We start from the raw sequence: 922,746 nt of genomic DNA, 5'->3' as shown, positions 1-922,746 counted from the left end.
GACCGAATACGGTCAATCAGTGCAGCGTCATAAAGCGACTCGTTATAGTCCTCGATATCAAACAATGCGTCGTCCATGTCGTAGACATCTTCGACATCAATCGCGAGCAGTGCATCAGCATCTTCTGATGCTGTGTCTTCATCAACCACCCGGTATAGATCTCGGATGTGCTTTTCGTACTCCTCGATATGACCGCCGATATTCAGCATCGTGTTCGATACCGACTCAACCGCATTATCAAGTTGCTTCGCATCATCCGACTTTGCGATCTCCTGAACATGCTTTGCTTGCGCTGGCAGCATATCACACAACTCAACAAGCTTTGTGCATGATGGCAGTGCCAGACTTGGCTCTCGGATTGACTGGAGCAGTTGGGCGCCATGCTCTGCATCCAACTTGAGGGCTTCCATCGATACCGAGATCAACGGTCGACCCGATACACCAGAATCTCGCAGCACATCCTCAAAGGTTCGATCGAAAGAAGGATCAAGACCTGCAACTTCATCGGCAGCACGTTGCAGCAACCCAAGATAGAACACGTTGTTGAGATACTGCTTTTCGCGAGAAACCGAGACACCAAATCCTGGAAACTCATCCGGCCCGACGCGTGCCTTTGTCCCGCTGACAAGCAGCGCCCCGAGCACCGGACGATCCTCCAGCGCTCCATGCGTCATCCAGTTGATGGCACTGGTCAGCACGATCCAGAGCGAAATGACCACGTATGCAGCAATGACAAACAGCATCGCCATTGCGGCTTTGTTCCGTCGAAACTTCTTCCACCCGCGGGAGTTGAGGATACGTTGCATCATGACAATCGCACCCTCGGATCAACAACCGCGTACAGCACGTCGGTCAGTATCACAGTGAAAATAACGACCGCAGCGAAGAGCGCGGTCACATACTGCACAACCGGAAAGTCCTTTGAGTTAATCGAGTTGATAAGTAAGCGCCCCATCCCGGGAATATTGAAGTAGTACTCAGCAAGAATCGAACCGGCAATAAGAAACGGCAGCGAGATCATGATACGGGTGATGATGGGAATCATCGCGTTCTTCAGCATGTGAACAAACATGATCTTTCGATTCGTCGCCCCCTTCGCGCGTGCTGTGGTGATGTAGTCGCGTGTACATTCCTCAACCATCACCGCACGATAGAAGCGGGTGTCGTATCCCATGCCGACGATCACACCAATCAGCACCGGAAGTGCACAGTACTTCATCCAGTTGCCTGGCATAAAGAACGACGCTTTTTCAGGTGCATTCGGCTCGAAGCTGAAGATCGGCTCGTATCCTTCAACCTCAAAGGGAGTGATGCCCTTGCCCCCAAGCACATAGGCTCCGTAGTACTGCCCCATCATAATGTAGACGAGATAGCTGATGCTCATCCCAAGCACAGCCGCGAACATGAGCGACTTATCCGGCAATCTTCCTCTGTAAAACGAGCAGACCAGTCCGATCACAATCGAGATCGAAGCCGTGAGAAACAACTGCGGCACTGTGATCATGATGGTCGGCGGGACAGCCGCACGAATCATCTGCCCGATCGGGCGCTTCTCCTCCCAACTTCGATCCTTGAAGTTCAGTGTGACGACCCGGGACACAAACGTGCCATACTGCACAAGGAACGGCCTGTCAAGTCCCATGTCCTTGCGAAGTTGTTCCTTCTGTTCAGCAGTCGCGTTCTTCCCCTGATACGCGGTCACAGGATCGTTCACTCGCAGCGCGAGCATGACCAGCAGCAGAATGCCAAGGTACACCGGAATGTTGTACAGCAATCTGCGGATGATGTACGACCACATAGGCAGACCTTTTCAGAGTAAGACACCGACCATACACACGTACGGCAAACATATTAGAGGAATCGCTTCAGGAACCAATGCGGAGCTTATCGAAGCGAATCATCCACGTCGACAAACTTGAACCAGCTCCAGTATCGCTCGGTTGGCTTGAAGTTCAATGCCCAGGGGTTGATCAGATAGAATCGCTCACGCGCCATTGATCCAACGTACGGCGCATCTTCAAGGATCATGTCACGCATCGTGACATAGATCTCTGTGCGCTCCGAGCTGGGCGGCATGGTAATGATATTCTGATACATCGCGTCATACTCGGGACGCTTGTAGTTACCGTGGTTTGAGCCTGGCGATTCGTTCGGGCCATAGAAAAGCGCGAGATTGTTCTCAGCGTCTGGATAGTCGCTGGACCATGCGAACCCAAAGAACTGCGCTTTCTTGTTATCGACAAACTCGATTAGTGTTGAAAAATCGACGAGGTTCTTGTTGATGGAGATGCCGATCTCTGCAAGCTGACGCTCCAGCATCTCGGTCTGTTCCTGGTTGTTTCCGCCGCGGCTTGTGTAAAAGTCAATCGTTGGTGCATCGGTCGCCTTGCCGTTCACCACGGTAAACCCAGCTTCAACAAGCTTCTGGCGTGCCTTGACCAGATCAAGTCCTCGCGAGCTTGATTCGGGGCGTTCACTTGGGAACCCGTCAAGGCCGGGAGGAATTGGACCGTCATACACAACATTGAGCCCGTTGTAAAATGTTTCATTAAACTCATCGAGATCAACCGCATAGCAGATTGCCTGACGAAACGCACGATGCTTTTCTGAGTAGCTCCCGTCCTCTTCGTACATACCAAGGATTGGATCCTCCATGTTGAAGTGGCGGAAGATGAAATCAAGCAGCATATTTGAGTGTGATCTCACACCGCGGTTTGCCAGTTCGGAGCGGAGTTCGCGTGTGCGTTTGTCGAACGCCTTCTCAAAGTACTCCGCTGGAACTTCGGTATATGCGATGTCGTTCTGACTGAACGTCAGCCACATCGGCTGATCCTCAATGAACATTGTGAACTCGATGCGATCAACAAATGGCACCTGCTCGCCAGCAGCACGATGCATCCGCAAGCGGCGATCATCACGCGACCAATCATCACGAGCGGGATACCGCACATCGTGGTAATGAGGATTCCTGTTCAGGGTGAGGCTGATCTTCGGCACCCATGTGTCGAGAGTAAACGGACCTGTGCCAACAGGCTTGAACGAAAAATCATCACCAAAGGCTTCAACAGCCTCACGCGGGACGATCGAGGTCTGGAACATGCTGAGAATGTACAGGAACCGGTAGACCGGCTTCACAAGCTCAATCTCAAACTCGGAATCACTGATCTTTCTGAAACCAGAAACTGGCGCGTCGTAGTCAAAGTATGCAGATTCGTTCTGTGTTTCCTTGTACTCGTCGAAACCAACGATCGTATTTTCCAGTAGCCACCAGTTCTTGAGCTGGTTCTTCTTGTCAGCCAATCGTTTCAGCGAGTAAAACACGTCATCAGTTGTCAGCGGACGGGTCTTTGAACCGCCAAAGAGATTCTCTTTGTGCGGGTTATAGAACACGACTCCGTCTTTCAGCTTGAAGTGCCACGTTTTCCCGTCGTCCTCTGTGGTCGGCATCTCTGCAAGCAAGAGCGGCTCTATCTCAAGTGGATTTGTGTACTTATTGATGAGCAGCGTCTCGTACATCTGGACAATCGCCATGTTGTCATATGTTGTTGATCCCTGTGCAGGATCAAGACGCTTCGGCCCGTCGGTGCGTATGGGAAGTTGGAGCACCTTTTTCTTACCGGTACTCGATTGGGCCGTTGCAGTCGACGCTGAATGCATCACCCCAGCCACGCATACCGCGACAATGGCGAAGTTGACAAGCTTTGAGATCCGCACACGCATGACATTCCTCCATCAACCCGAATGAAGCTGGCCGAACAGGCGTCGACTACATCGATACTCAAACCAAGCTCAGCCGCAACACATTCCACTTGCAGCAGAGCAAGATTACCGGACGACAAACGCAAGCCTGAAAACCCAGCGTGGAACCATCGTAGCAGGATTCAGGCACCGCGACGGATCCCAACAGCTTCCCCTGCTCATGGCGACAAAGGACTTACGAGCAGCAGTTGAGCAGGGCCAATATCAACAGGTCCATACATAATTTTTTTCACGCAGAGCCATGCTGCCGTCACAGACGTCACAGACGGACCCAGTGCGCAGGTTTTCCTAATGCCTCGCTGCTTTTCCCTCTGGTAAAGCCCGATTCGGTCGGACAGCGAGTGCAACGGATTGCACTTGGGTCAACGTCCGCCCTCTGGGGCAGGGATCACAGCTGCATGGTTGCAGCAAGCCCAGCAGGGCTTCGGGACACACGCTCACACGCACGTGGGCACGGTCATCACGGAGGAGTCTGAAACAATGAGTCGTATCAATACAAATGTCCAGTCGCTGATCGCGCAGCGCGTGCTCGGCCAGAACACCACGGGCCTGAACAAGTCGCTCGAGCGTCTGAGCACAGGTCTCCGCATCAACCGCGGTAAGGATGATCCTGCGGGTCTGATCGCTTCGGAAAATCTGCGTGCAGATATCCGTTCGATCAACCAGGCTGTGTCCAACGCTGAGCGTGCGGACCAGGTCATGAATATTGCAGAAGGCGGTCTGCAGGAAATCTCCAACCTGCTCACAGAAATGCAGGGGCTGTTGACAGCAGCTGGTAACAAGGCTGGTCTCTCGCAGGCAGAAAAGGAAGCAAATCAGCTCCAGGTTGACTCCATCCTGCAGACCATCGACCGTATCGCTGGTTCCACCAGCTTCCAGGGCACCAAGCTGCTGAACGGCAATCTTGATTACTCGGCATCGAGCGTCAACGGTGGCGTGACCGACTACCAGATCAAGGGTGCGAAGTTCGAAGGTGCATCCCTTGATGTTGATGTTATTATCGGTGCATCCGCGCAGCAGGGAGCGATGTTCCTGTCCAACGGTTCAGCGAACCTGGACCTCGGCACCGGCAGCACATTTGTCATCGAAGTTGCTGGCTCACAGGGCTCACGTGAGTTCTCATTCAGTTCAGGCACATCACTGGCTGACGTTGCTGCAGCAGTCAACACCTTCACAGACGTGACGGGTGTCAAGGCAACCGTCTCAGGCACAGGTATCAAGCTCGTCAGCGAAGAGTACGGCTCAAACGAGTTCGTCTCTGTCAAGGTTGTTGACGACGGTGGCATCGGTTCCACAGGTGGCATCTTCACCATGAGCAGCAATAATACAAACATTGCTGTCGCAGCCAGCAAGGTCACGTACGCATCAGCGAACAACGCGGTGAAGGACGCTGGCCAGAACATCACTGCAACCATCAACGGTCTGGCAGCAACATCCAACGGCCGCACCATCTCTGTGAACTCTGACTTCCTGAATGTCTCCATGACACTCAGCGCAACAGCGTCGCAGACAACCGGTGCTCTGGGCTCACGTGCGTTCGCCATCACAGGCGGCGGTGCAGACTTCCAACTCGATGGCAAGGTCAGCATCGCTGGCAAGGTTTCGCTCGGCTTCGGCGACGTCTCGTCCCGCAAGCTCGGTGACTCCGACATCGGCAACCTCGACGACCTCGCCTCAGGCAAGTCGTTCAACCTCGTCGATGGCAACAACCTCGGCGACGCACAGAAGATCGTCAGCGCGGCGATCGACCGTGTCTCAAGCCTCCGCGGCCGTATCGGTGCGTTCCAGAAGAACACACTCGGTGCAACTATGCGTAGCTTGAGCATCACCTCTGAGAACACACAGGCAGCAGAGAGCGCCATCCGCGACGCAGACTTCGCGTCAGAGACGGCATCGCTCACCAGAAGCCAGATCCTGGTTTCCTCGGCGACGAACATTCTCTCACTGGCCAACCAGTCGCCGCAGTCCGCACTGCAGCTGCTCGGCTAAGGCTAGCGCCTGACAAGTTTCAGATTCCGAATCCGCGGGCTCACGTTCTGATCCGAACGTGGGCCCGTTTATCATTTGTAAAGTGTGTCTGGAGATCACTGACCGATCGGAAACTCCCACGGCTCACCGGGGGTATAGCCGATCGCCTCGTAAAGTTCTTTGCGTGTCTGCATCTGGTCCAGCACATCAGCAACCGAGCCTGTGTCTTTCAATGACTTCAGCCCACGCATGACCGCACCCATCGCAAGACGAAGCGTCGTTACAGGATAGATCACAATCGAGTATCCCATCGCTGCAAACTGCTCGTGTGGGATGATGGGTGTCTTGCCAAACTCGGTCATGTTTGCGAGCATGTAAGGACCATTGTCACCCGGTCGCAGCGCTTGCACAAACTTCAAAAACTCCTCCTCGGTCGCAAGCCCCTCGGGGAAGATCATTGAAGCACCTGCATCAACATACCGCTTCGCGCGATCAACCGCTGCGTCAAACCCGTCAACACCGCGAGCGTCTGTTCGCGCACACACAATGAATGATCCGTCGCCATATTCGCGAGCGGCTTTCGCAGCCCATTGAATACGAGAACACGCTTGCTCAGGTGTCATGAGCGTCTTCCCATCAAGATGCCCGCAACGCTTTGGAAACACCTGGTCCTCGATGTGCAATCCCGCAGCACCAGCACGCGCGTATTCGACCACAGTCCTGCGAACCATTTCCTCTTCACCAAACCCGGTATCGGCATCAGCGAGCACTGGCAATCCCGAACCGTCGGCAACCTCACGCACAATGCGAGAGAAATGATCGAGTGTCAGGATGCCCACATCGGGTACGCCTGCACAGACACTCGTGGCTGCACCAGACACATAACACGCATCGAACCCGATCTGTGCGATAACCCGTCCAGCAAGCCCATTGAACGCGCCAGGCGCCATCACGCAACCAGCATCCATCAATGAGCGAAGCCGGGCACCGGGTGAAAACTGTCGACCTGTAGTCATGTGCCATGCTATCCCACAAACCACGGCTTGTCCGGCCCGTTTTTCGTTGCCCGTATGGACTGGCATCCGGCACTCGAATTCGACTACCATCGCCCCATGCCGAATGTCCATCCAACAGCGATTGTCGATCCAGCATGCACACTTGCAGACGATGTTTCCGTTGGCCCGTTCTCGATTCTTCAGGGGCCAATCCGTATTGGGGCTGGCACAACGGTGCTCGAACGCGTCAGCATGCGGGGTCCTGCCACGATTGGTGAACACTGCACAATCTACCCCGGATGCACTCTCGGGTTTCCACCACAGGACTTCAAGTTCACACCCGAGTCTGTTTCAGCCGGGGTGCAGATCGGAAACCACACCGTGCTCCGTGAGAACGCAACGGTCCATGCCGCCACCAATCCCGACACACCCACACACATCGGTGATCGTGTGTTCATGATGGTGAACGCTCACGTGGGGCACGACTCACGCATCGATAACAACGCTATTCTGACGAACAACACGATGATTGCAGGACACGTACACATTGCAGAAAAGGCAATCCTGTCGGGCGGTGTTGCTGTCCACCAGTTCTGCAGGGTTGGGCGCATGGCGATGGTCAGTGGAGGCTCGGTCACCGTTGCCGACGTCCCGCCGTTCTGCATTGCATGGGGACGAAGCACCATTTCAGGGCTGAATCTTGTGGGACTCCGCCGCAGCGGGTTCGATCGTGAGCACATCTCCATGCTCCGCAAGGCATACTCGGATACATTCCGCGAGCACCTCAGCATGGGTGAGATTATCGACATCCTCAGTACGCGAAGCGCCAACTGCCCGCCGCTTGATGAATGGATTCAGTTCCTAAAAACGTCGAAACGCACGATTGCAACACACATGAATCCTGCCGATGTTGAACGTGCTGCACGCATCCATGCAACAGAGGCCTATGACGAGTGAATTCTCAAAGCAGCACTAATCCGAGCACGCATGTTCCCGCACGGCTCTGTGTGCTGGCAAGTGGTTCGGGTGGAAATCTGTCGGTTCTGCAGATCGGTCGAGGTGAACACGCGGACTACTGCCTTCTTGATCTTGGCATCGCACCCCGGACCGCCTTGCCGCACATGGCAGCAATGGGTATCAAACCATCGCAGATCCGTGCAGCTTTCGTTACGCATCTCGACAGCGACCACTTCAGACTTTCGTGGCAGCGGGCGCTCCCGTCCGGGTGTCGGATTTACATGCATAAATCACACGCCCGATCCGCAGCCTCCCGCAGAATGCTCAAGCGTGCGATCACACCGTTCAGTGCGCGTGATGATGAGCGTCTCGACGTGTTCCCGGACATGACAATGCGAGCTGTCCTTGCTTCCCATGACGATCTAGGTGTTGCCTCATTTCGATTCGACTTCACTGGCTCAAGAACAGGGCAAGCATCACTCGGGTTTGCAACCGATCTCGGGCGCGTGCCCGACAGCATCGTCGATATCAACTACGCTGTCGATGTGATGGCACTCGAATCAAACTACTGCCCCATCATGCAACGCGCATCGGGACGCCCGGTATTTTTGAAGGACCGCATCATGGGAGGATCCGGGCATCTCTCAAATGAACAGTCGAGCGAAGCGATGAACAGCATCAAGCCGAAATCGACCGCCGTCCTGCTTCATCTTTCCCGTGAATGCAACACACCAGATCGTGCTCGCGAGGTACACAGCAGAGACAATCCACCGCACAACATTGTCATTACAAGCCAGTTTGAGCAGACACCCTGGATTGACATTGTGTCTTCGGGTGCAACCAAATCGAAGTCATCAGAAATGCCGCAGCAGATACCTCTGTTTGGCTGAAGAAGAGATGGCGTAGATTACGATCCAAACGCTTCGATCATCATGTGCTCGAAGGCATCGTTGTCCATCTCATCATTTGCAACAGTCCACACACGAGGCGAGAACTCATGTCCTTCGCCACGATCAAACCAGATGACCGCATCGTACTCGTCGTGCTCAAGCAGCCAGTCATTAATGGCTTCGCGCGCACTTGATGAACCCCATGTACGCGTGCCTACAGCGTGGCGCAGCTGCCCAAGAACATCCGTCGTGTGCTCGTCGCTTCCACGCCCGACAATCTCATACCCCAGACCGCCAAGACGATCCAGCGCTCCATCAATCATCGACATCACACCGATCGGCCAACTCGCACGATCATCCCACGTCACAAGAAGTCGACCCGCTGTTTCCTGGAAGAATGGGCCAATCGTTGGAAACATCGGTGCATCCGATACATGAACGGTTTCCGTAGCTTCGTGTGGTACAGTAAGTGTCACTACAGCTTCGTTATCATCGGTAAACTGAATGAACGAACCAGTCCCATCAAAGGGATGCTCAAACGCAATCGAAACCTGCTTCCCTGAAAGCAGCATAAACGCGCCGCCAACAGCTGCAGCACAAACACCAAAGAACAGGATCAGCGCAATTGCAATCCCACCCTTCGACGAACCACGATCATATTGCTGGCGGTGATTTGCCCTCGCTTCGCGCATCGTTGCAAACATCACATTTGCCTTGGCACGACCACGGTCGGCTCTCCGGGCGTGCGCTCGCTGACGCGTTTCCGCTGCTCGCTTGCGTGCGGACTTGATCTGATCAGCAGCTGACAAACCGAGCGGATGCCCATAAGTGTGTGGGCGCCTTGGATGTGCACTTCCCTTACTCGGTGATCGCGAATCAGCATTTCCAGCCACAACATAGGAACCCTTCCACCAGTTCGTGACGTGGATACGGTCCTTGATGCGCCCGACCGGTCTCTTTGGGTTGCCCGGAACATCGCGCTTCGGTGGGATGGGTGAGCCACGTTGTGCAGCAGCCGAAACATGGGCCGCGTGCTCCATCGCAGCAGGAATCTCGACATGCGCAACTTCGGGGACTGCGCCATCATCGGGCGGTATCGAAACCGGCTCGCCACCCTGCATGCTCGGCAGTGCCACAAGCTTCATTGCGAACGGATTTTCAGCAGAACGAATCGCCCGAAGATCGGCGTACATTTGATCAACATGGGTGTACCGCTTGTCGTAATCCGTCATGGCGCGACGAATGACCCACTTGAGAGCCTCCGGGCAGCGCTGCGAGATCTGGCTGAGACCACCGTGCGCGGGGAATGAGTTCTCAACCAACTGGTAGAGCACTGCGCCAACGCCGTAGATATCAAACTTTGTACCATCAACCTCAGATACCTTGACACCCTTGAGCGCCATGCGCACCAACTCGGGATCGCGGAAGTACTCGGTGCCGTGCGTCGTTAATGTCATCGCAGAATGCAGCGGTGTCACGAGTCCGAAGTCCACAAGATGCGCGCTCTTCCCGTCGACAATCACGTTGTCGGGCTTGACGTCCTTGTGCCACAAACCACCAGAATGGTACAGGCGCAACGTGCTGAGAAGATCAAGACCATACCCGAGACACTCGCGCAGCTGCTCGTCGTTCAGACCACGATTCCCAGCAAAGGAGTGCATCCGCTGACCGATCACACTGAGCGAATCGCCCGGCACATAGCGCATGACATAATGGAAACGCTCGTCCGTCATCTCATGCTCAAGCACAAGACCAAGACGCTTTGCTGCATCGAGCGCTCGACCTTCGCGGACGATCTGCGGGAGCGAAGAGCCATCTTTCAGCGAGAAGCTCTTGATCACCACCTGATCAACGTCACGGACATTCTGACGTTCAAAGGCTGCGAGCTTCAGCGTGTCAGGTTTAGCAATATACAGCTTTCCACCAGAACCACCACCCGGAAGTGAAGCAGTGATTGTGTACCCGTCAAACTGTCCGGTTTTGCGTGATGGCTTGTCCGCACCGGGTGTCTTCGCAACGATCTCGGGCAAACGCTGCTCAAGTCCTTCGGTGAGTGAACGCACACCAAAGAGCCGAACGGGGTGTCCAATAGCAACACGGTACAACCCCTTGCCCATCGACATGACCTCGTGCTGAATCGCCCGGCCGAAGTGCGATGATGCGCTCCATCGTCCGAAGATGATCGAGCCAACCGTCATTGGCACAAGGCACAGCACAACAACACTGGAACCAATGACGCGGCAAGTATCCGCAATCATGGCACCAATGATGCCAAACACATGGCCGATCAGTCCGAAGATGAATCCCATCAGTGTCGCGGCAAGGTAGATCGCAACAAAGATCACAACGACCGCACCGAACACGCCGACGATACCAAAGAGCAAGCCAGTCATTGTTTCGCTCCATCGGGACCAAACCCGAACACGTCACACGATCCGGTCGTGGTCGTTGTTCGTTGTGTCCCCTGCCAAGCTGAGCGTTCGTTGCTTTTTACTTTGCTTACACCGAACTGCTGCTGGCTTGTCCGTCTGTCCACGCCCTTTGGTCCTCATGCCGAATCGCCATGTGCTTGTGGTACATTTCCGCAATGGCCTCATCGAACAGTGCGTCGTCCGGGCTTCCACCCTCCCTATTGGGCAGAAGCGAGATTCCATTTCGCTGAGCCTCGGCACGCTCCTCCGGGGTAAAGCTGTACGTCTCAATCACCTCAGCGAGTTGGGCCCGGACCATTTCACGGACCTTGGCAAGCCGGCGCGATACCGTCGGCTCGGACATCCCGGTATTGGCTGCGACATCCTTCCCACTCGTGCCGTCCAGTACACGCATCCGATAGATCGCAAAGTCCATAAAGTCGGCCTGTTTCTCAACCAGGCGCAGAGCTGCTTCAACCTTGGCACCAAAGACAGCCGCTTCGTACTTTTCGTCGGCTCCCTGTACATTGGACGATGCCATCCAAGCCTCATCAAAGTCGGCAGCACGCCGACCTCCACCACGCTTCTTGGCCATGCGTTTATCGAGTTCATCACCAAGCACATGCTTGGCAATTGCCAGTAGCCACGTCGAAAAACGAGCACCCTTGGACGGATCGTACCTGTCGATCGAGTTTGAGAGCGCTGCCATGGTTTCCTGTGAGAGATCTCGCACGGTCTCACGACCGATCCTGCCATTCCCCCACTTTGTGAGTTGGGCACGAAGCACAGGACCGAAGGTCTCCCACAACTCAAACCATGCAGCCTCGTCATTGCGACGAAGCCGATCGACAAAGCTTGTTGTCATGGGATTCAGCATGCTTCTCCTTACCGGTGCTCGTGGCAACCAGCACCTGTATGGTAGTCGAGATACACCAAAACGCACGCAAAAACAGGGCTGACGACTCGACTGGCCTGCTATCCGGTCCTTTCAGCGTCCGGATACCGGTTTGACCCGGATTCGGAATATCAGCGACCGGTACAACTTTTTCTGAAAAACCTGAAATCCGCCCGGACACGTCCCCAATACCACCCTGACCGACCAGCGTATGTGCAGCGTTGCACCGCTGATTCGGCCCATCGAAGAAAGCACGAATCCAACACTGGCGCACTTGAGCGCGTGATTGAACAGGAGGATTGTCATGGGATGCGTTGGAAAAGTCGTTGTCAGGACAGCAGTCATCGGTGCTTGTGGTGCAGTTGCATTTGTCGCAATTGCTGGGCGTGCAAAGACACACGCCATCCTGCACCAGGCAAAGCATAACCTGTCATCAGCCGTTGATCGCTTCGTCGGCGATCCTGTCGCGCTGCGTGAGCAGCTCAAGTCACTCGAGTCTGAGTATCCCAAGCGCATCGCAGCGGTTCGCTCAGATCTGACAGAACTGCACACCCAGAAGGACGAGCTGACACGTGAGCTTGCGATCAGCCAGCGCGTCGTCGCTCTTGCTGATCAGGATCTTGCAGGCATGTCGGAGCTGATCTCGCGTGCAGAAGACACCATATCGCAGCAGGCGAGCTACACCATGGTCAAGATCGTTCACGGCGGCGATCGCATGGACATGGAGCAGGCACTCGCAAAGGCGACACACATCCGCCAGACACGCGACGCATACGTCACGCGTGCGGCAGAGCTTGATCGCGATCTTGGATTCCTCGCAGAACAGGAATCACGCCTGACCGATCTACTCGATAAGCTCGAGACAGAACGAACCGAGTTCCAGACCCAGCTCTGGCAGCTTGATAGCCAGATTGATGCCATCGCACGCAACGGGCGCCTCATCGACATGATGGAAGCTCGCGAGAAGACCATCGACGAGCAGAGCCGTTACAAGGTCGCTTCCATCGAGCAACTCCACTCGAAGATGGCAGACATCCGGGCAAAGCAGGAAGCCGCTCTTGAAGCCCTGTCAAATCGTCGCGAACGTCTCGGGTACGAAGACCGTGCGAAGCTTGATCTGGAGTCATCCAGCGGCATCAGGTCCGGTGCATACCTTGGCACATCCACAATCGAGATCCAACCAAAGATCGTCGAGATCACCCCTGATCAGGATGCGGACTGCGATGAGGACTTCGTTCCCCTCGTCCGTCGCGACCACTGAACACCCAATACCACACTGCTGACACCAGCACGCACCCGCGGGCTTTCAGCCTGCGGGTGCTGTGTTTGGTGGCGCCAGTCTCTGATCGAGACAGATGTGGAATTCGCGCCAACTGCGCTCCACCAAACTCACGAGACCAAGCCTGATAAGCGGATACTATGTGGATATGGTCCGATCACCTACCGGTGTGCAAACACACCTGCTGGCGGGCCTCGTTGTTCGACTCATTCACGGAGCACATCAATTCCATGACTCAACTCGTTCCATCAAAGCTCCGTAATCGGTTCCGCCGCATCGTGACTGTCGACATGGGCATCGACCTCGGTACATGCAACACGCTCGTCGCCGTGCGCGATCAAGGCATTGTTCTGAATGAACCGAGTGTCGTAGCAGTCCACAAGGGCACCAACAAGGTGCTCAACAACGGGCAGGCCGTCGGCTGGGTTGCCAAGGAGATGCTCGGCAAGACACCCGGCACCATCACCGCGGTGCGCCCACTCAAAGACGGTGTCATTAGCGACTTCGAACTCGCTGAGAAAATGCTCCAGTACTTCATCAGAAAAGTGACTGGCAACAAGATCTTCGGCCCGCGCATTGTGATCGCGGTTCCTTCAGGCATTACCGAAGTTGAAAAACGCGCTGTGAAACAAGCAGCTGAAAACGCTGGCGGCAAGGACTTCTTTGCACTCCCCGAGCCGCTCGCAGCTGCAATTGGCGCAGGCCTGCCAATCGCATCCGCCAGTGGTTCGATGATTGTTGACATCGGTGGCGGCACAACAGAGGTTGCTGTTCTCTCGCTTGCTGGTATCGCAGCGTGCGAATCCATCCGTGTCGCGGGCGATGACATGGATGAGGCGATCATGAATCATCTCCGCCGCGCGTACAACCTCGTTATTGGCGAGCAGACCGCAGAACGCATCAAGATCGAGATTGGTTGCGCTTCAGCAAACGAGGAAGAACGCTCGATGGAGGTTCGCGGTCGTGACATGATTACCGGCCTTCCGCGAAAGACCGTTGTGACAAGCAGCGAGGTGCGCGAAGCCCTCGAAGAACCGGTCACCCAGATCACCGATGCAGTCAAACGCACCCTCGAACACGCCGAGCCCGAACTCGCAGCGGATCTTGTTGAGAACGGGATTACTTTGGCAGGTGGCGGCGGGCTGCTGCGAGGTCTCACCTCACGCATCCAGGAAGCAACCGGACTCGATTGCGTGCTCGCCGACGATCCGCTCACGTGCGTCGCACGAGGAACCGCCATCTACCTAGAGCATTTCGACTCGTGGGGTCCGTCGCTGGAAAGCTACGAGGAATAAGCGGTCAGGCGCGAAATCCTGCCGGTTCACAAACAAAACAACCAATGTGTGCGCACGCTGCAAGCCGATGTGGTGTCTGCGGGTGGTGGTTGTCGATTCCCGGCGTACGCTCGCACGCACTGGGCCCCCAACAATCGACGTAGCGAGCAGTTATGGCCGGAACCCGCGCGACAAAGCGACAACGCAGAGTGATCATCGTCGCGCTGAGCGTGCTGATGGTCCTGTCGCTCATCCCAGTCAGGTTCATGGGATGGACACAGGGCATCCACAACGTCGTCGCAGCACTCGTCACGCCATCAGCGTGGCTGGGCACCAAACTCACCAACCCGCTCCGCCGACGCGTCATGGCCGACGACAATCCAGAGTCCCGCGCAGCGCTCGAGCAGCAGCGCGATCAGGCACTGCTCGACCTTGAACAGTTGAAGGATGACATCAATCGGCTCGAACGCCGAGTTGAGGATCTCCAGCAGGGTGTTCGCATCAACGAACTCCAGCCGACACTGCTTACGGCGCAAGTGACCCATCGCCCGAGCGACCTGACAAGCAAACTGCTCGGCGTTCGCGCCGGCACGACCGCTGGTGTCAAAAAATCGTCCGTTGCAACAGAACGGGGTGTGCGTCTTGTTGGTCGCGTCGTGCAGACATCGCCGCGCCAGTCGTGGGTGCTCCCCATTACTGACAAGGCTTCCGGCATCATCCGGGGTTCGGTCATCTATGACAACGGCGCAACGGTCTTCTGCGATCTCACACCCACGGGTGCGGGCACACTGCGCGGAAAAATGTGGGAACTCCCGGGTGATCTGGAACCGCCAACCGGTGGCGAACTTGTCAGACTGTCTGACCCCCAATGGCCGGCTCACTCGCGCATGCTTGAGATCGGCACAATTATCAAGGTCGAGTCCGATCCCAACTCCGCGTTGCGACAGATCATCACGGTCGAGCCTCGCGTCGATCTGAATCTTGTGCAGGAGGTCATCCTGCGCATTGATCCGTACGACGACGTTGACATGCCGTCGCACTCATCAGGAAACGGAGGCGGCGAATGAACCGTCTCGCGTTTGTCATTGCGGTGTGGGTGCTGCTCGGTCTTGAACTGGGTGTGAAGGACGTTGTCACGATCCGCCTGCCCGCATCGGGCCCTGGACTCTCGCCAAGCATCCTTGTGCCGTTCGGCATGTTCATCTGCCTTGGCGCAAAGCCGCGCGTTGGCATCATCGCCTGCCTTATCATCGGCCTGCTGATGGACCTCACGTTCATTATGCCCATGAGCACCACGCCGCCACGCACATTTGTCATGATCGGCCCCTATGCACTCGGCATGGCACTGGGTGCACAGCTTGCCATCTCGATGCGTGACATGCTCATCATCAGAAACCCATTGTCCGTTGCGTTTCTCTCTGTGTGTGCATCACTCGTGATGCACGTCGTTGTTGTTGCAATCTTCAGCATGCACCGGATCTATGGCGACCCAATCCACTTCGACACTTTCTCGGAGTTGTTCCAGAGAGCACTGGCATCACTCTACACGGGCATCTTCGGGTTCCTGCTCGCGTACATCCTCTATCCGCTTGCGCCAACGCTTGGGCTGAATCTTGGGCCGCGTTCCTCGCGCCGCGGTTGATTCACACAACACTCCCCCACCTACCATGCACCGTGCCTGCCGACACGACAACATTCGAGGTCAAAGCACCATTCAAGCCAACGGGTGATCAGCCCGCTGCGATTGACGCGCTCACGCAGCGCCTCGGCACGGGCGAGAAGTTCACGTGCCTGCTCGGCGCAACCGGCACGGGCAAGACGTTCACCATGGCGCACACCATCGCACGTCTGAACAAGCCAACGCTCATCCTCTCCCACAACAAGACACTCGCTGCCCAGCTCTACGAGGAACTCCGCGAGTTTCTGCCAGACAACTCGGTCAACTACTTCGTGTCGTACTACGACTACTACCAACCCGAAGCCTACATCCCCCAGCGCGACATCTACATTGAGAAGGACGCCTCACGCAACGACGATCTCGATCAGCTTCGCCTCGCCGCGACCAGCAATATCCTCTCGCGACGCGACACCGTCGTCGTTGCGTCGGTCTCGTGCATCTTCGGTCTCGGCTCACCCGAAGCCTACTACAACAAGGTGCTCACCGTCACGAAGGGATCGCTCATTGATCGGCGCGGGTTCCTCATGGGGCTCAACTCCATGCAGTACGTGCGCAGCGATATCGAACTCGTGCGAGGGAAGTACCGCGTGCGGGGCGATGTCATCGAGATATGGCCAGCATCCGAAGTCTTCGCTGTCCGCATCGACACCTTCGGTGACGAGGTCGATCGCATCGAGCTTATCAATCCCGTGTCTGGCGAACTGCTCTCAGAAGCAAACCAGGTCTTCATCTTCCCAGCGGTTCATTATGTCATGCCCGAGGAGCAGATGGAAGCTGCGCTGAGCGGCATTCGTGAGGAACTCGATCGCCGACTCATCGAGCTGCGCAACGAGGGCAAGCTGCTCGAAGCGCAGCGTCTGCAGGCGCGCACAAAGTACGATCTTGAACTGATCGCGGAACTCGGATTCTGCCCGGGAATCGAGAACTACTCGCGGTTTCTCGATGGTCGGCGTCCCGGTGAACGTCCCTTTACACTGCTCGATTACTTCGACTACGCGCCACCCGACCCGAATCGACCGAGCGCAGCTGATCGACACGTCACGATGCAAACCGAGGATGGCGTTCCGCTCAGGCCAACGCAGGACTCGCACGAACACCTCGATAGTGCACGGCAGTACGATGAGAAACGATGCAATCTCGGAGACTGGCTGCTGGTCATCGACGAGTCGCACGTCACACTCCCGCAGATCCGCGCGATGTTCAACGGCGATCAGGCGCGTAAGCGTGTGCTCGTCGAGCACGGGTTCCGACTGCCCAGCGCGCTCGACAACCGACCGCTCCGCTTCGAGGAGTTCGAGTCCGTCGTGCCGCAGGTGCTCTTTGTCAGCGCAACACCGGGCAAGTACGAGCTAGAGCACACCAGCGGCGAGATCGTCGAGCAGATCATCCGCCCGACGGGACTGCTTGATCCGGAGGTCGAGGTGCGCACAGCACAGAACCAGGTGCCGAATCTGATGGAGGAGTGCGAGAAGCGCGTCGCAAACGGAGACCGCGTCCTCGTCACCGCACTCACCAAGCGGTTATGCGAAGATCTGACGCGCTATCTCGATCAGCACGGGATGCGCGTGCGCTATCTGCACTCCGAGATCGAAACACTCGAGCGCATGGACATCCTGACCGACCTGCGAGCGGGCGAGTTCGACGTGCTTGTCGGTGTCAATCTGCTTCGCGAGGGGCTCGACCTGCCCGAGGTCTCGCTCGTGTGCATCCTGGATGCCGACAAGGAGGGATTCCTTCGCTCAACAACGAGCCTGATCCAGCAGATGGGTCGTGCTGCGCGCAACGTCGAGGCGAAGGTCATCATGTACGCCGACAAGATGACACCCGCGATGCAAGCCGCGATCGACGAGACCCAACGTCGTCGCGCAATCCAGCTCGCCTACAACGAAGAGCACAACATCACGCCAGAGACCATCCGCAAGTCGATCCGTCGCGGACTCGAAATGGAACTCCGCGCACGCAAAGCTGCACGCGACGCGGTCGCGATGGACGAGGAGCAGTACGACGCTGCAGAACTCGTCTCGCAACTGGAAGCGGAAATGCTCGAAGCAGCGCAGGAGCTCGACTTCGAGCGCGCTGCTGCGCTCCGCGATCAGGCCCAGACGCTGCGCAAGGGGATCACCTCCGGCAGGTTGCAGGGCAAGAAAGTCAGCAGGACCGAAGCTGAGCACGCAACAACACAGAGCAAATCAAAGAACAAGCCTGGCATGGCTGGGTCACGACCCAAAGCAAAGCGCAAGAAAAAGAAGCGAACCGGCCGGGACACATTCACAAAGGAATAACGCAATGCCCATGACAAAGCAAACACGGGAGCGAGTATCGATCTACCTGCTTGGGGTTGCGATCGGTTTGTTCCTTGTTGGCATCTACTTCATGGGCAGGAATATGCTGCAGCGCGCACAGCAACAGCAGGCACCGACGCAGCAAACCACACCCTGATACTTCTCCAGCAGCTTCCGTATTAGAACTTCTGCCCCCAGAACCACGCTGCAATCTCGCCAACCAGTCCGACTCGCACCCCCACCCACACAAACGCCATCAGCGCTCCGGTCGCCACACCCTTGCCCAGTGTGATGCCCTCGGTCCGCACCACCACAATAGTGCCCGAGATCAGCATGCACGCAAAGGCGACAGCAGCCAGTATCCCTCGATCTGAGATTGTCGTCCCGTTCGCTGCAAGCATGAGCTCAAGCAGAACCTGAAGCACCGCTGCAGCAGTGGAGGAGACACACACGACTTTGATCGAATCGGCAAGCTCGATCGAATGTTGCAACACAATGCGAAGAAACAGCTTCAGCGGCAGGAACATGATCGGCACAAAGAGAAGAATCCCAGTTCCTGAAGCGAGGAGGAAGCTGAAAGGCATCAATGATTCTCTTTCTTACACTTGCGCACTCTGTGGCGACAGCAAAGCGGAAAGCAATCGCTGCGTCTCCTGCAAACTCTCAACAACTATATCAGCACCAGCTTCAGCAAGATCAGCAACAGAAGAACCTCCCGTCGCCACACCAACGCATCGCATGCCATGCGCCTTGGCGCACATCACGTCATGCGGCGTATCGCCAACAATTACACAGTGCGACGGATCGACACCATCCCCAGCGTGCTCGACCATCCGCTGCATCGCAACACCGGGCAGATGGTTTCTGCTCGGTGGATCGTGCGGCGAGTCGTCACCCCACACCTTCAATGAGAACCAGTCCGCGTCGTATCCCGCTGCGTTGAGTTTCAGCGTGCCCGTTTCGGCAAAGTTCCCCGTCAATAGTCCACACACGAGATCGTCGTGCTGACGAACCGCATGCACGAGATCGATCGCGCCGGGCAGCGCGTAGGCACGACCAGACTCAGCAAGTCTCGGCTGAAGGTGCTTGTGATACCCCGCACGAAGTGCTGCACAGTGATCGGGCGACGGCTCGACTCCATTCCGCTCCAGCAGCGCACGCACGATGAGCACATCGATACATCCGGCGTACTCCACACCCTCGTCTGTAAACTGATCGCCGAAAAGATCAACTCCTGCCTGACGCAGTGCTTCCATGCCAGCACGCTTTGTCAGCAGCAGCGTTCCGTCAATATCAAAGAGTACAAGCCCTGGCATCACTCCCCCACTCTCTCAGTTTGACCACTTCTGCATCCACAGCTTACGCTGGATCGAAAAATCTGATTCGTCCTGCTGCACCGGCGCAGCTTGCTTTGTCATCGTCTCGATCCGATGCGCGAGTGTGCTGGCAATCTCACCGAGAAACCCATCAACAGCCTGTGTGTTCCCCTGTGTTTGGAGCTGCACCCTGCCGTCATCCTCGTTTCGGACCCATCCTGTCACAGCGTGGTTCTTCGCAATGCGTTTCGTTGTCGCCCGGAAACCAACCCCCTGCACGGTGCCCGCGTAGAATACCACGACACGCTGACACTCGGATTGTGGGTGTGTCTCACTCATATCCGAAGAGTTTCCAATCTGGACGTACGTTCCGGCGTGTTTCGGTGCTGGTGCAAATCGGACGCTCGTAAAACGCGTCCCTCCGATCGTACCATCCCAGCCTGTATAACCCGAACGCGACGCAGCCAGCATCCGTCAAAACTGTTGCCGAATGACAGGTTTGTGGCAGAATCCCAGCTGAGGGAGTCCTCGTGCGCTGCTCGGGGCACATATCGTTGTACGGTGTGTAACGTGAACACAGGATTAGAGGGGGATGGCCGATCGGCTTCGTGATGTACGACCGTGCCGACATAGCCCGTGTACTCGACGCGACGGACATTGTCCAGATCGTCGGCCAGAGCGTCCAGCTCCGCCCCAAGGGACGAGAGATGGTCGGGTTGTGCCCGTTCCACGACGATCGAAATCCGTCCATGTACGTCTCGCCGGCCAAGCAGATCTACAAGTGCTTCGTCTGCGGCGCGGCCGGCGATGCAGCAAAGTTCATGCAGGACTACCACTCAATGTCCTTCCCGGAAGCGATCGAGCACCTCGCCGAGATCGCTGGGGTTGAGATCCAGCGCGTCGACACCCGGTCACAGCCAGCGTCCGCATCGAGTGTCCGCAAGTCGGACGTGTTCGATGCGAACCAGCAGGCACAGAAGTTCTTTGCTGCCCTGCTCCATCACGCCGACCACGGCAAAGCTGGTCGCGAAGTCATCGAACAGCGCAGTATTTCCGACGACATGGTGCAGAAGTTCGGACTCGGGCTCAGCCCCGATCGCTGGGACGGCCTTGTCTCGACGATCACATCGAAGCGATGGAGCCTCGACGCATTCCTCCAGGCTGGACTAGTTAAGCTACGCCAGCACGAGTCGGGGCACTACGACACATTCCGCCATCGCGTGATGTTCCCGATCACGGACCAGCTTGGGCGCACAATCGCATTCGGTGCGCGCAAGATCCGCGATGAGGACGAACCGAAGTATCTCAACTCGCCGGAATCACCCGTATTCCGCAAGAGTGCAACGCTCTATGGAATCGCACAGGCATCCTCGACAATTCGCCAGCAGAATCTCGCGATTATCACGGAAGGCTACACGGACACCATCGCGTGCCATCAGGCCGGGTTCACCAATGCCATTGCAGCACTGGGTACCGCGTTCACTTCGGAACACGCTGCGATCCTGCGACGCATGTGCGATCGTGTGGTGCTGCTGTTTGATGGCGATGAAGCGGGTTCGCTCGCAGCGGACAGGGCGGTCTCCGTCCTGTTCCACGAGCCAATCGATGTGTCCATCGTCGCGCTCTCCAGCTTCGGCGATGCGAAGGATCCTGATGAACTGCTCAGGCAGCCAGACGGAAACGATGCCTTTGCAAACGCAATCGAGAATGGGCAGGACCTGCTGACGTTCAGATTTGCAAGGCTTCGCGCCGAACTGGAAACACTTTCTTCAGCACGTCGCTCAACACGAATCGAAGAAGAGCTTGCGAAGCTGGTCGAACTGGGACTGCACGACATGTCGCCGGTGCGAAAGTCGTTCATCATGCGCCAGCTTCCCGGCGCAACAGGACTCGACAGCATCACGCTCGCTGACGCATTGGCGCGGATCAAACCGACACAGCGCAATCGTACAACTGTCTTTGCCCATTCCGAACACGAGCACGCGATCAATCCGGAGCTGATACATCGCGTCGTCGAAGGTTCTCTTCGCGCTGACGAACGAGCCATCGGCCTGCTGCTGGTACGTCCCTCGCTCGGAGATGAATCAGATGATGCTGCCCGCGTATTCGATGAATCTCGTTACAACATCGATCTGATGCGCGAGATCGTTCGAGCGATGCGATCGCTCGACGAAGAGGGTGAATCGTTCTCGCTCGCCAATGTCCTGCGTGAGCTTGCAGGCTCAAACGCTGCACAGTTCGCCACACAACTCGCAGCACGTATCGATCGTGAGACAAACGAGGATGTCGGCAAGCTCCAGCACATGTGGCATGACTGCATGGACCGCATCCGCCAGATCGATATCACGGGCCGAGCAGAAGTAAAACAGACAGTAGCAGAATCGCTTGCCGAGAGACTTGCACGGGCGAAGCAGAGGCACACGAGTACCGATGCCGATCGAACCCGATTGCCGCGAAGTCCGGGCTCAAGCGGATAACACCGTCCATTGACACATAGACTTACGATTCGTTCCGTTCAGTTTCACGCACCATTTTACAGAGAGGAGGTAGACAGATGCATATTTTCCACCCCGCACTGCTCGACCTCTGCTCTGCTGGAGCCACACGAGGTTGGCTGAGTTTCGAGGAACTGATCGAGGTGTTGCCCGACGAAATGGTGGATGCTTCTGGTATTGATCGCGTGCTAATGCAGTTCGACGAGGACGGCATCGAACTGATCGATGAGCTTGAGTGCCGTGCACGAATTTATAGAGAATCGAAGCAATCAGCAAACTCCAGCGATGGCGCATTCGCCTCTCTCACCACCAAAGCTCAGCGTGTCAGAGGGGGCGATCGCACCAGCGAGGAAACACACCTTCGGTCACTCGATCGCAAACGACTTGAGAAAGAGCGTGAAGCGTCCACCCTGAATGCAACATCGCTCTCAAGGAATGAGATCAACAGACTCGCGGGTGATGCAGGCAATGCAAACGGATCCAACTCGGACGATCCCGTGCGGGTGTATCTCGCGCAGATGGGCACCATCCCACTGCTAACTCGAGATCAGGAACTCCGTCTCGCAAAGAAGATCGAAACAACACGTCTTATTCTTCGTCGCTGGTGTCTTGAGAACGATCTCATCGCAGCACATGCCGCAGAAATACTCCAGCAGGTGCTCGACGGAAAGGTGCCGTTTGACAGAACACTGCGCATCAATGCGGTCGACAACGAGGTTCGCGAACGAATCATGCAGCGGATGAGGACAAATCTGCCGACCGTATCTGCCCTGCTTGAACAGAACCGCATCGACTTCGAGCAGTTGCGTACGGCGCCGCTGAACGCTCGTCAACGAGCAGAAGTTACCTCATGTATCATGCAACGTCGCCGTCGCATTGCCCTGCTGCTTGAGGAACTCTCACTTCGCACCAGCAGGCTCATCCCCATGATGCGCAAGATCAAGAGCATCAACTCGAAGATGGAGCACATCAAGGCACTCCTTGCTTCCGATTCTGACAAGCATACGGACGACCGTGAGGTGCTTGTCGAGGAACTCGACGGCCTCTGCAATCTGGTTGCAGCAGAGCCGGAACAGCTTGCAGAGCAGGTGCGAAAGCAGGCCACTGTCATGTGGGAGTACGAGCAGGCAAAGCGTGATCTCTCGGGTGGAAATCTCCGGCTTGTTGTTTCGATCGCAAAGAAGTACCGCAATCGCGGCATGCCATTCCTCGACATTATCCAGGAGGGGAACACGGGGCTGATGCGCGCGGTCGACAAGTTCGAGTACAAGCGGGGGTTCAAGTTCTCGACCTACGCGACATGGTGGATCCGCCAGGCAATCTCCCGTTCCATCGCCGAGAACGCGCGCACAATCCGCATCCCGATGCACATGATCGAATCGATTACGAAGATTCGCATTGCCCAGAAGCACCTGACCCAGTCGCTTGGTATTGAACCAACACCAGAAGATCTTGCCGAACACACGGGCATGAGTCTTGAGGATGTCAAACGCGCAATCCGCACGAGCAAGCATCCTGTTTCGCTCGACAAACCCGTCGGAGAGAGCGAACACCACGCGCTCGGCGAGTTCGTGCCCGATCCAAAGCGCAAGGAACCATATGAGACCGCTGGCGCAGACATGCTCCGCCATCGCATCGAAGCTGTTCTGAAAACACTCACCTATCGCGAGCGTGAGATTATCAAGCTCCGCTATGGCATTGGTGACGGCTACACCTACACACTCGAAGAGGTCGGGCGCATCTTTAAGGTCACACGAGAACGTGTGCGTCAGGTCGAGCAGAAGGCAATCCGCAAGCTCCAGCACCCTGTGCGATCACGCAAACTCGACGGATTTATCGACGGCGATATCCGCCAGTCCAACGCAGCAGAGTAATGCAATCACATGATCCGTTTTCCCTATTTTCCACGCTGATTATGGACGCGTGCCATCGTTTTCCTACAGTCTGATGAAATCCAAGGACACACCAACTGATGCAGCACAACAACACACAGCCCGATCCTGTTCCCCATCATGATGATGCCCGCGCTGAAGCGTTACATCAAACAAAGCAAGGCCGGGACACCGATGCTAAGACATTTGCGATTGCTGCCGCACGCGCATTGAAGGATGCCAGGTGTGATGACATCCTTGTGCTCGATGTGAGCGGAAAAAACCCGGTCACAGACTACATCGTGATAGGGACGGGAACATCAGACCGCCAGATGCGATCAGCGCTCGCCGATGTGGAAAGTGCGGCAAAGGACTGCGGCTATCACCCGTTCGACCCCGCAAAGGACACCAGTGCGGACTGGCTGCTCGCCGACTACCTCCAGGTGATGGTCCATGTGTTCGAGGCGAATGCCCGGGCGCTTTACGACCTTGAGATGCTGTGGGGCGATGGCAAGCGTGTCGAATGGAAGCGCGAAACAAAGGCCGATACCGATTCCAATGAGTAAGCAAGCTTCCAACGCAGCGCATCGTGTGCCAGTGACAACCCGAGCGGGAACATACACCGTCAGTATCGGCCCGAACACACTCTCATCACTCGGCACCGTCACAGAGGAGTTGTGCCCACTCCCAACGCGCACGTCGATTGTCGTTGCGGATGCCGGCTTGCCCAAGGACATCGTCTCCACCGCGATGGAATCGCTCCGTGAAGTTTCCATCGAACCGGTTCTTCACACGCTGACGCCGACAGAGCAGGCAAAGTCGTTCCAGTCGCTTGAAGCGATTCTTGTTGCGATGTCCCGCGCAAAGCTTGAACGCGGGGATCCTGTCATCGCGCTGGGCGGTGGTATTACAGGTGATGTTGCTGGACTTGCAGCAGCACTCCATCACAGGGGCACACCCGTTCTTCAGTGCCCCACCACACTGCTCGCAATGGTCGACGCTTCGGTCGGCGGTAAGACCGCTGTCAACCTGACCGTCGAAGGATCACTCTACAAGAACATGGTCGGCGCATTTAGCCAGCCTGTCGCTGTGTTAGCAGACACAAACACGCTCGCATCGCTCCCGGACCGTGCTTTCCGGAGCGGCATTGCCGAGTGCATAAAACACACGATGCTCTGTGCTGATTGGGGACACGAGAGTCTTATTCAGTACACAGACAGCTCACTTGACCGAGTACTCACACGTGATCCCGACATCCTTCCGGAGTTCATCGCACGCAATGTTGCCGTCAAGGCATCTGTTGTGCAAGCAGATGAAACAGAAGATCCACAGCGAGCATCGCTTGGGCGTGCGGTGCTCAACCTCGGTCACACATTTGCGCACGCGCTTGAATCACATCCAGAGCTTTCTCCGGATGGACATCCTGCGCATGCACCATTGACACACGGTGAAGCAGTTGCGCTCGGGCTTGTCGCCGCAAGTGCAGCGTCTGAAGCAATGGGCATTGCACCAAACAACACACTCGAACACACGAGCGCACGTGTTGCGCGCGCACAACTTCCAACACAACTGCAGCATCTTCCACGTGAAGATTCGCTAGTGTCAGCAATGACACACGACAAGAAAGTTCGTGCTGGCAAGCTCCGTCTTGTTCTTCCGACTGGTGACGGGCATTGCACGATCATCGACAATCCTCCCGATCGCATTGTGCTCGCCGGTTTTTCAGCCTGGCAGGCGGGATAAGACGATTTCTGCCCTGTCGGTTGCAGGCATTCCCAGCAAGGTTCCGATAGCACAGTCTGCCGCAGCAACTGGCTGTAGCAAGGCGGGATCAGGCCTTGCTGCTCCACCGGGTTGGCGGTCGGGGTGTGGGAACTCCGTGGTGAGGAACGTCCTTCATGGACATCAATGAAACAGGCCCACTTCAGGCGGGCCCGCGGACGGTGTCCGTGCAGTGTGTTGGGAGGCATACATGCGACGTATCGCGATTATGAATCAGAAGGGTGGCTGCGGCAAGACCACCACGGCTGTGAATCTGGCGGGGGCTCTAGCCGCCCGCGGGCTTCGCACGCTGCTGGTCGACCTCGACCCGCAGGGGCATTGTGCTGCGGGTCTGGCAATCCCTGAGAGCCGTCTGGATGCCGATATCGGCGAGGCCATGCTGGTCGGCGATCGGGCCGGATTCGACGCCGAACGCCTGATCTGGCGTATCTCACGCCGTCTCGATCTGGCACCAAGCCGTACCCGTCTGGCATCATTCGATACCAACGGCCAGGGCGCAGACCGTCCAGACCTTGATTGGCTGCTCGATCGGTTCCTCTCCCGTCTGTCATCGCAGTATGACGTGTGCGTGATTGATACCCCCCCGGGGTCACGGAATGTCCTTGCCCGCAACGCACTTGCAGCTGCTTCGCTGGTCCTCGTGCCGGTCGAAACAAGCTATTACGCGCTGCAGAGTGCCACAAACGAAGTTGCAACGCTCGCAGAACTCGGCGAACGCATGGGCGTGCAGCCGCAGATCGGCGTGCTCCCGAGTGTCCATGAACAGACTGTTGCGCTCGCCCGCGACCTTGAGTCCGAACTCAGCCGCCGTGTGAATGCACGCATGGTTCCGTTTGTCATCCGGTACGACGTCGCGGTGAAGGAAGCCGCCTCGTTCGGCCAGTCCGTCCTCGATTACAACAGCTCGTCTGATGCCGCGACAGACTTTGTCCAGCTCGCAACATGGACCATCGATCAGCTGCGCACACTCGTCGATCATCGCCCCACCGCTGCAACAGCACAAGCTGTTCGCGCAGTGCCGGGCATGGACGCACACCGCGAGCTTTCGCGTCGTGTCGCATCAGCAGGCATCCCCGGTCGCGAGGGTTCGTTTACACCAGCAACCCATAGCATGATGTCGCAATCGAGTCGTGCAGACGATCTTGCGCGTACAGCCCGTCGAATGCAGGACCAGCGCAGTGTTCAGTCGTTTTCAGGTCATTCACATGTCTGACAAGGCGGCTCCCTGATCGAGCACGTTTTCAAGAGAAAAGACCCGCGAGTGCATGGAACGTGGGTCTTTCCTTTTGACTGACTTGTCCATGTGTAACGCCGCTTACGCTGTGACTTTCAGCGGCTTTGCTAGCGACTTGAGCGGACGAGGCGAGATGATGTCCTGTGCTTCAATGACATACTCCACACCAGCGTGATTATGCTCGGGCAGATCGTACAGAAGAGCAAGCATTGTCTCTTCCATGACACTGCGCAACGCACGAGCACCGGTCTTGCGCTTCTTGGCCTCTTCAGCAACCGCTTCGAGTGCGTCTTTGGTAAAGCGAAGCTTTGCGCCTTCCATCTCAAAGAAGTACTCGTACTGACGAACGAGCGCGTTCTTCGGCTCTGTCAGAATGCGCACAAGCGCTGGTGTGTCCATTGGCGAGAGCGGCGCAACAATCGGCAGACGCCCGACAAGTTCCGGGATCATGCCGTACTCGGTCACATCCTCAGGTGTTGCCTGAGCGAGCAAGGCTGCACGATCCTCCTCGTTGTTCGCTGCAGCATCCGTTGTGAACCCGATTCGACTCTTGCCAAGGCGACGACGGATGATGTCCTCAAGCCCGACAAAGGTGCCGCCACAGATAAACAGGATGTTCGACGTGTCCATCTGAATGTACTGCTGCTCGGGATGCTTGCGCCCACCCTGTGGCGGGACATTTGCCACAGTGCCCTCGAGCATCTTCAGAAGCGACTGCTGCACGCCCTCACCGGACACATCGCGCGTAATAGAGACATTGCCAGAAGACTTGCCAATCTTGTCGATCTCGTCCAGATAGATGATGCCGCGCTGGGCAGCATCGAGATCGTAATCAGCTGCCTGGAGCAGACGCAACAACAGATTCTCGACATCCTCACCAACGTACCCGGCTTCGGTGAGCGTGGTTGCATCACCGATGGCAAACGGTACCTTCAGCATCCGCGCCATTGATTTGGCGAGCAATGTCTTACCGCACCCGGTCGGTCCGATGATCAGAATATTCGACTTGTCGAGTTCGATCGTCTTGTCACCCGAATCAAGGTGCTGCAAACGCTTGTAGTGGGTATGCACAGCCACCGAGAGCGAACGCTTTGCGACATCCTGACCAATCACGTACTGATCAAGAAACTCCTTGATCTCGCGCGGCGAGGGGACACGATCGATACCCGCCCCCTTACCGATCTGTTTGCGCTCCTGATGGAAAATGTTCACGCATAGATCGGTGCAGTGATTACAGATGAAGACCTGACTCGGCCCCTCGACCATGGGACCAACCTCACGACTGGTCTTTCCACAGAACGAGCACGTGGTCACCCGACGACCGCGGAAGCCATCATCGCCCCCACTGCCGTTGCCGTTGTCACTCCCGTTTCCATCCTGCCTTGGCTTGGCCATCCGCCCTCCGGTCTTCTTTCACGCATACACAACCGAATCCGTCGCAAACATAGGCAGTCAGCCTTGAAGCGAACACTGGCGCAACAACAGCGCGTTGCAGACCAGCAGTACTGTATCGACATTCACATCCGTTCGCTCGACCAAAACCGGGCCAAGTGCTTTGCAAACAGGACAGTTGGACCCTCCGCAACACAAACCCAACCGCACACTCGGAAAAATCGCAACGTCGGATGTAACACAATGAGACGTTGCGCTTATCTGGACTAACTGTTTTCCACAACACTACGGAGGTCTCCGTAGTTTCAACGCGCTCTATTCACCGTTGACGGGTTGCGACGAAACACTCGTTCCCTTCATCTTTTCGAGCATGATCCCTCGAACATGTTGGTATTCCTCGTCCGTCATACTCTTGCGCATCTTGTGAAGTTCTGTCGCGAGATCGATCTTCTTGGAAGTTTTATCACTGAGCATCCATGAACGGAGTATCAGCACCAGCACTGTCAGAACGAACACCGCAACAATCGCCAGCCCAATCCAGGGAAGCATCTTTACAATCGAATCTGTACCTGCAGCGCCATCATTCATCGTTTGCTGTGCAAGCGAGATGTTGATACGTACCTGCATGTCAGCAACCTTCCGCGCACATTCAAGAATGAGCATACCACGGTATATGTCGGCTGATACCCCGGGGTTTCCTCGGGATTCTGGAAACAGAGACTAATACAGCCCGATGGCTCGTCGCAACGGCTCAATGAGATGGGGCACAGCACGCATCGTCACAATCTGCTCAGCCCTTCTCGCAAGCGTTGCTCCCAGCGTTGCAAGATCCTGCACACGAGACACAGAGCCGGTCTTTCTCGCCGTAATGTACACACTGATCGGCTCAAGCATCAGGGCATCAGGGCTCAGCCCGTTTGCTCGTGCGTTCCGGGTTTTCACCTCGAAATGCACCTCGATGTTGGTCTCATCACGAGTTATCAATCCGAAGGCAGGCTGAATATCGATCGCGAGTTCTGATGGCTCATTCATCAGTCCCGCCAAAGGCCCCTCTGCGAAGAACGCGTCACGCACAATCTCGTTGTGATTGCCCGGCGCAAGCAGGTCGAATCCAATCAGTAGCTCGACGTACTGCACGTCGAGCGGATTAATGCTGAGAAAGAACGGCGACAGTTCCAGTATCTGCTGATGGAACGTATACGCATCGATCATGCGATCGCAGTTCACGCATCCGCTGCGCACACTCTTGTCTCGCACAGCGATCCACTTCTGCTCGGGTGTGCCCGGAACGGACTCCAGTGCAAGCTCGTCCTGATACTGGCGAAGTTGATCCAGTTCCGGATGCTGCCGACGGAGTCGATCAAAGAGTTCGAGTACCGGCTGTCGCTCACGAGGGTTATCGAGTTTCAACTCGAGTTTTTGGTTCACGTAAAAATCGGAGCACACGCTCCTGAAGAGATCCGCGATTGCAGTTTGTTCGGTCGCCACGACTGAGTTTATCCCCTTCTACGCATGTGGGATGCAAGCCAGCCTGTCCATATTCCGCCTGCCAAGCCGATTTTGCTCCATCGGGCCTGGTTTCGTTGCCAAGCTCACACCTTCCATCGGCAAACCATGACTCCCACCGATTCTGGTTCATGTGGATAACTCGCTGCAACCGATAGTTGACTATTCATTCATGAATAGGAATAATAATGCTCTCATGACCAAAGCAGCCAGACATCACATGATCCGCCAACTGCTCACAAGCAGGACCGGCGAAATCACCAATCAGGACCAGTTGCAGCATGCGCTGGCTCTTGAGGGCGTGATCGTGGCACAACCGACCTTGTCACGCGACCTCCGCGAGATCGGCGTTCTAAAAGGCCCGAGAGGCTATCTGCTTCAATCCCAGCAGGATTCCACCTCAAGCCGCAAACACCAGACTGTGACACAACCTCTGAAGACCCAGCAACTTCCTCATGCCTTGCAAAGATCTGTCAGGACGTATGTCACGCAGATCGATCAGGGTGAGTCGCTCGTCGTTGTCAGAACAACACCAGCTGCTGCCCAGACCGTCGCGTCGGACTTTGACCATGCTCAGCTCGACGGCATCATCGGCACCGTTGCGGGCGACGACACTATCTTCCTCGCCTGCCGATCAACTCCTGACGCAACACGAGTGCGAACAACGCTCGCAAGTGCGGTTGGTATGACCAGCCCCTCGCGAGCAACCGCAACTGCGTAGAACGACCACGATTCTTCCATATTCATATTGTTTGTCTCTATTCTCTCGCACTCGCCCATCCATCAGATTAGGAATCATTGCTTCATGTCCATTCGCTGTGCCATCGTTGGTGCAACCGGATACACGGGTGCCGAACTCGTCGATATCCTGCTGCGCCATCCACAGGCAACGCTCGCGGGTGTGTTCGGATCGGACACAAATACTACATCAACGCGAACAATGGACAGTGAGTTCCCGCGATTCCGCAATCAATGCTCACTATCGGTTGAGCCGTTCTCGGTTGACGCGCTGAAATCTCTGCATGTCGATGCGGTGTTTCTGTGCACGCCACACGAAGCAAGCGCAGATATTGTCCCCCAGTTGCTCGCAGAAGGTCTGAAGGTATTGGATCTCTCTGGCGCATATCGGCTGTCCGACACAGCGCTCTATCCGACCTACTACAGCTTCACGCACACCCATCCGGATGTGCTGAAAAACGCTGTGTACGGGATGGTGGAGATCAATCGTGATACCATCAAGAACGCAGATATTGTCGCGGTGCCTGGGTGCTATCCGACATCGGTGATTCTCCCAGTCAGACCGCTCGCTGACGCTGGGGCAATAGACGCAAGCGCACCGGTCATCGTCGATGCAATCTCCGGTATCTCCGGTGCTGGTCGCGGCGCGAAAGTTGCGAATCTGTTCTGTGAGGTGTCCGCTGGCGCGTACAACGTGCTCAAGCATCGGCACCAGCCCGAGATGCGCGAGCACGCAAAGTGCAACATCCTTTTCATACCCCACATAGGGCCGTACGACCGCGGGATCGTCAGCACGATCCACGTGCAACTTGCAGCAGGGTGGAACGAAAACAAGGTGCGCACTGTGCTCATGGAGAAGTACGCAAACGAGCCGTGGGTCCGCCTGCTCACGCCGGGAACATATCCGCGCGTGAATGACGTCGCGCGGACAAACTACTGCGACATCGCAACAACCAGTGACGGGTCGCATCTTGTCATCTGCAGCGCCATCGACAACTTGCTCAAGGGCGCATCAGGGCAGGCAGTGCAGTGCATGAACGTGCGTTTCGGGTTCGATGAATCGGCAGGTTTGATCGGGGGTGCTGCGTGACACAGCCGATCGTTGTAAAAATCTCCGGCACTCCCATCGAGCATGTTGAAGCGCAGACTGAACTCTGGGCTGCGCTCGTGTCGCTTGCAAAGCAGTCTGAGCACGGGCTCATACTCGTCCACGGCGGGGGCAAGATCGTCGATCAGCGTCTCGCGCAGATGGGGCTCGCGTCCCAGCGCCGTCAGGGCCTGCGCGTCACGCCAATCGAACATCTTCCGTGTGTCGTCGGCGCGCTCGCTGGCGAAGTGAATCTCGCACTCGTTGGTGCGCTCAACATCGCAAAAGGTAAGAACCCTCGCGCGATCGGACTCACGCTCGCTGACGCGAACATGACACAGGTCGAAATCGACACACCCGACGGCATTGACATTGGTCGCGTTGGCAGGGTGACACACACCGACCCCGCCCTGCTGCTTTCGCTCACACAGGCTGGGTTTGTGCCGGTTGTTTCCAGCATTGGACTTGGTGCAGACGGCATCGCGCTCAATGTCAACGCGGACGATGCAGCACTCGCCATTGCACTCGCGGTGCGGGCAAGCCTGCTCGTGTATCTCACCGATCAGCCGGGCGTGCTCGATCAGCACAAGCAGCCGATCGCATCGCTCACGATGCAGGACGTCGAGGACAACATCGCCAGCGGTGTCATCACCGACGGCATGATCCCCAAGGCACGCGCGTGTGCGCAGGCTGCCGACACACTCAACACCCATGTTGTCGTGACATCATGGAAAACGCCGAAACACCTCGCAAGCCCGGATGCAATCCGCACCTCGGGCACCGCGTTCATCCCGGACACATCCGCTCGCACGGAAGCTGGCATCGCACTCACGCACGGAAAGGACATCCAATGACACAGGCAACAGTCGCACACAAGTCGCAGGCATCACAGATTCCTGCACTCTCAACAAAGCATCTGCTCTCGATTGGAAATCTGAGCGCCACAGAGCTTCAGCAGATTATCTTGCTTGCGCGTGCGAACAAGGAGGATCCGTCGATCCTTGCTGGTTCACTTGCGGGCACAAGCACAATCATGCTGTTCGAGAAGGCGTCGCTGCGCACGCGCGTCAGTTTCGAGGTCGGCATCACCAAGCTCGGTGGGCACGCCATGTACTTCGATCACTCGAAGGAGCCGATCGGCAAGCGCGAGCCTGTCAAGGACTACGCGCTCAATCTGGAACGCTGGGTGGACTGCGTGATCGCGCGTGTGAACAACCACGAGACACTGGCAGGACTTGCACACTACGGCAGCGTCCCCGTTGTCAACGCGCTCTGCGATGTCGAGCATCCGTGCCAGGCGATCGCAGATCTGATGACACTGGAAGAACATCTCGGCGATCTGCACGGTGCAAAGCTCGCGTACATCGGCGACGGCAACAACGTCTGCCACTCGCTGATCCTCGCGTGCGCCAAACTCGGTGTCCACATGACTGTCATCACGCCCGTTGGGTTTGAGCCGCAGTTCGAGATCGTTCGCGCATCACAGCCAGACGCGCTTGTGTCGGGCGCGACGCTGAAGATCACCAACGACGTGCGCGCGATCGAGTCCCACGACGCGGTGTACACCGACAAGTGGGTGTCGATGGGCCAAGACCATCAGCAAGCGCTTCGCGACGGCGCTTTCGATGAGTATCAGGTCTCATCGGAACTCATGCAGCTCGCCTCCAAGGGTGGTCGCAACGCACTGTTCATGCATTGCCTCCCGGCTGTCCGCGGCGAGGAAGTGACAGCAGATGTCATCGACGGCAGGCACTCCATCGTGTATGACCAGGCGGAGAACCGCATGCACGCGCAGATGGCTCTGCTCGCAGCCCTCATACCATCAAAGGCGGGTACCACACCCGCCGGACATCGGTCACACGTCAGCGCGACGTAACACTGCAATCGTTTCCCAGCTTTGACGAAGAACATTCAATCGCACGATTCAATCGGAGAGAGATCAATGCCACAACGTGTTGTGCTTGCATATTCAGGGGGACTTGACACATCGGCCATCATCCCGTGGCTGCGCGAGAACATGGACTGTGAGGTCATTGCGCTGGTTGCTGACGTCGGTCAGGGCGACGACGAGCTTGTCGGCATCGAGGAAAAAGCGATGCAGACCGGCGCGTCCGCGTGCTATATCGCCGATCTCAAACGCGAGTACGCCGAGCAGTACGTCTTCCCGACACTCACAACCGGTGGCGTGTACGAGGGCCGGTATCTTCTCGGCACTGCAACTGCCCGCCCCATCATCGCAAAGGCACAGGTCGATTGCGCACGCAAGGTTGGTGCGGATGCAGTCGCGCACGGATGCACTGGCAAGGGCAACGACCAGGTGCGCTTTGAGAGCGCGTTCGCAGCACTCGCGCCAGATCTTGATGTGATCGCGCCGTGGCGCATGTGGGATCTGGAGTCGCGCGAGGATCTGCTCAACTATCTCGCCGAGCGCAACATCCCGTGCACTGCGTCGGCAACCAAGATCTACAGCCGCGACCGCAATCTCTGGCACATCTCGCACGAGGGTGGTGCTATTGAAAACCCGTGGAACGCTCCGCCGAACGACGTGTGGATGCTCACCGTTGATCCGAAGGACGCGCCCGATCAGCACGAGGACATCACGATCGACTTTGTCTCAGGCATCCCTGTGGCTATCAACGGCACAGAGATGGCGGGTGACAAACTCATCTTGGCTTTAAATAAAGTCGGCGGCAGGCACGGTGTCGGTCGTGTCGACATCATCGAGAACAGGCGGGTCGGCATGAAGAGTCGCGGGCTCTACGAGACTCCCGGCGGCACCATCATTCTCGAAGCCCTTCGCTCGCTCGAAGAACTCGTCGTCGATCGCGAGTCGCTCCGCTATCGCGAGCACCTCGGTCTGACGTTCGCCGATCTTGTCTATGACGGCAAGTGGTTCTCGCCGTTGCGTGAATCTCTCCTCGCGTGCGCACAGCGCATCGTGCGTGATGTCACCGGGCGTGTGGTTGTCCGCCTGTACAAGGGAACCGCAACGAGTGTGCAGCGACAGAGTGACTTTGCGCTCTACTCCGAGGAGTTCGCGACGTTTGGCGCCAGCGAGTTCTACGACCACAAGCACGCTGAGGGATTCATCCGTCTGCACTCACTCCCCGAACGCATCGCAGCAATGCGCTCGCAACTGCACGAGGCAAGCGCAACACGATGACCGACGCGAAGCACTCCATGTGGGGCGGCAGGTTCGCGCACGGACCCGATGCGCTGTTCTCCGCGCTCAACAACTCGCTCCCGGTTGACTGGCGACTCGTCCACGAGGACATCACCGGCTCGATCGCATGGGCAGGTGCGCTCTCGCGCGCAGATGTGCTCTCGCACGACGAGTGTAAAAAAATCACGCGCGCCCTTCAGCAGCTAAAGCAAACCGTCTCGCCGGACTCCTTCCCAACCGAGAACGCTGACGCGGAAGATGTGCACACATGGGTTGAGCTGCAGCTCATCAAGTCGCTCGGCGATCTCGGGAAAAAGCTGCATACTGGTCGTAGCCGCAACGATCAGGTTGTCACCGACTTTCGCTTATGGACGCGTAGCGCAATCGATCAACTTGCAACACAAACCTGCTCACTCCGTCACGCGCTCGCAACTGTCGCCAAGCGCGAGGCAGACACCGTGTTCCCCGGGTACACGCATCTGCAACGCGCCCAGCCGATCACGTTTGGACACTGGGCTCTCGCGTACGAATCTATGTTCTCGCGTGATTGCGACCGGCTCGTTGATGCCAGAAAACGGGTCAACGTGTGTCCGCTCGGCTCAGCAGCACTCGCGGGCACCACGTTCCCGATTGATCGGGAACAACTCGCTGCCGATCTTGAGTTCGAAAAACCGACATCGAACAGTCTTGATGCGGTCAGCGATCGCGACTTCGTGCTCGAAACGCTCTCCGCGATGGAACTGATCGCGCTGCATCTCTCGCGCATGGCCGAGGATCTGATCATCTATTCGTCGCAGGAGTTTGGACTTATCGAGATGGACGACCGCGTCACCAGCGGATCATCCATCATGCCACAGAAGAAGAACCCCGACGCGATGGAACTCGTCCGCGCGTGCGCTGGCAGGATCATGGGATTGCGCATGTCGCTCGCAACCGCAATCAAGGGCCTGCCCCTTGCATACAACAAGGACCTGCAGGACGACAAACGTACACTCTTTGATGCGTTCGATCACATTACGTTGTGTGTCTCTCTGTCAGCACTGACGATCGCAACACTGACAGTCAATCACGACCGCGCTGCGACAGCCGCTATCGGTGGATTCGCAAACGCAACAGAACTCGCCGACGCGCTCGTCGGCGCGGGTGTTCCATTCCGCACCGCGCACGACCAGGTCGGCGCGCTCGTTCGTGCGTGTATTGATCGCAACACAGCCATCGAGCATCTCCCGCTCGAGGAGATGAGACAGTGGTGTCCGCAGTCACCTTCCAATATCCACGAACTTCTCACTGGTTCGGCCGCGGTCAGCCGAAGAGATATTGTTGGCGCAACCGCACCACATCGCGTCCTCGCGGCAGCACAGCACGTGCTTGCTACACTCAACCGAACTTCCGACACCGCATGACCCCCAACGTCACATCCTCGGCAGCGGTTCTCTCCACGCAGGAGAGCGAAGTTGCGATGCGCGCCGTAGAAGTGCAACCCAAACCAATCGTTCGCCGCGTCATTGCAAGAACAGCCCATGTAGAGGATGCAGATCAAATTGCTGCGCTGCTCAGCCTGTGGGCGCAGCAGGGTCTGACGATCGCCCGCAGCGCAGACACCGTCCGCCTGTGCATCGGCGAGTTTGTGGTTGCTGCATACGAGGACGACGATGCAGCAATCCTCGCATGCGGCGCACTTGTCGCGCACTCACCCGAGATCGGCGAGATCCGGTCCGTTGCAAGCGCAGAAGCCGCAAAGGGGACGGGCGCAGGATCAGAAGTCGTACGTTTTCTCATTGAGGAAGCAGAGTCCATCCGCATGGACACACTCGTGCTATTGACGAAAGTCCCCGGATTCTTCGCACGATTCGGATTCCACGAGATCTCGCCGCTGGCGCTTCCGGAAGACTTCGTCCGCGACCAGATCAACGCGCGCGGACGCACGTTCAAGGATCGCATCGTCATGCGTCTTCAGCTTGCGATGAGTTGATCGGGATCAATCCACGAACCAGCAGCATTCACCCGCTCAACCACATCAAATGTGCGGAATGTGCGCATCAGTTGCATAATGTCGTCCGGGAGCGGCGCAACGAACTTCGTGCGTTCCTGCGCAATCGGATGCATGAACCCGAGCAGTGCAGCATGCAGAGCCTGCCGTGAGAACGTGTCATCTTTTCCGAACGCAAACGCGCGTCCGCCATACATGTCATCGCCGACAATTGGCCATCCAAGATGTGACAGATGCACGCGGATCTGGTGCGTCCGTCCCGTACGAAGTTCGAGTTCGACCAGCGAGAACCACTGATCGTCCACCGCACGCGAGTGTGATCGGTACCGCTCAAGCACACGACAAATGGTGACCGCGTTCTTTCCGAGTTCGTCGTGGCGGACCACCTGCTTCTCGCGATATCCCTTCTGCTTTGAAGGATGCGGACCGATTGGAAACTCGATCACGTCGACATCCGGCTCGACACGCCCCTGCACAAACGCGACATACCTCTTGTCGACCTGACGATGCTCGAACTGATGCCCGAGTTTCCAGTGCGTCTCGTCATGCTTTGCAAAGACGATACATCCTGTCGTGTCTCGATCGAGCCGGTGCACCACGCCCGGCCGTGCAAACTCATCGCCGACAGTCGACAGCGCACCGCCGGTCTGCGATCGATGCAGGAAGTGGTACGCGAGCGCGTTGGTCATCGTGCCGGTGTTTTCTGATCGCGCAGGATGCACGATGATGTCTGCCTGCTTGTTGAGCACGATCAGATGCTCGTCCTCATAAAGCACATCAAGCGGGATGTCTTCGGGTGTCGTGCCACGATCGGGCGGCGGCGGGACGACGACCTCCACGACATCGCCAGCGCGCAGCTTGGTCGACGGCTTGCACGCCTGAGTGTTGACCAGCACGCCACCGTCCTCGATCAGCTTCTGCAGCTTGCTTCGACTGAGAAAGTCGATGCGGGTTGTCAGATATCGATCGAGCCGCTGTTCCTTCAGATCGCGCTGCAACTCGAAACGCACGCGACGCAGTTCGGCATCATCACCCTCATCCGAATCCGATGTTGCAATGCGCTGGCGCAGCGCAGCTTCATCGATCTTGCCGCCCGGCTTGATCAGCGACGGCAAGTCCTGCGGATCTGACGCATCTGATAACCCCATTTACTGTCCGGCGGGTGGCTCGCTGGATGGAGGAACTGTTGGATCCGGTGAGAATGGCGTTGTCAAACCCGGTATTGAGAGCGGATCTTCCGGTGTTTCCTGCTCCATCCCTGGCAAGAGCGGACCAGTCAGCCCCGGGTCAAATGTTGGAAGCTGACTCGGCTGATTCAGTTCGGGGATCACACTCTCAGGCTCAACAATCGGCGGCACAGGAAGTTCGGATTTGGCATACAGTGTGGGAAGCGTGCTCAGGGTTTCCAGCTCATCGATTCGTTTCTGTGCAGACGCAGCGTACTCGGCAAACCCATACTGCTCAGCCTGTTGCTTGAGTTGCTCAAGCGTCTGCTTTGCCGAGTCCAGTTCACCAGCTGTTTCTGCAACAGATGCGATACCAAATAATGCACCAGCGTGCAGCACAAACTTGTCCTCGTTTCCAGCGGTGCTGTCAACAACCTGCTGATACAGAGAGCGTGCCTGGCGCAGAAAATCCACTCGCTGCTCGTCGGTGATCAACTGTTCCGGATCCTTTGGCGTGCCGTCACGGTTGAGCGCACTCTCACTCTCAAGCTGTTGCAGAGCCATCTGGTACATCATCAGCGACTGCTGATCACGAAGCTGTATCGAATCAATATCAACGATGTTGACATAGAGTTGTGTGCCGGTGATCACGCTGCGCAGATACAGATCTGCAGCTTGCAACTTGGCGAGTTCACCAACCGATCGCGTACCCATCCGTGCGTCACCGATTTCGGTCAGTGTGTCGGGGCTGGGATTACTGCCCATTGCTGCGGATTCAAACTCCATAAACGCCGCATCAACACGAGCCGCTTTCTGGCGTTCAAGAAACTGATAGGCGTAGACAATCCCGAGCGCGGCAGCGCCCAGCATAAGGAACCATCCACCCCAGCGCTGGATGAAATCAACAAACTCCTTGTTGATCTTCGAGTCTTCAAGACCCGCACCTTCTTTGATCCCGGTCAGGGGTTTGTTGTTCGTGCTCATCGTGTGATTCCAGACTCCGATCTGCCCAGCCAGCCCCAATCCCAGAAACCGAAGACATGCTCCAGTGGGACTGGGATGGTATGAAACCCAGCAGCGGGTTCCCACCCGACCACCGAAATTCGGTCAACAGCCCTGCTTTTCTCTTGGATCGGCCAGTCCCAGCGAGTCCCAGAAGCACCATGGCAGCGGCGAGTTGATTGCCTCATCCGGCACAAGTGTCCTTCTCACAAGATGTGCAAGCTCATCAATGCCTGTACGCGTGTGTGCACTGGTGACACAATGGGTGCTGCTCACGTCTGTTCCACCCATATCACACTTTGTCAATACACGAAGAACCGGAGTCGTCCCTTCCGCGATTGGATTGCAAAGAAACGGTGCTTTGCCATCCGAGCATGAGATCACTAGTTCAGCACTCGCCAGCAGCGCCTTCGCACGCGCCTGAGCCTGCAGCTGTATTGCCCGCTCAGGATCATCGCTCGTCACCACCTCATCAAGTCCGGGGCAGTCTACCAGATCGACCACCAGTCCATCCATCTCCACTCTCACGCTCACCATGTCACGCGTCGTCCCAGGCATGTCAAATGCAATCGCAACCTCACGCCCGGCAATTGCGTTGACCAGCGAACTTTTTCCGACGTTTGGGAATCCGATCACTGCGACCGTCGGCACTCGCAGCAAACGATGCAGCGCAGCCGGTGCAGTCGGCTTATGCTCGTGTGCGTTCTGCCATCGTGCAGGCTGATCGAGAAGCAGCGGCACCGCGCGCAAGCTCTGTGCAACACCGAGCGCCCAGAGCACGCACGCTTCAACTGGATTCTCAGCTTCAGCAAACGCGTCGGATGTACTCGACTCTGATTGATGCACACCAGCGCCAAGTAGTTTCGATTCCATCGCGTGCGCACACGCCAGCCCGCCGTGGATCGAAACAATCAATAGATCCGGTGCTGGTCTCATGCAGAGCGCATCATCAACGCCTGCAATGGCTCGGAGTGCCACATGACCACATTCAACCTGCTGCATTTCCAGTGCATCACACGCGCCATTAACATCGCCATGCAGCTCATACACCATCAGAGCCGCATCACGGCTAATCTGAGTCGCGCGTGACCACGTTGCAGGGCTTGTCATCCAGCGATATCCGCATGCTGGACCGCTCGGCAGAACGCGTCGATCAGTTCGTGATCCTTCTCGCCTCGAGTACGCTCAACACCCGCCGAAACTTCCACCGCATAAGGCCGCACAGCACAAACCGCGGGTGCAACATTCTCTGGCGCAAGATCGCCCGACAGAATCACTGGTGTCCGCACATCTGCAATGATCTTCGCAAGCGTGTCCCAGTCAAATGCTGTATCTCCAACATGCCATAGCCCGTCCAGCACGATCGCTTCGATACTGTCGATACCATCAGCATGAGCCAGATCCTTGGCAATTGTGGCTGTGTCGAACTTTACTGCTTTGAACACCGGCTCACATTGACGTACAAGTTGATCCGGCTCGTTTCCTGCAAGCAATGTGTGCGTCGTTGGACACGTTTCCTCGATATCCATGAACATTTCGAGTGATGGATTCTGAAGTACAGCCATACTCGACACGCAGGGCGGAAGCAACTGCATCACTTCGGCGGCTTCTGCTGGCTCGATGAATCGCGAGGATTTTCTGACAAACATAAATCCAACGGCATCCGCGCCAGCGTCAACAGCCCACTGGGCAGACTCCGCTGTACGAATACCACCGATGATTATACGAGTTCGTGCCATAAGAGGGTGAAATCCGAATGTGCGTGTTATTTCGTCAGCAGATCAAGATCGGCTTGTACTGCCTCTCGTTCGGGGCCTGAATGCAGTTGTGTCACAAGCTTTTCGAGCAGTCCCCGCGCTTCATCTCGCTTTCCGAGGTGGTTCATGTACAATCGAGCGAGCAGATGCATCGCAGCCGGCGCTTCACGATCCGTCGAAAACCGATCGATAAACCGATCGTATGCAACAGCCGCTGTTACATAATCCCCAGACACAAACATGTGGTTTGCAAGATCGTACTGGTGCTGCCTGCTAAGCGTCGAGGCCGACGGCGACTTCGGATGATCACTCACAAGACGCTTGTATGCAACCACCGCGTCATCCATGTTTCCCTCGGCAATCAGCGCAGCCACTCTGGAGCGTTCCTCAGAGAGTGCCTTCTCCTTCGCGCTTGTGTTATCATGATCCCGCTTGATTTCCTTTTCTGATCGGTATGCCCCTTGGGGAGAAAACCGCGGGTTCGTCATTGCCTCGCGAATCTCACGCCGTTTCTTTGCCTGCTTGAACACTGTCAGAAGATCATACGGCTCACGCTGAAGTATCCTTGTCGCGAGAAGGAGGAAGGACACTCCTATCCCAAAGAGATAACCCACGATGTGCGCAGCGTTTGCAACATTATCGTTGTAATCGAGTGCAAGAAAATCCCGTGCAATGGAGAATAGCACAAGCCACCATGCCGGCACCTGCATCATATAGATAATGAAGATAACGTGCATGCGTGTCAGTGGAAACAGCACAAGGAACGCGCCTGTCACTGCAGCAACCGCGCCGGAAGCGCCCACTGCAGGTGCATCGCTCGCGATTGCGTGACCGATGCCTGATGCGATCGCGCCCGCGAAGTAAAACGCACTGAAGCCGATGCGCCCGAACCGATCCTCAACGTTCGGTCCGAACGCGAGTAGAAAGATCATGTTCCCAATGACATGCCACCAGCCAACGTGAAGAAACGCGGACGTGACAAATGTGTACCACGCTTTCCCGGTCACATCGAGTTGTCCCCATTGATAGATCGCCTCGACCCGATCCGCGTCACGGGTACCGAGCAGTTCCATACAGACGTGAATCACCAGATTGATCGCGATAAGCGCGTACACAACCTGCGTGGGGCGGCGGAGGGGACGATCTGACTTCAGTGGAAGGAACACAGCCAATCCTACCAGCCAGCCGACACCCGGCGAGGGGATTTGGAAAGAGAATGACCACGCCAAAACTGCGCTCTATAGTCTGTGCAAGGGATTGATCTCATGGCATGATTCGATTTGCACGATCCCTTTCTCGGCACGCAACCTGAATCCGCGAGCCAGCCGGTTTTCCTGCTGGGTGTGGTGGTCCCGGACGGCGATAATCCCCCGGAAACGACGAATACAGAGGATTTTCAATGACGACAGCAACGTTCCCCAAGGGTCTTGAAGGCGTGGTCGCCGCAGAAACCGAGATGTCATACATCGACGGCCAGGCTGGTATCCTCGAGTACGTCGGCATCCCCATCGGCGAGCTCTCATCCAACAGCACCTTCGAGGAGACCGTCTTCCTGCTCTGGAACAAACGGTTGCCGAACCAGGCCGAGCTCGACGCGATTTCCAGCAAAATTAACTCCCTCGCAGAAATCCCGCAGGGCATTGTCGACGCGATCAAGGCAACCCCCAAGACCGCAGAGCCCATGCACGTGCTCCGCACCATGGTTTCCATGCTCGCGATGTACGACCCGTCACCCAACGAGAACGACCTTGATGCTGCCCGCGAGAAGAGCGTCCGCATTCTGGCTCAGGCTCCCACCATCGTCGCGTACTTCGACCGCCATCGCCGCGGGCTCGACTTTGTCGCTCCGAAGCAGGGTGTCTCGTTCGCGTACAACTTCCTGTGGATGCTCAACGGTGCTGAGCCGACCGACGCGATGATCAGCGCGTTCGACAAGTGCATGATCCTGCACGCAGATCACGGCCTGAATAACTCCACGTTCACCGCACGTGTCGTCATCTCGACCCTGTCGGATGTGTACTCCGCAATGAGTGCTGCGATCGGCTCGCTCCGCGGCCCATTGCACGGCGGTGCCAATGAGGGTGTCATGAAGATGCTCAACCTCATCCCGACCGTTGACGATGCCGAATCGTTCATCATGGAACGCATCGCCAACAAGGACAAGATCATGGGATTCGGGCACCGCGTCTACAAGACGAAGGACCCTCGCGCGAAGGACCTGCAGGGTCTCGCCAAGCAGCTTGCTGAGGACACCGGTAATCAGGATCTCTACGCCAAGAGCAGCACCATCGAGCGCGTCATGGAACGCGAACTCGGCGCCAAGGGCATCTACCCCAACGTCGATTTCTACAGCGCGACAACGTACCACTGCATCGGGCTCAAGCTTGATCTGTTCACGCCGATGTTCGCGCTCTCGCGCATCGCTGGCTGGGCAGGGCACGTGCTCGAACAGCTCGACGGTAACCGCCTGTACCGCCCGACAACGCAGTACGTTGGCCCGCACGACGCACCGTATATCCCGATGAGCCAGCGGTAACCATCGACAGACACTTACGGCTTGTACGATTCAAAGACTCGCAGTGTGTTGAACGCTGCGAGTTGTTCTTGTGTCAGAGCCTGATAATCGAGACGCTCCGGCTTGCCCGGTTCAAGCAACAGAACAAATCCTGTCATACTGCTTTCAAGCTTCCCTTTAATTGCAAACCCATTTTGCTCAACCGAGGGGTGGCTCCGACTGACTCGATACCCCTTCACACTCGGTGAAATATGAAGTTCCTCGTTTGGAGGCAAATGGTCAAAGCGGAATGTTCCATCCGGTGGTAGTTGATAAATTTGCGAATCCCAGTTGTCCGGTCTGGTGGCAAAGATTGTCATTCCCTCGGGAATCGGATTGCCATCTGAAAGCACAACACGACCTTCGATGGAGACACCTTTGGTTGGCACAAGGTCCCCAAGCTCAACATCAGTATCTTCGTTATCGAGAAAAACCTCGAAGCGCGGGGTGTAACCTCGTCCATCCAGTGAATCAGTGTGTGCAACCAGCCAGTATCGTTCACTTGTGGGATTCTTTTCGATAACCGGCACAACCTCGCCTTGCGTATTGATTGTCTGCCGACGAGCAACATGGTTGCGCTCATCCGTCGGAAACGCGGGGATATTTGGTATCTCGAATCTGCCACGATTGTCCGCTGCATACTCGAACTTCCCGATAAACGTGTCAATCATCCGGCTCTGCTGTGCAAGCACCAACTGCACACCGGGAATCGGAGTTCCTGACTCATCCACAACACGCCCGCGAATCGTGACACCCATCCGAAGCACATAGTCATCCTCGATCTCCCCAACTGCTGCGTTCTTTACATACAGCGGCGCAAGCGTCGGCGCGGTAATAATGAAACTTGCTGCCTTGCATCGCCTGCCGAGCACCATCAGAAACGTACCGTCCTCGCGTGTGTAAGCGATGTCCTCGCCTCCACTGCTGCTGCTCCCGGTTGTTCTTCCGTCTGGCTCTTTCCAGAAGAACATCCGGGGTGATATCTCAGCACCAGCGACCGGACGGCCCGCCTCATCGACCACACGCCCCTTCAGAACAACGAACGGATCTGCGGGGAGCAGCCCGCGCTTTGTTACCTTCACCTGCCCGGCAAACTCAAGCGGATCAAACCGCTTTGTTTCCATTGGAACATACCCGTCAGCGGAGACCATCACAGAGAACAGCAGCCCATCCTCAATGTCGTGAAACGTGAACACACCGTTCGGACCGGTCTGCACGGTCCTGCCACAATCGCGATAGCACCCCGGGCAGTACTGCGAGTAGCCGGTGCGCGGCCCAGCTTTCCACAGTGTGACGTGCGCACCTTCCACAGGCATGCCGCTCTCATTTACTATCTGCCCACCAAGTGTCACCCCTGTTTCGATTCCAGCAGTTTCACCTGATTCCTGCTGAGCACGAACAGGAACACACGAAGAAAACAGGAGGAGAAACACTATATGAAAACGCAATGAAGCAACTCGCACGCATCACCTCCCGGAACAAATCCACAAAGATGGATTGATCCCAAAACGATACACACGAACTTCAGAGTCGACGCAAATATCTCTAATAGCAGTGTTGCGTGAATGTCACGCATGTTGAAGGACAAAGAATATCAATCAAACTACGAACAGACTGGTGAATCATCAGATTCTGTTCCTGCTTTCTTCACCAGCACCATCAATAGCGACAGATCCGCCGGAGTCATGCCCTCAAGACGCGATGCCTGCCCGTAGGTTTGTGGCTTGAAACGCTCGAGTGCCTGGCGTGTCTCATTTCGCAGTGCCCGCATCTCTGCAAAGTTCAGATTCGATGGTATACGACGCGTTTCCATCTCGTGCTGACGCTTGATCTCTGCATGCTGGCGCACGATATAGCTGGAGTATGTTGCTTCCGCAAGGATCGTGTCGAGAATGCTCGTATCAAAGGATTCTGTCAGATGCGCACGTAATGTCTCGATTGATGCGTGCTCCGGCTGGCGCAGCAAACGCTCAAGGTGAACCTCCCCAATCCTGATGCTCGCCATCAGCTTGCGAACTTGCGCAAGATTGTGCTGTCGTTGGGTAAACGATCTAAGCCGCTGCGCACCGAGTTGTGTCCCCAAGAGCAGCCCAAGCGCATCCGCTCTTGGGGTCAGGCGATCGGCGCTGTTGTCCGAGCGCAGCAGCAGGCGATGCTCCGCGCGGCTCGTAAACATGCGGTACGGCTCCGTCGGCGTACGCGTCACGAGATCATCCATCAGCACACCGATGTACGCCTCGTCGCGACCGAGCGTGAACCGCACATCCTCCCATATCTGCTGCGATTCATCGTGCAGCGACCACAGCGCCGCGTTGACACCTGCGACCAGACCCTGCGCAGCAGCTTCTTCATATCCACTTGTGCCGTTGATCTGCCCGGCAAGAAAGAACCCAGCAACTGATCGCGTCATGCCGGTTGTGTCGATCTGGTGCGGGCGCACCATGTCGTACTCCACCGCGTACCCGTATCGGTAGATCTCAGCCTTCTCGCATCCGGGCATCCCGCGCACGATCGCGTCCTGCACGTCGGCTGGCGTGCTCGTCGCGATCCCGTTGCAGTACACGATCTCGTCGCGTAATGACTCCGGCTCAAGGAACACGCCGTGCGATTCGCGATCGGCAAATCGCACTACCTTGTCCTCAATGCTGGGGCAGTATCTCGGTCCAACCGACTCGATCTGCCCGGAGAACATCGGCGCACGATGCAGGTTTGCCCGGATCGTGTCGTGCGCAGCTGCACTCGTCCGCGTCTGCCGGCACTCAACCTGCTGCAGGAATGGAAACGATCGCATCGCAAGATCGCCAACAGACCAGCTGCATTCACTTCCGACGCGCGTCAGATCGCTGAACGGCTTGGGCTCGACATCGCCGGGTTGCGCAACAAGTGATTCCCAGTCGATCGACGATCGCAGCAGTCTCGGCGGCGTGCCTGTCTTCAGTCTACCGAGTTCAAACCCGAGCCGTTCGAGTTCTCTTGAGATACCGGTTGCCGCCTTTTCACCAAACCGGCCTCCCGGCGTTCGCGTCTCGCCGGTGTGCATGAGTCCGCGCATAAACGTGCCGGTCGTCAGGACCACAGCATCTGCGCGCAATGTTCGATGTACGCCATCAGCACCCGCGATCTCCACGCCGACAATCCGATGTGGCACATCACTGGTTGTGTCTTCTGTCAGGAGTGTCTCGACGCTCCCAGCGATCACGTCGATCTCGGGTCGTGATGCGATGAGATGCTGCACGGCTTCCGCGTAGGCATGGCGGTCGCATTGCGCACGTGGCCCGCGCACCGCAAGCCCCTTCGACGCGTTGAGCACCTTGAACTGGATCCCTGAGATATCAGCAGCGAGCCCCATGAGCCCGCCAAGCGCATCGACCTCGCGCACGATCTGCCCCTTAGCGAGTCCGCCGATCGCAGGATTACACGACATCACACCGATCTTGCTGGGATCAAGTGTGACCATCGCCACAGAGTGTGCCGCCTCGCGCTCGCCAAGCCTGCCGGCAAGCAGATTTGCAGCAGCCCACGCGGCTTCTGCTCCTGCGTGACCGCCACCTACCACAATGACCCGGTACGTCTGCATCAGCGAATCATAGATTCTTCATAAAAATCCACAAGTAGAAGGTCATTCGTGCATTGAAATCGCGGTTTTTTGCCGTTGAACTTGTCTGCCAATAATGATGCATCGCATTTGCACAAACGGAGGCCCGCCATGTCAGTACCACACCGCATCGCTTTCTCGATCACAACGCTCGTGCTGGGAACATCACTGGGGCTGGTCGCATTGACCGGCTGTGACGAATCGCTCGATCCCACAGATGCTGTCATCGACTCCCGCCAGTCAGGTCGCAACATCGCAAATGCGATGGATATGAAGTCGATCGCCGACGCGATCCGCATGTTCGAACTCAACTGCGAACGCCTGCCGACCAATGCCGAAGGTCTCAACGTACTGTTCTCAGAAGACGCGATTGATCAGTCCGAGCGCATCCGTGGGATGTGGTCGGGTCCTTATCTGACCAGTCGTGAAGCAATCATGGACACCTATGGCAACGAGATCGTCTACCAGCGCACGGGCGATCGTTCGTTTAAACTCATCTCACTCGGTATGGACAACGCACCAGGCGGTGTCGGAAAGAGCCAGGATATCGAACGCGAGGAGCATCTGTAAAGAAAAGAGCTCTGATCACTTCGCATTCGGATGCACAAACCCGCGCACCACAGTCAGCAGAAGAATACGAACATCGAACAAGGGCGACCAGTTGCGGATATAGAACAAGTCATACTGCAGGCGTTTCTTTAAGCTGGTGTTTCCACGCATTCCGTTGACCTGCGCCCATCCCGTCATACCAGCTTTGACGTGCTGACGGATCATGTACCCACGCCATGTATCGCGGAATCGATCGATCAACTCTGGTCGCTCGGGTCTCGGACCAACCAGTGACATCTGGCCCTTGAGCACGTTGAGCAACTGCGGGAGCTCGTCAAGACTCGTCTGACGGAGGATGCGTCCGATTCGCGTGATCCGTGGATCGTTGTCTTCTGTCCACTTGGGACCGTCGGGCTCATTTGTAACGCTATCCCCCGTGCACACCATCGTTCGGAACTTGTAAATCTTGAATGTTTCGCCGCCAAGGCTCACACGGCGCTGCTTGTAGATGATCTTGCCTGGGCTTGTCAGCTTGACCGCAATCGCAATCGCGAGCATCAATGGCGAGAACAGAATCAGGCACACGCACGATCCCACAATATCCATCGCACGCTTCACCGCCCCACCGACACCAGCCATGGGTGATTCGCGATAGCTTAATACCGGCATTCCATCGAGTTCGTGCATCGCCATTGACTGCGGAAGGTACCGTGGATTCACATCCGGCACGATGCGCACATCAACCGCGTACCGCTCCAGCTTCGACAGAATCATCGGCATGTGCGCCGCAGCCCTGTTGGGCAATGCAAGATATACAGCATCAACAGGGTGGTGCTTGAGCGTTATATCAAGATCCACAATTGACCCGCGGATCGGCTTGCCGCGGCATTCGGTACGTTCAGTATCTTCAATATGGCTGACGTAGTACGCGACGCGCAGACCCGTCCATGAGTTCTGTGCAATCGTTTCGCTGACAATCTGCCCAACCCGTCCTGTCCCGATGACCGCTACATGGCGCAGGTTCCGCCCTGATCTTCGCATTGCTCTGAGAAGAAACCGCAACAGTGTTCGATGCAGGAGAAGCCCCACCAGCAACAAAACCGCAAGCAGGAAAAGCTGGAAACGACCACCATCGAGTTCGTACTTGCCCAGAAAAACAGAGTTTGTTGTCTCTCGTGTCACGTTCCCGGCAAGATCCTGTCCAAGAGGGCCGCCGTTTGCAATCACGTCATTGCCAAGCGCCCACAGAATCACAATAACGCCGCACATCGCAACAACGACAGCCTTTGTGATGTTGACAGCTTCCGAGAGCAGTGATCTGTCACGCTGCGGTCTGTAGAGTCCGGCGCCGTACATGCACGCAAGCACAATGGGAACGACAAAGACCACTAAAGGCCCGCGAATGTAACTCTCCCAGTCGTGAGGCCAACGCGGCAGGTACCCCTCTACAGCATTCGAACGGGCCACCCATGCGAGTATCGCAATCAACGCAATCGCGCATGCATCAATCGCAACAAGCATCGAAACAAAGAGTTGGTGGCGTTGCTTGAGGATGGTGCGCTCCTCCTGTCAGCACATAAACCGCGCAGAGTTCAAATACGAACGGGTACACCGGACTCGGGTCAGCATCAGCTCTTCGCTTCATGCTCCGCATCTGACCGGGCATCAGCACCGCTCCAAGCCGAACCAGTCCGGGGTGGGGGTGACTGTTCACAAACACGCCGAAGGGTCTCAGCATCTGCTGCTGACATGATAGATCGGTCAGGAGCTACCAGCCTCACCAGCACGTACATGTCACCCGTTTTCCCATCAGGACTTTGAATCCCTCGACCTCTCAGCCGGAGGCGCATGCCTGATTGCGTACTTGGAGGCACAGTCAGGTCCACCATGCCTTCAAGGGTCGGTACGGACACCTTTGCCCCGAATACGGCCTCAGCGATAGTCAAAGGCAAATCAAGCACAATATCCAACGGGTTCCCATGTTCAGCATCGCGTCGGAACAAAGGGTGTGATGCACTGTGGATACGAATATGCACCTCACCAGCATCCTCATCTCGGATCCGAAGCGTCTGGCCTTCCGCAATGCCCGCCGGGATACGAACACGGAGTGTCTTTCGCCACATGGATCCATCATGCCTCGTGCCCGTGAGCACAATGGACTCTTTGCCGCCTTGCGCAACAGCCATGAACGGCACCTTGAGATCATGCGGCTCCTGTGCAGGCGCAGGCTGAGGTGGTGCCTGTCGACCAGACCAGCGATTGCGACTGGTCTGCTGTCCACGACCCGCCTTCGCAGCTCTTCGACCTCCAAAGATAGAGTTCAAAATCGAGCCGAGATCATCATCATCTGAGAAGAAACCCTCGAATCCTGCGCCAGGCCTCCCACCACCCGACGTTGACCAGGTAAAGTGGACGCTGCCATCAGCCGACTGTGCTCGACGACCGCCCTTGAGCGCATCAATCCCACCTCGGTCATATCGCTCACGCGCCTGATCATCGGAGAGCACCTCATACGCCGCCTGGATCTTTTTGAACTTTTCCTCGGCATCCGGCTCCTTGTTCAGATCAGGATGGTACTTTCGAGCAAGTGTGCGATACGCCTTGCGAATCTCATCCTTCGAAGCGGACCGGGTCACGCCAAGCACTGCATAAAGGTCATCGGTTGCCATTGGTTGAGATCGTAATCGCCGTAGTGCCGGTTTTCAGCAAACACGAACTTTCCGTCTCTATACTCGACGGCAAGCACCTGAAAGCCGAACGGATCCGCCTGATATGCATCTCTCGATCGAACCAAACGAGCACATCACCTTTGGCATCCGGTATCAGGATGAAAACGTTGTTGTTATCGAAAAACCCACCCGCCGGGTCACAGATCCCGGCCTTGGACACGATCGGGACACGATTCTCAACGGGTTGTTTCATCACTTCCCGCATCAACTCCAGCAACTCGGAAAAACACGGGACTTTGGGTTACTGCACAGGCTCGATCGTGAAACATCTGGGTTACTTGTCGTCGCCTTGTCAAAGGACGCATACGACGGTTTACGAGCCCAGTTTGAAGACCGCAAGATCGCCAAATATTACTGGGCTGTGTGCAGAGGCGTACCCAATACCCCCACTGGCATCATCAACCGTCCGATTCTTGAACAGGGCGGACAACAAAGGGGTTCAAAGCTCACAGCGGTTATCTCAAGCCAAGGACAACCAGCAGCAACCGCTTTTCGCGTTCTCACCAGTGCAAGCGACGTATCCATGATTGAAGCACGCCCGATCACGGGCAGATTGCATCAGATCAGAGTGCACATGAGCAGCATCAAGTGTCCAATCCTTGGCGACACGTTCTACGCGCCAAAGCCTGTTGCAGCAACTGCCCCTCGTGTAGCGCTCCACGCACACAGGCTTGTGTTCACGCATCCAGTGACACAGGAACCGATGGATGTGCGATCGCGGTTTCCTCGCGATCTTGTCAAACTGCTCAACCGGCTCGGACTCCAGCGTCCCGATCTGGATGGATCGGCTGCATCTTCAGCGCAACAAGATACGGCGGCAGATGATCCATGTTGAGTTAGAACCGTCCGCTTACACCGATCCGAAACTCGGGAGCCAATCCAAAGTTTTGATTTGCAAGATGCTCGCCGTTCAGATCTTCCACATCAAACTCGTGCACAAGGTTGAGTGCGACACCAGCTTCGGCTGTCCAGCCTGGTGCCATGTCCCACTCCAGCATGAGCGATAACGGCACTCGCAGCTCAGAAAGCACACCATCAGGAGCGCTGCCCTGTACTGTGGTTGGCATTCCGGGGCCGATGCCTCCGCCAACCACAATCGTGCGAGGGTCACCATCGTCAAGTCGATACTCTGTATAGTCCCACCCGATTCCGAGCTTCGCACGCCACACATCCTGATCTGCTGGCGCAAAGGTCAATGCAGCACCCTCAACTGTGCTTGCTGAGAATGACCATTGTGAATCAAAGTCATAATGTGCCTCGATCAAGGGTACAGGGAGCACACGAAGGTTCCCCTCAAGCTGCGTGGCAACAAGCAGGCCAGCACCGAGGCTGAGGTTCCGATTGAACCGGTACTGCAATCCCATCATCCCGCCACCGGTCACGGCATCACCAAAGTCTGCGCCATTTTCCCATGCAGCGTTGACAAAGCCCCCTGCGGTCAGCATCCATTCATCATCAATCACTCGATTGATCAGAAGTGCAGCGCTGACTTCCTGTGCTGCACTCAATGGCGGGTTCTGGCCGGATGGGAGCCCTGCATCTTCCTCAAAGTTGTAGCTGACATACTCGCCACTCAGCAGCATCGTGACAAACGTCCGATCGTTTGCCTGAAACGAACCGATGAGATCGGCCCCCCCACGAGACGTTGTCACACTTCCTGTTGCGTCTGCTGCACCAGCGGAGGTCTGGTAGGCAAAGTACGGCTTGAAGGTGTACGAGATGTTGCCAAACCCGCTCGACTGTTGATCCGGGTTGGCAGTTGTTGTCTCAGGTTGCCCCGACTCCTGCCCAAACACTGGCGCTGCCAGTAGGGTACAAGTGCACATCACGCCACACATCTTCACGCCAATCCGCATGCCTGTCTCCTTGGAAAGACACATTTCCCCAGGGTTGGGACTATTTCAATATCGGCAAGTCTAGGAGCAATGATCGAGCCGCTGGAGACCGGACCAGAACCGATTTCACCAGCCCAACTGGCGTGCAAGCACGTCAACGGACCCGAAGTGCTTTTCAAAGAGTGTCCTCAATGCCACCTCAGATGAAGTGCCGGGAGGGAGCGAGGCAATATCGAGGAAGTACGCACGCATCTGCGGACGGCGCGTGCGGTAGAGTTGTTCAAAGAGATCGGCACTCATCGTGTAGAACGCATCGACATCCGCTGTTGGTATGTGATTGGGGTCGGTCAGCGTGACAGCTTTGCCCATGGGAACTGATGATCGCTTCTGCGCGATTGTTTTCTGCCCAAGTCCGGGTCCGAAAGCACTTCGTGGCTGGATGGTTTCAAAGGAGGTTGCGAGCCCCTCGCTTAGCCAGACCGGGGGAGTGCGATCCTTCGGCTGGAGTCCCGTGTTGAATGCGAGAAGATGAACACACTCATGGATCGCCTTCTTCACCGCATTGTCTTCAGCGAGTTGCTTGATGCGTTTGCGCTCATCATCAATATGCTGGAGTGCCTGGCGAGCCTTTGCTTCATCCAGTCTCCCGGATCGTCGCGCTTGATTGATCTTCTGCTGCGTTGATGCCTCGTGCTGATCAATCTCCCGCAGCGCCTCTTTCACGTCATTCGACGTTCGCTCGTCGTACATCACCACCCAGTTGGACTTTGTTGCGTAGTACCCGGAAGCCCACGATGCGACTTTGTCGCCACTTGCTCGCGTGAACGCTGTGTATCTGTCTTCATCTGTCACAAGCACGCAGACGAGCGGTTCTGCTGGTGCGCTCAGAGGAACATCAAGCTTCCGTGCAAACGCACGAAACTGGTGGTACGTGCGATCAAACAACCACAGCCGCTCGCGAGTCCAGACATCGTCACACTCTGAAACAACCACAAATGAATCGGAACGAAACACTCGCATCGGCCGCTCGCCAGGCCCGGGCAGCATCTTTGTGATGCGCTGTATCAGTTCTTCATCGGTACGTGGTATAGGCGATACTTCTACCAACTCACGGGTTCGCTCTCGCGTACCGGAACTCTGACGCGGGGCATACGTCGTCTGAGGAACAATCGTCTGGTCTACCGCCGCCGCGCTCGCATGCGCGGGAGTGTAAAATTCCGGGTGCATTGCAACTACTGCTGCGAAAAGCATCGCACAGACTGCCAGTGCATACCGTGTAAAACGAGCCATATGCAGGACTATCGGGGCCTGAATGCAGAAAATCCACGCTTCACCGTCAGAATGGAGCGTGAAAGCACGTCTCTGTGCGGCTCAATCCATACACGTCCGAAAAATCAGCAGCAGGAGCGGTTTCGATTCCGGCGCAGACAGACAAGCGATCCGACAGCAAGCATCGCAACGGGTCCCGGAGCCGGAACAGCAATGGAGTACAACTGCATCACGAACGGTAGGTTTGTGCGCCGGGCGGTCAGGACACCGTTGCCGAGCACACCGTTGATCATCACTTCGCTCACATGATTGACTGGCTGCGATGGATCAAGCCAGTCACTCAGCGAGAGCTCGACTGTGCTTGTCCGTGCGTCATCCAGCGCCGTGTCAAAGGTTGATTGCAGATGTTCCTGCGTTGTTTCGTACGTTGCAATAACAGAAACCCGGAGATCATCGAACGAACCGGGCTGGTTTGGGGTGACTCTGAGAAGATCAACGTAAAACCCGTTTGTCTGGTCAGGCCCCCACACCTGCACCAGATACATTGCGGTGTTGTCAAGCGCCTGCTGCGCCGAGAGCTGACTCTCAACAGAAGTGCTCCCGGCACCGGTGTCTTCTGCGAGCACCGGCAGAGCACCAAGTGCGATGGATGCGGTTGCGAAAAATGTTGTCAAGCGACGCATCGTCATTCCTCCTTGCATCGTTCCCTGCTGCAAAGAGCATCGAATTCGATGCATATTCCTGCAAACCAAACTGCTTTGCAAGAGTCTGGTTGCAGGGTTTATAACGGTTCTGTTGGTTGTACGGGGTTATTGCAACGGAGATCGCTGCTCGCGAGGATGGAACGATCGATGCACCGCGTGCAACTCGGACCTGTCGACATGGGTGTAGATCTGTGTTGTCCCGAGATTCGCATGTCCGAGAAGTTCCTGCACGATGCGAAGGTCAGCCCCCCCTGCAAGCAGATGCGTTGCAAACGAGTGCCGAAGCTCGTGCGGATGGACATGGCGAAGCCCTGCACGCCTGGCATGGGCAGCGACAATCTTCCATACATCCTGACGCGTCAGTTGCTTGCCAGACCGCGACAAAATAACATATCCCGTGTCCTTCACGTCCATCTGAATCAGCTTTGACCGGCACTGTTTCTCATAGGTTTTCATCGCTTCAAATGCTGGCTTGCCGATCGGAACGACGCGTTCCTTATTTCCCTTGCCTCGTACACGCACCATCATCAGCGTCTCGCTGACATCCATCAGCTTGATGCCGATCACCTCCGACGCACGCAAACCACATGCGTACATTAACTCAAGCAGCGCCCGATCGCGCAGCCATAACGTCTGATACTTCCTGTACATCGCGTTCTCGTCACCCGGAGGAGATGGTGATGCAAGCAGCTTGCGAATCTCCGAGTATGACAATGTTCCGGGCAATGGTCTGGATCGCGCCGGTCTGTCGAGCAGTGCCGCAACATTCCTATCGATACGGCGTGTTGCGGTTAACCAGCGCGTGAACACACGAATCGTCGCAAAGTGCCGAACCAGCGACGCGCGCGCGTAGTTTCTCTCGCGACTCAATCGTTGCAGATGCGCAGCCACATGTGGTACTTCGATATCAGAGCAACACCTGAGTTGCTGTTCGTGCGCGATGTCCTCAAGATACAACCTGAGATCATGCGAATATGCTGCGATGGTTGCTGGCGACAACCCGCACTCCACACGGCAGAATACCAGAAAATCAGCTTTCGCATCCGAAAGATCATGCGGAAGCGGAAGATCGTTAGCGACGACATCAGGCGAATCGATCACGCACGCACACTCGTCAGCAGATCCATCATCTCCTCGGCCTGCTCCTGAAGATACTCAAGCCCTACGGCCTGATCGCGCAGCCGCTGCGAGACGACCCGTCCGGATGCAAGGGTCTGCTCGATCCGATCTGTCGCGCGCTCGCACAACTGTTGCTGATCACGTGAAGTCGCATCAAGCCCCAGCACAACCGTTGTGAGATGATCGAGCAACTGCACGGATTTGGCATGCGACTCCGCACTTGCGTGCTGATGCATCGCCAGTTGCTCCAGTTTCGCAGCAGCTTCATCTAGCTCATACTGCGCTGCTTTTCCAGTGTTTCCTATTGTCCGCCCCACAGTACCAACACGCTCTATTGCGTTGGTGATTCGTTCTGCTAGGGACCGAACTTCTTCGGCAATCACAACAAAACCACGCCCCACTTCGCCTGCTCGTGCAGCTTCGATCGCAACATTTAGCGCGAGCACCTTTGTCTGATCTGCAAGTGTTGCAACAGTCTCGCTCATCCGATCAAGCTCAGAGCCATGCTCGGTGAGTGTCTCGATCGCATCACGCGACGATCGGACAGTAGCAACACATGCAGAGGATGTACTGACTGAATGTTTCATGCAATCATTCAGACGCTCCGACTGATAATGGGCTTCTGAAGCTGCAGATGCAATCGCAGCCGCCTGACGCGTTGTCATCCCAGCCGATTCCATCAAGCGTTCAACATCCTCCTCAAGCCTCGCAAGTTCTTCGTCTCTCTTGTGAGCATCCATTCTGCATGACTCTCCCATCGCAAGCGCCTTGCCAGACAAGTCGCCGACACTCGATGACGATTCACGAGCGGTGCTGATGACAGATCGCATGTCGCGCAATAGCGAGTTGATGGACGAGCTCAGTCCGTACGCAGGATTGTCGGGACGAAGCAGGATCTCACGTGAAAGGTCGCGCGCATCAATCACATCATCAAGCTGCGTATCCACCGCCAGGATGCTTCGCTCTCCGGTACGCACTAGATGGACAAGGCAGAGCACCGCAACCACAACCGCAGCAAGCCCGCTCAGAACAGCACTGACCGAGTCCGGCACACCAAGAAATGTTGCACGCGCCTGCAGCGGTTCTTCAGATCGTTCCGATCGAATGCCAGCGCCAGTTGCCGCTGTAAACGCCTGCTCTTCCGCAGATTCAAACTCTGCCCGATATGCTTTGATTGATGCATCAATTCTTGACAACTGGGATGCTGCATCGGCAAACACATCGCATCGCTTTGTAACACGCTCAGCAGTGACTGTAAACAGGTCCATCGCCGCGATATCTGATTTCATGTGTTCGATTGTGTCGCTGATAAAGTCGATATGCGTCTGCGAACCATCCGCAACGTACCCACGTGCATGCATCCTCGCTTCGTGGATCCTGCGTGAGTACAACGCGTTCTCAAGACCATCAATGTCAACCTGGAGCGCATCTCCCGCTGCCAGCAGTGTTGCAACAGCACCCGCATCGCCATCAAGCCCGCGCTCTTTGTAGAGCGACTCAAGACGCGAGAAGCTCTCACGCCACGTACCGAGCAGACGCACAAGGCGCATGTGTTCTGTCTCGCCAATCGTTGAGTATGACTCAAGTCGCGGATGTGTTGAGAGAAGCACACTGCCATCGAGCAAATCAAACGTCTCAGTCACACGATCGAAAGCCCGAGCCGAAGGTTTCTCCAGCGATGCACGCGCAACAGCACTTGTCTCACGGCACCGTTGCACGGTTGCAAGCTGCGCCTGCCACGCGCTGTTTGCCTTAGCAACCTCGCGCGAAGCAGCGCCGTGCCCCCACAGCCATGCGCACAATCCAACAAGCGCAGCTGTCAGGACCACCCCAGCAAGGGTGAGTGGCATTCCCTTCGCAAACCATGAAAAGTGAGAGCGATCTTCCACGGGACATCCCTTCAGCAGAGCAGCATGGGAATGCGTCCGTGCCTGAAACGCTGAACAGAAGAAGGACTCAGCGGGTCGCGTCCTGCGATGGAGTGTACCTAACTATGCAGCATCGGCATAGTCTGAATAAAAAGCACAGTGAAATAAAAAACCCGGTGTTTCCACCGGGTTAAAAATGAAACAGCTGGGGTAATACCACTTCGACATGCATTGCCGCATGTCTATCCATCCACCCAAAGTTGGGTATTGATGGGCGAGATTGTGCTGAACACCAAAGGTAGATCGCTCTACATCGTTGTTTCGATCTTGAAACAGACAATATCTGTTCGCGGCAGTTTCACTCGGTTTGAGTGTGGGAATGCCATAAAAAGCAAACAGATCAGTTGGTCTAAGGAAATCCCTTAGAAAGGAGGTGATCCAGCCGCAGGTTCTCCTACGGCTACCTTGTTACGACTTCGTCCCAGTCATCGGCCTCGCCGTGGGCACCACTGAAATGTGGCGACTTCGGGCGCTACCAACTTCCATGACGTGACGGGCGGTGTGTACAAGGCTCAGGAACGTATTCACCGGAGCGTAGCTGATCTCCGATTACTAGCGATTCCGACTTCATGCCGGCGAATTGCAGCCGACAATCCGAACTGGGGCGTGCTTTTTGCGATTTGCTCCGCCTTGCGGCCTTGCATCGCTTTGTACACGCCATTGTAGCACGTTTGCAGCCCTGGACGTAAGGGCCATGAGGACTTGACGTCATCCCCACCTTCCTCCGGTTTAACACCGGCAGTCTCGCTAGAGTCCTCGGCTTTACCCGTGAGTAACTAGCAATAGGGGTTGCGCTCGTTAAGGGACTTAACCCGACACTTCACAGCACGAGCTGACGACAGCCATGCAGCACCTGTGTACGTTCCACCCGAAGGCGTGGCTCAAGTTTCCAAGAGTTAATCCGTACATGTCAAGCCCAGGTAAGGTTCTTCGCGTTGCCTCGAATTAAGCAACATGCTCCACCGCTTGTGTGAGCCCCCGTCAATTTCTTTGAGTTTTAGCCTTGCGACCGTACTCCCCAGGCGGCGCACTTAACGCTTTTGCTACGGTCGCGACGGCTTCAGTACCGCCACGACCTAGTGCGCATTGTTTACGGCGTGGACTACCAGGGTATCTAATCCTGTTTGATCCCCACGCTTTCGTTCCTCAGCGTCAGAACAAGCCCAGCAGACTGCCTTCGCCATTGGCGTTCCTGTGGATATCTATGCATTTCACCGCTCCACCCACAGTTCTATCTGCCCCTACTTGCCTCAAGACCCGCGGTTCGCCCTGCAGTTCCACAGTTGAGCTGTGGGATTTCACAAGACGCCTGCGAGTCCGCCTACGAACTCTTTAAGCCCAGTAATTCCGTCTAACGCTTGGGCCACTCGTATTACCGCGGCTGCTGGCACGAGTTTAGCCGGCCCTTCCTTTGATCTTGGTCAGTGTTCCTAAGATCTGACAGTGGTTTACACAGCAGAGCTGCTTCATCCCACACGCGGCATTGCTCCGTCAGGCTTTCGCCCATTGCGGAAGATTCGTCGCTGCAGCCTCCCGTAGGAGTCCGGGCAGTGTCTCAGTCCCGATGTTGCGGATCATGCTCTCACATCCGCTACCCGTCTTAGGCTTGGTAAGCCGTGACCTTACCAACTACCTGATAGGACAATCGCCGATCCCAAGGCGGTAAACCTTTCCTCCGTAGAGCACATGGGGTATTACTTGCAGTTTCCCGCAGCTATCCCCCACCTCAGGGCACATTCGATTGTATTCCTAACCCGTTCGCCGCTAACCCGAAGGTTCGCTCGACTTGCATGCATTAGCCATGCCGCCAGCGTTCAGACTGAGCCAGAATCAAACTCTTCAAGAAAGTTCGTTGTACTCCACAGCAAGCTGCAGAGATAACTGGTTTCCAGAATCTGATTGGTGATCTTTGCACGTTTCTCAACATACAAAGGTCGCTCAGACCCGACCTGAAATCAGGTCGGTGCCGATGAGTGGCTTTCCCATCGGCCGCTGTTTTCATATCACTCAAAGCACACGAGAGTGATCGATGTGATTGCCGAAGGGCTGTGAGGACCTTCGACCGACTCTATCTAAGATACGTCTCGCCATGAGTCATTCGACGCCGGCATGTGCACCGGTTGACGTATCCCACACTCTCGCGGGGTTACCCAGCTGTTCACTTGTCAAAGAGGGGCGTGCCGATACACAGTGAAGACTGCATAGAGACACTGATACGCCACGTCTTGGCTTCAAAACGTGGCGGGGGTGATAGTAGTCGAAACTCGACCGCCGTCAAGCATTGCTGCTCTCAATTTCCCGACTTCACTCGTTTCGCTGGATTTCGCATGTTTTTTTGTCAAAAACACGGCTTTGTTCGGCTTTGCAGACAAGCAACCGAGGCGACACGATCACTTCCTAGATGTCATCCGCAACGCCTGCGACAGCAACAAGGACTGGGAATCGCAGATCCTGCATCCTCATTGCCGCCCGGAGTGCCCGAACCGCCTCGGAACAGGTTGCCCCTGTCGTCATAACGTCATCCACCACAACCAACGCTCGGCAACCCGATGGGATCGAAGTTCGGGCCTTCATGGATCCCTTCACGTTGATGGCTCGCTTTGTTCGACTCAGTCCAACCTGCGAAGGTCTGTGATCACGCTGCAACAGACGGCAGATCTGGACGCCTGTCTGCGCTGATACCCCATGGGTCAGTTGCATCGTGTGATCAATTCCACGGGCCATCCGTTTGGAAAATGTCGTCGGGATCGGTACCAGCAAGGCATGATCTGTCGGGATGCCTTCTGCATTCAATCGATCTGCAAGTGTCTCACCGAGCATCCGGCCCAGTCTTCGAGCGAGCGCATGCCAGCGGGTGAACTTCATGTCATGGATCACTTCGCGAAGTTCGTCCTTGTACTGGCCAAGCCGCACACATCCATCCCACGGTACCGGATTCGTTCGGCAGAATGAGCACGATGCCCGCCCCAGCAATCCCTGCTCATCATCCTGATCCAGAACCACCTCGTGTGGCCCAACATTTCTTCCGCATGTCGGACACCATGCATCCGGTTCATCAGGATGCCATCCTGCATTCTCCATGCGCATGCCCAGCGGGGCAGCAGCATACCCCAGCCACGTCGACTCGATCACACGAACGCACGAAATGATCCGCTTGACTTCCGCCGAATGGCGCGGTGTTTTCTGTTGCGTTTTCACGCTGACCCTGAGTCGTTTGATGGCGGCCCATCACTGCCGGGTTGCAGTATGTCAGGATCCACGGCGACTGCATCATGCAGGCGAGCCCGGGCAAGGGAAGCGCGCGCGTCCTGACGCTCATCCTGATTAATCGATTTCCCAACCATACGCTGCAGATGTGCAGGATGGATCTGGAGCATCAGGCGATGGACCGCCTGCATGGGCAGATTGTCTATCAATCCCATGACAACTCCCATGCGAATACGGGAGAGCAGTTTCATTGCTTCTTCTGTTGTGAGCAGCCGTGCGTGCTTTGCAATGCCGAGCGCTCGATGCGCCTGATCTGCAACACGTATTGTGCCCCCCCTGAGCAACTTTGCTCTTGCAGCACGCTCGTACCTGATCACCTGCGGCAGAATTTGTTTTGCGAGTTCATTCATCAACTTCTGCTCGCTCATACCGAGGGTTGTCTGATTGGATATCTGATAGAAATCACCGATTGCTTCGGAGCCCTCGCCGAAGAACCCGCGCAGCGCGAGCGACATGTCCGTCACTGCTCGCTTCACCTTGTCTATTTCACCCGCGATCGTGAGTGCGGGAAGGTGCAGCATCGCACTGAATCTTGCGCCCGTGCCAACATTGGTCGGGCAGGCTGTCAGATAGCCGAATCGCTGGGAAAAGGCGAACTCCAAATCCTGTTCAAGAAGATCGTCAATGCGGGAAACCTCAGAGAACGCCTCATCAAACGCAAGCCCTGAGCGGATCACCTGCATCCGCAGATGATCCTCCTCGTTGACCATAATGGAGACACGCTCATCCGGCAACCCCACTGCAACAGCGCGGGGTGTACGAAGGTCCGGCTTGCCACGTGTGCGAGAACCATTCGCGTGCTGCTGCGATGCAAGATGCCGCTCGACAAGCAACTGACGATCTATCTCATCCACCGTATGAAGATCCACCCACACAATCCGCTGCAGAATTGACCGATCAGGATCTGAGGACATGATGCGCTGCTTGCATGTTTCAAGCACGTTCGCACGCTCATCCAGACTGGCAACATTCACGAACGGCATCCCTGCAAGATTGCGAGCAAGGCGCACGCGCGACGAAACTACGACATCCGCGTCGGTTCCCTCGCCCTTCAGCCATTCAACCTGCACCGCATCCGCAGAGCCTGGCTCATTGTCGCCGTTGTGCTGTTCATGGGGACCTGTCATGGATTTACTCGTTCACTCAACTGTTGCCGTGTCACTCGCCGGGATTCATCGTGACACCAAGCGATGTGAGTTCGTCCCTCAATGCAGCAGCACGCTCGTACTGCTCATTTCTGACGGCGCTCTTCAACTGGTTTGTCAGAAGTGCAATACGGTCGGCGCGTGCCTGCTCTACAAGCTGTGCCTGAATGCGGCCGTGCGTGTCCGTTTCGTCATTCTGACCAGCTTCATCACCCGCGTCGGTCGGTTGTGAGATTGAACACGCAATACGAGTTGGCACCTTGCCAACGTGATGTGTCGCTCCCTCGTGCTCTCTCGCCAGAATCGATGTCAGCTTCGACGCAAACTGGGTATAGCAGTTAGCGCACCCCAAGAGCCCCGACCTGCGAAACTCAGCAAAGGTTCTGCCGCAGTGTGTGCATGCTTTTCCAGCGGGATTATCCGCGACATCGCGGGGAGGCCCCAACTGCACCTGAGCTGCAATAACGTGCTTCAGAATCGGGAGCACCGTGTGCGTGGGGTTGATCTCATACCCCTCGTCACGCGCACAATGCTCGCAGAGATGCAACTCGTGATGCTCGTTCTGCTTAATTACGGTCTCATGCACCACAGCAGGACGTCCACAACGATCGCATGTTCGATCCTGCATCGGCCAGCTCTCCTTGGTGCTCGTGTGTCATCGTCAGTCTACACGTGCAACTCGTTCCGCAGCACATTTTACAGGCAAATACCACGAAAAACACGCCTCATTTCGAGACGTGTGTGACTGACTTCGCACGTTTGCGGTATGTTATGATGCTTTCTGCTGCGCGGTGTACCCATACTTGCGCTTCAACGGCTTGACCACGAGGCCGGACTTGATGGCCTTTGTGGAGGCGCGGACTCGTGTGGGTTTGCCATCAATCAGTGCGGTAACCTTCTGGATGTTCGGGCGGAAGCGCTTCCGAGCAATGCCGGAAGCCTTGAGTCCGAATCCACCCTTGGTGATGGCAGCACCGCGCCACGCACGCTTGCGACCAAAGCTGGTCTTTTTGCCTGTAAACTCGCACACGTAACCCATGTCAACGCTCCCGATCGAAACCTGAGCCCAAAGAAGCACCATCTCAATGAGATAGGCCGGGATACTAGGGCACAGAGCACGAACTGACAAGCAGACATAAAACCCGGGCTCAAGAACGGGCAAGACGCTGCCGGCTGATCATCAACTCGAGTGTCTGACAGACAATGTCAACGTCCCGCTCGGTTAACTGGCTATGGAATGGGAGTGCAATTGTCCGCTGAGATACCGACTCTGCAATTGGAAACATGCCCGGCTCGAAACCAAACATTTCCCGATAAAACGGAAGCAAATGAATGCACGGGAAGTACGGAGCGGCACCAACATCATGCTCACGAAGTTCTGTAATGATCCGATCACGATCGTCGCATGAGTACTCTGTCTGCAAACGCACCACAAATACAAACCACGAGACTTCTGTCCCAGGCATGACATCCGGTAGTGTGAGTTCCGGCACGCCCATGAGCCGACTCATATACATCCCAGCAACTGATTCTCGCTTCTGGAGAATTTCCTGAAAGCGCTCCATCTGCCCAACTCCAATGGCAGCCTGAATCTCGCTCATGCGGTAGTTGAATCCGAGCCTGACATGCGTCAGCCACGATCCCGTGGATGGTGATGGACCTGAAGATACAGGATCTCGAACCGATCGTTCTGGAGTTGGAGCATGAGCGGAGTCAAACTCACATGGCCTGCCATGGCTTCGCATTGAGCGGCACACCTCAGCAAGCCGTTCGTCATCGGTCACAATCACTCCACCCTCGCCAGTAGTAATCTGCTTGTTTGGGTAGAAGGCAAAGACACCGGCACGGCCGAACGATCCTGCAGGTCTTCCTCTGCATGAACTTCCGAGCGCTTCACAACAGTCCTCAATCAGCGGGATCTCGTGCCGAGCTGCAATTGCCGCGTACTTGTCCATGTGTGCAGCGTTACCGAATGTTTCGACCGCAAGTATCGCTCTGGTGCGCGGTGTGATTGCAGCTTCAACCTTTTCAGGGTCCATGTTGAGTGAGTTCGGCTCAACATCGACAAATACCGGTGTCGCACCAACATACAGGATGGCATTGGATGATGCGACAAAGGAAAACGGCGTCGTCACTACCTCGTCGCCAGGGCCAATCTCAAGTGCCCGCAGGACAAGATGCAACCCAGCGGTGCCTGATGACACAGCAACACCGAAGTTCCGCCCCGATTGTTCAGCAATCTGTTGCTCGAACCGTTCCTGCATTGGACCAATAGACAACCGACCCGTCATCATCGTGCGCGTGACCAGATCGATCTCGCGCTTGGTGATATCGGGTCGGCTGAGCGGAATTTCATTGATTGACATTGCGGCCTCCGGCTGACGAACACGATCGAGTCAGCACGCGGTGTCTGACGCAGAGGTGTGTCTCAGGTATGCCAACACCGCACTGTACCCAAAAATCACATGGTGCTTACCCCGACACCCCGGAGAATCCGATCGGCGAGAACGTCCTCGAAGGTTGAGAGTTCCATCTCGACGAGGCCCGGCTCACCGGTAATCTGGACCTGCCCAAGGCGCAAGCCTTGCTCGATCTGCTGGCCGAGACGCTTGTCAGCGGTAATAAACGTGGAGTGATTCGTTCTGGCAAGCCCGCGAGCGATCTCGGGATAGCTCATAGGAGTCAGTCTACGGGCGAGACGAGTGACAACAGCGCGGGCGAGCACAACGCGAGGATGGCGTCCGCGACCATGCACGTCGCGGATCTCGACATCGAGCGCTGTACACACAGCATCAAGGATCTCTGCAAAGCGCACAGGCCTGCGACGACGACCACCATCGATACCCTCGATCGATCCTGTCACAACCTGTGAGCTGTACTGACTTCCACCGGTGCCACACGTGGCAAGCACGAGACGCGCAATCTCCGCGCTGATGGTGACGTTGCCAATAGAGAGTTCGTTCTTCGCCCCACCACTGATACGTGCCCGCACTTCTGCCTGAGAAACCAGACCATCGAGTTCGCGTGCAGAAGATCCAATCGCATGTGCACTCGCTGCAAGAATACGCGCTGCATCCATATCGATACTGATCCCGCGACGATGCGCAAGATGACGGATGAGGTCGATACGCATCGATTCATCCGGCAGATCAACGCCGACAACGGCACCGGCACGCATGCGAGACATAACGGGAGTTGAGAACTGCGCAAGCTCGTCAGGATGATGATCTGAAGCAACCGCAAGACGCGAGCCCGACAGATCGATCGATTCGAGTGTGTGCAGCAACTCCTTCTGCGTCCCCTTCTTCCCTGCAAGGAAGTGGACATCATCGATGCAAAGCAGATCGAGCTTTCGATAGCGTGCCCGGAAGATATCCAGCTTTGCGGATCCACCACGCAGCGCGGTGAGATACCCGTTTGTAAACTCCTCAGCGGTTGTGTACGCAACCCTTGCATCAGGCTGAAGCTCACGGACTCGTCCTACCGCAGCCTGAAGCAGGTGCGTCTTGCCGACGCCGCACGGACCATGAATAAACACAACCTCTCCGCCGACACTCACGGTGCCAGGTTCAGCCACAGCCGCGTCGATCAGGTTGCATATCGCCTGGTATGCAACCAGATTGGAGTTGCCCGTGACAAACCGGTCCAGCGTGAAGCGGCCAGTAATTGCTGGACGTTTCTGAGCCCGTACTGACCGGGTGGCTCCACCACGTTGTGACGCTGCATACTTGTCCTCAAATGACGTGTCATGTGCGAACGGTGACGACGGCCCAAACCGTGAGCTGTCAACCTTGAACTGCAACTCGCGAGCAAGCTGCATGTCCTGACTAACGCCGGGATCAAGCGCGGGCATGTCAACCGGAGAATATTCGCGGCAGATGCGCCCAAGAACGTCGCCATACCGCTTGCGAAGAATGTCAGCAACAAACCGGGACGAAACGAGAATGATCAGCGGCCCGGTGTTGTTCTCTTCATCTTCGCGGATCATGCGCGCCTGACCACGGAAGTAGCGATCAAAGTCCTCATGCCCGAACTCAAGGCGCACTCGCTCGTTTGGATCGACAGTTGGAACAACTCGGACTGCGTCCGCGCGATCGACTGTTACCGTGCCGTGCAGTGACACAGCGCTACGACCCGGAATCTGCGAAAGATCACGATCAACCTGCACTGCACGTGTTTCGTCACGCCCGCTGATATGTGGCGGCGCGAGAAACTCCTCTGGTCCATGGGATTGTGTCGGTGTGTTGGTCGATGATCGGATCGCTTTGGCTTTGGTCACTCGGTACCCCTATCGCTGTGCAGAAGTTGCGGACAGACTTCAACGCACCTTCGTGACACCGATAGCGCAAACCAACAGCGTGAGGCTGAAGGCCCTTTGAGGCCGACACACCAATCGGTGTTTACGCCTTGACGTTTGCGATCGGTTGACGTGCGGAGCAAATGTCCGCCGAAGGTGAGGCAGATGGTACCAAAATCTTCAATGTTTCCCAGTCGGGAAAGCTCTTCCCACGGACTCTGATCACACTGTAACCTCTTGACACAGAAGCGATTAACACAACATAAATATATTTTTCAACGGGTTTTAACCGATCGTTGGGGCATCGTGGAATCTTCTGTGGAAAACGTCATAAGCGCCGGAATGAGTCACGATTTGTGCGCTTCAGACGGCGATCGACAACTTGTTTCAGGGGAACCAACTGAGTGCATCTGTTTGGATGTCGCAACGAGCGCGCAACGCGACTCAGTGCGCAAAAAACCGAGCGATTCGTATAGCGTGCGAGCTGCTGCATTCCGTTGATCGACTGCACATCGCAGGGTTGGCAGACGACGTAACGCAAGTTGATGGATGGCGGTTTGAACGAGTTTCTTTCCAAGACCGTGCCCGCGTGCTTCTGGCGCAAGCCCTATGTAGATCAGATCCGCAGCCCGCCCGTCAGGAGATCTACTGACCAAACAACACCCAACTGGTTTGTTCTCGCATTCGACAATCTGCCACATGGAGGTGTCGCCGTCGCCAGCTGCGATATGTGAGTCCAGCACATCCGATGTTGGTCTGGCATTGCACAACTCTGGACAATCCAGTGTGTTCTCATACGAACCGTCGATCGCTTGAACCAAACGCTCGCGCTCATCTGCGACAACCATGCCCATCGGTCGCGCAATGAACCTCCCCTGCGACCACCCAGGGTCTCCGGCACCAGACTTCGGTCTGTCATCTCGCACGATCTTGCGTGACATGTAGTCGAGATCCGTAATGTGTGAGAACCCCGCTGCAACAAACGCACGCACAAGATCGACCTGATGCGGCTCAGCGAGTGTCTGGAACAACAGGAGCCGTTCCATTCCCCGCTCACTCAGCATGCATCTGACTGCGCTGGAGATACACGAAGCAAGCGCATCGACATCGCACGAGGCGTCAAGCCGGGGCGAGGCAAAGACCGTCGCGGTTCGCCCCGCTCCAAATACTACCATACATGACCCAATCATCTGAGTTGGATCGTCGCTGCGCGACACGTGCCAGATCAGATTGGGGTTGATCCCAAACTCGGATGCATTCTCGATCATCCGTCTCGCACCGACCATCGCCTGATGCAGAGGAGCCTCGTTCAACAGAGCCGCAGCCTTGATCCGTTGCTCGGGCGGAGTGCGTACTACAACCCACCGATGACCCGAATGGGATACAAGGGGCTGAGGATGGGAACCAGTCTCAGCCATCACTACATGCTCCGGGGATCCAAACGACACACAGACGCGGATAGAAATGCTATCATGTAGGCCCGCCACAGCTTTGCTATGGCGTTAACGGACATCTGCTTTCGCCATCACACCACACACTCGCCGATTGTCGGCCCTCTGTTCCGGAGAACGCGATGCACATTCGCCCGCTGCCAGCATCACTTTCCCGCTCGCTCCGTACCGCAAGTATTGTTGGTGCGTGCCTGCTTGGCATCGGCCTGCCCGCGATGGCTGCTCCAGAGCCCGACCCCGTCCCAACACGCTGGCAGCTCTATGTGGAGACATCGCCCCTCAGCCTGATCAATCTGCAGGATGATCGCGGGAATGTCCACCCCTACTTCTACATGACCTACGAGGTGACGAATGACTCCGGACAGGACCTCGTGTTCGCACCCGTCTTCGAGCTTGCAGATGACGAGGGGCGCACTGTCCGCGGCGGTCGTGGCGTGCCAGGCTCGGTCACACGCAGACTAATGGACATGCTCGAAAACCCCCTGCTCCAGGATCAGGTCAGCGTGCTCGGGCTGCTGCTCCAGGGCAACGACAACGCGCGTCAGGGTCTGGTGATCTGGCCAGCGGAGGATCTGAACGTTGACAATATCTCGATCTTCTGCGCTGGCTTCAGCGGCGAAACCGAGACAGTGAACTTCCCGACCCGGAACGGTGCTGAGAGATCTGTGCTGTTCCGCAAGACCCTCATGCTCTCATTTGACACACCCGGCACACTCGTGCCCGGGCGCACCCCCGACATGCGTCCAGCCGAGACGCGCTGGGTGATGCGGTAAAATCTGAAATCAAACCGGTAATCTGTCCGAAAACGCGTTTTCAGCCGATTTTCACGCATGCAATGGAGCCGGGCTGGAGCACACGAGCCCACCCTGCTATCATCAAGGCCCGATTCTGACGGGTTCTTTGTCCGCACGAACGATGATTGTGAGTCTTTGCCATGGCACATAAAAAGGGACAGGGTTCATCCAAGAACGGCCGCGACTCGAACCCGCAGTATCTTGGGATCAAGCTCTACGGCGGCGAGATGGCACAGCCCGGCGCGATCATCGTGCGTCAGCGTGGCACCAAGTTCAAGCCCGGATTCCTCGTCCAGCGAGGCAAGGACGACACCCTCTACGCTGTCTCCACAGGCAAGGTCATCTTCGACAAAGGCAAGGTCCACATCGATCCGATCGATGCGTCCATCCAGAAGCCAGCCTGGTTGAAGTCGGCGTAAGTTCAGTGACAAACTGAGTGAGTTCACCAACCCGCGCGAGTCGCGGGTTTTTTACGGAGATTCAGTCCCACACCACTTCCCACACATCGCGTCCAGACGACTGTGTTCCAAGCGCCCTGCACACATTATCATCTGCTTTGACAACCCCATCTGCACCAAACTCATCAGCAAACTCCTTGAGAATAGCAATATCCTGCTGAGTCACAACAACAACACCTACCGCAACCATCTCATCATCGTCCAAGATTCTGAGAAACAACTGCGTGTTGGGCATTGATGCTTCAAGTGAATCGAGGGCCTCACGGAATCTATCAAGCCCCGGATGATCTTCAAGGTTTGGAGCAATCTCATAGTCATCCTGAGCGTGGGCAAAGAACTCAGCAATCGATACCAGTTTCAGACCCACGCTTGCAGCATTTGAATATCGTTTGATCATGATGTGATACAACTGGCTGATTCTGCCAGACCAACCTTGAGCGAGATCAGACAGTTGCACCTGCACAGTCTGGCCGTCATTCAGCACGAGATCAGACACCTTCTTTCCACATCCATGTTCAGTCGAACAGCTTCGTATATCAGCCCACCGAATACGAGTAATATGATTATCGCCAACAATCGAGAGCGCAACCGGCGAGAAGTAATACTTGTCTTTGTAGACACCATACACACGCTCATCCGAAGCCAGATTAAGAAAACGAAAGCGTTTTCCTTTGGGGTAAACCACTGCACCAGGCCGACCTTCGAACGTCTCTCGTTCAAAGAGCTGGACAATCGTATCATCTGCTTTGGAAGTGCTCATAGTGCCTTCGTTTGCTCATTGATACAAATACGAGAAAGTTCCTTTAATAACCCCGGCACAGTCTCTAGCTTCTGCATGGTCGCGCCGTCGCTCATCGCGTTTTTCGGATCGGGATGGCACTCCAGAAACACCGCGTGGACGCCGGCTGCAACGGCTGCACGCGCGAGCATCGGCGCGCGCTCGGGCCTCCCGCCCGACTGTGCCCCAGCGCCGGGGAGCTGCGTCGAGTGCGTCGCGTCGAAGCACAACGGCGGTGCGCCGCCGGGCACGTTGAGTTCCATCAGATCGCCCATCCCGATGAAGTCGTTGACCAACCGGTTGTACCCGAAGAACGTGCCACGCTCTGTCAGCATGACGTTGGTGCAGCCCGCTTCTGCGGTCTTGTTCACGGGGCCTGCCATCTCTTGCGGCGAGAGGAACTGGCCCTTCTTGATGTTCACCGCGCGGTTGTGCTTCGTCGCTGCTTCAGCACACGCGACGAGCAGGTCCGTCTGGCGGCACAGAAACGCGGGGATCTGGAGGACGTCAACGACCTGCGCGACGCGATCTGCCTGCTCTGGGTGGTGTACGTCTGTGGTGACTGGGACTTGGAGCGCATCGCGGATGTGCGCAAGCCAGTCGAGCCCCTGGTCCATGCCGGGACCGCGTGGCGAGCCCATGGACGTGCGATTTGCCTTATCAAACGATGCCTTGAAGATGTAGCTGAGCCCGAGCGAGGCGCACGTGTCACGCACGAGTGTGCCGATCTGCATGCCGAGCTCGCGCGATTCGAGCGTGCACGGGCCCGCGATGATGGCGAGCGGATGCGCAGCGCCGATCTCGAAGCTCGCGCCTGCAGGCGTGTGTACACAGCACGTTCTCTGGTTCGTCGTCATGCACCACAATAGTCACTGGACGCAATGTCAGTTCTTTGCGCTGACGGTCAGTGTTGCAGGGCCACCCGTGACGACCGCGCCGTTGTTCGACATGGCTTGCTGGGTCTTGCCGTTCTGGGTGTGGAGACGCTGGACGCGGTGCGATGCCCAGTCAGTGACCGCAAGGTCCGGGCTGTGCGACGCGTTGTGGACGCGCAGGATGTCGTAGGTGTTGTTGCGCTGGGCTGGGGTGAACCCGGCGTCGCGGATGAGCCTGCACAGCACAGCCTCGTCGAGGCAGTACGTCGTGCCCGCCGACGAGACGACGTTCTCCTCCATCATGATCGATCCCATGTCATTCGCGCCAAAGGCGAGCCCGACCTGGCCGATGTGCGGGCCCATCGTGACCCACGACGAACCGATGGAGTAGATGTTGTCAAGGAACAGTCGCGAGATCGCCTGCGTGCGCAGGTAGTCTGTCGAGCCGGACCGGCGCACGCGCCGACCAAACTCTGGCACGCCGAGTGCGCGATAGTCAACGTCCTCGACGCGTCCGAAGTCGAACTCGCGCGCAACAGTGTCTCCCGGGAACTCACCCGTGTCGTCGGGTGACGCGCCCCAGTCGGGCACATGGCCGAGCGGCGTGTTCTCGCGCTGGAACGGCCACGCAATGAATGCTTTGTAATGGCCCATCGGCGTGTCGCGCTCGGCAGTCTCACGGAGCACGCGGTCCTGCCACTGGCGCACCAGCAGCATGTGATGAATGCGGTCGGCGTACCCCTCGATGTGCCCGAACATCATCGACGCGCTCGTGAACATACCCAATGTGTGCGCAGCGTACATGCACGTCAGCCATGCGGTCGCGTCGCACTTGCCGAGCCCTATCTTCCGGCGGACCGGATGCGCAAAGATCTCCCCACCACCGCCGGGCAATGAATCGAGACCCGCGTCCTGCAGTTTCTTCAGCACCCAGCGGATCTTGTCTTCCAACATTGCGCCGGGCGGGTTGAAGAAGTGAACAAACTCGATGAGTTCCGGCGGCGAGAACGCGTGGATATGGATGTGCGGGAACCGTTCCTTGATACCTGAGAGCAGATCGAGATACCAGTCAAGCGGAAGATCCGGATTCATCCCACCCTGCATGAGAATCTGCGTGCCACCGACTGCTGAGAGTTCGGCGATTTTCTGGTAGATCTCCTCATACTCCAGCGTGTACGAATCTTCATCGCCCGGATTGCGCTTGAACGCACAGAACGTGCACTTGGCGTTGCAAACGTTTGTGTAGTTGATGTTGCGATCGATAACATATGTTCGGAATGAGTCGCCGTGGATGTGCCTGCAGCGCGCATCTGCCCAGCGACCGAGCGAAGGCGTTGGCATCTGAGTGAACAGATCGAGCGCCTGGTACGGCGTGAGTCTTACCTCGCCAGCAAAGACTGCGCTGAGCAGCCCAGCGTCACTTGCCGCATAGTCCGGATACTCGACTGGCACATACACCTCTGCCACGCGTGACCCCTCCTGTTGGTATCTCAGGGCCATCATATGCCAAGCGTTCTCCGGTTACCGCTCCAGCGTTCCGTTTGTGACGTCTGTACTCGTACGTCTGACTACACCGAATGTGCGGGGTCGATTTATGCACGGGCATCAGAAAGAGCACAAACCAACCTCCAACTTCGTCGATGATCTGATGTGAGCGTCCATAGCAACGGACGCAACAGAGGAATCGCGTGTCAACACTCCGGTCTCACATCTCAGACGCACTTGTGCAGCTCCGACGGTGCTTACTGGGTGCTGTTGTGGTGCTGTTCGTTAGTCTGCTCATCCACATCGTCGCCGTTGGATTTGTCCACTTTACTGATGTTCGTTACGTCGAAGCCGGAGCAGGCACCGAGCAGGCGCCGCGAATCGTGCACAGCACCGGTGTTGCGCCAGGTGTCGATCTCGATCGTGACCAGTTTGATCCAACAGTGCATAAACGACCGACCGCCTCTGGGCAGATCCAGAATACAGCCGAAACGAAACTTGTCCTTGGCCCGTGGGACGATGGGCTTCGCATTACCAATGACATTGCCGGCGCGGTAGGCATATTCGCATCGTGGGCGATCGTGCTGCTGTCGGTGCTCGGCGTGCAGGTGTCTGCTGGTGGTGGTGTCCGCGGTGTGCATCACATGGTCAGCACCTGTTTGTGGGCACTCGGGATCGCCATCTTCGCAACACCGTGGGAGGGCGCACTGCCTTCGTCGCCGATCCCGGGCGTCCTTGTGCATTACGCCGAGGTGATCGAAACGAGCGCCCAAGCCTCACAGCACGTACACGTCGTTGAGTTCTTTCTTTCCAACTTCGTGCTCCCAGCAACACTGATGGCAGGGGCACTTGTGTGCTCGTGGAAGTTCTGCAAAGGTGTTGAAGCAGGCATGTACCTGCCACAGGCAACACCGTTCGATATCGCGGTCGACAAGGAAATCGCTGAGATTCGAGCGGGCAACATCTCCGGGATGGGCGGCAGAACTGCTGGAGCGCTCAACAACGCAATGGCCAAGAAATCAGCCGAAGACACTGGTCCTTCTGTCGAGGACGCATTCCCCGACAAAAACAAACCGGGCGCAAAGCCGAGCGAGGAACGCAAGTGGGTCTCGCACAACGATCGCGAAGCAGGCAAGCCGAACATGTCAAATGATGGCTTCCGCAGACCGCTCTGATATCACAACAATCTACTTCGTGATGACTCGGCCCTTGCCCTTGCGCACTTTGCCGATGCAGTACACAGTCTCACCCGCCTTTGTCAGCTTCTCTGCAATAGCGTCGGCGAAGGTTGGACGGACGATCAGGCAGTATCCGATGCCACAGTTGAACACGCGTCGCATCTCGTCGTCAGCAACATTGCCGTGCTTCTGCAGGAACGGGAACACGGGTGGCAACTTCCACGCCGATTCATCAATGACCACATCAACACCATCATGCAGCGCACGTTCAAGATTTCCCGCAAGCCCACCGCCGGTGATGTGCGCCATACCCGATATGACCTTCTTCACCTTGTACGAACGCAGCAGTTTCACGATCGGCTGCACATAGATGCGCGTTGGTGTGATGAACACGTCACCGAGCGTCTTTGTGTCATCCAGTTCGGGGTAGATCTTCTTCAGATCGAGCTTTGCATGTGAGACAATCTTTCGAACAAGCGAGTAGCCGTTGGAATGTATCCCTGATGATGCAAGCCCAAGAACAACATCGCCCGGCTCGACCCTGCTTGAATCGATCGCGCGCTTCAGTTCGAGCACGCCAACCGTGAACCCGGCCATGTCAAACTCACCGGTTGGGTACACATCGGGCATCTCGGCTGTCTCGCCGCCAAGCAGGGCGCATCCAGCCTCCACACAACCGTCGCTGACACCCTTCACCAGTGCTGAGAGCATCCCCTGATCGACTTTCGGGATCGCAAGATAATCAAGGAAGATCAGTGGTTCGGCCCCCTCGACAATCAGGTCGTTGACACACATCGCGACAAGGTCGATGCCGATCGTGTCGAACTTCTGCATATCGGTCGCAATCTTGAGCTTTGTCCCTACACCGTCGGTCGAGGCGACAAGCACCGGATCCTTGTAGTTCCGCTTGAAGAGCTTTTCGTTGAAATCGAGCCTGAACAGTCCAGCAAACCCGCCATCGTTCTGGATCACACGAGGCCCAAACGTACGACGCATCATTGACCCGATTGAGTGGGCAAACCGATCGCCAGCATCAATATCAACGCCCGAACCGGCGTAAGTCAGTCCTTTGGCGGATTCGAGTGTGGCTGAGCCTGTGTTATCTGATGCTGCCATGGCAAATCGTAGGTGGGCAGGTCGAAAACCCCAACATCTCGCTGCCGTCGGAGTCTGTCAATCAATCGGGCTGAATTTGTCGCAGCGGCTGCTGCGTCTTAGACTGGGCCTGCGTTTTCGAGTCCAATGCCGCATCAACAGTTTCCCCGGTCTGAGGAGCCCCATGAGCAACGCCCACCTGTTTACATCTGAATCAGTTTCCATGGGTCATCCTGACAAGGTCTCCGACCAGATCTCCGATGCCATCCTTGACGCGATGCTCGCGGACGATCCATACTCGCGCGTCGCGTGTGAAACGCTGGTCGCAACCGGGCTTGTTGTGGTCGCTGGCGAAGTGACAACACGCACCTATGTGGATATACCTGAGGTCGTCCGGCGGACCATCGAAGAGATCGGGTACACCTCGGGCGATATGCGATTTGATGCTGAATCGTGTGCGGTTATGGTTGCGCTGAACAAGCAGTCTCCCGACATCGCACAAGGTGTTGATCGCGAAGGCGCGGGAGATCAGGGAATGATGTTCGGCTTTGCATGTCGCGAGACCGACAGCCTGATGCCTCTGCCTATCGATCTCTCGCACCAACTTGTCGCCCGCCAGGCATCTGTGCGTCGCGACGAAATCATTCCCGGCTTGCGCCCCGACGCGAAGAGCCAGGTGACCGTTGAGTATGAAAACGGCAAGCCAGTCCGCATCGATACCGTTGTGCTGTCAACGCAGCACGATCACACATGGAACGAACGTCAGAAGCAGTTGCACGCTGAGTGTGTCAATCACATCATCAAGCCCGTGCTTGGCGAATGGTGGAATCCCGGTATCAAACTGCACATCAACCCCACGGGGCGATTCGAGATCGGCGGGCCGCACGGCGACGCTGGACTGACCGGGCGCAAGATCATCGTGGATACCTACGGCGGTCGCGGTCGTCACGGCGGTGGTGCGTTCTCGGGCAAAGACCCAACGAAGGTCGATCGTTCCGCAGCGTACATGGCGCGATACATCGCAAAGAATATTGTCGCAGCCGGTTTTGCTGACGAGTGCGAGGTGCAGCTCTCATACGCGATCGGTGTTGCAGAGCCCACCAGCGTCTTCGTTGATGCAAAGGGTGGTGCGAATATTGACCCGCAGAAGTTGAGCCAAGCCGTACGCGATGTGTTCCAGCTCACACCGCGCGGTATCATCGAATCGCTGAAACTGCGCAATCCGATCTACCGCCCCACTGCACGCCATGGGCACTTCGGGCGCGAGCCATACCAGAAGGACGGCAAGTCGTTCTTCACATGGGAGCAGACGGATAAGGTGGAAGCGCTGAAGTCAGCCATGAGCTGAGTCAGCCTGCAGCCCTGTACAGACCATGCTCGATGATGTATGCCAACACCTCCGTCGGCACGGTTGTGACGTGCTCGTGAAGAATATCGATTGTCAGTGAAGGATATTGCTGCCACAGCATTGCTATGGTCTCACGCACGTCAGTTGAACTGGCCGGCTCAATCGGAAGCGGAACAACACGAGATTGCCACACTAGAAGCTGCTCATCTAACCATGCACCCGAACTGCGCATGGCATCAATCAAAGCATTGACAGACGTCACCGGTTCACGCAACATGACCGCTGGCTCTGCGATGTTGATGATGTCTTCGTACTCGCGCCACCTGTGGAACGAGGCAGCCTGATCCGCGCCAAGAAGCAACCGCACAGACACGTCATCGCCAATCTGGATGCGCAGTCGGCGCAACGTATCAACCATGTAGCTGGGAGACGATGACTGAGCATCCTCCGCTCGCTCAATCTCATCGTCCCAGATTGCAACGCGAGCCTTCTCTCCGATCATCTGCTCTATGCCCAGTTCGAGCATGCGCACACGATGATGCGATGGTGTCTGATCGGCATTCCCAATCTTAAACGGCGAGACCGCTGCCGGCACATACAGCACCATGCCATTGCCACCAAAGAGCGATTCGCACGCACGCAAGGGAAGATCAAGATGCGCCTCGTGCGGCGGATCGAAGGTGCCGCCGAAGACGACAACACCGGTCATATGCGGAAATACGCGCACGGGTGAAATACACAGCGTATTCAGATTCGCTTTGTCTGCGTCAACCACCCGTTATCGTAGTGGCACCCTTGTCGCAGGATTAATACGGAGATGCATCATCAACAAACATCAGCGTCTCATCGGGACTGTCTTCCTGCCCCGCGTATTCAGGTAACGGGATTTCACCAAACTGCTGTTGCATCTGATCTAGTGTCAGATTCGAAGCAAGAAGGGCACCCTCACGGGTTGTCACAGTGAATCGCGGACCTTCATCGACATAGATCAGATGCACCTCATGATCTCTGCTGACTAGCGAGCCCGCACTTCCTGACTCCATAGGCTTGAACACTTCTGCATCCGCAGAGGATGGTGTTTGTGTCAGCACCGAAACGAATGCCGCGGTGCCAAGAACGAGAAAACCGAGTCGGGCGCGGTTGATGCGGAAGACACTCGTGTCGTTGAGCGATGTGTTCTGCATGCCAGTATTGTCGGAAAAACGATGGTTCTGCACCAGTCAACTATCGTCTCCAGCACCGAATGCGTAGCAGGTGTGTCGGTTGTGCGAGCCGAATCGATCGATGCATGAGGCGGGGGGATTCTGGTTTTACAGGTGGTTGCTTTCCAAGCCGTTCGTGCTATGATCGGACCCTTGCCGCTTCGGGCTGATTGACGCCTCGATTTGGTGAATGGCCCCATCGTCTAGCCTGGTTAGGACGCCAGGTTTTCATCCTGGTAACAGGGGTTCAAATCCCCTTGGGGTCACTTACACATCGTTCAGATCCTCTGTGCGTCGGAGGATCAATAACGAACGGCAGAACTTCAGACGCAACAGAAGCACCCGGTACTTTCGCCGGGTGTTTTCTTTTTCAGATCGTTATAGGTTGCAACTCAATCTTCCATCTCACGCTGGGTAGATGCCGCTCGTTCGGTCGGACTCCCACACCGTCACACGCTGGAGTGTTGCGCCGCCTGCTTTGACAGGTTCGACAAGAAGCTGATAGCACACCATCGCGATGTGCTCAACAGTCGGGTTGAGGCCCTTGCCGTCGGCAAACTCTTCGGTGTCCGTGTTGAGGTTTCGATGATCGAATCGGGCCAGCACGTGCTTTTCGACGATCTCTTCGAGGATCGGCATCGACAACCTGCGTTCCTCTGGCATCGAGAGATTCACAACAATCTCCGGCTCGAGTTTGTAGTTGTGACCGTGTCCTGACATGTTATTGCACTTGCCAAAGAGGCGCCGGTTCTCTTCGGGGGACAGGGATTCGTTGTGCAATCGATGGCCAGCACAGAACTCGAATGCCTGTCGCATCAACACAATTCCAGGGTCATTCATTGCATACTCCAGACTGAAATACGGTGAAAGTCTCCAGCAGATCTTCTGCAATGAGACAGGCAGTGCATCTGCCAGTTGGCTCGCACATGCTGCAAGCAGGGCTGCTGGATCATGTGTGGGGTGCTCTATGCGGACTCGTGTCAGAGCAGGCACGACCGTAGACCGAGCTGCACGATCAATCGCCTTGATATCAATGAGGTAACCGGTGTCTCTGCCAAGTTCACCTTCGCAAGTGATGTCCAGTTCATGGACACTTCCAAACCCCATGACAGGCGGAAATCCACCATACCCATTATGGAATGCGGATGGGTTCCTCGGCGAGGCATTGATTGCAAACCTGATCGTCCGGCAGAGTGCGTGCATTGCTCAACTTTATTGAGTTCTACCCCGTGCGAACAAGGTGCTAGTGTGATGAGTTGATCAACTATGATCACTCAACTGTAAAAAATGGAGGAACCTCATGAACCACACCGGTTTCCGTCACGTTCTGGCAGCGTGCGCAAGCACAGCATTCATTGCAATCCTCGCTGGGTGCGAGAAAACACCTGCCCAGCCCTCGGTTTCGTCTGATACAGGCACGAAGACGCCAGCAAATGAGGAAACAACCAATGCCGATTCAAATCTGTCACACGAGGAAAACACAACCATGACCGATTCTTCAGCAGCGGTGCTTCCCAACATCCACCAGTTCACAATGACTCGAATTGATGGGCATGAACAACCGCTCTCTGAGTACAAAGGGAAGGTGGTGTTGGTAGTCAATACGGCGAGCGAGTGCGGGCTGACACCTCAATACGAGGGATTACAGGCGTTGTATGAGCAGTACCATGATCAGGGGTTCGAGATCCTTGGATTCCCAGCAAACAACTTTGGTGGCCAGGAGCCGGGCACAGATGCCGAGATTGCAGAGTTTTGCACAGCAAACTACTCGGTGACATTCCCGATGTTCTCAAAGATTGAGGTTATCGGAGATCAGCAACACCCTCTCTATGCCGAACTTTCACGAATTGAAGGCGGTGAACCATCGTGGAACTTCACAAAGTATCTGATTGGGAAGGACGGCTCTGTGCTCGTCAGATTTGATCCGAGAACACCCCCAAACGACAGCGAATTAACGAGCGCTCTTGTTCGTGCTGTGGAAAAATAGATACAACTATAGGCCCTATAATTATTACGATTTTCAATGAATTACATCGGGTTCATTGCCCATCCGATAGGTGTGTGTGAGGAAATGACGAAAATGAGGGCGAATCGGTCAAAGTCGCGAAGTTTCGGCTTGGAGAACCCGCGAAGATGAGGTAGGATTTACAACGAGAAGAGAGATCCGCGCCCAAGATGGGCCGGTGTCAAGGCAATCATCCGGAGACAGATTGAGATGAAAACTGGAACATTCGTCGGTTTTGCTGTGACTGGGCTTGTTGCGACTGTCGCTGTTGCGCAACCCTTTAATCAGCTCAAGTATGACATCAATGAGTTCGAGATGAACATGTACGCTGGTCCGAATGGGACTGGCGCGCAGTACGCAACCATTACGGCTGGTGGTGGTCTGAACTACACCGGTTCTTGGGTTATGACCTTTGATGCCAACACGTTCCTGACCAACAACCAGGTTCGTGGCAACAACCTCCCCCTCGGGTTTGGTCCATTCATGAACGCTGGAACAGCGATTCTGAATGATTTCACAGCCACCCTGAACTTTGTGAATGGTGCTGTTGTCGATGGCAGCTTCTCAGTTAGTGCTGATTCCCTCGGCGGTGGTAGCGATGTCCTTGTTGGCTCATTTGCAAACAATGGCACCTCGAACCTTCAAGGTGCTCCCAATGGACCGTACTTCGTGTTTGGTGATGTGCTTAGCGCGTCGTTCAACGACGATGGTGCAGACAGCATTTACGGCCAGAATGTTGATATTTCAAACTTCATCAACAACGGCAATAACTTCTTCGGCGCGTTTGCTGAGATTCTGGTCGCAGACAATGGCACGCAGGCTGACTTCGACCTGCTCGTGATTGTTCCTGCTCCCGGAACTGCGATGCTGAGCCTAGCTGGTGCAGGCCTGCTGGCTGTTCGCCGTCGCCGATAAAACCGCCTGTTTCAAATATTGTGATTGCCTAATGAGCAAGGACCGAACGGTCCTTGTCTTATTTTTGGGTAGATCAGGCCTGTCCAACCGACAAATCTGATGATCCCGAGCAAAGCTCGCACATTCGTCAGGTTTGTTATAGACCTGACAAGGCGAACAAAGCCTTGAAAAGTCAGAACTTCTGTCTTGCGTCAAGTCAATCTTCGGGTAAAATATGGTGTCATCCGAGCGGCTGGGCTTGGATGTCATCGCACTTGTCCTCTAGAGGGTATGAATCATGAAGATTTGTGGAAAAATGATCGGCGCGACCGCTGTTTTCGCGCTGGCAGCTGCAGCAACGGCCTCGCCGTTCTCTCAGCTGAAGTTTGATATTAACGGCATGGATGTGAACTTCACCAGTGGCGCAAACGGCACAGGTGCCGCGCTCGCTACGGTGAGTTCTGGTGGTGGCTTGAACTTTACAGGTTCGTGGGAGCTGACCTTCGGCAACGCGTTCCTTGTGGGCGGTGGCGCACGCGGTAACAATCTGAGCAGCGGCGCTGGTCCGTTCTCATTCGCGGGTACCGCAACGCTGACAAGCATCACCGGCTTCCTGAACTTCACAAATGGTTCGCTGACAGGCGGCTCATTCGAGTTCGGCGTCTCCAACAACGGTGGCGGAAACGATTTCATTCAGGGTAACTTCTCCAATAGCGGCTCCAGCAACATCACTGGTGCTGTTCCCGGTGGCCCCTGGTTCGTGACCGGACTTGTCATCAACTCTGTCTTCGTCGACAATGATGGAGACACTCAGTTTGGTGATAACATCGATATGGCAAAGTTTGTTGGCCAGATCTTCGGCGGTTCGTTCTCTGAGATCTTCCTCTCAGATAACGGCACCAACGGCGACTTTGACATTATCATCGAGGCCCCTGGCGTCCCAACCCCAATGGCAGCAGCCATGGGTGTGCTCGGACTCGCGGGCATCGGTTCACAGCGCCGTCGTCGCACCGTCTGATACACGAACGTATCCGCTGCCATTGCTCATTCCGGAAGAGTCTGGCAACGAATGTAAAACCCAGCCATACACAGGACCATCGCTTGATGGTCCTGTTTTTTATGGAAACAACTGCTCACCAATGCTCCGAGAACCCCGACAATCTGGCAAGAACAAATTTGTCTGATCTTCGTTCGCGTAGTTTCTGTTGACATGTTTTCCACATCGATCATAATGAATCGTCGAGTCGTTCTGCTCTAAATTGGCGTTGTCGTTATGCAAAGAGTTTCGTCCATTTCTCTCGGTTTCTGTGCGGTGTGTGCTCTTGCACCCCTTGTTTCTGCGTCACCAGTTGATGCAACCTTCAGCGGAGTGGACTATGACACCGGCTACGACGTTCGGGCAGCGTACTACGACGTAGAAGCACCTGCAGTGCCAATGGTGCCTCGACGGACATTCTCTACTGTCTTTGCTGGCCCACGTGCATTTGAACTCGCCGGGCATGCCGTACAGACATACAGCCTTGAGGTGGGTGGCAACACAGGTTCAGGGGCATTTGAACAGGTGTCGCTTGAATCACTGCTTGCTGGTCCAGGTTCTCTTGCTGCCGTCAAAGCGGACGGGCTTGCAGCGCTGGGCAATGCAACAAACCTTGGGTTGTTTGAGGATCGCGCATCTGCTGCAGCATTCCAGGCCATGATCTGGGAAATTGTGCTCGATTATGACGGCACAGAAGAAAGCCTCGATATAGAGGGCACTGGATCTGCGAACTTCATGGCCAGTGGTATTGATGCGGCAATCTTTGAGCAGATGAAACAGCATGTGCTCGCTGGTGTAGATACATCGCGATGCTTCACAGTCTACAAGGCCGATGGTCTTGAGAATCAGATTCTTTTCGACAATCCGAATCCGTCAGTTCCGCTTCCCGGTGTCAGCATACTTGGCATCGCAGGGCTTGCCACAGTCGGTGCGCGTCGCCGCCGTGCTCTGGTTTGATCTCACGCTTCAATCAGTTGGCCCACTCATCTCGTCGCGCACGACTTGCGCTCTTGTTATCTCAATGTAAAGGACCCTCTCGCACTTCTGCAAGTTGGTTTGCATGAGCGCATTTTCTGCAACTCAGATTGATCACCAACAAGCTTCATTCCCACCGTACATCCTGCTCAGTCGATAGGTTCACGAGACGTGCATCTCCTGATCCACGGAAACCACATTCTGCTGAGAGACAACTCCATGAAACAAGCTCGTCAACACACGCGCAAAGCAATCGTCAGCGGACTTGCAGTATCACTGTGCATCCAAACTGTTCAGGCGCAAGAGATCACACCAGAAGACGACTTTGCATCTCGATTGTCCTTCAGCGCAGGGTTCGATGTTGTATCGCAGTACTACTTCCGCGGCATCATCCAGGAGGATCAGGGATTCATCTTCCAACCGTGGGGAGAGTTGGGTATAACGCTGTATGAGTATGACGATGTTTCCTTCGGTGTCTCAACCGGTATGTGGAACAGCTTCCATGGAGACACGAGTACATCGGGCACAGTCGATGACACAACAGAACACTGGTATGAATCCGATCTGTACTTTGGAGCAAACCTTGACTATGGGAAACTGAGCTTTGGCATCACACATCTGTTCTATACGAGCCCTTCCAACGCATTCGGTACAGTTTCGGAGACCGATGTCTCAGTCAGCTATGACGATTCGGGCATGTGGAGTTGCATCTGCGAGGACTTTGCACTCTCACCATCGATCACGCTCGCGTTTGAGTCGGGCGATAATGCCGCAGACGGTGGCGACACGGGTACATACTTTGAGTTCGGAATCGAGCCATCGTTTCCGCTTGAAAGTTCGTGCTTTGACAATCTCACCCTGTCGTTCCCCGCAGCACTCGGTCTGAGTGTAAGTGACTACTACGAGGACACGTCCGGAAGTGATGAGACATTTGGATTCCTGCAGGTCGGCACTTCGCTCTCTCTGAGTCTCCCCGTGCGCAACGAGTATGGCATATGGTCTTTGACAGGTGGTGTGCATGTGCTCATGCTCGGCGATGCGACAAAGGAGATGAACAACGGTGACGGTACAGAGTTCGTTGCGTCTATCGGGATAGGGCTCGAGTACTGACACGTCCGAGGCTTCACGTGCAGGCTTGTCTCAGCATGTCAAACTCGTTCCGTGTATACTCAGCGGATGAGAACCCACACCCAGTCAGTTGTTGCTTCCGTTCTGTCAGTTCCCTGTGTAGCGTTATGCCAGGTTGCAGAGAGCAGTGATGCTCCTGTCTCGCTGGAACACGCCACCGTGGTTCGGCTGTCTGTTGCGCCAGAATCTGAGCGTCTGATGTGGTCTCCAAAGGGCGCAACGGTAGAACTCACGACCAGTGCTGACGGAACAATGCGAGGTCAGTTCAAACTTGGACCAAAGGGCTCGGCTCCGATTCTGGTCTCGCTTTCAAAGTCACGAAAGAGTGGGCATATTGACCGGCTTGCGATTGACTTTGATCGTGATGGAGATCTGAATGACGAAACCGTTCTCACCTGCGAACCAAAGGAGCAACGCGGAAAGATCTGGTCGAGTTTTTCTGCTGAACTGCCGGTGCCGGTCAGTGACCCGTGGGGTAGTGACACATCGATACCTTACAGAATAAATCTGTGGTACGTCTTTGATCCGCTTGAGCCTGACGCCCCCCCACAACTCCGCTGGAGTCGTCGTAGTTTCTTCACTGGAACATGCATGCTCGATGGGGTTGAGACATTTGTTATGGTGTGCGAGCGCGACATGGATGGCGTGATTGACCGGGACGACGCATGGGCCCTCGCCCCGATGGATGAAAAGACGTTGGCACTCGGCAACTCTTCGCGAGCAATTGACGATCATGCGTGGCTCAATACCATGGCGTACAACATTGCTGCGGTTGACGCATCGGGTTTGCTTGCAGTGATTGTCCCCTACGATTCACTTCTCACTCGCGAGCAGGAGGAACATCAACGCGATGCACTTGCTGGCGATCGTGCAGCAACGCGATCGGGTGAGACGGTCAACTTCCTGCACGACTTTGCACAGGCTCAATCGATTGCTCGCGAGCAGAAGAAACTGCTGTTTGTTGACTTTGAAACAGACTGGTGTGGTCCGTGCAAACAGATGGATGCGCTTGTGTACACCGCTGATAATGTGGTCGCTGCTGCTAAGAACGTCGTTGCAGTCAAAGTGGATGGCGATATCTCACGAGATCTTGTGAAGCAGTTTGATATTCGCGGCTACCCAACAATGCTTCTGCTTGATCAACATGGCAAAGAAATGGGCCGCCATGTTGGATATATGGGTGTCACAGACACATCTGCGTTCCTTGCTCGGGCGCAACAGCCTGTCGAGTCCAACTGACACCGGTATGACCCTTCGCATTGCTTGAACTGCACGCCTGTTTTTCTCGAGAACACTCGCGTGAGTCCTCGCTGTTCTGGCCAAGACTGGTCAATCGCTTTGAGGAAGTGAAGTTGTTGTCACGCTTTGATTTTGAGATCGATGAACCAGAAAATGTCTATCTGTGGTCTCTTTCACATGGATATTAACGGAATGTCGAGTTATAAAAGACCTATAATTTCATCGTTTTTATAGCAAATTTAATAAATGTGCGGCATTTAGACGGGCATTATCCCAGGTTTCATGCAATCCACACAGATTCGGGCAGCAAAACCCCAACCTATGGGGTCTGAGGCGTGTATACTGAGGCCCCATGTGATGCGTGGAGAGCATCGCTACGACCATACGTAAGTCCTTGTGGAGGAAGGTGTAAACATGTTGAACACAAGAATCATCGGTGGTGGTGTTGCAGTCGCGATTGCAAGCGCAGCTGTAGCTTCACCGTTCTCTCAGCTGAAGTTTGACATCAATGGCATGGATGTGAACTTCTTTGCTGGCGCCAACGGCACTGGTGCGTCGATCGCAACAGTGAGCGCAGGCGGCGGTCTGAACTTCAGTGGCTCATGGGAGCTGACCTTCGGCAACGCCTTCCTTGTGGGTGGCGGTGTTCGTGGTAACAACCTGAGCAGCGGTGCTGGCCCCTTCAACTTTGCTGGAACAGCAACGTTGACAAGCGCCACTGGTTACCTGAACTTCGCGAATGGCTCGCTCACGGGCGGTACATTCCAGTTCGGTGTTTCGAACAACGGCGGCGGTAGCGACCTGATTCAGGGCACCTTTGCCAACAGCGGCTCCAGTGTGATCACCGGTGCAGTTCCCGGCGGCCCTTGGTTCGTTACAGGCCTTGTCATTAACTCGACCTTCACCGACGGTGATGGCGATTCGAACTTTGGTGACAATGTTGACATCACCAAGTTCATCAACCAGGTCTTTGGTGGCTCGTTCTCCGAGATCTTCCTCTCTGACAACGGCACAAACGGTGACTTCGACCTGATCATTGAAGCACCAACCCCTCCAGGCGTGCCCACCCCCATGGCAGCAACCATGGGTCTTGTCGGCCTCCTGAGCGTTGGCGCTCGCCGTCGCCGCTAATCAGTTTTCTCCACGCTTCTGGTTCACCAGATCCGGAACTGGTGATCACATAGCACTTCATGATGCAGACGAGTCCAATAAATGGGCTCGTCTGTTTTTTTACGCCCCCTTATTTGGATGTGTATGAGGCAAAATAAATCTACTTGAAATACGCCTCCAACCAACTATCCAGTCAAGTTCATCTCATCACAGAGTACGAATATGTAATCTCGTTTCGAAACACTACCGACACACAACAAGAGAATTCCTTCCATTTGTTGATGGGAGCCTTTGTTATGCAAAGAGGAAACAGCACGGATTCATTTGATTGGATTCCACGCGCGGATGCGATCTCAACGCAAACGAGTGGCAAACTCTTCCCAGTTGTTGCGTTGTGGGTGTTGATTGCACTCTGGGGAGCCGGGGTGGCTTCTGGCATGGTGGTCCTTTGGAACTATTCAAGTGCACCAGCATCCCAACGAACACACATCTCGTCCTGGCCGGTTCATTCGAAGATAACACGTCGGGAATCGCAGTCATCTCTCGTCATTTGCGTCCACCCACATTGTCCATGTACTCGTGCAACAGCAGAGGAGCTCGCTCGCATTGCAAGATATGTGAACGACACACTCGACATTATCGTGCTTGTGTATGCGCCAGAGTCGATGCCTGCAGACTGGGAACGAACCTCGCTATGGAATTTGTTCTCTGATATTCCCGGGGTGCATGTTGTTTCAGACTACAACGGCGAGGAGATACAACAATTCGGCGCGAGCACTTCCGGCGAGTGCCTCCTCTTTGACCCATCTGGAAATCTGGTGTTCAGTGGTGGAATTACCGGCGCTCGCGGGCACGTTGGAGATAATGCTGGCAGTGCAAACATCGTTGCATTCAGCAGAGGGCATCAGATCCATACTGCACAAACACCAGTCTTCGGCTGCTCCATTCTAGGAAACCAAAATGAACTTCCAAGTGAAGACTGTGCTCTGGAGTTGACGCGATGATACTGGAACGCGCAAACGACATCTTTGTTTCTCAACGGCTGCGAAACTTTCGTCGGGTTGACCGGCTATTTGCTTATTTTCTGATTGGACAGTTCTTTGCAGGCATCCTGATCGCCGTTTTCCTGTCGCCTTACACATGGTCTGGCACTCTGAAAAGCACCCACATTCACGTATGGACCGCGATTCTGCTTGGAGGATGTATTGTCAGCCTGCCCGTGTTTCTTGCGCTTAGATACCCTGGGCAGACAATAACGAGGCACACAATAGCTGTTGGGCAAATGCTGTACTCCGCATTGCTGATCCATCTCACCGGAGGCCGCATCGAGACCCATTTCCACGTCTTCGGCTCACTTGCGTTCCTTGCCGGGTACCGTGACTGGAAGGTGCTTGTGCCTGCATCAGCAGTTGTCGCTGTTGATCATTTCGCACGAAGTATTCTTTGGCCAGAGTCTGTCTTTGGTGTTCTTGTTGCCAGCCCATGGAGGCCGTTCGAGCATTCATTCTGGGTTCTCTTTGAAGATTGTTTTCTCATTCGATCCTGCATGTTGAGTGTCCGTGACAACAAGGAAATGGCACTTGCACTCGCTGGCGTTGAAACAACCAATCAAGAGATCGAAGAACTTGTCGCCCAGCGTACTGAAGAGCTGAATGAACGACAGAGGCAGCTCGAAGCGGAGATTGTGCGTAGCCAGAAACTTCAGGACGAACTTGTTCATGCTCAAAAAATGGAATCCATTGGACAACTCGCAGCGGGTATCGCTCACGAGATCAACACACCGATCCAGTATATTGGCGACAACACAAGGTTTGCAGCTCAAAGTTATAAAGGGCTATTCAAAATTGTGGACGAGTATGCGAGTCAACTCGACCTGAATGTCGAGGCAAAGAGCTGGAATGAGCGAGCAGCAATCCTGCAGGATCTTCTGAACGAGCTCGATATCGAGTTCCTCAAAGAAGAAATTCCAAGGGCAATGGTACAAACCCTTGAGGGTGTGGAACGCGTGGCCGAGATAGTGCGTGCAATGAAAGACTTTTCACACCCAGGCGGAGAGAAATCACCTGCCGACATTAATAAAGCAATAGAGAGCGCTATTACGGTGTGCAAGAATCGATGGAAGTATGTCGCTGACATGAAACTCGAACTTGATGAATCACTGCCTCCTGTTCCATGTTATGTGAGCGAGCTGAATCAGGTCTTTCTGAACCTTGTCGTCAACGCTGCAGACGCAATCGCTGAAGCAAACAAGGAAGATCCAAACAATGCGGGTGTCATCACCGTCGCTACCCACCATGCGGGCGAGTGGGCAGAGATCCGTATCAGTGATACTGGTGCCGGTATTCCCGAAGATATTCAGCGGAAAGTCTTCGACCCATTCTTTACCACCAAGGCAGTTGGCTCAGGAACGGGGCAGGGGCTGTCTATCTCGCACGATGTCATTGTGAACAAGCATCACGGTGATATTCGATTCAACACGAAAGCAGGTGAGGGAACAACGTTCATTCTCCGACTTCCTCTAACAGAAGCTGCCGCACGTATACGAGGAGAGGCGGCATGAGCGAGCCAAAGACGCGAGTACTCTTTGTTGATGATGAAGAGTTCCTGCTTGATGGGTTGCGCCGATTGCTGCGGCCACATCGCAACGAGTGGGATATGGTCTTCGTAAACTCAGGCGAAAAAGCTCTTGAGTTGATGGCAAGGAATCCGTTTGATGTTGTTGTATCAGATATGCGGATGCCAAGCATGTCCGGCACAGAACTGCTGCAAAGAGTTCAGCAGTTGTACCCCAGCACGGTTCGATTGGTACTCTCAGGACAAGCCGACAAGGACGATATTCTGACTAATGTTGGACCGATTCATCAGTTTATGCAGAAACCCTGCAACCTGAATGTACTTGTCAATGCTGTTAACAGAACATGCGAGTTGGGGCGGTTATTCAAAGACAAGCAGCTCAAATCCATGATCACAGAGCTTGAATCACTCCCCAGTCTGCCTTCGCTTCAGGCAGAACTGCTGTCAAAGCTGAACTCTGAGAACGTATCAACCAAGGACATTGGCGATTCGATCGGTCGCGATCTTGGCATGACCACAAAGATCCTTCAGATGGTGAACTCGTCGTTCTTCGGTTTATCACGTCGTGTGCAAACACCGGCAGAAGCGGTGCTGTTGCTTGGTCTTGATACTGTACGCTCGCTTGTGATTGCAATGCAGGTCTTCTCTCAGATTGCGGGTCCTCCTGTGCGTGGTTTTTGCGAACGGCATTTGTTCGAGCACAGCGTAGAAGTTGCAACAACAGCAAAGCTGATTGCAAAGTGTGAGCGAATGTCGGAGAAAGAAGTCGAGAATGCGTATCTTGCAGGGCTCCTTCACGATGTTGGCAAACTCGTGCTTGCAACGTATAAGCCGAAGCAGTATGCCGAAGTCGTTTCCCTTGTACAGCAAGGTGCGATGACAGAAGCCGAAGCCGAGCGCCAACTCATTGGTGCCACGCATGGCGAAATTGGCGGGTATCTTCTTTGCCTCTGGGCATTTTCGGACTCGATAGTGGACGCTGTCATCTTCCATCATGTGCCGTTACACCATGAAGCAAATACCTTCTCGGAACTGACTGCGGTGCATGTTGCGAATGCACTCGTGAACTCTGGAAAGCCACGTGACGATACAGCAATCGATGGCGTGGACATGGCGTATCTGTCTCGTCTGGGATTATCAAATCGGCTGGCCATGTGGAATGCCATCCCGAGAATCGCTGCGTGATCGGAGAGTGCTATGCCGAGTTCTATCCTGTATGTCGATGACGAGCAAAACATACTTGATGCATGCAGACGTTCGTTGGGACGAAAGTACAATATCACAACAGCTCTTGGACCCATCGAGGGTTTGAATCTCATCAAGAGCAAGGGTCCATTCGCGGTCATCCTCTCTGACATGCGGATGCCGGAGATGAACGGTGTTGAGTTTATTTGTGCTGCGCGCAAGCTGTCTCCAGACACGGTGTGCATGATGCTGACAGGGAATGCCGATCAGCAGACCGCCACAGACGCGATCAACGAGGGACATGTATTCCGTTTCATGACAAAGCCGTGCCCCAGCGACATGCTGGCAAACGCGTTTGACGCGGCAATCAAGCAGTACAGACTGATCACCGCTGAAAAAGAGTTGCTCCAGCGCACGCTCACTGGCAGCATTCGTGCTCTTATGGAAGCGCTTGAGATGGTCAGCCCACGCGCATTTTCCCGCGCAAACAGAATCAAGCCACTTGTACAGCTCATGTGCAACGAGCTTAAACTGGAGAACCAGTGGCAGTACACACTCGCTGCCATGATGTCACAGATCGGATGCATCACACTTCCACCAGAACTTATCGAAAAGATTCATGCAGGCAAACACATCACGGATGCCGAGCGAGCAATGTTCAATGCGCATCCGTCGCACGGACAGAAGTTGCTCGAACACATCCCACGACTTGAACGGTGTGCCCAAATGATCGGGAGTCAGTTCAAGCCGTTCGGCCACAGCGCAATGCCCGATCCGCAATCCCAGCACGGGCCGAGTGAGATCGGCGCACAGATGCTGAAGATTGCCATTGACTACGATGCTCGGGTGCAATCAGGTATGGCAAAGGAAGAGGCACTCGCGACAATGCAAGCACTGTCTGGTGAGTACAACCCACACCTGCTTGCTGTACTTGAAGTATCCGAGATATCGAATGATGATCCGCACGCACATTGTGAACCTCGCCCGATGACTGTCAATGATCTGCTGCCGGATATGATCGCTGCCGAAGATATCTTCTCAGAGTCCGGCGTGCTGCTGGTCTCAAAGGGATCAACAATAACAAAGGCGCTCAAGGAACGCCTTCGTAACTACTCAAGAAGTGTCGGTGTCAAAGAGCCATTCAACGTGCTAGTGCCATTCGAAGAACAGCGTGAAGCTGCATAAGAGTTTGCTTATGCTTGCTCTTCTGATTCCTGATCAATAATGTCGTCTTTCACCTTGCCAAGCGCCCCCGGTAGTTCAATGCCTGCCTGCTTTGCGAGTTCATGCACCGGTGGGAGCGATCCAATCATGCCGGAAAGAAAATCCGCTGTGGTGCCTCGCGTCCCACCCTTGCCTTCAACTGTGCTGCCTCGACCCGAATCCCACACTGTGATTTTGTCGATCTTCAGATTCTGCACTGCCTTGACCTGCTCTGCAACAAGCTCTGGCAGCTTTTCGATCAGCAGCAGCGTTGGTGCGATGGCTGGATTCGAAGCGCATGCCTCAACGAGCTTATGATACCCCTCGGCCTTTGCTTCGAGCACCTTCCGGATACCCTCGGCCTCTGCCTGATACTTCGCAAGAATTGCGTCGGCTTCACCGCGTGCCTCACGACGGGCGCGTTCTGCGACTGCTTCTGCCGCGATCTCCATTCGCTGCTTTTCAATTTCCTGCGGCGCGAGCTGTGTCTTGGCGAGTGTCGCGAGTTCGAGTTCGCGTTCGGCAACCATGATGGCCCGCTGCGATTCAGCTCTCGCAACATCTGACCGACGAGTCGCTTCTGCACGGATCTCAGCGAGCTTTGCATTACTCGATGCAATCTCGGCGTTTGATGTGTTCTCCCCGTCAACCGCGAGCGCTTCAGCTTGCGCAACACGAATGCGCTGCTCCTGCTCAGCATTTTTTCGTGCGGCAATGGTCTCGGCTTCGCGTTCAGCTGTTGCGATTTCGAGATTTCGTTTCGACTCAACCTCGCCGGTAATGGCTGCAGCTTCGAGTGCCGCGACCGCTACGCGCTTCTTACGCTCAGCTTCCTTCTGTCCCTGATCCGAGAGCGCCTTCTCCTCGGCAACACGCACGTTCCGCTCACGAACTGCCTTGGCCTCGCCAATAGATCCCTCGCGTTCCTGCTCAGCAACATCGACCTTTGCCTGGTTGATCGCTTCAGCAGCTGCACGGCGTCCGATTGCGATGATGTAGCCGGAATCATCGCTGATATCACGAATATTCACGTTGATGAGTTCGAGACCGAGTTTGTTGATCTCCTGCGTCACGTTCTCGTTGATCAGGTTCATGAACTTTTCGCGGTCTTTGTTGATTTCCTCGATCGTCAGGGTCGCGATCACAAGGCGCAACTGCCCCAGGATGATGTCCTGTGCCTGCTCACGAATGGAGCCAGCAGCAAGCCCGAGCAATCGCTCGGCCGCATTGTTCATATGAACAGGGCTTGTCGATATGCCGACAGTGAATGTTGCCGGAACATCAACACGGATGTTGTTGAGTGACAACGCACCAGAGAGTGGGATGTCGATCACGAGAGGTTCAAGACTTAGGAAGGCGTAGTCCTGGATAATCGGCCACACAAACTGACCACCGCCATGAAAACACTGCGTTGCCTTGCGCCCCTTCGTACCCCAGATAACGAGGATCCGGTTCGATGGGCATCTGCGGTACCTGCTTGCAAGGAAGAACACAACCACAAACAGCAGCAGGACACCCACAACAGAGGCAATCAGCACGAACACGCCGGTTTTCTCACCCGGGCTGAGTTGTGCGAGTGACGCTGCATTCATGGTTGATTGAACAAAGCCTTCGATCATTTTTTCTTATCTCACTTTCTCTTGCACAAGACATGCGTTCTTGTGCCTATGCGAATCTATTCAGATGTGATTACGCAACCGGTTCGACAACAATCGAGTCCGCCGCTTCATTTGCGCGTCTGACCTTCACGCGCGTTGATGTTGGGATGAGTGTATCGCCATGCTGCACTGCATTGATCTCTCGCTGATGACCCTCGACGACAATCTTCACACGACCAGTCCCCTGGCCTTCGGGTGGTATCTGCACGTACACATCGCCGACAAGACCAACCATGTCGGACAAACTGATGTTGCCGGACGACTGGAACTTCAGTAACTTGCGGAGCAGCGTCACGAGCAACCACCCCACTGCTGCACCGGACAGCACAGCAACAACACACGAAAGGAACGTACCAAGATCGAGGAGTCGATAGGCGCCAAAGCCCATCCAACCGCCACCCATGAAAAACGCGGAGAGCGTCTGCAGGCTGATGACCTTGAACTCATGACCAGGCGTGTCGTGACTGGGTGTGTCAATATCGATATCAACATCTGTATCAAAATCCCCACCAAGTTCCATCAGTGTGAACTGGATGAGAAAATACAGCGTGCCGACAACCGCAGGCACGGTGAACCACCATGCCTGCCCGTCCAGAAAGAAACTAATCATTGTGCAACCCCAGTCTGACAGGCTCGAACAAGCCTCTGCGGTTTCTTGGGAATTGGGCAAAGAAATTTCATAGGATGAAGTCCCACTCCGGTCCCGATATTGTAGCGATACCCTGTGTTGCCTGTTCACAATCGTGAACTATCTCATAGAACTGACATAGCACAGCACGCCCGCAGATTGGCTGCGGGCGTGCTGGATAAGTGGCTAGAGATTGGGTTCAGCGGCTATTTGTCTTCGCCGTACTGCCACGTGCCCTTCGCAAGCTGCTCAAGTGCTGTCTGTACAGCAACATGCAGTTCACGGTCGTATCCGTCAAGCTCGTCCTGCGGTGAGTTCTCGACCCACACATCCGGGGCAACACCGAAGTTCTCAAGGTTGATGCCGTAGTTGTGCTCGTTCGTCGGATCATATGTTGTCACAAGCGCACCCGGCGTACGGATCGAACCGCCGTTGAGCAGCCCGTAGCTGCCAGTTGCAATCACAGCACCCATGGTTGGGTTGCCGACGATGGTACCGAGTTTGAGATCGCGGAACCCCTGCGGCGTGACTTCGGAGTCGGACGCGGAGCGACCATTGATGAGCATGACCTTGGGGCCTGCAATTGCCTGTCGCGGGCGACGACCTGCAGCGCGACCACCAAGGCGCGAGTTCCAGTACTCGTACGGCTGGCGCTCAAGAATATCGATCAGTTGCTGGTCAATGTTGCCGCCGCCGTTGTATCGGATGTCGATGATCATGCCGTTCTTGTTCCAGAACTGATCGATCTCGGTCTGGAACTTGGCAAGCGATGGACCGTTCATGGCCTGAATGTGGACATATCCAATCTTTCCGTTTGACCATTCATCGACGAGCTTCCGGCGCGAATCAACCCACGCGTTATACATAATGCCTGAGAGCGAACCAACTGTGTTGATACGGATCACACGATCGTTTGTCATCATCTCTGTGCCGTCGTCCGCGCTCTCGGGCGTTGCAACACGAACGGAGACATACTCATTCAACGGATCGAGCAGCAGCTTCTCGTAGTTGTCTCTGTCTGCAATGTTTGTGCCGTTGATCGACTGGACAACGTCACCAACATTCAGCTCGATCCATTCATGATCCGCAGGTCCATCGGGATAGATGTAGCTGATGCGATAGACCCCATTATCCGGAACGATGTCAAACCCAAGATGTTGGGTGGAGTACAGGCGCTCCATGTTGTGCGACTGCGGACCAGACACGCCGGTGTGCGACGCGTTGAGTTCGCCGATCATCTCGTTTGCAAGATCGTAGAGATCCTGATTTTCTCCAACATTTGCCAGCATGGGACGATACTTCTCGCGAACAGCTGCCCAATCAACGCCGTGCATGTTCTTATCGTAGAATCGGTACTTCATCACACGCCAGCATTCTTCAAAGACCTGCTCCCACTCGGCGCGCTGGTCGATGATGACGCGGAGACTGAAGTCAATCTTTGACGGTCTTCCACCCGAAGCTGACATGGAGTACAGCCCACCGGAACGCTCGAAGAAGAACTTCTTGCCATCGCCAGACATGGACAGTCCGCCGAATCCACCGTCACCAAGACTCTTCTGGTCAGAGCCGTCGATCTTCACGCTGAGCAGTTCGCTACCGCGAGTGAAGTACACGAGTTTGCCGTCCCTGCTCGGGAAGAAGTTGAAGATGTTACCACTGCCAGAACTGATACGCTGCGCACGCTTGTCGATGCCTTCGAGATCGACCTCAAGCGGCTTCGTTTCCGCTTTCTCCTCGTCCTTCTTTTCACCATCGTCTGACTTGTCTGCGTCTTTCTTGTCGTCGTCCTTCTTTTCATCGCCACGCGACGGCTTCTTTTCGTCCTTGCGTGCTTTGACCATTGGATCGTTTGGATCTTCGGTCATCTTCGTGAGCGAGACCGCGTAGAGTTCCCACGTGCCACTCCGGTTCGATGAGAACACGACATGGGAATGGTCTGGTGTAAGAAAGCCTGCGCGATCCGAGAAGATGTGATCGGTTACGTTCGTCTCGGTACGATTCTCGATGTCGAAGATGTACACATCATCGTTGAGTGCAGGATCCTCGCGGTTGTAGACAAGATACTTTCCATCGTTTGAGAACGCGCCGATATCGAATCCGCCCTCGGGGTTGTACGCGAGTTGGGACATCTCACCCGACGCGACATCGATCATGTACAGGCGCAGATCGGACTCCCACACAATCTTCTTTGAATCGGGCGACCATGTGATCTCACTCTTGAGTGATTCCTGATGCGTGAGCTGGCGCGACTCACGCGATTCGACGTTGTAGATCCAGATCTCCTCCTCGCGTGATTGATCGGAGACGAATGCGATCATTGTGCCATCAGGACTAAACTGCTGGTACCGATCGCGCCACACAGAATCGGTGATGCGTGTCTTCTCGCCGACCTGTGGATCACTCGGCACGAGGTACAACTCGCCGTGGTGTCCTACAACAACCTGACTACCGTCGTGGTTTGGTGATAACCCGTCCGGATTCCCGTTCGTGCTTGTGACAGTCATCAGCGTGTCCTTGGGATCGAACGAAAGCTCGATCGGCACGCGTGCTGTCTTGCGAGTTGCAACGTCGTAGCGGTAGATCTCGAACTCACTCTCGTAAGTGATGATCGAGCCGTCCGGGCTGATTGACGGATACTGGATGCCATCGCCGTCGTGGAAAGTGACCTGTTCCTGCTTCGAACCATCCGCTTTCATGCGCCAGAGATTGAAGAGTCCATCCTTTTCAGACATAAAGTAGATCATGCCGTCGGAACCCCACATTGGATGCGCATCCTGTGTGTGGTTGCGGAAGTCCTTCATATCGAGATCGGTCAACTGCTTGATCTCGCCGCCAAGCGTCGGCATGACGTAGATGTCCGTGTTCCAGTTTCCGCGATATCCCTTTCGCCAGTACCGGAACCCGTTGCGATTGAATGCAACCATTGAGCCGTCCTGACTGACCATACCGGACGACCCCTTGTCCATCTTCAGCGGCGTCGGGATCGTGCCATCAAGCGGCGCAACATACAGCGGCGCGCCCCACAGACTGTTCCCGCGCGATGTTGCAAAGAGAAGCCCCTTGCCATCGGGCATCCAGTTCACAAGACGATCGCCGGTCGAGTCAAACGTGATCTGCTTTGGCTCGCCACCGGTCACGGGCATGACATACAGATCGTCGTTGCCCATGCGATCGGAGTCGAAGGCGATGTGCTTTCCATCGGGACTGAACCTTGGATTCTCATCGCGAGCGACATGCGCGGTCAGACGTTGCGGGTTTGCCCCGTCAGCATCAACGATCCAGATATCGCCGTGGTACGAGAACGCGATCCTGCCATCATTTGCAGGTGACGGGTAGCGAAGGAACTTTGTCGACTGGGCAGTGCTGACAGATGCAGCAATACCAGCAACCGCACAGACAACGACAGCACGACTCTTCATCATCCGCTCCTCTCGGAATGGGTACGAAACAGGATACATGGACAGGATGCAACACGAACGAACCGAATGGTGCCCGTATTCCGTCATAACCGGACATCGATGCGTTTCGACGCGACTCCAGCGTACACGAAACACCACGTCGGCGAATCGATGATCATGCCTCCTGCGGAACAATTCCGGGTGTGGTTTGACTTATAGGAAGTTAGTTTGATGCAGATCCAGACTGCTTTGCAAAGCTTGGAATCAGGCAATCGATGACAACCACTGCACCTAGCAAGCCGATCGCGATAGCGTACACAGTGCCACCCGCGACCAGTACGTTAATCCACACCTCGTTCGATCGTGCTAGCCACCAGCTTGCCATGTCCAGCCCGAGTCCGAGCCCGCCAGCCAGCAGCACAATGCCTGTGAGTTGCCCGTGGAGTCTGGTCATGCACGCGAGCAGTCCGACGATAATCAGAATCACCGCCATTGTCGGCGCGTGCGTGTGCTGGCTCATCGCGAGCACCGCCTCGCTGGTCGGCTGGATGTCCTTCGAAAACGCGATCTCCTGGATGTCGGACCAGAACTCCAGAGGCACCGAGGGGTGTGCATCGGGGCCGGTTGAGTTGCGAGAGTGACAATCCAGACAACTCACCGCGATGATCTCAGCAGGCGCGTTGTCACCAAGATCGAAGTTGTCGTACTGCTCCGAGAGTTTGTCGGTTTCTGCGAGCCAATCGAGCAGCGCCTTGCGTTTGTCGTCCGGGAGTGTTTCAGCGTCCGGATGATCCTGCTGGAGCGAAGCAACCAATGGCGACGGCGACTGCACGCCGTGGTAGTGTCCGCGGATGTCGCCGAGCGTGAACCCCGGCGAGCCGTCGCGATTGTCATAGTGTGTCTTCAGGTGGATGCCCGAGACTACATATCCGCCGAGCAGTGTCAGCATCAATACAGCGATGCCGATGCGCGCGGTGTATGGGAGTGATGTGAGCTTTGGAACGTGTTTCATTGTGTGTTATGACAACATGTGTTAGGACAACGCGCCAAGATCGATATCGACTGTCTTTCCGGAACGTACCGCTTCGTTGGCTGCGATCGCGACCGCTGTTGCGCGAGCGCCCTCGGCGATCGAGCACGCGGGAGCATCGTTCGCGCTGATCGCATTGATCCAGTCAACGAGCGCGTAGTGCACAGGGACATGCGGCAGACCAACACCCTCCTTCAGCTTGCCCTGCTCTGCGAGTTTGGTCGCGCCAGCGATCAGCGTGATGCCCTCGTCCGTGTGGAACTGCTGCCGATTCGCGTAGACCTCCCAGCCTTGCGTCGGCGCGTCGGACTCCTTGAACATCCAGCCGTGCGTCCACGCGAGCTTGATCGCAGCGTTCGTGCCGTGGAAGACCTCGTAGTTCCCGCCGTAGGAGTTGCCGATCGTTGCGCCGTATTGCAACACTGTCCCATCATCGAAGATGAGGTTCAGCGCGATCGTGTCGTTGACCTTGCGGTTATCTTCGCGATAGGCACGCACGGATCCAAGACCGGACACTTTCACAGGATACCTGTCCGTGTACCAATGGAACACATCGAACTGCTGCGTACCCACCTCGCCAGCAAGACCGAGCGAGACCTCGGGATCGAGCTTCCAGTTGAACGCTTTGTAGCGATCCGGTTCTGATGCGGGCGAAATCCACGTCGTCTTGTCGTGTGACTGGGCATACATCGACACGAGATCACGCACGGAGTCTGACTTGAAGAACCCGCGTGCGAGCTGGTACACGGGGTTTGCTCTGCCCTGACACCCGGCTGCAGCGACAACCGAGGCGGACTTGGCGGCGTCGGCGATCGCTTTGCAGTCTGCGATGGTGTGCGCGAGGGGGCACTCGCAGTAGATATGCTTGCCTGCTTGCAACGCAGCAACAGCAACGTCCCTGTGCGTGTGTGTTGGCGTTGCAACGACGACAGCATCGACATCACCCTTTGCCAGCATCTCTGCAACGGTAGCGAATCCTGTCGCACCAGCGGACCTGCGCAATCCTGCGGCAAGCCGGCGATCATCCGTGTCGCAGATCGCGGTCACGGAAACCTCATCGATCGACACGAGCTCTCCTGCAATTGCGCGACCCTGTCTGCCCGCACCGACAACACCCACACGCAATGGCGCACGAGAGTTCCATCGCACGGGCGCGCCGAGCACATCGGGGACGAGTGCAAACGCGGCAGCTGAGCCAACACTCTTTGCCAGAAACTCGCGACGAGCAATATCAGACATGGGCCAGGTCCTTTTCCTTGTGCATCCTGCTTGCAGCAAGAGCAGTTGCAGTGTATCCATCCGGAAGATGCGCAGTGAGTGACGGATCAACAACAAGTGCTGTTGACCATATCTCGCACACTGCTGCACTCGGACCGACCACGCACGCGCCGGGAACATCCGTTACCGGCACACCCGTTTTCGGGTCCATGATGTGGCCACCCGCTGGTGACACTCTGCCATCGATCCGCGACACCGACATGCAACTGTCTTCAAGTTCGATCGCATCTGGATAATCCAGGACCGCGATCCGCCATCGCTTTATGCTTGGCATCGTTCCAATGCACGCGACAGATGATGTGCCTCCATGCAGCAGCGCGGATGTCACGCCATACTCGCGCAGGAGTTCGCAGACACGATCGAGAACGAACCCCTTTGCAATCCCGCCGAAGTCGAGCGAGCAGGCAGCGTCGTCGCGAGTGACAGTGAGTCTGGTTGCATCCAGTGAGTACGACGAGTTTTGATGCGCGTTCGCATTCGTCGATGCAGTCTCACCGCGGAACCCATGCGCAGACATCAACATACCAACATCGATATCGAACGCGCCGCTCGTATCGTTTGTTGCTTGCGCACATAGCTCGAGCATGTCGAACAGATCACGATCTATCCGCACAGACTGACCGACCGGCGTTGCGTTGATGCGTGACACGATCGACCCACGATCAAAGATCGTCAATCGATCGTGCCACTCCTTGACGATCTCCGCGGCTTCTTCGAGTATCGCTCGCGCATCGGTGCCCGAAATACTTCGCGCAAACGATGCGATCACGAACTCGAATGTTGTGCCCATGGCATCAAACGCAAGCCTGATGTCAACATGGTCTGCCACTACTTCACCGCAGAAGCCTGCAGGGTCTTCGCGTCAAACTTGTACGCGTGCCCATCCCACATTGATCGTGTCGCAAGATCGACCGCGACGAGCACTTTTGATGCAAGATCGATGTTGCTCAGCGCGGGCGTGCGCGAGCGGATGGATTCGAGCCAGTTCAGGCGCAGCTGATCCTGATCGTTCCCAATGTCAGGACAGGTAACCTCCTCGCGCTCGATTTCGTCGACGTACGCGCGTTCCGGACGGATATCGCAATGACGACCATTGAGGTACATGTTGGCCTTGTTGCCACGGATGAGCGTTTCAAGACCAACCTCGTTGTTTGTCGCGCCCGCGATGACCATGGTGTGGCCGTTCTCAAAGACAACGGTGAGGTTCACCTGGTCGTGGTTCTCCATGTCCTTGTCGATCATGTGCGTGCCGGTGGCAACAACATTCACAGGCCAGCCCGCGTCGAGCGCAAAGATCATCGGTGTCATGACGTGAACGAGCAGATCTCCAACGATGCCCGTGGAGAAGTCCCTGTAGCGGCGCCAGCGTGCGTACACCTTGGGGTCCCACTCACGCGGGCCAAGATGGCCGAGCCATGCGTTCCAGTCAAGGTTCACGCCCGGCTCCCACTCCTTGTTGATGCCGTAGTAGTTCCATTCGCCGGACGGGGTGTTTCTGCAGTACGAAGTTTGCGACCATATGGGTGTGCCAATCTTGCCGGCCTTGATCGCCTTGCGCGCTTCCTGATACTTCGGCAGCATAATCATCTGCGTGCCGACCTGGAAAATGCGCTCGGGATGTGACTCGACCGCCTTGCGAACGGCCATTGCCTGATCGAGACGGAGCGTCATCGGTTTTTCTGTATACACGTCCTTGCCTGCGTGGAGCGCGTCGATGATGTGCTGTGCGTGCCAGTGCTCGGGCGATGCGATGAGAACGCCGTGGATATCGTCACGCGCGAGCAGTTTCTTGTAGTCGCGTGTCTCCATGACCTCCATGCCGTTCTGCTTTTCGACGCAGGCGCGATGCGCGTTCATGCGACGCTCATCACACACGTCTGCGATCGCAACGAGTTGCACATCGGCAGTGCCCTTTTCGGCGAAGTTGCAGAACGCGTGGCAATGGCCCGTGCCCATACCGCCGGTGCCGATGACACCCATGCGGATGGGCTCGTTCGCGCCAAGCTTTGGTGCGCGACCAGCTTTCACAGTTGGAAGAAGCGGCTTGCGAGGCTTTGCTGCACCGGCAGCAGCGCTGAGGCCAAGTGCGGCAGCACCCGCAACTGCGGTCGTGCCAAGGAATGAGCGGCGTGAATGGTTGTGAATGTGATCGGACATGACTCTCTCCAATACGAATCTGACGCGAGCATCAGTGTGAGAATGTGAACACGAGCAGACAGGATTGTCATCCAAAGAGCAAACTTATGGATGGGTTATGGTATCTCCTCCGCAGCATCGGCGGGAACGGACGCGATTTCCTCGGTGCTTTCATCGCGGAATACGCCCTGCTTGAACGCAGCAAGCACCAGCACAGCACAGGCAAGACCTATAAAACCCTGCACCCACCAGATCAATGCCCAGTCCTGCACGCCCGTTGTATTTTCCTTACCGATCGAACCAAGCCACGCGTTGTAGAAACCTGCGAGCACAGGACCCGCACCAAGAATGACAACACCAAACAATGTCTGTGCTGAGTGGCGAGCATCCTTCGGCACAATGCGTTCAAGGTAGATGTACGCGCCAGCAAAGAAGAACCCGTAACACAATCCGTGGAGCACACACGAGAGCAGGATCAACTCTTTCGTGCCACCATCTGCGAGCGCAAAGAGCGCAAACCGCACAAAGTACGCGACACATCCGAGTGCGAGAACCAGCTTGAAACCGAGCCGCTTCAGGAACAGGCCAAGAATCGCGAGCATGATGATCTCTGCGATCTGGCCGATCGACATGATGGGGCCGATGTACACCGACTTGTATCCGGCCGCTTCGATGAATGGGCCGGTGCGAATGAAGTAGACCTGGTGGATCATCGAGATCGGGAGTGCTGCGATCGTCATGATGAGCAGACCACGATGCTTGAAGTACTCAAGTGCTTTCAAGAATGCGAACGGATGCTCGCTGCTCCTGGTTGGCGGTGTCTTCGGCAGGAATAACATCGCCCAGATGCCGTACCCGATTGCCATCACACCAGAAACGCGGAGCGCGTCGGCAATGAGTCCTGCCTGATCGGGCTTGGGATCACCGGCAAGAAACGGTGGCAGCGATGTTGGATGCAGATTTGTCTGCAGCCAAATCAATGGGAACGCGTTTGACGCGATGATCCATCCGATCGTGCCCCACGTACGCACAGGGCCAAACTGCTTCTGCGGGTCTTTGAGATGCGCGAACGCGATCGAGTTCGTGATCGCCAGTGTCGGCATGTATGCAATCGAATAGAGGATCGACATCGCGAGGAATGATTCATACGAGTGCGCATAGAACGTGAGGTACTTGAGCGCCCCTCCTGTGATGAGCAGAATGCCAAGCCATTTCTCTGCATTGATGAATCTGTCGGCGATCTGGCCTGCAAGAAACGGTGCAAAGATCGCGCCGATCGAACCAGCGAGCCCAAGAATCCAGCCGATAGCAGCACCAGAGAACCACAACCCGCCACCAACGCGCTTGTACCCAGCAGATGTCAGTTGTTCCTTGACCACGGCAAGATCAACCTTCTCGGGCGCGTTCTCGATCTGAGAGTGCAGTTGGTCGCGGTCTGCGCGTGCGGTTGCACGATCCTGCTCCGATGTTTCGGCATCGTCGATCTTCTTTGTTGTAGCTGCGATCGCTTTTTCAAAGCTCGACTTGTCCTTGATGAAGATCAGACCGGACTCGCCGGGCACAAAGGGATCGTGACCGAGATCGAACGTCTGTGCCGGAGCAAGTTGCTCGTTTGCGACAATCCAGCCGGAGCCGAGGTAGTTGGCAAGGTACGGCAGCCACACGCCCCAGACGGCGTATTGCAGGAACATCATCACTGACAATGCGGTGGTGCCCGAGCGGCCTCGTTCCATGCCCAACCCCCTACCCTTGCAGACTGCGTGCGGAAACCCCACACGTTACCAGAAATCGCCGTTTCCTGCAACCACACTGATTCACGGGAGCAACGCTGTATGGCTCGACCTGTCACACTCTTTACCGGGCAATGGGCTGACATGCCACTGGCAGTTCTGGCTGAAAAAGCGGCAAGCTGGGGATACGACGGACTCGAACTTGCCTGCTGGGGCGATCATTTCGAAGTCGATCGCGTGCTGTCTGAAGACAGGTATTGCGCGAATCTGGGGGAAACCCTTGCCAGACATGGGCTCAAATGCCTTGCCATTTCGAATCACCTTGTGGGACAGGCCGTCTCAGACCCCATCGATGCCCGCCACAAGGCCATCGTGCCAGAGCGCGTCTGGGGTGACGGAAAGCCCGATGGCGTGCAGCAACGAGCGGCACAGGAGATGATCGACACAGCCGAGGCAGCGGCACGGTTTGGCGTGCAGGTTGTCAATGGGTTCACAGGCTCCCCGGTCTGGCACAAGCTGTACTTCTTCCCGCCAACATCGCAGGACGAGATCGACGCGGGATATCGCACGTTCGCATCGCAGTGGAATCCGATCCTCGATGCATTTGCAAAGCACAGCGTGAAGTTTGCTCTCGAAGTCCATCCCACCGAGATCGCGTACGACATCCACACGATGCGAAGATCACTCGTTGCACTTGATCATCATCCCGCGTTCGGGATCAACTTCGATCCGTCGCACCTGCAATGGCAGGGCATCGATCCGGTCAAGCTGATCGATGCATTCCCCGATCGCATCTTCCACGTGCATGTAAAGGATGCAGCGGTGAATCTTGATGGCACAACGTCCATCCTGGGGAGCCACCTGAGTTTTGGTGATCATCAGCGAGGCTGGGATTTCCGCTCGCCCGGCCGTGGCGACGTGAACTTCGAGAACATCGTCCGCGCGCTCAATCGGATCGGGTACACAGGCCCGCTCAGCGTAGAATGGGAGGACAGCGCGATGGACCGCGAGCACGGCGCAGCGGAAGCTGCGGACTTTGTGCGCGCACTTGATTTCACACCAGCAAATCGCGCATTCGACGCAGCGTTTGACTCAGCGGAGCAGGCACAATGACACTTCGATACGCTATGATCGGCGGCGGGCAGGACGCGTTCATTGGTGCGGTGCATCGCAAAGCGATCGCGCTGGATTCATGCGCAGAGTTTGTCGCAGGAGCGCTGTCATCCACGCCCGAGCGTTCGATCGCATCAGCCAGATCGCTCGGGCTTGCGCCAGACCGATCCTACGGCACATGGCAGGAACTTGTTGAAAAGGAAAGCAACCGGTCGGACCCGGTTGACTTTGTCGTGATTGTCACGCCGAACGACACGCACCACGCGATCGCACGCGCGTGCTTGTTAGCTGGTCTGAACGTCGTGTGTGACAAACCATTCACGATCACCAGCGACGAGGCGAAAGAACTGCACAAGCTCGCAACACGGAACAACCTCGTGTGCGCGGTGACATACACATACTCCGGGTATCCCATGGTGCGTCATGCGAGAGAACTTGCTCAAAGTGGCAAACTCGGCACCATCCGTCGCGTGTTTGTTGAGTATCACCAGGGATGGCTCTCGCAGAATATTGAGCAGTCCGGGCAGAAACAAGCCTCATGGCGGGTCGATCCCTCGCGGGCAGGCATCGCGGGCGCACTCGGCGACATCGGCACGCACGCTGAGCATCTGGCAAGATTCATCACCGGATGCACACCGACCGAGGTCAGCGCCCACCTGACAAGCTTTGTTGATGGTCGCATACTCGATGACGACGCGAGCGTCCACGTCCGCGCCGAGAACAACGTACATGTTACGCTCACCGCGTCGCAGATCTGCACCGGCGAGGCGAACGGACTCTCGATCCGCGTCTATGGCGACAAAGCGGGTCTCGTATGGAAGCAGGAAACACCGGAGACACTCACGCTCATCCACAATGACTGTTCACGCACGACATACACGCGTGGCATGGGTAATCTGTCACCGATCGCGACGAGTTCAACGCGCGTACCCGCCGGGCATCCCGAGGGGTACATTGAGGCGTTCGCCAATATTTATCGAGGCGTGTGTGATCAGATCAATGCTGTAAGAACCGGCGCAGCTGAGACAGATCTTGCGGGCGTTGTGCCCAATGCGCACGACGGCTATCTTGGCATCAGATTCGTTGAGGCATGTGTGACGAGCTCAAAGAACAACGGCGAATGGACAAGCCTCTGATTAATCGTCCGCTGTCGAGGACGCCATGTCGAGATTCAGCACGCGGATGTCCTTGTACTGAATGACGTTTGCATCGTGATGCCCCTGCACCGCGAGATGACCGGTTGAGTATGTGTCGAGATGTGTGTCAACCATCAGCACGCCATTGATCCACGTGCGGATGTGATCTCCCTCCGCGCGGATGCGATAATCAAACCACGCGTCATCACGTGTAAGTGGAGCCTTGATGTTGTCGGGCCATGCTGCGTTGTAAATACAGCCCGTGAAGTTCTTGGGATCGTGCTGATCGACCTGTGCTTCATACCCGATCGGCCAAGGGTTGTTGGGATCGGGGTTTGGCTTTGCGCGGAAGTACATGCCGGAGTTACCGTGATCATTTGTTTTCACGAGTGCGCGCAGCTCAAAGTTTGAGTACATACCCTTTGTAAACAGGTGGCCGGGTCCCTTGCGACCGATGAGCGTACCGCTTTCAACCGTCCATTCCGCCTTGTCCTCAGCAAACCAGCCTGCAGGTTCTCCTGCATCCATACCCTCAATGAGTGGCACCATGCCATCAGGCTCGGGATCTGTTGAAAGATCTCTGATGTTGATGTCCTTGTACCGGAAGGCGTGGCCGTGGTCCTGTACCGCGATATAGCCAGTGGTTGCGCGCGTGTTGAGTGGGAGCGGCTGGGCTTCATTCCGGAAGAACCCGCGATCGTCGAGTTTGACATCCGTGTGGATATGCTGGTCGTTCAGCCAGACGTTGAGTGTGTCACCTACGAGTGAAATCCGATAGGTGTTCCAGTTGCCGTGCTCGTTGACTGCCATTGCAGAGGGTGCAACAGCTTCATACACCGCGCCGCAGTTGCGCAACCCGGGATCTTCACCGAACGTATCGAGAATCTGTACCTCGAAACCAGTGAATGCAGGATCACCACCGGATGAGCCACGCAAACCCACGCCCGAGTTTCCACCCTCGGGCATCCAGAACGAGAGTGTGAGCTCGAAGTCGCGATACATCTTCGTGGTGCGAAGCCATCCACCCGCACTAGGCTTTGCGGTGACGATCTCGCCGTCGCGCACTGTCCATGCATCGGGCTCACCAGTTGAAACCCAGCCGGAAAGGTCGTGCCCATTGAAAAGCGGCACCCAGTCGTTGTTTGACTGTGCGCCAGCACACGCAACAACACCAAGGGACACGCACGATGCGACGATGTGACGGAACGACATGGCACAACCTCCAGACGAAACAGTTCGTTACAGCGAGTGGATCTCGCCCTGTTCGGCGACATGGTATCCCGCGCGTTCGATCATCCGCCGCTCGCTGCTGTCGGGGTCGATCGCGGGGTTCGTGTGGTTCAGATGGATGAACCGGATGCGTGTTCTCACCCGATCGGGGAGTGTGTCGAACCTTGCGATGGATTCCTGGATGAATGGATGCGGGATGTCGGCCATGGACCTGCCGGGGATCTCTCCGTCGGCGTAGAACGTGCCGTCCAGCAGTGCGACATCCACATCTTTGATCATGTCCTCGATCCGCGTGTCCCACCGATCCCATTTATCAATGTCTGGGATGAACAGAACAGATCGAGTCGGACCACGGATCAGATACCCATACGTGTCTGTAAACTCGGCACGGTGCGGGACCGTGAATGCTTCGATCGAAATTGAATCTGTCAGTGCGATCGGCTTGCCGGGTTCAACTGTCGTGAGTGCGATGTGATTGAGTTCGACAAGCAGATGCCACGGCTCATTTGTGCGCAGGAACTCGACCATACGCGATGAGCCGTACACCGGCTGCTTTGCAGCACCATAGGCCTCACGCCCGAACTGGAGCAATCCGGCGTAGTGTCCCATGTGCGCGTGCGTGAGGAACACGCGATCGAACAACGGCGGTCTACCAGACTGCGCCTTGCGCGTTGGCGGGTCAGAGCGTGCGAGTTCGGTCTGCTCGCGGATGTCGGGTGTCGCATCAATCAGCCAGCGTTTGCCACTCTTGGGATCAGCTATCAGAATCGACGTTGCGTATCTCCTCTTTGACGGATCATTCCATGCTGCCATGGCACGGGGATGGCTCGCACCGATCTGTGGAAACCCCGCATCCTGTGCATTGCCGAGGACGCGAACATATGGCAATCCGGTATTCGACGGCGAAAATGCCGTATCGCGTGCGCAACCAGCAGACATCACGCACAAACACATCACGATGAGAAAAATACATAGTGGAGCCCGATGTCCCATGACGGGAGTGTATCCGACAGGCAGATACGACACACCGGATGTCACGCAACAGGCATAACCACATCGAAAGCCGAATGGGGATTATTCCCTGTTTACCAGGTCCGCAAACCTCCACTTTGCGGTTCTAAACCAGATTGTTGTTCGATTCGGTGGAAGAACGAACCAACGATATTTTTTGGGGTCAGTTGGCGTGTCGAGTCTGTGCGATATCGAACGTCTCAATGTCATGTCCTGAAAACGGAATGCCTTTCCTGCCAGATGGGTTGTCTGAGGATCACAATGAACCGAATGCTGCTTCCATGTCTGTGGTGTGTTCTTTGCGTCTCTCTCGCGTGTTCTTCCGCGCGCGGACAGGGTGGGCCACCTCCTGCAACAGTCCGCATCGATCAGGTGAAAACAGAGCATCTCGCCACACACCGCATGCTGGTTGGGGATGTTCGTGCACACCATCGCGCCAGAATCGCCTCGCGCGAGTCTGGTGTTGTGATAATCCAACTTGTCGACGAGGGGAATCCTGTCCGGAAGGATGACGTCATTGCCACGCTCGACGACCGGCGGCTGAAACAACAGCGTGCTCAGGCCGTTGCAGAACGCGATGGGATTGTTGCCCAGCTCAAGGAATATGAAGCCGACATCGATCGTAACGAAGCGAATGTCACCGACCTCGAGAACGCGATGAAAGCTGGCGGCGGCAACGAGCAGGAACTACGCGATTACCGTGCCGATCTTGCGATTGCACAATCCCGGCTTTCTCAGGGCCAGAACAGGCTTCTCGCTGCTGATGCGCTCATCCAACTGCTCGACCTCCGCATTGCGGACATGCAGATCAAAGCGCCCTTCGATGGCGTTGTTGTCAGTGTGTTTGTCGAGCAGGGCGAGTGGGTCGGTGAAGGGGATGCTGTTGTTGAAATACTGGCAACTGACCAGTATGAGGTGTGGCTGAGTGTGCCTCAGGAGCATTATGCCTATCTCGCAAAGACGGAAGATGCGCCGCCGCTGCAGTTTCAGGCTGGAGAGGAGATGTTCAAGTCCGAATCCTGGACTGCAATTCCGTCGGTCGATCCACGATCACGCACCTTTGACCTGATTGTGCGTTTTAGTTCAAATGGGAAACCCGTCGCACCCGGTATGTCGGTCAAAGCATGGCTGCCAACCTCCTCGCAGCGCGATGTGCTGACGGTGTCGATCAACGCGGTGCTTCGCAATGAAACCGGTCCATATCTCTATGTGATGAGGGCAACAGGCGCTGAGACACCACCTGTTGCATCCTTTGTCCCCGTGACAGTGCTGTTCCCCGTGAACGATCGGCTTGCGATCGCATCGGATCAGATCAGTCCAAACGACGCTGTTGTCACTGAGGGGAACGAGCGACTCTTCCCCGGCGCCCCCATTGCACCAACCGCAACTCAGGCTCAACCTGCACAGGAAGCGAACACTCCATGAACTTTGTCAGAGCGATGATCGAGCAGCCGGTTACTGTAGTTGTCGGTGTGATACTGACAATCATGGCTGGTCTGCTCGCGCTGCGTCAGGTCCCCATCCAACTCACCCCGAATGTTGAGGACACCATCATCGCTGTCACAACGCGATGGGAAGGGGCGAGTCCGGATGAGATCGAGCGCGAGATTGTCGAGCGACAGGAAGAGATGCTACAGGGCATCGCCAACCTGCGCGCCATGACCAGCACGTCGAGCCAGGGGCAGGGGCAGATCCGTCTGGAGTTCAACGTCGGCACAAACAAGGACGATGCTCTTCGTGAGGTCAGCGACAAACTCAGGGAGGTGCCGGAATATCCCGACAACGTCAAAGAGCCAGTCATTGAAGCATCGGATCCGCAAAACCGTGACTACATCACATGGATTGTGCTCAGCACAACCGATCCGAACTTCGATGTGCGAACATTGCAGGACTTTGCGCACAACCACATCGAGCCGGTGATCGAGCGCGTCGATGGTGTCTCAGAAGTGAATGTGCTTGGCGGGCGCGAACGCGAAGCGCAAATCCGATATCGACCCACCGATCTTGCTGCGTTTGGTATTACGCCAACGGAGTTTGTCACCGCGATTCGGGGCGCAAACGCAAACGTCTCTGGTGGCGAACTGAAGGATGGCAAGTTCAATGTCCGCCTGCGCACCATCGGGCAGTTTGACTCGGTCGATGACGTGCTCGACACGGTTATCGCATTCCGGGATAACAGCCCCGTGTATCTGTCGCAGGTTGCGGATGTGGTGGAAACATACAAGGAACCGAGCAGTTTCGTCAGATCCAAGGGGCGAACTGTCATTGCTATCAATGCCCAGAAGGAAGTTGGCGCAAATGTTATCGCTGTCATGGCGGGAATCCGCAAGGCCATCGATCAGTTGAACCAACCCGGTGGAGTGCTTGCCAATGAAGCAGCGAAGCAGAAGATCAACGGCGAATTCAAACTCACACAGGTTTATGATCAGACGATCTATATCGACGATGCGCTCGCGCTCGTTCGCAGCAACATCTGGGTGGGCAGCGTGCTGGCAATCATCATCCTTGTGCTGTTCCTGCGATCGATCAGACCCGTTCTGATCATCTCGCTCGCAATTCCGATCTCCGTCGTTGGGGCCATTGTCGTGATGCTGGCCATGGGGCGCTCAGTCAATGTGATCAGTCTCGCGGGTATGGCGTTCGCTGTCGGTATGGTTGTTGACAACGCCATCGTGGTGCTGGAGAACATTTTCAGGCATCTGGAACTCGGCAAAAAGCCGGCCCGTGCGGCTCTCGACGGAACAAGCGAGGTGTGGGGTGCGGTGCTCGCATCAACACTCACAACGCTTGTTGTGTTCATCCCGATCCTGCTCATTCAGGAGGAGGCGGGCCAGTTATTCCGCGACATCTCGATCGCAATCTGTGCAGCAGTCGGGTTGAGCTTTATTGTTTCCATCACGGTGATTCCGTGTGCAGCAGCACGAGTTCTGCGCCACAGCAAAGCTGGCGCATTCTCAGAGGAGAATGTCAAGCGTGGCGGTTTCACTGGTGCTGTGTCGCGCGCGGTGCACGCAATGTGCGGCAGCGTTGCGATGCGCATCGGTGTGGTTGCCATGTTGACTGTTGTGTCGCTCTTTGGAACAGGTGTGCTGATGCCTCCAGCCGACTACCTGCCGACCGGGAATCGCAATCTCGTGTTCGGTATCATCTTCACGCCGCCCGGATACAACATCAACCAGCAGTACACCGTTGGAGATCGTGTCGAAAAAACAATCCGCCCATTCTGGGAAGCCGGTCTTCTTGAGGAAGGTTCTGAAGAGCGTCGTCAAGCTGAAGCAAACCTCCCATCATTCCAGACATTCGACTTTGCACGCGGAAAACCCGGTCCAACCATCACGCCTCCAGCGCTTGACAACTACTTCTTCGTTGGATTCGGCAGCACGATGTTCCACGGCGCTATCAGCGCGAACCCGAAGAAAGTGCCGGATGTTGTGACCCTTCTGCAGACAGCGACAGGCGGTGAAGCCGGCGCTGGCATCATGGCGTTTGCGCAGCAAGTACCGCTCTTCAGGCTTGGTGGCAACACGGGATCGGCTGTAAAAATTGAGATGTCCGGTGATGATCTCAACCAAGTCACTCGCGCGGCAGTTGCTGCTCGCATGGGACTGATTCAGCAGTTTGGTCCGTACAGCGTGCAGGCACAACCGAGCAACTTCGACGTGTTCGGTCCTGAAATCAGTGCGTATCCGCGCAAGCGAGACCTTGCACAGGTCGGTATGACACCACGCGACCTTGGACTGGCGCTCCAGGCAAGTGGTGATGGCGCCATTATCGGCGAGTACCGTGTCGCGGGCGAGAGTATCGATCTCAAGCTCATTGACACGAATGCTGTTGATCAGACCAATCTTGTCGGGCTGGCCGATGTGCCCGTTGCGACACCGCTTGCGGGTGTTGTTCCTGTCAGTTCCCTTGCTGACATCAAGCGAATCACCAGCCCACCCGAAATCACACACGTTGGACGTCAGCGGGCTGTCACGCTCCAGTTCACCCCGCCCGCAGGGCTGCCGTTGCAGCAGGCGATAGATGGCGCTCAAGGCATTATCCATGATCTGCAGGACAAGGGACAGATCCCGCCAACAGTGACGACAAACTTTACCGGCTCAGCCAGTAAACTCGCCTCCGTCAAGCGCGCCATGCTCGGGGATGGCACGCTCCTCAGCACGATAACAAGCTCGCTCGTCCTCGCACTAATGGTGGTCTACCTGCTGATGTGTGTGCTGTTCCAGAGCTTCTCAAAGCCATTGATCGTCATGTTCAGTGTGCCGCTTGCAACAGTTGGCGGATTCGCTGCACTGCGGATGGTGCACATATGGTCTTCAACAAACCGGTACATGCCAGAGCAGAACTTCGACATTCTAACCATGCTCGGGTTTGTCATTCTGATCGGTGTTGTTGTGAACAACGCGATTCTGATTGTCCATCAGTCGCTGCAGTACATGAAGAATGGGATTCCCGGTCTGCGCGGCATGGAATCGAGCGCACCCGCGCGCGATGCGATCGCAGAATCGGTCCGGACACGTATGCGCCCGATCTTCATGAGTTCGCTGACATCAATCGGTGGCCTCGCTCCACTTGTGCTCATGCCGGGAGCAGGTTCTGAGTTGTATCGCGGTCTTGGCAGTGTTGTGCTCGGCGGTTTGCTCGTATCCACGATCTTCACAATCGTGCTTGTCCCGTTGCTCCTGAGCCTTGTGCTTGATCTTCAAGCATGGATCGCAGCACAACTTTCGAAGGAATCGGTCGCAACGCCGGTTGCGACTGCAAAGCTGTGATCACGTACCGACCCCCTGGCATAAGCGAAAACAAACCATCGCGCCGGAAGAACTCGAACCCCTGACCGACGTTTAAGATGCCGTGGCTGTTGAGTTCAATGAATATCTTTGTGTTCATCCGCTTAGCCAAAGACAATGTCCAATTATTGACACAGTCCAAAATTGGTCTATCATTTGCCTTCGATGACCAGCCCCGACCCCGCCACAACCCTCCGCGAGTTCGGCTTGCAGGTGACCGCCCAGCGGATAGCTGTGCTGCAAGCGGTGTCGGCGCAACCTCATTGCACCGCGGCAGAGGTTGCTGAACTTGTCCGCGCTGAGATCAGCACGATCTCGCGTCAAGCGGTGTATGACGCGCTTGGCACGCTTGCTGAAAAAGGCGCTCTCAGACGGATCCAGCCGGCCGGCTCTCCGGCTCGGTACGAGGATCGTGTCGGCGACAACCACCATCACATGATCTGCCGTGCGTGCGGACGCACGGTGGATGTGGAATGCGCCGTCGGCCATGCGCCGTGCCTCGGTGTCGATGACGCGCACGGATATCAGATCGATGAAGCGGAAGTGATTTACTGGGGCACCTGTCCGAGGTGTCTCACATCACGACGCACCTCATCAGCCAAATGAAGACTCAGGAGATACCCATGTCCAGCGAATCCAAATGCCCGTTCCATAAGACCAACACAACCAGCGGAACAACGAACCGTGACTGGTGGCCGAACCAGTTGAAGCTTGAACTGCTGAGTCAGCACTCTGAGAAATCAAATCCGATGGATTGCGACTTCAACTACACTGAGGCGTTCAACAGCCTCGATCTGGCATCAGTAAAGAAGGATCTGGCTGCGCTCATGACAGATTCGCAGGAATGGTGGCCGGCAGACTTTGGTCATTACGGCCCGCTGTTTATCCGAATGGCGTGGCACAGTGCTGGCACGTACCGCATTGGCGATGGTCGCGGCGGTGGCGGGCGTGGGCAACAGCGCTTTGCACCGCTCAACAGCTGGCCCGACAATGTCAGTCTCGACAAGGCACGCCGGCTGCTCTGGCCGATCAAGCAGAAGTACGGTCGCAATATCTCGTGGGCCGACCTGATGATCCTTGCGGGCAATGTCGCACTGGAGACGATGGGTTTCAAGACATTTGGCTTTGCTGGCGGGCGCGAGGATGTCTGGGAGCCCGACCAGGACGTGTACTGGGGTGCAGAGAAAGCATGGCTGGGTGGCGAGGAACGCTATGCGCATAACGGTGATGCGAAGAACCGCAATCTTGAAAATCCACTCGCGGCTGTGCAGATGGGTCTGATCTATGTGAATCCCGAGGGACCTGATGGGAATCCTGATCCGCTCGCTGCTGCGCACGACATTCGTGAAACATTCAAGCGCATGGCGATGAACGATGAGGAAACAGTTGCGCTCATCGCGGGCGGGCATTCATTTGGAAAGACGCACGGCGCTGGTCCGGCTGATCTTGTTGGTGCTGATCCCGAAGTAGCTGGTCTTGAGCAGATGGGCTTCGGATGGCAGAGCAGCTATCGCAGCGGCAAGGGCGCAGACACGATCACCAGCGGTCTTGAAGTCACATGGACAACGACGCCAACGAAATGGGGCAACAGCTTCTTCGAACTCTTGTTCGGGTACGAATGGGAACTCACAAAGAGTCCTGCGGGCGCGCATCAATGGGTCGCCAAGGATGCGGATGAGATCATCCCCGACGCATTTGATTCATCAAAGAAGCATCGTCCAACGATGCTGACAACGGACCTGTCGCTGCGGTTCGATCCTGCATATGAAAAGATCTCACGACGATTCCTTGAGCATCCAGAAGAGTTTGCTGATGCGTTCGCGCGTGCGTGGTTCAAGCTGACACACCGCGACATGGGGCCGCGCTCGCGATACCTTGGTCCGGAAGTTCCAAGCGAAGAACTGATCTGGCAGGATCCGATTCCTGCTGTGAACCATCCGCTTATTGATGCGCAGGATATTGCTTCTCTGAAGAAACAGATTCTTGCGTCCGGCCTATCTGTTTCTGAACTTGTTTCTACAGCGTGGGCATCGGCATCGACATTCCGCGGCTCTGACAAGCGAGGCGGTGCCAACGGCGCTCGTGTTCGTCTCGCACCACAGAAGGACTGGGAAGCAAACAACCCTGCGCAGCTGGCAAAGGTGATTGCGTCGCTACAAAGCATTCAGAGTGCGTTCAATAGCACGCAGACCAACGGCAAGCAGGTTTCACTGGCGGACCTGATCGTGCTTGGTGGATGCGCTGCGATCGAGCAGGCAGCAAAGAACGCGGGTATTCATGTGACAGTCCCGTTCACACCCGGTCGCATGGACACATCCGCAGAGCAGACCGATGTTGAATCGTTCGAGCCTCTGGAGCCGATCGCTGACGGGTTCCGTAATTACCTGAATGGCAAGTACGCTGTTCCAGCCGAAGCGTTGCTCATCGATAAGGCACAACTGCTGACGCTGACTGCGCCAGAGATGACTGTGCTTGTGGGAGGTATGCGTGTGCTCGGCACGAACCATGACAACTCGAAGCACGGCGTTCTGACGAATCGCCCCGGAACCTTGAGCAACGACTACTTTGTCAACCTGCTCGACATGGCGACAGAGTGGAACCCTGTTTCACCAGAAGCTGACGTGTTCGAGGGGCGCGATCGCACGTCTGGCGAACTAAAGTGGACCGGCACGCGGGTGGACCTTGTCTTTGGTTCAAACTCGCAGTTGCGCGCTCTTGCTGAGGTGTACGGATGTGCTGATTCCCGCGAGAAGTTTGTTGCTGACTTTGTTGCAGCATGGGACAAGGTGATGAACCTTGATCGTTTCGATATGACACACTCAGAGCGTGCCTCATACATGCCAAATCAAGAACTCGTCGCAACCAGCGTATGAGAAGCCTTTGCTGTGCCTGCCACTGTCAATCATTGAACGCAGATCAGAATCAAATTACATGTGAGGCTAGGCAACATGTTCGGCTCACATTCTTGATATGCGCCGAGACGCGCGTGCTCAGAGTGATCACATGTTCACTCTGAGCATCTTTCGCAACGCGCCCGAGAGGACTCGAACCTCTGACCTGCGGTTTAGGAAACCGCTGCTCTATCCAGCTGAGCTACGAGCGCTTCACGCAGTTTGTATCATCGCCTTCCAGCGTTTCAGGCAGTGAGCATAGGCTCTACAGCGTCGAGCTGGCATCACAGAACATCCGCAAATGCGCGCCTGCACTTCATAAACATGGCGTAGCTCAACACAGCCATCAACGCTGATACGAGAAGCATACCTCCCCACCACGCCCAATCCGGTTGTTCACCGCGGATCATCACTGCCCGGCAGGACTCGATCGAGCGCGCGAGTGGATTGAGCCCAAGGACCATCCGCAGCTTTGGGTTGTTAATGTTGTCAAGCGAGTAAAATACAGGCGTCAGGAAAAACAGCATTGTTATCCCGATTTCGACAATACTTCCCATGTCACGAAGGAATACTCCTAACGCAGAGAGCAGCCAACTCATCGCAAGTCCTGCAAGGCAGACTGGAAGAATCAATACTGGTACCAGAATCACTTCCCAATGCGGATAGTGCTGGGGCGAGAAAACAACCCAGCCAAGAAACCACACCAGCAAACCGACGGCAAAGTGAAACAACGCAACGAGCATCGCACTTACCGAGAAGATTTCCAGCGGCACAACAACCTTTTTCACATACTGCGTGCGACCAACAATGAGATTCGATGCTGCACCTGCCATCTCACGAAAGATACCAAAGACAATGAGACCTATGAAGAGGTTCAGCGCGAAGGTTGCATCTACGCCTCCAGTAGGTGCATTCTCTCCATGTGCTGTACGGCGAGCCTCAAAGACGATCCCGAAAACGAACGTATAGACCGCGAGCATGATGAGCGGATGGATCACAGTCCACGCAAGTCCGAGCAGATGGTTCTTGTACCGCTGTTCAATATCCCTGCGGGCAAACTGCCCTGTAAGCACACGAACCGACCAGAGATTCCGTACCATCGCGCTTGGGTTGAGATATGCTCGAAGAGGCAGCGCAGCATGAGAATAGATCACCGTGGCTTGGCTCACACACATCCCCTCTGCCCCCGAAACCGGGCGAAAACGTTCGGTCTGGCCGATGAGCATGGAGCTCATCCCGCATATCATTGCACGGCACACGCAGCGTGTCAGCAACACCGAGAGAGACGATTCCCAGAATGTCCGCAGTCACAGCACCAAACGCATCACAACGCACTCCGGCTTTGAATGGCTCATCCAACGCCGCAAACCCTGACATGCCTCAGAGTGCATCGGCACAGCGCGAGATCGCCATCCGTGTCCAAGGTGTCTCCAAGTGCTACCACGTTTACACCAAGCCTGTCGATCGGTTAAAGCAGGCGATCTACAGATGGAAGAAACAGTGCTACAAGGAGTTCTGGGCACTCCACGAAGTCGACCTGACCCTGTACAGGGGTCAAACACTGGGCATCATTGGACGGAACGGTGCTGGCAAATCGACACTCCTTCAGATTATCTGCGGCACACTTCGACCAACAACCGGCAGTGTTGAGGTGCATGGCAAAATCTCGGCGCTCCTCGAACTCGGATCCGGGTTCAACAAGGATTTTACCGGGAGAGAAAACGTCTATCTTGCTGGCGCGATCCGCGGGCTGTCGCGAAAGCAGATCGACTCGTTGCTCGACTCTATTTTGAGCTTTGCTGACATCGGCAGCTTTATCGATCAGCCCCTGCACACGTATTCCAGCGGGATGGTTGTTCGGCTTGCTTTCGCGGTTGCTGCTCACGTTGAGCCCGACATTCTTGTTGTTGATGAGGCACTTTCGGTAGGCGACATCTTCTTCCAGCAGAAATGCGCTAGATACATGCGAGACAAACTCGCCAATACAACGAAGCTGCTCGTCTCACACGATCTCGGATCCATCGCGCAACACTGTGACCGTGCAGTTGTGCTCTCCAGAGGGAGACTTGCGTTCGAAGGGACCCCCAAGGACGCAATTGCGTACTACACGAAGATTGTTCATTCAGAGCAGCGTGCGGACAGCGAAGCCACTCAGCAGTTCACAACAAACCAAGATCAGTTCCATCGGGCAAACTCTACACAAGCGTCTCTTCCGTGGGTTCCGGTCACCGACGAGAAACGAGGCGGAGTTGGTAAAGCAAGAATCACTCGCGTTGCTGTGACCAACTTTGATCTGACGCCGATCGGCGTGCTTCAACCGGGTGACGGGTACATCTGCCACGCCGAGTTCGAGACTGACGAGGCAATGGATCAGCTGATCTTCGGAACGTTGCTGCAGGACAGATTCGGGAACGCGGTATGCGGTGACAATACATGCTCACTTGAAGATCCTGTTACTTCAGTCGGGTGCGCCGGACGTCATCAGGTCAGTCTTGAGTTCCGCTGGCCTGAGATACGTCAGGGCGCATACACGCTCACATTCGGGATTGGCCAGGGCGATCACCCCCTCTACCATGACATCCAGTGCTGGGCGCACAACGTCGTTGAGATAAAGTCAGCCAGTCCGCGCATTGCAATCCATGGGCTGTTCAACAACCACATCCGATCGATGGAGGTGAGAACGCATGGCTGACAACACGCTTGCCCAGCCGGAGCCTCTCACGGAAACCGTCTGGCACATCTCTGATCCAGTCTTTGAAGCCGATGAGTTCAAGCCAGAACACAAGATATGGCCGTGGTGCGGGCACAGAAACTTCGCATACGACCTTGTTCACTGGTTCAAGCCGATCAGGATCGCCGAGCTCGGTGTCCACTGGGGCACCTCATTCTTTGCGTGGGCGCAGGCCATCAAAGATGGCAATCTTCCCACGCAGCTCATTGGTGTTGATACGTTCAAAGGTGAGGAGCACGCTGGCTTCTACGGCGAGGAAGTGTACTCGACTGTCACAGATATTGTCGAGCGCCGGTTTACCAAGCAGCACATCGTGCTTCATCGTTCACTCTTTGATGAGGCGCTCGACCATGTCGAAAACGAGTCGTGCGACATTATTCATATCGATGGCTTGCATACGTACGAGGCTGTCAAGCACGACTTTGAGACCTGGCTTCCAAAGCTCCGCGAGCACGGCGTGATGCTGTTTCACGACACGGCAGAATCGAGCGGCTACGGCTCTGCTGACTTCTGGAAAGAACTGCTCTCCGAGTACCCCGGATTCGCATTCGAACACTCGTGGGGGCTTGGCGTGTTATTCCCCAAGGGAGATCGCGCCCTTGCTGCAATCAAGCAGCAGAATCTCGCGGACAAGATACAACTCTACACCTTCAAGGCGTTATTCGAAGCCAAAGATATCGCGAACAAGGAAAAGGCTGAGTTGCTTATCAAGCGCATGGACGCGATCAACTCGCAGACCGAGATGATTCGTCAGCGAAATGCAACAATCGAACAGATAAGATCCGATCTTGCTGCAGCACGAATAATGTGCGAAGAACGATACAACATCATCCAGAATCAGTCCGAGCACATCGCGAATCTGAAAACCCGTGCAGACAATCTGGATACACATCTCGCAGAAGCAAACAAAGCCATCGCATCGCACACCGAACGAATCCAGAGCATCGAGAAGGACACGCAATCACTCACCGCAGCGAAGCAGCAACTCGAAACACAGCTCAACAACGAGCGTGCAAAGACAGCAACACTCCACAGCGAAACCGAGCAGCTCAAATCAACCATCAGCGAGCACGAGCGGGCCATCACGGACGCGCGCCAGCAACTCACCATCGCAACGAAGGACCTCGCCCATCGTGAGGAGCGGCTGAAGGAACTCAACAAGCACTTTGAAACGATCACACTCGATCTTGAAGCACTCAAACTTCGCGCACAGCATATCGAGTCCACGCACAACACGCACCAGCAGCAGATCGACGCGCTGGATGATTCACTCTCACGCGGATTCTTCCGGAAATCAATCAAAGGAAAACCACCAACGTGAAAAAGGGCAAGGAACAACATCAGCAGGCAGCAGAGCACGGTGCTTCGCACGAAGACGCGCCATCCGGATCACCAATCAGCCGCATCTCAGGCGTAAGCAAACTGCTATTGGTGGTATCGATCCTGCTGATGGGTGCTGGCATCGCGCTGCCGTTTGCGATAGGCAAATCTGCTGACACCCAGCCGATGCAACAACCCGGAGAATCAACTGGCGAGTTTGACAACAACAACCTCGTCCCCGGGTTTGCGCCAACTGAAAGCACAGGCACGGGCGAGCCCTCATCACTTGAAACCGCAAAGGACACAGCGACCGAGTGGTCGCCAGCGATGTTCCGCGCGGGATTTAGTTTCTTTGCTGGGTTCTCGATCGCGATGGCGCTCAAGCTCGTGCTCCGCACCGCGCTCGTGTTCGCTGGGTTCTTCCTGCTCGGCCTGTTCGGGTTGCAGTACGCGGGCATCGCGGACATCGACTGGACATTGCTCGGTAACAAGTACGACACCGTCAGCGCGTGGGCGTCGTCGCAGTTTGACTCAGCCAAAGGTTTCATCACGGGCTACATGCCGTCAGCCGCTGCGACACTGGGCGGCATGTTCATGGGGTTCCGGAGCAGATAGTTTTTTCTTGCGCACACAACGAAAAACCACCGGCACGATACCGGTGGTTTGTTTCTTATTGCAGTTTGCGCTCTTTACGCGACGTACCGGAACGACTGACTGCCGAAGTCCGTGCCCGCGGTGAAACGTGCGACGATCGGCACCGATCCCACTGGCGAGAACGAGCCCTTGTACGCCTTGATGATGTACTGCGCCGCGATGGTGCACGCGGGCACGGTGCTGTCGGTGAAGCTGCGAACGCCGGTCAGGCCAACCTGTTCGAGTTGGCCGAACGGCTCGCCCGGCTCGGTCTGCACGGAGCGGAGCACGCTGTAGACGGTCGAGCCGCCCTGCGTGTTGCCCTTCCACTTCAGCTCGAGCGCGCCGCTGTCGTTGAGGTCGTAGGTGATGCCGTACGGCTGCTCGGGCGGGTTTGACTGCGGATCCTTTGGCGGCGGCACGGACGCGGCGGTGTACACCGCGTTGGGATCGGGCTGCGTGAGCGCGTACGCGCGGATCGTCTTGATGACCTGATTGCCGAACGAACGCATCTCGGAGACCTGCGTGTTCTGCGTCATGGTCGCATTCTTTGCGGCGGTCTTTGCGGCCTGCGCGTTGTCGTACGCTGTGCGCGCCTCGGTTGTTTCGGTTGTGATCTCGGTGACCTGACCAGCGGTGAGGCCGATGGCTGCCGGGTTTTCCGCCCAGCCGGTGACACGCTGCTCGAACCATTCTATATCGCCGACGATTGTCCCGGGGAGTGTGGACATGGGTCAGTCCTCCATGACTGTGGATCGCGGCGACGAATCCTTCTTTCTGTATGCTCTGGCGAGCACACATCCGCAGCGATCGGTGTTATCCCTTGGCAACCCCCACATTAGAGGCTGCCTCGGACAGGCGAATCGGCACCCACGATCTGTTGTGACCAATACACGGGGCAGGATTGTCACAGGCAGCGAATCTTGCGCGTTGTGCTCCAACGGTTCGTCATCCCTGTGCTGTCCTCCGTCATCCCCGCGAAAGCGGGGATCTAGTAGGAAAACAGGATTTGAAACGAAGAAATAGGGATAAACAACTGCTACGGCACTGAATCATATTAATGTGGCGAATAGCAATCTGCTCCACACCGCTGCATTTCTTCCCACATTTCAATATGCCCTCTGAGACCTGCGTGCTTCCGTCCATAGTTAACAAGCTCCTTGCGAGCGTCGGGATCAAACGGTATCGCGGTAGCACCCAGGCACTCACTCCAAATCTTTGCAAGCATTGACTCGGGAGTGTCGCATATTTTTGTTTTGAGTTCCGCACAAAAGAACACGCCTTTACTTAGTTTACTACTCGGCAGATCCCACATAGCGCGCACGTACTCCACAGCTATCGATGAAGGCGGCATATCGCGGAATATCTCATGGTATTGGAATCCTGTTTCGGAACAAGACTGGCGGCTCCAAGGGCTACATACTTCAGTTAATCTTTGATACTTGTGTCGAACAGATGTGTCACCCGCTGCAGCAACAGCGACATATGCCGAGTCAAGCTGCCCAAGATCATGTACGCCATGTTCAACTAACTCTTCGAATAAATCAATGATGAATACATCCGCGCTTTTCATGACTTCACTTGTCTGAAAGTCAACCGCCGAACTAGAGAGATTCCACATTGTTCTGCCTGATACATGCGATTCTAATGTAGTTAATTTTTGAACAAAAGTATCATATTCATTAGAACCGTAGCCAATTATAGATGACAATATCGATCCGATTACAAGGCAAGTGGGTTTTTTTAGCTGATTCCATAGCCATGGATCGGTTGGAATAAAATCAGATTCTGTACATACCCATCTATTCAGGCCGTAATAAAAGCCCGGAGGTCTTAGATATTTTCTTACTGAACTCTCACTATGTTTACTTCCCATAAGAAGATGGAGTGACAACGGATGTCGGCGAGCATTTACCATTGATTCATATTGAGACCGCGGGCCACACACCAATGCGTGAGCAATAAATGACATAATGACATCTCGTGCAAGATCATCGATAAATGGCAGCTTGTTATCAAGAAGACTGTCTCTCTGGATAGTTAATGGGAGCTTTGCAGAACTATCGAATACTGATATTCCCGGGCACAATAATTGTATTTCTTCCGGCCAATCAAACCGAGAAAAGACAATATGATCATGTGCTATTACGTGACCAATACGTATTCCGTTGCATAAGAAAGGTATATCTCTACTAAAATGCTGCCTAAAGAACTCAGTTGACCAGTATATAGAATCCCAGCCGTCAATGCGCAAAGGTCGCCAGCGGGACAGCCGTTGATCTATGTGGAAATCCATATTAATGCCTTGATCTAATATCGTTACTCCACTTTGGTCAATCTGTCGCATGACAACTTTGGGCCAGTTGAGACAATACCAATCAAAAACGCGCGATGAAATACGCGCCGCGACTGTATTGCCCTTTTTCTCAAAAATAAGCGCGTCATCATAGAGATCAATTTCGACTGTTGTACCGACAGGCAGATCGGGCTTTCGTTGTATTTCAATGGTTTGGCTATGTGCTGATACTTCGAAGTAGTGGCCCGATGTAAGATCATCCACGTTCCTTGTCCATATTCTAAATGAGTTTCCTATAAGGAAGTACGAAAACACTCCCACACCGAATCGGCCAGCCTTGAGCACACGTGCGTTTCCCTCGTTGTCAACGAAATCCTTGACCCAAGCGGATGATTGACGAAATGACGCACCGGCACGCAGAAAATATTGTTGGATTGTGTCGCTGGTCATACCGATTCCACGATCGGTCACCCGCAGCATCCAAGAGCCGTTTTCATGCTGGACAAAATCAACAAGAACATCTGCACCCAGCGCAGGAAGATTCAAAGTATCAACAGATACATTACGATCTTTGCACCAGACATCCAAAGCTCGCACAGCGTCGGTTGCATTCTGAACGAGCTCACGGATACCGACACTCGGCTCTTTTCCATACAATGGCTCTACAAGCAGCGTGAGTAGGTTTGGGTCTGCACTAAAACCCGTTTCTCTTGGAACATATGGAAGGCGCTGTTGAAAAGCGTTTGTTTGTAGGTTTGAGTGGACTCGCCTGATTGCAAGTTGAAGTTGATCAAGACCCCTAGCCGAATGGACACCATAGATTTCGTCAAGGACTGCTGTTGCATGGTCAAGTTCTCGTTGCAGTCCTTTAAGCAGATCGCCTAGTTGGAGAAATGTGCTCAACTTGACGCTAGGACTGACTGTGACAGATATGGCCCGTGGATCGTCAGCCTCCCCGATGTGCTGCACCGCGAGATGCTTTGTCCATTCCTGCACCGAGATCGGGCTTTGCGGCCGACGTAGTTGTAACAGCACTGCTGGAGCACGCTTCCTGTCCATTTGCAGATAGTCGGCGATTCGAAGTAGTGCCATTGCATACAGCACCGCTGCACCCATTGGGCGGGGACTCTTCGGGTACTGCGGAACCGATTTCAAATACTCCTGACACACTCGAAGAGACGTACCATGCGAACGCGCAGTGAGTCCGATGAGGTCAGCAAGCAATTTGAGTTCGTGCCCTGCCGTACCCATCGCAGGAAACTCCGCCTCGCCAGAACCTTGTGGCAAGCCCGGGAATCCATACAAAGCAATCTCATGGGCAAGTCTGGCATGGTGTCGTCGGAGAAACTCTCCAACGATGAGTCTGTCATTCAATGTCCATGTTCCATCATCATTAGGCAACCCATCAAACTTCCAAATGGCTGCTTCTTTCTCACCAATGATGTTTGTGAGTTCACGTGCACTGAACTTTCGGGCTTCACGCTCATACTTATCCCAAAGAGCATGCCATGGTTGATCTGCTATGTGCCCCTCGTGATCTTGGTTGAACCAGTCGACAGGCTTGAATCGTGAACCTTCGGCAATAAGTTCTCGAAACCCGTGTACTCGGAGATGCATGGCGATATCGTGCAATAATGTCGCGCCGATCATTATGACGGCATCAACATCGGTGAGTAATCGAGGGTTAGATTCTGATTTGCTCTGCTCCCATACCTCATCGGGTACTAGATCAATCTTTGACTTGAGCACACTGTCAATGTGATTAACCCCATGGTCTGTGTAATCTGGAAAGAAAGGCATCTGATTGTCGCTTAAGATCTGGCCTACACGATCTGCAAGCGCGCGGATCGGAGCGAAAAACTCACTTTCTTTCAGTAGGTCACTTATTTGCTGGGGGAACTTGATCTTGCTCATGTAATCTCCAACATCACACCTGATCGATTTATATCCAACCATTCTACGGAGTTGTGTGAGAACTTCGTGCTAGGTGATGTTCCTTAGCGATGTCTACCAACAAGGCTGGTCACCGGCCCAATAGCGATGTTCCCGACTGGATCCCCGCTTGCGCGGGGATGACGGGGCAGTACAGGCTCCCCTCTGTGGGCCTCCGTGTCCTGCGTGGGGGTGTGGTTCCAATCCGAACCCAGACCAGCCCAGATCCAGAGCAAACCGGTCCATCCCGGAACCAAACATTGCCATCTTGAGAGCATACAGGACGACATCCGGGGCACACGTCGCCACAGACAGAGCAAACAGGACGATCTTTGGCCCAAACAGGAAGACGTTTGGCCCAAACCACGCCACGTTTGGAGTAAACGCCATCATCTTCAGAGCAAACAGGGCGATCTTGGGAGCAAACAGGGCGACGTTTGCTCTCACTTTTGCCGTTATTCGACCCTTTTCTGAAGATTCAGGGGGGATTTTGGTGCTGTTCGGGGCTGGTCGTACCAGACAAAGGCCAACTCGCGCAGATTGTGCGCGATCGGGGCTCATGGGCGGATGCCACCCGGGGCGAGACGCTCGTGGGGCTGGGCACCTGTTTGATTTGGTATTTCAGTCGGTTCGTCATGGTCACGCAAGCGTGCCCCCACTCACCATGGCACCCAACTCTTTCCCTCTCTGCGCAGCTCAGCGTGCTCTGCGGTGAATCCCGATCCCGCAGACTTCACATACCCGCCAGCACGCGCTCGATCAGAGCTTTGGTCTTGAGAATTCCCTCTCGCTCCATCGAGCGATCGCCCTCGTATTCGATGCCGAGATAACCGCGGTAGCCGCTGCGCACCACCACGCGCAGCATGCGTTCGTAGTCGGTGCCGGTCTCGTTGCCCTTGTCATCGAACTTGTGGGACTTTGCGCTGACCGCCTGTGCGAAGCGCATCATGCGCTCGACGCCGAGATAGCGATCAAACCAGTTCGCACCATAGGGATTCTCGCCGACCTGGAAGTTGCCAAAGTCGGGGAGTGTGCCGACGTACTGATGATCCGCTCGCTCGATGGTCTCGCGCATCCAGTTGCCATTTGATGACAGGCCGCCGTGGTTCTCGACGATGATGTGGATGTTCATCGGCGCTGCAAACTCTGCGAGCCTGCGCAGGCCGTCGGCAGCAAGCTGCGACTGCGCGTCCCACGTACCGCTGGAGCGCGCGTTGACGCGAATGCACCTGCACCCGAGATGGACGGCAGCATCGACCCATTTCTTGTGGTTGTCGATCGCGCGCATGCGGGCCGCGTCGTCGGGATCGCCAAGATTGCCCTCGCCGTCGATCATGATGAGATTCTGGAACACGCCGAGGTCCGCGCAGCGCGTGTTCATCTCGTCGAGATAAGCCTTGTCCTTCGCCTTGTCTTTGAAGTAGGAGTTGACGTACTCGACCGCCTCAATGCCGCAGGTATTCTTCGCGTAGGCCGGGAAATCGAGATGGTTGAGCACACCGGTCGAGAGCGCCTGGTTGAGCGACCACTGCGCAAGCGAGATATCGATGCCGTGCGAATCGCGTGCGGACATGGCAAACCTCCTGTAAACATGATCAAACACGATTCAGGCTCGACCGGACTCATCAGGCGCGAGCGGGCTGCTTCGAGAACGCGTCGGCGAACTTGCGCGCGGGGCGGTTCTTCCACTGGCCGCGGTGGTACGCGTCTGACGCGAGCAATGGGAACAGTGCCGAGTACTCGCCGTAGACCATCTGTTCGTGGACAACGTCGACCTTGCCCCACGAGCACGCCTCGCGGAGCGTCGACCCCGAGAGCGCGCCGTCGCGAGAGTCTGCAACCGTCATCTGGATGGCGTACTTGTGCATGCCGATGTCGCCGCGTGCTAAGCCGCCCTTGCGCTCGTTGAGAAGTTCGGCAGCAACGACGATGTCCTGCGCGAAGTTCTTCGGCACGCCGCCGCCCATCATGAGCAGGCCCGTGTTCGGATTGATGAGCTTGATCTCGGTGAGTTCGCGGAAGTCTGCGCCCGAATCAAACGCGAGCGACGGCTTGCCCGCCTCGCGCGATTCGACCTGGTGCAGCACGATGCCGAACCCGGCGGAACAATCGGAGAACGCGGGTACGAAGATCGGCACGCGCTTCTGATAGCACGTCTTCACGATCGACTCGTTCTTCGGATGGTGCTTTGCAAGATACGCTCCCATCGCGTCGATCAGCTCACGACTGGAATACGCGCCGGGACCATGCTCCTCGCAAAACGTGTCAAAGATCTGCTTGGTCTTGTCGTCGCAGTCGCGGAGTTCGTCCTCGTCGATGTACGTGTCGTAGATGCGGTCGATCATCATGTCGCGCAGTGTCGGATCATCGACGGGCGGCGCTTCGGGCGAGCCGGGCGCGATGTAATGGCGGAACCCGAGACCCTCGAAGAAGTCCTGATCGACGATGTTCGCGCCGGTCGAGCAGATGGCATCGACCATGTTGTTCTCGACGAGCGTCAGAACGGCCTTCTTTAAGCCCGATGAGATCATCGAACCGGCGAGACACAGGATCACCGCGCAGTCGGTGTCGGCGAGCATCATGGAGTAGATGTCGGCGGCCTGCGCGAGCGTGCGCGACGAGTAGGCCATATCGCGGTAGGCGTCGATCACCGGGCGGGCATCGAACGCGGTCACGTCGACGTGCTCGATGGGGCGCGAGAGCAGTTCCTTCTTGGTCCATGTCTTTTGGGATGGGTTCTGGGTCATCTCAAATCTCCCGGCCGATGTCGGCGCGTTGTGTTTCGTACAGGATTGTATTCAGCCGGACGCTCAACCGATTTTTGTCGCGCCGCCCATGTACGGCTGGAGCGGTGCGGGGATGTTGACCGAGCCGTCGGCATTCTGGTGCATCTCGAGCAACGGGATCAGAATCCGCGGGCTCGCTGCAACGGTGTTGTTGAGTGAGTGGCAGAACACGGTCTGGCCCTGACCCGACTCGCCGCCATCGCGGTAGCGCATGTTCAGCCTGCGGCACTGGTAGTCGTAGAGACGCGAGGCCGAGTGCGTCTCGCCGAACGCGCCAGCGGGAACTGCTTCATCGTCCGGCGATTGATCGTCCGCCCAGCGTCCCGGCATCCAGCACTCGATGTCGATCATGTCGGCGTTCTTCTGCCCGAGATCGCCGGCGCAGCACTGGAGCAATCGATACGGAAGCTCCAGACTCTGCAGGAGTCCCTCAACAAACCCGATCATCTTCTTGTGCCACGCGCGCGATTCCTGCTCGTCTGCCTTGCAAATCACGACCTGCTCGACCTTGTCGAACTGATGGATGCGATAGAGACCCGCCGTGTCCTTGCCCGCTGCGCCAGCCTCGCGACGGAAGCACGTCGAGACGGTGGTGTACTTGAGTGGCAGATCCGCCTCATCGAGAATCTCGCCCATATGCACACCCATGAGCCCGACCTCGCCCGTGCCGGTCAGGAACATGTCGTACCCGCCGCCGCGCGATGTCTCCTCGACGTGGTACGCCTGATCGCGCCCGCCGGGGAAGAACCCCGTGCCGACCATCGCCTCCTCGCGCACGAGCACGGGCACACTGACCGGTTTGAACCCGTGGTGCTCTGTCATGTAGTCCATTGCGTACCGCAGGATGGCATTGTGCAATCGGAACCCGTCACCCATGAGGATGTAGCTGCGCGAGCCCGCGAGCTTCACGCCACGACCGAAGTCGACCAGCCCGTGCTTCTCAGCAAGCTCCAGATGTGTGCGCGGCTTGAAGCCCTTGTTCTGCTCGAACGATTTCGCAAAGTCGAACCCGGTCGGCGACCATCTGCTGATCTCGACGTTGTCCTCCGATCCCTTGCCATCGGGCACGTCAGCATCGGCCGGCTGGGGCACGGAGAGCAGCAGCGCATCGAGTTCGGGGCCGAGTGCGTGGATCTGGTCATCCAATGCTGCGATCTGGTCTTTCAGCTTCGCTGGCGCAGCCTTGAGCTCGTCCGCTTCCTTCTGGATCGCATCGCGCTCGACACTCTGGGCGCTCTTTAGCTTGCCCATCAGCTGACCGATCTTTGGTCCGAGCTGCTTTTCGAGCGACTTCTGCTCGGCGCGAAGCTCCTGCTGGGAGGTCATCGCCTTGCGTCGCTGAGCATCAAGATCGAGGATGCGATCAATGTCGACAGCTGCGCCCTTGCGCTTGCAGCCGAGGCGGTAATGGTCGGGACGGTCACGAAGGTCTTTGAGGTCGATCATGGGGCGCGAGTGTAGGTGCGGATTGGTTTGTTTTCAGCGGAAATGCACTGACTGATCCCTCTGACTGACCTCTCTTCAGTGGGTCGCTATGTGGGCCGCTTGTCCTCCGGAAACGACGCAAGGTCGTACGTCTTCCGCACCCGTCCCATCGCGTGGATCTCGCGCCAGAACGACCCGTTTCGAACGACCCACGTGTGATGCCCCGGCGCAGGCGGCGTGTTCTCGATCACCGTCACACAATCGATGCAGATGCCATCGTCAAGCTGCTGACCCTTTGTGATAACTTCCTGATTCACACAGGTTATACCAAGCTGCCCGCAGATCGCATCGACCATCGACGCGCTCACACTCTCAGCTCGCCAGTGCGGACGATCCACAGTGATGTTTCCTGACACATCCTTGTATTGTGCCAGATTAGAGTGATGCAGGAACGCGCGTCCTCCCGTGCGGAGCACACGCCTGCACTCGCGAAGATAGGACTCAATCACATCCAGTTCCGCATGGACAAGTGAATCCCACGAGAACACGAGATCAATGCTTGCGTCTGCAACCATTGGAAGCGTTCGTCCGTCGTTGGTGTGGAACTCGTGCTGCGTCGGATGACTCGCAAAGATGCGAGCGCAGTGCTGTGTACACTCATCAACAAGATCAACACCGATCAGATGATCGCAATGATTGAGAAGAAACTGTGTCCATCTGCCGTGCCCGGGCGCGATCTCGAGGATTCTGTCGCAATGAAGTGCATCTGCCCCACTGCTGATTGCGTGGAGCGACGGCGCAAGCCTCGGCAGGATCAGCCCGTGCCACCAGTTGAACGATCCGCCGCCGAGCGTGGACCACTCATCGCCGTCCATCGGCCAGCCGTGCTGCGTCCACTTTGTCAGATTCTCGTCAAGACTCGGCATCGCGTCCTTCTGCACACTGCTGCCATACGACCAATCGACCGATAGAACACCGACATCATATGTGATGCAATCCGCATATCATCAGGCCCATCTCTGACACAGGCAATATACACGGAGACCCACGCATGGCAGCACGTCCCGACGAGAACTACACCATCCGCAGGCAGGTCTTCAAGTTCTTCGGCGCGGGGTTCGACATCTACGGCTCAACCGGCGAGATGATCGGGCACTGCCATCAGAAGGCCTTCAAACTGAAGGAAGATCTCCGCATCTACACCGACAAGACAAAGTCCGAGGAGTTGCTCGTCATCACAACACCGAAGGTCATCGACTTCTCAGCAAAGTACGACGTAAAACTCCCGACGGGCGAGAGCATCGGCGCAATCCAGCGCAAGGGACTCAAGTCCATGCTGCGCGACACGTGGCTGGTCTTCAACGCGGAAGGACGCGAGATCGCCAAACTGACCGAGGACTCCGCATTCAAAGCATTGGTTCGCCGGTTTGTGGACTACGCGCAGGTGCTCATGCCACAGTCGTTCCATCTCAAGCGCGAGGACGGGTCTGACATCGCAAGGTTCCGCCAGCACTTCAACCCGTTCATCTTCCGGCTCGGTATCAATATCCAGGATCCGGACGACGAGATCGATGATCTTGTGATCCTCGCGCTGGGCTGCCTCATCAGCGCGATCGAGGGTCGACAGGGGTAAGTTGCTCTCTGAAAACACACAAGCCCAGGGATTACAATCCCTGGGCTTGTTCTTCTTTAACGCAATAAAAACCGCTTACTTCAGCTCAACTGTTGTCTCGATGTTCTTCGCCTTTTCCGCGGTGTACTTCAGCGCGACCGTGTCGCCCTTCTTGCCGGTCACAATGAACCGGTAGATCTCGGAACTCTGCCCGCCGATGCCGCCGGGAAGTTGGATGCGTCCTGGCTCATCGCGCACCGCGTTGAAATCTGTGTCGATCCATCTGCCGATCGAGCCGCTAGTCACGACGCTGCCGTTCGACGGCTCGCATGTCAGAATGTCGTTGGTGCCAATCCCGCGCATGCGCGCAACTGCAAGTCGTGACGGGATCAGTTTCTCGTTCCTGATCTCGACGGTCACCTGCCACAATCCACCACCCATGTCCTTTGCCTCGACACGATCAAACGAGAGCAACGGCATGTGCGACGCGTGGAACATGGTGAAGGCGAAGTTCCGATGGCACTCCTCTTCGAGCATGAAGTTCGGCGTTGCTCGCGACGACCACCGATTGGGACCGCCGATCAGCACTTTGCCGTATTCTGGATGATCGAACTCCTCGTATTCCTTGAATGTCGTTCCAAACGCCATGCGGTCGCGCCAGAGTTTGCTGCGCTCTTCGTCCATCTGGCCTTCGCGCTGGAAGAACCGACCGTTGGTCATCATCTCGTTGGTGAACGACATAATACCAAGGCCCTCGGCAAGCCAGTTGACGAATCCGCCGTGCACGGTGTAGAGATCGTCGTAGATAATATAATAGTTGTAGTACGGAAGCAGAATCTCACCAACGCGTCCGATCTCATCGTACACACGACGATCCTGCGCAGGGTATTCGCTGTTGCGCCACGACGCGCCCGGACCGCGCAGGATCATGCCACCAGCATTGTGATAGCTCTGCCCCGCAGCGATATTCGGATGCGCAAGGATGAACTCTGCAACTGCGCGCGTTTCCGGATCGGCCAGCGGAAAAATGGTCGCTGCATTCTGCACGTATTCGGGCTGCCATGCGGTTGGCCACGAGCGGTTCATATCGTCGCCGCCTGGGCCGTCCTCGTTGATGCGTCCATCGCCGTCGGTATCGATGCCCTCGGAGCCGAGGCGGATCCACTCGCCTTTCTCACCCTCTGCAAGGCGCGCGCGACGGAAGACGCGCGGATCAAACTCGTCGCGCAGCCAGTCGCCCGACGGGTCTTTCTTCCACATCTGGGTGATTGAGCCGTCGCCATCAATATCTTCCGGCGGGTCTTCGTCAACAAGCCCGTCGCGATCATTATCGACCGGTCTGCGACTCCAACGCGATGAACTCGATGTCTGCACCTCATCAAACCACGCCTGGCGTCCGTCGGGATTTTGTGATGGCAGGTAATAGAACGAGTAGTTGTCAACAAGTTCGGTCATGTCCTTCGACACGCCGTACGCCTTCGTCATGTACCACAAAGAATATACAACGACCTCGGCAGCCTGGATTTCATTGCCGTGGACGTTTCCATCGATCCACATCGCGGGTTTTTCGGTATCGGCACCGCTCTTTGGATTGTTAACGATCGCGACGATCATCTCGCGACCCTGCTGCGAGTGCCCGATCGTCTTGAGCGTGACAAGATCGGGATACGCGGCCGCAATCTGCTTGAGATACTCGTTGAGCTGATTGTGATCGACGTACCGGTTGAATGGAATATCGACCTTGCCATCGATGTGCTGCTGCGCAGTTGCAACGGATGCGCAGACGAGCGCAGCACACGTGGAGAGGACGGAAACGGACGAACGAAACTGCTTCATCATGTTCATCGTGCACCTCCCGTGCGTGTCGGCTGGACATTAAGTTCTGTTGCTACGACGGCAGGGCCATCGATTGTGATTTTCACACTGGACATGCCATTCGCATTGACAACCCACGAGCCGCTCCAGTCACCACCCATCGCATCAAGGGAGGCAAACCCGCTCGCACGATTGCCGGAAAGGATGCGTTCCTTTGGCAGATCAATGCGCACCATGGTGCGTGTGTACCGCTGGGTCTTGTTTCCGATAGCGCTGGTCGTGTCCATCTCGCCGGTGTTAACGATGCGCAGATCGATGCGCCATATCCCGTTGCCGAGGTCCTCGACAATCGGAGCTTCAATGGTAACCTTCGGCATCATCGACGCGAGTTTCGCGATGAACTCGGCCTGCTGATCAACAAGTTTCGCCATCAGCAGCGCATGATCTGCTCCGTCAGATACTGCCGGATTGAAGAACACACCAGGCACCATACCACCGATCTCGACAGTGCCAAGCGTCGGATGCTCGAACGTTGTCCATTCGACAAATCCACGGATCGACCCATCATCGGATGCGTGCTCGTCGAGATACTCGAACCACTTCTCGTCCTCGGTCTTCTTCTTGTCGTCCTTGCTGTCCTTCTTCGCAGCAGGCTTTGCTTCCTTTGCGGGCGCTTCAGGCTGAGGCTCCTCAATCGTGCCGCCCTGCCCCACCGTCATAAACTTCTGACGCACGGGTTCGGGGAGCGCCATGAACTCCTGCATGATCGCGTTGCGCTCGGCTTCCGACATACCGTCAAGCTCGCCCATTGCAGTCTGGATGCCCTCGGTTGAGAGCTCAATCGTGCGACCAGCGATGCTGACGGACTCAAACTTCGGCTTTGGAGCTTCCTTTGTCTCTACTACTGATGCTTCAGTCGTGTCACCAGCAGATTCACCTTCGGTATCGTCTTTCTTTTTCTTCTTTTCTTTTTCCGCCTCGGCTTCCTTGCGTGCAGCAACCGCATCCGGTGTCAGCGATGCGATCTTCTCGCGAATTGCGCTCTCAAGATGCATCAGATCAAGCGCAGGCTTGAACCCGTCAGATTCAGAGAGCGTGTCCATCCACTGCACAAGTGATGCAATACCTTCCTCTGTCAGATCGAACGAGCGACCGCCGATTGTGACGTTGGTCGGGAGTTCTGCTTCGTCTTCAGCTTTGTCAGCCTTGTCATCCTTCTTTGTTTCGAGAAGATCGGAGCGGACCCAGACGGGTGTCGCGAACGTCGGAATACCCATGTGTGCGTACGTCCAGCCCGCAAAAGATCCCTCGCCGAATCCCTTCTCGATCGCGTCGTGCGTTGACTTGATGTGCGTGATCTCACCGAACGACTTGCTCACAGCTTTGTACAGATCCTCATCACCGCGCTCGATGCCTGTCGGCACACGGCCGGACACATCGAACTTGCCAGCATCGGGTATTTTCGTCACCGTGTCGCGCGGGCCATATACAACCACCGCAGCAATGTTCCGGTTCGATTCGATGTAGCGCGCCAGCGCGTTTGCGCTCGGATAATCGAGCGGGAACCTACCCGCACCCTCTGAAAACTCCGGCCAGAGATGAGGGAACTGTGTGTCAACAATCATGCTTCCAGTCGCGTCCTCGGCATATTCGCCATCGCCATCATCATCCGTTGATTCGATGATCATCGCGTGGGTCGCGATCTCGCCCTCGTCCTTCTTCGGCTTGCGCATGATGCGCGGATCGTCGGGATCGATGATCCACTCACGATCCATCCTCGGTGGCGGATTCGCAACGCGCATCATGGTGATGATGCCGTCACCATTGAGATCGTTCGGACCGTCCTCGTCCTTTCGCCCGTCGCCATCCTCGTCGTTGCTCCACGCGACCAGTCGCGTAGCCTTTGCGTCTGCCCGCACCCAGTTGCCCGACATCAGTGTTGATATTTCTGTGTCGATGCACGGGATCACAACAACATCGACAGCATCGAGCGCATCGGCGTGGTTGATCGCAATGGATCGAGCCACTTCAATCGCAACAATCTGACCGAGTTCGTGGCGCCCGTCCGCACCAGCGACAACCAGCACAGTTGGCTTGGTTGCACCAGATGCCGATCGCTTTGTGACGGTGATCATGGGGAGATCTGTCGAGGTATCGACGTCGCTCCACGTCACGGCACTGCACAACGTCATCGCAGCCGCGCGCGCATCGATTGTGCCAGGCACGGTACCAACCTCGATCTTCACACCAGCGGGAAGACTCGTCTGGTTCTTTACCGCGTCAAGCCACGGATCAATACCTCGCTGGGCGATGGCTGTGCCGGCGCAGATCAATACGCCAAGTACTGCGGCAGTTCGGGCAGATGTCATGCATGCCTCCGGAGATTGGTCTTTCCATTGATAAATCAGAGCCTGAACACGCAGGATAGCGGATTCCTGTCATGCGTGTATCGACCGCGAACAACTGCCCACGCCGGGATGTTCCCATCGGTGAATTCCTGCTCGTTATTGGACGATTTTTGACCAGGCCGAACCGATACCGAAACGCCGCGAATAAACTTCCGTGCCCAGCCTCTCACACTGGGCAGTCTTGGGGGACATCATGAAACACAGAACAGGCTGGAACCGAACCAGCAACCACGCGCGGCATGGCATTACACTGGTAGAGGTACTGATCACAATAGTCCTTATTGTTGTAGCACTTGCTATCTTCGCACTCGTTGCGTTGAGCAGAACCAAAGCACACGTTCTAAAGCAATACGACGCTGCTCAACTTCGGGGCATTAGCGTATCAATGCAGGTCTGGGCCAACTCAAACAACGACCTTTACCCGCTCCCATCCCTGATTGACATCAACAACGACACAGTCCCCGAACTGGGCACAGCCAAGGACACCACCGCGAATATCTTCTCTCTCATGCTGTGGAACGAGATGTTCACACCAGACTTGCTGGTCTCGCCAGCAGAACCAAGCGAGAAGATACAGGTGCGCAACGACTATCAGTACGAGAAACCACCATCGGCAGTCAACCCTGACAAAGCGATGTGGGATCCGTCATTCAACATCGATTTCACAACTGGCACAGGCCATCTCAGCTATGCGCACGCGATCCCTGTCGATCCAACTGGTGCCGCTGCATCGGTGTGGAAGAACTCGTTCAACGCGACAGAACCAGTGATCTCTACACGTGGCCCCGAGATTCTCAGCGAAAACGTCACTCCCAGCGGGCTTGCGACACTGATCCTTGCAAATCAGAAATCGAACACGATCGCGTACTGGAAGCCTCGCAACACATGGTCAGGAAATGTTGCGTACAACGACGGGCACGCCCAGTTTGAACAGTCAATGATGATGGACAATACACAGGTTCCCACATTGCCCATCCAGCGCGACTGGCTGTTCTGGGATGAGCCGCACGACGCGACACAATCGAACGCGTTCCTCTCGTTGTTTACCACAGCTGGCCCAACACGATCAGCGTTCAAAGCGATCTGGGATTGAATCGTGTACAATATAATCAGAGTACACGCAAGTTCAATACAAGATTTACCAGCGTATTGTGAGGAGCAATCATGAACACCGGTTCACACAAGGCACGACGTGGCATCGCAATTGTTGATGTGCTGGCAGTACTCGCGGTTGCTGGCATAGGCGCAGCAACACTCGTACCGGCTGCGGATATGGCTCGGCATAGTGCTCGCGGACCAAAGGATGCGACTCAGCTTCGTGGCATTGCACAAAGCATGGTGATCTGGGCCAATACGAACAAGGACAGATTTCCGCTCCCATCCGAGATGGACAAAGCCAACGACACTGTGAAGGAGGAAGGGGCGGCAAAGGACACCAGCGCCAACCTGTTCTCTCTGATGCTCTGGAATGAGATGTTTACAGCAGAGTTTATTGTCTCACCGTACGAACCGAACGAGAAAATCAAACCACACACGAACTATGAGTACCAGAACCCGACAACTGCTGTCAATCCCGACAGAGCACAGTGGGACCCGAAGTTCTCAGTTGACTTTACGGCTGGCGGTGGCAGCCTCAGCTATGCGCATCAATGCCTGAACGAGGAGCGAACAAAGAGGAAGTGGCGTAACACCTTTGACTCCAGAGTTCCGCTCCTTTCGACGCGTGGACCAAAGCAGATTGGCGAGATTGTCCGTGATGAGGACACGGTTTCACCAACATTCGAAGAGAACTTTCTGAGCAATACCTTTGCCTTTGAGTCGCCGACAGACTCATGGTCGGGGCACATTGTGTACGTCGACAGCCACACCGAACTCGTTGATGCAAGAATGCAGCCAGACGCCGTGTACTTTGTAGATCATGACGATCCAAACCGAAAAAAATCGGCTAATACTGACGCACCGTTTACTCGAACGCGAGGCATGCGTGACTGGCTGTTCCTCGACGAATCCGAAGATGAAACAGGCACCAACAACTTCCTCAGCATCTTCATAACAGCTGGCGCGAAGAGAACGGACTTCAAAGCGATCTGGGATTGAAACACATGAAGCAAAGCACGCGTATCAGCTGATGCGTTGTATCCATTCGCACACCTCGTGGGGAGGTCACATGAAAAACAAGAATCAAAGTGGTCGTGGTACGTACTCAACCCGCCAGAAATTTCTTTTCGTTGGAGGGTGCTCACTGGCGTTTGGGATTGTCGTCGCAGTCATGTTCATGTCGACAACACCCGTACGACACTCAGGACATACGCAAGTCCACAAGGATGCTTCCCAAGTTCGCGGGATCGTCCAGAGCATGGCAATCTGGGCTAACAGCGAATCAGAGAGAGTGGACCGGTCGCATCTCATCGGTATTGTCCAGAGCATGGAGGATTGGTCTGAAGCCCAACCAGAGACATCCGCGGACGAGCCCGAAATGGGGCAGCCATGACACAAACCAGAAACTATCGCATCTCACGTGCTGATGTTATTACTGTACTTATGCTGCTCGGGATGTACGCTGCATTTCTTGTGTTTGCACTACCCAGAAACACACCAAACCACGCAAATCACGCAAAGCAATTGAAAGACTCGTCCCAACTTCGAAGCATCATGCAGGGAATGCAGGAATGGGCGCAGACTCAGACCGACACGTCCGACATTGATACGAACTCACCGGAAACTGAACAACCGGAAACCATCGAATAGTTACACAGTGTTCTTCACGTGCAATTCGGCGAGCTGCGCCTGCTCTACTGCGCCCGGGGCTTGTGTCATCAGATCGCCACCGATCTGCGTCTTGGGGAACGCGATCACGTCGCGGATGTTGTCAGTACCCGCGAGCAGCATGACCAGACGATCAAGCCCGAACGCAATCCCTCCATGCGGCGGCGCACCAAACTTCAGGGCGTCGAGCAGGAACGAGAACTTCTCCTTCGCCTGCTCGCGCGTGAGCCCGATGAGATCGAACACGCGCGACTGCACATCCTGGCGATGGATACGGATCGATCCGCCACCGATCTCTGACCCGTTGCAGACCATGTCATACCCCGCGCTGACAATGGACTCCACATCGTCAACATTCGATGGGTCGACGCTCATGAATCGTTCGAGTTCATGCGTCGCTGGCGCGGTGAACGGATGGTGCAACGCAACAAAGCGCTTCGCTTCCTCGTCGTACTCGAACATGGGGAAGTCCGTCACCCAGTACATGTCCCATGTGTTCGCTGGGATGAGATCAAGATCCTCTGCAATCTTCAGGCGCAGCTCACCGAGCGCACGATTGACAATGCGCTTGGTGTCAGCACCGAAGACAATTGTGTCGCCGGGTTCTGCGCCGAGACGCGCGATCAGTTCATCCTGCACACTCTCGACGAAACGGGCGATCCCGGTGTCGAATGCTGATTTCCCGTCCTTCGCGACAACCTTTGTCACCGGCACGCCACCCGCGCCAAACTGCTTGACGAACTCTGAGTATCCGTCGGTCAGCTTGCGTGTCAGCTTCTCAGCGCCGCCGGGCACGCGGAAGGCCTTGACCATGCCGTGGTGCTTGGCGAGTGCATCAGCAAACACACGGAAGTCCGTCTTTGCTGCGATGTCCGAGATATCACACAACTCAAGCCCGAAGCGACGGTCGGGGCGATCTGAACCATACTTTTCCATCGCGTCGGCGTAGGTCAGTTGGTCAAACTTCGGCAGTTCGACATTGAGTACTTCCTTCCAGAGGAGCGTCGCAAACCGTTCCATGACATCCATGACATCCGCGCGATCCACGAACGACATCTCAAGGTCGATCTGCGTGAACTCTGCCTGGCGGTCGGCGCGCGGATCCTCGTCGCGGAAACACCGGCAGATCTGCAGGTATTTGTCACACCCTGAGACCATAAGAATCTGCTTGAACAACTGCGGCGACTGCGGGAGTGCGTACCACGCGCCCTCGACGTGACGCGAGGGCACAAGAAAATCGCGCGCGCCTTCAGGTGTGGAACGACACAGGATCGGGGTCTCAATCTCAAGGAACCCTTCGCGGTCGAAAAAGTTGCGTGCAATCTGCGTCACGCGATGGCGCGTGCGCAGGATGGTCTGCATCCGAGGCCTGCGTAGATCAAGGAACCGATGCTTCAGGCGCAGCTCCTCGCCCGGCAGGTTGTCGGTGTCGGACGGCTGGAACGGCGGAGTCTCCGTCTTCGCGAGCACGGTCAGTTCCTTGACGACCACTTCAATGCGACCCGTCGCGAGCTTGGGGTTTGGTTTTCCATCACGAGCGCGCACAACGCCAACCACGCGCACAACGTCCTCGGACCGGAGAGCATCGGACAGCTTCACCATCTCGGGTGCGGCATCCTCGGAATCGAAGACCAGCTGTGTCAGTCCGAACCGATCGCGCAGATCGATAAATACCAAACCGGACCCGTGGCCGCGATGCGAGTTCACCCATCCGCACAACGTCACGGTCTGTCCGACATGAGATTCACGAATCTCGCCGCATGTGTGTGTGCGGCCGACACCTGAGACTGTCATTGCGATGCTCCAGCAGTGCGAAAATCACCCGTTCTATCGTCCCGAACGGGCATGGGCGGGGAGTCTAGCCGTTTTTTCCGCAGAGTCGCCGAATCGCACGATTCGAACCTCCGTAAACCCCGCGCTACCCTGTTTCTAACGCAGTTTTTACGAGAGAGGACGGTTTCATGGCCCCTGCCGCCACAGTCACAGATGCAATCCCCGCTTTCACCCTCGGAAGCAGAACTTTCACCAGCAGGCTGATCGTCGGCACGGGCAAGTATCCGACGATGCAAGTGATGGCTGATGCGCTCGACGCATCGGGTGCGGAGGTTGTGACAGTCGCTGTCCGTCGTGAGCGACTGTACAACGACAAGGGGGAATCGCTGCTCGACGCGCTGGATTTGTCGCGGTACACCATCCTCCCGAATACAGCTGGGTGTTTCGATGCCGACGACGCGGTGCGGGTCGCACGACTCGGACGCGAACTTCTCGACCAGCTCGATAACCCCGGTGCGAACTGGGTGAAGCTGGAGGTGCTGGGTGATCGCACGACACTGCTCCCCGATCCCGCTGGCACATTGCAGGCGTGCAGGGAACTTGTCAAGGACGGGTTCGAGGTGTTGTGCTACACGAGTGACGATCCGATCATGGCTGCGAAGATCAAGGATGCGGGCGCGACGAGCGTCATGCCCGCGGGAAGCCCGATCGGTTCCGGCCAGGGCGTGCTCAACCCGAACAATATTGTGCTGTGCCTTGAGAAGCTGAAGCACAACGACCCAAACTACCCCGTCATTGTGGATGCGGGTGTGGGCAGCGCCAGTGATGTCGCTGTCGCAATGGAACTCGGCGCTGACGGTGTGCTTTTGAACACAGCTGTCGCGCACGCGCAGGATCCAGTCTCCATGGCACACGCAATGCGCCACGCGTGCATAGCCGGATACCACTCAGCACGCGCAGGGCGCATCCCGAAGAAGCTCTACGCAATAGCATCGAGCCCGTGGGAAGGCACGATCTCGTACATCCCGGGCGAGTAACGCTACAACCGATTCTTCTGAAATTGTGTTCTACCGCATGTCTGTAATCAGTTTGTTCGCATCTATTGCCACTTCTGTCAAGGAAATGTAACGTACTCCAACCTGAACAATGCAACGGAACCCAGCGTACCGATACGGGTAATACCTCTTAGAAAGCACCACTGGTTCTCCACGACATTCGTCGGAGGTACGTATGCAGTTGCCACAGCTTGAGGATATTCGCATCGCCTCGCCCTGCCCCATGAGTTGGGACGAGATGGCCGGTGATGATCGCACTCGTTTCTGCGAGATGTGCAAACTGCACGTCCACAACATCACAGGAATGACGCGCGACGAAGCCACGGAACTCATCCGCAATGCTGAAGGTAGCCGGCTGTGCGTGCGTATGTACAGGCGTGCCGATGGGACAATCCTCACCCAGGACTGCCCGATCGGATTGCGCGCGATTCGGCAGAAGATGGTGCGAGGCGTTGCGCGCGTTGCAGCGATTCTGCTCTTCGGCGCCAGCGCTGCATGGGCAGCAGTCAGCAGGAACAACGACGCTCGTGAACGGATCGCAGACATGCAACCCTTCACAACAATCCGTTCGTGGTTTGCAGGAAAACCAAAGATATTGCCTCCACCGCAGCAAATGATGGTGATGGGTGATATCTGCTTTACCCCAGCGCCGACGAATACGCCAACATCCTCTGGAAATGAGTAGAAACTCTAGTCTGTCCACGTTCCACAACACGCCCATCTTCTGGAAACGAAATCATGCAACTCCCACAGCTTGAGGACATACGTATCGCATCACCCTGCCCCATGAACTGGGACGAGATGGTCGGCGACGACCGCACTCGCTTTTGCGAAATGTGCAAGCTGCATGTGCACAACATCTCGGGCATGACACGCGATGAAGCAACGCAACTCATCCGAAATGCCGAGGGCGACCGTCTGTGCATACGCATGTACAAACGTGCGGACGGCACTGTCATCACGCAGGACTGCCCGGTCGGATTGCGCGCGATTCGGCAGAAGATGGTGCGCGGCGTTGTACGTGTTGCAGCCTTACTGCTTTTCGGTGTCAGCACCACGTGGGCTCTCGTAGCCAAGGGGAACACCGATCGGGATCGCATCGCAAGCCTTCAGCCGTTTACGACGATTCGCGCATGGTTCGCAGGCAAACCAAAGCCACCGATTCCAACTTTCACTCCCTTCAACCGCAACATGCAGTGCCTTGTATGATCTATTGCGTTTGTTCCTCCACCCCCGCCCCCTGGCAGCACAAACCAAAGCAGCACAGGAAGTAACTGATATGCCCGCATTTCTCCTCGGTCTTTGTGTTGTCAACATGCTGCTGATGGTGGTCGCAAATGCTGCAAACGGTGGTCGCGCGCTGATCGTGTACGACTGGGTTGAAAACGCGATGCTCGGCACACAACCCATGTCTCTATCGCTGCTCATGATTGTTGTTGTTGTTCCCGTCATCCCGTTCATTCTTGTCTTTGAATGTATCGACAAGCTTTCACCACGTCGTCTGTTTCGCAGCGATTCATCAGCGAGTGATCGTTTCGTCCGGGGCGTGGTCGTTGCACTGATCGCAGCGTGCATATCCGCGATTACACTCCCGTTCAGCGAGCAGTACGCATCTCCCGCACTCGTGACAGGTGCCGCAACACTGATCTCATGCACCGTCGTGCTCCTGTGCATGCGCAGATGCAGGGTCGGATACTGCATCTCGTGCGGGTACGATCTGCGCGCAACAGACGCGACCCGTTGCCCGGAGTGCGGCACACTGCACAGCAAGTACGGGCGGAATGCACACGCAGTGAAAGCGCCTGCGTCGATCAACTGCTCTGTGTGAAGCTCCCAGCGTCACCCTCCCCACTTCATTGCCATCGCTCACTCAGGGCAGGACTTCGGCCTGCGCGGATCGAATAATCGCGTGCGTGCAAACAACCGCCATGCGAACAGAGTGGTACCACCAATGAAAAAGAAAACCGTCACGAAGAAGCCGGCTGCAAAGAAGAAGACGACGAAAAAAACAACAAAGAAGACCCCAGCAAAGTCTCACAACTCAGCGTCCGGTGAGATCGACGCCATGATTGCGGCGCTTGGTGACTGGCGCGGCGACATGCTTGCGCACGTCAGGGCACTCATCAGGCAGGCTGACCCGGACGTTGTCGAGGAGATCAAGTGGCGAAAACCATCAAACCCCGGCGGCGTGCCCGTCTGGTCGCATCCGCACGATGGGAAAACCGCGATCATCTGCACCGGCGAGACCTACAAGGACAAGGTGAAGCTGACGTTTGCGAACGGTGCGTCGCTCGCTGATCCAACGAAGCTATTTAACTCCAGCCTCGACGGGAACACCCGGCGAGCGATCGACATTCGCGAGAACGACACGATCAACGCGACAGCCTTCAAGAAACTGGTGCGGGAGGCGATAAGGGAGTGAACGGCATCATGAGAACAATCACCTCTGCACTCGGTGCTGCTGGGTAAATCATCGGAAGACCGTCTTTAGAAGGAAATGACTTGGTACTGGTCGTACCGTCGGTCTTTATTCGGTTCTGTTCCTGCCATTGCAAGATTCGCGCAAATAATTTCTGCCGTTCGTTGCGCTCCAAGAATTCGCACTCCAATAACGACAACTTCGCCGGACGGAGATTCATGGAGTGTTGCCATCTCACCTTTAGCACGAGTTCAACAGAAAGCAATAGGCCTATAAATCGGTTCCGCAGGTCGGGCGGGCCTAGAACCTGAGATAAGACTGTTTCAGGTAGTGACCGAACTCGGTCTTTGACGGTGTCGTCGTCAAAGGACAGCGGACGAGCAGCATGTGCGAACTGATTCCGGATCTTGCGAAGCTGGCCAAGAGCCTGAGACGTTGGGCGACTAATCAAGCCCATGCAATACGCGAGTTGGATGCAGGTGCTAAACGTAAGCGCGTCACGATCCTCTAAGAGGCCCTTACTCGCCTGAGGATCGTCGATCATACTGCTGCTGAGCAACCGGTTGAGCGATTGTTCGAGATACGAAACTCCAACCACCACCACAAGATGATCAGGTAACTCGTGAAACTCACTTAGCCAACGAAGAGCCTCCTTCTGCCTTTCAGGAGCGAGTTGCTTCAGCGGTTCATTCAGTGGTTGCTCGGGCTCGTACCAGATATCTTCAATGACGAAGAACGCTGGCTGATGCTGAGTTTGTGTGTCTTGTGGCCGCGGCTGGCTCTTTGCCATGTGTCCTCCGTTGGTCTTTACGCTGTACCATATTTATTGCGGCAGAACGAATCTGATCAAAAGGTCCGGATTCGCAGGGCGATAATAGGATGAAGAAAAACTAATTAGATTCGTCCGAATCGCTCGTAGAAGATCAACGCGAAAGCATAATCGGCTTGCATGTGTTTCTATGCTTGTGTCGATGCAACCAGTCAATCCTGCATACCCTTCTGCGTTCGCGTGGGCTTGCTCGGATGATGACATTGGGTACAGAGAGAGGAAATCATGCCGTTGACATTTAAACGTACAGGATTGGCCGTGCTCGCACTCTCAGCGATAACCATCGCGCCAGCGAGTGCGCACGACGTGGAAACGGACGCGATTATCGTCCCCATGACAGCTCCCGAGCCCGCGTTCACATACCAGTCCATGATGAACATCTACTTCGATGACGAGTCGGGATTGATCAGCATCCGCGACATCGATCTCGCGTTTGCGCCCGAGGGCGAGATCAACGCGGGTGTGGCGCTGGTCGATTCAACCAACACGGTGATCGCCAGCCACACCTTCTATCCTGATCCTCGCTGGCGCGAGGGTGTCTTTGCGCGGTTGTCCGAGGTCGGACCTGCGGACTTCACGCTCACAGAACCGGGCACGTACAGCCTCGTCTATCTGATCGACGGGAAACCTGTCTCGCGCCTGCCCTTCGGTCTTGAGCAGACCTCCGAGGGTGACGATCCCTTTAACCCCGTGAAAACATACCGGTTCTACGGCATGTGGGGCGTGTATGGATATCTCACGATGAACACGTGGAAGGATGCGCCGTTTCCGGAGCTCAATCTCTGGCTCGGCGGGCGCGATCTTGCCGAGGGCGAGACCAAGGACATGTTTGTCGCAACGCTCAAGCATGGCGACGATGTGATCGCGCACTCGAAGGAAACGCTGGGTTTCTTCAGCCAGGGGCATTACAAGCCAACAAAGATCAGTCTCTTTCATCCACACACAAGACGTGAGATTCCGAACGCTGAACCGTTCATGCTGTCTGACTGGACTCGTGCCGACGGCGAGTACAGACTGGAGATCACGCGCACATCCGACGGCGCTCTCATCCGGTCGTTTGTGATCAATGTGAAGGATGGCAAGGTGCAGAATCTCCCGAGTACAGCGTTGACTATGGAGCCGCACATCGACTACATCACGCCGCGCGTCACGATCAAGGGCGCGAACATGTACGGATTTGTCGAGGCGATCTGGGTGAAGTCAGAGCCTGCCAAGAAGAGCGGCGAAGAAGCGCACGAGGAACGCTGAGATGTTGCTTGCCTGATCCGTGCGAGACGGAAGTGGAGCGGCTGTGATGGCGAAGAAGACGAGCACCAACGCACCCAAACTGCTCTCAGGCGGCAATCCTCAGATCGCCAAGGCCGACGGCAATACACCCGTGCAGGCGTACATCGCTGCAATGCCGGGATGGAAACGCGAGGCGGGCGAGCGCCTCGACGCGATCATTACTGAAGCATGCCCCAGTGTGCGCAAAGCAGTTCGATGGAACTCGCCGTTCTATGGCGGCGCCGAGGGGCGCGGATGGTTCCTCAGTTTTCACTGCTACACGAGGTACATCAAGGTCGCGTTCTTCAATGGCACGTCGCTGCATCCGATACCGCCAGTGGAATCGAGGGGAAATGAAACCCGGTACGTCCACATCCACGAGGACGAGCAGATCAATGCGGCGCAGCTTATGTCGTGGGTGAAGCAGGCGAGTGTGTTGCCCGGATGGCGGCAGTCTGCATAGTCGGTTTGAAGGCACAGTGACCACATACACAGAATGCAAACAATGCCCCACACATGAAGTACAGCGAGTCAACTCCGCCAGATTATCTGTGCTAACTGATCTGTTGGAATATCGCGTAAAGCACGATCTAGCACGCCTCTTTGATACCTAAAGCCAGCCATATCCATTGTGAGAATATGTTCGCTCAGGAGGCGCGGAACCATGTTGCAAGACGCGCCGAGAGAAGCGCGAACATCGGAAGACCTGAGATGAGATAGAAAGTGAATGGTGTAACACGTCTTCTTCCTCGTCCGAGGCCAACGTCAAGCCACGGCTCAACCCAGAGACGAGGTCCGTACGCAAAGTACGCAATCACAAGAATGACACCGGCTACCAGCAGTCCGAACACCACGTCTAGAAGTACGCGACGCACGCGTTGCCGATCGTCTTTGCTGCTATAGAAACTAGAGCACACCCAACCAAATGGAATGATGATGGCTAGCAGCAGTGCAGCAACAAAGTGCCAACGAACCGTGCCTTTGTCCGGCACCGGCCATGTCTGGTCGAGCACCTCAGCAGATGGAAAGATACCAACCCGTTGCAACTCACTGGCAATCGCGCTGTACAGAATAGTTACAAGCACAATAACCACCGACACGGAGACGCCCATCCCCGATTGGTCCTCGTTTTCTTCGCTGTAGTCCCGCATTTCACAACTCCAGTCCGGCTATCGCAAGACATCGTGCCATAAGCGTACCCAACAGGGCGTGGACGACCTCCTATTTACTTTCGCCCTGATTGTTCCTGCCCTCTGCTTCCAGTTTCTGAGCCCTCTCTGATTCAAATCCTGCCCTTTTTCGCTGGTTCATTATTTTCATAATGATAACGGATGTGAGCAAAGAATGATCAAAGGGAGTTCGGGCACGATGAACCCCTTTTCGAACGGGCACAAGTTGCCCAAGGACAGAAACGCGTGCGCTCCATTCCCGAATAGAATCAGGATCATGTCTGCTGAAATACAATCAGTTGAAAAAAGCTCATTCGCAGCCAGCGAGCAAACTAGAGTCGACCAGACTGGTGATCGTTTTACAGAGGTCCAGCGCCTCTGGTCGAACATGATCGCGCGTGTCATGCTTCCACTCTCGTTCTGCATCATGACTGGGGTAATCCTAATTGTCGGAATCCAGAAACAAGGCACAAACTGGCCTCAGCTTCTTCTCGTCTTGTCCCTAGCAAGCAGTATCGAGTTGTTTGCAATCTTCGGAGTCAGCCAGCGCACAACGGTCACCACAAACGAGTTGCGCGTCAGGGTTAGACCGTTCTGGGGAAAAGCGATCCAGCTTCAGCAGATCACCAGCGCAAGTGCAGTAAAGTACAACCCGCTCGTTGACACCGGTGGCTGGGGCATTCGCCGATCACGAAAGTACGGCAACGTGTATAACATGGCTGGTGATCGTGGCGTGCATATCGTCTACACAGATGCCAATAGCAAGGAACGCAATATGCTGATCGGATCGATGCGCAGCGACGAACTCGTTGCAGCGATTGATGATGCGCAGGCAGCGCTCATGTAACATTCACAGTGCAGCGAGTCTGCGTGCGGTTTCCTGCTCGATCAGCGCTTCCATCAACGAGTTCAGTTCGCCCGCAAGCACCTCGCGTAGCTGAAACTTCGTGCCGAGCCTTTCATCTGAGACTATCCCATCCTGATAGCGATAGGTTCTGATCTTCTCGCTGCGTCCACCTGTGCCGATCTGGTCGCGTCGTGAAGCATCACGCTCGGCCTGCTTCTGCTGACGCTCGCGTTCGTACACGCGAGCGAGCAGTAAACGCTTGGCGCGCTCGCGGTTCTGCTGCTGGCTTTTGCTCTCCTGCATACGCACCTCGATGCCGGTCGGCTCGTGCACAAGATGGACCGCTGTTGCGACCTTGTTCACGTTCTGCCCGCCAGGCCCCTGCGCTGTTGTCACATGCTCGACGACGTCATTTGCCCAGTCGATCGTCACCTCGACCTCTTCGGGCTCGGGGAGCACCGCAACTGTTGCTGTCGACGTGTGGATGCGCCCCTGCGTTTCTGTTGCGGGCACGCGCTTGACCGAATGCACGCCCGCCTCGAACGCGAGTTCCTGCCACACACCCTCACCCTTCACACTCACAACCGCGTGCCGTATCCCGCCCACGCCGTCATCAACGGTGGAATCGAGCAGTTCCAGTTTCCACTTCTTCATCGCTGCGTAGCGCTCGTACATCTGCAGGAGATCGCGACACCAGAGCCCCGCTTCATCACCACCGGTGCCTGCGCGGAGTTCCATCATAACCGATCCCACCGCACGATCGTCCGCGCTCACCAGATCACTCTTGACTGTCGCAAGGAGAGTCTCGGCCTGATCCTGAAGCTGGGCGATCTCGTCGCGCGCAAGCTCCGCCAGTTCGGCATCGTCACCATCGGCGCTCTCACGCAGATCGACCAGTTCTGCTTCGATCTCGTGAAGTCGTTTCACACCGAGTGCAGCCGATTCGATCGCGCTGCGTTTGATGGACAGCTCGCGCACCTTCCGATGATCGGAAAGCACGTCAGGATCTTCCAGTTCAGTCCCGAGTGCGTCGTACTGGGTTGCAAGTTCTTCCAGCTTCTCGCGAAGGACTGGATCGATTGTCGAGAGAATGCCCGGCATAGTGCTGAGCATAGGCGAAAGATCGCATGTTTCACGCTGTCTGCCAGCAATCCGATAGGCACGAATCCCAAGAAACAGCACGCTGCGCTGCGTGTCTGCCCGCATTGTCAGCCGATACCATTCCCCATTACCACCGCCGGCAGAATCACCCCGTCCCGTCCCGGAAGGAGCCAGACTCGTGGAGCATGCTGTCCGATTGCAGGGATTGCGAAAGACCTTCGGCACGAAGGTCGCGGTCGATCATCTGGACCTGGAAATCAAGCAGGGCGAACTGGTTGGTCTCATCGGGCCAAACGGCGCGGGCAAGACCACGTCCATCCGCATGCTGATGTCCATCCTGTTTCCGGATTCGGGCACGATCGAGGTGCTTGGCAAGTCGTCAGCCATTCTCGCAAAGGACCGGATCGGGTACCTGCCCGAGGAGCGAGGCGTGTACCGGAAGATGCGCGTCGGCGGGTTCATCGAGTACATGGCAAAGCTCAAGGGCATCGCGCCGGGGCCGACGCTTCGCAGCAGGATCACAGACTGGCTTGAGCGCGTTGAGTTGGGTGATTGTCTGAAGAAACGCTGCGAGGACCTGTCCAAGGGCATGCAGCAGAAAGTCCAGTTCATCGCAACGATCATCCACGACCCGGAACTGATCATCCTCGACGAACCCTTCAGCGGCCTTGACCCGGTCAACATGCGCCTGCTGCGTGATTTGTTCCTTGAGCAGCACAATGCTGGCAAGACCATGATCTTCTCGACCCATGTTATGCATCAGGCGGAACAGCTCTGCGATCGCATCGCGATGATCTCTGATGGCAGGCTCGTACTCGATGATTCACTAACAAGTGTCAGGCGCCGCGAGACCAGTTCAACTGTGCTTGTGAATCTTGATACAGATCACACCAAACCGACGCATGACGAGGTAGAGCAGGCGACGACGAAGCTAACACAACTCTCGTGCGTGAACCAGGTTCACACGGGCTCAGCAGATACGGAAACAAAGGCTGATCTTCTCGTCACACTCAACGACGGATCTGGACATGCCGACGCAATTCGTGCGATCGCATCAACCGTTGAAGCTCGACGCGTCGAACTCAAAGAACTTTCGCTGGAAGAAGTCTTTATCAGGCTTGCAAAGTCAAAGCAGCCAGCACACGAACTTGCGGGGGTGTCAGCATGAGCGCGGACTACGACAGAACACCATCTGACAGCACATCCAGCACGTTCACACACGGATCAAAGTCGCCGGGAGGACTCGCAAGAACGTTGCACGTCGCGATCCGCGAGTACATGGCAACCGTCGTGACCAAGGGATTCTTTGTGGGTGCTGTGCTGGTCCCGGTTGTTGCGGGTCTTATCGTCGGGTACTTCGGTCCCAAGCTGATGAACCCCGCACCGCCACAAACCAACGGGGAGATCGTTGTGCTTGATCGGACCGGCGAACTCCAGGCTGCGATCGAGCAGCGCATAACAAAGGAAGAGCTTGATCGACGGGCAAATCCAATAGCAGCGTTGCGGAACGCAGCCGCTGAAAAGGCCGGCGAAGCGAATCCCGCGATACAAGCAGCCGACAAGATGATGGACAAACTCGACGGGTTTCATGGTGCGCTTACGCTCAAGTTCATCCAGACCGACGACGAGAAAGCCGAAGCACGCGACGAGGTGCTCACAAATCCAAATCCTCGCACAGGCGGGCCGATTGCAATTATCGATGTCGCACCAAACGCTGTGATCAAGTCGGATGAGACACCAACGTTCGGCGGGTACGAGCTTCTCATTCACCAGAAGCTCGATCATCGTGTCACATCGATTCTCCACGATGTCATGGTCGAAGCGGTGCGAGCAGTTCGGTATGATCGCAACGGAACTGATGCTGCAACACTTCGCACACTTGTCAGCGTTGCTGGTGCCAATCAGGAAAACGAGATTACCGAGAAGGGCGATACGGGCAGCACGAGTGGCCTTCGCGCTGTCCTTCCATTTCTGCTGATCATTGTGATGATCGTTGCTGTAACAACGGGGAGCCAGTACCTGCTGACAACCACCATTGAGGAGAAATCCAGCAGGGTTGTCGAGGTGTTACTCTCAGCCGTCTCACCGTTGCAGTTGATGGCGGGAAAGATTCTCGGGCAGATGGGCGTTGGCCTAACGATGATGGTGCTCTACCTTGCGGCAGGATTCACCGCGCTGTCCGCGTTCAGCATGATGCATCTCATCAAACCGACCGACATTGTGCTGCTCATTGCTTTCTTTATCCTTGCGTACATCATGATGGCATCGATGATCGCTGCAATGGGCGCAGCTGTGTCAGAGTTGCGTGAAGCGCAATCTCTTGTGACCCCTGTCTATCTGTGCCTGTTTGTGCCATATATGCTGGGATATCCGATCAGCCAGAATCCAAACTCCCTCATGGCGATCGTGCTGAGCTTTATCCCACCCATTGGGCCATTTATTACGATGCTGCGCGTGGTCTCGTCAGATCCGCCCCCAATCTGGGAGGTCGGGCTTGCAATGCTCGCAGCGATCGTCGGTGCGTTCGTGCTCGTCTGGATGAGCGCAAAGATCTTCCGTATCGGGCTGCTGCTGCATGGCAAGCCGCCGAACTTTGCCACGCTCATCAAGTGGATCAGAATGGCCTAACGCATCCATATGGACAAGTACGACCTGTACCAGTTGTGCGTGCAATTACCCGAGACAGACATCGCTGTCCTGTGCGCTATCCACGCGTGGTTTGCGAATCGGCAGAGCGTCGCGTCACATCCGCTTGTCTTTTCTGACGAGTTCGCAGGCCCAGGAGCACTCGCACGCCAGTGGGTCAAAGCTGTCACAGACAGTCACGCGTTTGCGATTGATGCTGATCCCGAACCCTTGGAACGAGCCTACGACATCGAACGTGTCACTCCTGTCTGCGCAAATGTCATGGATGTGCACGAAAAAGCCGACATCATTGCAGGATTAAACTTTGCAATCTGTGAATGGCACGCGCGGTCAGACCTGCTGGCGTATCTCAAACACGCCAGATCCCGCTTGCTCCCCCACGGGTTCTTCGCGTGCGACTTGTACGTTGGTTCGGATTCACTCATGACCGGCGAGATCGTGCAGCAGTTTGCAGGCCCGGATGGTGAGGACATCGAATACTGCTGGGAACAGCAGCACGTTGATCTGCTGACCAACCGCGTCCAAAACGCACTCCACTTTGTTGTCACCAAATCAGACGGTGCTGTGACCGAGTTTCCCAGCGCATTCGAATACGATTGGAGATTGTGGTCTATTGTCGAGTTGCGTGATGCCATGCACGAAGCGGGGTTTGCTCAAGTCGAAGTGTTCGTGCGAGATGAAATCGCACTCGATGACAACGGCGATGTGCATGTCGTGCCAGCGAGCTTTGCTGAGGACCTTGATGAGAGCGATCAAGTGCTCGTCTGTGCGACAGCCTGACTAGGAAGACGCAAGTTGGGCGCTGCGGAGTTCGAGCACGATCGGCGGCACGGGTACGCCGAGCGAATCTGCTACCGCACGCAGCAACTCAGCTTCAGCAACCGTCACGACTCGATCGTCAACAACAACCGCTGCACACGCAAGCAGGAACACACGCTTGTGCGCGATAGAGAGATTGTCGAGCATGTCAAGTCCTTGGTCGAGATCTCTGAGCGTTCTGCCAGATTCATATCGCAATGTGCCAATCCCAGCCTGTGAGAGCACACCAACACCGCGCGCAAACGCGTGCCCTGCTGATTCTGCATCCGGAGCGCCAGCACTTGCCAGCACCGACATCACATCCGTGCATGCAGGCTGTTCCCGAGTGAGCAGTGTCCTTCGTGGCATCACCAACGGCTCGCCACCTCGCAGGTGGATCGACACGATCCGATGGAGTGCCCATTCGAAAAGATCCACCCTCTGATCTGCGCGGATCATCTCAAGCACAGCGCCAACCAACAGCGTGCGCTGCTTCTCGCTCAGCGCAGCAAGTGTCGGCAGAAGCAGGTCCAGCGTCGGCAATCGCAGCACAGGATCCAGCGTATCAAGGATCGGGACGAATGAGCGAACTTCGTGTGTGAGTCCACGGATCTTCAAGCCCTGTATCGTCTGCTCCTGAACCTGTTGCACATCGTTATCGTTCGAGTAGACGATCGCCATCAACAGTGCTGTCGCGCCGAAGGGCTCGCCGGCCGCCTCTCGGATGCGTTTAGGCATCGCAGCAACCGCGCGCTCGGCAAAGTCAACACGGTGCTCGTGCACCTTGCCGATAGACTCAATCACCGCAGTGGACGGCTTCACACTTGCCACAACAGAACCGCTGCTTGTCTCAGCGCCAGCAAACCCTGCTGCTCCGCGCCCGCCCTGCAAAGACGCTACTGCACGGGATTTCAGTTCCCGCAACTCCATAGATCGCTGCTCGCTTGTGAGCTTGGCCCACCGGGGATCAATCCTTGCGATGCGTTCATTGATCGGAGGATGTGTTGCAAACACAGAGGACAGTGAGGCGTACGACCCAAAGAACATGTGCGAGCACTCACTCGCGTGCGGATTCTCAATACGCGAACCAACACCCGCAATCTTTTTGAGCGCGCTTCCAATGCCATCGGGGTTGCGTGTGAACTGGACCGCGGAAGCATCAGCAAGAAACTCACGCTGTCTGCTGATTGCCGCCTGGATCAATCTTCCAAAGAACGAGCCCACAGCGCCGAGCACCATCAGACCGATACCGAGCCCTATGATCGCGAGTTGCCCGCCCCCGCTGTCCCTGTCTCGACTCGATCGAACGCGCACACCCGAACCCGTGTACCACATCGAACGCAGCAGCACCCGGCCAGCAATACTGATGACGATCAGACCGAAGATCCATCCAATCAGCCTGATATTGATGCGCATGTCGCCATTGAGAATGTGCGAGAACTCGTGCGCAATGATGCCCTGGAGTTCATCGCGCGACATTGTCTGCACGGTGCCGCGTGTCACACCAATGACCGCGGACTCTGGGCGATTGCCCGCAGCGAACGCGTTGATCCCGTTCTCGCGATCCATGACATAGACCGGTGGTGTAGGCACACCGGATGCAATCGCCATTTCCTCAACAACATTGAGCAGTCGCTTCTCTTCCGGCGAAGCAGTCTCGCGCGTGACAAGCCTGCCGCCAAGACTCTCGGCGACCATCCTCCCGCCACCGAACTTCAGCTGTGCCGACTTGCCCATGCTCGCCAGACTGATCACGACCATGGTCAGCAGTGATGTACCCGCAGCTACCGGCCACTGGAGTGACAGCAGTTCATTGGAGCCCTCTGTCCGGGAAGCCCCAACCCCAAACACCATCACGATGAGCAGGCCAACGAGACACGCTACCGAGACCACGCCAACAACAAACAGGAAGACCAGTCGGCCTGTGTGCTTGCGTGCTCTGTCCTGATGCTCAAAGAAATCCATTGTGCTGCATCATTGGTTGGAAAAACAGGAGACGTGTTGCAGAAATCGTAGCATCCTCTCAATCGGGCTTGGGCACAAGTGCAACATTCCCATCGGGATCGACGCGAAATAGAATGACCGCTGAAAGATCGAATGTTCCCTCGGGTGTGTGCACGGTGCCATGCTCACGATCGATCCTGACGAGTTGTGGACTCTGCCAGTCTGTCCATGAGCACCAGATATCACGCCGATGGAACGCCCTGCGAACAACCCACGCGCTGGACCACCAGCTAATAAACACATCGCGCCTGCCAAAATCGAACTGCCCATCTCCTGTCAGCGGTCTCGGCCACGCAACAAAGGTGGGAACAAACACCGCGCCCTTCGGAGGATTCGGCACGAGTGCCACCAGATTATCAAGTTCCTTCAGATCACGCAGCCAGCGGTCGCGGTATGCCTGCTGCACACCGATCATCAGAACAACGCAGACCAGCGAGCCGATGAGCATGCCAGCCACCGCGCAATGCCGCAAGACTCGGTGAGCGGTGTTCCATGGCATGCACGCGATGCACGAACCGAGCCCAGCAACGAAGATTGCAACACCAACCATCGGCGGACCGTGCAGGCGCGATCCCATCCAGTAGTAAATACGAGCAATTGGTAGCCATCCGAACAGAAAGATCACAACGCCAAACAGCATGGCAAGCACAGCACTGCGAAGATGGACTGCGTCGGGCCTGCTTGCACACCAGTTCCACCATCCACGCACGACAACACACATGCACGCAATCAATGGAACCGCAACAAACCAGCGATGCCCAATCGTTCTCATCCCTGTTGAGAATGCACCGTCAAAGAAGTGCTCCATGGACATGCCCGACAACACCTGATGCCCCAGTTCGCGGAGCCTTCGACCCGCATCAGCAAGAGGTACCACAGAACCATTTCCCGTATCCACAGAAAAACACGCAACAGAATGCATCCACAGATATACAACGAGCATCGGAAGAATCGCACAACTGATCAAAGCCCCCAGACTGACTCGGCGCTTTATAGAACCTGATCCAAAGAACACAACCGCAACTGGCGCAGCACACAACACCATAACCGACTGCTCGTTCATTGCCGCAACAGCAAATGCTGCTGCAGCAAGTCCAGCCACAAGCGTGACGGGCCCTCGCACGCCACAAATGCGATCTGATTGCGATCGATGTGTATCACGCTGACTATACAACACAGCAACACGCAGCCATTCAACCGCAAATGCAATCCCGAGTGCTGTCGGCATCGATGTCGGCCAGAGCATCAACTGCTCATGCACCGGATGAATAAGATACAACAGCGCCCCAGCCATGCATGAGCAATGATCGAGCCGAAGTGTTCTGCACAGCCGAAAGATTGAGAGCACGCATACACCATGCACAACCGCGGTCACAACATGAGCAATCCACGGCAGATTGACGCAGAGCGTCCATAACGCTGGCACAAAAATGCGAAACAACGGACGAAAGAAGTGGAGTTCCCCTGTAAACCACAACGATTTGACATGATCGGTCTCAGCATCACGAAGAACATAGAACCAGTCATCCTGCTGAAGCCCAATATTCCCCAGCAGGAAAAGCGTCGCTGCAAACCACAGCGCAACCGGCAATGACACCACCCAGAGGCGAGACCACAATCCCTTGCGAGGCTGAGCAATAGAAGGCTCGTCCACCGTATCCTCGAATAATCAGGTTGTTTCCACTATAGAAGAGTGAAGAGAGTTAGAAGCTGACCTTCGGAGCGTCCTGCGCAGCTTCGATCTTGCTCTGCTCGAACTCCAGATACTCGGCGTGCTCACCGTGCCCGGTCAGAGCAGCGACGATCAGTTGCGGGAACTGCTTCTTGTATTCGTTGTAGATGGTGGCTCCATCGTTGAATGCCTGACGCGCATAGGCGATCTTGTTCTCTGTTGAGGTGAGTTCTTCTGTCAGTTGCTGCATGTTTGCGGATGCTTTCAGGTCCGGGTACGCCTCGGCAACAGCAAACAGACGACCGAGAACGCCACCCAACTGGTTTTCAGCACTCATCAACTGCTGCATCGCCTGCGGATTTCCGGGATTAGCCTTTGCTGCCTGCAACCCTGACATCGCTGCATTGCGCGCACTGATCACAGCTTCCAGCGTCTCCTTCTCGTGTTTCATGTAGCCTTTGACAGTCTCAACGAGGTTGGGGATGAGTTCGTAGCGACGAACCAACTGCACATCGATTTGCGCAAATGCGTTCTTGAACCGCTCGCGAAGCGATACAAGTTTGTTGAATACGCCAACAGAATACAGCAGGATGACAACCAATATGGCAAGGCCAATACCGGCACCGACTAAGAGTGTGCTGAGACCAAGTGTCAGTCCAACCATTGCAACCTCCCATCAAACACCAAAGCAACACTCAACTCGTTGCTCTTCGCTGCAACGATCATAGTCGAGCAGGCGAACGTAAAGTTCGCCCAATGCTGGCTGCTTTGTTGGGAGTTCGTTCAGCTTGATTGCATCAGCCCCGTCCGGAACAAGCCAAACAAAGCCAAATCCGGGCGCTTCGGACGCCAGTCAACGTCAAGATATGTTACGCGCTGCGAGAACGGAGCGACAGAATCAACTCCACCTGCCCCACTTCTCGGTCAAGCCTGCGGGCAATGTCGATAGAGCGCAGCCCACGGTCCGCCATGTCGTAGATCTCCTGATGGTCATCTGGCACATTACGTGATGTCGTTCTGGTACCTATTCGAGGCCCCGCTTCAAATGGAGCAGGCGCTGGATGATCACCGAACTGGGATGGAGTCGCTGCAGGGCCTTGCGCACGCGTCAACCTCTCGATTCGATCGTCAGCATCTGCTATCAATCGCTCGAGAATCAATGCTTTGTTATCCATTGTCGCAGTCAACTGTTGCGCCTGTTCAAGGAGCTGCGCCATCACCGAATCGGCATGATGTCTGGTGCTGTACTCGTTTTCAGCCTTCTCCTTGATCGCCTGCAACTTTTCGTGCGATGAGATCCGCGGTGCGTTGCGCATCCTGATCGCCCGCTTACGAAGAATCCGCAGCGAGGTCCAGAGCAGCGCCACAATGCCCAGCGCCATCAGCGTCGGCGCAAGAACATCTTTCAGCATGTTTGCAGGCTGAGCATCCGGTAGCGACTGCTCCGCTGTGACTGTGTTGTGTTCATCCGCAAGTCCCGGCACGTCAAAGCCCACAGACTCGTTGGTTGTCGTCGCAGGCCTGTGAAGCACGATGGGAGGGGCTGATTGCACTGCGTCAGGCTGGGCTGGAAGTGCTGGCCCAGCCTGCGTCCCTGATTGTGTGTCTTCACTCGGCTGATCACCCAGATACGCCTGATTGGCAGCGAGCCCGGTTGCTTCGGGTTGCTGACTACTCTCCTGGATCAGATGCGTCGTCATGTTCTATCTGCTCGTGACACTGCTCTCTACCATCGTTCGTGACCGAACCCCGGCCAACATTCCCCTTCGATCCGATCCGCCATGACCAGCGCGTGCGTGATGTCATTTCCCGCTGGCGGCATCTCTGCTCGCAGGTTCGTGCATCCTCTGTATCGCCAAACCGGGCTGGCAACGTCCTATCTGCGCAGAACCGACCGCACGACCGCGCAGACTTTGCGCCTTTGCCCGCACAAACCGGCACAGGAGAGCCAGTTCGTACCCTTATCGCCTGCTCGGGAGGTGCCGACTCGACCGCTCTGACGCTGATCTTGGCCTTAGCCTGCCGGAACTCACCAGACACACTCGTGCTCGGCCACATCGTCCACGACATGCGTGAGCCTTCGCTTGCCCAGCAGGATGCCGACCACGTTCATGCTATGGGCACCGCACTGGGCATTCCGGTTGTCACACGTTCGATCAGTTGCAAAGACGCAGGATCGAACGCAGAGTCGCTCGCACGCGCTCGGCGATACGACGCGTTGCACGACATCGCGTACGACCACGCCTGCCCTGCTATTGCGACAGCCCATCACGCAGACGATCAGCTCGAAACTGTCCTCATGCGCCTGTTCCGTGGCTCAGGTTTGAAGGGGCTCTCTGGCATCGCACCGATCCGTAGACTCTCACCGGACTACTCGATCATCAGACCGATGCTGGGTATCTCGCGTGCAGATGCTGTTAACATCTGCAGGTTGTGCAACACCGACTGGCAGCACGACACGACAAACGACGATCTCTCGCGATCGCGCGCGTATATCAGGCACACACTCGCTCCGCTTATCCATGACAGGTTCGAGCGCGCTGCCGAGCACGTCAGCACAGCTGCCGATCTAGTGTCGAACACACACAAACTTGTGCAATCACATGCTGACCAGTTGTATGAAGCAGCTGTGATCGAACGATCAAACCTGCACATCACGCTCGATCGGCGCAGGCTTCACGAATCGCACGCGATCACGCTTGGTGAACTGACTCGCGCAGTGATCCTGGATCTCTCAGAAAACATTGGGATGGACCGTGTCACCCAGCCTGTTATTGCTTCGCTTATCGATGCGATCCTTTCATCGGACGGCTCCACAAAGACGATCCAAACGGGCTTTGTCGAGTGGACAATCACACGGGAGCACGTGACTGCTGCGAAGTCTGGCGAGTAGACCGCATCGTGCTGGCTGAGCCGGATACGATCCGAACCCATCCCATCACATGCCCCGGAGCAACACATGGCTGCCCGAAAGAAAACGACTTCACGCAGGACAACCTCAACTCGCAAACCCAGCACGTCAAATCTCGACCACATACCGCTTTCCGAGTTCGCCGCCCGCCGCCAGCACGTGCTCAAAGCACTCGGTAACTGCGTTGGGCTCGTCATTGCGGGCGATCACAACGCGCATCTGTCCGGGCACTACACGCCGCACCCACACTTCGAGTATCTGACCGGCATCACCGACGAGCCCGGCGCAATGCTGCTGCTCGACCCCGCGAACCCGGACAAGAACAGACGCGAAACACTGCTGCTTAAGCCACTCAACCCCGAGCTTGAGCAATGGGATGGGTTGCGCGACATGATTGGCACATCGCTGCGCGAGTCGACCGGGTTCAAAACGATCTTCCGCACGAACTCGCTCGCGCGCTGGCTGAACGGCGCGGTCTCCCGCACAAAGAAGATGGCGCTCCTACATCCGATTGCGCCGTACACCGCACCAGTATCGCCGGACCTTGCGATCTTTCGTGCTGTTGCTGATCGCATGCCCGGTGCATCGATCGAGGATAAATCAAATCTGCTGGCCGAACTCCGCGCGGTGAAATCGCCAGCCGAAGTCGAGATGATCCGTCTTGCCGGTCGCGCAACGGGTGTCGGATTTGCAGCGGTTGCTCGCGCGATCAAGCCCGGCGTGCGCGAACGCGTTGCGCAGAGCGCACTCGAAGCAGGGTTCGTCGAGGGCGGGTCAAGCCATCTCGCGTTCGACTCGATTGTCGGGTCCGGCAAGAACGCAACGGTTTTGCATTACAAAACGAACCACAATCCGCTGAAGGACGATTCGCTCGTCGTCGTGGATGCCGGCGCGAAATGGTGCGGGTACAGCGCCGATGTCACGCGCACGTTCCCGGTCAATGGCAGATTCACCAAACGTCAGGCAGAGATCTACTCCATTGTGCTCAAAGCCCAGCTCGCTGCAATCAATGCGTGTAAGCCGGGTGTGTGGATGCACGAGGTCGATGCAGCTGCGCGCAAGGTGATCTCAGCCGCGGGGTACGCCGATGCCTTTATGCACGGCGTCGGGCACCATCTTGGTCTTGAGACACACGACATCACACCCGAAGGCAAGTTGCAGAAGGGCAACGTCGTCACGATCGAGCCCGGCATCTATCTGCCCGACGAGGAACTCGGCGTGCGCATTGAGGATGATGTAGAGATCACTGCGACGGGGCATCGCGTGCTGACCAGCCAAATTCCAAAGATGATCAAGGAGATCGAGAAGATGATGGCAGGCTGATTCAGTTGTCGCCACGCAACAGCGAGCGCACACGCAGTTCGAGATCGTGCATCTGGTCATCAGACTGGTAGACATAGATGCCGAGAATCTGGCGATCGGGGCCGATCAGGAACAGATGTGTGGGATGCACAATGTTGTCCATGGTTGTGCCGTCGACACGTTCGATCGGATTGTCCGGTTCTGTTGCAAGCTGAAATCCGATCGTGTCTGTCAGCATTGATGTGACGGTCTCGCCATCACCCGTGAGGAACTTCCAGCGGTCGTCGCTCACCCCCCACTTGTCCGCGTACTCGCGCGCTGCTTGCACAGTATCGTGCACAGGATCGACGCTGAACGAAACAAACTGTGCATCGGTGTCCTTCAGTCGCTCGGTCATCTCGTACACACGTCCCGAGATCGCGGGGCACACCAACGGGCAACTCGTAAAGAAAAACGTGCTGATTGTCACGTGGCCATCGAAAACTGATGCAGTCACCTCGTCCCCGTTCTGATCATCGAGTGAGAAGTCAGGAATTACCTTACCCTTCCAGCCCTGGTCGGGTCTGATCGCATCGACGTACTTTGGAAGTTCATTGTCATCAACCTGCACGCCACCGACATATGGCACATTGCTCTGCTTCGGCGTGTCCTTCCGTGTCAGAACAAACAACCCGCCCGCGATCGCGATTGAAGCAAAGAACAGGATCGCACCAATCAGCACACGTTGCATCACACACCTCTTGCTTTGCTCGCACAACCCAATCACGTAGCACTGCCACGTCTGCGTCCGACAGAAAGAACGACCCAGCCGAACACAGCACCAGCAATCCCAAACACTATCGTAGCGATCCAGACAACACCCGCTGACACCGGCATATTCCATCCGACCAGCGAATGGCGCAACGCAACCGTCGGCCACGTCATGGGATTCGCGTACATCGCAACCTTCAGCCACGTCGATGATGTCGTGAGCGGGAACACCGCGCTGCTCAGAAACCACATCGGCATGAGGATCGCGTTCATCACGCCATGAAAACCGGACGATGAGTTCACCCGCCACGCGAGCGCGAGGCACAATCCGGTGAGCCCGGCAGAAAGCAGCACCATCACACCAATACTGACCAGAATATCTGAAGTACCGGGATGCGCTCCCATCACCCACGCAGCGGGAATCACGAGCAGTGCCTGCGCAAGTGCGATCGAACTGCACCCAACAATCTTCCCAGCAACGATCGCCCACGTCGGTACGGGTGCGCACAGCAGCACGCGAAGCACGCCCTCGTTGCGGTCTTCGATAAGCGAGATCGCTGCGAAGATCGAGCTGAACATCAGTGTCATCGCGATCACGCCCGGGAGCAGATAGAGCGCGTAGTTCCCGTCCTGCGATTCGCCTGTCCGCATAGCACCTGACAACCCACCAGCAAGAAACACCCACAGCATCACCGGTGTTGCGACAGACGCAACTACACGCGACGGCTGGCGCAGCAGACGCTTCCATTCGCGCAGCGCGATCTGCATCATCGCCTGCATACCGGCGTTTGTTGTCACGACGCATCTCCCGTGAGTGCATCGCCTGTCACGATCTCGTACACATCCGCCAGAGTCATCTGCCCAAGTGCGACATCGATCCCCATCGATGCGAGCGTATTGACGTGCGAGGTTTCGCTGCCTTCTGATTTCACCGGCACGATCATTCGACGCGGCGAAGACAGTCTCGCATGCTGCGAGAGTCCGTGCTCCGTGAGATACGCATCGACGCGAGCATCGAATCCATCCGCTTGTGATGTCAGTCGCAGCACACGATTACCGTATGTTTCGTGTAACTTGGCGAGTGTCGAATCGCTCGCGATCGTGCCGTTGTGCATGAAGATCAGTCGGTCGGCCCATGCTGCCTCGTCGAGCAGGTGTGTGCTCAGCAGCACAGCAGGTCGATCCGCATCTGTTCCAGCCGCATCAACTGCGTCAAAGAACATTCTTCGCGATGTGGGATCAAGCCCGCTCGTGGGCTCATCAAGCAGCAGTAACGACGGGTTTCCCAGCATAGCGCGGGCAAGATCAACCCTGCGCGCATACCCGCCGGAGAGTGTGCCCACGCGCTGGTCGAGCCTGTCAGCAAACACCATGCGGCTCGCGAGTTGCTCGATCTGCACCCGCGATTCGTCCCTACCAAGACCGGCACTTGCTGCGAACAGCATCAGATTCTCGCGCACAGTCAGCAGATCATCGAGACTCACCGACTGGAACGCAACGCCCCGCCGTATCGCAGCCTGCGGATCATGTGGATCGAAACCAAACACAGCTGCGCTGCCATTGGTCTGCTGCGAAAGCCCTGCTAACACACGCATCAACGATGACTTGCCCGATCCGTTCGGCCCGAGCATACACACCCGCTCGCCCGGCTGGATTGACAGTGACACGTCGCGAACTGCAACAACAGGCTCGCTGCGTGTGCGCCCATCATGCTTTGCTCGCTGACGACGGGCAATCCTCTGCGGCGCATACTCAACACGCACATGCTCGCAATGGATCGCATGCGTGGTGTCAGATGCTGTCGCAGTCATATGACTCATTCAGGACAGAAGAAACCGAGCTGCTGCTTCGATCGTCAGCACCAGCAGCAACACCGGCAGGTACATGACCGAGACAAGAAACGCCCGGCGAGCATCCTTCACATCAAGCGTCTTTGCGAAGGTCAGGCATGCACGAACGAACATTGCTCCAGCAACAACAGCCAGTGGCAGATACGCAAATGACGCAAGATCAGGCCGAAGGATCGTCGGCACAACACTCGCGCCGATAAGCGCCAGCGACCAGAACACCATCGAACGTGCAGCGAGTTTGCCGGTCGGATCGACCACAGCAAGAATCCTGTGCCCGCCACGCGCGTAGTCCTCGGCGTACATCACACCGATCGCATGGAAGTGCGGCATCTGCCAGACAAACAGGACCGCAAACAGACTTAACCCGAGCGGATTAAGAAGCGTTGCCCACATGGGTATTGGCGTCGTGCCAAGTTCAGTATGGACTGCAATCAACCCCGCACTGAACCCGATCATCGGCGGGAGCGCGCCAGGGAATGCACCAATGAGCGTCGACCAGGGTGTCACTGGCTTGAGCAATGTATAGACAGACAGATACGTGAGAATGGTAACAGCTGCAATGACTGCAGGGACAACGCCACATGTTGCAGCGAGCACACCACATCCAGCATTGCACAGCAGAAGCCCAAGCATCAGGACTTGGCTCGCACTGGCTCTGCCCGATGGAATCGGTCGTGTCCTTGTACGCTCCATGAGTGCGTCGCGATCGCGCTCAAGCCACTGGTTCAGGGCATTCGCTCCGGAAGCCGCCAAGGCTGTGCCGAGCAGGCACCCCACCAGCGGCAGCACCATTGATCCGACAACTGACCATCGGCCTGAAGGATCCGAAGACCCGAGCAACACACTCAACACGGCAATGAGGAACCCCACGCCTGCGGTGATTGTCACCATGCGGGTGATACCGGGCTTTGTGGATTCCACCAGAGCACCAAACAACACCGATGGCGTAAGCTGCGCGCTCGTGTGCTGATGGGTCTGACTTGCAGACGCTACAGCCGACGAAAAATGCATCGTGGATTGCTGGCTCACGTGGGCTGATTGTATCTCTGTCACTACGAATTCCGAGCCCGCAAGCAAGCCGATCTCTGTCTCAAGACGCACCCGCCAAAGATACTGAAGGGACTGGGCAGGCCCAACCACGTCCCATACACTCTGCGTTCCACCTGCCCCTGTAGCTCAGTTGGATAGAGCAGCGGACTTCTAATCCGCAGGTCGCTGGTTCGAATCCAGCCGGGGGTGTTCCACATGACAAAGAGCGTCAAAGACAGGCCTCATTACCCCCGCATGATTTCTCGTATCCGGGCGAGATGGTAATCATCATGCACAGCCACAAACTCACAGAGATCCACGAGCCGCATCGGCTGGTTGAGGCGCGGGTGGAGTGACGTTCGCGCGAAGTCTTCCGCTGTCAGCGAGTCGAGTGTTGCAACCCATCCATGGCGCAAATCACGGAACTGTGCACAGAGATCCTGCATTGACACCGTGTTGTGATCTGCGTGCTTTGTTTTGGTGTTCTCGACATCCGCCGCTTCGAGGATTTTCGCCCCGGAGAGAAGTTGGCCTGTGCGTGTGTGCCAAAGAGATTCGAGATCACTCAGATGCCCGACGTTCTGCTTGATAGACCACGTGTCATCGGGCTGCGCGACAAGCAAGCTCTCAGAAAGCTTTTTCACTGCATCCTCAACACGCAACGGAGTGCCTCGCAAACGCTCGACAACCTCTGGCCCATCGCACGCTGGGATGCGAAAGTCGAATGTTCTCTCGAACCATGGCGAGCGTGTTGTGTATCGCGTCTGTGTCATCCATCACCATCCGCTCGAATGCTGCTGCTTCCATCGTGTGCCGCGGTTATCAGGCTGGTTGAGAATTAGCCGCTGATCATTGTCAGAGCCGATGTTAGATTTCTGGATGTTCATCTGCGTTGCACCAAAACCACGAGCGTCAACCACGCGCTCGTAGCACCCGCCAAGCCCGAACGCGGTCAGCACCACTCCCGCGAGCACGCAAGCCCCAGGCATGATCTTGTTTCTGGGATTTCTTCCGGTTTCCATGCTGGATTGTAGAGGCTGAGGATTCTGCCGACAGATCGCTGATTCCAGCCCGCCAGCCCTGCAAAACCCACGTCCAACCACCTACCATCGCGGACCATGCCGACAGTCACCATCAACGGTCAGAAATGCGAGTTCGAGCCAGGCCAGATGATCCTGCAGGTGGCAAACGCCAACGGCGTTGATATCCCGCAGTATTGCTACCACGACGGGCTCACAATCGTCGCCTCGTGCCGCATTTGTCTCGGTGAGGTCTGGGCTCCCAACCCACGGAACGACAACAAGCTCGAACCCATGATGGGCGGCAAACTCCTGCCGACGTGCCAGACTCCGGCATCCGACGGCATGGTGGTCCATACAGATTCTCCCAAGGCTGTCGCCAACCAGAAGGGCGTGATGGAGTATCTGCTGATCAACCATCCGCTCGACTGTCCTGTGTGCGATCAGGCTGGCGAGTGCACATTGCAGGACTTCTCCTACGAGTATGGGCGCGGCGTGAGTCGGTTCGAGGAGACAAAGGTCAAGCAGCCCAAGAAGGATCTCGGCCCGCACGTCTATCTCTACTCAGACCGCTGCATCCTGTGCACGAGATGTGTGCGCTTCACACAGGAGGTCTCCGGCACGAACGAGATCATGGTGCAGGGGCGCGGGAACGACTCGCAGATCGACGTGTTCCCGGGTGTTGCACTCGACAACGAGCTCTCGGCGAACGTCATCGACCTCTGCCCCGTGGGCGCACTCCTTGACAAGGACTTCCTGTTCACGCAGCGCGTGTGGTTCCTGAAGAAGACCGCGACCATCGACGGCGTCACCGCGTCTGGTGACAACATCTGGGCGGAGCACAACCAGGGCAAGATGTACCGGTTCCGCCCGCGCGAGAACGCCAGTGTGAATCGCTGGTGGATCACGGACGAGGTCCGGTACTCGTGGAAGTTCGTGCATTCTGACACACGCCTGACCACACCGATGCACCGCCAGTTCGGTGTGCTTGAAGAAACCAGCTACATCCGCGCTGTGCAGGACGCGGTCGAAGGTCTGCGCAAAGCTGCCGAGAAATCCGGCAAACTCACTCTCGTCGTCAGCCCAATGCTGTCGTGCGAAGACGCGTACTCGCTTGTGCAAGCAGCACGCGCTATCCACGAGAATGTCGAGTACGCTGTCGGCCCCGTGCCCGTCCACGGCGAGGACAAGGTCTTCCCCAAGGGGACATCAAAGGACGATCCCAAAGCATTTATCGCGTACGCAGAAAAAGCCCCGAACGCGCGCGGCGTAAAACGAGTCCTCGAAGGACTCGGCTGCACCGTCACTGACTTCAACGCTGCTGTCCGAAACGCAACAAGTCTCATCCTCACCGGCAACTACCCAAGCAGATGGGACACGGACGAACTACGCAACGCGCTCAAGGACACATTTGTCGTGCTGATCGACACGCTGCACTCGCCGCTTGTTGATGATGCGGACATCGTGCTCCCGGGTGCAGTCTGGCTGGAAAAGGCCGGCACATTTGAGAACGCTCGCGGCATGGTGCAGGCGTTCGAGGCTGCGATTCCCTCGCCCGGCAGCGCAAACAGCGAGGGCCAGATCGGCAACGATCTCCTCGCAGTCGCAGAAGGGAAAGCACTCAACACACCTTCAGGGTCAACAGTCCATATCGTCGACGAAGGGCCGGGACAGGTGCCAAATGCGCTGCGCACGCGCCTGCCTCACGGAAACATCTTCAACGCGGCAAACACTCGCGCTGCTATGGCAGCACTGAATGGTCCGCTCGGTGTATTCGGTGATGCTGTCAGCTCGCCACAAGCACCAGAGGCTGTAGAATCAGACATGCAGGTCGTTGCGCTCTGATCAGTTCATCTTAAGCAACCAACAAAGACACCGGGTGGATCCCGGTGTTTTTTCTGAGTCTATTCGGTTGCTCGTTTCGTCTCAATCCTTCTCATCTTCAAGCGCCGCCTGCGCTGCTGCAAGACGAGCGATCGGCACACGGAATGGTGAGCACGAGACATAGTCCATGCCGAGACGATGGCAGAACTTCACACTCGCCGGATCACCGCCGTGCTCACCGCAGATCCCGACCTTCAGTTCGTTCTTCACCGCGCGTCCCTTCGTGAGACCCATCTCAACAAGCTGACCAACGCCAGAGATATCGAGACTCTGGAATGGATCCTGCGGGAGAATGTCCTGTGCAAGGTATGACGGGAGGAACGATCCGGAATCGTCACGACTGTAACCGAACGTCAGCTGTGTGAGGTCGTTGGTACCGAACGAGAAGAAGTCGGCGACGTCTGCGATTTCGTTCGCGGTCAATGCCGCACGCGGGATCTCGATCATTGTTCCGATCTTGATATTCAGGCGTCCGCTGTACTCAAACTCCTTGCGAACCTCCTCAATCACGCGCTCGGTCTCGCGACGGAGAATGGTCAGTTCCTGCTTCGTGCCAACGAGGGGGTGCATGATTTCGGGCATCGCCTTGACCTTGCCGTTGGCGCACTCGATACACGCTTCCGCGATAGCTCGCACCTGCATCTCAAGAATCTCAGGATAACTGATGCTGAGTCGGCACCCACGATGTCCCAGCATCGGGTTCATCTCGTGGAGTTGCTCGACGCGCTGCTTCACCGCAGCAACAGGCATGCGGAGCAGACCAGCGAGTTCTTTCTGCGCATCTGCTTCGTGCGGAAGAAACTCGTGGAGCGGCGGATCGAGCAGACGCACCGTCACGGGCAACCCCTTCATCGCGGTGAAGATCTCGACAAAGTCCTCACGCTGCATGGGCAACAGTTTCTCGAGCGCATCAACACGCGCAGCACGAGTATCCGCAAGAATCATTTGACGCATCGCGCGAATGCGCGGCCCTTCGAAGAACATGTGCTCTGTGCGGCACAGCCCGATGCCCTCTGCACCAAACGCGCGAGCGCGTTTCGCATCGGCCGGAGTGTCTGCATTGGTGCGCACGCCAATCTTGCGATACTTGTCAGCCCAGCGCATCAGCTTGGTAAAATCACCTGACAACTCCGGCTCAACACGCTTCAGTTCCCCTGAGATTACTTCACCCGTTGATCCATCGATTGAGATGATGTCCTTGCGGGTGAACTTCTTCCCGCCAACCTCGAAGGTACCCTTCTTCGCGTCGATGTGCAGCGCAGATGCGCCGGCAACACAGCACTTGCCCCAGCCACGAGCAACAACCGCAGCGTGCGATGTCATGCCACCGGTGCTCGTCAAAATCCCCTTCGCAGAGTTCATGCCGTCAACATCTTCCGGGCTTGTCTCCGGGCGAACGAGAATGACCGATTCGCCCTTGCGTGCCCGCTCGACAGCTTCCTCTGCTGTAAACGCTGGGTAACCAACAGCAGCACCCGGGGACGCGGGAAGCCCCCTCGTCAGCACTGATGCCTTTGCTTTTTCCTTCACATCAAAGGACGGGAGCAGCATCTGAGTAAGCGAGTCGGCGTTGACACGGAGCACCGCCTCCTTCTCTTCGATCAGCCGCTCTCGCACCATGTCACACGCGACTCGTACAGCAGCAGCGCCGGTGCGCTTGCCGGTGCGAGTCTGGAGCATGTATAACGTGCCACGCTCGATCGTAAACTCGATATCCTGCATGTCGCGATAGTGCGATTCAAGGGTGTTCTTGATCTTTAACAACTGGTCGTACACGCGTTTGTTCCAGCGCGGCATGTCATCGACAGGCTCCGGTGTGCGAATACCTGCAACAACATCTTCACCCTGCGCGTTGATCAGGAACTCGCCGTAGAACTTGTTCTCACCAGTGGAAGGATTGCGCGTAAACGCAACGCCTGTGCCCGAATCATCTCCCATGTTGCCAAACACCATCGTCTGGACATTGACAGCGGTACCGACAAGGCCCGAGATACCCTCGATGCGCCGATATGACTGCGCCTTGTCCGAATCCCACGACTTGAATACTGCTTCGATTGCGAGTTCAAGCTGCTTGTTCGGATTCTGCGGAAAATCCTGGCTTGTGCCGAGACGGTACACACGCTTGTACTCCTCGCAGAGTTGCACAAGCCCCTCCTCGGGGACCTCGGTGTCGTCCTTCACCTTGAACTTCTTCTTGATCTTGTCAAAGGCATGCTCAAAGGTCTCGTGCGGGACCCCCATCACGACATCACCGAACATGTTGATGAGTCTGCGGTACGCGTCATACGCAAACCGACGATTCCCCGTTGCCCGGGCAAGCCCCTCGACGCTCTCATCAGTCAGGCCAAGATTCAGAATCGTGTCCATCATGCCCGGCATGGATACCGCAGCACCCGAACGAACAGACATCAGCAGCGGATTGTCCTTGTCGCCGAACACCTTGCCCGTTTCTTTTTCAAGCAGGCTGATGGTCATCTGCGCTTCATTCATCAGACCATGAGGAAGTCGCTTGCCACCCTCGTTGTACTTTGCACACGTCTCAGTCGTAATGGTGAACCCTGGAGGCACTGGCAGCCCAATCCGCGTCATATCTGCGAGGTTGGCTCCCTTGCCACCAAGCAGAAGCTTCATGTCAGCCGAGCCATCGGTCCGGGTTTTTCCGAAGTAGTACACAAACTTTCCGGGGTTCGGTTTGGAACCTTCGGAGGAGGATGTCTTCTTCGCTACCTTCTTTTTAGATGTGGTCTTCGAACCGGCAGGATGTGTTCGTTTGGTTGTGGACTTCGAGGCGGTTGAGCTCTTCGTCGTCTTCTTGTTGGCCATCAGCATGGTGTTCCAGTCGAATCAGAGGCGGCAAGTACAACCCCACCAATGGGTCTTGGCAGGTCTGACGGTAAAATATCGCCCATTTCGGGGAGTTTGCGAGTTCTAAACAAACCCGAGCCGGGAACCATGATCCTAGGTCGAGAGCCCGTCCATGTGCAGTCATCTTTTCCATTCTTCCACAGGCTTTCGTGATTTCTGCATGAAAACACGTGGTCTAAGCCATACAGCAGACTTTTTGTATCCCCTGATACCGAGTCGCTGTGACGCAGGCATTCGCATAAACTGCCTCCCCACTGCACCGGAGATTCACCGCCATGGCTCACAAAGTCTGTCCCACCGCTACCGAAGCACTTGCAGATCTCAAGGATCGGGGCATCCTCTATGACGGATGTACTGTCATGGTTGGTGGATTCGGTTTGTGCGGAATTCCGGAGCACCTCATCACCGCGCTGCGCGACACCGGCATCAAGGAACTCACCTGCATCTCCAACAATGCTGGCGTTGATGACTTTGGGCTTGGGCTCCTCCTCCAGACACGCCAGATCAAAAAAATGATTTCCAGCTATGTTGGAGAGAACGCGACATTCGAGAAGCAGTTTCTTGGTGGAGAACTTGAGATCGAGTTCAACCCGCAGGGGACACTCGCGGAACGAATCCGTGCAGGCGGTGCCGGAATACCCGCGTTTTACACTGCAACCGGCGCAGGGACGGATATTGCGAAAGGCAAGGAATCACGTCTGCTTCTTCCGCCGGCAGCTCATGCTCGCATCAACAAAGACACATTCCGCGAACGCGAGTTTATTCTCGAAACTGGGCTTTATGCGGATCTTGCGCTCGTCAAAGCACACACAGCCGATCCGTTCGGCAATCTTGTGTACAACATGACCGCTCGCAACTTCAACCCCATGATGGCAACGGCTGCAGCATTTGTTGTTGCAGAGGTAGATGAACTCACCGACCTGGGCAACATTGCACCGGATCGGGTCCATACGCCTGGTAACTATATAGATCGAGTTGTAAAGACTGTCAGCGAGAAACGCATCGAACAGCGCACCACCAGCAATAGCTGAGCAAGGCTGCAATGTAAAAACAACTGCCCCGATGTTCGGAGCAGTTGATGCATGTGTCTTGAGTTGTGTTTGTTTGACGCGTTCTTAGTGTGTGATGACCTTTGCAAGCGTCTTTGCTTCATCAATCCACTTCTGAACCGATGTCTCAGTCGGTGGCTTGCGGGTGAGGTTGCGTTTTTCGTTCACTTCAAGCATTGAAGCTGTCAGGTTTGCTGCATTGCGCTGGGCAAGTTCGGGAACCGTGTCGACACCAGCTTCATGCAGCAGTTCCGAGTACTCCGATCCTACACCCGTGATGCGATAGAGGTCTGCCATGTTTGCCCACTTGAGCAACATGGATTCTGTGATCCCCGTCTTCTCAGCAACACCCTTGCGCCCTGAAGCAGACGCGCACTCTTTCAGCAGCGTGTCTGTATCATTGATACCAGCAGCTGTCAGCTTCTCTCCGAATGTCGGCCCAATGCCTTCGATGTCGGTGATCTTGTAGTTTGCCATGCTCAATATCTCCCTGTCTTGAATATCCGTGTGTGTGTGGTTCAGCCCACGAAGTGCAGGCATTCCGAAACGATGCAGGCGGCATCATATCACGTTCTCGACGCTCATTCCCGCTCTCACAGAACACATCGATATCATCCGGTTGTGTGTTGAAATGCGATCTCCTCGTACGGCTGCACAACGACAAAGCCTGTGCCCGCAAATCGCATCTGAAACGATTCGCCGCTTCCTCGACCAAGAAATGATTTGAGTTGCAGATCCGTCTTCAGTTCGGGTGTCAGCGTACCCGACCACGCCACTGTTGCGTTTGGATCGGTGACAATCGGACTGTCGGGCGTGACAACCAATGTGATTGGATCGTAATGAGTCGTGATCGCAATAAGCCCTGAGCCATCCAGTTTGACGTTGAATAATCCACCCGCTGCAATCGCAGAGAGTTTCCGCATCATCTTGATATCCCATTGGATACCGTCCTCAAATGCCAGCAGATCGTTGCCGTTTACGAAGATTGAGTCGCTGGTCAGTTCAAGTATCGAGATCTTCTTGCCCTCGTCAGCGAGATAGAGTTTTCCAGTCCCGGTCGCCTTTGTCAGTTGCGCGCCCTCGCCGGTTAATCCTTTCTTAATCAACTTGCCCAGCCCCTGTTCAAGGATCCCCTCACGCTCGAACTTGATGTCGCCGCGATATGCAACCATCGCACCCTTTTTCATCCACACCAGACTGCTGATATTCACCTCGAGCAGTCGCTCATTTTCAAGCTCGAAGAACCCTTGACCGTGGTCGCGTTCTGATGTCTTCTCAACAAACTGTTCGATGGAGAAACGAGACATGGCAACTCCTGTTCAGACCAATACCGAACCAAAGAGACATTGAACATCGGTGAGATTCGTCAAACCGAAACTGTCCTGACATTGTCAGCAACATCAAACGCAGCTTCAGACTTCTCACGCACTTCCTCAGCGGTGACGCCGGGCGCAAGCTCGGTCAGGACAAACTTCTGGCGGTTCGGATCAAACTCCATCACGCACAAGTCTGTAATAAGCATGTCAACCACGCCAGCACCGGTCAACGGGAGCGTGCACTCTTTGACAAACTTCATGCCGCCGTTCTTGGTGTTATGTTCCATCGCGACAACAACCTTGCGCACACCAGCAACAAGATCCATCGCGCCACCCATCCCCTTGACCATCTTGCCTGGAATCATCCAGTTTGCGATATCGCCGTTCTCAGCCACCTGCATTGCGCCAAGAATACACATATCAACATGACCACCACGAATCATCGCAAACGAATCTGAACTCGAAAAAAAGCTCGCTCCTTTACGAGCGGTAATGGTCTGCTTGCCTGCATTGATCAGATCCGATTCGACCTTGTCATCCGTGGGAAACGGACCAATGCCAAGAAGCCCATTCTCAGACTGAAGCCAAACATCCATCCCATCCGGAATGTAGTTCGCAACCAGTGTGGGCATGCCAATCCCGAGATTGACAACATACCCATCCTCCAGCTCTTTCGCTGCTCTTTTGGTGATCTCTTCGCGTGTCAGTGCCATGAAGGAAGTGTATCGCGGGTGACTCGATCCCGCCTGACACCAGATCTCATGTTGACAGCTTGATCAGGCCGCCTTGGATTGCGGTCGCTTTTCCTGAACTGTGATCGGTTTGTCATCGTCCTCACCGCCGATCAGGATGAATCCTGCGGGCTCACTCTCACCAGTCCCAAGTTTGGCAAGATAGACACCATACTTGATCCGCAGCTTTGCTACACGCATCTTCATGTCATGAACGCGATGGGTATTGCAGACATTGACCGCCAGCGCGTTGAGAACAACGAGGACCGTCAGCCCCACCACCAGCACAAAGACCGCATTCTGATCGAATGTTTCCACGCCCTGAGTATCGGCTGGAACCTGACTTCCTTTAAACCAACAGACCGAACCCAACGGCTTCTGGGACGATACACTTCTACTGATCCATGAAACCTGTGCATTCCTCGATCGCCAGCCCCATCCTTTCTTTCGGTCGTCGATGGGCCGTTGTCTTTTTATGCACCCTTATGAGTCTCGTTGTTTCACCAGTTTCTGCTCAGCAGGGAGATCTTGACGTCTCTATAGGGTCGATCGGGGTTGGCGGGGTCACCAGGCTTGGTGAGTGGATGGGTGTTCGAGTTGATTTCCGCGACGCATCCATCGAGCGCCGGGAACTTCTTTTCCGTATTACATTTCCGGACGTTGATGGTGACACGATCGTTGTGGAGCGGGCTGTTGCCAGCAATCAGGATGTGAAGCAATCAGTGTGGTTGTACACACGCCTGCCAATAAGCGGCGATGCGTCGTCTCGATTGCGATTGTCGGTGTACGAAGCAGAAGAAGGCAGCAGCACCAGCGGCAGCGGGCGGGTCCCCGGACAGCGGTTGTTCACGGATGAGAAGGTCATCTCTCCGGTTGCACCTTCCTACGGACTCATTGCGCGTATTGGTGACAAGGATCTGGGACTCGGTGCAATGAGCCTGCCTGCATGGTCGCTCGACTACAACCCATCAGGACAGGAACGTGTTCGAGTCACAGGCTTGGACGGCAAGGATCTCCCGGATCGCTGGCACGGGCTTGCGCAGTTCGACACCATCATCTGGACGCAAGGTGAACCTACAACGCTCACAGCTTCTCAATCCGGTGCATTACGCGATTGGATCTATCGCGGCGGACACTTTGTTGTTGTATTGCCGCCAGTTGGACAAACGTGGATTGGGTCGTCTGCAACAAATCTGCTCTCCGATGTGATGCCGAACGTCACAATCGAACGTCTCGAAGCAACCGACCTTGAACCCTACAGGCCTCTTGTCTTCTGGAACAAGCCCAAGGAAACAAATGAAACAATCGAGCAAATCCAGAATCGTCAGCGGGCAAGCCGACCACTTGGCAAGGGCACGGTCTATGTTCTCAAGCCTGCCGACAATGCGCTAATGGAAGAGGCGATGCCGATCCTTGCTGGCCCGAACGATGACCCCGTCGTCACGCGCAGACTGCTGGGAACTGGCATGGTCACCCTTGTCGGACTTGATCTGGCTGCACTCGCACCGAACCGTCTTCCAAATGCTGAGCAGTTCTGGAACCGAGTGATCGGGTTGCGTGGTTCATACGATGCTGACAGAGGCACGCTTGGAGCATCGCGCACCGGATATGTAACAGATGGGTTTATTGGTGGCAAGATCGAATCTCGTGGCACCGCCGCTGCCGGTGTGCTGCTCGGCTTTCTGGTTTTCTCACTCTACTGGGTAATTGCAGCACCCGTTTCGTTCTTCATCCTGAAGAAGCGGGAGAAACTGCATCACGCGTGGATCGGATTTCTGCTCAGTTCGATTGCGTTCACCGTCATCGCGTGGGGAGGCGCGGTGCTCATCAGACCGCACCGTGTATCTGCACAACACATCACGGTACTCGAGCATGTGTACGGGCAACCCGTCCAACGTGCCAGATCATGGTTCAATATCATGGTACCGTGGTATGGTGATGCGACAATCGGATTCGACGAATCTGTTTCATCGCCAGTTCCATTGCAGGTCACGAACAACATTGCTCCATTTGACGGGCTCTCACCGAGTTCCAGCGTTGGTGGAAAGTTCCCTGATGCGCGTACCTATGCAATTGATGCACGATCGCACAACTCTATCACATTTCCCGTGAGACAAACAGTAAAACAGTTTCAGGCAGACTGGGTGGGCGGTCCACAATGGAACATGCCGCGCCCGGTGGATGTTGATGGCACCTCAGGCGATGATCCTGTCATCCGTCAAAATGAGCGGCAAGGCAAGAATACACGGTTGCATGGCATACTCCGCCACGATCTGCCGGGTCCATTGCAGAACGTGACAATCATTATCTCGTGGGGCCAGCGCGGACTTGATCGTCATCCAACCGCGCTCAACGCCAACGCAGAAGCGTGGAAGATTGTTAACCCGTGGGCGCCGGGTGAAGATCTGGATCTTGCTGAGATCACAACATCGGCGCAGTTTGCTGCAGCCGATCTTCAATCGTTTATCAGCACTCTCGTACGCAGACCCGGACCAGCCTCAATTGGCGCTGAGTACTCCACAAATGTATTTGATGGTGTCGCCGCTGCCAGTTTGCTCAGCCAGTTCCCCGAGGACAAAACCGCTGGAACATTTACAGGCCAGGTACATATGACGCGGTATGCGCTGCACGGATGGGACATTGGCAAATGGCTTATGCAGCCGTGCGTCATTATACTTGGTGAAATCACAGACTATGGATCGGCAAAGCAGATTGGCTCGCCGGTGCCAATCATACTCGATGGCAGGCCCGTGCGATCAAGAGGATCGACAGTGATACGGTGGATCTACCCATTGCCCACAAATCCACCAGAAATCGACTCAGACGAAACCACTGGTCCGGATGATGAAGGCGCATAAAGACTTTGCACAACAGCTAACACCATGCAGGATCAAACACCATGCCGATGATCGAAACCATTAATCTGAGCAAACGCTACGGCGACCTTGTTGCGCTTGATAATCTCAATCTTTCGATCAATGAGGGCGATTGCTTCGGATTCATTGGGCCGAACGGCGCGGGAAAGACAACCACGATCAAGGTGCTCGCAACACTGCTCAAGCCATCATCCGGACAAGCACAGGTCGCCGGCCTGACAGTTGGATACCAGAACCGAAAGATCAGACCGCTCATCGGATACGTCCCTGATTTTATGGGCGCATATGAAGATATGGTGGTAACAGAGTACCTTGAGTTCTTTGCCGCAGCATATGGCATCCACGGAAAACATCGCAAGCAGGTCGTAAACGATGTGCTCACACTGACAGATCTGACGTACAAAGCGACCGCGGAAGTCAACAGTCTCTCACGAGGCATGCAACAGCGACTCAGTGTTGCCCGGGTGCTGCTGCACGACCCAAAGGTTTTGCTGATGGACGAACCGGCATCCGGCCTTGATCCGCGAGCACGCATCGAAATTCGCGAACTCCTGAAAGAGCTCAAGCGGATGGGGAAGACCATCATCATTTCCAGCCACATCCTCCACGAACTCGCGGAACTCTGCAACATTGTCGGCATCATTGAACGTGGCAAACTGCTGTATGCTGGTTCCGTTCGTGACGCGCTGGCACGAGCACGCATGGGCATGATTGTGCACGTGCAGGTCAATGAGCGGTCTCAGGATGCCGCAGAGGTGATTTCGAAGTTTCCCGGCGTCAAGAAGATCCAGATGCAGCCGTCGTCAAATGGATCCTCAGCGGAACCAATGCTGCACGTGCAGTTTGACGAGGAGGGGCACGCCGACATCACCGCGCTCCCGAATGTGCTGATAAATGCCGGGTTCCGTATCCGCTCATTCACCGAAGAAAATGTCAACCTTGAGACAGCCTTCATGCGTCTAACGAAGGGGCTCGTGCAATAACGCTTACATCGGCCTTCGTGTCTGCATACTCAGACGACGTGCCGCAAGAAAAGCTGCAAACACGCCAACAACCATGTGCAGCCCACCACAGAGGACCGCAAAGACCGTAAACGGTGCAAGTGTTGTGTTCTCTCCAGGCACATCAACAAGAAATCGATCAAACTGGTACCATGTGATGCCGCTCAACGAATATTGATGCTCACCGAGCCCCGCCTGAACAACTGCAACAACAGGGTACACAAACGGGCTGCTGTATTGAAGCAGATGCGCAAAGGCTTCTTGAGCTTTGTAGTCCATCACACCCAGAATCGAGACGATTCCAAGAAGAATCCACGGTCCAAGCCACGTCGCAAATCCGACAAAGAGATTGGCAATACTCGCCGATGTTGAGCGCCGGAACACGGTTGCAAGCAACGCTCCCGTGCCTGCAAGATACACCACAGGTCCAAGCATGCACATTGCTGCAACGAGTATGACAACTGGATGAAGCGATCCGACACCAACTGCAAATCCGATCACAAGAAGTACAAAGAGCAGCGTCTGCGCCTGCTGATGTACCGTACCAATGACCTTTCCAAAGATAATGTCACGCGCTCGCAAAGGCGTTGTCAGCAGCATCTCCCATGTCTGCGATTCGCGTTCTGCAACGATTGATCCAACCGATGTTGTTGCCGCACCGACTACTGTCACCAAAAATCCGACAACAACAATAATCGAAAATGCTGGTGCGGGGCTTTCCACAACCCATGACATCGGCCAGTTGTTCATCTTCAGAAACACAGCCAAGATAGCAAGCATCGCAAATAACACCGACCACGCAAGAACGTGCGCGAGCGAGAGTATGTGTCGTTTCTCCTTTTCCTTGCGCAGGCGGAACACACACCACAGAAAAACAGCGGGCAGAACGAACGACCAGACAAGAAACCAGAACCCGGGCACAGAAGCAGGCCGAATCACAAACATGAACGCTTCTATCAATGCACCAGCAAAGAAAACACCTATACACCACGGCATAAACTTCGACCACGCAAGCACAAGCTGGTCAAACAGTGTCCGCGGTCGAATATACGACAAACTCCCCTTTTTCGAGTTTCTCCGCAACTCGCGCCACAGAACCGGCGCATCCCCCACCACCCGACTACCCCCCACAACAACGGGCGTGTGTGCAACGTGCAACAGTGAGGTTTCGCCTGAGACTGGGCTTGCTGCAACGACAGTGTTGGAAATCTGAACTGCTGACCTTGCTCGCTTGCGACGATTCCACACACGGAAGCGTGAGCGCACAACCATCCCGACACCACCCGCAGACTCAATCTGCATCAGCTTGCGAAAAGTCATCGTGCTGGCAAGTGCGAACAGGAGCGAAAGCCCGAACATATACGTGGTATTCACGATCCATATCCACTTGATGTCTGCCGGAGTCAATCCAGGTGGCATCTCCCCAAGTTGGTATGTGGTCAGCGCGCCGAGCGTTAAAGGAGATGACGAGGCGTAGAGCTCACGCAAACGAGCGGGCGGCCCCAACCACGGTGAAAGAACGATACGAATCAGCGCAGGTCCGAACATGATCAGCAACATCACGAAGACCGCACGACCCGCGGAGCGACGGGCATCCTTTCCTTTGACAGAAAAGAACATCCCAAGCGACAACCCGAGCGCAGAAGAGCTGAGCGCAAGCATTGTTGCACCAAAGATGTAATCGGCTTCAACACCACCAAGCACGCGCATTGCCAGAAGCACTGGAACTGGAATCAGCACCAGCACCAGCAACTGGATGAAGCGTGAAGCAAGCTTGTTCAGGATGATCTGACTCGACGTGAGCGGCGTTGTTGCAAGCGCAGGAATCGTGCGTCCGACCTTCTCTCCAACGATCGCGTGAGATGTCAGCATCGAGCTGACAAGACACAGACAGATGAACTGTGTCCATGCAATAATAAAACTTGCGGGAAGCGCGATGTCCTGCAGCGCTGTTGCATCAACGCGTTCGGACATGCTGTCTGACTCACCCCAGAAATAGATTCCGAGTATTGCAAACAGCAAAAGCGCATAGATCGCCCGAAGAATGTAGGTCCCCTTCCGCCTGCCGAGTGTGCGCATCTCCTTCTGGAAGACAGGCCCGAAGAATAATCTCTCAGGCCGAAGTAACACAACAGCATTGGCAATGCGCTTCGCAATCGAAGGTCTGGGGCGCAATACAACTGCCTGGACAGCATGTGCGTCCGTTGCCACATGTTCCTCAGCAGATTCGCTCACTGCACCTTCCCCTTTGTCAGTGTCATGAACGCATCTTCAAGCATGACCTTGCCGGGCACAAACTTTGCTATGCGGGCACCTGTCTGTGCGACCAGATCGAACACCGCATGATGATCCTGAAGCGATCGGGCAACCTCAAGCGTCAATCGATACCCATCGGCTGATGCGCGATAGATCACCTCGCTGGCCTCAAGAGCCTTCGCGATCGATACCGGATCCACAGTCTCGGATGGCTGGAGCTCAATCACCATCTTCTCACCAGTATTCGCACGATCGAGTGCTTCTGATACTGAACCGGCAAAGATCATCTCGCCCCGTTCAATAATGCCGACACTCGTACACATCTCGCCGAGCTCCGTCAGAATATGCGATGAAACCACAAGCGACTTGCCCATCTTCGCAAGCTCAACCATCAGCGCACGCATCTCGATACGTGCGCGAGGATCAAGACCCGATGCAGGCTCATCGAGCAGCAGCACCTTTGGCTCATGCACAAGCACGCGAGCAACACCAAGACGCTGCTGCATACCACGCGACAGGCTGTCGACCATCGCGTGACGTTTTTCCGAAAGATCAGTCAGTTCGAGCACACTCTCAATAATCGACGATCGTTTCTTCCTCGCAATTCCATACGCGCTTGCAAAGAACTGCAGATACTCATCGACTGTCAGATCGTCATACACGCCGAGAAAATCGGGCATATAACCAAGAATCTTGCGTATCTCATGCGCCTGCGAATGAATGGAGTAGCCGCACACCGTTGCGCTGCCCGCATCAGGCATCAACATCCCGGCAAGCATCTTCATCGTTGTGGACTTCCCCGCGCCGTTCGGTCCGATGAACCCGAAGATCTCACCCTCTCCAACCGAGAACGACACATCACGAACAGCATCCAGACTGCCGAATGATTTGCAGAGACCTTTGACCTCGATCATACATCATCCTCCGCAGTTGGCAGCATGGGCACCATGATTCGATAGACTGTCGTTGACTCACGATCCCACTGGCCGGAACGAGAGTTGCGTTCCACGCGAATAACCACCGTGCGCCACACGTCAGGAGCAGTGTCATCAAAGATCGAGTTACTCGAGAATGAAGGCTCAAAGTTCGTCATCGCTCGGGCTTGTTCTACGGATACCTGCATGGATTGACTCAGGTTCATGCTGTTTCTTGTCATGAACACACGCTCATGCAGCGCAGCAGTTTCGTCCTCGACCTCGCTAGCCACGTTCCACCGTTCCATTTGCTCAGCGAGCGCAACTTCCACATTTGCATCACGATCCAGTCCGGTCACAACGATTCGTGTGCCACTCGACGTGCGTTCCAACTGCACACGCACAGGCGCTGGCTCGACACAGCGCGATGCAATGGCGCGGAATGTCCATTGTGCAACGCGATGATCCTCCATGCTGTTTCCACCCATCGCCGTATCCCATGCACCGGGAATCTGCAGCGTTTCAACTCTCGGTCCAATGAGTGACTGCTGAAACCCTCGTCCAGACCCATAGGAACTCCACGATGGTTCAAGACCGCGCCACCATTGTGATTGCAGAAACGATCCATCAACGGACTCATCCGCGAGTTTGCTCGGTTGTGACGAGTTTGCATACAACCCGATCGCCTGTGTCACACATGCAATCGGCAGTGACTGCCCGGGCATCTGCACTGATTCCACGAGCACCACACGTCTTGCCATCGAAGGACCGCGACGTATCCACAACGGCACTGTGTACGCAACAACAGAAAGTACCGCCAGCCAAAGCGCTGCGGTCAACCAGTTCAACTCACGACGGTTCAGGCGTTTGAGCACGAAGAGATCAGCAACCCCTAGCAGCGCGACAATAGTGAGCGGGACAAGCAGAATCCAATAGAGCACCGTTAACGATACATGGGGGGTGCGCTGAATCTGAGCTATTACCTGCTGAATCTCTTCACTTGTTTCATATGCACCGCTCCAGTACCAGTCGCGGCTCTCCGAAGAATCCCCTTCCATCGTCCTGATCGGTTTCTTCAGGATTGGTGTGAGCAACTGGCGCCACAAACCGGCCGAAAACACATCTCGCACTGCACTTGGAAGGAACTCCGGTCGTGCTCCAACGAGCATCACATAGCCAAACCCAAGCGGCCCCTGCACCGCAATACTCGATTCATCCCCTGAAACACGCCAGTTCTCCGACCACCCGAGTGTCTTTGCACGATCAGAAAGACGAAACGTGCGAGCGGTCGCCGTCTCTGAGAGCATGACACCGGACAACTGCTTTGTTTCCTTTGACACAAAGTCGGTCATGACGCGTTGAAGTTCACGCGGTGTCTGTACCGGCGCAGGATCGCGCGAGGTCACCATTCCCGAATCGAACTCAGTTTCCAGCACACCCTCCGGCACCCATCGCTGCCACGCAGAGCCCGGCTCGGTCGCGAGCACAATCAATCTCCCGCCCGCTTGCACCCACAGTCGAATCGCTTGAATCGACCGCTCGTCCACACTGTCAATCGAAGCAGGATGTATCACAAGTGCGGTCAGCGAGTCGTATCCCATGCACGTGCGAGGGAGCAAGTCTGGATCAATCGTGACAACATCGATTGAGCCAAAGACCTCTTCAACCGGTCGAGCAGGCGCACGCGAGTACGAGTACTGGCTTTGCGTCGATGTCGATCCATCGAGCCCGCCAAGCACATCTCGCCACACCCGCGATGCGCTGTTGAGACTCTGTACATCACCGACAACACCAACCACAACATGCCTTGGCCCATGCACCGTTGGCATGCGAAACTCAAGCCTGGTGCTGCCTGATGAGTTCTGCTGTGGTATTGGCACGAACGAGGCTGATGCCAACTCGCGACCGCGTGCATTGAACGCTTTGATGTTCATCTCAACACAGCTTGCTGGCGGGCATACAAAGGCTGTTACAGGCACATCGCGGTGTGGTGTCGTTGCAAACGGCACAGTGATCTTTGCAACCTGTGATGCGTCCTGCGCATACGTGATCTCAAACGCGCCGTTAACCGCTTCGCCACCAGATGAGATCGTCAGCGTGAGCGGATTCCATCGTTCGGCCACCAGTACGCCACCAAACCCGAGCGAGGCATTCATCTGGAACTGGTTCTCTGCATCCTGTGCCTGAGCTACCGAACCCATGCAGCACACGCACACCAACAAAGCAACACACCACTGCATGCCGTGCACGTGTAGAACCCGAATCGCACTGATCACAGATACACCTTCCGGTTGTAGACCCACCACTCGAACATCACGATCAAGACCGCGAGCCCAACCAGCCACGGCCAGAGATGGCGCGGCCCCTGACGCTCTGCAGCATCTGCACTCGCGGTGTCGATCTTCGCGGTGGCAAACTCCGGCTCCATGACCACGGAAACGTCTGACTCGGCTGGATTCGAGAGATTCGATGCAAACGTACGCACAAATCGATCTCCGATCTTCGAATCGTTGTCAGCGCCGGCTCCGGTCCATGACACCGTGAACACACCAGTTGATCGCACAGGTCCGTACGCAACTGATCCATCTGGTGCTTGTGTCAACGTTTCGACATCGTCGTGCGGCGTGCGCACACGAATATCTGATGCACCCTGTGGCAACCGATCGGTGTATGTCTGCCCAGGTTGCACGTCACGCCCAGCAACAACCTCGTCGCTTCGTCCGAGCGTGTTGATTGCTGAACCAACGAAAACGACCCAACTCGGATCCAGCGTCCATGTGGATGCAAGCACACCGAAGGTCACACAGATCGCGCGACATTCAGTTCCATTGATCTCAACAATCGCTGGACCAACCGTGGAGTTTGCGAGCACGCGAGCCGCATTCTGCTCACCGAGTGACACATCGTGTGGATCAAAGATAACCAGCTTGTCCAGATCCACAGAGTTCAGCACCGGATGGTTGTGGTCCCAATCGATAATGGCTGTCTGATGATCTGTCAGCACGCCACGATCCTCCAGTCCCTGTGGCGCGGGTGGAGGCTGTCCAAACACGAGATATCGCCCCGGAGGAAGGCAATCGTCGGAGTTCTCCGGCTCGGGAGGCAGCCATTCATCAAGCACAACAACGTCATACGAACGATCACGCCCGGTGCGCAGTGCCGACTCAAACTCAGCTGGAGTCATCACATCGACGCGAGCAAGCGGTAACACGTTCAACAGATCGGCAATACCAAACCCGTCGTTAGTGACCAGCGCAACAATCAGTTCACTCGACCGCGGAATCACCACCCACGCTTCGTTGTCAACGCCGAGCACATCGGGCTTCGCGTTTGCAGCGTTCTCTGACGCGCTCGGCCGAACCGTCATGTGCGCAATGCCCTCTTCCGGGCGCTGCAGCTTGAACTCAACACCAGCGCGACCGGGCTTGAGCGCCGTGCTGGGATTTGCGGGATCCTCGCGCACTGCGCCAGGGATCTCGACCTCTTTCACCATCACGATCGGTGGCTCTCCATCGATACGAAGCTCGACATCGACAATGCGAGTAGTGGTGTCTGTGCTCTGCACACCCGCATACACGACCAGCTTCGTCGGATCGGAGAACTCCCGATCGGCCCGCACCGCGACAATCCCAAGATTCGTCGCTGATTCCTCACCCACCGGGTAGTAGCGCACGTCATCCTCTGGACCGAAGATCGTTTCCGCCGCATCTGCGATCCGCCCGTCAGAAAAGATATGGATCGTGCCGACACGCCCCGGCGGCAGATCCAGCTTCTGTCCGGTGTTGTCATCAATAAACGTGCGCTGCGGCGCCTGCGCTTCGATCAACCCCAGCGCGTGATGAAAACGTGTTGGCGTTTCGCGAGCCTGGATTGAGTTGATGGCGCTCCGCAGTGCGTTTTTGTCGCTCGTCCACGACTGCACAACTTCAGCAAATGTCCCGAACGTGATCACCATCGCTTCATCCGATGGTGAAACGGAAAGAAGTTGCTGCTCTTTCAGCCCGTCAACAACGGCGAGCGCGTCCTGCTTCGCCCTGTCCAACCGCGATTGCGCGACGGACTCCCCATCACGCGCGTTCATGCTTGCTGAAACATCGATCACGATCACATGACGACCGCGCGTCAGCATGGAGCTGCGTGTTGTCGGCTGCCCCGCAGCCACAAGCAAAGCCCCGAGTGCCAGCAGTTGCAGCAAAAGAAGAATGTTTTTGCGAAGACGCTGGAACGGCGCGTTGGCCTGGAGATCTTCGATTGCTTTCTTCCATAGGAATGTCGACGAAATCTCAATATCACGACGGCGCAGCTTCAGAAAATACAGAATCAGCAGCGTCGGGATCGCGATCGCAGCAGCAATACCAGCAACAAGTGGGCTCAGCCAGGTCACTTGAGCACCCCCTTTCGGCGGAGTGAGTCGACCAGCAGCGTGTCGATCGGCATGTCCGACTGCGTCGTCATGTGCATGATCTCGCGACGTGCACAGAATGTGCGAAGATTGTCGCGGTACGCGTCGAGCGTCGCCTTGTAGCGTTTGAGCAGCGGCGCAGAGACCGTGATCTCCGCAAAGTCCTCATCCTCGACATCGCGCAGGCGAAGATCGCCCGCGATTCCGTTTGGTCCGGTCGGATCGACCTCCTGCGGGCTGAGCACCTGCAACGCGAACACGTCGTACCCGTGCCCCGCGAGCATGCGCAGCCCGTCCTCGTATCCCTCCTTGATAAAGAAATCTGACATCACAATCATGATCCCGCGCCCACGCCGAGACATCGCGATGCGTTTGCACGACTCAGTAAATGGAAGAATGCCGGTCGGTTCGATCGTGCAGATCCATCGCGCAAGATCCTGTGTGCGCCGGCGCCCGCGCAGATCGCGGATCGCGCTGATCACTCCACCCTGCACGCCACCAATCGCAGTCGCGGTCACACGATTCAGATTCACGAGCCCAACGTATCCCAGCGCCATTGCTGCCTTCTGCATGAACAGCAGTTTGCTCGGCTCGCCGCAATCGCTCGACAGACTCGCGTCGATCACAATGTGCAGCGAGAGGTCCTCATCCTCAAGGAACAGCTTCATGAACAGATGATCGAGACGCCCGTACACGTTCCAGTCGATGTGGCGCAGGTCATCGCCGACAACGTATGGCCGATGGTCGGCAAACTCGACACTCTCGCCACGCTTTTTGGATCGACGTTCGCCCTGCAGTTTTCCACGGAAGATCTTCCGGCTGGCAAGATCGAGCCCGCCAATGCGCGCCATGACATCGTCAGACACAAGGTCAGCAATAGTCTTCGGGCGAGTTGGAGATTCGATCTTGAGCATGTGTGTTACCGCATTGAGACTGCTGTTACATCGGGGTACTCACTCGTGATGACTCTTCCACCAGTGGGTTCGTCGTGAAAGAAATACTCCGCAAATCCCCACCGAGAAAGCAACGCATCATCGTCAAAGATGAAGTAAATCAGCCGACCTGAGTTTGGATCAACCAACACTGCGGCAAGCCCATAAGGATTGGTCTCCCAGGTTTGCAGTGGTATGTATCCGCCATAAGGACCAGTGAAATCAACGTCCAGTACCGGTCGAGTGTGCCATGGCTGCGTTGCAACTTCCCAGTGAAAACCGAGTTTGTCCGCGCCTGGCAACGGATCGTCGGGTGTTTCAAGAACCACCTGCTCTTGATGCGCTGGTGATCCTGTCATCTCACAAAACTCGGCATTGCTGGGCCATCGCCCAAACTCCGGCTCGCGCCAGTGCCGCTTTGCAACCTTCGCAACATCAGTCTTCGTCATGCCAACATGGAGCACCGACGGCAAACGGGCGACCTGCTTTTCCGCTGCTACAAAGTACCTATTAGCACAACCCGACACGAATACAACACAAGCGCAAAGACTTACACAAGCAATCCAACGCACAAGAGATGTGGCAACAACTTCCCGCATCAGGCTCCGACTCCCACCGGCTGTTGCGGTGTCAGCTTCACGATTTCCTGCACCAGATCGTCGGTACTCACACGATCCGCCTCGGCCTCAAAGTTCAGAATGATGCGATGGCGTAACGCGCTGGTCGCAATATCCGAAATGTCTTTGTACGCGACGTGGAACCTGCCCTCGGTCAGCGCACGCACCTTGCTGCCAAGGATGAGCGCCTGCGCCGCGCGGGGTGACCCGCCGCAACGGATGTACTTGTTTGTTGGTCCGTTCGCACCGCCCGCAGCGTGCTGGCCCTCGGGGTGCGTCGCGAGCACAAGACGCGCCGCGTACTCCTTCACATGCGGCGCAACGATCACATTGCGCACGAGATCCTGCATCTCAAGAATGCGGGGACCATCAAGAATCTGCTTCACATCCGGCGTTTCTGCTCCGGTTGTGCGATCAAGAATCACCATCAGATCGTTGAGCTGCGAGTACCCGACGTTGATCTTGTACATGAACCGGTCCATCTGCGCTTCGGGCAGCGGGTACGTGCCTTCCTGCTCGATGGGGTTCTGCGTTGCAAGTACAATGAACGGCTTGTTCAGCTTTCTTGTGACACCACCGACGGTGACCGCACGCTCCTGCATGGCTTCCAGCAGCGCCGACTGGGTCTTTGGTGTCGCGCGATTTATCTCGTCGGCGAGCACCACCTGCGCAAAGATCGGACCAGGCTGGAACTCGAACGAGCGCCGACCCGTTTCAGCATCCTCGGAAACAATGTTCGTGCCAATCACGTCGGCTGGCATCAGGTCGGGCGTAAACTGGATGCGTGAGAACGGCAGGTGCAGCGTCTCTGCGAGCGTGCGCACGAGCAGCGTCTTTCCAAGACCCGGCACACCTTCGAGCAGCACATTGCCCGACGCAAACAAGCACGCGAGTACACCCTCGACCACATCGCGGTGCCCTACAACGACCTTGCCGATCTCGTCAAGGAGTGAGTGGAACGTGGTACGGAACGCCTCGCACTGGGCCTTCACTGCATCGGGTGTCTGCATGTTCATATCATCTGCCATACCAACCTCACTTCGATCACACTGTGATCGTGTTTGTACACGCGAACGTGTGTCTTACTCCTCATCGAACTCATCCTGCGCACGGCGTTTGGCCTTGAGCAGACGCGACATGCCCTGCTCCTCGTCAGCACTCTGAGACTGCTGTTGCTGGGCACGCTTCATGGACTGTTTCTGTTCCTTTGTCATGCCAGCAATCGGGTCATCCGTCGCAACCGGTTTGCGCTTGAGCTGCTCAGGATCCACCTCAAACTTTGCGCTCTTTGTTGCATCATTTGAAATCGGCGCTGCGCCTGCACCGGTCAGCGGACGCGCGTCGTCGCTGCCAGACTTTCCACCCATCTGCGCACGGGCTTTCTCTCGTGCAGCCTGGAGCGACTGCATTGATGCGCCAGCCGTCTGGGTTGTCTTGCGGAATCCGGCTGTCACAGCGGCAAACATGCGTGGTATATCGATGCGAACACGGCGAATCGCAACATCAAGCAGGAACATCGCGATTGCTGCAAGCGCAAGCTGGAGCCAGATTGGGTCCTTGGACAACGGGAACACGATGCCCTCCCGATCCCACAACGATGACTGTTGGATCTCTGCATCCGTCATGGAAACATCAAGCACACGACCACTGGTCAGATCCGCAATCCGCTGGAGCAACGGTGTGTTGTCCTGCAATGCACGGAACTCATCGGCAAAGGGACGATTCACAGATGCCTGTACAACACCTTTGACAATGTTGCCCGAGCCATCCGGGTTCGGCGCTTCGAACCGCGCTCCCATGACATATGTGCCGGGATCGCCCGACTCGAAGAATGCCTCGTACTTCCCAGGCGCGATCTGCTGGAACTCAACTATCCTGCTCTCGCCCAAACCGTCAGTCACACGAGCTTCAATCGTGGCGAGGTTAATCCGTTCACCCTCACGGGTCGCAATTTCGATCACCGCGTGTGTCTGATCACCCTCGTTGGTCAGAAACGTCCGCAGATTTGCAGATCCTGCCGGCTTCATCATCCAGCGGATGTGGTTCTCCCAGAAGCTTGCAAAACCGCCCCATCCTGTCCACGGTGTCGTCCACCGAGCTGCGCCATCTGATGCAAACACACTCACGCGACCAAGACCAACCGGCCAGTGCGCAGCAATCGGATCATTCTCCTGCCCACGCATCGTGACAACGGCGCGACCATCATCGCGATCGGCTGTCACAACATACCCCGTCAGTGGCGGCACGCCGGTTAATCCAGCGAGCGTCTCGTGCAACGCACCTGTAATTGTGGGCACAAACGGATCGCCTTCCCAGATGAGCGGCCTGCGGACAGTTTCTGCCTCACGGAAGATAATCTTGGGGAGCGTCGCGTAATCAGCCTGGCGCGTGATAAGGAAGTAGTTGCCGCCCGTCGAAGTCGCAAGATCCTTCATCTTGTTCACTTCGGGATCACTCGGACCACCGTGCGGGTTTACCGCGATCGCTGTCACTGTAATCTGCGCCTTCACATACATCTGCACAATGTTATTTGAGAGCGACGGGTCGCCGTCTGAAATCACAATGACGTGCTTCGCGCCAGCGTTGATATTCTGCAGTCCGCTCAGCGCCATGCGCAGCGAGGGATCGAAGCTCGGCATATCGCCGAAGACGAGATTATTGATCGCCCGCTTTGCTGCAACCTTGTCGCCAAGCAGAGACAACGGATGCACCCACGCAGAATCGCTCGCTATTCCCGGTGCGTACTCGACTATGCCAAAGTAGTCGAGGCGTGTCAGCGCATCGATCGCTGCCATTGCGGTCTGCTTGCCGTAGTAGCGTCCGTCCGGCATCTCGATCGAGTGGTTTACCAGCACCAGCGCGCCTGCTGGCAACTGGCGTTTCTGCGGCGGATCAAGCCGCAAGGGAAGAATCTCTTCCAGTGGAGTGCCAATCCATCCACCCGCACCAAGCGCATCAGGCCCACCAATCACCAGCAGACCGCCACCGAGGTCACGCACGTAATGGATTATGTCATCAACCTGCTGCTGCGTGTACAGATACTGGGGCGTGTTCAGCATGATGATGCCGTCATACGCGCCGTACTCAAGCAACGAGTTCGGTCCTTCGCTTGGCAGTACAAAGTCCGCTTGGAACTGAGTGCCAGCAATCACACGCTCGAGCGCGGTTACTTCATTGATATCGCTCATCAGCACGAGCAGCCGACCCTCTGACGCGACAAATGTCACACCGCTCGAACGATTGTTGTCGGGAATGACATCAACAACACGCCCCGAACCGTCCTTCTCGGGATCAAAGAATGCATCGAACTTCTGCGGCCCTGGCGCAGCGAGTTTCACCGGTACAATCACCGTAGGGTTCTGCGGATCTATCTCGACGCGTACTCCCATCGCGTTCGAGTTCGGATCAAGATCGTATGGCTGGTCGTTGACGGTAACAGAAAGAATGCCCGCGACCAGGCGGGCTGTAGAGATACGAATCCGGAGATTCACAACATCGCCAACTCGCGCAACACTCTGCACCACAAGATCTTCAACAACGACCTCGTTTTGTGATGAGTACTGCAATGGCAGTACGTCAATCGGTACACCCGCTGCACGGGCCTCCTGTGCTGCCTGCACAAGATTACCAGCAGTCTCGTTGCCATCGCTCACAAGCAACAGCCGATACCCAGCATCCGCAGGCTTCAGCGACAACGCAAGACGGATTGAACTTGCAAGATCGGTGCCGTCCGTCTGCCCGACTGTAGAACGCTCAAAGATCGTGTTGCCAGAGCTGAGCAATGATTGCACGAACGGATTAACAGCAACCGTGAGTGCAGCAAACTGATCGTCCGATCGCCCGTTGTTGCGTCCCTTGTTGAGCTTGATGTTGTTCTCGATCCACGCAACACCGTCATCCTGAAGCTGCGGACTGATGCTTCGACTGACATCAAGGATTGCCGTGACGGCTACACGTTCCGCCTTCTCTTGGAGCGAAGGCCGAGCAAGCACACACACAAGCATCGCAAGCACTATGCATCGCACCACCAGCGCAGCTTTGCGCGTGACCGTCGCAAGACCAGACAGATTCCTGCGTCCGATGAACACAGCAAGAACGACAAGAATGGGAATGAGCAGCAAATACTTTGGACGATCGAATGCAACGGGCCCAACTGTCAACGAGCCAACGGTGCTGACAATCGTCTGATTGAGCATCGATGCCTCCGTTCGTCGATTCACCATTGCATCATGCGATGGACAGGATCACATGGATACAACATAACCCCTGCTGCTGGATGCAGATTCTATCAACATTCCTACTCACGCGCCGGCACGTCGATCACTTGCACTCGATCGTTGCCGGAATCCAAGAGAAACGCCTCGCCGCCAAGAACGACGCTCGACCAGGGCGATCGCAGTTCGCCAACCAACCTGCCGGAACGTCCATACGTAGCAAGTGTCCTCCCGGATCGCAGATCGATGCGCTGGATCCGCTCATTGCCGTACTCTGTGACAAACGCTGTCCCGTCCTGCGGCAGAAACAGCCCGTGTGGATATCTGAACCGCCCCGGCTCAGACCGCTCCAGTTGCTCAGTATCAAGCCTTGCCAGCACATCCATGTCCGTCATGTCAAGCGGCCCACCGCCCGGATCGGGCTGACCCAGCCATGAGATCAACTCGCCATCAAGCGTGAACCGACCTACCCGATGGTTGCCGGAATCACACACAATCAGCTCGTTCATGGACGTTTCGATATCGATCGCTTGGGGTCGATTAAATGATGCGTCATCCGATCCGTTCTTCCCGAAAGCAAACAGGAACGAGAACGCCGTATCAAACACGCTAATGCGATCGTTCCCCCCGTACTCACTCACATAGATGCGGGTGGGCTTCCCATCATCAGCGACCTGTACAGCAATATCTGTTGTATAGGTGAACTGTCCCGGACCGGTCCCGAACTCACCCCACTTTGCAATGATGTCGGGCGGCTCGCCAAACTTTGCTGGCATATTCGATGACACGTCCGGCATCGCATATACAAGAATCTGGCTGTAATGAGTGTCGGCAACATACAAAGCTGGTGTGCCATCTGGAGCTGGCGCGGCCGTCAAACCAGTCGGACGTCCGGCTTGCGACGCGGGCGTCACCCAACCAGCAAGCATCACACCGGATTCTGGATTGATCACTTGTATCCGTGCAAACTTGTCAGCGACGATCAGATGCGCGCCATCAGTGGTGATTGCCCGCGGATACACAAACTGTCCCGGCGATCTTCCGACACCACCAAGAACACGCTTCACACGCAAGAGCCCAACATCACTCCGATCAACATCACAGCCGACAACACACGCGCAGCAGAAAACACACAGCGACAATCGACCAGCATATTGAAGCATCCATGGCAAAGACATCGGCACAGATGGTATATCCGATTCCCCGCGGGATGGTTTCATCTGTGTCACGACATGCTCACAATCTGCGACGAATCGGCCGAGCTCTCACAAGACATATCCCAACCAGAACAAGGACAATCGAGCCAAGCGTTGCCAGCAGTACACCAACACTCAGCGTCTCCCACTTGAACACATGCAAAAGTTGCAGCATCTGCGATGGATAGCTGGAAAGCCCCGGAGCCGTCAGCATCACAGCGCTCTCGATCTCGTGGAAACTGAGCGTTAGCACGACCAGAAAAACAACAATAACCGATCCGATACGAGAACCGAGCCAAAGCGGAACCCAGCGAACCGACAGCCCGGCAGAATCAAGCATCAGCGACTCACGCTCCTCGCGTGAGGTACGCAACCCACCAATCCATCCTGCCAATGCCCCAACAGCACCGAACCTGCCAATGTGCGCAAGCACAATCTGCGCTTGGTCCATCCAGCCCGGATACCCCATGGCTGCAGCGAATCTCCCCCATTGCTGACCAACACCAGCACCAACCAGCACACCCGGCACGCATGATGTCCAGACGAGCAGCGTCAATGCACCCAGAACAATGACACGCAGCCTCGATTCTGCTCGCAGTGACACTACAGCACACAGCACAAAGATGAGCACCACTACACCAGCACTCACAAGCCCGATGATAAAGCTTGTAAGCGCGGGCCTGGCTAAATCGTTCATCGCATTTGGAACCACATGATCAAAGTGGTGCGTCGCTCGAATGTACCGATACACCATCGAGAAAACTGGCACGGCAGAGACAACAGCAAGCAGTGCGATCATCAGAAGAAAAACATGACGCTCCCATGGTCGCTTGAAGTACCTCGACATCGCACGAAGATCCCATGTGCTCGACGTGCTGCGTTGCACAAACACGACAACCACAATCGCAGCGGCGAGCGTGACCGTGAGCAGTGCAATCGACGACCGCCACGCCTGCACACTCCCGCCAGATTGCAGCGCCAACCAGATCTGCTGAGTCTGTGTCGGCACATTGGCAAGATGTAACGGTACAGCCGACCCGAGGATGACAAGCAGCACCGCAGCCGCACTCAGAAGAAAACCGGGTAACTCAATCCGCAAGCGAAGAAGAGAACGATCGACACGACGCAACCGTTCCATCGCCAGTGCATCGAAGACGCTCTGTCCGATCTGCATGCGTGCAAACGTCTGGAGAGCGCAGGCGATCGGCCATGACCACAATGCCAAACCGAACACAGCCTGCACCTTCGAAGCAAACACAGGCCAGTACCCCGGATCGTCACTCCATGCAGGTGCCTTCGCATGAAGAACAATGTTCCCCAGCCACGATCCGGGTTCTCGCAACTGGTCTAGAGCTGCGTATGCAAGATACGAAGGCAACACAAGCATTGGGAGCAGCGCAACCAGAATGAGACCCGGCTTTGCAGCGAGGAGTCTGGATGCTGGTGTTGCAAGGAGCGCAGAAAGAAACGCAATCAGCACGAGTGTCGGCAGACTCGAGACAAATCCAGAGAACACACGTGGGTTAACAAACCCAGCTCCCTCCTGGCCCGCGATATCCGGCACCGCGACAGTAAATGCCTCCAAGCATGACACAACAACCGGAGCGGCAAGAACAACTGCAAGTGCGACCAGTCCAGCCGATGCACCTGTGACAACGGCATCACTGCGCTTGCCAGCGAAGGAATGAGGTTGATGGCTGTATGAAGGGACGTCCATGAAACACATGGATCATTGGGAGCAAAGACGCAGCAAGTCATGAAAAGCAAAAACGAAGAGGGCCTCCGTGAGGTTGTCCCTCCGGAGGCCCAAGCGTCGGCGATGACCTACTTTCCCGCTGGGCAGTATCATCGGCGGCCTGAGCTTAACTGCTGTGTTCGAGATGGGAACAGGTGTGACCTCAGACCTATGGTCACCGACAATCGGCAGCAATCGGTTTTCACCGATCGTGCCGGCGCTTGTATTGTGATACAAGCAACCGATACGAATGAAGCCGTTACAGATTAACGTTCAAGAATGAACGCGGGACGTTGTCACGAGTATGACAGATCGTCCAATCAGATCGAGAAAGCATGTATGCTTTGTCGACGGCCGATTGGAGTGATCAAGTCTTTGACCGTTAGTACCGCTTAGCTCAAAGCATTTCGGCTCTTACACTTGCGGCCTATCAACCCGGTGGTCTTCCGGGGGTCTTTCGTACAAAGTACAACCAAACCTCATCTCGAGGGGGGCTTCCCGCTTAGATGCTTTCAGCGGTTATCCCTGCCCGACGTAGCTACCCTGCTGTGGACTTAGCAGTCCAACAGGCTCACCAGGGGTCGGTCCAACCCAGTCCTCTCGTACTAAGGTTGACTCCTCTCAAGTTTGGGACGCCCACAACAGATAGGGACCGACCTGGCTCACGCCGGTCTGAACCCAGCTCGCGTACCGCTTTAATGGGCGAACAGCCCAACCCTTGGGACCGCCTTCAGCCCCAGGATGCGATGAGCCGACATCGAGGTGCCAAACCGCGCCGCCGCTATGGACGCTCGGGCGCGATCAGCCTGTTATCCCCGGGGTACCTTTTATCCGATGAGCTACGACGCTTCCACGCGCTGTCGCAGGATCACTAAGGCCCACTTTCGTGACTGCTCGACATGTCTGTCTCGCAGTAAAGCTGGCTTGTGCCTTTACACTCGAGGCGCGGTTTCCATCCGCGCTGAGCCAACCTTTGCGCTCCTCCGTTACTCTTTAGGAGGAGACCGCCCCAGTCAAACTGCCCGACACTCACGGTCCCCCGCCCGGCTTCACGGGAATCGGGGTTAGGCCACAAACGTACTCAGGGTGGTATTTCACCAATGGCTCCATCAGCGCCGAAACGCCAACTTCAAAGCCTCCCACCTATCCTACGCAGAATATGCTCGTGACCAATAAGAGCCTGCAGTAAAGGTCCACGGGGTCTTTCCGTCTTGCTGCGGGTAGGCGGCATCTTCACCGCCACTACTATTTCACCGAGTCGGTTGTGGAGACAGTGTTCCAGTGGTTACGCCATTCATGCGCGTCGGAACTTACCCGACAAGGAACTTCGCTACCTTAGGACCGTCATAGTTACGGCCGCCATTGACCGGTGCTTAGGTTATGAGCTTCGCTTACGCTAACCCACTTCCGTGACATTCCGGCATCGGGCAGGCGTCACTCTGTATACATCCACTTCCGTGTTCGCACAGAGCTGTGTTTTTGTTAAACAGTCCCCAGAACCTCTTCTCTGCGCCCTCAGCATGACCTGGAGGGCCCCCTTATTGCGAGCGTACGGGGTCAATTTGCCTAGTTCCTTCACAACCGTTCTCTCGAGCGCCTTAGGTTATTCACCATACCCACCTGTGTCGGTTTTGGTACGAGTTCCGCTTTGCCACCAGAGCTTTTCTAGGAATCTCCGCTTCCAGCATCGGCCAAAGGCCTGGACACAACTGGTCGTCCCGCTGAACTGAGAGATCCGCACTCTGGGTTGATCGCCACGGAAGGGCCGGAATATTCACCGGCTGTCCATCGACTACGCCTTTCGGCCTCGCCTTAGGTCCCGCCTGACCCTGGGCGGATTTACCTTGCCCAGGAAACCTTAGGTATTCGGCGAGAGGGATTCTCACCCTCTTGATCGTTACTCAAGCCCGCATATTCACTTCCTGCCGCTCCACGTGGCCTTACGGCGCCGCTTCACAGCCGACAGGAACGCTCTCCTACCACACTTGCGTGTCCGCGACTTCGGCTCTCTGCTTATTCCCGATCATTTTCGGCGCCAGACTCCTCGACCAGTGAGCTGTTACGCACTCTTTAAATGGTGGCTGCTTCTAAGCCAACATCCTGGCTGTCATAGCAATCTGACTTCCTTACGAACTGAGCAGAGATTGGGGGCCTTAGTCGGCGGTCTGGATTTTTCTCCTTTTGACGACGGATATTGTCACTCGCCGTCTATCTCCCGATGCTGCACAGATGGTATTCGGAGTTTGGTTGGAAGGGGTACCCAATACGGGCCCACCTCCCATCCAGTAGCTCTACCCCCATCTGCTGATCATCGAGGCTAACCCTAAAGTTATTTCGGAGAGAACAAGCTATATCCCGGTTTGATAAGACTTTTACTCCTCCCCACAGCTCATCCCATATCTTTTCAACGATAACGGGTTCGGGCCTCCAGAGAGTGTTACCTCTCCTTCACCCTGGCCATGGGTAGATCACACGGGTTTCGTGTCTAGCCCTTACGACTCAGCGCCCTATTCAGACTCGCTTTCGCTCCGCCTCCGGTCCGGTAGACCTTAGGCTTGCCGTAAAGACTAACTCACGGGCTCATTATGCAAAAAGCACGCGGTCACCCGAAGGCTCCCACCGCTTGTAAGCACACGGTTTCAGGTACTCTTTCACACCGCTCATCGCGGTTCTTTTCATCTTTCAGTCGCCTTACTGTTTCACTATCGGTCGTTGGGTAGTACTTAGCCTTGGAGGGTGGACCCCCCATGTTCACGCCGGGTTCCACGGGACCGACGCTACTCGTGGGCTAACCAGATTCATAACTACAGGGCTTTCACCTTCTTTGGCGCGCCATTCAAACGCTTCATTGTCTCACTGGCTTATCCGCTTTCGCTCGCCGCTACTCACGGAGTCTCGGTTGATTTCCTTTCCTCCAGGTACTGAGATGTTTCAGTTCCCTGGGTATCGCTTCCTGCACCTATGCATTCAGTACAGGATGACCTTGCGGCCGGGTTTCCCCATTCGGAGATCCAAAGATCACGGCTCGGTTACCAGCTCCCTTTGGCTTATCGCAGGTTCCTACGTCCTTCATCGCCTCCCAACGCCAAGACATTCACCGTGTGCCCTTATTGACTTGATCACTCCAACAGGTCGTCAACACATGAACCAGTCCAAAGAACCAGCCCATGCCCGACACCCGATGAAGCAACTGTCATTCAGACACGATCTGTCTCGTGTTGCTGTTGTTCAATAACAATCTCGCAACATTGTGATGCACAACTTTCTGTGTGCATCGCGCTCGTGACTCGATATTTATCCCAATCCGGCACATCCAATCAGCAGCCAGCGATCCTGTGAGTTGCCGCTAGCCCAAGGATGTGCCTTGGCTTCATTCATATCCGGTTTTCAAAGAGCGAGTGCGACTTTGCTGAACAAATTCAGCGCAGTTGCTGCCTGCCGAGCATCGCTGTCCGGCGGGCAGAGATAGTAGAGGGGCCCTTGTCTGGGTCAAGATTTGATGATGAGTTTTCGCCGATTCACTCGAATTCCCCGAAAAAATAGGGGTGGCACTGTGCCACCCCCAGTTAGAAGCTGCATTGTCAGGTGTTGGTTAGCCGCCGCCACCACCGCCACCAAGACCACCGCCGCCACCACCACCGCCAGGATCATTAGAGACTGGGTCAGGTGGTGCGATGATAGTGCGTTTCTTGGCAGGAACAGGTTTCCCTTGTGTCTTGCCCGCCTCCGCAGAAGTAGCAATCAACTTGTATCGTCTCTGCTGCTTCTCGCTGTTTGGATCGCGCCGTTCAATCTGCCCGGACATCGCGTTCAACACAACTGCCTCGGTCTGATTTGCCAGCGTCCGCGAGACATCCAGCAGCAGCACACTTAGCTCAACATCGCGACGAGTCGGCAGCGGCGTGCCAGTACGCTCCACATTTTCTTCAGACGGATCTGTGTTGAGTGATTCACGGTTAGGATTGGAAAATCCGATCTCGGATGTCTCAGAGGATGCGTCCTCACTTGATGGAATTGGTTCGGGAGTAATACCTGACAAATCAAACTCGGTCAGATCACTCGGGATCTGCGTGGTTGCAAACAGGCGCTGTCCCGGTTCAAGTGTTGTGGTTGCTTTACGGTAATACCCATAGTAAAACTGATAGACTTCAAAGCTGGCCTGAACTTTGTTAATGACCCCCTGAGTACCTTCCTGTGCAGCTGTAACGAAGTAGTATTGCATAGAGGGGACGGTGACTGGCTCTGTCCATTCCGAAAACTCACCTGTCAGCACAGGCTGCTTTGCCAGATCAACCTGTTCGGGCGCAAGGAACGCTTCTCGCTGGAAAGCCGGGTTGTTCACCATCACTGCAGTACGATATCGATATGTCGCTCCCGGCAGTACAGTGAAGTCATGCTTCCATAGCGTCACCGGCATGGTGTTGCTCAGAAGAGCGTTGACTTCATCAAGTCGATTGCCGGTTTCTGTTTCAAACCCCTCCGGTCTCCATCCGGTTTCCCAGATCTTTTCTTCGAGTTCGAGCAGCGTGCGCTCGTGCTGAATAAGAAGGCGCTCCTGTCTTGTAAACTCAGGCTGTGATGGATTTGCTCCTCTTCCACGGTCATCGGGGTTGGTTGGATCAGGTGCGTTGGTATTCTGAGGCTTTTTGTACACAAACTCAGGATCACGCTGTTCGGGCGTGCGATCCCACCAGGGAACCCACGGATCCTCAGGATCACGCCGTGCGGATGCGAGTTTCTGACGACGATCTTCAATCAGTTTGTTTCGATTCGTCAGCATGACTCGTGTTGAGTCAGCCGAATCATCGTTCATCGCGGCGAACGCAATGCTGGGTTGACGCCATTCAGGACCTGCAATTGTTGCAAGATATGCTGGATGACGAATATCGGTTGAGAGCTCCGCTGCTTGTGTCGCATACGACTCAAGCATTGTTCGCGTGAGATCTTCGCGCTTTTCCACACGATCCACAAGGTTGGTAAAGAGCGGGAACGTGTCAACAAGCACCGGATCGGACCACGAGCCGTCCATGCGGAGTTCCTGCCGTTCCATCGCAACACCGAAAACTTCCAGCGAAGTTCTCCACCAACTTGTTGGCATGGGCTGAATAGCGCCGTCGCCATCTGGATCCGCTTCCAGTTGTGCGCGAAGCGCATCGATATCAAGCTGAGCTTCAACACTCACACTCGCAACGTCCATCGGCTGGCGCATCCCGCCGAGCGCCTCTGCTAATCCCTCGTATGCGGCTATCTGGAATGGATCGAGGGTGCTTAGGTTTGCAAACGCAACAGGAGATTCCGGTGCAATGATCGAGCCTTTGACTGCAACCTGCACGGAGCCAGCAGTGCCTCCGGTGCCGATCTCGCTCTCACCAAAGGATGGGACGTATCCGGCAAATGCAAACTCGCGACGTGGCATGCTGCCGCCAGAACGAACTTGTTGAAGACGATCAAGCAATCCAAGCTCAAGGGGCGCTGGCATCTCAGGTGTGCTGGTATTCAGCTTTCCTTCAAGCTCGCGAGCCTTCTCTTCAAGCCCCTCAAACGCACGATCAGGTGTCACACTGCGCCCACCGCCGACATCAATTTTGTTCGGCTGGAGCAGGAACTGCGTGCCGAGCACCATGAGTAGAATCAGAGCAAACACTCCGACCACGACCTTCTCAATGTGCTGATCAATAAAACTTGCACCCTTTGGTTTCATTCTTACAAACCTCTGCTACGCAATGCTGGGTTCCGTGTCACGAATGAACATGCACGCACAATCAGCCAATATCTTCAAAGTTCTCTTCTGGCTTCTCAACGGGCATCCCAATGACTTCCTTGATCGAATCCGGGATATACTGCGAGAACCACGAACGCTGATACACCACTTCGATGTTGAGCTCTACCTGCACAACATACTCGTCACCGTAGTAAAATCCCTGATTGAGATCCTTTTCGATGTCGACCGCTTCCATCTGCATGCCCACAATGCTCATAATGCCTGTGGTGTTGATTGCTTCAAACAGCTTTGGCAGCTTCGCAAACGAGGCAATCACTGTGATGTCAACAAGCCGAGTTTCATACAGACCATTCGAGAGCACTCTGCCACTCACTGATTCGGTGTAGTCCGGCTCCAACTGCTCAGATTCAAGCCCGAATGTGATCTCCATCATAGAGCCAGCTTGGCCATTTGCTTTGTCGGCTTCCGCCTTCTCGATAAGCGTGAGGTAATCCGATCGGTTCTGAAGCACGCGCGTGATGCGCTTGACTGTGGAGTCAGGAACTGAGGTCGGCTCGCCGTTCTCATTTGAGTTTGCCTTTACAACAGCTCGAAGGACATCTCTGAGAATCCAATAGTCGTACTGCCAGACAAAGCACTCCTCATACTTCGGGATGCGCCCGTAGGTGTTTGGCGCAAAGGGTGGCACCCTTGCATCGTTGGTGTAGAGAAACGCGTCCTGTTGCATGTACGTTGACAACTCATCTGCACGAAGTTTGTACTGCCCAAGACGAACCCCGATGAGCTTATCCGCAATCGCGTCCTCATCGTCAGGAGTGAGCTGGTTCCCGCTCTGTTGGATTCGTGTTGTCTCAGTTGCCTTCAGATCGTTCAGACGCTCGCCAAGCATCGCACCATCTGGCGGAGTTCCTGCTCGCACCATGGAAAGAAGTCTTCCGTACGCAGACGTTCTGTCGTTCGCACCACGCCATTCCAGTTCCTTGACCATTTGATTCAGCAGTGAGTTCCGCTGCGTTACGTCTTCAGGTGCCTTTGGAAACAAGCCATCTACCAGCATGTCCCTGCTCTCGTGGCCAATAACCTGAACAGCTTCAACAACCTTGCGAATCTCCTGCTCCTGCTGCTGGCGTCGTTGCGCAAACACCTGGGTCAACTGATCGTGCGGCGCAGACGACAATGACACCGGCTGTCCACCAAAGCCGTCATTGATATCTGAGTACTCGACCTGACTGACATTATCGAGTTGGGACTTTGCTCCCTGAACCTGATTCGTTCGAGACTCGCGAAGATTCTTGTTCATTCCCGAACTGAAAAACCATCCTACCGGAAGTGCCACGATGGCAACTGCCATGAGAATGACAATGACAAGGTTGGACTTTGCCCATGAAAGTATTGCGTTCACAGTTGCTCCTCATCATCAACGCGTAATGTTGCTACAAACTGAACAACATACGCCGTTCTACGGGTTTCCTTCGTGTATCCGGGATTGATTGCAGCGAGCGGTGCGAGATTCTGAAGAGATTCGTTCGCCTTTGTCTTTGACTGCTCTTCGCTCAGTTTTTCGCCAATAATGATGCCACCGCTGTTTGCTGGATTGGGTGTGCGTCTGCCACGCCTGCCTCCACGCCCAAAATCCTCAGATGCAAGGTCTTCGATCTCGGTCAGCACCAACGTGCCTTCGCCCTTGCCAGGGTTCACCCACGGCACACTTCCTTCCCAACTGATGATGTAGGGAACGTCCTTGCGATCACGGTTATTACGAAGCCACGCATCAATCGAACGAGTGATCAGATTTACTGAATCTGGCGCGACGGTGGTCAGATCAATCTTGACCTCAATATGCGCTTTCTGAGGAGGGATTTCATCGCCCAACTGGGTAAATGTGGATTCAGTCTCCTGCTCGTGGAATGTCGTTGTAAACTTCTCAAGCTGGAATGCGTTGACACCTTGGGGAAGGGTCAACCCCAACTGTCTGGCCTTTACATCAGCATCCTCAAGCATGAGCGCAAGATCGTTCGCAAGATGCTCATACACAGGCATCGGCTCGACCATGGTCAGCATGTTCTTGGCAGAATAATCGATCTTGCTCGTTGTCACTTCAGATGCGTCGCTCTTGTTCAGCTGCGCACTATTGATCACTTGCGCGATAATCGAGGGCTGTGGGCTGTTGTTCACAGCAACCTTGTCGAGCATTGGGCGGATGAACATCGCACCTGTTGCTGCAAGTGAAAGCCCAGCAGCAACACCAAACCACGGAATCTTTCGCTTCCACATCGACGACTTGAGCACTGTCGCTGGCATGAGGTTCGCGATGAGCGAGGCCTCATCAATACCCTGTAGCGCAAGCCCGTACGCAGTCACAAGGTTCAACGAAGCATCGGCAAACTCCGTCGCACGGACACTGTCAACTGATATCCGCTGGAAACCTTCCACACGCGACACGTTCATCTGCAGTTGCTGCTTCAGATACCGTTGCAGGCCCGGAATCCGGAATGTGGAGCCGACACCGATCAATCGCTGAAGATCCGCACCCGCGTGCAGCGACTGGTAGTAACCAATTGAGCGCTGTATATCCTGCGCTAGATCGTGGAACACATCCTTCATCGCCTGCATCACGTGCTTGGCGTGCTTTGTTGTCTCAAACTCTTTCTTAAGTTTTTCAGCCTTCACGTAGGAAAGGTTGAATGTTTCAGCAATCGCCTGCGTGAAGTGGTGCCCGCCGATCGGGAAAGTGCGCACCCATGCTCGGCCGGGCTCTGAGACAATAAGATCGGTCGAGGTTGTACCGATGTCAACAATGATGGTGCCAGGCGTTTTATCGCCAAAGGACAGGTCATATGCAAGCGCGTTATATGCTGCAAGCGGGCTCAGCGTAATGATATCGGGGGTAATCTCTGCACCAGCCCATATACGCAGCTGCTCAGAGAGCCTCTCTTTCGTGACAGCAAAGATACCGACTTCAATGTCGGGAGACTCCGGGCTGACAAACGTCTGGTAGTCCCACTCGACTTCTTCAAGTGGGAATGGAATCTGCTGCTTTGCTTCGAATGCAACAATCTGGTGGACTTTCTTGGGATCAACAGGCGGCAGGGTCGCAAACCTCGCAAAGCCAGAGTGTCCTGGAATCGACATTGCGACAGAGGCGCCGGTCAGGTCGACTCGATTTGCCAGCATGCCAAGAGTGATCTTCACCACATCTGTCGGATCTGTGTCCGGTGTTGAGAGCACCCGCTTGTGCGGGATGACAACAAAGTCGGCAAGCTCCAGACCATCGCCTTTCGCTTGGAGCTTCATCGCAGCGATGCTGCCCGAGCCCACCTCAATACCCCAGCTTGCTCCAGCTGCCATGGGTTATCCTCCGGTTCAGACGCCCTTTCACAGGCGATACAAGATTCTGCAAACGCAAGAGTGAATCCTACCCGGACAACGATCGGAGGGCAGGTTTGCAATGCATTCATCTACGCTTGTCGGTCTGAAAAGTTGCAGATCAGCGGGTCGAGTGGAAAGAGTTACAGAACCGAGACATTCCAAAGCCGCATCTCAGCCCTCGCAAAACCCTGACATTTTCAGGAATACATCGCAATAGCAGCATGCGAGACCAGTGCCTGACCAGCTTGGTCCATCGCAGCAGCGTAGTTGAGAACTGCAGCCGACTTTGGCTCGACAATCCTCATAGCCGCAACGAGATTCCCAATTGAACACCATCGTGTGGGATTTTGCTGCCAAGCCATCGTATTGACAAACCCCTCCCAATCCAGATTGGAGTACATCTGAAGCCGCTGCTGGTCACTCTGCACAACGTTGTTCCGGAACGCAACCACCTGTTCATCATCTCCAGCCAACGGCAGCGGATCTCCGAAGGCAGGCCCCACATGGCTGAGATCAGCTGACGCAATCACGAGTGTTGTTCCTGACAGCGACGAGAGTACCTCTTTCATCGCAGTCACAAAGGCATCCATCCCCACCCCTGAACCGTCATAGGACCCGCCATTGTTGACAGCGGGATCATGTACCAGAGCAGCAAACACCCGCGGGTAGTTTCCATCCTCGTCCTTGCCCAGGCAATGCTGAATCCACGGGATCTGCAACTCAACCGAGTGCTCGCGTTCATGATCAAACCGATGCTCAAACAGCACATCACCAAGCTTGGCACGAAGTCCGTCAGCAACATCGCTATCAAGTTCGCATACACCGAGCGGTGATTCAAAGCCCTTGTCGCACCCGGTCACTCCTGTCGAGAAACCGAAATGGTTTGTTCCCAGAACAATAACACGATCCGGGCGATCAACTACACGCATGCGCCCCCAGCAGTGGGCATAGTTCACCCAGCCACGAGGGTAATCGATATGTGGTACCACAATGGCCGACGGAAGGGAATCGAAGCTCGGATTCTCGACATCCTTCAGAGCGTGATCAATCCATTTGTCCATCAACTCACGCAGTTTCAGGCCACCCAGCGCAACCAACTCTGCTTCAGTGACTTCATCGTTACCGACAGACTCCCGCACGAGCGCATCAGCAAATGCTGCAGTTGCACCAGGTGGAAGCGTTGGTGACGCATCAAATGTGGTGTGCATGTCTGCAAGAATCGCGTCAAATCGAGGACCTTCCAGCAATCCAGCGTCTTCAAACTGTGCAACGAGTTGCTGCATCACTTCAACGGTCAGTCCCTGACCAATCTGCGCAACCAGTTGCTCGATCGTGCGTGTGCCATCCATGACAGGCAGCAGCGCTTGTGCAGCGGGATGGGTAAAGACAACCTTTTCTGTAATTTGGCGTGCGTCAGCAATCCCCAACAATACTTTCCCGTCGGACTGAGCCTGAAAAGCACGTACAGGCCGAAGCTTCGGGTGCTGTTGATGAGGCGCAGCATGGTCGAACACCGGGGGAATCTGGCCCGCCGGAGTGGGATTATCCTGTGAGGTCATGGATATGTGGCCCAGGTCTGAGTCTATCTGGATTGGATGGCAGATTGAAACAATAAGATCTCAACCCGCACGAACAGCATGCTGACCGCCGATTACGTGAAAATGGGCGGTCGCGATTGCTCAAACCATCTATTTGTCAGCAACGTTTATCCGGCGACCCATTCGGCGCTTGCTGTTGATGATCTTCCGGCCTGAATGGGTTTTCATACGGGCGCGGAATCCAATCGAACGCTTCCGTTTGATTCGACTGCTTCGACGTGGATGAAGCATGGGATTCTCCGATCAAGGAACGTGCTCCACTGAAACCGACACCGCTTGCAAAGTGTCAGGAACAGCAAAACCGGGTTTGAAAGTTCGAGCAGGGAGTATAGACACATGGCAATCATGCGCCAAGTCCCAGCATTTTTCTTGATGTTTTGATTGTTATTATCGGTCCATATATCCCTGTTGAACTACACATTCGGTTGATTTCGATACATCAAACGGAACTGGGGGATTGCAAAGTGTTGTCTGTTCGGCCATTATGCAAAGATTAAGACACTCGTGGATACTGCGACTCGCACCATTCTGGAACAACGCATCGGGTACACGTTCACCGATCATGATTTATTGCGCGCTGCGCTCACCCACGCCTCAGCTGTTGAGGACCGGCTCGACTCCAATGAACGCCTGGAGTTTCTTGGCGATGCGGTCCTTGGTCTGATCACGTGCCAGAGATTGTTCACTCGCTATCCGGATCTTGAAGAAGGTGACATGACCAAGGTGAAGAGTGCTGCGGTCTCACGACAATCGTGTTCGGACGTTGCGATATCACTGGGGCTGTGTGACTTTACTATTCTCGGGAAGGGCATGCGCTCGGGGGTGGACATTCCGATGTCCATTTCGGCTGGTGTGCTTGAAGCACTTATCGCAGCAATCTACCTCGATGGTGGATACGACGCCGCATCAGCATTTGTCATTTCGTTTATCGATACGCTGATCGACGAGTCGATCGAGAGCGGCCATCAGGAAAACTATAAATCACTGCTGCAACAACATGCGCAGCGAATTCTTGGCGACGTACCAGTCTACAGGGTGCTTGATGAGAAGGGACCCGATCACGCCAAGGCGTTCAAGGTCGGCATTATTGTTGGTGCGCGACGATTCGAAGCCGCATGGGCACAATCGAAGAAACAGGCAGAGCAGATCGCCGCTCGAAATGCGCTCGCGATGCTTGGAATCATCGAGGTTGACGATGCGGGTTTCGCCCGTGTTGCAAACAATGAAGATACAGAATAAAGGGTATGCTCTCCATCTATCAGGACAGCGATTTCACCGCTGCAGCACGATCCTTGCCTACTTTGAACAATGTCGAGAGCTTTGTAATCTTGAGCATGTTCGAGACATCCGGCGTTACATTGTACAATGCAACATGACCACCGGCAGCCTGCGCATTCTTTCGCAATGCCAGCAGCATTGAGATGCCAACTGACGCAAGCAGCAGCACCTCAGACATATCAAGAGCAAGTTTCCAACCGTGCGGCGAAGCAGCCGCAACGAGATCCTCCTCAAGCGCACCGGTATCTGCTTCTGTGATCTTTGACAACCTGATGACAGCGACCACAACGCCATCCTCAAACTCTGTCAGCACCCTGCTGTTGTCAATCATTGCCATGGGCCAAGTGTAGCTGAATCAAACAAATCCTGCCAACAGAAAACCCGCCAAAGCCGAAGCTTGGGCGGGTGAAAAATACGTATACGACGGCTCCCGCTTACGGGAAGATACCACGAACCGCGTATGCCTGCGCGAGGCGCTCAAGCGCTGCAGCGTACGCTGCGGTACGCATGTCTGTGTTAAATCGATTCTTCGCAGCGATGGTCTGGTGGGCAGCCTTGACCATGTGCTTGTTGAGTGTCTTGTCGACACGATCCACATCCCAGTACTCACTGGTCTTATTCTGAACCCACTCAAAGTACGACACGGTCACGCCACCAGCATTCGCGAGAATCGCGGGGATGATCTCAACACCCTTTGACGCAAGCACGCGATCACCAACCGGGGTTGATGGTGCGTTTGCACCCTCAGCCATGTACTTACAGTCAAGCCAGTTCGCCTCTCGCTCCTGGATCATCTGCTCGAGCGCCGCAGGAACAAACAGGTCAACAGGTGTCGAATAAAAGTCCTTTTCGCCAACCTCAGTTGCACCCTTGAATCCCTTGACACCACCATGCAAACGACAATGATCGGCAAGCTTGTGTGCGTCAATACCGTTGTCGTCGCGAAGACCACCGGTGTGGTCCTGCACAGCCACCAGTTTGGCGCCCATGTCCTGCAGAATCTTGCCAGCCCACGAGCCGACGTTACCAAACCCAAGCACTGAGAACCGCATGCCCTTGATCGGCATACCGAACTCTGGCAGCAGTTCTGCAACGACGTCTGCAAGTCCCTGACCGGTCGCCTTCTCACGACCGAGCGACCCACCGATTTCAACTGGCTTGCCTGTCACGACACGCATGCCGTCATATACAGCACGATCAGTTGACGACATCTGGTAAGTGTCAGCCATCCATGCCATGATCTGGGAGTTCGTGCCCACGTCCGGAGCAGGGATGTCGTAATCAGGACCAATATCGTTTGCAATAGCGCTGATGAAGCGACGTGTGACGCGTTCAAGCTCGCCCTGGCTGACAGCGCGAGGGTCTACCTTTACACCGCCCTTGCCACCACCGAACGGCACGCCCGCAAGCGAGCACTTCATTGTCATGAGAAATGCAAGACTCTTGACGTCGTCAAGATGCACATCGTGGTGGTACCGAATACCACCCTTGTACGGACCGAGTGCGTTGTTGTGCTGAACGCGATACCCCTTAAACAGCTTGTGATGACCGTCATCCATGCGCACCGGGAAGTGCACCATAATCTCGTTCTTCGGCTGGGCAAGAATGATCTTGAGTCGATGCTTGAGCCCGACCAAATCAGCCGCCTTGAGCATGGTGCTCACAGACTGCGTGTACAGATTATCTGGATCCTCCGGCAGACCGACTTCGTCGCAGACAGGATCGCGGGGAAGAGTGACATTCGGCGTCGCGGCAACAGTGCTCATGAACGTGTATCCACAGCCAGATGGTGCGAACAGAAACCCTGGGTGATCGGATCGGCGAGCGTGTTTCGATCATCCTGATATCTCGGAGGACATCTCCGAAACGGGCTGAAACTCTAGACAAACTGTTTCCCAAGGCCAGCAAAAAACGGTTGCTGTGCGAAGGATCACAGATCGCTTGTGCCTGTATCGTCACGAATTGCTGGGGGGATTTGCTGAGACCTCGCTCCCGGCCCGATTTTCAGGATCACAGATTGTGCGCACAAAGTGCCAGTCGCGAACCACCACCATTCGTACCTGCCGCTCATTTCGCGTCTTTCCTGCGGGTTTGACGCGATTTTTGTACCAGTTTGCCAAAACTGCGACTAGACTACCAGTTCCCCCTGCTTCTTTCTGTCAAGGCGCAGCACAGAGAGAAGCTTTGTCATGGTCTGCGTCGCACCGGTTCGATCCCCCTCGGTCGCGTGATTGAGTGGGTTTTCAGGTGTCCTTGAACGTGGTTCAAGCCTGAAGCTTTATCGGACACATTCACCTCTGGATACATATACATGATCGATGACACGCTGATCGCTCAACTTGGTTCCACGGACGCCGAAGTTGAAGCGCTGCTCAGTGACGCGTTTGGAGGAGCAGATACCGACAATCGCATGGACTCCATTCTCGGCGAGCAAATGGAAGAAGTCTCGCCGGGCAAACTTATCAAAGGCAAGATCATCGGGTTCGCGGGCGACGATGTCGTCGTCGAACTCGGACTCAAGAGCGAAGGCCTGGTCCCTCGCGAAGAGTTTGAGGGCGCAGCACCTGTTGTTGGCGAAACAATTGATGTGCTGCTCGAATCACTCGAAGGAAACAACGGCCTTGTTGAAATCTCGAAGCGCAAGGCCGATCGCATCATCAACTGGCAGCGCATCATCGATACAACCAAGGAAGGCGACGATGTCGAGGGCGAGGTCGTCCGCAAGACAAAGGGCGGCCTGCTCGTTGATATCGGTGTGCTCGCGTTCCTGCCCGCTTCGCAGGTTGACATCCGTCGTCCTCACGATGTCGGTGAGTTCATCGGTCGAAAGATCCGCGCCACGATCATCAAGATTGATCAGGAGCGCCGCAACATCGTTGTCAGCCGTCGCAAGCTGATCGAGATCGAGCGCGATCGCGCCAAGGAACGCCTGCTCAAGAACATCAACGAGGGTGATCTTGTCAAGGGCACCGTCAAGAACATCGCTGACTTCGGCGCGTTTGTCGATCTCGGCGGTATCGATGGTCTCCTGCACATTACCGATATGTCATGGAGCCGCGTGAGCCATCCAAGTGAGATCGTCAAGATTGACGATGTCATTGAAGTGAAGGTCCTCTCGATCGACATGGATCGCGAGAAGATCGCGCTGGGTCTGAAGCAGAAGGACGCAAGCCCGTGGGAAGAGATCGAGGCCAAGTACCCCGTCAACTCACGCATCAAGGGCAACGTCGTCAACATTGTCTCATACGGTGCGTTCGTCCGTCTCGAAGACGGTATCGAGGGGCTCGTGCATATCTCTGAGATGTCGTGGACACGCCGCATCAACCATCCCAGCGAGATCATCGCGCCGGGTGACGAGGTCGAGGTCGTTGTGCTTGCGATTGACAAGAACAAGCAGGAGATCAGCCTCGGCATGAAGCAGGTCGAGGTCAATCCATGGGAACTCGTCGGCGAGAAGTACCCGGTTGGCCACGTCATCGAGGGCACTGTCCGCAACCTTGCAAACTACGGCGCGTTTGTTGAGATCGAACCCGGCATCGACGGTCTGCTCCATATCTCTGATATCTCCTGGACCAAGAAGATCACGCATCCCAGCGAGATCGTCAAGAAGGGCGACACCGTCACCTGCAAGATCCTCGAGGTCGATCAGGAGAAGCAGCGTATCAGCCTCGGCATGAAGCAGCTCCAGGACGATCCGTGGGTCGCTGCAATCCCAGACGCGTACAAGCCCGGCATGGTTGTCAAGGGCACCGTCTCCAAGATCACCAACTTCGGCGTGTTTGTCGAACTGGAAGACGATCTCGAAGGCTTGCTGCACATCTCGGAACTCGCCGATCACAAGGTCGAGAACCCGCAGGATGTTGTCACCATTGGCGAGGAAGTCGAGGTCAAGATCCTCCGTGTCGACACGCACGATCGCAAGATCGGCCTGTCACTCAAGCGCGCACAATGGGGCGACACCTCCGGCGCTGAGGGCGGCGGCGAGGAGCGCGAGTTTGACGCGCCACGCAAGCCAGTCCGCGGTGGTATGGATGATCACGGGTCGATGGGTACGAGCAAAATCGAACTCTGATCCCATCACTTCATCATGTTCACACTCAGCCGCTCCAGCAATGGAGCGGTTTTTCATTCCAGTTCCATCTGTCCAGTCTGTTCTTCGATTGCAGCTGTTGCTAGGAGCTGCTACGTTTGACGTGCTGTACACCTATCAGGAGATCGGCGTGGCAAAGAAAGCTCCCACAAAGAAGACCGTCGCGAAGAAAGTGGCGAAGAAGAATGTCAATCGCAAGGCTTCTTCTCGCGCAGAACGCAATGAGCACACAGAGGCAAAGCTCGTCTCCCTCGCGGAACGGGTTGTCGAGTCGAGTGTTGGGGGTATTGAGCCGCGCATCGAGATCCCGACCCGAGCTGCGAGTAACACTCGATGGAATACGTCACGGCGCATCCTGCAGATGGGCGACGCAACGCAGGAACGCAGGCTGTTCGATCTGAAACAGGCGCGTCTGTTCATGCAGACAATGTTGCACGCGTCGAGCATTCGTGATCTGCTGCACGAGGACAAGTCGCTCAGCCTTCGTGGTATGTTCTACAAAAGTCTGCACACGATCCAGGGCACCAAGGGCGAGAAAACATTCTCTGACCAGACCGAATCCGATGGCATCCTCGAGGACATCGAGGTTTCGCTCGGGTCATTGCGAGAAGAACTGAATATCTACGCGAAGAAACGCGGGTCGATGGTCGGAAACATCACGATCATTGACTCGGGCGACGAGATCGACTGCCGGCGCATGGGTTCGGGCGGATACTCGATCCCGTCGATCGTCGAGCCGGACATCATCCAGTTCAAGAAGTGCGATGCGAAGTTTGTGCTCCATGTCGAGAAGGACACCGTCTGGGGACGGTTCAACGAGGACAAGTTCTGGCAGAAGCACAACTGCATCCTGACTGAAGGATCGGGCCAGCCGACGCGCGGCGTGCGAAGACTTCTCCACCGATTCAACAAGGAACTCGGGCTTCCAATCTACTGCCTGCTCGATTGTGATCCGTGGGGGCACTACATCTACAGCGTCATCAAACAGGGCTCGATCAGTCTCGCGTTTGAGTCTGAGCGCCTTGCGATCCCCGACGCGAAGTTCATGGGGATCCGCGCCAAGGACTACGAACGATGCTCGCTCTCGGACGACGTGCAGATCGCGCTCAACGACCGCGACATCAAGCGAGCCAAGCAGATCATGGAGTATCCGTGGTTCAAGGACAAGAAGAACTGGCAGGCTGAGATCAAGAAGATGCTCTCCAACGGGTTCAAGATGGAAGTGGAATCGCTCATCACCAAGGACATCAGCTACGTCACAGAAACATATGTCCCCGAGCGTCTTGCAGAGAAGGACTGGCTGGACTGAGCTCTCGTATGGCCACAGACGCCTGTGAGAAGGGTTGAACCACAGAGACACGAAGGCACGAGAGAATAAAGGGTGCCATGATCACGCTTATGTGACCATGACCATGCTCTCAAAATCCAGTGTCGTAATGATGAAACCGGACCTTGACAGATGAAGTACACTCTGGAGATGGAGTGTGCTGAATGTCGCTAGATCATGCTGGAAGAACAAGTTCTCCCAGCCGCTTCGAAAGATGCGGCTGGGGTTTGTGCGTGCTGCTGATGCTGAGCACAACTGCATCAGCCCAGCAAGCTTCTCTCGTGTTTATGGACAACCTGCCGCCCAATCTCCTCTCCTACGAGGTCGGATTTTTGTCTCTCACGGATGACGGAACCGTCATTGGAACTTCTGTTGAACAATCAGCTCCCATTGGGACCGGAATCACATGGTCACAACAGAAGGGTTGGACACTGCTGCCAAAGCCGGGACCGGAATGGAATGTTTCGGCTCAAGGAACTTCACGAGACGGAAGATACATCACTGGGGTTGCTGCTCCCCCCCCGAACTTGTCGCCAGCGATGCCGATAGTGTGGATCGATGGCGAGGGACCCTTTGTGCTCTTCGAACCGCCTGAACCATACGATCAAGCATTTGCGCTTGACGTCTCAGACGCAGAATATGGTTATATTGTTGAGGGGCTGCTCATCGACGATGGTCCGGGCGCTGATGTCCCGTTCCTGTTTGACGGGGAGAAGATCACCAATCTTGGCAGCCCACAAGGCGGAAACACGAATATCGCTGACATCAATACTCCCGGGGCGTTTCTTGGCACGAGCGGAAACATTCTGACAGGAAGTCTTGAAGCTGTACGTTGGCGAGAAGGTATTGGGTGGGAGTTTCTTGGAGACCTGCCCGGCTGTTTTTCCTTTAGCCGCGTGCTTGGCGCCTCTTCCGACGCTCGCGTTGGTGTTGGACAGGCGACACCGGGACTTATCTGCACCCAGGCTTTTTCGCGATGGACCGAATATCACGGATGGCAGTGGTACCACATCCCAGGAAACATTGTTGGAGGAAGAGCAGAGCAGGTGAGTGGAGATGGCTGGCGCGTCGTCGGGTTCACTGGGAACGCTGGGCCACCTCCTCTCCTCAACGGAGCAACTATCTGGGACCCGGTAAATGGTGCGCGGTATCTCCAGGATGTGCTCTTTGAGGAGTATGGCATCTCGGCCGGAGTATGGCAGCTCTGGACCATCGACACCATCAGCTTCGATGGCACGATGATGGCGGGTATTGCTGCTCGCTGGACTGGAACACAGCTCGAGTATCGACCCTTCTTTGCAACACTTCCCGCGTTCTGCTATGCGGACTGCAACGGCGATGATGAGCTCAATGTCCTCGATTACTTCTGCTTTGCTGAGCAGTTCAGCCAGAGAACCGTGTACGCCAACTGCGACAACGACGGAAGAATGAATATCTTCGACTTTATCTGCTTCGGAAACAAGTTCGCTGAAGGATGTCCGTGAATCATTGTTCCTTCAAAGGCAGGACACGCTCCAGCCGCTTCGAAAGATGCGGCTGGGGTTTGTGCGTGCTGCTGATGCTGAGCACAACTGCATCAGCCCAGCAAGCGGCGTTCTACCCGATGGGAAGACAGTATCCTGTCAGCGAACCTGTTTCGTTTGATTATCCACTTCATGTTACAAATAATGGAACAGTTCTTGGCTTGTTGGCAACAACGAATCCTGCGCGCGATTTAGGTTACACTTGGACGCTCAATGGCGGACATGAACTTCTTCAAGGATTTGGAGCTAATGACATTGCTATTGTTGCATATGATGCTGACGCCACAGGAAACTACTTGGTTGGACAGGTCGTCAATACAATGAACAATCCTGTTATCTGGATTGACCGCAAGCCACACAATCTCATCGAACTCATGCCAAACCACCATGCTATTGCTACCAATATCACGCCCGACGGAACCACGATTATCGGCACATATATGATACTCCAGAGCGGGAACGAAATGTTCATGCTCAATGACTTAAAGCAGTTCGCTTTCCTTGGAGGCATCCCTGGAGGTACAGGGAGCATTACCGGTGGCGGTCCTGCTTCGTTGGGCGGCATATCGAACGACGGATTGATTGGCTTCGGGGCGGCACAAACTGCTTTGGGGCAGGAAGGCGCAATCTGGCGACGAGGAAATACTTGGGAAACTCTCGCTGACCTCTCGGGAGTACCACCGTATTTCGCAAGTTTTTCCGATTCTTCGGCAGATGGGCGTGTCGCGTGTGGACGTTCTCTCGATGCGAGCAACGCGATGCATAATATCCGCTGGACTCGTTTTCATGGATGGCAGGACCTCGGGCAAGGTGCTGGAATTCAAGCTATGTCCGATGATGGCTTCATTTTAGGTGACAAGCAGGATGCTTACGGTGCGGCAATCTGGAATCCACGTGATGGCTGGGTATCACTGCGAGAAATCCTTGAAGTTCAGCATGGCGTCTTCGTTAATTGGCTGAACTTAGGGTCTGTACTAGCAATCTCGGATAACGGTGAGTACATCGCTGGACTTGGCAGCAATGAGAGTAACGAGCTAGAAGCGTTTCTTGCGAAGCTACCAGCGTTCTGTTACGCCGATTGCAACGCCGACAAGGAACTGGATATCTGGGACTACCTGTGCTTCATCGACGAGTACAACAAGCAGAGCATCTATGCCAACTGCGACAACGACGGAAGAATGAATATCTTCGACTTTATCTGCTTCGGCAACAAGTTCGCTGAAGGATGCCCGTGAATCATTGTTCCTTCAAAGGCAGGACACGCTCCAGCCGCTTCGAAAGATGCGGCTGGGGCTTGTGCGTGCTGCTGATGCTGAGCACAACTGCATCAGCCCAGCAAGCTTCTCTCGTGCTTATGGACAACCTGCCGCCGTCTCTCAGCACTCTACAGTTTGGTTTTTTTACAGTCACCGATTCTGGAACTGCTGTTGGGACTTTTATCGATGCGAATCTAACTTCTGCGTCTGGTGTTACATGGTCACAACAAAAGGGATGGAATGTACTTCCGAAGCCCGGTGCTGATTGGATTGCCAGTGCGAATGGAACTTCGAGGGACGGGCGTTATATTTCTGGGTCTTTGGCAGCGCCGCCAAACTACACACCAAAGATGCCTGTGGCTTGGATTGATGGCGAAGGACCATTTCTCCTCTTTGAGACTCCACAGCCTTATGAAGAAGCAATTGCAACTGATGTCTCTGATGCTGAGTATGGCTATATATTTACGGGACAACTCATTGACAATGGTTCTGGTGCCGATGTCCCTTTTCTCTTTGATGGCAATACACTGAAAAACTTAGGGGGACCACCTGGCGCCCTCATAACTGGGCCAGCCGACGTGAATGTGCCATATACCATTCTTGGTAGTGCAGGAAATGTTTTGACTGGGGGACTCGAAGCTGTACGTTGGCGAGAAGGTATTGGGTGGGAGTTTCTCGGTGATCTCCCGGGATGTGGTTCTTTTAGCAGGATTCTTGGTTCCTCGGCTGACGGACGAGTTGGTGTTGGACAAACAACACCGGATTTCATATGTACTGTTGCATTTTCTCGCTGGACAGAATATCACGGATGGCAAGCATACCACATCCCGTCTGTTGTGGCTGGCGGTCGTACAGATATGGTCAGCGGTGATGGCTGGCGCGTCGTCGGTGTAACTGGGAACGCTGGGCCACCTCCTCTCCTCAACGGAGCAACTATCTGGGACCCGGTAAATGGTGCGCGGTATCTCCAGGATGTGCTCTTTGAGGAGTATGGCATCTCGACCGGAGAATGGCAGCTCTGGACCATCGACACGATCAGCTTCGATGGCACGATGATGGCGGGTATTGCTGCTCGCTGGACTGGAACGCAGCTTGAGTATCGACCCTTCTTTGCAACACTTCCCGCGTTCTGCTATGCGGATTGCAACGGCGATGATGAGCTCAATGTCCTCGATTACTTCTGCTTTGCTGAGCAGTTCAGCCAGAGAACCGTGTACGCCAACTGCGACAACGACGGAAGAATGAATATCTTCGACTTTATCTGCTTCGGCAACAAGTTCGCGGAAGGATGTCCGTGAAGAATCAAATCATGGCAAGCCTAACCTAACCATTACACCAAAGACCGCAACCAGTAAAGATGGAGTGGCCGCGGAGCGGTCCCTTATCAAGGAGTCACGTTTCAACCTTCCCTCTGTGTCTGCGCGTCTCCGTGGTTCATTCCCTCTCCTCCATCCCCAACCGCCCTGCAACGTCACAACCCGCACTACACTTGCCCGTGATTCTCGTCATTGACAACCACGATTCCTTCACATGGAACCTTGTGCACCGGCTTGCGGAGGTCGATCCGTCGTTGCGCATAGGCACCTCGCTCGTCGTTGTGCGAAACGACGAGATCGCAGCGGCTGACGTGCTGGCGATGCGCCACCGCGGTCTCTCCCACGTTGTTCTCTCACCCGGACCGTGCACGCCTGATGAAGCTGGCGCTTCCAACGACATCGTCCGTGCGTGTGCTGGAAAGATCAGCATCCTCGGCGTGTGTCTCGGGCATCAGTGCATCGGCGCGATCCATGGCATGCCCGTGCAGCAGTACGACGAGCCGGTTCACGGCATGACCAGCGAGATCGACCACGATGGCTCGGGCATCTTTGCTGATATCGAATCGCCCATGATCGTCGCGCGATACCACTCGCTGGCGATTGATGCGAGAGACGTGCCGGAACCAGACGAGCACGGAGCGTGGCGCGTCAACGCGTGGCTCGACCAGACGAACACCGACGGCTCGACGACACGCCTCGTCATGGGACTGGCTCGTGAGTGGAATGATCCAGACAAGCAGCCATTACTCGGAGTCCAGTTCCATCCCGAGAGCTTCATGACACCGTGCGGGCACGCACTGCTGGCGAACTTCCTGCGCATGGGCGACCAGCCTCGGAATGTCACACTGCCGATAGCCGATACGGTTCCAACACTCGAACATTGCACCCAGCAGGGATAATGTCAGCCATGATCCACCCCGCCCCGACCACGCAGATCGACCCCGCACTCGCCCGAGGCACGTTCGCAGGCACTGTGAACGCCACCGCGACACAGCCCGCCCTGGTCGTGATGACCTACCCCAACACCTCGTACCAGATGCATCTTGTCTGCGCGGCTGGTGTGAGCACGCCCGTCGGCAAGCGGTGTATCGGCACCATCCACGCGCAGGCGAAGCGCGTCGACGTGGTCCGCACCGGCGGCAAGTACATCGACCCCGTCATCGGCAAACCGCGGCGAATCCAGGGGCGCGTCGTCTCGACCGATCCGTCGCGCAACGTCGTCGTGATTGATGCGGGTGTGCCGTTCCACTGCACGCTCACCGATGCTCGCCAGCAGGCGAGCGATTTCAACCACGGTGATGTCGTCGCATGCGGACTCGCGGGGCACTCCACATTCACGCAGACAAACGGTTAGTTAAATCAGTTCCCATCGTCTAGGTCATCAGCTATTGGATCTTCGGACGAGTCTATTTCTGGAAGTAGTAGTTCCCTTGCCTCGTCTTCAATCTCTTTAGGCATCTTAAACTTGTCTTTCCCTTTTACAAGCTGCTGCTGCTCAAATCTTCGCATCATTGGAACCATGCGCGACTTGGCGCTACCGACAAATGCGTTGTAGCTAAATACAGCACTATCAAGCGATTTTCCGCAATCAACAAGATGCTTCATAGCGATTGTGACCCTTTCATAAAGATCCTTACCAAGCTCTTGCAGTTCATGCATATTTTCTGCAAGCTGCTTCTCGCGCCAACCAAGTGCAACCGCATTCAGAAGACAGATCAAGGAAGCCGGGCTTGCAAGTACCACATGCATATCTTGCGCTCGATCAATAAGATCAGGTTGTCGCCGCAATGCTGTGTCAAGAACCTGATCACCAGGAACAAACATTACCACATAATCAATTGATCCCTTTACGAGGTTCTCGTAAGACTTCTTAGACAAAGACTTGATCTGATCGGAAAAGTTCCTGTCAAACTGCTTCAGATGCTGCTCCTGCTCTTCAGGATCATCCGCATTTGCTGCATTCATATATCCGTCATAGTTAGCCTTTGCGTCAATAACGATCACTCGCTCATTGGGAAGACTGACAACTACATCGGGTCGAGCAGTTGTACGTTCACCCTGAACTGTGAACTGTTCTTTAAAATCACAGTAACTCTTTAAGCCTGCCTTCTCCAGCATTGTTCTTAACTGCACCTCACCGTACTTGCCCCGCACCTCTGGGCGGTACATGGCTTTAGTAAAGCGCTCAGTCTTGTCCCCCAGTTGCAGTGTTGCCGCGATCTGATGCTCAAGCTGTTGAGCAATTTGAGATTCCCCTTTGATACGTGCCTCGTCAAACGTCTTGATCCTGTCTTCGTTCTTCTTCAACAGATCAAGAAATGCCTTCTCACGTTTTACTAGCTCTGTGCCAGCCAACTTCGATTGCACATCATGATGCTCAGCTAGTGCTTTTCGAGAGTTGTCAAGAACTTCGCCAGCAAGAGCACGGAACCGTTGGGTCAGTTGCTCGTTCATTTTCTCAATATCTGCTTTTAGTTGCTCGCGCTCTCGTTGAGCTGACTCTAAGTCCTTTGCACTGAGATCCTGAATGCGCTGCACTTCGTTTCTACGTTCAGCCTTTTCGGTCGCCAGCTGCCGTTCCAGATCGACTTTCGCACCCTCACTCTGCTGCTGTCGAGAAACCAGTTCCTTCAGTTCGACTTCGCGACTTGCAAGAGCTGACTTTGCAGCACTTAGAACTTCATCGCTGCGGGCAAGATTTTCTCTCGCCTTAGCACGATCGAGCATCAGCCACACGCTCACGCCAAGCAATACGAGCGCGATCACACCAAAGACAATCGAGAGCGGGTCCATCCAGCATCATAGAGCCCGCACGAACGAAACCCGTCCATTCTCAGCCCGTCTCTCATTGATCTGACAGTTCTTTGAAGCAATCCTGCGCCTGCCAAACTGACACTTCCTAGCTGGATTCGTGCGTCTTGATACCCATCCATCCCAGCAGACCACCGCACTTCCTGTCGGTTCTGCCTCGTTTTCGTCAAAACACAGGCGAATTTGGCCCCTGTTCAACTACCCGTGTGCGATCATTGGAAGCCCTTCGAAATCAAACAGGCACGCCGGTTGCAGATTCCGATGGCATGGTGGCCATTGGTCCACAGTCAGGCGAGCAGTTCTCTGCCCACAATGGGCACAGTTGCCCCGTGCCCGGACCAAACCAGACCCAGGGCATGATGCCGCGACTCAACCTGCTGCTGACCTACACCGGCTGGCGTTCCGACTCGTGGGCTGACGCGCTCCCGCAACTGCTCGCGCCGATGGGTGTGCGAGCCTTGCGAGCCCATTGTGGTGACCAGGCAGCACAACTGCTCGAACAGTCGCCCATCCATATCGCGATTGTCGACCTCGGGCTCCCCATGCACGAGCAGGGCGCGTCTGGTCATGTGCATACGGGCGGATTGAAGCTGCTGCGCTATCTGTCGCGCCTGCCGTCGCCGCCGCCAACCGTCATTGTGAAACAAGCACACTCGGCGCGCGACGATCGTCGCGAGGTCACCGAAGCGTTGCGCTCCGGCGCGTTCGCAGTCGTGGACCGCCCCACCACACCGACCGATACCGAGATTCTGCTGGAAGTGCTCCGCCGATGCCTGTCGCGTTATTACGCGGGGCGCTGGCCGGGAAGCTCGACAGCATAACGACATCACTCCCGGTCGGATCGCGCGTGCGTCGATCCGAACACCGGGCAGTGATCGACGCACGCAACACACTGGTTTTTCATTCGGAGAAAGACATCGATGGCAACGAAGACAGCAACCAAGGCAAAGATCAACGTCAAACCACTGCACGACAAGATCATCGTCATGCGTGACGAAGCCGAAACGAAGACAGAGAGCGGCATCTACCTGCCCGAGTCCAGCAAGGATCGTCCCAAGACCGGCGTGATCAAGGCTGTCGGCGATGGCGCGCTCAACAAAGAAACAGGCACGCGCGTCCCGTTGCAGGTCAACAAGGGCGATCGCGTCATCTTCTCCTCGTACGCAGGCACCGAGATCAAGCTCGACGGCGTTGAGATGCTCATCATGAGCGAGGACGACGTGCTCGCCATCATCGACGACTAATCACAAACACACATGACAGACAACGCGGACAACTCCACTCCCCAGCCCGAGCACACATCGCGCGAGAATCGCGATGTCTTCGGTTCGTGGCTGTGGATCGCGGGCGAGACAGAACCCCGCATTGTTCCGCTCGACACGGGCACGTACAGCGAGATCGTGACAGTCACGCGCTCGGCACCCGTGCCGACGTACGGCAGGACGCTCGCTCGCAGAGGTCGCAAGCCCGCCCCGTCACGCGTCATCCGTCATATCCCAACAGACAACGATTCAAACGCGAAGTAACACAACACATCTGCACTGCAGCGCAGTGTGAAGAAAAGGAAACGAAAGACAATGGCTCCCAAACAGATTGCATTCGATAACGACGCACGCGACCGCATCCTCAAAGGCGTGCAGAAACTCGCCAAAGCAGTGAAGGTCACGCTCGGCCCGTCCGGGCGCGTTGTTGTGCTTGAGAAGTCCTTCGGCGCTCCCACCGTCACCAAGGACGGCGTGTCCGTTGCCAAGGAGATCGAGCTCGACGATCCGTACGAGAACATGGGCGCGCAAATGGTCAAGGAAGTCGCATCAAAGTCCTCAAAGGACGCGGGCGACGGCACCACCACCGCGACCGTCTACGCCGAAGCGATCTTCCAGGAGGGTCTGAAGAACATCACCGCCGGCGCGAACGCAAACGCGGTCAAGCGCGGTATCGATCAGGCTGTTGTGGCAGTCACAAACGAACTGAAGAAGATGTCCAAGAAGGTCTCCGCGTCCAGCGAGATCGCGCAGGTCGGCACATGCAGCGCCAACCAGGACACACAGATCGGCGACATCATCGCGACCGCCATGGACAAGGTCGGCAAGGACGGCGTCATCACCGTCGAAGAGGGCAAGTCGCTCGAAACAGAGGTCGAACTCGTCGAGGGCATGCAGTTCGACAAGGGCTACCTCTCGCCGCACTTTGTCACCAATGTCTCGGACATGGAAGCGGAACTCACAGACGCGTACGTGCTCGTCCACGAGAAAAAACTCTCCAACGCGCGCGACATGCTCCCCATCCTCGGCAAGGTCGCTGAGTCCGGCAAGTCACTGCTCATCGTCGCAGAAGACATCGACTCTGAAGCGCTCACAACACTCGTCGTCAACAAGATCCGCGGCACACTCAAGGTCGTCGCGGTGAAGGCACCCGGGTTCGGCGATCGTCGCAAGGAGATGCTCCAGGACATCGCGATCCTCACCGGCGCGACAGCTGTCATGGAAGAGCTCGGCCTGAACATCGAGACACTCGAGCTCAAGGATCTCGGTCGCGCCAAGAAGATCGTCGTCGACAAGGACAACACGACCGTCATCGAGGGCGCTGGCAAGGCGTCCGACATCAAGGGCCGGATCGACATGATCCGCGCACAGGTCGCAGCATCAACATCCGACTACGACCGTGAGAAGCTCGAAGAGCGTCTCGCCAAACTCGCCGGCGGCGTTGCGCAGATCAACGTCGGCGCTGCGACCGAGGTCGAGATGAAGGAGAAGAAGGCCCGCGTCGAGGACGCACTCCACGCATGCCGCGCTGCGGTCGAGGAGGGCATCCTGCCCGGCGGCGGCGTTGCTGTCCTCCGCGCACGCAAGGCGCTCGACACGCTCCGCAACAAGCTCGTCGGCGACGAGCGCACCGGCGTTGACATCGTCTTCCGCGCACTGGCTGCACCGATCCGCCAGATCGCGGTTAACTGCGGGCTCGACGGCTCGCTCGTCGGCGCACAGATCGAAGCCAGCAAGGACACCAACTACGGGTTCAACGCGCTCACGCACGAGTACGGCGATCTCGTGAAGATGGGCGTGATCGTGCCGACGAAGGTCGAGCGCGTCGCGCTGCAGAACGCCGCGTCGATCTCCGGGTTGCTCCTGACCATCGATGCTGCGATCGTCGAGATCAAGGACGAGAAGAAGACCGCCGGCGCAGGCGCGGGCATGGACGATATGGATTATTGAGGCAGGCTCTGCCTGATCGGCAGAATTTGAATCACACTACAGTATTCAAACTGTTGTGCGGGAGGGGACATTAATGTCCTCCCCGCACTTTTTGCATTCATGTGGATGATTTCTTCACTTTATTGCGTATCTCTTCAAGAGATCCCGACTGCATTAGATATCGTGGAAGGATATTTTCAGATCGAACTGGATTAAGCATTGAGCATGTAAGCCAAGACAAAAAATCATACAGGAGATGATCATTCTTAATCATAATCCATCCTGTGGCAGGATTGCCAGTCGAATCAACATAGCAAAAGTTTCCGCGCCCATCCATCATGTTCACCCACATCCCAACTCCACGAACAACAATTGCATCAAACATGTTGTTTGATAGAGTTATGTCATTAACCACTGTTTCACGTAATACCTCCGCAATCCGATTTGGCGACATTTTACATTCTAATGCAATAAGAAAATACGGCGCATTATGACCATACCTTGACAGATCGCTATGCGAAGCTCTCACCATCGTCCCATGACCAGGTTGGGCCTTCAATCGCTTAAAATTTCCTGACGCAGCCACAGCAGAGGCTAAATTTTCTGCCGTTAACACACTTTTTACTTCACCTGCCGCGCGGACTCCTTCGATAAAAAACAATCCAGGTTGCTCTAGGGGGAAAATTAGTGGATGATCATCACTAATTATGACTACATCAGTCTGATTAGATCTATGCCCTTCGTTATCAACTACCTCACCATGCCCAACGCTCATGCTTCTTGGTAAATATGTAGCTAAAAATTTTCGGACTGCCGCCTCAACTGAAAATCCCTTGTCACCTGGGTGCGTAAAGGCTGCTCTGGCTATTTTGAGTTGATGTGCCATTTCTGCTTCTGCTGCAGAAACGAGATCTTGCAAAGGGGATACATGTTCTTCACTCATTACGAAATGATTTTACACCCCTTTAGCAGCCATCTCCTACTCACAGTCGCCTATCAGTTCCGCTCACATCGAATACACAACTATTCCCCCATGCCCCACCGTCCCCCATCCAGCAACCGGCGTCACCGCATCACTCAATATGGACTGGCGCCGTTTGTGTGTCTGGCGTGTCAGTATTCGTTCAAGCGACCGAGCCTGCATCTCGGTGCACGCCGGCCGTGCCCGCGCTGCTGCGCGCCCGCGATCGAGCTGCCAGATCCCGTGTGATGCGTCTTTTCCCGGTTTTCAACGCCCAGGGATTGCAATCCCTGGGCTTGCTGCGTTCGTATCGGGTCGCATCCACACACTCGCGCCGCGAGACGCGTGATCCGCGATGTATTTCTGCGCGTTCTCAAAGTGCGCCTTGTTTGTGATGGGCAGGCATCGAAACCGAACCGCCCACACGCCACCCGGGCTGACGAGGTTCGCTCGCGAGAGCGCTCTTGCACTCTCCTTTTTCGCGATACCAATCCAGCGTCGTGGATTGTGATCCGGAACCCGTGCGAGCACATGGAAGTGATGGTCATCGACGCACAACACCGCGACCTCGATTGTGTGATGGTGCAATGCCTCAACCATCCGCGCACACGCAACATCCTGCGCAGCTTGTGTGAGGACAACCGGCTCACGTTTCATGATCTGCTTTGAGTACGCACGCTCCTTTGCGTACTTCTCGACCGGGGGCGGGTTGTGATAATCTCCCTCGACATGCTCGCGATGACGACGGGAGCGCCAACCTCGCTCGTCACCACGCACCCACGTCCCGAACGTGTTTCCGTTGCAGTGGTACCAGTCGTTCCAGGGAGGTGTCACAGCAGGACTGTAGACAGAACCATACCGACCCAGGGATTGCAATCCCTGGGCGTTGATCGTCACTGTTCGCGCAGAAGTTGCGTGTTACATTCCCGATCCGGACGTGGTGCTGGCGCCCGCTCTCATGTCTGATATCGATTGGACCGGTCCTCGTGGTGAGAGTTTCTCGCGCACGAGCCGGTTCTGCGTTCGTGCTCATGTCTCGTTCTGCATCATCCACATTCCCGAAGTCACTCAATGAAGCGAGGGACTGGATCGAGAAGTACAAGGATCAGGCGATCCATCCGGCTGATCTTGGGTGATGCGCATTTGCACACACGGAACTTGTTTCCGCACGTCTGCGAATACACTCGTGTCGTGGATGGGACACAGACAACCGGGCAAGAGTGCGAACAGAGTGCGCGGACATCGTGCTGGCGATGCGGGTACTCATTCGCTGGACTGACATCTGACGTGTGCCCCGAGTGCGGGCTGGCGACAGACACGCCCCAACCATCTGAGATCGACGACATATTCGCGAAGCTGCCGTGGGAGAGCATTGGGTCACTCTTATGCGCGGCGTTTCTGTTTCTGCTGCTGCCACATCTCGGCGGCAACGCAGCCCGCGCTCCTGACTATGCATCGACTGTCAAAGCGTGGATGTGGGTCATCGTGCCGATCGCGCTGGGCATGGGATTCGCGCTGGGCGGCTGGCGCCACGGCGGCATCTTCGGCAGGTCTATCGCACTCGCAAGCGGAGGGACCATCCTCTTCATCGCAAGCGTGGTTGTCATGATGTGGTCCGGCGGGAAACTCTGAGTTTCTGCGATCAACGCACAGGGATTGCAATCCCCGGGTGTTGAAACTCTTTGTCTTCACATTTCGCGCAGAAGTTGCGTGATCTGCGCCCGATTCGGACGTGGCGCTGACGCCCGCTCTCATGTCTGATATCGATTGGACCGATCCTCGTGGTGAGAGTTTCTCGCGCACGGGCCGGTTCTGCGTTCGTGCTCATGTCTCGTTCTGCATCATCCACATACACGGAGACACGCCATGAGGCACCACCTGTCCTTCGCTGTTGCAGCACTTGTGGCAACGGGCGCTCTGGGTGACCCGATCACGTTCACGCACTCGGGCACGGCTGCTGGCACGCTCGACAACGTGGCGTTTCCAGAGAGCGCGTTCACGATCACAGCAACGGGGCAAACCAATCGTCGCATTGATCTGCCATTCAACGCTGGATGGTTCGTCCATCACGACTGGGCGCAGATCGAGATCGACGGTCTTGGCACGTACACGTTCACAACCCCCACGCGCACGTTCGTGAACAATGATCTCGCGATTGTCGGGTTCTCGCGCGCGGGGCCGCTCCCCTTCGATCTCTTCAACGGTCCGGGCAACAACGTGCTTGCATCGTGGGAGATGCTGACATCGATTGAGTTGCTGACCGGCACCGGACACACGCTGCAGTGGAGTCTTCTCGGCGCTCCGAACATCGTCACAAGCGCGGGCATACTCAGGTTAACCGATAGTGCGTCGGTCGCAACATTCGGCGCAACAGTGATTCCATCGCCATCAACATGTGCGATGCTTGCGACAGGTTCGATCGTGCTGTGCCGGCGCCGTCGCAAGGTTCATTCCAGCTGACACTGCTGAGCAGGGTGTCTGATATACGAGTCAGTACGAGAAAGAAAGCCCGGGGATTGCGGTCCCCGGGCTTGTGCATTTGACGCGGTGTTGTTTGAATGCTTAGTTTGCGTGGAATTCGGGGTGCATGTCGAGCGCCTTTGCGACAAACGCCCACTCGTCAGCAACCTCCTCAATCACTTTAGAGATCGGCTTGCCCGAACCATGCCCCGCGTCTGTTTCAACACGGATCAGGATCGGATTTGCGCACTCCTGCGCGTGCTGCAGCGCCGAAGTGAACTTGAACGAGTGCCACGGGACGACGCGATCATCGCGATCGGCTGTTGTCACCAGTGTCGGCGGATAGCATGTGCCCTCCCGCACGTTGTGCAGCGGGGAGTATGCGTAGAGCGCGTGGAACTCGTCCTCGTTCTCGCTCAGACCGTAATCTGTTGACCACGCACGCGCGATTGTCGGCGTGTGGTACCGGAGCATGTCGAGCACGCCAACCGCGGGCAGGCAGCAACCGAAGAGATCTGGACGCTGTGTCATGCACGCGCCCACAAGCAGCCCACCGTTGGAACCGCCCTGGATCGCGAGCTTGTCCGGGCGTGTGTATCCGTTGGCGATCAGCCATTCGGCAGCCGAGATGAAGTCGTCGAACACGTTTTGCTTGTTCAGCTTGGTGCCAGCCTCGTGCCACGATTCGCCGTACTCGCCGCCGCCACGCAGGTTCGGGACCGCGTAGACACCCCCCATCTCAAGCCAGAGGACGCGGGATGTGCTGAACCCGGGTGTCAGCGAAACATTGAACCCGCCATACCCGTACAGCAGTGTCGGGTTTGCGCCGTTGAGCACGATGTCCTTGCGATGCACGAGGAACATCGGCACCCGAGTGCCGTCCTTGCTTGAGTAGAACACCTGATTGACCACATACTTGTCGAGATCAACATCAATCTCCGGCTTGCGGAAGAGCGAGACTTCGCCGGTCTGCACGTTATAGGTGTAAGCCGTGCGCGGACTGGTGTAACTGGAGAACTCAAACGATGTCTCCGGATCATTGTCGCGACCCCCGAATCCACTGGCTGTACCGATGCCGGGCAGCGCCACGTCGCGAACAAAGCTGCCGTCCTTCTCAAACACCCTGACAACAGACTTGGCATCCTTCAGGTAGCGGACGATCAGTCGGCCACCAACAAACGCTGCGCTGTCGATCGCTTCAGCACCTTCAGGGACAACATCGCGCCACAGCGATGGGTCCGTGCCAGCATTGGACTGGTTGACATCGATCGCAACAACACGCCAGTTTGGCGCATCCTTTGTCGTCAGGAAGAAGAAGGTCGAGCCATCGTTATCAAGGAAGTCATACTGCGCATCCCACTCGTCAAACAAGCGCACAACAGACGCGCGGTCATCGGTCAGCGACTTGTAATGGATGGCGTTTGCGTTGAATCCCTCGTGTACCTGGATAATGAGATAATCACCGTCCTCCGTCACACCTGCGTACGGTCCACGACGGGGGTGTGACGGGAGTTCATAGATCATCCTGTCGTTGCTCTGCGGCGTGCCAAGTGTGTGGTAGTAGACCTTCAGGTTCTCGTTTGTGCTGGAGAGATCAGTCCCGCCCTCGGACGGATACCGGCTGTAGTAGAACCCGGCATTGTCCTTCGACCAGCTCACACCGGAAAACTTGATGAACTCGAGTACGTCGCTGGTATCCTCGCCCGACTCGATATCGTGCACGTACCACGTGCGCCAGTCGGAGCCGCCGATCTGCTTCGAATACGCAATGTATCTGCCATCATCACTGACCTCGGTTCCGCCGAGCGCAACCGTGCCATCATCGCTAAATGTGTTTGGATCAATGAGCAGCCGCGCGTCGCCATCAAGCGAATCCATCACGAACAACTGGTTCTGGTTCATCAGCCCGGAGTTGTACGAGTAGAAGTACCGCCCGCCAGACTTGCCTGGCGCTGAGTACCGCTCGTAGTTGATCAGCTTCTCGTACTGATCACGGATCTCTTCTCGGTACGGCAGGCTTGCAAGATATGGGAGCGAGATCGAGTTCTGATCTGCGATCCAGTTGTCGACATCCACGGATTCGAGGTCCTCCATCCACTGATACGGCGAGGGCACCTCCACACCGAAGTACACATTGTTCGTTGTAGCCCGGTATGTGGGTGGATATTGCACCGCATCCATCCGGCCCATCACACCTGTGTCATTGATGGCGGTTCCATCGTGCGATGAAATCACACACCCTGCGAATGTACTCAGCAGCGCACCCAACGATGCGCATATCGACACTCGGCACATGCTGCCCTGTTTGCTCGCCAATACTGCGTGCATTGAACACCTCCTGTTGTCTGTTCTATCTCGATCGGGCGTGCGTTTGTTCCCGTTGGCACGCGAGACGGCTCAATGACAACCAGCTTCCAGTTGCCATCGGCGAATGAAGTTGTCTGCCCCGAACGAATGGCGAGGGGGGGACTCGAACCCCCGACCTCCGGGTTATGAATCCAGCGCTCTAAACCAGCTGAGCTACCTCGCCGCAAAGAAGGAATCTGAAACCTGAGTTGCGATCGTATTCACAATCGCAGCATTTGCAACGGAGAGAGTGGGATTCGAACCCACGGTGACGCAAGCGCCACACCGGTTTTCGAGACCGGCCCATTCAACCGCTCTGGCATCTCTCCAACAGATTCACTGACTGCAATGCTCCATGACATTGCATGCCTGTCCCCACCAGATGATTCGGACAAAGAGCCACAGAACCGGCTCCAATGGGCCGCAATCCTAAGCACCCAGTTTCAGATCGGCGACATCGGTGTTTGAATCAGTTGGGCTGTCCAGCACAGATCTCAGCAACTCGTGCGAGAATTTCATCAGGTTCCGCCATCCGCCCCTCGCCATCGGTCCTGCATGCCTGCCAGCCGGAGTCAGGACCGACAAACACAAATCCGTCGGCCTTGAGTGTCTCCACGTTCCGCTTCGTGGATGCCTGCCCCCACATCGCGGCGTTCATCGCTGGCGCGAGCAGGATGGGTGTCCGTTTCAGATCAACCGCTGAAAGGACAAGACACACTGGATCGCTCGCATGTCCATGCGCGAGTCGTGCAAGACAGTCCATTGTGCAAGGTGCCACAATCGCGACATCAACTGAGCGAGCCAGCGACACATGCTGCGGATCGAGCCTGCCATCATCACGAACGCTCACATGCTCAAACACATCAGTTATGACTGGCTTTGCAGACAGCGCCTGAAATGTGAGAGGACCAACGAACCGCTGAGCAGCATCGGTCATCGCAACCGTCACGTCAGCACCTGCTTGTGCGAGTCTGCTCACAACATGGCAGATCTTGTACGCACTGATACCGCCGCACACACCAACAAATACGTGTTTGTGCATGCAGGATGACAGATCAACAGCCGGGCTGGCTTCTGATCCGGAAGTGTCGTTGTGCCGATGTGCCATCATTGCTGCCACTGCCGGTTGGATGCAGCGCGTGTGATGATGTGACGCGTCAGAGCAGCGCTACCGTGTCCGACAACTCGAGTTCGTCGGCACTGTCATCGCCGGTGGCGTACTCGATGTCGATCAAACCCTGCTCGATCTCGTCAACAACAATTTGCAGGTCGGATCGACCGTTGCGCTCGACCATGGGGCGTGCGCCGTCAAGAAGTTCCTCAAGCCGGCGCTGGATCAGCGCGCAGAGCTTGAATCGACCACCGACCTTGTCGACAACTTCGTTGCTCTTGAGAGCTTCGATCATTGCGTTGATACCTCACTGTACGTTGGTGCTCGCACAAACCGACCCGTGGTCCAGCGAGCATCTGAGCCTTGACTATAGTCCACGCAAACGCGCGTGTCCTGCCGAAATCCGTCACACACCCCACTTCGACCCAGAATGACAAACACCGAACCCAGAAAGTTGTTCCAGGTCGGAGACAGAGTCCGCCATCAGTCAATGCCCGAATGGGGTACGGGGACGGTGGCAAAGGCCGAGCGTGTGACAGTTCAAGAGAAAGCCTGCCAGCGTCTCCAAATCCGGTTTGATAGAGGTGGGTTGAAAACCGTGGCGACCGCCATCGCGCCCATAGTCTCAGCCGACGACCCGGACACAACACTCCAACCAAGAGCCATGGAGGGAGACGGTTCTAAGGTTGCCCTCCCTGCCTGGCTTGAAAACGCTACAGAGGACGATGTCCGGGCCCGATTCGGGCGATTGCCGGAGAAGATTACGGACCGGCGAGTGCCAGTTGCCGAGCGATTCCAGGCTTGCCTCGGGTTGTTCCGCTGGACCACCGAACCAAGGTCACTTGTTGACTGGGCAGCTGTCCAGACCGGCCTTCCTGAGCCTCTGGCAGTATTCACTCGTGGACAGCTCGAAAACTACTTCGAGAAGTACCGTCTCAACCGGGATTCGGCACTGCGGCAGATCGTGGAGATCGGAAAACGCGAATGCCATCCTGAGATGGTGAAAATCCTTGCAGCAGTTGACCGTCAGACCCAGTTGGCTGTACAACGGGCACTCAAAGCCACGTCCAAATAACTTGTCTTGCCTCCCTTTCTGCGTGGTTTTCCTTATTAGAGCTGCGCAGGCTCTGTCACATGGTCCGGTTGGATGGGCATCGGCTTCACAGAATGTGAACGAATCAAACCCAAACGCTGGCACTTTTGTGAGGCTGGGGTAGGTTCATCGTGTCTGGCGTGTGCCGCGAGTCCCACGCCCATCCGCTGGACGTATCCATCGAAAGAGATGACAGGAGAGAGAAATGACAGAGAATGAGTTCCAGGCACGTCTCGAAGAGCTTGTCGGCAAGATCGACACCCTCGACCCAAAGGATCAGGATCGACTCCGCAAACTCGCGGAAGAGACCAAGGCCCGCCACAATCGGATGAAAAAATCCGTTGCTGAACTCCAGGAATCACTCGACTACCTCCGCGTCAGCGTGAAATACCTTGTCTTCGATCTGGAAGCAACCCGCCGCGAAAACCAGTACCTTCGCAAGCTGATTGATACCACGGAAGAGAACTGAAGACGTTTCTCCCGCCTCATCGCCCGAATCCCTCGGCACGTGCAGGCATATCTATCGCAGCAAAGCACCCACAAGCGTCCGATCAACCATCGGACGCTCGTGTTTTTAGAGGACACTGGATCCGTCTCAAGAGGTAGCCGATCCACATGCACGGGTGTATCGTTTGCTCCTCACGCGGGCATCCGCGTGTTTCCGTTTTCAGCCGGTCCTGCGATCCGGCTGACCACCATTGGAGAGGTGGCTGAGTGGTTGAAGGCGCACGGCTGGAATCCGTGTTTACGAGGTAACTTGTAACGTGGGTTCGAATCCCACCCTCTCCGTTGAAAAACGCCCCAGCATCTCTGGGGCGTTTTTTGTATATTGCGTGCCAGCGTTTGTGACAGTTGGTTTACTTTGGATCCAATGATCCGAATGTGGTCGTTGAGCCGTCCTTGAAAGTCACAACTGCTTTGACAGTTGGCATCTCCGGATCTGTCACCACGCGGGCTTCATACCCGCGGCGGAACTCGCCCCATCGATCAGACACACTGAACTGGCGCGTGCTCTCGCCTTCACGCCATGTGTACGTCACGTGATCGATACGAATCATGTCCTTTTCAGGGCCATCAATGTACGCCACCCATTCGTTCGGCGACTTGCTTCCTGACGTTGCAGTTGGCCTGTCCTTGCGCATGACAAGGGATTCTGTCACATGTGACTTCCAGTCATCCTCGCCTTGCTTCGGACCAATCAGGACAACGCTGTTCTCAACCGCATCGCCGTCCCGTGTCGGATACGGCTGGACTTTCAGATTGCCGGGCTGTGTTCTGATTCGAACAGAGCCAGGCGGCCATGCATGCACATTATCGAAGAAGTAGTATCCAAACCCACCCTTCCAGTATGTGCGTTGCGCAAGATATGGCCACCAATCAGCGGTTGGAGTCAGTGTTGCTTCCCATTGTCCATCGCCCCAGTACCGTTGCTCTACGTCCACAGTGAGCGTGGTTTTCTCGTTCGGAAGCTTGACAATGTAATCGTACGAGTTGCCCGATGCAAAGGTCACAGTAATCTTGATGTCATGTGGTGTTGCGTCCGGCGCAGTGTACGTGAAGTGCATTGGGTCCGGAACCGCACCCTCACTGTATGAATAGTCTTTGTCCTGATCTTCCCCGGGCGCATCCATTACGATGTGACGAACTGCTTTCCGTGAGTTCTCCCAGCCATCAACGATAATCATGTACCTGCGTGTATCTCCAGTTGCAAGCTGGCGGAATGCATCAATCCGAACTGGAGAGTCACTGCGTGGAGCATTGGTATGTGCAACATTACTGATTGTCTGCGTTGTGCCGTTTTCAAACGTCACTTCTGCTGTCACAAGCTGTGGTTCTTTCAGATAGAAGTGCGTCCATGTGCCCGGGTCACGCTCAAATGCCTGCGTCTTCGCGCCGCTGACAAGAGAGGTAAACAAGTACTCCACCTTTGTCGGCTTTGATGGCATTCTCGCATAGTCCTGCTGCAACTCCAGCCTGACATCCCACTGCGGCTCCTTCTTGTCGTCATACGCATAGAACTTTTCTCGCACGGACAATCGCATTGCAGGTCTGCGATCACCAACAGACATCGCAGAAACAGGAACTGTGATGTACTCCTGAAATCCGAGGTAGTCGTGGAGCACCGCTGTCAACTCGAAAGGCTTGTCGAACGAGCTGTTGAACTGAAATGCTTCCGGCCACATCACCCAGTTCACAGGATGGACTGTTTTTTCCCGACGCTCTCCAACTGTGTGGTACCAGTCAACGGAATGAATCTGGCGGGAGCGGTAATACGGGCCTTCAAGCGAGATGGTGTACTCGTACAGGAGATGGGGGTCCTGTAGAATCTTCAGCTTGTCACGTTTTTCAACGGCTAGTTTGAACCCCAATACATCGTTCACAGCCGACGTGCGTGTATGCTGTTTCTTGAGTTCCAGTTCGGCACCATCCGTAAAAACAACTGTGGCTGCAAGATCAACGAATGATTCACTCCACGTCGTCGAACGCACAAACCGCCCGGTTCCATCCGCAGGCACGACAACAGGCGACCACTCGGGATGGTTCAGTTCCCGATACCGGACTTCCTTGATGCCGTCAACTGTCTCGCGATCACCGATGATCTCGTACCGGATCGCGTAGCTCGCACCGCCGTTGTTCCCTTGATACCAATCGGTGACAGCAAGCTCCATGCGCAACGGGTTGCTGTACTTTGTGTCATCTGCCAATGTCACCCACTCGTTGAATGTCTGTGTGGTTCCGTTCTCGAACTCGACTGTTGCGTGCAGACGAAAATCTCTGTGGGTTTCGAGAAAGACTTGATAGTTGTCAAAGGTCTGGTATCCAAGCAACGCATCGGGTGCGATGTGCGCATCAACCTCGTACAGCACTCGTTTCACATCAAACTGACGCTGCTTGGGATAGTCGAGCGACAGTCGCACCGCGTAGAGCGGCTCACCAGACGTATGCACTCCTGCAAGATGTTTCTCGACATCGATATGGAAGAAGTCCTCAATCGGATCCTTGAACTTGCCGGGATGACCCTTCACCACCTTGATGCCGCCATCGTTATAGTGAATCTCAGCCGACACCTCGTTTGGCACATTGGCAAATCCAAACGCGTGTTCTTCAGCCGGTGGGCCATTAAACCCGTCATTCACCTGCACCGGATCGCGCCAGTTCATGTTGCCAACGTTCCAGACGACCTTCACAATGTCCATGCGCTGCTCAAGCGGATAGTCGAGCTTCGCTTCCCATTCCCACGTTGCCTTGTTGTTGACAAGATTTCCAAAGTAGTCGTCATGGAAGTAGATCGTCGCATCACGAAAATCCGCCTTCGGATTCGGGCCGACAAGTTCGCCTGAGATCTTCCTGCGAGTGCCGTCCTTCATGTGCAGGGTGGCATCGATCTTCAGTGGATTCAGGACTGTTCCCGCAATGATTGCAAATCGCATCTCAGATATGTCTGACGTGTAGGACTCTGCTTTGTTGAACTCGTTGGTCCACGCCCACTCGACTTTCTCAATATCAGTCAGCGCTTCACGCTGTCCCTGCACCTGCGCAGTAAAGATGTAGACATACTTCTCAAGATCGGGGTCGTATCTGACAATGTCGGAGTGGCCTTTCACATGAAGCGTTTTGAGATCCTTCGGCGCGGGCTTTGGCACTCCATCGGTACCGATTGTCACAGGCTCTTCAACATCGAGAAGCGTACAAGCCCAGTTGCAGAACACCATGCCGTCTGCTTCGATACGAATGTCGTCGAACAACTCATACGCGACCCATGCATAGCCGTGCCAGGCCCAGTCAGTACCCCATGAGTTCTGAACAAGAAAACACCCGCGCTGGTCGTCGTACCCGACGATGACCATAGCGTGCTTGCCGTGCGGCTGCCCTGGTTTTCTGTTTTTGCTGTCCGCAGTGAACAGTGTTGGCGTGTACTCTTCAAATCGCCCCGACAGAAATGCCGGCCCCACATGGGCGCCGAACACAACAACCTCGCGCCGCTGCAGCGCACGCCGAATGCCTATACGGCTGTCAACCAGCATGGCGTCATAGACCGGAAAGGCCTTGGCCTCTGCCTTCGCCCTTTCAGACGGCTGAGATGAATAATCCCCCGGTCTGTACGGCTCTGTCGCGAGTGTCGCAGCACCTTTGTCAGCCATCAGAATTGTTGCCTGGATGAAGTTCGAGCCCTCATCAACACCTTTGTTGATCTGGTTGTACACAAATCGGGGAGAGAAGATGCGAGAGGGTGCATCCGGTTTCCAGTTCTGATCACGAGCTTCGGCATACGTCTTTGCGCCGTATGCCATCGCCCACGCTGTGCAGTCATTCATTAACTGCTCACCGACCGGTGGCATCCAGCGACGAAGATCAACCGAGGGCTGCTCGATCAACTCAATCTCTGAAGGTACAAACTTCGTCAGCGTGTCCAGTTCCTCACGTGTCGGGTCGATGCTGCCCGTCTGTGAGAAGGTCGAACTCGTACAAAGCGCGAGTGTGACAAGAGCAATCCATGCAGTCTTCATCTTCTTTATCATTACTGTACCGAATCGTCATTTCGGACCATGCGTCCGCAGCAAAGACAATGAGCACGCTGCCAAAGCTCCATGTTGTTCTCATAAACACGTGCCGGATTGGATTTCCGGACCAGAAACAACGCAGCCATCACAGGGCAACCCTGATCGCTCACCAATGTGGATGCGAGGGTACTCATGGTTCGGCATGATGATTCGAGTTGCGTGTACAGTTACATGGCTGTTGCATCATGATTCGTGCTGCACAACACCTGCACGTGCGCGACTCACCCAAGCGCATATCCCCCGTCGTCGCGAAGCACAGACTCAGTAAGGATCTCAACTTCGAGCTTTCATATTGGGTCAAGACGCCGCTCCATACTGGAGCAACTCACCATGATTCGATCAACCCAAGCAGGTTGCTCATCGTCGTTGTCTGCTACCATCAGCACAATGCCAGCATCCGAACGATCACGCACACTCCGCCCCACTCCTGATGGCCACGCGCAGGTTCGTCGGGCGCACTCATCGGAGCTGACCGAGGATTATGTTGAAGCAATCCACGACATTATCGAATCGAGGACGGTGTGCAAACTCGTCGATCTTGCGAGGCATTTCGGTGTGAGCCACGTCACCGTCAACAAGGCGATAGGGAGGCTCGTGCGTGATGGCTTGGTCCGGACTATGCCGTACAAACCGGTGGAGTTGACACCGAAGGGCCAAAAGATGGCCCAGCACGCACGGGAACGCCACGAAACAGTCGTCAGATTCCTGCTGGCGCTCGGTGTTGACACAAAGACCGCCCAGATTGATGCAGAAGGGATCGAGCACCACGTGAGCCCGAAAACGCTTCGAGCCATGGAACGTTTCGTCAAAGCTGCTGACAAATAGCCGTTTCCAGTCTTTACCCGCACTTTCGCTTAGCTCTGGTGTGCCTTGACTCGATACCAACTCAAGTGTAGCCTTGGCTACATTTTTGAAGGCACAATCGCCCAAGGACAAGCATCATGTCAGCACGACTAGCCACCGTTCTCGCCACAATTCTGTGTGCCCTGTGCTCGCTTTGTGCTTTGATGAGTATTGCTGCATGCACGAAGCGCCCGAGCAGCCCAATCACCACGTCCAGCAACGCCATTCGCATTGTTTGTACAACTGGTATGGTTGCCGACATTGTCCAGAACATCGCAGGCGAGCACGCGACCGTGCATGCACTGATGGGAGCTGGTGTCGATCCGCATCTGTACAAGCCAACACGTGCCGACATCCAGCAGATTATGGATGCCGACATTGTCTTTACGAACGGGTTGCTGCTCGAAGGAAAGATGGCGGAGACATTCCAGAATGCGTCAAACGCAGGAAAAGCAGTTGTTGCGCTCGGTGAAACTCTGCCACATGCGGAACTGCGATCGCCCGCAGAGTTTGAGGGACATCCCGATCCACATGTGTGGATGTCACCGAGGCTATGGAGTGCAGTTGTTGAAGCTGCGCGTAACAGTCTGAAGCAACACGACCCAGCGCATGCTGATGAGTACGACGCGAACACCGCAGTCTATCTTGCTTCGATCGATGAACTGCATACATACGCAGCACAGGCTGTGCTCACCATCCCGGAATCACAGCGAGTACTTGTAACAGCACACGACGCGTTCGGATACTTTGGGCGGGAGTACAACATCGACGTTGTTGGAATCCAGGGAATCAGCACAGAATCCGAGGCTGGCGTTCGCGACATTGAACGCCTTGTATCGCTACTGGTCGAAAAGAAGGTTCCTGCTGTGTTCGTCGAGTCCACAGTCTCCGATCGCAATATCCGCGCGCTGATCGACGGTGCGAAGGCACAGGGACAAACCGTCTCCATTGGTGGAACGTTGTTCAGCGATGCCATGGGCACATCGGGCACGTACGAGGGGACCTACATCGGCATGATCGATCACAACGTGACGACGATCGTGCACGCACTCGGCGGGAATGTCCCCGAACACGGTCTGCACGGCACACTCTCGGAGAATGCCCGGTGAAAACAGAGATGCCACACGCGGGCCACGAAACAGAACACGCACCGACTGATGCGCCTGTCCACAGCATGCTTGCTGATCGGCCGGAACACTCAGCCAGCAGCCCGCTCTCTATCCACGCGATGACAGTCGCATACAACCGCAAACCGGTGCTGTGGGATGTCGATCTCGATATCCCTGCTGGAACACTCTCAGCAATTGTGGGACCGAACGGCGCAGGAAAGAGCACACTCATCAAAGCGTGCCTCGGGCTTGTCCCGCGTGCTGCTGGTCGCGTCGAGTTCTGGGGGCAGTCATACGACACCGCACGTCATCGCATCGGATACGTCCCCCAGCGGGAGAGCGTTGACTGGGACTTTCCGGTATCGGCGCTCGATGTTGTGTGCATGGGAATGTACGGGAAGATCGGCTGGTTCCGGCGTGTCAGAAAGTCACACAAGGAGCACGGGCAACGGTGTCTCGATCGGGTCGGCATGGGAGCCTTTGCAAAGCGTCAGATCAGCCAGCTTTCCGGCGGACAACAACAGCGTGTGTTTCTCGCCCGCGCCCTGGCGCAAGAGTCCGATCTCTACTTCATGGACGAACCCTTCGCTGGCGTTGATGCTGCAACCGAACGTGCCATCATCGAAGTGTTGCGCGAGATCCGCTCCTCTGGCCGCACAGTGCTTTGTGTCCACCACGATCTCCAGACTGTGCCAACATACTTCGACATCGCTGTGCTTATGAACATGCGTGTCGTTGCTGCAGGGCCAGTTGACGAGGTGTTTACCGAAGAGAATCTCCGCAAGACATATGGCGGCAGGCTGACGCTGCTCGCTGAAGCGAGCGAAGCCGTTGCACGACTCGGTGGCGCACGATGATCTGGAACGCACTGACATTCCAGGCAGGCTTCAACACAACTGTTGTTGTGCTTGCAGCAATGCTGATTGGTCTCGCTGCGGGGTTGATTGGTTCGCTCGCTTTGCTGCGCAAGCGTGCCCTCATGGCGGACGCACTCAGCCATGCGTCTCTGCCGGGGGTTGCTGGTGCGTTCATTCTCATGAACCTGCTCGGGTTTTCTGGAAAGAATCTGTCCGTGCTCCTTGTCGGTGCTGCGATCACGGGTGTTCTTGCGATCCTGAGTGTGCAGGGGCTCGTTCGGAAGACCCGCCTTCGCGAGGACGCTGCGATCGGCATTGTGCTGAGCGTCTCGTTCGGTGTTGGCATTGTGCTTCTCAGCATCATCCAGTCCATGCCACAGGGCACACAGGGTGGACTCGGCACATTTATCTATGGGCAAACCGCTGCGATGCGAACACGCGATGCCATCTTCATGGGATGCATCGCATTCGTTGCGATTGTTGCAACACTGCTGCTGCTCAAGGAGTTTGCAGTTGTCTGCTTCAACGATGAGTTTGCCAAAGTAACGGGCTGGCCTGTCACGATCATCGATGTTGCGATGATGGCTCTTGTCGTGCTGGTGACTGTTGCTGGGTTGCAGGCCGTTGGCTTGCTTCTCATCGTTGCGCTGCTCATCATCCCCCCCACCGCTGCACGATTCTGGACAAACAGGCTCTCACGATTTGTCGCTGTATCGGGCATCTTCGGTGCAATGAGCGGATATCTCGGCGCGGTCACAAGCGCATCCGCAGCCGGATTGCCAGCTGGCGCGGTCATCGTGCTCACCTCGGGCGTCATCTTTACGATCAGCCTTCTCTTAGCACCAAAGCGCGGCATGATTGCGGGTATTGTGCAGCATCAATCACTCCGCATCAAGCTCAGCATTGACCATCTTGTAGAAGCGCTGCTTGAGCTTCAGACAAACGCACACTCTTCAAAGCTGTCATCCATATCCGACATTGCTCACCACCTTGGCTGGACGCACGGGAAGGCATGGCGGGTTGCCCTCTGCGCAAGGATCGCTTCGCTGATCAAATCCACCGGCAACACACACGCTCTGACGGAAAAAGGACATCGGCATGCCCTGCGCATTGCACGCAACCACAGGCTGTGGGAGCAGTATCTGATCTCGTACGCAGATATCGCACCATCGCACGTCGACTGGTCAGTCGATCAGGTTGAGCACGTGCTTTCGGAAGAGCTCGTGCAACGACTGGAAGGTGCGCTCGCACAGCGAGGGATCATCGTGCCTTCACTCGCGAGCATCGGAGCAGGCACATCATGATGCCCGACCTGATCCATCGCTTTGTCGTGACCGATCTCGTGCCAATGCTGACAGCCTTGTTCGTTGCGATCACGTGCGCTCTGCTCGGCAGTTTTCTTGTCCTGCGCAGGCAGAGCATGATGGGAGACGCGATCTCCCACTCTGTTTTGCCGGGTCTTGCTGCGTCCTTCCTGCTTCTGGGAACGCGAAGCTCAACAGCAATGCTTGTTGGTGCAGCAATCGCCGGTGTTGGCACGGTGCTCCTGATCGAGATCGTCAAGCGGTTTGGAAAAGTCGAGCCCGGCGCAGCGATGGGTGTTGTCTTCTCTGTACTCTTCGCGCTCGGTGTCGTGCTGATCGAGGTTGGTGCGCGGGATGTTGACCTCGACCCGGACTGCGTGCTGCACGGCGTGCTGGAAGGGCTCGCATGGTGGGGCGCACCAAAGGAATGGAGCGGGTATTTCTCCATCACAACATATACCAGCGCAACAACAGGCATTCCGAGGCAACTCCCGACTGCACTAGTCGTGATGGTACTTATTTCAGGTGTTATCGTGCTCGCATTCAAGGAGCTGCGCATCGCGAGCTTTGATCCTGGACTCGCCAGCAGCTTGGAATTTCGTGCTGGCGCGATCAACGCTGTGCTCATGATTCTCGTCGCGATCGCAACCGTTGCTTCCTTCGAAGCTGTCGGATCCATACTTGTCATTGCCCTGCTTATCTGCCCCGCAGCAAGCGCACGAATACTGACAGATCGGTTGCACGTCCACGTGATATTGAGCGTGCTGATCGCTGCAATAACGTCTGTTGCTGGATACGCGTTTGCCTCGTGGATTGCGCCACACATCGGCTTTCCCAACGGCATCAGCACCGCGGGCACGATCGCGGTGACATCGGGTGTTGCGCTTGGACTCGCGGTTGTGTTCTCACCAACGCACGGACTGGTTGGACAGATGCGTGCTCAGCGTGCGGTGCAGGAGCGTGTGCTTGTTGAGAATCTCATCGGGACGCTCTATCGCATTGCAGAATCGAGTGCGGCAACATCCGAAGTGCCGCGCACGTCGTCAGAGTTGCAGTCGTTCTCTGACCGTGTTTACAAGCACGCCAGCGCACAGCACCTTGTCACACTGACACAGGCAACCGTCTCGCTGACGGATGCAGGTCGAAAGCAAGCTGCAGAACTGGTACGCAGGCACAGGCTCTGGGAAACGTATCTCGTGGAAGAGGCCGGACTCCGTCCGGATCATGTCCATGAAACAGCCGAACAACTTGAGCACGCCCGCCGCAGACGAGGCACCACTATCGAACCCGAGATCAAGCGGGAGACCGATCCGCACGGTAAACCGATCCCATCAGCCGACCGATAGCCTGCGAGAACGCACGCATTGTGCAAATCGTGTACTATGTGTGACACACCTGCACGATCACACAAGGAACGCGTCTATGAAGATATTCACAGCACTTGCCAGTGTGTTGTTGCTCGGTGCCAGCACATTCGGACAGGACGTTGTTATTCAGCAATGCGAAGCATTTACAAACTACGACTGGAACAATGATGGCTCGCCCGAGATTGTCATGCTCGCGCCGTTCATGCAGTCAGGCGTAACCAAAAAACATGTTCTGGTGCTTGTTGAAGATCGGCTCCTGCACGCAATGATGGGCATGGAATCGGTCAGACCATCGGTCGATCGACTGGTCAACGATCTTGCGCGAGAAGGATATCGAGCGAGTGCTATAGGTGTCACACTCGGGAAGAGTCAGCTTCATCAGGACGGCGCGTACATCCTCGCGCTCCGCGAGTTCCTACGGAGCATCGACAACGATGAGAATATCAATCTCGCGGGCGTGATCCTCGTCGGACATTTTCCCGATGCGATTATCGTGCGAACGTGCAACTGGCGCAAGAAAGGCGACATCACACTCCACAAAAAATCAGAAAACGAAGCAACATACAAGGACACACGATTTCTTCGCCGTGTCCCGGAGGATGTTGCACGCCGCGCCGACATCGTACTGTCGGATCTTGATGGCAACTGGGAAGACATTTACGTCCAGCCAAAGACAAAGCTCGAAACCGTTGTTGCGGTCTTTCCAGACGGCACCGTCCCCGCCAACGGCGGACTCTGCAAGGACATTGAGAGGGGTTCTGTCACATACGAGGACTTCTTCCATGTCTCCGATGGCAAGATTGAGTTCTCTGAGCAGTACGACGCGGAAGGCAATCCTGCTGGTACAGCAGTGCACCTGTTCGATACGACAGGCGACCACGAGGTTGCTCGCATTGATAGGCTGCTCCCCAATGTCATCGCACATCCTGACATCATGGTGTCGCGGATCGACACCTATGGGATCGCGCTGAGGCCGAAGCAGAGTATTGTCGGCATTGATGGAAACCACTTGCTCGACAGTCAGGGCAAACCCCAGGCAGTCAAGTTCGCGTCAAAGGACGACGTACCAAACTGGAACTCGAAGATCTGGGAGCGCGACGAGGTGCTCGAGCGCAAGCTTCTGATTGAGTACTTTGATCGCAACCACGCCTACCGCACGGGGCAGTCAACCATCGCGTGGAGGCCATCGTCGCTTGCGTGCGATCTTGGTTCGGGTTACAAGATCATGCAGCAGGCTGGCAGCGAGTGGGTTGATGCGGACAAACCGAACGCAGATGTTCACAAAGATCCAACGCTTGCCAACTTCATGGACTGGTCGGCATCACCCGCGGTGCTGCGCACGATCCGCGCACACAGCAACGAGTACGGCAGCGTCTTCAAGAAAACAAAGATAGCAAACATCGACGAGCGGCTCAATGGCACGCCGTGGTCATGGACGCAGAAGGGTGACACACTCGTACCATCACTCGAAGCGGCGTGCAAGGGTGGATTCCTCGACTGGTTCCTGCTCAGATCAATGTATGAGAACAACGCATTCGCACCCGAGCCTGCGTTTTACCATCACACCGGGTGCAACGGCATCTCGCCCACCAACGGTACGAAGAAACCCTACGACGATCCGTCATACAACCTGCGCCAGGGCGGAGAAGCACTCCTGTTCTTCGGCAACGGGCTTGCGCTTGTTGGTCGCGCAAAGGTGTTCTACGACGAACCACAGGGGTTTGCTGAAACACTTCGAGACGGCGGCACATTTGGTGCAGCATGGGCTGCATACTTTGATATCGAATCGCACGCTGCCACATGGGGCAAGGCGGGCGGTGACATCGGGCGCAAACGATCCTACTTCTGGAGTGTGCTGGGAGACTGGACGCTCAGACTGTCTACGGCCTCACCGAGCGCGCTGTCAGTTCGCTAGATCGTCCTGCACATCAGCTGCATCATCAAGTCTGCGCTGCGCCTTTGCACGCGCAAGCACTTGCTCGGACGCGATGTCGTAGCACGTTGCAAGTAGTCCAACCAGAGGAAACTTGCCTGTCTCAAACGGGCTCGGTCCAAGCCTGCGCAGGAGTGGATGCGTCGGGTCGGGCAGTTCCAGTGGAAAATCCATCAGCTCAAGATCCGGGTTCTCATCCCAGAACTCGGCAGCGCACTCGTTGATTGGTCTTGCCTGCTGATCGGACACGCCCGGCACACCGGGCTGATACACCGGGACAGTACCGGATGAGCCCGACATCGCGCGATGCTCGCGCATGCGATCGAGCAGATCGCTCGCGGGCATGCCACGCAGGCGGAACATCATGAGCTGGTCCTGCATCAGACGCTCCGCAATCAGGAACGCAACGCACATGGTGTGCCTGCACCAGTCGGTGCGCGGCTTGCCGCCCGGCATCTCGCAGGTGCACGATGGTCTGAGGTCGTCAGATGTCTGCGGATACAACGCCATTCCGGACGCAGCAAAGAGTTCGACTGCGTCTTCGGGGAGTTCGCCAGCGATAATGCGCGCAGCGTATCTCGTCTGCTCGCTCATGATCGCGATCACACGCTCCCACTGCTCTCGTGAAAACGTGTCAACCCTGATCGTGCTGGTGTAGCTGCGCTCCGCACGCCCCTGCACCATGCCGGTAATCTCGCCCGGCTCAACGATCAATCTTCGTGTTTGCCCGAGACGTGCATACTCAAGACCAAGCTCGCGTTTCTCGTCATCAACTTTCGGCTCGATAAGATCAAGGAACGATCGCGCAGCCCAGAACTCTGTGAATGTTGCGTCAGCAACCTGCAGTTTCAAGCCTGATCGCACGCGCCGCGGCTTTGCAAGCGGCGGTCTGCCCGCGGCATCGCGCGGCGGGAGATTTGTCGGCGCACGGGGAACCATCCTGCTTGGTAGCGGAAGTCCCGCGGGAACACCACGACGTGTGTTCTCGTCCGGTTTTCGTAATGGTTCGCGCGGGTCGATCGGACTCATGCTCCCACCTCAATCGCATCGTGGTTCAGCGTCAGCAGGTTCCGCAGTTGGTCTGTATCAAGCTCTGTCAGCCAGCGCTCACCCGAACCGATGATGCGCTCGGACAGCTCAGTCTTCATCTCGATCATCTCATCGATTCGTTCCTCGAGTGTGCCGCTGACAACAAACTTGTGGACATGCACCGTTTTCATCTGGCCAATGCGGTACGCACGGTCTGTCGCCTGATTCTCGACCGCGGGGTTCCACCAACGATCGTAATGGAACACGTGCGATGCAGCGGTCAGGTTCAGACCGACACCACCGGCTTTGAGACTTGCCACCAGCACCGGGTACTGCCCATCGGCAGCCTGGAACTTGCGCACAAGTTCGTCGCGCTGATGGCTCGGCACGCCGCCGTGCAGGAACAGCACATCGCGTTTGAACTTTGTCTCAATCATGCGCTGGAGTATCGATCCCATCTGCCTGAACTGTGAGAAGATGATCGCCTGCTCACCACGATCAAGCACCTCTTCGAGCATCTCCAGCAAACGCATCGATTTGCCGCTGCGCGCGGGCTCGGGTGATGTCACCGAACCTTCAGGACAATCATGCAGCACCTGCGTCGGATGGTTACAGATCTGCTTCAGACGAATGAGCGCTGCAAGCACAAGCCCGCGACGCTGGATGCCGTCGGATGTTTCGATCTGCTTGATCATGCGTGACACACATGACTCGTAGAGTTCCGCCTGCTCTGAAGTCAGCGCTGCATACTCGCGCGACTCGATCTTCTCGGGAAGGTCGGTAATAACCCCTGGATCGCTCTTCAGGCGGCGCAGGATAAACGGCTGGATGACATGGCGCAACTGCACCGATCGCGACTGATCGCGATAGCGCTCGATCGGAATCGCAAAGCGTTTGCGGAATCCCTGCGCACTCCCAAGATATCCCGGATTCAGGAAGTCCATGATGGACCAGAGCTCTGCGAGCCTGTTCTCGACAGGTGTACCTGTCAATGCAATCCGACGATCGGCTTCCAACGCGCGAACCGCCTGCGTCTGCTTGCTCGACGGATTCTTGATGAACTGCGCTTCATCAAGCACAACACGGCCCCAGTGCACAAGACCAAGTGTTTCACGATCACGATGTGACAGTGAGTACGTCGTGATGACTGCATCAGCGTTCTGCACCTGCCCAACAAAGTCCTGCATCTGCATTCGATCAGGTCCGTGATGCACAAGCACACGCAGAGTCGGGCAGAACCGCTGCGCTTCATGCACCCAGTTCCCAACAACACTGGTTGGCACGATGAGCAGTGTCGGTCGATGCTCCGGCGGCACGCCTCCATTACTCTCCGTTTCCTGGAATATCCGCTCACGCTCGAGTTGCATCAGTGCAAGCAACTGGATCGTCTTACCGAGACCCATGTCGTCAGCAAGACACGCACCAAGACCAAACTGTTCCAGAAATGCAAGCCAGCTCAAGCCGCGCAACTGGTATGGGCGGAGTGTGCCGTGAAAATCCTGCGGCTGCGCAATATCCGGCACCGGTCGCGAACCGACATCCTCACCGAGCAGCGCTTTAACCCATCCGGTCGCTTCGATACCCAGCACCGAAACATTCACGTCTTCGCTAGCCACTCCGTATCCAACACGAATGGCTTCGAGGACGCTCATTTTTCCAGCAGGTCGATCGCGCACAAACGCCATCGCAGCCTTGACATCCTCAGGTCTGATCTCGACCCATTGTCCGTTGATACGTACCAACGGTGACTTCTGGAGTGCAAGCTGCTCAAACTCAGCAATGGTGAGCGTTGCTCCGCCGATCTCAAGTTCCCAGCGATAGTCAACGAGTGAGCCAAGACCGACGCGTGGTCTTGCTGCGCCGGGCACACCAGCGCCTTCCATAATCGACTCAATCGGGTCGGTGTCAATGTGCAGCCGCGCACCAATACGAATTGTTGGAAGATCCCACCATGCGGGTGCCTCAACATGGAAACCCTGCTCTGTCAGCAGTGGTGCTGCTTCGCGCAGGAACTTGTATGCATCGCGCGTCACCAGTGAGACCGAGGCGGGTTCCGCTTCGCGAAGCACGCGCTCGATCGGTTTGAACATACGTGCGGCACGAGCAAGCTCGCCAAGAATTAGTTCGTGCGGCGAATCAAGCCTGCGTCCCTCGATCGTGATGCCATCAGCAGACAACATCCACACATCGGACGCATCGATCTGGATGCGTGGCGCATCGACCGCACGCAGATGGAATGTCAGATCCCACGTCATCGCGTCAGGTGGTGCTTCAAGATCACGCACAAGGTCAACATCCACCGGCTCTGCAACACGCATCACCATCTGCCATTGCGTGTTTGTCCCACGATCCTCAAGACCAGCAAGCCAACGGCGAACACCCTTCACCAGATTCGTTCGTCCCGCGCGATCGATCTTGATCTCGGTCTCGCTTCCAAGCAATCCACCAAGCAGAGCCACATGCGGATCCTCGCCAGCGTCGCGATCCTCCACTGTCTCGATGAGATTGTCAGAAACAAACCCGGTTCGGCAGTCGGCATCGATCAACGCTGCAAGAAACGACTCAACAATCGGCCACGGCTGATGCTCATGTGTGCTAACAAGTGCTCGGGCGCTGACCGGCATCGCCTCAATCAGCGTGCCCACATACCCACCGAATCGGCTGTCGCTGATCCACGGATGCCAGCGAGCCTCGGTCGCTCCCGCAAGATCCTGTGCAAGCATGGGAATGTATCGCTGGCTTACGACAACCGCATCTGCCAACTTCGCACATGCACCAAAGAAATGCAGCGAACCACCTGCATTCACATGCTCACGACCGCGAGGTGAAAGCAGCGCCTCAAGCACAGTCTGCACAACATGCTTTGCCACTCGCACGCATGGGATCTGATATGTCTCACACTCAACTGTTGCAGTTCCGGCGCGATTCGTTCGCGCAGAGGTTGCGTGCAATGCGGCAGAATCGGTCGCAGAGGGGCTGGGTATCGGCACGCCATCATACTCTGGCAGTACAAACTGATAGGCCTCGGTACTGCATGCAGTCCGAACTGATTCACGTTGCTCGTGATCAAGTGAAGCAAAGATATCTTTCAGCAGTGTGTCCGCATCTGAAGTAAACGGATGAACCCGATCTTCACTCAGTTCAGATGCAGGCTGATGCTTCAGCGTTTTCGCACGCTCACTGTCTTCTGCCCATAACAGCAGATAGTCACCGGTCCAGGCCGCATGGACGACTCGCATCGGTGGCACGCACCCTTCTTCTAGCGCCCGACCGCACGACACCACATGCTGTCGGGAATCGAACAACACACATGAACCAATGGGGGCGCAGGGACTCGAACCCTGGACAAACGGCTTAAAAGGCCGCTGCTCTACCAACTGAGCTACGCCCCCGGAGTGACATTGCAAATGCAACCGCCACGATGTCTGCCCCAACGAGGGCCGCGATTATAGCAGGCTTCCGACTCGATCTCATCCTGCCTCACTCATGTTTCTATAACGAAAAACGGGCACACCCGGTATGCCGGTGTACCCGAAGAAACTCTCAGATGTGTGGAAAATCACACGATCGCACGAATTCCGAATGGTGTGCCCAGTGTGCCAAACGCACCTGGGAAGAAATCATCCGAATGTCCGAAGAATGCAACCACACCCTCAGCACTCTTCACGGAAATGCTGTAGAACTGATCGGTAGTGCGACGCGCAAGACTGACAAACTCATGCACATCAAACTCTGACACACGACCTGCCGCAACAGTGCGACGATAGCTCTCGACCTCGCCATCAGTGTACTTCATCTCGATTTCCATCAGCGTATCAACCGCATTGGGGTTGTAGATACGCAGATACTCTGAGACGAGCGAAGTATCGATCGGCCTGAACCCTTCGGCAAACAGCCAGTAAGTTGCTGTGCGTGTCTCGAAAGAGCTGCTGAGAACATCAGAGAACGCATCTGTCGGTGACGACAGCGAAACTGGCACGTTCGCCTCAAACTCCACTGCGTACGAACGACCCGTCGGGAATCCAACAAGGGTTGACACGTCAACATCTGCCCGGCTCCGAGCAGCGATCTGAACATCGCGGCGATACGTTGAACCGTTATCAAACGCGAATGTCAACGCGACTGTTGCGATGCCGTTGTTGGCGTTCAGAATACTGATCGTTTCCTTTGCACTGTTCAAGCCGTACTGGCCTTCAGGAAGTGCGCCGGATGTTGTGCCAAGTGATGGCACCGCCAGAGAACCCGAGCCACCCTGCTCATCCTGATTAAAGCTGGTTACCGCAACAACGATGGGCGACGCCGCAGTCACAGTGACTGCATAGTTGCCGTTGGGGATGTCAGTTTCCGAATCAATATTCCAGCCGCCACGACGGTACGCCGGAACATTGAACGTCTTGACAATCGGCTGCCCGCCATTTGCACGGTAGAACGTCGTGGTGACCTTCAGCAATGTGTCCGTTGTGTTCTGGAACACGATGAAGTCCCGCGCTTCTCCACCCTTGCGGATGTTGGCAAAGCTCCACTGCGTGCTTGTTGTGCTGGTGAAGTTCTCACCGGTTGAGCCTGTAAAGTCATAATGGCTCATCGTTGCGCCAACGGGAAGCTCGGATCTGATCTCTAGCGCGTATGGCGTATCTTTCCGCACAAGGAGTGTGTCATTCGCGTAGAGTTCCGGCGTCGTAATTGTCAGACCACCACGCGAGTTTGCAGCGATTGTGGAATCATAGATCACCTCGTCCCGCGTGCCGGTTTCATACCGCGCGATCACGACCACTCTCGTTGCTTCACTATTGGGATTCACGATCGGCACGAATGTGCTCGCCCGACCATTTGCATATCCCTCAGGGTAGTAGAACTTGTGCGGGAGTGTCGGCAGTCCCGCCGGATCGAGCGCTGGGTTTGCTCGATCCTTCGCAAGAAGCCCCTCGCCCGTGCCAGCATTCAGTGTGTCGTACATCGTCAGCACACCAGCTTCTGATGAGTCGAACATCATGTAGTATCGAAGCGTTGTCGCATCACCAACATCCATGATGCCGATGTCATACGCGAGGGCGAGCAGACGATTTTCTGAGTTGCCGTTGGGATCAACCACGCCAACATCAAGCAAACGACCAGGATCACGTATTGTCGTGTTGTTCACACTTAGCGTTGTAGCAAGCGCACGGGGGTCGTCATCGACGGAACCGAATCCAACTGTCATGCCGTTCGGATAGAACGTCGACACATAACTCGCTGTAGCGAACGGTTTGTCATTTACAATATCGTTAGACGTGTTTGCAGAGTTCGGCACAAGGTTGCGCCCCTGCTCGGGATTGAACGCTTCCATCCACGCTACATCGGTCAGCACCGCGCCACTGTTGTTCACGAGTTTCACGTCAAAGACAGCCACCTGTCCATCTGCGGCAAACGAGATCGATCGGCTCACATCAATGCCCTGGAACACACCACGCGTAAGCAAACGCTTCACGCTGTCGCTGCTCTGATCGATAACATTCATTGGCAGATCTGCTGACGCACCGTTGTTTCCATCATTCCGGAATCCGGAGCCAGACGCAACCAGCCCAAAGTACGAGGTACTCTGGTTTGGGTTACTGCCAAACAGGAACTCTGTACCCTGGAACTCAAGACCAGCGCTGCCGGAGTTAAGTACGCCGTTATTGTCAACACCAATGGTGAGCAGATCACCAGCAAGCGTCACGCTGCCGTCGCTCACGCCGGGGGTTACATCGACACTGAGTGTGTAGTTGCCAGTCGTGGCTGCAATTGAGCCCGAACCACCAACAATCGGTGAGTACGAGATATTGCTTGCTTCCGATACAGCAACGTAGTACAGGCCGCCTTCGGCAAAGACAAAGTTCTGGATTGCTGAGTCATTCTCACCTGCTGGGTTGGACAGTTTAATGACCTGCCCCTGGCTGTTGAACAACTGGAGCGCCGAGTCAAGCGAACCAGACGCGTTGACAGAGATATTCAGCGTGCTACCGGCGTCTGCAACAAACGAGAAGATGTCTACATCACGCAATCCAAATCCGCCATCACCAATCAGTGCATCACGGGTAGCTGAACCAGCACCATTGATTTCTGTCAAAGAGCGAGAAGTGGAAATCGTGTCGTTCAACTCGAACGGACCAAAGATGTCACTCTTGAGGTGGAGTTCCAGAGACCAGTCAACCAGCGTTCCCGTATTCAGTCCCGAGAGATCCTCAACGATCAAAGACCATGTGCCAAGAGCCGATTCACCATCGAACTCGGACAGCGCATCAAGCGGCTGGTATGAGCCTGTTCCGTATGGTGCTGGTGAGTTTGAGATCTTGGCAAGCGCTTCATCATCAAACAAGGCTGGTTGCGGATTTGAAGGTGTGCCCTGGAACGCGTTGGAGCCACCATTCGCACTCATCAGTCGTACGACGGTACCCTGTGGTGATCGCAGACTGACACGAAGGTCACTTGTGAACGGGTGGTTGATGTTCACGGCAACATTCGCATCAAGCACAAGACGGTCGTCCGTAATAGAGACGGAGTTGACGAGCACACCCGAACCCTGATCCGGAATTGCGATCGGCGAAGGTATGACTGCTGGCTCATTGATTGTGTCATCATTGATCAGATCAGCACGAATCGTCAGCTTGTATGGCCCCGTCTCCTGACTGGTACCTGAGCCGAGCACTTGCGGACTGTAATCATCATTCGGGAAACCCGAAACACCAATATAGTATGTACCACCCGTCGTAACGAAGTAATCGAGATAGCTATCCTCGCCATGGAACTGGTCATTGCTGGCAAGCTCGATGCCGTTTGCGTCAAACAGACGCAGATACGAGTCGAGCGATGACGGATTGGTCAAGCCCTTCGCATCGATGTCTGCTGTGATAAGACCACCCCGTGGCATGTTGATGCGGTACAGGTCTACATCAAGCGGCCCTGCAGGGCCGTCACCCAACACAATGTTCTGGAAGACCGCTTCGCTATTCGCATTAAATGACACCGGTGTCGCGGTGTTCAAACGATCGTTCGGCTCAAAGTTTGCGCCAACACCAACCGAACTGAAGTCGTATGACGATTGCTCACCCGACGCTCCGTTGCCGTTAAGATAGTTGCCCTCAAGATCGCGGAATCCGTTGGGCTGCAACGTGAGTCGATACTTGTTCACAAGCAGCAGTGATGACGGAGTAATCGTTGCTGTCAGCCCATCTGCCGAAAGCGTCACACTCGATGCGGGCACAACGATATCGTCTGATGTTCCAACGATCCCATCAACGCCGCCGGAGCGGATCTCCACACCCGATGTTGAGACAAACGCAGGATTGATTGGCTCACTGAATGTCACGGACAATGTGCTGACCGGCGAAACCGCAACCGGCCCCGGATCAAAGCTGCGCACAACCGGACCATTCAGGCCAACAATCTGCAACGCACGGAGTGCATTCACTCTGCCGCCGGAAACAACTTTGCCCTGCAGACTCGGAACGGGATCAGCACTGTTCAGAAGCGCTTCACGAATCTCAACGGGTGAAGCATTGGGCTTGTACGCCTTGATCAGGCCGACAACACCAGCTACAACCGGTCCCGCAGCAGACGTGCCACCAAAGTACTCATACCCACCGCCATTCTGCGTGGTGTACGTATCAACGCCGGGCGCGCCAATATCGACCGATTCCCTGCCATAGTTACTGAATGCTGCAAGCCCATCGTTATTGTCTGTAGCTGCAACACTGATCAATCCGGGAATGTTGTATGTTGCTGGGAACGCGGTGAACTGGGGATCATCGTTGTCGTGCGAATCATTGCCAGCGGAAGCAACGAATGTACCGCCCGCGTCGATAAATCGCTCAATCGCGTCACGCTCTGCATCAAACCCTGTTGGTGCATTGGCATAGAACGACTGGTCATATCCACCATAGCTGTTGTTTGATGCGACAATGTTATGGCCTTCCTCGATCATCAGCGTGGCATAATCATGCGATGCGATAATCGCAGCTGTCGAAAGGCTGCCGAATCTGTCGGCGATCTTCAGCGGCAGAATACCAACAGTCCAGTTCACACCGGTGACGCCAATGCCGTTGTTGCCTGTAGCGCCAATCAATCCAGCAACCGCGGTGCCATGCCCATAAGAGTCATCCGGGTTGTTGTCGCCTTCGCCAAAGTCCCACCCGATGACATCGTCAATAAATCCGTTGGCATCGTCATCAAGACCGTTGCCCGGGATCTCATTTGGGTTGTGCCAGAGGTTGTCAACAAGATCCGGATGTTCAAGATCGACACCTGTATCAATCACAGCGATGATCACATTTGGCGACCCCTTTGTCAGATCCCATGCGTCAATCGCACTGATGTCCGCTCCTGCGGTTCCAGGCCCTGAAAAGAAGATTGATTGACCTGTATTAGAGAGCTGCCACTGCTCACTCAGGAACGGATCGTTTGGAATCGCATCTGTCTTGTAGAGAATGTCCGGCTCAAATCCCTTCACATCCCGATGCGCGTCACGGGCATACATGACATGCTCGTAGTCAAGCGCTTGTGACAACTGGACACGTGCATACCGACCCCGACCGATTGACTCCACCTCTTCCGGCACAACGTCAATAATCGAGAGCGTTTCCTGCACCAGTCTCAGATTTTCCGCTTCGGACATGGCACGTTCGAATGTCAGAATCCATGACCCTGTCCGGGCCTCAATCTCGCCGCCAGCCCAATCAATCATGCCAAAATCAGTACTCGTCGAGAGCAGCACACGCTGCTCAAGCGATTCGAACATGGTCGACTCGCTGCTCATAGATGCACGTCCTGCGATGTTGGCCAGTCTGCTTGCGGGCTTGTTCTGCTGAGACATATTGCTGCTCCCCGGCGTGTTCGATACTGGTATCGATGTGAAAACGATTCTCGTCATTGTGGTGCGATCAGCCTCTGTCCGGCCAAGCGGGGGGCCGAAACCAACCCGAAATCCCCAAGAAATCCATCAAGGGGTTCACAATACAGCAAGAGCGATCGCTTCACTTGCTGCACCTGTTCCAGCAGCACACAACTGCTGCCTTTTCGGGTTATCAATGATACACGCAAACCATCATTCGCGTTCATCAAAACTGGCGGAATCGCCAATATCCGCCCATGCAGGCTCTGTGCGGGCCAGATCCAGCAACCGATCAGCATGCAGCCGACTTGCCCCCTGATGAGCAGCAACACAGGCACGAACCGCCTGTCCACAACGATCCCGCTCTGCTGCATCCTTGCACAAACGCTGCAGCGCAACCGACAGCTGCTCCGGTTCACACCGCACTAATCCACCTGTTTCTTCAAGCAGACGCACAGCCTCACGAAAGTTCCCTGTGTAGGAACCAACGACAACAGGCTTCCCCAAGCCCGCTGGTTCAAGGGGATCCGACCCTCCCTGTCCAGCAAAGAAACTCCGCCCCAACACAACGATGTCAGCGAGCCGGTACGCATCACTCAGTTCACCAACTGAATCGAGAAGAAATCGATAGTTATTGGACGTGCTTGATGTTGCTGCGTGAGCTGAGTTCTTGGTTCTTTGAACTGAAACTCGCCTGCAACCTGGCATTGCATGCGCCGCTTCATCAAACCGTTCGGGCTTTCGCGGAGCACATAGGAGCTGCACGCCATCCGGGCAGGCTTTGTGCAGCAGAGCCTCCTCACCTGATGATGTACTCCCCGCCACGATTAATAGCCTCTCAGGGTCTATCCCCAGATCTGTCTGGATGCAAAGCGCCCGATTGGTCGGCTGTGCGTCATCGGACGCGTCCACCGCATCCCACTTCATTGACCCAGTCACAGCAACCAGAGACGGATCAATGCCCATTGAACGGAACCGCTGGGCATATGTCTCGTCCTGAGCACAGACAAAGTCGAGCCGTTTGAACGTGCTTCCGATCAGGAGCTTTCCAAACCTGTACCCACGAATCGATGAGTCGCTCAGCCTTCCGTTAATCACACCGACAGGAATGCCGCGACGCTTGCACCTGATGATAAAGTTAGGCCACACTTCAAGCTCAACGAGCGCAACCACATCGGGCCTGACGCGATTGAGGAAACGATCGACAGCCCACGAAAAATCGAGCGGGTACCGCATCACCGTGCATCGAAACTTCGGGTTGTTCTCGAACAATGAACGCGCCTGCTTCATCCCGGTGTCTGTCGTTGTTGTCACAACAACATCCGCATCCCTTGCAAGCAGAGGAATAAGTTTGCGAAGTGCGTTCACCTCCCCCACGCTGACCGCATGGAGCATGATGCGAGGTAGTGTTGGATTTGAAAGCGCCGTTCCTTTGCCAAACCGTTCATCCCAGCCTGCCCGCGCTTTGCGCGACCAGATGGGGTACGTCACACCACCGAGAACAAAGTAAGCAAGATCAAGCGTATTCAATACAGGTGCATCCGCATGAATGGAGAGCGATCTGATGGAACGTGGTCAGGAAAAGTGAATGAGCGGACAGGGACTCGAACCCCGGACCCTTTGCGTGTAAAGCAAATGCTCTAGCCAACTGAGCTACCCGCCCGAATACATGCCAAGACAGAGATCCTCAGCAGTCCAACTTTACGCCAGGACCCTGCGGATTGCCTGCAAGTCTTTGATGTTTTTAGGAAAACAAACCGAGAATCAGGACCCTGCTTTGAGTGCCTTTTCGATCTCGGTCTCCAGCATCTCTTCGAGTGCTGGAGCAAACCCCACGTGATACCACGCGATCTTCCCGTCACGTCCGATGATGACCATGGTGGGGATGCCTGTGACCATGTAATCTCGTGCGGCATTATCCGCGCTCAGCAGCGTTGGGTACGTGATCTTGTTCTGCTTCAGGAACGCACCGGGGTCGCCCGACTCCCACGTGTTCATGCCGAAGATGTGGACTTCCTGATCGCTGGAAAACCGATCATCACTGAACTTCTCATGCACCCGCTGGATCCCCGGCATTGCAGCAACGCACGGGCCGCACCACGTCGCCCAAAAGTCGAGCACGACCACATCGCCCTTCATGTCCTCAAGGCGTACTACATCACCCGAGACGGTGCGAAGTTCAAACCCAGGCGCTTCCTTTCCTGCCATCGTTGGCATCTCAGGTGCTGTATACACATCCTGCGCCGGCTCACGCTTGTCGAGCGTGTATCCATCGGGAACATCAACCTGAAACGCCGAATCGCTGACTCCAGCGAGCACTGTGTCATCCGAGACAAGTTCGTTGATGTACACACTCTCAAACCCGTCACTTGTCGTGCCACCAACGTCATAGAAGAGCGTGTCTACACGTCGTGGCAGATGTGTGTCCTGATCAATAAAGTACCAGATCTCGAACTCTTCGACAAAGGAGAGTGAACTGACATCGATCTTCACAACATCGCACAACTCTCCGTGCACGTTCTTTACACCTTCAAAGCGTGGAGAGAGGTCCATATCCTGCCCAAAGATCGGCTCATGCACAAGATCATTCCAGCGCACGATCCATCCCACAGTTGCACGTGCCCCGCCAGCTTCAACATCAAGGATTGTTCTTGCTGGGACTGAAACAACGGTTGGTTCCTCTAACTCGTAGTATGCAAACGTCGCACCATCACACGCGGCATGGTGCCCGAGCAGCCCGGTGTTCTCGTTATACAGCACATCACCCTGCGCATTGAAACGCCACCCGAGGGGTGAATCCTCCTCGTCCTGTCGCTGCACAACAACCTGGACCTTCGCAATGTCTGCGTGGACACCCGCCATCGCACCCACATACTGCACATCTGCGATGTACTTCACGTGTGAGAGCTTCTGCATGGCGTTGTCAGCTTCGCGCAGCAGTTCAATCGCGCGCTGATTTCGTTCTGTCTCATCAAGTTCCGGATCAAGCGCAGACACGATCGGCGTAAGACACAAAGTCATAGCGGCAGTCACACACAGTACAGAGCGGATACCAAATCTGGTGTGGACGCGATTCAGGTGAGTACTCATGATGGATCCTCGCACGACGTGCATGTCTACGTATGTTCGTTCCCGGTTCGATGCAAAGCAGCCCAACCGGTTCCTTGCGACATTCTAAACAATATCCGAACACGATCTATTTCGCACCAGTTGGCTTTCCCAAATGGGCCGATATACGGCACAAAAAATCGCGAATAGCTATTCACAGAGTGTGAATTTGCTTCCAATTGCTGCTTTGCTGCGGGATGATGTGGAATGTACAGGGGTACCAGCGAGTGGCCCAACATGAGTTGACGTCCAGAAAAAGGAATACCGATGATCCGTTCACATCGTTCCGTTTATACCAGTTCGCGCTCCAATGGCTTTGTCATGCTGAGCTGCGGACTTGCCGCAAGCGCTGCTCTGGGGCAGTCGACTGTCCCAGCCGTCTTTGTAGCAAACAACGGCAATCTTGTTGGCGCTGTGACTTCGCTTGGCTTTGACTCGAACCGGTATCCTGTCATTCTCGACTCGTTGCTCATCCAGGAGCGTCCTTCCGGCTCGCCGTCGGTCCCCGGAACAAACGCATATGAGATCTCACTTTCAACTGACGGCAAATACCTCGCGGTCACACATGCAACTGCTGCTACAGTGACCGAGCAACTGACCATCATCCGGGTGAATCCGGACGCAACCATGGAGATCGCGGGCATCTTCCAGGTTCCAGACTCGCCGCTTGATGTTGTCTGGCTTGGTGATCGCAGGCTTGCGGTGATCCAGTCCGACCTGAGCCTGCCGAACGATGTCGGGATCTACGACCTTGATGATTCTGGCCCAACACTCACGCTCACGGAACGCGACCGCGAGGTCACTGGCGGATTCTGCACGTACCTCTTCGCACATCCAACGCTGGATGTTCTGTACACGCAGGACTCCAACGAACCAAGAAAAGTAGAGCCATGGTCAATCGCCTCCAACGGCACACTCACCAGCCTTGGAGCATCGTTTACATCTCCGGCCTACTCACTCGAAATTGTTGTATCTCCGAACGGTCGCTGGGCATACTCCACCGGCGGAATATCGAACGGTGGCCACAGCATCAACGGGTTCAGTGTGGATTCGTCCGGCGCCCTGACTCCCGCGGCGAGCACACCAACACAATCTCCCGGCAACTCGCCAGCAGACATTGCGATCTCACCTGATTCACAGTTTGTTATCTGTGGTCACGGATCTGACGCAACCGCGCGGACATTCGCGATCGGCACGAACGGTGAACTCACATACACCGGGACAACGTTCGATGTCGGCACCCAAGGTACCCTTGGCGACATCCAGACCATGATGGTCGACGGATTCCCCACTGTGCTGATCTCGGACAACTCGACGCTTGACAGCAACTGGGGTATCTATGCATTCACGCTCGGCTCGCAGGGGGAACTGATTTCCAACGGACCAATCCTGCCGCTGGGATACCAGCAAGCCAATGCGATGGCAACATGGGAGGTCGATTCCACCTGTTACGCGGATTGTGACCACTCAGGAACGCTGAACATCTTTGATTACATCTGCTTCGGCAACGCGTACAGCGCAAACGATCCGTACGCCGACTGCGATGGCAACCAGTTGTTCAACGTGTTCGATTACATTTGCTTCGGCAACGAGTACAGCGCAGGCTGCCCGTAACCACTGGCATCTGCATCAGTTGAACCAAAATCCGAATCGGAACATCTCCCCTTCGAACGGGCGCGCCATCTCGCGCCACAACTCGGGCTCGGCAATGTTTCCTTTCTCAAGGTACGGTGCAGCCGCAGAACCTTGCAGCCAATACCACGGGTTCAATCGATCGTGCTCAAGCAGTGCCCGCTTGAAGTTGAACCCCCGCTCTGGTGCGTTCCGCCAGAAGGGAAGCAGCAGTTCTCCTTCGAGCACCTTCTCGATCTGACTCATCAGAGCATCCCACTGCTCCGGCATCTCGCCGGTCACCTGAATGGTGGTCAAGGCTGCATCCTGATCCGGATTCGGTATCCACTCGTTGGCGTTGTCTGTCTCGGCCAGATAGTGGTTCCACATGGCTCGCGAATGCTGTGTCGCACTGATGAGATGCTGACGACAAGACTCCAAACGCCTCGGTTCTGACACCGCCCAGTCGATCTGTGTCAGCAACACAATCAGGTCCATGATGTCGAATGGTGCGTCCCTGTCAGAAACGACACCGGGAAAGAACACGGCGTTGCCAACAAGAAACTCGTACTTCGTGTCGACCTTTGCGAAGAACACGTGCCCTGTTCGTTCAAACCAATCGGCAAAGTCATGGGCAAGAACAAAGTCACCTGCAGCCATCAGGATGTGGCAGTACCCTCGAAGCCAATCGACATCGCCACGATCGAATGTGACGTATCGTGGTGACGACCAGTCATACTCAACATACTGGTTCGTCTCAGGATCCCATCTGCCTTGTGGGCCGTACTCATCAACAAACCAGCCGACCGATTCGTGCTCACGCGCAACACCGTCTCCATTGATATCAAATCGTATTGCAAGGACATCAACCGTCAGCGCAATCGCATCGCCGGGCCTCTCATCCACCAAGCCGAGCATTGTTTCAGCACCAGCGAGTTCTATAACTCTGCCAGCAATCGATGCTCGTACAAGTGCTGGTGACACTTCGATCGGGTCAAGATTCTGGAAAACAGACAGCGGGCTTCGCGACACAAACGAGTTTGCATCGATGACCGGCGACCCAAAGCCGGACCTGTACATGTCCTGAAGTCCTCGTTCAACAGACATCAGAAACTCACAAGCTCCAAGTGCGAACCGCACCTCTGCTGTGTCGTGTGCGTCGGCATACGACAGAAGCTCGGTCTGGACATCTGTCAGCGTCGCGTTTTCTGAGGATTGCAGGGCAAAGATCTCGCTCACCGGAGACAGTGCAGGCGTCTGTGCGATCGTCGCGTTACCAGCACACGCGAATACCACAACATATAAAGCTGAAAAGCAATGATTATTGAGTCGGGTTTTCATCCCGCATCATAGGTGATTGCTACGCTGCAGTGCGCGCTCAGGAATCGTCCGGCTCAACTGCTAGAAGAGGTTGCTGTGTCGAGGCTTGCAGGTCTTTGTCGAGCTCCACGATACTGGTCAGCATTCCCTGATCGCCCACAACTGTTGCTGAGACCGACACACTGCCCACAACCTTTTCAGGAAGTGTGAACTCCCGCACAGTTACTTCGCCCGGCATGAGATTGGCAATGTACACACGGTGGCGCGACTGACCCGGTATTGATGCTGTCAGCACGACACTGACAGGGTCGTTTGAGATGTTTGTTGTCTCAACTGCCACAGCATCGCCTCGAAGTGTTTTTACATGCGACGCGGCAAGGTCTATCGAACTCAACCCGACCCGGAACGGCAGGACATGTCTGAGTGTGCGTTCGCCAGCATCGGACTGCACCTCGATCGCAATATCGAACTCCTGCTGTCCGGTTGCAACACCAATACGCCTGCGAACTGCCATCAGCACTGATCCCAATTCACCGGGTTCAAGCGCAAAGGCATGAACGCGCGGCTCAATTTCCCATGATCGATCGCGCGACCCATCCTCACGAAAACCTCCGGGCGAGATCACACGAATCCGGCCTGCGACCGGCCTGTCCCACGTGTTTGCAAAGGTAATCCTGACAGGCTGCTCTGCTGATCTTGCGTCGAGTTCGGGTGGTTCAACAGCAAAGGTCGAACGAAATGTTGCGAGATCGACATCAACCCCCTCGACATACACGGGATCGTGTCCAACAAGCAACTGAATCAACCCACGCTCCGGGCGCTCGAAAGCAACCGTGTTTCCGTTCATGTCGATCACACGGACATCGCCCAGACCAACTGGAACTTCGAGCAGTCTCTCGGCACCATCCTCCGACCAGATGCACGCGAGTCCACTATCAAACGATTCACCTTCACGCTCCTCGAAGAGCAGGCATGTCGTGTTGTGTGCAAGATGCAGCTCGGAACGCCCCATGCGGCCAGATAGCTGCAGTGAGATTTCGCGCCACACGCTCGCTTCCGCGTTTGGCAGCGCGGTTGTCCCCGATTCGTTCCGCCACGACACGGGATCGATGACAGCAAAGCGCGTGGTATCAGGGTTGAGCACGTTCGCTGTGCTTCCATGGCGGATCAGACCGTGAAAGAGCATAATGGTGGTTCGCGCAAGATCACTTGCTGCGGCATGCTGACCAAACAGATCCTGATCGAACGTGGTCAGTGTGTACGTGATCTGGTTCGGGAGTTCACCACGAACTGCGGCATTTCGATACGATGCGATCAACTGCTTCAGCGCCTCAGTGCCAAGTCCTGGTGGAACAGGCATCACACCTTCTCTCAAAGTACCCGCATCTGAGATCGCTTCAAGCGAGTTCGCAGGATCGAAGGGCCCACTCGCCAGCATCAAGCGATCGGGTGGGGCAATCGCAGCGAAAGCGTGCGCTGTTGTTGCAAGGGCTGTTGCGCGCAGTGCAACGGGGACTGGCCATCCCTCTCTAACCCGGCCAAACTGCCAGCGCTCCACAACGTCGCCAAAGCGATCAAGCACCGGAACAAGCACAGAATCAATCAAATCTCGCTCCCCGACTTCTGCTGCTAGCGCAGTCTGTGAGGGCATGATGCCCCACGCGCGAGTCCATGACTCAGGAAACGCATCAACACCAAGAATCACCTCATGTCCTGCTGCTTGCAAGGCGAAGACTGCAGGCTCGAACAGATCGAGTTGTTTCAGAATCGCGCGTCCGAGCACCTGTTCATCAACAATGGGTATCTTCACGCGCCGGCTTGCCAGTTGTCTTGCAATGGCGGGGAGAGTCGAAACTCCTGAGATCGGCATCGTGTCGAACCAGATCCCAAACTGCGACCCCGGTCTTGTGCCACCCTCACCCCACCACGTTCGAACGCTGGTGCTTGTTGTCAACTGCAGTTGCTGTTCGCTGTAGTCATTCTCGTGCTTTGCAAGCCACACAAACGTCACACTGTCCACAGCATCCACGCCAGAACCGTTATCAACATAGAGTGTGGCTTCGTACCAACCATACCGTGGAAGCTCCACAAGCAGATTCTCATCAAGCCGTCCACCAAATGGTTGGAACCGGTGCTTGTCTATTAGGACCCCACGATCATCAACAACATCGACCCTCGCACGCATGAGTTCGCCTGTCAGGTCACGCACCCGCACGTCAAGTTCGGGTTTTTCTTCACCTACGTAAATGTTTGATGGATGGCTAGTCAGCAGTTCCACCTTTGGAAGTTGCAGCACACGAACATCATCAAACCACGCCGTCGCGTCATAGTCCACACGAAACACGATGCCACTGGTGTCATTGGAGTTCTGGCGCTGCTGCTCCTGCAGAAGTTCGAGATCAATCTGAAGTGATCTCGCGTCAGGATACGACGCATCAAGCTGCACAACAATCTTGGTCCACTTCCCTTCAGACCATACCTGCTTCGTACGCTTCTCCACAATCGTCCGCATCTTCTCATCAAGGAATCGCGCGGTAATGGATGCGCGTGCAGCGTGTGCTCCCTGGGTCTTCACGTACGCTTCGATCGCATATGCGGTGCGCGAAAAGACGGGTATCTCACCCTCGAACAGACGCATGCTTGCGCTTCCACCCTTGGAAGGAACCATCATGGATCCTTCGCCGGAATGAGAAACCGTGTAATCGAGTCTGCCTTCGTTGTACGGAGGAAACCCGGGACGATCCCGTACACCCTCGTATGACTGCGCACGGTACCACTGCGGTGGCACCTCGATCGATCCGAGTTGCAACCCCTCAAAGTCGAACACGCGCACAACACGACCCGATACGCTTGGTCTGGTGATCTCAGACGGCGCAGCGGCTGAGAGATCCTGATCCGGCGTGACAAGTTCGACCTGCGCGCGAGCGAGAGGGCATAGGCACAGATACACAACCACGATCACCCATGATCGCAGTGTGTGCAGCAATCTAAGAAGACTTGACCTGTGTGGAATCACGCCTGAGCATCGACCAGATCATCGAATCGGTCCGAATCTGGTCCCCACTCGCGTAACAATCGCGCGAGCCGCCATTGCTCCGTCCATTATCTGGACCAATGCAGCAACCAGTTCTCGTGATTTCTATCATCGATCCCCGCCACGGAGTTCACAATGTCAGACCATGTCTTTATCTCCCATCGACCTTACACACCGAGTTTAAGCCCTGAGCAGGCAGCCGGCGCGTTCTACGAGACTATGGCCATGCGCCGTACCGTCCGTGAGTATGCAGACAAGCCAGTGTCCAGGGAAACGATTGAGATGTGCGTTCGCGCCGCAGGCACCGCGCCTTCCGGCGCACACAAGCAGCCATGGCGCTTCGTTGCTGTTGCAGATCCTGTCGTGAAATCAAAGATTCGTGCTGCTGCTGAAGAGGAAGAACGAGAGTTCTACGCGCGCAGAGCCAACGAGGAGTGGCTGCACGATCTTGCACCGTTTGGCACCGACCCAAACAAGCCATTTCTCGAGACAGCTCCATGGGTTGTCGTGGTATTCAAGATGATGAAAACCGATACCGGTGGTCAGGTGTATTACGTAAATGAATCTGTTGGGATCGCCGTTGGTTTGTTTCTTGCAGCGGCGCATCACGCGGGACTCGCAACACTCACGCACACTCCCAGCCCAATGGGGTTCCTCTCAGAGGTGCTGGGGCGGCCCGATCATGAGCGTCCGTACGTTGTAATTCCTGTCGGATATCCAGCGGAGAATTGCGTGGTGCCCAAACTTGAACGCAAACCGCTAGACGAGATCTTCATAGCGATCTAAAACGCAAGCGGCCGTATTGTCCTCACAACCCCTACACACCACACACGCTCTGTTGATAACGCGCACGTTGACCTTGCAGCAACGCTGGTTTGTGATACAACTGCACAGGAACCATTGCATATCGACATTCTCACCCCAGTGTGCGGGATGTCGAAACTGACTCGTGCAGAACCACAGAACCGGAGAGAGAGTTATGCGCATTTCATCTGCGTCAGCATTGTTCGTCTGTGCAGGATTCTGCACATTTGCAAACGCTCATACCGCAAGCACATCATCTGCAAGCACGGCACAGGGCGAAACGATGAAAATCACCGGTGTGATGCGCGACTTCAAGACCGAGCACCCGGACTTTGAGTCGTATCCACATATTGATTTCACGGAATGGAATCTGCAGAACGGCGTGTACCTGAGCCTCGTCGCACCAACACTTGACGCAGACGGCAAGCCCTATTTCAACGAGCAACTGCTCGAAACACGCACCTGGTACGATATTCCGCTGACATCAGCCGACACACTCAAACAGTGGTATCGCGACGTGCCCGGCGTGAACGTGTCGTGGCCACACACGATCGAGCTGACAAAGCAAACAAACTCCGACAAGTACATTTTTGCGATGGAACGCCCTGATTACTGGTGGCCCGCTGATAACAAGGGGTTCGGAAACTCCACCGGCAATCTGCGGTGGGCGCTCGAAGGTGAGCATAACTTCCACTTCACATATGAGCTTGACACTGTATTCACCTATACAGATCCGAACGAGCGTGATCATGATCTCGTGTTCGAGTTCACAGGCGATGACGATGTGTGGGTGTATATCAACGGGAAACTCGTTGTTGATTTGGGTGGTGTGCACTCGCAGGCGTTCGGCGGTGTGAATCTTGATGAGAAGGCTGCCGAACTCGGGCTCGTTGCTGGCGAGACGTATCCACTCAAGATGTTCTTTGCAGAGCGCCACACCTCAGAGTGCAACTTCCGCATAGAGACAACACTGCTGCTTCGCAATGCGGAGTTGCCTTCGGTTACGATGCCGTACGACGAGGAATAACCCAACTCAGACACACCGGATTCCGGTTTCGGCACGCCCCGATCAGCAATGACGGGGTGTGCTTCTATTGTGAAGATACGGTTTGGAGCCGTTGCCCTTTGAAACAAACTCATGTTTTTCTCGGACACCTCGTGCAGCACATTCCTAGGCGGAACAAGCACACGGCGAACCGCCTGATATTGGCCGGTTTTCCCTCAATAAGGTGGTGTTTCTGTCGATACAAAGACCATGCGTCTTACTGAGATACTGCCCTATCTGTACACTCACCTCATGAGCATCGAGCGTCGAGCTGGTGGCGGGCGCATCAATCGAGCTCCAGCAAAGTGCTCGCTTGGAAAGGTGCTGGACATCTCGGCAACCGGCATGCGATTGCGGGGTAGCGGTATCCAGCCAAGAAAACAGCAGCTCATCCGATTCACACTCGCGTGCTCGCACGGTGTCTACCAGATGGTCGGCCAGGTTGCATGGACCAAACGTCTGAACTGGGTCAACTTCGATATGGGTGTGAACTTTCTCGAACTCACACCGGAAGCTGCGCAGGGACTCAACGCGATTGTCCGCGATGCGCTGGGTGATATGACCATCGAAGGCATGGAGGCAGAGAAACGAAATATGCACGAGCGTGCGAGGATACAAGACTAACGGTGGTTCCTGTGCCGAGTCCATAGCAATGAGTTGCATCGCTCCCATGTAAATACTTCGCAGAACGGCTTTTCCCACTTCACAAGCTGTGCCGTGTCATATCCTACAAGTCTGCAACGACGCCAGTACTCCTCTTGTGTATCCGGATACCCCTCATATTGCAGCAGTAAGTACTCTGCGTGCTGCTTTGCCTGCCGGTCATATCTGTTCTCGTTGAGCACATCAGTGAGATACGGCTTTGCGAGCTCGCCAAAGTCAATCAGAGCCACAACAACGAGCTCGGCATCGAAGTATGTTGAGTTGTCACCAAGATGCTCGATCAGCACAGGCATGAAGATATCAGCAGCGGATTCACACCTTCCCACCGCAAGCACAACTGCTGCAAAGAACTGTTCCTGAGATGCTCCATGTCGCGCCATTTCGACGAGTTGTGGATATATACGCCATGCGTGAGCAATCAGGAGTGGGACAGAAGAAACGATGTTGTCGGTGACATCTTTCGCAACCAGAACCGCATCTGGATGATCAAAGTCATATCCTGTCACTGGATCGCCCCTGAGCGTGTCAAGTGAGTGTTGAAGCAGTGCATCGCTGGGATCGAGAGGGCTTATCTCGCGCAATAATCTTGCTGCAAGCTGCTGCTGTTGCCAATCGTCCGACAACAGAGCGCCATTCAGTGCTGGCACAGCAACCTGCCCAAGCTCTCGAAGTAACACGACTGCCCTTTGCCCGTTCCCAATGATCTCATCGTCGCGGAGATCTTTTACAAGTTCTGCTGCAAGCTGACGCGCACTCCATCCCGTGATGGTTCCGTTTGCTGCGCGCTGCATAACCTGCGTGCCAACCGGTCCATCCCAGTTGTCCACAAGATGGGACTTATAAAGCATAAGCGCTGGCGTTGGTGCCCATGATGTCCATCGACCGGTGTATCCCTCAACGCCAACCCACCATATCGCACCGAAGCACAATAAACCCGCGCCAATACTACCCAGTGCTTTATCCCGTGCATTTCGTCGCATGCGCTGAGAAATCACGCTAACTCGTCCACATTCCGGACACTTTGCGGTGTTGTCAAAGTACGCAGGTAACCCACTCAGGTTGTAACCACACCGAGATCGGGACACAACCCGCACCACTGAGAGCATACCCATATACCATGATCGCTTTGGTCCGGGACAACTGTGTTGAGTTCCAACTGGCACGCTGCGGGAACGCAGAACCAGCAAAGTTGCACACACAATAACTCCTGCAAGCCAAAGCGTGACAGTCACTATCAGCGATGTGCGTGGGTCCATACGCCGCCTCCATCGGCGACTATCGGCATGTCAGGCTGGGTTTCATCCGTTGTGCAGTTTTACTTCTCTGGTCCCTCCGGGCATCATCGTTTCGAGGATTGAGGTCTCGCCGCGCGTGCGGATCTCAGCTGCGATCCCATCCACGAACTCTGCCAGTTTCATTGCGCCAAGGTCCTTCTGGATGCCCCGTGCGCGCACGGACACGTTCTCGTTCTCCGCGTCGCGAGGCCCGACGATGAGCAGGTACGGGATCTTCCATTCCGTCGCATCGCGGATCTTCGCTTGGATGCGCTCGCCTGAAAGGTCCATCGTCGCGCGCACGCCGACGTTCCTGAGATCGGCAAGCACGCGCTCTGCGTAATCGCTCGACTTTTCAGAGATCGGGAGCACGCGCACCTGTTCCGGCGCAAGCCACGTCGGGAACGAACCGGCAAAGTGCTCGATCAGGAACCCGCAGAACCGTTCCATTGAGCCGAACGGCGCACGATGGATCATCACAGGGCGATGCGGCTGATTGTCCGGACCGATGTACGACAGATCGAACCTGATCGGCAGGTTGTAATCGACCTGCACGGTGCCGAGCTGCCATTCGCGTCCGATGACGTCCTTAACCACGAAGTCGATCTTGGGACCATAGAACGCTGCCTCACCGGGCTCTTGTGTGAACGGCGCACCGAGCGCGCGCGCTGCCTCGATGCACGCGGCTTCTGCTTTGTCCCAGTTTGACGGATCGCCCGTGTACTTGGAAGAATCCGGATCGCGCAATCCGACACGAACGCGATAGTTCTCCATACCCAGCGTCTCGAAGATGATGCGGACGAGCGACAGACATCCGAGCACTTCCTGGCCGATCTGATCCTCCGTGCAGAACAGATGCGCATCGTCCTGCGTGAAGCTGCGTACGCGCAGCATGCCCGACAGTTCGCCCGACTGCTCCCATCGGTACACCGTGCCGAACTCGGCAAGACGCACCGGCAGATCACGATATGAGTGCGGCTGCGAGTCAAACACCTTGATGTGGTGCGGGCAGTTCATCGGCTTGAGCATGTACCCGTCGATGTCACCCTCGCTCATGCGGTTTGAGAGTTCCGCGCACGAGCATCCCTCGGTTGCCATCGCAGCGAGGTCGTCGCGCTCGACAAGCGGCGGGAACTGGGAATCGGCGTAATACGGGAAGTGGCCGCTCGTCTTGTAAAGTTCGAGCTTGCCTATGTGCGGTGTAAAGATCTGGTGGTATCCCTGCTTGCGCAGCTCCTCCGAGATGAATGTTTGCAGTTCCTGGCGGATCACCGCGCCAGCGGGTGTCCACAGAATGAGCCCCTGCCCCACAGCGTCGTCGATATGGAACAGCCGCAGCTTCTTGCCGATCACGCGATGGTCGCGCTGCTTTGCTTCTTCGAGAAGATTGAGATGCGTCTCGAGGTCTTTCTTGCGGAAGAACGCGGTGCCATACACACGTGTGAGCCTGTCGGAGTTCTCGTCGCCGTGCCAGTACGAGCTTGCAAGACTCATCATCTTGAATGCGCCGATTTTTCCTGTGGATGGCACGTGCGGCCCACGACACAGGTCTTCCCAGTTTTTTCCTGGCTCCCCTGTCGCGTAGAACGACAGCGCAGTTGCACCAGCCTTGTTGATCGCCTGCTCTGCGTTATCGATCTTGTACTTTGACCCCTCGGACTGGAGCTTGCTCATGCCATCACTGGCTGCAAGTTCATATCGCGTGAACTGGCGATCCTCGGCAACGATGGCTTCCATTTCCTTTTCGATCTGCTCGAAGTCACCCTCGCGCAATGGGCGGTCGTCGGGGAATCTGATGTCGTAATAGAACCCGGTCTCCAGTGGCGGGCCATACACGAGCTGCGCCTCGGGCACGATGCGTTGGATCGCTTCAGCCATCACATGTGCGCACGAATGACGCAGCAGCAACAGTGCTTCCGGATCGGGCTCATTCAAGCCGTCCGCAGTGCGTCGCTTCTCAGTCACAATACCGAGATGGCAGTCCTTATCGAGCAGTGTCGCAAGGTCCATCATCTCGCCATCAACTTTGCACGCGAGCGCCGCCTTTGCAAGCCCGGGCCCGATGTCCATCGCAACCTGCGCAGCGGTTACGGGCGCGTCGTAGTTTCGTACAGAACCATCTGGAAGTGTGATCGAGATTGCCATGTGTGCTGCTCCGATGAATGTGCGTCTGATCGTAACCTTCTGCGAGAATCCAAACGAAAAACGCCCGGCTTTTCGGCCGAGCGCTTGGAATTGACACACTGCCTGTACGGGTTCGGCCGTTACCCGCCAGTGCTCCTCGTGCTTGTGGTTGTTGTGTCCAGCCGATACATCATGTGCTCCAGATTAGCATCTGTATCCGTCAAAGGCAAACACGCCCCTGTCAGAATGCTATCGGTTCGTGCTGTCTGATGCTCCATCGGTTGTGTTATCGTCCGATGAAGTGGTCATTTCAGAGGCCGGCCCGATGATGATGCGGATCGGTTGGCTGGCGTTGTGATACTTCGCAAACACATCCTGCACCTGTTCGCGAGTCAGACCACGAACCAGTTCATCCTCGGACATGACATCATCAAGCGCGCGACCGCGATAGTCGATCTGCGAGATCCTCCCCATCCAGTATCCCGGCTGGGATTCGTTCTCGTTCATGATGTTGGCAATCTGTGTCGCTGCTATCGAAACCTCTTCTGCGGTCGGGCCGTTCGTCGCAAACTCGTTGAACATCGACTGCACCTCGTCGGCGAGCAGCGTTGCCTTTGACGGCTCTGTCGATGGTGCAAACGCGATAAACACACCGTACCCCGGATATGCGATCGACGGCGCCATCGACGCCTGCATGCCGTACACCAGTTGCAGTTCCTCGCGCACACGCTTGGTCAGGCGTGTCGTCATGATCTTTGACGCAACATCCATCGCGCTGGAGTCGAGCAGATTGTTCGCATCCGCACCAAAGAACCCGACAACGACAACGGACTGCAGCGTCACAGTGTCAACCGGCTGAACCACCTCACACGACCAGTCCGGTGCGGGGAGCACGCGAAGCGTTGATAGTGTCGACGTACTGATGCGTTCACGCGGAGGAAGTGTCGCAAGGTATTGCGTCGCCAGACGCTCGACCTCGTCAAGCGGGATGTTGCCAACAAAGCTGATTTCAAGCGGAGCACCATGCAGCAATGCACTCAACCATTCCTGAGCACGGTCAGCAGTCACCGACGCGAGTTCCTCGCGTGTAAGTTGCTTTGTACGAACATCGTCCTTCGGGTAAAGTGTTTCAAAGAGGGTCCTTGAGAGCATCGCCTGAGGATCTTTTTCCGTCTGGTCGATCATCTGGCCGCGAATCGTTTTCCAGTTGTCAAATGTTGCCTGCTCAACTTTCGCACCTGTCAGAAGCACGTGGAGAAACTCCAGCGCTGTCTCAATATCAACCGGCGATGCTGTTGTTTCCAGTGTGACCATGTCATCGCCAACAAAGGTGCGTCCTCGCACCGTGGTGCCGCTGAGCAGATCGCGAACATTGACTGATGTCAGTCTCTCTGTCGCCGGACGCTGCAGAGCCAGTGCGCCCGACTCGGTCAGCCCATGTGTTGCTGCATCCTCTTGAATCTTCCCGCCAGCAAGTCCCACGCGCACGATCACACGATCCTGCTCCGTATCCATGAACCTGTAATGCACGCGGGCACCATTGGACAGCCAGAAGCTCGTCACATGTGATGCCTGATGATTCTCAATATCGCCAACGATCTCACCCGGCGCAGGCTTTATCGGCAGCAGATCGCTCGGGCGATCCTGCTGGATGCGTGGTTCTGGCGCAGACTGAAGTGCTGTTGTCGCGAGTTCAAGCACCGAATCTTCTGCGGGCTTTGATGTGCTCTCGGGGATCTGCAGCGTTATATCAACAGTCGAGAAGTCGTAGAGTTCACGGAACGCAGATGCGATTTCATCCGCTGTGATGGTCGGAAGGAGTTCCCGCATCAGATCAAGGTGCTGTTGCGCACTCATGATCGGCTCACGAATCAGCACCTTTGCGGTTAGCATTGAAAGAATCGCGCCCGCCTGCATGTCGGGCTCATTGCGTACGCCCGCCTCAGCAACAGCCATGATGGACTGAACCGTGTCGTCGATCTCACGCTGAGAGAACCCATGGAGTCTGGCTCGCTGCAACTCCGTAGCAATACTCGTCAGTGTATCCTGCCAGCGATCGGGCTCACAGGATGCCTCTACGAGTGTCCACTGTAATGCGCTGAAGAGATCCTCGCTCGAAACACTTGCATTGAGGATTTTCAGTTCACCCAGCGAGATCATGCCCGAGATTCGGCGGTTGAAGGTCATCGTACCCACCGCGCGAACAAGATCCTGGCGGTACTGCTCTTCGGAGACAATCGCTCCCTTGGGGTCCTTTACTTGAGCAAGCATGACTGTTGCACGCTGCAACTCCGGGTCGGTGTATACCTTCGAACGACTCTGCTCAGGCACGACGATGCCAGGATCGAGCGGCTCTGGTGCTTTTACCGTTTGCCGGTTGGGCCATGGGCTTTCCGGTCCGGAGAAGGCTCTGGAGATCGCATCGACCATCTGCTGCTCGTTGATGTCCCCCACCGCAATGACCGTCATGTTCTCAGGCACGTACCATTTCTTGTAGTACGCCGCAAAGTCATCGCGCTGCATGTTCAGCAGACGTTCCTCGGTCCCGATAGGCAATCGCTGACCGAATCTTGATCCGGGTGAGATATCCTCAAGTATCTTCTCAAACATGCGCTGTTGTGCGCCAAGTCGCGTGCGTTTCTCCTCAAGAATCACGCCTCGTTCCTTCTCTATCTCCTCTGCCGGGAGTGTCAGCCTGCCAGCAACATCTGACAGGAACAACAGACCTTTGTCGAACATCTCCATCGAGTTGTCCGGTAGCGCAAGCGTGTATCGCGTATCTGCAAACCCGGTCATCGCATTCTGGTGACGGCCGAACGTGAGCCCGAGTTCCTCAAAGAACGGAATCACGGAGCCGGGAGGAAAGTTCTCCGATCCGTTGAACGCCATGTGCTCCAGAAAATGTGCGATGCCTCGTTGTGAATCAAGTTCGTTGAGTGATCCAGTCCTGATGTGGAGCCAGATGGACGCGCGCTTCGGTGGGTGATCATGTGAGAGCACAACGTACGACACGCCGGACTCAAGCGTGCCCCGCACATACCGTGTGTCCTCGGGCAATGAATGGACGATCACTGATACCGGCGCAAGCGTTATGTGTTCATCAGCGGCGTTGTTCGCTGTTCCCTGATTCTGAGCTGTCACGCGATGCCCCGTGCATACGAGCACCAGCGCAAGCATGGCGTACTTCGCAGCGGCAGTTGACATCCGCTGGCACAACGTTCTTCTGGACATGGATGTTCTCTCCGGTTTTCACGCCAGTTCATGCGTTCTGGTTCCTCGTGCGTATCGCAACGATACAGCACAAAGGATAGCACCCGACCGACCAGCACCTCAAAGCTGCAGGATGCGCGTCTCGGTACATCCTGTCGCGATTACAGATCCGACTCGAGCGAGTCCACCCTGACAATCGCAACACCACGCAGTGTCTCGGACGCGGTATTCAGCGTATACCGATCCAGTTGCAACGCGATCTGTACATCAAAATCGATCGGTTGTCCAGCATGAAGCGAAACAAGCGCGTCATCAGCCAAGCACTGCAGCTGATCCAGCACGCTTGATGATTGCAGTTGCATCCCCAGAAGTTGACCGGTTCCGTAGATGACAATACCACGTTCTGCACCAGTCTGATGGTCTACATGCGACAGATCAACCAGACGCACGTATCCGGGCACAGAATCTTCCTCGCTTGTGACAACGGTTGCGGAAAGGCCAACCGCGCTTTCACCATGCAGTATGAAACCAACGCGCATCAGAAACCGGTATTGCATCTTCAATGTCAGGTTGAGCATCATCGTGTCGTTGTCGTACGTCACAGGCCACGAACCGAACACATCGCCACGGCCGGGCACAAGATCTATCAAACGCACGCACGCCGCCTGATACGTGTCGGTCTCGATTATCAATGACAGCGCGGAAAGTGTTTGTATCGCGCGCAGTTGTGATCTTGCATCTGAGATTCGAACTGAGATCGACTGCACACAACCGGGTCCTTCCCCTGTGTCGATCCATACGCTCGGAACAGTCGACGGGATCACCCATCCCTCGTACCCGTGCGATGTCTGCGACGCAATCACCTGCACTGTTCGATCGGCATGCACATCGGGCACGATGACACGAGTATCAACAGCATTCGCCTCTGCATCTCGCAGCTGCGATTCTGTCTGCAGATTAGACGTACTCGACTGACCTGATGCAACTGCGCAGACAATCGCAACAGTGACCAATGAAGCAAGCGTTCTCATGCGAGATTTATCGGAGAAAAACCACTACTCGCTTGGATTTCAGATAGGTGCGCAAAGTTCTCTGATTACCGAAGCTCGCGCACGTTCGGAGCGGGCAGATCGTCGGCATACTCCCACACAACGACCTCGACCTCACGAACGCCCCACTTGCGGGCCTCGCGATGCGTCGGGAACAGCACGTCAAGCTTGTGCCCCTTTATCGCGCCGCCACAATCGAGTACGGGAACGATCTGATCATTGTCGTATCCGGGCACTGTCAGCATCGTGCCGTACGAGAATAGTTTGGGATCTGCTGCAACGAGCGCGCCGCCGTTCGTATCAACAGAATGGAGTGTCGCGGTTTTGCCATCAGCAAACGGGCCGCACGATCTGTGATCGGGCGCATATGCAGTCACACGCATCTTCACGGTGCGGGCCTGCCTGACGGGTCTGCCATTGAACCAGCGAATCTCCTCGGTGGATGCTTCGACTGTTTCTTCCTGCACTGTCTCGTTGTCCAGAGCAATCTCAACATCGGGAACATCAATGTTGTGCGTTTCGATGGTGCTCTCGTGCGATGCGAGCACGATATGTGAGCCAAGTCCAGACTCGCTGATAACTGGTGTGTGTGTCTCGACACGCTCAATCGCAGCGAGCGGCTGGGCACCGTTGTTATGCCCGAGTTCCTTTGTTGCGATCGCGCTCCCAGCCACGAGCACAGCAAGCACGCCGTACGCAACGGGTTCCACAAAGGGCTTCCATCGCGCACTGCAAGCGCAGCGCAGTTTCTGATCTTTGGTTACCACCACCACCATTCCTCCATGTGCGCCTGCAACTCATCGAACCATCGCCACCACGCGATGTGCCCGCGCAACGCAAGCTGCCAACCAGTTTCAGACGCGGAGCATCTTCATAAATCTCTTACGAGATGTGGAAAACCATACCCCGGCTTGCACACAAGATCGACCAATCTGCACCGTGAATCAATCGCCATTGGTCAGGTCGCGCAACTTGTGCGCATCTCATGCTCTGTGCGGGATGGCTCGCGGACATTGCAGACATGTTTTCAACATCAGCGTGGTGTGCGATAACTTGTTCTGATCAAGCCGGTTACATATATCACCTGTGAGATAACACAGACGCAATCCACGAACAGCAAATCCAGTTTCCGTCCAATAACATAATCTGAATACCACCACCCCGATGAAGGACGCGTGTGGGATCACACCCTGGCCAAGAATAACTTTTCTTTCAGACGCAATCTCGAAAGTGTCCGCATGCAGGACGACGATTGAGTCAGTTCAGCGATACATCATCTTTGCACAAACAGAAACACGCTCCTCATGCATGTCACCGCCATCGAAGCCTTTGAGATTGCACTGCTTGGCATGAGCGCAGGGCTGATCGGCGGGCTCGCAGGTATCGGCGGTTCGCTTATCATGATCCCAGGATTGATCTTCCTGCTCGGCTACGACGACGACGCACACACACAGCAGCATGTCTTTATGGCAGCGGCAATGGTCGTGAACTTTCTCGTTGCAGCACCGTCAGCCCTCCGACATCACAAGAGCAAGGTTGTTCGGCTTGATGTTGCACGGTATCTCATCCCGACCATGATGTGTGCAATTCTTGTCGGCGTGCTCTTGTCAGATCGGATTGAGGGATCGCACCTGAAGAACGCACTCGCGGTGTTCATGATGATCTACAGCATAACGAACCTGTGGCGCGCATGGCAGCGATACCAGCAAAGGAAGCACAACCCGGAAGCCTCTGCGCAGGAAGAGCAGTCCCAGCAGATGCAACATCGCATTGCAGTCGCACCAATCATCGGTATCGGCGCATTGACAGGGCTGATTGCCGGACTACTGGGGATTGGAGGCGGGCTGATTATGGTGCCGCTGCTCCTGATCGCATTGCGACTCCCTTTACGGCAAGCGATCGGAACGAGCAGCGCGGTCATGTGCTTGACTGCACTCGTCGGTTCGGCACTCAAGCTCTGGAACCTCGCGCCAGAGCATGGCCGTGAAGCGTCAGAAGCACTGACATACGCGATACTCATGGGCCCAACCGCATCGGTTGGCGCATGGTTCGGCGCCCATCTCATGCACAAACTCCCGCTACAAACTGTGCGCGTCATTATCAGTGTGCTGCTCATCGTCGGTGCACTGAAGATGCTGGGTGTGTTTTAGCGCTGACGCCTCGGCATGTTTGACTCCAAAGAAAAACGGTTAGGCACCTGCGTGAGTACCCAACCGCTTCGTTTTTTTGCGAGTCGAATCTGTCAGACTCAGTTGGCAAAGTGCGCGAAGGCCTTGTTCGCGTCTGCCATACGGTGGACCTGATCGCGTGTGGACATGGCTTTGCCCTCGCGCTTGGCCGCTGCGTAGAGCTCATCCGCGAGACGGCGAGCCATAGGACGCCCCTTCTCGCCGCGTGATGCAGCAAGGATCCAGCGGAACGCGAGCGACTGCTGGCGGTGTGGCTTGACGGACATCGGCACCTGATAGTTTGCACCACCAACGCGCTTGGACCGAACCTCAACATACGGCATGACATTATCAATCGCCTGATGGAACAGCTGGAGTTCGTTCTCCGGCTTGTGCTCTGCCCACGCGTCGTCCTTCTTCAGACGCGATGCGATCGTGTCCATCGCATCGTACATTACGCGTTCCGCAACGGACTTCTTGCCATCGAGCATAAGGCAGTTAATAAACTTCGCCACCCGCTTGTCGCTGTAGACGGGGTCTGGACGAAGCTGATCTTCACTCTTTGTAATACGGCCGGCCATTGTGTTCTCCTGGCTCATCTGCCCGCACATGCGGACTGTGTTCACCACTTCGACATAAAGTAGTTACTTGCCAACGTGAATGGAAACATCATCGCGCCACACAAACAGAGGCGCAGATGGAACTGATTACTTCTTGCCGACGGTTGCCTTGACCTTGGCACCGTACTTCGAGCGTGCCTGCTTGCGATCATCAACACCAAGGCAATCGAGCGCCCCGCGGACGATGTGGTAGCGGACACCGGGCAGATCACGCACACGACCGCCACGCACGAGCACGATCGAGTGCTCCTGCAGGTTGTGGCCCTCGCCACCAATGTACGCGGTTACTTCCTTGCCGTTGCTCAGACGCACACGCGCAACCTTACGGAGCGCAGAGTTGGGCTTCTTGGGCGTGAGTGTCTTGACGATCAGACAGTTGCCGCGACGCTGCGGACAGCGATCGATATCGCGGACCTTTGACTTTGCGGTCTGAATCTTGCGAGGTTTGCGGACAAGCTGGTTGATCGTTGGCATGGGCGTGTTTCAGTCTGTGGTCATAACGTGGAAAAACTACCGAGACCTGATTCCGGTACGACTCGGGCCGAGATGATAGGGCCGGGTGCTCCGAGGGGCAAATCGAGGAGGCCCCATCAGGCTCGATACAATACCCAATGCATACCGACCATGACCCGACCCTCGATCCAACCACACTCCACGGCTTCCAGAAACTTATCCATGACCGATACTTCGCGACAGACTCCGCTCGGGGAGTTGAGGGCACATTCATGCTGCTGATGGAGGAGGTGGGCGAGCTGGCAACCGCTCTCCACGACAACTCCCGCCCGAACCGCGAGCCGACGCAAGCCCAGCGGGCCAATCTCGAAGAAGAGTTTGCGGATGTGCTGGCGTGGCTGGCGACGCTTGCCAATATCACAAAGGTCGATTTCGCGACCGCGATCGAGAAGTACACCACGCCTGGTCGGGTCGAGGGTGTGAAGGACTGAGGATGACCAGGAACATCCCCCAATCGGACGAACTCATTGGAGGGCTGAAAGACCCGGTTGATCCGTACTTTGCATTCGGACTTATTGGCTCGCAGTTGTTCGTCGCACTGTGTGTAATTGGTTCTCTCTACTTCTTCGAGATAGAGAACTCGATTCTTCAAGTCGGGTTGTGGGTTGGTGCAGAGGTATGCGCGTTGACAGTGCTGATCCTGCTCGCGATGTGGAGAGAAAAGAAGCAGGCAAAGAAGAGCGACTCTCTGCGACCAGTTGAGTGAAAAGTCTATTTCAACTTGGCTCGGTGCCACTGGTATCTCGCGCGTGCGAGTACCAGTGCTGCGGATGCGAAGTCTGGCACTGCGTGTCGCGATGCGACAACGCAGTGGCACCGGGGCATACATTAGCAATGCAAACACACAGGAGTCCGGGGCTTTCCAAACACTGGTGGAGCGGGCTTCCAGCCCGCTTGAAGTAACATACCTTCGCGGGCAAGATGCCCGCGCCACCGCGATGCCCACGTGGGGCGAGACGCCCCACGCTCCTGACTTTGTTCCGCGCTCAACAACTCTGACTTTCTATGCGCTAAATGCATCTGCAACAAATGCTCGCATAATCATGGTCACACAAGCGTGACCATGGCACCCAAAACGATACTGAGAAACGAGCCCCGAGCGCAAGCTCGGGGACGTTGTATATCAATCTCTTCAACTCGGCGGCAGCAAACGGCGTAGGTGCCTGCCATAGTCGATCACGCGGCCGATCACTTCCTTGGACGACTCCTTTACGACCATGCGGTCACCCGACACCAGCGTAATGACGGTATCGGGTCGTTCCTCGATCGTGCGGATCAACTCGCAGTTCAGCACAAACTTTTCGCCGGAGAGCCGTGTGAGTGCGATCATGCCGGATACCTCAGTTCGTCATCAGATGCTGATGGAGAGCAGTTGCTGGAGCAGTTCGTCCGACGTGCGGATCACACGCGACGAGGCCGAATATCCGGTCGACGTCAGGATCAGTCCGATGAACTCCTTGCCAAGGTCGACGTTTGATTGTTCAAGCGAACCCGACACGATGTTGCCGGAACCCGCTGTCTGGGCGTCGACCACCTGCGGCGCACCCGAGTTGATCGACTCGCGGAAGCTGTTCTGCCCCACCTCAGTCAAACCCGCTGGGTTGGTGAACATCGCGAGCGGGATCTGACCGAGTGTGCGTGTGAGTCCATTCGAGAATGAGCCAGTAATGGTGCCATCAAACTCCACGCCGAACGCTTCGAGCACGCCGGTCTGGCGTCCGTCACGATACGGTGTTGAGATCGCCGAGTTCACATCAACAAGCGATGTCATCGCGCCGGTATCGCCGCCGAAGAACATCGAGAACGTGAGCGGCGTTGCTGCGCCCGTGTCGTCGCGATTCACGCTGACTGTCACAGGCAGGTTGTTCACCGGACGGCCGGATGTGTCGAACTGCAGCAGTCCTGTTGTCAATGCAGGCTCGCCCGGCGTGCCGTCGTGCGAATCGATCCAGTAGCGCCACGTTGTGCCCTGATTTGTTTTCGCTTCAAGCGAGAGCGTCGTGACAATGTCAACCTCGTTGCCGAGCGAGTCGTACGCAACGAAGTTCGTGCGAACGCTCTCGCCGGTTGCCTCCTGCGCCTGTTGCACACCGAACGGCTGGGCGATCAGTACGCCGTTCTCATCAAGCAGACGGATGTCGTTCGACTGCAGATCGAGGTTGTTCTCTGAGCCGGAGTTACCAATAAGCGAGATTGCGCCAGTCGTTGCGTCAACGGTGCCGCCGGGCGTGGTGCCGTCGGGGTTTGCAACCGTCGTGCGGACACCCAGTGCGGTCGAGAGATAATCGATCAGATCCTGCACTGTTGTTGCTGCGCCGATCTCCATGCGCGAATCAGGCACGGACGCCGAACCCTTGCGTGCTCCCTGTAACTCGATGAACTGGCCTTCCTCAAACATTGGTGTGGTTGGCTGCGATGCGTTTGCGATGGATGTCAATGCGCTTGTCAGCGTTGCAACACCACCGCCGACAAGCCCGAGCGCGCTCGTTGCGCCAATACCAATATTGAGCAGACTCCCCGCCATCGAAAGATCGCCAGCCGCATTTAGATTGCCAGCGATGCGAACTTCGGTGGTCGCTTCGGCAAGATACCTTCCACCGATTGGAATCTGGATGTCCTGCAGCGTCCCCTTGTCGATGACAAAGTCTGCATCGGTGCCGTACCCGAGCACGCGCTGCCCAGCAACGGTCGTGAGATACTGATCGCCGTCCACACCGAGCGCACCAGCACGCGTGAACTCCAGATCGTCGTTACCGCCATCGACAACAAAGAACCCCTCTCCATCAATCGCAAGATCGTTTGGATTCCCCGTCCCGTTGAGTTGCCCCTGCGTCATCATGCGCGATGTCCCAGCGACGGCGGCACCCTGGCCGATCTCGTACGGGTTTGTACCGCCGGTCGTATCAGCGGGCGCACTCGCACCGCGGTACACACGGGACATCTGCGTTTCGAAGTTCATCCTGCTCGTCTTGAATGCTGGCGTGTTCACGTTGGAGATGTTGTTGCCAATTACCTCCATCGTGCGTGAATGCACAGACAGTCCGGACAACCCGGCAAACATGGCAGAAGTCGAGGTCATACGAGCGTACCTGCTTTCCTGAAACGTGCCAGTGTCTTCACTGACGATCTACAAAGTGTGCGATCCTCGCACTGTGTTTCAGCAGCTCCGCCGCTGTACGACAAACCGAACTCAGATTCCAAACGACGGCATCGGCACCACATCATCCTGTTGTGCTGACACCTCAAGAGACGCGAACCCGTCAACACGCAATGCTGGTGGTGTTGCTGCGTCGCCCTTTGCAACGATCTGTCTGCGTGCAACATCGACGACGTACGACATATCGCCGTGCTGCACGAGCAATGATGTCACGCCACGAGCATCAGCATGGTCTGTCAGCTGCGCGAGCTTCTCCATCTGCTCGGCTGAGAGGTGAACACCCAGCGACGGTTCCACCGTTACACCGAGACCGCTGCTGCCGAACGACTCCTTCGCCTTTGCGAGCAGTTGCTCAAACGATGATGAGGCTGGCTTTGCATGCGATTCGCCGCCGAAGATCGTCTTTGCGATCTGCACCGCTCCACCAATCAACCCTGCTGCCGCAAGTGGAATCATTGCGCACCCCCTGCAATAACTTCCGGCGCATTGATCTCATGCACCTGCTTGAACATCAAGGATTGCCCGGAACTCAATCGCAGCACCGGTCCTTCGTTGTCACGCACAACCGTCTTGACCACACCCTCGGCGAGTGAACCGTCGCTGGCAATGCCGGTCACCTGCGATCCGATGAGTGACGACGCGGATGCCATTTCGTTCTGGCTCACCAGTGCATCGAGTCTGCCGCCAAGGTCCATATCTGTCTGGATCGAGCGAAGATCTGAAATCTGCTGGAGCAATGCGCTTGTATCACTCGGCTTGAGCGGGTCCTGGTTGGCGAGTTCGGTCGTGATGATGTTCACGAACTCGTCGTTGGTCAGCTCGCTGAACCGGTTTGCGTTCTGATTGCTGCTGATGCTTGATGATGTTGATTGCACAGGGTCCATGATGTGTTCCTGTCTGTGTTAGTGCCGATCGTTATGCCAATGCGTCCAGAGCGAGACGAACCTGCCCCATGTCATCGCGCACCGTGTGCGCACTGACGAACTGCTCGGGCTCAAACGCAAACGCCGGGCCAGTCTCCGGCTCGATCAACTCGGAAGCTGAAAACTGCTGCTGCGTCCTGCCACGCCCGTTTCCGTTTGTATGGTTCTGATCCTGGAACTGCCCGTCTGTATTCCCGTGGCGTGCATCTACATCCTGCTGTGTATTCTGTTGCGCAGTTGGCTCACTCACAGCGTGCTTCTCGCCGGACGATACCAGTCTGACCTCGATCGACTCGACGCGCACATTGCGTTCTTCGAGCGACTGCTTAAGTTGGTCCACAGTCTGTGTCAGTGCGTCGTATGCGTGCTGCGTGGATGTTTCGATGGTCGCCTTTGCACTGCCATGGTGCAGTTGAAGTTGCACCTTGACGGTACCGAGCGTCTCCGGCGTGAGCTGGATCATGACGTTGCCGCCACGCCCCTTAAGCATCTGTCCGAGTGCTCCCTTGACCTGCGCTGTCATGCGATCTGCTTGTTCTGGCGAAGCTGCGGACTTCGATGCACCAGCCGATTTCAGCTGGAACATGGCTTTATTCGTGAGTTGCGATGATGTGCTCAAGCTGTGGTGACCACTCGAACCGGTCGAACCATTTGAGTGCTGCGCACCAGCCCCACCACTATTCGCTTCAACCGGTTTCACTGCAGACGCACTTGCAGCAACATGTGACTGCATATTCGCGATGCTTACTGGTTGTGAACTGGTTTGGATCTGTCCTGGCGCAACAGCAATGTGCTGAGACTGGCTTGCTGTTGAATCAGACACATGCCGCGAACCACTTGATAGAGTTGCCTGTAGTGTTGTAGATTCTTCGGCACGTTGTGTGAGCATCTCAGTCGCAGGTTTGTCCATCCACGATTCTGCGGCTTGCTTTGCGACGGATCGTTGCAAGGCGGGCTCTGTCGAGGATCGATCAAACGAGGCGCGACGAACCGGCTCTGACTGCATCTGTGCTTGTGTCGCATCTCGCATATCAGACGCAGAATCCATGTCGTGCTTTGCGCGCTCATCACGAAGCTGCTGCGCACGATCTGCGCGACCGGAATCGTCAAAGATGCCGAACTCCGCACCTGCTGCACCCGAAGCAGCGTGCTGCTCGTGCTGGTTGAGCGCAGTCGCTGAAGATGCGGACGCTGTTGACACGACATCAAGAAGCGCATCAAACGACGGCCGCAACGCAGTCTTTGCATCAAGTTGGGCACTGCCTGCGCTGCCGACAGCAGTAATGGCATCAGAAGGGGTCTGGACCTGCGGATTCAGGAACACTTGCATTCGTTACAACTCCCTGCTCGGGCACGGCTTGCCCGAACGTCTGGAGTTGCTTGAGCAATCGGCCTGCCAACTGCTCGTCCTGTCCGAGAATCTGGGTCAGTATCTGCGCGCGAAAGTCATCTTCCAATCCGTTTAGTACTGTCACCATCTGCATCTCTGCATCAAGAGAACTCCCCTCAATGAGGTTTGAACCGTTATGCATGTTGAGCAGAATCTGTGTTGCATCCGCTGGCTTCATTTCTGAGAGTGTTGCGAGTGTTTTTTTGAACTGTTTGATACCAACTGTTTCAGCAATGTCCTTCTGTTGCTGCTCGAATGCTTTCTGGCGTTGATTGATCTTGTCAAGCAAATCCTTCAGGGTGTTTTCTCTCATCGCAAGCTGATCACCCATCGTGCGTAGGTCTCGCTCAAGCCGCTGTTGACGTTGATGGTCCATCTCTGATAACTCGAGTTTGACATTCAGCAATGTCGCCGCATCGATCGGCTCGCCCGAATCGAGTTCACCCTCGCCGAGACTCGAGCTCAGTTCGGCTTCTGCCTCTGCTCGTGCGAGCGCTTGCTGGGCCTTTGCTTCCTTTGCCTTTTCTGTGTCTTCCTCAGCAATAGTCTGGCCAAAGACGGATTTGATCGCATTGACACGATCGGCATTGAGTCTGCCGCTTGCTGCGAGCCAGCCGACACCGAGCACAATCGCGATCAGATTCGCAACCGCCAGCACACACATGACATTCCACACATTCTTCATGCCGATTCCTCCACAGTGCTGCTGGCATTCGCAATCCGTTCAACAGCTCGTAATGCCTGCACCGCATCGTCAATCTGCAGCGTTTCCTTGTGCTGCAGTTCCTTCAGCCATGCCGATTTTCGTCGATCTCGCAGTTGTTCAATTGCCATGCGCTCTTTCGCCGCCTCTGCAAGCAGATCGCGAGCACGCTCAACGCCGGCAACCGCATCACCCAACTCGTCTTCGAGCTGCGCAACTCGTGCACGAATCGCACGGATCGCGACACTCTGCTGACGAAGTGATCGCAGATCCTCCGCATCGGATGCGGTCGCCGCAAGATCTCGCTGCACCTCCTGCGCAATTCGCTCATCTTCGCGTGCGAGTTGCAATCGCTCAGCTGCCTGCTGACGCAAATGTTCGCATTGCGAAAACACGAGCAGACATTCCCGCTCGTTGTGCGTTCGCACTTTCAACACCGATTCCATGGAGAAACGAAACTTCGGCATTACTCTGATCCTCCAAGGTCCGATGTGACTGCTTGCGCTGCTCTTCCAAGCATGTGCTCAAAGCTCTCGCGTTCCTCCATGGACTGCATCAGGACCGAGTCGATCGACGGCATCAGCGCGATCGCCCTGTCTGCAATCGGGTCCGACCCTTTCGCATACGCGCCGATCTGTACGAGTTCCTCAATCTCGCGGTACTTTGCAATGAGTTTTACGATCTCATTCCGCACGATGACATGCGATTTTTCAGCAATCTGGTTTGTGAGACGGCTGACACTGTCAAGAACGTCGATTGCGGGATAGTGTGCCCGCTGCGCCAGCTTGCGTGACAACATGATGTGGCCGTCCAGAATGCCCCGTGCAGCATCCGATACCGGCTCCGTCGTATCATCGCCCTCCATCAGAATCGTGTAGAGCCCGGTGATTGATCCTGACTGTGTTGCTTCGCTTTTCTCGACAGCGCCAGCACGTTCCATGATCGAAGCCATCAGCGAGAACACACTTGGTGTATACCCTCGCATGGTTGGCGGCTCGCCGGCTGCGAGCCCGATCTGACGCTGTGCGTGCGCAAGTCGCGTGATCGAATCCATCATCAGCATCACGTTCATGCCGCAGTCACGAAGATACTCCGCAGCAGAACAGGCGAGCAGCGCGGCACGAACTCGCAACGTCGGTGTTTCATCGCCGGTTGCAACAACCACAACAGATCGCTGCAGACCATCCCCCAGACTATCTTCAACGAACTCCCGAACCTCACGACCGCGTTCGCCAATCAACGCGATGACGTTCGCGTCCGCATCTGATTGTGTTGCGATCTGTCCGAGCAGCGATGACTTACCGACACCCGGCCCGGCAAAGATACCAAGTCGCTGGCCTCTACCCATCGGTGCCATGAGATCAATCGCCCGAACACCCGTGCGAATCGGTTGTGAGATTCTCGCCCGTCGCATCGCATGCAGCGGTGCAGGCTTCAATGGCACAGGTACAAGATCGGTCAGCGGACTTCCATCGTCGATGGGATCCCCCATTGCGTTGAGCACGCGACCGAGCATGGAGATGCCAACACACTGCACCATACCCGCGGCTTCCGCACGAACACGCTGGCCTACCCGAACACCTGTTGCATCTGACAGCAGCATCACAATAGCATGGGCGCTTTGCAAACCAACAACCTCACCGCGTACACACGCTGTAGCGCCCTCTGATCGATCACATCCGATCGAGACCAGCGTGCCCACGGGCGCAATCAGACCGGATACCTCGAGTGTGAGCCCTCGCACCGCGGACACAATGCCACTCACCGCAATCGTCTCGCAGTGTTGGGCAAGCGATGATGGCGCATCGAAGAGGTCAACCATCAACGCGCTCCGTTTGGTCTGCGTGCAGATCAAGCCCGGGCACTATCACTTCAGCAAGGCGATCGAGTTGTGTGCCAATAGATGCGTCAACCTCTGTTCCTGCGCTTGTCCGGATGACACAAGACCCGCGTGGAAGTGACTCATCAACCTCAATGCGAACTGCCGTATCGTGTCCGAGCCTGCTCGCTATATCCTCCGATGCCCTGTACAGCACATCACCCGAAGCAGTATCCGTTCGAATAACGACGGCGGTGGCTTTCACAATATGTTGGAGTGCGTTGTCGAGAATGTTCTCAATAGTTGACGGGTCGTGCTCAACAACGCGCTGCACAACTCGTGAAGCAAGCATGACAGCGAACGCAACAAGGTCCTGCCTGGCCTGTGTCATCGCATCTGCGCACGCCGCCTCGAACCGACCAACCGCCTGCGACCATGCGTGGCACATTGCTGCGATATTGTCGCTTGCTTCCTCGTGCGCCTGTATCACACCACGTTCTTTCCCTTGCGCCAGTCCATCGATCTGTCCCTGCTCGAATCCTCGTTTGTACCCCTCCTCTCGTGCGGTTGAGATAAGACGCTCACGCTCTCTCCCTGCGGCTTCGATGGTTTCGAGTGCCTGCTGTTCCGCAGCTTCGCGCAGCGCGTGCGCCTGCCTCGCGATATCGTCAAGGCGCAGACCGATGGCATCTCGCACGACCTGCTCTGCCACTGGATTGCGGATCACCGTCATGCGCACCACCAATCAAACGATCATGTCGTCCGTACCGCGTCCTTGGATCATGACATCGCCGGACTCTTCGAGCCTGCGCACCACGTCCACGATGCGCTGCTGCGCACTCTCGACATCGGAGACACGCACCGGTCCCATGAACTCCATTTCCTCCTGGATAAGCTGGGCTGCACGCTCTGACATGTTTGAGAAGATCTTCTTCTTGAGATCCTCCGATGCTGTCTTGAGTGCAACCGCAAGCTCGTTGTTGTCGATCTCCTTGAGCACGTTCTGGATGCCCTTGTCGTTGACGAGCTTGACATCCTCGAAGACGAACATGAGCCTGCGGATCGACTCGACCAGATCAGGGTCATCGACTTCCAGTCCTTCCATTATCGTCTTCTCACTGGAACGATCGGCAAGGTTCAGAATTTCTGCAACGGTCTCGACTCCACCAGCCTTTTCCATCGACTGGCTGAGCATGTTGCTCAGACGCTGTTCGAGCCCCTGCTCAACCTCGCGAATCACTTCCGGATTCGTCTGGTCCATGTTCGCGATGCGCTTGATCACCTCAAGCTGCTTCTTCATTGGGAGGCCAACGATGACTTCTGCGGCCTTATGGTGTGGCAAATGGCATACAACCAACGCAATGGTCTGCGGGTGCTCATCCTGGATAAACGTCAACAAGCTGTCCGACTCTGCGCGCTGAAGAAAGCTGAACGGTGACTTCTGCACCTGTGTCTGGATCTGTGCAACCATGCGTTCAGCCTGTGTTGGATCCATCGAGTTCTGTAGAAGCGTCTTTGCAAAGTCAAGATTTCCCTCTCCAACAAACTTGCTCGCGAGTGTCTGATCATAAAACTCACGTACAACACCATTCCGCAGATCGGATGTCACTGATCCGAGACTTGCAAGCTCGCGCGAGAGTTCCTCAACCTCTTCGTACTCCATTTTGCGCAGAAGCCCAGCAGCATCATCGCGTCCAATAGCAAGCACCATGATGGCTGCCTTTGTCAGACCTCCCAGATCGCCAATGCTTTCGGGAAGTGGTTCGTGCGGTTTGCGTGCCATTGTGAGTCCTCGCTTCTTACGTCAAACGATCCTCGTTAACCCATCGGCGGATGACATTCGAAACATCATCGGGCTGGTTTTTCACGAGTTCACGAATCTGCTCGAGCATGCGCGTCGACTCGAACTCATCGTCGGCAACTTCAACAGCTTCAAGCACGCCATCGGACTCGCCCGCTTCACCAACAAGATCAGACTCGGCAAGCAGCGATGGCGGGATGCCTACCAACTCCTCGATCGGCGGCAACTCAACCCTCTTGCCTGCTTTCTTCACCATACCCACCATCATGAACAGCGATACAACGGCGAGCACGCCAAGCACTGCCTTCTCAATCATCCCGCGCGATGCGAGTGTGCTCACCATGCCGGTCACCCCTGCAGCTTGATCACTCGCACCCGATCCCATCACTTCTGGCACCGTGTCAATTGGAATGAGCGATACGCTCACAATCCCTTCTGACGATGCACCACTCGTTCCGTCCACTATGGTCAGGTGTGGCAGAATAAGGCTTTCGATTTCCGGCTTGAGTGCTGTTGCAAATGCCTGCTCAACCTGCGTGATAACGTCTGGAGCGGTTGGGTCGAAGTCTTCGTCGCGCGTGACACCGGGAGCAATCGTCGCGTACCACCCGCGGGGAACATTGATTGACGCAACAAGGCGTGTTGCGCGACCGCCTGGATCAATGCTTGATGTGTGTGTGTATCCGAACTGATTTTCGTATGTTTTTTCGTCGACAGCGCCCTCTGTCGAAGAGCCGCTGGAGCCAGAACCAAGTGTTGGGTCGTCGGACACGTTTGCTGTCAGACCTGTGCCCGTGCGAGGTCGGGATGACGACGATGATTGCGAATCCGTGCTCGTCTTCTGCTTCAGAGAGACTGTTCCCTCGCCACTGGGACTGTACGAGCGCTGCTCTGTCGTGCTGCGCGTCACGTCCACCTGGGCGGAAACTGCAACCGTGACACCCGGCACAAACGCCAGAAGATCAAGCAGCTTTTCTCTGACCTGGTTCTCAATCTTGGTCTGGTGCTCCAGGTATGTACCAGCAATCGCATCATCTTCGGATCGCGCACTGTACTGTCGACTTGTCCTCGCATCGATCACGCGCACATCTTCTGGATTCAGTCCAGCCTTGGAACCTGCAACGAAGGAAGCGATCGCGTCCACAGTAGATTGCGACAACGTGCCGGAACGCGTTTTGACCGTGACGGACGCAGTTCCTCGTGTACGTGGATCACCAAGACTCTGCCTGTCCGGCACATCGATAAAGACGTTCGCCTTTTCAACGTTATCCCATTGGGTAATCCAGCGGGAGAGTTCGTTCATCAGTGCGATGTTGCTTGCCTGTCTGTGCTGCTGGCTGGTCTGCCACATGGTCTGCTTGTCGAGCAAGTTTGTAAAAAGAATCGATGTGTCTGCTGGAAGCAGTTGCTGCTCGCCAAGCTTGCTCAGCACGTACCTGCGGTCATCAGCGGGCACAAGCAACTCGCTGCCCTTGATCTCGTGTGGAATATTTGATGATTCAAGAAAGCCGGATACCTGATCAATCGTTGCTGCATCCTGGGTCGTAGGAAAGAGCGGAACGTAGGTCGGCTTTGACGAGTACTGTCGAACAAGAAACAGGCCCATGATGACAATGACCGCCAGTGACGCGAGCAGCAACCGCGCCGTTGGTGAAACACTTCCAAAGTGCTTCTGGACATTGTCCATCATGATCCGCAACTGCTTCAAGTCGGCCGCCTCCTGCTGCCTGTACGACATCCTGTCCCAGCTCCGCCGGGTTGCCTGCTGATTCTCGGTTCAATCAGCACACTTTCGCGCAAGAAAAAGGATACAGGGTTCTGATATTGCGCTGGAGCGCAAAAATCGACACAAGACCTGTCTCCATAATGAGATAGAGCAACCATTGCCACGCCAGAGGAATCCCTGGCATGGTGGTATTTGAAACACCATGTCACAATATACTCACACGCGGAGTTGCTGAAGCTCCTGGTAGGCTTCGACAAGCTTGTTTCGCAGCGCAAGCAGCATCCTGAATGCGGTATCTGCCTTCTGCGTCTCGATCATGACTCCCTCAACATCGTCGCGCATCCCCGACATCAACTCTTCCTGGGCTAGCGCTGCTCCCTGCTGCATCTCATCAACGTGCTCGATATTCCGTTTGAGTGAATCAACGAACGACGCGGCTCCAGAAGGAACCTGCACGCGAGCGCTCTGCACCTGAGAAGTTGTCGGGCTGCCGATCAGCCCAAGTGAGTCAATCATGTCCGGGCTCCGCCCATCTCACACGCTTCAATACAGCAACGATCCCCGACTGCTGTGCAAACACCCATTTACTTTGTCCCGCTGATCCGAAGCTGCGCCATTGAGCCCAGCAACTTCAGCGCTTCCTCAGCGCTGTTGAGTCCTTGCTCAACCTTCGCAATCGCGTCCGGCTTGTGCTCCGCAACCGCCTGGGCGGAGTTACTGACCATCTGCTCGAGCTTTGCGAGTTGATCAATCTGCGCGCGCAGCTGTGCTTTGAACGCATCCGGATCGGACGCGGCCTGCCGCTTTGCCTGATCGGGCTTCGATGCAGCCTGTAACGCACTGATGATGCCGAGTGGATCACCCATCAGATCTACCTCATCTCAGAACTCCGGCTCTACGCGATCAAACGGATCGCTTGAGCCATCATCGCTTTGGTTGCTTCTGCCGCAACAACATTCGCCTCATATGACCGCAATGCTTCCATTGCGTCAACCTGTTCCGTAATCGGATCAATGTCGGGCATCGGAACATATCCAGCGTTCGGCCCATCCTTGTACGCAAGCGGATGCGACGGATCGTGCTTCAGCCGAATCGCATCCGGATTCGCCCATACCTCCTTCACGTGAACACCCATATCGCGCCCGCTTGCGTGCGTGGCGTTCGGGTCGCCAGCCTCAAAGATCGCAAAGCGTCTGCGATATGGATTCACGTTCCCTTCGGCATCAAGAATCGCTTCGCGCCCCGCAAGGTTGGCCGAGATAACGGTCATCCGCGTGCGTTCGGCGATCATGCCGCTGGTCGAGATGTCAAGTGCGCCGTACATGGTGTCTCATCCGTGTGTTGTCTCTGTTCCTATGGCCGTTCTGTAATCGCTGCTCGCAGCAGGTCAAATCGAGATCGCAAGAGGTCCGACGCAAGCCTGAACATGCCCACGTTCTCGGCGACATCCTGCATGAGTCTTTCGACGTCGCGATTGTTCCGATCGTGGAAGAGCACGTTGCCGCTATCAGCCTTGGGCTCTGCGAGCATGCGTCCGCTGCGAGAGAGGGAGATCTCGTCGGTATCACGCCACGGGAGTGAGTCGTTCCCGGGCGATGTTGGACGCTCATACTTCTTCTGCACTGCCTCGGAGAGCGCAGCCTGAAAATCGGAAACGGACAAATCCTTCTGCTCGAAGTTCGGTGTGCTCAGGTTTGCGATATTGTGCGCCAGGATCTCCTGCCTGCGCGCACTGAACCGCATCGCCATCTCAAGCGTCTGGATTGATCCGGAGTTGGCGATATCCTGCGCGATCATGGTGAAGCTCCCGCAAAGTGCATGCCGGGAAGAACATGCTCATTTCTGCGCGTCGCAATCACAGTGACGCGGGAACAAGCTGCTCTTCCTTCCACTTCTTGAGCTTCAGACCCAGCGTACGAACGCCAATATCGAGCGCTTCGGCGGTCTTTGCGCGATGCCCGTTGAACCGGCGCAATGTCTGCACGATGGCTTCGCGCTCCATCTCTTCCAGTGTCGTGTTGGGCGGGATCATGAGACGCGGAGCCTGCATCGGTTCGTGCCCATAGTCTGACATAGAGTGTCCGATCGAACTGGCCGCCGACTGACCAATTGGAGCGTGTGAGCCATTTGGTTTCGGTTCAACCTGCGATGCGTACCGCCCACCCGTCAGGATAGCGTTGCCAAGGCCGCCAACGATCGTGTCGAGCGGATCCTGATCCGCATTCTCGATTGCACCAAGCCACGGCTCGATAAGAGTGCGTGTGATGACAGTTGCACCGGTACCGTTTGAGAGCACCACTGCACGCTCGCAGATATTCTGCAGTTCGCGCACGTTGCCGGGCCACTGGTACGAGGACATCAGTTCCATCGCTTCAGGCTCAATCGCGATCGGCTCACGACCTTCGCGCGCACAGATCCGTGTGATAAATGTTTCAACCAGTGCTGGCACGTCTTCAAGACGATCGCGCAGCGGCGGCAAATGGATCGGCACCACGTTCAGGCGGAAGAACAGGTCCTGACGGAACTGCCCAGCCTGCACCGACTTTGGCAGATCACGATTGCTCGTTGCGAGCACGCGGACATCAACACCAATTGTGGTAGATGACCCGACGCGCTCAAACATGCGTTCCTGGAGTACGCGGAGCAGCTTTGCCTGGATGCTCAGACTGACCTCGCTCACCTCATCGAGCAGCAGCGTCCCGGTGTTTGCAAGCTCGAAACGTCCCTTGCGCATCTTGTCCGCGCCTGTGAATGCACCCTTCTCATGACCGAACAGTTCGCTCTCGAGCAGCGACTCGCTGAGTGCTGCGCAGTTCACTGCAAGGAATGGATTCTCGGCACGCGAGCTCAGATCGTGGATCGCCTGCGCCACCACTTCCTTACCGGTGCCAGACTCTCCAACAATCAGCACGTTGGACTGCGAGTCAGCTACAGCCTTGATCTGTTCCTTCACTCGACGGATTGCTGGAGAGTTTCCAACAATGCGATCAAGACCACGTATTCCGCATGCTTCGGTACTTGGTGACGATGTAGCCGATGCACCCGCCCGGAGCAGCGCGTTCTCGCGAAGCACGCTCGCGTGCTGGATGGCACGTTTGACGGAAATGATCAGTTCATCGCCCTCGAACGGCTTCGTCACATAGTCGAACGCACCGTTGCGCATTGCTTCGACGGCTGTCTCAACGGTGCCGAATGCTGTCATCAGGACGATTGGAAGTTCGTCGTCGAACTGACGGATACGCTCGATGAGTTCAAGCCCGGAGAGCCCCGGCATCTTGAGGTCGGTGACCACCGCATCGGGCCTGCGCTCAGCGATGGAAGCGAGTGCAGATTCGCCATCGGTTGCGGTGATTACTTTCATTCCAGCGCGTCCGAGGGTGGCGGCCACGCTGTCACGCATCATCTCTTTGTCATCGACTACAAGTACCGTTCTCATCGCGCCTATCTCCTGCGCTGGTCTGCCCGCTCATCCTGGCGGGGTGTGGATGTCAACCTGCCTGGCGAACCAGACCCTGTGTCACGAATACCTCGTGCTGCTGTCCATTCGTCCGAATATGGTCGTTTTCTTTACAATCAACGCGCAAATTTGTGCGCAGCGTGCTGGACCTGTTCGGCAGCGCAAGTTTGACGCATGCTCCGCCAAGCCGCTGTGAAGCACCAATGTGGATCTCGCCACCGTGGGCATCCATGATCCGATGCACGATCGCCAATCCGAGACCGGTTCCCGTGTGGCGTGTTGTAAAGAAAGGGTTGAAAATCCGGTCCCGAACCCCATCCGGGATACCCGGGCCTGCATCTTCAATCACGATGATTGCCCGACCAGCATCGTCTGACTGCGCACCGATGCAGATCCAGGGTTGATCAACTCTGTTCTCATTCATCGCTTCGATTGCGTTGCGGATGACGTTGATCATCGCCTGCTCAAGCAGGTCCGCATCGCACGTCAGGACCAGCGATCGGATGGAGTCATCCACTTCGATGCTCACCTTGTGCTCGGTATCTTCAACGCCGGGGAGTGAAAGTGCGATGGCACGGTCCACGATGCACTCAGCATCAACATTGTCCAGCCGTGCGCTGCACTCACGAGCAAACGAGAGGACATCCCCCACGATCGAGTTCAACCGACGCACCGAACCGCGAATGCGATCGGCAAGCACCTGCTGCTGCGGTTGTGTATCCAGATCCTCAAACAGAATGCGTGCATCAAGCCCGATAGATCCAAGTGGATTGCGGATCTCGTGGGCGATGCCTGCTGCCATCTCACCGAGTGCTGCGAGCCTGCGCGAGCGAGCAAGTTGCTCGTTTGCCTCATGGAGTTCTGCACGAAGATGTGAGACTTCATCCCGCAATGATCGCTGCGAAGATTCCAGCCTCGCTGTCACCGTGTGGAACATCGCCATGAGATCATCCATCTCATGCGCATTCTCAACATCAACGGATTGTTCGAGACGGTCGTCACTCATGCCTGGGTGTCCTGAAATCTTGCGGTATTTCCTGTTTTCTTATTGCCATACGCGTTTAAGGCAGTGCGTGTCTTCTGTGCTCCGAGGAGTTCCTCCTGCACAGCGGACTTGCGGGATTTCAGCGTTTCTGCTGCTTTTTCGTCGGCATCCGCTACCTGCTCGGCCATGGTCCGAAGTTCGTCGATCGACTTCTCGATGCGAGCACGCGTCGACTCGTCGAATCCATCGACAAGCTGGTCCCACACATTGCGGTATGGCTTGAAACACTTGTGCTGGGCGACCAGTTTGTCGACCACCGTCTGACGCTCTGTCAGCACGCGCAGCAGCAGATTCGTATCCTGCAACTCAATCGCATGCATCTGGCGCTTGGTTAATGCGACAAGGCTTGTGTACAGGTACTTCTCGACCCGCAGTGCATCATCGACAATACCAATCCGTGAAGCCACCGTTCGAGGAAGCGAGAAACCGAGAGCATTTTGTTCCGGCTTTGTATCTGTCTGTGTGTTGCTGGACATCAGTGTCATTGGTGTGCTTCTCTTTTCAGGGTTCTCTTACTCACCGGATCCCGCTTGGGCCTGTCTGTTCATCTCAAGCAATCGATAGCTCGATTCGAGCCACTGCTCCCACTGCGTTATCCCCATCGGCAGATCCGGGTTATCCCACGCACTATCCGGGATGCGCTCAAGGAAGGCCTTTGCTGCGTTGTTGGTCTGGCGAGCGCGTTCAAGCTGCCCAAGTTCGAGATACGCGTTGAACACCTGCACAAATGCAACCAGCGACGCGGGGTCATCTCTGAACCGGTTTCTTGCGGTGACATACATGTCTATCGCGCGTTCAATCTGCCCGAGTGCCATCGCGCAATCGCCACGATAGAAGTACGCATTCCGCAGATAGATCTGCTCCATCGTCGTCAGCCTGCGCCATTCTTTCTCTTCGAGCGTATCAATCACACGATCAAACGCTTCGATCCCCTGGAGAAGGCGTTCCTGGCGCTGAGCAGCAAACTGCTGGCGGAGTTCCTCGGGCATCGCTTCGATTGTGATCTTGTCGTTGATCTGCTCTGCGTCGAGTCTCGCAGCATCGCCGAGCTTGAAGCTGACCTCTGTCCGGCGCGGATCGTCGGGATACCGCTGCATCGCTTCATCAAGCCTCGCGACCGCATCAGCATTCCGTCCAAGCCTGTAGTAGAAGAATCCCAGCTCAATCAAGGCATCGTGGTAAATCTTTGATGTTGGATCGCCACGATGGCCGCTGACCGCATCTGTCAGCAGCAGTTCGGCATCCTCATCATTTGATGCATCGGTGTCAAGCAGCAAACATGCTGCAAGCGGCACGTAGCTCTGCTCGGCGAACGGTCCGACACCCTTGCCAAGATCCGGATCACGAGCACGCTCAATTAGACTTCGATATCTGTTTGCTGCAAGTTGGTATTCTCCACGAGCCTGATCCATCTGCGCAACACGGAACTCTGCTTCTGCACGTCTGGGGTCGTCCGGTGCGCTTGCAAGAAAGTCGTGCAATGCCTGAAGCGCTTGGGGATGGTCACCCGCTTTATTGTAAGCATTTGCTGCTGACCACAGCATCTCAATAAAGAGGTGTGGGTCGCTCAGGACACTCCGCTCTGCCGCAAGGCGGTAGTGTGCGCCAGCAGCACGCAAGTGTCGTCGCGCACTCTCTCGAGTTTCGGGAGCAATGTCGGCAAGGTCTACCGGACTTGCATTCTCTAATATCGCTCCATTGAGTACGGCTTCGCCCTCGCCGTAGTTTGCTCTTGCAAGCAGTTCCAACAATGTGAGTGAAGCATTCTCGATACCGATAGCGTTCCTCGCAAGCATCGCAAAGCGCAGCGCGGTCGATGGTTCTTCTCGTTCTACGCGATCCTGCGCAACCCGTTCAAGCTGCGTGACCACGTCTTCCATTGTTACCATAGATGATGTGGTCTGTGTTTTCTGGCTTCGCTCGTTGATCAACGCGATCAGCTTTTCAAATGCGGCAACCGCTGCCTCGTCGGAGTGCAACCCAGCCTCTGTCATTGCAAGACCAAGCTGCGCGTGGATTGCCTGCTCGCTACCGGGAAAATGTTTGGTCACATGCAGGTACCGATCCCGCGCTGAATCGGTATTTCCCATGCTCTCTTCAACCTGTGCGAGCTGGACAAGAGCTTCTGAACCCAACTGACCCTGTGCTTCCAGCAGGGTGTTGGCACGCTCAAGCTGGATCAGCGCATTTGGATAGTCACCCTTCTGCTTGTACGCTTTACCAAGCAGCAACTGCAGCTCACCTCGCTCGTCAACAGACGCACGGTCAGCACGTGGAATCCAGCGCAACAGATGCCGCAGGGCATCGTCATTGAGCCCTGATGCAAGCAACAACTCCGCCCGCCGCGCCTCGGACCACGCACGATCATTGATCTCCAGCTTCTGATCTTCACCGAACAGATTGATCAGCATATATGCGTCGTCAGTCCTGCTGTTGTCGATTGCTGCACGAATACCGCGACGCATAAGTTCACGCTGAAGCTCGGTATCATCTTCACCAAAGGTTTCTGTAAGTTGTGGTAACCGATCAAACCATTCAAGGCTGATGAGCGTGTTGCCAACAAAGTATCGATCCCGCGCACTAAGCTTCCCTGCATAGCGTTCCGCATCGCGATACTCGGTCAGAATCGCTTTATGTTGCTGTTCGTCGCCTGTGCCCTGTTCACGCATGCCAATATACAGCGCACGCGCACGCAGCACATGGAACCGTGCCCGGTTTCGTGCACCAAACGACTTCTTGTGCGCATACGGCAGCACCTTGTTGTTCAGTTCGTCGAGTGCTTCTGTGTAGGCATCCTGCTCGATCTTCTGCTCTGCACGATCAAGCATCCCACGATAATCTGGACTTGGGGCGGTGAGTGTTGCATAGGCAAGACCACCAACCAGGAGCAGCCCGCTCATAACCATCGCGGGGATTTCCCACGATCCAAGCAACCGCTCAAATGCCGATGACGCATCGTTCGCACGATCGGGTGCTTCGGGAGAAGTGTCTGGTTGGACTGCGTCCTTCTTCGCCATCCATGGCCTCAGTGTTGCACCACCACATCACGATCCCTCGGGCATCCTGCCATCATGAATCGGATGTTCTTGCGCATCAATCGGTTGTTTGCGCTGCGCAGGATTCGCCGAGGATACAGCCATGTTATATGGACCAAGGCAACGGTTGAAAACCAAGAGTCTGCTCTCAAGTGCTGTGCTGCAAAGCTGGCTTCTTAAGCCTCATCTGACTGATTGTTCTGACGACGATCCGGATCAGGAGCCTCGGCACCCAGACGATCAATCATCGAAACAACCTCTGTTTGCGCGATCATGTCGCCCTGATGACGAGCCCGTGCGGTCAACAGTCCCCACATCGCCACAGGAGGACACAGCCAGCGAACACCATTTCGTGCGGCGGCCTGCATGAAAGTAGGTTTCTGAGGCGGGGATGCCTCCTCAACGACAAGCTGGACAACCTCACAGGTTGTCATCGACTTGCCGAGCGTTCTACCGAAGGCAAACTCAGTCAATGTGCTATACAGAAACCCGATGACAGCTACAAGCATGAGATGCGACAGACTCGCCCAAAGTACGCCGCCATCATCGACAAGTGCAAAGTCCAACTGCTGCAGGAAGTACTGAATGAACTCGACCAATGCGGAAACAAAGACGACATCCAACATACCCGCAAGAAGTCGTTGGCTGCGAGATGCACGAATCCGGTGTGCTGGCAGGTGTGTTCTATTCCGCTTTGGTTCAGGCTGAAGCGCGATCAGGAGCGAACCAATGGTGAGCATCACCAGCATGAGCGTCGCAACCTGAAGCTCCCACTTTGCGATGGGGCCGCGCAGGTTCAAGACACCCCGGAACAGCTCTATCACGGCGTTGCCCGATACCTGCAGTTCAACAACGGTCGGCATGTGATCGAGAGACGAGTCCTGCTCCCGTCGATCCCATGCAAGCACCACGGACGCGTTTCCATCGAGTGAGAACGCCTTTGCGTCAGCTGGCACATCCTGAACCGATCCGGCACGCTGGAATGCGTCGCCCATCCATGTGTGCAGGACATACTCAGAGTCGTTTCCTTCGGTTTGTTCTACCGAGACAATCGCTGGCTCACCCTGCAACGAAATCATTGAGATTGCAGTTGAAGTTGCAGCACCTAGTGGAGCCTGTTTCAAGGTCCAATCGCTCGATTGCTCGCCATATCCCGGAAGCTGCTCCCATGCCCACCACACTGCGTGCTCAGACGTTGCATAGCCGATCATCGGGCCCTGCTGGCCTACAAGAAGCACACAGTCAGTCCCCGTGGGTATCTGGAAACCATTCGGTAGATCGCGCTCAGTCCATTGTGCATCTTTTAGCACCATGAATGTATATGCAACACCGACACCGGATGACCCATCTTCCGCTGGCTGAGAACGCATCAGGACACTGAGACCCATCTCGGTCGCAGCAAATCCGATGATCTCGCCGTGATCAGGTATTGCGGGCATGGCGTCAAGCCGTCCGGGCTCGCTTCTCCCCCATGAGTTGCCGTACGGCATCGGAAGAACGTGCAAGGACATGACCGCATGACGCCACGTCGGTTGATCGTCGATCGCAATCCGATCCGAGAAAACAAAGTAAAACATGCGTTCTCGTGCTGCTATCCATGTCGGCATCTCAGACAGGCGCATCACAAGCTCCGCTCGTCCGGGTTCGTTCTCCATCGTGCGGTTCTTTGCTGCACGAATCTTCTCGCGTGGGGGCAGATGGAACACACCGATACGTCGAGGCTCCTGCCCAATCGATGCGAGCGGATCAATGTCACCGACGGGCATCACAATCCATCCGTGCGTTTCGGCAGCATCTGTAAGCTCTGCGCTGGGAGGCGATGAAGCAACGAGCACCTGCGCACGCGTGCAAGCTGCACACCACACCACAAGCACCGCGATCGAAACACGCGCACACATCTGCCAATATGGGAAAGGCACACGACGCACGCTACAGCCCTGACCCAAACTCTGATGGAAGCGGCACCCTGATCGCCTCGACAGGTGTTTCATCCAGATTCACAACATCCCGTATTGAGTATTTCTCGATCAGGTAGTCGACATCAAACGCGCGATCCTGTCTGCGATCCCAGCTTCGTGTTGTGGGGCTGTAGATTGTCAGCTTTGCACGCGCATCGGAACCTGCAAATGTGATCTCGGCCGAACTTGCCACGCGCGGCTGATCCTTCTCAAGAACCATCGCAATATCAACCGACACCGGCTCGCCAAGCACGCTCCGCGCGATCTCATGACCCATCATGTCGTAGATCGCAACACCAATTGGTTGGTAGTCTCCCGGCGAGAACAGGATATCGCGAAAACCAAACTTTGACGGCACGGTCATCACAACTGCATTCCTAGAAGCGTCGCGATGCACTACATGCGTGCGTGCGGGATAGGACGGCACCTGAGTGATCGCAAGCAGGTCAAGCAGATCAAGTGGATGCACCGGCATTGCAAACCGGCCAACCCGATCTGGTGTGAATCGTACATGCTCGCCCACAAGCGCCTGCTTGTCTTCAAGCAGGTTCAGCCACCAGTACTTGTCGGTATTCGATCCGAGTATTGCAACATCCACTGCGCCTGCTTTCTGCAGATACAGGTACACATCATTCGGGCGCTTGAACCGGAGTGAACCTTCAACGTGGTCCTGCTGAGCTTGTCCGTCTGCATCCTTGTACCACATGCCGACAATAACACGGTTTGCCCGGAACTTTTCCAGCTGGGTGACTCGATCATTGTGGATCGCAGCAAGCTTGAGATACGAGGGCAGATCATTGGATAGTTCGCCGACCGGTCTCGCACCTGTCGCAGGTGTATCCGAATGCTTGTGACATCCACTCACAAGAAACACACACGTCAGACACGCCAGGATGCGCACTGGCAGTCTCATTGCGATTCCCCCTGCGACGCTGCAGACTGCAACGCGGGCTCAAGCTGAATCGCCACCCGCTCGATCTGCTCTGCTGTCAGCTTCGGCGTGGGAAGATCGATTTCTCGTTCGTACTCGGTGTGGTCCTTAACCATCACCTTCAACCGCATCGTCTCATTGGATGTGGACAGGATTCGCAGCTTACGCCGACGTGAAAGCATAAGTCCCAGCACGTATCGCAGCGCATTCGTCATCGCGCCAGCATGCTGTTCATCCTCATCCTCTGCATCGGGCGTGCTCTCGTGGTCCATCGCATCGCACAGTTCGATGAAAAGTTCGAGCGCATCGCCGTCAGCAACCAGCAGACCGCTGTGCTCCCCGGGTTCTCGTCGCTCCGTACGCCAGCTCGCAAAGACAGTGAGCGGCGGTTCGGGTCGTGCACCATCATCCCATGCTGCCTGAGAATAGTCCTGCCGTACAAAGGGATTTTTTTCATCGCTATCGGGGGACTCTGCCAGCACGGCGTAGTACATATCGCCGGGCGGAATCATGGCACCTGTTGATGCGCACACTCCGGTGGGTTTGAGAACTGGAAATGACTGGTTCGTGCCTGCTCTACTCACGGACAAGTCTACGTTCGCAAGCACGCAAAGTGCGATTCAGCAGTGGACCACAAACTGCCGACAACTCGTACCACCCTGACCAACGCGAAATCGAACGGACTTCCCACAGTTTGGGCATCGCGCAACATATGTTTGTGCATCGGGACGTTTGTAGACCCGAATGTAGGTGCCGGTACATGAGAACTGCACGCCAATCCACGGCAACGTCGAACGCTGCATGGGTGCATCGGCACCATTGCAACCTTCGACAATGTCGATCTGGGAGTGTGGCCAATCACTGGTCATACTGAATGATCTATCGGATCAGCCACGCCCACAGATTCGACCCTGATGTATGGTTCTCGGGCCGGAACGGATCAGATTCTGCTGCATCCCAATACGACAAGGGAATCGGATCGCTTCCGATTGGAGTTTGTTTGGAATATGATGCGGCTGATTCAGGGTCCAAACGTGCGGACCTGCCGATGTAAGTCCAATCCGTTATGCCTCGTCCACTCATCATCCTGCCCGATCCACCGCCACCGCCAACGGCGATCGGCCTCATCGCAGGTGGCGGCAGGCTCCCAATCCTTGTTGCAGAAGGATTGCGGGAGCTTGGGCACCCGGTGTGCGGACTGGGTTTGGCAAGGCAGTACGAGCCGGAACTCCCCGGGTTGTGCGCAACGTTTAAAGAAGTCGGACTGCTCAAGATGGGCAGATGGGGCAGAGTGTTACGAAAGCAGGGTGTGCGTCACGCGATCATGGTCGGCCGCGTTGACAAGGCAAAGCTCATGCACGACCCATTGAGGATGTTCCGCAACATACCCGATGTAACAACAGTGCGGAACTGGTACAAGCACCTGCGGCATGACCGGCGCTCGCACGCCATTCTCGCGGTTATCGCCGACGAACTCGACAAGGACGGAATCCAGCTGCTCGACTCAACGCTCCCAATTCAGGATCAGCTCTCAAGCTCCGGCGTGATGACCAAGCGTGCGCCGACACCCGCGCAGGCCGCGGATATCGACTTCGCATGGCCGATGCTCACCGAAGCGCTGCGTCTTGATATAGGTCAGGCGATTGCTGTCCGCGAGAAGGATGTCATCGCTGTCGAAGCGGTCGAGGGCACCGATCGGATGATCGAGCGTGTGGGCGACATCTGCAAGGCCAAGGGCTGGACGCTCTGCAAGGGCGCCCGCTCCGGGCATGATCGGCGCTCCGACGTCCCCACCGTTGGCATGACCACCATCGAGAACATGGCTAAGCATCGCGCAGGATGTCTTGCACTCGCAGCGGGCGATGTCATCATGCTCGATCGCGAGCGCATGATTGCCCGCGCTGACGAACTCGGAATCGCGATCGTCGGCGTTCCTGTCGGCAAGGTCGAATCGACAACGTGGCAGCAGTGAGCACGCCAGAATCCCAGGAAAACCTGCACCAATCGTCCGAATCGTTCGTGTCTAGAGGCGGACTCAAGCTCGCGCACGCGCTTGATACCTTCGCACTCACCCCGCACGGAATGACATGCGCTGATCTCGGGTGCTCTACCGGTGGGTTCACAGACTGCCTGCTCCAGCGTGGTGCAGCAAAGGTGTACTCGGTCGACACAGCCTACGGACAACTCGCATGGAAGCTCCGCAGTGACGATCGCGTGGTCGTAATGGAACGATCCAACGCCCTGCACACAGAACCTGTCGAACAGGTCGATCTTGTTGTGATCGATCTCGGCTGGACCGTGCAGAAGCTCGCGATCCCAGCAGCGGCGAGGTGGCTCAAACCCGATGGTTGCATCGTCACACTCATCAAGCCCCACTACGAGCACACTGCACACACACACGATCGCAATGCGGATATTGTGCTGACTCCTGAAGTCGCTGAACGCATCGCCCACGACACTGTTCAGCAGCTCGAATCGATGGGATACATGTGCGACGGGCTTACACCCTCACCCGTGATCGGTGGCGCAAGACAAGGCAAGAAACGCAAGGGCACGGGAAACATCGAGTATCTTGCGCTCGTGCGATGCAGCAGTTGAGCTGAAATCACAAAGAAGCCATCGTCATCATCACCTCCCCCCGCGCAGGCGGGGATCCAGTCATACAAACCCTACTGATGAGCTTAGTGTACAAATACAGGGTCAACGTTGCGCGTTCTGTAAGATGAGAGTGTTCCCAGGCTATCGCTTGAGGCTCATTGGTGATTTCGGCATTGGGGTAATACTGCTTTATCGCAGCAGGCTACACAGCGCAAGCAATCTCACACACTACACCAGAATACATACGTACTGCACCTGTGATACCATAACCATCATGCGGGCAGCACTCGTCATCATTGAAGCATTCGGGCTTGACGCGATCTCGTGGGCATCGGACATTGCGAACTCGTGCGGACAAGCGCTGGTTGTCGTATGCGTCAGCAAGGATTCCAGCTCGCACCTCGACAAGGTCAGCGCAAACAAGAACGATCTTCTCCAGTTGATCGCTACGACATTATCTACGCTGGAAAAGCCTGGCATGCCAAAGCCGGAGGTCTACGACTGTCGCGGCCCGGCACTGCACAGGGCGGTGCTCGACGCGATCAATGAGTTTGACCTTCAGCAGCTTGTTCTTCCCATGGACCTTGATCAACGGTCGTCGAGTGCGCACGTTGCAACGCGAAAGTTGATCCGCGCTGCACCTGTGGATGTGCTGGCGATCGATGTCGGGCAGTGCGCTGAACCCGATCGGATTCTCATCCCGCAGATCGACGGAGGCGGATCGTTTGCTATCCAGTACGCTGCTCGGTGTGTAGGGCGCGATGATCTTGGTGTGCGAGTAATCACCGATGTCAAGAACCCGGCGCGCTCGAACAGGGTATTTGCAAGAGCGAAGAGCAAACTGGCAAAGAACCGGCAGGAGTCTCTGAAGCAGATTGAGGCAAAGTTGCCGCTGGAGAAGGCGCTGTTTGAGCATATCGCAACCAATGACCTTGTGCTTTTCAATGCGGAGAGCGCTCCGAAGATCAGCCAGATGATCAGCAAGCTGGTGAACCTGCGTCAGGAGCGCCCGGACACAGCGTTCGCTGTCGGCGTGCTGCGCGCAGCGCACGCTGCGGGGTCGGGACGCATCGAGCGCACGCTCGAACGCCTTCGACAGCACGCGCCGATGCTCTCGCGCGAACAAAGACGCGACATCCACGCCTTGCTGGATTCAAAGGGTGGATTGTCAACAGAGTTTGTTGTGATGATGGTGCTCAGCGCATCGATCGCGTCGCTCGGATTGATCCAGTCGTCGACCGCTGTGGTCATTGGCGCGATGCTGGTTGCTCCGCTCATGACACCACTGGTTGCAATCGGTATGTCTCTGGTACAGGGAAATCCCCAGCTCTTCAATCGCGCGGTCAAGGCGATGGTGGTTGGGATCGTCGCGGCGCTCGGTGCGTCGATCGCGATCGGCCTGACAAGCCCGTGGTCGGAGCTCTCAGCAGAGATCCTTGCGCGCGGCTCACCCAACGTGTTTGATCTTTTCATTGCGCTGCTGTCGGGTGTTGCTGCTGCGTTTGCGCTGGCGCGCCCGGGGCTCGCGGGGACACTGGTCGGTGTTGCAATCGCGGTCGCGCTGGTGCCGCCACTGGCATCGGTTGGGATCGCGACCATCAAGGGGCATTTTAACGTTGCGTTCGGCGCGGGTGTGCTGTTCTCAACCAACCTGTTCGCGATCGTTGTCGGAACAGCGATCGTGTTCCGATTCTTTGGTCTCAATGCAGCCAAGCGTGGCGACGAAGTGCCGCGATGGGTCCAGACGGTGCTGATGATCGTTGCGCTCGGATTGATCCCAGTCACAGCGGTGCTGATCAGTAACCTGCAAAGTCAACTCCACGAAGGTGTGCATCGGCCGTACGCTCGACCACTCCCGCCAGCAGTGCGAAAAGCAATCACGGATCGCGTCGCGCGATCGCCCGACGTGCGGCTGATCATGATGGCACAGTCCGAGATCGAGGACGGATTCGGAATCCAGATTCTGCTTGCGTCGCCGGGCCCTGCTGATACCGAGCTCGAACGCGATCTGATGGAGATCATTCGCAAGCAGCTTGGCAACCGAACTCCCGCGCACGTACTGAGCCTGCGTGAGGCTGCCGCATCACAATCTGATGAGCCCAACTGAAATCACAGCACGCACACTCACAATAGAATGAGTGCGATGCCATCTTTCTCGTCCAGTCCATCTCCCAGCGCATCCGAAACTACTGCGCCTCTATCGCGCAAGCCGCGTGTCACGTGGCAGACCATTGGCACAGTTGTCCAGCTTCTCTGTACTGCTCTGAGTATCTTCACATGGCAGCTTGGATTGTGGCCTGTCACGATCCTGCTCTGGTCACCCATCGTCTGGCTGAATCACGCAGCGCTTGCGAGACTGCACGAAGCCGCTCACGGCACACTCGTAAAACACAGATTGCTCAATGAACTCCACGGCATTGCCATAGGCACGCTCGCGCTCATCCCGCTCTCGGTCTACCGATACGTTCACGCGAGACACCACGCCCATCTCGGCAACGAACGCGATCCCGAGTTCTGGCCATATAACACGCCGAGTGCGTCGCGCCTCGTGCGCGTCATCTACGCATGGACAGAACTGATCGCTGGCTACGTGTTTACCACCGTGCTCTATTCAGTTCGTACGCTGCGCTCGTGGCCGATCGTGCCGCCATCACAACGACGGCGCATCACGCTTGAGTGGATGCTCATCATCACGGTGTGGACGCTCGCGATCACGATTGCGCACGAGCAAGGGTGGTGGCCAGAGTTTCTTGTCGGATTCCTGATCCCCGCGTGGCTGACGGGCATGTTCCAGACGCTGCGCAAGTTCACCGAGCATCTCGGGATGCACGGCGACACCATCATGTCGATGACGCGAACGGTCTCGTACAAGGGCGTAATCGGCAAAGCAGCATCACTCTCGCAGATGCATGTCGATCATCACGGCACACACCATCGGCACGCGCGCATCCCGTACTACGACCTGCCCGACGCGACGCCTCGCGTCTACAGCGATGGGAACGAGATGTACCTGTTTCCAACACACTTTGCGGCAATGCGCGACATGCTGCCGCATCTGCTTGATCCAAAGCTCGGGCCACAGTGGGTGAAGAAAACATCCGTGTAGAGCCTGTGTTTATCCACCTTGCCCAACTGTCGTTTCAAAGGTTGTGCCATCGGGCACGAGCACGGGTACATTGACTGTCTTTGCAGTTCCCTCGGTCTGCGAGAGCGAATCGACTGCAACGTACGATGTGAACTCGCTCATCAGTCCATGCGTGAGCGCGGTCATGCGCACCTGGTTCGACGTATCCTCGCCATAGAGCCACATCTGGCGCATCAGGTCAGCGATCTTCATGCGCGCCCAGACCGTCGAGAGCGCCGATGTATTCCCATTCGATGCATTTTCATCGAACGACTGCACAGGCACTGTGAGCGACACGTTCTGATTCCCCGTTTTACCGGTGATCGTGACCGAGTTCTCAATCGTGCCGTCGTATCTGCCGGTGAGAATGACGGGCCTGCCCACGAAGAGATCCGGGATGTTCTGCGGATAGACCTCGCGCACCTGCGCACCGGGCGAGTAGTACGCCTGCACGTCGGTCAGCGCGGGATGGCTGATCGCCTCGAAGAACGTGTCCATGACTCGATTGGACGAATCGTCGAGCGAGAGATACGCCACCGCGCCGCGACCAGCACGCGCCATCCCCTCCATCAGGAACCGGTTTGGCGCCTGCCCCACGCCGAACGAGAACACCCGTGCTGGCCCAAGTTGATCGTGCACTGCGCGCATCACCTGTTGCTCGTTGCCGATAAATCCATCTGTCAGAAACGTGACGAATCGCAGACGCTGCGGATCACTCGGGAACCCGAGCGCTGTCTTGATGCCGTTCATCATCATGGTCCCACCACCCGATGTCACGTTGCTTATGTGCTGTTGACCCAGTTTGATGTTTTCAGCGGATGCATCAAGAGATCGCGGCCCGAATGGTGATGCTGTATCAGAAAAGTTCACGATCTGGAACGCGTCACTCGGCTCAAGCAGCATCAATCCGCGATTGATCGCACGTCGTGCCTGCTCGATCGGAGCGCCCTGCATGCTGCCCGACGAATCGAGCACGAACACCATCTCGACTGGCGCACGCTCAAGCCCCCGCAATGAGTCCGGCGGCACGAGCATCAGCATGAAGTACCCACCCTGCCCGTCGTTATCCTGCTGGGCAAGCAGCACAGACTTGATCGCATCGCCCGCAACCTTATACCGAAGCACAAAGTCCTTGTTCGGGACGCGATCGTTCTCAGAAAGCTCGATAGCAGCGTGCTCTGGTCTATTCTGATCGTGCTTGACACGGATCACGTGCGAGAGTGACTCGATTGTCTCGATGGATACGCCCGCGTCGATCGACACGCTCACGTTGATATCGTGCCCGCTGCGTTCGTTGGGCCTGAGATACTCGATCGTGTTTTTCTGTGACGACCCGGTGCTTCCGCGCGCCACCGCACCGATCCCATCGGTAAACCCAGGCGGATTGAATCGAGGCCCCACCACCATCGGGAAGACAAACTCGAACCATCCGTCGGACCATGTGAGCGTGTGGAAATACGTGATATCGATATCGATCTGCTTGCCCGGCTCGATATTCGCGACCTTCTGCTCGAAGATGTTGGGTCGCTGCTGATTGAGCAATGACGCGGTGTGCCCGGCTGCCTTTGCTGCTTCGTAGACCTGCTCTGCTTCCTCGCGCTCGCGGATGATCCCGCGGATGTGTCGATCGCCGATGGTCATCACAAACTCGTTGATCGCCGCGCTGACCGGAAGCGGGAACAGGTAGACCGCTTCGATGGTCTCATCGAACGGATTGTGGAACTGCTGCGTGACATCGACGCTCGCGATCCAGCCTGTCACGTTTGCCGACACACTCGTGTGCTTGAGTGGCACGGGCACTTCAACTATTTCGTTCGTCGTGTTGGTGTTCACGATGCACATCATTGAGCCGCAACCGGGCGTATCGTCCTGTGAGCTGTTCGGATCAATCACAGGACGCTGGATCACCCAGATCTCCTCGTCTGCAGAGACAGAGATCGTTTGCCCTATCGTCGCTGCAAAGATAGAGCCGGGCTTGCTCGGAGGCGCTTTCTCCATCAGTGTGAATCCATTGCGAACTGACGCATCAGATTGAGCGTGGGTGGTGTAGCCACCATTCGATTGATACGAAGTGTTGCCGCAGTTTGTGAGTACACCCAGCGCGCACAAGCCAAGGAACGCACAGCACAAGGTAACGAAGCGATTCTTCATTCTGTTCCTCCATTCGCAGGGACAATCTCGATCTGTGCGTTGATCGGCTGCGCATCCGTTGTTGCGCTGACAATCAGTGTTGCATTGGGTGTATATGTTTCGTTGTCATCAAGCATCACGTGCAGGCGGGCAACACGCGTATGGCCCGATGGCAGATTGCTCCGCTCATTCGTGCTGAATGCTGCAAGCACAATGCGCTCTGCGATCTGATTCTCATGCAATGCAGCAGGGTCGTAGTACGCAGGCTTTGCGAACGCCTCGTGCTCGCCACCCTCAACGCCGACAAGCGTCGCTTGCACAGATTCATTTTCACCGGTAATCGACACCTCGATCTGCCACGCAGCGAGCAGTTGATTATCCGTGTCGAGATACACGTCATACGCACGAAACACCGGCATATTCGATGCGTTCTTAGCTGGTTTCGCTGAGGACGTGAACGCAGCGGTGCACATCAGCACGATCACGCTTGCCAGCAGCACCATGACTGTTCGGACGGCTGACATCACGAGCGCCCTCCCAGTTTCACAGCCTTCATCGCCAGCGCATCAACATCCTGACAATCCACAACACCATCGCCCGTGACATCCATCAACCCGGATTCGCCACGCTCAATCTGAATTGCGAGCTTGAACGCGTCGATGATCGTGCCATCGGTTGCAACTACATCACCCTGCACAACACCGTTCGCACCACGAGACCCGGCCTGCGGCGACTGATTTCCCAACATGGATGGGAGCACGAACGCAAGCGCCAGCCCGGCTGCTGCTGCGAGACCGACCGCCAGATGCAGCTTCCATCGGGTTTGCTGCGGCTGAGCAAGCGCACGCTTGATCGCGTCATCGACACGCGATGCTGGCGCGATGTGATACCCATCAAACGCCTGTCGCACCTGTGAAGCTATCTCGGGTGGGACATCCGTCTCGTGCTGATCCCGGATTGGGTGTCTTTCGTCCGTCACACACCTTGAAGCACACTCACCCGGAACGGTTCAATCCGGTGAAGAAAACTATATTTTCACTGAAAATAATAGTTATTGCGACGTTTCGTCGCCTCCGAGCACTCCTCTAAGCCCGCGCACAGCGTGGTACAACCGGGACTTGACCGTCCCCTCGGGGATGTCCAGCGCAGCAGCAACCTCTGCAACACTCAGATCGTCCACGCAGCGCATCAGCAAGACTTCGCGATGGGCATCGGGCAGTTGCATCACAGCGTCGCGCACTCGTGTGTTATCATCCGAACCCGTCTCAAGTTCCACCGACACAACCCCGATTGTGCCCGCAACATCACCGGTCGAGTGCATCCGCTTCGACCCGATGCGCGATGAACGCCTGGACTGGCGCATTGCAGCGTGCTTGATCGGCAGATACAGGATCGTCCGGAACTGTGCGCCTGCGTAGAGCGCTCCGCCCTTTCGCAGCAGCGAGAGAAACGCGTCCTGCACAGCATCGCTCGCGCGCTCGGGATCAGACTGAAATCGCAACGCGACCGACATCGCCCATGCCTTGTGGCGTTCGTACAGCTGCGCAAACGCAGCGCGTCCGATCTCGCCACCCTCGCGCACCGCGAGAATCAGATCGTGATCAGTCTGTGACTGGCCTGCACCCATGCGAGCAGATAATAACCGATCGTGTGAACAATGCAGGTTCAGCGCCGATGGAAGAGTTTTTCGAGTTCCTCGATCGTCAGTCTCACGCTCGTTGGCCTGCCGTGCGGGCACGAGGACGATCGATCCACCTCGTCGCGCAGCTCGATCAGGCGTTCGAGTTCTATCTCGCTCATGTGGTCGCCCGCTTTGATCGCAGCTTTGCACGACATCATGTCGAGCACATCGCGCAGCGCATCCTCTGAGTCCGGCGCAAACGCGCTGTCGGTTATCTTATCGAGGAGTTCGCGGACAAACGGCACCATCTCCACCTTGCGCTCAAACAGCAATGACGGGAATGCGCCGATCGCAATCGATCTCGGCCCCATCGCGCGGAGCTCGATGCCGAGGCGCGCAAGCAGCGGCTGGAGATCATCGAGCGCGGCGACCTGATCGGACGAGACTTCCAGCACCTCCGGCGCAAGGAGCGGCTGACTCTCCAGATCACCACGCGAGACCCGCTGCATGAGATACTCGAACATCACGCGCTCGTGCAGCGCGTGCTGATCGACGATCACAACGCCGTGCTCATCCTGCGTCACGAGATAACTGCGATGCACCTGCAAGATGCCCCGCTTCGGCCTCGGTATAAATGGATCTGGCGAAGGCTGCTGTGATATCTGCGCAGCGGGCTCGTGCAAGCCGAGACCAGCATCATCCGTCGATGCTGGTTCGCTCGCAGTCTCTGCATTGCCCTCGACCGCCTGTCGCAGTATCTCGTACGACAATCTACCGGTCTGCTGACCGGTCGGCGCGCGAAGAAAATCAACAAACGACTGCGTGTGCGATGACGAACTGCCGCTGCTCGAAGGCATCACTGCTGAAGGCGAGGAGTATCCACCCGCTCGCGGCGGCAATGCACGAGGCGTGAGGTCTGCTTTCTGCAGTGCTTCCTTCACTGCACGAAAAACAGCACTGTGCACACGCGACGAATCGCGAAAACGAACTTCCGCTTTTGCGGGGTGCACATTTACATCCACGCGGTCCGGCGCAAGATCGATCATCAGCACCGCCGTGGGATGTCTGCCCGGCTCTATCAAACCCCGGTACGCTTCAGCAAGCGCATGCTGGATCACGCGATCCTTCACACACCTGCCATTGACATAGACAAACTGCTCCTTGTTGCTGCCGCGCACGATCGCTGGCGTGCCGACAAGCCCCCAGACCAGCACGCCATGCTCATCATCGAACACGTCGAATGTTGCTTCGAGCAGTTCCGGCTCCAGTTCCCTGCCCAAGAGTGCAACAGCACGATCGCGCGCACTCTCAGTCGCATCAACATCAAGCAAGGTCATGGTGTCGTTGCGCATCACAAACCCGATGTCAGGTCTCGACATCGCGATCTGGCGGACAACCTCAAGACAGCGGGATTTCTCTGTGTTCGGTGTCTTGAGAAACTTTCTGCGCGCGGGTGTGTTGAAGAACAGATTGCGCACTTCGATCGTCGTACCGACGCGCCCGCTGGCGGGCCTGATGTTCGGTATCGCATCGACCGATGGATCAAATGTCAGTTCGTGCGCGCTCTCTGACGCGTGCGTCCGCGAACGGATGATCAACCTCGACACAGAAGCGATTGATGCGAGTGCTTCACCCCGGAACCCGAGCGAACCAACCTTGTCGAGATCTTCCGCGTCAGCGATCTTGCTCGTCGCATGGGGCGACACCGCCAGCACCAGATCATCTGCTTCGATACCGCAGCCATCATCAACAATCCGCACCAACTCGATGCCACCGATCTCGAGTTCGACCGTGATGCGCTTTGCGCCAGCGTCGATCGCGTTCTCGACGAGCTCCTTTACGACCGATGCGGGGCGTTCGACCACCTCGCCAGCTGCAATCTGGTTCGCGACCAGCGTCGGCAACGGCTTGATGCGCTTTGGCGCAGCAGGTTGGGCTGAAACAGGCGACATTCGCTTGATCATATCAAGGCACATCGCTTGTTGAAATCGAGTCAGATATACCCTGTCGTATTGCGTCAATCGCCATAAGACCTGGGTGGTTCGAACCCCATCTTTGTCCAGCCGACTTTCACGCCGACCTTTCTGAGCGCAACTCCAAGCTGACCCGTGTGATGCTGGATGTGTCTGATGTTGTGGATGTGGGTCTCCACACGATTCATGGCAAGCCATGGAAACATGGACGGCGCATCGAGTTGTTCCGTGCTCTCACTTCCGAGCACCATCCGCGCCTGCTCTAGACAAAAGGCGAAGTAGATGAGCAACTCCTCCTGCGTCATCCGGCGACTTGGGTATTCGTCCTCGAGTTCCTTCATACCAGCAGGCTGGAAGTCTGGCACATTCTCGCCTCGCGTATTCGCAGCAACCCTATCCTCGACACGCTTCGTGAACACCTCGTTGCTCGGCGCGAGATAGCACTCCACAAAGCACAGCGTGTGGTACGCGACCTGCCAAAACGGGTACTTCGCGATCAGCATGTCCCAATGCTCGGCTGAGCACTTGCGAATGCACTCGTCGAACATCGCCAGGGCTGCTTCGAACTGGCTCAGAATCGATTGGCGGACAGTTGCTTCGAGTGTCATCTGCATCTCCTCTCGACACGCACATCAGCCGAACTGTATCCGTATACTTGCGCATGGCAGATACCATCTTCACAAAGATAATCAACGGCGACATCCCATCGCACAAGGTGTACGAGGACGACAAGGTCTTCGCGTTCTTGGATATCGGCCCGCTCTCGGAGGGGCACACGCTGGTTATTCCAAAAGAGCCCGCTGAAACACTTGATGCGCTCTCAGATGAGTCTGCTGCTGCGATCGGTCGCGTCCTCCCGCGCATCTGCCGCGCTGTCATGCAGGCAACCGGCGCAAGCGCATACAACATCCTGCAGAACAATGGCAGGGATGCACATCAGGAAGTGATGCATGTTCACTTTCACATCATTCCCCGATTCCCGATGCGGACCGATGGCGGATTGGGAGTCACGTGGGTACCAAACAAGATCGATCATGATGCTGCTGGAAAGCTTGCTGAGACGATGCGTAATCTGCTCCTCTCGTAGTGAGTTCGCTCGACGATCAGCTCGGTTCCTGTGTTCCCAGACGGTTCGACGGCTCGACGTCCACCGTTGCTGGCTCGAGTTTCGGTTGTGGCGGCACTGGCTTGCGGACGAACAGCACGTACCCCCACAAAAGAACCGCATAGATAAATGTTGCAACAGCCATTGAGCCAACAGCCTTGCGTGCAATCGGCCATCGCGCATCAAGCTTCGCTGTCACAAACTGCGAAGCATCTGATACCTTCTGCACACACCATGCGACAACAACCGGCGATTTTGCACACAAGGATCCCCACACTCGTTTGAGCATCGGAATCGCATGATCCCTTGCGTGCTTCAGGAATGCAATAACCGTGCTCTTTGCGTGACTGAGAATCTCCTCGTATGACAGCTCCTTCAGCTTCCTGCGCTGTTGCTTCGGTGTTTGAGCAGGCACAACTCGTTGTGGCTTCGGCTTTGGCGCTCGCCTTGGCTTTGGTGCTGGCTCATCAACGGCCACGTCTTCTGGTTCGGGAGTCTCATCAACCGGTTCTGGTTCCGGCTCTTCTTCGACCGAATCGTTTTCAATGTCATCTTGGACAGTTTCTTCTACTGCCTCCAACTCCGGCTCGGGGTCAGGTTCGGGCTGGCCGAAGTTGTCATCAAGCAGCATATCGCCGAGTTCGGCAAGCTCGCTATCGAGTGAATCCAACTCATCGGGTGCCGCGTGTGTTGCGAGTGCAGCCGCGATCTCATCAGCAGACTCAGGAGCCCTGACAAGCTCTGCTTCTACTTCTGCAAGAGCATCTTCAGATACGTCGTCGAATGAATCATCAAACTCCTCTGTATTCTCAAGTGCTGACGCTTCATCAATAGGGTCAGCACCCATATCTGCAGCCGTTTCGACAGGCTCTGCTTCGACGAGATCTTGGGCATCTTCAGATTCTTTGAAACTCTCTTGCTGTTCCGGATCGTCTGCACCATCCAGTTCTGCAAGGTCTGGTTGTGTTTCACTTACACCATCATCATTCTGCACATCCGATGACTCAACTGATTCCAGCCCTTCATCAACACCATCAGCCTGCGCGTCATCCAGATTCCCGGTTTCGTTGAAACCATCCAATACTGACTCTGCGGCTGCGTCTGAAGTACTCAAGGACTCCTGCGCTTCGGCGGCCTCTGCAACAAGCGATTCGCTCTCTGATGCAGGAACAAGATCCGGATCGACCGATGTTTCGGGGTCCGTCGTGCTGGTACGTTCTGATGCTTCGGACGTTTGCGTTGATTCGCCAGCATCGCCAACTGATTCGAGCGTGTCGAGAAGCTCGCCGATGCTTGCTTCTGCCTCTGCAATTTCTGCATCAAGATCACCAAGTAGCTCTGGCAGATCATCGATCGATTCGGCATCGTTGTTGTTGGCTGCCGTTGGATCTGCAACAAGACTTGTGTCCTTCAGCAGTTCCTCGATATTGTCTGACGCGGTGTTTCCAGCATTCGCATCGGTTGTTGTTGAACTGGGCACAGGTGAGTCATCCGACAGAAGCCCATCCATCATACCTGTGACTTTGGACATCTCATCGACAACGCGACTCACCTCGTCAACCGCATCGATCGCGTCATCACCAGCGTGCGAGACATCATCCGCTGCATCCGCTGCGGAGAGATCGGGATTGACCTGGTCCTTCTTGTGCTCTGCCATTGGCTCCTGCGATGTGAACAGGGCTCAGCGATACTCCGCCGAATCCGCTGCATCTGCATCGGCTGAGGTCTGACCCGACTGGACCGCAACGTCCCAATCACAGCGCAACCCCTGCAAACCGATCAGAAACACGCAACAACTGCACCAAACCATGCTGCTCTGCGGGGCAATGCGCATATATTGCCTGCTCACAAATCCACCCATGCATTCAATCCTGCTACCAACCTTCCCACACGAGCCCGGCGCTGTTGTGCGCATCGAGGGCGACGAAGCCAAGCACGCGGTGCGGTCGAAGCGCCTCGAAGTCGGTCACGTGGTGCAACTGCTCGATGGTGCAGGCACAATCGCGCAGTGCGTCATCCATGAGATCATCAAGGACAAGAAACTCGGCTGGATTGTTGACGTAAAGATCGAGCACATCGCGCAGCACGAGCGGCTCACACCGAAGTTGCATGTTATTGCAGCAGGCGCAAAGGGCGATCGACTCGAGCACATGATCGACGGATTGAGTCAGGTCGGAGTTGCAAGTTGGCACTCACTCGTCAGCATCCGCACAGTCGTTGAGCCTCGCGAGGGAAAGCTCGACCGCCTGCGTCGCGTCGCTGAAGAAAGCTGCAAACAGTCAGGCAGGCCGTGGCTCATGGACATCGGTGACCTGCTCGCGTTCGAGGACGTCGCAGATACGTTCCCGGATGCGCACATTGTCATTGCTGACGCATCCGGAACTTGCTACGCGGACATCGCACCACCGAATACATCACATCCCATCGTGCTGCTGATCGGCCCCGAGGGCGGATGGGACGAGCGGGAACTGCAGTACGCACGCGAGCAGAACTGGGCTGTCGTGTCGTTTGGACACCACATCATGCGGATCGAAACCGCTGCTGTTGCCGCGTCAGCCATCATCCTCGACCATCACAGACTATAAACACGCCTTGTGAAATGCTGAGTGAAATCGGTGCGTAAAGTGTTCGCAGCATCCGTGCGGAATACACACTCGTGCGAAGTGGGTTTGACCAGTTCCCGCAAGGATTCCAGGAGGTACGACATGAAATATACCACACCATGTGTCGCAGCACTGCTCATCTGCCAGTGTGCAACCGCCCAGTTCGCGCCTGATGCGCCCGCCTACAGAGACCCCATTGCCATCGGAGAGAACTCCGATGGCACACTCATGATGGGTGACAAGCTCCCGAAGGATGTCGAGGCAAGGGCTCTCGAAACCATCAACAAAGCAATGGCGTTTCTGCGCACAAAGCAGGATGAGGCAACCGGCGGCTGGGGAATCAACCCGAATGGCCCCAACTTCCCCGCGATCACAGCACTCGTCATCACCGGCATGAGCATGTCGCCGAATATCGACGGATTCGATCCTTCGGTTTCGCGCGGGATCGATTACATCCTCTCCACGCATCAGCCCGATGGCGGGTTCTACGACAAGATCCTGCCGCAGTACAACACATCCATCTGCCTGAGCGCACTCGCACGTTTCAAGCAACCGCGCATCGATGAACTCATCTCGCCGGCTCAACAGTTCATCCGCACGCTCCAGTACTGGGAAGGCGCAGACGGGAACGCTGCGATGGGCGAGGTCTCCGCAGTTGCACGCGATCATCCGTTCTACGGCGGCGTTGGATATGGCAGGCACGGCAGGCCCGATCTGTCCAATCTCGGATTTGCGATCCAGGCGATGCACGACTCGGGCATTCCCGCGGATGATCCATTCATGCAGCGCGCAATCGTGTTCCTCCAGCGCGTGCAAATGAACGACACAACGAACGATCAGCCGTATGCCGACGGCTCATCGCAGGGCGGTTTTATCTACGCTACTGCAGAGAATCAGGAAACGATCGGGCTCGGCCAGTCGCAGGCTGGCACCATCGAGGAATCGCTCTCGGATGGCACGGTCGAATCGAAGCTCCGGTGCTACGGCTCCATGACGTACGCGGGATTCAAGAGTTATCTCTACGCAGACCTTGCACGCGACGATCCTCGCGTGATCGCAGCACACAACTGGGTTTGCAAGAACTACACGATGAAAGAGAACCCCGGCATCGGCACCGAGGGGCAGTACTACTACTACACCATGCTCGCTCGCGCATTGCACGCGTACGGCCAGCCCATGCTGGATGTCGCCGACGACGAGGGATTTGCAACGCGTGTTGACTGGCGCGTTGACCTGATCAACCAGCTTGCATCGATGCAGGAAGCTGACGGTTCATTCAAGGTCGTCGATGACCGGTGGATGGAGAACGACCCCGTGCTCATCACGTCGTACTCGCTCATCGCACTCCAGCACGCACTCGGCAGAGACTGAAACCACACCAAACAACGCAATACGTAAGGAAACACATGTCCCCCACCGCTGCACCAACACAGATTTCAACATCGTTCAAGGAACTCTGCGATCTTATGCACGAGATCGCAGCTATTCGGTCCATCGGCGCACTCGTGTCATGGGACCAGGAGACCTATCTGCGACCACGCGGGCACGAGTACCGCGCTGAGCAGTCCGGATATCTCGCCAAGCTCGCGCACGAGAAGAAAACACATCCTCGCATCGGCGAGCTGCTCGCTACGTGCGCACAAGACGAAGCTGTCACGAGCGACGCACGAATCGCTGCCGATCTGCGCGAGATGCAGCGCGACTACGACCTTGCAACGAAGCTGCCCTCTGACCTCGTCGAGGAACTGGCCAAGGTCGGCTCGCAATCGCAAGAGGTCTGGAAGGTCGCACGTCAGAAGTCCGACTTTGCGATGTTCTCGCCGTGGCTGACGAAGATGACCGACCTCTCTATCCGCAAGGCGGAGTGCTACGGCGCGCCAGCTGGCGGCGAACTCTACGACGCGTTGCTTGACGAGTACGAGCCCGGCGCAACCGCGAAGGAAATCGAGGCGGTCTTTACACCATTGCGAAGCAAGCTCGCTGCGCTCATTGGCGACCTCACCTCTAATGGCACGCCACCCGACACGTCCATGCTCGATACACAGATCGATGCGGATCTCCAGCACGAGTTCGGGCAGTTGGTGCTCCGCGCCATGGGATTCGATCTCGACGCGGGAAGACTCGATACCACAACACATCCGTTCTGCTCGGGTGTCGCGCCGGGCGACACACGCCTGACGACGCGGTATCGCGACGAACACTTCACCGACGCGCTCTACGGCACCATGCACGAGGGCGGGCACGGGCTGTATGAGCAGGGCCTGCCGAAGCTCGAGTCAGACGCATACGGCTCGATCCACGGGCGCCCGCTCGCTGAAGACGCGGGCATGGGTATCCACGAGTCGCAATCACGCATGTGGGAGAACTTCGTCGGTCGCTCGCACGCGTTCTGGTCGTGGGTGCTTCCGCACGCGAACTTCATCATGGGCAATGCGCTGACAAAGTACTCTGCAGACCAGCTCTACCGCGCGACGAACACATGCACGCCGTCGCTCATCCGTGTTGAATCAGACGAAGCAACATACAATCTGCACATCATGCTGCGTTTCCAGATCGAACGCGCACTGTTCCGCAAGGAACTCAAAGCAACCGATGTCCCCAGCGTGTGGAACACAACCTTCAAGGAGATGTTCGGTTTGGAGGTGCCCGACGATCGCCGCGGATGCCTGCAGGATGTGCACTGGGCATTCGGACTGATGGGGTACTTCCCAACGTACTGCCTCGGAAACCTGTACGCGGCCCAGTTCTGGGAGACCGCGAAGGAACAGATCACCGATCTCGAAGGAAAGATCGCAAAGGGCGAGATGCTCGAACTCCGCGACTGGCTCAAATCCAACATCCACCAGTACGGGCGCCAGTATCCGGCTGCTGAGTTATGCCAGCGTATCACGGGCAAACCGCTCTCAGCCGATCCGCTCCTGCGCCATCTGGAAGGAAAACTCCGCCCAATTTACGGCGTGTGAAGCAATATCTGCAGCTATCGCTCGTTGTGCCATGCACTTCGAGCAACCCCAACACAACAGCCCGCATCGACACACAGTTGTGAAGATGCGGGCTGACTTGTTTGCGCGTTATCAGAGTGAAAGTTACGACTCGGCTGTTGTATCTGCGTCCCGCGTTGCCTCTTCCGCTTCGAGTTCCTTCAGCACCTTCGTGGGAAGCGATTCGAACTCCACGTGGAAGTGGTACGGCTCAAAGAACGTGCCTGGCGTTGTGCGCTGCCACGGATCGCGCACATGACGGAAGTACGCGTAGGGAACTTTCACGACACAGGTAATAGTGCCGTCATCTTCCAGTGTGAGCTTCGCGGACCCGTGCCCCTTGCTTGTGTCACCATCGAGCGCACCAAGCCTGCCATTCACGTCAGAGATCTTGTCCTTCATCGTGTCCTTTGGATCCTGCGTGTTGTACTGATCCATCGCGCTCGCCGAGAGCCCGCACGACGCAATATCTGCAAGCGTGTACTTGAGATGGTGAAGCACCGTGCCCTCATGCGGCCCTGCAGGCTGATTGAACTTCACGTTGGACATCTCGATCGTGACAACTCCGTCCTCGGTGATGCGTTCGAACAACGGCTTGACCGGATCGACCTTGTACAAACCGCTTCGCACAATTGCGCCATCGGGATGTCCCGCGCCACTGGTCAGACGCGTGCCACCAACTGTGGTGTAGAAGCGGATGTTGTGCCCAACATCGACAAGGTCCGTCGCACCGGCGTACGGCATGTCGCGCTCGATCACGATGTCCTCGCCATCGATCGTCGGCCAAGACACCTTCACATGCGGCTGGAAGCTGTCATCAATCAGGAACAGCCCGCCTTGCGCCTGAGCTGTTTGCGGCAACGCAGCACCGAGTCCCATCGCAACCAAGCTGAGGGCAACGCTGCGTTTCAGCAATGTGGAAAACTTTGTCATCATGAACGCACTCCAGTGGCGATCGTTGGTCACCTTTGGTTTCTGATGCAGCAGACAGACTGAATCGTCATATCACAAACAGCGACGCCGAAATGTTTGGTATTTGATCGGAAAATCCGATCCGATACTCCAGAATCAAACGTCAGCATATTCATGACACCGAGGTCTGGAACAAATTTTCGGCTGCAACTGTTCCGATGTTCCGTTATACTCATGTATGGATGGGCTTTCTCCGGCTCTGCCCATTCCGGTCGTATCGATTGCGGCAGTTCGCCTCAGTCGTACAATCTGTCGGACGATATATGGAACAGTGAAGCTGATTTCCCCACAAAGAGTGACCGGAGCCGGCCCACACGCAATCGCATCACGAAAGGACGATGCACATGAAGACACGCAACGCACTTTCCGCCGCTGCCCTGCTCGCGGTTCTCGCAGGCGGCACGTTTGTCACATCTTCGACTGCGGATGACGGCAACAAGAAGTTGCTCGCGCGTGAGCGCCCTGTGCATGCACCGATGTTCCGTGCAGCATTTGATGATGAGCCCGCAGAAGCGTTTGCTGCAAGTAACACCGAACTTCTTGCGTGGCTTCCCCTGAACTCGTTCCCCAACGATAACGCTGCAGGCAACGACTGCTGGGGATACGTCTCGCCATCCGGTCGCGAATACGCGATCATGGGTCTTGAGAAAGGGTTTGGGTTTGTTGAGATCACCCAGCCTGATGCACCCGTGATCGTCGGCTACGTTGAAGGTCCCTCCAGCGTCTGGCACGACATCAAGGTTGTCGGCCACTACGCCTATGGCGTGTCCGAGGGTGGCGCTGGCGTGCAGGTCGTTGACCTGTCCAACATTGACAATGGAGAAGTTCGCCACGTCAAGAACAAGTCGCAGGCAGGCCACTCCACAACACACAATATCGCTGCAAACACAGATTCAGGCTACCTGTATCTGTGCGGTGCCAACTTCGCTAATGGCGGTCTCGTCGCACTCAGCATTGAAGACCCCGAGAATCCAACCATCGTCGGCGCGTGGTCAGACATGTACGTCCACGATGCACAGATTGTCTCCTATACAGAAGGCAAGTTCGCGGGTCGTGAGATCGCGTTCTGTGCGAGTGGTTTCGGTAACGGCTCGGGCGACACGGGTCTGCGCATCGTTGACGTCACCGACAAAAACAACATGCACACCATCAGCACAGGATTCTGGGAAAATGACCAGTACTCTCACCAGTGCTGGCTGACCGAGGACAAGCAGTACCTCTATGTGAACGACGAACTTGACGAAGAGGCATACGGGTACACAACCCGCACGCGTGTATTTGACGTCTCAGACGTTGAGAATCCGGTGTTCGTCGGCAACTTCTCCTCCGGTGTCGATGCGATCGACCACAATCTATATGTAAGAGATGGTCTGGTCTTTGAAGCGAACTACCGCTCCGGGCTTCGTGTGTTTGATGCGTCAAACCCGGCTGAGCCGACCCAGATCGCTTACTTCGATTCTTACCCCTCAAATGACAAGGCGCAGTTCAACGGCGCATGGAGCGTGTACCCGTTCTTCCCGTCAGGCACAGTCATCGTGTCCGATATCGAGCGAGGACTCTTCGTTCTGAAGGTTGATGCCCTGAGCGACGCCAAGGCGGTCGCTGTCTCCAGCATCGCCAAGTAAAATAAAAATCTGCTACTTCCCAGCACCCCGGGCTGTTCACGGTTCGGGGTGTTCTTTTTTTCACGATCGAACCAACAGGCTGAATCGTGTATGCTTTGCGATCACAATGTCTGCTGACGAGACAACCCCTTCACCAGAACCTCACCAAGCTGTTGATGCCCACAGCAATGGATTCGGCACTGTGCTGATTCCTGCACATGAGATCCAGAACCGTGTGAAAGATCTTGGCAGGCAGGTAGCAACTGACATCGCTCAGGATGTTGGAAGAACGCCCGGCCCGGTTGTCATTGTGCCCGTGATGACAGGCGCCATGGTGTTCACAGCAGACCTGATCCGAGCAATGCCGATCGACATGAGCATTGGCATTGTCGGTGTCACGAGTTATCCAGGCACATCGATGGAGTCGCGCGGCGCCACACTCCAGAGCGAACTGCCGAGCAATCTCGGCGGCGCACACGTGCTTGTCATTGACGATGTGCTCGACTCGGGTAGGACACTCGAACTGGTACGCACGCTGATATCGCAGCAATCACCAGCAAGCCTGCGCACATGCGTGCTGCTGGATAAGCCGGGCGCCAAGCGTGCAGCAGATATCCACGCGGATTACGTTGGATTCGAGATCCCAAATGTCTTTGTCGTAGGATACGGGCTCGACTTCGCCGACAGGTTTCGAAATCTCCCGGAAGTGCGAAGGCTTCCAGACAACTTTGCCTCTCTTGACAGCGCAACATCGGATACCTCGTCATGAGCAATCGCACCGCGCGACTGGCGGGGGTGCGCGCGGTGACAAGGCCCGCTGCAGCATGGCTGCTTGCACAATGGTTTCTCACTTGTGTGTGCTACGCGATCGGCTTCGCATGCTTGCGACTCGTTCCACAACTCACAAATCAGATGGAGCAACTCGATGAACTTGGAAGTCCATCCTCACTGCGGAGCAAGCTCCACGTCACTTTGATTGTTGCGTGCGCGTGCGTGCTGCTGTATACGCTTTTTCGCTGGCTCTGTATCAGGTACGAGTTCAGTTCGGGGACATTGCGACTCTCGGCTGGGGTTCTAAGACGAGTACATGTCGCCGTTCCAACAGACCGGATGCAGGATGTGGTGTCTCGACAATCCGTCTTTGAACGTATTTTCGGGCTTGCGAGCGTCACTGTCTCAACCGCATCAGGAAGAACAGTCACGCTGCGGAGTCTTGATTCATGGCAGCGGATTGAACGTGCGTTGCGAAGAATGATGGGCACAGGAACCCGTACTGTTGTCTTAATGAGCGCCAAAGCACAAGAACCCACGACGCACAAGCGACCACCTGTCATCGGGCTTGCGGGTGGTATCGGTTCGGGCAAGTCTACCGTTGCGAGAGCCTTTGCAGATCTGGGGTGTGTGATCTCAGATTCGGATGCACAGACACGCGAGATGCTCGCACAGCAATCAACCATCGACACACTCGTCTCGTGGTGGGGAAAGGACATTCTCGCATCGGACGGAACAATCAACCGCGCAGCTGTCGCAGCGATTGTGTTCAATGATGAAACACAGCGACGGCGGCTTGAACACTTCATCCACCCAAAGCTGCACAAAGCCCGTGCGGCACTTCTCGCAGAATCGCAAGCTCGTGCAGTTGTCGTTGATGCACCGCTGCTCTTTGAGGCAGGAGTTGACAAGGAATGCGATGCGGTCGTCTTCGTTGATTGCCCGCAAGAAACACGTCTTGAGCGCGTGAAACGATCCCGTCACTGGACCGAGGACGATCTTGCCCGACGTGAATCCGCTCAAATGCCACTTCAACAGAAGCGCGAACGATGCAGATTTGTCATTGAGAACTCGGATCATGTAACTCAAACAGACCTGCGGCACGCAGCTGAACGCGTGCTGAAAGCATTGGCAGCGACCAAGAGCTAAAATTCAATGCGGGAACAATCAAGCCGACTTACTGGTTGATCCGATCGGAGAATAGCCCGCAGTTGGAAATACACGCAGGCAACCCCCATTATCACGCTGAGAACGCACTTTCGTCCCAGCCAGTGGTTTGTCGATTTGCTGGGCATTCCCAGTCTCGCCTCGGGCAGTTGCGGGGCGTAGGATTCAGCCGTTCGCAGACGCAGGGTGCGATGCGAATATCCTTTTCCTCCATCAGCGTGTTTCTTTGTGCTCTCACGGGCACGCCGCGACCTGATTCACGCGGCAGCGCTGGATGGTTCCGATCCGCTTTGTCATGATGTGGCTTGCGTGTTCTTCGCAAGCATTCGAACCCCATGCAGACATCGCAACTCTGTCGCCCCTTGCAGGGCGAGTTCGCGGTCCATTCTGTGAGCAAAGTTCATGGCTCGTACGACAACAACAAAGAAAAAAACCACTCGCAAACGCAGCACCAAGAAGGCCGAGGGCGATGCTGACCTATCAGCATCCGAGACCCCAGTGGTCGAGTCAAAGCCCGAGCCCAAGGCTGCGGCTGTTCAGGAGCAGCCGGTACCTGCACACGATGCAGGTGCTGACACCAATGGTTCTCATGGGGAATCTTCAGAAGGGGTGAACACAGGCCGCCGCCGTCGTCGTCGTCGTAATAAGCAGCGCAACAGCGCTGAAACGCCGAATGGTGCACCACCAAACGGACAGAACACCAATCGCGGACCGCAGCAGCAGCACATGCGTCCCAAGCGCCCGAGCATGCGATCACCCACGATCGATTACTCGCGTCTGCCATCGGATGAGGAACTCGAGCGCGAAGCAGCCGAGATCGAGCGCATCGTTGCCGCAGGGTCAGGAGAGACGGACGCGCTTGACGTCAACATGCTCCAGAAGATGGACATGGATGATCTTCGCCAGCTTGCGAAGAAAGAAGGACTCGAAGAGGACGCCGAACTGACCCGCCATGAACTGGTCATTACGCTTCTGAAGGCCCGTGCTGCCGCGCAGGGCCTGATGATGGGCGAGGGAACGCTGGAAATCATGCAGGATGGATTTGGATTCCTGCGCAATCCAGAATCCAGCTACCTCCACAGCCCTGACGACATCTATGTCTCGCCCTCACAGGTGCGCAGGTTCGGGCTTCGTCGTGGCATGGTTGTCAAGGGACTCATCCGTCCGCCGAAAGAAAGCGAACGCTACTTCGCGCTGCTCCGTGTTGACACCATCAACGGCAAGCCACATAAAGAAGTTGGCAAGATCGTCCCCTTCGAGGATCTCACGCCTCTGCATCCCGAGGAACGGTTTGTCCTCGAAACAACACCCGACAGTATCGAGTGCCGCATCATCGATCTTGTTGCTCCAATTGGAAAAGGACAGCGCGCACTCATCGTTGCACCACCACGCACAGGCAAGACCGTGCTGATGCAGAAGATGACGCAGGCGATCAGCAAGAACTATCCCGATGTCAAGATCATTGTGCTGCTGGTTGACGAACGACCGGAAGAAGTCACCGACTTCAAACGCCACGTCGCAAAGGGTGTCGAGGTTGTTGCATCAACATTCGACGAGCCATCGACGCGGCACGTGCAGGTCGCTGAGATGGTTATCGAGAAAGCGCGGCGAATGGTGGAGTTTGGAGATGACGTTGTGATCCTGCTCGACTCGATCACACGTCTCGGACGGGCCTACAACGCCGAACAGCCGAACTCCGGCAAGATCATGACCGGCGGTATCGATTCCAATGCGCTCCAGCGCCCCAAGAAGTTTTTCGGCTCGGCTCGCGCGATCGAGGGCGGAGGCTCACTCACCATCATCGGTACCGCCCTTGTCGACACTGGGTCCAAGGCAGACCAGGTGATCTTCGAGGAGTTCAAAGGCACCGGCAACTCAGAACTCCACCTCGACCGCAAACTGATGGATAAACGTATCTACCCGTGCATTGACATTGCAGCATCGGGCACCCGCCGCGAGGAACTCCTCATGGACCCGAAAGAGCTGGAACTGGTCTACAGGCTCCGCAAGGTGCTCAGCGACATGAACGTGGTTGAGGCGATGGAAATGCTCAAAAGCCGCTTGAGCAAGGTCAAAACCAACGCCGAGTTCCTGATGACCATGTCACTTGGGTAGACGAGCGTCTCGGAGTCGTGCCAACTGAACATGTGCCATCTCAAGCCCGTATTCCTGAATACCTTCTCGTGATCCCGGCAATTCGAACCTCTCAGCCTGTTTCGGCCGATGCAGAGACCGTTATGACACAACCCCGCTCCGGAAAGCCTACACCAACTCTTCGCATTCGCGCAATAACTGCGCGTCTACTTCTGGCGACCTGTATTGCAGTTTTCGCGACACCGTCCCTGGCACAAGAGCGACCAAGGCCGCGTGCTGAACAGGAACATGGGCAAGCGACATCATCTCTATATCAGGGGATGACATCTGATATGTTTGCTGGTATCAGCCTGACAAGGCTTGCCGAGATTGATCTTCGTCTGACATCATCCCCACATCCTGAAGATCAGATCATCACGTCATACGTCCTTGGTATCGCGCAGGAACTCGCTCCCGACAATGAGACCATTCTCCGTCGACGTCTCAGAGCGGCAACCGCGGCGGGCCAGTTCGAGCTAGAGCTTGAACTCACTCGGCAACTCCTGAAACTTGATCCTACGGACACAGTGCTGCAACTGCACCTGATCCGCGCAAATCTGCGCTCGATGCAAACTGTGGAAGAGCGCAAAGCAGCATACGCGCGTTTGCTCGATACCGAGAGCGCAAGGGCAAAGATTGCCGCTGAGGTACGAAGTCGTCTCGCACTTGAGGCTGCCATCATGCTGCGTGACAATGGTGATATTGACGGGTTTGCCGAACGCCTGAAACAATCGCTCGAACTAGATCCAACACACATTGATGCTGCTCTTGTTGCGCAAACATATTACTCGTCACTCATTGACGATCCGGTAGGCAAACTGGATCTGCTGATCAACCTTCTTCTTGCTGATCCACTGAACCCGGCAGTACGCTACATGCTCGCAAACCAGCTTACTGCTGTCGGATCATTTGACGCAGCAATCGACGCGATCAACAAGGGCATGGCACTCTCGCAAACCTTTGGGCAGGCTGTTACGACAGATGTTCTGGTCCACGGACAAGTTATGGAATGGCAGGTCAATGGAGCACGATCGCTCGTTACGTTCTCGAACAGCAGACTCGCATCCATTCGTCAGCAGCAGCTCGCCCTGCTGGCCGTCGAAGAACAGACGATTGATGCGAAGTACATCACACTCACACCCGAGGAAGAGATTCTTCGAGCAGTTGCTGCACGAGTTGCCGGAGACGGCGCAAGTGTGGATGATGCGATCGGATCGCTGACAGCGCTCGCAGAGTTGGCACAAAGACAGATCAACGCCGCGCAGTCAGGCCAGCCCCTCCCGCAAACAAAGCAGCCTGCTACACCGGAGCAGTTGCAGCAGATCGTTGGTGCATTTGTCAAAGCCAGACTTGACCTCCATTTCGCACAGTTGCTCGTTGGTTCCAGGGTTGAGCAGGCACTTGCTGAACATGACGCAGTTGTCGTTTCTGCTGCAGCGTATGAACAACTGGACGATTATGTCCTGCTTTGTAACGCTCTTGCCCTGCTGCGGAACGGGCAGCCAAATGATGCCGTTGCACTCCTTGAACCTCATCGAGAACGACTTGCGTACGCAGCGATCATCACTGTCTTTGCAGTTGATCAGCTTGGTAGTGGCGATCACACCGAGCTTCGCAACACACTGCTGACGCGCACAGCGCTTGGCAATCCCGCATCACTTCCGGGCGCTTGGGCTCGTACGATGCTGCTGCAGGAACATCCCGAGTTCGCAACCCTTCCGCTGACACCATATGCCTCGGCACTTGATACGTTGTACAACTCAATCCCCAAGTGGGTTGACGAGCTTGTGCAGGCGCCTGGACGATTTCTTCGCCTCACAGCAAAGCCCGCAAAGCTGCTCCCACTGCCTCTCGAGCCCGTAGAAGTGGAACTGTCACTCCAGAATGTCGGTGACATTGCGCTTGGTGTTGGCTCGGACGCCGTTGTCCGCTCAGGGTTGTCACTCATCGCTCGAACAGAGGTTGGTATGCAACCGAGTGCCGCCTCTCAGGCACCCGTTGGCTTTTCACTTGACAGACGTTTCAAGCTGCTGCCAGGCGAGTCAATCACAATCAAAGTCTGGCCTGAAATTGGATGGGCGGGCTGGGTCATCGACACAGGGGCAAGTCTCACGACGCGAACTCGATGGAGAGTGCTCACCAGTCCTGCGATTGATCAGCAGGGAAATCTTCGCGAATCACCCATGTCCCTGAGCACGCAAACTGACATTGTCAGACGACCTGCACTCGACACTGCGCTTCTGGGATTTGACGCTATCCTGGAACGGCTGCGTGCTGGTGATATGGATTCTGTTCCAACGGTGCTGGCTGCAATACGATCGCGCATCTCCGGTCCGCCGATTGCTCTCGGCCCTCCAACCAAGGAACACATCGACGCCTTGGGACAGATACTTCTTGAGAGGTATCCCACGATGTCGTGGCAGGATCGATGCTCCGTGCTGTTTACGATCCCTTCGGAACGTGTGCTCCGTACTGATTCTATCAGGCAGTTCGATCAGTTCGTGAAGGAGAACGAGAATGATCCCCGTGTGCTCGCAGTCATTATGCTCACACGCGCAAACTTCGAGGACGACCGGTCGATCACAAGATCTCTTGCATCTGATAACGCCGAACTGCAGCGTGTTGCGGCAGCGCATCGTACTCGCTTGCAGCAGCACCGGGGTGGTTATGTTGTCGGTCGTGAGTCCGCACTCGGCATCCGATAGGTTGTGAATAATCAGCCTCCATCCCGGATCACACACAATCAGCCGAACGCTGGAGTGCGCACGCACCGATCTCACCGCCGAACTACATTCGGCGCAGCGATCGGAATGCTGCTGTTACTTGGTGCCGTATACATTGTCGTGCGCAAGTTGAATAGCGCACCGGAACTGCTCAGATCCATCACATCGCCCGACCCGATGATTGTTGCTGCTCTCCTCGTGCTCCCCGCTGCGAACCTTCTGTGCACGTCGGGATCAATCTGGAGCGCGACACGCAGGTTCGGGCGTGTCGGTTTCTTCGAGATGGTTGGATTGATAGGGTCAGCGAGTCTGCTGAACTATCTTCCGATGCGTGCTGGACTGATCGGCCGACTCGCCTATCACAAAAAAATCAACACTATTGATGTTGCTCGTGCTGGTGCTGCAACACTCATTCAGCTTGTGTTCAGTGGAGTTGGCTTGGTGGTTGCTCTTGTTGCAGCAATGCTCCCGCACGAAGCCGTTGGCATTGTGCTTGGTGGATTGAGCACGCTTCTACTTGTATCCGCGTGCGGATTGTCATGGAAAACAACGCAAAGAAATACTCAAACTCTGTCGCTCAGTGCAAGCCTCGTGCTGACAGCTCTCTGGCGCACGCTCGATATGCTTGTGTGGGTTGTGCGATACGCACTTGCACTCAAGCTCGTCGGTATGGATGCAACGTGGCTCGCAGCTGTTGCGCTTGCAACAGTCAGTCAGGTCGGCATGCTGCTCTCAATCGTGGGGAACGGGCTTGGGGTTCGCGAGTGGCTGGTCGGCTTGACAACGAAAGGACTCGCTGGCAATGTCGGCAGAACTTCGACAAGCAACTCGGATCCACTTGCAGTCGGCCTGCTGACTGATCTTGTGAATCGAGTTGCTGAGCTTGTGTTCATCGTGCCCGTTGGCATCATGTGCAGTTTCTGGGTTGCCCGACGTGTTCGATCGCACACTGCTACCCACGAATAAGACGCCATGCTGCGCCAAATACCAGCACGACCAGTGGAGCGCCAACCAGCACCAGCCAGCGTATCGCGAGCAACTGATTCGTTGCAAGCGGCTTGATGCGCGGTGTCGTGCGAGCAGCGGGCGACTGCGCGATTCGATCGTCCTGATTCGCCAGCCATAGCACACTCGCTTCGAGTAACTCCGCATTCCCAGCGAACGCGGGGATTTCACGCCCATCTACAAACGCGGTTCGGCGCAGGATGGAATCCATAAACCACCCGGCACTCCCCACCACAATCATGCGCTGTATCCTGTTTGTTGCACCAACACGACGCTCGGATGAGGCAGCAACAAGAAACGGGCCCGATGTGTCATCGCCGACATCGCCCGACGCAGGTTTTTCCGCAACCGTCGAGCGAAGTTCTCTTGGTGTGCGGAAGTACGACACCCACATGGACTCTGCCCATGCGCCGTCCTGTGTCATGCGCAGAAGCGGATGTACATCAACATGATCCGCCGCGAGCGGTGTTGCTGGGCGCAATGGGACTGGCCACAACAAGAGTGTCTCAAGTCCCTGAATTGCACCATCAACCTTGCCAGTTGGCTGATCAACACGGATCAGATGATCCGTCAGCACGTCACGGCCTTCTGCTGTCATTCGTTGCGTCATGATCGGCTTAGCCGTGTCTGCTGTCAAACCAAACAGAGGCAGCGCAGCAACCATCGGGTCGTCACCACCAAGTGCAGGAAGTGTTGAAGGCTGAAGGTTCATCAGAATCGATTCGCCCTCGCGTACAAGACGAGACACAGCATCTCCGAGCTTGGCAAAGCGCTCTTCCGGTTTCAGACTTGTTGAGACAGACTGAGAAGCAGCAAACGAACTCTGTACAATAAAGACCACAGGACGATCACCGGATGGATCAATGTCGGCAAGTGACGGCGGATGAGGCTCCGAAACAACAGGCCACTCAAGCACGTCGATGGAGCGCGAGCGGAGTCGCTGGATCGCGGCGCTGACAGCCGACTGCTGACCAAGCACAGAGACATCGTCACAATGAACGAGCACAACAACCGGCTTGATTGGATCAACCAAGGTTCCAAGTGCAGACGAAAGCAGTTCCTCGCTGCGAAGGCGCAGGTCAACACTCGCCCCTTGTGCAGACTCGATAACTTCGGCTGGCGGGAACAACGTGTCAAAGTCAATCGCGACCAGCCCGCGTTCGCGCGGACCGATCAGCAGCACCGCCTGTTGCGATTCGATCATGCGCCCGACACTGAGAAGCGGGACAGCGCGCAGTTGTTTCAACGCATCTGCATGCTTTGCGAGCGCGTCCCGATGAATTATCAGTACGTCCGCAAGCTCGCCGAACAGACGCTGAGGAGATAGCTGATACTCCGGGCTTTCGCTGCGATCGTTGAAAGTTTTGATGAGAAGGTCGAGATCTGCGAGTGCTTTCTCGATCGTTGGCACGAGACCGGTGATTGCCTCGTCAACCGGAGGGAGAGGCCATGCACGATCGAATGTCTCAGGTAACTGGGTGTTTGTGCGTTCAACAGCGACGCGATAGTTAGCTGCTGCTGTACTGAATGTTTCGGGCAAACGGACGAGACCGTCTCTGCGTGTCTTCACCTCTGGATCTGCAGGATCCAGCTCGTTTGCAATTGCCATGATCCGCTCTGTGACCGGAGTAGTAAAAAACACGGCAAGATCACCAAGCCCCGCTGCTGCGTCACGAACCGTCTTGACCTGGGCAGTGAGGGCGTCGGCATCGCGTTCGAGCAGGCGATCAAGCAGATCCTGGAATGCAACCTCGCCCTGTGCACGCCCGACATCGATTTCGGTGATCTTCAGATCGGATGCTTTTCGATTCATCTCGCGCACGATCGATCGCACCGTCTGGAGCGCGCGGGGATGGATCATGGGCGAGCCGGTCACTGTGCGCGCACTGGGGTCGATAGCCAGCACAAGCTCATATGCCTCACCCGCGCTCGTCCCAGACTGCACACTGTCCTCAAGCCGTTGCAGGATGTCCAGCGTTCCCTGAGTGAGCTCGTGCTGACGCGTCTGCGTGACGTCAACACGCATCGAATATCGAGTCGCAATGAGATTCGCCATCACGACAGTTGCAAGTGTTGCAACCAGCACAATGGAGGACATGATTCCGGAGCGCATTCGTCGTGCGTTCTTGGAGTGTGAACGATCCTCAAGGCGTTTGACAAGAGCCTCGGTTCGATCGTCTGACTTGCTGCGCCTGGTGCTCATCGCCACCTCCTGCTCTCAAGACTGAGCGTGGTCAGCACCAGCATCAGCACAGTGACCGAACAGAAGAACACGATGTGCGTCGTGTCGATCAATCCATCGGCAAAGTCGCGAAGCCGCGCGGGGATGGACAACGCGTAGAGAATCTGCTTGACCTGATCTGTCACGAGATCCATGTTGGAAAGCGTCTCGGTTGCAATAAGTATCAGCAGCAACGTCAACAACGCACCCAGGTACGCGAGCGTCTGGTTTGACGTCAGCGACGACACCAGCATACCCAGCGAGATGTAGAACATACCCAGCAGCACCACACTTGCGTATCCTGCAATAATTGGACCGGGGTCGGGCGCAGGATTTGATATCACATGCAGGATTGCAACGTACAGCCCCGTTGGAGCAAACATCGCAACGAGAAATGCGCAGGCGCCGAGAAACTTGCCCAGCACAACACTGACATCTGACACCGGGCACGTCATCAGCGGCTCGATCGTGCCAAGACGCGTCTCTTCTGCAAACAAACGCATCGAAATCGCTGGCGCAATTGGGAGCAGCAGCCACGCGGATACAGAAAACAGTGTGCTCATGGTCGCAATCGATCCCGGCTTTGCAATAAGCCCAACGAACAGCACACCCGTCATAAACAGGTACAACGAGATCACAACCCAGCCCACCGGCACACGGAAGAGCGACGAGAACTCACGCTGAGCAATCACAACAGCTCGTCTCATGCGTCAGCCTCCGATCGTGCACGCTCAATCACATCGACAAACACACTCTCAAGCGAACGCTGGCGGCCTGACAACTGACGGATCGAGCACCCCATATCAACTGCACATCGCGCAATACGCTCCGGCTGCACTGGTGCGAGCGCATCGCGATCAATACGCAGTCTGCACCAGCGGGAATCCTTTTCATCGAGATGTTCCTCAACAACACCGGTCACACCCGCGATCGTTTTCATTTTGTCGATGATGCGCTCGCTGGCAACATTGGCTTCAGCGCGCAGTTCGATGACGATCGGACCGGATGCCCCAGACTGCGATACCAGTTCAGGGATTGTGCCTGATGCTTCCACCCTGCCTCCGGACATAATGATCACCCGATCGCACGTCAGTTCGATCTCCGGGAGGATGTGCGAACTCATCAGGACAGCACGATCCTGTGAAAGCTCGCGGATCATCGATCGCGCTTGACGGATCTGTGTCGGGTCAAGCCCGTTCGTCGGCTCATCGAGAATCAGTACCGGCGGGTTATGTAAAATCGCAGCAGCGAGCCCCACGCGCTGGCGATACCCCTTGGAAAGATGGCCGACACGCCGTCGGCGCATCTCGTGCAGATCGCATTGGTCCATCGCCTTGCGAACGGCTTTTCGTAGTTTTCCGCCATAGAGCCCCTGCAATCGCCCCCTGAAAAAGAGATACTCCTTTGTCGGCATCTCGACATAGGCTGGTGCCGCTTCAGGCAGGTACCCCAGCTTGCTCCTCGCCTTGCCAGACTGGGTCAGCACATCGTGCCCAGAAATGGACACAGAGCCTGCATCTGGCGGAAAAAAGCCTGTAATCATGCGAATTGTCGTTGTTTTGCCTGCACCATTGGCTCCAAGCAGCCCAGCAACCTGCCCCTTGGCCACGTCAAAGCTCACCTCGCGCACTGCACGCACACGACCAAACGATTTACTGACCTGCCTGACATCAATCATGAGAAAGTCCACACGATCCGGGGCTGATGATCCGACGAATAGTGAAGCATCAGCGGTGTGCGATGCCCGATGGGTACATTCGTTCCTTCGGGAGGGTACACTCTGTCTCTCGTGTTCCGGGGTCCTCGTTTCGGTTGCTGTTCATGCCCGACAAACCACGACGTGCGATTCTTGATACCCCGACAAGCGAGCCGAAGCCGGCTGGCTCGGTCTCCCGTGATAATTTACCATCTGCCACCCGTCCTCCTATCTCCGACATCCGCGCGGCCGCTCTGCTTGAATCCCTCGGAGAGGGGGTTGCACTTGTCGATTTGCACGGCGAACTCATCTGGGCGAATACTGCGATCGACCAACTCCCCGAAAACATCCGAGAACGGCTGAAACGTCTATGCAAACGCGAGGTTGAGAAGCGAAAAAGCGCAACTATTGCGCTCGCAGCAGATACTTCCTATGAAATCAGCGACCTTCCACCGGGAAGCACTGCACACACAGAGCCTTCACGCATCTACTCCGTCGATTTCCATGCGTGCCCTGGAGCACAATGCAAACCAACACCGGGCAGCAGCCCAAACTGCACGCTCGCTGTGGTTGTTCGGGATCAGACGCGAGATCGACTGACTGCCCGCAGGCTCCGGGCTGTCGATCGAGCTGGACGCGATCTGCTCCGGATCGACCGTGAAGCGGTGCTCAAACTGGAAGCACAAGAACGGCTGAAACAACTCGAAACCAAGATCGTTGGGTACGCCCACGATCTACTCAAGTTTGATCACTTTGCTATCCGGCTCCTTGACAAGCATACAAACAAGCTTGAGCTGATTATCTCGTACGGGCTCCCACCCGAAGCTGCCGAGCTTGATGTCTATGCATCCGAGACCGGGAGCGGCATTGCGGGCTGGGTTGCAGCGAAGGGTGAGAGCTTCATCTGTGGTGACGCACTCGATGACAACCGGTTCCTTGCCCTGTGCGAGGGTGCCCGTTCATCACTGGTCGTTCCGATGAAGCAGTTTGGTCAGGTTGTCGGCGTGATGGATGTAGAGTCCCTCACGCCGAACGCGTTTACTGGGGAAGATCTTCGGTTCACACGCATCTTTGCGCGCTCTGTCGCGATGGCTATCCATCTGCTTGATCTTCTCGTCGCAGAGCGATCCACAACCAACAAAGCCGTGTCCGGGCAGATGGCGGGAGAAATCCGCGAGCCACTCGATGACATCATCGCAGCCATTGGAAACATGCGATCGTCGCACGAATCAGATACGATTGCTGTCGAACAACTCGATCGCATCCTGAAAGATGTTGAGAGTATCAAGTCTCGTACCAAGGCACTCTCGGCTGGCCCTCAGACGCTTCTGGGTGTCGAGCAGGCAATGGTGCAATGCAAGGACGATCCAATCATCAACGGCCTGCGCGTGCTGATTGCTGATGACACCGCGCAGATCCGCAGGCTGATCGGCGATGTACTTCGCAAACGAAACGCCGAAGTTATTATCTGTGAATCGGGCTCGGAAGCAATCGAGAGACTCAGGGTAATGGACGGGCAAAGGCTGGATCTTGTACTCTCCGATATCTCCATGAAGAAACCGAACGGCGAGCCGGATCGCAATGGATACGAGGTCTTCGCCGCGGCCAAACGCAGATTCCCTGATGTCCCTGTTATCCTGATGACCGGGTTCGGGTACGACCCCCACCACTCGATCGTGCGTGCATCACAGGAAGGGCTTGCAGCGACACTCTTCAAACCGTTTCAGGTTGAACGACTGCTTACTGAGATTCGCAAGGCTGTCACTGGCGATGGGAAAAAGAAATAGCAATCACTTTCTGTTTCCTACGCTTGGCTGATGTCACAAGAGCAGGTAACAGAAACGCCAAGCACGAGGCCGACGCTTTCGGGATTGTGTTTTCTGGTGTCTGTCGTTGCGTCGCTTGTGCTGATGATGTCGGTTGTAGAGCCGCTCCCGTTCTGGGATACCGATCCTTCATCGCTTCCATTCAGTACAAACACGGGTGCTCTTGCCCTTGGCGGGCTGAACGCGTCATTCAGCGGCATTGGGCCAGCAATGTGTGTCGTGTTGTGCAGCATTGCGGTTGCTGGCGCGATACCGAGAATTGTGCGTACATTATCCAAACCAACACGCTGGCAAACTGCGAGCCAGCTTTGTCTGTTCGCTGGCATCCTTGTCATTGGCTATCACGCGTTATTCAGGGTTGGGTTTGATCCCGATGCTGCCCGCCTTGGGTGCGCGTGGATCGCTGGGATTGTTTGTGGGTTTGCAGCATGGAAAGTTCGTGGTATCACTCGTGCGATCGCAGTTGCACTTGTGCTCGGATCAATCGCGTTTCTTACAATCCATGGTCTGGTGCAGGTGCTGCTGTCACATCCTGCAACGATCAAAGACTTTGAAGCGACCCGCAACCAGTTCTTTGCAGCAAAGGGATGGGCACCCGATTCTTCCATGGCGCAGATCTATGAGCGCAGACTGAACCAGAACGAGATGTCCGGGTGGTTCGGCTTGTCCAATGTCTATGCAACATTCGCGGCAAGCATGGCGATGTGCTTCGGTGCATTGATGGTATTTCGTGGAAAACTCGCGTTCAGAGAACACACTGGCCAGAGCATCTGGGTTGTGCTGGGGCTTGGGCTGTCGTTGGTTGCTCTGATCGGGTCGCACTCCAAGGGTGGCATCGGCGCACTCGTACTCGCAACTGTGCTGCTTGCGTTCACAACCAAACTTCGCAACAGACTGGTGGAAACAAGCTCATTCAAACGCAGGCTTCCCATGCTGCTCGGTGGTGCTGCAATCACGCTTCCACTGCTGGGCATTCTTGCGCGCGGGATCATTGGTACGAGCATCGGCGAACTGTCCATCCTCTTCCGATGGTTCTATGTCAGTTCAGCAACACGCATTGCAGGCACACATCTTCCTTTTGGCACGGGGCCGGACGGATTCAAGCAGGCGTACACACTGCTTGGGCACCCCATGAGTCCCGAACAAGTCGTCAGTCCGCACAGTGTGCTGTTCGACCTCATCGCAACACTCGGTATCGCGGGCGCTGCGTTGTGCGTTGTCTTCGGCATTGCAGCAATCCTTACAGGTCGCAATGCTGTGCTAGAATACGCACAGAGCGATTCACCACAACCGGAACTCCCAGCAAAGCCCATTGTGTACAGCCTGCTCGCTATGCTCGGAGGCGCATGCGTCGCATCGATCATTGCACAACCAGCTGCCTCCATACCAATCGTCGTGGCGGATGCATTCGAAAAACTGCACAACGTTTCACCGGATCAATCGCTGCTCTTTGGAGGCGCATTTGTCGTTGTCGCAACCGTGCTCGCAACAGGAATTGGCTGGGCAGGCACTACACTCTTGATGCGATCTCCAACAGCGATGGGCAGATCAGTCGCTGCTGGCGCGCTTGTGCTTATTGTCCACGCCCAGATCGAAATGACGCCTGTCATTACCTCAGCTACCCCGGTCTTCTGTATCATGCTGGGACTCGGCGCTGGTCGTTATTCTGAACGAGCAACGGAGGATGTTCCAGTACAAAGCCTCAATCGGGTTTCTCTGCTACTCGTGTCAACTGCTGCTTTGACTGTTTGTCTCTGGTGCGGCGTGCGTTCGTATCGATGGGAAACTGCGCTCACACGTGCAGCGGAGTCATTGCTCCCGATCTCTGAGATGCGTTCAGCGATGCAGGAAGCAGGCACTCGGCGTGAGGCATTCGACGCTGTGAACTCGACCGCGCAACTGTTTGGTCTCACACTCTCGGAAGGCTTTGAAGTGATGCCAGAGTTCCAGATGGACCCTGATGCGTGGTTGGCTGCGTATCGAGCTGTCCAGGGGCTGAACACAGATGCATCCATTGACCGCGCTGTCGCTCTCGCACCACACCACATGCCCACGAGACGGATCCAGATTGAGAATCTTATTACCACCGCCAGGGCGATGGGTGCGTTGCCAGTTGCGAGGACACTTCAGCCGGAACTGATCAACCTCATTGGCGAACGTGCTGTTCAAGCAGCCACGATGCCGACAACCGACGACGCCGATGCACAACGACTGCTCGCAATGGTGGTATCTGACCCCTTCCTCGCAAGCGATGCCATTGCTGGACGTGATCCTGTTGCTGAGTGGATGCGTGCAACATCGAAAGACCCCCGCTCGATTGAGACCCGGCAGCGGGTTATCGAGGTTCTCTATGCACAACTGGACACACTCCCGGATGCAAGAACGGTGCTGATCGATCAATGTGAGCAGTTACTGGAACTCAACAAACGCATGCGCCTTGATCCGCTCCGGCAGTTGTCAGAAACCGAGCGATTGCGTGTTGAAACCCTGCTGTCCAGACTGAAGTCAGGGAACTGACTGTGCAGACTCGATGAAGACGCACGGATTGCCCACAATTGGGTCTGTTTCCGGGCCTTGATAAAATCCGACCGTGTTCTAGACTTCCGGCACGATATATCCACTGCCGAGGCTGGCCGAGTTCTGCCAGCGTTTGCAGAGACATCCCGATCGGCATAACTCCTTGATTTTTCACGAGTTTTGTGTGTTCGTTCCTCAGCATGACCGAGCTTCGGTCGCCCCGTTTGCATCGATTCCATGCTGATCATTCCATCCCTGCTGCACATTCCAATGGCACAGGTATGGGCCGGTAACGTCCCATACAGGATCTGTATCCAACCACCGGGCGCGTGCCCGGAGAAGTCACAGCCGAATCGGCTGTGCATGATGAAAACAGTTTGGTTTTCGGCGACGGTGAAGCTGGCACTCTCCAGCATGTGAGGATTTGAAGGCAATGACAGGCGAGCTGAAACATACCCGCAACATTGGTATCTGCGCACACATCGACGCAGGCAAGACCACCGTCACCGAACGCATTCTGTACTACACAGGCAAGAACTACAAGATGGGTGAGGTGCATGAGGGCACCGCCACCATGGACTTCCTGCAGGAAGAGCAGGAGCGTGGCATCACCATCCAGTCCGCTGCAACAACCTGTCCGTGGACATTCAAGGGCCAGGACTTCAAGATCAACCTGATCGACACGCCGGGCCACGTCGACTTTACCATCGAGGTGGAACGCTCACTGCGCGTGCTCGACGGTGCGGTCGCTGTATTTGACGGTAAGGAGGGTGTCGAGGCACAGTCCGAGACTGTCTGGCGTCAGGCAAACCGGTATCGCGTCCCGCGCATGTGCTTTATCAACAAGATGGACAAGCTCGGCGCTGACTTTGAGTTCTCCTTCAAGTCCATCGGAAAGCGTCTTGGCGCGAACGCGATTGCTATCCAGATCCCGATCGGCCGCGGGCACGAGCTTGAGGGCATCATCGATCTCGTCACCATGCGAGCGTTCTACTACGACGCGGACGAGAAGGGCGCGGTTGTCACCGAGAAGGACATCCCCGACCACATGATGGACAACGCAAAGGAGTGGCGTCACAAGATGGTCGAGGCTGTTGCAGAACTCGACGACACGCTGATGGACCAGTACCTCACCGATGAGAACTCGATCACAGAAGACCAGATCCGTGCTGCTCTTCGCAAGGGCACCATTGAGCGCAAGTGCTATCCGACACTCTGCGGTGCAGCTCTTCGCAACATCGGTGTGCAGCGTCTGATCGATGCTGTGTGCATGTATCTGCCCGCACCTGACGAGGTCCCTGACGTGCAGGGCACACACCCACGCGACAAGGAAGTGGAGATGTCGCGTCCGCACGACTCCAAGGCACCGTTCTCCGCGCTGGTGTTCAAGGTTGTCTCTGACGCGCACGGCGACCTGACATATCTGCGAGTCTACTCCGGCACACTGGAGAAGGGTTCGCGCGTGCTCAACCCCGGCAACAACAAGCGAGAGAACGTGTCCCGCATCTTCGAGATGCACGCAAAGGACCGTCAGCCGCTCGAAGCCGTCGGAGCTGGCAACATCGTCGCGGTTGTTGGCATCAAGGACTCCATCACCGGCGATACACTCTGTGACATCGAAGACCCGATCATCCTCGAACGCATGGAGTTCCCAGAACCCGTTATCTCCATGGCGATCGAGCCGCGCACCAACGACGACAAGCGCAAGCTGTCTGAAGCACTCGCAACCATCCGGCGCGAGGACCCATCGTTCCAGTCACACTTCGACGAGGAAACCGGGCAGACCATCATCGCTGGTATGGGTGAACTGCACCTTGAGATCATCAAGAACAAGCTCGTTCGCGACATGAAAATCGGTGTCGATGTCGGCAAACCACGCGTGTCATACCGTGAGGCAATCACGCGGCGCGTCGAGTTTGTTCGCGGCGTGCACAAGAAGCAGTCCGGTGGTCGCGGTCAGTTTGGTGACTGCACCATCCACCTCGAACCCTTCACCAAGGAGGAGGCGGAGCTTGAGGGTCTGGACTTCTCAGACAACATCGCGTTCGAGAACAAGATCGTTGGCGGCTCAATCCCGAAGGAGTACATCCCATCGGTCGAGGTAGGCTCACGCCAGACATTCAAGTCCGGTGTCAAGGCTGGCTATCCCATGATCAACGTGAAGGTCACACTGGTCGACGGCTCGACCCACGCGGTCGATTCATCGCAGATCGCCTACGAGCTTGCAGCACGTACTGCTGTGAAGGACGCAGTCGACAAGGCCGGGTTCACACTGCTCGAGCCGATCATGAAGGTCGTCATCCTCACACCCGAGGAGTACCTCGGCAACGTGACCGGCGACATCAACTCGCGCCGCGGCATGGTTGTCGAGACGGAGGATCGCGACAACATCAAGGCGATCTACTGCGAGGTACCGCTGTCTGAGATGTTCGGGTACACCACTGTGCTCCGCGGTCTGAGCCAGGGCCGCGCATCAAGCACGATGGAGTTTCTGGAGTATCGCGCGATGCCCGCAAGCATCCAGACCGAAGTGCTTGCTGGCTCTGCATAATATCAGGCTCTTCAGATTTACTGCGCCGCTCTATGGATAGCCATAGAGCGGTTTTTCATTTTGCCCACCGAATCCATCCATACAAGGCCAGTATACTTGCCATGCAACGTCCCAGTTAACGCAAGACACGGGATCACCACAATAATAACTGTGTACATCTGTCGCGAAGCTTAATGTCCCGGAGTCATCATGGACACTGAATCAGCGTTGGATTTTCTCAGAAAAAACCAGCCAATGCCGCCAACAAACACTGTGCAACAAAGCGAACTGGACAGTTATGACGAGATAAGAAAGTACTTTTGCCACAACTATGATGATCGCTGCGTCGATTTATTCATCGGATCATTCGGCGATGGTGACGGCCACGGTGTCTATCAACTGGTAGAAAACACACTCGCTTACTATGCTCCAGACATTGTGGTTCCGGCACTGTTGCGAGGGCTACAAAGCGAGCTTGAATCAGTGAGATACTGGTCAGCAGTGATTGCTGCAGGATATCAGGATCAAAGATTGCTGCAGCCATTGCTCAAGATCGCTGGTACCGGCACGTTTGACGAACGCAGTGCAGCAGCTATTGCACTATTACAGTTCAAGGATGAATCCGTGCAAAGCGCGCTGGCGGAACAACTGTCGGACGAGACTGGCAGTGAGATATTGAAGGAAATCCTGCCTGAGGATGATTAGCAACCCTCTTGCATCACAAATCATGACTGCTGATCTGCGGGCGCGTCACTCGCTTTCCCCTCTGCGATCGCCCCGACCGCAGGCCAGAACAGCCACAGCACCACGAACACAACTTCAACAATCATCCACATCACCAGGACGCGCATCGGCCACGGCGGAAGCGCGTTGAGGATTGTGTTCGATTCGGGCAATCGATTCCCGATGTACCCGTAGTTATACCCAAAGTAGATGTTGATCGGCATGATGAACGCTGCGTAACACAGCGTGAGGACTGATGCCGTGAGAAAATCAGGAAACTTCGGTCTGTACCCACCCGCAACGATGTCGTACACCGCCGACCCCACGATCTGCAGATGCCCAATCCAGAACAGGTAGTACTCCGCCGTTGCGGGGCCTTCCTGCAGCGTTGGCGAGATGAACCCCTGCGTCGAGAGCCCAACACCCCAGAAGTACAGCAGCGTGCGCGACCATCGCTTCTGCGTGATCATCGCGTATGCAGCAACCCAGACCGCGACATCGCACAGATGCAGAGGCAGACTCTTGTCCGGCTCGAACGGTTTGTTGATGAATATCCACCAGATGAGGACGTAGACCTGCGAGATCACGATCGACCAGCCCCACACGAGTCTGAATCTCGGCTCGCGCTTGCCCGTGCGCAACCTCCGACCAATCGCGCACGATGCAAGAATAAGCCCGACCGCGATCCCCGCAACGATCGCATGCTGAAGTGTGAAACTCCTGAACCCCGGCGCTTCTGTGGTAATGTTGTCCTGCATCATCGTGAGCACGTTCATGCACGTCTCCACTCTGTATCACACGCTCTCACACGCCGGTGTGCTTGCTCGATTCGTGGCGCAACTGACCACACGCAGCAGCAATATCGCGTCCGCGACTCGCGCGGATGTGCGCGTTGATACCCGCGTCGCGCAGCAACCGCTGGAACTCGCGCACGTCGTCCGTTCTTGGTCTTTTGTACGGCAAGCTGTCAACCTCGTTGTATCTGATCAGGTTCACGTTCGCGCGGAGCGTGCGTGCGACCTTCGCCAGTTCCTCAGCGTGGATCTGCTGATCGTTCACCTCGCGCAACAGAATATATTCCAGCGTGATCTCGCGCCCGGTTTTCTGGAACCATTTGTGGCACGCGGAGAGCAGTTCCGGGATCGTCGAGTGCTCAGCCCACGGGATGAGTTCACGCCGGAGTGCGTCGTTTGGCGCGTGGAGTGAGAGCGCAAGCGTTACGGGAATCTCCAGTTCATCTGCCAGTTTCTCGATCGCTCTCGGGAGTCCGACCGTTGAAATCGTGACTTTGCGAGCACCAATCCCCATGCCCCACGGTGCTGCGAGTGTGCGCACAGCATCGGTCACCGGACGGAAGTTCGCCAAGGGTTCACCCATGCCCATGAACACGATGTTGGTCAGTGGCGACACATTCCCGTACGCGTCGGGCAGGAAGTTGAGCATCCACGCCTGCTCGACAATGCGCCCGCGCGAGAGATTCCCGTCGAGTCCGCCCAACCCCGATGCACAGAACCTGCAACCAACCGGGCATCCTACCTGGCTCGATATACACGCGGTTCGCCGCTCACGAGCAGACTCGGCGCTCGTCGCGGGGATCATCACGCACTCTGTCTGGCGCGACGTGTCCGAAACAACATCATGCAAACCACTTGATTGTCCGAGTACGGGCAGTGAGCGCGAGGTCTCCGGCGCCTCCTTGTACGAGCGCCATTGCACGAGCAGCTTGCGCGTATCGTCGGATGACATCAGGTCCGCAAGAATGTCGTTTGACAGGAATGTCATCTCATCAGCCAGTGTGTCACGATCGCGCTGCGCCAGGTTGGACATCTGGTTCGGATCGATCACACCCTTTCGATAGACCCACTCGAGAATCTGCGTCGCGCGAAACGCGGGCATGCTGTGGTCCTTGCACCACGACGCGAGCGTGTCAGGTGTGTGCTCGAAGATGTGATTGACGGGATGATCCACGGGCAAGTGTAAGTGCTTTACCTTACGCGGGCTTGCTGTAGTTTGGATGCAACGGGTCAGTTTCATCCAGTGTGTGCCTGGCTCGCGACTCAAATATCGCAAGGATCGCAAGCATGACCACCACCTGCATGCCGATGAGGATCGCGCTGGTCGAGTTCGCCCGTGTCAGCAGGATGCCGCTGATCCCAGTGCAGAGTGTCAGGCAGTAGATCACCAGCACCGCGCCTCGGCGCGACAGCCCGCGACGAACCAGTCGATGCGAAAAGTGCTGGAGATCACCCACGAACGGGCTTCGACCCTGCCTGAGTCTGATGATGCACACACTCACAAAGTCGTAGAGCGGCACCGCCAGCACGACGATCGGCATCAGCACAGCATACCACGGGCTGGCAGACGTGACACCATCTTCAATCGGCGCGATGTACGTTGTCCGCGATGTCAGGAACGCGAGCAGAAACCCAAGCACAAGGCTCCCCCCATCGCCCATGAAGATCTTCGCTGGCGGAAAGTTCAGCACAAGAAATCCGAGGCACGCACCCACCATGAGCGCGAGGGTCATCGCGATAAACCACTGCCCGTTCAGGATCGCTGCAACAAGAAAGCACGATGACGCGATCGCCGCGACACCGCCGGACAAGCCGTCCATGTTGTCCATGAAGTTCATCGCGTTCGTTACGACAAGGAACCAGACCAGCGTGATCAGAATGGACAACCACATCCCACCCGCGCGCGCATCGAGCAGTGTGAGCAGTCGTGTCGAGTCATACATGCCCATGGGCGGCCAGATGAGCACGAGGGCTGCGACACCCATGGCGAATAGTTTGATCTTTGGCCCGAGGGGTTTGCGATCATCGATCAGACCAAGCACATGCAGCGATACAAGACCAAGAAGGAGTGCAGTCGCCATCGGAATCTGCTGTCGCATACCCGCAGCATGCACCGAGATCGCATCAGAAACAGCCCCCTGTGTGTCTGCGTCCGATGTTGTGTTCCACAGCAACGCAACAACAAGTCCGAAGACCATCGGAAACGCAATCCCAAGGAAGATACTAATACCACCGGTATTTGGAATCTTTCGTGAGGGTGCCTTGACCTGCCCCTCCACACCTGCTGCGTCGAGCGCTCCAGCCTTCAACCCGATCCTGCGCGCAACGATCACGCTCGGCAGAGATACCGCAAACGCAAGAACAACGAGGCCAAGACAGAGCAGGATCATGGAGTTGCAAGTGTAGAGCGATCACACACAGGACCGCTCAGCAACCTGTCGTTGCAATCACATGCACAAATCGCGCCTCCGCCCCATATGGGCGAACAGAAACTTCCACAAATACCTGTGCCTCGGCCTGCGGAGACGTTGCAGCGGGCCTGCATCGTGCTAACATCATCGCCCCAACTTGGGCCTACAGCACCGCGTTTCACCGGAAAACCCCATGGACGACGCATCAGCAACTGCAGCGGTTGCAGACCGCGATGAGCTGCGCTCGGATGAGCCTGCGCTGTCACATGGGCAGAGTGAAGTTGAAGCCGCAGAGTCGAAGGACACCGGCATGCTCCCCCCCGGCACGCCACTCGGCGTGTTGCTCATGGAGATGCTCAAGATCGCGGGACCGACCATCGCAATCATGACCAGCTACACGGTCATGCAGTTCTTCGATGGGTTGATGGTCTCGCATATCGAGCCCCCGAACCCAGCGTATCTGGCAGCGCAGGGCAACGGAGGCATGGCGGTGTGGCTGTCCATGTCGCTGATGATGGGACTCATCACCGTCATCAACACATACGTCTCGCAGAACCTCGGCGCAGGAAAGCCCGAACGCGGATCCATGTATGCGTGGACCGGTCTGTGGATGGCGCTCGGGTACTCGCTGATCGTGTTCCCGCTTGCGTTCATCCTTCCGAAAATCTTTGTGGAGATGGGGCACGAGGGACTGCTGCTGGAGAGTGAGATTGCATACTCGCGGATTCTGCTGTATGGCGCAGTGTTTACACTCGGCGGGCGCACCATCTCGCAGTTCTTCTTCGGGATTCACAAACCGGTCGTCGTGCTCATCGGCGTGCTGATCGCAAACATCACCAATGTCAATCTGAACATGCTGCTGATCTTCGGCGACACGGGGCTTGCCCAAACCGGCAACGCGTTTGTGGACTGGTACGCGGGAATTATGCAGTCGCTTGCGTCGTCTCTGGGTATTCAGGCGCAGGGCATCCAGGGCGCTGCGCTTGCGACGATCATCGGATCGTCCATCGAGTTCCTGCTCCCGCTGCTCGTCTTCCTCTCGCCGTGGATGGCAAAGAAGTATCACACGCGATCAAACTACAAGTTCAACGTCAACGCTGCAACGGACATCGTGCGCATAGGCTGGCCGGGCGGACTGATGTTTGTCTCAGAGATGCTCTGCTGGGCATATCTGATGGCATATCTGCTCGGCGCTGCAGGCAAAGCAGCGGGCGACGACCCTGACGTACACAACGCAGCGGGCTGGATCGCATTGCGTTTCATGCATATGAGCTTCATGCCAACGGTCGGGCTTTCGATCGCGGTCACAGCGATGGTCGGACGCTGCATGGGAATGAAGCGTGCCGACCTTGCTGCCCAGCGCGCATGGCTGGGGCTGAAGATCGCCATGATCTACATGGGAATATGTGCGCTGATCTTTATTTTCAAACGGCACCAACTCGTCAGCATGTTCGCACCCAAAGACATGGATCACGAGAAGGTCGTTAAGCTCATTGAGGTGGGCTCGATCGTGATGATTGCAGCTGCCATCTTCCAGTTGTTCGATGCGGTCGCGATCATCATGTCAGCTGCGCTTCGTGGGGCGGGCGACACGGTCTGGCCGGGCATGGCGACGCTACTTATTTGCTGGACGTGCATCCCGATTGGAGGCTGGGCATTTATCCGGTTTGCTCCCGATCTTGGGTCCATTGGCCCCTGGATCGCGGGCTCAACCTACATCATCTTGCTAGGCACCATCCTCCTGATCCGGTTCATCCATGGCAGATGGCGGGATATCTCGCTGGTCAAAGATAGCGACGTGGCTCAGGCGGAAAGCTGAGCACCAAAACCAAGCCGCAAACCCGGTTTGGCTCTGCAGGATTTCGCGCTAGAATCCCTGTTCCCACAATGAACCCGGTACGTGCAGCCCCATCAGGCCCCTTTCTGAAGAGAGGATTCGCTGGTGTGGGGGCATGGGGTCAGCATCGGCTCGTCAGGCGGGCCAGGAGGATCAATGTCTGAGAATCCCCTCGACATCGTGGTCGGCACGACCGACACCAGCCAGCGTGACAAGGAAGCAGCCAAGAGACACCGCGACGCCGTCACTAGAGCAGACGAATCAGGCGACACCGTTGCTGCCATCTCAGAACTCCGCAAGGCAATCTCAGCCGATCCATTCGACGACGAGATCAGGTTCGATCTGGCTGTTCGACTCGATCGTGTTGGTGAAGAGGACGAGGCGATCTCGCTCTATGAGTCCATCCTTGAGCATGGCCCCGCTCCTATCAACACACTGATCAATCTCGCGGTGCTGTACGAGGACCAAGGCAACTTCCATCGAGCCGAGCGTTTGCTGAAGCAGGTGCTTGAGACCAATCCAAACGATCCGCGTGCCCGCATGTACATGAAGGACGTACAGGCAAGCAAGGACATGCTGGTTGAGGAAGAGTCGGATCGCGATCTTGCCAAACGTCGCGCTCTGTACGATATTCCTGTGACCGACTTTGAACTCTCTGTACGTGCCCGCACATGCCTGAAGAAGATGAACATCCGCACACTCGGTGATCTTGTGCGCACCAGTGAATCTGAGTTGATGAGCTACAAGAACTTCGGCGAATCCAGCCTCATCGAGATCAAGCGCATGCTGGCGTCAAAGAACCTCAAGCTGGGACAGGGTGCTGACGACGCGCATCGCCAGCATCGTCGTAATATTGCAGACGCACTGCGAGGTTCAGGCAAGGATGGCGTGCTGAACAAGACTGTCAGCGAACTCCAGCTCTCCGTTCGTGCCCGTAAGGCGTTGCAGCTGCTCGATATCCAGACCATTGGAGATCTGGTCAGCCGTACCGAAGCAGAACTTATGGGCGTAAAGAACTTTGGCTCAACGTCGCTGGTCGAGGTGAAGGAACGCCTGACACTGATGGGGCTTTCCCTTCGTCAACTCGACGAGTAGCCTCGGTGTCACTTGTCAAATAGATTTTGTTGCACCCGCTGTTTGCGGGTGTTTTTTATATATCTGAGGATTGGCTTTCACTGTCACCTGGGAGCACACTTCGCGTGCCTGTATCGCGATACGACTGGCGCTCCTTCATGTACTGCTCAGGACTGATGCGAAGATCGGGTAGTTCACCTCTTGTGTGTTGGTCATGCAGATGCTTCAGGAACGGCACGCACCATTGGCAGCCTGTTCCAGCACCAAAGCACTCTGAGAGCATGGATGCCACCGTTGGGTTCTGTGTTCGAAGGAACGACCGGATCTTGCGGAGCGAGACCCTGAAACACAGGCATACATGATCATCTTCGTGCATTTCATCTCTCACGTGCTGCCGGTGATTGATGCAAACCAAACATCAAAAGCTCAATGTGGATAATGTGTTTGGATTGTATTCAACTCAAGAGTTATAGGGTTATAAAAGTGTTTTTTTGTGCTTTTTCAGCGGAGTCCGGGTTGCGATGTCAGACAAGACCAGCCAAGATTCGGGCCTGTTCGCTGGGCCAACTTCAGGGGAGAAGGATAGTTGCCCAACCCGCGTACGTCGGGACATTGTGGAGGCTGAGTTTTTTGTTTGTTCAACGTGCTGTCATTGTCGCATTGTTGTGTGGAGCGTCAAACGCATCTGCGATGCTGTACATGTCACCCGGCACATTCCCGGGAGAGTCTTCAACACTGCTTGCTGAGAACGCAAGCCATATTTATGCAAGCACAATCCTGGATATCGGGTTCAAAGCCACATCGCTGAGTGTTGAGAACCACGCAGATGGCAGGAAGACCACATGGAGTTCTGATAAGAACTCGACAAAGTTCAGGCAGGCGATCTCGTCTACAGGGAACGCTCACAGCTCATTCAGCACTCCCACTTTGCAGGCATCCGCTTTCAATACCAAATATTCACACTCGCCGTCTGCATCCAAACCCGTGGTCTTCAATCACATCAAGCACACGTCGGAACCTTCGCACTCGAATCAACCTTCAAAGCACACGCCTCCAATCATTCCTCCCTTCACCCATCCACCTTTCCCTCTAACAAAACCCCATTCCTACCCACCGTATCAACCGCCCACAAAGCCTCCATTTTTCCCGCCAACGTTCCCTCCGCATCAGCCGCCTGTGACACCTCCAGTCACCCCACCACCTGAAAATGTGCCGACACCCGCTGCGAGCCTGATGGGATGCGCAGCCCTCGCAGGACTCTTTGGAAGACGCAAACGAACCTGCTGCTGAATCAGCAGCAGACCGAACATACCCTCTTTGGAATGCCGACCACTCCGGTGGCTCGGTGTTCCTGAGAGGGATTTTCTTTGATCATTGGCGGCTGGCATGCTCAAGCGGTTTTCACAACGTGTGCTCATCACCACACGGTGTCCACGGTGTGGGCGTGTCAACAGATCGCGCCAGCGACGCATGTTTTCATCCGAAACCACGATCCCTCGGCTTGTACGCGCTCGTTGTGACGCGTGTGGTCTGCGAACGAGGATGCCCACGGTTCGGCCTTCACAAACGACATCGGAATCCCGCAGACTGCAGGACAAACTCCGCGAGCCTGAATAGACATCCCTGTCTTAGATGTCTAGGTCAACAGACACAGGCGCATGGTCTGAGATCGTCAGCGACGCGTCACGGTCAACGTGCGCATCGCGCACGATCTTCGCTGCAGCGGGGTTTGCAAGGACATAGTCGATACGCCAGCCACGATCGAGTTCGCGGGCACGCCCGCGATTCGACCACCACGTGTACGGCCCATGCACCTCGCCAGCACGCTCGCGGATGATGTCAGCCCAGCCGGAGCCAACGAGTGTGTCCATCCATGCTCGTTCGTGCGGCAGGAAACCGGACGACTTCTCGTTGCTCTTTGCGTGAAAGATGTCCAGTTCGGTGCGTGCAATGTTGAAGTCACCTCCAAGAATCGTCGGGATGCGCGACTTTCGAAGCGCTTCAGCCCACGGCGCAAACTTCTTCATCCATTTCTCTTTCTCGATCTGGCGATGATCACCCGACGAGCCGGATGGAAGATACACGCTCGCGACACGAACCGGACCGACGCGCGCAATCACAAGACGGCCTTCAGGATCACCAGCAGAGGACTCGACACCGATCTTGACTTCCTTGTGTTTGTCGCGTGAGAACAGCGCAGTGCCTGCGTAGCCAGGCTTTTCAGCGGGATTCCATGCAAATGACCAACTGTCGAGACCGTTCTCGTGCCAGTTATCGGTGAGTTGATCGGGCATCGCACGAACTTCCTGCAATAGCAGCACGTCCGGATTGATCCTTGCAATCTGTGCTGCAACTCCCTTCCGAACCGCGGCACGCAACCCATTGACATTCCATGTCGTGATACGCATCTTTTATCCTTTCACATGTGCCAGTTGGATTGCAAGATCGATTGCTGCAAGCATCGAGCTCTCGTTCGCTTTTCCTCTCCCAGCGATGTCGAACGCCGTACCATGATCTGGGCTCGTGCGCACAATCGGCAGCCCGAGTGTGACATTGACCGCGTTCTCCCAGCCGAGGAGCTTGACCGGAATCAATCCCTGATCGTGGTACATCGCTACAACGACATCGAACCCGCCATTGAATGCGCGACCAAACACCGTGTCGCCGGGATGTGGGCCGCTTGCATCGATGCCTGATTCACGCGCTTGCTTGACAGCTGGCGCAATCATTGCGATATCTTCAGCACCCATCATGCCATCCTCGCCCGCGTGCGGATTCAACCCCGCAACAGCAACACGCGGCGAAGATATGCCAAGATCGATGCACAGCTGCGCTGCTCTCTCGATTGTGCGCACAATATGGTCGGTCCTGAGCATGTCAGGAACATCGCGCAACGGCACATGGATTGTCTCAAGCACGACGCGCAGCTTCGGACTGACAAACCCCATGCGTACATCGTGTGCGTTGCACTTTTCTGCGAGCAGTTCCGTGTGACCGGGATGGGACTCGAACCCAGCCATGTGCCATGCTGTCTTTGAGATCGGTGCGGTTACAACTCCAGACGGTGCGTCGTCTTTCTTGAGGCACGCGTCGATCGCTGTTTCGACGCATCGCATAGAGATGTAGCCACCCCGCTTGTTCGGCTTGCGCATATCCGCAAGCGCCAAATCGCCAAGACTCTCAACACCTGCGGGTTCGATCAGTTCAATCCGATCGTCGTGAAGCAGATTGTCAAACCCAAGCTCGGATGCAACCGCCAGCATTGTGGCACGATGGCAGTACACCTGATACCGGATATCAGCACCTGAAGCTTGCACGCGCTGTAGTGCTTTGAGCACAATCTCGGGCCCGATACTCCCAGGATCCCCCATCGTGACAGCAATCCGGTTCACACTGGTGCGGCTGCAAGAGGTTGTGATGTGGTTGCTCTTCATTAAATTAAATACAAACAAAATACAAACACGTGTGTTTTTCCTCTGACAACCCGCATTCTCTTGCGATGGGTCCGGAGGTCCAGCATTCGAGGTTCGGGGACCGATGAAAAGAGTTGGGATCGTCGTATTGTGAGGGATTCAAGGCCGATTCGGCCTGTCCGTCGCGGGTGGGACATCAAGAATGCTGGCAGAAACATGAAATGGTCCGTAACCTCTTCGGATCAAAGAGGCCTCTCGTGAGTTTGTAGGAGAGATATGGGTCGTTGTTTTTCGGCCTATCTTCGACAGATTCGCCCACGAGCGGCGTTGATAAAGGGCAGAACATCCGGCATGGCCAGCCGGCACGCATGAGCGAGGGGAGTGTTCGATGATGGGTCGACGTACGCGCGGATCGAAAGTAACGGGGCTTCTCGCCAGCGCTGCACTCGTCGGGATTACGCCGACTATCGCATTCTCACAGACTCGCGATCAGAACGACAAGCTGCTCAATACCGCCAACGGATTGCTCAATCGCAAGTTGTACAAGCTCGCGGTGCCGGAATACGAGAAGTTCCTTGAGAGCAGTTCCAATCCGGAGCAGGTCGTCACCGCTCGATACGGGCTCGGTGTGTGCTACTACCGACTGCAGCAGTACGAAGATGCTGCTGCCATGCTGGAAATGCCAGCAACTACACCAACCTTTGAGTTCGCTGGTGATGCAGAGCTCCTCCGCGGTCACAGCTTCGTGCTTCTCGGCAAGTACAAGGAAGCGGGTGACCGGTTTGCAGTGCTGATCGAGCGGTTCCCCGATCATGCGTCGCTTGATGATGCATTATCGATGCTCGCAGAATCCCGATATCGTACGAACGACCTCGACGAAGCGATCGCAGCGGCGACGCGGCTTGAGCGGGATTTCCCTGACAGCGCAAAGCGATCACGCGCAGAACTGTTTCACTCCATGGCGCTGATGGCACAGCACAAGGAATCGGAATCGCTTCCACATCTCGAAGAGGTGCTCAAGCGTGAGAATGCAGGTCCCATTGCTGATCAGGCCACATTCCTTCGCGCTCGTGCGCTGCAGGCAGTCAACCGTCCTGATGATGCAATCCGTGCGTACCGCGACGCCATTGCACGCGGTGTCGAGTCGTTCTTGCCGCAAGCAAAGCTGTCTCTATCGCAACTTCTTCATGACAAGGGGAATCTTGCGGAAGCCGAGACACTGGCGCAGGAGGTGATCGAGCAGTTCGGGTCGTCAACGGCAGCACCCGGCGCAGTCTTCATGCGAGGACGCATCCATCTCGATAACGACCGCTTCGCGCCTGCAAAGCAGGACTTTGAGCGCGTCCTGAAAACACAGGAAAAGGCACTGCACGACGACGCGATGTACTGGATTGCGAAGTGCGAGATGCGCCTTGATGAGCCGAGTCGTGCAGCCGACACGCTTGAGAAGGCGATCGAGAACTACCCTGACAGCTCGCTCAAACCCGAGATGATGTACGACCGTGCGGTTGCTCTTTCACGTGCTGGTGACGTGGACGGTGCAATCGATGCCGCTGGCGCCTATCGCCGGTCCTTCCCGGAGCATCGTCTTGTTCCGGAAGCGATGTACCTCGAAGCATCGTCCGAACTCTCACGCGAGGGATACGAGCGTGCGAAGTCGCTCGCGAGTGAGTACGCGGGCAAGTTCGCAAACCATCGGTTGATGGCAGATGTGATCGTTGTCGGTGCTGAAGCGGATTTTCTCGCGGGTCGATGGGATGATGCGATCGCGGGATATGCAAAGCTGCTGAATGAGTTCCCAAATGACGATCGGGGTGACACAGCGCATTTCCGTATTGGCATGGCGCATCATCGCCAGAATCGTGATGATCAGGCTGTGCAGGAACTCGCCCGTATTACCAGAGGCGCATCAACCAAGCCCGAGTTCCGCTCTGCTTTGCGCGCACTCGGCGACATCGCGTTTGCGCGCAGCGAGTGGCCGAACGCCGAGCGGCATTTCAAGGACTATCTCGAAGCAGATCCAAACGCGTTCGGTGCTGACGACGCGCTGCTGAAGCTCGGACTTTCGCGTGTGCGCCAGAATCGCCCTGGAGAAGCGATCCAGTGCTTTGATGCGATCATTGCAATGGATGAGAGCGTCCACACATTGCAAGCCATGTTCGAACGTGGGCAGGCGCTCATCGACATGGGCAACGACGAGCAGGCGGAAAAAGCCATGCTCGCCGTTGTTGATGCGGACGAGGGGTCGCGGTTTGCTGCGTTTGCGATGCGTCACCTCGGCTCAATCGAACAGCGCAAGGGCAACCTTGAAGCTGCAACGGAGTGGTTTGCTCGTGCAGCTGAGAACGGGCCAATTGAACTTGCCACCGAGGCGCAGCTCCAGCAAGGCGAGGCCCTCCTTGCACGAGGTGAGTTTGCGCAAGCTGCAGCAACGCTTGAACCGGTCACAAAGACGGGCGGAGCACTTGGTATTCGCGCTCGGATCAGCAGATCGATCGCACTCTCACGCTCGGGTAAATCTGAAGCTGCTGTCAACGAAGTCGATGCGCTTCTTGCAATGAACGATGCGCAGCTTGACGAGCCGACGCGCGCGAATCTCGCGTATGAGCGAGCATGGAGTCTGCGAGCGCTCAAGAAATCGGACGAGTCGGCAAGTGCGCTGCGTACATTGCTGAATGATGCCAACATCGAGCCTCGTCTGCGTGCGCACGCGCTGCTCGATCTTGCATCGATCCAGATGGATGCGAACCAGTTTGAGCAGGCGTTGCCAACGCTGAACCAGCTTGATGAGCTCATCCGCCGGGATCAGACAAAGATCCCCGAATCGGTGCGCGAGCAAGCAGCGTACCGTCGCGGCGTTACCGGGCACAAACTCGAGAAGTTTGATATCGTCGCCAACGCGCTCGACCAGTTCTGGAAGCAGTATCCGCAGAGCAAGCTCATGGCATCGGCCGAACTGCTTTGCGGCGAGGCGCTGATGCGCCTGAATCGCCACGGCGATGCCATTCCACATCTCCAACGTCTGATCAAGGACCATGGCGAGCACGAGAATGCGGCTGTTGCATACATCCGTTTGGGCGAAGCTCAGGGCGAGACCGAGCAGTGGTCCAACAGCGAAACGTCATACACCACATTTCTGAAGTTGTACCCAGACCACGAGATGTGGTTCAAAGCGCAGTTCGGGATTGGCTGGGCAAAGGAGCATCAGGGCCAGCACGAGGATGCGATCAAGGCGTATCGGCGCGTTGTTGACGGGCACGAGGGCCTCACCGCTGCTCGCGCGCAGTTCCAGATTGGCGAGTGCCTGTTCGCGATCGACAAACTCGACGAGGCAGTCACTGAGTTCATCCGTGTGGACATCCTCCATGCGTACCCGGAATGGAGCGCCGCTGCGCTATACGAAGCGGGGCGGTGCTTCGAGAAGCTGAATCGATTCGATCAGGCTCGCGAGCAGTACCAGTCTATCGTCGATCGATTCGGCGATACCGAGTGGGCGCAGCGGGCAGCGCAGAAGGTTGAGCAGTTACGGCCTCGCAACGTTCCCGGCAGAGGATAAGCAGAGACAGAGTGTGCGACGCAGCACGAGTGCGAACGCAGGAACTATCAAAGAAAACGGAGTTTGCAGATGCACATGAGCGTGCTGGCGATGATACAGGACACAGCAACCCAGCCCGGTGCTGCGCAGGCAGGCGGCGGGAATCTCATCGGTTCGGTGTGGGACTTTGCTGTCAAAGGTGGCGTGATGATGATCCCGATCGGGATCGCATCGCTCATCATGGTCACGGTGTTTATTGAGCGCCTGATTGTGCTGCGCAGATCAAAGATCATTCCCAATGGGTTTGAGGAAGGGCTTGAGAAGGCGCTCGGCAATCCACCTGGGAACGGGAAGGCTGCCGAATCATTCTGCAAGTCACACGCAAGCCCGATCGCGCGCATCATCCACTCTGGTGCTGAGCAGCTTGGCAGACCGGTCGATGTCGTAGAGAAGCACATGGCGGTCGTCGCAGAGCGCGAGGTCTCGGTCCTTCGTAAGTACCTGCGTGTGCTCTCCGTTGTTGCTGCGGTCGCGCCGTTGCTCGGACTCGTCGGCACGATCTTCGGCATGATTACCGCATTCCAGACCGTCGCGACAAACTCGGACGCGCTCGGCAAGACAGAACTCCTCGCTGAGGGTATTTACGAGGCGATGGTCACAACCGCTGCGGGCCTGCTCGTTGCGATTCCTGCGTTGATCTGCTTCCACTGGCTTTCCTCGCGGATTGAACGCCTTGTGCAGATGATGGATCAGATCGGCACGAAGTTCCTGCTCAACTACGCTATGGCTGCCTCAGGTGGCAAGGGTAAGTTGACTCTCACAGATTCACATCGCGAATCAGACAAGCCGAAACCAGAGGCAGCGCATGTCGGCGCGGGAGCGTAACACGGGATGTTGATCAAGAAAGATACATCCAGTGATTCATCGCCTTCGATCGAGCTGACACCGATCATCGATATGGTGTTCCTGCTGCTGATCTTCTTTCTGGTGGCAACAACGTTCCATCAGTCGGAACGCGAGATGCAGATCGCACTACCGATCTCCGAAGCATCAGGCCCGATCTCGCAAGCTGCACGAGAACTGATTGTAAATGTTACCAACGATGGTCGGATCATCGCAAACGGGCAGACTGTTGACGAGGATGGATTAAAATCCATCGTGACCAACGCGCTCGAACAGAATCCGGAGCAGAAGGTTGTTGTGCGTGGCGACAAGGACGCATCGTATGGCATGGTCGCCCGCGCACTGGACATATGTAAGCTGGCAGGCATTCAGGAGCCGTTTCTGGATACTGTGCCTGAAAACTGATGCAATGTGCAAATGCCCGTTGCAGGATTGTTGATTGGACTGATGGACAGACGCTCGAACTGATCTCGGTTGGAGGGGCAAGGACCACACGGTGGGCAAACTCATACGCACAACTCTGGTACTGCTCGTCGCGCTGGTCGTAGTCGGCGGGCTTGCGTTTGCCACTCTTGGCGCGTGGCAGCGCGCGCAGTCTTCAGGAACCTACTACACCGACAACGCTCCCACCGATACGATCCGCGAATCCGCTTCAGTTGCTGCGCCACGCGACATTCTGTGGAAACCCGCCACTGCGCTTGCACGCGGGATTAACTCGCCACGGAATGAGCTTGACCCCGGACTCAGTGCCGACGGCACGATTCTGTTCTTCTCGCGCGCCAGCGAACGCGGCGATGCGGACATTTACTTTGTGCAGCGTAACGGCTTTGGATGGACCGAACCCGCCGCGCTGGACACAGTAAACAGTGATCGCGATGATCTCGGGCCGCAGCCGACGCTTGATGGCAAGGCGATCGTGTTCGCCTCAAACCGTTCTGGCGGGCAGGGCGGGTACGACCTGTGGATTGCACGCAAAGGCGAGGAGGGATGGCTCCCGGCAGAGAATCTGGGCGAAGGTGTCAACACACCATACCACGAGTACGCCCCCGCGATCTCACCAGACAATGCATCGCTCGTCTTTGCAACAAACCGACCCGATGTTGCACCAGAACAAACCAACGTGCGCCAAGGCATGTTTCAGGGCGACTTTGACCTGTACATTGCAGCACTCGCAGATGGCACAACGATACCTGCGCGCATGCTGGTGTCGCTCTCAACAGATTATGACGACATCTCGCCAGCATTCAGCCCAGCGGGTGATTACATCTACTTTGCATCTGATCGGCTGGAGAGCTTTGGTGGGTTTGATATCTTCCGCTCCCGTATCTCTCCTGAAGGGATTGTCGCTGAGCAACCCATCGAGTTGAGCGAGGACGATGTTGCAAACGAAGATAACACACTCGACACACTGCTTGCGCGGGACGGGCTGATCAACCTTGTCAATCTTGGACAGTCTGTCAACTCACCACACAACGAGCTTGATCCGACGCTCAGCTTCGACGGGTTCGAACTCCACTTCTCGTCTGATCGCACCCCATGGATCGATTCAGATGACAATCCCGATGCGGGGAAGGTTTCGTACGATATTTATCGCACGGTTGCACGTGAGGTTGTGACCGAGTACGACCCAGGACAGGCGCGTTTATCGTTCATGGACTGGCTCAGTCGCGTGTGGCCAATGGTTGCAACGGTGCTTTTATTACTTGTGCTGCTGGCGCTGCTCGGCTGGCTTCGCACGACAGAGATGTGGGCAAAGCGCTGGAAGCCGCTCTCGCTGATCGCCAAGTGTTTCATTGTGTCGGTCATTGCCCACATGCTTCTGTTCGGCGGCATGGCGGTATGGAATGTCTACGGCACGCTTGACGGGACTTCTGATCGCAATGTTGGTGCACAGCAGCCGATCGTCGTGCGGACTGTAAGTAACGAGATCACCCGACAGTTGCGTGGCGAGATGTCGCAGATGGAGATCGCTGCGACGGAGTCTCCTTCGACGCCGCAGGCAGAACAAGCCGAGATCGAACCGCTTGAAGTCGCTGCAACAGAACTCACTCCAACCGCGACCCAGGCCGAAGCTGCGCAAGCCTTTGAGCAGAAGCAGGCAACAGATACGAGCGCGCAGAACCCACAGATGGTGGCTCGTGCGGAAACACAGGTGCCACAGTCAACGCAGGTCAACTCTGCAGAACCCACACCCGACGCAGCAGTCGCTGTCAATGAGCAGAACGTGCGTGTCGAGGCGCGTGCCGATGCACAGACACCTCGCGCTGCGAGCGAAGCACCAACGCCGATGCAGGTTGCAAATGCTGCGATGAATCCAGAAGCTGTGCAGGCGGGACCATCGCAGTCGCTTGAGCAGACACACGCAGCAGATACCTCGGCACAGAACCCGCAGATGACAGCGCGTGCTGAAGCTCAGGTTCCACAATCATCGCAGGTGAACTCCGCCGAGCCCACACCAGCCGCTGCACTTGCGACCAGTGAGCAGGCTGTGCATGTCACAGCAACCGCCGACTCGCAGACACCACGCGCACAGAACGACGCACCGGCGCCGATGCAGGCATCCAACGCCACACTGACACCCGATGCTGTGCAGGCTGGGCCAACGCAGGCATTCGCTACACCACAGTCAACCGATGCAATCGTTGTGCAGGGACCGCAGATGGCGGCACAGGCTCCGGTGTCGCAGTTGCCAACCGAGACCGTCAACACGCAAACGCCACAAACTCAGGCTGCTGTTGCACAGAACGAGGTTGTGCTTGACGTTGTTCCGACTGGAGTTGATGCGCAATCGCAGGCTCGCGCCGAGACAGAATCCCTCACGCCGATCGCTGCTGGCCCGACAGAAATCGCTCCGGAGTCAGTCAATGCCGAGGCAGATCGGGTGCTTGCATCAAAGACCAGCGTTGCAGAATCCAGCGCAGAGACCGCACTGCCGGAGTCTGCAATCTCCGAAATTGAGAATCCCGCAGCAATGACACCGATGCCGTTGGCTGCGTTCGATGCGAAGCTCGATACCAGCACACCTGCCGCAGCTTCACCCGAACAGAGCATGGCCATTGCCCCGGACGCAGTACTTGAGATCACACCAGCGGAACTGACCTCAACAGAAACGTACACACCAATCACGAATGCAACGTTCGCGATCGAGGATACTGCAACACCGCTGCCAACAGATTCCCTTGCGACAGATATTCTCTCCAGTGTTGACAGCTCCGCCCCACTGGGCATGGATATCGCACTCCCCGCATTCGATACGACATCGTTTGATGCTCCCGACACGCCTGTGCTTTCAGAGCTGAACGATGTGCAACTCCCTATTGCGGAAGACAGCAATAACGCAAAGCCATCGGCTGTCAATGAACCAAACGATGCGATCGCTGATGCGAGCATGATTCCGCTCCCCTCGTTGCAAGCCGATGTGGAGCGTGACGCACTCGACACGATGCGTGCCGACCTGAAGCCAACAGAACTTGGTCGCGAGCATGTCGAGGCCCTGAGCGAGCAAGCCTACACACCAGATGCGATGCCCGAGTTCGACATCATGCCGCCGGCGCTGACCGAACTTGGCAGCATCCCGGAGATCGGCGAGGAAGCGTTCGACATCGCATTGCCAGCGGAACAGCCTGATCCGGAACCGGAACCATCGGCAGATCCGGAAAAACATCCGGGCCTGATCACCGGCATGGTGATCGACGCACGCACGCGCAGACCGATCCGCGATGCGATGGTGAAACTTGATCTTGATGAGGGCAACGAGCTTGTATATCTGACTGACGTCAACGGACAGTTCGAGCTTGAGCCCGAGGATCTGCCAGACAATGTCGCGGTCTCCGCGTCGGCTGACGGATACACACCAGAGTCAACAAACATTCGCTCCGAAGATGTCAGACGCGGCGTACGCGTGGTATTCATGCTTGCGCCGATTGATTCCGATGTCATTGTGCTTGAGGCAGACCCCGATGTACACCATCTCGGTAATGACGAGTTCTCGGGTCGCATCAACTCGCAGTTCCAGAAGAAATCTGAAGGACTGCGCTGGGTGCAGACATTCGAGCTCACCGAAGATCAGATTGGCGATGACCTGACACGTGCAGAGATCCGTTTGCTTGCACGCGGCACGCAGGCGCCGAACGAGATCTGGATCAATGATCGACTGCTGCCAAAGCGTCTTGATGGATCACCGCGTGACGGCAGCTTCGGACAGTTCCGCGCAAATGTGCCCGCTGACTGGTTGCAGCTTGGCGAGAACAAGATCGACATCCGATCACGTCGTGGCACAGCCGATCTTGACGACTTCGAGTTTGTGAACGTGCAGTTCCATCTCCAGCGTCAGCAGCGCTGGGAGCCACGTCGCAACGGCAGACCATCGCTGGAGTGAGTTTAGTATCCCTGAATACTCAGTCGCTTTATTACTCGCAGCAGCTTGCGTATTTCTGCGGCGGACTCGGTGCATGAAGCAGATGATTTCAGAGCTGTAATCGTTTCCTGGGCTGCTTCTGACAGAATCTCAAATCCGTAGCTCACACCCGTTGCGCAGATAGCGGAGCATTCATCCATTGCCAGCTCAACATTCTCTGAACGAAGGGCCTCTTCGATGAGTTTCGCTTTTTTACGCACGACTTCGATGTATTCTGCAATCCATGAAGTGAACTTCAACGCATCCTTCATTGTTGAATAGATGAGATCAGTGCTGCAGGTTGGATCATGGGAGTGGCGCAAAGCCCTCTCGATAACTGCGATCAACTCGTCTTGGTTCAGTGGCTTTGCAACAACATCTGTGCATGCGCCAGGCAAACTGCCATTCGGGTCAATATTGTCTCGCTGTTGGAGAAAGAGGACAATCGGTCCCGTAAACCCTTCGTCTCTCATCCTTGGCACATACTGATCAACTCGCGTATCCCGATGCAGCACTGAATCGGCCAGCACAATGTCGAAGGATTCCGTGCGAAGACAATCGAGTGCCTCGCCCGTATCTGATGCCACATCGACGCGCAATGAGGTGTCTGAGAGCAGCATTTTCACAAGATTCGCTTCCATCTTGTCATCTTCAACAAGAAGAACGCGACCTCGGAGAGCTTTTCGCCGTGCTGACTCATCCTCAACATTGTGGACGGCGATAATCGATGGTTCAATATAGTCTCTTGGATCACTTTTCTCATCGCACTGCATTCCAACAGCATGAAACTGGCGCGTCAACAATGCGCACCATGCGACCTTGCCGCTCAACTCGCGAAGTTCGCCGCGCAACGTGTGCAATGTGATTGTGATCTCTGTACTTCTGTGAAGGTACCCTGTGTAGACAAAGCCGATACCACCAGAGCTGAGGTTGTACACCAACACTTCAGCATGAACCTTACTCCCACCCGGGTGCTGGATCTCTGCCTTCTCAATGATCGAAGGGAGGGGGTATCGAAAGTGCTCGCGTTTTTCCTTATTCGGGACCGATCTCGCACGATCTCCGAGCATCTCCATAAGATGATGGCGAACCTGTGCGTTCGCAGGGAAGACCATCGCATTACCCACGTTATGCTTCATGTACAAAGACCCCGGAGTTACTCCTTGTATCGTCGGGATTTAGCTTGTACTTGATGCGGTCTTAATATATTGAATCCGATATCTCGACACGGCACTGATCATCGAGAATAGTTATTCGTCATTTGCGCCGATTCGACCCCACGTGCCGTTCATCAGCACAAATGTTGATGTGTCGTACTCCACCATGCCATCGGGGGGGTTGTCGTAGTAGATTGTGTCGTGGAACACTGCTGTTGTGCCGCCGTCAACATCCACATCCTGTCCAGCTATCACTAACCCAAGAACCCAGTTGGTATTGCTGAAGACGACATCGCTGGTTGCATATATCAACCCGTTCATCATGCACGGATATCGATCAGCCTTATCGGTATCCGATCCCCCTTGGTAGGGTGCTGTGGGTGGATTGAAGTTGTGCGACAGTGTGCTCTCTGACAATGGTTTTGATGTTGCCGCGAGTGTGGTTCGTAGATCACCAAGAGGTAACGCGAGGAGTGCAGCGAGCCCGAGCGACGGACCATCGGTTTGAATCTCAAGATTTCCTATCACAATCAGCGATGGCATGGACGGCGAGTCCGGCTCGATGAGCACACGATTTGTAATTCGGACCGACTTGGAGTTCCCAACGTTGATGATGAGCGTTCCCTGGATGCGCGAGTTTTTGATTGTGATATCCTGACCACCCGTGTTGAGATACCAGATATTCGAACCGGTCGGTGCATCGAGGTCATACTCGTTCAACCCCGGGGCAATGAGTTTGGTATCGATATCACCGGAGTAAGTGAGTGTTGTCGCACGAGCAATGAGTCGGTCAACAAACGCGGATGAAGGCATCGTTAATGTACTTGCGTTGGTCACCACTGTGCCCGAAGCTGTTCCCGATCCGCCACCACCGGACAATGATGTTGTGCGAGCGTTTCCTTCGAGACGGCCATCGTTCTTCCATGAACCATTGGCGCTGATCAGTTCGTCATCTTCAAAGAGTTGGAGTGTTGCGCCACTCTTGATGTCGATATCGGCACCCGCATGGATGTTGCTCATGAGAAGTTCGAGCGGCGAGTTCGGATGGACGTAGGTCGCTGCATATGTGCGGACTGCATCTCCCACCGTTGCCTGCGAAACGATCTGCACCTCATCGCCTGCATCGTCTGCCAGATTGCTGTCGCTCAGATCACGCACCTTCCATTTGAAAGTACCACCGCCAAACCCGATCGAACCACCATATGTGTTGTTGGAATACACGCTGCGCCAGTTGGTATTTGAGGAGAGCTTGGTCATCGCCCACTGAATGCCCGAGGGGGCAAGCTGCTCAGCCGATTGCGCGTCGTTGAGTTGATCAATCCCTTCAGATGTCACGGTCATCGCTGCCAGCGCACTGACACCGATGATGAACACGAGCAGACTCGCACCAAGCACAAGCACATATGCAGCGCCTCTGCGTGGGTGAGAGAAGGATTTGGAACCGTTGGTAATCATTGATCTGCTCAGTTGCCCTCGGGAGAGTTTTCCAGAACCACAACAGATGCCGCCGTCTCGGTGATATTCCTTCCATCCACACCTGCGGTGAGCGACACGCCAATACGCACGACCTGTTCGTCATCGGACCTGTCGCGATATTCGTGCATCGAGCGAAGCGCGGTGCGTGTGTACGACTTGCCGGATGGTGCGTAGACTGTCACGGTGACACCCTTCAGTCTTGTGTCTGTTGGCACAGCGATTGGCACGATCGTGCTGATCCAGTCAACTTCCACATCCCTGCGCCACTGCGAGTACTGGGCGATGATTGTGCCGTCTGCTGCTCGCACGGGCGATTCGGTCCAGCCGTTGTAATCGTCGATGTCGTCGAGAACGTCGCGTCTGGATGTCCCCGTTTCATCCAGTTCCATACCGAATACCGGCGTTTCGTTCGGGTCTTCCGACGGAAGGGCCATGATCTCAGCAAGAAGCTGGTCGGCAAGCAATCGGCCAATATCGCGCTCACGTCGGATGCGAGCCTCACTGCCAGTTGCAGCAGCGGTGCGCAATCCTGCGAGAAGCACCAGTGAAACAATCAACAGCGACATCACGACTTCGACGATCGTGAACGCACGGCAAGCTACATTGTGTGACATTAAAACCATATAGTTGTGTTATCACTTGCTGCTACTGCTACTACTGCTACTACTGCTACTACTGCTACTACTGCTACTGCTGCTACTGCTGCTACTGCTGCCATTGCCATTGCCATTGCCATTGCCATTGCCATTGCCATTGCCATTGCCATTGCCATTGCCATTGCCATTGCCATTGCCATTGCCAAGAGTAACGCCGACCCCACCAACGTTGATCGTGATACCGGGATCTGGCGATGATGCACCAGCCCATGCAACATCCTTTCCCAGGAGATACTCGAATGAGAGATCGCGGACATCCTCGATCACTGTTGTTGCGCTACTGGAGTTGAGCTGGAACGTGAGCGGATCACCCTTTGTTCCGGACCAAACGTAGGCTATCTTGTCATCAATCCCATCGCCCGTGCGATCGGGAACAGTGAACGTGACGGATGTTGAAGTCACAATAGTGAACGATTTTGCCTGACGAAGATCGCTGGTTACTCTGAGCATTGCTTCTGATACGTTGCCAGTAACCGCCTGCGAAGTGGCAACATCAAGCGACTTACTTGATACAACAATGACAGAGACAATAGACCCCATCAGCAGCGCTGCCAGTGTCATAGCGATCGTCAACTCGATCAGTGTGAACGCACGAGCTCTTTTGTTCTGTCTTCTGGAAGCCATCATGACTGATCCAATCAAGCGGCCTGTTACGCGGCAGATCGTTCTTGCGATTTCTTCTCGCTGCTCTCATCCTCACTCTTTGATGAGGCGCTTCCGAGTGTCTTGTCAAGGCTCTGATCCAAACTCTCGTCGTCAACAATCGCGACAAAGTTCGGCGCATCCTCAGCATGTAACCTGAGCATTGCATCAAACTCAGACAGATCAAGCTCGACAAACAGCATTGCAAGGCGAGGATCGAACTGGGTGCCCGCACACTTGTGCATCTCGCTGAGCACGGTTTCGCGTGGGAGTGCCGGCCTGTATGATCTGGTCGAACTCATCGCATCAAACGCGTCCGCGACAGCAAGGATGCGTCCATACAGCGGAATGGAATCGCCGGAAAGATTGTACGGATACCCACGACCGTCCCAACGCTCATGGTGGTGCAGCACACCTGGCATCATTGCCTCAAGCGATGGAATATCCTTGAGGATGTTCACGCCGGTTTCGGGGTGCTTCTTGATTTGCAGGAACTCTTCATCGGTCAGCCTGCCGTTCTTGCAAAGCACTGCTTCGGGCACGCCGATCTTGCCGACGTCATGGAGCAAGCCTGCGATATACACCTCTTCAACTTGCTGCTCAGACAATCCCGCAGCGATCGCAAGTTCGCGTCCGAGATGGGCAACACGCTCCGAGTGGCCTCGGGTGTATCTGTCCTTCGCATCAATCGCAGCCGTCATTGCCTTGACCATGCCGTAAAACGCGATGCGTTGCTCATGGAACCGGGCTGCACTCGCGTGGAACACGCCAAGGAATGCTGATGTCGCATCAAGGAACTGAAGTTCCTGACTGTGCGCATCCGGATCCGGGCCGGTCTTCCCGCCCGCGATCAGCATACCGATTGGCTTGCTGTCGTGCGAGATCGGTTCTGCGACAATCTGAGATTGCACCAGATCGCTGAGCGGATGCTCGCCCACGTCGAGCACGTTTGTCCATGAGTCACCCTTGCAATCATTGATCGCTTGCGCAAGGGCGCTTGAAAGCTGTTGAAAATCGCACGGTGGTTTACCGGCGATAATGTGTGCACCAGCGAGTTGTGGAAGGATCGAGTCCTTGTTTGCAAAGCCGACGGAGATCCAGTCAAACGGCAACAATGCCAGCATCTGATGGATCAGGACGCGGATAATCTCATCGGGTTCTTCTGCGCAGTTGAGCAGGCGAGCAAATCGGAACAAGAGATCGACATGTTCGAAGCTGATCATCAACTCGGTGCTGAACCGATCCAAGAGCACCTTGTCGTTTGACACATGCACACGGTCGTCCGTCATCCAGTCAATCGTCTGCTGAATCCAGTGTATAGATCGAGCATCAAGTATCTGCAATGCGCCCGAATCGACGAGAGACCTGCAAACTGGAACTGTGTTCACTGCAACTTCGTCAATAACAAGCGCGATGAGTGTCCAGAAATCCCACGGTGCGTGCGGCACTGGCACCCTGCGTATCAGGAACCGCAGATCACCAGCATCTTCACCGATTGCATCATTCACGACGCTCGCGGGAATGCGATCACACGAACAGGTGGTGTGTTCTGTGCCGGATGAATCAACGACTGACGCGACAAGTTCACTGGGAAAAGTTGATTCAAGCTGGTTTGCAACAGAGGTATCGTCTGAAGGAGGAAGGACTTGATGACCCGATTCATCAAAGACCCATACAGGAACACCGAGCGAAAGACAGCGCGTGCGCACATCCAGTGCGGGATGATTGCTGCCCGTCTTTCCATCAGCCGTCGGCATTGTGCCGCACTCCTTGTCTTCGGCGTATTACATCCGTGTTTTCTTCTCTGCATCCTCCGAAGTCTGCCCAGATGCATCCTCGGGATGCACCTGAATCAACTCGAACACCTTAGATAACAGCTCATTAAAACTGAACGGCTTTGACATGAGCTCGCGCACGTTTGTGCATTCCAGGTCGTCACGGGTGACACGATGCCCCCGACCGGTAATCATGAGCACAGGCACGTGTGCAGTTCTGGCATCGGCCTTGAGAGCCTGGCACATCGCAATACCAGACATCCGTGGCATCTGATAATCGGTAATCACAAGATCGGGAATCAGATTGATGGCCGTCTTGTATCCATCCTGCCCGTTATTCTGCTCGAGCACATTGACACTCTCTGAGCGCAGCCGATGCGCCAGCATATATGTCAGATGAGGCTCGTCATCAACGACCAAAATGGTTTTTTTCTGCTCCAACAGCAGCTTCTCCACGCACAGAACGCCGAGCTTTGTCGGCTTTCAAACCCTACCTATGTGCCCGATCGGTCAGTTCCTCGCATCAAATCAGTCTGAACGTGAAGAATCTCACCCGATTCACATTCGCAGGTCGCTTTATAACTGATGACTGGAACTTCAGATGATGCCGTCCTGAGTCGATAGGGTAGGGTAATACTGGTTATGCCACCTGCGGAGAGTCTTCGTGCAGACACATTCCGAGAATAGACATGAGCCGCGTTCAGACGGACACCGCCGAAGTGTGCGTGCGCACGTTGGTTGGTTCGATCTCAAACGTGTGCTCATTCCATTTGTGAGTCCAATTATTGTGGTTGTTGCTGCACTTGGATCCAGCCTCTGGATTGCGCAGACATACAAGTCCCATGTGCTCGAACATCTTGATGAGGAAGCCCGCGGCGCTGTTTCGAGTGTTGCAAGTGCGCTCCAGCCACTCCTCATGGCAAAGGACATTGAGAGTGTTTCACGAGTCGTGAAAGCTGCAGCACAAAGCGAATGGATTGCAGAAGTTCGTGTGACTTTACCAGACGGCAGCATCATCGCAAACTCAAGTTCTGAATCGATACTTCAGCAGTTGCCAGAGACATGGGAACGGAGTCCGATGACGCCGGTATCCACTTCCGCAATTCCTGATGGCGTCAACGCATCAATGTCCTTTATTGTGCCTGAACGTGGAACGGTTCGGCTTGGTGTTGACACCATAGCTCCTCCGAACCAGTCGCCCAGCACGATGATCGCTGGCGTGTGGGTTCTTGCTGCTGCAGCGGCTCTCACACTGGCATGGACACAGCGTCTTGTTCGTCAGAATCAACGTGGTGTTTCTGCCCTCCGCAGCGCCCTGCTTGCAATTCACGATCAGGGCCTTACACCAGATGCCCTTCGCATCCATCCCGGATTCGGTGCAGAGGCGACAGCGTGGAACATGCTGGTTCGTCGATTGCAGGGGCTTGACGAAAACGATATCGCGCAGCGCGCGCAAGGAGCCTTGTCCAGCGCGGCCGTTGAGAACCGGGTTGCGATCAGTGCGTGCAGCGCACTTCCGATCGGTCTGATCGTGATTGATGCCGACATGCATGTGCAGCTATCCAACGGGGCGGGTCTGAACCTGCTCGGACTGCCATCAAAGTCCGACAATCTGATTACACTCGCACAGAACAATGCTCCATACCAGCTTGTAGAAGCAATCCAGGGATTGATCAGCGGTGATCGCGTGCATTCAACGCTGGAAATAGAGCAGGACAACGATGGAACAAAGGGAGTGCTGCGCGTTGTGGCGCGTCGCATACCACAATCGAACCCATCGCTTGTCGTCGCTCTGATAGAAGATGTCACACAGCAACGCATTGCACAGCAGTCACGCGATGTATTCGTTGCGCAGGCAACGCACGATCTCCGCACCCCGCTGACAAACATCAGACTCTACGCGGAGTCAATGCTCGAAGATCACACGATGGACCAGTCGGCTCGCGATCAGGCTGTCAATGTCATCAACCGGGAATCTCGAAGACTCGAGCGCATCGTCAATGACATGCTCTCTGTCAGCGAGATGGATTCCGGCTCATACACGCTGCATCGAGATGACGTGCGGACTGAGCAGCTTCTCCATGAGATCGAAGCTGACTACGAAGCACAGGCTCGCGACAAGAACATCACACTGACATTCAACCTGCCGCCCAAGCTCCCCATACTACTGGGTGAGCGCGACAAGCTTGCCATGGCTATCCATAACCTCGTGGGCAACGCGCTCAAATATACACCGGATGGCGGCACCGTCACTGTTGATGTCCAGGCTGAAACAAGCCAGCTCTCGATTAGCGTAACCGATACGGGCATTGGAATTTCAGAGGACATGCTTCCGCGCGTGTTCGATCGGTTCTACCGGGCACAGGATGATCGTGTTGCAACCACCACGGGATCGGGGCTCGGACTTGCCCTTGCCCGTGAGGTGGTGCGCCTGCATGGCGGGGAGATCACAGCGGATTCCATTCTCAATGAGGGGAGCACGTTCAAGATCATACTGCCCGTGCTTGCACACGCAGCGTAACAGGCTGAAAGAACAAACAAAGGAAAGGGCAATCGCAAAGAGGTAGACATGGACGTCGAACGCCACATCCACGGTGCGGTGACAGTACTGAAGCCAAAGGGTTCGATCACGCAGCAGGATGCGGAGGACCTGAAGGACCAGTGCCTCGTTGCTGGCAGGCAAACGCTGGGGCGGCTTGCAATCGATCTGTCAGCTGTGCCATTTATTGACAGTCGCGGGCTTGAGATTCTTGTGGAGGTGTCGAACGACTTTTCCGACGCCGGACACTCTCTCCGCTTGTGCGCATTAACGGACACAGTGCGCGAGGTGTTCGTGCTTACCGGCATCGGACCCCACTTTGAACTCTTTGAGGATGCAAGCGCTGCAGCAAGGAGTTTCCTTTGATGCACGAAGCGCCGAGATTACGTATTGGTGAGCTGCTCGTTCAAGCGGGGCAGGTGACCGAGAACCAGGTGCGCGATGCACTCGCTATCCAGCGCGCCACCGGCAAGCTCCTCGGCGAGATTCTCCTCGAGCAGGGCATCATTACACGAGCTGTGCTCGAGCAGACGCTTTCTGCGCGTATCGGTGTGCCCGGATGCGTGCTGCGCCACGGTCTTATCGATCCAGCACTACTCGAACTGATTGGTGAGCAGGAGGCTCTGGAACTCCGCGCACTCCCACTGTTTCGCGTGCATGGCACACTCACTGTTGCAATGGCTGAACCACAGTCGCTGCACACAATTGATCGACTCCGCAGTCTGACAGAGCTTGAGATCAGACCCGTGCTTGCGCTTGAGCCGGACATTCGTGAGTACATCAAGAAGTACGCTGGCGGCAAAGTTGACGTCGACGGGTTTATGACGCAACTCGTCGATTCGGACGTCTCAATCATTGAGCGCGAGTCGATCGAGGACGAGACGATCCCCGAACTCGAGAACATGATCGATGGGAGTCCCATCGTCAATCTCGTGAACGTCGCGCTGCTGACAGCAATCCGCGATGGCGCAAGCGATATCCACATCGAACCTGACAAGCGTGGCACGCGCATCAGATATCGCATTGACGGCACGCTCCGCGAGCTGATGCGTCCACCGATCGGTCTGCACCCAGCAATTATCTCGCGCGTGAAGGTCATCGGAAAGATGGACATTGCGGAAAAACGTCTTCCACAAGCCGGGCGTGTGCGCATCGTTGCTGAGGGTCGCGAGATCGATCTTCGCGTGTCGAGCATTCCGACACTGCTCGGTGAGAAGGTCGTGGTGCGCATTCTCGACAAGGAGAATCTTCGTGTGCGCCTGGAAGACCTCGGTTTCCGCGCCGAAGCGCTCGAACGATTCAAGCACATGCTTCATCAGCCTCACGGCATGATTCTTGTCACAGGACCAACCGGATCGGGCAAGACCACAACACTCTACTCGGCACTGGAACTCATCCAAACACCCGAGCGAAATATCGTCACCGTCGAAGATCCTGTTGAGTATCAGCTCGACATGGTAAATCAGGTACAGGTGCATGATTCCATTGGGATGACGTTCGCGTCCGCACTGCGGAGCATTCTTCGTCAGGATCCGGACGTGGTGATGATCGGCGAGGTTCGCGATGAAGAGACTGCGCGCGTTGCAGTCAGAGCATCACTCACGGGTCACCTCGTGCTCGCAACTCTGCACACCAACGACGCACCAGGATCTGTTGCTCGTCTGCTTGACATGGGCATTGAGCCGTACCTTGTCTCAACCGCTCTGAACGGTGCCGTTGCCCAACGACTCGCGCGTACCGTCTGCGGACAATGCAGGACAAAGTACTTCCCCGAAGATCACGTGCTGGAAGAAGCTCGCATCAGCAACGACTTGCGCCAGCCGTTCCAGAAGGGACTGGGCTGCCAGCACTGCCACGATACCGGCTTCAAGGGTCGATCTGGCATCTACGAGGTGATGGAAGTCACCCCAACACTACGGCGCATGATCCACAAATCCGCACCGACACACACACTGCGTCTGCAGATGAGTGATGAGGGCTGCCTGACACTGCGTGAGGAAGGCATCGCGCTTGCCCGTGCTGGAAAGACAAGCCTTGAGGAAGTGCTGCGCGTCACCCACAGCCATGATTCCGATATCGACGATGCCGACACGGACATGCCCACTGAGACACTCGGGAGGGCCGCATGAAACTTGTCTACAAAGGCTTTGACCGTGACGGCGCTGCGTGCGCAGGCGTCATCGAAGCCAACACCATAAATGACGGTACCGAGCTGCTCCGCAAGAAGGGCACGTTTGTTACGACCATCCACGAGGAAGGCGAGCAGGGCAAGGACCTGAAAAAGGTCATGAAGCGTCTCCCATTCGGGCGCAATACAAGCAACCTGGTGCTCTCCTTCACACGAAATATGTTCGTGCTGCTCAGTGCAGGTGCGACCGTGACAGATGCACTCGAATCGTGCGAGCGCCAAGCCCGTGATGATACTTGGAAGCGAACTGTTTCAGACATACGCGAGCGTGTCGAGCGCGGGCAACCACTCTCAGAATCCATGCGCCAGCACAAGAAGTACTTCGATCCTGTTGTCATCAGCCTTGTGCATGCGGGCGAAGCGACGGGCAGGTTGAAGGACATGATGGGCAGAATCAGCAAGCTCATTCACAAGCAGGTCCAGCTGCGCCGATCGATCGTCAGTGCAGCTATCTATCCAATGCTGCTGGTTGTCGTGTGCGTGACTGTTCTTATTCTGATGTTGCTGCTGGTCATCCCTCGGTTTGACTCTCTCTTTAAATCACTGCGTGTGACGCTTCCACCGAGCACAACATTTGTGATGTGGCTGAGCGAGACCGCCCGTACCCACTTCTTTATTCTGGTCGGTACAATTATCACATGTGTGGTTACAGTCTCGTTGTGGTACCGCACACAGAACGCAAAGCGGACAATCCAGACGCTCGCGGTGCATGTCCCCATCCTGGGTCGCGTTGTCAGGCACGTGTCCACTGCCCGGCTTGCGCGTGTGCTCGGAGTGCTTGTGCAGAACAAGATACCGATCAACGAAGCAACGCAGCTCGTCAAAGCATCGTTCGGAAACTATCACTACCGCGCTCTGCTCGACAAAGCGACCGAAGCTGTCACGCAGGGCGATCCGCTCAGCGATGCTTTTTGCAAGAGCCGGCTTGTCAATGAATCATTCTGTGAAGCGGTGCGATCGGGTGAAACCGCAGGCGAGCTCGGTCCTTCGCTGCTCAGCGTTGCAGACATCCTTGATGAAGAGAGTGATGCGCAGGTGCGTTCAGTCACGTCTGTTCTTGAGCCGTTAATTCTGATCGCAATGGGCATACTTGTCGGCTCCATGGCGATGAGTCTGTTCCTTCCTCTGTTTGACATGACACGGATGGTGTGACACCCATGCAGAGAACACTCGTTAAAGCTGTCTCGCCAGTCGGTGTCCACATCGGACGCGAACGCATCCGCGTTGTGCAGGTCGCATCTGGCACTCGCAGAACATTCGTGTCCGGCTGCGGAGTTATACCGAGACGATCGGACGGCCCAATACCGTCAGAATCAGATATTGCCGATCTCGCGCGTGCGTTCGACCGTTGGGGGTTGAATGGCAGACGTGTCAGCATCGCGCTGCCCCGCGAGATGCTCAAAGTCGATATGCTTGATCTCCCACCACAAGGATCTGGCGCACCGATCGAGCGTCTCGCCTCAATGGAAATGGCTCGCTTGCACAGTCTTGAACAGGGCAGCTTTGAATCCCGATGCTGGTCGCTGCCACATTCACGCCGAGCACGTGAACGATCGAGCGTTGTTGCTGTCGCATGCATCATCGATCCACTGAACGAAATGCTTGATCAGTTTGAGATCTGTGGGTTGGACGTCGTAAGAGCAGACACAGAATCCTGGGCAGATGTGCGCGCGTGTGGCAGACTCGATCTCGACAGCACGCTGGTCCATGCGATTGTTGACCTTCGGTGGTCGATTGCTCGGCTCACCTTTGTGCACGACGGGATTGTTGTGTACGAACGCGCGATGCCTGAGAAAGGGCTTGACAGGCAGTCTCGCATTATCGCAAGCCGCATGGGTGTTGACATCGATGCAGCACGTTATCTGCTGATGCATCCGCCGGAGGAAAGCGCGGACCCCGTATCTCAGCGGATATGGAAATCGGAGATCAAACCTCTTGTGAACACGCATACAAGAATGCTAACAGACGATCTGCGCAGTGCGTTCGGATATGCAACACATCAGATCACAAACACACGTCCCGGCAGTGTTGTCATGATTGGCTGCGGCAGCAACATCATGGGGTTTGCACAACATATCCATCAGGCACTGGACGTTGAAGTGAAGATGGTTAGTACATGTGATCTCATTTCCGCCGATGGGTTTGATCTGAAATCAGGATGTGCGGATGAGTACATTACCGCGCTGGGTATGGCACTCGTGGAGCTTGAAGCATGAGCGGCATCAATCTTGTACCAAAGATTCGCATTGAATCGCGCGAACGCCGTATTCGCACACGGTTCTGGATCTCTGTTGGTATTGCGTACACCATCGTTGTCGCATCTGTGTCAGGTGCTGGATACTCCTATCGACAGGACGATCAGGCCCGCGTATGCAAGGCTATCGACGATACTGAAGCGAGCGCCAGGAAGGAATCACAGCGCCTTGAAGATGCGATCGCACAGCTCAAGCAGGCAGAAGCAAAGCTGAATCTTCTCCGCGAAATCGGTGATCAGCCGGACTGGAGCCTGCTGCTGGATTATCTGGCACGAATCAAGGGGGATCGGGTTGTGCTGCGCGGTGTTCGGGTTGATCCGCTCGAAGCACACGACCCCAAATCGAAGGAGACGGCCGCCAACAGTACACGCACGCAGGATGTGTATGTGCTGGAGCTTGACGGTGCCGGGCTGGCACCGACCGATGTTACAGGATTTGTACTGAAGCTTGAGAAGAGCGGGATCTTCCAGCGCGTGACGTTGAACGGCACAAGCAGAAGCATGGTCCAGAACACCAGCGCATCAACATTTACCATCACGTGTGAGTTGCGGGGATAACCGATGTTTCGAGGCAAGTCCATTGCTCATGAATCACGCTGGTGGCTGATCCATTCGATTGGCCTCGTTGTAGTGATCAGTTTGACATCCGCTGGGTATGTCTTCGGCGTTGCTCCAGTCATCAACATGGAGAACGAACGTGAAGAGCTCGGCAGGTTGCTGCACGAGGCCAAAGAGCGTGAGCAGATTATTGCCACCAATCAGGCAAGGATCGCAAGCCAGTTGCAGACAAGTGTGAACGAAGTAGATCAGGCAGCTGTCCAGCTTCACACAATCGAGTACCAGAATCAGCGCTTTGCTGAGATCGCTGAACTTGCAGAAGCATCACAAGTCCGGATCAATAAGCTGACTCCGGGCGAGACAGTTATCGGTGAAAAACATAATACTGCTCCGATATCACTTGAAGCGACAGGAACATACGCATCGTTCAGCGCGTTCGTCCGTTCTATCCATGCCGCATTCCCGGACGTTGGTATTCGAACATTCTCGCTTCAAAGCATCCAGAGTGCTTCAGATGGTGAAGCCAGTATCGTGCTCGACATGTCGTGGCACGTTGCTCACACCATACAACCGGAACATACAACGCGATAGTTGCGCCTGACCGCTTGCATCCACCTGAAGCAAATTGCCCGTGTGGGTATGAAAATCGACCGGAGGCAACGTCGTGCGATCGGCATCATCGCGGTGTGCGCAGGGGCACTGCTCGTTGATCGTGTTTTTCTGGGATCGTCTGTCCTCAGCTCGGGGCCAGCATCGGCACATGCTTCAGAGACAGGTTCTGGGCTGGATCTCGCGTTGCTTGCAGATCAGGCAGCGTTCATGGACCAGTTGCAGCTGCAGTCATCAAGAGCATCAGATCTGAACGATCGGATTGGTTCTGCTCTGGCTTCCGTCACTGACAGCATGAATGACATACCTTCACCAGACGGATTTTCCATGCCGTATGCATGGAAACCGGTTGCGTATGTCACATCCGAGAACGAACAAACCGATGATGCAAATGCATTTATTGCGCGACATCATCTGACAGCAGTGCTTGAAGCTTCCGGTCATCCGTACGCTGTGATCAATGGCGAACCGGTCCGGATGGGTCAGCAAGTCAATGGTGCAACACTACTTGACGTCGATGGACGCAGCGCTCACTTTGCTCTCGAAGACCGTGTGATAACGCTGTATCTCGACCCGATCCCATGATCGAGCGGGATAGTCGCGACAGGTATCATTTGCTGAAAAAACACAAGTTTCGTGCGTTACCGACTGAATATACCGCAGAAATGATCCGATGTATCTCTCGTCAGCACGAGCAGGAGGTGCTTGTGCCACGAAGCAGCAAATCAGCTGCGATCGCATGAGTTACATACGGGGATAGTGGCATGTTCCATCGCATTCGCAAGAACAGAGCATTCAGTCTGATCGAACTCGTTGTGGTGCTCGTTATCATTGGCGTCATCGCAGCTATCGCGATCCCGCGCATGTCACGTGGTGCGAACAACGCAGGTGGTGTTGCGCTTCGCGGTGATTTGCAGGTGCTCCGCAGCGCAATCGAACTCTATCGCGCAGAGCATGAGGGCAGGCTTCCTACACTGGCAAGCTTTGTCGATCAGATGACAAAGTACACAAAGATTGATGGCACCGATGCAAATGATGCGTTTGATGCAGCAACAGGTCGAATCTACGGTCCGTATCTTACCGAGATTCCCACTCTTCCAGTCGGAACAAACAAGGGTTTGAGCGCTGTTGAAGCTGCTCAGTCGGCAACCTCGGGCTGGGTGTACGACGCGTCAACAGGCAAGGTTATTGCTGGATCGCCGGACGCTGACACAGATCAGGACGGCACCAAGTACAACGCGTATTAATCTCAATATGCTCCCCTTATGATCGCACATGCTCCGCAGCTTGACCGCGCGGGGCGTGTTTCCTTTGAAGTCCACCTGGTGTGCACAAGGAGTGCGCGCAATGGAACGCAACAGATCACGTTGTTATGCTGCGTTCAGCCTCGTTGAGGTGGTGGTGGTGCTAGCAATCATTGGTACTATTGCAGCAATCGCTCTCCCTCGATACGGGTTCGCACTTGAGCGGTATCGCGCTTCGTCCGCGTACGATCGTGTTGTTGCTGACATTGAACGCATCAAGCGACTTGCGAGAGCAACCGGCACCTCGTGGACTATTGTGTTCGATAATCCGGGCACGCGCTATCGCATGTATCAGGGTGAGTTTGGCGACGTGAGTGATGCCTCCAGCATGGAATCTGTGTCCCTGGATGATCCACCTTACAACGCTGAGATCACCCGCGTTTCTATCGCGGGTGGTGACTACATCACGTTTGACATGTATGGTGAGCCGACGTCATCCGGCGGCATTGAAATCCAATCCGGGCGTCTAGCATATGTTGTTTCTATCGGCAACTGATCAAAGACGTTACACCTGCAACACGCCTGTGCAGAACTGCTTTGACCAGTCCCAATGCGTGGTCATATCAAGGGCAACACCCAGTTCTCTGCGAGTGTCCTCGGGCTTGATGATGCGATCGACCCATCCACGCGCAGCTGCGTATCGAATGTCCTGCTGCTCGGTGTAGCTGGCATGGACCGCGGCGAGAATCTGCTTGTGGACATCTTCGTCTATTTTTTCCCCTGCGCGCTCGCGCGATCGTTCCTCGATCATGGCGAGCGTGCCGGTCGCCTGATTTGCACCCATCACTGCGTACTTCGCGCCGGGCCACGCAAGCGTGACAAAGGGCTCAAACGCGCGCCCGCACATCGCGTAGTGGCCCGCGCCATACGACCCACCAAGCACGACAACGATCTTTGGCACGACGCAGTTGCTCACCGCGTTGACCAGTTTCGCACCAGCGCGGATGATGCCTCCCTGTTCTGAGTCCCGCCCGACCATGAATCCGTTCGTGTCGTGCAGGAACACGATGGGCACGCGCTTCTGGTTGCAGTCCATGATAAACCGTGCTGCTTTGTCCGCCGAGTCGTCGTAAATAACGCGTGGCATATTCGTCGATTTGCTCGGGCCAGCCTTTCCGCCAGGCATCACACGCTCGGTCAGCTTGCCCTGATTCGCAACGATCCCACACACATGCCCATCGATGCGCGCATACCCGCACACCAATGAACGTCCGTAGTCCTCCTTGTACTCGTCAAAGTCAGGCGCGAGCGATTTGAACCCTTCGTCATTGCGCACTGCGCGAGCATCTACAAGACACGAAATGATGTCCTTCACGTCGTACTGGGTACCGGGCTTGTCCGTGAAAATGTCGTACACGTCGCTGGGATCACGGAACGGCTGCTCTTCAACAACCAACTCTTTCGAGTCCGTCTCAGCTGCTCGCAACATACGTTCCTTCATACGTTTTGCGAACTCATCAGCGAGTTCCGTTTCCGCCTCAGACTGTTCCGGCTGCGCCCAGGATCGCTGCGTTCCTGCAACCTGATACGGAGACAACTTGCCAACGAGCGCACGCACGCGATCGATCGCGTGATCGTCGTCGGGTTCCTTGTAGTCAATCGTGCCGGAGATCTGCGCGTGCATGGTTGCGCCGCCGAGTTCCTCATCGGTCACATCCTGACCAATGGCTGCTTTCACGAGTGCTGGTCCGGCAAGGTACAGCCCCGAACCCTCTGTCATGATGAGATTGTCGCACAGCACAGGGAGATACCCGCCACCAGCGACGCAGTATCCCATGATCGCAGCGATCTGTGGAATGCCTTCCGCGCTGATAACGGAGTTGAGATAGAAGATACGACCGAAGTCGTCGGCATCCGGGAACACATCCTCCTGCATGGGCAGAAACACGCCAGCAGAATCAACAAGATACACCAGTGGTAATCGCGCGTTGCGCGCGATGTGCTGAGCGCGGATGATCTTCTTGCATGTCATTGGGAAGAACGCGCCGGCTTTGACCGTCGCATCGTTGGCAATGATCATGCACTGGTGTCCATCGATCTCGCCCACGCCGGTCACAACACCTGCTGCTGGCGCGCCGCCGTGCTCCTTGTACATACCAAAGGCTGACCACAGACCAAGTTCTGTAAACGAGGTATCCGCATCAATGAGCTTCCCAACCCGTTCTCGCGCAGTCAGTCTGTTCTTTGCGTGCTGACGCTCGACCGCTTTCGCACCGCCGCCCTGGCGGATTATGTCTTCTGTCGCAACAACCTCGGCAACGGCTTGGGCGAGTGGTGACTGGACTGTTTGTGGCTGCGTCTGATTCATGCGGAAACCAATCACTCAACGATAATGGGAGGAGACATGGATTCGGTGCAGGACGTTAGCCCGCACAAACCCTGAAAGTCGAACGCTGTGTTTCCCAATATCGCAGCGGATCCTGCAGTTTCGCGTGAGAGGAGAGCACATGTCAATCATTTTTCTTGCAATCGGCATCATGGTCGCACTGGGTCTGCTGTCAACACTCCCCAAGATTCCTTCCAAAGAACTCAAGGCCGGAGCTGCTGGGCTTGCTCTGGTCGCACTGATCGCTGGCATTGTCTTCAGTTCGTTCAGATACGTTCGCTCCAATCAGGTTGGCATTGTCGTCAAGAATGCGCTTGGTGCGAAACTGCCCGCGGGCAAAATCATCGCAACGAACGGCGAAATGGGTCCGCAGGCGCGCGTCCTCCCCCCCGGCTGGCATCTGTGGATGTGGCCAGTCATCTTTGACATCGATTATGTTCCTGTGACGGAAATCAGTGAAGGCTATGTCGGTATTCTAACTGCGAAGGACGGTTTGCCACTCCCACCAAACGCGGTCTACGCACCAGAATGGAAAGGCACAGATGATGAGATCAAACGCATGGCTCAGGATGCTGAATATTTCCTGACTGACGGCAAAGGGCACAAGGGACCGCAAACAACCGTACTCGCACCGGGGGAGTATCGCATCAACACGAAACTGTTCAATGTTGAGATGATCACCGTCACAAACATCGAGCGCGCAACTGTGGGTGTTGTGAAGAGCAATGTTGGCACTGAACCACCGCTGATCGACGGAAAGCAGCCACTGCTTGTAGAAAGACAGTTCAAAGGCATCTGGAAGGAAGTGCTCACGCCGGGCAAGTACAACATCAATACTAAAGCGTACGAGATCACAATGGTAACAACGCGTGAGTCAATCGCAGACTTTACCAAGAGCGCATCCGAATCAACAGACGAGATGGATCGCGAGATCACCGTGCGCACGAGCGACGCGTTCGAGTTCCCGGTTGATGTGCGTGTGAGATACAAGATCGAGCAGGACAGCGCATCCATGGTCGTTGCGAGACTGCAGGACGACGACGAGAACATGCTCCGCGTGCTTCAGGCATCGGTGCGTTCGATCTTCCGCAACAACGCACAGGACGTGAAGGCACTCGATTACGTGCAGCAGCGCGTGCAGCAGGAATCCCGATCGCTCGAAATGCTGAAAAAGGAGATGGAACCCTATGGGATCACGATCAACGCGGTGCTGATCGCCGATCTTGGCGATGACTCGGAACGCTGGCAGAACCTGCTGAAAACACAGACCGATCGAGAAATCGCACTGCAGGAGCAGGAAACGTATCAGGAACAGCAACGTGCTGCAGAGCAGAAGAAGGAACTGACGCGCACCGAGCAGGAAGCCGAGGAAGAAAAACGCCTCGCAACCGCAAAGTATGAGGTCCAAATTGCCGAGGAAAACAAGGCAAAGCTGATACTCGAAGCGGGCGCAGAAGCGGAAGCGATCAAGATCCGTGCGCTTGCACAAGCCGACGCATACAAGCAGATCGCAGAACAGATCGGCAAAACAAATGCTGCACTGATCGAGGTGTTGAAGATTGTCGGTGAGCAGGGCATCCAGATCACACCGCGCGTGATGGTGAGCGGAAATGACAGCAACGGGCTTGGTGGCGGCGAGACCACTGCGCTCATTGGCACCATGCTGGATTCGATGGTTGAAAAGTCAGAGCGGCCATGATCTGCTCAGATGCCTCGTGCATCTTTCTTCATGATGAACAGGTAGTTGAACCCTCGCAGGAAGAAGTTGCTCTCGATTGCTGTCTTTTTCCAGTTTCCCTTGGCAAGCTTCTGGTTGTGACGCACCACCGCGATGATGTCCACCGGGACAAAGTGCTGGCGCATGATCGAGAACAACTCAAACCCGATCGGCATGAAGTTCCCCGAGCCAAACCCCGGATCGTTCTTCTTCCGCTTTGTCCATGAGTCCGACACGTAGAGTGCCATGTACCGGCGGTTCTTCAGCACGCGATCGATCTCAGCGATCACCTTTGTCATCGCGTCATAGTACGCCTGCCCGTTGTCATCACCGCCGGAATCGAGTTTGCCGATGCACCGCGGATCATCCGAGTAATCGATGTGCGTTGAGTACGGCGGATCGACAAACACAAAGTCCGCTTTGCCATCTTCGAGAGGCATCTTGCGCGCATCTGCACGGAAGATGTCATCACGACTCGGTGCAAGATCGTATCCCAGCACCTTGCGTTCAAGATCGCGCGCAACATCAATCGTCGTACCCGATCCGCACATTGGGTCGACAACAAGGTCGTTCTTTCGCGTGTATCTTTGGAGCAGTTGCCAGATGACCCATGATGGTGTTGCGCCCGCGTAGTCCTTGTTGCCCTGCATGGTCGAGCCGGTGCGCTCGGACGTGTAGTGCTGACTGGGATACTCCCACAGCGTTGTCGCAAAGATATTGAGCGGCGGACGATCAGGACCGCGACGGGGCCTGCGCTGCGGACGACTGTGATTGGCTGGCTGGTCGTTCATGCGTGCGATGCCAGCGACGAAAGATGCGGCTTGATCGCGTTGAGCACTGTCTGCTTCGCTTCATTGATCGGCATGTCGAGACGCGCGCCCGCAGCACGCGCATGCCCCCCACCGCCGAGCGAGCTTGCAATTGCGCTCACATCCACGGCATATTTCCCGGGCTTTGATCGCAAGCTGACCTTGGTCTGGCTTGGCTTTGCGGGCGATTGTGTCAGCAGTACAGAAACGCGTGCTGTCTTGACCATCAGCGGGATCGCGGAAAATCCGTTGAGTTCGCTCTCGAGCGCATCCGTCTGCGCAAAGTCGTCAGCTGTGATGCGCTGAACCGTTACCTGCCCGTCAAAGACAGACTCAAGTGATGAGAACGAGCGTCCCATGAGCTGATACCGATTGATCCGGTCCTGCGCTTCGACAGTATCAAACAACGCTGCATGATCCACGCCAGCATCGATCAGGTCCGCAGCAAGATGCAGCGTCGTCGCCGTGACATTGGAATACTTGAACCAGCCTGTGTCGGTCGCAAGCCCAAGATAGATCGCTGTCGCAATATCCTTTGGAAGTTCGGCGCTCGACTTTGTATTGAGCAATGCGCAACAGATCTGCGCAGACACCTCGCACACCGCAGCGGACGACGTGCTGACGATTCTGTCGCTCGCAAGGTCGGGATCGCCCTGCTTGTGATGATCGACGATGATCGTGCTTGCAGGATCACCCTCAATCCATCGTGTCATGTCAGCACCGATCTGCTGGCGCGTACCCGTGTCAAACACAATGCACAACTCGGGTCGCTTGCCCAGATTGATCGAGCCTTCCTCAGCAATGTGCAGCCACGGTTGATCGCCAAGAATCTCGCTTGCCCACGTCGGCATTGATCCTGCGTATACCAGCGTGATATCCGTCTGCGGGTTTGCGTGCTGCAGCGCCAGAACGACAGAGAGTGTGGACCCAATCGCGTCACCGTCTGGCTTTTGATGTGTCACAACCGCGACGTGCTTTGCGCTTCGCAATCTGGATGCAACATCAGCGGGTGTTGTTGTGGTCGTCCACTCAGCAGTTGTCTGCATGCATACTCCTTCGTGCGCGCAGACTGGATGAGCGCGGACTTCTCCCACAGTATCAGTGTGTGTGCGGGACTTCCTTCACCGCGTTGCGATTCCACGCGGGCACGCGCACCTGGATCGGGCCCTCGCCTTCGATGATGCACTGGCACGCAAGACGGGAGTTGATCTGGATACCCGGCGCTTCTTCGACACGATCCTCCTCAGCCTCAGTCGATTCGCACACATCGTCCTCTCCCTTTTCGAGGTAGATGTGGCAGGTCGAACACGCGCACACGCCGCCACAGGCGTGCTCAATATTGATCCCCTCGTGGAGGGCGATATCGAGCAGGTCCTCGCCCTTGGCTCCCTTGACCTTCCATTCCTTCTTGTCTGTGCCGGTCAGGCTGTCGGGATCTTCGAGAACAAAGGTAATATCGATGGTCGCATCGCCGGGGTTGCGTTTGAGATCGTGGTCGTGCATCGGAAGCGGTCTCCGGAAACGGCTGCAATGGCCGATGAAAGTGAATCAGAAGTCGCAGCAGATCGGCCGGAATCGGCGGAGTTGCGTGGATCGCGACTACAGTCTGTCGCTCAACGCACAAATCAGGCGTTGAGACTGAGAATCATTCCAACCCAACACCCGGATGGCGAGTCCGGGCCGCCAATCTCATGGCTGCAGCAGTATTCAAGGAAGAACCATGTCTGACGCTGGATCGATGGTCGAGAGCCCCGCATCGGTGCGTCTGACCGTCCTTGCGCCAGCCCACAACGAGGAAGAGAACGTCGCCCTGCTCGCTGAGCAGACGGAAAAAGCCCTCTCAGAGACCGGGATTACATGGGAACTGGTCGTCGTCGACGACGGCTCAACCGACAGAACACGCGAGATCCTGCTCGATCTTGCTCAGACCCGCCCGTGGCTGCATGTCGTTGGGATGCAGAACACCCCACCGGGAAAAGGGAACGGGCAGTCCGCTGCGTTCCACGCTGGCATCCGCGCAAGCCGGGGCGAGTTGATCGCGACACTCGATGCCGATCTCCAGAATGATCCAGCCGACATCCCGCAGATGCTGAAACTGCTCGATGAGCAGAACGCCGACATGGTGCAGGGCGATCGATCGCACGCGAGGCAGGACTCGTTCATCCGCAAGTTCGGCTCGCGCGTCGGACGGTCATTCCGGAAGATGATTCTGGGCGACACCATCCGCGACACCGGATGCTCGCTGCGGGTCGTTAAGCGCGAGTACGCGATGCGTTTACCTCTGGAGTTCAAGGGCATGCACCGGTTCATCCCCGCGACCACGCGCCACCTCGGCGGGAAGGTCATCGAGATGCGGGTGAACCATCGCGAGCGCCACGCGGGCGAGACAAAGTACGGCATGGGCATTGTGCAACGGGCGATTCCCGGCTTGATCGACTGCTTCGCGGTCCGCTACATGCGGAATCGTCGCAGACCTGTCACGGGTGCTGAAGTCACACAACACACGGAAGCACCCGGCACATGAAGTGGGAACCACTGGCTCTGATGGTGCTGCTCATCGGGCTCGGTGCCTGGCTGGTCTACGCGCGCGCGCCAGTGCCACCCAACGCACGCGATGGCGCCAAACTCACACAGATCCGCATCGGTCAGGAGAAAGCCTGGCTTGAGTACGCCCCGAACGCACCCGAGCCCGAGCAGTTCCGTGTCATCCATCGCAAGACGGGCCCGGGCGACGCGTTCAGCCTTGACGCAGCGCAGCGCGTACTGGGAGATGAACTCCTGGACAATGTCATCCACGACGAGGAAAACGCGCTCTACCGCCTCTTCAATGTCACCAGCCCGGGGGGTGTGATCTGGGTCGCGCTGGGCTTTGGCGCACAGATCATCTTCTCCGCCAGATTCCTGATCCAGTGGATCGTCTCTGAGCGCAGGAAGCAATCCGTCGTCCCCGAGATCTTCTGGTGGATCAGCCTTGTCGGCGGGATCAGCCTGTTCTGCTACTTCGTCTGGCGACAGGACATCGTCGGCGTGTTCGGGCAGTCGTCCGGCGTGGTTATCTACGCTCGAAATATCAGACTCATCAAGAAGCAGAAGCATCGCGAGCACGAACGCCAACTCGCACAGAACGCGGAATAATCAGCGCAAGACACCTGTGCGAACAACACGCGAACCTTGGCATCAAAGATGGCGTAGCCTGTTGAAGGATGCCGTCATGTTGCGCATCCCGGAGGAGTACTAGGGGGCACGATCGCGTTCCCTTTCACGCACACCAACTATCTGCCAAACTTTGGAGCAAATGGCATGACAACGTACACCAGAGACGAACTCGCGACACTGATCGAGCAGCACGCCCACATCCATCAGCGCGTACTCGAATCGGTCTCAAGCGTGGTTGTCGGGCAGACACACGTTGCACAAAGGCTGCTCGTCGGCCTGCTGACCGGCGGCCACGTGCTGCTGGAAGGCATGCCGGGGCTTGCCAAGACCTTGAGTGTGTCAGCTCTCGCCGGTTCATTGCACGCAACATTCAGCCGCGTGCAGTTCACACCAGACCTGCTCCCAGCCGATCTCGTTGGCACGTTGATCTACAACCCGCGCGACCACGAGTTCTCAACGCGCAAGGGACCGATCTTTGCAAACATCGTACTCGCAGATGAGATCAACCGCGCACCTGCCAAGGTGCAGAGCGCACTACTCGAAGCGATGCAGGAACGCCAGGTCACAATCGGCGATACATCGCACAAACTCCCCGATCCGTTCCTCGTGCTCGCCACCATGAACCCCGTCGAGCAGGAGGGCACATACAGGCTCCCCGAAGCACAGATCGACCGATTCATGCTGAAGGTCAAGGTCGACTATCCGTCGCGCGAAGAGGAGCTGGAGATCGCAATGAAGATGGCGCACACCACGCCAATGAAACCCGTCGAGCCAGTTGTTGAGGTGTCTGAGATCGTCACAGCACGCAAACTCGTCGACGCAGTCAACATTGATGCACGCATCGCTGCATACGCGACCGATCTGACTCGCGCAACACGCGATCCACGTTCTGTTGGCGTTGAAGCGGCGCACTTGATCGACTTCGGCGCATCGCCCCGTGCTTCGATCAATCTGTTGCTTGCTGCCAAGGCCCTCGCGTTCCTCGCTGGCCGGTCGTACGTCACACCAACCGATGTCAAGTCCGCGGCACCGGATGTGCTCAGGCATCGTGTGGCGCCGAGCTATCAGGCGCTCGCCGAGGGCATTGATGCAGAGCAGATTGTCGCACAGGTGATCAACCACGTTCCCGTTCCATGAATCCAGCCGCATCACAACGTGTCACGCTCAGCCCCAGCACACTGAACCATGTGCGAAGACTTGAGCTGCGCGTGCGCAAGCACGTCGAAGCGCTCGCACCGGGCGCGTACCGCAGCGCGTTCAAGGGACGCGGTATCGAGTTTTCTGACCTGCGTGAGTACACGCCCGGCGACGATGTGCGGTCCATCGACTGGAATGTCACCGCACGCGCACAAACACCATTCGTCAAGCTGTTCATCGAGGAACGTGAGTTGACAGTCACGCTCGCGGTCGATGTCAGCGCGAGCACGTTGTTCGGTTCGACCATCCGAACCAAAGCCGCAGCAATAACAGAACTCGCCGCTGCCATCGCAACAATTTCACACGATGCCAACGACCGCACAGGCCTCGTGCTGTTCGCGGATCATGTTGTCAAATCGATTGCATCGGGCAAGGGACGAGCGCATTACATGCAGATTCTCCACGAGCTTGTCCACGCACCGCAACTCAACACCCCCACCGACGTCCGCGCACTTGCCCAGCAGCTCGGGCGCACACACCGCAAACGCTCGCTGATGTTCATCATCTCAGACTTCCTCGTGCCGGAAAACACCGAGCACAGACAACTGACACAGGCCCTTGGCCCGCTCGCGCGCAAACACGAGCTCGTCGCGATTCGAATCACCGACCCAGCCGAATCCTCGCTTCCAAAGATGGGACTATTGCAACTGGTCGATCCTGAAACCGGACAACGAACACTGATCGACTCATCAAACAAGCGAGTGCGAGAAGCGTTCCGCACAAGAAGCACACAGCGAGCACGAAAGATCGAACGCGCCATCATGCAGGCTGGCGCAAACTACGCATCTATCAGTACCGACGACAATCTTGGGTTGCAACTTGCGAACCTGCTCCACCGCATCCAGGCAAACGCGCCATTGTCAGCAGGAGCAGCGCAATGAGAACACTGCTCCCCATCTTTGCTTGTGCGCTGCTCGTGCTGACCAGCTGTGAGAAACAGGAACCAGCATCATCATCGCCCGCTGTCACTACATCCGCATCGCAAGGCGATCTGCATATTCGGGCATCACTGGATAGCGCCACCATCGAGACATCGGACAAGGTCGCACTGACACTCTCGGTCGATGCGCCGATTGGCGCAAGCATCGATCAACCGGACATCTCCGAAGCGACTGACCCGTTCCGGGTTGAAGCTGTTATCGCGCACGATCCGACGATCGTGGATGCAGACACGATCAGACGCACTTGGACATACACACTTGTGCCGTTCCTGCCGGGGGATTACTCGATCGGGCCGATCGATATCGAGATGCGACCGATGGAAGGCAATGCTATCGTTGCAACCGCGCCTGCTCTCGATATCCGCGTGAACTCTGTGATCGATCTCGGTCAGGATACCGAACTCTCACTCGACAATCTTGATGTCACAGACTACATCGAGGATCCCGCAGCGGATGCCAGACAATCCACGAGCAGCAGACTGCTCCCTGTCGCTGTGGGAATCATCGCACTCTCCGGGCTTGCTGGAGGCGCGTACTTTGTCTCGCGAAGACTACGCAAGCCAACCGAGGCCGAGCGCCGGCGCAAGGCATGCAACGAGATCTTCGCACGCGCAACTGCTCTGCAGCAGTCCATACACCAGCCACAAGCTCATGGCTCCGCCATTGCTGACGAGATTGCGGGCATGATCCGCACATTGCTGGAACTCACGCCGAACACGCTGTCCCTTGAAGTGACTCGGAACCAGCTCGAATCGGCTTATGCAGCGCTGGATACCGTTCGATTTGGCGGTGCGTATCCATCGGCTGAACTTCTCAGCAGCACACTGCATACAACACAAGAGAGCGCGGGCAGACTCTCGCACATCGTTGTGTCGCCTGTCAGTACTGCAGCATTCCATTCCCAACCGATCGGAGGCGTGCGATGATCGGTTGGCTCAAGCAGTTTGTGTCGTTTGACCAGTTTGCCCAGCCGTGGGCACTCGCGCTACTTGCGCTCGCGCTTGTTCCCATGATTACAACTTTCCTTCGTTCGCGATCACGCGCAGCAGCACGATTTTCGATGACCGACACCACGCTTGCGCTTCCGGTCTCATGGAAAGTGCGACTCCGCTGGATACCGACACTGCTGATGTCGCTGGGTGTTGTCTCGATTGTCATCGCACTGGCACGACCGCAGGAGATCACGGGCAGAACACGCTCAATCACCGAAGGTGTCGCGATGCAACTCGTTGTCGATCGCTCCGGCTCGATGAACGAGCAGATGGAGTACAACAAACGCGTGTTTTCACGATACGAGGTCGTGAAGCATCTGCTCAATCAGTTCATTCTCGGCGATGACGAAGCCGATGGGCAGCGAGGCAAGCTGAAGGGCAGGCCCAACGACATGATCGGGCTGATCACGTTTGCACGATACGCGCAGACGGTGTGCCCGCTCGTGCATGACCACGAAACACTCGCCGAACTCATCAGCCAAACCGAGACCGTTGACGTAAAGGGGCTCGACGGCACCGCAACCGGCGACGCGGTTGCGCTTGCTGCTGCCCGACTGCGCGCAGCTGAGCAGGAGCTCAACTCCCGCAACGAACGCAGGCTCACAAAGGCACAGGAACAGAATGCAAGTGAGACTGAGGCGAAGCCCGAGTTTGTCATCAAGAGCAAGGTGATAGTGCTACTGACAGACGGCGCAACAAACGCGGGCTCGATCGAACTGCTTGCAGCCGCAAAGCAATGCGCAGAGTGGGGAATTCGTATTTACGCAATCGGTATCGGCAGCCCTTATGCGGTGATCCAGACACCATTCGGCGAGCAGCGCATGCGCATCGGCAGCATGGACGAGGAATCACTCCGCCAGGCTGCAAACATAACCGATGGCAAATACTGGCTCGCGACCGACGGATCGAGTCTTGAGGATATCTACGAGCAGATCAATGCGCTCGAACAATCAAAGATCGAAACACTCTCGACTGCCGACGCGGAGGAGCAGTTCATGGTCTTTGCCCAGACCGGCGGCGTGCTGCTGGTGGTGCAATCACTGCTCTCGTGGCTTGTGTTCAGGAGGGCAGCATGACCTTTCTCCACGATTTTCATCTCCAGCATCCTGATATGTTGTGGCTGCTCACAATTCCAGCTGTGATGCTGGTTCTCTTTGCCGGGCTGTTTGTACGCCGCGAGCGACTCATGCGTCGTTTCGCACTCGAAAGTGAATGGCAGACACTGCGCACGCACATCCCAAAGCGATCGTCGATGCTTCTGCTGGCGTTGTTACCCCTCTCGATCGCAGCAATCGTTGTTGGACTTGCGCGCCCGCGATGGAATCCGGAAGAGGTGACCGTTGATCGTGTTGGACGCGATCTTGCATTTCTTGTTGATGTCTCCAGAAGCATGCTTGCAGAAGATCTTGCGCCCAATCGGCTCGAACGCGCAAAGCTGTGGATACGGGATCTTGTTGCGACACTCGATGGCGATCGTGTGTCCCTTGTCGCGTTCGCTGGTGACACTGCGGTGGTGTGCCCGCTCACAACAGACTATTCGTTCTTCGAACTCGCGCTCGACGGGCTCAACCCCGACAGCGCGGGGCGTGGCGGCACACTCATTGGCGATGCCATCAGACGCACCGTCGATCAGGTCTTCGAGGGCGCGGACGACTCGTCACGCAATCGCGATATTCTGCTGTTTACAGATGGTGGCGATCAGGAGAGCTACCCAGTGCAGGCGGCTGCACGCGCGGGTGAAGCGGGCGTGCGCATCATCGCATTCGGTCTTGGCGGACAAGATGCTGTAATCCCCGGTGTGGAATCGTCCGGCACACAGGTACGATCGAGTCTTGATGCAGAATCCCTGCGCGAGGTCGCGCTCGCATCGCGCGATGGTGTCATGCTCAATGTTGGCACAGGCACCATCGAACTCGACAGTATCTACGCCGACCTGATACGCACCGCAGAAAAGCAGAAGACTGACACGACAGAGACCATTGCGTACACCGAGGGCTTCCAGTGGCTGCTCGCGATCGCGCTGGGCGCACTGATGATTGACGTGCTATTTGGAGTACGGGCATGATGACACGACACCTCCATCTGATCGCTTGCGTTGTAGCCTGCAAGTGCTCCGCTGCCATCGCGCAGCAGAGTGAGTACCTCCAGCCACCAGGAACAGAGAGCACCAGCGCTCAAACCGAGACCACGAAACAAACCAAGCCGTTCAGTGAGCTATTCAAGGAGGGGGTTCTCTTTGCGCACGACCAGCAGCTCGACGGCGCGATACAGCGATTTACCGAGTGTGATGCTGCAGCCACCTCTCCATTGCAGCAGGCACAGGCACGACAGAATCTTGGGATTGCTCATTTCAAGGCCGGCGCGCTCATCGATGCCGATCAACCGCAACAGGCACTCAGCCGGGCGGAGCTTGCCGAGCACGCGTTCTCGCTCGCTGTTGATGCTGCAAAGCAGGCACGGAACAAGGAAGCGGAAAAGGCTGCTGCCCGCAATCTTGAGATCGCACGACTGAAGATCAAGAAGCTCCGCGACTTCCTCGAACAGCAGAAGAAGGAACAGGAAGAGCAGCAAAAAAAACAACAGGAGCAACAACAGCAGCAGCAGTCGCAATCGCAGGAGATCGCTGACAAACTCAAGGACCTTACCGAGCAGCAGCAGAAACTCGCAGAGCAGGCATCAGAGGCTGAGTCACAGCAGGATGTCGACCAGATGGAGCAGCAGCAACAGCAGATCAACGAGCAGGCAGAGCAACTCCTGAAAGAGATGCAGGAACTCTCAAGCAAGCTGAGCGATGAGACAAAGCAATCAATGGAGGATGCAGAGCGTCTCACACAGGCGAGCGAGCAGCCACGCGAGCAAGCCGAAGAGAACCTGCAGGAGATGCAACAGCCCGATCCATCAAAGCTGAAAGAAACACAACAGGAGCAGTCCGTTGCTGCAAAGCTGCTGCAACTCGCCTCAGAAGCCGCTCAGAAATCGGCGGATCAACAGAAGCAAGAGATGCAGCAACAACAGCAGAAACAAGAGCAGGAAGGCAAGAAGGGCGAGCAGAACGAAGACAATCAGGAACAGCAGAAAAAGGACCAACAGGGTGAAAAAGGCAAGGAAGACGAGCAGCAGAAGCAGCAGTCACCCGTCGATCAGCTCGCGCAGGATCTTCTGAAGAAAGAGGAACGCGATCGCGAGAAGGCCCAGTCGGTGCCGCCCGCGTACATCGTGCCCGTACCCAAAGTGGAAAAGGACTGGTAAGGAAGTGCGAACCATGCGTACATCTCATATCTCATGCTTCATGTCTCTTTGCGCGGCACTGCTCGGGTGTGTGCTACCACAGATCGCAAACGCGCAGGATGTAGATGTTGCTGTCCGTATCACGACCCAGGAGCCTGTCGTTGGCCAGTCGATTACGTTGTCAGTCGAGGTAAAAAACGGCACAGCCGATACCGTGCCGATGCTTCCCGAGATCGACGGACTCATCACCCAGTACAACGGCGAGAGCACCAGCCGCATGTCATCCGTCCAGATCATCAATGGAAAGCGGCAGCAGACCGAGACGACCTCAACGCGATACTCATATCAGATTACGCCGCTCAAGCCCGGCGAGTATCAGATTCCATCACTTGCGTTCATCGTCGCGGGAGAAAAACACGACACGCCATCCTTCCCACTGCAGGTGTCGATGCCCCAAGCAGATCCTGATTACCAGCTTGTGCTTGAGACGGATACAACATCAGCCATCGTGGGCCAGCGTGTACCGATGACACTGACGTGGTATGTTGTGCTCGACAGGAACAAACAGATCAGTTCTAATCGAACACCAGCGTTTGTGATGATGGGACCGGACGGCGACTACACCACCGCAGCCCTCACACCAAAGCCACTCCCCCAGAACCGCGGCGCAGGAACGATTCAGGTACTCTTCAATGGCGAACGCATCACGCTCGAAGCGGAGCAGGTCATTCACGACAATCGGGCGTTCTTCGCGCTGCGCATGCCGATTGTCGTGCTCGCAGAATCCGCTGGTACGCACACCATCGGACCTGTCACCGCATCACTGATTGTGAACGAGGGTGGTTTCTTTGGGAATGATCGATTTGTCACAATCGCTTCAAACTCGCTTGCGCTGAACGTTCGTGATCTGCCAGATGAGGGCAAGCCAGCAAACTACGCCGGGCTTGTTGGCAGATACACGATGGAAGCAGAAATCGATCAGATCAGCGTTCATGTCGGCGACCCCATCGCGCTGACACTTCGAGTTCGGGGCGATGAACCCATGCCACGTCGCATCGCACCAGCACTCGAGTTGAACACCCGCTTCGCACAGGATTTCAAGCTCTCACCCGAGGGCTGGGAAGAGGCATACGAGAACCCCACGGGTGTGCGCATCTATACGACGACTATTCGTGCAGCAAACGCTGATGTCAGCGAAGTTCCATCGATCGAACTGCCGTACTTTGATATTGACTCGGGGCAGTATCGTGTTGCACGAACGCAACCGATCCCGATAACAGTCGAGGAGAGCGCAATTGTCACACTCGACGATGCAGTGCGTCATCAGCCGGTACCAGTAGAAAACGCTCCTGCAAAGCCCGCGCCATCCGTTGAGAAGCAGGAACTGACATCAAGCCGCGTCGCCCTTGGCGCAAACGTGTACGACGAGCGAGCACTTCTGCACACAACACCCGCGGTCCTTCCGTTTGCATGGTCGTCCTTTGCAAAGCCAACCGTCGCGATGGTTGTTGCAGGACCGCCCGTTCTCTCCGCGTGTGCTGTTGCAACCGTCGTACTTCTCCGCAGGCGCAACCCGCACCGTGTGCTGCTCCACAAGGCTCACGCCAAAGCAGCATCACTCGCACGCTCCGGTAAGCACGCTGACGCAGTGCGCTCATACGTCAGCTGCATGACGGGTATACCAACGCACTCACTCACTGCTGGCGACTGCTTTGCTGCGATCCAATCGGAGCAATGCGACCACGCTGAAACACTGTCATCAATCGTCGCTGATGACGAATCTGCACGCTCGTCGGATGCTGGCGATCACAAGTCAAAGCCTGCAGTTGCATCAAACCAGCTCCGCACGATGCTCGACGATCTGCATGCAAACGCGCTGAAACACGCAACGACAAGGACAGGAGTTGCAGCATGACAATCGCAAAGCTCCATCTGATTATTGTGTGCGTCCTCATCACTTTGATTGGTGTATCAACCGCGATAGCACAAACTGACCTGCCCGACAATGAGACGCTGCTCGCGCACGCGAACGAAGCGTTCGATCGTGGGCTCGCACTTCAGGACACAAACATATCGAGCGCGCGGGCACAGTTCGAGGCGGCGGCTGCCATGTACGCCCACATCGCAGACTCAGGCATTCACAACGCGGACCTGTACGTCAATCTCGGAAACGCGCAGATGCTCATCGGAGATACCGGCGATGCGATGGTTAGCTATCGCAGAGCAGAACGACTCTCCCCCGATTCGCAGCGCGTTAGAGACGCGCTCGAGCACGCGCGATCGCAGGTGAATGTCACGCTGCCAACGTCAGCATCGAGCGCGATCGTGTCGTCCATCGGATCATGGCGGAATGTTGTGCCGCGATGGATCGTGCGCAGTCTCGCGATCGGATGCTGGCTCTGGCTGTGGATCGCAAATGCTGCTAGGCTCGGATGGAAGTCAAAGATCGGCAACAGCACAATCGGCGCACTTGCAACGATTGCGATCATCTGCACCGGACTGCTTGCCGCAGAAAGCTACGTCGTATCGAACCAGCACGACGCGGTTGTCGTCGCAGCGACACAGGCATTGCAGGGACCGGCTGACGGCGTGTACGCGCCGGCATTCAGCACAGAACTCACGCCGGGGGTTGAGGTCTCAGCTATCGAGACACGCAACAACTGGACAAAGATCCACATCGACGATGGCACAACGGGCTGGGTGCCCACGCGCACGCTCAAACGCATCGACTTTGACGCATAAGACTCAATCGTCGTCGAAATAGTCTTCTGCTGGCAGCAGGTTCAGTTCGTCCGCTGCGGGCAGAGCCTCGACCGCGACATCCTCGTCACCCTTGCGCTGCGAACGACCTCGCACGACAATCCTGATCGGCACCTCTGCGTACGGCAATGCCTCGCGCAGACGGTTGAGCATGTATCGCTCGTAGTTCGGCGTGAACAGCTTCGGCCTGTTGACAACCATCACAATCGTCGGCGGGTTCACCTCTGCCTGCGTCACGTAGTACACCTTCGCGAACGTGCCCAGTTTGCTCGCGGGCCCGTGCGCATCGACGATCTCCGTGATAATCCTGTTGAGCTCGCCCGTGCCCACGCGCGTGTTTGCCTGCTCCTGCAGATCGAACGCGAGATCGATCACCTCGCGCACGTTCAGCCCGGACTTCCCGCTCATCATCGCGATCGGCGCGTAGCTCAACCCCTTGAGTTCCTTGCGGAGATACTCCTCGAAGTCTTCCGGCGAAACCTTCTTGCCCTTGGCGTTGCGCTGCCCCTCGATCATGTCCCACTTGTTGACGACAACAACGCACGGCTTCATCGCCTTCTGCACGAGCATCGCAAGCTGCTCGTCCACCTGCGAAATTCTCTCGGTGCCATCGATCAGCATGAGGATCACGTCGGCTCGCTCGATCGCGCGCTGGGCGCGGTCGAACGCGAACCATTCGACGCGCTCGTCCATCGACTTCTTCCTGCGGAGTCCAGCGGTATCAATCGCGAGGACGGACTTGTCGCCGAACTGGAAACGTACATCGACCGCGTCGCGCGTTGTGCCGGGAATCTCGGACACGATCACCCGCGGCTCACCCGCGAGCGTGTTGATCAATGTGCTCTTGCCCGCGTTTCGCTTGCCGATGAGCGCGATCTTGAGATCAGCCTCGGGCTCCATGTCCTCAAGCGATGTCTCGGGCATCAGTTCCCAGAGCGTGTCGATGAGTTCACGCCGGAAGTAGTTGTTCTTTGCGCTGCACGCGATCGGCTCGTCGAATCCGAGCGCGGCAAGCTCGTAGGCGTGCGGCTCCCACTGCTGACCGTCACACTTGGTCGCGATGATGCGCACCGGGACAAGCCCTGCCTTGTCCCGCTTGACACGTGCCTGCTCGTCCTCGTCGCGCCGGCGCGACCCGAGACGCTGCTCGCGCAAGAGCTTTGCAATCTCAAGATCGGCGGGCGTGATCCCCGCCTGACAATCGATGCAGAACAGAATCAGATCAGCGGATGACACGGCTTCTGCGATCTGCGACTCGATTTCACCTGTCAACCCGGCAAGATCGTGCCCAGCATCATCGATCTGCCTGCCCTCGGCTGTGTACACACCGAACCCGCCCGTATCGAGCAGTTCAACCGTCTTCCTCGGGCCATCGTTGTACGGCGCTTCGAGTTCAACCAGCACGGAGACGCGATCGCGCGTGATGCCCGGCACGGGGTCGACAATCGACACCTTCTGGCCAGCAAGCATGTTCAGCAGGCTGCTCTTGCCAGCATTGGGTCTTCCAACAATCGCGATACGTGGGACAGGCATGCAGGATCGTAACGGGCCTATCGAAAAAGCCAATGTTTCCACACCCTGCCAGCCAGACACGGACGCACTTTGCCGGAGTTTTCCTCGGATTCGGACCACTTGCAAGTCTGCAAACCGTGCTCACAACCCCGCACACTCGTCGAACTACCATGCGTGATGGCACCCGGCGCAACTCAACTCTCACGTCTTCAGCGTCTTGCTGAGACCATCCACATCATGGGGCTTGGCATCTGGATCGGCGCGCTCCTGCTCGCAGCGACCGCTGCTGCCATCATCTTCCCGACGGTCAAAGCACTCGACCCAGAGCTCTACACCTTTGCCAAGTACACGGGCGAACACTGGCGCATTACCGCGGGCATTCCAGCCCAGAAGATCTTTTTCTCAGCCGACATTGTGCAGTTGATCTGCGCAGCTCTTGCATGTGCGGGCATGATCGTCCTGATTGTCACACGGGCAGTCGAGCCCTGGAACCATCGCGTCACGAGCGGCATGATAAGGTCCATCCCTTTGACGATCGTGATGATGCTCTTCGGCGTGCATCTCTTTTTCATCTCCCCCAGTATGTCAAGCAACTGGGTGCAGTTCCTCGCGCACGCCAAGGCTGGCGAGATGGAACTGGCAACACCTTTCCAGGAGAAGTTTGCGAGCATGCACCCGGTCTCAACAAAGATTCTGGGCAGCCTGCTTGTTGCGCTTCTCATCACATTACTTGCCGCACTAAACGATGTCACGCGACGCACCACACAACCATCAAACCAGCACAGCACATGACTGCAACACAGAAGAAAACAATCAGAAAGAAGTCTGCGAAGAAGATGCCAGTAAAGGCAGCGCCAAAGAAGCTAGCTTCTGACCTGCCACCGATGCCCGAGGTGAGTGCTGAAGAGAAAAAGCGTGCGCTCGCTGTCCTTCGCATGCTCCGCAAGCACTATCCCGACGCGCATTGCGAGCTGAACTTCTCAAATATCTACGAGTTGCTCATCGCAACAATGCTCTCAGCTCAATGCACCGACGCGAATGTGAACAAAGCAACCCCCGCGCTGTTCGCTGCTTTCCCGACACCAAAGGACTACGCCGCATCAACACCGAAAAAGATTGAGCCGTACATCAAAACACTCGGTCTCTTTCGCAACAAGGCAAAGGCGGTCCACGAGTCCATGACCATGCTGGTCAACGAGTACGACGGCAAGGTTCCGGGCACGATGGAAGACCTGCTCCGCCTACGTGGCGTGGCAAGAAAGACCGCGAACGTCGTGCTCTCCAACGGGTTCGGCATCAACATGGGCGTTGTCGTTGATACACACGTTGCGCGCTTGAGTGAACGTCTCGGACTTGTCGAACCGGGCACACCTATCCCGAAAATCGAGCGCAAGCTCATGGCACTCTTCCCCCGCGATGCGTGGGGTGAGCTTTCGCATCTTCTGGTGTTCCATGGCAGACGCGCGTGCACCGCGCGCACAAAGACGTGCGAGCATCCAGTGTGCAAAAAGTTCGGCGTGCGATGCCCCGGACACGCCGCAACCTGATCAGGCGAGCGAGCGGTCGAGATCCTCGATCAGATCCTCAACATCCTCGATACCAACACTGAGGCGCACAAGACTGTCCGTGATGCCGAGTGTTGCCCGCTGCTCTTCGGGCACCGAGGCGTGCGTCATGATCGCGGGGTGCTCGATCAGTGATTCTGCGCCACCAAGGCTCTCTGCAAGTGCGAACAGCTTCACGCGTTCGAGCATGGTGCGAGCCTTTGCTATGTCACCGTTCAGATAGACGGTGATCATGCCGCCGAAGCCGCACATCTGCTTCTTGGCGATCTCGTGCTGCGGATGTGATGGGAGCCCCGGGTAGATCACACGATCGATCGCAGGGTGCTGCTCCAGATGCTTTGCAATTCGCATCGCGTTCTCGCAATGGCGCTGCATGCGCACGTGCAGGGTCTTGGTCGAGCGCAACAACAGGAAACAGTCCATAGGCCCGGGCACAGCACCGACCGAGTTCTGCACGAACTTCAGCCTGACAAACAACTCGTCATCGTTTGTGATCAGCGCACCGCCAACGACATCGGAGTGCCCGCCGATGTATTTCGTGCATGAATGGCACACCAGCGTCGCGCCGAGTGACAACGGCGTCTGGAGCATCGGCGATGCGAACGTGTTATCCACGCACGTGATCGCGCGGACCTTGTCACCGATCGCCGAGACCGCTGCGATATCGATCACTTTCAGCATCGGATTGGACGGCGTTTCCAGCCAGATCAGTTTCGTCTCCTTGCGCACCGCATCATCGACCGCGTCGAGATCGGTAAAGTCGACAAGGGACACCTCGATCCCGTGCTTGCTGAACTGGCGATTGAACAAACGGTTCGTGCCGCCGTACACGTCGTCGCTCATGATAATGTGATCGCCCGGCACAAGCAGATGCAGCACCGCGTCCATCGCTGCACACCCCGACGCGAAGCACAAGCCGTGGCGTGCGCCCTCGAGGCTTGCCAGGTTGCGCTCGAGCGCTTTCCGCGTCGGATTTGCCGAACGGGAGTAGTCATAATCGTCCTTGATCACGCCGGGCGATGCCTGCACGTACGTCGATGTCTGGTAGATGGGTGTCATCACCGCACCCGTGGTCGGGTCCGGCTGCTGGCCGGCGTGGATGCAGCGTGTCGCGAAGCGGTGGTCATCAGAAGCCATATCAAATCCCTTGGGTTGGATGTTCAATGTTCGATTGAGCCAGAGGATAGGTGCCCCGCTCAGCCGGTGCCGATTGTCAGATCGATCGTCGGAAGTTGATGCATCGATCGACCTCCTCAAATCCAAGCGAGGTGTGTGCTGTATAGCTCAGGTCATTATCGAGCAGCGCATCACTCGCGATCTCTACACAGCCCTTCATTTTTCCCCATTCGCACAAAGCATCGACCAGCAGTTCCCCTATACCGAGTCTGCGATGCGTTGCAGCAACAAACCAGCCCTCGACATATGCAACGCGTCCGGGCTCGCACCCTTCCGCGTGAGAGCGGATCGAGCCTTCAAGCATTCCAATAGGCATCGTTGTCACACTGTTGTTCTGAAACGCGAGAACCACGTGGATCGCACCGGGACCGTCGATGTCCTTTGCCATCTGATCAAGTTGCCAGTTGATCTCAGCGCGATGCTCATCAATGTCGCCGGGCCAGAGCCCGTTACGCAGCACCAGCCAGCCGTCGATATCGTCGCGCGTTGCCACGCGAACCAATGCAGCGGGTTGGTGCGCATGCGTACCCATCATGAGCGACTGCGTTTGGCGAGATACTCGATCAGGTCGATCTGACTCACCACACCGACGACCTTGCCGCTGTCAACAACAACCGCGATCTGGTCCTTCTCGAAGATCGGCGAGAGTTCCTCGATTACCGCCTTCGGATACACCATGCCGCCAAGCTGATGCATCACACCCTTCACAGCCGAATCATTCCCGATCGTGCCCGACTGCAACCCGCGAAGAATATCTATCTCATGCACAATACCTATTGGCTTGCGATGTGCGTCCGTGATCGGGATCTGCGAGATGCCGTGGTTGCGCATCATCTCGCACGCCTTGCCAACACTGTCTGTGTCGTGCATGGTGACAACATCACCCTGCCACGACCGTGATTCGAGCAGATCCTCGACAAGCCCGAGCCCGCGGTCCGGCTCCAGCATGCCATGGTCCTTCATCCACGCATCGGACAGATGCTTTGTAATATATCGCGAGCCGTTGTCGGGGCAGATGGAAACAACCTTCTTCCCCTTGCCGAACCGCTCTGCCACCTGCATGGCGATGTGCATGATCGCGCCGCTGGAACCACCACAGAACAATCCCTCTTCGCGCGTCAGTCTGCGCGCCATCTGGAATCCTTCGCGATCGCCCACCTGATACATCTCATCAACAACGGACGTATCAAAGGCCTGACAGATAATGTCCTCGCCGATGCCCTCGAGCTTGTATACATACGGATCACCCATCTCGCCCGTGTGGAAGTAGTGGTAGTGCAGACTTCCCAATGGATCGACACCGATGATCTTCGTGCGTCCTGCCTTGTCGTGCTTCTTGAAGTAACGACCGATGCCGGAGATCGTTCCACCAGTGCCGACGCCAGCAACGATCGCGTCGATCTCGCCGTTGGTTTCTTCCCACAACTCTTTCCCGGTCAGATGCTCGTGCGCATCGATGTTCCATTGCGTGTGGTACTGGTTCACATAGAACGAGTTCGGCGTCTGCTTTGCGATGTTCTTCGCAACATTCACATAGTGTTCGTCTGAATCACCGGGCACATCGGTCGCGGTCACGATGACCTCTGCACCAAACCCCTTGAGCATGTCGATCTTTTCCTGGCTCATCTTGTCGGGCATTGTCAGGATGGTGCGATACCCGCGCACCGCAGCGGTCATTGCCAACCCCATGCCGGTGTTGCCGGATGTGTTCTCGACGATCGTCCCACCCGGTTTGAGGAGCCCTTCCTCTTCAGCGCGATCGATGATGTAGCACGCCATCCGATCCTTGATAGAACCAGCGGGGTTCATGAACTCGCACTTGGCATATACATCAGCACAGTTCGGCCCCGGTATCTTGTGAAGCTTGACCAGTGGGGTACGACCAATAGCGTCCAGAATGGTGTTCATTGTTGGCATGGCAGAGGGTATGCGAGCCGCCCGGATTTCCTACGTGATTTGCCGTCTCAACTGGGCATGCTCCTGACGATCGACACAGCTGCATCCCCGTTGAAGCCCCAGCCATCCGTGTGCCGACGTGAGACTGGGAGACCCGCGAAATTGAGGGAGGTTTGCCGGTCACGTCACGGAAGGCTATCACATGAACATTGCTCGTCTCGGCCGTCGGCTGAACTCACGTCTGCACGCATCGCTGGATGTCCGCCCGAACGCTGCCTCACATCCCCACGCCTATCTGTACAGCTCACACGCAAAGACCACACCCACCCGCTGGTACGACACAACTCTCGATTCGGGGCTGCTGCCCGATGCTACGGTGCGCGCAGGCATCCGTTCCAAGCTACAAGCACACTACAACACCACCCTGCCGAAGAACCCTACAGACATCCACGCCCACAACAGACACATGATCGATCACCTGCGCACACACGACATCGCCATCGGCACCCCCACAGAGCACGCGCACAACGCCAAACTCCCCGCATCGTTCTATGAGATGATGCTGGGTTCGTCCATGCTTGATACCACAGGACTGTGGAGTGCCGGTGCAAGCTCGCTCGAAGCAGCCGCACATTCGATGCACACGCTTATCGCGTCTCGCGCACAGATCAGCGATGGCATGCACATCCTTGTGCTCGGCGCGGGATGGGGATCGTTCCCCGTCTGGCTCGCCAAGCAATACCCCGACACAACGATCACCGCGATCACCGACGGCGCCCGCAAGCACCAGCACATCACCGAGCGATGCGACGAACTCGACATCTACAACACTGCACCGATTGTCGGCCAGACGGGTTCATTCGCCATCGAGGGAAGGTTCGATCGCGTGCTGCTGCTGTCGGGCATCGAGCACCTTCAGAACCTCGAACTTCCACTCGAGCGCATGTCAAAGCTGCTCACAACGAACGGGCTGTTGTTCATCCAGGCGCAGACGCATCGTGCTGTGTCATCCCTTGAAACACCCGGACAGACGTGGCTCTCGCGCAACTTCACCGTCGGTGGGTTCACACCGTCCGCAGACACGCTCGTTCACTTTCAGCGATGCGCCGAGCTGCGCGACGACTGGCAGATCACCGGCAATCATCTCGCACAAACCGCCAACGCGTGGTTGGCAAACCTCGATGCCAACGAGCCGTCCATCATGTATATCTTCCGCCGGATCTACGGCACTGATCACGCTGCGACGTGGTTTAACCGGTGGCGTGTGTACTGCATGGCGGTCGCCGAGCGTGCCTGCATGAACAACTACAACGACTGGCTGACATCCCACTACCTGTTCCAGCCAAGACCCGCACGCGCCCTGACGACACCGATCGTCGAAGTAAAACTGCCAGAGCCGAAGCACGAGCGCACACCCAAACTGTTCGCCAAAGCGCTCGCAATGTAAGATATCATCCAACCGACACCAACAGAAGACACAAGCAGACGCATATACTCGCGCCGATGGTCAAGTACATCGGTTCCAAGCGCACACTCATCCCGAAGATCCTGGGGATCGTGCAGTCGCTACCCGAAGTGACCAGCGTCGTCGATTTTTTCTCTGGCACCTCGCGCGTCGGACATGCGCTCAAAGCTGCCGGGTACCGCGTCATATCCAACGACCTGATGACGTACGCGTACACGCTCGCAACGTGCTACGTGCAGACAGATCGCGAGGATGTGATCCGCGATGCAACGAAGCTCATCGCGGAGTTCGACTTACTCTCAGGAAGTCCCGGATACTTCACCGAGACCTTCTGCGAGAGGAGCAGGTTCTTCCAGCCGAAGAACGGCGAGCGCATCGACGCGATCCGCGAAGCAATCGAGCGCAAGGGTCTTGATCCTGAGCTCAAAGCCGTCGTGCTTGTGTCCCTCATGGAAGCGGCCGACCGCGTGGACTCCACCACCGGCGTGCAGATGGCGTACCTGAAATCGTGGGCTTCACGGTCCGACAACGATCTGCATCTCCGTATCCCGGAACTGCTCCCGCGACCGGACTGCGGCAAGTGCAAGGCGCATCAGCTCGAAGCACAGACCGCTGCGAAAACACTCACCGCCGATCTCGCGTACATCGATCCGCCGTACAACCAGCACTCGTACCTCGGCAACTACCACATCTGGGAATCGCTCGTGCGATGGGACAAGCCGGAGGTCTATGGCATCGCGTGCAAGCGCATGGACTGCCGCGAGCGCAAGTCCGACTTCAACATGAAGAAGCTCGCGCTCGACGCGATGCGAAGATTCATCGACACTGTGCAGTGCAGATTCCTCGTCGTGTCGTTCAACAACGAGGGGTACATCCCGCGCGAGGAGATGGAAGCACTGCTCTCAGTCAGGGGCGATGTGTACACCGTCGAGAACGACTTCAAGCGCTACGTCGGCGCACAGATCGGGATCCACAACCCGCAGGGCGAGAAGGTTGGATCGGTCAGCCATCTCCGCAACACAGAGTATCTGTACGTTGTTGTGCCAGCGGGATACACGTGGAAAAGAAACACAATGCCAGCATCTAGCTATATTACTGACCGCTCCATGATAACCTTGAGGCACTAACTCAATTAAAGGGGCATATACTTATGACATCGTTTTCGTACAACCTTTAACTTCGCATAAGGAATAACTAATGGCGACAGACCTCCACGTAGTTGGCCCATTGGAGTTGCCATGTGTCCAAAACGGCATTAAAAAGAGAATAGAGAGGCAGGACTGTCAGTATTTCTGGCACAACCAGACTGCCGAATCTCTATACTACAAACAAGGATGCTACATATTTGCTATGCGCGCAGGGAAAGGATTTAAGCCGTGGTACGTTGGCAAGGCTGGCAAAGGCTTTGGACAAGAGATCTTTTCACACCACAAACTTGAAATTTACAACAGTGCTATATTCAAGTCGTCAAGAGGAACACCTGTTGTTTTCTTTGTGACACCAATGGGCAATCACCGAAAAGTCCCGCAGAATGAACTAAAGCACATGGAAAAAGAACTCACGTTGTATGCGTTAGACAAGAACCCACGTCTATGCAATGTCCAAAACACGAAGAATCTCCCAAGATGGACAATAAGAGGAGTAATTCGATCTGGCAAAGGGCGAGCAAGCAGGCCTTCTATTCAGTTCAAGAAAATGATGGGTATGTAATAAGCAAGCCATCAATTTCTTATCTCCAATTTATAATAAAGCACTCAATGCTTACAGATATGTAGACGAGAGTAATCTAATCCTCCGCCCGCTCGCCCTCGGGCGCCATCTTCACAATCTTCGGGTCAAACCTTGCCACCGGCGTCACAAGATCTACTTGCTGCGCCATCACCTGCTCGATGTCCTTGTACGCGCCGGGCGACTCGTCCGCACCCGCAGAAAGCACCGTGATCCCCTGCTTTGCGAGCATCCCGCGAACCGCGCCGAACCGGAACTTCTCGCGTGCCTTTGTGCGCGAGAGCACACGACCTGCGCCGTGACTCGACGATCGAAGTGAATCGGATGACCCTGCGCCCACAACAACATACCCGGGTGTCGCCATCGTACCCGGAATAATGCCCATCACGCCGTCGCCCGCGGGTGTTGCGCCCTTGCGATGCACGACGACCTCTTCCTGCACGCCATCAACCTCATGCGTTTCCAGCCACGCGAAGTTGTGATGGTTCTCAACGTCCGCGATGACCTTCGCGCCGAGATGCTTCGCGATCGCACGATGGATGCACTCGTGGTTCGCTGCTGCGTACCTGCCCATGAGATTCATCGCGGTCCAGTACTCCTGCCCCGCGTCTGACTTCATGTCGAGCCACGCAAGGTACGAGAACTGCTTTGGAAGTTCCGGATGGTTTGCCCGGGCAATATCTGAATAGTGCTGACAGATCGATGCGCCGCTCCCTCGACTGCCCGAGTGCGACATAAACGCAACATATGTACCCGGCTCAAGATCCCACTTCGCGTGCGAGCCGGCTTCTGATTGTTGTGATACACGTCGTGGTGCGTTCTCAAAAACCGTGAGCAGCCCGAACTCCACGAAGTGATTCCCCGAACCACTCGTGCCAAGCTGCGTCCACGCCTTGTTCTTCAGTTTGCGGGTCACGTGCGACGCGTCCCACGCAGCGTCGTCCATCACCGCGTGCTGATGTCTGTCGTACCCACGGAATGCGCCGCCAACACCGAATCGTGTCTCGGCTTCGATCGCACCAGCCAATCGATCCCGCACGTGCGGATGGTCGATCTGCTTCGAGTTCAGATCGAGCACGGTCATCTTCATCCGGCATGCGATATCCACACCGACCGCGTAGGGAATCACCGCGTCGCGCGTGGCGAGCACTCCGCCGATCGGAAGTCCGTACCCGACATGCGCATCGGGCATCAGTGCTCCAGCGACCGACACCGGCAACGAGCACGCATTGCGCAACTGATCGAGCGAGTTCTGATCAAAGTCGACACCGACCTCACCCCAGATGCGATGCGGACATGGGTCCATTTGAGCTAGCGTCTCAACTGGAGAATCTGTGTCTGAGCGCGCAGCAGCGTGGTGTTTCTTTCGTTTTCTGCCCATGGGAGCGTCCTGTGTGTGATTCCGGTAAAAAGCCAACCGGGTGTTGTGTAGAAAAATCAACAAGAATCGGCGGCAGAATTTCCGTATTTGGGGGAGTTTTATGGCACTTCTGTTCCCATTGTCCAAACAAACCTGATATATTTTGTGTCTGCTCTGGAATGTGAGACAGGCTTCTCACAACAACACATCGCACGCAAGGCTGTTCCTTCCGACCTCCGGGTTGCGCACCGGCGGGATGAGCCAAGGGGATAGTGTCACGATGGGTGAAGCAGAGAAGAGCGCGGTCGCATTGCATCCTCATGTCGACCCAGTGGTCGTTGAGATGGACCTCCCGGGATCATTGTGCAATGTCTGGCATGCCCTGACAACCACCGATGGTGCGCAGGCATTCCTTGGATGCAATGTTCAAATTGAGCTTTGCATCGGCGGGCCATATGAAATCCTCTTTGATGCCTCGCAGCCCGCGGGGAAGCGAGGATCTGAAACGTGCGCCATCCTGAGTTTCCTACCACAACGAATCCTCAGTTTTACATGGAACGCGCCACCTCAGTTCACACACGCGCGAGATCGTCACACATGGGTCATCATCGAACTGGAACCGGTGACCGCAAACGAGACCTCACTTCGGCTCACCCATCTGGGATGGTCTGAGCAGATTTCTCAGCACCCCGATCATCGTGAGGAATGGCTTGCAGTCAGGACATACTTTGCGAATGCCTGGCCTCGGTTCTTCTCCGCACTCCAGCGACATCTTTCTGACCGGAACTGATCTGAGCTATAGGGCGTTTGCTCGCCAAGCAAGCAGACTAATCACAAATTTCAATGTTATTGGACTTTATCTGGGTCCATTTCTCTCACGCACAGCAGATCACGTGAATACCGTCGATTTATGGAAGCAGAACGCCCACGCAGGTGTTCTGCTCTGTCACATCATCAGCAGACAAACAGCTGCTGAGGAAAACTGGAGCCGCGCACCGTTGCGCTCGCGCTCCACTCGCAGCTGATATCAGAACGGAGATCACAGATCATGATGAAGAAAGCACTCACCGTCGCAGCAGTTACCGTGCTCGCTGGCACAGCGTATGCACAGTCTACAAAGACTGATGCACAGACCAAGCCGGCTCAGGCGGCCCCTGCTCAGACACTGAACATTGGTGACAAGGCTCCTGCAATCAACGTTGAAACCTGGGTGAAGGGTGAACCTATCACTGGGTATGAGTCGGGTCGCGTGTACGTTGTTGAGTTCTGGGCAACATGGTGCGGTCCGTGCATTGCACAGATGCCCCATCTCTCACAAATTGCCCGCACCTACAAGGACAAGGGCGTCGCGGTTGTTGGTGTCAATATCTGGGAGCGCAAGTACGACGACAAGACGCTCGACACCGTCAAGGGGTTCGTCGAAGGCAAGGGCGACGACATGGGATACACAGTTGCATTCGATGGTGCATCGAAAGCGATGGATGGAGCCTTCATGAAAGCCGCAAACCGTCGCGGTATTCCGAGCACATTTGTGATTGACGGAAATGCAAACGTCGCGTGGATCGGCCATCCCATGTGGCTTGACGCAGTTGTCGAAAAAGTTGTTGATGGCACATGGGATTACGAGAAGGGGCCAGCCTCTATCGCAGCATCCGAGGAGAAGCTTTCCACAGCATTTCGCATGGCATCAACTGAGCCTGCAACAGCGCTCGAAGCGTTCAATGCTGTCAAGGAGATGCATCCCAGCATCGCACACATGTACGAGGATCTCTACTTCAATCTGCTGCTGACCAATGGGCAGTTTAACAAGGCGTACGGACTCGGTGAGGAGTTGGTCCAAGGCGCGATGAGCGCAAAGGATGCAAACAAACTGAACGCAATCGCGTGGGCGATCGTCAATCCCGAGGCGGCTATCGAAAAGCGCGACCTGAACTTAGCATCCAAGGCTGCCGAGAACGCCGACAAGATTTCGGGCGGCGAGAGCCCCGCCATCATGGACACCCTCGCGCGTGTCTACTTCCTCAAGGGTGAAATCGATCGAGCAATCGAGATCCAGACAAAGGCTGTCGAACTTGTTCCGGAGCGTGCCAAGGAGCAGTACACCAAGGCACTCAATGAGTACAAGGCTGCAAAGAAGTAAGAGCTCACTCACAACACCGTGAGACGACAGGAGCCCCGACACACGTCGGGGCTCCTTTTCTTGTTAACCGCACTCATATGGGCATCCTGATTGAGCGGTATTCCGTACAATCAGGTGCATGCTTCCCCAGCACTGGCTGTTCCATCCTGTCACGATCTGCTGGCTGATCGCTGGAGTATTGCTCTCGTGGAGCATATCGCTGTTCGTGCGTGCAGGCATTGAAAAACGCGATGAGAAACTCGCGAAGGAACGCCGACTGGCCAAAGGCAACACCGAACCACTCCCCTCCAAGCAAAGGCCAAAGCGAACACTCTCAAGCATTGTCAACGCAAGAACTTCATCACCAACTGCCACATTCTCTGCTGCTGTTATCGCATTCATTCTCTCCCTGGGGACGATTGGGCTTGCTGTCACCCTTGAGCAGTCGCTGGATCAGTTCGGCGTTGGCACAAGCAGCACGCATGGCGGCCTCTTCGTGCTTGCGTGCGGGCTCGCACTTGGTGCGATCGCAAATATTGTCTGGGGTGTTGTCGGTGATCGGTCCCGAGGCAGGCAGCGATGCCCCGCGTGCTGGTACGACATGGCTGCAACGCCGCGAAGTGCTGAGGCTTCACCGAAGAGTGCTTCTTCAACTGACAATCCAACACCAATCTGCGTCTGTCCCGAGTGCGGTCGAGAAGTCTTTGCAGAAGAAGATCTTCTCCGCGCAAGGAAACAGCGATGGAAGATCGCTCTGGGCATCTTTCTCCTGCTTCTGGGCTTCAGCTCATATCTGGTCGAGCGCTACCAGCGTGGTGGTGTCGTTGCTATGGTGCCGACATGGGCGCTTGTACTGGGTACAACACAACTTCCCGATGATTGGTTCGATGAAGACTGGACGATCAACCACGACATCGACGCATCACTCACAGGGCGCATTGGCGCGCGGCGGTTCCTGTTGCTCGACGACTGGTTGATACGAAGAAAAATCCACTCGCTGCTGTTCTCAGACGACGAAGAAACGATCAAGCGTGGAAGCCGCTTGTATTCTACATATGTCAATCGTGGCGATAGTAACACGCCAGATTCACTCTACTTTGAGAAATCTATTGCACGGCATGCCGTTACTGTACTTCTTGATCTTCAGAGGTCCGATGCTGCACGCGCAACAGCCGCAACAATGATCGCACAGCAACCGCTTGACGAGATGGCCCATGCGATTGCAAAGCACAAAGACAGGGTCACGAGCGACGATCTCGTCGCAATGCTTGAGCGCCTGCTCGATTCGGACCAGTCGATGTACTCATCAGGCTTGTGGATCTTATCTGATGGGATTGCCGAATCGCTCGTGTTTCTCGTGCTCGCAGACCCAAACGAATCGCCCGATCGGGTCGATCATCTCATCGAACCACTGGTTGCAAACATCATGACGCCCCTGCCTGCAAATGGCAACCGCGCATTATGGACACGCATCTATGAGCTTTCACGCTACGCATCTGCGCTCATTGCAATCGGCTCACAAAGCCCCGCTGCTCGCGAGGCGATCATGCACATCCTTGAGGACGACACACTGGACAATCAGATCCAGTCGAGTGTGCTCTTCCCGCTGTGGAACTTCGAGCTGCATGGCGTTCTTCCGCCCTCGCTCTCTGAGCTTTTTGACAGAGCAAAGGAAAGCTCGTCACCACGTCTGCGACTCCGTATTGCCCAACTTGAGTTGTTTTCGCTTCTGTCCACCGCGACTGAGGATGAGCCGTCAGATGACATGCTGCAACACGCCCGAGTCATACTCGACTGTTTGCGTCAGGACCCGAATCTGGCTTTGCTGGCACCGGGATCGTTCGGCATGTTCCTGAATCCCGAGCTTCTTAGAGAGAACGAGGACGTGTTTCGAGTCATGCTCACAAGTGCAGACATCCACGTACGCACTGTCGCGATCAGCATCGTTTCAGAATCAATCTCGCGGATGGGTCGGTTCCAAAGCAAAGAACGGATCAACGAGCTCACCGCAATCTATGCCGGCTGGTCAGCAGTCATCAAAGAAGCGGGCATGCCCGGACCAAATGATCAGCAGGCTGATGCCGACTGGTTGAAGGAGCTCTGCGACGATGTTGTTCGATCGCTCGAAACCGATTCATCCGATGCATCGTGAGCAGCATTACACGCCCAGCTTCTCTGCGAGGAATGCACTGACGTTCTCCATCGGCATGCGTTCCTGCGCACCGGTATCGCGATCGCGCACCGTCACCGTACCGTCGGTCAGCGTCTCGCCGTCGATCGTGAAACAGAACGGGCACCCAGCCTCGTCCATGCGTGCGTAGCGCTTCCCGATCGACTGTTTCTCGTCGTACTCAATGAACCCGAGACGACCGAACTTGGCGCGCAGCTCCGCGTGCAGCTTCTCCGCTGCTTCAGGCATGCCGTCCTTCTTTACCAGCGGGAACACGGCAGCCTTGATCGGCGCGATGCGAGGATGGAACTTCATCAACTCCGGGCTGGGGCGCGTCTCATCAACGGTGTATGCCTCGCAGATCAATGCGAGCACACCTCGATCAAGACCCGCTGCTGGCTCAATGCAATGCGGCAAATACCGCTCACCCTTGGGCTGCCCGTTGGGCGCGAGCTCTCCCCGCTCTGTATCAAAGTACTCAAGCTTCGCACCCGAGTGCTTCTGATGCTGCGTCAGGTCGAAGTTGCCTCGATGGGCGATGCCTTCGAGCTCACCAAACTCGGGCGCAGTAAAAGGGAACTTGTATTCCACGTCGCTTGTACCAACTGAGTAATGGCTCAACTCGTCCTTGTCGTGCTCGCGCAAAGTCAGATTCACACCGGCAAGCCCGATGGACTGCCACCACTCCATGCGAAAATCACGCCAGAACGTGTACCAATCCTGCGAATCATCTGGATGACAGAAGAACTCAAGCTCGGCCTGCTCGAACTCGCGCGACCGGAACGTGAAGTTGCGAGGCGTGATCTCATTCCGGAACGACTTTCCCGTGTTACCGATACCAAATGGAAGCTTCACGCGCGATGTATCTACAACATTCTTGAAGTGAATGAATATCCCCTGCGCAGTCTCGGGGCGCAGATATACCTTGCTATCCTCGGTCTGCGTCAATCCTGAATATGACTCAAACATCAGTTTGAATGCAGCGGGTTCACCGAGTGGGCCGCCACAGCGCGGACATGGATCCTGCAATCCTGTCGCATCAAGCTGCTCGGTTGCAATATACTGCGTGATTTCGGTCACATCCAGCGGCGCGTCGGGCTGCCCGTTGATACGTGTCGCAAGAAAACTCATCGTGACTTCGGTGTTCTTCACGACCGCAAGATTCGGAGCAAGTTTCTTGCCCTTCTTTTTCGCCCACTGCATCAGACGTTGTGCATCGACCTTTGGGTACTTTGTCCCTTCCGGTGAAGGCTCAAACTCCTGGATCATCGAGTTGAACCAGTCCGACGATGTCACGATGATGTCCCACAACTGATCTGCGCGCACAAAGTGCCCACAACTCGCGCACTTCCGCATCGGATCAGCAAACCCTGCAAGGTGCCCCGATGCTTCCCATACCTTTGGATTCTGGATGATGCACGTTTCCACGGGCACAGTCTCAACACGCCTTCCATTAGGACCGGTGCGCCCCCAGCACGGGTTCATGATCATGTCCTGCCACCACGCGTCGCGGAGGTTCTTCTTGAGCTGCGAGCCGAGCGGGCCGTAATCCCAGAATCCGTTGATACCGCCATAGATCTCGCTGGCGGGATAGATGAACCCACGGCGCTTGCACAGCGCCATGATCTTGTCCATCGACTTTGTCGCGTTGTCCTGCGACGACGCAGCGGTATTGGGTGCTGATGTACTCATGCGTGATCCTATCTGAGAGAGACGTTTTTTCCGTCGGGTAGCGACAGTAGCGAGTCTGGTCATTCTTCTGCAAGACGATTCTTCATATTTATAGGACTATTTGCTGCTTCTCCGGTGCTGAATCTCTTTCTCAACGACAGAAAATCGTTCCAGACGGTCACCAAGAGCAGATTTCCGCATCCTATTTATGGATATATCGAAAAGTAACGATATATTGATAAATATGAGCGACTTTACATGGATCACATCTCTCGACGACCTGACGGAAGCAGCCGAGTGCTTCCGCACGCTCGCCCATCCGGTCCGTCTTCGCATGATCGAGGTGCTGCTCGACCACCGGCTGACCGTCGGCGAGATTGCGGAACTGTGCGAGATCCAACCCCACGCCGCATCGGAGCACTTGGGCATGATGCGGGATCGCGGACTGCTCGATGCGGAGCGCGAGGGACGCAAGATGTTTTACACAATCGCAGAACCGGGGCTGCGGTCCATCATGGACTGCGTGCACCGGAGATATCGAGGCGAGCCATCGTGTGATAGGCCGCCAGTCAATCAAAAGGAGAATGCACGATGAAGAATCCACTGACCATTCCACGATGGTCGCCGTACGCGGTTGGCGCGTCGATCGGTGTGCTCTCGTGGATCACGTTCGTGTTCATGGGCAAGGCGCTCGGCGCATCAACAACAGCCGTGCGCGCTGCTGGCGCAGTCGAGCGCGTTGTCGCAAAGGACCACGCCGAGAACAGCGCGTACATCGCGAAGTATCTCGGGTCCGGCGAAACACTCAAACCCGTGTTCGACTGGCAGTTCATGCTGGTCATCGCGCTGGCGATTGGCGCGTTCATCGCAGCCAGGCTTGCGCACGCGAGTCTCAAAGAACACGTTCCCGCGATCTGGACCAGCAGGTTCGGATCATCACGCGGGCTCCGCTACGGCGCAGCGTTTCTCGGCGGCATCATTCTCATCATCGGCGCACGCATGGCTGGCGGCTGCACATCAGGACACGGGATCTCCGGCGGGTTGCAGCTCTCAACATCGGCGTATGTGTTTATGGCCGCAATGTTTCTTGGAGGCGTGCCGACAGCGCTACTGCTCTACGGCAGAAAGGGCGCAGCGTGCGCAGTTCCAGCAAGCACCGACTCCACATCAACAACGGAGGTGACCAATGCCTAACGTGACACTCGCAAGTGCCTGGTTTGACAGTCCTTCAAATCTGCTGCTCGGTGTGCTGACAGGGCTCGTGTTCGGATTCCTGCTCCAGAAGGGCGGCGTGACACGGTTCGATGTCATCGTCAACCAGTTCAGGTTCAAGGACAACACTGTGCTGAAGACAATGCTGACCGCAATTATTGTGGGCGGCGTGGGCCTGTACGCGATGAAAGCGTTTGGCATGGATATCAAGTCGCATGTGAAAACCGCAGCACTCGTTGCGGTCGGAGGTGGCGGATTGATCTTTGGCATCGGAATGGCATTGCTCGGGTACTGCCCCGGTACAGCCGTCGCTGCGATCGGCGAGGGATCACGCCACGCGATCTTCGGTGTCGTCGGCATGGTTGTTGGCGCAGCGGTGTATGCGGAGATCTATCCCTGGCTCAACAAGAATGTGCTGAAGGTGCAGGATCTCGGGAAGGTGACGATTCCTGAGCAGTTGCACCTGAGTCCGTGGATCATGCTGATCGCACTCATTGCTGGTGCAGGCGCATTGTTTTTCGCGATGGAACGCATGGACAAGCACGCACCGGACGCGTGAGCGAATCCAGTCAGATACAAAACAACCGGAGGTCATCAGCCTCCGGTTGTTCGTTTGTTTGAGATATCTGCTTACGCGAACTTCCGCACACACACACAGTCGTTCTGCCCGCCAAACCCGAACCCGTTTGACAGGCACACATCGACACCGCCAGCAGCGTTCAGGTCACGAGCCTTGTTCCGCACATAATCGAGATCGCACTCGGGATCAGGATCGTTCAGGTTTACGGTTGGTGGCACCCAGCCGGTGCGGATCGCCTGCACGCACGTCATCATCTCGACAACGCCCGCTGCCTGGATGAGATGGCCCATCATGGATTTCACTGACGAGAACGGCACCTTCGGCGCAAGCTCTCCGAAAACACCCTTGACGGCTTTCGTCTCGATCGCGTCGTTCTCCTGCGTGCCGGTGCCGTGCGCGGAGATGTAATGCACACGCGGTCTGCCACTCGCGTCTGTGGTACGTGGGTCGACTCCCGCTTGCCCGAGCGCATCGTTCATTGCAGCCTGCGCACCAAGACCATCGGGCTGGATGTCGGTAATGCGGAACGCGTCAGCCGATGATCCATACCCTGCGAGTTCAGCGATAGGTGTTGCGCCGCGCGCGAGTGCGTGGTCGAGTGATTCGAGCACCACAATGCCCGCACCCTCTCCCATGACAAATCCCTCGCGCGATCGATCGAATGGACGCGACGCGTGCTGTGGATCATCACGGCGCGTCGACATCGCGGTCAGACGAATGAACCCTGTCATCCCGAGCGGATGAATCATGGAATGCGCACCACCCGCGAGCATGACATCGGCATCGCCACGACGGATCATCTCGCTCGCTTCACCAACAGACTGCGTGCTTGCTGCGCACGCGGTCATGCAGTTGAGCGCTGGCCCGCGCGCCCCGAACGCACGGGCAAGATGATGGATCGCCATGTGTGGATCCTGCTCAAGCTCGTTCTCCTTATTGAGCGCTTCCATCGCGTGCGCGAACCACTTCTCACCGACCATCGTGCGCTGCTCAGCATCCCAACCAACGAGATTTGTTGTAAAGAAAGGGTCGGAATCGATCGGCCCTTCACCCGCACCCAGGTAGATACCAACACGACGCGGATCGCGCATCGCGCTGATGTTCAACCCGGCTTGCCTGCACGCAACCGCGCCAGCCGCAAGCGCAAACTTCGTATTAATGCGCACATGCGAGAATCGCTTCGCGTCATCGACAAAGTCTGCAAGATCAAACTCGGGCACCTGGGCGGCAAAGTTTGTTGCAAATGTCTCGTGGTCGTAGCGGGTAACGGGGCCAATCGCGATATCGCCCTTCAAAAGACGCGACCAGACCGTGTCCACGTCAAACCCGAGCGGTGTGACCCACCCCATGCCCGTGATCACAACGCGGTCAGCACCCATGGTCTGCAGTTCCATCTGGTCGGGTTTCAACACCGAGCGAATCACTCGTCGTCGTCGGTTACCTCGACATCGTCGTCATGGTCCGCGTCGTCGCCGCCTTCGCCGTCCTGATCCTCGCGCATCGCACGGATTTTCTCCATGTTCAGCACACGGACAAGCCCGTCCTTCAGGCGACGCTCGCCGAAGTTGATAAGCAACCCAAGATCAAGATCAAGCTCACGCAGTTGCGCCATGACTTCGCGGCGATCACCGATGTGGACATCGCCGGGACGCGCAAGCACGCCAAGCACAAACTTATCCTCAATCAGCAGGTCAACTGTGATCTTTCCGATCTCCTTATCGTCGTAGAACACAGCGATGTCATGGTTCTGCTTGTACTTGATCTCCGCCTTCTGCAGTTCGATCAGCAGCGCCTGGCGGTAGATATTTTCCGGGAATCCGGGTCCAAGTTCCATGTGGACTTCAATCGCGCAACCAATGACGCGACGACTGATGTCTGTCAACCCCGAATCGAGTTCGGAGAGGGGGATGCCACGCCGCTTCTGATAATGGCCACCACCGCCGCCGCCGCGATAGTGCCCTCCGCGATCACCGCCGCGGTCGCGGTCGTAGCCTCGATCGTTCCCGCGATTGTCGTATGGTCGATTGCCATGGCGGTGGTAGGACATGTGCTGTACTCCTTGTGTGTGGTTGGTGTGGAAGCGGAATGCCCGTTGTTGTGTTCAAAGCGCCTCTCTGGGCGATAGGTGCGCCAAGATCGCCGATGATGCCTGTGCGGCGAGTTCTTCAGGGTAGCCCGTCTGCGCGTGACAGGACAACCGCTGCGGCAAGCCCGCCCATGCTATATGAACAGACAAGCGCATGACGCGGTTTTTGATCCGTAACAGGGATTTCACCCCGGCTCAAACAGGCCGCAGCGACTGCGGTCTGCACAGCGCCCTGCGATGCCCACGACAACCCGATGATGGGAACCAGATCAATACGAGCGATGCTGTCGAGCCGATCACCGAAGACCTCCGCCAGCGCGTTCCACTCTGCCTGATCACGCGAGGGCACGCCAACACCCTGCGGGACAATCAGATCAATGTCGTCCGGCGAAAGGTTCGCATCCTGCAGTGCTAATTCAACTGCGCCAACGACACCCTGGTGTGTTCCAATGGGCCAATAGGATGCTCCGGGATCAGAGTCGGTTGCATCTGCAACATCCATCGCTGCACCGAACCCAGAAAGCACCGCGTGGACACTCGCACCGCGAGCACGTGCAGACTCAAGAGCCTCAAGAACTAGCAAGCCGCTCGACTCACCAGCGATGCCGCCGCGTGACACATTGGCAAACGGCTGGACAATATCACCCACACGCGAGGCGTCATCCTCTGTCACCTCGGCAAGCTGGCCCGCGTACCACATGCGCATCATGCCCATGGGGTTCAGCTTTGACTCGCCGCCTCCCGCGATGCTCGCGTCTGCCTTCCCGCGCTCAATCACGCGCGCACTCTCACCGAGCGACGAAAGTGAACTCGCCTCACCGCATGTGATCGTATTCGACGGCCCCTCTGCACCATGCACAATCGTGACATGACACGCGAGCATATTGGGCAGGTACTTGAGCAGCCAGAGCGGCGGCAGATTGCCCATACCACTCGTCCCCCACTTCTTCAGATCGAGCTTTGTTGGATCGGCATCGCTCCGCGCAGATGCAAACGCGTAGCTCAGTTCGTTCGTCTCAGCTGCAATAAGACCAGCACCGACGTGGCACCCGAGGCGTGACGCGGGATACGTCAGCTTCGCGTTCTCATCCTCGCTGCCACGTGTCACGAGCTTTGCATCATCAACTGCGAGCTTTGCGCTCACAACCGCGAGTTCGATATCGCGAGCCATCACCTTGGTCGCTTTGCGGTAGCTCTTGGGCACCCAGTCACGGACAGAGAACTCGGGCACCTGTGCAGCGAGCCTCGACGGGAACCCCTCAGCATCGAAACTCGTGATCGGGCCGATGCACGATCTGCCCGCTCCGAGAGCATCCCACAGCGCATCGATACCGATTCCAGCAGCGGACACCACGCCAAGGCCTGTGATTGCAACGGGTCGTTTCATCAGAGGACAGTAGGAGCCAAATCGGCAGCTGCAACAAACCAGCAGCCAAACAGGAAGCCTGCTCGGATAAGCCATCTCTTTTCTACAATTTTAATACACTACGTGCATCTGCTTCGATCGATATTCGTTACAATAGCGCAGAGTCGAACAGGTTGAGTCGCAACGGATCCAGCAGGTAACACATGAATCATTTAGTCAAAATGTTCCTCACAGTATCTGGAGTAATAGGTCTCGCAACAGCTTCATCGGCCCAGCAAACGTACACATTCACCGGGGCTGTCGACGATCAGTGGGATAACGCATCGAACTGGGATCCGCCAATGATCCCCTTCGGCGATCCGAACGCAACTGTTATTCTCCCCTCCGGCAAATCTGTATATCACGGATACTTCGAACCGAACACGATCCATTCATTGCAAATGGGAGAGGGATCATCGATTGCAAAGTATGGGAACTCGCTTGAAGTCACCGGACCCAGTCTGTTGACAGGATCAATTAGCAATCAAGGATCATTTCTTTCGCTCACCCATCCCCAGAACCAACTACGTGGAAACTTGACAACCAACGCCTACTTTGGCCTGCTGAGCATTGCTTCAGAGAGTACAGGCACCATGGGAAACCTGAATATCACGGGGAGCGAAGGTTACACAATGATTGATGTACCGAGTACAACCACAGCAAATCTGAACTGCAATGTCTATGAAGGGGAATCCACAGTCACAACAAGCGATGTTCTGGGCAACCTCATCGTATCCGGAACCAGCTTCAGCGGTTCTCACACTTGCGCCATAGCGACTGGCGACGTGAGCGGCAACGTGATCGCGAGCGCAACGGACAGCATCCACGTTTCCATTCATTGCAAAGATATTGGAGGCGATCTCGGCATTATCTCGAGTGGGTATGGTTGCCAACCCTGCGGAAGCTCCGGCGCATCGGTCCTTGCCCACCACGTGCAAGGCAAAGCGTCCGCAAGCTCTGCGGAATCCGGTGTCTCTTACATGAACGTGAAGAGCTGTGCTGAGCTTGTAAACAGCGACAGCTTCTGCACTATCAGTGAAGCGTCGCACCTGAACAAGTACACTGTGGCATGCAGTTCATACTACTCAGCAAGCAACACCATGTCAGGGCCTGGAATCGTTACAGTTGGTGAATGCTCTGTATACGCGGGCGACTACACATGGGGAAGCACGACATCCAGTGCCACAGCCGAATATATACATGTGCTCGACAAGCTTGCTGTTGGCGCAAGCACGTATCCAGGGTCTCCCTATTCTGCAAGCGCCATCTTGAGCACAAAGGAAATCCAGCTCGGCCCTCAAGCAGAAATTATTATTACTGAATCTGTCGGGATTTCAGCCGGTTCGTTTTCAACCGAGCAGACAAATGAGTTTTTATGGAGTTTTCACGGAAGACTCAGCGCGGGGTCCGCATTCTCAACGGGATCTCTCGAAGTTGCAGGAACCGATTATGGTGTCGATGGGTACTACGTGCAGAACTTCAATATCCCCAAGCTCCTCGTCAAAGGCACTCTGAGGCTTGTTGACAACATTGACAACGGCAATCGCACATTCGGCACGCCGGAAACTGTTTACTTTCCTGGCATCAGTGGTCAGGATGGACTTCAGATCAGCGATGGAGCGACGCTCGAGCTTGGCACGTTCAACGCGTATGCGTTCCTCAATGGCACATGGACAAATCTTCGCGATCTTGTTCCTGCTGGCAACAACTGCGTTCAGTTTGGTTCAGGGAACATCTGTATTGATCAGGTTTGCTACCCTGATTGTGATGGGAACGGCGTATTAAGCATCTTGGACTTCAGTTGTTTTACCAACGCGTATTCATCAGGCGATCCCTACGCCGACTGCGATGGCAACAGCCTGTTCAATGTCTTCGATTACATCTGCTTCGGCAACGCCTTCGCTGCAGGATGTCCATAGTGTTCATTGCGATCAGGGAACGGGAGTCACCCATGCGTTATCAACTGTGCATACTCGCTTCTGCTGTTCTTTCCGCATCGGCCTTCGGGCAAGGTCTGAACATCGACTTTGGCACCCATTGGGGAACCCCATCACAGTCTTATGTGCCCACCACGAATCTGACTGGCCTTTGGAACAGCCTGGACGCTTTCTCAGCAAACGACCCTCCTGTCGAGTTGATGGGACTCGACGGAACACCCTCGGGAGTGCTGCTCTCACTCCCCTTGAGTGTGACACCGCCCACCGCTGTATATTCGATAGCACCAATCGTCACTGGTGATCCCCTTGCATTGTTCGACGATGGGTTTGGCGCAGCCACTGAACCGCAACGGATACGACTCGAAGGGCTTCAACCCCAGTGGTATGAGATACACGTTTACAGCACGGCGAGCTTTCTCTCCCCAACAACGTTCATCGATCGCTCGAGCAATCTGGAAGTTACCATGACCCTCACTGGCGGGTGGAGTTCCACTACTCCAAGCGGACTCCAATACGGGGTGAACTATTTTCGACATTACATCAAAGTCACTGAAGATTGGCTCGAGATTGACTGGATTGCAACCTCTCCGACACAACAGGGTGCTATTACAGGTATACACCTGTTCCCGATTGACTGCTATGCTGACATGGACGCAAATGGCACCCTGAATATCTTTGATTACGTCAACTTTGCCAACTTTTATGCAGGGTCAATGATCATCGTTGACTGCGACCAGAATGCTGTTCTGAACATCTTTGACTTTGTCTGTTACGGCAATGAGTATGCTTCCGGGTGTCCATAAGACGAGGGGCTACTCATGTACTAAAGACACAGTGCAAAGCAGGTGCTTTGCTGTCCACAGCCGTATGTGTAATGCGTACGATCAATCTGCCGATACCCTTCTCTGCGTGACCGATCAGCCAAACCCCATTCCAGACACTGTCCAGCCCTCACTTGCGAGGTCGGTCTGGCTGCGCGCCAAAGCTGCCTTCACATGGACAACATCACACACACGGCGATGTAGCACGTGGACACTCCGCGCAACGGATCGGCTCGGCTGGTCGCTGCTCGACCCGGGCTGGCCGTTCGTCATTGCTGCCATCGGACTGCTCGGCGCGACCGTGCTCATCCCAGCGTTTGATCGACTCGACGAGGCGATGTGGGAGCGCGACCGCGCCAGCGCCTACGAGCAGAACCGGCTGGATCGCATCGAACTTCACACCGCCTACCTTGATGCGATCGAGCGGGGCGAACCGGGACTGGTCCGTTCACTCGCAGCAGAGCAGCTCAACCGCATCCCCGCAGGTGAGTCGCCGCTGCTCCCAACGAGCAACACGCTGTTCCTGCCTGCGTCGGTGTTCCGCGACCTTGAGCCGGGCCTCATCACTATCGAGCCGAGACAGATCAAGAACTCATTACTTGAACGCTGGACAACGAACGACCACATCCGCCCGTGGCTGATCCTTGCTGGCGGTGTCATGCTTCTGATCGGACTCCTGCCGATGCAGAGACGGGAAGAGAGTCGGGCTCTGTAACCTGCTCTCCTAGCATTGCGGATGAAACCGTTGCACTACCTTGCCATTGCTGTCCTCTGTCTCTCACATGCGGCATTTTCACAGGGAGACCCTCCCAAGCAGAGCGAGCCAAAGCTCATCATGCTCGATCCAATTCGGCTTGTAGAGATTCCCGAGGGTGTGGGCATGATCCGCGGTGTCGCACTCGCAGATGACTCAAAGTCCGCCTTTGTTGCTCGCCACGATGGATCAGGCAAAACGATTGTGTCTCGAATCTGGTTTGAGGACAGTCGTGTCGAAGATGTACTGAGTTTTACAACGGAGGGCTTCGTTCAAGGATTTCCCGAAATTCGATCCGCCCCGAACACCATCATGTTCGTTCAAGACGATGCAGCAAGTATACATTTCTTTGACCCACACTCAGGCGAGCAAGTATCAACAATCGGAGATCCAACAACTCCCGGTGTTTTCAGGTACTTTGCATTCCAGCCAGCATCGAAATCCGTATATGTTGCACTTGGCTCCACACTTCAACGCTGGAACATCGAGACAAACTCCATTCAGGAAAAATTTGAGATCCCCCTGCGCAATGCAAACGAGTTCACTGCTGCCATAATGGCTGACAAGGACAATATCGGTATCGTTATCTATGACCCTGATGCGGGCACCGAAAGACTGACAGTACTTCAAGCGAATGACGGAACTGTCGACGAACAACAGGAACTGGTAGGTCCAGTCGTTCATACCGACTGGGGAAGTAACCGCATGATCTCGGTTCGAATCGAGGACAACCACTGGAGCGAGATTGAGATGTGGCCCCTCGACAGCATGGAACGACAAGGCCCACACGAAGTCAGAGGCGATATTGCCTCAGTTGGGATTCGTGTATCTGAAAAACATGACCTCGTCTTTGTACACAACTGGATGGTGGAGTTTGTCGCAGTGTACGACATGCGTGAAAAACACTGGGGCAGTATTCTGGGGCCGGAAAATCATCTGGTCCGCGAGTTTGACATCTCCTCCGATGGCGACCGAGCCATTACAGTACAGGGCCAGGGACTTAACGGAGATGTGCTGCAAACCCACTTTGCCATCTTCGATATCTCTGATCTTCGCATGCAACTAGACAACAAGGAGCACACCACACCAGTTGCTCAGCCCGAAACTTCAAAGTAACCTCGTTCACACATCAAGTTCCCAGCAGAACGCTTGAAGATAGACGGTTTGACATCCGGATATCTCTCAGGTTCCGGCCGGCTTTGCCGAGACCGTCAGCGCGACCGCGCCATACTGCGCAGCGGTAATCTCGTGCCTGCCCACGCGAATGCGGGCTGAATCGCCGTCAACGCCGCGGGACTTCATCTCCCTGCGCAATGCTGCTGGGAGCGCAAACTCCATGTCCTCGTCGTAGACATCCGCCTGCTCGATTGTGCCACCATATGTGTCGAGCAGTTTCCTGCAGATGCCCGCAACAAGATCCTCCGGCGCTGACGCACCAGCTGTGAGCAGCACCGTCTCATCTCCTGATGCAAACCACGACAGATCGAGATGATCAGCATCATCAAGCAGATGCGCAGGTGTCCCGACGTTGCGCGCAATCTCAGTCAGACGAACGGAGTTGGATGAGTTCTTTGATCCCACCACCAATACAAGATCGCACTGCGGCGCGAGCTGGCGCACGGCGTGCTGACGATTTGTCGTCGCGTAGCAGATGTCCGATCCAGGTGGTCCCTTGATATTCGGAAATGCCTGTTTCAGCGCGTTGATGATGATGTCCGCATCGTCTGTCGAGAGTGTGGTCTGCGTGAGATACACGAGTTTGTCGGGATCGATAACTGTCAGATTCGGAATGTCGTCCGGCGACTCAACCACCTGCGTCGCGTGCGGCGCTTCGCCGAATGTGCCGATGACTTCCTGATGGTTGCGATGCCCTACCAGCAAAATCTGGTACCCTTGCCGCGCATACCGGATTGCTTCTGAGTGGACTTTCGTCACAAGTGGGCAGGTTGCGTCGATGACGCGAAGCTGTCGTGCACTCGCTTGTTCTCTGATCGCAGGGCTGACGCCGTGCGCACTGAAGACCGCGATCGCGCCTTGGGGCACATCCGCGATGTCCTCAACGAACACCACGCCTCGATCGCTGAACCGACCGACGACGTGCCTGTTGTGGACGATCTCGTGGTAGACGTAAACAGTCTCACCCTCGAACAGGTCGAGGACTTGGTCAACAACGTCGACCGCCATCTGCACGCCAGCACAGAATCCGCGAGGATTTGGTAAAAGAATCCGCATGTTCGGTGAATCCTAGCTGCACTTGGCAGTCTGTCGCGCCTTCAATGGACCAGTCCAAAGGGGAACTACGCTCAGGACCTTCCCCTCGTTCGACTGGAGGCAAGCCATGGCGCAGAGACACACGATTTGTGGTATTGCAGCAATCATTCTTTGTGGTGGCGGTGTTCTCGCTCAGGATGCGACCTCGGCAGCCCCAACACAAACGAAGGACGCGAGAGTTTACGGGCTTGCCAATCCGAAGCCAAAGGCAGAGGGAACGATCCGACTTGCCACATACAACCTGTTCAACCTCTTTGACGACCGTGACGATCCATCAATGACCGAACGCAATGAGGACATTGACGACACGACGCCAGCAAATCAGAAGCAGGCACTCGCGGACACAATCCACAGACTCGACGCGGACATCCTTGCGGTAGAAGAGATTGAGAACCGTAGCGCTCTTATTGAGTTCCGTGAGGAGTATCTGAAGGACATGGGATATGACTATGTGATGTCGATCGACACTGGGGACGATCGCGGAATCGAGAACGCGGTGCTGTCACGGTTCCCGATCACACATGCCGAGGTCTGGCCGAATCTCCCACTCGGTGGTATTCATCCTGAGAAATATGGGAACGACGTGAACTGGTACGCAGGTCAACCGATCACGTTCAAACGTTCACCGATGCGTGCAGATGTCTCCATTGATCGCGACAAGGATGGAGAGTCCGACTACACACTTACGCTGTTTGTGATGCACCACAAATCCGGCACGTACAACAACTACTGGCGTGAAGCCGAATCAAAGAAGGTTGTCCAGCTTATCGATACAGTTCAGAAGCGGAACAAGAACGCGAATATTGCTGTACTGGGTGACTTCAACGCACGGGCTGTTGACATGTCCGTTGCAACTTACATCGCTGCTGGGCTGATGGATCCGTTTGCCGGGCGCGTCCCGCACGATCCTGAGATCCAGACGCACGAATCCAACCGGCGCATCGACTTCATCCTGATCAATCCCGCGCTTGCGAACGAGTACGTGCCAAACTCGATCTTTGTACTGGGCACGCCTGCCCGTCCCAAAGGGTCCGACTGGCGAACCACCCCTGCCCCTCAGGGCTGGGCCTCAGACCACTATCCTGTCGCAATCGATCTTGTTCCGAATGATCAATGAGTCAGTACTGCTTCTGGACTTATCCACAAAGTTATAAAGCAAGCGCAAAGATCAACCGCAAATCTCCCCGGTTTCTAAAGAGACAGTTGTTTCTCGGAAGACTTTGTAACATCCGCGCATATTCTTTTCCATGTTCTCGTGAGTTTTCACTGCAACCCGTTCAAAGTCCGAACAATGTTCGCGGAGCTGAATACAATCGGTTGCATTTTCGGGGGTATTGAGCATGTCACGCCAGCACACCCGCACACTCCGACCAGCGTTCACGTTGATCGAGTTGCTCGTTGTGATAGCCATTATTGCATTGCTGATTTCGATCCTGCTGCCAGCACTGGGCAACGCCCGTGAAGCTGCTCGCGCAATGAAATCTTCCAGCAATATGCGTCAGATTGTGACCGGTATTCTGATGTACACCGACACAAACAAAGGCTACCTGCCTGGCAGCCCTACAACATCGGGAGCCGATGCACTCAAGGGCACATTCAATGGCACCTCAATCCAGACGTATGACTGGTTTGGGCCGATTGCAGAGTACATTGGTCTTCGAGAACCGACCAAGCAAACAACGGAGCAGGATCGGGCTGCACGATTCAAGTGGTATCAGGAAGCAGACGCGTTCCATGATCCGACAAATGAGGTCACTGCAACCGTCTATAACGGGAACTCCACGCTCTGGGCTGCTGGCAGAATGATCTCCTACGGCATGTCCACACAGTTCACCTCAACGGAGGATCCTACAAATCAGGGTGGCACAGGCGTTCATACTGAAAGAAGGCGCGGATACACACCACAGCTTCATAAGGTTGGTGTTGGCTCCAACAAAGTGGCGCTGTTCGAGAGCCATCGGTACGCCGACAGGGGCACCGCTCCCGATTTCGACGAAGACATCAACGCTGCTTACGGAGGCGCATTTGGTGGTGTCGGGTTCTGGTATCGTCAGAGCAAGGAGATGGACAGGTTTGCAGCACCAGGCGAAGATGGTCGTGCCATCTTTGTGTCAGGCTCAACTTCTGTGAAGTTTGATGCCAGACGCTGGGCATTCAGACACAACTCAAAGGCAGGCCCCCTCGACAAGAAAGGCGCTGGCGATGCATACGGGTATCTCGCGTTCTTCGACGGCCATGTCAAAATGCACACCGATCGAGACGCACTCGACCCAGACTACTGGTTCCCGCGTGGCACATTGCTTACCCGCAAGACAAACTTCTGGAACGATGCGATCAAGCAGTTTGAGCACAAACTTGGAAATATCTCCACTGCAAAGCCCTATGTTGTCCCCTGAATCCCATTGATGGATTGCGCATTATTATGAGGAGTCAGTGCTGTGTCACCATGGGATGATCTCATTGAGGAAATTGACGATCAGAAACAGCCTGAGAAAACGGGCAGGAAGTCAAACTCTGGTGTTCTGAAGATTGTGCTTTTTTTTGTGCTGGTGGGTGTAATTGTTGTTATCGCACTACCGTGGATTCGTAACCAGAACCCATCAAGCGCTGCAGTCACAAGCACGCGCCTTGTCATGGATGCGGAAACCGGAGAGATCTTTGACAACTTCCGTGTACCGAAGGATCAGCCGTTTCCCTGGAAAAACCCAAAGACAGGTCGCAACACACTCTACATGCCTGAGAAGTGCTACTGGACTCCGGATGGCAAAGCAAAGAATACGCCAGACTATGTGCTGCTGAACAAGTTTACCGGAAAAGCAGGCCCCACTCTTTGTCCTGTGTGCGGCAAAGAAGTGCGCGAGCATAACCCCACTCCTCCTGATGAGCTCCTTGTCGAAGCATTCAACGAAGGGCGATGATAACAAACAGCTATTCCACCGCAGGCTCTCCTGCGTGGCTTATCATGGTTCAGTTCCTGCGGTTTCGGTGTGTTCTTTGCGCTTTCTGTGTATCTCTCTGTTTGATTCCCTTCTATGCTCCGAACGCTGATTTTTCAGCATGCGGCGCTTTCGGTATTGCGTCGATTGTTCAGTTCTGGCCTTACCGGGCCTGAGGAGGAGAGAGATGAGAAAGAATGTGTTTGTCGTTATTGCATGCGCTGGTGCTGCTGCGAGTTCCGCGTTCGGCCAGATTGCGTACACCAGCTTTGAGGAGCCGGCTGTCTTCGGTGGTCAGTATGTTGACACCGGCGATCCCCTTGTCGCACACGCGCTGATCAACAATGTTGGCGAACCACTGGTCAACTACACCAGTATTGGTGGCGAACTCGGCTTCAGTGCTTTCTATACACCATCGGCACAGTCTTCGTCAACAACCGGATTGAGCGAGGGTGACTTTGTTGGTGTCACAGACTTCACCGGCACAGTCGGCGCATACACGCACGGCCTCAACGGATACGAGATCTCCGATGCAGACGGCCTCATGACAGTCTCACTTGACACGGTGAACTACACGGGCACATGGAACGTCAGCATTGATTACTACCTGCAGGACACAGGCTACGAGGCCGACGACCGCGTGCGCATCTGGGCAACGGTCGATGGCGGTGTCGAACTCGACATCCTCGCAGCATCCGGCGACGATATTAAAAACCATGTTGGCGCATGGACAACTGGCACACTCGACCTGTCGAGCTACACCATGGCAACGCTTCACTTTGAACTCGACTCAAACGCAGCGTCGGAAGCGCTCTTCGTTGACAATATCGTCTTCGCAGTTCCGACACCGGGCACACTCGCGCTGACCAGCCTTGGTCTGGTAGCGCTCGGGCGTCGTCGTCGATAAACGCTGATTCTGCTTATTGCACAGGCTAGGCCGATTCCGTCGGCTTGGCCTGTTTTTTCGTGCCCACCTACGCTTCCTTGAAAACACCAACTGGAGACACCATGACCGCATCCGCAACATCCCATGCAACAGGCGTACTCGACTGGCTTGCAGCAAACGAGCAGGCCTCTGTGGCACGCCTCATTGACTGGTTGAAGATCGACTCAATCAGTACAGACCCCGCGTATCGCGAGCCCTGCAAGCGCGCAGCGGAATGGGCTGCCGACCATCTTCGCGCAAGCGGATTTGACGCGAAGCTCATGCCCACCGGCACGACCGACAAACCAGGACACCCGATCGTCCTCGCAACCACGCCAGCAGTGCATGACGCAAACGCGAAGGGCCCGCACATTCTGTTCTATGGTCACTACGACGTGCAGCCGGTCGATCCGATCGAGTTGTGGGAGTCGCCACCATTCGAGCCCGTCATAAAGAAGGCTGATACCGAGTGCCCGGACGATCGCATCATCGCGCGCGGCGCGGTCGATGACAAGGGTCAGGTCGCAACATTCCTCGAAGCGATGCGCGCGTGGAAAGAGGTTTCGGGTGAAACCGCTGGTGGTTTGAAGATCACCGTGCTGCTGGAGGGCGAGGAGGAATCGGGCTCGGTCAATCTCGAACGATTTGTGCGCGAGAATGCGGAGATGCTCAAGCAGACAGACGTGTGCCTGATTTCCGACACAGGCATGCTCGGACGCGGCAAGCCCGCAATCACCTACGGCGTGCGCGGTTTGTCGTACACAGAAGTCGTCCTGCATGGACCGAATCAGGATCTCCACTCCGGGCTCTGGGGCGGGCGCGTCGCAAACCCGATCACCGAGCTTGTGCGCGTGCTTGCACAGCTCCACGATGAGAACCGGCACATCACCATTCCCAACTTCTACAACGGTGTGCGCACGCTCACACAGCAGGAGCGTGACAACTGGGCAAAGCTTGGACACGATCAGGATGCTGCACTGAAAGGCATCGGCATGCCACCACAGGGCGATATCGGCGAAGCTGGTTTCAGCGCGATCGAGCGCGAATGGGCACGTCCCACCGCTGAGATCAACGGCATCATTGGCGGGTACACGGGCAAGGGTGCCAAGACCGTGATCCCATCGCACGCGAGCGCCAAGGTCTCATTCCGACTCGTCGACGATCAGGACCCGGCGAAGATCACACAAGCATTCTTTGCATGGCTCGATCAGCGCACGCCATCCGGGTGCCGATGGGAGAAGATCGATCATTCGGGCGGTTTGCCCGCAACCGTCGCAACGGATTCACCTCTGCTTGCTGCAACAATGCGTGCGCTCAAAGCAGCAAGCAACACCGAGCCTGCGCTCATCAAGTCCGGTGGATCCATCCCGGTCGCGGGCCTGCTCAAGCAGACACTCGGGCTCGAAACGATTTTCATGGGGTTCGGTCTCGATGACGATCGCGTGCACTCACCGAACGAGAAGTTCGAACTCGGATGCTTCAGACTCGGGTGTCGGTCGCACGCGATGCTGGTGAACGAACTCCTCGCAATGCAATGAACACAGTCGACCACAACCAGTTAAAACAACACGCGGATGAACCTCGCTCGTTCGTGTTTCGTGCCCGGCATCGATTGTCGCGCAACCGGGACTATCAGCATGTGTTCGCGTCACGCGCACGCAAGCCGCACGGCGCGATCGTTGTATTCGCTGCACCGAATACGCTCGACCATCACAGATTGGGATTATCTGTAGGCAGGCGCGTTGGGAACGCTGTGAAACGCAACCGCATCAAGCGCCTGCTGCGGGAAGTGTTCCGCCACGAGCATGCGTCGATTCCACTGAATACAAACGGAACCGGGTACGACTTCATCGTGCAGGTGCGCCAGCACGAGTTGCAGCGCATCAACGGATATCGCGAGTCGTTCACCAGAGCAGCAAACGCATTGCACGCACTCTGGAACAAGCGTCTCCGCACAGAGGATGACTCGTAATGTGCGCACACGGCAGTTCATCGCACGACGCGAACATCCCCGCTGAAGACATGAAAACGAGAGGATTCTCACGACTTCCCGCGTGGTCGTCGCTCTCATCTCAAGGAAAACGCCACGTTGTGTTGAGCTTCCCACTCCTGGTCATTATCTGGATGTACCAGAGCAGTCTGTCATTCGTTGTGGGTGGACAGTGCCGGTTCCGCCCAACGTGCAGCAGGTACTCATTCCGCGCCTTGTGCGACTACGGGCCTGTCAGGGGGAGCATGCTCTCAGCGCGTCGCATCCTCAGTTGCAGACCCGGCGGCAGGAGCGGGTACGACCCCGTGCCGGTGCCGAAGGACGCGTGATCCCAATGGCAGATAACTACCGCAGTGCGTCGCGTGCTCTGACCATCTCGCGTGCGCGGGCTTCATCGACATCGTTTTCCCAGAACCCGTCGCGTTTGATCCACGATCCAACGATAACACCGTCCGCGTGCTCAAACAGTGCACCGAGTGTTTCAGGTGTTGCGCCGGAACCAACGAGCACCGGCACATCGACTGCATTTCGTGCTTCCTGAATATCGCTCACGTTGGTCTGTTTTCCGGTCGCAGCGCCGGTCACAATAATCCCGTCTGCGCCGAAGAACTCCATCCCGTGCGCAGCTTCTGCGAGAGACAGATCGCTCGTGATCGCGTGGCACGCGTGTTTCTTCTTCACATCGGCGAAGATCTGAATGTTTTCTGCCCCGACCGATTTTCTATAGCGAAGCAGATCACCCGCGCTCGCTTCAATCATCAATCCCTCGTCGGCGATGTGCGCATACGCGAAGTTCTCGCAACGGATAAACGACCCGCCAGCAGCGAGGCAGACAGCCATCGCCTCCTTCTCCCCACGCGAGAGCACCTGCACACCCAGCGGCATATCGCCAATCACTTCCCTAATCGCGAACGCCACACGCGTCATGACCGCGGTGACAACCGGCGTGTGGATGTTCAGATACGGACGATCGTGCATGTTCTCGATCGCGATCGCATTGAACCCCGCATCGCGTATCGCTTTCGCGTCCTGAACCGCACGATCGACAATCTGATCGACCGGCATCGTCGCGTGCGGCGAGCCCGGCGTTGCGTGGACGTGCACCATCCCAATTAATACTCTGCTGCTTTGCCGAGAACGAAGCCAGACCTGTGTCACAAACCACCTCGCTTTAGTACATCCTGCTCGCTATCCGTTCATTTACCTACCATGATACATTGTGGTGACAGTTCAAGCGACACACAGCATCAAAAACCGCTACACTCCACACATGACACCACACTGTTTCGCACGCAGAATACGCCAGTCGTTCGTCGTGTCAGTTCTCATGACTTTGGCTGCGCTATCCAGTCTCGCAACGCCTACTCGCGCCGACGGCCCCACCGTCCATTACCACGTTTCACTCAATAAGCCGCAGACGCAGACGTGCCTGATAACCATGCAGATCCGAGGCATCGATACCGACACGATCGACGTCATCATGCCGACGTGGAGGCCAGGCAGGTACGAGATTCTGGACTTTGCAGGCACTGTCCGCTCCTTCAAGGCAGTGGGCGGCGTAGACACGTACGACTACAAGCAGTTGAAGTACAGCAAAATTCGCAAGAGTGCGTGGCGGATTGAGACGAACGGTGCAAAGGAGATCACCGTCTGGTACGAGATCTATGCGAACAGTCTCAACACCCGAACCCGGCACATTGATGCATCACACGCGTTCCTTTCGGGGTCAGCCGTGTTCATGATGGCTCCCGACGCACGCGACAACCCGTGTACAGTGTACTTTGACATGCCTGAGACCTGGAAGATTGCAACCGGACTCGAAGCGGATAGATCCAAATCAAACCAAGTCAAGGCAGCGAACTATGACGTGCTCGTAGATTCACCGATCGAACTCGGCACGTTTGATCTCATCGAGTTCGAGGTGCTTGACACACCACATCAGCTTGCGATCTGGTCGGATGAGCCCGGCGAGCCGGAATACGACCGCGAGGAGTTGATCGAGGACTTCACAAAGATTGTCGAGCACGCGCACGACATCTTCGGTTCATTCCCCTACAGCCGGTACATCTTCCTGCTGCACGTTGGTAACGGCATCGGTGGCGGGACCGAGCATCTGAACTCGACCATCATGCAGACTTCACACGGGTTCTCGCGAGGGAACCGGTATAACGGTTTTCTAGGGCTTGTCAGCCATGAGTTCTTCCACACGTGGAACGTCAAGCAGTTCCGGCCCGCGGGTATTACACCGTACGACTATGAGAAAGAGAACTACACGACACAGCTCTGGATTGCCGAGGGGACGACAAGTTATTACGACGACCTCATGCTCGTTCGCGCCGGATTGATTGATACAAGCGAGTATTTCCGGCGGATCGTCGGTGGTCATAACTACGTGCTCAATCGCCCCGGTGCAAAGGTGCAGAGCCTCGCAGAATCGAGCTATGACGCGTGGATCAAGTTCAACGCATCCTGGCCTGACTCTGCCAACACCACCGTGTCGTTCTATACGAAGGGCGCAATGGTGAGCCTGCTACTGGACATGGAAATCCGTGCTAGCACCGGCAACGCGAAATCACTTGACGATGTCATGCACACCATGTATGAGAGGTTCCCTCAGCCGGGTCCGGGGTATACAGAAGCTGATTTTCAGGGTGTTGTCGAGCATATCGCTGGCAAGCCAATGGACAGCTTCTTTGAAGTTTTCGTCAACGGCACGACTGATCTTCCGCTGGTTGAAGCATTGCAGAATGTTGGGCTTGAGCTTGCACGGTCAAGCGATCGTGTTGAGGCGTATGTTGGCATTAACGCGAACGAATCCAACGGAACATGGAAGGTATCGTCTGTTGCATCTGATGGACCAGCATTTGATGCTGGCATCGTCGTGGATGACGAGATTGTTGCAGTCAATAACAAACGCGTATCGGGCAGTGTCAACGATGCGATTGACGACCTCGAACCCGGTGACGATGTTGTGGTGACAATGTTCCGTCACGGCGAACTGGTGCATGTCACGTTTCCTGCAGGATCCCGCAACACGGGTCGCTGGGAAATCAAACGGATGAATAATCCTACTGCATCACAGGTTGCAATGTACGAGGACTGGTTGAAACTCGACTGGCCCAACAAACCCGATGCTGACACGGACAACGACGATGACCAACCAGAGTAAAAGGACACAGTATGCTTCGATCTCTCTTTCCAGTCTTTGCCATCGGTTGTATTGCAACAACGCTCCTTGCCGGATGTGCAAGTGTCAGCACAAACATCAACATAGGCGAACGCCTTGAGATCAAGCAGGTCAACAAAGTGCTTGATGACTGGCATAAAGCAGCCTCGCGGGCAGACGAGAAGAACTACTTCGGCGCGATTGCTGACAATGGCATTTTCATGGGCACCGACGCGACCGAACACTGGACCAAAGCTGACTTTCTCGCGTACGCCAAACCGTTCTTTGATCAGGGGCGTGGTTGGACATTTGTGCCGCATGATCGGACCGTGCAGTTGAGCGCCAACGGCAAGGTCGCATGGTTTGATGAGCTGCTCGATTCGGAGAGCTATGGACTGTGCAGAGGCTCTGGTGTCATCGAACTGTTTGGCAGCGATCCTGCAACACCCATGATCACCCAGTACCATCTCACTGTGCCCGTGCCGAATGATCTCATCGGTGATGTTGTCGATCAGATTCGCGAGTACGAACAGAACAAAGCAGGCTCCTGACCACTACTATCTCATCACATGAAGATCGCACTTGCGCAGCTCAACCCGACCGTCGCTGACATTGCTGGAAACACTGCACGCGCACTGGAGATGCTGAACAGCGCATCGGATGCGGGCGCGGATCTTGTTGTGTTCCCCGAACTGGCGGTCTCAGCCTATCCGCACAAGGATCTCGTGTTCGAACGCGGATTTGTCCATGCGTGTGAGCACGCAGCAGATGCTCTGGCACAGCATGCACCGGCCGATCTCACCTTCGCGATTGGCAGCCTTGTTGTGGGCGAGCACGGCAGAGCGCACAACGCTGCACTTGTGTACCGCAACGGCTCGCGCATTGCAACCTACGCAAAGCGTTTGCTCCCGACATACGACGTCTTCGATGAGGACAGGTTCTACGCGCACGGCGACGAGCCATGTATCTTTGAGTGTGCCGGTCTTCGCGTTGGCGTGTGCATCTGCGAGGATCTCTGGTTCGGCAGGGACGCAGGCAGCGAGCACCGATACGCGGGAAGACAAGACCCCGTTCATGCGCTTTGCGATACTCAACCGGATGGCTCAACGGGCGCTGAGCTTATCGTCTCACTCTCGGCAAGCCCGTATGTTATTGGCAAGCACGCAAAGCACACGCGGATACTCTGTGATCATGCCAGGCGGCACAGTGTGCACGTCGCATCTGTCAACCTCGTTGGCGCACATGACGAGATCATCTTCGATGGCAGATCATCGCTCGTTTCGCCAGATGGCACAACGATCCACCAGTGCGGCGCGTTTGCAGAAGACATCGTTGTGCTCGATGTTGATGGCACAAAGGTATCAACCCACACGCAGATGGATGACCTCGACGAGCTCGCGCACGCGCTCCCGTTCGGCATCCACGAGTACTGCGCAAAGACGGGGCACGAGAAGGTCATCATCGGACTCTCGGGCGGGATCGACTCTGCGCTGGTAGCGGCACTCGCTGCGAGGGCACTTGGGCCTGAGAGTGTCATCTGCGTCGCGATGCCTGGGCCGTACAGCTCGGCACACAGCCTCACCGATGCACGAACGCAAGCCAATGCACTCGGCGTGCAATACATCGAAGCACCAATTGCAGATGCATTTATCGGCATACGGGCAACACTCGATGCGCCGTTTGATTTACTCCACCAGCCGCGTATTGGCGCTGTCTCACCTGACCTTGCCGAGCAGAACATCCAGGCACGTGCGCGCGGACTGGTACTGATGACAATCTCAAACCGCATCCCAAGGTCGCTCGTCCTCACAACGGGCAACAAGTCAGAGATCGCCGTGGGATACTGCACACTCTACGGCGACATGTGCGGCGGGCTCGCGCCAATCTCCGATCTCGTCAAGACACGCGTGTGGGATCTGTCGCGGTATCTAAATGAGCACCACGCGCGCCTCGGGTTTGCATATCCACCGATTCCGCAGCAGGTCATCGACAAGCCACCGAGCGCCGAGCTTGCGCCGGACCAGACCGACGAAGCGGATCTGATGAAGTACGCCGACCTCGACGCGATTGTCGAGTTGCATATTGAGCACGCGCTCGACGAGCAGTCGATTGCAACACAAACCGGCATTGCTCTTTCAGAAGTTCAGCGCATCGTCAGACGCATCCGTATCAACGAGTACAAACGCAAGCAGATGGCAACCGGATTGAAGGTGACCGGAAAGGCGTTCGGGTACGGCAGGCGCTTCCCTATCGCGCACAGATTCAAACTGTCCGACAACAACGATTAAGCGAAGAACGTGCCCGGCGGGAATCGAACCTGCAACCTTTGGCTTCGGAGGCCAACGCTCTATCCAATTGAGCTACGGGCACACGAAAACACGTCCGCCGATGCTACGATCGATCATCAGCCGAAGCAAACATCCGCACCACTACTCTGCACGCTTTTTCACACCAGCCCCACCCTCGACATGCAGAACGCTCCTGAGAAATACCCTGCACATACCGCGGAGCAGCCCGCCTCGCTTACTGGCGTGCTTGGTATCACGGCGCTCGGCAGTCTCTCGACCGGTATTGTCACCAACGGCGTGTTCTTTATCGCAAACAGCCAGTTCGACTACGGGCACGGCGATCAATGGAAGACCGGGCTGCTCGGCCTTGTCATGGGCATCACCTACATCCCAGCAGCGTTCTTCGCGCACGAGATCCTGGAGTACGCGCAGCGATTCAGGCTCAGCGCACGCGCATGCCTTTTGATCGTCACAGTTCTGATGTCTGCCATGTGTGTTGCGACTGGTCTGTATTACGCCGGTGATCACAACCAGGAATGGCCGATGTTTCTCTTTGCTGGAATGTACAACATTCCGCTCGGTGTGTTGTGGCCGACCGTCGAGTCATATCTTACGGGTGGTAGAACAAAGGCGCAACTCAAGCGAACGACGGGCAAGTTCAACTTCACCTGGGCAGGAACGCTGATCGCTGGATTGCTGTTGATCGCACCATTGATCAAGCAAGCACCGACGGCTTCTTTCTGGATCGTTGGACTAAGCAATCTGTTTGTTGTCCCATTTGTGCTGATGCTTCCGAAGCATCCAGCACACGGGCTGGCAAACGACGATGTTGCACCAAACATGCCAGCTGATGTTGTGGCAAATGAGCGGAAACTGCTCGTCGTCTTCAGATTCCAGTTGTTTGCAAGTTATATCGTTGCAAGCGCAATAAGCGCGGTACTCCCGTTCGTGCTCGACAGACTCCACGTTGCAAAGAACTGGCACACACCAGCCGAATCCATCTGGGCTGCAACTCGTATCGGCCCCTTCGTGCTGATGGGTATCTGGGCTGGATGGCACGGCAAGTGGAGTGTGCCGTGGGTTGCAGCGGCACTTCTTATGGGCGGATTTGTTCTCAGCGTGCTTTCTCCTGAGTTGATGCGTCTGGGGTTGTCAGAAACAACTGCGGTGATCATGCTCGTTGCAGCCTTGTCCTTGCTGGGCATCGGCATTGGGATCATCTACACCGCAGCACTCAACTATGCGATGGAAGTCGGGAGCGCCAAGGTCGAAGCGGCCGGCAAGCACGAAGCCTTGATCGGATGCGGTATCGCAATCGGGCCTGCGTGTGTTATCGTCGCCAGTCTCTGCGAACACGTCATTCGATCACCAACTGCCCTCGCACCGGATGAGCACGCAACGCCATCGGGTATCTTCGTCTGGACAGCAATCGGGCTTGTGTTGTTGATTGTTTCGACCCTGCTCGGACTCGGTTTGCGTTCGGCGCGAAAAAATCGCGTGACCGATCTAGAGACAACACCACTGCACACGGTGTAGTTATCGCGCAGCATGGCGCATCCTGCACGCCATCCATCCGGTTTTTTGGATAATCTATCTCAGCGGGCAATGCTGGGCACATTTCCGGGGCGGTGTCATCTTCCCATCATGCTTTTGGGGTCGTTTTCGACGATGATATGCCCATGACAACCGGGGTGGTTCACGTAACGCCACCCGATGCACAACGGAGGGACCAGCGATGAAAACCATCACCACCATCGGAATCACATGTGCGCTTCTTGCTGCGGCAGGCGCTGCTGTGGGCTTTACTGCGTATCAGCGTCATGCAGATAGTGACGAGATTGTCACACTCGCCCAATGCCCTGCTGCTGTGCAGGACACAATCAACGCGCATCTCAATGGAGGCACGATTCAAGAGATCGAACGCACCACTGATCATGGGGAAGTGCTATACGAGGTGGATGTCACCAGCAACGAAGGGGTCATTGAGTTCGACGTTGCTGAGGATGGCACGTTTCAAGGTTACGAGCAGGACGACGACGACAATGGCATTGACGATGATGAGGAAGAAGATGACGATGAAACCGATGTCAATGTCACACTCGATGAAGTACCTGCTGCCGTCAAAGCAACAATTCTTGCCAATCTGAATGGCGGGACGATCACGGAACTTGAGCGGTCCACAGAGGACAAGGAGACAGTCTACGAGGTCGAAGTTGACGGCACACGCGACTTTGTTGTTGCTGAGGATGGCACATATCTCGGCGAAGAAGATGATGACGAAGACGACGACGACTAACTCGCTGGATTCTGCAACTGACATGCGGTTGCTTGAGCAACGAACGCTGGGAATGGTGCATAGCGCTGTTTCCGGCGTTATTCCTACAATGGCACTGAGACTTTGAAAGGATGCTCATGCGCGTTCTTGTTGTCGAGGATTCTGCACGCTTGCGTACGTCACTGACAGATGGTCTGCGCAAAGCAGGCTATGCTGTCGATGCCGCAGCAGATGGCCGTGACGGTCTCATCCATGCAAGGACAACCGAGTACGACGTGATTGTCCTTGATCTGATGCTCCCAGAAATAGATGGACTGACTGTATTACAAACGCTTCGCAGTACAGGCATTGCAACACCGGTGCTTATTCTGAGCGCTCGCGATCGGACCGAGCACCGTGTGCAGGGATTGCGTGCTGGTGCGGACGATTACCTCGTCAAACCCTTCGACTTTGAAGAGTTGCTCGCACGGATTGAGGTGCTTTGCAGGCGCACGCGCGACATCAGCAGATCCAGCATCTCGTGCGGTCCGCTCAAGCTTGACACGAGCGCCAAGCGAGTAAGTATTCAAGATATGCCAATCGAACTCACCAGGCGCGAGTACTCGGTCATTGAGTATCTCGCATTGAGCAGGGATCGTACGGTGTCCCGCGCCGAGTTGGAAGAACATATCTATGACGAGAACCAGCAGGTGTGGTCTAACGCGATCGATTCGACCATCGCTGCCATCAGGCGGAAGCTCTTAAACGCTGGAGTGGAAAACGTCTCGCAACTGATCGTAACGCGGCGCGGGTTTGGGTACATGCTCGCGTCACAACAGGAAAATGCAGACAAACGATGATGTCAATCCGAAAGTCATTCCTCCTCTGGACAGTTCCGTTGATGCTGATTGTTCAGATCATCGGAAGTGCAGGTGTCCTGTCGCTGGTCCGCTCGCAGCTCCTGTCGCAGTTGGACCGGTCGCTTTCTGAACGAGCACAGTCGTTTGTAACAATGATCTTTCTTGAGGAAGATCGCATAGAACTCGATTACGACGGCGAACTCACTCATCAGCAGCTTGGTGTTTGGATTGATTTGCGCGAAAATGGACAACTCATCTTGCAATCTCCCGACATTCCCGGTGTAGTTCAGCTGCATGAAAAGCAAGGCAACAGATACCGCACAATCGAGATTGATACGCATTCACGCGCCAGACTGATCTCGATCAGCTTCCATCCCAACGTTGATCCCGATCACGCGACACCGGAACTGGTTGAAGCTGCGTCAGAACACACGCTCCAACTGAGCGTTGTTGGAAGTCTTGGTGCTGTTGACCGCGCTACTTCAGCTGTGAAGTTTGCACTGATATTCAGCGGGCTTGCAACCTCAATCGCGATGGTGCTCGCAGTTCTCTGGTCTACACATCGAGGGCTCTCGCCAATTCGATTCCTGTCAAAGCGCATAGAACACCTGCATCCAGACGGTGGACCAAATCAGATTGATCCTCGCTCGTCACCCATCGAACTCAGATCTATGTGCGAAGCGCTCCGCGCCATGCTTACACGTGCCAGAGCATCGATCGAGCGGGAGCGTCTCTTTGCTGATGCAGCTGCCCACGAACTTCGCACACCAATTGCTGAGCTTCGCGCGGCAACTGATATTGCACAACGCTGGCCTGAACCTGAGCGCCTGCAGAATGCTATCAACCAATCGAGCGAGATTGCTGCTGAGATGGAGGTGCTGATCGAGTGTCTGCTTGCCAGTACGCGAGGGAACGGCGCATCGCTCCTCGACAGGTCGGAGCAGATTTTTCTCGTTGAATTTGTTACCTCTCTTTCATTTCAGGACTTTGAATGCGCGAGAAAGCGAAGTATCAGTTGCTCAGTTCATGGTGATCCTGATGCGTCTTGGACAATCGCAAGGGGTGCAGCTCTTGCGATACTGCGAAATGTCATCCAGAACGCAACTGACTACACACCAAATGGCGGCTCAGTGACAGTTGAAGTGGAGCAGAATGACGTAGAATCGCGAGTCATTGTCCAGAACGCGCCAGTGACAATGAGCGAACATGAGGTTTCGGTGATGTTTGATCCATTCTGGCGATCGGATGAGTCACGAGCTGACACAAAGCACAAGGGGCTTGGGCTTGCAATCGTCCGGTCCGCATGTGATCTGGTCGGCATCGCATGTGCTGCAGAACTGATTGATGATTCGGTTCTACGAATCACCCTGTCTCAATCCAAAGAGTTGTAACTCGTCATGTTTTCGTCATGTTTGTGCCAGAGCAGCAAACTATAACCTTCAATGCGAGATGCTCGACCGTAGATATACATGGATCGCCTGATCCATAGCGGTGAACACTCTCCCACGCGTACCCCCTGCGCGTGATCGACGTGGAGTCGAACAACATGATCAAAGACTTGACGGTCACAACACCGCTGCGCGATCGGCACGCACTTGAGGTGCATCAGATCCGCGCACAGCAACCACGATCAACACCGAATCGGTCGTGGAATATCTATTTGTCCATTATTATTCCAATGTACCAGGAGCAACATCGAATCGGGGATACACTGCGTGACATCTTCGCTTGGCTTCAGTTACAGACATTTCACACTGAGATTATCCTGGTTGATGATGGATCATCTGACCAGACAGTCAACATCGTTTGCCAGAGTATCCCCAGTGTTCTGCCTACAACTACAACGCGCGTTCAGCTATTGTCACACCCATTCAACCGGGGCAAGGGAGCGGCAGTTCATACGGGATTTCGGCATGCAAGCGGGCGCTGGCAACTGTTCATGGATGCGGATACCGCTGTCCCAACTTCCGAAATCAGACGACTTCTCAAAAAAGCAATCGAATCACAGAGCGATGTCGTTATCGCAACACGACATGCACGAGACGCTTCTGTGCGTATGGGATTACCCCGCTTGTTCGTCAGCAAGTGCTTCAATCTCAACATGAAGCTACTCGGGATTCGATACGTCTCAGACACGCAATGCGGATGTAAGCTCTACAGCAATAGCGCCGCAAAGTATGTCGCAATGCAAACGAAGGAGCGGGGGTTTGCATTCGATATCGAGCATTTGCTGTTACTCCGACAAGCAGGATACAAAGTTGCCGAGCAACCTATCTGCTGGGACGAAAAAGCAGGTGGAACAGTAAAGCCGATTCGGGACGGGATACGCATGCTTCGTGCTGCGGCTGCGATCAAGACGCGAACAGGAACAGAAAGGATAACGAAGCGGCAGAAATGCACGTCAACAGATCTAACCCACAAGTGCGGTTCATTCAGATATTTGTTCCTTCTAATTCCTATTGCCCTGCTCACATGTATGGGGATGAAGTCATATCTTGATGGAAGGCATGGAGACTTTGATGACTTCTACTTCGCTGCACAAGCGATCACGCAGGGGGAGAGTCCATACGCAAGCTACGAGCAGGGCTACCTTTATCCGCCTGTGTTTGCAATTGTATTGACCCCGTTGACAGTGTTCTCATTTGCCTTTGCGGGCGCGCTCTGGTGCTGTATCAACGGAGCCGCGATGTTCGCTGCCGTATGGGTAACTGCGAAAAGATGTATCGCTTCACTTGGGCTTCAATCATCAAACATGCTCTGGCCTCTTGGGGCATCGGCATTTATGCTATTGATCGACAAAGCCCGAGCAGTGATGATGATGGGCCAGACCGATGCCATCGTGCTGCTCCTGTGCGTGCTGTCATTACAATGGTATCGGACAGATCCCATGAAATGCGGCGCTGCAATGGCGGGAGCATGCATGATCAAGTACCAAGCAATTATTCTGCTACCTTATCTCATTCTGCGTGGACGATGGCGTGAACTCTGCTCCTTCGCAGCGTGCATAGCCACGCTTGCACTCGCCCCCTCGCTGATTGTCGGCTGGGGGCGAAATCTATCGTATCTCGGAGAGTCCTTCTCCATACTCAGCGCCGTCTTTGGGCTCGATACGAGAGGTCACGCAAATCCACATCCGATCACCTGGGATCGCAGTGTTTCGATTACGAGTGCAATGGCACGCTGGACGGGTTCGCCATTTGAAGCATTGTTAGTTGTGACGATCGCCTGCCTCGGTTTGCTTCTTATCGTCATGCGCGTGTATAGCGCACACGATGCCACATTGTTCATTCAGAAGAATGATGTTCGATCAGAGCTTCTCACAACACTTGAATGGTTCGGCTTGCTCGCCGCATTACTCATATTCAGTCCTCAGACCGAGGCTCGCCATATGTTTCTCGCACTACCCATGGTTGCACTTGGCATGACACTGATACTCTCGGTTGGTGTGCAGCGAAAGTTACTGCTTACGGGCTTGCTGGTGTTTCTGACGTGTTTGTATCTCCCCCCGGGTGGTAAAATGTTTGATCAATATGTCGCATTCTGGCGGTCGGTGGGCGGTGCAAGTATTGGACTGCTCGTGCTTACACTTATCGTCATGAAACAGGCTTTAGCTGCCCGAGTATAATGGAATAGAACCCGCAGTTACTATAACTCTACTCATAGGGGGGTTGATACAGGTGATTCGTGAGCATACTGGCTGAGGGCTTTGGCATCAATCGAGATCAGAACGAACCAGTCTGTAAGCCCGCTGAAAATCATCGGGCTCAAGCGTTTCCCCAGCCCAGGACTTGTTCCCCTCATTTCGGACAGCAAAGAGTACGCGCTCACCGTCGGTGCGAACATTCACGAGACCGTAAACCACACCGCGCACAGCGCGCACACCGGCTATCGGTGGATACGCAGATGCTGCTGGTGAGTCGTGATCAAAGACCAATCGCCACTTCGCGATTGTTGCGTCACCGCTGATTGTTTGGACTGGATCTTCACTCGGAACGCCGTACTTCTGTTGATCCTCGTATCCACGGAGCTGCTCGATCTTGCCGAGATCAACGCTTCTGGCGACTTCGGTGCTGTAGATGAGTGGTGCTCTGAGCCTGGGCAAATTGGGGTCTTCAACGACGCGCCCAGAGATCGCAGCACCCGCAAGCACCCAAGCCCTTGGATGATCAAACGTGTTCGCATCGCCGCTGGAGAACACGGTCGCAAGTGCCCCGACACCACGCATGAAGTTCATATCCGCGTGGTGGCTGCCATGGTGACATGCCTTCGCCACGTCGGATTGCCATTCAGAAACAAAGTCATCTCCATAGTCATCAATGATGAGTGCATGACTTTTCTCGTTGAGGTCACCTGTGAGAAGAAAACGCCGTTCACCATAATCCAAGCGAAGGGCGACAGAATGCCCATTCTTGTTATATCCTTCATTTCCGAGGTCTTTCAACCCCGGCGCGCCATCAACCTGTTTGGTCACCGGTGCAAGCACTCGTACTGTCACAGTTGTATCGTCATCCGGAGAAAACCCGGGCAGGAACTCTGTTTCTCGTGACAGGCGTTTGACAAGGGTCGGACTGCCATCAGCTCGTTGCTGCTGCGCAATATGAACGAGGAAGTCCTTCCACCATCCACGAGCTTTGATTTCGCCGTCCGGATTGCTCTTGATCGCATCAAGCATCGAGTCACGATCTTCGAGCAAATCATAAAAATGATTGTCTCGTTTGCGCCCAAGCTTGTCAGTTCCCTCTTGCTGTGGACACAGTCCGGGGTGATAGAACGCTTCAACTGAAACCCCAAAGCTGTCGAGTTCTTCCTGATATCCCGGTGTCTCTCGATCAACAAGATCTTCAAGTCCCCCATAGTGATCCGCATCTGCGTGCGAGGCGATCATCGCATCAATGCGGATCATGTTCAAGTCGGGATTGTCTCGATCGTTGAAATGCAGATAGTCCTTGTGGAACTTCCAATCGACGAAATCCGCTGCACTTTTCCCTGTGGGCTGGCGACCCCGACTGTGTCCCCCATCTATAAGCAGATGGTGCCCCTCTGGCGTCACGACAAGGATGCCATCGCCTTGCCCAACATCGATAAAATACAACTCAAGAAGAGGCTCACCGCCTAGAACACGACGGTCGACCCATCCCGTCGTTCCCCGGCCAAAGATCTTTACTCGATCCGTTGCACTATCTTCCTCAAGAATCTGAACTCGATCACCCCAAAGCAGATGCGTACCGTTCTCAAGCTTCACCGAGTCGACACTGACAACATCGTGCCACCATTTGTTTCGTGCGGGTGCTGCCATGGTGTATCCTCCAAAGAACTGAATGCGACAGGGTTCGACGTTCTATGTGCTGTCTCGAATGCCACGCCTGCGTACGCCGTTGAGTCTGGAATCTTGCTTTGCGACAACAGTACAGACTGAATTGCGGGCTATTGCGATTGTAGCTGCTATCAACACCGAACTTATTATACAAAGTTATAAGAGCATCTTATTATTAAGATAGTATAACTTACGAACCATCGCAGCTTGTGAAAAAACCGCTCCTGCAGCGAACTCCTGCACATGAATCCACCAAGCCGTGCCAAAAAGCAAGGTTACGCATCTGACAGGATTGCAATATCTTGAAAAAATTACATGAACGTCGGACCAATCGAGCCCCATCCGTCGTCTCAACACAAGAGAGAACTTCATTGGAAAGCAAATTAAAAAGTGCCGCTCTGCACCAGGCGAGCGGCACTCTGCTTTGTGTCACGATCAGATCGTGCACAAAGCGACTGGAAAAGAGGGGAAGAAGGGAGATCAGTCTCGATTACGGGCAGCCGGCCGAGTACGCGTTGCCGAAGCAGATGTAATCGAAGATATTCAATGCACCGGAGCCATCGCAGTCGGCATATGGGTCGCCAGCCGAATATGCGTTACCGAAGCAGATGTAATCGAACACGTTCAGCACACCGTTCGAATCGCAGTCGGCGTAGCAACTCGAACCCGCAGCGGTGCTAAGCAGAATGGACGTGCTGTCGCTGTCACGATTTGTGACCGCAACGTCCATAGATCCGTTGTTGTCGATGTCACCGATTGCCAGTGTATCGGGATGTGCGCCTGTTGAGATCAATGTTGCAGGACCAAAGGTTCCGCCAGTGTTTGTCAGCACAGAGACATTCCCGGAGTCCTCGTTCGCGGTGACAATATCCATGTCTCCATCGAGATCAAAGTCAGCGGCAACGATATCGCCTGCGTTGATCGCATTGACGGGGAAGTTGTTCGGGCCAGCAAAGGTACCGCCGTTGTTGAAGAAAACAGCTGCAAAGTTGAACGCGATATTGTCGTCGCTTGTTGCGGTCGCGAAGTCCATGTCGCCGTCGCCGTCAAAGTCAGCGGCGGTGATGCCATCGGGGCGAACCTGTCCGCCGACAAACAGCGTTGCCGACTGAGCAAAGGTGCCACCATTGTTTGTGATAACCGACACTGAGCGATCGTCATGGTTGGTCGAGACCAAATCCATATCGCCATCGCCATCCCAGTCACCCGCAGCAACCGAGCGTGGTTCGTTCCCGACTGCAACAGAGACAGCAGCAAATGTGCCAGTGCCGGAGTTCGTCAGAATACTGATCGAGTTCCCATCACGATTTGCGACAGCCATATCGAGGCCAGCGCCACCGCCAAGTTCGGCGGTGCGTATGTACACAGGACGGTTGCCAACAGGCGTGGAGCCAGCCTGAGAGAAAATACCTGCATTGTTTGCGTACACAACAACCTGGTTGTTGTTCTTCAGACCGACAGCGATGTCCATTGTGCCATCACCATTGAAATCACCAGCAGCGAGCGGCCCTGCACCAACACCCGCTCCAAGGAAGATTGTTGCGCCGGGTGTCAGCGTGCCGCCGCCGGTGCCGTTGAAAAACAGGATACGATCCTGATTGTCAACTGTCACGGCCATGTCTGTCATGCCGTCACCGTTGAAGTCAGCGAGCGCAACACCATCGGGGCGTTGTGCTGTTGCATAGCTTGTGGGTCCGGTGAATGCGACTTGTGCGTGGCCTGCTGCTGTGCAGAGTGCGAGAGCGATCATACCTGAAACATGACGAGTCTTCATTGCTTTCTCCATTCGATATCAGACAAGAGGGAGTATTTCGTGTGGCTCCACACGGAGCCATCCATTGCGTGCAATAGCGAGAATGCAACTCGTGTGCCAAAGTGGCAACCTGAGATTTCAATACAAAAATGATGATGTTCTATGGGTAACTTATTTGATTTGGCCAGATGTTATCAATGCTTGAAACAGCATTGGCCACACCATGCATCCAAAAGAACAAGCCAGCACTGAGGCTGGCTTGTTCATCAAAGAGGCAACTCGTATTGATCTACTGCGAATAGGCATTTCCAAATGCGATATAATCGAAGACATTGAGAATCTCATCAAAGGTGAAATCAGCAATCTGATCATTCATGCCGTAGTACGTTCCAAATGCGATGTAGTCAAAGATGGTTAATGTGCCCGAGCCGTCAAGATCTGCTCTGTGACCGTACACCCAGTGGTCGTCCGGCTCGACAGATCCGTTGCTGTCAAGGTCATACAGCACAAACTCAGGACCGGGGTTTGCCAGTGTGACCCGCCCGTTCTTCGAGCCATCGGCATCAAATCCTGTGCCATCCTTTGCATAGACGAAGTTCTGGATCGCAAGTTTGTCGTACGGAGTAATGATCCCGTCGCCATTCACATCTGCAAAGACCTCGTTGAAGCCCGTATCCGTCCATACAAACTGCTTGACATCCGGTGCTGCAAATGCGGTACCGACCAGAGCTGTAACCGCCCAATCTGTCGGATCCATGTAATCATTGATGTTTCTGCCTTCCCAGTCATCGCAGAATGTGTATGAGACTGGATACGGAAGACTGCCAGCATTTGCTGCATCAATGATATTCTGCAGGCCTTCGGCAATGCTGCTGGCATCACTCACGTTTGTGTTCATTGGAGGCGTGCTACCCAGCCCGTTAAGGTTCTTTGCGCCAGTCTGATCCAATGCGTACACAAGCGAAACTGTTGTCTGGTCTGCAGAGATGGAATGAGAAAACTGCACCTTGACGATGGGATCGTACAAACCGAGCGCACTGCCGCCAAATGTGGGATTGTTGGTTGTGCTTGCTTCCTGGTATCCCTTGGATCGCTCAAACAAGCGCCCCTGAATAACCCAGGTCTCGCCTGCATCAAACACATTGTTTGCGTTTGTGTCGCCTGAAACAATCGAGATGCTTGTGCAGCCGCACAGAACAAATGCCCAGTCCGCTCCGGAGCGTTCATAATACGGTGCGGTGACAAAGTCGCCATCAATGTCTTCGTGCGTGACTGCGGTCCGCTCGCCGAATGAGCTGTGTCCACGGCGACCAAAGCGACCCACATTGGCAAGGTATCGGAACGCTGCTGGTCCACTGGTTTCGCCGCCGGTGTCTTTTCGATCATCAATATCCAGGTCGATATAGGCGTACAGCGGGTTATCGCCGAACTCTGTTGGGTTGTAGTTACCAATATCTGCACGTCCCGGCGGGTTGACCAGACCGTCAATCACAAGATCCATGCGAAACAGATGTTGTGTCTGCCAGTTCGTCACAGAACCACTGAACGGGTTGGTTAGAGGAGTACTTGTCTGCCAGCCACTCAGTTTCAGTGAAACGAGATCAATTGGTTCACTGACCAATGGTGCGGTCGTCGATGAAGGGCGGAACGTCGCATCGCCAACATCATCATTGAAAATCTGCTGTGTCTGTGCGAATGCAGAGTTTCCAGCTGCAAGCACGCCCAGACCAGCAACAAGACGCGTCATATGTTGATACAAATGATGAGTCATCGATCCGCTCCCTGCATATGGCTTGCATCGTCCATCTGATAGCGTTCAAGCCGATACCTGAAGCTGCTTCGCTGCATGCCAATAAGCTGTGCAGCCTTACTGACGTTTCCCTTTGTGTGCTCCAGGGCCTGTTCAATGAGTTCGCGCTCAACATCCTTTGCCTTATGGATGCCGGTTTCGAAGTTGAAATGGAGCGTGCCGTTCGAACTGATACGCGTCGCGCGATTGTCGTGCTTGTGATCTGAATCCTCATCGCTATGCGAAGCGAGTCCGAGATCTGATGCGCTCAGTTCTGTGTGCTCGCTGAGCATAACCACGCGCTGTGCGATATTCACAACCTCGCGCGCGTTGCCCGGCCATGTGTGATTGCGGATCGCCAGCTTGGCACCATCGCTGAGCATGGCCGGTTCTTTTCCGTACTGCTTTGCAAAGCGTGTAATCATGCGTTCGAGCAGTTCGACGGCATCATCAATGCGCTCACGCAACGGCGGCAGCACGATCTGGAACGCGTTCAGCCTGTAAAGCAGGTCACGACGGAACGCGCCCTCCTCGACGCGTGTGTCCAGATTCTGGTTTGTCGCTGCGATAACCATGGCATGGACGTGTCGATCACGATTGCCGCCCACGCGCCGGAATGTCCCCTGTTCCAACACCGTGAGCAGTTTGCCCTGGAGTTCTAACGGCAGATCACCGATCTCGTCGAGGAAGATGATCCCACCGGAAGCCATCTCAAACAATCCTTCACGTGATGTCTGCGCGTCAGTGAAGGCACCCTTTTCGTGTCCGAACAACTCTGATTCCACGAGCTGGGCTGGAAGCGCATTGCAGTTCAGATGAACAAACGGAGCGTTCGGTTTTTCGCGAAGCTTCGATGACATGCGATGGATGTGTCGCGAAACCACGCCCTTACCACTTCCCGTTTCGCCAAGAATCAGAATAGTGGGAAGTGCGGGACCGGTTGTTCCTGAATCAGACTGACCATGTGCAACTGGGATGGGGAGAGCTGCAAGACGATTCGCGAGCGATACGACTTCCTGCCACTGGCTGCTCACACCAATCACCTGATCAGCATCAGCTTCATGCTGTTTGGCACGATCGATAAGACGAAGTCGACGTTTTCGGTCGCGATCATCGAGTGCCCGCTGCACAAGAATCGAAAGCTCCTCCAGACTGACAGGCTTCTGCAAATAGTTGTCTGCACCAAGTTTCATCGCACGGACAACATCCGGGATCGAGCCAAACCCAGTCATGATGATTGCAGCACCCTCGAACCCGTTCTCGCGTGCTTGTTCGAGCAGGTCGATACCGTTGTCCTCACCAATGTGCACATCAAAGAGTGCAATGTCGAAGGTGTTGGATTCAAACAGCTTCATGGCCTCGTCAGCTGTTGCAGCCTCAGCGACAACATGCCCGGCTTTGGCAAGGGCTCGACGGGTCGAGAACCGCAGGTTCTCTTCATCATCTATCACGAGAATATTGGCCACACTTGGCTCCGAATGGCCAAATCTGGCCATTGTCTCACATCATTACCCTGCTGAGATCCGAGATATGTGTGGGATCGTCAGCAAAAACCGGGCGCCAAACCGTCGTTTCACTTCAGAACTGGAGTTTTCTACGGCTACAGAGCCCCCATGACTCTGTGCGACCCGCTTTGTCAATGCAAGGCCGATGCCAGTTCCAGTCTGCTTCGTTGTAAAGTATGGTTCAAAGATCTTCTGCTGCAACTCCGGAGCGACCCCTGATCCCTGATCTTCTACCCAGAACTGGACACACTGTGTGCTTTGCATGGTTTCTGAGAGCATGTCTACACCAACTCGGACGTTGGTACCAGCAGGTGACACCTCGATCGCATTGGCAATAAACGCTATCAACGCCTGCTCGATCTGGTTTGGATCTCCAGTTACGACCGGAACATCAGGACTCGATTCAAAGATGAGATTGATATGTGCCCCACGAGCACTGGCATCGAGCGATTGCTTGAGCCTGAGGAACAACTCCTGCGGATCGAATGGCTCGGGGTTCAGTTCCATCGGACGTGACCCGCGCAGCAATGACGTCAGCCATGACTCAAACCGATCAACTGTGGACACAATCCGCTGCTGCCCTGAAGCGAGTTCGGGATCTGCCTCATGGAGCTCTGACTGCGTAAGTTCCGCAATAGATCGAATCCCCGCAAGTGGATTGCGAAGATTGTGAACAATCGTTCGCGTCATCTCGCCAAACGCTGCAAGTCGCTCCTGTTCGATTCGCTCTTCCTGCATCTTCACGATCATCTCGGACATGTGGTTTACTTCGTGCCCAAGTTCAGCGATTTCATCGGAACCCACCGTTTCAATACGATGCGAGAAATCTCCCTTTGCGATGCGCTGTGTGGCTGTGCGGATACGTCCTACAGGTGCGATGATCCATCTCCGCACAAGTACCGTTGCGTAGAGCACGCTACCCAGCACAGCAAGCGTTGAAACAGCCAGAATGAAAAAGATACGCGAACGAAGGAGATTTGCGAGTTCCAGTTCCTTCCCCGCGGTTTCGAGTATGCGCGACTCGACAGCTTCGATCAGTTCGTGAGAGTTATACATCGCAGCACGGGCTGCTTCGAGCCCGCCGCTGGTGTTCATGTCCCTCCATGACACAACACCTGCATGCGCTTCATCTGCAAGTCGGTCAATGCTGTCAGTCACCCGCGATCCAAGCCATACTCGATAATCAGGGATGGTCTCAAGTATCTCGATCGAACTCGCAACTCTATCCCGCATTATGCCCACATCCATCGCACGTTGATTGCGCTGCTCAACCGTCCAAGGCATGTCAAGAATCGCTCCATCAGGAACCGGCGCACTGTCTTCGTGAAGCCCATTGGGTGAGCCAAGCAGATCGTACTGTTCCTGCACTGAACGTTTGATGCGGTTGAGCTCTGTCATAATGCGCTGTATGCTCGCCATCGGCTGCTCTAGCTCACGATGGAACACCGCAATCGAAAACACAGCTGTGCCAACACTCGCAACAAGTGCTGTCAGCAGGATCGCAAGCAGGATGGCAAACTTCCAGCGTATTCGCATGTGCTTGGATGCCCAACCGCCGAGAAGCGTGGGGTGACAAAACTATGCACTATTCTATCGCTCAAACCATGCCCAGTATGAAGCATGCATCGCGCGAGGAAACTCAGCCTGTGGTATACCTACTTAGAGTGAAACGAAAGCAACTAGTTTGACGGCTGAAAACCCCAGTCCCAGTCCGATTCAAGAAGCGGCTTTTTCGTAGAAAGCACATGGCCACCAAGAAAAGCAACATTCATGCTGCCGAGATGTCGCATCGAAGGAAACCAGTACTGGTCATTCGCGTACACCACCTGGCTGTCAAGCGTCGGCGCCCCAAACAGCGGCACAACGTTCCGACGCTCTGCTTCCTCACCATCGCCATCCCACAGCAGCGGAACATTGGGGTGATTGAGAACAGAACTGGAGAGCTTCATCAGCTTGGCACCAATCTGACCTTTGTTTTTCTCGACTTCGCCGTAATGCAGGCGGGAGTTGAATGTATACGAAACAAACTTCGCGGGTGTCACTGCACCAGACGCGCATGCTGTCTGGCTCACAACAGAAACATGTCCATGCACTTCCGGGCAGCGCATCGGATCATGCCCACTCGCGTCAGGAAGCGTGTGAGTACTGGCATTGCCGTAACGCCAGAACTCATCAACACCATACATGCTCTCCTGGAACGTCTCAAGCGTAAAACGAGAACTGCCATATTTTCTCGCATCATCGCCACGATCGCCGTGCAGGTTGTCATCAGCAAAGAGGGCAAAGTCGAATGCGATACTGCGTTGCGATACCTGACACTTCATTGAGCGTGCAGAACCCATCACCATGCGCAGCGACGGCACAAGCAGACCAAGAAGGATCGCGACAATCGCGATCACAACCAGCAACTCTACAAGCGTAAACGCGCGCGCAATCCGCACACTGTGCCGGTAGCGAAACTCACGAACATACAGAAATGATTGTGGGGTTCTGGGCATGCGGGGTTACAACGGTGAATGCTGCGTCTATCTCCTACGTTGTGTGGAGGCTTTATTGTACCGAAACGGGTTTTTTCCGCAATCAAGAGTGCACTTTTCGAGCGTTTCCTCACTCAAGTTGTTCAAATGGCCAATATTGTTGCCGAGCTATATTATTTATAGGACCTTTTCGATGTCTGTGTCTTTGCTCTCCAGCGTCCCTGCAATTCAAACGCCTGAACCCAATGCCTGACCCTCCAGTCTGCATATCGCAGGCGTGGGAATCTCTTCATCTCAGAGATGCAAGTGCGTTGTATTTCATCGAGCGCTCAACGACACACAGTTCAGAGAACAGCATGTTGAACGGATGCACGAGTTCCTGCTTCGTGCAATGGCATGTCATCTGACGTGCGGTTTACTGTCGCTGCTTATGTGACTTCACACTCTTTCTGTATAACCACAGTCGGTTCTCTACATAAACCCAGTTCATACCTGACGAGTCGATTTCAATTTCATTGAGTTGCGGTGAACACAATTGCTTTTTCTGTATAGCGACATCGAAGGAAAATCCCTCTGTTCTGAGGGTGACATTAGTGTGACAGTGAGAGTATTTGTATCTTTGGGTGGATTTGTTTAAGACATCTCATCGCACTCGATTACACATTCGCTCAGAAAGGTGGAGAACGTGGTACGAACAAAGATAGAAGTGTGCACAGTTTTGGCCAGTTGGTGTGCAGTTGCACCGGTATGGTCACAACCCTTTTCAGTCACAACAGACTTTGAAGGGATCGCATCAACAAGTTTTTCAGTTGGCACTGTTCCAAACACTGCTGCGTTTACTGGCGGTGAGTCTTTGAACAGTGGAAACCCCGCGTTGAATCACTCGGGCGTGTTCTCATGGCAGATGATCAATGCGGGAACAGTGGGATCGATTGCCTTTGAAACACCAGCAGATGATGTTGGATTCTGGGCAAGAAACTCTGTTTCTTCGGTTGCCGGATTGGTGCAGGTCTTTAACCCGGATGGTGTGCAGGTTGCGTCTGCCAACCTCACAAGCACATTCACATTCTACACATTTACAAATGTGGGCCCAATCTCCCGCATTGATGTTACTAACTCAGGCGGACCTCTTGGGAGTGCTGCGGTGGTCGACGACTTTGGGTTTAACCCTGTCGTTGCAATCACGGATCCGTTTCCAGACCCGATCGTCAAGAACACCATCCGTATTGAACTCGAAGAGGTCGCAACAGGACTGACAGCCCCACACGCAATGGTAGATGATCCAACAGGTGGAAACAGTCTGTTTGTTGCAGATCAAGCGGGACTCGTGCGGATCATCGATAATGGCACTCTTGTCGCACAGCCATTCCTTGATGTCTCGTCACGGCTTGTAAGCCTCGGCATCTTCGGCACAGGAGACCCCTTTGGTGACTTTGACGAACGCGGCTTGATTGGCTTTACATTCCATCCGCAGTACAACACACCGGGTACTCCGGGGTTCGGCAAGTTGTACACGTACACGAGCGAACCCGAAGCGGGCACACCGGACTTTGTTCCCGCACTCCCACCGCCCGTCGGACAAGGCGCAAATCACCATGCTGTCATCGCTGAGTGGCAGGTAGACAGCGCGAATCCGAACCTTGTGGATCCAACTTCCCGGCGCGAGATCATCCGCATTCTTGAGCCGCAGTTCAACCACAACGGCGGTATGATGATGTTCGGTCCAGACGATATGCTGTACATCGCGTTCGGCGATGGTGGCGGTGGTGACGACAACGACGGGCAGATCTCAATGGGCCAGCCAATGTGGGGTCACGGACCGTTCGGCAACGGGCAGGATAACGAGACAATCTATGGCTCCATCATTCGTATTGATCCGCTTGGCACCAATGGTGTGAATGGACAGTACGGTGTCCCAGCAAACAACCCGTTTGTTAACCAGCAAGGTCTTGATGAAATCTTCGCCTATGGATTGCGCAATCCGTTCCGATTCTCGTTCATGGGAAGCAATCTCATCGTGGCGGATGTTGGTCAGCGCGCGATTGAAGAGGTCAACATCGTGCAGGCGGGAGACAATCTTGGATGGAGACTGAAGGAGGGATCATTCAGATTCCATCATAATGGTGTCGCAAACGGATACATCATTGACAATCTTGGTGGTCTTCCTTCGGGACTGAAGGACCCCGTGATTGAATATGATCATGATGAGGGCATCTCGATCATCGGTGGATACATGTACAATGGCTCAGCAATACCGACGCTCAGCGGCAAGTACGTGTTTGGTGATTTTTCCCTTGCGTTCGGAAGTGCAAGCGGCAGATTGTTCTACAGCGACCTGAACGCTGGCACCATCAACGAGTTCATTCTTGGCAAGGACAATCGAGATCTTGGGTTGTATATCAAAGGTTTCGGCCAGGACGACGATGGCGAGGTGTATCTGCTCGCTGGCACAAACCTAGGGCCGTTTGGCAACTTCGGCAGCGTGTACAAGTTGGTGGACGTCTGCTATGCGGACTGCGATGACAGCGGCACGCTCAACATCTTTGATTACATCTGCTTTGGAAATGACTACGCAGCCAATGGCATGTACGCAGACTGCAATGTGGATGGAACACTAAACATCTTTGACTACATTTGCTTCGGCAACGCGTACGCAGCAGGCTGTCCGTAAAGTCTTGCCCAACTCACGCATGTGCGTTGGACACTGACTCCTCCCAGAGCGCCCACGATGTGTCATACATCGTGGGCGCTCTTTTTCTTGAGATTAACAATACCTGACAACGTGCTCAGCATAAAGATGCTCAAACTTTCGAGAGTCATACGTGCAAACGAAACAATGTTCTATCCCTGCCTTTCGAATATAAACTTCTTTATCTGGCTGAGATAGTTCTCCGGTAGACAGAGCTTTGTTGCAAGCATGAACAATGCTGTAGCATATTCAGTATTGGTCCCAGCAAACTGATCATACGGCAAGTTATAACAGAAGGCATCTCTTTGTACACCCTTATTGAGATGCACAACAACGGACTCTCGGCGATAATCCGCAACACTTTCATCGGCATACAAAGCCTGAGCTTCTTTTTCATCGATAGCCATCATGATGCCGTACGTTCGACCGCCTTCCTCTCGAACAAGTGTCGCTCGTTCTCCGATATGCAAAGCATACCCATCCACGTAGCCGATCGCCGAGGAAGCTGGCTGGATGCCCTTTTCAGTAAGCACCGACTCGTCCATGAACAGCCCGTAGAAAAAGATCAGAGTGTATTTATCTTGCTGGATCATTTGCTATTCTGAGTGTAATCGATCCTGGCATACGGGCAACCCACACATTCAAAGAACACACTCACCACGCGAGCACAACCCATCAGTACGTATTTGGTGGAGGTGCCGGATCGTTGACTGCATTCCGGGGTGTTGTTATCATGGCGATCGCCTCAATGCCTCGTTCGCATACTGCATGCGGTTTGGACCGCGCAGTACACAGGCAGGAGCAAAGCTGTGCAGAAATCTCGCAGTAGACGCCGCTGGCTCGTCTTTCCTCCGATTCTCATCGGTGTTCTGATCGTTGTTGCATTGGTGATGCGAAAAGCACCACCGGAACGCACAGAACCACAGGAACAGTCTCATCTGCTCAGAGTCATTCGAGCGGAACCTATTGAGGTTGTGCCGCGTGTGACAGGATACGGGACATCGCAGCCCGCGCGTGTATGGCGAGCAGTATCCGAGGTATCTGGAAGAGTTGTTGCAATCCATCCCGATCTTCGATCTGGTACGCTCCTCCCGGAGGGAGCAGAACTTCTTCGAGTCGATCCAACCGAGTACGAGTTGTCTGTTGCTCAGTTGACCAGCGAGATTGAGCAGATCGACGCTGAACTTGGTGAGCTTGACACGAACGAGGAAAATCTGAACGCAACGCTTGCAATTGAGAAGGCATCACTCGCACTCGCTGAGACAGACCTTCAAGTCGTCCGTGATGCGCTCGAAAAGACCGCTGCGACACAGATGGAAATCGACGATCGTGAGCGCGAGGTACTCGGCCAGCGCCGCATCGTGCAGGAGATTCAGAACTCGATTGCGCTGGTTCCAGCGCAGCGTCGCACTGCACAGGCACGGCGCGCCTCTCGCGAGGCACAGCTAGCTGTCGCAAAGTATGATCTTTCGAAAACAGTAGTCCATGCACCGTTTGCGTGCCGTGTTGGCGATGTGAATCTACAGCTCAGACAGTTTGTTCAAAAGAACGAGAAACTATTCGACGCATCGGGCATAGACCAGACAGAAGTGGAAGCGCAGGTTCGGATGGGCGCGCTGCGGTCGCTTGTCGAGACTGGACAGTTCGAAGATATCCAGGTACCCAATATCGATCTGGCGCAACTGCAGGAAGCACTGAATATCACAGCTGAAGTGCGACTCAATATGGGTATGACAACAGCACGATGGGATGCAACATTCGACCGTGTTCGTGAAAACATCGATTCCCAGACACACACTGCTGGCGTGTTCGTTGTGGTCGATCGTCCATATGAGAAGTTCATTCCGGGTGAGCGCCCCCCACTCATCGAGGGTGCGTTCTGCGAAGTGGAGCTTCGCGGTCAGCCAACATCTCCAAAGATCGTTGTGCCTCGTTCGGCAGTAATTGATGCTCAAGTGAATGTTGTCAACGCCGATGGCCGACTCGAACAGCGACCTGTTTCGGTCGGGCTTGAACAGTCCTGGTACATCACAATCGAGAAGGGTCTTGCTGCTGGCGATCTGGTTGTTGTTTCTGACCCCGTCGGCGTGCCGATCGGATCGCTCATTGATGCGAAAATCGATGCCGAACTCGGTGCGCAACTCGTTCAAGACGCGAGCGGGGTCTCCCAATGACACGCTTCTTTGCCGGGCATCCAACAGCTGCCAATCTGCTGATGCTGATTATGCTCGCGATCGGGATCATGTCACTACCCAAACTGCAGCGCGAGACGTTTCCAAAGTTCACGCCGAGCGAGATTGAGGTGCGCGTTGTGTATCCCGGCGCCACCGCCCAAGAAGTCGATCAGACCGTGTGCCAGCGCGTGATCGACGCGCTCGATGGAGTCGAATCGATCGACGAAGTTCGGTCAGACGCGCGCGACGGCGTGGGCATAGTCACAGTCAAACTCATCGAAGGCGGCAACATCCAGACACTGCGCAACGATGTGGAGCAGGAGGTGTCGGCAATCAACGACTTCCCCGACACAGTTGAGGATCCAGTCATCATACAACTGGGGACCACGGATCGCGTTCTCGCGATCCTCGTCTCCGGCCCGCTCCCAGCCCCAGGACTTAAGGCGTTCTGCGAGGGATTGAAGGATCGTCTGCAAGCGCTCGATGAGGTCTCGCTGGTGCGGATCGAGGGATTCTCGGATCACCAGCTTAGGGTCGAGTTGTCACCGATCGAGCTGCGCAGGTATGGGTTGAGCGTCTGGGATGTTGCGGATCGGATTGATCGGCAGAGTGTCGACACGCCCGCAGGCGACATCGAGGCAGACGATCAGCAGTTTGTTGTCAGGCTTACCGAAGAACGCCGCACATCGCAACAACTTGAAGATCTTGTGATTGCTGCAAATCAGGGCGCGGGTGAGGTTCGCCTTGGTGATCTTGGCAGAGTGCTCGACACGTTCGAGAATGCCGAGGACCGGATCGAGATGAACGGTGTCCGTGCCGGTTTGCTCTGGATCGAGAAGACTGATGCAGAAGACACGATCCGTGTCGCACGCGCGGTGCGAAACTTTCTCGACGCCGAGCGCGCACGCTACCCGATGATGCACTTTGCTGTCACGCAGGACATCTCTGTCCTCGTTTCGGACAGACTTCGATTGCTGATTACCAATGGTTGGCAGGGCATGGTGCTCGTGTTCCTTGCAATGTGGCTGTTCTTCGCGTTTCGGCTCTCGCTGTGGGTTGCGTTGGGATTGCCCGTTTCGTTTCTTGGAGCGATGTACTTTCTTGCACCGCTCGACCTGACCATCAACATGATGACGATGGTCGGACTCCTGCTTGCACTCGGGCTGCTCATGGACGATGCCATCGTCGTCACAGAGAACATCGCGTCGCATCGGGCACAAGGAAAGAAGCCTGTGCAAGCCGCGATCGACGGCATTCAGGAAGTGCTCCCCGGTGTGATTGCCAGTTTTCTTACCACAGTCTGTGTGCTCGGACCACTCGCGTATATCTCAGGTGACATCGGCAAGGTGCTGCGCGTTGTACCCATCATCCTGATACTCGTACTGAGTGTCAGTCTTATCGAAGCGCTCCTCATCCTTCCTGCGCATCTTGCGCACAGCATGCACCGTTACGATCCCACAAAGCCCGGCCGGATGCGCAGACGCATCGATGCCGGAATTGACTGGGTTCGTGAACGATGGATCGGCAGGCCGCTCAGTGCGATGATCCGGTATCGATACCTTGTTGTCGGCATTGTCGTTGGTGCATTTCTTTTATCGGCAGGGCTTGTCGCTGGAGGAATCGTAAAGTTCCAGCCATTCCCGAATCTTGAGGGTGATGTGCTCGAAACGCGTATCCTGCTCCCGCAGGGAACGCCGCTGGCACGCACGGAAGAGATCGTGCAGCGTGTGCAATCTGCGCTCGATCGCGTCAATCATACGTTTGCAAACCAACCCAAAGAGCGTGATCTCATCAAGCAATCGTTCGTGCGATACAACGTCAATACTGAAGCATTTGAGAACGGACCGCACGTTGCAACCATCACAGTTGATCTGCTCAGCGCAGAAGAACGCTCGACGCGAATGGACGATGTCATCGCCGCATGGCGCGAAGAGATCGGTGCGGTTCCGGATGTGATCAGCATGACTATTCAGGAACCTGCGCTCGGACCAGCCGGGCGTGCGATTGAGCTTCGCTTTGTTGGTGATGATCTTCCCGAACTCAAGGCAGCCGCACAACAAACCAAAGCATGGTTCGATCGGTTTGTGGGTGTCTCAAACACATCGGACGATCTGCGTCCCGGTCGTCCGGAGTTCCGGTTACGCATCAGGCCGGGCACATTCGGATTGCAACTCGACGCAGCCACAATGGCTCGGCAACTGCGCGCAATGTATCAAGGACAGACTGCAGCGCAGGTACAGGTCAATGGCGAATCAATGGACGTCGACGTGGTGCTTGCCCCATCTGCGCGAGACAGCCTCGCCGACTTTGACGAGACAACACTGAGACTGCCAGACGGGAGTCAGGTACCATTAGACGCGGTCGCAAGCATTGAGCGAGCACGAGGCTGGGCTCGCATCGCACGGTTCGACAACCAACTCGCTGTCACACTCCGTGGAGACATTGATGAACGCCGAGCGAACACATCCGAGATCATGCGACTGCTGAAGAAGGAACTGCTCCCCGAACTCAGCACGGCTCATCCGGGCGTTCGTGTCGACTTTGAGGGCGAAGCCGCGGAAGGCGCTCAAACGCAGCGATCCATGATGCTGTCGATGGTCACGGGCATCTTCGGTATCTTTGTGATTCTGAGTTTCCAGTTCAGAAGTTATTCAGAGCCGCTGATTGTTATGGCTGCGATCCCGTTCTCGCTGATTGGTGTTGTCTGGGGTCATCTGCTCATGGGTGTGGACCTCAGCCTCCCGAGCATGCTCGGGTTTATCTCGCTTGCGGGTGTTGTTGTCAACGATTCGATCCTTCTTGTCATGTTCCTGAAGGACCGAAGATCCGTCGGTGGAAACGATATCGAGCAGGCAGCTTGCCAGGCATCGAAGGCTCGGTTCCGTGCTGTCATGCTGACATCGCTTACCACGATCGCGGGCCTGCTCCCTCTGATGTCAGAGCGCAGCCTGCAGGCTCAGGTGCTTATCCCGATCGCAATCAGCATTGTGTTCGGACTACTCGCATCGACGCTGCTCGTGCTGCTGGTGCTTCCATGTCTGTACGTTGTGCTCGAGGACCTTGGACTCACTGCCCACGCGCACTCAAAGACTGAGGACTGACCAATCTCTGCTCTGCCAAAGGCATGCTTGTCGTGAGATCGTGTGCTTCAAAGACCAGTTTGATGATGCCGCTCTAACCGATTGCGGGCTCTATTGTCAATAACGCTAACGCATGAACACTATAACGAAGTCCAGCCCGTTTGCTCATAGCAACTTCATGCGATTGGAGATGGTAAGATACGCGGGTCGCTTATGCACATATGCCACGCACATCCTTCGTCTGACCTGCGCGAAGGAGGCGTCGTCAGATATGTGTTCGATCTCTCAGAACAACTCGCTCAGCGGGGGCACGATGTTTCGGAACTGACACTCGACCCACCCAATGCCGACATTGTGCATCCTGAACAGAGCCAACTCGTGAGCCACATTACCTCTCTGTCCATCGGTTCCAATCATGCTTTGTGGCTCAACAAGCAGCAGATTGCTCGAGCGAAGGAGAAGCTGTCAAAGGCATCCGTGCTTCACATTCACGGCATGTGGTCTCCGCACATGGTCCATCTCGCAGAAATCGCAATAGGAATGGGTATTCCTTATGTTGTGACTGTCCACGGCATGCTTGATGAAGTGTGCTTGCGAAAAGGATGGCTGAAAAAACGTGTGTTCATGCGTCTGTGTGGAAACCGATTCCTGGCACGAGCGCAGAGAGTAATCACGTCATCATTGGGAGAACAAGCCCAGGTCCGTCGTTGGCTTCGAGAACCAAACAGTATTGTGCTGCCACCCGCGATGGACCTTGACGCATACATCGATCTTCCGAATCCGGACATTGCTGCAGATAGATTCGATCTGGATAGACGTCAATGTCCAGTCATTCTCTTTCTGAGCAGGCTGCATCCAAAGAAGGGGATAGAACACCTCATTGATGCTGCCCGCATACTCAGTGATCGTGGTACTCACTGCACAGTCGTTATTGCGGGCACGGGTGATCCGGCCTATGAAGCAGCGCTTCGCAAACGTGTGGCATCGTGCGATCTTCAGGACATGATCCACTTCGTCGGAATGGTTGATGGTGAGCTGAAGCGAAGCCTGTATGCGTGCGCAACTGTCTTCGCGCTTCCAACCAGCCAGGAGAACTTTGGACTTGTTCTCACGGAATCGTGCGCGTGTGGAACACCTGTGATTACGACTCGTGGTGTTGATATTTGGCAAGAACTCTCCGCGGCTGGTGCAGCAGTTATTGTCGAGCAATCAGGTCAGGGGTTTGCTGATGCAATCTGCTCAATGATTGCAGATCCGAAACAATCAGAACTAATGGGCCAGAAAGGAAGGGACTGGGTGCTCAACACATTCGCTATTCCTACGGTTCTTCCTCAGTATGAGCAGATGTATTCAGATATTATTGGCCCGAATACGCAGAAAGCTATAAAAAACGCTTGCGTCTGACATCGTTCTTTGGTATATTCGCTCGCCGACTTTCCACAGTCAAATCAGTATGATTCGGAGCTGACACTTTGCCAGACGTATCACCGTTCCATCTTGATCTTACCGAGAACGAGATTGAAGCTCTTCAACAAACGTTTGGCGATATTCTGCGCTCAGGCCAACTTATTCTGAACAAACATACCGAGCAGTTTGAACGCGAGTTTGCTGACATGGCAGGAGTGCAGCACGCAGTTGCTGTCAGCACTGGCACATCGGCGTTGCAGATGCTCCTGATGGCTCATTCTGCGGATGGCAAGCCTGTTGCTGTACCAACAAACACGAACTTCGCCTCTGTGGCCGCAATCCTGGCTGCGGGTGGACACCCGGTGCTCCTCGATATGGATCCGCGGACATTTGCACCATCTCTGCAAATGCTTGAAGAGTCATATCAGCGTGACAAGATTGCGGGTGTGGTGTGGGTGCATATCGGCGGGCTGATCTCGCCGGAGTTCGGAGCTGTCTCTGAGTTCTGCAGAACCAGAAAACTCTTTCTTATTGAAGATGCTGCACACGCGCACGGAAGTATGTTCAACGGCACATCTGCGGGTGCATTTGGTGATGGTGGTGCGTTCTCGTTCTTCCCGACGAAGGTCATGACGACGATGGAGGGCGGGATGGTTACGACACACAACTCGGATATTGCGGATCTGGCTCGATCATATCGGAATCAAGGCAAGGGAGCTGCAAAGTTTGGAAGCGACCATCTTCACCTCGGATCGAGTTGGCGACTTTCAGAACTTGCTGCAGCGATAGGCGTGGTGCAACTGCGCAAGCTGGATTCGATGATTGCGCGTCGTGCAAAGGCTGCGGATGCCATGGCTCGTACACTTGACGATATCCAAGTGCAATACTGCCCGTATCAACACATGGACCGAGCCAGCCAGTACAAGCTGATCGTGCGGTATTCTCACGGTGTGCCCTGTGACGAGATAAAAGCACGTTTGCGCTCGCATGGTGTCATTGCTGGTGGCGGCGTGTACGAACGCCCATGCCACGTTCAGCCCGCATTCGCAGATATCACAGTGCCAAAGGATGGATTTCCGGTTGCAGACGCACTGTGCCCAAAGCATGTGTGTCCACCACTCACATCAGGCATGACAGATGATGATATTGCGTGTGTGTGCGAAGCTCTGAAAGCTGTGCTGGGATGAAGTTCTGTTGCTTCAACCCCTTCCCCTGGCCAGACTTGGCACAACGGCCGGACCGTTGGCCGTTCCCAAACTCTGCCTATACATCCGATGCAGGGCAGAAGTTGTTCCGTCAGTGCATAGATCAGCTTGTGTATGCTGAAGCATGCGGGTTCGACTGGGTTGGCGTCGGTGAAGACCATATGACTGCGTATGGCCTGACACCAAATCCGATGCTGATCCTCTCGATTCTTGCAGAAAGAACGACGTGCGTAAAACTCGCGGTTCTTGGAGCACCGTTACCACTCCTGAATCCACTGAGAGTAGCAGAAGAGTGTGCGATGATTGATGTGATCAGTAATGGTCGTCTCGTTGCAGGGTTTATTCGAGGTGTGCCACAGAACTATGCGGCGTACAACATCGCGCCCGAAGAATCCAGGCAACGATTTGCAGAGGCGCACGAACTTATTCTCCGCGCATGGCAGGAAACAACACCATTCAGCTGGAACTCAACATATTACAACTTCCCACATGTGTCGATCTGGCCGCGGCCTGTGCAGCAGCCGCATCCACCGATTGTGTATTCAGCGAATAGCGAAACCTCTGCTGTCTTTGCTGCAAAGTCACGGGCAGCCATTGGCGCTATCCATCTTTACTCGCTGGATGCTATCGACAGAGTCAAGTCGGCGATTGATGCGTATAGGGGGCAAGCAGCCAGAGATGGATGGGAACCAGATCCAGAGCAGTTTATCGTTGGATTTCAGACTTGTGTTGCTGAAACCGACGAACTCGCATTTCGAAAACTGGAACCCGCCCTCAACTATCAGTATCAGATACTTTCTGGCACGTTTAATGCGGAGAAGAAGGCGCTTGCAAACAAACCCGAGGGATACGGCTACACGCCGGTCGAGGAATCTCCGCCCACGCTTGGGCAGCGCCTTGATAATCATATTGTGCTGTGCGGATCTCCAAGCACTGTGACACGTCAGATTGAGTACATAAAGGATACGCTTGGTGTGGGTGTTATCAGCACACATATGCAGGTGGGCAATATGGCTGATGCCGATGTGAGAGAGAGCATGCACCTGTTTGGATCGCATGTTGCCCCAGCTTTCAGGTCTGATTCGAAACTACATCAGGACTCAGTCACGACTTCATATAAACCGATTGCTCAATCTCTTGGATGGCATGTCCAACAGACCAGACATATACACAGGAGCAAGTGGTTTGACATCGTGCAGGATCAGCTCGTTCTGCCGTCGAACGAACAACGGGAGTACACATATATCGATCATCCCGGCTCTGTGTTTATGGTTCCCTGCACACCCGAGGGTCAGATTGTACTGATACGGTCATATCGCTACACAACAGACTCATACTCATGGGAGATTCCAGCGGGCGGTATTGGGGATCATCTCGAGCTTGCTCTTGAAGATGTTGCAAAGAAGGAACTCCTTGAGGAAATCGGGGCTGAGTGTACAGAACTGATCCCACTCGGAAGTCGATTTCTTGGAAACGGCATGGCAAAGCACAGGGCGTGGTGCTTTATAGCTCTCGGGGCTCGGCCGGCCCAGCCAACCACGGACGATGAAACAGAGCACGTGGTACAGATTGAAGTTGTTGATCGTGATCGTGCAAAGCAGATGGCAATCGATGGCATCGTTGATGATGGAGATTCTGCGCTCGCCCTGTTGCTCGCACTTGACTATATCGATCGCAACCAAAGCCTGTTCTCACAGGACAAGAAGTAGCAACATGGACTCATCTGATCACATCGAGACGTTTGATGTTGTGATCGTCGGAGGCGGCATTGCGGGGATAGCAATTGCAGAACGGCTTACCCGTGAAGCACATCGTCAGGGTCGAAAGATACGCCTGGCGCTCTTCGAGCGAGAGGCGCAACTTGGATCCGCATCGTCAGCTGGCGTCGAAGGATGGTTTCATACCGGCGCGCTATACGCCAGACCACAATATCTGCAGACATTTCTCACCTGCCTCAAATCATTCGAAGATCTCGTTAACTGGTACACAGATGATCCACTCTTTCCATCGAGATCATCGTGCAGAGTTGCATACTCAGATGGCAAAGGCATCTCGATTGTGCCATCAACTGTCTCTTTGCCACATGCCAATACCAATCAGCGGCACGCGTCTCGTCGGGGCTGGTTTGATTCGCCGATTCAGCTTTGCACAATACCCGAGTCGCAAGATGGTGATCTTTGCGGAGATTGGCACAACCAGATTGCATCGATGTATCGTACTGTCGATCACATCTATCGAACTGCGTCGTGGTATCGCAAAGAGCTTCATACGTGCCAGATGCCATCAGTCCGCAACCTGCTGGAGTCTGCTGGTCCTCCATCTCGTTGCAACCAGAACGTAGATCTATGCTCGAAACAACTCACTGGCTGCGATATGGTCATGCATTCAAAGCGAATCATGTATGATCTTGCGCAGTCTGCAAGTAGCTTTGGTGCACATGTGTATCTTCATGCAGATGTACAGCTAATCGAAACACGAGCAGAGGACCATCTGCTGCACATACGGAACGCGCGCTCTGGCGCTATTATGCGTGTACAGGCAACCCATGTGATTGTTGCTGCTGGAGACAGAACTATTGATTTGAACTCTCAGCAAGCGATGGTATCTGACAATGTTTCGATTCAGAGTCGGTCGAGTGTCATGCTCGTGCGCCAGCCCGCTGTTATGTCGGAGAACCGTGTTATAATAACACAATCGGAAGAAGACTGTGTCAATCACATCTATCACCCGGGAACCGGTGGCGGCATTTCCATTCTTGCTGATGCAAATGACCTGCCATGTGAACCATCCGAGCCAGAAACTCAAGCTGCAGGGCATCGTATCCATGCCAAGGCGACTTCGATGTTTGGTGATACCATCGGTTCATTTTCACAATGGTCAATGTACGTGTGTAAAAAAACTGAGGTCTGCAAACTTGATGGAATAAGCCGCGACTACAGCTATTGGTGGGGACCTCGGGTTGCCCACTGGCAGAATGAGCATTGGCAACGGCTTCGACAGCACGACCAAGCTGCTGCACAAGACGAAATATTCAATGCCCAACTCACCCGACAACCTCCCAAGACAAACTGCATTTCTACAGATGTCTGGGCAACAACAAAGAGTCTTCACTTTGCAGCGCTCCGATCGGCACGCCAGCGTACATCACAAGCAGAATATGATTTTATCGCAGTTCGCGACCAGGCTATCAGCGCGTTTGCTTCGCATGCCACAGCACCGATGCACTCAGCTATTTATGTGATCCCGGGAAAGTTTTCACTCTTTCCTACGCTCGCACACAATATGTATCTTGAGCTCGAGTTGCGAGGCTTCTTTGCTTCCCTTCCCACAGGTATCGCGCAAGCAACAAACATGGCTGACCACTGCATTGCGTCTCCAAGGAGTGTTCATATACTCAGGAACACAAGGAATACTGCGTGTTTCGGCCCAGACAGTTTAGCAACGGAGGCCAAATGAACTTCTTGTTCTTTGGAAGAAAACCAGTAGCATGCGACGCATTGCAGATGATCCTTGAGTGTGGACACACTGTTAAAGGAATCGTGACAACACCACCAGACCAACCCGATATTCACAAACGTCGTTTATGCGACGACGCCGTGTTGCACAACATACCACTCCTTGATGAGGAACAGATCTACGACCACATGAGTCGTGGCAAGAGTATTGCATCAATCAATCTGGAAGAGATCGATGTCGTGCTCTCGATGTTTCATCAGTCACGAATCAAATCTCCGATATTGGATCTTCCGAAGATAGGCGCAATCAATATCCATCCAGCCCCATTGCCCGAGTTTCAAGGATGGGGCGTGTATAACTTTGCTATTGTTGAGTCGTGTCCCTTCTGGGGTGTGACTGCTCACTATATGGATGAGGGCTTTGATACCGGTCCGATCATTGTGGATGAACGATTTGACGTTGATATGCAGTACGAAACAGCATTCTCGCTTGAGCGTCGTACTCAACCGGTCATTCTTCGCGTTGTACGCAAACTGCTTCATATGCTCGAAACCGGCAAGCCTGACGCAACTCCACAAAGAAATGGGAGGTATATTTCCAAGAAAGATTTTCTACGACTCCGCACGATAGAACCGACCGACACACCCGAAATGGTGGACCGGAAGATCCGCGCCTTCTGGTACCCTCCCCATCCTGGCGCACAACTGGCACATACTACAGATAGTTACACAATCGTCAATACGCGATTGTTGCACCAACTCTCAAATCTGATGCTCGCTGATTCCACAGAGTTGAATGACTTTGGATCTCTAAAATAACTTTAACTCGTTGAAAATGATTAGGTCATTGATGATCGCTGATATTGTCGTGCTGGTATACTTATATCAGCACAAATGGCCAAAGACTTCAAGCTGACATTATGTATATGCAATCGTGGATTTTGATGTCATGTTTGCAGTGCAACATGATTCTAATCGACGTACATAAACAGCTACCCGCAACACACAGCAAACGCGCCATGAACTGAACTGTTAGATACACCAAACTACACGAGTGAACGCAACTCAGCTACTACATTTGAGACTGATGCATACCCCAACTCCCGCTGAAAATAATCTTCAGCAAGATGCGTAAGAAATAGTGACCGTAATATATCGCCAGCAGTGGTGCTTTTCATTTTTGCGCAAGCTACCAAATCAATAATTATTCTTGGGTTCGAATTCCATGCATTCCACACAAATGGCGGAATATAGGACGATACGTAATCTTGTTGCTCCTCAAGGATTGCATCAACTAAACATTGTGCAGCGAAGTCTACCGTCTTTGTATCTACCACCATAAGACGTGCAACATTCGGCAATCCCATTGGATCCTTTTCACGCACCTCTCTTTCCACTTCTGAACGAACATTTGCGTCGCTCACGTCTCTTCGCAGAAGTGTACTTGTTATATCCGATCGCCATTCTTTACTACCCTTGCATTCGGCAAGCGTTTTAGACAACATTGCATTAACATCGCCACCTTTTACTCGTGCCAATGCCTCAAGCGCGATACCCCACCTATCCCCAGCTTCGTCCAATGCCCATTCAATCAAAATGTGGTCCCATTGGCCTTTGGACTCTGTGTCAAGACTATCCCGATAGTCGCACAGGGAGGCGGCAAGACCATATCCACCATCACGGTCGTTGGCATGCAACCGTTCCAAGGCGAGAAGTTGGTTCCTGACATCTGTAATAGCCATCATCGCATCCAAAAACCGTAAAATCACGCCAATGCACTCAAGCCGAGAACGAGTATGAATATCTGGAAACTCATTTTGTTCCGAAAGCTTTGTTGACGTATTGAACAACCTCCTGCAACTTGGCCTTGTCTATGACCTTCTCAAGCTTCGCGGACTCGGATGCCAGCGTCGACTTGATCGCTCCAAGAACTTCCATTCCTGAGCTACCAAGATGCATCGCGTCGTCAAGTTGTTGGACAACATCATCAAAGCCATGCTCTTGGCACTCCTGCATAGCTAATTCCACAAACTCGTATACTTCATTGATCGTCGTAATCATGCAGATCTCCTTACAGCATAGAGCCAGACGATAATGAAATCACTAGAACTGACAACACCTTCGATTCCACCGCCCAGATTGGGAGGAATGCCGGGTGCAGATCGAGTAATAATCGGAGTACCAACTCCGCCATACCATCGCTGAGTACGTGGAGCACTACAACGCGGAGCGCCCTCATCAGGGGTTAGGCAACGCGCGAATCGGCAAGCCCTCTCCGCCCGAGTATGAACCGTCCACAGAAGTTGGTTGCAGCGAACGATTGGGCGGTTTGCTGCGAACCTACCACCGAAAAACTGTGTGAACCAAGTATTTGGACCCTACACGCACAAATCATCGTCAGGAAGAAGTTCGAGTGAGAATACCAGATCATCAAAATCGTCATCTGGGTGACCATCATTGCAGCGATACAAACGAATACTTCCTGAAATCTCGACTATCATCGCAGCACCGTTATGGCAAGAATCTGCATTCCCGTTTCCACTATCCCAAATATTCTTGACATGCAGATCTGGTTTATCCTTTTTACTCACAACTGCAAACTCAAACATCTGTGGCGCGGTGTCTTGCCAAAAATAGCACATTTTCTTTAATCTTTGCCCTGCGACAAGTATCTCCCCATCAACCTTAACCGCAATTCCCTGCCTCCACTCCGAACTGGTTGACTTAAACACTACTTTGATGCGCTGTTTTTTAGCTATTCTTACCACATCTTTTTGATGCAATATATTATTTTTATACACAACCACATCATCTTTGCCTGCGTTGATGAATAGACCCTCAATATCAATCATCTAATTGCCTCCTAATCTTCTGAATGGATTCATCGCAGCATTGCCTGATTCGGTGCTGGCGAAACGCGAGATCAGATCATTCGACGAATCGGAAACACCAATGAGGCCTCGTCCAATGTAGTGAGTACATAGGTGCAACAAAACTCCATCTCGTTGCCAACATATATACCGGACTCGAAACTCCAGCATTAAAGTTCACTTCATAGCGGTTGCAGAATGCATAATCGAATGAGGTTGCGTTGATAACTCCAAGTGGTAAGCACGATTCCTGCACGTTTGCAAGGTGTCGTTCTCTGTCCCAGCCGAGCAACCACCCGTTGGGAGGGTGCTCGTAAAACTGTTCTTGAACTTCGTTGATTAGCTTTTCAATCGTCATATTCATAGCCGCATCCTTATGAGAGCGCAGTTGTCAGCCCATGGCGTACGCTGACAGGATGCATCGAAAGCGGGCGACGAGAGTCGAACTCGCGACATTCAGCTTGGGAAGCTGACGTTCTACCACTGAACTACGCCCGCAAACGTGGATTTCTACCACTTCTTTGCACGATCATCTACTACAATTACCTGCGAAGTCGTCTCGCAGCCACACCGAAGCCCCGGAGTATACACCATGCCGAAGCATGGTCCCAACCGGAAGAAGCGAATCCCGAAGCTGTCCTTCTCTGCCACGCAGGGAATCGGCTGGCACGTCTCCTTCCGCGACCCCTCGAACGGCTCACCTCGTCGGCACCGGTTCGGAATCGTCCAAAGAGAACACAAAGCCGCCGCTGAACTGAAGCACCACTAGTGGGTGGCAGAGTACCTCTGAGGCGTGCAATCAGACGAGAAAGACAAGGAAGTCAAGCACGAGAAACCGGCACGAACCAAGCAAAGGGCAGCGTAGCACCGAGTCGTCACTTTGACTTGATGAAGTGGAAGCGGCGGCCTGGAACCACCCCATGCCGCCACTCGACTACTTTGTCGAAAAGGTGGACTCGGGCCGTTCAAAACGGACTCGTCAACTACCTGTACGCCGTGCTACTTGGGGTACGGCATGCTCAACGACTGGAGAACCCCTGTGCATAATCTCAAGGGGCAAGCTTCCAGTAGTGACGTTCAGATTCTGAAGATTGTGGGCATGAAAAGCAGGAAACTCCATGATAGATACAAGCTCACATAAGCGTCTTTCACATCATAAGTCAATTCTGTCTCCTCGTAGTAAGCGTTTGAGCGCTCTGAGATGCGCCGGGCTTTCCGAGACTGCTTGCGCCATCCGCACGTCGTACGGATTCGACGCTTCACTTCTGTGATCTCCTTGGTGTTGTCCTATTGATATGGCGACTTACAGGTGCTGTCACTCTGTGTTGGAGGAGAGCTCGACCGCAGCGGCGCACTGATAGGGAACTTTGGACTCTACTGGCGCGAGACAGGAGATAGCTGAACGTTCGTCCCTCGAATCACTTCGAAGTGAGACCACCGAAAGGGAGTGCCCCTGCTTGGGAGTCGTTCATAAGAAGATTTACCGAAAATCGGAACCCTGATTGGGCTTTTCGTTAATACCTTTGGATGCGGTGAAAATCTGCTTCGATTGGGCAAATCGAGCTGAACCGGACAGTTGCGGACGAGGTATAGAACCTATAACCGTGAGGATGTTGGGAGGGGGAAAAAAAACCAAAAATCCGGGTCGTGGCTGAAACATCGCCACGGATTGAGTGTATGATTCGGTATACGTTAGGTATCAGCTGCATCCAATCGTCGAGCTGTATTGTGCGGCTCAGCAGCGGATATCGGATTGTCAAAGGGGGGATGGGTGAGCCGGTTTGGATTTCAATCATCATTGCCGTGATGACCGAGCCGAACTCACCCGATCCCTCAGAAAGCGAGAGTTTATATGCAGGGTTATAGTGGAAAATTGCGGTTTCTGTTCCATCAGGGACACATTTTCGAGCGGAGACGCGAGTTATTGGGCCTTGTGACTTGTACCGCTCTGGCTGGCATGGCGGGCAGCGCATGTGGACAATCAGTTCCGGCGTACGACTACGCATCGTTGCAGACAACGACTGACCCGAACTTTGGATACGTTGCCGGTGTCGCGCACTGGTACGACGGACGAGCTTTTACTGCAAGAGTCGTTGAGGATGCCTTCGGTACTCAACGCACCGAGATTCACTTCCCGCTCAGCGTGATCGATGCCTACTACACCATAAGTGGGCTGCCGACGTTGTCTGATGTCTGGGCAAACGACCTTTCTACCGAGTTCCCCCGCGTGGAAGCACATCTTGTTGGCTCGACCGACCCACTTCTACCAGCTTGTTACGTGTGCGGTGGGTTCCAAACTCCCATTGGCGACATCGACATGGAAGATGAAAGCGGGGATAGTGGATCTGCCCAATGCCCAACACCGGGAGTTATTCAGGCTTGGATGACAAAGGCACGCGACGGAGGTGCATGTGCTGGAACAACCAATCCTTGTAACCCTCGCGTCTTCTGCTCAAACTTGGGTGTTGAAGCAATGTCAGTATCTGCCGCAACAAGAAGTGCCTTTGCGACAAAGTGGTGTGCCGTGGGTGGCTGGTTCAAGGGAACGACTGAGTTCGGAACCTCTTCAAGCTCCGTGCAGCGCACTGCTGTCGGAACTCAGGATGGCTATGTGACCATCCTGAACGCATCGGACGCTGCTTACCCGGTGTATAACTTTTCTTCCTTCGGTGATTACGTGCTCACTCTAGGTGCCTCGGGAGCTTCGGTTGAAGTGACTGGGGTCGCTTTCGCGCCCGACACCTTACTTGGCGTTACTCAAGGCTTGCTAGTCATAACTGGTTCATTTACAGGAACTGTAGACTTCGACCCTACCACATTTGGCGTACAAAATGGTGTGAGTGTCGGTGGTCGCGACATGTTTGTCGCTGCGTACTTGGTGACCGATGCAATCGGCGGCGGTGCCCCCGAGCCGTTTGAACTCGTCTGGCTTGACACAACAGGCACCGAGAATGATGATTCGGGACAGAGCGTTGCGATCGACCCGACTGGCGACGTGTATGCGGTCGGCTGGATGGGTGATGGTCTGACTCTCGGTGGCGAACCATCCGGTGATGCATATGTTGCCTGGTACAACGAGGCTCCGACGATTGTGGGCTGGGGACCGCTCGCACCCACACACGAGTTCACGTTGGATGATTCGAATCAGACGGCGTGCGACTCGAAGGCGATGGATGTGACTCTGGACGGCATTGGTCGTGTCGTTGTGGCTGGAGCATTCGGGAATCCGGGTAACGCCGCACCGAATAGCGCGTCCATCGACCTTGACCCGAGCGCAGGTGGTACTGTCACGGTCAACACGAACGGTCGTCGCGACGCGTTTGTTGCGCGCTACGAACCGACCTTCGGAACTCCAAAGCTGCTGTCGTTCGACTGGGGATTCGGTGATGGCACTTCGGGTGAGGATGGCGCACTTGCCATCGATGCCGATGAGGACAACTCTGCGCGGTTGTCGTACGGCGGTCGAGTCAATGACAAGCCACAAGCGGAGTTTTACAAGCTCCAGATTACTGAGTCTGTGGACCTCGTCCACGCCTTTGTGTCAGACATCAAGGAGCACACGCTTGGTGACGCTATTGCGAACAACTTGATTGTTCCTGATAAAACCGACCCGAATCAACCGGTTGTTCTGGTTAGTGTGACAGAACCAGATTGGGACGGCTATGCGTTCGATCCGCTCAACATCACAGACCGCGGCGGTCCGGTGCAGATTGTCCCGCCGACTGTTGTCACTGAGAACACTGCAGCACTCATCCGTCGGAGAATCCTTGACAGGCAACCCTCACACACTGCCACTGTAAACCGATACTCACAGGGATTCGAGCAGGTTGTCAGCATGGCCGACAAGAACTTCCTGATTCCCGCATTTGAAACAGACCGAAAAGGACACGTGGTCCTTTTGACACAATCCGGGTGTGACACAAACTGTAACACTCATGGCGACACTGCCATGCAAACCGCACGCGACAACGCGCTTGCCGAGGACCTGTATACTCACGTCGACGGGTTCATGTTTGTAAATTCCCCTGCTGCTTCGCATCGTACATGGCTTTTGGCAAACATCATGGATTCTGAGGAGAAGATACCCGATGCATGGACATCGCTCTCGTCGGGTTCACAAGAGCGGTTTCTCGGACTTGTTGGAAGCCCGGGGAACTACACATTCTCTACCAATATTGTTCGTCGTTTGTGTCACTGGCCCGGTGACTACGACAACGATGGAACTGTGGAGGTGACGTTCTCGTACAACTGTTCAGGAGGGTATTCAGGATCGGCCAGCGGCGATGACGTGACAGCGTTTCTCAGCGCGAGCAGTCCTTATGGGTCGAGTGACTGGAACTACGACACGTCAATTAACTTAGATAGACCACTCGCTTTTACAGCGACGGCTGATTGGGGTATTGATTTCTGCAAGTTTGTTGTTGATGCACTCGGGGGATGTCCGTGATTCTTCGGTCTCTAAGCCGTAATAGTTCCCCCAGCCGCATCGGAAGATGTGGCTGGGGTTTGTGCGTACTGCTGATGCTGAACGCAACTGCGAACGCTCAGCAAGCTTCTCTCGTGTTTATGGACAACCTGCCGCCCAATCTCCTCTCCTACGAGGTCGGATTTTTGTCTATCACAGACAACGGGACCGTGATTGGAGTTACTGTTGAACAAGCAACTCCCATTGGGACTGGAATCACATGGTCACAACAGAAGGGATGGACGCTGCTGCCAAAGCCGGGTCCAGAATGGAATGTAGTTGCTCAGGGTGCATCACGAGACGGGAGATATATAGCTGGCATTATTTCATTACCACCAACATATACGCCCGCAATGCCTGTCGCATGGATTGATGGCGAAGGACCCTTTGTGCTCTTCGAACCCCCTGAACCATACGATCAAGCTTTTGCGCTCGATGTCTCAGACGCAGAATATGGGTACATAGTTGCTGGCCTGCTCCTCGACGATGGTCCGGGCGCTGATGTCCCGTTTCTGTTTGACGGGGAGAAGATCACCAATCTTGGCAATCCACAAGGTGCCAATATAAGTATTGCCGACATTAACTCTCCTAAAACAATCCTTGGAACTAGTGGCAACATTCTGAATGGAAGTGTTGAAGGTGTTCGTTGGCGAGAAGGTATTGGGTGGGAGTTTCTTGGAGACCTGCCCGGCTGTGATTCCTTTAGTCGGCTTTACGGTTCTTCTGCAAACGCTATGGTTGGAGTAGGACAAGCTACCCCTGGGCTTATCTGCTCTCAAGCATTTGCTCGCTGGACCCAATATCATGGATGGCAGGACTATTATGTTCCATCAGTTATTGCGCCCGGTCGAGCGTCGAATGTAAGCGGCGACGGATGGCGAGCCGTAGGTTCAACTGGGAACGCGGCTCCTCCTCCGTACCAAAATGGAGCGACCATTTGGGACCCTGTGAATGGTGCGCGATATCTCCAGAATGTGCTCTTTGAGGAGTATGGCATCTCGGCCGGGGAATGGCGGCTCTGGGATATCGAAGCGATCAGTTATGATGGAACGATGATGGCGGGCCAGGCAGTCAGATGGAATGGAATTCAACTGGTCTATCGCCAGTTCTTTGTAACACTTCCCGCGTTCTGCTATGCGGACTGCAACGGCGATGATGAGCTCAATGTCCTCGATTACTTCTGCTTTGCTGAGCAGTTCAGCCAGAGAACCGTGTACGCCAACTGCGACAACGACGGAAGAATGAATATCTTCGACTTTATCTGCTTCGGAAACAAGTTCGCTGAAGGATGTCCGTGAATCATTGTTCCTTCAAAGGCAGGACACGCTCCAGCCGCTTCGGAAGATGCGGCTGGGGTTTATGCGTGCTGCTGATGCTGAACGCAACTGTGTACGCCCAGCAAGCTTCTCTCGTGTTTATGGACAACCTGCCGCCCAATCTCCTCTCCTACGAGGTCGGATTTTTGTCTCTCACGGATGACGGAACCGTCATTGGAACTTCTGTTGAACAATCAGCTCCCATTGGGACCGGAATCACATGGTCACAACAGAAGGGCTGGACACTGCTGCCAAAGCCGGGACCGGAATGGAGTGTTTCGGCTCAAGGAACTTCACGAGACGGGAGATACATTGCAGGGCTTGCTGCTCCCCCCCCGAACTTCTCGCCCGCGATGCCGATAGTGTGGATCGATGGCGAGGGACCCTTTGTGCTCTTCGAACCGCCTGAACCATACGAGCAAGCATTTGCGCAAGACGTCTCAGACGCAGAATATGGTTATATTGTTGAGGGGCTGCTCATCGACGATGGTCCGGGCGCTGATGTCCCGTTCCTGTTTGACGGGGAGAAGCTCACCAATCTTGGCAGCCCACAAGGCGCAGTTACGAGCATCGCTGACATCAATACTCCAGAGACACTCCTTGGCACGAGCGGAAACATTCTGACAGGAAGTCTTGAAGGTGTTCGTTGGCGAGAAGGTATTGGGTGGGAGTTTCTTGGAGATCTCCCGGGATGTGGTTCTTTTAGCAGGATTCTTGGTTCCTCGGCTGACGCTCGCGTTGGTGTTGGCCAGACGACACCGGGACTTATCTGCACCGTCGCATTTTCGCGATGGACCGAATATCACGGATGGCAGTGGTACCACATCCCAGGAAACATTGTTGGAGGAAGAGCAGAGCAGGTGAGTGGAGATGGCTGGCGTGTCGTCGGTGAAACTGGGAACGCTGGGCCACCTCCTCTCCTCAACGGAGCAACTATCTGGGACCCGGTAAATGGTGCGCGATATCTCCAGGATGTGCTCTTTGAGGAGTATGGCATCTCGGCCGGGGAATGGCAGCTCTGGACCATCGACACCATCAGCTTCGATGGCACGATGATGGCGGGTATTGCTGCTCGCTGGACTGGAACGCAGCTTGAGTATCGACCCTTCTTTGCAACACTTCCCGCGTTCTGCTATGCGGATTGCAACGGCGATGATGAGCTCAATGTCCTCGATTACTTCTGCTTTGCTGAGCAGTTCAGCCAGAGAACCGTGTACGCCAACTGCGACAACGACGGAAGAATGAATATCTTCGACTTTATCTGCTTCGGAAACAAGTTCGCGGAAGGATGTCCGTAAGCAAAGAGACACCACGATGGCTGCCGAATCAACGAGTGACTTTGGCACCACAACCGTGCAGGGACTGATAAGCCGCATGCTCTCCCGCGCATCACACTGCTGGAGTGACTACAACCGCGATGGCGACGTGGATCCCACCGATTTGAATACATTCATTTCGGACTCAGTTCTAACTACACCGCCTTTATATGCGGACTGGAACTACGATGGAACTTGGGATGGAAACAATGTTCCTGCGAATACTGCATTTTATGGTGTAGACTATTCGAAGTTTACAACCGAACATAACTAAGGTTGTCTATAGGTTGAAATCTCAATGTTCTTTTTAACTTCCTGTCCCGCGTGCACCAAACTCACGCCCACCCAAAACTGTTCGCGCGCCGAGCACAGCCGCAAACCAACGGCCATCCAAGTTGTGCAGTATCATCTCCACATGAGCCAGAACAACGGCACCGCTGCAAGCAGTGCGACAGCAAACAACACAAACGCCTGCCGTTCTGACCGTCTGAGCATGCGGCGATCAATGTAGTACCGGCCGTTGGTGGCTTGCACGAGCAAGCGCTTCCGTACCGCGCGACGGAGAGCTTTCATTGGAACATTCAGGCTTTCCGGTTTGCGGCTGGTCTCGGGGGAGAATGCCCCGGCGCTCTCGAACGCATGTACGGCATTCGGACGTGAGAGATAGGCCATGAAGACCATTGCTGGGTACGCAAACAATCCGATTTTCATTGGCATCGCAGAACTCCGTGGAATGTGAGCATCACCCTCTGCAAAGATCGTGCCGAGTCGGAATCCCCCATGCCGATCGAATAACTGAGTGTGCCACTGCCAGTGTGGCAGAGTCAGCCTCGACCAAACGCTTTGTGTCGCAACAATGTGCCATGGCGATTACACATGAACAAATGCCAGCTGTGGTGCTGCTCTCGGGAGGGCTTGACAGCGCAACAGTGCTGGCGATCGCTCGTGCGCAGGGACATGAATGTCACGCATTGAGCTTCGACTACGGTCAGCGCCACAGATTCGAGCTTGAAAGCGCTGTGAGAGTTGCCCATCAACTCGGTGCAGTCTCTCACAAAACCGTCGCGATCGATCTGCGCGCCTTCGGCGGATCCGCACTCACGGATGCGATTGATGTGCCGAAGCACCGAGACGACACAGCGATGGCGCACGACATCCCTGTGACATATGTGCCTGCGCGCAATCTTGTCTTTCTCTCGCTCGCATGCGGGTTTGCTGAGGTGCTCAATGCTAACACCATCTTCATTGGTGTGAACGCGGTCGATTATTCCGGCTATCCAGACTGCAGACCTGCGTTTATCGAGTCATTTGCACGCACAGCAAATCTTGCGACCAAAGCAGGCATCGAGGGGCACACGCTCTCGATCCAAACGCCGCTCATCGATATGACAAAGGCGGACATCATCCGGCGTGGACACGAACTCGGCGTTGATTTCGGGCTGACGCACTCGTGTTATGACCCGGACGCACAGGGTCGCGCGTGCGGGAGTTGTGATTCGTGCATCATCAGACGCAAAGGCTTTACAGACGCTGGCGTGCCGGACCCGACGCGATACGCGGATTCAGTCTGACAGATCTGCTGCGATGGCTGACAGCATCTCGCGTGCAATATCAGACAACTCATCAAGCGTGACCTGCTTCGATGCGCGAAACTGAACGCAGGACTTGCCCGATCGCAAGTTGCCCAATCTCTTCTCAAATCGATTGAGCACTTTCTGGTCCATTACATAGAGCATTGGGCACTTTGAGGTTGTACCAATGCCAGCCACCCATCGCTGACTCCCAAAGGTGTACACGGGGAAGTTGTTCGGCGACATCTCCTCTGTTGTCATGGGGAGTGCCTTTCGGATCATCGCTCGGATATTGTTAAGCGTCTTCTGCTGCGACTCAGGGGCATTGTTGATAAAGTCCGTTACTGCTTTGGATCGTGCCTGTGCCATGCGCATCTCCTCGAGTATGCCACTATTATCCCCATTCATCGCAGGCATAATGCTCATCGCATACATGGAGTTCCCATATGTCAGACACACAAAGGCCCGGCACCATCGGATGGCACGATCTCACCGTCGAGAACGCAGACCAGATTCGTGATTTCTACGCAGCGGTTGCACAGTGGAAACCCGAACCTGTTGACATGGGCGGGTACAGCGACTTCAGCATGGTTGCCTCAGACGGTTCCCCCACTGCTGGTGTGTGCTTCAAGCGCGGCACGAACGCTGACATCCCCTCGCAGTGGCTCATGTACATCATTGTTGAGGATATTGACGCGAGCATAGCAGCCTGCACAAAGCTCGGCGGTTCTGTACTCGTGGGACCGAAGTCGATGGGCAGTGCGCGGTATTGTGTTATCCGCGATCCCGCTGGCGCAGTATGCGGACTCTATCAGGCGTAACATCCTGCCCGACCAATGCTTTGGAGAACACCATGAACACCAGTCCAGTTTCAGCAAGGCTGTCTATCACATCCACCTGCGTGCTGTGCATCCTCGGCGCGATGTGTGTTGTCCCGCTCGCCGGGTGCGCATCGCAACGGATCGCGATCGCTGAAGCGCTCGGCACCCCCAAGCGCGAGCAGCTCGTCTCGCATGTCGAAAAAGCTCGCAACGCGCAAGAAGATGCCAAGGAGCAGTTCGCTGACGCACTCGAGGAGTTCAAAGCACTGACCGGGTACTCCGGCGGCGATCTCGAAGCTGTCTACAACAAGCTCAAGAAGGAGTACGAGCGATCGCAGGATCGCGCAGAAGCGGTCACCGATCGCATCAACATGGTTGAGCTTGTCTCATCCAAGCTCTTCAAGGAATGGGAGACCGAACTCGACGAGTACTCCAACCAGGATCTTCGTCGGTCCAGCGAGCAGCAACTCTATGACACCAAAGCGAAGTACACGCAGATGGTCTCGAAGATGAAGCAGGCCGAGTCAAAGATGCAGCCCGTGCTGACGACGCTGGGCGATCAGGTGCTGTTCCTGAAACACAATCTCAACGCGCGATCCATCGCGTCACTCCAGAGCACGGTTGTCTCACTCGAAACCGAGGTCGAGACACTCATCCGCGATATGGAAGCGTCGATCGCGGAGGCCAACACGTTCATCAATGAGATGTCCGACAGCGAATAAACATCCGCTCTCGTCGCACAGATCGGGGATATCGCAAATACTTCACAATTCTGTCGTCATCTTCCCGAAGAATGAACAGGGAATATTGCAATGGCACACCGGTTGCACGGCTATAGTGCCCGAGCGCACGTCTGTGTGCTTTCACGGCTGAAAACGCCGTTTCATGCCTGAACTTTTGGCGGTCACCGCCAGAGGAAGCATCGAATGTCAGACACCCTTCCTCAGACCGCCCGCATCATCGGGCAGCAGCCATCGACCAGCCTGCACGGCAAGCTCAAACTGAAAGAGCAGATCGCTGCGCATCTACCTGAGGATGAGAACCTCGATCTTCCCGTCGGTCTCCCACTCGGCAGGCGTATCGCGAACCTCATTGTCATCCTTGTTCCGCTCGCAGCACTCATCGTCGCGTGCGTGTACGCATGGGGATGGGGACTCGGATGGACAGAACTCGGATTGTTCTTCGGCATGTATCTGCTGACCGGGTTCGGCGTCACCATCGGGTACCACAGACTGTTCGCGCACAAGTCGTTCTCCACCGGCCCGATCATGACATCCATCCTCGCGATACTCGGCACGATGTCCGTGCAGGGGTCGCTGCTCCGCTGGGTCTCGTTCCATCGCGGGCATCATCAGCACTCAGATCAGGAACTCGATCCGCATTCGCCGCACGGGCACGGCGACGGCATCATCGGCGCAATCAAGGGCGCGTGGAACGCGCACCTCGGCTGGATGTTCAAGCCGCAGAAGTTCAATCTCGACAAGTACGTCCCCGATCTCCGCCGAAGCAAGCTCATCCGCACCATCTCGGCACTCTCGCTGCTATGGGTCGTGCTGAGTCTTGCGATCCCGACAGTGCTGGGCGGATTGATCGACCTCAGCTGGCGCGGCGCGTTCCTCGGGCTCCTGTGGGGCGGACTGATCCGCATCGCGTTTGTCCACCACGTCACGTGGAGTGTGAACTCCGTCTGCCACATGTGGGGCACGCGCCCGTACAAGTCGCACGACGAGTCACGAAACAACCCGATCGTCGGCGTACTCGCGCTGGGCGAGGGGTGGCACAACAACCACCACGCGTTCCCCACCTCGGCCCGTCACGGGCTTGCCTGGTGGCAGATCGACTTCAGCTACATCATCATCTGGTGTATGGCGAAGATGGGACTCGTCTGGAACGTGCGCGTGCCGGACGCTGAGCGACAGGCGAAGCAGAGGCGGTAATTCACCGAGAGCCACCAATGGGAGCTGAAACTAACCGGTCTGCCGCCGTATATCCTGCGTGAGTTAGTTTAAAAATATCAAGATCAGAATTGGGTCGTTTCTCTAACAGTCCTTTGGCACAGAGAAATGACGCTGCGTGCTCCCAACTGGCTCTTTCTCTTGGATCATTAGTTTTCAATATCACATCGTCAGATATTACTTCAAACATCAATCTCGACTGCATAAAATACATCATCCCGTTACGGCTCTTTGCAACTGAAACCAACATCTTATTGGCGATAACATTCAACTCTGCGTCCCCTTCGAGCACAACATCCTTTGTAGCATTAAATGCTTGCAATTGCGATTTCCAGTCAGAAACCGCTCTTGACAAATGTCGAGTAAAATGCCGACGAAAATCCTCTATTTCTTTATAACTCTGGATTAAGCCCTTTGTCATACAGCTATCTTTGAACTTCTTCAAGACATCGTATTGATCAGGATCAATATCATCTGGCCGTACTCGTTGTTGCGAAAAGTAAATCATCGTTGGCTTATTAAGTTTGAGGTGCTCCTTAATTTCTTCAACTGTGCCGCTTGCTGATTGCCCCGTCGGAGTTCCAAGTCGCGTCCAGAACACTGCAACTAGTAAATCGCAGTCTTTGAGCACTTGTTTGTTGACTATTGCTTGAGGACGATCTCCCATCTCTGGAGATGAGTGTGTTTCCCATCCAACCGGCAACAATACAATCTTTGAGAGTTCAGAGTTCAGTACGTTCCATTCCGCAATTACATCACGGACAACTTGGCGCTCTTCGCTGACATCTCCCGGCGAAGCGATAAACACTTTGACCACTTTTGCCTGATATGCCATTTTGGATTCTAGAAACATCGCGAGTATGCCGTGTTTACCCCTAGAATCGACAACTCTACATGTAGTGGAGGCTGTCACGACTCCTCCCACTAGTACCCATCGATCCTGACTTCGATCTGGTCACACACCATTCGGAACGTCTAGATATTCGGACAGTGCTAGCTTGTGCGACTGAGGAAATATCGCATCAGTTGTCCCGCAGCCCCACCCCGTACGCAACCATCGCGCTATCGATCTGATCCTGCTCGGTCGTTTCCGGGTACAAGCGGTACCGTGGCGCGAGTATCTCATTCACCTCTTCAGCCATCACTCGGAAGACAGACTTGAATGGAAACTTCCCCTGTGTGATGTTCAGTAGCACCTGCTCTATCTCAGCAAAGTCATCATCACCCTTGGTGAGATAGAGCGCTGTCCCCTTGATCTGAAACCCCTTCTGCGTAAAGACGTTCACAAAGCTCACGCACGCTCTGCTGTTCTCCCGGATGTTTCGTGCCGAGTTGGGCGACGCGATGTTCGCGATGATGATCGAGTCGTTGTTGAATGCAGCGAAGACCTCCTTGGGTGACACGCTGGGCTGACCGGATGCGGAACTCGTCGCGAGCCAGCACAGCACACTCTCTTCGATACTCCTGATGACGTTCGCATCGAGTTTCATTCTGCCCTCCTGCCTGTCCCAACGCGATGATATACAATGATGGACTCGTCTGGAATGTGTACGTGCTGAGAGACGAGCGAACCAGTTCAGACATTGTTTGATGAACGTAGAAACACCAGAGGATCACTGCATATGAAGAAGCTTCTCCCTGCTGCGCTCTGCTTTGCTACAGTCTTTGTCGGATGCACATCGACATCCAGTATGCAGACATCCAATCAAAGCCCCACCGAGGTGAACGCTGTGAATGTCCACTATCTCGAGATCGTGACTCCTGACGTCAATGAAACCTGCAACGCGCTGCAGAAGGCGCACAACGTGGCGTTTGGTGAGCCCGTTCCCGAGCTTGGCAACGCGCGTACTGCTCTGCTCAGCAGCGGCGGCACTCTTGGCGTGCGCGCACCAATGCACGATGCCGAAGAGCCCGTCGTTCGCCCGTATGTTCTTGTTGCAGATATCGAGAACGCAGTAGAAGCAGCAAGATCAGCGGGTGCTGAGATTGCCCTGCCGCCCATGGAGATCCCGGGCCGAGGCAGATGCGCTATCTACATCCTTGGCGGGATTCAGCACGGCCTCTGGGAGCGTTGAGGCGAACGAGTGACAACACGCGGCGATATCAAACAGGGCAGCAGGGCTTGAGCCTACGGCCCCACCCTTACCACAAACACCCGTTCAGTGCTTTCTACTACTTCACCTGCTGCGCCGAGCGCTCGGACGCGCTCCACAGCCTCTGCGGACCGGAGCATCGACAGATCTGATGCAATGATGACTGCGCCGCGATCGGCAAACGTGCGGACAGCTTCTGGTGCTATTGCATCGAATGGGAGTATCCATCCCTTCCGATCGGCAAGATACAGCACAGCAGGATCGCCCGATGGATATCCGTCGACAATCACGACGAGATCGTCCGCAGTAGTTGCGCGCGCGATCGCCTCAGCCAGTGTAACCGAACTTGCGCGCTGTGGACGTTCTTTGCGATAGAGCTTTGCAATGGTATACATGCTGGTGCACGCGAGCACAATGACGAGCACATGCCCGAGTTTGGGTGATTGGACCGTCCATCGCGATCGCGCCAGAAACCGGCCGATGTAGAACGCGAGCGGTATCGTCATTGGGAGCTGGTAGTAGTCATGCACGGAATGTCCAACCGCGATGAAAGCGATATGGACAAGCATCGCAACCATCCACAGGGCCAAGATCCACTCCTGGCCTTTTCGCTTGCAAACGACCATGCCGAGCAGCGCGAGTGGCACGCCAACAATCGCGAGGTGGTCCTCAGCGATCTTGCCGACGAACACATTGGCGTAGAACCCCGGCCTCGCCAGCGTGGAAAACGCAAGCCACTTGTCGGATCGTGCGATCCCGAAGCTGTTCCCCGACGCGATACCGATCTGATGCGCGTGCGTGTACCACACAACCGGGAGTCCGAGTGAGATGATCGCGAACACCCAGAGCATTGGTCGCGTGAGAAACCGCCAACCAAATCGATGCATCGCGATTCCAAGTAATGGGAGCCCGACCACCACAGACGGGAGTTTGAGCAGAATGGCTAGTGCAGTCGCCCCCGCGGCGCAGGTAAACCATGCCATGCGCTGCGTCTGCGACCATCTGAGAAAGCAGTACACAGAACATACAAACGCACAGACCATCCATGCTTCGGGTTGGATCGCGCGCCCGAAGAACGCGTACAGCGGTAGCACGATGAGTGTGCACGCGGTCCACGCAGCGGTCGCATCGTCGCTGATCCGCCTGACGAGCAGGAACACGATCCACACGCTGAGCAAGTTCGCAGCAACAGAGCACAGTCGCGGAATCCAGTGATGCACATCGAGGATGGAATACAGTGTCGCAACAGCTGCCTGATAGAGCGGAAACTCCATCTCGACCGCACCATCCCCGTCGCCCCGCCAGTCCATGGTGGGACGCCAGAGCGAGCCGTCACCTTGCATCATGTTGCGCGAGACACTCGCGGTATCAGACTGGCGCCACTGATGATGTCCGATGGGTGGGCTGTCGAAATGATGCACGCGCATCCCGATCCCAAGAGCGCACAGCACAATGATCAGCCACTTGGGCGGCATGGTGCGATTCGATGTCGCGTCGGTGGGTTGACCGATACGCTGGCTGGATGTGTGCGCGCCGGGAACCACGAGTGATGCACCTCCAGACGGATTAACGGAAGACGAGAATAGCGAAGAAAAATCAGGTTAACGGGACGCCAGTTGAACTATTCATCACCATGATCCGTGATATGTATAGAATACACCGGGATCAACGATCGTCCTGCAAGCACTTCCTTCTCGCAACGTTCATGCAAAGCCCGTCTACTTCATAGATCCACCACCCTGCTGTCTCGCCATCCATGACGAACCACTCGCGCACAGCCGGGTTGTCGGTATCCCGAAAGTTCAGATCCCCAGTCCATCGCAACTGTTCTACGGTGTTTCCGTTCAGGATGACATGCAGGGCATCATCGACGACTCGCGCCTCAAAGCGATTGTTGCCATCGATATAGACACCCTCGATGCGATTGCGAACGTGTTCCGGGATCGGACGGATAGGTACGGGCTGACTGAAAAGCTCAATACCAAGCAGTTGTGCGGCGACGCGCCCCTCGATCGTGCGAGCGTGTGGCACGCCTCGTCCATTCGTGTTCGTTGCGACAGCGATAGTCATCTCCGCGTCGGGATACGTGGCAAGAACCGCAGAACCACCTTCGTATGTGCCCGTATGCCCGATCTTTCTGTGACCGAAGAACTCACCGAGCCGCTGCCCCATGCCGTACGGCATTCTCGCTGTCTCAGTGCAACCATGAACCAAGCCTGGCTCACGGAAGCGCTCCAGAGCAGATTTGCTCATAACTGCTCCGCGTTCAAGTGCGCTGTTCCAACGCAACAAATCAACAACACTGCTGCAGATGGAACCCTGCCCCGCGTAGACGGACATATGAATCAAGGGCACCCGCCGGACACCTTCGTCAGAGCGGTGCAGCGAGTCGGCCATATCCGGTGTGTCTGGCCGTTTGTACACAGTTGCGCTGCGCATTCCCGCTGGTGCAAGCAGCCGATCGCGCACATACTCGGGATACGCCTTGCCCGAAACTGCCTCCACAGCAACTCCAAGCAGAAGATATCCGGAGTTGCAATATTGGAATGTTTCTGAGAGCGCAAACTCTGTATGGTCCTGATGAAGTTCGACATCATCGAGCACTTCGAGCCCTGCGCGAGGTCGGTCCAGACCTGCAGGCGGGTCAAGCTCATCGAGTGTGCCGCTTACAAACCCTGAGGTGTGATTGAGCAACTCGGCGATCGTTGCATTTGGAAAGTGCGTCGGGGTTGCGGGCACGATGTCGTGGATGCGATCGTCAAGACCCAGCGCGCCATCATCGAAAAGCCGGAGGATCGCCACGGCAGTAAACTGCTTGCCCGTGGATGCGATGTCGTAGATCGTGTCCGCTGTTGCGGGTCGAGTCCTCTCAAGGTCGGCGTACCCATAGCCTTCGGCCAGCACCACCTCGCCACCAACCGCGATAGCGATCGAAAGTCCGACGATGCCCTCTTCCTCAACAGCATGACGGGCGATCTCATGCACACGGGCGAGTTGCGATTGCGTCAGTGCGCTGTCCCGATGCGCGTGCAAGGCACATCCCTGCAGCAAAGCACAGGATGTCAGCGCGGCGGCGATGAGGCATTTCTTCATCTGCCAAGTCTATCACGATTTGCCGGAACCAGCACCGGCCAATCCGACCGTGTCGCGGCTCGAAAGAGAAACGAAAGGGAGCAACAGAATACAGGGTGACAGGACACCAGTTGAACTTTTCGTGTGCCAGGTCTGCGATTTGAGTACAGAAGCTCGGATTTCACGACTCGTGAAAGTGGAAATCCAGTTTCTGGAGGAAGCAAACTCGGCGACCGAGTACGCCTGACCGCCTATGGAGCATGCTCAGTCGGTCATATTCGGGAAGCCGTTGGTCAGGGCATGTAGATAGCATGACTCTCGGACTCACAAATCGGACGTCAACCATGCCTCTGGGCCAGATTATCTTTTTCAGAGACCATCGCTAGATAGAAATAATGCTCTAAAATAGACTGTTCGGCACTCTAAGCCCGATGAGACTTTCAGCAATGACCCGTTTCTTTGCCATCCTCCTTTTTCTCTTGTCCGGGTTACCCGCTGTGGGATATGGCCTCGGTTCGGCACGACGGACTGCGCACAACTGCTCGGAATCCGGGTGTATGCAGACTGTTGTTCGCACAACGTGCTGCGGCGATCAGATTGAAGAAACATTCTGCCCCATGAGCGGTGGCGCATGCACATGTGGCGTTTCTGCTCCTGATGAGGCACCACATCCGACTGCGCCACTACCTCAGACGGATCACTCAACACTTGTTGCGATTCAGAGTTGCTCAGGCGAGAGTTATCCACTTCTCATCTCGACCAAACCCATTCGCTTTCGATACGCATCATCTCTCTCCGCTCTCACGAACTACACCCACAACGAAACGCAGGCCATTCTGGGCATCTGGCGAACGTAGACCAATGCATTCATAGGAGTTCCGCGCGCTGATTCAATGGTCACGCGTGCTGTTCTGTGGCGTTGGTCCTCTTTATCCAGGTCTTCAGGAGCCTGTCATGGTTTCACACCTGCGTTTCTGCGCTGTGTCAAGCGCAAGCATGATTCTGTTCGCTGGTTGTACCTCTCCATTTGATGAGACAGCCTATCAGGACTGGCATCAGTTCCGATCTCGTACGATGGAGCACGACGCAAACGTTTCTTTGCTGTCTGACCAAACAGCAGTCGGTAATGGAAGTGCTTCCACATCAATAAACGGCACGACATCTGAGGAGTTCATCAGATATGCGTTGGAACACAATCCGGACGTGGCTGCGGCATTTCATCAATGGCGTACTGCGGCTGAACGTTCACCACAAGCAGGAGCGCTGCCCGATCCAAAGCTGACACTCGGCGTCTTCCTTGATGAGGTCGAAACTCGCGTAGGACCACAGCAGGCAAGGCTTGGTATCTCGCAATCGTTTCCTTGGCCCGGCACATTGCGATCACGAGCGGATGCAGCATCGAGAGCCGCAGATGCTGCATGGCTACAGCTTGAATCAACTCGATTGCGCGTTCGACAGCGCGTTGTCAATGCGATTCACGAGCTTGCGTATCTTGATGCAGCAACTCACATCGCCTCGGAAAATCTTGATCTCTTACAGTCGATCGAAGAGATTGTTCGGGCAAAATACCGCGTTGGAACAGGCTCGCATCCGCAACTCATGCGCGTGCAGGTTGAGCTTGGCCAGCTTGAGGATCGTCTTGTGCAACTGCACTCAATGCGTCCCGCGTATACTGCGGAACTGAACGCTGCGCTGAACCGAGCTGCCGATTCAGACGTGCCGGAGTTGCCCACAACACCAACGGTTCGAGTTGACGCTGACGCGGAATCGCTGATCACGCTCGCCCTTCAATACAACCAGATACTTCTGTCACTTGACAAACAAACAGAGCAGCAACATCTGCTCGTGGAGGCTGCAAGACTTGACGGATTACCACAGTTCACGGCTGGAATCGACTACATCTTTACAGGCGAAGCGATGGACAGCTCGATCGCTGAAAGCGGTGATGATCCAGTTATGGTGAGCCTTGGAGTGAGCCTTCCTCTGTGGAGGGAAAAGTACAATGCAGGAGTGCGCGAAGCCTTCGCCAAACAACTGTCCCTTCTGAGCGAACGCCAAAGCCAGTCGAACTCCCTCGCAGCACGTATTCATCGCGTGTACTTTGATCACACAGATGCAGATCGACGAGCCGCGCTCTATCAAGACACCCTGATACCGAAGGCAGAAGAATCACTTCAGGCAACTCTGACAGGTTTTCGTGCTGGAGAATCAAGTCTTACGGACGTGCTCGACACGGAGCGCACATTGCTCGACTTTGCGATAGCGCTTGAACGTGCCAGAGCAGACCAGAACATCGCATTTGCAGAGCTTGAATCCCTTGTGGGAACGAGCATTCCCACGAGATCCAATGGTCAAGTTCAGTCGGAGGTCAAGCCATGAGGTGGAGCAGACTGCATTCACATCCCACCGTTCGCTGGATTTGGAAGCACACATCGGCAGGTGTTGCATTGCTTCTCATTCTCGCTGCACTGATCATGGGGTACAGCATTGGCAGACCATCACCAACTGCGCCGGATGTGTCTGCTGGCTCGACTGTCCCGCAGAGCAATGATCCCAATACCGAACCAACGATGTACACCTGCTCAATGCATCCGTCCGTCCGGCTTCCAGATCCAAACGCCAAATGCCCCATTTGTTTTATGGACCTGATTCCGGTGAAAGAGATCGGCGGGGTTGAAAACGAGCGTCGAATCACTCTCGACGCATCGGCATCACGAACGAGTCGGGTTGATACAACCAGTGTGGCCCGGTTCTTTCCAACTGCAGAAGTGCGGTTGTATGGGAAGGTGGCGTTCGATGAGACATCGGTCGCGAGATTGACAGCCTATTTCCCGGGAAGAATAGAACGACTGTTCGTGAACTATCTCGGCATTCCGGTCGCAAAGGGTGACCATATCGCTGAGGTATACAGCCCCGAGTTGATGACAGCATTCGAAGAGTTTCGCCAGGCCAAGATTGCTGCAAACACGAATACATCAACGAGCGAACTTGTACGCAGCACAACGAACGACACCTTGATCGCTGCACGCGAAAAGCTCCGTTTGTTTGGAATCACTGAGGAACAACTCGCCTCGATTGAGACTGGCACACTCAACACACAGCAGCTGACTATTTACGCGCCGATCGGAGGCGTTGTGACCCATCTTGGTGTACGTGAAGGCGATTATGTTCAGACCGGTGATCCCGTCGCCACGGTTGCAGACCTGTCCCACTTGTGGCTTGACATGGAGGCGTACGAATCGCAGCTTCCGTTGCTTCAATGGGGTCAGTCAGTACAGTTCACTGTCGAGGCCCATCCCGGCGAAACATTCACGGGTCGCATTTCGTTTATCGAACCGATCGTTGATGAGCGTACTCGCACAGCAGCCGTGCGAGTCGCCGTTGACAATACAAATCGCAAGCTCAAGCCGGGTATGTTTGCCTCCGCTGTTGTTCGAATGCGTGTTGCTGCTTCAGGGGCCGTTGTCAGTGACGAACTCGCTGGACAATGGGTGAGCCCGATGCATCCATCGATTGTGAAAGACGCGCCAGGGACATGCGATATCTGCGGCATGGACCTTGTTCCCGCAGAATCGCTTGGCATTGTTGGCGACCCCTCGTCTACCGCAAAGCCGCTGGTCGTTCCACGGAGTGCGGTGCTCTTCACCGGGAAACGGTCGATCGTCTATGTTGAGATTCCTGATACAGATTCACCAACGTACGAGGGTCGGCAGATAACGCTGGGACCTCGTGCGGGAGACTTCTATATTGTTGTCGATGGTCTGACAGAGGGAGAGTCTGTTGTCACGCACGGCGCTTTCAGAGTTGACAGTGCAATGCAGATTGTTGCCAAACCGAGCATGATGATGCCCGCACCTGGATCACCAAACGCTGCCCATGCTGAGCACTCCATCCGTGGCAACGACACTTCTTCAGTTCCTGATGAGTTTATCTACTCACTCAAGCCGATCTATACCTCGTACTTTACGTTACAGGAGCAGCTCGCGGCTGACGACTTTTCAAAGTCCCTTGATGCTATCCACGACCTGAACACCGCACTTTCCTTTGTCACAGAAACCGGTCTCGTTGGTGATTCACGAGGCACGTGGCGATCCATCCGCCACATGCTCAAAGTTGAAACTCCACCCCAAAACATTGATGCTGCGCGAGTGAGATTTGAGTCAATGAGCCAAGCGATCATCGACCTGCAACGGCAGTTTGGGCACTTTGGTAGCGATACATGGCACATCGCGTATTGCCCAATGGCGTTCGACGACAAGGGCGCGGAATGGCTCCAGCGTGATTCACGCATCAATAACCCGTACTTCGGCGCGTTCATGCTGCGATGCGGCGAGATCCGTGACGCGTTCCCTCCACTCACACCTGATACAACTGCTCCTGACACTCACGGAAATCCCAACGAGGGACAACCGCATGAGTAACACCTCAAACACAAACTCTTCCCAACCTCGGGGCATAGTGAACACTGTTATTCGGTTCTGTCTTGAGCAGAAACTCGTTGTAGCGGTGCTGCTCGGTGGCACAATCCTCTGGGGCTTGCTGGTTGCGCCATTCGACTGGAACGTGGGTGATTTTCAAAGAAACCCTGTGCCAGTGGATGCGATACCTGACATTGGCGAGAACCAGCAGATCGTGTTCACGGAGTGGCCCGGACGAAGCCCACAGGACATCGACGACCAGATCAGCTATCCGCTCACAGTTTCACTCCTCGGCATTCCCGGCGTCAAGGATGTTCGAAGCTACTCGGTATTCGGGTTCTCAACGATCTACATCGTCTTCGAGGATGGGATTGACTTTTACTGGTCCCGATCGCGTGTGCTTGAAAAGCTGAACTCACTCTCTTCAGGCACCCTCCCCACTGGTGTCGTACCGTCACTCGGCCCTGATGCAACTGCACTCGGCCAGGTCTTTTGGTACACGCTGGAAGGACGCGATGCTGATGGGAATCCAACCGGCGGATGGGATCTCGACGAACTCCGATCGATCCAGGACTTCATTGTCAAGTACAAGCTCGCCGGCGTGCAGGGCATCGCCGAAGTTGCATCGATTGGCGGCTTTGTCAAAGAGTATCAGGTCGATGTAAACCCAGACGCGATGCGCGCAGCCGGGATCACGCTTGGACAGGTGATCGATGCGGTCCGTCAGAGCAACCTCGACGTGGGCGCAAGAACGATCGAGGTGAACCGCGCTGAGTATGTCATACGTGGCATCGGATTCATTCAGGACCCGAGCGATCTCGAACTCGCTGCGATTACATCAAGGGAGACGCAACCGATTCTTGTTGGTGATATCGCCACGGTATCACTCGGTCCGGCACTTCGGCGAGGCGTGCTGACAAAGGCAGGATCAGAAACGGTTGGAGGGGTCGTCGTCGTTCGATACGGCGAAAACCCAATGGCAACAATCCAACGAGTCAAGGAGAAAATCAACAATATTGCATCCGGTTTACCAAGCAAGATGCTTCCAGACGGCACAGAGAGTCGTGTGACAGTTGTGCCGTTCTATGACAGAACCGGGTTGATACAGGAAACTCTGAAGACACTGAACAGTGCGATTGAGCAGCAGGTGCTTGTCACCATCATTGTCGTCGTGCTCATGGTCATGCACCTGCGCAGCAGCATTTTGATCGGCGCGATGCTCCCGATCACTGTCCTGATGACGTTCATCGGTATGAAGCTGTTTCGAGTAGATGCAAATATCGTGGCGCTCTCTGGGATTGCTATAGCAATCGGTACCGTCGTGGACATGGGGATCGTGCTCAGTGAGAACATACTCCGTGCCCTTGAAGAAGCGAATCCAGAAGATTCCCGACTTGAGGTGATCTATCAAGCTTCAGCGGAGGTCGGTGGAGCCGTGCTCACCGCAGTTGCGACAACGGTCGTTGGATTTCTCCCTGTGTTCACGATGGAGGCTGCCGAAGGAAAGCTGTTCAAGCCGCTCGCGTACACCAAAACGTTCGCACTGCTCTCATCAGTTATAATTGCGCTGACGATTTTGCCTGCAGTAGCCCATGTGCTTCTTGGGTACCGCGTTCGCGATCGCTTCATGCGAACAGCTGGTGCGGGCGCGCTGCTCGTTGGCGGGCTTGTTGTTCTGCTGTTTGTTCATGCCGCAGGGGGGCTCGTTCTTGCGGGATTCGGAGTGTATTACATCGCGCAGCCGTATCTGAACCGCACACTGGCACGCGCATGCCAGTGGTCGGCGAATCTGATTGCCGTTGGAGTCGTTCTCGTCACGCTTGCATCAACGTGGGAACCCGTTGGACCCGAAGCTGGTGTTATTCAGAATACGCTCTTCATTGGCGTTGTTGTCGGCCTGATTCTGCTCGCATTTTGGTGTCTTCGCGTTGCCTTCCCCTCCATTCTGGCGTGGACGCTCAGACACAAGCTGGTGGCACTAACACCTGTTGTCATGCTGGTGATGGTCGGATCGACTATCTGGTTGGGGTTTGAACGAGTGTGGGGCTGGCTGCCCGCATCGGTACGACAGCGCGCAATCATGGTTGACATTGCCCACACATTTCCAGGTATGGGCAGCGAGTTCATGCCAGCACTTGATGAGGGGGCGTTTCTATACATGCCGACAACGATGCCTCACGCGTCAATCGGAGAGGCGACTGACATCTTGAAAGAGCTTGATCTTCGAATCATGAGTGTGCCGGAGGTTGAACTTGCCGTTGGAAAGATCGGTCGTGTTGAGAGCCCGCTCGATCCTGCGCCGACGTCGATGATCGAAACTATCATCCAATACAAGAGCGAATACATGGAAGATGCATTCGGCAGACGCCTGAGCTTCCGATATGATGTGAGCGTAGGTGACTTTGTTCGAGACGAGCGCGGCAACCTTATCGAGGATAACCAAGGCCGACCCTTTCGCCAGTGGCGTGACACGATCGAGTCCCCGCAGGACATCTGGAACGAGATTGTTGCAGCGGCAGATATGCCAGGAGTCACGAGCGCTCCCAAGCTTCAGCCAATCGAAACACGAGTCGTCATGCTGCAATCGGGTTTTCGGGCGCCGATGGGCATCAAGGTGTACGGACCTGATCTCGAATCGATCGAGTCATTTGGACTGCAGTTGGAGCGCCTTCTCAAGGAGGTGCCTTCCGTGCAACCCGCAGCCGTTTTCGCAGATCGGGTTGTCGGAAAACCATATCTAGAAATCGAGATTGATCGAGAGAAGATCGCACGCTATGGACTCAGGATTGCAGATGTGCAGCAGGTCATTGAGGTTGCGATCGGCGGAAAACCGCTGGCAATGACCGTTGAGGGAAGAGAGCGATACCCGATTCGCGTTCGGTACATGCGTGAACTTCGCGATGAGCCCGAAACACTCGGTGACATTCTTGTGCCAACACCCGCAGGAGCCCAGGTGCCGCTGCGAGAACTTGCGACTATTCAGTATCGTCGCGGTCCTCAGATGATTAAGAGCGAGGACACGTTCCTTGTATCGTACGTGCTCTTCGACAAAGTACCCGGCAATGCTGAAGTATCCGTTGTTGATGACGCGTCCAGATATATCAAAGACAAGATCAAGTCTGGTGACTTGGAAGTGCCAGCCGGGGTCAGCTACGAGTTTGCTGGTTCGTACAAGAATCAGGTGCGCGCTGCGAAGCGACTGATGATCGTGCTCCCACTTTCACTTGCAGTAATTTTTCTTCTGCTCTATCTGCAGTTTCGTAAGGTTAGTGTCACGCTGATGGTGTTCAGTGGCGTCTTTGTTGCGTGGAGCGGAGGTTTCCTGATGCTGTGGCTATACGCGCAGCCATGGTTCATGGATTTCGCACTGCTCGGCGTAAACATGCGTGAGTTTCTGCAGATCAAGCCCTACAACCTCAGTGTAGCGGTGTGGGTTGGGTTCCTCGCATTGTTCGGTATTGCGACAGATGATGGCGTCATCATGGCAACCCGAATCGAACAGACAATGCTTGAAGAGAAGCCACATTCCATCGAAGCAATCCGGCTCGCGGTAGTCCGCGGCGGACGGCTACGAATCCGAGCCGCCGTGATGACAACCGCAACAACAGTCTTAGCTCTGCTCCCGGTACTCTCAAGCAGTGGCAGAGGTTCCGACATCATGATTCCCATGGCTATTCCGACGTTCGGCGGAATGGCTGTCGCGTCGCTGACGTGGTTTGTAGTTCCAATTCTGTATTGCTGGGGACAAGAGCTCAAACACCGCTTTGGGTTTGAAGCCCAGCAAGTACGTGCTGATACATAAAGGAGATTTGATATGAAATCCGTTCGCATATTGACCGTTTTCTCTGCCCTTGCTATCGGAGGACCATGTGTGGTTGCCCAGATGCAGACCGAGCACACAAAGCCACACGAAACAACCTCAGCCAGGCCGATCAATGCAGTGTGCCCTGTCAGCGGTGAACCAATCGATGGCAAAACGCTCGTCAACTATAAGAAAAATCAGATCGGCTTCTGTTGCCCCGGATGCGACAGCCAGTTCAATGCGTGGACTGAGCAACGTAAGGACGAGTTTGTCAATGTGTCACTCGCGTCACACGTCACGCACAACGACAATCCCACTGACCAAAGTGCATGGACGGAGCCGTTTGCACTGAGCGAGTGTCCTGTGTCGGGTCAGAAACTCGGCTCGATGGGAGACCCGATCGTTCAGAAATATGACGGCCGAGAAGTGCGATTCTGTTGCGCTGGATGTATTGAAACGTTCGAAGCAGACACAGATGCATATTGGAAAAAGGCTGATGAACTCATCATCAAAGATCAGCTTCGATATTATCCTATCCAGCAGTGTATTGTGTCCGGCGAACCACTTATTGAGCATGACAAGGACATTGCAAAGAACATAGTGTACGGGAATCGGCTCGTTCGTTTGTGTTGCTCTGCGTGCGAGACAAAGTTCAATGCGGATCCAGCGAAGTTTATTGAGCGGCTGAACAAGAAGACCGCCGAGATCCAACGTAAAGACTACCCACTGGACACGTGCGTGGTTGCAGGCGGCAAACTGGGCTCAATGGGAGAGCCGACGGAGATGGTGATCGCAGGACGATTGCTTCGGTTCTGCTGCGCTGGCTGCGAGCCGGAAGCAAAGAACAATCCTCTGAAGTACATCATGGCGGTTGATGGTGCGTGGCAGAAGAAGAACATGTATGTACCGAAGATGCAGAGCGAAAATCCTCATGGTGTGAGCGAATCTACCACGAAATCCAGCCCGGATAAACGCTAGATACAACGTTGAAAGCAACTGATTGCACTCACGAACAAGGCGGCAATGCATCATCAGCGATGCGCAACAACATCACCGCCTCTCAATGTTCATTGAGGCTTGCAGAGACTTGCATCCATCAAAGGAGAGCGTCAGGGCTACAGATCCAGTCCCCTCCAAAAGCTCAGTTCGATCTGATTCGATACTTTGAGCGTGTACGTGGAGAAACAAGCTTGAAATTAACCTCTACACATGGCAGTTAAGATAATCTTTCGAGTCGATGTCGGTTTTGCCTTACAAGTCAGATGCCAAACGATCGTTCCGTGAAAGAAATATACAAAATCAAAGCGAGAGGACACTAGTTGAAATCTTTCTGTCGGACGTAGGGGCAAGGGAGTTTGAATTGCGTTCTCTGCTGCCGCCGAACTGCCTATCCGCTCCACCCTGATTAATCGCCATTGAGCCATTTCTCATACTGTTGACGGTCGCGCTGACGCGCGGCAGCGAGGTCGACATGCCCTGCGGGGAGCCGGGACTCTTCTGGATACTCAGCCGCAGCCAATACGTCGCGGTAGTCGCAGCACGCGATCTCCACCAGCCAGCCGACGCGCTCGAGTTCTCCGTTGCACTCTTTCAGAATGGCAAGATGCACTCGATCTCGCTCACGGTGCCACGACTTGGTCCCGTACCGATCGAGCATCTCGATAGCGTGCGCCGCCTCATCTTTGTCGATGAAGCAACGGCGAAGTTTCTCAAGGACCAACTCACGTGTCGGAAGTGCAGTACTCAATCTTCTCTCGAAAATATCGTGTGAATCAGGGCGATAGGATTTGAACCTACGGCCTTCTGGTCCCAAACCAGACGCTCTACCAAGCTGAGCTACGCCCTGTCAAAGTACAAACATGCTGGCCCGTGCCAGCGTGGTCGCAAGTGTATTCACGCCGGGCAGGATTGCCAGCCTCATACAAAAAGGGGAGCCCTGAGAGCCAACTGAACCAATGCCGCATCGCGTCCTTTAAGTACTACACACCCCTCGCGAGCATCAATCAAGGAATGGGCACTCCTTGCGATGCAGTTCGTCTCCGGAGCAACAATGCTGGCTAGAACGCAGTCAATCCGTTTCGTCGTTTGTTGCGTGATCCCGTTGATAGTTACTGGATGCGCCTCGCGACTTCCCGCGCTCAGACGAGCCTATCGCATGGGCACGCTGGACCCAGCTCCGACATGGGAGATCGGCGTGAGCTGGCTTGGGACATACAAAGATGTTGGCAGCACACAGGTACCGCAAGCATTCAAGGACGGCATCAAGGACCCGGACATCAGATTCGCACCAACCGACCCTCGACAACGAGTTCACCACGTGTATTCCATGCTGCGAGGCAACTTGGCTCTTGTACGCGATGATTGGGAGCCCGACAGCAAATACACACTACACAGGTTTACAGGCGGGCAGTGGAGGCACCTTGATATGTCGGCCCTGCACGCGCCCGGGGCGTTTCTGACACACGCTTCAAGCAATGAACTGCTTGTCTTTCGTGACAATACCGATGCGTTGTCATTGTGGGCATGGCACGACAACGACGTTCCAGAGCGCATCGATTCCCTTGGTGGCTTAACCGCTATCTCATCGTCCGGGCAAGGAACGTGGATCGGTCTGCTCAATGGGCAGTTCGTATTCGGAGAACTCAACGATCAAGGCCAGCTTGCAGCCGACAACGCATTGGTTCTGGAGCAACAGTTCAGCACAATGGACACAGTTGAGTCTGCAACATGGCTCGATCGGCACACGGTGTTGCTCAACCGTACAAAAATCGTTCTGCGCGATGGGGCAACTATTCCACTGGTCGGCACGCTGCCCGACTGGTCCGATCAATCCGACTGCGCAATGCGCCGAGCATTCATCGTGAATGATAATGCAGGTAATCAAAAACTCGTATATTGGCGGAGCGATCAAATACTGGCCACAGTCCCTGTGGACAAGAATGTGATCGCGGTATCGCCTGGCGGTACGGTTCTCGTTGTCTCACGCGAGATATGGACACCGATAAACCGATTCCTTCCTGGCCGCCCGTTTGCCACTGTATATGTCTCACTAGATCGAAATGCAGCAAGCAAGTTTCGTGAATTAGAGAGGCCACCTCCATCGTGGGCTGTTGTGTGGAAACAAAGCAGCTAATTCCGGCTGATCAGTCATTGCTGTAAACACCGCTCGGGGGTCACATGCCCCCGACCCGTGAACCAACATGAAACACACTCATTTCTTCCGCTTGTGCTTGCACTTTCTGCACGAGCACGAGGATTCCCCTTTGTCCTTCTTGCTCTGTGCTTTCTTTTCCCGGGCTTTCTCGCGTTGCTTTTCGCGCTGCTCTCTGCGTTTCTCACGGATCTCCTCCGGCACGAGACGCTTCATCGCGTTCTTCCCATAGGCAGGATCAAGACGCGCAAGCTGGACGAGGCGCACGTCGAGCGTGCGGTGCTCACCATCGACGCACGAGACGCACACGAACGGCAGGCACACCTCGCGCACGCGCACGGGCTCGCCCGCGTTGCACGGGATGAAGGAGTATGTCTCCACTTCGAGCGGATCGACGGAGTGCTCCGTCAGTCTCCACCACGCGATGTACTGATGACGGACCGACATCACCGCAGCATACATGCCGGGCACGATGTCCTCTGGCGCGACACGCCGAGCAAGGGCTGCATGCGCACCGGTCACGCACGATGGTGATTCGACAGACTGTGTTTCTTCTGGACGGGTTTCTTCGATGTGTGTTTCTTCAGTGTTCATAGCAATGCCATCATGGTTGAAGCGATGTTTCGGGAGAAAGTGCTTCAGGCGAAACAGTCGCTCAAGTCTGGGGTTGTGGTGGCGCGGGCATCCTGCCCGCGATGATTGCAGTGACAGGCGGGCTGGAAGCCCACCCCACCATTCAGCACAGGAACGTTTCACAACACAGATGTGCTGAGCACATTCCGCTGTGCATATTCGGATGGAGCGTGGATGGTCGAAGCTGGGAGAGCGTTGAAACGGAAAGAGCGAGGACTCAGCCGAAGCTGATGCTTGTATCCCATTTCCGCGAAAGAGCTGTATCACAACTCATATCGCTACTCGTGGTGTGCAGCACAGACCAATCACGCAGATACCGCGAGCACATGCTCGTCTGATCTGACCGGGATGGACTTTGCACGACACGCACAGGGGGCTCCGTTCCCGCTGGGATTGACCTGAGGAATACACACAAACCGGAACGCGCACGATGGCATTCACCGATTCGCGGCGGGATGATTGAACGCAAGGGATACCCCGGTCAAGCAAATGGTCGTTTTTTGAACGTATTTCACATGTGATACATATTTCGGAGAAACTGCAAGATTCGCTGGTGTGCGCCGCACTCAGTATGGGTGCTCCATGTGTTGTGTGTCACAGCGGATGGAGTATCCGGCCTCGGTCAGTGAGAAAGGACACACCTATGAAACACGTGTATGTTGGAATTTTGCTTGCGGGCTTCGCTGCGACATCAGCAGACGGAGCAGTTATCGGTGTCAACAACGCGATACTGATCAGCCCGCCAGCGAATGTCGGGCTTGGTTCCGGGCCGGGCGGCAGTGGCCAGTTCGCCAAAGTGTGGAACGAGCAGCAGGGCGTGAGCATCTCTTCGCTCATGGTGGACATGATCGGCAATCCGACCAACTCCTATGTCGCCACCACGGGGGCTGTCACCGGCACCGTTGACTCGCACATGATCCATCACACCCCAGGATGGATCAACAGCACATCGCTCGTCGGCTCGGTGACATTCGATGGTCCGATCGTCGGCGTGATCTTCTCATTTCAGCGCCTGAACCAGACCGACGCAATCTTCGCACCTACGGGGACAACCTACAGCACCGCCAACATCCGCGGCTTTACCCCGTTCGTCAGCGGAGCCTTTGTCAACGGCAACACACTCAACTTTGATCTGTTTCGCTCCCAGTTTCCTCTGGCAGACTACGACCAGCTCCGAGTACTTACGCAGAGCGTTCCGTCCGTCGGAACAACTGCCCCGCTGGTGCTTGCGGGCATGATGGGCGCTGTTCGTCGTCGACAGACTGTGAAAGCCGGTTGACCAGATCCCCTTTCTTGTGCATACGGAACAGGGTTTGTGGAGCATTGGTAAGTTGGCTGTTTTCCGTGATTTTTCACGCTCCCCCACTACCATTCGCCCATGACGCCCACCTCGACCACTGTCCCGTCCTCGTCCCGCATGACCGCAAGCGAGATCCGCACGCGGTATATCGAGTTCTTCACAACGCTCGCCGGGCTGGAGCACACGTTCGTGCCGTCGAGCCCGGTCGTGCCGGTGAACGACCCAACGCTGCTGTTCACCAACGCGGGCATGAACCAGTACAAGCCGTTGTTCCTGGGACAGACGAAGCAGGGCGATCCATTGCACGGGCTCTCGCGTGCGGTCAACTCGCAAAAGTGCATCCGCGCAGGCGGCAAGCACAACGATCTCGACGACGTTGGCAAGGACACCTACCACCACACGTTCTTTGAGATGCTCGGGAACTGGTCGTTCGGCGACTACTTTAAGGTTGAGGCAATCCAGTCCGCGTGGGAGTTTCTGACAAAGGCCTGCAACATTGCGCCCGATCGTCTGTATGCGACGTACTTCGGCGGCGACGAATCGCGCGGGCTTCCCGCGGACGACGAGGCGCGCGAGCTGTGGTGCAAAATTTTGCCGAAAGAGCGTGTGCTTCCGGGTTCGTACAAGGACAACTTCTGGGAGATGGGCGACACCGGTCCGTGCGGACCGTGCTCCGAACTGCACTACGACCGACGTGATGATGATGCGCGTGCAGCAAAGGACGGCGTGACGCTCGTCAACACAGATAACAATGATGTCATCGAGATCTGGAACCTCGTGTTCATCCAGTTCGATCGGCAGAGCGCGGACAAGCTTGTGCCACTGCCCGCAAAGCACGTCGACACGGGCATGGGACTCGAACGTCTCGTCAGCGTGCTGCAGGGCGTAAAGTCAAACTACGACACGGACGTGTTCTCGCCATACTTTGCAAAGACGCAGGAGATCACGAGCGCTCGCAAGTACAGCGGGAAGTTCGGTTCTAGCGACGAGGGCAGCGTGGACACAGCCTACCGCGTGATCGCCGACCACATCCGCACACTGACATTCGCGATCACCGACGGCGCAACACCGAGCAACGAGGGACGCGGGTATGTGCTGCGTCGCGTGCTGCGCCGCGCAGTGCGATTCGGCAGACAAAAACTCAACGCCAAGACCGGTTTCCTGTCAGAACTCGTGCCGGTCGTCGTCGAGACAATGAGCGACGCTTTCCCGGAACTGAAGAAGGATCCGCAACGCGTGATTCACATAGTGCGCGAGGAGGAGGAGAGTTTCGGCAGGACGCTGGACAAGGGTATCAAGCACTTCGATTCCATAGTCGGCAGCAACACAACGAAGGTCGCCGGCGATGATGCATTCATGCTTTACGACACATACGGCTTCCCGCTTGATCTCACGCAACAGATGGCAGAAGAACGTGGGATGACCGTTGACATCGATGGATTCGAGAAGTGCATGGAGGAAGCACGCGAGAAGTCACGTGCTGGCGCAAAGACGGGCGAGAAAACAATCTCGCTTCCAGCGGATGCCATCGCTTTGCTCAACAAACAGAACATCGCAACAACAAACGATGCTGCAAAGTATGAGCTCGATACCTTGAGCGCACACATCGTTGCGATCCGCCATAACGACGAGTTCACACAATCGGTTGATGCAGAGAATCTTGGAGACGCGCCGATCGGTGTCGTGCTCGATCGCACCTGCTTCTACGCAGAATCGGGCGGTCAGGTCGCAGACGCTGGCACCATCACAGGCGATGCAATCATGCGCGTCACCGATGTCAAATCATTCGGCGGGTACGTCCTCCATATCGGCGAACTCACAAACGGCACGATAAAGGTCGGCGCAACAGTGAACGCGTCCATCGACACACCATCACGAAGAAAAATCGAATCGAACCACACCGCGACACACCTGCTCAATCTCGGATTGCGCAGCGTGCTGGGCGATCATGTCGATCAGAAGGGCTCGCTCGTCGATGCGGAACGCTTGCGATTTGACTTTTCGAACAACGGCCCCGTGGAACCGGACCAGATCGCGAGAATCGAGTCCATCGTGCGCGATCAGATCGGTAAGAACCTGCCAGTCAACGCGCATGTCGCAGCGCTTGGCAAAGCACAGAAGATCAACACACTCCGTGCTGTCTTCGGCGAGAAGTACCCCGATCCCGTACGAGTGATTTCGATCGGGCCGAAGGTTGATGATCTCATCGCAAACCCCGACAACCCCGAGTGGATGGAGCGAAGTGTCGAGTTCTGTGGCGGCACGCACGTGAAAACTACCGGCGACATTGCGACGTTCGCGCTGCTGAGCGAGACGGGCATCGCCAAAGGCATCCGCCGCGTTGAAGCTTTCACCGGCGAAGCGGCACACACTGCCAAAGCAGCGGCTGATGCTCTCCTCGCACGCATCGACGCCGCAACATCCGAATCTGATGATCAGTTGCAATCGATTGTCAGTGAACTGAACACATCGATTGATGCAGCCATCATCTCTATGACAGACCGCGAATCGTTGCGCGCAGCGCTTGCACCGTTGCAGGAGCGAGCCAAGAGCGCAGCAAAGGCAGCAGCAGCGGGCAAGGCGAAAGTTGCTTCCGAACGCGCACGCGCGCTGGCTGAGTCACTCGCAGACGACGGCATCCTCGTCGAAACTCTCGATGTCGATGGCGATCGCGGTGCAATGCAGGCTGCGCTGAAGACCATCGAGCAGATGAAACCAAACGCTGCGATCATGCTGCTGTCTGCATCCGATACCAGCATCGCGATCATCGCTGCGGTCAGCAAGGACCACAACGCACGCGGACTGAAAGCGGGCGACTGGGTGCGCGAGGTTGCATCGGTCGTCGGCGGCAAGGGCGGCGGCAAGCCCGACCATGCGCAGGGCGGCGGCGCAGATGTCGCAAAGCTTGATGAGGCAATAATGCGAGCAAACGAGTTTGCTGCTTCATTGAAGTAGTGACGCGATCACTTCAACCGGATGCTGTGCATACACATCCGCAAGATCGAAAAGCTGGTGTCTGCACGATGTCCCCGTCGCGCAGATGATGTCACCCGCCTTTGCATCCCTTACCGCGGGCAACAGTGAAAGCTCTGCAACATTACGGGAGATCTCTGCGTGCTCCTTTGTCATGCCAAACGCGCCAGCCATGCCACAACAGCCAGTATCGAGCACGCGCAGTCTGTCTCCGAGCACACGCCTGAGCATGTTTGCGCTCGAGTCAATCCCTGCAAGCGCCTTCTGATGGCAGTGACCGTGCAGCAGGACATCGCATGTCGATTGCGTAAACTGTGGCCGCGTTGGGTGAGTATCCCAGCGCATATCGAGAAACTGCTCGACGAGCATGCACCGAGATGCGAGATACTCGCGTTTTTCGCGAGAAACAGATAGTTTTAGACTCAGCCAGTCGTCGATCGCTGCGGAATGGCATGACGGCTCAAGGAACAACACAGCTTCGGGCATCACATGCTCAACCACTTGCCCAAGCGAATGAGTTGTGTCGCGTGCTTCCTGTTGTGCTTGTTCGAGCAATCCAGATGAGACTGCCGGTCTGCTGCAACACCCGACATCAGCAAGAATCACGCGATACCCGAACGCTTCAAGCAACCTCTTCGCACTCGTGCCAATCGATGTCTCGTTGTACATCGAGAAACAATCACCAAACAGCAGAACCGTTTTCGTACTGAGACTCGGGAGTTTATCGCCGGTTGTAATATCTTCTCGCCGAAACGAACGTGACAGCGGCCTTTCAAACTGCGGCAATGAGCGATCCTCATCAATGCCGAAGAGATGCTGTGCAACACGACGACCTGGTGCCCATCCAACAATTGCATTTGCAAGACCCGGCATTATCGATCCAGCGCGATTGATCGTGCGCACATTCGCAAAGAGCTTTGCACTCAACGGCACTCGTCCCCGCACGCGATACGACTGCGCGAGATATTCGCTCTTCATCTTTGCAACATCAACATTGCTCGGACATTCGGACTTGCAGGCTTTGCACGAGAGACACAGATCGAGAGTTTCTTTCATCTCCTCATCGTTCCATGCAATCGCAGGATCAGATGAAAGCTGCCCTGTTACAGCAAGACGCAGCGCATTCGCGCGCCCGCGCGGCGAGTGACGCTCGTCGAGCGTTGCTCGATAGCTCGGGCACATCGTGTTTTCTGTGCGTTTCCTGCACACACCGGACCCATTGCACTGCTCAACCGCACCCAGTAGGCCATGCTGATCGGCGTAGTCGAAGTATGTCTCGGTCTTCAGGACATCAACAGCTGGATTGTTTCGATCGTTGTGCGGGTTGATGCGCGTGTTCTGCAGGATCGATTCGATCGGGCCCGGCTCAACAATGTTGCCGGGGTTGAGCAGGTTGCGCGGATCAAAGATGCGTTTGATTTCACGGAACGCGTGCATGAGTTCGGGACCATAGTGCTGTTCAAGCAACGGCCCGCGCACGCGCCCGTCGCCATGCTCGCCGCTCATCACACCATCACACGCTTTGGCAATGGCTGCTGCTTGTTGCGCAATATCCAGCATGATCTGCTGATCGTGTATGTCGCGCAGGTTTACCATCGGCCTGATATGAAGCACCCCCACTGACGCGTGCGCCCAGAAAGCAGCCTGCACATCGTGCTTTGCGCAGAGTTGTTTGAATCGATGTACAAACTCGGTCAGACGCTCGACTGGTACCGCATTGTCCTCAACGAAACTGACCGGCTTGCGATCCCCCGGCAAGCCGTGCAGCAAGGGCTCGCCAGCCTTGCGTAGTTTCCACGCACGCGCCATGCCTTCCGCATCGGTATATTCGTGCATCGGCGCGTCACCGATGCAGGCCCGCAGCGATGCCAAACAATCGCTTCGTTCGCTCGTATGTGACGAAGCCTCGTACTCAACGTACAGCACTGCGCCGGGCATCTCCCCATTGATCTTCGGCAATAGGTCAACATACCCGCGATACTCGATGTTTTGCGAAGCAGCTCGGATCACGAAATCATCCAGCATCTCCACCGCGGATGGCTGTGTTTTCAATATCTCGGGTAGCTTTGTGATCGCATCTTCAATAGACATAAATCCAATAACAGCGAGTCCACGGGCCGTAGAAACTCTGTGTAGTTTCAGATCGGCTTCAAGGACCGTACACAATGTGCCCTCGGATCCGCACACAAGCTGCGCGAGATTAATCTCGGCCAGAACGTGTTCTATCGATGCGCCAATACCTGCGCGCTCGATCTGATCCAGCATCAGATCAAGGTTGTACCCTGCGTTCCGGCGAAGCGTTGTGGGGAATCGCTCCCGGATCAGTTCACGATGTCGCTGAACAACATCAACCACGCGCATCGTGATCTCTCGCACTCGATCATCTCGCAGCGCTTCTCCTTTACAGAACTGGACAACCATTCCATCTGGCAGACACACACGGACACCCAGCACATTCTCACTCGTGCGCCCATACTTGATCGATCGCGCGCCTGCTGCGTTGTTACCGATGCAGCCCCCGACGGTGCACTGCCTTGCGCTTGCAGGATCCGGCGCGAAGAACAATCCCGTGTGCGCAATCTGAATATTCAGCTGTTCGAGTGTGATTCCCACATGTGCGGTACAGCGCTTGCGTTCCGCATCAACACTCACGACATCTGTACAATGTGCAGAGAAATCGATAACAACAGCATGATTCGTACACTGGCCAGCAAGGCTCGTTCCGCCACCGCGCGGGAGCATGGCTACGCCGAACTCCGCGCACGCGCAGACTGCAGCGATACTGTCGTCGATGGATCCTGGAACAACCACACCAAGAGGCTCGACCTGATACATCGACGCATCGGTTGCGTACAACATCCGATTATGGTGATCGAATCTCACCTCCGACGTGGGGTGCTTGAGCACACTGGAAAGGTGCTGCTCAAATGCAGAGATCCGGGTCGCGACTGCACCATTGGTTGGTCTGGCGTCGAGAGCGAGAACTGGGAGTGATCGTCGAGTCACGCTGGATTGTGGTTGTGAATCGCATCTGATACCAGCGTGTGGGGCACTTCTGTGCATTTTCGTTGCAAATCCTTTATAAATAACACCCAAACAAAAACCGTTCGCGATTCGCCGATTGCATGTGCTGCTGCTATCCTCTGGACCCTCGTGGCAGCACTCGGCACCCTGTTCCGTGCATGTGCTGAAGATTTTCTGTGTGTAAACAGCAGGTTTGGCCAGCATGCACTCGGCGTTGTTCCGCCAGAGTCAGCCGCCGTCTTTTCCAGGAGCCTTGTGAGCAATGAGCATTGATACGACTTTGTCCACGCTGACGACAACGCTCGCCAGCATCAACGACATCCCCCCGTTGTACTGGCTGGCACCGGTCGGTGGCCTGTGCGCACTCGCAATGGCGTTCTTCTTCAACAAGAGCGTGCTCAAGCATTCCGAGGGCGATGACAACATGGTGCGCATCGCACAAGCTGTTCGCGAAGGCGCGATGGCTTACCTCGTCCGCCAGTACAAGGTGGTGGCGGGTGTCTTTGTGCTGCTTGTCGCGTTTCTCGGCATCATGTATGCGCTGAAACTCCAGTCCCCGCTCTCCATGATCGGCGTTCCGGTCGCGGGATTTCTTTCGGGGCTTTGTGGCTGGTTCGGCATGCGGATGGCAACCAATGCGTCTGCACGTACTGCAAATGCTGCAAAGAACTCGCTCAATGACGGTCTCACCGTGGCATTCCGTTCCGGTGCGGTCATGGGTCTGAACGTCGTCGGATTTGCGATCCTCGACGTGTCTTTCTGGTTCTTCATCCTCAACGCGATGGGCTTTGAGGGTGGTGATCTGCAGATCATCACCACGGTCATGTTGAGCTTTGGCATGGGTGCATCGACGCAGGCGCTCTTCGCCCGTGTTGGTGGCGGCATCTATACAAAGGCTGCGGACGTTGGCGCTGACCTTGTCGGCAAGGTCGAGGCTGGCATCCCCGAGGACGACGCACGCAACCCTGCAACCATCGCAGATAATGTCGGTGACAACGTCGGCGACGTTGCTGGCATGGGTGCCGACCTCTATGAGTCGTACTACGGCTCGATCCTTGCAACAATCGCTCTTGGTGCTGCTGCTGCGTACACCATGTCGAGCGGTCCGAATGCACTCGCTCTCGCGTTCATGCTGGTTGTCGCTCCTATGGCGCTTGCTGGCGCAGGCATCCTCTGCTCCATCTTCGGTATCTTCACTGTCCGTGCGAAGGAAAACGCAACATTCAGCCAGCTTCTGAAGGGCCTGCACAAGGGTGTGTGGCTTGCATCGGCAGCAATCATCGTTGTCTCCGCACTCCTGCTCTACTTCCTGTTTGGAAACAACGAAGCAGCAAGCTCCTCGCTCGCAGGTATCGGTACAAGCTGGTGGAAGCTCTGGCTGTCCATCCTCTCTGGGCTGATTGCTGGTAACGTCATCGCGTACGCAACAGAGTACTACACCTCGTATGAGCACCGTCCAACCCAGCGCATTGCTGAGCAGGCGCTCACCGGCCCCGCAACTGTCATCATCTCAGGTATTGCTGAGGGCATGAAGTCGACATGGGCATCCCTCGTTGTTGTTGTGGTTGCCATCATCACTGCATTCACCTTCGCAGGTGGCAATGAAAACTTCCTCATGGGTCTCTATGGCGTGGGCATCGCAGCCGTTGGCATGCTCTCCACGCTCGGTATCACCCTTGCAACAGACGCGTATGGTCCCATCGCGGACAACGCTGGTGGCAATGCAGAAATGACCCATCAGCCGCCGCATGTTCGCGAGCGTACCGATATGCTCGACTCACTCGGCAACACGACTGCTGCAACAGGCAAAGGCTTTGCAATCGGTTCGGCAGCTCTGACCGCACTGGCACTCTTTGCCGCGTACATCCAGGTTGTTCAAACGCAGCTCTCAACCCAGGCTGAGTCGTTCATCCAGAAAAGCACATTCCAGACACCCGTTGGTGACGACCTTTATGCCGTGTATCAGGGGCACGGGAAGTTTGCTGTCGTCAATGGTGGCGGAGCCGACAGCTGGACAGACGGCGGTATGACATTCCGGATCGAGGGCGATGGCACCCACATCGATAAGTCAATCGACGACCTCGTCACTGTGAACTCTGTTGTCACCGATGTCGCTCATCACGGCGACGATCGTTACGAGCTCCACATCACAACAACCGGCGAGCATGCCGGAAACTACACCGTCTTTGTTGCCTCTGCCACCAACGGCACCATCGCAGACGTGCTGACGTTCTTTGATATCACACTCGCGAACCCGCGCGTGCTCGGCGGCATCTTCATGGGTGCGCTCCTCGCGTTTCTGTTCTGTGCGATGACAATGAACGCGGTGGGCCGTGCTGCCTACGCGATGATGGGCGAGTGCCGCCGCCAGTTCGGCAAGATCCGCGACGCTCTCCGCAAGCAGGGCATGTCGGAAACCGACGTCGCCGATCCAGATAACTGGCCAATGGAAGGCATCGAATACGAGGGCACGCACTATCCCGACTATGCAAACTGCGTCTCGATCTCGACCGCGGGCGCACAGAAGGAAATGGTTCTGCCCTCGCTGCTTGCCATTCTCGTTCCAATCGGTGTCGGCCTTGTGCTCGGCGTGCCGGGCGTGATGGGTCTGCTCGCCGGCGGTCTAACCTGCGGCTTTGCCGTTGCAGTGTTCATGGCGAACGCTGGCGGTGCGTGGGACAACGCCAAGAAGTTGCTTGAGTCCTACGGTCGCATCACCGCAACCGATATGGTCAATGGCACGGGCAACTCCTCCAAGGTGCCCGCAGCAGTTCGCGACCAGATCAAGCTTCGTGCAGAGGACATGGTCAAGGCTGGCAGGGGTGACGAGTACGTCTATGGCAAGGGCTCAGACGACCACAAGGCGACCGTCGTCGGCGACACCGTGGGTGACCCGTTCAAGGATACTTCCGGCCCCGCCCTCAACATCCTTATCAAGCTCATCTCGATCGTCTCGGTCGTGTTCGCGGGTCTGATCGTCAAGTTCAGCCCGATGATCTCCGACCTGCTCGGTCTTGGGTAAACGACCAGAGCATCGAACGAAGACTTCGGTAACACACCAACGCCCGGGGCTTGCAATCCCCGGGCGTTTTCATTGACTTCAATGTATCGTATCAGTACCGAAAACAGTCCACTGTGTGATCGTTCACCAGTCCGCACGCCTGCATGTACGCGTAGCAGATGGTTGACCCGACGAACGAGAACCCGCGCTTCTTCAGATCCTTGCTCATCGCATCGGACACCGGTGTCTTCGCGGGAATGTCCTTGAGTGTTTTCGGATGGTTAACAATCGGTGCCCCATCGACGAAGCGCCAGATGTATGCATCGAACGATCCGAACCCCTCCTGCACATCAAGAAACGCGCGTGCGTTCTTCACGAACGCTTCGACCTTCAGCCTGTTGCGGATGATCCCCGGATCCTGCAGCAGTATCTCTACTTTGCCCGGCACATACCGCACGATCTTCGTCGCATCGAAGTTGTAGAATACCTTGTTGTAGTGCTCGCGTTTCTTCAGGATGGTGATCCACGAGAGACCGGCCTGTGCGCCCTCAAGGCAGAGCATCTCGAAGAGGTGCTGATCGTCGTGCGATGGCACGCCCCACTCGGTATCGTGATAATCCATGTAGAGCGGATCGCTCGTGCACCATCCGCATCGTATCTTTTCAGAGCTCCGTGGCTGTTCTTTGTTCTGTTTCTTCGCCATCGAGTGAACTCATCACATCTAATGGCAGCCGCAATCGGGGTCTGACTTCGGCTTCTCGCCACAGCACTTCCCGCGTGCCTTGAGAACCGCCTTGATGAGTGACTCGGGCGCCTTCCTGTGGATCGGCTCGCCCGTGCACATGCAGTCCTTGCCCATGCGCACCGCGCACTGGTACGCGTCGAAGAACGACTTGCACTCGGGACAGAACGCCAGGTGTGAATCGAAGTGGCGTTTGACCTCCGGATCGAGTTCGCCGTCCATGTAGTCGATTGTGAACTTCGTCAGTTCCTCGCAGCAGATCTTCGCGGCTGCCTTGGGGCACGGCGGGAGATTGCTTGTGCCCGCGCTCTGGTTTTCTGGGTTCGTACTCATGCGTGCGTCCCCCCGGAAACTTCCTCCATGGACGATTCGATCAGTTTCATCAGCGCAAGTCGCGCGCGGTGCAGACGCTGCTTCGCCGCATCGGGTGATATATCGAGCGCCGCTGCTGCTTCCTTCGTCGAAAGTTCTTCTATGTCTCGAAGAATGAGAATTGTCCTGTGGTCTTCGGGCAGTTCGTTGATCGCCTCGCGCACACGCTGCGCGAGCTTTGGCTCGATCTCGGATCGTTCCGCGATGCTGTCAAGGTTCGGCGCGTGCTCTGCGCGATGTCCAGTCTCATCGAACACCGGGAGCAGCTTCTCAATGCTCCGTTCGTTTGCACGCTTGCGCGAACGAAGTCGCATGAGCGCCGCGTTCACCGTGATGCGATGCATCCATGTCGAGAGAAGTGACCGACCGTCGAACGAACCTATCGCGTTGAACACGGACACGAACGCGTCCTGCACCGCGTCGTGCGCCTCGGCATCATCGCGAAGGATGCGTCTCGCGACGACCAGCATGCGATCAATGTTGTCGCGAACAAGCTGCTCGTACGCATCGCTCTGGACAGCGGGGTCATCCGACCGCAAACGGGCAAGAAATGCCGACTCGTCAGCGGACGGCCCATCTGTCGGCTGGGCCGAGGTGTCGGGCGTTTCAGATGAAGCAGTATCGCTTGCCATCACCCGACCGTATCCCTTATGTGCGCACAGGGCAACCATGATCCCATCCACAACCTGAAAGTAACAAACACAGAGCGCGACTCATATCTGATGCGTCTGTCATCCCTCGCGTAACAACACCGGTCACCAGTTGGCAATCCAGCGCATCAAACGCACTCTCAGCCGCCAATTCTCCAAAGCGGAGCCCGCCATGCCAGAAACCATGTCAAAGCAGAAGCTCATCACATCGTGGATCGCGCGTATTGTCGCAGCGGTCATTATGGGCCAGACGTTGTTCTTCAAGTTCTCTGGAGCTGCCGAACCCATTCACATCTTCTCGACACTCGGCGCAGAACCCTGGGGCAGATACGCAACGGGTGTGTTCGAACTGATCGCTGCGGTCCTGCTGCTCGTTCCGCGCACCGCTGCGTTCGGCGGATTGCTCACCATCGGGCTCATGATTGGCGCGTTGGGTAGCCATCTCTTCACGCCGCTGGGCATCGTCGTCAAGGTGCCCGGTCAGAACGGCGAGCCCGCGGTCGGCGATGGCGGCCAGCTCTTCATCATGGGTTGCATCGCGCTTGTTGCGGGCATCATCACAACAGTCCTGCACAAGGACCAGATTCTCGGGCTTCTCAAGAAGAAGTAGTTTCTAAAGCCTTTATCCGCCGCTCGGCTTTGCCGAATACCCGAGTGATTTCAGATGCGCGACCAATGCATCGCGATGATCACCTCGCAGTTCGATCACGTCATCGCGAATGCTCCCGCCAGTCGCAAACTTCGCCTTGAGCGACTTGATCATCGCCTGCATGTCCGTTGCGGATGTGTCAAACCCGGAGATCGTTGTCAGCCAGCTCCCCCGGCTGCGCTCCCGCTGCACACGCAACTGCTGATCCTTCGGCAGCGTCACCTCACCGCTGGCATCGCGCGGACATGCGCATTGCGCACGCTCCTTCCCGCAATGCTCGCAGGTGACTGCTCGCTGGAGAGGTGTGCCATCAAAGAGTCCCATGCGCGGTTCCTTACCGATTGCATTCCTGGCTGCTCCCCACGACCTTGCCACACTCTGGGCACCGCATCCCCGCGAGCGAGTATCCGCACGCGCTGCAGTTTGGCGCACGCTTACTGGAGACGTGGTGGACACACTCGAGCATAGTCCACGACGCAATCAGCACGAACGCGAGGTTGTACGCAGCAAGGAATGTGTGCTCGCCATAGTTGATCAGGAATGGAATTGACACATGCTGCACAACAAGTGCGTACGCAACCGCAACACCCGCAGCAAAGAGCAACCATTTGCGATGTTTCATACCGTGCCTCCCGATTGGGATGCGTGATGCAGATCAGAGTTCCGGCGCAAACCCACGGCGCATCGTGTTCTCACAGCACGCGCGAGGCTCGACAAACTGCAGCAGATAGTCGTCGCCGCCCGCCTTGGACCCGACACCGCTCATCGCGAATCCACCGAACGGCTGACGTGCAACGAGCGCCCCTGTACAACTACGATTGATATACAGATTCCCGACGCGGAAGCCTCGCTTCGCCTGCTCGATATGCGCCGGTTTTCTGCTGAACACACCACCGGTGAGTTTGTATTGTGAGTTGTTCGCGATACGGAGCGCCTCGTCGAACGACGCTGCGTGCATGATCGCAACCACAGGACCAAAGATCTCTTCCTTCGCGATCGTGTGATGCTCCTTCACGCCCGAGAAGATCGTCGGCGTGACATAATCGCAAGGCATCGTGCCCAACGGGCTTACTGATTGCGCTTCCATCCGCCGACGAATATCGTCGGGCAGTTCCATCTCAAGCTCAAGCGTGCATCCCTCGCGTTTGGCGATGTCGATCATCCCTGTGATGCGTGCGCACGATTCCTGATCGATTACCGGCCCGATGTCGGTGCCGCTATCGATCGGATCACCAATAACGAGCGAGTTTGTCGAGTGTACAAACCGATCGGTGAATGCGCGCATCGCGGGGCCGTTCTCGCCCTGCGGATCAACCACGATCACGCGGCTGCACGCGCTGCACTTCTGCCCCTGGAATCCGAACGCACTCTGACGCACACCAAGCACTGCTTCGTCTAGGTCGGCCGACGTGTCGATGATGATCGCGTTCTTGCCGCCCATCTCGCACACGACCTTCTTGACGTGCAGTTGCTCTTCGGGCGTCACGCCAGCAGCTTTGACAATGTCCAGACCGACCGCTTTGGACCCGGTAAACGCGATGAGTGCGATACGCGGATCACGCACAATCGCAGCGCCTGTTGTCTCGCCCGGCGCGGGGCAGAACTGGAGCACATCGGTCGAGAGTCCAAGGTTTCGCAGTGCTGTGTAGATCGCATCAACGAATATCTTTGCGCATCCCGTTGTCTGCTCCGCGGGCTTCAGAATAACGGTGTTCCCCGTCACGAGTGCGGCGCTCGTCATGCCGGCGCAGATTGCAACCGGAAAGTTCCACGGAGAGATCACCGCTGCGATCCCCCGCGCCTGATGCCACTGCTCGTCGAGTTCGCCGATGAATCTGCCCAGACGCTCACGCTCGAAGAGCGGCATCGCGCACCTGGCGTAATACTCAAGGAAGTCGATCGCCTCGCAGAGGTCCGCGTCTGCATCAACCCAGCACTTGCCGTTCTCCTTGATGACAACGCCGGAAAACTCATCGCGACGTTTGCGCAGTATGTCGGCAGCATCAACAAGCACGCGAGAGCGCAGTGCCGGATCGGTATCGCGCCATGCTGGGAACGCAGCATCTGCTTTGGCGATCATTTCGAACGCCTGCTCGGGCGTGTGCTCACTCGGCACCGACGGCACCACCGCATTCTTGACCGCCTTGCTGAACGTGTCGCGCACGGACTTCTGTGAGAAATCACGCATCGGCTCGGTGAAGAACGGACGACCGTCACCAACATCAGGATGCGATGGCGAGAGATGATGGCGTTCGGCTGCGATCTCGGATAGATCCTGCTTCGAGTGCGGGTGCGACTTGAGTGATCCCGGCGCTGCGAGCAGCACATCCGTGTTCGCGTTGTCGAGGAACCCTGCTTTCAGCCACGACTCATTGGACGTGTTCTCAAGCAGGCGGCGCACAAGATACGCCATGCCGGGGATCATCTCGCCGACGGGGACGTACTCGCGGATACGCAGGTCCATCTCGTGGGCAGCGTGCTTGAGCTGGTCAGCCATCCCATGGAGCATCTGAATCTCTATCGCGTTCTTCGGGAGTCCGCGCTGTTCGAGCATTGCAAGACACGTCGCAATCGAGCGGACGTTGTGCGAGCCGAGCGCGAGTTTCACGCCACCCTGTCCGGATGCAAGCTTTGTTGGACCAAGCCCCGACGCAACCTTATCTCCTCGCGGGCACGCATCAAGGAAGATACGCGTCATGCGCTCGAAGCACGCATCAGTCTCCCACTTCACCGACCACACAGGACATTGCCAGCCCTGTTCTTCCGCATGGATGGTTTCATAATCCCAGTACGCACCCTTCACGAGTCTCACACTGACAACACGTCCCGTGCGTTTCGCCCACTCGCAGATGTTCCGTGCATCGTCCTCGCCGGACTTCAGATACGCCTGCATCGCGATACCAGCCTGGAAATCAACCTGCTCGCAACAGCGTTTGAACAGTTCGAGCGTCAAGTCCTTCAGTGCGAACTGCTCCATGTCGAAGTTGATCAGCACACCCTTGTCGCGCGCAAGCTCAAGAATCGGCACCAGGCGCGACATGATGTCCCTGATAGAGCCCTCGGTATCGATCGGATTGCACTTTGCACTCAGCGAAGAAATCTTCACGGACACATTCGTGCGCGGAATACCACCGAGATGGTCCTGCTCCAGCGTGGAGTTTGCTTTCCACGACGCGACCTCGTCCGGCAGATTCGCAACAAGATCGAGATACTTCTGCTGGTACATGTCCGCTTCAGCATCTGACACGCACGCCTCGCCGAGCAGATCAACACTGAACGCGATCCCGTCCTTCCAAATCTTCGCAAGACCACCAAGTGCGCTCTTCGCATCCTCACCGGCGATAAACTTGCCAGCCATGGACTCGATCTGCCCAGCGATCGTCTTCGCTGCCATGCCCTTGGCAAGACCACCAGCTTTGAGCGCAAGCTCAATGAACCCGGGCACGTTCACGCCGGGCTGGTTCATATAGTCATCGAGATGGTCGTAGATCATCTCCGGCGTGCGCAGCACAGGGAACGCGTCAACAAACCGGAACATCTGCACCTTGAAGTCGTGGTCCTTCATGGACCATTCCATCATCTTGTCAGAATAGAACTTTGTGCTGAGAATGCCGTACTTCTGGTCGCGTGCCAGTTCCAGCATGTGCTCGCCGTGCTTGCGAATGCTCGTCTCGAGTTCGCCGTGCCCAGCATTTGCCAATGGCGCACTTGCAGGCATCCGCGACGCGGTCCCGTTGCTCGTGCCGTCCTCGGTTGGAATCCGTACCACCGTTGGGCGAACCGCCACACCACCACCCGATTTGCGTGAAAACAAGCCCATTGGACCCCTCAGCACACAGCGATTCTGCGAGCAGAACACGAGCGCACACCCGCGCCCAGACGAACCCAAAGTATAGGAATCATCCCAGTAATCCCCAGCTGAAATCCTTACGAATTCCTCATGACCAGGGAGAAACCCAAGTTACCCAAAAACCTCGGACGCGCTCTACCATCGTTTCTCCTCACCCGCAACTTCACAGGCGATAATCATCCATGCCACAAGGCGGTACATCCACATATCCCACACTGGCACAGCAGTCTGTGCTGACCATTGGCACGTTCGATGGCGTACACCTCGGCCACGTTGAACTGCTGAAAGTTGCCAAAGCGAAAGCAGACAGAACTGGATCAAAGACTGGACAAACCGTCCGGACTGTTGCCCTCGCGTTCGACCCCCATCCAGGTGCAACACTCGCCCCAGGTAACGAACCAGCTCGCTTGACCACGTTCCAGCACAGATCCTCCCTGCTACGCAAAGCCGGCGCAGATGAAGTCGTGCAACTCAAACCGACACCTGCCCTGCTCTCGCTCACGCCGGTCGAGTTTGTTCACAGGATTCTCCTCCCCTACAACCCCGTCTACATTGTCGAAGGATCGGACTTTCACTTCGGCAAAGGTCGCGCAGGAAACGTCGACGTGCTGAAAGATCTTGGCATGAGCCAGCCGCCATCGTCGCAGTTTGATGTCGAGGTCGTGCCACCCGTCCCCACAGTCTTAAACGACCACACAATCGTGCGAGCATCAAGTACCATCGCCCGCTGGCTGCTTACCAATGGTCGTGTTGATGATGCAGCGCGTGTGCTGGGTCGCTGGCACGAAGTTGAGGGTATCGTCGAGAAGGGTGATCAGCGAGGCAGAACCATCGGGTTCCCCACTGCGAATATCACAACAACATGCATGGTGCCCGCCGACGGAGTCTACGCAGCGATTGCGCAGATACCGCAGCCGGGGCAGACAGCACTCGACGATGCGAATCAGCGATTCGTCGCAGCGGCTGTCAGCATCGGACACAAACCAACCTTTGGCAACAGTTCGTTCGCGGTCGAGGCACACATCCTCGACGATCGAAACCAGCACGGAACATCGCAGATCATCGCTGCTCTGCCGCCCTATGGCTGGAACATGCGCCTGCGGTTCGTTGCGTGGGTGCGCGAGCAGATCAGATATGACTCGCTTGATCCCTTGCTCGAACAGATGCAACGCGACTGCACCAACATCCAGCAAACACTGGATGCACACGCTCATATTGCATCGGTGTAATCTTGTTCACCCGAACCGGATCTCATCCATATACGTACAATGCCACATGAAACACAGAACGCGGGCGTTCGGATCGCTTCCTGTCCTTGCTGTTCTTTTCCTGCTTTGCTTTCCAATACTTGCACCCACCCATCAAGGTTCAAACAAGCAAATCAACGCATGCTACTGGGATTCTGACACACTCGCATTCGAAGCGAAGGGATTACCCGGCGTTGTGGAAGCAATCACAGGCCGGTTCGATCGGTTCCCACCGATCTACTACGAAAAACGCATCGAGATCGCAACAGCGAAGCTGAATGCCAATCCGCTTGATCTGATTGCGTACGACGATATCGCGGTGTCATATGACAAGATCGGGAACAGCGATCTTGCGATCGAATGGATGCAGAAAAAACGCAACGCGATCGACAACAATATCGTGTTTACGACGTTCTGCGGCTGTGCCGAACAATGTGCCCGGTGTTCAGATAGATAATGTCTCGAGCAATATCGGTCATCAGATCTGCAGCCCGCTCAAGCTCGCGGCCAATGCGGTTGATCTGCATGCCCAGCGCCTCGGTGTTGTCCTCGGTGCGCATCATGTCGACCGTCTCTTCGAAAAGTTGCTTTTCAAGCTCGTCAATGACATCATCGGTACTGATGACACCCTCAGCAAGAGCAGTATCCTCCATCTGGATCGCACGGAGCGCATCATGGCACTGCAACGGCACACGAACACCGAGTTCCTTTAATGCGGTCGGCCATACTGGATTATGATCACTCTGGATTTTCCGGCAGATCTTTGCGATTGATGATGCGTGATCGGCAACGCGCTCTATATCGGCATTGGCTTTGAGCACAAAGGTCACCGCACGGAAATCACGTGCGACCGGCTGCTCCATCGCGAGCAGACGAAAACACTCGAGCTCAATCTGCACCTCTTCCTCGTCGATCACATCGTCAGCTTTGCGCACAGCCATCGCAGCTTCACGATCAGAGATAAACAGCGCTGAGAGTGCATCCTCGAGCATTTTGATCGCTTGCCCGGCTTCGAGCACCAGACGACGCTTCAACGTGGCCAGGCGCTGATCGAAGGTGTACCGACTCGGATGATGTTCGATGTCATTCATGTTGTTCAGCTCCATTGCGCAATAGGTGCCCGTCAGGCACACCACCCGAACAAAGTTCCAGCATAGATACTAGACAACTCGCAATTCGTACGACCCCAAGGAACACAAATCTCACGTTTCTTTACTGTCCGTTGACATTGAGCCTTGGTTTCTCCACATTCGGCAGGGGCACAGAGCGATCCTCAACAGAACCCGAACGTTGAACTGCCGAAGCAAACCGACGTGTCAGCACACGAGCAAGCGTCTCAACCTCAAGGTATTGCTGAGGTAGTCGGATGTAAATGTCCATCGTCCGTCGATCTTCCTCAGCCTCTTTGCCGCGGCGTTCACTCTCCACGACACGAACAGTTCCCTCGATACCTCCGAGCGCATCTGCTGCACGTCGAGCATCTGTTGCCTTGATCAGCACATCCGGTCCACGAAGCACCATGGACAGAATCCCAACTGCAGCGCTCAGCACGCGCAGCTCGGCAAGATCGAGGAGTCGCTGCGTTGATTTCGGCGGCTTGCCGTAGGCACTTTCAAGCTCGCTGCGAACCTTCTCAACCTGGGTCTGATTCGACGCTTGCGCAATGCGCCGGTAGGCTTCGAGCCGGCGCGCCTGCGCGTTGATATACGACCTCGGGATTGATCCAGTGAGGCCGATCTCGATCTGTGTTCGTTGCGGCTTCAGTTCGTCGCGATGCTCAAGCTGATTGACCGCCTCTTCAAGCAGCTTGCAGTACATGTCGTATCCGACGACGGCGATATGGCCAGACTGCTCCGCACCGAGCAGATTGCCCGCGCCGCGGATTTCGAGATCGCGCATCGCAATCTTGAACCCCGCACCGAGCATGTGGTACTCCTCCATCGCTTTGAGCCTGCGCTTTGCCTTGTCCTGCACCGTGCGCGTCAATGGGAGCAGCAAATAGCAGTACGCGCGATGGCGGGAACGCCCCACGCGCCCGCGAAGCTGGTGCAGATCGGCGAGCCCAAACCGGTCCGCATCAGCGATGCAGATCGTGTTCGCGTTGGGAATATCGATGCCAGACTCAATGATCGTGGTCGACACGAGGATGTCCGCGTCGTGGCGGATGAATCTCAGCATCACCTGCTCAAGCTCGCGGGGACTCATCTGTCCGTGCCCGACAACAATCCTCGCATCAGGTGCAAGTTTCTGCACCTCATCTGCTGCGCTTTGGATGTCGTGCACGCGGTTGTGCAGGTAAAACACCTGTCCGTCGCGCGCAAGCTCGCGAGCAACTGCCTGTTTCAGCCGCACCGCATTCCACGGGATAACCTCTGTTACAACCGACTGGCGATCTGTTGGTGCTGTCGCAAGACTCGATATATCGCGCAATCCGAGCAATGACATGTGCAGCGTGCGCGGGATCGGCGTGGCGCTGAGTGTCAGCACATCTGCGGTCATCCGAAATGTCAGCAGTTGCTCTTTGTGCTCGACGCCGAAACGCTGCTCCTCGTCGATAACCACCAACCCGAGATCCGCGAACCTCACATCCTTTGAGAGCAAACGATGCGTACCGATGATGATGTCGATGCGTCCCTGCTTGAGTTCTTTCAGAACGTTGTTGATCTCCTTGCCGGTCTTGAACCGAGAGATTGACTCGACGCGGAACGGATAGCTCGCGAATCTGTCTCGGAATGTGCGTTCGTGCTGCTCGGCGAGCACAGTTGTCGGCACGAGCACGGCAACCTGCCTGCCGGACTCGACAACCTTGAACGCGGCGCGGATCGCGAGTTCTGTTTTTCCAAAGCCAACGTCGCCACAGAGCAGACGATCCATCGGACGCTCGCTCGTCTGGTCGCGCTTGATCTCGGACAGCGCGGCAAGTTGATCCTCGGTTTCCTGATATGGAAACTCCGCCTCGAACTCCTTCTGCCACGTCGTGTCGGCCGGATACCTGATGCCGGGAAGGCTCTCGCGTGCTGCGCGCACGCGGAGGAGTTCAGCAGCAAGATCACGCACACTCTCGAAAACCTTCTGCTTCTGAGCGGACCATTTCTGCCCGCCGAGTGTCGAGAGCGGCGGCTTACCCTTGAATCCGCCGACGTACTTCTGCACCTGATCGATCTGGATCGCTGGCACGTTGAGTCGAGCCTTGTTTGCGAACTCCAGCACCAGAAACTCTTCCGGCTCTATGCGCGTTCTGCCCCTGCCCTTGAGAATGTCGTCTGCTGACCTGTCGTCCTTGACGTGGCGGGGTTCAAGCAGCGTCACGCCAACGAATATCGCGATCCCGTGCTCCGCGTGCACAACGACATCACCGGGCGCAAAGTCGAGGAACGTATCCATCGCGCGGGATTTTCGAAGATTCGTTGCCTTGCGACGAACACCAAACCGATGCACAAGCTCGTGGTACGGCACCACCATTGCACGCTCGGTGTCGTCGTCACCAACAAGCCTGAACCCCCGATGTACGAACGCAAGCATCGACTCAATGTCGTTTGCATAGTCAGGCGCATGCTCAGCGAGGAGTTCACCAAACCGTTGCAGTTCGCCCGGTGTCTGGCAGAACACCATCACGCGAGATACAGTCGACTCTCGCGCAAGCATCTGCATCGCGCTTCCAATTTCGCGATCAAACTCTGGCAGCGGTTCGACAGGCAGCTCAACACGCACGTCCGCAGCGGTCGCAACAGGTGCAAAGCTGCACACCTCTGCGATCGCGCTGCACGTTGCGTTCAGTTTCTTGAAAACTGCTGGCGGACCGAAGATCCCCTTGCCATCGATGACGCGCTCGAAGTATCCGCGCGCCTGCTCGGTCACTTCCATCGGCTCTGCGATCATGCCGATCGTGTTTCTGGGGAGCAGATCAAGCAGCGAGATACTCGACGCAGTCGTGTGCTCGACTGCCTCGTCAGGCTCTGCGCACACGAGATCGACCTGCTCAATCTTTGCGCCGGCAGCAAGTGTTTCTGTATCAAGTTCGGTGATGGAGTCGAGTTCATCGCCGAAGAAATCCAGACGGATCGCATCACGCCCCGCCGGTCCAAAGATGTCGACGATTCCGCCGCGCACCGCAAAGTCGCCAGGCTCCTCGATCGCTTCGAGCCTGCGATACCCCGCGTCAGCGAGCCACTGGATCAGCTGCTGCATGGGAAGGTCTTGCCCGCGCGCAACGGTGCGCATGAACCTCTCGCTGACACCCATCTCAGGGATCGGCTGCATCAACCCCTGCACGGCACACACGACGACGGTCGGCTGCGAGGGTTGCTGCCCATTGTTGAGCTGATCGCGCAGATGTCGCACCGCTGTCGACGCATCGAAGCGCGCGAGCAGCAGGTCCATACTCACATTCGACTCGCCGGGCAGCACTTCCAGCGCAGGATAGTGGATCGCGCGAACACCGGCTTGTTCCAGTTCATCGACCGCGATCTCTGCATCGTTCCCGTGCGCAACAACGAGCACAACGGGCTGCCGTGTTTCCGTCGCGACCGCTCCCGCTAGAAAATGCGTGGACGAACCCGCAGCACCCATCGCGATGGTTCGTGTACCCTGCTTAAGTGCGTCGGCGCATGAGCGCGCAGCATCGACCCGCTGCAGCAGGCCGATCAGGCTCGCGCTGGCTGTTGTCTGTCCTTCCATATCAAGGCACATCCTCGCGATAGTGCGGGAACGTGCTCATGTATTGTTTCGGCGGAAGTTCCGGTTAGCCACCATCCGATGGAGCGGATTCCGCGAGAACAACCGCAAACGGTCGGATCTTCTCGATCGTTTTCTCGCCAATCCCCCGCACACGATCAAGATCTTCGAGCGAGGTAAACAATCCGTGCTCCGCACGATCACTCAGGATCTTACCAGCAAGCTTCGGGCCAATCCCTGGGAGCAGTTCGAGTTCAGCAGCGGTCGCAGTGTTCAGATCAATGCGCAACGTACCGCTTGAGCCATCCCGTTCGGATGGCTGGACAATCATGTGCGGCTTATCGAGTTCCTCGGATTCTCCAAAGCGGTCGAACGCACGAGAGCGAAAGGGCTGCTGTGTCTCATCAACGAGTGATTGCGGTGACCCAACAGCCTCATGAGCATGTGAGATCTGTGGCTCTGTTTGCGCAAGCGGTTGAAGCGGATGTGGGACATTCACGAAAGTCCAAACCAGCGAAACAACACATAACATTCCCAGCACACCAACCGCACACCACATTGCTGGGCCATGTGTCCAGTCCCGTGATGTGTGCCTTGGGTATGTCACGCCGCATCCTCACCGTTCTTCTTATCCTTGTCTCGCCATGCTGCGATAAGCTGTGACCGAAACTCAAGCAACCTCTCAAGCGCAGGCTTCGGCTGACCCCGCATATCGAGAAGACCGCCGTAGGCCATCATGTCAGCGGGCTCGGTGTCCATCATCTCCTGCCAACACACACTTGCAACGGTGTGATGCGACGCAAGCAGACGGAGTGTACGTTCGATCCACGATGCCTGCTCAGCGTTCGACCACGCGTTTGGTTCCGTGGCAGAAGACTGCCCAGGCGCTCCAAGGCACGTCACATGCACAGGGCGATCCAGTTCCGCGCATGTGTCGAGCATTTCTGCCAAATACGCCGAATCGCGGTACCCACGCTGCCGGTTCATCTGGATGCGCACGCCGAGTGAATCAAACTTCACGCCTGACTGTGCGAGCAGATGCGCGTACACCATCGGCGATATCGAGTCGCGGTTCGATGCTGCGTACTGCCCCCATGGACGAGCAACATCCACCGTGATCTCGCAGCGAGGATGCAGTTTGCGAATGACCATAACCACCAGGCGCGTCAACTCGACCATCTTGTCATAGGTCAGATGGAACTGCTCGTTAATTGGGATTGAGGACGTAGCAATCCAGCGTGATGTCGTTCTGCGATAGCGTGTCACGATCTGCTTCGCATGATCATGGACCATCTCACGCAACGTCTCAAAGTCGTTCTCCCAGATGGACAACCAGTCCGGTGTCACGCCCGCTCGAAGATCGAGCACCGGGCCTGTCACGACGGGACGCTTGGCTTTGAGCACCGCCCACTCGATCCACTGATCCGTCTGCGCGAAGCTGTACTTCCCTTCGCGCGGCTCAAGCTTGCTCCATGTCATAGGAACATGCACAAAGTCCGCGCAGCGTTCGAGCATCTTTGTTTGCAACTCATCAAACCGACCGGGTGAGACTGTGCACCCAATTGTGAGACGCGAACGATTCCGTACCATCGAGTCGAGCATCCGACCACCGGGAGCAGATTCAGGATCTGTCCCGCGACGCGAGTAGAGATTCGTGAGCAGTTCGCACGCGTGCGAGGCAGCGGCGAGCGCAGCTTTGCCAAGCGTGTCTGATGTCAGTGTCGGTTTCCCGCGCCCGATGACGAGCGCATCAGTGAAGAGTTCGCGTGCTTTGTCAAGCTGCGCCATGGGCTCACTGACCTCGGGATCGTCAACGAGTCCCCACTCCTCTAACTTGTTCAGAAACAGCATGATGCGACGTCGTGCAAGTTCCAGCCAGAACGAGTACGGCTCTTCGCGCTCGGGGAGGAGCGTCGTCTGTTCCACAATCATCCCGCCTGGAGCGGGTGCAACAGCATTCTGTCCCTGGGCTGACTTTGCATCCACACCAATCGCAAGCGACGCCGGGTCACTTCCGACCTTCTCGCATTCGAGTCTGCAGATCCCATTGTCTGTCCGGAGCCCAACTCTGCTGGGCACAACCTGCCCGTTCTGATTGACCAGATACGCGAGATCCGTATAGACAACCCCCGCCTGCCCCGGCGGTGCAGCCTCATTCTGTGCCGTATGGAAGAACTCAAACCGCAGCATGCAACCCCTGTACCAGTGCCTCAATCGCGGCACGACGCGGACAACAGCCCCTATCAACCGACGGGCGGTAAGCGTAGTCAAACCAGCCCATTGTGGCACGCGTCCGGTCGCGCATACTGTCCATCGTGGGACACATGCCGGATACACACACACACTCATCCACAACGTCTGAGAAGGACTCGCACAGTCTCATCGGCACAACCTCGCTCAGACTGCCCCTGATCAGGTCTGGCAAGGTCAGGGACGTCTACCGGGTCCCCGAACTGAACCAGTTGCTGCTGATCGCAACAGACAGAATCAGCGCGTTCGATGTCGTCCTCCCGACACTCCTTGGGAAATACGGATCAGGAGATGCACCGGATCTCTGCAAGGGGCAACTTCTTACACAGTTGAGCGTGTTCTGGCTTCGCTGGGTCGAGCAGCAGGGTCTCGCCGAAACCCATCTCATCTCTCACGATGCAGATGACATCCCCGACAGTGCATTCGACAAATCCACAACGACGCGAAACCAACTTCGTGGACGCGTTATGCTGACACGGGCCTGCAGCGTTGTGCCGATTGAGTGTGTTGTCCGCGGGTATCTTGAGGGGTCCGGCTGGCGGGACTACCAGAAAACGGGTACGGTATCGGGCGTGAGGCTTCCACCCGGGCTGCGCCAATGCGATCGTCTTCCTGAGCCGATCTTTACACCCTCAACAAAGGCCGATCCACCAGCACATGACGAACCAGTTTCATACGAGCAGGCGTGCAACATTGTTGGCGAAACAACTATGCAAACGCTGCGGGATCAATCCCTTGCCATTTACAGCGCAGCAAGCAAGTACGCGCTCGAACGAGGCATCATCATTGCTGATACAAAGTTCGAGTTCGGTATACCTATCGATCAGCCCGATGCCAATCCCATCCTGATTGATGAGGTGCTGACACCTGATAGTTCACGGTTCTGGCCAGTGGATCAATACGAACCCGGGCACGCCCAGCCCAGCTACGACAAGCAGTTTGTCAGAGAGTACCTTGAAACACTCGTCGCAAAGAACCAATGGAACAAGCAACCTCCGGGCCCAGCACTGCCGGATCAGATTGTGGAACAAACACTTGCCCGCTATCAGGAAGCTGTGCAGACACTCACTGCAAGGAATGCATAACTATCTCTGCTCGATATTGACCTTGGGGCCGGTCAACTCCTGGCTTCGCTCAGCAAACTCAAGACGGAACTCTTCCATACCCTGGGGTTCGGGGAAGACGCGAGCGAACGAGGCACCCGTTCTCGATTCGTTCTGGTCGTAGAGCGGCTTAAATGTTTCTACTAACGCGTCGTATGCCATTTTCTTCAGACGATCTGGGGCATTTCCATACATTGTTTCTGCGGTGTCAGGATCAACACGAGTAATTGTCATCACAAATGCAAATCCTTCAACAATGCCAAAGTCACGGGGCATGTAGATCTCCTGACGGATCGTGTTGTCCCCAAGATCATTGCGCGTCGCATTTTCCTCGAAGTAGTACCTGTGCATCAGACGGGCGTAGTTTACCCCGGACTGGAATGTTTCATCATTACCCGTTGCCAGCCCACCGAGAAACGCTCCCTGCAGCGATGCGTACACCTCGGCCGACGCAACCTGCGGAGATGACACCATGTCGCGAACAACCTCAACCACAAACTCATCTATAGGTTTCGCATATTTCAACGGACGATCCGGATCATTCCCATTCTGATTGATCCACGTGCCCATCTTGTCTTTGATCTCGATTGCTTTGGCAACCTGGCCGCGACGATAATAGAAACGAATGCAGTCATTCGCAAAGTTCTCAAACCCTGCTTCATGGAATGTCCAGATGCGCTTGGTGGTGTCTTCCTGAATCCCCGAACGCTGCTGCACCTCTCCAACTGCCTTTTCATACGACGCAAAGAAGTACGGATTCACACTTGCAACGTAAAAGGTGCGCCGTTCCGGCCACAACACCGCGCTCAGATAGTCAAAGTACAGATCGCCGGAACGTGCAAGTTCCTGGATGGAATGCATCTTCACTCGATCTGTATTCAAAAAATCAAAGTCGTCCTCATTCCGCTTCTGGAACCGGCTCAGGGCTCCCTCGACACCGCGCTCAACCCAGTAGATGCCATGCGCAGCGGGCGAGCGCCAGTCGATTGGACCATAATCGCGCGTGTACCGGATCATCCGATCAACTTCCATGTTGTACGTGTCGCGCAACACCATAAATCGAAGTGTGGGCAACGCATGCGACCATGCCTCTGCAAGTGAATCATCATTCACGAGCCTAAAGATTGCCTGCTGCTCCGGCGGCATCTGGGGCAGGATTGCATCGCGCTGGCCCGATTTACCGAGCGCGTGATTGAACCAGTACTCGCGGACAAGATCAACATCGGGTTTAAACTTTGACTCTTCTTCGACACGCTGGAGCAGGTCCTTTGTATCCGGATACATTTTGTAGAGCGCTTCCAGTGAGCGTGGAGCCTTTGCGATAGGCTCAAGCCACGCAATGTAGTGGCTCACCGCATCTTCGCGAGTTTCCGTGTACAACAGCGGCGGCGGTTCCCCAAGCACCTCTGTCCACTCAATCGCGTGCTCTTTCTTGTAATAGACATTCGCGTCATCCATGAACCCGCCGATCTTGTGCAGGAAGATCCAACCGAGTTCCTTGTGGATCATCAGATCGGTCGGGTTGTTGGCAATCCCGCCCTTACGAAGCAGGTTGATTCCCGCCTGCACCCAGTACCAGCGTTCCTCTGGTGTCTTTGTCGACACGGAAATGTTGTATGCCATATTCCACGCGTGGAATGTCCACACTGAAGGAAAGCGTGGCTGAAGTTTGGTGATAGCATCCGCAAGATCAACCGCTTCCCAGTATTTGCCCTCTTCCTTCAGATCGTTCGCTCGCATCCACAGCATGTTCACGAAGAGCCCGCGGAAAGCACCCATCGCAATACCGAGCGCAACTTCCGGTGGATCGGCCTTGTCAACTTCGACAGCGTATTCAAGTCTATTTACCGACACTGATTCCGACAACCGAAGCGCAAAGAGGCTGCTCGCACCGAAGAACATCAGTGCGAGTCCAACTGCAACAAGCTGTATCACTCGATCACGTTTCATTGCTTCGCTCCAGGCTTGTTGTTCACCAACCCTTCGCACCTCCGTCTCAACCAAATCTTCGTACGCGTCACTTGCCCGAATAGATCGCAAGTTCGCGCTTACGGAATACCAGCACCCCCGCAAACAACAGCACAACCGACCAAATACTCAGCAGCAACACACTCAATCCCACCGTCGACCACGAGATCATCAACCCTTCGACAAAGTTACTCAAGGGAGTCAACTCACCATAGCTGCCGAACGTGTAACGAACTGCTTGTGCGATCGGCGTTACCGCAATCTGCACGACACGCGCAAATCCCTTGTCGGGACCCGAGAGATAGAACTCGACACTCTTCGCAATATACCCCGCACCTTCGGTCAGGAAGAACATACCAAACGCAATCATCGCAGCGACTGGGAAGCTGAGAAATGTCGCAGCAGCAATGCCAATGATCGACATGAATGCGAGCTTGGCCCAGAAGATCGCAAAGAGCTTGACATAGTTCATCTCAAACGAGCCGGCGCTGTATGTCAACTCAAGTGTCCCTGGCGGCAGGTTAATAGATTGTTGTGTTGCGGGCACACCGCGCTGATAGTCGCCATTGAGCACCACAAGCTCAAGCATCCCGTTCTCGTCGATAATCCGAGGGTTCAAACGATCAATCGACTGCATCGTTCCCAGTGTTGCTTCGATTGGCACCGGCTCGTTGCGGTTGAAAATAAACGTAAGCTTGTACAGTTCATCGGGGCGATTCGACCCCGCATCGATGCGGTACCGAAGTGAAAAAGTCTTGTTGCTGTTCCGCAGCGACTTGAGCCCGGAAAAAACGAACGCCCGCTGACCACCGGGTTCAACTGTACGGTACTGCTGCATCACAGCCTTGAAGTAATCTCTTTTGACTGTTTCACGGAACTCGGGTGTGTCTTCCTGTCCTTCCAGCTCAATCAGACGGCGCATCTCCTGCGACACCGCTGTCTGGAAATCAGGGTGGTCAGGCGAGAGCGGATTGTCAGGACGAAGCGAGGTGCGTGCGACCAGCACCTGCGTCTCAAGCAGGAACCGATCGTCCGTGACCTGATCACCCAGAGGCCCAACTCCGGGCATGATCTCCCCGACAGCCATCTGACGTGAGAGATAGCCGGTAAACAGGTAGATCGCCATCCCGCACACACCGAGCAGCACAATGTTGAGCACACACACACCAAGCCACTTACCAGCAATGTATCGCCACGCACTCACCGGCTTGGTCATAGTCTGCCAGATCACCTTGTCGCGCTGCTCGAACGCAACCGACCCCGCTGAGAGCAGGATCGTCAGAAAACCGAGTATGTAAAACGATGTCGTCGTCGAATACTGCAGGAAGTTCTGCACGCGATACCGCAGCATGTTCGTGTCTGTCAGCAATGTCGGCACCGCAGCGAGCCCAATGATCAGCATCACGACAAGCACCAGTGACACTTTCATGCGCACCGCTTCAGCCAGCACATTGCGCGCAATCGCAGTCACAGGACCATTCATTGTCGCTAGCGTGATTCTCGCCAGCGACATCAATGCTGTAAAGCCAAAGGTCAGCAGCAACGAGCCAAACGCCACCGTAGCGATGCCGCGTACAGAATCCATCAAGTACATCGGACCCAGTAGCAACAACGCCACAACTGCAAGTGACACATACGTCAGCAACAGTCCAAGCCATGTCACAGCAAGCGCAAGTCCCGATCCAGCAAGAATCAGCAGGTAGATATTGGATGAACTTGTCGCGCGCGCTGCAATGGAATCGAGCACCTGCTTGCGCAACTTATCATCTGCAGACATGTTCGCAAGTTGCTCGTCCTGAGCCGCAATAAATGCCTTGTACTCATCTGACGCAAGAATCTTGTCGTATTCGGTCTTGAGTTGCGGATCCGCATTGATCTGCCGTAACGTCATCGGATTCCCGAACTCATCCTGAATAACAATGCGGGGAACGGTGTCCTCCAGCGAAACCGATGTCAGCCAAAGCACCAGAAGCGTGATCGCTGTCGCCAGCACAATCACGCCCGATGCGATCACCTTAAACCTGAATGATCGCTGTGTGTAGTCGAGTTTGCGGAGTCGTTCGGTGATCGTCACCGGCGATCCTCCTGTGCATTCTGGTCCGCGCCACCATTGAGCAGTGAGTCGATCACACTCCGGTCAACATTGTCTACTTGTCCAGATGGAGCTGACGAGGAGTGTTCGGTATCTTCAAACTCAACACGTGGCTCAGCAGGGTGCTGCTCTGTCGGATTCACGAGATTCTCAAGCAATGTCGCAGCTTCGTCTTGAGTTTCTTGTTTCCCTACAGAAAGTTCCTCAACCACCTCAACATGTGTTGGTTCAGGCGTCTTCTCTGCCATCAATGTGTCAATGAGTTGGTCACCCTCAATCTGAGCAGCCTCACTAGCACTTAGAAATGCCGCAGTAATACCGCCCGCTGTCGCTCCCGATGTCTCAAGACGTTCGGCACGCGCCCGCTCAACAATGTCGAGGAACAGCTCTTCCAGTCGCTGCCGTGGATGCGCAACTCGCAACAACCCACTGTTTCCACCTGTCCTCGCACGAATAAGTTCGTCGACTTGCGCTATCGTTGCATCATCAAGCGCATCTGTTTCGATCGTTGTTCTGTTTGTTGCTTCCAGAAGCTCGTCGCATGTGCCTGTCGCACGGATGCGTCCACCATACAGAATAACCATACGATCAACAACATCCTCAACGTCTGAGAGCAAATGGCTGGACAACAGCACAGTCTTCCCGCGCCGGCCGAGTTCAAGAATCAGATCCTTCACCTGTTTGGTACCGATGGGATCAAGCCCCGTCGTCGGCTCGTCAAGCACAAGAAAATCAGGATCATTAATCAGTGCCTGTGCAAGACCGATGCGCCGTTGCATGCCCTTGGAATATTCTCGAACAGGCCTGAACTGCGCACCAGAAAGCCCAACCATGTCAAGCAGTTCGTCAACGCGCTTTGAACGAGTGCGCGTATCTATCTCAAACAACCTCGCATAATAGTCGAGTGTTTCACGGGCATTCAAAAACTGGTAGAGATACGACTCTTCGGGCAAATATCCAATACGTTTCTTGATCAGCACGTCTGTCGGCGGCTTGCCAAAGACTGCAACACGACCCGAGGTCGGGCGCAGCAGTCCCAGCATCATCTTGATCGTCGTTGACTTGCCCGAACCATTCGGTCCCAGCAGGCCGAATATCTCCCCGGGCTCGATGTGAAAATCAATATTATCGACTGCTCGTGCACGGTTGCGTAGCCAGAAATCACGAAAAACCTTCGTTAATCTCTGGCATACAACCACCGGCTTTGTTTTTTTCCCGGTGGGTGTTTCTACTGATTCTGCGACCGCTTGCGCCATGATTCGTGCCCTCGTGCTCAGGCAAAGGTGTCGTGTGTATCAGCTGTCCAGCAACATCTGTTCTGTCGTCTGAAATGATCGCTGATTCTGCATCTTGTCACGCTCGTTCGCAGCATCCTGATTACGTCTTTGATCCTGCAACTGCCGTTGCAGCTTGGTCATGTACGGATCCTCATTCAGCAACAACTCGATATTGCCCGCGGTTGCGGGAAGGTATGTGATTTGCACCGTGTCCCTGTCAACAAATGCTTTGTACGCGTCCGCCCATGCTGTTTGCACCGTCACGCCAGGATTGATCTTGAACTGCTCAAGCTTTGCGAGGAACAACTCAACTTCCGCTTTCATCCGATTACGCTGACTCGTGCGATACTGCTCTGCAGCAGCAAGAATCTCGGAAACCTCACCGCCGGAACGACCCTCAATCATTTCTCCGTTAATCTCGACAGGTCTTCCTTCAAGGAGCGCGTATATCCGTTGGAGAATCTCTTCCTGCGCGGTCGTGTTTCCCTGTTCGATTGCGTCCTCGTAGTTGCGGATCTCCCTGACAATCAGCTTGCCAGCATCACCAGCAACAGATGCAAGCACACGACTGGCTTCATTCTCGGCCTTCACAGCAGCTCCGGCAGCATTTGATGTCGCGTTCAGTACTTGTGTAAATGCGTCGCGAACACCAACGGGCACCATTGTCTGGCTGATCGACAGTCGATCGATTCGCAAGCCGGACTCAATCTTGTCAAGCTGATCCTGTGCAAGACGCTGCACACGCGACGAGACCGAGTCAACCTCGCTCGAAGCCTGCTGCTTAATAAAATCATCTACTTTCATCTCTGCAGCAGCAACGACCATCGCACGACGGATGGAGTACCTCACAATGTCTTCTTCATTGCGGGGCTCGATGTTTTTAGCATACTGAACAACGTCATCTCTGTGGTACGTCACAGACACAAGTGCGTGCGCGATCGCCTGATCACCTGTAATAAGCGATCCATCCTGTCCCGGCTGAAGCTGGGCCGTTGCAGAAAGTTTTTCAACATCGCTTCGATCTGGATTTTGCCCCGAGACGAACGGCCAAAAGTCGCCTTCAAGATCAACTGTCATGCTGCTCGTTGGCACCTTCACAAGCTCACCAATCGGGTATGGATAGCTTGGCTGAAACCCGGGCGGAAGTCTGTCACCCTGCATCTCGCCGAACAACACTCGCACACCGCTCTCGTTCTCTCGCACCGTCTGGAATCCGGACAGCAGAAACAGCACGATCAACACAATCATGGCCAGCTTGACGACACCAAATGCCAGTTCGAGTGCTTCGCTGACAGACTTGTTTGCAAGATCAAGTTCCGGCATCTCTTCACCGGAAGACTCAGAGCGCAGACGAACGGATGTCCGCCGACTCCCGGAAACAAGCCGTGGTGATGGTGTTTCCTCTGGGCCTTGCGTATCAAGAGGATTGTTCGGATCAATGGGATCGCTCACAGGCCACCTCCATTGGTTGCCTCTGTTGCTTTGCGTGCGGACGCCTTCGGACGTGGCAACTGGATCATCTGCTTGAGCAAATCCTCGCCAGGGATCTCACCTGGCACAAACGATGACAGGGCTTCAGGCGAAAGAAGATGGAGTCCGAATGTTGATGTGCTTAGCACAAAGTTTGCACGCAACGGTACGACCTCTCGCAGCATCTCAATATTGCGGAGGAAGATCGCAAACTCAGGATGGTCCTTTGTCTTGGCGACAAACTCGGCAGCTTCAATATCACCCTGTCGGCGAATTTCCGCGGCTCGGATATTTGCAAACGAACGGATAGCATCTGCATCCGCCTTGGCTCGGCTTTCAATCGCAAGTTGCTCTGACTGCCCCTTTGCCTCAATCTGTCGAGCCACACTGGCTCGCTCCTCACGCATGCGCTGGAAGACCGCGGCCGATGCCGATGAAACCATCTGAATACGGCTGATACCGACAACTTCCGCCTTGATGCCAAGGCCCGCAATCTGCGATGTTTCCTGTCCGGTCCCGTTCTGCATCGCGGTCAGCATTCGATCCTCAAGTTCGGCAAGCTTTGAGTCACCCGGCGAAGAAGAAAATAGATCATCCATATCATACTGACTGATCATCGACAGCACACTTCGGACATAAGTTTCCAGAATGTCCTCTGCCTTCTTGTAGTGATCCTCGGCGCGCTCACCCTCATCGGAGAATGCGCGAAAGAATGCGAGCGGATCGTCAACACGCCAGACGATGTACGCCTCAACAACGATTGGTCGGCTGTCGCGTGTCTGCTGTGTCTCCAGCTTGACGGGCTTGATACGCGCACGAGTGTCATACTTTGTGACCTTGCCGATCGGCGAGGGCCACTTCAGACGCAAGCCTGGCTCCTTGATCACCGAGTTCTCCGTTGCCTGGCCGAACACGGTTCGTACCGCATTCTCATTAAACCGGACCTGGAATGTCACGGAACTCGCCACAAGTGCTACCAGTAGCACAACAGCGATCACTGTGTACAAGAACTTCTTTGATGTCAGTATGCCTGGCACGTGTTCTTCCCTTCCTGTGGGCCTCTGTGTCAACCCTTCCAGATAATCGTCTTACGAAGCACATTCACTGTGCTCAGTTTGCCTGCGAGCTCTTACTCAATGAGTCGAAGATATCAGCTGTTGCTTCTGTTTCCGACATATCCTGCGTGATATTCACGTTCGCCTTTGAGTCGTCGACGATGTAAATACGGGCCTTGCTCAGCGCATCGCCAAGCGCATCGAGATAGAGCGACGCTGTGTAGTACAACGGCGATGCGAGATACGAATCCACTTGGCCAAGGTAGTTTTCCGCGCGGGCTCGTGCGGCCATGTGCGTCACCCAACGATCACTCGCAGCCTTCAGGAGCGCCTGGGCATTGTTGCCACCAGCCGTCTCAACAAGACGCTGAATCTTCTGGTCCTGCTCAATGATCTCCTCAGCTGACGCGCCTGAGTTTGCAAGCTGCTTGCGAACCTCAATCTCAGCGACGATTGCACGAGCAAGGGTCTCATCGCCAGCCGCTTCAATCAAGGTCGATCGGGCTTTCCCTCGTGCATTCTCAATCAGTGCAAGATACTTCTGCTCAGCCTCCTGCACCTGCTCGAACGCAAGCGAAGATTCCTTCGGCGGGCGCACCCCCTGAATACCAACATATATCACGTCAACAACAGGAATCCCCTGCGCCCGCTGCGACTCGATCGGGTTGAGTTCAATGTACTTTTGGCGAACCCCCCTCAGAATGCGGTCTGCAATCTCCTGCCGACCGTCCCCCAGAAGCTGATCGACCCGAGCAGAACCAAGCTCTTCAAGAATCACGCGACGCGCAGTGTAGAAAAGAATTAACTCACGCTGGCCTCCCTCGCCGAGCATCTCAAACGCTTCCGCGTCACGAACAGCAAATCGCAACGGCACCTCAATAGAGAGCAGAGAGAACGTCCCATCTGGTCGCGATCTTGTAGCCTCTTCCTCCGGATCAACAATGCCGAAGGCCGAGATCGTTGCGGCTGGCTGCACGACAAAGTAGAACGGCGTGACACCAACATCAGAGTTCGACCACAATGCTGCATTGACTGTCGACGACGGCTTGTGCGCACCAAGTTTAAGATCACGAATGCCTGTTGTACTTTTGATGACGTGCTCGACCATCAGGTCATCACGATCCTGAATAATGTGATCAGGAATAACAATCGAATCGATCGGCCACGGCATCTTGATGTGAAGACCCGGCCCGATGTCAGGGTTCACAACTCGACCAAATCGCAGCAGCATCCCGCGCTGATGGGGCTGCACCACAGCGAACATGGTCAACAGCCACAACACAAGACCACCAAGCAGAATGAACGGCACAGCGACACGCTCAAGCAGCTTGTGTTGCCAACTGGACGTGATGTCTGTACCCAACTGATAGCTGATCGCCTCGCCGACCGATCTCGCCACACGATCTGGCGCTGCAACCAACCCAAGCGCACGAGATTCAAATGCGTATCGCTCAACATCATCTGCACGTCGCGGGCGATACACCTCAAGCACGAACGACATCAAAATCTCGACACCAAACACAATCATCAGGACAGGAATAATGATCTGCATCTGACGGAGCAGCGTGTCCGTGCTGAAAAGATCAATAAAATGTCCAATAGCCAGTAACGCACAGAGCACTGTTGTGCCAGCAGCAAGCGACGCACCGCCCTGCAAAGTTGACCAGACCCTGTTTCTCGCCATGCCTGCGACGTAGCGTGCATATACAAAGCACATAAACGCCGCACCAACAGCGATTGAAACAGACCAACCGCGATCGAGAGTCGATATGGCGCTTCCAGCTTTGCCTTGCCCCTCAATGAACCGCCATATGCCCAGACCGATCATCAGCAACGCGATGAGAATGGACATTGCTGGCACAAAGAGCCGCTGCATTGTGCGGAGTCGGTTCGCAGCCATCCGAAGATCGGCCGCCCCCTCCTCAAACACAGATGAACTGGCAGCATCCGCGCTCGCCAAGCTCTCCGCCTGCATCGCTTCGATACGCTCGCGACGATGCTGATCAAACATGATGGCCAGCGTGAGCCATCCAAGCACACCCACCAGCGTATAAAACGATGTTGATAAGGCTGCTTTATCGTGACCCAGCACAGCTGCGATCAGCATCGCAACACCGACAACGGCTTGAATCATCAAGCCAAGCAGGCTCACACTGACTGCACGCCGATAGCTTAAATAGTCGCCCTTCATTGCACCTCTTCATGTGGAATGCGATGAAAACTGTTACAACCAGCCGCTTCACAAGAAACAGACACCTGCGTTTGCTCTCCCATGATCACTCATCGAATGCAAACGGATGGCGTCTCACGGATGAGGCGACCAGCGCTGAAACCCAAAAACACTTCAGCCGAAGCGAACCGAACGAACCCATTGGTCGTAGGCAGGTCGGTCCCGGCAGGGCCGGGCCTGTTTCGCTACGCTCAAAAAAGCTGCGGGTTCGATCGAGTCAAAAAAAATGCCCAAAGCCCGATGCGAGAGCTGATCGACACCCCATCCTCGTGTGCTGACCATCGACCTTTGCATGCGAACGATCATCCCGCTTCGTGTATGAATGCATCGAAGGAAGGAGAATACCTCAATCCATGCCGGGTCAACTCCTGACAATTGCCAGAAACTGCTTCCTTGAGAGCATTCGGCAGCCCATCTATTTCCTCATTGTGATGATCTCTGGCGTGTGCCAGTTGCTGCTCACGTGGGGAACAAACTTCTCAATGGGCAAATCTACCGAAACAGGTGAAGTCAACTACGACAACAAGCTCCTGCTTGATCTGGGCCTTGGAACCATCTTCGTCTGCGGCACCGTACTCGCCGCGTTCGTTGCAACGGCTGTTATATCTGAGGAAATTGAGCGAAAAACCGTCCTCACCGTGGTTTCCAAGCCAGTGAGCAGACCAACACTTGTGATAGGGAAATATCTGGGTGTGAGTCTTTCGCTCCTCGTTGGCATGATCACGATGGCTATTTTCATGCTTATGGGCATCCGTCACGGTGTTATGAGCACTGCAGCGGATAAGCTCGACTGGGTGGTTATCACATTCTCGATTGGAACCGTGTTCCTCTGCCTTGTCCTTTCAGCCGCGGCGAACTATCTGTACTCATGGTCATTCTCACAAGCCGCGGTGCTCTCGCTTGCCCCGGCAATGATCATCTCATATCTCTTTGTGCTTGTTCTAAGCCCGAAATGGGAGTGGCAGGCGATCTCAACAGATTTCAAGCCTCAGATATCGATGGCTTGTGCCGCACTGACACTTGCGGTATTGATGCTTTCCGCCGTGGCAGTCGCAGCATCCACGCGTTTGGGGCAAGTTATGACAATTGTCGTGACTGGCGGTGTCTTTCTTGGTGGCTTGCTCTCAAACTACTTCATTGGAAGCAAAGCGTGGACCAACAGCTACGTCGGCAGAGTTCTCAACGTCACACCCGAACATCCAGCCTTCGAAAAGTTCACGTCCCTCGGCGACACCCTCATCATTGAGTTGGAAAACCCGCCAACCGCCCTGCTTTCGCCCGGAACACCTGTCTATTGGGGCGCCACACCCAACGGGATGAATCTGCAAACAAGTCACTACAAGCCGCTTGATGGCGATTTCGCGACGATCTCAAATCTCAATGCACCAGAGATTGCCCCCGCTATTGCTGTTGTTTCGTCAGAGGGGAAGAAAGCAAATATTCAGCAGATTGGACGGGCTCCCGTCAAGGTCAATCGCCCTCCACGCGAGGGAGACTATCTCTTTGTCAAACCAACCAGGTTAAACATCGCTGCGGCTGGGGTTTGGTCCATCCTTCCAAACCTCCACTTCTACTGGCTTTTGGACGCAATTACGCAGAACTCATACATCCCCATTGGACATCTCTGGCTCATTGCGGTGTACGCAGTACTCCAAATCTGTGGAGTCCTGTGTATTGCGATAGCGCTATTCCAGACGCGGGATGTAGGCTGATAACCAGAAAAAACCTGAACAGGGTGTCAAAAAAGCCGATGGGATATGCAACTTCGCTGCAGTCGCAACTGGTATATAGTGTGAGGATTTCGTTCAGGAATAATGTGACTGTCGGGAATGTTGCCCTGACGAAGAAGCACACACCGGACATACAACTGGATGATAAAGGAGTGTTGGAATGGCAAGTTTAATGGACGGCGGTGACTTTGACAGCATCGGACGCAAGAACTCCAAAGGCGGCGGCGGAGGCGACACTGTAAAGATCGCCATTGTTATCGTCTTGTTCGTTGCTGCTGGTGTCGCCTTCGCATTTCAGCTTGGGCTCTTCAAAGGCAAAGAGAAGTACGTCCCACCGACTGCGCTTCCCCAGCCCACAGGCGCAGAGCTTGAGCAGCAGCAGAAGTATGAACGCCAACGCAAGCGCGATGAAGAGGCTGGAAAGATTCAGTACGGCGAAGCTTGAGTGCGTACTCATATCCTGTCAATAAGACACATGGCCGTCCGTGCTCAGTAGCACGGACGGTTTTTTTCTGTACAGGCAGCATCACTCGTCATCAGACTCGCGCACATCGCCAAGTTCACCGAAACATGCTTCAAACGACAGCAGAAAGGCCGCCACCGTTTGAGCAGACGCGTTCTCCAGTTTCACCCGAAAAACGTACTCCATATCATCTGATCGAAAATGCTCGAACCGTGGCGACCGCACCTCACAATCATGGTCGATGAGTTCTTCCTCCAGCAGATCCTCTAGCGCATCACCCGTGTTGACCAGATCAGCTTCAATAGACTGACTCAACCAACGGTCCTCAGTCGCAAACTCAATAATCGTTCCGTCAGTGCCAAAGAGTGCCCGATACCAGATCGGGGATGGCGATTCCCGTGCCTCGCAACATACCGCGCGAGCACCCTCACGAACCTCCATATTCACTGACTCGAACACGTCTGAGTCCTGAACCCGCGCCGCCACGACACTGGCTATTTCTGTGCCGGTATACCCCGCCCCCTCGTCTGTACTCACGCTCATACGCTCCCTCATTAGTAGGTTGGTTATCCACAGACTCGACCATTGCAAGCATACACGCCCACACGCCGTCCAGGAATATCATCCTTGTGACGAGTTGATCGAGACTTGACGAAAAATCCGACCTATCCTCTCAGTCCACGACACTTGTCGCACCCATATGCCCGGGTGGCGGAATTGGCAGACGCGCTACCTTGAGGTGGTAGTCCTGGTAACGGGGTGGAGGTTCGAGCCCTCTCTCGGGCATTCTTTTGCTGGTGGACAACGGGATGAATCCGTTGTCCACCCACTTTTGGTGCGTGATGCTTTCAATTCAGGCCGATTTCTCCATCGCAGACACTATCGCCTTAACACTGCTGCCAACCCATCCGAAGAGTAGAGTCTGAGGTGTGCTCTTCTCGCATGCTTGTTGTTATCAGTCGATACCTGCGGAGCAGACAGAGTGGCAATCAATCCGATTCGAGTACTGGTGGTAGATGACTCGGCCGTGGTCCGTGCGTCGCTGCGTCGCGTGCTGGAATCCGATGCTGAGATCAAGGTCGTTGACATCGCCCGCAACGGACAAGAAGCTGTTGAACTTGTTCAGAAATACCAACCGGACCTCGTCACACTCGACATTGAAATGCCTGTCAAGGATGGTCGAACTGCACTACGAGAAATCCTGCAACTGAAGCTTGATTCGAAGCCCGCCGTGCTGATGTGCTCCAGCCTCACCACAGCTGGCAGCAAGGAAGCCATCCGCGCATTAACCGAAGGTGCATCCGATTTCATCGGAAAACCAAATGGATCGTTCGGGTCACTCGACGATGTGAAGGACGAACTGTTAACCAAGATCAAGGCAATCTGCTCTACACGCAGACCACACACAAGTGGGATGCACATTCCGTCTGCTGCACCATCAAAGAGAACCCTATTCCCAGAAGGAAGAGCTGCTCTTGTGACAGTTGCATCGTCAACAGGTGGCCCACCGATTGTTGAAGAAATCCTCAAGGCACTTCCGGCAAATATGCCGGTGCCAATCATTATCGCACAGCACATGCCGTTGCTGTTTACAACCAGTCTTGCGCAGCGCCTTAACGAAGTTGCGCAGATTCATATCATCCAAGGTGAACACGGCATGGCGGTAAAGCCGGGCAACGTCTATCTGGCGCCCGGCGGATCACACACACGCGTCATCAAACGGTTCGGGTCGCTACAACTTGAGGTAAATGACGAACCACGAGGTCTGTTCTATAAACCCTCCGCCGATGAACTTTTCCGTTCCTGCGCAGAAGCGGTCAACGAACCGACGCTCGGAATCGTACTGACAGGAATTGGACAGGATGGCACGATTGGAGCCGAGACGATCAAATCGAAGGGCGGCTGGATTGGCGCACAGAACGCCAAATCATGCGTTGTGTATGGAATGCCTCGCGCGGTAGCCGAGAAGAAGTTGACCGACTTTGTCGGCACAGCAAGCGAACTCGCCTCCATGATCATGCATCTCGCAGGCCCTGCAAACGCTCGCGCATGCGCATGATCCGTGCCGTCCAACACACACTTGTCTGATGGCCAATAACAACGCATGCGGTCCGACCGCCCCAATATGGCGAGTGTATTGACGCTGCGTCAATGCCAAGAAGCAATTTATCTTATTCACCTCAACATCGTGTGAATCGGCTGGAATGACAAGCCGATACCCGAGCAGTCACCATTCGGCTTCTCTCTCAGCCCTGGTGCGCGATCTCAGCACGCGGAGCAGACACCATGACCATGCACACACCGTCTCAGTCGCAATCATCGCACGACGAAGCGAATCACAGCAGCACCGACGATCAGTTGCAGCTTGTGACGTTCAACATTGCTGACGAGGAATACGCAGTCGACATCCTTGCGGTCCAGGAGATCAACCGCATGATGGAGTTGACACGCGTACCGCAAAGCCCCGCAGAAGTTGAGGGTGTGATCAATCTTCGCGGGAAAATTATCCCCGTGCTCGACCTTCGCACGCGATTCGCAATACCCAAGTCGGCACCCACAGAACGCACCCGCATCATTGTCGTAGAGGTGCATGGCCGCGTGCTTGGATTTGTCGTTGACCGAGTTCAGGAGGTGTTGCGTATCTCTCGGTCAATCGTTGATCCAGCACCTGAGATGGTGTGCTCTATCGATTCCGACTTTATTGACGGCGTAGGCAAGTTGGACGACCGCCTGCTCATTCTGCTCAATCTTTCACGTCTGTTCAACCACGAAACAACAGAGGCCGCTGCAGAAGCAGCAAGCCACGCCGACTGAGAAAGAACTGGCTGATTCGGTTGTCGTTTTGTACTACCAGCACAGGGCCGAACCTCGGAGAACACATGGCGATATCCACAGCACACAAGATCGAGATGTCCACCGAAGACTTCAATCGGCTTCGCGAGATTATCTACTCTCGCTCGGGCATCCACTTCCCGGACAACAAAAAATATGTACTTGAATCACGCCTTGGTCACCGGTTGCAGGAACTCGAGATCGAGGACTACGACACGTACATCTCATTTATCTCGTTCGGCCCGTATCGTGATGACGAGTTTCAGGAAATGTTCAATCGCATCACAATCAATGAAACAAGTTTTTTTCGCAACGAGCCGCAACTCGAAATCTTCGAAAAAACGATTCTCCCGGAACTGCTCGAAGCACGAAAAGACACAAAGCGTCTTCGTATCTGGTCCGCGGCGTGCTCCAGCGGCGAGGAGCCATATACCGCTGCGATCCAGCTCCACCGCACACTCGGCGTACGTCTGCCCGACTGGCGAATCGAGATCCTTGGTACGGATATCTCACAAAAAATGCTCGACGTTGCAGCATCCGGCGTGTACTCAGACTACGCAATCCGCTCGACACCCGATCAGATCAAACGCCGGTACTTCAAGCAGGAAGGTCGCAACTGGGTGATTGATCCCACCATCCAGTCAATGGTGACGTTTGAGCATATGAATCTCAAGGACACCATGGCTGCAAAGCGCCACGGCACATGGGACATCATTTTCTGCCGTAATGTCATGATTTATTTCGACACACCAATGCGCAAGTCTGTCGTGCAGATGTTTTATAACCAGCTTGCCAGCGATGGCACACTCATCATCGGACATTCCGAATCTCTGTCAGATCTTGGGGTCCCGTTTATCTCCCGTGATCTGCCAAAGGGATTCTGTTACACCAAGGCATAACGCGCAACAACCGATTCGAAACATGTTCAGATCAGAGGTGAACCGTGAGCAACGGATTCGATGCAGAAATCTTGCAGGACTTCCTGACCGAGTCGGGCGAACTGCTCGAGCAGCTTGAGGGTGATCTTGTTGTGCTTGAGAGTTCGCCGCAGGATCCAGATCTGCTCAACCAGATCTTCCGTGCATTGCACACGATCAAGGGCAGCGCCTCGTTTCTTGCGTTGACAAACCTTGTAGAGATTGCCCACTCTGCAGAAAGTGCTCTGAATGCAGCACGCAATGGACAGATCCTTGTCGACCAAGGCGCAATGGATCTGCTCCTTCAGGCGGTTGACATCCTGAAAGAACAGTTCGAGCAACTCACCAACGGGGAGCCGCTCACCAAGGCAAAGCAATCGCTGATCAACGGGCTCTCACGACTTGGGGAAGGAATTCAGGACGGTGCAACATCCGCCGCTTCCAATAGCTCATCCGAATCAGCACCAACTGCGCAAGCAGCATTGACCAGCACCAGCAACTGCCCCGATGTCAGGCCTGTCGAGCTCGACGGACCGCAAACAGACCTCTTCGAGTTCCTCATCGCTGATGTAAATGAGTCGATGGCGCAACTCAACAAAGAATACGAGATCGCACTGAATCCCGAAACTCGAGTGCAGGGCTGCGAGCAAATTGTTGAAACTTCCGAAGCACTGACCAAAGCACTGGAGTTCTTTGAGTTCGGAGCAATGTCGGGGTTGTCAACACTATTAAACCGAGCATGCAGCGCGATACCTGAGCTTCCGGACGACGTGCAAGCGAAGGTGCTGATCCGTGTTGTTGCGATGATGCAGGTCATGCAGAACCAGGCCGATGGGCTTGGGTCTGGCGAAATGCGCAACTGGTCGACACAGGAGTTCTCTGAACAGATCGAAGCACTCATCGATGGCGAAGGATTCGAAGGCACTGAACCAGGTGCAAACGCAGAAGCTCCCGAGGAGTTTCTTGAAGCCATCGGCATCAATCTCTCGGGTACTGGTGTTTCTACGTCAACAAAAGCTACTAATGAATCTCCCGAGCAGGCACCGCAGTCCACAAAGCAGGCTGTAGAGTCTCCCGCCGGATTTGGGACTTCCGCCTCAGACACCTCCGATGACACAGATGCAGCATCTGGATCAGTTGAATCAAAGTCCGGCGTAAGAGCTCCAGCGGCGGCGGTTGAACAGACGATTCGTGTCGATGTTTCCCGACTTGAAACACTGATGAATCTTGTTGGTGAACTCGTGTTGCAGAAGAACCGCATCTCCGCAATCTCACGACAGCTTGCATCCTCAATGGATGTGGAAACAGCAGAGATCATTGGCACAGCAGCCGATTCACTCGACCGCGTCACAGGCGACATCCAGAGTTCGGTTATGCGCACGCGCATGCAACCGCTCGACAAGATCTTCGGCAAGTATCCTCGCCTCATCCGTGATCTGTCGCGTAAGACAGGAAAGAACATCGATCTTGTGATTGAGGGTGGCGACACCGAAGTTGACAAATCAGTTATCGATAAACTTGCCGATCCACTCGTCCACCTGCTTCGGAACAGCGCAGACCATGGAGTTGAGATGCCCGAAGACCGCGTGGCGAACGGCAAATCCGACACCGGCACAATCAAACTGAAAGCTTCGCACGAGGGAAGCTATGTGCAGGTGCTCGTCGCGGATGATGGCAAGGGCCTGAATCGGGACAAACTACTAAAGAAGGCGTTTGAGCGCACTCTTGTGACACCCGAGCAAGCAGAAACAATGTCGGATAACGAGGTGTACCAGCTCATCTTCCATCCCGGATTCTCAACAGCAGAGCAGGTCAGCGACCTCTCCGGACGAGGCGTCGGAATGGATGTTGTGCGATCCAATATCGCAAAGATCAAGGGCACGATTGATCTGACATCAACACCCGGCAAGGGGACAGAACTGGCGATCAAGATCCCTCTCACGATTGCGATTATGCCCGCGATGATGGTTGCTGTGCAGCATGAGACGTACGCGATTCCCCTGGGAAATATCCTGGAGATTGTGCGTCCAACACCCGAGCAACTCTCGACCATCCGTGAGCATCCTGTCCTGAGGCTTCGCGACGAGATGCTGCCCCTGTTCAATGCAGAGGAGGTCTTTGGACTGCCCTCAAGCGACGCCCCCCCCCAATACGCGGTCGTTCTTGCGCTGGGAGACCGCCGTCTTGGTCTGATGGTCACGAAACCTATCGGGCAACAGGAAATCGTCATCAAGTCACTCGACGAAAACGCCAATACGGAGAATGGGTCAGTAAGTGGCGCAACGGTGCGCGACGATGGCGGCGTCAGCCTGATCGTTGACATCGCTGGACTGTTCAAGCTCGCATCAAGCGCTGTTGGTGCGGAGCAACTGGAACGCAAGGAGCAGGCCGCAACTGTCGCCGCCTGATCTGAGCAGAGAGTTTTTACCGCATTACCACACCGGGTGCCTGAAGCTGGAGTCATTATGGATCCGAGATACATTACACCGTTCATTAAAAGCATCCAGAACGTCTTCTCGACGATGCTGCAGCTTGAGGTCTCAATCAATGAGCCATCAGTGAATCAGTCTGGCAAGACACCGTTTGATGTTTCAGGCATCATCGGTATCTCAGGCGATGTCAAAGGCACCATCGTGCTTAGTTTCCCGAATGACACTGCACAACGTGTCGTTGCGCTGTTCACTGGCGAAGAGCTCACATCCGAATCGCCCGACTTTGCTGATGCGATCGGTGAGCTGGTGAACATGGTGTCCGGCGGCGCAAAGGCAATGTTTGATACAAAGCGCGCTTCGATATCAACACCCAGTGTCATCCTGGGTGGCGGTCACATTGTTGTCAGTCCGCGCAGCGATGTCCCGTGTATTAGCATCCCGTGCACAACAGATTGCGGCGATCTGACCATCGAGATCGCGTTCGAAGTCGCTGGAAGCGAGGCAGAAAAGAACGAGGCAGCAAACGCCGCTTGAGTAAAGGCGTTCACAAGGACACGAGTCTGAACTGACGATTTCATATGTATCGAAGGACAGGAACACAAAGCCATGAAAATCCTGCTAGTAGACGATTCAAAGACCATGCGCAACATCCAGAAGGCGGTGTTAGCACAGATCGGGTTCACCGAGATCGAGGAAGCGTGCGACGGACACGACGCGCTGAGCAAGGTCAACGCGTTCGGCCCCGAACTCATTCTTGTTGACTGGAATATGCCCAACATGGATGGCCTGACCTTCGTCAAGCACTATCGCCAGACCAACAAAACCACACCAATGATCATGGTCACGACAGAAGCGGAAAAGGCTCGTGTCATCGAAGCGATCAAGGCAGGTGTGAATAACTACGTGGTGAAGCCATTCACACCCGACCTGCTCAGCCAGCGAATCAAAGAAACACTGGCAAAGTGCGGCGTCAAAGCCTGAGAACACGTCTCCCACATTCGTTCCTGCCAACCAGATACGAGACTCGTGAGTGCAAGCTGTGGGCTTTCGTCCACAGCTTTTTCACTGCAATACCTGACGAAACCTCTCTGCCAAATCATAAACGACGCAGACACCGCAATGGTGGAACATGGATTGCGCCCATACACTGGGGGCTTTGCCGGCAGTCACTGACGACATGTTTGTTCCCCGAGGTGCTCAATGGACCGAGGCAACGAGATCCTCTGCCGCAACAATCCTGCAGTCCGTGCGTCCAATGTTCCAATGCGACGCGGAATGACAGCCTGCACCGGTCTAGCCTGCACTGGCAGCATCTTGCTTGGCACCCTCGTCGGGATGACGCAACCCGAAGTCCCATCGCCGTATCAACCCGACCCTCAGCCAACACAGCAACCACAACCTGTTACTTCCGATCCAACAATCCACGACGCCATCGGTTTAGAAATCATGGTGTATCTGGTGGGTGCCGAACAACCGATCAAGGGCGTTCTCGTCAGCACGACAAAGGACATGTTCAGTCTTCAGATCGGGACGCTGATACAGGAATACGAGATAAGCAAGATTGATCGATTCGACATTATCCCAAGTGTCGATGAACGCTATCGCACGATGCGAGCCCTCATCGCGAACGACGATATCGAACAACTGATCGCACTGTGGAACTGGGTGCTCAGAGAGGGACGCGAGGATCTTGCAATCCCGGATCTCCGCGCGGCTGCGCAACTCGCACCGAACGATGAACGTGTTGCAGACATGCTCCGCGGTGCTGAAGCACGCGCAAAGCTCCGTGAGAGCGCAGGCAAGGGAAAACATCACGAGACCCCCACTCCATCCGGGAATCTCCAACAAACCGAAAAGCCCGCATTTCCAGTGCTCTCAGATGACCAGATCAACCTGATCAAGGTCTACGAGATAGATCTGGCCGCGAACCCAAGGATTGAGATCGAAAAGGAAGTTATCGATCGAATGCTCTCGCAGTACGAGAACGAACCCGGCATGCCAACAACTGAGGAGGGCAGGGATCTCATCCGTCGGCAACCCGCAAAGCAGCAACTCGATCTGATGTTCCGACTGAAAGCACGCGAGTTGTACCCGTTCGTCGAGGTTCGCGACCACCCACCTCAGATCCTGCAGTTCCGCGACCGGGTCCACAGAACGTGGCTGGTCAACTCATGTGCATCTTCGTCATGCCACGGTGGCAACGCAGGCGGCAGGTTCAGGCTGAAAAACGACGAACCAAACCTCGAGGCAACGTACTACTCCAACCTCGTCATTCTCGATCGATTCAGACTGTCGGACGGCAAGCCACTTATCAACTACGAAAAACCTGCAGAATCACCGCTCCTCCAGCTTGGACTCGATCGGAGCAAGTCGCTGCGTCCGCATCCGCAGGTGCCCGGTGAAGCAGGCGTTGGCGATGCCTGGCGCCCGCTGTTCAGAAACCTGGATGACAGACGACTCCAGCAGGCGGTGCAATGGATTGAGGGCATGTACAAACCAAGACCAGACTATGGGATCGACTACACGCCGCCAACGCCATCTGAACCCCCAGCTCTTCCCGGCACGAATCCGGGTATTCGCTGAACGGTGATTGAGCGGGTTTTTCGTCGATTGGGTCCTGAAAACCGCGTTTCTGGAACCGACATTAGGGCAAGAACGGATCAGACCGTCCAGCGGGATTATGATGTATACCCGTGGGAATCATGCCTGTGGGCTTCCTGTCGGGAAGAGATCCATCATTATTCTGTATCCGCCCCTCAGTGCGGATGTGGCATCCACACTCTGTCCGATTACTGCTGCGAGCGCCCTCTCCATGAACACCATAGACCAAACGCCGTCACGTCATTCTCGCGTCGCCCGCGCGATCCTTGTTCGCAGCGCTGGACTGGTTGTGAGCGCGACCCTCATCGCGGGTCTTGTTGCCTGTGATCCAAAGGAGGATACAGCGGGCAACATCATCAAAGCTGCACAGCTCAAACTCAGCGAACTCGCACCGAGTTCTATAAACCCGTTGCTCACGCACGAAGAGCAGATCAGCCAGTTCTCAAGCGTTGCGCAAACGCTCCAGCAGGTGGCGAGTTCCGGCTCAACTGCCCAGAAGAACGCAGCAAACATCCTGATCGCCCGCGCACACCTCGCGGCTGGCGAGCCGCACGCGCAACAAGCAACCGAACTCGAGCGCCAGATGCTCGATATGGCGAGCGAGATTCGTGGGTACGCCGCAACATGGGAGCAGCAGAGCAGCCGCGCAGAAACACTGTCCTCATACGATCCGACAAAGGAACTCGCGACGATCGATACCGAACTGAAAGAGGCGATGCAGCGCACTGCAGACCGCAATGAGCGTCTTGCGGAACTGAAGTCCGAACTCCAGCAGGTGGAAGCTCAGGTCCAACTCGCGTTGCAACGGGCCAAGGATGAACGCCAGACAGAAGCCACACTGATCGGACAATCCAACCGCGCTTCCGGTCAGACCGCCCTCGATTACTTCGAGCAAGCAACAACACATCGCCGCAACGCAGACCTGCTTGAACAGCAGGCGGGCGGCCTTTCAGCAAAGGCGGAAGCACTCACACCGCAGGTTGATCAGATCGTGATCGAGATTGACTCCCTCGGCTCGTTGCGCGAGCAGTTGAACCAGGCAAAGGAAGCTGTCCGCAAACGCCAGGAATCTTCACGCTCACAAGCCGCTGAAGCCCGCGAACTCGCCAATGCTGCACAATCGCAGATAAAGTCGCTGGTTGGTCAGGTGCAGGCGATCCGCACTAGTGATCTCCCAAGCACAGTTGAGGCTGCCATCGAGAGTTATGAAGCCGGATTGCAAGCGGCAACCGCAGCCACATCCGACAAAAACCTTCGCACCGAAGCGACCATGATCAAGGGTCGAACTTCTCACGGCATCGGTAGTCTGTATCTCGCGCGCGAAGCAGCGCTCGAACCGCTCGAATCCCTCATGGTAAAGCTGAACGCGGTTCGCCCAGAACTTGATGACATCACAAACTACTCGCTGTACGCCCAGCAGATCGAGCAGAATCGCAACACCTACAAGCAGCAGGCGCTTACAGCTCTTGAGGAAGCATACTTGGCGTTTGGTTCTGTGACTGGAGGTCAGCAGTTCCAGGATAGCGTTGGCAAACTCCGCACGGATCTTGCGGGCTTTGCCTCTTCGTATTCGGGTGGTGCGCTGAATCTGTCATCACCCGACTTCAACACAAACGACACCGGTTCAGACGAAGGGGGCGAATACACCCCCGCAACGTCCGCTGCCAGTGCTGATCAGACAACCCCGCAGGGCACCATGGACATGCTGTTCAATGCCGCCCGCGCAAAGAACTTTACAGCCATTGGCACGATCATTCACACAGATGATCCTGCCATGCGCGACATGGTCTCAACAATCACATCTGCCGCAACTGCTGGGTTCGGACTCTCCGATGCATTGCAGCGAGAGTTCGGTGTGAACCTGATCGACGCTATCAAACAAGCGAGTGAGTCAGAAGCGGGTATGAGCAATCAATACCTCATGATGGCTGCAGGAGGGCTTGCCGCAATAAACTCCGGCGGGATGGGTGAAAGCAACCCTGCAGAGGAGTTCCAGACCATGCTCAGACTCACCTCAGCCGATCTTGAGTTTGACGAGCAGGGCGATTCGTGCTCAGTCTCTTACCCGGCAAAGCCCGACGAAAAGCCGATGATTCTGACAAACTTCGACGGCATGTGGTACCTCAATCTTGACACCATGATGGCAGCCGACGGAGAAAACGCCCAGCAGATCGAGCAGGGTCGCATGATGATGCAGATGGTCATGCCGTTCGTTCAGCCGGTCACAGACGCGCTCTCTACTGTGCAGTCAAATGTCGAGTCGGGAAGTTACGACTCGTCTGACGATGCCGTGCTTGGTCTGATCGCAGAACTCGAACCCATGCTGCAGAATCTCCAGTCGATGATGGGCGGCATGATGGGTGGCGGTGGCGGATTTGGCGGTGGCGAGTAATCGCTTCTACACTGCATGAAATGACCGAGCCCGCGCAGAATGCTCCGTTTCGCAGAAAACATCCACGCACAGGTCCCAACCTCGTCGATGTTCAGATGAATCTTGTCCTCGCGTCCGACCCAGTCGTCGGGCGCGTTTTCACAAATGAGCAATGCACCGCACGCACATCCGCCGCGGCATTCACACGCCATGTCGTTATTGATGTGTCGGGAACGCCACTCGCAGGAGTATGCACAGCCGGGCAGTCTTTCGGCGTTGTACCACCCGGCACCGATGAACGCGGCAGACCTCACAGCATGCGCCTGTACTCGCTCGCATCACCAACCGCCGGCGAAAATGCAAATCCAAATCTCATTGCGACAACGGTGAAACGCCTGATTGACGAGCATCACGATACCGGAAAACTGTTTCTTGGTGTGTGCTCAAACTTCCTGTGCGACACGCAACCAGGCGATGAGGTGCTTGTCTGCGGCCCATCCGGCAAGCGATTTGTGCTGCCAGCCAACCCAGGCGCGCACGATTACGTGTTCTTTGCGACCGGAACCGGAATCGCGCCGTTCCGTGCAATGCTGCATGACCTCCTCGCACAAAGCACCGGCTCACGTATCGTGCTCGTCGCTGGCGTGCCCTACGCAACTGATCTCATGTACCACGACACATTCGTTTCACTCGACAAGCAACACAGCAACTTCATGTACCTGCCAACTGTCAGCAGACACGCCCAGTTTGATGGTTCGCCATCCTGCTATGTGCAGGATCGACTCGTCACGCACAAAGATCTCCTCATTCCCATGCTCGAATCCTCACGGACGCTGATGTACGTTTGCGGCATTCTGGGCATGGAACTCGGATTATGCCGAACGATGCATCAGGTTCTGGCACCGGAAGTACTCGCCCCGTGGATGACGATCGATGGCTCTATCTCGCACGAGCCCGCCTCGTGGAATCAGAAGATGATGTATCGCCAGATCAAGCCCAGCGGGCGGGTTTTCATCGAGACGTACTAGCCGCAGAAAGCCGTATTTCGAGTTTACCAGCAACCCAAACGGGTTTCTTACGTATAGGCCTCACGCTCAATAGTGCCGGACAAGTTCCAGATCCCACGACCACAACAGCGCCGTAAGGGAGTGTGTTGAGAATTCTGATGATACGGTGCATTTTGCCCAATGCCGACGTACTATCGCCTCCTGCCGAGCATCCGGCAGGGCCCAGCGATCCCTGCTGATCGTTCCACGCGGGCACCCGCTCGCATATCGTGACTGTTCCTTTCGTCTCCACGTCCCCTGCAACTCTGGAGCTCACGCAGTGCAACGGCTGTTTTCTCCGCTTGAAGCTTCAATATTCTCACGCTGGACCGGTATCCGCAACCGGATTCGCGATGGCAGTGCTGCTCATGTGTGCAGAGTCATCGCATGTGCGCTTGCGCTGGCACTTCTCGCATTGAGCACAATGCCAGCACTTGGACAGGCCACAAAGCCAACTGCAAAGGACGTTGCAGATCTGGCTTCCGATCAACCTGCAATCGCGCGGCGTGCGTACAACAACATTCGTACCTACTTCCAGAATGAAGACCTTGGCGTGCTCGAACGCTCAGATACTGGTCGAGCACTCCTGCCCGAACTTCAGAAGCACGTCAGTCAAAGCGATCTGCATCTGACATCTGCGGTCCCCGCTATCTTTATCGCGGGCGATATCGCAACCGAAGAATCCATCACATTCCTCAACTCACTGCGCACGCACGAGCAGGTCTCGGTCAGATTTACAGCCATTACTGCACTCGGCAACACTCTGGGCTCGGCAAAGGGTGACGGCGCGCCAGCGATTGGTGAACGCCAGATGCTGCAGGTCGTCGACTGGCTTGGAGATTCGGTCGAGAAGGACACCTCAGCAAATGCTCTGCGTGCTGCACTCGAAGCGCTCTACAAAGGCAACGAGGTTGATCTTGGCGGATTCGAGCGCATTCCAGGCGCTGCACTCTCAAAGCTTGCCACTTCTGCATCTGTCAGGCTCCAGCAACTCGCTGGCAACGGACCAGATGATCTTTCTATTGTCGAATCGTGTGTCTCTGTCGGACAGCGCCTTCGTAACCTCATGTTGACCAACCGCGAACTCCCGGAATCCACGATCAAGGAGTTTGCTGGTCTTGGAGGTGACATTCTGTCCGCGCTCGATCGGATGGTTCGTGTCAAGGCATTTCCCATGACAACGTCACCCATCCGGGACAGGGCAAACGCTGCTGCCACGCTCGGTGTGAATCTGATCTTTGTTGCCCACAATGCAATTGGGAGAGGTGGACCGCTCCAGCAGCCCGACCTTGGAGCGGAAGTCGTGAAGGGCACGTCTCAGGGCGACACTGCGTTTGACCGTAGTTTCCGCGAACTTGTGACGAACGTACTTTCAAATCCGCGAGAACCATTCCAGTTCCGCAGCGAACGCTTCCTTCGCTAAAAAAACAGAACCCTATCACACGCGTTTGACAGCTGCTTAGGTGCAACTCATGGTGGCATGATGGCCCTACGATTGTCGTATGGTCAAGATCGCTGTCCCATTCCTATTGCTGCTCGCAGTGCTTGGTGTAATGGTCGTCACGGACAAACCATCACCCAAGGCCGACTTCACATTCATCAATCGCGGCGACGTCACCACACTCGACTTCCAGAAGATGAGTTGGATGCAGGATCTCCGCGTTGCGCGCATGATCGGCGAGGGGCTTGTCCGCCACGACACGTTCACGTGGGAATACCACATCGTGCCCGGCGTTGCATCGTCTTGGGAGATCTCGCCAGACCAGCTCACCTACACATTCCATCTTCGCGACAACGCGAAATGGTCCAACGGCACACCGGTCACAGCACACGACTTTGTGTACTCATGGCGTCGCGCCCTGCTCCCCGATACCGCTGCCGATTACACCGGGCTCTTCCAGGTCATTGTCGGTGCGGAGGATTTCTTCGAGTGGCGCAGCCGAGCACTCGACGGGTTCCAGGCAAAGACAGTCGAGTCCATCGATGCACTTGATGATCTAGCAACGACAGATGCGCCAGATGCAGCAAAGGCGATTGCCAGCGGAATCTGGCTGCACATTGAGCAGCGCGGTCTCATCGGCGAGAGCGTGCAAGGCGAGCAGATCGTCACACTTCGCAAGGAACTCGATGCACTCACAGAGGACTTCGATCTGGTTTCAAAGGACGGCCCCACAACGGAAGCGCCGAACCGCACCGCATCACGCATCGCAACAGAAATACACGAGCGACTCACATCCTCACAAGCATTGCTTGCTCCTGTCAAATCCGCCATCGCGGGCAATCCCTACGACGCACACAAGCTCTGGACATGGACAGAACAGCAGTTTCACGATATGGTGCAGTTGCACGCAACCGATGATCACACGCTCACATTCACGCTGAGCGAACCAACGCCCTACTTCCTTGATCTGTGCGCGTTCGCTGTCTTCTTTCCCGTGTATCCGCCGCTCGTGCAGCGATATGAATCTGTTGTCGAATCAACCGGCATGCTCAAGAGTGAGTCCGGCTGGACAAAGCCGCCATACCTGATCACTAACGGCCCGATGAAACTCACGACGTGGCGATTCAAGCGGGACATGTTCTTCGAACGCAACGAGCATTACTGGGATCAGGACCTGCTCAACGTCGACACGATGAAGATCGTCTCCGTTGATGATGGCAACGCGCAGGTGCTCGCATTTGAAACAGGCTCTGTCGATTGGGTGAGCGATGTCGGTCCTACCTATAAGGCTGACATGCTCGCACGCAAGATGCAGTTCTACAAGGAGCATCAGGCTGAGTACGACGCGCTCCTGGCCGCCGGGTACGACCAGTTCGAGATCGACCGCAGACTCCCGGACGACGATCGCAAGAACATCCACGCAATCCCAGCGTTTGGGACGTACTGGTACAACTTCAACTGCTTGCCCAAGATGCAGGATGGTCGCGACAACCCGTTTGTTGATCCGCGTGTGCGCAGAGCGTTCGCTATGTGCATCGACAAGAAGGAAATCACTGAGCGCGTCAATCGCATCGGTCAGCCCGTTGCGCGCACAATTATCCCGCCGAACTCGATCGGTGGGTACACCTCGCCCAAGGGGCTCAAGTGCATCTCGGACGCAACGAATCAGGATGAGCGCAACGCGATCATCGCAGAAGCAAGGGCCTTGCTCGCTGAAGCAGGCTATCCGGATCCGTCGCAGTTCCCAACAGTCGAGATCCTGTTCAACAAGGACGGTGGACACGGAGTTATCGCAGAAGCTGTCCAGAGACACTGGATCGAAAACCTCGGCGTGCCCGTCATACTCCAGCTCAAAGAGATCAAGATCTTCCGCGACGATCTGAAGAAGCAGAACTTCATGGTCTCACGCGCCGGCTGGTACGGCGATTACGGCGATCCAACGACATTCCTTGATCTGTCCCGCTCAACCGACGGCAACAACGATCGCAAGTACAACAACCCACACTTTGATGGCCTGCTCGATCAGGCACGCAAGGAAACCGACCCGGAAAAACGCATGGAGATTCTGGAAGAGTGCGAACGCATCATCATGGAAGACGATCTGCCAATGGTGCCCCTGTTCCATTACATCACACTCTACCTGTTTGATGCGGACGAGATGTCCGGGTTGAACCCGCATCCCCGCACAGAGCAGAACCTGTTCATGATCGACATGTTGAAGGACGGCAAAGGGCCAGATGTGCCTTCAACGATGCCACTGAAACCCGTGACAACGGAAGGAGGCGAGCTGTGATTGGACTGATCGTTCGCCGACTCATCCAGATGCCGATCATCCTGCTTGTGATCTACACATTCACACTCACGCTTGCATGGGCGATTCCCGGCAACCCGCTCGAAAACCCCGAGGGTCGTCGACCAAAGCCCGAAGTTGAAGAGGCGATGAAAGCCCAGTACAACCTCGACAGCTTTCCAAAGTTCTATTTCTCCTACCTCTACAACCTGACAGGTCTGAAGTACGGCATTGAAAAAGTCGACGGCACTATTGCGAAGGAGAATAAAGCCGCTGAGGAAGCCGGACTTGAGCCGCGCCCGCGATACATCTTCGACATGGGGCCAGCCCTCTTCTACGAGGACTGGCGTGTGAACGAGGTCATCTCGGACAGTCTGCCCGTGTCGATCACGCTCGGCACGCTCGCCATCCTTATAGCACTTGTCATCGGACTTGTTGCGGGCGTTGTTGGCGCGATCAAGCCGAACTCGTTCGCTGATATCTCCACGCTTGTTGTCGCATTGGTTGGTATCAGCCTTCCCAGCTTTGTCATTGGCACGCTATTGCTGCTGGTCTTTGGTGTCTGGATGACGGTGCTTCCAGTGGGCGGCTGGGGCAGTCTGCCAAAGACCATCCTGCCCGCTGTCACGCTCTCGCTCCCGTTCGCAGCATACATCGCCAGACTCACGCGCATGGGCATGCTGGATGTGCTCGGCGCAGACTACATCCGCACCGCACGCGCCAAGGGCGTTGCCGAATCGCGCGTTCTCATCAAGCACGCACTCAAGAATGCGTTCCTTCCCGTGCTGTCGTATCTCGGCCCCGCGTCTGCACTCGCGATGACGGGCTCCTTCGTTGTCGAGCGCGTCTTCTCTGTCCCGGGCATGGGCCAGCACTTTGTCAATGGCGTACAGAACAAGGACCTGTCCTTGATCATCGGCGTGGTGCTGATCTTCGCAACGATGCTGATCCTGTTTAATCTCGCGGTGGATGTGCTGTACCGCTGGATCGATCCGCGGATCGCGTAATCCATCACAACGTTAGACACCAATCCAGCCTGGATTGAAGATGGTTGACAAGACAAAGGCGAAGATCGGCGAAAGTACTGCTGCCAATACCATCAGAATGATCGACACAATGTTGTTCTTCAGGAACACAACAAAGAAACCCGCTATCACAGCAGGTCCAAAGGCAGCGATGGGAAACGTCAGCCGAAATGGCAAGCCAGCCCATTCGTGCCCAAAGTAGCTGATCCCAAAGAGCCACGGCACCGTTGGCAGAAAGATCAGGACACTGCGAAGAATCATTGTTCTCTCGAAGTGAGGGAACATCGGCAGGGCAACTGTGCCCACACGTGTGCCACATTCAGGACACACCTTCCCCGGAAGATTGTCAAGTGAGTATCCGCACATCACGCATCTGCCCGATCTGTGTCGACGCAGTTGAACAAGCCCGCCACCAGACCATGCAAAGAACCAGAGGTGCTTGCACTTCATGGTTGCTATAAGCAGAAAAACGACAGCGGCGGTATTCACTGATGTTCCAAGGACTGAGAGATGTGTTTCGTCCATGTCAAGATCACGGATCGCTTGGACAGCAAGCTGATCTTCCTGTAAGTTGATTGGATTCGTCTCCATTTCGACCAGAATACTCGCCACTGCAGCACGCCTCAACTCCTTGCTCGGTTGATCAAGAATCTCAGGAAAAACCACACTCGTCAGAAACCAGAGACCTCGCACATGTCTATAACGCCAAACAGCAAGGAGACAGCGATGAGGAAATTTTACGACTCGCTCGTGAATAAACACCCACTCCAGATCTGCTTCGAGTGGCACGTCCTCAATCGCAGAAAAAGAATACCAGTTCCATTGACTATCGACATATACACCATATCGAACGGGTTCATCAATTGTAATACAACGCAATATCGGTACCCTGTCTCCTGTAAGCCGATCCACGTTGGCACATAGACTGGAGTAATGGCGGAGCATCGGCCAGTTGGCGCGCACATAAAAAGCGACGATGAGCCCGCAAGTAACCAAAGTCCAAAAATAGATGTGGGACGCGATGACCCTTCGCATGACCGTCTTTGTCGTCTTCAACCCTCGGTCAGGTTCAGCTACCAGATTTCCCACCCGGATTCTCCAGCGGTGTCGCTTCAGGAGGAGTTGCTGACGGCGTTTCTTCCTCTGGCGGATCATCACTGATGCTCAGGAATGGAATCGTGCTGTCGATATTCGCGATCGTCTTGCGCAGCGAAGCGAGGTGCTCATCAAGGTGTTTCAACGATGTCGCCTGCATATCCGTCAGGATCTGATTCGTTTTGTCGACCTGATCCATCTTGCCATTGACCTCGTCGAGTTGCACCTGAACACGAGCAAGTGTCTCACTCACCTGCGTCAGCGTTTCGTTGGTTTTGCGCATCTCGTCGCGGATCTCCCACACGATGCATCCCGGCATTGTCAGGAGAAACCCGGAAACCATCGCAAGGGCACACGTTGCCTGTTTGATATTCATCCCCCATCGTATTGCAAAAAGAACCAATGTGGCGAAAGAAAAAACCACCCCGCTAAGGATGGTTTTTTCATGAACACGAGGGGGATATGTCGGTGGCAGCGGCTGAGTTAAAACTCACTTGTGCGATGCGCGAGGGGGTCAGCAACATTCGCACACCAGTCTGCACTCCCATCCCTCCTCCTATGAGGTCAACGGAAAAAGCCCGATCGCGGTTTGTCGCGATCCTGAGGGGAGGGCACGCCGTGAGCTTTCGCCCAAAGCATGCGGTATTTGATATGTGAGAGGGGTGCCTCTCAATCTCCTTGTGCAAGTTCCGCATCTCTGCAGGGCTTTGCGACACCTGTTGTACCAGAACACCGGAGATTCGTCAAGCAGAACCGTCAGTTTGTGGATTTCTCGTGTATGAAGATCCTGTTCAACCTGCCAATAACCACCCTTCAGACCCGCCAGCACTGGTCCTATGCTCCGGGCTCATGGTTTCCCGGACCCTCGCAAAGTCAACGAACCAGACGCTCCTCGTGGCGATGGTGGCCCTTTTGGGTATCACACTGATCTATCCCATCCTGCTGACGATCCGTGGCGGCTTCGTTGCGGATGTTGCGACAGGAAGAGGTTGGTCATTGGAACCACTCTCGCTCCTGTTCCGCGACCCAACGCGCGTGGCGGGGCTGCTGAACGCTGCGAAGGTGGCCATCACGACAACGTTCATCTCGATTCTGATAGGGCTCCCACTTGCGGTGTTGAGTGTGCGCTACACATTCCCCGGCAAGAAGCTGTTGCAAGCTGGTATTCTCATTCCGCTTATCCTGCCGCCGTTCGTTGGTGCAATCGGATTGCAGATGATCATTGGGCGCACAGGTTCACTCAACACACTGCTTGGCACAGACTGGGATATCCTCGGCAGCGCTCGCTTCTGGGGCGTGGTCATCGTTGAGGCCCTCCACCTCTATCCGATCATCTATCTCAACGCGACAGCTGCGCTTGCGAACATTGACCCCGCGATGGAAGAAGCAGCAGAGAGCCTCGGTGCAAGTCCATGGCAGCGACTCCGCACGATCACGCTCCCACTCATCCGATCCGGCATCTTCGCCGGCGCAACCATCGTGCTTATCTGGTCGTTTACAGAACTCGGCACACCACTGGTGTTTGAGTATCGCGTCATCACACCCGTGCAGATCTTCGATGGTCTAAAGCAGGTGGAAAACTCCGCCGAACCATACGCACTCACATTCGTTCTGCTCGCGTGCGCTGTAGGCATGTACCTTGTCGGCAAGCTCATGTTCGGCGGACGCGGATACGAGATGCAGTCCAAAGCCTCTCGCGCAAGCACCGAAACCGCACTCTCACCCACGGGCGGCATTGTCGCGACGTGCGTGTTCGCGTTTGTCACCTTCATCGCGCTCGTACCGCACCTTGGCGTGATTCTGACCAGCATCTCAGAGCCATGGGCATGGTACAGGTCTGTCCTGCCGAAAGACTTTACCAGTCAGCACTACCAGACTGCGCTCTCAGATCCACTCGCGTTCGGATCGATCATCAATAGTCTGACGTACTCATCGCTCGCGGTGGTGCTGAATCTTGGTCTTGGCTTGCTTGCAGGTTATCTGATCGCGCGCACAAAGGTGCGCGGGCGAAACCTGCTCGATGCGATGTGCATGCTCCCGCTCGCAGTACCGGGGCTTGTCATGGCGTTCGGCTACATCGCAGCAACACTTCGCTGGCCGTTCGGCGATGGCCCGCTCGGATCCATCGTCTCTGTCTTTGGCAACGAGCCGAACCCGCTGCCCATTCTTGTCATCGCATACGCAGTGCGCAGACTGCCGTACATCGTGCGCTCGACGGTGTCCGGTCTTGAGCAGACCTCGGTGTCACTTGAAGAGGCTGCGATCAATCTCGGCGCGACGAAGGTCGGCGCGTTCAGACGGATCGTCATCCCGCTCATCATGGCGAATCTCATCGCGGGCTCGCTCCTCGTGTTCAGTTTTTCGATGCTGGAGGTCTCGGACTCGCTCCTGCTCGCCCAGAAGGAGTCAGACTATCCTGTCACCAAGGCGATCTACACATTCGCCAACAGGCTCGCAGACGGGCAGTTTGTCGCGTCAGCAATGGGTGTATGGGGCATGATCCTATTGACAGTCACGCTGGTGGGTGCGTCGCTCCTCATCGGGAAGAAACTTGGTGCCACATTCCGCGTGTAGCAACGCGGAAAACCACCCCATTCTGCATGCAAGTCCAAGCCCATGCTGGGCGATCACCGGGTACGCTCCCTAGGATTGGTGACACTCCTGCCCGGGACAACACTCGTTCTCCTCCGGCTTATTTTTCAACATTGAGGTTTTGATGACCGCTCGTCCGTTGTTTGATTCCGATACATCCGAACATTCAGGCACATCTCCAGCATCGGAAAACGATGCGCCAAAGACAAAGCGCAGGCGTCGTCGCCGCAGCAAAAAGTCCAGCGGTGGACAGTCCGGCTCATCGCAGAACGAACATCTACACCAACCACCACCTGCGAAGGAAGTCGCAAAGCTCGAAGACCTTCCTGTCGAAGTGTTTGATGTCGAGCAGACATTCAGTGACATCGGTCTGCGCGATTCTGTTGTTGAGGGATGCACGCACGCAGGCTTTGCGTGCCCAACGCATATCCAGGCGCAGCTCATCCCCATGATTCTCTCGGGAACCGACGTCATCGGTCAGGCAAAGACCGGCACGGGCAAGACAGCCGCGTTCGGCCTGCCCATGCTCCACTTATGCGAGCGTGAGCCTGAGTTTCAAGCACTCATTCTTGCACCAACGCGCGAGCTCGCACTCCAGATTGCGACCGAGATCAACGACCTCGGCATGCACACACCAATTAAAGCTGTGCCGATCTATGGCGGCGCGCGCATTGGCGGACAGGCCGATCGTCTGAAACGCAAGCCACAGATCGTCGTCGGCACACCGGGACGCATCAAGGATATGGTCGATCGTGGGCTATTGCACTTTGATAATGTGCGCTACATGATCCTCGACGAGGTCGATCGCATGCTCGACATCGGATTCCGCGAGGACATCCGCAAGATTCTGAAGATGTGCCCGTCTGCAACACCCGATGAGAACGGAAATCGCAGGCAGACAATCTTTGTTTCCGCCACACTTTCGCCAGAAATCGAAAAGCTCGCAAAGTCATTCATGCACGAACCGAAGATGCTGCACGTGCAGGCAGATTCGCTCACGGTGCAGGTTGTCAAGCAGCACCATCTTCTGGTCGAGCCGTGGGACAAACGCCGCATGCTGCGCCATCTGCTCACGCACGAAGAGCCCGCAATGACGCTCGTCTTCTGCAAGCTCAAGCGCAAGGTCGATGAACTTGTCAAGTATCTGAAAGAGAAGGACATTGCTGCAGAAGCGCTCCACGGCGACATGAGCCAGTCACGACGTGAAACGATCATGCACAAGCTCCGCCGAGGCTCACTCGGCGTACTGGTCGCGTCGGATCTTGTCTCGCGCGGGATTGATGTCGAGGGTATCACCCACGTCGTGAACTTCGACCTGCCCGAGGACATTGAGCTTTACGTACATCGCATCGGCCGCACAGCGCGCGCCGGGCGCGACGGCGTTGCGTGGACGTTTGTTACGCCCGAAGAGGGTGAGCATCTGACCGAGATCGAAAAACTCATTAATGCTGAGATACCGCGTCTGGAATACCCCGACTTCCAACCCGGCCCAATGCCGGACGTGGTTGCGCGTGAGCGCGCAGCGGAAGAAGCAAAGAAGGAACAGGCAAAGGCGAAGAGTAGACTTGCTGAAAATGAGCTTCCGAGCAAGGATGCAGCCGATCCATCAAAGTTCCCGGGTGGTGTTGTACCAACAAAGATGCCCGGCAGGATGATGCGAGGCAAGATTCGTGGGCGACGTTAAGCCGTGACGTCAGTTACAGAAACCGCGTCCAAGGCATCATCGGGAACGTACTGATCCGGCACCATGCCGCTCGGCAGATCCTTTAGTTTGAACAGCCGCTGCAAGCGTGCCTCGGTCATGTTCTGCTCATACCGATATCGCCACGGCTTCGTCGGATAACCGCACAACTTCATGTACGATCGTACCTCCGAGTCATCATGGTACATGCGTACCGCGTGATCGGGCAGGTGCCAGTGCTTTTCCGATACCGGCGCAGCCGAGGATTGCTCCGACTGCTCCTTCGAGTTGGCATGGTAGTTTGATCGCGTATATCCCGCAGCTGCGCGCACATGCTCTTCTGTAAAATCAAGTCCCCAGTGCGTGAGGATCGATCGGAAGTAGGCGGCTCGATCCTTGCGCATCGTTTCAAAGACCATGCGTTCCGGTTGTCGTATCCAGATACGTGCAAAGTCACGGAAACGCTCGATCTCAAAGTTTGGTCGCAGATCACGTGTCCAGCCTCGTGCAATCAGACTGTTCACACGAGGCAATGGATTGCGCATCAACCAGATCGCGCGATGTTCGGGGAACGCCCTGCGAAACTCGTCGGGCGACGGTCGCAGATGCGGATGCTTCGATATCACAACGCCCGTTCCGGTATCCAGCATCGCAAACAACTCGTTCGCAATTGAGACAACGTTCGGTGTAAGCCTGCATCCGCTCGACATGTACTCAGCGCACAGTTGTCGCTGGAGCTGTGGATAGTTGTACGGCTCTCCAGTGCGATCCCACGGACCAAGAACTTCGTCAGCAATTGCATGATTCCACGGCGCAGCGCATGCATAGGCCGTCACACTGGTGCCCGAGCGCGGCAGAGAAAATATCCATACAACGTGCGTCACTACAGCTCTTCCAGTGCCTTATGGTAAGTTTTCATTACGTCGGACCGCTGGATCATGCCAACCGGCGCACGAGTCTTTGGATCAACAAGACACAGGCTCGCAGTATCCTGCTTTGCAAACTTATCCATCACCGTATCGAGCATCTCATTGGGGTCGAGTGTCGGCATTGTTTCCCGCAACAACTCCGCAACAAGCAGCAACGGGATTGCCTCGCGATCGATCAGCGCGGTTCGAATGTCTGCGCCAGTCACCATTCCCATGTAGGTGTGCGGCGACGTTTCATTCTGTGATCGTTCGACAATAACAAAGTCCGGCACATTGTGATGCGCGTGAAGTGTAATGAGCTTTGACAAGGGATCTGATGCGAAGATCGGTTCACGTGGGAGCGGGGTTATCTTCACAGATGAGAGTGGCACACGACGAAGTACGGAGAGATCACGGCCAGAACCGATCATGACTCCGGCCTGGCGCAGTTTGGCGGTGTAAATGCTGTCACGCATCAACACCTGCGCGACTGCCGTCGCGATTGTCGCAGCGATCATGATCGGGAGCAGCACATACGGTTCCCGTGTCAGTTCAAAGAGAATCAAAATCGCAGTCATCGGTGCAAAGGTTGTCCCTGCAACCACTGCAGCCATACCCACAAGTGCGTATGACGCGGGAGTTGAGTTCCCAAGCAGACCAATCTTGCCAAGAAGAACTCCAAATGCAGCGCCTGCTGTTGCGCCCATAAACAGGCTCGGTGCAAAGACACCACCCGAGCCGCCTGATCCAAGCGTACACACAGTCCCCACCGCCTTGAACACGCACAATGCAGCAGTTACCCAGAAGACCGCACGTAGTCCCTCGACATGCGATACTGCATCCTTGCCATAGAACTGAGGCGAGATCAGATCACGGATGGTCTCGTATCCGTTGCCGAAGAACGCAGGAAATGCTGCTTGCGAGCCGTGATAGGATCCTGTCAAGTAAATAAACAGGACGCCGATAATGCCGAGCATCGCACCGCCAACTGCTGGCTTTGCAATCGGGTGGAGCTTGAATCGATCGAACATGTGCTCACAGAAGTGCAGAAAGTGTGTGAATCCAACGGCAAGCACCGCACACAACCCACCAAGCACAATGTAGCTGGGTAGTTCAGCAATTGTGAATACATACCCTTCAAGCTGCGCGCTGAAGATCGCTTCGTTCTCACCAAGCACAGCCTGAGTTGTTGCTGCTGCAAACACAGACGCAACAACGATCGGCGTAAACGTCTTGAGCGAGAAATCACGCAGGATAATTTCGATTGCAAAGAACACGCCCGCAATCGGGGCATTAAAGACAGATGCGATACCAGCAGCAGCGCCGCACCCGACCAGTGTCGGAACATACTGCGCCGCAACACCAAGCCACTTTGCGATCACCGACCCAATCGTTGAGCCAATCTGCACAATTGGACCTTCAACACCTGCCGAGCCACCCGAGCCAACTGTAGAGATCGAAGCAAGTGTCTTCACAATACCTGTGCGAAGCGGAATCGCACCTTTCTTGCGAATGATCGCATCCATCACTTGCGGCACACCGTGGCCTTTGGCAGCTGATGCAAAGTAATGCACGAGTAAACCAGTTACAAGTCCACCAGCTACAGGAATGACCGGAAGCAGCCAGATCGGAAGGTTCATTTCCTGCACATTGGACATCTGATGTCCGAGCCATTCGACAGCATCATGGAAAAAGACCGCTCCAAGCGCTGTCAGGGTGCCTAGCGCAGCGCCGATCACCAACAGATACCAGTCCTGCTCAAAGCCCAGCCGACTCGACCATGAGCGGAAGGAGCTGAGAAACTTGCGCGCGATCACCATGTGATCTGAGTGTATCGGCACGATACAGCACAGTCATCGAAAGACAATATGTTTATTCGAAGGTCGGGCCGACCAATACAGCAGCGGGCCCACTTGTCGTTGCGCTGCGTGAACCATCAGCAGGTGTGTAGATTGCGGCAAGTGCACCATCGTGGTGCGGGAACTGATCAGTCGCAACATCATTGATATCAAGATCAATCACGTACCCCCAGCCATAGCTCGTCTGCTCCATCATCCCACGATCCGGAGTAATCGGGAACATCCACGATGCAAGCCGCTCTCCATTGTCACCAACAAGCAGTATCCTCAGGGTGCCGTCACCACCAACAGCAACAGTCTTCCCAGTTGAAAACTCATCAAAGAGAAACGCAACAATCCGCGTTGAGTCACGAAACCCATTGCCATCAGAGTCAAAGAACTCTCCACGCGGTGCAACAATCACGACCTGAGTGACCCTGCCAGCAGCAATCGGCGGTCCTTCTGGATCATCTGGATTCTCTCTCACCTTTGCGAGCGAGTTTGTTGCTTCACAAGAACACATTGTGACCGCAGAAAACGCGAGCACTGCTCCACAGAGGAAACGCACTATTTGCTGTGGCAGCGGGCTGATCACTGCGCCTCCTTCATGTTTGTGATGTAACGGGCAGGCGCTCTTCCAAATGCCGGATCAGAGGGATACACATACGAAGTTGATCCTTTGGGAGCATCCTGAAGAATGGGCTGCAGGTCATTCTCCGTACCCGGACCAAATCCAGGAAGCTGGCGACGGATCGGCATCGGATCTGTCATCCTGTTGATCTCCTCCCCAGTGATCTCGTTAAAAATGCGAACAGAACCGGATGAGTCACTCGGGATGATGCGAGGTGTCAGCAGCATAAGCAGTTCTGTGCGCACGTTCGACACCTTGTTCGTTTTAAAGACCCAGCCGACCACAGGCAGATCACCGAAGAACGGCACCTGTGTCTGGCGTTCCTCCTCATTTGACTGAATGATTCCGCCGATAACAGCGGTCTGACCATTGCGGATCGTGACAACAGTGTCAAGTTCACGCTTGGCGAAGTTCTCTGATACAAACTCTTCAGAGATCTGCGAGCGGGAATCTGTGAGCGCCGAGATCTCGGGCTGGATGTCCATCCGAACAAACCCGTCGGCATTGATTGTCGGTGTCACACGGAGCGTCACACCAACCTCCTCGCGCGACACCTGCGCACGTGTTCGGCCCGAGTCGAGCGTTTCAAACCCTGTCAGCAGCGAGACCTCCTCGACTACCTTGAACACACCTTCCTCATTGTTCGTCACCGCGATCTGCGGTCGCGACAGCACACGCAGTTTGCCCCGACCTTCGAGCGCACGAACCATCAGATCGATATCGCTTGACGCGAGGGCGAGATTTCCCGCACCAACAGCGGCTGTTAGTCCGAGACCAGCAGCTGTTTCAGAAAACTGGAAATCATCGCCACCAATATTCTTCAGCGTCAGGTCCACGCCCCACGACTCGCCATTATCAAGAGTCACCTCGGCAATCAACACCTCGATACGAACCTGTGGTGGTGCGGTGTCAAGTTCTCTGATAATCTGTTCAACCACTTCGATCTGGCGCGGACTTGCCGCAACAAGCACGGTGTTTGATTTCTCGTCGCCAACAATCGTGACCTCGTATTCGAGCTTCGCCTGCAGCGACCCGAGCGCATCTGGTGACGTGGTCGAGAGTGTTGCCTGCTGCTCTGCACCAAAGTAGTCACGCAGCGCCTGCTCGATATCCTCAGCCTGCGAGTTACGAAGCTGGTACACCAGACGATACCGCTGCGCAACATCAATGCTCTCAAGTTGAGTAATCACTTCCTCAACCTTTTCAAGATACTCCTTGGTGCCTGACACCAGCAGCGAGTTGGTGCGTTCATCGACGGTAATCGAAAGCTTCTGGCGATCGTCTGCTGCCGGCTGAAGCTGCACATCTCCACTATTTGCATCGTTCTGGTTCCTCGGCGACGGCACAAGGATCAGATTCGTTCCAACCTCGCGAAGATCGAACAGATCTCGAAGCACACGTGCCATCGCAGGAGCCGATGCGTTCTTGAGCACAAAGTGCTTGACACTCCGGTCAGCGTTGTCGCTTGCTTCCTGATCCTCGATGATCAGTCGAATGAAGTCCATGATGCTCTCGGGAGCAACAACTGTTACAGAGTTCGAGCGTTCCTCGGGCGTAATCTCGATCTGCGACCTGATCTGATCATCGATCTGCGCCTCGATCGTGCGCTCGGCGTTTGAGTCATTGTCCTTCACAACAAGGCGCAGTGTTTCAGCACTTCGAGTTACGTTGTTTCGACCCGTCAGCAGATCACCCACATAATCTGCAACCTCACGCGCGTTGGAGTAACGAAGCTCAATACGCTGCATCACACGCACACCTGTTGTTTCCGGCTTGTCGAGTGAATCGACCAGCCTGCGGATCGCCGCGACATCTGCATCCGTACCGCGCACAATAAGAGCAGACAAGCGTGTGTCCGGAATCACTGTCACAGCGTTCTCGCCACGACGCTCAGTCTCGGGCTGAACATACAACCGGTCAATATTCTCTGCGATATCATCAACAAACCCGCTGGCAATATGGATGATCTCGGGAGGACGCTCCATGTCACTCTCAACGGGGCCCTTGCCCATACGCATCTTTTCGATCAGATCCTCAACCGCTTGAAGATTGTCATCCGAGCATGTCAGAATGAGAAGGTCGTTCGATGGATCTGCCTGCACTGTAAAGATATCGGCAGCGGTACGAACCTCGCCGTTGCGTGTCGCAGCGTCAATCGTCGCACGCATCACACGCTCGATCTGCTGAGCAAGATCTGCAACGTCAAAGTCCGGCACTGGCAGCACGTGCATACCGACCGCAAGCCGCTCCTGCTCGGTATCCAGGCGTTCAACAAGACTTCTTACAAGTTCCATGCTTGTTGCACTCGTCCACACCATCAGGGAGTTCGTACGTGCATCGGTCGTGATCACAACACGGTCTTCCGGTCTGATATCACCGACGCGTTCACGCTCGCGGAAGACCTGATTCACCATCTGCGCAATACGATCAGCAACCGCGTGCTCAAGCGGGAAGAAGCGCACATTATTCGCAATTGCTGCGCTGGGCACGTCCAGGCTTTTAATCAGTTCCTCGACGATCTTCAGATTGGAAGGCGAAGCGACGACAACCAATGAGTTGAGCGATCGATCAGCGGAGATGAATAGACTCGATACCGGCGCATACAGGTCAGACTCCATGGTGACCCTGCCGTTCCCGTTGTTCTCGCCGCTACTTTGTGCGATGCGGATTCTGGCAAACTGCTGACGCAATCCCATCTCATCCATCGCAAGCCTCGATGGTGTCATCAGAGCGCGCTGCAGGATCTGCTCGATCCGTCCCGCGTCGGCGTATTCAAGCTTGATGATTCTCGGCTCAACCCAGCCGCCCATCTCGTCGCGATCAAGTCGCTCCACCATCATCTCGACAAATGACACAGCCTCTTCGCTGCCAGCAATGATCAGCGCATTCGTCCGCTGATCGATCTCCATCGCGATCTCACCGGAGAGCACCTGCCCAGTCACCGTTGTTGCGTCAGCCGCCCGATTCGACCCCTTCTGGTTTGTCAGCGCACGCCCGCGCTGGAACAACCCATTGATCACCTGCTGGATCTGCTGCGGTGCCGCATTCGACAGCGGAATAATGCGCACAACGACCGCATTCCCCACCGGCATCACGTCAAGCGACTCAACAAGCACACGCAGCGCGATGACGTTCTCTTCGCTCGATGCGACGATCACGCGGTTTGTGTTGTTGTCTGCAATAAGTTGAATCGGCTCGGTCAGATCAAGCCCGATCTTCGGCTGCTCGCCATCCTCTGTTGCAATGAGTCTGCGCCTCACCTGTTCAGCGAGCGCATCGGCAATACTCGGCTGTCCGTTCCCGGTCGCGCTGCGGATCAACTCGTTCAGCGTCCGCACGATATTCTGTGCGTTGTTGTTCTTCACAGCAATGATCGCTGCATGCTGCGTCTCGCTCACCCGCTCAGCATCAAACGACTTTGCCAGATCAACCACAATGCGTACATCCGCCGGTGCGCCGCTAATGACAATAGCGGATCGTGATTCCAGTCGGGTAACACGAACAGGCTCTCCGACAAGACTGTTGTTGTTCTGATTCTGCTGCATCAACCCGAGCGATCGCAGCATCTGGATCATCTGCTCCGGTCCAACGTGTTGCAGTTCAACAATGGTCAGATCTGATCCAAGCAATCCCGACGATGACTCAATATCGATTGCGTTTGGATTTGCATCGAGTTCCTCGACAATCTCGCGGATCTGCTGAACAAGACCGGAGCCGGCAGAAACAACGAGCGCGTTGTTTGTTCGATCGACCTCGATCACCAGTGCTTCACCTGTCTTTCGTGCGGCAGGCTCAAACAGACGCTCGACGGTCCGCTGGATCTTCGCTGCGGGCACATGCGTCAGTTTGATCACCTCGAACCCCGCGCGATCGCCCGTGGTCTGCTGGAGCGACTCTGCAAGCGTCTTGATCCTCGCAAAGTCGGAGTCATCCGATCGAACAATCAGCACTCCAGCATTATCATCACCGAACACAACCGGCCGGGTACCACGAGGAAGCGTGTTCACGTACACCTCGTTGACAGTGCGTGCAATATTACTCGCCTGCCCTGAATGCACGAGGATAAGCCGAGCCTCACCGCTCGCCTTGTCCATCGGCTGATCAAGATCCTCGACAATCGCCTCAATGCGCACAAGCTGCTTTGGAGTTGCAAAGACAATCAACGAGTTTGTACGCCGCTCTGCAGAGACCGACGGCACATCATCATCCGCAATTGCCAGTGTTGGGATATCCGGATCGGACGCGGAATCGTTCGTGTTCCGGTTATTGTTGTTTCTGTTGTTGCGTTGCTGGTTACGTATCTGTTCCTGTGCCAGCCTCGCCTGCATCGGTGCCTGAAGACCCGTGTTGAGCGCTTCTGCAACCGCTTGCGCATCGGCGTGCTTGAGCGCAATCACACCAAGCTGGCGCTCCGTGTCGTACTCCTCCGTATCAATGCGTTCGATCAGCGCATGAATATCACCCCACTGCTCTTCATTCGCGCTGACGATGAGTGAGTTCGTGATCGCATCCGCTCGAATGCTTACATCACGGTCAGCAACACTCTTGGCCTCGATCGCGTACCTGCCGTAGAACACCTCCAGCACCTTGGCTGCCTGCTCTGCATTGGCATACTGCAGCTTCAGCCAATCTGTACGACGCCCCTCACTGTTTGGAACATCAAGCTCCTTGATGATCGACATGATAAAGTCGACCTCAGCTGGCACCGCAACAAAGTTGATCGAGTTGTCATCGGTTGAGTAATCGATGTCGGGTGCGGGCGTGTCAGGCGACCGCTTGCCACTCCGTGCGATTTTGCTCACAAGAAAATACACGTCCACAGCACGCTGGTAGACCAGTTTCACACGCCGGAACTCCCGCTGCACGGGCACAAACTCGACATCAAGCGTCTCGATCTGCTCCATCACAGCCGCAACTGCTTCTTCAGATCCGGAGATCGCCAGTGTGTTGTTGTCGTCGATCGGCGTGATGCTGATCTTCATCGATGAGCCGACGGTATCACGGAGTGCATTTGCAGCCTGTGTCGCAGAAACGTTCTTCAGTGCGACCGTCACAAATCGCGACGATTCTTCCTTGTCAAATGTGTCAAGACTGGAGATCAAGGCACCAATCTCCGCCTGCTTGTCCGTCGGTGCCGACACAATCAGCAACCCACGGCTCGGCTGTGGCATGACGAGAATCTTCTCATCGGGTCGGTTGTTCGTCGGGAACATGTTGCGCACGGTGTCCGACATCTCACGGATATCCGCGTTGCGAATGTTGTAAATCTCAACCTTTCTATCCTCGCCGAGATCCGGCTGGTCGATATGTGCAAGCAGATCGTTGAGGAGTGCCATGTTCGACTCGTTCGCCGAAACGATCAGCACATTGCCCTCGCGTGAACCGATGATGGTCACGTCAGCCTGACTTAATCCAAGAGCGCGAGAGCGGTCAGCGAAGAATCGATTCAAACTCTGCGCCGCTCTGTCTGCCTCGGCATGCTCAAGCTTGATTGTCTCGTACGCAAGATCCGGAGTTGTATTGGCAGAGAGCTCCTCAACAATACTCACAGCCTTGTCAACATCGATTTTGTCGCCAACAAGAATCAGCGAGCTGCGCATGCGATCGACCGTCACATTCACGGCATACGTCTGCGACCACCACCAAGCGCCGCGATCTGTTTCCTGGAACATATCCCGGACAATCTGCGCTATCGCGTTGAGGTCGACTCCCTCAACCTTGACAACCCGGGCTGTCTTCTGTGTCTGACGATCGCTGGGCACATCGAGCGAGCTGACAAGATCCTTCAACATGTCCATTGTCTCACCCTGTCCAATCAGAATGACGCTGTTCGCTGCCTCGTTCACCTCAACAATCACAAGCTCGTCATACACAGACCGGCTTGAGTTTCTTGCCGAGTACGAGCGGGACCAGCGTGCGTTATCGATCTGATAGTAAATCTCATCGAGCGTGCTGCTCAGATCCTTCGCCTTGACATGCTTGATCGGAAGGATCTCGATCTGAAGCTTCTGTGAATCCTGCGGCTGATCAAGTGTTTCGATCATTGAGGTGATCGACGCATAATCCTCATCACTCGCGGAAACGATCAACGTGCCTGAGCGTTCGTCGCCAAAGATTGCAGCGGTTGGCCGGTTCCCACGCTCGCCCATCGCACGCGAACGATCGCGAAAAAAGTTCGTCAATGCCTGTGCTGTTGCACGCGCGTCAGCCTGTTCAAGCTTTACTGTTCTGACGGGAAACTCGTTTGTGCTGTCAAGCTTTGCGACCGAACCGATCAGCTTCCCCACAGTTGCAAAGTCCGTATCGTTGGACCAGACAATGAGCGCGTTGCCAGTTGGTGCGGATGTCACCCTGACATTGCTGGTAAACCCGCCGGGATTCTGCGCTGAATGCTTTCCAACATTGCGAACAGTATCGGTAACGATGCGACCGATTGCATCAACATCCGTCTCGGGAGGGAGTGTGACAACGCGCACACGCATGGCTTCGGATGGCATCTGCGACTGCAGTTGATCAATGATTTTCGCGATGCGTTCAGCTGCACGAGGTGACCCGACAACCACCAGTGAGTTCGTTGCTGGATCAACCGCGATCGTCACATCTGGATCAGAAAGATTACTGTCCGGTGCACCCGTATCTTCTGGCTGCGATACGTCCGATGGTGTCCCATCGGGATCGGCAGACGGTGTTGTTGTCGGAAACCATGACTTGACCTCGTCCGGCTGCGGTGATGTCAGCACCAACTGATCTGTTATATCTGGCGCGATCCCAACCATCGAAATCGCCTGAGCGCTCAGCAGCGCCATCCAGTTCGGACCCAGTTCGTCGATATCAAAGACATCAGAACCATCAAGCCAACTGCCCGGCTTCGGCTCGTCCTCTTTCAGCAGGTCGTCGAACGAGATCACCTCAACTGTCGCTCCAGACTGCTGTCGCATCAGCTTGCGAATGGTGTCTGCAATATCCGATGCACGCGCCTTGGATGGATCAATCGAGATCGTGCGCATCTCACGACCGGATCCGATGCTCGCACTGTCAACTCTGGCTGCAAGTTCCTCGATCGTGCGCATCTGCGCAGTGGTGGCACGGATAATGAGCGAGTTCGATTCGGAGTTCACGCGCACAGTTGGTGGCTGGTCCTTGCCAATTTCCTCAGCAAACACCGCTTCAATCGATGCCGCAAACTCCTTCGCGTCAGCATTCGTCAGCGAGAGCACACGAACCGGCCTGCTCTCTGCAGCCATACCGGTGGTACTCGGAACATCAAGATCACGCATTATCTGCTCTGCAAGATCGAGCATCGGCAGCGGCGCAGTTACGACGATCGAGTTCGTTCTCGCGTCCGATGTCACGCGAACACCGACCTTGCCCGCATCGGGGTTGTTCCGCAGGAACCAACCACGATCCCATTGCGGCAGCTTGTCGATCATCGACTCCTGGGTGAGCGCACTCTCAATCACCGGCGAAATCGATTCCGCCCGTGCATGCTTCAGAAGAAACGTGCGTGCTTGCGTCTCGTTCAGATCAACAGGTCGCACATCAAGACTTGAAACCATGCCAGCGACCGATGCCACGTCCTTCTCGGCACCAACAATCATCACCGACTTCGATCCTGCAATTGGGAAGACCTGCACTGGCTGGGAGATGTTCAGTGCATCAGCACGAACCAGCTCGTTGAGTCGCGCAGCTGTCTGATTCACATCACCAAACTGCATCTGCACGATTTGTGTTGTGTTTCGACCAACATCGGCAGCTTCAGAGTCGAGCACGTTCAGCAGATCTATTGCGATCTCATGGATCGGCTCCGGTGCTGCAATGATCAGCGTGTTTGTCATCTGCTCCGTTGTAATGGAGAGCAGGCCGGCAAGCTCGTTCGCTGGCACACCACGCGCAACTTTGTGCTGCGCAAGCTGCACACGGAGCAAACCTTCCAGCGTTGGACCGAGACGATCCGCACGCGCGTGATCGAGTTTGTATGTGTGGAGCACTGGCTCGGGTTTTTCGGTCGTACTCGCAAGTGTCTGGAGCACCTCCTCGACGCGCGGGAAGATATTGGATGGGCCGCTGATGACAATTGAGTTCGATCGAGGCTGCCCGATGATTGTCACCTGCGTGCGCCCGGTGGAACCGAGACCGCCCGAGGTTGAAAGCTGCTGCAGCGTGCGCACAACGGCATCAATCTCGCTGGAATCGACCGCGAAGATATGTGTCTCCGCGTCGGGCGATGTGTCCATCGAATCAAATGTTGCAGCAAGCTCGCGGATTGATGCCTCACGCTCGGCGGGCGCTTCAATCAGCAGCAGGTTCATGCGTGGTTCTGCGGAAACGATGACCTCGCGCGGTTCCTGCGCCCAGGGCATCGGCTGACCGCGACGATCACGAGGCATGGGCGGCTCGGGATACAGCTTGTTCATCGCGACCGCAACATCCTCGGCGCGAGCCTGCGTCAGCTTGATCGTGAACGTCATCCGCTCGGGACCATCGAGCTTCTCGCGGTTCAGATCGTCAACAAAGGCTTTTATCTCTGGATAAATGTCGGGATGTGCCGACACGATCAGCGTGTTGTTCGCAACATCCGCGCGGATATCGACCGGAAGCGCAAGCCGATCCTTCTGCGGACGTTTCGAGTACTGATCGTTGAGTAGATCTGCGATCTGCGTCACGTTCGCTGTCTTGAGAGACAGAAAGTTAATTGGGAGTACCTTCCCCTGCTCAATCACATCGAGCTTACGAACGAAGTCCGCAATCAGGCGATGTTGATCGGTATCCGCTTTCACAATTAGCGTGCTCGTTGGGCCATAAAACGAAAGACCCGGTTCAGGACGATTCAGGAACTCGTCGCTCTCGCTTGCTGCTGCGATCATGTCGCGCAGCTGCACAATCAGCGATTCCGGATCTGTATTGCGCACGTCGATCAGCTTTGTTGTGAGCTTGGGCGGGAGCAGACGCTGTGCAGACTTGATCGCATTCTCGAATGCCTGAACAGACTCGGGATCACCAATCAGCGTCACAACACGCGAACCCGGCATGTGAAGCGTCTGCACACTGCCGCGTTCCGCATTTCCACTCATCTCAAAGAGTTGGCCTGACTGCTCAAGTATTGTCGTGATGTCGCCATCAGAAATCTCGACCTGCCTGATTTGTCCTGGTCCCTGCGCAGGCACATCGAACGCGCGCGCCATGCTCGCGACAGTTTCAACCTCGGTCGGTGTGCCTGACACCACCAGCACAGGCGATCCATTCGCAGCTGACACACGCACAAGACGCTTCTGCGTTGGTGACATAAGGTCATTCAGATTGCGGGAGACCTGTGCCGCATCGGCAAACTGCAGCACCACCTGCTGCACAGACGCACCGGTGGCTGCCTCGGGAGAACCGACAGCTTCGGGCTCGATCGCTCGAATCAGCGCTTCTGCCTTTGCGATCATCACTTGGTTACCAGAGACGATCACCTTGTTGACATCACTCAATGCAACAACGGACGGCTTGTCTTCCTTCTTGACATTGCTGTACAGATTGTTCAGTTGCTTGGCGACGTCGTTTGCATCCGCAAACGAAAGCTGGAAGGATCTCGCCTGAGCAATCGACGCGTCATCGGCACCGTCGACTGCTGGCACATCAAGCACATCGATCAGCTCCTGGATCGAATCAAGTCGCGAACTCGGACCAACGCAAATTACCGCGTTGAGGCTCCTTGAAACCTCCATCGTGACACCGGGCACCGTGTTCTCTTCAAACTGTGTCTTGTTGCCCTTTGCATCAACAAAGTAACCAACTGTTTTCTGACCAACCAGACCGCTCAGTGTTTCGATCATCAACTCAGGACGGGTGTGCTTGAGCTTGAAGACCCGAAACTCCGAATCAACCGGGGGGGCGGCATCAATCGGTTCAATAATCTTCTGAATACGGCGCACCTGTCCTGCTGTCTCGGTGATGACAACGAAGTTCTGCGCCTCGACAGAGTGGGCCATCCCGTACTTCTCGTTGATAAGCGGTTTGATCTGCTCGACGACCTTTGCTGCCACAGAGTTCTGCAGCGGAATTGTCAGAGTTACGATCTCGGAATCCAGCACCGAATCCGGCAGCGTCGTCTGATACACCTGATGCACCTTGCGGAACGCCTGAGCAATATCCTCGAAGTAGAGGTACCCGTCCTCGACGCGCAGGTACACGTTGTGCTGGTTCATGTTCAGGTTGACAATGTTCAACGCCTGCCGCAGTGTGTACTTCTGCGGGCTCTTGAAGGTCATCTTGGCATCGGGGACCGTGGTTTCGTAAATGATCGGCAGACCAGTCTCGCGCTCGAAGTAGTGCAGCACCTGTGACAGAGGTGCGCCATCAAGGTTGAACTCGATCGTTGGATCGTCCGGTGTTTCCGATGGTGCAGTCGAAGCATTCATCGCTGGTGTCGCAACAGCACCAGACGCGAGTGTGCGCGCGCTGTCTGGCTGCACGTTTTCCTGCGCAAACAGATCAAGCGGCAAGCCCGCAACCGCAAGCATCGCAACGATCGATGCGCCGATAAAAGTTGTGTTTGTTCGAACAGCGCGGCGGTGCTGCATCGCGGTCACCTCTCTCAACACAATGCGCCACTGCGCATTGCTGGTGCTTGTGATCCGCAATCGCCCCATGCGTGCGGACCGTCGTCCTTCCGGACGCCCAATACCACGACGATCCGCTGGCAGATCCTGCCAGACGAACGCGTGCTACCGAGTCCACCACCGCTTTGTCCCTTTGTGCTCCGCGTGCCTCACGCCGAAACACCACCGGTGAACTATAGAGCGTCTCTCTTTCCCAGATCAGTCATCGTGTGGAGTTCTTTCCGCAACCGACTGACCCACGCGCACGTCATATCGCGCGCCCTCGACCTCAAATACCGCAACGTCGGCCGAAGCTTCGACCAGTGTTGCACCTGCAACCTTCTCTCCAACCTGAAGCACACGAGTGCTGTTGTTCTTCGTGTTGATTAGCCACGCTTCCATAACCGGACCCGGCCTGCGAACAACACCGGTCACACGCCATGCGCGGAACTTCTCTTCGGGATCCACTGGACGAGGTGGATCATTTCGCTGCGGCTTCGGGGTCTCGACGGCTTTGGGCTCGACCTTGGGCGGAGGAAGCAGGAACGGGCTGCTTGCAGCAACCCGAACCACATTCGCATCACGATCACTTGAAATTGAGACAAGATCGGGCATTGGCACATCCGCCGCCACCAGATCCGGCATCAGGATGGTCTGGAGACTGAGAACGAGCAGAAACGCTTTGCGTTCGGTGTTTACCGGCTTGATGTCAAGCACATCGACCCGATGGGCCCAAGGCTGGATGCCGATGGTTTCTGCCACACGAAGCACCGATTCAAGCGGACCTTGCGCCTCAAATGTTGCTGAAACAACAGAGAAGTCGAACTGGTCCTTGAGCTGGCGCGTGATCTCCTTGGGCTCGCGGGCCTCGCTGGCCGGGTTGCGTCGAGCCTGGGGATTCCGGCTCGAAATCTTCGGATCAACCAACCCGTTCTGGGTACCGATCTCCATGAGCAACGTCTTCAGCCGATGGTCGACGATTTCATATGAGCCTCCCAGCGTTGTCGCTGCGATTTCCTTGAGCGATTTTTCAGCCCTGTTGAGCTTCCGTGTCTCTGCGCTCTGACGCGAGATCGTGCCGTTCATTGTGTCGAGGCGATGAACAAGATCCGCGCGCGGACCTGCGTACATCGATGAGTACATCAACCATCCCACAACCAGCACGGCTATGGCAGACGAGCACGCCAGTATGTATGTGTTCCTACGTGTCATTGCGCCTCGGCTCCTTCCGAAGCAGACTGCGCATCGGTCGCAGCAGGTTGATTTGTTGATGCATCGTTCTTTGCGATGACGGGCGCCTCAATCCCATTTGGTGCTATCAGTGTCGTGTCGTTCTCGGGTGCTGCAACAACCGGCTTCTCGTCGGCGGAAGTGAGATCAATGCTGAACTTCGGATTTCCGTCAGGACCGTTAGACTTGACGCCATACACACCAAACTCGATCAGATGATCGCGGAGCACCTGCACAATCGACGGGGTCTTCACTGGCCCAGCGATATAGAAATCAGCACGCTTCTTGCTTGACCACGTCCCACCAAAGAAGCTCCTGCCCTTCGGTGTAAACACTGCAGCAGCAGCCATCTGGCCACGCCATTCGTCGAGTAGCGCATCGGGCGCAGCTGGCACACCCGAACCGATCTGCTCGAGGTGCGCAAGCCAGTCCACACGTGACTCTCGCCAGTGCTCGATATGCTGCAATCGCGCATCAGCAAGCGACGCCTCGATGAACTTGTCCTGCGTCGTTTTCATCTTCTGCTGTGTGACAGCAACCTGATCGCGCAGATCATCGAGTTCCATGCTCAGGAACACACCAATACCACCAACGATCGCGATAAGACCAAGCACACCGAGCAGCAGACGCTGCCTGCGCACCTGCGTCATGTCGGGTGCCTTGCGAGGATGCACAAAGTCAAAGCTGCGAACACCAAGTTCCGACTCGATTGCCAACCCCGCGATGGGCAGCGCCACCGTCCGCTGGCCGGGTGTCAACTCGTCAGCAAACTTGACCGATGCCGGAGCGTGCACCGTCTCTGTCGGCACATTCAGCGACGCTGCAACCGACGTAGTCACCGATGAAACAACGTCGTCCTCACCGAGCACAAACGCGTGCGAAATCTCCTTCGCATCGGGAATCGCTCTATACCCCATCCATGTGCGTTTGGCTTCCAAAGCGAGCACACCAGCATCAATCTGGTTTAGCTCTCGATCAATTCCGACATCCACGCCGCGCACAAACATCATCCTGCCTGCTTCGAGTACAACAATGGAACTGCTCTGCACGCCGATCGCGATACCAAGCACTGCGCCGTCAGTTGCACGAGATTTTTCAGCAAGCAGCGCCCATGCTCCAGCAGCGTGCAAACCAATCGATTCCGGATCGTTTTTGCCGCTGATCTCATGCGCGACATCATGCAAGAAACGCAGCCGCTCTGCAGGGAGCACCGCACCCATGAGACGCACGGATGCTGCATTCGATTCAAACTGCGAGTCCAGCGGCACATAGTCAAGTGCCGACCCCACCATCGGGAATGGCAGATGACGCGACATCTGCAGCGTCACCATCGGTGCTAGTTGCAACTCCTTCTTCCCTGCTGCCCCGGTCAGATCAATCCGCTTGAGGATCGCATCATGCCTTCGACATGCAAAGCTGACCGGATGCACAGCCCCGTCGCGCGAAGCAAGTTCATCCTTGATCCACGCACCAACTTTCGCAGCGTTCGCAGGATCGATCGTTTCAGGGCGGCTCAGATGAGAGAATGAGACAACCTCAACCCCGGATCCCTTCCGCTTCACATCCAGCACAACCGCATCATCAGCAGCGAGGTCAATATAAAGCTGTCGTGAAGACACACGATGTGCTGCAGACGAATCAACAGCGATGGACTTCGGCACAGCAGCTTGCTTGGCCGACGAACGACTTGCGAACGGCAGCTTCACTGCGCGCTTCGAACCAGCCTGATGAGCCTTAGCTGAACGGGATGTGTCGCGTAATGGTGCTATTGCGAACCTCCCGAGTCTTTCACCTTTGGTGCGTGCGTCGTCCATCGGCCGATCCGGTTGTCACCAGAATCGGCCCCACGTGATCCAGTACTGGATGAACCCTCAGCCGGTTCATCAGCTTCCATGTTTGATCGGTTGTTACCAGAATCTGAACGACGCTCGCTGCTGTTTGCTGCAGATCGATCAGACCCGTTCGTATCAGAACTGCTTCGATCGTTGTTTACATCGGCTGATCGACTGTTATCGGTTTCAAGTTCCGTCCCAGAATCTGCACCGTTCCCAGCATCTCCCATACCGTCGTGAAGGTCTTGGTCAAAACCCGATTCCCTATCAAACTCCAATCCGTCTGTGCCATAGCCTACCAGATTCGCCCATGACGTTGCAAGGTCAAGTTGTGTTACATCACGCAAATATGCAACCCGAGGCTGCTGAGATCCAACATCAATCACAGCCTCGTAAACCACCCGCTGGCTGAGATCGTCCAAGTCATTCAGCAGCATCCCGAACTCGTCCGTCGCCTCCTCACCGGGCTCGGTCGCACGCTTGATCCCAGCTTCTACGCGGATGCGCCATTGCATCGAGCGCGTCGTGATGTGGTCGATCAGTTGGGGAATCTCCTCCACCGTGATGATGTCGTGCTCAATCAGCCAATACGGCGACTGGAGGGTGTCCTCGTCCAGACGCTCGCGCATGCTCGCGATCTGCTCGGCTTTGTCTGCATCCAGACCCGGCAGCGCTGCGAGCACTTCCTTCGGGGCGTGGTTGATGTCGACCCGACCCGGAAGGAACCAGTCCGACGTTGTGGTCACCGCATCAAGGGCGCCGCGCCAGTCGTCCGGCGACAACCCTTCACCCATATTCCCGAGATCGATCAGTAGACGCGCAACGTCAGCCATCGTCTTAAGTTCGCGGTCAGACTCCATGATCGCTTTGACTGCGTTGGCGCCGTCAGGTCCAAAGCGTTTCTCAGCCTCCCTACCCAGCTCTTCTGTCCACTCCTGATTGAGGTTCAGTCGCAAATCGCCTCGCGTGTCGCTGCTCCTGCGCCCGATCCCAGCCTGGATGTTCGGGTCAAAGCTGAACACTGTCACGAGTTGCGCCAGCGGGAGTGAACCGCCAAGATCGCCAAAGTCACTCGACCCGAAGCTCGCGACGGGCACGTCCATCATCGCGTCAAACGATGAACCGCCAACCGCATCGCCTGCAAATGTGTCGTACGACACACCCTTCACGTTCAGCAGGTCGTGCGTGCTGACAAACGGCGACGAATCACGATGCTTGACTATCTCCGACGCGAAGCTCGGCCCAATCGCTTCGATCTTTGCCAACACATCTTCGCTGGTCACGTTCAGATCGAGTTTCGCGTTTTCGCTGACCGCAAGTTCGCCCTCGGGCCCAATCTCGACCAGCCTGAACACGCCCTGGAATCCGTCACCGAGTTCGAACACAACAGCTTCCGGCGTAAGGTTTGGCTCGAATCCGTCGAGCAGTTCCTCTCGCTGCTGAGAGAGTTCTGCCATCGCTGCCTGCACACCCGACCACGCTAGCGCCCGCGAGCGAGTGCGCTCCGTCACTCGCTGCGTCGTGCCAAGTTCTGCCTGCGACGCGACCAGCACCGTCGTGCCGATTAACGCGGCGATGGTGATAACAAGCAGCGTCAGCACCAGAACGATGCCGCGCTCACGCGCACTATGGGATGATATGTGGAGGTGCGTGCTCATTCGCTCCCCCCATCATCAAAGTCACCGCTGTCATACGCGCTTCCAAAGGCACTCCATGTGCCCGACGGCCCATCGGGCACGATCAACACACGGATGCGATCGGGCTCACGCTCATGCTCCGGCTTGAGTTCTTCTTCCTCCTCAGACAGCAGGATCTCGTCCATCCAGTTCGGGCCGTACTGCTCTTCCAGTTCCCGCACTTCCTCTTCGGTCAGTAGCGACGGATCCTCCGGAATCGGAATGATCGGATCAGCGCCGGGACTGAGGAACCACACCGCAACCTCAACCGCGACGGGCAGATTCGCTGCCGACTGGCTGTTGAAACTCGTACGCCAGCTTGATCCGTCGTGATATCTGAAGCGAACCTGCGCAATGCGATCGGACAGAATCTCGGGCGAGCCCGCGCCGCTGGCTCCAGCGTTGCGTACGAGCGTGATCTCGCCCGTGCCCTCAATGAACTCGACGGTCATCGTCTGCGCATCACCCTGCTGCGCGGTTGCACCGGGCGCTGTCACAAACACACCACGAGAGACGATCGTCAGACTCGTCGCGCGACCGTTGATCCCAGCACCACTACCGCTTGTTGCAACGGCACTCGTCAGATCGCTCGCGAGTCGATCAAACAACACATCAGCGGTGCGCTGCACCTGCAGGATGTTCACGACCGCGCGCCGATCCTTCGCAAGATTCCAGAGGAATCCCATCAAGACACCCGACAGCAGCACCAGCATTGCCAGCGAGATGATGACCTCGATCAGCGTGAATGCTGCGCGATAACGGGCATGTGTCCTCACAGTCCACCCCCACTGCTGCCAGAGGGTGCTGCGAGTTCGTTGAGTCCATCCTCGCCGACGATATCCTGCGCATCAGGCGCGAGACGAACAAGCTGCGTCAGCTCGAACGATGCCTCGACCTCATCCATATCGAGAGTTGCGTACTTCACCGAACGCACAGTCACGAGATGCAACCCGGGAAACTCCGATCGTTCCGCCGCGATTTCAAGCGACCACATGGTGCTCGCGAGTCGCTGCTCGACTGACGGGATGGTCGCCTGCGCCTCAAACCCAAGCATCTCATCATCAAACTCGCTCTCGGACTCCGGCATCGGCGCATCGGAATACTCGCCCGCGAGCGCGCTCGCGTCCTCGATGTGCTCCATCGTGCGAAGCGCGGGACCGTTGAGCATCTCGGGTGTTGCAAGCCCCGCTTCAAGCATCGCCATCGCGGTCGATGCGAGATCGACCGCCTGCGCACGCACATCCGCGCCCTCTGCGCTTCGCAAAGACTGCCGAACCGAACCGAAGATCGTCAGTCCCGCTGCGATAAACAGCGCAACCGAAATCACGATCTCAAGCAGCACCGAACCCCGACGTGCGCTCGCGTGCATCATGGCGTGCGCCCTCCAATCGGGTCGGGCTCGCTGTCAAACGGCGCAAGCAGTTCGTCGCCGTCTTCCTCGAGCTCTGCACGTTCCAGTGTCACAACACCGGACCACGCACCGACGATGACGTCGTACACGACCTCGTTGTTGTATGAGAACACACTCACCGGTCCGGGCAGTGCGGTGCCATCGGACAGAAACACCGCAATCGCGCCGCTGATCGTTTCAACATCCGCAAGTCCGCCAATACCGGAACTGATCGATCCCATCGCTGCTTCATCCGCAGCACCCAATGACCTTCCTGACAAGGCATCCAAATGCATCTCGTGCGCCTGTTCGAGCAGCATCTGTCGCGAACTGCTCCCAAACGGCTGCCACTCGTCGTCCAGTGTCATGACAATGTCCAAAGGCTCGCGCTCACCCGAAACCGCGTCTTCCTCAGCTGCTGCCATGAGAAGTTCTGACGAATCTGCCTCGCGCGTCGCTTCGATGACAGTCAGCCACGCGTCGGGACGCTCCGGATCCCAGTCCACCTGCACAATGTTCCATGTTGTGCGCGCACGTTCACGCGAATCGGCCTGCTCGGACACTGCGATCAGTGCAACAGGGTTGCCCGTTTTCATCGCACGGGTTCGGCAGTCCGTTGCTGCATCCGTGACTGCTCGTGTGACGTTTGACACACGCTCCTTCGAAACACGCGACCAGAGGGATGGCATCGCGATCGCCGAGAGTGCAAGCAACAACACGAGCACGATCATGAGTTCGATGATCGTGAATGCTCGCCGTTGCATGCTGCTATGCTCCTGAAAGTTGCCGCTGCGTCTACCGCGCAGCTCCAGCACTCACTCACCGCCGCTATCAATACCACCATCCGAACCGAACCCGGACTCCTCGTCGTCTTTCTCACCGACCGGACGAACATCGTCTTCGGTACCATCCTCCCTGTCGGGCCCAAACGACCAGAGTCGATATGTCAGTTCGCCTGATGACTCATCCTCGTAGGTCTCATAGCCCCACTCACTGCCCCAGTGGTCGGTCTCCTTCTTTGCATCGAGATACCCACCCTTTGTGTAGAGTTCAATATCAGATTCGGCATCGAGCATCTCTTTGTCCCAGAGCACCGCGATGCCCTCCTCGTCATTGGGAACGCGCTCAAAGTCAAGTTTGAAGAGTTTGATAGCATCCTTGATCTGCGCCATCTGCTGCTGGGTGATCTTGATGTTTGCTTTATCACGCTGTGCAAACAGCTTCACACCGACAAGACCAGCCAGCACCAGCACGATCGCAAGCACGATCATGACTTCGACAATCGTGAATGCGCCTCGGGTTGTGCGTGTGATACGAGGTGCCCGTGTACTGCGTGTGATGTCCATGGTCTATGCTCCGCTGTGTCGATACTGAATGCTGAGAAACCCTGCCCCTTTAATCTCGATGTGTGACAGGAGTCTCTCCAGCACAGCACCAAGCATGCGGATATCGATTCGTGTCAGAAAGACGCCACGTTCCCGGGAATCTACCCCCTGAACGTTGCCGTTGCCTCAACGTGGCGCATCCTGCGTGTCCAAACGCTTCTGATGAGAACCACCAGAAGTTAGCTTGTACATACTAGCATAGGTGCTTGTTCCACGCAACACCTGCTTTCAGCCAAGATCAGCCTGATCCCAGCCAAAGACTTCACCGAATCTGTATCCGAAATATGCGTTCAAAATCCGAACAAACAGCTCTGTATATCTGCGGACAGGTTTCCCAGCCGATCCCCATTTACACGTTGCCGCTCATCTCCACCATCGGCAAGAGAAGCGCTGCAGCAACAACGACAACACATGATGCGATCACAACCAGCAGCAGTGGCTCGACGAGTTTCACCGCACTGTTCAAAAGTCGGTCGACCCGTTTCTCAATCGTGTCCGCAATTGTCACCAGCATGGTATCGAGATTGTTTGCGTTTTCAGCAACATCGATCATCTCTATCACATCATCACCGAACAATCCGCTCTTCTGGAGCGGGCCGACTAATGGATCGCCCGCGCGAACCGCTTCGGTCGCATCTTCGATCGTTTCTTCGAGAAGCACGTTGCCGGCTGCATCCTTCGCGATGGTCATTGCAGCAAGCATGGGAACGCCGTTGCCCAGCATTGTGCCGAGCATCCTGCAGAACCGTGCAGCTGCCAGCGATCGCACGATCGGCCCGAGCACGTACACCTTTGTTAAACCGATATCGATCACACGCCGAACGCGGTAGTCTTTCAATCCTCGCCACAACCCCACAGCCAGTATCGCGAGCGCGATGATCGCAAAGAACGCGTACTTTGTCACAACATCGGACGCAGCAAAGACCAGCTCCGTAATCGAGGGCAGGTTCGGCTGTGACTCGAACAACTCACGAAACATCGGCACGAAAACCCCGAGAATCGCGGTCATCACGCTGCCCCCAATGACCACCAGCACCGCGGGATATGTCAGGCTTCCAATGACCTTGGCACGAAAATCTGCCTGGCGTTCAACGAACGCGCCGAGTTTGCCAAGCACCTGCTCAAGGAATCCGCCCTTTTCACCCGCACGCACCATCGCAACATGGATACGCGGGAAGGCGCCCTTGGTGCTCTCCATCGCATCAGCAAGATCCGAACCTTCTCCGACATTATCAGCCACCTGCCGGAAGACTCTTGTAAACCGGGAGCGTGACTTCGATCTGCCAAGCAGATGGAGCCCACGAAGGATTGGCACACCCGCATTGAGCAAGTCGGCAAGTTGGGTATAGGCAAGCCCGAGCTTTCGTGTAGGCAATGCTCTTTGTCCGCGATCCATGGCTGATGCCTTGGCTGCGAGCGATACTGGCGTCAGTGACCGGGACTCCAACTCGTTCAGAAGTGCCTGTTCCGATGCAGCATCAAGTACACCGGCAATCTCGCGACCGGTGGCATCAAGTGCTGTGTATCTGAAACTTGGCATGACAAGACTCTATCACTGCTGGGACACGACAAACATTGCACTATTGAACAGATTCCAAGCCGAACAGCACTCAAAGGGCCGAGAAGTACCGGCATCTGGGCTAGAATCTCCTTGCACGCACAAGCATCGGCATTCCCGTTGGTCATGGTGCATCCGCGAGCACGTGAAAACCGCGACCAGTAGCGGTACGATCGGACCGCATGCTTCGCTTGGGCTCGACTCCAGCGAATAACAATCCACGATGGGGCGGTAGCTCAGTTGGTAGAGCGCATCGTTCGCAATGATGAGGTCGGGAGTTCGACCCTCCTCCGCTCCACTTCTTCTCACTTCCAGATCAGCTCACGCTATCCGCACATGTCAGCTTCGTTGGACCGGCAAAGTGCAAAGAACTCTGAACCATGCTCCGAAGCCAGTACCCGTAGTTGACCCGGACCAAATCTGTGCAGCTTTCAGTTCTTTGTGAAGGTAAATGGATCGATGACCACTGGGCCATATTACATGTACAAGCCCGACTCATCATCGTGCAAGATCTACACGCGGATACTGCCCCCTCGGATCTCAAGTCATTGTCGCATAAACACATCGTGCAGTAGAGATTTTTAGGTAGATTTACCTATAACATTGCTCGACAAATTCAAACTGTACTCTCACAAGCTCTATGCGGATCGGGCTGTTCCAACACATACTGCACGCATATGCGTTCAAAATCCGATACCATATCTTCCAGTACCCAAACATGCGGAAATCGGTACCTGGAAAGGATTTCGGATGCAACTGGCACTACAACACGATACAATCCAGTCGAGGATGGGTATGGCTGGGAAAGTCCGTGTCGCACTGATAGATGACCATAAGGTTCTGACTGACGCACTTGCAGCATTGCTGCGAGCATCGTCAGGAGTTCAGGTTGTTGCTGAGATTTCTGACACAGCTCAGATCCGATCAATGATCCGTCGCTCTCAGCCAACCGTTATTGTTGTCGACCTCGAAATGCCTTCTGGTGATCCGCTTGAAGCGGTTTACGAGGCCATTTCGACGCTCTCAAACACACGTGTCATCGTGCTCACCGCATTCGCAACCGATTCACATATCTTCCGAGCAAATCAGAAGAACGTTGCCGGATTCCTGACGAAAAATGAACCCGCTGAAGCCGTCGTTTCTGCAGTACACGCTGTTGCTGCAGGACACGCGATGTACTCTGATGAGGTGCGCACTCGATTTGAACACATGCGAAGTGAGTCTGGATCACACCTCGGAATTCTCAGCCTCTCTCCGCGTGAACTCCACATTGTCAGGCTTGTTGCCCAGGGCCTGACCAACAGCGAAATCGCCAACCAGATATTCCGATCTCCCAAAACGGTTGACGTACACATCAGCAGCGCGCTAACAAAGACTGAGTGCCGAAACAGAGTGGATCTGACACGATGGGCTGTGCGCGAGGGACTGGTTTCGCCATAACAGTTCCACCCGAACAAAGGTATGAGTTCAGTTGAGTCGACACAAACCTCCGATCGATTTGTATGGACGTGCGTTTTGAGCATTCAGTTGCTTTTCGCACTCTTCTTTGCTGCAACCGTGTATGGGCAATCTATCGATACACCGCAAGTCAATACAATACAGTTTGAAAAGAGAAACTGGACCATCCGTGACGGCTTGCCCCAGACAACGGTCAACGACATTGCACAATCGACCGACGGGTACATATGGCTGAGTACGTTCGGTGGACTTGTTCGGTTTGATGGCGACACGTTTAAGGTGTTCGATGTTGCGAGCGAAGATGTGCGAAGCAACCGGGCCGTGGGCATCGCCGCACTTCTCGATGGCACAATCTGGGCGGAGTTCGAGAACAACAGGTACGCAAAGCATGAGCATGGCGAGTTTACAAACTATCGGAATCAGAGCAATGTCAGACAGATAACACAAGACAGCGATGGCACACTCTGGTGTGCAACAAATCAATCCGTTTGCAAGATTGTTGATGGTGAGTTGCAAAGAATCTTTGGCTTTGACACTATCTCAGAAGGCGCAAACAAGGTGTCGCTCGCTTCAGACGCAACCGGTCGCGTATGGGTAAGCGCAACCCAGATCGGATATATCCAAAACGATCTGTTTATGCCTCTGCAGATCACAACTCCTGACACGCGCCTAAGTCTGCCAGCACAAATCACCCACAATGCCGATGGCAGTCTGAACTTTACATTTGCAAAGGCACACTTCGCACTCATCGTTCGTGAGACATCCGAGAAGTTTGATGTGCAGCACATCTCTGTCGATGCGTCAACTGTCATGATCGACTCGCGCGGATATTTCTGGACGTGCAGCAAGGAAGATGGAGTTCGGGTGTACCCATCGCTTACCTCGTATCTGGAGACCCCTTCAAGTGGAACCCTGATTCTCAAAGATGTTGAGGTACTCACACTGTTTGAGGACAGGGAAGGCTCTGTATGGGCAGGAACAACGCTGCATGGACTCTGGCAGTTTGTTGCAAGCAACTACACATCATTCAATATCAACAATGCAGCTGTGCTGGCAGTTCATGGAGATGCAAACAATAGACCCGTGATTGGAACATCAAAGGGCACCTACCGTCTGGACGAAACCACGCCCAGGCTGAATATCACAAAGATACACGATCGTCCAGCGCGAACAGTTACGTCGACGGCGTCGGGAGATCTTGTGCTCGGATATGATCGCTTTGTTCAAAATATAGCTACAGGCACAGTGTGCAAACTCGATTCCGAAGTCTATTCACTTTACACAGACTCGACTGGCCGAATCTGGTCTGGAACGGAGGGTCTTGCGTACACAATCGATCCGGACACGTGGAAGCCAACTCTAGTTGATGGCTCAAGACGGTTAACCACAGATGATGGTCCCATACGCGACATCATTGAATACAGGAAGCATGGCATCTGGCTCGGCGCGAGAAACAAGGCTGGAACGTATGCCAGTGACAGGCTCATGATTCATCAGTATGTCAACAATGAGCTCGTAGGCAGCATCCGGTCTATCTACGTCGATGCCAAAGGTATTGTTTGGATTGCAACATACGATGCGGGGCTTGTATATTACAATAATAATGGAGCTGTGCTAAAACATATCACAACAGAAAATGGACTTCCAAGCAATGCGCTGCAGAAAGTGCTTGAAGATGATTCTGGACACCTGTGGATCAACACAAATCTCGGCGCCTTTCGCATGTCGTTGGAAGACGCAATGGCATGTGCTACCGGAAAACTGGATTACATCCAGGGTGTTTGGTACAAGACCGGAGAGGGCAACCACAATGGAGGCTGGCTTGATCCCGACGGCAAAGTCTGGTTTGGAACAATTCAGAATGCCATAGCAATCGACACAACGAACGTACATATCAACACCTGCGTTCCGGGTGTCTTTATTGACACATTTACTGCTAGTGAAACGGCGTATGACATGAATACCGATATTGTTATCCCGCCACAAAGCCGAAGAATCAATGTAAAATACTCTGCTACCAGCTTTGAAGAACCTCAACGAAATCGATTCAGGTACAAAGTCGAAGGGCGAGACGAGGACTGGATTGACGCTGGCAACCAGCGATCGGTCACAATCGAAAATCTCGATCCCGGCACATACACGTTTCGTGTCATTGCTTCAAACAACCACGGCATCTGGAATGAAAAAGGCGCTTCAATCGTTTTTACAGTCCAGCCATTTTTTTATGAAACCGCATGGTTTATGGGTAGCTGTATTCTGACCGGGTGCACACTGCTCTTCGGGTTGCACCGGCTCCGTCTTCGATCTGCACGCTTGCACAATCGAGAACTCCAGCATGTGATTGACGAGCGTGTCAAAGCGGAAGAACACAATGCCAAACTCGAATCAGAGTTACGACACTCCCATAAACTGGAAGCCGTAGGCACCCTTGCGAGCGGTATCGCCCATGATTTTAATAGTTTGATGTTTGCAATTCGCGCCAACACAAGCCTTGCTATATCGCAACTCGGTTCTGAGCACCCTGCCCGGCAGACACTTGGAAACATCTCAAATGTGACCGAACAGGCACTGGGCATCACCGGTTCACTGCTTGCGTTTTCACGCAATGACACGCTCAGCAAGAATCCGGTTGACCTGAGTGACATTATCGAGCGATCTGTTCAGATGCTGACCAATGCTCAGCTGAAGTCCGTCGGAGTTGAGTTGCACATACCGGAAAACGAGGAGTTCATCGTCTTTGCCAATGAATCCCAAATGCACATGATGATCATCAATCTGATGCTCAACTCACGTGATGGGATGCCCGAGGGCGGAACAGTCACAATTTCTCTGTCGCGCCCCAAGCACCTAAACAACCAGTTTATGCTGACCTGCTCAGATACCGGAACAGGTATCGCACCCGAACATATCAACCGCATCTTTGATCCATTCTTTACGACCAAGACACCGCACAAAGGCACCGGGCTGGGTCTTTCCGTCGTGTATGGCATCATTATGGATCACAAGGGTTCCATCACTTGCACCTCTGTTGTCGGCAAGGGGACCACGATGACTATCTACCTCCCTGCACACACTGTGGCCAAGCCCAAGGTCTCGTCTTCGACGCGATACCCAGTCTCACACTGAGAACTCCTTCTCAGTACACGGAATAGCTTCTCCGACACTTGTCGTATACTCAATGCGTATGCTTGTGCTTCCTTACACGCTTTGTTTTGAAAGGAGACGACCATGGACACGACTCGTCGAAAGGTGCTCGTTGCAGGCGTTGCAGGAGCAGCGAGCGCCCCACTTATGGGCATGCCTACATCTCCTGCGATTGCGACTGCACGTGCCCAGCAACAGCGCAACCGCGACCAGCCTGACGAAGGACTGGAACCACTCGAACCCACCCCCTCAAACAAGCAACTTCGCCTTCTTTTCCTTGGCGGCACCGGATTCCTTGGACCGCACACGGTCAACCACGCCCTTGCACGCGGTCATCACGTCACATTGTTTAATCGCGGAAGAACCAACACCCATCTCTTTGTGGATGAAGTCGAGCATCTTGAAGGGGACAGGCGCACCGCAGATCCGCTGGAAGGTATCACCGCACTCGCACAGGGCGAGTGGGACTGTGTGATCGACACATCCGGGTACCACCCCCGCGAGGTGCGAGCAAGCGCCGGACTGCTCCAAAGCCGTATCAAGCACTACATTTTCGTCTCAACAGTGTCGGTGTACGGCGATCGGGCGCACGAGAATATGGATGAGTCTGCGCCTGTTGCAACACTGGACGATCCTGAGAACGCTGACTTCCGGAACGCTGCGAACTACGGCGCACTCAAAGCCTATTGCGAGCAGGCCGCCGAGCAAATCATGCCGGGACGCGTCGCAAATGTACGCCCGGGGCTTATCGTTGGCCCGCGCGATAATACTGATCGGTTCTCATACTGGCCTGTCAGGCTTGATCGCGGCGGCGATGTGCTGTGCCCCGGAGATGGAACAGACCGCGTACAGTTTATCGACGTACGAGATCTTGCAAAGTGGATCATCCATCTCGCTGAAAACAAATCCTCCGGTGTCTTCAATGCGCTTGGCCCACACTACCAACTGCCTATGTCCGAGTTCATCACTGCATGCAAATCATCTACCAATACACCAGCGAACCTCATATGGGCAGATGCCGATTTTCTTCAACAACACAATGTGCAGATGTGGTCGGACATGCCGTTGTGGATACCTGCGCGTGGAGATTTCGCTGGCATCGGCACCATGTCAAACGCAGCAGCAACACAGGCGGGGCTTACATTCAGACCAGTAGCGCAGACGACCATCGACACGCTCGCATGGTACAAGAACCAGCCCGATGATCCTGCCCGTGAAGGCCGCGTCGCGAGGAACAAAGCAGAGGGCACGATGCGTTCAGGTATGACTCCACAGCGCGAAACCGAGGTGCTCAATGCGTGGAAAAATCGCTGACACCAACTGACAGTGACCGTTCAAAGACAAGATCGCCCCGGATAGCACACACTATCCGGGGCGATTGTTTCATGCAACCACAAACGTTTACGGGCAGCCCGCCGCGTACGCATTGCCGAAACAGATGTAGTCAAACACGTTCAACGATCCGCTGCCGTCGCAATCCGCATACGGATCGTTCGCAGCATATGCATTGCCGAAGCAGATGTAGTCGAACACATTGAGTGCACCACTGCCATCGCAATCGGCATAACAGGCCGAGCACTCAAAGTTCGTCGCTTCAATAACGATGTTGTCGATCTGCCAGCCACGGAAGTCGTTCTGAATGCTGTCGATCGTGTCAAAGTTAAACCCAAGAGTCACTGTCTGGCCTGCAAACTGCGTCAGATCAACACTCCGAGTCTCCCACTGGTTGGTTTCACTCGGTGTATCAACATCGTTTCCGTTGATGCGCACACGGGCCTGGTCGTAGCTTGAGTTGTCCTCTGTTTCCAGATTCGAGCAGTACTTCAGCGTCAGCACGCCGCCACTGGGCACACTGGGGAGAGCAATCGAACGCGAGAGCAAACCGCTGTTCTGCGAACCGTTGTTGAAGTTGCATGTACCTGTTTGACCGTAGTATGCAAAGCTCGAGCCATCACACGGCGAACTCGGCGCGCATGAAGAGGTGACATTCCAGAATCCGGTCGCGGTCCAGCCTGTTGGCAGTCCGCTCTCAAAGCTCTCCGACATCGCAACATTTGTCACAAACTCGCCAATGTTGTAGGAATACGCGTTTGCTGGTGCTCCGAAGGGAGCGGTCCGAACGCCGGTGTTCACACCCTCAGCCTGCACGTAAAACTCCGGCATCTGTCCACAATCTGCTCCGGGCACTGTTGCCGACCACATCTCACCACTCACGAAGGTCAGCGCCGACTCCACATAGCTACCACCGTCAAGACGGTAGAAGAACTTTGCAGACCCGTTCACAAGCTGATCCTCACCGGGCTTCACCAGCACGTTCAGATCGAGCGGGGTATTGGGCAGACGGATTGTCGGCACGCTGGTAGTAATCGACACTGTCAGCGGCACTGGGCCACTCTCGATGGCGCCCGATGACACGAGCGAATAGCCCTGCGGCCCCTGATTCACAGCAGTTGCAGACACGCGCAATGTCCACTCACCAACCTCTGGGCTGATCACATGCACCATCTCAACATTGTTTCGATCATCTGCCGTACCGCCAGTGGTGCTCTGACCTGATGCAAACACATTGCCCTTGTACACGGTGCCGCTGGGTGCAACGACCTCAAGATTCAGATCGTTGATCCAAGCCTGCGCTGCACCAGATGTTGCAGCAGGCTCCATCCATGCCAGTGTGACACGAAGCGGTTCGGTATTGTCGATGACGTTGATTGTCGAACTCACATCGCCACCCGTTGTAAGCCCCTGTGCATTCCGCACATCAACAAAGTCAAGCTTGCGCGTATCGCCAAGGAAGTACAACGCATTGTCTGCCAGCACACGTCCCCAGCCCTCAAGGTTGGACGGGAAACCGGCAATACCGGTCATGTCAACAGACGAGTTCAGCAGCGTTGCCTTGATGAGCGCAGCTGACGGAGTGAACCCGGAACTCGGATCAGGAATACCCGCAACGTGGTATCCTTCCATGTAGTACTGGCGCACAAGCATCGCAGTACCTGCAATCGCTGGCGTTGCCATCGACGTGCCCGTCAATCCTGCAATGCCGCATGACGTGTTTGCAGCTGCGGATTGCGTGTTGCATCCCGGCGCATACAACTCGGGCTTGCGACGACCATCGGACGTTGGCCCAACACCCGCGGTGCAGTGAGATCCCTGATTCGGTGTGTCTTCGGAGGCACCACACGAGAGCATGTTCTTCGCATTCTCGGGATTCTTTAGCGTGCTGGTGTTTGTCACCGCGAGACAGATAAAGCTGTCCTCATTCATCCACTGGAAGTCGTCAAAACCGCGGCAGAGTGAGTTGTACGCCGTCGTGCCATCATCACCCCATGAGTTTGTGTGCACACGAGCACCCTGACCATGATGTGTCGTGAGTGCTGTCTTCACAGCATTTTCATTAAAGCTCGGGATACCGTTGTACGCGAGCTTGCCGAGATACGCGATGCCACGCGTTGCGTTGTTCACACCAGCATCACCAACAGCTGTTCCGCCGACATGCGTACCGTGCGTATTAGCACCAAACGATGTGTTGTAAGCCACGATCTTGCGGTGTGTCGGGCCGATGGGGTTTATATCACTGAACGAGCAGTGATTCCGATCCAGCGCACCGTCGAGCAAGCCGAGGATCTGGTCCTCACCGTGGAGGCCAGCATCCCACAATGGTGTAAAACCGGGAACATTGCTCTGCACGATCCATGCATTGGTATCGTTGCGCAGCGAGATGTCCGAAGATTCCTCGATGTACTGCACCCATTGATTTGCTGCAAGCGCATCGATGTTGGCAATGTCGATCTCGATACTCACTGTCGTGTTCCCACCAATCACACTGGAGTGGAACACCGCCACATTGTCGATGGTGCCGAACGCAGCATCAATCTCCACCTGAGGAGCATCGTCAAAGAAGACAACAGTCAGGGCCGCTCGACCGAACTGCTGCATCTGCATACGTTCGGCGCTGGAAAAGCCACGCACACCAACTTCGGGATCGATCTTCCATGCAGCTTGGTACTCATCAAACCAGCGAACGAAATCCAGCTTCGCTACTTTCTCTGCGTTTGCACGACCAAGGGAAACAACCCATGCATTTGTCGGCAGATAGTCAAGCACCTTCACACCAGCATCCTTCAAGAGTGACTGGTACATCGGATTCATCGGACCATCCAACTGGATGACATAGTGCTTCCCAAGCGTATGCACACCTGCGTGCTGCGCAAGCATTGCCGCGGACTTTGCAATCGAGGTATCAATATCGCCGGTACGCAAATGGATCGCTGGATCGGTGGGTGTGCTCTCGGCGAGCGCTGTTGGAATAACTCCAAGCGCAGCTCCTGAAACAGCGACGAGTGCAGCAACGAATCGAGCATGTGTCTTTGTGCAGTCCACTCCAGTTCTCCTAAATATCAGTTCAATGTGTGTGCGCAACATGGCAAGAATGGCCGAAACTCTTCCCCATCAAGCCCAGCAAAGCCTATCCGAAAAAATGGGCAATCGCGTTCCCGGAGCAACTGAAAAAATCGATTCCCTTGAAGTTTGAAGGCCAGACTGCACAGAAGATTCTCCGGCATCGAAGCCCAAGGTCCGAGTTTGCAGTTCGTTATCTGCTTTGGCACATTGTTGACAAAGAAAAGCACCGCACCCAGTCGTGAGTGCGGTGTTCGAAGAAGTATCAAAGTACTTCAAGCCAGCGAAGTCTTACGGGCAACCTGCGGCATACTCGTTGCCGTAGCAGATGTAGTCAAAGATGTTCAGTGAGCCGCTGCCGTCGCAATCTGCGTAGCTGGTGCCTGATGCATACTCGTTGCCGTAGCAGATGTAGTCGAAGATGTTCAGTGTGCCACTTGTATCACAGTCGGCATAGCAGGGTCCTGCGGTGCACATTGTTGACGCCACCTGATTTCCATTCACCGACATGCAGATGTGCATATTGGGGAAGCTCAGTGAAGCCAAATCTGTTGGATTTGCTGCGCCGCAGCCGGGTGCTCGGATGAAGCTCGGCGCTGTTTGTCCAAATGGATTGGAACCGATGAAGAATAATGCATTTTCGGTTGGGAACAGCGTGGTATAGTCGGGTGTTGTGACTTCGACAACAAGCGTGCTCTTGCCGCACACCTGCACAGGTGTAGTCAGCGGAGCATTGACAATGACTTCCTGCGAATCAAAGACAAGCACCGTGTACGATGACACCAACTGCAGTCCGGTATACACAATCGGTGATGCGGGAGCCGGATCAACAAAGAGATTCACTGTCACCGTCTGGAATGTGTCCGGATGCACGGCGGCTTCAACACCGAAATCGATCGAGGTGATCTGCAGATCATTTCCTGCTGTCAGGAACTGGGTCAGATCAAACGAGCGAATGAACCCATTCTCATCGGTCTGCTGAGGTGTGACTGCGGGATCTGTTGCACAGGCAACAGAACTCCCAACGTTGACAAGATCGGGGATTGTGGACTGTGTGATGGTGATGGGCTGTGCCAATGCAGCTGCAGCGGGAAGCAACAGGCCAACAATCGATGCTCGCTTATTCATGCTCATCCTCTTTCTTTCCAAATGTTCAGCAATGTTCTTGCCGATTGGCTCAAGGACACGCCGATTGGGTACACGACAACGCCGCAGCAAACATGATGCAACGCTCAAACATCCTCTTACGCATTGTACAAGATTTGGGATCCAAATAGAAGTGGCTTGATCCAAAACTCTGAATAGATCTCATTCCAGCACAAACAGACACCAGATACCGGACGCTTTGCACGTTTCCAGTACATGCCATGTCGAAGTTCTGTTACCGGTTCCGGTAGGTAATTCTGCCCTTTGTCAGATCGTACGGGCTCAGTTCCACCGTCACAGTGTCGCCTGGGGTAATCCGAATGTAGTGCTTTCGCATCTTGCCGGACATATAGGCAAGAATGATCGTTTTCTGTTCGTTTGGTAGCTCCACCTTAAACATGGCGTTGGGCATCGCTTCGATGACCTTTGCCTCCATTGTGAACTTGTCGTCTTGTTTGGCCATAGGCCTCCTGTCAATCAAACCACACCAACGTACCAGTCACTTGCTGGCCGTTCAAAAAAACTGTGTTCTACCCACAGCCCAAATCAGCTGCAGGAGAAAATGGGCGCAACAGGACTTGAACCTGTGACCTCTGCCATGTGACGGCAGCGCTCTAGCCAACTGAGCTATGCGCCCGGGGCCTGCGCGATAAACCGCGAGGCACAAAGTATCCGTCCCAGCGATCCATAAGTCCAATGAGCGTGTTCCCTCGTACCAATAATTATCCGAATCAAACGGTTTTCTGAGGTCGATAGCTTACACAAACATCGAAATCAAAAGGCAACCTGCACACCAGCATCCACACCGGTCTATGCCGCGTATCTCATTGGCCCATTCTGACCTTTGCGAGGTTGATTTTCGGACGTTTCTTGATGCGATTCTACCGCCTCACCGCAGTGAGATGATGCATCCGGAGCATTTTCAACACCGCAAACACACAGTTTGGTGGTATCCTCAATGCCTCCCGCCGATGCGAGACACTGCCATTGTCCACCACGCGGTTTCGCTTCGGTTGACAGCTCACTGACCAGAAAGGACGTTGCATGTCATCCACCTCCGTACGCCTGATTGCGGCACTCACCTGTGCTGCTGGCTCATTGTCAGCGACCGCCCAGGTTGCTGAGCCATTCGAGAGCGCAATCGTTCGTTTGAATACGCCGGAACCGCATGCTCTTGAGCACCAGCTTGATGATCTGGGATTTGCTGTTGATTGCGACGCCGATGTGAGCTCCGATCACATTGATCTGATCGTGAGCCAGGGTGACTTTACAAGACTTCTCAATCTCGGGCTCCAGCCGCAGATTCTTCGTGTTGGTCAACCCTTCCGGCTCACGCAGCAGCAGATGGCAGGCGGCGACCAGCCACCCAACGGCTATCCGGATCTTGCTGATATCTACACAGAAATGAACTCGATTGCATCGCAGTACCCGTCTATCGCGCAGGTTGTCAATATCACGCAGATGCTCGGCGGCCCACAGACACACGAGGGCCGCGACATCTATGCAATGAAGATCTCGGACAATGTTGCAACAAACGAGGATGAACCGAACCGTCTCGTTATCTCCTGCCATCACGTGCGCGAAATCGTCACACCGCTCATTGCGCTCGACGCGATGAAGCGCCTGACGAGCGGCTACGCATCTGATCCATCAATCCAGTCGATCGTAAACAACAACGAGATCTGGATCATCGCAACAAACAATCCCGATGGCTACGAGTACGTTTTCAACGTGAACGATCTCTGGCGCAAAAATCGACGCAACAACGGCGGTTCGTTTGGCGTGGATCTCAACCGCAACTATCCACAGGGCTGGGCTGCAGCGTGCGGCGGTGATACCAACGGAAACAGCGAAACATACAGGGGCCCGTCGGCTGGATCCGAACCAGAGACACAAATCATCATGCAGTTGACGGAAGCGCGGCGGTTTGCCAGCGTTATCGACTTTCACTCATACGGCCAAGAGACACTCTACGCATACAACTGTCTCAATCACCCGTTTGAGAGTTTCTACGGCAGCGAAGCATCAGCCATCAGCGTTGCACACGGGTACGGCATGACACGCCCGCCATCAGCTGAAGGCGAACACTATGAATGGCAGTTCTCCCATTTCGGCGCAAACGCATATCTGACAGAAACAGGCACACAGTTCCAGCCCGCGTATGCCAGCGGGATTGTCGAAGCAGAATCAGTCTGGGGCGGCACGAAGCTCGTGCTCCAGCGCCCCATTAGCGTGTTTGGACATGTGACCGATGCCGTAACAGGCCTCCCGGTCGAGGCCACCGTTTCTCTCGTCGGCGTGAACTTCCCGAACGGCGAAACGAACTCCTCTGGTGGCATGTTCGGCCAGTACTTCTGGACACTTCCAACGGGCAACTACACGCTACAGTACTCGGCTCCATGCTACCAGACGACGACACGCACGCTCAGTGTAACCGGCAGCTCAGCACAAACAATCGATGTGCAGTTGCAACCAGATGGCTCAGGCTCGCTCACATTCGATCTTCCCGGTGGCGCGCCGAATATGGTTAATGCCAACGGCGGAACAACATTTGACGTCAATGTTTCCCCATCGTGCGGCGCTGTACCCCAGCCGAACACTGGTGTGCTGCATGTCAGTATAGATGGTGGTGCATTCGCGACCTACCCCATGGCACAGAACGCAACGAACATGTACACCGCAACGTTCCCCGGTGTGCCCTGCAACTCCGCTGTGACCTATTACCTTTCAGCGCAGACACAAGGCGGACAAACCGCAACGATGCCCTCCAACGCCCCCGCATCGACGTATTCTGCTGATCCGTTCACCTCGTCGCAGCTTTCATTCTCTGATAACTTTGAAACAAACACCGGATGGAGTGCTGAGAACCTTGGCGCAACATCCGGCGACTGGGAGCGCGGCGTGCCAGTGAATGATCCGGGTTGGGCGTATGACCCCGAGAGTGATTCTGATGGATCAGGATCTTGCTTACTCACACAGAATGCTGTTGGAAATACCGATGTTGATGCTGGTGCAGTTCGCATCACGTCACCATCGCTTGATCTGCTTGGTGTTTCCGAGATTTCATATGACTACTACCTGAACCTGTCCAATGACAACGGCGCTGATGCACTTGTTGTTGAGATGAGCACCAACGGAACTTCGGGTCCATGGGCAGAAATCGCACGCAATGACACGAACGGTGATCTATCGTGGCGCACACAGATCATCAGTGCAGACACAATCGCATCTGCGGGTTTGACCCCATCAGCCAACTCACGGATTCGGTTCACTGTGAATGACGATAACCCACAGAGCGTTGTTGAAGCCGGTATTGATGCATTTAAGGTCACGAAGACTTTGTGTGAAAGCTCCTGCTACGCCGATTGTGATGGCAGCGGTGCGCTTAACATCTTCGACTACATCTGCTTCGGCAACGAGTATGCGTCTGGCACCGCATACGCCGACTGCGATGGGAGCGGCTCGTTGAATATCTTTGACTACATCTGCTTCGGCAACGCCTACGCGGCGGGCTGCCCGTAAGCTGCTGTTTGATTCCTTGGCTTTACGACGGGTGCTGTGTCCAGAACACAGCACCCGTTCTTTGCGTATAGCCTGACAAATGACGCTGATAATAACTGAAAATCGGCCCAAGCTGAATTTTTTACTGGCATGCTCCGGGCAGTATCGTGTATGCTGACGATAGATCGTGACTCGTGTATTACCAGATCAGAGGGGGAATATCCATGAAACGTTTCGCACTACTCACATCAATGTCGCTCTGCTTTGTTGCTTCAACTGTCAGTGCACAGGAGGTCACGCTGCAAAATGACTCCATTGCTGCAGGCGGTTCAGGCAATGTGCAGCTTGGATTTATCAACGGTGAGTTTGGCGCAGCAACTTTTTATCCTGACTTCAGCATGTTCCCATTGCAGATCAAGCGCGTGCAGATCGGCTGGAGTGCGCTGATTCCGGGTCAGGCACAGAACAATGTGCAGGATGGTATCTTTATCTATGAAGGAACACCGTCAGCATCGAACGCTGCTATCTTTGTTTCAGATCCCATCCAGTTGACCCCACAGTTCCTCAACGAGTATGACTTTGAGAATGAGGCCATCATTATCGCAAACCCAGCACCTATCACCGTCGGTATGAAGTTCTCTGACGCACCGAATGGTAGCTTCCTTGCTGCAAGTCTTGTCACCGACCTGGACGGATGTCAGCCCAACAAGAACTTCATCTTTGCAGTTCCTGGTGGCTGGGTTCCCTCATGTTCGTTTGGTGTCACAGGCGATTTCAACATCCGCATTGTCGTAGAACACATCGAACTCCCCTGCTATCCGGATTGTGATAACAACGGAACACTGAACGTGTTCGACTACATCTGCTTCGGCAACGCGTTTGCCACAGCGCAGTTCTATGCAGACTGTGACGGGAATGGATCACTGAACGTGTTCGATTACATCTGCTTTGGCAACGAATACTCGGTTGGTTGCCCGTAAACTGCCAGATACAACCTGAACGAGTCTTGGTGCGATGTCTTTGACCCTTTCAAGGACATCGCTTTTTTCGTTTGAAGTCCCGTGTTCAGTCATGTCGTTCATACCCTAGAATCTTCTGAAACCCAAGCCCAAGAGTTACAGGAACGAATCATGCAACAAATCAAGCCGCCCACCGATACAATCCTTCAGCCTGTTCTGGCTCAACTCGAAAAGCTGCAGGGCGAGGTGCATGTGCTTCGAACCCTCGTCACACACCTGACCAATCTTGTCGCAGAGCATGTCGTTGATCCTGACAAACTACAGAACATTGTCACTGGAGCATGGATCGAGGCAAAGCCAAACAAGGATTTGACCTGGAGTGTCGACATGAACGGCAAGAACTTTCTTGACCTCATGCTCAAGACAACCCTGGACGGCACACTGGGTGACGTGATTGAGGTTGGCCCGGGGTATGGCAGAGTGCTCAGCACTTTGCTTGAACGCGAGCAGCAAACTGGCCAGCGAATGTTCAAATCCTATCTCGGCATTGACCTCTCTCAGGAAAACGTGGACTATCTTGCCGCCACATTCGGTTCAGACAGGATCGCTTTCGTGCAAGGCGACTTCCACACTGTCAAGTTACAAGGGCAGTATGACACCGTGTATGCTTCCGCGGTATTTATGCACTTGTTCCCCGATCTGACAGAGGCTGCACGTCGAGCGCACAAACTGCTTAGAGACACTGGCAGATTGTGCTTTGATGTTCCACCCGGCGATTTCTCATATATCGATCCAGGATTCAAGCTCTTTGTCAAACACTACTCAAAGCCGTATCTGCATGGCTATATTGCGACGGCTGGCTTCACCTATTGCACTGTCGAACGCGAGGCTGATTTTGCACCCGATAGCGAGGGATGGTTTGTCTCTGCTTCGAAGCAACCACTCCCCGCGTGCGCTCCAGCGTAATTCCAGTTACACTTGTGTTCCTTCACACAAAAAACAACCAAGCCGAACATTGCGTTCGGCTTGGTGATACATGTCTGTTTGCCCCGGCTTTGCTCAGCCCGAGATCTTCTCGATCTTCACCGTTGTATAACGCTGGCGATGACCGGTTTTGCGACGTGAATGCTTCTTGGGGCGGAACTTGTAGATGTGGATCTTGTCGCCCATAACAACAGGCTCAACAACGGAGGCGGTCACCTTTGCGCCACTGACAAATGGCTGTCCAAGCTTCGCATCACCGCCCGTATTACCAACCACGAGCACCTTGTCGAAGGTGATCGATTCGCCAGCTGTCGCTTCACCACCCTTGTAGAGATCGATCAGAATCTCTTCACCTTCGGTCACTTTCCGCTGACCGCCTGATTCTTCGATAATTGCGTACATAGCACACTCCTTCCACGCACGGTTCGGGGCGGACAGCATGTCCGTCTTTATCGCCCGACCAGCAATGGGCCAAGATGATAGGCGAGACCCTGATTTCTGCCAAGTTTGACCCCGGATGATCGAGTTCAAAGCCGGTTTTCAGCCCAGAATCGCAGCAAATGACCCGTCATGCCACTGGATTGGCTCGGGCCCCGCAGGGAGCACTGTTCGGCTCGCCCTGACAGTCAACCCAAGGTTGTCAGCACATGCTTCAACGACTCCCTCGTTCTCTTCCCGGATGAGCGAACACGTCGCATACACAATCAAGCCACCATCAGCACGGAAGGAGTTGCCGAGTTTCAGAATCAATCGTTGCAGTTCGATCATTTTCGCATGATCATCGGGGGTCTGGCGGAACCTCGCTTCCGGGCGACGGGCCAGCACGCCTGAGTTTGAGCACGGCACATCCAGCAGCACCATGTCCGCGCGGATACTTCTATGTTCCTGCTGTGCGACGACTAGCGCTTCATATTGATGCACACGCACACGACCTGCAAGCACCGGTCTTTCATTAATCATGCGCACAAGATCTTCAAAGCGCCTTGCATCGATATCAGTCGCATGAATGATCGCATCCGGGAACATGTCTGCCAGTTGCAGCGTCTTTGTGCCTTTGCCTGCACATAGATCAACAATCACATTCGGGTGGTACGAATCACCGCATGTTTCCGTGAGCAGTTGCAGCGACGCGCTGGACGCAGGGTCCTGCACACGCACCATTGGAATCTGCCCGAGCAGCGCTTCCAGATCGGGCTTTGTACCAGAAAACACGCAGTGATGTGCATCCTCGTGCTGGACCAGATGTTCATCGACACGCTCACGAAGCGAATCCTGAAACGATGAAACAAGACCGGCTCGCGTCGTACCACAGGGGAGACGGACGATCGTGGGTGGCTGGGCAATCGTCAGCATGGCGATACGTCTTGCCGTCTCCAGATCAAACTGTGTCTCAAGTAGTTCGAGGCACGGCCTTGTCAGACCGGTCGCCGAGGCCCATCGCTCGATCTGCTTCGATGGGAGCATCGGCTCATTCATTTGCCTGACGCGCCCGTCCATCATGGGCACCGCGTTTCGTTCGCCGTTCCACACAGATGCAACCACATCACCTGTCAGATCAGCAAGCTTGCGCAGAACCGCATTGACGATGCCAGCAGATTGCTGTCCCGAAATCCGCCCCACCCACTTCACGCTCTCATTGATCGCTGCATGAGATGGGATGCGATCAAGCAGCACGATCTGGCACGCGCCGCAGAGCAGGCCTGCCTTCACGGGAGCAGGCTGCTCATCGAATCCCTTATGGAGCACATGTTTGAGTATCGCACGCAGTGTCAGCCATCGCACCGTGGTCTGGCGGAGGATCGTTCTGGCGAGCGCTGCATCACGCGGAGAGAACGTATCGAGCTCTTGCACATCCAGCACGTCAATTGGAAGATCAGGAAACCGATCGGCGCACTCAGCGAGTCGAGCATGAACACAGTCTCGAACCGCAAACCCAGAACCTCGTTCCATGGGCTTGCGTGCTCCCTGCCTGTGCGATTGTCTGAACTGTCGCTGGGCCCTGTGCTTCACCCGCAAGCGTAGAACACGATTCGCTCAGCATTGGCCTGATTGCCGATGAGGAACACAATATCACACCTGAACCCGGTTGACTCCCGTCCCCATACCCGCTTGACTCAGCATCAGTGCCAGCACCAGAGACCCAGATTAGCGACATGCCCAAGCCCGAGAAAACCGGGCCCGTTGTGTTGTTCTCATCGTTTGAACCATCCGGTGATGATCATGCCGCTGCGGTCATCGGGCACTTGCGAACGATCCGCCCGGATGTCCCGATCTTTGCATGGGGCGGCAAAAAGATGGAAGCAGCAGGCGCATCCATCGTCGAATATACCGGCAAGGATGCGGTGATGGGCATGCCCGGGCTCGCAAAGATCCGTGAGCATCAGCACATCAACGAACGCGTGAAATCCTGGATGATCGAACACAGGCCTGTCCTCCATGTCCCCGTTGATTCCCCGGCCGCAAACTTTCCTCTCTGTAAGTTTGCGAAGCAGAGTGGTATCCGCGTTGTCCACATGGTCGCACCGCAGGTTTGGGCATGGGCAACGTGGCGCATCCGCAAGCTGCGCAAACGCACGGACCTCGTGCTGTGCATTCTGCCCTTCGAGGAGCAATGGTTTCGCCAGCGCAACGTCCCCGCAACATTTGTCGGCCATCCGATCTTCAGCGTCCCTCTCGACGAGAAACGAATTTCCGAGCAACTTCCAACATTCCCGGATGGAAAGCACAAGTTGCTCCTGCTCCCGGGCTCGCGGCCATCCGAGATGCAAAAGAACTTCCCCGTCATGCTTCGAGTGTTTCGCGGACTCATGCAGCAGCATGAGGGGCTCGTCGGACTTGTCGCTGCTACCAACGAGGTGACGGCACAATCCCTTCGCGAACTGGCAGAGAAAGATGGTGGCTGGCCGGAGGGGTTATCCATCGCCCACTCATGTACCGACGCAGCGGTTCGCTGGGCCGACACCGCGCTCGTTGTCAGCGGTACTGTCACGCTGCAGGTTGCACGTCAATCAGTGCCTATGGTCACGATGTATGTCATGAATCCGTTGATAGGGCAGATCTTTGGCCGATTGCTCGTCAAGACACGCCTGTTTACCCTTCCGAATCTCATTGCCGATCGTGAGATCGTGCGCGAGTTTATCCCATACTACGAAAAGTACAGCTCGGATCGCAACATCATCGACGCCCTGACCGATCTGATCGAGAACGAGCATCGCAGGCAGGAGCTGTCTGCCGAGCTTGCAGCTGTCGTTGCAGCATTCAAGGGGCACAATGCAGCGGAAGAGGCCGCTGCTGCGATTGCGAGCATGGTGGATGAGTCCAGCTAATATAGCAACTCCTTAGACTCGCTTTATTGCTGTGGCATAGAAGTTGCACTTGCTTCTAGGCTAACAAAAACCGGGTTGATGGTCTTGATCGGCTTGTTTTCGCATCGCCGTGATACGTCACCTCCTCCAGACACTTCTTTTCTCTCTCGAAGCGCAACATTTGCGATCTCGTGTCGTTATAGCGTTAAGAACATATAAGCGCATACTTTGGGGAGGACAACCATGCGACAATTCGGTCTTTACGCTTTGGTCCTATTTGGACTGGTTTGTGCTGCAACAGCCCATGGTCAATCAACTGACGATCCATTGCACAGCTCTGATCAGACTCCCAAGCTACGGATTGGCGACGCATATCCACTTTTCAGTGTTGAGAAGTTTCTCAAAGGCGACCCTATTACAAAGCTAAATACAGGCCATGTGTATGTCATCGAGTTCTGGGCAACATGGTGTGGACCATGCATTCAGCAGTTCGCCCACCTCTCAGAGCTACAAGCTGAATATAAAGACAAAGATACGACCATCATCAGCATCAATGTACGAGAAATGCGCCAGGTCGAAGGAGGATGGATGCCATCATTTGATCAGGAAACACAATCAAAGGTGGCCTCGTTTGTTGCGAAACAAGGTGATCGAATGGACTTTGCCGTAGCTTACGACGGCGAGAAAAAAAACATGGACACCAATTGGCTGCACGCGTCAGGTGACGCATCAATCCCGAAGGTCTTTGTTATTGATCGAACTGGTACGGTGGCATGGATTGGGCATCCAATGGTTCTGCGAATGCCACTCGACAAGATCGCAAGTGACACTTGGGACAGCACGATCGACCCCGATCGTGTAAAACAAGCCGAAGAAGCGTTCATAAGTGCCATGCGCATGTTCCCGAACGATCTTGAATCTGGGCTCACTGCATGGGATACTGCCCAAAGAGATTATCCAATACTTGCAAAGGATCTATTGTTCCCGAAGTTTCAATCATTGCTCACCGCTGGTCAGTGTGAACCAGCGATGATAACCGCGCAAGAACTGACGAAAGAGGCGACCCGGGCTAAAGACTCCAACACGCTGAACACTATTGCGTGGTCGATCGTAAGTCAGGACATGAAACTGACACCGGAACAGTTGAACATCGCGCTTTTGGCTGCAAAGGAAGCGTGCAAACTCGAAGCGAACAAGGAACCATTATCGCTAAATACGCTTGCAAGGGTGTTTTTCTTGCAAGGCGACATCAATGAGGCCATCAAAGCACAGGTACAGGCTGTTGAACACGCAGAATCCGAAGTACAAAGAGCCAGACTGGTTCAAGCACTCAATGAATACCAGCACGCAAAGAAATAACGAGTCCGTGTTGTATACAAAAAACAATACGACCTCGGACGGTTTCAATACACGAGGTCGTACACAAGTGATTTTCAGAGCGCTTGTCTATGATCGTCTGCGACGGGTTGCAATCAGACCAGTTGCACTAAAGAGTGCTAATGATCCCGGCGCGGGGATGGGTGTCAGCACGTACATCTCTGGCGTTTCACCAACGACGTATATGTTTCCAGCCGCATCAATCGTGACACCCTCAGCATCATTAGCGATCAATGAAAAGTCAAAGCTGCTGAGAATCGATCCTGCGCGCGTCACCTCCATCAGCAGGCGTGATTCCTGGCTGTAGATCAGGAGGTTATCTTCGGAAGCTGTTCCGATCAGTGAGGGAACAGTTGCGAGCACCTGCACGTCTGAAAGATCCGACACGCCAAGCAATGTTGGATCGAACAGGTTCGGCGGATTGATGTCCGGCCCGATCGGCAGCGCAAAAGAGATTGCTGTCTGATACACCGCTTGCGGGGTCTTCTCTTTCACAAGCACGTACTCACCGTTGCGAGGATCATACGAGAATCCCTCGATGCCGGTGTTGCCGATCGTTGGACCAATCGATGCGCCGGGAAGTGCGCTTCGATCAACAGACCCACCCGCGGTGTACGTCATCTTGTAGACGTTCTGCAAACGTTCTTCGCCGATAGCGAAGTTGCCATTGCCGAGATATGTCAGACCCTCCGTGTCATCAAACCCTGTGAGTGTCATCACGGAGAGCTGATTGCCCATGGTGTCAACCTCGACCAGCGCATCGCCCTCGTCGCCGAGCACAAACAGTGTGCCGGTGTCCCAGTTGTATGTTACAGCAGATGCTTCAGATGCTGGAATCGCGGGCAGGGAGTAGGTTGCTGTGTGTGTGTAGTTGGACAGACTGAACTGACCGAACGCTGAACTTGCAAACGCAAGGATCGCAAAAACTGATGTTGTACGCATGTGTACATCCTTTCGCTGCGCATCACGCGCAGATGTGTATGTGTCGTTATGGAACAAAGTGCGCTCTTAGCGTGCTCGACGGCGGCGGGCAGCGAATGCTGCAAGCCCAAACAACGACATTGCGCCCGGAGCTGGAACCGCAACACCTGGCGAACCAACATCGCCATTCGCCCCCATGTACGCGCCATTCTCACCGACAACACTCACTCCGAGGTCATTGCCGAAAATGTCACGCTCGAAGGATGTGCCACGCGGATTCACCGAACCAAAGATGAACGCGTCGATAAGCGTTCCAGCGGGATCGTAAAAATACACCGCGTCCCCATTGCTCGACAGCCCGGAGAACGTGTCGCCATTGCCGCTGGGGTCGGGGAGCATCACATCGGTCGCAAGAATCTGGAGATTGTTTGTGACGTTCCAGTTTGAACGCCATGCAGCGAGATTTGCTGTGTCCTCTTCGAGGATGATGATGGATTCGCCGGGATTGATCGTCACACCGGGGAAGAAGTTTGGCTGAGGAGTGGGACCACCAATCTGGTCTTCTGTATCAGCCCATGAGAATCCACCGAGCACAATCGCTGCTGCACCAGAGTTTGTAAGCTCCCACCAGTCGCCGTTGATGGTGCCCGCAGTACCTGAGGTGGTCTGCGACATCACCTCCGTAATCACGAGATCTGCCATCGCAGCCGATGATGCGAACGCAACAACAATCGCTGCCGAAGCAGCGCAGAATGAACGTGTCATGACTCTCTCTCTTTCTCTCTCAGATTGATCGCGCCACGCACCGTCGCAACATCGTGACGATTACGCAACGCGCGTGTCTTCTCTCACACGTGCTCTTCCAAGCACGAGTATCTGATTCTACATGAAGCGGTGTTTTTTCTTGTTTACATCGCGCTGAGATGAAACGAAGATGTTGTAAACCAGACAGTTTTACCACATGTCTGTTGAGACAGCACAAAGAATACGTAAAACGACACAAGCTGTCGACGCTGGCCGATTTGCAGCACTGTCATACTCATATAACACGATCCACCTGTTCCCACAAAAAACGCCCGTTTGAATCACGGGCGTTTCAGGTATAAATCTTAGCCGAACGAACGATTTACTCGCCCTCGGTACCCGCTGGCTCCTCAGCCTTTGTCGATGCCTTGGCACCACGTTCCTTGCGGAGCTTTGCAGCAAACGCAGTACGCTTGTCCGCAGTGCGACGACGGGTAGAAAGCTGCCCACCAATCTCGGGCCCGTCCTCTGAGCCAACAAACTGGATCAGGACAAGCTCGGTTGCATCACCCACACGCCGCTGGCCGAGCTTCACGATGCGTGTGTATCCGCCCGCACGATCAGCATAGCGCGGTGCGACATTCTCAAAGATGTGGCGAACGAGACGAGGTGCCTTGCGAAGCTCACCGTATCGGTTCCGCTCGACCGTTGAGGACTCCGGCACTGTGAAGTACATCTCCGCACGCTCACGCAGTTCGTTTACTGCGTCCTTTTCCTCTTCGGTCGCACCTGCGGGTGTGTAGAGCCAGCCGAACGCGCGACGATCACCACCCAGCATCGAGATCACCTGCCGACGCGCATGCAGATCGCCCTGCTTTGCCTTGGTGATGATCTTCTCAACCATCGGCTGGACCGCCTTTGCCTTGGGCATCGTTGTGACGATCTGGCCGTGCTCAAAGAGCGAAGCTGCCATATTGCGGAACATGGCACGACGATGAGCCGACGTGCGGTTGAGCTTGTATCCTGCCTTGCGATGACGCATATGACTATCCCACCCGTGCAAGTCTGCACGATTTCAGTTCTCACAACGCTCGTGCGATTTCACACAAGCGCGATATGTACAAATCACCCTTCCCACCCGAGCAGCAGCTGCGACGGGCCAAGATATTAGGGCAGAATGCTCCGTTTGACCAGAGCATACGAGCATGAGCTACCCTCAAATCCGCGAAAATAAACGAAAAACCCGCATTGGACGTTGGTCCGACACGGGGAAGAAAATCAGAGTGCGCCTACCGCGACCTGGTTTGCGTAGCCCTCTGGCAGGTCCATGCCAAGTTCCAGCCCGATATCCTGCAGCTTGCGCTTGACCTCACGCAGGCTGGTACGACCAAACGAGCGAAGCTTGAGCAACTCGTTCTCAGGCTGCTGGATGAGTTGGGCGACGGTATCAATCCGAGCCGACTCAAGGCAGTTCACTGCCCGAACCGAGAGTTCGAGCATTGTGATCGGCATGTTCAGCTTGCGGATCAGTTCCTCGTCCACGCCAGCAGCTGCTGCTGCTTCCTCGGAGACACGAACCTGCCCAAGCTCAGTAAACTGGACGAACGGGTTGAGGTGCTTGCGAAGGATCTTGCCGGATTCGACGAGCGCCATCTCGGGCGTCACAGTGCCATCAGTCCAGATATCCAGAATCAGCTTGTCATAGTTTGTCTTCTGGCCGACGCGGGTGTCCTCGACCTTGTACCGGACACGCTTGACAGGCGAGTAGGTCGCGTCAACCTCAATGAACCCGATGTCCTGCTCATCGCGCGTGTTGTACTGATCTGATGCGGGCACGTATCCACGGTACTTCTGCACGTAGAGTTCCATCTCAAACTCGACAGGCTCTGTCAGAGTGCAAAGCACAAGGTCCTTGTTCACTATCGAGATGGAAGGATCGGCTTCGATCAGATCGGCTGTGACCTCGCCAGGACCGCGTGCTGCAACGCGCATGACCTTCGGCTCATCGGCATCCATCTTTACGATCAGGTTCTTGACGTTCAGCACGATGTCGGTGACATCCTCAATCACGCCGTTGAGCGACGAGAACTCATGCTGAGCGCCAGCGATCTTGATGCCGTACACAGCGGCGCCTTCGATCGAACTTAACAGCACACGCCGGAGTGAGTTTCCGACCGTTGTGCCGAATCCCCGCTCGAAGGGCTCGACATAAAAACGACCAAATGTGTTTGATGTAAACTTCGGGTCGGTCACCACGCGATGCGGCAACTCAAGCCCACGCCAACGGACGCGCTTCATACTTCCTCAAGTTCCATCGACCGAGATGGGTGCATTCACTCATCGAAACGATCCACTTGCGGAGCACGGAGATGCTGCTCGGTCGACGTTCTGCAGCAGGTCCTTCTGTCACGCGGGATCACAAACTGTGCAGCGCCAATGCGCCAAACGTGTGCGAACACACGTAGATATTCTGACTTACACGCGGCGCTTCTTACGAGGACGGCAGCCGTTGTGAGGCACGGGGGTGTGATCCTCAACAGCCGAGACACGCAGCCCCGCGCTGCAAACGCCGTTCACCGCAGCTTCGCGCCCGGGTCCCATGCCCTTGATGCGAACCTCGATCTCGCTCATGCCCATCTTGCGAGCCTTGTGGCCACAGTTCTCGCCCGCACGCGTCGCTGCGAACGGCGTGGACTTGCGGGCGCCCTTGAACCCGATGGTGCCAGCCGAATCCCAGCACAGCGTTTCGCCGTTGGGGTCGGTGATCGTCACGATCGTGTTGTTGTGCGTCGCTTTGACATGCACAACGCCCTTGGGGACATGCTTGCGGATCTTGCGGACTTTCTTTGCCATCTGGCGCTCACTCCAAACTCAATCTGTGCCAGTCTCAATCGACTGTCGATCTGACGAATATCAAATACGGTTTTACTTCACGCCCTTCTTGCCAGCAACAGTCTTCTTACGTCCCTTGCGGGTGCGAGCATTGCAGCGGGTGCGTTGACCACGCGTTGGCAACCCCTTGCGATGACGATCGCCACGATATGAACGGATGTCCTTCAGACGCTGAACGTTCTGCGACACCTGACGACGCAGCGCACCTTCCACGATGTAGTTCGTGTCGATGATCTGGCTAATCGTTGCGGTCTCGATCTCGTTCAACTCGTTTGCGCGGCGATTCGGGTCGATCTTCGCTTCAGTGAGGATCTCAGCAGCGAACTTCGGCCCAATACCGTGAACGTACTGGAGCGCGTAATAGATCTTCTTTCGATCGGGAACGTCAATACCTGCGATACGTGGCACGGTCAATCCTTCCATTCATCCAAACACACCGGGACTCATTGCCCCCAGTGGATATGTGCATTCGAATCCCAGCCTTAGCCCTGCACCTGCTTGTGCTTCGGATCTGATTTGCAGATCACGCGCACCTTGCCCTTTCGACGGACAACCTGACACTGGTTACAGATACGCTTGACACTTGATCTGACTTTCATTCCTCAACCCCAATCCAGACCACCGGCAAGAAGCCAGTATTGTCGTGTTTCATGTCCAAACCGGACTTGAACAGGCCTGATGCTAGCAGGTCCCACCCGATTTGACGAATCACCCGTGCCTCGCACGCCCGTTTCGGGCACGTTTCTCAGCCGCGAGGCCCACGAATTCGCTTCTTGGCGTTCGTATCTTCCCCGGAGAGGAAGCCGCCATAGTTTCGCATCATCAATGCAGCCTCGATTCGCTGGATGAAGTCCAGCGTCACCGAAACCACAATCAGCAGACCAGTTCCTCCAAGGAACTGCGTCACAAGGAACGGGATATTGAATCCTGCAGCCACAATCGATGGCAATATCGCCATCACAGCCAGAATGCCCGCGCCGCAATACGTGATTCGGCTCATCACCGTATCGATGTATTCAGCAGTACGGGGTCCCGGACGCAAACCCGGGATAAACGATCCGGAGTCGCGAAGCTGCTTGGAAATATCTTCCGGGCTGAACTGGACCGTGATCCAGAAGTAGCTGAAGAAGAACACGAGCACGATATACGCCAGCACATAAGGGAACGCGACTGTCGCAGGACTGAAGGATCGGTTGATGAATCCAACGATTGAACTGAACCAGGAATCGCTGGTCGCTGCAAGTGTACCGAGTTGCTCGAACAATACAGACGGAATGGTCATCAGCGCACTGGCAAAGATGATCGGCATAACGCCAGCATGATTCACACGCAACGGAAGATAGCTCTTCTGACCACCAACCTGCAATCGGCCGCGCATGTGCTTTGCCTGCTGGATCGGCACGCGACGCTGGGCCACCGTCAACAACACCGCACCCGCTGTCACAGTCACAAATCCTGCGAACAGAATCAGCAGACCCGAGACATGGATTGAGTCCGGATTGGACTGATCGAAGCTCTGTCGCAGCGTGTTGAGCGCACCGGGGATACCGGTCAGGATACTCGCGGTAATGATTAACGAAGCGCCGCTGCCGATGCCGTGACGATCAATCTGCTCGCCAAGCCACATCAGGAACATGGCGCCTGCCGTCAGCACACCAACTGCCATGATCCACCACATCGGGTTGCCCATCCAGGACACCTCGATAATGCTCTGGCGGTACATCAGCTGCAGGTAGAAGAATGATTGCAGCAAAGCAACACCCAGCGTTGCGTACCTCGTCCATTCCTGAATCTTCTGCTGGCCGGTTGGCCCTTCCTGCTGGATCTCTTTAATGCGAGGAATCGCAGATCCGAGCAGCTGGAAGATGATGGCAGCAGTGATGTATGGCATAATGCCAAGCCCGAACACCGTGGCGTTACTCAGGCTGCCACCTGACATCATTGCGACCATCGACACAGCGTTTGCCGCTGCACTATCAGTGTTCGTCGAGATATTGCGAGTCAGATCGGCAATTGCCTGCTGATCAACGCCGGGCAGCGGAATCCAATAGCCGATGCGATAAATCGCGAGCATGCCAAAGGTGAACAGCAGCTTTGTTCGCAACTCGGGAATCTTGAAGATGTTGGCAAACGCTTTGAACATGGATTCTGTGGTTGGCTTACCAGCAATGCGCTGGCTTCAACTCCATCTGCAGAAACTACGCGGGTGTGTGATACTTGTTGTACTTTTTCAACTTCTTCGTCAGGTTCTTGGGAGTTTGATCGCCAGCCTGTCGGTCAATCCCGCGAACGCGGTCACGACGGGTACCGAGTTCTTTAACGGACCCACCAGCAGCCTCGATCGCCTTGCGGGCGCTCTCGCTGACACGCTCAGCTGTGACATTCAGCTTGACCTTCAGACCATCCTCGGGCATGTTTCCGAGCACCTTCAGAGCCTTGCTGTTATCGCGGAGCAGGCCTGCTGCAATGAGCGAGTCGATGGTCACATCGCCACCGTTTGCAAAGGTGTCGTGATCGACGATGGTGTCGAGGTTGATCACCCAGAACTGCGTCTTGAACTTCACGTTCGTGAAGCCGAACTTCGGCAGACGGCGGAAGTAAGGCATCTGGCCACCTTCAAACCCGCGACGGCTTGAGTTGCCCGCGCGTGATCCCGCGCCCTTGTAACCACGGCCAGCGGTCTTGCCGTTGCCCGAACCAAGACCACGACCGACGCGATCGCGCTTCTTGTTCTTGCCAGCCAGTTTGGTGATGTCATGAATCATCATGGCGGAGTTCTCCACTCGTCCTTCAGCAGCGTCGCTTCTTCGTCGCTGCACCGTGTCATCAATAAATCAGTTGTTCTCTGTCACCGCAGCACTACCGGACATCTGCTGCGTCTTCTCAATGCGATGCAGGATGCGAGTCTGTCCGAGCTTCTTCCCGCGAAGATCTGCAACGTCTTCCGGTTCGCGGAGTTGCTTCAGACCATCGAACACAGCCTTCACCACATTCATCTTGTTGCGTGAGCCATAGCACTTTGTCAGACAGTCGGAGATGCCCATCGCTTCAAGCACCGCACGAACCGCCGCACCAGCAACGACACCGGTACCGGGCGCAGCTGGAACCAGACGTACAACAGCTGAGCCGAAACGTCCCTCAACCTCGTGGTGGATGGTTGTGCCAGCACGAGACACGTTGATGGTGTTGCGACGCGCTGCCTTGCCAGCCTTCTCGATTGCGGTGGGCACTTCCAGCGCCTTGCCATACCCCCAGCCGACGCGGCCGTTCTTGTCGCCGACCACGACGAGGGAGTTGAAGCTCATGCGCCGACCACCAGCCACAGTTGCGCTGGTTCGAGTCACCATCACGGTGTTCGACTCAAGCTGATTCGATTCTTCGACGTTGTGCTCTGCCATCGTTTCCAACTCTCCCAATCCGGGAAATCAACCTCTCTGCACTACTGGTGTGCAGCGTCATTTCTGTGTATTAGAACTTCAATCCACCCTCGCGTGCTGCATCAGCAAGCGCCTTGATACGCCCGTGGTAACGGAACCCGCCACGATCGAACACGACCTTGGAGATGCCCGCAGCCTTTGCCTTGTCTGCAACCGTCTTGCCGACCTGAGCCGCTGCGGCTGCATTGCCGGTCGTATTCAGTGAGACGCCCTTGTCGCGTGTTGAAGCGGAGCAAAGTGTTTTGCCCTGCATGTCATCGATCACCTGAACATAGATATGGTTCAGCGAGCGGTAGACCGCAAGACGAGGGCACGCAGCGGTACCAACAACGCGCTTGCGGATACCAATGCGTCTGCGTGTCCGGCGTGTTTGTTTTACCTTGTTCTTGTTCATCGAACGAGTCCTTCATCAATCCTGCGAATCAGCGTGCGACATGCCGTCACAAGACGGGGCACATCATGATCATGCACCAAACTTCTTGCCCTGCTTGCGACGAATACGCTCGCCAGAGTACGAGATGCCCTTACCGGTGTATGGGTTCGTTGTGCGGACAGATCTGACTTCCGCAGCAAACTGCCCGACCTTCTGCTTGTCTGGTCCTTTCACAACAACCTTGGTGACGCTGCCCTTCTCGACATCAACCTTGACGCCATCAGGAATCACCTTCATGTGTGGATTGGCGTACCCCGCCGTGACCTTCAGTTTGTTGCCCTGCACCTCTGCACCATACCCGACACCGTTCACTTCGACGATTTTCTGGAAGCCTGCTGTCACGCCCGTAATCATGTTCTGGATCGTCGCGCGGGTTGTGCCCCACATCGCTCGGGAGAACCGATCACCCATGCTCGCTTCGTCGAGGCTCACTGTCACAGTCTTTGCGCCGTCATCAACCTCGACAGAGATATTCGAGCGAACAGGCGCAGAGAGCGATCCATTTGGGCCGTCAATCTTCACGCTGCCATCCGCCACAGCAACTGTGACCTTGGCAGGGATTCCGATGGGTTTCTTTCCAATGCGTGACATGATGCGTTCCTTGTGTCTGCTGCTGAAAGGAGATGATCCTCAGCGTGTCGACGTGTGTTTCCTTCTTGTTTTTCGTCCAGTCCCTCATCGCAATCAACGATGTCAATCGACGGTGCAAAGCAACTCACCGCCAACATTCTTCTCTCTGCACTGACGATCACTCAGCACGCCCGACGAAGTCGAAACGATCGAGATGCCAAGCCCCTGCAACGGACGAGGCAGTGCAGACTTGCCGCGATACACTCGGCAACCTGGACGAGACTCGCGCTTGATGCGATTGATCACCGTCTCACCGCGCTCGCCGTACTTCAGTGTCACGCGGATGATGCCTTGGCGGCCATCGTCTATCACATCAAAGCTGTTGATATAGCCTTCATCGCGAAGCACACCAGCGATGCCCCGGTTGACCTTGCTGTTGAGGCAGTCAACACGCTTGGCACGATTCGACACCGCATTTCTGATGCGAGTGAGCATGTCCGCGATTGGATCGTTCATCGTCATGGTTCGGTTCCGTCTCCAGCCCGTCGGGGCTTCGTCCGATTCATCTCTCAGTCACATATGGCAGCATCAGAGCACTACCACCAACACCGGTCATCTTACCAACTGGCTTTCCGCATGCCGGGGATCTTGCCCTCAAGCGCGAGCTTGCGAAGCATGATGCGGCTGACGCGGAACTTGCGGTACACGCTGCGCGAGCGCCCCGTCAACTCACAACGACGCACCTTGCGCGTCGAAAACTTGGGTGTCCTGTTGGCTTTGGCGATCTGTGCTTTCGTTGCCATTCCAAATCCTTCCGTTTCAATCATCACTTCCGTGGGACTGCTCACCCACGCGAATATTCTCTCTTACGACTTCCTGCGCTTGCGCTCCTCGGGTTTTCTGAACGGCATGCCAAGCTCCGCAAGCACGAACTTGCTCTTGGCTGGGTCCGAGTTCGAAAACGAGAAGTTGATGTTCATTCCATGGGTGAAGTTTGCTTCAGCCATGTTGATCTCGGGGAATACGCCCTGCTCGTTCAGGCCCATCGAGTAGTTGCCCTGACGATCGAACGCCTTGTCGTTCAGACCGCGGAAGTCCTTGATACGTGGCGTTGCAAGATGCACCAGTTTGTCGAGGAAGTGCCACATGCGATCACGACGGAGCGTCACCATCGCAGCAGTCTCATACCCTTCGCGAACCTTGAAGTTCGACACAGACTTCTTCGCTTTGAGCACAACCGGCTTCTGTCCCGAGATCGCTGTCAGCGTGTCTATCACCGTTGTCTTGACGTTTGGCGGGATCTTGGTGCCATCGAGATGACGGCCCATGTTCACGTTGATCGTGATCTTCTCCAGCCTTGGTGCCTGCATCGGATTATTGATGCCGAACTGATCCTTCAGCTTCGGACGCACAGCGGAGTCATACATGGTCTTCATGCGCGGCGGCTCATTGAACACGAGCGCTTCCGGTGGCACGTCAACTTTGGATTTCTTTGTTGATGCTTGCTTGGCCATAACTTCTACTCTGTCACTGATCCGGTCGTTTCAGTCATTACACTGCACGAATACTGTGGATTACCCTGCTGCCTGACGCTTGCGTGCTTCTCTGCTGAGCTTTGTCGATACCTTCTGTTCGGTCTTTGCCTTCGCGCGATCACGCTTCGGGCTAACAACACCGAGCACCTTGCCACCACGAACCGCGACACGCACCTTCGAGCCGTCGTCGCGTGTCTCGAAGCGGACGCGTGTCGGCTTGCCGTCAACAACAGGGCTGACGTTCGAGACGTGGATCGGCGCTTCACGCGTCACCTGACCGCCCTGCGGATTGGCCTGGCTCGGCTTCATGTTGCGCGTCTTCAGATTCACGCCCTTGATGACAACCATGTCCTTGTCGGCGAGCACACGCTCGATCGTGCCGATCTTGCCTTTGTGGCTGCCGCTGGTCACGATGACCTCATCACCTGTTCTTACATGCGATGGCATGTTGCATTCCTTTCGATCGACACTCTGCAGAAGCAGATGCACTGCTTCCTTTTTCACACCACCTCAGATGCCAGCGACACAATCTTCATGTAGTTGCGTTCGCGAAGCTCGCGAGCAACCGGACCGAAGATACGCGTGCCCTTGGGATTCCCGTCCTCACCAATCAGCACCACCGCGCTGTTGTCGAACTTCACGTACGACCCGTCACGCCGGCGATACTGCTTCGCGGTGCGAACAACCACAGCCTTGTACTTGTCACCCGGCTTGACATCGCTGCCCGGCAACGCCTTCTTCACCGATACAAGCACGCGATCGCCCAGCGATGCCGTCTTGCGTGTGAACTTGCCGCTCCCTGTCGATCCGCCATACACGCGGATCACATACGCGACCTTGGCTCCCGAGTTGTCGGCGACTTCGCACCGTGATTCCTGTTGCAGCATGGCTGCGATTCCTTCCTGCTCTTGCGTCTCATCATCCGATGACGCGGATCAACTCTTACACACCCGAGCGTTTCTCGACAACGCGGATCAGCTTCCACGACTTGGTCTTGCTGATCGGTCGGCACTGCCCAACCTCGACCACGTCACCCTTATGCGACTCATTGGCCTCGTCGTGCACATGCAGCACTGTTCGACGGCTGACATACTTGCCATACTTGGGGTGCTTGACCTGGTACGCGATGACCACCTTGCGTGTCTTGTCACGCACATCGGTCTCAACGATCCCTGTCCGCGTGCCCTTCAGTTCGGTCGCTTCTGTCGTGCTCATGCGTTCATTCCATCCTCTGCTCATTCGGTTCTGCACGTCATTCTGTGCAGTTGTTCAAACACACTCTTCCACCCACGGGCTCGATTCAGCTCGCAACAGGCTTCCGGCGAGCGGTCATCTCTGTCTTCATGCGAGCAACGTCCTTGCGGAGCTTGCCAAACTGCGACGAATCATCAACCTTGTCGGTAACCGCCTTCATGCGGAGATCAAACAGCTTCGAGCGGGTTTCCTTTAGCTCAAGCGCCAGCGCTTCATCGTCGAGCTTGCGAATCTCTTTCGGTGTCATGTTCAGCATCCTGTTTCCGACCGACCGGTCGCTTGCGTTTCTTCCTGTACGATCACACCGACACGCGGCGACCAACAAACCTGCAACGGATGGGCATCTTCATCGCAACGCGCACGAACGCCTGCTTTGCTTCATCCTCAGTCACGCCCGCTACCTCGAACAGCATCGTGCCGGGCTTTACCCGTGCTGCCCAGTAGTCAGCATCTGCCTTGCCTTTACCCATGCGCTGTTCAAGCGGCTTCTTCGAAACCGGCTTGTCAGGGAACACACGGATGAACACCTTGCCCTGACGCTTGAGATAGTGCTGTGCAGCAATACGACCCGCTTCGAGGTGCTTGCCGTGCAACCAGCAACCCTCAAGCGCCTGCAAACCGAAGTCGCCATACGCAACATAGTTGCCCTTGGTCGCCTTGCGATCGCGCGCACGGCGCATCTCCTTGCGGAACTTGGTTCGAGATGGAATGCGTCCTGGAGGCATTGCGTCAGCTCCCGTTTTCTCACTTCACTCGCGCCGGATCCCGGCACGTGAACATCACACTCACTTCTGTACCCAACTCAACGTCTGCCGCGGGCACGCGCACGACCGCCTGCTGCTGCCGTTTCTGCTTCTGCCTGCTCTGTCGAGTACTCACCTTTATAAATCCACACCTTGCAGCCGATCTGTCCGTACGCGGTTGCAGCTTCTGCGAACCCGTAGTTCACATTCGCCTGCAGCGTTGAAAGCGGAAGCGAACCAAGACGGATGTCCTGCGAACGGCTGAGTTCAGCTCCGCCCAGACGACCGCTGATCTGGATACGAACACCCTGGCCACCAGCCTGCATGACAGCCTCAGCGCGCCCCTTGAGGACACGACGGAATGCGCCACGCTTCTTGAGCTGCTCTGCAACACCCATAGCAACAAGTTGCGCATCCAGATCCGGGTTCTTGATTTCAAGCACCTTGATCGAAACCTTGCGGTTCGTCTGATACTGAAGTTCTTCAGTCATGCGCTCGATCTCAGCGCCCTTCGGTCCGATGACAACGCCAGGCCGGGCAGTCCGGATCAGCACAGTCAACTCCTCACGCGTGCGCTCGATGATGACATCTGCAACACCAGCATGCGGCCTGGCCGGGTTGTTGTTCAAACGCTTGTTGAGGTACTGACGGATCTTCTCATCTTCAATGAGAAGCTCGCCGTAGAGCGCCTTCGGTGCATACCAGCGGCTCTTGTGCGCTTCGGTGATACCGAGGCGAAGCCCGTATGGATGGGTTTTCTGTCCCATTAGTTCTTCTCCTCGACCGATACAGTGATGTGGCTGGTGCGCTTCAGAATCGGATGAGCGCGACCTCTGTCCTTCGGTTGGAATCGCTTGATGTGCGGGCCCTGATCGATGCGGCACTCCGTCACAAACAGACGGCTCTCATTCGCACCTGCACGCTGAGCACTATCAACTGCTGCCTTCAGCGCTTTCAGCACATTCACAGACGCGCGTTGCGGACTGAATGCGAGCAGATTCTCTGCTTCATCAATGCGCTTGCCACGAACAAGCCCGGCAACGAGATTGGCCTTCAGTGGGCTGCCGCGATGGAACCGCACCTCACTGGTAAACCGGATGATGTCCTTCGGCTCGCAGCCCACGACATTCGCCATCGCGACGATGTCTGCCGACTTGCACCGCGGATGATTCCGGCCCATGAGCCAGTTGTTCGCGGCGCTTTTCGCACCCTTCTCGCTCATGCCGTTTGCTTGCAATGCTGTTGCCAGCGCATCAGCGCCAAGCCCCTGCGTCTTGAGCATCGACTTCAATGTTTCGTTGCGTAGTCTCACTGACCAGCTCCCGATTCCTAACAGCACGTTGGCAGCATGCCATACCCGTGCGATCGTGTTACCTCAGGCCTTCAGGCCTTCCTTCTTGTTGGTGTGTCCACGGAACGTGCGCGAGTTCGAAAACTCGCCCAGCTTGTGCCCCACCATATCTTCCGTCACAAACACCTCGTTGAAGATGCGACCATTGTGCACCATAAATGTTGCCCCCACAAACTCCGGCACAATGGTGCAGCGGCGCGCCCACGTCTTGATCGGTTCACGATCGCCGGACTCGACCTGCGCCATCACCTTGTGATAGAGCTTCTCGTCAACGTATGGGCCTTTTTTGAGGCTTCGACTCATAGTGCTCTCCCGAGCTTGCCGCGACACTCGCGGTACATCAACAACTGATCAAACAAACCAACGTGCTCAACAACCTGCACACTAATCTCACTTACCGATCAATCACACCGTAACGAGTGCTCTTGCGACGACGGATGATGAGCTTCTTGCTCGCCTTGTTCGGATTTCTCGTCGGGCCACCCTTCGAGAACACACCGGACTTGCTCGCGGGCGAACGATTGCCCTTCGACTTGCCGTCACCACCACCCAGCGGGTGGTCATGGTGGTTACGAGCAACACCACGCGTAATGGGACGGCGTCCCATGTGACGGCTCATGCCAGCCTTGCCAAGAACACGGTTCTGGTGATCAGAGTTACCAACCTGACCGACCGTTGCCATGCAATCGAGCAGCACACGACGGATTTCGCCTGATGGCATTACCAGCGTGGCGTAATCGTCTTCCTTGTTTGTCAAACGGGCGTATGTACCTGCTGAGCGGCACATCTGACCGCCCCGGCCTGGCTGAAGTTCAACACAGTGAACGTTCATACCCGCAGGAATATAACGAAGGCACATGGCAGAGCCAGCTGTAGGCTCAACTGCTTTTTCGCGGGACGACTCGATCGTCTGGCCAACCTTCACCTTGTCAGGTGCAAGATGGTAACGCTTCACACCATCGGAATACTCAACGAGCATGATGTGGCAAGTGCGGTTAGGATCGTACTCGATCGCTGCAATCTTGCCTTCGATGCCGTCACGATCGCGACGACGGAAGTCGATCTTGCGATAAAGCTGCTTTGCACCGCCGCCACGACCACGCGCAGTGATAAAACCGTGGTGGTTGCGTCCACCCTTCTTGGGCTTTGGCGCCGTCAACGACTTCTCGGGTCGATGCTTCGTCACCTCGGAGTGCATATTCACCGACGCGTTGCGTCGGCCTGCACTTGTTGGTTTGTAGACACGAATCGGCATTGCTCGTTCCTTCCAGCGTTTCCAAACTTCAGATCACTGCATCAAGACGCACAACGTGCGAATCAGAACAGTTCGATCCGATCCTCCTCATGCAGGCGAACGAACGCCTTCTTTACGGTTGCCTGTTTCACCCAGCCGTACCGCAGTCGGCGTGTCTCGCCCTTCTGGTTACTTGTGCGAACCTTCAGCACACGAACACCATACAACGATGCAACCGCATCACGAATCTGATCCTTCGTTGCACGCCGATCAACAATGAACGCGTACTGGTTGGCTGCTTCCATCGTCGCGGTTGTGCGCTCGGTGAGCAACGGCTTTTTGATGACGTACGAGTGGTCCATTAGTCATTTCCCCCATTTGCACGGCCCATGGGATTGATCTTCGCTTCCTTGCCTGTCTGACTCGACGGACCGGAGAGCCACGCTTCAAGCTGTGACTTTTCAATGACCATGTAGCGGCAGTTAAGCATCTGGAAGCAGTTCAACTGGTCAGCCCGGCAGATCGTCACGTCATCAATGTTGCGGGCGCTCAGCTTCGCATTCGCATCCTCATCCGAGCCACCACGGAGCGCAACGAGCACGGTGCGATCGACACCTACCTGCTTGAGGAAGTTGCGAAAAAGGCTGGTCTTCGGCTCGTTCATAGCGAGCGAATCAACAACCTTCACCTCGTTATCGATCAGCTTTGCAAGCAGCGCGTTGCGGTTCGCCTTGCGCTTCATCTTCTTGGGCATGGCCAAGTGATAATCTTCGCGAGTGCGCTTTTTCGCAAACGTGTGGCCGCCACCACGGAAGATCGGAGCACGCTTGGTACCGTGACGTGCACCACCGCTGCCCTTCTGACGACCCATTTTCTTTGTTGATCCCGCGACCTCGCTGCGCGTCTTTGTGCGGGAGCTTCCCTGACGCAGATTGGCGTGATAGTGGACGTAGGCCTGCTTGATCAGCGCGGGATTCACCTCGCCGCCGAGTGCAGCTTCATCAACTGTCATTGTACCGACGGACGTGCCGTCCATGTTGTAGACCGTGACTTCCATCGGTCCCTGCCCCTTTCATCGCCTTGCGGAACTTCACTGTGAAGATCCGTGTTTTTTCGCCTGCCGACCCAGTGCCGAGGTGAGCGTGACGCGCTCGAATTGGCATTGGGATCGGACCCGACTCGGCTGATCCCGGTCTAATGCGCTGGCAACGCAAAAGACGTCTTTGTGTGTACATGTCCGGTGGTATTCTCTCGAACCTGCCGAACCTGCAAGCTGCTCTACGCGCCTGCTTGCAGTTTGTCTCCTCATACAGCCATCATCATCACCCGTTCGCACATCTGCGAGGCGGGACAATCTTCCATCACTTTCCTGCTGCTGCAACCTTTGCAGCTTTACCAGGCTTGAGCTTCACCGAGGGACGGATCCGCACCAAACCCTTGTTTGCTCCTGGCACAGCACCCTTCACGAGCAGCACGTTGTTGTCTTTGTCAACACGCACAACGTCAAGGTTCCGCACAGTCACTCGCTCGTCGCCGAGATGACCAGCCATGCGCTTGCCCTTGCGGAGCTTACCCGACCAGCCGCGATTAATCATGCCGCCGATCGAACCGGGCGAACGGTGTTTGCGTTCGACACCGTGCGTCGCAAGCTGACCCTTGAACCCGTGGCGCTTAATGCTGCCAGCAAAGCCCTTGCCCTTGCTCGTACCGCTTACATCGACGTACAACACGTTTTCGATGTCAGCGACTGTCAGCTCTCTGCCAAGTTCAAACGCCGACGCATCATCAACGCGGAACTCGGCATGATGACGCAGCGCTTCGGATCCAGCTTTTGCATCGTGCCCGATGATCGGCATCGTCGAGTTGCGGGGCTTGATCTCCCCGTACCCGATCTGAACAGCGGAGTAACCATCGTTCTCGGGTGTCTTGATCTGTGTGACAACACAAGGCCCGACCTTGATGATGGTCACGGGCATGCTGACACCGTCGTCCGTATAGACGCGGGTCATCCCGAGCTTTGTGCCAAGCAGTGTCGGCTCCATGATCTTCGCCACCTTCTTCTTTGTCGCGAATGACGCGCAACACACGCACGCCTCAAACAAACAAGCCGACCCGCTTTTCACGGATCGGCCGGAGAAATGTCATTACACCTTGATACGAACAAACACACCTGCGGGAACAACCAGACGATTCAACGCTTCGACGGTGCGCGCGTTCGGCTCAAGAATATCGATCAGACGCTTGTGCGTGCGAATCTCGAACTGCTCGCGAGATTTCTTGTCGATGAATGGGGATCGGTTGACGGTGTATCGCTCGATTCGTGTTGGCAGAGGGATCGGACCCGCCACCTTCGCATTGGTGCGCTTGGCATGATCGACGATCTCGCGCGCAGATGCGTCCAGCGCGATATGGTCGTACGCCTCCATCCGAATTCTGATCTGCTGGCCTGCCATCAAACCACCCATTCTTCGGGCTCTGCACAACGCCGAACCCAGTGACTTCTCGTTCGCAATACCGGAACAGATACCCGCCCGGCAATCTCATGCCCGGTCTCGGTTAACTGGCTTCTTGACGGAATAAGCCGAACCGAACCACCAAATCCCACCTCGCGGCAGCATCTCCCTGCGTACCGCTGAGCCAGGAAGCGTAGAGACCGAACCCGATTTGTCAATCCAAAACCACTCGTTTTCCTATACCAAACCTGAAAAAACGATCGCCACTCAACATACCCAACCAACCCCGCAAGCCACTGTCAGCCGCAGTTTTGGCCGATTCGATCCCATCTCTAACGGAACCTGCGATGATCCAGGCGGTCTGTCCGATTCGAACATGGAGCAGATCCGCCAAGAAGGACGTAACGTAGATTGTGAAGAAACCTCTCCGCAGGCACGCAGGAGTACAGATTATGATTCACCAGCCCACTGCTTCCAAGAAGCAAGCAGCGCTATTCCTTTCTTCTCTAAGTATTTCTCTCACAATGATTTGTGCTGCTGTTTCAGCGCAAACGAACCAGCCGTCCAGAACAACGACAGTTACTGGCAGCACGCCAAAGACACTGGCACAACCCCAACCCGCGCAGGATCAGCCGAACATCCAGATCTGGGTTCCCCAGCGCCTGGAGGGCTTGGGGGTTGCATTTGAAGTTCCCGAAGGCACCCGTACAGCAAACGAACGTGTTGGCACGATCCAGCGAACACGCATCACACCTCCTGATTTGAGTTGGGCACTCGAGGTCATGATGCTGATCGATGATCCGACGCTCACCCCGTCGCAGGTCGCCGATAGAGCAATCCAGAATCTCACCAGAACCCGCACGATGCCCGCGTGGGATGGCACACCTCTGAAGGTGTCAGATCTTGGAAACTCTGTCTTACTTCGGCAGGGTGGGATGGCAGTACCGGGAGGTGTAACCGACCGTCCATATGAGCGCTTCCGCCTGCAACTCTCACCAGACAACGTGCAGAATGATTTTCACATCCGCGATCAGGTCCAGTTCCCATCGGGCAACGGCAGCTACATCATCTTCGATTTCTGGACAACCAAGTCTGTTTCAAGCCAGACGCTGCCTGTCTTTGAGCGCGTGCTCCGCACAGTGAACTTTGAGGATGTGCGCAAGGTCGCAATGAAACGTGCCGCTGGCATCGAAGAAGGCCAGCGATTGTTCGAGCTTCTCGGCAATCAGGGTGTTGAAGCTGTCTTTGAAGAGCTGGAACGAAGTGGCGAAGAATGGCATCGGTTCTACATGCCAGACCCAACAAATGCAATTGATGGCAAGCGGGAGTTTGGGTATCGCCGAATTCGGGGCCGCCTTGGTCGCCGGAGTGATCTCGACACAATCTTTGGTCGGCAAGGTTTAGTGAACCCCAATCCAAATGGATACGTCTTCCAGATGGAAGCACGTGTCATGCTCGACGAGGGATATGTTGATGTCATCAGTGCATTCTTCGTCAGCGACGACAGCACAGTTGAGAAACAGATCGAAGAGTGGTCCATTGTGACAAGCCACACAGTGAAGATCGGCGCACGACCGCTAACGAGCAGAGAGTTCGGCTCGCGTGAAGGTATATCAATCTCAGTTATCAAAGAGCAGCCGAACAACCCCGCAGAACACATCAACGCAATGATTGAGGGCAAGGGATACCTCTCACAGGCCCTTGTCTATGTGCTCCCACGACTGCTGGTCAATGCTGGTGCACAAGCAAATGTTGCGTTCTACGCGTATGTGCCTGATCTGAAAACCAACAAACTGCGCTTCGACTCCATCGAGCGCACCGAAGACGGCACATGGAGTATTCGAAGCAAGGCAACCGAGAATCAACCCGAGTACACGTCCTTCTACGCGCCGGATGGTTCATTCATTCGTACCGAGTATGCAGACGGCCGCATCTGCGAACCAACAACGAAGGATCAGCTTCTGGCAATCTGGAAGCGCAAGGGTCTGCCGTTGGGGTAACAACATCATAAGAAACTTACATCAGTTGATATCCGACGCACCATACATCATTTAACTAACCTGTATGATTTCAAGCCATCGCATCTCAATCCCTGATGCGATTGGCTCATCAATCGTTGTCGTCTCACCAGTGCGTTGCGCCATCATTCCTGCTTTGATGCGCGAAAGTAAACCCTCAGGTTGTCTTTGCGATACTTCAAGATTTGACGTCTTTTCAAAGCACACCCGTGTGTATGCCGAGTTTCGTGCAATTATCTCAGCAGATGCAATACCCGACCAGACTGAGTCATCCGCGGTATCATATCGCGATTGCCACGTTCGCATCGGTACGACAACATCGTTGACTCGTAACTGGATTTGATGTGGCGTACTTGAAGGGAGATTCCTCGCAAAGAAGCGCACTTCGTATGCGGCACCCTGCTCGAGTGGCACGTCAACAAATGTCGCGCCGTTCACACACGCAAACCGAGCAACATCCTCTTTCAATCGAGGATGGAGTGACTTAAACCATTGCCGTTGCGACCACCCAACACCATTGATCGGACGCTCAAACTTCCAGTTCACACGCTTCTCTCGTGGGAGCAGCCGCATGCGTTGCACATAGTCAGACTCCATTTGCTCATCGGTAAGCCCGCGCAACTCGGCCTCAAAACGCCGCTTTGCCCAGTCATAGATATGTTGGTCCAACTGCGTCATCTCGGCAATGGCTTCGCGAGCGCGTTCTGTGACCTCCTCACCCGATCGCGAGCCTCGAGTTGAGTTGTGGCGACGAAATGATGCTGTTGGAGCCCATCCAAACTTGTGCGAAGTGAGTCTCAGCGAATCCGAAAAACGCTCAAATAGTCCAACAACTTCGCATGACTCGAGACGCTCGAGTGCGATATCAAGAAGCGATTCATCTGAGTATTTCTTCAATAGCCCGGGAAGGTCATGATCCCGCTTTGGTGAGTGCCCCCAGAAATCCTGCTGAATATCGTCAAACGCGATGTGCCGAATCATGAAGTTGGTTAACTCACTCTTCCCAAGATCGCTCAGTACAAAGTCTTCGAACGTCCATCTGTTTGATTTGATAACATCATGCAGCCAGTCCTGCGGTGATGTCCGAAGATCGTGGAAGTGCGAAAAAGTTCGATCAACAGGATCTCTCAATACTGTCACAATACGAAGAGGGATGCGCACCAGTGCGGGAAGATACCATCCGTAATGACCAACATATGCCTTGTATTCAAGCAACTGTTCCCGTGACAGCTTGAGCAAATGCTCCTCGATCGGCCACCACGGCGTCACTTCACCGACAGCAAAGTGATCATCAATGAACGATCGGAACGCACTGCCAGCGGTCTTGGGGATGTGCAGGAAATAGATTGGATCTGTGACATCAGGCTTGCTTGAAGTAAGCGAGTTTCCGATCTGCGCCGCCATTCACGTACCCCTCTTTTACGTTGCGAACGTGATCCTAGACATAGCCCAATCCGACGACCCAACACCGTGTCAGATGCTGATCTATTTGGCCGACAACGCCCCTTTTGTGCGCACATCTCTGCACACATACGCCATCAGCCAACCCAAACATATTGCAAACACTTTTCCTTTCGTCTACCAATGTGCGGGCCGGGTCGCAGCACAACGTCGCGCTGTATCACCGGCTGGGTATGAGGAAACGAAGGAGTTTGAGCAATGGCGGAATATGTATTTGACAATGTAGATGGCAGTAGTGGCAATATTTTTCTGGACAGCAATCAAATATTTTCGACTGGCGATGTCGTACGGGTGCTTGGTTATTACGAGGCTGGAGATGGTGGCGCAGCGCTATGGAAGTACTTTGGTGCTTCGGCTCCAACATCACACAATGCATATGTCTCAACTACTGACAGCATGATGGATCCACACTACTTTGAACTCGCATCGGGACAATTTATCAACGCAAAAATGTTTGGTGCTACAGGTGATGGAACGTCGGATGACACAACTGCTGTCAACAAATTACTTAGCTATACAGACGAGCTGTATTTCTCTAAAGGAATATATGTTGTTACGGGTTTATCAAATTACCACTTTGGCAAAAGGCTATGGGGCCCGGGGGTTGTTCGAGCAACTAACACATGGCAAACCGAATACTTCGGCAACACATCTGCTATTGGAACAAAGGACGGCAGGGCTTATCCAATCGATACGCACGGCGGCTTGATTATTGGAGGATCAGGCCCGACGCCAAACGGAGTTCTATTGAGAGCCTCAAATGAGGGCATAGCTGAAGCTATGTGCACAAGAACGGGAGGCACCACCCAACTTCAAATCTACACAAACGCAGTTCGTGGGTGGGGAACACGCGACACCTCAAATACTTCAAAGCTCAACCTCGAATCGAGCACCGCAGGATATCCAAACCTCAATGACCATGTTTATCCACAGGATTATATCTGGATTAGGAATCGACACACACAAATTGACCCATCACTATCATCAGAAACTGAGGTTGATGCAAGCAACGGATTGTATCGCATCGCGTCAATCAGCACATCAGATCCGTCAATCACGGTGAAACACACATCGGGCACGACCACCCCGGTATTATTCCCTTCGACTGATCCGAGCAACAACCACAAAGGCATGTATTGGACGAGCTACTTCCATGCCGAGTTCATCGGCAACTATGTGCCTACAGGTGGCAACAACGGTGTCTTTACAAGGTCGTCGGGCGATCTTCTGGAAAACTGGGGACACGATCACAACGTTATTATAAATGGAACTCGATATGAAGTTACAAATGTAACTTCAACAACCCTTGAGATTGCCAACGGACCCACATCGTCTATGAATGACATCTCAGTCACATTTCGATGGATGGACGGGGAAGAATATTTGTCGCTGCTCCGTCAGCAAGCTGGCAGCGCGAATATTGAAATGATAATGTCAAACTTCCTTCGGCCAGACTTTGCAGGAATGCGCATCGGTGCAACCGGAGCTGGAAGCAATGATTATAACTACTATCTTGATTACCATATTCTTGGCGAAGCTGCTAGCGATGATCCCTTCGATTTTTACAGTGACTATGCAGAGACAAATATGCACGGCCAACGATTCACATATATGACATTTAAAGACAGCCATGTCGGAATTCATAATCGTAATCCGAAGGCACCATTACATATCAAACGCTACTACGAGGGTATTCAAGGCAACGACGACATTCGGAAGGAACTTGCTCGATTTGACGTACAATATGAACCGGGTGTCTACTCGCAGTCAGAAGAGGAAGAAGGACCTACCGAACCCAATCCTGCTGGTGAACGCAAACTCGCAATTGTGACCCGCAACAACTTCCTTGCGCCTGGCATTCAAGGGTCCCACCCAGGCGCGGATCCAACTACATCAGGAGTGCAGATCTGCCTCCAGCCTGATGACGGCGACATCCACTTTGGTTCATGGGATGAAGTGAGTTCAGGCTATCGCTTCGAGTTCGCAGGCGACGTCAAGATTGACGGCAATCTCACAGCAACAGGCGTGTACGCAACAACAGGTGGCGGAACCAGTGTCGTCGTTGACACCAACGGCGTACTTGCAAGAGACACATCCTCAATCAGATACAAGAGAGATGTTCAACCACTGGACGATGATTCCGCTGCGAAGTTGTGGAATCTCGAACCCGTCACCTACAAGTCCAAGCTGCCAAACGACGATCAAGGCGCAACATTCCTAGGCTTTATCGCAGAAGACGTTGCGAAGGTTGATCCGCGTCTGGTGATCTGGTCTCAGCCAGATCCCGAGACTGGTGAAATCGTGCCAGATGCGGTGCGCTATGACCGAGTCTGCGTCCTGATGCTCGCTGCACTGAAACGGGAGCGGGAAAGCCAGCGGATGCTCATCCAGAGGCTTGAGGCTCTCGAAGCGCGTGTGGCAGCCCTGTAACAGGCATTAATTGAGACTTTTACATCTGATTTCTCTCCTCTTCTCTTGTGGACGGGCGGAACTCTGGGAAGATTCCGCCCGTTTTCCCGTACACTATCTCTACGGGCTCCCTCGCGTTCGGACGCGGAGCCTGAATCTCAAGATCCCTCACATCGAACAGGCATTATCACAGGAGACCTGCCCATGCCAGCCACAGACGTTCCCACCCGCTGGGCCACCAAAGCCGCGTGCCTCGCTCTTGCTGCAGGCGCTGTATTCGCCACAAGTGCAATCGCGGGCGACCCCATCGCAGACAAGGTCGCTGACGATGCACCCTACACCGTGATCAATGGCGAGAAGGTGCCCGTGCCCAACATCCGCATGGGCGATCCAGCCACAATCGAGAAGATTCTCCACGAGGGCAAAAACAACAACCAGGTGATGAAGCAGCTTGAGCACCTGTGCACTGCCATCGGTCCTCGTTTGACAGGCTCAGCCAACGTCGAGATGGCAAACCGTTGGGCGCTCTCCCAGTTCCAATCATGGGGCATGAAGAACGGCGAACTCTTCCAATGGGGTGAGATCCCGGTGCGCTTCGACCGTGGACCGTCCACCGCGAAGGTCGTCATCCGTCGCGGCGAGGGTGACGAGATCAGTTACGCCGACGGCACAGAACTCGCGTTTACAACGCTCGCATGGGCACCGGGCACAAACGGTATTGTGCAGGGCCAAGTCCTGCGACTGCCCAAGACAATGGAAGAACTCGAAGCAGTTGAGGACCAGCTTGAAGGAGCATGGATTCTGCTTCCGTCAAACCCCAATGGACGTCGCGGCGTGCGCGGGCCCGCAGCAAACACCAGCGCTCGACTCGGTTATTTCAAGGAACTTCGCACAGAACTGAAGGAAAACCCGATCGCTGATGCATCAGCATCGGAGGGCTATGTTGGTCGCTGGCGCGGTACAACCACCGGCCCGGGCACACCTCCTGACGGAGCAGAGTTTGTCCTGGACATTTCGTCAATGGATGATAAAGGGAACGTCACCGGCACATTGTCATATCCCGAAGCGAATCACTCGGAGCCGCTGGTCAACGCGAAGATAAATAAAGCCACCGGACAGTTCACATTCACATGGGACTCCCCCATGGGCGAGACGGTCACACCAACGTGGTCGCTCATCAATGGCGTGCTTACCGCGAGGGATTCGATCGGTGGCGGCGAGTACTACCTGCATGTCGGCAAGCGCACCGCACCACAGACTGCACAGCGTCAGCAGCGTCAAACAAGCGCTACGCGCTTTGCAAGTAATGAGAATCAGTCGCGTGTTGCGGGCACACAGCGCAATCCATATTCCGGCACATGGGAAGGCCTGACGCGCGGCGGCCCGGCTGGCAATGAGGGCATGCCCTTTGTTCTCAAGGTCGATGTTGATCGCGAGGGCAACGCCAACGGTCGACTTGAGTACACCGGATTTGGCGCACCATTTACTGATGGCAAGGTCGACATGCAGACCGGGCTTTTCACCTGCAAGTGGGAAAGCCCGATGGGCGCGATCGAATGGGGCGCATCACTCTCGCGTGACGGAAATCTGTCGGGCTCATTTGCTGATCCGCGTGGCGGCAGCGATACTGTGACACAAACCGGCGGCCGCGTCTCGCGCGACTCAGGACTCGTACAGACCGTCGCGCAAACAACGCAGCCCGAAGCAGACGACAACGCGATGGACCTCGAACGCGAGATCTATAAGCGCATCATCTCCAAGAATCCCGCAGGATGGGTCTCGACATCTTCTGACGATCGCGTGTGGACCAGTTCTGTTCGTGGCTGGCGTGAACTCAACTTCAACGACCTCTATCAAGATACAGAGATCATCGTCAACGAGACCGGGTTTGACTACATTAACTCGAAGCTGACTGACGGCTGGCCAATCGAACTCGCTGTCGATGCCGACAATCGTCTCGTCAACGGTCCGTTCCCCGTGTACGACACCATCGCTGAGATCCCCGGCACGGAATGGCCCGACGAGGTCGTCATTGTCTCTGCCCACCTTGATTCATGGAACGGTCCCGGCTCGCGCGGCACAGTCGACAACGGCACAGGATCATCCGTCACCATCGAAGCGGCACGCATTCTCACCGCTGTCGGCGCAAAGCCGAAGCGCACCATCAGGTTCATCCTCTGGACTGGCGAAGAGCAGGGCCTGCTCGGATCGCGCGGGTACGTCGAGAGTTTGTCAGACGAAGAGCGCGCCAAGATCGTCGCGTGCTTCGTCGACGACGGCGGCACAAACTACGAGGGTGGCATCCAGTGCATCGAGTCCATGCGCGATTACCTCGCAGCAGCAACCGCGCCGACCAACGGGCAGTTCTTCTCGCAGACCGACTACGACGCAAAGATGAACGATGACAACCCGGACAACGACGAGCGCGCAGGCTGGATGGACGTGAACGTGCAGGTCAACGAGCGCATGCCTCGCGGCGGCGGATCGGACCATGCGTCTTTCAACAGTGTCGGCATCCCCGGATTCTTCTGGGATGAGGTCGGGCGTGCGAACTACCGGTACGGCTGGCACACCCAGTACGACAGACTCGATCAGGCGATCGAGGAGTACCTGATCCAGTCCTCGACCAACGCCGCGATCGCAGCGTACAACATCGCGTGCGCTCCGGAGATGCTCCCTCGCGAGATTCCTGAAGAGGAGAATGGTCGGGCAGGCCAGTAAACTACTACATTCCACCGCAATAACGAAAGCCCAGGGATTGCAATCCCTGGGCTTTCGTTTGTACGTGTATTTTATTCACGCTGGCTGCGCACAGTGTGGGCATGTCGCTGCGTCGTTGTGGTGCTTGCACTGTGTCGCACTCTTGCGTGATGCAGAAACTTTTTGCAACTCCCGTCGCAGCACCACGAACAGTCCAACCGCAAGCAAGGCTGCACCAATCGCAGCATGCCAGTTGGTCACCGTGTGTGTCGTGTGCCCCGCTGATTCGAGTCCCATCGCGCCAGCAATCGATGGCGACACAATCTGAAACAGGAACCCAAACCCCACGGCAACAACCGAAATCACCGCGATGTAGATCAGGAGCGCACGCCTGCCAAGGTCTTGCAGCACCCACATCATCGTCGTCATGTTCGTCGCTGGCCCAGCAAGCAGAAACACCAGCGCAGCACCCGGCGACAACCCCGCAACAACCAATGCCTTGGCGAACGGTGTTGACGATGTTGCGCACACGTACAGCGGCAGACCGATCACCAGTGCAACCACGAGCGCGAGCGGGCCCGACCCAAAGCGCGTCATCGTGTCTGTTGGAATCCACGTTGATGCAGCAGCCGAGAGTGCAAGCCCAATAAACAGCCACACCGCGAGCATCGCGGGCAGTGTCACAAACCCGTACTTCAGCGCGCCGAGCAACCCACCAGCATGATCGTGGTCGTGAGAATCACCTGAGCAGCACGACGATTCCTCGATCTTCGATCCACAGCATGAGGTCTCGGTAGCAATAGCAGATTGTTTCTGCGAAGAACAACACGATGACGCAGACGGCGCTCCCCCACTGACCATCAACGGACGTTCGAGCGTGATGTCATCATCCATGCCACTGCTGCAGCAGGAGGTTGATTTCCTGGATGCACATCCACACGAATGGCTGCTTGTGTGTTTCTTCTCTGAAACAGACGCAGTCTCATCCTCTTCGCAGAAACGATTGATCAGCACACCCGCGGTAATAGCGCTAACGAGCGCACCAATGGGTCGCGCGATCGCCATCACGGGGCCGAGCAGTCCCCATGTGAGCGCGATGCTGGGGCCATCAATCTCGGGTGAGCTGATAGCAAACGCGGCGCTCGATCCGCGCGATGCACCCTTGCGACGCAGCGCAGCAACTGTCGGTATAACCGAGCAACTGCACAATGGAATAGGCACGCCGAAGACCGCAGCCTTGATGACAGACCCGATTGTTCTTCCCTTGAGGTGCTTTTCGACCCACTTCGTGGGCACGTACACGTGGAGCAGGCCGGCAACCAGAAACCCGATGCCAAGCCAGAGACCACTCTCGGCGAGCACCTGCCAGAAGTTGTCGACAAACTCCCAGAACCGATCCATAGCACCCTCCATCAATGTGCTCCTGCGTTTGGACGCGGGAAACACATTGTCTGTGACACATGATAGCGCCCGCTTCCCAAACCGATCATCTGCCGTACACTTTGTCGATGGCTGACCAGCGCATTCTCTCTCCAACCGCGACCGTTCCCGACGAGGACGAGCAGACACTCTCGCTGCGCCCATCGTCGATGGACCAGTACATCGGGCAGGAGGAGATGGTCAATCGATTGCGCATCGCGATCGAAGCAGCAAAGCAACGCAACGAACCGCTCGACCATGTGCTGCTCCACGGCCCGCCCGGGCTCGGCAAGACCACGCTCGCGCACGTCATCGCGCACGAAATGAACAGCCGCGTCCACATGACCTCTGGTCCTGCGCTCAACAAAGGCATGGACCTCGTCGGCGTGCTCACACGCATCGAAGCGCGCGATGTGCTGTTCATTGATGAGATCCATCGCATGCCGATCTCCGTCGAAGAGTTTGTCTACCCAGCGATGGAGGACTTCCGTATCGATGTGCGCACGGAGTCCGGCCCGCATGCACGCACGGTGCAGATCGCGTGCAAGCCGTTCACACTCATCGGCGCAACCACACGCGCAGGCCTGCTCTCGTCGCCGCTGCGCTCACGCTTTGGTATTGTGCACCACATCCGGTACTACGAGCCAGCAGAACTTCGCGCGATCGTGCACCGAAACGCGCAGCTGCTTGATATGCCGATGGCAGACGACGGCTGCATCGATCTGATCGCGTCCCGCTCACGCGGCACGCCGCGCATCGCAAATCGGTTGCTGCGCCGCGTGCGTGACTTTGCGCAGGTCCGCGCAAACGGGAGCACGGATGCAAAGGTCGTTGAGGATGCGCTCGGACTGGAGGGTGTTGATGCGCTCGGTCTCGACGAACTCGATCGCAAGTATCTTCGCGCCATCGCAGGCGTGTACCAGGGCGGCCCCGTTGGCCTGGAAGCGATCGCCGCAACAATGAACGAGGACGCAGGAACACTGGAGGACGTGGTCGAGCCATATCTCCTGCAGATCGGATTCCTCGCGCGCACGCGCCGCGGCCGCATGATGACACGCAGCGCAGCAGACCACCTGCATCTGAAGATCACTCTTCCGGACGATCAGTCGCTGTTCAGCGCTGAATAAAGTGGTAACAAAGCAACTCAGTTGTCGTTTGATTCGCCCGGATCAACAGACTCGACCGGTTCCCACGGAAGCGCATCCAGCGTTGTGACTGTGACATCACCCGACGAGAACACAACGGTCTCGGTGCTGCCCGGTTTCCACCCGTCGCGGATGTGGTAGAGCACGAGATCACCAACACCCGGCATATGCACAATCTTGCCCGCACGATCGCGCGTCTGTCTCGGCCATGCGCCGAACTCGTGGTACATCCGCGAGCCCCGCTGCGCTTCCCACGCGCCAGCACAGATCGAGTCGAACCGCCATTGCTGCTTTTGTTCCAATGCATGTTCGTGATGCTCGCGCAGGAACGCAAAGAGCGCGGGCCACTGATCATTGACGGGCTTGTGCGCTCGAATGGGCAAGAATGCGACCACAACACCCACACCAACAGCAATCGGGCCCAGCCAGTTGCGAGTTGCTCGCAACAGCTTCGCAAGATGTGGAACCCTGATCGACGCGAGGAACACGCCCGCGAGCGTTCCGATCGCTGGGTGCAGCACAAGTGCGTACCGATCCCGCCGATCGGGGAAGAGTGTCAGCAGCACAAACCATCCAACAAACCAGATCATCCACAACCGCGCGAGCCTGCTAGCGTTTGTGCTCACACCCGTGCGCCCAAGCATGCGCACGAACCAGATGCCAATCCCGAGAATTGCAAGGACCACCCACGGCTGGGCACCTTCAACGAGGTGCTTCACATAAAACATGGATGTCGTCGTGCTGCCAGCACCCTCGGTCATCTCGCCCATTGCGCGGGATGCCATCTCGGCACCGAAATACTGATTCGTAAACGTGTCGCCGTGGATCACCATCATCGAGAGATGCCATGGAAGCGCAACGACGAGTGCCACACCCAGCGCGCCGAGCAATCCACGCTCGCGCGAGCGCGAAGGGAACTCGCCATCTGTTCGCAATGTCAGTATCCACACGCCAATCAGCACAATCGCAAGCAAGCCGAGCAGCGGCTTTGTCATCAGCGCACAACCGATCGGTAATCCCATCACCACGAGCCAGCGCGCTGAGCACCGCTTTGCACTGCGAGCTGCGCAGTACATTGCACACATCAGCCACACAAGCTGCCACATGTCCAGCGACAACTCGTGCGTCCTGCGGAAGAACTCAAGATTGAGCGCAGTTGCAATCATCGCACCCGCAGCGATCGATCGCGTAGAAAGTGTTATCGCAATCAATCCAGTCAGCAGCACAACAGCGCACGCTGCAAAGACCGTTGTTGCTCTGACAATGACGGCATTCGCACCAAAGAGATGGCACGCGAGCCCCGTGATCCAGAATGTGAGTGGCGGCTTGTTGAAATACTCCGTGCCTGTATCTGCTGGCGAACCCGCGTGCAGTGTCCAGAGATTGCCCGACTCCCACGCCTGCGTGCCGACAGCTGCATAAAACCCAGAGTCGCCCCTTTGCCAGTCGCCACCATCAATATGCTGGAGCGTCACGGCAAGCAACGCAGCAACCGGGCCGAGCCAGAGGATCAGCCGTGCGATGTTGTTCTGTTTTCGAGCAGTTGATAGTGAAGAGTTCCGACGCAATGGCGCAGATTCGTCCATGGCACCGCCCAACATCGAAATACACCGAACGCGATTACTTCTTCACGGCTTCAACGATGACATCTTCAACGTATAGGAGTGTGCCGCACGAGGAGCAGTTGGTCAATGCGCCCCGCGCAACCAGACGGTTGACCGAATCGAGCGGGATCGCCATCATGCACAACCCGCACGCGAACTCGTGGCGTTTGCGATCAATCTCGATCACACCCGCCATCGCATCTTCCTCGCGCTGCTTGAACAAACGCTCATATGCCTCAAGCTCACTCGCTGGCACCTCTGATGCAAGCCGCTTGCGCTCTTCGGTCAGTTCGTCGAGCTTCGTCTTGATTTCCTTGTGGCGCGCATCACGATCGGACGCTGCAACCTCGCGGAGCTTCTCTCGCTCGGAGAGTTGTCCCTTCAGTGTTTCAACTCGAGCAAGACTTTCGTCCGCCTTGTTCAGATGCTCAAGTGATTCCGTTTCGATCTTGTCGCGATCTGTCTTGAGTGTGTTGACTTCTGTCAGCAGCGCCTTGTACTCGCGATTGGTTTGCGAGTTATTCATCTGCTCTCGCAACTTTTCGATTCGCTCGTCAATCGACTTGATATGTAGTTCGGTCTCACGGGATTTCGCTTTGAGTTGCTTTGTGCTGTCAGTCAGAGAAGTGATTTCTTTGACAATCGCGTCGCGCTGGCGCGTCTGTTCCGCGAGGAAGGTCTCGGCAGCATCCAGTCTGCTGCGAAGGCCGACAATCTGTTTATCCACGTTATACACGCTCAGCAACAAATCGGTGACGCTCATGCCGTCCTCCGAGCGGCCAACACAGATGCTGCCGCTACCAACCCAGTGATTGAACCGCACAACACATACCCACACAAGGCACACCAAGTGATGATTCCCTGTGACGAGCAACTTCAGTGTAGCCTCAATCCGCCATGCAACCAACGAAAAATGGGCGTGCCAACATGCTGATTTTCTATTGCATGGTCCGGTTTGCCCGGTATTTGTTCATGAATGCGGGATTGTCATGGCACAAAGCAATCTATGCCCCCCATATGCGAAGCCACCAGAATGCGACCGGCATCACAAGCAACGGCGAATCAAGCACATCAAGCACACCGCCAAACCCCGGGAGAGAGCCGCCAGCGTCCTTCACTGCTGCATCACGTTTGAACATGCTTGCAACCAGATCGCCCGCCTGACCAACGATGCCAAAAAGAGCTCCCGCAAAGAGAGCCAGCCATAACGCATGGTCCGACTTACCAGCACTGTGCAACCAGTACATACCAGCCGCACCCACAATCGACGACACTACAACGCCGCCGATCAGCCCTTCCCACGTCTTGCCAGGACTCAGCCACGGAATCAGCTTGTGCTTCCCAATCGACTTGCCAGTGAAGTACGCGCCGATATCGCACGACTTTGTCACCATCAACACCCAGAGCAACACCCACGCGCTGTGCTCTGATCGCAACAGCAACGCGAACCCAGCCATCAGTCCGAGATAGACATACGAGAGCAATGCCCCGCCCGCAGCAGCCAGTGTGCCCTCAAGTTTTTTTCTCCGTGATGCGTGCAGAAGCGCAGTAATCATCACAGCTGTGCCGCATGAACCAGCAAGAGCGACAGCTGTGATTGGTGTGACAAGTTGATGCATCCACGCAGCAGATGCCACTGTCAACAGCCCAAGCGCCGCGCCGGATGCCATGATGGGCAGAGTCGAATCAACACCCTTCCGACGCAGGATGCGTGAGAGCTCACGCGACGCGGTTGTGCAGAGAAGCAGCATGATCGGAAGCACAATCAATCCACCAGGAAGTGTGCTGCCTGAAAGAAACGACGATGCCCATCCGGGAACAGGCTGCGTTGCGAGCCACTCGTCAGCCCACAATCCGAGCACGACAATCGCAATGAGAATGGGGCCGAGCGTCAGGCGTTGTCGCAGCACATTGGGCTCCACACGAGGACAATCGGCACACTCACGCCTTGTCAAGACCACCAAACCGACGCTTGCGCCCTGCATATTCCTGCAATGCATCAGCAAGTCCCTGCTTGCCAAAGTCGGGCCACAGCGTCGGCACCACAACCAGTTCGGCATAACTGATCTGCCACAACAGATAGTTGGAGATCCGCATCTCACCAGCTGTGCGTATCAACAAATCTGGATCCGGAAGATCCCATGTATACAGATGCTGCGCGATCATCTCAGGTGTGACATCATCGGGATCTATCTCACCGGATGCTGCCTTGCTCGCGATTGCTCGCACCGCATCAGTCATCTCAGTACGCGAGCCGTAGTTGATCGCAAGACACAACGTTGCACGATTGCACTCATGTGTAGCATGTTCTGCTTCCTCGATCGCTTCAGTAACAGAGGGTGGAAGTTCGGCACGCCTTCCGATCACACGCAAACGGATCCCACGTTCGGCAAGCTCTGTTACCGCTTTGCGCATGTAATCAACGCACAATGACATCAGCGCGTCGATCTCGTCCTTCGGTCGCGACCAGTTCTCGCTTGAGAACGAGAAAAGGGTAACACACTCTACCCCCGCATTGAACGCCTCTTCAATCACGGGTTCAACAACACGGGCGCCCTCGATGTGCCCAGCGCTGCGCGGAAGCCCGCGCTGCTGCGCCCAGCGCCCGTTGCCATCCATGATAATGGCGACGTGCTTTGGTACACCCGTATTCGTGTCTGTCATATCAGGGTGTGAATCAGCCTCGGTCTGCATCATGCTGTGATCGTCTCCGATCTGCCGGGGCCAACGCTCGCAATCGTGATTGGCACACCAGCATGCGTCTCGATTGTCTCCAAAAACCGCTGCGCTGCAATCGGCAACTGCTCGCGATGCCTGATACCGGAGATATCTTCGGAAAATCCCGCGAGTCTTTCATATACCGGCTCGGCACGAGCCAGATCCGAAGAATCCGGCAGGAACCTGTCCATTTTCTGCCCGTCGAGCATGTAGTGCGTGCAGACCATGATGTCGTCATGCCCGGACAGCACATCGAGCATCGTCAGCGCAATCTCAGTCACGCCATTGACCATCACCGAATATCGCAGCGCAACAAGATCAAGCCAGCCAACGCGCCTGGGCCTGCCCGTTGTCGTGCCATACTCTCGACCCCGCTCGCGGATGCGATGCGCGGTATCGTCATGAAGTTCGGTCGGCATCGGACCGGACCCCACACGCGTGCAGTACGATTTCATCACACCAACGATGCGGTCGATCCTTTGTGGCGGTACGCCCGTGCCGGGACCGATGCCCAGCGCTGATGCATTGGACGATGTCACAAACGGAAACGTCCCATGATCGACATCCAGCAGCGTCGCGTTCCCGCCCTCGAACAGCACGCGCTGACGATCGTTCAGCAGCGCATGCAGCAGATATGTTGTGTCCTTGATCATCGATCCGAGCCTGCGCCCGCAGCTTGAGAGCATGTCAACGATCGAATCAGTATCAAATGAACTCAGATCAATACCACGCAGGGCAGCCGAGATCGATACGCGTTCACGAATCACATCAGGCTTGAGAAGATCTCCCATGCGCAATGCACCGGCACGCTGCGCTTTCTCTGCATAGCATGGCCCGATGCCGCGCTTGGTCGTGCCGATCGCTGTGCCAGCACGCGCATCTGCATCGCCGTTCGCGCTTGTGAACGCAACACCAGACGTCAGCGTTTGTTCACGATGGGCATCTTCCTCCTTGTGGAGTGGTGTCACAACATGGGCGCGGCTGGAAATGACAAGCCCGGATGTATCCACACCGCGCGACTGCAAACCATCAATCTCTTTGATGAGTTGTTCGGGGTCAACCACAACACCATTGCCAATGATGGCGAATCGTCCCGGATACAGAATCCCCGAAGGAACAAGATGAAGTGCATACCTCTCGGTACCAACATTCACTGAATGTCCCGCGTTTGCGCCGCCGTTGTACCGAACAACCGCATCAAAGTCGCCAGCGAGCAGATCGACGATCTTTCCCTTGCCCTCGTCACCCCATTGCAAGCCAACGACAGACGCGCAACCTCCACCGGGCTGTTCCAGATCCGTTCCTGTCATGATGCGCTCCATCGCTCAACATGCGACCGATAATGCTTGGTAACTATTCCGCAACTGATGACAATAGGAGGCTGAAGCACGATGCCGCCCAAAAACACTCTGTGATTTCACGCCCGACAGCATGCAAACTGCCCAGACAAAGAGATCTGACTCATCAAACTTCCCAGTTCGGCTGAAGTCTGGCTCCAACACGTCCGATGCAGTGGTGGTTCGGCGGGATCAAGGTCCCGCCACACACGACGCCGCACTCGCACACACGGGAAACCGAATGGCAGCAAACATTCGAATCAAATGCCCGAACCTGTTGTGCAAACGCGTTCTCGCTGTCCCCGACTCGACCCGTGGCAAAACTGTCCGATGCAAAAACTGCGGCGCAACCATCCGGGTGCCCGAAGGCAGCTCATTTCATAAAAAAGCCAGCTAAGCCCGCACAGCGATCACTCGTCGTTGTCATCATCGCCAAAGTCAAAGTCATCGAAGAAATCGCTGCCTGCTGATGGGTCTATCTTTTCGACAGGCTCGGGGAGCGGTGGTGAAGCAACACCGGATTTCGCACGCTGGACAGCAGCTTCTGCTTTTCTCGCGTACTGGATCGCTCCATCGGTGTCGATATCCTTCGGAAATCCGTGCATTCGGGCGACAAACACCGCAGGCCCAACAACGATCACATCGCCGGGCGAAAGTTCCATCTGTTCAACCCGTTCGCCGTTCACATAGGTGCCGTTGGCAGATCCCAGATCCTTGATCGTGATCTCGTCCTCGTCCTCGTCGAAGTTGATCTCACAATGCTTGCGCGACACAGCTCCCGCTGGAATGCGCACATCGCACCCCTTCTCCCGACCGATCACGCGATGCTTGAGCCCGAGCGGGATCTCACGGGTCGAACCGTCTTTCTTAATCAGCACCAGCTCAAGACTCACAAGCACTATCCTTTCCTGCGACGAGTGGAATCACTCGCGCACAACAACCCATCCACGAAAAACCAATGCACGATACCAGAATATCACTCCCAACGCAACACCCAGCCCCGGAACAAGCCCCCTCGGCTGGGTCATTGCGGCACATTCTACCAGCCTGGGACGATTCAGGACCTGATCAACCCCGCCCAAACGTCCGCTCGATTTATATCCATATCCCGTTCTGCTTCCACAAATGCCACTATTGCGACTTCTACTCAATCGTGGACAATCGCGATCGTCAGCAGATTTTCACGGATCGTCTCACCCAAGAACTCAACGCCCTGTCAACGTTGCATGAATGTCACAACGCGTCGCCCACCATCGGATCACTCCGGACTCTCTTTGTCGGTGGCGGCACGCCCACACTGCTCAAGCCCGAACTGTGGGAGCAACTCCTCCACGCGATTAACACCACGTTCGACCTGCACCAGATCAGCGATAACTCGGGCGAGTTCACCGTCGAAGCCAATCCTGAGACCGTGACTCGTGAACTGATGGACGTGCTCAGGGCAGGCGGCGTGAACAGAATCTCCGTTGGTGCACAGTCGTTCAATGAGAACCATCTCAAGACACTTGAGCGCTGGCACGACCCTGCCAACGTATCAAAGGCTGTCAGGCTCGCCCGCGATGCGGGGCTCACCCGTCAGTCTGCCGATCTGATCTTTGCCATCCCCGGACAGACACTTGCCGACTGGCGCGATGATCTGAGCCAAGCAATCGATCTCGGTGTGGACCACATCTCGTGTTACAACCTGACGTACGAGCCGAACACCGCCATGACCCAGCGCCTGCACAAGGGTGATTTCACACCGACAGACGAATCGCTTGAGGTCGAGATGCAACTGCTCGCGGTGGAGATGCTCGCAACTGCTGGGCTGGAACGGTACGAGGTGTCAAACTTTGCCAGGCCCGGACAGGAGTGTGCGCACAATCTCGCGTACTGGCGCAACGAGAACTGGCTGGCAGCCGGCCCGAGCGCCGCCGGCCACATCGACGGGTTCCGGTACAAGAACGCGCCCCGACTCGATACCTATCTCTCGCACAACGATAATGGATTCGCGCCTGTGCAGGAGTACGAGCTTCCCGATCCGTCACGCACACTGTCAGATGTGCTGCTCGGCGCGTTGCGCCTGCGTGAGGGCATCGCGACCAATCGCGTGCAATACTACGCGAATCTGGTTGACGAAGACTGCTTTGCGCGAGTACAACACGCAGCCGAAGCGTGCGCAGATTCTGGCTGGTTGCAGCTTGCCAAAGATCGATGGACAATCCACAACGAGGGCTGGCTGTTCGTCGATCGTGTCGTGCGCGAGATGATCCAGGCTATCCACGTGGCATGAATCACACGTCAGTCAAACATCACGCGACTCGGCGGGCCACTCCCCGATCGACGTTTCCTCGAGCGCAGCACCCAATCCCAGCACGATCCGGTTCGCGTACGAGAAGTACCCGATCACCTGCGCAGCGTCCAGAATCTCGCGATCCGAAAGCCCAGTACCACGCATCGCATCGACATCTGACTGTTGCACCGACGCTGGCGATCGCGTGAGTTTTTCAGCGTACACAAGCAGTGCACGCTCGCGCGGCGTGATCTCAACCTCATCGATCGATCGACCGTCCCTGAGTTCGTCAGCAACGTGCTTGCGATCATCGGGGAGCAGTCGTTTCAATCCTGTCGCGTGATGGACATTGCAGTATGTGCAGCCATTAGTCCTGCTGACAATGACTCCGATCATCTCGCGCTCGGCACGCGTGAGCGGGCTCTGCTTGTGCGTTGACTGCACATACAGCGCGCAATGCGCTTCGAGTGACGCGGGGTTCAATGAGTGGACCTTCAGCACGTTGTCGACCGAACCGTCCGGGTTCCCGTATCGCGCGTACAGATGCGCAAGCTCGCCATCTGCGTCCGATTCGGATATCACGTCGATGTACGCCATCACGTTGCTCTTTCTACTGCCCCACCCTGCGAACTTATCCCTGCACACGTTTCCCGATTGTGTCGATCGGCACATTGTCGTGCTGCTCGTTCGTGTCAAGGTTCTTGAGCATGCACGTCTCGGCGGATTCGATGACGGCGATCCACCGCGCGTGCTGCGAGACCGCGTCCTTCATCAGCTTGCCCACGTTCCGCGTTGTCTTATACGTCTGTCGGGCGTGGAGCGGACGTACCTCGTACCTGCCATCGTCCCACGGCTTGCGATCATTCCGATCGCGCCATGCTTCTGATTCGATACCCGATCGGAGCTTTGCAACCACCGGCACGACCTGCGATTCCGCGTCGTCGTCGCCGTTGGACACAACAAACACGTCCGGACGCAGACTCGCACCCGGCTGCGAGAGTGCCTCGACAAGATCGCGCCCCGTCGGCATGAGTCCCTTGTCTTCGAGAAGCAGAGACAACACAACATCGCCCATTCCGAACCCGACCGCGGGTGTCGGTGGGCCGCCGAACAACTCGATGAGATTGTCGTAGCGCCCGCCACCAGCAACCGCGCGCTCGCCCTCAGCAATCACTTCAAACACCATGCCGGTGTAGTAGGCGAGACCACGGACGACACTACTGTCACGCTCGCACCAGCTATCAATTGCCCTTAGGCATTTTTCTGTATATTCAAGTACTTCTGTTGCGTCTTTAAATCGATTTTCGAACTCTTCAAACTCTTTACTATTAGTTCCGGCACCCAGTCGATTTAGCTCATTAAGTGCTAGCTCTTGTTTCGTAGAATCCGACACAGAAAATACATATATAACTTTATATATGTCAACTAGAGATGTCGTAAACTTTAATGCCGATTGCCGCGCATCATCAACTGACATCTTTGCCAACCCATCAATCCAAGGTAGCCACCGATCGTGAACTTCTTCTACCAAACCACAGCCCGCCAACATGGCATTTGCCAGTTGTCGATGGCTGTACCTAATCTTTGCTTCCCTTGGGGTAAGTCCAGACATTCTCAATGCATCAACTACACACATGACCAGCTCTGCATCTATGCCAGCTGTGTTTTGCTCTCCAACTTGAGAACCGGTTACATCGCAGTTCCACTGACGGAACTCGCGCAGTCTGCCACGCTGGGGACGTTCAGCGCGAAAACAGTTCTGCATCCAGAACCACTTGCACGGCTTGGGAAGTGCGTTGGCTCGCGCGGCGTACATGCGCGCGAGCGTCGGCGTGAACTCCGGTCGCAGCGCGTAGTCCTTCTCGCCGCCACTGCGCCGGAAGCTGAAGAGCTCTGACACGATCCCCTCACCGGACTTGACGGTGTAGAGATCGAGATGCTCGAACGTGGGCCCATCGATCTCCTCGAACCCGTGGCGGATGGACGTGTCGCGCCAGAGCTTCTCGATGTAGCGCGCCCGGAGCAGATCGTCCGGGTACATGTCGCGCGTGCCCGTGGGCGCCTGGAACTTCTTCGCTGAACCCGACTTTGCAGGGGATTTTTCTTTGGGGGACTGGTCTGGCATCGGTCAAGCGTAGGGCAAGACGTGTTTGTGTTCGCGTGGATTCGTACACTATCGCATGACCCTCCAGACGACGCACGCCACAACCACGAACCAGACACAGTCTCTCCCCGCGCCCGGGGCGCTCGCGCATCACTGGGATCTCGATCCGCACACGGTCTATCTGAACCACGGCGGGTTCGGCGTGACACCCCGCGCTGTCGCAGCGCATCAGGCAAAGCTGCGCGCCCGGATCGATGCCAACCCGACGAAGTTCTATGTCGACGATCTGCCCGGACTGATGGACGAGGCGCGCCACGGCGCAAGCGCGTTCCTGTCGTGCGCGTGGGACCAGATCGCGTTTGTCCCAAACGCGACGACGGGCGTCGCAACGGCGTTCCACAATCTCGACGCGAGTCCGGGCGACGAGATCATCGTCAACGACCACGAGTACCCCGCGTGCCTGAACATCGCACGCGCGTGGGCCAAGCGCACCGGCGCAAAGGTGGTTTCTGTCACGCTCCCGTTCCCCGTGACAGATCCAAACCAGATTACACGCGCAGTGATCGATGCGGTCACGCCGAAGACCAGATACTGCCTGCTCTCAGCAATCACGAGCCCGTCTGGGATGGTCGTCCCGCACGCGGAGATCGTCCGCGAGCTGCGCACCAAAAACATCGAGACGATCCTCGATGCTGCGCACGCGCCGGGATGCACAGCGTTCGATGTCGACAAGATCGGCGCAGCGTACACAACCGGGAACTTCCACAAGTGGGTCAACGCGCCCAAGTCCGTCGCGTTCCTGCACGTGCGGAGAGACATCCTCGACGCGCACGAGCGCAAAGATGGATTTCGACCCGTTGTCTTATCCAACAACGCCGAGAAACCCAAGCCAAACCGCGCACAGTTCCTGACGGAGTTCGACTACGTCGGGACATCCGATCCGACCGCAGCGTTGTGCGTGCCCGTCGCGATCAAGTGCATGCGCGAGATGCACGACGCAGACTGGACAGGCGTGTATCAGCACAACCACGATCTTGCTGTCCGCGGACGCGAGATCATCATTGAGACACTGGGGTCCGAGTTTCCGGTCATCCGCGGCGCGCCGGACCACATGCTCGCGTCGATGGCGTCCATGATTCTTCCACTGCATCCACTCCAGCAACGAATGCTCAAAAACACCGAAAAAATCTTCGATTCTGACAAAGACCTGACATCGCACAGTTCTGTGCCTCTCATCCCGGCAGACCCGCGATGGACAACGCGATATCTCGACCCGGTCTGGGATCGACTGGTCGATGCGCACGCGATCCAGGTCCCGGTTTTCCAGACGCGCGCCGGGCGGACACTGCGCATCAGCGCGCAACTCTACAACTCGATCGACCAGTACCAGTATCTGGCGTGCACACTCAGATCTGAGTTAGCGAACGAGCAATGCGCGTTCGCATGACACAACGGACATCTTGACACCGTGCGCCGATTCCCGTTGGATTGGTCGATGCGTTCAACCCCGGCACACACTCTGGTCGACACACACACCGGAGGTGTCGTGCTAACAGACACTGTAACACATCAGCCGTTCCTGTTCCCAGCTGGTGATGCGCAGCGCCAGCGCGCACTCGTGCGCCCATTGACACTCGCAGACACATTGCGCCCCGAGCGCGCACACCACGTCGCGATCGTGCAGAAACCGTACCTTGATCTCATCCTGTCGGGCGAGAAGACGATCGAAGCGAGACTGTCAAAGTGCAGACTTCCGCCGTTCGGATGCGTGCGTGTGTCTGATATAGTCGCGCTCAAACAGAGCTCGGGCCCATTCCGTGCGGTCGTCCGGGTCGGACACATAGAAACGTTCGAGCTCAACTCATCCGAGGACGTGCAGCGACTTCGCGACGGCCACAACTCGAAGATCTGCGGGACGGACGCGTTCTGGGCATCGAAGCGCAGCGCCAAGTACGCGACACTGATGTGGATCGATCGCGTCGTGCCGACAGACCACGGGCCGGAGCTTGTGCGCACACGCGGATCGCGCCAGGCGTGGTTCGTGCTGAAGAATCCGCTGAAAAACACTCCGTCGTCACCGATCGCGCGGATCGGAGATGCGAATGCGCCTGATGAGACACCACGAAAACGCGGGCTGATCCGTGCGCGCCGGGCATAACGTCACGCGCGATACCAAACGAGCATCATTTCGCACACAGTATCATCGCCAATCAATGACCACCTTCCCGAACTGGTTGGCTGCTTCGAGGCGCTCGTAGGCCTGCCTCCCGTCACGTGCACCAAAGACCTGATCGACTGCTGGCGCAAGTGTGCCCGCGCGGAACAGACTGACAACCTCGGCAAACTCTTCGTTCGATCCCATGGTCGAGCCGAGCAGGCGCAGCTGGTTCCAGAACACGCGCGCAAGATCGGTCACAGCGTCGGGACCGGACGTGCATCCCGGCGTGACGTACGCGCCCCCGCGCGCCAGCGACTTGATGCACTTCAGATGCGTCGCTTTCCCGGTCGAATCGACCGCCATGTCGACACCACGCTTGTTCGTCCACGCGCGCACGTCGCGCGACCAGTCCTGGCCCTCATCAAGGATCGCGTGCGTCGCGCCGAGTTCCATCGCGCGATCGAGCTTCCACTGATGGCGGCTTGTCACACACACGGGGCATCCGAAGTGGCTCGCGATCGACAGCGCACTGGTCGCGACGCCTCCACCAATCCCCGTAATCAGCACGGACTGTCCAGAACGGAGCTCGCCCTTCGTCACGATCATGGACCACGCGGTCAGTGCGGTGAGCCCGAACGCAGCAGCCTGCACCGGATCGGCATCACCAACGTCCACGATGTTCGCAGCAGGCGCGCAGAACTGCGCTCGATGCATCCCGTTGTGATGCTCGCCGATGAGCTCGTAGTTCGGCGCGAGTGTCGACGCAGGCGGATCATCGGGACGCACGCGATCAGGAACCCGGCACGCGGCGTTCACGATCACACGCCGCCCGACCCACGCGGGATCAACACCCTCACCAGCCGCGATCACCTCGGCGCACGCGTCGCATCCCGACACGCGGGGCCACAAGAGATCGACACCCGGTATGCCCTTCCCGACCCACAGGTCCATGTGGTTGAGCGCGCTGGCGAGCGTGCGCAGGACCACCTCGCCCGGTGCAGGCGCATCAATGTCGGGCCAATCGGTCTGGAACTCGATGTTCGGCGCGACCCGCTCGCCGGGCTGCGCCTGCTTTGTACATACAAGTGCGTTCATGCACGCACAATAGGAGCAGCACAATCCAATGAAAAACCCGCCAACAACCGGCGGGTGGGAATCGTCATTCAGTTTTGATCTGTGCCAGCGACTCAGCCCTGCACGTGCTTCATGCCGCGACGGCGATCACGCAGACGGCGCGAGCGCCCGACACGATCACGCAGGAAGTACAGCTTCGCCCGGCGGGCGTCGCCGTGACGCACGACCTCGATCTTCGCGATCAACGGCGAGTTGAGCGGCCACGTGCGCTCGATCCCGTAATCCTCGACAACGCGACGGACGGTGATCATCTCGTTGATCCCCGAGCCCTTGCGCGAGATCACGACACCGTTGTACACCTGCACGCGCTCCTTGTCGCCCTCGACGATGCGGACATGCACCTTCACGGTGTCGCCAACATAAAACGCGGGCAGATCACTCTTGAGGGTGTCTGTGTTGTACGATTCGATCAGTCGTTGCGTGTCCATGTGACCCACCAGTGCTCGTGCAGAGCCCATTCCGTATACATTTCCTATCAATACCCGAACAATCTGTCGTTCGCGCATCCCGTCCCGACGGGCCGAGATGATAGCCCGATGCAATAGGTTCGTCGAGACCAGACTCAGGGACCACAATGACTCGGGATGTAGCACACAAATATCACGGGTTTTCGGGCAGACAAGCCCAAACTACTTGTCCGTACCGATGCCAGGAGGCCAGAAAACAGGCACATCACGAATCACAACTTCCTCGTTCCAGACTCTCGGAAAATCGACTCGATCGAACACCACCTGAGGATCGGGCTTGATCACAAAGTCAACCTTTCGGGTTCCTTGCGGAAGCCCACGAATCGCACCTGTGTACGCCGAGAGTACACCTTGATGCAACACCACGCACTGAGGAGTGTCATCGTATCCAAACCGTTCAAACATTATCAACTCCACATCTCCCACACGCAACGCAACAGTCCCACCCACAGCCATATCAGCCCACACTGAGTTAAGTTGTCCCTCGTTCTCAAATCTCAGGCAATACTCAACAACGGCTTCATTAGAAGAACGCACATCGGTCACATGCACACCGACGTCATTCGTCGCGCCCGAAGCAACTCCACGAACTCTGGAATCGACGTGGATGTCCGGAGACGGAACTCCATCCTCAGATGTGACCATTTCGAGTTCGCTGACACTTGTTGCGTGGATGGTGAGAGGGCGGGTCAGTGTCAGTGTTGAAGGGATGCCGGACAGAGCATCCTGTGAGAGTTGTGGAGTGAGTATGTCCAACGCATATTCAAGCTCAATCTGATACGCCCCGGGACGAAGCGAGTCGGCCGCCCGATCGATAGCATCGTTTCGCAATGCCTGGTAGTTGATCTCTCTTGTGCTGTTCAGCCGTATACCACTACCCGACGATGTAATGCGGGTGTACTCAAACACGGTATTCGGCGGGATCTGTTCAGCAGCAATACCTACATCAACCGCCACGTCTCCGCATCGAACCTCGGTCAATCGTGCCGAAAACTCAACTCTGCCAAGAATCAACTTGACGGCATCATCACGGTCGAATGTGAGCAAGCCCACTCGACTGGAAACACGTCTCTGCTGAACAGGCTGATCCGAGAAAATAGCTCGTGAAAAGGCTTCATTGAGAGCTTGTACCATGTGCTGCTCATCGAGCATCCCATGCACTCGAAGCACAGCAAGCATCGCAACCCACGGATCTATTCTCTGGGAAACCAGTGACAGCTTGGGTTGCGTTGGAGGTGGAGTTTGCGGCTGGCTTTGATTTCCAGTTGATTGTCCAAGGACCGATTCGAGAAAAACAACATACTCTGCTGATTCGTAAGATGCAGTTGTAGAATACTCTTTCATAGCCCGATCCACCAGAGGCACGAACCGCTCCGGACGAATATCTCCAGCAACAGCACGCTTCACAAGCACGCCCATTGCTGCGGTTGCAGTTTGTGTGGATGAGTTCTTCGCCTCATACATGAGCAGCCACGTCGGCTTGTACGCATTCCACCTCGGCGATTGTGCCAATCCGAGGTACGCAGCACTTGCACAGCTCAGTAGCGCGACAAGGAATGTGAAGAGTGCGATCTTTCCTCGGCGCGTTTTCGATCCTTTCCGGATCGCGCGTGGATTTGCAAGGTCGCAACCGCATTCGGGACATGGATGCTTTGTGTCAATCCCAGCGAGCGCGTAGTTGCATTTTCGGCAGTGCGGCCCTGCACCCTTGCGCCAGCCAATGAACGCGACAACCGAAACAACCAGCAGGCATCCGGCAACGATTGTGAGTACAGCAGAAAGAATCATTCCCTATTGTAGAAAACCAGAACCTCTCCCACGCACACCACGAATACGCTCTCCAATGGACCCGTGGCTGATCCTTGTCTGGGGACTCGTAGCGATCGGCACTGTGCTGCTGGCGTGGTCGCTGTTCTCCGACCGCGCAAAGGGTCGCAAGCGGTGCAGAAAATGCTGGTACGCTCTCGACGGGATCAACTCTGCTGAAGATGGCACAACAACCTGCCCGAGTGCGGCAAGGAGCATACAAAGCCGAAGTCGATGCTCCGCACTCGCAGACGATGGAGATGCGTATGCATAAGCGTGCTGCTCATGATACTGAGCTACAGCAGCTATGTTGTTCACATCGGCATGACACAGGGATGGATGCGCGCGATCCCGTCGAGTGTGCTGGTGTTCATCTCGCCGATGGATGATGCGCAGTGGGACTCAGATTATGTCTCGTTCATCGGCTTTCGCTTCTTCATACCAACATCCGAACTTACCTTAGAAGCACAGCGACGATTCCATGATCGTGAGCTCTACTCCTGGCAATCAAGAATCTATCTTGATCGAATATTCAGCACCGAACCCGCGATGATGAATCACTACGTTCGAACACGAGACACATGGCCTCTCGGATACCCACTGCGTGTGCAACTCACTGATCAGCTCATGCTTCCAATCACACGAGATGACTTGCTCCTTCGTGTTCGTGCAAAGGGGATAACTGAATGGGCTTCAGGTGTTCCGACTGAAGACAAGAACGAGTATCTGAAGATAAAATACCCGAAGCTGAAGCGTTCGGAACGTTTCCGCTATGGCCCAATACAACTACAGCTTGACTGGATAGGTGCAAACTACCTGACGATTGCTCCCGCATCGAACCAACCGAGAAAAATACAAATTGAAGCGCAGGTGCTCGGCGGGTTTGATCCCAGCGATCCGGACAAGAATCACGCAATCGCTTCAACACATGTCATCTGGCAGGGTGTCGTGCGAACAATCGACATGCGTGGCGACATCGAGGAGACCATCTCGTTCTTCGAATCAGAAGAAGCAAAGCGCAGAGTTGAATGGCACTTCGGATGGTCAGTCGATGACACAATCGCATACTGCTGGAATGTCAACTTCAGTTCACAAGCATCTGGCGGGCCCGGACCATCATGGGGCATTGCACTCAAGGCTGAACTGCTCGACGGAGAAACATCTTTGGGTTCAACACGGATGATTGTGTTCCATCCTGATGACGGTGTTCATGTTCGCCAAAGCAATCGCACCCGCTATATCCTCTCTGATAACTACAACAGTGGTCAGAACGCGAGCACTATACAGCTGCGAGTCGCCACGGATCCGGAGTTGTGCCTCCTTGACTTCCATCACGACGTGTTCTGGAAGGGTGAGTTCAATCGGGACAAGGGTGCCGATGTTGCGGACCCGTGGAAATAGCACCCTGTATTAATACTGAATACCCATACAGCACACTCAGACATTGAAACCCGACTCTTCTGCGCGCATCGAATACCATAACCAATGGACCCGTGGCTGATCCTTGTCTGGGGACTCGTGGCGATCGGCACCGTGCTGCTGGCGTGGTCGCTGTTCTCCGACCGCGCTAAGGGTCGCAAGCGGTGCAGAAAATGCTGGTACGCGTTTGATGAGATCAATGCAAATGGCGACGGCGTAACAACCTGCCCCGAGTGCGGCAAGGAGCATACAAAGCCAAAGTCGATGCTTCGCACTCGCAGAAGATGGAGATGGGCGTGCGCAGGCCTGTTGATGGTTATGCTGAGTTATGCGAGCCATATCGTGCATATCGGCATGACACAGGGATGGTTGCGCGCGATCCCGTCGAGTGTGCTGGTGTTCATTGCGCCGATGGATGAGAAACAGTGGGACTCAACAGATGTCATCTGGGAAGGACCACGCATGTACTCTCCCGTATCACCGCTCGCAAATGAAATATTGAACCGTTTGGACGCAGGCACACTCACGCACTGGCAGACCAGAGCGTTCATGCGCAGACTCATTGATACAGAACCAGCGCTGATCAACTCGTGCATCGTCATGCGGGAGAAATGGCCAGTCGATATGCCTCTCCGCGTTGAAACACGGTTTGGAGATTATCTCCCGTCCATCGACGGGAAGATGGTCGCCAGCCGAGCAAGAGTGAAGGGAACATCAGCATGGCACGCCAGCCAGGACGAAATCTCCATCGCAGAGCTGAGGTTCCAACACGAGAAGAACCCCTTCGGCACTCACCAGCCTCCGCTCGCAACAGACTGGCAGGACAGGCTATATCCAATTATTGCCCCCTCTGGTTCTGCACCTTTCACTGTTGAAGTCGAGGCCCAGTTGGTGCTTGTTGATATTGACAGCGATTGGAATCTTGAAGCGCTGCTCGACAAATCACCGGTCGTGTGGCAGGGAACCATCGGAACAATCACAGTTTCGGGAGCTATCGACGACTGCATCACCTTCTTCGAATCAGAGGAGGTTGACCGGAATCTCGCAGATCATGTGCGATGTGTTCGATCAGGCTCGTACATCTGCATCGAGTATGGCCCCCTATACCGTCAGATGCCGGGCAGCGAGCACGAATCGTGGGGCCTGGGTTTGCAGGCAGAACTGATGCACAACGGCACGGTGCTGGGTCGTGCTCAGTTCATCATCGATAATCCGAACAAAGATACGGGCATGAATATCTTCAGCCCGCCAACGCATCGATATCTGCTGACGGAAACTTGCGATGTTCAGCACACCGGTGAGTTGTCTGTGCGGATCACTGCCGATCCGGAGATGTGTCTGATCGACGGGCACACCATCTGCTGGAATGGCACCGTTACGATTCCTGTACAGGAGAAGTAAGTACGGGCTAGTCGAGCAACTCCGGCCTGCGTTCCTTCGTCCGTCTGACCATCTCCTCAAGTCGCCACTGTGCGATCGCGGCGTGATCGCCCGACAGAAGCACATCAGGGACGGGCATGCCCTCCCACTCGCGCGGGCGCGTGTAATGCGGGCAATCGAGCAGGCGCGTCTCTTCTGAAATACCGAGTTCCTTCAGCAGCTTCGGGCGCAGCTCGTTGCCGATCGCGTCGCGCGCAGTGACCTGCGAGAACGAATCACGCGCGTGCGACTCGTCGTGCCCGAGCACACCCGGGAGCAGTCGTGCAACCGCGTCGATCAGCACGATCGCTGCGAGTTCGCCACCCGAGAGCACATAGTCACCGATCGACAACTCCATCGGCTGGAGTTTCTCGATGACGCGCTCGTCGATGCCCTCGTAATGGCCCGCGAGCACGATGATTCTGGGCTGCTGCGCAAGGCTCTCGACGATCTGCTGGGTGAGCGGCGTACCCTGCGGCGTCATGGAGATCAGCTGTGCTGGTATAGCATCCATCTGCTGGATGTCCTGCACCGCATCCCAGATCGGCTGGCACATCATCACCATACCGGGGCCGCCGCCGAACGGTCGGTCATCGGTCGTCTGATGCGCATCCTGCGTGTAGTCGCGAAGCTGATGCGCATGCACGCTCAGCGCACCCATCTGCTGCGCGCGCGCAGGGATACTGATACCTAATGCACCGGGTGGTTCCGATGAGAACATCTCTGGAAATGTTGTGATAACATCGACACGCATGGATGATCGTAGCGATCAACCACCTGCTGCCTGCGCGTCGCGTGCCAGTCGATCAAGAATAATCGGAATCGCTGGCGGTATTTCGGAGGTGTCTGGCGCTGCACCAAGAATTCCATCGATCAAGTGCTCCACGGGCAGCGGCTCCAGCATGCCACGATGACTCGCTTCCACGCGCACAACGTCGTTAGCCCACGACGGCGATGCACTCTCGACCGGAACAACGCCGTCACCCAGATCATCCACGAGTGTTTCGAGCGACTGCACCATTAGCGCGTTCTGCTTTCTGCCAAGCAGTTCGTTGAGCACAACGGAATCACGCAACCACGACGGATCGATCCGTCGTGACTGACGAAGTTTTCCCACAACGCACGTCACGGGGAACGATGGCGGGAACATGCGTTTGTTGAGTTCTACAAGGAATGCCGACCCAGGCATCAGGTCATCGCCTGCCTCACCAAGCCCATCCTGCATATGCCGAAGCAATGCAGCAGACCCGATCGAGTTGTCGGTCACAAGGCGTTCAACCTGATCACGGATTTCTGCCACCGCGCGTAGCTTTGCCCACGCCGATCCACCGAACGGTGTGCCGACAGTGATCAATCGTTGTGTTTCTGGAATTTCACTAGCCCGTGAAGCACTTCGATCCCGCGTGAGCATCTCCATGCTCACAAGCCCGCCCATGGAGTGCCCGACATATGTGACCCGTGTCAGGCCGTCGCGATGCGCCTGCTGCAACTCACGCTCGAATCTGTCCGCTGCACCCTTGATCGGGCCATCATTCGGATACTCAAACCGAAGCACTGTGTATCCGCGAGATGCGAGTGTGCGCACACTGGTGTTCCAGATAGATCCCGGTTCATCAAGACCATGCACAAGAATCACCGCGTCGCTCGGCTTTGTTCCTGCGCGCTCCCAGAGCACCCAGTGCTCGCGATGCAGGCAGTTTGCTGGCTCGCGTTCACCCGCAGCAAGTACTGGTTGGTACACGTACAATCCGAATCCAAGTTCGGTACGCTCATCGCGCTCCGATTCAGACACGAGCACGTCATTCGCAACAGTATCAACAAACCGATCAATATCATCAAGTGAGCGCACAAGCTCCTCGATCGGTGTCTGACCTGCGGGGCCGTCCCTTCGCACCGCACGGGCAAGCGCCAGGAACACCGTCACAGACCCGACAAGCACAAGCACTGCGACAAGACCACCCGACCGCACCAGCGATGGCCGCTGGACGGATGGCGTATGAGCAATGGGGAGTTTGCGTCCTGACATTCCAGCACAGTATATCGGAATGTGCGTGGATCAGTTTCGTGAATCAGGTACCTGCTTCGGCAAGCTGCGACAGCATCTGCTCCTCAAGCTTCTGATACCGCATGAACGCATCCAGAAGCTGGTTCTGAAGACGCTGGATCTCGGCCTGATCAACACCATCGCCGAACTGGGCTAGCGCCTGGAGCGCTTCGCTCGCTGCGCGCAGATCGCTCACCGCATCCGCGTATGTGCGAGCAGCCCCGAACTCGAGTTCCTGCTCGATCTCCTTTCGCGAAGGCTGGTACAGAATCCGCCACGGACTGTTGCGAATCTCCACCATCGCGAGCTTCGCCTGATCAGACGCGAGACGCAGATTCGCAAACACCTTGCGCAGCCCCGGCATTTCTTCAGCGAGCGCCTGGCCAAACGCAACAATCGGCCCCTCAGCAGTGCGCAGCATCTCGCGGGCGTCTGTCAGGAAGTTGTCTACTTCTCGAATCGTGTGTGTGTCAAAGTGATCTGCCGACGATTTCACGGAATCCAGCGTCGCAATGATCTTCGGCTCGGCCTCATCGATCACACCCTGTGTCGTGGAAATAACCTTCCGCGCTTCGCTCACTCCCTCGTTCGCATTGTCGACAAGGGCAGGCAGCTTATCTGAAGCTGCGTTCGCGTTGGCGAGCACCGAATCGACCTCGTCCGCCCAAACATCAAACCGCTTGCCGGCTTTCTCGGTCATGGTCTGCACGTTGTTGACCGCTGTGCGCGCATCCTCAATGCTTGCCTCGACTTCATCGACAATGCCGGGCAGCGACTCCTGGAACTTTGTTGCGATCGAATCGACACGTTCCATTGTTGAGTCAGCATTCTCAATCACATTGCGCAGCGTCGCAACCTGCTCTGGCCCGAATCCAGCCTGCGCCAGAAAGCCTGGCGGCGCAATGCCTGCGGCCAGAACCTCGCCTGCTTCAAGCCGCGCACTTGTACCATGGAAAGAATCCAGGCGCGACGGATCACCAAGGCTGGTAAAGTTCAGCGTACCACCCGCGCCCAACAACGGCACAACAAGCGATGCGTTGGCGTTCTCGTTGATCACAATGTCAGAGTTCACCGCGATCGTGACATCGATCCCGACAGCAGGGTTCACGTTCACGCTGGAGACACGCCCGATCTTTTGACCGCCGAGCGTCACTGCACTTCCGGAGCTCAATCCACCTGACCCGGTCGCGATGTCAAACCGCACAACGTACTGGGTTTTGGGCTTGAAGTACTCCATGGCGTCCGAGAGCACTGCACTTGTGGCGACCGCCAGCACAAGCCCGGATACCAGAAACACACCTGCGATCACGTTGTTGCGCTTTGGTCTTCGTCGTGACATCCACCCACTCCAGTTCCAGCATCATCTTGCGCGTGCAGCGTTCATGCTCTTGTTGGTTCAACACCACTCCCAATGACCGGCTGCACAAACTCGGTCCCGAGCAGATCTTCCTCGTAACTCGTTGCAGCCTTGCGTTCCGTGATCGGCCCGTGCGCATCGCCGCGAAGAAACTGGCGAATCAGCCGATCCTCTACGGACCGCTTCATCGCTTCCTCTTCGGGCAACTGACGCAGGTCATCAAACCACTGACGCGTGTTCGTCATCAGCACCTTGCCCTTGTCGAGCATCACCATCCGATCGGCGATTGCAAACGCCGAATCCATCTCGTGCGTCACAACAACGGACGCAACACCCAGTTTCTTTGACAGATCGATGATCAATCGGTCGATCTCGGCGCTCGTCACGGGATCAAGACCCGCCGAAGGCTCGTCGTAGAACAGCAATCTGGGATCGAGCGCCAGCGCCCGCGCAAGCCCCGCGCGTTTCTTCATACCACCGGAGATCTCAGCAGGATACTTGTTCGCGTGCTCACGCAGCCCGACCAGTTCGAGCTTCATCTTTACCTGGATATCGATGATCGATGAGTTCAGCGTCGTGTGCTCGGTTAACGGCAGTGCCACGTTCTCTGCGAGTGTCATGGAGTTAAACAATGCACCGGACTGGAACAGGATTCCGAACTTCTTGCGGGTCTCATTCAACTCCCGCTCACTCATGGTCACGATGTCCTCGCCGAACAGTTTGATCGACCCCGAATCGGGCTCAAGCGAACCGATCATGCATCGCAACGACGTGGACTTGCCGCACCCTGAGCCACCCATGACGACAACGGTCTCGCCAGGATACACATCCAGTGAGATGCCCTTGAGGACGGTGGTGTTCCCGAAGCTCTTGACGAGATCGCGCACCTCGACCACGGGTTCTGGTTTGGGGGACTGATCAGACATACGCCCCTTCCTATCGGCTGATCGCCCGATCACCCATTCCTGCAGAGAAACCTTCTGTCTTGTCGAACAACTGGGAAGGACTTCGCCAGCAGTGCAGACTGCCCAGATAACGCCAACTATGGGCAATCTCACGGTGTCGTGCGATTGCCGTCTGCCTCGCCATAGAACGGAACGCGCGGGAATCGCGCGACGGAACACCCATCCAATGCCACATCCGTCAGTCCCAACCTCAAGCGCACCGGATACATCCACCCGGCGCAAGTTCACGGATATCGCGCGGGATGAGCCGCCGTACATCATCGCAGAGATCGGCGTGAACCACGACGGCTCCGTCGAGCGGGCACTCGAACTCGTGGATGCAGCACATCATGCGGGTGCCGACGCCATCAAACTCCAGCTCTTTGAAACAGATCGATTGATGTCAAAGGCGTCCCGCCTCGCGTCATATCAGGCGGGTGCTGGCGAAGCAGATCCGTTCTCCATGCTTCGCAGACTGGAACTCTCGATCGAAGAAATGCACCTGATCGTCGAGCGTGCGCACGCGCACGGGCTCCACGCGATTGTCACGGTGTTTTCTGTGGAACTCGTCCCCGTCGCTGAGCAACTCCCATGGGACGCGTACAAGAGCGCGTCACCCGACATCATCAACAGACCACTCCTTGAAGCAATGGCCGGTACCGGCAAACCATTGATTGTCTCCACAGGCGCAAGCACACTGGAAGAGGTCGTGCGCGCGGTCGATTGGCTTTTGCCCGTCTGCGCAGACAGGCTCGGACTGCTCCAATGCGTGTCGAGCTATCCAACGCCGCGCGAGCACAGCGCGTTGCGAGCGATCGAAGTGTTCACACACGAGTTCCCGACATGCACGATCGGGTACAGCGACCACACGCCGGAGATTGATACAGGCGGCATCGCAACTATTCTCGGCGCGCGGGTGCTCGAGAAGCATCTGACCTACGACCGTTGCGCGAAGGGCCCGGACCACGCTGCTTCACTCAACCCGGAGCAGTTTGCGTCGTATGTGCGCACAACAACCGAACTCATGCAGACAGCAGAGCAGGGGTCTCAGCCCGGCGAAAATGATGACGAACGACTCGGCAGAAGGGTAAAAACCATACTCGAATGCGAGCACGATGTCCGTGCTGTCTCGCGTCAGTCACTTGTTGCAACACGCGATCTCCCCGCTGGGCACGTCATCACACGCGACGACCTGACAATCAAACGCCCAGGCACCGGCATCGAACCATGGCGGATCAATGAGATCATCGGATCACGAACGACGCAACCGGTTTCATCCGACATGCCGATCCTGCCCGCAGACATCTCGCTGTGAGAGCGTTTGCTCAGATACACTCGCCCAATGCCAGACGCTCCATCCACTCGCAACGTCATCGTCGTCACAGGCACACGCGCCGAGTTCGGCTTGCTGCTCCCGGTGATGCGCGCGATCGATGCGCATCCGACGCTCACGCTCCACGTCATCGCGACCGGCACACATCTGCTGCAATCCGGCGCAACCTATCGCGAGGTCAAGGCAGCCTTTCCGCATGCGATCGCTGTGCCCATGCAGGTCGATGGCAGGCGCACCCGCGCTGATGATGCAGAAGCAACCGGGAACGGGATCACGCGCTTTGCGCGCGTGTTCGCACACAACGGCCCGGACTGGGTGGTCGTGCTCGGCGACCGCATCGAGGTGTTCGCAGCAGCGAGCGCAGCATCCATCGGCGGATGGACCGTCGCGCACATCCATGGCGGCGACCGTGCTGAGGGCATCGCAGACGAAGCCATGCGCCACGCGATTACAAAGCTCTCCCATCTTCATCTGGCAGCAACATCACAGTCGGCACAGCGCATCACGAAGATGGGTGAACCAGTCGAGAACGTGCATTGCGTGGGCTCACCCGCGATTGACGCGCTTACTAATGTAACCGCATTCTCAGACGATGAAGCAATCAAGATCGCAAACGGCGCGGACTGGCGTTCGATCGTGCTGCTGCACCCAGCAGGACTGGACGAAGCACATGAGCGTGCATGGGCACGCACCGTGCTCGATGGCATTGCGCAAGCTGACGCCGGCCCCGCACTGGTGCTGTCACCAAACCACGATGCAGGCAGAGACTGGATCGCGAACGAACTCGACGCGTTGTGCGAAACACACGCTTGGCCGAGAGTTGACCATCTCCCGCGCGAGACGTTCCTGCGCGCACTGAAGTGGTGCGCTGAAGCACGTTTCCCACTTGTCGGTAACTCCTCAGCAGGACTCATCGAAGCAGCAGCACTGGGTGTGCCAGTCGTGAACCTCGGACCACGACAGGCGGGCAGGGAACGCGCAGGCGCACTGGTCGATGTCGAATCACCGGACACTTCAGCAATCGCGGATGCCATCAGTCGCGCAAAGGAACTCGCAGGGTCGTCACCAGCCCACCCGTACGGCGACGGCAACACTGGCACACGGATCGCGGAACTGCTTGCTTCAACTGATCCAAGAGCAAAAACCCTGTTACGAAAGCGGAATGCGTATTAGACAGCGCGCTTGTTTGCATCCCTTCGCCAGCGGGCAAAGACCTTGCCAGGCTCATCGCCATGCTGCGCCCATGGATACTCGGTCACACGATCACCCAGCACATCAAACACCTTTGCTGCGCGAGTGTGATCGTCCATGTGGCACATGCAGCACGCCAGAAAGTTGCCGGTTCGCTGCACATCCGGGCTTGATACATCGGGCGATTGCAGGAATCGATCCACGAGTGCTCTCATTTCAGACTGGACCTGCGGAAGCTTCCAGTAGTTCTTGGCACCGATGGGATCGTTCTTCGGATCGAACGCTGCAGCGTAAACCCATCGTTCATAGTGCGCTTCAGCAAGAACCCCAAGCATCGCGCTCCCATTGGGCGCGTGCCGAACAGAATCGCGAGCGAACGCAAACGCCTTTTCGTGTGAACCGCCCCACTTTTCCAGCAATCGTGTGAGCATCCGTCCGTGCGCTGTATACAGCATCGGTTCTATCGCAGTCGCTGCTTCGAACCGCTCACGTACTGCGGGCTCCGGATAACCCAACCCCATGGCTGCTGTCACTGCGAGAGCGTGCGGTACCGGATCACGATGGTTCAGTTGTGCAGCACGCGCAAAGTACTCATCCGCGGTTGCAAGCCGTTCAACAAACTGCTGGGCCCCCTGCGTAGTGACCGTGTCCGCTGTGCCGCTGCCGCGCGCAACCCAAGCCAGCTGCAGCAGCAGCGCTCCACCAACGGTCCACGCATTCGAATCATCGGGCTGGGATCGCATCCACTCTTCAATCCCCCTGTTCCGTGTTTTCCATTCGCCGAGCATCATTATGCGAAACGCACGTAGGTTTGGATCAACCTGCTGAGCGAGCAGGTCACGTGCTGCATCAAACTTCCCTGTCCAGAGATCCTGCCGAGCGCGTTTCAACGCAGCGTCGCCGCAGGTAGGATCAACCACTGGAGCAGGCCCCCCAAGCATGTTTGAAAGAAAACCCATACAGCATTCTCCAGTTGGTTCCGGTGCCCGTTCAAACAAGATCGGGGCACAGCACGCCCTCTTAGTCCATCGAAATGGCCCATTGCCCCCTGCCGATGGGGTCTCTACTATAAGGATCACGCTCCAGGGCATCGGGCCAGCGGAGCACTAGCAACGGAAGGGACGAAAATGATGGTTGCGGACATCCGTCATGATCGGTAATCGGGCACCCAGGTTCGGGTCCTGCCTTGAGGCAGATGCGTTGCATCTGCGTCCCGCGGCTGCGTTCTCGCGATCCTCAGGACGAGGAGGCGGGATGCACTAGCCTGCGTGGACACATGGCAGGACGCTGAAAAGACTCTCCGGAGACTCTTCAGCAACACGAGCCGGGGCGATGGATGCCGGGACTGACCAGCATCGACCTCGGTTTTTTCTTTTTGGATTCCGTTCAATCTCATCAGTCGCCAACGCCAGCACATATTCTGACAAGCAAACAACCAGACAATCAACAGACACAACACGACATCCAGACAATCCGAGCAAAGGACAACACCATGAACACAAAAGAAATGATCCACATCCTCGACTCCATCGCACGCGAGCGCAATATCGAGCGCACCGTGCTGGTGGCAGATCTTGAGCAGGCGATGGTCACCGCAGCCCGCAAGCACTTTGGCACACTTGACGTCGAGGAGTTCAAGTGCACGATCGACCCGATCACGGGCGACATGCAGATGTTCCGCCACGACGAGCCGATCGAGATGGACCCCGGCGCACTGGGGCGCATCGCAGCACAGACCTTCAAGCAGGTCATGATCCAGCGATTCCGCGAGGACTCGCGCAACTCCATCCTGGAAGAGTTCTCCAAGCGCATCGGCGAGATCGTCACCGGCACCGCCCAGCGGTACGAGGGCGGGCGTCTGGTCGTTACGGTGGATCGTGCCGAGGCAAAGATGCCGCGAGCAGAGCAGATCCCCGGCGAGCAGTTTGCACCGAACGATCGCGTGCGCTGCGTGATTCTGGACGTGCAGTCGGTCCCCGGCGATGTGCAGGTGGTTGTGTCCCGCGCACACCCTGACTTCATCCGCAAGCTCTTCGAGGTGGAAGTGCCCGAGGTTGCCGAGCGCATCATCGAGATCAAGGCGATGGCGCGCGAGGCGGGGTATCGCACAAAGATGGCGGTCGCATCGGTCGACTCAAAGGTGGACGCGGTCGGCGCGTGTGTTGGCGTGCGTGGCTCGCGCATTCGCAACATCGTGGACGAGCTCAACGGCGAGAAGATCGACATCGTTCGCTGGAACGAGTCCTCACAGATCCTCATCGGCAACGCCCTCAAGCCCGCCGAAGTCTCCGAAATCTCGCTCTGCTTCGAACTCGGCCGTGCAACAGTCGTTGTGCGTGACGACCAGCTCTCGCTGGCGATCGGCAAGCGAGGACAGAACGTGCGCCTTGCAGCGCGCCTGACCGGATGGGACATCGACATCCTCACGCCGGACGAGTTCCAGAAGGGGCTAGACACACTCTCAGAAACGCTGCTCACTGTCGAGGGCTTCAACGAGGAGATGGTCGATCGTCTTGCAGCGCTCGGCGTGATCTCCGTGTTCGATGTCGAGGAAATCGGCAGCGAGATTCTGGTCACCGAACTCGAAGTCTCGGAAGATGCTGCAGAGGAAGCGGTCGAGGCCTGCTCACTCAAGGCGAAGATCGTTGCCGAACAGCAGCGCGTCGAGAAGGAAGAGGCGGAGAAGAAGCGTCTCGCTGCCATGGAAGCTGCAGAGGAATCAGGCTCGCTTGTCGGGCTTGATGCGGACGCTGCAGCAGCTGCGATTCTTGGTGGCGGCCCATCCTCATCGGAGTCAGAGGCGGATGCACAGGCAGCGGGCATTCTGGGTGGTGGCGAACCTTCATCCGAGCACGATGCTCGCGCAGCAGATATTCTCGGTGGCGGTGATTAATACAACGCCGGCATTAGCCGGTGATATGACGGAACACGGTTGACTTGGACATGACACCGCCTGCGCAACATGGCGCAAGCAGCAAAGGAAACAGAGTTTGGCAACACTGCGCATATTTAATCTCGCGAAGGAACTCGGTGTCAGCTCCAAGGCGATCGTCGCCAAGTGCCAGGCCGAAGGCATCCCAGAGTCGATCGTCAAGAACCACATGTCCACTGTGAGTGCTGGTCTTGAAGCATCGATTCGTCAGTGGTTCACAGCCGGACCCGATGAGGAATCCTCCACGCTGGAAGTTGCGGAGAAAGTCGATCTGAAGAAGGTGAGTGTTCGCAGACCCTCCAAGAAGGCAGCGTCCGGTTCTGACAGCGATGACGACTCGGATGATGCGGATGCGAAGACAGCAACAGCGGTCGCAGATGCTCCTCCAAGGCCTGCACCCATTCTTGCTCCGCGACCAACTGTTGTTTCGATCGGTGCAGCGCCGGCGCAGCCAAAGCCAACCCAAAGTACCGAAGAAGATGCTGGACCGGTTGATCAGGTCATCCGTCCATTTGAGAAAATCGCGTCAGCTGACGAACTCGCAGCCAATCCGAACACTTCTCAGCCGACAACACCGACAGCGCCGCGCCCTCAGCCGGTCAAGCCGGCGCCCGTCAATGTCCCGCGAAGACCAGACACGATAAAACCTGTCGCGATCAAGCACGAGGCGCCGAAACCCGTCAAACTCTCGGGACCCAAGGTGGTGCGCGTCGAAGCTGCAGAACCCGTGGCCCCGCCTCGCAGACGCGGCCCATCCGATTCACCGGGCGGTTCTGACTTTGGCTCCGGTCCCGGTGGACCAGCAACACGCAGAGATCGTCGCACCGATCGCGAAGAAGATGCACGCAAACGCGGACCGCAGACCGGTCGTGGTGCTGGCGTACCAAGCCGCAGATCCGGCCGAGCCGACGAACTCACAGCATTCCGTCAGGGATGGTCGGAGCAGGACCTTGCTGAGCGCCAGGCGCGGCTTGCCCGTGCTGGTGGGTTCATGAAGAAACACCGCAAGTCGATGAAAACATCGACCGGCTCAACGGAACGGCAAATCATGCCAGTTGAACGGGGTGGTGTTGTGAAGATCACCGAACCGTTCACTATTAAGGACCTGTCTGCCGCGACCGGTGTCAAGGGCGCAGAGATCGTCAAAAAGCTGTTCATGCAGGGCATCCCCGCAACCATCAACTCCGGCATCGACGTTGAACATGCGCAGGAGATCATGATGGAGTATGACATTGAGCTCGAAGTCGTCGAGGCGAAGAGCGCCGAGCAGGTTGTCGAAGAGCAGGCAAAGTCTCGCGATCGTATCGACGAACGCCCGCGTGGCCCGGTTGTCACTATCATGGGCCACGTCGACCACGGCAAGACATCGCTGCTTGACAAGATTCGTCAGGCAAACGTTGCTGCTGGTGAGGCTGGCGGCATCACACAGGCTACCAGCGCGTTCCGAGTTCCTGTCAAGGCCAACGATGCCGATCGCCAGGTTGTGTTTATCGATACGCCCGGCCACGAGGCGTTCACGGAGATGCGTTCGCGTGGTGCAAATGTCACGGATATCGTCGTGCTCGTGGTTGCAGCTGACGACGGTGTGATGCCACAGACTGTCGAATCCATCGCGCACGCGAAGGCTGCTGGCGTACCAATCGTCGTTGCGCTGAACAAGATCGACAAACCAGAAGCAACCGAAAACAAGATCCAGGAGATCTATGGCCAGCTTGCGCAGCGGGACCTCAACCCCATCCCGTGGGGCGGCGATATCGAAATCGTCAAAACCAGCGCACACACCGGCGAGGGCATCCAGGAACTTCTCGACACACTCGATCTTCAGGCAGAGTTGCTCGAACTCAAGGCAGACTTCGATGGAGCGGCTCAGGGCAGTGTGATTGAGGCATCGCACAAGGAAGGGCGCGGTGCAGTTGCAACGATTCTTGTGCAGGAAGGCAAGCTGAAGGTTGGCGATTTCATCGTCGCCGGTCGTGCCTTTGGTCGTGTCCGCGATATCACCGACGACAAGGGCAATCGCATCAAGGATGTGCTTCCCCCATCACCGGTTGCGATCTCAGGTCTCGACGAGCTGCCAGATGCGGGCGACGCATTCTACATCGTCGACACACTGAAGAAGGCACAGGAAGCAGCCGAGCAGCGGCGCGATCGCGAACGCGAGCTCCAGCTCGCACAGCCGAAGGTCACGCTCGACACGCTCTTTGGCAAAATGGCGGAACAGGAACTCAAGGAGATCCTCGTTGTTGTCAAGGCAGATGTGCAGGGTTCTGTCGACGTGCTGCGTAACGAGATCGAAAAGGTCTCGGGCGACGAGGTCAAGGTCCGCGTGCTCCACGCAGCGGTCGGCGGCATCACCGAGTCAGACGTTGTGCTGGCAGAAGCATCCAAAGCCATCATCGTCGGGTTCAACGTTATCCCGTCCGGCAAGGCGCGCTCGCTCGCTGAAAATAAAGGCGTCGAGATCAGAACATACGACGTCATCTACCACATCACCGAGGACATCCACAAGGCAGCCGAGGGCCTGCTCGAACCGGAACTCCGCCAGGAGATTCTCGGTCACGCAGAGGTCCGCGAGGTGTTCAGGATCTCCAAGGTCGGTTCCATCGCGGGCTGTTATGTCACCGACGGCGTTGTCCAGCGCGACGCGCTCATCCGCGTCACTCGAGGCGACATCGTCATCGAGAACGACCGCAGGCTCGCTCAGCTCAAACGCTTCAAGGACGACGCGAAGGAAGTTCGTGCGAACATGGAGTGCGGCATGAAGATCGACGGGTATGACGATATCAAGACCGGCGACATCCTCGAATGTTACAAGCAGGTTGAGATCAAGCGGAAGCTGTAAACTGCGACCCTTTGCTTTCTCTATCGGCTCCGGGTTGATTCAGTCATCCCGGAGCTGTTTTCTCGCGTGCAGCGTTCACTATCACAAGCCTGTATACTCATCAGTCAATACACAGGCCCTGCATGCCGGTTCGGAGGCACCATGCGATCTTTTTCCAATATCCTGACATCTGCAATCTGCATGCTGCCAATGTGCCTGAGCGCATCCGCACAGTGGCAATGCCCGTCACCGCAGTGGTACATCCCGGCAGCTTCTGGGGGGACAAACGGCCCCATTCATACGATGGTGCTTTGGAATCAGGAAGCTGCTGGTCCGAATAGATCCATTCTTGTGCTGGGTGGTGACTTCACTGAAGCGGGTGGCACTGATGCCAACAACATAGCAACGTTTGACTTCCAGACAGGTGAATGGAACACGCTGGGCGCGGGCACAAACGGGGTTGTTTCTGCTGTTACATTGCTTGCTGACAAAAGCCTCGTTGCGGCCGGTGACTTCACGATTGCTGGCAGCGCACCTGCGAAACGAGTCGCGCGATGGGACGGCTTCCAGTGGCACGCATTGGGAACCGGCATGAACGATGTCGTGTACGCATTAACTACTACATCGACAGGTGATCTGTATGCTGGTGGTTTCTTTACGACAGCTGACGGTCTTCCAGCAAGCGGGATCGCACGATGGGATGGACAGATCTGGTCCGACGTGGGCGGTGGCCTTGAATCACCACATGTCTTCGCATTGGCAACGCTCAGCACCGACGAGGTTGTCGCTGCGGGGGTTTTCACCTTTGCTGGCGGAATGCATATCAACAGCATCGCGAGATGGAACGGAACATCGTGGCTGCCCGTCGGACCAAACCCAACAACGGGAGTCCTTGGACTCGTATTCACACTCCTCGTACTGCCAAACGATGACATTCTCATTGGTGGGTTTCTGGATATCTATTCCGGATCGGGCATCTTGTCTGGAGCGAAGAACATCGCACGCTGGGATTCTAAAGCAAACATATGGCAGCCACTGGGCGAGGGACTTGGTGGAGAAGAGTCACAAGTTAACACACTTACAAGGCTGGACAGCGGTGACATCGTTGCAGGTGGCTACTTCTACCAGTCGGGGCAAACAATGCTCAAAAACTACAACTTTGCGATGTGGGATGGAGATAACTGGGACTGGCCGGATGCAAACTCACTTTCGGGACTTGGGTACCCTCTTTCAGTTGTGCAGATACCAAACGGCGATACCGTTGTCGGTGGCTCTTTTTGGTACGCGGGGCAGTTGCCCGTAGAGAACATTGTGATGTATGGGTGTGGCGCGACCTGCTATGCAGATTGCGACGACTCCGGCTCACTCGATATCTTCGACTACATCTGCTTCGGCAACGCGTATGCAAATAATGAGCCATACGCAGACTGTGACGGTAATGGCAACTTTGATATCTTCGATTACATCTGCTTTGGGAACGCGTACACATCAGGCTGCCCGTAAGAGAAAAGCATCTTTCTTCGTTTGCTAAAAACAAGTCTGTTTTCTCAATCTGCAACGTTGCTTGCTCTTTATTAACATCGTTCCATCGCCACTATCACCCTCTCTACACTTCCCTCACTACAATGTGTCTGCCGAATACTGAATAAATACCTGACCAGACCCGTCGCCTCATGCACGGTGCCTGGTCCAAAGTCGCCATCGTGCGCACCCATAGTCCATGCTGATTGCTGTTCTCCAGTTCGAACTCGATATCCACTGGTCCCAGTCCCTGAAGGACAAGCGCCGCGTGGTGCGATCCCTGCGTGACAGGATTGTCCGAGCACATCGTGTTTCTGTGTCGGAGGTTGCCAACCAGGACATTCTCAACCGAGCCACGCTCGCAGTCGCGTGCGTGGGAACGGATGGTCGCGTTCTCGGAAGGGTGCTTGACAAGGTACTCGATATCGTCCGGGCTTCCACAGATGCGGATATCGTCGACTCACGCCGCGACTTTATCGGCGGGATCGACATTGAGGAGAATCTCCCCGAGCGGGACGATCGACCGGCTGCCGATCTGACCGATGAAGAGAAACACGATATTGAGGACGAGCTGCTGGCAGACTTTGCCACCAACCAGACCAATACTCCACCAATGGAGGATAATACCAGCGCATGAGTATCCGCACGGAACAGGTCGCATCACTCGTTACCCGCCATGTGCAGGAGGTGGTGGTACGGGGCTTAAAAGACCCTCGCGTTAAGGGGATGGTGACCATCACGCGCGCAACATGCTCGGATGATCTTCGAGTCGTTACCCTCTACGTGTCGGTTCTTCCGGAGGAGCACGAGAACATCACACTGCACGGCCTAACCGCAGCAGCAAAGCACATACGCCACGAGATCGCAGACGAGATTGCGCTCGCGAAGACACCAACACTCCAGTTCAGGCTCGACAAGCAGTTCAAGCGGGAGGCGAGCGTGCTCGACGCTCTCGCGAAGGTGCGTGAAGAGCAACAACGGTACGAGCAATCGCAAGCCATCAACGACACACCCAACGAGCCGGCATCTTTCACTCCTGTGACCCAAGAAGCTCAATCGGAGGATTCCGAGTGAGCGAAGGCGCGCCGAAAAAATCCTCAGCAAAGCGCCGCATACCGAGCCGATCGCGCGCAAAGACGCTCTCGAATATTGAAACACATGGACCTGCGCTGCTCTCGTTCCTTACAACACTCGAAGCATCGTCAGCAGAACCGATCACATTCCCGGCTGCGCCTGCCGACGAATGCCCGCTGATGCACAATATCATCATGTCGATGCTGATGTATGATTCTGACGCAAAGCGGGCATCGAAGGCGCACGACAAACTTCGCGAGCACACCGTGAACTACAACGATCTTCGTGTGTGCTCGCCCATCGAGATCTCATTCATTCTCGGAGAGCGATACCCAAGATCCGCGGAACGATCAGATCGTCTCATTGATGTGCTCAACGAGATTTATGATCGCGAAGATCAGTGCAGGCTCGACACAATCATTCGCACAGGAAAGCGGGAAGCCGCGACATACCTCGCGTCGATTCCCGGCATGAACCAGTTTGTCCTTGCACGCGCATTGAACACGATCGGGCACGCAGCGTTTCCACTGGACGATCGTCTGCGCATGATGCTGGTCGACGCCGGTGCAATCGAAAAACGACTAAAACTGACGCAGGCATGTGATTTTATCGAGTCTGTTGTTCCCGCAAACCAGCTCACACGTGCATCACAACACGTGCTCGCTTGGGCTGAAACACAGACGTTCCCCCGCCTGCCGACATCCGATTACACGCGTGCCATGGCACGGAAATCTTGCAGACCTGAAAGCAAGCTGAATCTCCCGGACACCGACGGCTTCGAAATCGATCCAGCGACGCTTGAAGATTGATACCAAGAAACGGAAGACCGCAAATCCGGTGCCGACAAACGCGCACCACTCCCCTACCATCGCACCCTCACACCAGAACCGACTTGACGTGGAGAGTTTCTGCATGGCAGGCCATAGTAAATGGGCCAATATCAGGCATAAAAAAGCGGCCGTTGATAAGAAACGCGGTCGCATGTGGTCCAAGTGCTCACGGGCGATTATGGCTGCTGCGCGCGAGGGCGGGGGTGACCCTGCGTCAAATCTTGCACTGCGGTACGCGATCGACGAGGCTCGATACGCCAACATGCCCAAGGACACCATTGAGCGAGCGGTCAAAAAGGGCGCAGGAGAACTCGGCGGCGGCAAGATGGAGTCCGTCAGGTACGAGGGATACGGCCCCAACGGCGTTGCCATCATTGCCGATGCGCTGACAGACAATCGCAACCGCACCGCGCCGGAAGTGAAGATGGTCTTCTCAAAGTACAATGGGAATATGGGCGCTTCGGGCTCCGTTGCCTACTCGTTCGACACGGTTGGCCAGATTCTCGTCGAGGCGGGAAAGACGACGGAAGATGTCGTTATAAACGCGGCGATTGACGCGGGTGCGACAGATGTTGAAGCACCGGAGGACGACGACGGCTTCTGGGTCGTTTCAACAGAGCCAACACAGTTCCACGCTGTACGCGAAGCGCTTGAGAATGCGAAGATCGAAATATCGTCCGCCGAGATCGCGTTAATCCCGCAGAACACTGTCGCTGTTGCTGGCGATGATGCAAAGAAAGTGTTAACGCTGATCGATGCGTTGGAAGAGCTTGAGGATGTGCAGAAGGTATACTCGAACGCGGATATCAGCGAGGAAGACTACGCAGCATTCGACTCGTAACACCCGCACGCAAGCAGAGCCCGTGCGACACCATTGCTGATCCGGCATTCACAAGAGAAAACGAAGACAACGAAAGAGAGTTCCCATGTCCCTGATTGTCACCGGAACCGTTGGCATTGATACCGTCTACACCCCTTCCGGCGAGCATAGAGAGAACGTGCTCGGCGGTTCGTGTGCCTACTTCGCCGCGGCTGCGCAACATCACGCCAACGTACGCATCGTCGGTGTTGTCGGCGATGATTTCCCGGATGAGTTTCGCACGGTGCTCAAGCACATGCCGAACATCGGGCTTGAGGGACTTGAAACACGCAAGGGATCCAAGACCTTCCGCTGGGGCGGGAAGTATCTCGAGAACATGGACTCCCGCGAGACCCTCTACACCGAACTCAACGTCCTGATCGAGGAGCCGCCCGCTGTCCCAGCGCAGTACCGAGACTCCAAGCTTGTCTTTCTCGCCAACTCGCATCCCGCGGTCCAGATGGGCCTGCTGGAACAGATTGAGCAGCCTTCGCTTTCGGTCGCCGACACTATGGATCTCTGGATCGACACCGCCCGTCCCGAACTCGATGCCCTCATGCGCAAGGTCGACGGGCTTGTTCTCAACTATGACGAGGCCCAGCAGCTCACCGGCCTGACCAACACCGTTGCTGCGGCTCGCAAGATCACCACCATGGGGCCAAAGTTTGTCGTCGTGAAGAAGGGCGAGCACGGGTGCCTGTTTGTCCATGGCAATCGCGTTGGCGCTATCCCCGCGTTCCCCAGCGACTCGGTCATCGATCCCACCGGTGCCGGCGATTCCTTCGCTGGTGGCATGATGGGCTATCTTGCTTCCCGTGTGGAGAAAGGGGAAATCGCTGATGTCCTCTCGGACTTCGCTGTCTTCCGCTCCGCACTGGCGCACGGCACCGTCATGGCCAGCTACGTCATCGAGTCCTTCTCGCTCGATCGCATCGCCAACGTCACCCGCGATGAAGGTAACGCAAGGTTCCACCAGTTCCGCGAGATGGTTGTCTTCTGAAGCTGACTCGTTGCCCGGTTCATCAACAAACTCATCCCACGCGATCATCGCGGATGCAAGCGAATGATCCACCGTGCCAATTGGCTTGATCGGCTTCGGCTCAGCTTCCGATGCTGCAATCATCGTTGGAGCTGTCTGGGTCTCATCCGCAGCTGAATATGTCGTGCGGGATTCAGCAAGCAGACGGACCTGCTCACACTCGAGCAGCGACTGCTGGATCTTTTTATCAAGTTCCTTGTGCTGATCGTGCAGATTGTCGAGCCACTCTGCACTGGCAAGCAGCGACGCTTCCATCGTCTGCTTTGCCGATTCTGCCTGCGCTTTGTATGAGGCAGCTGTATTGTTTGCAGTGGCAAGCACACGTGTCGCAGACTCGGCCCGATCAATCAGAGAAGCAAGCGTGTTCGCAGGTGACGCTTCATCGGTCGTGTTGCCATCTCCAATGAACGTCTGCGCCCGGTCGCACACCGCACTGAGGTATCCAAAGTCAATCGCACCCACCTGCTCTGCCTGCTGTTTCGCACGATGAATCTTTGCATCGATTTCCGCAAGCAACGATTCGGACATCTGCTGGGCGGAATCACATGCAGCCGTGATGCTCGATGTAATCGATCCGAGCGTTTCCTGCACGCTCGTCCGATCGATCGCCTCGCTGACAGCGCGATCCGACATCGTGCGCACAGTCTCATCGAGCGCCTTGATCTCTGCATCGATCGATCTGCCTGCAGCACTGATCGCACGCTCGGTGTGCTCATCAAGAGCCTTTGCACGCTGATCAATGCCATCGCACAGCTTCTTCGCAACTGTTGTCGATCGCTCTGCCTTGTCAACGACAGGCTGAAGATCATGTGTTGCGCGTTGGATCGCTGCATCAACACGCTGCTCGATCTCCCGCTCGAACCACTGCAATCGAGACTCGATCGCTGCTGCGATCCTTTCCTCGGTCGATTCGAGCATCATCGTCTTCGTCTGTGCGCGCTGGATCATCGCATCCAGCCGTTGCACGCTGCTGGCGAGCACTTCGACCAGTCGATTTGCTGCGGATGTCTGACGATGGATCTCGGGACGGATCTTGTCGAGTGTGTCCGCCGCACGCTTGCCAATCGAGAGTTGGTCTGTGAGTGATCGCTGCGCATCCTGCGCCCGCTCGATCAACTGCCGCAATGACGCAGACAGCTCGTTGAATGCTCCCTCGTCCACCAAGCGCGGCGAGAGGAAGTATTCATCGATCGTCCTGCGCGTACTCGGTGACGATTCAGACGCGCTCGGCCACGCAATAGATGATCGCGAACGCTCGTCGCGCGAAGCAGCATCTGGTGTTGGACGCGATCTCTCTGCCATAACAAACCGTGTGTCCACGTTTCGACCGGATGGCAGGTCCGGCTATAAACATTGCGGATGCTGTCGAAAATCAGCCGAAACCACGCCAACGATCCGGGTTCTCACAGGCCACCCATCCACCCGGGATTCGCAAGCACCAGCTGTTTTCCCGCATGAATCGAGCATTTTCCGCGTGACACTCTCCCGTCGCATTCTCGTTTTTCTCTCGTGGCTCGCCACAATCTGCGCACTTCTTGCGCTTGGTGTGTGGGTGTTCGGACGGATCGTCACGGATCGCTGGGTCTTCTCGCAATGGATCTTCTGGACCCCAACACCCGCTGTCCTGCTCGGTGTGCTGGGCTTGCTCATGACATCGCATCTTGGTTCGTTTGCAGCATCACGAACATCCGCAAAGCACAATCAGAAAGACAAACAGTCAAAGCGAGTGTTCAAACGCGTGCGCACAGTGGCATGGTTCTGTCTCCTCCTCGCAGTATTCTGGCTTATCTTTCTCGACTGGCACTCGCACAGGCGGCTGCTTCCATCACCCAAAGCGCACGATGAAACGAAAATGCTCTCGATCGCCTACTGGAATATGGCAACGAACCGCGACGACATCCCAGTTGATTTTCTGCTGACACTCGACGAAGACATCGTCATCGTTGCCAACGGGCACAGCAGGGTGAACTGGAATGCCATCGCAAACAACACGAAACAGAACTGGACACTCACAAGGATGTGGCCGTTCACCATTTTTTCACGTGTACCATTGAATGAATGGGCGCTCACGCAGTTGCATCTGCGTGGCAAACTTCCCAATGTGCCACACGAAATCATCGGACCTCGCGCCAACCAGACTACGTATGATGTCGGTCTTGCAGCATTCTTCGAGTTTGATCTGCCGGGCGCACGTGATGACACATTCACTGTGTGGATTCTTGATCTTCCATCGGATGTCTCACTCAGCAAGCGCCAGATCGCACAGCAGACCCGCGAGGAAATAGACACCTTTGCGGGTGTTATTCGATCAGGAACATCACCGCGAAAGCCCATTGAAACTCCCGGTTTTCCGGAAGCAGATATCATCCTTGGCGACTTCAACATCCCCCGCGCGTCGGGCTCTCTCAGCGCGATGATCGATCACAAGACATACGTCGGCGCGTACGAATCCGCTGGCATGGGCCCGTGCGCCACATTCCCTCGCGTGTGGTCGAAGTTCAACCTGACGATCCCACTCGTGCATATCGATCAGATGTTTGTGAACCGAGCACATCGAGTGCTCAGGTATCGCGTCGAGGACCCGGGAACCGCTCGGCACTGGGCGCAGCGTCTTGTCATTGAACGAGCAGAATCGAACTAATTGGTTCTGGTGGTATTAACTCGATAGACAATGATGCGGTACTCGCGGAACGACCACTCACCGACGAGATCTGCGTTTTCAAGCGCGCCACTACGCTGCATTGCAGAACGTTCATCGCTGTCATCATCCTCGCGCAATGCAAGATATACAACACCACCAACCTGCTCTAGAGAAGCACTCTCAGACAAACCCGAGATCCATCGCACGTGCGTATTCGCTGTGTTTTCTATCGCGAGCAGGATCTCGGGCCGAGCCTCGACAAGGTGGTCAGCTAGCACAACAGTGTCTGAAACCTGAGAACGATCCATGTCTGTCTGCACAGCAGCACCGATCTCAAAGCCGATCTCCCGCCCACTCAATCGTGCCCTGCGCTCCTCGAACTTTGTGTAATAGATCGCAATCGCGATCAGCAGCAGCAAGTAGACAAGCAATGGCGAGCCCAGCGTGCAGATGCGCCAGAATACTCTGCGCGTGCGTCCGAAGTGCATCCGCCATCCTCGCATGCAGTACGCGACCAGCACGCAGGCTGGCATACCAACGGGCATGGTGTACCGCACGTTCGATACGCCAGCAATCATCGAGATCACGAGTCCGGCAATGCACGCGAGTGATACAGTCTGCGCCACAACCAGCCGATCGTGCGCAGCCATATCAACGCCGGTCACAACCGCACACTTTGCTTCGTCCCTCGCGAACGGACCCCAGGGCCAGAGCGCAGCGAACATCCACGGCGCGCCAGCTACAAACGCATCGAACACAATGATCAGGATCCGGTGCAACTTCTCCATGTTCCAGAGAAAGTGAGCCGACGACTGCGTCACCGCATCCTGCGATGATGCAGCAAGGTACTGCCTCAGCCATATCGACGTGAACGCACCAACACCAACTATCGCGCAGAATACAACGATCGCAACTGTCTGCACAGGCACTCTCGCATCGAGACGGCTGCAATGCTTCATACGGATATAAGTCGCGCCGATTAGAACGCCACCAATCGCAGCGAGCCCCGCACCACCCTTGACTGCAAACATGCCGCTGAGTCCGATCGCGATAGCAGCACACGAACTTAACGCACGGACTATCGCTTTTTGACTGTCGTGTGCGGGCATCCGCTTCTGCCACACCACCAGATCGATACATGAGAGCACGAACAGCACGCTGAACATGTTGTGGAGCGCCTCGATCTCAGCCGATCGTGCGCTCGTCCAGAACCATGGCCAGAGCACACACGCGAGCGCTGCACACAGACCGAACGGCTTGCCGAACCATCGGCACGCGAAGATCCAGATCAGCAACACCGAACACGTCCACGCGCACGCGGAAACAAACCTCGCGGCAAACTCTGTCTCGCCGAACACCCTGCTCGAAAGTGCGATCAGCCACGGCATGCCCGGCGGCTTGCGGAGATACACCTGATCGAACATCGTCGGGACGATGAACTCGCCGCGTTCGAGCATCTCGAACGCCGGAACCGCCCGATGCGCTTCGGAGTTCACAAATCCGTGCGCACCGAGCCCGGGCAGTGTGACCATCGCGCACACAAGCACGAGCAGGAGCCCAGCCACGACAGGCTTGCGAGACAATGCTTCGCACACACGCCAGACCATCTCAGCCATCGCGCCAGTGCGCATCAATGACGCTCTCCGTGTGCGTTCACATCAATGACAGATCCATCACGCACCGCGCGTTCGATCTCAGGTGCCCAGTCGAGCAGCGTACGAACCAGATCGGCATTTCCTGAGAGTGAGTACCCGTGCGAGATCGCCTCATCGAGCGCCTCGCTCATCGGCTTGCCCTCGTGGATGTGCCGGTAGAGCATCACAGCGCACCCGGTCCTGCCTGTGCCATCGTTGCAATAGACCAGCACCGGTTGATGCTCACGACTTGTCATGATCTCCAGCGCTCGCACATACTCGTTCGGATCGACTGCATTCCCACTTGCGAGATCAAACCGGAACCGTTTGACACCGAGCGCATCGGCTGTCCGCTGCTGGCGTGTATCTGCGACGGAGTCCCGCTCGAAACTGCCAAGATCCACAACCGTGCGGATCCCGCGCTCCTTGACCACCTTTTCCATCGCTGCTGGCGTGAGTGCACCCGAACGATACAGCTTCCCTTCCACTACACTCGCAAACCGCTTCGGCACGAGGTTCGGCCTGATCGCTACAACATAGAACACGCCGAACGCAACAACCACCATCGCAACAATCAGCGCAACGTATCGCGGCTCGTTCCCAGTGTTCGGCCCGACAGCAAACCCGCGGCGCATGGTCCGTGCGCGCAAGCGTGTCAGAACGGTTTGGCAAGAAACAGCCGGTTTCATGGGCTCCCATCGTAGCGCGACAGACCCACGATTCCGTCTGTCATTCTGGCAGCGCCATCCCCTTGTTTTACGCTTGCCAACCACATTCTTGCACAAATACACAACATCGGACCTTGTGCATCCCCACTACTATTGCACATGACCAAGGGGCACGACCCAGCATCATCCGCAAAGCCCGCCACCAGCGTGTCGCGTTCGTCCGCGCGCGCGCAGACCGGGTATCCGGAATCGATGGATCGATTGATCCGCGAACTCACTAACCTGCCGGGGATCGGCAGACGCGGTGCAGAACGCATCGCGTTCCATCTGCTCAAAGCGGAACGCAACGGCGCGCTCGCGCTGGCGCGCGCGATCGCTGATGTCAAGGACAAACTCCGGCATTGCAATGTCTGCTACAACCTGACCGACGAGCCCGTGTGCGCCATCTGCTCGGATCCCAATCGTGACCAGTCGACCGTGCTTGTTGTGGAGCAGCCACGCGATCTGATCGCGCTCGAGCAGACCGGCATGTACAAGGGCATCTACCACGTGCTGATGGGTCGGCTCAGTCCCATTGAGGGAATTGGTCCGAGCGATCTGACCATCGACGAACTCACCAAACGCATCTCCCAGCCAGCACGGAACGCGGGCAGTGTTGAGGTGCGTGAGATCATCCTTGGACTCAACCCCACCTTCGAGGGCGACGGGACCGCGCTGTATATTGCTGACCACATCACAAAGTCGAACGCGCAGAACGTGCGCATCACGCGCCTTGCGCGGGGCCTGCCCTCTGGATCATCGCTTGAGTTTGCAAATGCTGCGGTACTAGCCGATGCAATCGCCGGCCGGCAAACCGTGGGCCAATCAGGATCGGACCCTCACACGCCATAGCAAACAGGAGTTCTTTTCGTTATCATGCGTTTCGAGACGTCACAACACATGCGGATGAGCCAGTCGATGAAGCTGGCGCCGAGGATGATCCAGAACATGGAGATCCTCCAGATGCCGCTGAACGAACTCGAAGAGCGCATCGAGCAGGAACTTGAGAACAATCCGACACTCGAAATTGCCGAGATTGAGCCCGACGAATCGTTCAACCGCGAGCGTGCCGAAACACGAGACGAGCAGCAGAGAAACAACCAGCCGCTCACAAATAACGACTCTGCCGACGACAGCTTCGAACGCTTGTCCTCGTACGAATCCGAGAATGTAGACGCTGCGGAGAACGCGTACTCTGCCTCGGGGCTTGATCGTTTTCGGGATCTGCACTCGCCAATCAGGCGCAGCGACGATGGCGACAGCTTCAGCGCGGTATCTGTTGCGCCTGCGCGATCACAATCGTTGACAGAACAACTTTCCGACCAATGGCGACTGGCGAGCACCGATCCCGATCTTGCACGAGCGGGTGATCTCCTGATCTCGTTCCTTGATGACGATGGCTACCTGCGTACGCCACTGGAGACGATTGTTGATCGTCAGCCGAATCTGGAAAGCACCGCCCAACTCAATGGCAATGCGCACACCGCAAAGAAGCTGACGACTGACGATCTCACGTTCGCGCTCGAAGCGCTGCACGACGTGCTCGACCCGCCGGGTGTCGCAGCACGCACTGTGCCAGAGTGCCTGCTGTTGCAACTCGCTGCGATCAAGCGAGAAAAAGGCCTCGAACAGAACGAGCCCGACGACGAGATCGACACAGCAGCGTGGCTGGTCGAGGATCACTTTGACGATCTGACGAACAACCGGCTGCCCGTAATCTCTAAAGCAACCGGGCTCACCATCGACGAGATCCAGGGCGCGATCAAACTTCTCCAAAAACTCAGCCTTGCGCCAGCACGATCACTCGTCACGGAGACAACCGCTGCGGTTATCCCTGATGTCATCGTCGAGTACGACGAGGATCAGGACAGATACTTCGCGTACCTGAACGATCGCCGACTCCCGAACCTGCAGGTGAATCGCGAGTACGCGATGCTGAGCAAGGAACGGTCCATGCCCACGCGCGACAAAGACTTCATCAAGAAGAACCTTGCGAACGCACACTGGCTGATCGACGCGATGCGACAGCGCAACGAGACACTGCTGCGCGTCGTCAATGTCGTTATCGATCGCCAGCGCGAGGTATTCGACTTCGGCACGCAATCGCTCAAGCCGCTCCCGATGACAGAGGTCGCCGAGCAGCTCGGCATCCACGTCGCGACGGTCTCTCGCGCTGTCAACGGCAAGTACATCCAGACACCGCGCGGCGTAATGCAGTTGCGGAACTTCTTCTCCGGCGGATACCAGACCGAATCCGGCAGCGAGGTCTCCTACGACGCGGTGAAAGCAGCAGTCAAGGACGTGATTGATGCGGAGAACAAGGCAAAGCCACTCTCCGATGAGGCAGTCGTCAAGGCGCTGACCGAGCGTGGGATCGACATCGCGCGGCGTACCGTCGCCAAGTATCGTGATCAGCTCGGCATCCCGTCAGCACGACTCCGCCGCGAGTTTACCTCCAAGACCGGGTGAAATCGCTGCTTCCCTCACGCTACCATCGCGCGATGACACAGACACCCCAGACGCACAACGAAGTTCCCCCGCTCATCGTCGGCATCTCAGGCTTGCGGGGCCTTGTTGATGTGAACTTCTCACTCGATGATGCGGGGCGATACACCCGCGCCATTGCAGCGTGGGTCTGGCAGCGGTTCGAAGCGAGCGAGAACAAAGACGGTAGTTGTCCATGTGTTGTGGTGTCTCGCGACGGCAGAGCCAATGGAAAACCTATTTACGAGCGGGTCTGGTCAACACTCGCGGCATGTGGGTGCGAGGTCATTCTTCTCGATGTTGCAACAACGCCAACAACCGGCGTGATGGTCGACTACCACCGAGCGCACGCGGGCGTCATCATCACCGCCAGCCACAACCCGGGAGAGTGGAACGGGATCAAGTGCCTCGTGTCTGATGCGAATGGATCTGTCTCAGCCTGCGCCCCGAATGCAGCACAGGCCCAACAGATCATCGATCTATTCAACGGTGCAAACCATATGGCAAATCGAGACGGGGGCTCGGTGTGCAACACAACCGAGTCGGAAGCTGTATATCACCCACAGCTTGTCTTGAAGCACGCGCAATCGCAAGAAAACCCCAAAAAAATCTCGTGCGTGCTTGATTCTGTCAACGCATCCGGCTGGCCCGTCGCGCGGGAACTCCTTGCGGCACTCCACTGCGATGCGATCCAGACTGCTGGCGATAACTCGGGCATCTTCCCGCACGAGCCCGAGCCAACAAAGGAAAATCTGATTGATCTGTGCGCACAGGTACGCGCACACAATGCCGACATCGGATGTGCGCAGGACCCTGATGCCGACAGACTGGCCATCATCGACGAGACCGGCACATACATCGGCGAGGAGTACACGCTCGCACTCAGCGCACTCGAAGTGCTCTCTTCCATGCCAAAGGATGAAGCAAAGAACGCTGTCCTGTGTACAAATCTGTCCACGAGCAGAATGATCGAGGATGTCGCTGCAACATTCGGCGCGCGAGTCATCCGCACACCTGTCGGTGAGGCGAACGTTGTCGAGGCGATGCAACAGCACAACGCTGTCATCGGCGGTGAGGGCAACGGCGGCGTGATCTGGCCGAGGATCACCTATGTGCGCGACTCGCTCTCCGCGATGGCGCTCGTGATCTCATTGATGCGACGAACAGGAAAAACACTCTCGCAGCTTGTCGCGTCTATCCCGTCGTACGCCATCGTCAAACGCAAGCAACCACTGATGCGCAAGGCCGACGCCCAGCCCGCTATCGATGCGCTGGCAGCGCACTGGAGATCGCAACCACACGTCCGCGTCGACTCGCAGGACGGCGTCCGTATCGATCTGAAACTCGACGACGGATCTGATGCGTGGGTTCACGTCCGCGCGAGCAACACCGAGCCAATCCTCCGCCTGATCGCAGAAGCTGGCACAACAGCCCAAGCCGATCAACTGCTTGACGCGGTTGGCGCGATGATCGCCGCGACAAGTGCCTGAGAATCCTTGATTTGGGCCGAATTTAAACGAATGACCCCGCACTGGTTGTGGCGGGCGAGTTCGCGTCTACCATATCTCGCCCATGCACTGTCCATACTGCGAAACCGACGACGACAAGGTGATCGACTCCCGCCCCAGCGACGAGGGGCGCGCTATCCGCCGCCGCCGCGAGTGCAACAGCTGCCACAAGCGCTTTACCACGTACGAACGGGTCGAGCAAACCGCACGACTGATGGTTGTGAAAAAGGACGGCACGCGCGTGCAGTTCAACCCCGAGAACATCCTGCGAGGCGTCCAGGCAGCGTGCGGCAAGCGTCCCGTGCCGGAGCACGCAAAGCAATCGCTTGTTGATGCGATCGAAGACGAACTCCATCGTGACTTTGATCGCGAGGTTCCATCGATCGTCATCGGCGAGCGCGTGATGTCGAGGCTTCGTGATCTTGACGAGATCGCATACATCCGGTACGCGTGCGAGTACCACGGGCTGGAAACCGCCGACCAGGTTGCGGCTGAAGCGTCAGAGTTTGCGCGCAGGCCAAAGCACATCCGCGATCAGCAGGATCTCTTCGAGCGTGCATAACAACAGACACAGCACATGCTCGTCATGCATCATCTCTGGTGTTGCGTGTGCAGTATTCGTTTCTCTCTGTGCGGGCACGCTCGCCAGTTGCAGGAACAAGCCGAAGGTTGACAACAGCGCGTTGATCGCAAAGGGACAGGTGCTGTTCAAAACCCACGGTTGTGTCACGTGCCACTCGCCGGAAGGAAAACCGATCCCCAACGCGCCCGTTCTGGCAGATCTACTGGGACGAGAGATCGAACTGGAATCGGGTGAGACATTCACCGCAACACGAGACTACATCAAACAGTCCATCCGCAACCCGGGCATCGGCATCGTCAAGGGATACCCAAACCAGATGCCCAAGCCGTTCAACCTGAGCGAGGACGAACTCGACGCGCTGGTGGAATATGTACTGACGATCAAAGCTGCGGAGCAGACAAAGTAACCTATCTCGCACGGCTCTCTTTAGCTTTGGCGCATCATGATGTATTTGATGCCAGTTCGAGCCCGTCCCACGCTAGCCGAATGCCCTCAGGAAGTTCCGGGTCGATCTCCGCGTGCACAACCTCGTGCCCCATATGAACAAACCATGTCTGCGATGCGCTGATATTCTGCGCAACCGCAACAGCCTCGTTGATTGTCATATGCGTCTCGTGTGGCTTGTGACGCAATGCGCCAAGCACCAGTGTTCGCACATCCATCATCATGCGCAGTGAATCCTCAGGTATGCTGCTCACATCGGTACACCACACAAATGGAAACAGTGACTCGCGCTCGTTGCGCGATTTCGAGAGAAGATCGAATCGGTAAGCCATCACCTCAAGATTGCCGTGCCAGATCGGGATCGGTGTAATACGCATGCCAAAGATCTCAAACGGCTGCATCGGAGTGACAAGGTGCATGTCAAGCGATGCAACATAGCTGTTATTGATGTTCGCTTCTTTCACAAAGATGTGCTGATACACACGATGAAGGAACGCAGCGGTGTGCTCGCTCGCATAGACAGGAATGCTCTGCTTCATGACCGTGTTGAATCTGCGGAGCTCGTCGATGCCCCACGTGTGGTCCACATGGTTGTGTGTCATGAGAAGCGCATCACATCGCATGAGCTTCGCACGCAGCGCCTGCTGACGAAGATCTGGTCCTGCATCGATAAGTATGACCCGTTGCTGCCCTGTTTCATCATGAAAAAGAAGAGCACCGCTTGTACGAAGGCGGGTGTCGCGCGGATCTGCTGATGAGCAACCGGGGCATGTGCATGCAACTGCTGGAACACCGGAGCTCGTGCCGGTCCCAAGAAAGACGAGTCGGGCATTATTGACGACTCGCTGAGATGGATGAGCATCCGTATGACTGGTCATTGCAGAACGTTAGGGAACATCCTGAGACCGTACCCAACGCGTCAAGCCATAACGATATAGGACGTTTATACGAAATCATTGCGCTGCCCAGGATCAGACAACCGTCAAAGTCGCTACAAACCGGCCGAGCACGGATATCACGACACCCGGATAGAGGGGCGGGCTTGTATTGTCCTCACAACCAGCCGATACAGACCCTTGAGCAACCTGACGGCACGCGGTTATGACGCACCAGAAGACAGGGATCGATCATCACAATGGCAAGCGAAACAACACCACTAGCAGACCTGCTCTTCGTCGTGCTGCCGCACGGCGAATCGCTCACATCCCTGCAAGCTGCAAACAAACTGGATCGGCTCTGGCTGCTTCCGTCACATCTCGTGCAGTCGTATGCACGCACTGTTATCGTCTGCGCACACAATGAGGTTGAGTCATCAGGCAATGCACTGGATCTTGAGACTGAGCACCAGATCGCACAATCGCGAAACGCGTCATACCTTGCATGGACAGGTGATGCTTCTGCACTCGACGAGTTCACACACGGATGCACATGCGCAACAGTTCGTACAATTGGATTCGCAGCCGGAACAACAGCGTGCGAGTTGATGGAGTTGCTCCCAAAGAAACTCCACCACGTGGCACTCGTTGCATCCGGCGATGTGTTATGGTCTCGCACACAGGCAGAACGGTTCGGCACTGACTCGACTGAAGCCGCCAGAGCAGCAGAAGTCGAAGCACAGTTGTGCGCACATGCGAGTGCAGTCATCGGTTCATCGGACTCGATGGTTGGTGATCTGGCGTGGCGGTACAAGGTGCCCATCATGCTCACACACGTTATCCCAGCAGCACTCTCTGCAGATCTTCCCGTGGTGACTGCAGGCGGCAGGCAGAACGATAGCATCGTCTGCGCATGCTCTATGACAGAAGCAGATCGAGTCGATCTTGTCATTGAAGCACATGCGATGTTGCGGGACATGGGAGAGCGCCAGACAAACCTCACTATTATTGGAAATGGTCCATGCGTCGATACAAGCAAAGCCTTTGCCGAAGAACGCTGCCCTGGCACAGTGGACTTTGTGACTGAAACAACAGACCAGCAGCGCGCGCACATGATTAGTCAGGCATCGGTCTTTGTCAGTGCAACATCTGACGAGCAGTCTGTGCCGTATGTGCTCGAAGCAATGGCAACGGGTGCTGCGCTCGTTGTCACCAACGGCGAAGGGGCTGGACAGCGTGTGCAGCACGGTGTCACGGGGCTCGCAATGCCACCCGAACCAGACGCAATCGCCCGTGCAATCGAAGGCCTCATTGATGATGAGTGCTGGCGTGATGCACTTGGGATGTCATCGATGCGCGAGGTACGTTCAAAGTATGCCGTGGAGAGCGTTGCCGAAGCAGAACTAAACATTCACCGTGTTGTGCTGCACAAGGCCGATATAACAACAGCCAACAGATCCGCCGCGTAGCCATCGATGCGCAGTTCCCGCGCTGTTGGATGAAAGAATACATATCCAATAATGCCAAGGTCGATAGCGTTTTCGCTCACCAACTCCTGCGCGGTAGCTTCATTATGCACAAACAGCCGAATCACCCAAAGCACCATGCCAATGACTCAGCGCTGCTCTCGGAGGCAATCCCAGCAGACTGCATAGTGAGGGTGCTGGCAACGCTCAACGCTCTTTCAGGCAGGCGTGTTGCTCTCGTGCTTGATAAAACGCACGCACACGTTCTCGTAGAAACTCTGACCCGCTCATCAACACACATCACTGCCTTCGTCTACGCAGATTGTCGCGGAATCTACCAGGCAGCTCCTCCATTCGTACCGTACAAGAACCACCCGATACAGAGCCATACTCTGCAAATGGAACGCCCCTCTCTCTGCGGTCGACCGATCGTCAATCCTGATGAGGTCTTCCTGACTGGAGCAACAGATGTCATGCTCTGTCTTTGGCCCAGCGATGACAGAATCTGGGCAAATCGGGCTGTATTTCTCCGCCAATCGCTTTCAGTTCATCGCGTGTTTGATATGAACATGCACCGAGCCAGTCGCTCACAGGCTGCATAATCATCATCTGGCCACAGCAAAGCGCAAAATCCCCTTAATAGGGAGTTTCCGACGTGCTTGCCGCTTCATATTCAAAGACTCAATGTGATTTATTGGACGTATAAATTGCCTAATGCTTGTTTTTTGTGCGCAGTGCATGATTATCCGATGGTTGAACTGCCACGTATGCGCTCAGTGAGCGAGGACTGCCATGCTGCCAAAGCAAATGATCGAGTTCAAACCCACATCAATGAACCGTCGAGCCTGGCCTCGCGAACCAGCCTCACTTGCCGTGAGATTAGAGCATGTGAATCGTGGCACGTTTCACACAGGACACACCGTCAACATCGGACATGGTGGTGCACTCATTGCTGTGCATGAGAACGCTCTGTTTGCACCAGATGACAACATCAGAATCGCGTTCTCATCCGATGAGGGGCCGATCATCTACACAAACGAGATGACATCTGCTGTCGTACGTCGAGTAGAGACCTCAGAACCCGACACCCCGGGTGAAGATCCATGCAAAATAACTATCGCGCTTCAATATGTACTTTGTTAGCAACAGGTTAGATGGAACGGTAGAACAGATTTCTGGTGTTCAGGCTTTGCTTTGAGGTATGCAAAGAGCATTCTTCAGGAAGACGGCGAAGAAGATTGACGAGCAGGGTGATCGGAAGGCTTCGACTCAATCATCTGAGATTGCGGTGGTTTGCTCGGTGATAATGGGTCACCCGAACTGCCCCCCCCATCTGAGCCGTCATCATCGCCATCAGACCCATCGATTATCTCCACACGATCACGCATCTCCTTGCCTGGCTTGAACTTCACAACACGCTTGGCAGGGATTTCGACTGGTTTGAGTGTCTTTGGGTTCTGTGCGACATGCGCCTTCTTGAGACGCGATTCCCAGATACCGAAGGTGCGCAACTCGATGCGATCGCCGTCGGCAAGCCATGAGGTAATGGACTCAAGAACACACTCCAGTGCCCGCTCTGCGTCTGCACGTGAAAGCCCCGTGCGCTCCGTGATGCGATCAACAAGGTGTTTCTTTGTCCGGGTTTGCATATGTTCGTTCGGCACGGCTGCTCCACGAGTGGCTGTACCAAGAGACCCTCGCGATGACAACGACACCATCGCGAACACATATTCTGTGCCAGATCGGCACACCCCACACTCGTAGTATGCACAATGTCGATGCAGGAATCAACCGGGGACATGTGCGATTCACAGCACATGCGCGCACAGGAACGGACACTCCTTGTTTCCAGGAGACAGTTGCTTTGAACTGCAACACGCTCAAAGGGCTGCGGTAGCTGGGTTTACAGCTACCAGCACAGCACATTCACACTCTGTTCAGAAACGCAGCACACCACCCGCATAAAACCCGGCAGTCGCACCGCGCAAGCTGAACTCATTCGTGTCTGTTCCGTCGCTCATCCCATACGCGTTCTGGCGGTACCCCACCTGGAGCGCAAGGTTCGGGCTCAGGTAGTATCGAAATCCGACTAGTGCATCCCATGAAAATGATGAGTGGTTGTCCAGACCAAACCATCCTGCACTGGCGCGCAGATCCATCGAGAACCCTTCTGACAGAACAAGCTCTGTACGCACGCCCACATATGGGTGTGCAAAGGTTTGCGACTCATCCGTGTTCATGCCAGCATTATCGATGTCAATCATTGTGTGGTATCCACGAAGACCGACAATGCCCTCAGCAAGAAACTCAAGATCGGGAGCAAGTGTTCGTCTGTGCGCGTTACTCGAATGGCGTGAATCGAGCAGAAGGTACCCAGCTTCCACTTCAAGAGACGTCAGCGAGAACTCCGACATCACCACGTCGCCGGGGCTAAACGACACCGGCCCCAAAGCTCCTGTCTCAGTCATAACAGCTTCTCGCTCAAGTCGCACATCGAACCCACTGGCGCCGAATCGCCAGAGACCGGTTCTGTAATGAAGTTCAGGGAATGCTGAGAGACGCGGTGAATCAAGATTTAGATCTGCGAACCTGACTCGATCAGAACCGGGTAGCGCTCCAGGCAGGCGAAGATTCCCTCCCGGCGATGCGTACCAGACCGAGGGCTCAAACCTGAACTCCCACGACGCATCGGGTGTGTTCTTCTCTTCCCAATCATTCCAGAGCGCCCACGTGTCGACGTCCTCAACACGTGCATCTGAACTCTGCCCTTCTGCGGTTGTCTCCGGCTGTGTTTGCGCAATCGCAGTAGAGCATCCCATCACCAAGACAAGATGCATCAACGCATGTCCGTTCCACGTCATCAAGTCCAAGGTCGAGCTCCTCTTCGACTTGTCCCCATTGGCTGACCAACGGTAGGTGGTTCCTTACGGTAAACGAAGTCTTCAGACGTGTTTGTTCTGGTTCGAGGATCGCTTTTTCATGATTCACAGGTATGGTTCTAGGCAATGCCATCTGCACGCAAGCCATCACAATCTCCCCCACCGCGTCAGCCAGAGTCTGACGCGGACAATCACGCGCAGGCGAAAACTGCCGCCACCCCCACCACCCGACTGGGGCCCGGTGTAAATGTGCCCACCGATGCGCTGGAGTTCTCATACTCCCGATCACGCGGGCCTGGCGGGCAGAACGTCAACAAGCGCAACACCCGTGCGGAACTCCGTGTAAGGGTCGCTGCACTCGGACTCAGGGACGATGCAACAGATCGGCTGCGCACGCTCGGCGCATCATGGCTGGTGGGTGAGGGTGAGGACGAATCGCTGCTCATTGCATCGGACGAGTACCGATCGCAGAAGCGCAACGCCGACGGGTGTCTCGAACGCCTCCGGTCCATCATCATGCGAGCGAAGCAGCGCCCGCGTGTTCGCAAGAAGACCAAGCCAAGCAAAGGCGCCATCCAGCGCCGCATCGATGAGAAGAAACAGACCAGTGAGAAGAAGGCGCGCAGGCGAAAGCTCGACGACTAACTTGTCACCCGCTAGTGATGGTCCCACGCGCGCACGCGCGATGTGCGCAACAGCACGAGAAACACTGGCCCACCGAACAGCGCAGTGACAACACCAATCGGCACGCTACCGACGGATGGATAGATCACTTTAAGTGTTGACACACCTGCGTCCGCTCCCACCACAATGATCGCACCCGCGATTGCACTCGCTGGGATCAGCACACGATGCGATGGCCCGAACACCATGCGCACGATGTGCGGGCCGACAAGCCCAACAAACCCGATCGTGCCAGCGATCGCAACGGTTCCTGCAGTCAATGCACCTGCAACAACAAACATCACAAGTCGCAATGAACCGATCGAAACGCCGACTGATCGAGCTTCGTCCTCGCCCATGCTCATCGCGTCGAGTTGATGAGCAACACTGATGCCCGCAATCAACGACGCGAGTGCAATCGCGGCGAGTACTGCGATCGTCGTCCACGAGACATCATCACCAAGGGAACCGAACAGCACGCGCGACGCGATCCCCGCGGGTTCCGGCGGGAGTATCGATGAAATCGCCATCGATGCGCCAGCACACATCACGCCGACGATCACGCCGACGAGAATGAGACTGATCGGCTCGACGACGCCCCGCTTCTGTCCAAGCGAATACACGATGGCAAGGGCCGCGATCGCGCCCACAAATGCGGGTCCGGTCCGTACTGACTGCGTCACCAGCGCTGTCCCTGTCTGCCACGCGATCCACGCGGCAAGCATGGTCGCAAGCCCAGCACCTGCTGAGAGCCCCAGAAGGTCCGGCGACGCGAGCGGGTTCCGCACCAATGTCTGCAGCAGCACGCCCGCCAGCCCCAGCGACGCTCCCACGACCAGCCCCGACATCACGCGACTCGCCCGAAGCTCGAAGAACTCACTTGTCTCGGGCCAGCCCAGCACCGATCCCCCCGCGAGCATTCGGGCGAGGCACACGATCACCAGCAACCCGATCAGCATCCCCATCAGCACGACGGGAGGCACTCGATTCGGACTGTGAGAGGGCTTTGGCACAGGCAAAGCCTACACCGATCAGACCTCAGGATCGCTTTTCGCCACGATCCAGCACCGTTCCCGAGTTCCAATTCCCCCTCGTCCACCCTATCATCGCAGCCCGCTGGAACGGCGGCTGGGACTGATTTTCACGACAACGGGGGCCCACCCGGGAGACACACGTGGACAAAGCCTTTTCCATCCGTTTGATCACGCCTCAGGACAAGCTGCTCGAGCAGGAGGCATCCAGCGTGGTGCTGCCCGCGTGGGACGGCCAGATCGGCGTGCTCCCGAACCGCGCTCCCATGGTCGTCAAGCTCGGCACAGGCGAGATGAAGGTCCACGGCGCTGGTCAGCACGGCGGCGACCGGACGTTCGTCGTCGAGGACGGGTTTGCACAGATGGTCGGCAACAAGCTGACCGTGCTCGCGAATATGGCAGTCGCTGCTGAGACTATCACCGAGACCGACGCCATGGCTGAACTCGACGCAGCAAACGCCCGCACGGTTCCCGCTGATGCAGCCAACCGCACAGACGCATTGGCTCGCATCACCAAAGCCAAGCGCCTCGCAGAGCTGAAGCTGCGCGTCGCGCAGTCGCGTCGCGGCCGGGGAATTTGAGTAAACGAGAAAGTTGAAAAGCAAAGCAACACAAGCCCAGCGATTGCAATCGCTGGGCTTTTTCGTATTGAGAGGTATCCGGCTCGCTCTTTACCGCAAAGGAGGTAAGTAGTTATCAATCAGGAAGCTGCCTGCTCCAATTGACACCATTCAGTTTTCGCTGTAGTGATTTGCCAAGTCGCTGATCTGCTTGCTTGATATGTGAAACCTTCCCATTCAGCTTGCTCTTGAGTTGCGGGACGCTGATCCCATGTTCCACAGCAACAACAAAGGCACCGTTTGCCAAGCATTCCCGGATCTTAGCCTTAACTTCGAAGATAAAAGACTTTGATGGGCGCAGTTGCTCGTTCACTACTAACTTAGTAATAACCTGACATTGCTCTTTACCCATGAACTTAATCTTGTCAGGCGCAACTTCGTATCCGCACAAACCAATTGCATCAATGATTGCACCTTGATACACGCGCAGATCATGCTCTCCAGAAATGGCGATGTCATCCACGTACCGAGTGAATCTGAGATCGTGCTTTCTACAGATCGCGTCAATCCGCCTGTCAGCAGGCTCTAGTGCAAGATTAGCAATCAAGCCGCTGGCGGGGCCGCCCTGCGGCAGCTCGTCATCCTTGATAAGTATCTGAACCATCGCATCAAGCGCTTCGCCGCTAAATCCCAATCGTTCCAAAACAGACCGCACCAAGCACGAGTTTGTACTTGGGTAGAACGATTTTACATCAAATGTTGCGACCATCCTCTTCGCAACATGTGGTCCTGCATGCAGAAATATTGATCGTCGAGGAATCCCGCCCATCATCCAGCGGGGATATCGAACCATCGACTGAAGTTCGCGGAGAATATTGTGCTGCAAAGTGCGTAGCACTTTATTCGGAGGCCTGATTGTTCTTGAACCACCATTCGGCTTCTTTATCTCGAAGCAAGAGTACATAGTAGAAGCGCGATTGATTGTGTCTGAAAGTGGGGATAACTCTACGCCGACCCAACCTGCTACCTGATCAAGTGTAGAAATCTGCAAGCTGCGGTTATAACGAACGACGGGTGGTTCGGCTCGCATTTTCGTATGCACCTCGAACAATTGACTTCGCCAATTCACACATGTGCCGATCCCGAGAACTGACTTCAAAGGGAATATCTACTGCATCCCATATCAAAACTTCAACTGGAACTTCAAGTGCTTCGGCAATTCGCAACGTTACTTTTATACTTGCGTCACGCTGATCATTCTCAACGAGGCTGAGGAATGACGGCGTGATATCGGCGCGCTCTGCAAGTTCTTTCTGACTCAAACCCTGCTGGGTTCGCAACGATCGAATTGTTCGTCCAAGTGCAAGCACTGTTTATCTCGAAAAAGAGGGAGAGGTTAACTCGGTTCATCGTCATCCAATCTATGGAATAACAAGTCCCGCATCCACGGCATCGTCATTCCTATCGCCAAGAGAATAACACGAATATGGCATTCTCCTAGCACGATTTTTCCGTCGATCTGTTCCTGCGTTGTCTCATTGAGAACTCGCAAGGCCATATCAACAACATGACGCTGACCACCAGTGAGAGTAGCTCGAACCAAAGGGTCTCGAAAGACCCTAATCGCGAACTCAACCTCAACAACCGGGAGCTCAATGGCCCCCAACCTCGATCGTCTAAGTAGACTCATATGAATCTCCTTTTAAGATACCGCCATGTTCTTAACATGGCAGTCAGAAACGAGCATCGCACCCATCAAAACAACTTTAATGATCCTGCGATGACTCTCCCGTTTCCTGACTGTCTACTTGCATACGAGCAACTTGGCAGTCGAATCTCACGATCTCAGTTCAGTGTGTACTGTGGCAGTCTCTATTACATGTATATGCAAATATGACTTCAGTACGCTCACTTTGGGAGGTGTGCGAGAAAGTGGCAAAGACACTGTCTGAACCACAGCGGGGCGGTATCTGTAAAAACGATCTCGGTTTCGGTTGTCAAAGAACACGCCGCCCTTGCGACTGAGCGATACTAGAAAACTTTATCGTAATGTCAACGATTCCGTCGCTTTGAACAGCCTGTCATTTGTTGTCATTTGTGTGCGCGGACAACAAATAACACCTTCTGGATCAATCACATGGAAGCACCCACACCAACATCTCGCACTATTTCTGTGCCGAAAGACTATCTCATTTCTGGGATAATAATGCTATCTCGTTCTTTTGATTCACCTGCACAGCTTCTCATACCACGTCGTCCACATCCGGTGTTCTCATGCCCACGATCCGACTCGCTCTGACATCCGACATTGATGCGCTGGTCGAGTTGCGGTCAGCGTTTCTTGACGAGATCACATCGCGGGATGTTTCAACGCTGGCGCTGCGCACGTCGATGCACGCGTACTTCCGGGAGGCTCTTCACACGGGCAGCTTTGCTGCGTACCTCGCGTTCGAGGGGACGACCGCGATCGCATCAAGCGGCATGGTGCTGAGAACTTTGCCGCCGTCTCACTCGTGCCCGCGCGGCCGAGAAGCGTACATTCTCAACATGTACACCGTGCCCGAACATCGCGGCAAAGGCATCGGCAACGACCTGCTCCAGCGTTGCATTGCGTTTGCGCGAGAGCACGGGTGCGATCGCATCTCGCTGCACGGCGTGTCGGGGGCGCGATCCATGTACGAACGAATCGGGTTCGCACCGGTAGAATCAGAGATGCGGCTGGCACTATGAGCGGGCTTCAGATATGTATCACCCGGTCTGATGCGGAGTGGGAAGAATCTATCGCGATCCTCCGTGAAACGTATGTCGGCGGCGGATACTCGACATCCGAACGCGCGCGTTCGTTCTACATGCGGACCAACCTCGAACAGCACGGCACACTCTTCCATGCAATACACAATCCTCGCATGATGGGCGTGGTGTTGCTGCTTAACGAAACGAGCGCACTGAGACAGGTGTCTACAGAGAACGAAGGCGAGTTTCGTTTGCTTGCTGTGAGCCCGGAAGCTCGAGGGCTTGGCATCGGACGAGCGCTTGTAACGCACTGTGTCGATCTGGAGCGACGGCGCGGATCAACCAGCGTCGTCATCTGCACCCGACCGAGCATGATCGCAGCACAACATCTCTATGAATCCATGGGCTTTGTGCGCCTACCTAAGCAGGACTTTGTCACAGACGAAGGGTCGGAGCGCTGGGTGTACGCGCTGGCGCTCTCGTTGGGTACATAGACATAGCTCCCGATTGCTCAGCGCAGAACGACGATAAAGACGCTCCAAAGCCCACAGACAGAACGCATCAAAGCGAAGCCAATCGAACCATCCAGCCGAAGATGGAGTAGCATGCCCATGGCTATCTGCACGTCCATCCCCCGGCGATGCTGGCACGCGATCGTGTTCACGATCTGTGTGCTGATATTGATCGGACTGGCATTTCTTGTGCGGCAGATGTATCCGACACATCCGATCCAGATTGGACATGCGTCGTTTGCTGTACGGATGCTCAATCGCGTTATGGGCGATCGGTACCAATGGCCTTCTGGCTGGATGGACGGAAATCTCCTCGACTTTGGTGATCCTGAATCGTGGTCGTTTGGCCGAACATCACTGTGCAGCCGTGGAGGGCCTTTCGAACGGCACGTCATTGGATTCAATGAGACAATACGAACAATCCCTTCACTCTGTCTGCTTGCACCGACTTCCGCGCATCGGATTGCGGGTATCTACTTTGTTCCATTTGGAACAAATCAAATCTTGACTGCGAAAGAGCGCAGTGATGGACGCCATGCATTTATTGCGTGGCTAGAAAACGCTGCAGCGAATAATGAGCCGGTACTCCGTGGGAATGACCCACAGCTTCTCGCAAAGGTCAAACGCCTCCACGTTGATGAAACGATTCCGTTTCTATCCGGATACTACATCAATGCTGCGGGTATTGTGATATTGCTTGTGATGCTTTCGTCGCTCCCCGGCACCGTGTTGTGGAGCTGGCATACGTGCATGCTGGCATACGCAAAGCTTCATCGACGCACGCGCCGAGAACGGCTGGGTTTATGCACTTCGTGCGGGTACAACATGCGCGGATTGCCAAGCGATGTGTGCCTGGAATGCGGAAAGAGCAAGAACAAACAAGCGATGAGCACGTAGGATCTCCATGCTCCTCCGCACATCAAAGCGCTGGCGAATCGTGTACCCGTTCGTGCTGATACTCAGCTCTGCGCTGCTGATCGGGCTGGTATTTCACGTTCGTGAGATGTGCCCGTCGCATCCTCATCAGAATGGCAATGCATCATTGGTTGTCCGTTTGCTGAATGAATATCTTGTTGAGCAGCGGTACATTAAGCCCGGATATTGGGTAAGTGGAAAGTACGGCGAATACACCTACAACAAAGAGCGGATCTTTGGTGATCCACCATGGGGGTTTGGAGCGCCAGCGCCGAACTATTTCATCGGCTTCGATGATACCGTTCGCACCATACCGACTCGTTGTTTCTTTGCGCCGACCTCAGCACGCCGGATCGCGGGCATCCGGTTTACTCCCGGTGCCTGGGTCGAACCGTTAACAGCAGATGAAAGAAAAGTAAAAAGTAACACATTCATCGCATGGCTGGAATCAGAGCTTGCCAGCTACGACCCAGCAAGCAATATATCTCCACCTGACGATGGCACTTTTCTCGCAAACGTCAAAGGACTGTACGTCGACGAAGAGATATCACTCCCAAGCGGATACCTCATCAATAGTGCTGCCTTTGTGCTGGTGATTGCAACTGCCTGGTCAGCGCTTGGCATCATTCGATGCGTGTGGATCCCGGTGTCCGCACTCATCCATCGCCGTGCCCATCGACTTCGCCACGGTCTGTGCCCGTCGTGCGGATACAACCTGCACGGACTTCCCAATGATGTGTGCCCGGAATGCGGCAAAAAAGCAGGATGATCACACATCGCCCGAATATTACGGGCATCCTGCGGCATACGCATTCCCGAAGCAGATGTAATCGAACACGTTGAGTATCGCGTTCTCGTCGCAGTCGGCGTAGCAGGCATCAATGGGAATCAGCACAACGGCTCGCTCAGGACTCCACGCGCCGTAATGTCCTGAGCCGATGATCCATCCATTGTCGTTGATTTTCTCTGCACGATCAACTATAAAGTTTGATGGCAGCGTCACCAGATCATTCAGATCGCGAATGCCATGCTGATCATCGAAGATCCACGCGTGCCAGTCACCATTGACAATGGCCTCACCGACAACGGTATTATTGTTATTGATAGAGGTTGGCTTTGAGTATCCGGGTTCTGTGCTGGGTAGATCCGGCACAAACGAAAATCCCGCGGCAGCACTCCATATAAACGCGCCACCGCCGAACGTCACCGGCCCGTCGCCGATGACCACGCCCGCATCGTTGATATCGACCGCATGCGTGATACCGGAAGATGATCCGGTGAGTAGCGTGTGCAGGTCGATGTGCACCTGCATATCAAGATCGTAATAGAACGCTTTCTGATCGCCGCAATGTCCGGTGCTTGATGTGACACCGACAATCTGGTTATGGTTGTTGATTGCCCATGCCTGATCTGCATGCAGAACACTATGCTGCGATTCAAGCAGGATAGTGCCAGTTGCCGCACTCCACACCGTCGCTTCGCGGTTAATATACGGCGGCGGCACCGGGCACGTAAAGACACTCCCATCGGATCCCACAATAACATTGCTGTTATTCAGGTCAGCGGCTCCGCTCATGTCCCCGTCCATTGTTTGGAAAGTCCCATCGGGCCATCGCACCGTGTTGGTTGTGACAATTACTCCAAGATCGTTGATCGGACCAGCAAGGCTGATTGATTGCTTCCCGGTACTTTGAGTCCAGATGAAACTGCAAGGACCGCCGAGTGGCTCCGTCGTCGCACAGCCGGTTACCTGATTAAGATTGTTCAACCCACCAACATGCGACGTTGCGAGACTGTAGGTTGTGTTCCAGGGCTCGATAATGACCAACTCGTACGCAACCTGAGCCGTTGAGACCGAGGTCATACCTGCCAAGGCTGCTATCGCGATAAACTGCTTTCTCATGCTTTGCTTTTCCTTGCTTGTATTGATTGCGTGCGACAACTGACCCCACGTTTGCACATATGTCTGATTGAGATCCCGAGTCAAGGTTACACTATGGGCATCCAGTTCCATACGCATTGCCGAAGCAGATATAATCAAAGATGTTCAACGTGCTGTTTCCGTCGCAGTCGGCATATGGATCGCCCGCAGCATATGCGTTACCGAAGCAGATATAATCAAAGATGTTGAGCGGATGACTGCCAGCAGAGTTGTCGCAGTTGGCATAACACACCGAGTACTGGGCTGTATTACTCATAACCCCACCGCACGATGAGACCGCAACACATCGCAGCGCAAACGATCTGTCTGCAACTGCGTCAGAAATTGTCAACTCGTTGGTTGTTGTTCCTGAAAAAATGCCATAGAACGAGTTCGGCCCCTCATCCATGTCAAGCCAGATTCCATTGCCCGGCGCTGACTCGCGCTGCCACTGATACGTCTCAACAGCACCACTGAGTTGCACTTCAAACACTGCCGATCCGCCCGGCGCAGGATGCCTAGCCTGTGGCTGGGTGAGAAACACAACCGGGCTTGCATCTGTCCTGAACTGGGCAACATTTGTGACGCTCAATCCGCCAGCCTGCGAGAACTGGCCCGCTGCGAACAGATTGCCCGATGTGTCAGCAGCCATCGCGGACACGGTGCGCGTGATCTGATATTGCATGCCGCTGCCGATCGGGGACCACGCACTGATCGTAGGGTCCCATGTTGCAACCATCGATGCTGGTGCGCCTCCTGCGGTATCAAACACACCACCAACAGCGAGTTTTCCCGATGGCATGACGCACATGGCGTATGCGTTTGAGAGTGCGCCCGTGTTGCTGATGAGTCCTGTACCAAGCGCGTGCCACGACACGCCATCCCATCGGGCCACACCATTTGCTGTGACACCGCCGGCCGTTGAAAATATTCCGCCTGCAACCAGATCACCGTTCGGCATTACCGCAAGCGCATTCACAGCGCTGCTCATGCCAGATCCCATCGGGTTCCAGCCTGCGCCATCCCAGCGCGCAACACGGTTTACAGTAATATCACTGTCTGCTTTCAGAAACGAGCCGCCGGCAACAATGTCGCCATTGGGCAATACTGCAAGCGCAAGCACTGACACAACAGCAGACGGTTGTACACCCTGATAGAGAGCGCCCATCGCAGTCCATTGCGTGCCGTCCCAGCGGGCAGCACGCTGCGCTGGTGCGCCTCCTGCTGCCAGAAATGAGCCGCCCGCCATCAGATCGCCATTGGGAAGCAGCGCAAGCGAGCGTACAGAGCCAAACTCCAGACCGGAATTCAACGGGCCGATACGATGCCACTGCGTGCCGTCCCAGCGAGCGATCAGTTCTGCTGTCGTACCGCCAGCACTGAGAAACTGCCCGCCCGCGATCACATCACCGTTCGGCATAGCAAGCAGCGCGCGCACGAAGTTGTCAAGACCCGATCCAAACGGATGCCACGATGAGCCGTCCCAACGTGCGATATACTCAACTGGTGTTGTTCCAGCGAGGGAGAATCGACCTCCAAACACAAGATCACCAGACGGCAGTAGGACACATGCGTCCGCTGCAGGGCTGACACCACCTCCGGGGAGCGGTGCCCAGTCGCACTGCCCGATTGCATGCGACGATATTGCAAGCGTCAGAGTGAATGCTGTAGCATACCGAAGGTTGATCATCGATTGTCTGATGGTCTGATTCTCTCTCATCACTTGCTCCCATACAACTGCACCACCAACCCGGTCCTTATGCATACATCCGTTCACATCCGAACTCTGGCAAATGGCATACCACAGTGAGACATCATCCAAGCGATGCAACGGGGCTCAATCAGCGTGTTCCGGCCAATCCTGAACAACTGCAGATTTCGAGTGGCATAATTTGTGGCCAATTAGCTACAAGTACGCAGATCCAGCATCCCTCCTCGCTGACAGTTACGGGCCAAGAAGTCGGATGCGGGCTCGTACACTTCAGATCACACCACCATCGGAGCTTTCCATGCCCGCTGCCAACAATGACCTTATCGCAAATACCGCCGACGTTGGGCTCATCGGGCTCGGCGTGATGGGCCGAAACCTCGCGCTCAATATCGCTGACCATGGGTTCGCGGTCGCGGTCTATAACCGCACCGTCGCGACCACACACGAGTTTGTGGATGCAGAAGGGAGCGCAACACCCGGCGCACTCATCGCGACCGAAACACTCGACCAACTCAAAGCCGCTGTGCAGTCGCCACGCCGGATCATCATCATGGTCCCCGCTGGCAAGCCCACCGATGCTGTGATCGATCAGTTGCTTGCGATTCTCGATCCGAACGATGTTGTCGTCGACGGCGGCAACGCGCACTGGGAAGACACCGCAAAGCGCAACGCGCGATGCAAAGCAAAGAACGTGCTCTACGTCGGGTCGGGCGTGTCTGGCGGCGAGGAGGGCGCACGATTCGGGCCATCACTCATGCCCGGCGGCGAAAAGAAGGCCTACGAAACGATCGAGCCAGTCTGGACCGCCATCGCAGCGAAGGTCGACAGGAACACAGGCAAGCCCATTGAGGGCGCGGCGCCAGGCAAGCCGGTCTCCTCGCCCAATGCTGAAGCATGCTCCACCTACATCGGGCCGGACGGCGCCGGGCACTTTGTGAAGATGGTCCACAACGGGATCGAGTACGCTGACATGCAGCTCATCGCAGAAGCGTGTGTGCTGATGCGCGAGGCGTTGGGTATGCACCCAGCGCAGATGGCAGATGTGTTTGCGCAGTGGAACGAGGGCGATCTTGATTCGTTCCTCATTGAGATCACTGCGGACATCCTCCGCCAGAAGGATCCGAGATCTGACAAGCCGTTTGTCGACGTAGTGCTTGATGCTGCTGGCCAGAAGGGCACCGGCAAGTGGACGGGGCAGATCGCTCTCGAACTCGGCATCAGCGCGCCGTCGATCGCAGAAGCAGTCTTTGCGCGATGCATCAGCGCAATCAAAGAAGAACGTGTGCGCGCATCGAAGGTACTCCCTGCGCCAGCGCCCCAGCCTGCGCTCTCGCCGGAAGAGTGGCTGACAAAGGTTCGTGATGCGCTCTATTGCTCAAAGATCTGCGCGTACGCGCAGGGATTTGCATTGATGGCAGAAGCCGACCGTGTGAATAACTGGGGCATCGACTTTGGCTCGCTCGCGAAGATCTGGCGTGGCGGATGCATCATCCGCGCTCGGTTCCTGCAGAAGATCACCGACGCGTACACAAACAACGCGACACTATCCAACCTGCTCGTCGATCCGTATTTTGCTGACCAGATTGGGCAGCGCCAGAGCGCGTGGCGCGAGGTTGTTGCGCAGGCAGCTGTACGCGGCGTTGCCATACCAGCCTTCGCATCAAGTCTTGCGTACTTTGACAGCTATCGATCGGAGCGCACAAGCGCGTACATGATTCAGGCCCAGCGCGACTTCTTCGGCTCACACACATACGAGCGTGTGGACGAGCCCCGCGGGTCATTCTTCCATCTGGACTGGCTCGATCCGAACAGGCCCGAAGCCACAGCCTGAACGTGTTCGCTAGACTCCACATCCCCCTGAAACACCCGTTGCCACAAGGAGTTGTGCCGGTTGAAACACCGGTTTTTGCGCATATACGGGTTGTACTGGTCCGGATATACCCTTGCCGCGATCGGGTGGTCATGCAAGACAACACACCCCCTGTTTTCAGCCGAAAACAGACATACCAATATGCCAGCCGAAGAAAACAGGCATCTCCTATCGCAAGACGTTGATCAGCACATCAACACAGATGCTGTGTGCGCACCATCAATCGGCGCAACCGGTCTTCACACTCAAATCGAAGCAAAGCCTCGCGTTTCAGGACCACGCGCAGCAATCATGCGCATCGATTGTCCAACGCAGATGCCATGGCAAGCAACACTCTTTACGCAGCGCCTCCAACTGCGGACACTAGCAGAAACAGATCGAAGTCAGTTCATTGAACTCATACGCACAAATACAGATCATCTTGCAGTATTCAGTCCGGTTCTTCACGAGAACGAATCGCTGTCCGCTATGTTCGAACGCCAGCTCGCGTTGACACTGCAGGGCATGAAAACAGGCAGGGGAATGCGGCGCGTCATTGCGCTCCCGGATAACACCATCGTCGGTGTTGTCATGTTCAATCGGATCGAGCGCGGCATGGATAACTTTGCTGAGATTAGTTTCTGGATCGGACATCAGTATACACGAAATGGATACGCGCTGGAAGCAGTCCGCGCCATGACTGCGTTTGCGCTTACGTCGCTCCCATCAGGGTTGGGCGTTGATACCGTCAGGGCATTCGTTCAGATAGAGAACACGGCAAGCGCCACAATGATGGCAAAGGTTGGATACACACACAAATCCCGCCAGACTCCCGTCATGACCGGTAGCGAGTACATCCTGCACGATGAATGGGAGATCGAGGTGACTCTCTCGCACATTCAGCTACAGTCTGGGTGAATGCAACCCAATCCGACCGATCCAATCCTCTCAACAAATGTGCCACCGATCCCGCCGATACATGCGATTGTCGCGCGCACGTCGAGACTCACATTGCGCCCGATCTTTGCTGAAGATCGTGACGCATTCATACAGATGCACGAGCAGAGCCACACGAGCTTTGCGCCGTGGTCACCCAACCTGCCCGAGGGCGGGTACGCTGCGTTGTTCGACCTTCAGCACGAACGCTCCGTGCAGGGCGAACTCACAGGCATTGAGTGCAGACGCGTCGCTATCGTCACAGAAACCGGCGAGATGGCCGGTGTGTTCGCGTTCTCGAACATCGTGCGCGGGAGTTGGTGCAGTTGCAACGCGGGATGGCGCGTCAATAGCACACTGCAGGGACAAGGCATCTGCACAGAAGCGATGCTCGCCATGCTGGAGATCGCGTTCAACGAGCAGCCTCACGGGCTTGGACTGCATCGTGTCGAAGCGGGTGTCGTACCAACGAATGCTGCAAGCCTGCGCATCGCGGAAAAGATCGGCATGCGCCGCGAGGGATTGGCAAAGCGTTACCTAAAAATCAACGGCACATGGCAGGACCACGCCATCTTCGCAAAGACCGCTGAGGAGCACACACCGGGCGTGATCGAAGTCGAGTGTGGGTAACAAACGATTCAGAGCTATCGGATAAACTCAGTACCAAATTGAAGTATGCGAAAGGTGGCGCTGCCGCGAATCAAATCGACATCGTGTGTGTTCGTATCTGCCGCAACAACTTCCGCTTCAACATGCACAGTGTACTGCCCGATGCCCAACAATCGACTTTGAAACACGATCTTTGATGAAAAAAGTTGATCATATTCTCTCGAATACATACCTGAAATGACTGGCAGCGCCTTCTCAGAATTTTCGAGCACCATATCTGAAGCATCATCCGAAAGCCATACCCGAACCACACGTATACGTACGTCAGAGGTATTCCCGTGGTCCGTCTCCGGGAGATGCGCCGTAATACGCAATGAACTGAATGGAAAGGCATGTGTGGCTTCATCTATCGTTGCTGGAGAAGGTGGTCCGAAGACGACAAGATGAGCAGTGCGAGACACGTATCGCGCGTATTTTTCCGGCTTGCACATTCCAACCTTGTGCGCAGACTGAATCAATCGCATCCACACCTGTTGATCGTGAGATGATGCTTCTGGATCACCCAATCGCTCAAGTCCAACATCGATCAGCCGATCCAGTCGTTGTTGATTGATCGATCTTGATTCGACTCGTGCGATCAACTCATTCAAAGCTGCTTCTATATCCTGAGAGTTCTTGCGCTGAAGGTCGTGTTCCAGCATCCAATCGGGTTTTATGTCAAGGATAAACTGATTTGATCCAAGATAGCTCCAGTTCAGTTGCGATATCACGATGACAATAAGCACAACCAAACATGCAAAACCAGTACTGCGAGTTGCGAGTCGACGTGATCGTGCACAGACCGCGTTCCCCGTACGAAGATCAGAGCCACACTCGGGGCACACCATCTGATCATCAATCCCGGTCAGGTTAAAGCCGCATTTTCGGCAGATGAGATAGTTGACAAAGCCCTTCCATCGGATACCGATCACAATGAGTGAGCACCCGACCACGGCGCAGAGCAAGATACTCAGTGCCAGCCACACGTGATTGAAGACGTTGAAAAAAGATAAGACCATAGTACTGTCGCTACGGTCATTCAGAAGAAAAGTTCACCCACAAACGCAGTGTGACTTTGATTTCGTGCAACGCACACTACCTGGCTTCCGCCCCACCGCTCTTCACTTTCATCTCCTCGACAATATCAATTGCTCCAGCAAATGCTGATGCGTCTTCGAGCACGGTGCCGGGCATCCGGTCAAGAAACTCGTACTCAAACCTCCGGATGCCCGTGATCTCTTGCGGAGTTTTTCCATCGCTGTGCTCGTCGGTCAGCACGATTGTCCGCCATTCACGCACCTCCGGCTGATGATCCTCATTGCGCGCCAGCAGCATGAAGTCATGCCTGCGATAAAGTTCGCTGGATTCAGGGTACATGTCGCGCGTGTGCTCGGGCTGAATGACATCAAGCCACACCCCAGGCCTGTACGGTTCGGGCGGAACGATTGCAATATTCGGCGATCGCTGCAACGTCATCGTCGGGTTCTCTACCATCGGGCCGTCGCCAGCGATCCACGACTGCATGCCTGATGCGAAGATGCACCCGTGTGAATAAAAGTCGGCATCGTCGGGTCCGACGGAACTTTCAGTCGTGAATCGTGCCGAATCGTACTTCTCGGTGTCAGGGTTCCATGTTCGAACCCACACCGTGCTCGTGTCTGCGCGCCAGAGCTGCTCGTAGTGCGGCCCAAAGCCCACTCGCTCAATGCCCATACGCTTCTCATATGGATAGATCATCATCCAGACAACATCCTTCGTCATCCACGACTCAACACGGAAGCGCTCTCGCCGGACCAGCCTTGGTGAGCCGTCGTCGTCGAGTTCGTGGAGATTGCGCCACGTCTCTTCCAGTTCAAGCGTGACCTTGATGCACTGCGCATGCTCAAGCCGATCACGCCACGCAGCGATGTCGTGCTGGATCACCTCGGGCAAGTGCGCAAGTGCTGGATCGGGCTGCGGTGCTTGTGAGATCTGTGCATGGGCAGCTGACACAGCACAGACGAGAAGTGTGGCTACAAGATAGGAAGTGTGTCTGGTCATGGTGAGATCATATCAACTCAAGGCTGCGTTCACACCTCAGAGCCTCCAAACTCGGGAATAGCGTACTTGTAGATCGTTTCGAACCACGAACGAATAGAAGCTGAACGTCCTTGAATAGCTGGCCTGTCAGAACTCGTGATCGAAAAGTCAACATCTATCGTGTAAGAACCAGCTTGCAGCACAATATCCTCGATATCCACACGGAACACATACAGGCGATTGGAATACCCCTGCATGCGATTGTCCTGATATGGGCGAACCGTGATGATTTTTACGCCGTCTCCAACCACACGCGCATTGATTGTTTCTGCGTCTGTTCCTTCGATCTGGATCCGATCAATATCGATCCGGATCATCGGAGTCACGGCACTTTCAACGTGCGGTATCTGGATGTGCAGCTCAACGTAGGGCACAACACATTGCCCCGATCTGCTCTCGCGATACACGAACCCACTCGGAAACTCAACCTCCACCTCCAGCGTGTTCACGACGTGCTGCACGAATGTATCAGCATCGCAGAGACCCATGCTGTTCGATGCGAGAAGAAGCTCGGTCCACGCGGCTCGTATATCAAGTGGCAGCAACTCGTCGCTCTCACGCACGAGCGCTGTATCAGTAAGACGGTGCGCACGCGTGTGACTGAAGTTTGACTGCTGTATTCGCTTGGTCAGTTCTTTCAGAATTGCAATCTCGTCGTTTGATTCTGTATTGCGAACCTCGTGTTCAAGCATCCACGCGGGTTTGTGCGCGCGGATCCAGTCCTCGTCAACGATCACAGAGATATCAACAAACGCTGGCATGCAAGCAACCGCGAGGAAGCAGAATCCAATCACAACAAACGCGGGCCTGTGTTTTCGCTCGCCACTCTCGATTGCACGCTTTGCCTGCAGGTCCGCACCACACTCCGGGCAATGCTCGACCCCACCTGTGCTTAGAGGCAACCCGACAAGATCAAATTCACACGTTCTGCAGATCGGATGATCGTTCAATCGCTTGCCACGGAACCCTCTCCAGATCAGACACAGACCAGCAATCGTGCAGAGTGCAATGCCCAGCACCAGCCACGGATGATCGGAAAGTGGAAGCAGAGACGAGTTCATGAGATTGGATAGCCTAAAGCACGCATATTCCAGTTACCATGGACTGCCATGTATGTTGAGTATTGTGAACCCGAACTGCTCATTGATCTTGGCAGGCATCATGCTCTGATCGCCAGGGATCGAAATCAACATCTCAACATCAATCGCAGCGCTGCCTGGGCTAAACTTCACCGTGTCAATATAAACAGTAAATGATTCAACCGGACCCGAGTGGCCAATCACCACGAGCTGGAGCGGTGCCAGGTTCACGACCTGATCAACGGAATCATCAAATACAACACTGCTCTTCTGCGCTGAAGTCTCAATATGGATGTGGTGTATCCGCACACTGCTCTGTGCTTTGGAACCTGCTCGTTTCGCATATAGCTGCAAACGCACTCGATCAAGAATAAGTCCATCAAAGAACTCGGCTTGCAATTCGAGTTCGTTAGGATATACGACTCGTATCCCAACCGCGTTCAACAGAAACGTGTTGTATGTCTTGTCTGAGATATACCCCTTCTCTCGTGCAGCTTCAACAAGATCGCCCCACAACGCATTCCATGGCTTTGCTGTGTCCTTCTGTCGCACCAGCGCAGCTTCAACAAGCCTGCGAACGCGCGGCCCACTGATTTCACCTGCGCTGATCCTGTCAATGGCAACCTCCAGCAGCGCATCCTGTATCGCTTGATTGCCATCGGTCTGCATGATGCGATTTTCAAGCATCCAGTCGGGCATGTACTGTCGAAAATGCGCTTCATCGAACTTCAGATTTGCCCGCGCGTAGACCAACGATCCTGCGATCAAGCACAGCAGAATCCCAGCACACATCCAACTCAACCGATGAGAAAAACGCCCATACCGCATCGCATTCTTTTCGTAAAGGATCTGGCCACACTCCGGACAGTGATGGATCTTATTGATCCCCAAGGGCAGCCCAACAAGATCAAACCCACACTTTCGGCAGTGCGGGTCATCGCTCGTTTTTCTCCCACGCAATCCCTTGTAAAGGAAAACAAGCCCGGACAGACCAAGCCATGCCACAATCATGGCATACCACCACGGTATCTGAGGAACCAGCAACAGCAACCGCCATCCCATATATGGTTATATCCGGCTCTCAGGCCTTGGTTGCACAGTTGCACTTCCAGATGAAAAATGGACAGTCCAACTGGGACGTAGAGTTCCATGCGCCACTTTGATGCTGTTAGGGAAGCTTCGTAATCAGTGCCTTGAACCGCTCGTCGTTTCGAATCGGGTCAAGGTCCGGGTCTGATCGAAGCAGATCCGCTCGGATAAACCCAAGGTTTATAGCCTGCTCAAGTGACAACAATGCCTTATTGATCTCTCCCAGTTTGGCGTGTGCACAGGCAATGTTGTAGTGTGCGGTACTGTTGTCTGGATCAAGCTTGACAAGACGCTCATGGATTGCGATTGAGTCTTTGTACTGTCCTTCGCTCATCATGGCGTGACCGAGCCGTTGCAGCAAGCTCGCGCTCTCAACGTCGGTATCCAGCAGTGCACTATAACCGTCAACTGCTTGATGCCATTCTCCCGTCGCATAATCAATATCTGCTCTTTGCATCGCTCGACCATTGTCATCGACACGAGGATTGAGCAGCCGATACTCACTCGACAAGTATGGCTCGGGTGACCACGCGTATTCCATATATTCTGCGGTCTGATCCGCAACCACACGACCGTATGTCCTGGCGACATGGTGCAGAGCGCCATCAATCCCCGCAGAAACACCAGCAGTTGTGATAACGTTCCCGTTATCAATAAACCTCCGCCCATGTATCACCGTTGCATTTGGCGCAGACGCAGCGAGACGGTCGATCGCACCATACCATGTGGTAACGACTTTATCGTCAAGCAACCCCAAATCTGAAGCAACAAATGCACCAGTACACACCGTCATCATTTCGGCTTGTTGCTGCTGGGCTCTCACCCAATCCATAAACGATGTGTTATTGCGAAGCGCAGACGTAGAACCTCCAGGAATGACGAGGAGATCGACGCGCGGCGCAGTGTCGATGGTGTATTCAGGAACAACGGTGAGAAACTGCTGACTCGTGATCGGTTCTGGTGTGATCGCAACAGTGAAGACGTTGTATCCGAGTTGCCCCTTCGATTGTGACACTCTGCCAGCAATGGAGAAGACTTCACCCGGGCCAGCAAAGTCGAGCAGTTCGACGCCTTCGTACACAACAATCCCAACATTGATCGTGTACTCGCCGTTTGCCAGCTTGGTCGTAGACAGAGAGACAGCAGCAGCCGCAAGACATGATACAAACATCTTCAATCTCCGAGGTGAGTGAAACCAGTTGCGTGGCTGCGCTCACATCGGCTTCTTCTCGATCGTCACGTCGTAGATGTGAAGCAGCTTCTCTTTGTCGAACACCATCTCCTGGCGCGATCTTCCCACAAAGTCGTACTCGGTGGTGAGTTCGATCGCATCGACGGGACAGGCTTCCTCGCACATACCGCAGAAGATACAGCGGAGTTCGTCGATCTCGAACTTTGCGGGGTACTTCTCGCGATCGTCCCACGGAGACTCCGCCGCTTCGATGTGGATGCAGTTGGCGGGGCAGATCGTCGGGCACATCATGCACGCAACACACTTGACGCGCCCGTTCTCATCGCGATTGAGACGATGGACTGCGCGGAAGTTGGACTTCTCCATGCCGCCCTCTTCGACGGGCATAAGTTCCTTGCGTTGCTCAGGATATTGAATAGTTCGGCTGGTCCGCCCTTGGCCGAATGATGTGAAAAAGTGGCGCATGGTCGTGCCGAACCCCTTGACGATCTCGTGGAGGAAGATCGCTTCAAGGCCGTTCATGGGCGCGGGTTTGATCACGGTGACTTCTGCGTCAGGGATTGCCATAGGAGCAAGTATAGAGACGTAAAGCCGCATGAAGCACACGAATTCGCTCGTGACATGCTCTCAAAGCCTCCGAATAGCGATGGTGCCAGTGAAGTTTCGCGCCGGCTTGATAGATTTTTGCGGACCGGGGTGAGCCAACGCCCATCTGACCAAACCGGGCAGGATTGGCGGAATGTGGAGAGTTTGTGGGCCTAATTGCCGATGCTGAGAGGGGCCCGTCTGTCGATTCTCTGAGAAAACAATCGTTTGCCGGGATGTCGGCAGGTCTGGTTGGTCCCATAGAATAATGGTGCATCATGGGCCGGAAGACACCACAGCCATTGTTTGAGCTTCTTCGCGAACGCGAACGTGCATCGCTTGGCGCGAACCAGCCACCCGCGCAGACACCGTCAAAGGTATCTATTGATCGCGAGGCTTTGTCGCGCCCGACAAAGGCGCAGCTCAAGGAAGCGCAGCGTCAGCACGCAGCACGAGAGATTTCGCCGGACAATCCAATCCGCGTTGTGCCAAAGAATCCGCAGAACCTCCCATCCGGTGAAGTCCTTGCGAAAATGGCTCGAGGTGCCACAGTTGTTCCAGGCAGCCATGACGGACACACCCAGTCCAATGGCGGAAACAACAAGCCAGCACCAAAGCCCCAAGGCCCAAGCATCTTTGCAAAGATCAAGGATCTCGGTGCGTCAGCAAAGCCACAGATCCATGCAACGAAGCATGCTGGTCAGCGCCAGCACGTTGTCGCAATCCCGATGACTGCTGTGTACGTCGGTTTGCCTCTTCTGATTCTGGGTCTCCTCGGCGCATACTCAATCGGTCACATGGTCGGCAAATCAGAGGCAGAGAAAACGCTTGCCCCGTATGCTGCGGTGAATACCACAACCGAGCAGTTTGCATCGCGCAATACACCAGCAAAGCCGGAATCGTTGTTTGAGGAACGACTGGATGATCGCACGCCGTTCACCCAACCGAAGGAAAGCGATGAAACTATCCGCATTGCCGATGGTGGCGATACGGGCGGAACCGTGCTTCCACCCCACAACTTCCAGCGGGAATCGACGCCCACGCGCGAGAACGCAGTTCCAGAACGTGGGATCAACCCCTCACCTGCCCAGCCGGAAACCACAAAACCGTCCGAGAACCAGCCAAAGCCCGCTGAGCAACAGCCCATAGCTCCCCAAGCACCCAAGCACGACGTGCTGAAGGACACCCGTATCACTGGGCTGAACTATCTACGAATTGTGAGTTCACTGACCCGGGACGATGCGGTTGCAGCAGCGGAGTTTTTGACTACCAACGGCGTTCCCGCCTTCGCTGCAGTTGATCCTGATCACGCCAGAGGCAACAATGCCTCCTCGTGGTGCGTCAGGACAAGCAAAGGGTTTGCTGGCGCTCCACACTGGCAGGAGTCCGAACAAGAGCGTCGCGAGCTCAAGCGCCGTGTCGCTGCAATAGGGCAGAACTGGCAGCAGAATCATCGCGGTGTGTCTGACTTCTCGCAGCCGTTTTACGAGAAAAAGATCAATTAATCAGCCGGGAAGGGCTGTATTGGCACAGAAGCTGGTTGGGAGCGTTGAACATGAGTCTTGATCCTTCACTGAAAACCAAGGGCAACCTGACCGGAAAGCGCAGTGTCTACACCCGCGCCGAGCGCGTGCTTCAGATGCTCGCTGAGAAGAAGCTCGATCCGAAGTCTGACAAGGCAACAGGGCTTCCCAAGATGCGCGTTCGCAGCTGATCGCCTCGAATTCGGCTGAGTTTCACATAAATACCACACGCCCCGTGAGCCAGCAGCCTGCGGGGCGTTATGCTTTTGCAAACGAAGCAAGCTGAACGAGGAAGGATCGAAGCGATGCGCACCGTGATCACCGGCCAAGTTGGGATGGACAAGAAGGACTACTGCAAGCGGGTTGTCGACTTTGCTGGACAGAACGGCGAGACCATCATCCAGTACCACGTCGGCGACATCATGTACGCAGAGGCTCCGGATGTCGGTGCGGGCAAGATCCTCCATCTTCCGCTCTCCAGACTCAACTCGCTCCGCCGGGCAGCATTCAAAGACATGATCGCAGAATCACGTGATCAGGAGAACATTCTCGTCAACACGCACGCGACATTCCGGTGGAGACACGGGCTGTTCAGTGCGTTCGACTTTGATCAGATGCAAATGCTGGCGCCAGAGGTGCTTATTTGTCTCGTCGACAATATCGAGGTTGTGCATCATCGCTTGCACGCTGAGCACACCATCGATGCCACACTGAAAGACTGCATGGTCTGGCGCGAGGAGGAGATCCTCGCGACCGAACTGCTCTCGCAAGCGATCCCCGGGTCACGCTTCTACATCATGGCTCGCGGTCGTCACACTGATACCGCACAGACAGTCTTCCGGCTCATCTGCCGCAACGACATGCGCAAGGTGTACCCGAGCTTCCCGATGTCGCACGTGGTGGACATGCCAGACGTGCTCGCAGAGATCGACGCGTTTCGAGCGGTACTCGCCGACAACTTCATCACGTTCGATCCGGGCGATGTTGACGAGAAGCTGCTGCTCGAGCGCGCAATCGTCGCTGCACGAGAGGGGCGTGAGTTTGTCGATGCAGAACCGCACTCGTTCGGCGGGTCCAAGGCTGGGGATGGACCGATCCGCGTGCGCACGCGCGAAGTGCTCGATATCGCGGGTGACATCGACGGGCAGATCTACATGCGAGACTTCAAACTGATCGACCAGGCTGACATGATTGTGAGCCTCGTGCCAGAACTCCCCGGCGGGATCCCAGGGCTTTCTTCCGGCGTCGAGCGCGAGCTCCAGCACGCCTATGAACACGCCAAGGAGGTCTACGTGGTTTGGAAACCAAAGAAGAGCCCCAGCCCGTTTATCACCGAGACCGCAACGAAGATCTTCACATCAGTCAACGAAGCGCTCGAGCACTTTGAGAATGCTGGCATGTTCCCGCAGAAGAACCTGTTCGGCGTCTGACAATAACTGGGCTGCAAGCCGATGCAATAATGTTGCATCATGGTACCAAATGCAGAGCAAGTCATTGTGTTTCGCTGGAAGATCGCGGTCTACATGCGACTGTTTGGCGTTGTGTGCTTTCTCTTCTCTGTGCCGTGGTTGTTAATATGGCTTGTTGAGGCGATACATAGAGATGAGTTGCTCAACTTTTCATACTACGGAGAGCTGATCGTTACTGGCGGGTTGAGCATCATAGCGGGGGTAGTGTTTCTCACATGCGCGGGTGCCTTCTCTCGAGTTTTGGTGCCATTACCACGCACGCTTCTGTGTCCGGATTGCTGCTATGAACTTGCTGGGATTGCCACTGCACAATGCCCCGAGTGTGGACTTGTGCTTCCGGAGGCGTATGTAACACTGGCTTCTGCAACAAACCCATCACACAATCGTTTGAACAAACCCAAGCCTCTGTGGCAAGTTATCGATGCCTTGTCATTTCCAGCTCTTCTGTGCATTGCAGCTGTTGCGGGAATTATCTACCTTGTGTTTATCATCACAGCAATATCCGATGACAGCTTTGTGATCTCAATGTCGTTTACAACACTCGCAACTATGCCCGCAGTGATCGCATCGCTCCTCGGAATGCGGGCTTTATGGCGACTGCAGACCACAGCGCCTGCCCAACAGTCTTCTGCTGATACGGCTCCCAACGACAACGCAAGAGAATAAGCCTATCGCTCTTCGTGCGTTTCCTCCGGCGCTTTCCACGGTTGCATGTTACGCCACATGAGCTTCCACCCGTGCTCTGCGAACGGGCCGATGATCGGCGGTTCGTCGAAGATACCACGCTCGGCGCGATCCGGGTTGTACCGTGGCTCTGCAATCACTTCGCCGCGCAGTTCCCAGTAGGAAACGTCGGGCGCACGCAATGCACGCACAGCATACCTCTCAGGAATCGGTACGAGTATTGCTGGTCCAACGCCGATGCCTGTTCGAGGGTCCATCACACGCAAATACCCTGAGAATCGTCTGCCGCCGTCAACATCTCGTTCGATGCGCTCAATCGATACTGTCCATTCGATCTGCGATCGAAGCTCGCGCGAGGTTGTTCGTGTCCAGCGTGCAACCGCATCGTGAAACAGATCCTGCTCCCGTAGTGTCGAGCGTGGGATAATGCTCATCTGCTCAAAGTACGAACGAACAACCGCTGCGCGGAGCGCCCACGGTGAGCTGAACGGGTCCGCATCCTTCCATGCCTTCGTATCAAACTCATCTGAAGGCTCGGTCGCACCATTGTCCACTTGCTGCGTATTTCGCACTGGCTGTACGTTCTCGTACATTGATGGAGAACGTTGCGGCGTATCAACTTGATTGGCGCGCGCGATCGCTTCATCCATCAGATTGTGCTCAACGAGCAGTTGCTGGGCAAATCGCAGTTGACTCAACAGCGCGTCACGCTCGCGTTCAAGCAGGTCAACCTGCTTCCGGAGCACGTCGTTCTGCTCCCGCACAAGTTGGAGTTGCATCGCAAGATCATCGACAGTCATCTGTCCCGGCTCTGACAGATCCTGCGCGGGCTGGGTCTCAGTCGGCGCGTCTGTTTGTGCTCGAGCACCCATCGCCAGAATCATGCACAGCAAACATGAACCCATGCGCAAGAATGGCATTGACATGCGTCCATCTGATTGTGTTGCCTTGTGGGTCATGGTGTTCCTCCGGTTGTCTCGTGACACCAACTCGGTTTGATGGCTGTACAGACAGACTGTTCCTAGCTGATGTGCATACGGCTTCGGCTCACACGACGCAGATGCACTACAGTATTCGCACGCATGATCGCCCGCAGACTCAGCCCAAATACGGCAGCGAAACCGATCCCTGCTCCTAAGCCCGAAGATCTGCTCGGCCAGTCACTGATGGATCGGCTGGATCGACTCGATGTCATGTGCAGAAAGGTACTCGCGGGCAAACTTCCCGGCGAACGTCGATCGAAGCGGCGCGGCCGATCTGTCGAGTTTGATGACCATCGGCCTTATAGCGCCGGCGACGATCTTCGCCACATCAACTGGCATGTGCTGGGCAGACTCGATCGGCTCGTACTGAAACTGTTCCGTGAGGACGAGGATCTCTCCATCACAATCATCGTCGACGCGAGCCCTTCCATGGAAGCGGGCGAGCCCAGCAAACGCACGTACGCGATGCAGCTTGCAAGCGCGCTGGCATATCTCGGGCTCGCACGAAACAACCGAGTCAGCGTGCATGTTGTGTGTGCGCCTGGCAAGCCGCTGATCCAGCGCAGCGCCATGATGCGCGCACGATCGAGCATCCGCCCCATGCTCGGATTCCTTGCAAACGCCATCCAGCCCGGGGAAACTGTCCCCGCACAATCAGACCCCGATGCACTGCTGACAGCAGTTTCATCTGTGTGCGCACAGGCACGCTCACCCGGCGTGCGATTCCTGATTTCTGACATGCTCACGCGCGCAGATGCAAACCAGACACTGAGCGCACTTGTTGCAACCACCTCCGGACTTGGTGCCGACGCGGTGCTGCTGCACACACTCTCACCGGGTGAGATCGACCCCTCACGTGAAGAACATCGCGGACTAATCGGCGATGTTCGCCTGACCGATGCCGAGGACCTGCGTGCTGCCGAACTCACACTGACAGACGATGCAATCGCACAGTACAAGCAGCGGCTCGGACAGTGGCAGCAGTCCCTTATTCACGCCTGCCGAGCACGCGACATCGTGTACCGTTTGGTGCAGACCGATACTGATGTTGCGGATCTGCTATCACAAGAACTTCGTCGCGACGGCGTGCTGGGCTAAACAACAAAGCCACCGACGCTGCCCCTATGGTATCATGCAATGCCCGATTTGCACCGCAGTGTGCCCGCCAGACCTGACTGGTGCCTTCTTGGTGCTTTGCAAGGATTTTTGGTAAATATTCACCGAACAAACTTGACGGCTCGTTCGGGATCTGGTAAGCTGTGCCCAGCCAACTCGCACGCCCAATCGCAGGAGATTCTCGATGGCCATCGGACGCGGATCAAAGACAACGAAAGCAGCCAAAACCGTGGAAGTGCTCGCTCCAGGCTCAGACGACGCGGTCGCAAAGCAGAAAAAGCAGGCCCTTGATCGAGCGCTCGGTCAGATTGACAAGACCTTCGGCAAGGGCACCATCATGCGCCTGGACGAGGACGCGTATCTTTCGATCCCGGGCATCTCAACCGGCGCACTCTCCCTGGATCTTGCACTCGGTGGCAAGGGCATCCCACGCGGACGCATCATCGAAGTCTTCGGCCCGGAAAGCTCGGGCAAGACCACGCTGACCCTGTCCATCATCGCAAACGCACAGAAGAACGGCGGCAGCGCTGCATTCATTGATGCTGAGCACGCGCTCGACCCGACATGGGCACGCAGGATCGGTGTTAACATCGACGAGCTTCTGGTCAGCCAGCCCGATTGTGGTGAGCAGGCGCTTGAAATCTGTGAGTTGCTTGTGCGCTCCAACGCGGTCGATGTCATCGTTGTCGACTCCGTCGCTGCACTCATTCCACGGAGCGAGATCGAGGGCGAGATGGGTGATTCCGTGGTTGGCTTGCAGGCACGTCTGATGTCGCAAGCGATGCGCAAGCTCACCAGCATTGTCGCAAAGACCAACTGCACCGTCATCTTCATCAACCAGATCCGTGAGAAGATCGGCGTGATGTTCGGCTCGCCGGAAACCACCACAGGTGGTCGAGCGCTGAAGTTCTACTCCTCCGTTCGCATCGACATCCGTCGTACCGGCGCAATCAAGGAAGGCGACCAGAACGTCGGCAACCGCACACGTGCCCGTGTCGTCAAGAATAAGGTGGCACCACCATTCCGTGAAGCCGAGTTTGACATCATGTTCAACGAAGGCATCAGCGCTTCGGGCGACCTGCTTGATCTTGCGGTCGACTGCAAGGTGGTAGACAAGAGCGGTGCATGGTTCAGCTATGGCGACGTGCGACTCGGTCAGGGTCGAGAGAACTCCAAGCAGTTCCTGCGTGACAATCCAACACTCTTCACAGAGATTCGCAACCGGGTGCTGGAAATCAAGGTGCCCAAGCCTTCCTCAGCAAAGGCGGTGGAACAGGACGAGGACGATGTGGAAGACATTGATCTTGACTCCCTCGACATCGCCGAGGACATTGAGTAGCTCAACGATCTGCTCCCTGTGACAGATCGTGGTCTCGCAGAAGCCCGGCAGGAGATGAGAAGAGAGACATTCCATTTCTGTTGCCACGATCTTCTTTGCCCCAGCGGAAACGTACAGAATAGAGCGTTTCCGTTGGGTTCTTGCGTTGACTTCCGTTACAACGCACATGGATGATGGGACCTTGGTGCAATCCTCATGATTCGCGCTCTACCATCCCCATGTGAGGAAGCAAGGTGGTTCCACAGCGTATCAGTTGAGTCGGATGTATCTGCTGGTACTGATGGGTTTCTGCGCACATATCTCAGCACGTACCGTGTCCGCCACGACAAAGCTACATATCTGTTTGACGGCAGAATCGCTTGACATTGTCCCGAAGTTCTCTCCTACAACGGTGGTACATGGGCGACTTGCCGTGATCGCAGTCGATGCCAAAGGCGAACTCCCTCCAGATGGCATACTCAGCGCACAACTCGACGACGGCAGGAAAGTACCAGCAGTCATCAGGTGGATAGGCGTGGTGCGCGAGAATGCGCACGAAGTCGAAACCTCGTGGCAGGGCATGGATACATGGCTCGGCGGTATAGCAGGCCCAGCGAAGTGGATTGTGCTCGGTGCGACAGACTCACCGCCTCCAAATGCCGACGGCTCGTACGTGGTATTTACGGAGATCCCTGTCAACGCGTTCGGACAGGGAGTCTGGATTGAGGGCACGCGATGCGATCTCGCATGGGTTGGGGACCCGGCACTCGAATCCAACGCGCAGCAAAGCCCCCGATGGTCAGTTCGGGCATCCAGCGAAGCGATTGAAAGCGCTGCACTCTATGAGCTGACAGAACCTGCACGAAACAGTCCGCTTTCACGCTGGCGAGTCCGTCTTGCATATGAGGGACTCAAGCCTCTATACAGCATGCTCGATCATTCGGGTCCAACCATTGATGCAAACGGGCAGATCACACGCGTCGCTGACAACAAACCATTTGTCGGCTGGCGCAGATTTGAGTCACCAGCTCTTGAAGCGGTCGCGTTGCAGTTGGAGGGCCAATGGCAAACCGGACTGACACGCCTTGAACACGCTGATCATGCTGTGTATGAGCAGGCAATCTCGCATCTTGCAGCTGTTGCAGAGTTTTCAAGCAGAGAAGGCATCGTACATGCACCAGTCTGGCGTGAAGATCCCGTCCAGACAGATGAGCTCCTTCGCACGCTCAATCGAGCAACAACACGCGATGACGAAATGGTGAGTGAGGTGGTTCGATGGCTTGATCGTCAACCCGCGCTGCTTCTAGCAATTGAAGACGATGGTGGCAGACCGGCATCTGAGCCGGGTGGCGCAACTGTGCAGATCGGCATGCTCAGACTTCGCAATGACAGTGCGCTGGTTGTTGCTGCAAGCGCTGGTGCCCAGTCACCAACAGAACCTATCGCAATCGCTCCGTGGTCGTGGATGAATACCGATGTTCCAGTCGGTGTGACAGCTATCACGCGAGCCATCAACGATGCTGGTGGAGAGCCCGCGCGGGCGCAACTTGCGGTCGAAGGACGCATGGATCGTCAGCGTGCGTGGGCCCCAGCTCGTCCAGCAAAGCTGCGTGCATCACCACCGTTTCTTGCGCTTGGGCCGATGATGAATGTGCGCACACTCAGAGATCTCTACACGAACGATATGGGCTCGATTGTGGTTCCAGGCATTCCAGGTGGCACCGCGGTGCATCTGCAGAAAACAAGCATCGAACTTGCAGGCAATACAAACCGGACAAACGAGACAATTGCAGCGCCAGGATCAGCCCTCGCATGGCGATTGTTTATTGAGTGCGATGCACTCGATTCAGCGGCAGATCCGGGTGATTGCGTCTCGGTGTGGCTTGGCCCAACAGGGTCAGCTCGGCTTTCGCTGACGATTGATCGGGCAGGTGGTGTTCGACGTACGTTCGATGATGAGTATCTCACGAATCACAGCGCTGTTGTTGTACCGGGCGATCACTCATGGACGTGCATTCTCACCGTCCCCGAGTCCTGCATCGAAGTGGACGGCACGTTGCGTGTTGGTATCGAGAGGACAAGCAGGGCAGGCCGGAGCACACTGGGTCGAAGCGTGTTTCCGTGGCAGCGAGAGCCGGGACGCATCGCAGTTGACACGCTTGCGTGGAAATAACCTCGCGGTGACGTTCAGGCTTTGCGCGATTCGAACATTGGTCCACACTCGTACTTCCATGCACCGATCTATCGTCATAGGGCATTTGTACCGATCGATGCATGCAGATTGGAAGACGTCAATGAGTGAAGTCCAGACACGTCGATGGTTTCTTCAACGCTCGATGGCGATGACACTCGGCATCAATGGCCTGAGTGCGTTCACATCTCGCAGCGTTCTTGCCGAAACGATCTCCGATCTTCTAACTCCAAATCTGGACACCGGATTTGGTCCGCTTGTCAAAGATCCAAACGGCATCATCGATTTGCCACAGGACTTTGCGTACTCGATTATCTCGCGCGTCGGTCAACGAATGGACGATGGATTCCTTGTCCCCGGTCGACCTGACGGGATGGCTGCGTTTGAAGGGCCTGACGGACTCACACTTATTGTCCGAAACCATGAAAATGAACACCAATGGAAAGAAACCTCGCCATACGGTGAGGACAACGCGTTGCTGTCACGTATTCCTAAGCACCTGATGTACGACTCCGGCTATGGCAAAACACCCGCGCTTGGCGGCACAACGACGATCGTGTACGACACACGAAGCCAGCGCAAGATTGATGAGTTCATGTCGCTCGCTGGCACCTCCCGCAACTGTGCTGGCGGACCAACACCATGGGGAAGCTGGATCACGTGCGAAGAAACTATCGAGACACGTGACGACAAACGCGAGATCGACCACGGCTATGCGTTTGAGGTACCGGCGCGTGTGCGCGACGGTGAGTACGGACTGGTCAAACCTGTACCGCTTCGCGCGATGGGGCGATTCAACCACGAAGCTGTTGCAGTGAATCCTGGTTCCGGTATCGTGTACCAGACTGAGGATCGTCACGACGGGCTGCTCTACCGCTTCATTCCGAATGTCAAAGGCAAACTCGCCGAAGGAGGTCGTCTGCAGGCACTCGCGATCGTTGGACGCGACAGTGCAGATCTTCGCAACTGGGACAGCACTCCAACCGTTCGAGTCAATGATCTTCCGCTGCTTGTACGCTGGATTGATCTTGACGGGATCGAAGCACCCGATGACGACCTCCGCTACCGTGGATTCGAAAAAGGATGCGCTCGATTCGCCCGTGGCGAGGGTATGTGGTTCGGCGATGAATGTGTCTACTTTGCGTGCACATCCGGCGGCGAGAAACAGGCAGGGCAGATATGGAAGTACACACCTGCACCTGCAGATCTGGAAGGCACCGATCGAGAGCAGACATCGCCCGGATTCCTGCAACTTCTTGTTGAGCCGAATGATGTCAGCATCGTCGAAAACGCCGACAACATCACTGTCGCGCCATGGGGTGATCTGATCGTCTGCGAGGACGGGCCAGGCCAGCAGCATCTTCTACGCGTTACACCGCACGGCAGGGTCAGCACATTCGCACTCAATACCGTAAGCGAGTCAGAGTTTGCTGGCGCGTGCTTCTCGCCTGATGGCTCCACCCTGTTTGTGAACATCCAGCACACAGGACTGACACTCGCGATCACGGGACCGTGGCCGAAGGTCTGACAACACAAAGCATCTCAAATCTGATATGCTTTTGTTGTGCGAAAACACACCAAATGCACCTGCTCGCACTCGTCGTCCCGCAGATCCTGCATCATGGCTGTGGTTGCGCTGTCATTGTCGTATGGTTACGTCTTGGCGACAACGATGACGGCGCACATGGGCGAGCCGTACATGAAACTGAATGACTATGTCTCAGATCTGAGGCACGTCCCTGTCACTTCGCTCGTGATCGGGGTTGTCATATCCTGCTTCTTTCTCATCTATCCAATGCTAGTGAACGCAGTTGTACAAACGCTTCCCGAGAGTGAGAAGATGCTGGCGACCCAGCGTGCCTGCAGGTTTGCGTATCTTGTTTCAGGCTGGATGGTGGTCATGGGAACATGCGCGATGTTCCTGATGGCCCACCACCTGTCAGTCGGTATCGCGGGCTTTCAACAGAGCGCAGTGCTGCAGTTCATCGCACATCTGTACATGCAGTCATTTGTTGTGCTGATGATCGCACTCGGTCTAGCTGTCATGTGCTTTCCGTATTATGTTCAGCACACGATTCTTGCGCGCTTCCACGCAAACCAGTGTACAAAGTGTAGATATGATCTTGGGGACGCAGACACGTGCCCGGAATGCGGCTGGAAAAGGCCGAGCTTTGCCGACACGCCAGAATCGCCATCAGACATCGATATCGATTGCTAGATTCAGTTGTCCCAGAACCGCTGAAGCCCATCCATCATGCATGTGATCGCGTCAAATGCCTGACAGGCCTGGATAAGCACACCGCCGCGCTCATCATCGGTCAACTGAAGACCCGCGAGATCCGCGCGGAACTGCTGCCACTTCGGCCTCTGCATCTCGCCGTGCGGTGTCAGGAATCGCAGCCCATCATGGCCGGTCAGTCCGAGCGACTGCCCCACCGCCCTTGCGATGTACATGTTGCCGTTGTTGCTCCCCTCAAGCACGTACTGCCACCCAAGCAGCGCTTCGTCTTCGGCTTCACCAAGCAACTCGATATGCTCTGCGATCTTCTGTGTTTCGGGGAGTGCGACGACAGCGTTCGGATCGCGATCAAAGAATCGGAGATCCTGCTCCAGCCTGATATCCTGAAAGAAATCGTCATGCAGCAACGGAGCAAATGCTGGACAACCATTGCGCAATGCTGTCAATGCGACACGCATGGCGCGATGAACAACCAACATCTGCTCCAGCATGTCAGCGAACTGTTCTCGCGATAACTGCCCCTTGAGGAGCTGTTGCTGGATCGGATGCCGCTCGGCAATGTGATGGCGTTCCGCGGTTTCTGCTTTCAGCATATCAGGCAACGAGACCGCGGTGGAATCTGACGTAGTCATGGCACACTCCGTGTTACTTCATCGCATCGCAAGATACCCAAGAGCGGGGATGATAAGCCACAACAGCCCCTTGATAAGGAAGAACATGAACCCGAAGAACCCAAGCCGTGCTGCCCACTTTGCCTTTGGGGACGCAGGACAGCGGGATACAGGTTCCGGCATATCTTCAACCTGGCGCTGATGTGGACATCCACTCATTGAGGTCTCCGTGAATCTGATGAGGGCCAATCATTGAGACTCTGTCTCAACAACGTTCGATCGTACGCTCCCAAGCTATCTCGTCAACGCACGTTAGGCAGAAAACGAGTATCGATTCTCAGCATCCTCGCTGCTGTCAAAGGATAACGTCAAGCATGACAGATTCTCACCTGCATCCTTCAGATACCTGCCAACAGCGCATCGGTGTCTGTTCATGGTCGCTTCAGGCGTCATCGCCTGTGGAACTCGTTGAACGAGTGCGTGCCTGCGGGCTCTCTCATGTCCAGCTTGCCCTTGATCCTATTCGCACCGGTGCGTGGAACTTCAGCGAGACTGCCGATGCACTCGAGCGAGCGAACATCCGCATTCTCTCAGGCATGATGGGATTCAAGGGTGAGGACTACTCAACGCTCGACTCTATCCTCGCAACCGGTGGCGTTCGTCTTGACGCTGACTGGGACGAGAACTTGCGTGCTGCGCACGAAAATGCGCAAATCGCAAAGCAGTTTGGTCTCTCGCTCATCACCTTCCACGCAGGTTTCCTCCCGCACGATCAGCACGATGCTGTGCGTACAACCATGCTCGATCGATTGCGCCGGATCGTCGATGTCTTCGCCCAGCAGCACATCCGGGTCGCGTTCGAGACGGGGCAGGAGAGTGCAGCCACGCTGCTCGACGTGCTTGCTGAGCACGGATTCGAGCACGTTGGCGTGAACTTTGATCCCGCGAACATGATCCTCTACGGAATGGGTGATCCGGTTGCGGCATTGCACAGACTGAGAGATCGTGTCGCGCAGATCCACATCAAGGATGCTACAGCCGCCACAACATCTGGCACGTGGGGCACAGAGGTGCCTGTCGGGGCTGGCGATGTGGACTGGCAGGGTGTTCTCAACCTTGCATCGAGCCTGCATGCTGACCTGGTCATTGAGCGCGAGGCAGGATCTCAGCGTATCGAGGACATCTGCACTGCAAAGTCGCTCCTTGATACATGCCTACACACAGATTAAAAAGCCCGAGGCGTACGCCCCGGGCCTTGAAGTCAATCGTGCGGTGTCACCGTCTTATTCTCGCGTCAATGCTGCAATCTTCGCGAGCAAGCGAAGGATCTCAATGTACAGCCAGGCAAGGGTCACAAGGATAGTGAATCCGGCATACCACTCAAGGTACTTCGGTGCCCCACCTCGAATACCGGCTTCCACAAACTGGAAATCGAGAATGAGCGCTGCCGACGCGAGGAGAATGCACAGCGCTGTAAACCCGATTCCAATCGGTGAAACACTTGTGAATAGATTTGGCAGACCGAATCCGAACATGTACGAAGCGAACATCACAACAGCATAGATTGATACCGCGCTGATCGCGACAACAAGGATTTTGGCAACAGTTCCCGAAATCCTGATTAAGCCGAGCGAGTACGCAGCGCACAACCCGCCACCAACACAGAACGTACCGATGATGCCGTACGAAATGAGATGAGGATCAACCTTGTCGAGATAAGAGTAACTGATCGCAAGTGATGCAACTGCAAGCCACGCACCCTCCGCAATCGCATAGATTGGCGCGAGTATTGGTGCTGCCTTCGGATTAAATCCGAGAATGAGCGCGATCACAAAGGAACCCGCCATCAGTCCGATCACCCACATCCACGCTGTGGAACGGCCGCTCGTCATCATGCTGTCAAAGTATGGGAACGATGCAAAGGCGGTTGTTGCACAGATCCCCATGAGAATGCTCGTCGCAATCACTGTCCCACGGAGAGACATTGTTGTTGGGCGAGCCTTTGTTCCGAGCACTTCCTCAAGGGAGCGCGGACCAACACCGACCGGCTCTGCATACTGGCTGAATGCGTTCAGCGTCGGGTTTCCTGTTCTCATTGTGCCATATCCTCCGTCAATACGTACGTCTCAGTCATAACTATCGGGACGTATCCCATCAGAGCGTACATCCTCGGCGCATTGGATGCCTTGTTCGGGATGTGGTTACATCTGTTTCGCACTTGTACGGATCAAGATGCGCTCAGTTCGAGCCGCTGTCCTCATCGGCTGATGTCGATTCTTCCTCATCGGCTGAAGGCTCCCAGACATTATTTGACGGGTCAACATCGGGGAATGCCTCGTCAGGATCAAGCACAATCTTCGTGATCGTGTTGCCCTCGGACCCAGGCACCACCGTGGTCCACCTCCGTCCGCCAGACCATATCTGGACCGGTAGATTCTTCCGGACGACAGAGCCATCGGAATAATGGATGTCCATGACAACCGGCATTGGCAGATCACCCTTGTTTTCGATCGTAATGTTCCACGAACCTCGACGCTCGCGCACCCGTGTCACCGTGTGATCCATGAACGCGTTTGTGTGGAACCATCCACGCCAGAACCACGACAGATCGTCGCCAGCCATGTCGTTCATCGTGCGATAGAAGTCACCAGGACGCGGATGTTTGAATGCCCAGCGGTTGATGTACTCGCGGAATGCCTCATCGAAGCGTTCAGGGCCAAGGATCTGCTCGCGCAACAACACAAGACCGGCAGCCGGCTTCGCGTATGCAAGCCGACCGAGCGCGCCTTGTGAGTAATAGTCGGGTGGAAGATCCGGCTCGTGGATATCCTGCTGGCGCCAGTTGCGCGCATAATCACGCGCATTCCCCCGACGCGGCAGCGTATCCGGGAAGTACTCAAGGTTTGAGTAATAGTTAATGAACGTGTTGAATCCCTCGTCCATCCATGCATGGCGACGCTCATCCGTCGACACAATCATCGGGAACCAGTTGTGCCCGATCTCGTGCGTCGTCACACCGAAGAGCCCCGTCTCGCTTGTACGATTGCGACAGAAGATGATCATGGGATATTCCATGCCACCGACGGTGCCGTTGACATTGATCGCGCTCGGGTATGGATACACATACCACATCTTGTTGTAGTGAGCGATGGAAGAAGCAAGCATGTGCGTTGAATCACGCCACAGGGGAAGCGCCTCGGGCGGATATGCCGATTGCACAAGTGTTCCTGCCCGATTGGATGGCTCGGACCCTCTGTTCATCGGAACCTCGGGACCGGAGTTTTTCAGTATCTGAGCGTCCCAGATAAACGCGGCACTGGATGCCCACGCAAATGTGCGCACATTGTTTGCGACAAAGTGCCAACTCAGATTGCCCTCGCCGTCACGAAGATTCTCACCCAGTGTGTCCTCATCGCGAATAACAACGGTCTCACCCGGCGATGCAAATGCCTTCTCCCATCGATCGTGCATCTCGTTATTGAGCACTTCCTCCGCGTTCATCAACCGACCAGTTGCAACAACAACGTGATTGCGCGGCGCGGTGATCGTCACGTCATATGTGCCGAAATCTGTATAGAACTCTCCCGCGCCGAGATACGACATGGTGTTCCAGCCGTATAGATCATCGAACACACACACGCTGGGGAACCACTGGGCGATCTGGAAGACATCGCCCTTGTCGCTCTCATATATACCCAGACGATCTGATCCGTAGGCAGGGATGTTGAATGCGTAATCGATTTGGAACTCAACGACACCACCGTGTGGAGCAACAGGCCGTGGCGGATCGATGCGCCCGAGTGTGTCATGCACTTTCATCTCGATCGGCTCGCCGTCGTACACCCTCACATCGACAAGCTCGCCCTTGCTGTTCCTGACTCCCTGTGTCCACATAGAGACAGATGAGATCTCGTACCCACCTTGGAACGCGCCACGATTGCCAAAGCGTGCGCCAGGCTGCGTCATCCGTGCGCCAGCACTCTCCGGGTTGAAGAGGTTCTGCTCAAGATTCAGCCAGACGTGCTCCAGCGCGAACGGTGAGTTGTTCGTATACGTGATAGTGCAGTGTGCTTCGAGCCTGCGATTCTCAGCATCAAGCGAAACCTCGATGCGATAGTCGGCTGCATTCTGCCAGTAGTCAGGGCCGGGCTGACCCGTTGGGAGCCGGGACGAACTTGCCTGATGTACCGGCGGCTGCATGAACATATCCTGCGGTCGATAGACATGCTCAAAGTCCGGCTGACGATCCGCTTCCTCCTGCGCCAGCACAGGAGATGCAATGGATCCGATCAGGAGTGTTGTGCAAACACACGAAAAGGATGTCAAACGCATATGTCTTTCCAATCTGCCAGATGAAACGAGCCCATGATGCACGCACACGCGTGGGACAAACAGCATACCACAATCTGCCGTCACTCGCAGATTGTTCCCGATCAATAAGACAGGAAAGGCGGCTCCAGCCCGATCGGTTCCCGTTTGGGTTGTGCTTGTCAGTTCTTCTTTGATCGCCGGCGTTTCAACTCAGCATCGATGAACCCAGCAACGTCGCCATTCAGCACAGTCGTGGGGTTGGCCTCATACCCAGTGCGATGGTCCTTCACCCGATTGTCGTACAGGACATAGCTACGAATCTGCGTGCCCCATCCACGGGACACATCGCCGCCGGTCGCGTCCTTGAGCTCGGCCGCCCGCTTCTCTTCCTCAATCTGCTCGAGCTTTGCCATCAGAACGCTCATCGCCTGCTTCTTGTTCTGTGGCTGGTCGCGGTAGGTAGATGCCACAACCATGATGCCAGTTGGGATATGTACCAGCCTGATTGCGCTGGCGACTTTATTCACGTTCTGGCCGCCAGGCCCCGACGCACGAACGAACGGCGTGATCTCCAGATCCTTGTCTGGGATCTCGATGCTTGTTTCCTCGAACTCGGGTGTCACGTCCACCGTTGCAAAGCTCGTCTGGCGTTTGCCCTGCGCGTTGAACGGGCTGACACGTGCAAGCCGATGCGTTCCACGCTCACACGAGAGATACCCAAACGCGAACGGGCCCTTGATGTGCAGCGTCACATGATCGATACCAACCTCTGTGCCGTAGTTCAGCGCGACTTCTTCGACCTTCCAACCCATCTGGTCAAAATAGTACATGTACATGCGGAACAGCATCTCAGCCCAGTCATTGGCTTCTGTCCCACCATCGCCAGCGCTGATTGTAAAGAAGCAATCGCGATGATCGTGCTTGCCCGACAGCAGCGACTGCAACTCGACCTTCTCCATCTCTGCAACAAGCTGATGCAACTGCTCATCTGCTTCGGCAAGAAGATCCTGATCACCTGCCTCCTTCGACATCTCGTATGCGAGTCTTGCATCCTCGAATCGCGACGTAACATCGTTAATGGGGGTGATCTGCGCCTTGATAATCTTCAGCTCACTCACAACAGCTCTGGCTTTATCCTGATCGTCCCAGAATGTCGGGTCGCCCATCTTTGCTTCGAGTTCCTTGAGCTTCTCCTGCTTCGCCTCGCAGCCAAGCGATTCCCTGATCGTGGTAATCCTCGAATCAAGATCATCAATAACAGCGTTGTGAGAATCGAAATGCATATGAGCTCTGTGTTTTTCACACAATCACTCGCCCGAACGACGCGATCGGGCAGTATGTGAGGTGCTGAGCCGCGATAGTAGTCCGAACAGATTGCAAACGCAAATCCGGGTGTATTTGTTGCTCGGTCTATGCGCCACGTGTTGCTACCGGCGTCGTTCAGTCTGTGCCTTCCTCATATCACTCAGGAGAACACCCATGGCAGAGATTTTTCGTCCAACACCCACTCGCAGTCAGACCCGATTCGTCACCGCAATCTGTGCGATGATGTGCGTCGGTGCTGCACTTCCCAGCACCGCGCTTGCACAGCACGATCCACAAAGCAGATCTGCAACAACCGGAAAGACACGCGATGGTCTGCTCAATGTCGAGTTCAAGGGCGGCACAATTGGCGATTTTCTTGAAACAATTGGAGTCGCTGTTGCACCCGAACCATTCAACTACATCGTACGGGGCGACGCAGAGCACGTGCTCCTGCCTGCGATCTCTCTCCGCAACGTCACGATTTCAAACGCGCTGGACGCAGTTGTCGAAGGCGAGTATCGACCAGCGGATGTTGCAAGACCGCCAAAGGGCTTGACCAGTCTACAGATACTTGTGCGATTAAAGGAAGACATCGATGAAAATGGCGACACACGAGGTGCGCCCATCTTTGAGATCGCACGCAGGGATGTGATCAACCCTGCCAAGGCGCAAAGTGAAGCAAACGAGGAGAATGTGTTCCCGGTCGGACGAACAACACGAGTGCTCTCACTGCGTGATCTGACGACACCACCCAGAAAATATGACGATTTTCAAAACGCCTCGATGAGTATTGACAACATCATGCAGTCGTTGCACAGTGCGATGGTACTGTCCGCAAAGGCATGGAAAGATTCAACCGGCGAGAATCTCCCCGAACCCGAGATGGCATATCACCCCGAATCCGGCATGCTGCTGCTGGTTGGATCGACGGATCAACTGAACATCGCTGAGCGTGTGTTCAGTGAAATGGCACGAGATCTTATCAAGCAGCGCCAGCAGTTCGATGAAATCATCGAACATAAAGCAATCGTTGTAGAACTCAACGCAGAAAAAGCCGCGCTGGAAGCACAACGAAGAGACGCCTTTGTCAAAGCCAATGAACTCGAAACAAGTATTCAGAGCATTTCTGAAAGAATGGCAGCAGAGCCAAACGATGACAGATTGATGGTTGAACACCATCGACGTCAAGTGGATCTGGATGCTCTCCTGGATCGTATCAACTCCATCGACGCCAATATTGACGACATCGAACGTCAGCTTGTGACCCGTGAGATGGTGCTTGCCGACCAGATGAATACATCGCAGCCACAAACATCCGTCAGCATCTACACGGTTGGCAATCTCTCCCAGTTCAGCGAACAGATCGCATCGTTCTTCCACAATGCAACGCATGGTCGCGGCGAGGTCACATTCGACCAGCGGCGAAACTCGCTCCTTGTCTCTGCGTCCGAGAAGGACCAGAATCTGATGATCGAGCTACTCTCCCTGCTGAAGCGCGTTCAGGCTGGCGACCCGAATCTGCGAACAAACGTGGAAGCTGAGCGTTCAGGCAATAATCAGGGCAGCGGCAGATTGAAGTAACCGCATGCGAGGCTTATTACGACACAGATCACACACACTCTGATCCGCGAGCACACGGCGCTGCACACACCACCAGCAGCCGTGTGCTTGCGTGATTGGCAAGCATCTCTTCTCGCACAAGACACGCACGAGCAGTCTCTGGAAACAGCCGCCCAAACACCGCCCGCGGCCAGCGAATCTATCGCTGGCTTGCTCGCGCGCATGCGGCACGGTGATCAGGCAGCGCTTGCGACGGTGTACTCAACGTGGTTTGACAGGGCGCTCGCGATGACGATGCGCTTGACAAAGTTTGACGAGTCCTTCTGTCTTGATGTTGTGCAAGATTCCATGCTCGTGCTTGCGAAGAAACCGCCAAAGGTCGAGTGCGAGGCACAGTTTGCTGCATGGCTGGGCCGCGTTGTGTGCAGAAAAGCACTCGACCATATCAAAGCAGACAAACGACGAAAAAAACGCGAATCCGCATCGGCAGAGCACCGATCGGCGCATCATGCAGCATCACCCGATCTCGTCGCACAACTCCAGCAATCAATGAAACTACTGAAAGATGAGGACGCGATCGCGCTCGTCCTCCGCTTTGACAAGGACCTGACACTGCAGAGCACCGCCGAGAGCCTCGGCATCACGAAGGGTGCCGCGCACGGCAGGATACGTCGTGCTGTCGAGAAGATTGGCGAGCAAATGAAGGAAGCAGTTACGGACAGAGTGGATTGAGATACCGACAGAGAGGATTTGATATGTCACACAACAACGACAACACCGATTCACTTACGCTGCTCGATCAGCCAATGTCGAATGCTGCACACACCCGCAAGGCAGAGCTTTTTCCCGATCTGCAGCGAGCGCTAACACACGGCGTGCGCAAGCGCAAAGCGATCCAGACAGCCTTAGCAGTTATTCCCGTCATACTTCTCAGCGCGGTCACAGTTGCACTCTGGCCGAACACACAGAAATCTGTCCCAGCTGGAGACAACCGCACTGCTGCAAACAACAACTCTTCTCTTGCCGAAACCAACACAGCACAGCAACGCGCACCATATCGCGTCATCCACACCTCAAGTGACATCAACGAGCACGTGAAGATTCTCTCAGATGATGAACTGCTGGCAACACTCGAACAGATTGGTCAGCCTGCTGGGCTTATCCGAAAGGACGGCGTGACGTTTCTTTCCACCGAGTTCACATCTACGGGCCAGAACGACGCAGAACAGCAACACAACGGCACATAACAGCCCGGTATTTCCTTGTGTTTTGTTTCGTTTCGATGAGCTTTCCTGACAAAGACCTGACTTTTCATTGATTGCAGCTACGATTTCTCGCGTCCACTCGTTGGTTTAACTTTCGCCCGTTTGCAAGGAGACTGGCCGAACATGGGTCAGCCTGAGTCATCATTGTCATCCACCGCGACCGCTCATGCGCACGCAGGCATTCGCAACGTCGCAATCATCGCGCACGTCGACCACGGCAAGACAACACTGGTCGACGGATTGCTGAAACAATCGGGCATGTTCCGCGCGGGCGAGCTCGACAAGCTCGCGGGCGGCCAGCACAACCTCATCATGGATTCTAATCCGCTCGAGCGAGAACGCGGAATTACAATCCTGTCAAAGAACTGCGCGATCGTTTACCACACGCTCGATGGCGAAGAGATCCGCATCAATATCATCGACACGCCTGGCCACGCGGATTTTGGCGGCGAGGTCGAGCGTGTGCTGCGCATGGCCGACGGGTGCCTGATGCTCGTCGACGCATTTGATGGTCCCATGCCACAGACAAAGTTCGTGCTGGGCAAAGCCCTTGAGTTCGGCCTGAAACCGCTCGTCGTTGTAAACAAGTGCGACCGACCCGGCGCACGTCCGGATGATGTCGTGCATGAGGTGTTCGATCTGCTTGTAGAGCTCGGCGCCGAGGACATCGCGCTCGACTTCCGCACGATCTACGCATCGGCGCGCGAGGGATGGGCGTCCAACGACTGGAGAGAACCCGGGACCGATCTTCGACCGATCCTTGAAGCGATCGTCGAAGAGATTCCTGCGCCAAAGTTTGATGCGAACGCACCATTGCAGATGCTCGTCACAACACTCGACTATTCCGAGTTTGTCGGACGCATCGGCATCGGTCGCGTGTTCGCTGGCACCATCCGCAAGGGACAGCGTGTCGCGATGATCCATCGCGATGGCACACGCAAGGACGTGCGCATCGGGCAGCTCATGCAGTTCTCCGGGCTCGGTCGCGTTGAGGCAGAGGAGATCTACGCGGGCGATCTGTGTGCTGTATTTGGGATCGAAGGCGTCGACATTGGAAACACACTCGCAGATATCAGCAATCCTGTTGCGCTCCCGCCCGTCAAGGTCGACGAGCCGACGATGACAATGCTGTTCCGCATCAACGACTCGCCGTTTTCGGGCAAAGAGGGCAAATACCTCACCAGCCGGCAAATCCGCGATCGTCTCGACAAGGAAACCGAGAAGAATGTCGCGATGCGTTGGGAATCCGGCAACACCGCCGATGAGTTTCTTGTCGCGGGTCGCGGCACGCTGCATCTGGGCATTCTGATCGAGACCATGCGCCGCGAAGGGTTCGAACTCTCCATCGGCAAGCCGCACGTCATCCTCAAGGAGATCGACGGCGTGGTGAGCGAGCCCGTCGAAGAGCTCGTTGTCGATGTGCCCAACCACCACGTCGGCAAGGTCATGGAGCTCATCGGCGCGCGCAAGGGCGAGATGATCAAGATGGAGCCTCGCGGCGACACGATTACCCATCTTGTGTTCGAGATCACGTCGCGCGCACTGATCGGGCTCCGCTCGCGCGTGCTCACCGCGACACAAGGCGAAGGCATTATGCACCATCGGTACTCGAACTATGTGCCGATGCGCGCATCGCAGAGTGTGCGCGACGCTGGCGTGCTGATCTCGACCGAGACCGGCAGCGTCACCAGTCACGCGGCCGAGCTGCTCGCAGATCGCGGCGTGCTGTTCGTCACGCCGGGCGATGCTGTGTACAAGGGCCAGATCGTCGGCGAGCACTGCCGCGACAACGACCTGACAGTGAACATCTGCAGACTCAAGGCGCTCAGCAACATCCGCGTCGCGTCGAAGGAAGCGACTGTGGTGCTCAAGGGTGCGCGCAAGTTGTCGCTCGAAGAAGCGATCGAGTATGTCGAGGACGACGAACTCGTCGAGATCACGCCAACAAGCGTGCGCCTTCGCAAACGCCTGCTCGAAGAATCCGACCGCAAACGCGAGGAACGTCGGAAGAAGGACAAGGATTCGGACAGCAACTAAAGCAAGTTGATTGATCTAAGTCTGACTTGGGCGGGCGGTCTAATATAACATATGGCAGGCCGCAAAGAAACACGGTCATCAAAGCAACCAGCCACTCCTGTGGCCGATCCTGCCCACGCACTGATCGGGCGCGTGCCCGTGGCCTCTGCCGTATCTGACGAGCCTGCCAACACGCTGCGAGCAGAAACAAAGGAGCTTGGCAAGCAGCCAATCCTCAGCGATGATCTCGTGCCGCAGATCGGCCCACTCTTTGACATGATCCGCCATCACGAGACCCAGCTGCCGCTTGCAGCTGTTATTTATGGAGCGTGGGGATCAGGCAAGACCACGGCAATGGAATGGCTGAAAAGCGCACTCGACACATGGACAGCAACCACAGGCAAGCAGCTTATCAAAGACAAGAAACTCGCAAAGGACCACTTCATCCAGACACACTGCGTGTGGTTCTATCCGTGGAAATACCAGACCAGCGATGATGTGCTGCGCGGGATTATCGCGGAAGTCATCCGTGAGACCATCATGGTCGCCAACTGCGACGCGCAGACCGTCACCGCAGCAATCCGTCGGTTCGGAGGATTTCTTGGCAAGTCGTGTTTGCGCGTGCTCGACTCAATCGAGCTTTCCGCGGGCACAGACGCAACGGGCAAAGCAAAGGTCACACTCGGTGCAGCACGTGGCGTCATTGAAGAGTTCAAGGCAGCAAACGAGCCTGACAAACCATTCCTCAACCATTTCGAGGATTCGCTGTCAGAGTGGATCAAGAGCACGATCGGCAAGGACAAACGCCTTGTGGTGTTTATCGACGATCTCGATCGTTGCCTGCCGCGCGTGGCACTGCAGGTGCTGGAAGCGCTGAAGCTCTACCTGCGCATCCCACAGATTGTGTTCGTCATCGGTGTTGACCGACGCGTTGTCACGCAGCTCGTCAAGACGATCTACACAGCGGATGGCATCGCAGATGTCGATCCAAAGCGATATCTCGCCAAGATGTTTCAGGTCGAAGTGACCCTCGATGCGAACGAGGATAACTCACAAAGGTTCTTTGACCATCTCACGGACGGGCACGACGTGTGGGACAAGCTCGCATTGGCGCCCGAGGCCCGGAAGCTCTTCAGAGATTACATCCTCTCACACGCTGAAAGGAATCCTCGCGAGATCAAGCGCGTGTTCAACGGCGCTGTGATGAAGGGTGCCGGTCAGTTGTACAGCGTCTTGCAGGAACGATCGCCTGTCATCAAACGCGAAACCGTCCGGCACGGACATGACGCAGGGGCCGAATCGCACGCACAAACCGAAGCACTCGCCATCGCTCAGGGGATGAAACAGTACTTCATCCAGCACAGACTTGATTCTCTGGAGTCGCTTGAAAGCGCACGGATCGCCAAGGAGCGCGCTGAGCAGAAACCCGCAACAACGAAAGAGGTGATCAGAGAATCACACGAGGATGAGCATAACGAGCAGCAAGCAACCAAGCCTGCGCGGCTTCTTTCGGACCTGCTCGAACCGATGTATCCACCAATCAGGCACATCGTCTCGCTCCAAGGCACGCTCAGGATGGAACGGTTTATGACATCATGGGCAGAGTTGCTGCGTTCACCAGACAGTGCTGAAGACGTAACGGAAGCGATGCTCAATCAGGCACCGCGCTGGCATTGGCACAATGAATCGCCGAAGGACCATCTGGGAGAAAATCTTCCGAAAGCATACGCAGCCTTTGCCACACAGGTGAACTTCAAGGACTTTGCGCCATTGCTTGCGGACCAATGGCTGCGTCTTCTGCTCGCACTCGATCTCGATGGTTCGTCCGCAGATCAGCACAAGGACATGCCAACCACGGGTGATACAGCAGAACAGAAGGTTGTGAAATCAGCATCTGCACGCGCGCTCCAAGACCGTTCGCGCCACGCACGACAAGCTATCCTCACCGGCGCAACGAAGGATGCGCGCATTGTCAGAGATGCCGCTGCGCTGGCGCTCAAGGTATCGCCAGACGAACTGACAGATGCGATGCTGGCCAAAGAACTGACTGAGCTTGATCTAGTTAACGCAGAAGTTACGACCATCGATTGCCTGATCGGCCTGACCAGCTTGACCTCACTGTGGCTCGACTACACAGCCGTTAGTAACATCGAGCCGCTCGCGCACCTGACCAGCCTGACCACGCTGTCCCTCAACGGCACCGCCGTCAGTAACATCGAGCCGCTCGCGCACCTGACCAGCCTCACCTCGCTGTCCCTCGGCGGCACCGCCGTCAGTAACATAGAGCCGCTCGCGCACCTGACCAGCCTGACCACGCTGTCCCTCGACAACACCGCCGTCGGCAACATCGAGCCGCTCAAGACGTTGGATAACCTGACCGAGTTGTGGTTCGACGACACATCTGTCGGCAACATCGAGCCGCTCGCGCACCTGACCAGCCTGACCACGCTGTCCCTCTCGCGCACAGCCGTCGGCGACATCGAGCCATTCGAGGGGCTGGATAACCTGAACATGCTGTGGCTCGATGGCACGGCCGTCAGTGACATCGAGCCGCTCAAGGGACTAGCCAACCTGACCGGACTGTGGCTCACGGATTCGCCAGCAGCAAAGAACAAGAATGCGATAGAAGCGATAATGAAAGCAATCCCACACTGCAGTATCTATATATAACCTTTTTGCAAAAATCATACACTATCCAAACTCATCCAGTACGTCTCCACACCCTCGACGCGCGATGCGCCGAGGCGTTCGTAGAACCGAATCGCTGCATCGTTGTTTGATACAACATGCCAGAACATGCGGTCGCAGCCTGCGTCGCGCGCGATCTGCGTGAGAAGTTCCATCACACATGCACCAGCGCCCCTGGATCGGTATTCGGGACGGATCACGATGTCCTCAAGGAACAGCACGGGCACACCACTGAACGTCGGCACGGTAAAGAAATACCACACGTGACCGATCGATTGGGCCGCGTCCATCACAATCTGGCACGTTGCTGGTGGATTATCACCAAACAGCACTTCATGTATTCGTTCCGCTGTGATCTTCGCTGCGCCGGGCCTGCCCTCGGTTTCCGCGAGAAAGCACAGGTTCTCGCGGATGAACTCGGCATCGTCTTTCGTCGCGGGACGGAGTGTGATAGATTCCATGCGTGCATGTTATGTCGGTGGAGCGGGCTTCCAGCCCGCTTGAGATGCAACGAACGGCGGGCAAGATGCCCGCCCCACCAATACAGCAACGCATCAGCACTGCTGGTTGCATTGCAGACCATCCACAGCGGACAGGACCATCTCACACCCGGAGGGCGTGACTCAACCAAACACTCAATCACAACCGTTCGATGGCGAGGCTCGCAAGATCCGAGCGTTCCGACTTGAGCAGCGTCACATGCCCGAACAGGCGTGCGCCCTTCATCTTCTCGACGCAGTACGACAAGCCGTTGGACGACTGATCGAGGTACGGGTTGTCAATCTGCTCGATGTCGCCCGTCAGCACGATCTTCGATCCCTCGCCCGTGCGCGAGATGATGGTCTTGACCTCGTGCGGCGTGAGGTTCTGCGCCTCGTCGACGACCATGAACTGATGCGGGATGGAGCGCCCGCGGATGTACGTAAGCGGCTCAAGCACCAACTGGCCGTCAGCCATCAGTTTCTTGATGCGCTGTTCTGCGGTGTGACTCTCGGCAGCCTGCAACGGCGAACCTCGCGTCGAGAGCAGGTACTCGAGGTTATCAAAGATCGGCTGCATCCACGCGCCGAGCTTTTCGTCCTTGTCGCCGGGCAGATACCCGATGTCGCGCCCCATCGGCATGATCGGGCGCGCGACGAGCAGCTTGTCGTAGGACTTCTCGTTGAACACCTTCCACATGCCCGCTGCGAGCGCGAGCAGCGTCTTGCCCGTGCCCGCGCCACCGAGCAGCGTCACCAAGCGGATGTCGTCATCCATCAGGAGATCGAGCGCCATTGTCTGCTGGACATTGCGAGGCAGAATACCAGAGACCGGCTTGCGCGGACTCGTGATCGGCATGATGTGCGGCGAATCTGCGAGTCTGCGCGAGAGCCCAGTGTGGCTCTCGTCGGCTGCGTCCTTCAGAACAACGTACTCGTTCGGATGCACCTCGCGTGTGTACTTGCTGCCATCGGAAGCCTTGGTGGCCAGGTGCTCCGAGAGTCGATCGAGTTCGAGCAGACGATCGGCGTAGAGCTCATCAATCAGCTCGTCTTCGGTGTTCACCGTGATGTATCCCGTATACATCCGATCGGCATCAACCTTCTCGTTCTCGAAATCCTCGGTCGGAATCCCGAGCGCATCACTTTTGATGCGCGCGCCGAGATCCTTCGACACGAACACCGCGGGCTTGCCCTGCTGATACAGATGCCATGCGACCGCGATGATGAGGTTGTCCGCCTTGTCCGCTGCGATCGCCTCGGGGCGGTCGTACTTGTTCACGTCGATGCGCACCGTGCCCTCGCCACGGATCGAGCCTTGGAAGCCGCGCAGCGTTGCCGGATCGAGCAGGCTGAGACTGACACCCTCGGTGATTGTGCCGAGTGTGCGCAGCCGATCGAGAAAACGGATCGCGTGTCGCGCATTACGCCCCACATCGTCCTCACGCCGTTTCATCGAGTCGATCTCCTCGATGACGGGGAACGGGATGACGACGTGGTTCTCCTCAAAGACAAACAGCGACTCCGGATTGTGCAGGAGTACGTTCGTGTCGATCACGAAGTACTTCGGGCCCTTGGTCGTCTTTGAAACGGAGGAACGCGGTGATCTGGCTTTGGCCATTGTGTGTGCTTTCACGAAGAGGAGATGTCGTGCGTGCCTGAACGTCTATCGGTGCGAGCACGAGGATCGTCTGATTTATACATGGGCAGGAGCGCCAAAGATGCTGATCTGATGCGGTTTTGAGGCAGTTGTCAGGTTGTCAGGACCGCGATAACCAGAATCACACCAACGATAACAGCAAGAACTGCCTTGGCAATAGTGGAAAGCAGTCTGCCGATGGCTGCTCCCATGCCAGCCTTGTTCGCAGCTTTCCAGTCCTGCGACTTCACACCCTTTTCCACCACAACAGCGCCAGCCCACGCGCCGAGCAGACCCCCGATGATGGTGCCGATGATCGGGAATACGAACGAACCCACGATTGCGCCAGCAATCCCGCCAAGCATCGCAACAAACGCGCCGGACTTGCTCGCACCCGCCTTCTTCGCACCGACAGCGCCCGACAGCAGTTCAATCACTTCGCCCGCGCCAGCAAGCACAAGCGACGCGATGGCTGCGGACCACGGCATGATCGATGTGTCATATGCAGCAAGCCCGATCGCCATTACGACCGCAACCCAGATCCCCGGGGGAATGCCAACAAGCGCCAGCACCGCACCGATGAGTGACGTGATGCCCAGCACTGTCGCAAGCAGAATCTCGATCACCCATTCGGGCACAACAGTTCCCTCCACAGCGTTCTTGTCGCGATCTGTTTGGTAGAGTGTACGAGCCGATTGCACGAAACCCCTTCAAAGCACATCGCAACCCTCGAAAACCTGCCCGATCGTGCGGACAATGAGCCAATGAGCTTTGGAAAAGAACAGATCATCGCAGCAGCACGCCGAGTGAAAGTGCCGGGCACTGATGCAACGCTCGACAAAATCGGCTCCGTGGAATGGGCAGCGATCTGCGACGGGCACGCGAGCGTGAAGGTGCATCTGCCGGATGGCATCGCATCGTCTGCGCGCGCGTCGATTGCCGCGGGTGTTGATCGCGCTGTCACCGGCGCAGCTATCGCAATGAGTGCGCCGATCGCACAACTTCTTGTCGAGTTTGTCGATCATCAGGGGACCGTTATTGACGCTGTCACGTTCCGTCAACGCGGCACACAGCAGCAATCCACTGAGCAGCAAGGCGACGGACACAGACCGATCGGTGGGTTGCGCTCGGGCTCACCGCAATCCAGCGCGCAACCGCTCGCCAACGTGAAACACATCATCGCTGTCGGTGCGGGCAAGGGCGGCGTTGGAAAGTCCACCGTCAGTGTCAATCTCGCTGTCGGACTCGCCAAGCGCGGGCATGCGGTCGGGCTGCTCGACGGAGACATCTACGGCCCGTCACTTCCCACGATGCTCGGGCTTGACGCGATGGACCAGGTCGCGATCGAGGGAATGCTCCAGCCGTTCAATGTCCATGGCATCAAAGCGATCACCATCGGCAAGCTCGTCGATTCGGACAAGCCTCTCATCTGGCGCGGCCCGATGGCGCACGGCGCGTTCAAGCAACTCACCGAACAGACCTCGTGGGGCGAGCTCGATTATCTCATCGTCGATCTTCCGCCGGGCACGGGCGACATCGCGCTGACCATGGCGCAGACACTCCGCACGCGCGGCGCAGTGATCGTGTGTACGCCGCAGCGCGTCGCGCTCGACGATGCCCAGCGCGCGCTGCGCATGTTCCAGCAACTCGGCATCGACATCCTCGGCGTTGTCGAGAACATGAACGTCTTCATTGGCGACGACGGCAAGCACTACGACATCTTCGGCTCAGGCGGCGCGCAGCTGATGGCGCAACGAACCAACGTGCCATACCTTGGCGGCATTCCCATCACCATGGCATTGCGCGAGAACTCGGACAATGGCAATCCGTCAGCAAACTTTGCTGGCAAGACCGCACTCAATGATGCGCTCGAAACACTCGTGACGAATCTTGAGAATCAGGTTGCGCTCGCAGAGATGAAACCGAGCGCGCCGACGATGAGTGTGAGCTAACTCATCAGTCAAGAGAATGAAAACCACCTCCAGTGGCGCGGGCATCTTGCCCGGGTTTCTAGATAATCTCAGGCGGGCTGGAAGCCCGCTCGAACAGCTTTGTGTTAGTGGAGAGCCCTCAGTATTGTGGGAACACGAATACTTCCCATGCTTCTGATACTCATCTGGATCTCGTGAAGCATGAAGTATCTGAGACACATTCCCGGCCTCTTCCTCTGTGTTGTTGTTGCAATAGCAGTTCAAACAGTGGTCTACCGCGCTCACTCAAAGGAGCGGTTGCCGAGCTTTGGACTATGGCATACTGCAACTTATCACATGTACCGATCCGCAGACAACGAACTCGCATGGTCGCGACAACGTAGCTGGCTTGGCTCGTGGTATTGTATTTCTGGTCCGGCTTACGACGAACCAGATGGTTCCTTGACTCACAGAGGATGCGATGTATTTGGATTCATGCCTCCAGCGTTTCTTGATGATCCAGTATACGCTTCGCTACGAGTGGCTACACCACCAATCTCAACTGCACGCTGGAACAATACATGGGATGTTGAGCACGAAAGGGATGTGTACTCTCAACACTCTGCGATAGTGATGCGCGTTTCCGGCTTCCCTTTCCCATTCCTGCGATCCGGTTGGCTTATAGATGAGCCACCAGACTGGTACGCTAGCACAACCATGCCTGCGTCGTGGAAGATGGTATTTGGTCATGCGCAGAACACACTTGCTTCCAGATCAAACAAAGTTGCCCTGCCCGAAATCGCGATTGTGCCTGGGATCGGATCAGTTTTGTCAATCGCAGGAGTTTTCTATGCAGCAATATGTAGTGCGCGCTTTGTTCTTCTAAATATAAGATCACATATCTACCTCGAACGAGGCAGATGCAAGCATTGCGGGTACTCCGCACTGCTGGACCAAGACCAATGCCCAGAGTGTGGCGGTTCTCCATCGGATCAACACATCGCTAAGAAAAACTATCGAGTGCTAACCTGTACTCTTAGTACCGCCAGTCGGCAACGAATCGCAACTGGTGCGATGTGTACCCGTCGCCGAGGTCACCCTGATATCCGAAGCGCAGGTTGAAGTTGCCGCCCTCGCCGCGAATCGCAACACCGCCCTCGGGCGAGATGTAGTTGTCGATCGCAGCGCACTTAGTGAGATCGGCGTACGCAGCGCCGACATAGAACGCACAGGCATCCTGCCCGTACTTCTATATAATCTCAGGCGGGCTGGAAACCCGCTCGAACAGCTTTGTGTTAGTAGAGAGCCCTCAGTATTGTGGGAACACGAATACTTCCCATGCTTCTGATACTCATCTGGATCTCGTAACGGATGAAGTATCTGAGACACATTTCTCGTATCGTTCTGTATGTCGCTGCTGCGATCGCTGTGCAGATGGGAATTTATCTTGCGCACTCGCACAACTGGCAGCCCGACTACATGCTGTGGCAGTCAACGGAGTACATGACCCATCGATCAGCGGACAACAAGATCGCGTGGTCGCAGAAGCGGAACCTGCTCGGCGCGACGTACTGCATCTCCGGCCCTGCGCTGTGGGCAGATGGGTTCATTTATTTTGGCGATGGCGCTTACCGTTCAATGGAAGCCTATGGAACAGATGACACTGAGTACGCAATCAAGCAAGTTGACACCCCACCGATTGATATCCGAAGACTCGACAAACTCAAACAGGGTATCTGGGATGCCATCGAAGAAGATGTGGACGCGGATACGACATCCGACGTTCTCATCCGTGAATCCGGATTTCCGTTCCCGTTTCTGCGATGTGCGTGGCTTGTGGATGATGAGCCCGACTGGAACACAAAGACACTCCCGGACTCGTGGATGCTCTGGATCGGAACATCAACATCAAAGCAGCCCTCTACAACCAAGCAGAACTTCATTATCCCGGAGATCAAATGGATTCATGCTATTGGATCTATTGCGGCTACTTCGCTTGCTATCACAACGATCTTCTGGACACTGAGAAAGTTGAAACGATTGATCCTGCGACGCATGAGGATGCGCAAAGAAAAGTGCATCTCGTGCGGGTACAAACTTGACCACGCAATGACACAGTGCCCGGAGTGTGGCACTGCAACACAGATCAGAAACACAAGATCACTCCTTGAGTCGGTTCAGAGCGCATTTATGCCAAAGTCCTGCGCGTACCTTGGACTCACCATTGCAGGAAGTATTGCGTGCAGCGTGTTAATCCAGATTATCGCATTTGCCATCCACTCGCAACAATCAAGACCCAGCTACTACCTCTGGCAGGTTGCAAAGGACCATATGTATCGAGCGCCTGACGACGAAATGGTGTGGTCTATCGAGCGGGGATGGGCTGGATCGTGGTACTGCATTTCTCATTCAACCCATATAGAATACCAGTCTCCGATCCAAATCCGACCTGATAAGTTTAGGTTTAACTATTACAATCAATACCATGACCAACCAGTCAGAACATCACCGCTTACGACATCCCAGTGGCAATCTATCTGGGATGCTGAATATGCACTCAGTGATCGCTCTGGTCACAACGTTATGGTCATGCGATCGTCGGGATTTCCGTTCCCGTTCCTGCGATGCGCGTGGCTTGTCGATCAGGAACCCGAATGGACATCACCGGGGATTCCAGACACATGGAAGGTCGCCATCGGCCGATCCGCTGATGGATCGAATACAAATGTTTCGCCTGAGATCGAATGGAGGCCAGCGATCGCTTCGATCGGAACAATCTCGATCGTGATGTGCGCAATCGTGTGCGCGATAGGTGCTGCGTTTCGCAAAGCCCGCAAACGTCTCAACACGTTCACCTCAAAGCAATAAAAAACCCAGGGATTGCAATCTCTGGGCGTTGATACGTGTGCAACAAGTCAAAGTGAGATCAGTACCGCCAGTCGGCAACGAATCGCAACTGATGCGATGTGTACCCGTCGCCCAGGTCGCCCTGATATCCAAATCGCAGGTTGAAGTTGCCGCCCTCACCGCGAATCGCAACACCACCCTCGGGCGAGATGTAGTTGTCGATCGCTGCATCCTCGATGAAGTCGGTGTACGCGGCGCCGCCGTAGAACATCCACTGGCTTGTCGCGTTGTATGTCACTCGTCCGCCAGCACGGAAGATCTGCTGATCAACGCCTGAATCAAACTCGTAGTCGTCGTACGAGATCTTCTGGGAGTTGTATCCGGAGTAATGTGCGATGATGCTCGCACCCCAGTCGCCAGCCTCATTGCCAGACGAATAGGTTACGAGATTCGTGATCCCATACCCCGTCAGCAGCGCACCGGCTGCAAAGTCGTAGGATGCCGAACCCGCAGCGAGCACCGACGGCGTGACCTGCCACGAGATCCCCTTGCCGTTCTCCGGGCGTGCAAGCGCAATCGGCAGCCCGAGATGGACACCAAAGTTAAACACGTTCGCGCCCTCGACACGATGGTATGCGAGGGGTGTGCCGATGATCAGTCCCACGTTTTCATTGAACCGATACTCGAACGACGGATCAAAGCTCGCTGTGCCACCGTCTGCTGTGTCGGTGTCGATCACGCCGCCCGATACATCAAACCGGAACCGGGAACGCGTGCCGAAGTTGTGACGCTCGTCGACAACAACAACCGCGAGCGGATCCGCCCCCGCGGGGCGCGGGTTTGTTCCCGGGTTCTGCTGCGGGATATTCTCGATCTCGACGGGGTTCGGCGCCTGCGCCCACGGAACATCCGCCCACATGCCGAATCGGTCGTACGCGAAACGCGCCATGCGCGCAGTGGTTGAACTGGGGTTGCCATCGGTCACTGCGAGCACAGACTCGCGCGCTACTGCTTGTAGAAAATCCTCAATGTCAGACGGCGCATCTTTTAAAAAGTAATCCTGGAGTTGATCGCTCAGGTCGCCGTTGGTTGCATCAAATGTGCGCACTGGCGCCCCCGCACCAAGAATGGGGAACGTGAGCGTTGCCTGTGTTGCGGACCCGTTGAGTGTGAATACCGCAGCGTTCTGCACGCCAGCGTATGTCAGCCCTGCGCTGAACGGCACACCCGCAAACGAGCTGAACTGTCCTTGCGTGTCGATGAGGTCCTCGATCAGATCGGGCATGGATGAGCCGCCCGCATTGAGCATCAGACCGGACATGTTTGTCGCGTTAACATTGAAGTTGAACAGACTGTTCTGTGCGCACGCTGTCCCGGCACATCCAAGCAGAACACCAACCGAAAGCATGCTGACAACTGATCTGTGGTTCATGAGTTCCTCCCGTTTCGAAGGGCACGTGCCCGATCTGCCCCATCATCTATCGGTTGTTTGGTGTTGCAGGCTCCGACAGAGCGCATCAGCCCAGCGCAATATATCCCCGGGATCACGATCGCTATGCAAATGTCGCTGAAAAACCGCACAATGTGAGAAAAATGCTCAATCAATCGGCTGCGAATGGTGGATCGGCTTTGCGGGAACACCAACCACGGTCGATCCAACAGGCACATCGCGAATTACAACCGCCCCGGCACCGATCGTGCAATCCGATCCAACTGATATGCCGGGAATGATCGATGCACCAAGCCCAATGAGCGTGTTGTCACCTACATGCACACCGCCTCCGATGCACGCACGCGGTCCAATGTGAGTATTCACGCCGATCTCGCAATCATGCTCGATGATTGCGCCGGAGTTGATAATCGCGTGGGCGTCAACGCGTGCACGTGCGTGGACAACGCATTGTGGTCCAACGTACACACCGGGCTCAATGATCGCGGAATGCGCTACCTGCGCAGACGGATGAATAATCGTCGTCGGCATAATAGAAATTCGATCGAGCTGGCGCATCAGCGTTTGTCGCAGTGCAATATCACCGACACCGAGGATGTAGCTCTGCCCCGCAGCGGAGGCAACATCGTGCATCGTCCCGAGCCAACTAGCAGAAAGCTCGCCATGATTCAGTGGTGCAGTTGGGTCATCGTCATAGAACCCGAAGACGCGTACAGCGTTCAGCTTTGCAGCTTCCAGCACGACAACTGCGTGCCCGCCTCCACCAATGATGACCAGTGCTCCAGCGTGTGGCATGGACACAGGGTATCACGGTGGCCGAATGCCTACGCTGCTCTGGGGATCAACCCCTTGTATTTTGGTCAGATTGCAGATGAACCGGGCATTCTCGACAGCGTATGACACGTGCTGGCAGAGCCTATTGGGAGGATGACGGCATGACACCCGTCCGGATCGCGTGCGTTCGGTATCTCAACACACTCCCGCTTATCGAGGGATTGGACGTGTTCGCTCATAACACAGAGATGATCGAACTGGTCGCTACAACACCATCACGCATTGGCGCAATGGTTGCATCGGGCGAAGCGGACCTCGGTCTGGTGTCTGTCATTGATGCGGCACGTCTGCCGACACCAATGGCGCAGCTCCCCGTCGGCATGATCGGGTCTGATGGTCCCACGATGACAGTGCGTCTGTTCTCCGATGTCCCGATCGATCAAATCACAACACTGCACGCCGATGTGGAAAGCCACACATCCGTCGCGCTCGCGCGCGTGCTGCTGAATGAACTCCACGCCATCTCCCCCATCATTGTTCCGTACGACGCGCGCGAAGGCATCGAGCACGATGGCGATGCAGATCGCGTATCGGCATCGCTCTGGCCGGAATCCTTGCTGCTCATCGGCGACAAGGTTGTGTGCGCACACCTGCCCGAAGGAAGATACATCCACCAGCTCGACCTCGGCGAGACATGGAAGAACCTGACCGGGCTCTCGTTTGTCTACGCAACGTGGATGTGCCCACGTGACCGAACAGATGATCCCGCAATACTCAGCGCGTGCGCACTGCTTGATCGGCAACGCAGGCATAACACCACCCGACTCGACTGGGTTGCCCAGCAACACGCACACTCATTCGGCTGGGATATCGAGCTGGCACGAAACTATCTCGGGCGCATGCTTCGGTACAGCGTCGGAAACAGGGAGCAAGAAGCTGCCCGATTGTTCATCGAGAAGGCACACGCGCGCGGGCTTGTTGATCGCTCAGCCGACCAGTCACTGTGCTGGGTCGATGCAGCGAAGATCCGATCGATGTGTGTCGTGTCCTGATACGATCTGCGCGTATGCCACCGCTCCCGACAATCCGCACGCCAGTGCTCGCCGAACTGGTGAAGGAGCTCCGGTTCGCGCCACGAGCGACATTGATGCGTCAGCTTGCAAACGCGGAAGCCCTCGCGCCCGACATCGAGGACGATCGCGAATATCCGGACGAGTGGCTCATCTTCAAGGTCACCGGGTACAGACCCGAGCACCACTCGGGCGAGATCCGCAACTGCCTTGGTGCAGATGTGCTGCACGATCTGAGCGCATTGTGCGAACATCTGAGCAAAGCAGCGAAGATCCGTTGCGACGATGTATCACCTTCTCCGATCGGGCTTGATGAACTTGCGTCGCGATGGAACGTCTCGCGAAAAACGATCGAGCGCCTGCGGCGCAAGGGGTTGACCGCACGCCGCGTGCTCGACGAGAAGGACAGATCCGTCCTCATGTTCCTGCCTTCGGTTGTGGATCGATTCGAACAGCAGCACGCATCGCTGCTCACAGATGCGAAGGCGTTCTCTCGGTTTAATGACAACTGCAGGACCGAGATCTTTGAGAAAGCAAAGCAATTGCATGCGTCTCATGGAGTATCGCTCAACACAGCTGCAAAGTCGATCGCCGAGGAACTCAAGAGAAGCCACGAGGGCATCAGACAGCTTCTGCTTCGCAATGAGGAAACCGAGAACGCGATATTTCAGAACGGTTGGCATTCTCCCGATCGGCGCAGGCAGATCGCGTATCGCGCCTGGTCAATGGGCATCCCGGTGCGCAACATCGCAGCCCATTTCAGACGCACATCAACAAGTATCCATCGGCTAATCCTCGTCGAGCGCGCTGAGCGGCTGAAGACAGTTGATCTCCATCTGGATGCGAAAAAAAAACCTGATGCTGCTGCCAATCTTGCACATGTGTCGCTCCCGGGGCTTGGAAGCGCGCCATCGACCGATCTTGCACTTCTGCTTGCGCAAGCACGCGCAACCGACCCGCCAAAGGCATCCAACGAGAAAACGGTCACAACACTCCATACCCAGTTGATGATCAGCGCAACCGGAGTCATCGCTTCTCTCAGCACAACCAGACCCAAGGCTGAGTCAGTCGATGAAGCCGAGACATTGCTCAGAGCTATCGCACGCGTCCGCGCATTGCTGGTTTCGATGGAACTCGGGCTGGCGCTTGCAACACTCGATCAGCAGTTTGAGCAGAACATCGTGTCACTCCCCGTCTCTCTTCTGAAACCGATGACATTGCAGGTCATCCACACGGTGGCACACGCAGTCGCAACGCACAATCCATCGCGTGGCGGCAGACTCGCAGCACCGATCGGACTCGCGATCACACGTCTTGCAAAGGAGTGGACCCAGCGCATCCCCGCTGCCGACGCGTCCAAAGCCCAGCGAGCACTGTCCACCGGCACGTCTATCAACGACTGGACGCGATCGATCTGCCCGTGGCAGGCGTGGCTTGAGCCTGATCCTCGTGTTCGCATGGTTGTCGATCTCAAACCAGCAGAACGAAAGGGGTTGAGCGACGAGCGCGCAACGCTGCTGCGCGATCGGTATGGGTGGGCGGGCTCGTTACCGCAGACAGCAGCAGCACTTGCAGCAAGCAGAACAACCCTTTCCCACCATATTGTGCGGACACTCACACGAGCAGAGCAGCAAGCATTACAGATCGCGAGAGAAACTTCTGATTGTTGAGAAGCTGCCAATACAAGGCAGTTAAGACGGATTCCGTTGAAAAACTTGGCGTTCGTTCGGTGTTTGGATATGCTGTCTCTCGACCCGTTGAGACACACCAATGCCGACCGAATCCGACACACAACCACGCTCGTTTGTCCACCTGCACCTGCACTCCGAGTACTCGCTGCTCGACGGTGGCAACCGCATCGACAAGCTCGTCAAGCGGGTCAAAGAACTCGGTATGAACTCGGTCGCGATCACCGACCACGGTAATCTGCACGCGGCAGCGCAGTTCGTTACCAAGGCAAAGGCCGAGGGCATCAAGCCGATCCTCGGTGTCGAGGCATACGTCTGCGCCCCGGGCCGGCCGCGCAGCGATCGCACGCACACCGGCATTTCCGACGGCGGATATCACCTTGTGCTACTTGCTGAGAACCAGACGGGATGGGAGAACCTGCTCTACCTGTGCTCGCAAGCGTATCTCACGGGGTTCTACTACAAACCACGCATCGATCGCGAACTTCTCGCACAACATCATTCAGGATTGATTGCAATCAATGGTCACCTCGGCAGCGAGATCGGCGAGCATCTGCTCGCGTACCAGCGATCCGTCGAAAACGCGGGCGGTGATGAATCACGCGCGGACAATGGAAAGTGGGAACTCGCTGTCGAGAGCGCTACATGGCATCGCGATCTGTTCGTAGATGAAGGCACTGGGCCGCGATTCTTCTGCGAGCTCCAGCACCACATCAACGAGCAGAACTCGATCAATCCGCACACTATCAGGCTCGCGCGTGAGTGCAACATCCCGCTTGTGTGCGACAACGACGCGCACTTTCTCAGATCAACCGACCACGATGCCCACGACACGCTCATCTGCATCTCGATGGGCAAGACGAAGCAGGATCCGAATCGGTTCCACTATCCCGAGGAGCTCTACGTCAAGTCTCCCGATGAGATGTGGGACATCTTCGGCGCAAGCGAATACAACAACGACACCTACGGCGAAGCAGGCATCGAAGCACTCAACAACACCGTCTCGATCGGCGAGCGATGCAACGCGGAAGTGACGTTCGGCGCGAACCACGCGCCAGTCGTTCGAGTAAAGATCGATAATGCGAAGAAACTGCCAAAGTTCGATGATGCGTCGTTCGCTGGCGATCTAACCGCGTGGTACAAAGCGTACTGCGCACACTTCGAACTCCTCCCGTTCGACGCGACGACCGACACAACCGATCCCATGGTCCTGAAAGACGAGTGCGACAAGGCGCTCCGTCTGCTCGCAGAAGCCGGCATGGTCTGGCGCTACGGCACCGACATTTTGAACCACAAGCACGATCTCATCCAGGGCGAGGACGCTGCCGACACAGCGCGTGCGAAGCTGGCCGACGAGAACGACATCACCGGATTTGACACGTGGGCGCGCCTGAATCGTGAGCTGAAAATCCTCGCGGACAAGCTCATCAGCGCGTACTTCCTGATTGTGTGGGACTTTGTGAACTGGGGACGCCAGAAGGGCATTCCGTCGCTCGCTCGTGGCTCGGGCGTCGGCACCATGGTCGGGTACGTGCTCGGACTGTCCAACGCATGCCCTGTCAGATACTCGCTGCTATTCGAGCGATTCACCGACCCTGATCGTGCCGAGTATCCCGATATCGATATCGATCTGTGCCAGGACGGTCGCGGCAACGTCATCGAGTATGTCCGCCAGAAGTACGGACATGTCGCGCAGATCATCACGTTCGGAACACTGAAAGCCCGTGCTGCGATCCGTGATGTCGCGCGTGTGCTGGAGATATCACTCCCGGTCGCTGATCGTGTTGCAAAGCTGATACCCGAGCAGCTCAACATCACTCTTGATGGCGCAATCGAGCAGGAACCCGACTTTGCAGCGGTTGCGCGCGGTGAATCAAACGCGATCACAAAGCTGAACGCCGATCTTCGTCCAGAAGACCACGTTGATGGTCGCACGATCAGGCAACTCATCGACAATGCGCGTGTGATGGAGGGGCAGGCGCGCCACGCGTCGGTCCACGCTGCGGGCGTGATCGTTGCGACGCGTCCGTTGCACGAGATCGTGCCACTCTATAAACAATCCGGCGCAGCTGAGCACGAGATCGTCACACAATGGGATGGCCCGACATGCGAGAAGGTCGGTTTGCTGAAGATGGACTTCCTCGGCCTGCGCACGCTGAGCGTGATCGAGCAGGCAAAGCGCAACATCCGTGAAACACTCCCCGAGGATGCCATCTTTGCAGCGGTCGGCAGAACACGCGATGATAATGGACCAGACCCGCTCGATCTCGATCGACTGACATACGACGATCCCCATGTCTTCTCTGTGTTCCAGCGGGGCGACACGACCGGCGTGTTCCAGTTTGAATCGGGCGGCATGCGCAGACTGCTCGTCGAGATGAAGCCAGACAGGCTGGAAGACCTCATCGCTGCAAACGCGCTCTTCCGTCCCGGTCCGATGGACCTGATCCCCGACTACAACGCGCGCAAGCACGAGCAGCAGGACGTGCCACAGGTGCATGAGATCGTCGACAGATTCACCAACGAGACCTACGGGATCATGGTGTACCAGGAGCAGGTGATGCAGATCGTGCACGAGCTCGGCGGCATCCCGCTGCGTGCTGCGTACTCGCTCATCAAAGCGATCTCGAAGAAAAAAGAAGCGATCATCAACGCCGAACGTCCCAAGTTTGTCGAGGGTGCGCAGAAGCAGGGACTCGAAAAGAAGCGCGCAGAAGATCTGTTCGAGTTGATCCTCAAGTTCGCTGGGTACGGCTTCAACAAATCGCACTCGACCGGGTACGCGATCGTCGCGTACCAGACAGCGTATCTGAAAACATACTTCCCCGCACAGTACATGGCTGCGTTCCTGACGTACGAGTCGCAGGCCCAGCGCGTCGCGGACTGGATGCCGTACCTCGAAGACACGCGCAAGACGCGATCCATCGACCCCGCAACGGGCACAATCATCCGCACCGGCATTGATGTGAAGCCGCCGGATGTAAACAAGAGCGGACCCGGGTTTACTGTGGTGTACGACTCGGATGAAACACCATCAGCGTCCAGCGGGCACATCCGGTTCGGTATGCAAGCGATCAAGGGCGCGGGCGAAAAGGCAATCGAAGCCATCGTCACCGATCGCAACGAGCGAGGCCCGTTCACATCGCTCTTCGATTTCTGCGAGCGCGTGCCTCAGATGTCGGTGAACAAATCAACCATCGAATCGCTGATCAAGTGCGGCGCGTTCGACTCTGTCCACACAAGAGAAGATCGAGCAGCGATGATCGCAACACTCCCGCGCGCCATCAGCGCGGGGCAGTCGCTCGCAGCGGACAAGGCATCCGGCCAGGGCGGGCTGTTTGGTGGTGGCGAGGAATCACAAGATCCAACTGTCACCGAGACACCGCTCGACGCGGTCACGCCATGGACAGAGAAGGAATCGCTCGAAAAGGAGAAGGACACGATCGGGTTCTTCGTGTCGAGCCATCCGCTCGAACAGTGGAAGCCGTGGATTCGCGCCCTGTCGACCAGTCGCACGGACGAACTCGATGGCAAGGGGCAGGGTGCGCGTGTGCTGCTCGCAGGGTCTTGCCAGTCGATCCGCACGCTGGTGATCCGCAAGGGACAGAGCGCAGGCCAGAAAATGGCGATCGTCACATTCGAGGACGGGTGCTCAACGTGCGAGTGTGTCGTGTTTTCCGATGCGTATGTTCGGTACGAACATCTGCTGAAAGAGGACGAACTCGTGTTCTTCCTCGGCGACATCGACCTGTCGCGTGGAGGGCCGCAACTGATCGTCGATCGTGTGCTCACGCTCGACATGATGCCGCTCGAACGTGCAACGTCGATCGACATCCTGTTCGGCTCGGACACCGGCTCAGTTGACATGAGGGCAATGGAGCAGGTGCATGCAGGACTGAAAGCGAACGCGATCGACTCGGTTGCGAACCCAGTTGAAGACGATCCATTCACGCCGTGCAGCGTGCGCGTATTCGTATCGATACCCCAGCGCGAGCGCCCCGTGCCGATCGAGATGGCAAAGGGCTGGCGTGTGCGTCCGACACCAGAACTCGCAAAAACATTGCACGATCTGCTCGGCGAGGGCAACTATCGGTTCGCTGGCAGACTCATGGCAAAGCCCGAACGCGAGGGCAGGCGGTTCCAGAAGAACATCCCCGTCAAGGGCAAAGTGTCATCGGCATAAACACACAGAAACAGGCTTACCCGATCGCCTTCGCAGCCGTGATGACGTTCTGAAGTTTTCCACACAGCGCAGTCATCAGGTTGTACATAAACACACAAAGCACAACAGCCCAGATCAGGTAGCCAATCGCGCCAAGAAAGAAAACACACATAAAGACGCTCACCAGCATCGCCACAGGTATTGCTATTGCTACTCCGGCGATCCCGATGATAAGTGTGATAAGAATCTGGCTTCGCAGTTCCTCAGCTGTATGCGCAATACCTGTATCGGGGATCCTGTCCGCAAGCCTGGAGATATATGTGAGACCCGCAAAGATCTGAATGAACCACGCAAGAATTGCGAGCATACTGAGCAGTTGGATGATTTGCGCTGCTGTGCCAACACCGCCAACTGGCACAAAGAACCGAGTCAGGTTACCCCCAAGATTTGCGATCATCGCGCATAGCTGTATAACGAGTGTGATTCTCAACACCTTGCGCGACACACCGCCGGGATCCTTGAAACTGCGAAACGCGGGATCCGGCTCAGACAACATCCACCACCCAATCAGCGCAGCAACTCCGTTGCCAACCTGTATGACCGACACAACAGGACCCAGCCCTGTGAGGCCGCACACTATCAGCACAAAGATCGCAAAGACAGCGAGCAACACAATAAGACAGGCTCTGACTATGTAGGCGCCGCGCTCAAGCTTGCGAAGATACATCACATCCGATGCAACAAGCAATGGTCCGGCAAGCGAGTTCCCAACCGGCGCTCCACACTCCGGACACTGGTCGGTGGTTCTCAATCCACGAAGGGCGTATCCACACCGAAGACAGAACAAGTTTTCTGGTACTGTGGATGAAAAATCATTGCGCGCAGTTTCGGCAACAGGATCCGGCTCGACTATGTCGTACGTGCCACCATTGATTTCGTAAGTACTTTCATCCGACATTACAGAAGTGTAGATCCCCGCAAGAATGCGGGGTCGCCGTGGAACTACCGATCTTCACCACGCTCTGATTCTGGACGCTTCATTTCGTCATAGACAGCACCCAGCGCCCGCACGCCAAGCTGCCCGCGGGCAAGCCCCTCAAAGAACGCGGGACGCAGCGCTTGCGTTTCTTCCTTCGACTTCCCAGCGTCCACAGCTTCTCTTACGGTCTCCCGCAGCTGCTGCATGTACTCGATCTGCTTTTTCACACACGACACATCCGACACATCGCCGTGCCCGGGCACAACCACCGTCTCTGCATCGCAGAGCTTCTCGACATTCTCAAGTGACTTGATCCATTCTGCTGAGTTGGAACCTCCTTCGGGATCAAAGTACGGATGCATGCCGTGGAACACCAGATCGCCGGTATGGATGACATTCAGCGTTGGGATCTCAACCACAACGTCATTATCCGTGTGCCCTGCACCAAACTGCTGGAGCTTCAGCTCAATATCTCCAATCGGCAGCGGATTGGCTCCGAAGAAGAAATCAGGAAGTGCGTTTGCGGGACGGAAGTCCTTTTCTGTCAACGCGTCCACACGATCGCGCAGGCCTGCAATCTCCTCTGACACTTTGACAAACATCGCATCTGCAACATCATCAGGCTTCTGCACGCCGTTGTCTATCGCAGCCTTGATCTGTGCTGTGTACCTCTCGACCTGCGCGTCGATACGCGGGAGCGCCTTGCCGAACATGATCTTCTGTGCATCCTTGAAGGCGTAGTTCCCGCCGGTATGGTCGGCATGATGATGGGTCGAAATGAGCAGCTTGATGGGCCCTCCTGCACGCTCCGAGGCCTCTCTTGCAATGACAGGACCAAACGGCGCATTCTTCGCATCAATCAGCACCGCTTCAGCTCCAGTGTTGATCGCAAGCGCGTTGCCCCCCTCACCGATCGCCACAAACGCGCCCGGCTGCACCTCGTTCCATTCGAACCATGCGTCACGTCGAACGGAATAGCGACGCCGAACGCCCGCAGCCTGCGAGAGCAGCGGCGACGACACAACAGCCGAGCCTGCGAGCAGAAGGAATGACCGACGGGACTGCATGGGGTGACGCATAGGACTCTCACTTTCATCCAGAAAAGAAAAAACTCGCGAAATGCACGACAGCATCACGCGAGTGAACAGTCGCACAGATCGGGATATTTCAGACGCCCGAGGCTTCATCGAGCACAACAACGATCATGTTGCCAGCCTCACCACCTCGCTCGAGCGCGAGTTCCGAGGCTGTGCGTCCGTTGTTATCGACCATGTTCACATTCGCACCGCCATTGAGCAGCAGAAGCACACAATCGAACGTCGAGGTCTCCGACGCGATCATCAATGGTGTCTTCCCCATCGCGTTGGTTGCGTTCGGATCGGCGCCGGCTTCAAGCAGATCTGTAATTGCCTGCGCGTTGCCCATACGCGACGCGATCATCAGCGCGTTGTCGCCGTTTGGCGCGCGTGCATCAACATCCGGTCCTGTTTCCAGTATCGCACGGATCACACCATCGCGCGTCGAGGTGATGTGCTGCACCGCTTCCATCAGCGATGTTGTGCCGTTGTCATTGAGTGCAGCAGGATCCGCACCACGATCAAGCACCTCCATAACGGTGGAGTAATCGCCAAAGGATGCAGCGATAGAGAGCGGTGTCATCCCGTCGAATGCATAGTCTGGCGCAACAAACGGCTGGTCGATGACTTCACTGGGAAGTTCAGAAAGCACAAACTTCAGAACTGATCGATCGCCTTCCTTGATTGATACAGCGATACGCTGCGTCGTTGTGAGCACAGGAGCCTGCGCGGGTGTGTTTGCAGGAGTATGCGTGTTTGTCGCAACACGATCTCCCTCGGTCGTCGTGGTTGGCGTGTTCAGCTCAGGAGCAGGCGTCACCACAACTGGCCGATTCACCAGCGGTGTTTCAGAACTTCCCGGCTGCTGACCATTCGGGGCTGACTTCTTGTTGGTCATCACACCGAGGAAGACAACGCCACCGAAGCACAACACCAGCACACCGAGCGCGAGAATACCGCTGTTGCCCTGCTTTGCTGTTGACATGGCTTTTCTCCTCATGGTGATCCGCGTGTGCAGTTTGCACGTGCGGACCTGATTATAGAGAACACTCATAACCGACAGATATCGCCCACAACGGGGTGCATCATCATTCAGTCGATGATGTTGACAATGCTGACTTTCTCAGAAAGCAACTCGTACACGAACGCAATGTCATCGTCACGCATGCGGACGCAACCCATGGATTTCTCCTGACCAATGCTGTCGGGATCGACCGTGCCGTGCAGCCCATACCCTGTTTCGTGCTCTGACTCACCAAGTCCCTGCAACCCGATCCAGTACTCACCGATGGGGTTCTCGGGATTGTCTGCTGTAAAACGCTCACCCGTGCGTGGATTGATCCAGTACGGATCCACAAGCTTTGAGTTGAGTTTCACAACAAATCGACCCGAAGGTGTCGATCCGTGCTCACCCAAGCCCACAGGAAATGATCGCACATAACGCCATCCCTGCCGGTTGTCAGGATCCCCCGAGTAGATATCGACGCGGAACTTGCTCTTGATGACCTCAGCATGGAACGGCCCGCGGATGATCTTCAGCTTCTGATCACGCCGGATAATGTCCGGATTGCGCATCTTGTTCACACGAGCAATGAGTCTGTAATCAATCGGGAGCGAGAGTTTCTTGACAATCTGCGACAACGCAAAGTCATTTCCATCAACAACATACTGCTCTGTCATCGGCTCGCCGGGAAACTTGCGAGGCGAGAACAGGATCGTGTCGTTCAGTGTCTGGATCTGCGTGCGCGCAAGCTCACAATTTGCCTCTGTTGCTGCTGGGTTATCGAGCAATCGGTAGTAGTGCTCACGAGCCATCAGCAGATCACCGTCATTGATCGCATCGTTTGCAGACTGGATCTGCGCAGCAACGGTGCGGGGCGCATCATTGAGCACTGCCGTCGGCTTCACTGCGCCAGGATCAGACCAGTTTGTTCGAGGAGGCTGCTGGGTCGTGCGCGGCGGTGTCTGCTCGCGTTCTGGAGGCGTCTGCACAAGAGGTGTCTGGGATGTTTTCTCATCTTCAACAGGAGTCGAAGCGTCTGCTCCGTGATCAGCGTTCTGCGTTCCCGTGGGAAACAGACGTAAAGCCTCGTCGCTCTGCGCTTCGTCATGTGATGCATCGTTGTTCGTCTGTGCCGGACGCGGATCAATATGCGATGATGAACCGGTGCTTTCGTTCGCACCCGACTTCATCGCTGGCGTACTGGTTTCATCGGTACCCGATCCACCGCCGTGCGTGCTCTCGGTGTTTGATGCTTGTTGGAGCCCGTGATCATTCTTCGCATTGGCCATGTTCGGCCCGGGCTTGAGCATGGTCCAGCCGAACCAGCCGCCCACAGCGACTCCACCACATGCCAAGAGCGCAACGACCGCCTTTGGCAAACCTGAGCCGCCCTTGCCACTGCTGCTCTTCCCACTGCCCCAACCAACCTGCTTCGACTGCGAAGGTAACCCCATCCGTATTCAACCTCCCTCACGCGCATTTTCCGGCGTGTTCATATGTTCAGGACCGCACACGAAAGTTGTGGCGGATCAGCCAGTTCCGTGCATCACCCGATCAGACGACACAACGACATCCATGCGGATATCCCGTCCCATCAAATCGCCACGCTGTCCTACTACTGTCGGCACATGATCCACGATCTGACGATCAAAGCACACACCAACCAGCAGCGGCTTGCGATACGGCCCATTGTTCCCGGTTTGCCCATGCAAAGCCTGTTCTGAACGAATTCCACATGCATGTTGCGCAGATCGCTCGCGCTGCAGCGCTCCTAGAAACCGGTCGTAAAACCCGCCTCCACGCCCCAGACGGTTGCAATCGGTGTCAAACGCAAGCCCGGGCACCAGCACAACATCGATCGATTCGGGATCGATGACGCGCGCAACCGACAGGGGCTCGGGCACACCGAACCGCCGGATCTCTGTCTTCGCATCGGAAAACGGCTCGCTTCTCGTCGCGATGACCGCAGACTGCATGGTGCTTGTATCCCACTCGATCCGTGGCGCACACACCGTGCCGCCACGCTCAGCATGCTCTGCGATGAACCGTCCCAGGTCCAGTTCGGGCTCGTCTGCTTTGCGGAGATACACCAGCACAGTTGCGTCGGGCTTGATCAGCAGCGTCTCTCTGTACGCAAGCGTCAACAACTGCTCGCAGACCAAACGCGATTCGCGATCGATCTCGTCGGCAGACAACACAGCAAGATCGCGCTGAATAGACATACGCAGAGCGCGTTTCTGACTATCCACAGAGTTAGGCTGACCTCGATCAGAGTTCATTTGCGTGCTGGCTACTTCTTCTTGTCCCTGCGATAGTCCTGCTTGCGTTTGTCGCGCGACTTCGATCGCTGGCTTCGCTTTTGCGCGCCGGTGCGTCCAAAGTCCTTGAAACCGCCGCCACCCGACGAGGCCAGCCCGCCTCCAGCACCATCCCCGAGTGTCAGTTTCGACTTGCCCGCAGCGCGCTTCTCCGCGTTTGTCACAACAAGATCCAGCTCGCGTCTGGTCAGATCGATCTTCGCAATGGACACATCGACCGAATCACCGAACGAATAGCTGCGACCCGAGTTCGCGTCGATCAGTGACCCCGTCTGTTTATCCAGTTGCCAGCGAGGTGGTTTGTTGTCGCGCGTCACATCGCCCGGCAGGTCTTCTGTCTTTACAAACCCGTCGACGACGTACTCGTCGATCTGCACAAACACGCCGCGCGGCGTGATGCCCGTGACCACACCCTTGAACACCTCGCCGATCTTTGTTTCGAGGAACTGGAGCACGAGGAACTTTCTCAGATCGCGTTCGGCGCTCTCCGCGTTGTCTTCTGTCCCCGAGATATGCGTCGCGATCTGCGCAAGGTCTTCGAGCGGCGGGCAGCGTTTGTCGCCCAACAGTTCCCGCCCGAGCATGCGCTTCTGCTTGTCGTCCGGTGGCCTGTTTGTGCCGTTGTCTGTGCGATCGAGATACGCAGCAAGCGCACGATGCAGTGTCAGGTCGGCGTATCTGCGGATCGGGCTGGTAAAGTGTGCGTACGCATTGCTCGCCAGCGCGTAGTGCCCCACCAGCACCGGTCGATACTCCGCGCGTGTGAGTGTGCGCAGCACAGCCATGTGCACGGCGCGACCTGCGGGCGTGCCCTTTGTCGCGTCGAGAAGTCCCTGAAGCTCCTGCCGTGTTGGATCTGACGGGATCTTGTACCCCGCAACCGTCGCAACTTTTCTAATCTCGTCGCCCGAGCTCTGCTGCGGTGCCTCGTGGATACGCCGGATCACCGGCACATCCAATGACTCGAACAAACGCGCCAGCGCCTCGTTCGCTTCGACCATGAACATCTCGATCAATGTGTGCGTGTACGCGTCGTCTTCCTTGTGCGCATCGATCACGCGCCCGTCCTCATCGAACACGAGTTCGGCATCGGGCAGATCCAATGAGATCATGCCCTGCTTGATGCGACGCTGACGGATCGCGCGCGAGCACGTGTTGAGCATCTTCAGACACTCGATCAGTTCGGGTGTGTAGTTGGGCTCGGTGCGAGCGTGCTTCTTTGCCTCTTCTTCGTCACCATCAATTAGCGCCTGCGCTTCGAGATAGGTGAGTCGCTTTGCACTCTTGATGAGCGTCTGCCCGACACCCTCGCCCATGACCTTGCCACTTGCGTCGTACCGGATGAAAGCGCTCTTTGCGAACCTCAGCACGCGCTCCTGCAACGAACAGATGCCGTTGGAAAGCAGTTCGGGAAGCATTGGGATGACCAGCCTGGGCAGGTACACCGAGTTCCCGCGCTCGATCGCCTCAATATCCAGTGGCGAATCGCGATCGATAAAGAACGACACATCGGCGATATGCACGCCAACCTCCCAGCCGCCACCCTCGATCTTCTTGATCGAGAGCGCGTCGTCGTAGTCCTTCGCGTCAGGCGGATCGATCGTGCAGATGAAATCGTTCGTCAGATCAAGACGATCGGGAAGCGCGTCAGCGCCCTCGCTCTCAAATCGTTCGATCAACTCGTTAAACCGGCGCGTCTGCGTCCGCGCCTGGGCCATGCACTCCTCGTCAAAGTCGCCGGGCAGGTTGAACGCTGCGATGACAGCCTGCGTCTCAACATCGGGCTCGCCCGCTTCGCCGAGCACCTTTGAGATCACGCCCTCACCCAGCGCGTTGCCCTCGGGGAACACGAGCAACTCGACAACAACCTTGTCGCCCGCTTTGACGTTCTTGCTTGTTGCGTCCTTGACAACAACAGGCGAGTCGAAGTCTTTCCCGTCGGGGATCACAAGAAACGTCTTGCCGCGTACTTCGATGGTGCCGGTCACGCTCGTGCGTTTGCGCTCGATCACTTCGACGACGCGCCCGATGTACTCCGGCTTGCCGGTTTTGCGCTCGCGCCGCTTGTCGCGCAGCAGTTGTACCGCAACGCGATCGCCGGGCAGCGCATCGAATGTTTCTTCTGCGGGGATGTAGATATCGCCCTCGCGCACGGGCTCATCAGGTTTGAAGAACCCCGCACCGCGCGGGCCCCGACGGAACTGGCCCTCCATCTCGCCGCCGCGTGATTGCACGGACGCGAGTCTGACGCGCCCATCGTTTGCGATGTCGATCACCTTGCGCAGATCAAGCCAGCGCAGCGACTGCTCGAACGTGGGGTCGTCGGTCGCGTGGAGTTCCTTCTCAAGATCGAGCACGGTCATCGGCTCGTAGTCCCGGCGTGTCAGCACACGCAGCACGCGAGCCTGGTGGTATGCGAGCATATTGGCCGGCGGCTTCGTCGCCGGGCCGGTCGATTGGTCCTGATTGGTCATACGAATCTCAAATATGGGTGGAAAGTTGGTTTAGAACTGACATGCCGGGTGTTGAAATCTGCCGGCTTCACAGCACAAGTGTAGAGCCCCAGTACATAAAGACACGTTGACGTGTGGAAAATCACAGATTCATGATGTCAGACAACCTCGGAACACTGGCAGACACGATCGGAAATCTCCTACCATCGCGGCATGAGCATTCTCGTCTTTCAGCATCACAAGATCGGCGTTCCGGGTCGTCTGGGCATGACACTCCGCGATCACGGGTTCAAGCTCGACATCCGCCAGCCGAACCTCCATGAGAACGCGGTGCCGAAGTCTATTGATGATGTGCAGGCGCTCATCGTCCTTGGCGGCCCGCAGAATGCGTGCGATGAAGACTTTGCAAAGCACCCGTGGCTGGTTGACGAGGTGAATCTCATCAAGCAGGCGCACGAGGCTGAACTCCCCATCATCGGGATCTGTCTCGGATCGCAGTTGATCGCGCACGCGCTGGGTGGCAAGGTCTCAAAGATGCCAAAGCCCGAGTGCGGCATGACAGAGGTCTCGCTCACATCGCCCGGGCAGACAGAGCCCGTGCTCGCGGGGATCGCATGGAACCATCCTCAGTTCCAGTCGCACCACTGGCAGGTCGAAGAACTTCCAGATGGCGCGACGCTGCTCGCAACAAACAACAACTGCAAGGTGCAGGCGTATCGCGCCGGACTGCGCACGTTCGGGTTCCAGTTCCACTTCGAGTGCGACCGTGAGGACATCGGAAAGTTCCTTGAGCTTGAACGCGAGGGTCTGTCAACGCTCCACATCGCGCTGGAAGCTGCGCAGAAGGACGCGGACCATCACTACGAGATGTACGCGCGATTGTCGAACCGTTTGTGCGTGAATCTCGCAACGCTATTGTTCCCACTCGCGCATCGTCGCAGCGCGTAACCACACACCTTCTTCGCTCATCTGATCGATCATGCCAACACGCCTAACCATCAGCGTGCCGAGTGACTACGTGCTTGCACGCGACGTATGCTCATACGGCTACTTCCTGCTCGCGCCGAACTTCTGGGTGCCCGAAACCGGCACGTTCTGGCGTGTGCTCACGCTCGACTCAGGCCCCGTGCGCGTCGGTATCACTCAGCACGCAGCAAAGGACTGGGATCTCTCGTCCACGCAGCGTCACACGAAGAAGCTCCCGAAGAAACTGAAGGATGCGACAGGCAAGTCGCTCCGGGTCACCGCCAACCGTGAACTCTCAAAGGATGATACAGCACAGACAAAGGCGCAGATCAAGCGCATGTTGCGCCTTGATGAGCCCGCCGTGACGCTGCAGCAGTATCACAAGCTCGATACCCGTTTTCGTCAGTGCGGGCGCGGCAGACTGATGCGCAGCCCGACACTGTTTGAGGATATCATCAAAACTGTGACCAGCTGCAACGTGCAATGGCCGAGCACCATTACCATGAACGCGCGGTTGTGCGATGTCGTCGGCAAGCGCATCGAACCGTCAGCACGGGCTCGTGACGCTGCGCACGTAAACATGCCAGTCCCCGAGCATGCGTTCCCGACGCCCGAACAGCTTGCGCGCACCCGCGTCACAACACTGCGGGCCCGATGCAGGACCGGCTACCGTGACGCGCGGATCATCGAACTGGCAAAGCTGTTCGCAATGCGGGGCAAGCGCCCGCCGACACTCGACGCTGCATGGTTCGAGGATCCGAAGATATCTGACGACGATCTCCGCGCGGCACTCATCGACCTGCCCGGGATTGGGCCGTATGCAGCCAACAACATCATGCAGTTGCTCGGCAGGTACCACCTGCTCCCACTTGACACCGAGACCGTGCGCCACGGCAAGGGGTACCTGGAACTTCAGGGCACCGATGCGCAGATCATGAAGAAGGTCAAAGCGTACTACGAGCGACTGGGCGAGCACGCGTTCAGGTCATACTGGTTCGAGTTGATGGACGACTACCAGACGCGCAAGGGCCCATCATGGACATGGAGCCATCGCGTTGCCGGCTCATTCACCGCGAGCAAACTCGACTAACATCGAGACACGGTCTCATCGCAACCGACAGGGCACTGTCACATCGGCAGGCGTGCAGCCGTACTGCCGAAACAGGTCGCGCCTTTGGTCACGAACGATCAATGTTTGGACCGATGGTTGGCACGCAGTTTGAATCACCATACGTGATCAGCCTGCATCAAACGTGATTGATGACAGAAGACGCAGGCAGATAGAAGCATTCAGAGGAAGAAGGCTGAGGCAGACAATTATTAGTTATTGGACCATCTGATTGATCTCCTTATTTGGGAAGATTGAAGTACCAAACAAAGCGCGATCGCAAAGAGGGACTTGAAACATCCGGGTGGAAAAATGGAACTGGCGCGATCTTGACGCTGGGTCCGGCCGAAAAGGATTCTGAGGTCCCCCAATCGCGCAGAGAGGACAACGCCCAGGAGGGCAGACACATGTTTGAACGTTTCACAGATCGCGCACGCAAGGTCATGGCGCTTGCCAATCAGGAAGCCCAGAGACTCAACCACGAGTACATCGGGACAGAGCACATCCTGCTCGGTCTGGTGAAGGAGGGCTCGGGCGTTGGCGCGAATGTACTGAAGAATCTTGATGTCGATCTGCGCAAGGTGCGTCTCGAAGTTGAGAAGCTCGTCCGTGCAGGACCGGAGATGGTCACGATGGGGCGTCTGCCGCAGACACCCCGCGCAAAGAAAGTCATCGAGTTCGCGATCGAGGAAGCTCGCGGATTGAACCACAACTACGTCGGCACAGAGCACTTGTTGCTCGGCCTGCTGCGTGAGCACGACGGTGTTGCAGCGCAGGTGCTCCGCAACCTGAACCTGAAGCTGGAAGAAGTGCGCGAAGAGGTGCTCAGTCTTCTCGGCGCGGGCACAGGCGAGGGTGCAGACACAGACGAGGTTGGTGTCGAGTCCAGCGGCCCATCGGGCGAGCCTCGCAAGCGTGGCGGCAAGTCGCAGACTCCCGCCCTCGACTCCTTCGGCCGTGATTTGACCGAGTACGCAAAGGAAGGCCAGCTCGATCCCGTCATCGGACGTGCTGTCGAGATCGAACGCGTCGTGCAGGTCCTCTGCCGTCGCACAAAGAACAACCCGGTGCTGCTTGGCGAAGCTGGTGTCGGCAAGACCGCGATTGTCGAGGGGCTTGCGCAGCGTATCCACGCTGGCGAGGTCCCACAGATTCTCCACGAGAAGCGGCTCGTCGTTCTTGACCTTGCCATGATGGTCGCGGGCACAAAGTATCGTGGTCAGTTCGAGGAACGCATCAAGGCGGTGATGAACGAGGTTCGTCGCGCCAAGAACGTCATCCTGTTTATCGACGAACTTCACACACTCGTTGGCGCAGGCGGTGCCGAGGGCGCGATCGACGCGTCCAACGTGCTCAAGCCGGCGCTCGCTCGCGGCGAGATCCAGTGCATCGGCGCAACAACCTTCGACGAGTACCGCAAGTACATCGAGAAGGATGCGGCGCTCGCACGCCGATTCCAATCCATCGTTGTGGAGCCGCCGTCAGACGAGCAGACCTTCGAGATTCTCAAGGGTCTTCGCGGCAAGTACGAGGAACACCATCGCGCACGTATCACCGACGCAGCACTGCGTGCGGCTGTCGAGCTCTCCGGCCGATACATCACCGGTCGTGTGCAGCCGGACAAGTCGATCGACGTGCTTGACGAGGCTGGCGCACGCGTGCGCATCAAGAGCATGGCGAAGCCACCGAACCTTGCCGAGCTTGAAGCCGACATCGAGCGTCTCGCAGTCGAGAAGGACGAAGCAGTGAAAGCTGCTGATTATGAGCGCGCTGCCGAGCTGCGCGATCAGACCGAGCAGCTCAAGCAGAAGAAGGAAAATATCCAAGCCGAATGGCGCGAGAAGTCAAACGAGATTGACGGCGAGGTGAACGAGGAAGTCGTTGCCGAGGTCGTCTCAAAGATGACCGGCGTGCCGCTGCAACGCCTTGAGAAGGCAGAAGCTCAGCGACTGCTTGATCTTGAGAAGGAGTTGCACAAGCGTGTCATCAGCCAGGAGCCGGCGATCAAGGCGCTCGCCCGTGCGATCCGTCGTGCTCGCGCAGGCCTGAAGGATCCAAACCGCCCGATGGGTTCGTTCATCTTCGTCGGTCCGTCCGGTGTGGGTAAAACGCTGCTCACCAAGGCGCTCGCTGAGTTCATGTTTGGCGATGCCGACTCACTGATCCATATGGACATGTCCGAGTACATGGAGAAGCACAACGTCTCACGTCTGGTCGGCGCGCCTCCCGGCTATGTCGGGTATGAAGAGGGCGGCCAGCTCACCGAACGTGTGCGCAGACGCCCGTACTCCGTAATCCTGCTCGACGAAGTCGAAAAGGCACACCCGGACGTGTTTAACATGCTCCTGCAGATTATGGAAGAGGGCAGGCTGACCGATTCGTTTGGTCGTCACGTCGACTTCCGCAACACCATCCTCATCATGACATCAAACCTTGGTGCGGACATTATCAGAGGCGGTGGCGGGTTCGGGTTCCAGCAGCGCAGTGCTGAGCAGGACTACGAGAACATCAAGAAGCTCCTGATGAAGGAGGTCGAGAGGTTCTTCCGTCCCGAGTTCATCAACCGTCTCGACGATGTCATCGTCTTCCAGCCACTGACTCGTGCAGACCTCGACTCAATCATTGAATACGAAGTTGCGAAGGTTGCCGAAAGACTTGCAGGCAAGGGCATCGAACTTGTGCTTGATGAACGGGCCAAGACCTTCATCATCGAGAAAGGGTACAACCCGGACTTCGGTGCAAGACCATTGCGTCGCGCCCTGGGCTCTCTCATTGAGGACCCGCTCGCGGAAGGCGTGCTCTCCGGTGAATATCCGGATCACGCGCGCATTGAGGTCACACACAAGGAAGGCGATGACCACCTGTACTTCACATCCCATGAAGTTGAGCCGCCAAGAAAAGATACGAGTGAAACAGAATCGAAACCTGCGCCTGCGAGTTTCACCTAAACTGCTGGAACATTTCTGAAAACACTGAAGGCACGGGCTCGACCCGTGCCTTTTCTCTGCGCGAACGTTGTGCGACATACACGTTATTGGTCATCAGAGTATGAATGTAACGTTTGTGATGACTGGTTGGACACGCAGGCACACACCCAAGCACGAGTCGTAACGCGCAACATCCGATGATTCCAACAGTTCCGCGCATATCAGCGCGCTGGTATGGTGTTTGTGCTACTGGTGGGTGAATGTCGCATGCAGTTTAAGCGTCCAAAGATTGAAGCATCGTCACAACGCACAAACTCTGCGGGGCTTTCGCACCGCCAGTTGGATCAGGTGCTCAATGCACTGGAATCAGGCAAGAAATCTGATTCCAAGCGCCGCGTGTTTACACGCTGGAGCTATCGTAATCCTCGCATCGAGATGGGAATCAAACATCCCGGTGGCACAGAGTCTACCGTGTTTGTCGCCTCGCGTGATCTCTCGTGTCAGGGCATGAGTATTCTGCACTCTTCCTACCTCTATCCAGGGTCCGAAGTTACACTGAACCTGCCCAAGGCTGGCATGCATGATGTCGAGAAGGTTGTATACGGGAAGATCGCACGGTGTCTGCACTTGCACGGCCGCTTGCACGAGATCGGTGTGTGCTTTGACGATGTCATCGACGTGCGCTCACTGCTTGCCTATTCAGACGATGATGATCCTCGGTACGTCATTGAATCAATTGATCCAGAAAAACTCGAGGGATGTATTGTCTGCCTTGAGGACTCGGCGCTGGACCAGAAACTTATCCAGCACTATCTCCGCTCAACCCATCTCCGCATCCGGTTCCCAGAAGATATCGAAACAGCCTTCAACCAAGTCAGAGAGGGTTGCCAGCTCTTTCTTGTCGACGTGCATCTTTCCAGCGGTGAAAACGGCCTTGATGCAGTTGAGAAGGTCAATGCTGAGATGCCCTCGGTACCCGTCGTGCTGTTGACTTCGGACGTATCAAAGGCAACCCGTGACCGAGCCGACAAGCTGCGGGTGGCTGGCATTCTTAAGAAACCAGTAGATGCAACCACACTGCTGCGTGCAATTGCAGAGTACATGTACGCGCGTGCAATCGTGAAGGGATTTGAACAGAAGCAAACCGTTGAAGTTGAAGACAGCAGCTTCCACGAAGCGTTCGTTCGTACACTCGCAGAAGAAGCCCAGAAGATTGAATCCATGATCGAGAATGACGATCACCTCAACGCATACGCGGCCTGCCTGCAGATCAAGGCTTCTGCACCGCAAGCGGGGCTTGATGATCTGGCAACCGTGGCGGAGAAGGCAGCGAACACGCTTGCAGCCACATCCAGCACCAGTGAATCCAAGACCGATTTGGAAGCCCTTGTGCAGAGCTGCAAGCGGTTGGCAGCTGCATAGTCAGCTCATCGTGTAATACGATACCGCATGAGTTTCAGACCCGCGGTTGAGATACACCTTCATCTTCGTGTTCATGCAAATGATGCTGATACACTCATCGCGTTCCTGCGCGAAGCGGTTCCGTTCTACGAACAGCCGGGTGGAATACAAATCCGGCTCTTGCAGCATCAATCGGATCCGGAACGGTTCATAGAAGTTGTCGAATATCACACACACGCTGACTATGAACGCGATCAGGAACGTGTCGAGCACGATCCAGAGATGCACCAGTACCTTGCCCGCTGGCGATCAATCCTCATGGAGCCGCCAAAGGTCGAAATCTACCAGCATTGCATGATATAACCGCCTCAGTATGGATTGGGTTGATCTGAAGTTTCTGATAACACAGACCGAGTACGGCACCGGAACTGGGTAGAGCTGCACGCGTTTGGGGTGGGTTTGTTGGCAATCCATCTCCATGTAATGCAAGGAGATAGCTATCAACCGGACAGAATAGGGAACATCCCCAGTTGTCTTGTTCTCATATTGATCCGATATAGAAAGCCGTGGTGTTCTGCATTCCGCAGAAACTTCGCCGCCGGAGATCCATGGAATCAGCACATCCACATTCTTCCGACATCGAGCTATCAAAGCATCAACTCGATGCGTTCCTTGATCTGATCGAGCAACACAATGCTGCCATTGATGTTATCCACAGGCGCCAGTTCACCCGTTGGAAGTATCGGCAGCCTCGTGTACGTGTGTCCATGACACGCCCTGGCAGCACTGAAACAATCTTTTATCCCGCAACCCGCGATCTCTCGTGCCAGGGTATCAGCTTACTGCATGGATCATTCGTATATCCAAACTCGCGCATCACGATCGAACTCCCCAGTCTTGTGGAGACAAACAAAGTCACAAAAGTGCAAGGCACCGTTGTGCGATGTGTCCAGCTTCGCCGTCGTGTTTATGAGATCGGCGTACATTTTACCGATCCGATCGATGCTCGATCCATAATCACTTCCGATCTGCTCAACGAGCAGTATTCCTTCGAGACAATCGAACCACACCGTCTCAGGGGAACGCTCGTGTATGCTGAAGATTCGGAACTCGATCAGCGCCTTGTCAGGCACTACCTCCGTGAAACACATATTGATCTGGTCTGCGCAGATTCTGCAGTTGGAGCCTTTGAGAAGATAAAGGAAGGCTGCGACTTTGTATTGTGCGATTTTCATCTTACCAATAGCAACGGATTTGAGCTCGTGCGCATGGTTCGAAACCGCATGATGCGCGTACCGATTGTGATGCTCACCGGTGATCCGTCCGTCGAAGCACGCGAGCAGGCGTATCATCTGCAGATCAACGGATTCCTGCACAAGCCGATCGATCAGAAAACATTGCTTCTTCTCTTTGGCGAGTTCGTGCTGCTGAAACAGATTGTACAACTGGTAGAAGATACGAATGAGACCGATGTCCTCGCGCAGAGTCTGCGAAACTCGTTCCTTGCAGATCTTCGCTTGTGCGTCCCGAAACTTCAGACTGCGGTACAAGCGGACAGCGCATGGTCAGCAGAGTGTCTGTGCCGACAAATCAGCGGGACTGCCCCGTGTGTGGGCCTTGATCCTATCGGTTCCATTGCCGCACAAACCGCCGATCGGCTTCGATCCACCTCATCCATTGCAAAGTCGATGGATCTGCTCTCTCAACTGATGCAGGCTTGCAATGAAGCGAACATCTGAAGCACATTGAATCACTCATCAAGCTCTCCTTCCTGTGTTACGGGGACATGGAATACAGGGAAGATGACCCAGTCACACGGCTGGGTCTGTTTATTTCGAGGATTCACATATTGGCGCCCGTTGCCGTTTGTTGGCAACCCCGCATCGTCCGTCTCAGGCGCGCCTCCATCATCGTTCTTGTCGTACCCCACAGAGTACAGTGTCCAGCCGTACTCTGTCTCCCTCCATTGCAGCGGCGCATCGACCAGCAGATCCTTCGGCAACTCGGCGAGGTAATCGGGCAGAAGCACATCAAGTGACTGTGGCATGGTGCCGTTGTCTTTCAGGTAGCGCTCAGTTGCAACTCGTGCCCGCATCGCACCATGATGCGTCAGAATTTGCCATCGCGTAACAGCCGCTTGCCCGAGCGCTGGCACAAGCTGATGCGCAATCATGTATCTGCGCTGCTCATACTCGGATGGCATGTACTTTTCGATCACCTCTTCTGGTGTAGCCGCGTTACTGTAAAGAGGTGTGTCAGCGTACGTCTGAGCAGTTGCGTAAAATTCGTCGGCGAACGCATCCAACTCCTTGCGAGATGCAAGCCCGAACATGTTCAGCGCAGTGAGCGCATTTGCATCTGCTGCAAATGCAAACCCACCCATGAGCTCATCCAGTTCCTTCACACCCTGCCGAGTCATACGTCCATTTCCGTTGCCATCATCCGAGTAAGTGCGCTGGAGCATGTCGTCAAAGAACATCCGCTCCACCGACATGTTACATGAAAGCACCTGATTCTGCTCAATCCGATCAAGCACGGAATCGAGTTTGTCAAGATGCGATTCGGCAAGTTCAGCCGAATAGTCCTGCAGAGCAAGCCCTATCTCAGAATACATGAGTCCACATATGGCGTATCCAACCAACTGAGAGATGAGCGTGCCGTCCTCAGACACCATTGACGCGATGCTGCAGAGATCGTCCATCCGCTGAACAAACCGATCCGGATCGTGCGTTTCAAGAGCTGCACGTGCATCAAAGGCGAGCATCTTCGACAGGTTTCTCGCAGTTCCCAGATGAGGCAGCAGGATATTAATAAGACTTGGATTCTCGTTGGGATGCACTGCAGCTTCCCCAATCGCGCGGGCAAATCGAGGATCATGCTGATCCGAAAGCATCGCCCCGAGCACGGGCTTCGCTGCGATCTGTGACGCAAGCTCAAGCATCGATCTGTTCACCTCAAAAGCGTCCACAGCCTCATCCCACGCGGGATCACCGGGACGCGCGCCTGAAAGATCAGACCATCGAATCGCTCGCTCGCGTTCCTCGTCACTCAGTTGGGCATCGAGAATCATCGCATCGACAAAGAGAGGCCAAGCCCGATCCGATTCGGGTATCTTCTCAAGTCTGGTGTTTATCTCGGCAACGAAGTTCCGCGTGATCTTCGGCTTGAGTCCCAGTCGCCAGTTCAGCCACAGCCCGCCCGACAGAATCGCGACCAGCACCACAACAACCACCGCTCCACAGCCCTTCTTCCATGATGCTAATTCTCCGCGACTGCTCATATCCTGTTCCATATATCCACTCCGTCAAAACACGCGAACTGCAGTCTATAGCGTCTGAGTTGGCGACAGGTTCCGTTTGGCTGTTTATGATGGGGCTCAACGACAACTGATCCCAGATGTGAAAGGACCAGCCGATGCAGCAGATCAAGGTGTTCCACGGGCACAAGAGCGAACCAAATCAGCTTGAAGAGGATGTCAATGCCTGGCTGAAGTCGTCTGGCGTCAAGGTTATCAACATGTTTGGCAACATCTCGCCGCAGGCTGTCATGCCCGTGGCAAGCGAACGGGCCATCCCGGGTGCGATCAGCACCGGTGGCACACGCCGGTTTGCAGATTCAGACATCATGCTTGTCGTTGTCTACGAAGCATAATACAGCACCCTCACCCCATCAACAGATACGATGCCAGCACGAGCCCGGACGCGATGGCAAGGCGCGTGTCGACCGAGTGCCGCATGCGCCGGACTGGTCTCTGTGTGTTCATCAGAAACACAATGATCTCGTGACCAGTCAGCGCTCCAAAGCACACAACAGCGATACACATCTTTGCATCGAACGCAGCGCCAAAGACTGCTGTACACGCAAGCACAACAACGACAACTCCATGCAGAATAATACAAGCAAAGACCGCCCACTTTGCGCCGATGCGACCGGGCACGGTGTCCGTTCCCCATCGCTGGTCAGACTCCACGTCATCGATATCTGAAAGAATCGCGTCCCCTACAACCCAGACCAGCACACACACGATCAAAGCTGCTTCACGCCACGCAGGCGATTTCAGTTGCATCGTCACAATATCAGGAAGCAGTGCAAGCCCGGTGACCGCACACGCAACGAGCAGTGGCTTCAGCACAAGCACATCCTTGCCTCGCAAGAGACCCGAACGCGCAGGCCCGGGCGCGTAGACGAGCCCTGCAAGGATCGCTGCTGGACCAGCGCACACCGCCAGTATTTGCAAAGCAACCGGGGCATGCATGAGCCACGAGCTGATCGCAAGCAGCACGCTGCCTGCACACAACTCGACCATTGCAAATGTTCGCAGGATGCGATGGTGCGTGCGTGCGAAGCGCATCCGAACTTCGTGTGCATCATCATCTGCAGGATCCATGTGCGATCCTGCAAGTTTAACCCGATCAAGAATGTACGCTCCGGATGCCATCACAAGAACCGCGAGCCACCCAATCATTGTCGCGATGGACTGTGTTGACCCGAGCGGGAGCAGGGACATCGTGCTCAGAAGCGAACTCGCAAACAGGCTTACGGCAAGTACATAGATCGCACTCGGCAACGCCACTGCATCAAAGAGCAGTGTCATCGTGCCCTCATCCCCTTTGCTCACCCGCCCTGCCAATGACAACTCGTCGATCGGCTCAAAGCTGTTTGATGGGATTGCCATTTGGAAAGTGTACGGCGTGTCCCCTCTATCGCCCGCGACGAGGATGTGGTATATTGGGTGTATGCGGATCACAACACCACGTCTGCTCGATTCAACCTTCCGTGCGGCAATCTCAGTCCCCTGCCTGTGGGTTGCTGGGATTGCAGTTGCCCAGCCCCTTGCAGAGCCCGGCACTTCTGTGACTCGATACGACAGCAGCAAACTCGTGCGTGTCGAAATCGATTCGATGCGCGATCTGCGCATGATGGAGCACATCTCAGATGACATGTGGTCGCACGGCGTGCGGAACAACAGTGCCGAGTACCTTGTCACACCAGAAGGATTCGCGCTGCTTCAGGAGTCCGGGCTCCCGTTTCAGGTGCTCATCCAGAACGTGCAGGAACTTGTCGATAGCGAGAACGCAAGACTCAGCACACAGGCGTCACTGCCCGAAGCAACAGCGCCGTCATTCTATGCGGATTATAAAACAGCTGCGCAGATCTGGTACAGACTCGAATCGCTTGCTGCAGCGCATCCTGAAACTGTGAACATGTGGACATTCGGTCAATCGATCGAGGGACGTGATATGCGCGCGATCTCGATATCGCGTCCGGCAAAGGCTGGGTCACCCTGCAAGCCCGTGATGTTCGTCAACGGACTCCAGCACGCACGGGAGTGGATCAACGTGATGAGCACGGTGTACTACATCGAGCAGATCATGACGAATCCCTCGAACGATCCACGCATTGATGCGCTGCTCGACAGAATGGACTTCGTGTTCGTTCCCATCTCAAACCCCGATGGTTTTGAGTACACATGGACAACTGAACGATTCTGGCGAAAGAATCGACGCGACAATAAAGATGGTACCTTTGGTGTCGATCTGAATCGGAACTGGAACTACCAGTGGGGTGTCTCACTCCCACACGGCTCAGCGGGCAACAACAACACAAACAGCGCGGTCTACTGGGGACCAGCTCCTTTCAGCGAGCCCGAGAGCACAGCGATTGCGAACCTGCTTCTTCAGTATCCGAATGTGCGTGCTGCGCTGGACGTCCACAGCTACGGACAACTGCTGCTGCACCCATGGGGATACACGCCCGATGGCTCACCGGACGACAGCGCGTTCAACGCGATCGGACTCGCAATGAAGGCTGACATCGCTGCGCTGTACGGAAAAAACTACAACCATGGCCGCTCGTACACAGCAATCTACCCAACATCCGGTGCGTCGATTGACTGGTACTACGCCATCGGCGGAGCGTGGGCATTCACCTTTGAGTTGCGCGGCCCATCATTTGCGCCACCACCAAATCAGATTCTGCCGTGCGCCGAGGAGACGTTCCTGGCAATGCTGCGGTTTGCCGAGATGACAGCGGACGAGTTCCAGTTCATCGCTGACTGGGACCACGACTGCCAGCACACCGTGTTTGACTTTATCGATTTCAATACCGACTTCGTGGCTGGTGAACTACGGTGCGATCTGAACAATGATGGCACGCTGAATGTACTCGATTACATCGAGTTCAACTCGCTCTATGCCCAGCGCCGGTAACAGAAGGTCACTCGCAGTTTCGGCCTTTGATTGGTATCCAATGTTCTCTTTTTCGTCAACTACGAACGCGCAACTGTGCTGAGTCGTGGTATATTGGAAGCATGCGTACACAAGCCTATCTGATCCATCGATCCGTGCTCACCCTCTTTGCTGCGGGGACTGGGTTGCTTTGTGCAACCACTTCGTTCGCTCAGCCGCTCGGCAATCCCGGAGACCCAGTCGTCCGGTATGACGGGCACAAGCTCGTGCGCGTACAGGTGGACACCATCCGCGATGTGCGCACAATGGAATCACTTTCAGATGACATGTGGTCGCACTCGATCCGCGACAATCAGGCTGAATATCGCGTCACGCCAGAACAGTTCGTAGTTCTACAGGAATCCGGGCTTACCTTCGAGGTGCTGATCGACAACCTGCAGACAACCGTGGACGAGGAGAATGCTCGCATTCTGGCTTCCATGCAGCAGGGGCAGGCGCTCGATGGCGTGACCTTCTACGAAGAGTTCCGAAACGAAGCTGCCATCATGGCGAGGATCAGTTCGCTCGTCAACTCCCGCCCGGACCTCGCCACGTTGTGGACGTTCGGCCAGACAATCGAAGGGCGTGACATGACAGCGGTCTCGATTCGACGGGATCTGCCTTCGGTCCCCGGGTGCCGTCCACTCGTGTTCATCAATGGTGTTCAGCACGCACGCGAGTGGATCAGCCCGATGTGCGTCACCTATTTCATCGATCAACTCATTACAAACGCCGACACCGACCCACGCATTGATGCACTGCTCAACGAGGTTGAGTTTGTATTTGTGCCTGTCTCAAACCCGGACGGGTTCGACTACACGTGGACAACAGAACGGTTCTGGCGAAAGAACCGTCGCAACAACGGGAACGGCACGTTTGGCGTTGATCTGAACCGCAACTGGGCGTTCCAGTGGGGGCTTTCGCTCCCGCACAGTTCAGCAGGGAACGCGAACCCGAACAGCAATGTCTACTGGGGCACGGCTCCGTTCAGCGAGCCTGAGACAACAGCCATGAGCAATCTCATGATGCAATACCCGAACCTGCGTGCATCAATCGATGTGCATAGCTACGGCCCGCTGCTGCTGTATCCCTGGGCATATACATCAACACCCTCACCGGACAACCAGGCGTTTGTCAATCTTGCAGTTGGCATGCGCAACGCAATCCTGGCCGTTCACAGCATGCCATATACACCCGGTCCATGGTACTCGGCACTTTATCCATCCTCGGGCACATCTCAGGACTGGTCATATGCAAACCGCGGCGCTTGGGGCTTTACGATCGAACTTCGTGGTCCTTCTTTTGCTCCACCACCAACCGAGATTCTCCCGTGCGCCGAAGAGACCTTCGAAGCGGTGCTGCTGTACGCCGAGTCCACGGGGCAGGAGTTCCAGTTCATCGCGGACTGGAACCACGACTGTGAGTACACCATCTTTGATTACATCGCGTTCGGGACAGATTACGCCGCAGGAAACCCCGAGTGTGATCTGGACGGCAACGGCACGCTAAACGTGTTCGATTACATCGAGTTTGGGAACCTGTACTCCCAGCGTCGATAGATCAGAACCGCATTTTCTGTGCAGAATCCGCGAAGTTGCAATATATGTGTTGACTCTGTGAGAGTTCCAGCCAAGCATGTGCATGGCAGCACTTTCCACTTCACAACCGGATCTGAACGCATCTGCAGGCCAATACGCTGGACCGAGCGGTGGTCTCGTTGGCGCAGGCAAAGTCGTGCAGGAAGGCATCACCTTTGATGATGTGCTTCTCATCCCGCGCGCTTCGAGCATCCTTCCAGCAAATGCAAGCACGCGTACCCGGCTGACAAACTCCATTACTCTGAACATCCCGCTTCTCTCGGCACCAATGGATACCGTGACCGAATCGGCACTTGCCATCGCGCTCGCACTCGAGGGGGGCATTGGCATTATCCACAAAAACCTGCCCATCGAAGCGCAGGCGCGCGAAGTGGCAAAGGTCAAGCGATCGGCCAACGGCATCATCACCGATCCAATCACACTCGGGCCGACAACCACCGTCGGACGCGCACGCGAGTTGATGCGCACGCACGGTGTTTCAGGATTCCCTGTTGTTGCAGACGGTGATCTCGAACTCCGCACGCACGGCAAACTCATGGGCATCCTCACGCGCCGAGATCTGAAGTTTGTTGAGGATGCAAGCACGCTTGTACAGGATGTCATGACAAAGGACGGACTCATCACCGCATCGCCCACCACGACATTGCAGGAAGCAGAAGCGGTGCTCAACCGCAACAAGGTCGAGAAACTTCTGCTGATCGATGACGCGGGCATGCTGAGCGGCATGGTCACGATGCGCGATATCGAACGCCTGAGCGACTACCCCAACGCATGCACAGATTCGCGAGGCAGACTCCGTTGTGGCGGAGCGGTCGGTGTAGGTCAGCTTGATCGTGTCGACGCACTCATCGAAGCTGGTGCCGATGTCATCATCGTTGACACAGCGCACGGACACTCAAGCAACGTCATCGAGACTGTTCGCGCGATCAAAGCATCACGCAATATCGATGTCATCGCAGGCAATATCGCAACCGCTGAAGCTGCTGTCGATCTGATCAATGCGGGTGCCGACGCGATCAAGGTCGGTATCGGTCCGGGGTCCATCTGCACAACGCGTGTCGTCACCGGTGTGGGCATGCCACAGATCACCGCGGTGTTCAACGCAGTCGAGGGTGCCCAGCGGACCGGGAAGGACATTCCTGTGATCGCTGACGGCGGCATCCGCATGTCGGGCGACATCGCAAAGGCAATCGCTGCGGGTGCAAGCTGTGTCATGCTCGGTTCGCTCTTTGCAGGACTGCACGAATCACCGGGCGAGCTTGTGATCCATCACGGCAGACGCTACAAGAGCTATCGCGGCATGGGGTCCGAGGGCGCAATGAATGCGGGCAGTGCCGACCGCTACGGCCAAGCCGATCAGTTGCAGCAGAAGAAAGCCGACGATCGCAAGTTCGTGCCCGAGGGAGTCGAGGGTCTCGTCGCGTATCGAGGGCATCTCGCAGAGTTCGTGTACCAGCTCGTCGGCGGCCTCCGCGCTGCGATGGGATATTGCGGGTGCGCAACACTCGATACGTTCCGAGCTGAAGCAAAGTTCTGCAAGGTCTCAGGAGCAACCGTTGTCGAGAACCATCCGCACGACATCCGTATCACGAAAGAATCACCAAACTACACCGTCGAGCACATGCCCGGTGTGTGACCACGCATGAGTTCTGACGCAATCCAGCTTCCGATAGAGCACGATCCGCACGTCTCGCAAACAGCACGCGTGCGTGACAAACTGCCTATAAGCGAGATGTTCACGTCGATCCAAGGCGAGGGCGCACTTACCGGCGTACCCAGTTTTTTCGTGCGCACAAGCGGATGCAATTTGCGATGCACGTGGTGCGACACGCCGTACGCGAGCTGGCACCCTGAAAAAACAATGCGCACGATCGACGAGACCATCGATGCTGCAAGGGCAGCATTCGACCACAACATCCGTCACATGGTGCTGACTGGCGGCGAGCCAATGCTGTTCGATGCGATCGAGCCGTTGTGCCAGCGCGTGCACGAACTCGGCATGCACATCACGATCGAAACCGCAGGAACGATCTATCGATCGGCACGATCGCTGCATTGCGACCTGATGAGTCTGAGCCCCAAGCTCTCGCACTCGACCCCTGCAAAGAATGATCCTCGCGATCAAAGCGGCGTGTGGCACGATCGGCATGAGAAGCTGCGCTTGAATATCGAGGCGTTGACACAACTCATCTCAGACTATCCATCGCACCAGCTCAAGTTTGTCGTGCGGAATGATGAGGACGTCACAGAGATCGATACCCTGCTCGCGCAACTTCCTTCGGTAGAACCCTGCAACATCATGCTCATGCCGGAAGGCGTAACGGTGCCGACGCCCGAATCGGTCGCGTGGGCTGCTGATCTGTGCGTGCAGCGTGGCTGGCGATACTGCCATCGATTGCACGTGGAACTCTTCGGCAACACACGTGGCACCTGATGGCGACGGGAGACACCATCTGCGCGCTCGCAACACCCGCAGGCCAGGCCGCGCGAGCAGTCATCCGTATCTCCGGTGCCGATCTCTCGCACGTATTCGATGCAATGCTGCCCGATTGTGCACGCACGCGGGGCATCCACCGATCACAGCTGCGTATCCGCGACAACTGGCATCCCATGCCCCTCCTTGCAGTGGTCATGCCCGGCCCGAACTCATACACGGGCGAGGATGTGATCGAACTGCTCGTGCCGGGTGGTGTCGCGATCACGCGAGCCATCATGGATCGACTGGTATCCCTGAAGCACACGCGCCTCGCAGAACCGGGCGAGTTCACCGCGCGCGCGTATCTGCACGATCGTCTCACTCTGACGCAGGCCGAGGGTGTCGCTGCGATGATCAGCGCACAGACGCAGGACGAGCTCGACCGTGCGCACGCGATGCTGCGGGGCGACGTGGGCAACCGGTACGAACGCTGGGCGGAAACGGTTGCGCATCTGCTCGCGCTTGTTGAAGCGGGCATCGATTTTACCGATCAGGAGGACGTGGTCGCGATCACGCCGAATGAGCTGCACACAACACTGCGCACACTCATGGCCGAGATACACCAGCACATCGGCGAGAACACAATAAAGGAAGCTGGCGCGCACGAGCCACTGATCTTAATCGTCGGCAAACCCAACGCTGGCAAGACGACACTCTTCAACGCGCTGATCGGCACTTCGCGGAATGTTGTGTCTGAGCACGCGGGAACAACACGCGATGTCGTGATCGAACGCGTCACACTTTCAGACGCGGACCACGCTGTCACGATCCGGCTTGGTGACACCGCAGGGATTGCAGAACACTCACTCGACGCGATCGACGCGATCGGACAATCACGCGCTCGCGACGCGATGCATGATGCGCATGTCATCCTCCATTGCGATCCAGCCGGACAGTTTCTATCACTGCCTGAGCACAGTGCAACATCAGTCATCCGCGTGCGCACGAAGTCTGATCTTGCCGAAGCACCCTCAGACAATCAACGCCACAGTGCACTCTCGATCTGTGCACTCACGGGCGAATCACTCGACCCACTCAGAACCGCGCTGCTGCACGCTGCGATCGGAGCGAGCACAAGTTCTGCGGTCCCAGCCAGACATCGCGTGAACCTGTCGCAGGCCCTGTCGTACCTTGATGAAACAGCGTCGATGATCGACCCAACAACCGATCGTCTGGCCGTGCCCGAGTCGCTGGCGTTCCCTCTGAGGGCTGCTCTGGACTCGCTGGGGCGGATTACGGGTCGGATCGATGCTGACGACGTGCTGGGGCGGGTGTTTTCCGCCTTTTGCGTGGGGAAATGAGAAAAATCCGTTCTTTGTAGTTTCGACTGCGAGCTATACGAACAAACACCAATCGACAGGAATCTGCAGGACGGGTTTCCCGCTGGCCGACATCCAGACACGAACACACGATACACTTTTGGGACAGGAGGGATCATGCCACAGGACAACGAATCAATGCCGATAGATCCCCCATCGTTTGAAGAGTCCAACGAGACCGCGACCGCGACGCCGGAACTGGTCGAGCCCATCATGGACCGCCTGCCGCCGTACGCGGTGCTTCTGCACAATGACGAAGTCACAGATATGCTCGACGTGATCGAGACGATCACGGATGTCACACCACTCAACCGCCATCGCGCTGTCGAGGTGATGCTAGAAGCGCACATGCAGGGCGTGTCACTCGTGCTGACAACCCATCGCGAGCTTGCCGAACTCTACATGGAGCAGTTCGAGTCCAAGGGACTGACCGTGACAATCGAGCCCGCCCGCTGATACTCCGGACATCACACGATACCACACACACACGCGGTCTGTTTGGATCGCGTGTGTTGTCTTTCCTGATTATGCTAATAACGCATCGCGTGCGGACTGGAACATCTGAACCGGTTATGCACGCACTCATCCGCGTTTTTCCAGCATAACGAATGATCGCAAGGCAAGAAAACCGCTGAAAAAACACGAGATTCTCACGCTCATGCTCGCGCAGGATGTGCCAGCTCGCCCATCCAGACAGAACTCTGCGCATCTGTTGCGCAATTCCAGAAGGAAGCATGCGAGCCCGTCGATCACCATCCGGCTGAAGTGGTTTCAGCGGGAGGGGATTGGTATGTCGAACCAGTTGTGCGAGTATCTTGTTCGCGATGGCATCATCACACAGGCACAGGTTGCGGAAGCGCTGCGCATGCAGGAGAAGCGGACGCGCCCGATCGGTGCGATCCTAGAGGAACAGTTCGGCGTTCACCCTCGCGATATCGAGCGAGCCTGGGCGGAGCAGTATGCGGACTTGGCCGCTGAAACCACTGCCTCCTCACTTGATCCTGCGAAAAACGCGATCGATCTTGTCACAGCTCGTCAAGCATGGCAGTTCGGGATTCTGCCCGTGAGCTATGAGAACGGCAAGCTTGTGGCATGCACATCACGCAAGCATCTGCCCCGCGCGATCAGGTTCGCGACGAAGAGGCTCAAAGCCGAGTGCGAGGTGCTGCTCGCGACAGAGAGCGAACTGGGGCGGGCACTCCACCACCATTACCCCATGCCAGGGCTTGGGCCCGAGGAGAACGGATTTGCGAATCTTGAGTACGACTTCGCAGACAACGTGTTCCCGGTAGAAGAGCCAACTCTCGGAGCAGAGTGAGAGGTCAGAGATTGGGTCCTGAGTCCGCCGCACCTACGATCTGCTGGTGGATATAACAAAGCTCAAATCGTCGCGAACATCCTCGCGTGCTGGATCAACCGATCGCGCGAGCGATGCGCGCACAACCGCTGCGGATAACGAGGTCCGGTCGGTCGCGTTTGTCAGTCTCGGATGCCCGAAGAATCTGGTGGACTCTGAGAAAATGCTCGGGCTCCTCGCCGCGGACGGCATCATCCCCGTCAGCTACGACCCGGCCAACCCTGACGCGTCCATGCAGGCGGACGCTGTGGTCGTCAACACATGCGGGTTCCTTGAAGCGTCCAAGGACGAGAGCCTGTCAGTCATCAAGGACGCGATCGAGCAGAAAAAGCATGGCACCGTGAAGCGCGTTGTCGTTGCGGGATGCCTCGTCCAGCGCCATCGCGCCAAAATGCTCGACTGGGCACCCGGAATTGATGCGATGGTCGGCGTGTTCGATCGCGACCACATCGTCCACGCGGTTCGTGGAACCACGCCGCAGCGCGAGACTGTCGACAACACAAACAAGGAGAAGCCGAAGTACTGGATCCACGCCAACGCACTGACCAAGGCACGCGACGAGGGATTGAAAACTGTTGGTCTGACTGTCAACGGCAAAGACGGAAGAGGTGTCGGGTACTTCGAGGACGATGCGGCGCGTCTGCGACTGACACCGAGGCACTACGCCTATCTGCGCATCAGCGAGGGATGCAACCAAGCGTGCGCGTTCTGCACGATTCCGTCCATCCGCGGGAAGATGCGATCTAAGCCCATCGACCGCATCACAACAGAGCTGCGCGAGTTGCTCGCGGACGGCGCTTTCGAGATCAACCTCATCGGACAGGACACGACGAGCTTCGGCGACGATATCGGCATCGGGTTCGACCAACAGGACAGCGCACGCGACGGGTTGTTTGCGCGCGGCGGGTTGCCCGATCTGCTCAAGTCACTCTCGGACACCATGAAGCACGAGGCTGGGCACGGCTGGATCCGCCTCATGTACGCCTATCCGACCAGCTTCCGTGACGAGTACATCGACGCGTTCGCTCAACTTGTGCAGCAGGGGCATCTGTGCCCGTACATCGACATCCCGCTCCAGCACGCCTCTGACAGAATGCTCAGCGCGATGCGTCGGAATGTGACATCGTACGAGCAGGCGGAAGTCCTTCGCAAGCTGCGCGAGCGCGTGCCGGGGATGGCCATCCGCACAACATTCATCACAGGGTTCCCCGGTGAGAACGAGCAGGACCATCAGGAACTGCTCGCATTCATCAGGGAGCAGCAGTTCGACGCAATGGGCGTGTTCGAGTATTCGAAAGAAGACGGCACGCCAGCGGGCACGATGGAGAACAATCCTTCGCTTGCTGTGCCTGCCGAGACAAAGCGCCGTCGGCATAACGAGCTGATGGAGCTCCAGCAACAGATCGCGTTTGCAAAGAACGAAGCACGAGCAGCAAAGTTTGATGAAGCAAACCCTGAGACCACCGGTGAGCGCGTCGATGTGCTCATCGACAGCACAACCTCGACCGCGGGACTGCACACTACCGGCGTGAGCACCAATGCTGCACTCTATCAGGGCAGAACATCCACGCAGGCGCCGAGTGTTGACAGCGTCACGTTCGTGCACTCGACCCAGAAGCTTGTGCCGGGCGAACTGATCAAGTGCGTGATTGTCGGATCAGACGGGTACGACTTGATCGCACGACCTGTTGAGCAGCTGCGCGTTTCGCGTTCGCTCCCGGTCATTGGATAATGCACGTCATATCAAAGAGCAAGCGAGAAAGGAACACACCATGAGCGAAGCAACATCAGAATGCGCAGCACAGACCGTGTCGGCAGAGCATAAGGTGCTCGACCAGTTCATTGGCACGTGGAATGCAAAGACACGGTTCTGGATGCAGCCCGGCGCCGAGCCGATGGACATGACTGGCGTCATGAAGAACACGTGGGCATTCAACGGACTGTACCTTGAGGAGAACTACGAAGGATCCGAGTTCATGGGTCAGCAGTTCAAGGGCAAGGGTGTGTGGACATACAACCCGACAACGAAGAAATACGAAGGCATCTGGTACGACACCGCGGGCAGCAGCCTGCAGTTTGAGACCGGCTCCTTCGACGACGCTAAGAAGATCTATACGGCACACAACACATTCATCATGCCCGGCACGACCAACGAGATGGCGAAGCGTACCGTCATCACAGTGAAAAATACGAACGAGCATGTGATGGAGATGTTCATGGGAGAGGTCGGCTCTGCTCCTGACCAGCAGTTCAAGTGCATGGAAATCACATACACCCGCGCATGACCGAACAAAGACTCTTCCAGAACCTGCCCCAGCCTTCCCCGAGCGTTGACGGGCTTGCATTCGCGGTGCGCGTCACGCCTGATGGGTGCGAGGATCTTCACTGGGACGATCTTGATCGCCTGGATGGCTCGCTCGCAGAAAGAAGCTTCGATACAAATCTGCCCGTGAAGTCAGTGGTCTGGGTGCATCTCGATCTGCATCATGATCGAGCGCGATCATGGGTTCGTACTCACATCGGGCTCACTTCCGATGAATCCGACGCGATGCTCGGCGATTTCACCCAGCCACATTCTGTCGTCAGCAGGGACTCACTGCTGCTGTTTCTGCGCGGCGTCAACTGCAACCCGAACGCGGACCTTGAGGATCTCATCTCCATCCGCGCGTTCCTGACACCGTCGCTGATCGTCACGATGCGCAGCGCCCCGATCAGATCGTCGCGCGAGGTACTCGCAACGTTGCGCAAGGGCATGCAGATTGCGCACTCCATCGACATCTTCATCCCGTTCCTGCGCCAGCTACTTGCAAAGGTTGAAGCAGTCTCCGACCAACTCGGCGACTCGCTTGGCGAGCTTGAGGAGGAGATGATCGACAAGGTGGACCAGTCGCACATGTCAAAGCTGACAACACTGCGCCAGCAGATCATCCAGTTGCGCAGATATATCCGCCCCCAGCGTGAGATGCTTGAGTCGTGCCCCATCGAGGAGCTTACGTGGTCGCGTGAGATCGACACCGATCGACTCGCACACTGTGCGCACACGAACGCGCGTGTCGTCGAGGAGCTCATGATGTTCTCTGAGCGCTCGCATGTGCTGCAGGATGATGCCGCCAACGCGCAGGTGTTCCAGCTTACACGCTCAACCTACCTGCTGACAAAGATTGCGTCGATCTTCCTGCCGCTCGGATTACTCACAGGACTCCTGGGAGTGAACGTTGACGGTATTCCCCTGAAGAACTCGCCGTGGGGGTTCGCGATCGTGTGCGCTGCTCTGCTCGCTCTCGGGATCGTGATGGGCGTTGTTATCAGGCGCGTCGATCGGGACTGAGAAGCTTTGCCACTCTAACTCAACTGACACTGGATCGGACATAGATGAGTGCCGATGCGATAGTTTATGACACCGCCAATCCCCAACTGGATCAAATACAAGCACATCCCTGGTTACACAAACATCTATTCACTCCAACCGAATGAGACTCGAATCTTCGGCACTGAATCTCTTTACGGTGACTGGAACGGTCGCGTGCTGCTGATGGCAAAGGACTTCGCATGTAGCAAACTCATACGAGATCGTATAGCAGAAGGTGACCCTAGACCATTCCGGCACGAGCCTTCACTACGCACAAACACTCGGCTCCGCAAGTGTGCAGATTGTATTGCAACAGGAGCAAGGCCGGAAGCTTGCGGCATTTTGTATGGATCAGTCCTTGCTGGCATGTTGCGTGACGATGATTCAATGAGTGGCACATTGCCTTCCCGCAAACTCGCCCTTGACTATGGATCAAGGATTGTCTCGTTTGTCCGAAGCTCAATGCCAAACTTACAAGTAGTGGCTTGTATGGGCGAAGATTCGTGGTTGGCTGCAACAAAATCTTTCGACATCACGTTATGCTGGAAGGAAGCAAGTAGAGCAACAACACCAACATTTGCAAAGAACACATATGTTATTGCAGTACATCATCCCGCCCGTGCGAGCAATGAGAAAATGATTCGTGCGTGGGATCTTGTGTCACAAACCCTGTCGGCGAGCGGCACGTTCCCTTCTAAAGAGCAACGCCGGGCATAAGTAGAAGGATTAGAAAGCCCGGAGCGTGCCCGGGCTGTTCATTTCTCACAATGTTCTACCGATCGTTTACCCGTTTCTCTTTGCAAACTCGCGCAGGAATTGGGCAAACGCGTCGCAGCCTTCCGCAGGGAAGCTGTTGTAGATGCTCGCACGAACGCCACCGACCGAGCGATGTCCCTCGATCGCGGAGAATCCGTGGGCGGTGGCTTCCTCAAAGAAGCGCTTCTCGATCTCGGGCGAGGGTAAGTTGAACGTGATGTTCATCATTGAGCGGGAGTCCTTGCGCGCGTGCGGGAGATAGAACCCCGCATCAAGCACATCGTAGATAACTTTCGCCTTGGCGTTGTTGCGTTTTTCCATTGCTGCAACGCCGCCCTGATCCTTGTACCACTGCAGCACAAGACCGACAACGTAGATCGGGAAGACCGGCGGCGTGTTCCAGCGAGAAAGCTGGTCGGCTGTTGCGCTGTAACGCAGCAGATCCGGTAGTTCGTTGTTTTCCTTTGCCATGAACTCGTCCCTGATGATGACGAGCGTCGTGCCTGCGGGGCCGAGATTCTTCTGCGCGCCCGCGTAGATCATATCGTACTTCGAGATGTCGCACGTGCGCGACGCGATGTCGGACGACATGTCACAGATCAATGGCACGCCAGCAGGGGCTGTGGGTTCTGCGTTCTTTGCAAACTGTGTTCCTGCGACTGTGTTGTTCGACGTGAAGTGAACGTATGCGGGATTCTCGGAATAGTTCGTCTCTGAGGGCGATGGAATGTACGAGTGCTTCTTGTCTTCGCTTGTTGCGCAGACGTGGGGTTTGCCAATGTACTTCGCCTGCTTGTACGCCTTCTGCGCCCAAAGCCCTGTCACGAAATAATCCGCGACGCCGCCCTTCGGCATGAAGTTCATGGGAATCATGTGCGCCTGCGTTGATGCGCCGCCTGTGCCGAACATCACGGTGTACCCGCTTGGCACACTGAGCACCTCGCGCACAAGATCGTGCGTTCTGGCAAAGATCTCGTCAATAACCTTGCCACGATGTGAGTGCTCCAGAATACCGACACCGGATCCCATGACATTCCAGATATCGCCCTGGATCTGCTTGAGCACATCCTCCGGGAGGCACCCAGGCCCCGCGGACAGGTTCCAGATGCGGTCTGAGTTCTCGCGGTTGAGTGCTTTGACGACGGGATTCGTGGGGTTCAGTGTTGCGTTTGCCATGACAAACTGTAGAAACAAAAGTCGCCAAAGTTATGCCGAGATTAGAAGAATCGCCCGGATGGTGACCAGGACACCGGCGGCACCGGACCAACGCCGCTTATGGCTGCTGCGGTCAAGCTCTGACCAGGTTCACGGGCCAACCCGTGCACCGGGCCCGGCCACCATCCGAACGGGGCACAATCTGATCGACCGTGCCACATGAGGGGCGAGTATAGCAGCTCGAAACCGCACGTCCGAGAGCCTCGACAACCGATGATGATCTTTTGAAAACACAGACTGCCGGATTGCGAACCTAAACTCATCCAGACACGAACTGTCTGTATATATGCCGTCCGCCGTTGCGGACAGGGGCCTATTCGTTATTCCATCCAGTGCCCCAGCGTTATTCCGGTCTCTCCAGTGCGATATTTCGCACGTTTTTTGGATGGGCATACATGATGACAAAGCACAAGCAATCTGTTGAACTGAATCCATTTGCCGCTGACGAACGCCAGATCCAGGCGGTCGTCCGAGTGCTCAGACTCGCGTTCTTCGTCATGATGGCGACCGTCGCGCTGCTGACGATCCTCAGCCAGACACGAACAGAATCCGGTGAAACCAAGACAGGCGCAGCCACTATCTGGTGGGTGACCGCATCGAGCACTCTGTTCCTCTTCTGCGCCTTCCTGCTGACCGACATCTTCACGCCGCGCAAGAAGATCGCAACACTCACGGCAATCTTTGTGGGTCTCGTGGCCGGGCTAATTGGCACGTACGCACTCGGACAGATTATCAATCTGCTGGCGAAACTGTGGCAGTTCGAGGAGAACGTCGAAGCGATCACCGTGGCAACGCTGCTGTTCGGTATCTCCCTGTCCTATCTGTGCATCTCGACAGTCCTGCAGACCAAGGACGATTTCCGGCTGGTGATCCCGTATGTGGAGTTTGCGCGCCAGATCCGAGGCCCGCGCCCGCTGCTGCTTGACTCGTCAGTGCTGATCGACTCCCGCATTCTCGATCTTGCTGGGACTGGCATCATCCAGTATCCCATGGTCGTGCCCCAGTTTGTCATCACCGAACTCCAAACGCTTGCCGACTCGCGCGACAAGCTCAAACGTGCCCGAGGCAGGCGCGGGCTTGACGTGATCACCCGACTCCAGCGTTCGCCCACGGTTGACATATCTATCGATCCGACTGAAGCGTCTGCAAAGGGTGTTGATCAGCAGCTTGTGGAACTTGCATCCCAGATGAACGCAACCATCGTGACCAACGACATCGCGCTGAACCGCATCGCTGGCATTCAGGATGTCAGGGTTATCAACATGAACGAGGTATCAAACGCGCTCAAACCGTCGCTCATCCCGGGCGAGCAGCTCGCGATCAAGCTGATCAAGCCCGGCGAGCAGCGAGGACAGGCGGTCGGATATCTCGACGATGGCACGATGGTCATTGCCGAGAACGGTGCAAACCATATCGATCAACTGGTCACACTCACAGTCACGAGTTCTCTTCAGACCGCAGCCGGCCGGCTGATCTTTGGTCGCATGGATATCGACGATGGGCGCGACGCGACGCGCCATCCACGCACAGATGCCATGCGCAAGCAAGAGGTAGAAGATATCTCTGATGATGATGACGAATCAGACGAAGAACCGGTCGACCAGAGCGTGACCCAAACCGACACAACACCAAACGGATCTCCCTTCGGGGCAAAGGAAATCGCAGCCCCTGAGAAGAAGGAACCACAGCGGCCACGCACAAATATCACCGGCAGAAATCCGCGAAGATAGTCGCATGCATTGATGAAGACCCCAAGAGAGAAGAGAGACATGCAAAGACAGAGCTTTGTCGCTGACGCTTCGGCGGTAGTGGCGTGTTCCATAGCTATGTGTACGGCGCAAGCGCAGACAACCTACACACTCGACGACGGATCGGGCAACATCAACATCGGACCGACGTTTACTGCGGAGATGCTCTGGGGCAACTACTTCTACACACAACCCGGCGCGAATGTCATTACTGAGGTGCAGATCGGATTCGGATCGTACGCAGTCGGCGCGCCGGTCACGCTATATGTCTTTGACGATCCCGACATGAATGGTGACCCCGGCAACGCCATCCCGCTCGCAACAGTGTCGGGCCTGACCGCAAGCACAGGTCAGACTGGATTCGAGTCGTATTCCATACCAGACACATCTGTCTCCGGTGCATTCTTCGTTGCTGCAATGGTGCCCGTAACACCACCCGATGATCGTCCAGCACGACTGGATCCGCAGAGCCCGGGAAATCAGTCGTGGTTCTTTGCTGATGGCACAATCGATCCGTCGAATCTTGGCGCATCACCATTCATTCTTCGAATGGATCAGGCACCGTTCCCCGGCGCATGGATGGTGCGTGCTGTTGCTGTACCATCGCCGGGCATGGGTGCGATGCTTGGATTCGCTGGATTCTCAGCCGTGCGCAGGAGAAGGTGAACAGACCTAGCATCCCACGCATGGCATCGCAATTGAACACAACCAGTCCTTGCACTCGTGCCCTCGCCAGCACGGGACCAGGCACATTACGAGAACGCCAGCACTCGCGTCTTCGCTGGGTGCTTGTGATCGCTGGTGCAGTGTTTGTGCTGCTGAGACTTGCTGATGCGTCGATCGTCAGGCTTGCGCACAATCCCGAGTACCATCGCAATGGTCTGCACACCGTGCTGTGGTCACTGGGCAGGATGGAAACATGGATCATCTTCTGCGCCGTCGCGCTGCTGTGTATCAATCGATTTGGTGATGTGCTCAAGCGGGAAGTCGCGTACCGACTCCGCGGCATCGTGCTCGGCGCATTTCTGAGCGCAGGTATCGCCGGACTGGTCGCTGAGTTGATAAAGCGTCTGATCGGACGTGAACGCCCAGTTGTCACCTACAACATTGAACAGGCGGGCTTCGAGGTCGTGACACGATACAAGCCGTTTTTGCACGGATTGACAGATGACTCCAATCTCGGATTTCCGTCAAGCCACGCGGCTGTCATCGCGGGCGCATCGCTTCTGATCGCTGCCCAGATCCCCCAGGCTCGGATTTGGGCAGTCATCGTCATCGCTATGGTCTGTTATCAGCGACTCGCCAGCAGCGCCCATTTCCCGACGGATATCCTCGGCGGGGTGCTGATCGGTGCGTTGAGCGCAGCATATATCAACAGCCGCATCGACGCCCTTGCCCCCGTCGGGTCGGATTGACGATAAGAGAGATCAGCCTGCCCAGCGAATATAGTTCCTGCAGATGAAGCTTCTCGATCGATACATCATCAAGCAGTACCTCTTTAATACCGTCGCGCTGATGTGCGTGCTGTTCTGCTTTATCATTGCAATTGATATATCGCTGAACATTGATCGTTTCCTCCGTCTTGCGAGCGATATTCTCCGTAAGAAGGGCGAGACCGACGCGATCGTTCCACGCGTCACACTCGCAGTTGGACTTATTGGCGATTTGTGGGGACCAAGGCTTTTCTCTCTCTACAACACGCTGCTCGGTGTTGTGCTCACTGCTGCAATGGGGTTCACCGTCACGCAGCTTGTGCGCCATCGCGAGCTTGTTGCCATGATCGCCAGCGGCCAGAGTCTGCATCGCGTGGTGCGCCCGTTTCTGATTGTTGCGATCGCGATGACAACGGTTGCAATAATCAACCAGGAGATATTTCTGCCAAAGGCAGCACCATTGCTGACACGAGATCCCGGTGAGGCCGGGTCCCGCACACTTGGCACGCAGGAAGGTCCACTCTCCGCCGATGGCCATAAGCGACTGTTCTATGCAAAGTCATTCGATGCCGACAAGGGCGAGTTGAACGGTGTGTATGTGCTTGAACGCACCGACAACGGCATGGGCAAGCGTCGCATCACTGCTGACCATGCCACGTGGGACAATGGCGCATGGGTGCTGACAAATGCAACCATCGATCGTCGTGTGGATGACTTTGATCCTTCCGAAACAACGGGCCAGCCAACGATTGACGCGCGCGCAACCGTGCCAGAACTCAGGCTCGGCACAGATCTTGATCCAACCGCGCTGCGCATCAGGCAGTACTCGGGCTATGCGCAGCATCTCTCGACGGCGCAGCTCGCTGCAATGCGTTCAACGCATGGCCAACTCAACACACATGTGCGGGATCGACTCGCAAGAGTGCAGTACGGCAGATTCGCGACAATGATCGCTACCGTGCTCGCGATGCTGCTCGTCATGCCGTTCTTCCTCAAGCGCGAGCCATCCGCTCTGATCTCGCATGTCGTCAAGGCAGCGCCAATCGCTGTTATCGCGATCATCGGGGCGATGCTTGGCACCGCGATTCCGATTCCCGGTGTGCCCGTTGCGATCTGCGCGTTTCTGCCGGTGATGGTGCTCGCGCCAATGACCATCGCCAGCCTGTCGGCCATGAAAACCTGATCGTTCTACACTGCACGCATGACCGAGCATTCTCCGATCCGTCTGCACGATGCGTCTCCCTTCGGCGTGCTGTTTGTGTGTCTTGGAAACATCTGCCGATCGCCCATCGCTGAGGGCGTCTTTATCCACGAGGCGCGCGAGCGAGGTATACTCGACCGGTTCGATATCGATTCCTGCGGCACGGGTGGTTGGCACGCTGGAGAGCGCGCAGACCCGCGCGCACGCGCAACCGCGAAGGCGCGCGGCATCGAACTCCCTTCCCTTGCGCGCAAGCTCAACCCGAAGAACGACTTTGATCGGTTCCATCTCATCCTGCCCATGGACCAACAGAACATGGACGATCTGCTGCGACTCGGCGCGCCAGCAGAGCGCGTCAGACTCATGCGATCGTTTGATGCGACAGCTGAACATCTCGCGGAGGTGCCAGACCCCTACTACGGCGGCGCGGAAGGGTTTGAGAACGTGTTTGATATGGTCCAGCGCGCATGCAAAGGACTGCTGGATGAGATGCTTCAACACAACACATGAACCACAGACCAAGCCAACTTCCATCTCTCCCCGCTCGCCCCACTAACGCGCACAAAGGCACGTTCGGCACGGTCGGTGTCATCGGCGGATGCGTCGGGAACGATGAGCAGCTGCGCATGATCGGTGCGCCGGTGCTCGCTGCGACCGCAGCTGCACGCACAGGATGCGGCCTCGTCAGACTCATCATGCCAGAGCCCCTGCTCATCGCGGGGCTCTCTCTGTGCACGAGCGCGACAGGGCTTGCGTTATCTCCCGACTCACTCTCATCGCGCGAGAAAACACTTACTCGCGCGATCGAAGACTGCGACGCGCTCGTCGTCGGCCCCGGGATAGGCGTGAACGAACTGACAACGCATGTGGTTTCGCGTGTCATCGCGCAGGATCGCACGCCAGTTGTGCTCGATGCGGACGGCCTGAACACACTCGCGACATTGCTCGGTCAATCTACCAGATCAAACGCCAGCATGGTCATTACGCCACACGCGGGCGAGTATCACAGGCTCGCAGCACCACTCAATATCACGCACGATCCGACTGATCCCGCGCAACGAACCGATGCTGCACAATCACTTGCTCAAGCCTTGTCGTGTGTTGTTGTTCTAAAAGGCCAGCACACTGTTGTTGCGGACGCAGATCGAACATGGACCTGCGAACGAGGGCATGTGTGCCTCGCAACGGGCGGCACGGGCGACGTGCTCTCCGGCATTATCGGATCATTGATCGCGCAGAGGATGGATCTCTATAACGCAGCGCGGCTCGGCGTGCACATCCACGCACTCGCTGGTGAACGCTGGGCAGAAACACACAATGCAGACTCCGGCCTGCTCGCGACAGAGTTGTGCGACTTGATACCACAGGTCATGCAGTCGTTGCGGTAAGAAATAAATAAAGCCCAGGGATTGCAACCCCTGGGCTTGTGTGTTCAAACTTCATCCTCTGCAGTTATCCCGGCAGTTTCAGATCGCCCAGACCCAGGCCGCCGCCGATGATCTCAAGCCCACCCTTGCCCTTATCCTTCTTTGACTTCGGATCAGACTTTGCCTTTTCACGCATGCGCCGGAGTGCTGGCGTTTCCTTGAGGATTTCCTCGCGTGAAGGGCCGGAATCCTCCTTGCCCTTGCGATTTGACTTCGGTGCTTCCTGCAGCGCTTTGATCGAAAGACTCATCCGTCGGGTCTGTGGATCGATCTTCAGCACCTTGCAGCGGACAACCTCGTCCGGCTTGACCACATCGGCAGCGTTATGCACACGACGATGCGCGATCTCTGAGATATGCACAAGGCCTTCAAGCCCCGGTGAGATCTCGACAAAGCACCCGAAGTCGACGATCGACTTCACCTTGCCGGTGACCTCATCGCCCTCGTTCACATCCTTCACAGCGGTGGAGAACGGGTCATCTGCGAGTTGCTTCATGCCGAGCGCGATGCGCTTCTCGTCCCAGTCGACCTTCAGCACCTGCACACGAACGGTCTGGCCTTCCTTCACAATCTTCTGGACAGCCTTCTCGCCAAACCCGATGCGATCGTGCGACAGATCGGAGATGTGGATAAGCCCGTCAACGCCGCCAAGATCCACGAACGCACCGAACGGCATGATCTTGCGAACAGTACCCTCGATCTCCTGACCCTCGTGCAAAGACTCTCGCAGTTTGTCTGCCTTCTCCTCGCGTTCCTTTGCAAGGATGGGCTTGCGCGAGAGCACGATGTTGCCTCGACCGCGACGATCGATGCGCTGCACCTGGCATGTCAGCTTCTGACCAACGAGTGGTTCAAAGTTCTCAATCCGCTCGAACGAGACCTGGCTCGCTGGCATGAACGCACGATGACCAGAGATCTCAAGCTCTATGCCACCCTTCACCACTGCAACAACCGGCGCTTCAACAACCTGGCCCTCCTGCAGCAGTTCCCAATCTGCTTTCTGCACAGCGCCGGGACGCACACAGATCAGCACGCTCTCCTTCTGATCGAAGCGCTCGACAACTACTTCGAGCTCGTCGCCCACCGCGGGCAGCTCTTCATCAGCCCAACCCTGTCGCGTGACAACACCGATCTCGCGCGGACCAAACTCAATGAACACATCCGTCGGCCCAACAGAGATGACCTTTCCCTTGCGATGTTCGCGACCGCCATGCACCACGCGCGGTCCACGGATTCCCTTTCGTGGCTCTGCTGGAGCAGCATCAAGATCCTTCATGGCGGCTTCGATCTGCGAGGCCATGTCTGAGGAGAGTTCCGCTGCTGTTTCTAGCGAGACAGCAGGCTGTGGCGCAGATGGGGTGATTGCATCGGAAGCGGGACGATCGTTTGCGGGCGTTGTGTCTGACATGTATGGAACTCGGACGCATGCTTGTGTGAACTGCTGGAAGTGGAAGGTGTGGGTGTTTCACCATCATGCATGCACAGTGCGTCGCGAACCTGTGCGTCTTCTCTTGCGTCTTCCGGCACGAAACCTCGACCAAAGTCTACGTGCGTTGAACCGCCAACGCGATCCAAACCACACCACATGAGCCATGGATGAATGAAAATGTGCGCACACGGGTGCTCAGTTCCAGCTCAGCCCCTTCGGCCAGTCACGGGCGCCCTGACGCTCTGCCATCCTGATAAGTCGGCCCAGTCGATGGAGTTCATACTCAACGATTCCCCAGCGTGCTGTCGCATCAGGTTCTGCCAGCAGCCGATACCGGATGGAGTCGTCAGTGAGCAGTGTAAACGAGGCAAGTTCCAATAATGCTGATGGAGGAATCGCATCATTTCTCACCCGTTCCAGGACCCATGAGGCTGCAGCCATCTTTGAGAGAGGCCCCTCACACAGCATGAGATCGAGCGCATCGCGCACCTCTGCCAACTGCTCATCGTCGTTGAACGGCAGACCAAGCGGCTCAAGCATAACAGTGCGATAGTTATTTCCCTCGTATTCCGTGGTTTCCTCGATAATACCAGCCCTGCAGATGCCTTGGAGAAGCAGGATGTAGTGCCCGTCCGGCTGGCGTTCGTGCTGCACAATTTGGGCAATACATGCCGCTTTACGCACAGGCGGATCGCCCACCACATCGATCTCGCCAGAGCCCGCGTATGTGGCAAGAGCAATCTGGCCCGCGCCATCTAACGCGCTGCTGACGAGCTGCTGGTACCGTGGCTCAACCACAGGTATTGGAGCGATCTGCTGCGGCAGCACGGCCACAGAACGAAACGGAAACATCGGCATTGGCCTGCCGAAGTTCACCTGGATGGAAATGCTTTCCTCCACGTGAAAGCGTATTCAGATCTGACGCAACTTGCGAGTTCATGCGGGTTTTCGTTGTATGCATCCCTACGAAGGAAGAATCATTTCGTTGTGATATTATTGGACTATACAATCTCTTCTTCACACTTTGCTCGGGCTGCTCTACGATCGTTCAACATCGATACATACGCACCAGCACCATGCTCCGGCAGAGGCTGGAAGACAGTTTGAGCACTTCCCAAGAAAAGGGTACGGGATACTCCCGAAAGCGCGTGCGAACCTCCAAGGTTCGATGCAGGATCCGCACTGTCAGGCGCACGTCGATATCAGCCAGAACACACATCCAACAGGGTTACAAACGCAAAGGGAAATGACATGACAACCGTCCGCAGACTGACATCAGTACCAACACTCAGCATCGCCATGCTTGTTCTGACCAGCGCTGGCAGCGCTCAGAGCCTGCCCGCTGCGCTGAACTACGTGTCCGCAGATGCTCCTGTTGTCTTCGCTATTCCGAGCATCGAGAACTTTGACGACAATGTCCGCACGTTCGTCGGCAGGTTCGGTGCCTTTGCAGACAACATGAACTTCGGCCCGCTCGACATGATGATGAATGCTGATGGGATCAACACATCCGGCACGCTCATCGCTGCAATGAACGAGGTTCCCAACGGCGAAGAGGGCAACGACAAGAACTTTATTGTGCTGGTTCCCGTTTCAAACTACAACACCTTCGCGAAGGGTGTCGGAGCAAATGCTGATGGTGTCGGGTCATTCGAGATCGAGGAAGGTCAGCCAGCGTACACAAGGAATCTTGGCAATGGATACGCGCTGCTCGCACCAACCGAGGAACTCGCGGCAAACTTCAAGGTTTCAAAGGACTCAGCGAAGTTCTTTTCAACACTCATCGGCACCAGCGGACTGTCTGTTGCAGACACAAGCGATGCCTTTGTGATTGCAAATCTTGAGGTCCTCAGACCGGTGCTGGAGCAGGGCGCCGAAGAGATGCACGACAGAATGAACGCGCAGATGGCAGTGGTTCCGAATGGCGAGCAGGTTGCAGACATGTATCACATGATTGCGAGCGCGATCGCACGTGACGGCAAGTCGTCAGTCATCGGTTTTGATGCGAACGACGCTGGGCTGCTGACACGCGCCACAGTCGGGTTCATGCCTGGATCCAAGTCTGCGTCGTACATGACATCAGGGTCGAATGCAAGCTCACTCATCAGCCATCTTCCAGACATGGAGTACATCGTCGCCTTTGCCAGCGACAACAGCGCGCCGGGCATCAAGCAGATGTGGAAGGATTATGGCGAGCTGAGCAAGCAAATGGCTGAAGACATGGAAGGCGGCGATCCCACTGAAGGTTTCAAGCCGATCATGGACGCAGTACAGAAGGCAGAAGGTTCTGCTATGGTCATTGGAACAAATCCCATTATCACAGCAGGCATGCTGGTCAACACGGTTTCATTCCTGAAGACAAGTGATCCCGATGGGTTCAGAAGCGCGTTCGGCGGCATCATCAAGCAACTTGAATCCATTGATGCCCCCGGCCTGACGATCAACTCGTCATTTACCAAGGGTGCAAAGGATGTCGGTGGCACCATGGTCGATACATGGAAGATCCAGCCGAAGTTTGATCCCAACTCACAGATGGGCGCACAGGCACCGATGGCGATGATGGGTCTGTTCGGACCCGCGGGCGGCCCGAACGGCCTTGTGGGTTCGGCAAAGAACGGTGTGGTTATGACCATGAGCAGCAACTCACGACTCATGCAGCAGGCCCTCGACGCGGCGAACAGTGGCGGCCAGTTCGGTACCGATGAACTCACCAGAAAGGTTGGCAACGCGCTACCGTCCAATCGATTCTTCGAGGGATACTTCAGCCTGAAGGACACATGGGCAATGGCGGAAAACGCTGCAGCAATGATGGGTGGGCTGCCATTCGACTTCGATATGCCGGAAAACACGCCGCCGATCGGGTTCGGTGTCGGAGCAGGTGACGACACCATGGCCATGGGATTGTTTATCCCGAACCAGTTGTTTGATCTCATCATGGCTGCCCAGCAGCAGATGGGTATGGGTGGCGGATTCGATGAAAACGCAGATGAGGATGGCGGACGGTTCTAAGTGCCTTTCGGGCAATCCATGTGACACAACTCCACTGCGGGGCAACGATGGAGACATCTGCCCCGCATTTTCGTTGTTGGAGCGCATCATCTCAGAACATCCATATCCACGCTGGTTGTGCGCACACGGACTGACGATCCCGCTCGATCGTCCGCGCGTCATGGGTATTCTCAATGCAACGCCGGACAGCTTTTCAGATGGCGGCGCTTTCCTGCGTGTTGATGCAGCAGTTGAGCACGCACTGCAGATGATCGACGAGGGCGCTGACATCATCGACGTTGGTGGCGAATCAACACGACCGGGCGCAGTACGTGTCAGCGACTCCGAGCAGATTGGAAGAACGATTCCGATTATCAAGCAGCTGCGCAGTTACGATGTTGCTGTTTCTATTGACACCACTCGATCATTGGTTGCACAGGAAGCTGTGAGAGCTGGTGCCCACATCATCAATGACGTATCCGGCGGCACGGAAGATCCCGAGATTCTTCGTGTTGCTGCGGAGACTAGTGCTGGACTTGTATTGATGCATCGCCTCAGACCGCCCGACGAGGACTCATACTCGGATCAGTACACCGTTTCACCGACATATGAGAATGTTGTCAATGATGTTTGCGATGCCCTTTCAGCGATGGCGCAGAACGCGATGGATGCTGGTGTTGATCCGCAGTGCATCGTTCTAGACCCAGGGCTTGGGTTTGGGAAGACTGTTGAGCAGAATCTGACACTGATCACAGGAACGCCCATGATTGCCTCACTCGGCTATCCGGTCCTGAGTGGGCTGAGTCGCAAAAGCTTTGTTGGACGTGTCAGCATAGGACTGACACCCGACCGTCCCGTACCAGCCCCACACGAACGGCTTGCCGGAACTGTCGCGCTCACGGTGTTGCATGCACTGCATGGGGCTTCTGTTTTTCGTGTGCATGATGTGAAGCGAGTTCTCGAAGCATTATCCGCCACTCTCACAGCGCAACGCCTACGGAAAATCCCCTGAAATGATAAGTGACACAGCGTATGAGGATGTGGAAGAACGGACGTTTTTGGCATTCCTCACAGAACTGCCGACACTTGCAAACTGGTAACCTAGAGTTCGTGCCGCGACGCACCCCGTCACGTTCCATGACACGATCTCATCCAAGGGTCGGTACATGACACGCTGGCAGCGTCGCCAGCACGATTGAAGGAGTCTGATTCCAATGGCAAGTGAGAAAGTAAAAGAGTTCACGAACGAGAACTTTCAGGCAGAGGTGCTCAACGCCGACAAGCCCGTGCTTGTCGATTTCTGGGCAGAATGGTGTCAGCCGTGCAGAATGCTCTCGCCAACCATCGACGATCTTGCAGACGAGTTTGATGGCAAGGCAAGCATCGGCAAGGTGAACACCGAGAGTGCTCAGCAGATCGCAATGGAATATGGTGTGATGTCCATACCTACTGTCATTCTTTTCAAGGATGGCAAGCCGGTAAAGCAGTTTGTTGGGCTTCGCGGCAAGGCGGACTTTGTAAACGCACTGAACGAACTGGTGTAATACGCACACACTCCCAGCGGTGTGTTTGTGTGCCCGCTGAGAGTTCACTTGAAACACATCGGAGTGATGTCCTGATGTCAGATGCCACGTCAGCGGATCGGTTTGGTGGGCGCAAGCTTCGATGCGCCGCAGTCGGTGTTGGCCGAATGGGCCGCCATCACGCGCGCGTGTACTCACAACTCTCCCATGTCGATCTTGTCGGCGTGCTTGATGCCAATGTCGAGCAGTGCGAGTACATGGCAGAACAATACAACACAAAGGCGCTGCGATCGCTTGATGAGTTGCTCGATATGGATGTCGACGCGGTCAGCATTGCTGTGCCGACAATCTATCACAAGGATACCGCGGTGCCGCTACTCAACAAGGGTGTGGCCTGCCTGATCGAAAAACCGCTTGCGCAGGATGCGCAAACCGCCTCGATTATCAAAGCGGCTGCAGACAAATCAGGCGCGGTGCTGATGGTCGGGCATATTGAGCGATTCAACCCCATCATGCGTGCGATGCAGCGCGCGACAGCCGGCGGCAGCGACATCCGTGCACGATTCATCCAGGTGCATCGCGTCAGCCCGATGACATTCCGCTCGGTTGATATTGGCGTGGTCATGGACATGATGATCCACGACCTTGATGTGGTGCTGATGCTGATGGGCGGTCAGGAACCGTCCAGCATCAAGGCAGCAGGTGTCGCCGTCCTGACTGACAACGAGGACATGTGTCAGGCGTGGCTGGAGTTTGATCGTCCCTACGGCAAGTGCGTCGCGAACCTGTCCGCATCGCGCCTCGCACTCAAGACCGATCGCGTCGCTCGTATCCATGGCGACACCGGATATATCAAGATCGATTACGCCGCCAAAACCGGGCAGATCATCCGCCGCACAGCAAATGAGATCCAGTTGCGAGAGGTTGCTGATCAGCTCCGCGAGGGTGCCGACCTGACTGACATGAAGTGGGACCAACTCGTGAATGTTGAGGAACTTCAGATCGACAGTGGCGAGCCCATTGTGACCGAGATTGAGGAGTTTCTTGACGCAGTCCGCACCGGTCGCAGACCATCAGTGGATGCAGAAGCAGGGCTTGTGAATGTGCGCACTGCTGAGCGCATCGTGGAAGCCATCCGCGAGGTACAACCGACACGGGTCGACTGATGCCGCATCTCTGGCGTTGAAATCATCAACCGAATACTGTGACATTGCTCAACGGAGCGCAATCGAACCGACAGATGAGGATCGGGCGTGCCTGCATTGAAAGAACCAGAGTTAGACACCGTTGCATCCGCTGCTTCCGAGTCACCGGGAGTTGATCTGCCAATGCACTCACTTGTCGAAGCGATGGTGCTGTCGATGGACAAGCCGCTAAACATCGGCAAAATCGCGCAGGCGCTCGCCCATTGCGGTGCAATCGAAACTGCTGACGATCCAGCAATCCCCACAAAAATCGAGAAGATCGTTGCAATGCTCAACGATTCCTATAAGAAAGAGCAGCGGGCGTTCCGGATTGAGCAGGTCGCTGGCGGATACCGAGTCATGACGCGGGCAGAGTTTGCCGCTGCGGTGATGGCACTACATCAATCCCGCTCCTCGAATCGTCTGAGCAAGCCCGCGATGGAGACGCTCGCTGTCGTCGCGTATCGCCAGCCGGTCACTCGGGCAACGCTCGAAGCAATCCGCGGGGTTGCCTGCGGCGAGACCCTGAAGACGCTTATGGACAAACGCCTCGTGACCATCAGGGGAAGAGCCGAGGAACTGGGGCGCCCCATGCTCTACGGGACGACAAAGGAGTTTCTCGACCTCTTTGGGCTGGCATCACTTAAGGATCTGCCCGATGTGGCGGATCTGGCCCCGCCAGAGCCACGAATCGAACCAGTGAAGGAAGTGAAGCATCAGGAGACGAATGATGCTCCCAGCGACACCCCCGACACTGCCATCGCATCTGAAGCAGTGAGCGAACAAACCGGGGACAGCACGGGTTCAGAGACTGATGGCCAGATTGACACGAATACCAGCGAGTGAACTGATCACGAGCCCTCCGGGCGCGGTGGCACTCTCGTCTGGTAAACGCAGGTCGCACATCGAAGCGTCGATTATCCTGTACATCTTTATCGCAACGATCATTGCTGTTGGCGCGATCAACTCACAGAACAACCTGCTGTTTGCTGCGTTCGGGCTTGCAATTGGTGTCGTGGTCGTATCCGGACTCGTCAGCGGGCCCGCACTGATGTCGCTCGATATCGTGCGTCTGCGCCCCACGGAAGCATCTCCCGGCGAACCAACGACCATTGTGTACAAGCTGCACAACCGCTCGCGGTTTCTTCCCGCGTTTGCTGTGCAGATCACCGAGCGCGGTCTCTCGCTGAAAGACGCAACTGGAAATGGAAACATCTCCGTCAAACGCTGGCGCAGACCAATCGGGTTTGTTTCCCATGTTGGTCCGGGTCAAACCGTCGAGGTTCGCGTGGTCATCTGGCCAGCCCATCGCGGCGAGTATGATCTTGTTGGTGTGCGCCTCATGACACGCTTCCCTTTCGGGATTCTGCGCAAGTCCATCGATGTTGATCTTCCCGGAAAACTGACTGTTCTTCCGCTCGTGCTGCGCATGCGTGACAACGTGCGCCAGCAACTCGGATTGCACCGCACACGCACCGCTACGGCGTCAAACAAACCTGGAGGGAGCGACGAGTTCTTTGGTGTGCGCGAATATCGCGCGGGAGACCCGCTGCGAACAGTCTCGTGGAAAGCGAGCGCACGCGCCAATCAGCTCCGAATCATTCAGCGCTCGCGATCGACATCCGATCGAATGACGATCCTGCTCGATCTGTCCGGCATCAACCCAGTGACAGATTGGGCGCGTGCCGAACAGGCGATCTGCCTGGCTGCCTCACTCGCAGCCGACCGCATTGGTGCTGCGAGTGCGGTCGCGCTGCAGGTACCGGCACAGGGCGTCTCGCTGCGCTCCGGTTCCGGTCCTGGTCAACTCCAGCGGATACTGCGTTCTCTCGCTCTCATCGATATCCGCAAACCAAAGACTCCCACCACAACCCACGAGGATGTACACCAAGCAGATCCCGTTGTACGTCTCTGTGCACGGGCAGGAACAGGCTCGACGCAGGAACAGATTGTGCTCGATGCGCAGACTGCTTTTCCTTCGTTAGTTGACACAAAGGATGCGCCTGAAGCGCTGGTTGACACGGTTAGAGCAGAGACGAGGGCGCCCGCATGATTCGCGCATCCCGCATCATGACGCTTGTGACCGCGTGCTTTGCGATGCTGACCTTTGCTGCAGCCGAGCTTGAGCCAGCAATCGCTCTCATTGGCATACCCGCAGGCATCATCGCGTGGGCACTCCGCCAGCGGAGTAACCGATCGGTGGTGCCGAGGATGTTCATCAACCTGATCATCTTCGCGCTGGTCGGGTACGCCGTTCGCGATGCGTGGCTGAACGCGATTACAGTATCACAGGTCGGGCTCCTCATTATCTCGCTGCTGATTGTGAAGCTGTTTGATCGTGCATCATCGCGAGACGAATCGCAGGTGCTGATGCTGTCTGTGTTTCTGGTGATTGGCTCGATGCTGCAATCCGTCGGATTGGTCGTCGGGCTGATGTCTCTGCTTTTCATTCCGACCGGCGTTGTCGCGATCATGCTGCATCAAATGGCTGCAGGCAGCGAAGCCGCGGCAGTTTCGATGAAAACACCATCGCACGCACGGCGAGCGTTCACCACGCCTGATCCCGCTCTCGGCACGCGGTCATGGAGACACTTCGCAAGACTCTGCACAGGTGCTGTCACGGTAATTGTGTGTATCGGTGTTGCTGTCTTTGTGCTGTTCCCACGAGGCATCGGCGCCAACATGTTCGGCACGATCGGAAATGCTGCGCAACAATCGACCGGGTTCTCAGATGACGTTGATCTGATCGGGCTGAGTGGGATTTCACAATCAGATCAGGTTGTCATGAGTGTGCAAATGCTCGACGAACGCGGAACCAATATTGGGAGAGAGGGTCAGGCGCATTATCTGCGTGGAGCAATCCTGACACAGTACGCCAATGGCAAGTGGACTGGAGAGCCATCAGGGACCGGAGAGATCGTCCTTCGAACCAACAAACCCGAAACAACAACAGCACCGCTAAGCATCGGCTTGGGATCTCGCATTCGCCAGACTGTTCAGTTGTTTGGGCCTGCTTCCCACAACACATACATCTTTGCATTATACAGACCCTCTCTTCTTACGCTCAAGGAGCCACGAGAAGTTCGATACTCCGAAACATCCGGCAGGTTGATCGCATTTAATCTTGGACACTCTGCTTCATACACCGTGGAGAGCTTTGTACCATCGGTTACGCACGACTCGGAACTCTTTGACTTTGCAAGACGACCTGAATTGGGCTTTGAGCGCTCCCTTGCACACGTTCGCGCAATGGAAGTGCTTGATCGCGCAGCGCTCGATGCCGATCTGGCATGGAGATCGCCCGCGCAGCGGGTCGCAGCCGCAACCGCAGTTCGCAACTATTTGCGCACTTCGTTCAACTATTCGCTCATTCCACCCACGATTTACGATGGCACTGACCCGATCGACTGGTTTCTGGAGAATGGTACAGAAGCGCACTGCGAGTTCTTCGCATCGTGCATGACCGCAATGTGTCGGAGTCTTGGCATTCCAGCACGCATGGTGACCGGTTATGTTGCCGCTGAGTGGAATGGCGCGTCAAAGTCATACACTGTTCGCGCGTCCAATGCGCACGCGTGGGTTGAGGTGCTTGGGGCGGAAGGTGAGTGGGTCACAATGGATCCAACTCCCCCAGCGGACTTTGTTCGGCTTCATCAACCTCCGCCCAGCATGTTCCGCAACCTGCGTCAGTTGCTCGATTCGATTAATCGATTCTGGGTGATGTCGGTCATGTCATTTGGCGAGCGAGGAACTGCAACTGAAAACCAGGGCCAGTGGTTCCAGCGGATCGCTGAGGAGGTCGAAGCACAGGAATATCAAAGCGGGAGATCCCTGCTCAACGTGATGCTCAGGTGGTTGACGCCGTTCATTCTCGGCGTTGCACTGCTTGTTCTGGCATTGCAGATATATCGCGGCAGATCGTGGCGATCAGTCTTTGGCTTGTTCGGCCAAGCAGATCCCTACGCTGGGCTGCTGCCAGCATATCCGAAGCTGCTGCGTGTGCTGGCAAAGCGTCGGGTTCCCAAGCCCATGTGGCGATCTCCGATGGATCACGCGAACGCGATCAGGCATCTTGATCCTGCAGCCGCATCAGCGCTCGACGTCATATCGCAGATGTACTATGGCATCCGCTTCGGAAACCGCACAATCGATGTGGAAGACGTGCGACGAGCTGGAGAAATTGTCAAGCAGCTCGCAGCATCTCCCGCAATCCATCAATGACCAGCAAAGTTTGCCTCACAGTCCAATCTTATGACACTAGGATAACGCGATGACTGGTACCTCACGTACATTTGTTCTAGGTATCTCGGGCGCATCTGGCGCTTCGTATGCCATGCGCTTACTTGATCTTTTGCTTGCGGATGGATACAAAGTCCATCTCGTCGCGACAGATTTCGGCAGGCGATTGCTCGCGGATGAACTCAATATATCACGTGCTGACTTTGACGGGTTTCTACCTCATCTGCCTCTGGTGCAGACATCAAGCTTGCTCGATCAGATCCGGACGAACCTGATATGCCATCCCCACAAGGATGTTGGTGCAGTGATTGCGTCAGGAAGCTTCCTCCATGACGGCATGGTTGTGCTTCCGTTGTCAAGCCAGTCTCTGGGTGCAATCGCATCGGGTGCTGGTTCGAATCTGCTCGTTCGCGCTGCACATGTGACCCTCAAGGAACGGCGGCCTCTGATACTCTGCCATCGCGAGATGCCATTGAATCTCATCGACATTGAAAACATGCGCACACTGGCACTGGCTGGCGCGATCATGTGCTCACCAAACCCGGGGTTCTATCTCAAGCCGCAGCGCATTGAGGACATCATCGACTTTGTCGTTGGCAAGGTGCTTGATCTGTTGAAGGTGCCGCACACACTTGCCATACGGTGGCAGGGCTAACTATCAACCAATATCTTCCGGGTGCTGGATGACACGTACATTCCGTCGTCCTTCATCTCTGGTCTCACTCCCACTGAACACACTCGACAGCTTTCGCCATCCCATGCTGAGAAGCACAAGGATCGCAGCGATCACCATCAGCGGCAGAAGAACGAAGACAAACAACGCTATTCCGATGACAAGTGCCACCAGCAGAATAGTCAGGACAAGAACCCGCATCAGGAAACGGGAGATCGGCGACTGTCCCGGAGTAAGTTGGATGACGCGCTGCTCCACGAGAGATCATAGTTCCATTGTGCAGAGGCTCACCACATGCGTCATGTGCCCATATCGGTGCGGGTCTTTGACGGCTTGCGGAACGAAGAAGATTTGTCCGCGTGTGCCGACGCTGCCCGCAGTTTCTTCTTTGAATCGGGTGTGCCGGAACCTTGGCGCTTCGACTTTGCTTTGCTGGAACTTGTTCGTTTTTTTCTGCCGGACTTTGCACGCATATCACCATCTGGTGATTTTTTCTTTCGCTTTTTGCGATGGCGATGCGGCTTTGGTGCCGGATCTCGCTTGCGTGGAATCTGGGTGATGAGGGTTGCAAATCGCACCCACAGCAGACGCCTAATCGGCATGCCCGAGTTGTCAACACCCGGCGGTAACGGCGGTGGTCTTCGCATGCCAGCCTGCACACCAGCCTGCACGTGGGCATGCTGCTTGGGGTAGAGTCCTGCAAGTTTGTGCGCCCAAAGCCACCCAAAGACAAGGGCAACATACATCCACACACCCTTGCCGTGCCGACGGCAGACCCAGAACCAGTTTCGGGTGGCTGTCTCGAACCATCTCGAACTCTTTCGCCTGGTTGCCTTGGAGTTGTGGATCACTGTCCAGTGCGGGTTCATGTACACACCGGAGCCTGGCGTTGCACCGGGTCCGCACGAGAGCGCGAGCAGTTTCAGAGCAAGATCGGTGTCGTTGCGATACAGGAAGAACGTCTTTTCGTATCCACCAACACGGCGCCATGCTGCATGGCGAACCAGATTGCCGCACCCCATGAACGGCCATTGGTCTGTCGGCTTGTTTAAACGCAGAGCGGCTGGCCACTCACGTTGTCCTGTCCGGGGATGCACTGGTAACAGCGTGACCGCTGCAAGCTCGGTTCGTTCTGCAAGCAGTTTTCTTGCCTTATCCAGCACCCCATGCGCTGGGATTGCGTCGTCATCAAGGATAAACAGCAGGTCCCCATGGGCTGCACGCACACCACGATTGAACCCACCAATCGCAAGATTACGCGGCAAAAGCTGGATGTGTATTCCTGGCTCGTTCCATGACTCGATTTCACGCAGCACATCGCGCGTTGCCTGATCTGATGCGTTATCAACAATGTGCAACTCATCACCCTGTGCGAAGTCGAGTTCATCCTGCATCGCGCGCACCGTGTGCATCAGCGCATCCGGTCTGTTGTAGCTGAGCACAATAGTTGAGATTGTTGGACGCTGCCCATGCCTTGCTGGTGATGGCGGTCGATGTACCCGACCACGCGGGCCAAAGATCCAGAGTTTGATGCTGATCAACAAACCGAGCACCAGAACCCAGGCACATCGCACCAATCTGTTCAATCTGCCAATATCAGTTCTGTTCCAGCCAACCGTCGACACACCGAACATCGTGTGCGCACACAACCAACCTGCTGCACGAGATCGCGCCGATATGATCGCAATATCAGAGTCAGGGCCAAGAAATGCCCGACGGAGAAATAGTCCAAGGGACGGCTTCGGCTGCACATCGCTGGTAATCACGCCGCGTTCATTCAGCGCGGCCACCATCGCGTCTCTCACATCCATGGGCAGATCAAGATCAAGATGTACAACAACGGGATCGGGCTTGTCGTCGATGTCGCGCAGCGCATCAGCAACTGCATCTACGAGCGTGTGCATCGGTTGTGGACGTTCGTACTGCGTGAACTCATCCGGCGCTCTACCAGACCTTGGCCCAAACGCTGCCATGCCGAGCCCAGCAAGATGCATGGACGCGAGATCATCCCTGCCTATCAGCGTTTGCGTGACTGATCGACAAATCTCACGAACCGCTCGTCTGCGACGAACAGCCGATCCAAGGCGCAGGCTTTCAAGCACGGTAAACGCATTGCGACTGGCGTATGCACGATCGAGCAATCGCATCCGATCTGGTGCAGGGTGGAATGCAACCGATGCGGGTGTCGCCAGAATGGAGCCGCCAGAAACACGCGCGAGTCGGATGCACCATTCCACGTCATCGCCGTTCAGAAACACATCGGGCATAAGGCCCGCTTGTTGTATGCCCCAATGTCGCACAAGCATGCTGCACGCAGCAACATACTCAACCGCTACGGGCACACCCCGCTTGACGTCGCGTGCAGGATCAGGCTGCATGTACTCACCTGTCACGCGTGAGACACGGCCACCAAGCTCAAAGATCCTGCTCTGTACCTCAGCCCCCTTCGGCATCGGTGTGAGCTGATCGTGTTCGGATTGATCAATGGGGTAGGCCAGAGCAGAGCCCACAACAACGGCTTCTGGCGCAATGACCGCTGTATGCAGGAGTTCATGCAGCGCATCAGTTGCAAGACGTGCATCTGAATCGAGCAGCCAGTAGAACACCTCTCGTCGCAGTGCAGAGGGTGCGGTTGGTTCATTTTCCAGCCACCATGCCAAGCCAGCATTAAATCCGCCACTCCCCCCCAGGTTCTCTTCAAGTCGGAGCACCCCGACACGGAACTCCGTCTCTGATTCATCGAGCGTTATTGGGTCTGACGATGCGTTATCAACCACAAGAATCCGGAGATCAACTGGGATCTCACTTGCGAACTTCTGGTTACGGAGATCAAACAGCAGCCGTTCGAGATCGTTTGTGCGATTAAAGCAGGGGATAACAACACGAACCGCAAGCTCGAGCGGCTGGACCGGCTGATCCGGTGTGTCCTCGGAAAGGTCCGTATCTATCGGAGCTGGATGTCGGCTCCCGGACAAATCCAAAAAAGATCGTGTCACATCTTGCGTCATTGGGCAGAATCAGATACCGTATTGCTGGAAATCGTGCGAACAGCATGGGGCCATCGCACCGTATGAACGGTGTTCAGACGATTGATCCCGAGGGTGAGATCGACTGAATGAGAGACAGAGCACGAAATCCCACGTCAGAATAGAACCATGACACAGATCAATGGTTATTCGGACGTAACGAGGCCAGCAACTCCCATGTGCTTGGCCAATGATTGCATGTGGAAAACTGCTTGCTGTGCTGGTTCAGCTTACCTGCACAAGCTCGCTGATTGTGACCTGAGGCGATTCACCTCAATAAACCTGTCCGCTGGGAGATACTGACCAATGCGTAATCGCGAGAACCACAACGAAACCGGCTTCCTCTTTGAGAATCTTGAGCAGCGCATGCTGCTGTCATCACAGCCTGCATTCCCAAACATCTCCGATCTGGCAAACCCACTGAACTCCGTTGTCCGAATGTACACTGACTTCGGTGTGATCGACATCGAAATGTATGATGTCTCAGGACCTAGCGGCGGTTCAGCAGCACCAAATACGGTTGCCAACTTCGTTCAGAACTATGTGAATGAGGGCAACTTCGAGCGTTCCTTTTTCCATCGGATTGTCGGCGGATTTGTCCTTCAGGGAGGTGGATTCATCTTTGACAATGATGCTGGCGGACTCTCGGCGGTCCCAACAGCTTCACCTGTTGTCAACGAGTTTAACGCAGACAGATCCAACATCGCACGCACGATCGCTATGGCGAAGATCGGCGGAGATCCCAACAGCGCAACAAGTCAGTTCTTTTTTAATCTGTCTGACAACAGCCCGAATCTGAACAATCAGAACGGCGGATTCACTGTGTTTGGGCGTGTTGCAAACACTTCAAGCTGGAATGTTGTTACAACCATCGCCTCACTCGCTGATATCAACTTTGTCACATCAAATCCGGTTTCGACCGCGCTGACAGATGTCCCGGTGAAATCAAACTACACTTCGGGAGCACCGCTCAACGAAGACTTCCTTGTCGATCTGATCGATGTGGAGCTTATCAAGCCATCAGGAACAAACACGTTCTTTGATTATCGTCTTGTCTACCCCGAAGGATATGCTGCAGGCGACAAGACCAACACCATCTACGTTGCGAACGGAGATTCAACGAATGCTGCTTTCTACCAGGTAATCGCCCGCTACGAGAGTCAGACAAAGCGTGATCGTGTGCTCGCATCGGGGTCAATCGTGGCAAACGGATTTGCAGAGATTGACATCTCAAGCGCAACCACAACCGATGTTGTTGTTGAAAACGCACCTTTCGCGATTGAGATTATCACGACGACAGAAATGGGTGCAACATTCCGTCACGAGGACTATGGGGCAGTCGCGGTTGAGGACTTCATTAACGTTACCGATCTGGCCGGTGCGGAGCTTCAGACATGGGAGTTTGGTGGTGTCGGCCTAACATCCACGACGACGAGTAACCCAAGTGTTGATCTCAAGCCATACCTCCTTCTGCAGAATCTCTCCAGCAGCACAGCAACTGTGACCATCGAGATGACCAAGCCCGATCTGACAAAGGTCACATACTTCCAGACGCTTGAGCCTTTCCGTCGTGGCGGCCTTGAACTGTTCAACATTGTCGAACTCACCCAGGGCATTGCCAGCCTGCGTGTCACAGCAAATCAGGAAATCGCTGCTGCAATGAGCGCTTACGATGTTCGCACTTCCAACGGTGTGCTACCGGTTGTTAGCCGGGGTGCATGGACTGCAGCTGGTGTAGCAAATGGCGCTGATACCAATGGATCAATTGCAGGTGTTCGCGGCCTGATTGGGAATGAGACGTATATGTCATTCCAGAACAGACCGAATGTGAGTGGTGTTGCAATCATAACTCACAAGGTGACAGGCAACCCAGTGGCTGTGAATCTAACAAACATTACAATGACACCGAATGCACGCGGCATATATGATTTAAGAGACATCACAACTCCAGCAACACAGTTTACTACGCTCAACTATACTTTAGCGGGTGTCGGAAGAGCCTCGGCACACTACGTCGGGACTGCCTCGACACTTGGCGATCAACTTGGTGCTGCACTCGACACGCGAGCTTCGAGTGTTCGCGTCTTCTCCGGCGGTGGATTCACAACCGGCGGCACAGAAGTGCTCTCTGTATACAACCCCGATACTGGTGAGGACATAGACATCTCTGTTTCGTTTGTCTTCGCCGATGGAACCAAAATCACACTCCCATTCCAAACGATCACAGCTGGCGACAGGACAGACATTGATGTGTCAACGCTCACCAATGTACTGACAAAGATCAGTTCGGGCAGCCAGTTTGCCAACTACGGCATCGTGGTTTCAGGAGTTCAGGGCACAGATGTCGGCCCGATGGTTGCATCGCTCACATCGATCGATGCAACTGGTCAGTCCGCAGCCCTGAGCACTGGCACAATGTTTGGACAGGCGTTCTATCTTGACTCAGGCCGATTCGGCCCAGGCTCAGTCACATAAGAACCAGCCTGCATATCGACCAAGCCTGCGGATGGAAGTTCGATTCCATCCGCTTTTTTACTGGCTTTTCAGTATTACCCGTTTCATGGTACGAAGGCACGCCCGGATCGGATCTGCAATCACACGAGGAGATCGCTGTAGAAACATTTCTGCACGATCCCGCGCAGCAACAACACCGGATGCGTTATACCTGTCACGCACACTCTGGAGATATCGAAGTTCTTTCGGATACCCCGTCTCATCGATCCAGTTCATGTTGAACTTGCGCAGCAGGACATTCGTGCGAACAGCGACATCTTCCATCTGAGATTCGTAAAAGGCGCGATGGTTGTCGATAATGGTTCGATAAAGAGACTCATGATGTGCAATCACGTTCATGACCATTGTGTCGTGTGAATGTCTGCGCCAGACAAACAATGGTTCGCGAACTCGTACACCATGCCACCCAGATTCTGCGATTTTCAACCAGAAATCCCAGTCCTCGTACCCATTGGTCATTGCCTCGTTGAATCCGCCAACCGTGCCAAAGCAGGCACGCTTGACAACGCACGTCACCGGATGCAGATTCGTGATCATCAGCAAATCAGCATCCCATTCCGGCACTTCCCATATGCCTGTGCCAAGACCGACCAAACGTTCCTGGCAGTACGCATGGGATGCTGCGTCATCGGAATCGAGCAGTGCGCGAACCAACTTTGCACAGAACGTCGGTTCAATCCAGTCATCTGCATCCAGAAAAACAAAGTAGTCGACATCGCAGATCTCACGCACGCCACGATTCCGAGCGGCGGGGAGGCCCATGTTCTGTTGATGAATCACAACAACACGTTCACCCGCACACGCGTCGCATGCAGACGGTGTTTGATCATCCGTAGAACCATCGTCGATAACGACCACATGTATATCCAGCGTTACGCCCTCGCACTCGATCTGCCCAAGCGCGGCGTTCACAGCATCCGCAACAAACGCCCCATGGTTATAGCAGGGGATAACAACACCAACCCGCACCTGGTGTGGTTCAGGCGAAGTGTCCGCTGGCGGATTGTCAGGCATGTTGCACTCCGGTCATCCAGCCATATCATTGGCTTCAATGCAGGCATATTGGAAGTTTGCACGGCGGATGCTGAAACACCCGTGGCGCCTCGCCGCTGCGATCGTGTGCGCCGTACTTGCGGGCGGCACGCTTGGTTCGGGCATTCTTGCGGCTCTCCCGATGTTCGAGAACATCCTGAAGGATGAGGATGCTGCAAACCTCCCCTCGCTTGCAACGGACATCAACGAGGCGCTCCCGACCACCTTGTTTTCTGATTCGTTTATCGCGTCGCTGCCCACGTCGGCCTATTCGGCAGTATTGTGGATCGCAATGGGGCTTGGCGTGCTCACGATGATCGGTGCCGCATTCAACATCACACACGCCCTGCTCAGCCTGCATCTCGTCCAAAACACCATCAAGACTATCCGTGATGATGCCTTTGCAAGTGTTATCCGGCTTCCGCTCTCGAACGTCATTGAGCACGGCGCCGCAGACAAGGCCAGTCGCATCGTGAACGACACCGCGATTCTTGAGACCGGGCTCAACTCCATGCTCTCGCGAGCACTCCCGCAGGTGACCAAGGGGCTTGCTTCCCTGATTGCAGCAGTTGTTATCGAGTGGCGACTAACACTCGGCGCCCTCATCCTCGGCCCGGTGCTCTACACAGTCATCCGGAAGTTCGGCAAGAAGATCAGGAGAGCGTCACGCAGCGCGATGGAAGAACAGGCGAGTCTGTACGGCGCATCCATGGAATCGCTGCAGGGGTTGCGCGTCGTCAAGGTGTACACAGCAGAGCAGCACCAGCAACAGCAGTTTGCAAAGATCAACGAACTCGTCACACATCACATGCTTCGCGCCCGAGGTGCGAAGGCGATCTCCAGCCCGGTTGTTGAGATGATCTCGCTGCTCGTGCTCGGCATTATCTTTGTCGTGGTTGCCAAAGCCATTCTGGATGGCGAGATCGATCGTGCCAATGTTATGCTCGCGATGGGCGGGCTCTTTGTTGCTGGTGCTGCGGTAAAACCGCTCAACGGCCTGATCAATGACATCCAGACAGGTGCTGCTGCCGCCGATCGTCTCGACGATATGATGCACGAGGCCGACGAACCCGGGCACGATGCATCACTGCCCCCGATTGCACGCCTTTCTGACTCACTCGTCTTTGATCGTGTCACGTTTACTTATCCGGGGCGAGATGATCCCGCGTTGCGCGAGTTTTCACTGCGCATACCCGCAGGACAGACGATCGCGATCATCGGCGCAAACGGATCGGGCAAGACCACTGCACTCTCACTGGTGCCGAGATTGTTCGATCCCGATTCGGGTCAGATTCTCATTGATAACACATCGATTCACACTGTCAACATTGGTAGTCTGCGTGATCAGATCGCTGTGGTCACACAGGAGACTGTGCTGTTCCGCGTTTCGATTGCCGACAACATTATGTACGGGAAGCCCGACGCAACACGCGAGCAGATCATCGACGCAGCGAAGAAGGCGAGAGCTCACGAGTTTATCTCGAATCTTCCGCATGGGTATGACACGATGGTCGGAGAGCAGGGACTGTCCCTCTCGGGTGGGCAGCGGCAGCGCATCGCGATTGCCCGCGCGATCCTGCGTGATCCTGCAATTCTTATCCTTGATGAAGCAACCAGCATGATCGATGCCGAATCTGAAGCGATGATCACACAGGCGATCAGCGAGTTTGTCAGGGGACGGACATGCCTCATCATCGCACATCGCCGAAGCACCATTGAGCAGGCCGATCGCATTGTGACAATGGAGAACGGAAAAGTGATCCGAGACGAAGTACAGCACGCAACCGAGCCGACCATCACGCTTGCACGCGACAGTGTCCACAATGAGGATTGATCTCACTGGGAAACCCATCGTGATTACCGGCGCAGGCACGGGCATCGGCCGCGCAACCGCGCTCGCCTGCGCTCGTGCCGGCATGCCCATCGTGCTCGGTGGGCGCAGGCTCGACAAGCTGCAGCAAGTGCAACAGGAGATTGAATCAACAGGCGGCAAAGCACACGCTGTGCAGATGGATGTCACGAGCACAGACGACTGTGATCGATGCGTGCAGGAGACCATTGAGACGTTTGGCTCGATATACGCGGTCTATGCGAACGCCGGATACGGCATCGAAAAATCAATCGTCGATACAAGCGATGCCGACTTCCGTGCGATCTTTGAGACCAACTTCTGGGGCACAATGCACATTATGCGCCCCGCACTGGCGCACATGCTGAAGCAGCGGACTGGGCACGTGCTACTTTGTTCAAGCGCGATCGGCAAGATCGGCGTTCCCTATTACGGCGCATATTGCGCAACCAAGGCAGCACAGTCCATTGTTGGAAGGGCCATGCGCCACGAGCTCCGCAGCAGCGGCGTGCATGTTACGACTGTGCATCCTGTTTTGACAAAGACAGACTTTGCTGTTGTTGCCCAGCAACTGAGCAATGTCGATTCCCGCAAGGCTGATCAGATGCCGAACTCGCTGAAGCAAAGCCCGGAACGTATTGCAAACGCGACCGTCAGAGCACTCCACTCACCGCGAACAGAGGTGTGGACAAGTCTGCCAACACGCTGGCTGTTTGGATTATTCAACGCGAGCCCGAGGATCGCCGATATTGCGCTGGATAGATTCGCGATGCCGAAGAAGAAATAATCTGCTGGCTCGTCTTCAGATCCGTTCTTAACAACAGAATGTACACGTCATCGTTACCAGATCCAGCGCATGCGTCCAAAGTCAATTACCGGCGCGCTGCCCATGAACCGCTCAATCGATGGCAGGTACACGAAGAACGCTCGCCCCAGCAGCAGGTCTCCCGGCACGATGCCGTCTTTGACTCGCTCGTCAAAGGGAGTGTTCGCACCATCCACGGTATACGGCACCCATGGGTTGACGAGTTCATTTCCGTCAAGTCCGAAGAGCCTGCAGTCAAGGCTACCTGGGCTGTTGTCGCCACAGAAGAAGTATCCGTCCTTGCCTGTCACCGCCGGGAAACGGGGATGGGTTGCTCGCGCTCGTGACGCGGTGGGCGGCGCCTGATAGTGCAGATCGCGCTCAACAACCGCGTACTCGACCGTCAGCGGCCCCTTGTCAAACTCCCATCGGATGTGCGGACGACGGTACACACTCCCATCTTTCAATGGTGTGTTCTGCACGCGGTGAGGCCTTGACGTTGTCGTAGCGTTGTCGGCGCGCTCGTGCGGTTGCCAGTTGTATTCAGCGCTTGCAATTTTCTTTCCGTTCACCCACGCCTGCAACGACTGGTCAACGTGCCAGAACTCAACAACCGTTGGCTTCCCGGGCGCAAGTGTGCTGGATGACAGCTTTGCGGTTGCCATCTCGACCCAATCGCCCGGCGTGGGATCCGGCTCTCCTGATCCTTCGACAGCTTTCGGCGCAGATCGCATGCGCAGTGTGACGGTTCGACCCTTGGTGTCGCCCGAGATATCCATCCGGAACTCATGCTGACGGGCTTCGATCACTGCTGATGTTGCAAGGCCTGCGTTCTCAGGCCTGATGCTGGCAACCATTCTGATGTCAGACACAGGGAACACGGGATGCCCCGAACGGTCCTCGTTGAATGGATACGCATCATCGATGGACATGATGGTGTCGTCCCAGATAAGTTCGGTCGCACCAGACCCAGAGTATGTGTATGCGGACTTGCTCGTATCCCACGAGGTGTCGCCGGTCCACGGTGTCTTGAACCAGCGACGACCGTCACGGGTTGGCTGCAGCGGCACAAGGCGGGAATCGAAGACCAACTGCCATACGGCTCGCTGCACGCGTTCAGGCTTGCGCTGGATTTGCCAGCCATCGAGCGACCAGTAGTCGCCGCCGGGAGGAGTGGCCTTGTCATCCTTGCGAACAAACACATCGCCATCGACGAGTGCAACCAACTCGTGCGGAAGCCCAATCAACCGCTTGATGTAGTTCTCGAACGGCTGGTGTGGTGCCTTAAATACAACCACGTCGAACCGCTTTGGCCCGGGTGTAAACGGCAGGAACTTTTCAACAAGAATCCGATCCCCCCACCGCACATTCTTTTTCGTGAACGGCCTTGGAGCTGTCACCTCGGTGCCGGTGGATGGGCTGTGGAATGTCTTGCCTGATGTCGACATGACCTGTGCGCCATAAGTCGCGTCATAGTTCACAGGCCAGTCTTCGCCCGTCTGATCGTCGTGCATGCGCACGTGCGCGCCCATGAGAGTGGGAGCCATCGAACCCGTTGGGATGACGTATGCCTCGATTACAAACGCACGGAAGATGAACGCCACCGCAAACGCGATGGTGATCGAGGTGAGTGTCTCTTTGAGTGAGCCGCTGGGATGGTGCTCGTGTGCTGCTGATGATTCTGCCATTGTGCAAGGGTACGTCAGCAGCCGGGATGATTCCGCCTCGTTCCGGATCAGGCAAGGATGTCGATGACATGGCCTGCACGTACGATCATCATCGACACGCACACCCGGATGATGGCTGCTGTGGCATCTGCCGGATGCTCCGGTGATACGTCGCCGATACGGGGCGTGTTCATGCGGTTGTAGGCTTGAAAATCCGGTCGGGTTGGGACATATCGCCACGAGTCGTCCAGACAGGGCTGGCCGATTTCTACAGTGTCGCAGGCAGGAGGAACCCGTTGCGGCGTGTGATCAGGCGTGTGCTCGTGGGTTTCACACCTGAACGCTGGCCCGCAGCAGGCCGCAGCATGCTGAGAACCACACCGAAGCGGGTTCGACCATGACGACACATGGGACTGATCGATTCTGCAGTTGCTCTCTCTCACGCTGGAATGGATGCACCCACCATGCCAGCAGCATGCAACACGCACTCGCAACGCATCCAGCACATGGCACAGATCGCATCTCCTGCTCGCTGCATGCACAAACCAGTGATACTCTGGGACGTTACGCTGTATGCGATATATGCCGGCTGTACCGAAGATGCGGCTGTGTTGCATCGTCGCAACATCCCACGATGCGTCATCGCATCACAGAGCAAGCACTGATGCGAACAAGCGAACTGGACTATCACCTGCCCGAGGGCTGCATCGCAACCGAACCTGCGCGCCCACGTGATAGCGCAAAGCTGATGGTGATACGCCGGAGTTCACCAGCGAACATCGAACACCTCGCCGCGCGTGATTTGCCCGAGTTTCTCTCATCGGGCGACATACTTCTCTCAAACCGAACGACCGTGCTGCGCGCTCGACTTGAAGGATTCCGCGAGGGAAGCACCGGAAGAATCTCGGGGTTGTTCCTTGGACCAAGCGAGGACAGCACTCCCGGCGTGTGGCGGGCGCTGCTCAAAATGAATCGCGCCCAGCCGGGCAAAGTTGTTCGTCTGACAGATCGCAATGACCAGCCCAGCCCATACTCACTGCATCTGATCGAGAAACTCGACGATGAGCCGGGCGGCTGGATTGTGAATGTACATCACAACGACGTTCCACTTGATCCATCTAAAACCACGCGAGTGCTCGACGAGGTCGGCCGAACACCGCTCCCGCCCTACATCCTCGCGACGCGCAATGCCCACAATGAGCAATCGGACGACACGCGCGATGCGGCGGATTACAGCACCGTCTTTCAGCAGAACAAACCAGACGCGCATGGATCCGTTGCTGCGCCAACAGCCGGATTGCATTTCACGCAGGAACTGCTCGCGAAGCTCCATACAAAGGGAATACATCAGAAGCACGTCACACTGCATGTCGGCACGGGCACATTCCGAACGATTGAAACAGAAACAGTCGAAGATCATCCCATGCACACGGAATGGTGTTCGATGGACAGAAACACCGTCAACGATGTGCGGTCATGCGACGGGTTGCGGGTGGCGATTGGCACGACCACGGTGCGCACTCTTGAGAGTTACGCCGCTCACATGCTGCAACACAATGAAGTTCCCGCATCAATCTCAACGAAGCTGCTTATCACACCCGGGTACGAGTTCAAGTGGACCGATGCACTGCTGACAAACTTCCATCTGCCTCGATCAACACTGCTCGCGCTTGTCGCTGCAATGCTGCCGGGGGGGATCGAACAGCTGAAGTCATTGTACGAAATCGCGATTGAGAACAAGTATCGTTTTTATTCGTTCGGCGATGCCATGCTGATTCTGCCGTGATCGGCGATCAGTTGAACGAACGCAATCTTGCAGCGCACGATGTGATGATTGGCACCGCACGATCGATCTCTGTCTTTGTTGTAAAGCGGTCGAAGCTGAACCGAATAGAGCTGTTGAGCACATCCTCGGAAAGACCGAGCGCACTGATGACACGCGACGGCTCGATCGATCCGGACGAGCACGCAGCACCAGCCGAAGCGCAGATATTCTGCTCTGACAGCATGACCAGCATCTGCTCGGCGGGCGCGCCTGGAATCGCTGCGTTAACCGTGTTCCACAGCCGCCGCTCGTCTGGCAGATCCCCTCCGTGAATAACGATACCGGCTATTTCAGCTTTGAGTTGTTGTTCCAGATGCTCACGAAGTTGCACACGCTCGGTTCTCTTTGTTGAATCTGCCAGCCACGTCTTCGCGTGGTCGCAGGCAACCGATGCACCAATGCACGCGGGCACATTCTCCGTGCCGCCGCGCCTGCCGGACTCCTGCGCGCCGGGGAGGAATGGAATCAGCTTCATGCCCTTTCGCACGTACATCGCACCTGCGCCGCGCGGACCGTGGAACTTGTGCGCAGAAAAGCTCAGCATATCGACACCAAGTTCCTGCACATCACACGGCAGTTTCCCGATTAGCTGTGTCGCGTCGGTGTGGAACAGCACATTGTGCTTTGCACAGATCTCAGCGATCTCTCTGACAGGCTGAACTACGCCGGTTTCGTTGTTCGCTGCATGCACAGTCGCAATCGCGACGGGAAGATGCTCATGCTCACACGACGCAAAGCACGATTCCAGGCTCTGCACATCGATCGAACCCTGTGTATTGTGGTCCAGGTATCTGATTTCGATGCTGGTATCCTTTGCGATCTCCTGCAACGACTCGATGACAGCAGCGTGTTCAAGCTTACTTGTCACAACTGCGCATGCCTGACCGGATCTTGCGTACTGTCTGACTGCACTTGCCAGCGCGGACACAATCGATTCCGTCGCGGATGCAGTGAAGACAATCTCATCGGGTCGCGCGTGAATAAGCTCGGCAACGATCGCGCGAGCGCGTTCGAGTTCTGCGCGGGCGCTCTGTCCCGGCTTGTGCAGACTGGAGGGATTATGGTGCAGATCGCGCATCGCATGCGTCATCGCCTGGACCACTTCCGACAGCGGGCGCGTTGTTGCGTTGCAATCAAGATCGATGGGGCCAGCCGACATCGATGGATCAGTCATTGTCCTGCACTTCCGGTGGCTTTGCCACGTCGGGCAACATCTGGAGTGCTTCCTTGCGGAACATCATGCGTGCGATGATGGACTGGATCGCTGAGCCCATGCCCTCGCGATCGTGGCCTGGAATCCGCAGCGCTGCACTGACACCATACCCGAGTGCAATATCGATCAGCATCCATCCAATGACATCCGCCGACACGCGCGTCACGACGATGCCCTCTTCCTGCCCCTTCACGAGTTCGTTTGTCAGGAAGGTGTGCAGCCGGTTCATGTGCTCCGAGACCGCTGCGTGGATCATCTCGTCCTCGACCTCGGTCATCGCCTGGATAATAACGCGATACGCTGTTGCGCCGCGAGGATCGACCATCGGGTTGTCCGCCAGCAGCATGCGCAGGCGTTCCACGTGGTTCTTCGCGTCGGCAAGATCCTCTTCCCATTGCACGATGGTGTCGTCGCCTGTGCGTTTGATCAGCGCAACAAACAGATCCCGCTTCGACTTGAAGTGGCGATAGATAATCGGCTCGGTCACACCTGCAGCCTTGGCAAGCTGCGATGTCGTCGCGCGAGCATACCCGAACTCAGAGAACACCTCTGCTGCACAATCGAGCAGTTGTTCTCGCCTTTTGGCTGCGGGCAATCGAGTCATCTACGCGTGCCTCCACATCAGTGTAGGTCGCAGGTGATCTATGACGCGTTGTACGCCATCAGCACGACCACGTGCACCTCGACCGCTTCCCTACGACCGAGCGAGTCCAGTCCCTCGTGCGTCTTGCCTTTGACATTCACCTGATGCACTTCAAGCGACATCATCGATGCGAGCTTTGCCCGGATCTGATCCCGCATCGGTCCAATCTTCGGCGACTCCAGAATGATCGTTGCATCAATATTCGCAACACGCATGTTGCAGTCGGCTGCACGCCTGAGTGCTTCGACCAGAAAGTCGACACTGGGACGGTCGCGGTTCTCGCTGGCGGTATTCGGAAACAGCGAGCCAAGATCGGAGCCAGCGATCGCTCCCAGCAACGCGTCCGTGATCGCGTGGAGCAGAGCATCCCCATCAGAATGGGCGACAGGCGAGATCTCTTGGGATATCTCGATACCACCAAGTATCAGCGGCTTGCCCCCGCCGGCAGGATCTGAGACTGGCACAAGCCGATGCAGGTCGTATCCGTGCCCGATCCGGAATCTGGTTGATGTTTCGCTCTGGCCCATGGACGCAGAGGATAGTGGCAACAGGAAGGTTGAGCAATAAAATGACCGATAACTATTTTAAGTCCCGCTGATACACTCCGGGATCGCACAAGCCATATCCCCCCGCGTGCCGATGCAGGTATGGCTTTCAATGTGCCATCACATTCATGGTGGACAGCAGCGGCTAGCGGGGCTTGGATTCACCAGCCATCCGGGCCGAACGATTGGAAGCCCGCGTGCGTATTCACTGCTGACCGCAAGCGACCAGCAGCTTGCCCTGAGGAGATTGCTTCGATGCCAACCACGTTCACAACCGCCCGTCGTCTCAGCTGTGTCGCGATGCTCTGTGCGGGTGCAGCAGTTCCGATGACCGGCTGCGTCTACTCAGGCTACCGCGAGGGCGGGAACATGATCTCCAACGATCGCCACGTCTACGTCAGCCGGGCATGGGAGCCAAAGACTGTCAGTCTGGTTGATTCACGCACCGGTGAGACTGTCTGGACCTACGAAGTGCCGGTCGGACAGAAGCTTGTTGTTCAGTTCTTCAAGGGCAAGAAGGACGCAGCGCCGCAGTTCCCCGACATCATGCGCTGGGGCGTCTTTGATGACGATGCCACTGGCGGCTCACTTTCAAACACGATCGCTGTACCGGGTCAGGATGCGCGCAGACTCGAATGGGTCATGCGGGCAGCACCCGAGTACCCGTCGATCGGCTAAGCCACACTTATTTTTCTGATTGCAACGCGCGCGTGACCTCAACAACGAGCACGTCGTCGTCGTTCGCAACCGCTGCGCGATGCGAGTCAACCATCGCAGTCACTGTCTCGATATAGGTTGTGCCGTTGTGCTTGCTCGCGAGCACCTGACGCAACCCATCCACACCGATCATCCGATTCTTGTCGTTCCTGCACTCGATCACACCATCGGTGTAGGCGATCAACGTGTCACCCGGCACAAACCGATGTGTGCGCATCTCGATAAGGTAGTCATGAGCCATGCTGACACCCAGCAGCAGCCCGGTCGATGGCAGGTCTTCCAACGTACCATCAACGCCACGCAGGAATGACGGCGGATGGCCCGCTGACGCGTACTTCAGCTCGCTCTTTTCATGATCGATCGAGACAGCAACGCCTGTTGCATACACCGAATGGATAGCAAGGGTCAGATGGATGTACCTGTTCATCTTGCGCATCACTTCGTCCGGCTCGATGTCCGGATTCTCAGCATACAGGCGTTCGAGTTCGCCGTGCAATCGATTCACCGTCAAAGCAGCCCCAATGCCGTGCCCGGTCACGTCGAGCATGACAACGTGTGTCTTCGTGCGTTTGGGATCGCCCTTTCTGGCGGGCGGGATGAACAGAAAATCGCCACCGATCTGGCGCATCGGCTGGTACTCGTAGCGCAGCTGCACATCGCCTTCGAGCACCTCATCCGGGAAGATAGATTCATGGATCTGCTGCGCGCCATAGAGTTCGCGACGCATGTCTGCGTACCGATCCTGCAGGAAGCCCATCTTGAACTTCTTCGTGCGCGAGGAATGACGTAATGCACAGATCGCAAGGCCAGGCAGCACAGTGAACACTGAAAGAAGATCAAAAGCGATCATCCATGGCGGATTGACATTTCCTGTTGCAAGCCGCACAACTTCGGTTGCGGCGAAGATTGCAAGAACAGCGTAGGCAGGCGTGAGTGCTTGCTTTGGCGTCCATGGCAGCACCAGACACGCAACCACATGATAAAGGAAGAAGAACATCAACGAGTTCCAGACATTCCCCTCAAATGCCTGATCCTGAACAGCACTTGCGATCATGTGGAACAGCACAATTAGCACGAGCACGATCTGGCTTGTCCTGACCATCTGTTCACGAGACATCTTCAGCCGCTTTACAGCAGCAATGCCACCAGCACACACGCACAGTTGCAACAAATACAGCACCGTGTTTACAACAACATCTGTTGTGTCGGGCGCTCGATCGGTTCCTATCGCAAGGACAGAGACAACAACCTGTGTCACCACCTGAATAGCCAGAATCCCTGCAAAGACGACATAGAACCAGAAGAACCGTTTCCGCAGGAGTCTGTCTGTCGTATGCACAAACTCGTGCTGAAACTCTGCGCTAGCGGTTACCAGCGACGGTGTCGCCTGCTTCTTCGTTTTTCGAAAGGTTATAAGATTGAGAATATTCATCGTGGAGCAGCACTGACTGGAAGGAGTTGCTATCTGTTTGTACCCGGTTTCCAGAGCACATCATTCTTCCCATTATCGTTGGCAACGCGGGCGAGCACAAACAGCAGGTCGCTCAGTCGGTTCAGATATCGCACGACCTCCGGGCTGGTCTGCACTGGTTCCTCATGGATCAGGTGGACGACGAGGCGCTCTGCGCGACGGACAATCGTGCGCGCCAGATGTAGCGCCGATGCGGCGGGAGAGCCGCCGGATAACACAAACGACTTCAGCGGATCGAGTTCCGCGTTGAAACGATCGATCAGCGACTCGAGACGCTCGGTCTGCTGCGGAGTGATTCGGAGTTGCCCATCTTCGGTTTCATTCGACTTTGGATCGATAGGAATGCACAGATCGGCACCCGCATCGAAGAGATCGTGCCCGATCGAACGCAGTACCGGCGCGATCTCGTCTCTGCATATGCCGGACGACTGCTCGCACGCGCTGATCGCACACCCGAGCGCTGCGCCGGCCTCATCAACAGTGCCATAGCACTCGACGCGCAACGATGCTTTGGACACGCGCGTCCCCGTGCCAAGCCCGGTTGTGCCATCGTCGCCCGTTCGCGTGTAGATTTTGTTGAGCTTGACCATGACCCTCCAATGCGCCATCGACTGAAACATTGTCACCAGCACGGAGTGCATCGCATGTGTGCGCACAACCCGGTACTATCCACGCATCATATCCGAACTGCGGATTCGATGCCGGTACCACCCATGATCCTGCCAGCGGAGTGCCAACAGGCAGTGCCCCACGCGATACAGACACAACCCCAAGTCGATCGTGGACTGACCCGGCGCTGGCTGATGCGATCGGCTGACATCGGCGGCATTTCCAGCGAACTGTCACGATACCCAGCGATTGTCCAGCGAGTCTTTACAGCACGAGGTCTGCACAGCGCCGATGTGCTGGAACCACTGTTGAACCCATCGCTGACACAACTGCACGATCCATCTCGCATTCCCGATCTCGATCGCGCTGCCGAGCGTCTGTTGCGCGCATTGGATGCCAACGAACGTATCACGATCTATGGCGACTACGACGTTGACGGGATTACGGCTGCTGCGACATTGTTCCACACATTGCGCGCACTAAAGCCGGACATCGATCCATCGCTTGTGCAAACATATCTGCCCCATCGCGTCGACGAGGGGTACGGCATCAACGCGGAGGCGCTCACACAGATTCGCGAGCAAGGAACGGATGTGGTTGTCTCGGTCGATTGCGGAATCACAGCTGTAGCCGAAGCGGAACACGCACGATCACTCGGGCTCGATCTGATCATCACCGATCATCATAACCCGCCAGCCACACTCGATGAGATGCCGCGTGCGTTCGCGGTCGTTCATCCTCGCAGACCGGATTCTGATTATCCGTTCGGCGAGTTGTGCGGCGCGGGCGTTGCGTTCAAACTCGCGTGGCGACTCTGTACTATGCGTTGCGGCACGGACAAAGTCACCGATGAGCTGCGCACGCTGCTGGTCGAGCTGCTCGCACTGACCGCCCTTGGCACGATCGCGGATATTGTACCGCTTGTTGACGAAAACCGAGCGATCGCACACTTTGGATTGCGCCGCGTCAAGCACTCCACGTTCGCGGGGCTCCGCGCTCTGGTTGAGGCGAGCGGGCTATCACGCGAGACCGTCGACGAGGAACATGCGGGGTTCGCGATCGGACCAAGACTGAACGCTGCCGGACGCATGGGGCACGCAGCAGAAGCGCTCGAACTCCTCACCACCGCAACGGGCGATCGCGCAACGCAGATTGCAAAGGAACTCACGCGCGTCAACGATCAGCGCAGACGCGAGCAGCAGCGCATCGAGCAGCACGCTCGCGAGCTTGTAATCGAGCACAACCTGGCTGACGATCAATCGCGTGCGATTGTCCTCGCCCACCCGGACTGGCATCCGGGCATCATCGGCATCGTGTGCTCGCGTCTTGTTGAAACGTTCGGGCGCCCCACCATTCTCATGCACCAGCGCGAGGACGGCATGTGCGCCGGCTCTGGACGTTCCATCGCGGGGTACAACCTGCACGCGGGGCTCTGCGCGTGTGCGAATATCCTCGACACCTTCGGCGGGCACGACATGGCTGCTGGCATGAAGGTGAACACTGACAAGTTCGAAGCGTTCCGGGACGTGTTTCTCCAGCACGCCAGCGACAACATCGCGCTAGATCAGCTCACGCCCGCGATCGAGATCGATTGCAGCGCGACGCTGGCAGAACTCACATCGCACACGGTCAACCAGTTGCTGCAGCTTCGTCCTTTCGGTGCACACAACCCGCGCGTCAGGATTCTGCTGGAACAGGTGCGCGTCGCGGGAGAACCATCACGGTTCGGAGCAGATGGCAAGCACCTGCGCGTGAACCTGCGACCCGCCGACGATTCGCGCCATGCCATGACGATCGTCGGCTGGAACTGGGGCGATCACTGGCAGCACTTTGCGCCCGGTCATCTGATCGACGCGGTGATCGAACCGAAGATCTCGACGTGGGGCGGCAGATCACGCATTGAGCCTGAACTGTGTGATGTACGGGTTATTGGGTAACACAGGTCACGGCATTGCGAAACACAAACACAAAGCCCAGGGATTGCAATCCCTGGGCTTTGCTTTCTGATTCTTCTCAACTAACAGAAAACCCGGAAGCATTCGCCTCCGGGCTTTCAGTCAAAGAGAGGAAAGGACTTGTTTCAGCTCATGCAGTGTGCATGGGCTGGATCAGTTGCCTGTGTCGGTCGGGACTGTCGCGACGGACGAGCCCGACTCGATCTGCTTCTCGACTGCTGCGAGCAGTTGGGTCGCGGCAGAGTCTGACGGGTTCTCGCTGAGCACAGTGGAGTACGACTGCTTGGCGATCTCATACTTGCCCATCTGCTGTGCAACGAGGCCCTTGAGCATGAGCGGTGCTGTGTCCTCGCCGCGGAACTCGCACGCCTTGTTCAGCGAGATGAACGCTGCTTCGAGGTTGCCCTCGGAGCGCTGCCAGAGTGCGCGGAGAACGTAGCCGTCAGCAGTCTCGGGCGATTGCGCGATCACGCGACCTGCTGCCTGCTTGACGCGGTTGAAATCGCCGAGTGTGTACGAGACATGCCCGAGCTGCAGCCACGCCTTGGAGTCTGCCTGACCCTCTGTGCCCTGTGTCAGCTTGATAAGAAGCTCGCGAGCTTCGACCGCTCGATCGACTTCCATGAGACAGCGAGCGCGGAGATGCTGAAGATCGCGACGGTTTGTGTTGCCCTTGAACTCAAGCAGCTTGCCGAGGTTGTACTCTGCCTCTGCGAACTTGCCGGTGCGAACCTGCGAGGTTGTGAGATCTTCCAGGACCGACATGTCATCCGGTGCGAGGATACGTGCTTCAGAGAAACGCTCGTACGCTTCGTTCGGCTTGCCTTCGATCATCGCGATGTGCCCCAGTGTTTGCTTGATGCCGGGATTGAACTCGAACGATTCGGAGTTGTCCGACAGGAATGTCTTTGCCTCTTCGAGCTGGTTGTTGTCGATGTATGTCTCAGCAACGGCAACGATGTACTGCGCATTGCGATCATCAAGCTCGAACGCCTGGAGGTAGGAATCGAGCGCCTGCTGGATCTTGCCAACGCGCTCGTAGGTCAGGCCGGTGAAGTACATCGGCTCACCATCGGTTTCGTCAAGCTCCGTTGCCTTGGCGAATGACTCGAGTGCGCCCTCGAAGTTCTGGCTGTCGAGTTCGATGCGACCCTTGAGCACCCAGCTCTTGGCGACTTTGTCGTTGAGTGTGATGGAGTTGTTGATGTGCTCGAGTGCCTGATCAAGAACGCCAGCAAAGTATGCCTGACGCGCCTGGTCAAACTCTGTCGCGGACTTGAGTCCTGCGGCGTGCTCCAGCGCGTTTGCTTTGCCCTCGGCGGTGTACTTGCCTGGGCCAGAGTTACATGCGGTCAGTGTGATTGCTGCAAGCCCGAGTCCGGCAACAGCAGCCATCCGTGCGGCCCGGCGAAGCGAACCTCTCTTCGTAACTGTCATGCGTCATGCTCCTGTTTCATTCGCCCCATACTTCACGGGACGGGTGATCGTCGGCTGCCACGCGTCCGGTGCGATGGCTCGGTCTATGTCTCGGATCAATCCAAAAAGACACATGAGAGCCTGAGTTATCAGACTCTCATGCGTTGTATTCGTTGGCCGGTCATGCGCGTCCAATGACGCACACAACCGGACTGGTGTTTGGTTTAGAACCGCGAGGTTGAGCCTGAACCAGCCGGGACGAACAGGCTGGAGTTCAACGATGTCGCGGGCATGGATGAGCCCCAGACCTGCTGAGAGACGTAGAGATCGAACAGCACGTCGATGGTCTGCTGGGACTGAGGACCAGCAAGCAGTTCCTTGGCAAAGTCGGGATTGCCCACAGCGCTGGATGCTGTCTTGCCAGTGACTGGGCGGGATTCCGGCAGGTTCAGCTTTCTGGTTGGCTTGAACTCAACATCATCGAGCGGCACACCTTCGAGTTCCGCTGCTTCGAGTTCTGCCAGACCAAAGCTGCCCGATTCCATCATCTCGGATGCGATCGGCATGGAAGGCTCAGCGAACTCACCGCTTGCGGATGAGGACTCGTTGTTCTGAGTCATGCCGCCGGTGCTGGAGGCCGGGTTTGCACCGGAGCCCGAGAGCAGCGCGTTTGCAAGTGACTCGAACTGGTTGTTCGGTTCTGACTGGGACGAGGAGGATGGGGTCTCATTCTTCTCGGTTGCCCATGTCACATTGAGCGACTCGTTGCCAAAGCTCGGTTCTTCATTCGAAGATTCCGACGATGGAGTTGATGCATTTGCCTGTATGCTGCTCGGTGTTTCGTTGTTGAGCATGAACGACGGGCTTGTCTCGCTCGACGAACTCTTATTCGAAGCAACAGCGGTGTTGCTTGACTCATTGAACTGCGGCGCGGTGATGGCGTATGTATCACCGAGCTGAGCGTAGATGAATCCGCTCTGCTGTGCGATGACCTCGAGCGCTTCTGCAACCGTGACATCCTCAAAGTCAGCCGAAATCGTGCCGGACACATTCTTGCCGACCACGATGTTCTCGCCTGATGCGAGCGAGATCAGTTCGATCACGTCGCGGATGTCCTGATCGTTGACGCTGAGTGTCAGCGTTGCATCGTCTTCCGACTCGATCGCGGACTGCAGTGAGCCTGACATCACGTCGGGGTTCGACGATGCGAGTTCTGTTGTGTCGTTGTTCTCGAACTCGCTGGGATTCTCAAAGTCGGGGTTGCTCTCGTTCTGTGAGAAGATCTCATCGAACGTGCCAGGCTCAGCGTTGAACTCGTTGCCGAGTGGTGCTTGTCCATCAGCGCCGAATGACTCATTCTCCTGACCTGTTGCAAGCTCGGGTGATTCCGGGCTTTGTGTGCTGGACTCGAACGACTCATCACCAGTTGGCTGCTCTGCAACTGTGGTCTGTGAAGGTGCGAAGCTCTCTTCACCATCCTGCCAGCGGTGCAGGCCCTCGTTGTCGATGCTGGACAGCATGTTGCGTGTCGAGCCCATGACGACTTCCTCAAGGAACGAGCGTGACGGCCACTGTGTCGTGGTGTTCATGAGGTGATCACGCATGCGGATCGCCTCGGGCTGATATGGATTCAATGTGAGAGAGCGCTGGACGAGGTAAAGTGCCTCATCAAAGTCGCCTTCCTTCATCTTCTCCTGAGCGCGAACGAGCAACTGCGACGACTGCTTCTCACGCGACCATGGGAGCAGACCCTCACGTGAGCCGGTCCGCACGTCAATAACATTCTGCTCAGCAGCGGTTGACTGTTCGAGCAGGATGTTGTCGTTGACAATGGTCGGCTTGATCAGGAAGATCAGCTCGTTGCGAGTGATCTCGTTGGTATGACCCTGGAATGCCGGGCCAATGAATGGAAGATCGCCAAGGAACGGCACCTGATTACGACCGTTGACTGTTGACTCGCGGAACAGACCACCGAGCACAACAATCTGGCCGTCACGCACGATGACGTTCGTCGTCAGTTCGTTTGTGATTTCGTCGGGAATGGTAACCGCCGCACCTGTCGCATCGTTTGTGTTGCGGATCACCGCTTCAGACACGCGGGGCAGCAGTTCCATGCGGATCATGCCGTCGTTGCCCACGATCGGACGAACGTGCAGCTGAGTACCTGTATCGAGGAACTCGACAGCCTGTGTGGTTGTAGTGTTATTTGTTGTTGTTGAGAGGTAACCAACCTTGCGGCCAACAAGCACGCGTGCACGCTGACGATTCAATGTCAGAATGTTGGGACGTGAGATGATCGACGTGTCTGACACCGAATCCAGTGCGCTGATGAACATGCCGAAGTCACCCGACACGAGACCAAGCTTGATGGTGGAAGCAGCCGAGCCATCAATGACGCCGGTGGTGCCGCCCATCTGCGGTCCATCGCGATACACCGGCACATCGCCGAGCGAAGAACCACCAGAGCCATCGTCACCAAATCCGCGACCGAGACCTGCGCGCAGACCATCGACCGGATTGATCTCGATGAAGTCGCCGAAATCGAGGTTGCCGAGCAACGCAAAGTCGATGCCCCACGCGTTGTCTTCGTTTACAGCAGTCTGCAGGATGGTGGACTCGATGAGAACCATCTGCGGCTTGGTGTCGATCTGCGCGATCATCTCTTCGATCTTGTCAATGTTCTCCTGCAGATCAAACACGACCAGCACGGAATCAAGCGCGTAGTCCTGACCACCGGTCGGTGTGTTGTCAGGCAGGGAGAATGCCTCCATCTTGCCGGGTGCCTTGATCGTGCCCTTCTCTGAGAGCAGCGGCTGGACAAACTCCGCAGCGTCTGCTGGAGAGATGTAGTTCAGGTGCATGATGCGGCGCTCGATCGGGCGGTTCTCCTCGTAGATCTTGACAAGTTCTTCGAGTGTGTAGACCTCGATGAAGTTGCCACGCTCGATATAGCCGTACCCGTTGACGCCGAGAATCGCGTCGAGCGCCTCGTAGAACGTCACGCTGTACAGGTTCGCTGTGACAGTCGCCGAAACGTTCTGGCTGGCAATGATGTTGCGCTGGCTCTGGATCGAAAGCAGTTGCAGAATCTTGCCAAGATCTTCGTCCTGCACGTGGAGATCGACGAGCAAGTCGTCTGTGACCTTCACGTTGCCGTTGTCGATAAGATCGGACCCGACCTGGGTCTCGTCCTTGTCGAATGGATTCGGCATCTGGTTGCTGGACTTTGTGCTGCCCGGATCAGGCATACTCACACCGGGGATTGAGCCCGATTGTGCAAAGCTCATCGTGGTCCCTGCGAGGACCGCGAGTGTGAATGCCTGGGCCTTTCCGCACACGAGCGAAAGTGCCGAGCCTGTGGTTGTCACGTCTTCACGCTGCTGGTACATTCCTGACCCTCGTCTGGACCTGTCTGGTCTGTTCTGATCTTGCAATATGTGCGTTCTTTGTGCGATGGGATGACACCCCTCCGCACAACCGTCGTCATCGTCTTCGACCGACTGGCTGACCAACTTTGGTCCAATGTGTACGTTTTTGTTTCGGGACGCGAAGAAACTTCACACATCTACATGAAGCATGCACAATGTCGTGCTGCGGTGTAGCAGCACCACAGCGCACCATGTGCGCGGGGCAGAACAAAGCTTGCGCGAGAATACAACTGTACAGATATAGATAACGCGGGACGTGCGCAGTCATTGCGCGCACTTGGATTCAGTCGCCACCGCCCGGACGAAGAGATGTGGTTTTCTCCCCAGCCGGTGTATGCGCAGGCGCTGCGCTGAGATTATTTGACGGGTCGGGCATGGGCATCCCCGGCTTGAGCACAACCATTTCGGGCAATCGTGGTGCAGCCTGAGCATCCTTCACGTCTGGTATATCAACCTGCTTCGGATCTGCATAGACAGATCGAGGCATGCCAGAGACAAGGCGAAGCTTGGCCCAGATGAGCAGGCCGAACACCAGCGCAAACATCGCGATACTCGAAGTCATCAGCCTGGACATACGAAAGAAACCATGCGCACTCCGGCCCGACACAATCACATCATCCGCAGAGGATGCGTCAAGGTTGATGTACTCGAACGGTTTGAGTTGATCTGAAGACTTCCGTGTCATTGATTCAGCCCCTCGTTACAATGCCTCAGACGAGACCAGCTCACGGCATCTTCTGCACAGTGATTCTGCCCGTGTATCCATCAACATTCACGCGGTATGTCTGGTCGTTTCCTGTGATCTCGATGTATCCACCAAGACTGGCACCGTCACCCTGCAGGCTGTTCACCGGGCCGCCAAGCTCATCGAAAATCAGGATCGCACTGCCAAACACCAGCGTGCCGCCGTAGTCAAAGTCGATGTCGCTTATCGTTGCGCCCGCATAGACATTGTCGTTCAAGTTGCGGATGTATTGCCCGCCAACACCAAAGTTGGAATCGAGCAGATCGTTTGTTTGGTCAAGTGTTGCACCGTTGACCTCATAGATCGCGTAGCTGTTTGTCGCTTCATTGAACACAATCGCACGACGCTGCTGGAATGCGAGAGCATCCGATTGCGCGAAGGTAAGGTCTGCGACAATGACCCGAATCGCAGCCTGCACGCGCAACGTGTCGGAGTCACCCATGGATGGGATTACCATTGTGGCTGCAATTGCAAGAATCGCAACCGTCAGCAACATTTCAACAAGCGTGTATGCACGATGGACGCGCACGCGTGCGTGCTGGAATGCATTGTTGATGCAACATGGCCGGTTCATATCCAGAGTATCGAATCAAAGCGAGTGCAACGCCGGTGAATTCTGCGCGGATTATGCTGAAAGGGTGCGGTTGTAGGGAATACGTCGTTGACCAGTTATTGGATGATGCATATCACACATATCCGGATCTCAAACGAAGAACCGCCCACACATCCCTGTGTGAGCGGTCTGATTCAGCTTACGCTGCGATCGTTGTCAGATCCGATTACGGAGCAACCAGACCGGTGGCAGCTGTGTAGGTGTACGCAGCGCCAGTAACGGGGTTGTTCGGAACCGAACGCATGTAACCAGCGGTCACGAGGGCAGCAAGATCGGCGGGATATGCGCCGGTCTGTGCGCGATAGAGCTCGACCTGCGACTGAAGTGTCTGGACCATGGAGTCCTGACTGGCTGCGTTTGCCTGATCAGACGCGTCTGTGAACTGCGGGATCACGATCGCGGCAAGAATGCCGAGGATGACCACAACGATCAAAATTTCGACGAGGGTGAAGGCCTTGCGGGCCTGCTTGCGAACAACACTACGATTCATTATCCATCTCCTTGCAAAGCACTTCGAGATTGCAATCTCGCCCCGCGTCGGCTCCACACCCGTGCGGCCTCCGCATCCCTGTAGGGCGCCGGGCAGCCTTGCCCGGTGTGCTGACAGGAACGCCCTGGCAGCAGACATGAAGGAGTGACTGCCTCCATGCCACGGACAGCATCGGATTCATTGTTCCTCACGATCACTCACTTTGCCGGGGTTTTTCTTTGCAAGCGCGTTCTGTGCCGCATGTACCACATAGGCAGGTGTTGCGCGTTACAAACCGCATAGCGGCAAGGATATATTCGGATCTCGGACGTTTTTTCTGAGCACAAGTTATTGACAAAGCCCCGGAACCAACTGTTCCGGGGCCTTGGAGTATTACAGGATCAAGTACTTAGGTTTTAGCGACCGGACATGATCAGATCTGCTATATCAGCGTTTGGCAGATTCAACGATCCGAGCACGCCAGCGGCTGCTGTAGCTTCCGATTCATTGCCGCTCTTCGCGACATCAATCAAACGATTCACCTGACGCTGTTCAAGTCGATTGCCAAACCGGCGTGCTGATTCAGCAACCTTGCCGAGCAGATCGACACGAACATTGCCTTCAGCCTGCATAGCACGATCAAAGATCGCTGTCTGAGCACGTGCCTCGGGTATCCACGAGAGCACATCCGCGATCGACATGGTCATCCCAACACGGTTGTCTTCAAGTGTGCGGACAAGCGAGGCGCTCGCATCCTCAACACGGAGTACTCGATTCCGGGCGACTGCGAGGTCTCGCAACGCACGAACTGCTCTATCACGGTACATTGCAATGTCGGACTCAGACAGCATGGAGTTGCCGGTGCGTGAAAGCAGCGATTCGATGGAGTTCCGCATTGCTGCTTCGCCGATAGCGCGGCTTCTGATTTCGAGCGAATCGTCACGACCAACCTGCTGGGAGAGCGTGGTGATATCAGCCGAATCAACCATCGCGAGCATCGGAGCTGCTGATGTGCTTGGCGAGATACGGACGCGTTCAACCAAGTTCCTCGTCCAGTCAGTCGAGCCGACCAGCGTGACAAAGTCAACACCCGGCACCTGTGAGATGGGAGTCGCAAGCGCATCAAAGTTGCTGGCGTGAGGCAGTACAGCAAATCCGATAGCTTCCAGTGTTGGACGGATTTCGTCGTACACCTCGCGGTCCTGCGTGATCAGGATTGCGTAGCGATCTGACACATCGCGCACTGCACTTGCAAGCGTCGGCACAACACGATCGGCACCAGCGAACGGTTCATTCGGCTGAGCACCAGCAAGCACGAGCGCTGCTTCGTAGCGAACGCGACGATCGGAGTATGAGAGTGCATCGAGCAACGGTGCGCGCTGCGTAGAACCCCGCCACAGGGCTCCGGCACTTGCCGTCTCGTCGAGCGCTGCAATCGCACGGCGCACAAGCGGGGTGTCGCGATCATCAATCGCCCGGCGGAGCACCCGCTGGCAAGTATCAGAACCCGCAGCAACCGCGTAATACGTCGCATCGCGGCGCGTATCAGGATACTCAGGATTTTCATACCCAACATCTGTTTCTGTATCGCGGCGAAGGTTCGACGCGACCCAGATTGCAACTGCTTCTGCATCGGTGCCTGCGTTCAGCCGAAGCGAGTCCTCAGCGCAGCGCATCGCCATTGCTTCGTCGAACAGCGGCGTCACAATCTCGGACATCAGCAGCCCGATCGCGGGGTCATAGTTCCAGAGCAACTGCGTGGAATCCTGCGGGAAGTTGATCAGCTCCGTCTTGCGATTGTAATAATCGTTCGCAAGCGTGAGGTACGCATCAGCAGCGCTGATGCCCGAACCACCACCGGGCATCCGCAGCATGGCACGAGTGCATGCATCCGCAACCTGTGTGCTGCTTGTCGAGGATTGGAGTTCAACGACCCACGGCAGCGCGGTCTTGTACCCAATATCTGCAAGCACATTCACGACAAGTTCCTGCGATGCTGGATCGAGATCCAGCAGCGATGTGCACAGCGGGATCACCGCATGGCGACCGAGTTGCACCATCACCTTGGATACTTCAAGGCGCAATGCAGAATCATTCCGCTGGAGCAGCGCATCAAGCAACTGTGGCATGGCGTACTCGCCAGCAGCAACAAGACGCGTTGATGCGTTGTTGCGAGCGAGCGCGTTCTCCGTCAGCTTTGCGATGTTCTTTGCGATCTCATTCGGATTCCGAACAAGCGCGATCTTCGCTGCACGGAAACGAGAATCCAGTTCGGCTGCTGCGTCGGCAACATCGCCGCCCTTCTTGCTCGCACGCACAAGCGCGTCCTCGAAGTCAGCAAATCTGACTGCCCGACCATTCTCTATGAGCGAAACAACCTGCTCATCAGTCATCGATGCCCCCGCAAGCTGACGCGCAACAAGTGCCGCAGCTTCACGAGAGTCGATTTTGATATAATGCACGAAATCCTTGAGCAATGACTCGGGCGAGCCCTGCGCAGCTGCACTTTGTGCAGACACCGTCTGCACCGGCAGACCAACTGCAAGACCACAGGTCAGCACAACGCTAGCAGCGACGCTGCCGAGCGCACGATTGATGAGGGGTCGTCCAAAAGACACAGGCTCACTCCAGATCGTTGTATATATGGGCACACAGACGGGAAGTTCGAAACACCGCCGAACACAGAAACCAGTGCCGACGCGACCACTATCGCAGAGCTTTCCGCCCTCCGAGCAGCCAAAGACCAACACAACACCACCACCGTTCCCGACTGAGGCGGGTTCTGTGGGACAGGACAATACGCAAGTTACCAGCCCGAGGATGCCTTTTCAACTGTCTGGAGTACCGTTTGGCAGATAGGAATCTCAGTCTCCAGATGTTCGGAATCGGCGAGGCGCCAACCCGTTCCATCAAGGCATGTACTGATTCTTGCTGCAGATCGCCCGCTCTGCCTGATTTAGGCCGAGAACAGCGGGATCTGGCCGATCATACAGGTCAGAACACTTGCTTTGGTGATACTGACAGAGCAATAACCAGTCCCAAAGGCCGGAAACTACACACAAACAGCAGACTTCCACGCTGATTCTGCAGGAACATGGCTCCTGCGATCAACCTGCCCCCTCTGCACGTCGATTCATCGCATGACTCGGGCTGCCGCTCGGCATCGGCCAGTATCTGCCCGCACGCATGCACGCACAGAGGTGTTTCTATGGCGTTTGAGAAAGATGTGCTCACGACCGGCGAAGTTGCAAAGATTTGCAACGTGGCCCCGCGAACCGTCTCAAAGTGGTTCGACAATGGGTCGCTGAAAGGCTATCGAATCCCCGGTTCAAAGGACCGTCGGATTCCTGTGGCTGAACTCATCGAGTTCATGAAAGCCCATGGCATGCCGCTCAACGGGCTGAAAACCGGCTCCACCCGCGTCCTTATCGCGGATACCGACAGCGAGATGCTCGATGTCCTGACCAAGGTCCTGCGCGAGCAGACCAGCTACGACGTCAGCATCGCAAAGTCTGGGTTCGAGGCCGGCATGATGTGCCATCAGGTCCAGCCCCACGTCCTGCTGATCGATGTCCACATGGACTCCAAGGATCTCAAGACCCTGTGCGAATCCATCCGCAACGACGAGCAGCTCCAGCTCACACGCATCATCGCGATGAGCGGCCAGCTGACCGACGGCCAGACCGGCATGCTCCGCTCTGTCGGGTTCGACGGGTTCCTCCGCAAGCCCTTCCAGGTTCGCCAGCTTGTCGAAGCCATCGAGAACGCCACCCAGATCGTCTCGTAATCGATCTAAACATCGCAGATTTCCAGAAGCCCGGGGATTACAACCCCTGGGCTTTTCTTATGAAGAAGTTTTCAACGCTGCTTCTAGAATCCCGCGATGAGTACCCCAGAGACAGACACCACAAAGCCGTCAACGACGTATATCACCACGCCAATCTACTACGTCAACGATCGCCCACACATCGGGCACTGCTACACAACACTCGTCGCGGACGTGCTCGCGCGATTCCACCGACTGCTTGGAAACGATGTTTTCTTCCTCACGGGCACCGACGAGCACGCGGAAAAAGTCGTCACGAGCGCCAAAGCCCACGACATGACCGCCCAACAGTGGGCCGACCACAACGCCGCACGATTCCGCGAAGCGTTCCAGTTCATGCAGTTCTCCAACGACGACTTTGTGCGCACCAGCGAAGACAGACACAAGCTGCGCGCGAGCGCTTACATCCAGAGACTTGTCGATCAGGGCGACATCGAGCTGGGCGACTACGAGGGATGGTGGGACGCGTCGCAGGAGGAGTATGTCCCCGAGAACACTGCGCGCGAGCACGATTACAAGAGCCCTGTCACAAAGAAGCCACTCGAAAAACGCGTCGAGCAGAACTACTTCTTCAGACTCGACAAGTACGAGGACTGGCTCCGCGCCATGATCGAGGAGAAGCGCATCGAGGTGCTGCCCGAGCAGCGCAAAAATGAAGTCCTCGGACGTATCAAACAGGGCTTGCAGAAAGTTCCTGTCTCGCGCAAGATCAAGGACGGCGACGAGGATTGGGGCATCCGCATGCCCAACGATCCCGACCATCGCGTGTACGTGTGGATCGAAGCGCTGTGCAACTACCTGACGGTCGTTGACAATGCACACCCCGCGTGCGACACGAGCAAAGCAGAGGGCGATCGGCGCACGTACTGGCCAAAGTCCGGCCAGGGCGCAAGCAATGTTGTCCACTTCATGGCAAAGGACATTCTGTGGTTCCACGCTGTGATCTGGCCGGCCATGCTGCACGCGCTCAGCGAGACACCACCCACCACCGTCTACGCGCACGCGTACTGGGTTGCGGAAGGCGTGAAGATGTCAAAGTCGCTTGGCAACTTCATCGAACTCGACGATCTCAAAGCCTACGCCGACCGGTACTCCCTCGACGCGGTGCGCTGGTATCTCATCACACAAGGCCCGCTCGGCGCAACCGACGCGGACTTTGCGTACAAGCGCTTCGTCGAGGTGTACAACGCAGATCTTGCCAACGGGATCGGCAACTGCGCCAGCCGCGTCGGGAACATGATCGCGAAGTACTTTGATGGGAAGATTCAAGATTGGCAAATTCTAGAGCATTTCAACATTGAAGTAGATGGCGAAACAGTCTTACGGACACCACCTCGCGGCCGAGCTGTCCCCCTTGCACAGTCAATCTCTAATCTGATCAATGAAAACAAGATTGGCGATCTGTTATTGTCGGCGAAGTCTGCAATAAGAATCATTGATCAGTTTCTTTCAGATACAGCGCCATTTAAACTAGCAAAGGATCCAAGCAAACTACAAGAAGTTCATTCGATTTTGTACCAAGCTGCTGAGTCTATTCGAATAGTGTCCCTTGCTTATTTTCCCACGATGCCCGAGAAGATGGCACAGCTTTGGCGCAACTGGAACTGCACCCATCTGAACGATCCCAACGACATCGAATCTGGGTTCGTCGCGCCGCTGATGGAACTTGCGCAATGGGCGGGTCCATACGGCCTAAAACCGGGTCAGCAGATCTCCAAGGGCGATGCGCTCTTCATGCGCGCGGATGTGAACGCCGAATCACCAGCCGCAACGAAGCCGGACTGAGAGCGTTCATTCTTCTACAACTCAACGCCCAGGGATGACAATCCCTGGGTCTCTTGTAGGTGTGATGATCTCCACTTCAGAACCGCTGCTATTTCAAAGTATGTATCCATAAACACAGGAATCCGGGTATAAGCACAGGAGTCCGGGGCGTCTCGCCCCGGGTGAGCTCCAGCGTTATACACATTTCATGACAATTGGGGAGCGGGACGCTCCCCACCCCTGATGACTCGTTTGATTTCGATCTTTGCCTGCTCACGCAGGATCTTTCCCCGGCGGCGGAAGTCGCAGATACCGCACCAGATGATGCGTCCCGATGTAGAACGGGATCGTGTCGAGCAGCGCAGCGATCATCTTGAACACATACCCCGTCGCAATAATGACGGCGAGTTGCTTTGCGATGCTCTGGTCGGGCTTGATAATCCCAGCAAGCCCGCCAATCCAATACGTGATCAGAATCACCGCAACGGTGTCAACAAGCTGACTGACCAGCGTCGACCCGTTGTTACGCAGCCAGAGATGTTTGCCGTCGGTCTTCTTCTTCCAGAAGTGGAAGACGTGCACATCGATAAACTGCGCTGCGAGATACGCGAGCATCGACGCGATCACCGCGCCGAACGCGAGTGTGCGCACCTCGAAGAACACGGGCTTCCGATCTGCCTGCGCAAGAAATGCTTTGCGAAGTCCTTCATCCTCAATCGTCGGCGCAACTTCTTTCGCGATACTGGTGATCTGCGCCGCCTGCTCCGCACTCTCAAACCCAGGCAGATTGCCGCCGACCCACAGGATCGACATCACCCAGATATTGAGAATCAGTCCCATCCACACGACCGCGTTCGCGCGACGTTTGCCGAAGAGTTCTGAGATGAAGTCCGTGCACAGGAACGTGATGGGGTACGGCAGCACCCCCACTGCGACAAGGAACAGCGTCGGCCCTGTGCCAGGGTCGCCATCAAAGTCGTGCGAGAACAACTTGATAAACCGCGTGATACCGAGGATGTTCAGCATCGTCAAAGACCCGAGAAACAACCCCGCGAACAGCAGGAACACATTCTCCCGCCTGCGGAACAGTGTCACCTGATCCAGAACCGGCAACCCTTCGTGCGCGTGCTGATGCGCAGGCATTGCTGGCTCATATGATTCGTGCTCCATCTGGGCAGCTGGTGTGTCTGTGTGCATCTGTTTCACTTTGAGAACATGTGCGATCCAATGAATCGTCGAGTAACAAACACATCATACAGCTTCAAGAGATCTGTTAGTGTGGTTCGGTGCGATGATTCTTTTGACTGGACAGATGCGGCGTTTTCGGCGAGTTTCCACGTATACAGAAGCAAATACAAGGGCTGATCGGTTTCCCGACCAGCCCTTGTATTTGCAGTTGTCAGTCACGCGGACTGACATCAATCAGCACCCGAGATTACGGGCAGCCAGCTGCGTACTCGTTACCGAAGCAGATGTAGTCGAAGATGTTGAGCGTGCCGGAGCCATCGCAGTCGGCGTATGCGTTGCCAGCTGCGTACTCGTTACCGAAGCAAATGTAGTCGAAGATGTTGAGCGCGCCGGAGCCGTCGCAGTCAGCGTAGCAGCCGACACCCTCTGTGCCGCAGACGTTCAGCGGGTAGCTGCACTGCTGGCCAGCACCGTTCTGTGCCAATGCCGGGTTCCATGCACCTGTGGCGAGGTCAAAGACAACGCCGGTACCTGTTGGTGTGGTGATGATGGAGCCGTCTGTCCAGAGAGGCATCCACGGACCCGAGCCGCAGCCGCTGGATGTTGCAGTGATGAATGCCCAGTATGTGCCAGCGGTCAGGTTTGCACCGAGGCCAGTGAACTTGATGTCACGGACAACGCGTGCGCAGCTTGTGCCCTGAGCGTTGAACGTACGGAAGATACCGTTGGATGTTTCTGTGTAGGTGGAGAACGGACCAGCAACTGCTGCACCTGGAACGCCGCCGTTGTCGGCATGGATGGCGAGTGTGGCGGACGCCAGAATGTTGCCTGTGGTGGCGCAGTTGGTGGAGTAGATGTTGCAATCGATTTCGTCGATTGTTGCATCGTTGGCCAGTGTGAAGTCCTGAGCGCAGCCGAATGCTGTTGCAACAACGTTGTAACCAGCGATTGTGCAGTCGATTGCGCACTCTGACAGGTCATTGGCGCCGAAACCGCAGGGGCTGCCGCCCGCTGCGTTCACGAGCGGGTTGCTGTAATTGTTGAACAACGATGTGCACTGCGCGGATGCGCCTGCGGCAGCCACGAGCGACGCGAAAACGAACGTCATCTTCTTCATTGGGAACTCCTCTTCTTGTCCCGAAAACGCACACCACGTGAATGCGCGTTTTACTGACGGGTGGTATTCACCGACATGACCAACGTGATCATGCTCAAATACTCCCCCACCCATTTGAGAGCATCTGACCGCCATGCTAATGGAAAGTCCCCAGTCTGTCAATAGTTCTGACACACAATGGGTAAATGCTGCCGTATACTGCTATCGTATGCAATAATTCCGCTATTATCAGACTATTTCACAGGTTATTTGGAACTATACAAACGCGGCATCCCCTATGAAGAAAACTTGCGAAGCACATACCAGATGAGCCATGCTGTTCGCAAACAGCATGGCTCTGGTTCCACAAAATAGCTATAGCTCACCACGGCATGGATGATGAGATGATGCGGTCATGATCGCTCACGGACAGCCTGCAGCATACTCATTCCCAAAGCAGATGTAGTCGAAGATGTTCAGCGTGCCGGAGCCGTCGCAGTCAGCATAGCTCGTTCCTGCAGCGTATTCATTTCCAAAGCAGATGTAATCGAAGATGTTCAGCGAGCCTGATCCGTCGCAATCGGCGTAACACGTTCCACACGACACCTCGGTCGCAACGAGGAAGCTTGCAGGAGCTGCGCCGCCGGTTGCGCTCAGCGTGGAAATCAGCATGCCGCCAGTCGGAACGAGAAAACTGGAGGTGCCTGTCCATGTGAGTGTTTCGCTTGCTGATGCAGGCATCCACGGATCAAGCACAGCGCCGTTGAGTTTGGCGAAGGTGCGACCGTTGTGTCCACCGCCTGTTCCCTGAATTTTCTCCCAAGGCCCGACAGGGAATGACGCTGGATCAACAACAAAATCAGGCATCGGCTCAATCCCGGTGCCTCCAAGACCTGTTCCGGGCTCATCACCGAAGATCAACCAAGCCCAGCCCATGCCGGGCGCCCAGCCTGCGTCTGTCGAAATTGTGAACGTGTACTGGTAGAACCCCGGAGAAATCTGCTCAACACAATACTCTGCAGCAAGCCCCTGGGCGTGAGCAGCCGAGACACATCCCAAACTCGCCAGTGCAGCAAACATGCGTACGCGCGCTCTCATGATACTCTCCTTCTCGAATCCAGTTGATGCAATGCAGCACAACAACGCGATGCACCAAGCAGCATCATCTGATCACCCTACAGGAAATCCGTCCAATCTGCAAGTGCACAGACATCCAATAAAAAACTGGGCCTGACCAGCCCAGCCTCGGCACGTCCTACTGGATGCTGTTACGGACATCCAGCCGCGTATTCATTTCCGAAACAGATGTAGTCGAACACGTTCAACCCACCGCTTCCATCGCAGTCGGCGTAGCTGGTGCCTGCTGCATACTCATTCCCGAAGCAGATGTAGTCGAACACGTTGAGTGAGCCGGAGCCATCACAGTCGGCGTAGCAGCATGTCGCCTGCGCACACACGCCCTGGGGGTTTGCGAACGCGTTCTGAAGCGCGGGAAGCGTAAGCGAGGTGCCAGAGTTTGCGCCAGAACCGCCCGATGTGCATCCGCCGTGCGTGTGAATCCCGATCGCCTCGCCGGTGTTGTCGTTGATCACGGGTGAGCCGGAGTTCCCTGATGTGGTATCCACCTGGTACTGCAGTTGTGTTCCATTGATTCCCACCCATGGCCCGGTATGCGTCTTCTGCGCACGGTAATACGTTGCGGGAACTGTTGAATCAGTGATGCCGCAACCTGTCACACGGATGGTTGTGTTTGGATCGGTTGGCGGGGGACCAAGCACAAATGCATCGCCCTGCGCCTCGTACGGCGTGAGACCTGTATTTGGGTTCGGGAAACAACCGAAGTAGTAGAAGTCGTTTCCAACACCTCCATTGATGCCCTGCCCTGAGCTTGTATCGACCGCATACTGATCATCGGGCGCAGACATCACAACCTGACCGGATGAAGTCGAGAGCGGTATATTGAAGTGTGCCTGACCATTCGAGAAGCCACAATGCCCAGCTGCAAGCAAACACTTCGCACAGTCATTGATCAACCACAGCGTGCAGTTTGCTGATCCGCCAGCTGTCCACCCTCGACCAACACGTGGATCATTCGAGAGCTGACGATCATCTGTTGATCCACAGATTGTGTCGATGGTCTCAAACTGACCTGCGAGAACCTGCGACACAGAAAGGAACGATGGATCAGCACCAGCATCGGCAACGATCTCGATTTTCACCGTGTCACCGTTGAAGTATGGCGATCTGTATCCCCACTGCTCCAGATGATGGGCTTGCATACGTATCTGCCCGCCGTCCTGAAGTGATGTGATGCGCAGCATCGTCGGCTCACCTCCAACTGGAGCTGCTCCGAGCTGAGCTGTATCAAAGTCCAGACGAAGCCAGTGTGCATTGGGCACCATGACGATGTCAGAAAACACAACTGCCCTTTCGTTCGTTGCATTGAACGCTAATCCCGACTCAACAGACGCCGCAACAAACCGGGAACTGGTGCTCTGAGCAAGCACACCTGACGAAATAACAAGTGTGCCAAGCACACATCCCACAACTCGTGCGTTCATAATGGACTCCCTGTTCTCCCCCCACCGGGACAAACAAAAGTGGATGCGCCGCAATCAAAATCTCGCGGCATAGGGCTGTTCGTCCATGATACAGGAAATGTTGCTGGGCACCAGTTGATTTCAGTCAGCAAAGCAGCCCGGCACCCCACTTGCGGTATGAACACAGATTTCGAACCGGAAATTATTGTTATAGGTCGTTGTTATGAGATTTTACTGAAATCGCGCGAACAGATTCCTGAGAGATAGTGTATACTAAGTTAGCGAGCGGTTACTTTGCCAAAGTACCCCTCGCTGGCTCACATCACTCGGATCACATCTCTGGTGGGACGATCCGAACAGGGACAGGAGAACACCCATGAAGAACATCATCCGCTCAACAACTGCACGCCGTCTTGCAATCGGAGCCATGCTCGGCACACTCGCGGTTACAACCACGGGCTGCAACAACGGGTACGACGGCGCGATCTCAGGTGCCGCTCTTGGCTCACTCGTGGGACTTGGTCTGGGGTCACTGACTGGTGACATGGGCAAAGGCGCTGCAGCTGGCGCACTCATTGGCGCAGCTTCTGGTGCGGTCATCGGAGATCAGAATGCCCGAGGCTCGGGGTACTACTCCGGCTATTCGGGGTACTCAGGCTATGGGAACTACGGCGGTGGGTACTCCCGTGGCGGTTACTGCAGGTAAGCCACGCCACAATCAACACGCTTTGTCCCCGTGCCCCTTCATGTCCCTCGTCGGGACGGAAGGGGCACATTTCATTCATGCTTTGTACGGCTTTGACAACGGCACAGCCGGTCGAGAATTGCCCTGAAAAGATATGAAAAAGCGTGAGACCAGCCTACCATCGCGACCCTATGGCACAGATCAGAGAAATCAAAAAGCGCATCAAGGCTGTCGCGAACATCAAGCGTATCACGCGCACCATGCAGATGATCGCAACCAGTAAGTTCGCGCGCGCCCAGCAGTCCGCCACCGCAACCAAGCCATACACCGAGGGCGTATTCGAGCTGGTGCAGGATCTTGCGGCTACCGCTGGCAACATCACGCACCCGCTGATCCACGGCCCCGATGGCGGGTTCAAGGATGGCGCGAAGGAACTGACACTCATCATGACGAGCGATCGTGGTCTGTGCGGTCCGTACAACGGGTCCGTCCTCAGGCTCGCGATGAAGCATCTGCGTGAGACCGACGCGGGTAGCGGCCACACCGAACTCATTGGTAAGAAGGGCGTCTCGTTCCTGCGGTTCAACAAGATCGACGTCTCAAACTCGTACGTGCTCGGCGACAAGCCGGACTACGAAGAAGTCGCACGCATCGCGCAGGACTACATGGACAAGTTCACACGAGGCGAGATCTCCTCTGTTCGTGTGATCTACATGCGATTCCTTTCTGTTGGTCGTCAGAAACCGGAAGTGCTGCAACTCCTGCCGCTCAAACCACCAGCGGTTCAAAAAGAATCGGATTCCAACATCTCCGCGCAGTACGAGTTCTCACCCTCAGCAGCAGAACTCCTCGGCGATCTGCTCCCGCAGACCGTCAAAGCAACACTGTTCCAGTGCATCAACGACGCGATCGTGTCCGAGCACGTGGCTCGCATGGTTGCAATGAAAGCAGCAACCGACAACGCTGGCAAGATGGGCAAGTCACTCACGCGCAAGTTCAACCGCGCCCGCCAGTCGCAGATCACGACAGAGCTGACCGAGATCATCTCGGGTGCTGCTGCTCTGGAATAGTTCAGCGACTCCACACCTGATACAACAGAACCGTGCTGCATGTCTCAAAGCATACAGCACGGTTTTTCTATACAGATTCGACTTTAATTGTAATGACGTGTTTAGTTTGCCGCCACCGGCAGTGTTGCGGTGATATCCGTAATAATCTGATCAGCATCAACACCCTGAGCCTGCGCCTCAAAGTTCAGGATGATGCGATGACGCAACGCCTGCAGTGCGCACTGGCGGACATCCTCGATGCCGGGCGCATAACGACCGTCCATCAGCGCGTTGCATCGTGCTGCGAGCGCAAGCGATTGTGCTGCACGTGGCGAAGCACCAAGACGCACGTACTTGTCGACCGTTGGTGTCGAAAACGATTGGTCCTGCGTTGACCCCAGTCTGAAGGCTTCTGACTTTGGATGGGTCGCAAGCACAAGCCGAACGGCATAATCCAGCACCTCTTTCGGCACCGGAACATTGCGGATAAGCGCCTGGTGCTGTTCGATTCCCTGCTGGCCAAGGACTGGCTCAATCTGCTCGAAGGTACTGCCTGTTGTCCTGGTGACAATGTCCGCCAGTTCGGCTCGTGAGGGCATCGACACGTGCAGCTTATAAAAAAACCGATCGAGCTGCGCTTCGGGGAGCGGATATGTACCCTCCTGCTCGACAGGGTTCTGGGTGGCCATCACGAAGAAAGGTCGCGGGAGTTCGTGTGATGTGCCGGCAACAGTTACACTCCGCTCCTGCATCGCTTCGAGCAGCGCAGACTGCGTCTTTGGTGTTGCGCGGTTGATCTCGTCGGCGAGCACGATCTGCGCAAAGATGGGGCCGCGTTCAAACACAAACTCTCGGCGTGTTGATCCCGAACTCGTCTCGGACTCTCGCACAATGGTGGTGCCGGTAATGTCGGCGGGCATCAGATCCGGTGTAAACTGAACACGACCAAACGCAAGCGAGAGGGCTCGTCCCAGTGTCCGCACGAGCATTGTTTTGCCAATCCCCGGCACACCTTCCAGCAGCACATGCCCGTTGCAGAACAGGCACACAAGCACGTCATCGATAACGTGCTTCTGACCAACGATCACACGACCAATGCGCTCACGGACAAGATCAAGATCGTGCCGAAATGCGTCGACGTGCTGGCGTGCCTGTTCGGGTGTCGAGAGATCAAGTTCCATGTGTGCCGATGGTAGCGCTTTGTGCCCTGAAGCGACTGTGCTCCCGGTTCAGCATCATCAGCATACAAACCGATCTATCATGAACCGGACACAATGGGGTGCGATGCATGATCAGTCCACGCAGAGTTCGCAGGATCAAACGAGTTGCTGGGCCAATCGCTGGCTCGATCGTGATCCATGCGTGCATCCTGAGTGTCATGGCACTACTTGCAATTGCATTTGCCAGACCGCAGGCTGCGGGACTGGGAACGGGTGAGGTTGTGCTGAGTCTTGACAACCCCATGCCAACACGGCAGGCGCAGGATCAGCCCAGCAGCACAAGCGACACGCAGTCTCCGCAGCCGCTTGATCTTCCAGCGCCGGGCGCGTCACTTGCTGACCTGACCAGCACCATCGAACCCAGCAACAGGAACACAAGTTCTATCCAGTCGCTCTTTGAATCGAGCAGCCCGTCGAACAACAGCGTCGGGCTTGACGCGATTCAAGGGCTGCAGCTCGACGCTGTGCCCGTTTCCGGTGTGACCTTCGCTGGAGTCGGCGCTCGCAGTGCAAAGCATATCGTGTATGTGGTTGATGCATCCGGTGCAATGCTGACAAGTCTTCCGTTCGTGCTTGACGAGGTTCGCAGGAGTGTCAACTCGCTCTCAAGTTCACAGAGCTTTGCGGTGATCTTGTTCCGCCAGCGGACCGGAACAGCGAGCGATGTCTTCCTTTCGTTCAATCCAACAAACCGATCGCGCACAGTGCTCGTCCGCGCGACCATGCGAAACAAGAAGTTGCTTGATGAGTGGCTTAACACCGTCACACCCGGTGGCAAGTCGAACCCGTCCGATGGTCTTGCTGAAGCATTGCGCCTCAGGCCCGATGTCGTGTTCCTGCTTTCCAGAAGCATTGAGCGGAGCGGCGGCGACAATGTGCAATGGGGCAAGGGCAAGGACGCGATACTCGCCGAACTTGATCGCACCAACCCGCGTACAGCGATGGGTACCAGACGTGCTGTGATCAAGACCATCCAGTTTCTCGACGAAGATCCGACAGGTGTTCTGCAGGCGATCGGTGCTGCTCACGGCGGCCAATGGATGCTGGATGGCACCACCCCGGTTACGAACGCAGACCGCAACGGATACGTGCTGCTGACACTCGATCAACTCAGGAATCGCAAGTGAAACCCTTTCTTCTCTTTGTTGGATTGCTGCTTGTATGCACCTCACTGACGCGCGCCCAGACGCTTGAGGAAGACTTCGAGCGCGTCGAGGACCTGAAAATCCTTGCGCAGCATCCGAAGAACGGCCCCGAGGCGCTTGACCAGCTTATCGATGCAAGACAAAGACTCATTGGACTGCACCCCAGTGATGAGCGCATCGCAACGTGGCTGCTCGATCAGGCAACCGATGAGATGAGGAGATTGTCGCTCTATGCAACAGACTCAACCGTCCTGCTCGGGATTCCAAGCGATGCGCAGCGAGCACAGGTCAAACGCACAGCAGAGACCGTGATCGCTCTGGTCGCTCGTGCTCGCAAGCAGGCGGCGCAGCGGGTTGCAGACTATGACCAGTTCAGCGAACTGACACCTGCACAGGAAGCAAATCTTGATCAGCTGAAGGATCTCGATCTTCCGATCCGTGTACCATATCTAGAGTCACGTGCCCTCCTCCTTCTTGCTGCATCGGACATGCGATTTGCTCAGTCGCCAGCCAGTGCTACGAAGGCTGTCGAGGGCGCAATCGCATCACTTAAAGGGTTCACGATACCTCCCAGCGGCGCAGAAGTTTCACGGAAAACAAATGTTGCGATCGCGCAGCTGATGATTGGTTCAAACGCCAGCACCAGCGCCGCAAGCGACACAATCGCTTCGATCGATGAGATGTACGCTGTTACAAAGAACCCCTCATCGCTCCAGCCTGATCTTGCGACCAGTGTCGAGCTTGCACTTGCACGTATGCTAGTGTCGGAGTTGAACGTAGATCCGTTGAGCCATTCCAATGACCAGCAGACCGGTCCATTCCACATGCTGCTTGAAACACGTCCGTTTGCGCTGGTCAACGGCTCAACGCAGGTCTTCAGAGTACTGGCGTATGACGCCAGAACCCGATTCCTGATGACACGGGCTACCAGTGTCACCGGAAACTCGGCGCTGCATGACGCGTTCATCGCTCGTGCGTGCAGCACGCAGATTCAGCTGCTTGATGATGATCTTGCGCTGGATCCTGATCAGCTCCGCGCGCTGGTAATGCAACGACTGCGCACAATGACCACAAGTGTTTCTGAGACACCATCTCTCCCACCGCTCGCAGAGTTGTGTGCGATCGCGACTCGCGCCAGCGCAGGCAAGAATCCAGCATATTTCGCGTCGATGATGCAGACACTTGCTGACAGGCAGGACGCGGGAGATACACGCGCACAAGCATTGTGGGAAGCTGCAGTTCTACACATGCGCGCGAATACCTCCTCGCATGAACTCCCGGACACATCTATTGATCTGCTCTGCGCATTGGCGACAGAGTTTCCTTACCACGAGTTGACACCCCGGGCGCTCAGTGCAGTGCTCCCGGTGCTCCATGATCGTGTAACCAGCGGCACCGGCACGCAGGAACAGCGCGATATGTACTCCAAGCTACTGGAACTCGCCTCACATACGAGCGAGGTGATCGAAGCAGACTACTGGAAGTACGAACTCGCACGGATGCTTCTGGACAACCGTCCGCAATGGGACACAACCGATCTTTCCCGTGCGATGGACCTGCTGGTTTCAATCGATACACAATCACAGACTTCGGAGCAGGCGCGAACGCTGTACATTGCAACAATCATGGACCAGCTCACCCAGCTTGATGTCAGTGCCGAAGAAGATGCGTCCAAGATTGCTGCACAAGCGACAGTCGCACTGCAGCAACTTACCAACTGGAACGACGCAAATGGAAAGAACTCGTTCCATCTGCGTCAGCTTCGCGCACACGCATGGCTGACTATCAATGACCCTCGCGCTGTCAAGGAACTCGAGCTGCTTTCCAGCCAGGACAAAGCCTCGATGCAATCCATGCCGGATCAGGGTTGGTCTGTGCGCGTGCTATACGCGAAGGCACTGCTCAACCACGACCAGATGGAACGTGCGTTTGATGTGGCACGAACAATCGCATCGGAACTCGATGCCGATCCAGTGGACCCGTCGCAATCAGCACGCCCCGTCTATTTCTGGCAGGCATGGGAGATCATGCTCCGTGTGCTGGCGATGCGCGCCGAGCGGGATCCGAGCACGCGGGATGCCACACTGGGCACGATGCGCACGCAGATGCTTCGACTCCGCCAGATTGATCCATCCCTTGGCATTGGGTTCGGTGTTCACCTTGCTGATATCATGGATTCCACTGAAAACGGCACCCGCCCACACCCATAACGTTCGCCGACTACGATCCACGCGTCCGATCATGCCGTCGCGAAACCCGCTCGGCACGCATCGGACAACAAGAGGGGAGCACGTGCGGTCATTGCCGCACACGCGCAAACACATCCATGGATCGAGATCGATTCGAACAACTCGCGCTCTCGCAGCTTGATGCCGTGTATCGGATGGCGTTCCATCTGACGCGCGATCCCGATGCTGCGTCAGACCTCGTGCAGGACGTCTACGCGCGTGCGCTCAGACCGAGAGCTGTTGCAGGGTTCGAGGATCGATCCGATGAAACACAGAGCGCCGAAGAAACTCCATCCAAACGCTCTCCCGAGAGCGGGATGCGATCGTGGCTTTTTACAATCACACATAATGTGTTCTACTCGAAGGTCAAGCGTGCAAGCAGAGCTCCCGCAGCCGTGGGCGAGTTCTTCGAGTCGTCAGACACGGAGCGGAGACCGGATCAACCTCTTCCTGCAACGTGTCTCGCGGACCTGAACTGGGATCATGTCGACGGCAGGCTAAAAGAGGTCATCGAATCACTCAAGCCCGAATATCGTGAGGTGCTCATGCTCTGGGGCATCGAGGGATTGAAGTATCGCGAAATCGGTCAGATTCTCGACATCCCCATTGGGACGGTCATGAGCCGACTGCATCGCGCACGAAAGCTTGTGATCGATGGGATTACCAGCGACGACAAACTGGCCAGTGATCTCGGAGTCGCACGACTTGCCTCTGGTTCTCAGCACGACCTGGACCTTGAAAGCAACGACAACTCGTAGGCGGTTGATCGTCGTATGGAAGTCGAGGCTCGCGCAGTTTGTGCCGTTTGGAGGGTTTGGGATGGGCCCTCAAACAGAAATCTGAAGTGCAGAAGGAATGAATCCCGTGGTTTGTATGTTCGATTGGCGGCTTGTGAGTATGGTGGCAACTCAGCTGGAGCAACGAGAGCAGTTGCACACTGGCTGAGACATCGCAAAGATGGGTGAAGTGCTTTCTGCTCCGGTCTATGCGGGAATAGACGGGGTTGGAGTTGGTTTGTCCTCACAGGGTTCTGCCTGACGACACGTTCTTCAGGTAGAGATCGTGGGACGCTTTGGCTGGCATAAGGATTCGCACGACCTGTGTGAACGAATGACAGTATGGTGGGTTTGGACTGGTGCGCAACACAGAACACACACATTTGGGTAACAGTTGGGATGACGCGAGTCTCGCGATGCTCCAGGATGAACTCTCGCAGATGTGCGAGTCAGAGCGTTTGCTGCTCATTGCGATGCTGCAAGCTGATGGCGAGCTTCCTGAGTTATTGCGTGACCACGCTGAAGTCTCTCGGTCGACACATCTTGTACAGGACGCATTACTGCTCCGCCAAGCTGTTGGCCGTGCGATGGCTGGGACTGAATCCCCCGCTCAGCTTCGTGCTGCGGTGAAAGAGATTGCACACTCGACCAATAGTATTGAAACCGCGCCGGTGCGCTCTCAGGAAGCCGTGCTCGGTCGAATTGGTCGCTGGGTGCCGCTTGCAATGGCAGCGGGGTTGCTTGTTGTCACTGCGGTCACGGTTCGCTCGTTCCTTCCGGGTGCTCCCATCCAGAGTGAAAATACTGCAAATGCAGGGTTTGCGTTGCGTCTCGCATCCGACTTTGCAACACAGGATGCTGTGCCAGCAAAGGATCAGACCTGCGGCGGCGACATTGACATCGTGAAGCGCTTTACGCAGATGCACCTTGGGTCTGACCCGGTGCTGCGAAACCTTGTCAGCGATCCAACCGTTCGCGTCATTGGACGTGATGCGTGCAAGATCCCGCCTCGCACAGGCGAGCCCTGTGTGAAGATTCGCCTTTCGGTCGCTTCTGATGATGACGCAGCCTCATCTGCAAGCCTGTTTATCACAAAGTCGCTGGCGTTTCTTCCGGAATCAGATCGCGACAACTCCAATGCAACGTCGGTATACAAGATCCCGATCTGCAGTTCAACTGCAAACAAGGCAATCACCGGCTGGCGAGCCGACGGGCTTTCCTACATGGTCGTTGCGCCTGACGAGAGCACAAACGAGATGCTCCGAAGCAGGCTCGGTGTTAATCTTCAGCCAGTGGAACTTCCTGGATGCGCTGGTGATCGCAAGCAAGGCGGTCGCTGAACTATCGAAGTTCGTACCGAACAAGTCTAACATTGCGCGACACGTTATAGGACCGCGCATAATGGCTCTTACATGACGATCCTGCACGCACCTCATTCGTACCATATGAAAAGCACACGACGTATCGGCTGACGCGAAATCATCCGATGGGTCACATGGTTGCTCATGTCAGCAGACATGCCGATAGTTCCTGCAGAAGAGCATTCAGAAGAACCTGCGATAGGGAGCAGACAATGCGCCACCTGAATCAGAGACAGGCAAGTTTCACAATCGCACTCTTTCTGCTTAGCGCGGGAAGTTCGACTGTGCTCGCCCAGAATGCCCTTGATGCAAATCTTCGGCAGGGATCTGGCGGCTTGAACTCGCCCGGACAAAGCCCGCTACAGCCGTATCAGCAGGGCAATGACGTCGTCACCGGGAATGCAACAAACGGACGTGCATTCCGTGGAGATGTCGGGTACGGTGCAGCTGGTGATTTCCGTGGAGACCTGGGATCCAACGATCTTTTCACATTCAGACGTGATGCATTCCTGTCCGGCTTGATCACCTCGGGGATTGGAACACGCGAAGCAGTTTCGCAGCTTGCAACCTCAACTCTGGGACAGGGTACCTCAACCCCACTTCAGGCATTTTCTTCACTTCCACGATCTGGGGCTGGCTCGTTGTATGACGCGCGAACACGAACAATTGAGCAGACACCCAGCCTGCAATCGGCATTCGGAAGTTTCAAAGGCATTCCCCAGATCTCAACGGGGCTGGCAGGCATCACACAACAGCAGAATGGCGATACCGGTATACAGAATCCCTTGGCTGTAGAGAGCGGCTTTGCTCTTTCCGGCGAACCAAATGAGACCTCGGATGCAAACGCCGACTGGCAGGTTGGCAACCAGATCATACTTTCGTTCGGTGATCAGCTTCGAACCCGCTCAAATGAGACAGTCACGTTAACGCAAGCGCAGGACCGTATTGCACAGTTTAATGCACAGGCACTGGCAAAGCCAGGCCAGCCGTTGTACAACCCTCAGTTCAATCAAACTCCAATCAACCCATTCACAGAAGAGAGTGCATACGCCTCCATACTTGATCAGTTCAGAAACAAACCACAGGAAACATCGACGGGCCAAACATGGGAACAGCAACTGAGCGACGCTCTCGCGAAGTTTGATGAGGAGATTGCCCAGTCAAGACAGCTCGCTTCGATTAACCGCAAGCCGGGCGAATCAGAACCGAGTGCGACGCAAGGAATGGGCTTGAGATCCGATATTGATCCGACTGGAGCTGCCCCGTCGCTACCAAAGTTTTCGACACAAGCAGAAGAAGACTCGCGCGAGTACTTCAGCGCAATTACCGGCGAGTACATCGGCAAGCTCGCCCTCTCACCCGACTTTGTCCGCTCCATGTCTCAGGATGTTGGAGCGATCAGCACACTTGTGCTGCAGACCTCCGAGACGATGGCATCGGTCTATCGCAACGAGATGGAGTCAGCCCAAACGGAACTGAAAGCAGAAAGGTACTTTGCTGCTGAGGAGCGTTTCAAGCGTGCGATCAACGCTCAACCAGCCGATCCAATGGCACGTATCGGGCGGGTGCATGCCCAGCTCGGTGCCGGACTGTATATCTCTGCTGGAATCAATCTTGTCGAGGTGTTCAAGACACATCCCGAGCTTGTCGGTATTCGATACGACACAACGCTCCTGCCATCCGCCAGTCGCTGGAACTCGATCAAGGATGAGCTTCTCAACGCGATGAACACGCCCGGCAGTCTGGCAACGGAAGCGTCCATGCTGTATGCCTATATGGCCTACCAGTTCGGGGACAAGGAAGCAGTCATGCTGGGAGCAACAAGAATGGTGGAGCTCAAGCCGGACGACAAGATCTACCGGCTTGCTGCAACGGTATGGGCATCATCATTTGACAGACCATCTGAGTCAGCCACACCCGAGCGCTGATACGCACGCATTCGCAAAAAAAGTTGATCCTTTGCAGATGTAAGCAGGAAAGAATCCAACCTATCGTTGCGCATATTGCCGATGCGATGGAAGCGCGTTCCAGCTTCCACTTTATCCAGCAGCAAGCTCCATGCCCGATACAGATCCATCTCACTTGATGCTTCGCGAGATCAACGCGACGTATGAGCTGACAGCGATGATCGCTGAAGCACGGAACCTCGACGAGGTTGTACGGATCGGTCTAAAGCTTGCAATCGAAACACTGGACCTTGACGCTGGTGCGGTCATGCTCATGAACGAGGACGCGGGCGCACTCCGGCCGGACGAAGCGGGGCTGGAACGCAAAGCCTCGCACGCGCTGAGCGCAACATGGCTTGCCAGCCCGCGACCGCTCTCCCACAACCGCGAGTTTGATCGGCTGGCCCTCTCAGGTCAGATTGTCACAATAGAAGACCTGTTCACTGATCCTCGTGTGATGCTGACAGACGAGGTGCGTCAGGAAGGGCTGCGCAGCGCCATCCATGCTGGCATGATCTTCCGTGGCAGGCCCGTTGGTGTGCTGAGAATGTACAGCAGGCAGCTTCGTACGTTTTCCGAGTCCGAAGTTCGTCTTGCGCGTGTCATCGGCCAGCAGCTTGCTGTTGCAGTCGAGCAGGCAAGGCTTCTGCAACTCCAGCAGCATGAGCGGCAGATCCAGCAGCAGCTCTCGCTCGCTGCCGATGTCCAGAGACGCATGCTCCCAGGGAGCGTGCCCACGGTGCCCGGCGTACAGATTGCTGCCCGATGGACCCCAAGCCTCGAACTCGCGGGGGATTTTTACGATTTTCTGGAACGCAAGGACCCCGATCGCATTGGTTTCCTAATCGGTGACATCGTCGGCAAAGGGGTTGCAGCTGCACTGCTCATGTCCATGGTGCGATCATCGTTCCGTGCGCACACCAGGCGCGATATCGACATCGATCAGGTCATGACGCTGCTCAATCGCGACATCTGCCGTGACACGGTCGAGGGAGAGTTTGCAACCTTGTTCTATGGCGAGTACAACCCGCAAACTCGTACGCTGCGTTACGCATCCGCTGGGCATGATCCGGCCCTTGTGTATCGCGCAGATTCCGGCAAGGTAGAACTGCTCCATCGCACAGGCATGCTTATGGGAGTCATAGCAAACTCAAAGTACGCGATCAACACCTGCCAGCTCTCTCCCGGCGACACGGTGTTTCTGTATACGGACGGCCTGACCGATGCACACAACTTTGACAAGGAACGGTTCGGGCGAGTTCGATTGATGGAGTCACTTGTGTTCGCACTCCATGAGCATCGTGCATCGCCGGTTCGTGTCGCGCTTGACACAATCTTCGCGCAACTGCGCAACTTTGCGGGTCTAGCAAAGCGCCCGGACGACCAGACCGCGATCCTGATGAGAGTAAATCCCGATGGCACATCTGATGCATCACCCGCTGACTGGATCAGCGAGCACGCGTAGTGTGCAAATTGCCCGTAGCGCGGCGGGCTCCTCGGCTGAGCCCAGCACGCGCTGAAAGTTTGGGATTCGACATATTCTTACGCAACCCGAGGACCGTCACCGCCGGGCGGTTCAATGCCGAATCGATCGACAAGGTTGCGGAGGTTGTCCAGACGGCGCTGGGTGTGCTCAATCGCATCGAGCGCTCGCTGGCTCGCTTCCGAACCAGCCGCTGCTTCTGCAACAGGCCGATCAACAAAGAGCTTACCGATCACCCCAGATCCACCCGCCATAGCACCAGCCACCGCTGGCAACATATTGGATCGTTCAAAGGCATGCCGCCCTGCAAACTCAGCAAGCACAAATCGCGAAGCGCGTTCGTACTCACCTGTATGCTCGCGTGGTTTGCGGGGGTTCATGGCCGACACTCCATCCTGGCTGGCATCGTGCGCGTCCGTGCGCGCCTCTTCACCGGCTCATCCAGATCGAACATCGGATTGATTCAAGTATCTGTCGACTGGAAACAATCACACCAGCGTAATTTCCGCGCGATCAAGCCCGCACAACCCGCACAGACGTTCCATCATCCCATGCTCTCAGCGTTTTCAGATTGCGGCGCTGCGGACGAACCGAACTTCGGCTCTGTTCCCGCAAGTGTGCGTGCAAGGTTTCCCCGATGTTTGTAAATAACAAGCGCAGCAATACCAGCAAGTGTGATATAGAACGGAAGCTCATCAAACCTTGGCATCAGACTGCCAAGCACCAGCGTGCCGAGCAAGAGAAAAAGGGGCATGCTCAACGCTGCAATGCATGACGAGATACCAACAAGCATTGTTGATTTCAGCACAACGACAAAGACACCAAATGCGCAAATCGCTGGCACCGTAAGAACAGGAAACACGCCGAGCAACGAACCAAGCCCTGTCGCAACCCCCTTGCCACCCTTGAACCCAACAAACGGCGAGAACATGTGCCCGAGCACGCTCGCCACCATCACTGCCAGCCACTGCCAAGCCGTCGCAGTGTCGATCTGTGATGCCCCAAGAGCGCCGAGGAAGTAACCTCCAGCGAGCGTCGGAACGAACCCTTTGAGCACATCGAGAAGAAAGCAGAGAGCGCCGGGCTTTTTCCCAACAACGCGCATGACGTTGGTTGCACCGATATTCTTCGACCCGTGCTCTCGAATGTTGATGCCGTGCATCCGCGCGATGATGACACCGAAGGGAATAGATCCACTGAGAAACGCGATCGCAATAGCAACAGCGGTTATCATTGATGGATATCCGGTGCGAACTTTCGCTGCAGTGCATACATCAACGATGCAAAGACTTCATCCTCACCGACGCTCGCGTTGATCACAATGTGCCCATCAGGATTCTCTCGCGCCTGCTCGAGGTATCCCTCGCGAACCCGTTTGTGGAACGCGCTGCCCTTGGCTTCCATGCGATCAAGCAATGGATTCAGCCTGCCAGCTGCCGCTTTTTCATCCACATCAAAGATCACAACAACATCCGGTGTTGCCCCGCGGGTCACAACATCCGCAACTGCACGGATCTGGTCCATGCTCATCTGTCCAGCGGTGCCCTGATATGCAAGTGTGGACGAGACAAATCGATCTGCCAGCACAAGCTCTCCCGCATCGAGCGCTGGAACAATCCGTCTGGCAACGAGTTGTGCTCTGCTTGCCATATAGAGCAGCATCTCGGTCTCGACCGCGATGTCCTCATCTGAATGATCAAGCAGGAGCGTTCTGATCTGCTCACCGATCTGGGTGCCGCCCGGCTCGCGCACCTCACACACGGGTACACCAGCCATCTGACATGCCCTGGCAAACCGGTGGAGTTGGGTTGATTTTCCCGATCCGTCAGGTCCATCGAAAACGATAAACCTGCCACCCAGTTCGCGCAGCCACGACATGCCAGAGGCATTGCTTGCGTGTTGTTCGCGCTTTTCTGTGGTCATTGGCACGAGACAGTGTAGAGATGCAGCACACAACCCGCGATCTGTCGGCTGATACATTCAGACTCAGTCGTCATCCTCATCGTCGTCATCATCATCAAAGTACGGGCTTGGGCCGGGGTTAAACAACCGACCATCCACGCTGCAGGACCCTGGCCCACTGAATAGCACGGCTGCTGAAGCTGCAAGCAAAGCAAACTGCCAGAAAAGTCCTTGCCATGCTGAAACATCCGCCCAGTTGTTGTTGGGGAGAAACCCGAGCAGGGCGTCACCATTCTGGATTGCAGGACCAAACTGCGTCAGCCACATCGCGCCGAGCATCGCACCAATTAGACCAAGTGCCGCAAAGCGCGTCATCAACCCAATAAGCATGAGGAAACCGCCAAGGAACTCTGTTCCCACCAGTGCGAGTGCAAAGACCTTTGTCATCGTTGCACCTGAGAGTGCAGCGGGCCAGATCGGCATTGGTGTACGCGTCGACAAGACCGATGTAGCGTCGTCGATTTCCGAGGTTGGGGGTTCCGAACCATTGTCAGGCTGACCAGTTGTGTCGGGTTCCGATGTTCCAGCAAGTGGGAGCGGTGTCTGATCTTCAGACGTGTTTGCATCAGCCGAGGATGTCACTGGCACAGGCTTTGGATGCGCAGCATTCTCAAGAAGCAGTTGAATGGACTCGTGGCGCTTGATCATTACGGCAGCTACTTCCACCCCATCAGCAGGAGGTGGAAACACATCGAGCTTCACAAGCGTTGCGATGTCTGCCTGATCAGTCACGGGGACTTCGCCGAACTTGATAGCGCCAGCCCACATGAATGTGATTGCGAGCATCAGCCGCAGAATCAGCGGCGAAAATGAGAGTGCGAGACGTTCGCGGAGTGGTTTTTTCGACATTCGAACTTCCTGATATCTATATGCGCATTCACGGATCGCACGAACTGGCTGCTACCCCAAGTGTAAGCGATCATGGGCACTGGCCGATACGATCATACAGTTTTGCGGCGCTCGGGTACCGGTTCCTCCTGATTGGCGGATTTTGCAGGTGAGTTTCGGACGTAGGCCGGACATCTGCCACTTCCAGCGCAACAATCGATACCCAGGTATCCAGCGGGTGTGGCGGAACTGGCAGACGCGCGAGATTTAGGTTCTCGTGGCCTTTGGCCTTGCAGGTTCGATTCCTGTCACCCGCATTCCCCACCAGCATTTATCAAGCAAGACCTATAACCAAATGCGAGGTCTCGCTCTATGTCAGACTTTGCCTGTTTGCGGATCATCCTTTGTTATTGAGCACACAGCCAGCGTAGAAGGTCGATACAGCAGGTATTCTTCCGCATGTTGGGCCTCGCAAAGTGCCCCGTGGAGATGTTTGTTTCGGAGTCGGGCGCGGTGCCCACTCGGTCGGGTCATCGTCACTCCTCACATCAGTTGAAGAACGGAGAGAAACCAAATGGTACGGAATCGTCTTTGCACACTCGGGCTGAGCGCCCTCTCGCTGGTGCTGATCGCGGGTACCGCTGCAAGCGCAGACGACTATGTCGGCGCATCAACGAGCGGGAGCGTGACATCGCTCACATTCAACCATGGTCAGCAGTTCCATCAGACCAACAACTTTGTTTCGAACCTGCGCTCCATCGCGCTGCCCGGTTCGGATTTCTATGTGTTGTGGGATGAAACATCATCCACAGGTCAGATGTCCCACTACTACGCACTCTCCAGCGATGGGAACTCCATCAATGGTCGCGTACATCAAACAAGCTACACAGTCAGGCTGCGTTACGCCAACTTTGATCCGATGACCAGCACACCCGCGCTCCCCGATGGACTGCAGGCTGGTGCGAACAATGATGTCTACATCGTTCAGTTCTGGGGTACACCCACCCAGTCCGTGCGCGATCAGATCGATCAGTTCGGTGGCGAGATCTACCGCTTCCTCTCTGATCACTCATTCATCGTGAAGCTCGATGCAAATGCGAAGGCTCAACTCCAGAACCAGCCGTACGTTCGCTGGATCGGCGACTTCCATCCCGCGTATAAGCTCAGTGACAGCCTGCTTGGCATTGCTGCGGGCGCGATTGATGACGACATGCCACCGATGGTTTCCATCGAAGTCTTCGCCCGCGGCGAAGAGCAACAGCGCAAGGTCGCTTCGGTCCTTCGCAACGCGGGAATCGAGGTCAGCTCGCTCAACGGGCGTGGGTTCCGCTTCCAGGCAGCGCTCACATCGAACCTGCTGACACAGATCGCTTCCATGAATGAGGTTCACTACATGGACCCATGGGGTCCCGGTGAAACTGACATGGATATGACGCGCGAAATCACCGGTGCAAACTTCATCGAGAACACACTCGGCTTTTCAGGTCAGGGTGTTCGCGGCGAGATCTTTGACACGGGCATCATCGCAAACCACGTCGACTTCCAGAGTCCACAGCCACCATTGATGCACGGCACGCCAGTTGCTGATTCGCACGGCAACGCATGCTATGGTGTGAACTTTGGCACAGGCACAGGCAACCCGCTTGCTCGCGGATTCATGCCCGACAATGAGCAGGGCATCTTCGCACAGTACTCTCAGGTCACCCAGTTCGGTGGTGCAAAGCCTCGCCATGATCTCACAGCAGAATCAGTCGATCCGAATGGTCCGTATCGCGCTGTCTTCCAGACATCGTCCGTCGGTAGCCCGCGCAATCTCGAGTATTCCACCATCACTGCGGAAACAGATGATTATCTCTTCCTGCACGGATTGCTGTCGACACAGTCGCAGTCGAACTCCGGCACACAGATGTCGCGTCCACAGGCGTGGGCGAAGAACATCGTGTCTGTTGGTGGTTTCTATCCAGAAGATACTCTGACACGTGCTGATGACCACTGGTCTGGCGGCGCATCGATTGGACCGGCAGAGGATGGTCGTATCAAGCCCGATCTTGCCGCATTCTACGATGACTCGTTCACAACCTATTCGACATCACCGACCGGATACGGCACATTCAATGGAACATCCAATGCAACGCCTGTCACAGCGGGCATGTTTGGTCTGTTCCACCAGATCTGGCACGAGGGCGTTATCCCCAACGGCGGCGGCGGCAGCACTGTCTTTGACAGCAGACCGAAGATGACCACAGCCAAGGCCATCATGATCAATACCGCATACCGCTACAACTGGCTCTCTGGCGGCCCCAACGGCGATATCAATCGAAACGTGCAGGGCTGGGGTATGGCTGACCTCACTAATCTCTACAACGCACGCACAAAGTTCAACTTCATCGATGAGACCGATGTCATCGTCAACGGCGAAACCAAGGTCTATTTCTTTGATGTTGCATCAGGTGAACCTCAGTTCAATGTGACATTGTGCTATGCGGACCCGATGGGTACAACAAGCTCAAATCAGCACCGCATCAACGACCTTTCCCTGCGCGTCAGTGCACCGAATGGTGATGTCTTCTGGGGCAACAACGGTCTGACAGCGAGCAACTGGTCAACCCCTGGCGGCTCCAGCAACACCAAGGACACTGTCGAGAACGTGTTCGTGCAGAACCCTGTCGCTGGCCAGTGGGTTGTGGAAGTCATCGGCGACGAGATTGTCCAGGACGCTCACACCGAAACATCAGCCGTTGATGCTGACTTCGCACTCGTTGCTACCGGTGCTGCTGGTGCGCCAGCGGCGCTGTTTGTGTCTCTGAGCGGCAGCGTTCCCAGCCTCGTCGCTCCGGGCACACCGGTTGACGTGCAGGTGAAGATCGATCCGGGGAACGACACCATCGTTTCCGGCACAGAGAAGCTCTATTACCGCAGCAGTTCTGCTGGTGCGTATACCGAGGTCGCACTGTCAAACATCAGTGGCAATATCTGGGGCGCAACACTTCCCGGATTTGATTGCGGCGATGAGCCCGAGTTCTACGCGTCTGCAGAGGGTGTAAACACCGGTGTCAAGACCACACCTCCAAACGCCCCAACGAGCACATATGCGTATGAGATCGGCACGATCGCAACCACCACGTTCTACACACAGGACTTCGAGTCCGGTCTGCCTGCTGGCTGGAATGCAACCGGTCTGTGGGGTATCGGCACAGCGTGCCCCGCTGGCGGCTCGCCGTGTGATGGTCCGAACTATGCGTATTACACGCAGCCGGGAACCTGCACGTTCAATACAGGTGCTGCAAACTCTGGTTCACTCACAAGCGCACCGATTGATCTGACGGGCGCTACCGCTGCAGAGCTCACGTTCTGCTACTCACTCCGCACCGAGAACAACAGCAGCTATGACCAGTTTACCGTCCATGCCAATGGTCAGCAGTTGACGCAGTTGTCCGATTCCACCAACTGGACAACAGCAACCGTTGATCTGTCTAACTTTGCAGGTCAGATGGTCACACTGGAGTTCCGTTTCGACACGGTCGATTCGATCCAGAACGACCACGAGGGACCGCAGATCGACGGCCTTGTGATCTCTACTTCGATGGTCGAGTGCAATGGCTGCTATCCGGACTGCGATGGTAGCGGCTCGCTGAACGTGTTTGACTACATCTGCTTCGGCAACGCATATGCGGCAAACGACCCATACGCGGACTGCGATGGCAGCGGATCGTTCAACGTGTTTGATTACATCTGCTTCGGCAACGCATACGCGGCAGGCTGCCAGTAAGCTTGCACCGAACAGATTTGGCACAAACCTGCGACCCGGGGAGCGATCTCCGGGTCGCTTTCATTCCCACACACACAACACCGATCCGCACGCCAAGAATACGTGGATATCCCAGCACGCTGACCATCAGAACCTGAAAGCACGTTATGGCAACCGCAGACACTCCAACATCTTCTCAATCACCGGCTGCGAAGTCCGGTGGTCCTGACACGCCCGCGTTCCGATACACCGCGCAGCTTGCAGGCACCATCGAGACCGCGTGGCAGGCAAAGTGGGAGAAACTCGGCACGTTCGTGCAACCGAACCCGGGCGATGCGAACTTTGACGCGTCAAGGCCGAAGTTCTACTGCCTTGACATGTTCCCGTATCCGTCCGGTGTGGGCCTGCACGTGGGGCACCCTGAGGGATACACAGCCACCGATATCATCTGCCGGTACATGCGGATGACCGGGTGCAACGTGCTGCACCCGATGGGGTTCGACGCGTTCGGTCTGCCCGCAGAGCAGCACGCCATCCGCACGGGCCAGCACCCCGCAACGTTCACGCGCGGCACGATCGACAACTTCCGTCGCCAGCTCAAGCGTTTCGGGTTCTGCTACGACTGGTCACGCGAGTTCGCAACCATCGACCCCGAGTACTACAAGTGGACGCAGTGGATCTTTATCAAGATCTACAACGCGTGGTACGACGAGACCGCGCGCGGTAGCGTTGGCAGCGCGCGCGCAATCAACGAACTCGTCGATGAGCTGCAATCGGGCAAGCGCCCCGCGAAGCTGAACCCCGATGCAGCCGAGTTTTCTGCCGAAGAGAAGGAAGTCGATCACGGCGATTTCAATGCGTTGTCATACTCGCAGCAGCGGCGCATCATCGACTCGTATCGTCTCGCATACATCGGCATGCAGACCGTCAACTGGTGCCCGAAGCTCGGCACCGCACTCGCAAACGAAGAGGTTATTGATGGCAGGTCCGAACGCGGGTCGTTCCCCGTGTTTCGCAAACCGATGCGCCAGTGGATGTTCCGCATCACAGCATATGCGCAGCGACTGCTCGATGATCTGGACACGCTGGACTGGCCCAGCTCGACCATCGCTATGCAGTCGTCGTGGATCGGCAGGTCCGAGGGCGCTGAGATCGATTTTGCGCTCGCGCAATCCCACCCGAGCATGCCAGCGCATCTGCGCGTGTACACCACACGACCGGACACCGTCTTCGGTGCAACATATATGGTCGTTGCGCCGGAGCATCCGTTGGTCGCTTCCATGCTTGATCGCCCGGCACCCGGCGCAGATATCGACGCGATCCGCGCGTACGTCGATGAGGCACGCAACCGATCCGACGTAGAACGCCAGGAGAACAAGAAGAAGACCGGCGTGTTCCTTGGTATCAACGCGACCAACCCCGCGACGGGGCAGCAGATCCCCGTGTGGTGTGCTGATTATGTGCTGATGGGATACGGGCACGGCGCGATCATGGCTGTCCCTGCGCACGACGATCGCGACTACGCGTTCGCAGAAAAGTTTGGGCTTCCAATACGCGATGTGGTGTATCCGCCGTTGCAGGCAGCGATGGCGTACTACTGCGCGCACGCATCGGACGAGGAACGCATCGGATCGTGGCGAGTCACGCTCGCAGACTTCCTCGGGCTGACAACATCCATGGGCACGCGTCCCGAGTGGTACGGCGAGGCGCTCAACACCGTGCGCTCGCGCAGATCGCACACGGGCGATGAGTCCGAGCGCAAGCCTCCGGAAGACAAGAACGCGCCGCAGCGCAACCCGCGTGGTGCGATCCAGGCGACCATGCTCGAGACCATCCAGTCGATGGGCGCAGCAACGTTCGACGAGTTCCACGATCTGATTCTGGGCGGCGCGGTCTCTGCGCGCGCGGGGATCGCGTACACCGGCCCCGGGCTTGCAGTCAACTCCGCGAGCGATCGCGTGAGCATCAACTTCCTGCCCACAAAGGACGCGAAGCAGAAGATTGTCGACCATTTCGAATCACGCAACGTCGGCAGGAAGAAGATCAACTTCAAGCTGCGCGACTGGCTGTTCTCCCGCCAGCGATACTGGGGCGAACCCTTCCCCATCGTCTTTGACGAGGACGGCAACCACCACGCGATCGGCGAGGCAACGCTCCCGCTCGAACTGCCATCAATGGACGACTATGCGCCAGCAGAGAGTGAGGACCCGTCGCCACTGCTTGCAAAGGCGACCGACTGGCTGCACACGACCGCAGGCAATGCTGGCGTAGCCGGTCTGCCCGCTGATGCGCACGTGACGCGCGAGGCGAACACCATGCCAGGCTGGGCGGGCTCGTGCTGGTACTACCTGCGCTACATCGATCCGAAGAACCATGACACAATGGTCGATGCTGCGCGCGAGTCATACTGGATGGGCAAGGGGCAAAGGCTCGACGCAACGAATCGACCCGACAATCGCGGCGCTGGCGGTGGTGTTGATCTGTATATGGGCGGCGCCGAGCACGCGGTGCTCCACCTGCTTTACGCACGATTCTGGCACAAGATCCTGTTCGATCTCGGGCACGTCTCGACAACCGAGCCGATGTCGCGCCTGTACCACCAGGGCATGATCCTCTCATTCGCGTATATGCGCAAGGACAAGTCGCTCGTGCCGATCGACGAAGTCGAAGAAACCTCACCAGACACATTCATCGAAAAAGCAACGGGCGAACCCGTCACACAGACCATCGCGAAGATGAGCAAGTCTTTGCGCAACGTCATCAATCCGGATGATGTCATCGCGGAATATGGCGCAGACACATTCCGTCTGTACGAGATGTACATGGGTCCGCTCGACCAGTCAAAGCCGTGGAACCCGCGCGACATCGTCGGATGCTTCCGGTTCCTGCAACGCGTGTGGCGCGTGTGTGTCGATGAGAATACGGGCGATCTTCGCACCGCTGAGAAACCAGACAACGACATAGAACGCGTTCTCCACAAGACCATCGCCAAGGTTGGAAGTGATATCGAGAAGATCTCGTTCAACACCGCGATCGCTGCGATGATCGAGTTCGTCAACGCGTGCAAACCGGGGCAGGACGACAGTGCCGGCATCCTCACCGCGTCACAGATGGAACGGTTCATGCAGATTCTCGCGCCGTTTGCACCGCACATCGCTGAAGAAGTCTGGGCGAAGCTCGGATTCGACGACTGTGTCTCGTGCGCATCTTGGCCGGAGTTCGACAAGTCCATGCTTGTCGAGGACCAGATTGAACTTGCGGTGCAGGTTAACGGCAAGGTTCGCTGCCGCATCAGCGTGCCTGCGGATGCAACCGAGGACCAGGTGAAGGAAGTTGCATTGTGCGACGACGCGGTCATCAAAGCGATGGACGGCAAGGAGATACGCAAGCTGATCGTCGTGCCAAAGCGCCTTGTGAACATCGTCGTGTGATGTGTGATATTCGTTTCAGCCGACCCGTCGAAGAATACCAACCCCGTAGTTCATCGGCGCGGTATACACGTCGATCGCATCGTACAGCCCTGCTGCTTTATCGAGATTGAGCATGACATTCCGCGGCCCCTGATGGCTGCACAGGTGCGGGAATGTGTCATGCAACAGCACATACCCGCCGGTGTTGAGAACCGGCTCAACCGTCCATAGATCGTTCCATACTCCGGGTCCGGTGTGATCGGCATCGAGATATGCGATCTGGACACCGCCACGACTCTGAAAGTGATTCTGTGCGCGTTTCAGTTCGACATGGCTGTTTCCCTTGTGCAGCACGACCTGTTCGGCCACACCAGCTCGTGCAATGTGGTCGGCCACAAGTTCGAGATGGCCCTCTAGCAGTTCCGCATCGCGATGCTTGCCAGCTCTGATAGGCCCGAACGTGTCGAACGTGTGCAGCATGCCGCCGTCATCGTTATCCTTAAGCGCTGCTGCAATCCAGATAGTGCTAACCGCAATAAATGTGCCGGTTTCTACAACGGTCATCGGCCTGATGTTGCGCACGAGTGAGTACAGCAGCAGCCCCACTTCTGGTGATATCGACGCAGGAAATGCCAGCGGGTGTGCGTACACCTCACGCAATGTATCAATCCAGGGTGTGCCACCAAGAAACGACGGGAACTCCCACTCTGTTGGATGCTCTGGCACCGGGTGCTTTGGCGGAAACTCGCAGCGCATGTTGGGCAGGCGGGTCTTTTCGCCAGCATCGGGCTGCTGTGCACGAGGGCTTTCATCCTTGGTAAGAACAGATTGCAACGCAGACAAATACTTGTTTGCCTGCGCTGCGACCGAAACGAGACCTGACTCTGTCCGCACAGTCTGGAGGCCCGAGAGTCTCGGCAACGCATCTCCAGATCGGGCGGGTGTAAACGCCTTCTGATTCATACCACAATGCTAGCGAATCACTTGCGATATGTTTCCATCGGCATCGCTGTGTGACTCGCATACTCATCAGGTGGGCTCACGCAGGCTCGCGTCGAGCGCATCCCATCATGTGGGTTGTCAAGATGTGATCAAATCCTCATCGTTGATATCAGGTTGCAGCAGACTTGTGGATGTGATAGACCTCTCGGCGATCCCGTCCTGCTGCACAAGAGCATTGCAAGTGAGTTGACATACCCACTGCCAGGAACGGCTGGTCATCGCTTGGACTTTGTCGCCATCCGCATGCCATCAGACGGCTCTTGCACCCTCTGTTTCTGGAAAGCATGGCAATAATCAAGGAAATATCCTAATCTACTAGTACGTTATAGGACGAAAATAATAATTTGCCCGAGATATTTCTCTCTGACGGCAAGACTTTTGGACTTGGGTCGGCATACCTATCTCTACTGGTTCGTTTCTGCCCCATTGGCCGACAGGAACCCTTTGGGGCTGTCAGCATCTGTGCGATGCTCCCGATCCAACCCACATCCATCCCCGCATCCCGCGGGTTTTTGACGTCAGGACACGTTCCATGGCAAGGACTGCGAGCACCAAGGCTCCCGCAAAGAAGCAGACCACGACAAAGAAGGTGGCTGCCCGATCTACCACCAGACGAAGCTCGGGCACCGGGTTCACCAAGGGCAGCGCCAAGGGCAAGCACCTCGTCATCGTCGAATCGCCCGCCAAGGCAAAGACCATCAACAAGTACCTCGGCAAGGACTACATCGTGCTGGCGAGCGTGGGCCACGTCCGCGATCTTCCCAGCAAAGCCCCCAAGCCTCCCAAGGGCAAGAAGAAGTCGCCCGTGCCCGGTGTCGATCTCGAGAAGAAGTTCACGCCGACCTATCAGGTTCTCGAGGGCAAGGAGAAGGTCGTCAACGAACTCAAAGCCGCGTCAAAGGAAGCCGACGACGTCTGGTTCGCAACCGACTTGGATCGCGAGGGAGAGGCGATCGCGTGGCATCTTGCGCAGGAACTGAAGATCGATCCGACGATTGCCAAGCGCGTGATCTTCCCCGCAATCACCAAAGCCGAGATCGAAAAAGCGTTCTCGAACCCACACGCGATCGATATCGATCGAGTCAACGCGCAGCAGGCGCGGCGCATCGTCGATCGCATCGTGGGATATCAGGTCTCGCCGCTCTTATGGAAGAAGATTGCGCGCGGGCTCAGTGCCGGCCGCGTGCAGTCCGTCGCGGTGCGCCTCGTTGTCGAACGCGAACGCGAGATTCGCGCGTTCATCCCTGATGAGTACTGGCAGATCAACGCAAACTTCGCTCTCAGTGAATCAGACGCTGCAAAGCTCATCCCGCAATGGCAGGAGTACCTAAGACCGAAATCAACAAAGGATTCTTCCCCGACTGTGAAGGCACAGAATGAGTGGCTGGCGAAGCACAATACCGTCAAAGCAGAACTCGTCGAGGTTGCAGGCGAGAAGTTCGACGTTCGTACACTGGCAAAGAACATCAAGGATGGGCAAGCAGCGCCGGACCTCACATCGACGATCAAGAGCATCGTCGAGAGTGCTGGGCTGACCAATGTCAAATCATCCGTCACAGAAGACCAGGACGGCAGAGGACCGGCACGGTTTCTGCGCTCTGTTTCGGGCGATGTCGACCCATCAACACCGTACTCGGTCACATCCATCCAGACGAAGCAGACATCATCGCGCCCAAGCGCACCGTTCATCACGTCATCGATGCAGCAGGCAGCTTCAACGCGTCTCGGGTTTGGCGCGCAGCGCACCATGCGAGCTGCGCAGTCGCTCTACGAGGGTGTCGAGATCCCCGGCGAGGGCCCGGTCGGTCTCATCACCTACATGCGTACCGACTCGACGCACATCGCGAATGAAGCGATCGACATGGCTCGCTCGTACATCAAACGCTCGTTCGGCGACGCGTACCTGCCAGATAAGCCCAACTTCTACTCATCATCAAACAAAGCGGCGCAGGAAGCGCACGAGGCGATCCGTCCCACCTCGCTCGACTATCCGCCGGAAAAGATCGCACGTGCACTCACCGCCGACCAGCTCAAGCTCTACACGATCATCTGGGAGCGGTTCGTTGCGTGCCAGATGAAGCCCGCTGTCTGGAACTCCACCAGCGTGTTCATCACTGGTGGTACGGACCCGAAACGCCAGTTGACATTCAAAGCATCCGGCAGAACGCTCGTGTTCGACGGGTTCTATCGCGTCACGGGCGTGCCAACAGCATCCGACGAACAGACACTGCCCGAACTGAAGGAAAAAGATCCGCTCCATCCGTTCGCGATCGATCCCACGCAGAAGTTCACTTCTGCGCCACCTCGTTACTCCGAAGCTTCGCTCATCAAGATGCTCGAATCCGAGGGCATCGGTCGCCCATCAACCTACGCGTCGATCATCTCCGTCATCCAGGATCGCAAGTACGTCGAGCAGCTCGAACGCCGATTCCACGCGACGGACCTCGGCGAGGTTGTCACCGACAAACTCATCGAAGCGTTCCCGCGCATCATGGATGTCGGCTACACCCGCGAGATGGAAGCAGAACTCGACAAGATCGAGGAAGACCATCTCGACTGGATCGACATGCTCGACAGGTTCTACAGCCCATTCAAGGACGCGCTAGCATCGGCAGAAGAAAACCTCACGCACGCTAAAGCCGAAACAACACCCGCGCCGTACACGTGCGAGAAGTGCGGCGCGCCAACCGTGTACCGGTTCGGCCGCAACGGCAGGTTCCTGTCGTGCTCAACATATCCCGAGTGCAACTACGCCTCCCCGATCGATCGCAACGGCAAGCCGCGGACTGCTGAGTTTGTGAACGTGCGTTGTCCGAAGACGGGCAGGCCGATGGTGCGCAGGACAGGACGGTTCGGCCCGTTCCTCACAACCGTGCTCGCGGACGGCGAATCGAACGATATTGGGATGATTCTGAATATTGACAAGAAGGGGCATGTCACCGCGCCGTCCGTACCGCCACTGGAAACCGATCTGCCGTGCCCGACGTGCGAATCACCGTTGAATCTTCGCGATGGCGCACGTGGTCCGTGGCTCGGGTGCTCACGATTCCCGAAGTGCCGAGGCAGGGGCAAGTGGGCAGGGCTTGAGGACAGTGTTCGCGAGGATCTTGAGAAACAACTCGACCGCCACAAGGCAAAGCACCCCATCCCGATCATCACGACGCTTGATGGGAAGGCTCTCACCGATGCGAATGGGAAGCCTGTGAAAGACGCGCCGATGGTGGACCAACTCGTACTTGAAGACGAACCCGCGTGGCAGCACGAGGAAACGGCTGCGTAGTTCGTACGTCTCCTACCCTCGTCAGTGCTCAACCAGCTTGCAAACACAACAACACAACAGCCATTTGCGCTCGTGTGCAGCGCGAATGATGACACGATGCGCACACAACTCGGTATTGTCGAGTGGACGTTCCGCATTGACCAAGGCATACAGGATCAACTGACTGCTCGATGGATTGATGCCCGCACCGGCGAATCAATCGATACAACTCTGGAGCAAAACAACGCATCATCGGCACTTGACATGTTTCGTGATCTCGCAAACGCTGTTCCCACACGATCTGACAGCCAATCTACCGACACATGGGCATGGATCGGCTGGATCTCGTACGAGTTTGGCGAGTTGCTGGAACCAAAGGCATCGGTTGTACCAATCCATCGTCGCAGAAATCGCAAAGGGAACTGGCCACTGATTGAGTTCCACCGTGTGCGGCTCATTGACGACGCGGACATCCTGTCTCGATATGACAAAGAAAACCAGCTCCTGCAACTTGCACCAGCACACGACGCAATGCGGCGCGAGTTTCTGCTTAACGTGCAACGGATCCGAAACTACATCCGAGCGGGCGACATCTACCAGGCGAATCTCACCACGGAAATCCAGGGCACATTCACGGGAAACTCTCGCCATCTCTTTGCGCATCTTGCGCAGCGTTCACAACCGTGGTACGGCGTATACGCAGAGGGCTCGCGCTGCAAAATCGACACGCACCAGCGTGCACTCCTGTCATTCAGCCCGGAACTGTTCCTGAAATACGACGCGACATCGCGCACCATCACAACGCGTCCAATGAAGGGCACGCGATCGGGCACAACCGACGCTGCACGAGATGATCTTCTGCGGAGTGACAAGGATAAAGCCGAGCTTGCGATGATCGTCGATCTCATGCGCAACGATCTCTCGCGCGTCTGCGAGGTGGGCAGCGTGCGCGTACCACAACCACGGGAAATAGAACAGCACAACTCCGGCGTGTGGCAGGCAACCACGACCGTGCAGGGCACACTCAACACGCAGCACGACATCTTTGATACGATCGCAGCAACATTCCCCGGCGGCTCTGTCACCGGCGCGCCGAAGATTCGCGCGATGCAGATCATTGAGGAAATCGAACAGCGAGAGCGCGGACCGTACTGCGGCTGCGCAGGCATCATCCACGATGACGGGAGCGCAGAACTGAACCTGTCCATCCGCACACTCACGCTAGAACAGGAAACGGTGCGCGAATCTCCCTTTTCATTTGAGAATGCAAGGGCAATCTACCCGGTTGGATCGGGCGTTGTGTATAGAAGCGAGCCTGGAATCGAGTGGCACGAAACCTTTGCCAAAGCTACATGGCTGTACGAGCAGGGGACACAGGAGGACGAGGCTGACTCCTCATCATCGCATAGCGCCGCCAGAATGTAGCCAACTCAGACCTTTGGGTGTAAAATCCACTTGAAGTCACGGAGCAGCCGAAATACGGTGCTCCAGCACGGGCAGTGTCCGTGGCGGACAGTCTGGGGATTGGTGTAACGGTAGCACGACGGATTCTGATTCCGTTAGTCCAGGTTCGAATCCTGGATCCCTAATTCAAATCGGAAAAGCTGAAAAACGAAAAAGCAGAAAATGAATCAGACCGGGTGATGAGCCCGGTTTTTTCTTTGGCACATGATTGGTGCTACTGGTATCTCGCAAGGCGAGTACCAGTGCGATGGACACAGTTCAAACCATCACAGGAGCTCGGGGCGTCTCGCTGGTGGGGCAGGCTTCCAGCCCGCCTGAAGATAAGTCCTATTCGCGGGCAAGATGCCCGCGCCACCACAACGCTCTAACTCTACACCACATGGGGCGGGACGCCCCATGCTCCTGATTTCTGGTGTGCGCCTCAAGGCGGAATACCTGACGCTCCTGAACTTTCGTTGATCCGGATATTTTTGAACCTGCTTTGCGTAGACAAAGCAAGTGCAAACACTCACTCCACCGTCACGCTCTTCGCAAGATTCCTCGGCTTATCAACATCATGTCCGCGCATCACCGCTGCGTGGTACGCGATGAGCTGCAACGGCACCACCGCGAGCATCGGACTCAGGCACTCAGGCACCGCAGGGATGTACACAACATCCTCTGCGACGTTCTTGATCGCTGTATCGCCCTCAGTCGCGACCGCGATGACGTGCCCGCCTCGCGAACGAACCTCCTCAATATTCGACATCACCTTCTCGTATTGCGAGCCTTGCGTCGCGATGAACACTGCTGGCATTCCCTCGTCGATCAGCGCGATGGGGCCGTGCTTCATCTCAGCTGCGGGCATGCCCTCAGCATGAATGTACGAGATTTCCTTGAGTTTCAATGCGCCCTCCATCGCGGTGGGGTAGTTGTACCCACGTCCGAGGAACAGCCAGTTCTCGCGATGGATGTACTTTTCTGTGATGCCCTTAATCGCATCGTCCTGCAGCAACACATGCTCGATATGCCCCGGCATTTCCGCGAGTTCACGCAAAATACTCGCACACTCTGACTGTGACATGTATCGCCTGCGAGCAAGCCACAATGAAACCATCGTCAGCACAGCGACCTGCCCGACGAAGGCTTTGGTTGATGCGACGCCGATCTCCGGCCCGACGCGCAGGTACACGCCAGCGTCTGTCTCGCGCGCGATAGTGGACCCGACAACATTCACAACACCAAGCGCCATCGCGCCGCGGGCGCTCGCCTCATCGAGCGCTGCGAGAGTATCGGCAGTCTCGCCGGACTGGCTGACCGCGATGATCAGCGTGTTGTCCTCGACGATCGGATTGCGGTACCGAAACTCAGACGCGAACTGCGCAGTTGCGGGGATCTTGGAAAGGTCCTCGAAGAGATATTCGCCGATCTTTGCTGCGTTGAGCGCTGTACCCTGACCGATCAGCGTGACGCGACGCTGCTTGACGAGTTGCGACGCGTGGTCTGCGAGCCCGCCGAGCTTGATTGTGCCAGCGTCAAGATCGATGCGTCCGCGCAAGCAATTACGCAGTGTGCGTGGCTGCTCGAAGATCTCCTTCTGCATGAAGTGGGAGTATGACCCGAGTTCGATCTCCTCGAGCTCAATCTCAAGCTGCGAGACCTTCGCCGTGACGGGAATGTTGTGGATAGTGGATGTGCGGAATCCGTTGCGATCAATGCGGACGACGTTGTAATCGTCCATGGCGAACGCCTGCGTTGTATGCGAGACGACAGCTGCGGGATCTGACGCAATGACATACTCACCATGCCCGACACCGACGAGCAATGGGCTGCCCTTGCGAGCGCCAACGAGCACGCCCGGCTCTTTCTCACACATGACCGCAATCGCGTACGCGCCGGTGATCTCGCGCAGTGCTGCCTGCACCGCTGCTTCGAGGTCGCCCTCGTACAACTCGCCGATGAGCATCGCGAGCACTTCGGTGTCTGTTTCTGTTGAGAACGTGTGCCCCTTCTCCTGCAGATAGGTGCGCAGTGCCTGGTAGTTCTCGATGATGCCGTTGTGCGCGATGACGATGCCGTTAGTATCGTCGCGATGGGGATGGGCGTTTGTTTCTGTGACTGCGCCGTGCGTTGCCCAGCGCGTGTGGGCAAGCCCCTGCGTGCCGGTGAACCCGCCGATCTTCTTCAGTCGTTCTTCGAGAGCAGACACACGCCCAACCGCGCGAGCGACCCGCAACACGCCCTGCTCGCCCGACTCATCAAGGATCGCAACACCCGCGGAGTCATATCCGCGATACTCCATCCGCTTGAGTCCTTCGACGAGCAGCGGCTGGACCTGGCGTGATCCGACGTAGGCAATGATTCCACACATGAACTGGTTTCTCCGAGGCTCGATCCGGAACGATCAGCGAACAAGGCTGACATCCTTTTTCGGCTGGTTTTGATCGAGGTGTGCATGATTGGGTAGCACCTGCTGCACCCGCCCGATACACACATTTTCCCGGCATCTGGAGCGATGCAAAGCAATGAAACGAGCGGGATGGGGCATGGGTTCGCGCTTTGATGGATCAGGCAAGCGAGAATAGATACTTATCGGTCTAACATGGGAGTAGGTTGAACCACAGAGTCACGAAGACACAGAGTTATACAGGGAGACGAGAAAGAAAACGTGGGGGGATTGCATCGTCTGGTGGCGCGGGCTTCAAGCCAGCCAAAAAAGAGTCATTTTCGCGGGCAGGATGCTCGCGCCACCACGAACATAACGCAACTGTCTCGTGGGGCGGAACGCCCCACGCTCCTGAGTTTCTCTGCACATTATCATGGTCACCAGTGTATTGTTGCGTCCTGTGCCACAATACGAAAACGTCTGGCACCCGCTTCAGTCGCGCCCGATCTTCGTCAGCAAGAGGTCATCATTCTCTGCGATAAGTCCAATCCCGCGCGCGTAGTACTTTGTCTCCTGCCATTCGTCGGGGTTGTTGCTCTCGCGGATTGCCAGCACATGGTCGTATGTTGCAAACGGCGTATTGACGTGATGCTGCACACTCTGAACTTCCGCCCATTCCTCAGCATCCGGCGGCGAGTTCTCGGGTTTGAACGTATATCCAACCTGCGGATTGCTGGGAAGAAAGATCGTCGGCTCTGATGCGTTTCGACCAACCAGCCACGATCCACCGTGGTCAACAACAACGCCGTCCTTGTAGTTGTCCACGTCCTCGCCGAAGTAGTACACGTTTCCATGTCCGTCCTGCGCAAAGTAGTTGTACGAGATCTCGGCGAGTTCGCCATCCTCGTAGCTCTCCTCTGCAAGCACAAGGCACTCGACACCACCAACGACGTGCGTGCGATCCTCAACACGCCTGACAGATCTCTCAGTCTCACTAGCAAGCTCTATGTATCGAACAAAGGAGAGTGGAAAAAACTCATGTGTTATCTTGGAGGAGAGCGCAACGCCCGCTGCTAATGGGGTGAGTGAAGGGGCATCGTTTGTTCCACCAGACTTGTGTGTCGTCGTGCATCCACCAAGAAGCACGATGGGAGTCAGAAGGAAAAGTTGGCGTATCAGAACCTTTGTCATCAGCGTGATCCTCCTTGCATTGGCTAAGGCATTCTACATTGATCACGAGATAGAACATGACGGAATGGTGATCCTGCGCTACCACTTCACCGCTTTGACCGGCCCCAACTCTCGCTGGAAAAACCGAACCACCCTGACGTAGATCCACGGCATCACAAACGAGTGTCCCGAATTTTGCTTTATCTCCAGCGAAGCCTTGACGTTCACAGCCCGCAGTGCTGCAAAGAGTTCCCTGCTCTGGTCGGGATCGACAATGGAGTCCTTCAGCCCATGCATGATGAGCGTCGGAGGATCATCTGACGAAACATGTGTGATCGGGCTGGCAAGTGTTGCGATCTCCATGGACTCATGGATCGGTTTTCCGAACAGACGCTCCAGCGTGCGCACGCGCCAGTCGTTCGGTCTGGTCTTTGATGCTTCAATTGCGAGCGTTAGATCGGTCGGGCCGAACCAGTCGCACACCGCCTGGATGCGCGTCGAGATCGTGTTGGCCGATCGATCGGTGTCGCCCGCGATGGTGTGCGGCGTTTCCGGGAATGCATCGTCATCCGCGTACGCGAGCAATGCTGCAAGATGTCCGCCCGAAGAAGCGCCCCACGCACCAATGCGCGTTGCGTTCAGATGATACTTCTTCGCATTGTGACGGACGAACTGGACAGCTGCGCGCGCGTCCTGAATCTGTGCGGGAAATGTCGCGTTCCGGCTGAACCTGTACTGCACGCTCACGAGGGCGATCCCACGAGGTACCAGGAATCGTGCGGGGTACATGCCGTCGATCTTGTTGCCCATGTCCCACGCGCCGCCATGGAACCACAGCACGACCGGCACCGGGCCGAGCGTGCGATCTGGTAAATACATATCGATCTTCAGATCACGACCATCGACAGTGGCGTAGGTAACGTTTCGGAGTGTTTCTGGTTTGATGCGCGGGAGCGAGCGGATATTTATACGCGGATTGTCGTGCGTTTCTGTAACGACATTCGTTGGTGTGGGTTGTGGGGGGGCATTCTGGCTCGTTGATTGCTTTGCAACGGGCGGCACTTTGTTCCCGCCGAAAAGCGCTGAGCCCCACGCGAATACGCCATACATCAACAAGACCAGCAGCACACCCGCAACAATGACACCCAGGGGTCGAGTCAGGGCGTTGTCTGTTTCCCAATCAGTCATGGCGCCTCTGTGCAACTAATCCGTTCGCTTCTCAACTCAATCGATGGTGTTGAGATCAGACATTTTGATCATCAGCAGTTCAGGGTTCACAAGAACCACCACAAGCAGAACGACCACAAACAGAGCAATCAGTATGATCGCACCGAGTCCCACCATCATCATCACATGCTGGGATTTAGACGGCTGATCCATGCGTGCTCCGGAACCTCGCTGTCTACTAGTGATTGTACGGGAAACAGCCCGAACCGTTCGGAAAACAGGTTCCAACAGCGACGATCGGCACCCTCCCGCCTAAAGTCATCATTCAGAGAAACAACGCAGTTCCGCTCGGCCAAACCCGGTTTTTCGCGTGTGGCGGGCGGTGTCGCACAATCTGACCAGCCTTCCCGGCTGGGCACGAGGCACATCCTCCATGCCGAAGCGCACCGATATCCGCACTATCCTGCTCCTGGGCTCCGGCCCGATCGTCATCGGACAGGGATGCGAGTTTGACTACTCCGGCACGCAAGCCTGCAAAGCACTCAAGGACGAGGGATACCGCATCGTCCTCGTCAACTCGAACCCCGCCACCATCATGACCGATCCGCAGATGTCGGACCGGACCTACATCGAGCCTATCACGCCCGAGGCTGTCCGCAAGATCATCCAGCACGAATCCGAGACCGACCATCCGATCGACGCGATTCTGCCGACGCTGGGTGGGCAGACCGCGCTCAACTGCGCGTGCGAGCTTTTCGACAACGGCACACTCAACGAGTTCAACGTCGAGATGATCGGCGCAGACCGCGAGATCATCCATCGCGCAGAGGATCGCAACACGTTCAAGGAGATCTGCGAATCGCTCGGCTTGCGCGTGCCGAGGTCCAAGAGCGTGAACACGCTCCTTGACGCGCTCGATTTCGTGGAGACTGTTGGCCTGCCCGCGGTGATCCGCCCGGCGTTCACGCTCGGCGGCTTCGGCGGCGGCATCGCGTACAACGCCGAGGAGTTCCGCGACATCGTCTCGCGCGGGCTCGCGGCATCCATGATCACGCAGGTCGAGATTCTTGAGAGCGTGGTCGGATGGAAGGAGTACGAGCTTGAGGTCGTGCGAGACAAAAACGACAACGCGGTTGTTGTGTGCTCGGTCGAGAATATCGACGCGATGGGTGTGCACACGGGCGACTCCGTTACTGTTGCGCCAGCGCTGACTCTCTCAGACAAGGAGTATCAGGTGCTGCGCGATGCGGCACTCGACATCATGCGGGCGGTCGGCGTGCAGACCGGCGGCTCGAACGTGCAGTTCGGTGTGAATCCGAACCCACAGCCCGATGAGCACGGGAACACACCGTTCGAGTTCGTCGTCGTCGAGATGAATCCGCGCGTGTCGCGATCCAGTGCACTCGCATCCAAAGCGACCGGGTTCCCCATCGCAAAGATCGCTGCAAAGCTCGCGATTGGGTACACCCTCGATGAACTCCGTAACGATATCACGGGCACAACGAGCGCGTGCTTCGAACCGAGCATCGACTACGTCGTGACGAAGATGCCACGCTGGACGTTCGAGAAGTTCCCCGAAGCGGACGAGACATTGACCACGCAGATGAAGTCCGTCGGCGAGGCGATGGCGATCGGGCGCACGTTCAAGGAATCGTTCCAGAAGGTCATCCGATCGATGGAGGTCAAGCGCTTCGGGCTCGGACTCGATCGCAACGACAAGTGGCTCGCAGCGATGCGCGCGATCCAGCACGGCAAGCTCACACTCGACACTTACACCAAAGTGCCGCCGGGCAATCCGACCGGCTGGACAGGCTCGCAGTCATCGCCGACCGGCGCGCGCACAGTGGACGGCGAACCGATCGAGTGGCCGATCAATCTCGACAAACTCCATCGCAAGATCGCGATCCCGTGTCAGGGCAGGCTGTACTACATCCGGTACGCGATGAAGATGGGCTGGTCGATCCACAAAATCGCGAAAGTCTCTGGACTCGATCCATTCTTCATCGATCAGATCAAGCAACTGGTCGACTTTGAGGAAGTGCTGTGCAGATACCAGACACTGCAGGATGTGCCGCGCGATATTCTGTTCAAGGCGAAGCAACTCGGATATTCCGACGCGCAGCTGGCGATGCTGTACATCGGGCATATTACAGCTGAATCCATCCTTGATGTGCGCAGGCATCGCCAGTCGATGGGCATCGAGCCGGTGTACAAACTCGTTGACACGTGCGCAGCCGAGTTCGACGCTGCAACACCCTACTACTACTCCACATATGAAACGCCGATCGAGACGGTCGATGGAAGCTCTCGTGTGGACGACGAGATCCGCGTGAGCGACACACCGAAGGTCATCATCATCGGCGGCGGCCCCAACCGTATCGGACAGGGAATCGAGTTCGACTACTGCTGCGTGCACGCGGCGCTCGCTGCCAAGCAGATGGGGTTCGAGTCCGTCATGATCAACTCGAACCCGGAGACCGTCTCGACAGACTACGACACGAGCGATCTGCTCTTCTTCGAGCCACTCACAATGGAGGACGTGCTGAACATTGTGGAGCGGTTGAACGGAAAAAGATTGTCGCAACACGGGCTCAGCAACGACACCCAGCACAAGATTTCAGAGGACGGCAAAGCATCAGTCGAGAAGCAACTTGCCAGCATCGGAGTGACGGACGCACGCATTCTCACATCAATCCATCTCAATCCCAACGGATTCAGATGGATCGTTGAAACGCCGGATCAAAGACTCTTCCAAGTTGATGAGATGGCTCACGAAGAACCCAAGGATGTGACAGAGTTTCGGAATGTTGTCCTGTCGGATTGTGCTGTCGCAATCCTTTGTCACGACGAAATCAGAGGTGCAAACGCAATCTCGCAGTTGCCTTCGTTGCCAGTGGATTATCTTGTTTCACTCAATGCTCTTGCGAACAGACACAAACTTGGATCAGTTGCGATCATCAGCGCATCCGCAGGCACAGACGGCTGGGCTTTTGATGCAGTGCTTGCTGACGGCACAATGCGAGAGATCCAGTACCTCCCGGAACAGAAACTCTTTGCTGTCACAGAAAGCGGATGGGATCACGTCGACAGATATCTGGAAGCACATCACCAAAAACTTACTCCATTTGTAAAGCAACTCCGCGCATGGCTGCAGACTCACAAGAATCTTGTCCACGGTCTGATCGTCCAGTTCGGCGGGCAAACGCCGTTGAACCTTGCCAAAGGACTTCTTGCAGCGGGCGCGCCGATCATCGGCACCAGTGTCGATGCGATCGACCGTGCTGAGGACCGCGACCGGTTCGAGGCGCTGCTCGAGAAGCTCCACGTGCAGCGGCCCGCGTCCGGAATCGCGCGATCACCCGATCAGGCTGTCGAGATCGCGAACCGCATCGGGTATCCCGTGCTCGTGCGCCCGTCGTATGTGCTCGGCGGCCGCGGGATGGAGATCTGCTCCGATCAGGCTGCACTCCAGCACTACATCACCAACGCATTGCGCGCAAGCGAGCGCGAGGACGCGCCGATTCTCATCGACGAGTTCCTCGACGGCGCAACAGAAGTCGATGTCGATGTTGTTGCAGACTATCGCGAGGATCAGCCGAATGTTCCCGGGACCGCGATCGTGTGCGCGGTCATGGAGCACATCGAGCATGCAGGCGTGCATTCGGGCGATTCCACCTGCACCATCCCCGCGTACTCACTGCCGAAGCGCGTGACCGATCGCATCAGGTCCATCGCGCGTGATCTTGCGAAGGAACTGAAGGTGTGCGGATTGATGAACGTGCAGATGGCGGTGCGTGACGAGGAGATCTACATCATCGAGGTCAACCCGCGAGCCTCGCGCACGGTCCCGTTCGTCGGCAAGGCAAAGCACGTACCCTATGCGTCGGTCGCTGCCAAGGTGATGATGGGCCGCTCGCTCTCCGAGATGGGAGTACAAGAAGTTCGCGCCGCGCACGCCTACGCGGTCAAGGCGCCCGTGTTCCCGTTCAACAAGTTCCCCGGCGTGGATGTTGTGCTCGGCCCCGAGATGCGATCGACCGGGGAGGTCATGGGTATCGACCAATCGCTCCCCATCGCGTACGCCAAGGCGCTGATGGGTGCGGGCGTGAACCTGCCACTCTCCGGCGGTGTGTTTGTGTCGGTGCGTGAGAGCGATCGCGAGCTGATTGTTGATCCGGTTCGCTCGCTGCTTGCGATGGGCTTTGATGTGTATACCACCAAGGGCACTGGACGGTTCCTGCAGCAGCTCAGCCTGCGCACCAAGGCGCTCGAAAAAATCCAGACAGCCGTGCGCCCGAATGTGCTCGACCTGATGGCTGACAAGAAGATCCAGCTGGTTATCAACACGCCAACACGTACCGGGTACAAGACCGACGAGGGACGCATCCGCGCAGCTGCCGTGCGTTATGGCATTCCCATGCTCACAACAGCGACCGCGGCACGCGCAGCGGTGGACGCGATCCAGGCGCTCCGCGCCGGCGAGTGGTCGGTCAAACCAATGCAAGACCACGCGAACGATTCTCACGACTGGCAGTCGACAGCAACTGTTATCACAAGCAAGCGTTCGCCGACACTGGCATAAGTATCTACTCCGGCGGATCAACGGCTGTAAACTCGACCTGATTCTGATCCGGATCGTAAAAGTAATACGACGTTGCCCGCATCCATTCGAGTCGTTGCGGACCAAACACTTTCACGCTGGAATCAAGGAGTCTTTGCACTCGCGTTTCCAGTGTGCTGCGATCAACCCGAAACGCGAAGTGGACTGGTCCAAAGCGCTCCCCCTCGGGAAGACGCGAGTGCTCCTCGAAGAGCAATGGCCCTCTGGACAGCGCCAAACGCTGGGGAGGATCCGCGTTACCAATAACAAACCACGCCCAGTCATCTGTGGGCTCGCGCTCAAGTTGTAAACCAACGATATCGCGATAGAACTCACACGAAGCGCGCACATCGCGCGCAATCAGGACAAGTTCACTCAACTGCATGCTTGACATGCAATATAGATTACTCGCGAGCCTGACCGGTGACACTTGCGATCTGGCTCGACGCCAGTATCTTGATCGCCATCCCGGGAATGAAGATCACACACCCGTGAAACAATGCGCTCGTCACTTGCATGCCTGTTGCTATCTTCAACCAAGGCACACCGATCGCGAAGATGATCGCATGAACTGCAAGCGCTATCAGGCACATACGGTTCCACGTCAATCTTCCGGAGGCATCGCGCCATCTCCTTGTCAGCGCGCCAGCAACAGGCTGCGAAAGAATAAATCCAAGGATGTATCCGCCAGTCGCATCGAACACGACATCAACACCGCCGGATCCATTTGCGAATACGCCGAACCCAGCCACGCCCATCATCACGTAGAGCATCATGCTCATGGTGCCAAGCGAGCCGCCGATACACAGGGCACACGTCGCAACAGCAAGTGTCTGCAGCGTCATTGGCACGCCGCCGGGGAGCGGGATCTGGATCTGTGCGCACAATGCTGTAAGGAGTGCGAACCCGACAACAAGCGCGGGCTTGATGACGATGTGTGGGAGAGCGGGTGATCGTGGCGCGAGTGTGGTTGTCTGCATTGCCAAGTATAGATCAGGGTCAAGATATCAGCCGACCAGTTCGTCGTCCGGCAGTTCGGGTGTCGGGTACGGAGAGATCGCTGCAGCAGCAATCATGCGGACCAGTTGCATCGAATCACGATTGAGCGCAACGTTGATTTCCGCTGCCGCATGGAAGGTGTACTGCATATTCATGTGTGCTACCACACTTCTCGCGAGTGAATCCTGTTCGATCGGCTTTGGGGGGACTGCTGGATCGTCGATCAGGACGATCTTCCGTTGTGCGAGCACAGTCACTCGGCACGCGTGTAGATCAAAGCGTTCAACTGCTGGTTTTCCCATGCCGAGAAACGGGTATCGCACAATATCGATCGAACCGGGCAAAACACGGTAGTACACGGGATAGAGGAACCCTGTCACAACACTCGAAACACCAACGCCAAGAATCATCAGAAGATAAAAGTTCGACGCGACGGTCAACACTGTGCGTATCGGAAGGAAGTACAACACAGACAGAAAGCACACCATTTCAGTAATCGCAGCAACCGCCACAAACTGCTTCTTTGATCTGTGGCCAACGCGTGCAGGAACAACGATGGGCTCAAAGTTCTCTGTCGGCACAACGCCGAAATCTTCCTGATACGCCGATCTACCAATGATCGCAACGCGCCATGTCTCAGCAGCATTGAGTTTCTGACGCTTGAACTTCACTGCTTTCATGTACGCGCGTGTGCCGACTTGAACTAGCACGACGAGCACAGCAAGACCGAACATTGCCCAGAAGTAGTACACATACCGCACGGGCACGCCGAGCGAAGTCGCTGCTAATGTTCCCATCAACCACACAATTCCGAGCATCGCAAAGCACGCACAGAGGATTATGGCCGATTGCTGGCCCATGCTTGATACAGGTCGCATGACGTTCGACGCACGATGCACCTCGTTGTCGCCTGGCGTCCAGGGCGGGACATACTCGTGCAGCTCCGGCGGCGTAGTTGCTGACGCGCACTCACTCATACGAGGACCGTCTCGTGAAAGGCCCGATATTGGCTTGGCTCCATCATCGGGGAACAGTATGTCCGTCATGTTTCTCTGATTCTCCTCGGCCTGCACAGACTGTTCATGTACAATCAACCCGGTTGCGCAACCTCCCACATGCGAACTAAAAAAGGACACCCATGCGATCATTTACCTTTGTACTCGTTGCGTCAGCCGTTGTCTCTACAGCACAACCAGTCATCGCGCAGGTGCTCGAACAGGCACCGATGCAACCAGTTGAGCCCGGAGTTCAAGCTCGATCGGTTCCCAATGTGCCCGGACTCATTATCGATGGCACCGGCGGGTTGTTTCAGGTCAGCATTGATGCAAACGGCATGAACATTGTTGGCGACGCTGCAAACGAGCCATCGATCGCGATCGATCCGACCGCGCCGAACCGCATGATCATTGGTTGGCGTCAGTTCGACACTATCGCATCCAACTTCAGAGAGGCTGGAGTTGCGTGGACGAACGACGGTGGGCGCACGTGGCACGCCAGCACCATTGACAACGGCAACTTCAGATCCGATCCTGTGCTCGATGCAGATATTAACGGGAACTTTGTGTATTACAGCTTGGGCGGGCCGAACTTTCTATGCCAGACATTCACCAGCAGTGATGGAGGCGAGACATGGTCGAACCCAAACGAAGCGTTTGGTGGCGACAAAGCCTGGATGATGGTGGATCGTCAGCCAACTTCACCCGGACTCGGCAACGCCTACACATACTGGTCGACTGCAGCAAACCCGTGGGGCGCATCCCAGTTTGCGCGCAGCTTTAACGGTGGAACAACATGGGATGGACCATACGCGTTCCCGACACCAAGGTTTCGCTGGGGCACGCTGGCAACGAAGCAGAACGGCGACCTCTACATGTGCGGCACAACGGGCGGCGCGTTTTATGTCACGAAGTCATCCGACGCTTGGGACATGGGCACGACACCAACATTCACCCATCTCACACCAGTGCCGTTCGTTGGCAGCGTTACAACGAGCGGGCAACCCAATCCCGGCGGTCTGATGGGGCAGACTAGCATGGCTATTGATACGACCGGCGGCGCGCACGACGGCAACCTGTACATGCTTGCAACACTCAACACAGCAAGCGACCCGGCTGAGGTGTACTTCTGCCGATCAACCGACGATGGAAGCACATGGGACCCACCTGTTCGCGTGCATACCGATCCTGTCGGGACAGGGCCTGAGTCATATCAATGGTTTGGCACATTTGACGTCGCACCAAACGGTCGCATCGATGTCGTCTGGAATGACACACGTGACAACGCTGCTTCCAATCTTTCCCGTCTCTATTACACGTTCAGCAATGATGGCGGGCAGACATTCGCACCAGAACAGCCGATTTCCGATATCTTCGATTCGCACCTCGGCTGGCCTCAGCAGCAGAAGCTCGGCGACTATTACCATCTCCGCTCGGATCTGGTTGGGGCAAGCCTTGCGTGGGCAGCAACATTTAACGGTGAGCAGGACGTGTACTTTTCCCGCATCGGCGATTGGGACTGCAACGGTAACGGCGTTGGTGATGCGATCGATCTCGCAACCGGCACTGCGGATGACTGTAACGCGAATGGCATTCCCGACTCATGCGACATCGCTGCTGGATACTCGCAGGATGTGAACGGCAATGGAAAGCCCGACGAGTGCGAGGATTGCTACGCAGACTGCGACAGCAATGGTTTCCTAAATATCTTTGATTACATCTGCTTCGGAAATGCGTATGCAACAAATGATCCGTACGCGGATTGCGATGGCAATGGATCCCTGAATGTGTTTGATTACATCTGCTTCGGCAACGCGTATGCAGCGGGCTGCCCGTAAGGAGCAAGACTGATGAGTTTGTACGGAAAAGTATTTCTCCCGACAGTGATGGCGCTTACTTCGCTCGTGCAGGCGCAATCCGTGTGCGATATCCAACTGCAGTGCCGGGCAAACTTTACCGGCGCATTCAATCTTCCAGATGCTGCGTTCTTCACAAACAACACGCCTTCGATCAACGACGCTGGCGATGTTGCCATCTATATCTCGACGATTGCTGGCACAGACGCGAAGATGGTCTGGTACGGCGGAGATGGGGCAGGGCAGATTGTCTACACCTCGCCGGATGGCGCATCACTGAGCGATGTTTCTTTGAACAACTCGGGTTTCATCGCGTTCCCACAGTCGTTTGCATCGCCGACGGGTGTCATTGGTGTGGACGGCCCGACAAGTGTTGCATCCACACTCGTGCTCCCCGGTGCGCCGTTCGGAGCGACAAGCTTCTCCTCCGTCCGACTTGATGATCTCGGCAGAGTCGGATTCCGCGCGAGCATCGCATCGATCGGCAACGCGTACATCACATCGGACAATGGCTCGCAGGCGCAACACGCGGTTGAGGCTGGTGTCAACCCTGCAAGCCCGTACTCATTTCTCTTTACACCCGCGATGAACGAGAATCGGCAGATTGCTGCAAAGGTACGCCTCGGTGCTGCGGGACAAACAGGCAACAGTCAGCCAGATCAGGTCCTCATCTTCAATGAGGATGGATCGAGCGTGCTGATCGCTGAAGACACGGACTCGAATCCGGGGTCTGATTATACATCGTTTGATAACACTGTCGCTGTGAACGACGTAGGGCACGTTGCGTTCATTGCGAATCTTGCAGCGGGTGGCCGTGCTGTTGTGCTGACCGATGGAACAACGGACACCATCATCGCATCAACAAACGATCCGGACATCTCGGACATCGAGTTCTTCCATCCCGTGATGAACAACATTGGCGAGGTCGCGTTCCGCGCAAAGGATGGCACGGGGCTTCGTGCTGTCTGGGTAGGTGATGGCACAACACTTGAGGTTGTTGCACGCGAGCATGATCTGGTCGAAACCGATCTGGGCACCGCGCGCATCGATCAGCATGATTCCAACCCCGTGTTCGGCGGCAATGTGTCCATCAATGACAATGGCGACATCGCGTTCCATTGCGGCTTGACACCGCCCGACAACAACCAGATCGAGTGGGGATCCGGCGTGTTTGTTGCAACGCGATCGTGCGCGTGCTATGCGGATTGTGATACGAACGGCACACTGAACGTCTTTGATTACATCTGCTTCGGCAACGCCTATGCGATGAACGAGCCGTACGCCGACTGCGATGGCAGCGGGTCGCTGAATGTCTTCGATTACATCTGTTTCGGCAACGCGTTCGCAACCGGTTGTCCGTAAGTGCAATGATACAGAACTTCGCAGTGTAATTATTGGACGTTTTGTTCCCGAATCTGGTCTTGAATGAAAACAGTGTGTGAAGACTTCCGCGTACCTCTTCATATGCAGTTGCATCCGGGTGGTTCTCTTGTACACTGGCTGTCAACTGATGTCCGAATCCGATTCTGGAGACACACCATGATGCGCCGTGCCCTCAAACAACTGCTCTGTCTGCTCGCAATCGCTACCCCAGCGTTCGCACAAACACCGATCGACCCAGCGTTCTCGTATCAGGGCGAACTCACGCAGGGTGGCGCACTGTTTACAGGCGATGTTGATCTGAGGTTCCGCCTCTACGACGCATCCACAGGTGGCGCACAGATCGGCCCAACACTTGCGCTAATAAACTTCACGATCACCGACGGACGGTTCAGCGTGGACTTGGACTTTGGCATGGGTTCCTTCAACGCCGATGCACGATACCTTGAAATTGATATCCGCTCACCGGGTGGAAGCGGCGCATACACAACACTCACGCCACGCAAAGCGATTTCGCCTGCACCGGTTGCGCTCTTTGCACTCGACGGCAATCAGGGCCCAGCCGGGCCGCAGGGACCACAAGGACCAGCGGGGCCGCAAGGTGCAACTGGCGCAACCGGACCGCAGGGACCAGCAGGACCGCAAGGTGTTGCAGGTCCGCAAGGGCCGCAGGGCTCGCAAGGAGCAATGGGTCTGCCCGGCGCGACTGGTCCGCAGGGGCCTGCAGGACCGCAAGGCCCGTCTGGCATTGTCATGGCGACATTTCAAAGTGGTTTTACAAGCGTTCCAACAAGCACACGCACCCTCAATCCGAGCAGCAAAGTAACGCTCCCATTGGTTGCGGGCCAGAAAGTGATGATTGTTGGCACCATCACATTGGGTACGACCAATCCAAGCGGCGCAGATAATCTCAGGCTATGGCCCTGCTATCAGATTTCGGGTGCAACGACAAATACGACGATTGGGAGCGGATCGTACAACCTTCAAGCAGCGCCGAACACACGCCAGACCTACTCCACGACCGGCGTGTTCACGGTCCCTTCGACTGATTTATACGACATCGGTGTCTGCACACAGGTACCAGGAGCAACCAACAACTGGGATCTGAGTGAGTTTGGTTACGTTTCGGTGATTGTTTTCGACGAGTAATGCTATCAACCTGACAATACGAATCTAACCGCAAACAGGCAATCATCGGTTGCGTTGTATCACCACAAGCGTCTGATCGTCCTCCTGATTCAGGCGCTGAGCAAACGAGCGCACACGTTCTGTCACAGACTGGATCACACACGACGGCTCGCCCGTGCACTGCTCAAGCACTTCATCAAGCCGATGCGTGCCGAACATCTCGCGATGCGGCGAGAACGCCTCGATAATGCCGTCAGTGTACAGCACCACCGTATCACCAGGATCGAGTTGCGCTCTGGCACAGGTAATAGAAGGATCCGGCACAATTGCGATAGGCACGTTCGATGCATCGCCCATGGCGAAGATCGTGCTCCCACGTTTGTGTCGAGCGGGTGGGTGGCCCATCGTAACGTAGATCAAGTCACCCGTGGACGGATCAAGCACACCCATGATCGCAGTCACAAACGTGCCCGCACTGAGTGACGCGCACAACCGTCTGTTCACAAATCCCATCACACGTTCCGGACTGCAAAAACCCTCAGATGATGCGCCGCCAATCTCGTGCGCGTACGCGTGGAGCACCGCGTGCAGCATCGCCATGACTGTTGCTGCGCCAGGCCCGTGCCCGGAAACGTCTGCAACCAGCAAGGCCCACCGGCCATCATTCAGCGGGATGAAATCGTAATAATCGCCACCGGCATGGAGGCTGGGCTGATAGAACGCGTCGATTGCGTATCCCGGGATGTGCGGCACAGATTTGGGCAGCAACGATCGTTGCACACGCGCCACCTCGTTCAGATGTGATTCGAGTTGGTGATTCAGTTCTCGCACATCACGTAACGCGGCGGCGGCCCCGCTTGCTTTTCCGATGAGGCTCGAAATCAGAATGATCTGGTCGATCGGATACGCGTCCCGTGCGGGCTCATTCACGAAGAAACTCATCGCCCAGTTCAGCGCGTTGCCAGCCTCATAATGCGGGATTGCAACGCACGAGCAGATGCCTGCAATCGCTTCACCAAGCGCGGGATCGGTTGCAAGATCCAGCCCGGTCAGAATCTGGGGCTCAGGCACGGAGATAATGTCAGCAAGCAAGCCGCTGTCATGCACAGCGAAGCTCTCTCGCATGCGCCACGTGTCCTGCAACCGCTTCTCGCGCCGCTGCTCAGAAGACATCGATCGAGAATCAATGGTGCGTGTAACCCTGAACCGCCCCTCGGGAAGACCTCGTGTCGAGAGTGTGACGAAGAGTTCCGGCTGCGACCATCGACGCATGACCTGACCGAACGCATCGATTACATCCGATGGCTGAACAGCGTTGCTCGCTTTCCGTAGCGCATCGACAACGATTGCAACATCGGGCTGTTCGGTCAGGATCTCACGTCTGTATGTCACATCAGTGGGCATATGGGTAATCGTAGTCTGCTGAGCGATTAGCCCTCGTCTGACTCTCGGAGCTTTGCAAGAACCGAATAGTCTTCGAGTGTTGTTGTGTCCTGTGCAATCTCAGTCTGGCCTTCGGCTATTGATCGCAGCAATCTTCTCATGATCTTGCCCGAGCGCGTCTTTGGCAGCGCGTCGGTAAAACGAATCTGGTCCGGCTTTGCGATCGCGCCGATCTCCTTTGCAACGTGCGCTGCAAGGTCGGCTTTCAACTTCTCGGCAGCTGCACTGTCTGCAGGCGCGTGGTTTGGTGCGAGCGTACAGAACGCTGCGATGCCCGTTCCCTTGATCTCGTGCGGCATGCCGACAACCGCTGCCTCGACAACCGCATCGTGCGAGACCAATGCGCTCTCGACCTCCATCGTGCCCAGTCGATGCCCAGACACGTTGATGACATCGTCAACGCGCCCCATGATCCAGAAGTTACCGTCAGCGTCCTGACGCGCGCCGTCGCCAGGAAAGTAGTACGGCGAGATCTTCGCACCATCGACATCGAACTTCGACCAGTATGTATCAATGTAACGATCACGATCGCCATGAATCCCGCGCAGCATGCTCGGCCAAGGCTTGCGGATCGCAAGCAGTCCACCCGCATTGCGCGGAAGTTCGTTGCCCTTCTCGTCGAGTATCGCTGCATCAACACCAAAGAACGGGAGCGTGCATGAGCCCGGCTTTGTCGGCGTGACACCCGGGAGCGGCGTGAGCATGTGCCCGCCTGTCTCGGTCTGCCACCACGTATCAACAATCGGGCATCGATCCTTTCCGATCACGCTGCGATACCACATCCACGCCTCGGGATTGATCGGCTCGCCGACAGTGCCGAGCACCTGCAGCGACGAAAGATCGTATTTGTTCGGATGCTCGTCGCCCCACTTCATGAACGCGCGGATAGCTGTTGGTGCCGTATAGAACTGTGTAACCTTGTGGCGATCGACAATATCCCAGAAACGCCCTTCATCCGGGAAGTTCGGCGCTCCCTCGTACATGAGTGTGGGTACACGGTTTGTCATGATTCCGTACACAATGTAACTGTGCCCCGTGATCCAGCCGATATCCGCTGTACACCAGAAGAGCTGACCAGCGAATGAATCCTCACCTCGTGATGGTTCTTCAAGATCGGGTATCAGATTGAACACATACTTCGACGTGAGATAGGTGTGCACCATGTATCCGCCGGTCGTATGAACGATGCCCTTTGGCTTCCCGGTCGAGCCGGATGTGTAGAGCAGAAATAACATGTCTTCTGAATCGAGTTGCTCGCACGGCGTCTCCTGATCGCCCATCTCCTCGACATCTCTGAAGTAGACATCGCGCTCGTCGTTCCATGGCATCGGATCAACACCGATGCGCTTAAACATCACCACCTGATCGACACGATGGTCGTGATCATTCTCAAGTGTTTCGCACGCTGCGTCCACGCTTTCCTTCAGCGGCACAATCTTGCCGCGACGCCATGCGCCATCGCACGTAATGATGACACGAGAATCGGCATCCAGCACACGATCAACGATTGCCTGCGATGAGAAGCCGCCGAAGATCACAGAGTGCGGTGCGCCGATGCGCGCACATGCAAGCACAGCTACCGCGAGTTCCGGCACCATCCCCATGTAAATTGTGACAACCTCGCCCTTGCGGACGCCGAGCGATTCCAGACCACCGGCGAACTTGGCAACGCGGCGTTGCAGTTGTGCATAGGTGAAAGCGCAGATCTTTGGTTTGCCCTTGTCTTCGTCTGCTGGCTCGCCTTCCCACACCAGTGCAATATCGTCACCATGTCCGTCTTCGACGTGTCGATCGACGCAGTTGTAACACAGATTCGTCTTGCCTCCGACAAACCACTTTGCATCCGGAGCTTTCCAGTCGAGAACCTTTGACCATGGCGAGAACCAATGCAGTTCCTTTGCCACCCTGCCATAGAACGTCTCGGGATCATTGATAGATTCAGAATGTAGCTTTGTATAGCTCTCCATCGACGCAACATGCCATGTTGGCGTTCCTGCATGTGGTGTTGCCGGTGGCGCAAAGACACGGTGCTCTTCGAGGGTCGATTCGATGCCGGTAGCAGAGAGCTGGTCGTTCGAAGCCATAGAAAATCCTCCGGAAAGTCGCTTTGGTCCGGAGGGAGGATATCAGATTGAATCGCGGCTGGCTGGAACACCCAAAAAGTTGGTCAGACCGTCGCTTCGGTGACGCGCAGGATCTCTTTTACTGTGGTGATACCGTTGCGAACCTTCTCAAGCCCATCCTGGCGCAGCGAGACCATGCCACGCTCGATGCAGAATCGTCGAAACTCGGACACATTCGGGTTCCGCGCGATGTAATCACGAACGTGATCGTCGATCGAAAGCAGTTCGTATATGCCCATACGGCCTGAATACCCCGTCTGACGGCATCGATCGCATCCCTTGGCGTTCCACATCTTGTCTGTCGGCATGCCCTGCATTTCAAGGAACGCTTCCATCTCCTCGCCGGGTGCTTCCTCGGCCTTGCAGTGCTGGCACAGCTTGCGAACGAGTCGCTGCGCAAGCACGCCGTTGATTGCTGCTGCGACAAGAAACGGCTCGACACCGATATTGACCAGTCGAGTGATCGAACCGGGTGCGTCGTTCGTATGCAATGTTGAGAGCACCAGGTGACCTGTGAGCGATGCCTGGATCGCTGTCGATGCAGTCTCCATGTCTCGAATTTCGCCGAGCATGATGACATCAGGGTCCTGACGCAACAAGGCCTTGAGCGCGCGCGCAAAGGTCATGCCGATCTTTTCGTGCATCTGTGTTTGCGTGATGCCTTCGAGGTTGTATTCGATCGGATCCTCAACGGTCGAGATGTTCATCGAGTTTCGATCAAGCTCCTGCAGACTCGCGTACAGCGTTGTCGTCTTACCCGAACCAGTCGGACCCGTCACAAGCACGATGCCGTGCGGCTGATCAATCAAATGCTTCCACGTTTCGTACGCGTGGTCGGAGAAACCAAGGTCGGACAACTTCACCTGGATAGACTTCGTATCGAGAATACGAATAACCGTTTTTTCCATCGTGCCCGCTGGAAGTGTTGACACACGAAGGTCGAGACGACGCCCAGCCACCGTACACTTCACTCGACCGTCCTGCGGAATGCGGCGCTCGGAAATATCCATATTGCCCATGATCTTGATACGGCTGGTGATTGCGGCAGCCATCGACACGGGCGGGTTCATCATCTCGAACAGTCGGCCGTCGATACGAAATCGCACCGCCACCTTCTTTTCCGAAGGCTCGATGTGGATATCTGACGCTCCCTCTTTCACCGCAGTCTGAATGATGTGGTTCACATAACGGATGACAGGGTTTTCGTCGCCGCTGATCTCCTCGAGATTAACGGCATCCTCATCCTTCCTGGTCTGTTCGACTTCGACATCTGCCTCATCGACATCTGCCAGAATCGCGGCCAGATCGTCTGCCGAGGATTCTGTGTTGCTCGCACCAACAACAGAGTCGATTGCCTTTCGGATGTCAGCAGAAACAACAAGCACTGTCTTGACGCCGCGAACACCAAGGCGTGTTCGCACATCATCCACAACAAACACATTATCCGGCGTTGTCATACCAAGGACAACGCGCTGACCTTCCATGCGCAACGGCAGCACGACGTTCATCTTGCAGAACTCTGCGCCCAGACGCTGCAGCATGCGTCCATCAAAGCCGCCATCAGCACCCGCTTCAGGCAGCACACGCTCGAACGGCATGTTGTGGTAGTCTGCTATTGCAGGCTGAATCAGCAGTTCTTCGCCACCCTGCTCAAGCAGCAGGTCTACGAGCTTGCGACCTGGCGTTGCCTTGGCAACCTGCTCCGCTTGTGCAAGCTGACGAGCAGTAATCGCTTCGGACTGCACAAGAAACTGCCCGAGTGAGAGTTCCTCTTTCTTCGCGTCCGACTCAGGCTGCGGAGCGTAGATGGAACTCATCGCGTCACCGATGATCGGTGTCATGCCGTGTTCCGGCTTGTGAGCAATCGCAGGATCGCGATGCACCGACTTTGTTGCGCTCTCGTCGTCGAGACCCTGGTTTGCCGGCATTGAAGGAATAGGGCTGAACGATGACTCGGCTTTGTCTATCGCGTGCTTCTCTCCCTTGGCATTGGTATCGCCACCAAGCCCAAGTTCGCTGAGAAGATCGTCAAGATTCTGCTTGCCCATCGGTCGCTCCAGCCGCCACTTCATCGCAATACAGACAACACATCACACACAAAGCAGGATCAATCGTCGCCCATGCTCAGCCGGAACTGCAATCCCTCGGCAGAGATGACAACAACCCGATCTTCGATACGTTCGACCTTAAACAGGCCAACCGTGTTGCCAACGGTTACGGGCTTGCCATCAACAACAGCAACAGGGCGGGTACCCAGCATGATGCTGGACACCTTCATGTTGTTCGCCTGATCAGAGATCTGCGCAAGCAGCTTCTCGCGCTCGAGTTGCATCCGACGCAGACGCTCCATCTCCTGACGATCGAGCGTGTCATCCACCGGGACGTACTCGGTGACAACTTCTTTGGTGCGCTGCGCAGTAAACGGATTGCGATTGATGTCCTCGGCTGGCATCTGGACGAGTTGGTCACTCAACTCGAGATCCTTCATGATGCGCATCTCGTTCTCGAGACGAACGCCGCTCGGCGGTGCGAGTGGATAGTCGACCTCGCCCATGGTGAAGCTCATCCCGCTTCGAGAGCCGAAGTACCGCATGCCCCAGAGCATGCCTCCTCCAATGCTCACGATACCAATGAACAGGAGAATCTGCGGATTCACCTTGCGGGACGGCACGGCGAACGACATCTCCTCGTTCTTCTCCGGCACTCCCGTCACTTCATCGTCGGGCCCATTTTCGAATGGAAGGAATGTGTTTTCGTCAGCCATGGTTATCCTCCCACCTGCTCGGTTTGCTGGAAGTAGATGCTGAGCGTGAACTCCGCCTTCATGTGACCGTCGTACGCGTCCACACGCTTCACCTTCATCGTGGGCATACGCGTAATACGCGGGAGTTGCTCAAGACGAAGCAGAAAATCGTAAAATCCGCGGAAGCTGCCCTCGACAACCATCGTGAGTGGCTGCTCCATGTAGAGAGCAGCCTTGATCGGCTTTTCCGTGGTAATCTGCGGCTGGCTGAGCCCGCTCTCGACCGCGACATCTGAGACCTGCCGAACAACGCCATCGATTTCCTTGTGCGTTGGCAGACGTCCCTCAATCGCCGCAATGCTCTCTTTGATATTTTCGTTCTCTTCAGCAAGATCAGCGCTGCGCGCCGTTGCTTGGCGCAGTTTTTCGAGCATCTCGACCTTGTGCGAGATCTCGTTCTGCGCTTGTCTGATCTCACGATTCTGTGGCCTGAATACCAACCAGTAACTCGCGATGGGAATCGCCAGCAACGCAGCTAGCAGCAGGAACTCTCGAATACCGAGCTTCATGTGCGTTCTCCTCGCAACGAGCGCCTTACCGGCTGCCGTCGTTTCCTTCTTTGGCCTTTGTTACTGGACTGATCTGTTTCACCTGTGGTTTTGGCGCATCGGGATCGGGCTCCTCGTCCATATGCCCACCTTCGGGCCATGCACCAACTCCGACATCCTCGGGAGACTGCTTTGTTTTCTTCTTACGCCCGATCGCATTCTGCTGCGCTGCTGCAATCATCGATGCAAATGGATTCTGCTCTGACGAACTGACAGCACCGTCGTTTGCTGGAAGATTCTGCTCTACATCTGCATCGAGCTGCTGTTCGAGCAGAAGCTGGCGGGCGTCGGCTGTCGGACTGATTGAGGACTTGATCTCGAACTCACGCAGTTCGGTATCATCAATCAGCACGGGCTTGATGTAGCTGAGATCAACGGATTCGAGCACACCGCTTGACTGCAAGCCTGCAAGATAGTCAGCAATGTCATTATTCGATCGCGCCACTCCGACGAGTGTGAGTGTGTATGTGAACTTCGGCGCGGTCACTTTCGGCTTCTTCGGTGCGGCAATCTGGTTGATCGAATCGGTCAGCGATTGTGCGCCTGATGCCTGCGCACGACGATCTTCGAGCGAGGGCACCTTCGGTTTTTCCTCGACAACATCGTTGATCCGTTTGGACTCAAGGTTCACAGCGGTCAGCGTGATGGTGCTGGGCAAGCGTGTCACGAGCTCCGCAATCAGCACGCTGCGAGGCACCTTCTCGATGAGAGCTGTTGTGATCTCAGCCTTGTCGAGCATCTCCTTCTTCTGCGTTTCCAGCTGCTGAAGGATTGCGATCTTCTCGGCTTGCTCCGTGTAATCGGCGCTGATGGTTCGCTGCCGATCGCGCAGTTCCATCCACCTGCGATTCGAAAAGAAGAACGCGCAGACAACGCCAGCCATGATGAACATGAACAAAACGATGACCATGATGTTGGTGCGGTTCTCCGCCTTCCGACTGACGTAGTCTGCCGGCAGAAAGCTCGCGCTCTCGGGCTCTCTTGATTTCGTTTGAAACGGCATCGCCATCTGCCAACCTCCAACTGCGTACAACGCTGATCCATGCCAGCGGAAAATCTCACGTCCTTACAGATCTGTCTTGCCCAGGCACAACCCGAGTGCCACCGCCCAACCGGGCTGTGGCTTTGTCATATCAACACCCGTCACGGGCTCCTTGCCCGAGCGGTTCACTATCGCCATCGGATCGGCAACCTGCGCAGGCAAACGGATTGCCCTTGCAACATGCTCGCACAACATCCGGTGTCTCGACTCTCCGCCAACAAAGACAATGCGCGACAACGGTTTATCTGGGAATGCTGAATCGTGGTAACGAAGGCATAACGCCAGTTCATCCGTGAGAATCTCCATCGGCTCAATCAGCGACAGCTTCGGACCATGCACTGCTTCCACGCGTGTCGCAACACCGACGGCAGACGCAAGCCGGTCGTTCACACTGCTCTGTGACGCTTGCGCGTGGTCGTCAGCATCTGCTGGCTGTACCGATCGCATCTTCAATCTGCGTTCGTGCGCATCGTCGTCGTCGATCTTCATCAGTTTCGCGATCGTCTGATCGAATGTGCGCCCACCCACATCGATCGACTTCGCAAAGACAGGGTCTCTCCCGTGCGCGATGAGCACGTTCGTCGCACCAAATCCCATGTCGATGTAGAGCGTGTTAGAGTTGTGATCCTCAGAACGGCGGCTCAGTGGCGCAAACGCATCCATCATTGCAATAAACTCGTTCTGTATGCCGACAGGTTCCAGCTTCGATGCTTTCATCGCGCGCATCAGGGTTTCTACAAGATCACGACGTGCAGCAAGGCACAGCACGTCCATTTTGGGATTTCCCTTCGTGCCTCCGCTGATAACAGTTGGGCGCACAACGAGCGCTGCGGGCGGACACCCGATCTGCGCACCAAGTGCGCTTGCTGTCAGCTCAGAAACTGTCATTCCTTCAATACGCGTCACCTTCAAGATTCGACAGATTGTTTGGCTGATGGGGATCGAGCACACCGCACGCTTTGCCTTGACACCGGACGACTTGAGCAGATTGGGCAGCGCTTCAAGCTGGAACTGCAGACGCTTCTCAGGCTTATCCCACATCGCTTCCGGTATTGGCAGCGCCCCAGCTGCGACAAGCGAAACCTGCTCACTCTGCTGGGCGACTTGCAACACCTTCAGAGAGGATGTGCCGAACTCGATCGCTACCGGTAGCGGCTGCGCAGCAACACCCCGGAGCTTTGTCAAACTCTCTCCGAAACCGCTGCCAAAGCCGCCAATTCGCTTCATACACCTGCCCCTGATAATGCATGAGCGCACGATCGGCGCTGCATGCATCACGCCTATCGGCGGGATATTGGGGCACATTGAGGGCCTGTCTAGAGAAGAACTCGATACAGAACACTTAGATTCACACCCGCACAGTTATAAGACCTTCCCCTTTTTAGGGCAAAGCAGGGTATTTCCTGTATTGATAACTCTCGCATCCGAGTTATAAATAACCATATGAAAGTTAACGGCCAGCAAAGCGATATATTTACAAGTTTAAACCAGCTATTAGATCTAACAAGGTCGTCTCAAGATTTGCACTAACAAAATAGACAAGCCTTAATATTACATCCAAAGATCAAATAAAGTTGAATAGACACTGTATCTGTAGAAATGTTCGCATATTGATCTGCACAAGGAGCTTTCGTGAAGTTAAAATTTAAAACAACTGCCATTGCCTCAAGTCTGCTGGCATTATCGTCAGCAGTCTCAGGCCAAACAATATCAGGTTCTGAGTTTATTTCTGTTGGCTCGAGTGGACAGTCTTCCTCGGGTGCAGGCTCGACAAGTCTGTCTACAAATGGACATGTGACTCTCGATATATCGCATGACGATCGCTATGTCGTATTTTCCTCACTGGATGCAGGCTTATCGACAAATCCAGTTGCTACTTCGAATGGCAAACGACAAGTCTTCGTGAGAGACAGGGTGAATGGAACAACCACACTGATCTCTAAGAAATGGAATGGCAGCAGCTGGGATATTGCGGATGACCACTGCGGCTATCAAAATACTGGTGGGTCTGTGTCCATATCAGCGGATGGAAGATACGTTGTATTTGACAGCTCGGCATCAAACCTTCACACAACAGCAGACACAGACGGCGGATTAGAAGATGCTTTTATATGTGATCGCGACCCGGATGAAAACGGCATCTTTGATGAGGGGAACGAGATTGTACTCAACATGGATCCTGCAGTAGATACGCAGAAGCGAAGAGGCTCTCGAATCTCGCCCGCTGGCAATCGCGTGTTCTTTGCAAAGGAGCTTGACAGCAACTTTACATATGCGGTGATTTATGAAGTCGAAACAAATGGTCTGCACTCAATGTGGAACGGGACAAATGCCACTACATTGGGAGAAGTTGTCGCGGGAGCAGATTTTACGTTCGATGGAACAAGGATTGCTCTTCCTCAGCACCAAAGGTACACGAATGCGCCAGTAAATGTCTACGTTGGATATGGTTTGTGGGATGTGGACTCACGGACGTTGGTTACAGGTGTTGGGTCAAGTTGCTATTACCCAATTGCCCAAGGAAACTTTGTTGACGTCGTGCTCTCATATGATCTTTCAGACAATGGCGATCAAGCTGCTATCTCGTACTCTATCAATAGTGATGTGAGCGGACAAATCTTAGGGTACGTAGTTGTTGACGGGACATTGCAACAGCAGCCTAACTGCGGCGCGTCTTTGCCGTTTTCAACAGCATTTCCACCAAACTATAGTGGATATGGTCCGGCAAGAATGTCCAAGGACGGCCGTCATGTTGTCTTTACAAGCAATAATGGGCTTGTCGCCGGCGATACAAACGGTGTCTCAGATGCATACTTGCTGATCCGCGATCCCGATGAAGACGGTGTGTATCAGTATTGGATTACCGATTATGTGCTTCTTTCAGAAGCTGATGGGATGCCAGGCGTTGCTGGCAACGGCGGCTCCAGAAGCCCTGTCCTCGGACTACAAAGTGTCGTGTACGAGAGTGCAGCGACAGATATTGTGTCACCCGACACGAACGGCAGTACCACAGACATCATTGCAACCGACATTGATGATCTTGTTGTGCCAATCGAATATGCATTTGCTATTCTTATTGACAGTTCGGGCAGCATGGATATTGCTTTTCAGTTTTCATTAGAGGCGCTCGCACGACAAGTGGAGGGCGGACAAGTATCCACGCCATGCAATACGTATGATCCCAGCAACCCAAATAACCCTCCATACTGCGCCCAGTCGGGTCATTTTCAAACCGGGCAAACGATTCCTCTTAATGGAACAGTTGCTATAGCATTAGTTGATGTTTCAGCTCAACCTACAATTCAAGTTCCACTTACATTGATTTCAGATCAGCAATCGGCCTCTGATCTTGCAGATGTTATTCGATCCACACCATTTAATGGCGGAGCCGCAGCCGCTATTGCATCTGGAATGCAGATTATATCTCAGCCTCTTCTTCGATCTAAGTATCAAGCTGCAAACAAAAGTATCATTGTTATAGGTGACAACATCGATGATACCTATTCAAATGCTCAAAATGCTCTTGATGCAATGGCAGATGCCAGGGACGACTTGCTAAGCTTAGGTTTTAACCGTATCGATGGCATTGTTTTCATCGGGGAGGCATACCCAAACACCGTTGGCGCGTGGACCCAATATCTCGTTGGCGGAGGCGGAATAGCCCTAGAAACCCATCATGAAAATCGGGAACTTGGCTTCATAGAAACCGAACTACGATCTTCGATTATGCGGCAAAACTGCTGGAAAGACCTGGATGGCAGCGGCTCTCTCAATATACTTGATTATATTGTGTTTGGCAACTTGTATAACACGTCTGACCCAAAGGCTGACATCGATGGTTCTGGAACTATTGATATCCTTGATTATATTGCTTATGGAAATGCGTACGCATCTGACTGCCCCGACGCTCCATAAACACAACTGTCTGCAAGACAACGCAGATTACTAGCTCAATAAAGAAAAGACGGTGCGGGCTCCAATTCTGGCCCGCACCGTTTTTTGTTAGCTCAGCGTTCCCACCAGACGTGCTAACCCCTCCAGATCCCGGTCCTGGACGATCGCAACAGCCTTCTTTACCTTTGCATCATCCGCAGGACCAAGATTCGCAACCGCCTTGGCAGCCCGATCCCAGAGCCCATTGAGCTTCTTTGTTGTTGCAGGTTTGGACGGGTCCTCTGACGCGGTCGCCAGCATCAGCTCTGTAACCAGCTCTCCCAGTTTCTGGACCATGATCGAGTCGCGGTTCTGGTAATACCGCTTGACAACCTTCTGTTGGTAGGCTGAAAGGGGCTGTTTTCCTGCCATGACGCGAGACCTCCGAACATTCGCCAAGCAGCCAGACATCGTTGAAAATCACACAAATTTGCTGACAGCGAGTTCTGGCGGATGCATCCAGATAGTACAGCTTCCACCCAGCCAGATCACTCGTCGAACATCCTGGCAGAACTGGAAGCTCTTTCAGAATGAAACCGCCCGGCTGGGCATTATCAAGCAGAACGTGATGCAACAGCTGGGCACAGCAACGGAGATCATAACAATGACATCGAGCAGAGCACACACACTGAAAGTGTCGGCACTCGCACTAGCAGGGTTAGCGGGCACCGCTATCGCAGCTGTTGCGATCGGCCCGGACACCGATGACAAGCCAGCGACAAAGTCAGCCGAATGCACAACAACCCGCACAACTGCAACCACATGCACAAGCGCATCACAGGCATCGGCACCGCTGGTTGCGCTGACCTCGTTCGATCCAGACAAAGTCAGTGTGACTTCGGGCGGCGGCTCTGGCGGGATGGTTGTTGTTGAGTCGCTTGGCGGCACATCCGGATCGGGAACATCGAGCGTGACTACAACGGGCCCGACATCAACAAGCCGCTCCATCATGGTGCGTGATGACGGCACCGACAAAGTAAAAGTCGAGATCAAGGACGGCAAGACATCGGCGTGGATCAACGGTGAGGAAGTATCACCCAAACAGATCCGCAAGACAAACGACACAATTACGATTCTTGACAAGAACGGCAACGAGGTTGCAACGTTCAGCTATGTGGCAACGAACAAGGCTACAACCATCTTTGGCGATTCGATCGTGCTCGGTACTGCACCACACGATGTCAGCGCAATTCAGATCGTGCCCCAGATTGCAACTGGGCCGGATGGTGCCATCACAATGAATGTTGCGCCACAACTGCTTGCAACCACCGGTCTCTCTCCCTTTGGTGGAAACTACGTCGTTGCAGACCCTGATACACCTCCAGTGATGGTCGGCATCACGATGGGCGATGTGTCACCTGAACTTCTTGACTATCTTGATCTTGATGGCGGCAATGTCTTCATAATCAGCAGAGTGATCAAGGATCTGCCCGCAGCAAAGGCTGGCTTGCAGGAGCGTGACATCGTTATCAAAGTCGACGGCAACGCACCCGCGACACAGGAAGGACTCCGCAAGATCCTTCGTGAGAGAGAGCCGGGCGACACCGTCAAGCTCACCGTCATCCGAAAAGGTGAGAAGAAAGATATCAAAATTAAGCTCGACAAGTATGATCCGCAACAACTGTCGGTCCAGACCAATGTTCTTAGCGGAGTTCCGGCCGTCACACAGCGTTTGAACGTCTCTCCTCTCTCGCCCCCGACACCCCCATCAGCCCCCAGCACAACAACTGCGCCAACATGGGTGACACCCGTGCAACCGAGCGCTCCAAGGAACTTCGGCGGCTCGGGCGGCGTCATCGCACCACGTGGTGAGCACTCGAAGGATGTCAAGAAAGCCCTTGAGCAAGCGGTCGAGCAACTTCGCGATATGAAGATGCAGGGGGACGAATCGACAGAGAACTCCCTCAAGGGGTTCGAAGAAGCACTCCGCGCTCTTGAGAAAGCGACACAAGCGCTCGACGGCCTTGAAGTCTCCGGCCGCTTCTCTGTCGAGCTTGACAACAAGGATGGCGACTGGAGATTATTTATGGGCGACAAGCCCGACATGGTTTTCCGCGCTCAACCGGATCAGGGCTTCTCAACATTCTGGCACAGCGACAAAGACAATGACAGCAAATCCGAACACTTCTTTTCGCAGGGCAACAACAGCGTGCGCGGCTTTGCTTTCACACCAGAGCACGCAGACCAGATCGAGAAAGAACTGGATGAGCACTTCAGGGATATGCACGAGCACCTTGAGAAGCTTGGCGATCTGAAGCATCTCGAGAAGTTGGGTGATCTTCAGTTCCTTGGTGACGACTTTGTTGTCAAGCTGGAAAACCAGGCAAGGGAGATTGAGGAAGCAACAAAGGCCAACGGCAGGTACTCCATTGAGTTGCGTCAGATGCGCGACAAGCTCGACGACCAGAACAAGAACGTGGATCGTCTGGTGCGGAAGTTCGAAGCGGATCAGGCCCGAACTGGCAGCAACAACGAAATGAAATCAATCAAGAACCAGCTTGATGGAATCGAGAGCGATCTTGCCGACATCAAGAAGATGCTCAAGCAACTGATGGAGATGCACAAGCAGTAAACCACCTTCTCCGAATCGGTTGGCACACACCCAGGGATAGTGCTGATCGACACCAACACCATCGCCCGATCGTTCCTCCCCCGGAGCGGTCGGGCGGTGTTTTATCTTGGAGACTACAGGTTCCTGTGCGGTTCGGCCGACGAATAATCCTGCATGAAAATTACCCTCAGATCACTCTTCTATTGCCTCATTGCTTTCATGCCCTGTGCGATGTCAGGGTGCATCCCCAGCACGCTCACGCTTTCCCTCGACAGTCAGTCGAGCGCACTGAAAAAGGCAAGCGTGTTCAGGGACGACGGACGCGTGGAGGGCACGATCGCTCTTATCCATGTGGGCGGTGTCATCAATGACATCACCAGTGGCTTGTCGGGTTCATCAGCACCAATCGACTCGCTTGTTACGCGACTCGATATGGCTCGCGATGATCACAATGTCAAGGCAGTTGTCCTGCGCATCAACTCGCCCGGTGGATCTGTCTCTGCGAGCGATGTCATGTATGAGGAGATCAGGCGATTCAGCGATGACACTGGCAAGCCCGTTGTCGCATCGTTCGGAGAAGTTGCTGCGTCGGGCGGGTATTACATCGCGCTCGCTGCCGATCACATCGTTGCCCAGCCCACCACGATCACCGGCTCCGTTGGTGTCATCATTCCTGCGCTCAACTTCAGCCACGGGCTCTCGATGATCGGCGTTGAAACAAACAACATTGTGTCAGGCCCGAACAAGGCGATGGGCGATCCATTCTCACCTGTGAACCAGAGCCACAACGCCATGTTCCAGGCGCTGGTTGACCAGTTCTATGCCAGATTCAGATCGCTGGTTGTTGATCGTCGCTCACACGCACTGCATCCTGTCGATATGTCGCGGATCAACGAACTCACGGATGGTCGGGTTGTCACAGGTGCCGATGCGCTCGATGCTGGCCTTGTTGATTCGCTCGGGACATTACATGACGCCTTTGAGATTGCAAAGCAGCGTGCTGGCATTGAGCGTGCCGAGATGGTTGTGTACCACTCTAAACCAATCGCGTTCCGCCCGCGTTCGCCATACGCAAGCGTCGGCTCCATCGCTCCGCGGGCAACATCCAACCAACAGATCAGCGTTGGCGCTGTGACGCTCCCGATCGAGGTCTCTCACACTGTCACGCCGGATGAACTCCGACCCGGCACAGCGTATTACCTCTGGCCCGCCTCTCTGGGCAGGGAATAGCTCGCGCAACAACTGCGCGATCTCACCATATCACGTGCAATGTCATCGCGCACATCATCCGCTCGACTCTGAATAGACCGATACATCTATCAGCGGCCCTCGCATGGATGCGTGGAACCGTGCCCATCCCATTCCGTCATTCGCACTTGTGCCATGGAGGGCATGATGGCATCGACGAGTTCCTCCGACCGCGGATCGCAGCCCGCTGCGCCATTCCCCGAACTAAAAACCACAGCCCCGAACAAGGACGCAGAGCGCCGGCGTATCCCTCGCGTGAAGATGGCCGGATGCTTTACCGCTACCTTTGAACCAACAAAGGAAACATCGGGCGGGCTTGCAGTCATTGAACTGAAGGACGGGAGTCCAAAGGGCATTGGAGCGTTCTCGCCTATCGCGGTCCAGCCAGGCACTCGCGTGAACCTGTTCCAGTCCGGCTCACGTATCCCCATCCACAAGGGAACGGTGGTCCGCTGCGAAGAGGAGACGACCGAGGTGGATGGCACACCGCTCCCAAGGTCCCGCCATCTGCTCGGCATCCTGTTCAACAATCGAGACTAAAGCCGGTTTTCTGCGCTCCAATCCCCCTGATCGCTGCTCTGCATTCGCTCAAGATGCCCGTTTTCAGAATGAGACGGCTCTCGGGATGACACACCGGCTCTGCGCGCGTTCAATCCCCCATCATGACTCGCACTATCCGCAGCCGATTTTCCGCATGCTGCGTTGTTCAGATCGGGAGGTCCTCATGACCCACATCATTGCAGAGCCCTGCATCGCAACCAAGGACACAGCCTGCGTCGACGTTTGCCCCGTCGACTGCATCCATCCCACCAAGGACGAGCCCGACTTCGAATCGGCCGACCAACTCTTCATTGATCCCGACACATGCATCGACTGTGGCCTGTGCATCGACGAGTGCCCCGTCAAAGCTATCTACCCCGAAGAAGATCTCCCGGAAGAATGGAACAACTTCGTGCAGATCAATCTCGATTATTACAAAGACAAATAGGAGAACTACCTATATTCTGCAACCCACGGAACATTGTTCAGAAACACAGAAGCGTCCGCAATCTTTGATGTTGCGGACGTTTTTTCTTAGGCAGATTGATGAAATCGTGTACATTCTGAGTATAGACAATGCGTTTTTTCATTGGTAGAAATATGGCACAGAAAACAACACTATTGGCTTTGCTCTTTGTCTCTGCAACATCAGCGGCAGCTGACCCTATCGGCGGATGGATACTTGAGAACCTTGATACAGATCCGATCAGCCCGACAAGTGCCAATACATCGGTCAGATTGTCGGTATGGTACGACCCAAACGCCGGGTATCACAGCTTTGGACAATCAGATGTAGTCATCTCTGCGAGCGACTCAGTACTTGTGGGAAGCGCATCTGGATACGGAAGCAACGGAACAATTACACATGATACATTTACTCAGCTCAATCAAAGCACAGTGCTGTTTGAAGCATGGAACCCCCACCTTCCCCCAATTCTCATCGCTTCCACAGAGAATCCAGCGTGGACCGCCACATTCTGGTTTGAGACAACCGACTTCACGCCACGCACGGTGGAGATCTCAACAAGCTCGCTGACATTTGGGATGTTCGATACCACAACATCGATCAATCCGACGTATCTCCCGCTCTCCAGTGTGCAGGAAACAACGCTGAAGATCCAGATCATCCCCGCGCCGTCGTCAGCAATTGCGCTGCTTGCTGGCGCAAGCCTGCTTGGCGCACGACGCAGACGAAGATAACACCACACCACTGCCAGCCGACGGACACGTCCGCTGGCAGCTTGCAGGAGTCACATGACACAAGTGAAACACATGACAATCGCAATGTTGATCGTCGCAAGCAATCAGGCATTTGCGCAATCGGGTGGCTTGTTCATCGAGGTGAATGGCACGATAACGCCTCAGACGCCATCGGTGAATATCAATGTCTACACCTACTGGGAGGGATACCCACAGATCTATGGCGTGGGATTTGCTGTATACGATCTTGTTGCCACGGAATCAGGATTCACAGATAATATCATCCACCACAACTGGCTTGGCTTTACATTCCCACCACCAGCTCCCACAAATACCGGCACCGCATTGCTTGATCTGACAGCGGGGCAGCTGGGGCCGAACTTTTTTACGTGGTCCAGCCCTGTGCTGCTCCACACGGTCGAGTGGACGACGGATGACTTCACGCCACGAGAACTTTCTGTTTCTACAGAAATCGATTATATTGATCTGTTTCCATACAGCCATGTTTTCATCTACGAACGGATTCCTGATCCAGTCAATGGCTCGGTGACAATCCAGATCATCCCCGCGCCGTCTTCAGCACTTTCGCTGCTTGGTGGCGCAGGCCTGCTTGGCGCACGACGCAGACGGAGACAATGAATGAGGGTATTCGCGCACACAAGTTTTGTGACACTCCTTGCTGCCCAAGCACAGTGTCTGGGTGACGTTGGCCTATCGACATCTCTCTCGAACAATGGCATTGTTTCACCCTCTTCACCATCGGTGAATATCGATGTGTATGCCATTACCGGCGAGCCGTGGTTTGCGTTCAGCACAGCACTCTTTGGATACTGGGCAACCGAATCAGGTGCAGCGGAACCACACTATAGGTTATTGCCAGCCGACGGAATTCCAGGATTTCCGCCATCATGGTTTGTTGCGGTCACACCACAAACAAATGGATGGCTCGCAAACGTTGGGCAGAGCAACACCGTATCACATCCCGCAAATCCTGCATCGCCACTGCTCATCATGTCCTTCGAATGGGAAACAAGTGATTTCACCCCAAGAACAGTGGAGATACATATGGGGGCAGCTGATTGGTGGATTTATGAAACATCTTCGAGTCAGGCGCCGGTGTTCACGCCACCACCCAATAACATCGTCCTTCAAATCCAAGTCATCCCCGCGCCATCGTCAGCACTTGCGCTGTTTGGTGGTGCAAGCGTGCTTGGCGCACGACGCAGACGGAGATAACACCACACCACTGCCAGCCGACGGACACGTCCGCTGGCAGCTTGACTCCCTGACAAGCCTCTCTGTCACATCCATGCAACAATCATGCATGGATACCGACACATTCAACCCGGATGCTCTGATCAAGCAGATGGAGCGTTTCCCGCGTGTACTTGCTGCGTTTGTCGAGCCGCTCACATCCGATGCGTTGTTCTTTGTTCCACCAACCGGGGCGTGGTCGATTGCACAGATCCTCGGCCACCTTGCGGACGAGGAAGTCGAGGACTTTCGCATGCGCACGCGGCTGACTCTGGAAATGCCAGATGCTGGCTGGCCTCCGATAGATCCAGAGGGATCTGTTCGCGAGAGAAACTACCAGCAGCCGTCACTCTCACCTGAACTTGCGAACAAGCCTCACGAATCGCTCGCACGATTTGTCACAGAACGCAGCACCTCAATTGCGTGGCTCCACTCACTGCAGAATCCGGACTGGTCGGCTGCGCATGTACACCCGAAGTTTGGTCCGCTGCACGCGGGCATGCTGCTGGGATCGTGGTGTGCGCACGATCTGCTGCACCTTCGCCAGATCACCAAACGACTGTATGAGATGACAAACAATCTCTCAGCGCCGTACTCAACACGGTACGCTGGCGACTGGGTGGCATAGATGTGTTACGAGCGCAGTGTGATGGATTAAGCAGCGAGTGACTGTTCATCCTGATCAATCTCGACTCCCAGCGTACGAAGCGCGTGCTCATCAAACACCAGCACGGGCATCTGACGATTCCTGTGCGAGATGCCGCGCACAAGATCGTGTGTTTTCACACCTGTTGGAATGGGGTCGATGTCTGCCTGGCCAAGCTCGACAACCTCGCGGACGGAGTCGATCATCAATGCGGTACGGCCAATGTCGGTTTCGATGACAACCAGCATCGGATGACGCTGCGCCTTGAACTGATTGATCAAACGCTCGAACAGATGTTTGATCTGTGAAAAGTCATGCGAATCTGACGTGTTGATCAGTGTGAGAGCCTCGTCACTCTTGCCGTTCTTTGCCATATGCTGCGCTCGTTCAGCAACAGAGCACATGTGCTTGTGCGGCTTTGCAAACTCCTTGATAAGCGTCGCCATTCCAAGGTCGCCGCGTGTGAGCTTCTCCATTGCTTCACGCGAGTTGTTCAATGTGTCGTACCACTGGCCGAACGAACACTTCGTTGCACTCGTTGACTTTGTAAACGGCTTGCCTGACTTCACGCTCTCTCGCAACTCATCGATCCACTCCTGCAACTCACGCTGGCGGGCATCAATGAACTTTGTGAGTTCAGCGATCTCCTCCTTGTATGATTTGCAACCGAGCACAACACGCATATCAACAACCGGAACCACCATGCCACGGTGGTTGAGCATCCCCGCGACCCACGCGGGGCTTCGGGGCAAGCACTTTGTGCCGGAAGCAGGCATTCGCATCAGTTCAACGGTAACTGATGCGGGCAGACAATACGCGTTATCAGCAATGTCAACAGAAACGTATCGCTCGCGATCCGTTGCATGATTGGTGAGAACAGACGTGGATTCGGTTGATACTGCATCGCTCATAGCTTTTCCGATCGGCTTGGAACTGCACAACATTCAGCATGAGCATCAAGCTCACACATGATCAGTGAGTCTGTTTCCGCGTGGTTCGCGCAACACCTGCGCTCCCATATCACGCTGCCTTGTTATTCGGCTGGTCGTTGTTGCGTGCCTGCTCGTCACGCTGGCGCTGACGATCCGTGCGCACGTTGGACGGCGCATCGGGTCTCTCTCGCCAGTCTTCTGCACGGGGCAGTGACAGTTCGCTCTTCTGGACCTTCCGATATCCGAGCAGGCGCATCACCTCAACCACATCGCACCACGATGGGAACGTGACGTTATTTGCCTTCTTGAACTCGTCCATCGCAACCACGAAGAGGAACTGTTCCTTGGTCAGATCACCTTCTTCAGCTGCGCGAGCAAAGTCTGAGAGTCTGCGACCTGGCCCCCGCCTGCGCTCGAGCCCTGTGGGCGATGCGCCGCTGCGGTTTTTTCTACGATCGCCACCACGAGTCCCGCCCTTTGCACTCGGGACAAACGGTACCCCAGGCATGCCGGACGGCTCACCCGCCTTGGATCCGTCCTGAAACATCTCCTCGGGGAAATCGATATCCTCGAATGGATTGTCATCAAAGTCGTGCGATCGCGAATGGTTTGCCATAACCTGCTCCGCCCGCGCACGCTGGTGCATTCGTCGCCGGAAACCATCCGGCCCCACTCCGTCAGAAGTGCCTTAGCGCGCGGGGATGCTCACAGGTCCTCATCGTCCTCATCGTCATCGAAATCAAGCTCTTCCTCTTCGTCATCGAAGTCATCGTCGAAGTCTTCATCGTCGTCGTCATAATCGTCATAGCCCGAGTAATAGTCATCATCCTCGTCATCATCATCTTCGTCATAACCCGCAACGGGTTCGAGGGTGCCGACACCCAATCCGGGCTCCTGAAAAAGCCATGGGTACTTGGGCGTACATGTGTCAAGATCGACTGTCATTGTTGAAGCCTGGTTTGTGCTCAGTATGGATGTGGAAACGGTCATGGGTGTCGTCCTCGGTCGTGCTCTGCGGATCCTTTCACATGCAGAGCGCTCTTGCGAACTGATGCGTCGATCGGGCTTTGGTTCAGGTTTTCTTCACCTTCATCGCACGATTGCCTCGTGTTCCATAAGGTAGCTGGCAAACCTCCCGGGCGCATGCTTCGCAATATATCCACGCAAACTCGCTGGGCAAGCGCTGATGTGTTCCGATTTCGTCATTGACGCTTGATCGGTTCCATCCCGTCGTCGTGTTTCCACAGAAACGGCCCGGTTTGGTGCGGTCAGAATCCTCAAACGAACACGGCCTGAACCGTACCGTAAGGATGCGTACACTTGACCCTTCAACTCACCACCCCACCAACCCCCGATACCACGGCGGAGAGTCCCACCTGACAACAACGCAACCCAACCACGAAGCACCCCGTGAGGGGTTTGATATCGCAGCGGGACTGCTTGCGGTCGTCTTTCCCGGACTAGGGCATTTCGTCTTCAGGGAGCGATGGAGAGGCATTACAGCCATGATTGGCGTCATGGGCCTGTTTCTTAGCGGCCTGCTGGTGGGCGGCATCGACTGCGTCGACAAGCGAGAGGATCGCATCTGGTTTATTGGGCAGGCTCTAGTCGGTCCAGCGGCCTTTGCAACCAACTGGTATCACCAGAACATGCTCAAGGTTCATGACGGCAACACCTTCCGGACTGCATGGCCACATGAGATCCGAGATCCAAAGACCCACAGGCCCATCCAGGTTCGTCATGAAACGACCGGGCAACCAATGGAGTTTGTCGATCCAAAGACAGGGCAGACACGTCTCGGCACTGACAAGGACATGCCGCCCAACACCAAGAGCATCTCCCGAATCAATGAGATCGGTACCCTGATGGCAACCCTTGCGGGCATGCTCAACCTCATCGTCATCCTTGATGCCCTGTTCCCCACGCTGCACCCTGAAAAAGGGGCGGCATCATGAACGCTTCTAACGCCCAGATTGGAGTGATGTCGTCTGCAGCAGCCAGGCAGGAAGCTGCACAACCAGAGATGACTGAGACGCAATCTCAGCCATCCCTTCCGAGTCACATGTTTCGTGCACCCTACCGCCCAATTCTTGATCCATTGCCGCTGCACAACTGGTGGTACGCGCTACTGATCCCGATTTGCATCCTAACAGCCATCGCATACAAGTCGGTGCGATCACGCACACTGGAAGCATTCTACAAGGAGGTGCTGGTGCTCACGGGGCAACTCGTGATTGGCATGGTTGCTCTGGGCGTTGCTGCATGGATCGTGCTTGGTGTCATTCTCCCGCGCATTGCTCCAATGCCCGGGATCTGACCGCGCTGGACAGTTACAGCATTAACGGACTTGCCCATCGTCTGAGGTTATAGATGCATCCTCATTGCGATGCTGCGCCTCCAGAGCCTTCTTTGCCTGTTCCTGCTCGATCAGATACCGAAGAAACTTGCCGCGCTGTGCGGGTTCGAGCATGTTCATGATCTCTGCAACAAACGCAAATCCGTCTGCCTTTGTCGCTTTCCCCATCGTGCGCTGCCCGAAATCAAGAATCCGCTGACGGATCGTCTCTCGCTTCTCGCCAGCCACGTCAATGACATCAAGAATGTCGTCAACACGGGCAAAGCTCGACATCTGGTACCGATAGAACGCCTGCTCAATCTCGAACCCCATCTGGATAAAACGCCTGCGGATACCCGCCCCAAAACTTCCAATCTCTTTCCCCTCTGACTTGAGTACATCCTTCTTAATCTGCTCGATATGAGCATCGCGGTACGCATCAACCAACATACGAAGCTCTGTTGCTGCATCCTCGTGCAGCACGGATGCGAGTTCGGCTTCAAGCTCGCCACGATCGCGCACAGGCTTGAGCATCTCATACAACTCGTTCGCGATGCTCAGTGTCTCGCGTTGGTTTCCCGCCCCTGCGGCAGTTGCAAGTCTCGTGACCAGATCAGTGTGCCCAATAAACACGCCATCGACGATCGCGTTCCGCTCTGCGATGATGCGCATACACGCTTCACGCTCTGCATCCGTAATTTCAAGCAGTTCGAGTGCGACTGCAGCAGGCTGATCATGCAGTACCTTCAGATTCCCATCAAAGTCGTAGGCCACGATAGTGGGTTGTGCCTTTGCATGCACGGTTGGGCCAGCCAATGGACTGTCCGACTGAGCAAAGGCATGCCCCGGTAACGCGACCACCAGAGCACCTCCACAAACAAGCAATGAACGCAGTGATTGAGACAGCATCGCGCATCCTCCTGTATTGAGAGACCGCTGTATTGTTACGGATCAGCCCACGAGCCTTGCATTTGCACGTTCAAACTGCGAACAAACTGCTACTTCCGCCGAATCATGCGGAGCACTGAGCGTCGAGCTTTGTCAGCGAATCTGCTGGCAGCGCCCAGGAAACCGGCTTCAAACTGATCTGCACGAACTCCCAGCGCCTTTGGCACAACAGTACCTTCACGAATCGCTTCTATCATTATCGACTCTGTTAGACTCACGCCATCCTCAAGCTGCATTGTCATTGCAAGCGGAAAGAACTGTCGCGATCGGTGGAAATCAAGTCCCACCCACGCGGCCAATCCTGTTTCTGCAATCAGATTCGCACCATCAGTGCTGATACACCAGCCGTCACTCTTTCGATTCCAGAGTTCAACACCAGCGAGTAACTTGATCCACTCAGGTTTTACACGCCGCCATGCATTCTTTCGCGTGGGATGCGCCAGAACCGCAACACCTTTATGCTCAGCGACGTGTTTGAGCAGTTCCAACGTTGGAACACCCTCGCCAGCAAACGGCACGTCACCCCACACGAGCACGTGCACTGTATTATCTGCATCCGAATACTCGATACCCGGCATCATCAATATCTGGTCACTGCTTGCCCGTGCACACGCAGCACGATGATCCTGACGGCGCTGCTCGTCATATCCCTTGTCGTGCTCAGTCATGAGCACGACGCGATACCCTCGCTTTACAAATGCACTTGCGAGTTCCTCCAGCGTCCACTTCGCGTCATACGACCAGTCCGAATGGACATGGCTGGCAATCCTGATCCCTTGCTTTCCACTCATGCCGACCGTTTCCTGAGCTGCGCTCGAACCGTACGGATGGTGTCAGCAAAAAACATCCTGAACCGACCCTTACGTTTGTTGTAGTACGTGTACGAAAAGTTCGGTACGAGCACGCGAAACATAGTCGAAATCCTGCCAGGCCAAATATCCTTTGGTGCACCACGCCTGCCCCGCAACACAAACAGCAGGTGCACAATATCGCGCCCCAGATGCCTGCATATCAATCCTGACTTTACCTGCACTTCGAGCGGAACAAACTCCGGATCGAGATGCTGCTTTACAGTCCACGCTGGGTATTCAAACCCTTGTCTGCGAGCAAGCGCCATGCTTCCCCAAGCCCGACCGTTCAGTTCCATGAACCACAGAGTTCCATCCTCGGCTCGGAGCAGTTCAATCATAAACATGCCGCGCCAGTTGATCTCACGCAGCATCTTTGTTGCGGCGGTCACGACACCCTCGTCCTGCTGTATCGAAACACACACACTTGAGCCAGAACCGGCAGGATTCATCATGCGCACACGCCGATGCCCGCTGACATTCGCGATGTGGTCACTCATCATGTGCCCAAAGAGCCCCTCGCCAACACCCTTCACATATTGCTGAAGAATCCATGGCTCTGTAAAATCGGCAGTTTCAAGTTGACGATCGAGATCCTCCCTCGTCTCAACATGTCTTACCGAAGATCGGCCAATCTTGCCGTTGATTTCCCTTGCAACCAGCGCGGGCTTGAGCACAGCTGGAAAAACTGACCATCCTGACACGTCATCTCGACATCCGACAAACGCGAACTCAGGCACCTGAAAGCCTGCTTTCTGTGCAAGGTCGAGTTGGAGGCGTTTGTCTAACGGCACCGCCGACGTGCCTTCTGCTGCATTCGGAAGGAGATGCAATGCCTTGTGTGTTCTACCGAGAAGAAACAGCGAAAGATCATCCATTGGCAGCAGGACATCGGGACGATGTTTCTCAATCAATTCGTCGAGTGCTGATACAACGCGCTCGACCCCTTCAGCAACATCCGGCACAGGTTCGATGACAACGTTGGGTTCGTATCCAAGTACCGAATCGATATCACGATTCGAAAAACACACGACACGGCATCCCGCATCAAGCAGACTCCAGACAACCTCGGGCGCTGCGAGCGCTCCAGCATAACCAGCCAGCACGAGTGGCGACCATGATGTGTGCGCATCGTGCTCGGTCATCGGAAGCTCTTCACCATGATTCGTGCACGATCCTTCAACGACCGTGGAAAAGAGCGTGCAGTTGCAACCTGAGACACGATTGAATCAATCGTATCAGTATCGTGAACAGAGAACCTCGCACGCAACCAACTGCTCGATGAAGTCACGGCCGCATCGCTCGTGTAGACATTGGTAAAGCCATGCTTTTGTAGAAACCCAAGTACGAATCGGTTGTAACTTCCGAATGGACATGCGGCTGTTGTCAATGAGTTGCCTGTGAATCGCTCGAGCGTTTCCTTCCCAACCATGATGTCCTCCGACAGCTTGTGCCTGTCCAAGGATCCCCATGCACAATGCGATTTCCCATGCACACCAATGTTCATTCCCGCATCCAGCAACGTATGCACATCGTTGGTAGAAACAGCACCTGGCGTATCGATCCGATCAGAAATGAGGAAAAAAGAGGCCTTGAGCTTGCGCTCTATCAGCCTGGGGAGTGCAACCGAAACATCACTGACATTCCCATCATCAAACGTCAGCTTCACATCATCACCAAGCCTGCCAAGCCCATCAAGAATCTGCTCAAATATGTCTATGCTCACCCAGACGCGCTCTTCGTTGGGTTCGAGCGTCCGCCCTGCTTTCTTTGGGTCACCGATGCCATGGAAGTTGAGCACGATCATGCGGGAGATTCATCGGGCAACAGATACACACAAGTTCGACGCACACCACAATAAGTCGAGCATAGGGCCCAAGTTCGTAAGCACAAACAAAGTTAGCTGTACCGTTTGTCACATTTCTGCCGTTTTTGCAACTTCTGCGGCGTTCGAATCCACTTCGTCGATACGAACAGTGAATGATGAAGCAGTGTGTGCGGGCTGAGGGTTTCACGTCCTCTCTGGGCTGCCTTGGAATAGCCCGGCATAGTTTGTAGAATGAACTTGTTCCTCGTGGGCTTTGTCCCCAGAGTCCAGTCGGAACAGGCATGATCGAGACTGCGACTCACGTAGTTCGATCGGGAGCGTGTATGGGTTTGCTGGTGAATCGAGCCTGCCTGTGCGGATGTGTATCAGCGCTGCTGCTCACAAATGCCCGCGGTGCATGCGCAGATCCAGATCATTTCGCACTCTCAAACACATCAGCCTATTCCAGTCTCGACATACTGCGTGCTTCCGCTCCACGCGAACAAGCCACCACAACAAACGGATCCGGCAAGGCTGAACTCGATCGGACAACCAGCATCAGCGAGATTATTCTTCGCGAATCACTGACGCGAGGCGTCTTCCTGTACGAGACGATCGACCCGCCATCGTCGCTGCTCACTGGCCCATCACGCGGTGACACCAGACCAGCAAGTCAGCCATGGATTGGTGAGAACGGTGCTGACGATGAGAGCTTCACATCGGCACTCACGTATCGAACTGCGTTGTCGCGAGCCATCAGTGATCGCCCGTTCGATTCAAGACTCGGCAAGCGATTCAATGTCATGCCCGGACTGGGCTTTGAAGTTGGACTCGACACACTTGGAACGTCAACCATTGATGACGAGGTTGGTATCTACGCGCCATACCACTCCATTGCACATTTGCGGGGGGGTGCGTCGTCGGTCAAGATTGTTGACGCGTCGGTTGGATGGGATGCCATCAGCACCAACGCGTTCAGGCTCTCATTGCTCGGCGGAGTACGAGGCATTGGTTTCGGCACTGATGATCGCGCTCCATTACCGGGACAGCCGAACGGCAGCTTTGAAACGGTGCCGGTCATCGGTGGGCAGATGCAGGTGAACGTCGACAGCGATGTCTTTCTGCGTGGTAGAGCCATGGGAAACTTTGGCTCAGACGGGGCCGAGTATCTCGACATCGGTGCGGAGTTTGGTGTCGGGCTGACGACGTGGGCCGACATCGTTGCTGGGTATAAACTCTTCCATGCAAACGTCACTGAAGCCAACGCAGAACTGGACGACCGCTCGTTCTACGCCTCGCTTCGGTTGCAGTACTGATTGCTCTCTTCTAGCCCTGTTTGTCGGGCTTTGTCGCCTCAATCGGCTTGACCGATGCTCGCTGTTTTTTCTGCCAGCGCATGAACGACGGTGCCAAGACGACACCAAGCCATCCGAGACTCACTCCCGCAGTCGCAAGCACACTGAACGACGATACAAGACGCTTGCCACCTGAGAACTCAGGCACCCGCACAAGCGTGCTTGAACCCGGCTTTGAGTACAGGCGCGTGTGCATGTGCGCACCATTCTCCATCTTTGTTTCCGTATGGTCGTAGTCGAGCTTTTCGGCTTTGATCTGGGCTCGCGCGTCGAGTGTTGTTCGATGCCATAGAAGATATTGTGAAAGCTCGTTCGCGCTCAGAATCATCGGCACACAGAACACGACCATGATCGGGGTCATGACAAGGCGCGAGAGAATCGGTTTTACAAGCCAGCGAACAGCTGCAAAGAAGACCGCAATGCACACGCCGACAAAGAGATAGATGATCGCAGTTGTCATTCTGCTGGCACCTCCTCCGGCTCCTGCGATCGTGTCACCTTCTCGATTGCCTTGTTCGAGATATATCCGATGATCCCCAGCACGACCAGCATCAACGGCAACCCGATGACAAGCATCAGCCACTTGTCTTTCGCAAACTCGACAATCGACTTTGCGCCGGTACTGCTGGCAACCGCTGCAAAGTACACGGTGATGATCGTCCGCGGTGCCATGCCGAGGACCGTCGCGGGAAGATAGATACTCCGTTTCACACCGGTACTCGAGAGGAGCAGGTTTGTCAGCGCAAACGGCGAGTTCGGAGGAACCCTCACCAGCGTCACAATGCCGAACGTTTTCCAGAATGAACCACCGATGAGCGCATTGCGCACCGCACGAGCACGCACGTTCTCTTCAATTAGTTTCTCGACGCGATGCTGCGATGCGAACCTCGCGATCTCGTACCCGATCATCGATCCACCAGCGAATCCGCATAACGCAGCTGGAATACCAACTGCCGCTCCGAACACCCATCCACCGAGTATCGCCTGCGCGTAGGTGGGCAGCAATCCGAGCCCCGACGAAACAATGAACACCGAGATGTAGATCACAAGTCCAAGGCTTCCGTGCGATTGCAACCACTCAGATATGAGCCCGAGCTTGGCAAGCAAAGCGATCCCGCACAAGGCTGGCATCACCGCCCACGCAATTCCAAGCAGTCCCGCAGGACCGAGACGTTGCAGCATCGTCTCCCGGCTCTGTGTCGCTGGATCGACAGTCGTCTCTGCGACAGGTGCCTCTGATTGTTGTGGTGCTGTTTCAGCCATTGGAAAACCAGTGTAGTAACACACGTACAGCGATGCTGGCGTGATCTCTATCCGCAGCGAACAGAATCACGATCAGCGAGGCCCGACAGCCGGGGGCTGCTTCGGCTTTGGTACTTCGTCTATATCGATGATCAACCCGTACGACGAACCCGTCAGTGTGCCATCAGCGTTCTTTGCGGGCTTGCCGGGAGCAGCAAACTGCGCCTTGTCTATACGTCTCGTTTCGTTGAAGACATTGAATGTATCTGTGCCCAGAAGATCGATGAGAAACGAGAATGATCGCGCGATGCTGAGGCTTTCCGCGTCGTAGGTGTCGTTGCCGCTCTGGCCTATCAATCCGCCATCGCACGTGTACGTGTCGTCACCATTGACATCAATCAGCACTGCAAGCGAGGTGCCAGATGCAGACGCGATCGAATCATCGGATCCTCGCGGCCCAGAATGAACAGGCTCGCCATTCGTGTAGCTGTCCTTTCCGCCCCGATCAATGAGTAAGGCAATGGAGTTACTCTCAGCTGTTGCAAGGGCGCCCTGGTATACATCGTCGCCGTCGTTATCTACTGCTACAACGACACTTGAGTTTGTCGCTGCTGCAGTTGCCGCACCCGCATACGCAGTTCTGAGTATGTCGTTGCCGGACTCATCATGAAAAACACCCATTCCATACTCGGTCGCTATTGCACGCGCAGGTAGGTTGTATGTGTCCGTCCCCGAGAGATCATATAAAACACCCAATCCACCTTGCGCAAACCCATGCACACCAACCCCGGAACCAAATCCATAGATCGATCGTGGATAGTTCACATCGTCGGTTGAAGGATCGTGCAACTGGGCTGTATAGGTGTCGCGTCCCATTGCGTCGAGCACTGCACCGAACCCGTTGATGCCTCCAACGCCGACACCCAACCCTTTCGAGATATATGTGTCGTCGCCGTCGCGGTCGATAATCATGCCCGCTCCATGGATGCCCGCACCGATGCCCCATGCAGAGTCCGCGCCGGTCATCTGGTACGTGTCGTTCCCTTTGTGATCAATGAGCAGACCACACCCGAAAAAACCTGCTCCGACCGAAACGCTGCTGTTCGACGTATAAAGATCATCACCAGCAAAGTCGATCAGGATGGACATCCCCATGACCGCCGTGGCAGGACCGGCACCGTCCACCGTACCTATATGCTTGTCATTGCCAGCAAGATCGAAGACCGCTTGCAACTGCGCAATTTGCACATGCGAGTAGTTGAATACATCGTCGCCAGCAGGATCAAAGACAACCAGAATCTTGTCCATGTTGTACACATTGTTCAGCACGCTTCCGACAATGATCCAGCCATCGGGTGTTGGTTCCGCGTAGTGGATAAGCCCTTCTGGCACAACTTCCTTCACATTGTCCGGCGGGGTAATCGCATCCGTACTATTCACGATATCCTGCAGACTGTCTGCCATCTCACCCAGACGAAGAAAATGAGGACCGATCAACGTTGGCAGCGTTGTGCTAGTGAAATCATCAGAGAGGAGATCCATGTACTTTGCCTGATCATTTATCGATGTATCTGTCGCGCTCCGAAGGAACTTTGCAAAGTCGAGCATGTGACCCGCATCCTTATCGCGACGCTCGTTGATCGACTGGAATATCGCAAAGATCTCATCCTCTATCACCTGCATGGCAGCAGGATCCTCCTGTGCTGCGGCGACCTGTGCGCGTACATACACAGAATTGGTCTCTTCAAAGATGCCCAGCCCGTACGCGATCAACGGTGCGCAGACGTCCAGTGTGCCCTGGGTCGCAGCTGCAGCAACACGATTGAACAGATCCAACTCCAGATTCTCAAGCTCAAGCGGATGCTCATAGACATACGCCACAATCGGAAGAGCACCGTTGTTTCGCGCTACCTCAGCGTGCGAAACGGAGTGCTCAAGGAATGCATCCAGATCCAGCACAGCACCCTCATTGCCGTACATGGCAAGCGACTCCCGCAAACGAACCTCAAGCTCAGGTGGGCCTAGTGGTTCAGGCTGTATATCTGTCTCGGGTGCTGGTTCCGGACGGGGCGGCAACGGCTCAGAACCGGGCTCTACCTGCGCATGCACGCATGAGGCACTCAGCCCAACGCACATAAGAACCAGTGCTGAAGAAAAAAACGACAGGTCGTGCCGAAACTGGGTCATTGTGTTGGTCCGTTGGTGTTGAGAACGTGCGCCACCTCGACATGGATGCACAACAAACAATCATTGGTCAGCGCTCCACAACATCCAGTGAGTCGGCCTCTTCCAAGAGCATTCCGTGTGTTCGTCCGAGAATACTGTTCATCCATTTGGCTCATATCCAATCGCTGCCGAACGGGCAAGACCACGGAACAGGGCCGGGAACTCACCCCTCTTTACACCTTCAACCGTCAGTGTGCGCACAAGACACTTGACATCGATCACCAAACATGCTCCAATAGACGGATCCTGCCGGGTGCAGCGGACGTGCGAAGGAGCATGTGCAGCAATCGGCATCGGAATGCAGATGAACCTATGCACAGATGGCATCACAGCGAGTTGTGTGCTGATTGCTCGTGTGTGCAGTTCCAGCACGACTGTGCATGCTGAGTGAGATTGAAGTTGAAACGATTGGTGTGAGACCAGTCATTAGTATGTTGTCGCGTTGTAGGTATGCGCATACACAGCCGTACTTTACGATGAAAAATGCGGTTGCAACCTGAGCACATCTGTATGCGTATACTTCTGCGAAACAGGCTTGACCGATTGCAGAACGCATCACAACGCATGCATCCAATCGATCGCCGATGAAGCGCATCAGCGCACAAGGTCATATGTTCGTGCCAGGAGTTTCAATCTGGCTGTGTGCCTTTCGCACACGTGTAGATAGTACAAGAACATCTCGTTGACTTCTGTTGTACCGAAGTCTCTTTTCCCGTTCCTGTGCGCACACCAGCGCACACGGAGAGACCACTTTGATCCAGAGCAAGACAAATGCTGGCGCCACGAGCGTCGACTTCGATGTCGCAGATGAAATGTCCACAGAGACTATCATCGGTATCGTTGACTCACCAACGCCGACCGAGTCTCGACTTCGTCAGCTCTCCAATGGATCGCTGGTTGTGTCCCCCGACGATCCGTGGATACCAACATCGCTGGTCAATGAGTTCCACCTGCGTCCTGGCGTTGAGATCACCACAACTGTCTCAATGTCAAAGCCGAAGCGGCGGCGGCGCGGCGGGAAGCGTCCAGCACGGGCCGAGGTCAGCCGGATCGTCGAGATTGAGGGCCAGGACCCTGCGATCTACGCAGAGCATCCCGCATTCGAGGATCTGACGTCCATCGATCCGCAGCCGAGATTGACACTTGAATATCCGGGATGCCCTGTGTCGTGCAGGCTGATCGATCTGTTCTGCCCGATCGGCCGAGGTCAGCGAGGCCTGATTGTTGCGCCACCCAAGGCAGGCAAGACAACACTCCTCAAGGACATCGCAACATCTGTCCTGCTCAATCACAAAGACATCTATGTGATCGTGATGCTCGTCGATGAGCGTCCCGAGGAAGTCACTGATTTTCGTCGCACGCTCTGCGGCACCGCAAAGGAACTGGCTGAGGGCACATGGTCAAAGCCCTGGGACAAGGACCGTATCCAGGTGCTCGCGTCGAGCAACGACCACGACATCGACAAGCACATTGCGATATCAACCATGTGCATGAACCGATGCAAGCGGATGGTCGAAGCGGGCAAACACGTTGTCGTTGTGCTCGACTCGCTCACACGCCTCGGGCGTGCGTTCAACCGATCGCGCAAGCACGCGTCGAGCGGACGCACACTCACGGGCGGCCTCGACTCCAAAGCGCTCGAGATACCGAAGCAAATCTTCGGTTCTGCGCGCAACACCGAAGAGGCTGGCTCACTCACAATGATCGCAACGTGCCTTGTTGATACGGGCAGCCAGGGTGATCAGGTGATCTTCGAGGAGTTCAAGGGCACGGGCAATATGGAACTCGTGCTCGACCGCAAGGTTGCTGAGCGCCGCCTGTTCCCCGCGATGGACCTTGCCGGTTCCGGCACTCGTAAAGAGGATCTGCTGCTCGATCCAACGGAACTGAAAACCATGACAGCGCTCCGCCGAAGGCTGATGGCCATGCCCACGCCTCAACAGGTCGAGCAGTTGCTCGCAGCGATGGAACGATTCAAAACCAACGCGAATCTGGTGGGATTAGAGGACTGAGTTCACTGACCATCGCCGTTTTTCGTTTGGATTTCGTTTAGATTCCGTCACCTACGATATTCTCACGCATCTGAGACGCATTGCTGTCGCAATGGAACGCTGTCTTGCAGGAGCTTCGAATGAGAGTGCTGGTCGCCATCCCCGTCTACAACGAGGCGAAATATGTGACGAGCGTGCTCGAACGTGTCCGCCAGCACGCAACGAACATCCTCGTGATTGACGACGGCTCAACAGACGACACGCCGACACTTGTTTCCAAACAACCCGTTGAGGTGATCCGCCACGCGGTCAATCGCGGGTATGGCAGATCATTGCGCGACGCGTTCCGATGGGGAAGCTGTTACGATTTTGACTGGGTGCTGACGATGGACTGCGACGAGCAGCACGAACCCGAGCGCATCGGCGATTTTCTGGAAGCGATGCATCGCGACGACACAGACATTATCTCCGGCTCGCGCTATCTCGCGCCCGAAGCAGAGTCCATCGGCGCGCCGCCACAGGATCGCAAAGCGATCAATCGCACGATCACACACGAGATCAACGAACGTCTCGGATCGCGATTTGGCGCGCACATCACCGATGCCTTCTGCGGGTTCAAAGCCCATCACGTCAGCGCGATGAAAAAGCTCAAACTCACGGAAACAGGCTATGCGTTTCCGATGCAGTTCTGGGTGCAGGCTGCAGCAAACAATCTCCGCATCACAGAAATTCCCGTCACGCTTATTTACAACGATCCGTCGCGTTCGTTCGGCGGCGTGCTCGACGACGCACAGCACCGGCTCGCACACTACCGCTCAGTGTTGCACGACGAGCTGCGCATCTGCGCAGACAAACTGCCCGCCGAAGCACTTGTGGATATAGCAGAGCCTGTTGTTACAACCAGCTGCACGAACGGGTGTTGTCGCCGGTGAAAAGTGCCGTGTCGCAATCGGGTTCTGATCGCGCATCGCATTCGATTGTGATGGATGGTGTCGATGATGCGCTCGCCTCACTGCAACAACAACCGTTCCAGCTTGATCCCGTGCAGGAGCAGTTTCGTGCGCAGCTCGGCTTGCCGACTGACGTCCCGATTGTGATGTCTGGTCATCAGCCCGGATTCTGGCACATGGGCATCGTTGCCAAAGTACTCGCGATGCACGATCTCGCACATCAACACAACGCGCAGCCAGTGTGGGTTGTTGTCGATCAGGACACGCTCACATCGTCTCAGCTCATCTCGCTCCGTTTGCCTGTTGTAACAAATGGCACTATTGATGTACTCTCATGGGATCTCGACACACCCGGCGCTGCACGTACGATGCTGGATGCGAATCGGCCGTTGTGCCTTGTCCCATCATTGCAATCCGTATCTACTGCGCCGGATGCTGGCACGATCAATACCGAGCGCATCAAAGCATCACTCGAACGACATAAAGGCGAATCGTCTATCGCGATGCAGTTCACGCTCGCAGCGATGGATGTGATCTATGAATGGATTGACGCGATCACGGGAACAAGTACTCAACGCCCCATCGTCATACCAGCAACCGCACTCGCGCGCACCGACCTGTTCTCATCGATCGTGCAGCGCATGACAGCAGATCCGGACCGGTGCATCCACGCGTACAACAACGCGACGCGCATCGCGCCGAAGGCGAAGATGCGTCCGCTTGACATCGCTTCGCAGGAACTCCCGATCTGGTCGATCGATGCAAAGCAAGGCCGGGTTCCTGTGCATGCTGCCGACCTGTCACCAGGCACATCACGCACACCCATGCAACTCGCGCCGCGGGCGCTCCTGATGACGCAGATGCTCCGCATCGCTGGATGCGAGGCGTTTATCCATGGGCTCGGCGGCGGTGAGTACGAACACATCGGCGACGCGTGGTTTTCCCAATGGAAACAGTATTTCAACGATCCGAACCCGTGGATAGTCACGAGCGCAACGGTCACGCCGATCTCTGCATCTTTCGTGCAAACCAACGGTTTACACGTCTCGCCAGCATCCATCTCGAACGCACTCACACTCCCCCATCGTGCAGCAAACAATCCAGCCCTACTGGGAAATGACACACTTCAGATGCAGAAGCAGGAACTCGTGAAGAAAATCAATGCTGCGAAGCATCAGGGATCGCAAGCTGAACGAGCTGCGATGTTCCGCGAGCTTCGTGAGATTGTGCAGTCTGCAGCAGCATCAGCTGAAGCGCAGCAACAACTCGCGCACACAGCAGACAATGCTGCACAGGCTCGCGCAAAGCAGCGCAGCGTTGAACTTGCGCACAATCGCACATTTCCGTTCTTTGTCTACAGCAGGGACACACTGCGTGAGCTACACAGCTTGATTCACACTCGAATCACAACCTGACACGTAATGCTCATCCAGCACACGCTGCCAGTCATCCAGTGATGTCACGCCAATGAACGCGCGACGGACAACATCTGCATCGGGATGGTGCTCAGCGAACCTGATCCCGAACTTGCGCATCTGCATGCCGGTGATCTTCTGCGTGTCTCGGTACGCGTGGTTTGTCGCAAGCGCGAGCGCAAAGTGTTCTTCGAGCACAGCTCGCTGCTCGGCGAGCGTCGGCTTTGACGGCTCGTTTCCAGCCATCATCTCACGTGCCTGCCTGAAAATCCACGGATTCCCAATACAACCACGAGCAACGCTGACCGCGCTTGCGCCGGTGTAGTGCAGCATACGGAAGATGTCAGCTGCAGTCCAGATATCACCAGATCCAAAGATGGGGATGTCCGGATGCGCGCGCACGATGTCGCGCAGCAGATCCCATCTGCTCGGGCCGACGTATCGCTGCACAACAGATCGGCCATGCACAGTGATCCACGCGCAGCCGATCTCGGTCGCTGCATCCACAATGCGCGCGAAGTTGCGAGTCATCTCGGGCGTGTCGTCGTAGCTTCTGCGCAGCTTGAGTGTTAGCGGCACCTCGTCCGGAAGTGCTTCTCGCACCGCTCTGATGATATCGATGGCGCCCTCGGGCTCGACCAGCCAGTGCCCACCGCGCGCCTTGTTCTTCACCTTCTTCACGGGGCACGCAAAGTTCAGATCGATCGCATCGAAGCTTTGCCCGTGACTCAGTTCGTGACACTCGGCCTTTGCAGTTCCGTGCTGCGCAGTGTCGACGAGTTTCTGCACATCAAAGTTCAGCTTTGGCACCTGGATATTCCCGGGCAGGCGCAGATGCTCGGTCGCAGCATCGGACATCAACTCCGGCTTGTCCGCGTAGGCGAGTTCGCGGTAGTCGGCAGCAGCTCGCTGTCCCTGCTCGATCATCTTCAGTGCGGCAATCGCCATCTCGTCCGGTGTCGATCCCATGATCTGCCCACAGATCGGATGATCGTGATCACCACCGGGCACGTTCTCTGCGATGTCGCCGAGATCTGCCTTGGCAAACCCTCGTCCGCCGCCGAGCAGCGTGCGGTCGAGCAGTGCCTCGGTCACGCACATCGGGCACCCGTGCTGGCGCGCGATCAGGCGCATCGCAGCGTCAGAATATCCCGCAAGCCCAGCCTGAAAGAACGGCGCATCGAACGCTGGCATGTGCCTTGTCACGCGGGGATCCATGCCTTGGGCAGCAATATCGCGCGCGATCGCGATCACGTCAACATCGCCCAGTCCAGGCGCAATGCCCGGCGAGCGTGCTGTCGCGTTTCCGCGTGTCGATGGCGATGTTTCGCTGCAGCCCATCCCTACTATCCCGTTGCACGCGCACTCTGCGCCTGCGTGCGAGGATCATAGAAATGCGCCTTCCAACGAACAAATACGCACTAATCTCAGCGTGCACCCTGTGTATGCTGATCGCTGGGTGCTCATCACGCGTGCAAGTCCGTGGCGACGAGCGCCCGTACCCGGATGCACTCGAGCGAACACCCGTGATGGACATCCAGGTCTTTCGCCACGTGAAGACGTTGACAATGACAAACACAACCTCGCATTACTTTGGACCATCCACGATCTGGCTCAACGCGCGGTACTCCAAGCCGGTCGACGAGTTCGCGGTCGGTCAGACACTCACAATCCCACTCGCTGAGTTCCATGACGAGTTCGGCGAGATCTTCCGCGGCGGCGGGTTCTTTGCTGCCGATCCACCCCAGCGTCTTGTGCTCGCAGAAATTGAATCGCCCAACGCGACGGGCGAGATGCGTCTGTACCGGCTTGTCATCGTTGCTGATGAACAAGCAGAATAATCCAATCATCCTCCTGCAGGACCAACCGGTCCAGACCCTGGTGACGCAGGCTCGAGTAGTGATTCCAGCCTCGGTGTCATATTTGTAGCGGCATACTGCCCGATCTCGTACAGCCAGCCGCGCGTGCGACTGTTGATCTCGTCAGCGCTTGCCGGATCGGATGTTGATTCGGCGTGCAGCATCATCCACGCGCTGGACTCAGCCTGCCAGATCGTGCAGACCACCTTCAACTGATCAAACGAGAGGTATTCAACTGTGACGGGATCGGGGCTGGTGATCCCGAGCGCTTCAATCTGTGATTCGTCTGGACCGGCTTCTGTCGCGGGCTTTGTCACGTTTGTCAGCGAGAGAAATGCGAGTGCACTGGTCGATGCGCCGATCTGGTTTGCAGGCTTTGCGGTTCGGCCCTCGGGCAGATTCAGCAGCGTGAAGCTCGATTCGTCCGGTGATTCACGCCAGAGCTGGATCTGATCGCCATCGGGATGTGTGACCGTGACCGTCCAGACGTCGGTGCGAGGCAGCTTGATGATCGATGTATCCACCCACTGCGATCCCATCGTGAGCACGCTGAACCGTTTGTCAGCGGTATACGCCTGGGTCTCACCCGCCTTGCGAACATACGACCGCTGACCTGAGCTGTCGGTCTTTCCAATCACCAATGCTGCGAGCGGCGAGCCATCCTTGCCTGAGAGTGTGATCAATGACGCGCTGTTTTCTGGCGACGGATCATCAAGATCAAGACGACCAAGCAGGTCTTTCTTATCGGTTTTGGTCTCGACTGGCTTGGCCTGCGCAATCTCCATGATGAGCTTTTTGACCGGCTCAAACCGCGCCGGGTATCCCTCATAAGAATCGACAGTCCAGCCGTTCCCGCTCGAAGACAGCGTAACTGTTTCGCCCTTGTTCTCGATGCGCATCTGCGATATGTCGTTCACCTTGTCTTCGAGCGACGCAAACAACACATCCGGCAGCTTTGTTGACGCAGTGCTGGGGTTCTTCTGTTGAAGGAATACCGCAAGCGTCGCGATCACTCCAACGATCAGAGCAACAAACACCAGCATGCCAAGCGACTTTGCATTCATCGATTTGTCCTCACTTGCTCACTGGTACCTTTGATTATCCGCGTGCGCTCTGCAGTCTCTTGCCAACCTTTGCGCGATCCATCCGCCTCAAACCTGACCTGTACATCGCGACAAAGATGGCGATGACGAGCACACATGCCGGAGCAGCAGCGATGTTGAGGATTTTCAGATCTCGTCCCAGTCTCTCAACATCGACGCGCAGATTCCGCTTCACCTCACGCTGCTGCGTTCGGATGTCAGCGAGTTCTGTCTGCAGGTTTGCCATGCGTTCCTGTTGCTCGGGCGACAGAAGAATCTGACCCGTGTTCTGGACCTGTTCAGGATTCGCCTGGATGAGTTGCGTGAGTTCCTGGTTGAGCTTGCGATACTGCTCATCGAGTTCCTGCCCTTTGGCAAGATACTGTTGCTCTGCTTTGGTCTGGATCTCCTGCACAAATGTAAACGGACGCGCGAACGAACCACGAGCACGCACGCTGATGAGATCGTCCGACCCCGACATCGCATCAAGCACGTTCATCACCATGTCACCGTTGTACGCGGTCTTGTTATAGATGACCTGATTGCCAAGCTGGATCGGCTGGGTCCAGAGCGCATCGTTGAGCAGATCAACGTCAGAGAAGACGATCGCGTTGATCGTGCCCGTCGGCTCAGATTCTGCATCTGCAAACGCCGAACGCACCTCGCCAGAGAGCCGTGCTGCAAGCGTCAATGGCGAGCCACGTGGCACGAACTCCGCCACAAGCTCCTGCGGCGTTGCAAAGTACTTGAGGCGTTCTTTCTTGATGATCATGCATTGGTCTGACGTTGACATCAACGGCTCGAACGCTGTTGTTGACTTCTCATCGTGTGTGAGAATACCTGCAGACAGGAACGACACGATCGCGTTCGGGTTCGCAAACATCGCCGGATCGTTCGTGTTTGTCTGGTCTGCCTTGACGTTGATGCGCTGGATATACGGCACGATCTGCCTGCGATCGGGCGACATGCCTCGCGCTGCGAGCGCCATGTCCACTGCAGCTTGTGTGACATCGAGATCAACACCCCACGCGCTCATGAGCGTGCTGAGATTTGCTGAGCGTTCCATCTCAAGCACCGCGAGCGGGTTCTGCTGCGCATTCGGTGGCTGGTCCGTCTCGCACAAGGCATCAAGAAACACAACAAGCGAGCGGCCAGCGGTTGTGTACGCGTCGATCGCACGCAGTGTCTGCTCTGGAAGATTCTTCGGGTAGATCAGCACCAGCACGTCAACATCATCATCGATCTTCTCGATCGGTGCCTGCTGCGGAGGGAGACCCGGAATCTGCGGTGTGTCTGTGCTCTGCCCAAGCATGCGCACATCGAAGACAGACTTCATCTCCTGGACGATGCGCCACGGCTCGACGGGCGGCTGACCAGAGCGAGGGTCATACTCGGTGCCGTTGACCTGCAGCGGGCTGATGATGCCGACCACGCGCTTGTCCGGATGATCGAGCGAGTACACAAGCTTGGTGAGTTTGTACTCAAGCAGTTGCTCCTCGTTCGGCGAAAGAAATGGGATGGTCTCGCGCCCATCGGTCGAGTTTTCACCGACAAGACCAAAGTAGAACTGGGCATCCGCACGCACAGGAACACCCTGCACGCCAAGACGCTGCGCTTCTGTTTCGGCGTCGGAATCCGGCTCGGGATCGATAATGCTCAACGTAATTTTTCCACGCGAAGCACTCCGGTATTCCTCGAGCATCTCCTCGACGCGCTTCATATACGCATCGAATCCGGGATCACCAACTTCGACCGCTTTGGAACGATACAGCGTGAACTTGATCGGTTCATCAACTTCCTTCAGAATCTTTCGCGATCCCGCGGAAAGTGTGTAGAGCCTGTTCTCGGTCAGATCGATACGAGCGCCCTTCAGGAACTGGTTGCTTGCGATATTGACACCGAGCAGCACAACTGCTAGCAACACCAGCCCGACAATGGAAACGAGTTTCGTCCTCATGGATCACCCGGCCTTCTTCATGTTGACGATGATCGTGTTCGCCGCCAGCAGCACCGCGATGAGCGAGAACGAAAACACAAGATCGTTCGGTGCGATCACGCCTCGCGAGATGGAATCAAACCGCGTCAGGAACGAGAATCCCTTGATTGTTTCAGAGATAAACTCGGGCACGCGATCTGCCATCAGGCTCTGCACAACGTTGTGCCCCGCAAGCAGCATCACAAAGCAAGCAACCACGGAGAGAATAAACGCAACGACCTGCGATCGTGTCAAAGCACTCATGCACGCGCCGATCGCGAGGAATCCACCAGCCATCAGAAAGCTGCCGATGTACCCCGCTGCGATAGCCCCGTGATCGGGATCCCCAAGATACCACACAGTGATCCACACCGGGCATGTCAGAGCAAGCGTAATACCTGTGAACACCCACGCTGCAAGGAACTTGCCCACGACCGACGACCACGTTGGAATGGGAAGCGTCATCAGCAGTTCGAACGTACCCGAATGGCGTTCTTCCGCCCACAAACGCATCGAGAGTGCGGGAATCAGAAACAGGTATAACCACGGATGAAACACGAAGAACGATGCAAGATCCGCCTGGCCTCGCTCGTAGAGTGCCCCGAACTCTTCAGCAAAGGCAAAGGTACCAGCCAATACAAGGAAGATGACGATGAATACATACGCCACCGGTGTCGCGAAGTAGCCGGCAAGCTCGCGCTTGAACACAGTCCACGTCATGCGCATCAGTTGCCCCCTTCCTTGACGTATGTCGTTGTTGTGAGCTGGCGGAACACGTCATCGAGCTTCCCATGATCAACGCGTATCTCATGGATCGTCGCACCAAGCGAGCGAAGCTTATCATTCACCGCGCCTGCAATTGACGCGTTTTTCTGCGGCACGACTCGGCACTCAACAATATGGTCATCGGCGTGCGTCACCTCACCAGGATTCGTCTCCTCCGTATACTGCACGTCAGCAACATCGGGAAGTTCGCTCAGCTTGCGTGCCATCACCAACTGACTTGACGGCAAACACACGTACACGGTGTTGTGTGAGCGGGATCGTGCGCATAGCACATCGGGCTTGTCATCAGCAACCAGCTTTCCATTTGCAATAATCACAGCACGAGTGCAGACTGCATCGACCTCTTCAAGAATGTGTGTCGAAAGCACCACACACTTGTCATCGCCGAGCCTGCGGATGAGCTGGCGCACTTCGTGTTTCTGATTCGGGTCGAGTCCGTCCGTTGGCTCATCAAGAATGAGCACATCCGGATCGTGGATCAGCGCTTGGGCGAGCCCGACACGGCGTTTGTATCCCTTTGACAGCGTATCAATTGGTTGACGCATCACACCACGGAGTTGCACTCGATCAACAATCTCGTCGATCCGCCGTGTCCGGGCGCGACCCTTGAGCCCTCTCACATCGCCCACCCATCGCAGGAAGCTGCGTGGCGTCATGTCCGGGTACGCTGGCGCGCCCTCGGGCAGATACCCAATGCGTTGCTTGACCGCGATCGGATCCTTTTCAACGTCATACCCATCGACGGTCACGTTCCCACTGGTTGGCCAGAGGTAGCCCGTGACCATCTTCATGGTTGTGGACTTGCCTGCACCATTCGGCCCAAGGAACCCGAGCACCTCACCGCGACCGACATGCATCGAAATGCCGTCAACCGCGGTAATAGGCCCGAACTTTTTTCGGAGCTTGTTCAGTTCGATCATACCTGCAGAATCCCCTTCGATTGCTGCGCACGTCCCAGACCGATCTGATCAGGGCTGTGTTTCGGTGTAGAGAGACTGGAGTATATGTTCAACTCGTTGCGCGCGGTTCCACAGTCCGTCAGGATTCAGCAAGGTTTCAGTTGATGCGTTCCAAGGAAGTCGTAATGGTGACCGGTTCGGCAGGTATCAGGACCGGCGGGAAAATCGGATTTCCATCACCTTCGGTGCGTCAAAGGTGTCGTCGAGAGAGGACACGCGCAGCACCTCAGGAGCGGACTCAAACGGATTTGAGCCGGATTCATTTGCCTGCAGCAGCTCATCTGCGTCGGGTTCAGGCCCGAGGTAGGTTTCGAGCACATGCTCGTCGTTTGATCGAACCGTCACGACAGATCGTCTGCGCATGATCTGTCCAGTTGTTGGCGAGATGAAAGACGAATCCGCGATATACACCTTCTTGTCCTCGTCAAAGCTTCCTCGCTCGAACAGAATCATGCACGCAGCAGTATCACACCATACACACTCGTACGCGCCGGTAGTTGAGTTAAACCCCCAGATGCCACAGCCAGCATACTCCTGGTCGAACATCTGTGCTCCAACATATCTCTGCTGAAGGTATCGCTCACCCAGAATCCACTGGCTGCTCATCGTGCCGGTTGATTCAAGTGGTTTTTCGCCGGGTCGAATCCAGAACAAACTGCGCGCATCCCATGTCCCAGCAAACACGTCAAGAACCGCGTGCCCTCCGCTCGCACCGCGACGTGTCCCATCTGTACGACAACATCCAGTCAGGTATTCAAGGTGTGGCGATCCATCGCTCATGTGGAGTCTCCGAGTAACGTACAGAGCAACTCAGTTGGTTCCTGCACTCTATATAAACATACATGCGCACAGGACACATGGTTTCATGCAACGACAACCCTGAAACGCGAACCTTCAGATTGGAACATCCAGTCTACTTGAATTTCTGCTCTTCTGCTTGAGTTTGAACAAAGTTTTTTGTGCGTAACAAAATACAGACGCTGCGCTAACACATCAGCCGCCCGTCCAACAGACAGGCGGCTGAGCAGAAAGTGCTTTATACCCAAGGAGATCGAGCAGTTTCTTAATGAGAACGAGTCTCAAAGAATGCCAATGATCGAGATGAGAATGAATCTCATTTACGCGTATTCTTCAACTCGCCAAGTTGCATCACTTCGTCGCCACCAACAACCATAAAGAAACTCTCGACATACGTATTGTCATCAAGAAACTTTGTACGGTTGCACATGGTCATTATCTCGCCTGGTGCATACTCAAAGTCGCCTTCGACAACGATCTCACCATCATCTGTCATGTTGCCATACTGCACCATCATGCCGGTGCCCATATTGTCAAGCCATGAACCAAAGTACATCTGCTTGACGTTGTCGTAACCAAGGACACCCGCACCTCGAAAGACACTGCCATCGGGCGCTTCATCTCCAGTAAACTTCGTAAAGATGTAACGTCCATCCATCTCCATCGTCTGTACTGAAGTTCCGTTGATGGGTATGCGCTGGGTGGGATCATCCATAATGAACCAGCCTTCGGTGCGCCAAGTGCCGACATGCTTCTCCAGCTTCTTGTGATGCTCATTCGGCTGCATCAGCGCTTCGGCATCCATGGCGTCCGGCTGGCCGCCATCCGCTTTCATCTCAGGCTGAGCCGCGTGTGCGTTCGAAGATGTCAGCCACATTGTGCCGCCAACTCCAACAACCAGACCCGCTGCAAGACCAAGAACCAGAAGACCATTCCCGTTTCCACTTGTACGTGCCATTCCAAAATCTCCGGTATGTGTGCGATGGGTACGACGGGCTGGAGTGTGCATCAGCCTCTCGCCGCACTGTGTGGTGTTGACGCATGCCACGTTGGCCGCTCAACAGGAGGTACAGAATATCTATTCAAGGAGCCAGAAGAAAGTGAGGGGCTGTAAATTTGTTCGGAATTTGATTGGAATATCGACGACATTTGTACAAGATGGTCGATGCGAGAGTAAACTTTTTCTTATCGGATGTGAACTTGCTCGATAATTTCCAGACCGAATGCGTCGAGACCCGGCATGGCCTTTGGTGTGTTTGTCAGCACCCGAAGTCTAGTCAGCCCGAGTTGCCTGAGAATCTGCCCGCCAACGCCGAACTCGCGCTGATCCATGGGAAGTGCACCGGATGCCATCGAATCGGGGTGGGTCAGATCCAGACGCTCGGTGCCGGACTCAAACTTCGGTCGACGGATCGTCAGGAGTTTCTGAGCGAGATCCTCTCCGATGCCCTCCGGGCGCAGGTACACAATACACCCCCTGCCCTCAGCCTGGATCCGCTTCATTGAGGCACGCAGCAGCGATCCTGTACTGTGCTCGCTCGCTCCGGGATCATCGAAGACATCGCCAAGCAAGTTGCGACGATGCATACGAACAAGCGTGGGATCATCGCACGACTTCACACGTCCCGATGAATCCAGCAGGCCAACGCCTCCAACACTCAGCACGATGTGGGGAAGCGGGTCAACCAGACTCTCGAACACGATCAGGTCAAACTCACCGTACGGCGTTTTCACCTTCGCGTCAGGACCAGTATCCACCCTGCGCACGAGGCTCTCGCGAGCAAGGCGATACTCGATAATGTCCGCAATCGTGCCCATTTTGATGCCATGCTGACGTGCAAAGTCTGCGAGAGCAGGTCCCCGCAGCATCTCACCATCATCCCCCATGATCTCGATGATCAGAGCGGCTGGCTGGAGTCCAGCAAGCCTGCACAGATCGACAGACCCTTCTGTCTGCCCCGTCCTGACCAGCACACCACCATCGCGGGATCGCAATGGATTGATATGCCCAGGCCTGACAAAGTCGTCCGGTGTCGATTCAGGATCAAGAGCCAGTTTGATGGTCCGAGCACGCTCGCGAGCGCTCACCCCGGTGGTAAACCCGTGCCTTGGATGGCCATCGATCGAAACCGTGAAAGGCGTTCCACGGACGGACGTATTCACCGCTGCCTGGTCGTGGAGTTCCAGACGATCACAGTCGGCTTCAGTCAGTGACAGGCACATATACCCGCGGGCATGGGTGAGCATGAACGTGACGATTTCCGGGGTCACGTGCTCTGCAGCAACCACCATGTCACCCTCGTTTTCGCGATGTTCATCGTCACACAGGATGATGATTCTGCCAGCCCTGAGTTCCTCGAGCAGTTCTGAAACGGGGGAAAACGTTCCGGCACGGGCGGTTTCATCAAGGTGATCGAGTTTGGTGGTGGCCATGGGTGTATGGTAGGGATCCAGAGGTGCTGGGCGGACGTATCAGTCCTTCGGCACCATTTTCCATCTGGTAGTTTGAGCAGGTGGTTGTCTTCTTCGTGGGAAATGCTGCACAGCCGGTTCGGCTCGTGTATGCTTTAGGCCCTGCTTGTTCCGCGGGCAGGCCCGTGTGTTCGATTTTCTGCCCCCTCCGTGGGCAGCGTTCCGTCAGCAGCATCACATTGTGCGCGAGCATCGCGCTCACCATCCGCTGGGAGATGACTATGGCCGGCCGATCAAGTGGCAATGGAGTCTGGGTTCTGATCACTATCCTGTCCGTGCTCTGCCTCGGACTTGTGACATCCACGTTCTACTTCGTTTCAAAGTCGCAAGCCAATGCGCGCGACCTTGCATCGTTGCAGGCTGAAACCGAAGTGTTCGTCAAATCATCCGAGCGCGGCAACGACCAGATCCGTCGCATTGTCGAGCGCGCTGGCCAGGAGCGCAAGAGCGCGATCGGATACATGAACGATATGGGCCAGGAACTCGCAAGCCTGCTCACCGGCAACCCGCGCGAGAACATTGAAACTATCCGTAAGCGTGTTGGTTCCAACGGCGTGAACTCAAGCGATCTCATCGGACAGATCAATGACCTGAACAACACCATCGCTGCGAAGGACCAGGAAATCGCAAGCATCGATTCGGCACGCGAGCGCGCCATGTCAGATCGTGAAGCAGAGATCAACCGCATCGAGTCATTGCGTCAATCACACGAGTCACAGATCGCATCCATCATGGAGCAGATCACAACCTATCAGGCTGAGATCGATCAGCTTCGTTCCGGCGTGAACTCGCTGCGCGACAGCGCGGACGATCAGATGGTTGCGATGAAGGGTCGCTACGAAGAGCAGATCCGCCAGTTGCGCGATGACAATCGCGAGCTGGTGATCGCAAATCAGGCATTCCAGAAGAAGATTCGCGAGCATCAGGAAAGCAGCCGCGGACAAATCAGCGTCGGCAACCCCGAGGAAGCACTTGTTGATGGCAAGGTCATTGGTGTTGACGCAGCAGCAAACACTGTCACCATCAGCCGCGGTCGTCAGGATCGTGTGCGTCTTGGCATGACCTTCGCTGTGTACTCACGTGCCAGCGCCATCGCACCGAATGCTGCTGGCGAGTACGCCGCACCAAAGGCACGACTTGAGATCATCCGTATCAACGAGACATCGTCGGACGCTCGCGTCGTCGGCATTCAGCCCGGTCAGGCGGTCGTTCGCGAAGACGTGATCGCTAATGCGGTGTACGACCCCAACAAGACGTACAAGTTTGTCACGTTCGGCAGTTTCGATGCCAACGGTGATCGTATTGCAACCCCACTCGAAGCAGACCAGATCCGCGCTCAGATCTCCCAGTGGGGTGGATTGAACGTTGACGAACTGACCGGAGACGTCGACTTTGTAGTGCTCGGTGAACGCCCGATCGTTCCTCCCCCACCACCAGTCGACGCGAAGCCCGAAGTCGTGAAGGAGTGGGAGCGTATCTACGCCATGGCAAGCCGGTACGACCAGCTTTTCGAGGACGCACGCTCAACATTCATCCCCGTATTGAACCAGAACCGGTTCTACACGCTGATCGGCAAGCGCTACGGCGATTTGCGGTAACACACAACAAAGTGCATATTTTCAGCGCCTCGGGATAACAATCTCGGGGCGTTTTCATTTGATAGAATGCGCCGGATACATCGAACGAGAGACATCTGCACAAAGCTGAAATCAAGGGATGCGAGTCATTATCAACATTGCAACACGTCGTCTCAGATGTGCTTTCATAGTTACACTTGCACTGTTGGCCTGCGCCTCGTGTGAGAAAAAGCAAACGCCTCAGTCTTCCAATCCGAAGCCCAACACCTCCGGACATACTGCATACCACATTGAGTTCCATCAGCCCAATGTGCGTGGAGCTATCGAGTTTCAGACCCTTGAAGAACTGGAAACGTACGAGAACAAGGTCGCTGAGGGAACGATTCATATCCCCGTTCTCACCGACGACATAAAGGAGTTCTCAAGCACATGGAACATTACTTCAACAGATAAAGTAACTCACACGATAGATGGGGATCCGATTACATTGCCGCTTGGGACTGGTGTCTACACCGCGACGCACGAATCCAGAGAGGCTTTACTCAACCTGCATCCAGGCTTCGCAGATCTTAACATCCACATTCAAGCCTTTCGCATCGACACACAGGATTGGATCGGCACATGGGGGTTCGACACTGATACAGGTACGACCGCTGAGGGCACAGTTATTATTGAACTTCCATCACCCGAGTAATCGCGCCCCACGGGGGGGACACTGATTGGAATACCCCGAGGGGGGACACCTCAGGCTCCTGAGATTTTTGTCATGTGCCATATAATGCAAACATGGTAGAGGGCAGACTCATCAGCACAGTTACAGATCTTGCACAACAAAATCCGCTGCCGCTTGAGCACATAGTGAGAATAACACGAATAGCTGTAGCGCTCTACCCCACAGACTACAATCTGCTTCTACAGCGACAGTGGATACTTAGTCTCGTGTGCTCTCTCGAAACTATCTATCGCCCCGACCGCGTGTCAGAAGGTGACCAGAACAAAGTAACCGCATTGCGAGATTCATATCTGGATATTTGTGGACGAGTACTCGCGATCGATGATTGTAACGCAGAGAGCTGGTATCACCAAAGCTGCGCATTGGATCACTTGGAACGCTACGAAGAGGCGATCAAGTCTGCACGCAAAGCACACAGTATCGAACCTACGCCTGACACAACATGCCAGATCGCTCACATACTTCAGTCACTGGAGCGGGACCAGGAAGCTGTCCGATTCATTGACACGAGCGGTTATACACACCATCCTGATGTACAGGAAGCTCGCCGCATTATTGTGTCACTGATGGAATAGCGCCACTCACTCCGCCAACGGATCAGGCTTGTACACACGCGTGCCCAGACCGAAGTGCTTTTCTGACCACTCACCGGGCGATTCGACCGCCTGATCGGTGCGTGACACGCTCAGCGCCATCCATGTCTTTGCATCGAGATTGTCGAGATTCGAGACGAGCACCGCCTCCGGCGTTGATGGGAGCTTCATGGCGCCGTACTCGGGCACGCCGTGATGCGACGCAATGATGTGCTCGAGCGCGAGCACGGCGTTCTCCGGGAGAGGGCCGCCAAACCCGGCTTCTGCAGTGCGAACCTTGTCACGCAGCATGAGCAGGCCGTCGCCGATGTGCCCGACGAGATTGCCACGATCGGTGTAATCGAACCCGCCGGTCATGGAGAGTTCGCTCGTCTTACCCAGATCGTGGATGAACAGCCCCATCATCACGATGTCTCGGTTGATCCCGGGATAGAGCGGGCACACCGCGTCGGCGAGCCTGAGCAGATTCAGGGTGTGCTCCAGGAGCCCAGAGACAACCGCGTGGTGCATGGACTTTGCTGCTGGGGACTTGATGAGCTTTTCCATCAGGCCCTTGTCCTCGATGTACGCTTTGGCGAGTGCGCGCATCGCGGGGTGTTCGAGCGTGCGCAGATGCTCCAGCAGTTCGGCAAACATGGCTGAGGCATCGAACTGCGAACGTGGAAGCAGATCGCCCAGTTGCTCGGGTGTTGCTTCGACGGCGTCGATCGCCGTGACAATCAACTGACGCGCGTTGTTGTAGGAATCGACCTTCCCCTCAATCCAGACCACGTTCTCGTGCAGGAGCTTGCCGACGGTCGCCTCATCGACGTCCCACATGCGGGCCTGCATCTCGCCTGTGCGGTCAGCAACAATGGCCCGGAAATAGGGCTTATCCGTGCGGGTGCGGCCGATGGCTGCGTTTCGCATCATCAGCACGGTGGCGACCGCGTCGCCAGGTTGAAGCTGCGAGATGGAGAGCTGGTCGGTCCGTGTGGAGTTTGAACTCATAACCCAGTGTAGTGCCGGTATGCCTTACACGCCCGAAGATACATCGCACCGACTGAATGCTACAGAAATCTGATCGTGGCTGGGTACCGGTAGATCTGCCCCTGCTTCCCAGCATAAGCGCCCATCGCGCATCCGACGATCCCGAAGATCGACACAAGCGGAAGCGTGATGTAGTACCCGACACAGAACATCATGGCACCGACAACCCAAGCGATCATATAGAAAATACACATACTGATCTGAAAGTTGACAGCTTCGCGACCGTGGTCATCGAGAAACTCTGAGTCGTGCTTGTGAACCAGCCACAGCACAAGCGCCGCGATCAACGGTACCGGGAAAGCAACACCAAGTGATGGGATAACGGCTGCAACGTACGCAATAAGTGCACCCAGATGGATCCACATCGCGTAGTTTGTCTCCCAAGGCTGGAGATCTTCAGCGTGGTATGGCTCGAACTGTTCGTTCATCTGTGCACGAGGACCTGCATACTGGGATTGGTGCGTCTGTGAAGACATGGTATCAAATCTGATTGGGAACCCGTGGCCCAAGGTTTCATGCAGCAAATCCGAATCTCTGGCATACCCTTGCATATGCCGGAAAACACGCAATCGAACGCTCCTATGGTCACTCGGTTTGCACCCTCCCCCACGGGGCATCTGCACATTGGTGGTGCCCGCACTGCCCTGTTCTGCTGGGCGCTTGCGCGCGGACAGAAATCAAATAACACTCAGCCCGCGGGCCGGTTCATGATCCGTGTGGAGGACACCGATCAGGCGCGTTCGTCCGATACTGCAACCAGAGCGATCCTCGTCGATCTTGCCTGGCTTGGACTCAACTGGGACGATGGCCCAACGCTGCAGATCGACGGCAGGACCATCGGCGGCGACGATCGCAACGTCGGCCCGTACGAGCAATCCAGGCGCCTCGAACATTACAACCATTATTTGAATGTGCTGCTCGAAAAAGGATTCGCGTATCCCGCGTTCGAGACACCCGAGGAACTCAACGAGGCACGCAAAGCTGCGCTCGCTGACAAGAAGGCGTACAAGTACGAACGCCCCGATCTTACTGGTGATCAGCTCGCACAACGCATCGAGCGTATGAATAAGGGCGAGCCGTGCGTCATCAGGTTTGCTGTGCCCGACGAGGACGTGTGCGTTCACGACGAAGTGCTGGGCGATGTGCGCTTCGCCGACGGACAGATCGAAGACTTTGTCATCCGCAAAGCAGACGGGTTCCCGACCTATCACTTCGCTGTGGTTGTGGATGACGAACTGATGGGCGTAACACACGTGCTGCGCGGGCAGGAGCATCTTGCCAACACGCCGAAGCATGTCGCGCTCCAGCACGCGCTCGGGTTCGGCACGCCAACATATGCACACCTGCCGCTCATCATGAACCCTGATGGATCGAAGATGTCAAAGCGCGACAAGGACAAGGCTGTTCGCGACGCGTGCAAGTCAGGCAATGTGGACTCTGTGCCCAACGATGTGAGCGAGCTCGACGCGAGCACATTTGCAAAGTGGATTGACGACAAGAAATCACAGCTTGATCTTGAGGTGCTGGTGCAGCTCGCAGGTGCGCTGAAAGTGCAGCTGCCCGAGATCAACGTCGAAGATTTTCGTGCAAGCGGGTACCTGCCCGAGACCGTGTGCAACTATCTCGCGCTTTTGGGCTGGTCGCCTGGCAACGACATCGAAAAGTTCGACAACACGTTTCTCGCAGAGAAGTTCGACCTGCCCCGCATCGGCAAGACTGCTGCGCGCTTCGATCGCGCGAAGCTGCTCGCGTTTAATGGCGACGCTATCACCGCACTCCCGCCCGAAGCATTCTGCGCACGCTGGGCGGAATGGTGCGATCGGTACGAACCACGTATCACGCACGAGATCGACGATGCAAGCCTCTCGTTGCTGGCGCAGGCTGTGCAGCCACGATGCAAAACATTCCGCGATGCAGCGGATCAGGCAGCGTTCCTGTTCTTCGACGACAACGCGATCGTGTTTGACGAAAAAGCTGTGGAGAAGGTGCTTCGCAAGGGTGAGCCGAAGGGAATGGCTGTGCTCGCGGAGTTCGCAGTGGAGCTTGAAAAACTCTCGACATTCGACGCTGAGCCAATCCACGATCTGATCAAGTCGTTCTCAGAATCACGGAACATGAACATGGGCAAGATTGCCCAGCCATTACGCGTCGCGGTGACTGGCACACCTGTTTCGCCGCCAATCGATCTGACACTGGCACTACTCGGTCGCGAGCGAACGATGACACGCATCAACCGCACACTTGATCTGCCCGTCGCGACGATTGCGTGAACGGGAGAATCTCTGCACTTTTGTATCCCTATGGATATATTTACTTCTGCTCTGCGATCATCTCGCGAATGCGCGTAAGTCGTTTCTGATGCACGCCTCGATCGGGCTCGATGAACGTCAGCGCCTCGATGTGGTGTGCAGCGGTCTCCAGATCGCGCTGCTGGAGCGCGACGCGCGATGCAAGCTCGCGAATCTCAGCATCGAACGGCGCGATGTTCACGGCACGCTGTATCGCGACAGTTGCGTCACCCCAGCGTCCCGCTTCTACGTACAGCTTGGTACGCTCCACCGCATAGGCCGGTGAGTGCTGCTCGCGCACATCAAGAAACTCGAGATGTGGCAGCGCTCTGGTTCGATCCTCCCTTGCGAGCCAGTACGCTGCAAGTTTCTGGTGCGGCATCGCATCAACGGGACGCAACGACGAGTATATTTCGAGCATTGCACGCGTCTGTGGATCGTCGAGTGGGTCGGTGCCAGCCTTTTCTGTGCGAACGAACGCATGTTCCAGTGCGACACGCATCACCTGCGGATGGTTCGGGTACTTCTCCAGCCAGGCATCAACCGATGCTGGCGAGATCAATCTCGGGTCCGTCTTCGCGTGGGCAGCTTCGTCCGGGCCGAGTGTGTCGATGAGTTCGTCGAGTGTTGGTGTGCCCACCTCGGGCAGCATGCCCCACTCGATCACCTCGTTATGCGCCCACGATTTGAACTGTTCGAAGAACACATCGCGCGGCATGTGCAGCACAGCTTCGAACGCGGACGCTTCGTTCAAGCCGGCAGCGTACTGATCCATGAGCTTGCGAGGCGCTACGTCTCCGAAACGCTCGACAATGAACTCGTACATCCAGTGTCCCTGTGCGTACGCGAGCGGACGGTCCAGCGGTGATTCCGGACGTACAAACTTCAGGCTGATCTCATCGAGCGTAAAAAGCGTGTTCCCAGTGAGGGCTCGGGTGAGCAGTTGAACCCGGTCATAATCGCGCGGCGCGTCTTCAAGATATACCGCAGCGGCTTCTGTGAACCAGTGCGGGATGCGGTTGTTGGTGCGAGCAAGTGTGACAGTGTGCGTGTACTCGTGCTGGATCACACGGGGCCAGTCGTATGTACCCATGCTCGAACCTGCGCCAGCGCGCGGTGCTTCCATCGCGATCACAGGACCGGTTGATGCTGCGAACGTGTGCAGCTTTGGCATGCCCGCGATCCGCACAGCAAACATCGCGTGATCTGGCAGGAGTTCGATCAATGTCTTCCCGGTTGGCTCATAGTCGATACCTCCCGGCTCGTCGCCGCAGACACGGGCATGGATGCGTTCGAGCACAGGCAGCATCTCTCGTGCAACCATCTCGCTTGCTGCGCTCGCGGGATCGTATCGAATCCGGAAGTGCTCACTTTCAGAAACTGCGTGCGTCTGCAGTTGCTGCAACAGCTTGAGGCTGTTCTTCGCGCGAATGTTGAATGGATCGAGTGTTGTCGCGGTTTGCAGGGCCTGGATCGCATTCGCATCCCGTCCGGACTGCACCTCGAGCAGCCCAAGCTCGACCACGGGCTCTGCATCAAAGGGAGAGCGGTTCGCCGCTTCGCGGAGAAATGTTGCGGCGTCGGCATACTGGCGATTCTCCGATGTGGCAGCACCCACGATCATGTAGCCACGCATCGGCTTCGCTTTCACCCCGGCGAGTTCGCTGCAATGTGCGTCAAGCGCATCAAGCATCTCGCGGGCACTGGCAAAGTCATATCGCTCTGCTTCCGCAGCAGCAGCGAGCGAAAGCCCTTCGACATGATCGGGCGCGCGACGCAGGATCTCGCTCGCTGCATCCTGCACAGCTGCCGCATCGTTGCGACGCAATGCGCCGAGTGCGAGAATCGCCTGTCCATCGATGCTGTGTACTTGTACCGATTCATCATCCGCAAGAAGTGTGTCAAACTCTGCAAGCAGGGTGTCGAGATGCTCAGCCATTGCCTCTGCCTGCTCGAAGTTGAACCCACGAACCGAGAGCCTGCCCACGATGCTGACCGCACGGGCACACTTGTCATTGAGTTGCAGCACCTCGCGCAATGCCTTCTGCGCCTCGGCATCGTTGTCCTTCTCGATGAGGACTTCCGCTTCAGCAAGCATCGCAGGCCAGTACGTTGCACCTGCACCTGTTCGCGCCCGTGCCAGCGTGCGCATGATCGCGTCGTAGTTTGCTCCGCCTGCCTGTCCGACACTGAGCACACGAGCAGCAATCTGGTTCATCCGCGCAAAGTAGACGAGCTCTTCCGAGGTCTTCAGCTCGTTCTCGCTGATGCGCATGCGGGTATCTGCCACGATCTTTTGGCAGCTGCCCATATCGCCGAGCAGTTCGAGCGCAGACGCACGAATCCAGGCAGACCTGAGCACGTGGGCGTACACAGTCTTCACATCTGCTTTTGCAAGCTGGTCATCGACCAAGTCCAGATGCGCAAGCAGATCGGCGTATTTACCCAGACCAAGCATCGCTTCAGCTTTGTCGAGTCTGATCTGCAAGAGATCGTTTGCACCGCGAATGCCAGCTTCATTGACCCGAAGGACGCGCTCATAGTCGCCAACTGTGAGTGCAGCGAATGAGAGTCGATGTGCTGCTGCAAGATCTTCAACTGTCCACACACCATGATGTGTGCGGATCCGTGCGCGATCCTCGTCTGTGTTGTACGGCGCATCGAGCAGGCGCTGCACAGCGGACAATACATCAGGCTGAGAACCCGGTTGTGCCCACGCTGCGTGTGCGAGAATCAACGATGCTGCAACCGTTCCAAAAAAATGCTGCCAGCCTCGTCGTGCCATCAAACAACCTCCCACATATGTGCTGTCTTTTCATGCGCCTTTTCATGCATAGATTCGGCTGATCTGCAGACCCGGATCATCCCTGCCCGAACATTCTCGGCCCTGAGACTCATCGGCACACAAACCAGTACTCGCGCACGAAAAAACGCATACCTCTCGGACGTTGGCAAACCCACAAACATGGTCTATTTATTCGCGCGAACTGTCCGGTGCGTTCACGATCGCTTCGCGGTACGGCTCGATTGACGGGATAGTCCAGCCTCGTGGATCAGCGGGCGGCTGAAGATTCAACGCACCCTCGGGCACTTCTGCTCGCCCATTGATCGCAGGGCTTTGAAGCTGGATAAACGAAATATCCCCCGCACCATCGATCGTGCGCGCCAGGGATGGAAGCCATACCGATGCGCCATCACCCGCATCGGTCTGTGTATACCACAGCCGGATCTGGCGCATGTCGCTGTTCGCGCCGTTGCGTGGTTCGAGCACAAGCTGCACCGACTTGTTGTCCTGGTGAAACTTTGCAAGCGCGTGGAAGAATATAATTTCCTTCTCGTTCCAGAACTCCGCATCGCTGGGATTTACCATCAACCCCTCGGCAGCCGGCGCAAGCCGAGCGTTGTACCGCTTGAGAATCTCCTCGCGCTTTTGCCCGATGGGTAGTGGAAAGATGCCCTGATCCAAAGACATCGGGTCCAGCTTTTCGCCGGGGCCGATCACCTCGCGACGCTTGAACAGACGCGGGTTTGTATCCTCGTCGATCTCGATCAGCATGCGCCCGTCGAACACGAACGCACGCTGGTACGGCTCCTCGCGAGCACCGGCTTCACTGAACGTGCCGACGAACAGCGTATTGAAATACGCGCCGAACTTCCGAACCACATCGCCATCAGACGACCTGGAAGCTGTGTAGTACAGGTTACCCTTGCGCGTTTGCGTATCGGCGAACTCGAAGAACCGTGTCGCGATCATCTGCGATCGAAGTGCGGTGATCTCCACGCTCGACAGCTCATCAAGAAACGCGGCTGTCTCAGCATCCGTCTGCTCCGGCATTACCTCGCCATCAAGGATCGGTACTGCCAGCGCGAGTTCGTTCGTATGCACGGTGCCGTCCGGATCGGTGGTTGCGGGGCGCATCGTGTTCTGTGCGCACGCGGTCTGTCCTGTCAGAAGCAGGCACGTCAGAACAAGCATGCTGGCTGGGTGTGATCGCATCAGGGCTCCCTTTGTGTTCATGTCAGGAAAACAGGCACGCACGACATTCTATTGCGATGCGCCGGATGTGACACGTCCGTGACGCAACGGCGTATATCGTCAATTCCGCTCGAAAAACGTGTTTTCGCTGTTGTTAATCTGGGTTTTAACCCGGCTGGGCACAATCCGTTCACGCACGGACAATCTACGATCACCTGTGCCCGCACACGACTCTTCCTCACCCATCATCAGATACCTCGCGATCGACCTTGGCGACAAACGCACCGGGCTTGCGCTGGGCGATTCCTTCTCGCGCTTGGCGACACCTGTCGGCGTGCTCGAAGTGCCCATCTCAATTCATGACGGCGGAGCACTACTCGACGCGATCGATGGTGCTATCGCTGAGAATCTCGGGCACAACAAAGCAAACTCTGTACTCGTGCTCGGGCTGCCCATGAACATGGACGGCTCCGAAGGTCCGCGCGCCAAACTCGTCCGCGCGTTCGCAGAAAAACTCGCGCAGCGCACAGGCCGAACGGTCGAGCTGTTCGACGAGCGTCTCACCAGCGCCGAAGCGGACTGGCTGATGGCACAGTCCGGGCTCTCGCACAAGCAGAAGAAGCAACGGCGCGACGCGATCGCAGCTGCGGTGATGCTGAAGTCGTATCTCGATCAGCAAATATAAGAACAAATACGCATTCACTCGCACAAAGGGTCGCTTTCGCTCTCGTCAAAGTGCCAGTACAGGACATATTGATCTGACGAAACTTCGAGTATTGTTGAGATCATGATGCACAGCTTGTGCGTGTCCACAAAGTCCAGATAGACAATGTCTGGGTTCTGCGAAATGAAAGCAAGGCGCATGCCCTGCATTCTCGCGGCAATCGATTGCCGATCCCATACGGTGTGTTCCAGCTCTTGCGACCCCCAGTCAACCACTATCAGAGATGCATCACTTGCCGATTCGATAACGCCAGAACGCGTTTGCTCAAGATTCAACTGTATCATCCCATCATCACAGCACCTCACCGAGACAACTGAGGCATCATCGAACACCACGCAAAGATTAGAATCATCCCAGAATACGTTTCGCACTGCTTGACCAACAGATGGGCATTGTTCATTTGATCGATAGACTCGACACTGGGCAACCGCAGCCTGCGGCGATGCTGTTGAAACCTCTTTCTTTGTTCCAGCACGGATGATTCTCTGCATGTAATGAATAATACTCACACCCAACAGTGAGTATTTTTTCTTGACACTGCAATGAGGAAATGATCTACCATCCCCACTCACGGAGTCTTATTCATGCCCAAGCTCAAGCTACCAGACAACTTTTATAGAACATACGTCGATTCCCCGCCACCAGCCCCGCCGAAGCCAGCAGACTTCGCTCGGGTCGAAAAGAAGCTCGGCATCAAGCTGCCCGCATCATACAAGGCTGCGCTTGCCGAACAGGACGGCGGTTCGCTGCGAGTTGATCTGTTCAGGCTGGAAAAGACATCGCCTCGGTGGTACGGGATGGGGAAGGAATATTTCCTGACCGATATAGCTGGTGTCGTAAACAATAAATATCACAAGCTCGTCGAAATGACAGAATCTGCTCGACAATGGGGTGTTGAGGACGGACTCTTCCCAATTGAAGGTGATGGACATACATGGTGCTGCTTGGACTATCGAAAAAATGGGCCGAAGCGCAATCCATCAATCACACACTTTGAACCGGACGACGGTCCAATCGACGAGGGAGACAGCTCCCGCGAGTTTGCAGTTGCTCCCTCGTTTGAAGCGTTGATCGCGTCCGCCATCATCCCGTTGCACCGACATGACTACGCGCTCATCGCGCTAAACAATGGCGCGCCCCGCGGCCCGAAGACGCTCCAGCCGATCATGAGAAAACTGCGATGCAAGAAATACAACTATCCGGGGCAGAGCGGCAGCAAGGACTGCCCACTCCAGCCCGCGTGGGAATGGGCAAAGTATAAAAGTGTTCACTCTGATACAAGCCCCAACATCCCACTGCTCGTGACACTGGAGAATAACAAAGCGAATAAACTATCCGACAGAAAGACCGCTGAGCGTGAAGCCAACCATCCCATGCTGACCGTCAACGTCCATCCAAAGCACGAAAAAGCATGTCTTGCAGAACTGCTCGAAGCACTCGGTGACAAAGCGGTGCTGATTCACGGCGTGACGTAAGACTCACATCCCCGCTGCGATGGGGCCGCCGTCGGTGTGACGCTTGTTGCGGGAACGCGCTGCATCAATCGGATGGGAATCGGCATGATGTTGGAAGTCAGTATCAGAAGCTGCGCGTGAGGTAGTGGTACTGTCCATTTTCATCGCGCCGGCGATGCGCGATTCGAGATCAGTCGCGATGTCCTGCGCGCTAGTGCGGTCATCTGAGTAACTGACCGGTGCGAGAAATGTCACGCGGGACCTGCTCTTCTTCAGGATGCTCCCCCACGCGGTGTCAGCTGGTGGTGTGCCCTCGACGAGCACCGGGAGCACGGTCGCCCCGGTCTGCTTGACCAGCGCCCCCACCCCTCGCTGGAACGGGAGCAGGACACCACGCGGGCGTTCGATCCTGCCCTCGGGGAAGATGCCCAGCACGCCGCCTGCCTGCACGTGCCGGATGGCAAGACGCAGGGCATTGGTGTCGGGGCGGGACCGGTCCACGAAGATGATCTTCATCCACTGCCAGAAGGGCTCGCCGCGCGGATGGCGCATGTCGGCCGCCATCATCCACCGGATCTCGAACGGGCAAACGCACTGGATCAGGATCGGGTCGATGCCTGCGGTATGGTTGGCGATGACGATCAGTGGGCCGGGATTGTCCGGAAGGTGGTGCTGGCTCCGGACTTGCAGCCGGTGCATTCGTCGGACGTACCAGCGCCCGCAGGCGTAGAGCATCCCCGCGATCGCATCGTGGCGCGGGTTGTTCCGCTCCAGATGCTGACACACAAACGCAAATGTGACCAGACACACGAGTGCCAGCCCGAGGATGAACGTCCATATGAGCACGATAACCAATGTTAGCGTGTACCTACGAACATCCCCAACAAACTTTGTTAGTCATCACTAGAATACACTGATTCATCGTCCAGAAACCGGTGTTCTCACGCATTGCTTGCTCATTGTTCGGTATATAATAGGTCTGCGAAAAATATGCACTCTGGTTCAGAAAGGGATGGTGGATGCAGGATCTGTGGGCGGACAAACGGGAGCAGGCGTTGCGCGCGGTCGAGCCGCTCGCGGTCCGCATGCGTCCGCGCACGCTTGAGGAGTTTGCCGGTCAGCACGAGATTGTCGGCGAAGGCAAGCTGCTCCGGCGGATGATCCAGGCGGACACACTCAGTTCAGTGCTGCTCCACGGCCCGCCGGGGACTGGCAAGACGACGCTAGCGGAGTTGATCGCGGTCCACACGTCGCGGGCGTTTGTCCGCGAGAATGCTGCGGACGTGGGCGTGAAGCGCATCCGCGAGGTGCTCGACGAGGCGGCACGAAGGCTGCACAGCTCGGGCCGGCGCACGATCCTGTTCCTCGACGAGATCCACCGGTTCAACCGCGCCCAGCAGGACGTGCTATTGCGCGATGTGGAGCGCGGACTCATCACACTGATCGGCGCAACGACAGAGAACCCGATCTTCGCGTGCAACAGCGCGCTCATCTCAAGAAGCACACTGTTCAGACTGGAACTTCTCAACGAAGCAGACATCTTCGCTGTGCTCGAACGCGCGGCAGCTGACAAGGAACGCGGATTCGGGAACTTCAACATCGATTTGACAGAGGACGCGAAGCGCGTCTGGGCGAAGAAGTGCGATGGCGACGCACGGCGCGCCCTTTCGGCGCTCGAGGTCGCGGTGCTCTCGACGCTCAAGACCATCGGTGAGAACGAGACGATCGTCATCGATCACGCGGCAGCGGAGGAGAGCATCCAGCTGAAGGCGGCGGTCTACGACGCGACCGGAGACGAGCACTACGACACGATCAGCGCGATGATAAAGAGCATCCGCGGGAGCGACCCCGATGCTGCGGTGTACTGGATCGCGCGGATGCTCGAAGCGGGCGAGGACGTGCGGTTTATCGCGCGCAGGCTCTCGATCCTCGCGAGCGAGGACATCGGCAATGCTGATCCGCGCGCGACAATGCTTGCATCAGCAGCGTGGCAGATTGTCGAGCGCATCGGCATGCCCGAAGCGCGCATCACACTCGCGCAGCTCGCGACGTATCTTGCTGTTGCGCCGAAGAGCAATGCGAGCTACACGGCGATCAATGAAGCAATGGACGACGTCCGGGGGAATCGCACGGTGCCGGTGCCGATCTATCTGCGTGATGCGCACGCTGCCCCTGCAGCCGACGGATCAAAGCACGGGCACGGATACAAGTACTCGCACGACGCTGAAGACAACATCACCGACCAGGACTACCTCGGCGTTGACAGGACGTACTACAACCCGACGCAGAACGGCCTCGAAAAGCAGATAGCTGAGAGATTGAGGGAGATTCGCGAGTTGCGGGCGAAACTGCAGCAGCGAAACAGAGAGCAGAAATAAACCAAACAACCCGTGGATTTCAATCCATGAAGTCTGTTCTTCTCTGTGCGAGTATGATGCTGCGTGTCTGAGATGCACACTTCTTCAGCTGCGCAGTGTCCTCGATGTCAATATGATCAGTCAGGACTGGTTGCATCATGGACGAACTCTTGCCCGCTGCATGGCGTGTGCTCCGAGTGCGGACTCGCATTTGATTGGGCTGATCTGCTCTCAACCAGAGTAAAGCCGCTCCCTGCGTGGTCGATCGAGTCTACGGGGAATCGCTGGTGGATAAATGCTGTTCGGCACATGTTTCTGTTCTTTCTTCCGAAGCGCACATGGTCGGGCATCCGTCTGGAACATCCTGTCTCGCTCAGGCGGCTTGGTGTTCTCTTTGCACTCACGCTGATTGCAGTGCATATTGCGCTTGCTTCTCGCGCACTCGTTGTTCGGTGGAGCAACAACGTCTTCATTGCTGGAAAGATCTACCAATTTGGACACGGGACGTCTGATCGTCGACCGGAAGCGTGGCTTGCGGATCTGCTCTGGCCTTACTCGGAATGGGTCCACGATATCTTCCGGACGGATGCGGTGTCGTACTCGTGGGATCTTGTGCCGGGCATCACATCGCTCTCATTCTTTGTCCTTCCAACACTCATGCTGATGCTCCTGCCTGAAACACGAGCGCGTGCGAGAGTGCACTGGAAGCACATCGTGCGTGCGGGTGTATACACGTTTGCCCTGGCGCCGTTGATCTGTGTCTGCTTCATGGTCATTGACATCGTGCTTATCGAACTCGATGCATTGTGCAGCACGATGGGCCTGCTCTCGGGCAATGGTTTTCTCTTTCATCAAAGCCGCTTGTCGGCACTTGTGCTGTTTGGTGTGTTCTTTGCTGTGTATGCGAGGTGGTGGCTGAAGATTGTGACGACGTACATGAAACTTCAGCACGCTTGGGTGGTGCTTCTTTCGATCATGATTGTGACGCTGCTTGGGGCAATGGTCTTCGGCGTTGTGATCGTGCCGATGATGGGCCTTGGATAAGCCCGCTACACAAGTCAACTCAGCGCACGATGTAGAACATGTACTTTCTGAAGCCAACCCGCCTGAAATCACCTCGGCCAATATGCCCGTCGTCGATCATGCCGTCGATGTTTTCCATGAACTCGGTCCTGCGATCGTCCTGCTGGCCGAACAGCACGCCGACCCGTGACCAACCAGAGCGTCTGCTTGTGTCGATGTCCCACTGACCACCGATCGGCGTCGGCTGTTCCCATGCACTCTGGCGGATGTGGTTCCGAAGGTAGTATGGCAACGTGCCCGCACGACCACCGGGTGGCAGCATGCCTGTTTCAGCAACAAACTGGACCGTGCTGTTCGCAAATGTCTTGAGTGATCCGACAAACGCAACGCGCTGGGCATCGTGACGCCAGCTTCGCGCAACTGGAATCATGATCGACGCGAGCACACCGATGATGCCAACCACGATCATAATCTCAATGAGTGTAAATCCGCGGAAAAACCTACCTCGCACCAACCGCGATGTGCAATGTCGTGCGTATGAGTGTGGTTCCGCTGGGTTTGGCATGCAGAGCGAGTGTTCCTCTCTGGAGAACTCTTGTTCCAATGCGACTCACGGAACCAGAATAATGTAATACCTGTCTGCTGCAAGCTTCTGGAAAAGTCCGGTTGAAAGATCGCCGTCATCAACGAGCGCATCAACACGTGTCATAAATCCATCGTCGCGCGTTGTACCCGTGCCATTAAAGTGGATACCGATCGCGGACGTGACGCCAAACGAGTTCAGTTCGGTATCCCATACACCGCCCGCAGCAGTGCCATCGAGCCACATCGCGGGACGAATGAACGTTTCAAGACCTGCGGGTATTGCGCCAGATGCAGAATCCGGAAGCAGATTGCCTGTCAGCACCATGTACTGGCTTGCTGCGCTCTGATAGTTCTTGAGTTCCATTGCGACTGCACTAACCGCAGAATCTTCCGCAGCAGACGAAGTCGATGGCACCGCAATAGCAGCAAGAATACCGAGAATCGCAACAACGATCAAGAGTTCAACGAGCGTAAACGCCGAGTTGAACCGTGTTGATCGTGAATGTGTACGTGTGGTCATGCAAGTGCTCCGCGGGTCATCTGCCATCCTCGTCGCGCATTCGATTTGATGCTGACTTCGCCTGAGGTATCGGTCTGGTATTCCCTGAATGTCAGCAGGACCTGCGCGAACCAATGAAAGACCCGCCGAGCACATTGGCTGGCGGGTCTGTGATGTGTGTATCAGATGTGCCCAACACAGACTCGCGACAGTCTGTGCGGGTTATTCCGATTACTCAGGGCTGAGGATCGCATCGAGCAGTGACGCACCATTGATCTGACCAAGATAGAAATCTGTGTTATCAAGGCTGTCGCCGAGCGGCGAGAGGGCGCGATCAATCGTGCTGAAGCGGTACGCACCGTTTGTTGTCGGGATGGCTGCAACAGAGTTTGCTGCCATTGGATCAACTGATGCGCCTGAGCCGGTGTTGGACGAGATACGCAGGCCGAGCAGTTCACCCATGCGACGCGCAACTGCTGCTGTCAGCGAATCAGCGAAGCCATCGATATCCTGCTGGGTCGGTGTGTACCCGAGTGTCGTGAACGACGGTACAAACACAACCCCTTCATCGTTGCGATCAGCGTTGAACGGATCGCTGTGCTCACTGAACCCATAGATACCGTCATTGAAGAATGAGACGGGATCATTGGTGTTCGAGATAAACACCGTTGAGAAGTCCTGGAACTCAAAGTTGGCAGAGTTCGTTGAAACCGCAACGTCGTAGCCACGTGCTGCAAAGATGCCTTCGAGATTCTCGATGACCGTGTTAATGATGTACGTGTTGACCGGCACGTTGTTGATCTTGCCGGTAAAGCCGAGCACACGGGTATCGAACGAGTCGAGATCCGCGATCAGTTCACCCGAGAGCAGCCAGTCCACTGAGCCACCATTGAGTTCGAGGAAGAAGTTCTGGCTCTTGCGGACAAGTGCCTTCTCTTCACCAAGCACGATCTCGATCTCATAGTCTGCGTTGTATACGCCCTGCAGATAAACCGCGTATGACGCTGGATCCGGGTTTGCCGGGTCTGCCGAGTAGAGTGAGCCCGGCGTACGGAACACGATGAAGAAGTCTCCATTCTCGTCGTAGCCATAGCTCGTCACACCATCATCGGCAATGACGCCGGGCGTGGCACCGGTTGGATCAAAGTCGGTCGGCGAGAGGACAAGTGCTGCGTCATCAATGCTTGTCGAGTTCGTTGTTTCGAACACTGCAAGCTGCACCTGACCTGAGAAGTTCGGATCGAGCAGGCTCAGACGTGAACCGATATCCGCACCAAGCTCCGACAGCTTGACCGTGATACGCACCTCTGTACCGGGATCAATCTCGTTTCGAGCATTGATGTGGAAGACATCAACGTCGGGTGTGATCTGACCTGGCACGCCGCGGAGGTTGCCCGAACCGATCGCGGATACGACGTTTGATGTCACAACACCTGTGCCGGTACGAGTAATGGTCGCCCCGTTCAGTTCTGCGGACACCAGGTCGTCGTCGGTATTGGGCGTGCCATCGGCACCAGTATCGAGCGTGAAGTTGAAACCATTAAAGTTGATGGCAGCAACATCGTCGCTTGTGCCAAAGAGTCCGTCGATACCAGCAAACGCGATTGGTGCTGGCGGCTCTGGGAGGAGTCGGCCGTCACCGGAGTTCGTGTCTGATGAGAACCCGGTATCTCCATCATCAAAGACGGTGATATCAAACGCGTAGCTTCCAACTGCTTGCGCGATTGGCGGTACGTTTGGAACTGTACCGTTCGCTGTGAACGCACCGTTTGTCGCTGCTGTTGCAGATACGACGAGCGTGTACGTGCCGGTTTCGTTGATGAGATAGTTGAACTCGGTCGGTACGAAACGGACAAAGTCGAACGCGCCAGGAAGCTGCAGTGCATCAGAACCGACGGCTCCGACTGCCTGATTGCTGCTGTTGTACAACCCGCGAACAAGCGAGGAAGCCGCGCCACTGACCTCGCCGAGACGCAGAATCTGGCCTGCCTGCAGTGTGATCTGGTACACATCCACATCGCCGGAGAAGCCAAACAGGTTGGTGTCGTTGTCCGGATGATCACCAATCGAGCCTTCAATGCGGAAGGTCGTATTCACATCGGGCACGCCATCCGGTGTAAAGTTGTTGTCAAGGATGACATTCAGGTTGACCGGTGCATAGAT

748 protein-coding genes, 16 tRNA genes, 3 rRNA genes and 1 other RNA gene (2 of these 768 only partly in view) are annotated in these 922,746 nt (G+C 55.8%); 373 read left to right on the top strand and 395 right to left on the bottom strand.

Annotated features, from left to right (window positions below):
* From H6815_09950 to H6815_09940, 3 genes are all read right to left on the bottom strand, one after another.
* On the bottom strand, window positions 1–809 hold the 5' end (the start) of the coding sequence (locus H6815_09950) for an ABC transporter permease (GenBank protein ID MCB9860760.1). It extends 811 nt beyond the left edge of the window; the window shows 809 of its 1,620 coding nt (coding positions 1–809); it begins with the start codon at window positions 807–809; its stop codon lies beyond the left edge, outside the window.
* Window positions 806–1,798, bottom strand: coding sequence for an ABC transporter permease (locus H6815_09945; protein ID MCB9860759.1), 993 nt, complete (start codon window positions 1,796–1,798; stop codon window positions 806–808). The genes H6815_09950 and H6815_09945 overlap by 4 nt, the downstream gene beginning before the upstream one ends.
* Before the next feature lie 86 nt (window positions 1,799–1,884).
* Entirely contained in the window at window positions 1,885–3,720 is a 1,836-nt protein-coding gene (locus tag H6815_09940) for a hypothetical protein (GenBank protein MCB9860758.1), read from the bottom strand.
* 519 nt (window positions 3,721–4,239) lie between these two features.
* Here H6815_09940 and H6815_09935 point away from each other — a divergent pair.
* On the top strand, window positions 4,240–5,748 hold the full coding sequence (locus H6815_09935) for a flagellin (protein MCB9860757.1): 1,509 nt from the start codon (window positions 4,240–4,242) through the stop codon (window positions 5,746–5,748).
* A gap of 95 nt (window positions 5,749–5,843) precedes the next feature.
* Here the strand turns inward: H6815_09935 and H6815_09930 are convergent, their stop codons facing one another.
* Window positions 5,844–6,743, bottom strand: a complete 900-nt coding sequence (locus H6815_09930; GenBank protein ID MCB9860756.1) for an isocitrate lyase/phosphoenolpyruvate mutase family protein — start codon at window positions 6,741–6,743, stop codon at window positions 5,844–5,846.
* Between the two features lie 96 nt (window positions 6,744–6,839).
* On the opposite strand from H6815_09930, the gene lpxA reads away from it, so the two are divergent.
* On the top strand, window positions 6,840–7,679 hold the full coding sequence (lpxA, locus tag H6815_09925; protein MCB9860755.1) for an acyl-ACP--UDP-N-acetylglucosamine O-acyltransferase: 840 nt from the start codon (window positions 6,840–6,842) through the stop codon (window positions 7,677–7,679).
* A 164-nt stretch (window positions 7,680–7,843) separates the two neighbouring features.
* The gene (locus H6815_09920) at window positions 7,844–8,569 is read left to right on the top strand and encodes a hypothetical protein (GenBank protein ID MCB9860754.1); all 726 of its coding nucleotides are present in this window, start codon (window positions 7,844–7,846) and stop codon (window positions 8,567–8,569) included.
* 17 nt (window positions 8,570–8,586) lie between these two features.
* Here the strand turns inward: H6815_09920 and H6815_09915 are convergent, their stop codons facing one another.
* Window positions 8,587–10,962: a hypothetical protein gene (locus H6815_09915; protein MCB9860753.1), complete on the bottom strand. Its 2,376-nt coding sequence runs from the start codon at window positions 10,960–10,962 to the stop codon at window positions 8,587–8,589.
* Between the two features lie 106 nt (window positions 10,963–11,068).
* Window positions 11,069–11,857 (bottom strand): sigma-70 family RNA polymerase sigma factor, encoded by a 789-nt coding sequence (locus H6815_09910; protein ID MCB9860752.1) that lies wholly within the window; start codon window positions 11,855–11,857, stop codon window positions 11,069–11,071.
* Between the two features lie 322 nt (window positions 11,858–12,179).
* Between H6815_09910 and H6815_09905 the strand changes: the two genes are divergently transcribed.
* From H6815_09905 to H6815_09880, 6 genes are all read left to right on the top strand, one after another.
* Window positions 12,180–13,136 (top strand): hypothetical protein, encoded by a 957-nt coding sequence (locus tag H6815_09905; protein ID MCB9860751.1) that lies wholly within the window; start codon window positions 12,180–12,182, stop codon window positions 13,134–13,136.
* A gap of 248 nt (window positions 13,137–13,384) precedes the next feature.
* The gene (locus H6815_09900) at window positions 13,385–14,449 is read left to right on the top strand and encodes a rod shape-determining protein (GenBank protein ID MCB9860750.1); all 1,065 of its coding nucleotides are present in this window, start codon (window positions 13,385–13,387) and stop codon (window positions 14,447–14,449) included.
* A 152-nt stretch (window positions 14,450–14,601) separates the two neighbouring features.
* Window positions 14,602–15,495, top strand: a complete 894-nt coding sequence (locus H6815_09895) for a hypothetical protein (protein MCB9860749.1) — start codon at window positions 14,602–14,604, stop codon at window positions 15,493–15,495.
* Complete coding sequence (locus H6815_09890; protein ID MCB9860748.1) at window positions 15,492–16,070, top strand: hypothetical protein; 579 nt, start codon at window positions 15,492–15,494, stop codon at window positions 16,068–16,070. The genes H6815_09895 and H6815_09890 overlap by 4 nt, the downstream gene beginning before the upstream one ends.
* A complete protein-coding gene (locus H6815_09885) occupies window positions 16,067–18,388 on the top strand; it encodes an excinuclease ABC subunit UvrB (protein MCB9860747.1) in 2,322 nt (773 codons plus the stop codon). Before H6815_09890 ends, H6815_09885 begins: the two co-directional genes overlap by 4 nt.
* 10 nt (window positions 18,389–18,398) lie before the next feature.
* Window positions 18,399–18,545, top strand: coding sequence for a hypothetical protein (locus H6815_09880; GenBank protein MCB9860746.1), 147 nt, complete (start codon window positions 18,399–18,401; stop codon window positions 18,543–18,545).
* Window positions 18,546–18,567: 22 nt separating this feature from the next.
* On the opposite strand, the gene H6815_09875 is transcribed toward H6815_09880, so the two are convergent.
* Genes H6815_09875 through H6815_09865 form a run of 3 tightly spaced genes read right to left on the bottom strand, consistent with a single transcriptional unit; the run spans window position 18,568 to window position 20,043 of the window.
* Window positions 18,568–18,972: a hypothetical protein gene (locus H6815_09875; protein MCB9860745.1), complete on the bottom strand. Its 405-nt coding sequence runs from the start codon at window positions 18,970–18,972 to the stop codon at window positions 18,568–18,570.
* 15 nt (window positions 18,973–18,987) lie between these two features.
* A complete protein-coding gene (locus H6815_09870) occupies window positions 18,988–19,704 on the bottom strand; it encodes an HAD hydrolase-like protein (GenBank protein ID MCB9860744.1) in 717 nt (238 codons plus the stop codon).
* A gap of 15 nt (window positions 19,705–19,719) precedes the next feature.
* Complete coding sequence (locus H6815_09865) at window positions 19,720–20,043, bottom strand: acylphosphatase (GenBank protein MCB9860743.1); 324 nt, start codon at window positions 20,041–20,043, stop codon at window positions 19,720–19,722.
* Between the two features lie 269 nt (window positions 20,044–20,312).
* Between H6815_09865 and dnaG the strand changes: the two genes are divergently transcribed.
* The 5 genes from dnaG to H6815_09840 all read left to right on the top strand — a co-directional run bounded on the left by dnaG (window position 20,313) and on the right by H6815_09840 (window position 27,065).
* Complete coding sequence (gene dnaG, locus H6815_09860) at window positions 20,313–22,181, top strand: DNA primase (GenBank protein MCB9860742.1); 1,869 nt, start codon at window positions 20,313–20,315, stop codon at window positions 22,179–22,181.
* A 77-nt stretch (window positions 22,182–22,258) separates the two neighbouring features.
* Window positions 22,259–24,073 carry a sigma-70 family RNA polymerase sigma factor gene (locus H6815_09855; protein MCB9860741.1) on the top strand — a complete coding sequence of 605 codons (1,815 nt, stop codon included), beginning with the start codon at window positions 22,259–22,261 and terminating at the stop codon, window positions 24,071–24,073.
* A gap of 98 nt (window positions 24,074–24,171) precedes the next feature.
* Window positions 24,172–24,636 carry a ribosome silencing factor gene (rsfS, locus tag H6815_09850; GenBank protein ID MCB9860740.1) on the top strand — a complete coding sequence of 155 codons (465 nt, stop codon included), beginning with the start codon at window positions 24,172–24,174 and terminating at the stop codon, window positions 24,634–24,636.
* On the top strand, window positions 24,629–25,813 hold the full coding sequence (locus H6815_09845; GenBank protein ID MCB9860739.1) for a 3-dehydroquinate synthase: 1,185 nt from the start codon (window positions 24,629–24,631) through the stop codon (window positions 25,811–25,813). The genes rsfS and H6815_09845 overlap by 8 nt, the downstream gene beginning before the upstream one ends.
* A gap of 229 nt (window positions 25,814–26,042) precedes the next feature.
* Window positions 26,043–27,065 carry a ParA family protein gene (locus H6815_09840; protein MCB9860738.1) on the top strand — a complete coding sequence of 341 codons (1,023 nt, stop codon included), beginning with the start codon at window positions 26,043–26,045 and terminating at the stop codon, window positions 27,063–27,065.
* A gap of 102 nt (window positions 27,066–27,167) precedes the next feature.
* Here the strand turns inward: H6815_09840 and clpX are convergent, their stop codons facing one another.
* The 3 genes from clpX to H6815_09825 all read right to left on the bottom strand — a co-directional run bounded on the left by clpX (window position 27,168) and on the right by H6815_09825 (window position 29,906).
* Window positions 27,168–28,481: an ATP-dependent Clp protease ATP-binding subunit ClpX gene (gene clpX, locus H6815_09835; GenBank protein MCB9860737.1), complete on the bottom strand. Its 1,314-nt coding sequence runs from the start codon at window positions 28,479–28,481 to the stop codon at window positions 27,168–27,170.
* A 312-nt stretch (window positions 28,482–28,793) separates the two neighbouring features.
* Complete coding sequence (locus H6815_09830) at window positions 28,794–29,141, bottom strand: hypothetical protein (GenBank protein MCB9860736.1); 348 nt, start codon at window positions 29,139–29,141, stop codon at window positions 28,794–28,796.
* A 57-nt stretch (window positions 29,142–29,198) separates the two neighbouring features.
* Window positions 29,199–29,906 carry a hypothetical protein gene (locus H6815_09825; protein ID MCB9860735.1) on the bottom strand — a complete coding sequence of 236 codons (708 nt, stop codon included), beginning with the start codon at window positions 29,904–29,906 and terminating at the stop codon, window positions 29,199–29,201.
* 274 nt (window positions 29,907–30,180) lie between these two features.
* On the opposite strand from H6815_09825, the gene H6815_09820 reads away from it, so the two are divergent.
* From H6815_09820 to H6815_09790, 7 genes are all read left to right on the top strand, one after another.
* Complete coding sequence (locus H6815_09820; GenBank protein MCB9860734.1) at window positions 30,181–30,705, top strand: arginine repressor; 525 nt, start codon at window positions 30,181–30,183, stop codon at window positions 30,703–30,705.
* 84 nt (window positions 30,706–30,789) lie between these two features.
* On the top strand, window positions 30,790–31,812 hold the full coding sequence (argC, locus tag H6815_09815) for an N-acetyl-gamma-glutamyl-phosphate reductase (GenBank protein MCB9860733.1): 1,023 nt from the start codon (window positions 30,790–30,792) through the stop codon (window positions 31,810–31,812).
* Window positions 31,809–32,663 carry an acetylglutamate kinase gene (gene argB / locus H6815_09810; GenBank protein ID MCB9860732.1) on the top strand — a complete coding sequence of 285 codons (855 nt, stop codon included), beginning with the start codon at window positions 31,809–31,811 and terminating at the stop codon, window positions 32,661–32,663. Before argC ends, argB begins: the two co-directional genes overlap by 4 nt.
* A complete protein-coding gene (gene argF, locus H6815_09805; GenBank protein ID MCB9860731.1) occupies window positions 32,660–33,685 on the top strand; it encodes an ornithine carbamoyltransferase in 1,026 nt (341 codons plus the stop codon). The genes argB and argF overlap by 4 nt, the downstream gene beginning before the upstream one ends.
* Window positions 33,686–33,751: 66 nt before the next feature.
* A complete protein-coding gene (locus H6815_09800) occupies window positions 33,752–34,972 on the top strand; it encodes an argininosuccinate synthase (GenBank protein ID MCB9860730.1) in 1,221 nt (406 codons plus the stop codon).
* Window positions 34,969–36,375: an argininosuccinate lyase gene (gene argH / locus H6815_09795; GenBank protein ID MCB9860729.1), complete on the top strand. Its 1,407-nt coding sequence runs from the start codon at window positions 34,969–34,971 to the stop codon at window positions 36,373–36,375. The genes H6815_09800 and argH overlap by 4 nt, the downstream gene beginning before the upstream one ends.
* Complete coding sequence (locus H6815_09790) at window positions 36,372–36,944, top strand: GNAT family N-acetyltransferase (GenBank protein MCB9860728.1); 573 nt, start codon at window positions 36,372–36,374, stop codon at window positions 36,942–36,944. The genes argH and H6815_09790 overlap by 4 nt, the downstream gene beginning before the upstream one ends.
* On the opposite strand, the gene H6815_09785 is transcribed toward H6815_09790, so the two are convergent.
* The 5 genes from H6815_09785 to H6815_09765 all read right to left on the bottom strand — a co-directional run bounded on the left by H6815_09785 (window position 36,926) and on the right by H6815_09765 (window position 42,053).
* Entirely contained in the window at window positions 36,926–38,110 is a 1,185-nt protein-coding gene (locus H6815_09785; GenBank protein MCB9860727.1) for an RluA family pseudouridine synthase, read from the bottom strand. The genes H6815_09790 and H6815_09785 overlap by 19 nt on opposite strands.
* Window positions 38,111–39,112: a hypothetical protein gene (locus H6815_09780; GenBank protein MCB9860726.1), complete on the bottom strand. Its 1,002-nt coding sequence runs from the start codon at window positions 39,110–39,112 to the stop codon at window positions 38,111–38,113.
* Between the two features lie 123 nt (window positions 39,113–39,235).
* Window positions 39,236–40,240 carry a 50S ribosome-binding GTPase gene (locus tag H6815_09775; protein MCB9860725.1) on the bottom strand — a complete coding sequence of 335 codons (1,005 nt, stop codon included), beginning with the start codon at window positions 40,238–40,240 and terminating at the stop codon, window positions 39,236–39,238.
* Window positions 40,237–40,869, bottom strand: a complete 633-nt coding sequence (locus H6815_09770; protein MCB9860724.1) for a phosphoribosylanthranilate isomerase — start codon at window positions 40,867–40,869, stop codon at window positions 40,237–40,239. The genes H6815_09775 and H6815_09770 overlap by 4 nt, the downstream gene beginning before the upstream one ends.
* A 26-nt stretch (window positions 40,870–40,895) precedes the next feature.
* Window positions 40,896–42,053, bottom strand: a complete 1,158-nt coding sequence (locus H6815_09765) for a rhomboid family intramembrane serine protease (GenBank protein MCB9860723.1) — start codon at window positions 42,051–42,053, stop codon at window positions 40,896–40,898.
* Between the two features lie 233 nt (window positions 42,054–42,286).
* Between H6815_09765 and H6815_09760 the strand changes: the two genes are divergently transcribed.
* On the top strand, window positions 42,287–43,423 hold the full coding sequence (locus tag H6815_09760) for a citrate synthase (GenBank protein MCB9860722.1): 1,137 nt from the start codon (window positions 42,287–42,289) through the stop codon (window positions 43,421–43,423).
* Window positions 43,424–43,437: 14 nt separating this feature from the next.
* On the opposite strand, the gene H6815_09755 is transcribed toward H6815_09760, so the two are convergent.
* On the bottom strand, window positions 43,438–44,757 hold the full coding sequence (locus H6815_09755; protein MCB9860721.1) for a hypothetical protein: 1,320 nt from the start codon (window positions 44,755–44,757) through the stop codon (window positions 43,438–43,440).
* Window positions 44,758–45,044: 287 nt separating this feature from the next.
* Complete coding sequence (gene mnmG, locus H6815_09750; GenBank protein ID MCB9860720.1) at window positions 45,045–47,018, bottom strand: tRNA uridine-5-carboxymethylaminomethyl(34) synthesis enzyme MnmG; 1,974 nt, start codon at window positions 47,016–47,018, stop codon at window positions 45,045–45,047.
* Between the two features lie 129 nt (window positions 47,019–47,147).
* Here mnmG and H6815_09745 point away from each other — a divergent pair, with 129 nt between their 5' ends.
* Window positions 47,148–47,606, top strand: coding sequence for a type II secretion system protein GspG (locus H6815_09745; protein MCB9860719.1), 459 nt, complete (start codon window positions 47,148–47,150; stop codon window positions 47,604–47,606).
* A gap of 15 nt (window positions 47,607–47,621) precedes the next feature.
* On the opposite strand, the gene H6815_09740 is transcribed toward H6815_09745, so the two are convergent.
* Both H6815_09740 and H6815_09735 read right to left on the bottom strand, forming a co-directional pair.
* Window positions 47,622–49,106: an undecaprenyl-phosphate glucose phosphotransferase gene (locus tag H6815_09740; protein ID MCB9860718.1), complete on the bottom strand. Its 1,485-nt coding sequence runs from the start codon at window positions 49,104–49,106 to the stop codon at window positions 47,622–47,624.
* A gap of 107 nt (window positions 49,107–49,213) precedes the next feature.
* Window positions 49,214–50,254, bottom strand: coding sequence for a DnaJ domain-containing protein (locus H6815_09735; GenBank protein MCB9860717.1), 1,041 nt, complete (start codon window positions 50,252–50,254; stop codon window positions 49,214–49,216).
* 103 nt (window positions 50,255–50,357) lie between these two features.
* Here H6815_09735 and H6815_09730 point away from each other — a divergent pair, with 103 nt between their 5' ends.
* Complete coding sequence (locus tag H6815_09730; protein MCB9860716.1) at window positions 50,358–51,149, top strand: RluA family pseudouridine synthase; 792 nt, start codon at window positions 50,358–50,360, stop codon at window positions 51,147–51,149.
* 1 nt (window position 51,150) lies between these two features.
* Here H6815_09730 and H6815_09725 read toward each other — a convergent pair whose 3' ends face one another.
* From H6815_09725 to H6815_09665, 13 genes are all read right to left on the bottom strand, one after another.
* Window positions 51,151–52,170: a hypothetical protein gene (locus tag H6815_09725; protein ID MCB9860715.1), complete on the bottom strand. Its 1,020-nt coding sequence runs from the start codon at window positions 52,168–52,170 to the stop codon at window positions 51,151–51,153.
* Window positions 52,171–52,275: 105 nt separating this feature from the next.
* Window positions 52,276–53,376 carry a DUF1570 domain-containing protein gene (locus tag H6815_09720; GenBank protein ID MCB9860714.1) on the bottom strand — a complete coding sequence of 367 codons (1,101 nt, stop codon included), beginning with the start codon at window positions 53,374–53,376 and terminating at the stop codon, window positions 52,276–52,278.
* A gap of 167 nt (window positions 53,377–53,543) precedes the next feature.
* A complete protein-coding gene (locus H6815_09715) occupies window positions 53,544–54,101 on the bottom strand; it encodes a hypothetical protein (protein ID MCB9860713.1) in 558 nt (185 codons plus the stop codon).
* Window positions 54,102–54,227: 126 nt separating this feature from the next.
* Entirely contained in the window at window positions 54,228–55,223 is a 996-nt protein-coding gene (locus H6815_09710) for a tyrosine recombinase (protein MCB9860712.1), read from the bottom strand.
* Window positions 55,220–57,130 carry a methyl-accepting chemotaxis protein gene (locus tag H6815_09705; protein MCB9860711.1) on the bottom strand — a complete coding sequence of 637 codons (1,911 nt, stop codon included), beginning with the start codon at window positions 57,128–57,130 and terminating at the stop codon, window positions 55,220–55,222. Before H6815_09705 ends, H6815_09710 begins: the two co-directional genes overlap by 4 nt.
* A gap of 399 nt (window positions 57,131–57,529) precedes the next feature.
* Window positions 57,530–59,014 (bottom strand): 16S ribosomal RNA (locus H6815_09700).
* Window positions 59,015–59,566: 552 nt separating this feature from the next.
* A complete protein-coding gene (locus H6815_09695; protein ID MCB9860710.1) occupies window positions 59,567–60,367 on the bottom strand; it encodes a ComF family protein in 801 nt (266 codons plus the stop codon).
* Entirely contained in the window at window positions 60,364–61,563 is a 1,200-nt protein-coding gene (locus tag H6815_09690; GenBank protein MCB9860709.1) for a protein arginine kinase, read from the bottom strand. The genes H6815_09695 and H6815_09690 overlap by 4 nt, the downstream gene beginning before the upstream one ends.
* A 31-nt stretch (window positions 61,564–61,594) precedes the next feature.
* Entirely contained in the window at window positions 61,595–62,209 is a 615-nt protein-coding gene (locus H6815_09685) for a UvrB/UvrC motif-containing protein (GenBank protein MCB9860708.1), read from the bottom strand.
* Window positions 62,210–62,350: 141 nt separating this feature from the next.
* A complete protein-coding gene (locus H6815_09680) occupies window positions 62,351–62,620 on the bottom strand; it encodes a 50S ribosomal protein L28 (protein MCB9860707.1) in 270 nt (89 codons plus the stop codon).
* A 109-nt stretch (window positions 62,621–62,729) separates the two neighbouring features.
* Entirely contained in the window at window positions 62,730–63,947 is a 1,218-nt protein-coding gene (locus H6815_09675) for a DegT/DnrJ/EryC1/StrS family aminotransferase (GenBank protein ID MCB9860706.1), read from the bottom strand.
* Window positions 63,948–64,042: 95 nt separating this feature from the next.
* Complete coding sequence (locus H6815_09670; GenBank protein MCB9860705.1) at window positions 64,043–65,860, bottom strand: ATP-binding protein; 1,818 nt, start codon at window positions 65,858–65,860, stop codon at window positions 64,043–64,045.
* A 365-nt stretch (window positions 65,861–66,225) separates the two neighbouring features.
* Window positions 66,226–67,296, bottom strand: coding sequence for a GNAT family N-acetyltransferase (locus H6815_09665; protein MCB9860704.1), 1,071 nt, complete (start codon window positions 67,294–67,296; stop codon window positions 66,226–66,228).
* A gap of 155 nt (window positions 67,297–67,451) precedes the next feature.
* Between H6815_09665 and H6815_09660 the strand changes: the two genes are divergently transcribed.
* Both H6815_09660 and rpmA read left to right on the top strand, forming a co-directional pair.
* Window positions 67,452–68,102, top strand: a complete 651-nt coding sequence (locus H6815_09660) for a hypothetical protein (GenBank protein MCB9860703.1) — start codon at window positions 67,452–67,454, stop codon at window positions 68,100–68,102.
* A 161-nt stretch (window positions 68,103–68,263) separates the two neighbouring features.
* Window positions 68,264–68,542 (top strand): 50S ribosomal protein L27, encoded by a 279-nt coding sequence (gene rpmA / locus H6815_09655; protein ID MCB9860702.1) that lies wholly within the window; start codon window positions 68,264–68,266, stop codon window positions 68,540–68,542.
* 61 nt (window positions 68,543–68,603) lie between these two features.
* Here rpmA and H6815_09650 read toward each other — a convergent pair whose 3' ends face one another.
* Genes H6815_09650 through H6815_09640 form a run of 3 tightly spaced genes read right to left on the bottom strand, consistent with a single transcriptional unit; the run spans window position 68,604 to window position 71,737 of the window.
* Window positions 68,604–69,341: a hypothetical protein gene (locus H6815_09650; protein ID MCB9860701.1), complete on the bottom strand. Its 738-nt coding sequence runs from the start codon at window positions 69,339–69,341 to the stop codon at window positions 68,604–68,606.
* Window positions 69,338–70,216, bottom strand: a complete 879-nt coding sequence (kdsA, locus tag H6815_09645; protein ID MCB9860700.1) for a 3-deoxy-8-phosphooctulonate synthase — start codon at window positions 70,214–70,216, stop codon at window positions 69,338–69,340. Before kdsA ends, H6815_09650 begins: the two co-directional genes overlap by 4 nt.
* A 27-nt stretch (window positions 70,217–70,243) precedes the next feature.
* Window positions 70,244–71,737, bottom strand: a complete 1,494-nt coding sequence (locus H6815_09640; protein ID MCB9860699.1) for a radical SAM protein — start codon at window positions 71,735–71,737, stop codon at window positions 70,244–70,246.
* 185 nt (window positions 71,738–71,922) lie between these two features.
* Here H6815_09640 and H6815_09635 point away from each other — a divergent pair, with 185 nt between their 5' ends.
* A complete protein-coding gene (locus H6815_09635; GenBank protein ID MCB9860698.1) occupies window positions 71,923–72,894 on the top strand; it encodes a hypothetical protein in 972 nt (323 codons plus the stop codon).
* 12 nt (window positions 72,895–72,906) lie between these two features.
* Here H6815_09635 and H6815_09630 read toward each other — a convergent pair whose 3' ends face one another.
* Window positions 72,907–74,013 carry a phosphoribosylformylglycinamidine cyclo-ligase gene (locus tag H6815_09630; GenBank protein MCB9860697.1) on the bottom strand — a complete coding sequence of 369 codons (1,107 nt, stop codon included), beginning with the start codon at window positions 74,011–74,013 and terminating at the stop codon, window positions 72,907–72,909.
* 163 nt (window positions 74,014–74,176) lie between these two features.
* On the opposite strand from H6815_09630, the gene H6815_09625 reads away from it, so the two are divergent.
* Window positions 74,177–75,340, top strand: coding sequence for a methionine adenosyltransferase (locus tag H6815_09625; protein MCB9860696.1), 1,164 nt, complete (start codon window positions 74,177–74,179; stop codon window positions 75,338–75,340).
* A gap of 1 nt (window position 75,341) precedes the next feature.
* Here H6815_09625 and H6815_09620 read toward each other — a convergent pair whose 3' ends face one another.
* A complete protein-coding gene (locus H6815_09620) occupies window positions 75,342–76,115 on the bottom strand; it encodes a nicotinate-nicotinamide nucleotide adenylyltransferase (protein MCB9860695.1) in 774 nt (257 codons plus the stop codon).
* Window positions 76,116–76,146: 31 nt separating this feature from the next.
* The gene (locus tag H6815_09615; protein ID MCB9860694.1) at window positions 76,147–76,524 is read right to left on the bottom strand and encodes a hypothetical protein; all 378 of its coding nucleotides are present in this window, start codon (window positions 76,522–76,524) and stop codon (window positions 76,147–76,149) included.
* Window positions 76,525–76,734: 210 nt separating this feature from the next.
* On the opposite strand from H6815_09615, the gene H6815_09610 reads away from it, so the two are divergent.
* Window positions 76,735–76,808, top strand: a tRNA-Glu gene (locus H6815_09610).
* A gap of 139 nt (window positions 76,809–76,947) precedes the next feature.
* Here the strand turns inward: H6815_09610 and H6815_09605 are convergent.
* The gene (locus H6815_09605) at window positions 76,948–77,745 is read right to left on the bottom strand and encodes a 6-carboxytetrahydropterin synthase (protein ID MCB9860693.1); all 798 of its coding nucleotides are present in this window, start codon (window positions 77,743–77,745) and stop codon (window positions 76,948–76,950) included.
* A 283-nt stretch (window positions 77,746–78,028) separates the two neighbouring features.
* On the opposite strand from H6815_09605, the gene H6815_09600 reads away from it, so the two are divergent.
* The 11 genes from H6815_09600 to H6815_09550 all read left to right on the top strand — a co-directional run bounded on the left by H6815_09600 (window position 78,029) and on the right by H6815_09550 (window position 89,873).
* A complete protein-coding gene (locus tag H6815_09600; protein MCB9860692.1) occupies window positions 78,029–78,529 on the top strand; it encodes a glutathione peroxidase in 501 nt (166 codons plus the stop codon).
* Between the two features lie 228 nt (window positions 78,530–78,757).
* Window positions 78,758–79,462 carry a hypothetical protein gene (locus tag H6815_09595; protein MCB9860691.1) on the top strand — a complete coding sequence of 235 codons (705 nt, stop codon included), beginning with the start codon at window positions 78,758–78,760 and terminating at the stop codon, window positions 79,460–79,462.
* 277 nt (window positions 79,463–79,739) lie between these two features.
* On the top strand, window positions 79,740–80,459 hold the full coding sequence (locus tag H6815_09590) for a hypothetical protein (protein MCB9860690.1): 720 nt from the start codon (window positions 79,740–79,742) through the stop codon (window positions 80,457–80,459).
* A gap of 351 nt (window positions 80,460–80,810) precedes the next feature.
* Complete coding sequence (locus H6815_09585) at window positions 80,811–81,434, top strand: hypothetical protein (GenBank protein MCB9860689.1); 624 nt, start codon at window positions 80,811–80,813, stop codon at window positions 81,432–81,434.
* A 237-nt stretch (window positions 81,435–81,671) separates the two neighbouring features.
* Entirely contained in the window at window positions 81,672–82,562 is an 891-nt protein-coding gene (locus H6815_09580) for a hypothetical protein (protein MCB9860688.1), read from the top strand.
* Between the two features lie 66 nt (window positions 82,563–82,628).
* Entirely contained in the window at window positions 82,629–83,819 is a 1,191-nt protein-coding gene (locus H6815_09575; protein ID MCB9860687.1) for a thioredoxin family protein, read from the top strand.
* Window positions 83,820–84,233: 414 nt separating this feature from the next.
* Complete coding sequence (locus tag H6815_09570; protein ID MCB9860686.1) at window positions 84,234–84,950, top strand: hypothetical protein; 717 nt, start codon at window positions 84,234–84,236, stop codon at window positions 84,948–84,950.
* A gap of 596 nt (window positions 84,951–85,546) precedes the next feature.
* Window positions 85,547–85,933, top strand: a complete 387-nt coding sequence (locus tag H6815_09565) for a hypothetical protein (protein MCB9860685.1) — start codon at window positions 85,547–85,549, stop codon at window positions 85,931–85,933.
* On the top strand, window positions 85,930–87,489 hold the full coding sequence (locus tag H6815_09560; GenBank protein ID MCB9860684.1) for a hypothetical protein: 1,560 nt from the start codon (window positions 85,930–85,932) through the stop codon (window positions 87,487–87,489). The genes H6815_09565 and H6815_09560 overlap by 4 nt, the downstream gene beginning before the upstream one ends.
* Window positions 87,486–88,688 (top strand): HDOD domain-containing protein, encoded by a 1,203-nt coding sequence (locus H6815_09555; protein ID MCB9860683.1) that lies wholly within the window; start codon window positions 87,486–87,488, stop codon window positions 88,686–88,688. The genes H6815_09560 and H6815_09555 overlap by 4 nt, the downstream gene beginning before the upstream one ends.
* A gap of 12 nt (window positions 88,689–88,700) precedes the next feature.
* Complete coding sequence (locus tag H6815_09550; protein ID MCB9860682.1) at window positions 88,701–89,873, top strand: response regulator; 1,173 nt, start codon at window positions 88,701–88,703, stop codon at window positions 89,871–89,873.
* A gap of 8 nt (window positions 89,874–89,881) precedes the next feature.
* On the opposite strand, the gene H6815_09545 is transcribed toward H6815_09550, so the two are convergent.
* The 8 genes from H6815_09545 to H6815_09510 all read right to left on the bottom strand — a co-directional run bounded on the left by H6815_09545 (window position 89,882) and on the right by H6815_09510 (window position 101,752).
* Window positions 89,882–91,483: a flotillin family protein gene (locus H6815_09545; GenBank protein MCB9860681.1), complete on the bottom strand. Its 1,602-nt coding sequence runs from the start codon at window positions 91,481–91,483 to the stop codon at window positions 89,882–89,884.
* A 97-nt stretch (window positions 91,484–91,580) separates the two neighbouring features.
* Window positions 91,581–92,159, bottom strand: a complete 579-nt coding sequence (locus H6815_09540) for a hypothetical protein (protein ID MCB9860680.1) — start codon at window positions 92,157–92,159, stop codon at window positions 91,581–91,583.
* Between the two features lie 224 nt (window positions 92,160–92,383).
* On the bottom strand, window positions 92,384–95,596 hold the full coding sequence (locus H6815_09535; GenBank protein MCB9860679.1) for a PD40 domain-containing protein: 3,213 nt from the start codon (window positions 95,594–95,596) through the stop codon (window positions 92,384–92,386).
* 202 nt (window positions 95,597–95,798) lie between these two features.
* Window positions 95,799–96,587, bottom strand: coding sequence for a hypothetical protein (locus H6815_09530; protein MCB9860678.1), 789 nt, complete (start codon window positions 96,585–96,587; stop codon window positions 95,799–95,801).
* 21 nt (window positions 96,588–96,608) lie between these two features.
* Entirely contained in the window at window positions 96,609–97,844 is a 1,236-nt protein-coding gene (locus H6815_09525; protein ID MCB9860677.1) for a Gfo/Idh/MocA family oxidoreductase, read from the bottom strand.
* Entirely contained in the window at window positions 97,837–98,712 is an 876-nt protein-coding gene (locus H6815_09520; GenBank protein MCB9860676.1) for an FAD:protein FMN transferase, read from the bottom strand. The genes H6815_09525 and H6815_09520 overlap by 8 nt, the downstream gene beginning before the upstream one ends.
* Window positions 98,712–100,040, bottom strand: a complete 1,329-nt coding sequence (locus H6815_09515; protein ID MCB9860675.1) for a Gfo/Idh/MocA family oxidoreductase — start codon at window positions 100,038–100,040, stop codon at window positions 98,712–98,714. The genes H6815_09520 and H6815_09515 overlap by 1 nt, the downstream gene beginning before the upstream one ends.
* Before the next feature lie 95 nt (window positions 100,041–100,135).
* A complete protein-coding gene (locus H6815_09510; GenBank protein MCB9860674.1) occupies window positions 100,136–101,752 on the bottom strand; it encodes an MFS transporter in 1,617 nt (538 codons plus the stop codon).
* A 99-nt stretch (window positions 101,753–101,851) separates the two neighbouring features.
* Here H6815_09510 and H6815_09505 point away from each other — a divergent pair, with 99 nt between their 5' ends.
* Both H6815_09505 and H6815_09500 read left to right on the top strand, forming a co-directional pair.
* Window positions 101,852–102,862 carry a sugar phosphate isomerase/epimerase gene (locus tag H6815_09505; protein MCB9860673.1) on the top strand — a complete coding sequence of 337 codons (1,011 nt, stop codon included), beginning with the start codon at window positions 101,852–101,854 and terminating at the stop codon, window positions 102,860–102,862.
* Window positions 102,859–103,998 (top strand): Gfo/Idh/MocA family oxidoreductase, encoded by a 1,140-nt coding sequence (locus H6815_09500; protein MCB9860672.1) that lies wholly within the window; start codon window positions 102,859–102,861, stop codon window positions 103,996–103,998. The genes H6815_09505 and H6815_09500 overlap by 4 nt, the downstream gene beginning before the upstream one ends.
* Here the strand turns inward: H6815_09500 and H6815_09495 are convergent, their stop codons facing one another.
* A complete protein-coding gene (locus H6815_09495) occupies window positions 103,999–105,210 on the bottom strand; it encodes a DUF1080 domain-containing protein (GenBank protein MCB9860671.1) in 1,212 nt (403 codons plus the stop codon). It lies immediately after the preceding gene.
* 27 nt (window positions 105,211–105,237) lie between these two features.
* Window positions 105,238–106,221, bottom strand: coding sequence for a pyrroloquinoline quinone biosynthesis protein PqqB (locus H6815_09490; protein MCB9860670.1), 984 nt, complete (start codon window positions 106,219–106,221; stop codon window positions 105,238–105,240).
* A 279-nt stretch (window positions 106,222–106,500) separates the two neighbouring features.
* Here H6815_09490 and H6815_09485 point away from each other — a divergent pair, with 279 nt between their 5' ends.
* The 4 genes from H6815_09485 to katG all read left to right on the top strand — a co-directional run bounded on the left by H6815_09485 (window position 106,501) and on the right by katG (window position 113,902).
* Window positions 106,501–107,664: an efflux RND transporter periplasmic adaptor subunit gene (locus H6815_09485; GenBank protein MCB9860669.1), complete on the top strand. Its 1,164-nt coding sequence runs from the start codon at window positions 106,501–106,503 to the stop codon at window positions 107,662–107,664.
* Window positions 107,661–111,011, top strand: coding sequence for an efflux RND transporter permease subunit (locus H6815_09480; protein MCB9860668.1), 3,351 nt, complete (start codon window positions 107,661–107,663; stop codon window positions 111,009–111,011). Before H6815_09485 ends, H6815_09480 begins: the two co-directional genes overlap by 4 nt.
* A gap of 183 nt (window positions 111,012–111,194) precedes the next feature.
* Window positions 111,195–111,635: a transcriptional repressor gene (locus tag H6815_09475; protein MCB9860667.1), complete on the top strand. Its 441-nt coding sequence runs from the start codon at window positions 111,195–111,197 to the stop codon at window positions 111,633–111,635.
* 17 nt (window positions 111,636–111,652) lie between these two features.
* Window positions 111,653–113,902 (top strand): catalase/peroxidase HPI, encoded by a 2,250-nt coding sequence (gene katG / locus H6815_09470; GenBank protein ID MCB9860666.1) that lies wholly within the window; start codon window positions 111,653–111,655, stop codon window positions 113,900–113,902.
* Window positions 113,903–114,058: 156 nt separating this feature from the next.
* Here katG and H6815_09465 read toward each other — a convergent pair.
* A tRNA-Arg gene (locus H6815_09465) sits at window positions 114,059–114,132 on the bottom strand.
* Window positions 114,133–114,204: 72 nt separating this feature from the next.
* Entirely contained in the window at window positions 114,205–115,089 is an 885-nt protein-coding gene (locus H6815_09460) for an ABC transporter permease (GenBank protein ID MCB9860665.1), read from the bottom strand.
* Between the two features lie 128 nt (window positions 115,090–115,217).
* Here H6815_09460 and H6815_09455 point away from each other — a divergent pair, with 128 nt between their 5' ends.
* Genes H6815_09455 through H6815_09445 form a run of 3 tightly spaced genes read left to right on the top strand, consistent with a single transcriptional unit; the run spans window position 115,218 to window position 118,586 of the window.
* On the top strand, window positions 115,218–116,612 hold the full coding sequence (locus tag H6815_09455; GenBank protein MCB9860664.1) for an ABC transporter ATP-binding protein: 1,395 nt from the start codon (window positions 115,218–115,220) through the stop codon (window positions 116,610–116,612).
* A complete protein-coding gene (locus tag H6815_09450; protein MCB9860663.1) occupies window positions 116,605–117,972 on the top strand; it encodes a class I SAM-dependent methyltransferase in 1,368 nt (455 codons plus the stop codon). The genes H6815_09455 and H6815_09450 overlap by 8 nt, the downstream gene beginning before the upstream one ends.
* A complete protein-coding gene (locus H6815_09445; GenBank protein ID MCB9860662.1) occupies window positions 117,969–118,586 on the top strand; it encodes an FUN14 domain-containing protein in 618 nt (205 codons plus the stop codon). Before H6815_09450 ends, H6815_09445 begins: the two co-directional genes overlap by 4 nt.
* A gap of 74 nt (window positions 118,587–118,660) precedes the next feature.
* On the opposite strand, the gene H6815_09440 is transcribed toward H6815_09445, so the two are convergent.
* The 6 genes from H6815_09440 to H6815_09415 all read right to left on the bottom strand — a co-directional run bounded on the left by H6815_09440 (window position 118,661) and on the right by H6815_09415 (window position 127,969).
* Entirely contained in the window at window positions 118,661–119,335 is a 675-nt protein-coding gene (locus tag H6815_09440; GenBank protein MCB9860661.1) for a hypothetical protein, read from the bottom strand.
* 326 nt (window positions 119,336–119,661) lie between these two features.
* Window positions 119,662–122,814 (bottom strand): ATP-binding protein, encoded by a 3,153-nt coding sequence (locus H6815_09435; GenBank protein MCB9860660.1) that lies wholly within the window; start codon window positions 122,812–122,814, stop codon window positions 119,662–119,664.
* Window positions 122,815–123,565: 751 nt separating this feature from the next.
* Window positions 123,566–124,405 (bottom strand): sugar phosphate isomerase/epimerase, encoded by an 840-nt coding sequence (locus H6815_09430; GenBank protein ID MCB9860659.1) that lies wholly within the window; start codon window positions 124,403–124,405, stop codon window positions 123,566–123,568.
* 52 nt (window positions 124,406–124,457) lie between these two features.
* Window positions 124,458–125,579, bottom strand: coding sequence for a deoxyhypusine synthase (locus H6815_09425; GenBank protein ID MCB9860658.1), 1,122 nt, complete (start codon window positions 125,577–125,579; stop codon window positions 124,458–124,460).
* A gap of 63 nt (window positions 125,580–125,642) precedes the next feature.
* Window positions 125,643–127,064, bottom strand: a complete 1,422-nt coding sequence (serS, locus tag H6815_09420; protein ID MCB9860657.1) for a serine--tRNA ligase — start codon at window positions 127,062–127,064, stop codon at window positions 125,643–125,645.
* A gap of 86 nt (window positions 127,065–127,150) precedes the next feature.
* Complete coding sequence (locus tag H6815_09415) at window positions 127,151–127,969, bottom strand: class I SAM-dependent methyltransferase (protein MCB9860656.1); 819 nt, start codon at window positions 127,967–127,969, stop codon at window positions 127,151–127,153.
* A 125-nt stretch (window positions 127,970–128,094) separates the two neighbouring features.
* Here H6815_09415 and H6815_09410 point away from each other — a divergent pair, with 125 nt between their 5' ends.
* Complete coding sequence (locus H6815_09410; protein ID MCB9860655.1) at window positions 128,095–128,676, top strand: hypothetical protein; 582 nt, start codon at window positions 128,095–128,097, stop codon at window positions 128,674–128,676.
* A gap of 75 nt (window positions 128,677–128,751) precedes the next feature.
* On the opposite strand, the gene H6815_09405 is transcribed toward H6815_09410, so the two are convergent.
* Window positions 128,752–130,500, bottom strand: a complete 1,749-nt coding sequence (locus H6815_09405) for a peptidase M14 (protein ID MCB9860654.1) — start codon at window positions 130,498–130,500, stop codon at window positions 128,752–128,754.
* On the bottom strand, window positions 130,497–132,839 hold the full coding sequence (locus H6815_09400) for a hypothetical protein (protein ID MCB9860653.1): 2,343 nt from the start codon (window positions 132,837–132,839) through the stop codon (window positions 130,497–130,499). Before H6815_09400 ends, H6815_09405 begins: the two co-directional genes overlap by 4 nt.
* Window positions 132,840–133,071: 232 nt before the next feature.
* Between H6815_09400 and H6815_09395 the strand changes: the two genes are divergently transcribed.
* The 3 genes from H6815_09395 (at window position 133,072) to H6815_09385 (ending at window position 135,626) form a co-directional block, all read left to right on the top strand.
* A complete protein-coding gene (locus tag H6815_09395; protein ID MCB9860652.1) occupies window positions 133,072–133,971 on the top strand; it encodes a type II secretion system protein in 900 nt (299 codons plus the stop codon).
* Between the two features lie 71 nt (window positions 133,972–134,042).
* Window positions 134,043–134,975 (top strand): hypothetical protein, encoded by a 933-nt coding sequence (locus H6815_09390; protein ID MCB9860651.1) that lies wholly within the window; start codon window positions 134,043–134,045, stop codon window positions 134,973–134,975.
* 390 nt (window positions 134,976–135,365) lie between these two features.
* The gene (locus H6815_09385; protein ID MCB9860650.1) at window positions 135,366–135,626 is read left to right on the top strand and encodes a hypothetical protein; all 261 of its coding nucleotides are present in this window, start codon (window positions 135,366–135,368) and stop codon (window positions 135,624–135,626) included.
* On the opposite strand, the gene aspS is transcribed toward H6815_09385, so the two are convergent.
* Window positions 135,627–137,438, bottom strand: coding sequence for an aspartate--tRNA ligase (aspS, locus tag H6815_09380; protein MCB9860649.1), 1,812 nt, complete (start codon window positions 137,436–137,438; stop codon window positions 135,627–135,629).
* A gap of 167 nt (window positions 137,439–137,605) precedes the next feature.
* Here aspS and H6815_09375 point away from each other — a divergent pair, with 167 nt between their 5' ends.
* From H6815_09375 to H6815_09355, 5 genes are all read left to right on the top strand, one after another.
* Window positions 137,606–138,454, top strand: a complete 849-nt coding sequence (locus H6815_09375) for a thiazole synthase (GenBank protein MCB9860648.1) — start codon at window positions 137,606–137,608, stop codon at window positions 138,452–138,454.
* A 193-nt stretch (window positions 138,455–138,647) separates the two neighbouring features.
* On the top strand, window positions 138,648–139,157 hold the full coding sequence (locus tag H6815_09370) for a hypothetical protein (protein ID MCB9860647.1): 510 nt from the start codon (window positions 138,648–138,650) through the stop codon (window positions 139,155–139,157).
* 53 nt (window positions 139,158–139,210) lie between these two features.
* The gene (locus H6815_09365; protein MCB9860646.1) at window positions 139,211–139,681 is read left to right on the top strand and encodes a hypothetical protein; all 471 of its coding nucleotides are present in this window, start codon (window positions 139,211–139,213) and stop codon (window positions 139,679–139,681) included.
* A 70-nt stretch (window positions 139,682–139,751) separates the two neighbouring features.
* Window positions 139,752–140,300, top strand: coding sequence for a hypothetical protein (locus H6815_09360; GenBank protein MCB9860645.1), 549 nt, complete (start codon window positions 139,752–139,754; stop codon window positions 140,298–140,300).
* A 123-nt stretch (window positions 140,301–140,423) separates the two neighbouring features.
* Window positions 140,424–140,894 (top strand): DUF1801 domain-containing protein, encoded by a 471-nt coding sequence (locus H6815_09355; GenBank protein MCB9860644.1) that lies wholly within the window; start codon window positions 140,424–140,426, stop codon window positions 140,892–140,894.
* Here the strand turns inward: H6815_09355 and H6815_09350 are convergent.
* The gene (locus H6815_09350; protein MCB9860643.1) at window positions 140,860–141,681 is read right to left on the bottom strand and encodes a hypothetical protein; all 822 of its coding nucleotides are present in this window, start codon (window positions 141,679–141,681) and stop codon (window positions 140,860–140,862) included. The two genes, H6815_09355 and H6815_09350, sit on opposite strands and share 35 nt — an antisense overlap.
* 264 nt (window positions 141,682–141,945) lie before the next feature.
* Between H6815_09350 and H6815_09345 the strand changes: the two genes are divergently transcribed.
* Window positions 141,946–142,968: a hypothetical protein gene (locus H6815_09345; protein ID MCB9860642.1), complete on the top strand. Its 1,023-nt coding sequence runs from the start codon at window positions 141,946–141,948 to the stop codon at window positions 142,966–142,968.
* A gap of 46 nt (window positions 142,969–143,014) precedes the next feature.
* Complete coding sequence (locus H6815_09340; protein ID MCB9860641.1) at window positions 143,015–143,449, top strand: DUF1801 domain-containing protein; 435 nt, start codon at window positions 143,015–143,017, stop codon at window positions 143,447–143,449.
* A 184-nt stretch (window positions 143,450–143,633) separates the two neighbouring features.
* On the opposite strand, the gene H6815_09335 is transcribed toward H6815_09340, so the two are convergent.
* Window positions 143,634–144,137: a hypothetical protein gene (locus H6815_09335; GenBank protein ID MCB9860640.1), complete on the bottom strand. Its 504-nt coding sequence runs from the start codon at window positions 144,135–144,137 to the stop codon at window positions 143,634–143,636.
* 295 nt (window positions 144,138–144,432) lie between these two features.
* On the opposite strand from H6815_09335, the gene H6815_09330 reads away from it, so the two are divergent.
* Complete coding sequence (locus H6815_09330) at window positions 144,433–145,002, top strand: hypothetical protein (protein ID MCB9860639.1); 570 nt, start codon at window positions 144,433–144,435, stop codon at window positions 145,000–145,002.
* 3 nt (window positions 145,003–145,005) lie between these two features.
* Here the strand turns inward: H6815_09330 and H6815_09325 are convergent, their stop codons facing one another.
* Window positions 145,006–146,208 carry a PCRF domain-containing protein gene (locus H6815_09325; protein ID MCB9860638.1) on the bottom strand — a complete coding sequence of 401 codons (1,203 nt, stop codon included), beginning with the start codon at window positions 146,206–146,208 and terminating at the stop codon, window positions 145,006–145,008.
* 73 nt (window positions 146,209–146,281) lie between these two features.
* Here H6815_09325 and H6815_09320 point away from each other — a divergent pair, with 73 nt between their 5' ends.
* Genes H6815_09320 through H6815_09310 form a run of 3 tightly spaced genes read left to right on the top strand, consistent with a single transcriptional unit; the run spans window position 146,282 to window position 149,529 of the window.
* On the top strand, window positions 146,282–147,271 hold the full coding sequence (locus H6815_09320; protein ID MCB9860637.1) for an ATP-binding cassette domain-containing protein: 990 nt from the start codon (window positions 146,282–146,284) through the stop codon (window positions 147,269–147,271).
* The gene (locus tag H6815_09315; protein MCB9860636.1) at window positions 147,268–148,731 is read left to right on the top strand and encodes an ABC transporter permease; all 1,464 of its coding nucleotides are present in this window, start codon (window positions 147,268–147,270) and stop codon (window positions 148,729–148,731) included. The genes H6815_09320 and H6815_09315 overlap by 4 nt, the downstream gene beginning before the upstream one ends.
* A 9-nt stretch (window positions 148,732–148,740) precedes the next feature.
* Window positions 148,741–149,529, top strand: a complete 789-nt coding sequence (locus H6815_09310) for a hypothetical protein (GenBank protein ID MCB9860635.1) — start codon at window positions 148,741–148,743, stop codon at window positions 149,527–149,529.
* On the opposite strand, the gene H6815_09305 is transcribed toward H6815_09310, so the two are convergent.
* From H6815_09305 to H6815_09290, 4 genes are all read right to left on the bottom strand, one after another.
* Window positions 149,530–151,512, bottom strand: a complete 1,983-nt coding sequence (locus H6815_09305) for a M48 family metallopeptidase (protein ID MCB9860634.1) — start codon at window positions 151,510–151,512, stop codon at window positions 149,530–149,532.
* Window positions 151,513–151,570: 58 nt separating this feature from the next.
* Window positions 151,571–153,205: a hypothetical protein gene (locus tag H6815_09300; GenBank protein MCB9860633.1), complete on the bottom strand. Its 1,635-nt coding sequence runs from the start codon at window positions 153,203–153,205 to the stop codon at window positions 151,571–151,573.
* Between the two features lie 49 nt (window positions 153,206–153,254).
* Window positions 153,255–153,887 (bottom strand): LemA family protein, encoded by a 633-nt coding sequence (locus H6815_09295; GenBank protein MCB9860632.1) that lies wholly within the window; start codon window positions 153,885–153,887, stop codon window positions 153,255–153,257.
* 205 nt (window positions 153,888–154,092) lie between these two features.
* A complete protein-coding gene (locus H6815_09290; protein ID MCB9860631.1) occupies window positions 154,093–154,923 on the bottom strand; it encodes a hypothetical protein in 831 nt (276 codons plus the stop codon).
* 38 nt (window positions 154,924–154,961) lie between these two features.
* On the opposite strand from H6815_09290, the gene tilS reads away from it, so the two are divergent.
* Window positions 154,962–156,116 carry a tRNA lysidine(34) synthetase TilS gene (gene tilS, locus H6815_09285; GenBank protein ID MCB9860630.1) on the top strand — a complete coding sequence of 385 codons (1,155 nt, stop codon included), beginning with the start codon at window positions 154,962–154,964 and terminating at the stop codon, window positions 156,114–156,116.
* Window positions 156,117–156,182: 66 nt separating this feature from the next.
* Window positions 156,183–157,457 (top strand): aminopeptidase P family protein, encoded by a 1,275-nt coding sequence (locus H6815_09280; protein ID MCB9860629.1) that lies wholly within the window; start codon window positions 156,183–156,185, stop codon window positions 157,455–157,457.
* Window position 157,458: 1 nt separating this feature from the next.
* Here H6815_09280 and H6815_09275 read toward each other — a convergent pair whose 3' ends face one another.
* The 4 genes from H6815_09275 to H6815_09260 are packed head-to-tail and all read right to left on the bottom strand — an operon-like array spanning window position 157,459 to window position 161,065.
* Window positions 157,459–158,166: an SCO family protein gene (locus H6815_09275; protein ID MCB9860628.1), complete on the bottom strand. Its 708-nt coding sequence runs from the start codon at window positions 158,164–158,166 to the stop codon at window positions 157,459–157,461.
* A gap of 32 nt (window positions 158,167–158,198) precedes the next feature.
* Window positions 158,199–158,984: an ABC transporter permease gene (locus H6815_09270; protein ID MCB9860627.1), complete on the bottom strand. Its 786-nt coding sequence runs from the start codon at window positions 158,982–158,984 to the stop codon at window positions 158,199–158,201.
* Window positions 158,981–159,997: an ABC transporter ATP-binding protein gene (locus tag H6815_09265; protein MCB9860626.1), complete on the bottom strand. Its 1,017-nt coding sequence runs from the start codon at window positions 159,995–159,997 to the stop codon at window positions 158,981–158,983. Before H6815_09265 ends, H6815_09270 begins: the two co-directional genes overlap by 4 nt.
* A gap of 9 nt (window positions 159,998–160,006) precedes the next feature.
* Complete coding sequence (locus H6815_09260) at window positions 160,007–161,065, bottom strand: protoheme IX farnesyltransferase (GenBank protein ID MCB9860625.1); 1,059 nt, start codon at window positions 161,063–161,065, stop codon at window positions 160,007–160,009.
* Between the two features lie 136 nt (window positions 161,066–161,201).
* On the opposite strand from H6815_09260, the gene H6815_09255 reads away from it, so the two are divergent.
* Window positions 161,202–161,275 (top strand) — tRNA-Arg (locus H6815_09255).
* 35 nt (window positions 161,276–161,310) lie between these two features.
* Here H6815_09255 and H6815_09250 read toward each other — a convergent pair.
* Together H6815_09250 and H6815_09245 are read right to left on the bottom strand one after the other, a co-directional pair.
* On the bottom strand, window positions 161,311–161,838 hold the full coding sequence (locus H6815_09250; protein MCB9860624.1) for a DinB family protein: 528 nt from the start codon (window positions 161,836–161,838) through the stop codon (window positions 161,311–161,313).
* A 3-nt stretch (window positions 161,839–161,841) separates the two neighbouring features.
* Window positions 161,842–162,087: a hypothetical protein gene (locus tag H6815_09245; GenBank protein MCB9860623.1), complete on the bottom strand. Its 246-nt coding sequence runs from the start codon at window positions 162,085–162,087 to the stop codon at window positions 161,842–161,844.
* 96 nt (window positions 162,088–162,183) lie between these two features.
* Between H6815_09245 and H6815_09240 the strand changes: the two genes are divergently transcribed.
* Complete coding sequence (locus tag H6815_09240) at window positions 162,184–163,929, top strand: (2Fe-2S)-binding protein (protein ID MCB9860622.1); 1,746 nt, start codon at window positions 162,184–162,186, stop codon at window positions 163,927–163,929.
* An 81-nt stretch (window positions 163,930–164,010) separates the two neighbouring features.
* Here H6815_09240 and H6815_09235 read toward each other — a convergent pair whose 3' ends face one another.
* On the bottom strand, window positions 164,011–166,791 hold the full coding sequence (locus tag H6815_09235; protein MCB9860621.1) for a pyruvate, phosphate dikinase: 2,781 nt from the start codon (window positions 166,789–166,791) through the stop codon (window positions 164,011–164,013).
* Between the two features lie 317 nt (window positions 166,792–167,108).
* Here H6815_09235 and H6815_09230 point away from each other — a divergent pair, with 317 nt between their 5' ends.
* Window positions 167,109–167,864: a CoA transferase subunit A gene (locus tag H6815_09230; protein MCB9860620.1), complete on the top strand. Its 756-nt coding sequence runs from the start codon at window positions 167,109–167,111 to the stop codon at window positions 167,862–167,864.
* An 84-nt stretch (window positions 167,865–167,948) separates the two neighbouring features.
* On the opposite strand, the gene H6815_09225 is transcribed toward H6815_09230, so the two are convergent.
* From H6815_09225 to H6815_09210, 4 genes are all read right to left on the bottom strand, one after another.
* The gene (locus H6815_09225; GenBank protein MCB9860619.1) at window positions 167,949–168,359 is read right to left on the bottom strand and encodes a DUF4332 domain-containing protein; all 411 of its coding nucleotides are present in this window, start codon (window positions 168,357–168,359) and stop codon (window positions 167,949–167,951) included.
* 134 nt (window positions 168,360–168,493) lie between these two features.
* Window positions 168,494–169,189 (bottom strand): AIM24 family protein, encoded by a 696-nt coding sequence (locus H6815_09220; protein MCB9860618.1) that lies wholly within the window; start codon window positions 169,187–169,189, stop codon window positions 168,494–168,496.
* A gap of 59 nt (window positions 169,190–169,248) precedes the next feature.
* Window positions 169,249–169,911 (bottom strand): CoA transferase subunit B, encoded by a 663-nt coding sequence (locus H6815_09215; GenBank protein MCB9860617.1) that lies wholly within the window; start codon window positions 169,909–169,911, stop codon window positions 169,249–169,251.
* Window positions 169,912–169,974: 63 nt separating this feature from the next.
* Window positions 169,975–170,247, bottom strand: a complete 273-nt coding sequence (locus H6815_09210) for a hypothetical protein (protein ID MCB9860616.1) — start codon at window positions 170,245–170,247, stop codon at window positions 169,975–169,977.
* Between the two features lie 167 nt (window positions 170,248–170,414).
* On the opposite strand from H6815_09210, the gene H6815_09205 reads away from it, so the two are divergent.
* Window positions 170,415–172,787 carry a hypothetical protein gene (locus H6815_09205; GenBank protein ID MCB9860615.1) on the top strand — a complete coding sequence of 791 codons (2,373 nt, stop codon included), beginning with the start codon at window positions 170,415–170,417 and terminating at the stop codon, window positions 172,785–172,787.
* Between the two features lie 47 nt (window positions 172,788–172,834).
* On the top strand, window positions 172,835–173,788 hold the full coding sequence (locus tag H6815_09200) for an ABC transporter ATP-binding protein (protein MCB9860614.1): 954 nt from the start codon (window positions 172,835–172,837) through the stop codon (window positions 173,786–173,788).
* A 3-nt stretch (window positions 173,789–173,791) separates the two neighbouring features.
* On the opposite strand, the gene H6815_09195 is transcribed toward H6815_09200, so the two are convergent.
* From H6815_09195 to rpmH, 17 genes are all read right to left on the bottom strand, one after another.
* Window positions 173,792–176,017, bottom strand: coding sequence for an ABC transporter permease subunit (locus H6815_09195; protein ID MCB9860613.1), 2,226 nt, complete (start codon window positions 176,015–176,017; stop codon window positions 173,792–173,794).
* A gap of 20 nt (window positions 176,018–176,037) precedes the next feature.
* Complete coding sequence (locus tag H6815_09190) at window positions 176,038–176,976, bottom strand: ABC transporter ATP-binding protein (GenBank protein ID MCB9860612.1); 939 nt, start codon at window positions 176,974–176,976, stop codon at window positions 176,038–176,040.
* Window positions 176,973–179,177, bottom strand: coding sequence for a hypothetical protein (locus tag H6815_09185; protein ID MCB9860611.1), 2,205 nt, complete (start codon window positions 179,175–179,177; stop codon window positions 176,973–176,975). The genes H6815_09190 and H6815_09185 overlap by 4 nt, the downstream gene beginning before the upstream one ends.
* 71 nt (window positions 179,178–179,248) lie before the next feature.
* Complete coding sequence (locus tag H6815_09180; protein MCB9860610.1) at window positions 179,249–181,360, bottom strand: BatA domain-containing protein; 2,112 nt, start codon at window positions 181,358–181,360, stop codon at window positions 179,249–179,251.
* Window positions 181,357–182,292, bottom strand: coding sequence for a DUF58 domain-containing protein (locus H6815_09175; GenBank protein ID MCB9860609.1), 936 nt, complete (start codon window positions 182,290–182,292; stop codon window positions 181,357–181,359). The genes H6815_09180 and H6815_09175 overlap by 4 nt, the downstream gene beginning before the upstream one ends.
* Before the next feature lie 5 nt (window positions 182,293–182,297).
* Entirely contained in the window at window positions 182,298–182,759 is a 462-nt protein-coding gene (locus H6815_09170; protein MCB9860608.1) for a hypothetical protein, read from the bottom strand.
* 149 nt (window positions 182,760–182,908) lie between these two features.
* Window positions 182,909–183,937 (bottom strand): MoxR family ATPase, encoded by a 1,029-nt coding sequence (locus H6815_09165; protein MCB9860607.1) that lies wholly within the window; start codon window positions 183,935–183,937, stop codon window positions 182,909–182,911.
* A 72-nt stretch (window positions 183,938–184,009) separates the two neighbouring features.
* Window positions 184,010–187,123, bottom strand: coding sequence for a hypothetical protein (locus tag H6815_09160; GenBank protein ID MCB9860606.1), 3,114 nt, complete (start codon window positions 187,121–187,123; stop codon window positions 184,010–184,012).
* 101 nt (window positions 187,124–187,224) lie between these two features.
* Entirely contained in the window at window positions 187,225–188,319 is a 1,095-nt protein-coding gene (locus tag H6815_09155; GenBank protein MCB9860605.1) for a hypothetical protein, read from the bottom strand.
* A 58-nt stretch (window positions 188,320–188,377) separates the two neighbouring features.
* Window positions 188,378–190,054, bottom strand: a complete 1,677-nt coding sequence (locus H6815_09150; GenBank protein MCB9860604.1) for a hypothetical protein — start codon at window positions 190,052–190,054, stop codon at window positions 188,378–188,380.
* A gap of 94 nt (window positions 190,055–190,148) precedes the next feature.
* Window positions 190,149–190,255, bottom strand: a 5S ribosomal RNA gene (gene rrf, locus H6815_09145).
* A 180-nt stretch (window positions 190,256–190,435) separates the two neighbouring features.
* Window positions 190,436–193,195, bottom strand: a 23S ribosomal RNA gene (locus H6815_09140).
* A 469-nt stretch (window positions 193,196–193,664) separates the two neighbouring features.
* Window positions 193,665–195,773, bottom strand: coding sequence for a hypothetical protein (locus H6815_09135; GenBank protein MCB9860603.1), 2,109 nt, complete (start codon window positions 195,771–195,773; stop codon window positions 193,665–193,667).
* 61 nt (window positions 195,774–195,834) lie between these two features.
* Complete coding sequence (locus H6815_09130) at window positions 195,835–197,196, bottom strand: hypothetical protein (GenBank protein ID MCB9860602.1); 1,362 nt, start codon at window positions 197,194–197,196, stop codon at window positions 195,835–195,837.
* On the bottom strand, window positions 197,193–199,142 hold the full coding sequence (gene pilM / locus H6815_09125) for a type IV pilus assembly protein PilM (protein ID MCB9860601.1): 1,950 nt from the start codon (window positions 199,140–199,142) through the stop codon (window positions 197,193–197,195). The genes H6815_09130 and pilM (H6815_09125) overlap by 4 nt, the downstream gene beginning before the upstream one ends.
* 218 nt (window positions 199,143–199,360) lie before the next feature.
* Window positions 199,361–200,722 carry an AmmeMemoRadiSam system protein B gene (gene amrB, locus H6815_09120; protein ID MCB9860600.1) on the bottom strand — a complete coding sequence of 454 codons (1,362 nt, stop codon included), beginning with the start codon at window positions 200,720–200,722 and terminating at the stop codon, window positions 199,361–199,363.
* A gap of 129 nt (window positions 200,723–200,851) precedes the next feature.
* Window positions 200,852–200,992 carry a 50S ribosomal protein L34 gene (gene rpmH, locus H6815_09115; GenBank protein ID MCB9860599.1) on the bottom strand — a complete coding sequence of 47 codons (141 nt, stop codon included), beginning with the start codon at window positions 200,990–200,992 and terminating at the stop codon, window positions 200,852–200,854.
* 261 nt (window positions 200,993–201,253) lie between these two features.
* Between rpmH and rnc the strand changes: the two genes are divergently transcribed.
* Window positions 201,254–202,000 carry a ribonuclease III gene (gene rnc, locus H6815_09110; protein ID MCB9860598.1) on the top strand — a complete coding sequence of 249 codons (747 nt, stop codon included), beginning with the start codon at window positions 201,254–201,256 and terminating at the stop codon, window positions 201,998–202,000.
* A 19-nt stretch (window positions 202,001–202,019) separates the two neighbouring features.
* Here rnc and H6815_09105 read toward each other — a convergent pair whose 3' ends face one another.
* Window positions 202,020–202,376 carry an STAS domain-containing protein gene (locus tag H6815_09105; protein ID MCB9860597.1) on the bottom strand — a complete coding sequence of 119 codons (357 nt, stop codon included), beginning with the start codon at window positions 202,374–202,376 and terminating at the stop codon, window positions 202,020–202,022.
* A gap of 97 nt (window positions 202,377–202,473) precedes the next feature.
* Window positions 202,474–203,805 (bottom strand): Glu/Leu/Phe/Val dehydrogenase, encoded by a 1,332-nt coding sequence (locus H6815_09100; GenBank protein MCB9860596.1) that lies wholly within the window; start codon window positions 203,803–203,805, stop codon window positions 202,474–202,476.
* A 545-nt stretch (window positions 203,806–204,350) separates the two neighbouring features.
* On the opposite strand from H6815_09100, the gene H6815_09095 reads away from it, so the two are divergent.
* The 7 genes from H6815_09095 (at window position 204,351) to H6815_09065 (ending at window position 212,905) form a co-directional block, all read left to right on the top strand.
* Window positions 204,351–206,111, top strand: coding sequence for a 30S ribosomal protein S1 (locus tag H6815_09095; protein ID MCB9860595.1), 1,761 nt, complete (start codon window positions 204,351–204,353; stop codon window positions 206,109–206,111).
* 40 nt (window positions 206,112–206,151) lie between these two features.
* Window positions 206,152–207,438, top strand: a complete 1,287-nt coding sequence (locus H6815_09090; protein MCB9860594.1) for a DNA topoisomerase IV subunit A — start codon at window positions 206,152–206,154, stop codon at window positions 207,436–207,438.
* Between the two features lie 182 nt (window positions 207,439–207,620).
* Window positions 207,621–208,940 (top strand): hypothetical protein, encoded by a 1,320-nt coding sequence (locus tag H6815_09085; protein ID MCB9860593.1) that lies wholly within the window; start codon window positions 207,621–207,623, stop codon window positions 208,938–208,940.
* 65 nt (window positions 208,941–209,005) lie between these two features.
* Window positions 209,006–210,214 carry a hypothetical protein gene (locus H6815_09080; GenBank protein ID MCB9860592.1) on the top strand — a complete coding sequence of 403 codons (1,209 nt, stop codon included), beginning with the start codon at window positions 209,006–209,008 and terminating at the stop codon, window positions 210,212–210,214.
* A 371-nt stretch (window positions 210,215–210,585) separates the two neighbouring features.
* The gene (locus H6815_09075) at window positions 210,586–211,533 is read left to right on the top strand and encodes a hypothetical protein (GenBank protein ID MCB9860591.1); all 948 of its coding nucleotides are present in this window, start codon (window positions 210,586–210,588) and stop codon (window positions 211,531–211,533) included.
* 197 nt (window positions 211,534–211,730) lie between these two features.
* Window positions 211,731–212,450: an aminodeoxychorismate/anthranilate synthase component II gene (locus tag H6815_09070; GenBank protein ID MCB9860590.1), complete on the top strand. Its 720-nt coding sequence runs from the start codon at window positions 211,731–211,733 to the stop codon at window positions 212,448–212,450.
* An 8-nt stretch (window positions 212,451–212,458) separates the two neighbouring features.
* Window positions 212,459–212,905: a hypothetical protein gene (locus tag H6815_09065; protein MCB9860589.1), complete on the top strand. Its 447-nt coding sequence runs from the start codon at window positions 212,459–212,461 to the stop codon at window positions 212,903–212,905.
* 5 nt (window positions 212,906–212,910) lie between these two features.
* Here the strand turns inward: H6815_09065 and rmuC are convergent, their stop codons facing one another.
* Window positions 212,911–214,344 (bottom strand): DNA recombination protein RmuC, encoded by a 1,434-nt coding sequence (gene rmuC / locus H6815_09060; protein MCB9860588.1) that lies wholly within the window; start codon window positions 214,342–214,344, stop codon window positions 212,911–212,913.
* 224 nt (window positions 214,345–214,568) lie between these two features.
* On the opposite strand from rmuC, the gene H6815_09055 reads away from it, so the two are divergent.
* From H6815_09055 to groL, 4 genes are all read left to right on the top strand, one after another.
* Entirely contained in the window at window positions 214,569–215,183 is a 615-nt protein-coding gene (locus tag H6815_09055) for a response regulator (GenBank protein MCB9860587.1), read from the top strand.
* Window positions 215,184–215,282: 99 nt separating this feature from the next.
* Window positions 215,283–215,606 carry a co-chaperone GroES gene (locus tag H6815_09050; GenBank protein ID MCB9860586.1) on the top strand — a complete coding sequence of 108 codons (324 nt, stop codon included), beginning with the start codon at window positions 215,283–215,285 and terminating at the stop codon, window positions 215,604–215,606.
* 12 nt (window positions 215,607–215,618) lie between these two features.
* Window positions 215,619–215,888: a hypothetical protein gene (locus H6815_09045; protein ID MCB9860585.1), complete on the top strand. Its 270-nt coding sequence runs from the start codon at window positions 215,619–215,621 to the stop codon at window positions 215,886–215,888.
* Window positions 215,889–215,939: 51 nt separating this feature from the next.
* Window positions 215,940–217,574: a chaperonin GroEL gene (groL, locus tag H6815_09040; GenBank protein ID MCB9860584.1), complete on the top strand. Its 1,635-nt coding sequence runs from the start codon at window positions 215,940–215,942 to the stop codon at window positions 217,572–217,574.
* A 97-nt stretch (window positions 217,575–217,671) separates the two neighbouring features.
* On the opposite strand, the gene H6815_09035 is transcribed toward groL, so the two are convergent.
* Together H6815_09035 and H6815_09030 are read right to left on the bottom strand one after the other, a co-directional pair.
* The gene (locus tag H6815_09035; protein ID MCB9860583.1) at window positions 217,672–218,496 is read right to left on the bottom strand and encodes a hypothetical protein; all 825 of its coding nucleotides are present in this window, start codon (window positions 218,494–218,496) and stop codon (window positions 217,672–217,674) included.
* A gap of 285 nt (window positions 218,497–218,781) precedes the next feature.
* Window positions 218,782–219,348, bottom strand: a complete 567-nt coding sequence (locus H6815_09030; protein MCB9860582.1) for a transposase — start codon at window positions 219,346–219,348, stop codon at window positions 218,782–218,784.
* A 357-nt stretch (window positions 219,349–219,705) separates the two neighbouring features.
* Here H6815_09030 and H6815_09025 point away from each other — a divergent pair, with 357 nt between their 5' ends.
* Together H6815_09025 and H6815_09020 are read left to right on the top strand one after the other, a co-directional pair.
* Window positions 219,706–220,146 carry a hypothetical protein gene (locus tag H6815_09025; protein ID MCB9860581.1) on the top strand — a complete coding sequence of 147 codons (441 nt, stop codon included), beginning with the start codon at window positions 219,706–219,708 and terminating at the stop codon, window positions 220,144–220,146.
* Between the two features lie 234 nt (window positions 220,147–220,380).
* Window positions 220,381–220,974: a hypothetical protein gene (locus tag H6815_09020; protein MCB9860580.1), complete on the top strand. Its 594-nt coding sequence runs from the start codon at window positions 220,381–220,383 to the stop codon at window positions 220,972–220,974.
* Window positions 220,975–221,076: 102 nt separating this feature from the next.
* Here the strand turns inward: H6815_09020 and H6815_09015 are convergent, their stop codons facing one another.
* The 5 genes from H6815_09015 to H6815_08995 form a co-directional block, all read right to left on the bottom strand.
* Window positions 221,077–223,164 (bottom strand): S9 family peptidase, encoded by a 2,088-nt coding sequence (locus tag H6815_09015; protein MCB9860579.1) that lies wholly within the window; start codon window positions 223,162–223,164, stop codon window positions 221,077–221,079.
* A gap of 265 nt (window positions 223,165–223,429) precedes the next feature.
* Window positions 223,430–223,504: transfer RNA gene (locus tag H6815_09010), tRNA-Met, on the bottom strand.
* 58 nt (window positions 223,505–223,562) lie between these two features.
* Window positions 223,563–223,649 (bottom strand) — tRNA-Ser (locus H6815_09005).
* 140 nt (window positions 223,650–223,789) lie between these two features.
* Window positions 223,790–224,362, bottom strand: a complete 573-nt coding sequence (locus tag H6815_09000) for a phosphopantothenoylcysteine decarboxylase (GenBank protein MCB9860578.1) — start codon at window positions 224,360–224,362, stop codon at window positions 223,790–223,792.
* Window positions 224,363–224,477: 115 nt separating this feature from the next.
* The gene (locus H6815_08995) at window positions 224,478–224,726 is read right to left on the bottom strand and encodes a DNA-directed RNA polymerase subunit omega (protein MCB9860577.1); all 249 of its coding nucleotides are present in this window, start codon (window positions 224,724–224,726) and stop codon (window positions 224,478–224,480) included.
* Window positions 224,727–224,921: 195 nt separating this feature from the next.
* Here H6815_08995 and H6815_08990 point away from each other — a divergent pair, with 195 nt between their 5' ends.
* The 3 genes from H6815_08990 (at window position 224,922) to H6815_08980 (ending at window position 226,313) form a co-directional block, all read left to right on the top strand.
* Window positions 224,922–225,506, top strand: coding sequence for a hypothetical protein (locus H6815_08990; protein ID MCB9860576.1), 585 nt, complete (start codon window positions 224,922–224,924; stop codon window positions 225,504–225,506).
* A gap of 223 nt (window positions 225,507–225,729) precedes the next feature.
* On the top strand, window positions 225,730–225,993 hold the full coding sequence (locus tag H6815_08985; protein MCB9860575.1) for a hypothetical protein: 264 nt from the start codon (window positions 225,730–225,732) through the stop codon (window positions 225,991–225,993).
* A 231-nt stretch (window positions 225,994–226,224) separates the two neighbouring features.
* Window positions 226,225–226,313 (top strand) — tRNA-Ser (locus H6815_08980).
* Window positions 226,314–226,381: 68 nt separating this feature from the next.
* Here the strand turns inward: H6815_08980 and H6815_08975 are convergent.
* The gene (locus tag H6815_08975) at window positions 226,382–230,032 is read right to left on the bottom strand and encodes a C1 family peptidase (GenBank protein MCB9860574.1); all 3,651 of its coding nucleotides are present in this window, start codon (window positions 230,030–230,032) and stop codon (window positions 226,382–226,384) included.
* A 441-nt stretch (window positions 230,033–230,473) separates the two neighbouring features.
* On the opposite strand from H6815_08975, the gene mntR reads away from it, so the two are divergent.
* The 6 genes from mntR (at window position 230,474) to H6815_08945 (ending at window position 237,481) form a co-directional block, all read left to right on the top strand.
* A complete protein-coding gene (mntR, locus tag H6815_08970; protein ID MCB9860573.1) occupies window positions 230,474–230,911 on the top strand; it encodes a manganese-binding transcriptional regulator MntR in 438 nt (145 codons plus the stop codon).
* A gap of 116 nt (window positions 230,912–231,027) precedes the next feature.
* A complete protein-coding gene (locus H6815_08965; GenBank protein ID MCB9860572.1) occupies window positions 231,028–232,038 on the top strand; it encodes a zinc ABC transporter substrate-binding protein in 1,011 nt (336 codons plus the stop codon).
* A 65-nt stretch (window positions 232,039–232,103) separates the two neighbouring features.
* On the top strand, window positions 232,104–232,895 hold the full coding sequence (locus tag H6815_08960) for a metal ABC transporter ATP-binding protein (protein ID MCB9860571.1): 792 nt from the start codon (window positions 232,104–232,106) through the stop codon (window positions 232,893–232,895).
* Entirely contained in the window at window positions 232,892–234,199 is a 1,308-nt protein-coding gene (locus H6815_08955; GenBank protein ID MCB9860570.1) for a metal ABC transporter permease, read from the top strand. The genes H6815_08960 and H6815_08955 overlap by 4 nt, the downstream gene beginning before the upstream one ends.
* On the top strand, window positions 234,196–235,545 hold the full coding sequence (locus tag H6815_08950; protein ID MCB9860569.1) for a metal ABC transporter permease: 1,350 nt from the start codon (window positions 234,196–234,198) through the stop codon (window positions 235,543–235,545). Before H6815_08955 ends, H6815_08950 begins: the two co-directional genes overlap by 4 nt.
* A 76-nt stretch (window positions 235,546–235,621) precedes the next feature.
* Window positions 235,622–237,481: a hypothetical protein gene (locus tag H6815_08945; GenBank protein ID MCB9860568.1), complete on the top strand. Its 1,860-nt coding sequence runs from the start codon at window positions 235,622–235,624 to the stop codon at window positions 237,479–237,481.
* On the opposite strand, the gene H6815_08940 is transcribed toward H6815_08945, so the two are convergent.
* The 7 genes from H6815_08940 to H6815_08910 form a co-directional block, all read right to left on the bottom strand.
* On the bottom strand, window positions 237,470–238,528 hold the full coding sequence (locus tag H6815_08940; GenBank protein MCB9860567.1) for a hypothetical protein: 1,059 nt from the start codon (window positions 238,526–238,528) through the stop codon (window positions 237,470–237,472). The genes H6815_08945 and H6815_08940 overlap by 12 nt on opposite strands.
* A complete protein-coding gene (locus H6815_08935) occupies window positions 238,525–241,776 on the bottom strand; it encodes a DEAD/DEAH box helicase (protein MCB9860566.1) in 3,252 nt (1,083 codons plus the stop codon). The genes H6815_08940 and H6815_08935 overlap by 4 nt, the downstream gene beginning before the upstream one ends.
* A gap of 71 nt (window positions 241,777–241,847) precedes the next feature.
* Window positions 241,848–241,920: transfer RNA gene (locus tag H6815_08930), tRNA-Lys, on the bottom strand.
* A gap of 167 nt (window positions 241,921–242,087) precedes the next feature.
* Window positions 242,088–247,358: a S8 family serine peptidase gene (locus tag H6815_08925; protein MCB9860565.1), complete on the bottom strand. Its 5,271-nt coding sequence runs from the start codon at window positions 247,356–247,358 to the stop codon at window positions 242,088–242,090.
* Between the two features lie 231 nt (window positions 247,359–247,589).
* Window positions 247,590–248,906 (bottom strand): glycosyltransferase, encoded by a 1,317-nt coding sequence (locus H6815_08920; GenBank protein MCB9860564.1) that lies wholly within the window; start codon window positions 248,904–248,906, stop codon window positions 247,590–247,592.
* A 59-nt stretch (window positions 248,907–248,965) separates the two neighbouring features.
* A tRNA-Val gene (locus tag H6815_08915) sits at window positions 248,966–249,039 on the bottom strand.
* A 101-nt stretch (window positions 249,040–249,140) separates the two neighbouring features.
* On the bottom strand, window positions 249,141–250,466 hold the full coding sequence (locus H6815_08910) for a TlpA family protein disulfide reductase (GenBank protein ID MCB9860563.1): 1,326 nt from the start codon (window positions 250,464–250,466) through the stop codon (window positions 249,141–249,143).
* Window positions 250,467–250,751: 285 nt separating this feature from the next.
* Between H6815_08910 and H6815_08905 the strand changes: the two genes are divergently transcribed.
* Window positions 250,752–252,098 carry a beta-propeller fold lactonase family protein gene (locus H6815_08905; protein ID MCB9860562.1) on the top strand — a complete coding sequence of 449 codons (1,347 nt, stop codon included), beginning with the start codon at window positions 250,752–250,754 and terminating at the stop codon, window positions 252,096–252,098.
* Window positions 252,099–252,113: 15 nt separating this feature from the next.
* Here the strand turns inward: H6815_08905 and H6815_08900 are convergent, their stop codons facing one another.
* Both H6815_08900 and H6815_08895 read right to left on the bottom strand, forming a co-directional pair.
* A complete protein-coding gene (locus tag H6815_08900) occupies window positions 252,114–253,436 on the bottom strand; it encodes a hypothetical protein (protein ID MCB9860561.1) in 1,323 nt (440 codons plus the stop codon).
* A 37-nt stretch (window positions 253,437–253,473) separates the two neighbouring features.
* Window positions 253,474–256,431 carry a hypothetical protein gene (locus tag H6815_08895; GenBank protein ID MCB9860560.1) on the bottom strand — a complete coding sequence of 986 codons (2,958 nt, stop codon included), beginning with the start codon at window positions 256,429–256,431 and terminating at the stop codon, window positions 253,474–253,476.
* A 153-nt stretch (window positions 256,432–256,584) separates the two neighbouring features.
* On the opposite strand from H6815_08895, the gene H6815_08890 reads away from it, so the two are divergent.
* From H6815_08890 to H6815_08880, 3 genes are all read left to right on the top strand, one after another.
* The gene (locus tag H6815_08890) at window positions 256,585–257,235 is read left to right on the top strand and encodes a nitroreductase family protein (GenBank protein MCB9860559.1); all 651 of its coding nucleotides are present in this window, start codon (window positions 256,585–256,587) and stop codon (window positions 257,233–257,235) included.
* Between the two features lie 193 nt (window positions 257,236–257,428).
* Window positions 257,429–258,280, top strand: coding sequence for a fibro-slime domain-containing protein (locus H6815_08885; GenBank protein MCB9860558.1), 852 nt, complete (start codon window positions 257,429–257,431; stop codon window positions 258,278–258,280).
* Between the two features lie 270 nt (window positions 258,281–258,550).
* Window positions 258,551–258,922, top strand: a complete 372-nt coding sequence (locus tag H6815_08880; GenBank protein ID MCB9860557.1) for a PilZ domain-containing protein — start codon at window positions 258,551–258,553, stop codon at window positions 258,920–258,922.
* On the opposite strand, the gene H6815_08875 is transcribed toward H6815_08880, so the two are convergent.
* The 5 genes from H6815_08875 to H6815_08855 form a co-directional block, all read right to left on the bottom strand.
* Window positions 258,919–259,941: a hypothetical protein gene (locus H6815_08875; protein ID MCB9860556.1), complete on the bottom strand. Its 1,023-nt coding sequence runs from the start codon at window positions 259,939–259,941 to the stop codon at window positions 258,919–258,921. The two genes, H6815_08880 and H6815_08875, sit on opposite strands and share 4 nt — an antisense overlap.
* Window positions 259,942–260,259: 318 nt before the next feature.
* A complete protein-coding gene (gene thrS, locus H6815_08870) occupies window positions 260,260–262,380 on the bottom strand; it encodes a threonine--tRNA ligase (GenBank protein ID MCB9860555.1) in 2,121 nt (706 codons plus the stop codon).
* Between the two features lie 228 nt (window positions 262,381–262,608).
* Window positions 262,609–265,590, bottom strand: coding sequence for an insulinase family protein (locus H6815_08865; GenBank protein MCB9860554.1), 2,982 nt, complete (start codon window positions 265,588–265,590; stop codon window positions 262,609–262,611).
* Between the two features lie 140 nt (window positions 265,591–265,730).
* Window positions 265,731–266,600, bottom strand: a complete 870-nt coding sequence (locus H6815_08860) for a hypothetical protein (protein MCB9860553.1) — start codon at window positions 266,598–266,600, stop codon at window positions 265,731–265,733.
* Between the two features lie 65 nt (window positions 266,601–266,665).
* Window positions 266,666–267,385 carry a hypothetical protein gene (locus tag H6815_08855; GenBank protein MCB9860552.1) on the bottom strand — a complete coding sequence of 240 codons (720 nt, stop codon included), beginning with the start codon at window positions 267,383–267,385 and terminating at the stop codon, window positions 266,666–266,668.
* A gap of 537 nt (window positions 267,386–267,922) precedes the next feature.
* Here H6815_08855 and H6815_08850 point away from each other — a divergent pair.
* Window positions 267,923–268,768: a sulfite exporter TauE/SafE family protein gene (locus H6815_08850; protein MCB9860551.1), complete on the top strand. Its 846-nt coding sequence runs from the start codon at window positions 267,923–267,925 to the stop codon at window positions 268,766–268,768.
* Between the two features lie 98 nt (window positions 268,769–268,866).
* Here the strand turns inward: H6815_08850 and rpsG are convergent, their stop codons facing one another.
* Together rpsG and H6815_08840 are read right to left on the bottom strand one after the other, a co-directional pair.
* Complete coding sequence (gene rpsG, locus H6815_08845; protein MCB9860550.1) at window positions 268,867–269,367, bottom strand: 30S ribosomal protein S7; 501 nt, start codon at window positions 269,365–269,367, stop codon at window positions 268,867–268,869.
* A gap of 126 nt (window positions 269,368–269,493) precedes the next feature.
* Window positions 269,494–269,880 carry a 30S ribosomal protein S12 gene (locus H6815_08840; protein ID MCB9860549.1) on the bottom strand — a complete coding sequence of 129 codons (387 nt, stop codon included), beginning with the start codon at window positions 269,878–269,880 and terminating at the stop codon, window positions 269,494–269,496.
* Window positions 269,881–270,017: 137 nt separating this feature from the next.
* On the opposite strand from H6815_08840, the gene H6815_08835 reads away from it, so the two are divergent.
* Entirely contained in the window at window positions 270,018–270,350 is a 333-nt protein-coding gene (locus H6815_08835; GenBank protein ID MCB9860548.1) for a nucleotide pyrophosphohydrolase, read from the top strand.
* 2 nt (window positions 270,351–270,352) lie between these two features.
* Window positions 270,353–270,625, top strand: coding sequence for a hypothetical protein (locus H6815_08830; protein ID MCB9860547.1), 273 nt, complete (start codon window positions 270,353–270,355; stop codon window positions 270,623–270,625).
* A gap of 426 nt (window positions 270,626–271,051) precedes the next feature.
* On the opposite strand, the gene H6815_08825 is transcribed toward H6815_08830, so the two are convergent.
* The 22 genes from H6815_08825 to H6815_08720 form a co-directional block, all read right to left on the bottom strand.
* Window positions 271,052–271,249 carry a flagellar FlbD family protein gene (locus H6815_08825; protein ID MCB9860546.1) on the bottom strand — a complete coding sequence of 66 codons (198 nt, stop codon included), beginning with the start codon at window positions 271,247–271,249 and terminating at the stop codon, window positions 271,052–271,054.
* Between the two features lie 21 nt (window positions 271,250–271,270).
* Window positions 271,271–272,998, bottom strand: coding sequence for a flagellar hook-basal body complex protein (locus tag H6815_08820; protein MCB9860545.1), 1,728 nt, complete (start codon window positions 272,996–272,998; stop codon window positions 271,271–271,273).
* 111 nt (window positions 272,999–273,109) lie between these two features.
* Complete coding sequence (locus H6815_08815; GenBank protein MCB9860544.1) at window positions 273,110–273,532, bottom strand: hypothetical protein; 423 nt, start codon at window positions 273,530–273,532, stop codon at window positions 273,110–273,112.
* Window positions 273,529–273,960, bottom strand: a complete 432-nt coding sequence (locus H6815_08810) for a hypothetical protein (protein MCB9860543.1) — start codon at window positions 273,958–273,960, stop codon at window positions 273,529–273,531. Before H6815_08810 ends, H6815_08815 begins: the two co-directional genes overlap by 4 nt.
* A 31-nt stretch (window positions 273,961–273,991) precedes the next feature.
* Window positions 273,992–275,329 (bottom strand): flagellar hook-length control protein FliK, encoded by a 1,338-nt coding sequence (locus tag H6815_08805; protein ID MCB9860542.1) that lies wholly within the window; start codon window positions 275,327–275,329, stop codon window positions 273,992–273,994.
* Window positions 275,289–276,074, bottom strand: a complete 786-nt coding sequence (locus H6815_08800; protein ID MCB9860541.1) for a hypothetical protein — start codon at window positions 276,072–276,074, stop codon at window positions 275,289–275,291. The genes H6815_08805 and H6815_08800 overlap by 41 nt, the downstream gene beginning before the upstream one ends.
* On the bottom strand, window positions 276,071–276,559 hold the full coding sequence (locus H6815_08795; GenBank protein MCB9860540.1) for a flagellar FliJ family protein: 489 nt from the start codon (window positions 276,557–276,559) through the stop codon (window positions 276,071–276,073). The genes H6815_08800 and H6815_08795 overlap by 4 nt, the downstream gene beginning before the upstream one ends.
* The gene (locus H6815_08790) at window positions 276,559–277,914 is read right to left on the bottom strand and encodes a FliI/YscN family ATPase (GenBank protein MCB9860539.1); all 1,356 of its coding nucleotides are present in this window, start codon (window positions 277,912–277,914) and stop codon (window positions 276,559–276,561) included. The genes H6815_08795 and H6815_08790 overlap by 1 nt, the downstream gene beginning before the upstream one ends.
* Window positions 277,907–278,644 carry a hypothetical protein gene (locus H6815_08785; protein ID MCB9860538.1) on the bottom strand — a complete coding sequence of 246 codons (738 nt, stop codon included), beginning with the start codon at window positions 278,642–278,644 and terminating at the stop codon, window positions 277,907–277,909. The genes H6815_08790 and H6815_08785 overlap by 8 nt, the downstream gene beginning before the upstream one ends.
* 12 nt (window positions 278,645–278,656) lie before the next feature.
* The gene (gene fliG / locus H6815_08780) at window positions 278,657–279,694 is read right to left on the bottom strand and encodes a flagellar motor switch protein FliG (GenBank protein ID MCB9860537.1); all 1,038 of its coding nucleotides are present in this window, start codon (window positions 279,692–279,694) and stop codon (window positions 278,657–278,659) included.
* 16 nt (window positions 279,695–279,710) lie between these two features.
* Complete coding sequence (locus H6815_08775; protein ID MCB9860536.1) at window positions 279,711–281,450, bottom strand: hypothetical protein; 1,740 nt, start codon at window positions 281,448–281,450, stop codon at window positions 279,711–279,713.
* Window positions 281,451–281,654: 204 nt separating this feature from the next.
* On the bottom strand, window positions 281,655–281,954 hold the full coding sequence (gene fliE, locus H6815_08770) for a flagellar hook-basal body complex protein FliE (GenBank protein MCB9860535.1): 300 nt from the start codon (window positions 281,952–281,954) through the stop codon (window positions 281,655–281,657).
* A 68-nt stretch (window positions 281,955–282,022) separates the two neighbouring features.
* The gene (locus tag H6815_08765) at window positions 282,023–282,304 is read right to left on the bottom strand and encodes a hypothetical protein (GenBank protein MCB9860534.1); all 282 of its coding nucleotides are present in this window, start codon (window positions 282,302–282,304) and stop codon (window positions 282,023–282,025) included.
* 29 nt (window positions 282,305–282,333) lie between these two features.
* Window positions 282,334–282,762, bottom strand: a complete 429-nt coding sequence (flgC, locus tag H6815_08760) for a flagellar basal body rod protein FlgC (GenBank protein ID MCB9860533.1) — start codon at window positions 282,760–282,762, stop codon at window positions 282,334–282,336.
* Window positions 282,763–282,791: 29 nt separating this feature from the next.
* Window positions 282,792–283,235: a hypothetical protein gene (locus tag H6815_08755; protein MCB9860532.1), complete on the bottom strand. Its 444-nt coding sequence runs from the start codon at window positions 283,233–283,235 to the stop codon at window positions 282,792–282,794.
* 58 nt (window positions 283,236–283,293) lie between these two features.
* Window positions 283,294–284,874, bottom strand: a complete 1,581-nt coding sequence (locus tag H6815_08750; protein MCB9860531.1) for a sigma-54-dependent Fis family transcriptional regulator — start codon at window positions 284,872–284,874, stop codon at window positions 283,294–283,296.
* Between the two features lie 52 nt (window positions 284,875–284,926).
* Window positions 284,927–285,901 (bottom strand): GHKL domain-containing protein, encoded by a 975-nt coding sequence (locus tag H6815_08745; protein MCB9860530.1) that lies wholly within the window; start codon window positions 285,899–285,901, stop codon window positions 284,927–284,929.
* Window positions 285,898–286,425, bottom strand: a complete 528-nt coding sequence (locus H6815_08740) for a hypothetical protein (protein MCB9860529.1) — start codon at window positions 286,423–286,425, stop codon at window positions 285,898–285,900. Before H6815_08740 ends, H6815_08745 begins: the two co-directional genes overlap by 4 nt.
* A 27-nt stretch (window positions 286,426–286,452) precedes the next feature.
* Window positions 286,453–288,957 carry a tetratricopeptide repeat protein gene (locus tag H6815_08735; GenBank protein ID MCB9860528.1) on the bottom strand — a complete coding sequence of 835 codons (2,505 nt, stop codon included), beginning with the start codon at window positions 288,955–288,957 and terminating at the stop codon, window positions 286,453–286,455.
* Window positions 288,958–289,151: 194 nt separating this feature from the next.
* Window positions 289,152–290,873: an RDD family protein gene (locus H6815_08730; GenBank protein MCB9860527.1), complete on the bottom strand. Its 1,722-nt coding sequence runs from the start codon at window positions 290,871–290,873 to the stop codon at window positions 289,152–289,154.
* A 31-nt stretch (window positions 290,874–290,904) separates the two neighbouring features.
* A complete protein-coding gene (locus H6815_08725) occupies window positions 290,905–291,846 on the bottom strand; it encodes a hypothetical protein (GenBank protein ID MCB9860526.1) in 942 nt (313 codons plus the stop codon).
* On the bottom strand, window positions 291,843–292,448 hold the full coding sequence (locus H6815_08720; protein MCB9860525.1) for a hypothetical protein: 606 nt from the start codon (window positions 292,446–292,448) through the stop codon (window positions 291,843–291,845). Before H6815_08720 ends, H6815_08725 begins: the two co-directional genes overlap by 4 nt.
* 482 nt (window positions 292,449–292,930) lie before the next feature.
* Between H6815_08720 and H6815_08715 the strand changes: the two genes are divergently transcribed.
* The 4 genes from H6815_08715 (at window position 292,931) to H6815_08700 (ending at window position 297,568) form a co-directional block, all read left to right on the top strand.
* The gene (locus H6815_08715) at window positions 292,931–293,836 is read left to right on the top strand and encodes an LpxI family protein (protein ID MCB9860524.1); all 906 of its coding nucleotides are present in this window, start codon (window positions 292,931–292,933) and stop codon (window positions 293,834–293,836) included.
* On the top strand, window positions 293,815–294,462 hold the full coding sequence (locus H6815_08710) for a methyltransferase domain-containing protein (GenBank protein ID MCB9860523.1): 648 nt from the start codon (window positions 293,815–293,817) through the stop codon (window positions 294,460–294,462). Before H6815_08715 ends, H6815_08710 begins: the two co-directional genes overlap by 22 nt.
* Window positions 294,463–294,736: 274 nt before the next feature.
* A complete protein-coding gene (locus tag H6815_08705) occupies window positions 294,737–296,569 on the top strand; it encodes a DUF389 domain-containing protein (GenBank protein ID MCB9860522.1) in 1,833 nt (610 codons plus the stop codon).
* Between the two features lie 36 nt (window positions 296,570–296,605).
* Window positions 296,606–297,568, top strand: coding sequence for a fatty acid desaturase (locus H6815_08700; GenBank protein ID MCB9860521.1), 963 nt, complete (start codon window positions 296,606–296,608; stop codon window positions 297,566–297,568).
* A gap of 9 nt (window positions 297,569–297,577) precedes the next feature.
* Here H6815_08700 and H6815_08695 read toward each other — a convergent pair whose 3' ends face one another.
* From H6815_08695 to H6815_08670, 6 genes are all read right to left on the bottom strand, one after another.
* Complete coding sequence (locus tag H6815_08695) at window positions 297,578–299,737, bottom strand: VWA domain-containing protein (GenBank protein MCB9860520.1); 2,160 nt, start codon at window positions 299,735–299,737, stop codon at window positions 297,578–297,580.
* Window positions 299,734–300,240, bottom strand: a complete 507-nt coding sequence (locus tag H6815_08690) for a hypothetical protein (protein MCB9860519.1) — start codon at window positions 300,238–300,240, stop codon at window positions 299,734–299,736. Before H6815_08690 ends, H6815_08695 begins: the two co-directional genes overlap by 4 nt.
* Window positions 300,240–300,695 (bottom strand): hypothetical protein, encoded by a 456-nt coding sequence (locus tag H6815_08685; GenBank protein ID MCB9860518.1) that lies wholly within the window; start codon window positions 300,693–300,695, stop codon window positions 300,240–300,242. The genes H6815_08690 and H6815_08685 overlap by 1 nt, the downstream gene beginning before the upstream one ends.
* Before the next feature lie 72 nt (window positions 300,696–300,767).
* Window positions 300,768–301,343, bottom strand: a complete 576-nt coding sequence (locus H6815_08680) for an RNA polymerase sigma factor (GenBank protein MCB9860517.1) — start codon at window positions 301,341–301,343, stop codon at window positions 300,768–300,770.
* 38 nt (window positions 301,344–301,381) lie between these two features.
* Window positions 301,382–303,289 (bottom strand): DNA mismatch repair endonuclease MutL, encoded by a 1,908-nt coding sequence (mutL, locus tag H6815_08675; protein ID MCB9860516.1) that lies wholly within the window; start codon window positions 303,287–303,289, stop codon window positions 301,382–301,384.
* 65 nt (window positions 303,290–303,354) lie between these two features.
* Window positions 303,355–303,918 carry a DinB family protein gene (locus H6815_08670; protein ID MCB9860515.1) on the bottom strand — a complete coding sequence of 188 codons (564 nt, stop codon included), beginning with the start codon at window positions 303,916–303,918 and terminating at the stop codon, window positions 303,355–303,357.
* A gap of 53 nt (window positions 303,919–303,971) precedes the next feature.
* On the opposite strand from H6815_08670, the gene H6815_08665 reads away from it, so the two are divergent.
* Window positions 303,972–304,397, top strand: coding sequence for an HIT family protein (locus tag H6815_08665; GenBank protein ID MCB9860514.1), 426 nt, complete (start codon window positions 303,972–303,974; stop codon window positions 304,395–304,397).
* 16 nt (window positions 304,398–304,413) lie between these two features.
* Here the strand turns inward: H6815_08665 and H6815_08660 are convergent, their stop codons facing one another.
* On the bottom strand, window positions 304,414–306,072 hold the full coding sequence (locus H6815_08660; GenBank protein MCB9860513.1) for a hypothetical protein: 1,659 nt from the start codon (window positions 306,070–306,072) through the stop codon (window positions 304,414–304,416).
* A 202-nt stretch (window positions 306,073–306,274) separates the two neighbouring features.
* On the opposite strand from H6815_08660, the gene H6815_08655 reads away from it, so the two are divergent.
* The 3 genes from H6815_08655 to H6815_08645 all read left to right on the top strand — a co-directional run bounded on the left by H6815_08655 (window position 306,275) and on the right by H6815_08645 (window position 309,981).
* Window positions 306,275–307,000, top strand: a complete 726-nt coding sequence (locus H6815_08655) for a 16S rRNA (uracil(1498)-N(3))-methyltransferase (GenBank protein MCB9860512.1) — start codon at window positions 306,275–306,277, stop codon at window positions 306,998–307,000.
* Between the two features lie 120 nt (window positions 307,001–307,120).
* A complete protein-coding gene (locus tag H6815_08650; protein MCB9860511.1) occupies window positions 307,121–308,389 on the top strand; it encodes a hypothetical protein in 1,269 nt (422 codons plus the stop codon).
* 35 nt (window positions 308,390–308,424) lie between these two features.
* A complete protein-coding gene (locus H6815_08645; GenBank protein ID MCB9860510.1) occupies window positions 308,425–309,981 on the top strand; it encodes a carboxypeptidase M32 in 1,557 nt (518 codons plus the stop codon).
* Between the two features lie 123 nt (window positions 309,982–310,104).
* Here H6815_08645 and H6815_08640 read toward each other — a convergent pair whose 3' ends face one another.
* Entirely contained in the window at window positions 310,105–310,935 is an 831-nt protein-coding gene (locus tag H6815_08640; protein MCB9860509.1) for a hypothetical protein, read from the bottom strand.
* A gap of 380 nt (window positions 310,936–311,315) precedes the next feature.
* Between H6815_08640 and H6815_08635 the strand changes: the two genes are divergently transcribed.
* The 6 genes from H6815_08635 (at window position 311,316) to H6815_08610 (ending at window position 320,335) form a co-directional block, all read left to right on the top strand.
* On the top strand, window positions 311,316–312,596 hold the full coding sequence (locus H6815_08635) for a choice-of-anchor B family protein (GenBank protein ID MCB9860508.1): 1,281 nt from the start codon (window positions 311,316–311,318) through the stop codon (window positions 312,594–312,596).
* Between the two features lie 106 nt (window positions 312,597–312,702).
* A complete protein-coding gene (locus H6815_08630; GenBank protein MCB9860507.1) occupies window positions 312,703–313,344 on the top strand; it encodes a hypoxanthine phosphoribosyltransferase in 642 nt (213 codons plus the stop codon).
* The gene (locus tag H6815_08625; protein ID MCB9860506.1) at window positions 313,341–314,495 is read left to right on the top strand and encodes a dephospho-CoA kinase; all 1,155 of its coding nucleotides are present in this window, start codon (window positions 313,341–313,343) and stop codon (window positions 314,493–314,495) included. Before H6815_08630 ends, H6815_08625 begins: the two co-directional genes overlap by 4 nt.
* Window positions 314,496–314,915: 420 nt before the next feature.
* A complete protein-coding gene (rho, locus tag H6815_08620) occupies window positions 314,916–316,628 on the top strand; it encodes a transcription termination factor Rho (protein MCB9860505.1) in 1,713 nt (570 codons plus the stop codon).
* 299 nt (window positions 316,629–316,927) lie between these two features.
* On the top strand, window positions 316,928–319,351 hold the full coding sequence (locus H6815_08615; protein ID MCB9860504.1) for a hypothetical protein: 2,424 nt from the start codon (window positions 316,928–316,930) through the stop codon (window positions 319,349–319,351).
* Between the two features lie 138 nt (window positions 319,352–319,489).
* On the top strand, window positions 319,490–320,335 hold the full coding sequence (locus H6815_08610; GenBank protein MCB9860503.1) for a hypothetical protein: 846 nt from the start codon (window positions 319,490–319,492) through the stop codon (window positions 320,333–320,335).
* Here H6815_08610 and H6815_08605 read toward each other — a convergent pair.
* The 3 genes from H6815_08605 to H6815_08595 are packed head-to-tail and all read right to left on the bottom strand — an operon-like array spanning window position 320,322 to window position 324,273.
* Window positions 320,322–322,577 carry a hypothetical protein gene (locus tag H6815_08605; protein MCB9860502.1) on the bottom strand — a complete coding sequence of 752 codons (2,256 nt, stop codon included), beginning with the start codon at window positions 322,575–322,577 and terminating at the stop codon, window positions 320,322–320,324. The two genes, H6815_08610 and H6815_08605, sit on opposite strands and share 14 nt — an antisense overlap.
* A complete protein-coding gene (locus H6815_08600) occupies window positions 322,574–323,302 on the bottom strand; it encodes an ABC transporter permease subunit (GenBank protein MCB9860501.1) in 729 nt (242 codons plus the stop codon). Before H6815_08600 ends, H6815_08605 begins: the two co-directional genes overlap by 4 nt.
* Window positions 323,299–324,273, bottom strand: a complete 975-nt coding sequence (locus H6815_08595) for an ABC transporter ATP-binding protein (GenBank protein ID MCB9860500.1) — start codon at window positions 324,271–324,273, stop codon at window positions 323,299–323,301. The genes H6815_08600 and H6815_08595 overlap by 4 nt, the downstream gene beginning before the upstream one ends.
* Before the next feature lie 143 nt (window positions 324,274–324,416).
* Here H6815_08595 and H6815_08590 point away from each other — a divergent pair, with 143 nt between their 5' ends.
* From H6815_08590 to H6815_08575, 4 genes are all read left to right on the top strand, one after another.
* On the top strand, window positions 324,417–326,078 hold the full coding sequence (locus tag H6815_08590; protein ID MCB9860499.1) for a response regulator: 1,662 nt from the start codon (window positions 324,417–324,419) through the stop codon (window positions 326,076–326,078).
* Between the two features lie 30 nt (window positions 326,079–326,108).
* Window positions 326,109–328,634 carry an O-antigen ligase family protein gene (locus H6815_08585; protein MCB9860498.1) on the top strand — a complete coding sequence of 842 codons (2,526 nt, stop codon included), beginning with the start codon at window positions 326,109–326,111 and terminating at the stop codon, window positions 328,632–328,634.
* Window positions 328,635–329,067: 433 nt separating this feature from the next.
* On the top strand, window positions 329,068–331,185 hold the full coding sequence (gene fusA, locus H6815_08580) for an elongation factor G (GenBank protein MCB9860497.1): 2,118 nt from the start codon (window positions 329,068–329,070) through the stop codon (window positions 331,183–331,185).
* Window positions 331,186–331,374: 189 nt separating this feature from the next.
* Window positions 331,375–331,869 (top strand): HEAT repeat domain-containing protein, encoded by a 495-nt coding sequence (locus H6815_08575; GenBank protein MCB9860496.1) that lies wholly within the window; start codon window positions 331,375–331,377, stop codon window positions 331,867–331,869.
* A gap of 20 nt (window positions 331,870–331,889) precedes the next feature.
* On the opposite strand, the gene H6815_08570 is transcribed toward H6815_08575, so the two are convergent.
* The 3 genes from H6815_08570 to H6815_08560 are packed head-to-tail and all read right to left on the bottom strand — an operon-like array spanning window position 331,890 to window position 335,071.
* Complete coding sequence (locus tag H6815_08570; protein ID MCB9860495.1) at window positions 331,890–332,663, bottom strand: TIGR02206 family membrane protein; 774 nt, start codon at window positions 332,661–332,663, stop codon at window positions 331,890–331,892.
* Between the two features lie 28 nt (window positions 332,664–332,691).
* The gene (rlmN, locus tag H6815_08565) at window positions 332,692–333,855 is read right to left on the bottom strand and encodes a 23S rRNA (adenine(2503)-C(2))-methyltransferase RlmN (protein ID MCB9860494.1); all 1,164 of its coding nucleotides are present in this window, start codon (window positions 333,853–333,855) and stop codon (window positions 332,692–332,694) included.
* A gap of 22 nt (window positions 333,856–333,877) precedes the next feature.
* A complete protein-coding gene (locus H6815_08560) occupies window positions 333,878–335,071 on the bottom strand; it encodes an undecaprenyl/decaprenyl-phosphate alpha-N-acetylglucosaminyl 1-phosphate transferase (GenBank protein MCB9860493.1) in 1,194 nt (397 codons plus the stop codon).
* A gap of 214 nt (window positions 335,072–335,285) precedes the next feature.
* Between H6815_08560 and H6815_08555 the strand changes: the two genes are divergently transcribed.
* Together H6815_08555 and H6815_08550 are read left to right on the top strand one after the other, a co-directional pair.
* On the top strand, window positions 335,286–336,911 hold the full coding sequence (locus H6815_08555; GenBank protein ID MCB9860492.1) for an MATE family efflux transporter: 1,626 nt from the start codon (window positions 335,286–335,288) through the stop codon (window positions 336,909–336,911).
* Window positions 336,912–337,085: 174 nt separating this feature from the next.
* Window positions 337,086–338,024, top strand: a complete 939-nt coding sequence (locus H6815_08550) for a tetratricopeptide repeat protein (protein MCB9860491.1) — start codon at window positions 337,086–337,088, stop codon at window positions 338,022–338,024.
* Window positions 338,025–338,079: 55 nt separating this feature from the next.
* Here H6815_08550 and H6815_08545 read toward each other — a convergent pair whose 3' ends face one another.
* From H6815_08545 to pdxA, 4 genes are all read right to left on the bottom strand, one after another.
* A complete protein-coding gene (locus tag H6815_08545; protein MCB9860490.1) occupies window positions 338,080–338,379 on the bottom strand; it encodes a (2Fe-2S)-binding protein in 300 nt (99 codons plus the stop codon).
* A 790-nt stretch (window positions 338,380–339,169) separates the two neighbouring features.
* Complete coding sequence (locus H6815_08540) at window positions 339,170–339,391, bottom strand: hypothetical protein (protein ID MCB9860489.1); 222 nt, start codon at window positions 339,389–339,391, stop codon at window positions 339,170–339,172.
* A 240-nt stretch (window positions 339,392–339,631) separates the two neighbouring features.
* Window positions 339,632–340,411, bottom strand: a complete 780-nt coding sequence (gene xth, locus H6815_08535; GenBank protein ID MCB9860488.1) for an exodeoxyribonuclease III — start codon at window positions 340,409–340,411, stop codon at window positions 339,632–339,634.
* A 3-nt stretch (window positions 340,412–340,414) separates the two neighbouring features.
* Window positions 340,415–341,437, bottom strand: a complete 1,023-nt coding sequence (pdxA, locus tag H6815_08530; protein ID MCB9860487.1) for a 4-hydroxythreonine-4-phosphate dehydrogenase PdxA — start codon at window positions 341,435–341,437, stop codon at window positions 340,415–340,417.
* A gap of 367 nt (window positions 341,438–341,804) precedes the next feature.
* On the opposite strand from pdxA, the gene H6815_08525 reads away from it, so the two are divergent.
* From H6815_08525 to H6815_08510, 4 genes are all read left to right on the top strand, one after another.
* Entirely contained in the window at window positions 341,805–344,972 is a 3,168-nt protein-coding gene (locus H6815_08525; GenBank protein MCB9860486.1) for a tetratricopeptide repeat protein, read from the top strand.
* Between the two features lie 69 nt (window positions 344,973–345,041).
* A complete protein-coding gene (locus tag H6815_08520) occupies window positions 345,042–345,836 on the top strand; it encodes a MotA/TolQ/ExbB proton channel family protein (GenBank protein ID MCB9860485.1) in 795 nt (264 codons plus the stop codon).
* 6 nt (window positions 345,837–345,842) lie between these two features.
* Entirely contained in the window at window positions 345,843–346,259 is a 417-nt protein-coding gene (locus tag H6815_08515) for a biopolymer transporter ExbD (protein ID MCB9860484.1), read from the top strand.
* A 91-nt stretch (window positions 346,260–346,350) separates the two neighbouring features.
* A complete protein-coding gene (locus H6815_08510) occupies window positions 346,351–350,232 on the top strand; it encodes a PD40 domain-containing protein (GenBank protein MCB9860483.1) in 3,882 nt (1,293 codons plus the stop codon).
* A gap of 2 nt (window positions 350,233–350,234) precedes the next feature.
* On the opposite strand, the gene H6815_08505 is transcribed toward H6815_08510, so the two are convergent.
* The 6 genes from H6815_08505 to H6815_08480 form a co-directional block, all read right to left on the bottom strand.
* Window positions 350,235–351,389, bottom strand: a complete 1,155-nt coding sequence (locus tag H6815_08505) for a response regulator (protein MCB9860482.1) — start codon at window positions 351,387–351,389, stop codon at window positions 350,235–350,237.
* A gap of 111 nt (window positions 351,390–351,500) precedes the next feature.
* Window positions 351,501–352,862: a hypothetical protein gene (locus tag H6815_08500; GenBank protein ID MCB9860481.1), complete on the bottom strand. Its 1,362-nt coding sequence runs from the start codon at window positions 352,860–352,862 to the stop codon at window positions 351,501–351,503.
* Window positions 352,863–352,870: 8 nt separating this feature from the next.
* On the bottom strand, window positions 352,871–353,497 hold the full coding sequence (locus H6815_08495; protein MCB9860480.1) for a hypothetical protein: 627 nt from the start codon (window positions 353,495–353,497) through the stop codon (window positions 352,871–352,873).
* 21 nt (window positions 353,498–353,518) lie between these two features.
* Window positions 353,519–354,166, bottom strand: coding sequence for a prepilin-type N-terminal cleavage/methylation domain-containing protein (locus H6815_08490; GenBank protein MCB9860479.1), 648 nt, complete (start codon window positions 354,164–354,166; stop codon window positions 353,519–353,521).
* A gap of 23 nt (window positions 354,167–354,189) precedes the next feature.
* A complete protein-coding gene (locus tag H6815_08485; GenBank protein MCB9860478.1) occupies window positions 354,190–355,938 on the bottom strand; it encodes an HD-GYP domain-containing protein in 1,749 nt (582 codons plus the stop codon).
* Between the two features lie 27 nt (window positions 355,939–355,965).
* The gene (locus H6815_08480; GenBank protein ID MCB9860477.1) at window positions 355,966–356,397 is read right to left on the bottom strand and encodes a response regulator; all 432 of its coding nucleotides are present in this window, start codon (window positions 356,395–356,397) and stop codon (window positions 355,966–355,968) included.
* Window positions 356,398–356,620: 223 nt separating this feature from the next.
* Between H6815_08480 and H6815_08475 the strand changes: the two genes are divergently transcribed.
* From H6815_08475 to H6815_08430, 10 genes are all read left to right on the top strand, one after another.
* Window positions 356,621–358,477 carry a hypothetical protein gene (locus tag H6815_08475; GenBank protein ID MCB9860476.1) on the top strand — a complete coding sequence of 619 codons (1,857 nt, stop codon included), beginning with the start codon at window positions 356,621–356,623 and terminating at the stop codon, window positions 358,475–358,477.
* A 48-nt stretch (window positions 358,478–358,525) separates the two neighbouring features.
* On the top strand, window positions 358,526–358,861 hold the full coding sequence (locus H6815_08470) for an STAS domain-containing protein (protein ID MCB9860475.1): 336 nt from the start codon (window positions 358,526–358,528) through the stop codon (window positions 358,859–358,861).
* Entirely contained in the window at window positions 358,861–360,624 is a 1,764-nt protein-coding gene (gene tadA / locus H6815_08465) for a Flp pilus assembly complex ATPase component TadA (protein ID MCB9860474.1), read from the top strand. The genes H6815_08470 and tadA overlap by 1 nt, the downstream gene beginning before the upstream one ends.
* The gene (locus H6815_08460) at window positions 360,621–361,835 is read left to right on the top strand and encodes a type II secretion system F family protein (GenBank protein ID MCB9860473.1); all 1,215 of its coding nucleotides are present in this window, start codon (window positions 360,621–360,623) and stop codon (window positions 361,833–361,835) included. Before tadA ends, H6815_08460 begins: the two co-directional genes overlap by 4 nt.
* A 5-nt stretch (window positions 361,836–361,840) precedes the next feature.
* Window positions 361,841–362,899 carry a pilus assembly protein PilM gene (gene pilM, locus H6815_08455; protein MCB9860472.1) on the top strand — a complete coding sequence of 353 codons (1,059 nt, stop codon included), beginning with the start codon at window positions 361,841–361,843 and terminating at the stop codon, window positions 362,897–362,899.
* Window positions 362,896–363,495, top strand: a complete 600-nt coding sequence (locus H6815_08450; protein MCB9860471.1) for a PilN domain-containing protein — start codon at window positions 362,896–362,898, stop codon at window positions 363,493–363,495. Before pilM (H6815_08455) ends, H6815_08450 begins: the two co-directional genes overlap by 4 nt.
* Before the next feature lie 3 nt (window positions 363,496–363,498).
* Window positions 363,499–364,086: a type 4a pilus biogenesis protein PilO gene (pilO, locus tag H6815_08445; GenBank protein ID MCB9860470.1), complete on the top strand. Its 588-nt coding sequence runs from the start codon at window positions 363,499–363,501 to the stop codon at window positions 364,084–364,086.
* A gap of 48 nt (window positions 364,087–364,134) precedes the next feature.
* On the top strand, window positions 364,135–364,689 hold the full coding sequence (locus tag H6815_08440) for a hypothetical protein (protein MCB9860469.1): 555 nt from the start codon (window positions 364,135–364,137) through the stop codon (window positions 364,687–364,689).
* A gap of 179 nt (window positions 364,690–364,868) precedes the next feature.
* Window positions 364,869–365,351: a prepilin-type N-terminal cleavage/methylation domain-containing protein gene (locus tag H6815_08435; protein ID MCB9860468.1), complete on the top strand. Its 483-nt coding sequence runs from the start codon at window positions 364,869–364,871 to the stop codon at window positions 365,349–365,351.
* A 100-nt stretch (window positions 365,352–365,451) separates the two neighbouring features.
* Window positions 365,452–365,904, top strand: coding sequence for a prepilin-type N-terminal cleavage/methylation domain-containing protein (locus H6815_08430; GenBank protein ID MCB9860467.1), 453 nt, complete (start codon window positions 365,452–365,454; stop codon window positions 365,902–365,904).
* Window positions 365,905–365,913: 9 nt separating this feature from the next.
* Here the strand turns inward: H6815_08430 and H6815_08425 are convergent, their stop codons facing one another.
* Window positions 365,914–367,716 carry an acyl-CoA carboxylase subunit beta gene (locus H6815_08425; protein MCB9860466.1) on the bottom strand — a complete coding sequence of 601 codons (1,803 nt, stop codon included), beginning with the start codon at window positions 367,714–367,716 and terminating at the stop codon, window positions 365,914–365,916.
* A gap of 139 nt (window positions 367,717–367,855) precedes the next feature.
* Between H6815_08425 and H6815_08420 the strand changes: the two genes are divergently transcribed.
* Window positions 367,856–369,433 (top strand): hypothetical protein, encoded by a 1,578-nt coding sequence (locus H6815_08420; GenBank protein MCB9860465.1) that lies wholly within the window; start codon window positions 367,856–367,858, stop codon window positions 369,431–369,433.
* Between the two features lie 5 nt (window positions 369,434–369,438).
* Here the strand turns inward: H6815_08420 and H6815_08415 are convergent, their stop codons facing one another.
* The 3 genes from H6815_08415 to H6815_08405 are packed head-to-tail and all read right to left on the bottom strand — an operon-like array spanning window position 369,439 to window position 371,763.
* Entirely contained in the window at window positions 369,439–370,242 is an 804-nt protein-coding gene (locus tag H6815_08415; protein ID MCB9860464.1) for a DNA methylase, read from the bottom strand.
* Window positions 370,239–371,306 carry a DHH family phosphoesterase gene (locus tag H6815_08410; protein ID MCB9860463.1) on the bottom strand — a complete coding sequence of 356 codons (1,068 nt, stop codon included), beginning with the start codon at window positions 371,304–371,306 and terminating at the stop codon, window positions 370,239–370,241. Before H6815_08410 ends, H6815_08415 begins: the two co-directional genes overlap by 4 nt.
* A 52-nt stretch (window positions 371,307–371,358) precedes the next feature.
* Window positions 371,359–371,763 carry a 2Fe-2S iron-sulfur cluster binding domain-containing protein gene (locus tag H6815_08405; protein ID MCB9860462.1) on the bottom strand — a complete coding sequence of 135 codons (405 nt, stop codon included), beginning with the start codon at window positions 371,761–371,763 and terminating at the stop codon, window positions 371,359–371,361.
* A gap of 217 nt (window positions 371,764–371,980) precedes the next feature.
* Between H6815_08405 and H6815_08400 the strand changes: the two genes are divergently transcribed.
* The 10 genes from H6815_08400 to H6815_08355 all read left to right on the top strand — a co-directional run bounded on the left by H6815_08400 (window position 371,981) and on the right by H6815_08355 (window position 382,516).
* The gene (locus tag H6815_08400; GenBank protein MCB9860461.1) at window positions 371,981–372,784 is read left to right on the top strand and encodes a glycosyltransferase family 2 protein; all 804 of its coding nucleotides are present in this window, start codon (window positions 371,981–371,983) and stop codon (window positions 372,782–372,784) included.
* Window positions 372,785–372,804: 20 nt separating this feature from the next.
* Window positions 372,805–373,395, top strand: coding sequence for a lipid-A-disaccharide synthase N-terminal domain-containing protein (locus tag H6815_08395; GenBank protein MCB9860460.1), 591 nt, complete (start codon window positions 372,805–372,807; stop codon window positions 373,393–373,395).
* Between the two features lie 165 nt (window positions 373,396–373,560).
* Complete coding sequence (locus tag H6815_08390; protein ID MCB9860459.1) at window positions 373,561–374,553, top strand: AAA family ATPase; 993 nt, start codon at window positions 373,561–373,563, stop codon at window positions 374,551–374,553.
* The gene (locus H6815_08385) at window positions 374,550–375,494 is read left to right on the top strand and encodes a DUF58 domain-containing protein (protein ID MCB9860458.1); all 945 of its coding nucleotides are present in this window, start codon (window positions 374,550–374,552) and stop codon (window positions 375,492–375,494) included. The genes H6815_08390 and H6815_08385 overlap by 4 nt, the downstream gene beginning before the upstream one ends.
* Window positions 375,491–376,480, top strand: a complete 990-nt coding sequence (locus H6815_08380) for a hypothetical protein (GenBank protein ID MCB9860457.1) — start codon at window positions 375,491–375,493, stop codon at window positions 376,478–376,480. Before H6815_08385 ends, H6815_08380 begins: the two co-directional genes overlap by 4 nt.
* Window positions 376,477–377,622, top strand: coding sequence for a VWA domain-containing protein (locus H6815_08375; protein MCB9860456.1), 1,146 nt, complete (start codon window positions 376,477–376,479; stop codon window positions 377,620–377,622). The genes H6815_08380 and H6815_08375 overlap by 4 nt, the downstream gene beginning before the upstream one ends.
* Window positions 377,619–378,611 carry a VWA domain-containing protein gene (locus tag H6815_08370; GenBank protein MCB9860455.1) on the top strand — a complete coding sequence of 331 codons (993 nt, stop codon included), beginning with the start codon at window positions 377,619–377,621 and terminating at the stop codon, window positions 378,609–378,611. Before H6815_08375 ends, H6815_08370 begins: the two co-directional genes overlap by 4 nt.
* On the top strand, window positions 378,608–379,795 hold the full coding sequence (locus H6815_08365) for a hypothetical protein (GenBank protein ID MCB9860454.1): 1,188 nt from the start codon (window positions 378,608–378,610) through the stop codon (window positions 379,793–379,795). The genes H6815_08370 and H6815_08365 overlap by 4 nt, the downstream gene beginning before the upstream one ends.
* A 40-nt stretch (window positions 379,796–379,835) precedes the next feature.
* Window positions 379,836–381,689 (top strand): BatD family protein, encoded by a 1,854-nt coding sequence (locus tag H6815_08360; protein MCB9860453.1) that lies wholly within the window; start codon window positions 379,836–379,838, stop codon window positions 381,687–381,689.
* Window positions 381,686–382,516: a hypothetical protein gene (locus tag H6815_08355; GenBank protein ID MCB9860452.1), complete on the top strand. Its 831-nt coding sequence runs from the start codon at window positions 381,686–381,688 to the stop codon at window positions 382,514–382,516. The genes H6815_08360 and H6815_08355 overlap by 4 nt, the downstream gene beginning before the upstream one ends.
* Window positions 382,517–382,519: 3 nt before the next feature.
* On the opposite strand, the gene der is transcribed toward H6815_08355, so the two are convergent.
* Window positions 382,520–384,067 (bottom strand): ribosome biogenesis GTPase Der, encoded by a 1,548-nt coding sequence (gene der, locus H6815_08350; GenBank protein ID MCB9860451.1) that lies wholly within the window; start codon window positions 384,065–384,067, stop codon window positions 382,520–382,522.
* 156 nt (window positions 384,068–384,223) lie between these two features.
* Between der and H6815_08345 the strand changes: the two genes are divergently transcribed.
* The gene (locus H6815_08345; protein MCB9860450.1) at window positions 384,224–384,838 is read left to right on the top strand and encodes a hypothetical protein; all 615 of its coding nucleotides are present in this window, start codon (window positions 384,224–384,226) and stop codon (window positions 384,836–384,838) included.
* Window positions 384,839–384,882: 44 nt separating this feature from the next.
* Window positions 384,883–385,593 (top strand): endonuclease III, encoded by a 711-nt coding sequence (gene nth, locus H6815_08340; protein MCB9860449.1) that lies wholly within the window; start codon window positions 384,883–384,885, stop codon window positions 385,591–385,593.
* Here nth and H6815_08335 read toward each other — a convergent pair whose 3' ends face one another.
* The 3 genes from H6815_08335 to H6815_08325 form a co-directional block, all read right to left on the bottom strand.
* On the bottom strand, window positions 385,594–386,748 hold the full coding sequence (locus tag H6815_08335; protein MCB9860448.1) for a cystathionine gamma-synthase: 1,155 nt from the start codon (window positions 386,746–386,748) through the stop codon (window positions 385,594–385,596).
* A 76-nt stretch (window positions 386,749–386,824) separates the two neighbouring features.
* Complete coding sequence (locus H6815_08330; protein MCB9860447.1) at window positions 386,825–387,322, bottom strand: GNAT family N-acetyltransferase; 498 nt, start codon at window positions 387,320–387,322, stop codon at window positions 386,825–386,827.
* On the bottom strand, window positions 387,319–388,704 hold the full coding sequence (locus H6815_08325) for a pyridoxal-phosphate dependent enzyme (GenBank protein MCB9860446.1): 1,386 nt from the start codon (window positions 388,702–388,704) through the stop codon (window positions 387,319–387,321). The genes H6815_08330 and H6815_08325 overlap by 4 nt, the downstream gene beginning before the upstream one ends.
* A 181-nt stretch (window positions 388,705–388,885) precedes the next feature.
* Between H6815_08325 and H6815_08320 the strand changes: the two genes are divergently transcribed.
* The 3 genes from H6815_08320 to H6815_08310 all read left to right on the top strand — a co-directional run bounded on the left by H6815_08320 (window position 388,886) and on the right by H6815_08310 (window position 391,858).
* Entirely contained in the window at window positions 388,886–390,130 is a 1,245-nt protein-coding gene (locus H6815_08320; GenBank protein MCB9860445.1) for a class I SAM-dependent methyltransferase, read from the top strand.
* A 56-nt stretch (window positions 390,131–390,186) separates the two neighbouring features.
* Window positions 390,187–391,275, top strand: a complete 1,089-nt coding sequence (locus tag H6815_08315) for a DNA adenine methylase (protein ID MCB9860444.1) — start codon at window positions 390,187–390,189, stop codon at window positions 391,273–391,275.
* Between the two features lie 70 nt (window positions 391,276–391,345).
* Window positions 391,346–391,858: a hypothetical protein gene (locus H6815_08310; GenBank protein MCB9860443.1), complete on the top strand. Its 513-nt coding sequence runs from the start codon at window positions 391,346–391,348 to the stop codon at window positions 391,856–391,858.
* Window positions 391,859–391,934: 76 nt separating this feature from the next.
* On the opposite strand, the gene H6815_08305 is transcribed toward H6815_08310, so the two are convergent.
* Window positions 391,935–393,257, bottom strand: a complete 1,323-nt coding sequence (locus tag H6815_08305; protein ID MCB9860442.1) for an RtcB family protein — start codon at window positions 393,255–393,257, stop codon at window positions 391,935–391,937.
* A 160-nt stretch (window positions 393,258–393,417) separates the two neighbouring features.
* On the opposite strand from H6815_08305, the gene H6815_08300 reads away from it, so the two are divergent.
* The 3 genes from H6815_08300 (at window position 393,418) to H6815_08290 (ending at window position 397,507) form a co-directional block, all read left to right on the top strand.
* The gene (locus H6815_08300) at window positions 393,418–394,026 is read left to right on the top strand and encodes an SRPBCC domain-containing protein (protein MCB9860441.1); all 609 of its coding nucleotides are present in this window, start codon (window positions 393,418–393,420) and stop codon (window positions 394,024–394,026) included.
* Between the two features lie 258 nt (window positions 394,027–394,284).
* Complete coding sequence (locus H6815_08295) at window positions 394,285–395,376, top strand: redoxin family protein (protein MCB9860440.1); 1,092 nt, start codon at window positions 394,285–394,287, stop codon at window positions 395,374–395,376.
* A gap of 118 nt (window positions 395,377–395,494) precedes the next feature.
* Window positions 395,495–397,507 carry a hypothetical protein gene (locus H6815_08290; GenBank protein ID MCB9860439.1) on the top strand — a complete coding sequence of 671 codons (2,013 nt, stop codon included), beginning with the start codon at window positions 395,495–395,497 and terminating at the stop codon, window positions 397,505–397,507.
* Window positions 397,508–397,513: 6 nt separating this feature from the next.
* On the opposite strand, the gene H6815_08285 is transcribed toward H6815_08290, so the two are convergent.
* Window positions 397,514–399,160, bottom strand: a complete 1,647-nt coding sequence (locus H6815_08285) for a glycine--tRNA ligase (protein ID MCB9860438.1) — start codon at window positions 399,158–399,160, stop codon at window positions 397,514–397,516.
* Between the two features lie 280 nt (window positions 399,161–399,440).
* Here H6815_08285 and H6815_08280 point away from each other — a divergent pair, with 280 nt between their 5' ends.
* Genes H6815_08280 through H6815_08270 form a run of 3 tightly spaced genes read left to right on the top strand, consistent with a single transcriptional unit; the run spans window position 399,441 to window position 400,967 of the window.
* Window positions 399,441–399,791, top strand: a complete 351-nt coding sequence (locus H6815_08280; GenBank protein MCB9860437.1) for a metalloregulator ArsR/SmtB family transcription factor — start codon at window positions 399,441–399,443, stop codon at window positions 399,789–399,791.
* Window positions 399,788–400,390: a YeeE/YedE family protein gene (locus H6815_08275; GenBank protein ID MCB9860436.1), complete on the top strand. Its 603-nt coding sequence runs from the start codon at window positions 399,788–399,790 to the stop codon at window positions 400,388–400,390. The genes H6815_08280 and H6815_08275 overlap by 4 nt, the downstream gene beginning before the upstream one ends.
* Window positions 400,383–400,967 (top strand): YeeE/YedE family protein, encoded by a 585-nt coding sequence (locus H6815_08270; protein ID MCB9860435.1) that lies wholly within the window; start codon window positions 400,383–400,385, stop codon window positions 400,965–400,967. Before H6815_08275 ends, H6815_08270 begins: the two co-directional genes overlap by 8 nt.
* Window positions 400,968–401,038: 71 nt before the next feature.
* On the opposite strand, the gene H6815_08265 is transcribed toward H6815_08270, so the two are convergent.
* The 3 genes from H6815_08265 to H6815_08255 all read right to left on the bottom strand — a co-directional run bounded on the left by H6815_08265 (window position 401,039) and on the right by H6815_08255 (window position 404,461).
* On the bottom strand, window positions 401,039–402,367 hold the full coding sequence (locus H6815_08265) for a beta-ketoacyl-[acyl-carrier-protein] synthase family protein (GenBank protein ID MCB9860434.1): 1,329 nt from the start codon (window positions 402,365–402,367) through the stop codon (window positions 401,039–401,041).
* Window positions 402,368–402,408: 41 nt separating this feature from the next.
* Complete coding sequence (locus H6815_08260) at window positions 402,409–403,035, bottom strand: GxxExxY protein (GenBank protein ID MCB9860433.1); 627 nt, start codon at window positions 403,033–403,035, stop codon at window positions 402,409–402,411.
* A gap of 118 nt (window positions 403,036–403,153) precedes the next feature.
* A complete protein-coding gene (locus tag H6815_08255) occupies window positions 403,154–404,461 on the bottom strand; it encodes a hypothetical protein (GenBank protein MCB9860432.1) in 1,308 nt (435 codons plus the stop codon).
* A 182-nt stretch (window positions 404,462–404,643) separates the two neighbouring features.
* On the opposite strand from H6815_08255, the gene H6815_08250 reads away from it, so the two are divergent.
* From H6815_08250 to H6815_08235, 4 genes are all read left to right on the top strand, one after another.
* Complete coding sequence (locus H6815_08250) at window positions 404,644–406,398, top strand: hypothetical protein (protein MCB9860431.1); 1,755 nt, start codon at window positions 404,644–404,646, stop codon at window positions 406,396–406,398.
* 32 nt (window positions 406,399–406,430) lie between these two features.
* On the top strand, window positions 406,431–407,219 hold the full coding sequence (locus H6815_08245) for a hypothetical protein (GenBank protein ID MCB9860430.1): 789 nt from the start codon (window positions 406,431–406,433) through the stop codon (window positions 407,217–407,219).
* A 106-nt stretch (window positions 407,220–407,325) separates the two neighbouring features.
* Window positions 407,326–407,952, top strand: coding sequence for a hypothetical protein (locus tag H6815_08240; protein MCB9860429.1), 627 nt, complete (start codon window positions 407,326–407,328; stop codon window positions 407,950–407,952).
* 21 nt (window positions 407,953–407,973) lie between these two features.
* Entirely contained in the window at window positions 407,974–409,107 is a 1,134-nt protein-coding gene (locus H6815_08235; protein ID MCB9860428.1) for a hypothetical protein, read from the top strand.
* Between the two features lie 66 nt (window positions 409,108–409,173).
* Here the strand turns inward: H6815_08235 and ispH are convergent, their stop codons facing one another.
* Window positions 409,174–410,223 (bottom strand): 4-hydroxy-3-methylbut-2-enyl diphosphate reductase, encoded by a 1,050-nt coding sequence (gene ispH, locus H6815_08230; protein MCB9860427.1) that lies wholly within the window; start codon window positions 410,221–410,223, stop codon window positions 409,174–409,176.
* 106 nt (window positions 410,224–410,329) lie between these two features.
* On the opposite strand from ispH, the gene H6815_08225 reads away from it, so the two are divergent.
* The 7 genes from H6815_08225 (at window position 410,330) to yidD (ending at window position 416,442) form a co-directional block, all read left to right on the top strand.
* Window positions 410,330–411,379, top strand: coding sequence for an endonuclease/exonuclease/phosphatase family protein (locus H6815_08225; protein MCB9860426.1), 1,050 nt, complete (start codon window positions 410,330–410,332; stop codon window positions 411,377–411,379).
* Window positions 411,380–411,602: 223 nt separating this feature from the next.
* Window positions 411,603–412,658, top strand: coding sequence for a DUF1559 domain-containing protein (locus H6815_08220; GenBank protein ID MCB9860425.1), 1,056 nt, complete (start codon window positions 411,603–411,605; stop codon window positions 412,656–412,658).
* Between the two features lie 42 nt (window positions 412,659–412,700).
* Window positions 412,701–413,180 carry a hypothetical protein gene (locus H6815_08215; GenBank protein MCB9860424.1) on the top strand — a complete coding sequence of 160 codons (480 nt, stop codon included), beginning with the start codon at window positions 412,701–412,703 and terminating at the stop codon, window positions 413,178–413,180.
* 205 nt (window positions 413,181–413,385) lie between these two features.
* Entirely contained in the window at window positions 413,386–414,105 is a 720-nt protein-coding gene (locus tag H6815_08210; protein MCB9860423.1) for a PEP-CTERM sorting domain-containing protein, read from the top strand.
* A gap of 101 nt (window positions 414,106–414,206) precedes the next feature.
* Window positions 414,207–415,661, top strand: coding sequence for a M20/M25/M40 family metallo-hydrolase (locus H6815_08205; GenBank protein ID MCB9860422.1), 1,455 nt, complete (start codon window positions 414,207–414,209; stop codon window positions 415,659–415,661).
* Window positions 415,658–416,095: a ribonuclease P protein component gene (gene rnpA, locus H6815_08200; GenBank protein MCB9860421.1), complete on the top strand. Its 438-nt coding sequence runs from the start codon at window positions 415,658–415,660 to the stop codon at window positions 416,093–416,095. The genes H6815_08205 and rnpA overlap by 4 nt, the downstream gene beginning before the upstream one ends.
* Window positions 416,096–416,145: 50 nt before the next feature.
* The gene (yidD, locus tag H6815_08195) at window positions 416,146–416,442 is read left to right on the top strand and encodes a membrane protein insertion efficiency factor YidD (GenBank protein ID MCB9860420.1); all 297 of its coding nucleotides are present in this window, start codon (window positions 416,146–416,148) and stop codon (window positions 416,440–416,442) included.
* A gap of 16 nt (window positions 416,443–416,458) precedes the next feature.
* Here the strand turns inward: yidD and H6815_08190 are convergent, their stop codons facing one another.
* Window positions 416,459–417,220, bottom strand: a complete 762-nt coding sequence (locus H6815_08190; GenBank protein ID MCB9860419.1) for a BtpA/SgcQ family protein — start codon at window positions 417,218–417,220, stop codon at window positions 416,459–416,461.
* 163 nt (window positions 417,221–417,383) lie between these two features.
* Here H6815_08190 and H6815_08185 point away from each other — a divergent pair, with 163 nt between their 5' ends.
* The 3 genes from H6815_08185 to H6815_08175 are packed head-to-tail and all read left to right on the top strand — an operon-like array spanning window position 417,384 to window position 421,567.
* Window positions 417,384–419,282 (top strand): M61 family metallopeptidase, encoded by a 1,899-nt coding sequence (locus H6815_08185; GenBank protein MCB9860418.1) that lies wholly within the window; start codon window positions 417,384–417,386, stop codon window positions 419,280–419,282.
* Between the two features lie 11 nt (window positions 419,283–419,293).
* Entirely contained in the window at window positions 419,294–419,830 is a 537-nt protein-coding gene (locus H6815_08180) for a nuclear transport factor 2 family protein (GenBank protein MCB9860417.1), read from the top strand.
* An 18-nt stretch (window positions 419,831–419,848) separates the two neighbouring features.
* Complete coding sequence (locus H6815_08175) at window positions 419,849–421,567, top strand: NAD+ synthase (protein ID MCB9860416.1); 1,719 nt, start codon at window positions 419,849–419,851, stop codon at window positions 421,565–421,567.
* Window positions 421,568–421,575: 8 nt separating this feature from the next.
* Here H6815_08175 and H6815_08170 read toward each other — a convergent pair.
* Window positions 421,576–421,649, bottom strand: a tRNA-Arg gene (locus H6815_08170).
* Between the two features lie 98 nt (window positions 421,650–421,747).
* On the opposite strand from H6815_08170, the gene H6815_08165 reads away from it, so the two are divergent.
* The 5 genes from H6815_08165 to H6815_08145 all read left to right on the top strand — a co-directional run bounded on the left by H6815_08165 (window position 421,748) and on the right by H6815_08145 (window position 428,306).
* Window positions 421,748–423,103: a hypothetical protein gene (locus tag H6815_08165; GenBank protein MCB9860415.1), complete on the top strand. Its 1,356-nt coding sequence runs from the start codon at window positions 421,748–421,750 to the stop codon at window positions 423,101–423,103.
* A gap of 199 nt (window positions 423,104–423,302) precedes the next feature.
* Complete coding sequence (locus H6815_08160; protein MCB9860414.1) at window positions 423,303–423,863, top strand: PepSY-like domain-containing protein; 561 nt, start codon at window positions 423,303–423,305, stop codon at window positions 423,861–423,863.
* A gap of 116 nt (window positions 423,864–423,979) precedes the next feature.
* Window positions 423,980–424,681 carry a response regulator transcription factor gene (locus tag H6815_08155; protein ID MCB9860413.1) on the top strand — a complete coding sequence of 234 codons (702 nt, stop codon included), beginning with the start codon at window positions 423,980–423,982 and terminating at the stop codon, window positions 424,679–424,681.
* Window positions 424,678–426,072 (top strand): hypothetical protein, encoded by a 1,395-nt coding sequence (locus H6815_08150; GenBank protein MCB9860412.1) that lies wholly within the window; start codon window positions 424,678–424,680, stop codon window positions 426,070–426,072. Before H6815_08155 ends, H6815_08150 begins: the two co-directional genes overlap by 4 nt.
* A gap of 155 nt (window positions 426,073–426,227) precedes the next feature.
* On the top strand, window positions 426,228–428,306 hold the full coding sequence (locus H6815_08145; GenBank protein MCB9860411.1) for a glycosyltransferase: 2,079 nt from the start codon (window positions 426,228–426,230) through the stop codon (window positions 428,304–428,306).
* 87 nt (window positions 428,307–428,393) lie between these two features.
* Here the strand turns inward: H6815_08145 and H6815_08140 are convergent, their stop codons facing one another.
* The 6 genes from H6815_08140 to H6815_08115 all read right to left on the bottom strand — a co-directional run bounded on the left by H6815_08140 (window position 428,394) and on the right by H6815_08115 (window position 437,540).
* Window positions 428,394–429,977 carry a hypothetical protein gene (locus tag H6815_08140; GenBank protein MCB9860410.1) on the bottom strand — a complete coding sequence of 528 codons (1,584 nt, stop codon included), beginning with the start codon at window positions 429,975–429,977 and terminating at the stop codon, window positions 428,394–428,396.
* A 508-nt stretch (window positions 429,978–430,485) separates the two neighbouring features.
* Window positions 430,486–431,769 carry a VCBS repeat-containing protein gene (locus tag H6815_08135; protein MCB9860409.1) on the bottom strand — a complete coding sequence of 428 codons (1,284 nt, stop codon included), beginning with the start codon at window positions 431,767–431,769 and terminating at the stop codon, window positions 430,486–430,488.
* A gap of 268 nt (window positions 431,770–432,037) precedes the next feature.
* Window positions 432,038–433,519 (bottom strand): hypothetical protein, encoded by a 1,482-nt coding sequence (locus H6815_08130; GenBank protein MCB9860408.1) that lies wholly within the window; start codon window positions 433,517–433,519, stop codon window positions 432,038–432,040.
* On the bottom strand, window positions 433,516–435,003 hold the full coding sequence (locus H6815_08125; GenBank protein MCB9860407.1) for a sigma-54-dependent Fis family transcriptional regulator: 1,488 nt from the start codon (window positions 435,001–435,003) through the stop codon (window positions 433,516–433,518). The genes H6815_08130 and H6815_08125 overlap by 4 nt, the downstream gene beginning before the upstream one ends.
* Before the next feature lie 42 nt (window positions 435,004–435,045).
* A complete protein-coding gene (locus H6815_08120) occupies window positions 435,046–436,578 on the bottom strand; it encodes a HAMP domain-containing histidine kinase (protein MCB9860406.1) in 1,533 nt (510 codons plus the stop codon).
* Window positions 436,579–436,721: 143 nt separating this feature from the next.
* Complete coding sequence (locus H6815_08115; protein ID MCB9860405.1) at window positions 436,722–437,540, bottom strand: type II secretion system protein; 819 nt, start codon at window positions 437,538–437,540, stop codon at window positions 436,722–436,724.
* Between the two features lie 697 nt (window positions 437,541–438,237).
* On the opposite strand from H6815_08115, the gene H6815_08110 reads away from it, so the two are divergent.
* Entirely contained in the window at window positions 438,238–440,190 is a 1,953-nt protein-coding gene (locus H6815_08110; protein MCB9860404.1) for a PQQ-dependent sugar dehydrogenase, read from the top strand.
* Between the two features lie 170 nt (window positions 440,191–440,360).
* On the opposite strand, the gene H6815_08105 is transcribed toward H6815_08110, so the two are convergent.
* Window positions 440,361–440,801 carry a gamma-glutamylcyclotransferase gene (locus H6815_08105; protein MCB9860403.1) on the bottom strand — a complete coding sequence of 147 codons (441 nt, stop codon included), beginning with the start codon at window positions 440,799–440,801 and terminating at the stop codon, window positions 440,361–440,363.
* Between the two features lie 216 nt (window positions 440,802–441,017).
* Here H6815_08105 and H6815_08100 point away from each other — a divergent pair, with 216 nt between their 5' ends.
* The 7 genes from H6815_08100 to H6815_08070 all read left to right on the top strand — a co-directional run bounded on the left by H6815_08100 (window position 441,018) and on the right by H6815_08070 (window position 452,348).
* The gene (locus H6815_08100) at window positions 441,018–442,382 is read left to right on the top strand and encodes an efflux RND transporter periplasmic adaptor subunit (GenBank protein ID MCB9860402.1); all 1,365 of its coding nucleotides are present in this window, start codon (window positions 441,018–441,020) and stop codon (window positions 442,380–442,382) included.
* Window positions 442,379–445,483 carry an efflux RND transporter permease subunit gene (locus H6815_08095; protein MCB9860401.1) on the top strand — a complete coding sequence of 1,035 codons (3,105 nt, stop codon included), beginning with the start codon at window positions 442,379–442,381 and terminating at the stop codon, window positions 445,481–445,483. Before H6815_08100 ends, H6815_08095 begins: the two co-directional genes overlap by 4 nt.
* Before the next feature lie 252 nt (window positions 445,484–445,735).
* Complete coding sequence (locus H6815_08090) at window positions 445,736–446,866, top strand: glycosyltransferase (protein ID MCB9860400.1); 1,131 nt, start codon at window positions 445,736–445,738, stop codon at window positions 446,864–446,866.
* A gap of 68 nt (window positions 446,867–446,934) precedes the next feature.
* On the top strand, window positions 446,935–448,056 hold the full coding sequence (locus tag H6815_08085; protein MCB9860399.1) for a DegT/DnrJ/EryC1/StrS aminotransferase family protein: 1,122 nt from the start codon (window positions 446,935–446,937) through the stop codon (window positions 448,054–448,056).
* A gap of 35 nt (window positions 448,057–448,091) precedes the next feature.
* Window positions 448,092–449,783 carry an LLM class flavin-dependent oxidoreductase gene (locus tag H6815_08080; GenBank protein MCB9860398.1) on the top strand — a complete coding sequence of 564 codons (1,692 nt, stop codon included), beginning with the start codon at window positions 448,092–448,094 and terminating at the stop codon, window positions 449,781–449,783.
* A 4-nt stretch (window positions 449,784–449,787) separates the two neighbouring features.
* Window positions 449,788–451,530: an FAD-dependent oxidoreductase gene (locus H6815_08075; GenBank protein ID MCB9860397.1), complete on the top strand. Its 1,743-nt coding sequence runs from the start codon at window positions 449,788–449,790 to the stop codon at window positions 451,528–451,530.
* A complete protein-coding gene (locus tag H6815_08070; GenBank protein MCB9860396.1) occupies window positions 451,527–452,348 on the top strand; it encodes a hypothetical protein in 822 nt (273 codons plus the stop codon). The genes H6815_08075 and H6815_08070 overlap by 4 nt, the downstream gene beginning before the upstream one ends.
* Window positions 452,349–452,575: 227 nt before the next feature.
* Here H6815_08070 and H6815_08065 read toward each other — a convergent pair whose 3' ends face one another.
* Together H6815_08065 and H6815_08060 are read right to left on the bottom strand one after the other, a co-directional pair.
* Window positions 452,576–453,274 (bottom strand): hypothetical protein, encoded by a 699-nt coding sequence (locus H6815_08065; protein ID MCB9860395.1) that lies wholly within the window; start codon window positions 453,272–453,274, stop codon window positions 452,576–452,578.
* Window positions 453,275–453,341: 67 nt separating this feature from the next.
* Window positions 453,342–453,590, bottom strand: coding sequence for a hypothetical protein (locus tag H6815_08060; protein ID MCB9860394.1), 249 nt, complete (start codon window positions 453,588–453,590; stop codon window positions 453,342–453,344).
* A 148-nt stretch (window positions 453,591–453,738) separates the two neighbouring features.
* Here H6815_08060 and H6815_08055 point away from each other — a divergent pair, with 148 nt between their 5' ends.
* Entirely contained in the window at window positions 453,739–453,891 is a 153-nt protein-coding gene (locus H6815_08055) for a hypothetical protein (GenBank protein ID MCB9860393.1), read from the top strand.
* 16 nt (window positions 453,892–453,907) lie between these two features.
* On the opposite strand, the gene H6815_08050 is transcribed toward H6815_08055, so the two are convergent.
* Entirely contained in the window at window positions 453,908–454,381 is a 474-nt protein-coding gene (locus H6815_08050; GenBank protein ID MCB9860392.1) for a hypothetical protein, read from the bottom strand.
* A gap of 444 nt (window positions 454,382–454,825) precedes the next feature.
* Window positions 454,826–454,897: transfer RNA gene (locus H6815_08045), tRNA-Gly, on the bottom strand.
* 1,426 nt (window positions 454,898–456,323) lie between these two features.
* Between H6815_08045 and H6815_08040 the strand changes: the two genes are divergently transcribed.
* The 4 genes from H6815_08040 to H6815_08025 all read left to right on the top strand — a co-directional run bounded on the left by H6815_08040 (window position 456,324) and on the right by H6815_08025 (window position 461,770).
* Window positions 456,324–458,846, top strand: a complete 2,523-nt coding sequence (locus tag H6815_08040; protein MCB9860391.1) for a hypothetical protein — start codon at window positions 456,324–456,326, stop codon at window positions 458,844–458,846.
* Window positions 458,847–458,920: 74 nt separating this feature from the next.
* Window positions 458,921–460,162: a hypothetical protein gene (locus tag H6815_08035; GenBank protein MCB9860390.1), complete on the top strand. Its 1,242-nt coding sequence runs from the start codon at window positions 458,921–458,923 to the stop codon at window positions 460,160–460,162.
* Window positions 460,163–460,227: 65 nt separating this feature from the next.
* Complete coding sequence (locus H6815_08030; protein MCB9860389.1) at window positions 460,228–461,478, top strand: hypothetical protein; 1,251 nt, start codon at window positions 460,228–460,230, stop codon at window positions 461,476–461,478.
* A gap of 16 nt (window positions 461,479–461,494) precedes the next feature.
* Entirely contained in the window at window positions 461,495–461,770 is a 276-nt protein-coding gene (locus H6815_08025) for a hypothetical protein (GenBank protein MCB9860388.1), read from the top strand.
* A gap of 131 nt (window positions 461,771–461,901) precedes the next feature.
* On the opposite strand, the gene H6815_08020 is transcribed toward H6815_08025, so the two are convergent.
* Window positions 461,902–462,213 (bottom strand): hypothetical protein, encoded by a 312-nt coding sequence (locus tag H6815_08020; GenBank protein MCB9860387.1) that lies wholly within the window; start codon window positions 462,211–462,213, stop codon window positions 461,902–461,904.
* A gap of 167 nt (window positions 462,214–462,380) precedes the next feature.
* Between H6815_08020 and queC the strand changes: the two genes are divergently transcribed.
* On the top strand, window positions 462,381–463,067 hold the full coding sequence (queC, locus tag H6815_08015; GenBank protein MCB9860386.1) for a 7-cyano-7-deazaguanine synthase QueC: 687 nt from the start codon (window positions 462,381–462,383) through the stop codon (window positions 463,065–463,067).
* Here queC and H6815_08010 read toward each other — a convergent pair.
* Window positions 463,059–463,436, bottom strand: a complete 378-nt coding sequence (locus H6815_08010) for a DUF1801 domain-containing protein (GenBank protein MCB9860385.1) — start codon at window positions 463,434–463,436, stop codon at window positions 463,059–463,061. The genes queC and H6815_08010 overlap by 9 nt on opposite strands.
* Before the next feature lie 77 nt (window positions 463,437–463,513).
* On the opposite strand from H6815_08010, the gene H6815_08005 reads away from it, so the two are divergent.
* From H6815_08005 to H6815_07995, 3 genes are all read left to right on the top strand, one after another.
* Window positions 463,514–463,888 carry a VOC family protein gene (locus tag H6815_08005; GenBank protein ID MCB9860384.1) on the top strand — a complete coding sequence of 125 codons (375 nt, stop codon included), beginning with the start codon at window positions 463,514–463,516 and terminating at the stop codon, window positions 463,886–463,888.
* 101 nt (window positions 463,889–463,989) lie between these two features.
* Window positions 463,990–464,610 (top strand): DUF2959 domain-containing protein, encoded by a 621-nt coding sequence (locus tag H6815_08000; protein MCB9860383.1) that lies wholly within the window; start codon window positions 463,990–463,992, stop codon window positions 464,608–464,610.
* Between the two features lie 204 nt (window positions 464,611–464,814).
* The gene (locus H6815_07995) at window positions 464,815–465,825 is read left to right on the top strand and encodes an acyl-CoA desaturase (protein MCB9860382.1); all 1,011 of its coding nucleotides are present in this window, start codon (window positions 464,815–464,817) and stop codon (window positions 465,823–465,825) included.
* 1 nt (window position 465,826) lies between these two features.
* On the opposite strand, the gene H6815_07990 is transcribed toward H6815_07995, so the two are convergent.
* Complete coding sequence (locus H6815_07990; protein MCB9860381.1) at window positions 465,827–466,678, bottom strand: DUF4062 domain-containing protein; 852 nt, start codon at window positions 466,676–466,678, stop codon at window positions 465,827–465,829.
* A gap of 187 nt (window positions 466,679–466,865) precedes the next feature.
* Window positions 466,866–467,333, bottom strand: coding sequence for a pyridoxamine 5'-phosphate oxidase family protein (locus tag H6815_07985; protein ID MCB9860380.1), 468 nt, complete (start codon window positions 467,331–467,333; stop codon window positions 466,866–466,868).
* A 240-nt stretch (window positions 467,334–467,573) separates the two neighbouring features.
* Between H6815_07985 and H6815_07980 the strand changes: the two genes are divergently transcribed.
* Complete coding sequence (locus H6815_07980; protein ID MCB9860379.1) at window positions 467,574–467,918, top strand: hydroxylase; 345 nt, start codon at window positions 467,574–467,576, stop codon at window positions 467,916–467,918.
* Between the two features lie 53 nt (window positions 467,919–467,971).
* Here H6815_07980 and H6815_07975 read toward each other — a convergent pair whose 3' ends face one another.
* Window positions 467,972–469,480, bottom strand: coding sequence for a glycosyltransferase family 39 protein (locus tag H6815_07975; GenBank protein MCB9860378.1), 1,509 nt, complete (start codon window positions 469,478–469,480; stop codon window positions 467,972–467,974).
* Between the two features lie 121 nt (window positions 469,481–469,601).
* On the bottom strand, window positions 469,602–471,029 hold the full coding sequence (locus tag H6815_07970; GenBank protein ID MCB9860377.1) for a beta-lactamase family protein: 1,428 nt from the start codon (window positions 471,027–471,029) through the stop codon (window positions 469,602–469,604).
* On the opposite strand from H6815_07970, the gene H6815_07965 reads away from it, so the two are divergent.
* The 5 genes from H6815_07965 to H6815_07945 all read left to right on the top strand — a co-directional run bounded on the left by H6815_07965 (window position 471,020) and on the right by H6815_07945 (window position 480,206).
* Window positions 471,020–471,172 (top strand): phage DNA packaging protein J, encoded by a 153-nt coding sequence (locus H6815_07965; GenBank protein MCB9860376.1) that lies wholly within the window; start codon window positions 471,020–471,022, stop codon window positions 471,170–471,172. The genes H6815_07970 and H6815_07965 overlap by 10 nt on opposite strands.
* A gap of 790 nt (window positions 471,173–471,962) precedes the next feature.
* Window positions 471,963–473,387 carry a TolC family protein gene (locus H6815_07960; GenBank protein MCB9860375.1) on the top strand — a complete coding sequence of 475 codons (1,425 nt, stop codon included), beginning with the start codon at window positions 471,963–471,965 and terminating at the stop codon, window positions 473,385–473,387.
* On the top strand, window positions 473,384–475,429 hold the full coding sequence (locus tag H6815_07955) for an efflux RND transporter periplasmic adaptor subunit (GenBank protein ID MCB9860374.1): 2,046 nt from the start codon (window positions 473,384–473,386) through the stop codon (window positions 475,427–475,429). The genes H6815_07960 and H6815_07955 overlap by 4 nt, the downstream gene beginning before the upstream one ends.
* On the top strand, window positions 475,422–479,228 hold the full coding sequence (locus H6815_07950; protein ID MCB9860373.1) for an efflux RND transporter permease subunit: 3,807 nt from the start codon (window positions 475,422–475,424) through the stop codon (window positions 479,226–479,228). Before H6815_07955 ends, H6815_07950 begins: the two co-directional genes overlap by 8 nt.
* 12 nt (window positions 479,229–479,240) lie before the next feature.
* Window positions 479,241–480,206: a hypothetical protein gene (locus H6815_07945; GenBank protein ID MCB9860372.1), complete on the top strand. Its 966-nt coding sequence runs from the start codon at window positions 479,241–479,243 to the stop codon at window positions 480,204–480,206.
* Between the two features lie 427 nt (window positions 480,207–480,633).
* Here H6815_07945 and H6815_07940 read toward each other — a convergent pair whose 3' ends face one another.
* Together H6815_07940 and H6815_07935 are read right to left on the bottom strand one after the other, a co-directional pair.
* A complete protein-coding gene (locus H6815_07940) occupies window positions 480,634–480,975 on the bottom strand; it encodes a hypothetical protein (protein MCB9860371.1) in 342 nt (113 codons plus the stop codon).
* A 25-nt stretch (window positions 480,976–481,000) separates the two neighbouring features.
* A tRNA-Pro gene (locus H6815_07935) sits at window positions 481,001–481,074 on the bottom strand.
* A 309-nt stretch (window positions 481,075–481,383) separates the two neighbouring features.
* Here H6815_07935 and H6815_07930 point away from each other — a divergent pair.
* Entirely contained in the window at window positions 481,384–482,361 is a 978-nt protein-coding gene (locus tag H6815_07930; protein MCB9860370.1) for a hypothetical protein, read from the top strand.
* A 78-nt stretch (window positions 482,362–482,439) separates the two neighbouring features.
* On the opposite strand, the gene H6815_07925 is transcribed toward H6815_07930, so the two are convergent.
* Complete coding sequence (locus tag H6815_07925) at window positions 482,440–482,973, bottom strand: hypothetical protein (protein MCB9860369.1); 534 nt, start codon at window positions 482,971–482,973, stop codon at window positions 482,440–482,442.
* A 682-nt stretch (window positions 482,974–483,655) separates the two neighbouring features.
* On the opposite strand from H6815_07925, the gene H6815_07920 reads away from it, so the two are divergent.
* Both H6815_07920 and alaS read left to right on the top strand, forming a co-directional pair.
* Window positions 483,656–484,291, top strand: a complete 636-nt coding sequence (locus H6815_07920; protein ID MCB9860368.1) for a hypothetical protein — start codon at window positions 483,656–483,658, stop codon at window positions 484,289–484,291.
* A gap of 99 nt (window positions 484,292–484,390) precedes the next feature.
* The gene (gene alaS, locus H6815_07915; protein ID MCB9860367.1) at window positions 484,391–487,267 is read left to right on the top strand and encodes an alanine--tRNA ligase; all 2,877 of its coding nucleotides are present in this window, start codon (window positions 484,391–484,393) and stop codon (window positions 487,265–487,267) included.
* Here the strand turns inward: alaS and H6815_07910 are convergent.
* Entirely contained in the window at window positions 487,256–490,291 is a 3,036-nt protein-coding gene (locus H6815_07910; GenBank protein MCB9860366.1) for an FAD-binding protein, read from the bottom strand. The two genes, alaS and H6815_07910, sit on opposite strands and share 12 nt — an antisense overlap.
* A 280-nt stretch (window positions 490,292–490,571) precedes the next feature.
* Here H6815_07910 and H6815_07905 point away from each other — a divergent pair, with 280 nt between their 5' ends.
* Window positions 490,572–493,331, top strand: coding sequence for a sodium-translocating pyrophosphatase (locus H6815_07905; protein MCB9860365.1), 2,760 nt, complete (start codon window positions 490,572–490,574; stop codon window positions 493,329–493,331).
* A gap of 91 nt (window positions 493,332–493,422) precedes the next feature.
* Here H6815_07905 and H6815_07900 read toward each other — a convergent pair whose 3' ends face one another.
* The 3 genes from H6815_07900 to H6815_07890 are packed head-to-tail and all read right to left on the bottom strand — an operon-like array spanning window position 493,423 to window position 495,056.
* Entirely contained in the window at window positions 493,423–494,013 is a 591-nt protein-coding gene (locus H6815_07900; protein MCB9860364.1) for a DNA-3-methyladenine glycosylase I, read from the bottom strand.
* A gap of 18 nt (window positions 494,014–494,031) precedes the next feature.
* Window positions 494,032–494,385 carry a zf-HC2 domain-containing protein gene (locus H6815_07895; protein ID MCB9860363.1) on the bottom strand — a complete coding sequence of 118 codons (354 nt, stop codon included), beginning with the start codon at window positions 494,383–494,385 and terminating at the stop codon, window positions 494,032–494,034.
* Complete coding sequence (locus tag H6815_07890) at window positions 494,382–495,056, bottom strand: sigma-70 family RNA polymerase sigma factor (protein ID MCB9860362.1); 675 nt, start codon at window positions 495,054–495,056, stop codon at window positions 494,382–494,384. Before H6815_07890 ends, H6815_07895 begins: the two co-directional genes overlap by 4 nt.
* A gap of 202 nt (window positions 495,057–495,258) precedes the next feature.
* Here H6815_07890 and H6815_07885 point away from each other — a divergent pair, with 202 nt between their 5' ends.
* The gene (locus H6815_07885; GenBank protein ID MCB9860361.1) at window positions 495,259–495,684 is read left to right on the top strand and encodes a DoxX family protein; all 426 of its coding nucleotides are present in this window, start codon (window positions 495,259–495,261) and stop codon (window positions 495,682–495,684) included.
* A gap of 12 nt (window positions 495,685–495,696) precedes the next feature.
* On the opposite strand, the gene H6815_07880 is transcribed toward H6815_07885, so the two are convergent.
* From H6815_07880 to H6815_07870, 3 genes are read right to left on the bottom strand one after another with little or no spacing between them, the layout of a single operon-like run.
* The gene (locus tag H6815_07880; GenBank protein ID MCB9860360.1) at window positions 495,697–496,047 is read right to left on the bottom strand and encodes a translation initiation factor; all 351 of its coding nucleotides are present in this window, start codon (window positions 496,045–496,047) and stop codon (window positions 495,697–495,699) included.
* 10 nt (window positions 496,048–496,057) lie between these two features.
* Entirely contained in the window at window positions 496,058–496,345 is a 288-nt protein-coding gene (locus H6815_07875; GenBank protein MCB9860359.1) for a hypothetical protein, read from the bottom strand.
* A 33-nt stretch (window positions 496,346–496,378) separates the two neighbouring features.
* Entirely contained in the window at window positions 496,379–499,543 is a 3,165-nt protein-coding gene (locus H6815_07870) for a bifunctional proline dehydrogenase/L-glutamate gamma-semialdehyde dehydrogenase (GenBank protein ID MCB9860358.1), read from the bottom strand.
* A gap of 212 nt (window positions 499,544–499,755) precedes the next feature.
* Here H6815_07870 and H6815_07865 point away from each other — a divergent pair, with 212 nt between their 5' ends.
* On the top strand, window positions 499,756–500,802 hold the full coding sequence (locus H6815_07865; GenBank protein ID MCB9860357.1) for an adenylyltransferase/cytidyltransferase family protein: 1,047 nt from the start codon (window positions 499,756–499,758) through the stop codon (window positions 500,800–500,802).
* A gap of 46 nt (window positions 500,803–500,848) precedes the next feature.
* Window positions 500,849–501,277 (top strand): hypothetical protein, encoded by a 429-nt coding sequence (locus H6815_07860; protein ID MCB9860356.1) that lies wholly within the window; start codon window positions 500,849–500,851, stop codon window positions 501,275–501,277.
* Here H6815_07860 and phoU read toward each other — a convergent pair.
* From phoU to H6815_07840, 4 genes are all read right to left on the bottom strand, one after another.
* Window positions 501,225–501,911 (bottom strand): phosphate signaling complex protein PhoU, encoded by a 687-nt coding sequence (gene phoU / locus H6815_07855; GenBank protein ID MCB9860355.1) that lies wholly within the window; start codon window positions 501,909–501,911, stop codon window positions 501,225–501,227. The two genes, H6815_07860 and phoU, sit on opposite strands and share 53 nt — an antisense overlap.
* A 121-nt stretch (window positions 501,912–502,032) precedes the next feature.
* Window positions 502,033–505,497: a transcription-repair coupling factor gene (gene mfd / locus H6815_07850; GenBank protein ID MCB9860354.1), complete on the bottom strand. Its 3,465-nt coding sequence runs from the start codon at window positions 505,495–505,497 to the stop codon at window positions 502,033–502,035.
* Window positions 505,498–505,561: 64 nt separating this feature from the next.
* Window positions 505,562–506,053, bottom strand: coding sequence for a ComEA family DNA-binding protein (locus H6815_07845; protein MCB9860353.1), 492 nt, complete (start codon window positions 506,051–506,053; stop codon window positions 505,562–505,564).
* A gap of 44 nt (window positions 506,054–506,097) precedes the next feature.
* The gene (locus tag H6815_07840; protein MCB9860352.1) at window positions 506,098–507,765 is read right to left on the bottom strand and encodes an endo-1,4-beta-xylanase; all 1,668 of its coding nucleotides are present in this window, start codon (window positions 507,763–507,765) and stop codon (window positions 506,098–506,100) included.
* Window positions 507,766–507,818: 53 nt separating this feature from the next.
* Here H6815_07840 and H6815_07835 point away from each other — a divergent pair, with 53 nt between their 5' ends.
* A complete protein-coding gene (locus tag H6815_07835) occupies window positions 507,819–508,829 on the top strand; it encodes a phosphoribosylaminoimidazolesuccinocarboxamide synthase (GenBank protein MCB9860351.1) in 1,011 nt (336 codons plus the stop codon).
* Here the strand turns inward: H6815_07835 and H6815_07830 are convergent, their stop codons facing one another.
* The 6 genes from H6815_07830 to H6815_07805 form a co-directional block, all read right to left on the bottom strand.
* Window positions 508,830–510,797, bottom strand: a complete 1,968-nt coding sequence (locus H6815_07830; protein MCB9860350.1) for a hypothetical protein — start codon at window positions 510,795–510,797, stop codon at window positions 508,830–508,832.
* A 67-nt stretch (window positions 510,798–510,864) separates the two neighbouring features.
* Complete coding sequence (locus H6815_07825) at window positions 510,865–512,889, bottom strand: ABC transporter permease subunit (GenBank protein MCB9860349.1); 2,025 nt, start codon at window positions 512,887–512,889, stop codon at window positions 510,865–510,867.
* Complete coding sequence (locus tag H6815_07820) at window positions 512,886–514,163, bottom strand: ABC transporter ATP-binding protein (GenBank protein ID MCB9860348.1); 1,278 nt, start codon at window positions 514,161–514,163, stop codon at window positions 512,886–512,888. Before H6815_07820 ends, H6815_07825 begins: the two co-directional genes overlap by 4 nt.
* 39 nt (window positions 514,164–514,202) lie before the next feature.
* Window positions 514,203–515,636: a hypothetical protein gene (locus tag H6815_07815; GenBank protein MCB9860347.1), complete on the bottom strand. Its 1,434-nt coding sequence runs from the start codon at window positions 515,634–515,636 to the stop codon at window positions 514,203–514,205.
* Window positions 515,633–516,691 (bottom strand): hypothetical protein, encoded by a 1,059-nt coding sequence (locus H6815_07810; GenBank protein MCB9860346.1) that lies wholly within the window; start codon window positions 516,689–516,691, stop codon window positions 515,633–515,635. The genes H6815_07815 and H6815_07810 overlap by 4 nt, the downstream gene beginning before the upstream one ends.
* A 73-nt stretch (window positions 516,692–516,764) precedes the next feature.
* The gene (locus tag H6815_07805; GenBank protein MCB9860345.1) at window positions 516,765–518,900 is read right to left on the bottom strand and encodes a hypothetical protein; all 2,136 of its coding nucleotides are present in this window, start codon (window positions 518,898–518,900) and stop codon (window positions 516,765–516,767) included.
* A gap of 392 nt (window positions 518,901–519,292) precedes the next feature.
* Between H6815_07805 and H6815_07800 the strand changes: the two genes are divergently transcribed.
* Together H6815_07800 and H6815_07795 are read left to right on the top strand one after the other, a co-directional pair.
* Complete coding sequence (locus H6815_07800; protein MCB9860344.1) at window positions 519,293–520,651, top strand: ABC transporter permease subunit; 1,359 nt, start codon at window positions 519,293–519,295, stop codon at window positions 520,649–520,651.
* A gap of 178 nt (window positions 520,652–520,829) precedes the next feature.
* Window positions 520,830–521,114 (top strand): hypothetical protein, encoded by a 285-nt coding sequence (locus tag H6815_07795; protein MCB9860343.1) that lies wholly within the window; start codon window positions 520,830–520,832, stop codon window positions 521,112–521,114.
* An 81-nt stretch (window positions 521,115–521,195) separates the two neighbouring features.
* Here H6815_07795 and H6815_07790 read toward each other — a convergent pair whose 3' ends face one another.
* The gene (locus H6815_07790; protein ID MCB9860342.1) at window positions 521,196–521,675 is read right to left on the bottom strand and encodes a hypothetical protein; all 480 of its coding nucleotides are present in this window, start codon (window positions 521,673–521,675) and stop codon (window positions 521,196–521,198) included.
* 159 nt (window positions 521,676–521,834) lie between these two features.
* Here H6815_07790 and H6815_07785 point away from each other — a divergent pair.
* The 13 genes from H6815_07785 (at window position 521,835) to H6815_07725 (ending at window position 538,069) form a co-directional block, all read left to right on the top strand.
* Window positions 521,835–521,918: transfer RNA gene (locus tag H6815_07785), tRNA-Leu, on the top strand.
* A gap of 196 nt (window positions 521,919–522,114) precedes the next feature.
* Window positions 522,115–523,191, top strand: a complete 1,077-nt coding sequence (locus H6815_07780) for a chemotaxis response regulator protein-glutamate methylesterase (GenBank protein ID MCB9860341.1) — start codon at window positions 522,115–522,117, stop codon at window positions 523,189–523,191.
* A gap of 233 nt (window positions 523,192–523,424) precedes the next feature.
* Window positions 523,425–523,946 carry a chemotaxis protein CheW gene (locus tag H6815_07775; protein ID MCB9860340.1) on the top strand — a complete coding sequence of 174 codons (522 nt, stop codon included), beginning with the start codon at window positions 523,425–523,427 and terminating at the stop codon, window positions 523,944–523,946.
* Between the two features lie 65 nt (window positions 523,947–524,011).
* The gene (locus tag H6815_07770) at window positions 524,012–524,863 is read left to right on the top strand and encodes a protein-glutamate O-methyltransferase CheR (GenBank protein MCB9860339.1); all 852 of its coding nucleotides are present in this window, start codon (window positions 524,012–524,014) and stop codon (window positions 524,861–524,863) included.
* Between the two features lie 44 nt (window positions 524,864–524,907).
* Window positions 524,908–527,289 carry a chemotaxis protein CheA gene (locus H6815_07765; protein ID MCB9860338.1) on the top strand — a complete coding sequence of 794 codons (2,382 nt, stop codon included), beginning with the start codon at window positions 524,908–524,910 and terminating at the stop codon, window positions 527,287–527,289.
* 57 nt (window positions 527,290–527,346) lie between these two features.
* Entirely contained in the window at window positions 527,347–527,847 is a 501-nt protein-coding gene (locus H6815_07760) for a chemotaxis protein CheX (protein MCB9860337.1), read from the top strand.
* A 72-nt stretch (window positions 527,848–527,919) separates the two neighbouring features.
* A complete protein-coding gene (locus H6815_07755; protein MCB9860336.1) occupies window positions 527,920–528,294 on the top strand; it encodes a response regulator in 375 nt (124 codons plus the stop codon).
* Between the two features lie 219 nt (window positions 528,295–528,513).
* Complete coding sequence (locus H6815_07750; protein MCB9860335.1) at window positions 528,514–529,896, top strand: hypothetical protein; 1,383 nt, start codon at window positions 528,514–528,516, stop codon at window positions 529,894–529,896.
* A 184-nt stretch (window positions 529,897–530,080) separates the two neighbouring features.
* Window positions 530,081–532,306 carry a hypothetical protein gene (locus H6815_07745; GenBank protein ID MCB9860334.1) on the top strand — a complete coding sequence of 742 codons (2,226 nt, stop codon included), beginning with the start codon at window positions 530,081–530,083 and terminating at the stop codon, window positions 532,304–532,306.
* A 20-nt stretch (window positions 532,307–532,326) separates the two neighbouring features.
* Window positions 532,327–533,313: a hypothetical protein gene (locus H6815_07740; protein ID MCB9860333.1), complete on the top strand. Its 987-nt coding sequence runs from the start codon at window positions 532,327–532,329 to the stop codon at window positions 533,311–533,313.
* A gap of 298 nt (window positions 533,314–533,611) precedes the next feature.
* On the top strand, window positions 533,612–534,754 hold the full coding sequence (locus H6815_07735) for a hypothetical protein (GenBank protein MCB9860332.1): 1,143 nt from the start codon (window positions 533,612–533,614) through the stop codon (window positions 534,752–534,754).
* 79 nt (window positions 534,755–534,833) lie between these two features.
* Window positions 534,834–537,065, top strand: a complete 2,232-nt coding sequence (locus H6815_07730; GenBank protein MCB9860331.1) for a peptide ABC transporter substrate-binding protein — start codon at window positions 534,834–534,836, stop codon at window positions 537,063–537,065.
* Window positions 537,062–538,069, top strand: coding sequence for an ABC transporter permease (locus H6815_07725; GenBank protein ID MCB9860330.1), 1,008 nt, complete (start codon window positions 537,062–537,064; stop codon window positions 538,067–538,069). Before H6815_07730 ends, H6815_07725 begins: the two co-directional genes overlap by 4 nt.
* A 12-nt stretch (window positions 538,070–538,081) precedes the next feature.
* On the opposite strand, the gene H6815_07720 is transcribed toward H6815_07725, so the two are convergent.
* Both H6815_07720 and H6815_07715 read right to left on the bottom strand, forming a co-directional pair.
* On the bottom strand, window positions 538,082–538,780 hold the full coding sequence (locus H6815_07720; GenBank protein MCB9860329.1) for a hypothetical protein: 699 nt from the start codon (window positions 538,778–538,780) through the stop codon (window positions 538,082–538,084).
* Window positions 538,781–539,156: 376 nt separating this feature from the next.
* Window positions 539,157–539,558 carry a hypothetical protein gene (locus tag H6815_07715; protein ID MCB9860328.1) on the bottom strand — a complete coding sequence of 134 codons (402 nt, stop codon included), beginning with the start codon at window positions 539,556–539,558 and terminating at the stop codon, window positions 539,157–539,159.
* 524 nt (window positions 539,559–540,082) lie between these two features.
* On the opposite strand from H6815_07715, the gene H6815_07710 reads away from it, so the two are divergent.
* Both H6815_07710 and H6815_07705 read left to right on the top strand, forming a co-directional pair.
* Entirely contained in the window at window positions 540,083–541,756 is a 1,674-nt protein-coding gene (locus H6815_07710) for an iron ABC transporter permease (protein ID MCB9860327.1), read from the top strand.
* A 142-nt stretch (window positions 541,757–541,898) separates the two neighbouring features.
* Window positions 541,899–543,458: a DEAD/DEAH box helicase gene (locus H6815_07705; protein MCB9860326.1), complete on the top strand. Its 1,560-nt coding sequence runs from the start codon at window positions 541,899–541,901 to the stop codon at window positions 543,456–543,458.
* Here H6815_07705 and H6815_07700 read toward each other — a convergent pair.
* The 12 genes from H6815_07700 to H6815_07645 all read right to left on the bottom strand — a co-directional run bounded on the left by H6815_07700 (window position 543,455) and on the right by H6815_07645 (window position 566,465).
* On the bottom strand, window positions 543,455–544,339 hold the full coding sequence (locus H6815_07700; GenBank protein ID MCB9860325.1) for a hypothetical protein: 885 nt from the start codon (window positions 544,337–544,339) through the stop codon (window positions 543,455–543,457). The two genes, H6815_07705 and H6815_07700, sit on opposite strands and share 4 nt — an antisense overlap.
* Window positions 544,339–546,204 (bottom strand): chloride channel protein, encoded by a 1,866-nt coding sequence (locus tag H6815_07695; GenBank protein ID MCB9860324.1) that lies wholly within the window; start codon window positions 546,202–546,204, stop codon window positions 544,339–544,341. The genes H6815_07700 and H6815_07695 overlap by 1 nt, the downstream gene beginning before the upstream one ends.
* 31 nt (window positions 546,205–546,235) lie before the next feature.
* Window positions 546,236–546,796 (bottom strand): hypothetical protein, encoded by a 561-nt coding sequence (locus H6815_07690; protein MCB9860323.1) that lies wholly within the window; start codon window positions 546,794–546,796, stop codon window positions 546,236–546,238.
* Entirely contained in the window at window positions 546,793–557,394 is a 10,602-nt protein-coding gene (locus tag H6815_07685) for a hypothetical protein (protein ID MCB9860322.1), read from the bottom strand. Before H6815_07685 ends, H6815_07690 begins: the two co-directional genes overlap by 4 nt.
* A gap of 237 nt (window positions 557,395–557,631) precedes the next feature.
* Window positions 557,632–558,624 (bottom strand): hypothetical protein, encoded by a 993-nt coding sequence (locus tag H6815_07680; GenBank protein ID MCB9860321.1) that lies wholly within the window; start codon window positions 558,622–558,624, stop codon window positions 557,632–557,634.
* Complete coding sequence (locus H6815_07675; GenBank protein ID MCB9860320.1) at window positions 558,621–560,456, bottom strand: hypothetical protein; 1,836 nt, start codon at window positions 560,454–560,456, stop codon at window positions 558,621–558,623. Before H6815_07675 ends, H6815_07680 begins: the two co-directional genes overlap by 4 nt.
* Window positions 560,408–562,132 (bottom strand): helix-hairpin-helix domain-containing protein, encoded by a 1,725-nt coding sequence (locus H6815_07670; GenBank protein MCB9860319.1) that lies wholly within the window; start codon window positions 562,130–562,132, stop codon window positions 560,408–560,410. The genes H6815_07675 and H6815_07670 overlap by 49 nt, the downstream gene beginning before the upstream one ends.
* On the bottom strand, window positions 562,129–562,926 hold the full coding sequence (locus H6815_07665) for a type II secretion system protein (GenBank protein MCB9860318.1): 798 nt from the start codon (window positions 562,924–562,926) through the stop codon (window positions 562,129–562,131). The genes H6815_07670 and H6815_07665 overlap by 4 nt, the downstream gene beginning before the upstream one ends.
* The gene (locus tag H6815_07660) at window positions 562,923–563,522 is read right to left on the bottom strand and encodes a hypothetical protein (GenBank protein MCB9860317.1); all 600 of its coding nucleotides are present in this window, start codon (window positions 563,520–563,522) and stop codon (window positions 562,923–562,925) included. The genes H6815_07665 and H6815_07660 overlap by 4 nt, the downstream gene beginning before the upstream one ends.
* Window positions 563,519–564,304 carry a prepilin-type N-terminal cleavage/methylation domain-containing protein gene (locus H6815_07655; protein MCB9860316.1) on the bottom strand — a complete coding sequence of 262 codons (786 nt, stop codon included), beginning with the start codon at window positions 564,302–564,304 and terminating at the stop codon, window positions 563,519–563,521. The genes H6815_07660 and H6815_07655 overlap by 4 nt, the downstream gene beginning before the upstream one ends.
* 51 nt (window positions 564,305–564,355) lie before the next feature.
* Entirely contained in the window at window positions 564,356–564,886 is a 531-nt protein-coding gene (locus H6815_07650; protein ID MCB9860315.1) for a type II secretion system protein GspG, read from the bottom strand.
* Between the two features lie 388 nt (window positions 564,887–565,274).
* Entirely contained in the window at window positions 565,275–566,465 is a 1,191-nt protein-coding gene (locus H6815_07645; protein ID MCB9860314.1) for a type II secretion system F family protein, read from the bottom strand.
* 243 nt (window positions 566,466–566,708) lie between these two features.
* Between H6815_07645 and H6815_07640 the strand changes: the two genes are divergently transcribed.
* From H6815_07640 to H6815_07625, 4 genes are all read left to right on the top strand, one after another.
* Window positions 566,709–566,781 (top strand) — tRNA-Ala (locus H6815_07640).
* 497 nt (window positions 566,782–567,278) lie between these two features.
* Window positions 567,279–567,923 carry a response regulator transcription factor gene (locus tag H6815_07635; GenBank protein MCB9860313.1) on the top strand — a complete coding sequence of 215 codons (645 nt, stop codon included), beginning with the start codon at window positions 567,279–567,281 and terminating at the stop codon, window positions 567,921–567,923.
* Window positions 567,924–567,944: 21 nt separating this feature from the next.
* Window positions 567,945–571,067, top strand: a complete 3,123-nt coding sequence (locus tag H6815_07630; protein ID MCB9860312.1) for a hypothetical protein — start codon at window positions 567,945–567,947, stop codon at window positions 571,065–571,067.
* Window positions 571,068–571,169: 102 nt separating this feature from the next.
* Entirely contained in the window at window positions 571,170–572,399 is a 1,230-nt protein-coding gene (locus H6815_07625) for an NAD-dependent epimerase/dehydratase family protein (GenBank protein ID MCB9860311.1), read from the top strand.
* Window positions 572,400–572,486: 87 nt separating this feature from the next.
* Here H6815_07625 and H6815_07620 read toward each other — a convergent pair whose 3' ends face one another.
* The 4 genes from H6815_07620 to H6815_07605 form a co-directional block, all read right to left on the bottom strand.
* A complete protein-coding gene (locus H6815_07620) occupies window positions 572,487–575,465 on the bottom strand; it encodes a S8 family serine peptidase (protein MCB9860310.1) in 2,979 nt (992 codons plus the stop codon).
* A 309-nt stretch (window positions 575,466–575,774) separates the two neighbouring features.
* A complete protein-coding gene (locus H6815_07615; protein MCB9860309.1) occupies window positions 575,775–576,611 on the bottom strand; it encodes a hypothetical protein in 837 nt (278 codons plus the stop codon).
* A 253-nt stretch (window positions 576,612–576,864) separates the two neighbouring features.
* Window positions 576,865–577,092 carry a translation initiation factor IF-1 gene (infA, locus tag H6815_07610; protein MCB9860308.1) on the bottom strand — a complete coding sequence of 76 codons (228 nt, stop codon included), beginning with the start codon at window positions 577,090–577,092 and terminating at the stop codon, window positions 576,865–576,867.
* 100 nt (window positions 577,093–577,192) lie between these two features.
* Window positions 577,193–577,266, bottom strand: a tRNA-Val gene (locus H6815_07605).
* Between the two features lie 407 nt (window positions 577,267–577,673).
* On the opposite strand from H6815_07605, the gene H6815_07600 reads away from it, so the two are divergent.
* The 3 genes from H6815_07600 (at window position 577,674) to H6815_07590 (ending at window position 582,055) form a co-directional block, all read left to right on the top strand.
* Window positions 577,674–580,151, top strand: coding sequence for a carboxypeptidase regulatory-like domain-containing protein (locus H6815_07600; GenBank protein MCB9860307.1), 2,478 nt, complete (start codon window positions 577,674–577,676; stop codon window positions 580,149–580,151).
* Between the two features lie 203 nt (window positions 580,152–580,354).
* On the top strand, window positions 580,355–581,110 hold the full coding sequence (locus H6815_07595; GenBank protein MCB9860306.1) for a hypothetical protein: 756 nt from the start codon (window positions 580,355–580,357) through the stop codon (window positions 581,108–581,110).
* Between the two features lie 150 nt (window positions 581,111–581,260).
* Window positions 581,261–582,055, top strand: a complete 795-nt coding sequence (locus H6815_07590) for a class I SAM-dependent methyltransferase (GenBank protein ID MCB9860305.1) — start codon at window positions 581,261–581,263, stop codon at window positions 582,053–582,055.
* A gap of 93 nt (window positions 582,056–582,148) precedes the next feature.
* Here H6815_07590 and rplU read toward each other — a convergent pair whose 3' ends face one another.
* Entirely contained in the window at window positions 582,149–582,475 is a 327-nt protein-coding gene (gene rplU / locus H6815_07585) for a 50S ribosomal protein L21 (GenBank protein MCB9860304.1), read from the bottom strand.
* 138 nt (window positions 582,476–582,613) lie between these two features.
* Window positions 582,614–584,023 carry a hypothetical protein gene (locus tag H6815_07580; protein MCB9860303.1) on the bottom strand — a complete coding sequence of 470 codons (1,410 nt, stop codon included), beginning with the start codon at window positions 584,021–584,023 and terminating at the stop codon, window positions 582,614–582,616.
* A 173-nt stretch (window positions 584,024–584,196) separates the two neighbouring features.
* On the opposite strand from H6815_07580, the gene H6815_07575 reads away from it, so the two are divergent.
* The gene (locus H6815_07575; protein ID MCB9860302.1) at window positions 584,197–585,399 is read left to right on the top strand and encodes a hypothetical protein; all 1,203 of its coding nucleotides are present in this window, start codon (window positions 584,197–584,199) and stop codon (window positions 585,397–585,399) included.
* Between the two features lie 207 nt (window positions 585,400–585,606).
* A complete protein-coding gene (locus tag H6815_07570) occupies window positions 585,607–586,737 on the top strand; it encodes a TlpA family protein disulfide reductase (GenBank protein MCB9860301.1) in 1,131 nt (376 codons plus the stop codon).
* Between the two features lie 87 nt (window positions 586,738–586,824).
* On the opposite strand, the gene H6815_07565 is transcribed toward H6815_07570, so the two are convergent.
* The 28 genes from H6815_07565 to rpsJ form a co-directional block, all read right to left on the bottom strand.
* On the bottom strand, window positions 586,825–587,697 hold the full coding sequence (locus tag H6815_07565; protein MCB9860300.1) for an SdiA-regulated domain-containing protein: 873 nt from the start codon (window positions 587,695–587,697) through the stop codon (window positions 586,825–586,827).
* A 66-nt stretch (window positions 587,698–587,763) separates the two neighbouring features.
* Complete coding sequence (locus H6815_07560) at window positions 587,764–588,441, bottom strand: lamin tail domain-containing protein (protein ID MCB9860299.1); 678 nt, start codon at window positions 588,439–588,441, stop codon at window positions 587,764–587,766.
* A 361-nt stretch (window positions 588,442–588,802) separates the two neighbouring features.
* Window positions 588,803–589,462, bottom strand: coding sequence for a 50S ribosomal protein L17 (rplQ, locus tag H6815_07555; protein ID MCB9860298.1), 660 nt, complete (start codon window positions 589,460–589,462; stop codon window positions 588,803–588,805).
* 236 nt (window positions 589,463–589,698) lie between these two features.
* Window positions 589,699–590,718, bottom strand: a complete 1,020-nt coding sequence (locus H6815_07550; GenBank protein MCB9860297.1) for a DNA-directed RNA polymerase subunit alpha — start codon at window positions 590,716–590,718, stop codon at window positions 589,699–589,701.
* A gap of 177 nt (window positions 590,719–590,895) precedes the next feature.
* Complete coding sequence (gene rpsK / locus H6815_07545) at window positions 590,896–591,273, bottom strand: 30S ribosomal protein S11 (GenBank protein ID MCB9860296.1); 378 nt, start codon at window positions 591,271–591,273, stop codon at window positions 590,896–590,898.
* Window positions 591,274–591,345: 72 nt separating this feature from the next.
* Complete coding sequence (gene rpsM / locus H6815_07540) at window positions 591,346–591,720, bottom strand: 30S ribosomal protein S13 (GenBank protein MCB9860295.1); 375 nt, start codon at window positions 591,718–591,720, stop codon at window positions 591,346–591,348.
* 74 nt (window positions 591,721–591,794) lie between these two features.
* Complete coding sequence (gene rpmJ, locus H6815_07535; GenBank protein ID MCB9860294.1) at window positions 591,795–591,911, bottom strand: 50S ribosomal protein L36; 117 nt, start codon at window positions 591,909–591,911, stop codon at window positions 591,795–591,797.
* A 146-nt stretch (window positions 591,912–592,057) separates the two neighbouring features.
* Window positions 592,058–593,455, bottom strand: a complete 1,398-nt coding sequence (secY, locus tag H6815_07530; protein ID MCB9860293.1) for a preprotein translocase subunit SecY — start codon at window positions 593,453–593,455, stop codon at window positions 592,058–592,060.
* A 55-nt stretch (window positions 593,456–593,510) separates the two neighbouring features.
* Window positions 593,511–594,080 carry a 50S ribosomal protein L15 gene (gene rplO, locus H6815_07525; protein ID MCB9860292.1) on the bottom strand — a complete coding sequence of 190 codons (570 nt, stop codon included), beginning with the start codon at window positions 594,078–594,080 and terminating at the stop codon, window positions 593,511–593,513.
* 66 nt (window positions 594,081–594,146) lie between these two features.
* Window positions 594,147–594,710: a 30S ribosomal protein S5 gene (rpsE, locus tag H6815_07520; protein ID MCB9860291.1), complete on the bottom strand. Its 564-nt coding sequence runs from the start codon at window positions 594,708–594,710 to the stop codon at window positions 594,147–594,149.
* A 70-nt stretch (window positions 594,711–594,780) separates the two neighbouring features.
* On the bottom strand, window positions 594,781–595,143 hold the full coding sequence (rplR, locus tag H6815_07515) for a 50S ribosomal protein L18 (GenBank protein ID MCB9860290.1): 363 nt from the start codon (window positions 595,141–595,143) through the stop codon (window positions 594,781–594,783).
* Between the two features lie 69 nt (window positions 595,144–595,212).
* Complete coding sequence (rplF, locus tag H6815_07510) at window positions 595,213–595,773, bottom strand: 50S ribosomal protein L6 (protein MCB9860289.1); 561 nt, start codon at window positions 595,771–595,773, stop codon at window positions 595,213–595,215.
* Window positions 595,774–595,875: 102 nt separating this feature from the next.
* Complete coding sequence (gene rpsH, locus H6815_07505; protein ID MCB9860288.1) at window positions 595,876–596,274, bottom strand: 30S ribosomal protein S8; 399 nt, start codon at window positions 596,272–596,274, stop codon at window positions 595,876–595,878.
* A gap of 95 nt (window positions 596,275–596,369) precedes the next feature.
* Entirely contained in the window at window positions 596,370–596,555 is a 186-nt protein-coding gene (locus H6815_07500) for a type Z 30S ribosomal protein S14 (GenBank protein MCB9860287.1), read from the bottom strand.
* Between the two features lie 63 nt (window positions 596,556–596,618).
* The gene (gene rplE, locus H6815_07495; protein ID MCB9860286.1) at window positions 596,619–597,266 is read right to left on the bottom strand and encodes a 50S ribosomal protein L5; all 648 of its coding nucleotides are present in this window, start codon (window positions 597,264–597,266) and stop codon (window positions 596,619–596,621) included.
* A gap of 60 nt (window positions 597,267–597,326) precedes the next feature.
* Window positions 597,327–597,734 (bottom strand): 50S ribosomal protein L24, encoded by a 408-nt coding sequence (gene rplX / locus H6815_07490; protein MCB9860285.1) that lies wholly within the window; start codon window positions 597,732–597,734, stop codon window positions 597,327–597,329.
* 53 nt (window positions 597,735–597,787) lie between these two features.
* Window positions 597,788–598,174 carry a 50S ribosomal protein L14 gene (rplN, locus tag H6815_07485; GenBank protein ID MCB9860284.1) on the bottom strand — a complete coding sequence of 129 codons (387 nt, stop codon included), beginning with the start codon at window positions 598,172–598,174 and terminating at the stop codon, window positions 597,788–597,790.
* 55 nt (window positions 598,175–598,229) lie between these two features.
* Complete coding sequence (gene rpsQ / locus H6815_07480) at window positions 598,230–598,502, bottom strand: 30S ribosomal protein S17 (protein MCB9860283.1); 273 nt, start codon at window positions 598,500–598,502, stop codon at window positions 598,230–598,232.
* Between the two features lie 85 nt (window positions 598,503–598,587).
* Entirely contained in the window at window positions 598,588–598,788 is a 201-nt protein-coding gene (gene rpmC, locus H6815_07475) for a 50S ribosomal protein L29 (GenBank protein MCB9860282.1), read from the bottom strand.
* Window positions 598,789–598,840: 52 nt separating this feature from the next.
* Window positions 598,841–599,266 carry a 50S ribosomal protein L16 gene (gene rplP / locus H6815_07470; GenBank protein MCB9860281.1) on the bottom strand — a complete coding sequence of 142 codons (426 nt, stop codon included), beginning with the start codon at window positions 599,264–599,266 and terminating at the stop codon, window positions 598,841–598,843.
* 77 nt (window positions 599,267–599,343) lie between these two features.
* Window positions 599,344–600,051 (bottom strand): 30S ribosomal protein S3, encoded by a 708-nt coding sequence (rpsC, locus tag H6815_07465; GenBank protein MCB9860280.1) that lies wholly within the window; start codon window positions 600,049–600,051, stop codon window positions 599,344–599,346.
* Complete coding sequence (gene rplV, locus H6815_07460) at window positions 600,051–600,596, bottom strand: 50S ribosomal protein L22 (protein ID MCB9860279.1); 546 nt, start codon at window positions 600,594–600,596, stop codon at window positions 600,051–600,053. The genes rpsC and rplV overlap by 1 nt, the downstream gene beginning before the upstream one ends.
* Window positions 600,597–600,659: 63 nt before the next feature.
* Window positions 600,660–600,938, bottom strand: a complete 279-nt coding sequence (rpsS, locus tag H6815_07455; GenBank protein MCB9860278.1) for a 30S ribosomal protein S19 — start codon at window positions 600,936–600,938, stop codon at window positions 600,660–600,662.
* A gap of 91 nt (window positions 600,939–601,029) precedes the next feature.
* Window positions 601,030–601,890, bottom strand: coding sequence for a 50S ribosomal protein L2 (gene rplB, locus H6815_07450; GenBank protein ID MCB9860277.1), 861 nt, complete (start codon window positions 601,888–601,890; stop codon window positions 601,030–601,032).
* A gap of 62 nt (window positions 601,891–601,952) precedes the next feature.
* On the bottom strand, window positions 601,953–602,231 hold the full coding sequence (gene rplW / locus H6815_07445) for a 50S ribosomal protein L23 (protein MCB9860276.1): 279 nt from the start codon (window positions 602,229–602,231) through the stop codon (window positions 601,953–601,955).
* Window positions 602,231–602,926 (bottom strand): 50S ribosomal protein L4, encoded by a 696-nt coding sequence (gene rplD / locus H6815_07440; GenBank protein MCB9860275.1) that lies wholly within the window; start codon window positions 602,924–602,926, stop codon window positions 602,231–602,233. Before rplD ends, rplW begins: the two co-directional genes overlap by 1 nt.
* 304 nt (window positions 602,927–603,230) lie before the next feature.
* Window positions 603,231–603,911, bottom strand: a complete 681-nt coding sequence (gene rplC / locus H6815_07435) for a 50S ribosomal protein L3 (GenBank protein MCB9860274.1) — start codon at window positions 603,909–603,911, stop codon at window positions 603,231–603,233.
* Window positions 603,912–604,013: 102 nt separating this feature from the next.
* Window positions 604,014–604,322, bottom strand: coding sequence for a 30S ribosomal protein S10 (gene rpsJ / locus H6815_07430; GenBank protein MCB9860273.1), 309 nt, complete (start codon window positions 604,320–604,322; stop codon window positions 604,014–604,016).
* A 452-nt stretch (window positions 604,323–604,774) separates the two neighbouring features.
* On the opposite strand from rpsJ, the gene H6815_07425 reads away from it, so the two are divergent.
* On the top strand, window positions 604,775–606,322 hold the full coding sequence (locus H6815_07425; GenBank protein MCB9860272.1) for a hypothetical protein: 1,548 nt from the start codon (window positions 604,775–604,777) through the stop codon (window positions 606,320–606,322).
* A gap of 51 nt (window positions 606,323–606,373) precedes the next feature.
* Here the strand turns inward: H6815_07425 and H6815_07420 are convergent, their stop codons facing one another.
* The gene (locus H6815_07420) at window positions 606,374–607,744 is read right to left on the bottom strand and encodes a sulfotransferase family 2 domain-containing protein (protein MCB9860271.1); all 1,371 of its coding nucleotides are present in this window, start codon (window positions 607,742–607,744) and stop codon (window positions 606,374–606,376) included.
* 255 nt (window positions 607,745–607,999) lie between these two features.
* Here H6815_07420 and H6815_07415 point away from each other — a divergent pair, with 255 nt between their 5' ends.
* Window positions 608,000–610,231 (top strand): tail fiber domain-containing protein, encoded by a 2,232-nt coding sequence (locus H6815_07415; protein MCB9860270.1) that lies wholly within the window; start codon window positions 608,000–608,002, stop codon window positions 610,229–610,231.
* A 183-nt stretch (window positions 610,232–610,414) separates the two neighbouring features.
* Window positions 610,415–612,931, top strand: coding sequence for a M20/M25/M40 family metallo-hydrolase (locus H6815_07410; protein ID MCB9860269.1), 2,517 nt, complete (start codon window positions 610,415–610,417; stop codon window positions 612,929–612,931).
* A gap of 75 nt (window positions 612,932–613,006) precedes the next feature.
* Here H6815_07410 and H6815_07405 read toward each other — a convergent pair whose 3' ends face one another.
* On the bottom strand, window positions 613,007–614,311 hold the full coding sequence (locus H6815_07405; GenBank protein ID MCB9860268.1) for an SO_0444 family Cu/Zn efflux transporter: 1,305 nt from the start codon (window positions 614,309–614,311) through the stop codon (window positions 613,007–613,009).
* A gap of 59 nt (window positions 614,312–614,370) precedes the next feature.
* Here H6815_07405 and ruvB point away from each other — a divergent pair, with 59 nt between their 5' ends.
* A complete protein-coding gene (ruvB, locus tag H6815_07400; protein MCB9860267.1) occupies window positions 614,371–615,456 on the top strand; it encodes a Holliday junction branch migration DNA helicase RuvB in 1,086 nt (361 codons plus the stop codon).
* A 17-nt stretch (window positions 615,457–615,473) separates the two neighbouring features.
* Here ruvB and H6815_07395 read toward each other — a convergent pair whose 3' ends face one another.
* The 6 genes from H6815_07395 to H6815_07370 all read right to left on the bottom strand — a co-directional run bounded on the left by H6815_07395 (window position 615,474) and on the right by H6815_07370 (window position 622,026).
* Window positions 615,474–617,060 (bottom strand): glycosyltransferase family 39 protein, encoded by a 1,587-nt coding sequence (locus H6815_07395; GenBank protein ID MCB9860266.1) that lies wholly within the window; start codon window positions 617,058–617,060, stop codon window positions 615,474–615,476.
* A gap of 34 nt (window positions 617,061–617,094) precedes the next feature.
* Window positions 617,095–617,841 (bottom strand): hypothetical protein, encoded by a 747-nt coding sequence (locus H6815_07390; GenBank protein MCB9860265.1) that lies wholly within the window; start codon window positions 617,839–617,841, stop codon window positions 617,095–617,097.
* A gap of 241 nt (window positions 617,842–618,082) precedes the next feature.
* Window positions 618,083–618,988, bottom strand: coding sequence for a phosphatidate cytidylyltransferase (locus H6815_07385; protein ID MCB9860264.1), 906 nt, complete (start codon window positions 618,986–618,988; stop codon window positions 618,083–618,085).
* 31 nt (window positions 618,989–619,019) lie between these two features.
* A complete protein-coding gene (locus tag H6815_07380; protein ID MCB9860263.1) occupies window positions 619,020–619,772 on the bottom strand; it encodes an isoprenyl transferase in 753 nt (250 codons plus the stop codon).
* A complete protein-coding gene (locus H6815_07375; protein MCB9860262.1) occupies window positions 619,772–621,106 on the bottom strand; it encodes an adenylosuccinate synthase in 1,335 nt (444 codons plus the stop codon). Before H6815_07375 ends, H6815_07380 begins: the two co-directional genes overlap by 1 nt.
* 437 nt (window positions 621,107–621,543) lie before the next feature.
* Window positions 621,544–622,026 (bottom strand): FHA domain-containing protein, encoded by a 483-nt coding sequence (locus tag H6815_07370; GenBank protein ID MCB9860261.1) that lies wholly within the window; start codon window positions 622,024–622,026, stop codon window positions 621,544–621,546.
* A 134-nt stretch (window positions 622,027–622,160) separates the two neighbouring features.
* Here H6815_07370 and hemW point away from each other — a divergent pair, with 134 nt between their 5' ends.
* Window positions 622,161–623,405, top strand: coding sequence for a radical SAM family heme chaperone HemW (gene hemW, locus H6815_07365; GenBank protein ID MCB9860260.1), 1,245 nt, complete (start codon window positions 622,161–622,163; stop codon window positions 623,403–623,405).
* Between the two features lie 12 nt (window positions 623,406–623,417).
* Here hemW and H6815_07360 read toward each other — a convergent pair whose 3' ends face one another.
* Window positions 623,418–624,002: a peroxidase-related enzyme gene (locus H6815_07360; protein MCB9860259.1), complete on the bottom strand. Its 585-nt coding sequence runs from the start codon at window positions 624,000–624,002 to the stop codon at window positions 623,418–623,420.
* A gap of 34 nt (window positions 624,003–624,036) precedes the next feature.
* Window positions 624,037–625,530 (bottom strand): ATP phosphoribosyltransferase regulatory subunit, encoded by a 1,494-nt coding sequence (locus H6815_07355; protein MCB9860258.1) that lies wholly within the window; start codon window positions 625,528–625,530, stop codon window positions 624,037–624,039.
* A gap of 55 nt (window positions 625,531–625,585) precedes the next feature.
* Here H6815_07355 and H6815_07350 point away from each other — a divergent pair, with 55 nt between their 5' ends.
* Complete coding sequence (locus tag H6815_07350) at window positions 625,586–626,956, top strand: aminotransferase class V-fold PLP-dependent enzyme (GenBank protein ID MCB9860257.1); 1,371 nt, start codon at window positions 625,586–625,588, stop codon at window positions 626,954–626,956.
* A gap of 48 nt (window positions 626,957–627,004) precedes the next feature.
* Window positions 627,005–627,667: an ASCH domain-containing protein gene (locus H6815_07345; GenBank protein MCB9860256.1), complete on the top strand. Its 663-nt coding sequence runs from the start codon at window positions 627,005–627,007 to the stop codon at window positions 627,665–627,667.
* A gap of 42 nt (window positions 627,668–627,709) precedes the next feature.
* Here the strand turns inward: H6815_07345 and H6815_07340 are convergent, their stop codons facing one another.
* The 3 genes from H6815_07340 to H6815_07330 all read right to left on the bottom strand — a co-directional run bounded on the left by H6815_07340 (window position 627,710) and on the right by H6815_07330 (window position 631,056).
* Window positions 627,710–628,762, bottom strand: coding sequence for a zinc-binding dehydrogenase (locus H6815_07340; GenBank protein MCB9860255.1), 1,053 nt, complete (start codon window positions 628,760–628,762; stop codon window positions 627,710–627,712).
* Window positions 628,763–628,854: 92 nt separating this feature from the next.
* Window positions 628,855–629,229 (bottom strand): 50S ribosomal protein L19, encoded by a 375-nt coding sequence (rplS, locus tag H6815_07335; GenBank protein ID MCB9860254.1) that lies wholly within the window; start codon window positions 629,227–629,229, stop codon window positions 628,855–628,857.
* A 201-nt stretch (window positions 629,230–629,430) separates the two neighbouring features.
* Window positions 629,431–631,056, bottom strand: coding sequence for a hypothetical protein (locus H6815_07330; GenBank protein ID MCB9860253.1), 1,626 nt, complete (start codon window positions 631,054–631,056; stop codon window positions 629,431–629,433).
* Window positions 631,057–631,111: 55 nt separating this feature from the next.
* On the opposite strand from H6815_07330, the gene H6815_07325 reads away from it, so the two are divergent.
* The 3 genes from H6815_07325 (at window position 631,112) to H6815_07315 (ending at window position 633,894) form a co-directional block, all read left to right on the top strand.
* Window positions 631,112–631,348, top strand: coding sequence for a hypothetical protein (locus H6815_07325; protein ID MCB9860252.1), 237 nt, complete (start codon window positions 631,112–631,114; stop codon window positions 631,346–631,348).
* A 2-nt stretch (window positions 631,349–631,350) separates the two neighbouring features.
* Window positions 631,351–632,475 (top strand): hypothetical protein, encoded by a 1,125-nt coding sequence (locus H6815_07320; protein ID MCB9860251.1) that lies wholly within the window; start codon window positions 631,351–631,353, stop codon window positions 632,473–632,475.
* Between the two features lie 84 nt (window positions 632,476–632,559).
* The gene (locus H6815_07315; GenBank protein MCB9860250.1) at window positions 632,560–633,894 is read left to right on the top strand and encodes a hypothetical protein; all 1,335 of its coding nucleotides are present in this window, start codon (window positions 632,560–632,562) and stop codon (window positions 633,892–633,894) included.
* 7 nt (window positions 633,895–633,901) lie between these two features.
* Here H6815_07315 and trmD read toward each other — a convergent pair whose 3' ends face one another.
* The 4 genes from trmD to H6815_07295 are packed head-to-tail and all read right to left on the bottom strand — an operon-like array spanning window position 633,902 to window position 638,239.
* Window positions 633,902–634,666, bottom strand: coding sequence for a tRNA (guanosine(37)-N1)-methyltransferase TrmD (gene trmD, locus H6815_07310; protein ID MCB9860249.1), 765 nt, complete (start codon window positions 634,664–634,666; stop codon window positions 633,902–633,904).
* Between the two features lie 15 nt (window positions 634,667–634,681).
* Entirely contained in the window at window positions 634,682–635,938 is a 1,257-nt protein-coding gene (locus tag H6815_07305; GenBank protein ID MCB9860248.1) for an alpha/beta fold hydrolase, read from the bottom strand.
* A 43-nt stretch (window positions 635,939–635,981) separates the two neighbouring features.
* A complete protein-coding gene (locus H6815_07300) occupies window positions 635,982–637,295 on the bottom strand; it encodes an MCE family protein (protein ID MCB9860247.1) in 1,314 nt (437 codons plus the stop codon).
* 41 nt (window positions 637,296–637,336) lie between these two features.
* Complete coding sequence (locus tag H6815_07295) at window positions 637,337–638,239, bottom strand: ABC transporter ATP-binding protein (protein ID MCB9860246.1); 903 nt, start codon at window positions 638,237–638,239, stop codon at window positions 637,337–637,339.
* Between the two features lie 205 nt (window positions 638,240–638,444).
* On the opposite strand from H6815_07295, the gene H6815_07290 reads away from it, so the two are divergent.
* Complete coding sequence (locus tag H6815_07290) at window positions 638,445–639,572, top strand: N-acetylneuraminate synthase family protein (protein ID MCB9860245.1); 1,128 nt, start codon at window positions 638,445–638,447, stop codon at window positions 639,570–639,572.
* Window positions 639,573–639,599: 27 nt separating this feature from the next.
* Entirely contained in the window at window positions 639,600–640,763 is a 1,164-nt protein-coding gene (neuC, locus tag H6815_07285; protein MCB9860244.1) for a UDP-N-acetylglucosamine 2-epimerase (hydrolyzing), read from the top strand.
* On the opposite strand, the gene H6815_07280 is transcribed toward neuC, so the two are convergent.
* The gene (locus H6815_07280; protein MCB9860243.1) at window positions 640,760–641,740 is read right to left on the bottom strand and encodes a hypothetical protein; all 981 of its coding nucleotides are present in this window, start codon (window positions 641,738–641,740) and stop codon (window positions 640,760–640,762) included. The genes neuC and H6815_07280 overlap by 4 nt on opposite strands.
* 533 nt (window positions 641,741–642,273) lie before the next feature.
* Here H6815_07280 and nusA point away from each other — a divergent pair.
* The 10 genes from nusA to H6815_07230 all read left to right on the top strand — a co-directional run bounded on the left by nusA (window position 642,274) and on the right by H6815_07230 (window position 654,498).
* On the top strand, window positions 642,274–643,674 hold the full coding sequence (gene nusA, locus H6815_07275) for a transcription termination/antitermination protein NusA (GenBank protein ID MCB9860242.1): 1,401 nt from the start codon (window positions 642,274–642,276) through the stop codon (window positions 643,672–643,674).
* Between the two features lie 97 nt (window positions 643,675–643,771).
* Window positions 643,772–646,555 (top strand): translation initiation factor IF-2, encoded by a 2,784-nt coding sequence (gene infB / locus H6815_07270; protein MCB9860241.1) that lies wholly within the window; start codon window positions 643,772–643,774, stop codon window positions 646,553–646,555.
* A gap of 141 nt (window positions 646,556–646,696) precedes the next feature.
* Window positions 646,697–648,037, top strand: a complete 1,341-nt coding sequence (locus H6815_07265; GenBank protein MCB9860240.1) for a hypothetical protein — start codon at window positions 646,697–646,699, stop codon at window positions 648,035–648,037.
* Between the two features lie 217 nt (window positions 648,038–648,254).
* The gene (locus H6815_07260; GenBank protein ID MCB9860239.1) at window positions 648,255–648,692 is read left to right on the top strand and encodes a DUF503 domain-containing protein; all 438 of its coding nucleotides are present in this window, start codon (window positions 648,255–648,257) and stop codon (window positions 648,690–648,692) included.
* Window positions 648,689–649,129, top strand: a complete 441-nt coding sequence (gene rbfA / locus H6815_07255) for a 30S ribosome-binding factor RbfA (GenBank protein MCB9860238.1) — start codon at window positions 648,689–648,691, stop codon at window positions 649,127–649,129. The genes H6815_07260 and rbfA overlap by 4 nt, the downstream gene beginning before the upstream one ends.
* On the top strand, window positions 649,126–649,938 hold the full coding sequence (locus H6815_07250) for a hypothetical protein (GenBank protein ID MCB9860237.1): 813 nt from the start codon (window positions 649,126–649,128) through the stop codon (window positions 649,936–649,938). Before rbfA ends, H6815_07250 begins: the two co-directional genes overlap by 4 nt.
* 103 nt (window positions 649,939–650,041) lie before the next feature.
* Window positions 650,042–650,800: a YebC/PmpR family DNA-binding transcriptional regulator gene (locus H6815_07245; protein MCB9860236.1), complete on the top strand. Its 759-nt coding sequence runs from the start codon at window positions 650,042–650,044 to the stop codon at window positions 650,798–650,800.
* 85 nt (window positions 650,801–650,885) lie between these two features.
* On the top strand, window positions 650,886–651,818 hold the full coding sequence (locus H6815_07240; protein MCB9860235.1) for a sugar kinase: 933 nt from the start codon (window positions 650,886–650,888) through the stop codon (window positions 651,816–651,818).
* 525 nt (window positions 651,819–652,343) lie between these two features.
* Entirely contained in the window at window positions 652,344–652,943 is a 600-nt protein-coding gene (locus H6815_07235; protein ID MCB9860234.1) for a hypothetical protein, read from the top strand.
* A complete protein-coding gene (locus tag H6815_07230; GenBank protein ID MCB9860233.1) occupies window positions 652,936–654,498 on the top strand; it encodes a hypothetical protein in 1,563 nt (520 codons plus the stop codon). Before H6815_07235 ends, H6815_07230 begins: the two co-directional genes overlap by 8 nt.
* Here the strand turns inward: H6815_07230 and H6815_07225 are convergent.
* Both H6815_07225 and H6815_07220 read right to left on the bottom strand, forming a co-directional pair.
* Window positions 654,495–656,129: a glycosyltransferase family 39 protein gene (locus H6815_07225; GenBank protein MCB9860232.1), complete on the bottom strand. Its 1,635-nt coding sequence runs from the start codon at window positions 656,127–656,129 to the stop codon at window positions 654,495–654,497. The two genes, H6815_07230 and H6815_07225, sit on opposite strands and share 4 nt — an antisense overlap.
* The gene (locus tag H6815_07220) at window positions 656,129–656,821 is read right to left on the bottom strand and encodes a tyrosine-protein phosphatase (GenBank protein MCB9860231.1); all 693 of its coding nucleotides are present in this window, start codon (window positions 656,819–656,821) and stop codon (window positions 656,129–656,131) included. Before H6815_07220 ends, H6815_07225 begins: the two co-directional genes overlap by 1 nt.
* A 231-nt stretch (window positions 656,822–657,052) precedes the next feature.
* Here H6815_07220 and recR point away from each other — a divergent pair, with 231 nt between their 5' ends.
* The 5 genes from recR (at window position 657,053) to H6815_07195 (ending at window position 661,820) form a co-directional block, all read left to right on the top strand.
* Window positions 657,053–657,691 (top strand): recombination protein RecR, encoded by a 639-nt coding sequence (gene recR / locus H6815_07215; GenBank protein ID MCB9860230.1) that lies wholly within the window; start codon window positions 657,053–657,055, stop codon window positions 657,689–657,691.
* A gap of 24 nt (window positions 657,692–657,715) precedes the next feature.
* Window positions 657,716–659,308 carry an RNA polymerase factor sigma-54 gene (rpoN, locus tag H6815_07210; protein ID MCB9860229.1) on the top strand — a complete coding sequence of 531 codons (1,593 nt, stop codon included), beginning with the start codon at window positions 657,716–657,718 and terminating at the stop codon, window positions 659,306–659,308.
* 32 nt (window positions 659,309–659,340) lie between these two features.
* On the top strand, window positions 659,341–660,813 hold the full coding sequence (locus H6815_07205) for a phosphoglucosamine mutase (GenBank protein MCB9860228.1): 1,473 nt from the start codon (window positions 659,341–659,343) through the stop codon (window positions 660,811–660,813).
* An 82-nt stretch (window positions 660,814–660,895) separates the two neighbouring features.
* Entirely contained in the window at window positions 660,896–661,393 is a 498-nt protein-coding gene (gene nrdR / locus H6815_07200) for a transcriptional repressor NrdR (GenBank protein ID MCB9860227.1), read from the top strand.
* Complete coding sequence (locus H6815_07195) at window positions 661,386–661,820, top strand: cytochrome c (GenBank protein MCB9860226.1); 435 nt, start codon at window positions 661,386–661,388, stop codon at window positions 661,818–661,820. Before nrdR ends, H6815_07195 begins: the two co-directional genes overlap by 8 nt.
* Window positions 661,821–661,854: 34 nt before the next feature.
* Here H6815_07195 and H6815_07190 read toward each other — a convergent pair whose 3' ends face one another.
* The gene (locus H6815_07190; protein MCB9860225.1) at window positions 661,855–662,736 is read right to left on the bottom strand and encodes an MBL fold metallo-hydrolase; all 882 of its coding nucleotides are present in this window, start codon (window positions 662,734–662,736) and stop codon (window positions 661,855–661,857) included.
* A gap of 257 nt (window positions 662,737–662,993) precedes the next feature.
* Between H6815_07190 and H6815_07185 the strand changes: the two genes are divergently transcribed.
* Window positions 662,994–664,202 carry a glycosyltransferase family 4 protein gene (locus H6815_07185; GenBank protein MCB9860224.1) on the top strand — a complete coding sequence of 403 codons (1,209 nt, stop codon included), beginning with the start codon at window positions 662,994–662,996 and terminating at the stop codon, window positions 664,200–664,202.
* Window positions 664,203–664,991: 789 nt separating this feature from the next.
* Window positions 664,992–665,342, top strand: coding sequence for a PilZ domain-containing protein (locus H6815_07180; protein ID MCB9860223.1), 351 nt, complete (start codon window positions 664,992–664,994; stop codon window positions 665,340–665,342).
* A 74-nt stretch (window positions 665,343–665,416) separates the two neighbouring features.
* Here H6815_07180 and H6815_07175 read toward each other — a convergent pair whose 3' ends face one another.
* Both H6815_07175 and H6815_07170 read right to left on the bottom strand, forming a co-directional pair.
* The gene (locus tag H6815_07175; protein ID MCB9860222.1) at window positions 665,417–665,863 is read right to left on the bottom strand and encodes an HU family DNA-binding protein; all 447 of its coding nucleotides are present in this window, start codon (window positions 665,861–665,863) and stop codon (window positions 665,417–665,419) included.
* 273 nt (window positions 665,864–666,136) lie between these two features.
* Complete coding sequence (locus H6815_07170) at window positions 666,137–667,069, bottom strand: hypothetical protein (GenBank protein MCB9860221.1); 933 nt, start codon at window positions 667,067–667,069, stop codon at window positions 666,137–666,139.
* Window positions 667,070–667,204: 135 nt separating this feature from the next.
* On the opposite strand from H6815_07170, the gene arfB reads away from it, so the two are divergent.
* Window positions 667,205–667,723 (top strand): aminoacyl-tRNA hydrolase, encoded by a 519-nt coding sequence (gene arfB / locus H6815_07165; GenBank protein MCB9860220.1) that lies wholly within the window; start codon window positions 667,205–667,207, stop codon window positions 667,721–667,723.
* A gap of 11 nt (window positions 667,724–667,734) precedes the next feature.
* On the opposite strand, the gene H6815_07160 is transcribed toward arfB, so the two are convergent.
* Window positions 667,735–668,754, bottom strand: coding sequence for an iron ABC transporter permease (locus H6815_07160; protein ID MCB9860219.1), 1,020 nt, complete (start codon window positions 668,752–668,754; stop codon window positions 667,735–667,737).
* A gap of 161 nt (window positions 668,755–668,915) precedes the next feature.
* Between H6815_07160 and atpC the strand changes: the two genes are divergently transcribed.
* Window positions 668,916–669,353 carry an ATP synthase F1 subunit epsilon gene (atpC, locus tag H6815_07155; GenBank protein MCB9860218.1) on the top strand — a complete coding sequence of 146 codons (438 nt, stop codon included), beginning with the start codon at window positions 668,916–668,918 and terminating at the stop codon, window positions 669,351–669,353.
* Between the two features lie 115 nt (window positions 669,354–669,468).
* Here atpC and H6815_07150 read toward each other — a convergent pair whose 3' ends face one another.
* Both H6815_07150 and H6815_07145 read right to left on the bottom strand, forming a co-directional pair.
* On the bottom strand, window positions 669,469–670,422 hold the full coding sequence (locus H6815_07150) for an RNA-directed DNA polymerase (protein MCB9860217.1): 954 nt from the start codon (window positions 670,420–670,422) through the stop codon (window positions 669,469–669,471).
* Window positions 670,391–670,672, bottom strand: a complete 282-nt coding sequence (locus H6815_07145; GenBank protein MCB9860216.1) for a helix-turn-helix transcriptional regulator — start codon at window positions 670,670–670,672, stop codon at window positions 670,391–670,393. The genes H6815_07150 and H6815_07145 overlap by 32 nt, the downstream gene beginning before the upstream one ends.
* A 934-nt stretch (window positions 670,673–671,606) precedes the next feature.
* Here H6815_07145 and H6815_07140 point away from each other — a divergent pair.
* The 4 genes from H6815_07140 to H6815_07125 all read left to right on the top strand — a co-directional run bounded on the left by H6815_07140 (window position 671,607) and on the right by H6815_07125 (window position 674,261).
* Window positions 671,607–672,062 (top strand): GNAT family N-acetyltransferase, encoded by a 456-nt coding sequence (locus H6815_07140; GenBank protein ID MCB9860215.1) that lies wholly within the window; start codon window positions 671,607–671,609, stop codon window positions 672,060–672,062.
* Window positions 672,059–672,559: a GNAT family N-acetyltransferase gene (locus H6815_07135; protein MCB9860214.1), complete on the top strand. Its 501-nt coding sequence runs from the start codon at window positions 672,059–672,061 to the stop codon at window positions 672,557–672,559. The genes H6815_07140 and H6815_07135 overlap by 4 nt, the downstream gene beginning before the upstream one ends.
* Window positions 672,560–672,676: 117 nt before the next feature.
* Window positions 672,677–673,474, top strand: a complete 798-nt coding sequence (locus H6815_07130; protein MCB9860213.1) for a hypothetical protein — start codon at window positions 672,677–672,679, stop codon at window positions 673,472–673,474.
* Window positions 673,475–673,481: 7 nt separating this feature from the next.
* On the top strand, window positions 673,482–674,261 hold the full coding sequence (locus H6815_07125) for a hypothetical protein (GenBank protein ID MCB9860212.1): 780 nt from the start codon (window positions 673,482–673,484) through the stop codon (window positions 674,259–674,261).
* An 18-nt stretch (window positions 674,262–674,279) separates the two neighbouring features.
* Here H6815_07125 and H6815_07120 read toward each other — a convergent pair whose 3' ends face one another.
* Both H6815_07120 and H6815_07115 read right to left on the bottom strand, forming a co-directional pair.
* Window positions 674,280–675,395: a hypothetical protein gene (locus H6815_07120; protein ID MCB9860211.1), complete on the bottom strand. Its 1,116-nt coding sequence runs from the start codon at window positions 675,393–675,395 to the stop codon at window positions 674,280–674,282.
* 91 nt (window positions 675,396–675,486) lie between these two features.
* On the bottom strand, window positions 675,487–677,133 hold the full coding sequence (locus tag H6815_07115) for a hypothetical protein (GenBank protein ID MCB9860210.1): 1,647 nt from the start codon (window positions 677,131–677,133) through the stop codon (window positions 675,487–675,489).
* A gap of 289 nt (window positions 677,134–677,422) precedes the next feature.
* Here H6815_07115 and gndA point away from each other — a divergent pair, with 289 nt between their 5' ends.
* From gndA to H6815_07100, 3 genes are all read left to right on the top strand, one after another.
* Window positions 677,423–678,955 (top strand): NADP-dependent phosphogluconate dehydrogenase, encoded by a 1,533-nt coding sequence (gene gndA, locus H6815_07110; GenBank protein MCB9860209.1) that lies wholly within the window; start codon window positions 677,423–677,425, stop codon window positions 678,953–678,955.
* A 180-nt stretch (window positions 678,956–679,135) separates the two neighbouring features.
* Complete coding sequence (locus H6815_07105) at window positions 679,136–679,891, top strand: GNAT family N-acetyltransferase (GenBank protein MCB9860208.1); 756 nt, start codon at window positions 679,136–679,138, stop codon at window positions 679,889–679,891.
* Window positions 679,892–680,539 (top strand): GNAT family N-acetyltransferase, encoded by a 648-nt coding sequence (locus tag H6815_07100; protein ID MCB9860207.1) that lies wholly within the window; start codon window positions 679,892–679,894, stop codon window positions 680,537–680,539.
* A gap of 14 nt (window positions 680,540–680,553) precedes the next feature.
* Here H6815_07100 and H6815_07095 read toward each other — a convergent pair whose 3' ends face one another.
* The 6 genes from H6815_07095 to H6815_07070 form a co-directional block, all read right to left on the bottom strand.
* Complete coding sequence (locus H6815_07095) at window positions 680,554–681,522, bottom strand: hypothetical protein (protein ID MCB9860206.1); 969 nt, start codon at window positions 681,520–681,522, stop codon at window positions 680,554–680,556.
* A gap of 130 nt (window positions 681,523–681,652) precedes the next feature.
* Window positions 681,653–682,597 carry a hypothetical protein gene (locus tag H6815_07090; GenBank protein MCB9860205.1) on the bottom strand — a complete coding sequence of 315 codons (945 nt, stop codon included), beginning with the start codon at window positions 682,595–682,597 and terminating at the stop codon, window positions 681,653–681,655.
* Window positions 682,598–682,626: 29 nt separating this feature from the next.
* Complete coding sequence (locus H6815_07085; protein ID MCB9860204.1) at window positions 682,627–683,697, bottom strand: hypothetical protein; 1,071 nt, start codon at window positions 683,695–683,697, stop codon at window positions 682,627–682,629.
* A gap of 33 nt (window positions 683,698–683,730) precedes the next feature.
* Window positions 683,731–684,726, bottom strand: coding sequence for a hypothetical protein (locus tag H6815_07080; GenBank protein ID MCB9860203.1), 996 nt, complete (start codon window positions 684,724–684,726; stop codon window positions 683,731–683,733).
* Between the two features lie 157 nt (window positions 684,727–684,883).
* Window positions 684,884–685,975 carry a DJ-1/PfpI family protein gene (locus tag H6815_07075; protein MCB9860202.1) on the bottom strand — a complete coding sequence of 364 codons (1,092 nt, stop codon included), beginning with the start codon at window positions 685,973–685,975 and terminating at the stop codon, window positions 684,884–684,886.
* Window positions 685,976–686,017: 42 nt separating this feature from the next.
* Window positions 686,018–686,518 carry an NADH-quinone oxidoreductase subunit I gene (locus H6815_07070; GenBank protein MCB9860201.1) on the bottom strand — a complete coding sequence of 167 codons (501 nt, stop codon included), beginning with the start codon at window positions 686,516–686,518 and terminating at the stop codon, window positions 686,018–686,020.
* A 341-nt stretch (window positions 686,519–686,859) separates the two neighbouring features.
* On the opposite strand from H6815_07070, the gene H6815_07065 reads away from it, so the two are divergent.
* The 4 genes from H6815_07065 to H6815_07050 all read left to right on the top strand — a co-directional run bounded on the left by H6815_07065 (window position 686,860) and on the right by H6815_07050 (window position 690,239).
* Window positions 686,860–688,086 (top strand): hypothetical protein, encoded by a 1,227-nt coding sequence (locus H6815_07065; GenBank protein ID MCB9860200.1) that lies wholly within the window; start codon window positions 686,860–686,862, stop codon window positions 688,084–688,086.
* Between the two features lie 50 nt (window positions 688,087–688,136).
* Complete coding sequence (locus tag H6815_07060; GenBank protein ID MCB9860199.1) at window positions 688,137–688,295, top strand: small basic protein; 159 nt, start codon at window positions 688,137–688,139, stop codon at window positions 688,293–688,295.
* 114 nt (window positions 688,296–688,409) lie between these two features.
* Entirely contained in the window at window positions 688,410–689,534 is a 1,125-nt protein-coding gene (locus H6815_07055) for an AAA family ATPase (GenBank protein MCB9860198.1), read from the top strand.
* Between the two features lie 39 nt (window positions 689,535–689,573).
* Window positions 689,574–690,239 (top strand): hypothetical protein, encoded by a 666-nt coding sequence (locus H6815_07050; protein MCB9860197.1) that lies wholly within the window; start codon window positions 689,574–689,576, stop codon window positions 690,237–690,239.
* Window positions 690,240–690,241: 2 nt separating this feature from the next.
* On the opposite strand, the gene H6815_07045 is transcribed toward H6815_07050, so the two are convergent.
* The gene (locus H6815_07045) at window positions 690,242–691,216 is read right to left on the bottom strand and encodes a hypothetical protein (protein MCB9860196.1); all 975 of its coding nucleotides are present in this window, start codon (window positions 691,214–691,216) and stop codon (window positions 690,242–690,244) included.
* Window positions 691,217–691,339: 123 nt separating this feature from the next.
* Here H6815_07045 and H6815_07040 point away from each other — a divergent pair, with 123 nt between their 5' ends.
* From H6815_07040 to H6815_07020, 5 genes are all read left to right on the top strand, one after another.
* Window positions 691,340–692,338 (top strand): DUF58 domain-containing protein, encoded by a 999-nt coding sequence (locus H6815_07040; protein ID MCB9860195.1) that lies wholly within the window; start codon window positions 691,340–691,342, stop codon window positions 692,336–692,338.
* Between the two features lie 202 nt (window positions 692,339–692,540).
* Window positions 692,541–693,695 (top strand): recombinase RecA, encoded by a 1,155-nt coding sequence (gene recA, locus H6815_07035; protein ID MCB9860194.1) that lies wholly within the window; start codon window positions 692,541–692,543, stop codon window positions 693,693–693,695.
* Window positions 693,696–693,915: 220 nt separating this feature from the next.
* Entirely contained in the window at window positions 693,916–695,847 is a 1,932-nt protein-coding gene (locus H6815_07030; GenBank protein MCB9860193.1) for a hypothetical protein, read from the top strand.
* A 121-nt stretch (window positions 695,848–695,968) separates the two neighbouring features.
* Window positions 695,969–697,393, top strand: a complete 1,425-nt coding sequence (locus tag H6815_07025; GenBank protein MCB9860192.1) for a DUF839 domain-containing protein — start codon at window positions 695,969–695,971, stop codon at window positions 697,391–697,393.
* Between the two features lie 93 nt (window positions 697,394–697,486).
* The gene (locus tag H6815_07020; protein MCB9860191.1) at window positions 697,487–698,083 is read left to right on the top strand and encodes a hypothetical protein; all 597 of its coding nucleotides are present in this window, start codon (window positions 697,487–697,489) and stop codon (window positions 698,081–698,083) included.
* A gap of 2 nt (window positions 698,084–698,085) precedes the next feature.
* Here the strand turns inward: H6815_07020 and H6815_07015 are convergent, their stop codons facing one another.
* Both H6815_07015 and H6815_07010 read right to left on the bottom strand, forming a co-directional pair.
* Window positions 698,086–698,736, bottom strand: coding sequence for a biliverdin-producing heme oxygenase (locus H6815_07015; GenBank protein ID MCB9860190.1), 651 nt, complete (start codon window positions 698,734–698,736; stop codon window positions 698,086–698,088).
* Between the two features lie 18 nt (window positions 698,737–698,754).
* Entirely contained in the window at window positions 698,755–698,934 is a 180-nt protein-coding gene (locus H6815_07010; protein MCB9860189.1) for a hypothetical protein, read from the bottom strand.
* Window positions 698,935–699,089: 155 nt separating this feature from the next.
* On the opposite strand from H6815_07010, the gene H6815_07005 reads away from it, so the two are divergent.
* Window positions 699,090–699,944 (top strand): sugar phosphate isomerase/epimerase, encoded by an 855-nt coding sequence (locus tag H6815_07005; protein ID MCB9860188.1) that lies wholly within the window; start codon window positions 699,090–699,092, stop codon window positions 699,942–699,944.
* A 54-nt stretch (window positions 699,945–699,998) separates the two neighbouring features.
* Here the strand turns inward: H6815_07005 and H6815_07000 are convergent, their stop codons facing one another.
* The 3 genes from H6815_07000 to prfB all read right to left on the bottom strand — a co-directional run bounded on the left by H6815_07000 (window position 699,999) and on the right by prfB (window position 704,309).
* Window positions 699,999–700,811 (bottom strand): Bax inhibitor-1/YccA family protein, encoded by an 813-nt coding sequence (locus H6815_07000; protein ID MCB9860187.1) that lies wholly within the window; start codon window positions 700,809–700,811, stop codon window positions 699,999–700,001.
* A 142-nt stretch (window positions 700,812–700,953) separates the two neighbouring features.
* A complete protein-coding gene (locus H6815_06995; GenBank protein ID MCB9860186.1) occupies window positions 700,954–703,047 on the bottom strand; it encodes a M1 family metallopeptidase in 2,094 nt (697 codons plus the stop codon).
* 158 nt (window positions 703,048–703,205) lie between these two features.
* Complete coding sequence (gene prfB / locus H6815_06990; protein MCB9860185.1) at window positions 703,206–704,309, bottom strand: peptide chain release factor 2; 1,104 nt, start codon at window positions 704,307–704,309, stop codon at window positions 703,206–703,208.
* Window positions 704,310–704,505: 196 nt separating this feature from the next.
* Between prfB and H6815_06985 the strand changes: the two genes are divergently transcribed.
* From H6815_06985 to H6815_06965, 5 genes are all read left to right on the top strand, one after another.
* Window positions 704,506–705,912 (top strand): hypothetical protein, encoded by a 1,407-nt coding sequence (locus H6815_06985; protein ID MCB9860184.1) that lies wholly within the window; start codon window positions 704,506–704,508, stop codon window positions 705,910–705,912.
* Window positions 705,913–705,999: 87 nt separating this feature from the next.
* On the top strand, window positions 706,000–706,623 hold the full coding sequence (locus tag H6815_06980; GenBank protein ID MCB9860183.1) for a sigma-70 family RNA polymerase sigma factor: 624 nt from the start codon (window positions 706,000–706,002) through the stop codon (window positions 706,621–706,623).
* Between the two features lie 23 nt (window positions 706,624–706,646).
* Complete coding sequence (locus H6815_06975; protein MCB9860182.1) at window positions 706,647–707,138, top strand: hypothetical protein; 492 nt, start codon at window positions 706,647–706,649, stop codon at window positions 707,136–707,138.
* 141 nt (window positions 707,139–707,279) lie between these two features.
* Complete coding sequence (typA, locus tag H6815_06970) at window positions 707,280–709,193, top strand: translational GTPase TypA (GenBank protein MCB9860181.1); 1,914 nt, start codon at window positions 707,280–707,282, stop codon at window positions 709,191–709,193.
* Between the two features lie 51 nt (window positions 709,194–709,244).
* Window positions 709,245–711,842, top strand: coding sequence for a hypothetical protein (locus H6815_06965; GenBank protein ID MCB9860180.1), 2,598 nt, complete (start codon window positions 709,245–709,247; stop codon window positions 711,840–711,842).
* Between the two features lie 14 nt (window positions 711,843–711,856).
* Here H6815_06965 and H6815_06960 read toward each other — a convergent pair whose 3' ends face one another.
* From H6815_06960 to H6815_06950, 3 genes are all read right to left on the bottom strand, one after another.
* Window positions 711,857–712,321, bottom strand: a complete 465-nt coding sequence (locus H6815_06960) for a GNAT family N-acetyltransferase (protein MCB9860179.1) — start codon at window positions 712,319–712,321, stop codon at window positions 711,857–711,859.
* 178 nt (window positions 712,322–712,499) lie between these two features.
* Complete coding sequence (locus H6815_06955) at window positions 712,500–713,960, bottom strand: PhoH family protein (protein ID MCB9860178.1); 1,461 nt, start codon at window positions 713,958–713,960, stop codon at window positions 712,500–712,502.
* Window positions 713,961–714,091: 131 nt separating this feature from the next.
* Complete coding sequence (locus H6815_06950) at window positions 714,092–714,679, bottom strand: DUF456 domain-containing protein (protein MCB9860177.1); 588 nt, start codon at window positions 714,677–714,679, stop codon at window positions 714,092–714,094.
* Here H6815_06950 and H6815_06945 point away from each other — a divergent pair.
* Both H6815_06945 and H6815_06940 read left to right on the top strand, forming a co-directional pair.
* Window positions 714,674–715,930, top strand: coding sequence for an Mrp/NBP35 family ATP-binding protein (locus tag H6815_06945; GenBank protein ID MCB9860176.1), 1,257 nt, complete (start codon window positions 714,674–714,676; stop codon window positions 715,928–715,930). The two genes, H6815_06950 and H6815_06945, sit on opposite strands and share 6 nt — an antisense overlap.
* 1,329 nt (window positions 715,931–717,259) lie before the next feature.
* Entirely contained in the window at window positions 717,260–718,756 is a 1,497-nt protein-coding gene (locus H6815_06940) for a hypothetical protein (protein MCB9860175.1), read from the top strand.
* Window positions 718,757–718,814: 58 nt separating this feature from the next.
* On the opposite strand, the gene H6815_06935 is transcribed toward H6815_06940, so the two are convergent.
* Window positions 718,815–720,167 (bottom strand): hypothetical protein, encoded by a 1,353-nt coding sequence (locus tag H6815_06935; protein MCB9860174.1) that lies wholly within the window; start codon window positions 720,165–720,167, stop codon window positions 718,815–718,817.
* 165 nt (window positions 720,168–720,332) lie between these two features.
* The gene (locus tag H6815_06930) at window positions 720,333–720,980 is read right to left on the bottom strand and encodes an acetyltransferase (protein MCB9860173.1); all 648 of its coding nucleotides are present in this window, start codon (window positions 720,978–720,980) and stop codon (window positions 720,333–720,335) included.
* A gap of 140 nt (window positions 720,981–721,120) precedes the next feature.
* Between H6815_06930 and H6815_06925 the strand changes: the two genes are divergently transcribed.
* The 3 genes from H6815_06925 (at window position 721,121) to dnaE (ending at window position 727,900) form a co-directional block, all read left to right on the top strand.
* Window positions 721,121–722,011 carry a menaquinone biosynthesis protein gene (locus H6815_06925; protein ID MCB9860172.1) on the top strand — a complete coding sequence of 297 codons (891 nt, stop codon included), beginning with the start codon at window positions 721,121–721,123 and terminating at the stop codon, window positions 722,009–722,011.
* A 14-nt stretch (window positions 722,012–722,025) separates the two neighbouring features.
* A complete protein-coding gene (locus H6815_06920) occupies window positions 722,026–723,699 on the top strand; it encodes a hypothetical protein (protein ID MCB9860171.1) in 1,674 nt (557 codons plus the stop codon).
* Between the two features lie 100 nt (window positions 723,700–723,799).
* On the top strand, window positions 723,800–727,900 hold the full coding sequence (dnaE, locus tag H6815_06915; GenBank protein ID MCB9860170.1) for a DNA polymerase III subunit alpha: 4,101 nt from the start codon (window positions 723,800–723,802) through the stop codon (window positions 727,898–727,900).
* Window positions 727,901–727,916: 16 nt separating this feature from the next.
* Here the strand turns inward: dnaE and H6815_06910 are convergent, their stop codons facing one another.
* The 6 genes from H6815_06910 to H6815_06885 all read right to left on the bottom strand — a co-directional run bounded on the left by H6815_06910 (window position 727,917) and on the right by H6815_06885 (window position 735,729).
* A complete protein-coding gene (locus tag H6815_06910) occupies window positions 727,917–728,837 on the bottom strand; it encodes a hypothetical protein (GenBank protein MCB9860169.1) in 921 nt (306 codons plus the stop codon).
* A gap of 44 nt (window positions 728,838–728,881) precedes the next feature.
* On the bottom strand, window positions 728,882–729,937 hold the full coding sequence (locus tag H6815_06905; GenBank protein MCB9860168.1) for an MBL fold metallo-hydrolase: 1,056 nt from the start codon (window positions 729,935–729,937) through the stop codon (window positions 728,882–728,884).
* Window positions 729,938–730,025: 88 nt separating this feature from the next.
* Window positions 730,026–730,919 carry an ankyrin repeat domain-containing protein gene (locus H6815_06900; GenBank protein ID MCB9860167.1) on the bottom strand — a complete coding sequence of 298 codons (894 nt, stop codon included), beginning with the start codon at window positions 730,917–730,919 and terminating at the stop codon, window positions 730,026–730,028.
* A gap of 107 nt (window positions 730,920–731,026) precedes the next feature.
* Window positions 731,027–732,391: a L,D-transpeptidase family protein gene (locus H6815_06895; protein MCB9860166.1), complete on the bottom strand. Its 1,365-nt coding sequence runs from the start codon at window positions 732,389–732,391 to the stop codon at window positions 731,027–731,029.
* A 75-nt stretch (window positions 732,392–732,466) separates the two neighbouring features.
* Window positions 732,467–733,159, bottom strand: a complete 693-nt coding sequence (locus H6815_06890; protein ID MCB9860165.1) for a hypothetical protein — start codon at window positions 733,157–733,159, stop codon at window positions 732,467–732,469.
* A 68-nt stretch (window positions 733,160–733,227) separates the two neighbouring features.
* A complete protein-coding gene (locus H6815_06885) occupies window positions 733,228–735,729 on the bottom strand; it encodes a VacB/RNase II family 3'-5' exoribonuclease (GenBank protein ID MCB9860164.1) in 2,502 nt (833 codons plus the stop codon).
* Window positions 735,730–735,921: 192 nt separating this feature from the next.
* Between H6815_06885 and H6815_06880 the strand changes: the two genes are divergently transcribed.
* From H6815_06880 to H6815_06855, 6 genes are all read left to right on the top strand, one after another.
* Window positions 735,922–736,656: a type 1 glutamine amidotransferase gene (locus H6815_06880; GenBank protein MCB9860163.1), complete on the top strand. Its 735-nt coding sequence runs from the start codon at window positions 735,922–735,924 to the stop codon at window positions 736,654–736,656.
* Between the two features lie 31 nt (window positions 736,657–736,687).
* The gene (locus H6815_06875; GenBank protein ID MCB9860162.1) at window positions 736,688–737,764 is read left to right on the top strand and encodes a hypothetical protein; all 1,077 of its coding nucleotides are present in this window, start codon (window positions 736,688–736,690) and stop codon (window positions 737,762–737,764) included.
* A gap of 425 nt (window positions 737,765–738,189) precedes the next feature.
* Window positions 738,190–740,730: an ATP-dependent Clp protease ATP-binding subunit gene (locus H6815_06870; protein MCB9860161.1), complete on the top strand. Its 2,541-nt coding sequence runs from the start codon at window positions 738,190–738,192 to the stop codon at window positions 740,728–740,730.
* Between the two features lie 246 nt (window positions 740,731–740,976).
* Entirely contained in the window at window positions 740,977–742,131 is a 1,155-nt protein-coding gene (locus tag H6815_06865; GenBank protein ID MCB9860160.1) for a response regulator, read from the top strand.
* A 51-nt stretch (window positions 742,132–742,182) separates the two neighbouring features.
* Window positions 742,183–742,473 carry a hypothetical protein gene (locus H6815_06860; GenBank protein MCB9860159.1) on the top strand — a complete coding sequence of 97 codons (291 nt, stop codon included), beginning with the start codon at window positions 742,183–742,185 and terminating at the stop codon, window positions 742,471–742,473.
* Between the two features lie 245 nt (window positions 742,474–742,718).
* Window positions 742,719–743,849: a response regulator gene (locus H6815_06855; GenBank protein ID MCB9860158.1), complete on the top strand. Its 1,131-nt coding sequence runs from the start codon at window positions 742,719–742,721 to the stop codon at window positions 743,847–743,849.
* 11 nt (window positions 743,850–743,860) lie between these two features.
* On the opposite strand, the gene H6815_06850 is transcribed toward H6815_06855, so the two are convergent.
* Complete coding sequence (locus tag H6815_06850; protein ID MCB9860157.1) at window positions 743,861–745,390, bottom strand: hypothetical protein; 1,530 nt, start codon at window positions 745,388–745,390, stop codon at window positions 743,861–743,863.
* 134 nt (window positions 745,391–745,524) lie between these two features.
* Here H6815_06850 and H6815_06845 point away from each other — a divergent pair, with 134 nt between their 5' ends.
* The gene (locus H6815_06845) at window positions 745,525–745,761 is read left to right on the top strand and encodes a hypothetical protein (protein MCB9860156.1); all 237 of its coding nucleotides are present in this window, start codon (window positions 745,525–745,527) and stop codon (window positions 745,759–745,761) included.
* 10 nt (window positions 745,762–745,771) lie between these two features.
* Here the strand turns inward: H6815_06845 and H6815_06840 are convergent, their stop codons facing one another.
* A complete protein-coding gene (locus tag H6815_06840; GenBank protein MCB9860155.1) occupies window positions 745,772–746,785 on the bottom strand; it encodes a hypothetical protein in 1,014 nt (337 codons plus the stop codon).
* A 61-nt stretch (window positions 746,786–746,846) separates the two neighbouring features.
* Here H6815_06840 and H6815_06835 point away from each other — a divergent pair, with 61 nt between their 5' ends.
* From H6815_06835 to H6815_06785, 11 genes are all read left to right on the top strand, one after another.
* A complete protein-coding gene (locus H6815_06835; GenBank protein ID MCB9860154.1) occupies window positions 746,847–748,319 on the top strand; it encodes a hypothetical protein in 1,473 nt (490 codons plus the stop codon).
* Between the two features lie 101 nt (window positions 748,320–748,420).
* Complete coding sequence (locus H6815_06830) at window positions 748,421–749,896, top strand: hypothetical protein (protein ID MCB9860153.1); 1,476 nt, start codon at window positions 748,421–748,423, stop codon at window positions 749,894–749,896.
* An 82-nt stretch (window positions 749,897–749,978) separates the two neighbouring features.
* A complete protein-coding gene (guaB, locus tag H6815_06825; GenBank protein MCB9860152.1) occupies window positions 749,979–751,571 on the top strand; it encodes an IMP dehydrogenase in 1,593 nt (530 codons plus the stop codon).
* An 81-nt stretch (window positions 751,572–751,652) separates the two neighbouring features.
* Window positions 751,653–752,369 (top strand): 7-carboxy-7-deazaguanine synthase QueE, encoded by a 717-nt coding sequence (locus H6815_06820; GenBank protein ID MCB9860151.1) that lies wholly within the window; start codon window positions 751,653–751,655, stop codon window positions 752,367–752,369.
* Window positions 752,369–753,712 carry a 50S ribosome-binding GTPase gene (locus tag H6815_06815; protein ID MCB9860150.1) on the top strand — a complete coding sequence of 448 codons (1,344 nt, stop codon included), beginning with the start codon at window positions 752,369–752,371 and terminating at the stop codon, window positions 753,710–753,712. The genes H6815_06820 and H6815_06815 overlap by 1 nt, the downstream gene beginning before the upstream one ends.
* 231 nt (window positions 753,713–753,943) lie before the next feature.
* Window positions 753,944–754,186: an ATP-dependent Clp protease adaptor ClpS gene (locus H6815_06810; protein MCB9860149.1), complete on the top strand. Its 243-nt coding sequence runs from the start codon at window positions 753,944–753,946 to the stop codon at window positions 754,184–754,186.
* Between the two features lie 334 nt (window positions 754,187–754,520).
* On the top strand, window positions 754,521–755,048 hold the full coding sequence (locus H6815_06805) for a hypothetical protein (GenBank protein MCB9860148.1): 528 nt from the start codon (window positions 754,521–754,523) through the stop codon (window positions 755,046–755,048).
* A 46-nt stretch (window positions 755,049–755,094) separates the two neighbouring features.
* Window positions 755,095–756,819: a 30S ribosomal protein S12 methylthiotransferase RimO gene (gene rimO, locus H6815_06800; protein MCB9860147.1), complete on the top strand. Its 1,725-nt coding sequence runs from the start codon at window positions 755,095–755,097 to the stop codon at window positions 756,817–756,819.
* A gap of 40 nt (window positions 756,820–756,859) precedes the next feature.
* A complete protein-coding gene (locus H6815_06795) occupies window positions 756,860–757,372 on the top strand; it encodes a DUF1579 family protein (protein MCB9860146.1) in 513 nt (170 codons plus the stop codon).
* Window positions 757,369–758,415: a hypothetical protein gene (locus tag H6815_06790; protein MCB9860145.1), complete on the top strand. Its 1,047-nt coding sequence runs from the start codon at window positions 757,369–757,371 to the stop codon at window positions 758,413–758,415. Before H6815_06795 ends, H6815_06790 begins: the two co-directional genes overlap by 4 nt.
* A gap of 66 nt (window positions 758,416–758,481) precedes the next feature.
* Window positions 758,482–759,153, top strand: coding sequence for a hypothetical protein (locus H6815_06785; GenBank protein ID MCB9860144.1), 672 nt, complete (start codon window positions 758,482–758,484; stop codon window positions 759,151–759,153).
* 66 nt (window positions 759,154–759,219) lie between these two features.
* Here the strand turns inward: H6815_06785 and serC are convergent, their stop codons facing one another.
* Entirely contained in the window at window positions 759,220–760,368 is a 1,149-nt protein-coding gene (gene serC / locus H6815_06780; GenBank protein ID MCB9860143.1) for a 3-phosphoserine/phosphohydroxythreonine transaminase, read from the bottom strand.
* A gap of 60 nt (window positions 760,369–760,428) precedes the next feature.
* An RNA gene (gene ffs, locus H6815_06775) (signal recognition particle sRNA small type) lies at window positions 760,429–760,528 on the bottom strand.
* A 274-nt stretch (window positions 760,529–760,802) separates the two neighbouring features.
* Here ffs and H6815_06770 point away from each other — a divergent pair.
* The 6 genes from H6815_06770 (at window position 760,803) to H6815_06745 (ending at window position 766,177) form a co-directional block, all read left to right on the top strand.
* Window positions 760,803–762,137 carry a PIN/TRAM domain-containing protein gene (locus H6815_06770; protein ID MCB9860142.1) on the top strand — a complete coding sequence of 445 codons (1,335 nt, stop codon included), beginning with the start codon at window positions 760,803–760,805 and terminating at the stop codon, window positions 762,135–762,137.
* A 96-nt stretch (window positions 762,138–762,233) separates the two neighbouring features.
* Window positions 762,234–762,821: a hypothetical protein gene (locus H6815_06765; GenBank protein MCB9860141.1), complete on the top strand. Its 588-nt coding sequence runs from the start codon at window positions 762,234–762,236 to the stop codon at window positions 762,819–762,821.
* A 20-nt stretch (window positions 762,822–762,841) separates the two neighbouring features.
* A complete protein-coding gene (locus tag H6815_06760) occupies window positions 762,842–763,570 on the top strand; it encodes a phosphatase PAP2 family protein (protein MCB9860140.1) in 729 nt (242 codons plus the stop codon).
* 43 nt (window positions 763,571–763,613) lie between these two features.
* Window positions 763,614–764,771, top strand: coding sequence for an LptF/LptG family permease (locus tag H6815_06755; protein ID MCB9860139.1), 1,158 nt, complete (start codon window positions 763,614–763,616; stop codon window positions 764,769–764,771).
* An 18-nt stretch (window positions 764,772–764,789) separates the two neighbouring features.
* On the top strand, window positions 764,790–765,299 hold the full coding sequence (locus H6815_06750) for a low molecular weight phosphotyrosine protein phosphatase (protein MCB9860138.1): 510 nt from the start codon (window positions 764,790–764,792) through the stop codon (window positions 765,297–765,299).
* Window positions 765,296–766,177, top strand: a complete 882-nt coding sequence (locus H6815_06745; protein MCB9860137.1) for an NAD(P)H-hydrate dehydratase — start codon at window positions 765,296–765,298, stop codon at window positions 766,175–766,177. Before H6815_06750 ends, H6815_06745 begins: the two co-directional genes overlap by 4 nt.
* 64 nt (window positions 766,178–766,241) lie before the next feature.
* On the opposite strand, the gene H6815_06740 is transcribed toward H6815_06745, so the two are convergent.
* Both H6815_06740 and H6815_06735 read right to left on the bottom strand, forming a co-directional pair.
* On the bottom strand, window positions 766,242–767,624 hold the full coding sequence (locus H6815_06740) for a S1 RNA-binding domain-containing protein (protein ID MCB9860136.1): 1,383 nt from the start codon (window positions 767,622–767,624) through the stop codon (window positions 766,242–766,244).
* A 216-nt stretch (window positions 767,625–767,840) separates the two neighbouring features.
* A complete protein-coding gene (locus tag H6815_06735) occupies window positions 767,841–768,545 on the bottom strand; it encodes an LON peptidase substrate-binding domain-containing protein (GenBank protein ID MCB9860135.1) in 705 nt (234 codons plus the stop codon).
* A 351-nt stretch (window positions 768,546–768,896) separates the two neighbouring features.
* Here H6815_06735 and H6815_06730 point away from each other — a divergent pair, with 351 nt between their 5' ends.
* From H6815_06730 to H6815_06695, 8 genes are all read left to right on the top strand, one after another.
* The gene (locus H6815_06730; GenBank protein ID MCB9860134.1) at window positions 768,897–770,654 is read left to right on the top strand and encodes a hypothetical protein; all 1,758 of its coding nucleotides are present in this window, start codon (window positions 768,897–768,899) and stop codon (window positions 770,652–770,654) included.
* Window positions 770,655–770,814: 160 nt separating this feature from the next.
* Window positions 770,815–771,645 (top strand): dihydropteroate synthase, encoded by an 831-nt coding sequence (gene folP / locus H6815_06725; GenBank protein ID MCB9860133.1) that lies wholly within the window; start codon window positions 770,815–770,817, stop codon window positions 771,643–771,645.
* Window positions 771,646–771,847: 202 nt separating this feature from the next.
* On the top strand, window positions 771,848–772,177 hold the full coding sequence (gene trxA / locus H6815_06720) for a thioredoxin (protein ID MCB9860132.1): 330 nt from the start codon (window positions 771,848–771,850) through the stop codon (window positions 772,175–772,177).
* A gap of 74 nt (window positions 772,178–772,251) precedes the next feature.
* Complete coding sequence (locus tag H6815_06715; GenBank protein MCB9860131.1) at window positions 772,252–773,322, top strand: Gfo/Idh/MocA family oxidoreductase; 1,071 nt, start codon at window positions 772,252–772,254, stop codon at window positions 773,320–773,322.
* Window positions 773,323–773,409: 87 nt separating this feature from the next.
* The gene (gene scpB / locus H6815_06710; GenBank protein MCB9860130.1) at window positions 773,410–774,186 is read left to right on the top strand and encodes an SMC-Scp complex subunit ScpB; all 777 of its coding nucleotides are present in this window, start codon (window positions 773,410–773,412) and stop codon (window positions 774,184–774,186) included.
* Complete coding sequence (locus tag H6815_06705) at window positions 774,155–775,393, top strand: DUF58 domain-containing protein (protein ID MCB9860129.1); 1,239 nt, start codon at window positions 774,155–774,157, stop codon at window positions 775,391–775,393. The genes scpB and H6815_06705 overlap by 32 nt, the downstream gene beginning before the upstream one ends.
* Window positions 775,390–777,561, top strand: coding sequence for a DUF3488 domain-containing protein (locus tag H6815_06700; protein ID MCB9860128.1), 2,172 nt, complete (start codon window positions 775,390–775,392; stop codon window positions 777,559–777,561). The genes H6815_06705 and H6815_06700 overlap by 4 nt, the downstream gene beginning before the upstream one ends.
* Before the next feature lie 49 nt (window positions 777,562–777,610).
* A complete protein-coding gene (locus H6815_06695; GenBank protein ID MCB9860127.1) occupies window positions 777,611–778,234 on the top strand; it encodes a UbiX family flavin prenyltransferase in 624 nt (207 codons plus the stop codon).
* A 3-nt stretch (window positions 778,235–778,237) separates the two neighbouring features.
* On the opposite strand, the gene H6815_06690 is transcribed toward H6815_06695, so the two are convergent.
* Window positions 778,238–778,510: a hypothetical protein gene (locus H6815_06690; protein ID MCB9860126.1), complete on the bottom strand. Its 273-nt coding sequence runs from the start codon at window positions 778,508–778,510 to the stop codon at window positions 778,238–778,240.
* Window positions 778,511–778,551: 41 nt separating this feature from the next.
* A complete protein-coding gene (locus H6815_06685; protein MCB9860125.1) occupies window positions 778,552–781,227 on the bottom strand; it encodes a glycosyltransferase family 2 protein in 2,676 nt (891 codons plus the stop codon).
* Window positions 781,228–781,584: 357 nt separating this feature from the next.
* Here H6815_06685 and H6815_06680 point away from each other — a divergent pair, with 357 nt between their 5' ends.
* Window positions 781,585–783,753, top strand: coding sequence for a peptidylprolyl isomerase (locus tag H6815_06680; protein ID MCB9860124.1), 2,169 nt, complete (start codon window positions 781,585–781,587; stop codon window positions 783,751–783,753).
* 57 nt (window positions 783,754–783,810) lie between these two features.
* On the opposite strand, the gene H6815_06675 is transcribed toward H6815_06680, so the two are convergent.
* Entirely contained in the window at window positions 783,811–784,806 is a 996-nt protein-coding gene (locus tag H6815_06675) for a glycosyltransferase family 2 protein (GenBank protein ID MCB9860123.1), read from the bottom strand.
* A 37-nt stretch (window positions 784,807–784,843) separates the two neighbouring features.
* Between H6815_06675 and H6815_06670 the strand changes: the two genes are divergently transcribed.
* A complete protein-coding gene (locus tag H6815_06670) occupies window positions 784,844–786,658 on the top strand; it encodes an ABC transporter ATP-binding protein (protein ID MCB9860122.1) in 1,815 nt (604 codons plus the stop codon).
* Complete coding sequence (locus H6815_06665) at window positions 786,648–787,460, top strand: SDR family NAD(P)-dependent oxidoreductase (GenBank protein MCB9860121.1); 813 nt, start codon at window positions 786,648–786,650, stop codon at window positions 787,458–787,460. The genes H6815_06670 and H6815_06665 overlap by 11 nt, the downstream gene beginning before the upstream one ends.
* Before the next feature lie 53 nt (window positions 787,461–787,513).
* Here H6815_06665 and H6815_06660 read toward each other — a convergent pair whose 3' ends face one another.
* On the bottom strand, window positions 787,514–789,166 hold the full coding sequence (locus H6815_06660; GenBank protein ID MCB9860120.1) for a hypothetical protein: 1,653 nt from the start codon (window positions 789,164–789,166) through the stop codon (window positions 787,514–787,516).
* A gap of 613 nt (window positions 789,167–789,779) precedes the next feature.
* Between H6815_06660 and queA the strand changes: the two genes are divergently transcribed.
* Window positions 789,780–790,931 (top strand): tRNA preQ1(34) S-adenosylmethionine ribosyltransferase-isomerase QueA, encoded by a 1,152-nt coding sequence (gene queA / locus H6815_06655; GenBank protein MCB9860119.1) that lies wholly within the window; start codon window positions 789,780–789,782, stop codon window positions 790,929–790,931.
* Window positions 790,932–790,938: 7 nt separating this feature from the next.
* Here the strand turns inward: queA and H6815_06650 are convergent, their stop codons facing one another.
* The 3 genes from H6815_06650 to ispF are packed head-to-tail and all read right to left on the bottom strand — an operon-like array spanning window position 790,939 to window position 793,353.
* Window positions 790,939–792,144, bottom strand: a complete 1,206-nt coding sequence (locus tag H6815_06650) for a cysteine desulfurase (GenBank protein MCB9860118.1) — start codon at window positions 792,142–792,144, stop codon at window positions 790,939–790,941.
* Window positions 792,137–792,787, bottom strand: a complete 651-nt coding sequence (locus tag H6815_06645) for a TetR/AcrR family transcriptional regulator (protein ID MCB9860117.1) — start codon at window positions 792,785–792,787, stop codon at window positions 792,137–792,139. The genes H6815_06650 and H6815_06645 overlap by 8 nt, the downstream gene beginning before the upstream one ends.
* A gap of 38 nt (window positions 792,788–792,825) precedes the next feature.
* Entirely contained in the window at window positions 792,826–793,353 is a 528-nt protein-coding gene (ispF, locus tag H6815_06640; protein MCB9860116.1) for a 2-C-methyl-D-erythritol 2,4-cyclodiphosphate synthase, read from the bottom strand.
* A gap of 273 nt (window positions 793,354–793,626) precedes the next feature.
* Between ispF and H6815_06635 the strand changes: the two genes are divergently transcribed.
* Window positions 793,627–794,049, top strand: coding sequence for a hypothetical protein (locus H6815_06635; protein MCB9860115.1), 423 nt, complete (start codon window positions 793,627–793,629; stop codon window positions 794,047–794,049).
* Window positions 794,050–794,056: 7 nt separating this feature from the next.
* On the opposite strand, the gene H6815_06630 is transcribed toward H6815_06635, so the two are convergent.
* Complete coding sequence (locus H6815_06630; GenBank protein ID MCB9860114.1) at window positions 794,057–795,520, bottom strand: serine/threonine-protein phosphatase; 1,464 nt, start codon at window positions 795,518–795,520, stop codon at window positions 794,057–794,059.
* Between the two features lie 29 nt (window positions 795,521–795,549).
* The gene (locus tag H6815_06625; protein MCB9860113.1) at window positions 795,550–796,149 is read right to left on the bottom strand and encodes a cob(I)yrinic acid a,c-diamide adenosyltransferase; all 600 of its coding nucleotides are present in this window, start codon (window positions 796,147–796,149) and stop codon (window positions 795,550–795,552) included.
* A 153-nt stretch (window positions 796,150–796,302) separates the two neighbouring features.
* On the opposite strand from H6815_06625, the gene recJ reads away from it, so the two are divergent.
* Window positions 796,303–798,105 carry a single-stranded-DNA-specific exonuclease RecJ gene (gene recJ / locus H6815_06620; protein MCB9860112.1) on the top strand — a complete coding sequence of 601 codons (1,803 nt, stop codon included), beginning with the start codon at window positions 796,303–796,305 and terminating at the stop codon, window positions 798,103–798,105.
* 171 nt (window positions 798,106–798,276) lie between these two features.
* Here the strand turns inward: recJ and H6815_06615 are convergent, their stop codons facing one another.
* The 6 genes from H6815_06615 to H6815_06590 all read right to left on the bottom strand — a co-directional run bounded on the left by H6815_06615 (window position 798,277) and on the right by H6815_06590 (window position 807,412).
* Window positions 798,277–799,560 carry a hypothetical protein gene (locus H6815_06615; protein ID MCB9860111.1) on the bottom strand — a complete coding sequence of 428 codons (1,284 nt, stop codon included), beginning with the start codon at window positions 799,558–799,560 and terminating at the stop codon, window positions 798,277–798,279.
* 203 nt (window positions 799,561–799,763) lie between these two features.
* Window positions 799,764–802,928 carry a hypothetical protein gene (locus H6815_06610; protein ID MCB9860110.1) on the bottom strand — a complete coding sequence of 1,055 codons (3,165 nt, stop codon included), beginning with the start codon at window positions 802,926–802,928 and terminating at the stop codon, window positions 799,764–799,766.
* A 322-nt stretch (window positions 802,929–803,250) separates the two neighbouring features.
* The gene (locus H6815_06605) at window positions 803,251–803,652 is read right to left on the bottom strand and encodes a hypothetical protein (protein MCB9860109.1); all 402 of its coding nucleotides are present in this window, start codon (window positions 803,650–803,652) and stop codon (window positions 803,251–803,253) included.
* Between the two features lie 40 nt (window positions 803,653–803,692).
* Window positions 803,693–804,286: a prepilin-type N-terminal cleavage/methylation domain-containing protein gene (locus H6815_06600; protein ID MCB9860108.1), complete on the bottom strand. Its 594-nt coding sequence runs from the start codon at window positions 804,284–804,286 to the stop codon at window positions 803,693–803,695.
* Window positions 804,287–804,491: 205 nt separating this feature from the next.
* The gene (locus H6815_06595) at window positions 804,492–804,815 is read right to left on the bottom strand and encodes a prepilin-type N-terminal cleavage/methylation domain-containing protein (GenBank protein ID MCB9860107.1); all 324 of its coding nucleotides are present in this window, start codon (window positions 804,813–804,815) and stop codon (window positions 804,492–804,494) included.
* Window positions 804,816–805,210: 395 nt separating this feature from the next.
* Window positions 805,211–807,412, bottom strand: coding sequence for a hypothetical protein (locus H6815_06590; GenBank protein MCB9860106.1), 2,202 nt, complete (start codon window positions 807,410–807,412; stop codon window positions 805,211–805,213).
* Window positions 807,413–808,002: 590 nt separating this feature from the next.
* Between H6815_06590 and H6815_06585 the strand changes: the two genes are divergently transcribed.
* Both H6815_06585 and H6815_06580 read left to right on the top strand, forming a co-directional pair.
* Window positions 808,003–808,581 (top strand): response regulator, encoded by a 579-nt coding sequence (locus H6815_06585; protein ID MCB9860105.1) that lies wholly within the window; start codon window positions 808,003–808,005, stop codon window positions 808,579–808,581.
* Between the two features lie 96 nt (window positions 808,582–808,677).
* Window positions 808,678–810,405, top strand: coding sequence for a methionine--tRNA ligase (locus tag H6815_06580; GenBank protein ID MCB9860104.1), 1,728 nt, complete (start codon window positions 808,678–808,680; stop codon window positions 810,403–810,405).
* Window positions 810,406–810,657: 252 nt separating this feature from the next.
* On the opposite strand, the gene H6815_06575 is transcribed toward H6815_06580, so the two are convergent.
* The 4 genes from H6815_06575 to H6815_06560 all read right to left on the bottom strand — a co-directional run bounded on the left by H6815_06575 (window position 810,658) and on the right by H6815_06560 (window position 815,229).
* Window positions 810,658–811,527, bottom strand: a complete 870-nt coding sequence (locus H6815_06575) for a queuosine precursor transporter (protein MCB9860103.1) — start codon at window positions 811,525–811,527, stop codon at window positions 810,658–810,660.
* A gap of 292 nt (window positions 811,528–811,819) precedes the next feature.
* Window positions 811,820–812,689, bottom strand: a complete 870-nt coding sequence (locus H6815_06570; protein ID MCB9860102.1) for a hypothetical protein — start codon at window positions 812,687–812,689, stop codon at window positions 811,820–811,822.
* 402 nt (window positions 812,690–813,091) lie between these two features.
* On the bottom strand, window positions 813,092–813,766 hold the full coding sequence (locus H6815_06565; protein ID MCB9860101.1) for a hypothetical protein: 675 nt from the start codon (window positions 813,764–813,766) through the stop codon (window positions 813,092–813,094).
* A 170-nt stretch (window positions 813,767–813,936) separates the two neighbouring features.
* Window positions 813,937–815,229 carry a trypsin-like serine protease gene (locus tag H6815_06560; GenBank protein ID MCB9860100.1) on the bottom strand — a complete coding sequence of 431 codons (1,293 nt, stop codon included), beginning with the start codon at window positions 815,227–815,229 and terminating at the stop codon, window positions 813,937–813,939.
* Between the two features lie 406 nt (window positions 815,230–815,635).
* On the opposite strand from H6815_06560, the gene H6815_06555 reads away from it, so the two are divergent.
* Entirely contained in the window at window positions 815,636–815,914 is a 279-nt protein-coding gene (locus H6815_06555; protein ID MCB9860099.1) for a hypothetical protein, read from the top strand.
* A 170-nt stretch (window positions 815,915–816,084) separates the two neighbouring features.
* The gene (gene atpG / locus H6815_06550; GenBank protein MCB9860098.1) at window positions 816,085–816,963 is read left to right on the top strand and encodes an ATP synthase F1 subunit gamma; all 879 of its coding nucleotides are present in this window, start codon (window positions 816,085–816,087) and stop codon (window positions 816,961–816,963) included.
* Window positions 816,964–817,064: 101 nt separating this feature from the next.
* On the opposite strand, the gene H6815_06545 is transcribed toward atpG, so the two are convergent.
* Entirely contained in the window at window positions 817,065–818,123 is a 1,059-nt protein-coding gene (locus H6815_06545; protein ID MCB9860097.1) for a MoxR family ATPase, read from the bottom strand.
* Between the two features lie 107 nt (window positions 818,124–818,230).
* On the opposite strand from H6815_06545, the gene H6815_06540 reads away from it, so the two are divergent.
* The 6 genes from H6815_06540 (at window position 818,231) to H6815_06515 (ending at window position 827,083) form a co-directional block, all read left to right on the top strand.
* On the top strand, window positions 818,231–819,289 hold the full coding sequence (locus H6815_06540; GenBank protein ID MCB9860096.1) for a hypothetical protein: 1,059 nt from the start codon (window positions 818,231–818,233) through the stop codon (window positions 819,287–819,289).
* Window positions 819,286–821,517, top strand: a complete 2,232-nt coding sequence (locus H6815_06535; protein MCB9860095.1) for a hypothetical protein — start codon at window positions 819,286–819,288, stop codon at window positions 821,515–821,517. The genes H6815_06540 and H6815_06535 overlap by 4 nt, the downstream gene beginning before the upstream one ends.
* Window positions 821,518–821,633: 116 nt before the next feature.
* On the top strand, window positions 821,634–822,293 hold the full coding sequence (locus H6815_06530; protein ID MCB9860094.1) for a sigma-70 family RNA polymerase sigma factor: 660 nt from the start codon (window positions 821,634–821,636) through the stop codon (window positions 822,291–822,293).
* A gap of 401 nt (window positions 822,294–822,694) precedes the next feature.
* On the top strand, window positions 822,695–823,651 hold the full coding sequence (locus tag H6815_06525) for a hypothetical protein (protein MCB9860093.1): 957 nt from the start codon (window positions 822,695–822,697) through the stop codon (window positions 823,649–823,651).
* 233 nt (window positions 823,652–823,884) lie between these two features.
* On the top strand, window positions 823,885–825,600 hold the full coding sequence (locus tag H6815_06520) for a hypothetical protein (protein ID MCB9860092.1): 1,716 nt from the start codon (window positions 823,885–823,887) through the stop codon (window positions 825,598–825,600).
* A gap of 130 nt (window positions 825,601–825,730) precedes the next feature.
* Window positions 825,731–827,083, top strand: coding sequence for a SpoIIE family protein phosphatase (locus H6815_06515; protein MCB9860091.1), 1,353 nt, complete (start codon window positions 825,731–825,733; stop codon window positions 827,081–827,083).
* Window positions 827,084–827,160: 77 nt separating this feature from the next.
* Here the strand turns inward: H6815_06515 and H6815_06510 are convergent, their stop codons facing one another.
* The 4 genes from H6815_06510 to H6815_06495 form a co-directional block, all read right to left on the bottom strand.
* Window positions 827,161–827,481 carry a hypothetical protein gene (locus H6815_06510; GenBank protein MCB9860090.1) on the bottom strand — a complete coding sequence of 107 codons (321 nt, stop codon included), beginning with the start codon at window positions 827,479–827,481 and terminating at the stop codon, window positions 827,161–827,163.
* A 164-nt stretch (window positions 827,482–827,645) separates the two neighbouring features.
* Window positions 827,646–828,335 carry a glycerol-3-phosphate 1-O-acyltransferase PlsY gene (plsY, locus tag H6815_06505; protein ID MCB9860089.1) on the bottom strand — a complete coding sequence of 230 codons (690 nt, stop codon included), beginning with the start codon at window positions 828,333–828,335 and terminating at the stop codon, window positions 827,646–827,648.
* Complete coding sequence (gene tmk / locus H6815_06500) at window positions 828,332–829,030, bottom strand: dTMP kinase (GenBank protein ID MCB9860088.1); 699 nt, start codon at window positions 829,028–829,030, stop codon at window positions 828,332–828,334. Before tmk ends, plsY begins: the two co-directional genes overlap by 4 nt.
* Before the next feature lie 57 nt (window positions 829,031–829,087).
* On the bottom strand, window positions 829,088–829,912 hold the full coding sequence (locus tag H6815_06495; GenBank protein MCB9860087.1) for a DoxX family protein: 825 nt from the start codon (window positions 829,910–829,912) through the stop codon (window positions 829,088–829,090).
* A 213-nt stretch (window positions 829,913–830,125) separates the two neighbouring features.
* Between H6815_06495 and H6815_06490 the strand changes: the two genes are divergently transcribed.
* The 3 genes from H6815_06490 to H6815_06480 all read left to right on the top strand — a co-directional run bounded on the left by H6815_06490 (window position 830,126) and on the right by H6815_06480 (window position 837,070).
* A tRNA-Leu gene (locus H6815_06490) sits at window positions 830,126–830,208 on the top strand.
* 257 nt (window positions 830,209–830,465) lie between these two features.
* Window positions 830,466–833,660: a S8 family serine peptidase gene (locus H6815_06485; protein ID MCB9860086.1), complete on the top strand. Its 3,195-nt coding sequence runs from the start codon at window positions 830,466–830,468 to the stop codon at window positions 833,658–833,660.
* 146 nt (window positions 833,661–833,806) lie between these two features.
* Window positions 833,807–837,070: a leucine--tRNA ligase gene (locus H6815_06480; protein ID MCB9860085.1), complete on the top strand. Its 3,264-nt coding sequence runs from the start codon at window positions 833,807–833,809 to the stop codon at window positions 837,068–837,070.
* Between the two features lie 15 nt (window positions 837,071–837,085).
* Here the strand turns inward: H6815_06480 and H6815_06475 are convergent, their stop codons facing one another.
* The gene (locus H6815_06475) at window positions 837,086–838,012 is read right to left on the bottom strand and encodes a class I SAM-dependent methyltransferase (GenBank protein MCB9860084.1); all 927 of its coding nucleotides are present in this window, start codon (window positions 838,010–838,012) and stop codon (window positions 837,086–837,088) included.
* A gap of 571 nt (window positions 838,013–838,583) precedes the next feature.
* Here H6815_06475 and topA point away from each other — a divergent pair.
* The 3 genes from topA to H6815_06460 all read left to right on the top strand — a co-directional run bounded on the left by topA (window position 838,584) and on the right by H6815_06460 (window position 842,899).
* Window positions 838,584–841,331 carry a type I DNA topoisomerase gene (gene topA, locus H6815_06470; protein MCB9860083.1) on the top strand — a complete coding sequence of 916 codons (2,748 nt, stop codon included), beginning with the start codon at window positions 838,584–838,586 and terminating at the stop codon, window positions 841,329–841,331.
* A 24-nt stretch (window positions 841,332–841,355) separates the two neighbouring features.
* Window positions 841,356–842,735, top strand: a complete 1,380-nt coding sequence (locus tag H6815_06465) for an anthranilate synthase component I family protein (GenBank protein ID MCB9860082.1) — start codon at window positions 841,356–841,358, stop codon at window positions 842,733–842,735.
* A 93-nt stretch (window positions 842,736–842,828) separates the two neighbouring features.
* Window positions 842,829–842,899 (top strand) — tRNA-Gln (locus H6815_06460).
* Window positions 842,900–843,282: 383 nt separating this feature from the next.
* Here the strand turns inward: H6815_06460 and glmS are convergent.
* The 4 genes from glmS to H6815_06440 all read right to left on the bottom strand — a co-directional run bounded on the left by glmS (window position 843,283) and on the right by H6815_06440 (window position 847,689).
* Window positions 843,283–845,124: a glutamine--fructose-6-phosphate transaminase (isomerizing) gene (gene glmS / locus H6815_06455; protein MCB9860081.1), complete on the bottom strand. Its 1,842-nt coding sequence runs from the start codon at window positions 845,122–845,124 to the stop codon at window positions 843,283–843,285.
* Window positions 845,125–845,631: 507 nt separating this feature from the next.
* The gene (locus H6815_06450; GenBank protein ID MCB9860080.1) at window positions 845,632–846,330 is read right to left on the bottom strand and encodes a hypothetical protein; all 699 of its coding nucleotides are present in this window, start codon (window positions 846,328–846,330) and stop codon (window positions 845,632–845,634) included.
* Window positions 846,331–846,408: 78 nt separating this feature from the next.
* Window positions 846,409–847,497 carry an alpha/beta hydrolase gene (locus H6815_06445; GenBank protein MCB9860079.1) on the bottom strand — a complete coding sequence of 363 codons (1,089 nt, stop codon included), beginning with the start codon at window positions 847,495–847,497 and terminating at the stop codon, window positions 846,409–846,411.
* Window positions 847,498–847,533: 36 nt separating this feature from the next.
* On the bottom strand, window positions 847,534–847,689 hold the full coding sequence (locus H6815_06440; GenBank protein MCB9860078.1) for a hypothetical protein: 156 nt from the start codon (window positions 847,687–847,689) through the stop codon (window positions 847,534–847,536).
* A 220-nt stretch (window positions 847,690–847,909) separates the two neighbouring features.
* Between H6815_06440 and carB the strand changes: the two genes are divergently transcribed.
* Window positions 847,910–852,058, top strand: coding sequence for a carbamoyl-phosphate synthase large subunit (carB, locus tag H6815_06435; GenBank protein MCB9860077.1), 4,149 nt, complete (start codon window positions 847,910–847,912; stop codon window positions 852,056–852,058).
* A 4-nt stretch (window positions 852,059–852,062) separates the two neighbouring features.
* On the opposite strand, the gene H6815_06430 is transcribed toward carB, so the two are convergent.
* The 3 genes from H6815_06430 to H6815_06420 are packed head-to-tail and all read right to left on the bottom strand — an operon-like array spanning window position 852,063 to window position 854,121.
* Window positions 852,063–852,461, bottom strand: coding sequence for a VOC family protein (locus tag H6815_06430; protein MCB9860076.1), 399 nt, complete (start codon window positions 852,459–852,461; stop codon window positions 852,063–852,065).
* Window positions 852,462–852,480: 19 nt separating this feature from the next.
* Window positions 852,481–853,056 (bottom strand): biotin transporter BioY, encoded by a 576-nt coding sequence (locus H6815_06425; GenBank protein ID MCB9860075.1) that lies wholly within the window; start codon window positions 853,054–853,056, stop codon window positions 852,481–852,483.
* A gap of 27 nt (window positions 853,057–853,083) precedes the next feature.
* Window positions 853,084–854,121 (bottom strand): hypothetical protein, encoded by a 1,038-nt coding sequence (locus H6815_06420; protein MCB9860074.1) that lies wholly within the window; start codon window positions 854,119–854,121, stop codon window positions 853,084–853,086.
* A gap of 92 nt (window positions 854,122–854,213) precedes the next feature.
* Here H6815_06420 and H6815_06415 point away from each other — a divergent pair, with 92 nt between their 5' ends.
* The 3 genes from H6815_06415 to H6815_06405 all read left to right on the top strand — a co-directional run bounded on the left by H6815_06415 (window position 854,214) and on the right by H6815_06405 (window position 858,455).
* Complete coding sequence (locus tag H6815_06415; GenBank protein ID MCB9860073.1) at window positions 854,214–855,908, top strand: exo-alpha-sialidase; 1,695 nt, start codon at window positions 854,214–854,216, stop codon at window positions 855,906–855,908.
* Between the two features lie 12 nt (window positions 855,909–855,920).
* Window positions 855,921–857,288, top strand: a complete 1,368-nt coding sequence (locus H6815_06410) for a hypothetical protein (protein ID MCB9860072.1) — start codon at window positions 855,921–855,923, stop codon at window positions 857,286–857,288.
* Between the two features lie 63 nt (window positions 857,289–857,351).
* Complete coding sequence (locus tag H6815_06405) at window positions 857,352–858,455, top strand: collagen-like protein (GenBank protein ID MCB9860071.1); 1,104 nt, start codon at window positions 857,352–857,354, stop codon at window positions 858,453–858,455.
* A gap of 42 nt (window positions 858,456–858,497) precedes the next feature.
* Here the strand turns inward: H6815_06405 and H6815_06400 are convergent, their stop codons facing one another.
* The 7 genes from H6815_06400 to pilM (H6815_06370) form a co-directional block, all read right to left on the bottom strand.
* A complete protein-coding gene (locus H6815_06400) occupies window positions 858,498–859,838 on the bottom strand; it encodes a PP2C family protein-serine/threonine phosphatase (protein ID MCB9860070.1) in 1,341 nt (446 codons plus the stop codon).
* 26 nt (window positions 859,839–859,864) lie between these two features.
* A complete protein-coding gene (gene acs, locus H6815_06395; GenBank protein MCB9860069.1) occupies window positions 859,865–861,961 on the bottom strand; it encodes an acetate--CoA ligase in 2,097 nt (698 codons plus the stop codon).
* 83 nt (window positions 861,962–862,044) lie between these two features.
* Window positions 862,045–864,048 carry a type II/IV secretion system protein gene (locus H6815_06390; GenBank protein MCB9860068.1) on the bottom strand — a complete coding sequence of 668 codons (2,004 nt, stop codon included), beginning with the start codon at window positions 864,046–864,048 and terminating at the stop codon, window positions 862,045–862,047.
* Window positions 864,049–864,107: 59 nt separating this feature from the next.
* Entirely contained in the window at window positions 864,108–864,764 is a 657-nt protein-coding gene (locus tag H6815_06385; protein MCB9860067.1) for a hypothetical protein, read from the bottom strand.
* A 2-nt stretch (window positions 864,765–864,766) separates the two neighbouring features.
* Window positions 864,767–865,312 (bottom strand): type 4a pilus biogenesis protein PilO, encoded by a 546-nt coding sequence (gene pilO, locus H6815_06380; protein MCB9860066.1) that lies wholly within the window; start codon window positions 865,310–865,312, stop codon window positions 864,767–864,769.
* A gap of 25 nt (window positions 865,313–865,337) precedes the next feature.
* Window positions 865,338–866,360, bottom strand: a complete 1,023-nt coding sequence (locus tag H6815_06375) for a PilN domain-containing protein (protein MCB9860065.1) — start codon at window positions 866,358–866,360, stop codon at window positions 865,338–865,340.
* Between the two features lie 57 nt (window positions 866,361–866,417).
* Window positions 866,418–867,578 (bottom strand): pilus assembly protein PilM, encoded by a 1,161-nt coding sequence (gene pilM, locus H6815_06370; protein ID MCB9860064.1) that lies wholly within the window; start codon window positions 867,576–867,578, stop codon window positions 866,418–866,420.
* Window positions 867,579–868,025: 447 nt separating this feature from the next.
* On the opposite strand from pilM (H6815_06370), the gene H6815_06365 reads away from it, so the two are divergent.
* Entirely contained in the window at window positions 868,026–870,308 is a 2,283-nt protein-coding gene (locus H6815_06365; protein MCB9860063.1) for a hypothetical protein, read from the top strand.
* An 87-nt stretch (window positions 870,309–870,395) separates the two neighbouring features.
* Here H6815_06365 and H6815_06360 read toward each other — a convergent pair whose 3' ends face one another.
* The gene (locus tag H6815_06360; GenBank protein ID MCB9860062.1) at window positions 870,396–870,698 is read right to left on the bottom strand and encodes a hypothetical protein; all 303 of its coding nucleotides are present in this window, start codon (window positions 870,696–870,698) and stop codon (window positions 870,396–870,398) included.
* Between the two features lie 232 nt (window positions 870,699–870,930).
* Here H6815_06360 and H6815_06355 point away from each other — a divergent pair, with 232 nt between their 5' ends.
* The 8 genes from H6815_06355 (at window position 870,931) to H6815_06320 (ending at window position 877,747) form a co-directional block, all read left to right on the top strand.
* A complete protein-coding gene (locus H6815_06355; GenBank protein MCB9860061.1) occupies window positions 870,931–872,898 on the top strand; it encodes a PDZ domain-containing protein in 1,968 nt (655 codons plus the stop codon).
* A gap of 153 nt (window positions 872,899–873,051) precedes the next feature.
* Window positions 873,052–874,107, top strand: a complete 1,056-nt coding sequence (sppA, locus tag H6815_06350) for a signal peptide peptidase SppA (GenBank protein MCB9860060.1) — start codon at window positions 873,052–873,054, stop codon at window positions 874,105–874,107.
* Between the two features lie 165 nt (window positions 874,108–874,272).
* Window positions 874,273–874,665: a hypothetical protein gene (locus H6815_06345; GenBank protein MCB9860059.1), complete on the top strand. Its 393-nt coding sequence runs from the start codon at window positions 874,273–874,275 to the stop codon at window positions 874,663–874,665.
* Between the two features lie 184 nt (window positions 874,666–874,849).
* A complete protein-coding gene (locus H6815_06340; protein MCB9860058.1) occupies window positions 874,850–875,113 on the top strand; it encodes a ferredoxin family protein in 264 nt (87 codons plus the stop codon).
* A gap of 152 nt (window positions 875,114–875,265) precedes the next feature.
* Window positions 875,266–875,865, top strand: a complete 600-nt coding sequence (locus H6815_06335) for a PEP-CTERM sorting domain-containing protein (protein MCB9860057.1) — start codon at window positions 875,266–875,268, stop codon at window positions 875,863–875,865.
* 54 nt (window positions 875,866–875,919) lie between these two features.
* Entirely contained in the window at window positions 875,920–876,504 is a 585-nt protein-coding gene (locus H6815_06330; protein MCB9860056.1) for a PEP-CTERM sorting domain-containing protein, read from the top strand.
* On the top strand, window positions 876,505–877,101 hold the full coding sequence (locus tag H6815_06325; GenBank protein ID MCB9860055.1) for a PEP-CTERM sorting domain-containing protein: 597 nt from the start codon (window positions 876,505–876,507) through the stop codon (window positions 877,099–877,101).
* 88 nt (window positions 877,102–877,189) lie between these two features.
* A complete protein-coding gene (locus H6815_06320; GenBank protein ID MCB9860054.1) occupies window positions 877,190–877,747 on the top strand; it encodes a DinB family protein in 558 nt (185 codons plus the stop codon).
* Window positions 877,748–877,773: 26 nt separating this feature from the next.
* On the opposite strand, the gene H6815_06315 is transcribed toward H6815_06320, so the two are convergent.
* The 3 genes from H6815_06315 to H6815_06305 all read right to left on the bottom strand — a co-directional run bounded on the left by H6815_06315 (window position 877,774) and on the right by H6815_06305 (window position 879,687).
* A complete protein-coding gene (locus H6815_06315; GenBank protein MCB9860053.1) occupies window positions 877,774–878,676 on the bottom strand; it encodes a chemotaxis protein CheW in 903 nt (300 codons plus the stop codon).
* A gap of 109 nt (window positions 878,677–878,785) precedes the next feature.
* Window positions 878,786–879,313 carry a hypothetical protein gene (locus H6815_06310; GenBank protein ID MCB9860052.1) on the bottom strand — a complete coding sequence of 176 codons (528 nt, stop codon included), beginning with the start codon at window positions 879,311–879,313 and terminating at the stop codon, window positions 878,786–878,788.
* A gap of 89 nt (window positions 879,314–879,402) precedes the next feature.
* Window positions 879,403–879,687 carry a hypothetical protein gene (locus H6815_06305; GenBank protein ID MCB9860051.1) on the bottom strand — a complete coding sequence of 95 codons (285 nt, stop codon included), beginning with the start codon at window positions 879,685–879,687 and terminating at the stop codon, window positions 879,403–879,405.
* Window positions 879,688–880,007: 320 nt separating this feature from the next.
* Between H6815_06305 and H6815_06300 the strand changes: the two genes are divergently transcribed.
* Window positions 880,008–880,652 (top strand): hypothetical protein, encoded by a 645-nt coding sequence (locus tag H6815_06300; GenBank protein MCB9860050.1) that lies wholly within the window; start codon window positions 880,008–880,010, stop codon window positions 880,650–880,652.
* A complete protein-coding gene (locus H6815_06295; protein ID MCB9860049.1) occupies window positions 880,649–881,014 on the top strand; it encodes a hypothetical protein in 366 nt (121 codons plus the stop codon). The genes H6815_06300 and H6815_06295 overlap by 4 nt, the downstream gene beginning before the upstream one ends.
* A gap of 21 nt (window positions 881,015–881,035) precedes the next feature.
* On the opposite strand, the gene H6815_06290 is transcribed toward H6815_06295, so the two are convergent.
* The 4 genes from H6815_06290 to H6815_06275 form a co-directional block, all read right to left on the bottom strand.
* Window positions 881,036–881,941 carry a hypothetical protein gene (locus H6815_06290; protein MCB9860048.1) on the bottom strand — a complete coding sequence of 302 codons (906 nt, stop codon included), beginning with the start codon at window positions 881,939–881,941 and terminating at the stop codon, window positions 881,036–881,038.
* 89 nt (window positions 881,942–882,030) lie between these two features.
* Entirely contained in the window at window positions 882,031–882,771 is a 741-nt protein-coding gene (locus tag H6815_06285; protein MCB9860047.1) for a hypothetical protein, read from the bottom strand.
* Entirely contained in the window at window positions 882,768–883,973 is a 1,206-nt protein-coding gene (locus H6815_06280) for a hypothetical protein (protein ID MCB9860046.1), read from the bottom strand. The genes H6815_06285 and H6815_06280 overlap by 4 nt, the downstream gene beginning before the upstream one ends.
* The gene (locus H6815_06275; GenBank protein MCB9860045.1) at window positions 883,970–884,635 is read right to left on the bottom strand and encodes a polysaccharide deacetylase family protein; all 666 of its coding nucleotides are present in this window, start codon (window positions 884,633–884,635) and stop codon (window positions 883,970–883,972) included. The genes H6815_06280 and H6815_06275 overlap by 4 nt, the downstream gene beginning before the upstream one ends.
* 344 nt (window positions 884,636–884,979) lie before the next feature.
* Here H6815_06275 and H6815_06270 point away from each other — a divergent pair, with 344 nt between their 5' ends.
* The gene (locus H6815_06270) at window positions 884,980–885,951 is read left to right on the top strand and encodes a hypothetical protein (GenBank protein ID MCB9860044.1); all 972 of its coding nucleotides are present in this window, start codon (window positions 884,980–884,982) and stop codon (window positions 885,949–885,951) included.
* Window positions 885,952–885,961: 10 nt separating this feature from the next.
* Here H6815_06270 and H6815_06265 read toward each other — a convergent pair whose 3' ends face one another.
* The 3 genes from H6815_06265 to H6815_06255 all read right to left on the bottom strand — a co-directional run bounded on the left by H6815_06265 (window position 885,962) and on the right by H6815_06255 (window position 889,419).
* Window positions 885,962–886,450 carry a hypothetical protein gene (locus tag H6815_06265; GenBank protein MCB9860043.1) on the bottom strand — a complete coding sequence of 163 codons (489 nt, stop codon included), beginning with the start codon at window positions 886,448–886,450 and terminating at the stop codon, window positions 885,962–885,964.
* Window positions 886,447–887,253 (bottom strand): TVP38/TMEM64 family protein, encoded by an 807-nt coding sequence (locus tag H6815_06260; GenBank protein ID MCB9860042.1) that lies wholly within the window; start codon window positions 887,251–887,253, stop codon window positions 886,447–886,449. Before H6815_06260 ends, H6815_06265 begins: the two co-directional genes overlap by 4 nt.
* 72 nt (window positions 887,254–887,325) lie before the next feature.
* Entirely contained in the window at window positions 887,326–889,419 is a 2,094-nt protein-coding gene (locus H6815_06255) for a hypothetical protein (GenBank protein MCB9860041.1), read from the bottom strand.
* Between the two features lie 791 nt (window positions 889,420–890,210).
* Here H6815_06255 and rho (H6815_06250) point away from each other — a divergent pair.
* The 3 genes from rho (H6815_06250) to H6815_06240 all read left to right on the top strand — a co-directional run bounded on the left by rho (H6815_06250) (window position 890,211) and on the right by H6815_06240 (window position 893,814).
* Window positions 890,211–891,470, top strand: a complete 1,260-nt coding sequence (rho, locus tag H6815_06250; protein MCB9860040.1) for a transcription termination factor Rho — start codon at window positions 890,211–890,213, stop codon at window positions 891,468–891,470.
* Between the two features lie 119 nt (window positions 891,471–891,589).
* On the top strand, window positions 891,590–892,381 hold the full coding sequence (locus tag H6815_06245) for a glycosyltransferase family 2 protein (protein MCB9860039.1): 792 nt from the start codon (window positions 891,590–891,592) through the stop codon (window positions 892,379–892,381).
* Window positions 892,378–893,814 (top strand): hypothetical protein, encoded by a 1,437-nt coding sequence (locus H6815_06240; protein MCB9860038.1) that lies wholly within the window; start codon window positions 892,378–892,380, stop codon window positions 893,812–893,814. Before H6815_06245 ends, H6815_06240 begins: the two co-directional genes overlap by 4 nt.
* Here H6815_06240 and H6815_06235 read toward each other — a convergent pair.
* Entirely contained in the window at window positions 893,779–895,155 is a 1,377-nt protein-coding gene (locus tag H6815_06235; protein MCB9860037.1) for a tRNA-dihydrouridine synthase family protein, read from the bottom strand. The genes H6815_06240 and H6815_06235 overlap by 36 nt on opposite strands.
* Before the next feature lie 53 nt (window positions 895,156–895,208).
* Between H6815_06235 and H6815_06230 the strand changes: the two genes are divergently transcribed.
* A complete protein-coding gene (locus H6815_06230; protein MCB9860036.1) occupies window positions 895,209–895,655 on the top strand; it encodes a hypothetical protein in 447 nt (148 codons plus the stop codon).
* 5 nt (window positions 895,656–895,660) lie between these two features.
* Here H6815_06230 and H6815_06225 read toward each other — a convergent pair whose 3' ends face one another.
* The 7 genes from H6815_06225 to ribB all read right to left on the bottom strand — a co-directional run bounded on the left by H6815_06225 (window position 895,661) and on the right by ribB (window position 903,706).
* Window positions 895,661–896,737 carry a DUF4340 domain-containing protein gene (locus H6815_06225; protein ID MCB9860035.1) on the bottom strand — a complete coding sequence of 359 codons (1,077 nt, stop codon included), beginning with the start codon at window positions 896,735–896,737 and terminating at the stop codon, window positions 895,661–895,663.
* Between the two features lie 34 nt (window positions 896,738–896,771).
* A complete protein-coding gene (locus H6815_06220) occupies window positions 896,772–898,712 on the bottom strand; it encodes a Gldg family protein (GenBank protein MCB9860034.1) in 1,941 nt (646 codons plus the stop codon).
* Window positions 898,713–898,715: 3 nt separating this feature from the next.
* Complete coding sequence (locus H6815_06215) at window positions 898,716–899,456, bottom strand: ABC transporter permease subunit (GenBank protein ID MCB9860033.1); 741 nt, start codon at window positions 899,454–899,456, stop codon at window positions 898,716–898,718.
* Complete coding sequence (locus tag H6815_06210) at window positions 899,456–900,436, bottom strand: ABC transporter ATP-binding protein (GenBank protein ID MCB9860032.1); 981 nt, start codon at window positions 900,434–900,436, stop codon at window positions 899,456–899,458. Before H6815_06210 ends, H6815_06215 begins: the two co-directional genes overlap by 1 nt.
* A gap of 186 nt (window positions 900,437–900,622) precedes the next feature.
* Window positions 900,623–901,255 carry a DUF1579 family protein gene (locus H6815_06205; protein ID MCB9860031.1) on the bottom strand — a complete coding sequence of 211 codons (633 nt, stop codon included), beginning with the start codon at window positions 901,253–901,255 and terminating at the stop codon, window positions 900,623–900,625.
* A 334-nt stretch (window positions 901,256–901,589) separates the two neighbouring features.
* The gene (locus H6815_06200; protein ID MCB9860030.1) at window positions 901,590–902,231 is read right to left on the bottom strand and encodes a DUF1579 family protein; all 642 of its coding nucleotides are present in this window, start codon (window positions 902,229–902,231) and stop codon (window positions 901,590–901,592) included.
* Window positions 902,232–902,458: 227 nt separating this feature from the next.
* Complete coding sequence (gene ribB / locus H6815_06195; GenBank protein MCB9860029.1) at window positions 902,459–903,706, bottom strand: 3,4-dihydroxy-2-butanone-4-phosphate synthase; 1,248 nt, start codon at window positions 903,704–903,706, stop codon at window positions 902,459–902,461.
* A gap of 260 nt (window positions 903,707–903,966) precedes the next feature.
* Between ribB and H6815_06190 the strand changes: the two genes are divergently transcribed.
* The 3 genes from H6815_06190 to H6815_06180 all read left to right on the top strand — a co-directional run bounded on the left by H6815_06190 (window position 903,967) and on the right by H6815_06180 (window position 906,630).
* Window positions 903,967–905,343: a hypothetical protein gene (locus H6815_06190; GenBank protein ID MCB9860028.1), complete on the top strand. Its 1,377-nt coding sequence runs from the start codon at window positions 903,967–903,969 to the stop codon at window positions 905,341–905,343.
* A gap of 184 nt (window positions 905,344–905,527) precedes the next feature.
* Window positions 905,528–906,016, top strand: a complete 489-nt coding sequence (locus H6815_06185) for a hypothetical protein (protein MCB9860027.1) — start codon at window positions 905,528–905,530, stop codon at window positions 906,014–906,016.
* A gap of 92 nt (window positions 906,017–906,108) precedes the next feature.
* The gene (locus H6815_06180; GenBank protein ID MCB9860026.1) at window positions 906,109–906,630 is read left to right on the top strand and encodes a tetratricopeptide repeat protein; all 522 of its coding nucleotides are present in this window, start codon (window positions 906,109–906,111) and stop codon (window positions 906,628–906,630) included.
* Window positions 906,631–906,636: 6 nt separating this feature from the next.
* Here the strand turns inward: H6815_06180 and H6815_06175 are convergent, their stop codons facing one another.
* Both H6815_06175 and H6815_06170 read right to left on the bottom strand, forming a co-directional pair.
* A complete protein-coding gene (locus tag H6815_06175; protein ID MCB9860025.1) occupies window positions 906,637–907,638 on the bottom strand; it encodes an HD domain-containing protein in 1,002 nt (333 codons plus the stop codon).
* A 59-nt stretch (window positions 907,639–907,697) separates the two neighbouring features.
* Entirely contained in the window at window positions 907,698–908,153 is a 456-nt protein-coding gene (locus H6815_06170) for a DUF4870 domain-containing protein (protein MCB9860024.1), read from the bottom strand.
* Between the two features lie 75 nt (window positions 908,154–908,228).
* Between H6815_06170 and gltX the strand changes: the two genes are divergently transcribed.
* The gene (gene gltX, locus H6815_06165; GenBank protein ID MCB9860023.1) at window positions 908,229–909,947 is read left to right on the top strand and encodes a glutamate--tRNA ligase; all 1,719 of its coding nucleotides are present in this window, start codon (window positions 908,229–908,231) and stop codon (window positions 909,945–909,947) included.
* Window positions 909,948–909,987: 40 nt separating this feature from the next.
* Here the strand turns inward: gltX and H6815_06160 are convergent, their stop codons facing one another.
* Together H6815_06160 and H6815_06155 are read right to left on the bottom strand one after the other, a co-directional pair.
* On the bottom strand, window positions 909,988–912,750 hold the full coding sequence (locus tag H6815_06160; GenBank protein MCB9860022.1) for a hypothetical protein: 2,763 nt from the start codon (window positions 912,748–912,750) through the stop codon (window positions 909,988–909,990).
* 189 nt (window positions 912,751–912,939) lie between these two features.
* Window positions 912,940–913,962 (bottom strand): hypothetical protein, encoded by a 1,023-nt coding sequence (locus H6815_06155; protein ID MCB9860021.1) that lies wholly within the window; start codon window positions 913,960–913,962, stop codon window positions 912,940–912,942.
* A gap of 196 nt (window positions 913,963–914,158) precedes the next feature.
* Between H6815_06155 and ruvX the strand changes: the two genes are divergently transcribed.
* Entirely contained in the window at window positions 914,159–914,626 is a 468-nt protein-coding gene (gene ruvX / locus H6815_06150) for a Holliday junction resolvase RuvX (GenBank protein ID MCB9860020.1), read from the top strand.
* A gap of 623 nt (window positions 914,627–915,249) precedes the next feature.
* Window positions 915,250–916,140, top strand: a complete 891-nt coding sequence (locus tag H6815_06145) for an SMI1/KNR4 family protein (protein MCB9860019.1) — start codon at window positions 915,250–915,252, stop codon at window positions 916,138–916,140.
* Window positions 916,141–916,143: 3 nt separating this feature from the next.
* On the opposite strand, the gene H6815_06140 is transcribed toward H6815_06145, so the two are convergent.
* On the bottom strand, window positions 916,144–916,965 hold the full coding sequence (locus tag H6815_06140) for a 1-acyl-sn-glycerol-3-phosphate acyltransferase (GenBank protein MCB9860018.1): 822 nt from the start codon (window positions 916,963–916,965) through the stop codon (window positions 916,144–916,146).
* Between the two features lie 173 nt (window positions 916,966–917,138).
* Here H6815_06140 and H6815_06135 point away from each other — a divergent pair, with 173 nt between their 5' ends.
* Window positions 917,139–918,497 carry a replication-associated recombination protein A gene (locus H6815_06135; GenBank protein MCB9860017.1) on the top strand — a complete coding sequence of 453 codons (1,359 nt, stop codon included), beginning with the start codon at window positions 917,139–917,141 and terminating at the stop codon, window positions 918,495–918,497.
* A 63-nt stretch (window positions 918,498–918,560) separates the two neighbouring features.
* Window positions 918,561–919,520, top strand: coding sequence for a hypothetical protein (locus H6815_06130; GenBank protein ID MCB9860016.1), 960 nt, complete (start codon window positions 918,561–918,563; stop codon window positions 919,518–919,520).
* A 19-nt stretch (window positions 919,521–919,539) separates the two neighbouring features.
* Here the strand turns inward: H6815_06130 and H6815_06125 are convergent, their stop codons facing one another.
* The 3 genes from H6815_06125 to H6815_06115 all read right to left on the bottom strand — a co-directional run.
* Window positions 919,540–920,064 (bottom strand): prepilin-type N-terminal cleavage/methylation domain-containing protein, encoded by a 525-nt coding sequence (locus tag H6815_06125; GenBank protein MCB9860015.1) that lies wholly within the window; start codon window positions 920,062–920,064, stop codon window positions 919,540–919,542.
* Window positions 920,065–920,109: 45 nt separating this feature from the next.
* The gene (locus H6815_06120; protein MCB9860014.1) at window positions 920,110–920,604 is read right to left on the bottom strand and encodes a type II secretion system protein; all 495 of its coding nucleotides are present in this window, start codon (window positions 920,602–920,604) and stop codon (window positions 920,110–920,112) included.
* A 210-nt stretch (window positions 920,605–920,814) separates the two neighbouring features.
* Window positions 920,815–922,746: the end of a hypothetical protein gene (locus tag H6815_06115; protein ID MCB9860013.1), read on the bottom strand. 7,488 nt of this gene lie beyond the right edge of the window; 1,932 of the gene's 9,420 nt are visible here — the last part of the coding sequence; the start codon falls outside the window, past its right edge; the stop codon is at window positions 920,815–920,817.

Source organism: Phycisphaeraceae bacterium (assembly GCA_020639155.1).
Classification (GTDB): domain Bacteria; phylum Planctomycetota; class Phycisphaerae; order Phycisphaerales; family UBA1924; genus JACKHF01.
The sequence above is the reverse complement of the archived record's forward strand: the minus strand, read 5'-3'. Positions and strand labels throughout refer to the sequence as shown.

Bases quoted from the DNA above. Each gene is read 5' to 3' on its own strand.
- H6815_07075 (MCB9860202.1), bottom strand. From the start codon at position 685,975: ATGTTTGTATCATGTCTTGCGGCTGCTGCTGTCTCTCTGTCTACGACC.
- H6815_08835 (MCB9860548.1), top strand. From the start codon at position 270,018: ATGCATACCGACCATGACCCGACCCTCGATCCAACCACACTCCACGGC.
- H6815_09275 (MCB9860628.1), bottom strand. From the start codon at position 158,166: ATGCAACGTGTGCTGATTGGTGCGATCCTGTTCTTTGCTTCAATCGCG.
- H6815_07290 (MCB9860245.1), top strand. From the start codon at position 638,445: ATGCCACATCCGTCAGTCCCAACCTCAAGCGCACCGGATACATCCACC.
- H6815_07660 (MCB9860317.1), bottom strand. From the start codon at position 563,522: ATGATGCACGCGAGCGCACGTCGGGGTTCGGTGCTGCTTGAGATCGTG.
- H6815_08590 (MCB9860499.1), top strand. From the start codon at position 324,417: ATGCCCGACAAACCACGACGTGCGATTCTTGATACCCCGACAAGCGAG.
- H6815_08235 (MCB9860428.1), top strand. From the start codon at position 407,974: ATGAAACCGTTGCACTACCTTGCCATTGCTGTCCTCTGTCTCTCACAT.
- groL (MCB9860584.1), top strand. From the start codon at position 215,940: ATGGCTCCCAAACAGATTGCATTCGATAACGACGCACGCGACCGCATC.
- H6815_08380 (MCB9860457.1), top strand. From the start codon at position 375,491: ATGAGAACACTGCTCCCCATCTTTGCTTGTGCGCTGCTCGTGCTGACC.
- H6815_08665 (MCB9860514.1), top strand. From the start codon at position 303,972: ATGGCAGATACCATCTTCACAAAGATAATCAACGGCGACATCCCATCG.
- H6815_07635 (MCB9860313.1), top strand. From the start codon at position 567,279: ATGGCTGGGAAAGTCCGTGTCGCACTGATAGATGACCATAAGGTTCTG.
- H6815_08135 (MCB9860409.1), bottom strand. From the start codon at position 431,769: ATGAAGACTCGTCATGTTTCAGGTATGATCGCTCTCGCACTCTGCACA.
- neuC (MCB9860244.1), top strand. From the start codon at position 639,600: ATGCCAGACGCTCCATCCACTCGCAACGTCATCGTCGTCACAGGCACA.
- H6815_08270 (MCB9860435.1), top strand. From the start codon at position 400,383: ATGCCTAACGTGACACTCGCAAGTGCCTGGTTTGACAGTCCTTCAAAT.
- rplS (MCB9860254.1), bottom strand. From the start codon at position 629,229: ATGGACACGCAACGACTGATCGAATCGTACAACACAGACACCCTCAAG.
- amrB (MCB9860600.1), bottom strand. From the start codon at position 200,722: ATGACCTCACAGGATAATCCCACTCCGGCGGGCCAGATTCCCCCGGTG.
- H6815_09625 (MCB9860696.1), top strand. From the start codon at position 74,177: ATGAGCAACGCCCACCTGTTTACATCTGAATCAGTTTCCATGGGTCAT.
- H6815_09675 (MCB9860706.1), bottom strand. From the start codon at position 63,947: ATGTCAATCAATGAAATTCCGCTCAGCCGACCCGATATCACCAAGCGC.
- plsY (MCB9860089.1), bottom strand. From the start codon at position 828,335: ATGATAACCGCTGTTGCTATTGCGATCGCGTTTCTCAGTGGATCTATT.
- H6815_06835 (MCB9860154.1), top strand. From the start codon at position 746,847: ATGCGGATCACAACACCACGTCTGCTCGATTCAACCTTCCGTGCGGCA.
- H6815_07820 (MCB9860348.1), bottom strand. From the start codon at position 514,163: ATGGCGCAAGCGGTCGCAGAATCAGTAGAAACACCCACCGGGAAAAAA.
- H6815_09505 (MCB9860673.1), top strand. From the start codon at position 101,852: ATGGCTCGACCTGTCACACTCTTTACCGGGCAATGGGCTGACATGCCA.
- H6815_08910 (MCB9860563.1), bottom strand. From the start codon at position 250,466: ATGAGTACTCACCTGAATCGCGTCCACACCAGATTTGGTATCCGCTCT.
- H6815_07625 (MCB9860311.1), top strand. From the start codon at position 571,170: ATGGACACGACTCGTCGAAAGGTGCTCGTTGCAGGCGTTGCAGGAGCA.
- H6815_09715 (MCB9860713.1), bottom strand. From the start codon at position 54,101: ATGCGTCGCTTGACAACATTTTTCGCAACCGCATCCATCGCACTTGGT.
- H6815_09820 (MCB9860734.1), top strand. From the start codon at position 30,181: ATGACCAAAGCAGCCAGACATCACATGATCCGCCAACTGCTCACAAGC.
- H6815_09435 (MCB9860660.1), bottom strand. From the start codon at position 122,814: ATGAGCAAGATCAAGTTCCCCCAGCAAATAAGTGACCTACTGAAAGAA.
- H6815_07675 (MCB9860320.1), bottom strand. From the start codon at position 560,456: ATGGACGACGCACGCACCAAAGGTGAAAGACTCGGGAGGTTCGCAATA.
- H6815_09200 (MCB9860614.1), top strand. From the start codon at position 172,835: ATGATCGAAACCATTAATCTGAGCAAACGCTACGGCGACCTTGTTGCG.
- H6815_08660 (MCB9860513.1), bottom strand. From the start codon at position 306,072: ATGGCAGAGCACAAGAAGGACCAGGTCAATCCCGATCTCTCCGCAGCG.
- recR (MCB9860230.1), top strand. From the start codon at position 657,053: ATGGATCGATTGATCCGCGAACTCACTAACCTGCCGGGGATCGGCAGA.
- H6815_06180 (MCB9860026.1), top strand. From the start codon at position 906,109: ATGGTAGAGGGCAGACTCATCAGCACAGTTACAGATCTTGCACAACAA.
- H6815_07380 (MCB9860263.1), bottom strand. From the start codon at position 619,772: ATGCAGACCGAGGCTGATTCACACCCTGATATGACAGACACGAATACG.
- H6815_08940 (MCB9860567.1), bottom strand. From the start codon at position 238,528: ATGAGTCCGATCGACCCGCGCGAACCATTACGAAAACCGGACGAGAAC.
- H6815_08035 (MCB9860390.1), top strand. From the start codon at position 458,921: ATGCTGAACGCAACTGCGAACGCTCAGCAAGCTTCTCTCGTGTTTATG.
- H6815_07805 (MCB9860345.1), bottom strand. From the start codon at position 518,900: ATGAAGGGCGACTATTTAAGCTATCGGCGTGCAGTCAGTGTGAGCCTG.
- H6815_06305 (MCB9860051.1), bottom strand. From the start codon at position 879,687: ATGACCGTTTCCACATCCATACTGAGCACAAACCAGGCTTCAACAATG.
- H6815_07600 (MCB9860307.1), top strand. From the start codon at position 577,674: ATGTCATCCACCTCCGTACGCCTGATTGCGGCACTCACCTGTGCTGCT.
- H6815_09165 (MCB9860607.1), bottom strand. From the start codon at position 183,937: ATGCAGACACCCGATGCAGTGAAGGCCCAGTGCGAGGCGTTCCGTACC.
- H6815_06765 (MCB9860141.1), top strand. From the start codon at position 762,234: ATGTGTACGGCGCAAGCGCAGACAACCTACACACTCGACGACGGATCG.
- H6815_09085 (MCB9860593.1), top strand. From the start codon at position 207,621: ATGTCGCTAGATCATGCTGGAAGAACAAGTTCTCCCAGCCGCTTCGAA.
- H6815_08075 (MCB9860397.1), top strand. From the start codon at position 449,788: ATGGACTCATCTGATCACATCGAGACGTTTGATGTTGTGATCGTCGGA.
- H6815_08815 (MCB9860544.1), bottom strand. From the start codon at position 273,532: ATGATTCCACTTGCGGCAGCAGGGTTGATTGGTGGAGCGGTGCAGATC.
- H6815_06740 (MCB9860136.1), bottom strand. From the start codon at position 767,624: ATGTCAGACACAACGCCCGCAAACGATCGTCCCGCTTCCGATGCAATC.
- tadA (MCB9860474.1), top strand. From the start codon at position 358,861: ATGCACGAAGCGCCGAGATTACGTATTGGTGAGCTGCTCGTTCAAGCG.
- H6815_08520 (MCB9860485.1), top strand. From the start codon at position 345,042: ATGCACATGAGCGTGCTGGCGATGATACAGGACACAGCAACCCAGCCC.
- phoU (MCB9860355.1), bottom strand. From the start codon at position 501,911: ATGAATGACATCGAACATCATCCGAGTCGGTACACCTTCGATCAGCGC.
- H6815_08460 (MCB9860473.1), top strand. From the start codon at position 360,621: ATGAAACTTGTCTACAAAGGCTTTGACCGTGACGGCGCTGCGTGCGCA.
- H6815_08650 (MCB9860511.1), top strand. From the start codon at position 307,121: ATGAAATATACCACACCATGTGTCGCAGCACTGCTCATCTGCCAGTGT.
- H6815_09730 (MCB9860716.1), top strand. From the start codon at position 50,358: ATGCATCTCTCGATCGAACCAAACGAGCACATCACCTTTGGCATCCGG.
- H6815_08290 (MCB9860439.1), top strand. From the start codon at position 395,495: ATGCTTCCCCAGCACTGGCTGTTCCATCCTGTCACGATCTGCTGGCTG.
- H6815_06650 (MCB9860118.1), bottom strand. From the start codon at position 792,144: ATGACTGATCCATCGATGTCGGCTGGCCCCATCGATCTTGATTGCAAC.
- H6815_08365 (MCB9860454.1), top strand. From the start codon at position 378,608: ATGATGACACGACACCTCCATCTGATCGCTTGCGTTGTAGCCTGCAAG.
- H6815_07875 (MCB9860359.1), bottom strand. From the start codon at position 496,345: ATGAAACATCGCAAATGGTTGCTCTTTGCTGCGGGTGTTGCGGTTGCG.
- H6815_06440 (MCB9860078.1), bottom strand. From the start codon at position 847,689: ATGGATCAGCCGTCTAAATCCCAGCATGTGATGATGATGGTGGGACTC.
- H6815_07390 (MCB9860265.1), bottom strand. From the start codon at position 617,841: ATGAGCGTCACCGATTTGTTGCTGAGCGTGTATAACGTGGATAAACAG.
- H6815_07265 (MCB9860240.1), top strand. From the start codon at position 646,697: ATGCGATCTTTTTCCAATATCCTGACATCTGCAATCTGCATGCTGCCA.
- H6815_09290 (MCB9860631.1), bottom strand. From the start codon at position 154,923: ATGACGACGCATCTGATCCAGGAGAGTAGTCAGCAACCCGAAGCAACC.
- H6815_08570 (MCB9860495.1), bottom strand. From the start codon at position 332,663: ATGAACGTGCTCACGATGATGCAGGACAACATTACCACAGAAGCGCCG.
- H6815_08175 (MCB9860416.1), top strand. From the start codon at position 419,849: ATGAAGATCGCACTTGCGCAGCTCAACCCGACCGTCGCTGACATTGCT.
- H6815_08415 (MCB9860464.1), bottom strand. From the start codon at position 370,242: ATGAACGACCAGCCAGCCAATCACAGTCGTCCGCAGCGCAGGCCCCGT.
- H6815_09400 (MCB9860653.1), bottom strand. From the start codon at position 132,839: ATGACATCTGCCCGAACTGCCGCAGTACTTGGCGTATTGATCTGCGCC.
- H6815_07885 (MCB9860361.1), top strand. From the start codon at position 495,259: ATGTCAAAGCAGAAGCTCATCACATCGTGGATCGCGCGTATTGTCGCA.
- H6815_06610 (MCB9860110.1), bottom strand. From the start codon at position 802,928: ATGTACCAGCAGCGTGAAGACGTGACAACCACAGGCTCGGCACTTTCG.
- H6815_09785 (MCB9860727.1), bottom strand. From the start codon at position 38,110: ATGGGGTTATCAGATGCGTCAGATCCGCAGGACTTGCCGTCGCTGATC.
- H6815_07090 (MCB9860205.1), bottom strand. From the start codon at position 682,597: ATGACCAGACACACTTCCTATCTTGTAGCCACACTTCTCGTCTGTGCT.
- H6815_07550 (MCB9860297.1), bottom strand. From the start codon at position 590,718: ATGAAGCGCGTCCGTTGGCGTGGGCTTGAGTTGCCGCATCGCGTGGTG.
- H6815_07060 (MCB9860199.1), top strand. From the start codon at position 688,137: ATGAGTCTTGATCCTTCACTGAAAACCAAGGGCAACCTGACCGGAAAG.
- H6815_07615 (MCB9860309.1), bottom strand. From the start codon at position 576,611: ATGAATAAGCGAGCATCGATTGTTGGCCTGTTGCTTCCCGCTGCAGCT.
- H6815_08795 (MCB9860540.1), bottom strand. From the start codon at position 276,559: ATGCCGAAGTTTCGTTTCTCCATGGAATCGGTGTTGAAAGTGCGAACG.
- H6815_07070 (MCB9860201.1), bottom strand. From the start codon at position 686,518: ATGAACGGCCTTGAAGCGATCTTCCTCCACGAGATCGTCAAGGGGTTC.
- H6815_09425 (MCB9860658.1), bottom strand. From the start codon at position 125,579: ATGACCCAGAACCCATCCCAAAAGACATGGACCAAGAAGGAACTGCTC.
- H6815_09235 (MCB9860621.1), bottom strand. From the start codon at position 166,791: ATGGCCAACAAGAAGACGACGAAGAGCTCAACCGCCTCGAAGTCCACA.
- H6815_06315 (MCB9860053.1), bottom strand. From the start codon at position 878,676: ATGAGCGATGCAGTATCAACCGAATCCACGTCTGTTCTCACCAATCAT.
- H6815_08600 (MCB9860501.1), bottom strand. From the start codon at position 323,302: ATGAGACGAGCTGTTGTGATTGCTCAGCGTGAGTTCTCGTCGCTCTTC.
- H6815_06855 (MCB9860158.1), top strand. From the start codon at position 742,719: ATGGAATCAGCACATCCACATTCTTCCGACATCGAGCTATCAAAGCAT.
- infA (MCB9860308.1), bottom strand. From the start codon at position 577,092: ATGGCCAAACAAGACGACAAGTTCACAATGGAGGCAAAGGTCATCGAA.
- H6815_09230 (MCB9860620.1), top strand. From the start codon at position 167,109: ATGGCTCACAAAGTCTGTCCCACCGCTACCGAAGCACTTGCAGATCTC.
- H6815_06960 (MCB9860179.1), bottom strand. From the start codon at position 712,321: ATGGAATCTATCACACTCCGTCCCGCGACGAAAGACGATGCCGAGTTC.
- H6815_06695 (MCB9860127.1), top strand. From the start codon at position 777,611: ATGACTGGTACCTCACGTACATTTGTTCTAGGTATCTCGGGCGCATCT.
- H6815_08395 (MCB9860460.1), top strand. From the start codon at position 372,805: ATGGTGCTGCTCATCGGGCTCGGTGCCTGGCTGGTCTACGCGCGCGCG.
- rplX (MCB9860285.1), bottom strand. From the start codon at position 597,734: ATGCCATCGCATGTAAGAACAGGTGATGAGGTCATCGTGACCAGCGGC.
- H6815_07425 (MCB9860272.1), top strand. From the start codon at position 604,775: ATGATTCACCAGCCCACTGCTTCCAAGAAGCAAGCAGCGCTATTCCTT.
- H6815_08635 (MCB9860508.1), top strand. From the start codon at position 311,316: ATGAAGACACGCAACGCACTTTCCGCCGCTGCCCTGCTCGCGGTTCTC.
- H6815_06955 (MCB9860178.1), bottom strand. From the start codon at position 713,960: ATGGCCAAAGCCAGATCACCGCGTTCCTCCGTTTCAAAGACGACCAAG.
- H6815_07040 (MCB9860195.1), top strand. From the start codon at position 691,340: ATGATCGCCCGCAGACTCAGCCCAAATACGGCAGCGAAACCGATCCCT.
- H6815_06785 (MCB9860144.1), top strand. From the start codon at position 758,482: ATGACACCGCCAATCCCCAACTGGATCAAATACAAGCACATCCCTGGT.
- H6815_08435 (MCB9860468.1), top strand. From the start codon at position 364,869: ATGTTCCATCGCATTCGCAAGAACAGAGCATTCAGTCTGATCGAACTC.
- H6815_09215 (MCB9860617.1), bottom strand. From the start codon at position 169,911: ATGGCACTGACACGCGAAGAGATCACCAAAAGAGCAGCGAAAGAGCTG.
- folP (MCB9860133.1), top strand. From the start codon at position 770,815: ATGGGTATTCTCAATGCAACGCCGGACAGCTTTTCAGATGGCGGCGCT.
- H6815_09095 (MCB9860595.1), top strand. From the start codon at position 204,351: ATGATCGATGACACGCTGATCGCTCAACTTGGTTCCACGGACGCCGAA.
- H6815_06225 (MCB9860035.1), bottom strand. From the start codon at position 896,737: ATGAATGCAAAGTCGCTTGGCATGCTGGTGTTTGTTGCTCTGATCGTT.
- H6815_07715 (MCB9860328.1), bottom strand. From the start codon at position 539,558: ATGAATATCAAACAGGCAACGTGTGCCCTTGCGATGGTTTCCGGGTTT.
- H6815_06430 (MCB9860076.1), bottom strand. From the start codon at position 852,461: ATGCAGTTGAGTGAACTTGTCCTGATTGCGCGCGATGTGCGCGCTTCG.
- H6815_08320 (MCB9860445.1), top strand. From the start codon at position 388,886: ATGAACATTGCTCGTCTCGGCCGTCGGCTGAACTCACGTCTGCACGCA.
- H6815_08420 (MCB9860465.1), top strand. From the start codon at position 367,856: ATGTCAATCATTTTTCTTGCAATCGGCATCATGGTCGCACTGGGTCTG.
- H6815_08715 (MCB9860524.1), top strand. From the start codon at position 292,931: ATGCCTCGTCCACTCATCATCCTGCCCGATCCACCGCCACCGCCAACG.
- H6815_09735 (MCB9860717.1), bottom strand. From the start codon at position 50,254: ATGGCAACCGATGACCTTTATGCAGTGCTTGGCGTGACCCGGTCCGCT.
- H6815_09560 (MCB9860684.1), top strand. From the start codon at position 85,930: ATGATACTGGAACGCGCAAACGACATCTTTGTTTCTCAACGGCTGCGA.
- H6815_08725 (MCB9860526.1), bottom strand. From the start codon at position 291,846: ATGAGACTGCCAGTGCGCATCCTGGCGTGTCTGACGTGTGTGTTTCTT.
- rpmH (MCB9860599.1), bottom strand. From the start codon at position 200,992: ATGCTTCATCCACGTCGAAGCAGTCGAATCAAACGGAAGCGTTCGATT.
- H6815_07350 (MCB9860257.1), top strand. From the start codon at position 625,586: ATGACCCTCCAGACGACGCACGCCACAACCACGAACCAGACACAGTCT.
- H6815_07995 (MCB9860382.1), top strand. From the start codon at position 464,815: ATGTCAGACACCCTTCCTCAGACCGCCCGCATCATCGGGCAGCAGCCA.
- H6815_07790 (MCB9860342.1), bottom strand. From the start codon at position 521,675: ATGAGCGTGAGTACAGACGAGGGGGCGGGGTATACCGGCACAGAAATA.
- H6815_07280 (MCB9860243.1), bottom strand. From the start codon at position 641,740: ATGGGTTTTCTTTCAAACATGCTTGGGGGGCCTGCTCCAGTGGTTGAT.
- H6815_06275 (MCB9860045.1), bottom strand. From the start codon at position 884,635: ATGATCGTGCTCAACTTCCATGGCATCGGTGACCCAAAGAAAGCAGGG.
- serC (MCB9860143.1), bottom strand. From the start codon at position 760,368: ATGGCAAACGCAACACTGAACCCCACGAATCCCGTCGTCAAAGCACTC.
- H6815_08390 (MCB9860459.1), top strand. From the start codon at position 373,561: ATGACAACGTACACCAGAGACGAACTCGCGACACTGATCGAGCAGCAC.
- H6815_08145 (MCB9860411.1), top strand. From the start codon at position 426,228: ATGATCAAAGACTTGACGGTCACAACACCGCTGCGCGATCGGCACGCA.
- H6815_08860 (MCB9860553.1), bottom strand. From the start codon at position 266,600: ATGAGAACGCTTGCTTCATTGGTCACTGTTGCGATTGTCTGCGCAGTT.
- H6815_06170 (MCB9860024.1), bottom strand. From the start codon at position 908,153: ATGTCTTCACAGACGCACCAATCCCAGTATGCAGGTCCTCGTGCACAG.
- H6815_07065 (MCB9860200.1), top strand. From the start codon at position 686,860: ATGGGCCGGAAGACACCACAGCCATTGTTTGAGCTTCTTCGCGAACGC.
- rpsC (MCB9860280.1), bottom strand. From the start codon at position 600,051: ATGGGACAGAAAACCCATCCATACGGGCTTCGCCTCGGTATCACCGAA.
- H6815_06670 (MCB9860122.1), top strand. From the start codon at position 784,844: ATGCAGGCATATTGGAAGTTTGCACGGCGGATGCTGAAACACCCGTGG.
- H6815_07345 (MCB9860256.1), top strand. From the start codon at position 627,005: ATGCGTTCAACCCCGGCACACACTCTGGTCGACACACACACCGGAGGT.
- H6815_09360 (MCB9860645.1), top strand. From the start codon at position 139,752: ATGCCCGCATTTCTCCTCGGTCTTTGTGTTGTCAACATGCTGCTGATG.
- H6815_09170 (MCB9860608.1), bottom strand. From the start codon at position 182,759: ATGACGAAGACTGATGTTGCGAAGGTTGCAAAGCGGCACTGGCGCGAG.
- dnaE (MCB9860170.1), top strand. From the start codon at position 723,800: ATGCCGACCGAATCCGACACACAACCACGCTCGTTTGTCCACCTGCAC.
- H6815_07000 (MCB9860187.1), bottom strand. From the start codon at position 700,811: ATGAGAACAGGAAACCCGACGCTGAACGCATTCAGCCAGTATGCAGAG.
- H6815_07970 (MCB9860377.1), bottom strand. From the start codon at position 471,029: ATGAAGAAATGCCTCATCGCCGCCGCGCTGACATCCTGTGCTTTGCTG.
- H6815_08245 (MCB9860430.1), top strand. From the start codon at position 406,431: ATGCGTTATCAACTGTGCATACTCGCTTCTGCTGTTCTTTCCGCATCG.
- H6815_09280 (MCB9860629.1), top strand. From the start codon at position 156,183: ATGGCTGCCCGAAAGAAAACGACTTCACGCAGGACAACCTCAACTCGC.
- H6815_08695 (MCB9860520.1), bottom strand. From the start codon at position 299,737: ATGAAGAATCGCTTCGTTACCTTGTGCTGTGCGTTCCTTGGCTTGTGC.
- mfd (MCB9860354.1), bottom strand. From the start codon at position 505,497: ATGGAAGGACAGACAACAGCCAGCGCGAGCCTGATCGGCCTGCTGCAG.
- H6815_07955 (MCB9860374.1), top strand. From the start codon at position 473,384: ATGAGGTGGAGCAGACTGCATTCACATCCCACCGTTCGCTGGATTTGG.
- H6815_06270 (MCB9860044.1), top strand. From the start codon at position 884,980: ATGGGTTTGCTGGTGAATCGAGCCTGCCTGTGCGGATGTGTATCAGCG.
- mnmG (MCB9860720.1), bottom strand. From the start codon at position 47,018: ATGCAGACGTACCGGGTCATTGTGGTAGGTGGCGGTCACGCAGGAGCA.
- H6815_08115 (MCB9860405.1), bottom strand. From the start codon at position 437,540: ATGCCCAGAACCCCACAATCATTTCTGTATGTTCGTGAGTTTCGCTAC.
- H6815_09540 (MCB9860680.1), bottom strand. From the start codon at position 92,159: ATGATTAGTTTCTTTCTGGACGGGCAGGCATGGTGGTTCACCGTGCCT.
- H6815_08690 (MCB9860519.1), bottom strand. From the start codon at position 300,240: ATGTCAGCCGTCCGAACAGTCATGGTGCTGCTGGCAAGCGTGATCGTG.
- argH (MCB9860729.1), top strand. From the start codon at position 34,969: ATGACCGACGCGAAGCACTCCATGTGGGGCGGCAGGTTCGCGCACGGA.
- H6815_08310 (MCB9860443.1), top strand. From the start codon at position 391,346: ATGGCGACAGACCTCCACGTAGTTGGCCCATTGGAGTTGCCATGTGTC.
- rpsS (MCB9860278.1), bottom strand. From the start codon at position 600,938: ATGAGTCGAAGCCTCAAAAAAGGCCCATACGTTGACGAGAAGCTCTAT.
- H6815_06155 (MCB9860021.1), bottom strand. From the start codon at position 913,962: ATGCGATCACACCCAGCCAGCATGCTTGTTCTGACGTGCCTGCTTCTG.
- H6815_09630 (MCB9860697.1), bottom strand. From the start codon at position 74,013: ATGGCAGCATCAGATAACACAGGCTCAGCCACACTCGAATCCGCCAAA.
- H6815_08185 (MCB9860418.1), top strand. From the start codon at position 417,384: ATGACACCACACTGTTTCGCACGCAGAATACGCCAGTCGTTCGTCGTG.
- H6815_08890 (MCB9860559.1), top strand. From the start codon at position 256,585: ATGTCAGACCATGTCTTTATCTCCCATCGACCTTACACACCGAGTTTA.
- trmD (MCB9860249.1), bottom strand. From the start codon at position 634,666: ATGCGTGTCGATGTTATCACAACATTTCCAGAGATGTTCTCATCGGAA.
- H6815_07740 (MCB9860333.1), top strand. From the start codon at position 532,327: ATGACCGAGCCCGCGCAGAATGCTCCGTTTCGCAGAAAACATCCACGC.
- H6815_08740 (MCB9860529.1), bottom strand. From the start codon at position 286,425: ATGACACTGATGTCCAGCAACACACAGACAGATACAAAGCCGGAACAA.
- H6815_08960 (MCB9860571.1), top strand. From the start codon at position 232,104: ATGCTTGCTGATCGGCCGGAACACTCAGCCAGCAGCCCGCTCTCTATC.
- H6815_06285 (MCB9860047.1), bottom strand. From the start codon at position 882,771: ATGAGTGGAAAGCAAGGGATCAGGATTGCCAGCCATGTCCATTCGGAC.
- H6815_08275 (MCB9860436.1), top strand. From the start codon at position 399,788: ATGAAGAATCCACTGACCATTCCACGATGGTCGCCGTACGCGGTTGGC.
- H6815_08425 (MCB9860466.1), bottom strand. From the start codon at position 367,716: ATGAATCAGACGCAGCCACAAACAGTCCAGTCACCACTCGCCCAAGCC.
- H6815_09015 (MCB9860579.1), bottom strand. From the start codon at position 223,164: ATGGGCCGGATGGATGCGGTGCAATATCCACCCACATACCGGGCTACA.
- H6815_08440 (MCB9860469.1), top strand. From the start codon at position 364,135: ATGAAAATCGACCGGAGGCAACGTCGTGCGATCGGCATCATCGCGGTG.
- H6815_07015 (MCB9860190.1), bottom strand. From the start codon at position 698,736: ATGACTACGTCAGATTCCACCGCGGTCTCGTTGCCTGATATGCTGAAA.
- H6815_09345 (MCB9860642.1), top strand. From the start codon at position 141,946: ATGCCGTTGACATTTAAACGTACAGGATTGGCCGTGCTCGCACTCTCA.
- H6815_08210 (MCB9860423.1), top strand. From the start codon at position 413,386: ATGAGAAAGAATGTGTTTGTCGTTATTGCATGCGCTGGTGCTGCTGCG.
- H6815_09245 (MCB9860623.1), bottom strand. From the start codon at position 162,087: ATGGAAACCGGAAGAAATCCCAGAAACAAGATCATGCCTGGGGCTTGC.
- sppA (MCB9860060.1), top strand. From the start codon at position 873,052: ATGAAAATTACCCTCAGATCACTCTTCTATTGCCTCATTGCTTTCATG.
- H6815_06445 (MCB9860079.1), bottom strand. From the start codon at position 847,497: ATGACTGATTGGGAAACAGACAACGCCCTGACTCGACCCCTGGGTGTC.
- H6815_09265 (MCB9860626.1), bottom strand. From the start codon at position 159,997: ATGACTGCGACAGCATCTGACACCACGCATGCGATCCATTGCGAGCAT.
- rplF (MCB9860289.1), bottom strand. From the start codon at position 595,773: ATGTCACGCATTGGAAAGAAACCCATCGGAATCCCTGCCAAGGTCACA.
- rbfA (MCB9860238.1), top strand. From the start codon at position 648,689: ATGAGTATCCGCACGGAACAGGTCGCATCACTCGTTACCCGCCATGTG.
- H6815_06405 (MCB9860071.1), top strand. From the start codon at position 857,352: ATGAAAACAGTGTGTGAAGACTTCCGCGTACCTCTTCATATGCAGTTG.
- H6815_06220 (MCB9860034.1), bottom strand. From the start codon at position 898,712: ATGAGGACGAAACTCGTTTCCATTGTCGGGCTGGTGTTGCTAGCAGTT.
- H6815_06545 (MCB9860097.1), bottom strand. From the start codon at position 818,123: ATGGAACTTGATCTCTCGACACCCGAACAGGCACGCCAGCACGTCGAC.
- H6815_07105 (MCB9860208.1), top strand. From the start codon at position 679,136: ATGCCAGCCGAAGAAAACAGGCATCTCCTATCGCAAGACGTTGATCAG.
- H6815_08260 (MCB9860433.1), bottom strand. From the start codon at position 403,035: ATGTCCTACCACCGCCATGGCAATCGACCATACGACAATCGCGGGAAC.
- H6815_08150 (MCB9860412.1), top strand. From the start codon at position 424,678: ATGATGTCAATCCGAAAGTCATTCCTCCTCTGGACAGTTCCGTTGATG.
- nusA (MCB9860242.1), top strand. From the start codon at position 642,274: ATGAACACAAAAGAAATGATCCACATCCTCGACTCCATCGCACGCGAG.
- H6815_09575 (MCB9860687.1), top strand. From the start codon at position 82,629: ATGAGAACCCACACCCAGTCAGTTGTTGCTTCCGTTCTGTCAGTTCCC.
- rplB (MCB9860277.1), bottom strand. From the start codon at position 601,890: ATGCCGATTCGTGTCTACAAACCAACAAGTGCAGGCCGACGCAACGCG.
- rplU (MCB9860304.1), bottom strand. From the start codon at position 582,475: ATGTACGCAATTATCGAAGAATCAGGCGGTCAGCGGAAAGTGACCGAA.
- H6815_08735 (MCB9860528.1), bottom strand. From the start codon at position 288,957: ATGGCGAAGAAGGACGCAGTCCAACCAGACACTTCTCCCGAAGCACCC.
- H6815_06160 (MCB9860022.1), bottom strand. From the start codon at position 912,750: ATGGCACGACGAGGCTGGCAGCATTTTTTTGGAACGGTTGCAGCATCG.
- H6815_07205 (MCB9860228.1), top strand. From the start codon at position 659,341: ATGACACAGACACCCCAGACGCACAACGAAGTTCCCCCGCTCATCGTC.
- H6815_06410 (MCB9860072.1), top strand. From the start codon at position 855,921: ATGAGTTTGTACGGAAAAGTATTTCTCCCGACAGTGATGGCGCTTACT.
- rpsE (MCB9860291.1), bottom strand. From the start codon at position 594,710: ATGGCAGAGCACAACGTCGAAGAATCGAATCAGCTTGAGTCGAACACC.
- rpmC (MCB9860282.1), bottom strand. From the start codon at position 598,788: ATGACACCGAAAGAGATTCGCAAGCTCGACGATGAAGCGCTGGCGCTT.
- H6815_06325 (MCB9860055.1), top strand. From the start codon at position 876,505: ATGAGGGTATTCGCGCACACAAGTTTTGTGACACTCCTTGCTGCCCAA.
- H6815_08875 (MCB9860556.1), bottom strand. From the start codon at position 259,941: ATGCGACGAAATGCACGGGATAAAGCACTGGGTAGTATTGGCGCGGGT.
- H6815_09875 (MCB9860745.1), bottom strand. From the start codon at position 18,972: ATGCCTTTCAGCTTCCTCCTCGCTTCAGGAACTGGGATTCTTCTCTTT.
- H6815_07680 (MCB9860321.1), bottom strand. From the start codon at position 558,624: ATGACACGTAGGAACACATACATACTGGCGTGCTCGTCTGCCATAGCC.
- H6815_06675 (MCB9860123.1), bottom strand. From the start codon at position 784,806: ATGCCTGACAATCCGCCAGCGGACACTTCGCCTGAACCACACCAGGTG.
- H6815_07005 (MCB9860188.1), top strand. From the start codon at position 699,090: ATGACAGATTCTCACCTGCATCCTTCAGATACCTGCCAACAGCGCATC.
- H6815_06230 (MCB9860036.1), top strand. From the start codon at position 895,209: ATGCGCCTTCCAACGAACAAATACGCACTAATCTCAGCGTGCACCCTG.
- H6815_07795 (MCB9860343.1), top strand. From the start codon at position 520,830: ATGGCAAGTTTAATGGACGGCGGTGACTTTGACAGCATCGGACGCAAG.
- H6815_07125 (MCB9860212.1), top strand. From the start codon at position 673,482: ATGCTCCTCCGCACATCAAAGCGCTGGCGAATCGTGTACCCGTTCGTG.
- H6815_06615 (MCB9860111.1), bottom strand. From the start codon at position 799,560: ATGACAGTTACGAAGAGAGGTTCGCTTCGCCGGGCCGCACGGATGGCT.
- H6815_06660 (MCB9860120.1), bottom strand. From the start codon at position 789,166: ATGGCAGAATCATCAGCAGCACACGAGCACCATCCCAGCGGCTCACTC.
- H6815_06495 (MCB9860087.1), bottom strand. From the start codon at position 829,912: ATGTCGAAAAAACCACTCCGCGAACGTCTCGCACTCTCATTTTCGCCG.
- H6815_08560 (MCB9860493.1), bottom strand. From the start codon at position 335,071: ATGATCCTGCTCTGTCTTGGCCTCGTTGTTCTTGCGTTTGCGGTATCT.
- H6815_09065 (MCB9860589.1), top strand. From the start codon at position 212,459: ATGATCCACCCCGCCCCGACCACGCAGATCGACCCCGCACTCGCCCGA.
- H6815_09740 (MCB9860718.1), bottom strand. From the start codon at position 49,106: ATGCTTGTTGCGATTGATGCATGCGCGATTGCGTTGATTGCGATACTC.
- rplN (MCB9860284.1), bottom strand. From the start codon at position 598,174: ATGCTGCAACAGGAATCACGGTGCGAAGTCGCCGACAACTCGGGAGCC.
- H6815_08400 (MCB9860461.1), top strand. From the start codon at position 371,981: ATGTCTGACGCTGGATCGATGGTCGAGAGCCCCGCATCGGTGCGTCTG.
- H6815_06895 (MCB9860166.1), bottom strand. From the start codon at position 732,391: ATGGGGTTACCTTCGCAGTCGAAGCAGGTTGGTTGGGGCAGTGGGAAG.
- H6815_08540 (MCB9860489.1), bottom strand. From the start codon at position 339,391: ATGCCAGCCGCCAATGATCAAAGAAAATCCCTCTCAGGAACACCGAGC.
- H6815_07945 (MCB9860372.1), top strand. From the start codon at position 479,241: ATGAAATCCGTTCGCATATTGACCGTTTTCTCTGCCCTTGCTATCGGA.
- H6815_08050 (MCB9860392.1), bottom strand. From the start codon at position 454,381: ATGATTGATATTGAGGGTCTATTCATCAACGCAGGCAAAGATGATGTG.
- H6815_09755 (MCB9860721.1), bottom strand. From the start codon at position 44,757: ATGCCTGTGGAAGGTGCGCACGTCACACTGTGGAAAGCTGGGCCGCGC.
- H6815_07920 (MCB9860368.1), top strand. From the start codon at position 483,656: ATGAAACACGTGTATGTTGGAATTTTGCTTGCGGGCTTCGCTGCGACA.
- H6815_06360 (MCB9860062.1), bottom strand. From the start codon at position 870,698: ATGGCAGGAAAACAGCCCCTTTCAGCCTACCAACAGAAGGTTGTCAAG.
- H6815_09440 (MCB9860661.1), bottom strand. From the start codon at position 119,335: ATGTCCACACTCCCCGGGACAATCGTCGGCGATATAGAATGGTTCGAG.
- H6815_07330 (MCB9860253.1), bottom strand. From the start codon at position 631,056: ATGATTCTTTCTGCTGTACTCACAATCGTTGCCGGATGCCTGCTGGTT.
- H6815_07305 (MCB9860248.1), bottom strand. From the start codon at position 635,938: ATGTCAGGACGCAAACTCCCCATTGCTCATACGCCATCCGTCCAGCGG.
- H6815_07420 (MCB9860271.1), bottom strand. From the start codon at position 607,744: ATGGCGGCGCAGATCGGAAACTCGCTTACTTCAAGCAAGCCTGATGTC.
- H6815_09690 (MCB9860709.1), bottom strand. From the start codon at position 61,563: ATGACAGGTCCCCATGAACAGCACAACGGCGACAATGAGCCAGGCTCT.
- H6815_06475 (MCB9860084.1), bottom strand. From the start codon at position 838,012: ATGAATCAGAAGGCGTTTACACCCGCCCGATCTGGAGATGCGTTGCCG.
- H6815_09900 (MCB9860750.1), top strand. From the start codon at position 13,385: ATGACTCAACTCGTTCCATCAAAGCTCCGTAATCGGTTCCGCCGCATC.
- H6815_07560 (MCB9860299.1), bottom strand. From the start codon at position 588,441: ATGACACGTTCATTCTGCGCTGCTTCGGCAGCGATTGTTGTTGCGTTC.
- H6815_08025 (MCB9860388.1), top strand. From the start codon at position 461,495: ATGGCTGCCGAATCAACGAGTGACTTTGGCACCACAACCGTGCAGGGA.
- H6815_08225 (MCB9860426.1), top strand. From the start codon at position 410,330: ATGGCGCAGAGACACACGATTTGTGGTATTGCAGCAATCATTCTTTGT.
- katG (MCB9860666.1), top strand. From the start codon at position 111,653: ATGTCCAGCGAATCCAAATGCCCGTTCCATAAGACCAACACAACCAGC.
- topA (MCB9860083.1), top strand. From the start codon at position 838,584: ATGGCAAGGACTGCGAGCACCAAGGCTCCCGCAAAGAAGCAGACCACG.
- H6815_06400 (MCB9860070.1), bottom strand. From the start codon at position 859,838: ATGCCCACTGATGTGACATACAGACGTGAGATCCTGACCGAACAGCCC.
- H6815_09305 (MCB9860634.1), bottom strand. From the start codon at position 151,512: ATGGATTTCTTTGAGCATCAGGACAGAGCACGCAAGCACACAGGCCGA.
- rplP (MCB9860281.1), bottom strand. From the start codon at position 599,266: ATGCCTCCAGGACGCATTCCATCTCGAACCAAGTTCCGCAAGGAGATG.
- H6815_07415 (MCB9860270.1), top strand. From the start codon at position 608,000: ATGGCGGAATATGTATTTGACAATGTAGATGGCAGTAGTGGCAATATT.
- rplQ (MCB9860298.1), bottom strand. From the start codon at position 589,462: ATGCGTCATCGCAAGGCAGGATACAAGCTCAACCGCACGTCGGCTCAT.
- H6815_07025 (MCB9860192.1), top strand. From the start codon at position 695,969: ATGAGTGAAGTCCAGACACGTCGATGGTTTCTTCAACGCTCGATGGCG.
- rpsQ (MCB9860283.1), bottom strand. From the start codon at position 598,502: ATGAGCACGACAGAAGCGACCGAACTGAAGGGCACGCGGACAGGGATC.
- prfB (MCB9860185.1), bottom strand. From the start codon at position 704,309: ATGCATTTCGATTCTCACAACGCTGTTATTGATGATCTTGATTCGAGG.
- H6815_09915 (MCB9860753.1), bottom strand. From the start codon at position 10,962: ATGACTGGCTTGCTCTTTGGTATCGTCGGCGTGTTCGGTGCGGTCGTT.
- H6815_09045 (MCB9860585.1), top strand. From the start codon at position 215,619: ATGACAGACAACGCGGACAACTCCACTCCCCAGCCCGAGCACACATCG.
- H6815_07630 (MCB9860312.1), top strand. From the start codon at position 567,945: ATGAGTTCAGTTGAGTCGACACAAACCTCCGATCGATTTGTATGGACG.
- H6815_06890 (MCB9860165.1), bottom strand. From the start codon at position 733,159: ATGTCTATTCAGCGCGATCTTGCTGTGTTGTCTGCCGACGAGATCGAT.
- H6815_06880 (MCB9860163.1), top strand. From the start codon at position 735,922: ATGAGCATTCTCGTCTTTCAGCATCACAAGATCGGCGTTCCGGGTCGT.
- H6815_06355 (MCB9860061.1), top strand. From the start codon at position 870,931: ATGACATCGAGCAGAGCACACACACTGAAAGTGTCGGCACTCGCACTA.
- H6815_08020 (MCB9860387.1), bottom strand. From the start codon at position 462,213: ATGCCAATGAAAATCGGATTGTTTGCGTACCCAGCAATGGTCTTCATG.
- H6815_06865 (MCB9860160.1), top strand. From the start codon at position 740,977: ATGCAGTTTAAGCGTCCAAAGATTGAAGCATCGTCACAACGCACAAAC.
- H6815_06175 (MCB9860025.1), bottom strand. From the start codon at position 907,638: ATGAGTTCAAACTCCACACGGACCGACCAGCTCTCCATCTCGCAGCTT.
- H6815_08950 (MCB9860569.1), top strand. From the start codon at position 234,196: ATGATGCCCGACCTGATCCATCGCTTTGTCGTGACCGATCTCGTGCCA.
- H6815_06235 (MCB9860037.1), bottom strand. From the start codon at position 895,155: ATGGGCTGCAGCGAAACATCGCCATCGACACGCGGAAACGCGACAGCA.
- H6815_09570 (MCB9860686.1), top strand. From the start codon at position 84,234: ATGTTGAACACAAGAATCATCGGTGGTGGTGTTGCAGTCGCGATTGCA.
- rmuC (MCB9860588.1), bottom strand. From the start codon at position 214,344: ATGGACCCGCTCTCGATTGTCTTTGGTGTGATCGCGCTCGTATTGCTT.
- H6815_08490 (MCB9860479.1), bottom strand. From the start codon at position 354,166: ATGATGGCTTCCAGAAGACAGAACAAAAGAGCTCGTGCGTTCACACTG.
- H6815_06290 (MCB9860048.1), bottom strand. From the start codon at position 881,941: ATGCTGTCTCAATCACTGCGTTCATTGCTTGTTTGTGGAGGTGCTCTG.
- H6815_07225 (MCB9860232.1), bottom strand. From the start codon at position 656,129: ATGCGCACTGGCGCGATGGCTGAGATGGTCTGGCGTGTGTGCGAAGCA.
- queA (MCB9860119.1), top strand. From the start codon at position 789,780: ATGCGTCATCGCATCACAGAGCAAGCACTGATGCGAACAAGCGAACTG.
- H6815_09865 (MCB9860743.1), bottom strand. From the start codon at position 20,043: ATGAGTGAGACACACCCACAATCCGAGTGTCAGCGTGTCGTGGTATTC.
- H6815_09720 (MCB9860714.1), bottom strand. From the start codon at position 53,376: ATGCACCCGGAATTTTACACTCCCGCGCATGCGAGCGCGGCGGCGGTA.
- H6815_06215 (MCB9860033.1), bottom strand. From the start codon at position 899,456: ATGCGCATGACGTGGACTGTGTTCAAGCGCGAGCTTGCCGGCTACTTC.
- H6815_07080 (MCB9860203.1), bottom strand. From the start codon at position 684,726: ATGATTGTGGCATGGCTTGGTCTGTCCGGGCTTGTTTTCCTTTACAAG.
- H6815_06340 (MCB9860058.1), top strand. From the start codon at position 874,850: ATGACCCACATCATTGCAGAGCCCTGCATCGCAACCAAGGACACAGCC.
- H6815_08820 (MCB9860545.1), bottom strand. From the start codon at position 272,998: ATGACCTCGACTTCTGCCATGTTTGCCGGGTTGTCCGGACTGTCTGTG.
- H6815_09220 (MCB9860618.1), bottom strand. From the start codon at position 169,189: ATGTCTCGTTTCTCCATCGAACAGTTTGTTGAGAAGACATCAGAACGC.
- H6815_07845 (MCB9860353.1), bottom strand. From the start codon at position 506,053: ATGTGGTGTGCGGTTGGTGTGCTGGGAATGTTATGTGTTGTTTCGCTG.
- pilM (MCB9860472.1), top strand. From the start codon at position 361,841: ATGCAGAGAACACTCGTTAAAGCTGTCTCGCCAGTCGGTGTCCACATC.
- H6815_06975 (MCB9860182.1), top strand. From the start codon at position 706,647: ATGTCACACAACAACGACAACACCGATTCACTTACGCTGCTCGATCAG.
- H6815_06570 (MCB9860102.1), bottom strand. From the start codon at position 812,689: ATGAAGAAGATGACGTTCGTTTTCGCGTCGCTCGTGGCTGCCGCAGGC.
- H6815_08985 (MCB9860575.1), top strand. From the start codon at position 225,730: ATGACAGAGAATGAGTTCCAGGCACGTCTCGAAGAGCTTGTCGGCAAG.
- queC (MCB9860386.1), top strand. From the start codon at position 462,381: ATGCCAGCTGTGGTGCTGCTCTCGGGAGGGCTTGACAGCGCAACAGTG.
- H6815_07770 (MCB9860339.1), top strand. From the start codon at position 524,012: ATGGCGATATCCACAGCACACAAGATCGAGATGTCCACCGAAGACTTC.
- H6815_06565 (MCB9860101.1), bottom strand. From the start codon at position 813,766: ATGAGAGCGCGCGTACGCATGTTTGCTGCACTGGCGAGTTTGGGATGT.
- H6815_08410 (MCB9860463.1), bottom strand. From the start codon at position 371,306: ATGCAGACAACTGCTGAGTGGACGACCACAACAACACCCGCTGATGTT.
- H6815_08330 (MCB9860447.1), bottom strand. From the start codon at position 387,322: ATGATGGGTACGCATGCGCACCAACCCGCTGCATTGGTTCGCGTGGCA.
- H6815_07055 (MCB9860198.1), top strand. From the start codon at position 688,410: ATGCGCACCGTGATCACCGGCCAAGTTGGGATGGACAAGAAGGACTAC.
- pilO (MCB9860066.1), bottom strand. From the start codon at position 865,312: ATGAAGCTCGGTATTCGAGAGTTCCTGCTGCTAGCTGCGTTGCTGGCG.
- H6815_09855 (MCB9860741.1), top strand. From the start codon at position 22,259: ATGCATATTTTCCACCCCGCACTGCTCGACCTCTGCTCTGCTGGAGCC.
- H6815_08355 (MCB9860452.1), top strand. From the start codon at position 381,686: ATGACAATCGCAAAGCTCCATCTGATTATTGTGTGCGTCCTCATCACT.
- H6815_07595 (MCB9860306.1), top strand. From the start codon at position 580,355: ATGAAACGTTTCGCACTACTCACATCAATGTCGCTCTGCTTTGTTGCT.
- H6815_08825 (MCB9860546.1), bottom strand. From the start codon at position 271,249: ATGATCGCACTCACACGGCTCTCCGGCGAAAAGTTTGTGCTGAACTGC.
- H6815_06260 (MCB9860042.1), bottom strand. From the start codon at position 887,253: ATGGCTGAAACAGCACCACAACAATCAGAGGCACCTGTCGCAGAGACG.
- rho (MCB9860505.1), top strand. From the start codon at position 314,916: ATGGCTCGTACGACAACAACAAAGAAAAAAACCACTCGCAAACGCAGC.
- H6815_06345 (MCB9860059.1), top strand. From the start codon at position 874,273: ATGGCATCGACGAGTTCCTCCGACCGCGGATCGCAGCCCGCTGCGCCA.
- H6815_07120 (MCB9860211.1), bottom strand. From the start codon at position 675,395: ATGAGAAAGCAGTTTATCGCGATAGCAGCCTTGGCAGGTATGACCTCG.
- H6815_06310 (MCB9860052.1), bottom strand. From the start codon at position 879,313: ATGGCAAACCATTCGCGATCGCACGACTTTGATGACAATCCATTCGAG.
- H6815_06125 (MCB9860015.1), bottom strand. From the start codon at position 920,064: ATGCCAAACCCAGCGGAACCACACTCATACGCACGACATTGCACATCG.
- H6815_08450 (MCB9860471.1), top strand. From the start codon at position 362,896: ATGAGCGGCATCAATCTTGTACCAAAGATTCGCATTGAATCGCGCGAA.
- H6815_09600 (MCB9860692.1), top strand. From the start codon at position 78,029: ATGACCGATTCTTCAGCAGCGGTGCTTCCCAACATCCACCAGTTCACA.
- H6815_07730 (MCB9860331.1), top strand. From the start codon at position 534,834: ATGGTCAAGATCGCTGTCCCATTCCTATTGCTGCTCGCAGTGCTTGGT.
- H6815_09175 (MCB9860609.1), bottom strand. From the start codon at position 182,292: ATGCTCAAGATCGAATCTCCAACTCGCCCGAAGACTATTGCTGACCTT.
- H6815_08900 (MCB9860561.1), bottom strand. From the start codon at position 253,436: ATGAAAACCCGACTCAATAATCATTGCTTTTCAGCTTTATATGTTGTG.
- H6815_09050 (MCB9860586.1), top strand. From the start codon at position 215,283: ATGGCAACGAAGACAGCAACCAAGGCAAAGATCAACGTCAAACCACTG.
- H6815_06600 (MCB9860108.1), bottom strand. From the start codon at position 804,286: ATGAACCGGCCATGTTGCATCAACAATGCATTCCAGCACGCACGCGTG.
- H6815_06335 (MCB9860057.1), top strand. From the start codon at position 875,266: ATGGCACAGAAAACAACACTATTGGCTTTGCTCTTTGTCTCTGCAACA.
- H6815_09370 (MCB9860647.1), top strand. From the start codon at position 138,648: ATGCAGTTGCCACAGCTTGAGGATATTCGCATCGCCTCGCCCTGCCCC.
- H6815_08000 (MCB9860383.1), top strand. From the start codon at position 463,990: ATGTGTGTTGTCCCGCTCGCCGGGTGCGCATCGCAACGGATCGCGATC.
- H6815_08285 (MCB9860438.1), bottom strand. From the start codon at position 399,160: ATGGACAAGATCATGGCGCTGTGCAAGCGCCGTGGGTTCATCTATCCC.
- H6815_06700 (MCB9860128.1), top strand. From the start codon at position 775,390: ATGATTCGCGCATCCCGCATCATGACGCTTGTGACCGCGTGCTTTGCG.
- H6815_06245 (MCB9860039.1), top strand. From the start codon at position 891,590: ATGAGAGTGCTGGTCGCCATCCCCGTCTACAACGAGGCGAAATATGTG.
- nrdR (MCB9860227.1), top strand. From the start codon at position 660,896: ATGCACTGTCCATACTGCGAAACCGACGACGACAAGGTGATCGACTCC.
- H6815_08500 (MCB9860481.1), bottom strand. From the start codon at position 352,862: ATGATTACCAACGGTTCCAAATCCTTCTCTCACCCACGCAGAGGCGCT.
- H6815_09910 (MCB9860752.1), bottom strand. From the start codon at position 11,857: ATGCTGAATCCCATGACAACAAGCTTTGTCGATCGGCTTCGTCGCAAT.
- H6815_08370 (MCB9860455.1), top strand. From the start codon at position 377,619: ATGACCTTTCTCCACGATTTTCATCTCCAGCATCCTGATATGTTGTGG.
- clpX (MCB9860737.1), bottom strand. From the start codon at position 28,481: ATGGCCAAGCCAAGGCAGGATGGAAACGGGAGTGACAACGGCAACGGC.
- H6815_08585 (MCB9860498.1), top strand. From the start codon at position 326,109: ATGTCACAAGAGCAGGTAACAGAAACGCCAAGCACGAGGCCGACGCTT.
- H6815_09930 (MCB9860756.1), bottom strand. From the start codon at position 6,743: ATGACTACAGGTCGACAGTTTTCACCCGGTGCCCGGCTTCGCTCATTG.
- H6815_07355 (MCB9860258.1), bottom strand. From the start codon at position 625,530: ATGCCAGACCAGTCCCCCAAAGAAAAATCCCCTGCAAAGTCGGGTTCA.
- H6815_09920 (MCB9860754.1), top strand. From the start codon at position 7,844: ATGGCAGCAATGGGTATCAAACCATCGCAGATCCGTGCAGCTTTCGTT.
- H6815_08515 (MCB9860484.1), top strand. From the start codon at position 345,843: ATGTTGATCAAGAAAGATACATCCAGTGATTCATCGCCTTCGATCGAG.
- H6815_09185 (MCB9860611.1), bottom strand. From the start codon at position 179,177: ATGGGTTCGGTAGCTCAGGCACAGGATGCAGAGAACCAGTTCCAGATG.
- H6815_09390 (MCB9860651.1), top strand. From the start codon at position 134,043: ATGAACACCGGTTCACACAAGGCACGACGTGGCATCGCAATTGTTGAT.
- H6815_06730 (MCB9860134.1), top strand. From the start codon at position 768,897: ATGACAACCGTCCGCAGACTGACATCAGTACCAACACTCAGCATCGCC.
- H6815_09650 (MCB9860701.1), bottom strand. From the start codon at position 69,341: ATGAGCACTTCCAAAGCAGATGATACGATTGTCCAGCTCTTTGAACGA.
- H6815_08615 (MCB9860504.1), top strand. From the start codon at position 316,928: ATGACATCTGATATGTTTGCTGGTATCAGCCTGACAAGGCTTGCCGAG.
- H6815_09890 (MCB9860748.1), top strand. From the start codon at position 15,492: ATGAACCGTCTCGCGTTTGTCATTGCGGTGTGGGTGCTGCTCGGTCTT.
- H6815_07800 (MCB9860344.1), top strand. From the start codon at position 519,293: ATGCCGGGTCAACTCCTGACAATTGCCAGAAACTGCTTCCTTGAGAGC.
- rpsJ (MCB9860273.1), bottom strand. From the start codon at position 604,322: ATGGCAGGCCAGCAGATCAGAATTCGGATGGAGGCGTACGACCATATC.
- H6815_08095 (MCB9860401.1), top strand. From the start codon at position 442,379: ATGACACGCTTCTTTGCCGGGCATCCAACAGCTGCCAATCTGCTGATG.
- fliE (MCB9860535.1), bottom strand. From the start codon at position 281,954: ATGATTGACTCACTTGGGCTGATCGGCAGCCCGACAACTTCTCAGGTG.
- lpxA (MCB9860755.1), top strand. From the start codon at position 6,840: ATGCCGAATGTCCATCCAACAGCGATTGTCGATCCAGCATGCACACTT.
- rpmA (MCB9860702.1), top strand. From the start codon at position 68,264: ATGGCACATAAAAAGGGACAGGGTTCATCCAAGAACGGCCGCGACTCG.
- H6815_06630 (MCB9860114.1), bottom strand. From the start codon at position 795,520: ATGAATATTCTCAATCTTATAACCTTTCGAAAAACGAAGAAGCAGGCG.
- H6815_06135 (MCB9860017.1), top strand. From the start codon at position 917,139: ATGCAGGATCTGTGGGCGGACAAACGGGAGCAGGCGTTGCGCGCGGTC.
- H6815_08990 (MCB9860576.1), top strand. From the start codon at position 224,922: ATGCCCGAATGGGGTACGGGGACGGTGGCAAAGGCCGAGCGTGTGACA.
- H6815_07245 (MCB9860236.1), top strand. From the start codon at position 650,042: ATGGCAGGCCATAGTAAATGGGCCAATATCAGGCATAAAAAAGCGGCC.
- H6815_08140 (MCB9860410.1), bottom strand. From the start codon at position 429,977: ATGGCAGCACCCGCACGAAACAAATGGTGGCACGATGTTGTCAGTGTC.
- H6815_07760 (MCB9860337.1), top strand. From the start codon at position 527,347: ATGGATCCGAGATACATTACACCGTTCATTAAAAGCATCCAGAACGTC.
- H6815_07190 (MCB9860225.1), bottom strand. From the start codon at position 662,736: ATGACCAGTCATACGGATGCTCATCCATCTCAGCGAGTCGTCAATAAT.
- H6815_07360 (MCB9860259.1), bottom strand. From the start codon at position 624,002: ATGGCGTACATCGACGTGATATCCGAATCGGACGCAGATGGCGAGCTT.
- H6815_06300 (MCB9860050.1), top strand. From the start codon at position 880,008: ATGCGTACACTTGACCCTTCAACTCACCACCCCACCAACCCCCGATAC.
- H6815_06680 (MCB9860124.1), top strand. From the start codon at position 781,585: ATGCGTAATCGCGAGAACCACAACGAAACCGGCTTCCTCTTTGAGAAT.
- H6815_08060 (MCB9860394.1), bottom strand. From the start codon at position 453,590: ATGATTACGACGATCAATGAAGTATACGAGTTTGTGGAATTAGCTATG.
- H6815_08805 (MCB9860542.1), bottom strand. From the start codon at position 275,329: ATGCAAGTGTTCCTGAATCCGCAGGTCCAGACCCCTTCTGATGCCATT.
- H6815_06930 (MCB9860173.1), bottom strand. From the start codon at position 720,980: ATGCCACACGCTGGAGCACTGGTCATCATTGGTGGAGGCGGGCACGCA.
- H6815_07930 (MCB9860370.1), top strand. From the start codon at position 481,384: ATGGGCACGCTGGACCCAGCTCCGACATGGGAGATCGGCGTGAGCTGG.
- H6815_07135 (MCB9860214.1), top strand. From the start codon at position 672,059: ATGAGCGGGCTTCAGATATGTATCACCCGGTCTGATGCGGAGTGGGAA.
- H6815_06715 (MCB9860131.1), top strand. From the start codon at position 772,252: ATGTCAGATGCCACGTCAGCGGATCGGTTTGGTGGGCGCAAGCTTCGA.
- H6815_09340 (MCB9860641.1), top strand. From the start codon at position 143,015: ATGGCGAAGAAGACGAGCACCAACGCACCCAAACTGCTCTCAGGCGGC.
- H6815_09555 (MCB9860683.1), top strand. From the start codon at position 87,486: ATGAGCGAGCCAAAGACGCGAGTACTCTTTGTTGATGATGAAGAGTTC.
- H6815_06415 (MCB9860073.1), top strand. From the start codon at position 854,214: ATGCGATCATTTACCTTTGTACTCGTTGCGTCAGCCGTTGTCTCTACA.
- H6815_07750 (MCB9860335.1), top strand. From the start codon at position 528,514: ATGGACCGAGGCAACGAGATCCTCTGCCGCAACAATCCTGCAGTCCGT.
- H6815_08190 (MCB9860419.1), bottom strand. From the start codon at position 417,220: ATGGTGCACGTCCACGCAACGCCGGGCTCGCCGCACGCGACGATGCCG.
- rpoN (MCB9860229.1), top strand. From the start codon at position 657,716: ATGCGTTTCGAGACGTCACAACACATGCGGATGAGCCAGTCGATGAAG.
- H6815_07410 (MCB9860269.1), top strand. From the start codon at position 610,415: ATGCCAGCCACAGACGTTCCCACCCGCTGGGCCACCAAAGCCGCGTGC.
- H6815_09790 (MCB9860728.1), top strand. From the start codon at position 36,372: ATGACCCCCAACGTCACATCCTCGGCAGCGGTTCTCTCCACGCAGGAG.
- H6815_08005 (MCB9860384.1), top strand. From the start codon at position 463,514: ATGTCAGACACACAAAGGCCCGGCACCATCGGATGGCACGATCTCACC.
- H6815_08360 (MCB9860453.1), top strand. From the start codon at position 379,836: ATGTCTCTTTGCGCGGCACTGCTCGGGTGTGTGCTACCACAGATCGCA.
- H6815_08070 (MCB9860396.1), top strand. From the start codon at position 451,527: ATGAACTTCTTGTTCTTTGGAAGAAAACCAGTAGCATGCGACGCATTG.
- H6815_09415 (MCB9860656.1), bottom strand. From the start codon at position 127,969: ATGCCGAGTCTTGACGAGAATCTGACAAAGTGGACGCAGCACGGCTGG.
- H6815_06845 (MCB9860156.1), top strand. From the start codon at position 745,525: ATGCAGCAGATCAAGGTGTTCCACGGGCACAAGAGCGAACCAAATCAG.
- H6815_08375 (MCB9860456.1), top strand. From the start codon at position 376,477: ATGATCGGTTGGCTCAAGCAGTTTGTGTCGTTTGACCAGTTTGCCCAG.
- H6815_07140 (MCB9860215.1), top strand. From the start codon at position 671,607: ATGCCCACGATCCGACTCGCTCTGACATCCGACATTGATGCGCTGGTC.
- ispH (MCB9860427.1), bottom strand. From the start codon at position 410,223: ATGCGGATTCTTTTACCAAATCCTCGCGGATTCTGTGCTGGCGTGCAG.
- H6815_08325 (MCB9860446.1), bottom strand. From the start codon at position 388,704: ATGCCAACAATGAACACCATTCTGGACGCTATTGGTCGTACCCCACTG.
- H6815_08810 (MCB9860543.1), bottom strand. From the start codon at position 273,960: ATGGACCCTGTGCAATCAACATCATCAAGCATCAGCAGCAATCAGAAC.
- H6815_06295 (MCB9860049.1), top strand. From the start codon at position 880,649: ATGAACGCTTCTAACGCCCAGATTGGAGTGATGTCGTCTGCAGCAGCC.
- H6815_06330 (MCB9860056.1), top strand. From the start codon at position 875,920: ATGACACAAGTGAAACACATGACAATCGCAATGTTGATCGTCGCAAGC.
- H6815_07500 (MCB9860287.1), bottom strand. From the start codon at position 596,555: ATGGCAACGAAAGCACAGATCGCCAAAGCCAACAGGACACCCAAGTTT.
- H6815_06755 (MCB9860139.1), top strand. From the start codon at position 763,614: ATGAAGCTTCTCGATCGATACATCATCAAGCAGTACCTCTTTAATACC.
- H6815_07085 (MCB9860204.1), bottom strand. From the start codon at position 683,697: ATGAACTCGTCTCTGCTTCCACTTTCCGATCATCCGTGGCTGGTGCTG.
- H6815_09410 (MCB9860655.1), top strand. From the start codon at position 128,095: ATGGCAGCACGTCCCGACGAGAACTACACCATCCGCAGGCAGGTCTTC.
- H6815_09945 (MCB9860759.1), bottom strand. From the start codon at position 1,798: ATGTGGTCGTACATCATCCGCAGATTGCTGTACAACATTCCGGTGTAC.
- carB (MCB9860077.1), top strand. From the start codon at position 847,910: ATGCCGAAGCGCACCGATATCCGCACTATCCTGCTCCTGGGCTCCGGC.
- H6815_09800 (MCB9860730.1), top strand. From the start codon at position 33,752: ATGCCACAACGTGTTGTGCTTGCATATTCAGGGGGACTTGACACATCG.
- H6815_06255 (MCB9860041.1), bottom strand. From the start codon at position 889,419: ATGACCCAGTTTCGGCACGACCTGTCGTTTTTTTCTTCAGCACTGGTT.
- der (MCB9860451.1), bottom strand. From the start codon at position 384,067: ATGCCTGTCCCACGTATCGCGATTGTTGGAAGACCCAATGCTGGCAAG.
- H6815_06985 (MCB9860184.1), top strand. From the start codon at position 704,506: ATGGCAGAGATTTTTCGTCCAACACCCACTCGCAGTCAGACCCGATTC.
- H6815_09840 (MCB9860738.1), top strand. From the start codon at position 26,043: ATGCGACGTATCGCGATTATGAATCAGAAGGGTGGCTGCGGCAAGACC.
- H6815_09780 (MCB9860726.1), bottom strand. From the start codon at position 39,112: ATGAGCACGAACAACAAACCCCTGACCGGGATCAAAGAAGGTGCGGGT.
- H6815_08905 (MCB9860562.1), top strand. From the start codon at position 250,752: ATGATCCGTTCACATCGTTCCGTTTATACCAGTTCGCGCTCCAATGGC.
- rplE (MCB9860286.1), bottom strand. From the start codon at position 597,266: ATGGCCAAGCAAGCATCAACAAAGAAATCCAAAGTTGACGTGCCACCG.
- H6815_08550 (MCB9860491.1), top strand. From the start codon at position 337,086: ATGTCTGAGAATCCCCTCGACATCGTGGTCGGCACGACCGACACCAGC.
- H6815_09475 (MCB9860667.1), top strand. From the start codon at position 111,195: ATGACCAGCCCCGACCCCGCCACAACCCTCCGCGAGTTCGGCTTGCAG.
- pilO (MCB9860470.1), top strand. From the start codon at position 363,499: ATGTTTCGAGGCAAGTCCATTGCTCATGAATCACGCTGGTGGCTGATC.
- H6815_06795 (MCB9860146.1), top strand. From the start codon at position 756,860: ATGAGCGAAGCAACATCAGAATGCGCAGCACAGACCGTGTCGGCAGAG.
- H6815_09090 (MCB9860594.1), top strand. From the start codon at position 206,152: ATGGAGCGGTTTTTCATTCCAGTTCCATCTGTCCAGTCTGTTCTTCGA.
- H6815_09605 (MCB9860693.1), bottom strand. From the start codon at position 77,745: ATGCACGCACTCTGCCGGACGATCAGGTTTGCAATCAATGCCTCGCCG.
- rsfS (MCB9860740.1), top strand. From the start codon at position 24,172: ATGCAGCACAACAACACACAGCCCGATCCTGTTCCCCATCATGATGAT.
- H6815_08205 (MCB9860422.1), top strand. From the start codon at position 414,207: ATGACCGCATCCGCAACATCCCATGCAACAGGCGTACTCGACTGGCTT.
- H6815_07950 (MCB9860373.1), top strand. From the start codon at position 475,422: ATGAGTAACACCTCAAACACAAACTCTTCCCAACCTCGGGGCATAGTG.
- H6815_07835 (MCB9860351.1), top strand. From the start codon at position 507,819: ATGCCGGATACACACACACACTCATCCACAACGTCTGAGAAGGACTCG.
- H6815_07180 (MCB9860223.1), top strand. From the start codon at position 664,992: ATGCTGCCAAAGCAAATGATCGAGTTCAAACCCACATCAATGAACCGT.
- H6815_08885 (MCB9860558.1), top strand. From the start codon at position 257,429: ATGCGCATTTCATCTGCGTCAGCATTGTTCGTCTGTGCAGGATTCTGC.
- H6815_08645 (MCB9860510.1), top strand. From the start codon at position 308,425: ATGTCCCCCACCGCTGCACCAACACAGATTTCAACATCGTTCAAGGAA.
- H6815_09660 (MCB9860703.1), top strand. From the start codon at position 67,452: ATGCACATTCGCCCGCTGCCAGCATCACTTTCCCGCTCGCTCCGTACC.
- H6815_07880 (MCB9860360.1), bottom strand. From the start codon at position 496,047: ATGGGACTCTTTGATGGCACACCTCTCCAGCGAGCAGTCACCTGCGAG.
- H6815_09935 (MCB9860757.1), top strand. From the start codon at position 4,240: ATGAGTCGTATCAATACAAATGTCCAGTCGCTGATCGCGCAGCGCGTG.
- fusA (MCB9860497.1), top strand. From the start codon at position 329,068: ATGACAGGCGAGCTGAAACATACCCGCAACATTGGTATCTGCGCACAC.
- H6815_06595 (MCB9860107.1), bottom strand. From the start codon at position 804,815: ATGAATCGTAGTGTTGTTCGCAAGCAGGCCCGCAAGGCCTTCACCCTC.
- H6815_09150 (MCB9860604.1), bottom strand. From the start codon at position 190,054: ATGGACGTCCCTTCATACAGCCATCAACCTCATTCCTTCGCTGGCAAG.
- H6815_09760 (MCB9860722.1), top strand. From the start codon at position 42,287: ATGACGACAGCAACGTTCCCCAAGGGTCTTGAAGGCGTGGTCGCCGCA.
- H6815_06385 (MCB9860067.1), bottom strand. From the start codon at position 864,764: ATGGCTGACGAAAACACATTCCTTCCATTCGAAAATGGGCCCGACGAT.
- H6815_09745 (MCB9860719.1), top strand. From the start codon at position 47,148: ATGTCAGTACCACACCGCATCGCTTTCTCGATCACAACGCTCGTGCTG.
- H6815_07900 (MCB9860364.1), bottom strand. From the start codon at position 494,013: ATGGCGAAGAAACAGAACAAAGAACAGCCACGGAGCTCTGAAAAGATA.
- H6815_06900 (MCB9860167.1), bottom strand. From the start codon at position 730,919: ATGTCAACAGCAAAGCAGGGCAACAGCGGTATTCTCGCGCTCGGTGTG.
- H6815_09315 (MCB9860636.1), top strand. From the start codon at position 147,268: ATGAGCGCGGACTACGACAGAACACCATCTGACAGCACATCCAGCACG.
- H6815_06320 (MCB9860054.1), top strand. From the start codon at position 877,190: ATGGATACCGACACATTCAACCCGGATGCTCTGATCAAGCAGATGGAG.
- mutL (MCB9860516.1), bottom strand. From the start codon at position 303,289: ATGTCGCCTGTTTCAGCCCAACCTGCTGCGCCAAAGCGCATCAAGCCG.
- H6815_06375 (MCB9860065.1), bottom strand. From the start codon at position 866,360: ATGGCGATGCCGTTTCAAACGAAATCAAGAGAGCCCGAGAGCGCGAGC.
- H6815_09480 (MCB9860668.1), top strand. From the start codon at position 107,661: ATGAACTTTGTCAGAGCGATGATCGAGCAGCCGGTTACTGTAGTTGTC.
- rplR (MCB9860290.1), bottom strand. From the start codon at position 595,143: ATGAACAAGAACAAGGTAAAACAAACACGCCGGACACGCAGACGCATT.
- rplW (MCB9860276.1), bottom strand. From the start codon at position 602,231: ATGGACCACTCGTACGTCATCAAAAAGCCGTTGCTCACCGAGCGCACA.
- H6815_09455 (MCB9860664.1), top strand. From the start codon at position 115,218: ATGTCCGCAGTCACAGCACCAAACGCATCACAACGCACTCCGGCTTTG.
- H6815_09580 (MCB9860688.1), top strand. From the start codon at position 81,672: ATGAAACAAGCTCGTCAACACACGCGCAAAGCAATCGTCAGCGGACTT.
- H6815_07870 (MCB9860358.1), bottom strand. From the start codon at position 499,543: ATGGGCTTGTTTTCACGCAAATCGGGTGGTGGTGTGGCGGTTCGCCCA.
- rplD (MCB9860275.1), bottom strand. From the start codon at position 602,926: ATGGAAGTCACGGTCTACAACATGGACGGCACGTCCGTCGGTACAATG.
- H6815_06120 (MCB9860014.1), bottom strand. From the start codon at position 920,604: ATGACCACACGTACACATTCACGATCAACACGGTTCAACTCGGCGTTT.
- H6815_08755 (MCB9860532.1), bottom strand. From the start codon at position 283,235: ATGATCGCGCAGGATATCGCCAACTCCGGATCAATCCAGACGCTTGAG.
- H6815_08345 (MCB9860450.1), top strand. From the start codon at position 384,224: ATGGCACCCGGCGCAACTCAACTCTCACGTCTTCAGCGTCTTGCTGAG.
- H6815_08630 (MCB9860507.1), top strand. From the start codon at position 312,703: ATGTCTGCTGACGAGACAACCCCTTCACCAGAACCTCACCAAGCTGTT.
- H6815_07020 (MCB9860191.1), top strand. From the start codon at position 697,487: ATGGCTGTGGTTGCGCTGTCATTGTCGTATGGTTACGTCTTGGCGACA.
- H6815_08160 (MCB9860414.1), top strand. From the start codon at position 423,303: ATGAAAACCATCACCACCATCGGAATCACATGTGCGCTTCTTGCTGCG.
- H6815_09685 (MCB9860708.1), bottom strand. From the start codon at position 62,209: ATGCAGGATCGAACATGCGATCGTTGTGGACGTCCTGCTGTGGTGCAT.
- H6815_09375 (MCB9860648.1), top strand. From the start codon at position 137,606: ATGGCCCCTGCCGCCACAGTCACAGATGCAATCCCCGCTTTCACCCTC.
- H6815_06205 (MCB9860031.1), bottom strand. From the start codon at position 901,255: ATGAGCGATGGATCGCCACACCTTGAATACCTGACTGGATGTTGTCGT.
- H6815_09775 (MCB9860725.1), bottom strand. From the start codon at position 40,240: ATGACAAGCCCTGCAACGTGGTCACGCGCGACTCAGATTAGCCGTGAT.
- H6815_08975 (MCB9860574.1), bottom strand. From the start codon at position 230,032: ATGAAGACTGCATGGATTGCTCTTGTCACACTCGCGCTTTGTACGAGT.
- H6815_09770 (MCB9860724.1), bottom strand. From the start codon at position 40,869: ATGGCACGAACTCGTATAATCATCGGTGGTATTCGTACAGCGGAGTCT.
- H6815_08945 (MCB9860568.1), top strand. From the start codon at position 235,622: ATGAAGATATTCACAGCACTTGCCAGTGTGTTGTTGCTCGGTGCCAGC.
- trxA (MCB9860132.1), top strand. From the start codon at position 771,848: ATGGCAAGTGAGAAAGTAAAAGAGTTCACGAACGAGAACTTTCAGGCA.
- arfB (MCB9860220.1), top strand. From the start codon at position 667,205: ATGCCATCTGCACGCAAGCCATCACAATCTCCCCCACCGCGTCAGCCA.
- H6815_09535 (MCB9860679.1), bottom strand. From the start codon at position 95,596: ATGAAGAGTCGTGCTGTCGTTGTCTGTGCGGTTGCTGGTATTGCTGCA.
- H6815_06840 (MCB9860155.1), bottom strand. From the start codon at position 746,785: ATGGCAATCCCATCAAACAGCTTTGAGCCGATCGACGAGTTGTCATTG.
- H6815_08655 (MCB9860512.1), top strand. From the start codon at position 306,275: ATGCATTCAATCCTGCTACCAACCTTCCCACACGAGCCCGGCGCTGTT.
- H6815_08765 (MCB9860534.1), bottom strand. From the start codon at position 282,304: ATGGGTGATCCACTCGGCATCATCAGTGCGTTACAGGCTGCATCGAAG.
- aspS (MCB9860649.1), bottom strand. From the start codon at position 137,438: ATGACAGTCTCAGGTGTCGGCCGCACACACACATGCGGCGAGATTCGT.
- H6815_08785 (MCB9860538.1), bottom strand. From the start codon at position 278,644: ATGACGGTGATCCGCAATCCAGTGGCAGAGCAGGTCGTGCGAGATGCC.
- mntR (MCB9860573.1), top strand. From the start codon at position 230,474: ATGCCAGCATCCGAACGATCACGCACACTCCGCCCCACTCCTGATGGC.
- acs (MCB9860069.1), bottom strand. From the start codon at position 861,961: ATGGCTTCGAACGACCAGCTCTCTGCTACCGGCATCGAATCGACCCTC.
- H6815_09490 (MCB9860670.1), bottom strand. From the start codon at position 106,221: ATGGGACATCGGGCTCCACTATGTATTTTTCTCATCGTGATGTGTTTG.
- H6815_06585 (MCB9860105.1), top strand. From the start codon at position 808,003: ATGGCGTTTGAGAAAGATGTGCTCACGACCGGCGAAGTTGCAAAGATT.
- H6815_09590 (MCB9860690.1), top strand. From the start codon at position 79,740: ATGAAGATTTGTGGAAAAATGATCGGCGCGACCGCTGTTTTCGCGCTG.
- rnpA (MCB9860421.1), top strand. From the start codon at position 415,658: ATGAACACAGTCGACCACAACCAGTTAAAACAACACGCGGATGAACCT.
- H6815_08525 (MCB9860486.1), top strand. From the start codon at position 341,805: ATGATGGGTCGACGTACGCGCGGATCGAAAGTAACGGGGCTTCTCGCC.
- H6815_08790 (MCB9860539.1), bottom strand. From the start codon at position 277,914: ATGGTTGACCTCTTCGATGCGCCATCATCGCTTGCCCAACACTGCGAG.
- H6815_09500 (MCB9860672.1), top strand. From the start codon at position 102,859: ATGACACTTCGATACGCTATGATCGGCGGCGGGCAGGACGCGTTCATT.
- H6815_06510 (MCB9860090.1), bottom strand. From the start codon at position 827,481: ATGAACCCCCGCAAACCACGCGAGCATACAGGTGAGTACGAACGCGCT.
- H6815_08925 (MCB9860565.1), bottom strand. From the start codon at position 247,358: ATGTCTCAGCAGAACAAGCCCGCAAGCAGACTGGCCAACATCGCAGGA.
- yidD (MCB9860420.1), top strand. From the start codon at position 416,146: ATGAAAACGAGAGGATTCTCACGACTTCCCGCGTGGTCGTCGCTCTCA.
- H6815_06805 (MCB9860148.1), top strand. From the start codon at position 754,521: ATGTCGAACCAGTTGTGCGAGTATCTTGTTCGCGATGGCATCATCACA.
- H6815_07860 (MCB9860356.1), top strand. From the start codon at position 500,849: ATGAAACACAGAACGCGGGCGTTCGGATCGCTTCCTGTCCTTGCTGTT.
- H6815_08130 (MCB9860408.1), bottom strand. From the start codon at position 433,519: ATGACTCATCATTTGTATCAACATATGACGCGTCTTGTTGCTGGTCTG.
- H6815_06540 (MCB9860096.1), top strand. From the start codon at position 818,231: ATGATCAGTCCACGCAGAGTTCGCAGGATCAAACGAGTTGCTGGGCCA.
- H6815_09225 (MCB9860619.1), bottom strand. From the start codon at position 168,359: ATGGCAAACTACAAGATCACCGACATCGAAGGCATTGGGCCGACATTC.
- H6815_08295 (MCB9860440.1), top strand. From the start codon at position 394,285: ATGATGAAGAAAGCACTCACCGTCGCAGCAGTTACCGTGCTCGCTGGC.
- H6815_08065 (MCB9860395.1), bottom strand. From the start codon at position 453,274: ATGATGGCTATTACAGATGTCAGGAACCAACTTCTCGCCTTGGAACGG.
- H6815_08625 (MCB9860506.1), top strand. From the start codon at position 313,341: ATGAGCAATCGCACCGCGCGACTGGCGGGGGTGCGCGCGGTGACAAGG.
- H6815_09880 (MCB9860746.1), top strand. From the start codon at position 18,399: ATGACAAAGCAAACACGGGAGCGAGTATCGATCTACCTGCTTGGGGTT.
- H6815_07315 (MCB9860250.1), top strand. From the start codon at position 632,560: ATGGACCCGTGGCTGATCCTTGTCTGGGGACTCGTGGCGATCGGCACC.
- H6815_07890 (MCB9860362.1), bottom strand. From the start codon at position 495,056: ATGGCAAGCGATACTGCTTCATCTGAAACGCCCGACACCTCGGCCCAG.
- H6815_07240 (MCB9860235.1), top strand. From the start codon at position 650,886: ATGTCCCTGATTGTCACCGGAACCGTTGGCATTGATACCGTCTACACC.
- H6815_06625 (MCB9860113.1), bottom strand. From the start codon at position 796,149: ATGGTCAAGCTCAACAAAATCTACACGCGAACGGGCGACGATGGCACA.
- H6815_07580 (MCB9860303.1), bottom strand. From the start codon at position 584,023: ATGGAACGAGGTTCTGGGTTTGCGGTTCGAGACTGTGTTCATGCTCGA.
- rpmJ (MCB9860294.1), bottom strand. From the start codon at position 591,911: ATGAAAGTCAGATCAAGTGTCAAGCGTATCTGTAACCAGTGTCAGGTT.
- H6815_08575 (MCB9860496.1), top strand. From the start codon at position 331,375: ATGGACACTGAATCAGCGTTGGATTTTCTCAGAAAAAACCAGCCAATG.
- H6815_08880 (MCB9860557.1), top strand. From the start codon at position 258,551: ATGAGCATCGAGCGTCGAGCTGGTGGCGGGCGCATCAATCGAGCTCCA.
- H6815_08250 (MCB9860431.1), top strand. From the start codon at position 404,644: ATGAATCATTTAGTCAAAATGTTCCTCACAGTATCTGGAGTAATAGGT.
- H6815_08965 (MCB9860572.1), top strand. From the start codon at position 231,028: ATGTCAGCACGACTAGCCACCGTTCTCGCCACAATTCTGTGTGCCCTG.
- H6815_07895 (MCB9860363.1), bottom strand. From the start codon at position 494,385: ATGAGTACGAACCCAGAAAACCAGAGCGCGGGCACAAGCAATCTCCCG.
- H6815_09365 (MCB9860646.1), top strand. From the start codon at position 139,211: ATGCAACTCCCACAGCTTGAGGACATACGTATCGCATCACCCTGCCCC.
- H6815_08265 (MCB9860434.1), bottom strand. From the start codon at position 402,367: ATGGGTGCTGACCGCGTTGTGATCACGGGCATGGGGTGGGTCACACCG.
- H6815_06830 (MCB9860153.1), top strand. From the start codon at position 748,421: ATGCGTACACAAGCCTATCTGATCCATCGATCCGTGCTCACCCTCTTT.
- H6815_06450 (MCB9860080.1), bottom strand. From the start codon at position 846,330: ATGACAAAGGTTCTGATACGCCAACTTTTCCTTCTGACTCCCATCGTG.
- H6815_07405 (MCB9860268.1), bottom strand. From the start codon at position 614,311: ATGGATCGGTTCTGGGAGTTTGTCGACAACTTCTGGCAGGTGCTCGCC.
- H6815_06770 (MCB9860142.1), top strand. From the start codon at position 760,803: ATGATGACAAAGCACAAGCAATCTGTTGAACTGAATCCATTTGCCGCT.
- H6815_08220 (MCB9860425.1), top strand. From the start codon at position 411,603: ATGTCACGCCAGCACACCCGCACACTCCGACCAGCGTTCACGTTGATC.
- H6815_07325 (MCB9860252.1), top strand. From the start codon at position 631,112: ATGGACCCGTGGCTGATCCTTGTCTGGGGACTCGTAGCGATCGGCACT.
- rplC (MCB9860274.1), bottom strand. From the start codon at position 603,911: ATGGAGCCGACACTGCTTGGCACAAAGCTCGGGATGACCCGCGTCTAT.
- H6815_06705 (MCB9860129.1), top strand. From the start codon at position 774,155: ATGGCCAGATTGACACGAATACCAGCGAGTGAACTGATCACGAGCCCT.
- H6815_09075 (MCB9860591.1), top strand. From the start codon at position 210,586: ATGCCTGTGGCTTGGATTGATGGCGAAGGACCATTTCTCCTCTTTGAG.
- H6815_08495 (MCB9860480.1), bottom strand. From the start codon at position 353,497: ATGTCACACAATGTAGCTTGCCGTGCGTTCACGATCGTCGAAGTCGTG.
- H6815_06265 (MCB9860043.1), bottom strand. From the start codon at position 886,450: ATGACAACTGCGATCATCTATCTCTTTGTCGGCGTGTGCATTGCGGTC.
- H6815_08280 (MCB9860437.1), top strand. From the start codon at position 399,441: ATGAGCGACTTTACATGGATCACATCTCTCGACGACCTGACGGAAGCA.
- H6815_06745 (MCB9860137.1), top strand. From the start codon at position 765,296: ATGAACCACAGACCAAGCCAACTTCCATCTCTCCCCGCTCGCCCCACT.
- H6815_08430 (MCB9860467.1), top strand. From the start codon at position 365,452: ATGGAACGCAACAGATCACGTTGTTATGCTGCGTTCAGCCTCGTTGAG.
- secY (MCB9860293.1), bottom strand. From the start codon at position 593,455: ATGTTCAAAGCGTTTGCCAACATCTTCAAGATTCCCGAGTTGCGAACA.
- H6815_06605 (MCB9860109.1), bottom strand. From the start codon at position 803,652: ATGACACGGAAGTCTTCAGATCAACTCAAACCGTTCGAGTACATCAAC.
- H6815_09830 (MCB9860736.1), bottom strand. From the start codon at position 29,141: ATGCTCATTCTTGAATGTGCGCGGAAGGTTGCTGACATGCAGGTACGT.
- H6815_06750 (MCB9860138.1), top strand. From the start codon at position 764,790: ATGACCGAGCATTCTCCGATCCGTCTGCACGATGCGTCTCCCTTCGGC.
- H6815_06965 (MCB9860180.1), top strand. From the start codon at position 709,245: ATGGCAGGCCGCAAAGAAACACGGTCATCAAAGCAACCAGCCACTCCT.
- H6815_08850 (MCB9860551.1), top strand. From the start codon at position 267,923: ATGCATGTCACCGCCATCGAAGCCTTTGAGATTGCACTGCTTGGCATG.
- H6815_09615 (MCB9860694.1), bottom strand. From the start codon at position 76,524: ATGCAGAACACATCGCTCAACGACACGAGTGTCTTCCGCATCAACCGC.
- H6815_08705 (MCB9860522.1), top strand. From the start codon at position 294,737: ATGCGGGCAGCACTCGTCATCATTGAAGCATTCGGGCTTGACGCGATC.
- H6815_06935 (MCB9860174.1), bottom strand. From the start codon at position 720,167: ATGAACCACAGATCAGTTGTCAGCATGCTTTCGGTTGGTGTTCTGCTT.
- H6815_09190 (MCB9860612.1), bottom strand. From the start codon at position 176,976: ATGATCGAGGTCAAAGGTCTCTGCAAATCATTCGGCAGTCTGGATGCT.
- guaB (MCB9860152.1), top strand. From the start codon at position 749,979: ATGGCAGCACTTTCCACTTCACAACCGGATCTGAACGCATCTGCAGGC.
- H6815_09510 (MCB9860674.1), bottom strand. From the start codon at position 101,752: ATGGAACGAGGCCGCTCGGGCACCACCGCATTGTCAGTGATGATGTTC.
- H6815_08305 (MCB9860442.1), bottom strand. From the start codon at position 393,257: ATGGGCAGAAAACGAAAGAAACACCACGCTGCTGCGCGCTCAGACACA.
- H6815_06560 (MCB9860100.1), bottom strand. From the start codon at position 815,229: ATGAACGCACGAGTTGTGGGATGTGTGCTTGGCACACTTGTTATTTCG.
- H6815_09350 (MCB9860643.1), bottom strand. From the start codon at position 141,681: ATGGCAAAGAGCCAGCCGCGGCCACAAGACACACAAACTCAGCATCAG.
- H6815_09205 (MCB9860615.1), top strand. From the start codon at position 170,415: ATGAGTCTCGTTGTTTCACCAGTTTCTGCTCAGCAGGGAGATCTTGAC.
- H6815_06920 (MCB9860171.1), top strand. From the start codon at position 722,026: ATGCCACCGCTCCCGACAATCCGCACGCCAGTGCTCGCCGAACTGGTG.
- H6815_07990 (MCB9860381.1), bottom strand. From the start codon at position 466,678: ATGGCATATCAGGCAAAAGTGGTCAAAGTGTTTATCGCTTCGCCGGGA.
- H6815_08640 (MCB9860509.1), bottom strand. From the start codon at position 310,935: ATGATGACAAAGTTTTCCACATTGCTGAAACGCAGCGTTGCCCTCAGC.
- H6815_09515 (MCB9860675.1), bottom strand. From the start codon at position 100,040: ATGTCCGATCACATTCACAACCATTCACGCCGCTCATTCCTTGGCACG.
- H6815_07655 (MCB9860316.1), bottom strand. From the start codon at position 564,304: ATGCAACGGCGAGCATTCACGATCATCGAACTCATGATCGTGCTCGTG.
- H6815_09495 (MCB9860671.1), bottom strand. From the start codon at position 105,210: ATGTCGTTCCGTCACATCGTCGCATCGTGCGTGTCCCTTGGTGTTGTT.
- H6815_07100 (MCB9860207.1), top strand. From the start codon at position 679,892: ATGCAACCCAATCCGACCGATCCAATCCTCTCAACAAATGTGCCACCG.
- H6815_06530 (MCB9860094.1), top strand. From the start codon at position 821,634: ATGGATCGAGATCGATTCGAACAACTCGCGCTCTCGCAGCTTGATGCC.
- H6815_09385 (MCB9860650.1), top strand. From the start codon at position 135,366: ATGACACAAACCAGAAACTATCGCATCTCACGTGCTGATGTTATTACT.
- H6815_06555 (MCB9860099.1), top strand. From the start codon at position 815,636: ATGCTCGGCACACTCGCGGTTACAACCACGGGCTGCAACAACGGGTAC.
- H6815_08775 (MCB9860536.1), bottom strand. From the start codon at position 281,450: ATGTCGTACAGGCAGCAGGAGGCGGCCGACTTGAAGCAGTTGCGGATC.
- H6815_07685 (MCB9860322.1), bottom strand. From the start codon at position 557,394: ATGCAGCACCGCCGCGCTGTTCGAACAAACACAACTTTTATCGGCGCA.
- H6815_08800 (MCB9860541.1), bottom strand. From the start codon at position 276,074: ATGAAGAATGTGTGGAATGTCATGTGTGTGCTGGCGGTTGCGAATCTG.
- H6815_07775 (MCB9860340.1), top strand. From the start codon at position 523,425: ATGCACACACCGTCTCAGTCGCAATCATCGCACGACGAAGCGAATCAC.
- H6815_06810 (MCB9860149.1), top strand. From the start codon at position 753,944: ATGGACCGCCTGCCGCCGTACGCGGTGCTTCTGCACAATGACGAAGTC.
- H6815_08485 (MCB9860478.1), bottom strand. From the start codon at position 355,938: ATGCCGACGGCTGATGGAAAGACGGGCAGCAATCATCCCGCACTGGAT.
- gltX (MCB9860023.1), top strand. From the start codon at position 908,229: ATGCCGGAAAACACGCAATCGAACGCTCCTATGGTCACTCGGTTTGCA.
- H6815_06480 (MCB9860085.1), top strand. From the start codon at position 833,807: ATGGCAACCGCAGACACTCCAACATCTTCTCAATCACCGGCTGCGAAG.
- glmS (MCB9860081.1), bottom strand. From the start codon at position 845,124: ATGTGTGGAATCATTGCCTACGTCGGATCACGCCAGGTCCAGCCGCTG.
- alaS (MCB9860367.1), top strand. From the start codon at position 484,391: ATGACGCCCACCTCGACCACTGTCCCGTCCTCGTCCCGCATGACCGCA.
- H6815_07705 (MCB9860326.1), top strand. From the start codon at position 541,899: ATGACCGCTCGTCCGTTGTTTGATTCCGATACATCCGAACATTCAGGC.
- typA (MCB9860181.1), top strand. From the start codon at position 707,280: ATGGGTCAGCCTGAGTCATCATTGTCATCCACCGCGACCGCTCATGCG.
- H6815_06905 (MCB9860168.1), bottom strand. From the start codon at position 729,937: ATGCGTCACCCCATGCAGTCCCGTCGGTCATTCCTTCTGCTCGCAGGC.
- H6815_06520 (MCB9860092.1), top strand. From the start codon at position 823,885: ATGCGCCACCTGAATCAGAGACAGGCAAGTTTCACAATCGCACTCTTT.
- H6815_06190 (MCB9860028.1), top strand. From the start codon at position 903,967: ATGGCCGGCCGATCAAGTGGCAATGGAGTCTGGGTTCTGATCACTATC.
- H6815_08470 (MCB9860475.1), top strand. From the start codon at position 358,526: ATGGACGTCGAACGCCACATCCACGGTGCGGTGACAGTACTGAAGCCA.
- H6815_06145 (MCB9860019.1), top strand. From the start codon at position 915,250: ATGCCCAAGCTCAAGCTACCAGACAACTTTTATAGAACATACGTCGAT.
- H6815_06870 (MCB9860161.1), top strand. From the start codon at position 738,190: ATGTTTGAACGTTTCACAGATCGCGCACGCAAGGTCATGGCGCTTGCC.
- H6815_07010 (MCB9860189.1), bottom strand. From the start codon at position 698,934: ATGAGTGGATGTCCACATCAGCGCCAGGTTGAAGATATGCCGGAACCT.
- H6815_06580 (MCB9860104.1), top strand. From the start codon at position 808,678: ATGAGTACCCCAGAGACAGACACCACAAAGCCGTCAACGACGTATATC.
- H6815_08730 (MCB9860527.1), bottom strand. From the start codon at position 290,873: ATGTGTGCGCGTGTTTCGATCGCGGTGCTTGTGGTGTGGTGTGCAGCT.
- H6815_08750 (MCB9860531.1), bottom strand. From the start codon at position 284,874: ATGAGAACGGTACTTGTAGTCGATGACAAAGAGATGATGCGTGACAGC.
- rplO (MCB9860292.1), bottom strand. From the start codon at position 594,080: ATGATGATTCATGACATCACCAAACTGGCTGGCAAGAACAAGAAGCGC.
- H6815_07375 (MCB9860262.1), bottom strand. From the start codon at position 621,106: ATGACAGGAACGGATCTGGAACAGCCCGGTGGAGGTTGCGCGTCTGTC.
- H6815_09105 (MCB9860597.1), bottom strand. From the start codon at position 202,376: ATGGCAATGATTGACAACAGCAGGGTGCTGACAGAGTTTGAGGATGGC.
- H6815_09640 (MCB9860699.1), bottom strand. From the start codon at position 71,737: ATGATGGCCCTGAGATACCAACAGGAGGGGTCACGCGTGGCAGAGGTG.
- H6815_07340 (MCB9860255.1), bottom strand. From the start codon at position 628,762: ATGAACGCACTTGTATGTACAAAGCAGGCGCAGCCCGGCGAGCGGGTC.
- H6815_09680 (MCB9860707.1), bottom strand. From the start codon at position 62,620: ATGGGTTACGTGTGCGAGTTTACAGGCAAAAAGACCAGCTTTGGTCGC.
- xth (MCB9860488.1), bottom strand. From the start codon at position 340,411: ATGCGTATCACGACATGGAATGTCAATGGGTTGCGTGCCGCGGTTCGG.
- H6815_07565 (MCB9860300.1), bottom strand. From the start codon at position 587,697: ATGCGTACAACATCAGTTTTTGCGATCCTTGCGTTTGCAAGTTCAGCG.
- H6815_09100 (MCB9860596.1), bottom strand. From the start codon at position 203,805: ATGAGCACTGTTGCCGCGACGCCGAATGTCACTCTTCCCCGCGATCCT.
- H6815_08595 (MCB9860500.1), bottom strand. From the start codon at position 324,273: ATGATTGATGTCAGGCAGGTCAGTAAATCGTTTGGTCGTGTGCGTGCA.
- H6815_09450 (MCB9860663.1), top strand. From the start codon at position 116,605: ATGGCTGACAACACGCTTGCCCAGCCGGAGCCTCTCACGGAAACCGTC.
- rpsH (MCB9860288.1), bottom strand. From the start codon at position 596,274: ATGACGATGAACGATCCAATCGCGGACATGCTCACTCGCATCAGAAAT.
- H6815_09325 (MCB9860638.1), bottom strand. From the start codon at position 146,208: ATGCGGGCAGACACGCAGCGCAGCGTGCTGTTTCTTGGGATTCGTGCC.
- nth (MCB9860449.1), top strand. From the start codon at position 384,883: ATGCCAGTAAAGGCAGCGCCAAAGAAGCTAGCTTCTGACCTGCCACCG.
- H6815_09940 (MCB9860758.1), bottom strand. From the start codon at position 3,720: ATGCGTGTGCGGATCTCAAAGCTTGTCAACTTCGCCATTGTCGCGGTA.
- H6815_09545 (MCB9860681.1), bottom strand. From the start codon at position 91,483: ATGAATGCAGCGTCACTCGCACAACTCAGCCCGGGTGAGAAAACCGGC.
- H6815_06875 (MCB9860162.1), top strand. From the start codon at position 736,688: ATGCCAACACGCCTAACCATCAGCGTGCCGAGTGACTACGTGCTTGCA.
- H6815_09335 (MCB9860640.1), bottom strand. From the start codon at position 144,137: ATGCGGGACTACAGCGAAGAAAACGAGGACCAATCGGGGATGGGCGTC.
- H6815_07905 (MCB9860365.1), top strand. From the start codon at position 490,572: ATGAGCATTGATACGACTTTGTCCACGCTGACGACAACGCTCGCCAGC.
- serS (MCB9860657.1), bottom strand. From the start codon at position 127,064: ATGATCGACCTCAAAGACCTTCGTGACCGTCCCGACCATTACCGCCTC.
- H6815_06645 (MCB9860117.1), bottom strand. From the start codon at position 792,787: ATGACTCGATTGCCCGCAGCCAAAAGGCGAGAACAACTGCTCGATTGT.
- H6815_07960 (MCB9860375.1), top strand. From the start codon at position 471,963: ATGGTTTCACACCTGCGTTTCTGCGCTGTGTCAAGCGCAAGCATGATT.
- H6815_07830 (MCB9860350.1), bottom strand. From the start codon at position 510,797: ATGAAACGTGATCGAGTGATACAGCTTGTTGCAGTTGGACTCGCACTG.
- H6815_06635 (MCB9860115.1), top strand. From the start codon at position 793,627: ATGCCAACCACGTTCACAACCGCCCGTCGTCTCAGCTGTGTCGCGATG.
- H6815_09525 (MCB9860677.1), bottom strand. From the start codon at position 97,844: ATGTCTGATATTGCTCGTCGCGAGTTTCTGGCAAAGAGTGTTGGCTCA.
- atpG (MCB9860098.1), top strand. From the start codon at position 816,085: ATGGCACAGATCAGAGAAATCAAAAAGCGCATCAAGGCTGTCGCGAAC.
- H6815_08385 (MCB9860458.1), top strand. From the start codon at position 374,550: ATGAATCCAGCCGCATCACAACGTGTCACGCTCAGCCCCAGCACACTG.
- H6815_09155 (MCB9860605.1), bottom strand. From the start codon at position 188,319: ATGTCTTTGCCATGGATGCTTCAATATGCTGGTCGATTGTCGCTGTGT.
- H6815_09135 (MCB9860603.1), bottom strand. From the start codon at position 195,773: ATGAAACCAAAGGGTGCAAGTTTTATTGATCAGCACATTGAGAAGGTC.
- H6815_06575 (MCB9860103.1), bottom strand. From the start codon at position 811,527: ATGCCTGCGCATCAGCACGCGCACGAAGGGTTGCCGGTTCTGGATCAG.
- H6815_07395 (MCB9860266.1), bottom strand. From the start codon at position 617,060: ATGGACGAATCTGCGCCATTGCGTCGGAACTCTTCACTATCAACTGCT.
- H6815_07710 (MCB9860327.1), top strand. From the start codon at position 540,083: ATGGTGGCCCTTTTGGGTATCACACTGATCTATCCCATCCTGCTGACG.
- H6815_06485 (MCB9860086.1), top strand. From the start codon at position 830,466: ATGGTACGGAATCGTCTTTGCACACTCGGGCTGAGCGCCCTCTCGCTG.
- H6815_08545 (MCB9860490.1), bottom strand. From the start codon at position 338,379: ATGCACGAAGATGATCATGTATGCCTGTGTTTCAGGGTCTCGCTCCGC.
- H6815_08335 (MCB9860448.1), bottom strand. From the start codon at position 386,748: ATGGCTTCTGATGACCACCGCTTCGCGACACGCTGCATCCACGCCGGC.
- H6815_09665 (MCB9860704.1), bottom strand. From the start codon at position 67,296: ATGGCTGAGACTGGTTCCCATCCTCAGCCCCTTGTATCCCATTCGGGT.
- H6815_09405 (MCB9860654.1), bottom strand. From the start codon at position 130,500: ATGAACATGATGAAGCAGTTTCGTTCGTCCGTTTCCGTCCTCTCCACG.
- H6815_07590 (MCB9860305.1), top strand. From the start codon at position 581,261: ATGCAACAAATCAAGCCGCCCACCGATACAATCCTTCAGCCTGTTCTG.
- H6815_09160 (MCB9860606.1), bottom strand. From the start codon at position 187,123: ATGCTCAATCAGACGATTGTCAGCACCGTTGGCTCGTTGACAGTTGGG.
- H6815_07985 (MCB9860380.1), bottom strand. From the start codon at position 467,333: ATGAAACTCGATGCGAACGTCATCAGGAGTATCGAAGAGAGTGTGCTG.
- H6815_07150 (MCB9860217.1), bottom strand. From the start codon at position 670,422: ATGCGAGCCGAACCACCCGTCGTTCGTTATAACCGCAGCTTGCAGATT.
- H6815_06760 (MCB9860140.1), top strand. From the start codon at position 762,842: ATGGCATCGCAATTGAACACAACCAGTCCTTGCACTCGTGCCCTCGCC.
- H6815_06420 (MCB9860074.1), bottom strand. From the start codon at position 854,121: ATGACGGACATACTGTTCCCCGATGATGGAGCCAAGCCAATATCGGGC.
- H6815_07220 (MCB9860231.1), bottom strand. From the start codon at position 656,821: ATGAAACCGGCTGTTTCTTGCCAAACCGTTCTGACACGCTTGCGCGCA.
- H6815_09895 (MCB9860749.1), top strand. From the start codon at position 14,602: ATGGCCGGAACCCGCGCGACAAAGCGACAACGCAGAGTGATCATCGTC.
- H6815_07645 (MCB9860314.1), bottom strand. From the start codon at position 566,465: ATGCCAAGTTTCAGATACACAGCACTTGATGCCACCGGTCGCGAGATT.
- fliG (MCB9860537.1), bottom strand. From the start codon at position 279,694: ATGGCACGCAAACCGCACGAACCACTTCCCGAAAGCATTGGCGATCTG.
- H6815_08745 (MCB9860530.1), bottom strand. From the start codon at position 285,901: ATGAGTGACGACCGTCTCGAACAATCCGTTGATGTTGAGAATGCGCAT.
- H6815_09250 (MCB9860624.1), bottom strand. From the start codon at position 161,838: ATGACACAGACGCGATACACAACACGCTCGCCATGGTTCGAGAGAACA.
- H6815_09845 (MCB9860739.1), top strand. From the start codon at position 24,629: ATGAGTAAGCAAGCTTCCAACGCAGCGCATCGTGTGCCAGTGACAACC.
- pilM (MCB9860601.1), bottom strand. From the start codon at position 199,142: ATGGCAGCTGGAGCAAGCTGGGGTATTGAGGTGGGCTCGGGCAGCATC.
- kdsA (MCB9860700.1), bottom strand. From the start codon at position 70,216: ATGACGACGAACCAGAGAACGTGCTGTGTACACACGCCTGCAGGCGCG.
- H6815_08670 (MCB9860515.1), bottom strand. From the start codon at position 303,918: ATGACACTCGAAGCAACTGTCCGCCAATCGATTCTGAGCCAGTTCGAA.
- H6815_08120 (MCB9860406.1), bottom strand. From the start codon at position 436,578: ATGCGAATACGCTGGAAGTTTGCCATCCTGCTTGCGATCCTGCTGACA.
- H6815_09035 (MCB9860583.1), bottom strand. From the start codon at position 218,496: ATGAGTGAAGAACATGTATCCCCTTTGCAAGATCTCGTTTCTGCAGCA.
- H6815_08955 (MCB9860570.1), top strand. From the start codon at position 232,892: ATGATCTGGAACGCACTGACATTCCAGGCAGGCTTCAACACAACTGTT.
- H6815_08105 (MCB9860403.1), bottom strand. From the start codon at position 440,801: ATGATCCAGCAAGATAAATACACTCTGATCTTTTTCTACGGGCTGTTC.
- H6815_07185 (MCB9860224.1), top strand. From the start codon at position 662,994: ATGGCAAGCGAAACAACACCACTAGCAGACCTGCTCTTCGTCGTGCTG.
- ruvB (MCB9860267.1), top strand. From the start codon at position 614,371: ATGATAGCGCCCGCTTCCCAAACCGATCATCTGCCGTACACTTTGTCG.
- H6815_06850 (MCB9860157.1), bottom strand. From the start codon at position 745,390: ATGAGCAGTCGCGGAGAATTAGCATCATGGAAGAAGGGCTGTGGAGCG.
- H6815_08255 (MCB9860432.1), bottom strand. From the start codon at position 404,461: ATGAAACGACCCGTTGCAATCACAGGCCTTGGCGTGGTGTCCGCTGCT.
- gndA (MCB9860209.1), top strand. From the start codon at position 677,423: ATGCCCGCTGCCAACAATGACCTTATCGCAAATACCGCCGACGTTGGG.
- H6815_09430 (MCB9860659.1), bottom strand. From the start codon at position 124,405: ATGTCCGCACGCGATTCGCACGGCATCGATATCTCGCTTGCGCAGTGG.
- H6815_06280 (MCB9860046.1), bottom strand. From the start codon at position 883,973: ATGACCGAGCACGATGCGCACACATCATGGTCGCCACTCGTGCTGGCT.
- H6815_09725 (MCB9860715.1), bottom strand. From the start codon at position 52,170: ATGCGGATTGGCGTGAAGATGTGTGGCGTGATGTGCACTTGTACCCTA.
- rpsG (MCB9860550.1), bottom strand. From the start codon at position 269,367: ATGGCCGGCCGTATTACAAAGAGTGAAGATCAGCTTCGTCCAGACCCC.
- H6815_08830 (MCB9860547.1), top strand. From the start codon at position 270,353: ATGACCAGGAACATCCCCCAATCGGACGAACTCATTGGAGGGCTGAAA.
- H6815_06995 (MCB9860186.1), bottom strand. From the start codon at position 703,047: ATGCGTTTGACATCCTTTTCGTGTGTTTGCACAACACTCCTGATCGGA.
- H6815_06390 (MCB9860068.1), bottom strand. From the start codon at position 864,048: ATGGGCAAGCAGAATCTTGACGATCTTCTCAGCGAACTTGGGCTTGGT.
- H6815_07295 (MCB9860246.1), bottom strand. From the start codon at position 638,239: ATGTCTGATCAGTCCCCCAAACCAGAACCCGTGGTCGAGGTGCGCGAT.
- H6815_08995 (MCB9860577.1), bottom strand. From the start codon at position 224,726: ATGATCGAAGCTCTCAAGAGCAACGAAGTTGTCGACAAGGTCGGTGGT.
- H6815_06210 (MCB9860032.1), bottom strand. From the start codon at position 900,436: ATGATCGAACTGAACAAGCTCCGAAAAAAGTTCGGGCCTATTACCGCG.
- H6815_08010 (MCB9860385.1), bottom strand. From the start codon at position 463,436: ATGGCACAGGCACGATCCAAAGCAGTAACGGACTTTATCAACAATGCC.
- H6815_09355 (MCB9860644.1), top strand. From the start codon at position 140,424: ATGAAAAAGAAAACCGTCACGAAGAAGCCGGCTGCAAAGAAGAAGACG.
- H6815_07650 (MCB9860315.1), bottom strand. From the start codon at position 564,886: ATGGACATCACACGCAGTACACGGGCACCTCGTATCACACGCACAACC.
- flgC (MCB9860533.1), bottom strand. From the start codon at position 282,762: ATGTACGGCGCACTTGACATCTCGACCAGCGGCATGATCGCCGAACGC.
- H6815_08865 (MCB9860554.1), bottom strand. From the start codon at position 265,590: ATGTCCAGAAGAACGTTGTGCCAGCGGATGTCAACTGCCGCTGCGAAG.
- H6815_08180 (MCB9860417.1), top strand. From the start codon at position 419,294: ATGCTTCGATCTCTCTTTCCAGTCTTTGCCATCGGTTGTATTGCAACA.
- H6815_08405 (MCB9860462.1), bottom strand. From the start codon at position 371,763: ATGCACGACCACGATCTCAAACGCAACCCCGGCGATGCGACCATCGAT.
- recA (MCB9860194.1), top strand. From the start codon at position 692,541: ATGGCCATCGGACGCGGATCAAAGACAACGAAAGCAGCCAAAACCGTG.
- H6815_08555 (MCB9860492.1), top strand. From the start codon at position 335,286: ATGGACGACGCATCAGCAACTGCAGCGGTTGCAGACCGCGATGAGCTG.
- H6815_06885 (MCB9860164.1), bottom strand. From the start codon at position 735,729: ATGACCAATCAGGACCAATCGACCGGCCCGGCGACGAAGCCGCCGGCC.
- H6815_07115 (MCB9860210.1), bottom strand. From the start codon at position 677,133: ATGAGAGAGAATCAGACCATCAGACAATCGATGATCAACCTTCGGTAT.
- H6815_06790 (MCB9860145.1), top strand. From the start codon at position 757,369: ATGACCGAACAAAGACTCTTCCAGAACCTGCCCCAGCCTTCCCCGAGC.
- H6815_09240 (MCB9860622.1), top strand. From the start codon at position 162,184: ATGCCGACAGTCACCATCAACGGTCAGAAATGCGAGTTCGAGCCAGGC.
- H6815_09395 (MCB9860652.1), top strand. From the start codon at position 133,072: ATGAAACACAGAACAGGCTGGAACCGAACCAGCAACCACGCGCGGCAT.
- H6815_08840 (MCB9860549.1), bottom strand. From the start codon at position 269,880: ATGCCAACGATCAACCAGCTTGTCCGCAAACCTCGCAAGATTCAGACC.
- H6815_09870 (MCB9860744.1), bottom strand. From the start codon at position 19,704: ATGCCAGGGCTTGTACTCTTTGATATTGACGGAACGCTGCTGCTGACA.
- H6815_07045 (MCB9860196.1), bottom strand. From the start codon at position 691,216: ATGACCCACAAGGCAACACAATCAGATGGACGCATGTCAATGCCATTC.
- H6815_08505 (MCB9860482.1), bottom strand. From the start codon at position 351,389: ATGAAGCATAACGTGGGTAATGCGATGGTCTTCCCTGCGAACGCACAG.
- H6815_09310 (MCB9860635.1), top strand. From the start codon at position 148,741: ATGGACAAGTACGACCTGTACCAGTTGTGCGTGCAATTACCCGAGACA.
- H6815_06665 (MCB9860121.1), top strand. From the start codon at position 786,648: ATGAGGATTGATCTCACTGGGAAACCCATCGTGATTACCGGCGCAGGC.
- H6815_07050 (MCB9860197.1), top strand. From the start codon at position 689,574: ATGGTACCAAATGCAGAGCAAGTCATTGTGTTTCGCTGGAAGATCGCG.
- ribB (MCB9860029.1), bottom strand. From the start codon at position 903,706: ATGGCCACCACCAAACTCGATCACCTTGATGAAACCGCCCGTGCCGGA.
- H6815_07300 (MCB9860247.1), bottom strand. From the start codon at position 637,295: ATGTCACGACGAAGACCAAAGCGCAACAACGTGATCGCAGGTGTGTTT.
- H6815_08155 (MCB9860413.1), top strand. From the start codon at position 423,980: ATGCGCGTTCTTGTTGTCGAGGATTCTGCACGCTTGCGTACGTCACTG.
- H6815_08315 (MCB9860444.1), top strand. From the start codon at position 390,187: ATGGTCAAGTACATCGGTTCCAAGCGCACACTCATCCCGAAGATCCTG.
- H6815_06910 (MCB9860169.1), bottom strand. From the start codon at position 728,837: ATGTCGGATGAAAGTACTTACGAAATCAATGGTGGCACGTACGACATA.
- ispF (MCB9860116.1), bottom strand. From the start codon at position 793,353: ATGGGCCAGAGCGAAACATCAACCAGATTCCGGATCGGGCACGGATAC.
- H6815_08680 (MCB9860517.1), bottom strand. From the start codon at position 301,343: ATGGGTGCAGGCCAGTCACAGACTGATCACGATCTGATTCTCGCGGTG.
- H6815_07865 (MCB9860357.1), top strand. From the start codon at position 499,756: ATGCCACAAGGCGGTACATCCACATATCCCACACTGGCACAGCAGTCT.
- H6815_06815 (MCB9860150.1), top strand. From the start codon at position 752,369: ATGGCGACGGGAGACACCATCTGCGCGCTCGCAACACCCGCAGGCCAG.
- H6815_07130 (MCB9860213.1), top strand. From the start codon at position 672,677: ATGGCTATCTGCACGTCCATCCCCCGGCGATGCTGGCACGCGATCGTG.
- H6815_06515 (MCB9860091.1), top strand. From the start codon at position 825,731: ATGCCCGATACAGATCCATCTCACTTGATGCTTCGCGAGATCAACGCG.
- H6815_07235 (MCB9860234.1), top strand. From the start codon at position 652,344: ATGAATCTTTGCATCGATTTCCGCAAGCAACGATTCGGACATCTGCTG.
- H6815_09550 (MCB9860682.1), top strand. From the start codon at position 88,701: ATGCCGAGTTCTATCCTGTATGTCGATGACGAGCAAAACATACTTGAT.
- H6815_09330 (MCB9860639.1), top strand. From the start codon at position 144,433: ATGTCTGCTGAAATACAATCAGTTGAAAAAAGCTCATTCGCAGCCAGC.
- H6815_07670 (MCB9860319.1), bottom strand. From the start codon at position 562,132: ATGAGCACGCACCTCCACATATCATCCCATAGTGCGCGTGAGCGCGGC.
- argC (MCB9860733.1), top strand. From the start codon at position 30,790: ATGTCCATTCGCTGTGCCATCGTTGGTGCAACCGGATACACGGGTGCC.
- H6815_09020 (MCB9860580.1), top strand. From the start codon at position 220,381: ATGAGGCACCACCTGTCCTTCGCTGTTGCAGCACTTGTGGCAACGGGC.
- H6815_06925 (MCB9860172.1), top strand. From the start codon at position 721,121: ATGACACCCGTCCGGATCGCGTGCGTTCGGTATCTCAACACACTCCCG.
- H6815_07925 (MCB9860369.1), bottom strand. From the start codon at position 482,973: ATGAACACTGAAGAAACACACATCGAAGAAACCCGTCCAGAAGAAACA.
- H6815_06940 (MCB9860175.1), top strand. From the start codon at position 717,260: ATGAAGTATCTGAGACACATTTCTCGTATCGTTCTGTATGTCGCTGCT.
- H6815_08700 (MCB9860521.1), top strand. From the start codon at position 296,606: ATGCCATCTTTCTCGTCCAGTCCATCTCCCAGCGCATCCGAAACTACT.
- H6815_08165 (MCB9860415.1), top strand. From the start codon at position 421,748: ATGCAGAACGCTCCTGAGAAATACCCTGCACATACCGCGGAGCAGCCC.
- H6815_06200 (MCB9860030.1), bottom strand. From the start codon at position 902,231: ATGGCACGTACAAGTGGAAACGGGAATGGTCTTCTGGTTCTTGGTCTT.
- H6815_09295 (MCB9860632.1), bottom strand. From the start codon at position 153,887: ATGGTTGGACTGACACTTGGTCTCAGCACACTCTTAGTCGGTGCCGGT.
- H6815_08605 (MCB9860502.1), bottom strand. From the start codon at position 322,577: ATGAGCACCAGGCGCAGCAAGTCAGACGATCGAACCGAGGCTCTTGTC.
- H6815_09905 (MCB9860751.1), top strand. From the start codon at position 12,180: ATGGGATGCGTTGGAAAAGTCGTTGTCAGGACAGCAGTCATCGGTGCT.
- H6815_09595 (MCB9860691.1), top strand. From the start codon at position 78,758: ATGAAAACTGGAACATTCGTCGGTTTTGCTGTGACTGGGCTTGTTGCG.
- H6815_07260 (MCB9860239.1), top strand. From the start codon at position 648,255: ATGCTGATTGCTGTTCTCCAGTTCGAACTCGATATCCACTGGTCCCAG.
- H6815_09530 (MCB9860678.1), bottom strand. From the start codon at position 96,587: ATGAAACACGTTCCAAAGCTCACATCACTCCCATACACCGCGCGCATC.
- H6815_07755 (MCB9860336.1), top strand. From the start codon at position 527,920: ATGAAAATCCTGCTAGTAGACGATTCAAAGACCATGCGCAACATCCAG.
- pdxA (MCB9860487.1), bottom strand. From the start codon at position 341,437: ATGAAGAGCAACCACATCACAACCTCTTGCAGCCGCACCAGTGTGAAC.
- H6815_09485 (MCB9860669.1), top strand. From the start codon at position 106,501: ATGAACCGAATGCTGCTTCCATGTCTGTGGTGTGTTCTTTGCGTCTCT.
- rpsK (MCB9860296.1), bottom strand. From the start codon at position 591,273: ATGGCAAAGAAAGTCCGCAAGATCCGCAAGCATGTCCCCAAGGGCGTT.
- H6815_06425 (MCB9860075.1), bottom strand. From the start codon at position 853,056: ATGCAGACAACCACACTCGCGCCACGATCACCCGCTCTCCCACACATC.
- thrS (MCB9860555.1), bottom strand. From the start codon at position 262,380: ATGGCAATCTCGATCACACTTCCAGATGGTTCTGTACGAAACTACGAC.
- H6815_09000 (MCB9860578.1), bottom strand. From the start codon at position 224,362: ATGCACAAACACGTATTTGTTGGTGTGTGCGGCGGTATCAGTGCGTAC.
- argF (MCB9860731.1), top strand. From the start codon at position 32,660: ATGACACAGGCAACAGTCGCACACAAGTCGCAGGCATCACAGATTCCT.